This is a genomic window from Lentzea sp. CA-135723 (assembly GCF_050936595.1).
In the GTDB taxonomy this organism is placed as follows: domain Bacteria; phylum Actinomycetota; class Actinomycetes; order Mycobacteriales; family Pseudonocardiaceae; genus Lentzea.
This window is the reverse complement of the sequence record NZ_JBNJMK010000001.1, coordinates 6,458,555-7,364,960: the sequence shown is the minus strand read 5'-3', so window position 1 is coordinate 7,364,960 and position 906,406 is coordinate 6,458,555. Positions and strand designations below refer to the sequence as shown.

Below are 906,406 nucleotides of genomic sequence, written 5' to 3'. Positions count from 1 at the left end.
CCAGCGGGTCGACCAGCCCGCGCCGAACGCGAGGTCGCGGCGCGGGTCGAGGCTGTTGTAGGTGCGGGCGACCGACAACTCGGGCCCGGACCCGGACAGCGACACGTCGATGGCGCTCGAGAAGTAGTTGCCGTTCTGCGGATCGAACGCCTTGTTGGCACCGTTGTACGGCGCGTTCGCGAGGTGCGTGGTGATGCTCGGCTGGGGCACCGAGGTGAGCAGGTGGCTCCACGGCAGCGCCGGGTTCTCCAGGTCACCGTCGTAGGCGAAGGACTGCCAGACGTAGTCCTTGCCCCAGAACAGCTTCCCCGCCGGGACAGTCCACATGCGGGTGTCGATGCGGTCGGACTCGAAGCAGTTGTTCGTGACCTCGCCGTTCGAGAACTCGCAGACCTTGAAGCGGTACTGCAACGCCTTGCCGGGCGGCGAGTCGATGTCGACCGCGTCGGTCCACAGCTGGGGCGTCAGCGTCGGCGACGAATACCCGTTCGGCGGGTACTGCGCCTTGACCACCGGCTGGATGTTGTAGACGCGGAACGCCAGCCGCGCGGGCGGGATCTGCTCGTCGGTGAACCAGGGTCCGCCCTTGCGCAGCATGGAGAAGTCGAACAGGTAGCCGCCGGGACCGAGCGGGTCGATCTTGACGTCGACGGTCACCGACTCGCCGCGCTGCACGTTTCGCGGCAGCGCGGTTTCAGCGGTGCGAACCGGGTTGCCCTGCTCGGTGAAGGCCCGGTAGCCGAGCGCGTACGTGTCCGGGGTCCACGTCTCAGCGCCGCGGTTGGTCACCGTGAGCTTGACGAAGCCGTGGCTCTGCGCGTGCACCGGAGGTTCCGGCACGCCGCGATCGATGCGGTACTCGGCGTCGTAGGGGGTGTGTGTGATGTAGAGCCGCGGCGGGTTCGCGGTGTCGCGACCGGTGAACTTCTTCCAGCCGAAGTTGTCCGACTCGGACGCGCGGATGCTCAGGCCGTGGTTGGCCTGCTCTCCGGTGACCCAGCGCTGGATCAGGTCGCGGCCGGCGGCACCCAGGTTGACCTGCTCCGCAGCCGTCGGGCAGTTGGATCGCGTCTGACCAGGGCCGATGTACCCGTGCGCGAAGCTCGACTCGGTGAGCGCGGCGCCAACGGACGGGCCGGGGTAGCCGCCGCCACCCCACGGCGCGAGCACCGGGTGCACGCTGACCGGGCGCGGGCTGCAGGACCAGGACCAGTAGTTGGTGAGCGAGAGCGCGGCGCCGTGGATCTTGTGGTTGCGCAGGGTGTTCTCGACGCCCGCGAAGCCCAGGTAACCGGCGGAGTTCAGGCCGCCGCTGTTGCCGACCTTCAGCTCGGAGCCACCGTAGGTGTTCCACGTGCCCTGGTAGAAGCGGGCGTCCGAGGTGCCGCGGTTCTCGATGGTCGGGTCGACCAGCACCGGGTACTTGCGGACCGGGTCGCGCAGCCACGCGGAGTCCGCCTCGACGATCAGGTTCTGGCCGTCGATGCGGTACTTCACTCCGTAGGAGATGGCGGGGTCACCGGTGCGCGGGTCGACGTTGGAGTCGGTCATGAACCCGCGGGGAAAGCGGCCTCGCTCCTTGCCGTCGCGGTCGGACAGCACGACCTGCTCGTCCACGACCTTGGCGGTCAACCCCTTGAGCTGCAACGGGAACGTCCACGAGTGCGGCGCGTCGGCCGACTCCAGGACCAGGACCTCCTTGACGCCGCCCGCCTGCGCCTCGAACTTCAGGTCGACGCCGGGCAGCACCTTCGGGTACGTGACGGAGTTGCCGTTCGCGACGCCCGTCGACGCCGTCGTGCCCTGCAGGCCGAAGGAGACCTCGTGCTGGTCGTCGAACTTCAGCCGCACCATGGAAGTCGCGCCGGCATCGCGGGAGAGCCGGAGATCGGTCTGGTCCGCGGCGTTGCGCCAGCCCTCGGAGGTGCCGACGAACGTCGTGTCGATCGGCGCCCAGGTGCCGTCGGGCTTGCGGTAGTTGACGGCGCTCTGGCTGAACTCGGTGGTCAGAGTCCCGTCCGAGTTGCGGTAGGTGCGCTCCCGCTCGCCGCGCTCGTCCGCGAGTTCTTTGCTCGTCGCGGCGTCGAAACCGCGCACGGTCGCGGAGGCGGGCTTGACCTCGGCCTCGTTGCGAGGAGCACCAGCGTTCTGCGCCTCGATGCGCGGGTACTTGCTCTGCAGGGAGGCGGGCGCCTCCTGGTTCGGAAAGCCGTCGCTGACCTCGTGCGACTGGCCGTCCGCCGTGCCCCACTGCTGCTTCGGTGCCAGCGCCCGTGCCTCGGCGAGTTCACGAAGGCCGTTCAACTGTGGCATCAATTGAGATGCGTGTGGCCCGAAGAAGCCGATTGCCACCAGGATCGCAGCCAATAGGACGAACGTCCGCCTGCCCGCTCTTGCGCGCGACAGACTGATCCCCTTGCTTTTAGGCACAACTTCCCCCCAGAAAGTCCCAAACGACCTGCGTGACGGCCTCCCGTCTGACGCAGGGCGACCCAAAGAATGCTTCAAGCACGACTTCTCCGCAAGTCCCGAGAAGGAGGTAACGTTCGCCGCGCCTCGCACGATCGAAGCCGGGGTACGACCATCACTTGGGGGGATCACCGTGTACCAAAGGCCGAAGAGATTCGGTAGACCCGGCATGCGCAGCAGCGCCGTGCTGGCCGTCGCCGCGACTGTGACGTCGCTCATCCTGCCAGTTCAGCCCGCCGCGGCTGCGGAGCAGATCACCTGCCGCGAATCCGTCTCGATTTACGCCGCACTTCCCGGCGGCGAACTCCGTGAATATTTTCACAACACCCCGGAAACCGGCTCCTACGACTGGAACCCCGAGCGGGTAATCGCTTCGAACTGGTCGCAGATGACCGTGCTCACCGGAGCGGACGGCCGCCTCTACCAAATCACCAATGAAGGTGAGATGCGTCGCTACCGCCACGACGGCGGCGACTGGGAGCGTCCCGGAGGAAACTGGTACATCAGCCTGGGAACAGGCTGGGGGCTCTATCGCGATGCGGCTTACAAGAATCGCATCACGGTGGATTCGCGAGGTGACATCTACTTCATCGCCGCCAACGGTGACCTGACCTGGTCGCGGTTCAACGAGCAGTCCTCCACCTGGAACAAGAGGGTCATCGCGACCGGGTGGAACAGGTTCGACCTGATCACCGCAGCAGGCGATGGCGTGATCTACGCCCGTGACGCGAACGTCGACGGCGGCAAGCTCTACCGGTCCCACTTCCACGCCGATTCCCAGCGGCGATTCACCTACGTCGTACCGATGACCGGCGCCGGCTGGAACACGCGGCCACGCGTGTTCTCCCCCGGCGCGGACGTCTTGTACGGCGTGGAGACCAACGGCAATTTGTGGTGGTATCGGCGTTCTGAATCCACCGACTCGTGGGCGACGCAGACTCTGATCGGCCAGGGATGGGCTTCCGACTGGCAGATCGGCGCGATGTCCAACGCCTGCACGCTCACCGGATTGCCGACCGCGGTGCGGCCTGCTCCGCGTCCCGTCCGCGACCTCGACCGCAGTGAGCTGATCGAGGGCCCGAACGGTCTGGTCCAGGCTTTCTACGTCGACGCCTACGGCACGCTCAAGGCGGTCACGCAGCGCCAGGGATCGCCGATCGACTTCCTCGACGTCGCAGCGGTCGACTCGCCTTCGTCGATCAGCACGACCCCGAGCGCCATCATCGACAAGGGCGGTCAGCCGAACGTCTACGCGCTCGGCACGGACACCGAGACCTTTGAGGCAACGCGGGGAGCCGACGGCGGCACCTGGCCCGCGCTCGCACCGTTCGGCGGCTGGACGATCGGCCCCGCGAAGGCTGCGAAGTACCGGGACGGCCGCAAGCAGTTCTTCGCCGTGGATGAAGGCGGGCATCTGCTGGCCCGCAGCCAGATGGCCGTGGACGGACCCGTGTGGTCGTGGGCCACGATCGGCTTCTCCGACCTGGCCGGGGAGGTCACGGTCATGCCCGCCTCCGGGAACGACGACCTGGAGGTGCTGGTGACCTACGCCTCCGGTTTCGTGGTGACCTCGAGGTACGTCAACAGGGCTCTCACCAACGTGCGCATGGTGAGCGCGGGCACCATCACCGGTAAGCCTGCTGGAGTGGTCAAGCCCGACGGCAAGGTGCAGATCTTCGGGCGCAGGGCCGACGGCAAGATCTACACGGTGCGGGACACCGCGTCCGGGCTGGAGACCGCCTGGACCCCGATCGACGGGATCACCGCGAACGGCTCTCCGTCCGCGGTCATCAGCAACGGACTCATCAACCTCGCCGTCCGCGCCACGGACGGATACGTCTACACGAACAAGCAGACGACTCAGGGCGGTGCGTTCGCGGGCTGGACCAAGCTGGTCGACTCCCGAACCGGCAACGCGTGGCCGACGGACACCGAGCCGTCGATGGTCGCACTGAGCACCGGCAAGATCGTGGTGATGTACCGCAGTGCGGACGAGGTGACCTACGCGTTCGAGACCGCTCCGGCCTCGACGAGCGTGGCCGCCAGGTCTGCGGCGCCGGAGAACGGAACCAGGTTCGTCGGCGGTCCGTCGCCGAAGCCCAAGCGCTGAACCAGAAGGCGGGGAGTCTCCACGGAGACTCCCCGCCTTTCCCAGTCAGACGATCAAGCCCTTCGGCTTGCGCCGCACGTGCAGCCGATACCCGACCGGAAAGCTCAACCCGGCCACGGAAGCGATCGCCCGCTCCGCCACCTTCGCGGAGAACTCGATGCGCAGCACGGCCTCCAGGTCCTCACGCCGCTCGAACCGCCACTCGGCCGTGACGCGCCTGAGCGAGAACCCGTTGTCCGCGAAGAACTTCTCCACCACGACCGGGTCGTAACGCGGTTCGTCGGCGCGCAGCCAGGGCCCGTACGGATCGGCGAGACCGTCCAGGTCGACGATCACCAGTGCCCCGCCCGGCCGCAGCACCCGGTCCGCCTCGCGCAGTCCCGGCTCACATCCCGGGCCGAAGAAATAGGCCGTGCGCGCGTGCACCAGGTCTGCGGAGGCATCGTCGAGCGGCAATCCTTGGGCCGGCCCGGAAACGACCCGTGCATTGGATTCCGAAGCAATTCGTTGCTTCGCGCGAGCGACCAACGGCGGGTGCGGCTCCACTCCCGTGACGGACTTCGCCGTCCGGGCGAACAACGGCAGATGAAATCCGTCTCCGCAGCCCACGTCCACGACATCGTGGTCGGCAAACGGACATTCTTCGCGTATCGCCGCCCAGATCGCGCCCTGGACGTCCTGTGCGCGGTTCTCGACCTCGTAGACGTCAGGCCAATGCCAGATGTTCGGACTGGGCACGACATCTGCCGGACGCACCGCGTTCAGCGCCGCCCGCACGAATCCCCTCACAAAAGCCACTGTAGGGCTTCCATTTGTCAGCGACCGTACGAATTCGTCCAATCACGGCGTAGCGTTGTGGCATCTCTCCCCCTGCAGGAGGCGGCAGTGTCGATCGCGCCCAACACCCCCCAGCTCGCGCCGTTGCTGTCCGGAAGTCCGTGCTGGGTCGAAAGATCCGTCGACGACCTCAGGGGTGCGATCGAGTTCTACACAGGCCTGTTCGGCTGGCACTACGCCGACGACGCGGGCTACACCGTCGCGATGGTCGACGGCATCCCCGTCGCCGGACTGCCCCAGGGTGATCCGGAAGCGTGGCGGTTGTACCTGGTCACGCCCCATGCGCGCGCCACCGCGGAGAAGGCCTTCCACCTCGGCGGCTCGGTGCTGCGCAACCCCGAGGACGCCGCCGACCACACGCAGAGCACGGTGATCGCCGACCCGACCGGCGCCGTCGTCGGCTTCCGGCACGTGCCGCCGGAGTGGCGCTTCGGCATGGGCGGGCACGGTTCCTACGCGTGGGCCGAGCTCAACACCCGCGACGGCGCGGCGGCCGACGAGTTCTTCGGCGAACTGTGCCACTACGACATCACGCAGATCGGCGACGGTCACCGGCTGGACTACGCGTCGTGGTCCGTCGAGGGCACCGAGGTGATCGGGCGGCAGAAGATGGGCCGCGAGTTCCCGTACGGAGAGCGCTCCCACTGGATGGTCTACTTCAACGCCGCACCCGAGATCGGCACGGACTCGGTGGCGTACCGGGTGCTGGAGCTCGGCGGCCGTGTGACCGTCGAGCCGTACGACACCCCGTTCGGGCGCATCACCGTGGTCGAGGACCACGCGGGGATGGCGTTCTCCGTGATCGACCAGTCCCGCGTGATCGAGGCAGAGCCGCGCACCGAGGTGGACGACCCGTTCGACGACTGAAGCAGGCCGACGATCGTCTTCCCCGGCGGCACCCCGACGATGCACGTGGGGACGTCCGCTGTGCCTCGGGCATGGATGCGGACGAGTTCGTCGTGGCCGAGCGCGAGGCGGTGCCCTTGCGGGCGTCGAACGTGCCGAACGACGTTGGCGCGGTAGGTCCACTCGAACGCGGCCAGCGCCCCGTGGTCCTTATACCTACTGGTTACGGCGTCGCAGGGATGCCGTCACACGCGCTACTGCACGAAGAGGTGCAGCAGCAGCCAGGAGACGACGGCGGACGGGAGGAGCGAGTCCATCCGGTCCATCAGGCCGCCGTGGCCGGGCAGCAGCGTGCCCATGTCCTTGATGCCGAGGTCGCGCTTGATCAGCGACTCGACCAGGTCGCCCGCCGTGGCCGTGACGACGAGCGCGGCCCCGAACAGCACGCCGTGCCACCACTGGCCGTCGAGCAGCGTCGTCAGCGTGATCGCACCACCGACCATGCCGGCGACCAGCGAGCCCGCGAAGCCCTCCCAGGACTTCTTGGGGCTGATCGTCGGCGCCATCGGGTGCTTGCCGAGGAAGACACCCGCCGCGTAGCCGCCGACGTCCGACAGCACGACACCGATGATGAACGCGAACGCGCGCCCCGCGCCGTCGTCGGGAACGACGAGCATGGCCGCGAAGGCCGCGAACAACGGCACGTACGCGACCGTGAACACCGAGGCGCTCAGGTCGCGCAGGTAGCCGTCGGAACCGCCCCGGAACCGCCAGATCATGCACACCAGCACCGTGACCACGAACGCGGTCATCATGCCGGTGCGCTCCAGCGGCCAGGACAGCCAGAGGATCGCCTGGCCACCGATCAACGCCGGCCACAGGGCGACGGTGATGCCGGCCTTCTTGAAGGCGGTCGCGATCTCCCACGTCGACACCGCGACCGCGGCGGCGACGATCGCGATGAACGTCTCCTTCACGGTCAGCAGCGACGCGATGATCACCGCGCCGAGGCCGACGCCGACGAGGATCGCCGCCCGCAGGTCACGTCCCGCGCGCGACGGCTTCGACGCCGGCACGTCCGCGGGACCGCCTGCCACCTGTGCTCCCATCACGACCTCCGCCCGGCCAGGGCCATCACGCCTGCCGCGACTCGGCCGGGCGAACCATCAGGGAAATCAGACTTCGAGAAGCTCGGCTTCCTTGTGCTTCACGAGCTCTTCGACCTGCGCGACGTACTTGTGGGTGAGGGCTTCGAGCTCCTTCTCCCCACGCGCGCCGTCGTCCTCGCCGACCTCGCCGTCCTTGACGAGGCGGTCGATCTCTTCCTTCGCCTTGCGGCGGACACCGCGGACGGAGACCTTGGCGTCCTCGCCCTTCTGCTTGGCGACCTTCACCATGTCCCGGCGGCGCTCCTCGGAGAGCTGCGGGATGACGATGCGGATGATCGAGCCGTCGTTGCTCGGGTTGACGCCCAGGTCGGAGTCCCGGATCGCCTTCTCGATCGCGTTCAGCTGGCCCGCGTCGTACGGCTTCACGACCGCCATGCGCGCCTCGGGGACCGTGATGCTCGCCATCTGGTTCAGCGGCGTCATCGAGCCGTAGTAGTCGATGTGGATGCGGTTGAACATCGAGGGAGTCGCACGACCGGTTCGGACGGAGGAGAGGTTCTCCTTCGCCACCGAAACCGCCTTTTCCATCTTCTCCTCGGCGTCGAGGAGGGTCTCGTCGATCACGACTGCTCCTTGCTCTGCGTGTTCGTGCCCAATTCCCGGTCCTGGAGAGATCCCACCAGGTCTAGAAGGCCGGACGGCCACCGGGGGTGCTGACCAGAGTGCCGATCTTCTCACCACGCACCGCGCGAGCGATGTTGCCCTCGGTGAGGAGGTTGAAGACGAGGATCGGCATGTTGTTGTCCATGCAGAGGCTGAAGGCCGTGGCGTCGGCGACGTTGAGGCCGCGCTCCAGCACCTCGCGGTGGGTGATGTTGTCGAACATCAGCGCGTCCGGGTCGATCTTGGGGTCGGCCGTGTAGACGCCGTCGACGGCCTTCGCCATCAGGACGATCTCGCAACCGATCTCCAGCGCGCGCTGGGCGGCCGTGGTGTCGGTGGAGAAGTACGGCAGACCGGCGCCGCCACCGAAGATGACGACGCGCTTCTTCTCGAGGTGGCGCATCGCGCGGCGCGGGATGTACGACTCGGCGACCTGCGTCATCTGGATCGACGTCTGCACGCGGGTGTCGATGCCGTGCTCGCGTTCCAGGAAGTCCTGCAGCGCCAGGCAGTTCATGACCGTGCCGAGCATGCCCATGTAGTCGGCGCGCGAGCGGTCCATGCCGCGCTGCTGGAGCTCGGACCCGCGGAAGAAGTTGCCACCACCGATCACGACGGCCACCTGCACGCCGGACTTGTGGACGGCCGCGATCTGCCGGGCGACTGTCTGGACGACGTCGGGATCCACACCGACGCCACCGCCGCCGAACATCTCGCCACCGAGCTTGAGCATCACCCGGTTGTAGCCGTGGCTACCTTCTTCGCTCACAGGTCCTCTCCTCGCGTGAAGTCTGCGGACATGCTGAGGGCGGGGTCGCCGTTGTGTCGCAACCCCGCCCTCACTGCAATCAGCTCTGGCCGACCTCGAACCGAGCGAAACGGGTCACCGTCACGCCGGCCTCGTCCAGAAGAGCCTTGACCGTCTTCTTGCTGTCCGTCACGGAAGCCTGCTCGAGGAGCACGACGTCCTTGAAGAAGCCGTTGACGCGACCCTCGACGATCTTGGGGAGCGCGCCCTCGGGCTTGCCCTCCTCGCGAGCGGTCTCCTCGGCGATGCGGCGCTCGTTGGCGACCAGCTCCTCCGGGACGTCCTCACGGGTGACGTACTTCGGACGCATGGCCGCGATCTGCATCGCGGTGCCCTTCGCGACCTCGGCGTCGTCACCGGTGTACTCGACGAGCACGCCCACGGCGGGCGGCAGGTCGGCGGCGCGCTTGTGCAGGTAGACCGAGACGGTGCCGTCGTAGTCGACGGCCTTCGCCAGCTCGAGCTTCTCGCCGATCTTGGCGGAGAACTCCTGGACCAGCGCGTCCACGGTCTTGCCGTCGACCTCGACGGCCTTGAGGGCCTCGACGTCGGCGACCTTGTTGGCCTTGGCGAGCGCGACGATGTCGTCGGCCAGGGCGATGAAGTCGGCGTTCTTGGCCACGAAGTCGGTCTCGCAGCGAAGCTCGACCATCGCGCCGTCCTTGACGGCGACGAGGCCGTTGGACGTGGTGCGCTCGGCGCGCTTGCCGACGTCCTTCGCGCCCTTGATGCGCAGGATCTCGACGGCCTTGTCGAAGTCGCCGTCAGCCTCGTCCAGCGCCTTCTTGCAGTCCATCATGCCGGCGGCGGTCAGCTCGCGGAGCTTCTTGACGTCCGCGGTGGTGTAGTTCGCCATCGTTTTCCTTCTGCGATGTACGCGCTTGAGTCACGCGGCGCCCGCTGGTGTGCGGGCGCCGCGTGGGGGAAATCAGGACTGGACGGGCTGCTCGGCCGGGGCCTCGGCCGGGGTGGTGTTGGTGAGGAGCTCCTGCTCCCACTCCGCCAGCGGCTCGTCGGCGGCGACCTCGGGCTTGTCCTGGCCCTCGGCGGCGTCGCGGCGAGCACCGGAGCGCTGCATGAGACCGGCGGCGGCGGCCTCGGCCACGACCTTGGTCAGCAGAGCCGCGGAACGGATCGCGTCGTCGTTGCCCGGGATCGGGAACTCGACCTCGTCCGGGTCGCAGTTGGTGTCGAGGATCGCGACGATCGGGATGTTCAGCTTGCGAGCCTCACCGACCGCGATGTGCTCCTTCTTGGTGTCCACGATCCACACGGCGCTGGGCACCTTGGACATGTCGCGGATACCGCCGAGCGTGCGCTCGAGCTTGTCCTTCTCGCGGTTCATCATCAGGATTTCCTTCTTGGTGAAACCCTGGAAACCGCCGGTCTGCTCCATCGACTCGAGCTCCTTGAGGCGCTGAAGCCTCTTGTGGACCGTCGAGAAGTTGGTGAGCATGCCGCCCAGCCAGCGCTGGTTCACGTAGGGCATGCCGACGCGGAGCGCCTCGTTGGCGATGGCCTCCTGCGCCTGCTTCTTCGTGCCGATGAACAGGATCGACCCGCCGTGCGCGACCGTCTCCTTGACGAACTCGTAAGCCCGGTCGATGTAGGTCAGCGTCTGCTGCAGGTCGATGATGTAGATGCCGTTGCGCTCGGTGAGGATGTAGCGCTTCATCTTCGGGTTCCAGCGCCGGGTCTGGTGCCCGAAGTGCACGCCGCTGTCGAGCAGCTGCTTCATGGTTACGACGGCCATGGCCGGTTCGCACCTCATCTGTAGGACGCGCGAGGTCTCGCCTTTGCGCGTCGATCCGGTTGACGCCTCCAGCCGGAGTCCGGCCTTCAGCCCTGGTGCCACCGCCTCAGCCCGCACCCGTGGCGCATCTCTGCACCGTCGGGACCGTCGGACGTCGTGACTCGACCAAACTGAACCAGCAAGATCGGATCTGCGTTGGCACGCGAAGTCGCCCCGCACACAGACGGGACGCGCCCAAAAGTCTACTCCGATCCCCCGTCAAACCTCGAATCGCCCCCTCCCTCCCGCACCGACTTGTCCACAACCGGCGAGTAATCCACAGATCCCAGATCCCCGCTGGTCCCCAACCCTCCCCGCCCCCACCGTTGACCCATGCCCCTCACCACCCCCGCCCTGCTCCTGACCGCCCTCCTCACCCCGGCGCTCCTACCGGCTCCCCCAGCCCCACGGCCGCCACCCGCCCCAACGACCGCCTCCGCCCTGCCAGGCCCGGCGCAGACCTCTCCGCCCGTCGCACCCGGCCCACCCCTCGCACCCGGCCCACCCCGGCCGGACGCCCGCCACTCGTGGCCCCTGCCACCCCCGCACCAGGTGGTCCGCGCCTTCGAGGCCCCGGCCACCCCGTTCGGCCCAGGCCACCGAGGCGCCGACCTGGCCGCGCCAGCAGGCACCCCGGTCCTGGCCTCAGCCGACGCCACCGTCCACTACGCAGGCGCGGTAGCGGCCAGAACCCTCGTCTCCCTGCGCCACCCAGCGGGCCTGAGCACCACCTACGAACCGATCACCCCCACCGTGACCGCAGGTCACCGAGTCCGCCGAGGCGACGTGATCGGCCACCTCCAACCAGGCCACTGCCCCACCCCGTGCCTGCACTGGGGAGCCCGCAGGGCCACCACCTACCTGAACCCCCTCCACCTCCTGACCACGGGCAAGGTCCGCCTGCTCCCCCTACCCCCGACCACCACCCAGCCCAGGGACGGCTGACAGCCCAGCGCCGCGCGACTCCGGACACCGCCGGCGGCGCTCCCCCGCGGGCCGCTCCCGCCGACCTCCCCCGGCGGTGGAGCACCGGCGCGACCCCGTTGCGCGCCAATCGCCCGCCAGGCGGGCCGGGAGGCGGCCCACCCCCAACCAGGCCAGCCTCCCGGCCCACCCAACCCGCCCACCACCCGCCAACCACCCGCGCCGCTCGCCGGCTGCAAACCAGCCGCTACCCGGCTCCCCAACCACGCGACGCGCCGCACGCCAACCGCCCTACCAGCCGGCACCACCCGCTCCCCCGGCTGCCCGAGCTCTGGTGCCGTTCCCCCGACCGCCGGCTGCCCCACCGCACGGCACCGCCGCTCTTCTCGACTGCCAACCACCCACGCAACTCGCCAGCCACAACCATCCAGCGTCCAGCCCCCGACCGCCTAGGTCACCGGCGCCCCAGGTCACCGGCCCCTGACCGCGCGGCGGAACCATCCGCCAACTACCCGTCAACCGGCACCACCGCTCGCCAACTGCCCGACCCACCGGCGCCGCTCACACGCTGCGCAACCACCCGCCGCCCCACGTTCGCCGGCTGCCCGACTTCCGGCGTCGCTGTTCGCCGGCTGCCCGGTTTCTGACCAGCCCACCTGGGTGCGGAACAGGCACGCTCTGGGCGGGCGCGGGAGGGCCATCCTGGGAGCGCAGCGGTTCGCCGCGCAGGCCTCGGCTACTCGCTCCGCCTGACCTCGGGCGAGGCGCTGGGGCGGGAGTGGCGGGTTCGCCCGGCTCGTTGGTCTGGCCTGGTGGTGGATGCCCGAGTGGGCACGGGGCGTGCTTGGACTGAGCCCAAGGGCCACCCGTTCGAGTGAATTCGGGGTGGCGAAGGGCGGAAAGGGGTTTCACGCCCGATTTGGGAGACTTGCCCGGCGTCCTGGTGCGGGCGTGCGGCAGCCCGGCTGGTGCCAGGCTGCTGGGGTGAGGCTGCGGTCAGGCCTCGGACTGTTCGTTGAGCTTGGTGCGCAGGCGCAGGACCGCTCGGGTGTGGAGCTGGCAGACCCGCGACTCGGTCACGCCCAGGACCTTGCCGATCTCGGCGAGGGTCAGGTTCTCGAAGTAGTAGAGGGTGACAACTACTCGGTCGCGTTCCGCGAGCTGGGCGATCGCGTCGGCCAGCTGGCGGCGGCTGTCCTGGTCGACGAGGCTCGCGACCGGGTCTTCCGCGGCGTCGTCCGGCAGCGACTCGGCCAGGGAGGAGCCGCCCTTGTTCGGGGCGATGAGCTCGTCGAGGGCCACGACGCTGGTCAGCTGGAGCTGACCGTAGAGCTCGCGGAGCTCGGCCAGGCCGATCTTGAGCTCTGCGGCGAGCTCGCGGTCGGTGGGGGTGCGCTGCAGTTTCGCGCCCAGGCGTTCCAGGGCTCGTTCGACGTCGCGGGCCCGGCTGCGGACCGAGCGCGGCACCCAGTCCTGGGAGCGGAGGTCGTCGAGGATCGCGCCGCGGATGCGCTGCATGGCGTAGGTCTCGAACTTGAGACCGCGTTCCGGCTCGAACTTCTCGATGGCGTCGACCAGGCCGAAGATGCCGGACTGGATCAGGTCGGCCACGTCCACGTGGGCGGGCAGGCCGGTGCCGACGCGGCCGGCCACGTACTTGACCAGCGGCGCGTAGTGCAGGACCAGGCGATCGCGCTGGCTCTGGTCGCGGGACTCGCCATAGCTGCGCCACAGGGCGACGATGCCGGCTTCTACGTCGTCACCGGACCGGACGTCCGCGCGCGTCACAGCAGTCGGAACGGCAGCGGGCGTGCCGTTGACATGCGTGTTGGCACCGGGCTCGGGGGATGCCTCGGTGCGCGGCGCGCCGTTCTGACGGTGCCCGTTGCTCGCCTGCTTCGACACTGGTGCGGGCAGGACGGGTTCAGGGGGCACGGTCGCCGTACGCGATCCTCCCCCTGCGGCGTCAGGAACGGGGGTGGGTTCGGTCATGGATCGCCTTCAGCCGTTCGACAGTGACGTGTGTGTAAAGCTGAGTCGTTGCGAGCGTAGCGTGACCAAGCAGTTCTTGGACGGTGCGCAGGTCCGCTCCTCCTTCCAGCAAATGGGTCGCAGCGGAGTGGCGCAACCCGTGCGGCCCGATGTCCGGCGCGTCCGGTACCACGGCGACCACCTCGTGCACCAGAGTGCGAACGGCGCGCTGGTTCAGCCGGCCGCCGCGGGCACCGAGGAACAGCGCCGCCGGCGAATCCGGTGCTACCAGGGCGTTTCGCCCTTCGTCCACCCACCGCCGCAGCGCTCGCTCGGCCGGCACGCCGAACGGCGTGCTGCGCTCGCGTCCACCTTTGCCCAGAACTCGAATCACCCTTAGGGAGTAGTCCACGTCCTCGAGGTCAAGACCACAGAGTTCGGCCACGCGGATACCTGTGGCGTACAGCAACTCCACCACGGCCTGATCACGCAGCGCAACCGGATCACCTTGGGACGCGCCAGAGGATACGGCCCTCATGGCGTCCTTCGCCTGGTCCTCGCGCAACACCGAGGGCAAGGTCCGATGAGGACGCGGAGCAGCGAGCCGAGGACCGGGATCCGACGCCAAATGCCCTGCTCGGTGCGCCCACGCCGTGAATGCGCGCGCGGCTGCGGCACGGCGCGCGAGAGTCGTGCGGCTCGCACCCGCAGTGCGTAGCGCGGCAAGCCATGAGCGCAGATTCGTGAGGTCGATGCGCGTGACATCCGCTTGTTCCGGGATATTCCCGGCGACGTGTCCCAGCAATGCCACCGCGTCTCCGACATAGGCGCGCACCGTGTGCGGCGACAGATCACGCTCCAACATCAGATGGCGTTCGTATTGGCGCATCACGTCTTCCACGATCGCCGGCAGTTTTTCGCGCAGGCGAACGAGATCGACACGACGTGTCCGACCATGCGGCGGCGGGGACATAGGCCAAGACGCTGCGCCAGTCGGGGCGTTTGGTCAAGTATCGCCACACCCTCGCGCCATTTGGGAGCGCTCTCATGATCGGGAACACGATAACGTTTCAACTCCCTGTGACGAGCAGGGGTTTGGCGGCACGCACAGATCACCTTTCGGAGTAGCGATGGCAGCCAGCACCACCGTCCGAACAGCCGACGACCTCGCGCGCCGCGTCGTGCGCGAGATCGCCCCCGAGGAGCTGCCGTCGTTCGACGTCGTCGCCGCTCCCTACCTGGAGAACCCCAGGCAGGCTGAACGCCGCCTGCGCCAGGCCTACGACGACCCCATCGGCTTCGGTCTGGGAGACGTCGTCGCCATGGCGACGCCGGTGATCGCCCTGGTGTCCGGCAGCGTCATCACCGCCGTCTCCGACAGCATCGGCACGGCCGTCCGCGACGGCGCGGCCGGCGCCGCCCGCAAGGTCTGGCGCAAGCTCCGCGGCAAGCCGGACGAACCGCTGGCACTACCGCCGACACCGCTCACCACCGCCCAGCTGGCCGAAGTGCGCCAGATCGCACTGGACCGCGCCCTCGCACTCGGCGTGAAGCAGCCGAAGGCCGACGCGCTGGCGGACGCCGTCATCGCCGCCCTGGTGCTGCGCGACGCCACGCAGGACGACGCCAACCGGGACGACGCCACGCGAGCCGGCACGGCCCAGGACGACCCCGACGCCGACGGCGAGCCCAGACGCAAAGCTGGCGGCACGCCCAGGTGACGGACGCGAAGCCGCAGGTCAGCCCAGGGCCTTGCCGTCCGAGATGATCCTCCTGCTTCTCCTCCTCACGGGAACGGTGCCGCACCAAGCCGCTCGCCCGGTCCCGACTCCACGAGACGGGACCGGCCGTCGCGGCGCTGGTGAACAGGTCAGCCCGCTGCTCTACGTGAACGTGCGGCTCGGCGAGCACCTGGGCGCCCGCGCCTATGTCATCGGCCGCGGTCAAGGAGCACGAGACGGACCAGACCCGCTCCGTCATCCGCTCCTGGAGAACCGCAACCGCTTGCGTGCCCTGGGCACCTCCTGGCATCGCGTCGATCCCGAAGCCACTCGCATGCCGGACTTCCTGAACTACGCCGTTCCCGCCGCCTGTGTGGTGGGCGGGTGGCTGTTCGCGGTCTTGTGGACCTGGTCGGCCCGGCTGCGCGGCGACTACCTCGGGTGCCTCTACCGAGGAGGCGAAGGGCCTGCCGATTCGCGTGTCCTCGACACCGCGGTCCGGCGTGCGCTGATCTGCTTCATCCACAGTGGACTCTCGTTCACCCCAGTTCCAGTTTCTGCCAGCCTTCGTCCAGCCGGAGCGCCAGGCCGGCGAACTCCAGCTCGGGCAACAGCGCCCGGACCCGTTCCAGCGGCACACCCGACTCGACGGAGACGACCTCGGCACTGAGCCCATGGCGTTTGCCCATGGCCTCGTAGACGCGCATCGCCTCTCCTTGCGGCGCACCGAGGTCGCTGTCCTTCTCGGCGGGCTGGGTGGCGAGGTCGTCGCCGAAGCGCCCGACCGACTCCACGATCTCGGCGACCGAGCCGACCGGCACGGCCCGGCCGTCCCGCAACAACTCGTGGCAGCCAACAGAACTCGCCGACGTGACGGGTCCGGGCACCACCATCAGCGGGCGGCCCAGCGCCAGCGTGATCGCGGCGGTGTTCTTGGCTCCGCTGCGCCGTCCGGCCTCCACGACGACGGTGCCGCCGCCGAGAGCGGCGATGAGCCGGTTTCGGGTGAGGAACCGGTGCCGCGCTGGCATGACGCCGGGCGGGTACTCGCTGACGATCAGGCCTTCAAGCGCGATCTTGGCCAGCAGACCCTGGTGCCCGCCGGGGTAGGCGGTGTCGGCGCCGCACGCCAGCACCGCGATCGTCAGGCCGCCGGCGTTGAGCGCGCCGCGGTGCGCGGCGCCGTCGATCCCGTACGCGGCACCGGAAACGACCGTCGTGCCCGTCAGCGCCAGGCCGTAGGCGAACTCGCCGGCGACGTGGTCGCCGTAGGTGCTGGAGGCGCGCGAGCCGACCACCGCGACGGCCTTGTCCACGACGTCGGCGAGGAAGTGCGGGCCGCGCACCCACAGCGCCAGGGGCTCACCGCCGCAACGCAGGGCCGCGATGTTCTCCAGGGCCAGCAGCGGCCAGCGGGGCCATTCCTCGTCTTCCGGGATCACCAGGCGCCCGCCCAGCTTGTCGATGGCGGCCAGGTCGGCTTGCGCACGTTCCTCTGCTCGCCTCGCCGAGGTCTGGCTGGCGACGGAGGGCGAAATTTCGCCGGAGCGGACGCGGCCGGCTGCCTCGACCGGACCGACTTCGGCTACCAGTGCGGCCAGCGCTCCCGGGTAGGGCTCGGCCACTCGGGAGAGGTAGGCCCTGGCCAGCCGAACTTTGTCGGGGGCTCGAGTGGCGGGGGCCGTGTCGGCGGGTGCGGGGTCGCGGAGGGCAGGGGCCGTGAACGGGACCAGCGCGGTCGAGGGCGGCCCTGTGGTGGGCGGGGTGGTCATCGGAACCACCGCCACGGCAGCCAGCGTTGCCAGGGGTCGGGGTTCCAGGGCTGTGGAGGACTGGCGCCTGAGGTGCGCTTTCGGACCGTGCAGTGGAGGAGGGTGGCGGCAGGAAGGGCGGCGGTCATGGTGGCTCCTTGGTGGGGAGCGGGTCGCCCGCCGGGGAGGGGCGGGCGACCCGCTCTGGGGCCGGCCCGCGGAGTGGGAGTGGGGTCCGCGGCCGGCTGCTTAGAGGGCTCTTCGTTCTCTGAACTGGAGGGCCGCCGCCACGTGGTCGTGGGTCGGGCTGTCGGCTTCCGCCAGGTCGGCGAGGGTCCAGGCGACGCGCAGGCAGCGGTCGGCTCCTCTGCCGGTCAGAGCGCCGATGGCGAGGGCCCTGTCGAGCAGGGCTGTGGTCGGTCTCGGCAGGGCGAACTCCTTGCGCAGGGCCGGGCCCGGGACCAGGGCGTTGGAGGGCCAGTTGTGGCCGTGCGCGGACCAGCGGGCGGCTGCGCGTTGTCTTGCCTTGAGGACTCGGGCTCTCACGACAGCCGTTGGTTCTGGTGGGCTGGCTTCTGCGTTGGCCATGGCCGTGGTGGCTCGCATGCGGACGCGCAGGTCCACGCGGTCGAGCAGCGGGCCGCTCAGTTTTGCCTGGTAGCGGCGTCGGGCCGTGGGGGTGCAGATGCAGTCGATCTCTTTGGGCGGGGCACAGGGGCAGGGGTTGGTGGCGAGGATGAGTTGGAAGCGGGCCGGGTAGCGGGCTATGCCGTCCCTTCGCGGGATGCGGACCTCGCCCTCTTCGAGGGTGGTGCGGAGGGTGTCGATGGTCTTCTGGCCGAACTCGCAGGCCTCGTCGAGGAAGAGGACTCCCTTGTGGGCTCTCGAGGCAGCACCCGGCTTGGCCATGCCGCTGCCGCCGCCGATGAGGGCGGCTATCGACGTCGTGTGGTGGACGTTCACGAACGGCGGGGTGGCCACGAGTGGTGTGTCCGCGGAGAGGACGCCTGCTACCGAGTGGACGGCCGTCACGGCCAGGGAGTCCTGGCGGGTCAGGGGTGGGAGGAGGCCTGGCAAGCGTTCGGCGAGCATCGTTTTGCCGGTGCCCGGCGGGCCGGTCAGGAGTAGGTGGTGGGCGCCGGCCGCGGCTACTTCCAGGGCCCACCTGGCTTCCGGCTGGCCCACCACGTCGGCCAGGTCCGGGGCTTCGGGGGCCGGGTGGTCCGCGAGCGGCGGGGCGGGGTGGAGGTGTTCGGTGTCGCCCCTCAGCCAGGCGAGGGCTTCGGCGAGGGTCTGGGCACCGTGCAGGGTCATGCCGTCCACCAGGGCTGCTTCCGGGAGGGCGTCCACCGGGACTATCGCCGTGGTGAGGCCTGCCCTGCGCGCGGCCAGGAGGGACGGGAGGACGCCTCTGACCGGGCGGACCCGGCCGTCCAGCGCCAGTTCGCCGAGCAGGACGGTCGTGGGAAGGCGGTCGGCGGGGACGGTGCCCGCCGCGGCGAGGGTGGCCGCGGCGATGGCCAGGTCGTAGCTGCTGCCGCCCTTCGGGAGGTTGGCCGGGGACAGGCCCAGGACGATGCGTTGCTTGGGCCACTCCTCGTCGCTGTTGCGGACAGCGGCTTTGACGCGCTCCTTGGACTCGTGCAACGCGGCGTCCGGGAGGCCGAGGAGGTGGGTCCTGGGTTGGCCCGCGCCCACGTCGGCTTCGATCTCGACCGCGATGCCGTCGACGCCGTAGAGGGCCACCGACCACACCTGTGCGAGGCCCATCTCAGGCTCCCCGCAGGTGTTGCAGGATGGGTTCGCCGGTGGCGGGCCAGGTGATGGAGATCAGGTCCACGCGGACTTCGCACCAGCCGACGTGGTGGGAGGCGAGCCAGCGGAGGGCGGTGCGGCGCAGGCGGGAGAGCTTGCGCTGGTCCACGGCCTCGTCGGGGCGGCCCCAGCGCGGGGTGGTTCTGGTCTTGACCTCGCAGACGACCAGGCGGCCGTCTTCCACGGCCACCACGTCGAGCTCGCCGTCGCGGCAGGTCCAGTTGCGGGACAGGACCACCAGGCCCTGACCTTCGAGGTACCTGCACGCCAGGTCCTCGCCCTGTCTGCCCTTCTCCTGCTGCCTGGTCTCGGCCAGTGCCACTGTGCTCGCCTCCCTGCGTGTCGTTGGAGACGACGGTGCCGGGTCGGGAGGGGTGCGCGGTGGGGGTGAGCGGAATCTGTGGACAACTCGGGGGCTGTGGACAAGTCGGGCGTTGTGGATGTTGGGGCGGCGGAATTGTCGGTGGGGTGTGCTAGGGCGCGTCGGTGCGGGGTGCGGGGTGCGGGGTGCGGGGTGCGGGGTGCGGGGTGCGGGGTGCGGGGTGCGGGAGGCGGGAGGCGGGAGGCGGGAGGCGGGAGGCGGGAGGCGGGGTGCGGGGTGCGGGAGGCGGGAGGCGGGAGGCGGGAGGCGGGAGGCGGGGTGCGGGAGGCAGGGGCGGTGCACGCAGGCGGCGGGGGCGCGGGGCACACGATGCGAGGCGCGAGAAGAGGGACGCCGCCTGCGAAAGGCGGGGGTGGGGGCGGGCGCGGAAGCCGAGGTGGGAGGGGCGGGCGGGTGGCGAGAGATCTGGTGCGGGAGGCGCGAATATGGTGCCGGGCGCCGGGATGGGGGTGTCGCGGCGAGACCGGGCCTGGCAGCGCGGGACGGAATGTCCGGGGGTGGCTGAGCGGCGTCGCCGGGCCGCGTGGCCTGGCGGAGAGGCCGGGCGCTGGGATGTGGGCGTCGCGGCGAGACCGGGCCTGGCAGCGCGGGGCGCGGCGCGGGACGGAATGGTCGGGCGGGTGAGCGGCGTCGCCTGGCCGCGTGGCCTGGGGGGGAGGCCGGGCGGCGGTGTGGTCAGGTGGTTGGCCGGGGTTTCGGAGGCGGACATGGCGCCGCCCTCGCTTCCCCGTAGCGGCGTACGGGGGGCGAGGGCGGCGGGGTGGGCTTGTCTGTCAGCTGGGGAACGGGCCGCTTTCCGGTAGGCGGAGGTCCGGCTTGTCCAGCTCTTCCACGTTCACGTCCTTGAACGTGATGACACGAACGTTCTTGACGAACCTCGCGGGGCGGTACATGTCCCACACCCACGCGTCCGACATGCGCACCTCGAAGTACACCTCGCCGTCGGCGTTGCGCACCTGCACGTCCACCGAGTTGGCCAGGTAGAAACGCCGTTCGGTCTCCACGACGAACGAGAACTGGCTGACTATGTCGCGGTACTCCTTGTACAGCGACAGCTCCATCTCGGTCTCGTACTTCTCGAGATCCTCTGCACTCATTACGCCTCCGCGCGGGTCATCTGCTCCGCGCCCTCCCTCGTCGCGAGCTCCCCGGCGTCAGCCGGGGCTGCATCATTCTGGACCACGGCGGTCGCGGTCGTGCCGCGCGCCACCCTGTGCGGCGCGGCGAGACCGTGCTTGACAGCCGCTGCTGCCACATTTACATACGACCAGCGATGCTCTGCACACGGGCCGTGCTCCATCAACGCTGCCGTGTGCTCTGGTGTGCAGTAGCCCTTGTGCACGTTGAAGCCGTACTGCGGGTGCCGCGCGTGCAGGTCGGCCATGATCCGGTCGCGCGTGACCTTGGCCAGCACTGATGCCGCCGCCACGCAGGCTGCCGCCTGGTCGCCTTTGAGCACCGCCACGTTCGGTGCGGGCATGCCGGGCACCTTGAAGCCGTCCGTCAGGACGTAGCCGGGGTGCGTCGACATCTGGGCGACGGCCCGGCGCATGCCCTCGATGTTCATGACGTGGATGCCCAGCCAGTCGATGTCCGCGGGCGAAACCACCACTATCGAGTGATCCAGGGCACGCTTCAGGACCAGGTCGTACATGCGGTCGCGGGCCGCCGCGGTCATGAGCTTCGAGTCGTTGAGGCCCTCGAAGCGGGCGGCATCACCCGGTCGGAGGACGCACGCGGCGATCACCAGCGGGCCCGCGCACGGGCCTCGGCCCGCCTCGTCCACGCCGGCGACCGGACCGAGGCCCCGGCGCTCCAGCGTGCTCTGCAGCGCCCAGTTGCCCGACGAGCCCCGCACGACCGCGCGGGGCGGCATCAGCATGGTCATCGGCGGAATCGGTCTCGCACTCGACGCCCGAGCAGCAGAAGCGGCCACGCACCGACGATACCGAGGCCCAGCGGGGCGCTCTCCTGCCAGCCCGGCGCGCCCATCGAGACGGCCTGCGGGTTGTGGTCCGAGACGCCGCCCCACCTCGACGGCGGCAGCACGATCACGCGCGCCTTGCCGATCACGTCGTCCACCGGCACCAGGCCGTTCAGGCCGCCCTGGCCCTGGCAGCGCGAGTCGCACGAGTGGTTGCGGTTGTCGCCGAGCACGAACAACATCCCGTCCGGGATCTTGAGCTCCTCGAACGACTCCTGCTCGGCCGGCGTGCCCTCGTCGTAGTGCTTGTACGGCTCGTCCAGCGGCTTGCCGTCCACCGTCACGCGGTTCTGCTCGTCGCAGCACTTCACGGTCTGCCCGCCGACGGCGATCACGCGCTTGACGAAGTCCTCCTCGTTCGCCGACGGCAGCCCCACCAGCGACCCGAGCCACGACAACGCCTGCGAGACCGGGTTGGTCGGCTCGTCGGAGATGAAGTCGTTCTGCCACGACGGCGGCCCGCGGAACACGATCACGTCGCCCGGCGCCGGATCGGTGAAGCGGAACGTCACCTTGTCGACGAGCACCCGGTCGCCGTAGCAGTCGGTGCACCCGTGCAGCGTCGTCTCCATCGACTCCGACGGGATCATGTAGACGCGGCCGAGGAAGACCTGGATGACGATCGCGAGGCCGAACGCGACCAGGATGAGGACGGGCAGTTCCTTCCAGAAGTTGCCCTTTTTCTTCTGCTTCTTCGCTGGCTTGTCCGAAGCGTCCGAACCGGGCTCGTCGGCTGGCGGGTTCTGCTCTGGAGCGTCGTCGACCACGAGATCAGCCTAGGGGCTGGGGGTTGTGATCCGACACAACACTCCACCGATCTTTCGGGAAAACGATGTACCGGGCTTTCCCGATGACGTTTTCGACCGGAACCGTGCCCGCTACGCCCCCACCGCCCTGTTTGCGCGAGTCGGTGGAGTTCATCCGGTTGTCCCCCATGACGAACAATCGTCCCTCCGGCACGCGCACCGGATCGAACGGCTCGTGGTCCGCGGGCGAACTTCCGGCCTGCCAATGCACATAGGGTTCGTCGAGCGGTTTGCCGTCCACAACAACACGGTGCTGCTCGTCGCAGCACATCACCGTCTGGCCGGGCAACGCGATGACGCGCTTCACGAAGTCGCGCTCGTTCGCGGGCGCGATGCCCAGCAACGAACCGATCTCGCGCACGAAACCCGCGACGGGATTGCTCGACGGCGGGGTGCGGAAGTCCGTGGTCGTCCACGCCTCGGGGCCGCGGAACACGACCACCTCACCGGGCGCGATGTCGCCGAACCGGTAGACGACCTTGTCGACCAGCACGCGGTCGTTCTCGCAGCCGGTGCACCCGTGCAGCGTGTTCTCCATCGACGCCGAGGGGATCACGTAGACCCGCGCCACGAACGCCTGGATGAGCACCGTCAGCACGACGGCCGTCACGACGACGTAGAGAACTTCTCTCCAAACAGGAGTACGCCCCCGCTCCGGTTCGTCCGGTGCGGAGGCGTCCTCCAGGTCCTCTGGGCTCGATGCCACCGATCAGGAGACCGGCTTGGCCTCGCGCTTCTCCTTGATCTTGGCGGCCTTGCCGCGCAGGTCGCGCAGGTAGTACAGCTTGGCGCGACGCACGTCACCGCGGATGGCGACCTCGATCTCGGCGATGTTCGGGGAGTGCACCGGGAAGGTGCGCTCGACGCCGACGCCGAACGAGACCTTGCGGACGGTGAAGGTCTCGCGGATGCCGCCACCCTGGCGACGGATCACGACGCCCTGGAACACCTGGACGCGCTCGCGCGAGCCCTCGATGACGCGGACGTGAACCTTCAGCGTGTCACCCGCGCGGAACGTCGGGATGTCAGTGCGCAACGACTGGGCGTCGAGTGCGTCCAGGATGTTCATCGGTGGTCCTCACGTGTCTTGAACTACCCAGAGCATGTTCCATGGCTGTGCACGACATGATGGGGGTTCGGCTTGTGTGCGCACGCCGATGTCACACCGGCTGCGGCAACTGGTCCAGTGTGCCAGACCAGGCCTTCCGGAACGAAATCGGGCTACTCCCCGCCCTCGCGCAGGCGCGTGAGCAGGGCGCGGTCGTGCTTGTCGAAAACATCCGCGGGCAACGATTCCAGCAGGTCAGGACGCCGTTCGAAGGTCCTGACGAGGGACTGGTCACGTCGCCAGCGGTCGATCTTCTTGTGGTTGCCGGACCGCAGCACGTCCGGCACCTCCAGGTCGCGCCACACCAACGGCCGCGTGTAGCTCGGCCCTTCGAGCAGCCCGTCCTGGAACGAGTCCTCGGCGTGCGACTTCGGGTTACCGAGCACGCCGGGCAGCAGCCGTGCGACCGCTTCCACGATCGCGAGCACCGCCACCTCACCGCCCACGAGCACGTAGTCGCCGATGGACACCTCATCAACGCGCACGCGCCGACGAGCGTCATCCACCACACGCTGGTCAATGCCTTCGTAGCGACCACACGCGAAGACGAGGTGCGACTCACCCGCGTACTCGTGCGCCAAAGCCTGCGTGAACGGACGTCCGGCCGGCGTCGGCACGATGAGACGCGTCTCGTTCGTACACACGTCATCCAGGGCAGGACCCCAGATGTCAGCCTTCATGACCATGCCCGGCCCACCGCCGTACGGGCTGTCGTCGACAGCCTTGTGCACGTCCTCGGTCCAGTCGCGCAGGTCGTGCACGCCGACGCTGATCAGCCCGCGGTCGATCGCCTTCCCGAGCAACGCCGCGCGCAACGGCGCGAGGTACTCCGGAAAGATCGTGACGACGTCAATCTGCATCGAGCAGACCCTCTGGCGGGTCGATCACGACACGGCCGCCGCGCACGTCCACGGTGGGCACGATCTCGCGCACGAACGGGATCAGCGCCTCGCCCTTGTCCCGGATGACCACGAGCAGCTCGCCGCCGGGGCCGTGCAGGATCTCCTTGACCGTGCCGATCCTCGTGCCGTCGACGAGTTCGGCCGCGAGCCCTTCGAGCTCGTGGTCGTAGAACTCGTCGGGGTCGCCGGTCGGCGGCAGGTCGTCGGTGCTGCCCAGCAGCAACGTGCCGCGCAACGCCTCGGCGACGTCGCGCGTGACGACTTCCTCGAAACGCACGAGCAGCCGCCCGGCATGAGGCCGGGCGGCTGACACGGTGAGGCTTCGGGACGTGCCGTCACGCAGCTTGGCTTGCATCGTCTTCCCGACCGCGAAACGCAGTTCGGGAGAGTCAGTGCGCACGTCAACGGCGAGTTCGCCGGTGATTCCGTGCGCCTTGGCCACACGGCCGACAACTACGTCCATTTGCCCTTGAAGTTCGTTCTCAGCGGTCGGTGTCGACGACGTCGACCCGCACGCCACGACCGCCGATGCCGGCCATCACGGTGCGCAGGGCCGTCGCGGTGCGACCGCCACGACCGATCACCTTGCCGAGGTCGTCCGGGTGGACGTGGACCTCGAGGGTGCGGCCGCGGCGGGTCGTGACGAGGTTCACCCGGACGTCGTCCGGGTGGTCGACGATGCCGCGAACGAGGTGTTCGAGGGCGTCAGCCAACAAACTCACGCCTCGTCCTTGGGCGCCTCGGCGTCAGCCTTGGGCGCGTCGTCGGCCTTCTTGGCCTTCTTCGCCTTCGGCGTGGTGGCCTCGGTCATCGGCTCCTCGTTCGCGGCGGCGAGCGCGGCGGCGAACAGGTCGGCCTTGGAGGTCTTGGGCTCCTTGACCTTCAGCGTGCCCTCGGCGCCCGGCAGGCCCTTGAACTTCTGCCAGTCACCGGTGATCTCCAGCAGGCGCTGGACGGACTCGGTCGGCTGCGCGCCGACACCCAGCCAGTACTGCGCGCGCTCGGAGTCGACCGCGATGAACGACGGCTCTTCCTTGGGGTGGTACTTGCCGATCGTCTCGATGGCCTTGCCGTCGCGACGGGTGCGCGCGTCGGCGACCACGATGCGGTAGTACGGCTGGCGGATCTTGCCGAGACGCTGAAGCTTGATCTTGACGGCCATTGGCCTGGTACTCCTCGAGAGCTCTGTGTTGATGGTTCGCACGGCCGTGGCCCGGGCAGAGGGGCCGACCACGACGGACAGCGGGCAATTGTGCCAGATGGGGGCCGGTGGTTCCGAATCGGGTCTTATGCGAACGGCGTGACGGCCCCGAGTGCTTCTCGCACAGCGCGCGCGTGCGCGACGGCTCCTGGCGTGTCGCCGTGCACGCACAACGACTCGGCTTGCATCTTCAGCACCGTGCCGTCGACCGCGACGATCTCGCCGTCGAGCAGCCTAGTGGCCCGTTCGACGACGGCAGCCGTGTCTGTGAGCAACGCTCCCGGTTCGCTGCGCGGCACCAACGTGCCCTCGGGCGTGTAGCCGCGGTCCGCGAACGCCTCTTGGACGCCCCTCAACCCGGCCTGGGCCGCCTTCTCCAGCAGCTGCGAGCCGGGCAGACCGAGGATCGGCAGGTCCTTGAACGCCCGTACGCCGTTCACGACCGCTTCGGCCTGTTTCGCGTGATGCACCGTGGCGTTGTAAAGCGCGCCGTGCGGCTTCACGTACACGACCTCGGTGCCTGCTGCTCGTGCGCAGGCATCGAGCGCACCGATCTGATAGAGCACCTCGTCGGCCAGCTCCACGGGGTCCGCATCGATGAACCGACGGCCAAAGCCGGCGAGGTCGCGATAAGAGACCTGCGCGCCGATGCGGACACCGTTGCGTGCGGCCTCCTCACACACACGACGCATCGTGGACGGATCACCGGCGTGGAACCCGCACGCGACGTTCGCGCTGCTGATGACGCCCAGCAACGCGGCGTCGTCGCCGAGCTTCCAGATGCCGAAGCCCTCGCCGAGGTCGCTGTTCAGGTCCATCAGATGACACCGACCGAGAGCAGGAGCAGGGACAGGCCGGGCAGGAAGTTGTTCAGCACGTGCGCCACGATGCTCGCCCCGAGGCTGCGGGTGATCAGCCGGGCCACACCGATCGGGATCGCGATGACCAGCAACAACCACGTGCGCTGCGGTTCGAGGTGGCTGACCGCGAAGATCACCGTGGTGAGCACGAACGCGGCCCACCGGCTCCAGCCCTGCCGCTCGACGGCGCCCCAGAGCAGGCCGCGGAAGATGATCTCCTCGCAGATCGGCCCGATGAAGCTCATGTAGACGAACATCGTGATGGCCGCCGCCAGCGGCAGGTTCGCCTGGTTGAAGAGCTCGCCGATGGCGCTCGTGGCGTTGTCCTTGCCGACGATCGTCCCCCACAGCCACGCGGCGAAGTAGGTGAAGACCAGGCCGATGACGCCGATCTTGAGGCCGAACACGACGTCCGCCTTGGTCAGGCTCAGCCGCAGGTCGATCACGGGCCCGTTGCCGCGCACGTACGTGATCACGATCGCGAGCCCGGCCGCGAGCATGATCGGCACCAGCGAGCCGACCAGCACCAGCGTCGGCGACGACTCGAGCGTCGCTCCGAAACTCGCGCCCACGGCCGTGATGAACACGGCGCTCAGGATGAAGACGGCCTCGACCAGCAGGAAAGCGCCGAACCCCCAGCGCTGGCCCACCCGCTCGGGCTCCGGGTTGCGGCTGATGTCCCGCAACGTCTCGATGAAGCCGTTGCTCGGCTTCACGGATTCCGGCTCACTCACACTCTGCAATTTAGTCACGCCACATCCACCGGCGGAGGAACAGCAGGCACTGGCACTCTCATGATCAGCCCACCTCGCGTTCGACGCCGCCGCCCGGAATTCCGAGGTTACTGTGCGGCACAGGCGGATTCCGGACCAACCACCTGGTCAAAAGATGGTCAGATCGGGTTCCCGCCGGATGTCCTAGTTCCTGGTGGTTGGATCGGCGTACAGACGCTGCTACTAAACCCCTCGGCGCAACGAGGTCTCCTCCGCCATGTGCGTGAGCTTGGCCGGGTTGCGCACCGCGTACAGGCCGCTGATCAGGCCGTCCTCCATCCGGACGGCGATCACCGTGTCGAGCTCGCCGCCGAACCGCACGACGAGCGCCGGGTAGCCGTTGACCTGGGCGGGTTCCATCGACCAACCGGTGAACCTGAGTAGGCCGCCGACCAGCATCCTGGCCACCTTGGACGAGCCGACGACCGGTCGTGGCACGGCCTGCTTCACGCCACCGCCGTCGCCGAGGAACACGACGTCGGGCGCCAGCAGGTCCAGCAACGCCTGCAGATCACCCGTTTCGGTGGCGCGCTGGAACGCGGCCAGCGCCGCGCGGGACTGCTCCTGCGTGACGACCTCGCGCGGACGGCGGGCGGCCACGTGCGACCGCGCCCGGTGCGCGATCTGGCGGACGGCGGCGGCGTTCTTGTCGACCGCGGACGCGATCTCGTCGTACTCGAGCCCGAACACCTCGCGCAGCACGAACACCGCGCGCTCGGTCGGCGTGAGCGTTTCCAGGACCAGCATCATCGCCATCGACACGCTGTCCGCGAGCTCGACGTCCTCGGCGACGTCCGGCGTGGTCAGCAACGGCTCCGGCAGCCACGAGCCGACGTACGACTCCTTGCGCCGGCCGAGCGTGCGCAACCTGCCCAGGGCTTGCCGGGTCACGATCCGCACGAGGTACGCGCGGTGGTTCTCCACGTCCGCGTGCTCGACGCCGGACCAGCGCAGCCACGTCTCCTGCAGCACGTCCTCGGCGTCGGCGGCCGAGCCGAGCATCTCGTAGGCGATCGTGAAGAGCAGGTTGCGATGGCTGACGAAGGCGTCCGTGGCGACATCCATGGCCACAAGACACCAGCTGCGGCGCGTATGTGACAGTGGCGCGGATCACAGTCACAGAGTTCCGGGGTCCGGCATCTCGTGGTCGAAACGCCACTGAGGGAGGAATCCGAAATGGAACCGCGCATCAACATCTTCGGCACCCAGACCGGCGCCAAGCTCGCGAAGAGGTTCGCCGGGCTGAGCGGCGTCCTGCAGGAGTCGACGCTGCCGAAGAGCGTGATCGAACTGGTCAGCCTGCGGGCGAGCCAGATCAACGGCTGCGGCCTCTGCCTGGACATGCACGTGAAGGAGGCCATCGCGAACGGCGAGGACCCGCTGCGCCTGCACCTCGTCGCCGGGTGGCGCGAGACCACCGTTTTCACCGACGCCGAACGGGCCGCGCTCGCTCTCGCCGAGGAGGGCACGTTGCTCACGCCGCAGGGGACGAGCGACGAGACCTGGGAGGCGGTGCGGAAGCACTTCGACGACGAGGAGACGGTCGCGCTGGTGTGCCTGATCGGGCTGATCAACGCCGCGAACCGGATGAACGTGATCACGCGGCAGAAGGGCGGGTCGTACGAGGTGGGGGCGTTGGCCCAGCACGGCTGAGCTCGGCGGAGGTGCGGGGCCGGCTGGGGTGCGGGACCCGGCTTAGGTGCGGGACCCGGCTTAGGTGCGGGACCCGGCTTAGGTGCGGGGCCGGCGGAGGTGCGGGACCCGGCTTAGGTGCGGGGCCGGCGGAGGTGCGGGACCCGGCTTAGGTGCGGGGCCGGCGGAGGTGCGGGGCCGGCTGAAGTGCGGGGTCGCGGAGAGCTCGGGCGGCGGGGTCGCGAAGAGTTCGAGGGCGCGCAGGCTGGCGCAGGGGTCCCCTTGGATTTCGGCTCGGTGGGTTCAACCGGTCGTCGCAACGGTTGATGTTGGTGGGAAGAGTAGTTGGTGGAGTGCTTCGGCTGGGGTGTGCCAGCCGAGGGTTTGTCGTGGTCGGCCGTTGAGTTCGGCGGCGATGGCGGCGAGGTGTTCTGGGGTGTGAGCGGTAAGGTCTGTGCCTTTGGGGAAGTACTGGCGGAGTAGGCCGTTGGTGTTTTCGTTGCTGCCGCGTTGCCAGGGCGAGTGCGGGTCGCAGAAGTAGATGTCCAGGTCAGTGGCCAGGGTGATCTCGGCATGGCGGTTCATCTCCGAGCCCTGGTCCCATGCCAGCGAGCGCCATAGGTGTTTCGGAAGGGCGCCGATGGTGGTGATCATCGCGTCGCGGACGCTGACGGCGTCGTAGCGGGGCAGGTGCAGCAGCAGGCAGTAGCGGGTGGCGCGTTCGACCAGGGTGCCAATCGCGGATTTGTTGTTCTTACCGATGATCAGGTCGCCTTCCCAATGTCCGGGCACGGCGCGGTCGTCGGCTTCGGCGGGGCGTTCGCTGAGCATGATCATGCCGGGGATCTGGCCTCGGCCGGTCTTGCGTTCGGCGCGGTGCGGGCGACGCAACGTCCGCCCGGTCCGCAGACATGTGGCGAGTTCGCGGCGCAACGCGCCCCGGCCCTGCACATACAGCGATTGGTAGATCGTTTCGTGCGACACCCACATCTCCGGATCGTCGGGGAAGTCGATCCTCAGCCTGGCACTGATCTGGCGGGGTGAGTGCCGTCGGGTCAGCCGCCGCTGGACCTCCTCGCGCAGTCGGGAGTTGACCGCGAGCAGGGCCGGTTTCGGGCGCCGGGCCCGCTGGTCGGCCTTGGCCTGAGCTGCTCCGGCGAGATAACGCCGAGGCCGAGCGGTCCGTGAATTGCGGGCGATCTCCCGGCTGACCGTCGACACCGGCCGGCCCAGCCTGCGGCCGATCTCCCGCATCGACAGGCCCGCAGCCCGGCCCAGCGCGATCTCCTCCCGCTCCGCGAACGACAAATACCGCCCTGACACGGGTCTCGTTCCGTTGCCGCACACCCCGCCAGCCTTGACGAACCACTCCTGGCCCGTCGGCCACGACACACCCGCAGCCCGCGCAGCCGCGGTCACACCCAGACCACCCGCGACACCGGCCCAGAACCGGACCCGCACATCCCGAGACACCTTCGGAACACCCACACAACCCTCCAACCAGGAGCGTTGCAACGACCCACTGACCCCAAGCTCCCCCGCGACCCAACGTACTCGGGAGGTCTGACACTCCTGAGGTCTCGACCGAGCCGGGGTGTCAGGCGAGCAGAGGCGGTGACGACTGCGGTCGTCACCGCAACGCGGCCACTCCGGAGCGACCCGTCAGTGGATCCGGCCTCGGAGCATGACCATGCGCGGCGAGCGGAGGACCTCGAGGTTCTCGCGCGGATCCGAGTCGTACACGACGATGTCCGCCGCCGCCCCCTCGGTCAGGGACGGGAACCCGAGCCACTCCCTGGCGTTCCACGAGGCGGCACCGATGGCGTCGACCGCGCTCATCCCCACCCCGTGCAGCGCGACGATCTCGTCGACGATGCGCCCGTGCCGGATGCCGCCGCCGGCGTCGGTGCCGGCGTAGACCGGGATGCCGGCCTCGACGGCCGACGCCACCGTGCGTGACACACGGGCGTGCAGGGCACGCATGTGGTCGGCGTACTTGGGGTACTTGCCGGCCTTCTCGGCTATGCCGGGGAACGTCTCGATGTTGATCAGCGTGGGGACCAGGGCGGTGCCTCGGGCGGCCATCAGGGCGATGGTGTCGTCGGTGAGGCCGGTGCCGTGTTCGATGCAGTCGATGCCCGCGTTGATCAGGCCGGGCAGTGCGTCCTCGCCGAACACGTGGGCCGTCACCTTGGCGCCGGCGGCGTGGGCGGCCTTGATGGCCTGGGACAGTTCCTCGTCCGTCCACAGTGGAGCCAGGTCGCCCTCGCCGCGGTCGATCCAGTCGCCGACGAGCTTCACCCAGCCGTCGCCTTGGGCGGCCTGTTCGGTCACGGCGGTGACGAGGTCCGTTTCGACCTCGACGCTGATGCCCGGGATGTAGCGCTTCGGCCTGGCGATGTGCTTGCCCGCGCGGATGATCCGCGGGAGGTCGAGGCGCTCCTGCAACGGCGTGGTGTCGATCGGTGAGCCGCAGTCGCGGATCAGCAGCGTGCCCGCGGCGCGGTCCTCCAGCGCCTGTTCCACGGCTTCCGGCAGCTCTACGCCGCCCTGCGGGCCGAGGCCAACGTGGCAGTGCGCGTCCACCAGGCCCGGTACGAGGTAGCCGCCGTCGACGACGGTCTGGGCGTTCGGGACCGGCTGGGTGCGGACCCGGCCGTTGACGACCCACAGGTCTCGCGGCTCGCCGTCCGGGAGGACGACGCCGCGCAGGTGCATGGTCACTTCTTCTTGTCGTCCCCGTCGAACTTGAACTTCGACGGGTCGAAGCCGGGCGGGAGCTCGTTCATGCCGCCGCCGAGACCGGGGATGTTGGGCATTCCGCCGGGAGGCATGCCGGGCATGCCGCCGGGGAACATGCCGGGCGGGAAGCCGCCCTTCATCTTCGGGGGCGTCGGGCCGCGGCCGCCCTTGCCCTTCTTCCCCTTCTTGCCCTTGCGGGTCTTGCTGCCGCCACCGCCGCCGAAGCCCATCCGGCCTGCCATCGACGCCATCATCTTGCGGGCCTCGAAGAAGCGGGTGACCAGGTCGTTGACGTCGCTGACCTTGACGCCCGAGCCGTTCGCGATGCGCAGGCGGCGGGAGCCGTTGATGATCTTGGGGTCGTCGCGCTCGGCCGGGGTCATGCCGCGGATGATCGCCTGGATGCGGTCGAGGTGCTTCTCGTCCAGCATGCCGAGCTGGTCCTTCATCTGACCGGCGCCGGGCAGCATGCCGAGCAGGTTCGCGATCGGGCCCATCTTGCGGATCGCGAGCATCTGCTCGAGGAAGTCCTCCAGCGTGAGCTGGCCGGTGTGCAGCTTCGCGGCGGCCTTCTCGGCCTGCTCCTGGTCGAAGTGCTGCTCGGCCTGCTCGATCAGCGTGAGGACGTCGCCCATGCCGAGGATGCGCGAGGCCATCCGGTCGGGGTGGAAGACGTCGAAGTCCTCGAGCTTCTCGCCGTTGGACGCGAAGAGGATCGGCTGGCCGGTGACCTCGCGGACCGACAGCGCGGCACCACCGCGGGCGTCGCCGTCGAGCTTGGTCAGCACGACGCCGGTGAAGCCGACGCCGTCGCGGAACGCCGTGGCGGTGTTGATCGCGTCCTGACCGACCATGGCGTCGACCACGAACAGGACCTCGTCCGGGTTGACCGCGGCCCGGATGTCGATGGCCTGCTTCATCATCTCTTCGTCCACACCGAGCCGGCCGGCCGTGTCGACGAGGACGATGTCGTGCTGCTTGGCCTTGGCCTCCTCGAGACCGCGGCGCGAGACCTCGACCGGGTTGCCCACGCCGTTGCCGGGCTCGGGGGCGAACACGGGCACGCCCGCGCGCTCACCGACGACCTGGAGCTGCGTCACGGCGTTCGGGCGCTGCAGGTCGGCCGCGACGAGCAGCGGCGTGTGGCCCTGGCCCTTCAGCCAGCGCGCCAGCTTGCCGGCGAGCGTCGTCTTACCGGCACCCTGCAGACCCGCGAGCATGATCACGGACGGCGGGTTCTTGGCGAGGTTCAGCCGCCGCGTCTCGCCGCCGAGGACGTTGACGAGCTCCTCGTTGACGATCTTCACGACCTGCTGCGCCGGGTTCAGCGCCTGGTGGACCTCGGCGCCCTTGGCCCGTTCCTTCACCTTCGCGATGAAGTTGCGGACGACGGGCAGCGCGACGTCGGCCTCGAGCAGGGCGACCCTGATCTCGCGGGCGGTCGCGTCGATGTCGGCGTCGCTGAGCCGGCCCTTGCCGCGAAGGCCCTGGAGAACCGTGGTCAGCCGGTCGGAAAGCGTGGAGAACACGCCCTCCACACTAGCCGTTCACGTCGTCCGGCCCGGTGTGCCTCCCCAGCTCGTGATGCAGGATGCAGCTCATGGGGCGAATCTTCCTCAGCTACCACGGGTACGACGAGGGCGGCGAGATCGCGCTGTACCTGCGCGACGCCCTGCTGGCCGCGGGTTTCGAGGACGTGCACGCCTACACCGCGCCCGGTTCCGGACTCGACGTCTCACTGCCCTGGAAGGACAGCCTGCGAAGAGAGCTGCTGGGCGCGGACGCCCTGATCGTCGTGACGTCGCCCGGCTCGTTCTCCGAGTGGTGCATCTGGGAGGCGTCCGTGTTCCGCGAGCGCAAGCCGCATTCGCCGTGCGTCGAGTTCTTCAGTGCGCGGTCGCAGAATCGTGCGGTCCTCAACGACCTGCAGGCCCAACGCGTCGATGCCACCTCTCCCGACTCATTGGCCGCGGCGCGCGACACGGCGTTGAAGGTCCTCGAACACGCGGGCGTCACCAAGGCAGCACCTCTCTCGTCCCCGTTCCCCGGTCTGAAGGCGTTCGACGAACATCAGGCATCCCTCTTCTTCGGGCGTGACGACGATGTCCAACGCCTCGCGGAGCCGTTGCTCGGCCGCCGCACGCACGGCGCGATGGCGGTCATCGGACCGTCCGGTGCCGGCAAGTCGTCGCTGGTCCGGGCCGGTCTGATCCCACTTCTGCGGCGGGAGGGCTGGACGATCATCGGTCCGGTCACGCCGTCGCAGGGCGTGTTGCCCGAGATCACCGGGCCGGGCCGCAGAGTCGTCGTGCTCGACCAGGCCGAGGAGCTCTTAATGGGCGAGTCTGCGGATTTGGTGCGCAGACTCGTGGCAGCAAGCCGTGGCGAGGCATGGGTCGTGTACACGGTTCGCGCGGATTTCCTCGATGAACTCATGCGCCGTGAGGACTTCGCACCTCTCTTACGCGACGATTTCTTGGTCACGCCGTTGACGAAGGCCGAAATCCCGATGGTCGTCAACGGCCCGTTGCGTTCCTTCGGCTGGAACGTCGACGACTCCGCGTTGGGTTTGATTCAAGAGGACGCGAGCCGCGAGTCGTTGCCCTTGCTGGCATTCGCGCTGGAGAACCTGTGGCGGCACGTGAACCCCGATGGCAAACGCACGCCGCGACCCATCACACGCGCCGAGTACATGGCATCGGGCCGTGTGATGGACGTGCTGCGAAGGCAAGCCGACGAGGCGTTCGCGATGGCCCGCGACCTCGTGCGCGACGAGGACGGTTCGTGGCCGCCGCTCGTCGAGGCCGAACGCCGGGTGCTGCGGACGTTGCGCAGGCTGGTCGCGGTCGACGAGTCGGGCAAGTTCACCCGCCGCGCGCTCGCGATGGACGAGCTGCCCGCGGAGGACCGCAGACTGCTCGACCCGTTCATCACCAACCGCGTGCTGACGGCGACGCGGCAGACCATCGAGGTCGCGCACGAGAGCCTGTTCCTGCACTGGCCCCAGCTCCAGGAAGAGCTGGAACGCGACCACGTCGGCCTGCGCGCACGGCGTGAGGTCGAGGACATAGCCGCGGACTGGGTCAAGCACCCCGACCAGGTCATCGCGCCGTCCCGGCTCTCGTCGTTGCTGAACGTGCTGGCACCAAACGACAACCGCTGGCCCGAACTCGAAGAAACGTTGGCAGGACTGCACTTCTCGGGCAACGCGATGCAGCTGCTGCGGCAGTCGTTGCAGCAGCGGATGAACGACGAGGTGCACCGCTCCGACCGGCTCAACCCGGACGAGGTGCTGCGCGCTCTCGCCGGAGACGACGACGCCGTGCGGTTGCTGCTGCACGCGCCGGACCTCACGGGCTGGCGCAGAAGCCTGTTGCGCGCCATCGCCGCCACGCACCTGCACCGCTCGTTCACGGGCCACTCCGAGGGCATCTGGGGCGTCGACTGGTCTCCGGACGACACCACGCTCGTCACGGGTTCAAAGGACGGCACGGTCCGCCTGTGGGACGCGGAGACAGGTGCCTGCCTGCACGTCTTCACGCACGACCAGGAGCCTCACGGCGACGGACCCGGCTGGGTGCGCTCGGTCGCCTGGTCCCCCAAAGGTGACGTCATCGCGTCTGTCGCCACCGATCTCACGCTGCGACTGTGGTCAGCGTGGACGCAGCAGGAGATCCGCGTGCTGCAGCTGAAGCACCTCCCTCGGTCCGTGCGCTTCGACACGGACGGGAGCCGTGTGCTGGTCGCGTGCGAGAACGGCGTCGCGTACCTGTGGGAGGTCGACGGCGGCCGCACCCCCGTCGACGAGATCGAGAACCTCGACAAGCTGGGCAAGCCGGTCCCCCTGTGGGACGCCGACATCGCGTCCAACAACCTCGTCGCGAGCGCGCGCGACGACGGCATGATCGACCTGCGCAAACCTGGCGGTCCGCGACGCACGACCGTGCAGGTGGCGTCGTCGGCGGTGCGGTCGGTGCGCTTCCACCCGTTGCGGCCTCGTGTGTTCGTGAGCGGCGGTCCGGACGCCAAGGCCGTCGTGAACCACGCACGGGGGCAACGCGATCTGACCGGGCACCTCGACCAGGTGCACCGGGTCGCGTGGTCGCCGGGCGGGTCGCGGATCGCCACCGCGTCCGCCGACGGCACCGTGCGGATCTGGGACGCCGACTCGGGTGCCGACCTGTTGTGCCTGCGCGGCCACCAGCGCGACGTGTGCGACGTGGCGTGGTCGCACGAGGGTGACCGGCTGGCCACGGTTTCCGACGACGGCACGCACCGCACGTGGAAGATCGGCTCCGAACCCGACGAGAACAACTCCATCGACGTCGAGCACCCGGTGCGCGCGCTCGCGTGGAGCCCGCGACACGACGAACTGACGGTCGGGCACCTGATAGTCGAGCCACGGCCGTTCGCGGGCTACGGCTACAACCCCGTCGGCGGCAAGTTCTACGACGGCTGGCCGGAGGCGGTGGCGTGGTCGGCGGACGGCGGCAGACTCGCGATCGGCTGCACCGACGGTTCGGTGTCGATCACCGACGGCCTCACCACCGAGGTCCGCAGGCTGACCGGCTCGACGGACGCGATCACGGACGTGCGCTGGTCGTCGGACGGCGGCGTCCTCGCCGTGGTCTCCCGCGACCGCGACTGGCTGCCGCGGCTCTACGACCGCGACGGCACCCCGCTGCCGTCCGCGACCTGGACCAGGCACTCCGGGGTGCTGCGCGCGGTGTCGTGGCACCGCAACCGGCGGGTCTTCGCGGTCGCCGGGGAGGACGACCTGATCACGGTGAACTCGCTGGACCGCACGCTGTGCGCGTTCGGCAAGGGCAAGCGCTTCACGTCCGCCGCGTGGCACCCGGACACGGACCTGCTCGCGGCCGGGTGCACGGACGGCACGGTGGTGCTGTTGCGCATGGACGGCTCGTTGACCGAGATAGGTGAGTTGCGCGGCCACACCAACGAGATCAACGCTTTGGCGTGGTCCCCGGACGGCCGCAGCCTGCTGACGGCGTCCAAGGACCGCACGGCCCGCGTGTGGGACCCGTACACCGGCGGCCAGCGCACTGCGTTGATCGGGCACGACGACTCGGTGACCGCCGCGCTGTGGTCGCCGTTCGGCGCGGCCGTGACGGGCTCGCTGGACGGGACCGTGCGGTACTGGAACGTCTCCGACGGCTTCCGCCACCCGCTCTCGGGCGGAGAGGACCCGCTCTGGGAGGCGCGGCTGCGGCTCAGCTGATGCCGTGCTTCGCGAGCGCTTCCAGCAGCACCGGTGTGCGGCGGCCGACCGGGGCCGTCGTGATCTGGGCGAAGTGGAGGCCGGCCTTCACGGCGGCGCCGTCGGCGACCGGATCGTCGCCGACGAACAAACACTCTTCCGGGTTAACGTCGAAACGCACGCAGGCGGCCTCGAAGGCGCGGGTGGAGGGCTTCGAGACGCCGATCTCGTAGGACAGCAGGAACGCGTCGACGTTCAGGTTCTCGCGCCGGAACAGGGTCCGGATGTCCCACGAGACGTTGCTCAGCACCCCGACCTTCAACGGCCTGGCGACGTCGAGCGCCTGGGCCGTGTCGGCGTACGGCAGCCAGAACGCCGGGTTGTGCAGCCGCTGGAAGACGTCGTCGGTCATCGTGAGCCCTGCCAGCCGGAACAGGGTCCAGTAGGCGGAGCGGTTGGCCAGCGCGGTGAGGTCGCGGGCGTCCCAGACAGCGCGTTCCGCCGCGTTCATCCGCGCCACGAACGGCGCCGGGGCGCGCAGCACCGAGAGGTGCCCCGCCGACAGCCACGGGTGGGTCGGGCGCCCGAAGAGGGTGCCCGCGAAGTCGAAGAGGACGGCCTTGATCACGACACCATGATGCGCAGACCACCCGAGGTTCCCGCACGGGTGAGGAGCGTCACGCCGCTGAAGCCGAACGGCACCCAGCCCGCCTCGAACTGCGCGCGCATCGACGTGCCGCGCCTGACGTGGCGCTCGAACGCGTGGGTGCGCACGACGCGCTTGCGGGCGATCTGGCCGTCGAGGGCCTGGGCGGCGGAGGCGTCGAGCCACAGGAAGTGCCGCGTGCGGCCGGAGAGCAGGCCCGCCAGCAGCAGCATGAACCGCGTGCCGGGGCGGGTGGACGGCTCGTGGACGACCAGCAGGCCCCGGCAGAACAGGGCGGCCCAGAAGACGCGCAGCCGGTGCGTGAGGTGCACGAACACGCGCCAGTACTTGTAGGGCAGCGGGATGCGCGGCTCGAGCCAGGTGCGCACCTGGTCGGAGTCGAGGACGGTGACCGGTTCGTCCGCGTCGAGCCGGCCGAGCAGCGTCGTCTTGCCCGCGCCGGGGATCCCGGCGAGGACGACGAGCGAGCGCTTCGGCACCCGGACGACTGCGGTCTGCGTGTTCAGCACGGCGGTCATGTCCTAGAAGACGTCTTGACCATCCTTCTCGTTCAGTTTGGTCCGATTTCGGCCGAAATGCACAGGGTTCTCTTGGATTGGCGGGGGCTGGCCGGAGTGGCGGGGAGGAGGAGGGCGGCGCGAGTGGTGGTGGCCGCGGGCGAGTGGTGGCGGGGGCGAGGGTGAGTGGTGGCGGCCGCGGGTGAGTGGTGATGGAACGGGCAAGTGGCGGCGGGCGAGTTGCGGCGGCCGAGGGTGAGCGGTGGCGGGGCGGGCAAGTGGCGGGTGGGCAACAGGCGCGTGACGGCGGGAGGGCAGCGTGAGTGGTTGTGGTGGCAGGCGGTGGTGGCGGGCGAGTGATCGCCACGCGAATGGCGGTGGTGGCCGAGCGGAGGCGGGCGGCGGCGGACAGGCGGGCGGGCGAGCGAGCGAATGGTGGTGGCCGGGCGAAGGTGGCGGCGAGTGGCGTGGCCGAGCGGCGGCAGCGAGTGGTGGTGGCGGCGCCGGGCGAGTGGTGGTGATGGTGGCCGAGTGGTGGTGGTCGGCTAGTGCCAGGAGATGTGGTGGTGGGTGTGGGGCCGACACGGCCGTGGTTGCGGCGTGCGCGGGTTGGTGCGACACGGCCTAAGCGCGCGCAACGCGCGTTGAGTCGACATAACCGTGCGGTGGCAACGCGCGTTGGGACGCCACGAATCGCACGGCGGCGGCGCGCACGTTGAGGCGAGACGGTCTGGCGGCCGGCACACGTGTTGAGGCGACGGCCTGGCCAGCGGCGCGTTGAGGCGGCACGGCCTGGGCGGTGGCGTGTGGGGTGGAGGCCACGCGGCCTGAGCGGCGGTGCGATGGGCGACACCGGCCTGAGCGGCGGTGCGGTGGGCGACACCGGTCGGAGTGGTGGGGCGGTGGGCGACACCGGCCGGAGTGGCGGTGGTGGAGCGGGTGCTCGGTGCCTCCCCCGGCGCCGTCACCCTTCACCACCGGCCTTGCTCCGGCCGGCCTGCCCGTCCGGTAAGCGGTCTACCCCTCGAAGACGCTTTCCGGACACCACGAAGCCTGCCGGTTCGGCTGCGCGGGCAGGAGCGTGAGCACCCGGAGAGGTTGTGCGTAGAGCTACTCAACCTCTACCTGGCCGCCTCCAGCACCGCCCGTTCGATTCGGCGCCTGTCGAGGTCCTCGCCCGCGATGCTGAACGAGTCGACGACCGTCGCGCCCAGGGTGGACACTCGCGCCCATTGGACGTCGGCGCCGCACTGTTCCAGCGCGCCCGCCACGCGGTGCAGCAGGCCGATGCGGTCGGCTGCTCTGAGCTCCAGCACCACGGCGCCTGTCGCCTCGTCGTCGAACCACAGGACTCGCGCCGGAGGTGGGTCTTGGGGTGGGCCGCCGTAGTCGCGTTCCTTGGCTGCCAGCTTGTCCGCCAGGGGTAGCGAGCCCTCTATCGCCCTGGTCAGTTGTTCGCGCAGGAGGTTGGCGTCTGGCAGCGAACCGAACCTTGGGGACACCGTGAACGCGTCGACTGTTGCACCGCCGTGTGAGCGCAACGTTGCCGCGTGCACCTCTAGAGAGTTGAGCGCCAGTACGCCGGCGGCCTTGGAGAGCACGCCGGGGCGGTCTGGTGCCAGGACCGTCACGATCGCTGCGTGGTCCTGCTTTTCCAGCAGCACGTCGGGTTTGCCTGAGGTTGCTACGCGTTCCGCCATCGTCACGTGTGCCGGGTCCAGCGGTTCCGGTTTGGGCAGGGCGTCTCCCGCCATCGCGGTGCGGCAGCGCTTGACCAGGTCGGCCATCAGTGCGGCCTTCCAGTCCGTCCACACGCCCGGTCCCGTCGCGATGGAGTCCGACTCGGCGAGGGCGTGCAGCAGTTCCAGCAGGACCGCGTCGCCGCCGAGTGTCTCCACCACGCGGTGCACGGTCGCCTCGTCTTCTACGTCACGACGTGTTGCCGTGTGCGGCAACAGAAGATGGTGGCGGACCATCATCGAGAGTGTCTCGACGTCTTGTGGCCACAGGCCGATGCGTTCGCCGATCTGGGTTGCCAGGGCCGCGCCGACCTCGGAGTGGTCCTGCTGGCGTCCCTTGCCGATGTCGTGGATCAACGCGCCGAGCAGCAGCAGGTCCGGCCGTGCGACCGTGGTGGCCAGCCTCGCGGCGTGCGCGACTGTCTGCACCAGATGGCGGTCCACGGTCCACATGTGCGCGGCGTCGCGGGGCGGCAGGTCCCGCACGGCACCCCACTCGGGGAAGAGCCTGCCCCACAGGCCCGTGCGGTCCAACGCCTCCACGACGTCCACGAGGCCGTTTCCGCTGCCCAGCAACGCGAGCAGCTCCTCGCGGGCCTCGCGCGGCCACGGCTGGCGCAGTTCGGGCGCGGAGTCCGCGAGCCGTGTCAGCGTTCCGTTCGCGATCGGGTGCTTGCTGCGTGCGGCCGCCGTCGCCACACGCAACAACAACGCCGGGTCACGGCTGGGAATGGCGTCACGGGCGAGAGACACCTCGGACCCGTGCAGCACAACGCCTTCGTCCAACGGCCTGCGCGCGGGCTGGCCGCGCAAAAAAGCACCCAGGCCACGCTTCGGTGCGGCGGCACGGGCTCCGCGCATCGCCACGTCGAACGCGTAGACGACAGTGCGTGCGGCCGAAGACAGAGAACGGGCGAGAGCGAAGCGGTCCTGCAACCCCAGCGCGGACGCCACCTCGTCACCGTCCTGCGCGCGCAGCACATCGCGCGGTTTCCTTGCCACACGCCGAAGTTCGGTGCGCACGTCCAACAACAACCGACGGGCTTCGTCCACATCGGCGGACGGACGGTCGACGACTTGGGCGACCGACAACGCGTCCAGAACGGTGATGTCCCGCAACCCGCCGCGGCCGTGCTTCAGGTCGGGTTCGACGCGGTGTGCGATCTCGCCGCTGCGGGCCCAGCGCTTCTGCGAGGACTCGGCCATCTCGTCCAGCCGGTTGCGGACGTTGGCCCGCCAGGCCTGCTTCGCGCCGTCCGCGAGCTTCTGCGTCACCTCGGGATCGCCGGCGACGTGCCGGACGTCCAGCAGCCCCAGCGCCGTGCGCAGGTCACCCGCGGCGACCCTCAACGCCTCGCCGACAGTGCGGACGGAGTGGTCGAGGCCGATGCCCGAGTTCCAGAGCGGGTACCAGAGCTTCTCGGCGATCTCGTCGACGTGCTTGACGCCGTTGTGCACCAGGACGAGATCGAGGTCGGAGTAGGGCACGAGCTCACGCCGCCCCAGCCCACCGACCGCCACCAGCGCGATACCCGATCCGGATATCCCCGCTGCCCCCGCGTGCTTGGTGAGCCAGAACTCGTGCAGGTCCACGAGTGCTTCGCGCAGAGGTTCGGCGGTCAAGCGACGACGACCTGGCACGAGCAGGCGTTCGCGTGCTCGCACCAGGTCGTCAGCCGTGACGACGGCCGTTTCGTTGTTCTCCACGGACCGTCTCCTATGCAGTTACAGCGCGTCCGATCCACGTTCGCCCGTGCGCACGCGCACGACCGTGTCGACCGAAGTGACCCAGACCTTCCCGTCGCCGATCTTGCCGGTGCGGGCGGCCTCGACCACCGCTTCCAGCACCTTCTCGACGGCGGTGTCGTCGATGACGACCTCGATCTTGATCTTGGGTACGAAGTCCACCGAGTACTCGGCGCCGCGGTAGACCTCGGTGTGGCCCTTCTGGCGGCCGTAGCCCTGCACCTCGCTGACGGTCATGCCCAGCACCCCGAGCTGTTCGAGGGCGCTCTTCACGTCGTCGAGCGTGAACGGCTTGATGATCGCGGTGACCAGCTTCATGACTTGTTGCTCCCCTCAAGGACCGCGGTCGCACCCGCGGCCACGCTCGGCTTGCCGACGCCCCGAGCGCTGGTCAGGCTGCCGTACTCGTACGCGCGCTCAGCGTGCTCCGCCTCGTCGATGCTCGCGACCTCAGCCTCTTCCGAGGCGCGGAAACCGACGGTGAACTTCACCAGGTAACCGAGGGCGAGGCTCAGCACGAACGAGTAGCCGAGCACCGCGAACGCGCCGACCGCCTGGCGCCACAGCTGGTCGAAGCCGCCGCCGTAGAACAGGCCGTTGACCTTGGCCGGGGCCGCCTCGCTGGCGAACAGGCCGATCAGGATCGTGCCGGACAGACCACCGACGAGGTGCACGCCGACGACGTCGAGCGAGTCGTCGAAGCCGAAGCGGTACTTCAGCGACACGGCGAGCGCGCACAGCACACCGGTGATGGCGCCGATCGCGATGGCGCCGATCGGGGTGACCGCGGAACAGGCGGGCGTGATGGCGACCAGACCGGCGATGATGCCCGACGCGGCACCGAGGGTGGTGGCCTTGCCGTCGCGGATGCGCTCGGTCAGCAGCCAGCCGAGCATCGCGGCGCAGGTGGCGACGATGGTGTTGACGAACGTGACGCCCGCGGTGCCGTTGGCGCCCAGGGCGGAACCGGCGTTGAACCCGAACCAGCCGAACCACAGCAGACCGGCGCCGAGCACGACCAGCGGCAGGCTGTGCGGCTTCATCGGCTCCTTCGGCCAGCCGACGCGCTTGCCGAGCACGAACGCGAGAGCGAGACCCGCCGCACCGGCGTTGATGTGCACCGCGGTGCCGCCGGCGAAGTCGATCGCGAGGAGCTTGTTGGCGATCCAGCCACCGGGGTCGATGACGTTGCCGGCCTCGTCCTTGCCGTCGAAGTCGAACACCCAGTGCGCGACCGGGAAGTACACGATCGTGGCCCACAGACCCGCGAACAGCAGCCACGGGCCGAAGCGCGCGCGGTCGGCGATGGCGCCGGAGATCAGCGCGACCGTGATGATCGCGAACATCGCCTGGAACGCCACGAACGCCGTCGTGGGGATCTTGCCGAACAACGAGTCGGCGCCGAGCAGCCCGTCGAGGCCGAAGAACTCGAACGGCTTGCCGAGCAGGCCTCCGCCGACGTCCGCGCCGAATGCCGTCGAGTACCCGAACAGCACCCACAGGACACCGACCACGGCCATCGCGCCCAGGCTCATCATCATCATGTTGAGCACGCTCTTCGAACGGACCATGCCTCCGTAGAAGAAGGCAAGGCCCGGCGTCATCAGCAGCACCAAGGCGGCGCTGGTGAGCACCCAGGCGGTGTCCCCTGTATCCACTTCGACCTCCACTGCACGTCGGTTGCAGGGAGCATCGAGATGTCCTGTTTCACCCGTCCGCGCCCAACGTTTCGCGGAGGTGAACTAAGGGTCCGACGGTGTTACGTCCGCGTTTCGCGGCGTTCACGGCCTCGATTCGGACACCTCACGGCAGCGGTTCGGTCACCGCGGGTCTCAACGCCTTGCGCAGCACCACGCCCCCGGCGCGTGCACCGGGGGCGTGGTTGCCGACGTTGGAGTCAGCGAACCGAGAACGGACCCGCGGGCGCCGGCTTGGCGTCCGCGGACATGACCTGCTGAGCAGGCGGCTCGACGGCGGCGCAGCGCGTGCCGTTGCGCGGCAGCTTCAGCGACGTCAGGTACTCGTCGTTGATCTTCAGCGTGCACTCGCTGCGGTCGTAGACGCCGTGGCCCCAGCCTTCGTAGGTCACGAAGACCGTGGTGTCACGGGACTGGCGGTGTGCGTTGACCGCCCAGTCGTAGACCGTCGCCGGGTCGTGCAGGGCGTTGGTGAGCAGGATCTTCGGCGCGTGCTTGATGTTCAGCGGCCGCTGCGGGTTCGTGGCCTTCGGGAACCCGACGCAGCCCATCATGGCGCCGTGGCCGAGCGACGAGCCGCGGGTGTTCGGCGCGACGCGGTTCTCCATGGCGTTGAGGGCCTGGTACTCGCCCCACGAGCCGACGCGGAGGTTGTAGTCGTTGCAGAAGATGCCCGCGAACGGGTTCTCGAACGTCTCGCCCTCGGCGAACTTGGCGGCCGCCGGCGCGCCGTTGACGAGGGTCGCGACGTAGTCCGCGAACGGCTTCCAGGCCGGGCCGTAGCCCATGCTCACGACACCGGCGCCGAGGTTCTCGGCGGTGATGACGCGGCCGTCCTGGTCCTTGAGCTCACCCTTGTCGGCCTTGGCGAGCAGGCCCTTCCAGATGGCCCGCAGGTCCTTGCCGTGGAACGGCGACGAGGCGTCGCGGTCGTTCCACTTGACCCACTCGGTGAAGACGTCCTCGGCGCCACGAGCCTCGGTCTCCAGGAACTTCCACGTGCCGAGGCTGTGGTCCATGTTGGAGTCGATGATCATCGCGCGGATGTTGCGGCCGTACTGCTCGGCGTAGTGCTGGCCCATGATCGTGCCGTACGAGACGCCGTAGTAGTTGATCTTCTTCTCGCCGAGCGCGCGACGGATGGAGTCGATGTCGTTCGCGACGTCCCGAGTGGAGGCGTGGTCGAAGATCGCGCCGGACACCTTGCGGCAGTCGGCGCGCAGTTCCTTGTTGAACGAGACCAGAGCGTCGAACTCGGCCTTCGTCTTCGGGTAGTCGGACGGCTGGCGCTGGAGCACCTCGGCCGAGCACTTGATCGGCGCGGACCGCGCCACACCACGCGGGTCGAACCCGATGATGTCGAACTTGTCGACGACGTCCTTGCTGAAGTAGCGGTCGGCGCCGAACGAGAAGTCGACGCCGGAGCCGCCAGGGCCGCCGGGGTTGATGACCATCGCGCCGATGCGCTTCGACTGGTCGTTCGCCTTGCGGCGAGACACGGCGAGCTGGAACTTCTCGCCGTTCGGCTTCGCGTAGTCGACCGGCAGCTCCAGGAAGCCGCACTCGATCGTCGGCACCTCCGCGCACGGCTTCCAGTCGACCGCGCCGACCTTGAACTCAGGCTGCCCCTGCCCCTCAGGAGCCGCGAACGCGATCTGACTCGCGCCCAGGACCAATGCAGAACTCGCGATCGCGGCGCCGAAGGCGCGCACCATCGGTTGCATGGATTTCCTCCCTAGATCCCCGAACTTGCGGGAGGGACGCTTCCACCGCCGAGTGAGACGGACAACCGACCGAGGTAGGGAACAGAATCAGCCTGTGGTCGTACAACCACGCTCAGCTAGTCGTTTTGGCCCACATCTTCGGCCCCGGTAACGAGCCGGCGGGTGACCACGTCCGTGCCGATCGGACCAACTGCGGCGGCTCAACGGCGGCGCATCGGGTGCCGTCGCGAGGCAGCCTCAGCGAGATCAGGTAGTCGTCGTTGATCTTCTTCGTGCACTCGCTGCGGTCGTAGACGACGTGGCCCCAGCCCTCGTAGGTCACGAAAACCGTGGTGTCACGGGACTGACGATGTGCGGTGACCGCCCACTCGTAGACCGTCGCAGGGTCGTACCTCGAGTTGGTCATGAGGATCTTCGGCGCGTTCTTGATGTGCAACGGCCGCTGCGGGTTCGTGGCCTTCGGGTATCCGGCGCACGCCGACAGGAAGGTGTGCCCGAGCGCGTTGCCGCGGGTGTCCGGCGAGGTGCGGACCTCCATCTCGGTGATCGCCTTGTACTCGCTCCACGAGTTGACGCGCAGGTTGAAGTCGTTGCAGAACACGGCCGTCGCCGGGAACTCGATCGGCTCGGCCTTCGCGAGCGCGGCAGAAGCGGGAGCGCCGTCGACCAGGGTCGCGACGTAGTCGGCGAACCACTTCCAGTCCGGGAAGTACCCCATGCCCTGCACGCCGGACACGAGCGTGTCGGTGGTGACCGGGTTGCCCTGCGCGTCCTCCAGCTCACCGCGGTCGGCCTTCGCGAGCAGGTCGCGCCAGATCCCGCGGAGGTCCCGGCCGTGGAACGGCGACGACGGGTCGCGGTCGTTCCACTTCACCCACTCGTCGAACACGCCGACCATGCCGCGCGACAACGTCTCGACGAACCGCCACGTGCCGAGGCTGTGGTCGACGGTGGAGTCCATGACCATGGCGCGGAGGTTGCGGCCGTAGAGCTCCGCGTACTGCTGGCCCATGAACGTGCCGTACGAGACGCCGAAGAAGTTGATCTTCTTCTCCCCCAGCGCCCGCCGGAGGGAGTCGATGTCGTGCGCGACGTCCGTGGTCGAGACGTGGTCGAAGAGCGCGCCGGAGACCTTGCGGCAGTCCGCCCGCAGCTCCTTGTTGAACGCCACCGCGGCGTCGAACTCGGCCTTGGTCCTCGGGTAGAGCGACGGCTGCCGCGCCAGCACGTCCGCCGAGCACCGGATGGGCGCGGACCTGGCCACACCACGCGGGTCGAAGCCGATGACGTCGAACCTGTCGGTGATGTCCTTGGTGAAGAACCGCTCGGCGGCGAAGGAGAACTCGACGCCGGACCCACCGGGCCCGCCGGGGTTGATGATCATCGCGCCGATGCGTTGCGACGGCACGCTCGCCTTGCGCCTCGACACCGCCAGCTGGAACTTCTCCCCACGCGGCTTCGCGTGGTCCACGGGTAACTCGAGGAAGCCGCACTCGATCGCCGGCGCCTCCACACAAGGCGTCCAGGCGATCGAGCCGACCCGGTACTCCGGTCTGTCCGGTGCGGCGAGCACGGGCTGACTCGCGCTCACCACGAGCGCGGCACTCGCCACCACGGCACTGAAAACGCGCAGCTGCACGGAATTCCCCTCCCTGGATCCATGATCTTGCGGGAGGAGACGCTGCCAGAATCCGGCGGCGGCCGAAGTCCGTCAATCGGCCGTTTTATCCCACTTCGTCCTGAGATGTGAGACGCCGTCGTCTGTGAGAGTTCCGAAAACGCGCAGTCTCGCCATCCCGCCGTCGGGATAGATGTCGAGCCGCACCGCCGTCGCCTCCCGGGAGTCCACGACGAACCGGTGCCGCGTGTCGGGCTGCAGCCGGGTGCGCGGAAGCAGGTCGAACCACGCGTCCGGATCCGTGCGCTCGTCGCAGCCGCGGACGGACGCCCAGCCCGGCGCGTTGCCCTTGAAGTGGCTGGTGTCGAGCTCGACGAGCTGCACGACACCGGGTGCGGCGAGCCTCAGCGACACCCAGTCGTTGCCGTCGTCACGGCGGCGCGCGGTCTCCCAGCCCTCACCCATGACCGTGGCCTGACCAGGGGCGATGAGGTTGTTGGGCGAGCTGTAGAACATGTTGCTGCAGCCCGTGACGACCGCGCCGTTCTCCAGCGCCGCGAGGTCGACGCCGCCCACGAGCAGACGCGGGTCCGCGAGCGGTTCACCGTGCACGCGCAGACGTGCCACACCGCCGTCGGGGTCGATCGTCAGCCGTACGTGCGTGACGCGACGGTCTTCGCGCACGTCGAAGTAGTGCTTCTCGTCGCCCTTCAACGCGGACCGTTCGACCAGCGGGAACCACTCGGTGATCTCGTCGGCGGACGGGTAGCCGTCGACCTGGGCGCCCTCCACCCAGCAGAACGGCGGGTAGTTGCCCTTGAAGAACGCCGTGTCGACCACGATCCCGCGCACCACACCGGGCATGCCGAGCCGGACCACGGCCTGGTCGACACCCGCCTCACGCCTGCGCCGCGTCTCCCAGCCGTCGTAGACCTGGCCTTTGTGGCCGAAGGTGTAGGTCTGGTAGACCGGCTCGGCGGGTTTGATGAGGTTCTCCCGCTCGGCGAACAGCTCGTCGTTCGCCCACACCACACCACCTCCGACCGCGCGCGAGGCGAGATCGGGCAGCCGGGTCCACTCCGTCATGCTTCTCCTCTTCTGAGCAGTCTTCCTTGCGTAGTGCTGATTTCCTTGCCACGCAACCACGTCTGACGCACGACGCCGTGCAACGAACGACCGTGGTACGGCGTGACGGGGTTGCGGTGGTGGAGCTTGTTCTTGTCCACCACGAAGGTCTCGTCGGGCGCGAAGATCACGAAGTCCGCGTCCTTGCCGATCTCGATGGCGCCCTTGGACGCCAGCCCGACCTGACGGGCCGGGTGCGTCGCCATCCAGCGGACGACGTCGGTGAGCTGGAAGCCGCGTTCGCGCGCGCCCGTCCACACCGCGGGCAGGCCGAGCTGGAGCGACGCGATGCCTCCCCAGGCCGTGGCGAAGTCGCCCTCCTTCAGTTCGACCGTGCTCGGCGAGTGGTCGCTCACGACCAGGTCGATCACGCCGTCGCGCAGGCCCTGCCACAACGCCTCGCGGTTCGCCGCCTCCCGGATGGGCGGGCAGCACTTGAACTCCGTCTGCCCGTCGTGGATCTCCTCGGCGGTGAACGTGAGGTAGTGCGGGCAGGTCTCGGCGCTGATCCGCAGGCTCTCGCGCTTGGCCGCTTCCAGGATGGAGAGCGCGTCCGACGACGAGAGGTGCAGCACGTGCGTGCGCGCGCCTGTCCGCCGTGTCAGCTCCACGACGTCACGGATCGCCTTGTTCTCGGCTTCGCGCGGCCGTGACGCGAGGAACCCCGCGTAGTCCGGTTCGGACTCACGGACCGTGTGCGCGTCCTCGGCGTGCACGATCGTCAACGCGTCGAGCGTCGCCAGCTGCCTTAGCGCCGTTTCGAGTTCGGTGGTGGTGACCGCCGGGAACTCGTCCACGCCCGAGTGCAGCAGGAAGCACTTGAAGCCGAAGACGCCGGCCTCGTGCAACGGCTTCAGGTCGGCGAGGTTGCCGGGGACGATGCCGCCCCAGAACCCGACGTCCACCGAGACGGCCGCCGCGGCCTTGCGCTTGATCTCCAGCGCCGCCACCTCGATGGTCGGCGGGATGCTGTTGAGCGGCATGTCGATGATCGTCGTGACGCCACCGGCCGCGGCCGCGCGGGTCGCCGTCTCGAAGCCCTCCCACTCGGTGCGGCCCGGGTCGTTGACGTGCACGTGGGTGTCGACCAGGCCCGGCAGCAGCACCTCGTCGTCGGCGAGGTGCACGACGTTCGGCGAGTCGATGTGCGGCTCGACGGCGACGATCCTGCCGTCGGCGACACCGACGTCGCACGCGATCTCGCCCTGCGAGGTGACGACCCTGCGGCCGCGGAACACCAGGTCCATGCCGCTCACTGTGACACCCAGTCGCGGGCGATGCGACCGCCGAGAACCCCGAGCAGACTTTCGGCCTGGGCCATGCACCGCGTGAGGTCCGGTTCGACGTCCAGCAGCGCGTAGGCGGCCTTCAGCCCCAGGTCACCGGGTTCGACCGAGCACTGACCGGCCACCGCGACCACCGGAACGTCGCCCGAGGCCCTGACCACGCCGTACGGCGCCTTGCCGTGCCTGGTCTGGGCGTCCAGCGACCCCTCGCCGGTGATCACCAGCGACGCGTCCCGGACGGCCTCGGCGAACCCGGCCAGTTCGAGGACCACCTCGATGCCCGGCCGGAACCGCGCGCCCAGCACCGCGAGCGCCGCGAACCCGATGCCGCCCGCCGCACCCGCACCGGGCCGTGCGGCGTGCTCGGGCCCTATCCGCTCGGCGAACGCGCTGAGCCGGGCTTCGAGGATCTCCACCTGCTCGGGGGACGCGCCCTTCTGCGGCCCGTAGACCGCCGCCGCGCCGGACGGCCCGAGCAGCGGGTTGTCCACGTCCGAGGCCAGCACGAGGTCCACGCCGTCGAACGACGTGGTGCCGAGCGCCTCCAGCATGCCCGCGCCGCCGTCCGTGCAGGCGCTGCCGCCGAGCCCGAGCACGACCGTGGTGCAGCCGACGTCCAGCACGGCTTTCAGCAGCTCACCGACACCGTGGCTGGTCGCGTCGAGCGGTGCGGGCCGGTCCAGCAACGTCAGCCCGGCCGCCGAGGCCGCCTCGACCACGGCGGTCGTGCCCTTGACGGCGAACGACGCGGGCACCGGCTTGCCGGCCGGTCCGGTGACCCAGCGCCCGACCTTGAGGAACCCGGCGGCGACAGCGGCGTCGACGGTGCCGTCGCCGCCGTCGGCCACCGGGTGCAGGCGCACGTCCACGTCCGGGACCGCCTCCCGCAGGCCGCGCGCGACGGCGGCAGCGACCTGCGGGGCGGTGAGCGATCCCTTGAACTTGTCCGGCGCGACGATCACGTGCGTCACGGCAGCGGCTCGAATTCCTTCATCGCGGCGATCGACGTGCCGTTCGCGGTGTTGCCCTCGCGTTCGATCATGATCTCCACGAGCACCGGCCTGGACGTGCGGTCGGCCTCCTTGCGGGCCCACTCCAGCGAGGCGCGGATCTCGCTCGGATCGGCGACCCGGATGCCGGAGCAGCCGTAGGCCTCCATGATCTTCACGTTGTCCGAGCCCGTGGTGTCGTAGTGGATGTCGACCTCGTACTTCATGTCGTAGCCGCCGTGGTCCTCGGCCATCCGGATCAGGCCGAGGTACTCGTTGTTCAGCATGATCAGCACGAACGGCACGTCGTACTGGGCGCCGACCGCCAGTTCCTCGACCAGGAACTGGAACGAGTAGTCGCCGACGACACCGACGACCTCCGCGTCCGGCCTGGCCTTCTTGACCCCGATGGCCGCCGGGATCTCCCAGCCGAGCGGACCGGCCTGGCCGCAGACCTGGTAGTGCCGCGGCTTGTGCGCCTTCTGGTGCTGGCCGGACCAGATCTGGTAGAGCCCGATGGCCGTGACGAAGTAGGTGTCGGGGCCGTAGAACTCGTTGATCTCCTTGAACACCCGCGGCGCCTTGACCGGGACGGTGTCGAAGTCCTCGCGCCGCAGCAGCGTGCGCTTGAGCTCCTGGCACCGCTCGACCCACACGCCGCTCTTCCGAGGTCCGTGCTGCTTCGCCTTGTCCAGCAGGGCCTTCAGGAACAGCTTCGTGTCCGCGACGATGCCGAGGTCCGGTCCGAAGACCTTGCCGATCTGGGTCGGCTCGACGTCGACGTGGATGAACTTGCGGTCGCCGCGGTAGGTCGCGAGGTCGCCGGTGTGGCGGTCGCCGAAGCGTGCGCCGAGCGCGAGGACCAGGTCGGACTCCAGGAACGACGCGTTGCCGTAGCGCTGCGAGGTCTGGATGCCGGTCATGCCCGCGTAGAGCGGGTGGTCCTCGTCGATCGCGCCCTTGCCCATCAGGGTGGCCTGGATCGGGATCTGCAGGAACTCAGCCAGGTCCAGCAGCTCGGTGGACGCCTCGCCGAGGATGACACCGCCACCCGCGAGCAGCAGTGGGCGTTCGGCGGCGAGCAGCATCTCCAACGCCCGGTCGACGCGTGCGTCAGACGGCGCGCTTTTGGCCACGGGCAACGGTTCGTCGATCGTCGAGTCCCACTCGATCTCCTGCTTCTGCACGTCGATCGGCAGGTCGATCAGCACCGGGCCCGGCCGGCCGGAACGGGCGATCCGGAACGCCTCGCGGAAGATCCACGGCATCTGCGCCGCTTCCTTGACCTGCACCGCCCACTTCGTGACGGGTGCGGCGATCGAGACGATGTCGACGGCCTGGAACGCCTCCTGATGCAGCTTGGAGACCGCCGCCTGGCCGGTGATGCAGAGGATCGGCACGGAGTCGGCCTGCGCGGTGTACAGACCGGTGATCATGTTCGTGCCTGCCGGGCCGGAGGTGCCGATCGCGACACCGACGTTGCCGGTCGTGCGCGACCAGCCGTCGGCCATGTGCGTGGCGCCCTCCTCGTGCCGCACGATCAGGTGCTCGATGCCGCCGTCTTCCTCCATCGCCTTGTACAGCGGGAGGATCGCGGCGCCGGGGCAGCCGAACACGACGTCGATGCCCTCGGACTTGAGGACCTCGACGACCGCCTGCATGACTGGGATCTTCGGCATTTCAGGCCCTTCCCGCGAAGTTCTCGACGACCTTGAGCAGCGCGGAGTGGTCGAGCGACCCGTAGCCCTGCGCGCGTGCCGCCGCGACGAGCGCGGCGATCTGGTTGGTGACCGGCAGCGCGACGTCGGCGGCGCGTGCCGCGTCCAGTGCGATGCCCATGTCCTTGTGGTGCAGGTCGATCCGGAAGCCGGGCTGGAACTCGCGCGCGATCATGGACTCGCGCTTGAGGTCGAGGATCCGGTTCGCGGCGAGACCGCCCGCGAGCACGTCGAGGCCCGCCTTCGGGTCGACGCCGGACGCCTCCAGCAGCACGATCGCCTCGGCGACCAGCGCGTAGATGCCGCCGACCATCAGCTGGTTCGCTGCCTTCACGACCTGGCCCGCGCCGTGCGGCCCGACGTGCACGATCGTCTTGCCGACGATCTCCAGGAACGGCCTGGCGGCGGCGAAGTCGGCCTCGGTGCCGCCGACCATGATGCTCAGACTCGCCTGCACGGCACCGGTCTGACCGCCTGACACGGGCGCGTCGAGCACCCGGACGTTCGTCAGCTTCTGCGCGATGCCGATCGACGTGGACGGGCGGATCGTGCTCATGTCGATCAACAACGTGCCGTCGTCGAACGTGACCTCGTCGATCACGGCCTCGACCTGCGGGTGGTTCGGCAGCATCGTGATGACGACCTCGGCGCCGCTCACGGCCTCCTGCGCGCTGGTGGCGGCCTTGCCGCCGTCGGCTTCCAGCTTCTCCAGCGACGCCGAGCTGAGGTCGAAGCCCGTCACGTCGTGCCCGGCGGCTACGAGGTGGGCCGCCATCGGGCTGCCCATGATGCCGAGTCCGATGAAACCGATCCTGGTCATGCTTGATCCCTCCAAGCGAAGGAGTGGGTGACGGGCTTGTACTCGGCGCCGACGAAACCGCTGTAGCCGTTGGCGCGGAGCTTCGCGAGGTGCCCGAAGAGGTCCAGCTCGCCGGTGCCGGGCTCGCCGCGTCCGGGAGCGTCGGCGATCTGCACGTGACCGATGCGGTCGACGTGGTCGGCGAGGGTGTCGAGGTCGTCGCCGTTCGTGGCGAGGTGGTACAGGTCCGCGAGCAGCTTCACGTTGCCGCGGTCGATCTCGTCGATCAGCTCGAACGCCTGGTGGGCGGTCCTGATCGGGTACTTCGGCGCGCCGCTCAGCGGTTCGACCACGACCTGCGCGCCGATCTCCGCCGCGACGTCGGCGGCGAAGCGGTAGTTGGAGACGGTCTGCGCGGTGGTCTCGAAGTTGCCGTGCAGCGCGTTGATGGTGCGGCAGCCGAGCCGTGCCGCGATGGCCGCGGTGATCTCGACGTTCGTCCGGAACTCGGTCTCCCGGCCAGGCCAGCTCGTCAGGCCGCGGTCGCCCGCCGGCATGTCGCCCGCGTAGAGGTTGAGGCCGACGAGGCGCACCTGCGCGTCGACGATCGCGGTCTCGAACGCCTCGATCTCGCGCGTCTCGGGTACGGCGTCCGCGAACGGCCACCAGATCTCGACCGCGTCGAACCCTGCGGCGCGCGCGGCTTGCGGGCGTTCCAGCAACGGCAGCTCGGTGAAGAGCATCGAGAGGTTTGCGTCGAACATCGGTGGCTAGTCCTTCCACATTGCGGAAGTTGGATTTCGTACTACGGAGACACTAGACATCCCGAGCAGGCCGGGTCAAGAATGTGGAAGTTCAATTCCGCGATGTAGAAACTTGGAGAACCGTGGACAGCTTCAACAGCGCCCCGGAGGCCGAACTCCGTCCTCTGCTCTCCGAGTGCCTCGCGGTACCCCGCTGGATCGACGCCGTGGCGGCGGGCAGGCCCTACGCGTCGATGGATGCTCTCCTCGCGGCTGCTTCGGTTGCCGCACAAGGACTTTCCGACGAGGAGGTGCTCGGCGCGATCGCCGGGCACCCGCGCATCGGCGAACGACAGAAGACAGGTGGGGTGTCGGCGAGGTGGTCGCGGTCCGAACAGTCCGGTGTGGACAGCTCGCAGGCTGATCGCCTGGCGGCCGCCAACGCCGCGTACGAGGATCGGTTCGGGCACATCTACCTGGTGTGCGCGACCGGCCTGAGCGGTGCGGAGATGCTCGACGACCTGTCCACCCGGATGGACAACCCGCCGGACGTCGAGCTCCGCGTCGTGAACGACGAACTCGCGAAGATCGCCGCCTTGCGGCTGCAGAAGCTGATCGGGAGCTGATTTCATGGCCATCGTCCTGGGCCCCAACCAGTACGGGAAGGCGGAGAACCGCCTCGTCACGGTGTCGCGCAACGGTTCCGTGCACACGATCAAAGACCTGACCGTCAGCACCTCGCTGCGCGGAGACCTCGCCGACACGCACCTCACCGGCGACAACGCGAAGGTGCTCGCCACCGACACGCAGAAGAACACCGTCTACGCGTTCGCCAAGCAGGCGCCCGTGGGCGAGATCGAGGACTTCGCGCTACGCCTGGGCCGGCACTTCGTCGGGTCGCAGGAACCCATCTCGGGTGCGCGGATCCTGATCGACGAGCACTCGTGGGACCGCATCGAGGGCCACGACCACTCGTTCGTCCAGGGGTCGAACGAGAAGCGCACCACCGCCGTGACGATCGAGGGCGCCCAGGCCTGGGTGGTGTCGGGCGTGCGCGACCTCGTGGTGCTGAAGTCGACCGGGTCGGAGTTCCACGGCTACCCGAAGGACCCGTACACGACGTTGAAGGAGACGAACGACCGGATCCTCGCGACGTCCGTGACGGCCCGCTGGCGTTACGTCGGCACGGACGTCGACTGGGCGAAGTCGTTCGCCGAGATCCGGTCGGCGATGCTGAAGACGTTCGCGGACAAGCACTCCCTGTCGTTGCAGCAGACGCTGTACGCGATGGGAGAAGCCGTCCTCCAGGCCCACCCGGAGGTCGCCGAGGTGCGGCTCTCCATGCCGAACAAGCACCACTTCCTGGTGGACCTGAGCGCGTTCGGCCTGGAGAACGACAACGAGGTCTTCTACGCCGCGGACCGCCCGTACGGCCTCATCGAGGGGTCGATCCTGCGGGACGACGCTCCGGACGCGGGCCTTGCCTGGAGTACTTTGCCAGCCTTCTGAACACGACGGGGTTGAGCAGGGTCGCCGGCGCGGCGACCATGTGCACGACCCTGACGAAGCGGCTGAACAGGTCGGGGTCGTGCACGACCCCGACCTGCCACTTCTTCAGGTACCAGCCGAGCAGGCCGCCCTTCTGGGCCTCCGTCCAGCCGCGGTCGGCGTTGCTCGACATGAGCCACGGCAGCTGCGACGTCCTGGCGACCTTGCGCTGAAACCCCTGGCACCCCTTGGCGCTGAAGTCGTCGTGCTGCCGGAACAGCAGCGCGTCCATCGCGGCCACGGTGATCCCCTGCCCGTACACGGGGTTGAACGCGCACACCGCGTCGCCCACCGCCACGAGCCCGCCCGGCCAGTTCGCGACCTTCTCGAACGCGTTGCGCCGACTGGCCGTGCGCGCGAACAGGTACACGGGCGTGAGCGCCTCGGCGCCGTCGAGCATTTCCGAAATCGGCGCCCGCAACGAGTCCAGGAACCCCTGGAACCCGTCGAGATCCCGCGGCGGATGATCCCCGTTCGCCCCCTGCGCGGTGACCATCACCCGGTCACCCTCGACGCGCATCGCCGCGACACCGCGCGAGACGTCCGGCGCGGACAGGCTTTCCGCGTACACCACGGGAAAGTCCTGCGGCGCCTCGTACAGCCGCGTCGCGTACCCGGTGCCGGAGTCGACCACCTCGGGTTCCGGCGTCGCGATGCCCGCCTCCGCGAGCCAGGCCGCGAGCTTCGAGGACCGGCCGGACGCGTCCACCACGAGGTCGGCGTCGACCTTGCCGTCCCGCGTCAGCACGCCGTCCACCACCCCGTCGCGCACCGACAACCCGGTGACGTGCACCCCGCTCCGGATCTCGGCGGTGACCCGCCGCCTGATCGTGGTCTCCAGCAACGGCCGGCTCAACGACAGCAACGGCAACCCGAGATGCGTCCTGGCGAGCCACCCGGCGGGCTGCAGGATCCGCATGTCCCCGGCATCAGCCAGGACGGCGCCGCGTCGCACGAGCTCGTCACGCAGCCCCGGGAAGAGCTCCTCCAGCAACTCGCCGCCCCGCACCAGCAGCCCGTGCGTGTGCCTGCCCTGCGGCACCCCGGCCCGGTACTCGGGCGCGTCCGTCAGCTCGTCGCGTTCCAGCACCACCACGTCGTGCGCCTCGCCCAGCACGCGCGCCGCCAGCAAGCCGGCGATTCCCCCACCTATCACCACGGCCTTCATGCGGCCATTGAACCAGCGCGCGGCTGAGAGTCAGCGGCTGTCGCCGGTGCGCAGGGCCATCTGCTGGTCGCGCCACGAGTGGAACAGGTCGGCCTCGCTGTACCAGTCGACGCCGGTCGGGCGTTCGCCGGAGATCATGAACTCGATCAGCAGCTGCCGGAACACGTCAAGTGGAACTCCTACACCGGGCGGGAAGTCCGTGTACTTCTCGTTGACGTACGGCGCCCCCGGCGAGCCCTTGGGCCAGCCCATGAAGGCGTTGTCGACGTAGTACATGTAGCCCCACCCGTCGCGCACGGCGAGCACGACGTTGTGGTCCTGGTCGCCCTCGGGGGTGAGGTCGCGGCCGAAGTGGTCGAGCGAGCCGTCGTTGCACTCCGGGCGGCTGAGAAGCCTGATCAACGTGTCGACGTCGCCGTCGCACGCCACCACCTGGTACCTGTGCTCCGCGGCGTCGAGGTCGGGTAGCCCCGTCCAGAGGCCGGCTCGCATGCTCATGCGAGTCACCCTGCACCCATTGCCCGCACTATTCGACACCCATTGACAGAACCACACGAACGGGTGAGACCCCGATCAGCCCGACCGTGCGACCAGGCCCCGCAGTCCTGACTCGTCGAGACCGGTCGCGACCTGCACTTCCACCGGATCGAGTGCACCGCAGTCCACCGCACGGAGGAAGAACGCCGAGAGCGCCTGGGCGGTCGCGGGTTCGTCCAGAACGCCTCCTGAGACGCGTTCGACGTACGACTTCAGTCGTGCGGCGTCCGCTTCGAGTCCTTCTCGGTAGAAGGCGTAGACGGCGGCGTACCGGGTGACGAGCTGGGCCGGGTGGAGGTCCCAACCCTGGTAGAAACCGTGCTCCAGTGACCGGCGGGTGAGCCGGTAGTGGGTGTCCCAGCCGTGCCGCTTGTTCTCGCCGACGGGCAGCACGTTGGTGGAGCCGTCGGACAGGCGAACACCCGTCCCAGCTGCGGAAACCTGCATCACGTGACGGGCGAAGTCGCACGCGCCGTGGGCCAGGTGTTGTTGTGCGGCGGACAGTCCGCAGCCCGCCGTGTAGTCGTAGGTGCCGAAGTGCAGACCTGTCACCTTGCCCCCGCCCGCGGCGATGAACCGCGGGATGGCGAGGCGGCCATCGGCGTCCACGATGGACTGGGTGGTCTCGACCTGGATCTCGAACTTCAGATCGCCCCCGAAGAGGTCGAGGACCTCGGCGAACACCTCGACCTGGTCGGCAGATGTCACCTTCGGAAAAGTGATCACGAAACCTGGCGGAACTTCTGGCAAAGCTGTCAGGAAGATGTCCAAAGTGCGCAGTCCGCGTTCGCGCAGAGCGGGTGTGTCGAACGACTTGACGCGCAGCCCGATCGACGGCGGGGCCGTTCCGTCGGCCACCCAGCGGGACACGAGGTGGGCCGTGCTCTCGGCGTCCATGTCCTCGACGTCGTCGTCCGGCGCGCCGTAGCCGTCCTCGAAGTCGATGCGCAGATCTTCGACCGGTTCGCGGCGCAGCTTGGCCTCGACGCGGTCCAGCACACCGTCCGGGAGGTCCGGCAGCAGGTCCGGTTCGATCGACTCCAGCGCCTCACGGCCCCAGTCGGCGACCGTGGAGGCGATGACGCGACCGGCGGGCACGTAGCACGTGTGCACGGGCTGACGGCCCACCGGCCAGCTGCGTTCCACAGTGGACAGCCGGGCGGTGAGCCTGGCGACGTCCTCGGGGGACAGCGACGTCTGGTACATCAGATGCGCTCGTACGCCGGCAGTGTCAGGAAGTCCACGAAGTCCTCGGACAACGCGACCTGCTCGAACAGCTCGACGGCCGCGGCGACGTGCGGGCCCTCGACCTCGGCGCCGACGCGGCGCAGCACCTCGCGCACGGCGTCCGGCGTGACCTGCGTGCCGTCGTCGAGCACGACCTTGTTGTTGATCCACTGCCAGATCTGCGAGCGGCTGATCTCCGCGGTGGCCGCGTCCTCCATCAGGTTGTGGATGGCGGCCGCACCGTTGCCGCCGAGCCACGACGCGATGTAGCGCACGCCGACGTCGACAGCGCCTTCGAGCCCGGCCCGCGTCGCCGCACCACCGGCGGACTTGAAGTCGAGCAGCTGCTCGGCCGTCACGCTGACCTCGGGTCGCTGCTTGTCGATCTGGTTGGGCCGGTCGCCCAGCACCCCGTCGAAGATCTCCCGGCAAATCGGCACGAGATCAGGATGTGCCACCCACGAGCCGTCGAAACCATCGTTCGCCTCGCGCGTCTTGTCCTCGCGGACCTTGCGCAGCGCGTTCTCGGTGACCTCGGGATCACGCCTGTTGGGGATGAACGCCGCCATGCCACCCATGGCGAACGCCCCGCGCTTGTGGCACGTCTTCACCAGAAGCTCGGTGTACGCGCGCATGAACGGCGCCGTCATCGTGACGCTGTTGCGGTCCGGCAGCACGAAGTCCGCACCTGCGTCACGGAAGTACTTGATGACGCTGAAGAGGTAGTCCCAGCGACCGGCGTTGAGCCCCGACGCGTGGTCGCGCAGTTCGTAGAGGATCTCCTCCATCTGGAACGCGGCCGGAATCGTCTCGATGAGCACCGTGGCTCGAATCGTGCCGTGCGGAACGCCCAACAACTGCTGCGCCATCGTGAAGACGTCGTTCCACAGCCGTGCTTCGAGGTGCGACTCCATCTTCGGCAAGTAGTAGTACGGCTTGCCGAGCTCCGCGTTGTGGAAGAAGTGCAAACCGAAGTCCACCAACGCACCCACGGCGTTCTTGCCGCCGAACTGCAGGTTGCGCTCGTCGAGGTGCCACCCGCGCGGGCGCACCACGATCGTCGGGTACGGCCCGCCCTTGAGCTTGTACTCCTTGCCCTCGGGCGAGGTGAACTCGATCGTCTCGCGCGCGGCCTCGTACAGGTTCACCTGTCCCTGCACGACGTTGTCCCAGTGCGGCGTGTTCGCGTCCTCGAGGTCCGCGAGCCACACCTTGGCCCCGGAGTTGAGCGCGTTGATCGTCATCTTGCGCTCGGTCGGCCCGGTGATCTCCACCCGCCGGTCCCGCAACGCTTCCGGCGCCGGCGCGACCTGCCACTCGCCGTCCCGCACGCTCTGCGTCTCCGGCAGGAACCCGAGGGGCCGGCGCTCCTTGCGAAGGGCGAGCAACTCGTCCCTGCGGGCGGCGTGCGCCTCGTGCAGCTTCGCGACGAACTCAAGGGCCTCTTCGGTGAGCACCTGCACCTGGATCCACCTCTCTAGGTTTTGCTGTGTGGACTATAGTTTTTGCATTGCGGAACTGCAACGGGAGGAGCCGCACGTGTCCACAGGTGGCGTGCAGTCCCTGCAAAGAGCCTTCGACCTGCTGGAACGCCTGGCAGACGCGGGCGGCGAGGCATCGCTGTCGGAGTTGGCCGCGACGTCCGGCCTGCCCCTGCCCACGATCCACCGCCTCATCCGCACCCTTGTCACGCTGGGCTATGTGAGGCAGAACAGCAACCGCCGCTACACCCTCGGCTCGCGGCTGATCCGCCTCGGCGAGACCGCGTCGCGCCAGTACGGCACCTGGGCGCGCCCGCTGCTCTCCCAGCTCGTCGACTCGGTCGAGGAGACGGCGAACCTGGCCGTGCTGGACGGCGACGAGGTCGTCTACGTGGCGCAGGTGCCGTCGAAGCACTCGATGCGCATGTTCACCGAGGTGGGCCGCCGCCTGCTGCCGCACGGCACGGGCGTGGGCAAGGCGATGCTGTCCCAGCTGCCACGGTCCGATGTGCGCGCTCTGCTCGAACGCACCGGTCTGCCCGCCTACACGTCCAACACGATCACGGACGCGTCCGAACTCCTGGACTCGCTGGACGGGATCGCCGAACGCGGGTTCGCGCTGGACGAGTCGGAGCAAGAGCTCGGCGTGCGGTGCATCGCCGTGCCTGTGATCGGCGGGCCGACGCTCGCCGCGGTGTCGGTGTCCGGTCCGGAAGGGCGGCTCACCAAGGACGCGGTGAGCCGGATCCTGCCCGAGGTGCTGGCCGTGGCGAAGCGCCTGGCTGATCAGGCCGCTGCCGACTGACCTGGCATTTCGCCATGTGAGAGCGGTGCCACGAGCAGTTACCGGGTAGTGGCGCACGTCACCCTACGGTCTTCGGACATGAAGATCCTGGTGACGAGTTGCCCGAATCAGGGCCACTTCTACCCCATGGTCCCGCTGCTCTGGGCACTGCGCAGCGCAGGCCATCACGTGGTCGTCGCGATGCCGGACTCGATGGCGGCGGTGGCCGCCCGCGCCGGCCTCTCGTCGGTGTCGCTCGGCGCCGACATCTCCCTGTCCGAGCTCGCCCCCGACCACGCCACCAGGCCGGCGCAGCAGGCGGGCGCCGAGTCGCTCGCCGACCACGTCGCGAGCTACTACGTCCCGCTGGCGCACCGCGTGATCGACGCCCTCGACGCCGTCGCCCGGCGGTTCCAGCCGGACCTGCTGATCCACACCTCCTGGGAGTACGCGGGACCGGTGGTCGCCGCGCGGCACGGCATCCCGCGCATCAAGCACGGCTGGGGCCTCACGCTGCCGCCGGAGGTCGACGCCGAGTCCGACCACCGCCTCGAACCGCTCTACCGGACCTGGGGACGGCCGAACCCGCCGCAGTGGTGGGTCGACGTGTGCCCGCCGAGCCTGCAGACCGGCACGCCCGAGTGCCCGTCGCTGCCCATGACCTGGTTGCCGTTCAACGGCTCCGCGGTGCTGCCGGACTGGCTGCTGCCCGAGAGCGGCCGGCCGCGGGTCGCGGTGACGCTGGGGAACGTGCCGATCTCCGGCGACCACGACTCGGTGCTGTCGCGGACGCTGAACGCGCTGGCCGACGTGGACGTCGAGGTGGTCGTGGCCGCCGGTTCCGGCCTGCACTGCGCCGACGTGCCGGCCAACGTCCGGGTGGTGCCCGGCGTCCCGCTGCACGACCTGATGCGCACGTCGTCGGTCGCCATCACGCACGGCGGCGCGGGCAGCGTGTTCGCCGCGCTGGCGAACGGCCTGCCGCAGCTGGTGCTGCCGCAGATGTGCGTGCACTTCGAGCACGGCGACCGGATCGCCCAGGCCGGCGCGGGCATCTGCCTGCACCCCGGCGAGTCCGGCGCCGAGAACATCCGCGAGGCCGTGCTGGGCCTGCTGAACACCCCGCACGCCCGTCGCAAGGCCCAGCAGCTCCGCGAGGAGAACGCCGGCCTGCTGTCCCCGTCCGAGGTCGTCGCTCACCTGCAGGGAGTGCTCGCATGAGTGCCGAGGAAGTCGTCCTGGCCGCCACCCTGGCCTACCACAGAGCCTCCGAAGAGGAGGAGACGAAGTTCGTGCCCGGCCAGACGCCGGTGCTCACCGGTGGCGCGGTGTTCGACGCCGACGACCGGGTGGCCCTCGTCCAGGCCGCGCTCAACATGAAGATCGTCGCGGGCACGCACACCAAGGCGTTCGAGTCCGGCGTCGCGCGGAAACTGGGGCTGCGCAAGGCGTTGATGGTGAACTCGGGCTCCAGCGCGAACCTGGTCGCGATCAGCTCGCTGACCTCACCCGCGCTCGGCGACCGCGCGCTCAAGCCGGGCGACGAGGTGATCACCGCGGCGGCGGGCTTCCCCACGACCGTCAACCCGATCATCCAGAACGGGCTCGTGCCCGTCTTCGTCGACGTCGAGCTGGGCACCTACAACGCCACGCCCGAGGCGATCGAGGCCGCGATCGGCCCGCGCACCAAGGCGATCGCGCTCGCCCACACGCTCGGCAACCCGTTCGACGCGGCCGCGATCTCCCGCATCGCCCGCGACCACAACCTGTGGCTCGTCGAGGACAACTGCGACGGCTTCGGCTCCACCCTGGACGGCAGGCTCACCGGCACGTTCGGCGACGTCTCGACGATCAGCTTCTACCCGGCCCACCACATCACGACCGGTGAGGGCGGCATCTGCGCCACGTCGAACCTGAGGCTCGCGCGGGTGATGGAGTCCATGCGCGACTGGGGCCGCGACTGCTGGTGCGAGCCCGCGAAGGACAACACCTGCTTCAAGCGGTTCGAGTGGCAGATGGGCACCCTGCCCGCGGGCTACGACCACAAGTACATCTACACGCACATCGGCTACAACCTGAAGTCCACCGACCTCAACGCCGCGCTGGGCGTGACGCAGCTCGGCAAGCTCGACCGCTTCGCCGACGCGCGCCGCCGCAACTGGCAGCTGCTGCGCGACGGGCTCGAAGGCGTGCCGGGGCTGGTCCTGCCGGTCGCCACCGAGAACAGCGACCCGGCCTGGTTCGGCTTCCTGCTCACGCTCGACCCGTCGCTGCCGTTCTCGCGCAACGACCTCGTCCGGTACCTGGACGACCGCAAGATCGCCACGCGGCTGCTGTTCGGCGGCAACCTGCTGCGCCAGCCCGCGTACCGCGACATCGAGCACCGCGTGTCGGGGTCGCTCACGAACAGCGACCTGATCACCGAGCGCACGTTCTGGCTCGGCACGCACCCGCGGCTGACCGAGGAGATGATCGACTACGTGACGTCGTCGATCCGCACCTTCATGGAGGCGGGCGTCCAGGCGGCTGCCTAGGTCCTGTCCTGCAAGTTCGTCAGGTGAGAGACGCGGGTGAGAGTCCCGGAGGTGGTGTCGCCGCAACGGCCTCATACCGGGCGTATTCGGACGTTGCGGCGGCACCACCTCCGGGGCCCTCGGCCGCCGCTCTCGCCCGACGAGACTTGCGGGACAGGGCCTAGCCCAGGAGGGCGTCGACGAACGCGCCAGGCTCGAACGGAGCCAGGTGGTCGGCGCCCTCGCCCAGGCCCACGAGCTTCACCGGCACGCCGAGCTCGCGCTGCACCTGGAACACGATGCCGCCCTTCGCCGTGCCGTCCAGCTTGGTCAGCACGATGCCGGTGATGGCGACCTGCTCGGCGAACACGCGCGCCTGCGTCAGGCCGTTCTGGCCGGTGGTGGCGTCCAGCACGAGCAGCACCTCGTCGACGACGGCCTGCTTCTCGACCACGCGCTTCACCTTGCCGAGCTCGTCCATGAGCCCGACCTTGGTGTGCAACCGGCCGGCGGTGTCGATCAGCACCGTGTCGACGCCGGCGTCCATGCCGCGCTTGACGGAGTCGAACGCGACGGAGGCCGGGTCGCCGCCCTCCGGCCCGCGCACGGTCTCCGCGCCGACCCGCTTGCCCCAGGTCTCCAGCTGGTCGGCAGCGGCGGCGCGGAACGTGTCAGCGGCGCCGAGAAGCACCGTGCGGCCGTCAGCGACCAACACACGCGCGAGCTTGCCCGTCGTCGTGGTCTTGCCGACGCCGTTGACGCCCACCACCAACAACACGGCGGGCTTGCCCTCGTGCGGCAGCGCCTTCAGCGAACGGTCCATCTTCGGCCCCAGCGCGTCGACCAGCACGCCGCGCAGCAGGGCCTGCGCCTCGGCCTCGGTCCGCACGCCGGAACCGGCGATCTTCGAGCGGAGCGTCGCCACGATCTCGGTGGTCAGCGTCGCGCCGAGGTCGGCGATCAGCAGCGTGTCCTCGACGTCCTGCCAGGAGTCCTCGTCCAGGTCGCCGGCGCCCAGCAGGCCCAGCAACGACGTGCCGAACGCGTTGCGCGACTTGGAGAGCTTGCCGCGCAGCCGTTCGAGACGACCGGCGGTGGGCTCGATCTCCTCGACCTCGGACGCCTCGACGGGCAGGTCGACCTCGACGAAGCCGCGCTTCACCGAGTCGCGCGGCACGGAGGCGTCGTCGCCGACGCCCGGCTGGCCGTCGACCTCGGTGCGGTCGGCGACCGGGTGCTCGACCGGCGGCACGACCACGGCCTCGACGACGGCGTCGGGGGCGGCCGGGGTGAACGAGATCCCCGACTCCACCTGGTAGCCGCCGGGCTTCTGCGTCTCCTCCTTCTGGGTCAGGCTGATGCGACGGCGACGCGTCAGCACCACACCGGTCACCAGCGCGGCGATCAGCACGACCGCCACGACGACGAGGATCAGGACAAGGGAGGACGTCGACACGGGCTCATGGTTTCACAGACCCGGATGTGACCTGTCAACCATGTATTGCTCAATTAGGCGAAGATTTCACCAAAGCTCTTGCGCGTGACCACGGTGTGGAATAGACCACACGTCGTGAGGGTGATCGGACTGATTTCCGGCACGTCGATGGACGGCATCGACGTCGCCGTCGCCGACCTGTCGATCGTTGGCGACGTCGTCGAGCTCGCACCCGTGCAGTGCGCCGAGCACCCGTTCCCGAAGGACCTGCTGGCGAAGCCGCGGGACCTCGCTGAAGTGTGCGCCTTCGACACGTCGCTCGGGCAGGCTTTCGGCGAAGTCGCCGCCGGGTACCTGCCGGCGGACCTGATCTGCTCGCTCGGGCAGACGGTGCACCACGAGGTGCAGGACGGCGACTGCCTCGGCACGTTGCAGCTCGGCCAGCCGGCCTGGATCGCCGAACGGACGGGCGTGCCGGTGATCGCCGACCTCCGCGTGCGGGACGTCGCCGCGGGAGGCCACGGGGCACCGCTGGCGAGCACGCTCGACGCGTTGTGGCTCGCCGGCATGCCGGACAACGCGGTGGCGCTCAACATCGGCGGAATCGCGAACATCACCGTCGTGCGACCCGGCAGCCCGCCGATCGCCTACGACACGGGGCCGGGCAACGCGCTGATGGACGCCGTCGTGGAGGTCCTCTCCAATGGCGAACGGCGTCAGGACACCAACGGCGAGTTCGCGAGCAGGGGCACCGTCCGGGAGGACGTCCTCAAGAAGCTCCTCGCCGACCCGTACTACGCCAAGCCGTGGCCGAAGTCGACCGGCAAGGAGCTGTTCAACGCCGAGTACCTGCGGGACTTCCCCACGGTCCAGGCCGAGGACATGCTCAGGACGCTGGTCGAGCTGACCGCCCGCACCATCGCCGACGCCTGCCGCGCGCACGACGCGAGCACGGTCGTCGCGTCCGGCGGCGGCATGCGCAACCCGGTGCTGGTCGAAGCCCTGACCAAGGCGCTCGACCCCATCCCGTTGAAGATCAGCGACTCGCTCGGCCTGCCGCGCGACGGCAAGGAGGCCTACCTGGCCGCGCTGCTCGGATTCCTGACGTGGCACGGGATCGCGGGCAACACGCCGTCCGCCACCGGCGCGTCGGGGCCGCGGTTGCTCGGCAGCATCACGCCCGGCGCCGGCCCGCTGCGGATGCCCGAACCCGTCACCAACGCACCGACCAAGCTGACTGTGGGGGAACCGAAATGCGCGGACTAGACCTCGCGATCATCGCCCTGTTCCTCGTCGGGATGCCGTTGCTCGGCATGTGGATCGGCGGCAGGCAGAAGTCGTCCACCGACTACTTCGTCAGCGAGAAGCGCATCTCGTGGTGGGTGGTGTGTCTCAGCGTCGTCTCCGCGGAGACGTCGACGCTCACGGTGCTGAGCGTGCCGGTGATCGCGTACGTCGCGACGCCCGCGCAAGGCGGCATGACGTACCTGACGCTCGCGCTCGGCTACATCGTCGGACGCATCATCGTGAGCTTCGTGCTGCTGCCGCGCTACATCGCCGGTGACCTCGTCACGGCGTATGCGTTCCTGGGCAAGCGTTACGGCAACGGCATGCGTGCCACGGCATCGGTGACGTTCCTCTTCACGCGCCTGCTCGCGGACGGCATCCGGCTCTTCGCGACGGCCATCCCGATCAAGCTCGTGCTCGCCCAGTACGGCATCGACGCCGGCTACTGGACGATCATCGCCGCGCTCGGCATCGCGATGGTGTTCTACAGCTTCTTCGGCGGCGTGCGCGCGGTCGTGTGGGTCGACGCCATCCAGATGCTCTGGTACGTCCTGGGCGGCCTCATCATCATCTGGTGGCTGTCGAGCGAGCTGCCGGACGGCTGGTTCTCCAAGGCCGTGGACGTCAACAAGTTCCAGGTCTTCGACTTCACCTCGTCACCGCTGACCGGCGCGTACCCGTTCGTCGCGGCGTTCTTCGGCGGCGCGCTGCTGTCGATGGCCTCGCACGGCGCGGACCAGCTGATCGTGCAGCGGCTCATGTCCACGAAGGACGTGAAGTCCGCGCAGAAGGCGTTGATCGCCTCCGGCTTCGTGGTGTTCCTGCAGTTCGCGTTCTTCCTGTTCATCGGCGTGATGCTGTGGGCGTTCTACAACGGCGTCGACCCCGTGAAGGACCTCAGGCTCGGCAACAAGGACGAGCTCTTCGGGTTCTTCATCGTGAACGAGCTGCCGTCGGGCCTGTCCGGGTTCGTGATCGCCGGCATCCTCGCGGCCGCGCTCTCGTCCTCGTTGGGCGCCTTGGCCTCCAGCACCGTCACGGACGTCTACGAACGCGTCCGCAAGACCCCGATGACCGACGACGAACGCCTGCGCCACGGCAGGATCTGGACCCTGGTGTGGGCGGGTCTGCTGATCGTCTGCGCGGGCCTGTTCGCCTCCTCGAACAAGACCACGGCGGATCCGATCGTGGTGCAGGCGCTCGGCATCGCCGGCTACACCTACGGCGCGCTGCTCGGGGCCTTCCTCCTCGGCCTGATCTTCAAGCGCGTCACGCAGGTGGACGCGATCATCGCGTTCGTGGCGACGGTGCTGGTCGTCGGTTTCGTGATTCTCGGGGTCAAGTTCGCCGGCAGCACTCCGACGATCAACTTCGGGAAGGCCACGGCCGACCTGAAGTCCCTGACCGGCTGGTGGAACACGCCCCTGGGGGTGGCGGTCACCTTGCTGGTGGGTGGATTGCTCTCACTACGTCACTCACGCGGTGTGCCGGTAGGAGACGAGCTCGATGTGAAGACGGAATCCTAGGCGGGCGAACATGTTCTGCGACGACTCGTTGCCCGCGTAGATCGACGCGGCGGCCTGCGGCCGAGCCCCGTGCTCGGCCGCGAGCTTCCAGAGCAGTTCGGTGACGAGGGCGACGCCGACGCCCTGACCGCGGACGTCGGGTTCGACGGCCACGAAGTCGACGTAGTACTCCTCGGGCTGCGCCTTGCCGGCGGCGTACCCGAGGACGCGGTCCCCGTCCATCGCGACGACGACGGTGCGGCTCTTCGGATCGGATTCGACGAGTTGCTTCCCGGACAAGTAGGTGCGGGGGAAACATCGCTCGTGCAGGACCGCGACGGCCTCGTGCACGAACCGGTCGGTCGGGAGGACGCGCATCTCGCGTTCGCTGGGGCATTTGGCGTCCCTCAGCAGCAACGTGCGCAGGTCCCCGTTGTCGAGGATGTGGATGGCACTGGCTTTGCCGGCGCTGAAGGCGTGCCTCTCGGCGAACGCGGCCAGCCGCCGGTGGGCGGTGTGCCCGTAGAGCTCCAGGTCGGTGATGCCGGTGAGGAGCTCGGTGGCGCGGCGGAACAGCGCGTCGGCGGTCTGGTCCCAGATGCGGCTGCCCGCCGGGTGGTTGACCGGTACGTCGACGAACGGTCCGTGCAGCCACGCACGGCCGAGCTCGGCGTCGACCTCCACGCTGAGCATGCCGGTGATGTTGTCGTCGGCGTCGACGGCCACCACCGTGCAGTCGGCCCAGCTGGGCTCGAACTCGCCGAGCTCCGCGCGGAGCTCTTCGACTGTCTCACCGAGGTACCCGATGTGGTGCGCGTTGTCGGCCTGGAGCCGGACCAGCAGCGCCATCGTGGCGCCGAGGTCGCCAGGTTCGGCGAAACGGATGTCGTACATGAAGAGATGGTCACTCGCACGGCCGTTCGACGCGAGGGAGTTTTCCCGGCTCTCAGGTAACGGACGCGCGGCCCGGTAAAATGGCAGGGGTGTCGTCAGAAGAACTGGCCGTCCGGACCGCCGCCGCCGAGGCCAGGGCGCACGCAGGAGACTTCCGCGGCGCCGCCGCCGAGCTCCGCGTTCTCGCCAAAGATCACGCGCGCGAGATCGGCGCGGACGACCCCCGCACGCTCGACCTCCGGCTGACACTCGCGAAGGTCCTCGGCACCTCGAAGCAGTTCAGGAAGGCCGTCGAGGTCTGCACACCGTTGCTGGACGACCTCGTCCGCGTGCACGGCCCGGAGCACGACGCCGTTCTGGAGACCAGGCAGCTGCTCGCGAACCTGCGCTACCAGGCGGGTGACGCGGAGGGCGCCGCGCAGGAGCTGGAGCTGCTCCAGTCGGCGCTGGCCAGGGTGCTCGTGCCGACCCACGACCGGATCACGAAGGTCAAGCGCGACATCGCGTTCCTCAAGAAGCCGCGCTGACCCGGGAGACAACACTCACACCGGTGCACCCGCGCGCACTGGTATACCGCCGCACGGTCGGGCACGACACCCATATTCGGGCTTGCAGGCCAGGTGAGGGTGGGGGACTCTTCTACGGTGAGTGAGGAAACGATCCAACTCGATCTCAACGAATCCGGGGTGGCCGTCGACCTGCCCTTGCCGGCGAACAACCGGGACGGTGTCCAGGGCGTTCCCTACCGGCCGGTCGAATTCCGAGACGATGATCTTCCGTCCGCTCTGGAACGTGCTGCCGCCTGGCTGCGGCAGACTCAGGAGTGGCTGGGCGAACCCGTGGACGTGATCGCAGTTCATCTCGATTACGACGACACGCACGGCAACCCGTACTACGACCTCAAGTTGCTGTGCAACGAAGAGGACCTCGCGGGGGTGCCCAAGATCATGCGAGAACACGAAGGGTCCCCTACCGGCCAGTAGCTTTTCTAGGCTACCGTTCGGAAGCATGTCGGATCGCGTATATCCCCCGGTGATCGCCGCAGCGAAGCTCATGTTCAAGGTGCTCGACCTGCGGATCACCGTGGAGGGGGCGCACCACGTCCCGCGCACGGGTGGAGCCGTGCTGGCGTCGAACCACGTCAGCTACCTCGACTTCATCTTCGCGGGCTACGGCGCGCGTCCCTCGGGGCGCCTCACGCGGTTCATGGCGAAGCACGAGATCTTCGCCAACAAGATCGCAGGCCCGCTCATGCGCGGCATGCACCACATCCCCGTCGACCGGAGCGCGGGTCAGGCCTCCTACCAGCAGGCCCTGTCCGCGCTCCGCACCGGCGAGGTCGTCGGGATCTTCCCCGAGGCCACGATCAGCCGCTCGTTCACGGTCAAGGACATCAAGTCCGGCGCGAACCGCCTGGCGCACGAGGCCGGCGTCCCGCTCATCCCCGTCGCGCTGTGGGGCACCCAGCGGCTGTGGACCAAGGGCCGTCCCAAGGACCTGACCCAGCGGCACGTCCCCGTCACGATCCTCATCGGAGAGCCGTTCGAGGCCTCCCCCGGTGACTCCGGCGACGACCTGCTGCGCAAGCGGATGCAGGACCTCCTCGACACCGCGCAGCGCGACTACCCGACCGAGCCCGGCGCCTGGTGGGCTCCCGCGCACCTCGGTGGCACCGCGCCCACGCCCGCGGAGGCGGCCGCGCTGGACGCCCGCGGCGCCTGACCAGGCGCTACAAGGTTTTCACAAGCCCGGTGCGGCAGGGTGACCGTGCGCACCTGGAACGGGTGAAGTTGAACTGGGGGACCTCACCACTTCAGTGCGCCGGGTTGCGTCCGCACGGTGGCATGGGGGACCTGCCTCCTCGCGGAGGCGGGGCACCGCGCTGACGCAGCCTGAGCAGAGGCCGCGGCCGGCGCTGGTTCAAGCCCCCCAGGCACCGCTCCGGCCGCCCTCGCTCAGCTCTGTTCGCCCGCCGGTTCCGGCACTGCCGCCACGTCCGCGGGCTCTGGCTTCGCCGCACGGGCGGGTTCGTCCGACGTCCGCAGCCGCTGCGAGATCACCTGCGAGATGCCGTCACCGCGCATCGAGACGCCGTACAGCGCGTCCGCGATCTCCATGGTCGGCTTCTGGTGCGTGATGATCAGCAGCTGCGAGCGGTCCCGCAGCTGCTGGAACAGGCCGATCAGCCGGTGCAGGTTCGTGTCGTCCAGCGCCGCCTCGACCTCGTCCATGACGTAGAACGGTGAGGGGCGGGCGCGGAAGATCGCGACCAACATCGCCACGGCGGCCAGCGACTTCTCGCCACCGGAGAGCAGCGACAGGCGCTTGACCTTCTTGCCGGGCGGGCGGGCCTCCAGCTCGATGCCGGTGGTCAGCATGTCGTCGGGCTCGGTCAGCACGAGCCGTCCGTCGCCGCCGGGGAACAGGACCTTGAAGACGATCTCGAACTCGCGCGCCACGTCCTCGTAGGCCAGCGTGAAGACCTCGAGGATCTTGTCGTCGACCTCCTTCACGACGGTGAGCAGGTCGCGGCGGGTGTCCTTGATGTCCTCGAGCTGCGTGGAGAGGAACTTGTAGCGCTCCTCCAGCGCCGCGAACTCCTCCAGCGCGAGCGGGTTCACCTTGCCCAGCAACGAGAGGTCGCGTTCGGCGCGCTTGGCGCGGCGGGACTGGGTGTCGCGGTCGTACGGCATCGGCTGCGGCTCGGAGACCTGCTCGCCGCGTTCCTTGGCCGCCTGGTACTCGGCCATCTCCGCGGCGGAGGCGGGCACCATGACGTCCGGGCCGTACTCGTTGGTCAGGTCCTCGAGACCGATGCCGAAGTCCTCGGCGATCTTGGTCTCCAGCTGCTCGATGCGCATGCGCTGCTCGGCGCGCAGGACCTCGTCGCGGTGCACGGCGTCGACGAGCTTCTCCAGCTCGCCGGACATCTCGCGGACGACGTTGCGCACCTGGGTCAGCAGGAGCTCGTGCTGCGTGCGGCGTTCCTGGGCGAGGTCACGTTCACGGGCCGCACGGGACAGCGAGATCTCGATGCGTTCCAACGCCTGTTCGCCGCCGTGCACGACGGCCTTCGCGACGACGGCGCCGCGCGCACGGTGGGCCGTCGCGCGCGCGTGCCGCTCACGAGCCTCACGCTCAGCGCGTGCGGCACGGCGCAGGCCCTCTGCTTTGCCCTGTACGGCCCGTGCGCGCTCTTCTGCCGTGCGCTGCACCAGACGTGCGTCCATCTCGCCCTGGCGCGCCTGAGCCAGCTCCGCGGCCAGCTCGTCGCGCTGCTCGGTGTCCGGCTCGTCGTCCATCGTCTGCTCTTCTTCGGCCATCAACAGCCGCTCTTCGAGCTCGCCCAGCTTCATCAGGGCGTCCTCGCGGGACTGCTCGACCTTGGCGCGCTGGTCGCTGATGCGGCTGACCTCGGCCTCGGCCGACCGGACGGCGGCGACCATGCGGTTGAGGCGCTCGCCGGACCGCGCCTGGCGGACCTTGGCCTCCTGCATGGCCTCCTTGACCGCGTCGAGGACCTTGCGGCGGGCCTGCTGCTCGGCGCGGGCGCCTTCGAGGGCGGCCGAAGCGTGCTCCAGCGCCCGTTCGGCGGTGGCGAGCTGTTCCTGCGCTTCGTCGACGGCGGCCTGCACCTCGATGACGCTCTGGCCCTGGGCACCGGAGCCGCCGATGGCCCAGTCCGTGCCGAAGAGGTCGCCGTCCTTGGTCACGGCCCTGCCGTGGAACCGGGCGGCGGAGTCCAGATCGTCCACGACCGCAAGGCGATCGAGAGCGCGGGCCAGTGCCGGGCGCAACGCGTCTGGGGCGTGCACGACGTCGATGGCCCAGCGCGCGCCGTACGGCAGGTGGCCCCACTGACTCGTGTCCACAGTGGACCCGTAAGAGCCGATCAGCACGCCCGCGCGTCCGGCGTCCTTGTCCTTCAACAGCTTCAGGGCGGCGAGCGCGCCGTCGCCGGACGACACCGCGACAGCGTCGGCGATCGGGCCGAGGGCGGCGGCCAGCGCCACCTCGAAGCCCGGTTCGACGGTCAGCAACGCGGCGACGGAACCCAGCAGGCCCGGCACGTCCGACGCGAGCAGCGCGCCCGCACCGTCCTTGCGCGTGAGGCCCAACGAGAGAGCGTCGACGCGGGCGCGCCACGACGCGATGTCGCGCTCTGCGGTGCGTTCGGCCTTCACGAGCTCCTCGACGCGCTGGCGTGCGGCGTCGTTGGACTGCACGGCGTGCCGGTGGCGTTCGTCGAGGTCGTTGTCGCCCTCGTCCTCGTAGCCGGTGACGGCCTGCGCCTCGGCCAGTTCGATCGACGCGAACTCGACGCGTTCGGAGGCCTCCGCGAGCGTGCCGGAGAGGCGTTCGATCTCCTCGGCGGTCGCGTTCGTCTTGCTGCGCAACGCTTCCACCTGACCGGAGAGCCTGGCGAGGCCCTCGCGGCGGTCGGCGATCGCGCGGACGGCGGCGATGTGCGCCTTCTCCGCCTGCGAGACCATGCGCTCCAGCTCGGCCCGCGTCTCCACGGCCTCGGCCAGAGCGATGCGGGCCTCGGTCACGCCTTCCTGGAGCTCCAGCTCCATCTCGGCGGTCTCCTCGGCCTCGCGGTCGAGGTCGTCGGGGTCGCGACCCCTGCTGGGAGCGTCCACCACGTCGGAGAGGTGCCGGGCGCGTTCGGCGGCGAGCCGGACCGTGCCGCGGAGGCGTTCCTCCAGGGCGGACAGCCGGTACCAGGTGTCCTGCGCCGCCTGGAGCTTCGGCGAGTCGGCGGCGACCCGTTCCTCCAGCTCGTTCTGCTGGTACTGCGCGGCCTGCAACGACTTCTCGACCTCGGCGCGGCGCACGCGGGCCTTCGCCTCGTCGTGCTCCTCCTGCGCGATGGCTTCCCGTTGCGTCACCAGGTCGTCGGCGAGCAGGCGGAGTTTGCTGTCCCGCAGCTCGGACTGCACGACCTGCGCGCGGCGGGCGATCTCGGCCTGCTTGCCGAGGGGCTTGAGCTGGCGGCGCAGCTCGGCGGTGAGGTCGGTGAGACGCGTCAGGTTCGCCTGCATCGCCTCGAGCTTGCGCAGCGCCTTTTCCTTGCGCTTGCGGTGCTTCAGGACGCCGGCGGCCTCTTCGATGAACGCGCGCCGTTCCTCCGGTTTGGACTCCAGGATGGCGGCGAGCTGGCCCTGACCGACGATCACGTGCATCTCGCGGCCGATGCCGGAGTCGGACAGCAGTTCCTGGATGTCCATCAGGCGGCACGAGTTGCCGTTGATCTCGTACTCGGTGGCGCCCTCGCGGAACATGCGGCGGGTGATCGACACCTCGGTGTACTCGATCGGCAGCATGCCGTCGGCGTTGTCGATCGTCAGCGTCACCTCGGCGCGGCCGAGCGGCGCGCGGCCGGACGTGCCGGCGAAGATGACGTCCTCCATCTTGCCGCCGCGCAGGTCCTTCGCACCCTGCGTGCCCATCACCCAGCGCAGCGCGTCGAGCACGTTGGACTTGCCGGACCCGTTGGGGCCGACCACACAGGTGATGCCGGGCTCGAAGCGCAGCGTGGTAGCCGAGGCGAAGGACTTGAAGCCCTTCAGCGTCAGGCTCTTGAGATGCACGCCGGGCAGAGTACCCAAACGCTTGCGGGTGGTGCGGGACCCGCCTGGTGACCTGCGTTTCTAGGGACGGAGAGTGACCAACAGCCCGCTCTCGTCGGAGACCTCCAGCCGGTCGATCTGGTCTACGCGGAACGACGTCGAGCCAGGAATCCGCTCGTCAGGGGCGTGGTCAGAGCCCCACCAGCCGCCGATCTCCCGCTGCCCCTGCCGGTCGAACACGATGACCTTGCAGCGCGCGCCCGGTTTGACGTCGCCGAGCTTGAACCACATCTCGGTGCCCCACGACTTCGAGACCATCTCGGCCTCGCCGTCCACCCCGGTCGCCGCGTCCTGCGCGCTCCACCTCGGCGGTGGCGGCGGTGGAGACGCCGACGGTGGCGCCGCGACGGGCTCCGCCGTCCAGTCGAGGAAGAAACTGCCTCCGGCCAGCGCGAACAGCACCAGCACGGCCGCGCACGCGACCAGCACGCGGTTGTCCCGCTTCGGCTTCGGCGGGCAGGCGGGGATCTCGTCGAGGTTCTCGACGTCCTCCAGGCTCAGGCGGCCGAGCAGGCCCGGCAGCGGGGCCAGCCGCAGCATCTCGGCCTGGCAGCAGTCGCAGTCGCCGAGGTGGCGTTCGAACGCGGCCCGTTCCTCGAGGTCGAGCGAGCCGAAGAGGTAGGCGCCGACGTCGACGGTGTGCTGGCAGCTCACGCCTCGGTCACCCCTCTCTCCTCCAGTGCGTCGCGCAGCGCCCGCAGCGCGTAGAAGCAGCGCGACTTGACCGTGCCCGGCGGGATGCCGAGCGTCCTGGCGGCCTCCGCGACGGTGCGGCGGCGGTAGTACAGCTCGATGACGACCGTCCGGTGCTCAGGCGTGAGCGCCCTCAGCGCCGACGCGATCTGCCACGTCTGCAGCACGTGTTCGACCTGGTCGCTGACCGGCGGGAGATCCACCGGTTCGAGCGGCACCTCGGTCGCGCGTGCGTTGCGGCGGCGGTACCCGGAGATCACCAGGTTCTTCGCGACCGTGTAGAGCCACGGTGCCGCGTCGTCCGGTTTCAGATCCTCGTAGTTGCGCCACGCGCGGAGCAATGTCTCCTGCACGACGTCCTCTGCCTGCTGGTAGTCGCCGTCGACCAGCCGCAACACGTAGTGCAGCAGCGGGCCCCTCCAGCGCTCGTACAGCTGGATGAGGACGTCTTCTGAGGAGTCCACGATCTCCTACTACGCCGTCGCCCTGAAAACGGTTCAGCGCTCGATGAACCCGGTCAGGTCGCCCCTGGCGTCCGACCACTGCTCACCGACAGATTCGACGCTGCCCGGGGTCTCACCCGATCGGAGAGCATTCAGGAGTTGTTCACACTTCTCCCGCGGACCCTCGGCAACGACCTCGACCCGTCCGTCAGGCCTGTTCGAAGCACTTCCGACCAGGCCCAGCTCCAACGCCCTGGCCCGCGTCCACCAGCGGAAACCAACACCCTGCACCCGTCCACGCACCCACGCGTTCAGTCGCACGTCCACCCCCGAATGGTTGCGTAGTCACGCCAGGTGACCGACGACGCACTCTGGGGTTGTCACCCATTAGTGGTACGGTCCCGACCCGTGAGTGCCCGCAGCCTCTTACTCGGCCTGCTGATCGGTGCAACCGGTATCGGCGGCCTCGCCGTCACCGGTACCTCTCCTCTCGGCATCAGCTTCACCAACGCCGCCCAGCAGGAGACCGCCGAGGACGCGGCGAACCAGTTCGGCACCGGCAACGCGGCAGCACCCAACAGACAGCCGTCCGAGAACAACAACACCGGCGGCCCCGTCACGTCCGAGTCGTCCTCCGCTCCCACCACCACGACTCCGTCGACGCCTTCCTCCGCGCCCTCCTCCTCCGAGGCGCCCACCACCACGACGACGCCACCCGAGGCGCCGAAGCCGCCCGTCGAGACGCCGAAGCCCCCCACGGGCCAGACGCCCGAACAGGCCGTGCTCGCGCTCGTGAACGACGCCCGTGCCGCAGCAGGATGCAAGGCCCTCGTGATCGATGACCGCATCACGACCGCCGCGCAGGCCCACAGCACGGACATGGCGAACAAGAAGTACTTCTCGCACACCTCGCAGGACGGCAGGACGTTCGACGTCCGCATGCGCGAGGCCGGCTACCCGAAGCCGGGCGGCGAGAACATCGCGATGGGCTACCGGGACGCCGCCGCCGTGGTCGACGGGTGGATGAAGTCCACCGGTCACCGGGAGAACATCGAGAACTGCAGCTTCACCACGATGGGCGTGGGGCTGGACACCCGCGGCAACTACTGGACCCAGAACTTCGGCCGCTGACCGTTCGAGCAGGGGAAACTTCGTGTACGAGAGCCCGGAACCGGACTCGCGCTCGCGCTTGCGCCGAGGAGCGCCGCAGGTCGTCCTCGCCGCCTCAGGCGTGGTGCTGGCGACCGTCTTCGCCGCAGTCGCCTCCTTCGCGGCGAGCTCCGACAACGCGTCGGAGGCGCCGGCGACCCAGCCGCGCAAGGAGATCGGCCGCGATGCCCTGAGCATCGTGCCGACGTCCACCCCGTCGGTCTCGTCGTCCGTCGAGCAGACGTCGGCCGTCGAGACGACGACGCCGTCCGCCACGACGACCACCACGAAGAAGACGCGCGTCACGACCATCACGCGTCCTGACGGCACCACCACCACGGTCACGACCGAGGAACCGCCGCCGGTGATCACCACGACCACCACGACGTCGAAGGTCACCACGACCACCACCACGGCCGAGACGACGACCACCACCACCGCGTCGAGCACGACCACAACGACGACGGCGCCGTAGGGTTACGCCAGTCACCGCCTTGTGACGCAGAGCTACACGAAGGTGTGGCTCTGCTGAGGCTTTGGTTCGTTTCCGCCGATAACTCGAACGCAAGACCATCCGACCGGGTTTCCCACGAGGAGATGGGTGTGTTCGAGGAAGATCATCCGCAGTCACCAGAACCGACCCCGCGCAAGAAGCGCAAGGGCACGGCCGTGATGCTGGCAGCGGGCGGCGTAGTAGTAGCAACCCTGTTCGCCACCGTGGCCTCCATGCTGGCCGCATCGGGCCGCGAGGCAGCCCCGGAACGCACGTCCGCAGACGTCGTGCAGACCATCACGAGCGTCGCCCCCGACGGCACCACCAGCACCGTGGTCGTCACGGTGTCCTCAGGGGCCCCGAAGAAGCCGGCCACGCAGGACCACAAGCAGGCGGCACCCCCGCAGCAGGACCAGCCGAAGCAGGGCACGCCGGACCAGCCGCGCCAGACCGAGCAGCCAACCCGGCCCACCGAGACGAAGCCGTCGAGCACGCCGCCGTCCCACACCGAGACGCCGTCCTCCACGCCCTCGACCTCGCCTTCGGCAACGGAGCCGCCGACGTCCTCGACGTCGAGCACGCCCCCGCCGGACCCGAAGCCCTAGCGGCCGCGCAGAGGCAGCAGCCGCCCCGCGAATCTCGAAATCGCGCCGAGCTCAGGCCCCGCCCACCCAGGGGGGCCACCGCCAACAAGGCCACACTAGCTGCGAAAACAGCCCGTCAACCCACCGCTCGGCGATCTGTGGACAGCTCGGCCGCGACCGACCCGCCCGTCTGCGGCACCTGCTCGCTGCTGCGGCCGGACTCGCCAGCCGTCACTCGCCAGCCGCCGTGTGTGCATCGACCCGTTCGCGCACACGCAGCGGCACGGACAGGCTCAGCACGACATCCGGCTCGCGCCGGCGCGAGGGCACGTCAGGGAGTCGAGCGAGGGCCTCTTGGAGCTGCCACCGGCCGGCGTCGGTCGTGAGGTCCTCGGGCCGGTCGCCTCGACCAGCGTCGCCAGCGCCTCGCTCACGTCTCACCCCTCGCCAGGCAGTTCGGCGTCGCTCACAGCTCGAACCGGTAGCCCATGCCGGGCTCGGTCAGCAGATGCCTCGGCCGTGCGGGCTCCGGCTCCAGCTTGCGCCGCAGCTGCGCCAGGTACACCCGCAGGTAGTGCGTCTCCTTGTCGTACGCGGGCCCCCACACCTCGCGCAGCAGCTGCTTCTGCGCGACGAGCTTGCCCGCGTTGCGCGCGAGCACCTCCAGCAGGCCCCACTCCGTGGGCGTGAGGTGCACCTCGGCGCCGTCCTTCAGGACCCGCTTGGCGGCCAGGTCGACGGTGAACGACGCGGTCTGCACGACCGGTTCGTCTTCGGGGCCGGTGACGGCCGAGCGGCGGACGGCCGCGCGCAGCCTCGCGAGCAACTCATCCATGCCGAATGGTTTCGTCACGTAGTCGTCGGCGCCGGCGTCGAGGGCGTCGACCTTGTCGGTCGAGTCGGTGCGGGCGGACAGGACGATGATCGGCAGCGTCGTCCAGCCCCGCAGGCCCGCGATGACGTCGGTGCCGTCCATGTCGGGCAGACCCAGGTCGAGTACCACCACGTCCGGTTTGCCGTCGGCGGCCAGCCGCAGGGCCGTGGCGCCGTCGTAGGCCGTGAGCACCTCGTAGCCGCGGGCGGAGAGGTTGATCCGCAGAGCGCGCAAGATCTGCGGCTCGTCGTCGACCACCAGTACTTTTGTCACGCGATCCTCTCCTCTGCGGGGAGGGCGAGCACCACGGTGAGACCGCCGCCGGGTGTGTCCTCCATGGTGATCGTGCCTCCCATCGCCTCGGTGAAGCCCTTCGCCACGCTCAGACCGAGACCAACGCCACCCGGCGTGCGGTCGCCGAGACGTTGGAAGGGGGCGAACACCTCGTCCGCGGTGCCGGCGGGCAGGCCGCGGCCGTGGTCGACGACGCGCAGTTCCACCTCGGTGCCGTGGGCCGACGCGCGCAACGCCACGGCACCCGCGTAACGCAGTGCGTTGCCGACGACGTTCGCGATCACCCGTTCGAGCAGACCCACGTCGGCGCGGACCTGCGGGAGCGACTCCGGGACGTCCACCTCGATGTCTCCGGTCAGGCCGCTCAGGGCGCGCGCGACGGCCTCGTAGTAGCCGACCGCGCGGAACTGCGGTTCGACAGCACCGGTGGCGAGGCGTGACGAGTCGAGCAGGTTGTCGACCAGGCCGGTCAGCCGGTCCGCCGACTCCTCGACGGCCTCCAGCAGTTCGGCGGTGTCCTCCGCCGACAGCGTCAGGTCCTCGTCGCGCAACGAGCCCACGGACGCCTTGATCGAGGTCAGCGGCGTGCGGAGGTCGTGGCCCACGGCCGACAGCAACGCCGTGCGCAGTTCGGTGCGCGATGCCTGGCGCTGGGCTTCGAGGGTCTGCTCGGCCATCCGCTGCTGCCGCAACGCGAGCAACGCCTGCCCAGCCGCCGCCTCCAGCACCCGGCGGTCGGACGCGGGCAGCGAACGACCGCGCAAAGCGAGGTGCACGTCGTCGTTCACGGCGATGTCGACGTCCGCGTCGTCGGGTTCGACGCACGGACCGATGCCGACGCACGCAACGCGTTCCCAAGCGCCGTCCACGCGCTCAAGGAGTGCCACGGACGTAAGGCCAAAGTTCTCCTTCACCTTCTCCAACAGCCGTGCGAGCGGTTGCGGGTTCGTCAGCACGGTGTGCGCGTACGACGCGAGGAGCGTGGCCTCGGTGCGAGCGCGCGCGGCCTGGGTCGCACGGCGGGCAGCGCGGTCCACCACCAACGCCGTGCTGACGCCCACGATGATCATCGCGAAGAACGTCAGCACGTTCTGCTGAGCGTTGATCGTGAACGTGTAGACGGGCTCGGTGAAGAAGAAGTTCAGCAGCAACGCGTTGATCAACGCGGCGGCGATCGCGGGCCCGAGGCCGCCGACGATGGCCACGACCAGCGTCACCAGCAGGTAGCCGATGACGTTCGTGGAGAAGTTCAGGCCGCTGCGCAGCGACACCCCGGCCGCCGTGACCAGCGCCGGACCGGCCACCGCGAGGAACCAGCCCCAGGCGAGCCTGCTCGGCTCGAGCGGACTGCCCGTGAACCGCGCACGCCACCCGCTGGTCGTCGCGGGGTGCGTGACCATGTGGACGTCGATCGCCCCCGACTCCTGCACGACCGTGGAGCCGATCCCCGCGGAGAACACACGCGCGAACCGTGAACGGCGCGAGGTGCCGACCACGAGCTGTGTGGCATTGACGCCCCGTGAGAACTCCAGCAGCGCCGTAGGCACGTCATCACCCACAACGGTGTGGAACGTGGCACCGACGTCGTCAGCGAGCCTGCGGTACTTCTGCAGTGAGTGCGGATCGGCCCCTGCGAGGCCATCGCCGCGTAGGACGTGCACGACCAGAAGGTCGCCACCCGCGCGCGTGGCGATGCGACGCGCGCGCCGGATGAGCGTCTCGCTTTCCGCACCACCGGTGATGGCGACGACGACACGTTCGCGCGTCTCCCATGTGTCGGTGATCCGCTGTTCGGTCCGGTAGCGCAGCAAACCCTCGTCGACCTGGTCGGCGACCCACAACAAAGCCAGCTCGCGCAGCGCGGTGAGGTTTCCGAGACGGAAGTAGTTGCCGAGCGCGGCGTCGATCTTGTGCGCGGCGTAGACGTCACCGTGCGCGAGCCTGCGGCGCAACGCTTCCGGTGTCAGGTCGACGAGCTGGATTTGGTTCGCCTTGCGCACGACCTCGTCCGGCACCGTTTCCTTCTGCGGCACGCCCGTTATGCGCTGAACGACGTCGTTGAGAGATTCCAGGTGCTGAATGTTGACTGTCGACAGCACATCAATCCCGGCTTCGAGGAGTTCCTCGACGTCCTGCCACCTCTTTGCATTACGGGAACCCGGCGCGTTCGTGTGTGCGAGCTCGTCGACCACGGCGACCTGCGGCGCGCGGGCCAGCACGGCGTCCACGTCCATCTCGGTGAGCTCGACGCCGCGGTGCGACGACTGCCGGCGCTCGACGATTTCCAGCCCTTCGACCAGGTCAGCGGTCTTCGCCCGGCCGTGGGTCTCCACAAATCCGATGACGACGTCGGTGCCGCGTTCCCGCCTGCGGTGCGCCTCGCCGAGCATGGCGAACGTCTTGCCGACGCCGGGAGCGGCTCCGAGGTGGATGCGGAGCTCGCCACGTCTGGGTTTCGGACTCACCGGACCAGTCTGCCCCCGGCGCCGCGTGCGCCGTTCGGGGGTATGCGCTGCGCCACACGGCTAAACAAGTGCGCCTTCCCACAGTTCTGACAGCAGATCTGTCTCGTTGAATCATGCTTCAGCCCGGCGCCCGTTCGAGTGAGCTTCGCTGCGCTTTTTACGCCGTTTACCAGCACATTTAAGTGTGTCGGACGCGCGCCGTGACACCCCGCGTCACCACAACGGCCGAATGGGTTATCGGCAGTTGGCGGATAGCGCGCGGAGCGTGAATGAGGGAAAGTGCCAGGGTTCGTGTCCGAATTCGGACAATCACATGCGCGCGGAGAAACGATGCCCACCACCGTCACCAACCACGAGGCACTTCAACTCGTGGTGGCCGTGCACCGGCTGGTGCGAAGTCTTCGACAGGCCGCTCCGGCCCGTCGTTTGCAACCCACCCAGTTATTGGTGCTGTCAGAACTGAGCGCCCACGGCCCGATGCGGATCGGCGAGATCGCGGTGCGCGCGCTGTGTTCGCAGCCGACCGCCACAACCGTCGTGACCAGCCTGGAGTCGACCGGACTCGTCCGTCGCGAGCCGGATGCGGCCGACGGCAGAGCCACCATCGTCGTGCTCACCGAAGTGGGCCGCGAGACGATCCTGTCGCTCGCTCACGGCGAAGCCGAACTATTGAGTGAAAGAATGTCCGAACTTTCGCCAGAAGACAGAGAACACCTGCGCTCGGCCATGCCGGTTTTGCGCCACCTGGCCGAACCGCAGGAGAACAAGTAGGAGCGGGACCCCCCGATGGGTCCCGCTCCAGGATTTACTTGCTTGGTGACACGGAAGTAGGTGGCACCGAGCTCGGAGTTGCGCTTCCAGAAGTGGACGACGAAGTGGACGGCGTTGTGCTCTCCGTTGATGACGGAGCGGATACGCCCGGTGCCACGGTGTAACAAACACCGTTTTCGTAGTCGATCTTCGGCCGCGGATAGCGGTTAGCGGGAATCACCGGCTCCGGACCGTTGGTGTTGCGGCAGCTGTCGTAGGACTGCGGCGCGTTGATGGGCCTGCCGTCCTGGTCGTACAGCAGCACGTTCGTGAGCAACTTGCCGTTCTCGTCGTACGCGTAGATGTTCTCGTACGACTCCATGACCGGCGGCGTGTACGACGACCGCGACGTGTTGTACGCCAGCTGGTTCGCCGTCACGTCGATGACCTGGAACAGCAACCCCACCGCCAGCGCCGAGGCCGGCAGGCTGACCCACAACCACCGCCGGTCGACCTTGGCGCGCGGCCCCGCGAACACCGACACCACGGCGATCGCGGCGACCGCGAGGAACCCGAGGATGTCGCGCCCGGCGAGCAGCACGGCGCCGAGCCCGAGCAGCCCGGCCCGAGCCAGCCACCACGCGGGCTGCAACGACCGCAGGTAGGTGAGCGCCCGTTCCGCAGGCGTGCCCTCTTCCGGCGTGAGCCACTTCTTGAGCCGGTGCGTCTCCGGCAGGTTCATGATCTCCTGCTGCAACGGCCCCCGGTCGTGCACCAGCAGGAGGCTGAGCACCAGGATCACCCCGGGCAGCAGGAGCACCGCCGGCTCCCTGAGCGCCGCCGCACCCGCGAGCAGCGTGATCCCGGTCGCCGCGACCAGCCCCCACGCCGCAGCCCGCGGCCTGGTCAGCCAGTTGTTCTTGGTCGTGACCGGCAGCCGTTCCGTCCGACTCGGGTACCCGGCGGCCTGCCGGAGCTCCTGTGCGTACTGCTCGGGCGAGCCGAGCCGCTGCTCCAGCGTCTCGCCGTCGCCCAGCTCGGTCGACAGCTCCGCGACGTGCGCCTCGACGTCCTCCATGATCTCGGCGACCTCGTGAGGCGGCAGATCGTCGAGGGCGGCGCGCATCCCAGCCAGGTAGTGCTCGACCCCGAGCGCTTGCGTGTTCATGCTGCGACCTCCTCGAGCAGGCCGTCCAACGTGCTGGCGAACGACCTCCACGTCTCCCTCGACTCAGCCAGGCGCGCCCGACCGGTCTCGTTGATGCTGTAGTACTTGCGGTGCGGCCCCTCTTCACTCGGCACCACGTACGAGGTCAGCATCCCCGCGTTGTAGAGCCGCCGCAGCGTGCCGTACACCGACGCGTCGCCCACTTCGTTCAGTCCCCCGGCGCGCAGTCTGCGCACCACGTCGTACCCGTACCCGTCGTCCTTGCGCAGAACCGCAAGAACGGCCAGGTCCAGCACCCCTTTGAGCAGCTGACTGGTGTCCATGGCCCCTCCGACCCTCGGCTTGGTGGTCGGGAATGGACATCGCCGACTTCGACCGCCAAACGCGCTCCATCTCCCAGGAGCAGGCACTGTTGCGCCGTGAACACTACTACGCATCGCGCAGTACTGTCTAATGCGTTGGGCCTTGTGAGGTTGCGAGGGTGAGTTTTGGCACGTCACGGCCATGGATAGGGGACGTTTCCGGCCTGGGATGCGTTGCTTTCGGCGCCGCCGAGGGTCTCGTTTGGCGGGGTTCCGCTCGCGCGACAGCCAGCCTTCCGTTGGTGTTTTCGTTGCTGCCGCGTTGCCAGGGACTGTGTGGGTCGCAGGAGTAGATCCGCAGGTCGGTGGCGAGGGTGACGTCGGCGTGCCGTCCGTGTCGCGGTCTTGGCCTGGGCCATGCCGGCGCGATATCGGGCACCGCGCCAGGACGGGGAGTTGCGTTGTAGTTCCTGGCTGATCGTCGACACAGGCCGGCCCAGCCTGCGGCCGATCTCCCGCATTGACAGGCCCTCGGCCCGGCCCAGCGCGATCTCTTCCCGTTCCGCGAACGACAGATATCGGCCTGACAACGGCTTTGGCCCGAGACTGCGCACCCCGCCAGCTTCGGCGAACCACTGCTGACCGGTCGGCCACGACACACCCGCCGCCCTCGCCGCCGCAGTCACACCCAGACCAGCGCCGATCCCCGCCCAAAACCGAACCCGGACATCGCGAGGCAACCGCGGAACACCCACACAACCCTCCAACCAGGAGCGTTGCGACGACCCACTGACCCCAAGGGGACCCCTGCGCGAGCCTGCTCTACCTCGGGCGCGGCTGGCAGCGCGGGCAGGAGTACGAGGAACGGTTCATGAACGGCTCTCGGATCATCGACGCCCCGCAGCGCTTGCACGGCCGGTTCTCCTGGCCGTAGGCGTTCAGCGAGCGGTCGAAGTAGCCGGACTGGCCGTTGATGTTGACGTACAGCGCGTCGAACGACGTGCCGCCCTGCCCCAGCGCTTCCTGCATCACGTCGGTGGCGTGGTCCAGCAGCTCCGCGGCCTTGGCCTTGGTGAGCTTGTCGGTCATGCGGGTGCCGTGGAGCTTGGCGCGCCAGAGGGCCTCGTCGGCGTAGATGTTGCCGATGCCGGAGACCAGGGTCTGGTCCAACAACGCACGCTTGATCTCGGTGTGACGCAGGCGCAACGCGCGCACGGCAGCATCACGGGAGAAGAGAGGGTCCATCGGATCTCGGGCGATGTGCGCGACCGAGTCGGGGACGAGGGTGCCGTCGACCTCCACCAGTTCGGCCAGCGCCAGGCCGCCGAAGGTGCGTTGGTCGACGAAACGGAGTTCTGGGCCGCCGTCGGCGAACCGGAAGCGGACGCGCAGATGCTTCTCGTCGGGGGCCGACGAGGGTTGGACCAGCATTTGGCCGCTCATGCCGAGATGGGCGAGCATGGCGGCTTTGTCGGCCAGTTCCACCCAGAGGTACTTGCCGCGGCGCTTGGCTGCCACCATCGGTTGCGAGGCCAAGCGCGCGACGAAGTCCTGGGAGCCCAGGTCGTGCCGACGGATGGCACGTGGGTGCAGCACCTCTACCGAGGAGATGACCCGGCCGGCGACGTGGGCTTCGAGGCCGAGGCGTACTACCTCGACCTCTGGGAGTTCGGGCACGTCAGGCTTCGGACTTGCCCTCGTCGACGGGCTGCGCCTCGATCACGGCGGCCTGCGGCTTGGTGGGCTTGAGCACCCACACGCCCGCGCGGCTCGTGTCCCTGACCAGCACAAGTCCCTGGATGCCTCCGCTGCGGGAGGTGTTCACCGGCCCGCGGACGGTGCGGGTGCGGCGGTTGGTGCGGTTCCTGGTCGCATACATTGCGTGTCTCAGTCTTCCTCGGATGGGAGGGTCCCTGGCGTCACCGAGGCGCCGTTCTGACCGTTCTTGGTCGCAGCCGTCTCCTGCTCGGCCTTGACCCGTTCCGACAGAACATGATAAGCCGCTTCGGCGGCTTTCTGCTCGGCTTCCTTCTTGGTGCGCCCATCACCCTTGCCGTAAGGCTGGCCACCGACGAGCACCGTTGCGGTGAACTCTTTTCGGTGGTCCGGCCCCTGGTCGTCCACGCGGTACTCCGGGACGCCGAGGCTGGCTTGAGCGGTGAGCTCCTGCAGGCTTGTCTTCCAGTCCAGTCCAGCACCCAAAAGCGGAGCTTTGGCCAAGAGCGGATCGAACAGCCGGTGAACGAACGTTCGTGCGGTATCGATACCGAACTGCAGGTACACCGCACCGATGACGGCCTCGAGACCGTCGGCGAGGATGCTCGCCTTGTCCCTGCCGCCGGTCAGCTCTTCGCCGCGACCGAGCAACAGGTGTGCCCCCAGCCCGCCCTCACCGAGGTTGCGCGCGACGCCGGCCAGCGCGTGCATGTTGACCACGCTGGCGCGGAGCTTCGCGAGCTGACCTTCAGGAAGGTCGGGATGGGTGCGGTAGAGGTGGTCGGTGACGACCAGCCCCAGCACCGCGTCTCCCAGGAACTCGAGACGCTCGTTCGGCGGCAAGCCGCCGTTCTCGTACGCGTAAGACCGGTGGGTGAGCGACAGCACGAGCAGCTCGGCGTCCAGGTGGACGCCGAGCGCTTCGAGCAAGTCCGCGCGGTCCGCTTGCGGTGCGCGCGGCGGCTTTCCCCCCACTACGTCGCCGAGGAGATCAGGCCGGCTGAGCGACCTGGCGGCCAGCGTACTGACCACAGGCCGGGCAGGCGACGTGCTGCGGCTTCGGCTGGCGGCAAGCCTTGTTGGAGCACGCCACCAGGTGCACGGCAGACGTCTTCCACTGGGAACGGCGCGCACGGGTGTTCGAACGCGACATTTTCCGCTTCGGGACGGCCACGACTACTTCTCCTCGTTGTTGTCATCGCTGAACCGCTCTTGCAACGCGGCCCACCGAGGGTCAATCGTCTCATGCCCGTGGTCGGGCCCGAGCTCCGCCCACCTGCCACCACACTCGGAGCAAAGCCCCTTGCAGTCCGGCTCGCAAAGCGGTGCCTGCGGCAACGCGAGGACGATGGCGTCCCGCACCACAGGTTCGAGGTCGATCAGATCGTTCTCGATCCGGCTGACCTCGTCTTCATCAGTGGTCTCGTCCGTGGTGCTGTCCGGCCACGCGTAGAGCTCCGTGATCCGGACTTCAACCTCATCGGTGAGCGGTTCGAGACACCTCGAGCACTCACCTGCGACCTTGGCGGACGCGGTCCCTGAAACCAGCACACCCTCGACGACCGATTCGATCAGGAGGTCGAGTTCGACCTCCCCGTTCTCGGGCACCGCGATCACCCCGAGCAACCCCACGCCTTCGGCGGGGACCGACTTCACGAAGGGTCGGCTGGACCCGGCGCGACGGCCGATGTCCCTGGTGTCGATGACCCAGGGACCGGATGCTGTGGGACGCGTGGACGCGTGACGATGCTCAGTCATGATCAGATTGGTTGCCGGCGGGGACCTACCACGTCCAGCCGTTCCAGGGTACGGGACGAGCACCCCGCGCGTGAAATCGGCAGGTGATCGCACCTGTCCGACGTAGCGCGAATCACACGTTCAGGGGTGCTGGTTCGTCAGGAACCGTAGTCGAACGGCGCCGAGGCGCCCGCGACGGCGGGACCGCGCAGGTGCGAACGGCCCTTGCCGACCGACCGCAGCGTGTGCGCGAGGAGGTCCTCGAAGTCCGCGAGCTTGCCGTCGACGTACGCGTCGCACTCCGACCGCAGCCGGATCGACTCGCTCTGGGCGACGTCGAGCAGGCGTGCCGCCTCGGCGTGCGCCGCGCGCACGACCTCCTGCTCGTTGACGAGCCTCGCCTGCTCGGCGCGGCCGTCCTCGGTGGCGCGCTCGTAGTTGGCGCGGCCCGCCTGGACCATCCGCTCGGCCTCGGCGTGCGAGCGGCCCACCAGGTCGTCGTACTCCTGACGGCCGGCGGCCACGGTCCGTTCGGCCTGGTCCTCCGCCTCGGCGATCATGCGCTCGGCACGGGCGCGCGCGTCGGACAGCATCGCCTCCGCCTCGGCCTGCGCCTCGGCGAGCATGCGGTCCGCGTCGGCGCGCGCCTTGGACACGCCGGACTCGGCCTCGTGCTTGGCCTTGCCGACGAGCTCTTCCTTGTGGTCCAGCACGTCCTGCGCGTCGTCGAGCTCCGCGGGGATCGCGTCACGCACGTCGTCGAGCAGTTCGAGCACGTCGCCGCGCGGCACGACGCAGCCCGACGTCATCGGAACCCCGCGCGCTTCCTCGACGATCGTGACGAGCTCGTCGAGTGCCTCGAACACCCGGTACACGTCTCACTCCCCTGGTCCCCTGAAACTCCCACCCGCAAGTGTGCCCTGCCGATCTCCCCCGGACCGGGACGTCGGCAGGGCGTGTCAGGATTTCCCCACATCCACCGGGGGGAACCGTGAAGATCACAATCAGGCGAGCCGTCGAGGCCGATGTCCACCCGATCGTGGCGATGCTGGCGGACGACCCGCTGGGCGCCGCGCGCGAGACGCCGGGCGACCCTGCGTACCTGAAGGCGTTCGAGGTGATCGACGCCGACCCGCACCAGCTGCTGGTGGTGGCGGACCGCGACGGCGAGGTCGTGGGCACGTTGCAGCTGACGTTCACCGCGGGCCTGTCGCGGCTGGGGTCGACGCGCGCGACCGTGGAGGCCGTGCGGGTGCGTTCCGACCAGCGCGGCGGCGGCCTCGGCGAGCGGTTGGTCAGGTGGGCGATCGACGAGGCGCGCGCACGCGGCTGTGCTCTGGTGCAGCTGACGACGGACGCGTCCCGGGTGGACGCGCACCGGTTCTACGAGCGGCTCGGGTTCACCGCGTCGCACGTGGGGATGAAGCTGGCGCTCTAGCGGGTCTCCTCGAGGCGCAGCCTGAGCCGCTGCTCGATGGAGGCCGGCAGCAGCGTGGACACGTCGCCGCCGTACGTCGCGACCTCCTTGACCAGCGAGGACGCCAGGTAGGAGTACTGCGGGCTGGCCTGCATGAACAACGTGTCGACGCCGGTGAGCTGGTGGTTCATCTGCGCCATCTGCAGCTCGTAGTCGTAGTCGCTGACGGCGCGCAGGCCCTTCACGATGGCCTTGATGTTGTTCTCACGGCAGTAGTCGACCAACAGGCCGTGCCACGAGTCCACGCGCACGTTGTCCCATTGCTTCGTGACGTCGCGCAGCATCTCCTGCCGCTCCTCGACGTCGAACAGGGTGCGCTTGTTCTTGTTGATGAGCACAGCGACGACGACCTCGTCGAACAGGTGCGCGGCTCTCCCGATGATGTCCAGGTGACCGTTGGTTACCGGGTCGTAGGAGCCGGGGTACACGGCACGTGTCATGGATCGGACGTTAGCACCCGATCGGACGCCGCCAGGCGTGTCCGTGGTTCTCGTCACCCATCAGAACGCACCTGACCCCAGTACACGGCCGTGTCCCCATAACGCTTGGCACGCAAGGATTCCACTGAATCCGGCCAAACTGGTTCGGCACTTCGCGAAGCACGTTCCACGATCAGGACGGCGTCCTTCGAGAGCCGCGGCACGATTCCCTTCAGCACCTTGGCGAGCTCGTCGTCCGTCGTCGCGTACGGCGGGTCGGCGAAGACGACGTCGAACGCGTCGCCCTCGGCCGTGACGTAGGCCTCCGCCGTCCGGTTGGCGATCGTCGTGTTCTTGAACCCGAGCTCTTGGGCGTTGCCTTTGAGCACGTCAGCGGCCCTCTTGTCGGCCTCGACGAACGTGGCGTGCGCCGCGCCCCTGCTCAACGCCTCGAACCCCAGCGCCCCCGACCCGGCGTAGAGGTCGAGCACGTTCGCGCCGTCGAGGTCGAGCAGGGACTCGAGGGAGCTGAAGAGCGCCTCGCGGACCCGCTCGGACGTCGGGCGCGTGCCCTTGGGCGGGACCTTGAGCCTGCGACCTCCCGCGGACCCGGCAACAATTCGTGTCACGTGGTCATCGTCCCAGGTGCATCCTGTGCCCATGACCCGCCACCGCGACTCGGGCGCGTGCCTGTGCGCACTCACCGCTTCGCCGGTGCTGGTCGGCTGCCCCTCTTGTGGCGCGTGTGCGGTCGTGGTTGGTGACCGTCTCGTGTGTGCGGCGTGTGCGCACGCCCGGCCTTATCGGCGTGTGTGGTGCTGGGACGCCGCCGCCGTCGTGCCTGACCTCTGGCTGACCACGTCGTGTGCCGGGCGCACTCTGTGGGCGTTGAACGGCGTGCACCTCGACCTGCTGCAGTCTTATGTGGGGGCTGCGCTGCGCGAGGACCCGCTGCCGTCGTCAGTGCGGAGGATGACGGTGCTCGCGAAGCTGCCGGCGTGGCTGAAAGCGGCGAAGCACCGCGATGAGGTGCTGCGGGGGCTCCACCGACTGCGCTCCGCGGTTCCGGGTGGGGCGCGCCACTGACCGTGGCTCCGCCGTGACCGGCAACGGCTCGTGCGCGTGGCGAGCCGTTCCGGCGTCATCGAGTCGCCTAAGAACTCCGTGTCGACGACCAGGCCCTGGTCCACGAGAGCGAGTGCGGTGGCACGGCCTATACCCGTGCCACCGCCAGTGACCACAGCTGTGCGCGTGTCCCCCGACGAAGTCCGTCAGGCGAGAGCCTGCCACCACCCGTCAACCTCGTTGGGCGCCTGGACGTCCACGCGCTCGCCCGGCCGCGGCACCGCCATGCGCAGGCCGCGTGCCTTGACCTCGCGCCACACGCGGTCGATCGGCTCGCCCCACGGGTGCAGCGCCAGGTTGAACGTCGCCCAATGCACCGGGATCAGCAGGCCGCCGCCCAGGTCCTCGAACGCCTGCACGCCCTCCTCCGGCGTCATGTGGATGTCCGGCCACGCGTCGCCGTACGCACCGACCTGCATCAGGACCGCGTCGAACGGGCCGTGCGCGGCGCCGATCGCCGAGTAGCCCGGGAAGTAGCCGGTGTCGCCGCTGTAGAAGACCGAGCGGGTGCCCCGCTTGATCACCCAGGAGGCCCACAGGGTCACGTTGCGCTGGACCGAGCGGCCCGAGAAGTGTTGTGCCGCGGTGCAGGTGAGCGTGAAGCCATTCACCTCGAACGACTCGTCCCAGTCGAGCTCGACGACGCGGTCGCGGGGCACGTCCCAGCGGGCTAGGTGCGCGCCCAGGCCGAGCGGCACCACGAAGACGGCGGAGGTGCCGGCGCACAAAGCCTGCACGGTGTCCATGTCGAGGTGGTCGTAGTGGTCGTGCGAGATCACCACGGCACTCACATCAGGCAAATCGGACAGTTGGTGCGGCACCGGGTGCAGGCGCTTGGGGCCCAGGTGCGCGGACGGCGAGACGCGGTCGCTCCACACCGGATCGATCAGCACGGACGCGCCGTCCATCGTGATCAGCGCGGACGCGTGGCCGTACCAGGTGATGTGCAGGCCGTCGGCCGCCAGAGCCGAAGGTGCGACGAGGGGTACGGCGACGGACGGCTTGCGGTCCTCGCCTCCCACCAGGAAGTCGCGCAACGAGAAGGACTCGCGGTCAGGGACCGTGCGGACTTCCTTGTCGTTGTGGAACTTCCCGTCCCGGTAGCGCGGCGACCGCGACATGTGGACCGGGTCCGGCTTGCCGCCCAGCTGCCGCGGCACGTCTCGAAACGCCCACGCCGCCCCCGCAAGGCCGAGCAGGCCCAACACCTTCTTCATGATCCGCTTCCCTCTCCCTGACCCCGTGCCGGTGCAACGCACGGAATCGTCGTGGAGTTCCGCACCCCTCGCAGCACGAAGGGCCCGGCCTCAGGACGAGACCGGGCCCCACGTAACCACGAACTCACTCCAGCACGATCAGGAGGTCTCCACCCTCCACCTGCTGGGCTCCCCGCAACGCCAGGCGCTGCACGACGCCCGCCTTCGGGGCGGTGATCGCGGCCTCCATCTTCATCGCCTCGATCGTCGCGACGGTCTGACCGGCGTCGACGCGGTCACCCTCGGCCACCGCGGCCGTCACCACGCCAGCGAACGGGGCCGCGACGTGGTTCGGGTTGGCGCGGTCGGCCTTCTCCGCGGCCGCCACGTCGACGGCCACCGAGCGGTCGCGGACCTGGATCGGGCGCAGCTGGCCGTTCAGGGTCGCCATGACCGTGCGGATGCCGCGCTCGTCCGCCTCGGAGATCGCCTCCAGGCCGATCAGCAGCCGGACGCCCGGCTCCAGGTCGACGGAGTACTCCTCGCCGGGACGCAGGCCGTAGAAGAAGTCCTTGGAGCGCAACACCGACGTGTCGCCGTACGCCTCGCGGTGCGTGGTGAACTCCTTGGTGGGCGCCGGGAACAGCAGCCTGTTCAACGTCGCCCTGCGCGCGTCGGCGAGACCCGCCTCGTCCTCGGCGGACAGCTCCTCGACCGGCTTCGGGGCCGGCCTGCCCTCGAGCGCCTTGCTGCGGAACGGCTCCGGCCAGCCGCCGGGCGGGTCGCCCAGCTCACCGTGCAGGAAGCCGATCACCGAAGCCGGGATGTCGAACTTGCCGGGGTTCTCCTCGAACTCCTTCGGCGCGACACCGGCGCCCACGAGGTGCAGCGCGAGGTCACCGACGACCTTGGACGACGGTGTCACCTTCACGAGGTGGCCGAGCATGCGGTCGGCGGCCGCGTACATCGACTCGATCTCCTCGAACTTCTCGCCCAGGCCCAGGGCGACGGCCTGGGTGCGCAGGTTCGAGAGCTGACCACCGGGGATCTCGTGGTGGTAGACGCGGCCGGTCGGACCGGGGATGCCGGACTCGAACGGCGCGTAGATCTTGCGCACCGACTCCCAGTACGGCTCCAGGTCGCAGACGTTCTGCAGGTCGAGGCCGGTCGAGTGGTCGGTGTGGTCGAGCAGCGCCACGATCGACGACAGCGGCGGCTGCGACGTCGTGCCCGCCATCGACGCGGTCGCGCCGTCGATCGCGTCCACGCCCGCCTGGACCGCCGCGAGGTACGTCGCGAGCTGGCCACCGGCCGTGTCGTGCGTGTGCAGGTGGACCGGGAGGTCGAACTCCTTGCGCAGCGCGGTGATCAGGCGCGACGCGGCCGGCGCCCGCAGGAGCCCCGCCATGTCCTTGACGCACAGCACGTGCGCGCCCGCGCCGACGATCTGCTCCGCCAGCTTGAGGTAGTAGTCCAGTGTGTACAGACGTTCGTCCGGATTGGACAGATCGCTGGTGTAGCAGAGCGCGACCTCGGCGACGGCCGTTCCGGTCTCGCGCACGGCTTCGATCGCCGGGCGCATCTGCTCGACGTCGTTCAGCGCGTCGAAGATCCGGAAGATGTCGATGCCGGTGGCCGTCGCCTCCTGCACGAACGCCTTGGTGACCGCCTCGGGGTACGGCGTGTAGCCGACCGTGTTGCGGCCGCGCAGCAGCATCTGCAGGTTGATGTTCGGCACGGCCTCGCGCAACGCCGCGAGCCGCTCCCACGGGTCCTCCGCGAGGAACCGCAGCGCCACGTCGTAGGTCGCGCCGCCCCAGCACTCCAGGGACAGCAGCTCGGGCGTCATGCGCGCGACGTGCGGCGCGACGGCGAGCAGGTCCTTGGTGCGCACTCGGGTGGCGAGCAACGACTGGTGGGCGTCGCGGAACGTCGTGTCGGTGACGCCTACGGCCTTGTTCTCCCGCATCCACCGCGCGAAGCCCTCTGGCCCGAGCTCGACCAGCTTCTGCTTCGACCCGGCGGCCGGTTCGGCGTTGAGGTCGATGACCGGCAGCTTCTCCCGCGGGTCGACCGCGGTCGGGCGGGTGCCGTTGGGGTGGTTGACCGTGACGTCCGCGAGGTAGGTCAGCAGGCGCGTGCCGCGGTCCGCCGAGTGGCGCGCCGTCAGCAGGTGCGGGCGCTTCTCGATGAACGACGTGGTGACGCGGCCCTCGTAGAAGTCGGGGTCGTCCAGCACGGCCTGGATGAACGGGATGTTCGTGGACACACCGCGGATGCGGAACTCCGCGATCGCACGGCGCGCTCGGGCGACCGCGAGAGAGAAGGTGCGGCCACGGCACGTGAGCTTCACGAGCATCGAGTCGAAGTGCGGGCTGATCGCCATGCCCGCGCCGGCCGTACCGCCGTCGAGGCGGATGCCGGAGCCACCGGGCGAGCGGTAGGCGCTGATCGTGCCGGTGTCCGGGCGGAAGCCGTTGGCCGGGTCCTCGGTGGTGATGCGGCACTGCAGCGCGGCGCCGCGCAGCTGGACGGTGTCCTGGGACAGGCCCAGGTCCTCCAGCGTCTCCCCGGACGCGATGCGCATCTGGGACTGCACCAGGTCGACGTCCGTTACCTCTTCCGTAACGGTGTGCTCGACCTGGATGCGCGGGTTCATCTCGATGAAGACGTAGTGGCCCTGCGGGTCCAGCAGGAACTCGACCGTGCCCGCGTTGCGGTAGCCGATGTGCCGCGCGAACTTCACGGCGTCGGCGCAGATGCGGTCGCGCAGCTCGGGGTCGAGGTTCGGCGCGGGCGCGATCTCGATGACCTTCTGGTGGCGCCGCTGCACGGAGCAGTCGCGCTCGAAGAGGTGGATCACGTTGCCCTGGCCGTCGGCGAGGATCTGCACCTCGATGTGGCGCGGCTCGACCACGGCCTGCTCGAGGAACACGGTCGGGTCGCCGAACGCCGACTCGGCCTCGCGCGACGCCGCCTCCAGCGCCTCGCGCAGCGCGCCCGGTTCGTCCACCTTGCGCATACCGCGGCCACCGCCGCCCGCGACGGCCTTCACGAAGACCGGGAAGCGCATGCTCTCCGACGCCGCGAGCAGCGCCTCGACGTCGGACGACGGCTCGCTCGACTCCAGGACCGGCAGCCCGGCCTCGCGGGCGGCCGCGATGGCGCGCGCCTTGTTGCCCGTCAGCTCGAGGACCTCGGCCACGGGGCCGATGAACGTGAGACCGGCCTCACGGCAGGCCATCGCGAGCTCCGGGTTCTCAGACAGGAATCCGTAACCGGGGTAGATCGCGTCGGCACCGGCCTTGCGGGCGGCCTTGATGATCTCGTCGACGGAGAGGTAGGCGCGGACGGGATGTCCCGGCTCGCCGATCTCGTACGACTCGTCCGCCTTCAGGCGGTGCAGCGAGTTTCGGTCCTCGTGCGGGAAGACGGCGACCGTTCCAGCGCCCAGTTCGTAGGCGGCTCGGAACGCGCGAATCGCGATCTCGCCGCGGTTGGCGACAAGAACCTTGCGGAACATCCGTGCCCTCCCGGTGTTACTCGGCAGTCATCAGTCGTGGCACGTTACCGTGCGACTCTTGCCTGTTGGGAGGACTGTCTCACGTGATGGGTGTCATCCTGATCGGTCTTGCTGGCCCTGATTCTCGCGTGATGGGAGGAAAGTGGGAACCCACCACCCGGTCAGACTGCGGCCGGTAGTGGGTTTAACCAGATCGAGTGACGATCTTCGCGACTATCTCGGTAGGGTGAGCCATATGGCCGGGGCTGATGGAGCCGGGCAGCCTACTGCCCGCACACCGCATTTCGACGTTGTCCTCCGTGGTTACAACCAGCGACAGGTGAACGAGCGCGTCACCCGGTTGGAGTTCGATCTCAAGAACTCCAACCGCGCCCGCGACGCGGCCTCCGCGCAGGTGGGCGAGCTCACCAAACTCCTCAACGCGATGCGCGCCGACCTCGACAAGACCAAGGTCCAGCTGCAGAACCTCGCCAACGCTCCCGTGAGCGCGTCGAACGTCACCGAGCGCGTCCGCGTGATGATGAGCCTGGCCGAGGAAGAGATCGCGGACATCCGCAAGGACGCGCTCGACAAGGCCGCCGCGACCCGTGGCGAGGCCGAGAAGTGGGCGGCTGACCAGCGCGAACAGCACCAGCGCCTGCTGGCGGAGACCGAAGCCCGCCGCAAGCAGCTCGAGATGCACTACCAGCAGCGCCACGCCGAGCTCGACCAGCAGACCGCCGGCCGCCGGTCCGAGCTCGAGGCCGAGCACGCGGCGTTGCAGGGCAAGCTCACGGCCGAGCACGAGGCCCTGGTCGCCGACGTGCGCGCGAACGGTGAGCGGATCGCCGGCGAGTTCGAGAAGAAGTCGGCCGACCTCGACGCCCACCGCGTGGAACTCGACGCGAAGTACAAGGCGTACAACGACGAGCTCGACCAGGAGTACGACGGTCTCAAGGCGAAGCTGACCGCGGAGCACCAGAAGGTGCTGGCGGACGCGCGGACCGAGGCCGAGAAGATCGCCGCCGACGCGGAGGCGCGGCGCACGGCCGCGCTGTCCACTCTCGACGGTGAGCTCGCCGCCAAGAAGGCGGAGGCGGAGAAGGTGCTCGGCGAGCTCGAGTCCGAGACGCTCGCCCGTGCCGAGAAGACCACCGCGGACGCGACGGCGTCCGCGACCGCCCTGGTCAGCGCCGCCGAGGAGAAGGCGGCGACGACCCTGCGCGAGGCGGAGGACAAGGCGGCCGCCCTGGTCGGCGACGCCAACCAGAAGGCAGCGACCACCGTGCGCGAGGCGGACGAGAAGGCCGCGACCACCGTGCGCGAAGCCGACGAGAAGGCGTCCACGCTCGTCCGCGACGCTGAGACGCGCACGTCGAACCTGGTGCGCGAGGCGGAGCAGAAGTCGGCCGCCGCCGTTGCCTCGGCGGACCAGCGCGCGGCCAACGCCTCCGAGAAGGAGGCTGCGCTGCGGGCGGCGCACGACAACCTCGCCACGCAGTTCCACGCGGCGCAGGAGGCCGTCGAGGCGGCGATGTCGGTGCTCAAGCCGCTGGAGGACGGCTCTGCGGAGGACGAGGCGCCGGCTGCGGCTTCGGCCGAGGAGGACGCGGACAAGACCCAGCAGCTGCCGAGGCCGCGCCAGAACTGATCGCCCGGCGGGGTGGCTCGGTTCGAGCCACCCCGTTTTCAGCCGGGGAACGGCGGCAGGCTCGTCGTGGCCCAGCTCGTGTGGCAGCCGCCGTTCGCCGTGTAGTCGCTCGCGAACCCGATGAACTCGCTGCCGTCGAGCGATGCGACCCCGCTGGGGTGGTAGTTCGGGCAGACCTTGTCCCGCGCCTGGGGCACCGGCACCGGCGCGCGCATCTCGTACCAGCCGCTCCTGCCGCCGTTCTCGGACACGAAGATCGTGCGCCCGTTGCCGGGGTCGACCTTGCCGTTCGCGGACATCAGCATCTGCCCCATGAGCAGCACACGACCCGTGGCCGTGCCGTTGGGCGCGAGGACGATCGACGGCGTGTGCGCGAAGTACTTGCCGTCCTTGGTGGTGGGCCGGGTGCCGTGGTTGGTCGGATCGCCCCAGTCAGCGCCGTCCCTGCTGCTGCGGTGGAACGCCTCGCAGAAGTACTGGTCCGGCTGCGCGCAGATCTCGTACATCATGTAGTACTCGCCGGTCGGCAGGCGCTTGACCTGCTGCATCCCGGGTCGCAGGTAGCTCTGGGCCACCGCGACGATCTTCTCCTTGGCCGACCACGTGATGCCGTCCTTCGACGTGGTGCGCCCGATGTACTGGCTGTGCGCGCCGTCCGACTCGTCGGAGAAGTAGCAGTGCAGCAGGCCGTAGGCGTCGACCGAGAGGTCCGGCTCCCACAGCCCGCCACCCGGCCTCGCCCGCGCGCACTCCGACAGGAACCGCCACGACTGCCCGGCGTCGTCGCTGCGCCAGATCCGCGCCTTGAGCGTCTCCGGCTTCGTGCCGACCGACCCGGCCCACAGCACCGTGCCGGCCGGCATGTCACCGACCTGGCGCGGCAGCTCGTAGAGGTGTCCGCAGCACGTCTCCGAAGCGCTCGCGTCGTCGACGAACGTGGCGATCCGCTTGAACCGCTTGCCGGTGCGCGGGGCCTTCAGGACGTTCACGGCGTGGTCGCCGTGCACGACCACGAGGATCGAGCCGCGCTGCGGGCCGTGCTCCAGGCGGAGGGCGTGCGGGTACCTCGACTGCTCACCGGTCAGCAGCACGGGGGCCGCCCAGGCCTGGGAGGGCGTGGTGACGAGGGTGAGGGCGGCTGCCAGCGCGGTGATGATCATGCGACGCACGGTGGGGACCGTACCGAGGACGGCTGCGGGTACCGGACGAATCGGGCAGAGGCACGCTCACACCTTCGGGTGAGAGAGGTTTGGGAGCGCAGGCGGTGGGGTGGGAGGAGGGCGGGGCTGAGCCGCGGGCGGGCGAGGGCGGGCACGGATGGAGCGGGCCGCAGGTGGAGTGGGCCGCAGGTGGAGTCGGCTGCGGCGGAGCGGGCCGCGGCGGAGCGGGCCGCGGGCGGGCGCGGGCGGGGCACGGATGGAGTGGGCCGCAGGTGGAGCGGGCCGCAGGTGGAGCGGGCCGCGGTCGAGTGGGCCGCCGGTGGAGCGGGCCGCGGTCGAGTGGGCCGCCGGTGGAGCGGGCCGCGGTCGAGTGGGCCGCCGGTGGAGCGGGCCGCGGTGGAGCGGGCTGCGGCGGAGCGGGCTGCGGCGGAGCGGGCTGCGGCGGAGCGGGCTGCGGCGGAGCGGGCTGCGGCGGAGCGGGCTGCGGCGGAGCGGGCTGCGGGGTGGCGGGGTGCAGGCGGGCTGCGGGGTGGCGGGGTGCAGGCGGGCTGCGGGGTGGCGGGGCGCAGGCGGGTGCGACGCAGCTGGCGTGGGACGCACGCGGGGCGCCGGTGGCAGGCGAGGCGGCCGGGCGAGATGGCAGGCAAGCGGGCGGGACGCAGGTGGCCAGGGGCGCAGGCCTCCGTTGCGCGCGGCGCATCGCCCGGTCTGCACGCCGCGCCATTCCGTGCAGGTGCGGGCCCACTCGACAGCCGCGCCGCTCGACAGCCGCGCCGCTCGGCGCGGCGTGCTGCTCGGCGCGGCGTGCTGCTCGGCGCGGCGTGCCGTCCCTGCCGCCCTCCAGCCGGGCTATGCGGGGCGGGGCGGCCTGGCTAGGTCTTTTCCAGGTACTCCGCTCGTTCCTCCGTCAGCAGGGTCGCCACCATGCCTGCGAGGCCCGGGTGCTTCTCCAGGTCGGGGTCGGCGTCCACGACCTGCTGGGCGGCGGTGCGGGCGTCGGCGATGATGTCCTCGTCGCGCAGCAGTGACAGCATCTTGAGGCCTGAGCGGCGGCCCGACTGCGCGGCGCCGAGGATGTCGCCCTCGCGGCGGAGTTCCAGGTCCAGCTGGGCCAGTTCGAAGCCGTCCAGAGTGGACTCCACGGCGCGCAGGCGTTCCATCGTGGCCGTCATCTCCGGCATCTCGGTCACCAGGAGGCAGAGGCCTGGTGCGCTGCCGCGGCCCACGCGGCCGCGGAGCTGGTGGAGCTGGGAGACGCCGAAGCGGTCCGCGTCCATGATGGCCATCACGGTGGCGTTCGGGACGTTGACGCCCACCTCGATGACGGTGGTGGCCACGAGGACGTTGACCTCGTTGGCGGCGAAGGCGCGCATCACGGCGTCCTTGTCCTCCGGTGGCATGCGGCCGTGCAGGATTTCGATGCGCAGGCCTCGCAGGGGGCCGGCCGCGAGCATGGTGGCCACGTCGATCACGGACAGGGCAGGGCGCTTGTCGTCGTCGCCTTCCGACTTGGCCGGTTCCTCGTCGCCGATGCGCGGGCACACGAAGTACGCCTGGTGGCCCTTCGCCACCTCCTCGCGCACTCGGGCGAAGGCGCGGTCCAGCCAGGCCGGCTTCTCGCGGGCCGGGACCACCGACGTCTTGATCGGGGAACGGCCGCCAGGGAGTTCGCGCAGGGCCGAGACTTCGAGGTCGCCGTAGACCGTCATGGCCACGGTGCGCGGGATCGGGGTGGCGGTCATGACCAGGACGTGCGGGTTCTCGCGTTCGCCCCGGGCCGAGAGAGCGGCGCGCTGCTCCACGCCGAAGCGGTGCTGTTCGTCGACCACGACCAGACCCAGGGAGTGGAACTCCACCTTCTCCTGGATGATCGCGTGCGTGCCGACGACGATGCCCGCCTCGCCGGTCACGATGTCCAGCAACGCCTGACGGCGCTGGGCCGTGTTCATCGAACCGGTCAGCAGCGTCACTCGGGTCGCCTCTTCGGCGCCGCCGAGCTGGCCCGCCTGGGCCAGGTCGCCGAGCATCTCGGACAACGAGCGGGCGTGTTGTGCCGCAAGGACTTCGGTCGGGGCGAGCATCGCGGCCTGCCGGCCCGCGTCCACGGCCTGGAGCATCGCCCGCAACGCGACCATGGTCTTGCCCGAGCCCACTTCTCCTTGCAGGAGGCGGTTCATCGGCACGACGGACTCCAGGTCGGAGGCGATCTGCTCGCCCACCTCGACCTGGCCCGCCGTGAGCGTGAACGGCAGCCGCTCGTCGAACGCGTCGCGGATGCCGCCTGACCGGCGCGCGCACGAGGGCGCCGGGCGGGCCGTCGAGGCCTTGCGGCGCTGGGCCAGGGCCAGCTGCACGGCCAGCGCCTCGTCCCACTTCAGCCTCAGCTGCGCCACCGAGATCTGCGCCCAGCTCTCCGGCCGGTGGATCGACCGCAGCGCGTCCTCCAGGCCGATCAGGCCCTGCTCCTCGCGGAAGTCGGCGGGCAGCGGGTCCTCCGGCACGCCGTCCCAGATCTCCAGGAGCTGCTTCACGCAGTTCGCGATGTTCCACGTGTTGATGTGCTGCGACGCCGGGTAGACCGGCAGGAACGCCTGCAGGAACGACGACCCGTCCTGCTCCGCGGTGAGGACCTCGAACGCCGGGTGCACCAGCTGCAGGTTCTGCCGGTAGCGGCCCACCTTGCCGGCGAACAACGCGCGCGTGCCCGGCAGCAGCTCCTGCTCGGCGACGAACGCCGGCTTGCCGAAGAACACCAGGTGCAGCTCCGAGGTGCCGTCGGTGATCACGGCCTCGGTCATCTGGCCGCGGCGCGCCTTCATCTGGCGCTTCTGGCACTTGCGGACCTCGGCCTGCACCGTGACGTGCTCGTCGATTTCCAGCGAGCGGATGTCCGTCAGCTTCCCGCGCTCGTCGTAGCGGCGCGGGTAGTGGCGCAGCAGGTCACCGACCGTCGTTAGGCCGAGGCCGGTCTCCAGTGCGTCGGCGGTCTTCTTGCCGAGCAACGGCTGCAGCTTGTCGTCGAAGGAGATCATCGCGTCCCATTGAACTACTCGACACCGACAAAAATGACCGCGTCCGGCTGGCCGCCCGGATACGCCGTCACCTCGACCTCCGGATGGGTGACCCGCAGGTGGTCCTCCAGCACGTCGACCAGGCCCTCCGGCGCGTCGGCGCCCAGCAGCACCGTCACCAGTTCACCACCACCGGCCAGCATCCGGTCGACCAGGCGGCACGAGAGGTCCATCAACGACTCCGCGGCCGCAGGGCCGGGCTCGATCAGCACGACCTCGCCGTCCAGCATGCCCAGCAGGTCTCCGGGCTGGCAGCGGCCCACCCACGTGATCGCCTCGTCGGCGGCGATCGCGAGCTCACCGCGGCGCGTGGCGGCGGAGGCCTCGGCCATCGCGACAACGTCGTCACCGGCACGCCTGGAGGAGTCGTGCACCGCCAACGCCGCAAGGGCCTGCACGGGCGAGAACGTCGGCACCACCACCACGTCCTGCCCTGCGGCCTGTGCGTACGCCACGGCCTCGTCCAACGCCTCCCGGATGTCCGGATCACCCGGCAGCACGGCGACGTGACGCGCGCGCGTCGACACGATGGCCGACAACAGGTCCGTGGGCGTCGCCGAAGAAGAAGCGAGGTCGAACACCGTGGCGCCCTCGGCACGGAACAGGTCCACGGCGCCGCTCACCACCACCACGATCGCCCGGTCGCGCACGAACCGGGACGCCTGCGCGGCGATCTGGTCCGCGAACCGCGCCACCGTGATGCGATGCGGACGGCCGGCGCGCACACCCGACTCGATGGCCGCGCCGATGTCGTTGCAGTGCACGTGCACGGTCCACAACGACGCCCCGTCGCCCACGACCGAGACGCAGTCGCCCAGCCCGTTCAACGTCGCCTTCAGCTCAACGACAAGATCTTCGGACGTCTCGTCGAGCAGGTACATGACCTCGTACTCGAACTCCGACGACCCGCTCTCCCGCTCGGTCGTCAGCGACTCGGGCGTGCGGGGCAGCAAGGGAGCGTCTATCGGTGTTTCCACACTCTGGCCGGTGATCACCGCGGCCAATGTGTCCAACAACACAACGAGCCCGCGGCCGCCCGCGTCGACCACCCCGGCCTTGGCCAGCACGGCGAGCTGACGGGGCGTGTCCGCCAGTGCGACGGCCCCCGCGCGTGACGCCGCCATCACCACGTCGTCCAGCTCGTCGGAGGCGCAGTCGCGAGCGGCCTCGGACGCGGCGTGCAGCACCGACAGGACCGTGCCCGGAACCGGCTTGGACACCGCCGCCGTGGCCAGCTCGTCGGCCCGGTGCAGGCCCTTGCGCAGCGCCGACCCGGTGACCAGCGAGACCTCCTGCACGGTCTCCGCGAGGCCCCTGAGCACCTGCGACAGGATCACGCCGGAGTTGCCCCGAGCCCCGGCCAGCGCGCCGCGGGCCAGCGCCGACAGCGCGTCCCCGACCGTCGACCTGGGCGAACGCAGCAGCGCGTCCAGCGCCGACTGCATCGTGTGCAGCAGGTTCGTGCCTGTGTCACCATCCGGGACGGGGAAGACGTTGATCTGGTCGATCGACTCCCGATTGGCGTCCAGCGACCGCACGCAGGCGTCCGCCCACCTGCGCACCGCGACCGCATCCATGACCTGCATGGCGGCGAGAGTATCCACCCGGTTTGGTCACGGGTGAGCCCACCGGCTACCCTCATTGAGTTGCCGTGCCCGGTTGAGGCTTGTGCACGCTTGCGCGCCCACCGGGACGCATGACTTACCGCTTGAGGAACCTGAAGGAGTGGCTGACGTGGCTGCCGTGTGCGACGTCTGTGGCAAGGGGCCGGGCTTCGGCCATTCGGTTTCGCACTCCCAGCGGAAGACGAACCGCCGCTGGAACCCGAACATCCAGTCTGTGCGCGCGAAGGTCTCGGCCTCGCAGCGCCAGCGGATCAACGTGTGCACGTCCTGCCTGAAGGCCGGCAAGGTCGTGCGCGGCTGATCACCGCCACAGTTCGTTCTAGTTCGGAGAGAGCTCGGCCACGGCCGGGCTCTCTTCGCGTTTCAGGGCCCGCCGCACGAACACCAGGCACACGACGCCGACGAGCAACGCCCCGGTGCCACCGAGTGCGAACACCGCCCGCGGCCCCATGACGAGCAGCAACAGGCCCGCTGCGGCCGTGCCGACCAGGTTCGCGCCGGTCACCATCGATCCGACCGCGGCGAACGCACGCCCGCGCATCTCCTCCGGCGTGCGCAACCGCACGATGGCGTTCATCGTCACGTTGTCCACGCCGTTCGACACGCCACCGATGAACCACCCGATCACGGCGGCCGCGACGAAGGGGAACGTCGCCGGGATCAGCACCGCGATGCCCGTGGTGACCCCGGTGATCGCCAGCGCCTGAGCGAGCTGGGACGCCGACGTCAGCCGCGCCGCTATCCGGTTGCCGACGATGATGCCGACCATCCAGCACGCCTGCATGGCACCCAGCAGGAACTCGTTGCCGTGCAGCACGAACCGCACGAACGCGGGGTCGGCGACGTTGATCACCACCGTCGCGCCGACGAAGCACGCCAGGCCGACGATCGCCGCGAACAGCAGGGAGTCCCGCCGCACGTGCCGGATCCCGGCCATCGCGCTGGGCCGTGCCGAGTGCTCCCCCGACGGCCTGCGCTCCGACCGCACGAACGCCAGCAGCGCCGCGTAGGCGAGGAAGGTCGCGCCGTCGATCAGCATCGCGGCGGGATGGCCGAAGAACCCGGCGAGCAGCGCTCCACCGGTGACCCCGGCGATGGTGCCGACGCTGCGAGTGGTGCCCAGCAACGCGTACGCACGCGTGGACTGCTCCTCGCCCGCGATGTGCGGGACGAGGGCGGAGATGCACGGCTGGGCGATCGCACGGCCACAACCGGAGACGAGCACCAGCGCCACGACGAACGCGGGCTGCCCCATCAACGGCGCGATGGCCGAGATCGCGACGCCCTGGCAGAGCAACGCGACGATCAGCAGGCGGCGGTTGGGCAGGCGGTCGACGAGCACGCCGGCCAGAGGCGCACCGAGCACGAACGGCAGCAGTTCGGCGACGAGGATCGCGGCCACCAGCAACGAGCTGATCGGCGTCGCCCAGAACAGCAGCACCAGCAACGACAACGCGTTGCCGAACTCGCTGACGGCCGCACCTGCGGCCGTCAGCGTCAGATCGCGGCGGGCGGGAGCAACTACGGGAGCTTCCAGTCGATCGGCTCGGCGCCCTGCTTCTCCAGCAGTTCGTTGGCGCGGCTGAACGGCTTCGAGCCGAAGAACCCGGAGTGCGCCGACAACGGCGACGGGTGCGCGGACTCGATGGCGGGCAACGGTTCCAACAGCGGGCGGAGGTTGCGCGCGTTGCGGCCCCACAGAATGGAGACCAGCGGTGCGTCACGGGCGGCCAGCGCCTTGATCGCCTGCTCCGTCACGGCCTCCCAGCCCTTGCCCTGGTGGGAGTTCGCCTTGCCCGGCTGCACGGTGAGCGCCCTGTTGAGCAGCAGCACACCGCGCTCGGACCACGGCGTCAGGTCGCCGTTGGACGGAATCGGGTGACCGAGGTCCTCCGCGTATTCCTTGTAGATGTTGATGAGCGACTTGGGAATGGGCCGGACGTCCGGCGCGACCGAGAACGACAGGCCGACCGCGTGGCCGGGCGTCGGATACGGGTCCTGGCCGACGATCAGCACCTTCACCTGGTGGAACGGCTGCTGGAACGCGCGCAGCACGTTCTCGCCCGCGGGAAGGTAGGTGCGACCGGCGGAAACCTCCGCGCGCAGGAACTCACCCATGGCGGCAATTTGGTCAGCGACGGGGGCGAGAGCTTCAGCCCAACCGGCTTCGACAACTTCAGTGAGGGGACGAGCCACGGCTGTGAACCCTATCTCACCTAATCGAGGCGGCGGAGCTTCTCCCGGTACAAAGCTATGTTCTGCACGTATTTCTCGACGATGAATTCCCAGGCCCGTTCCGGCACAACGTGTCCGGCGCGTTCGCGGGCGGGAACTCCCAGCACCATCGTGCGTTCGCGGACGTGGCCGTCGAACGAGACCACCGCGCCGGCGCCGACGATCGCGCCCTTCTCCACGATGGAACCGTTGAGCACCACCGAACCCGAGGCGATCAGGCACTCGTCCGCGACGGTGGCGCCCTCGATGTGCACGTTGTGGCCGACCACGCAGGACGATCCGATGTGCACCGGGTGGACCTCGGTGCAGTGGATGACCGTGCCGTCCTGGATCGACGTGCGCTCGTCGACGACGATGCGCCCGTAGTCGCCGCGCAGCACGGCTTGTGGCCACACCGACGAGAACGCGCCGATGCGCACGTCGCCGATCACGGTCGCGTCCGGGTGGACGTACGCGTCCGGGTGGATCTGCGGCGTGTAGTCCCCCAACGCATAAATGGCCATGCGCTCGAACCTACAACGACTTCCCGAAGCAGCGGCTGTCCGGGTGGTCGCGGTAGACGCCGAAGTTGGCGATCCGCTCGTACCCGCTGGAGGTGTACAGGCTGATCGCCTCGGGCTGGCGCGTGCCGGTCTCCAGGACCATGCGCTCCAGGCCCGCCTCACGCGCGGTGACCTCCAGATGCGCGAGCACGGCCCGGGAGAGGCCCTTGCCGCGTGCGGAGTCGACCACGTACATGCGCTTGATCTCGGCGGCGCCGGCCAGTTCGTCGTTCACCCGCCAGCCGCCGCACGCCACGGGCACGCCGTCGAGGTAGCCGATGACGAAGTACCCGAGCGGCGCCGCGAACTGCGCCGGGTCGACCGGCGTGATGTCCACGTCGCCGTAGCGCTCGACGTAGACCTGCTGGAGGTCGTCGATCATCTTGACCGAGTCCGGATGGTCATACGCGCGCGTGAATAGTTCCACAGGAGTCAGTTTACGCCCGCCAGTGCTCCCAGCCAGGAGGTTTTTCGTAGACCCTGCCGTCGACCGTGACTCCTCCGCCCGCGCGGACCGTGCCGATGGTCGTCCAGTTCGGCGGCACGGCCTTGGGGCCGGGGAACGTCGCCGCGAGCGCGTGGTCCTCGCCGCCGGTGAGCGCCCAGTGCCGGGCGTCCCCTCCGAGCGCCGACGCCACGTCGAGCAGGCGCGGGTGCAACGGCAGCAGCTCCGTGCGGATGTCGATCGCGACGCCGGACGAGTCCGCGATGTGGCTGAGGTCCTGCAGCAGCCCGTCCGAGACGTCGATCATGGACGTGGCGCCCGCCTCCGCTGCCCTCGGCCCCTCCTCGTACGGCGGTTCCGGGGTGCGCTGGGCGTTCACTATCCCGACCGGCGAACGGAAGCCGCGGCCGAGCACGGCGAGCCCGGCGGCGGCCCAGCCGAGCCGTCCGGTGACCGCCACGACGTCCCCGACGAGCGCGCCGGACCTCGTGATCGGCTCGAGCCCGTTCATGTCGCCCATGGCGGTGATGGAGATCACGAGCGTGGCGGAGCTGACCATGTCGCCCCCGACGATGCCCGCGCCGGCCTTCGCCGCCTCGTCCCACAACCCGGCCATGATCCCCTGCACGACGGACGCCGGGGTGTCCGCCGGACACGCGAAACCGACCAGCAGCGCGGACGGCAACGCTCCCATCGCGACGACGTCGGCGAGGTTCACCGCGGCCGCTTTTCGGCCCACCTGCTCAGGACTGGACCAGTCGAGTCTGAAGTGGACACCCTCGACGAGGACGTCCATCGAGGCGACGACCCGTCCGTCCGGGACGGCGACGACGGCCGCGTCGTCACCCGGCCCGAGGATGGTCGTCTCCGGCTGCGCCCGACCGGTCGTCACCCGGTGGATGAGATTGAACTCACCCACATCGGCGACCGTCTCCGCGTCGCGCGGCGGCTCCGGACGCAAAGTTGCCTCCCAATCTGAGCATTCGGAACCCCAACTGGGGTACGTTGCGTGACACGTTCCTACCTCGACCCAACCTGTCGCGACGAAGGGGCACGCCGTGGTGCATGCATACATCCTCATCCAGACCGAGGTCGGCAAGGCCGCCGCAGTCGCCTCCGAGATCTCCGGGATCGCCGGGGTAGCCACCGCAGAAGACGTCACCGGTCCGTACGACGTCATCGTGCGCGCCGAAGCGGAGACCGTCGACCAGCTCGGCCAGCTCGTGGTCGCGCGCATCCAGAACGTCGAGGGCATCACCCGAACGTTGACCTGCCCGGTGGTCCATCTCTAGTCAGCCCGTGTTGTCATAGCCGGGTGACTCAGCAGGAAACCACGTCAGCGCTGTCCCGGCCGTTGCTCGCGGCGGTCGGGCTCGCTGTCGTGCTCGCCATCGGTGTCGCCGGCCTCGGCTTGTGGCTGGGCACGGGAAACCAGTCGCAGGACGTGCCCGGTCGCACGGGTCCCCTCGCGCTGGTCTCGATCGACGCGCCGGCGGCGGGCTCACCGGAATGCGCTTCCCTGGTCGAGAAGCTGCCGGTGGGGTTGCCGTCCGGGAAGGACATGCTGCCGCGCCGGGAGATCGCCACGCCCGCCCCGCCGGCTTCCGTGGCGTGGGGTGACGCCAAACACGATCCGGTGGTTCTGCGCTGCGGGCTGCCGAGGCCGTCCGAGCTGTCGGCGACCTCGCAGCTGCGCGTGATCTCCGACGTGCAGTGGCTCGAGCTGCCCGGTGCGGACAGCTCGACGTGGGTGATCGTCGACCGCGGCGTGTACGTGGCGCTCACGGTGCCCGCCGACGCGGGCACCGGACCGTTGCAGGACATCTCCACCACGGTGCGCGACCTGCTGCCCAAGCAGCCGGTCAAGACCACTGCTTAACGGAGGCCCGAGCCGCGCTTGAGCGCCGTCTCGATCAGCGTGGTCAGCAACGCCGGGAAGTCGAGGCCCGTCGCCTCCCACGCCTTGGGGTACATGGAGATCGGCGTGAAGCCCGGCATGGTGTTCAGCTCGTTGAGGATCACCTGGCCGTCCTCGGTGAGGAAGAAGTCCACCCTGGACAGTCCCTGGCAGTCGAGCGCCCTGAACGCCTTCACGGCCAGCTCGCGCAGCCGTGCGGTGACGTCGTCGTCGAGCTTCGCCGGGATGTCGGCCTCGTAGGAGTCGTTGACGTACTTGGCCTCGAAGTCGTACCAGTCGGCGCCGTCACCCACGGGGCGCAGCTCGGCGGGCAGCGAGGCCTCGATCCGGCCGTCCGGGAACTCCAGCACCGCGAGCTCGATCTCGCGGGGGTTCGGCACGGCCGACTCGATGATGACCTTGGGGTCGTGCTGACGCGCCTCGAAGATCGCGGCGTCGAGGTCGTCCCAGCTGCCGACCTTCGAGATGCCCACGGAAGACCCGGCGCGCGACGGCTTCACGAACACCGGCAGGCCGAGGTGCTCGCGCTCGTCCAGCGTCAACGTGGTCGCGGAACGGTCGAGGGCGACGAACCTGCCGACCTCGATGCCCTCGGCGGCGAGCAGCTTCTTGGCGAAGATCTTGTCCATCACGGCCGCGCTCGCGAACACGCCCGGTCCGACGTACGGCAGGCCGCCGAGCTCCAGCAGACCCTGGATCGTGCCGTCCTCGCCCCACGGGCCGTGCAGCAACGGGAAGACGACGTCGACGTCCTTGAGCGCCACACCGGGCTCGACCGCCACGACGGCACGGTCGCGCAGCGTGGGGAGGTTGCCGGCACCGGACTCCAGCGCGGTCGGGTCCGTGCCGAGCGACCACTGCCCCTGCGGGGTGATGCCGACGGGCACCACGTCGAACCGCTCCGCGTCGAGGTGCGGCAGGACGCTCTTGGCGGACTGGCAGGAGACCTCGTGCTCGGAGCTGCGGCCGCCGAAGACCACGGCCACCCTCGTCTTGCGCTGCGTCATGCGGGCGACCCTACCCGTTTGGGCGATTGTGCCTACCAGACAGTTGGCCTGGCCTCGTGCTCGGACCGGGACCGCATGATCGCCTCGCTGCGGGAACCGAACCCCAGCTTCGGCGAGGTGGTCCGGCTCGTCGCGCGCCGTGGCGGAGAGGGGGTGTGACGAAGGACAGCGCGGGCGAGCACTGGGCGGCGGCGCGCGGGTTCCGCCTGGCAGCTCGGCTTCGTCGTCGCCCGCGCGGTCGTCGCGGTCAGCCGTCCGCTGTGAGCAGTTCGGTCAGCACCGGCAACGCCCCCGCGAGCTGTTCCCGCGAGCACGCGCTGTACCCGATCGCGAGCCCGTGGAACTTCGGCCTGTTCACGTAGTGCCGCGCCAGCCCGTCGACTCGCAGCCCGCGTTCCAGCGCGAGCCGCATCACCTCGCGTTCGCGGTCGAGCGACGACAGCAGCACGACGACGTGCGCGCCCGCGTCGTCGCCGAGCATCCTGATGCCCGCCGCGGCGAACGTGTCCACGATCAACGCCCGGCGCTCGGACAGCTCGCGGCGCAGCTTGCGCAGGTGCCGGCCGAGGTCGCCCGTCCGGGCGAGTTCGACGACGACCCGCTGGCCTGCGGCGGCCGGGCTGGTGCCGGTGAGGTCGCGGTGTTCGAGGACCGTCGTGGCGATGTGCTCCGGCGCGACCATCCACCCGGCACCCAGCGTGGGCGTGAGGATCTTGCTGGTGGTGCCGAGGTGGACGACGACGTCCGGTGCCAGCGCGGCCAACGACGGCAGCGGGGCCACGTCGTAGCGGAGCTCGCCGTCGTAGTCGTCCTCGATGACGAGCCAGCCGTCGCGCCGCGCCCGTTCGACCAGCGCCACCCTCCGGCCGGCGGACATGCGGCCGCCCAACGGGTACTGGTGCGCGGGCGAGCAGTAGACGGCTTTCACCCCATCGGGTACGGCGTCGGGCAGCAGGCCCTCGGCGTCGACGGCGGCCTGCACCACGCGGAGGCCGTTGGCGCGGAAGACGCCCACGGCCCGTTGGTAGCCGGGTTCCTCCACGGCCACGGCGTCGCCGCGCTGCAGCACGGCGGTCGCGATCTCGGTGAGCACGGCGGTGGTGCCGCCGGTCGCGAGCACCGGGTCGGCGTTCACGGCCAGGCCCCGGTGCCGCAGCAGGTGTTCGGCGATGGCCTCGCGGTACTCGGGCAGGCCCGCGCGTTCGGGGCGGGACAACGGGGGCGCGTCCGCCGCCGCTCGCCACGCCCGGCGCCAGGCCGCCCGGTCGAGGCCGCCCGCCCAGGGAGCACCGGTGCCGAGGTCCACGAAGTCGGTGATGGCGGGTGCGACGGGCTTGCGCGAACGTTTGCGCAGCGGGCCGGGCGGGGTCGTGGTGACGTACGTGCCGGAACCGTGCCGTCCGGCGATCCAGCCTTCCGCGTGCAACTGTTCGTAGGCGGCGGCTGTGACCGTGCGGGACACTCTGAGCGAGTCGGCCAACGCGCGCGTTGACGGCAAACGGTCACCCGCGCGCAGGCGTCCTTCCGACGCGGCGGAACGCAGGGCGTCGGCCAGCTGGACGGCGAGCGGTTCGGCGGATTCGCGGTCCAGCGCCACGGGCAGCGCGGTCTCAGCCAAAGTGGCCTTCTCAAATCGATGGAAGATGGCGCTTCAATGATGCCACTTAACCCCGCAGGCTAGAAGCATGACCTCTGACGTGCAGCTCTCCCCCACCCAGCGCAGCACCGTCGTCCGCGGCAAGAACCGGGCCGTCGAAGACAGGCAGGTGCTCTACGACATCCTCGACGCGGGCCTCGTGTGCCATCTCGCCGTGGAAGTGGACGGGGCGCCGTTCCTCATCCCCACCGCGTACGGGCGCGACGGCAACCGCATCTTCCTGCACGGCTCGACGGGCTCGCGGTCCATCAGGAGCATGCTCGAAGGCAAGCAGGTCTGCGTCGCGGTCACGCTCGTGGACGGCGTCGTCTACTCGCGGTCGGTGTTCCACCACTCGATGAACTACCGGTCCGCGATCATCCACGGCACCGCGAAGATCGCCGAGGACCCGCGGCACGCGCTGAAGGTCATCGTCGAGCACGTCACGCCCGGCAGCTGGGACTACGCGCGCGAACCGTCCAAGAAGGAGCTCGCGCAGACGGCCGCGCTGGAGATCGACCTGACCGAGGCGAGCGTCAAGGTGCGTGCGGGCGGCCCCGGCGAGGAGCCGTCCGACCTCGAAGCGAACCTCGTGTGGGCCGGGCACATGCCGCTCGTGCAGTCGTGGGGTGCTCCCGTACCGCACGAGACGGACAGGGACGTACCGCCGCACGTCAGCGCACGGGGCCGTTGACCGGGTCGTAGTGGTACGGCGTCATCGCGCGTGTGCCGTGGCGGTACACGTGGATCGACACGGCCGGGTCCACGCCATCGTTGCGTACCTGGTGCACGTACCCAGGACCCCACACGCGCGATTGACCGGTGTGCAGTGAATGCACGACCTGGATGCGTGTGGTCACCACCTCGGTCAGCAGGCCGCTGACCACGGTGAACGCGCCGGAGGTGTGGTTGTGGTCGTGCAGCGACGCGGTCTGTCCGGGGAGCCAGCTCATCAGCCAGATCTCCTGGTCGTCGGTCTTGTCGACCAACGCCGAGAAGCGCTCCTCCGGGTCGTACCGGAGCAGGTGCTTCCAGCGGTCGCGGTCGGCCGCCCACGCCAAGGCCACCCGGACGGGGTGCAGCAACGGGGTGTTTTCAGGCAGAACGACGCTGTTCTCAGGAACGGCGAACATCGGGAAGAGGTCCTAACCAGGCGAGTGCGCGAAAAGAGGACGCGGGACTATCGCCAGGTACAACAGCAACATGCGTTGAAGGACATGAGCAGGAGGGTCCCGGAACCGGGACCCTCCGTCAATCCAGTCCCAAAGCTTGGGACACGTCTTTCACCAGGTCGGGTGTGTCCTCGCAGCCGGCCGAGAAGCGCACCAGACCTTCCGGCACCGGGTCGCCCCACTGCGCCCGCCGGTCGGCGGTCGAGTGCAGGCCGCCGAACGACGTCGCCGCCGACACGAACCTCGACTTCGCGATGAACGCCTCGACGGCTTGGGCGTCGTCGAGCTCGAACGTCAGCACGCCGTTGAAGCGCCGCATCTGCTGTGCTGCCAGCAGGTACGCGGGGTCGGCCTCCGCGCCCGGCCAGCGCAGCCCGGACACCTTGCCGGACAACGCCTCGTAGAGCGCGGCCGCGTTGCGCGCCTGCCGTTCGAGCCGCAGGTCCAGCGTTCCCAGCCCGCGCACCACCAGCCACGTCTCGAACGGGCCGGGGATCGCGCCGCTCAACGTCCGCGCGTCGCGCAGCCTCGTGGCCAGCTCGGCGGAAGCCACCGTGATGTGTCCGAAGAGGACGTCGCTGTGCCCGGCGACAGCCTTGGTGTCCGACGCGACCACGATGTCCGCGCCGAGCTCCAGCGGCCGCTGCCCCAGCGGCGTCGCGGTCGTGTTGTCCACGGCCAGCAACGCGCCCGCGGCGTGCGCCTTCGAGGCCAGCTCGGCGATGTCGCAGACGTCCAGGCCGGGGTTCGACGGCGTCTCCAGCAGGACCAGCCGCACGCCCTCGAAGGACGGGTACGGCCCGGCCGTGGGCGCCTCGACCACGTTCACGTCCATTTCGGACACGAACTTCCGGCTGAGGAAGTAGCCGTCCGACGGGAGGACCAGAGTGTCCCCAGTGGACAGCACGGTCCGCAGCAGCGTCGAGATCGCCGCCATCCCGGACGGGAAGACGACGGTCTCACCGCCTTCCAGCGACCCCAGCGCCGTTTCGAGCGCACGCCACGTCGGGTTGCCGGAACGGCCGTAGGTGTCCGGGCCGCCGAGGTGGAACGCCGACGCGAACACCGGCTGCACGCCGAACGGTTCGCCCGCACCACCGGACACCGAGTGGACGACGCGCGTGCCGTCGCCGTCGCCGAGCTCGGCGCTCACTGGCGCTCGTGCTTGCGGTCGCGGCCCAGCAGCGCGGCACCGAGGTCGCGCACGCTCAGCCCGTCGTGGCAGACCTGGTGGACGCCTTCGGTGATCGGCATGTCGACGTCGTGCGCGTTGGCGAGCTCGCGGATCGACGAGCACGACTTCACGCCCTCGGCGACCTGCCCGTGCGCGGCCTCCTGCGCCTGCGCGAGCGTGTCGCCCTTGCCGAGCCGTTCGCCGAAGGAACGGTTGCGCGACAACGGCGACGCGCACGTGGCGACCAGGTCGCCCAGCCCCGCGAGGCCCGCGAACGTCAGCGGGTCGGCCCCGAGCGCCGCGCCCAGCCGTGCCGTCTCGGCCAGGCCGCGCGTGATGATCGACGCCATGGTGTTGTCGCCGTAGCCCATGCCCGCCGCCATGCCGCACGCCAGCGCGATGACGTTCTTGCACGCCCCGCCCAGCTCGCAGCCGACGACGTCGGTGTTGGTGTACGGGCGGAAGTACGAGTTGGAGCACGCCTGCTGGAGGTCCACCGCGCGGTCGTGGTCCGTGCACGCGATGACCGTCGCCGTCGGCTGCTCGACGGCGATCTCCTTGGCCAGGTTCGGCCCGGACACGACGGCCACCTGCGACTCGTCGACGCCGGCGACCTCGCGGATCACCTCGCTCATCCGCTTCAACGTGCCGAGCTCGACGCCCTTGGACAGCGACACGAGCGTCGCGTCCGGCGGCAGCAGCGGCTTCCAGCCGGACAGGTTGGCCCGCAACGTCTGCGACGGCACGGCGAGGATCACCGCGTCCGCCCCGTCGAGCGCCTTGGCCGGGTCCGAGGTGGACGTGAGGTTGGCGGGCAACGAGATGCCGGGCAGGTAGCCGGAGTTCACGCGGGTATCGGTGATCTCCGCGGCCACCTCCTGGCGCCGTGCCCAGAGCACGACCTCGGGACCGGAGTCCGCGATGACCTTCGCGAACGCCGTGCCCCACGACCCTGAGCCCAGCACCGCAACACGTTCGATCGCCATGGTCAGGCCTTCCTCGGTCCGTAGAAGCCCTCGGGTGCCGCGACGCCGCGCACCTCGGAGAGAAGACCCTTGACGTTCGTCATGAGCAGGTCGGTGACCTCGCGCAGCACCGCGAGCGACTCCTCGCGCGCCCTGAACTCGCTGAGGTCGATCGGCTCACCCACGAGGTAGGTGACGGTCTTGCGCGGGAACGGCCGGAACCGCTTCTTGTAGTGGTCGTAGATGTCGACCGTGCCCCAGCGGGCGATCGGGATCACCGGGCCGTCGTGCTGCAGCGCGAGCCGGGCGACGCCGGTGCGCGAGTTCATCGGCCAGGCGTCCGGGTCCTTGGTGATCGTGCCCTCGGGGTAGATCACCACGACCTGGCCGTCCGCCAGCGCCTCGTGGGCCGCGCGCAGGCTCTGCTGGGCGTCCGACGTGCCGCGGTAGACGGGGATCTGCTTCGTGCCGCGCAGGATCCGCCCGGCCACCGGGATGTTCCACAGGCTGTGCTTCGCGAGGAAGTGCGGCACCCGGCCGTTGCGGTGCGTGAACACCGCGTCGTAGATCGGGTCGAGGTGCGAGATGTGGTTCATGACCAGCAGCGCGGCCCCCTCGCGCGGGATGCGGTCGCTGTGCAGGTACTTCCGCCTGCCCAGCAGGCCCGACAGCGGGTACACGATCGCCGCGGCGACCCCGACCCAGAAGCCGCCCTTCTCCCTTTTGGCCACGAGGCCTCTCCTAACCTGCGGTTGATCTGCGCCCGAGAGCACATTAGCCCGTCGACCACAATCCTCACCGCTCGCTTCCGGCGTCCAGCAGGGCACCTGGCAGCACCGACCCCCGCCCCCCATATGCCCGATATGGGGGGGCGGGGGTCGGCGCTGCCATGCACCCGTCTGACCGGCGAAATCGAGCGGCGAGGGTTAGTGGTCGACGGGCTAGTCGGCAAATCGTGGACTATGGCGAGGTGCGAGACGAAGTCGACCTCCTGGTCCCGGTGAAGACGCTGGACCGGGCCAAGACCAGGCTGACCAGCGCGACCGGCGGAGATCCGGTGTCCCACGCGGCGCTGGCGCTCGCGCTCGCTCTCGACACGGTGAGCGCGGCCATGCGCACGCCGGGCGTCCGCCGAGTGGTCACGATCACATCCGACCCGGCGGTGGCGTCCGAAATGGCCGCCCTCGGCGTCGAGTCGGTGCCCGAGCCCGCCGAGCCCGGACTCAACGAGGCGCTGCGGCACGGCGCGCGCACGCTCGGTTCGTCCCGCATCGGCGCGCTCCAGGCCGACCTGCCCGCGCTCAGGCCGGACGAGCTGGGTGCTGCGCTGGCCGCCGCCCAAGGCCGGCGCGCGTTCGTACCGGACCGTCAGGGCACCGGCACGACGTTGCTCCTCGCAGCGCCCGGCGGTGATCTCGACCCGCGGTTCGGGGTCGGATCGGCCGGGCTGCACGCACTCTCCGGCGCGCTGCCGTTGCTCGGGCCGTGGCCGTCGCTGCGCTGCGACGTGGACACCGAAGAGGATCTTCGGCTCGCGCTCGGCCTCGGGCTCGGCCCGCACACCGCGAACGCCTTGCCCGCCTGGACAACCTGAGCCGTCGCCGCGCGTCTTCCGGGTCATCTGGGGTGACCACGACTTGGGAGACTGATGCGAGCGCTCATCGCGCTGGCGGCTGTCACGGCCCTGGCGGGCTGTGTCGCCGCCTATCCGATCGACCGTCCGTCCGACTACACGGCCGAGAGCAAGCTCAGCACGTGCCAGAAGGACCTGCCCCAGAGCTGGAAGGACGCGCTGGCGCGCAACGCGACAGAGGCCGGCTCGCACGAGAAGGTCGTCGTGGTCGCCGCGAACGAGGACGCCACCACGACGTTGGTGAAGACCACCCGCAACAGGACGACCGAACTCGTGCTGCGCGACAACGACAAACGCCAGCAGGTCATGGCGGTGCAGGACGACGCGCAGCTCTTCGGCGTCGAGTTCGACGGCCGCTGGGTGACGTTCTCGATGAGTCCGCACCCGGAAAACCTCGGCGTGACGACCTATGCGTGGGACTCCAAGAACGACGGCGCGCCCGTGAAGATCGGCGACAGCGGTGCCGTGGTGCACAACGGCAAGGCGGCCTGGTCGGACAGCCTGGGCGTGCACCTCTACGACCTCGCGAAGAAGAAGGACAGGGTCGTCGGCCCCGGCCACACGCCCGTGTTCCTCGGTGACGGCCTCGTTTGGTTGCAGGACGGCAAGTTCCGAGCGGAGGGCGCGCTGCCCGGCCAACTGGCGAACGCGACACCCTCCGGCAGCGTGGCTTCCGACGCCCGCACGGTCGTGTGGACGCAAGGCGACGATCTGCACGCGTGGCGCGACGGATGGCAGGACGCACGGCGGCTCGCGGGGATCAAGTCGGTGCCGCGGACCGAAGGCATCGTGTTCCCGCGGGTCAGCGGCGACTTCGTGTCGTGGGTGTCGGAGTCGTCGTACGTCACGGATGTGCGCAGCGGCGCGACCATGCACACCAGCGAAGGCGGCTACTGGCTGGAAGTCCACGGCGGAGCGCTGACGCGGCAGGGGTGGCGCGTGGCGGCTTCCACGCCGCTGAACCGTTTGTCCTCGTTGTCCGCGTGCTGATTCGCGCGACCGGGTCGTGACGAACCCCACGAAATTGTTGGTTTGAGCAACGCGACGGGGAACCCCGGCACCTTTACATCCGTATCCCCCTGTGCCAGACGACGTGCCCCCGACGTCGTTTCCCCGACGCGCCACCCTGAGGTGTTCCTGAATGAGTTCACTGACGCACGCCGACTACCTGGCGTTGCGCCGCTTTCCCGCACTTGACGGCCTGCGCGCCATTGCCGCGGTACTGGTCGTCTTCTTCCACTACGGCGGACCCGACTGGCTCCAGGGCTGGGCCGGTGTCCAGATGTTCTTCGTCCTCAGCGGATTCCTGATCACCACGCTGATGCTGCGCGAGGAGCGCAGGTCGGGCCGGATCTCGCTGAGCGAGTTCTACCTGCGCAGGGCGTTCCGGATTCTCCCCGTGTACTTCGTGGTCCTGCTCGTGACGGTCGTGGCGTCCCTGCTGTACGGAACGTTCACGAGCAACGGGACCGGCCCCGCGCTCCGGTACTTCCTCACCTTCACCAACGAGTTCGCCGGCGCCAGCCCGTACGGGCAGTCCTGGTCGCTGGGCATCGAGCAGAAGTTCTACCTGGTCTGGCCCCTGGTGGCGATCGCGCTCGGCACCGTCGTGCTGCGCCGCCGCGCCGGTGCGGCCGCCCTCGGCATGCTGCTCGCGCTCGTGCTGGTGAACTTCACGACGGCGCACAGCAACCCCGGCTGGCCGTTGCACTACTTCTCGATCCTGACCGGCGTGGTGCTCGCGATCGCGTTGCACAGCCCGCGCGGATTCGCGCTGCTCCGGCCGCTCACGAACCCGGTCGCGCAGGTGATCGTCTCGATCGGATTCGCCGCCGTGCACCTGGGCGTGAAGCCGATGTCCGGTTTCCTGGACGGGATCGGCGGAATTCCCGGTCACGTGCTGGTCATTCCGGTGTACGCGCTCGCGACGGCCGTGCTGCTGACCGCGATGGTCACGCCCGGTCCGATGACGACATTCCTGGCGACGAAGCCGATGCAGTTCGTCGGTGAGCGTTCGTATTCGCTGTACCTGGTGCAGACGATCGCCGCGACGATCGCGTGGTTCTTCTGGCCCGCTTTGTCCGGTCTCGGTCAGTCCTTCGTGGTCACGGCATTCGGCTTGGCGCTGGCGAGCGTTCTCCACGCGACCGTGGAGATCCCGATGATCAACCTCGGCCGGCGCGTGATCACCCGCCAGCGCGCTCAGGCAGCCGTGCGTGCTGGCGTTGCTCAGCAGGGTGCGCCGCAGGCTCCCGCGCCGCAGTCCGAGTCGTCGCGGTTCGCGACCATCGGGCAGGCCCAGCCGTAGAACGGGTTCGGGGCGAGCGGCACGGGTTCCCGGTCGCTCTCCCGGATCAGTTCCCTGGCGTGGTGCGCGGTGAGCGTCACGGGCGTGCCGGACGCCTGGGCGTCGTACGCGCCCTTCTCCAGCTGCAGGATCTCGACGCCGCGGGAGATGTCCGCCACGAACGCGGTGTCGCGGTGCCAGTACGGCGCCCACGAGGTCGCGGTGTCCGGCCGCCAGTACCCGATCTGGATCGGCTTGGCGGGGTTGGAGATGTCGAGGAACCTCGTGCCCTGGTTGTACCAGGAGTAGGCCACGATCCTCTTCTGCACGTCGAAGTAGTGCGCGGAGCACGTGACGTCGCCGGGGATCGTGCCCTCCTGGTCGTCCGGGCTCCAGATGCCGACCGTCCTCATCTCCTCGGGAGTCTCACCCCAGCCCTCACCGTTGTGCGTGCCCTGCAGCGAGGAGATGACGAACCGGCCCTCGGTCTTGCAGGTCGGCGAGCCGAACGCCTCCTCGGTGTGCAGGAGCAGGCTGCCCGCGGGGTTCTCGCGGGTGGGCTTCGGTCCGTCGAGCAACGTCCTGCCGATCGGGCGGAACGAGTTGTGCGTGAACGAGGTCGGCATGTCCGCCTTGGGCACGGTGCCGCCCGCGTACGGGACGGGATCCCACGCCTTCGCCTCGCGGTACTTGCCGCTCAACGGGTCGCGGTGCCAGCCCTGCGTGTAGTAGCCGCGGGTGCCGTCGTCGCCCGCCACCCACGCGATGCCCTGCGCGTCGACCTGCACGTCGTGCGTGATCTTCCCCTCGCCCGCCTTGCCGCGGACGTCGACGGAGACCGGAAGTTCTTTTGGAGTCTTCGGATCGCGGATGTCCGTCACGAAGATCCGCCCGGTCTTGGCGTCCGACCGGTCGAGGCCCGCCGTCCAGAGGAACGAGCAGTCGTTGACGCAGGTACTGGTGTGACCGGTGTTCTGCCTGTGAAAGCTGAGGATCTTGAGGTCGGCAGGGTCCACAGCGGACACGATGTAGTTGCCGGTCGGGCGTTCACCCGGCAGCGCGCGGCCGAACGAGTTGACCTCGCGGGCCAGGAACGCGAGCTTGCGCTTGGGATCGACGTTGATGTCCTCGTTCTCCCAGAAGCGCTTCGTCGGGTCGTCGCCCGGCAGCGCCATCTCCTCCTTGGTGAGGTGGTCGAGGAGCTTCGGCTTGTCGAGGTCGCTGACGTCGAACGTCTTGAGCCCGGTCTCCATGCTCACGAACGCCACGTCGCGCTTGCCGTACTGGGCGAACGCGATCGAGATGGCCCGTTCGGTACCGGGAAGTGAGGCTTTCAGGCGAACGTTCTTCGCCGCCGCCTGGAGTCGTGGTTTGTCCACCACCGGGGTCTTGGGTTCGGCCGCCGCCGCCGAAGCCAAGCCCGCCGTGGTGAAGGCCAACAGGGTCGCCGCGGTGATCGTGGCAATAACCTTCATGCATCGACCCTGGCAGCGGCTCGAATCGGGCGCGTAGGCCCGAACGTCTAGTGCTGTGCCCGCTAACCCTTGCCGTCCGCATTCGACACCCAGACGGGTGCATCGCGTTACCGACCCCCGCCCCTCATATCGGGCATATGGGGGGCGGGGGTCGGTGACGCGAGGTGCCCCGCTGGGTGCCGGATGCGGCCGGTGAGGATTGCGGGCACAGCACTAGGGTTCTGCTCCGTGCAGGCGACTGTGTCCACTTTTAACAGCGACGGTTCCGCGACCGTCCTTCGAGATGACGGCGTTCTCGTCGACGTGAGCGCACAGGCAGTCACGGCGGGTGGCTGGCGAATGCTGCGTCCGGGCCAGCGGGTGACCCTCGAACGTAGTCCTGACGGGGTGGTCACCGCCCTGCGGATGCCTGTTCTGTGACGAGGAGTTCACCAGACGGACGTCCTGGTTAGGGGCGCTCACGCCCATTGTGCGACACAATGCGTGACGTGAGCACGGACGACAACGACGGCAAGGCGACCCCCTCCCGACGCCGCTCCACGCGCAGCAAGGCAGCGGCCACCCCGCGTGCGGCGGCACCGAAACGGCAGCCTCGCGCGGCGAGCAGGCGAGCGTCCAACCCGCGGGCGAAGGCCGAACCCGAACCGCAGCAGGCCGCCGCGCCGACGCGCGGTGTGCCGTCGGCGCCCCCGGCGGTGACGTCGCCCGTCCAGCCCACGGACCTGCCGGACGACCGGTACTTCAACCGTGAACTGTCCTGGTTGGACTTCAACGCCCGCGTGCTCGCGCTCGCCGAGGACTCCTCGCAGCCGTTGCTGGAGCGCGCGAAGTTCCTCGCGATCTTCGCCTCGAACCTCGACGAGTTCTACATGGTCAGGGTCGCGGGCCTGAAGCGCCGCGCGGAGACCGGCCTCACCGTGCGCAGCGCGGACGGGCTCACGCCGCTCGAGCAGCTCGTCGCGATCTCCAAGCGCTCGCAGGAACTCGTGGAGCAGCACGCCCGCGCGTTCCTCGACCACATCCGGCCGGGCCTGGAAGAGCACCGGATCAGCATCGTGACGTGGGGCGACCTCACGGACTACGACCGGCTGAGGCTCTCCAACTACTTCAGCGAGCAGGTGTTCCCGGTCCTGACGCCGCTCGCGGTCGACCCGGCGCACCCGTTCCCGTACATCTCGGGGCTGTCGCTGAACCTCGCCGTGACCGTGCGGGACCCCGAGGGCGGCGGCGAGCGGTTCGCCCGCGTGAAGGTGCCGGACAACGTGCCGCGGCTCGTGCGCGTGGAGGCGGACCGGTCTTCTTCGTCGGCGACCTTCCTGCCGTTGGAGGAACTCATCGCCGCGCACCTGGGCGAGCTGTTCACCGGTATGGAGGTCATCGAGTGCCACGCGTTCCGGGTGACGCGCAACGCGGACCTCGAGGTCGAGGAGGACCGCGACGAGGACCTGTTGCAGGCGCTCGAACGCGAGCTCGCGCGGCGCCGGTTCGGTCCGCCGGTCCGCCTCGAGGTGGCCGACGACATGACCGAGCACATGCTCGAACTGTTGTTGCGGGAGATGGACGTCGACCCGCACGACGTCGTGACCGTGCCCGGTCTGCTCGATTTGTCGTGCCTGTGGCAGCTCTACGGCATCGACCGCAAGACGTTGAAGGACCCGGCGTTCGTGCCGGCGACGCACCCGGCGTTCGGTGAGCGCGAGACGCCGAAGAGCGTCTTCGCGACGCTGCGCGAGGGTGACGTGCTCGTGCACCACCCGTACGACTCGTTCTCCACGTCGGTGCAGCGCTTCATCGAGCAGGCCGCGGCGGACCCGCACGTGCTCGCCATCAAGCAGACGCTGTACCGCACCTCCGGTGACTCGCCCATCGTGGACGCGCTGATCGACGCGGCCGAGGCGGGCAAGCAGGTCGTGGCGCTGGTGGAGCTCAAGGCCCGGTTCGACGAGCAGGCGAACATCAAGTGGGCGCGGGCGCTGGAGAAGGCGGGCGTGCACGTCGTCTACGGTCTGGTGGGCCTGAAGACGCACTGCAAGACGTCGCTGGTGGTGCGCCAGGAAGGCTCGACGATCCGCCGCTACTGCCACATCGGCACCGGCAACTACAACCCGAAGACCGCGCGGCTGTACGAGGACGTCGGCATCCTCACCGCCGAGCCGACGATCGGCGCGGACCTCACGGATCTCTTCAACGTGCTGACCGGCTACGCGCGCCAGGACGAGTACCGCTCGTTGCTCGTGGCTCCTTACGGCGTCCGCAAGGGCATCGTGGACCGGATCAACGCCGAGATCGAGCACGCGCAGGCCGGCAAGCCGTCCGGTGTGCGCATCAAGGTGAACTCGCTGGTGGACGAGCAGGTCATCGACGCGCTGTACCGGGCGTCGCAGGCCGGTGTGCCCGTGGACGTGGTCGTGCGCGGCATCTGCGGCCTGAAGCCGGGCATCAAGGGCCTGTCCGAGAACATCCGGGTGCGCTCGATCCTCGGCCGGTTCCTGGAGCACTCGCGCGTCTTCCACTTCGTCGCCTGCGACGAGTACTGGATCGGCAGCGCGGACATGATGCACCGCAACCTGGACCGCCGCGTCGAGGTCGCGTTGCGCGTGGCCGACCCGCGCCTCACCAAGCAGCTCGGTGACATGTTCGACTCGGCCCTCGACCGGCACACGCGCTGCTGGGTGCTGCGTGCTGACGGAGAATGGGAGGCCTCGCCTTCGGACGGCACGTCCGTGCGGGACCACCAGATGGAACTTCTCCACAAGCACGGAGCTCTTGGGTGATCAAAGCTGCTGGGGCGGTGCTCTGGCGCGATGCCGACGGTGACGTCGAAGTCGCGGTGGTGCACCGCCAGCGTTATGACGACTGGTCGTTGCCGAAGGGAAAACTGGACCACGGAGAGACCATCCCCGCCTGCGCGGTGCGGGAGGTTCTCGAGGAGACCGGTTTCTCCTCCGTGCTCGGCCGTCATCTTCGTCAGGTGTCGTACTCGGTGCGCGGTGTGCCGAAGACCGTGGACTACTACTCGGCGCTCGCGGTCTCGGGTTCGTTCGAGGTCAACGACGAGGTGGACTCGTTGCGCTGGCTGCCGGTCGCCGAGGCGTCGGCCCTGCTGACGTACGGGCCGGACCGCGAGGTGCTGGAGGAGTTCTCCCGCCTGCCCGCCGACCTCCTCGTCGTGCTGCTGGTCCGCCACGCGAAGGCGGGCAAGCGTTCCGAGTGGCACGACGACGATGACCTCCGCCCGCTCTCGGACGCAGGCCGGCGCCAGGCGGCGGCTCTCCGCACGTTGTTGCCCCTGTGGGCACCGACCCGCGTCCACACGGCCCCCAGGGTCCGTTGCGTGGACACGGTCGCGGCCGTCGCGTCGGACCTGGCTGTGGAGATGGTCGAGGAGCACCGGCTGTCCGAGGAGGGCTACTGGCCCGACCCGGACGCCGGCCTGGTGCGCCTGCTGGAGGTGGCCTCCCAGGAGGGCCGCGCGGTCGTCTCGTCGCAGGGAGGCGTGATCCCGTCCGTCGTGCAGTCGCTCGCCGAACTGGGCGGCCTGCGCCTCGACGAGATCCCCTGCAAGAAGGGCAGCACCTGGGTGCTCGCCTTCACCAGGCCGTTCGGCTCGTGGTCCACTTCGGACTCACCTTCGCGCTGGCCAACGCTGGTGTCGGCCCATTACCTGGCCTCCCCGCTGCCCCGCCCCTGAGGCACCGATTCCGCCGCCTTCCCCGCACCGCCGAAAGTTCGCCTCTGGCAACCAACTCGGCCGGGAAGGCGGCGGTTTCGCTTCTGGCGGGGGTGTTCGCAGGCGTGCGTGCGTTATTTCTATTGGCGGGTACGGGAGTTCGATCCCGCCTATCGAGCGGTGGGGTTCGCGGTGGGTGCCGGGCAATTCGAAGGCTACGCCGGGAGCCGGATCCGGATGCTTCTCCCGGCTTGCGGGGATCGTCATATGCACTGACATTCACGCATCGGACGGCTTCTCGGTTCCCGCCGACTCGGGTCGGCAACGCCCCGGCCGTGGCGGCCATTCCATGGATCGCGGCACGCCTTTCCCGCCTGGCCAAGCACCTTCCGGAACGTCCCCGGCACGCTTTCGTGCCTGGCAAGGCCCCCAGCCCTACCCCGGACACGCGGAAGGCCCCGGTGTGCGCACACCGGGGCCTTCCGCGTAGTTGCTGAAGTGACGCAGCCTCCCTCAGGAGGCCCGTCTCACTTCTTCTTGGCAGCCGTCTTGCGAGCAGCCGGGGCCTTCGCGGCCGGAGCCTTCGCAGCGGGCTTCGCCGCAGCCGTGGTCTTGGCGGCGGCGGTCTTGCGGGCCGCAGGGGCCTTCGCAGCGGCAGCCGGCTTCGCGGCGGCGGCCTTGGTGGCGGTCGCCTTCGCGGGCGCCTTGGCAGCAGCGGGCTTCGCCGCGGCGGCCGTGGTGGTGCGACGGGTCGCGGGCGCCTTGGTGGCGGCCGCGGCCGTACGCGTGCGCGTCGTGGTCGTCGCGCGGGTCGTCGCGGGCTTGGTCGCCGGAGCCTTGGTGGCCGCGGGCTTCGCGGCGGCAGCGGCGGCGGGCTTCGCGGCGGCCTTGGTGGCAACGGCCTTCGGCAGCTTCTTCGCACCGCTGATGACGTCCTTGAACGTCGAGCCGGGGCGGAACGCGGGCACGTTGGTCTTCTTGACCTTCACGGTCTCACCGGTGCGCGGGTTGCGCGCCGTGCGAGCCGCACGGGCACGCTTCTCGAAGACGCCGAAGCCCGTGATGTTGACCTTCTCGCCCTTGTTGACGGAGCGCACGATCACATCGACGAGCCCGTCAACAGCAGCACCGGCGGTCTTCTTGTCTCCCAGGCGCTCGGCGAGCGCCTCGATGAGCTGGGCCTTGTTCACCTTCAGTCCCTCCCAGGACGCTCACGGCCCATAAGCGTCTGGGCCGACTAGAACGCAACGGTAGGCCCAAAACGCGAGAAATACCAATCGCCACGCCAAAATTTTCGTTGTGGCGTGGCTAATTGCGCCCCTTCGAGGGACAGGAGGCGCCGGATTCGCCCCTCTCAAGGGGAGAATCCGGCCCCCTCTCAGACCGCCGGAAGCGGATCCGTTGTGGGCAGCCAAGTCTGGCGATTGCCCTCGAAATCGCTGATCTCGGCCTCGTGGCGCAGCGTCAAAGCGATGTCGTCGAGGCCCTCCAGAAGGCGCCAGCGGGTGTAGTCGTCGATGTCGAAGGGGGCTACCAAGTCCTTGGCGCGAACGGTCTTGTCGCGGAGGTCGACGGTGACCGGCGTGCCGGGTTCTGACTCCAGCAACTTCCACAGCAGCTCGACATCGGACTGGCTGCACTGCGCCGCCACGAGCCCCTGCTTGCCCGAGTTGCCCCGGAAGATGTCCGCGAACCGGGACGAGACGACGACCCGGAAGCCGTAGTCCATCAACGCCCAGACGGCGTGTTCCCGAGAGGACCCGGTGCCGAAGTCGGGGCCCGCGACGAGGACGCTGCCCGCCTTGAACGGCTCCTGGTTGAGGATGAAGTGCTCGTCACCGCGCCAGGCGGCGAAGAGCCCGTCCTCGAACCCGCTGCGGGTCACGCGCTTGAGGTAGACGGCCGGGATGATCTGGTCGGTGTCCACGTTGGACCTGCGCAGCGGCACACCGACACCGGTGTGGGTGGTGAAGGCTTCCATGGTCAGTTCTCCAGGTCTGCGGGGGCCGACAGGGTGCCGCGCACGGCCGTGGCGGCGGCGACGAGCGGCGAAACGAGATGCGTCCGGCCGCCCTTGCCCTGCCTGCCCTCGAAGTTGCGGTTGGAGGTCGACGCGCTGCGTTCGCCGGGCGCGAGCTGATCCGGGTTCATGCCAAGGCACATCGAGCAGCCGGCCTGCCGCCACTCGGCGCCCGCGTCGAGGAACACCTTGTCCAGGCCCTCGTCCTCCGCCTGCTTGCGCACCCGCATCGAACCGGGGACGACCAGCATCCGTACTCCTGAAGCGACGTGCTTCCCCTTGATGACGTCCGCGGCGGCGCGCAGGTCCTCGATGCGCCCGTTCGTGCAGGAGCCGAGGAACACCGTGTCCACGCGGATGTCGCGCAGCGGCGTGCCGGGCTCCAGGCCCATGTACGTCAGCGCCTTCTCGGCGGCCACGCGCTCGTTCTCGTCCGCGATCTTCTCGGGGTCGGGGATGCTCGCGCCGAGCGGCAGACCCTGGCCGGGGTTGGTGCCCCACGTGACGAACGGCGTGAGGTCGTTCGCGTCGATGGTCACCTCGGCGTCGAACGTCGCGTCGTCGTCGGTGCGCAGCGTCCGCCAGTACTCGACGGCCTGGTCCCAGTCCGCGCCGGACGGTGCGTGGTCGCGGCCCTTGATGTAGTCGAAAGTCGTGTCGTCCGGTGCGATCATGCCGGCGCGCGCGCCCGCCTCGATCGACATGTTGCAGACCGTCATGCGCGCTTCCATCGACAGCGCCTCGATGGCCTCGCCGCGGTACTCCAGGACGTAGCCCTGGCCGCCGCCGGTGCCGATCTTCGCGATGACGGCGAGGATGATGTCCTTCGCCGTGACGCCCTCACCGAGCGAGCCGGTGACGTTGATGGCCATCGTCTTGAACGGACGCAACGGCAACGTCTGCGTCGCCATCACGTGTTCCACCTCGGACGTGCCGATGCCGAACGCCAGCGCACCGAACGCTCCGTGCGTGCTCGTGTGACTGTCGCCGCACACCACCGTCATGCCCGGCTGCGTGAGGCCGAGCTGCGGTCCGACGACGTGCACGATGCCCTGCTCGAAGTCGCCCATCGGGTGCAGCCGCACGCCGAACTCCGCGCAGTTGCGCCGGAGCGTCTCGACCTGCGTGCGCGACACCAGGTCCGCGATCGGCTTGTCGATGTCGACGGTGGGGACGTTGTGATCCTCGGTGGCGATCGTGAGATCGGGCCTGCGCAGCTTCCGGCTGGCGAGGCGCAGCCCGTCGAACGCCTGGGGGCTGGTGACTTCGTGGAGCAGATGGAGGTCGATGTAAAGCAGGTCCGGCTCCGCACCACTTCCGTGGCGCACAACGTGTGCCTCCCACACCTTCTCCGCGAGCGTGCGGCTCATCGCGACATCTCCCACATGATGGACGTGCCGACAGATCTGGACTTCTCACTGTCTGGGAAGTTAGTATCGGCTTGTGGGACAGCATAGCGGGATCGGCGTGCTGGACAAGGCAGTGGCCGTGTTGAACGCCGTAGCAAAAGATCCTTGTGGCCTGGCCGAGTTGTGCAACCGCACCGGCCTCCCCCGGGCAACCGCACACCGCCTGGCCGTAGGCCTCGAGGTGCACCGGCTGCTGCGCCGAGGCTCCGACGGCCGCTGGCGCCCCGGCGCGGCGCTCGCAGAACTGGCAGGCGGCGCAACGGACCCGTTGCTGGACGCCGCTTCCTCAGTGCTGCCGCGCCTGCGCGACATCACCGGCGAGAGCGTGCAGCTCTACCGCCGGGACGGAATGCAGCGCGTCTGCGTCTCCTCGGCAGAACCCCCGTCGGGCCTGCGGGACACGGTCCCCATCGGCGCGAGGCTCCCGATGACCGCGGGCTCAGGAGCCAAAGTCCTGGCCGCATGGGCAGACCCGGGAACCCAGCGAGCCGTGCTGGCCGACGCCGTCTACGGCGAACGCACCCTCCTGGAAGTCCGCCGCCGAGGCTGGGCCCAGTCGGTGGCAGAACGAGAACCGGGCGTGGCCTCGGTCTCAGCCCCGGTGAGGGACTCCTCAGGCGCCGTGGTGGCCGCCGTCTCAGTGAGCGGCCCCATCGACCGCATGGGCCGCCGCCCAGGCGCCCGCTGGGCAGCAGACCTACTGGCAGCAGCCGAAGCCCTGCAAAGCCGCCTCTAAAGCACCAACGCCACAAAGGCCGCCTCCCCACCCCGGGAAGGCGGCCTTTGCCGTCTAACCCCCGACACGCCGCACCAACACCCCCGACACGCGGACCACAACGTCTCAACACGCACGACCCCAAACGGCCCAACCCCAACAAACCCGCACCGAGCAGGAAGGCGAGCCGCCCAGGGATCGGGACAGAGAGAGGAGCGGCGAGGCGGAGGCGCCACGGCCGTAGGACGGCAGGGCAAGGGCTGGGAGTGATGGCGCACGGGGCGAGCTGGGCAGCAGGAAGCGGCACGCTGCGAGACGGCGCGACAACGGGAGAACTGCAGCGCAGACGGCAGACCCGGCGGCGGGAATGGAGAGGCGGCACGCCGCAAGGTCAGAAGACGAAGGATGAGCGGCAGCCGGAGCCGAGCGCGAACTAGAAGGCGAACCAAGCCAAGCGAGAAAGCCCCCGACACCCCGCGAGCGAAGCGAAGCGTCCAGCCCAGAAATACCCCGAGGAATGCGCCGCCACATTCTTGTGACCCACGTCGCTTTCGGCGAGCGAAGCGAAGCCACACACCGGGGCGAGCGAGGCGAAGCCAGAACCGAGCGAATCGGTCAACACACGAGCGGGGGTCCGGGGGCGGAGCCCGCCGGCCGGGGGTCTGGGGGCTTGGCCCCCAGAGGACAAAGCGAAAGAGGCCTGTCAGCGCTTTCCGCTGACAGGCCTCTCCCACCTCTGTAGCCCCGAAGGGATTCGAACCCTCGCTACCGCCTTGAGAGGGCGGCGTCCTAGGCCGCTAGACGACGGGGCCCTAGAACTTCTTGCTGGAGTGAACCTTATCAGATCTCTCTGTCCGGTCCAAATCCGGCTATTTAGTTCTGTTTGAAGCGTTTCTTGCCTACTGCTTTGCTTTTCAGCAGCTCCGGTAGCTTACCCGAGGGCAGTTCTTCCGTTGCAGCTGGGGTACCAGGACTCGAACCTAGACTAACTGAACCAGAATCAGTCGTGCTGCCAATTACACCATACCCCATTGGCTTTCACGATCGCCTTCGTTGTCCCACAGGAGTTCCGAGGTCCTCGTTGCTGCCGAGAGAAATACTAGACCACGCCCCCACCAGAAGTGAAATCGGCCCCCACCAACACGCATACGCGCAGGTGAGGGCCGGTCTCGGGGGTGAACCTCAGGCGTTGGCGGCGGACAGCTCGCAGACGACGAGCTCCGGCAGTTCGGCGAGGTTCGTGATGGACGACAGGCCCGCGGGCAGGGTGCCGCCGGTCGGGCCCGTGCGGTTGAGCCACACGCCGTGCATTCCGGCGTCGCGCGCGCCGATCGCGTCGGCGTGCAGGCGGTCTCCCACGTGGACGGTGTCGCCGGGCGGCACGCCCAGGGCGAGGCACGCGGTGTGGAAGATCACGCGGTCCGGCTTGGCGCATCCGACCTCGCCGGCGATGAGCACCGCGTCGAAGTACTCCGAGAGGCCGAGCTGGGCGATCTTCACGCGCTGGTGGCGGCCGGAGGCGTTGCTGATCGCGGCGATCGGCAGGCCGGTGGCGCGCAGCCAGTCGAGCATCGGGATGACGTCCGGGAACAGGCACCAGCCCGCGGAGAGCACCTCCTGGCGGCCGATCTCGCGCCGCGTCGCCTCTTCCAGCGTCAGGTCCTCGCCCAGGGCCGCGAAGAAGGCCTGCGTGCGGATGTTGCGCATGTCCTCGTACTGGAGGTCCCCGGCGAGCTGGCGGGAGACGTGGTCGTCGGTGATCCGCTGCCACAACGCCCAGGCGTCGGCGTTACCGACCATCGATGCCAACGCGGCTCGCGAAGAAGTGCTGTAGTCGACAAGTGTGTCGTCGACGTCCAGGCACACAGCGCGGATCTCGCCGGTTCTCTTACGCGTGAAAGTCGGGGACGCAGTTGTCACCCCGGAAGGTTAGGTGCGAGGGGGCCTCGTCCGATTCGGCTAACGAGGTGATTCCTATAGGTCCTTGCACGATCAAGCGGACCTATAGGGCCCGAACGACCTAGTGGGACTCCTCCGAGCGCCGAAAGCAATCGCCCGGTCGAGTGTTGTTCGGCGACACAACGATCTTCGTCCCGGCCGGCGGTTCCGCGAGCGCGACACTCTAGCTGGCACAACGACATTTGACATCAGCCGCAACCCATTCGGGGCCTGGGACACCAGACCGTCCACATTGGACCGTCCCAAACGAGAGCCACGCCACTCCGAACTCCGCTTGACGCGCCTGGCGATCACGAGCATGCTGAGTTTATTCAACACGAGTTGAAAAGAGGGGATCATCATGGAGAGGACGACCTGTCTCGTAGTGGGTGGCGGACCTGCCGGGATGGTGCTGGGGTTGCTGCTCGCCAGGGGTGGCGTCGAGGTCACGGTGCTGGAGAAGCACGGCGACTTCCTGCGCGACTTCCGCGGCGACACGGTGCACGCGTCGACGCTCACGCTGCTGGACGAACTGGGGCTCGGCCCGGCGTTCGCGCAGGTGCCGCACCAGCTGGTGGACAAGATCGAGTCGCTGATGGAGGACGGCAGCCGCATCCCGATCGCCGACCTGAGCCGGATTCCCGGCCCTCACAAGCACATCGCGATGGTGCCGCAGTGGGACTTCCTCGACCTGCTGGCGGACGCGGGCAGGCTGGAGCCGTCGTTCTCGCTGCGGATGAACACCGAGGTCACCGCGATCACCAGGAGCGGCAACAGGGTCACGGGCGTGAAGTACCGGGACCGCGCCGACGGGCACGAGGGCGAGATCGCCGCGGACCTCGTCGTCGCGGCGGACGGGCGGAGCTCGATCCTGCGCGACGCCGTGGAGCTGCCGGTGTACCGCTTCGGCGCGCCGATGGACGTGTGGTGGTTCCGGTTGCCGCGCAAGGAAAGTGACCAGGTCAGGGGTGGCGCCGGCCGGTTCAGCGCCGGTAGCGCGCTGGTTCTTATTCCACGCGGCGACTACTTCCAGTGCGCTTTCCTGATCCGCAAGGGAACGGATCAGCAGCTGCGCGCGGAAGGCGTGGAGAAGTTCCGTGAGCGCGTGACCACGCTCGTGCCGTGGCTGGCCGACCGGGTCGACCACATCAAGAGCGTCGACGACGCGAAGCTGCTGGACGTGAAGCTGGACCGGCTCAAGCAGTGGCACGTCGACGGACTGCTGTGCATCGGTGACGCGGCGCACGCGATGTCGCCGATCGGCGGCGTGGGCATCAACCTGGCCGTGCAGGACGCCGTCGCGGCCGCCACGCTGCTCGCGAAGCCGTTGCGGGACGGCACCGTCAGCGGCGCCAAGCTCGCGAAGGTGCGTCGCCGCAGGTGGTTCCCGACCGTGGTGATCCAGACCGTGCAGCGGGTCATCCAGGGCGCCTTCCTCAAGCGCGTGGTGGACGGCGACGCGACGATCTCGTCGGACAGGCTGCCGGCGCCGCTGAGGCTCGCTCAGCGCTTCCCGCGGCTGCAGGCGATTCCCGCCTACGTGGTGGCGATCGGCCCGCGTCCCGAGCACGCGCCGGACTTCGCGCGCAGGGCACCGCAGACCATCGTCAGGTCGTGACGAACGCCTCGGAGGACTCGCCGAGCACCATCGCCACGGCGTGGGCGCGGTCACGGGCGCCCAGCTTGCGCAGGATCGCCTTCACGTGGGTCTTCACGGTGTCGTTGCTGATGAAGAGCCGCTGGGCGATGCGCGCGTTGTCCATGCCCTTCGCCATCTCGGCCAGCACGTCGAACTCGCGTGCCGACAGCTGGCCGAGCGAGGCGGGCGGGGGCATCCGCGACGGCAGGCGCGCGAGCGAGCCGACCCGCGCGTCGATCGCGGCGGGAGCACCCCGCACCGCGGCCGCGATCAGCGGCAGCAGCTCGGCCACCGGTGAGGTTTTCAGCAGGTAGGCGACCGCGCCGGCGTCCAGGGCCGCGCGGGCCCAGCTCGGACTGTCCGCATTGGACAGCACGACGACGCGGGCGCTCGGCCGGAACTGCGCCGTGTCGCGCACGGTGCGCAGCGGTCCGGCGCCCGGGACGTCGAAGTCCGTGACGACCAGGTCCACCAGTGTGCCGCGCAGGCTGCGAGCAGCCTCGGCCACGGTGTGGGCGATGCCCACAACGCGGAAGCAGTGCGTGCGGTGCAGCGAAAGCCGCAGCCCTTCGGTGATGAGCTGCGAACCGTCGACCAGCAGCACACGGGTGGACGCCAGGTCCGTCATGACACCGGGAAGTTACTCGCGGGTACCCGGTCGCGGAACCTGCCGGACGCCGGATTGCTCCGTACGGCTACCTATTTGCGACCGGATTGGTGAGCGTGCCAAGGCCGTCCACAGTCACGGAGACCGTCTGTCCGGCCGTCATCGGCCCGACACCGGCCGGCGTACCGGTCAGGATCAGGTCGCCCGGCAGCAGCGTCATGATGCCGGAGACGTACTCCACGAGTGACGGAATGTCGTGCACCATCAACGAAGTACGGCCGTCTTGTTTGACTTGCCCGTCAACTTCGGTCACGACGCGGACGTCCGACGGGTCGAACTCCGTTTCGATAAAGGGACCCAAGGGACAGAACGTGTCAAAACCCTTGGCACGCGTGAACTGCACGTCCTTCTTCTGCAGGTCGCGCGCGGTGACGTCGTTGGCGATCGTGTAACCCATGATCACGCTCGCGGCCCTGGCCTTCGGCACGTCGCGGCAGGGCTGGCCGATGATGACGGCCAGCTCCCCCTCGAAGTCGACGCGCTCGGACGCGGCCGGCAGCTTGATCTCGACGTTCGGCCCGATCACCGACGTGTTGGGCTTGAAGAACAGCAACGGCTCCGCGGGAACCTCGTTGCCCATCTCCTTCGCGTGGTCGGCGTAGTTCCGGCCGACACCGATGATCTTGGTGGGCAGGATGGGCGCGAGCAGCCGCACGTCGGCCAACGGCCACTTCCGGCCGGTGAACGTGGGCGTGCCGAAGGGGTGTTCGGCGATTTCCGCGGCCTCGTCGCCTTGAACGGCGACGAAGGCCACGCCAGCGGGATGAGCAATCCTGGCAATACGCACACCGCGAGTTTACGAGGTCACGCGGACCGCATCGACTTGTGCACGAGTGCGTCGCACAGCGCGAGCCACGACGCCTCGACGATGTTCCCGTGCACCCCGACCGTCGTCCACTCGCGCTCGCCGTCCGTGGACTCCACCAGCACGCGCGTCACCGCGTCCGTGCCGGGGTGCTCGGTGAGGATGCGCACCTTGTAGTCGGCCAGCTCGACGGTGTCCAACCAGGACAGGTGCGGCAGCAACGCCTTGCGCAGCGCCGCGTCCAGCGCGTGCACGGGTCCGATGCCCTCGGCCGTGGCGATCACCCGCTCCCCCGCCACGTGCACCTTCACCGTGGCCTCGGACACGATCTCCCCGTCCGAACGGTGGTCGAGCACGACCCGGTAGGACTCCAGCGCGAACGGCGGAGTGTCCAGTTCGGACAGCTCGCCGCGCAGGAGCAGCTCCAGCGAGGCGTCGGCGGCCTCGAACGACCACCCCTTCGCCTCCAGCTCCTTGACGCGCGCCAGCGCCGTCCCTACCTCGTTCCCCCGGCCGGTCAGGTCGAGCCCGAACTCACGTCCCTTGAGCTCGATGCTCGCCCGACCGGCCATCTCGGTGACCAGCACCCGCATGTCGTTGCCGACGGTGTCCGGATCGATGTGGTTGTACAGCTCCGGATCCACCTTGATCGCGCTCGCGTGCAGACCCGCCTTGTGAGCGAATGCTGACGACCCGACGTAGGCCTGGTGGGTGTCGGGTGCGATGTTCGCGATCTCGGCCAACGCATGGGAGACGCGGGTGAGCTCGGCCAGTGCCCCGGTCGGGAGCACCTCCATGCCGAGCTTGGTCACGAGGTTTCCCACGACGGCGAACAGGTCGGCGTTGCCCGCTCGCTCGCCATATCCATTGGCAGTGCACTGCACATGCGTCGCGCCCGCCTGCACGGCCGCGATCGTGTTGGCCACCGCGCAGGACGTGTCGTCCTGGCAGTGGATTCCCACGCGAAAACCGGTCTTCTCCACGACCTCGGCCACGGTGTCGGCCAGGTTCAACGGCAGCTGCCCGCCGTTCGTGTCGCACAGCACGACCACGTCCGCGCCACCCTCCACAGCGGACTCCAGCACGCGAAGGCTGGTGTCCGGCGAGAACGCGTACCCGTCGAAGAAGTGCTCGGCGTCCAGGAACACCCGCCGCCCGTGGTCCTTCAGGAACCTGACCGTGTCGCGCACCATCCGCAGGTTCTCTTCGGTGTCCGTCCGCAGCGCGCGTTCGATGTGCCGCAGATCCGACTTGGCCACCAGCGTCACCACCGGCGCCTCGGACTCCAGCAACGCCCTGACCTGCGGGTCGTCCTCGACCTTGACCCCTGCCTTGCGCGTGGCCCCGAACGCGACGAGCTTGGCGTGCTTCAGCTCCAGATCACCGGCCGCCGCCCGCTTGAAGAACTCCGTGTCCTTGGGCAGAGCGCCGGGCCAGCCGCCCTCGATGAACCCGACGCCGAGCCCGTCCAGCAGCCGCGCGACAGCCAGCTTGTCCGTGACGGAGTACGAGATGCCCTCACGTTGTGCGCCATCGCGCAACGTCGTGTCGTAGACGTGGAACTCGTCGGTAGGGCCGGCCATCGGGGTTCATCTCCTCATCCGGGCAAACAAAAAGACCCCCCGCGGGATGCGAGAGGTCTGCGCGTCGGGTGCCAGGGGCGGCAACTACCCGACGCGCTCGTCAATAATGATGGCGGTGAACTGAGCCATGGCGGCGATGCTGCCACAGCCCAGTCCGGCGTACCAAGCGACGGGAGGAAATCTCCCACTATCTGGTCACGGGTTCACGCCTGTGATCCCGGGTCAGGAACCGGTGTTCTCCGCCAGGAACTTCGCGAACGCCTCCACCGAGGCAGCGTTGCGGGGCCCCTCCACCAACGCCGCGTACGGCAACGAGAAGAACTTCTTCCCCTTCACCGCCGGCGAGTTGGCGAGCGGCGCGAAGCCCTCCAGGAACGCCTGCTTCTGCTCGGGCGTGTTCGCCTCACCGTCCGCGTAGTCCACGATGAGCACCACGTCGGGGTCGCGCTGCACGACCGTCTCCCAGCTGACCGTGGTCCAGCTGTCGTTCAGGTCGCCGAAGATGTTGTCCCCGCCGGCCTTGGAGATCACGTCCTGCGGAGCGGCGTTCTTGCCGGACGTGAACGGCTGGTCCTGCCCGCTGTCGTACAGGAACACCTTGGGACGCGGCTTGCCCTCCATCAGCTTCCCGGCACGGTCGATCTGCGCCTGGTACTCGTTGATGAGCGACTCTGCCTTGTCCGAGACCCGGAAGATCTTCCCCAGGTTCCGCAGGTCCGTGTACAACGCGTCGAGCGCGGGCATGATCCCCCGCTGCTTGCCCACCCCGTTCCGGCACGCCTCGGTCAGCTGGTAGGTCGCGATCCCCAGCCCCTTCAACGCGTCCGGGGTGAACCCGGTGCTCTCGGAGAACCCGTAGTTCCAGCCCGCGAACACCAGGTCGGCGTTGGCGCCCTGCACCACTTCCTTGGAGATCTTGTCGGACAGGTGCTTCGCGGAGTCGAAGTCGGCCTTCCACGGCGACGTCCGCACGTCCACCGTGTCGACGCCGTTGACCACGTAGCCGGCCATGCGGTCCCTGAGCCCCAGCGCGAACATCATCTCGGTGATGCCGGTGTCGTTCGTGACCACTTTGGACGGAACGGTGGGGAACGTGACCTCGGCGCCGCAGTTGGCGATGGTCACCGGGTCCGAGGTCGCCGGGCCGGAGGCGACCGTGGCTCCGCACCCCGAGACGAGCAGAACCAACGAAGCGACGAGAGCGGTTCTCAACGAACGACCTCCTGGTCGAACAGGAGCTGGGGAACTCCTGTGGTGGGGTGGCGCACGACGTGTGCGGTGACGTGGAAGACCTTGGCGACCAGTTCGGGCGTCAGGACCTCGTCCGGTGTGCCGGAGGCGACCAGCGCACCTTCGTCCAGCACGTAGAGGCGGTCGCAGTAGGACGCGGCGAGGTTCAGGTCGTGCAGCACGGTCAGCACCGTCACGCCCAGTCCTCTGGTGAGCGACAGCACTTCCAGCTGGTGCCGGATGTCGAGGTGGTTGGTGGGCTCGTCCAGCACGAGCACGCGTGGTTCCTGGGCCAGGGCGCGGGCGATCAGGACGCGTTGCCGTTCGCCGCCGGAGAGGCTGAGGAAGCTGCGCGACGCCAGGTGCGCCACGTCCACGGTCTCCAGAGCAGAGGCCACGACGGAGGAGTCGCGGGGTGAGCGGTCGTGCGGCAGGCGGCCCATCTCCACGACCTCGGTGACCGTGAAGTCGAACTCGACCTGCGACTCCTGCGTCAGCGCGGCGAGGTCGCGGGCGATGTTCTGTCGCTTGTGGACGTCCGTGCCGTCCAGCAGCACCACTCCGGAGGTCGGTTTCAGGGCGCGGTAGACGCAGCGCAACGTCGTGGACTTGCCGCTGCCGTTCGGGCCGACGATGCCCACGACCTCGTCGGACGCGTGCAGCGTGACGTCGGAGATGATCCCGGCCACGGTGACCTGGTTGACCTCGACGCGCATCAGCGTCCTCCGAACACGTAGGTGCGGCGCCGCATCAGGAAGATGAAGCAGGGCACGCCGATCGCCGCGGTGATGACGCCCAGCGGCAGCTCCTCCGGTGCCGCCAGCATGCGGGCGGCCACGTCGACCCAGACCAGGAACGACGCTCCGGCAAGGGGTGCGAGCGGCAGGACCCTGCGGTGGTCGGCGCCGACGACCATGCGCGTGAGGTGCGGCAGCATCAGGCCGACGAACCCGACCGCGCCGCTGACCGCCACCAGCACGCCGGTGATGCCGGCGGTGACGACGAACAGCTGCGTGCGGAACCGGTTCACGGACACGCCCAGCGTCGTGGCGGTCTCGTCGCCCATCGCCAGCGCGTTCAGCTGCCGGGCGCGCGTCATCAGGTAGACGATTCCCAGGAGCGTCACCACCAACGCGATCGGCAGCGCCGTCCAGGTCGCGCCGCCCAGGCTGCCGAGCAGCCAGAACATCGCGCTGCGCGCCGCCTCCCCGTGCGGCGCCTGGAACACCAGCAGCATCGCGACGGCCGAGAACCCGTACGCCAGCGCGGTTCCGGTCAGCACCAGCCGCAACGGTGTGAGCCCTCGGCTCGTGCGTGCGGTGAGGTAGACCAGAGCCGTGGCGCCGAGACCGGTCACGAACGCGCCGACGGAGAGCGCGTACACACCGAGTCCGGACAGGATGCCGAGCGTCGCCACGGCGGTCGCGCCGACGCTCGCACCCGACGAGATGCCCAGCACGTAGGGATCGGCGAGGGCGTTGCGGACCATCGCCTGGATCGCGACGCCGACCGCGCTCAGCCCGGCCCCGACGACCGCGGCCAGCAGCACGCGCGGCAGCCGGATGTCCCAGACGATGTGGTACTGCCCGGCGAGGTCGGCGGGAACGGTGCCGCCGGTCAGCGCCGCCCACAGCAGGTCCAGCGTGACGTCGAACGGAACGGACACGGGGCCGAGCGCCACGCCCGCGACGATGCTGACGGCGAGCACGCCGACGAGCGCGCTGATCTTCCCGATCACTGATGCCCTTCCCGCAGTCCACGGCAGGAGTTCCTGGTTGCACCGTGCGCGGGTATTCGGGCTCGTCCCTCTCAAGAGAGAGACCTACCGTTGCGGGTCAGCGCCGGATTCAGACCGGACTTCCCCCACGCACGACGTCAGCACTCTAACCCGACGCGATCACCCGTCCGTGCGGTAGCGCAGCTCCCCTTCTGCTCCACGGACGTGAGTCGCATCTCTGCAGGTGCGTCGAACAAGCGCTCCCCGGCACCCACCACCGTCGGGAACACCATCAGGCCGGTACTCGTCCGCCAGCCGTGCGAGGCCAACGCCCACGGCAGGCGCGAGATCGTCGACGGTGGACGGGTTCTGCCGACCAGAACAGCAGGTCAGCGTGTGTGAGGCCGCAGCCGCACGACGTGCTCCCAGGTCGTGCGCCTGAGCAGCGCCACACCCGTGTCGGGCAACGGACCGAGCCCGAGCTCATCCCCCCGCACGGCGTCCGGTTGTGCCGGAACACCCGCTCGGCACCAGGCGCGCCCGCAGCGCCGTCGGGTTCGGACACGACGCCGTCCATGTGACGAAGCCAATGACGATCAGATCGTCGTGTAGCCGCGCCGTTGGGCGCGTTCGCACTCCCCGCGGGCCTCTGACCTGTAGAAAAAGAAAACTTCAAAAAAGTTCTGGGTGCGTGTCGATCCGGCAGGGCACCCGTTCGACCTCTGGACGTCAACGGACGAGACGCAAGGAGAACCACCATGAAGTACATGCTGATCATGCGCGCCACCGACGAGGCCTTCGCCGGCATGGGCGAGTTCGACTTCGACAAGATGCTGGAGACCGTGGGCGCGTTCAACGAGGAGCTGATCCGGGCCGGCGTGCTGCTCGCCGCCGAGGGCCTCTCCGACCCGTCCGAGGGCGTCGTCGTCGACTACTCCGCCGAGCCCGCGGTCATCACGGACGGCCCGTACGGCGAGACCAAGGAGCTGTTCAACGGCTTCTACCTGCTCAACGTCGCGTCGATCCAGGAGGCGATCGAGTGGGCGAAGCGCATGCCGATGACCGGCCCCGGCTTCAAGACCGAGATCCGCCGCGTGCCGACCATCGACGAGTTCCCGCAGGACAACGAGTGGATCCAGAAGGAGCGCGCGTGGCGTGAGGCCAACGGTCAGATCTGACCCGCGCCGAGAAACGCCGAAGCCCGGCCGGAGAGATCCGGCCGGGCTTCAAAACGTTCTGGCAGAAGAACCTCAGCCCGTGCGCACGTTCGACGACACGAGTGCCGCGAGCCGGTCACCGATCGCGTAGGTCGCGCCCGGCGACTGGTGGTCGCGCGTCGCCAGGTCGAACGCCACGGAGGCCTCGATCCGGCGCGCCGCCTCGTGCTCGCCGAGGTGGTCGAGCAGCAGCGCGACCGACAGCACGGCGGCCGTCGGGTCGGCGATGCCCTGGCCCGCGATGTCCGGGGCGGACCCGTGCACCGGCTCGAACATCGACGGGTTGCGCCTGGTCACATCCATGTTTCCCGAGGCGGCCAAGCCGATGCCACCCGTGACGGCGGCGGCCAGGTCGGTCAGGATGTCGCCGAACAGGTTGTCGGTGACGATCACGTCGTAGCGGCCGGGGTCGGTGACCATGTGGATGGTCGCCGCGTCCACGTGCTGGTAGGCCACGGTGACGTCCGGGTGCTGCAGCGAGACCTCCTCCACGACGCGCGACCACAACGAGCCGGCGTGCGTGAGGACGTTCGTCTTGTGCACCAGCGTCAGGTGCCTGCGCTGGCGGTTCGAGGCGCGCGCGAACGCGTCCCTGACCACCCGCTCGACGCCGAACGAGGTGTTCAGCGAGACCTCGGTCGCGATCTCGTGCGGCGTGTCCTTGCGGAGCAGGCCGCCGTTGCCCGCGTACGGGCCCTCGGTGCCCTCGCGCACCACCACCATGTCGATCTCCGGCGGGTCCGCGAGCGGGCTGCGGACACCGGGGTAGAGACGAGCCGGGCGGAGGTTCACGTGGTGGTCGAGTTCGAAGCGCAACCTCAGCAGGAGGCCCCGCTCCAGGATTCCGCTCGGCACCGACGGGTCGCCCACCGCGCCGAGCAGGATCGCGTCGTGCTGGCGAAGCTCCCCCAGCACCGACTCGGGCAACAACTCTCCCGTGGCGTGCCAGCGCGCCGCGCCGAGGTCGTAGCGAGTGATCTCGGCCGCCGGAACGACCTCTCCGAGGACCTTCAGGGCCTCAGCGATGACCTCGGGCCCGATCCCGTCTCCTGGGATCACTGCGAGCCGCATCCACACACCTCCCAGGTGTCAGTCCCCAATTGGTGGGACTACTTTCCTCCGCGAAAGGCTACCGGCAACGCGGCCGCTCGCCGCATGCCGGACACCCCTTCGGGGTGTTATCTCCCGTACTGCGGGACACCCACACGGCCCATTCCCACTTTCGAGTGTCACTCGACCGCAGGAAGGGTGTCGCGTCAAGGGGTGACAGGGGGCAGTTCCGCCCCGTGACATGCCGAGAGGCCCGGTTCCAAACGAGGAACCGGACCTCTCGTGAAACATCCGACCTGGTACGGGTCTAGCGCCGCACTAGTAGGCGCCCCGACCGGCCGACTTCACCAGGACGACCGACGCGCGGTCGCCGTTGGCGTTGTGGTGGTTGAGCACCAGCAGGCCGTCGGACTTGTCGGCCTTCAGCGACGCCTCGTTCTTGTTGACGACGAGCGCCGTGCCCGGCTTCGCGAGGTACGAGAGCGCCGCGTCACCGCCGCCCTGCGCCCACAGACCCGGCTTGAGCGGGTCGTAGGACAGCTTGCGGTCGACCACGTCGATCAGCTTGTTCGCGTTGCCCGGCGCCACGTAGTAGCCCGCGGTGCCGACGGTGTACGAGACGCGCGCGGAGTCCTTCGACGCGTCGATGCCGAGAGCGCTCAGCAGCACCGGCAGGACGACGACGTTGGTGTCCTGGACGTTCGCGTCGACGTCGCCGAACAGGCCGTTCACGCCCTGGATGTCGACGGTCTCGCCCGTCTTCAGGTCCACGGTGGACGCGACCAGCAGGTCGGTGTCGGTCAGGCGGGTGGCGAACACCTCGAAGTCAGCCGTGCCGTCGTTGTTGGTGTCGATGTCGACGAACGGAACGGTGTTCTTGCCCAGGTTGTACCAGTTGCCCCAGGTCGCGACACCGAACGCGAGCAGCGCCTCCTCCGGCTTGCCCTGCGCCTTGGCGAGCGGGGCCGTGGAGGCCGCGCCGACGTAGCGGAGGTCGCCGCCCTTGGCCGTCTCGTTGAGCGCGCAGTTCTCGGTGACGTTGCGCTTGCAGTCGCGCAGCTTCGGCGACTGCGCCTGGAGCTCCAGGACGCTGATCAGCGAGCGGTAGGCCTGCGAGCCGGTGCCCTGGTCGAGACCCTTGCCGGTCACGTTCAGAACGGCCTGCTTGCTGTTGCCGGAGAACTTGAGGCTGGACGCGGTCTTGATGTCCGCGACCGGCTTCGGCGCCGAGTAGACCGACAGGCGCAGCGGCACGGTGGCGCCGGCGGTCGGCGTGAAGGTCACGCGACCGGAGGCGTCCGCGAGGAACTGCCGCGGCGTGTCGAGCTGGAGCGGCTCGACCGTCGAGTCGACGGTCTTGCGCAGCGCCTTCGGGTCGGTGATCTTCAGCGTCACCTTGACCTTCGCGATGCCGCGCGGGCTCAGCTTCACCTTGTCCTGCGAGAGGATGTAGCTCACGCCGGGGATCGTCGTGGCCGCGGTGTAGCCGACCTTGTACTCCACGGACTTCGTGGACTTGTTGACCAGCTTGATGGTCTTGGACTTCTCGACCGCCTTCGCGACCTCGACGACGCCGAAGTTCGCGCTGACGTACCCGTTGTCCTCTTCCACGTAGGCGAGGACCTGGTTGTCGATCGCGGACTTGCCGTCCACGCGGCCGGTGCCGACCCGGTTGGGGGCGAAGGTCTTGCCGTTCTCCTTCACGTCCGCACCGGCGGTGTTCATGATCGAGGCCTTGACCTCTTCGAGCGTCCAGTCCGGGTGCGCCTGGCGGACCAGGGCGGCGATGCCCGCGACGTGCGGCGACGCCATCGAAGTACCGGAGATCACCAGGCGGTCGTTGCCGGAACCGACGGCGGTCGACGAGATCGTGTCACCGGGCGCCGCGACGTCCGGCTTGATCGAACCGCTGCGGGTGCCGCGGCTCGTGAACGAGCTCGGGGTGTCCGAAATGGACTGGTCGTACGTCGGCGTCGAGGTGCGCAGGTCACCCGCGAGGCGGACGACCAGCGTGCCCGCGTCCAGCAACGGGCGGACCGCCGCGGTGGCGGAGCCGGTGAACTGGAACATCGGGATGCCCGCGTTGCCGGCGATGCCCGCCGCGAAGTTCTCCAAAGTGGACGAGAGGAGCACGCCCTGGCCACCGGCGGCCTGCACGTTGTTCGCGCGGGCGGCCGAACCACAGCGACGCGTCGCGTCGTTGTCGTCCCACTCCAGCCACACGAACTTGCCGGCGACGTTGTCGGTGATCGGGAGGCAGCCGTCGGCGTTGCCCGCCTGGCCGAGCTTCACGACCGGCAGTTCCTTGTTGTAGCCGAGGTAGCCGGTGAAGCTCTGGCTGTACTGGCCCGGCTTCTGGCCCTGGCCCTTGACCTCGGCGCCGTCGCGCAGCACGTAGGAGTCGCGGACGGACGCGACGGTCAGCGCCTCGGGCGTGTTGCCCGGCGAGCCGCCGATGTCGTAGAGGTCGCCGCCGTTGCCCGCGGAGAAGACCGGCATGACGCCGACCTTGTACAGCTTCTTCACGAAGAGGCTGTCGGGGTCGTCCGGGGCGCCGTAGTCGGAGCCGAGCGACAGGTTGACCACGTCGAGGTGGTCGGAGAAGTCGCCGTCACCATCGGGGTCGAGGGCCCAGTCGAGCGCCTGCGACGTGACGTTGGTGGAGCCCTCGCAGCCGAAGACCTTCAGCGCGTAGATCAGGGCCTTCGGCGCGGTGCCGGGGCCGATCTTCATCGCGTTGAGCTTGTCGGCGTCGAGCTTGGTGTAGTCGCCCTTGAACGTGCTGCCGTCGGCGTTCTCACCGAAACCGGCCGTGGTGCCCGCGACGTGCGAGCCGTGGCCGTTGCAGTCGATCGGGTTGGGGTCGGGCTTCGGCGTGTTGATCGCCGGGTCGGTGCTCTCGCCGTCGTAGTCCTCGCCGACGAAGTCGTAGCCGCCGACGACCTTGGCGGTCGGGAAGTTCGGGTCGGCCTTGGTCGGGTCGACGGCCTTGAACGCCTCGACCGTGCCGGGACCGCCGAAGTTGGCGTGCGTGTAGTCGACGCCGGTGTCGATGATGCCGACGCGGATGTCGTCGCCGAGCTTGCCGTACTGCTGCCAGACGTTGAGCGTCCTGGTGAGCTGGACGGCGTTCGAGTTCTGGCGCTTCTTCGGCACGACCGAGTAGACCGCGAGAACGTCCTGGCGCTGGGCCAGTTCGCGCACCTTCTGGGCGTCCGCCTTCACGACGACGCCGGGAACGCCGTTGGAGGTGCGGTACAGCTCCTCGGTCTTGTTGTCGGCGCTCTTGAGCTGGCCGACGACCTGGTCCGCGGTGGCGGCGACGTCGTTCTTGGCCTGCTTCGCGGCCTGCTTCGCGACTTCCTTGCCCTGGCTCTTCTTCTCGTCGAACGCGTCGACGGCCGGCTTGCGGTCGAGCGCGACGAACGCGGTGACCGTGCCAGCCTGGTTCAGCCTGGGAGAAACCTTGAGCTGCAACGCATCCGCGTCCAGCCCGTGTGCACCCTTCACCGGCTGCGCGAGCTCTGGGCTCTGCGCCTGTGCGGTGGCGGGTGCGATCAGCAGTGTGGTGATGGCAGAGAACACCACCAAACTCGATCGTCTCTTCACAACGTTGCCCCAACCGAGGTGTGCCTTCGACCCGCATCCAGACGTGCCGTGCCCTCTACGGCACCGGGTCAACCTCGTGGGGACGCTAATCGCTGATCGTGTCTTTGCGATTGCCCCGAAAGTATGAATGTTGTCTACGGATAGTTGCCTGTTATGACTTCGTTGTGAATGACGATGTACACGGGAAGGGGACTTTGTCCGTCCCCTTCCCGGTTTGTCGTGACTATCCGAAGTCGACAGAGCGGACCGTGCGCGCGCCGACGGCGGCACCGATCGGGTCGAGGACCTGCGTGTCGACCGGGCGGTCCACGCGCAGCACCATGACGGCGTCGCTGCCGGTCTGGCTGATCTGCGCGGCTTCGATGTTCACGCCGGCCTCGCCGAGCAGCGTGCCGACCGTGCCCATGACGCCCGGACGGTCCGGGTACTCCAGCAGCAGCACGGTGCCCTCGGCGCGCAGGTCGAAGTTGCGGCCGTTGATGTTCACCAGCTTCTCGACCTGGGCGATGCCGGAGACCGTGCCGGCGACGCTGAACGTGCTGCCGTCCGCGTGCACGGCCTTGACCGTGACGAGGCTGCGGTGGTTCGGGCTCTCGGTCTCCTTGACCAGGTCGACGCTCACGCCGAGGTCGGCGGCGAGGCTCGGCGCGTTCACGAACGTCACCTGAGACTCGACGACCTTGCTGAACACCCCGCGCAGCGCGGCGAGCGGCAGGATCGCGACGTCCTCATTGGACAGTTCGCCGCGCACCTCGACCGTGACGCTGGTCGGCGCCTTGGGCGACAGTGCACTGAGGACGGTGCCGAGCTTCTGCACGAGCGGCAGGTACGGGCGCACCTCCTCGCCGACGGCGCCACCCTGGACGTTGACGGCGTCCGGCACGAACTCGCCGGCCAGCGCGAGGATCACGCTCTTCGCGACGTCCGTGCCCGCGCGGTCCTGGGCCTCCGCGGTGGAGGCGCCGAGGTGCGGCGTGACGACGATGCCGGGAACGTTGAACAGCGGGCTCTCGGTCGTGGGCTCCGTGGAGAACACGTCGATGCCGGCGCCGCCGACCTGACCCTCCTTGACGGCCTCGGCGAGGGCTTCCTCGTCGATGAGGCCACCGCGGGCAGCGTTGACGATGATGACGCCGCGCTTGGCCTTGGCGAGCTGCTCCGACCCGATGAGGCCCTTGGTCTCCGGCGTCTTCGGCAGGTGGATGCTGATCGCGTCGGCCCGTTCGAGGAGCTCCTCGAGGCTGACGAGCTCGATGCCGAGCTGGGCGGCGCGGGCGGCGGACACGTACGGGTCGTACGCGATGAGCTCGACCCCGAACGCGGCGATGCGCTGCGCGAACAGCTGGCCGATCTTGCCGAGGCCGACGACGCCGACGGTCTTGCCGTTGATCTCGACGCCGTTGAACTTGGAGCGCTTCCACTCGTGGTTCTGCAGCGTCTCGTGGGCGGCCGGGATCTGCCGGGCGACGCTCAGCAGCAGCGCGACGGCGTGCTCGGCGGCACTCACGATGTTGGAGGTCGGCGCGTTGACGACCATCACGCCGTTCTGGGTGGCCGCCGGCACCTCGACGTTGTCCAGGCCGACACCGGCGCGCGCCACGACCTTGAGCTTGCGGGTGGCCGCGAAGACCTCGGCGTTCACCTGGGTGGCGGAGCGGACGAGCAGCGCGTCGGCGTCCGCGACCGCTGTCAGGAGGGCTTCGCGGTCGGTGCCGTCTACGTGGCGGACTTCTACGCCGTCGCCGAGAGCGTCCAGGACGGACGGCGCGAGCTTCTCGGCGATGAGGACAACAGGTCGGCTCGTGTTGCTCACGGACATCGCTCCCAGGAAGGGTCGGATCGTGGGGCGCGGGCGTGGTCGGGGGCGGCTGGCCCGCGCCGACCGGAGCACCGCAATGTGTCCGGACTGTTAACGAGCATAGACAGGGGGCTTGCGTGGCGATTCCGGCGGGTGGCTCAGGTCACCTGCCGCGTCTTGGAGTATGGGACGGCGGGTGGGGCTACTTGGGGTTCACGCGTTCGGGTGAAGCCCAGTGGCTGAGACGGTGGGAGCTGGTGCGGTCGGCTTTGCGGGTGCCGGTTCCTGTTCCAGCGGGGTTGGTTGCGTTTTGTTGGTTGGGCTGCGGTTGCGAGGGTGCTTGCGCGGGTCCTGCCGAAGAGCGGGGTGGCGATTGGGGCTTGACTTCGGGGCCTTGCGAGGCGCTTGTCGGACCGGAAAGGCCGGGCTGAAAAGAGGCCCGGCCGAGCCACTAGTGGTAGCACCTCGCACCCAAAGTCAAGCCCCAATCGCAATCGGTGGGTTGTACCGCTGACCAGCCGGGTAGCAGCCCGTTCGGGCTCGCTTCGCTTCGCCACGCCAGGATTCGTAGGTGGTGGGCTTTGTGTTGACGGCTGTCCGGTTGAGAGCGCGCGCCGGGCCTGCGTGCGTGGTTGCGCTGCGCTGACGACTGCAGTTGAGAGCGCGCGCCTGGTTTGCGTGCGTGGTTGGCCTGCGTTGACGACTGCGGTTGGGTGCGCGCGCCAGGCCTGCGTGCGTGGTCGGGTTGCGTTGACGAATGCGGTTGGGTGCGCGCGCCTGCGCTACTTCTCCTGGTCCCAGGGCTCGTCGAACTCGCCGTCCTTCGCGCCCAGCACGAAGGCGTCCCACTCGCTCATCGTGAAGGTGAGGACCGGTTCGAGCTGCTTGGAGTTGCGCATGGCGACGTAGGTGGCGCCGTCGGTGTGTTCGACGAAGGCGATTTCCACGTGGCCGTCCTCCGGTTCGGGCTCCGGCGGGCGCTTCCACTCGGCGTTGCGCAGGTCCAGCTTGCCGCGGACGTGGGCCTTGTCGTCGTAGATCGGCGCGCTGTCGCTCATGTGGAGAAGTTAGCGGATGGGAGCGAACGAAAAGCGGAAAGCCCGCGGAGCGTCACACGCGCTCCACGGGCCATCCTTGAGGAAAGTCCTCGGTGACCTGGCGAGAACGGCAGGTCGGCGAGACGGCGTTGGGCCATCTCGGTGAGAGACGTCAGGCCGTCTCGGTGATCGGGCGGTCGACCCACGACATCATGTCGCGGAGCTTCTTGCCCGTTGCCTCGATCGGGTGGTTCTCGCCCTCCTGCTGGAGCTTCTTGTAGTTCGCGCGGCCGTTGTCGTCCTCGGCGACCCACTCGTTGGCGAAGGTACCGTCCTGGATCTCGCCCAGGATCTTCTTCATCTCCTCCTTGACGGCGGGGGTGATGACGCGCGGGCCGCGGGTCAGGTCACCGAACTCGGCCGTGTCGGAGATCGAGTAGCGCATGCGGGCGATGCCGCCCTCGTACATGAGGTCGACGATCAGCTTGAGCTCGTGCAGGCACTCGAAGTACGCGACCTCGGGGGCGTAGCCCGCCTCGGTGAGGACCTCGAAGCCCGCCTGGACGAGAGCGGAAGCGCCACCGCAGAGGACCGCCTGCTCGCCGAAGAGGTCGGTCTCGGTCTCTTCCTTGAACGTCGTCTTGATGACGCCGGCGCGCGTGCCGCCGATGCCCTTCGCGTAGGAGAGGGCGAGGGCCTGCGCGTTGCCGGAGGCGTCCTGCTCGACCGCGATGAGGGCGGGGACGCCCTTGCCGTCGACGAACTGGCGGCGGACCAGGTGGCCGGGGCCCTTCGGGGCGACCATGGCGACGTCCACACCGGACGGTGCGGTGATGAGGCCGTAGCGGATGTTGAAGCCGTGGCCGAAGAAGATCGCGTCGCCCTCGTTGAGGTTCGCGGCGATCTCGTTGGCGTAGATGTGGCGCTGCGCGGTGTCCGGCGCCAGGATCATGATCACGTCGGCCCACGCGGAGACCTCAGCCGGCGTGCCGACCTCCAGGCCCTCTTCCTCGGCCTTGGCGCGGGACTTGGAGCCCTCCTGCAGGCCGATGCGGACCTCGACGCCCGAGTCGCGCAGGGACAGCGCGTGGGCGTGGCCCTGGCTGCCGTAACCGATCACGGCCACCTTGCGGCCCTGGATGACGCTCAGGTCGGCATCGTCGTCGTAGAAGATCTCAACGCTCACTGTATTTCCTTCTTTGTGGTTTCTAGCGGACCGCGGTGGCGGTGATGGAACGAGCGCCACGGCCGATGGCGACCATGCCGGACTGAACGATCTCGCGAAGCCCGTAGGGCTCCAGCATGCGCAACAACGCGTCGAGCTTCTCAGAGGTGCCCGTCGCCTCGATCGTGACGGCCTCTGGCGAGACGTCGACGACCTTCGCGCGGAAGAGCTGCACGGTTTCGAGGACCTGCGACCGCACCGTCGCGTCCGCACGAACCTTAATCAACACCAGCTGCCGCTGAACGGAGGCCGTCGGCTCCAGCTCCACGATCTTGATGACGTTGATGAGCTTGTTGAGCTGCTTGGTGACCTGCTCCAGGGGCAGCTCGTCGACCGACACCACGATCGTCATGCGCGAGATGTCGGGGTACTCCGTGCGGCCGACCGCGAGCGACTCGATGTTGAAGCCGCGGCGGGAGAACAGGCCGGCGACGCGTGCGAGCACACCGGGCTTGTCCTCGACCAAAACGCTCAGCGTGTGCCTGGTCATCAGATGTCCTCGTCGAACAGGGGGCGGATGCCGCGGGCGGCCATGATCTCGGAGTTGCCGGTGCCCGCCGCGACCATGGGCCACACCTGGGCGTCCTTGCCGACGACGAAGTCGACGACGACGGGACGGTCGTTGATCTCCAACGCCTTCTGGATCACCTCGTCCACCTCCGCCTGCGACTCGGCGCGGAGACCGACGCACCCGAGTGCCTCCGCCAGGAGCTTGAAGTCTGGGATGCGGTGCTTGTGCGTGCCCAGATCCGTGTTGGAGTACCGCTCGCCGTAGAACAGCGTCTGCCACTGGCGGACCATGCCCAGGTTGCCGTTGTTGATCACGGCGATCTTCACCGGCAGGCCCTCGATGGCGCAGGTGGCGAGCTCCTGGTTGGTCATCTGGAAGCAGCCGTCGCCGTCGATGGCCCAGACCGTGCGGTCCGGCTCGCCGGCCTTGATGCCCATCGCGGCGGGCACCGCGAAGCCCATCGTGCCGAGGCCGCCGGAGTTGATCCACGTGCGCGGGTGCTCGTACTTGACGAACTGCGCCGCCCACATCTGGTGCTGGCCGACGCCCGCGGTGTAGATCGTGTCCGAAGGGGACAGCGCGCCGATCCGTTCGATCACGAACTGCGGGGACAGCGTGCCGTCCTCCGGCCAGTCGTAGCCCAGCGGGAACGTCTCGCGCAGCGACTTCAGCGTCTCCCACCACGGCGAGAGGTCGACGGCCTTCGCGGTCTCGCGCTCGGCGCGGACGGCGTCGATCAGCTCGGTGATGATCTCCTTGCAGTCGCCCACGATCGGGACGTCCGCGCGGCGGTTCTTGGAGATCTCGGCCGGGTCGATGTCGGCGTGGATGATCTGCGCGTCCGGGGCGAACGAGCCGAGCTGGCCCGTGACGCGGTCGTCGAACCGGGCGCCCAGGGCGACCAGCAGGTCCGACTTCTGCATCGCCGCGACGGCCGCGACGGTGCCGTGCATGCCGGGCATGCCCAGGTGCTGCTCGTGCGAGTCGGGGAACGCGCCGCGCGCCATCAGCGTCGTGACGACCGGGATGCCGGTGTCCTCGGCCAGGCGCAACAACTCCGCGTGCGCGTCCGCCTTGATGACGCCGCCGCCCACGTACAGAACGGGCTTGCGGGCGCTGACGATCAGCTTGGCGGCTTCGCGCACCTGCTTGCCGTGCGGCCGGGTCGTCGGCCGGTAACCGGGCAGGCGCATCTCGGGCGGCCACGAGAAGCTGGTCTGCTCCTGCAGCACGTCCTTCGGGATGTCGACGAGGACCGGGCCGGGTCGGCCGGTCGCCGCGATGTGGAACGCCTCCGCGATCGCCCGCGGGATCTCCGCGGCGTCGGTCACGAGGACGTTGTGCTTGGTGATCGGCATCGTGATGCCGCAGATGTCCGCCTCCTGGAAGGCGTCCGTGCCGATCAGCGGCCGCGACTGCTGGCCGGTGATCGCGACGACGGGCACGGAGTCCATGTTCGCGTCGGCGAGCGGGGTGACGAGGTTCGTCGCACCCGGTCCCGAGGTCGCCATGCAGACCCCGACCTTGCCGGTGGCCTGCGCGTATCCGGTCGCCGCGTGTCCCGCGCCCTGCTCGTGGCGGACGAGGATGTGCCGGACCTTCGTGGAGTCCAGGAGCGGGTCGTACGCGGGAAGGATCGTCCCGCCGGGAATGCCGAAGACCACTTCGCAGCCGACCGCCTCGAGCGAGCGGACGAGCGACTGAGCACCGGTTACACGGATCGGTGCGCCCGTCGGCGGGGCCGGTTTGGGCCGCGGACCTGGACGTGGCGACGTGGGCTCGGGAGCCTGTCGCGATGGTGCGCTGGTCATCATTGCCTCGTGGGTTTCGGGGTCCGGACACGAAAAAACCCTCGACAACCCGAAGATGGGTCGTGCGAGGGTCGCGCGTCGACGCAGGCTGTTCGGCTCAGGCGTCGACGCGCCTGAGAAGTACGAGAACGAGCGTGCGCTGCATGGACCGGACGTTATCGCCTCTGGCAAGAGGGCGTCAACTCTGCGAGATGGAATTCCCGGATCGTGGACGTGGAACAATCGTCCGGGTGAAGAAGCTGGTCTTTCGCATCCCGGCAACGGCCCTGCTCGCGGCGGGTCTGATCGCCATCTGCGTGACTCCTGTGGCGTGGGCCATCCCCGGGCTGCAGGCGTTGTACGTGCTCCCGCTCGGCTACGCGTACTGGGTGCTGCGCAACCGCACGACGGTCACCGAGGAGGAGATCGTGGCGCGCGGCGCGTTCGGCACGACGACCCTCAGGTGGACGGACGTGAAGTCGATCCGCCTCGTCCAGAAGGGGTGGCTGCGCGCGGTCCGGCAGGACGACTCCGAGGTGACGATGCCCGCGGTCCGGTTCATGCACCTGCCGGCGTTGCACGTCATCAGCGGCGGGCTCGTGCCGGATCCCACGGCCAAGGACGAAGAGCCGGCCGTGGAGCCCGCCGAGGAGAAGAACGAGGAAGTCGTAGAGTCGGAGAAGTGATCCGACGAGTTCCGCTGCTGAGCCTGCTGCTGTCCATCGCGGGCCTGCTGACCTCGGCTTACCTGACGTACACGCACTTCAACGCGAACGCGCTGCTGTGCTCGGCCGACGCGGTCGTCGACTGCGAGACGGTCACCACGAGCGACCAGTCGGAGCTGCTCGGCATCCCCGTCGCGTTCCTCGGACTGGCGTTCTTCGCCTTCCTCACCGTGATCTGCCTCCCGTTCGCGTGGCGGATCGACGCGCTGAGGTGGGTGCGTCTCGGGGCGGTCGGCGGGGGTGTGCTGATGGTCGTCTACCTGGTCGCGGCGGAGTTCCTCGTCATCGGCAAGATCTGCCTGTGGTGCACCGCCGTGCACGTGATCACGCTCGCACTGGCCTATCTGCTGGTCGCGGCGAGTCTGCGCACGAGTAGCCTTTGAGGCACCGCTCCCAGACTTGGTGACGCCTCACCCGGCCGTCCCGCGCGCACTTTTCTTGAACTGAATCTGGAGGAGCAGTGCCTCAGCTCCGCTCTCGCACCACCACGCACGGTCGCAACGCCGCCGGAGCCCGCGCCCTCTGGCGCGCGACCGGCATGACGGACAGCGACTTCGGCAAGCCCATCATCGCGATCGCCAACTCCTACACGCAGTTCGTGCCGGGTCACGTGCACCTGCGCGATCTCGGCGACATCGTGGCCGACGCCGTGCGAGAAGCGGGTGGCGTGCCGCGCGAGTTCCACACGATCGCGGTCGACGACGGCATCGCCATGGGCCACAGCGGGATGCTCTACTCGCTGCCCAGCCGCGAGATCATCGCCGACTCCGTCGAGTACATGGTCAACGCGCACCAGGCCGACGCGATCGTCTGCATCTCGAACTGCGACAAGATCACGCCCGGCATGCTCAACGCGGCCATGCGCCTCAACATCCCCGTCGTGTTCGTGTCCGGCGGCCCGATGGAGGCCGGCAAGGCCGTCGTCGTCGAGGGCGTCGCCGTCGCGCCGACGGACCTGATCACCGCGATCTCCGCGTCCGCCTCCCCCGCCGTGAGCGAGGACGGGCTCACCGAGGTCGAGCGCTCCGCGTGCCCGACCTGCGGTTCGTGCTCCGGCATGTTCACCGCGAACTCCATGAACTGCCTCACCGAGGCCCTCGGCCTGTCGCTGCCGGGCAACGGCTCGACGCTGGCGACGCACGCCGCGCGCCGCGAGCTGTTCTCCGAGGCCGGCCGCGTGGTCGTGGAGCTGTGCAGGCGCTGGTACGGCGAGGACGACGAGTCGGCGCTGCCGCGGTCGATCGCGAACCGCAAGGCGTTCGAGAACGCGATGGCGCTCGACATGGCCATGGGCGGCTCGACGAACACCGTGCTGCACATCCTCGCCGCCGCGCAGGAGGGCGAGATCGACTTCACGCTGCAGGACATCGACGACCTGTCCCGCCGCGTGCCGTGCCTGTCCAAGGTGTCGCCGAACAGCGACTACCACATGGAGGACGTGCACCGGGCCGGCGGAATCCCCGCGCTGCTCGGCGAGCTCTACCGCGGCGGCATGCTGAACGACGACGTCACGTCGGTGCACACGCCGACGCTGGCCGAGTGGCTCGGCAAGTGGGACATCCGCGCGGAGAACCCGTCCGAGGAGGCGTTGGAGCTCTTCCACGCCGCTCCCGGCGGGGTGCGGACGACGCAGGCCTTCTCGACGTCGAACCGCTGGTCCTCTTTGGACACCGACGCCGCCGGTGGCTGCATCCGCGACGTCGAGCACGCCTACACCAAGGACGGCGGCCTGAACGTGCTGCGCGGCAACCTGGCCGAGCGCGGCGCGATCATCAAGTCCGCGGGCATCGACGAGGAGCTGTGGCACTTCGAGGGCCCGGCGCGCGTCGTCGAGTCCCAGGAGCAGGCCGTCTCGGCGATCCTGAACAAGGAGATCCAGGCGGGCGAGGTCCTGGTCGTGCGCTACGAGGGCCCGTCGGGCGGCCCCGGCATGCAGGAGATGCTGCACCCCACGGCGTTCCTCAAGGGCTCCGGCCTCGGCAAGAAGTGCGCGCTGATCACGGACGGCCGGTTCTCCGGCGGTTCGTCGGGCCTGTCGATCGGCCACATCTCGCCGGAAGCGGCGGGCGGCGGCATGATCGGCCTGGTGCAGAACGGCGACCGGATCCTGATCGACGTACACGAGCGCCGGCTCGAGCTGCTGGTGGACGCCGACGTGCTGGCCGAGCGCCGCGCGAAGATGGAGGCGTCCGAACGGCCGTGGCAGCCGGTGGACCGGGTCCGTCCGGTGACGGCGGCGCTGCGGGCGTACGCGCGGATGGCGACCGACGCGTCGACCGGTGCAGTGCGCAACCCGGACCTTTAAAGCACGAACGCGAGCGCCAAGCAGATCCCGAACACGAGCCAGCCCGTCAGCGGTCCGCTGACGGGCTGCTCCGTTCTCTTGACCATGAGCCCGCCGACGACCAGGCCCGCCAGCAGGCCGAGCGGCGGGAGCAGGGACTTCGCGGTGAGCCCGAACGGCAACGACACCAGGTAGACGATCGGGAACCCGATCACCAGCAGGGCCAGCTGGAGCGCCGCTCCCGTCACGTTCTTCCGCATGCGGCAGTTCCTACCGGAAGACGAAGAAGGTGACCGCCGCGCCACCCGCGCCGAGCAGGAGCGCGATGAACCCGGCCGCCAGCGGATGGCGGAACCAGCTGCGGTTGTAGTCGAGCGCGGCACGACCGGGTCCGGCGAACAACGCCGTGAACGCCATGCCGGCCAGCGCGAGTTCCAGCTCGACGCCGTTGGGGCCGAAGAAGCCGCCCTTGTACTTGAGCGCGATGACGTTGGCCATCACCGCGAGCAGGCCCGCCGCCGCGAGCGGGGTGAACAGGCCGAGCACGATCAGGCCGCCGCCCGCGAGCTCCGTGACGCCGGTGACCCAGGCCAGCACGGTCGGCTCGCGGTAGCCCATCTTCTCCAGCGACTGCGCGAAGCCGTTGATCCCCGGTCCGCCGAAGAGCCCGAACACCTTCTGCAGGCCGTGCAGCACGAAGATGCCGCCGAGCACCGCCCTCAGCCCGAGCAGGCCGAGGTCCGGTCCGGCCGTCCAGCCGAACTTCTTGCGGTCGTCGGCGAACACGTCGTCGTCCCGGCTGTCCACAGTGGACACGTCGAGCGGCGTGTAGGCCGTCGTGTCGAACGACTTCGTGGTCGAGTCGTAAGGCGACGTGACGTCCGACCCGGCTCTGATCGTGCCGTCGTCGAAGTGGTGCACTCCACCGCCACCCGAGTAGAACGAGTCGTCGGAGAAAGCGCTCGAACCAGCCGAGCCTTTGTCGTGAGTAGCCACGCCCGCACGCTAGGGGGCCACGTGCGGGCGCGCCAGAGCCGAACGGCAGCCCGATTTCACCCAGTTGGCCTAGTAGGTCCCGTGCACCAGATTGCGCGGCTCTTCACCCTTCGCGAACCGCGCGATCTCCGCACGGACGACGGCGTACGCCCGGTGTCCACTGCCCGAGCACGACCCGGCCACGTGCGGGGTCAGGAACAGCCCCGGCGCCGTCCACAGTGGATGGTCGGCGGGCAGCGGCTCGGGGTCCGTCACGTCGAGTGCCGCCCGCAGCCGCCCCGAGGTCAGCTCCGCCACCAGCGCGTCGGTGTCGACGACGGGCCCGCGCGCGCCGTTGACCAGAATCGCGCCGTCCTTCATCGCGGCGAGGAACTTGGCGTCGCAGAGGTGCCGGGTCTCCTCGGTCATCGGCGTGAAGAGCACCACGACGTCGAACTCGGGCAGCAGGTCCGGCAATTCGTCCTGACCGTGCACACCCTCCCGCGCGGTGCGGCCGACCAGCGTGGCGGTGGCGTCGAACGGTTCGAGGCGCTTGCGCAGCTGCTCACCGAGGTCACCCGCGCCGACGATCAGGACCTTCTTGCCCTGCAGGGTGTCCGTGCCGTGGTAGTCCCAGTGCCGCTCGACGCGCGCCCGTTCGAAGACGAGGAACTCTCGGTAAATGGCCAGAAGAGCGCCGATGGCCCACTCCGCCGTGCTGCCCCCGTGCGCGCCACGGCACGTGGAAAGCATCACACCGTCCGGCACCTTGCCGATGAAGTTCTCCGCGCCGGCGCTGAGCAGCTGCACGAGTTTGAGGTTCGGCAACTGCCCGAACACCTCGCGCGGGTCGGTGCCGGAGAGGAACTTCGGGATCAGGACCTCGGCGTTCAGCCCTTCGGCGGGCAGCGGCTCCCCCGGCACGTAACGAACCGTCCGGACACCGTCCACCTGAGACAGCGCTTGAACTCCGAATTCATCTGGCACGAGCACGGTGAGCGTCACGTGGTCAACGTACGTCAGAATGTCTGCCATGCGGGAGCACGACATCATCGCGTGGGACGGCACGAAGATCCGGACCTGGCAGGCGCCGGGCGAAGGCACACCGGTACTGCTCTGCCCCGGCGTCGGGTCGGGCCCGGAGTCGTGGCCGTCGCTGACCGACCGCCCAGGCCTCGTCAGCTGGTACATGCGCGGCACCATGGGCTCCGACCGCCCCGCCGACGAGCGCAACATCTCCCTCGACGACCACGTCTCGGACGCGATCTCCGTGCTGGACGAGGCGGGCATCGAGCGGTGCGTCGTCGTGGGCTGGTCGATGGGCGTGACGATCGCGGCCGAGCTGGCGTTGCGCCATCCGGAACGGGTCGCGGGCCTGCTGCTCGTCGCGGGCGCGCCGGGCGACTCGTTCGACGCCATGCTGCCGCTGGTCCCCAGGAACGTCCGCCGGATCGTCGGGCTCACGGGCACGAAGCTGTTGCAGCACGCCGGTCCGGTGCTGGACAAGGTGCTGCACCGCGTTCCAGTGACGGACGCGACGACGTTCCTGTTGCGGCACAGCGGGGTGATCAAGCCGTCGAGCGACCCCAAGGCCGTCACACACGCCGTGAGCCGGTTCCTGCAGCACGACTGGCGCTGGTACTTCACGCTGGCGCTCGCGCTCGGTGAGACGCCGCGGCAGGACCTGTCCCCGATCGTGTGTCCGGTCACACTGCTGGCCGGGCGGGACGACCTGCTGGCGACGACGGAGAGCATGTCCGGGCCGGTCGGCGCGTTGCCGCAGGCACGGCTGCGGGTGCTGCCGTGCAGCCACTACCTGCCGCTCGAAGCGCCCGAGGTCGTGGCGGACGAGCTCGACCTGCTGCTGGGCCGGGTGCGCTCGGTCGACTTCGCCACTTCCGAGGCGTTCACTTCGGGTTCACGGTCGCGCACCTAACCTGGGTCCCGTGGTTCGTTCCGTTGCGTTGCTGACCGCCGTCTGCCTGCTGGCAGCCGGCTGCGCGAGCTTTCCCGACGAGCCGGCGCCGACGCAGTGGAGCGCGCAACCGCAGCTGACCCCGCAGGCGGGGCCGAAGCCGGAGCTGCCGGGCGAGTACCGCCCGTCGCCGGGCGACCCCGGCCGCAACCCTCCGCCGCAGAGCGTGCCGCCGCCGCAGGGCTGCAAGGACTACCACCCGGCCGTCGTGGCCACGTGCCTCGACACCGTCACGGGCGTCGCCCCGATCGGCGCGGACGCCCAGGGTGGCGTCGCGGCGTACGCGACCGAACGCGGCGGGCGCCTGGTCAAGGTGGCCAAGGACGTCGACCCCGTCGTGGTGGCACAGCTGGAGGTCGACGCGTCGACCGACGGTGGCCTGACCGGGCTCGCGCTGTCGGCGACGTTCGGCGAGGACCAGCTCGCGTACGTGTACGTGACGACCGCGACGGACAACCGGGTGCTGCGCATCGCGCCCGGTGACACGCCCAAGCCGATCCTCACCGGCATCCCGAAGGGCCCGTCGGGCAACCGCGGTGTGCTGGCGAGCGACCGCAAGGGCGCGATCCTCGTCGCGACCGGTGACGCCGGGAACCCCGCGCTCGCCGCCGACCCGAACTCGCTCGCGGGCAAGGTGCTGCGGATCGACGGCTCCGGCCAGCCCGCGCAGGGCAACCCGACGGCCGGCACCGCCGTGGTGTCGTCCGGCCTGCGCCTCCCAGGTGGGCTGTGCGTCTCGGCCGACACCACGAAGGTCTGGGTGACGGACTGGGCCGCGTCCGCCGACGTCGTCTACCGCGTCGTGCCGGGCAAGCTCGGTGACGCCGCGTGGTCGTGGCCCGAGCGGCCGGGCGTGATGGGCTGCTCGTCCTACACCGACCAGCTGTCGGTGAACACGTCCAAGTCGCCCGGCTACCAGTCGTTGTCGATGAACGCCGCCGGGTCGTTCACGGGCAAGCCCGAGATCGCGATGGCCGAGGACGGCTTCGGCCTGCTCGGGCCGGCGGAGATGCTGAACGAGTCGGCGTCGCTGGTCGGCACGGTGAACAAGGCCGGTGGCAAGCCCGTGTCGTCGGACGACCGGGTCGTGATCATCGTGCGCCCGAACAACGGCGGCGGGACCAAGGACTGAGCTAGGGGCTGAGCGCGAACTCCGCGCCTCCGTCGCGCCACCAGCGCGCGTAGACGTCGCTCTCCTCGACCAGCCGCAGGTAGCCGGCGGCGACCTGCTCGCACAGGTCGTCGACCTCCTCGGCGACCGGGGCGTCCGTGCGCCAGGCCAGCACGACCTCGCGCACCAGCGGGTTCCCGGTGATCGGCAGGCGCGCGACGCCGGGCGGGGTGCCGCCGACGGGGTAGAGCGGGCAGACCGCGCCGGACTCCCTGATCAACGTGAGCGCGACGTGCGCCTCGCTGCTGAAGTGCGCGATCTTCTGCTCGAAGCCCGCCGCGGCGCACTCGCGGGCGAAGTGGGCGTTCATGCCGCTGTCGTCGGGCTCCGGCATGACCCACTTGTCGTCGGCGAGCGCTTCGAGGGCGATCTCCCTGGCCTGGGCGTGCGGGTGGTGGTCGGGCACGCCGGCGAACAGCGGTTCGCGGGTGAGCAAGCGATGTCCGACGTTCGGCGGAAGGGCGAGCGGAGTACCGGGAAATCGACGCATCACCGCGATGTCGAGTTCGCCGGTCGTGAGCAACGCGGTGAGCGTGCCGGTCTCCTTGATGGTGCGACTCGTGACGTTGTCCTTTAACGCGCCGACCAGTAGTCCGAAGTGATAGGCGGGGATTCCCGCGAGCCTGGTGGGAGCGTTGCCGGATTGCGCGTTACGGCGCGTTACGCGTTCCAGCGTGACGAGCTGGGTGAGCATCGACCGTGCTTCCTGGACGAAGTCCTGACCGGTCGGGGTGAGCCTGACGCCGTCCGCCGCGCGCAGGAACAGCGCGCCGCCCAGGTGGTCCTCGATGCGTTTGAGCTGCGTCGTCACGGCGGGCTGGGTGAGGTGCAGCCGGGCGGCGGCCTTGCGCAGGCTGCCGCAGTCGGCGATCGCCACGACCAGTTCGAGGTGCCGCACTTCCAGACGCATGCGCCTGATGTTATCGCTCAATGTAATAGGGCGAACACCCTTCGCGATCTGTCGTGAGACATCGCGGTCTCGATACGTTCGGTCGCGTGATGGAATTGGCCGAACGCCCGACGCGCACCGACGCGGTGCTGTTTTCGGATCGGGCAGTGAAAACGTTTCTGGAGGCCGCGTCCGCCGAATACTCGTTCATCACCGAGGACGAGCCGAGACCGTGTTTCGCGGTGCTGCTCGGCCGGTCCGAGGGTGCTGAGGCCGTGGTCACGGAGGTGGCGTTCGGCCGCAACGCGCGGCTGACCGACCCCTCGGCGCGCGAGGAGTTCTCGTCGACGATCGTGCCGCGGTTCGGGACGGCGTACGAGAACCCGGTGCGGGCGTGGTGGCTCGACCCCGCCGACCTGCTGACGATCACGCGGGCGGCGGACGCGCGGGACCTCGACGTGCTCGGGTCGATCCACCTGCACCCGGACTGGCACCGGCTCGGGCCGGAGTGCGAGCGGAACCGGCCGTTGAGCGACAGCCCGACGCCGATGGACGAGCACATGTTCCGCAACAGCGGATGGCCGGTGAACGTCGTCTGTTACCTCGAACGCCGACATGGCGGCCTCTACTACTCGCTCGCCGCGTGGGACGCCCAGTGCCTGCGCCTGCCGTTGAGGACGAACCACTCATGACCGAAGAGATCTACGCGCTGTGGCGGCGCATGGAGCAGGGCTGGGCCGACGGTGACGCGGTGGCGTTCGCGTCGGTGTTCGCCGAGGACGTCGACTTCGTGAACGTCCGCGGTGAGGAGCTGTTCGGGCGGCAGGCGGTGTCCTCCGGGCACGCCGTGCTGTTCGCCGGGCCGTACCGCGACACCAAGCTGGCCGCCGAGATCAGCACGGTCAGGCCGTTGACCTCGGACATCTCGGTCGTGCACGTCACGTCGTCCATCACCCCGGCCGGCATCACCACCCACGCGCAGGCCGTCGTCGTGCGGCGCGCGGACGGGTGGGAGATCGCCGCGTTCCACAACATGGTTCCGAAGGGACAGTCATGAGCAGGCCCCGGTTGCGGCACATCGCGTTCGTCGTGCAGGACGCGAAGGAGATGGCCGACTTCTACACGTCGAAGTTCGGGATGTCGTTGTTCCACACGGATCCCGACGGCAGCCACTTCGTGACCGACGGGTACGTCAACCTGGCGTTGATCCAGCAGCGGCTGGACGGGGACGTGCCGACCGGGTTCAACCACTTCGGCTTCCAGGTGGACGACGTGTCCCCGTACCTGGAGACGCTGGAGCCCAAGCCTGCTCTGCGGGGCGGGGACCGGCCGTTCGCCGAGTACCGGGCGATCGATCCCGAGGGCAACTGGTTCGACCTGTCGGCGCACGGTTTCCTGCCGCCCGGGGCCGCTGAGGTTTAGGTCCGGTTGCCGCTGGGCACCCATGTACGGGGTATGTGCAAGAGGGGCGGGGAAGGCGTCGGGGCCTCCCCGCCCCTCGCTCTGTCTAGCGGGTGCTGCTCCAGAACAGAGCGCGCGCTACCTGCGCGTACAGACCCTTCGGGTGGTTGCGGAACATCGGTTCCGTGCCGAAGAGGACCACTCGTGCGCCGTTCGTTGCCGTACCGGACACGACTGCGGCCTGTCCTGCTGCTGCGTCTTGGCCGCCGGTGCCGTTGTCCCGTGCGTGCCAGTGGCCCGCGGCGATCACCGTGCTGCCATAGCGCTGTTCGACCGTCACGCCCGTGCCGAGGTTCGTGAACCACTGCGGGGAGTAGACGAACGAGTGCGGCAGCGCGTTGGTGCCTATCGGGCCGTTGCCGTTGACGACGTTCACCACGCCGTTGGCGTCCTCCCAGCCGGCCGTTGCCGTCGCCTGGAGGAGCTTGGCGTCGGAGTTGAACCTGCTGCCCGTGGCACCTCTGGTGACCACACCGCCGCGCTTCAGGAACTCGTCGAGCGCGGCCTTGGCGGTGGCGTTGAGGCCCGCGTAGCTCAGGCCGGAACCCACGTACAGCGCGTCGATCCTGCTCCAGTCGAAGCCCGCGTTCAGCACGGCCGTGGAGATCGTGCGGACGTCGAACCCGGACTCCCTGAGCACCTGCAGTTCGTCGGCGGAGACCGCGGCCGCGATCGTCTTGCGCTGCAGGGGTTGCCCGCCGGGCTTGGCGGCCGTGAAGCGCACGCCGTAGCGGTCGGCGACCTCCTTGGCGGCGGACCTGTCCCTGCCGGGGACGACGACCGTGCCGTCGTCCTGGCTGCGGAGCTCGAGGCCGCGTCCGAGCAGGTCGTTGACGGCGCTGACGTCCTTCTGGTCGGTGAGGGTGATGGCGAGGTCGGCGCCCGGTGCGGCGCTGATCTCACCCGTGGGGGTTGCCGCCGTGACGGGCTTGCCGTCGAAGCGGAACTGGCCGCCCTTGACGATGTCGACCGAGGCGCCCCAGAGGAGCCGGTGGCTCCAGCCGGAGATGTCGTACATGACCGGCGCCTTGTCGGAGATGTCCGCGCCCTGCTCCAGCATGACGTTCGCGAGGCCGCGCTTGGGCTGGTGCATGTCCACGACGTACGACCCGGCGGCGTACTTCTTGCCGTTGAGGGTGAACGGCTTCTCGGCCCGTTCGACGCGCACGTCGTGCCTGACGAGCTGGTCCACAAGCCTTGCGGTGGCTGCTGGTGAGCGGTCGTTCGTGATCACGTACGCGCGCGGGAACTCCGTGGTGAAGCGGTCTTCCGGTCCGAATCCCGGTACGAACCCGTCCGGGATGTTCCGCTGCTTCTCGCCGTTGGCGCCCCTCCGGAACATCTCCGTCTGGTTGGCGATGAGGCTCTTCCGGTTGTCGTCCACGTAGTCGAGCGTGGTCTTGATGGTGGCCTCGACGACGTCCGTGTTGATCTTCGATCGGCGCTGGAGCTCCTGCGCGGGCAGGTTGTCGTAGTCGGCCCGGTTGACGCGCATCGGGATCTCGATCGTGTACGACACGGCGCCGTGGTACATCGAGTACTGGGCGGTGTAGATGGGCGCCCAGCCGTCCCACTCGCCGACGGGGTAGTCGCGGAACGGGATCTCCGGCTTCGCGGCCTCGGGGTGGCCGAGCGCCTGCACGGCCTTCTCCATCCGCAGGCCGTTCTCGTAGCCGTGCTTGATGTACAGGTCGAAGTCGTAGTTCTGGCCGTGCGGGGGCGTGGTGGGCTCGATGAGCGTGTTCGCCACGTACCCGTGCTCGTCGAGCATCATCAACGGCTGGGTGCGTTCCACGATGTCCTGCATGGCCCTGTTCTCGGGCTGGGAGCTCGTGACGAAGTCGCGGTTGAGGTCGAACCCGGCGTTGTTGGCGCGCGTGCCGGCGACCCTGCCGTCCGGGTTGGCCGTGAGGTTGAAGTAGATCCTGCTGCGCTGCAACAGGTTCTTCGTCTCCCTGTCGTCGCTGGTGGCGAGGTGCTCGATGACGCGCAACGCGCCGTCCGTGCCCTCCCACTCGTCGCCGTGGATGTTGTTGTTGATCCAGATCGGCGCCTTGTAGAGGCCGTCCGGGATCTTGCGGCCCTCTTCGACGCTCGCCCGGAACCACTCCTGCAGCCGGGTCTCCGCCGGGCTCTCCGGTGCCGTGAGGGTGACGAGGTACAGGTCGCGGCCGAGCGTCGACTGCCCCACGACCTCGACCGACACCCGGTTGCTCTTCTGCTGCAACGCGTTCAGCTTCGGCGCGAGCGCGTGGTACGGCTGCAGTCCGAGCTTGATCGACTTGTCGGCCGCGTTCTCCGGGTACGTCCTGAGCGACGTCTTCCGCGGATACCCCGCGTATCTGTCGGGCCTGTTCTGCCCCTGCGCCGCCTGGACGCTGAGGAAAGCGCTGTCCAACGTGGCGACTTCGTTGCGCTCGGGCCCGTTACCAGGCTCTCGGGCTGAACCAGACGGTTGCGCCGTGGCTGTCGTCGGCGCCGCCACCACCGCGGCGGCCACCAAGATCACGGCGAGCAGAGTTCGTCGCATGCGGACTTTTCTCGCACAACGGCCCGCGCATCGACTAGAGCCGATAGGCGGGCCGTTGCATCCCCTCGGTCGCTCCCGAGAGTGGCACAGACACCCTGCCCGGTCGAGAAAAGTTCACCAACCGCACTTCGCACCTGGCATTCTTCCCACCACTGACCAGCGCGTTCATTTCACCGAACGCTCTACATCACCCGAACGGCCTAGCCAGACCCCAGGCAGAGAAACGGCCGCCGGAACGGATCCTTGGCCATCGCCTCGGCCAACGCCACCGCGGGCGCCGCCCCCGCCACCAACGCCCGGTGGTAGTCCGCCATCGCGGCCGCACTGGCCTCGTCCCCGACCTTGCTGGCCGCGGCCACCACCGTGCGAGTCCCCCCGGCCAACATGGCCCCGGCAAACCCGAGCGCCTCGTCACCAGGCCGAATCCGGTTCAACGCCAACGAACAGGCAGCCAGCACCACGTGCGCGGGCGGCGTCTTCAACCGCCCCAACTCGTGCGCGAACAACGGCCCGTCATCCAACTCGAGCCGCGAGAACAACGCGTTCTCGTTCTCGTGCTCCCCATGAGCCGCAACGTGCACAAGATCAGCGCCATCCAGGTGCGCCAACACCTCAGCCGCGGTCGCATCCTCCCCGGACAACACCGTGGCCCGCCGATGGTGAGCCGCCAGCCGATCCAGCTCCCCGTCCGCGAACTGCAAACTGGGCCCGCGCACCAACAACACCTTGTCGGTCTTCGGCTTGTCCGACTGAGCAGCCGCCAACCACGCGGTCGCACTGGGAGCCGTCACCACCGGCCGTCCGTGCAAGCTCGGGATCACACCCCAAGGCACCGCGTACAACGACCCGGTGGGCACCACGACCAACTCACGCTCGCCGATGAAACCCCTGAGCGGCTTGATCAGCAACGAGTCGAGCACATCCGCCTGCTTGCGCGCGGACGCACCGATGACCTGCACCAACGGCGGCGGCAGGTGATCAGGCGCGAGCGCGTTGAGGTCGAAGTGGAGCTTGCGCGCGCTCTCCAGCACCTCGGTGGCGTCACCCAGCCGCACCATGCGCACCTGGCCACCCGCGATCACCAGGGCCACCATCTCCCCGGCCGCGGCGACGAAGCTGACCATCGCACGGTCACCCAGCCCGGCCACGATCTCGGCGACCCCCGCCATCGGTCGCGGGCGGCCCCAGCGCTGGGCGTTCCAGCCCAGCCTGTTCGCCTCGCGCTGCGCCTTCGACAACTTCCCGCGCAACTCCGCGGTCGGCCTGCCGTCGAGGCCCGCGCGCATCAGGTCGCGCCCCAGCCCGCGCACCTCGATGATCCGCTCGGCCAGTTCGGCGTTCTCCACGCTCTCCAGCGGTTCGTACCGGTAGGTCTGCGCACGGGTGCGTTCCAGCCAGACGAACAACTGCTTGGCGTCGTTGTTCTCCAGTGCCAGGCGGATGGCCAGCTCCCCCAGCTCACGCCCGTGCACCGCGGTGGCCGACACCAGTTCGAGCCCGCCGAGCTGGTCGCGGACCTGTCCCAGCTCCTCCAGGCCCTTGCGGGCGTGCAGCAGGGCCGCGCGGCGATTGCCCTTGGCCAGACCGAGTTCCGCGAGCACGAGCCTGCGCTGCATGCGGTGGTCGATCGGGGTGACCGCACGCGGACCCGGCAGCTGCCGCAGCAGTTCCTCTCCCGCACCGAGCCGTCGCCGGCGGATCTCCAGCCGGGCCGCGAGCAGCTTCGCCAGCCGTGCCTCGTCGAGGAGGTGATTCGCCTCCAGGTGGCCGGAGACGGTGAGAGCCTTCTGCACCAACGCGTTCGTCACGCGCTTGGCCTGCATGGCGTGCGCCCACAGTTCGATCAGGGCGGCCATCATCCACCAGGTGCTGCCGCGCTTCTCCAGCTTGCGCATCGAGGCCTTTGCCATCCGGCGGGCGAGGTCGAACTGCTCGTCCAGCAGTGCCGCCGACGCGCGGAACATCTCGACCTCGGCGACGCCCTGCTTGAGCTTCTCCCTGCGCATCACGGGCAACGCCTCGTCGAGGTGCACGCCGGCCTCGTCGAAGAGCCCGATCATGATGAGCGCCTCGGCCTGGTCCAGCTGCACGCCCGAAAGCAGCGAGTACGACTCCTTCGCGCGGAAGAGGCGCTCCGCCTCCTCATAGCGGCGCAAGGCCTCGGCCAGATCACCGCTCTGCTTGTAGGTGTTGGCCAGCGCGTAGATCGCATACGGGTACAGGTCGTCGAGACCGTGCTCGCGCGAGAGCTCGAGCGTGCGCTCGAGATCGACCACCGCCTGATCGGTGCGACGGATCGCGGCGTTCGCGAAAGCCCTGGCGATCAAGGAAGAAGCGAGCCGTTGCGCGAGTTCGGTGTCGGTTCGATCCGGCTCGTCGCGCATCAGGGCTTCGGCGTAGTCGATGAACGGGCCGTACCAGGCGACCGCCTTCTCCGGCTGCCCGCGGCGCATGATCAGAACGCCCTGGCTGTAGTCGATGCTGCCCGACAGCTGCGCCGACATCCACGGGTCGGTGATGCGGGAGACATCGCGCCGTGCCTCGTCGAAGAGCTCGACTGCGGCGTCCATGCCGCTGGCCTCGCCGACACATCGGCCGAGGTTGTAGAGGATCCGCACCCGCAGCTCAGTCCGTTGGGGACTGTCGGGTGCACGATCGGCGTGCACGAGCGCACGTTTGAGGAGCCGAATCGCGGACGGGACCCGGTACTGGCCCTGCTCCGCCGATCCCTTCAGGTACAACTCGCGCGCTGTGTTCAAGGCACGAGCGGGCATGTGATCATCACACCACATGCCCCCGAATGGCGCTGTCCTCCAACCAGGCGCTGCGGCCGGCCGAAGGACAGCGCACAGCGTGACTTAGCTGAGGACTTCCTGCTTCGACACGTTGTCCGGGTGGTTCGGGCAGTCCTTGTCGTGCTCGACCGGGCCCTCGGTCAGCAGCTTCGGGTCGCCGATCAGCGGGTGCCCGGGCGGCATGCCGCAGCACTGCGGGGTCAGCGGCGGGTCTTCCGGCTGAGGCGTCTTGTCCTTGCGGTCGTCGTCGTTGTCGCCGTCCAGGATGTCCTTGAACTTGTCGACGATGTTTGACAACAAACCTTCGTGCTGGCCACTCATGAGGTTTCCCCCCTCGTTTGGACTATTACTTCTCATCCCCCCAGATGAGTTGCAGGGAGAGACTCGCACACACGGCTACACACATACGTCTCATTTAGCTAACGTCCACTCGTACAGCCTAAGATCACCAACGCTCACCTGCACTAACAGGTGACCCTTTGTGATTTTTATGGCCAATGTGTATCTGGGTGCGGCCCGCGTGCACGAACCCCTTCCCCGACTGCCATTCCCGCGGGTGGCGAACCTGGCTCGAAGGTTCCGGAGATGACGAAAGGGGCGTACCGGGAGATTCCCCGGTACGCCCCTTTCGGCGTTCTGCGATCTTTAGGAGCAGCGGGCGATGACGATCTCGCGCACGCGTGCCGCGTCCGCCTGGCCCTTGGTGGCCTTCATGACCGCGCCCACGATGGCGCCGGCCGCCTGCACCTTGCCGTCGCGGATCTTCTGCGCGACGTCCGGCTGGGCGGCGAGGGCCTCGTCCACGGCCTTCTCCAGGGCGGAGTCGTCCGAGACGACCTTGAGGCCGCGCTTCTCCACGACGTCGTCCGGCGAGCCTTCGCCTTCGAGGACGCCGTTCACGGCCTCGCGGGCGAGCTTGTTGGTCAGGGCGCCGGAGTTCACCAGTTCGATGACCCGTGCGACCTCGGCCGGCGTGATCGCCAGCGCCGAGAGCTCGACGCCTCGGGTGTTGGCCTGCTGCGCGAGGTACGACACCCACCAGGAGCGGGCCTCGTCCGGCTTGGCGCCGGCGACGACCGTCGCCTCGATGAGGTCCAGGGCGCCCGCGTTGACGAGGTCGCGGAGGACCTCGTCGGTGAGGTTCCAGTCCTTCTGGATGCGCGCGCGGCGTTCCCAGGGGAGCTCGGGCAGCGTGAGGCGCAGCTCCTCGACCCACTCGCGCGACGGCGCGATCGGGACCAGGTCGGGCTCCGGGAAGTAGCGGTAGTCCTCCGCCGTCTCCTTCTTGCGGCCCGCGGACGTGCTGCCGGAGGACTCGTCGAAGTGACGCGTCTCCTGGGTCACGAGTCCGCCCGACTCGAGCACGGCGGCCTGGCGCGTCATCTCGAAGCGGACGGCGCGTTCGACGCTGCGCAGCGAGTTGACGTTCTTCGTCTCGGTGCGGGTGCCCAGGGCGCCGGTGGTCTTCGGCGACAGGGACACGTTGGCGTCACAGCGCAGCGAGCCCTGGTCCATGCGGACGTCGGACACGTCGAGAGCCTTCAGCAGGTCGCGCAGCGCCGTGACGTACGCACGGGCCACCTCGGGCGCACGTTCGCGAGTGCCCGGGATCATCTTCGTGACGATCTCGATCAGCGGCACGCCGGCGCGGTTGTAGTCGAGCAGCGAGTGCTCGGCGCCGTGGATCCGGCCGGTGGCGCCGCCGACGTGCAGCGACTTGCCGGTGTCCTCCTCCATGTGCGCGCGCTCGATCTCGACGCGGATGACCTCGCCGTCGTCCAGCGTCACGTCGAGCCAGCCGTTGAACGCGATCGGCTCGTCGTACTGCGACGTCTGGAAGTTCTTCGGCATGTCCGGGTAGAAGTAGTTCTTCCGCGCGAACCGGCACCACTCGGCGATCTCGCAGTTCAGCGCGAGGCCGATGCGGATCGCGGACTCGATGGCCTTGGCGTTCACCACCGGCAGCGCGCCCGGCAGGCCGAGGCACGTCGGGCAGGTGTGCGTGTTCGGCTCGCCGCCGAACTCGTTGGCACAGCCGCAGAACATCTTCGTGTTGGTGTGCAGCTCGACGTGCACTTCCAGGCCCAGGACGGGGTCGTACTTCTCGACGACCTCGTCGTAGTCCATCAGCTCAACCAGGGAGGTCATGCCAAGTCGTCCTTCCGCAGAGCACGAACGGCCAGCGCCGCGCCGGTGAGCGCCACCGCGATGCTGGCGATCGCGTTCGCCAGTGCCAGCTTGTCGTTCTTCGCACGGGCGTTGCGGAAGCCGGAGAACGCTCCCGCGGCACCCGCGACGGCGCCGGCGAGGCCGAGGATTCCGCGTGCCTTCTTGATGTTCACAGCGACGGTCCTCCAAACGCGCCACGCGCCGCCTCGTAGGCCGCGGCGACGCGGTACATGCGGTGGTCCTGCAGGGCGGGGGCCATGATCTGCAGACCGACCGGCATTCCGTCCTCATCGGACAGACCGCTCGGCACGCTCATGGCCGGGGTGCCCGCGAGGTTCGCGGGGATGGTGCAGAGGTCGGCCTTGTACATGGCCATCGGGTCGTTCGCGCGCTCGCCGATCTTGAACGCCGTGGTCGGCGTGGTCGGGGAGATGAGCACGTCGAAGGTCTCGAACGCCTTCGCGAAGTCCTGCGTGATGAGCGTGCGGACCTTCTGGGCCGAGCCGTAGTACGCGTCGTAGTAGCCGGACGACAGCGCGTACGTGCCGATCATGATGCGGCGCTTGACCTCCGGGCCGAAACCGGCCTCGCGGGTCAGCGACATGACCTCCTCGGTGCTGCGCGTGCCGTCGTCGCCGACGCGCAGGCCGTAGCGCATGGCGTCGAACCGGGCGAGGTTCGACGAGCACTCGCTCGGCGCGATGAGGTAGTACGCGGGCAACGCGTAGTCGAAGCTCGGGCACGACACGTCCGCGATCTCCGCGCCGAGCTCCTTGAGCTGCGACACGGCGGCCTCGAAGCTGCGCGCCACGCCCTGCTGGTAGCCCTCACCGCTGAACTGCGTGACGACACCGATGCGCAGGCCGGACAGGTCGCCGGACAGACCCTCGCGGGCAGCGGCGACGACCGGCGGCACGGGCGCGTCGATGGACGTGGAGTCCATGTGGTCGTAGCCCGCGATGACCTCGTGCAGCAACGCGGCGTCGAGCACCGTGCGCGCACACGGACCGGCCTGGTCCAACGACGACGAGAACGCAACGAGGCCGTAACGCGACACACCGCCGTAGGTCGGCTTCACGCCGACGGTGCCGGTGACCGCGCCGGGCTGGCGGATCGAGCCACCGGTGTCGGTGCCGATCGCGAGCGGGGCCTGCAACGCGGCGAGCGCGGCGGACGAGCCACCGCCGGAGCCACCGGGGATCCGGTCGAGGTCCCACGGGTTGTGCGTGGGGCCGTACGCCGAGTTCTCGGTGGACGAACCCATGGCGAACTCGTCCATGTTCGTCTTGCCGAGGATGACGACGCCGGCTTCCTTGAGCTTGCGCGTCACCGTCGCGTCGTACGGCGGCAGCCAGCCTTCGAGGATCTTGGAACCGACCGTCGTGGGCACGCCCTCGGTCGTCATGACGTCCTTGAGCGCCAACGGCACACCGGCGAGCGGCGACACCTGCTCGCCTGCCTTGACGGCCTCGTCGACGCGGCGGGCCTGCGCGAGCGCGCCCTCGGTGTCGACGTGCAGGAAGGCGTGGACCTTCCCGTCGGTCTCGGCGATGCGGTCCAGGTGGGCCTGCGTGACCTCGACGGACGAGACCTCACCGCTGTGGATCTTCGCGGCGAGCTCGGCCGCGGTGGCGTGGATCAGGTCGTTGGTCATGCTTCCTCACCCAGGATGCGGGGCACGCGGAACCGGCCGTCCTCGGCCTCAGGAGCGCCGGAGAGCGCCTGCTGCTGACCGAGGCTCGGACGGACCACGTCCTCGCGGAAGACGTTGGTCAGCGGAACGGCGTGCGACGTCGGCGGGATGTCGGCCGTGGCGATGTCGCCAACGGAAGCCACCGACTGGAGGATCACGTCGAGCTGGCCGGCGAACAAGTCGAGCTCGTCCTCGGACACAGCCAGCCTGGCGAGCTTCGCCAGGTGCGCGACCTCGTCGCGGGAGATGCTGGGCACTCCTGTCAACCCCCGTAGGGTCGGGATTCGAATCGGGAACCCCGTGAGTCTATGGGCTGGTCAGGCGCGCCTTCGAACGGGTTACCGCCTCTACTGTTGAGCGGCACGTCAACTTAACCGGTTCGCAACGCGGACAGCAGGTCATGCGTTGACGATGCGTCTGCGAGAATCACCGACCGGCAACGGCGCGAGACGCGGGGTCTCGCGCACGAGCTATGGAGGCGTTCACCTTGTCGTTCCTGATCCGGGTCCAGCTCCCGGACCGTCCCGGCACCCTCGGCGCGGTCGCAACGGCTTTGGGCGAGATCGGGGCCGACATACTCAGCGTGGACGTCGTGGAACGCGGTTCCGGCCTCGCCATCGACGACCTCGTGGTGGAGCTCCCCTCCGGCCGCCTGCCCGACACGCTGATCACCGCGGCCGAGTCCGTCGACGGCGTGGAGGTCGACGCCGTCCGCCCGTACGCGGGCATCCTCGACACCCACCGCGAGCTCGAGCTCGTCGAGGAGGTCGCCGACGCGCCGCACAAGGGCCTGGGGGTCTTCACCGAGGGCGTCCCGAAGATCATCCGCGCGGGCTGGGCCGTCGTCGTCGGCCCCGAGGGCACCGGCATCAACCGCCTGACCGCGTCGTCCGCGGCCCCGGAGACCCGCATGGCCGACGTGCCGTGGTTCCCGCTGGAGCGCGCGACCGTGCTCGACGGCGAGGAGGAGTGGGTGCCGGAGACCTGGCGCGAGCTGGGCACCGAACTCGCCGCCACGCCGCTCGGCAAGCCGGACAGGGTGCTCGTGGTGGGCCGTCCTGGCGGCCCGATGTTCCGCGCGGCCGAGGTGGCCAGACTGGCGCACCTCGCGGGCATCGTCGCGGTGGTCCTGCCCGACTAGCCCGGCACTCCACCTGGGGAGCGACATCGATGTCCCGTGACTTCTTCGTGGACCGCGCCGGAACCTGGTACAGCAAGATCTGGAACGCCTCGCACGGCGTCTACTCCTGGGTGCTGGAGCGGATCGCCGAGCACACTGCGGACCCCGCTGTGGCCGGGTGATCCTGGGGCCGTTGCGCGACGACCTCGCCGGGGAGACCGAGCACGTGCGAAGCCTCGTCCTGGAGCTGGTCGCGATGGCGGAGGGCTGGGCCGACGTGTTCCTGCCGTGGCGGTTCACCCTCGCGGAGAACGGTGAGACGGTGCGCTACCGCTCGTCGGAGGAGCCGGTGCGAGAAGTCGTCTTCGGCGGCGTGCGAGCCGCCGACCTCCCCGCGGAGGTGAACAGCCTGCGGATCAGTCCGATGCCGGGCGGGTACGAGGTGCGCTCCGTGCGGTTCCAGGCCGCCGTGACCGCGGCGAGCCTCCACGTCCTGGGTGATCCGTACAACGGCCCGCTGGAACACCGCCCGGCCGGCTGACGCGCTCGGCTCAGCTCGGGGCGCGGGTCCGTTGCCGTTTCCTGGCGAGCGCGACGAGTTCGGCGTTGTTGCGGGCCCGGCGACCGTCTGGCAGCCGCAGCGTGTCTTCCAGCCCCATGCGCACGTGGTGTTCGAGCAGTGCGGCGTAGTCGAGCACCTGCCACGCCTCGTCGTCCCTGCCGTGCAGCAGGATCGGCAGGCCCAGCGGCTCCACCAGGGCCAGCAGGGATTCGGCCGTGTCGCGCGTCGCCGTGACGGTGACGCGGCTGACGCCCGGCGGCAGGTCGGCGAGCCGGGCCGGCGTGGTCACGACGAGCTCGACCTTGACGTTGACCTGGTGCAGGGCCTGGACGAGGTCGCGCCAGTCCGGGTCGTCGAGGTGCACGGCGGCGATGTCCGGCCGGCCCGTCGCGAGCGGCGCCCAGCTGGCGATCAGCGTGCCGCGGTTGCCGGGGACGTCGGTGGACACGCTGATCTCGATGCCCGGCACGGCGGCGCGGACGGTCGCGATCGTGGTGGCCACCTCTGGTCCCACGAGGGTCGGCAGGCCGATGACGTCTCTCGGGTGGATGTGCACGGACGTGACGCCCAACGCGGCCACGTCGGCCGCGTCCTCGGCCAGCCGCTCCGGGGTGAGCGGCAGGGCCGGGTGCTCCTCGGCTGTGCGGGAGCCGTTCAGACAGGCTTGCAGCACACCTCATACGGTCCCACACAATCCTCGGCGCGGGGTTGCTCCAAGGGTTACGTTGAACGCATGCGACTGGCCCTGGTGATGGCTCAGGACGACGCGCTGGCGATGGGCGACCTGGCGCTCGGCGTGGCCGGGCTGGTCGCGATCGCCGCGGTGATCGTGGTGGCGGTCAAGCGGAAGCGCTGACGGCGGCAAGTTCTGCGGGATTCGCCGGCTGACCCCAGAATCTGCCGTGATCGCCCCACTTCTGCTGGAGGTTTGAAGATCATGGCCATCACCGTGAACCTCGACATGCTCCTCGACAAGGCGTACGAGAACCTGCCGCTCACCGAGATCCTGGACGCCCCGGTGGACGCGCTGCAGGGCGTCAGCCCTGGCGATGCCGAGAAGCTCAAGGCCGCGTTCAACATCAAGACGGTGCGGGATCTGGGCACCAACAAGTACTTCCGCGCCGCCGTGACGTTGCTGGACCTGGAGGCCACGGCCCGTTAGAGGTCCTGGCGGTAGGTGATGAACGGCGTGCGGTGCGCCAGCTGGTCGTAGAGCCTTCTGGCGGTCTCGTTCCGCTCGTTGGTGTGCCAGTAGACGCGGCAGCAGCCTCGTTGTTCCGCCCAGGCCGCCACTGCCCCGATGAGCGCGCTGCCGACGCCCCGGCCGCGCGCCTCGGGGGCGGTGAAGAGGTCCTGCAGGTAGCAGACGTCGTCGGTGGTGGTGCTGGGGTGCTGCAGGAAGTGCACGATGCCGACCACCGTGCCGGTGTCGTCGCGGGCGCATAGGGCGTGGATGCTTTCGTCCTCTTGGAACGCCTGCCACTTCTTGTCATAGGTTTCCGCAGGCAGGGTTCGTTCGTAGAAGGTGTTGTAGCCCTCGAAGAGCTCTTGCCACGCCGGCCGGTCCTCGGGTTGTAGTGGGCCGATCGCGATCATGTTGATCCTTTCTGCGGTCACCCGGTTGGATGACCCCCGTGTCGACGACCCTCACCACCGAGCTGCTGTTGCACCGCGCGGGTACCAAGTCGTACTGGCGCGGGCTCACGTACCGGGAGTCCGTGCTGTCCCTGCGGGTGCACAGCCGGCACGTCGCCGCTCGGGTGCGCGGGGGTGACGAGGTCGCCTACGTGGTGGAGCTGTCGTGGTCGGGGACGCTGCTGGTCGGGTCGTGCAGTTGCCCGCACGGGTCCGAGGGGTTCTTCTGCAAGCACTGCGTGGCCGTCGGGCTGGTGCTGCTGGACCGGGGCGAGACGGTGCCGCCGCCGGACGCCGAGGACGTGGAGCTCAAGGACGTGCTGAGAGCGCTGCCGCCCGAGGTGTTGCGGGACCTGCTGTACGAGCAGGCCGCGGGGGATCTCAAGCTGCGGGCGCGGATCATCTCATCGCTCTGAGCCGTACCCGCAGAACTGCGTCTCCGGCGGGATCTTGCAGACCGAGCCCGGTGCGGGCGTCGCGTCCGCCAGGACCCACCCCTCGGGGGCGCGCTCGAAGACGAGCACGTGGCCGAAGCCGAAGCTGCTCCTCGGCACACCGCCCGGCTCCTCGAAGTACAGGTGGGTCACCTCCTGGACGTGCACGACCGCGCTGCCGTCCCCGCCCACCGCGACCCCCGTCAGCTCGGTGCCGACCTCGGCCCTGGCGTAGCCGCCGAACGGGAGTGCGCCGAGCCGCGCCCGCCGTGCGGCCAGCTTGGCCTCGTCGGTGCGCAGCCGCGCCGCGAACTCCTCGGTCGCGGGCACGCCGAAGCCCGGCGCCGGGGGACGGACGGTGATCTTGTCCGCCCGGCGTTCCAGGTAGACCTGCGTCAGGGCGTCGAGCTGACGGTGATCGTCGGCGGCCAGGTGCCTCGGCGCGGCCGACGCGGCCGGCAGCGCCGCGACCACGAGCAGAACCACCCATCTCATTCGCGAACCCCCATCCGCGGCGCTTGCCCGACAGGACGCACGGCCGCGAACGCGGGTTGCTCCGCACCGGTGCGCGACCGTCGGCCACCGGCTTCTCAGAGCGGCAGCACGTACGCGTAGGCCCTCAGCTCCAGGCCCGGTAACGGGGACCAGTCGCGCTCCGGTAACCGCGTGAAGCCCATCCGCTCGTACAACCGGTGCGCCGCCAGCATCTTCTCCGACGACGACAGCACGACGTGCGTCGCGCCCGCCGTGCGCGCCTCGTCGATCACGGCGCGCACCAGGGCCTCCCCCACGCCTCGGCCCCGCGCGGCGGCGGAGACCGACAGCATGCGGAACTCCAGCTCGCCCGGCCGCGAGATCTCCGCGTAGGGCGTGCCGGGGTGCACGACCGTCACCGAGCCCAGGACCGCACCCGACTCGGCCTGGGCGACGAGCAGCGAGGCGTCGCGGAAGCGGGACGCCGAGTCCGCCAGGAGCGACGCGTAGTCGTCGTGGTCGCCCACGAAGCCGTCCGCGCGGTACGCCTCCACCGTCAGGGAGCCGATCGCGGGCAGATCGGCCTCCACGGCCGGGCGAATGATCAGATCAGCCATCTGCACCTTCTTCCACCGGAAGGGCCACTTCCCTCGCCGCGTCCGGGCCCTGCTCCAGCAGGACGCGGAAGCCCGCTTCGTCGAGCACGGGCACCTTCAGCGAGACGGCCTTGTCGTACTTGGATCCTGGTGAGTCGCCGACGACGACGAAAGCGGTTTTCTTCGAGACCGAGCCCGCCGCCTTGCCGCCGCGGGCGAGGATCGACTCCTTCGCCGAGTCGCGCGAGTACTCCGTCAGCGAGCCGGTGACCACGATGGACAGGCCTTCGAGGTTGCGCACGATGGACTCGTCGCGCTCGTCCTCCATCCGCACGCCCGCGGCCCGCCAGCGTTCGACGACGCCCTGGCGCCACTCGGTCTCGCGCCACTCGACGACCGCGGTGGCGATGGTCTGCCCGACGCCCTCCGCACCGGCCAGCGCCTCCTCCTCGGCCTCGATGATCGCGTCCATCGAGCCGAACTCCTGGGCCAGCGCGCGGGCCGCCGTCGGGCCCACGTGCCGGATGGACAGCGCGACCAGCACCCTCCACAGAGGACGCTGCTTCGCCTCCTCCAGGTTGTCGATCAGCTTCAGCGCGTTCGCGGACAGCTCGCCCTTGATCGTCACGAAGCGCTCGACCTGCCGCAACGCGTTCGCGTCGAGGTCGAACAGGTCGGCCTCGTTGGTGTAGATCGTGGACGACGTGATCGCGGCGGCCGCCTCGTAGCCGAGCACCTCGATGTCGAGCGCGGCGCGGGAGGCCAGGTACGCCAGGCGTTCACGCAGCTGGCCGGGGCAGCGTTCGGCGTTGGGGCAGCGGATGTCGACGTCGCCCTCCTTCATGGGGCGCAGCACCGAGTTGCACTCCGGGCACCGCGTCGGCATCTCGAACTCGCGCGCGTCGGCCGGACGGGCCGCCAGCACCGGGCCGAGCACCTCGGGGATCACGTCGCCCGCCTTGCGGATGACGATGCGGTCGCCGATCAGCACGCCCTTGCGCTTCACCTCGGACCCGTTGTGCAGCGTGGCGCGCGCGACCGTCGACCCGGCCACCTTCACCGGTTCCATCACGGCGAACGGCGTCACCCGGCCCGTGCGGCCCACCTGGACCTGGATGTCGAGCAGCGTGGTCGTGGCCTCCTCCGGCGGGTACTTGTACGCGATCGCCCACCTCGGGGCCCGCGACGTCGTGCCCAGCCGCCGTTGCAGCGACACCTCGTCGACCTTGACCACCAGGCCGTCGATCTCGTGGACGGCGTCGTGCCGGTGCTCGCCCCAGTACTCGACCTTCTCGCGCACGGCGGCCGGGTCCGTGAGCACCTCGGTGTGCGGGGACGTCGGCAGGCCCCACGCCTTGAGCGCCTCGTACGCGAGGGACTGGCTGGCGACCTCGAAGCCCTCGGTCTTGCCGATGCCGTGGCAGATCATCCGGAGCTTGCGCGAGGCGGTGACCTTGGGGTCCTTCTGCCGCAGCGAGCCGGCCGCCGTGTTGCGCGGGTTCGCGAACGGCGGCTTGCCCTGCTCGACCAGCGAGGCGTTGAGCGCCAGGAAGTCCTCCACCGCGAAGAAGACCTCGCCGCGCACCTCCACCAGGTCCGGCACCGGGTGCTCGGCGGAACCCTCCAGCACCACGGGGACGTCCTTGATGGTGCGGACGTTCAGCGTCACGTCCTCGCCGGTGCGGCCGTCGCCCCGCGTCAACGCCCTGGTGAGCTTGCCCTTCTCGTAGAGCAGGTTGATCGCGAGCCCGTCGATCTTCAACTCGCACAGGAAGTGCGTGCCCTCGCCGATCTCCTTCCGCACGCGCTCGAACCACGCCGTCAGCTCGTCCTGCGCGAAGACGTTGTCGAGGCTGAGCATGCGCTCCAGGTGGTCGACCGCCTTGAACTCGGTCGAGAACGTGCCGCCGACGAGCTGCGTCGGCGACTCGGGCGTCGCGAGGCCGGGATGCTCGGCCTCCATCGCCTCGAGCCGCTTCAACAACGCGTCGAACTCACCATCGGTGACGATCGGGTCGTCCAGCACGTAGTAGCGGAACTGGTGCGAACGCACCTCTTCCGCGAGCACGGCGTGCTGCTCGCGCACCTCCGCGGGGACGTCTTCCAGGCTCTCGCTGCTCACGTCCCACAGCTTAGTGAGCAGGTCTGACAGTTCTCAGAGCTCGGCAATCCCCGCGAGTTCCCGCACCAGGGTCCGCAGCTCGACGAGGCTGATCGTGCCCTGCGGCTCCAGCTCGGCGGTCTCCACGCGCCGCAGCCGTTCGCCCGCCAGCCGCTCGCCGAGAGTGACGTCCAGGGGCAGGAACGTCATCGTCTGCCGCTGCTGGTCGGTCAGGCCCGCGAGCGCCGGGTGGTAGACCGCGACGTCGACGACGTCACCGTCCACCTGGGCCACGACGCGGTAGTCGCCGAGCCGCATCCGGGTCTGGCCGAGGTTGATGATCACCTCGGTCGGGTCCGGCACCGGCGGCACGGAGTCGTGGAACTCCCACACCATGTCCGGCGGCGGCGCGGCGTTGATCCACGCGTCGGTGTACGGGCGCAGCCGCGGGTCCTCCTGACCGGTGACCACCAGCGCGTACATCGCCAGGTGGCCCTGTTCGAGGGAGAACACCAGGTCGGGGTGCAGGCCGCGGACGAGGTCGTCGAGCTCGTCCTCGACCCGGTGCGGTTCGCCGTCGCCGAGCGCCGCGCTGACCACCGGCACCAGCTCGAACCACCGTTCCCAGAAGCGTCGCGCGGCTTCCTCGGCGTTCGGCAGGTGAGCGGGGACGACGTCTTCGGCTTTGCGGCGGCGGAACCACTTCATGATTCTCAAGGGTAGAGCTTTCGGCCCTCCGCCAGCATTTCAACGAACTGAGTGATGCGTTTCTGCCGTGTCTCGGGCCTCTTCGCGTCGTGGATGCGCAGCAGCACGGCGTACCTGTTCTGACTGTTCAACCCCTTGAACGCCTCTGCGGCCTTGGGGTTGGCGTCGAGCGCTTTGGTGAGGTCGTCCGGCACCTCGATGGTCGCAGGTCCCGCGTAGGCCGCGTCCCAGCGTCCGTCCGCTTTGGCGCGTTCGATCTCTTTGAGCCCCGCGGGCAGCATCTTGCCCTGCGCGATCAGCTCCTCGACCTTGCCGCAGTTGCGCTTGGACCACTTGCTGCGCGCCTTACGTGGCGTCCACCGCTGCGAGTAGTAGGACTCGTCCACGGACCGTACGAGCCCATCGATCCACCCGTGGCACAAGGCGACGTCGAGCGCCTCGTCGTAGGTGATCGTCCGCACGCCAGAACCCTTCTTGGCGTACTTGATCCACAGCTCGGTCTCGTTCGCGCCGTTCTCGTGCAGCCAGGCGTCGAACTCGGCCGGACCCTCGAAGACGATCAACGCACCCTCCTCAGGCAGAGCGTCATCTCCGCATAGGGAACACCGAGTTCGGCCTCTTCGGGGCAACTTTCCGCCGTTATGCCCACCACCTGCACGTTCGCCCGTGGCGCCGCGCAGTCGAACTTGGACACCACGGACCGTTGCAGGTCATCGGTGTCCAACTCGAAGCAGTCGCCTTCGGTTGCGTTGGGCAGCAGGCACAGCGCCGCGTTGTGCCGGGTGTCCCGCAGGACCTTGTAATCGCCTCTCGGGCACTTGCCGCTGGTGTCGGTGAGGACCGTGCCGACCTTGAGCGCTGCTTTGTGCTGCGCGCAGTCGATGACGGTGAGGCCCAGATCGTTCTCGCCGGGGCCGTCGAACCTCACGCAGCTGCCCTTCTCCGCCTTCGAATAGTCGGTGAGGAACGCCTGGGTGGCCTGTTTGGGTTCTTCGTCTTCTGTCGTTGCCCACCACACGACGAGATAAGCCAGCACGGCCAGTACGCACACCATCACGGTCTGTCTCGCGACCACGGTGCGGATTATGGGGTGGGAAATCGGGTGGCGCACGGCGACTTCGTTGGCCACAGTGCGGGGTCATGCTGATCCGGCGGGAGACACCCGCAGACATCTCCGCTATCCGTGCCGTCACCAATCTTGCCTTTGCCGACGGACCTGAGGCTCCGCTGATCGACTGGCTGCGGGCGGACGCCGGCTGGATTCCCGAGTTGTCGCTGGTGGAGGACTCGGTGCTGGGGCACGTGGTGTGCTCGCGCGGGTACGTGGGGTCGGTGCCGGCGCTGGGACTCGGGCCGATCGCGGTGCACCCTTCGCACCAGCGGTCCGGGATCGGGTCGGCTCTCATGCACGCGGTGCTGGGTGCCGCGGAGGCTCGGGGTGAGCTGGCTGTCATCCTGTTGGGGGATCCCAAGTACTACTCGCGATTCGGGTTCCAGCTCGCGTCGACGTTCGGGATCCTGCCGCCGGATCCCGCGTGGGAGCCGCACTTCCAGGCTCGGCTGTTCGGGGACGTGGAGCCCGGGGCGTTCCGGTACGCGGAGCCGTTCAACCGGCTTTGACGACCTTGCCCTCGGCAGTGCGGGCGTAGACGGTGCCGTCGGGCTGGGCGGAGACCGTGTCGATGAAACGGCCTTCCGCCAACGGTTCCCAGGTCGTGGTGAGGCGGTGGGGGCGTCCGTCCTTGAGGGCGTAGACGCCCACCGTCCCGTCCAGACGGAGGACCGCTTCGGGCGAGGCTTCGAGGCCGTTCGCGATCTCGCGCCAGGTGCCGGCGGCGGTGGCCATCAGCTTGTCGCCGTCGCCGGAGCGGACGTAGACGGCCGCGGTGCCGTCCGGGTAGGTGATGACGGACGGCTTGCCGGTCGCGAACGCGGGTGGGCTCAGCGGTTGCCAGACCGGGTTGCTCGTTCGCTGCCGGTTCTGAGCGCTCAGCTCGTGCCGGCTCGGTGCGGTTGCCGCGCTCGCGTCCGGCACGCGGTGGTCCTGCGTGCCCACCACTTGCCCGTTCGGCACGCCTGCCGCGCGTTCGTCCGGCACGCCCGCCGTGCGTTCGTCCGGCACGCCCGTCGCGCGTTCGTTCGACACGCCTGCCGCGCGCTCGTCCAGCACGCTTGCCGCACGCTCGTCCGGCACGCCCGCCACGTGTTCGTTCGGCACGCTTGCCTGCTGTCGGCTTGGCTCGTTCGCCGTGTACTGGCTCGGCGCGCTCGCCGCATCCGTGCTCGGCACGCCCGTCGCGTTGCGGCGCGGAATCGATACGGACTGGCGGGCCCCCTGCGGGGATGCGGTCCCCATCCCAATCATCGCAGGCAGGTCCGACAGTTTCGCGACGCTGCCGTCGGCCAAGATCGCGTACAGCTCGACCGTCCCATCAGGACGCAGCACCGCCTCCGGGTCCCCCGCCACACCCGAGGCCATCACTCGCGAAGTCCCGCCGACCAGCGCGCGCACCTCACCTCGAGCCGTTCGCGCATACACAACACCACCGGCAACCGAAGGCCGTCCTACGAAGTCCTGCGACGTGGTCAGCCGCACTCCGTCGGCCCACACGTCGCCGTCCTGAACGACGTGGACCACGCCACCGACCACTTCAGGACCGCCTTGCCAGGCCTGCCGCAGCATCGTCGAGGCACGTTCGAAGGCCTGGTCGTAGCGCTCCGGACAGCAGGACCGCTGCACCGCATCCGCCAGCAACCCGGGCGAGAGGTGCTCGCGGTCCATCCGCACCGCGAGTTCGAAGAACCGGCCGGCCGCATAGGTGACGTTCATGATCTGGTCCGGCGTGCCCCACCCCATCGAGGGCCGCTGCTGGAACACGCCGAGCGAGTCCGCGTCGCCGCACGCCAGGTTGTTCATGTGCGACTCCACCCACCCGGCCTCGAAGCCGGCGAGCATCACCTTGTCGCTCACGCCCCGGGAAAGACCGACGGCGTGCACGACGCGGATGACCTCCGCGTCGTGCACGCCGGGTACGCGGCAGAGCACGTTCGACGGCAAGGCGTGCGCCGTGCCGGACATGAGCAACACCAGAACCAGCGCGAGCCTGAGCACAAGTCCGAATTGGACACCCGGGCTCGCGCCGGCGCCACTCAGGAGGTGGCGATCAGCGAGAAGCCGAGGACGCCGGTGGCCGTGAAGTCGATGGCCGGTTCGGAGCTCGGCCACGAGCGCAGGTCGTCGGCGAACACGGACTTCGCGGAGTTGAACTCCAGCGTGTACGGCTTGGTGCAGTCGACGGAACCCGCGGGCATCTCGCCGAGGTCGCCGAACAGCGAGGCGTCGTTCGGGCCGTTGATGACGGCGCCGACCAGCACCTTCTTGCCGCCGTTCGGGGAGCCCGACAGGTTCGCGGCCTGGTGGTGCGGGCACTCCGGGAACTTCGCGCCGACGCCGACGATCAGGGACGTGCCCCACGCGTTGGTGCCGAGGGCGAAGCCGCGCTGCTGCGTGCCGAAGGTCTGGTACTCCTTCGAGCCCGTCAGCTTCTGGTACAGCGCGGCGGTGGTGATGTAGCCGAACGTGCGCGAGCCGACGTCCCAGGTCTCGACGTTGGCCGCGGTGCGGAACGGCGAGGTCCTGGCCGCGTCCGCGCCCTTCTTCAGCTGCCGCTGGATGTCACCGACGATCTGCTTCTCGGTCACCTCGGCGCCCGGGATGCCCTTCTTCAGCAACGGCGCGAGGTCGGCGTGACCCAGGGCGGAGATGTTGTAGACGTTCAGGGTGTCCGGGTCCTGCGTGGCCAGGAACTCCTTGGCCCAGTGCGTGGCGGCACGCGCGAACTGACCGTAGCGCTTGTCGTTCAACGACTTCGCGGCCAGCGCGAGCTGCGTGGCGCCGAACTCCATGTCGTCGGTCCACGACTCTTCCGGGTAGTACGCGTGCGGGAACGCCGTCACGAGCTCGCCGACGTTCTCGGTCTTGGCCAGTGCGAACAGCTGCGCCGCCTTGTCCAGGTACGCACGGGCCAGGCGCGGGTTCTTGCGCGCCTCGATCTGCGCGGCCAGCGCGAACGAGCCCGACACGCGGCCGACCAGGTTCGGGCTGATCTTCTCGCCGGCGACGTTGGCGCGGAACACCGGGCGGTGCTTGATGTAGTACTCGCTGTCGCCCGGCTTCACGTTCAGCTTGTCGTCGGCCTCGGGCAGGCGCCACACGTCGTGGTCGCCGACGAAGCCGAACTCCTCGGAGCCGGTGCCGATGCCGACCTGCGCGTACAGCGTGCCGGTCTTCTCGTCGAACGCCTTGTCGAGCCACTTGAGGCCGAACCGCGCCTCGTCGTACAGCGCGTCGTCGTGCTTGTTGCGCAACGCCAGCAGCATCGACGCGGTCGAGTACGAGGAGGCGTGCGTGAACTTCACGAAGTCACCGGCGTCGAACCAGCCGCCTTCGAGGTCGACCTTCGCACCGGTGGGCTTCAGCGGTGCCGCGATCTGGTCGCCGCCCTCGCCCGCGAACACCGGCGCCTCGTAGACCAGGGCCTCGCGGTCGGTGAGGTGCGCGGGCTTGCGGTTCAGCCTGCCCGGGATGACGTCGGCGCCGTCGCGCTGCGCCTGGAAGAACTCGACGGTGTTGTGCGCGACCGGCGAGAACAGCTTCTTCAGCGAGTCGACCTTGAACTCCGTCGACGTCGCGGACCCGACCTTGATCCGGTACGTGCCGGACTTCTTCAGCGCGGAGAAGTCGATCGGGTGCACCGAGGTGTACTTGTCGCTCCACGAGCCCGTCGACGCACCGGTCCTGCCGGTCAGGACGGTCCGGCCGCGGCTGTCCACGACGGAGAACTTCGTGTTCGCGGCACCACCGAGCACGTAGGCGTGCTTCTGCTCGGAGTTGCCGAACCCGATCTGGTCCAGCCTGATGTGCCCGGCGGCCGCGTCGGCCTGTGCGGGCGTGACGATCACGCCGGTGAGCACAGCGGCCACGAGGGCCGCACGTCTGATGCGCATGGTGAGGAACTCCCGGTCCAGGCCTCGGCGATCGACCTTCGGTTAAGAAAGTTTCCTAATAGTTCGCAGCAGACTAGCCGCCCAAACCGGACATCACCAGCCCTCAGGCGGCTCCAAAAACGACGAGGAGAGGTCCCGCGTCAACGACAGCGCGCGTTTGACCCACGTGGACGTCGCACCCGCCAGACCGCACGTCGGAGTGGGCAGCGCCTTCTCGGCGAGGATCGAGCGCGGGAAGCCGAGGCGGTCGGCCAGGGTGAACGCCCGCTGCCCGACGTCCTTCAACGTCACCGGCGTGCCGGGGTCGAGGCTCGGCACCAGCCCGAGCGCGAGCGTCGTGCCCGCCTCCCAGGTCTCGCCGATCTCGTCCAGCGCCTCTGCACCCTTGATCAACGTCGCGTCGAACGCGATCGCCGTGGCGCCTGCTTCACGCAGCAACGTCAACGGCGGGTGCGGCGCGCAGCAATGCACCATCACCTCGTGGTCGCCCAACGCCTCGATGACCGTCGCAAGGACCGCACGAGCGTCCGGACCGGGCACCGCGGGCACGGTGCCGAGCTTCGACGGCGTCGGCAGCAGGCCCTGCAGCACGGCGGGCAGGCCCGGTTCGTCGAGCTGCACGACGACCTTCGCCCTGGTGCGCTTGGCGACCTCGGCGGCGTGCTGCCTCAGCCCCTCGGCGAGCGACTCGGAGAACTCCTTGACGGCGCCGCGGTCCGTGAGCACCCGATGGCCGCGCATCAGTTCGATGTTGGACATGAGCGTCCACGGCCCGACGGCCTGCACCTTGACCGTGTCGGGCGTGGCGCCCGCACGTTCCAACGCCTCGTCGAACGCGTCGAGGTCGCCGCGCAACAGGTCGACGGCGCGCCGGTGGTCACGGCCTGGCCGCGGGTTCACGCGGTAGCCGGAGGTGATGACCTCGATCGCGAGGTCGACCAGCAGGCCGGCGGTCCGGCCGATCATGTCCGCGCCGACACCCCGGCCGGGCAGTTCCGGCACGTGCGGCAGCTCCGGCAGCTCGCCGACGACGATCCTCGCCGCCTCGTCGATGTCGGTTCCGGGCAGCGATCCGATTCCAGTTGCTCCACGCACCCGCTGAATTGTTCCACTGTCCGGCGGACAGAAGAGGTCTAGACCCATTGACGCTATGGTCTAGGCCACTTACCGTGATTGAGCAGGCGCTGAACGTGCGGGCGCCTCCCTGTACGTGGTGCAGGACCGCGACGCGCCCCGTGGTCCTGCACCACTCCCTTCCTCCCCTGCCGGAAGGACACCTCTGATGGCTCGCTTTGCCGTTTTCGCCGCCGGGGCCGCCACCGCACTGGTGGCAGGACTCGTCGCCATCGCTCCCACCGCCTCGGCCGCCGGCGAGTCCGCCGCGTTCAGCCAGGACTCCTCCTGGGGCTCCGGCTACCAGGGCAAGTTCACGATCAGCGCCGGTTCGACCGCGCTGACCGGCTGGAAGCTGGAGTTCGACCTCGCCGGCGCGACGCTCGGCTCGTACTGGGACGCCACGGCGACCAGCAGCGGCAACCACCACACGTTCACGAACCGCGAGTACAACGGCAACGTCGGCGCGGGCGCGTCGACCAGCTTCGGCTTCCTGGTGAGCGGCTCCGCGTTGCCCACGAACTGCAAGCTCAACGGCGTTCCGTGTGGCGGTGGTGGTGGCACGACGACCACCACCACGACGACAACGACCACGACAACGGGGCCGACCACCACCACGACGTCCGATGTGCCGCCCACGCCAGGTAGCGCACTCGTCGCGCCGTACATCGACATCACGATGCCGTCGCCGTCCCTGATGGACGTGGCCAACGCGACTGGCCAGAAGCACTTCACGCTCGCGTTCGCACTGGGTTCCTCGGCGGGCTGCGACCCGGCGTGGGGCGGCACCGTGCCGTTGAACGACAGCCGCATCGTGAACGACGCACGGGCGTTGAAGGCCGCGGGCGGCAGCGTCATCGTCGCGACGGGCGGCGCCATGGGCCCGTACCTCGAACACGTCTGCACGTCCGTTGACTCGCTGTACAACGCCTACGTGAAGGTGCTCGACGCCGTGGGCTCCAACAGCATCGACGTGGACGTCGAGGCCACCATCCCCCAGGCCACGGTCAACGCGGCGCTGAAGAGGCTCCAGGACGTCCGCAAGACCACCGTCAGCTACACGATGCGCATCCAGGGCCAGGACTACGGCATGGACCCGTACTCGGTCGACGTGCTGAAGGACGCGGCCGCGAAGGGCGTCACCGTCCTGGTGAACCCGATGCTGATGAACTTCGGCTACACGGGCAACTGGGGAGACGCGATGGTCGCCGCCTCCAACGCCACCCTCGGGCAGATGCGCGGCATCTGGCCGACGAAGACCGACGCGCAACTGAAGGCGTTGCTGGGTCTCACGCCGATGATCGGACGCAACGACACGGGTCCGACGACGACGCAGGACGACGCACGCAAGGTCATCGCCTTCGCCAAGGCCAACAAGGTCGGCCGTGTCGCGTTCTGGTCCGCGGGCCGCGACAAGGGCTGCCCCGGTGGCGGCGTGTCGCCGACGTGCAGCGGGATCTCGCAGGCCAACTGGGAGTTCACGAACCTGTTCAAGACCTACACGGGCTGACCCGACCGTCCGGGTTCTTGCCCGCCGCGCGAAATGCGGTGGGCAGGAACCCGGACGCACGTGCACGATCCAGCCGTGGACGTTGACGCACGACAGGCCGTGGTGACCGCGTTGCTCAGGCTCGCGGTCAGCTCTGACTGCCAGGACAGGGCCGACGCCGGACGCGGTCTGGCGAGCTTCACCGACGTCCCGGCCGCCCGCCGAAAGCTCCTGGACCTGGTGCTGGACGCCGCGGACACCTCCGTGACCGACGAGACGACCGAGGCGCTGGTCCGCCGTGGCGACGCCGAGACGTTGGCCATCGTCTGCGCCGGCGCCGCGCGGGCCGGCGACGACCACGTCGACCACCTCTACACCACGCTCTGCTCGACGCTCGTCGTGTACGAGAGCGAACGGGACGCGGCCGTGGCGACGTGTCAGGCCCTCGTGGACGACCCCACCAGGGACGAGGACACCCGAAGCGGTGCCGCGGCCGTCATCGCGGCGCTCACCGAACTCCGCCCCGTGCTGCTCCTCGCGAAGAAGTCTGACCGGCCATGAAGTACACCGTCTCGATCGAGATCGCTCTACCGCGCGAGAAGACGGTCCAACTGCTCGCCGACCCCGCGACCATGCCCCTGTGGTTGCGGGGTCTGGTCGTGCACGAGCCGGTGAGCGGGGTGCACGGCGAGGTCGGCACCAAGTCTCGGGTCGTGCTGAAGATGGGGCAGCAGGAGTTCGAGGCCACCGAGACCATCACCCGGCGCGAACCGCAGGACCTGCACGACATCCCCGCGGACAGCGTCGTGCACTTCGAACGCGAGATCGTCGGCAAGGGCATGTGGAGCGCCAACCGCGACCGGCTCACCGAGGCCGGGCCGGAGACGACGCTCTGGGAGCAGGAGAGCGAGTACCGGTTCGACGGCGTGATGATGCGGCTCGTGGGGCTGTTGATGCCCGGCTCGTTCCGCAAGCAGTCACTGGTGCACATGCAGGACTTCAAGGCGTTCGCCGAGCACGGAACTGATGTCCGGGACGCCTAGCTGAACGAAGGCCGTTGCGGGAACGTGTGTCCCGCAACGGCCTTCTTCACTTCATCAAGGCGCTCAGCAGGAGCTGCAGCATCCGCAGCCCGGACCCGTGCACCCGCCGCAGCAAGAACAACCACCCATCGTGACCACCTCCGATGTTGAACGATCATGCATTCGGACAGTAAGGCGACCCGAACGCTGCGTGACACCACCGCCAGGGTGATTACGCTGCCACGAATGAATGGTCCTGCTGAGATGTTGGCCGCGGACAAGGCCTCGACCGGCCTTGGCATAGCTCCGATCGAGCTGCGCGACGGCTACGCGCTGCTGCGGATGACGGTCGCGGCGAACATGATCAACGGCCACGGCATCGCGCACGGCGGTTACCTCTTCCTGCTCGCGGACACGGCGTTCGCGTGCGCCTGCAACAGGGCCGGGTCCGTCACCGTCGCCGCCACGGCCGAGATCGACTTCATCCGGCCCGTGCACGAGGGCGACGAGCTGGTGGCGGAGGCGGTGGAACGGACCCGGTTCGGCCGCAGCGGCATCTACGACATCACGGTCAGGCGTGGGACCGAGATCGTGGCTGAGTTCCGGGGACGTTCGCGGACGCTGAAGGATCAGACGCCGCGCGCCTGAGGCCGACGAACTGCAGGACGGCGAACCCGAGCACGGCGAGGCCCTGGGCGAGCACGAGTGCGACGCCCATGTCGGTGAGCGGGAACCACTTCAGTTCGGCGGTGAGAACGCTGTCGAGCGCCCACACGGCGTTTCCGATGATGACGAGCAGCACGATTCGGCGGTCCGGAACGGCGCGGGTCCCCAAAGCGAACACGCCGATCCCGTAAACCACGCAGAAAGCACCGAGTCCGATCTGCCAGCCGACCGGAATTCCCACCTCCGGGCGGATCAGGAGGGTCAGCAGGCCCAGGCTGACGGAAGCGACACCGTCGAGTTTCAAGGCGAATTTCAACATGGCCCGACTGTGGCCGCCGCGACGCTGCCAAAGCCACGCTATGCGCTGCCAACTCCTGCCATCAGGTCCGCCGCGACCAGGCGCGCGGCGGCGTTCTGCCAGTTGTGGAGGGTTCGTTCGGGCACCTGCGTCACGAACCACTGCAGGGCGCGGCGGTCCTCGGCGTCGAGGTCCTCGCGCTTGGTCCGGACCGAGTACGGCCGGATTCCCTTGACGTAGTAGAAGTAGACGGCGTTGTAGTAACGCCATTCGTCGCTGGTGCCGAACTCGCCACCGGCGGGCTTCAGCCGTTGAATGCTGGCCAAGAGCATGCTTTTGAGCTGCGCGGCCCGGTCCAGCGGCGGTCCGTCCTCGGTCAACGCGATCAACGGGCTCGCGACGAGCTTTCCGAGATCACCGTAATGGCTCAAAGCCTTGCGGGTGAGCTTGGCGAACTCCGCCTCGTCCTCGGTCACCAGCGGCCGCCGTTTGGGCAGCGACTCGACGGCTTCGCGCAACGAGGCCCGTTCGGCGGCGACCGCGGGCACGGCGAGGCGGTCGACCACCGACGCCAGCGGGTTCGCGAGCACCTGGACGGCGATCGCGGCGGCCACGGTCGTGAACACGAGCAGGTCCGGGCCGCCGAAGAAGATCACCTGCGACCCGAACAGCACCGCCGTGAATCCCGCGATGACCAGCGAGCGCAGCATGTCCGCGCGGATCGCCTCACCCTCTTCGACGGCGTCGGTGATGGCGACCAGCACGCCGAAGATCACGACGTCGACCCCGAGCGACGGCAGCGTGATGGCGTCGGGAAGCAGACCCAGCAGGAAGGCGCCCGCCGAGAGCCCGAACATCACCCCAACGAGTGAAAAGTAAGCACGTTTTCTTATGGCTAGGACGGTGACTGTGGCCAAAGGAAGCAATACGACCCATGGGACGAAGAACGAGGCCGCGAAGAACGGCACCACCGCCCAGAGCCACCAGCTGATCAACTCGGGACGGGCGAGCAACACGATCGCCCCCGTCCAGGCGAGCGCCGGCACCCCGATGACCACGGGATGTGGCACGACGACGGCGGCCGAATAGCCGATCATGCCCACGCCTGCCCACCACAGCAGCGGCTTGCGGGGGTCGCGAGCGAGCAGGTACAGACCCAGCCACCAGGCGAGGCCGGAGACCAGCAGCGATAGGCCGAACACGGGTCAAAGCTAGCCCTACCTGCAAAACTAATCTTCATGCCGGTAGAGCTGACGCTCCACAAAGCGGCCGAGGAGATGCGACGAGGCGACCTCGCCAGCGTGCTTCGCGCACGTCAACGCATCGCCGGGCTCGTCGGCACCTACCCGCAGCGGCTCGACCTCCGCGAACGCCTGGGCGAGGTCTACCGGGTCCTCGGCCAGCCCGCGCAGGCCGGCCGGTGGACGTACCTCGCGGAAGAGCGCGACCCGGCCGAGCTGGAGGCGTTCGAACGCGCCTACCGCCGGGCCGAGGCACGCCTGGTCGCGCTCTCCTGGCAGGGCCGCGTCGACGAGGCCCCGACCGAGACGGCCCGCACGCGCCTCGCGGCCCTCTACTCCGAGGCGCGGCTGGAGATCCAGCACGAGCTCGACGCCACCCCGAACGAGGAGACGTCGTGGGGTGCCTGCCTGATCGTGATGGCGGGAGGCACGTTCTTCCTGGTGTGTTTCCTGCTGGGCATCGTGACTCTGGTCCAGTTCTTGTGGAAGCTGGTGTCATGAGAACGTTGTCGCAGTACGTCCGCCGCACCCCGATCATGCGCACCGCGGTGGACGGCCGCCCGCTCGTGCTCAAGCTGGAGCACCTGCAGCTCACCGGCTCCTTCAAGCTCCGCGGCGCCGTCAACACCCTGCTGGCGCTGAACGCCTCCGCGGTCGTCACGGCGTCCGGCGGCAACCACGGCATCGCGGTGGCCCAGGCCGCCCAGCTCCTGGGCGCGCACGCCACCGTCTTCGTCCCCGTGACGGCTCCCGAGCCGAAGACGCGCCGCATCGAAGCGTTGGGCGCCAAGCTGATCCGGCACGGCACCACCTACGCCGAGGCCGCGACGGCCGCCCGCGAGCTCGACCTCCCGTACGTCGAGGCCTACAACGCGCTGCCCGTCATCGAGGGTCAGGCCACGGTCACCCAGGAGATCGTCGAGGACGCCCCCGACGTCGACACGATCTTCGTCGCGGTCGGCGGAGGTGGCCTGGTCGCCGGGGCGGCGCTGGCGTCGGGTGGACGCCACATCGTCGCCGTGGAGCCCGAGAACTGCCGCGCCATGCACAACGCGCTGGAAGCCGGCGAACCCGTCGACTCCGTGGTGAGCTCGATCGCCGCCGACGCGCTGGGCGCCACGCGCGCCGGTTCGCTGTCGCTGGAAATCCTCCAGCGCCACCACGTTTCGTCGAAGCTCGTCACGGACGACGAGATCCTGGCCGCACGGGATCGGCTGTGGGAGGAGTTCCGGATCGCGGTCGAACCGGCGGGCGCGGCGGCGTTCGCGTCGTTCCTCAGGGGCGACGTGACGACTGAGCTGCCCTGCGTGCTCCTGTGCGGAGCGAACTCGGAGTGGCGTCCCAGCTAGAGCGGCGGAACCGGCGCGCACCGAGCCTGCGCAACGGCGACACCACCCACACCGGCATCTCGTCGCGACGGGCCTGACCGTTCAGCTTCCGCCGCTCGGCCGGGCTGACGAAGCACCGAAACGCGGTGCGAGCCCGCGCGGCGAGGTCGAACTCCGTGTCAATGAACGTCACACAGCGAACGCTAGATCCGCTTCCCGTGCCCTACAAGCGATTTAGCTCGTCGCGTCGATCGTCGCGCTGGCCAGCACGACGTCGCCCGCCGCGTCCTCGCGGTAGATCGCCACGGCCTGACCGGGCGCGACGCCCTTCAACGGCTCCCGCAGCTGCACCTGCAGCACCCCGTCGACCAGCTCGGCGACGGCCGGGGCCGTGCCGCCGTGCGCGCGCACCTGGGCGACGCACTCGACAGGTCCGTCGATCGCCACGTGGGCGACCGGCGAGGAAGCGGAAATCCCCGTCACGGCGAGCTTCTCGACCGCGCCGACCCGGACGTTGCCGGACACCGGCTCCAGCGACAGCACGTACCGCGGCCTGCCATCAGGAGCGGGACCGTCGAGGCCCAACCCCTTGCGCTGCCCCACGGTGAACTCGTGCACGCCCGCGTGCCGGCCCAGCACCGCACCGGTGGCGTCGTCGATCAGCAGGCCCGGCTTGGTCTCCATGCGACCGGCGAGGAACTTCTGCGTGTCGCCGTCCGGGATGAAGCAGATGTCGTGGCTGTCCGGCTTCTTGGCCACGGACAGGCCACGCGACGCTGCCTCGACGCGCACGTCGTCCTTCGTCGTGTCGCCCAGCGGGAACATGGCGTGCGAGAGCTGCTCGGCCGTCAGCGACGCCAGCACGTACGACTGGTCCTTGCCCAGGTCGGCGGAACGGCGCAGCTCGGGACGGCCGCCGACCATCTCCAGCCGCGCGTAGTGGCCGGTGCAGACGGCGTCGAAGCCCAGCGCGATCGCCTTGTCCAGCAACGCCTCGAACTTGATCCGCTCGTTGCAGCGCAGGCACGGGTTCGGCGTGCGGCCCGCCGCGTACTCGGCGACGAAGTCCTCGACGACCTCTTCGGTGAAGCGCTCGGCGAAGTCCCAGACGTAGAACGGGATGCCCATCAGGTCCGCGGCGCGACGGGCGTCGTGCGCGTCCTCGATCGTGCAGCAACCACGGGCGCCCGTGCGCAACGTGCCCGGCTTCGCCGACAACGCGAGGTGCACGCCCGTGACGTCGTGTCCCGCTTCGACGGCGCGCGCCGCCGCCACCGCGGAATCGACACCACCGCTCATCGCCGCGAGGACCTTCACTGCTTGACCACCTTCCGGGAACGCCTCATACCTGCCAGACCCGCCGTGCGGGCCCTCTCCACCACCGGTCCGATGACCGACACCAGCTTCTCGACGTCGGCGTGCGTCGACGTGTGCCCGAGCGAGAACCTCAGGGAGCCGCGGGCCAGCGACGGTTCGACGCCCATCGCCAGCAGCACGTGCGACGGTTGCGCGACCCCGGCCGTGCAGGCGGAGCCCGTCGAGCACTCGACGCCGCGCGCGTCCAGCAGCATCAGGAGGCTGTCGCCCTCGCAGCCGGGGAACGTCAGGTGTGCGTTGCCGGGCAGGCGGTCCACCGGGTCGCCGTTCACGATCACGTCCGGCACGACCGCGCGCACGGACGCGATCAGCTCGTCGCGCAGCGCTGCGATCTCCACGGCACGAGAAGCCTGTTCCTCGACGGAGATCCGCACGGCGCGGGCAAGGCCGACGATCGACGGCACGTCCAGCGTGCCGGAACGCACGTCGCGTTCCTGGCCTCCGCCGTGCATCAACGGCGTGGCCTTCACATCACGCGCCAGCAGCAGCACGCCCACGCCGTAGGGGCCGCCGACCTTGTGGCCCGTCATCGTCAACGCCGAAGCGCCCGACTCGGCGAAGGACACCGGCACCGCGCCTACGGCCTGCACCGCGTCCGTGTGGAACGGCACACCGCGTGCGGCGCACACGGCGGCGATGTCGTGCACGGGGTTGATGGTGCCGACCTCGTTGTTCGCCCACATCGTGGTGACGAGCGCGACGTCGTCGTCCAGGGCTTCCTCGACCGACGCGGCGGACACCCGGCCGTGGTGGTCGGTGGGCAGCCAGGTGACCTCGGCGCCCTGCTGCTCCAGCCACTCGACGGCGTCCAGCACGGCGTGGTGCTCGACGGCGGAGGCCAGCACGCGCCGGCGGCCGCTCGCCCAGTAGATCCCCTTGACCGCGAGGTTGTCGCTCTCCGTGCCGCCGCCGGTGAAGAGCACCTCGGACGGCCGGGCGCCCAGGGCGTCGGCGATGTTCTCGCGGGCCTCCTCGACAGCGCGCCGCGCCCGCCTGCCGGAGGTGTGCAGCGACGAGGCGTTGCCCGTGGTGGACAACGCCTCGGTCATGGCCGCGACCGCCTGCGGGTGCATGGGGGTCGTGGCCGCGTGGTCGAGATAAGCCATCAGGACTCAAGGGTAGCCCGCATGCGGGGCCCGGTCAGAATCGCTCCCACCACGGCCAACGCCGCCATCGCCAGGTTGAGCACCACCACGCCCGCGGTCGGCGCCGTCGCCACGACGAGCACGCCGCCGAGTCCGATCATGGTCGCCGAGAAGAGCATGTCCGAGATCTGCAGCGCGGCGGAGTTGAAACCCCGGTCGGCCTCGGGTGATGCGGCCATCATCAGCACGCCGACGCTCGACGTCGCCATGCCCATGCCCGCTCCGGCGATGGCCCACAGCGCGGGCGTGAGGACGGCGGGCCCCCAGGTGGGTGCGATGAGCGTCACGGCCGCGATGCCCGTCGCACTGAACAGGAACCCGGTGCGGACGAGCGTGTACCGCTCGATCTCGGGGTGCCGCGACGCCCACATCGACGCGCCGGCCCAGCCGAGCGCGCTCAGCGTGAGCGGGATGCCCGCCTCCAGCGGCGAGTAGCCGTGCACGACGGTCAGCGTCAGCGGGATGAAGCCCTCGACGGCGAAGAACGTGCCCGCGAGCAACCCGCGCGCGAGGATCGTGACCGGCAGGCCGCGCCGTGCGATGAGCGTGCCCTTGGGCAGCAGGATGCGCAGCGCGGGTGCGAGCAGCAGCAGCGACGCGGCGAGCATCCACCACGTGCGGTGCTGCAACGACCAGCTGAGGCCTGCCACGCCCAGACCGACGGCCACGGCGGCGAGGGGCAGGTGCTTGCGTTGCGGTGGCGTCTCGGCGTGCGGCGGAAGCTTCCTGAGGACGGGCACGAGCAGCACGCTGCCGAGAAGCACCAACGGCACGATGGCGAGGAACACCAGCCGCCACGTGAACTGCTCGGTCGCCCAGCCCGCGACCGCCGGCCCCACCAGCGACGGCACGACCCAGGCCGCGGACAGCGCGCCGAACACCGCCGGCCGGTCGGCCTCCGGGTAGACGAGCGCGATCAGCACGTAGACCGCGACGATGAGGAACCCGGCGCCGAACCCCTGCAATACCCGGCCGGCGAGCAGCACCGCCATGTTCTCGGCGACACCGGCGACGACCAGGCCCGCGAGGAACAGCGCGACGCCGATCAGGATCGCGGGCCTCGGCCCCCTGCGGTCGGAGAGCCGTCCGGAGAAGACCGTCGCCATGACGCTCGCCGCGAGGTTCGCGAGGAACGGCCACGCGTACAGCGCCTCGCCCTGGAGTTCGCGGACCATGGTGGGCATCGCCGTGCCGACCCCCATCGCCTCGAAGGCGAGGAGGGTGACCAGCAGCAGGATGCCCGTCGTGGGCCAGCGGCGTTCAGGCGACCAGAGGCGTGATGGTGCGGGCGCGGTGAGAGTCACCTGTAGATGGTGCAATCTCCAGTTCGGTCGAGGTCAAGCGGTTTGATTGCTCTTCGGCAAGTTTCGCCAGCTCGCGACGAGTGGCGGCACGGCCGGGAGCGATCTCGTCCAACACGTGGACCTCGACGACCAGATCGCGGACCTTCAGCACCCGGCGGATCGAGTCGACCAGGGTGTCGCTGCCGATGAACGCGGGCTGCGTCGTCAGGTGCTCGCCGATCCGGTAGCGCAGCACGATCGGCCGCACCGGCACACCGGCGTCCAGGGCGGCCTGGAACAGCGCCGGCTTGTAGTGGCCGGACGCGAGCCCGCACCACGTCGTTCCCTCGGCGTGGATGCCGACGGCGCTGCCGCCGCGCAACGTCTCCGTGAGCTCGCTGACGGTCCGCGGCAGGTCGCGCAGCTTCTCGCGGTCGAGGTAGACCGTTCCGGCCGCGGTGATGATCGGGCCGAGCACCGGCCAGCTCTTGATGTCCTTCTTGGCGACGAGCTTGATCGGCTGCACCGAGTCGATCGCGAGCTCGTCGAGCCACGACACGTGGTTGCTCGCGACGAGCACCCCGCGCTTCGGCACCGCCTGGAACTTCCGCGCGCCGTGCACCTCGAGCCGCACGCCGAACGCCCGCAGCACGGCGTGGAACCACAGGCGCACCACGCTTTCGCGCTGCTTGCTGGGCAGCAGCAGCGCCAGCGCGATCCACGCCCCGCACAGGATCGCGGTGACCGCCGTGACCGCGCGCCAGGTCTGCCGGAGCTTCCCGACCTCACCCGGCGCGTGGCCGACACACCCGTCACCGCACGGCGACGAAGGCATCCAGGCGTGACTCATGACGTCTCCCCCAGGAAGAACTTCAGATAGCGCTGGTCCACGTGGTCCATGCCGAGCAGGATGAAGAGGTCCGCGACGCCGAAGTCCGCGTCGAGCGCGGGGCGTCCGCAGATCTTGGCGCCGAGCCGCAGGTAGCCCTTGAGCAGCGGCGGCACCACGGTCTTCGCCGGCCGCGCGATGGCGTCGACGTCCCACGGGTTGTGCGGCGTGACGCGGTACTGCTCGGGCGCGTAGTGCTTGGCGTGCACCGTGTCCCACACACCGGCGGCGAAGCTGCCACCGTCCTGCAGCGGGATCGAGGCGCACCCGACGAGCCACTTGTGGCCGCTCAGCAGCATGTAGCGGGCGATGCCGGCCCAGACGAGGCTGACGACGGCGCCGTTGCGGTGGTCGGGGTGCACGCACGAGCGGCCGGTCTCGACCGTGGAGCTGCGGATGTCGTTCAGGTTCGTGAGGTCGAACTCGCCGTCGCTGTAGAGGCGCCCGGCCTCCCGCGCGCGCTCCGGCGGCAGCATCCGGTAGCCGCCGACGATCTCGCCGGTGCGGTCGTCGCGGACCACCAGGTGGTCGCAGTGCGCGTCGAACTCGTCGACGTCGTGGCCGGGCACGCTGGTGTGCAGCGTCGCCCCCATCTCACCGGCGAACACCTCGTAGCGCAGTCTCTGCGCGGCGACGACTTCTTCGCTGTCACGGGCGACGAGAAGGGAGTAGCGGGGGGCGTCCTTGTCCTGCTGGACAGGGGTGCTGACAAGCAGTTCCGGCTGCGTCATGCAGACCAGGGTGAAGCCGGGTTGGCGAATGACAGCAGGTCAGAACGATGTCCGGTCAGTGGCAGGTGGGTTAACCCCGGGTAGTCCGTGCCACTGCCAGGGTGATATGGGCGGAATCCGGTTGCGAGACGGTCACAAGTGCCACGTTCCGGCCTGTTTCAGCACATCATGCGCCGCACAGCGACCGGAGGGCCACGCGCCGGTTCTCGCCGACGAGCTGGAACTCGGCGTCGCCCGGCACGCCCGCGTCCACGAACTCCACCGCGAGTGTCCGTAGCACGGCGGGGAAGTCGACGTCGCCCCAGATCGCGATGTCGAGGTTGCCGCCGGCCTGCCCCAGGCCGGACACGGTCACTGATAGCAACGGCGTGGCCGCCGCCTCGCGGGATTTGCGCCGTCCACCTGAGAAACGGCGAACGGCCGCCCCCATCGAGGTGGGACGGCCGTTCGGTCCGTGAGCCGAGTGGTGCTCAGCCCTTGCGCTTCTTGACCTCTTCGGTCAGCTGCGGGGCGACGTTGAACAGGTCGCCCACCACGCCGAAGTCGGCGATCTCGAAGATCGGGGCCTCGGGGTCCTTGTTGACCGCGACGATCGTCTTCGAGGTCTGCATGCCCGCGCGGTGCTGGATCGCACCGGAGATGCCCAGCGCCACGTACAGCTGCGGCGAGACCGTCTTGCCCGTCTGGCCCACCTGGAACTGGTGCGGGTAGTAGCCGGAGTCGACGGCGGCGCGCGAGGCACCGACGGCGGCGCCGAGCGAGTCCGCGAGCTCCTCGACGGTCGAGAACTTCTCGGCCGAGCCGACGCCGCGGCCACCCGAGACGACGACCGAGGCCTCGGTCAGCTCCGGGCGGTCGCCACCGACGACGGCCTCCCGCGAGGTGACCTTCGCGGACTTGGCGGCGTCCACGGAGATGGAGACCGACTCGTCCAGCACGGCGTCCGCCGCGGACTCCTCGGACTCGACGCCGCCGGGGCGGACCGTGATGACCGGGGTGCCCTTGCTGACCTTCGCCTTGACGACGAACGCGCCACCGAAGATGGACTGCACGCCGGTGCCGTCGGCCTCGACGTCCACGACGTCGACGAGCCAGCCGGAGTCGATGCGCACGGCGAGACGGCCCGCGACCTCCTTGCCCTCGATCGTCGCGGAGACGAGCACCGCGGACGCGTTCGGGGCCAGGGCGGCGAGAGCGTCGACCTTCGGCGTCACCAGGTAGTTGGCGGCGTCGTCGGACTCGACGGCGTAAACCTTCGCGGCGCCGTACTTGCCGAGCGACTCGCGGATCTTCGACGCGGTGCCAGCGGCGCCCACGACCACTGCGGACGGGGTGCCCAGGCGACGCGCGGCCGTCAGCAGCTCGTAGCTGACCTTCTTGACCTCGCCGTCGACGTGGTCGACGAGAACCAGTACCTCAGACATGTCTTCCCCTCCCTCAGATGAGCTTCTGGCCGACGAGGAACTCGGCGATCTTGGCACCGCCGTCGCCACCGTCCTCGACGCGCTGACCCGCGCTGCGCGGCGGCTTCGGCGAAGCCTCCTGCACCTGGGTGTACGCGCCGGACAGGCCGACCTCGGAGGCGTCGATGCCCAGGTCCGCCACGGTGAGCGTGGAGACGGGCTTCTTCTTCGCGGCCATGATGCCCTTGAAGGACGGGTACCGCGGCTCGTTGATCTTCTCCGTCACGGAGACGACGGCCGGGAGCGAGGCCTCGAGGAACGCGACGCCCTCGTCGGTCTCGCGCTCGCCCTTGATCGTCGTGCCCTCGACGGTGACCTTGCGCAGCTGGGTGACCTGCGGCAGGCCGAGCAGCTCGGCGAGGATGGCCGGGACAGCGCCCGCGCGGCCGTCGGTCGCCTCGTTGCCCGCGATGACCAGGTCGACGTTCTCGACCGTGCCGATCGCCTTCGCGAGGACCTTCGCCGTCGCCAGCACGTCCGAACCGTGCAACGCCTCGTCGTTGACGTGGATCGCCTTGTCGGCACCCATCGACAGCGCCTTGCGGATGGCGTCGGTGGCGCGGTCGGGACCCATCGCGATCACGGTCACCTCGCCGCCGTGGGCCTCCTGCAGCTGCAGGGCCTCTTCGACGGCGCGCTCGTTGATCTCGTCGAGCACGGCATCCGCGGACTCGCGGTCAAGGGTGTGGTCGGCGTCGGTGAGCTTGCGCTCGGACCAGGTGTCAGGCACCTGCTTGACCAGGACAACAATGTTCATAGGTCCTCTTCGACCTCCTGCGGACGGGCGGCGACGCTTACGCAGAGGACTTTAGAACTGCGCCGCCGGGTGTTCACGACCCTGCCATCACCCGGATGTTACCCGCCAGTAGCTCCCCTGCAAACAGGAGCAAGCACCCCGCTAGCGTGACAGTTATCACCCGTTAACGCCACCAACTGAGACTTAACCCATTCGAGGGACTAGGCTGCGCTGACATGTACCGGCGAGTAGCGATCGTGACAGACTCCACCGCTTGTCTCCCGGCGCAGCTGACTGATCGACTCGGCATCGAAGTGGTGCAGATCCAGGTGCGGATCGGCGACCACACCGACGACGAGTCCCGCATCCCGGTCCCCGACCTGGTCTCGGCCATGCGCTCGAACGTGCCCGTGGCGACGATCCCACCGGATCCGAACGCGTTCTTCTGGACGTACAACGAACTTGCGGCGCAAGGCGTTCGCTCGATCGTGTCCGTGCACGTGTCGAGCCGCCAGTCCGCGACGGTGGAGGCGGCCCGCGAGGCCGCCGCCAAGGTCCGCGTGCCGGTGCACGTGATCGACACGCACACCTGCGGGATGAGCATCGGCTACGCCGTCCAGGCCGCAGCCAAGGTGGCAGAGGCGGGCGGCAGCGTGGAGAAGGTGCTCGCGACCGCGCAGCGCCGTTTCGACAGGTCCACCGAGCTGATCTACGTGGACACCCTCGAGTACCTGCGCCGAGGCGGCAAGATCGGCGCGGCGGCCGCGATGGTCGGCGGCATGCTGTCCATGAAGCCGCTGCTGACCATGGCCGACGGCCAGATCACCCCGCTGGACAAGGTGATCGGCGCGGACCGCGCACTCAACCGCATGATCGACATCGCGATCAAGCGCGCGGGCACCGACACCGTCGACGTGGCCGTGGAGCACTTCGACGCCGAGGAGAAGGCCTCCCGCCTGCTCCGCACGTTGCGCCGCAAGGTCCCCAACGTCCGCCAGTTCATGCTGACCCAGGTCAGCTCGGCCATCGGAGCCCACGTGGGCCCCGGCGCGCTGGGCATCACGGTTTCGCCGGTGTGACCCTCGGGAACTCTCGGGACGGTTTCGTCCGTTGAAATGGACGTAACGGACACCTGGAGGACCGATGGCCGGCTTCATGGACAAGATCACCAGGTTCCTGCGCAGCCCGCAGGGCCACAAACTGCAAGCGAAGGCACGGCAGATGGCGCAGGACCCGCGCAGGCGCGCGCAGGCCGAACAACTGCTGCGCAAGCTCCGCAGCAAGAAGCGCTAACGCCCGAACAACGCGTTGAGCTCGCCATAAGCAATGGCGTCCTCAACGCTGCCGTAAGTGCCCTTGGTCAGCATCTCCTCCGCTGCCCGCCTGGCAACGGCGTAGGCGGCCTCGGCCACCGCAGAGCCGAGACTGACCCGCGCCACGCCCGCCCTCGCGAGTTCGCCGACGGCGGGCGAGCCAGGCCCCACCAACACGTTGAGCGGCACCGCAATCCCCTCGGCCAGCGCCGAGATCGTCTCGATGTCACCCACCCCGGGCACGAAAACACCGCTGGCCCCAGCCTCAACAAACCTCTTCGCCCTCACGAGCGTCCGCTCGAGCCGGTCAGCCGGATCCCCGACCTGCCGCAGGAACGTGTCGATCCGAGCGTTGACGTAAATCCCGGGCGCAGCCTCCCGAGCAGCCGCATACCGCTCCGCCTGCTCCTCGACATCCCGTTGCCCAGCACCAAGTCCGTCCTCGAGGTTGACCCCGGAGGCCCCGGCCTCGGCAACGGCCCGCACCGTCTCCCCGACCTCGGCGGCCGTGTCCCCGAACCCGGTCTCGATGTCGGCGCTGACCGGAACCCGCACCGCCGCAACGATCCTGGCGACGAGATCCACAGCCCGCTCCCGCTGCAACGCGTCCCCGTCAGGCGCCCCAAGACTCCAAGCGACACCAGCACTGGTGGTAGCGACAGCCTTGGCCCCAGCAGCCTCAACGACCAGCGCGGAGGCGACATCCCAGGCGTTGGCGAGGGCCAGCGGCCCAGGCCGGTGGAGAGAGTGGAAGAGCTCGGTGCGATCCGTGGCGGAAGTCATGATCGATTGATATCAGCAGGCAGGGCAGGAAGTCCGGCGAGAATCGGACACGAACCGACGACTTTCCGACATGGCAGGACCCGACGGCAGGCTGACGCAGGGGTCCCCTCGGATGTCGGCTCCCCCGCGACCCAACGTACCGAGAGGGTCTGACACTCCGGAGGTGTCAGGCGAAGAGGAGGCGGGACAGGGGCGAGGCAGGGGCAGGGCGAGGCGGGGCGGGGCGCGGCGCGGCACGGCGCGGCGAGGCGAGGCAGGGCGCGGCGCGGCAGGGCGCGGCAGGGCGCGGCAGGGCGCGGCAGGGCGCGGCAGGGCGCGGCAGGGCGCGGCAGGGCCAGGCGGGGCGCGACAGGGCAAGGCGCGGCAGGGCCAGGCGCGACAGGGCCAGGCGCGACAGGGCCAGGCGCGACAGGGCCAGGCGCGACAGGGCCAGGCGCGACAGGGCCAGGCGCGACAGGGCCAGGCGCGACAGGGCCAGGCGCGACAGGGCCAGGCGCGACAGGGCCAGGCGCGACAGGGCCAGGCGCGGCGAGACGGGGCGCGGCAGGGCGAGGGCGAAGCCGAGCGAGGCGCGCACACAACCGCAGTCGTCAACGCAGGCCGACCACGCACGCAGGTCAGGCGCGCGCTCTCAACCGGTCAGCCGTCGACGCAAAGCCGACCACCTACGAGGCCTGGTACGCGATGCCGTAGGCGAGCCCGAACGGGCTGATCCCACTCCGGTCAGCGGTCGGACCCATCGATTGCGATTGGGGCTTGACTTTGGGTGCGAGGTGCTACCACTAGTGGCTCGGCCGGGCCTCTTTTCAGCCCGGCCTTTTCCGGTCCGACAAGCGCCTCGCAAGGGCCCCGAAGTCAAGCCCCAATCGCCACCCCCAGGCGTTCGTCACGACCCGCGCGAACACCCTCGCAACCGCAGCCCAACCAAGCGAACGCGACCCACCCCCGCCACAACAGGAACCCCAAAACAAAACCGGTACCAGGACGTCAGTTGCTGCCAGCCTTCCGACGAACCTCGTCGAACGTCCTCAAATACCGCTGCCGGAAGTCTTCCCGCTCAACCCAGGTCGTCTGCTCAACAGCCTGAGGCCGCGCAGGCGGCGGAAGCGCAGTCTCCACAACAACTTCCGGCGCAACCTCGACCTCGGCCTCAGGCTCCTCGACGGGCCCAGGCTCCACAACCACAGGCTCCGGCTCCTCAACCACAGGCTCAGCCGCAGCCTCGACCACCTCAACCACGGACTCGACCACCGGCTCGACCTCGACCTCAGTCTCGACCGCAGGAGCCTCACCCACCGGCTCAGCGAACACCGCCAAAGCCGGCTCCACCTGAGGCAACCCCACCACGGGGTTGCGGTGGATCGGCCGGGAGTCGTAGTCGGCGTCGACCGGCTCCACGACCGCGGGCTTCTTCACCCACGTCCGCGAGTCCGCCTCCACCGCGGGCGCCACCGGCTCATCCGCCGACGCGGCATCCTCGCGGCGCCGCACCAGCACGTACATCAGGGCCGCCCCCAACGTGAAGGACAGCACGCACAGCCCGAAGACGATCCCGACTGCCCCTGCCATTGCGAAGGCTCCTAGCTGACGAGGACGTCGATCTGCGGTCCGAAGTCCGAGGGCGGCCCCCACACCGGGTCCACGATCACCCGTGTCGTGAAGGACTTGTCCACACCTTGTTCTGCCAGGTACTGCCGCAGCAGCCCGGCCCGTTCCATCGCGAGGACGTCGCAGCGGTGCGAGGCCGTCTCGCCGTTCCACGCGTGCGCTACCAGCGTGACCGCGCCCGAGGAGTTGCGCAGCAGGCTGGCCAGGCTTCGGCGCACGTCCTCGCCGCGGCCCACCAGCGATGCGGTGCCCGGTGCGAAGGTGATGCCCTTGACGTCGTGCGACGAGAAGAGGCTGCGCACCGCCTCCTGCGCCACCGTGGCGGACAGCAGGACCGGTGCGGCGGGTTCCATGCGCAGCGGGCCCACGAAGTCCGCCACCGGCACCGGGCCGGCGTGCACAGCGGGCACGGCGGGTGATGACGACAGGGCGGTTTCCAGTTCGTCGCCGTAGACGGAGAAGCCGAACGCCGTCACGGAGGCCGGCACCATCAGGGCGCCTACTACGAGCGGGACCCATCGCTTCATGACGCCGCCACCTGTTCTGGGATGTGCACGGGCGCGACGCGGTCCGCCGCGGCGGACAGGGCGGCGCGGGCCGCGGTCAGCTGGGAGTGGACCACTCGCTTGAGCTCGTGCAGTTCCTCGGTGCGGTCGGCGACCTCTGCCAGGCGGCGGGCGGCTTCGCGGGACGCCATCTTCACCACGAACTCGGACCTGGCGCGCGCCAGCGACTCCTGCTCCTGGAGGTGCTGGGCGACCTCGTTGCGGCGGCGGGTCATGGTGAGCTCGAAGAACTGCTGGGCCTTCTCGCGCTTGCGCTCGGAGTCGGCTTCCAGCGCGTTGCACTGCAGGGCGGTCTCGCGCAGGAGGCGGTCCGCGTCGGTCTGGGCCTGTTCGACGGCCTCGGCGCACTCGCGTTCGACCTCGTCGGCGCGCTGGCGGTGCTGGGCCTCCAGGTCGCCGTTGCGGCGTTCCATGTCGAGCTCGCGGCGTTCCATCGCGGCGGTGCGGGTGGCGCAGTCCTGACGCACGGCGTAGAGCTCGGACTCGGCCTCGGCGCGCATGGCCGCGGCCTCGCGTTCGGCGTTGTCGCGCAGCGCCGTCACCTCGGTGTCGGTGCGCTCGCGGAGCTCGGCCACCTCCACGTCGGCGCGCCCGCGGAGTTCGACGCACTCGCGTTCGGTCTGCAGGCGCATCTCCGCCGTCTCGTCCTCGGCGAGGCGCAGCATGCGGTGCATCCGTTCGGTGGCACTCGCGTGCGAACCCGAGGTGGTCTCCAGGCGTTCGATCCTGGCGCGCGCCTCGTCGAGGTCCTGGCGCGTCATTTCCAGGAGCTTGCGCAAATCGGCCGCCTGCGCCAGCGCTTCGGCCCTGTCGAGGCTCGTGAAGCGCAGCTGCTCCTCGAGATTCTCGATGTGCTCGATGACCTGACGTCGGTGAAAACCTCGGTAGACAACGTCAAAACCGGCGTGCAGCGGAACTAGTTCCTGCTCTTTTGCACCCATGGTCACCTACTCACTCAACCGGGCTGAAGATTGTGCGAGCTTACCCACGGTCGATGGTCACAACCAGCGTCCAAAGTGGACGAAACGGCATGACGTAACACGTGGAATAACGGTGTCTTCCTGCGTAAACAAGAGCTCCCTAGATCAACAACGCAGAGTGTCCAGTCACCCGATTGTGTCAAGTACGGCGCCATTCCGGGGTGTTCACTCCGTGCGTTCGCCGTGTACGGAAAGCAACCGCGCAGGTCGAGATCACACGAATTGCCTTCCATCGGTCGTGGCTACTTCGATCACCCTTCGTTAACCTTCTCGTTCGTGTCCTCACGAGTAGCCGTCGTCACCGACTCGACCGCGTCGCTCCCCGCCCGCCTGGCGGACCGCTTCGACATCATCACGGTCCCGATGCAGCTCAAGATCGGGTCGGAACTGATCGACGAGGCTCACGTGCCGACCGACCGGCTGCTGCAGGCGATGGAGGCGCAGATCCCGATCACGACGCAGCCCCCGGCCCCCGACGCTTTCTTCTGGGCCTACCAGGACGCGTGGGCGAAGGGCGCGGAGACGATCGTCTCGGTGCACGTGACGCCGAAGCTCTCCCCGGCGACGGACGCGGCGAAGGCGGCCGCGGCCAAGTCGCGCGTGCCGGTGTTCATCGTGGACTCGCACTCGTCGGGCATGACGCTCGGCTTCGCGGCGCTCGCGGCCGCGCGGATCGTGCAGAGCGGCGGCAACGTCCAGAACGCGCGCAGCGTCGCCGAGCAGCGCGGACGCAACGCCAACGTGCTCATCTACGTCGACACGCTGCACTACCTGCGCCAGGCGGGCCGGGTCAGCGCGGCGGCGAAGCTCTTCGGCGACGCGCTGTCGGTCAAGCCGCTGCTCACCGTCGTGAACGGCGAGGTGGAGCCGTTCGACAAGGTCGTCGGCCGCGACCGGGCGCTGACGAAGCTCGTCGACAAGGCGGTGGCGCTCGCCTACGGACGCGACGTCGACCTCGCCGTCGAGCACTTCGCGGCCGAGAAGGAGGGCCACGAGCTGCTGCAGATGCTGCAGAAGCGCATCCCGCACGCCCGCGACGTCGTCCTCACCCAGGTCAGCGCGGCGATCGGCGCGAACGTCGGGCCGGGCGCGCTGGCCGTCACGATCTCGCCGTTCTAAGCCAGGTCTGCCACCTCTTCGACGAGCAGCAGCTCGACGTCGATCCCCATGGGCGCGAAGTGCCCGGCGAGCTCCAGCGAGAGCACGCCCTGCGTGCGCGTCCAGAACGACAGCGCGCGGTGCACCGTCGGCGACGGCGCCGGCAGCGCGCCCGCCCACCCGTTCCTCATCCGCAGGAAGGCCTCGAACGGGGTCTTCGGGTCCGGCGGCCCGCCACCGCACACCTCCAGCAGCACCGCCAGGATCTCGTTCGAGATCGCGGTGATGTCGTCGGGCGCGTGGTAGCCGGGCACGGGTGTGCCGTAGATGAGCAGGTACCGCTGCGGGTCGGCGAGCGCCCACCGCCGGATGACGGCGGCGAGCCCGACGACCGAGACACCCTCCGCGTGCGCCGCGCGGACGGTGTCGGCCAGGCTGCGGTACGCGTCGCGGACCAGCTCGGTGATCAGCTCGTCGCGACCGGCGAAGTACCGGTACAGCGCGGGCCCGCTCATGCCCATCTCCTTGGCGATCGCGTTCAACGACAACGCTGTCACGCCGTTGGCCGCGATCTGCTCCCACGCGTGCCGCTTGACCTCGTCGCGCACCTGGGTCCGGTAGCGCTCGCGTGGGTTCCGCCCGGTGCCGGACTCGGTGCCGGACCCAGCGTCGGACTCGTCGCCGAGCACCACGGGCCCCTGAGACTCTGTCGCCATAGTTAGACCCTCTCACATTCGTTATTGACACTCACGCTCGTGACAGCTTAGCTTCTGCATGTCACAACAGTTAGACCCTCTAACTCAAGCGAGAACTACTAGCGGAAGCAGGAGCCTGTCATGAACGCGAGCACCTCTGGCAAGAGCGAGAACATCGCCCGCAAGGCCGCCTACCCGACGACGTCGACGCTGGTCGCGGCCTGGGCGGCGCCGGTGATGGTGATCGGGAAGTTCGGCCTGCTGTCCGGCATCCCGATCGCCGTCGTCCTCGTCGCGAGCCTGCGCAGCGGCCGTTCGAAAGCCCTGCGGTGGTGGTCGGGAGCGCTGACGCTGGCGTACGCGGTGCCGTTGACGACGTGGCTCACCGGACCGAGCGACGCACCCAGCCTGTCCAAGTACATGGACACCACGACGACGGCCGTTCTCGCGGCGGCGGGCGTCGCGACGGCGATCGCGCACCAGGTAGTTCGCATGAGGTCTACTGACAAGTAACCTGGCGGGCGTGACCCTCCCCCTGACCGGCGAACGCACGGTGCCCGGTATCGCGGAAGAGAACTACTGGTTCCGGCGGCACGAAGCCGCGTACCTCCACCTGATCGGCCACTGCGCGGACGCCGTCGTGCTGGAGGCCGGCTGCGGCGAGGGCTACGGCGCGCAGCTGATCAGGACGGTCGCGCGCCGGGTGGTCGCGCTCGACTACGACGAGCTCACGTCGCAGCACGTGGCGCGCCGGTACCCGCAGCTGGACGTGCTCCGCGGCAACCTCGCGACGTTGCCGCTCCGGGACGGCAGCGTCGACGTGGTGGCGAACCTGCAGGTCATCGAGCACCTGTGGGACCAGGAGGGGTTCCTCGCCGAGTGCCACAGGGTGCTCAAGCCCGGCGGCAGGCTCATCGTCACGACCCCGAACCGGCTCACGTTCTCGCCCGGCCAGGACACACCGCTGAACCCGTTCCACACCAGGGAACTCGCACCGTCCGAACTGGACGAGATGCTGCGCGAAGCTGGTTTCCGCGTTGACGAACTGACGGGCCTGCGGCACGGACCCAGGCTTGACACGCTCCTGAACGGACAGATCATCGACGCACAGGTCGAAGTCGCCCTGTCCGGCGCGCCGTGGCCGGCCGAGCTCAAGGAGGCTGTGGAGTCGGTGACGGTGGAGGACTTCGACATCACGCCCGACGACATGGACGCCTGCCTGGACCTCGTGGCCGTGGCGGTGCGCGCGTGACGCAGCGAACGACGGAGGGCACGTTCTGCCTGGTCCTGCACAGCCACCTGCCCTGGCTCGCGCACCACGGCGCGTGGCCGGTCGGCGAGGAGTGGCTCTACCAGGCGTGGGCGCACTCGTACCTGCCCGTCGTGGACATGCTCAGGAGGTTCGCCGACGAGGGCCGCAGCGACGTCCTGACGCTCGGCGTCACCCCGGTCCTGGCCGCCCAGCTCGACGACCCGTACAGCCTGCGGGGCATGCACGACTGGCTCGGCAACTGGCACCTGCGCTCGCACTTCGCCGGGGAACGGCTGAAGGAGCTGTCGGCGTACGAGCACCGGGCGTCGCGGTGGGCGCTGGACAGGTTCGAAACCCAGTGGCGGCACGGGTTCTCGCCGGTGCTGCGGTCCCTTGTGGACTCCAGCACGATCGAGCTGCTCGGCGGACCGGCCACGCACCCGTTCCAACCGTTGCTCGACCCGAAGGTCAGGGCGTTCGCGCTCAAGGCGGGCCTCGACGACACCGCGCTGCGCATCGGCCGTGCGCCGGATGGGATCTGGGCGCCGGAATGCGGTTACTCCCCCGGCATGGAGGCCGGGTACGCGACCGCCGGCGTCAAGAGGTTCATGGTCGACGGGCCCGCGCTGCACGGCGACACCTCGGCCGCGCACCCCGTCGGATCGTCGGACGTGCTGGCGTTCGGGCGCGATCTCGAGGTCTCGTACCGGGTCTGGTCGCCCAAGGTCGGCTATCCGGGTGATGCGGCCTACCGAGATTTTCACACTTACGATCACCCGACGGGCCTCAAGCCGTCGCGGGTGACGGGCAAGAACGTGGCGCCGGAGGACAAACGGCCGTACGACCCGTTGCTGGCGAAGGAAGCTCTCGACCGGCACGTCGCGGATTTCGTCGACACGGTCGTGCGCCGGCTCAGGGAGATCGACGGCGGGCTCGTCGTGGCGGCCTACGACACCGAGCTGTACGGGCACTGGTGGCACGAGGGTCCGTTGTGGCTGGAGGCCGTGCTGCGGGCGTTGCCGGAGGCGGGCGTGCGCGTGACGACGTTGCGAGGGGCCGTCGAGGCGGGGCACGTCGGCGCGCCGGTGGAGCTGCCGGCGTCGTCGTGGGGCAGCGGCAAGGACTGGCGCGTGTGGGACGGCGCGCAGGTGGCGGACATCGTGTCGTTGAACGAGTCCGTGCAGAAGGAGTTGCTGGGACTGGACTTCTCGTCGCGGACGAGGAACCCGGTGCTGGACCAGGCGGTGCGCGAGGCGTTGCTGGCGTTGTCGAGCGACTGGGCCTTCATGGTCACGAAGGACTCGGCCGCCGACTACGCCCGCTACCGCGCGAAGATTCACAGCGATCGCTTCAGCGAGCTCGCGGCGTTGGCGCGGAGCGGTCGCGGACTGGGCAGAGCAACGGAGCTCCGCGCGGCGGACGGCCCCTTCGGGCATCTGGACGCGCGAGGAATGGGGTAACGGGATGCGCGTGCTGATGTTGTCGTGGGAGTACCCGCCGGTGGTCGTCGGCGGGCTGGGCAGGCACGTCCACGCGCTCGCGACACGACTGGCCGCGCAGGGGCACGAGGTCGTCGTGCTGTGCCGGCAGCCGTCCGGCACCGACGCGATCACGCACCCGACGTCCGACCTGGTCAGCGAGGGCGTGCGGCTGATCAGGGTCGCCGAGGACCCGGCGCACTTCGTGTTCGAGAAGGACCTGCTGGCCTGGACGCTCGCGATGGGTCACGCGATGACGCGCGCGGGCCTCGCGCTGGGGTCGTGGCGGCCGGACGTCGTGCACGCGCACGACTGGCTCGTCGCGCACCCGGCCGTGGCGCTGGCGGAGGCGTTCGGCGTGCCGCTGGTCGCGACGATCCACGCGACCGAGGCCGGGCGGCACTCCGGCTGGCTGTCGCACCCGCTGAACCAGCAGGTGCACTCGGTCGAGTGGTGGCTCGCGAACCGCGCCGACGCGCTGATCACGTGCTCGTCGGCGATGCGCGGCGAGGTCGGGCAGCTGTTCGAAGTGGACACGACCGACGTCTCCGTGCTGCACAACGGCATCGAGCCGGGCGGGTGGAAGGTGCGGGCGAAGGACGTCGGCGCGGCCCGCCGGACGTACTCGCCGCACGGTGATCCGTTGCTGCTCTTCTTCGGCCGCATCGAGTGGGAGAAGGGCATCCAGGACCTGATCGCCGCGCTCCCCCGCATCCGCCGCTTCCACCGCGGCACGCGCGTCGTCGTGGCCGGCGGCGGGTCGCAGACCGAGTGGCTGAAGGACCAGGCGCGCAAGCACCGCGTGCTGCGGGCCGTGGAGTTCGTCGGCCACCTGTCCGACAGGTCTTTGGCGGCGTTGCTCACAGCGGCCGACGCGGTGGTGCTGCCGTCGCGCTACGAGCCGTTCGGGATCGTGGCGCTGGAGGCCGCGGCCGCCGGCACGCCCCTGGTCGCGTCGACCGCGGGCGGCCTCGGCGAGGTCGTGCTGGACGGCGTCACCGGACTGTCGTTCGCCCCCGGTGACGTGGACGGACTCACTCGCGCGGTGCGTGACGTGCTGTCCGATCCCACGTCCGCGGCGGCTCGTGCGCGCGCTGCGAAGGCACGGCTGGTTTCCGACTTCAACTGGGCCACGATCGCCTCCGACACGGCGTCCGTCTACGACGCCGCGGTCGTGCGCGAACCACGCGTGCTCGGCCGCCCCAAGATCGCTACGGGCAATCTGTTCACCTGAGTCCGCTACAGTCGCCGGTCCCGTTAACAACAGGTGACCGAGGACTGAATGAAATACCAACGCTTCGTGGCGCTCGGGGACAGCTGCACCGAGGGCCTGGACGACCTGCTTCCCGACGGCCGGTACCGGGGCTGGGCGGACCGAGTCGCGTCCGCCCTGGACGCGCCGGGCTTCCGCTACGCCAACCTCGGCGTGCGCGGCCGTCGCCTGGACCAGATGCTGGTGGAGCAGGTCCCGTCCGCGCGCGCGTTGGAACCCGATCTGGTGGTGCTGTTCGGCGGCGGCAACGACGTCATGTCCAACGCAACGCTGGAACAGATCGCAGCGCGCGCAGACGCGATGGTGCGCGCCGTGACGTCGTTCGCGCCAACCGTCGCCGTCTTCACGTTGAGCGACATCTCGCACCGCATGCCGTTCGGCTGGCGCATGAAGCCACGCATCGATGCCCTCAACACGGCCGTGCGGGGTGCTGCTTCGCGTTACGGCGCGATCCTGATCGACGTCGAGGACGACGAGTGCGTGCACGACTCGCGCTACTTCGGCCCGGACCGGCTGCACCTGTCGTCGTTGGGGCACAGGCGGTTGGCGGGGCACGTGCTGTCGACGCTCGACATCCCGTTCGACCCGGCCTGGCTGACGCCGCTGGACGGCAGGGCCGCGTCCGCCTCGGTGCTGGACCACTGGCGGTGGCTGCGCGACCAGGTGCTGCCCGTCGCCTACACGCGGACGCGCAACAAGCTGATCGGCCGCCAGCCGGGCGACGGTTTCGTCCCCAAGCGCCCGCAGCTCGCGCCGCTCACCTCACGGCAGATGGTGCGCTAGGCCGACGCGTCCTCAGCCCGCTTGGCCAGGGCGTCCTTGGCCTTGCGGGCCATGTCGGCGATGTCCGCACGGCGTTGCGCGTCCGCCTCGTAGTCCGCGCGCCGGTCCCGCACCACCCTGGCCGGCATGCCCACGGCGATCTTGAAGTCGGGGATGTCCCCGCGCACGATCGCGTGCGCCCCGAGCACGCACCCGCGGCCGACGCGGGTGCCGCGCAGCACCGTCACCTTGGCGCCGAGCCAGCAGTCCGGCCCGATCCGCACCGGCGTCTTCACGATGCCCTGGTCCTTGATCGGCAGGGTGATGTCCTCGACCTTGTGGTCGAAGTCGCAGATGTACACCCAGTCGGCGACGAGCGACGACGCGCCGATCTCGATGTCGAGGTAGCAGTTGACGGTGTTGTCCTTGCCGAACACCACCTTGTCGCCGATGCGCAGCGACCCCTCGTGGCAGCGGATGGCGTTGCCGTCGCCGATGTGGACCCAGCGGCCGATCTCGAGGCGCCCGAAACCGGGGCGGGCCATGACCTCGACGCGCTTGCCGAAGAACACCATGCCGCGCAGCACGACGTGGGGGTTGAGCAGCCGGAACTTGAGCAGCCGCCAGTACCGGACCAGGTACCACGGGGTGTAGGCGCGGTGGCGCAGGACCCAGCGCAGGGAGGCCATCGTGAGGAACCGCGCCTGCATCGGGTCCCGGCGCGACCTGCGCCAGCGCGTCCAGACGGGTGCTCCCCACATCGAAGTCATGGACGGCACTGTAACTTCGGGTGCCGGGAGCGTCTCGGGCAAGCTGGTGGCATGGCCACTCCTCTCATCATCGACACCGATCCCGGGGTCGACGACGCGTTCGCGATCGCGCTCGCCGCCCGCAGTCCCGAGGTCGACCTCAGGGCGTTGACCACGGTGTTCGGCAACGTCGGGCTGGAGCTCACGACGGCGAACGCGCTGCGGTTGCTCGCGCACCTCAAGCGCACCGACGTGCCCGTGGTGAAGGGGTTCGGCGGGCCTGGTGGTGCCGCCGACGTGCACGGGGAGGACGGGCTCGGCGGGCAGGCGCACACGTTGCCGGAGAACCCCGAGGGTGTGCGCGGCGAGGACGTGGTCCAGTTCTTCGCGGACAACCTCACGCCCGAGACCACGGTGGCCGCGATCGGTCCGCTCACGAACATCGCCAGGGCGCTGGACGCCGGGATCGTGTTCCCGCGGCTGATCGTCATGGGTGGTGGGCTCGGGATCGGCAACATGACGCTGCGGGCCGAGTTCAACTTCTGGGCGGACGCGGAGGCGGCGCGGACGGTGATCCGCAAGGGCAACCCGATCGTGGTGCCGCTCAACCTCACGCAGCGGTGCATCGCGGACACGGCGTTCCTCGCGAACGTCGACCCCGTGCTCAGCAACCTCACGGGCACCTACCGCGAGTACCTCAGCTCGCACCAGGACCAGAACCACTCCGACCGCGAGGAGGGGATCCTGGTGCACGACGCCGTGGCGGTGGCGGAGGCGATCGTGCCCGGGACGCTGCGCCTCGCGACCCACGGGCTCGACATCGACGACGAGGGTGCGCTCGTCGAGGGAAAGCACCAGGTAGAGGTCGCGGAAGACTGCGATTGGCCCGCGTTGAGGGCCTTCATGGAGCAGCGGTTGTCCGTTTGACGACAACTTCACGTCGCTCTCTGGGGTTACGCGGGCACGGAAAGTAGGGTCCGCGTCCATGCAGCGAAGAGTCCTCACGACAGCTGCGGTAGTGGCGGCCATGACGTTCGGAGTGGTCCCTGCCTCCGCTCAGCCCCAGATCATGGTGGTGCCGGATCCGGCAGCACACGTGAACCCGTTCATCGGCACGACCAACCTCGGGAACACCTTTCCCGGCGCGGTCGTGCCGTTCGGCATGTTCTCCTTCAGCCCGGAGGCGTCCCGCGGCAACACCCTGCGCGCCGCGGCTCCCGGCGGTTACCGGTACGACGCCACGAAGATCCGCGGCTTCAGCCTCACGCACATGTCCGGCACGGGGTGTGCGGGCGGCAGCGGTGACATCCCGATCTTCCCGCACGTCGGGACCGTCACGACCAGCCCGACGACCGACGCGACGGACGCGGTCTACGCCAGCGACTTCGCGCACGCCGACGAGGTGGCCAAGCCCGGCCGCTACGACGTGACGCTCAAGTCCGGGGCAAAGGCCGAGCTGTCCGCCACCGAACGCACCGGTGCGGCGCGGTTCAGCTTCCCCGCCGACAAGCCGGCGACGGTGCTGGTCAACACGTCCAAGTCGCAGGTCGGCAGCTCCGACGCGCAGACCGTGATCGACAAGGACAAGCGGACGATCACCGGCTCCGTGACGTCCGGCAACTTCTGCGGCTACATCAACCAGGTCGGCCGCCGCAGCTACTACACGCTGCACTTCGTGGCGGAGTTCGACCAGGCGTTCACCGAGGTCGGCACGTACCAGGACAACGTTGTCACGCCCGGTGGCACGTCAGCGAAGGGCGGCACGACGTACGGGACGAACGGCTGGCCGGTGCTGGGCAAGGGTTCCGGCGCCTACCTCGGCTTCGCGCCCGGCTCCCAGGTCGGCATGAAGGTCGGCATCTCCTACGTGAGCCTGGAGAACGCGCGGGAGAACCTCAAGGCCGAGAACAAGGGTCAGTCCATTGAGGACATGAGGGACAACGCGTACATCGCGTGGCAGAAGCAGCTCAAGCGCATCGAGGTCGGCGGCGGCTCCGATGACGAGCGGACGAAGTTCTACACCGCGCTGTACCACTCGCTGTTGCACCCCAACCTCTTCAGCGACGTCAACGGCGAGTACGCCGGGTTCGACGGCAAGACCCACAAGATCGACAAACGCCGGCAGAAGGCCCAGTACGGCACGTTCTCCGGCTGGGACATCTACCGCTCGCAGCTGCAGCTGCTCACCATGCTCGAACCGCAGGTCGGTTCGGACATCGCGCAGTCGTTGCTCAACCAGGCCGACCAGAACAACGGCGTGTGGGACCGCTGGACGCACAACGGCGGCGGCACGCACGTCATGAACGGCGACCCGGCACCGATCGCGCTGGCGGCCATCTCGGCGTTCGGCGGCAAGGACTACGACCTCAAGTCGTCGCTGAAGTCGTTGGTGAAGGCCGCGACCGTGCCGACCGCGCTGGACCTGAGCAAGGACGGCTGGGCCGTGATGTCGGTCGGCCAGCGCCCGTCGCTCGACAAGTACCTGCAGAACAAGTACATGCCGGCCGTGTCGAACGCGTGGGGTGGCGCGGCGGAGACCCTGGAGATCTCCGCGGCGGACTTCGCGATCAGCCAGCTCGCCGAACGCAGCGGCGACAAGAAGACCGCGAAGACGTTCGCCGAACGCGCCCAGTGGTGGCAGAACAACTTCGACCCGGTCGCCGACTCCACCGGCGGCTACATCCGCAACCGCAACGCCGACGGCACGTGGGTCAAGGACTTCACGCCCGACACCGGCAACGGGTTCGTCGAGGGCAGCAGCGCGCAGTACACGTGGATGGTCACGCACAACGTGGCCGGGCTCGTGGAGTCGTTGGGCGGTAAGGAACGCGCCAACAAGCGGCTCGACGACTTCTTCCACAACGCCGACGGCAGCTGGGCGTTGACGGGCAAGGGTGGCGCGAAGTCCGAACTGGACAACGAACCGTCCGTGAACGTGCCGTGGCTCTACAACTACACGGGCGCGCCGGCCAAGGCGCAGGAGACGTTGCGCGAGACCATCAACACGCTGTGGAAGAACGCCCCCGGCGGCATCCCCGGCAACGACGACCTCGGCGCCATGTCGTCGTGGTTCGTGTTCACCGCCATGGGCATCTACCCGCAGGTGCCGTCGCGCGCCGAGCTCGTGCTGAGCGCGCCGCTGTTCACCTCGGTGAAGATCAACCGCGGCGGCGGCAAGGACATCACCATCAACGCCCCGCAGGCCAACACCGCGACGAAGTACGTGCAGTCGTTGAAGGTCAACGGCAAGGCCGCCACCAAGACCTGGCTGCCGGAGTCGTTCGTGGAACGCGGCGGCAAGCTCGACTTCGTGCTGGGCAGGACGGCCTCGTCGTGGGGCACGGGCAGCTCCGACGCCCCTCCGTCGTTCCGCGACGGCGAGAAGCCGATCAAGCACGACCAGCCGTACTTCCTGACCGTCGAACCGCGGCAGCTCGTCGTGGAGCCCGGCAAGTCGGTCACCGCGAAGGTCAACTCCGTCAAGCTCTACGACGGCGACCCGAAGGCGACCTACGCGATCACCGGACCCGCGGGCCTGTCCTTCACGCCCGCCACCGGCACCGTGCCCTCGGACTTCACGGTCACGGCCGATGCCGGTACCGCGCAAGGCTTCTACGACATCACCGTGACGGTGACCGTCGAGGGTGCCGCGAAACCGGTGGTGCTGCCGCAGATCGTGAAGGTGGCGCCGGCAGGCAGCATGCTCGCCGCCGTCAACAACGTCGGTGCCTCGGCCGACGCGGACGGCGAGGGCGACTTCGACGGCGGCGGCTACAGCTACTCGCGCGAAGCCCTGGCCACGGCCGGTCTCCCGCCGGGTGGCACCGCCACCGTCGACGACCTCACGTACACCTGGCCGTCCTCGCCTCCCGGCCGTCCCGACAACGCGACGGCCCAGAAGCAAACGCTTGCCCTGTCCGGGACCAAGCTCGCCTTCGTGGGTTCGGCGGCCAACGGAGCGCGGGCCAAGGCGGCCACGGTGACGTTCACGGACGGCACCACCGCGCAGGTCGAGGTCGGGTTCAGCGACTGGACGCTGGGCGGCGGCGGGGCGGCGCCCAGCTTCGGCAACGTGATCGTCGCCAACACGCCGTACCGCAACCAGTCGGGCGGTGGCAACGAGAAGGTCGCCACGCACATCTTCGCGACGAAGACGTACGTGGCTCCGGAGGGCAAGACGCTCGCGTCCGTCGTGCTGCCGGATGACGTCAACATGCACGTCTTCGCTGTGGCACTCGGGTAGTTCTTGCTTGGGGCGGCTCCGTTTCGACCATCGGAGCCGCCCTTTGCAGGGATGATCCGTGGGTGAGCGACATCGAGCAGCGGCTCGTCACGGCGGCCCGCGACGGCGAGTGGCTGGTGTGCACGAAGAAGGACGCCCCGGTGCCGGCCGGCCTCATCAGGGACCTGCTGCTGGGCCGCCACGGCGAGCTCGACCCAGCCGGCGTGCGGCTGGACGGCGCCCGGATCCAGGGCGTTCTCGATCTGGACAGGGTGAAGGCCTCGGTCGGACTGGTGTTCGTCGACTGCACGATCGAAGAGCCGATCGAGGCCAGGTACGCGACCCTGCCCGACCTCCTGTTCTCTGGTGGCCGCTGCGCCGGGCTCCACGCGGACGGTCTCCAGGTCGACGGGGATCTCTTCCTGCGCAACGGGGTGCGCGTCGACCGGAACGACGAGCGGGGCGCGATCAGGCTCATCGGCGGTCAGGTCGGAGGCGATGCCGAGTTCAGCGACGTGCGGATCACCAACGCCGAGGGCTCCGCCCTGAACGCGGACAAGCTCACGGTCCGAGGCCAGATGCTGCTGCAAGGGGCTCGGTTCGTGGGACACGGCGAGCGCCCGGCGGTGTCGCTCAACGGTGCTCGGCTCGCCTCGAACCTCGTCGTGACGGACACCGAGATCACGAACGACGCGGGACCGGCGTTGGGGGTCAGGGCCGCCGACGTCGGTGGCCCCATCCGCCTGCAGGAAGGAAACCGGCTCACGTCGGGCGGTGAAGCGGGAGCACTTCTGCTCACCGGCACGCACGTGTCGGGGCGGGTGGTGCTGTCCGACACGGAGATCGCCGGCACCGGCGGGCCGGGACTGGACGCCGGCGACGCCAAGATCGACGGGTCCTTCCTCGTCACCGACGCGAAGATCTCGACCGGCGCCGGTGCCGCCGTGGCTCTGGATCGCGCGCACGTCGGCGGCGGCATCACCTTGACCGGCATCACCCGGCTCTCCGCGGGCGGGGACAGCTGCGCGGTGAGCCTGAACAACGTCCGGGCCGGTGACTGGTTCCTCTGCGCGGAGTCGATTGAGCTGGTGGCGAAGCCGGAATCGCTGAACCTGCGGTCCATGGTGGTGGCGGGAGCGGTGCGGTTACCGCACACGAGCGTGTGTCCCGACAAGCGTCGAGGCAGCACGTGCGACCACACGGGCCGTGTGCGGCTCGACGACTTCAGCTACTCCTCTCTCTCGTCGACGTGGCATTGGGAAGAGTGGCTGCACGTCATCCGCTGTCACACGCCCGCATACCACGCGTCTGCTTACCAGCGGCTGGCCGCCGTGGAACGCGCTGCCGGGCACGACGGGACCGTGCGGCAGATCCTCATGGCTCAGCAGACGGATCTGCGGCGGCGCAGTCCTGAGTCGTTGGGCGGGCCGCTGACGAGGTGGTTCCACTGGTTGTGGGGTGCGTTGGCCGGGTACGGGTACCGGGCGCGCAGGACGGCGGCGGCGCTGGCGTTGGTGCTCGTGGCGGCCGGGGCGCTGGGGTGGGTGGCCGGGCAGGTTTCCACGCGGCCTGGACATCTGGTGGCGGAACGGGTTGCCACGGCGCCGGTTGGGGCTGGGACGCCTTGTTCGACGGTCGAGTTGGTGGGGCTCGGGTTGGATCGCGGCTTGCCGTTGGCGATGACCGGGATGCGGGCTCGGTGCGACCTCGACACCTCCTCGAAGAAGGGGCAGGCGTTCACCGCCGCCATCTGGTTGGTGCAGCTCGCGGTGTGGGGGTTGGCGACGCTGGCTTTGGCCGGGTACACGAACCTGGTTCGCAAGCCGGGCTGAAGTGACGGCTTATAGGGTTGTGCGGTGTTCACCGTTTCGGAGCGCGATCAGTTGCGTCGTGACCTCGTCAACGCCGCCGGGAACGATCCCCGGGTGGTCGGGGCCGCGTTGACCGGGTCGGCCGCGGTGGGGGCCGAGGACCGGTGGTCGGACATCGACTTCGCGCTGTCCGTCGAGCGTGATCTTGACGCCGTGGTGGACGACTGGACCGCGTTGCTCTACGCGTGCGGCGCTGTCAGTCACCTTGACGTGCGGCGCGGGACCGTGTTGTTCCGGGTGTTCCTGATGCGCTCCACGTTGCAGGTCGACGTGGCGTTCTGGCCGTCGGGTGAGTTCGGGGCGACCGGGCCGACCTTCAAGCTGCTGTTCGGTGAGGCCAACGAGATTCCGCACGCGCGGCAGCCGGAACGGGACGGACTTGTTGGCATGGCTTGGTTGTACGCGTTGCACGCGCGGTCGTCGATCGCGCGCGGGCGGGTGTGGCAGGCCGTGCACATGCTCAACGGGATGCGGGACAACGTGATGGCGTTGTGGTGTCTGCGCGAGGGCGTGAACGCGGTGCAGGGGCGCGGGCTGGACGACCTGCGCGACACTCAGGCGTTCGACGGGACGTTGGTGTTGTCCACGCATCCCGCCGAGCTGCGACGGGCATTTCAGGTGCTGACCGGGTTGCTGGTGGCCGAGATCAGTGAGCCTGAGGTGCGGGAAGCCGTGCAGGCGCTGTCTCACGCAGGAGCAGGCCGGCCGTGAGCAGGACCAGCACGGCCGCGGAGCCGTGCACCATCAGCGCGTAGCCGACCGTGCCGCCGTGGGTGATCACGGCCAGGCAGTCGCCGATCGGGATGATCGCGTCGGCGAGGACCACCCAGCCCAACGCCCTGCGGTGGCCCAGGAGCAGCAGGATCAGGGCCGTTAACGCGTAGGCGATGTCGCGCACGCCTTTCACCACGTAGTAGCCGGCCGGGTCGACGATGCCGAACCCGGCCGCGGACGCCTCGCCGTTGAGCAGGTAGCTCAGGCCGAAGTAGAAGCCGGCCGCCACGACGAGCCATCCCATGATCGTGTTGAAGCGCATCTCATCCTCCAGAGAAATCTAGCACTGCTAGCGACACGAGCGACGCTAACAGCGGCGCGCTCGCATGTCTAGCAGTGCTAGATTTTCGAGCGTGAGCATTCAGAACCGGCGAGAGCGCGAGCGGGCCGAACGGCACCAGCTGATCATCGACGCGGCGCGGGACCTGGCCGAGGCGGAGGGCTGGGACGCGGTCACGACGCGCAAGCTCGCGGAGAAGGTCGAGTACAGCCAGCCGGTGCTGTACAGCCACTTCAAGGGCAAGGACGCGATCGTGCGCGCGGTGGCGATCCAGGGCTGCGGCGACCTGGCGCGGGTGCTGCGGAAGGCCCGGCCATCCCGAGGCGAGTCACGGCTGCGGGCGGCGGCGGAGGCGTACCTGAAGTTCGCGAAGGAGCGGCCCGCGCTCTACGACGCGATGTTCGTGCAGCAGTCGGACATCCCGTGGGGCACGGACGACGCACCGCAGGAGCTGCTCGACGCGTTCGGCGAGCTCGTCGCCGCGGTCGAGCCGATTCGGGGCGACCGGCACCTGGAGGCGTTGACGGAGGTCTTCTGGAGCTCGCTGCACGGCATCGCGACGCTCACGCAGGGCGAGAGGCTCCGGTCGGCGTACGACGACACCCGCCTGGACCTGCTGCTAGGTGCGCTCAGCCTGGCACAGCACGAAAACGGGCTTTGAGCCGACGCGCGTCAGCACGACGGTGGCGGACCCGGCACCGGCGAGCTTCAGGCGCTTGCGCAGGGTGTTCGGGTCGACGTCCAGCCCCCGCACCAGGATCTCCAGCACGCCGATCCCCCGCGTCTTCAGCAACGCCTTGAGCGACTTCTCCGCGTAGTGCCCGTGTTCGAGCACGCGGAACGCCCGGATGCCGGCAGGAGGCACGTCCCCGCTCAGGTACGCGATGCGCTCGTCGAGCTGCCACAACCCGTGCCGCGCCGCGTAGTGCCGCACGAGCCCGGCCCGCACGACCGCGCCGTCGGGGTCGATCAACCAGGCACCGGGAGGCGCCACCGGGCAGTCGTCGGGTTCGGCATCGGTCAGCGTCCACGACGACTCCCCGCGTAGCACCGAGGCGCGACGCGAAACCCCCTGCGTGGCCAGGCCTCGCGTCCACAGACACGCCTCGCGCACGGCACCGTCCAGCGACACGACCTCGATCTCGTCGGCCCACGGCGCGACCGCGAAGTCGATACCGGGCGCGCACTTCACCGCGAGGTCGACGCCCGCGTACACCTCGGCCAGCTCGTCCAGCGGCGGCACGAAGTCCGAGGGATTCCACTTGCGACGGCCGGCGGAGTCACGCCGGGCCGGGTCCGCCGTCACCGCCGAAGCACGGGACACCGGCCGCAACGCGTCGGCGACCACGACCGGCGCACCCGGAACGTTGTGGCGCGCCATGGCGACCCGGACCGGATCGAGGTCTGAGCCGACGCACACCGAGGCCACCGAGCTCAATGCGAACAGATCCGCACCAACGGAGCACGTCACGTCGTGCACGGACCGACCGGCGAACCGCTGCGCGCGATGCCGGGCGACCGCAGAGGCCGTCGCCTGCTGCAGAGCGTCGTCGGTGAAGAGCCACGACCCCGCCGAGTCCAGTTTGGACACCGCGCGACGCCGCAACAGCACGGTTTCCACGACCGGCGCGAACGACGGCCCCAGCAGCTGGCGAGCGCGTTCGACGTCGCGCACCCGCGAGGCGTCGGTCAGCGGAAACCCGTCCACCCGGTCCAACGCGGCGGTTCCCGCGGCAGAGCGCAGGAACGCCACGTCGTCCGCGGTGAACGCGTACCCCACCTACGAAGACTTCCTGCCGGTGATCGACACGTTGTAGAACACCTCGCGCGGCAGCACCTTCGAGAGGACGTTCTGGTCGACCCACGAGAGGTTCTGCCAGGTGCGGTAGGCGAACATCGCCCACCCGAAGCCCAGCTTCTCGCGCGGCACCGCGGCCTCGAACGTCCGCACCGGCCAGCCGAACAACGCGGCCGACAGCTCGTCCGTCACGGCCTGCACCCCGACCGCGCCTGCCCGGCGAGCCGTCGCCTCCAGCTGGTCGGGGTCGAAAGTGTGCAGGTCGACCACGGCCTCCAGCGCGGCGGCGCGGGACGACTCGTCCAGCTCCTCCTGCGGACGCCGCCACGACCCGAGCACCGGAACGGCCTTGGTCACGTTGGTGGTCAGCCACCAGGTCGCCTGGCCGAGCTTGCGCGCGTAGAAGTTGCCGATGTTCGTCGGGTCGCCCGCGAACACGAACTTCCCGCCGGGCTTCAGCACGCGCAGCACCTCGCGCATCGCCGCCTCCACGTCCGGGATGTGGTGCAGCACCGCGTGGCCGACGACGAGGTCGAACGTGTTGTCGTCGTACGGGATCCGCTCGGCGTCGGCGACGCGGCCGTCGACGTCCAGCCCGAGGTGGGAAGCGTTGCGCAGCGCGACCTCGACCATGCCGGGCGACAGGTCGGTGACCGAGCCCTTCTTGATCACGTCGCCCTGCATCAGGTTCAGCAGGAAGAAGCCGGTGCCGCAGCCCAGTTCCAGCGCGTGCTCGTACGGGCCGACGTCACCCGCGGCGGCACGGAACCGGTCCGTCGCATAGGTGATGCAGCGGTCGTCGTAGGAGATCGACCACTTCTCGTCGTACGTGCCCGCTTCCCAGTCGTGGTAGAGCACCTGGGCGAGCTTGGTGTCCTTGTACGCCGCCTCGACCTCTTCGGCGGTCGCGTGGGGGTTGGGTGCCGGGTCAGTTGCCACTGAACTTCGCCTTTCCGGGACCGTTCTCGATGAACGACTCCACGCCCGCCTTCTTGTCCTCCGTCGCGAACAGCGCCGCGAAGAGGTGGCTTTCGAGCTTGAGACCCGACTCGAGGTCGGTGTCGAGACCACCGTCGACGGCGGCCTTCGTCGCGGCCAGCGCGAGCACCGGCCCGTTCACGAACTGCCCGGCCCAGCGCCTGGCCGCCGCGTACACGTCGTCCGGCGCCACGACCTCGTCGACCATGCCGAGCTCCAACGCCTCCTGGGCGCCGACGAACCGGCCGGTGTAGAGCAGGTCCTTGGTCTTGGCAGGGCCGATCAGCCGGGCGAGGCGCTGCGTGCCGCCACCACCGGGGATCAGGCCGAGCAGGATCTCGGGCTGGCCGACCTTCGCGTTGTCACCGGCGATCCGGCGGTCGCAGCCCAGCGCGACCTCGAAGCCGCCGCCGAGCGCGTAGCCGGTGATCGCGGCGACCGTCGGCTTGGGCACCGAGGCCAGCGCGCCGAGGGCGTCGGACAGGCCCTTGGCCCGCAACGTCATCTCGGCGTGGGAGATCTGCGCGAACTCCTTGACGTCCGCGCCGGCCGCGAAGACCTTCTCGCCGCCGTACACGATCACCGCGTAGACGTCGGAACGCTCGGAGGCCTCCTTGGCGGCGGCCTGGAGCTCGGTCTGCACCTGCCGGTTCAGGGCGTTCATCGGCGGCCGCTCCAGGCGGATCGTCCCGATCCCGTCCTCGACTTCCAGCCTCACGAACTCAGCCAAGACAGCCCTCCATCAGTTGTCGCGACGACGGTGTCACGTTACCCGGCAGTAGCTGCGAGTTCGCGTCGGTCGTCCGGTCAACCGCCGGTGCCGGATTCGGCGGAGCCCAATTCGGTGCCGGCGATTGGCCGGACGACCGACTTCCCGGCGAACTCGCCGCCGTCTGCGGAGCAGCGGCCAAAAACTCAGACTTTCCGGCGGGCGAAGAACCGCTCCCCCGACTTTTGCAGCTCCAGGTCCTGCCCGAACGTCTTCGAGAGGTTCTCCTCGGTCAGCACGTCGTCCAGCAACCCCTGCGCCACGATCGAGCCCTCGCGGAGCAGCAGCGCGTGTGTGAAGCCCGGCGGGATCTCCTCGACGTGGTGCGTGACCAGCACCATCGCGGGCGCGTCCGGGTCCAGGGCGAGCTCCGAGAGCTTCGCGACCAGGTCCTCGCGGCCGCCCAGGTCGAGGCCGGCGGCCGGCTCGTCCAGCAGCAGCATCTCCGGGTCGGTCATCAACGCGCGGGCGATCAGCGTGCGCTTGCGCTCGCCCTCGCTGAGCGTGCCGTAGAGGCGGTCGGCGAGGTGTTCCATGCCGAGCGTGCCGAGCAGCTCGCGGGCGCGGTCGGTGTCCTGCTTGCCGTACTCCTCGCGCCAGCGGCCGAGCACCGCGTAGCCCGCGGAGACGACGAGGTCGACGACCTTCTCGTCGGGCGGGATGCGGCCGCCGAGCGCGGCCGAGCAGAGTCCGATTCGGGGCTTGAGTTCCTGCACGTCCGTTTTGCCCAGGCGTTCACCCAGGAGATGGACCTTGCCCTTGGTCGGGTGCAGGTCGGCGCTGGAGAGCCTTAGCAGGGTGGTCTTGCCGGCGCCGTTCGGGCCCAGCACCACCCAGCGCTCGTCCAGTTCCACGCTCCAGTCGATGTTTCCGACCAGCGTGTTCTTGCCTCGGCGGACCGACACGCCCGCCATGTGCACGACCAGATCTGTCACGTCGACGTCCGCCACGCCCCCATTCTTCCGAACGGCCCCCGACCGACCACTCATCGGGGTGTCCCTCGCCGCTGGGCCGCCTGTGTGAAGTCTCAAGTTTTTTGTCGGTTCCGGATGCCAAGATCGGAGCATGGCTACTCGACCCGAGTCCGAGGTGCTGGCAGGCCGTCCGTTCCCACTGGGGGCACACGCCGAGGCAGGCGGTGTCCGGTTCGCGGTGACGTCCCACGTCGCCGATGCGGTCGAGGTGTGTCTCGTGGACGACGACGGCACCGAGAAACGGGTCGAGCTGACCGAACGGACATTCGGCGTCTGGCACGGCCTCATCCCCGGCGTCACGCCCGGCCAGCGGTACGGGTTCCGGGTGCACGGGCCGTACGACGCGGGCCGCGGGCTGCGCTGCAACCCGGCCAAGCTGCTCGTCGACCCGTACGCGCGGCAGATCGAGGGACGCATCACGAACCTCGAGGCGTCGCTCGGGTACGTCGGCGACCCGATGCACGGCCCGCCGTCCGCGATCGACTCGCTCGGCAGCGTGCCGCTGAGCGTGGTGAGCTCGCCGGGCGGCGCGGACACGGGCGTGAAGCCCGAGGTGCCGTTCGAAGAGGCCGTGATCTACGAGATGCACGTCCGGGGCTTCACGAAGAACCACCCGGAGATCCCGGAGAAGCTGCGCGGCACGTACCTCGGCCTCGCGCACCCGGCCGCGATCGAGCACCTGACGCGGCTGGGCGTCACGAGCATCGAACTGCTGCCGGTGCAGGCGTTCCAGGACGAGCCGTCGCTCATCAGCCGCGGCGCGAGCAACTACTGGGGTTACTCGCCGCTGGGCTACTGCGCGCCGCACGCCGCGTACGCGAGCGAGCCGGGCAACGAGATCCAGGAGTTCCGCACGATGGTCGCGGCGATGCACGCGGCGAACATCGAGGTGCTGATCGACGTCGTCTACAACCACACCTGCGAGGGCGGCCCGGACGGCCCGACGATCTGCTTCCGCGGGTACGACGCGCCGGGCTACTACCTGCACGCGGGCGGCGGCAGCACGGTCGACATCACGGGCTGCGGCAACACCCTCGACGCCGGATCGCCGCAGGTCGTCAGGCTGGTCACCGACTCGCTGCGGTACTGGGCGGACGAGATGGGCGTCGACGGGTTCCGGTTCGACCTCGCCTCGACCATGGGCAGGCCGGGCGGCGGGTTCTTCGACCGCGACTCGGCGCTGCTGACCGCGATCACGACGGACCCGGTGCTGTGCCGGTCGAAGCTGATCGCCGAGCCGTGGGACGCGACGGGTGACGGCTACCGCGTCGGCGACTTCGGCGTGCAGTGGGCGGAGTGGAACGGCCGTTATCGCGACACGGTCCGTGACTTCTGGCGCGGCCACACGTCCGTGCGCGACCTCGCGTACCGGCTGTCGGGCTCGTCCGACCTCTACGCGGACGACCTGCGCCGGCCATGGCAGTCGATCAACTTCATCACCGCGCACGACGGCTTCACGTTGCGGGACCTGGTGTCCTACAACGACAAGCACAACGACGAGAACGGCGAGCAGAACCGCGACGGCACCAACGACAACAGGTCGTGGAACTGCGGTGCCGAGGGCGAGACGACCGACCGGGAGATCCTCGCGCTGCGGGCGAAGCAGGCGCGCAACCTGCTCGCGACGCTGCTGCTGTCGACCGGCACGCCGATGATGACGGCGGGCGACGAGATGTGGCGCACGCAGGGCGGCAACAACAACCCGTACTGCCTGGACAACCCCGTGTCGTGGGTGGACTGGACGACCAGCGACGCCGGTGAGGCGTTGCTCGGCTTCACCCAGCGGCTGATCGACCTGCGCGCGTCCTCCCCCGCGTTGCGCCAGCCCGAGTTCTTCGAGGGCCGCACGACGCCGAGCGGCAACCCCGACCTGGTGTGGTTCCGGCCGGATGGCGTCGAGATGGCCGAGACGGACTGGTTCGACGAGAGCCGCCGCACGCTCGGCATGTTCATCGACGGCTCGAACTGCCTGTCGCGCACACGGGACGGTGAGCTCGTGTCCGACGACTCGTGGCTGATGCTGATGCACGCCGGTGCGGAGGCCATCAGCGTGACGCTTCCGCACGAGCGTTACGGGCCGTCGTACGAACCGTTCCTCGACACGACGACGGTGGACGGATCGCCGGCGAATCCCGGTTCGCTCGCTCCACGTGCGACAGTCGCCGTACCGGCCCGCTCGTTGTTGCTGCTCCGCATCCCGCGCTGAGAACTCCTTGCGGCCGTTTGGGTCTGTGTCCGAGGTTCTTCCGCCAAATGGACGCTCTAGCCACACTCAGAGTGCGTCTGGCACCATCACGGACGTGGTCGTCTACTGCTGGACCGACCGCACGATCGACTTCGTACTCGTGGCGTCGTGCGGGTGTAGCCCGACGCGACGCGCGCGCTGACGAAAGCGCCCTGCGTCGCGTCTGAGTCGCTACCCCCGAAACGACGCGGCCTTCAGGAGCGAGTGCGTGACTTCGACGTATGCCGAAAACCTTCCCGGACAAGAACAGTTCGACCTCCACCCCGCGCTGGACAGCCGGCTGCTGCGTGACGTGATCCACCCGTCGCGCGACCTGTGGACGCCCCGCGAGCTGCGCGACCTGACGTCGTTCGTGGCGAGCGAGCTCACCACCGGGCTGCTGCAGATCCTCGACTACTCGACGGAGCACCGCTGGTGGGCGCGGCTCGGGCTGACCGAGGGCGTCGAGCTGTGGCTGCTGTCGTGGCTGCCGGGCCAGGGCACCGAGCCGCACGACCACGGCGGTTCCGCGGGCTCGTTCACGGTGCTCAAGGGCAAGCTGCAGGAGGACTACCGCTACCCCGCCGGGCCGGTCCGCTCGGCCGTGCGCGACACCGGGGACGCGCTGGGCTTCGGGTCGGGGCGCGCACACCAGGTGCTGAACCCGTTCAACGCGCCGGCCGCGACCGTGCACGCGTACTCGCCGCCGTGCGTGCCGACGCGCGAGTACGGCTCGTTGCTCGACATCCCCGACTCGATCCCGCCGCTGCCCGCGCAACGCCTGCCGCTGGCCGAACTGCGCCGGCTGGCCGACCTGGAGGGCCCGTGAGCAAGCTCGACACCATCCTCGACGAGGCACGGTCGCACCTGAAGCGACTGGAACCGCACGAGGTGCTGGCGCTGGAGGACGTGCTGGTCGTGGACATCCGGCCTGCGCACAACCGGCTGGCCGAGGGCGAGATCGAGAACTCGGTCGTGGTCGAGCGGATCGTGCTGGAGTGGCGGCTCGACCCGGAAGGTGACTGGCGGCTGCCGGGGTTCACCGCGGACACCACGGTCGTCGTGGTCTGCAACGAGGGCTACTCGTCGTCGCTCGCGGCACGGGACCTGCAACGCGTCGGGCTTCCCAACGCGACGGACCTGGTCGGGGGGTTCCGCGGCTGGCGGGCGGCCGGGCTGCCGGTCCGCGAGGGCGGGTCGCAGCCGGTGGTCTGAGCCCGGAACCGCTCCCACGCCGGTAGCGTCTGCTGATCGTGACTGTTGTGCGCTGGGTCGTGACGGCCCTGGTGGTGGCCGGAACGATCGCCTGGACCCTCTCGGAGTTCTACCTCGGGCTGGCCGGGGCTCTGGTGGGTCTGCTCGTCGAACTGATGGCCGCGCAGGCGGGTCTCGCGCTCGGCGCCGTCCTCTTCGGACTCCGGATCACGCACGTGATCATCGGGCTGGGCGGTGAGCTCAAGTCGTGGACGTGGACGCACCAGCGGGTGGTGCTGCGCAAGATCCCGGTCCTCGCGACCGTGGGGCTGAGCGGACTCAAGCCGGGGGTGCGGCGGCGGACCGTCCTCACCGGAGCGTTCGCGATCGCGTTCTGCGCGCTGGTCGCCGGGCTGACGTGGCTCGCGGCGGGGTCGTCGTTCGGCAAGGGCATGGCGCTCGCCGCGACCGGGTGCTTCCTGCTGCTGCTCATGCCGTTCGAGAAGCCGGGTCACACGAGTCTCGGCTGGTACGTGTTCACGCTGCCGCGGCTGACCGGGCGGCCGCTGGGCGAGCTGGAGGCACGGCCGCGCGTGGTCGCCGGCATGGACGCCTACCAGCGCGGGGACGTCGACGAGGCCGAGCGGATCTACACCGAGCTGGTGCGGGAACACCCCGACCTGCTCACGGTCGTGGGGCTCAAGGTCGTCACGTCGTGCGCCCGCGCGAAGTACCTCGACGCGATGCAGACGGTCGTCGGGCTGACCGCCCGCGAGGACCTGAGCACGCGCGACCTGGCGTTCGTCATGGCCACGGCCGCCGGGGTCGCGGTGCTGGCGGTCGAGGCCGGGCAGTTCCCCGCCGAGGTGGGGCTGGAGACAGCGCGGAGCATGTTCGGCAGCGCCTACCAGGCCGGCTACCCGAAGCACCGGGCGAACGGGACGCTCGCGATCATGGCGCTGGTCGAGGGCGACACCGCGACGGCCCGGCAGCTCGCCGGGTACTCGGCGGAGACCAGCGAGAACGCCGTCGGACGGGCCGACGACCTGATCACGATCGCGCGGGCGTGGATGGCGGACGGCGACAACGCGAAAGCCCGCGAGCTCGTGGCCGAAGCGCACGAGCTCGCGGGCTGGAGTCCGCGGGTGGCGGCGACCCGCGCCCGTCTGGAGGTCAGCTGACCTGGGGAAGCCGACCGGTGCTCGCGCGCCGGTCAGACATCAGCTGAGGTGCCAGACGAATCCTCCGGTCCCGGATCAGCCGGGGAAGCCGGGCGAATTGTTGCCGTTCCCACCCGAGTTGCCGGCGCCGACGTTGTTGCCGCCACCGCCGTTGCTGTTGCCGTTACCGCCGTTGTTGTTGTTTCCGACGTTGTTTCCGTTGCCTCCGATGTTGCCCGATCCGGTGACGTTGCCGTTGCCGGGAGTCCACGGGTTGTGCGACAGCGCGGTGATGGAGATGGGACCAATCAGCTGCGTGTCCAGCACGTCACGACTCTGGGTGGGAGCGGCGTGCGCGGTCGACGCGAAGAGTCCCATGCCTGCGATAGCGGCACCGAGGACGATTGCTTTCTTGATCATCTGCAGTTTTCCGTTCTTCGAGCAGCGGATCGAGCAAATTCAGGTTAACCACATCTCCGCGCAGATTACGAATCAGTCGCACCATTGTGTGCTTTACGCAAAATCCCTTGAACTGCGACAAATGGGTGACATCGCAGCTCGTCCAGGTTATTCCGACCCAAACGGAATACTACTCTCCGCACACGGCAAAGGGCCCGTCACCGGGATCGGTGACGGGCCCTTTTCCACCCCGCGTGGGACAGCTAGCTGTTCTGGATCGGCAGCGGCAGGCCGGGCAGCGCGGGCAGGCCGCCGGGAGGCGCCGGCAGGCCGCACTTGCTCAGCAGGTCGGTGACGGTCTTGAGCAACGTGGTCAGCAGACCGGTGAGTTTGCCGACGTCAGGCAGGGCGCCTCCGGCCGCGCCCAGCACCGTGCCGCCCAGCCCGGCGATGGTGGAGATCAGGTTCAGCACGACCGGGAGGCACTGGTCGACCGGGCCCGCGTACTCGACGGCCGCCTTCGGGATCGGCACGCCCGGCACGCTGACCGGAGGTGTCGGCAGACAGCCGGAGCTCTGCAACGCTGTCACCAGACCGAGCAGGTCTCCGATCAACGGTGTGACGGCGCCCACGTTGGGCAGGGGCAGCAGGCTGCTGACGGTTTTGGTGAGCTTTCCGGCGAGGTCGGTGACGAGTCCGGCACAGGCGGCTGGGAGTTCTGGGGCGGCTGGCGCCGCGCTGGCAGCCGGGACGGCAGAGGCGGTGAACAGTGCTGCGACGAGCGAGAGTGCGGTAATCGTTTTCTTCACGGCTACCTTCTTCCTCAATGCGCAATTCACGTGGATCCGCCTCTGGAAATTCGTTCAGCAAATTCCGAAGCGGTTCATTCCATGCCGACGAGCGTAAGCCCGCATCTCGCCCCCTACCAGCGGAGATCGCGAATTCACCCGCTCGAAAAAGGGGTCATTCGGTTGAGCGACGGGATCGCCGGGTACACGCGGGAAGCTCGCTACGAGCAGTGAACAGGCAACAAGGAAGACGAACAGATCAGGGCATCCAGCTCGCCGTTGTCCGACGAACCGGATGCCCTGTGTTGATCTCGTAAAAGGGTCAACTAGCGAGTACGACCCTGCCGAGTTCCGCCGAGGTGGCCAGCAGGCCGTGCCGGGGCAGCACGCGGACGGTGTAGCCGAGCGCACCTGCGTGCGGCAGGGGCACCTCGGCCTCGTAGTTGCCGTTGCCCGCGTAGTTCATCGGCGCGGACACGATGTCCTTCAGCTCGTCGGAGTCGTGCGACACCTTGCCGAGCACGACCTGGACGTCCACTTCGGACGGTTCCAGTCCCGCCAGCTCGACGCGGGCCCGCACGATGACCGGCGACCCGAGCACCGGCACCGACGAACCGCCGAGCACCAGGTCGCTGTCGAGCACCCGCACCCGCGTCCACGAGGCACGCAGCCGGTGGCGGTACGCGGAGAGCTCCTTGGCGCCCCGGTAGCCCTCGCCGACGACGGTCTGCGCGGACGCGGCGGCCGGCGCGTAGTACGTCTCGACGTACTCGCGGACCATGCGCGAGGCCTGCACGACCGGCCCGAGCGAGGCCAGCGTGTGCCGGACCATCGACATCCAGCGGGTCGGCACGCCGTCCTCGCCGCGGTCGTAGAACAACGGCGCGACCTGCTGGCCGAGCAGCTCGTAGAGGGCGTTGGCCTCCAGGTCGTCGCGGCGGACCGGGTCGGTGATGCCGTCCGCGGTCGGGATGGCCCAGCCGTTCGAGCCGTCGTACAGCTCGTCCCACCAGCCGTCGCGGATGGACAGGTTGAGGCCGCCGTTGAGCGCGCTCTTCATGCCGGACGTGCCGCACGCTTCGAGGGGGCGCATCGGGTTGTTCAGCCACACGTCGCAACCCCAGTACAGGTACCGGGCCATGGACATGTCGTAGTCCGGCAGGAACACGATCCTGTGCCGTACGCCCGCCTCGTCGGCGTAGCGCACGATCTGCTGGATGAGCGCCTTGCCACCGTCATCGGCCGGGTGCGACTTGCCCGCGACAACGAGCTGCACGGGCCGTTCGGGGTGCAGGAGGAGGTTCCGCAGCCGTTCCGGATCACGCAACATCAGCGTGAGGCGCTTGTACGTCGGCACGCGCCGTGCGAAGCCCACGGTCAGCACGTTGGGGTCGAACACGCCGTCGGTCCAGCCCAGCTCCAGCGCCGACGCGCCGCGCTGCAGCCACGACTCCCGCAGCCTGCGCCGGACCTCGTCGACGAGGCGTCCGCGCAGGGTCGACCGGATCTCCCACAGACCGGCGTCGGTGACCGGCTCGAACGACCCGATGCCGAAGCCGGAGGTGTGGTTGTCCGCTTCGGACGCTCCGAGCAGCTTGCTCATCTCGGCCGCGGCCCACGTAGGCCCGTGCACGCCGTTGGTGACCGACCCGATCGGCACCTCGGTGGCGTCGAAGCCCGGCCAGAGCCCGCGGAACATGTCCCGGCTGACCTCACCGTGCAGTTTGGACACACCGTTGGCGCGCTGGGCGAGCCGCAGCCCCATGTGCGCCATGTTGAACATGCCGGGGTTGTCCTCGGCGCCGAGCGCGAGGATGCGCTGCGTGTTCACGCCGGGCACGAGGTTCTCGGCCCCGAAGTAGTGCTGCACGAGGTCGACGGGGAACCTGTCGATGCCGGCGGGCACGGGCGTGTGCGTCGTGAAGACCGCACCGGCGCGCGCGGCCGTGAGCGCCTGGTCGAAGTCGAGACCGTCGTTGGTGATGTACTCGCGGATGCGCTCGAGGCCGAGGAACCCGGCGTGGCCCTCGTTGGTGTGGAACACCTCGGGCTGCGCGTGGCCGGTGAGCTCGCAGAACGTGCGCACCGCCCGCACCCCGCCGATGCCGGCGAGGATCTCCTGCCGGATCCGGTGGTTCTGGTCGCCGCCGTACAGCCGGTCGGTGACGCCGCGCAGGTCCTCGTCGTTCTGCTCCACGTCGGAGTCGAGCAGCAGCAGCGGAATCCGCCCGACCTGCGCTTTCCAGATCTTGGCGCGCAACATCCGGTCGCCCGGCATCGCTACGTGCACCAGGATCGGCAGCCCGGACGGCTCGGTCAGCAACTCGAGCGGCAACCCGCGCGGATCCAGCACCGGGTAGTGCTCGATCTGCCAGCCGTCGAGCGACAGCGACTGCCGGAAGTACCCGGACCTGTACAGCAGCCCCACCGCGATCAGCGGCACGCCGAGGTCGCTGGCGGCCTTGAGGTGGTCGCCGGCGAGGATGCCGAGACCGCCCGAGTAGTTCGGCAGCGCCTCGTGCACGCCGAACTCCATGCTGAAGTACGCGACGCTCGTCGGCAGCGGCGTGTCCTTGGTGCTCCCGTGCTCACGGCGCTGGGCGATCTCGTCCTGCCGGCGCTGGTACCAGCGCGGCCCTCCGACGTACCGCTCCAGGTCTGTGGCGAGCGCGTGGACCTTGAGCAGGAACTGCTCGTCTCTCGCCAGGGACTCCAGCTTCCCCGCGTCGACGACGGAGAGCAGGCGCAACGGGTCGCCACCGACCTCGGACCACACGCGGGGGTCGATCGAGGAGAACAACTCCTGCGTGGGCGGGTGCCACGTCCAGCGCAGGTTGGTGGCGAGCGTGCTCAGTGCGGACAGGGGCTCCGGCAGGCTGGCTCGGACGGTGAACCGGCGAAGTGCTCGCATGACGAGGCAACTTACCTGCCACCCCTGAGTGCCTGACAACGTTCCCGGTCACACCTGCAACGACTTGCAGAACCGGTTCAGACCCGGCAGGGGGTGTGAGCTGGTCAGACGGGTAGGGGGCGGCGTCGGGGGCCTCCGGTTCGCACCCGGTCCGGTGACGGCGCGCGGGTGGTGGGTTCGGCTCCCGACGGCCGTCAGAGGTGCAGTTCCGGCCGCCTGTCCTCCGCTCCCCAGTCGAGCACGTCGCGCAGCTTCGCACCGAACTCGGCGCCGTCCGCTGTCCCGAGGTCCGCCTCCACCGGCCCGGTGAGCTCCAGGATCGCGGCGTCGTCCGCGGTGAACTCCAGCGTGAGGTGGGATCCGTCGCGCCGGACGAGGCGCAGGCACCCGTAGAGCGTCTCGCCACGCTCGTTCGACACGCAGTAGGAGTCCATTCCGCCCTGGACGTCCTGTTCGTCGGGTTCGCAGGTCGCCCGTTGGAACGAGAACGAGCGGCGTGCGCCGGTGGCGTCGACGCCGGCGATCGCCACTTCCAAGACCTCGTCGTCCTCGTAGTCCTCGAAGTAGCCGATCTCGACGGTGTGCAGCCTCACCGGTCCTCGCCGATTATGCGTAGTTTGTCGTTCTTGCCCGAGATGGCCAGGCGGTGTTCGACGGTGGTGGTCTTGTCGCCGTCCTTCTCGGTGAGCTTCAGGGCCGTGGTGACCGAGAAGTTGCCGTCGTCGTCGGCCTCCACCAGCGGGTCGCCTGCCAGGGCGAGCTTGCTGTACTTGCCCCAGAACTCCCGCTCGCGGCCCTGGTCCGGCGCCTGTTCGGGGTCCCAGTCGTTGCGGGCCGCGTCCACGTTGGCCGGGAGCTTGGCGTAGTGCTGCTTCACGAAGGTGACGACCTGGGCCGGGGTGAACTTCACCGGCGGCTTCGTGGAGGAGGCCTGGCTCGGCTTGGTCTGGGACGGGGTCTGCTTCTCGGTGGTGGTCTGGGCCGGGGGCTGGGCGGCCGGCTTCTCGGTGGTGGTCACGGCGGTTTCGGAGGCCGTGTTCGGGGTCGAGCCGAGGCCGGAGCCGGTTTTGTCCTTGTCGCCCGTGTTGATGATCGCGTAGGCGATGCCGGAGATCAGCAGGACGCCGAGGACGGCCGCGGCGATGGCCAGGCCCCTGTTCTTGCGGGGTTCGGGTTCCGGTTCATAGCGGTCATCGTCGTCGTAGGTCGCCGGCAGCGGGGCCGGTGGGCGGGTGGGCTGCGGGCGGGGTGCCGGGCGCTGGGCTCCTGGGCCGGAGGAGGCGCCCATCACGGCGGTGCCGTTGGGCGGGGTCATCGGGCGCGGCGGGATCACGCGGGTCGTCGGGACGGGCTGGCCCGCGGCGATCGCCTTCAGCTCCTCGGCGGCCTGGGCCGCGGTCGGGCGCTGGGAGGGCTCGTTGGCCAGGAGCCTCACCAGCAACCCGGTGAGCGGGCCCGAGCGGATCGGGGGGCGGGTGTCGCCGCGCGCCACCTTGTAGAGCAGGCCCAGGTCGTTCGTGCTCTTGCCGAACGGCGGTTCGCCCTCGGTCATCGCGTAGATCGTCGCGCCCAGGGAGAACACGTCGGACGGCGGCGCGGGCTCGGCGCCGCGGGCCAGCTCCGGTGCCAGGTACGCGGGGGTACCGGCCAGCATGCCGGTCTTCGTCACGGCCACGTCGCCCAAGGCGCGCGAGATGCCGAAGTCGGTGATCTTCACGGTGCCGTCGCGTCCAATGAGGACGTTGCCCGGCTTGATGTCGCGGTGCACGATGCCGGCGGCGTGGGCGGCGGCCAGGGCACCCGCGGCCAGCGAACCGATGCGCGCGGCCTCCTGGGGAGGCATCGGGCCGCGCTCCAGGATCGACGACAGGTTGCGGGACGGCAAATACTCCATGACAAGACAGGGTTTGCCGTCCTCGACCACGACGTCGTACACGGCGATCGCGTTCGGGTGCTGCAACCGTGCCGCGATCCGGCCCTCGCGCATGGCGCGCTGCACGGCCTCGTGGAACTCGTTCGACTCGACGTCGTTGAGAAGCAGCTGCTTGACCGCCACATCACGGTGCAGGAACTCGTCGCGCGCACGCCACACGACGCCCATGGCTCCGGCGCCGAGCTGGTCGAGCAGGACGTAGCGACCTCCGAGCTTGTTCACGCGCGCACGGTACCTGTAGCGCCCTCTTAACACGGTGAGTTGGACGCGAAGAGTCCAATGAAGAGGACACCAAATGCCGGGAACGTGGCCGGAAGCCCCTGGACACGATCCTCGTTCGAGGTGTGCGATCGACGGTGTCGGGGTACGGATCTAGATGGGGTAACCCGCTGTCACACGGCTGGATCGAGCAAGGCAGGATTTGAAGCATCAACGCGAAGCGACACGGCGGAAGGGCGCTGCCGATGAGCGGACGGCTCGGTATCGACGACGTATCCCCGGTGGTGTCGGCTGGTAGGTATCCAGCCAAAGCCGTTGTGGGAGAACACATTCCGGTCCAGGCCACGGTCTGGCGCGAGGGTCACGACAAACTCGCGGCGACAGTCAGCTGGCGCGGACCGAACGACCGAGTCGCTCGGCAGACCCGCATGCACGAGGTCGGCATCGGCCTCGACCGGTGGGGCGCGACCGTGGTTCCGGACCAGGAAGGTGCCTGGACGTTCCGGATCGATGCGTGGAGTGACCCCTGGGGCACCTGGAACCACGCCGTTGAGGTGAAGATCGCGGCCGGTCAAGGCCCCGGTGATCTCGCAAACGATCTTGAGAACGGTGCCCGGCTACTCGATCGGGTGGCAAAGCGACCCGATAGGCGACAAGAGCGAGCACTTCTCATGTCCGCCGCGGAAGCGCTGCGCGACGAGGACCGGCCGCTGCAGGAACGCGTCGGCCCGGCACTCGCGGCCGACGTGCAGAAGATCATGTTCGAGCACCCCGTGCGCGAGCTGATCACCAAGGGCAAGACCCACAAGATCTGGTGCGACCGCAGGAAGGCCGCGTTCGGCTCCTGGTACGAGTTCTTCCCGCGCAGCACCGGCGGGATCGACGAGACCGGCCAGGCCGTGCACGGCACGTTCGCCACGGCGACCAAGGAGCTCGACCGGGTCGCGGCGATGGGCTTCGACGTCGTCTACTTCCCGCCGATCCACCCCATCGGCCGGGTCAACCGCAAGGGCCCCAACAACACGCTCGTGGCCACGCCGGACGACACGGGATCACCGTGGGCGATCGGCGCGGACGAGGGCGGGCACGACGCCCTGCACCCGCAGCTCGGCACGATCGAGGACTTCGACGCCCTCGTCGAACGCGCGAACGAGCTCGGTCTCGAGGTGGCGCTCGACTTCGCGCTGCAGTGCGCGCCCGACCACCCGTGGGTGCTCAAGCACCCGGAGTGGTTCACGCAGCTGCCGGACGGCACGATCGCGTACGCGGAGAACCCGCCGAAGAAGTACCAGGACATCTACCCGATCAACTTCGACCTCGACCCGCAGGGCCTCTACCACGAGGTGCTCAGGGTCGTGCTCTTCTGGGCCGAGCACGGGGTGCGGATCTTCCGGGTCGACAACCCGCACACCAAGCCGCCGGACTTCTGGCAGTGGCTGATCTGGAAGGTCAAGGAGGCCTACCCGGACACGCTGTTCCTGGCGGAGGCCTTCACCAGGCCCGCGCGCCTCTACGGCCTCGCGAAACTCGGGTTCACCCAGTCCTACACGTACTTCACCTGGCGGACGGGCAAGCAGGAGCTGGTCGAGTTCGGCGAGGACGTCCGCGACCACTGGGACGAGGCACGCCCGAACCTCTTCGTGAACACGCCGGACATCCTGCACGAGTCGCTGCAGCACGGCGGCCCGGCGATGTTCGGGCTGCGCGCGGCGCTCGCGGCCACGCTCTCCCCCACGTGGGGCGTGTACAGCGGCTACGAGCTGTTCGAGCACGAGGCCGTGAAGCCGGGCAGCGAGGAGTACCTGAACTCCGAGAAGTACCAGCTGCGGCCGCGCGACTACGCCCGTGCACTGGCGGACGGGCGCAGTCTCGAACCGTGGCTGCGCAAGCTGAACCACATCCGCAAGGCGCACCCGGCGCTGCAGCAGATGCGGACGCTGAGGTTCCAGAACATCGACAACGACGCGGTGGTCGCCTACTCCAAGCGCGACCCGGAGACCGGCGACACCGTCGTGGTCGTCGTCAGCCTCGACCCGCACAACGCGCAGGAGGGGACGCTGTACCTCGACCTGCCGGAGCTCGGGTTCGACTGGCACGAGCGCGTGATCGCGCACGACGAGGTCACCGGCGAGACCTGGGACTGGGGTCAGGCGAACTACATCCGGCTCGAGCCGTGGCGTGCCACCGCGCACGTCGTGAGCCTCCAACGACGTTTCTCCTAGGGCACCGCGTCAGCCCGCTCAACCGCTCAACCCCCGACGAGGTGGGAACCATGGCCGACGACACCCGTCCCGACGCAGTGCTCGGGCTGGAAGGAACACCGCACACCGGCGAAGCCATCGACGACGACGGCTTCCTCGTCGAACCGCAGGCAGAGGACTTCAAGTCGGCGAAACCCGCGCGGGAGAACCCCGACTGGTTCAAGGGTGCCGTCTTCTACGAGGTCCTCGTCCGCGCGTTCAGCGACTCCAACGGCGACGGCACCGGCGACCTCCGCGGTCTCGCCTCGCGCCTCGACTACCTGGAGTGGCTGGGCGTCGACTGCCTCTGGCTGCCGCCGTTCTACGCCTCGCCACTGCGCGACGGCGGGTACGACATCAGCGACTTCCGCGCGGTGCTGCCGGAGTTCGGCACCGTCGAGGACTTCGTGTACCTGCTGGAGGAGGCGCACCGGCGCGGCATCCGGGTGATCACCGACCTGGTGCTCAACCACACGTCGGACGCGCACCCGTGGTTCCAGCAGTCGCGGCAGGACCCGACGGGCCCGTACGGCGACTTCTACGTGTGGAGCGACGACGACTCGCGCTACTCCGACGCGCGGATCATCTTCGTCGACACCGAGTCGTCGAACTGGACCTACGACCCGGTGCGCGGGCAGTTCTTCTGGCACCGCTTCTTCAGCCACCAGCCGGACCTCAACTTCGAGAACCCGGACGTGCAGGAGGCGATGCTCGACACCCTGCGGTTCTGGCTCGACCTCGGCATCGACGGGTTCCGCCTCGACGCCGTGCCGTACCTCTTCGAAGAGGAGGGCACGAACTGCGAGAACCTGCCGCGCACGCACGAGTTCCTGAAGAAGTGCCGCAAGGTCGTCGACGACGAGTTCCCCGGCCGCGTCCTGCTCGCCGAGGCGAACCAGTGGCCGTCCGACGTGGTCGAGTACTTCGGTGACCCGGCGGTGGGTGGCGACGAGTGCCACATGGCGTTCCACTTCCCGTTGATGCCGCGGATCTTCATGGCGGTGCGGCGGGAGTCGCGGTTCCCGATCTCGGAGATCCTGGCGCAGACGCCGGCGATCCCGGAGAACGCGCAGTGGGGCATCTTCCTGCGCAACCACGACGAGCTGACGCTGGAAATGGTCACGGACGAAGAACGTGACTACATGTACTCCGAGTACGCGAAAGACCCGCGGATGAAGGCGAACATCGGCATCCGCCGACGGCTCGCCCCGCTGCTGGAGAACGACCGCAACCAGCACGAACTGTTCACCGCGATGCTGCTGTCGCTGCCCGGCTCGCCCGTTCTGTACTACGGCGACGAGATCGGCATGGGCGACAACATCTGGCTGCAGGACCGCGACGCCGTGCGCACGCCGATGCAGTGGACCCCGGACCGCAACGCGGGCTTCTCCTCGTGCGACCCGGGCCGGATCTACCTGCCGGTGATCATGGACCCGGTCTACGGCTACCAGGGCCTGAACGTCGAGGCGCAGCTGAACAACTCGTCGTCGCTGCTCAACTGGACGCGGCACATGATCGAGGTGCGCAAGCAGCACCACGCGTTCGCCGAGGGCGACTTCACCGAGCTCGGCGGCTCGAACCCGAGCGTGCTCGCCTACAAGCGGCAGTGGAAGCGCCCGGACGGCCGCGAGGACATCGTGCTCTGCGTGAACAACCTGTCCCGCTTCCCGCAGCCGGTCGAGCTGGACCTCTCCGAGCACCGCGACTACACGCCGCTGGAACTCACCGGAGGTGTCAAATTCCCCGCGATCGGGGAACTCCCGTACCTGTTGACCCTCCCGGGTCACGGTTTCTACTGGTTCCAGCTGGTAGAGGCGGGCGACGACAGCGAGATGAGGTGAAAGCGTGACTGACCCACACGAGTTGGTCGAGAAGCTGGTCGCCTCACTGCCCGATCTGCTCCCTGCCGCACGGTGGTTCGGCGGCAAGGACCAGCCCATCACGGCCGTCCGTCCACTTCGGACGACCGTGGTGGACGGCGACCTGGTGCACGTGATCTTCGAGGTGGAACAGCCCGGCAGGGTCGAGAACTACCAGGGCGCGCTGAGCCTGAGCACCGGCGCGTGGGACGTCCTGCTCGACCCCGAGCACAACGGCGTCCTGCTCGACCGGATCGCGTCCGGGCACGAGGTGGACGGCATCACGTTCGCGCACGAGCCCGGCACGGAACTGCGCTCGGGCCTGCGCGGCCGGCCGATCGGCGTCGAGCAGTCCAACACGTCGCTGATCTACGGCCAGCAGTACATCCTCAAGATCTTCCGCAAGCTCGCCAACGGCGAGAACCGGGACCTGACGATGCACCGCGCGTTGCGTTCCGTCGGCTGCGAGCACATCGCGCAGCCGCTGGGCGCCATCTCCACGGTCGTGGACGGCCGGCAGGTGACCCTGGCGATGCTGCAGGAGTTCCTGCCGGACGCCGTCGAGGGCTGGGACATGGCCAAGACCTCGGTGCGCGACCTGATGGCCGAGGCCGACCTGCACGCGTCCGAGGTGGGCGGCGACTTCGCCGGCGAGGCGCAGCGGCTCGGCCACGCCGTGGCGAAGGTGCACGCCGACCTCGCGGAGGCGCTGGGCACGCGGATCGCCGACGAGGACGCGATCTCCCTGGCCATCGCGGGCATGCAACGGCGCCTCGGCGTCGTGCTGGAGTCCGTGCCGGAGCTGGGGCGCTACGAGGAACCGCTGCGGGTGGCGTTCGAGGACGCCCGCGCGCACATCGGCGCGTTGCCGATCCAGCACATCCACGGCGACCTGCACCTCGGTCAGGTGCTGCGGACCGTGCACGGCTGGCTGCTGATCGACTTCGAGGGCGAGCCGGCGGCCAAGGTCGAGGACCGGCTGGCGCTGCGGTCGCCGTTGCGGGACGTGGCGGGGATGCTGAGGTCGTTCGACTACGCGGCACGGCAGCTGCTCGTCGGCCAGCCCGACGACGACCAGCTCGCCTACCGCGCGATGGAGTGGACGAAGCGCAACCGGGCGGCGTTCTGCGACGGCTACGCCGAGGTGGCGGCCGACCCGCGGGACAACGCCGTGCTGCTGCGCGCGTTCGAGCTGGACAAGGCGGTCTACGAGGTCGCTTACGAGCACGCCAACAGGCCGGAGTGGTTGACGGTTCCGCTGTCGTCGATCGCCCGGATGACTAGCGGAGGAGAGTAAGCCGTGAAGGCCGACCTGGACCGGCTCCTGTCAGGTGCGCACCACGACCCGCACTCCGTGCTGGGTGTGCACTCCGTCGGCGACCAGGTGATCGCGCGGGCCCTGCGGCCCGGCGCGACCTCGGTCGCGGTGGCCTGGGGTGACAAGCAGGTCGAGCTGCCGCGCATCGCCGACGCCCTGTTCGAGGGCGAGCTGCCCGAGGTGCCCGGCGACTACCGGCTGCTGGTCAAGTACAACGGCGGGCCGGCGGTCGAGGTCGACGACCCGTACCGGTGGCTGCCGACCGTGGGCGAGCTGGACCTGCACCTGATCGGTGAGGGCCGGCACGAACGGCTGTGGGACGTCCTCGGCGCGCACGTCCGTTGCTACGAGACGGCTTCCGGTGACGTCACCGGTGTCTCGTTCGCGGTGTGGGCGCCGAACGCGCGCGGCGTGCGTGTGACCGGTGACTTCGACGGCTGGGACGGGCGCGCGAACCCGTTGCGCTCCATGGGTTCCAGCGGTGTGTGGGAGGTGTTCCTGCCGAACGTCGTGGTGGGGTCGCGGTACAAGTTCCGCATCCTCGGCCAGGACGGGAACTGGCACGAGAAGGCCGACCCGATGGCGTTCGCCACCGAGGTGCCGCCGCAGACGGCCTCGGTCGTCACGCGGTCCGAGTACCAGTGGCAGGACGCGGAGTGGGAGGCCCGGCGCGAGGCGACCCAGTGGGCGAACGCGCCGATGTCGATCTACGAGGTGCACCTCGGGTCGTGGAAGCCCGGGCTCGGGTACCGGGAGCTCGCGACCGAGCTCGCCGACTACTGCGAGGACATGGGGTTCACGCACGTCGAGATGCTGCCGGTGGCGGAGCACCCGTTCGGCGGGTCGTGGGGCTACCAGGTCACCTCTTATTACGCGCCGACCTCGCGGTTCGGGTCCCCGGACGACTTCCGGTACTTCGTGGACACGCTGCACCAGCGCGGCATCGGCGTGCTGGTGGACTGGGTGCCCGCGCACTTCCCGAAGGACTCCTGGGCGCTCGCGAAGTTCGACGGCACGGCGTTGTACGAGCACGCCGACCCGCGCCGCGGCGAGCAGCTCGACTGGGGCACGTACGTCTTCGACTTCGGCCGCAACGAGGTCCGCAACTTCCTCGTGGCGAACGCGCTGTACTGGATCGAGGAGTTCCACCTCGACGGGCTGCGCGTGGACGCCGTCGCGTCGATGCTCTACCTCGACTACTCGCGGCCGGAGGGCCAGTGGCTGCCGAACGAGTTCGGCGGGCGCGAGAACCTCGACGCGGTGCGGTTCCTGCAGGAGCTGAACGCGACGGTGTACCGGCGGCACCCCGGCGTGGTGATGATCGCCGAGGAGTCGACGGCGTGGCCGGGCGTGACGCGGCCGACGCACCTGGGCGGGCTCGGGTTCGGGTTCAAGTGGAACATGGGCTGGATGCACGACACGCTGCACTACCTGTCGCGTGAGCCGGTGCACAGGTCGTTCCACCACAACGAGATGACGTTCTCGCTGGTGTACGCGTGGAGCGAGAACTTCGTGCTGCCGCTGTCGCACGACGAGGTGGTGCACGGCAAGGGCTCGCTGTGGGGCCGGATGCCGGGTGACGACTGGAACAAGGCCGCGGGCGTGCGCTCGTTGCTGGCGTTCATGTGGGCGCATCCTGGCAAGCAGCTGCTGTTCATGGGTGGTGAGTTCGGGCAGCGCGCCGAGTGGTCGGAGTCGCGGTCGCTCGACTGGCACCTGGTCGAGCAGGAGCCGCTGCACCAGGGCATCCAGTCGCTGATGAGGGACCTGAACTCGGTGTACCGGACGGCCGCGGCGTTGTTCTCGCACGACGTGACGCCGGAGGGCTTCCAGTGGATCGACGCGAACGACTCCGGCGGCAACGTGCTGTCGTTCCTGCGGATCGGTGAGGACGGGTCCGTGCTGACGTGCGTGGCGAACTTCTCCGGGTCGCCGCACCACGACTACCGGGTCGGGCTGCCCTCGTCCGGGCGGTGGAAGGAGCTCGTGAACACCGACGCCGCGCACTACGGCGGGTCCGGCGTCGGGAACCTCGGCGGTGTCGAGGCCGAGGCCAAGCCGTGGCACGGGCGTCCGTACTCGGCGCTCCTGCAGCTGCCGCCGTCCGGCGTGTTGTGGCTCGTTCCCGAAACGCCAGGGGTGCTGGACGCCTGACCGTCGGGTTCACCAGGCCGGAGACCACGTGGCTCCGGCCCGGTGAACCCGATCAGGCCGCGACACGTTGAGCAAGGTATGCGCCTGAGTTGGACGAGTAGCACGCCCGCGCGCCCGGACGGCAGGCACAATGGGTTCATGCGGCACCGGAGCATCGCGCTGATCGTCGCCACCGCCCTGCTCGCGGTGGGTTGCACCGCCGAGATCCCAGGGCGCCCACGTGCTGCCAAGGTGGTGAAGAAGGACGCGTCGAGCGCCACCATCCAGGTGCGCGGCACGGACAACGGCCCCATCGACAAGCTGGCCGCCACCGCGCTGACGGACATCGAGGAGTTCTGGACGGACTCGTTCCAGTCGACGTTCAACAAGCCGTGGAAGCCGCTGAGCGGCGGTTACTTCTCCGTCGACACCGCCGACTCCACCGCCAAGCCGCCGCCGTGCACCCAGAAGGCCGCCGACGTGGAGGGCAACGCCTTCTACTGCCCGGCCGCCGACGCCATCGCCTGGGACCGCGCCTCGCTGCTGCCGGTGCTGCAGGACCGGTTCGGTGACGCGGCCGTGGTCGTGGTGCTGGCGCACGAGATCGGGCACGCCGTGCAGAACCGCATGGGCATCACGCCCGAGGCGGAACGCCGCGAGCCCGAGAAGTACCCGACGATCCTGACCGAGGCGCAGGCGGACTGCTTCGCCGGGTCGTTCGTCCGGTACGTGGGCGACGGCAAGTCGCCCCGCCTCGACATCAACGCCGACGCGCTGGACAAGGCCCTGGGTGCGCTGATCACGTTCCGCGACCCGGTCGGCACCTCGCCGGAGGACGAGCAGGCGCACGGGTCCGCGTTCGACCGCGTCGCCGCGTTCCAGGACGGGTACGAGCAGGGGACCAAGTTCTGCGGCGCGATGACGGTGCAGAACCGGCAGTTCACGCAGCGCGCGTTCACCAGCACGAAGGACCGGGCCAACGGCGGCAACCTGCCGTTCTCGGACATGCTGGAGAACGTGACCCCCGACCTCGACACGTACTTCAAGGGGCTGGCCACGGCGGCGGGGAAGCAGTGGCCCACGGTCCGGGCGGAGGCCGCTCAGGCGGAGCCGACCTGTTCCGGGGACCAGGGTCCGGTCGCCTACTGCCCGGACAACAAGTCGATCCAGATCGACACCAAGGACGAGTTGCCGGCGCTGCACAAGGAGCTCGGGGACTACGCGACCGGCACGTTGATCGCCACCCGGTACGCGATGGCCGAGCTGGCCGTGCAGGGCAAGGCCACCGAGGGCGAGTCGGCCTCGGCCGCCGCGCTGTGCCTGGCCGGTGCCTACACCGGGGCGGTGTTCCAGCGGCAGGACGGCTTCGGGCTGTCGCCCGGCGACTTCGACGAGGCCGTGACGGTGTTGCTGCAGTTCGACTACGCGGCTCGGGACTCGAAGGGGCGGGATCCGGTGGATCCCGGCTTCGCTCGCGTGGCCCGGTTCCGCGAGGGCGTGTTCGAGGGGCCCAAGAAGTGCGGGCTCTGACGCCCTGACCTACGAACTGAAGCCCGCACCGGCTCCGGCCGGGTGCGGGCTTCAGCGTCTTTCCACCGGTGCCTGGTCCGAGACCACGGAGATCCTCGCGCCCGGGATCCTCAGCGTGCCTCCGACCAGGTCCGTGTTGCGCACGGTGACCTCCGTGAACGTCACGAACGGCACGTTCAGCGGGGGTGGGTGGGCCGCCGTGTAGTCCACCGGGATCTTGATGCCCAGCAGGTCCAGGTTGCCCTTGAGCTGGACCGTGAAGAGCTCGATCCGGCCCGGTGAGACCGTGGAGGTGCTGCCGGGACGCGCCGCCGTGACGAGCTTGACGCCCGGTGAGACCTCGGCCGTCTGCACCAGGTCCTTGATCTTCATGTCCGAGGCGGTGAACTTCAGGACCTTGATGACCTGGCCGTTCACCAGGGCGTCGACCACGCCCGCGAAGTCGAGGCCGCCCAGGTCCAGGCGGGAGGCCGTCAGGGTCCACTCCCTGCCTCCCGCCGCCACCGGGGCAGGGGCCGGTGGCGGGGGTGCCGGCGTCGAGGGCGGCTCCGCGGTGGGCGGGGTGGACGGCGCGGACGACGACGCCGGCGGCGGGGTGCTGCTGGAGGCCGGGGGTGGCTCCGACGACGGCGGGGTCGTGGTGGTCGTCGGGGCCGCTGAGCTGGTTTCCGAACTGGGTGGCGGCTCTGTGCTCGACGGCGGCTGCAGCGCCAGGGCCGCGACCACCGCCACGGCGGCCAGCGGCTGTGTTCGCATCATGTGGGGTGAACCCTTTGGGTCGTTTCCGGCTCGTGCTGCTGGTCCTCGTGCTGCTCCCGCGCCTGCTTCGACCCCTTCGCCTCCTTCGGCTTCTTGGGCTCGTCGGTCCAGGCCACGGCCAGTGCGCCGCCCAGCAGGGACAGGATCGTGCCGGCCAGGAAGCCGCCGAGGTTGGTCACGACCAGAGCCACCAGGGACAGCAGGACCGTCACGATGCCCGCCGCCAGGCGGAACTTGGGTTGCAGCCACAGGGTGGCCGCGCAGATCGCCAGCAACGCGCCGATCAGCAGCGCCGACACACCGCCGAGCGTCTGGATCGAGATGACCATGTCGCCGAGCTTCACGCCCACGAAGGGCGGGAACAGGATGATCAGCGCTCCGGCCGCCACGAAGAGACCGGCCCAGAAGGGCCGGCCACGTCGCCACGCGGTGAAGCCGTGCCAGGCCCTCAGAAGCACTCTTGCTTCCCCTGGCGGATGGTCAGGCTCATGCCCTTGAACCTGATGGTCTGGGCCGTGGTGGCCCAGGCGGTCTGCTGCAGCGAGGTGATGTTGGCCGTGTCGGCCTGCAGGCCGAACGAACCGGGCAGGCCCTTGAGGTTCTCCGGGCCCTTGGTCACCTTGCTGGCGTCGATGCCGATCTCAGGGTTGCCGAGGACCAGGTCACCGTTGAGGTCCGTGAGGTTGACGACCAGGTTGTCGGCGGACATGCCACCCACGCCGTCCGCCGTGATGCGCATCGTCACGTCACCGACGATCGGCATGCCCGGTACGAACACCGACTGGCAGAACTTGTCGAGCCTCGCCGTCTTGAAACCGCTGACCGCGACGACGTGCACCTTGCCCGCACCCGCGTCGACCCCGCCGAACTGGACGAATCCCTGGCCCGTCAAGTTGTCGGCGGACACCTTGAAGTTGGTGCCGGACACCGCGAACGAGGCGGCCAGCGCTCCCTGGGACATGCCGAAGAGGAGGGCACCGGCTCCGACGACGCCGATGCCGAGCACTCCGACGAACCGTGCCCAGCGCGTTCTACCCATACCGCCGAACTCCTTCCACACTGAAGGCTTGCGGAACGGACTTTGCGCCCCGAAACATTGGCAGGACAACGAAAACGAGTCCGCGCAGTCTTGAAATCACCCCTGGGGGTGAGACAGTTTCACGTTTAGCCGCAGGTACGTGCCGAACGACCTCGAAAGCCGCTTAGTAGGGTCTGACCTCATGGGATTCGGACGAATCGCCGTCGCGCTGGCCGTGACCGCAGCCCTCACCGCGTGCGCCACCGTGGTCGAGGGCGAACCGAAGGGCGAGCGCCCCGACCCTGCGAAGGTCGCGGGCCTGGAGATCTCCAACGGCCCGTCCGGCCCCAGGCAGGGCGTGCCCGACGCCGACCTGAGCGTGGAGAACGGCGACGGCGGCGAGATGGACCGGCTGGCCATCAACACCCTCGCCGACGTGCAGGAGTTCTGGAAGGCCGAGCTGCCGCGCGCGTTCAACGGCAAGACGTTCGAGCCGGTGAAGCGGTTCCTGTCGTACGACTCGAACGGCAAGGGCGTCGAGGTCTGCAAGCTCAACACCACGGGCATCGCCAACGCGTTCTACTGCGCGCTCGACGACAGCATCACGTGGGACCGCGGCGAGCTCCTGCCGATGCTCAAGGACTCGTTCGGCCCGATGGCCGTGGTGACGGTCCTGGCGCACGAGATGGGCCACGCGGTCCAGTACAAGCTCGGCCCCGCGTCGGGCATCGGCGCCAACACGACGTCGATCGTCAAGGAGCAGCAGGCCGACTGCTACACCGGCGTCTTCATGCGCTGGGTCGCGGAGAACAAGTCGAAGCACTTCGAGCTCTCCACCGGCGAGGGCCTGAACCAGATCATGCAGACGATGTTCTTCATCCGCGACAGCGCCGGGACGTCGTTCGAGAAGCAGGGCGCGCACGGCAGCGCGTTCGACCGGGTGTCGGCGTTCCAGTTCGGCTTCACCCGCGGCGCGGCCCGGTGCGCCGAGATCAACGAGGCCGAGATCGCCAAGCGGATCACCGAACGGCCGTTCGCGCTCGACGACGTCGACTCAGGTCAGGGCCGCGGCAACGCCAAGATCGACGAGGACAAGTACCAGCGGGCGCTGGAGGAGTCTCTGCGCGACGCCTACAAGTCGAGCGGCGCGGCCTTCCCCGCCATCGACCGGACGGGCGTCAAACCCTGCCCGGACGCGCAGACGACGTCGCCCGCCACCTACTGCCCCGCCGTGAACCAGCTCCAGCTCGACCTGCCGGCACTGGTGAAGATCGGCACGCCCCCGAAGAAGGGGTCGAAGGGCGGCATCGGCGACTTCGCGGCGTTCGCGGTCATCGCCTCCCGCTTCTCGCTGTCGATCCAGCACGCCACGGGCTTCAAGCTGGACGACGACGCGGCCGGCCAGCGCACCGCGTGCCTCACGGGCGCGTGGGCGGGCCTCACGAACCGCCCGGACGCCGCCGCGGGCCTGCGCCTGTCCCCCGGCGACCTGGACGAGGCCGTGGCGGAGCTGCTGGCCGACGACAGCCTCATCGCGGCGGACGTGAACGGCAAGGCCGTGCCGTCCGGCTTCGCGCGGGTGGAGGCGTTCGGCGACGGCTTCTTCCGCGGCCTGTCGTTCTGCGTGAAGAAGTATTCGGTTTGATTCCTCCATCGATCCGGATCGATACTTGACCGGTGCTAACCGATGAAGCCGCGACGTACGCCTCGTGGTTCTCGACGCTGTCCGACGCGACGAGGGTGCGCCTGCTGCACCACGTGGCCTCGTCGCCGGTCCCGGTCACCGTCGGCGAGCTGACCACCCTGCTCGGCGTGAGCCAGTCCACCTGCTCGCACCACGTCCGCAAGCTGGCGGAGGTCGGCTTCCTGCGCGTCCAGCGCGAGGGAACGACGACTCTGGTCACGGTGAACCCGGCCTGCTGCACGGGCCTGCCGCACGCGGCGGACGCCGTGATGGGCGCGCTGGCGTCGGGCACGGTCCGGCCGGTCCCCGGCGTGACGATCAGGGCCATGACCGCGGCCGACTGGCCGGAGGTGCGCCGCATCTACGGCGAGGGCATCGCGTCGGGCAACGCCACGTTCGAGACCGAGGTCCCGTCGCGCCGCACCCTCGAGTCGAAGTGGCTGCCGGACCACCGCTGGATCGCACTGGTGGACGGCGCGGTGGCCGGGTGGGCGTCGGCCGCGCCGGTGTCGCCGCGCGAGTGCTACTCGGGCGTGGCGGAGACGTCGATCTACGTGGCGGACGCCTCGCAGGGCAGGGGCGTCGGCAAAACCCTGCTGCACCACCAGGTCTCGGCGGCGGACGCGGACGGGCTGTGGACGTTGCAGGCCGTCATCTTCCCGGAGAACCGGGCCAGCATCGCGCTGCACCACAAGGCGGGGTTCCGCACCGTGGGGCTGCGCGAACGGATCGCGCAGCACCACGGCGAATGGCGGGACACCGTCCTCTTGGAACGGCGCAACGGCTAGTACAGCGCCCGGACGAGCAAAGTCCCCGTCAAGCCCGGTTCCGGCGCATCGACGACCGCAACCTCGATCGCACCGAACCCCGCGGCGGTGAGCCGTTCCGTCCACTGGTCTGCAGAGAGATGCCACTGACGAATGACCTGCCCGCCTTCCTGCTCCAGGTCCGAGGCTGGCGGCTGCGAGAAGACGAACGCACCGCCGTCACTGATCCTCCTGCGCACCAGGGGCAGCAGAACCTCCGGATCCGTGAACCACACGGCACCGAAGATCGAGTAGACGATGTCGAACCTGGTGCTCACCCCGGCGAGGTACTCGACGGCGTCGGCTGTGATGAACTCCAGTTCCCCCAGATGTCCCCAGGTCCGGCCGGCGACCTCAGTTCGACTGGGGGCGATGTCGACACCGGTGCACACCGCCCCGAGCGTTGCGAGGTGGGCGAGGTTGGCTCCAGCTCCAGACCCGAGTTCCAGCACACGCTTGCCCCGGACATCCCCGAGCACGGCCTCGTCAGGACCGTGGTCGGGGTACTGGGTCCAGTTGAGCCACGTCGCCGCGCCGGCCGCGTTGACGGCACGACGCGGCACGTACCTGGCGGCATACCGCTCCCAGATCTCAGCTTGAGCGCTGCCCACCTGCGACCTCTCCACCTGACTGCTGGATCACTTCTTGCCAGGGCTGTCGTGGCAACCTGCGTAACACTGATTGCAGTCGGCGGCCTTCGCGTTCCAGAGCTCCACGTCCAACACGAAACCAGCTGCTCGAATCGCCTCGATCGTGCCGTTCAGCACAAGCGGTCCCTCCTCGCCGTCATCAGGCAGATGAGGAACGTGGTGAATGTAGCGGCCCTCGTTGTTCTCGTCGCAGAACCGGAAGTAGTTGGGGGTGTCAAGGGTGAAGCTGTGCACGCCCTCGTCGACGATTGGCGTCGGCCCCATCGGAACGTCCGGGTTCGCGCCGGCGACCACCAGGTAGGCAACGGTCTGACCGAAGATCCGCTCGGCCATCTCCCGATCCCTGCCGTGGTCACGCATGATCAGCTGAACCTCCCTGTCCCACACCGTGGCCGACACACAGGTCCGCGGATCCCGCAGGGTCACTGCAATGGACATGCTGTTTCTCCTTCTTGGTGTGGTTCCTCGGACGTGGTGTGCGCGAACCGAGCGATCACTGCCCTGCTCTGCTCCGCGTCCAGGCTGATTTCGTCCAGGCGTCGGACGACGACTCCATAGCCCGCGACAGCGGGCTTCTCCTCCACGAAGAGACTCGAGTTCTCGTTCTGGAGCCACACGAGCGGCTCGTACTTCTCGAAGTCCAGCTTCGTGAACGCGCCGTTGAGCCCAGCGTGCGCACCTGCGGACGCAGGAAGCACGCGAAGGTCGAAGCTCGACCGCGTGCTGGTGGCGAGGAGATGCCGCATTTGCTCGCCGTGAGTCTCGCGGCCACCGACCTGGAGCGACAGGGCTAGCTCGTGGATGTAGAAGGTGCATGAGGAAATACGCCACAGCAGCCTCTGCGCCTCGACCAGTGCCGCTACCCGGTCCTCCACCTCGTTCGCCGGGATGTTGGCGGAGGATCGCAACACCTCACGCGAGTATGCGGCCGTCTGCAAGAAGCCCGGCACCACAAGGGCTTGCCAGCAAACGAGCGACTTCGCCGCGCTCAGCTGACCGACCACGGTGCGAAGACGAACCGGGTTGCAGGCACCGTACTGCTGCCACCAACCCTTGACGTTGCTCTCGCGGAAGAGCTTGAGCAGGTGCTTGCGCTCGGGAAGAGGCGTTCGGCAGGCACCCAGCAATATGCCGACTTCGAGTTCGCTCGCCCCGCCCTTGCCCTGCCCTAGGTCGGAAAGCTTGCTCTCGTGCCAGCCCACCACCGCGGCAATCGCGCGGGACGAATGCCCGGACGCATCGATGGCACCCCGCAGACCAGCGCCGAACTCTCGGCCCCTTGCGGTAGAGATCCTCTTTGGCATGGACCAAGAAAACCGCACCTCAGAACCACCGAGAACCCCAGCAGGCGATGATCTTGAGCTACAATATACCCCGTTCAAACGGGGACAAGCTGTAGTCTCGGTGGCATGTCGCCGACGTTCCGCAGTGTTCGCCAAGAGCAAGCTGCGCTGTCATCGACCGCGCGATCTCAGCACAAGACATGGGTCGAGATCGCCCGCGACTTCTCACAGCGCTACAACGTGAACATCCGCGTCGCCCTACGCCAGGCACGCGGATGGAGCCAACGCGAAGCAGCAGAACACTGGAACGCCAGGTGGCCCGACGACCCCAAGTCGTCCAAGACGTTCTCCTACTGGGAGACCTGGCCTGCTCCAACCGGGCACGAGCCCTCACTGGGCGTGCTGAACCGACTGGCCGAACTGTACGAGTGCAGCACGAGTGATCTCGTCTCGGATTGCGCTGACTTCCGGTCTTCCGACACCGCATTCGACACGGCACAGCACCTCGACCTGATCGGCAAGGCGAGAGCGGACATGAACATCGCCGATCTCGTCGACCAACTCGGACGCGCCGTGCTGGTGAAGGCCTCCTCAGCACTGGCCGCCCCGGACGCTGACGACGAGCCAGGCGCAGACGAAGAGAGCGAGTCGCACCGGCGACTGACTGGCATCTGGCTGAGCCGATATCGCTATCGCAGCGAAAGCCGCAACGCGGAGTTCGTCGGCGAGCACTACGTGGTGCTTCGCCAGAAGAAGGATCGACTCACCGCGCGCAGCATTCCGCAGTCCACAGGTTCAAGCATGACCCTTGATCTGATCACGGACGCCTCGGTCGTCACCGGCACTTGGCGAGAAACGACCTCTCCGACAGGCCATTACAGAGGCGCTGTCTACCACGGCACCATGCAGATGGTGGTGGACCCATCCGGTAGGCGGATGCACGGGATGTGGCTGGGCTTCAGCCGCAAGTTCTCGATCAACAATGGCCGATGGGAACTGGAATGGTGCGAGAGTGACGTCTCGAACGACGCTCAGCGGGCCTACGGCTCGAAGCTTTGACTCGCACCTGTTACGACAGCGACGATCCGCTCTCCCCGAGCGAAGAATCCTCGCTCGATCAGTGCGAACACGCCGTACATCATCTTGGCGACGTACACCCACTCCAGACGCAGACCGTGGCGAGCCTCGAAGTCGTCGATGAACGCGTCTAGCTCTCGGGGCCGCTTCGCGAACCCACCGAAATGAAACTCCGTGCGAACTGTCCAATTGGAACTTGCGACGCCGAACGCTTCACGCTGAAGGCGTTCGACGTCCCCAGCGAGGAAGTCCCCGCCCTTCAACGCGGAGAACCCCACGGCCCTCTGGTTCGCCAGAAGACCGCCTGCTATCCCCGCGAGCGTCCCGCCAGTCCCACAGGCGCAGCAGATCGCGTCGAACTCGATCGCGATCTCAGCCGGCACCTCGGCGCAACCCTGGACAGCGAGCGCATTGCTGCCTCCCTCCGGCACCAGGTAGAAATCACCGAACTCCGCGCGAAACCGATCAAGCACTTCCGCATCGGTCTTACGTCGATACGTGGAGCGATCGAGGTAGGTCAGCTCCATCCCTCGACCGGCTGCGAACGCGAGGACGTCGTTGAGCGGCACATGCGGTTCGCCTCGAATCACTCCGACCGTGTCGAGCCCGAAGTGGTGGCCCGCGGCGGCCATCGCAGCGATGTGGTTCGAGTACGCACCGCCGAAGGTCAACAGCCGGGTGTGGCCCTGCTCCCTCGCGGCAGCCAGATTGAGCCGTAGTTTCCGCCACTTGTTGCCGACGAGTTCGGGATGAATCAGGTCATCGCGCTTCAGAAAGAGCCGCACCCCGTTGCGGCTGGCCCGCTCGTCGTTCAACTCCTCCAGGGGCGACGGCACGCGAAGGGACAGGCCGTTCACCGCTCCCCTCCCTGGGCTGAGGTGCGGCGGGGGATGAACCCACCCGACGCACCCGCACCAACTCCGACAGGGCTCAGTACAGCGCGGACGCCAGGTTGCGGCGAGCCGCCGCCACGCGCGGGTCGTCCGCCGGGAACAGCTCGAACAGCCCGACCAGGTGCTGCCGGACGCGGTCGCGGTCGTCCCCGTACACGCGGCGGACGGTGTCGACGAGGCGCTTGAACGCCTCCTCCACCAGCTGTCCGGCGACCTGGGCGTCGGCGGCGGCCAGCTGCGCGTCGATGTCCTCCGGCGCGCCGTCGGCCTTGGCGATCACGGCCGGGTCGACGCTCTCGGCCCGTTCGGCGAACTTGGCCTGCGCGAGGCCTTCCTTCGCGAGCTCGTTGCCCGGCTCCGAGGCCAGGATCTCCGAGTAGAACCCTTGCGCGGCAACGTAGTCGCCCTGCTCGAAGGCTTCCTCGGCCGCGATGATGCGCGGGTCCTCCGGGATCTCCTCCAGCTCGACGGGGCCTCCCGCGCGGGCCTCGCCTGCGCGGATGCCGGGCAGGCGGTCGCGCAGGGCGTCCAGCAGGCGGGCGATCCACTGCGACAGCTCGGCGTCCGCGATGGGGCCCGCGAACGCGTCGATGGGCTGGCCGGCGGCGACGGCGACGGTCGTGGGCACGGACTGCACCCCGAACGCCTGGCCGATGCGCGGCGCGGTCTCCAGGTCGACGCGCGCGAGGATCCACGCGCCGCCGGACGCCTGGGCGTAGCGGGTGAGTGACGCGGCCAGCTGCTGCGACTCCGGGCTGTAGGAGGCCCCCAGCAGCACCACGACGGGCACCTGCAGGGACTGCTCGACCACGGCCTGGAAGGAGGCCTCGGTGACGTCCACGATCCACGGCGCGGACCCGTTGTCGTCGGCGGAGGCGGCAGCGGTGGCGGGGGCCGCGGCGGCGGTGCGGGCCGCGTCGGCCCGTGCCTTCAGGGCGCCCAGGTCGACGGCGCCCGAGAGGGCGGCGGACAGTGCGGCGGTCTTGCGAGGATCAGGCCTTGTCACGTGTTCCATCCTGGCACGGCTAGTTCCCGGACCGGGTCCAGGGCCATCGGGTTGACGCGCATCGCCTCGTTGGCCGCGGCGATGCGTAGAGCGAGCGGTGTCATCAGTTCGACGAACCGCGTCGTGCCGGTCTCACCCAGCGCTTCCCACGGTGCCGCAGCGGCCCTGTCGGTCGCTTCTTCCACCGAGGGGAGGTCGCCGGGCAGGTCCGCCACCTCTTCCCACTCCTCGACTGTCCAACCACGCGCGGCGCGCATGTATGCCGGGTCGAGGGAATGCTCACGCGCGTAGAGCGCAAGCGCTTGGCACGGTCCGATGCCCGCGGCCACCAGTGCGGCGACGTGGCCGTCACCGCGAGCCTCGCGCAAGATCGTGCAGGCGTGCCAAAGCGCCAGGTGAGGCTGCTCGGGCCAGTCCAGCGCCCGGTTCGCGGCGGCCAGCGGGCGACCGCCCGGCGGAGCCGCGAGCGCCGCCTCCCGGGCCAGCGAGGCCGCCTCGGCGACCTCCGGCGCGTCCACCCCGCCCTCGCCGAGCAGGCGCCGCAACGCCCCGTCCACTCCTTCCAGCCGCGCCCGCAGGAACTCCGCGGGCGTGGCGACCTCCCACGCGTCCGGCAGCGCTCGGCGGACCATGCGCGGCGCGAAGTTGTAGAAGACCGCCTCCACCAGTTCCGGCGACGCGGCGCCGAGCGGGGCCGCCCGCATGCCGAAGTAGCCCATCCACCCGCCCTTGCAGCCCAGCGCGTCGGTCGCCGCCCTGGACTCGGGCGTGAAGTACGTGACGTCGTGGTAGGGCTCGAACCTCAACCACAGCTGCCTCGCGTCCACGCCAGACACGCTAACCCAGTGCGGAGCGCCGCACGGGTCCGCTCACCGAGGCGGCGTAGAGCCGTTCCGCCATCCGTGGACGACACGTCCGCGACCCGCCGTCGTCCCACATGCTGGACGGTTCGGCGACGACCCGGATGATCTTGAAAACACCCCGCGGTCAGGGGGTGTCGGAGAGGTGTTCCTCGATCCGGTCGACCTTGGCCCTCAGCTGGCCGGAGTAGCCGGGACGGATGTCCGCCTTGAGCACCAGGGACACCCGGGAAGCACTGGCCTGCACGGCTTCCGTCGCCCGCCTGACGACGTCCATCACCTCGTCCCACTCCCCCTCGACCAGCGTGAACATCGCGTTGGTCTCGTTGGGCAGGCCGGACTCCCGCACGATGCGCACCGCCTCGGCGACGGCCTTCGCGACGCTTCCGGACTCGTCCGAACCGGACGGAGCAACACTGAACGCGACGAGCACGTGCACCTCCTGGTGATCCACGGGTTGTACTGACTGGTAGCTTCGGTGCCCATGACACCGCTGCCGTTCGATCCGATCGCCCGCGCGGCCGAACTGTGGGACGACCGGGTGGGTTCGTCGACGTCGATGGCCGCCGTCACGAGCGTCATGCGGGTCCAGCAAATCATCCAGTCCGCCGTGGACGCAGCCCTCAAGCCGCACGGACTCACGTTCGCGCGCTACGAGGCGTTGGTGTTGCTGTACTTCTCCCGCAAGGGCGCGCTGCCGATGCGGGTGATGGGCGAGCGGCTGCAGCTGCACCCGACGAGCGTGACCAACATCGTCGACCGGCTGGAGAGCGACGGGCTCGTGCGCCGCACGCCGCACCCGACGGACCGCCGCACCACGCTGGTCGAGATCACCGACGCGGGGTTGCAACGCCGTGAGAGCGCGACCGCGGCCGTGGTCGACGTGAACCTGGGCCTCAAGGGGCTCACGGACCGGCAGACCGAGCAGCTCACGGACCTGCTCGCGAAGGTGCGCAGGGCGAGCGGCGACTTCGAGGATTAATTCGGTTGGGCGGTCAGGCCGGTCTGTGGCCTGATGGGGCCCATGTGGGATCGACCGGACCGTTCGGCAGTCGCGCTCGTCAGCACCCCGTCCGGGTTCACCGGGCGCACCGGAGCGTTCCCGGTCGAGACGCCCAACTGGAACCACGTCGAGCCGGTCAACACCGCCCTGCGCGAGCTGCTGGGCGTGGAGACGAGCGTGCTGCGGCTCCTGGCGGCCGAGGGCGGCGAGGTGCCGTTCGGCGGGGTCGTCACCTATCACGTCGAGGCGCACGAAGAGCCTGACCACAGCCTTCTCGAACCCGCTGAAGCCCCCGTCCCGGACGCCGAGCACCGGGCGGTGTGGGCACGGCAGGGAGGCCCGCGCGAGCTGGTCGGGTGGGCCGACGGCGTGATCACCCGCACCGGGCCCGCGACCCAGGTCCGGACCTGGAACCTGTCCAGCGTGCACCAGCTGCCGACGGCGAACGGTCCGGTGTGGCTCAAGGCCGTGCCGCCGTTCTTCGCGGACGAGGGCGCGGTGATCAGGCTGGTGGGCGAACACGACCCGACGCTGGTGCCCGAGGTGCTGGCGAGTGGGCCGAACCGGGTGCTGCTGAGCCACGTCGAGGGCGGCAACTGCTGGCAGGTGACGGCGGAGCAGGTCGAGCTGGTCCTGCCGCGCTGGGTCGCCGTCCAGCACGCGCTGGCGGGCGAACCCCTGCTCACGCCGTCCGCCGTGCCGATGCCGGACTTCGGCCTGCCGGACACGCTCGTGCACGGTGACTTCCACCCCGGCAACTGGCGCACCAGCGGCGTGGTCATCGACTGGTCCGACGCCGTCTGGGGGCACCCGTCGTTCGACGTGTGCCGGCTCATGGAGGTCGCCGCGCCGGAGTTGCACGACCTGATCCGGGACGTGTGGAGCGAGGCGTGGCTGAAGCACCGTCCGGACAGCGATCCGAGGCGGGCGCTGGAGGTCGCGCCCCGCGCGTCGCGGCTGCACAACGCCGTGCGGTACCAGCAGTTCCTCGACAACATCGAGGAGTCCGAGCGGATCTACCACGAGGGAGACCCGCAGGTGGAGCTGCGCGAGGTGCTGAAGCTGGTGACGCGGTGAGGGCGTTCATCGCCCTGGTCAGCACGCCGAGCGGGTTCGCCGGCCGCACCGACGCGATCGAGGTCGAGTCGCCCTGGTGGCCGGACACCGAACCCGTGAACGCCGCGCTGGAACGGCTGCTGGGCGTGCGGACCGACGTGCTCAGGCTGGTGTCGGTCGACGGCGGGGCGGCACCCGCGGGCGGCCTGGTCACCTACCACGTCGAGACGCGCGCGGAACCTGATCGCAGCTGTCTGGAGCCGGCGGACGAGCCAGCCGCGGACGCCCCGCACCGGTTGCCGTGGGCACGTCTCGGCGGTCCGGCCGAGCTGCTGGCCTGGGCCGGCGCGCACGTCGAGCGCACCGGGCCCGCCGTGCAGGTGAAGTCGTGGAACCTGTCCAGCGTGCACCGCCTGCCCACCGCGAACGGACCGGCGTGGCTGAAGGCCGTGCCGCCGTTCTTCGCGAACGAGGGCGAGGTGATCGAGATGGTCGCCGCCCACGACCCCGGCCTGGTGCCGGAGGTGCTCGCCGCGGCGCCGTTGCGCGTGCTGCTCGGCCAGGCGGACGGCAAGGCCTGCTGGGACACGAAACCCGAGCACATCGAGGAGATCGTGCCGCGCTGGGTCGCTGTGCAGCACGCGCTCGCGGGTGAGCCCCGAGTGCGCCCGTGTCCGGTGCCCATGCCGGACTTCGGACTCCCGGACACGTTGGTGCACGGCGACTTCCACCCCGGCAACTGGTTCGACAGCGGCGTCGTCATCGACTGGTCCGACGTCGTGTGGGGCCACCCGGCGCTGGACGCGGGCAGGCTCATCGAGTTCTGCCGCCCCGAACTCGGAGACCTGATCCGCGAGGTGTGGAGCGAAGCGTGGTTGCGGCACCGGCCGGACAGCCGCCCGCTGGAGGCCCTCGACACCGCCCGACGTGCCGCGCACCTGCTGCTCGCGGTGCAGTACCAGCAGTTCCTCGACAACATCGAGGAGTCCGAACGCGTCTACCACGAGGGTGATCCCGAACGGCAGCTGCGCGCCGCGCTGCGGATGGTGGCGCGATGACGGACGTCCACCCTGGTCAGCGCACGTTCATCGCCCTGGTCAGCGCGCCCGGCGGGTTCGCTGGCCGCACCGGCGTGCTGCCGGCGCCGACGCTCGACTGGTACCACGTCGAGCCGGTCAACGAGGCCCTCGAAGCACTCCTGGGCGTGCCGACGCACGTGCTGCGGCTGATCACCGCGGTCGGCGGCGACACCCCGTGCGGCGGCCTGGTGACGTACCACGTGGAAGCGCTCGGCGAACCGGACCGCACGCACCTGCACCCGGCGGAGGAACCCGACCACGACGCCGAGTTCCGGCTCCCGTACGCGAAGCTCGGCGGCCCGTCAGCGCTGGTCGCCTGGGCTGACGAGCACGTCGAACGCACCGGCAGAGCCGTCCAGGTCCGCACCTGGAACCTCTCCACCGTGCACCGCCTGCCGACCGCGCGCGGACCGGTGTGGCTGAAGGCCGTCCCGCCGTTCTTCGCCGACGAGGGCGCGGTGATCGAGATGGTGGCGGAGGTGGCTCCCGGCCTGGTCCCGCGGGTGATCGCCCAGGCGCCCCAGCGGGTCCTGCTGAGCGACGAGCCGGGCGACGACTGCTGGCACGTCACGCCGGAGGACATCAGGACCGTCGTGCCGCGCTGGGTGGCGGCGCAGCACGCGCTGGCCGGCCCGCCGCGGATCCGGCCGACGGCCGTCCCGATGCCGGACTTCGGCCTGCCGGACACGCTGACGCACGGCGACTTCCACCCCGGCAACTGGCGCAGGACGGGCCGGATCATCGACTGGTCCGACGCCGTCTGGGGGCATCCCGCGCTCGACGCGCGCCGGGTGCTGGAGTTCACCCGCCCGGAAGTCCACGACGTGCTGCGGCAGGTGTGGAGCGAGGCGTGGCTCAGGCTTCGGCCGGACAGCCGCCCGCTCGAAGCCCTCGACGTCGCCCGCCGGGCCTCACACCTGCACAACGCGGTGAAGTACCAGCAGTTCCTGGACAACGTCGAGGAGTCCGAGCGGATCTACCACGCGGGCGACGCCGAAGGGGAGCTCAGAGCTGCTCTGCGGCCGGCTCGGTGAGGCGGCCCGTCTTCGACGCCCAGCGCTCGAAGAGGATGGTGCCGAACGGCGGGATGCTCGCGAGCAGCGCGAGGACCGTCGTGCGGGCGTCCCACTTGAGCGGCGCGACGGCCATCAGCGTCACCAGCACGTAGCCCACGAAGATGAGGCCGTGGATCGGGCCGAAGACCTTGACGCCGATCTCGTTCTGCACGACGACGTACTTGAAGAACATCCCGAGCAGCAGCCCGGCCCAGGAGAGGGCCTCGGCCAGGGCGAGGATGCGGAACCGTCCGACCACGCTGGAGAACGTCATGGCTCCCCATCATGAACCGTGACGGGGAGCACACGACGACCGGGCCTGTCCTATTCCTCCCATTTGAAGACGCGGGAGGCGATGAAGCCGACCACGAGCGTGAAGCCCACCAGCACGGCCGCCGGGAAGGCCAGCGCCTCGATCCCCTTGCCCCGCACCAGCACGTCGAGCATGCCGTCGTTCATGTGCCGCAACGGGAAGATCTTCGAGACGGTCTGCAGCCACGCCGGCGCCTGGTCGACAGGGAAGAACGTGCCGGACAGGAACGCCATCGGCAGCACCACGATGTTCGCCGCCGCCGACGCCGCCTCCTCGGTCTTCGCGAACGCGCCGACCAGCATGCCGAGCGCGAAGAACGCGATGGTTCCCAGCAGCAGCAACGGAATCGCGAGCCACCACTGCCCGGACAGCCGCAACCCGAACACCGGCAGCGACGCGATGCCGACGAACGTCGCGCCCTGCACCAGCGCGACGCCCGCGCTGACCAGGACCCGCGACGACAGCACGGAGGTGGCGGACACCGGCGCGAGCCGGATGCGCCGCAACACCTGCTTGCGGCGCCACGACACCAGCGTCAGCGCCGAACCGAACACCGCCGACACCGCCACACCCCAGGACAGGATGCCCGGCGTCAGGAACTGGATCGGCTTCAGCGAGGCGTCCTCGACCTTCTCCGCGGTGAAGGTGAAGGTCGGCGGCTGGCCGGTCGCCGCGAGGTTCGCCTTGTCCACGAAGCCGTTCACGATCCCGACGACGGTGGCGGACTTGACCTGGTCGCTCTGCGCGAACCGGACGTCCAGCTCCTGACCGCGGATGATCAGCGCGGCGGGCAGGTCGCCGTCCTTCACCTTCTGCACGGCGGCGGCCTCGTCGTTGTAAGACTCCAGCTCCAACGCGCCGCTGTCGCGCAACGCGGCCACGATCGGCCCGTCGCCGACCAGCGCGATCTTGGTCTTGTCCGCGCCGACGTCGCGCAGGATCAGGCCGAAGATCACCAGGAACATCAGCGGGAACAGGAACGTGAAGAACAGCGTCACCTTGTCCCGGACGAAACCCTTGAGCATCGCCACCGAGAGCGTCTTGAACGCGGTCATGCGCGGTACTCCCGACCGGTCAGGTTGAGGAAAACGTCTTCGAGCGTGGCCGTGCGCACCTGCAGGCCGTCGAGCGCGCCCCGTTCGGCCAGCGCCGACAGCACGGGAGCGGGCCGGCGCGTGGAGATCGTCAGCGACACCTCGTCCTCGTGCGCGTCGTCGACGCCGTCCAGCGCGGAAGCGTCCACAACGGACAGAACGCCTCGCTGCAACGTCACGTGCGTCGGCGCGTCGAGGCCGCGCACCAGCACGGCGGGCGGGTCGAGCGCGAGGATCCTGCCGGTGTCCATGATGGCCACCCGGTCGCAGAGGATCTCGGCCTCGTCGAGGTAGTGCGTGGTGTAGACGATGGTCTTGCCGCGTTCCTGGATGGCGCGCAGCACGTCCCAGAGGTTGCGGCGGGCCTGCGGGTCGAGCGCCGCGGTCGGTTCGTCCAGGAACACGATGTCCGGGTCGTGCACCAGCGCGCATGCGATCGACAGCCGCTGGCGTTGCCCGCCGGAGAGCTTGTTCTCCTGCTCGTTCGCCTTGTCCGCGAGGCCGACGAGCTCCAGCATGTCCGCGGCCGTGCCCGCGCTCACGCCGTAGAGCGCGCCGAACGTCTGCAACTGCTCCTTCGCGGTGAGCTTCTCGAAGAACGACGACGCCTGGAGCTGAACACCGATGCGCGGCAACAACTTCACGTTGCGCGGCCAGGGACTCTCGCCCAGCAGCCTGACCTCACCGCTGTCGGGCTGCCGCAGCCCCTCGACGATCTCCAGCGTGGTGGTCTTCCCTGCGCCGTTCGGGCCCAGGATGCCGAAGAACTCCCCCTCGGCCACGGTGAACGAGACGCCGTCCACCGCTTTCAGCTCGCCGTAGCTCTTGCGGACGTCCCGGACAACGACCGCGGACCGTTCCTCCGTCATGCGCGGAACGTTAGGTGAGCGCCAGTCGACCCGCGTGGCGAAACAACCAAAGTCGCTTCGAAGTCGAGACGTTGGAGGTCAGCCGCCTGCAACCAGCAACGGGCAGGAGGTGTAGACGTCGTTCAACCTGCGCAGCGCGGCGGAGAACTGCTCGAAGCGGGCGCGCGGAACGGCCGCCCGCACGTCGCTGATCACCTGCCACAGGTAGCGGTGCTCCTCGGTCTCGACGACCGGCAGCGGCAGGCCCTCCGGCACGTCGGCGGCGAACGCGAGCGCGACCGCGGCGGCCCGCAGGCACGCGGTCGCGAGCGTCACGCAGTCCTCGACGAGGGTGCGGTCGTCCTCGGCGCGCACGACGCCGCTGACGGCGAACCGGACGGCCTGCATGAGCGCGAGGTAGAGGCGCTGGCCCGCCTGGGTGCGTTCGAACGACAGGCTCTCGGTGCCGCAGCCGGGCGGCATGACGGTCATGCCGACCTGCGGCCTGCGCAGCACGTGGTCGAAGAGGGCGGTCGGGGCCCAGAGCAGGGTGCGCCAGGAGTCCTCGTTGATCGAGGTGCGCATCCTGGCGGCGTTCTCCAGCACGTCGAGGTAGGCGATCAGGACGCCGGAGAGGAAGATCCCGCCGCGGTCGCCGCCGACGCGCACGACGCCGAAGCGTTCGTCGAGGTCGCGCTCCTGCGCGCGGTAGCCGGGCGTCCACTCGATGACGCCGCTGCTCGCGAGCACGACGCGCGCGAGGCGCTGGTGCACGGGCGAGGCCGAGAGCACCGTGTCGTCCAGGCCCATCTGGACCAGCGTGGACGCGGCGTGCTGGAGCGACTCGCGCCGCTGCGGCACGAGGTCGGGGTGCAGCATGCGAAACGGTTCCACGTCGCCCCCTCCCCTTCCGTTGTTGTACTCACAATGAACGGCAGGGAGCGGCAAGTCATCCGGATGAACCGCAGCGTTACGTCTCAGTTGGACGTGGCGGTGCGCACTCAGTGCGTTTGGGCCCAAGTCTTGAGCTGCGCGCGAGTTGAAAGGTTCAGGACGGTTTTCACGTTGTGCACGTGGGATTCCACCGTGCGGTGTGAGATGCCGAGCTTGGCCGCGACCTGCGCGTTCGTCATCCCCAGGGCGACGAGCTCGACCACCGTGCGCTGCCGGTCGCTCAGCACCGGGTCCTGCACGATCTCCTTGTCCAGCGCGGTTTCCAGGGCGTGCCGGACGTCCATCGCCTCACCCGAGTTGAACGCTCGTCCAAACGCGGCGAGCGACAGGTTTTCCCGCGCGAGGTCCATCGCGGCGGCCATCTTGCGCCGCCACCACGGTTCCGCCACGACGACCCACGCCGCCCGCATCTGTCGGCAGGCAGCCAGAAGCCGCACGCCGAGCTCGTGCCTGCCGGACGCCATCGCGACCAGGCCGCGCCCCTCGATGGAGTCCAGCAACGCCCTCGGCGAGTCCGCCGTCATGCGCGCACCCTCGGCGAACCGCGCACCCGCCGTGACCAGGTCACCGCGTTCAAGGGCGATCGCACCGGCGGTGTGCACCACCCGTGCCACCACATCGGGCCGCGCATGGGACCTGAGCACCGGCAACGCGCCGTCGACCAGCTCCGCGGCGCCTTCGGCATCGCCCTGGATCAGCAGCTGCCAGGCCAGGTTCTGGCTGGACACGGCGACGCTGACCGTGTTGCCGTTGCGCACGCCGTGCTCGATCGACCGACGCAGCGCGCTCGCGGCGTTCGCCAGGTCCTCGACCCCGTCGTAGGCGTTCGCCAGGGTCCGGTACAGGCGGCACATGATGACGTCCTGCCCGCCGGCCACCGCCGCCGCGACGGCTTGGCGAGCGAGTTCGAGCGCCTCCTCGTGCTGCTCCTCGTACCCGGCGAGCCAGGACGCGTACTCCAGCGCGAGGATCCGGTAGCGCGCGTCGGCGGGCGTGGAGTCCAGCACCTGCCTGAGCACCGCGCCGGCCTGCGCGAAGTAGCCGCGGTCCAGGCAGACCCTGAGCAGCATCGTGGCGAGCATCAGGCGCCGGTCGTCGTCCGGTGCGACCAGATGGGCGAACGCGTACGCCACGTTGTCGTACTCCTGGTGCTGCGCCGTCACCTGCTCCGGCCGCAGGATCGACGACGTGACGCCGGGTTCGCCCTTCTCGCAGAGCCACGCGAGGAGGCGCTCGGCCGTGAGGTGGTGCTCGCCGTGCTCCTTCAGCCGTTCCTCGGCGTAGAGGCGGACGGATTCGAGCATCCGGAACCGGCCGTCCTGCTCGCGGACCACGAGTGACTTCGCCTGCAACGCCGTGAGCAGCCCGATCACCGGGGCGCCGTGCACGATCTGGGCGAGGTCCAGCCCGAACCCGCCGGGGAGCAGCGCGAGTCTTCGGAACAGCTCCTGCTCGCCCGTGGTCAGCAGGTCGTGGCTCCAGGCGATGGCGGCGCGCAGGCTCCGGTGCCGCCGGGTGGTGTCCGCGTCGCTGAGCAGGTCGAGGCGCTGGTCGAGGCGGTCCGCGAGCTCGTGCAGCGGCACCTCACGGGACAGGCGCGCGGCCAGTTCGACGGCCAGCGGCACGCCGTCGAGCCGTGCGCAGACGGCCGCGACCGCCTCTTCGTCCCCTTGCCGCCCGGCGCGTTCGACGAACAACGCCGTCGCGTCCGCGGCCATGCCGGGCAGCGGGTAGACGACCTCGCCGACGGCACGGAGCGCCTCCCTGCTGGTCGCGAGGACCTGCACGCCGGCGCACCGGGCGAGGACCTCGTCCACGACCTCGCAGCACGCCTCGACGAGGTGCTCGCAGTTGTCGACCAGCAACAGGATCCGCCGGTGCGCCAGCTCCTGGAACAACGTCGTGCTCAGGGAGACACCCGCGTGCTGGTACGCCCCAACGGCTTCCGCGAAGGCCTGCAGCACCTGCTCCGGCCTGCTCAACCGCCCCAGCTCGACCGTGCGCACCTCGGCCCGCCGGGCCCGCCGCGCGAGCTCGGCCGCGAGCCGCGTCTTGCCCACCCCTGCCGAGCCGACGAGCGTGAGCAGCCTGTGCTTGCGCAGCAACGAAAGCAGCTCGCCCAGCTCGCGTTCCCTGCCGACGAACGCGTCCTCGTACGACGGCAGCTCGGCGACCACAGTGGACGTACCGGCCGAACGCTGACGGTAAGCGCGCTGACGGCAGGCGTTCGAGCAGTAACGGGCGCGCGACGGCAGCGGCGCGAAACCCGTGCCGCAGCTCGCGCAAATGCCCATCGGTGAAGCCTACGGCCGTTCCGGCGTCTTAATTGGAAAGTGTGTGGAGATCAACCTCGAGCGTGGTGCCCGACTGCAGCTCCGCCAGTTCGATCCGCTCCTTCTTCCTGGCGAGCCAGCCGCTGCTGATCTGCTGCACCACCTGGGTTTTCGTGACGTCCGCCTGATCCGCTTTGATCACGATGTCCTTGCCGTTCTCCAGGTGGACCACGGCTTTCGTGAACCGCGGCGCGTGCGGCACGAACTCACCGGTGCCGGGCACCGCCGGATACATGCCGAGCGCGCTGAACACGTACCAGGCCGACATGGTGCCGAGGTCGTCGTTGCCCGTGACGCCCGCGGGGCCGTTGACGAACAACGTCTGCGCCGCCCGGACCACCACCGAGGTCTTCTCCGGTTTGCCGATGAGCGCGTATATCCACGGCGCGTGCAAATCCGGTTCGTTGTTCGGGTTGTATCGGAACTGGTTGTAGTAGTCGTACGGCCCGACGACCCACTTTTCCCTGACCGTGCGCTTGGGATCGACCAGCAGATCCTGGTAGGCGAAGAAATCGTCCAGCCGCGCCTCCGCCTGGGCCTTGCCACCCACGGCGGTGATGAGGCCTTCGACGTCGTGCTGGCACAGCCACTGGTACTGCCAGGCCGTGCCCTCGTGGAAGCCTTCCGGGCCCTGCGGGGTGAACGGCGTGAGCCAGGAGCCGTTCGGCAGCTTGGGCCGGGGGAAGCCGGTGAAGCCCCGGTCCGTGACGCTGTTGTCCCACAGCGCGCGGTGGTTCAGCCCTCGCTTCTGGAACCGTGCCGCGTCCTCGGTGTGGCCCAGCGCCGCGGCCATGATGGCCAGCGTGGCGTCGGCCAGCGCGTACTCCAGCGTCGCCGACGCGCCGTGGTGCGGGTCGGTGTCCTGCCCCTTCTTGGGGAAGCGCTTGTCGTACTGGACGAAGCCCCTGCTCAGGTACGTCGGGTTGCCGGACCGGCCCTGGAACCTGCTCGCCTCCGGCGGGACGCCGTCCGCGTTCTGCTTGAGCGCCTGGTACGCCTGCTCCTCGTAGCCCTTGAGGTGCCCGAACCGCCAGAGGTCGACCAGGAAGGGCGTGACCGGGTCGCCGGTCATGCAGTTGGTCTCCTGGTTGGTGTAGGCCCAGCGCGGCAGCCACCCGCCCTGCTCGTGGATCGCGAGGACGCTGCGTGCGATGTCCTTGCTGCGCTGCGTGCGGAGGAGCGCCAGGAGCTGGTTGTGCGCGCGATACGTGTCCCACAGCGAGTAGTACTCGTAGTAGGTCCAGCCGTCGGCCTGGTGGATCTGGTCGTCGAACCCCCGGTACCGGCCGTCGACGTCACTGCCCGTGAGCGGCTGGAGCAGCACGTGGTAGAGCGCGGTGTAGAAGACAGCGCGCTCGTCCCAGTCGTCCGTCTCGATCTCGACGCAGCGCAGCTCCTCGCGCCAGATGTCCTGGGCCTCGTTGCGGAGGTCGTCGAAGGTCTTGTTCTTCGTCTCCTGGTCGAGGTTGTTCAGCGCGCCCTGTTCGTCCACTTGGGAGAGTGCGGTGGTCGCGGTGACCTGGCCCAGGTCGAACGTCACCCAGGCCCCGCGGAGGCCGGCGCCGCCCTGGGACTCCCGCTGCCCCGGCTTCGGTCCCGTCGGACCCCAGGTGCCGAACTGGGTGAAGGGACGGTCGAACCTCGTCGCGAAGTAGGTGACGTAGGGGCGACCGCCGCAGAAGGCCTGTGTCTCCACGGTTCCCGTGATGGTGCGGTCGTCCAGGATCCTGATCGAGCTCGCTGACACCGGCTCCTTGTCGTTGGCCTGGCCCACGTTGACGAGCAGGATCGGCTTCACGGTGCCGGGGAACGTGTAGCGCTCCACCCCCGTCCGGGTGGTGGCGGTGCACTCGACGGTGATGTCGCGGTCCAGCTTCACCTTGTAGTAGCCGGGTTTGCCGACCTCGCCGTCGTGCGTGTACGTGGTGGCGTACCGCTTGTGGTCGAAGGACTGCGGGAGGGCCGTGACCGGGAGGACGGAGACGAGGCCGCCCTGTTCCCAGCAGCCCGCGCCGGACAGGAAGAAGTGCCCGAAGCCGCGGATCTGCTGGTCGTCGTAGCGGTAACCGGCGTAGTGGGAGCCGATCGGGCTGCTGTGGGCCTTGCCGAAGGGCAGGGACGCGCCGGGGAACGTGTTGCCCTCGTCCTTCGTGCCGATGAAGGTGTTGACCGACTCGATGGGATCCAGTGCGTCCACGCGGTTCACCCTAGTTGCGACGGGCGGGGCGAGGGGTGATCCGGTCGGGTGGTTGCGGATCATCGCCACCGCTCGAGATGCCCTCGGCCGGGGAAGGGACCGGGCCGGGGTGCAACCGCCGCCGCATGCGCACCCCGGCCCGGGGGCCTTCGTACCGGGCAGCGGTTCCGACAACGCTGTCCGTCACCGAAAGACTGCGGAGCGCACACGGTCAAGGTCAAGACCGGCGGGAGCTCTTGTCCAGTTCTGGACATAGCGCAACGGAATGGCGGGGCTCTTTACCGATGGGGAACTGTTGACAAGGGCGTAAAGCCGGGGTGAGATACGGCCACTATGACAACGTTGTCCCCCAGCGGGCCCGTGGCCGGTCAGCGCAAGGTGCGTCGCGCGACGATGAACGACGTCGCGCGGCTCGCGGGCGTGAGCATCAAGACCGTCTCACGCGTGGTCAACGACGAGCCGGGTGTGCACCCGTCCACCGCCGAGCGCGTGCTCGCGGCCATCGACCAGCTCGGGTTCCGGCGGAACCTGAGCGCCCGCAACCTGCGCCGGGGATCGTCCACCGGCACGATCGGGCTGGTGCTGGAGGACGTCGGCAACCCGTTCTACTCCGGTGTGACGCGTGCTGTCGAGGAAATCGCCCGGTTGAGGGGCAGACAGGTGATCTCCGGGTCGTCCGACGAGGATCCGGGCAGGGAGCGGGAGCTCGCGCTGGAGTTCTGCAGCAGGCGCGTGGACGGGTTGCTGATCGTGCCCGCCGGCCTGCAGCACAGCTACCTGGTGCCCGAGATGCGGGCCGGGACGCCGGTGGTGTTCCTGGACCGGCCCGCCGGTGACGTCGTCGCGGACACGGTGCTGGTGGACAACATCGGCGGGACGGTCGAGGCGGTCACGCACCTGGCGGCGCACGGGCATCGACGTATCGCGTTCCTCGGTGACGCGCCGGACATCTTCACCGCGAACGAGCGGCTGCGCGGGTATCGCGAGGGATGTGTGCGGGCCGGGATCGGGTACCACGAGGAGCTCGTGGCGATGGGTCCGCACGACGAGAGCAGCGTCGCGACCACGCTGCAACGACTGCAGAGCATGCGTGAGCCCGCCACGGCGATCGTGGCCGGCAACAACCGCATCACCGTGCACATCCTGCGGACGCTCGCGGGCGTCGCGGAACGGCCCGCGCTGGTGGGCTTCGACGACTTCGAGCTCGCCGACCTGCTGTCGCCGCCGGTGACCGTGATCGCGCACGACGCGAGCGCGCTCGGCAAGGCGGCCACCGATTTGTTGTTCGCCCGACTGGACGGCGACAACTCACCACCGCGCCGCGTCGTGCTGCCGGTGCGCTTGGTGCCACGAGGATCCGGGGAGGTCCACGCGTGAGTTCTGGTGTTCTCCACCAGCCTGTCAGCTTGCCCGCCAACCAGCCGAAGCAGTTCTACCGCGGCGGCGAGGCGATCGCCGCGCTGCGCGGCGGGACGAGCGGCGACTTCGGGCCCGAGGACTGGGTGGCGTCGACGACCACGCTCTACGGGCGCAGCGATGCCGGGCTGACAACGTTGCCAAACGGCATGCTCCTGCGGGACGCGGTCAAGGCCGACCCGACCGGCTGGCTCGGCGCGGAGCACGCGGCCAAGTTCGGCGGCGACACGGCGTTGCTCGTGAAGCTGCTCGACGCCGGCCAGCGCCTGCCGGTGCACTGCCACCCGTCGAACGCCTTCGCGGCGTCGCACCTGAACTGCCGCCACGGCAAGACGGAGGCGTGGATCGTCGTCGGCACGACGGGGCCGGACCCGACCGTCTACATCGGATTCCGCGACGACGTGCCCGCGGCCACGGTGGCCGAGTGGGTCGCGGAGCAGGACACGAAGGCGATGCTCGACGCGCTGAACCCGGTGTGCGTCCGGCCCGGCGACACGGTGTTCGTGCCCGCCGGCGTGCCCCACGCGATCGGCGAGGGCGTGTTCATCGTCGAGCTCCAGCAGCCCACCGACTTCTCGGTGACGCTGGAGTGGGACGGCTTCCTCGCCAACGCCGACATCGGTCACCTCGGTCTCGGCTACGACGTCGCGCTGGACTGCGTGGACCGGCAGGGCTGGAGCGGCAAGCTCGACGAGCTGGTGCGCCAGACGTCCGAGAAGTGGGCGCCGTCGGTCGACCTGCTCGGCTCCGACGCCGACCCGTTCTTCCAGGCCGACCGGCTGCACGTCGAGGGCTCCTTCGCGTTGGAGCCGTCGTTCGCCGTGCTGGTCGTGCTGGAGGGCGCGGGCAAGCTCGGCGAGCTGGAGGTGCACAAGGGCAGCACGGTCGTCGTGCCGCACGCGGCGGGCGAGCTGGGACTGTCCGGTGACCTGGTGGCGATCCGCTGCCGACCGCCTGTTCTGTCCGAAGTGGAGGATGTGACGCCGTGAGCCAGCCGCTGCTGGAGGCTCGTGATCTCACGAAGAACTACGGCACCGTGGAGGCTCTCCGCGGTGCCTCGTTCACCGCCTACCCCGGCGAGGTCGTGTCGCTGATCGGCGACAACGGCGCGGGCAAGTCCACCCTGGTGAAGTGCCTGTCCGGGGTGGAGCGGCCGACCAGCGGCACGCTGACGTTCGACGGGAAACCGCTGGTCCTGAACTCCCCGAACGACGCCCGCGACCTGGGCATCGAGACGGTGTTCCAGGACCTCGCGGTCGCGCCGGACCTCGACCCGGCCGCGAACATGTTCCTGGGCAGGGAGATCCTGAAGCCCGGGGTGCTGGGCTTCTTCGGGGTGCTCGACAAGAAGGCCATGCGCAGGCAGGCCACCGAGCACTTCACCCGGTTCGGCGCGACGCTGCAGAGCATCGACGTGCCGATCGCGGCGCTGTCCGGTGGTCAGCGCCAGTCCGTCGCGGTCGCCCGGTCGGTGGCGTGGGCGTCGAAGCTCGTGTTCATGGACGAGCCGACGGCAGCTCTCGGTGTGGTGCAGCGGGAACGCGTGCTGGACGTGATCAAGCGCGTCCGCGACGAGGGCATCGCCGTCGTGCTGATCTCGCACAACATGCCCGAGGTGCTGTCGGTCTCCGACCGCGTCGAGGTGCTGCGCCTCGGCCGCCGGGTGGCCCGCTTCAAGGCGTCCGACACCAGCGTCGAGGAACTCGTCGGCGCGATGACCGGCGCGCTGACCCAGGAGGACGCGGCGTAATGACGACCGACGAGAAAAAGGACGACAACGTTGTCACTGTGCCTGATTCTCTAAAAGCCGATGAGCGAGGCCCGTCTGTCCTTCGGCGGCTGGCCGGCGCGAACACGCTCTGGATCGGCCTGGTGCTGCTGGTGCTGGTCGCCACGTTCGGCGCGATCCGCCCGGACGCGATCTTCCAGGTGACGACGCTGCAGTTCCTGCTGGCGGAGACCGCGGTGCTGCTGGTGCTGTCGGTCGGCATGACGTTCGTGATCATCACGTCCGGCATCGACCTGTCCGTCGGCTCGGTGCTGGTGTTCGCGTCGGTGTCGTCGGCGCTGGCGATGAACGCGGTGTCCGGCGGTGACGCGACGAACGCGGGCTGGGGCGTGATCGGGTTCGGTCTCGTCGTCGCGGTCGTCAGCGGCGCCGTCTGGGGCCTGCTGAACGGCCTGCTGATCTCGCGGGCCAAGATCCCGCCGCTGATCGTCACGCTCGGGTCGTTCGGCGCGGCGCAGGGCGCGGCCCTGTTGCTGAACAACGGCTCCAACGTGTCGGGCATCCCGGACAAGCTGAACCGCACGTTCGGCTCCGGCACGTACCTCGGCATCCCGAACATCGTGATCGTGGCCGCGGTCGTCACCGCGCTCGGCGCGTTGTTGTTGTCCACCACGCGGTTCGGCCGCTACACGTACGCGGTCGGGTCGAACGAGGAGGCGGCGCGCCGCGTCGGCATCTCCGTGCGCGGTCACCTGACGAAGGTGTACCTGCTCGCAGGCACCCTCGCGGGCCTCGCGGGCTTCATGGGCAACGCGTTCTTCCGCGTCGCGGTCGTCACCGGCCACGAGACGGACAACCTGAACGCGATCGCCGCCGTCGTGCTGGGCGGTACCAGCATCTTCGGCGGCATGGGTTCGGTGCTGGGCACGGTCTTCGGCGTGTTCATCCCGGCGGTGTTGGAGAAGGGCCTCGTGATCATCGGGGTCAGGGAGTTCTGGCAGCCGATCGCCGTGGCGATCGTGCTGGTGGCCGCCGTGTGGCTGGACCAGACACGGCGGCGGGCGCGCAACCAACGTTAGGAAGGTGCTGGACCAATGAAGATCCGCTCCGCAGTCGCCGTCTCCGCCGCTCTCCTGCTCGCTGCCTGTGGCGGGGGTGGGCAGATCGGCGACTCGAACTCGGGCAGCTCCGCCGCGAACAAGAAGATGGTGCTGATCCCCGGCATCACCGCGGAACCGTTCTACATCTCCATGCAGTGCGGTTTCGAGGAGGCGGCGAAGGCCGCGGGCTACGAGTTCGACACGCAGGCCCCCGCGAAGTTCGACGCGGCCCAGCAGACCCCGATCGTCACGGGCATCCTCGCGTCCAAGCCGGCGGCGGTGCTGATCGCGCCGACCGACGACAAGGCGATGGCCGGCCCGATGAAGTCGCTCAAGGACGCGGGCATCAAGGTCGTCGAGGTCGACACCAAGCTCCAGGACACCTCGATCGGCGTCTCGTCCATCTCCTCGAACAACGAGCAGGGCGGCAAGCTCGCCGCCGAGACGCTGAACAAGCTCGCGGCCGGCAAGTCCGGTTCGGTGCTGGTGCTCAACACCAAGGCGGGCACGTCCACCACCGACGCGCGCGCCAAGGGCTTCGAGGACGCGATCAAGGCGTTCCCGAACCTCAAGTACATCGGCCAGCAGTACACCGACAACGAGCCCGCCACCGCGGCCTCGAAGGTGACCGCGACCCTGGCCGCGAACCCCGACCTGATCGGCGTGTTCGCGACCAACCTCAACACCGGTGAGGGCGCGGCGACCGGTCTGCGCAACGCCGGCAAGACCGGCACGGTGAACCTGGTCGGCTTCGACGCCTCGCCGAAGCAGGTCGAGGACCTGAAGGCGGGCACCGTGCAGGCACTGATCGCGCAGGACCCGGCCACGATCGGCAAGCAGGGCGTCGAGCAGGCCGTGGCGGCGATCGACGGCAAGGAGAACAAGCGCAACATCGAGACCGACCTCGTCGCCATCACGAAGGACGACGCCGAGGCCAACTCGAAGTACTTCTACAAGCAGTCCTGCTGATCTTCGGCTGACTGGACAGGGGCCGTTCCCGGTGCGGGGACGGTCCCTTTCGCGATCAGGCGTGCCTTCAGCGCCGGGTGCGCGTCGAGGAACGCGGCCCGCTGCGCCTCCAGGGTCACGACCGTCGCCCCGTCGGAGAACGAGGCCAGCATTCCCGACGCCCACACGTCCGGCCGCGCGCCCATGCAGCACAACAGGATTCCGCGCTCCTCCAGCGCGAGTTCCAGGCGCTCCTCCCCCGCTACCCCGACGACGTTGACCACGTCCGACTTCCCCATGACCCCGATGATGCCAGTGGGTCTCACCTACGGGACCGTTACGCATGTCATGGCCGTTTGGCCGGGTTGGGCTAAGACCCAAGTTGTACGAGTCCGTCATCCTTCAGCCGATGTTCAGGTTCCCCGAAACCGATGAGCTAGAGGCACATTGGAGGGGGCTCGAATGCGACGAAGGACGATCGCGGCGGCACTCGCCGTCGCGACAGCGGCATCTCTGCTCATCGCACCACAGGCATCAGCGGCACCGGCGCAGAAGATCCAGTGGCAGCAGTGCTTCGCACCGGGGACACCAGACCTGCCGCCGGGAGGCGAACGGCTGGAGTGCGGCAGCTTCACCGCGCCGATGGACTGGAACAACCCGCGCAACGGCAAGACGATCACCATCGCGGTCAGCCGGCTGCAACCGAAGAGCGGCACCGCGAAGCAGACCATCTTCACCAACCCCGGCGGGCCGGGCGCGCCCGGCGTCACGTTACCGCTGGTCTACCTCGACCGGCCGAAGCTGAGCGACAACGCCGAGATCATCGGCATCGACATCCGCGGCACGGGGGCCAGCAGCAACGTCACCTGCGACGGCTTCGACGCGGAGGGCGTGACCGATCCGCGCGACCGCGGCCGCGCCAACCTCGACCTGCTGTACGGCAGCATGAAGAAGCAGGCCGAGCTGTGCCAGGCCCGCTCCGGCGAGCTCGGCAGGTACGTCACAACCGACCAGACCGTGAAGGACCTCGACCTGCTGCGCCAGCTGCTGGGAAAGCGGAAGGTCAGCTGGCTCGGGTACTCCGGCGGCACCTGGGTGGGCGCCTACTACGCCACCTACTTCCCGAAGTCGCTGGACAGGATCGTGCTCGACTCCAACGTCGAGTTCACCGCGCCGTGGCAGGACTCGTTCGACGACTGGGGCATGGGCTTCGAACGCCGCTTCCGCACGGACTTCCTGCCGTGGGTGGCGAAGTACGACAGCACCTACCACCTGGGCAAGACCGCCGAGGAGGTGCGCCAGTCGTACGAACGCGCCCGCGTGAAGCTCAACAAGGAGCCCGTGACGCGGCCTGAGAACGTCTACAACGGCGTGCAGCTCGACCTGCTGCTGCGCGCGGTCATGTACCGGTCGAAGGACTTCCCGCTCGGCGCGCAGATCTTCGCCGAGCTCGCCGGCACGGCTCCGGCGACGCTGAAGGCGCAGGCGAGCTACCCGGACGCGGCCAACGCCACGGCGTACTCGCTGTTCTGCAACGACACGAAGTTCCGCGGTGACCGCAGGTTCCTCGAACGCGAGTCGGCCACCAACGGCGCGAAGTGGCCGCTCGTCGGCTACTACCAGGTCATGGGGCCATGCGCGTTCTGGGACCGCCCGGACGTGCACCTCAAGCACCCCAACGGGATCGGCGCGCCGAAGACGTTGATGGTGCAGTCCGTGCGCGACCCGGCGACGCCGCTGGAAGGCGCGCGGCGAGCGCACAAGGGCTTCACCAACTCGGTGCTGCTCACCGTTGAGAACGAGGGGGATCACGGCATCTACGGCGTCGGCACCAACAGCTGCGTCAACGACGTCGTCGAGAGCTACTTCATCGACGGCGTGACGCCCGCGAAGGACCTGACGTGCCAGGGAGTTCCGCTCCCCGCGCCCGATGAGGCCGCGCCGAGCCCGCTGGAGAACGCGCGCCAGCTCGCCACGCACATCCGTCGCTAGAGGGAGGAACGCATGCACCGCAAGAAGATCGCGGCGGCACTCGCCGTCGTGACCGCGACATCGCTCCTGATCGCGCCACAGGCCCAGGCTGCGAGTGGCCTGGCACAGCAGGAGATCAAGTGGCAGCAGTGCTTCAACCCCGTTCCACCCGGCCTGCCGCCGGGCGCGGAACGGCTGGAGTGCGGCAGCTTCACCGCGCCGATGGACTGGAACAACCCGCGCAACGGCAAGACCATCACGATCGCGGTCAGCCGGACCAGACCGGTCGGCGGCACCGCGAAGACCGCCGTCTTCACCAACCCCGGCGGCCCCGGCGGCGAGGGGCGCACGTTGCCGCTGGTCTACCTGAGCCGTCCGAAGCTCAGCGAGAACGCCGAGATCTACGGCATCGACGTGCGCGGCACAGGCGCCAGCAGCAACGTCACCTGCGGCGGCTACGACACGCTCGGCTCGACCGACCCGCGTGACCGCAGCAAGGCCAACCTCGACCTGCTGTACCAGGGCATGGAGCTGCAGGCGAAGTTCTGCCAGGCCAAGGCCGGTGAGTTCGGGAAGTACGTCACGACCGAGCAGACCGTGCGCGACCTCGACCTGCTGCGCCAGGTCATCGGCCGCAAGAAGGTCGACTGGGTCGGCTACTCCGGTGGCAGCTGGATGGGCGCCTACTACGCGACCTACTTCCCCAAGACGCTCGACAAGATCGTGCTCGACTCCAACACCGAGTTCACCGCGCCGTGGCAGACGGTGTTCGGCGACTTCGGCATGGGCTTCGAGCGCCGGTTTCGCGTCGACTTCGCACCGTGGGTCGCCCAGCACGACGACGTCTACCACCTCGGCAAGACCGGCGAAGAGGTGCGGCAGGCCTACGAACGGACACGCGCGAAGCTCGCGGAACAGCCCGTCGCACTGCCCGACGGCACGTACTACCCGGTCACGCTGGACCTGGTGCTCGTCCAGGCCCAGTACAGCAAGTACGCGTTCGACGGCGCCGCACGCAAGCTCGCCGAACTGGCCGGCACGCTGCCGTCGCCGTTGACCGCGCAGGCGAGCTTCCCCGACGCGCAGGTCGCCACGCGGAACACCATCGTCTGCAACGACACGAAGTTCCGCGGTGACCGCAAGTTCCTGGAGCGGGACGCGGTCGCGGACGGCGCCAAGTGGCCGTTGCTCGGCTACTACCAGGTCATGGGCCACTGCGCGTTCTGGGACCGCCCGAACGTGAACCTCAAGCACCCCAACGGAATCGGCGTGGCGCCGACGCTGATGGTGCAGTCGGAGCGCGACCCGGCGACGCCGATCGAGGGCGCCCGCAAGGCGCACGCCGGGTTCGCCGGGTCGCGGCTGCTGACCGTGCGGGACGAGGGCGACCACGGCGTCTACGGCTTCGACAACTCCTGCGTCAACGACGTCGTCGAGCGCTACCTCGTCGATCGCGTGACGCCGTCCGCCGACCTGTCCTGCCCCGGTGTCCCGTTGCCCGAACCGGGCCGGCAGGCCGCCGGTCCGCTGGAGCAGGCCCGCTCCCTCGCGACTCAGTTGGGTTGGTGAAAGCACTGTGAGGAAACAACTCGCGGCCATCGCGGCCGTCACCGCGGCCACGTCGCTGATCGTGGTCCCGCAGGCGTCGGCGAGCACGCCGTTCGCCCAGCAGGAGATCAAGTGGCAGCAGTGCACCGACGAACCGGGCTTCGAACGACTCCAGTGCGGCAGCTTCACCGCGCCGATGGACTGGCGGAACCCGCGCAACGGCAAGACCATCACGATCGCGGTCAGCCGCACGGTTCCGTTGTCCGGCAAGGCGAAGAGCGCCGTCTTCACCAACCCCGGCGGACCGGGCGGCGAGGGCCGCACGATGCCGATGGTGTTCCTGGACCGGCCGAAGCTCAGCGAGAACGCCGAGGTCTACGGCATCGACGTGCGCGGCACGGGGGCGAGCGACAACGTCACGTGCGGCAACTACCAGCACCGCCTGGCCGCGGACTGGCGTGACCGCAGCAAGGCGAACCTCGACCTGATCTACGGCGGGATGGAGCTGCAGGCGAAGTTCTGCCAGACCAAGTCCGGCGAGCTCGGCCGGTACATCACGACCGAGCAGACCGTCCGCGACCTGGACCTGCTGCGCCAGGTCATCGGCCGCAAGAAGGTCAGCTGGGTCGGCTACTCCGGCGGCAGCTGGATGGGCGCCTACTACGCCACGTACTTCCCGAAGACCCTCGACAAGGTCGTGCTCGACTCCAACACCGAGTTCACCGAGTCGTGGCAGAAGGTCTTCGACAACCTCCCGCCCGGCGCCGAGCTCCGGTTCCGCGCGGACTTCCTGCCGTGGGTGGCGAAGTACGACGACGTGTTCCACCTGGGCAAGACGGCGGAGGAGGTGCGCCAGACCTACGAGTCGACGCGCGCCAGGCTCGCCGAGCAGCCGTACACGCTCCCCGACGGCACCGTCGTCACGTCCGTGGTCCTGGACGCCCTGATCTTCACGGGCCTCTACAGCAAGGACTCGTTCTCGCCGACCGCCCAGCTGTTCGCGATGATCGCGAACCCCGGTATCGCGACGCTGGCCGCGCCTCGGCAGTACCCGGACCGCGTGATGGGCACGCAGATGTCGATCATCTGCAACGACACCCCGTACCGCGGCGACCGGAAGTCGTTGGAGCGTGAGGGGAACGCCAGCGTCAAGAAGAACACGCTCGTCGGCGGCTACCAGATCACCGGGCCGTGCGCGTGGTGGGACCGGCCGGACGTGAACCTCAAGCGCCCCAACGGGAACGGTGTCGAGTCGGCGTTGATGGTGCAGTCGGTGCGCGACCCCGCTACGCCGCTGGCCGGCGCGCAACGGGCGCACGCCCGGTTCGCCGGGTCGCGGCTGCTGACCGTGCGGGACGAGGGTGACCACGGGATCTACGGGTTCGGCAACGCCTGCGTCAACGACGTGGTCGAGCGGTACCTCGTCGACGGTGTGGTGCCGGGCAAGGACCTGAGCTGTCCTGGCGTGCCGTTGCCGGCGCCTGGGCAGATCGCGGGCAACCCGCTGGACAAGGCGCACGAGCTGGCGGTTCGGCTCGGCTGGTGACGTCTCTGCCTGTGGAACCGGCTGCGCGTGCCGGTTCCGCAGGCACGTCACTCGCCTAGAAGGTGCCGGGGTGGGTGCGTCTGCGCCGCGCCGCGTACACGCCTGCCTCGGTCCGGCGGTCGAAGCCCAGCTTGTGCAGCAGCGACGAGACGTAGTTCTTCACGGTCTTCTCGGCCAGGAACAGGCGGTTCGCGATCTGCCGGTTGGTCATGCCTTCGGCGATGAGGTCGAGGATCCTGCGTTCCTGCGGGCTCAGGGCCGCGTAGCGCGGGTCCTCCTCGGGGCCGCCGCGCAGGCGTTGCAGGACGGTCGCGGTCACGCCGGCGTGCAGGAGTGAGCCGCCTGAGGCGAGGGTTCTGACCGCGGCCGTCAGGTCGTTGCCGGACACCTCTTTCAGCATGTAGCCGGCGGCGCCCGCCATGATCGCGCCGAAGAGGGCCTCGTCGTCCGAGTACGAGGTGAGCATCAGGCAGGCCGGTGGGGGTTGGACCAGGCTGCGGATCTCCCGGCAGACCGTGACGCCGTCGCCGTCCGGGAGGCGGACGTCGATGATGGCCACGTCGGGTTTCAGGCGTGTGGCCTGGGCTACCGCTGCCGCCGCGCTGTCCGCCTGGCCCACCACTTCCACGTCTTCGGCCTGGGCCAGCAGCTGGACGAGGCCTCGCCGCACGATTTCGTGGTCGTCCACCAAGAGCACCGCTATCGCCATCTCGCCTCCTGCAGCACCAGTGGGACGAACCAGGTGACGCTCACCCCCGTGCCGGGGATCGAGTCGACCGCGCAGTCGCCGTGGTGGCGCCGCGCCCGAGCCGCCATGTTGGCCAGTCCGCCCGCGTGGTGGGGCAGGCCGCCGGAATCGTCAGCCAACGGCAAGCCTCTGCCGTCGTCCTTGACCAACAGCTCGAGACTCGACACGGTGCGGTCGACGGTTACGGCGACGGCCACGTGCTTCGCTCGTGCGTGTCGTACGACGTTCGTCAGCGCCTCGCGCAGGGTCGCGAGCAGGTCTGGTCTGACCTGGTCGGGCACCACCGTGTCCAGTGGGCCTTCCAGGGAGACGTCTGGTTCGAAGCCCAGCAGCCGGGCTGAGTCGTGCACGGCGTTGAGCAGCTGGCCGCGCAGGCTCGTGCTGCCGGACGGTGGTTCCTGCAGGGAGAAGATGGTGCGGCGGATCTCGCGGATCGTGTGGTCGACCTCCTCCACGAAGCCGCTGATCCGTTCGACGACCTGGGGTCTGCCGATCATGCCGGTCAGGCCCTGGAGCCCCAGGCCCAGGCCGAAGAGTCGTTGGATGACGAGGTCGTGCAGGTCGCGGGCGATGCGGTCGCGGTCTTCGAGGACGGCGAGTCGTTCGGTGTCACCTCTCGCCCTGGTGAACTCCAGTGCCAGGGAGGCCTGGGCGGCGAACGTCTCGATCAGGTCCGGGTCGTCGAAGCTCGGCTCGTCCGCCAGCCGCGTCACGAGGAGCACGCCGATCGTGCGGTCGCCCACCTTCATCGGCACCACCGCGCACGGGCCCGGCACCTCGGGCAGCGTGCCCTCGTCGTGGCACTCCCCCATGCCCGACTCGTAGACGCGGTACGTCGAGGTGCCCTCCTTCGGCACGCGCATGCCCTCGGCGTCGTACGTGCCGCCGACGGTCACCTCGATGACAAGGTCGCCGTTGTGGTCGGGCAGCACCAACGCCGCGAAGTCCGCATTGGCCGTACGACGTGCTGCGCGCGCGACGCGGTAGAGAGCGTCACGGCCGTTCGTGCCTAACAGCAGGTCAGTGGTGACTTCTGCTGCGGCGCGCAGCCAGACCTCACGCTTGCGGGTCTGCTCATAGCGGTCGAGGTGCCCCACGGCGCTGCCCGCCGCGGTGGCGAGCGCGTGCAGGACGTCGCGGTCCTGGCCGGTGAACTCGGCCTTCCCGCTCAGGAAGAGGTTGCCGAACGTCTCGTCGTGGACCTTGATCGGCGCGCCCAGGAAGTCGGCGGCGTTGATCGAACGCGGGTCGCCCGAGGTGATCTGGACCTGGCCGTCGTGGCGGGCGGTGAACTCGGTGAGCTCGCGGTGGCCGTCGATCACCGCTAACGCGCCGTAGGGAGCGCCGGTCAGGTCGCAGGCGGACTCGACGACGTGGCGGAGGAGCTCGGGAAGCGTGTCGTCTTCGGCGAAGGACAGCACGACGTCCAGAACCCGCTGTTCTGTGCTCACGTTGCCGCCCACGGCTTCACCCCTTGGGGGGATAGAAGTGACACCGCACGAACGACTGAGGGTAACTCCCCTGAGTAGTCAAGGGGGAGACCATCACTGCAAACAGTGAACTTTGGGACTACTGAGAGTAGAGGGGCGTCTTGTATGGAGAATCGTCACGCTCAGTGCAGGCCGACGGTGAAGCCCTCGTCGATGACGCCGCGGTAGATCTGCGGGGCGAACGTCCGCAGCGCCTGGTCGATCGGCGCGATGAACCCAGCCGAGTCGCCGAGCGGCAGCCGGTAGCCGTTCTGCACGCGGTGGAACTCCCACATCGGTTCCATCGTCGGGTGCGCCGGCCGGAACCGCTGCGGGTCGCGCGGGTGCAGGTCGACGCGGACCAGCGTGCGGCGGACCAACGCGTCCGCGAGCTGCACGGCGCGCTCCTGCGTGCGGGAGATCGAGATGGCGCCCAGCTCCTGCCAGCCCACGGCCCACGGCATGCCCTGCGGGTCGTCCAGCCGGATGCCCTGCTGCTCGATGATCAGCTTGCGCGGCCGGGAGATGGTCTTCCACTTCACGACGGCCATCACGCCGATGAACGTGAACGCGATGCCGATGACGGCCGCGATGCTGCCGCCGACCGGTTCGCCGTCGAGGAACGCCGTCACGGCGCCGACCAGCGCGAGGACGCCGAGGATCCCGGCGACCGAGCCGCCGATCAGGACTTTCCGGGTGTCGCTCTTGCCGAGGTCGACGACGACGGGTGGAGGCGGTCCCCAAGCGGTCATGGCCGCAGGTTACCGCTGATCAACTGCTCGGCCGCCGCGAACGGGTCGAGTTCACCCTCGACGACGCGCTTCGCGAGCTGGTCGACTCCGCCGAACCGGGTGCGCACGCGTTCGACCGCGATCGCCTCGATCTCGGCCCCCGCGCGCCGTAGCCGCCGTTCGTGGAGCTCGCCGTGCTCGGCCATCCACGCGTGGTGCTCGCCGATCGCCTCGACTACCTTGTCCAGGCCCTCGCCCCGCGCGGCCACGGTCTTCACGACGGGCGGACGCCAGAGCGGGCCCTCGCGGTCGCGCCGGCCGAGGGAGATCATGTACTTGAGGTCGCGGGCGGTCTGGTCGGCGCCGTCGCGGTCGGCCTTGTTGACCACGAACACGTCGGCGATCTCCAGGATGCCCGCCTTCGCGGCCTGGATGCCGTCGCCCATGCCCGGCGCGAGCAGCACGACCGTCGTGTCGGCGAGCGCCACGATCTCGACCTCGGACTGGCCGACGCCGACGGTCTCCACCAGCACGACGCCGAAGCCCGCGGCGTCCAGCACCCGCAACGCCTGCGGGGTCGCCCAGGAGAGACCGCCGAGGTGACCGCGGGTGGCCATCGAGCGGATGAACACGCCGGGGTCCGTCGCGTGGTCGCCCATCCGCACCCGGTCGCCCAGCAGCGCGCCGCCGGAGAACGGGCTGGACGGGTCGACGGCGATGACCGCGACCTTCTTGCCCTGCTCGCGGAAAGCGCGCACGAGGGCGTTGGTGGAGGTCGACTTGCCGACTCCCGGGGCACCGGTCAGGCCGATGACCTGCGCCTTGCCCGTGTGGGGTGCGAGCGCGGCCGCCACCTCGGGCAGCGCCTCGCTCGCCTGTTCCACCAGGGAGATCAGCCTGGCGACCGCGCGCGGCTCGCCGTCACGCGCGCGGTCGACCAGTCCTGGTACGTCAACAGCTTTGGCCACAGCCGAGGAGGTTAGGCCTTGGACGGCACGCGGATGATCAGAGCGTCGCCCTGACCACCACCACCGCACAGCGCCGCGGCACCCACGCCGCCGCCGCGCCGCTGCAGCTCGAGAGCGAGGTGCAGGGCGATGCGGGCGCCGGACATGCCGATCGGGTGGCCGAGCGCGATGGCGCCGCCGTTGACGTTGACCTTGTCCTCGGAGATCCCGAGCTTCTTGGTGGAGACGATGCCGACGGCCGCGAACGCCTCGTTGATCTCGATGAGGTCGAGGTCGGCGGGGTCGATGCCCTCCTTGGCGCAGGCGGCCCTGATGGCGTTGGACGGCTGCTCGTGCAGCGAGGCGTCGGGGCCCGCGACGACGCCGTGGGCGCCGATCTCCGCGATCCACTCGAGGCCCAGCTCCTCGGCCTTGGCCTTGCTCATCACGACGACCGCCGCGGCACCGTCGGAGATCTGCGACGCCGAACCGGCGGTGATCGTGCCGTCCGCGGCGAACGCCGGGCGCAGCTTGCCGAGGGTGTCGGTGGTCGTGTCGCCGCGGACGCCCTCGTCGGTGCTGAAGAGCACCGGGTCGCCCTTGCGCTGCGGGATCGCGACCGGCGCGATCTCGGCCTCGAACACGCCGTTCTCGGCGGCCTTCGCGGCGAGCTGGTGCGACCGCGCGGAGAACGCGTCCTGCTCCTCGCGGGTCACGCCGTAGCGCTCGTTGTGCTTCTCCGTCGAGACGCCCATGGCGACCTGGTCGAACGCGCAGAACAGGCCGTCGTGCGCCATGTGGTCGAGCATCGTGACGTCGCCGTACTTGAACCCGCCGCGCGACTTCGGCAGCAGGTGCGGCGCCTGCGTCATCGACTCCTGGCCACCGGCCACGACGACGTCGAACTCACCGGCGCGGATCAGCTGGTCGGCCAGCGCGATGGCATCGATGCCGGACAGGCAGACCTTGTTGATGGTCAGCGCCGGCACGTTCATCGGGATGCCCGCGGCCACGGCGGCCTGGCGGGCGGGGATCTGGCCCGCGCCGGCGGTGAGCACCTGACCCATGATCACGTACTGCACCTGCTCGGGGGCGACGCCCGCGCGTTCCAGTGCCGCCTTGATCGCGACGCCACCCAGCTGGGCGCCCGAGAAGTCCTTGAGCGATCCCAGCAGTCGGCCCATCGGGGTGCGCGCCCCGGCGACGATCACGGAACCGGACACAACTGCCTCCATTGGAAGAGCGAACGGTCGTTAACTAGGCACCATACCGGCGCTTACTGGGCGGTAATCGTGTGAGACCCCGCACAGGGACACCTGCACCGATCAGGTAGCTACCCTTCGCCGTTATGAACGCAGACATCGCTCGATTCGTGACCGCGATCGACCATGTGGGCATCGCCGTACCTGACCTCGACGTCGCCATCGCGTTCTACCGCGACAACTTCGGCCTCGAAGTGGCGCACGAAGAGGTGAACGAGGAGCAAGGTGTCCGCGAGGCGATGCTGCACGCGCCGGGCGACGCCGCCGGGACCGCGATCCAGCTGCTGGCTCCGTTGAACGAGGACTCCACGATCGCCAAGTTCATCGGCCGGTCCGGGCCCGGCCTGCAGCAGCTCGCCTACCGGGTGTCCGATGTGGACGTCGCGGCGGACGCACTGCGGGCGAAGGGGCTGCGGTTGCTCTACGACGCGGCGCGGCGCGGGACGTCCGACAGCCGGGTGAACTTCGTGCACCCCAAGGACGCGGGTGGCGTGCTCATCGAGCTGGTCGAGCCTGCTGCGTCAAAGCACTAGCGACGAAGTTCAGCTCTCGGTCGATCGGATCCTCCTCGTCGCTGTGCCTCGCCACCGAGTGCCGGTAGCTGACGGCGAGCGCGAGGAGGGCCGCGGCGGCTTCGACGTCCTTGACCGCGACGTCCGCCCCGCCCGCGGCGAGGATGACCTGCTGGATCTGCGCGGCGACGTTGTCGTAGCGCGCCCGCATCGCATCTCTGACGGCTGAGTGCGTGTCCGCCTCGCGCCAGAGCAGGTGTGAGAGCAGCGGAGAGGCGTTCAGGCGTGCGTCCAGGGCGGCGACGAGCCTCCTCAACGACTCCGCGACGTCCCCCGCGACGACGACCCGGCGGTGGTCGACCGTGCTGTCCGGCAGCCTCGCGACGAGTGCGGCGAGCAGGTCCTTCTTGCGGTTGAAGTAGTAGTGCACCAGGCCTTTGGGCACGCCGGCGCGTTCGGCGATCTTCGACGTCGGGGTGGCGTCGAAGCCTCCGTCGGCGAAGAGCTCCTCGGCCGCGGTCAGGATGCGTTCCTTGGCCGAATCCTCCACGCGTTCGCCTCCATGAGTGCGTGGGCCCAAGAAAGCTCCTGGGCCCACAGGTTTGCCTGCCTGATCAGTGCGGTTGTGCCGCGGCCGAGTGCGCGGCGTTCGCGGAGGGCATCGCCAGCGCCCCCGCGGCCACGGTGAGCACGCCACCGGCCCAGGAGACCCACGAGGCCGCCATCAGGTCGCTGTAGCCCATCACCCACGGCGAGATGAACAGCAGTGCTCCGAGCACCACCTGCACGTACTCCCCGTAGATCATCGCGGGCCTGGCGAGGTCGACGAGTCCGTCGACCGCGATGAGCGCGCCGAGCACGATCATCGTCCACATGGCCGCGTTCGAGGTGTCCACGACGAGCGGAGACAGCAGCACCAGAACACCGATCGCCACCTCGGTCCAGTCCTGCCACCTGGTCCACGCCTTGGTCATCTCCACCACCTCCTCCTTGTCGGACACCTCAATGCTCCTCCTTGGTTGGCCGCCCGGTCAACTCTTCCGAGTGGAATCCCTCACAAGCAGGATTCTGAATCGGTTACTACTGAGTAACCTCCGGCAACCTGCGACTATCCCTCACTAGGGAAGGAATGCCGCCGTGCAGAAGATCCTTGACGCGATCCTGGCCGACGAGCTGGACGCGATCGGTTCGTTGGACGTTCCGGAGAGCTATCGGGGCGTGACCGTGCACGCGGACGAGGCCGAGATGTTCTCAGGCCTTGAGACGAGGGACAAAGACCCTCGCAAGTCGCTGCACGTCGACGAGGTCGCCACGCCCGAGCTCGGGCCCGGCGAGGCGCTGGTCGCGGTGATGGCGTCCGCGATCAACTACAACACCGTCTGGACGTCGATCTTCGAGCCGGTGTCGACGTTCGGCTTCCTGAAGAAGCTGGGCGGCAAGCACCACCTGCCGTACCACGTCGTGGGCTCGGACCTGGCCGGTGTCGTCGTCCGCGTCGGTCCCGGCGTCACGGCGTGGAAGCCGGGTGACCGGGTCGTGGCGCACTGTCTGGACGTGCCGCTGGAAGCGCCGGACGGGCACAACGACACGATGCTCGACCCGCAGCAGCGGATCTGGGGTTTCGAGACGAACTTCGGTGGCCTCGCCGACCTGGCCCTGGTGAAGTCGAACCAGCTGATGCCGATGCCGCGCCACCTCACGTGGGAGGAGGCCGCGTCTCCCGGTCTCGTGAACTCCACGGCGTACCGGCAGCTCGTGTCGACCAACGGCGCGAACATGAAGCAGGGCGACACCGTGCTGATCTGGGGCGCGTCCGGCGGGCTCGGTTCGTACGCCACGCAGTTCGCGCTGAACGGTGGCGCGACGCCGGTCTGCGTCGTCTCGTCGCCGGAGAAGGCCGAGATTGTTCGTTCCATGGGCGCCGAACTGATCATCGATCGTTCGGCGGAGGGCTACAAGTTCTGGAAGAACGAGCACGAGCAGGACCCGCGGGAGTGGAAGCGGTTCGGCGCTCGCATCCGCGAGCTGACCGGTGGCGAGGACCCGGACATCGTGTTCGAGCACCCCGGCCGGGAGACGTTCGGCGCGTCGGTGTTCGTGGCGCGCAAGGGCGGCAAGATCGTGACGTGCGCCTCGACGTCCGGGTACATGCACCAGTACGACAACCGCTACCTCTGGATGAACCTCAAGCACATCCTCTCCTCGCACTTCGCGAACTACCGCGAGGCGTGGGAGGCGAACCGGTTGATCGCCAAGGGAAAGATCCACCCGACGGTGTCCAAGGTGTACTCAATGGACGAAACGGGACAGGCCGCGCACGACGTGCACCGCAACGCACACCAGGGCAAGGTCGGCGTGCTCTGCCTTGCGCCGGAAGAAGGTCTTGGTGTGTTGGATCACGAACTGCGCGCGAAGCACCTCACAGCTATCAATCGATTCCGGGGTGTGTGACCTTCCGGGGTTACCCGAACGGGTAGCGTGAGGGGCATGGGCCTCGCCGACGACCGTGACCTCGTCCCACTGGGATCCGGCTTCGACATCGTCAAGCGCGGTTACGACCGCGCCCAGGTCGAGGATCATCTCGAACGCCTCGACTCGGACCTGCGGCTGCTCGCCGCGGACCGCGATGCCGCCGTGTCCCAGACGTCAGATCTGGCGCGCCAGCTGGAAGCCGCCCGCTCGGAGATCACCGAGATGCGCAACCAGGTGGAGCGCCTGTCACTGCCGCCGACGACGCTGGAGGGGCTCTCCGAGCGCCTCCAGCGCATGCTGCGGCTGGCCCAGGACGAGGCCAACGAGATCAAGGCGCGCGCCGAGGCCGAAGGCGGCCACATCCGCGCCAAGGCGGAAGCCGACGCGGGCGTTCTGCGCCAGCGCTACGAGACGCTGATCGCCGAACTGGACGAGCGCCGCGCCGCGATGGAGGCCGAGCACAAGGGCGTCCTGGAGACCGCGCGGTCCGAGGCCGAGAAGATCGTCTCCGAGGCCGAGGGCGCCGCCCGCAAGATCGCCGACGAGTCCGAGCAGCGCCGCGTGACCGTCGAAGAGGACTTCGAGATCGCGATGGCCGCCCGCCGCTCCGAGGCCATGGCCACCCTCGCCACCCAGGAGGCCACCTCCAAGGGCGAGGCGGACCGCCGCATGCGCGAGGCAGCCGAGGAAGCGGCCCGCGTCCGCGCTGCCATCGCTCAGGAGCAGACCACCTCGAAGTCCGACGCCGAACGCCGCGTCCGCGAGGCCACCGAAGAGGCCAACCGCCGCCGCCACGACTCGGTCACCGAGGCCACGGCCCGCATCCAGGAGGCCACCGACGAGGCGAACCGCCGAGTCCGCGAGGCCACCGAGGAAGCCAACCGCCGCACCACCGCCGCCACCCAGCGCGTCGACCAGCTGCGCAACCTCCGCAACCGCCTCTCGCACCAGCTCCACAACGTGCGCACGGCCCTGCAGGACGTCGTGCCGCTGCTCGACCCGGTGGAGGAGGAGAAGGCCTCGGCGGCGGTCCCGCCGGCGCAGGCAGGTCCGGCAGCTCCGGCGCAGGTCCCGCAGCCGCCCAAGGCCCCGCAGCCGTCTCAGGCACAGGCGCCTGCCAAGCCCGCGGCTGCGCAGGCAGCACCTCCGCAGGCTCCGGCTCCCGCGCAGCCCACCCAGGCAGCGCCTCCGCAGGCCGTTCCGGCACCGCCCGCCGGTCCGACCAAGCCGACCCAGGCACCTCAGCTGGACGGGCCGACTGCCAAACTCGCTCGCCCGCAGACGGCCAAGAAGCCCTGACCGCGCCTCAGACCGTCACCTCGTAGATCGCCGGCATCGGCATCGCGCGCCACGACTCGAAGTCCGCGTGCCGTCCCACCGCGACCAACGCGCGGGACAGGAACGTCCCGTGCGACCCCACCAGCACGGTCGCGTCCGGGTACTCGACCCCGATGCGTGCCAAGGCGTTCCCGGCGCGCCTCGTGAGCGCGTCCAGGCTCTCCCCCGCCCCGTGCACCCACGACGGGTCGGCCCAGTTGCGCGCGCACAACACCTCCCAGTCCGGTGTCGGCAGGAACCCCGGCTCCCACTCCCTCAGCTCAGGCCACGTGACCACCGGGAGTCCCAGCGCGTCGGCCGCGGGCCGCACCGTCTGCACCGCTCGCGCCTGCGGGCTGGACAACACCGCCGCCGGCTCGTACGACACGAGACTCGACACCAACTCACCTGCCGCTTCCAGACCGGCGGGTGCGAGCGGCCGGGTGTCCTCGTCGGGCTCGCCGAAGCGCGGCGGGACGGATTGCGCGTGGCGCACCAATACGATTCGCGTGGGCACAACTCACATCTTGGGGGAACAGGATGTTCGTGAAGTCGCTGGGTGAGGACGGCGCCGAGCTGCGGCCGCTGGAGCCGTGGCAGGCCGAGGAGTTCTTCGCGCACATGGAGCGCGGGCGGGACTTCGTCGGCGAGCACATCGGGTTCGCCGACGCCGCGAAGGACCTGGAGAGCGCGCGCAGGCTGTTGCAGGGGTACGCGGACAAGGCCGCGGCCGACGTCGGGCGGATCTACGGGATCTGGCTCGGCGACAAGCTCGTCGGCGGCGTGTTGTTCCGCATCATGGACATCCCGCAGGGGCGGGCCGAGGTCGGGTGCTGGCTCGAGCCGTCCGCCACGGGGCGTGGGCTGGTCACGCGGGCGGCGAGCGTGCTGATCGACTGGGTGATTCGCGAGCGCGGCGTGCATCGGGTTGAGTGGATGGTGTCGTCGCGCAACGAGAACAGCATCGCGGTCGCGCGGCGGCTCGGGATGAGCAGGGACGGAGTGTTGCGCTCGCACCACGAGTACCGCGGGGTCCGGCAGGACCTCGAGGTGTGGTCGGTGCTGGCGCCGGAGTGGGAGAGCCGATGAACGACCTGGTGCTGCTGCACGCCTTTCCGCTCGACGCGCGGATGTGGGACGTGCCGGGCGCGCTGACGCCGTCGTTGCGCGGGCACGGCGAACCCGACCTCGCGACGGTCGCGGACCAGGTGCTGCAGGTGCTCGACGAGCGAGGCCTCGACCAGGTGCTGCTCGGCGGGTGCTCGATGGGCGGGTACGTGGCGATGGCGTTGCTGCGGCGGGCGCCGGAACGCGTCAAGGGCCTGGTCTTCGTCGACACCAAGCACACCGCGGACGCGCCGGAGGCCGTCGCGAACCGGCACGCGATGGCGGACCGCGCCGAACGCGAGGGCGTCGGCGAGTGGCTCGTCGAGGCGATGCTGCCGAACCTGCTCGGGCCGGACGCCTCGGACACGGCACGCGCGTCGGTGCGCACCATGATCCTCGAGCAGAAGGCCGAGGACGTGGCGTGGTGGCAGCGCGCGATGGCGCGGCGGCCGGACTCGACGGACGTGCTGGAGTCGCTCGACGTCCCGTCCCTGGTGCTGGTCGGCGAGCACGACAAGATCACGCCGCCGGACGTGGCCGCGAAGCTCGCCGTGACGCTGCACCACTCCACGAGCGAGCGCATCGAGAACGCCGGGCACCTGCCGCCCGTCGAGCAGCCCGCCGAGTTCCGGGCACGGCTCGAGCGGTGGCGCGAGCAGGTCGGCCTCTAGCTCGGGGTCCAGCGGCAGAACCGGGTGCTGAGGCGCTGCTACCAGCGGCGCGCGGTCGGGCCACGCCGGCCGCGCGAGTCCCAGCACGCCTGGTGCCAGTGCCTGCGTTCGTCCACCGAGCCGGACTCCTGCGCGGGCCACGCCACCACGTGCGCGACGCCGGGGCGGATCTCGTGGTCGCAACCGGGGCAGCGGTAGGTCTTCTGCGCCTGCGCTCCCGAGATGGCGCGGACCAGCCACTCGCCGTCCGGACCCGACTCGGCGCGCGCCCAGCCGACACCGCCCCCGAGGGGCCGGGGTTCTTCTGGCTTGGGACTGTTACGACGAGGCACGGCGACAACGGTAATCGCTCGTAGAATCAGCCCGTGCCGACCTACGAGTTCCGTTGCCGAACCTGCGACGACACCTTCGACGTGCAGCGCCCGATGAGCGAGTCCTCGTCGCCCGCGAACTGCCCGGAGGGCCACCCCGACACGGTGAAGCTGCTGTCCATGGCCGGGATCGGCGGCATGCAGGCCGCGCCCAGCGGCGGCGGTGGCGGGTGTTGTGGCGGAGGTTGCTGCAGCTAGGACCGCTTAGGTCAGGCCGTCTCGCGTTCGATCATCACTTCGGCGATCTTGCGGCCCTGGTCGCAGACGCTGCCGAACTTGCCGGTCGAGTCGATCACGATGATGCCGAGCCCACCGCCGTTGTAGGGCAGCGCGACCACGCAGGACGGTTCGACGTCCTGCTCGCCCGTGCGGTCGAGGTACGAGACCTTGTGGCTGTTGATGTCCCACTCACCGCTGGTGCGCTCGATCGTGATCTGCTTGCCCTCGCGGACGCGCAGGGAGACGCCGACCTCGACGTTGTCGATCTTCGTCGTCCACCGGCACGACTCCTCGAACGTCGAGTCGTAGTTGATCTGGGTGGGCGGCGTCTCGGCCTTGGTGCCGGGGTAGGGCAGGTCGGTCCACTTGAGCTTGGCGCAGGTGGGCGTGATCTCACCGTCGATCGGCGCGGTCCCGGGGTCCTCCGGGTCCACCGACTCGCTCGGGTCGGTGCTCGGGTCCGACTCCTGGTCGAACGGCGAGGCGGCGTCGAGGACCGGTTGCGCGACGGGACTGCCCTCAACGGTCGCCTTGGCGCAGCCAGAAGCGAGCACGAGGACAGCCAACAGGAGCACCAGTCGACGCATGGCGCCCACGATGCCAGACGCGACATGGTGCCCCTGTGAGCGACTCACGAGTAGTCGCGGAACCCCTTGCCCGTCTTGCGGCCGAGCCGACCGGCCGTGACCAGGTGTTCCAGCAGCGGTGCCGGCGCGAACCCGGGCTCGCGGAACTCGTTGTAGAGCGTCCGTTGGATCGCCAGCGACACGTCCAGCCCCACGACGTCGAGCAGCGCGAACGGTCCCATCGGCAGGCCGCAGCCGACCTTCATGGCGTTGTCGATGTCGTCGGCCTCGGCGTAGTGGGCCTCCAGCATCCTCACCGCGTCGTTGAGGTACGGGAAGAGCAGCGCGTTCACGATGAACCCGGCCACGTCACCGCAGTGCACGGGGTGCTTGCCGAGGTCGAGGCAGATCTTGCGCGCCGTCGCCACCACGTCGGCACTGGTGGAGATCGTCTCCACGACCTCGACCAGCTTCATGACCTGCGCGGGGTTGAAGAAGTGCAGGCCGACGACGTCCGCGGGCCTGCTCGTGGCCGCCGCGACCTCGATGACGGGCAGCGAGGACGTGGTCGTCGCGAGCACCGCACCCGGCTTGCACACCTCGTCGAGCGCCGCGAAGACCTCCTTCTTGATCCCGATCTCCTCGGCCACCGCCTCGACGACCAGGTCGCAGTCCGCGAGCTCCACGAACTCCACCGCGGGCGAGATGCGGGCGAGTGTCGCGTCGCGGTCCTGTTCGCTCAGCCTGCCCTTGCTGACCGCGCGCTCCAGCGACTTGCGCACCAGGCCGATCGCCGCCTCCGCCTTGTCCAGGCTGCGCGCCCTGAGCACCACGTCGTACCCGCGCTTGGCGAACACCTCGGCGATGCCGGTGGCCATCGTGCCGGTGCCGATGACGCCGACCCGTTGGACCTCCCGGGTTTCCGCGGCCGTGTCCACTTCGGACGGAGTGTGCGCGTCCTCCACGACGGTCGGCGAGTCCGGCCCGTCGTAGGTGTAGAACCCGCGCCCGGTCTTCCTGCCCTTGAGACCCGCCGTGACCATCTGCTTGAGCAGCGGAGCCGGCGAGTGCAGCCGGTTGCGCGACTGGTGGTACATCGTGTCGAGGATCTCGTACGCCGTGTCGAGACCGATGAGGTCCAGCAGCGCCAACGGCCCCATCGGATAACCGCAGCCGTACCGCATGGCCGCGTCGAGGTCCTCCCGCGTGGCGTACCTGGACTCCAGCATCTTCACCGCGTGGTTGAGGTACGGGAACAGCAGCGCGTTCGCGATGAACCCGGCCCTGTCGCCGATCACGACCGGCGACTTGCCCAGGCGCTCCGTGAACGCGACCACGTCCGTGATCACGTCCGGCTCGGTGACCACCGTGCGGACGACCTCGACCAGCTTCAACACCTGCGTGGGGTTGAAGAAGTGCAGGCCGACGACCTTGCCGGGACGCTTCGTCACGACACCGATCTCGGTGATGCTGAGGGACGAGGTGTTGGACGCGATGATCGCCTCCGGCCCGAGGATCGCGTCGAGCTGCCTGAAGACCTGGGTCTTGAGCTCGACGTTCTCCGGAACCGCCTCGATGACGAGGTCGCAGTCGGCGAGGTCGCTCAGGTCCAGACTCGTCGCGACCTGGGCGTGGAGTGCGGTCTTTTCTTCCTGGGTGAGCTTTTCGCGCTTCACGGCCCTGGCGGTGGAGTGCTCCAGGTGGTCCTGGCCGCGCTCGATGCCCGCCGCGTCCGCTTCGACCACCTTGACGGTGAGGCCGGTGCGCGCCAGTACCTCCACGATGCCCGCGCCCATGGTTCCGAAGCCGACGACTCCGACGGTGTTGATCTCACGCGCCACTGGGGCCTCCCTGCCGGGGTTCTCGCCTTGGGCATATCGATGGCTACCAAGGAGTAACTTGCGGGCGACTATGCCACTCGCGGCGGGTGGTGGCGTCGTGAGCTTCGCCATCGGGATCGAAACAGTTATCGGTCTAGGAGGGGCTGCGGCTGGGGGTTTCGCCTGGTGAACCCGTGTGGGGGAATACGGTGGTTAGGCCGATTGTGGGGGTCACCTTGAGTTGGTGGTTGCGTTGGGGGCAAAGACTTTGACGAGCCGGGTCGTTTCATCGCCGCTTCGCGTCGATAGAGATTGGGGCTTGACTTCGGGGCCCTTGCGAGGCGCTTGTCGGACCGGAAAAGGCCGGGCTGAAAAGAGGCCCGGCCGAGCCACAAGTGGTAGCACCTCGCACCCAAAGTCAAGCCCCAATCTCTTCGCGTGCGTGGCTGAGTTGGGTGGGAACGTCACCACACCGGTTTTACGGCGGTGAGAGGGAAGGACGCCTCGCCTTCGGCATTGCGTTGGGTCTTAGCTGGGCTCGGCTGCGCCATCGCCCTGAGCGCGCGCTCGGTCGGGCTCGCCTTCGGCTTCGCGTTCACCTAAAGCCATTGGTCCATCACATCCTGACCTCGCGCTCGGCTCACCTCGGCCGGCGGCTCAATCCGCCCGACTGCGCTCCCACCCGCCTTCCAATCCAGCCGCCTTCCAGTCCCGCCCGGCTTCCAATCCCGCCCTGCCCGCCTCATCTCACTGCTCCTCGTCCTGCCCCGGCCCGGCCGTTGTCAGTCGTCGAAGCCCCTTTCAGCCAGCTCTTCGATTCGGCGCACTGCTTCGGCCGCGTCCTTGCCCGTGGCGGTGACCGTGATGGACTTGCCGCCTGGGGCGCTCAGGCCCATCAGGGCCAGGACGCTGGCCGCGTTGGCCTCTTCTGTGCCGTAGCGGATGGTCACGTCTGCGTCCAGTTCTGCCACCGTGCGGGCCAGCAGGGCTGCAGGGCGGGCGTGCAGGCCCACTTCGTTGGTCAGCTTCACCTCGGTTTGCACGGCGTCGTCCTGGACCAGGTGCAGGGCTGGGCGGTCGGACGTTGTTGTTGTGGTGGTTGGGGATTCTGCTGAGGCGCCTTCTGCTGTGGTGGCCACGTCCTGCAGGGCGGCGCCGCCCTGGGCCGAGACGGCTGCTGCCACCGCGCCTTCGACCAGAGGGGCGTCCACCACCGCGTAGCGGGTTGGGTCGTCGGCCGACTCGACGGCCATCTCCGCCGTCATCTTGGCGCTGCCCAGGTCGTAGAGGACCACTACGCCTGCTCCCGCGTCGGCGTCGGTCAGGGCCTCCACCACCGCGTTGTAGTCGGTGCCGAGGGCGCCTTCTTCGGTGCCGCCCACTGGGATGACCGTGGTGTCTGGGGCCATCTGGGTCGCCAGTTCGGCCACGCCGTTGGCGAGCATGTCGCTGTGGCTCACGACTACCAGGCCCACTCTGGGATTTGTGGTCATGACTTGGCTGCCGTGTCTGCGAAGGAGCGGAGGAGGAGGGCCGTTGACCTTGCTCCCGGGTCCATGTGGCCTGCGCTTCGCTCGCCCAGGTAGGAGGCTCGGCCCTTGTGGGCGACCATCGGGACCGTTGAGTTCGCTCCTTCTGCTGCGGCGTCCGCTGCTGCGCTGAGGGCTGCTGCCACCGTGCCTTCGGCGCGGAAGGCTGCTGCTACGGCAGGCGTTAGGGCGTCGACCATGGTTTTGTCGCCCACTGCGGCTTTGCCTCTGGCTATTACGCCGTCGAGGGCTGCCTGGAGGGCTTTGGCCACCCTGTCGCAGTCGAGTTCCTGGGTGTCGCCCACCGCTGAGGCCGCGCGGAGGAAGGCTGTGCCGTAGAGGGGGCCCGCTGCTCCGCCCACGGTGGAGATCAGGGTGGTGGCGACCAGTTTGAGGACCTTGCCCGGGGTTTCCGGCGGTTCTGCCTCCAGGCGGGCCAGCACGGCCGTGAAGCCTCGTTTCATGTTCTCGCCGTGGTCGGCGTCGCCGATGGCCTGGTCCAGGCGCACCAGTTCGTCGCGGTGCTCCTGGATCACGGCCGCTGCCGCTCGTACGGCCGTGATCACGTCAGTCGCCGTGCAACCCACTTCAGACTCCCCATCGCAGTGCGGGCGTGTGGACGGGTGCGTCCCAGAGCTCGACCATCTCGTCGTCCAGGCGGAGCAGGGTGAGGCTCATGCCCTGCATCTCCAGGCTGGTGATGTACGGGCCGACCAGCCTGCGCTCCACCGTGATGCCGCGGTCCGCCAGCAGTTGTTCGACGATGCCGTGGGCCAGGTACAGCTCGATCAGCGGGGTGCCGCCCATGCCGTTGGTGAAGAGCAGGACTCGGTCACCCGAGGCGAACGGCAGGTCGGACAGGATCGGTTCGAGGAGGGCGGAGACCATTTCGGACGCCGTGCCGGCCGGGACCTTCTGCCTGCCCGGCTCGCCGTGGATGCCGATGCCGATCTCCATCTCGTCGTCCGCCAGCTCGAACGACGGCTCGCCCACGTGCGGCACCGTGCACGCGGTCAGCGCCAGGCCCATCGAGCGGACGGACGCGATCACGCGCAACGCCAGCGCCTCGCACGCCGCCAGGTCGGCGCCTCGTTCGGCTGCGGCACCCACGATCTTCTCCAGCAGTACGGTGCCGCCCACGCCTCGGCGGCCGGCCGTGTAGAGCGAGTCCTTCACCGCCACGTCGTCGTCGATCACGACGGATCTGACCTCTGTCTCGGCCAGTTCGGCCGCCATCTCGAAGTTCAGCACGTCGCCCGTGTAGTTCTTCACGATCAGCAACGCGCCCGCGCCGCCGTCGGTGCGCGCGACCGCGTCGACCACCTGGTCCGACGTCGGCGACGTGAACACCGGGCCAGGGCAGGCCGCGGAGAGCATGCCGCGCCCGACGAACCCGCCGTGCAACGGTTCGTGGCCCGACCCGCCGCCCGAGATGAGCGCGACCTTGCCGGCGACCGGTGCGTCGGCACGCACGATCACCGCCGGGTCGTAGTGCACGCTCAGCAGATCGGAATGGGCGGCCTGCATGCCCCGAAGCGCGTCCTGCACCACGGTTTCCGGATCATTGATGATCTTCTTCATCGAACAGCCCCTTCCGATCGCCGGTGACCGTGTTCCTTCTTACTCCGGGGGTCTGACACTCGGAACGGGCAAAGGACACCGTTACCGTTAGGCTGCCCTAACAAATGCTGGTCAACATCACGTTCCGTAGTGGAGGAACAACGTCGTGTCCAAGAGAGCCGCACTGCTCGTGGCAGTCGCCCTGACCCTGACCGCGTGCTCCAGCACGCCGGACAAGCCGACCGTCGCCCAAGGTGGCGAGGACTTCGGCAAGGCGTACGAGCTGAGCAACGGTTTCGGCACGACCTCCAAGCCGGGCGAGTTCCCCCGCACGGTCAAGCACGCGATGGGTGAGACCAAGCTCGAGAAGAAACCCGAACGGGTGGTCGTGCTCGACACGGGCGAGCTCGACAACGTCGTGGCGCTCGGCATCAAGCCCGTCGGCATCGCCTACCCCGACGGCGCCCCCGCCATGCCGTCCTACATCGGCGACAAGGGCGGCACGCCGGAGAACGTCGGCAGCACCAACAACCTCAACCTCGAAGCGATCACCAAGCTGAACCCGGACCTGATCCTCGGCTCGCAGCTGCGCGCGGAGGCCCTCTACCCGAAGCTCGCCGCGATCGCCCCCACCGTGTTCAGCGTGCGCCCCGGCTACGTGTGGAAGGAGAACTTCCTCCTCAACGCGGCCGCGCTCGACCGCCAGGCCGACGCCGCGAAGATGCTCGAGGACTACACGAAGAAGGCCACCGAGACCGGTGACGCCGTCGAGAAGAAGCTCGGCGTGCGCCCCACGGTCACGGCGCTGCGCTTCATGCCCGGCCGCATCCGCCTGTACGCCAAGAAGTCGTTCATCGGCACGATCCTGATCGACGCCAAGATCGGCCAGCCGACGCCGTCCCAGGTGGACGACCTGGCCGCCGAGGTCAGCGCGGAGGAGATCGGCAAGGCCGACGGCGACTTCATCCTCTACTCCACCTACGGCGACCCGGCCAAGACCGCGCAGGCGTCCGTTCTCGGCGGTCCGTTGTGGACGAAGCTGAACGCCGTCAGCACGGGCAAGGCCAAGCCGGTGCTCGACGAGACCTACTTCCTCGGTCTGGGCGTGCTCGCCGCGAACGTGGTCCTGGACGACATGAAGAAGCAGCTGGGCGTCTAGAAGAGCCGGGCGGATGCTCTTCAGCGACCGAAGAGCATCCGCGCCAGGCGCAGCATCTGCTTGCCCGCCATGGACGACCGGTCGAACGTCGCCATGTTGATCAGCGACTTGAACTTCAGCTTCGTCACGGCCTTGGCGTAGGTGAACTCGCGCAGCCCGTCCTCGCCGTGGATGCGCCCGAACCCGGAGTCCCCGACCCCGCCGAACGGCAGCCCCGGGATCGCCGCGTAGGTCAGCACCGAGTTGACCGACACCATCCCGACCCGCAGCTCCGCGGCCAGGTCCTCCCCGCGCGACTTCGAGAACACCGCGGCCCCCAGCCCGTACCTGGACTGGTTCGCGAGCCGCACGCCCTCCAGCGCGTTCGGCACCCGGTTGATCACCACGGTCGGCCCGAAGGTCTCCTCGGTGACCGCCAGCGAGTCCTCCGGCACGTCCGTGAGCACCACCGGCTCGACGTACGGCGGCCTGATCGACTCCGGCCCGCCCACCACGGCCTTGCCACCGCGGTCCAGCGCGTCCTCCACGTGCTCGCGGATGATCTCCACCTGCGACGGCATGGTGATCGGCCCGAGGTTCGCGTTCGGCTCCCCACCGGGCTTGAGCTTCTTCGCGCGCTTCACCAGGACCTCGGTGAACGCGTCCGCGACCTCCTCGGCCACGTAGATCCGCTCCACGCCCGCGCACGTCTGCCCGGCGTTCGACACCGCGCCCCAGATCGCGGCCTCGGCGGCGGCGGTCAGGTCGGCGTCCGAGTCGACGATCAACGCGTCCTTGCCACCGCACTCGACCAGCACCGGCGTCAGCGAGACGGCCGCGGCCGCCATGACCTTCTTGCCGGTCCGCGTGGACCCGGTGAACGCGATCTTGTCGACACCGGCGGACACCAGCGCCGCGCCCGTCTCACCGAAGCCCGTGACCACCTGGAACACCGGGTACTCCGGCACCGCCTCGGTGAACGTCGACGCGAGGAACGTGCCGACGCCCGGCGTGAACTCCGAAGGCTTGAACACCACGGCGTTGCCGGCCGACAGCGCGTACGAGATGGAACCCATCGGCGTGTGCGCGGGGTAGTTCCACGGCCCGATGACGCCGATGACACCCAACGGCCGGTACTCCACCGACGCGCTGTGGTTGAACATCAGCATTCCCGACGACACACGGCGCTTGCCCAGCACACGGCCTGCATGACGCGCGGCCCAGTGCAGGTGGTCCATCACCAGCGCGACCTCGACGCGGGAGTCGTCGGCGGGCTTGCCGGTCTCCGCGCTGATCAACGCGATGAACTCGTCGGTGCGCTGCGAGAGGATCTTGCGCCACGCGTCGAGCTTGGTCTTGCGCCCCTCGAAACCCAGCCCCGCCCACCACGCGGCGGCCTCCCTGGCGGACGACACCGCGTCCTCGACCTCTTCGGCCGTGTGGATCGGGTGGTGCGCGACGACCTCGCCGGTGCGCGGGTCCAGTGAAGCGAACCGCCGCTGCTCGCCATCGGCCGAAAGTGCGCTGTCCGAAGCGGTCTGCGTCATGGTGCTCCTCCGGTACTCGCCAGTAACCTCGACACTAACGCGTACTCGAAGAACTTTCAGCCCCCGCCTGGCCCCGGCAGGGGGACGTCAGGGCTGGGGCAGCGAGGGAAGAACCGCCTTGGCGAACGTCTGCGCCGCCGCACAACGGTCAATCCCGTTCTCCTTCGAGGCCGCGACCGTGAACTCCACGATCTCACCCGCGTCGGACTGGTCCTTCGTCCGCACCACGACGAGCTCGCACGTCGGGAACGGACCGTCCTTGAACGCCTGGTAGGCCTTCAGCCCACCGAGGTCGACCTCGACCGACTTGGAGTCGAACTTGCCGTCCGCGGGGATGCGCGCCGTCTTGACATCGATCTGCATCTGCGCGCTCTGCCCCGTCCACGAGCACTGGTGCAGTCCGAACGGCAGCGCGCGCGGCGAGGCGCCGAGCACCGGCGAGAGCACCGACCGCTCCACGATCGCGCACGGGTCGACCTCGACCGGCGAACCCTTCGGCGGGCTGTACTTCTGCGGGTTGCCCTTGAGCTTGCGGACCGCGCCCTCCAGCACCTTGCGGCCGGGCTCGCACGCGTCGCCGCCGTCGTTGCCGACACCGATCTGCACCCGCACGGCCTGCGCCGGGTTCTCCATCGTGACGGCCGAGATGAAGCACGCGGAGGCGTTGAGCTTCTGCTCGCCGCTCTTGAGGCCCGCGATCTGCTTGGTCGCGTTCTTCACCTCGGTGGACGTCAGCGTGTAGCCGATGTCCAGCGTGACGTTGAGCGTCTTGCCCGCCTTGTCCTTCATGTAGTTGGAGCAGCGCGTGTAGGAGCTGCTCGTGTACTTCGACGGCGTGCCGACCGTCTGGAGGACTTCCTTCTCGATCAACGCGCACGGGTTGACCAGCCGCAGCCGTTCCGCGGCGAACGCGGGGTCGACCGGCTTGCCCGCCTGCGACGACGGCTTGGTCGACGGGTCGGTCGTCGTGGTCGCGTCCGCACCCGCCTGCACGGTGCGGCGCGGCGAGTTGGTCTTGGCAAGACCCGGCCCGGTCGCGCAGCCGGCCATCAGCAACGCGGCGGCGGCGACCACAGCGGTGGCACGAAAACGAGGCACGACGTGCACGGTAGCGGCCTTTGCGGGCGTTTGTGGGCGGTACCCCGAGTTACCCCGTGGCACATGTCACGCAGCGCTACGGGAACGATTCAGAAGATCAACGCGATGTACAGGGTGAAGACCCCGACCAAAAGGAGAGACGTGTTCAACCGCATTCGCCGCGCCTTCAGCTGGCTCGACGCGTGGACGATCGAGGCCTTCAACCCTGTTTATCCCGGTCGTCCCCAGTCATAGCTCCTTGAGCGGCTCTTTGTCCGTGTCCGCGAACTGAGGCCGCAGCGTCGCCCAGGCCGCGAACGCCGCCGACAGCACCACCATGGCGATGCCGGCCCACAGGTTGATGTTGACCCCTTCGGCCTTCTTCAGGTCGTCGTCGGACGTGAAACCGAGCCCGATGACGACCAGTACGACGCCGTACAGGCCGAAGAGGAAAGCGATGATCAGTCGCAGGTCGAACAACCTCATGGCGGCCTCCCTCAGCCGAAGACGAAGTAGAGAACGGTGGTCAGGGCCAGCACACCGCCACCGAGCAGTGCGGGCGAGCGGTACCAGCCCGCGTCCTCACCGGTGGTGGAGTGCGCCCTGTCCTCCTTGGGCGTCAGGCTGTAGACCAGCCCGCCGAGCTCGCTGTCCGGCTTCGGCCTCGTGACGAGGCTGACCGCGAAGCTCACCACGATGTCGACCGCGAACGCGAGGCCGGCGCCGAGGAAGCTCGCGCCCTGGCCGGGCAGCTGCAACCACTCGATGCCGAACGACGGCTCCGAGATCGCGTAGATGAAGATCGCGGTGAACGTGCCCGCGAGCAGGCCGACCCAACCGGCCGTCGGCGTCATCCGCTTCCAGAACATGCCCAGGATGAACGTCGCGAACAGCGGCGCGTTGAAGAACGAGAACAGCGCCTGGATGTAGTCCATGATGTTGGACCCGCCGAGCGACGCCGCGATGAACGCCGTGCCGATCGCGAGGATGCACGCACCGACCGTGGCCAGGCGTCCGACGCGCAGGTAGTACTCGTCAGGACGGTCCTTCTTCACGTAGTCCTGCCACAGGTCGTACGTGAAGACGGTGTTGAACGAGCTGACGTTCGCCGCCACACCGGCCATGAAGCTCGCCAGCAGACCCGTGATCGCGATGCCGAGGATGCCGTTGGGCAGAAGGTCGCGCATCAGCAGTGGCAGCACGTTGTTGTAGACGACGCCACTGCTCGTGTCGCCGGCCTTCAGCTGCGCCATCTCCGGCACGACCACCGCGGCGATGATGCCGGGGATGATGATGATCGCCGGGATCAACGCCTTCGGGTACGCGCCGATGATCGGCGTGCGCTTGGCCGCGGACATCGACTTGGCGCTCATCGCGCGCTGGACCTCGGCGAAGTTCGTCGTCCAGTAACCGAACGACAGCACGAAGCCGAGACCGAACACCAGACCGACAACACTCCACACGGGACTGTTGATACCGGTGAGCTCCGTGGCGGGCCAGGCGGACAGCTGCTCCTGGTCGGTCACCTTCTCGACCAGGCCCTGCCAGCCGCCGACCTTGATCAGGCCGATGATCGTCAACGGCGCGAGCGCGGCCACGATGACGAAGAACTGCAGCACCTCGTTGTAGATGGCGGCACTAAGACCACCCAACGTCGTGTACGCGAGCACCACCAGGGCCGCGACGCAGATCGACACCGGCAACGGCCACCCGAGCAGCGCGTCGATGATCACCGCGAGCGCGAACAGGTTGATGCCCGCGATCAGGATCTGCGCGACGGCGAAGCTGATGGCGTTGACGAGGTGCGCGGGCTTGCCGAAGCGGCGGCGCATGAACTCGGGAACGCTGCGCACTTTCGAGCCGTAGTAGAACGGCATCATCACCAGACCGAGGAACACCATCGCGGGGATGGCGCCGATCCAGTAGTAGTGCACGGTCGCCATGCCGTACTGCGCGCCGTTCGCCGTCATGCCCATCAGCTCGAGGGCACCGAGGTTCGCGGAGATGAACGCGAGACCGGTGACCCACGCCGGCAACGACCGCCCGGACAGCAGGAAGTCGAGGCTGGAGGAGACGGATCGTCGTGCCATCACGCCGATGCCGAGAACCACCACGAAGTAGATCAAGAGCAACGCGTAGTCGATCGGCCCCGCGTCGAGCCGCAGGTCCGCCTCGGCCAAGATCGACACCGTCCACCTCCCAAAGACTTCAAACAAAGTCGAACATCAACGACCAGGAGAGGACATTACTCCAGGTGCAGCGGGACTTACCCGGTGTTGATGATCACCAAACCACGGCGTGACCTGGGTCGCTCAGTGAAGTTCGGAGGCGGGGAAATCGGGTGCGCGGAACCGCCCTCGCAGCCGAGACTGGCCGAGTGGACGCAGAGAAGCAGGTGGCCTGGGTGTGCGCGATGTGCCGTGCCGTCATCACGCCCACCACCTGCGGCGACGTCGGCTGCGAACGCCACCGCGACAGCGAGGTGCTCTGCGGCACTTGCCGCCTGCGACCGGACTGGGAGGCGCTGCCCCGGGCCGTGCGGGACGAGGTCGGCGCGATGGCCGAGACCACGAGTCCGATCCGGGCCGGCTACCTGCTGATGGGACTGGACGGCCACCGGCGCCGGCCCCTGGAGTACATGATGATCACCTCCTACGGCTACCGCGCGAGCAGGAGGTCGTGTTCGTGCCCTGAGACCGACTACGGGCACGTGAGATGGACGTGTCCGTCGTGCGACCGGCCGCTGCTCGGCTGCGACCACGACCGGGGCGAGACCTGCGGACCGTGCCTGTCCGCACCGGCGTGGGACGCGTTGCCGCAGGCCTGGCAGGACGAGATCGCCTGGATGGTCGGCGCGGGCGACCTGACGTCCGCGGCCCATCGGCTGCGCGACCTGGACGAGAACCGGCTCGACGCGTTCGACTACGTCCTCATGACGGTCCACGTCCAGGGACGCTGACCAGATGACCGACACGAACCCTGCTTGCGACATGTGCGGTTCGACGGCCCGCGCAGCAGTGGGACGACCACGCGTTCTACGTGCTGTGCGCGCGCTGTTCGCTGAAGTACATGACGTGGCCGTGCCCGGACTGCGCCGAGGTGCGGCACGGCGTGCGCGCGAACGAGGGCCGGCCATGCCGGAACTGTGCGACCGCACGGGCGTGGGCGGCGGTGCCCCAGGACACCCGCGACGAGGTGCACCGCGTGGTCGCCGAGCAGAACGCGGTCAAGGCCGTCGCGCGGGTGCGTGAGCTGACCGGGTGCGAGATGGACGAGGCGATGCTGCTCCTCGACCGGCTCAGGCCGAGGAGCTGAGCGCCGTCAGAACAGGCGGAACTCGTCCGGTTCGATGCCGCGCAACGCGTCGTAGTCCAGCACCACGCACCGGATCCCGCGGTCCTCGGCCAGCACCCGCGCCTGCGGCTTGATCTGCTGCGCGGCGAACACGCCCTGCACCGGCGCGAGCAGCGGGTCGCGGTTCAGCAGGTCCAGGTACCGGGTCAGCTGCTCGACGCCGTCGATCTCGCCGCGCCGCTTGATCTCCACGGCGACCGAGACGCCCGCGCCGTCGCGGCACATCAGGTCGACCGGGCCGATGGCGGTCGGGAACTCGCGCCGCACCAGCGTCCAGCCGTCGCCCAGGGTCGTGACGTGCTCGGCGAGCAGCTTCTGCAGGTCGGCCTCGACGCCGTCCTTCTGCAGGCCGGGCTCCGGGCCGAGCTCGTGCTTGGAGTCCTGCAGGACCTCGTCGAGGGTGATGATCAGCTTCTCCCCCGCCTTGTTCTGCACCGTCCAGATGTCCGGGTCCTCGATCAGCCAGCAGGGCGGGCTCATCCAGTTCAGCGGCTTGTAGGCGCGGTCGTCCGAGTGGATCGAGACGGAACCGTCGGCCTTGATCAGCAGCAGGCGCTGAGCCATGGGCAGATGGGCGGTGAGCCGGCCTACGTAGTCGACCTTGCAGCGAGCGATGACGAGACGCACCGCGACAGGCTACGGGGTGCGTCCAGAATCCGGACGTTAGGTACGGTCCGTGGCGTGGAGAACGTCGGCACCCGAGAGGTGTACGCAAACCCGTGGATGACGGTCCGCGAGGACGAGATCCGGCGCGCTGACGGTTCGAACGGCATCTACGGCGTGGTCGACAAGCCCGACTTCGCGCTGGTCATCCCGCTCGACGGCGAACGCGTGCGGCTCGTCGAGCAGTTCCGCTACCCGATCGGCCTGCGCCGCTGGGAGTTCCCCCAGGGCACCGCGCCCGACCGCGCGGACTCGGACCCGCTGGAGCTCGCCCGCCGCGAGCTGCGCGAGGAGACGGGGCTGCGGGCCGGCCGGATGACCGCGCTCGGCCTGCTCGACGTGGCGCCCGGCATGTCGTCGCAACGCGGCCGCGTGTTCCTCGCGACCGAGCTGACCGAGGGCTTCCACGAGCGGGAGCCGGAGGAGCAGGACATGCGCTCGGCGTGGTTCCCGCGCGCGGAGTTCGAGTCGATGATCGCGAAGGGCGAGATCACCGACGCCCAGTCGATCGCCGCCTACACGCTTCTCCTCCTGCACGAGCACTCCCAGCCCTAGTTCCTAGTTCTGGCAGCCCTGGAACGCCGTCCGGTAGCTCTGCGGTGAGGTGCCGGCGATCCGCTTGAACCTGTCGCGGAACGCCGTCGCCGACCCGAACCCGACCCTGCTCGCGATCAGCTCCACCGGTTCCCGGGTCGTCTCGAGCAGGTGCTGTGCCTGCCGCACGCGCGTCCGGTGCAGCCACTGCAACGGCGTGGTGCCGGTCTGCTCGCGGAACCGCCGGTTCAGCGTGCGCGTGCTCATGCCGGCCTGCCGCGCCAGGTCCTCCAGCGTGAGCTCCCGCGCCGTGTTGGCCTCCATCCACCGCAGCAACGGTTCGAGCTCGACCCCTTGCGGCGCAACGGGTGGCGTGACGATGAACTGCGCCTGCCCGCCTTCGCGCTCCAGCGGCATCACGGCCAGCCTTGCCGCGTCGGCGGCCACCGCGGACCCGTGGTCCCGCCGGATCATGTGCAGGCACAGGTCGAGCCCCGCCGCCGCGCCCGCGGACGTCAGGAACTGCCCGTTGTCGACGTAGAGCACGTCCGGGTCGACCTCCAGCGCGGGGAACCGCGCGGCCAGCTCCTCCGCGCCCAGCCAGTGCGTGGTCACCCGCAGGCCGTCGAGCAGCCCGGTCGCCGCGAACACGAACGCGCCCGTGCAGATGGACGCGATCCGCGTGCCTCGCCGGGCGGCCGCCAGCAACGCGTCGATCAACGGCCGCGGGATCTCCAGGCGGGGGTCGTGGCCGGGCAGCACGATCGTGTCCACTTCGGACAGCAACTCCAGGCCGTGCGGGACTTTGATCTCGAAGCAGCCCGCGTCCACCGTCCTCTTGGGACCGCAGACGCGCACCCGGTACCGCCCGACCCAGTTGAACGCGTCGACCGGTGTCGCGAAGTCGAACGGGACGACGCTGTCCATCGCTACCACTGCCACCTCGTGCACGTCCACCACCGTAGCTGGCGAGAATCCGTTGGAACATGGCATTCCAGCCAGTTCCCGACGGATTCCGGCCGACCTACGGTTTTGATCACCGAAACCCGTAGGAGTCGCAGTGAAAGCTCAAGTGGTGTTGTTCGACGGCTTCGACCCGTTGGACGCGATCGGCCCGTACGAAACGCTGACGGCGGGCGGCGTCCAGGCCGAACTGGTGACGGCCGAAGGTGCGCGCGAGGTGCCGGCGGGCATGAACCTGTTGTCCCTCAAGGCGACCGCGCGGCTGAGCCCGGACGCCGACCTCATCGTGCTGCCGGGCGAGGCGACGCTCGACGAGGCAGCGATGCTCGCGCGGTTCAGCACGCTCGCGGCGACGCTCACCCCCGTGCTCCGGGAGACGAAGGCGATCATCGCCACGGTGTGCGGCGGGTCGTTGCTGCTGGCCGCGACCGGCCTGATCAAGGGCCGCAACGCCACCACCAACCACCTCGGCCTGCCCGCGCTGGAGGCGATGGGGGTGAACGCGATCAGGGCGCGCATCGTGGACGACGGCGACCTGGTGACCGCCGCGGGCGTCAGCTCGGGCATCGACCTGGGCCTCTACCTGCTGGACCGCGAGGTCGGCGCCCAGCAGGCCTGGCAGGTCGAGGAGCTCTTCGCCCACGAACGCCGCGGCACCGCGTGGAGGGCGGCGTGAGCAAGCTCTTCCTGTCCCTGCACGTCCTGGCGGCCATCATCGCGATCGGCCCGGTCACCGTGGCCGCCAGCATGTTCCCGAAGGCCGTCACCACCCCCGGCAACCCCGAACTGCTGCACCGGATCTGCCGCGTCTACGCCCTGATCGGCATCTCCGTGCCGGTGTTCGGGTTCGCGACGGCGGGCGTGATGGGCGTGACCGGCCACCCCTGGGTGATCGTGTCGATCGCGCTCACCACCGCCGCCGCGTTCGTGCTGGCGTTGAAGATCCTTCCCGGCCAGGAGAAGGCGCTCAAGACGCGCGACACCAAGCACCTCGCCATGTACACGGGGATCTTCAACCTGTTGTGGGCCACCGTGACCGTGCTGATGATCCTGCGGCCGGGTTCGACGACGGGTGCCTAGCGGTCCGCCACCGGCCGCACCACGACCTCGTTGACGTCGACGATCTCCGGCTGCGAGATCGCGTACGCGATGGCGTCGCCGATCGCCGACGCGGGCAGCGCGTTCTTGCGGTACTCCGCCATGAACGACGCCGCGTGGTCCTCGGTGATCGTGTCCGCGAGCTCGGACTGGGTGACACCGGGCGAGATCACGGTGACGCGCAGGTCGTCGCGTTCCTGGCGCAGCCCCTCGGACAGCGCCCACACCGCGTACTTGGTCGCGCAGTACACCGCGGCCGTCGGCGTGACCAGGTGCGCGCCGACCGAGGCGACGTTCACGACGTGCCCTCCGCCGGTGAAGAGCGGCAGCACGGCGGCGATGCCGTTCAGCACTCCCTTGATGTTCACGTCCACCATGCGGTCCCACTCGTCGACCTTCAACGAGTCCATGAGGGACAACGGCATCACGCCCGCGTTGTTCACCAGCACGTCGACGTGGCCGTACCGGGCTACCGCCGCGTCCACGAAGGACTGGAAGGACTCGCGCGAGGTCACGTCCAGCGGCGCGTACCCGGCACCGATCTCGGCGGCGAGCGCTGCCAGGCGGTCCTCCCTCCGCGCACCGAGGAACACCCTGTGCCCCGCAGCGGCCAGAACGCGGGCCGTGGCCTCGCCGATACCGCTGGAAGCTCCACTGATCAGAACGACTTTGCTCATGGCCACAACACTCGGCGCGGAACCCGAGGCCCACCAGGACGCCTTCTCCCCAGGTGTGGCACACCCAGGCAGAGAGCAACGCGGGCGCATAGGCTCGCAAGCATGCTCGGCGAGTTCCTGAAAGCACACCGCGCCCGCGTCAACCCCCAGGACGCGGGCCTGCCGAGTCACACCCAGCGCAAGGTCAAAGGCCTGCGGCGCGAGGAGGTCGCGGTGCTCGCGGGGGTGAGCGCCGACTACTACGCCCGCCTCGAACAGGGCCGCGAGACCAACCCGTCGGCGCAGGTCCTCGACGCTCTCAGCCGCGCGCTGCGGCTCGACACCGATGCCCGCGCGCACCTGCACCGCCTCGCCGGCGTCGTGGCGGACGAGGGCCACGCGACCGTCGAGGTCAGTCCGGAACTGCGGCAGCTCATCAGCGGCATGCACGACATGCCGGCGTTCGTGATGAGCTCCTACCTCGACGTGCTGGCCACGAACGCGCTGGCCGACGCCCTGTACGAGCCGTTCGCGCCCGCCGACAACCTGGCCAGGATGGCGTTCCTGGACCCCGCGGCCACGAGCTTCTACCCGCGCTGGAACTGGGTCGCGCAGAGCACGGTCGGCAACCTGCGCCTGACGGCCGACCCGAACTCGGCCCGGCTGGGGCGGATGGTCGCGGAACTGCGCCGGAACCCGGTGTTCGCGGAACTCTGGGAGAACCACGAGGTGCGCGGAAAGACCCAGGACGCCAAGGAGTTCGTGCACCCCGCGGTCGGCCGGCTCAAGCTGACGTACCACTCGTTCGACGTCCGCGAGGCCCCCGGCCAGTTCCTCGTGATCTACCAAGCAGAACCGGGCCCGAACGCCGACGCTCTGAAGCTCCTCGCGACTAGTCGGGCCACACGGGCGGCCGCTTCTCCAGGAACGACGCCCGTCCCTCTTTGGCTGACGGCGACTGCGACGTCTCGGCCATGACCGACAGCGCGATCTCGTACCCGTCGATCTCGGGCCGGTCGAGCTGCGCGTAGATCGTCCGCTTGCCGATGGCCTTCGACGCCCGGCTCCCCCGCGTGGCGCGCGCCAGCAGGTCGTCGGTGGCGGCGTCCAACTCCTCCGCGGGCACGGCCCGGTTGATCAGCCCCCACTCCACCGCCGTGGGCGCGTCGATCACGTCCCCGGTCAGCACGAGCTCCATCAACCGCTTGCGCCCGATCGACCGCGCCACCGGCACCGCGGGCGTGTGGCAGAACCACCCTGCCTTCCCGCCCGGCAACGAGAACCCGGCCGTGTCCGCCGCCACCGCGAGGTCGCACGACGCCACCAGCTGACACCCGGCCGCCGTGGCCAGCCCCTGCACCCGTGCGATCACGACCTGCGGCGCGGACTGGATGGTCTTCATCAGCACGGTGCACAGCTCCAGCAGCAGCCGCACACCTTCCTCGTCCCGCGCGTGCACGTCCGCGAAGTCGTGCCCGGCGGAGAACACCGGTCCCTCGGCGGCCAGCACGATCCCCGCCGCGTCGGACGTGCGCGCCTCGCGGAACGCGTCGAGCAGCTCGGTGAGGTGTTCCGCGGACAGCGCGTTGCGCTTGGCCGCGCGGTTCATCGTGATCCGGACGACGGACCCGTCCCGCGAAACGTCAACCATTCCGCGACACTAAGGCCCTACGCCAGCTCACGCACCTCCCGGATCACCGTGACGATCTCGTCCATGATCTCGGTCAGCTCGTAGTCCTTGGGCGTGAACACCCTGGCCACGCCACGTTCGCGCAGCTTGGCGGCGTCGTCGGGCGGGATGATGCCGCCGACGATCACCGGGATGTCCCCGGCACCGGCCGCGCGCAGGCCGTCGACCACCGCCGGCACGACCTCGAGGTGCGAGCCGGAGAGGATCGAGAGGCCGACGACGTGCACGTCCTCCTGCACGGCGGCCGCGACGATCTGCGACGGCGTGAGGCGGATGCCCTGGTAGACGACCTCGAAGCCGACGTCGCGGGCACGTACGGCGACCTGTTCGGCGCCGTTGGAGTGACCGTCGAGGCCGGGCTTGCCGACCAGCATGCGCAGGCGTTCGCCCAGGTCCTCGCCGGTCGTGCGGACGCGGTCGCGCACGCGGGCGATCTCGGAGCCCGCCTCACCGGACGCGGAAGCACCGGAAACGCCGGTGGGAGCGCGGTATTCACCGAAGGTCTCGCGCAACGCCTGGGACCACTCGCCGGTCGTCACACCCGCGCGGGCGCACGCGAGCGTCACCTCGACGAGGTTCTGGTCGGTCTTGGCGGCAGCGCGCAGGGCGTCCAGAGATGCTTCTGCCGCAACGTTGTCGCGCGCCGAACGCCACTGCTGGATCGCCTCGACGGCGTGCAGCTCGACGATCGGGTCGATGGTCTCGATGGCGTTCGCGCCCTCTGCCTGCAACGGCGACGGCTCGGTCGTGTCGAACTTGTTGACGCCGACCACGATGTCCTCGCCCGCCTCGACGCGGCGACGGCGATCCGCCAGCGAGGACACCAGGTTCGACTTCATGTAGCCGGACTCGACGGCCGCGACGGCACCGCCCATCGCCTGCACGCGGTCGATCTCCTCGCGCGCGCCGGCGAGGATCTCGTTGACCTTCGCCTCGATGACGGGCGAGCCGTCGAAGATGTCGTCGTACTCCAGCAGGTCCGTCTCGAACGCCAGCACCTGCTGCATGCGCAACGCCCATTGCTGGTCCCACGGCCGTGGGAGGCCCAACGCCTCGTTCCACGCCGGCAGCTGGATAGCGCGCGCACGGGCGTTGCGGGACAACGACACCGCGAGCATCTCCAGCACGATGCGCTGGACGTTGTTCTCCGGCTGGGCTTCCGTGAGGCCGAGCGAGTTGACCTGCACGCCGTAGCGGAACCGGCGGTGCTTCGGGTTCTCGACGCCGTAGCGTTCCAGCGTGATCTCGTCCCACAGCTGGGCGAACGCGCGCATCTTGCACATCTCCTCGATGAACCGCACACCGGCGTTCACGAAGAAGGAGATGCGGGCGACGACCTCACCGAACTTCTCCTGCGGCACCTGACCGGAGTCGCGCACGGAGTCCAGCACCGCGATCGCCGTGCACATCGCGTACGCGACCTCCTGCGCCGGCGTCGCGCCGACCTCCTGGAGGTGGTAGCTGCAGATGTTGATCGGGTTCCACTTGGGCACGTTGGAGACGGTCCACGCGACCATGTCGGTGATCAGCCGCAGCGACGGCCCCGGAGGGAACACGTACGTGCCGCGGGACAGGTACTCCTTGATGATGTCGTTCTGCGTCGTGCCGGCGAGCGCCGACGGGTCAGCGCCCTGCTCCTCGGCCACGGTGACGTAGAGGGCGAGCAGCCACATGGCCGTCGCGTTGATCGTCATCGACGTGTTGGCGCCGCCGAGCGGGATCTCGTCGAAGAGCTGCCGCATGTCGCCGATGTGGCTGATGGGCACGCCGACCTTGCCGACCTCGCCCTTCGCGAGCTCGTCGTCGGGGTCGTAGCCGGTCTGCGTCGGCAGGTCGAACGCCACCGACAGACCCGTCTGCCCCTTGGCGAGGTTCCGGCGGTAGAGCGCGTTGGAAGCGGCGGCCGAGGAATGGCCCGCGTACGTGCGCATCACCCAGGGGCGGTCGCGCTCACGGTCAGCCGGATACGGCACAGCAACCTCCCACAACGTCGTTCAACGGAGCGTACTGGCCAGTAACCGGGGCTGCGCGTGCGCTTGCTCACTGAATCGAGCCCGCTGAGAGCATCATGGGGAGGTGACGGGGATTTACCAGACGGTCGTCGTGTTCGCCGTGCTCGGGCTGCTGGCGTTGACGTTGAGGTACTTCGCGGGCAACGACAAGCGGCCCGTGCCGGACCTGGACGGCACGGACTTCGGGCTGCTCAGCGAGGTCGCGGTGGTGCCGACGGAAGAGGCGGCGAACGTCCTCGTGCAGAAGCTCAAGCGCAACGGCGTGCGGGCCACGCGTTCGAGAAACGCGCCCTACCAGGTGATGGTGTTCCCGGCGGACGTCCCGAACGCGCGGCTCGTGCTCAAGAGCTGACGCGCTCCACGTCGGCGCCGAGCTTGCGGAGGTTCTCCACGAAGCCGGGGTAGCCGCGCTCGATGTGGAAGATCTCGTACACCTCGGTGGCCCCGTCCGCGCACAGACCGGCGAGCACGAGGCCCGCACCAGCGCGGATGTCCGAAGCCCACACCGGCGCGCTGGACAGCTTCTCGATGCCGCGGATGACGGCGTGGTGGCCGTCCGTGCGCGCGTCGGCCCCGAGCCGGATCATCTCGTCGATGAAGCGGAACCGGGACTCGAACAGGTTCTCCGTGATCATCGACGTGCCCTCGGACACCGTCGACAGCGCGATCGCGAACGGCTGGTTGTCCGTGGCGAAGCCGGGGTACGGCAGCGTCACGAAGTCGACGGCCTTGGGCCGCCCCTCCATGACCACGCGGAACCCCTCGTCCTCACCCTCGTAGACGGTGACCTCGGCCCCGGCCATCCGGAGCTTCTCCAGCACGAGGTCCAGGTGGTGCGGGTTCACGCCGCGCACCCGCACGTCACCGCGCGTCATCGCGGCGGCGAAACCCCAGGTGGCGCCCACGATCCGGTCGCCGATGACCCGGTGCTCGGTCGGCTTGAGCTCCGTGACGCCGTGCACGGTCAGCGTGGACGTGCCGGCGCCGTCGACCTTCGCCCCCATCTGCGTGAGCATCAGGCAGAGGTCGACGATCTCCGGCTCGCGGGCGGCGTTGTCGATGACCGTCGTCCCGTTGGCGAGCACCGCCGCCATCAGGATGTTCTCGGTCGCCCCCATGCTGGGGAAGTCCAGCCAGATCTGCGTCCCGTGCAGCCCCTCGGCCTCGGCGACGATGCACCCGTGCTCGATCCACGTGGTCGCCCCGAGCTTCTCGAGCCCGCTCTGGTGCATGTCCAACGGCCGCGACCCGATGGCGTCGCCACCCGGCAGCGCCACCACGGCCCGCTTGCACCGCCCCACCAGCGGCCCGAGCACGCAGATGCTCGCCCGCAGCTTGCCCATGGCCTCGGAGTCGGCCCGGTGGCTCAGCTGCGCGGGGGTCGTGATCCTGGCCACGTCACCCTCGAGCTCGACCTCGCACCCGAGGCTGCGCAGGGCGTCAGCCATCAAGGGCACGTCGAGGATGTCCGGGCAGTTCGTGATGGTCGTAGTGCCCTCAGCCAACAGAGCAGCGGCCATCAACTTGAGCACGCTGTTCTTGGCGCCGACGACATCGACCTCGCCGACCAACCGTGCGCCACCGTGTACCCGGAAATGCTCACTCACACGGCAATCCTACGTACGGCCATAGAGTGGCGAACATGGCGGTACACCTCACCAAGATCTACACGCGCGTGGGCGACGACGGCACCACAGGCCTGGGCGACTTCACCCGAGTCCCCAAGACCGATCCGCGCATCGAAGCCTATGCGGACGTGGACGAGACCAACGCGTCCCTGGGCGTGGCCCTGGCCCTCGGCAACCTGGCCGAAGACGTCCACGAGGTGGTCCGCAAGGTCCAGAACGACCTCTTCGACGTGGGCGCGGACCTCTGCACCCCGATCGTCCCCGACCCGAAGTACCCACCACTGCGCGTGACCCAGGCCTACGTGGACCGCCTGGAAACCTACTGCGACACTTTCAACGAACGCCTGGGCAAACTCGACTCGTTCATCCTGAACGGAGGCACCCCAGGAGCAGCCCTCCTGCACCAGGCCCGCACCATCGCCCGCCGGGCAGAACGCCGAGCCTGGTCCCTCCTGGAAGTGGCCCCGGACCAGACGAACGTCCTGACGGCGAAGTACCTGAACCGCCTGTCCGACCTGCTGTTCATCCTGGCGAGGGTGGCGAACCCGCACGGCGACGTCCTGTGGCAGCCAGGCGGCAACGCCTAGCCACGCTGACGCAGGGGTCCCCTCGGTTTCAGGCTCCCCCGCGACCCAACGTACCGACCAGGTCCGACAGTCCGGACACGCGAGGAGAGCGGCGGCGAGGCGGGTAGGCGGGGTGGACCTGGCGGACAAGGCGGGGGGCGGGGCGGACAGGCAGGGCCAGGCGGCAGACGGGCCAAGCGGCAGACGGGCCAAGCGGGCCAGGCGGCAGGCGAGCGGCAAGCAGGGCGGCGGCAGGCAGGGCGCGAGCGCGTAAGCGGCAGGCGGGCACGGGCGGCCAGCTCGCGGTGCCAACCACAGCCGCCAACGCAGCCCGACCACACGCAAGCCAGTCGCGCGGACCCAACCGCAGTCGTCAACGCAGGCCGACCACGCACGCAGGCCCGGCGCTCTCTCAACTGCAGTCGTCAGCGCAACCCAACCACGCACGCAGGCCAGGCGCGCGCACCCAACCGGATAGCCGTCAACGCAAGCCAACCATCTACGAGTCCTGGCACGCGAAGCCGCAGGCGAGCCCGAACGGGCTGATCCCACTCCGGTCAGCGGTCGGACCCACCGACTGCGATTGGGGCTTGACTTTGGGTGCGAGGTTCTACCACTAGTGGCTCGGCCGGGCCTCTTTTCAGCCCGGCCTTTTCCGGTCCGACAAGCACCTCGCAAGGGCCCCGAAGTCAAGCCCCAATCGCCACCCACGCGCTTCGTCACGACCCGCGCAAGCACCCTCGCAACCGCAGCCCAACCAGCAGAACGCGACCAACCCCCACCACAACAGGAACCCGAAACCAAAACGACCCGCCGGAGAAACCCCCGACGGGTCGATCAAATCAAGAAGCCCAGGGAATCGTCCGCCCCGGCGGCGAGGACTCCAACCAGGACAAGAACCCGGTCAAAGCATCCGGCCCCATGGCGATCTCGACCTCACCGGAAGCGGACCGGCACCGCAGCACCGTGGCCCCCACCGGCATCGCGTAGGCCTCAGGCCCGGTCGGCTCCCGCCGGGCGTCGATCTCGAGCCCGTCCCGGGAGATCAGCTCGTTCGGCCCTGACCCGAGCGACAGCACCCGGAACCAGGCGAACGAATCGCCCCGGTAGTGCCCCACGCCGAGATGCCACCCGCGCCCGCGGTCGTCGAACGAGCTGCGCAGGGCGACGTGCACGCCGCCCTCCCGCAACAAGCGGATCCGGCGCCAGGCGAAGTAGGCGATGACGATCGCCACCCCAAGAAGGATCAGGCCGGCAATCTCGGTGATCCCCACGGCTGCGGCCTCGTGCCCGGTCTCAGGCCGACTGTTCCACGGCCCGCACGCGCGCTGCCGCACGTGCGCGCTCTGCGTCGTCCGCGTCCTGCAGGGCGGTCCGCGCCGCGTCCACGTCGATCTCGCCCGCGAGCTCGGCGTCCTCGGCGAGAATCGATACGCCGGTGCCGGTCACGGAGAGGAAGCCACCGTGCACCGCCGCGGTGACCAGGCCACCGTCGGTCGTGCGCACGCGCACCACGCCACCCTCGACCAACTGGCCGAGCACGGGCTCGTGACCGGGCAGGATGCCGATCTCGCCCTCGGTGGTCTGCGCCGAAACAGAGGTGGCCTTACCGGACCACAAACGGCGTTCAACGGCGACCAGTTCAACGGTCATCTCGGCCACGCGTATCTCCCTCGTCGTCTGGAGTCGAACTGAGTCTAAACGGTCGCCTGACGACCTTGCCGCCCCGCCCGGTGTCAGCACGTCCGACGGCCACCAGAAGATGGACCGCAGGACTTCGAAGACTTCGCGGCGTCGCGCACGCAGGCTCTGTCGCGCATCGCCTGCCTGCTGTGCGGCGGCGGCAAAAGTGCCACCGGGGACATTCTGCCGGACGCCCTCGTGGAGAGGTACAGCAAGTGGCCGCATCGACGCCTCTCCGGAGGCCCGGTGGGCGAAGTCACATCGCCCGCAGGGCGTCTCCAGCCCGGTCCGACTGCGCCGGCAACAGCTAGCCGTGCCAGGAACGCCACAGCGTCGCGTACGTGCCGTCCCTGGCCACCAGGTCGTCGTGCGGTCCCAGCTCCACGACGCGGCCCGCGTCGACGACCGCGATCCGGTCGGCGTCACGTGCGGTCTGCAGCCGGTGCGCGATCGCGATCACCGTGCGTCTCTCCCGCACGGCCGCGATCGCGCGCTCGGCATGTCTGGCCGTCGCCGGGTCTAGCGAGGACGTCGCCTCGTCCAGCACCAGCGTGTGCGGGTCGGCGACCTCGACGCGCGCCAACGCGAGTTGCTGCGCCTGTGCGGGATCCAGCTCCACACCGCCGGCGCCGAGCCGCGTGTCGAGCCCCTCGGGTAACTCGTCGAACCAGCGCGCGCCGACCAGCTGCAACGCCCCGAGCAGCTGCTCGTCGGGGGCGTCCGGCGCCGCCATCGCCAGGTTCTCCCGGACCGTGCCGATGAACACGTGATGTTCCTGCGTCACCAGGACGATCCGCTGCTCGCCCGCGGCGGCCAGGTCCGCGACCGGCACCCCGCCGACGAGCACCGTGCCCTCCGACGGCCTGTCGACACCCGCGATCAGCCTGCCCAGCGTCGACTTGCCCGCGCCGGAGACGCCGACGATCGCCAGCCGTTCTCCCTGCTGCACCACGAGGTCGACGCCGTGCAGCACCTCGTGGCCGTCCACATAGGAGTACCGGACGCCGCGCGCCTCGATGCGGTCGTCGGCGGGCTCGCGCACCTCCGGCGGCGCTTCGCCGTGCGCACCGATCCCCTCGATCCGCGCGAACGACGCTCCAGCGCGTTGCAGGAACTCGATCCAGAACATGATGCGGTCCATCGGTTCGACCAGCCGCCACACCCAGAGCACCGCCGTGACGACGACCTCGAGCCGCACCCCGTCCTGCGCGTAGAAGAAGCCGCCGACGAGCAGCACGAGGACGGCCGGCACGACGTTCAGGAACGTGGTCGCGGGGAACAGCACGTTCCGCAGCCGCAACGTCCGCATCCGGGCGTGGAACGACCGTGCGATCGCGCCGTCGGCGGCCGAGACCATCCTGTCCCGCAGTCCGTACGTCTCGATAGTCCGGCTGCCCTCGCCGACCGCCGCGGAGATCTCGGCGACGTCACCGGCGGTCTCGCTCTCGACGAGGTACGCCTCGCGCGCACGGGTGAGGTACCAGCGCGTCGCCCACACCACGAGCGGCATCCCGGCCAGCGACACGAGGCCCAGGACCGGATCCAGCCAGAACACCGCCACGAACACCACGACGAGGTGCACGGCACCCGTGAGCACCTCGGGCACGCCGTCCCGCAACGCCTGGCCGACCACGCCGACGTCGGCCGTCACGCGGGTGAGCAGGTCGCCAGTGCTCAGCCTGTCGACCACCCGCGCGGGCAACGCCAGCGTGCGCGTCACCGCCTCCTCCCGCAGCGACGCGAGGAACCGCTCACCGAGCCGCGCCGTCAGCAAAGCGCTGTACCGCACCAACAACAGGTGCGCCACGGCGGCGCTGAGCACCCCGAGCGCGAGCCCGTCCACAGTGGACAGCGTGAGCGTGCCCGCCTCCACGCCGCCGACGATCTTGCCGAGCAGGTAGGGCCCGACGAGCGCCGACACCGCCGAGAGCGCCGTCATCAGCAGCACCACGGCCAGCGCGGACCGTTCGCCGCGCAGCAGCCGCGCCGCCGCCTGCCGGACCTCACGCCGGTCCGCGACCGGGAGCCTCGTGATCATCGGCTCTCCTCCAGCCGCACGACTTGGTCCGCCTGGCCCGCCCACAACGGAGACGACGACACCACGACCGTCGTGCGCCCTGCCCGCCGTTCCCGCACCCGCCTCGCGACCGCGGCCTCGGTGACGGCGTCCAGCGCCGACGTGGGCTCCACCAGCACCAGCAGGTCGGGTTCGCTCAGCAGCGCGCGCACGAGCCGCAGCCGTTGCCGCTGGCCGCCGGACACGTTGCGCCCCTGCGACTCCAGGTGCGAGTCGAGCCCGTCCGGCAACGCCTCCACGACGTCCACCGCGGCCGCCGCGTACAGCGCCTCGTCGAGTTCGCGGTCGAGGTGCTCGCCCACCGACACCGCCTCGCGCACGGTGCCGCGGAAGAGGTAGTCGTCGTTGTCCGCCACCACGCCGGGCAGCCGGTCGACCGCGTCCCTGGCCACCGATGCGTTGGCCGAAACGACCACCGTCAGCGCGCCGGTCTTCACGTCCAGCGGCCCGGGATCGGCGCTTCTCTCGTCCGGCTGCAACCTCAGCACGTCGATCACCCGCCGCGCCGACACGAGCGCGCGAGGGATCGCGTCCGCCCCTTCCATGAAGAACGCCACGGGCACCGTCAGCGTGGTGACGTACAGGTAGACCGCGAGCATCTCCTCGATCGTGATCGCCCCGGACACCACCATCCGCGCCACGATCCACGTGACGACGGCGAGGAACAACGCGGGCAACCCCCACGTCACCGCTTGGACCCAGCTGAGCCAGGCCGACACCCGGTACCCGTCCCGCAGCACCTCGCGCGACATCCCGCGAAACCGCGCCTCGAACGCCGGCTTCCCGCCGATGCCGGACAGCACCCGCAGCCCGCCGACGATGTCCCCGGCCCGCGAGCTCAGCTCCCCCTGCCGTTCGCGATAAGCACCTTCCACCGCGTGCAACCGCTTCAGCACCGGCCCGGTCACCAGCGCGAGCACCGGCACCCCGAGCAGCACCACGCCGGCGACCAGCGGCGAGATCCGCACCAGCAGCACCGCCGTGGCCGCGTACGCGACCACCGCCCCGACCCCGGGCCCGGTGCTCGTCAACGCGTGCGCGAGCCGAGCCGTGTCACCGTTCTGCAGGTACGTGAGCTCCCCAGTGGACAGCTTCCGCCGCACCACCCCGCCCAACCGGGTGACGTGCCGCACCACGACCTGCGCCGTCCGCAACGCGGCGTCGGTCCGCACCAACGTCATCGTCCGATGGCGAGCGATGAACACCAACGCCAGCCCCACGCCCACGAGCAAAAGGGCCCCGCACCACCACAACAGGGCCACACGGTCGCCACCCCGCAGCCCGTCCTCCACAGCCCGCGAAATCAGGTACGGCGGCACCATGAGCCCGCACATGGACAACGAGCCCCACCACGCCCCGGCGAGCACCCGCCCGCGCTGCACGCGCACGAGCCACCACAGGTACCGCCAGGGCGAGCGCAGATCCGGCACCCCGGGATCGTCGTGAGGAACATGTCGGGCCATACCCCGACCTTGCCATCACTCAGCCGCCCCCACGACCGATTTCGCCGTCAGCCCAATCGCACCAACGGCCGTAGCGCCCAACGCCGCAATGACCGCAAACGCGTAGAAACCCCACGGGTGCGCCAATCCAGCCGTGAGCAACGCACCTCCGAGGAGCGGCCCACTAATAGCACCCAACCGCCCCACGCCAGCGGCCCATCCGATGCCAGTAGCGCGGTTCTCCTCGTAAACCCGCCCCGCATAGGCATAAACGAGCACCTGCGCACTGAACACAAAGCACCCAGCCAACAACACGGCGACGTACACGCCCACACCGGGCAACTTGATGCTCAACAACGCCAAGAACACCACGGCCCCGACGAACCACCCGATGGCCGCAGGCCGGACACCGACCTTGTCCGCCACCGCGCCGGCAATCAGAAGCCCGACCACAGCACCGATGTTGAGCGTCAGCAACAACGCCAACGCCGTCCCCAACTCGTACCCGGCGCTGCGCATGATCTGCGGCAACCAGGTGTTCAGCCCGTACACCAACAGCAACCCCATGAACGAGGCCACCCAGAAGGCCACAGTGGCCTTCCGCAGCCCAGGCCGGAACAACGACCCGACGGCCTCCAATGCAGGCGCCTTCCGCACCGCCGTCTCCGGCAAATGCTTGACCATCAACGGAATCAGCACCAACGCGGGCAACGCCCCCACCACGAACAGCGCCCGCCACCCCAGCTCGGGAATCAACACGATCCCCAGCAACGCCGTGATGACGGCACCCACGTGGTACCCGGTCATGATGAGCGTGGTGGCCCGCCCACCCTGCCGAGGCCGAGCCTCGTTGACCAACGCGATAGCCGTGGGCAGACACCCGCCGAGCCCTAGCCCGGCGAGGAACCTGAGCACTCCGAACGTCACCGCGTCCGGCGCGAACGCACAGGCCAGCGTGAACACCGAGAACCCGGCCACCGCGACGATCATGACCTTGCGCCGCCCGATGACGTCGGTGATGGTCCCGATGACCAGCGCACCGATCATCATGCCGACCAACCCGGCCGTGGACACCGCACTGGCGGAGGCGGTGGTGAGCAGCTTCTCCTGCAACAGGACGGGAATCACCGTGCCGAGCACCACGAGATCAAAGCCGTCCAGCAGAACCGCAGTCCAGCAGAGCGGCAACACCCACTTGTTCACGCGCACTCTCCTCGTCGAGGTGATGCCGTGCATCGTGGGCCTCAGGGCCACGGGATCGGGAGTGCGGTTTCCATCCACCGGAAAGCTGTCGGCCACCGACAGCAGACGAGCGGGCAGCGGGACGCGGAGAGCGGGGCAGGCTGACGCAGGGGTCCCCTCGCGCGCAGGATCCCCCGCGACCCAACGTACTCAACGGGTCTGACAGTCCAGCTGGGCGCGAACGGCAAGGCGAGGCGAGACGGGTCGAGGCAAGACAGGGCAAGGCGAGACGGGTCAACGATGGCTTTAGCCGAAGGCGAGGTGTCCTTCCCTCGAGATTGGGGCAGCGGCGATGACTCAACCACGCCCGTCAAAGTCTTTGCCCCCCAACGCAACCACCGCATTGGCGGCCCGGAAAAAGCCAAAGGGCCGCCCCTCCACAGTGGAGAGACGGCCCCGAGGAAAAGCCAGACTCAGTTACCGGCCAGCTTCTTGGCGTTGGCCTCGACGTCGTCCAACCCGCCGCAGGAGAAGAACGCCTGCTCCGGGAAGTGGTCGAACTCGCCCTTGCAGACGCGGTCGAACGCCTCGACGGTGTCCTTGATCGGCACGAACGACCCGGGCTGCCCGGTGAACTTCTCCGCGACGAAGAAGTTCTGGCCGAGGAAGCGCTCGAGACGACGCGCGCGACCGACGAGGACCTTGTCCTCCTCGGAGAGCTCGTCCATACCGAGGATGGCGATGATGTCCTGCAGCTCCTTGTACTTCTGCAGGATTCGCTTCACCTCCTGGGCGACCCGGTAGTGCTCCTCGCCGACGATCGACGGCTCGAGGATTCGAGACGACGACGACAGCGGGTCGACGGCCGGGTAGATGCCCTTCTGGGAGATCGGACGGGAAAGCTCCGTCGTCGCGTCCAGGTGGGCGAAGGTGGTCGCCGGGGCGGGGTCGGTGTAGTCGTCCGCGGGCACGTAGATGGCCTGCAGCGAGGTGATCGACTTACCGCGCGTCGAGGTGATGCGCTCCTGGAGCTCACCCATCTCGTCGGCCAGCGTCGGCTGGTAACCCACGGCGGAAGGCATGCGGCCCAGCAGGGTCGACACCTCGGAACCGGCCTGGGTGAAGCGGAAGATGTTGTCGATGAAGAGCAGCACGTCCTGGTTCTGCACGTCGCGGAAGTACTCCGCCATCGTGAGAGCGGACAGCGCGACGCGCATACGCGTGCCGGGCGGCTCGTCCATCTGACCGAAGACGAGAGCGGTGTCCTGGAGGACCTCCATCTCCTCCATCTCCAGCAGCAGGTCCGTACCCTCACGGGTGCGCTCACCGACGCCGGCGAAGACCGAGGTACCGGAGAACTCACGCGCGATACGCGTGATCATCTCCTGGATCAGAACGGTCTTGCCGACACCCGCGCCGCCGAACAGGCCGATCTTGCCGCCCTTGACGTACGGGGTGAGGAGGTCGATGACCTTGACGCCCGTTTCCAGGATCTCGGTCTTGCCCTCGAGCTGGTCGAACGACGGCGCCTTGCGGTGGATGCCCCACTGCTCGCCGTCGCGGCCGAGGCCGGGCTGGTCGAGGCAGTCGCCGAGGGCGTTGAACACGTGGCCCTTGACGATGTCGCCGACGGGCACCGAGATCGCGGCGCCGGTGTCGCTGACGACAGCGCCGCGGACCAGGCCGTCGGTCGGCTGCATCGAGATGGTGCGGACGAGGTTGTCGCCGAGGTGCTGCGCGACCTCGAGGGTCAGCGTCTTGGCGACGGCCTCGAACGTGATCTCCACGTTCAGCGCGTTGAACAGCTCGGGCACGGCGTCGCGCGGGAACTCCACGTCGACGACCGCACCGATCACCCGGACCACACGGCCGGTGCGGGTGGTGGTGGCAGTAGCACTCATGTCACTCATCACTTCCTGCGCCACCGGTAAGCGCGGCAGCGCCACCGACGATCTCGCTGATCTCCTGGGTGATCTGGGCCTGACGGGCCGAGTTCGCCGCCCGGCTGAGGTTCCGGACCAGCTCCGTCGCGTTGTCCGTCGCGGCCTTCATGGCCGTACGACGGGCAGCCGACTCCGAAGCCGCCGCCTCCAGCATGGCGGAGAACAGGCGAGTTTTCACGTACTTGGGGAGCATCGCACCGAGCAGCGCCTCGGCGCTGGGCTCGAAGTCGTACACCGCGCGCGGCCCCTTGGGGGTCTCACCGGTGTACTCGACCTCCATCGGAGCGATCCGGCGGGCGGCCGGCGTCTGGACCAGCATGGACTTGAACTCGGTGTACACGATGTGGATCTCGTCCACGCCCTGCGCACCGTTCTCCGTGCCCTCCAGGAACGCCTCCACCAGCGTGTCACCGGCCTCGACGGCGTTGACGTAGTGCGGGGTCTGCGAGAACCCGCTCCACGAACCGGTGACCTCACGGCGACGGAACTGGTAGTAGCCCTGGCCCTTGCGGCCGGTCACGTACAGGACCGGCTCCTTGCCCTCGGAACGGAGAAGCTGCAGCAGCTGCTCACCGGCCCTGAGGACGTTGGCGTTGTAACCACCGCACATGCCCTTGTCACTGGTCACGACCAGCACAGCGGCGCGCTTCGGGTTCGCGCGCTCGGTGAGCAGCGGGTGGTCGAGGTTCGCCGAGGCCTCGGCCAACGCGGAGAGCACGTTCGTGATCTCGTCCGCGTACGGCCGGGAGGCCGCGACCCTGGTCTGCGCCTTCGCGAGGCGAGACGTCGCGATGAGCTCGTAGGCCTTCGTGATCTTCTTGGTCGAGTTGACCGTTCGGATCCGTTGGCGGAGCTCCCGAATCTGTGCGCCCATGGCTCAGATCACTTCTTGGTCGGCTCGGGCTTGTTGACCTTCACCGACTCCTGGCCGACCTTGTCGGCGTCGAGCGCCTTCTCGGGGGCCTCGTTGACGATGGTCGAGCCGTCGGAAGCGGTGAACTGCTTCTTGAACTCCTTGACCGCGTCGACAACGCGCTTCTGGGCGTCGTCACCGAACTGCTTGGTCTCGACGATCGAGCCCAGGAGGTCGGCGTGGTTGCGGCGCAGCGAGTCCTTGAAGTCGGCCACGAAGCGACGGATGTCGGCGACGGGGACGTCGTCCAGGTGACCCTTGGTCGCGGCGAAGATCTCGACGACCTGCTCCTCGACGGGGACCGGCGAGTACTGGCCCTGCTTGAGCAGCTCGACCAGACGGGCACCGCGGTCCAGCTGGGCGCGCGACGCGGCGTCGAGGTCGGACGCGAACGCGGAGAAGGCCTCCAGCTCGCGGAACTGCGACAGGTCGAGACGCAGCGAGCCCGCGACCGACTTCATCGCCTTGATCTGCGCGGCACCACCGACGCGGGAGACCGAGATACCCACGTTGACGGCCGGGCGGACACCGGCGTTGAACAGGTCGGACTCGAGGAAGCACTGACCGTCGGTGATCGAGATGACGTTGGTCGGGATGTACGCCGACACGTCGTTCGCCTTGGTCTCGATGATCGGGAGACCCGTCATCGAACCGCCGCCGAGCTCGTCCGACAGCTTCGCGCAACGCTCGAGGAGACGCGAGTGCAAGTAGAAGACGTCGCCGGGGTAGGCCTCGCGGCCCGGCGGGCGACGCAGCAGCAGCGAGATCGCGCGGTACGCCTCGGCCTGCTTGGTCAGGTCGTCGAAGATGATGAGGACGTGCTTGCCCTCGAACATCCAGTGCTGGCCGATGGCGGAGCCGGTGTACGGCGCCAGCCACTTGAAGCCGGCGGAGTCAGAAGCCGGGGCGGCGATGATCGTCGTGTACTCGAGTGCGCCCGCCTCCTCCAGCGCGGTCTTGACGCCCGCGATGGTGGAGCCCTTCTGGCCGATGGCGACGTACACGCAGCGGACCTGCTGCTTGGGGTCGCCCGACTCCCAGGCCTTCTTCTGGTTGATGATCGTGTCGATGCAGACCGCGGTCTTGCCGGTCTTGCGGTCACCGATGATCAGCTGGCGCTGGCCGCGGCCGATCGGGGTCATCGCGTCGATGGCCTTGATGCCGGTCTGCATCGGCTCGGACACCGGCTGGCGCTGCAGCACGGTGGCGGCCTGCAGCTCCAGGGCGCGGTTGTCGTCGGCGACGATGTCACCGAGGCCGTCGATCGGCTGGCCCAGCGGGTTGACGACGCGACCGAGGAAGCCGTCGCCGACCGGCACGGACAGGACCTTGCCCGTCCGGCGGACTTCCTGGCCCTCTTCGATCTTGTCGAAGTCACCGAGGATGACCGCACCGATGTTGCGGACCTCGAGGTTCAGGGCGACGCCGAGGACGCCGCCGGGGAACTCGAGCAGCTCGTTGGTCATCGTGCCCGGAAGGCCCTCGACGATGGCGATGCCGTCGTAGGTCTCGGAGACGGTACCGACCTCTTCCCGGCTGACCTCCGGGGAGTAGCTCGAGACGTACTTCTCGATCGCACTGCGGATCTCGTCCGACGAGATCGTCAGCTCCGCCATGTCGTTCCTGCTCTCACTTCTTCGTTCTTGGGAAAGGGCTCGGGGGCTAGCTGGCGAGATTGCGGCGCAGTGCCGCCAACCGGCCGGCGATGCTTCCGTCGATGATCTCGTCGCCGATCTTGATCGAGAGGCCGCCGCCCAGCGAGGGGTCGACCTCCACGTGCAGCGCGATCGGGCGCGAGTAGATCGTGGTCAGCGTCGCGGTCAAGCGGTCGACCTGCTCGGCCGTCAGCTCCACAGCGGACTTCACGTGCGCGACGGAACGCTGACGGCGCTTGGCCGCCAGGTCGGCGAGCTCGGAGAGCCCGTCCGCCACGCGCATCCCGCGCGGGTTGCTGACCAGCTGGTCCACCAGGGTCTTGGTGACCGGGCTGACCTTCCCCTGGATCAGGGAGTCGACCAGGGCGACCTTGCCGGCGGTGTCACCGGCGGGGTCCGCCAGCAGCAGTTCGAGCTCGTGCGAGCCGGCAACGATGCGGCCGAGCCGGAACAGCTCGTCCTCGGTCGAGTCCAGCTGACCGTCGCGCTCCGCGCGCACCAGCAGCGTGGTGCGGGCGAGCGACTCGACACCGTCGACGAGCTCGCGCGGGCTGGACCAGCGCGCGGTCACGACGGCTGCCAGGATCTGCAGGGTCGCATCGCTCACCTTGCCCGCGAACAGGCCGCGAGCCAGCTGCTCGCGGCTGGCGGACTCGGACGAGGCGTCGGCGAGCGCGCCGCGCAGCGTCCGCTGCTCGATCAGCAGGCCGAGCACGGCGAAGAGCTCCTCGCCGAGCTTGGCGAGGTCGTCCGTCGACGTGGTGGCGTCGGCCAGCTCCAGCAGCCGCAGTTCCGCGGCTGCCAGAGCTTCACGACTTGCGGCATGCAACGTCATCGGCAGCCTCTACTTGCTCGCCGGCGCCGCGACGGCGTCCAGCTCGTTGAGGAAGCGGTCGACGGTGCCGCGGCGGCGGGAGTCGTCCTCGAGGGACTCGCCCACGACCTTGCTCGCCAGTTCGACGGCGGTGCGGCCGAGGTCGGCACGCAGCTCCGCGACGATCTGGGCGCGCTGAGCGTCCAGCTGGTGCTGGCCCTGCGCGACGATGCGCGCGGACTCGGCCTGCGCCTGCTCACGCAGCTCCTCGACGATCTGCAGGCCTTCGGCCCGAGCGTCGTCGCGGATGCGCGCGGCCTCGGCACGAGCCTCGGCCAGCTGCTCCTTGTACTGCTCAAGAGTGCGCTGAGCTTCGGCCTGAGCCTGCTCGGCCTTCTCGATGCCACCCTCGATCTTGGCCGTCCGCTCCTCGTACAACGCCTCGAAGCGCGGTGACACGAACTTCTTGATGACGAAGAGGAGGAGCAGGAACGCGACGAGACCGAGGATGATCTCCGAGGTGTGCGGAATGACCGGGTTGACCGGACCCTCCGCTGCCAGGATGAGGGTGTCCATCACGGTTTCTCCTAACGCGATCTGGATTCGGTCAGGCAGTCGCGATGAAGTACACGACGAAGCCGATCAGCGCGAGGACCTCGACGATGGCGAAGGTGGTCCACGCGAGACCGAGCAGAACGCCGCGGGCCTCGGGCTGGCGGGCGGTACCGCTGATGACCGAGGAGAAGATCAGACCCACGCCGATGCCGGGGCCGATGGCCGCGAGACCGTAACCGATGGCCGCGAGACCCGGGTTGATGGAGCCGGCGTCCTGGGCAATCTGGAGAGCGCTCACTGTTGCTGTTCCCTTTCCAACTCGGTCCGCGAGTGTTCGCGGATCGGAGGCTTTGTGCTGTTACTCAGTGCTCTTCTGCCAGCGCCATGCCGATGTAGCTGGCAGACAACAGCGCGAAGATGTAGGCCTGCAGGCACATGATCAGTGCCTCCAGGAAGGTCAGCGCGATGGCGAAGGCGAAGGACACCGGCGCCACGATGACGGTGATCCCGCCGTTGAGCAGCAGGAACTCACCGGCCAGGGTGAAGACCAGCAGCAGGAGGTGACCCGCGAACATGGCAGCGAAAACTCGGATCGCCAGCGTGAGCGGGTTCAGGATGAACTTCTGGAAGAACTCGATCGGAATCAGCAGCGGGAGCACGAACCACGGTGCGCCCGGCGGAACCGTCTGGTGCTTCAAGTAGCCCATGAAGCCGTGCCGCTTGAACCCGACGAAGTGGTACACCGGGTAAACGACGAGCAACGAAACGGCCAGCGGGAAGCCGATGTGCGACATCGTCGGGAACTGGATGATCGGGATGAGCCCGAACAGGTTGTTCACCAGGACGAAGGTGAAGATCGTGAGGATCAGCGGGATGAAGGGCTTGAAGTCCTTCGCGCCGATCTGCTCCCTGGCGATGTTGTTGCGCCCGAAGTCGTAAACCGACTCGGCGGCGAACTGGAACTTGCCGGGGATGAGCTTCAGGTTGCGCGTAGCGGCGATGAAGAACACGCCGATGATCACGATCGACAGCACCAGCAGGACCATCGGCTTCGTGACCGAGCCGAAGATCGGCGGGAGGAAGAAGTCCTTCACACCGGGAGCGACGAACTCACTCCCCGAAGCCAGCAACTTGGTCACTGTGTTCCTTCCGGTTCTCCCGGCCGGCGTTCACTCCGCCGGGGGAATCGTCACGATCTGGACTTAACGTACCTTACGGTTCGCAAGCGACTACCAGAGGCACCCCTTCTATCGGGTGTCCCTGGTCACGCGGACCATATCAGCAGGTCTAGGCGCCTTCGGAGGCGGGGACCACCATCTGGCTACGGCTCCGCTTGGAGGCTCTGGCCTCCAGGAACGACGTCACGAGCACCGTCGCCACCAGGGTGATTCCCAGCGCCTTGGGCTCGAGCCACGACTGGTTCCGCAGCAAGATCACCGCGAGCAGCAGCACGATCAGCTTGCCCATGAATCCGCCGAGTGCGGCCACCATCACGAACATCGGATCGAGGCCCGCCGTCTTGCGCATCAACAACAGCGTGAGAAGGCTCGAACCGATGGCGATCGCACCACCGATCAATGACCCGAAGAGACCAGCGGTCCCCCAGATCACAGTTGACACGACGACGCCGAGGACAAACGTGCCGAGCGCGGCCCACGCGGCCTCGCGGAACATTTCCCCGGCGAGTCGCTGGACGGTCAGCTCGTGCGTGACGGCCTTGTCCGCGTCGCTCATGTCCCGAAGTGTAGGAACTCCCATATGAGACCTCGCGGGCAGCCCCTGATTAACGCTGGTTAAGCGGACCCAAACAAGATGGCGCACCAATTTCCCGGCCGCCCAGGATCTGCTCGTTGAGCTCCGCCAACCGCCGTCCTGGCCGAACTCCCAGTTCGTCGGCGAACATCCGGTGAACAACTCGGTAGATCGCCAGGGCGTCCGCGGAACGCCCTCCTCGGTGCAACGCCAGCATGAGGAACTCCGCGAACCGCTCGCGGAACGGGTGCTTCCGGTTCAGCGCGCGCAGTTCGGGGACCAGCTCGCGGTGTGCGCCGAGCACGATCTCCAGCTCGATCCTGCGCTCGACGGCGACGACTCGTTCCTCCTCCAACCGGTCGGCCTCGAACCGCATCGCCTCGGACGTCACGTCGGCGAGCGCCGAGCCGCGCCACAACGACAACGCCTCGCGCAGGTGGCCGAGTTCGGTCCGGGTGTCGGGGTCTTGGCGCGCTGCCAGGCCGCGGAACCTGTGCAGGTCGACCTGGTCCGCGTCCACGTCGATGCGGTAGCCCGTGCTGCTGCGCACCACTGACGAGCCGTGTGCGCCGAGCGCCTGTTTCAGACGCACGACGTAGACCTGGAGCGTGGAGTTCGCCCGCGTGGGCGGCTCGTCCCAGACCTGGTGGACAAGGTCGTGCTGCGACACCGGTCTTCCCGCGCGCAGCAGCAGCGCGGCGAGCAGGCAGCGCAGCCTGGCCCCTTTGAGCACCACGGCGCCGTCGTTGATCGAGAGTTCGCCGAGCACACCGAACTTGCAGCTCTCCATGGTTGTCATTCCCCCCAGGCAGCCCAACCAGGAAGGACGCTACTCCGAACGCCTACACCTCATGTAGGTGAATTGGCGCAACGCATCGTTAGCGTCGATCCCGTTGGCAACCACCTCTTGGGGGATCCGATGAGCAACGTTCGAACGGCCGCGATCGCACTGACCGCCACTGCGGCAGCACTTCTGACGGCGATGCCGGCGCACGCGGACGAGAGCGGCATCAGCAACGGCATCAGCATCGTGGCGACCGGCAAGGGCGGCTACGTGAGGAACGTGACCGCCGGAGTCAGCACGGTCAGCACCTACCTGTCGTTCCACGGCTACTTCAGGGTGTTCGGCCCGGACTACAGCTCCGTCTCCCCCACGCAGAAGTGGGCCGTGGGGATCATCTACAGCGCCGCGATCTACAAGGACTACGCCGACGGCCAGAAGCACTGCGTGGAGGGCTGGGAGAAGCAGGACGACGGGACGTTCGCACTGCTCGGGCGCCCCTGCGTGGAGAACCCGATCTGAGGTCTTGTCAGGACTTTCGGGCGTCCCGCAGCCTGGGAATCACCGAGACCACGAACGTCACGATGAGGCCGATGACGAAGCACGTGGCCACGATGATCGGGTCGAACAGTGTCAGGGCCACGGCACCGAACGCGAGGACGCCCGCCCACAAGTAGATGAGCAGCACGGCACGGCGTTGCGAGTGCCCGATCTCCAGCAACCGGTGGTGCAGGTGCATCTTGTCCGGGGAGAACGGGCTCTCGCCGCGTCGTGTGCGGCGGATGATGGCCATCAGCAGGTCGAGCAGCGGCACGAACAAGACTGCGGCGACGACGATCAGCGGCGAGAGCAGACCGAGCAGGTCGGCCGCGCTGCCGGTGGCCTGGTTGATCTTGCCGGACGCGCTGGTGGTGGCGGCGGCGAGCATGAGGCCGATGAGCATGGAGCCCGAGTCGCCCATGAAGATGCGCGCGGGGTTGAAGTTGTGCGGCAGGAAGCCCAGGCAGGCGCCCGCGAGCACGGCGGCGATCAGCGCCGGCGGGTAGGCCTCGACGGCGCCCTGGCGTTCGACGAGCAGGCCGATCGAGAACACGGCCGTCGCGGCGGCGGCGATGAGGCCGATGCCGGCGGCGAGCCCGTCGAGGCCGTCGACGAAGTTCATCGCGTTGATCATGGTGACCGCGAGCAGCACGGTCAGCAGCGCGCCCTGGTTCTGGTCGAGCGAGATGGTCGCGCCGCCGTCCCACGGCACCCACGCGATCATCCACTGCAGGCCGAACAGCACGAGGATGCCTGCGGCCGTGACCTGGCCGGCGAGCTTGGTGAGCGAGTCGAGCTCGAACCTGTCGTCGATCGCGCCCACGAGCACGATGACGCCGCCCGCGACGATGACGCCCCACGGGTCGTTGGAGAAGTCGAACGCCGCCCGCAGCACGGGCAACTGGTGTGCCACGAACATGCCGCACAGCACGCCGCCGTAGATGGCGACACCACCCATGCGCGGCATCGGTTGCACGTGCACGTCGCGTTGCCGCGGGTAGGCCACCGCGCCGAGCCGGAACGCCATGGCGCGCACCAGGCCCACGAGCAGGAACGTCACGACGGCAGCGATCAACGCGACGAGCAGGTACTCGCGCACGGGGAGGACGAACGAGGATGCGGGCCCCACGGGCCTACCAATCAATCGGGAATGTTCGGGGTGGCCGCCACGGTACCCGCGACGACCATGATCAATTCTGGCAGCCGCCCGCTACCGCGCGATCTCGACCTCGACGCCGAGCACCTCGTCGACCTGTGCCTTGGACACGGCGCCCTCGCGCAGGATCAGCGCGTCCGGCCCGGTGAGGTCGACGATGGTCGAGGCGATGTTCTCCCCGCTGAGGCCGCCGTCGAGGTACACGGGCACGGCGTCGCCGAGCTGGTCGCGTGCCTCCTGCGCGCTGGACGCGGGCGCGTGCCCCGTCCGGTTCGCGCTGGACACGGCCATCGGACCGACGTCGCGCAGCAGTTCGAGGGCCACCGGGTGCAACGGCATGCGCAGCATGACCGTGCCGCGCGTCTGCCCGAGGTCCCACGCCAGGCTCGGCGCGTGCGGCAGCACGATGCTCAACCCACCGGGCCAGAACGCCTCGATGAGAGCCCGCGCCTGCCGGGGCACGCTCAGCACCAGGCCGTCGATCGTGGTCCAGGACCCGACCAGCACGGGCACGGGCATGTCGGGCCCGCGCCCCTTGGCGTCGAGAAGACTCCGGACGGCTTCCGCGTCGAACGCGTCGCAGCCGATCCCGTAGACGGTGTCGGTGGGCAGGACGACGAGGCGTCCGCTCCGCACCGCACCAGCGGCGGCGGCGAGGCCAGCCGCGCGGTTGCCCGGTTCGCTGCAGTCGTAGACCGTGCTCACCTCGGTGAGCCTAGCCAGCCACCCCGACCGGGTGACGCAAGGCCCGTCCAAACCGCGCCGCCACTGCCCGACCTGTGCCTCGGTTCTCACTTTGCGCAGTTGGGGCCGGCGTGACCAGGCAAGGTTCAGACCCGAACGATGTAAGTAGTTCAACGCATCCACCAAACGGGCGCACAACTGTAAGGTCATGGGTCGACCACAGAGCGCAATGGGGGAGGTCGAGCTTCTGTGTCTGAAGAAGTGGTGACGAGCGGCAAGGTCAGAGGCTTGGCCTCGGGCTCGTGGGACGGCATCTTCGGCGGCGGCCTGAACGCGATCATGGACGCCGGGCGCGCGGTGGCGGTGGCCGTGGAGACACAGCAACTGTCGGTCGACCCCAACCTGGTCGACGCCATGATCAAGAAGTTGACCGAGATGAAGGACGCCATCGACGAGGTCTCGCAGAGGGGCGCCGACCTCAGCGCGGACACGAAACTCGGCGGCGGTTACGCAGAAGCGATCAGCCAGAACAACCGGACTTTCGGGCAGGCCGCCCAGCAGACGCTCATCGATCTCGGCAAGGCGATCGACTCGCTCAAGGTTCAGATCGAGAAGAGCCGCGCCTCCTACCAGAACGCCGACCGTGCGGGCGTCGACTCCATGAAGAAAATCGACGGGAAGTCATGAAGCGCATCCTCATCGCCACAACGATCGGCCTCGCTGCCCTCACCGCAGGGTGCACCGGCACCACGGGCAACGCGAACCCGACGCCGACGAGCGGCGGTGCTACGCCGACCAGCGAGCCCGGCTCGACTTCGGGCCTTGCATCGGTCAAGCCGTGCGACCTGCTCACGGAGTCGGAGGTGACGAGCCTGGGGCTCTCCTATCCCGGCAAGGCCGCGCAGGTCGGCACCTCGGACGGTTGCGGCTGGAACGTGAGCGGCAACGGAGGTGTCCGCGCGGGCATCCGCACCAGTTCGGGCGTCAAAGACCTCAACCTCCAGGGCGAGAAGATCTCGCAGATCAAGGTCGGCAGGTTCGACGCGACGAAGGTCGAGGCCCAGGACAACGCCAAGCACCTCTGCACGATTGCGATCTCGGTCAGCGAGTCGTCGTCCGTAGTGGTGATCGGAAACCTGACGGTCACCTCGGAGGACACCGCCGCAGCCTGCGAACGCGCTACCAAGGCCGCTGATCTCATCGCACCGAAACTGCCGTAACGCCATCTGAGGGGATTGTCATGGCGCCCGTCACGCCCACCGTTCCGCACCCGAACGCGAACTACCCAGGCCAGCCGCACGAAGCGATGAAGAAGCTGGTCACCGACAAGTACAGCCCTGACGCGGCGAACCAGGTGATCGACGCCTGGGGTGAGATCGGCGGCCGCTTCAAGGAGCTGGCGACCGACTTCACCATCCTCGTCAACGGCTCGCAGTCGGCGTGGACCGGCAAGGCCGCCGAAGGGGTGCGGGCCGCGCTGGGCAAGGTGGGGAAGTTCGCGGACACCACGGGCGACGGGTTCGTGCGCACGTCCACGGCGATCGCACAGCAGCGGGACGCGGCGGTGCAGGCGAACAAGAGCATGCCCGAACCGGTGAAGTTCGACCCTCTGTCGATCGCCGGCGACTGGTTGACGAACAAGGGCGGGTTCGTCAGCCCGGTCATGATGGTGGGCGCGCCCATCGAGATGATCTCGACGTACAACAAGCAGCAGGGCGCCAAAGAAGAGGCCGTGCAGGTCATGCAGACGCGTGACAACACGATGATGTCGGCCGCGATGTCCATGCCCACCATGGACTCCCTGCCGCAGGTGACCCAGGACCAGGGCGTCACGCAGACCAGCAGTTCGACGAGCACGAGCAGCCTCAGCAGCACCAGCAACGGCTGGCGGCCACCCAGCAGCACCGGCATGCCCGGGATCCCGCAGTCGAACGTCGGCAACAACAACACGACCAACCCCGCGTGGGTCGCGCCGGGTCTCAAAGATCCGGGTCTCACCAACCCGAACAACCCCAACAACCCGCCCGGCGGAAACCGGCCTCCCGTCGGTCCGCCGATCGGACCGCCTGGAATGTTCCCTCCCGGCACGCGGCCGCCCGGCGGTGGCCAGACCGGCAGGCCCGGCGGTGGCGGTCCTGGCATGGGACGTGGTGGCCCCGGTGGTGGTGCTGGTGGGCGCGGCATGGGACCGGGTGGCATGGGGCCCGGCGGCATGGCCGGTGTTGGTGGTTCCGGGCGCGGCATGGGCAGCTTCGGGCCCGCTACGCCCGGCGGTAGCGCTGGTGTGGCGGGTGGCCTCGGCGCAACTGGCGGTGCAGCCGGTGCGGCGGGTCGCGGTGGTGCGGCCGGTGCCGGTGGGATGGGGGCCGGTGGCGCTGGGGGCGGCAAGGGGGGCGAGGAGGACAAGGAGCACAAGTCCAACTACCTCGTGCCCACTGACGAGTTCTTCGACGACGACCGCATGGTCGCGCCGCCGGTGATCGGCGGATGAGGCGGATCGCCCAGCTCTCGTTGCCCGCCTTCGAGGTGCTGTGGGAGGGGCTGCGGGTCGGGGGGATTCCCTATCCCTTCGACATCGGGCAGCACGGGGAGACGCTGGACGAGCGGGCTCAGGTCAAGGCCGGTGTGCACGCGGACCTGGAGCGCCGGAACCTGGCCAGGCGCGGGCGGCCCGAGCCTGATCTGGAGGACGCGCTGAACCTGTTGGCGCGGCCCGAGCTGAGGGTCATCGCCTTCGCGATTCCGGACATGAGTCAGGAACGGCTGGTGCGCGCGACCGTGGTGGCTCGGGGCGGGTACGCGGTGCTCGTGACGCAGGAGGACGCCGGCGTCACGCTGGACCTGGTGCAGGCCAACGAGATCGCCACGAGCATCGCCAACGCCATGCCGCCGGGACGGCCGGGGCCCGGCAAGCCGGTGACGGTGCCGGCTCAGGCGTTCGAAGCGCCGCAGCAGCAGGAAGGCTTCCGGCAGGCCGTCAGGTCTACCGAGAGCGAGGACGTCCGGCTCGCCAAGCAGATGCTGACCGGGCCGGCCCTGGGCAACGGGCACTTCCTCGTGCAGCTGAACCAAGGCCGGGCGAAGCGGGACTTCCCGCCTGTCACGTGGATCGACACCAAGGCGGGCCGGTACGCGAACGTGCCCGCCAAAGCCGGCTGGTTCACGATCGGACCCGCCGACAACATGGGACTGGCACGGCACCTCGGTCAGGTGCTGGCGATGACCAGCGAGCGGTAAGGCGCACACGCGGTCACGCGCGAGGCGGCGGATCCTCATAGCGCGTGACCGCGTGCCCTCCCCGCGGAGAACATACGTCCGTTCGGACTCAAGGCCCACAAACGGCGCGTTATTGGCCATGTTTTGGCCAGCCACACCCAACCGATCATCGGGCGCGTCCGACAAGCGTGTCGGTTGCCCTCTTTCGGCGCATTGACAATTTACTTTCAGACGACCTGCGCCCAATTCGGACCCAAAGCGACTATCGTCCCTGCAGCACAGTGAATTTGCCCGTTGTTCGTTGTCTCACCATGTCCCTGACCAGCACAAACACAGAGTGCTCGATTCAATGACAGAAAGTGGACAGGACAATGCCAACAGCTGCGACGACGAAGGGAAACGATTCTCCGAAGCTGCGCGACGACACGACCCGCTTCCTCTGCGGAGCCGCTCACCGCGACGAGGAGTTCGCGGACTCCGCCATTCGCGAGTACCTCGTCGAGTCCACTCGGTCGATTCCACGTTCACCCGGCGTCAACTCGGGCGCGGTGTTGCGGGAGGCGGTGGCGGCGCGGACGCGGCGCAAGGTGCGCGACAGCGTGTTGCTGGTGCTGGCGGTGGTGGTGCTGTTCACCGCGAGCGGGATGCTGCTCGGCGGCTGGCTGCTGGTCGCCTCGGTCGTGGCGCTCGGGACGGGAGCGCGGCTGGCGCTTCCGCGGCAGCAGCAGCAACGGCCAAGAACGCCGCGCGTGCCGGTCGTGCTGGGCTCGATCGCCAGCGTGATCGCGCTCTTCTTCGTGCTGTACAAGCTCATGGAAGAGATCGACGCCGCCGACGTCTACTGCAGTCCCAGGTACAGGAACTGCGTGGAGGAGAGCAACGACGCCGGGCTCGTGATCTCGATCTTCGCGATCGTGCTGCTCTTCGCGGTGCTGCTGACGGACCGGGTGGTGACGTGGCTGCTGATCACGAAGAGCTTCCGCCGCCAGGGGTTCCGCACCAGCAAGCCGGAAGAGGAGCTGTGGCGAAACGAGTGGACGTTCCGGTCTCTTGGGCACTCCAGCTACGCCGAAGCGCTCGCGCTCTACCCCACCGAGGAGGACGGCGAACCTGACCCCGGCGAGGCCGAGGTGATCGTCTACCACGGTTACCGGCCGTTCGTCGGCTCCGGCGTGATGTTCGAACCGTGGTCCATGGCGCTTCCCCTCAAGCCCGCCGAGAACGACAAGTACGCGCCGTTACCGGGCTTCGCCCTCCCCGAGCTCTACGACCGCATCACGAGCGAGCTCGTCAAGACGGGCCGGTCGGCGTCACTGTCACCGGGACATCGGTTGCGAGGCCTCAAGACCGGCGACCGCGTCGTCATCTCGTCGGTCGAGCTGATCGACCACATCGACGACGCCGAGGCGCGGATCGTGCTGCCGGACAAGGACCACTCCCCCGAACACGGCGTCAGCCAGTCCGTTGTGGACGAACTGATCGCCAGGCCGATGGAGTGGATGCGCTACTTCCGGTCGTTCCAGGTCGAGACGTGGGACCGCGACGTCGTCGTCTCCGCCTACCTCACGTTCGGGCTCGACGACGAGATGCTCTACGTCGAGTGGACGCCGTGCATCCTGCACCCCATCCACGCCCACCACCGGCAGATCGACGTGCTGCCGGAGCAGTCGATTCGCCCGTTCCTCGAGGCGGTCGTCGACCTGCTGAAGTTTCCGACGTCGCTGCCCAAGCGGTTCGCGACGGCCGTCGGCTGGATGAACCCCATCCACCAGGCGGAAGGCACGTTCGTCGCGGAACGCTACGGCGCCAGCAACAGCCTGCGCGAGCTCGCGAGCAGGAGCCAGGTCGACAACTACTTCCAGCTCACCGACGTCGAGCGCTACATCAAGGTCCTGGAGTCACGGCTGCTGCGCACGCTGGGCGAGTTCCTGGAGAGCAAAGGCATCTCCGTCACCGAGTTCATGGAACAGGCCATGCAGGTGACGAGCAACAACGTCCACATCACCGGCCCGGTGATCTCCAGCAACATCGGCACGACCGGCAAGGCCCGCACCGGCAGCGCGAACGTCAGCAAGGGAACCCCATGAACGAACGGAACTTCGAGATCACCGGCCCGGTGATCGGGAGCAACGTCGGCACCAGCGGACGTGCCAGAACCGGCGACGTCCACATCGGACACATCAAGGACGTGAGCGCCGTGCTGCGGCTGCTCGACGAGCTGCGCGAGGACCTGAACGAGGCCCAGGCGCCCACGTCCACCATCGAGGTCGTGGACGACCTGCGCGCGGAGGCCCGCAAACCCAAGCCCAGCAGGGACGTCGCGGACCACCTGATGGACAAGCTGTCCGATCGCGGCCTCGGCGAGCAGGTGCGGGACCTCTCGAAGGCCTTCGACGCCCTGTTCTAGAAACCCTGTTCTAGGAGACCCTGCGGGCGGTCGCGAACCGGGGCCGCCCCGCCAGGTCGAGGTGGTCGGCCACGTCCGTGAGCGACCGGCGCGCGCTCAGCAGCGCCGGCACGGACTCCCCCTGCGTGTCGTCGTGCTCGATGCCGACGAACCCGCCCGGCTTGAGCCAGCGTGCGGCCGCCCACACGACGTGCCTGATCACGTCCAGCCCGTCCGCCCCGGAGAACACCGCGTGGTGCGGGTCGTGCTCGCCCACCTCGGGCTGCACGAACGTTCCCTCCGGCACGTAGGGCGGGTTGCAGACGACGAGGTCGACCAGACCGTCCAGATCGGACAGCAGCGACGGGTCGGTGGCGTCACCGGAGTGCAGCCGGATCGGCGTGTCCCCCGCGGCCACCCGCGCGTCGGCGTTGCGGCGCGTCCACGCAAGCGCTTGCGGGTCGATCTCCACCGCGTGCACCACCGCATCCGGGCGGGCAGCGGCGATCGACAACGCCAGCGCGCCCGTGCCCGCGCAGAGGTCCACGACGACCGGGGAAGCCACTCCGACCAGGGCTTTCAGGCCCCACTCCATCAGCAGCTCGGTCTCCGGCCGCGGCACGAACACCCCTGGGCCGACCTCGACGGAGATCATCCCCATCGGCGCCCAGCCGAGGATGTGCTGCAACGGGATGCGCGAGGCGCGCACCCGCACGAGCTTGTGCAGCTGGTCGATCACCGACGGATCGACCAGCGGGATGAGCGGCAACCGCCCGCGCTCGACTCCGAGCACGTGCGCGGCCAGGTACTCCGCGTCGACGCGCGGACTGTCCACACCCGCCTCGGCGAGGATCTTGGCGGCCTCGGAGATCGCGAGGCGGAGCGGTTGCCGGTTCATCATCGTGGAGAAAGCTATCTCAGAAGTTGATCATGTGCCCGGCCAGGCCGTGCACCGCTTCCTTGACGGCCTCGGACAGCGTCGGGTGCGCGTGCACGTTGCGCGCGACCTCGTGGACGGTGAGGTCCCACTGCTGCGCCAGCGTGAGCTCGGGCAGCAGTTCGGTCGCCTCGGGGCCGATGATGTGGCCGCCGAGCAGCTCGCCGTGCGTCTTGTCGCTGATCAGCTTCACGAAGCCACCGGGGTCGGCCAGGCCGTGCGCCTTGCCGTTCGCGGTGAACGGGAACTTCGCGACCTGGACGTCGTAGCCCTTCTCGCGGGCCTGCTTCTCGGTGTAGCCGAACGAGGCGATCTGCGGCTGGCAGAACGTCGCGCGCGGGATCATCACGTAGTCGAGCTCCATCGTCTCGGCGCCCGCGATGGTCTCCGAGGCGATGACGCCCATGGACTCGGCGGTGTGCGCGAGCATGAGCTTCGCGGTGACGTCGCCGATCGCGAAGATGTGCGGGACCGACGTGCGGCCTCGGCCGTCGATGTCGATCGCGCCGCGGTCGGTCAGCTTCACGCCGGTGTTCTCCAGGCCGTAGCCCTCGACGCGCGGCACGAAACCGATGGCCTGCATGACCTTGTCGGCCTCGAGGACCTCTTCCGCGCCGTTCTTCGAGACCGTGACGCGGACCTTCGGGCCCGACTCGTCGATCGACTCGACGCGGGTGCCGATCCGGACGTCGACGCCCAGCTTCTTGTAGCGCTTGAGCAGCTCGGCGGAGACCTCTTCGTCCTCCAGCGGCACCATGCGGTCGAGGAACTCGACGATGGTGACCTTCACGCCGTAGTTGTGCATGACGTAGGCGAACTCGACGCCGATGGCGCCCGCGCCGGCGATGATGATCGACTCGGGCAGGTCCTCGGTCATGATCTGCTCTTCGTAGGTCACGACGCGGTCGGACTTCTGCGTGTTCGGCAGCATCCGGGTCGTGGCGCCCACGGCGATGATCGCGTGGCCGAAGGTGATGGTCTCGTCCCCGACGGTCAGCGTGTGGTCGTCGGTGAAGTTGGCCCACCCGTTGTACTCGGTGATGCCGTTCTTCTTCATCAGGAAGTGCACGCCCTTGACGCGCCCGTCCGCGACCTTGCGGCTGCGCTGCCAGGCAGCGCTGTAGTCGAAGCTGACGGTGCCGTCGACCTTGATGCCGAACGTCTTCTGCTCGTGCGTGAAGATGTGCGCCAGCTCGGCGTTGCGCAGCAGCGCCTTCGAGGGGATGCAGCCGACGTTCAGGCAGACACCGCCCCAGTACTTCTCCTCGACGATGGCGGTCTTCAGCCCGAGCTGAGCCGCACGGATCGCGGCGACGTACCCGCCGGGACCCGCACCCACGACGACGACATCAAAGTGTGCGCTCATAAGCACACAACCTAGCTCCCGAGCTGCTCCCGCAAGAACTCAACCGTCCGTTTCCAAGCGTTCTGCCGGGCGTGCGCGGTCGCGGCGGGAACACCACCACCCGAGAAGGTGACACCGGGCCCCGGATAGGTCACGTCCGTGGCCGGCCGGTGCGGCGGGCCCGCGATCAGGTGTCCTGCCTCGGGATACACGACGTGCTCGTGCGGGAACGGGTGCTCGTGGTCCTTGAGCCGGCGCATCGCGACGTCGCTGAGTTCGGTGCTCGGCCAGCCGTGATCGTGCCCGGAGGAGATGAGCAACACACCGCCGTTGATGCGCTCGACGGGGATCTCGGTGTCCTCGGGGATGCCGTCCTCGGTGCTGAAGGCGAGCTTCAACGGCACCGGTTCGTCGTTGACGATCTTCCTGCGGAGCTCGTCGCCGATGTCGTAGGGCAGGTACGGGAGCGGCTGGCCCTTGAGGGTCCAGGAGGCGGCTTCGTGCGAGAGCTTCTGCAGCAGGTTGGCTCCCGGGCCGATGCCCTGGGTGACGACGCCGCTGCCGACGACGCTGACCACTGCTTTGACCTGCGGGAACGTGGCCGCGATCAGCAGTGCCAGCTCGCCGCCCCGCGATCCGCCCGTGACACCGATGGCGCCGGCGCGTTCCTCCAGGTAGGCGATGGCCTTGCCGAAGTACTCGAGCGGGACGTCGGTGAGGTGCTCGGGCAGGCCCTTGAGGCCGAAGTAGCCGAGGGCGAACGTGACGAAGCCGTGCGCGGCCAGGAGAGCGGCGTCGGTCTCGTGCAGACCGCCCTCGGAGCCTCCGAGCACGATCACGCCGGGGAGCTCGCCTCCGTCGTCCTCAGGGGCGAACAGGGTGCCCACGAGTCCGTTCTCGCGGACCTCCAGGCGTTCGACTCCCTCCGGAGTGGAGTGGCGCTCCAGAACTCGGTCGCCGACGCCTTCGACCGAGAGGACGGTCTCGCTCGGCTTGCCGCCCGTGCGTTCAAGGGACCAGAACAGGCCCATCGGGTCCACGCCCGTGTAGCTGCCGTCTCGTGGTGCGTGCCGTGTGAGGTCCACAACACCACGGTCGTCCGCCTCGAACACGGCGTGAGAAGCGCGCTCGCCCGTGGAGAGCTGCACGGTGATCTCTTGGCCGGGTTTGAGGCCTGCGACGACCACTTCGACCTCTTGGTCGAGGGGCGCTGACTGCGGATTCACCAGGATCTCGGCCACAACGCGCCCCTTCTCACGTCGGATTACCCGCCTGCGAGCCGTTCCGCCCTGTCTGCGGCGGCGAGTGCGTCCACCACCGCGTCCAGGTCTCCGTCGAGGACCTGGTCAAGGTTATGCGCTTTGTACCCAACCCGGTGGTCGGAGATGCGTGATTCGGGGAAGTTGTAGGTCCTCACCCGTTCACTGCGGTCAACGGTGCGGATCTGGGTGCGCCGGGCGTCCGACTGCTCCTGCGCCTTCTGCTCCTCGGCGAGGGCGATCAGGCGCGATTGGAGGACCTGCATGGCGCGGGCCTTGTTCTGGAGCTGGCTGCGCTCGTTCTGACACGACGTGACGATGCCGGTCGGCAGGTGCGTGATGCGGACCGCGGAGTCCGTGGTGTTGACCGACTGACCGCCCTTGCCGCTCGACCGGTAGACGTCGATGCGGAGGTCCTTCTCGTCGATCTCGATCGCGGTGGTCTCCTCGGTCTCCGGGAAGACGAGGACGCCGGCCGCCGACGTGTGGATGCGGCCCTGGCTCTCGGTGACGGGCACGCGTTGCACCCGGTGCACGCCGCCCTCCCACTTGAGCCGGCTCCACACCCCGTCGGGCGTGGCCGACTTGGTCTTGATGGCGACGGTGACGTCCTTGAAGCCGCCGAGGTCGGAGTCGGTGCCGTCGAGCATCTCGACCTTCCAGCCCTGCCGCTCCGCATACCGCGTGTACATACGCAGTAGGTCCCCGGCGAACAGCGCGGACTCCTCGCCACCTTCGCCGGACTTGATCTCCAGCAGCACGTCGTCCCCGTCGTGGGGGTCCCGCGGCAGCAACAGCTCGGTGAGGCGCTCCTCCAGCCTGGGGAGCTGCTCCTCGATGTCGTCGACCTCGCTCTGGAACGACCGGTCCTCGGCCGCGAGCTCTTTGGCCGCCTCGAGGTCGTTGCGGGCCTGCTCGATCTCCCTGGCCGTCTTCACGATCGGCCCGAGCGCGGCGTACCGCTTGCCGAGCTTGCGCGCACCCGCCTGGTCAGCGTGCACGGAGGGGTCCGCGAGCTTCTTCTCCAGCTCGTCGTACTCGGCGAGCAAGCTGTCCAGCGACTGCGACACTTCTCCTGCTTTCGTTCGGGGCCTTCGTCCGTGGGTTTTCCCAAGAGACGGCGACGGCGCCCGCCCCGGCCGTGATGGCCGAGGTCAGGCGCCGTGAAAGCAGCTACTTGTTGCGCTTGCCGTAACGCGCCTCGAAGCGCGCCACGCGACCGCCGGTGTCCAGGATGCGCTGCTTGCCCGTGTAGAACGGGTGGCAGTTCGAGCACATCTCGACGCGGACCTCGGACGCCGAAGTGGTGCTGCGCGTCGTGAAGCTGTTGCCGCAGCTGCACGTCACTTCGGTGGCGGTGTACTCGGGGTGGATTCCACTCTTCAAGATCTTGTCCCTTTCAAGGATGGCCGCCGGGTCCCTGTTGGTGAACGGGTGAACCGGAGCCGGACTCGACCGTTTAGTTTGCCAGACCGTTCAACACGTGCAAAAACGTGGTTGTTCCCGAGGTGAGGGTGTGGGCTGGGTCATGCCCGGGGCGGGGGCGTCAGCGGGTGGGCTGCGGGGGGCTTCGGGCTCTGTCGGAGCAGGATCGGGGGTGGTTCAGGCCTGGTCAGGGGCGGTTCCGGGCGGCTCGGGTGCGTTCACGGCTCGGACCTGGGTGCCGGCGCGTTGCGTGGTGACGCGGCATGCCCACCGTGCGTGGTTCAAGTCACAACCGCTCAACGTTCCCGGTACGCCGTTCGGCGCAAGGTGTTGCCGTTCGACTGGATACGGCTCTGTGTTGTTGGTGCGTGTACATCAGACTGTGCGGCGTGTTCTGCACCGCTGAGCGGCCCATGGGTCAGCACTTGTGGCTGGCGTTGCCGTTCCTGTTCTCCGCTGCCGTGTTCGGCCTGATGGGGTCGGCAGGGCTGCTCACTGCTTCCTGGAGCACGGTGCCGTTGTCACCTGTGGTTTCCGGGGCTGGGGTGGCGGTGGCGGCTGCTGTTTCCGGTGGGGTTCGGTGGCGGCGCGGGTGGCAGCGGGTTTGGCTCCGGTGGCCCTACTTGGTGGGTGTTCTCGGGGTTGGGGTTGTTGTTGGGGCGGTGGAGGTTCCCGCTCTGGCTGCGACTGTGGTGGGGGTGCCGGTTCTGCTGGGGCTCGTGTTTCAGTGCTTGGTGCAGAGTGACGAGAGTCGGCAGGCTGCCGACTGCCGGTGAGGCTTTTGCGGTGCCGGTCCCAGCGGGGTTGGTTGCGTTCCTGGGGTTGGGCTGCGGTTGCGAGGGTGGTCCAGCAGGTCCTGTCGAAGCCCATGGGTGGCGATTGGGGCTTGACTTCGGGGCCCTTGCGAGGCGCTTGTCGGACCGGAAAGGCCGGGCTGAAAAGAGGCCCGGCCGAGCCACTAGTGGTAGCACCTCGCACCCAAAGTCAAGCCCCAATCGCAATCGATGGGTCCGACCGCCGACCAGCTGGGCATCAGCCCGTACGGGCTCGCTCCGCTTCGCCACGCCAGGACTCGTAGGCGGGCGGCTTGCGTCGACGGCTGACCGGTTGGGTGCGCACGCCCGGCCTGCGTACCTAGTTGCCCTGCGCTGACGAGTGCGGTTGGCACCGCGCTCGCCACCCGTCCACCTCAGCCCAAGCCCAGCCCTCCCGGAGCTGCCTCGCAGCCTGTCGTGCCTGCCTGAAACCGAGGGGACCCCTGCGGCAGCGTGCTCGTGGGGTCGGCATTCGAGTGACGGGCATGAAAAAGCCCCCGCTGACCTGCAGCGGGGGCAATTTCACGTGAAACTTACGCGCTCGTTCAGTCCTGCTCGGCGCCTGGGGTGGTCTTGGCCACCTGCATCAGGAACTCGATATTGGTGCGGGACTTGCGCAGGCGGTCCAGCAGGAGGTCGATGGCCTGCTGGCCGTCGAGGGCGTGGAGCACTCGGCGGAGCTTGTGCGTCACGGCCATCTCGTCCGGCGAGAGCAGGAGCTCTTCCTTGCGGGTGCCGGAGCTGTCCACGTCCACGGCCGGGAAGGTGCGCTTGTCGGCGATCTTGCGGTCGAGCTTGAGCTCGGCGTTGCCGGTGCCCTTGAACTCTTCGAAGATGACCGAGTCGCCCGCCGAGCCGGTTTCCACCAGCGCCGTCGCGATCACCGTGAGGGAGCCGCCGCCTTCGATGTTGCGGGCGGCGCCCAGGAAGCGCTTGGGCGGGTAGAGGGCCGTCGAGTCGACACCACCGGACAGGATTCGGCCGGAGGCCGGGGCTGCCAGGTTGTAGGCGCGGCCCAGGCGGGTGATCGAGTCGAGGAGCACGACGACGTCGTGGCCCATTTCGACGAGGCGCTTGGCGCGCTCGATCGCCAGCTCGGAGATGGTCGTGTGGTCCGACGGCGGGCGGTCGAAGGTCGAGGCGATGACCTCGCCCTTCACCGAGCGCTGCATGTCGGTGACCTCTTCCGGACGCTCGTCGACGAGGACGACCATCAGGTGGCACTCGGGGTTGTTCGTCGTGATCGCGTTCGCGATCGACTGGAGCACCGAGGTCTTGCCAGCCTTCGGCGGGGAGACGATCAGGGCGCGCTGGCCCTTGCCGATCGGCATCACCAGGTCGATGACACGGGTGGTGAGGATGTGCGGCTCGGTCTCGAGGCGCAGGCGCTCGTTCGGGTAGAGCGGCGTCAGCTTGGTGAAGTCGGGGCGGTTGCGCGCCTCTTCCGGGTCCAGGCCGTTGATCTTGTCGACGCGGACCAGCGGGTTGAACTTCTGCCGCTGCTGCTCGCCGTCACGCGGCTGGCGGACGGCGCCGGTGAGGGCGTCGCCGCGGCGCAGGCCGTACTTGCGGACCAGCGAGAGCGACACGTAGACGTCGTTCGAGCCCGCGAGGTAGCCGGACGTGCGGACGAACGCGTAGTTCTCCAGCACGTCGAGGATGCCCGCGACGGGGAGCAGGACGTCGTCGTCGCGCACCTCGGTCTCGCGGTCCTGACGGCCGCCTCCGCCCTGGTCGTCGCCGCGGCCACCGCGCCTGCGGCGGTCGCGGAAGCGGCCGCGACGGCCGCCCTCGTCGTCGCCGTCCTGCTGGTTGCCGCCCTGGCGGTCGCCACCGCGGTCGCCGCGGTCGGAACGCTCGCCGCGGTCGCGGTTGCGGTCACGGCCGCCGCGCTCGTTGCGGTCGCCACGGTCTCCGCGGTCCTGACGCTCGCCGCGGTCGGAACGCTCGGAGCGCTCACCGCGGTCCGAACGCTCGCCGCGGTCCTGACGCTCACCGCGCTCGGGGCGCTCAGCGCGCTCCTGGCGGTCGGCGCGCTCGGGACGCTGCTGCTGCTCGGGCTGCTGCTGGCCCTCGCCCTCGGCGTTGCCGCCACCACGGCCGGAACGGCGGCGGCGGTTGCCCCTGCGCCCACCGTCCTCGGCCGAACGGGAGTCGTCACCAGCGGGAACCTCGGCGGCGGCGGGCTTCTCCGTCACCTCGAGCTGCTGCTGAACAGGCTTTTCGGCGGCCGGCTTCTCGGCCTTCGCGGGCTTCTCGGCCGCGGGGGCCTCGGCCTTCGCGGCGACCTTTTCGGCCTTCGCGGGCTTCTCGGCCTTCGCCGGGGCTCCGGAGCCCTGCTTCTCCTTGATGGCCGCGATCAGGTCGCCCTTGCGCAGGCCGGCGGTTCCGGTGATGCCCATTTGGCCGGCGAGCTCGCGCAACTCAGCGAGCACCATGCCGGACAGACCCGCGCGGCGGCGCGGCGTCGTGCCGTTCGATGGGGTGGACAGAGCGTTCTCCTCGGCTCCAGAACCAGCGGCAGCTGCGACTTCGCTGCTCAGCAAATCGGTGTTGGTCACACAAGTCCTTCCTGACCAGGCCCCGCCTCCTACGCGGCCCAGCGGACCCGCCTTCCCACTTCAGCGGGGAACGGCGGTCAAGTCCGATGAAGACGGAAGCACGACGGCTGCCGGCAAGCACGGGACTTTTCTCAGATCACGGCGATCGGGTGCCTCTTTGCGTCCGCCCCGCCCGCACGGCACAGAGCCGGAACACAAAAGGATTGCGACCCGGAACGAATGTCCGGGCGCGACACCGGCGCCCGTGCGCGCAGTGACTGATCGCCCCCGAGGGTAGACGCCGCTCCCCCGGCATGCAACAACCGGGGTCGGGCGTGTCAGTCCAATGGCCGAACGCGCACGCCGGCGGCGTCGACGTCGAGTCTGCGCACGTCGAAGCCGGTCGTGTCGACCTCGTCCGGAAGATCACCGAAGGCGATCACGGTGGGTCCCGCTCCGCTCACGCAGGCGGGAACTCCCAGCTTGCGAAGATCGTTGATCACCCGAACGGTGTCGGGCCAAGCGGGTTCCCGGTAGTTCTGGTGGAGTCGATCCTCAGTCGCGGCAAGGAGAACGGACGGATCGGACGTCAGCGCGTGCACCGCGAGGGCGGCCCGCCCAGCGGCGTGCGCGGCGTCGGCGTGCGGCACCTCGGCCGGGAGCAGGCCGCGCGTCGTCTTCGTCGACGACTCGACCGCGGGGATCAGCACGAACGGGCGCACGCGTGCGTCCACGGCCATCCGGACCGCGCGATAACGCTCTCCTTCGGACCACGCAACGACAACTCCGCCGTACAAAGAGGCCGCCGCGTTGTCCGCGTGCCCCTCGAACCCGGCGGCGATTTGCAACGCGTCCGTGTCCAACTCGCGACCCAACAGGGTGAATCCGGCTACGACACCCGCCACGATCGCGGCGGCCGACGAGCCCAGTCCGCGTGCGTGCGGGATGGTGTTGCGGCACCTCAGCGCGAGGCCGCCGGTGTAGCCGGTGGCGCGGACCGCCCGCACGACGAGATGGGTCTCGTCGAGCGGGACGTCACCCGAGCCGGCACCGTCGATCGTGATCGAGAGGTGGCCTTCCGGAGCGGAGGCCACCTCCACGTCGTCGTACATGCCGAGCGCCATGCCCAGCGCGTCGAACCCCGAACCGAGGTTCGCGGTCGACGCGGGGACGGAGACGAGGAACTTCACGAGAGTTCCAGCGCGTGCGCGACGGCGCCGGGGTCGACCGGGACGGGCTCGACCTCGGTGGTGCCGAGCAGCGCCGTGTCGGGGTCCTTCAGGCCGTGGCCCGTGACGGTGCACACCACGGTCGAGCCCTTCGGCAGGCGCCCGTCCTCGGCGGTCTGGAGCAGGCCCGCGATGGACGCGGCCGACGCCGGCTCGACGAAGATGCCCTCGGACGACGCCAGCAGGCGGTACGCGGCGAGGATCTGCTCGTCGGTGACGGCGTCGATCAGGCCACCCGACTCGTCGCGGGCGTTCACCGCACCCGTCCACGACGCCGGCGACCCGATCCGGATCGCGGTCGCGATGGTCTCGGGGTTCGGCACCGGCGCACCGGACACCAGTGGCGCGGCACCGGCGGCCTGGAACCCGAACATGCGGGGCAGGCCCTGGTCGTAGGACGTGTAGCCCTTCCAGTACGCGGTGATGTTGCCCGCGTTGCCGACCGGCAGGCAGTGCACGTCCGGCGCCCGGCCGAGCACGTCGCAGACCTCCCACGCGGCGGTCTGCTGGCCGACGAGCCGGACCGGGTTGACGGAGTTCACCAGCGTGACCGGGTACTCGGCGGCGGTCTTGGACGCGAGCTCGAGGCAGTCGTCGAAGTTGCCGTCGATCTGCAGGATCTTCGCGCCGTGCATGACGGCCTGCGCGAGCTTGCCCATCGCGATCTTGCCGCTGGGCACCAGCACGGCCGCCGTCAGTCCGGCCTTGGCCGCGTAGGCCGCCGCGGAGGCCGAGGTGTTGCCGGTCGAGGCGCAGATGACGGCCTTCAGACCGGACGCCAGCGCGTACGTCATGGCCACGGTCATGCCGCGGTCCTTGAAGGACCCGGTGGGGTTCGCGCCCTCGACCTTCACCCACACGTCGCAACCGGTGAGCGCGGAGAGACGGCGTGCGTGCACCAGCGGCGTGCCGCCCTCGTGCAGCGTCACGACCTCGGCGCCCTCGGGGATCTCGATGCGGTCCCGGTAGGCGTTGATGAGACCGGGCCAGCCTGCTCTGGACGCACTCATTCTTCGCCCTCCACCCTCATGACGCTGACGACGTCCCGCACCACGGGGAGGCCACCGATTTTGTCCACAGTGGACCGCAGCGCGGCGTCGGTCGCCGCGTGCGTGACGATCACCAGGCTGGCGTCCTCGACACGGCCTTCCTGGCGCACCGCGGCGATGCTCACGTCGTGCTCCGCGAACACCGCGGCGACCTGCGAGAGGACACCGGCCTTGTCCGCGACGTCGAGGCTGATGTGGTAGCGGGTGGGCGTGTTCCCCATGGGCTGCACGGGAAGCGCCGCGTAGGCCGACTCGCGCGGGCCGTGCCCGCTCGCGACCATGTTGCGCGCCACGGCGACCAGGTCGCCGACGACAGCGCTCGCCGTCGGGGCGCCGCCGGCGCCCTGCCCGTAGAACATCATCTCCCCCGCCGCGTCGGCCTCGACGAACACCGCGTTGAACGCGCCGTTGACCGAGGCCAGCGGGTGCGTCCTGGGGATCATGGCCGGGTGCACTCGAACGGCGACTGACTCCTGGCCGGACGGGCTGACCACGCGTTCGCAGATGGCGAGCAGCTTCACCGTGCGGCCGAGCCCCTTGGCCGCCGCGATGTCCGCCGCCGAGACCGCGCGGATGCCCTCGCGGTACACGTCCGACGCCGTTACGCGCGTGTGGAACGCAAGGGACGCAAGGATCGCGGCCTTCGAAGCGGCGTCGAACCCGTCGACGTCCGCGGTCGGGTCGGCCTCGGCGTAACCGAGGCGCGAGGCCTCCTCGAGCGTCTCGCCGTAGCCCGCGCCCGTGGCGTCCATCGCGGACAGGATGAAGTTCGTCGTGCCGTTCACGATGCCCATGACGCGCGTGATCCGGTCTCCCGCAAGGGATTCCCGCAACGGGCGCAGCAACGGGATCGCGCCGGCGACGGCGGCCTCGAAGTAGAGGTCGGCACCGGAGCCGTCAGCGGCCTCGAACAGGTCGGGGCCGTGCTCGGCGAGCAGCGCCTTGTTCGCCGTCACGACGGACTTGCCGCCGCGCAGCGCCTCCAGCAGCAGCCCCCGCGTGGGGTCGATGCCGCCGATGACCTCGACGATGACGTCCACGTCGTCCGACTTCACGAGCGCCTCGGCGTCCGTGGTGAGCAGGTGCTCCGGCACCTCGCGGTGCTTGTTCGGCCTGCGCACGGCGATGCCCTTGAGCTCGACCGGCGCGCCGATGCGCTGGGCGAGGTCCTCGGCCTGGTCCGTCAGCAGCCGGACTACCTCCGTGCCCACCGTGCCACAGCCGAGCAAGGCGACCCGAATAGGTTTCACTTCCGGCACAGCCCTATACCTCCAGACGGAACAGGTCGTCCTCGGTCTCGCGACGCAGCAGCAGCCGCGCCTCCCCATCGGTCACCGCGGCGAGCGCGGGCCGTGGAAGTCGGTTGTACCCGCTCGCCATCGAGTAGCAGTAGGCCCCTGTGGCCGCGATCGCAACCAAGTCTCCCGGTGCGAGGTCATCGGGCAGCCAGCAGTCGCGAACCACGATGTCACCGGACTCGCAGTGCTTGCCCACCACACGACACAGCACGGCCCTCGACTCGGGCTCGGACGCACGTGAAACGAGCTTGCAGTCGTAGACCGCGTCGTAGAGCGCCGTGCGGATGTTGTCGCTCATGCCGCCGTCGACGCTGACGTACCGGCGGCGCGCGCCACCGTCCAGCTCGATGTCCTTGATGGTGCCGACCTCGTACACGGTGACCGTGCCGGGGCCGACGATCGCGCGGCCGGGCTCGACCGCGATGCGAGGCATCTCCAGGCCGTTGTGCTCGCACTCCTTCTGCACGATGTTGTGCAGCTGCCGGGCGAGCTCGGCGGGCGGGGGCGGGTCGTCGTCCGGGGTGTAGGCGATGCCGAGACCGCCGCCGAGGTCGACGACGTTCAGCGAAGGGACGTCTCCGTGCTCCTTGCGGATGTCGGCGAGCAGGCCGATGACGCGGCGGGCGGCGACCTCGAAGCCGGACGCGTCGAAGATCTGCGAGCCGATGTGGCTGTGCAGGCCGACGAGCTTCAGGCCACTGGCCTTGAGCACGCGCCGCACGGCCTCGGCCGCGTCACCGGACGACAGCGAGAAGCCGAACTTTTGGTCCTCGTGCGCGGTCGCGATGAACTCGTGCGTGTGCGCCTCGACGCCGACCGTCACGCGGATCAGCACCGGCTGCACCACCCCGCGTTCGCGCGCGATCTGGTCGAGGCGCGCGATCTCGTGGTAGCTGTCGAGGACGATCCCGCCGACGCCCGCCTCGACGGCCGCGACGAGCTCGGGAACGCTCTTGTTGTTGCCGTGCAACGCGATCCGCTCGGCCGGGAACTCGGCCCTGAGCGCGATGGCGAGCTCGCCGCCGCTGCACACGTCGATGGAGAGGCCCTCTTCGGCCACCCACTTCGCGACCTGCACGCTCAGGAACGCCTTGGACGCGTAGTGCACGAGCGTCGGGTCGCCGAACGCCTCGGCGTGCTCGCGGCAGCGCGCGCGGAAGTCCTGCTCGTCCATGACGAACAGCGGGGTGCCGTACTGCTCGGCCAGCTCGCGCACGTCGACGCCGGCGAGCTCCAGCACGCCCGCGTCGGTGCGCTTGGCGTTGCGGGGCCACACCGTCGGGTGCAGGAAGTCGATCTGGTCGGTGGAGGAGGGACGGTCGCCGGCGGTGTTGCCGGGCGCCGTGACATCGGCGTGCCGAGGTCCGGCGGGGTGTGCTCGCATTACATTCGCTCCGGTGCGGTGACGCCGAGCAGGCCGAGGCCCGCTCCGAAAACATGCCTGGTGGCGGCGCAGAGGGTCAGCCTCGCCTGGTGCAGCGGGGTGGTCTCCTCGTCGCCCTGGGGGAGGACGCGGACGCCGTTCGTCCGGTCGTAGAAGCGGTGGAAGGTGCCGGCGAGCTCTTCGAGGTAGCGCGCCACCCGGTGGGGTTCGCGCAGGTCGGCGGCGGTGGCGACGACCCTGGGGAACTCGCCGATCGTGCGGATCAGGTCGCCTTCGCGCTCGTGCACCAGCAGGGAGAGGTCGTCCCCCTGCGTGACCCCGAGGTCGGCGGCGTTGCGCAGCACGCCGGAGATGCGGGCGTGCGCGTACTGGACGTAGTAGACCGGGTTCTCGTTGTTGTGCTTGCGCAGCAGGTCGAGGTCGATGTCGAGGCTGGAGTCGACGCTCGACCGGATCATGGCGTAGCGGGCGGCGTCCACCCCGACCGCGTCGACCAGGTCCTCCAGCGTGATGACCGTGCCCGCGCGTTTGCTCATCCGGACGGGCTGGCCGTCGCTGACGAGGTTCACGAGCTGGCCGATCAGCACCTCGACGCTGTCCGGGTCGTCGCCGAGGGCGGCCGCCGCTGCTTTGAGGCGCGCGATGTAGCCGTGGTGGTCCGCGCCGAGCATGTAGATGCAGAGGTCGAAGCCGCGGCCGCGCTTGTCGACCAGGTACGCGATGTCGCCCGCGATGTACGCCGGGTCGCCGTCGCTCTTGATGACGACGCGGTCCTTGTCGTCACCGAAGTCCGTGGACCGCAGCCACCAGGCGCCGTCCTTCTCGTACAGCGAGCCGGTGGCCTTGAGCCTCGCGACGGCCTCGTCCACGCGACCGCTCCGGTGCAGCGAGTCCTCGTGGAAGTAGACGTCGAAGTCGGTGCCGAACTCGTGCAGGCTGCGCTTGATCTCCTCGAACATGAGCCCGACGCCGACCCTGCGCACGGTCTCGGGGTCGCCGAGCGCCCCCGGTTCGCGGCGCAGGACCTCGGCGGCGATGTCGCTCACGTACGTGCCCGCGTAGCCGTCCTCCGGGGCCGGTTCGCCCTTGGCGGCGGCGATCAGCGACCGGACGAACCTGTCGATCTGCGCGCCGGCGTCGTTGAAGTAGTACTCGCGGGTGACGTCGGCGCCGCGGGCCTGCAGCACCTTGCCGAGCGCGTCGCCCACGGCCGCCCAGCGCGCGCCACCGAGGTGGATCGGGCCGGTCGGGTTCGCGGAGACGAACTCCAGGTTGATGCGCCTGTTCACGAGCTCGGAGCCGGTGCCGTAGAAGTCCTCGAGGGCGGCACGAACGATCGCTCCCTGGGCCTCGCTGGCGATCGTGAGGTTCAGGAAGCCGGGACCGGCCACGTCGGCCTTCGCGATGGCGGGCTGGGCGAGCAGGGCCTCGGCGAGCCACGCCGCCAGGTCGAGCGGCGGCACACCGGCCTTCTTGGCGAGCTGCAACGCGACGTTCGTGGCGTAGTCCCCGTGCCCGGGGTTCCTGGGTCGCTCGACCGTCACCTGCTCCGGCAGAGAGGTGGCGGGAAGGCCTCGGTCCGCCAGCAACTGCGCAACCGTGGTCCGGACCAGATCGGCGAGCACTTCAGGGGTCACGCCAGAAGAGTTTAGAGAAGCGTTGTCGCAGGTCTCGACCGGGTTACCGGGTCTCGGAGGGTGAGACGGCAAGTGTTAACGCGGACGTGGTAATGCCCTGCGCTGACAGTGATCAGACACGATGTCCCTACACTGGCGCCGGTTGACCAGGACGACATCTGAGGCGGACATGACCAGCGGCAAGAAGACGAAGGCCACACGCAACAGCGTGGCCGCAGCCCGTTCCTCGGTGGTGGCGAGCAAGCCCAAGCCGTGGGGCACGATCATCGCGGTTGTGGCGGTGCTGGCCCTCGCGGGCGGTGTTTTCGGATATGCGTACATGCAGATCCACGAGAACAACGTCAAGGAGGCCGCCCTGGCCAAGTGGAAGCCCTCCGACACGAACAAGGACCCGTCGCTGCAGCTCGCGGGCATCGTGTCCAAGGAGTACAAGGGCTCCCGCCACGTCACCGCGGAGCAGCGCGTCGCGTACGACCAGACTCCCGCCTTCGGTGGTCCGCACGACGCCACGTGGGCCGACTGCACCGGTGTCGTCTACGACAAGGCCGTGCGCACGGAGAACATGGTCCACGGCCTGGAGCACGGCGCCGTGTGGATCGCGTACAACCCCGACCAGGTCAAGGACGACGCGCTCAACAAGCTGAAGGTCAAGGTCGAGGGCATCCCGTACATGGCGCTGTCGCCGTTCCCGGGCCTCGACAAGCCGATCTCGCTGCAGTCCTGGGGTCACCAGCTGAAGCTGGACAACGCCGACGACGAGCGCATCGACCAGTTCATCTCGTCGCTGCTGCGCAACCCGAACACCTACCCCGAGGTCGGCGCGTCCTGCGAGAACTCGCAGTTCCTCGCCAACCCGGCCCCGTTCGTGGCCGAGAAGCCGGGCGCCGACGCCGTGCCGATGGACGGCGGCAAGGACGAGTCCCTCACCGAGGGCCAGCAGCAGAACCCGAGCATGCCGCCCGCGTCGGGTTCCGCCTCGACGCCCCCGTCGAGCTGATGACCGCACCCACCGACGACGACGTGACCGAGGACGAGGTCTCCACCGCACCTTCGGGTGTGGCCAGGACCCTCGTCATCGGCGCGGCGGTCCTCGCCGTGCTCCTCCTGGGCGCGGCCGTCGGACTCCTCGTCAAGCTCCCCGGCTCCTCCACCTCCTCCGCGGCCCCGGCATCGGGCTCCGTGGACGTGGGCTTCTGCCAGGACATGTCCATGCACCACCTGCAGGGCATCCAGATGGCGAACATCGCCCGCGACCGCTCCACCGACCCGGAGATCCGCCAGCTCGCCTTCGACATCTCCTCCACCCAGCTCGAACAGGTGGGGCGGATGAAGGGCTGGCTGATGATGTGGAACGAGCACGAGCAGAACATCTCCGGCGTCTACATGAAGTGGATGGACGCGGCCGGCGTCCACGGCCACGGCGCCACCACCCCGGAGGCCGGCAAGCCGATCATGCCCGGCATGGCCACCACCGACGAGCTCACCAAGCTCCGCACCATCCCCGCGGGCACGGAGTTCGACGTGTACTGGCTGCAGCTGATGCTCCGCCACCACATGGGCGGGGCCCCGATGGCCGAGTACGCCTCGACCGCGGCGGGCCAGTCGTTCGTGCGCACGCTGGCCGACAACATGCTGAAGTCGCAGTCGGCCGAGACCGAGCTGATGAAGGACTACCTGGCGAAGCGCGGAGCCGCCCCGCTGCCGTAGCCACGAAGTTCACGTGAGAGGGCCGTCCCCGGAGTTGCGGGGGCGGCCCTTTCGCTTTGCCTACGGCGGTGCGGGGAGCGCCGTGCAGGGCGAGACGGACAGGGCGAGACGGGTACGGCAAGTCGGGTCAAGGATGGCTTTAGGGCCTGGCGAAGCCGGAGGCGAGCCCGACCGAGCGCGCGCTCAGGGCAATGGCGCAGCCGAGCCCAGCCAAGACCCAACGCAATGCCGAAGGCGAGGCGTCCTTCCCTCACGCGCCGTCAAGCCGGTGTGGTGACGTGCCCACCCAACTCAGCCACGCACCAACGAGATTGGGGCTTGACTTTGGGTGCGAGGTGCTACCACTTGTGGCTCGGCCGGGCCTCTTTTCAGCCCGGCCTTTTCCGGTCCGACAAGCGCCTCGCAAGGGCCCCGAAGTCAAGCCCCAATCTCTATCGACGCGAAGCGGCGATGAAATGACCCGGCTCGTCAAAGTCTTTGCACCAAAGCCGACCCACCGCGAAGGCGACCCGCGCACCCCATGGACAACCGCCTACCTCTGAGTAACGTAGGTCACACCTACTGGGAGGTAACCCATGACCGTCGACGAGCGCGCGGCCAGGCAGGTCGCCGAACAAGCACGGGAAACCCGCTGGCAGCGACCGAGCTTCGGCAAGGAGCTCTTCCTCGGCCACTTCCGCCTGGACCTGATCCACCCCCACCCGACCGGCTCCGAAGAAGACCGCAGCAGAGGCGAAGCCTTCCTGACCAAGCTCCACACCTTCACCGAACAGCACATCGACAACACCGTCATCGAACGCGACGCCCAGATCCCGGACGACGTCCTCAAGGGCCTCAAAGACCTCGGCGCGTTCGGCATGAAGATCAAACCCGAGTACGGCGGCATCGGCCTGACCCAGGTCTACTACAACAAGGCCCTGATGCTCGTCGGCTCGGCCAGCCCGGCGATCGGCGCCATGCTGAGCGCTCACCAGTCCATCGGCGTCCCCCAGCCGATCGCCATGTTCGGCAACGAGGAGCAGAAGCGGGAGTTCCTCCCGAGGTGCGCGAAGGGCGAGATCACCGCCTTCCTGCTCACCGAACCGGACGTCGGCAGCGATCCGGCCAGGCTCGGCACCACGGCCACCGAGGACGGCGACGACTACGTCCTCAACGGCGTGAAGCTCTGGACCACCAACGGAGTCGTGGCCGACCTCCTCGTGGTCATGGCCCAGACGCCCAAGGGCATCACGGCGTTCGTCGTGGAGGCGGACGCGGAGGGCATCACCGTCGAGAACCGCAACGCCTTCATGGGCCTTCGCGGCCTGGAGAACGGCGTCACCAGGTTCCACGACGTCAAGGTTCCCAAGAAGAACGTCATCGGCAAGGAGGGCGCCGGCCTCAAGATCGCCCTGGCCACCCTCAACACGGGCCGGCTGAGCCTCCCCGCCCTCTGCGCGGGAAGTGCCAAGTGGTGCCTCAAGATCGCCCGCGAGTGGTCCGGCGAACGCATCCAGTGGGGCCTTCCGGTGGGCAAGCACGAGGCCATCGCGGGCAAGATCGCCTACATCGCCGCCACCGCGTACGCCCTGGAGGCCGTTCTCGACCTGAGCTCCGAACTGGCCGACGCCGGCAGCCACGACATCCGCATCGAAGCGGCACTGGCCAAGCTCTACGCGTCCGAGAAGGCCTGGCTGGTGGCCGACGAGCTGGTCCAGATCCGCGGCGGCCGCGGCTACGAGACGGCCGAGAGCCAGGCGGCACGAGGAGAACGCGGCATCGCGGCCGAGCAAGTCCTGAGAGACCTGCGCATCAACCGCATCTTCGAGGGCTCGACGGAGATCATGCACCTGCTGATCGCCAGGGAGGCGGTGGACGCGCACCTGTCGGTCGCCGGCGACATCATCGACCCCGACGCCGACCGCAACGCCAAGGTGAAGGCCGCCGCGAAGGCGGGCGCGTTCTACGCCAAATGGCTGCCGACGCTCGCCGTGGGCAAGGGCCAGACACCCGTCGGCTACACGGAGTTCGGGCCGCTCGCCAAGCACCTGCGGTTCACCGAACGGTCGGCGCGCAAGCTGGCGCGGCAGACGTTCTACGCCATGTCGCGGTGGCAGGGGAAGATGGAGCGCAAGCAGCGGTTCCTCAGCCGGATCGTGGACATCGGCGCCGAGCTGTTCGCGATCTCCGCGGCCTGCGTGCGTGCGCAGCAGGACAAGAACCCCAACGCACTCGCGCTCGCCGACGCGTTCGCCAAGCAGGCGCGGATCCGGGTGGACGAGCTGTTCGAGAAGCTCTGGAAGAACACCGACGACAGCGACCAGGCGCTCGCCTCCCAGGTGCTCGACGGCGACTACACCTGGCTGGAGCAGGGCGTGCTCGACACGTCCATCCCCGGCAGCTGGATCGCCGACTCCACCCACAGGGAGTCGACGGCGGCGAACGTTCACCGCCCGACGCCCCGTTAGCCCCGTTGCGCACTGGGCAGGCTGATGGTGGTGCGGGCGCGGCACCTGCCCAGTGCACGGCCGGTAGGGGGCTACGTCCCCCGCATCCCCCTACCGACTCCCCTTGCAACGGAAGGACACAACCCTCCAGGTGGAGGTGTCGGTAACGCTAAGCCACAAAACGCCGTTAACAGTTACGACAATTGAGTGAACTACCAGGTGAGGGGTGCTCAACTACTCTCAGAGAGTAACTTCGAAGACCAATTCACGTGCGGCCTCCAGGCCCATCGCGATGGCTCCGGAGAGCACCGCTCCGTCACCCAGCGAGCCCGCCACGATCCGCGGCGCCAACGGCGTCATCGTGCGCAGCGCGGCCTCCATGGGTTCCAGCAGCAGGTCGACGTTCGAGCCGACACCGCCGCCCAGCACCACCAGCTCCGGGTCGATCACCGCGGTCACGGCGGCCACCAGGAACGCGATCCGCTCCGCCTCCAGCCGCACGACCTCCAGCGCACGAGCGTCACCTGACCGCGCCTGCGAGAACACCTCACGGGCCGTGCGCGCCGTCAGTCCGCGCTCCCGTGCCGCCGCCACAACGGAACCGGCCGACGTCGCGTCCTCGAACTGTCCACGTCGGACGTCCGAACCGGACGGTCCGAACGGCAGGAACCCGACCTCGCCCGCCGCCCCGTGCGCGCCGCGGAACAGCACGCCGTCCACGACGATCCCCATGCCCACGCCGGTCCCGACGGTCGCGCACACGAACACCCGCGCGTCGCGGGCGGCGCCGTACACGTGCTCCCCCAACGCGGCCAGGTTCGCGTCGTTCTCCACCAGCACGACCGGCCCGAGCGCGGCCTCCAGCCCGTCCAGCACGCCGTCGGACTCCCAGCCGGGCAACTGCGGCGCGTGCCGCACGACCCGCGTCCGCCGGTCGATCACGCCGGGGCTGCCGATCACCTTCACCACGGCGTCCGTGAGAGCGATCCCAGCATCCGCCGCGGTACGCGCCGCGAGGTCGGTGACGGTCCGCACGAGGGCTGCGGCCGAGCGGCTGCGGTTGCGTTCGTCCACCCTGGCCACCACGGCCCCACCCAGGTCGGCCAGCGCCGCCCGGATCCGTTCGCGGCCGATGTCGACGCCCAGCACGTACCCGGCCGCGGGGTTGGGCTCGTAGACCATCGCCGACCTGCCAGGACCTGCCGTCGTGCGGCCGATCGGACGCACCAGGCCGTGCCGTTCGAGATCGACCAGCGCCTGGCCGACGGTCGGTTTGGACAGGCCCGTGTCCTTGGCGATCTGCGGGCGGGTGGCGGCACCCAGACGGCGCAACAGGTCGAGCACAGCGCGTTGGTTGAGCACGCGCATGCCCGCTGGTGTACCCACCTCTGGCGGCTTGCGGTCGCTCACCGGCCGATTCTAGATCTTGATCGCCAGGTAATACCCGCAACTGTGGAGAGGACAGGTTGCACGACAATTCCCGTCTTGTCCCTTGACAACGATGTCACGTGCAGAAACGCTCCCTGGCACATGGGGCAGGCGGGCGGAAGGGTTGCAATGAGGCACCTGCGCAAGAGACGTACTACAACCCTGTTGAGCGTTGCGATTACTGCGACACTGGTGAGCGGCGTCACCAACGGCTACGCGGCCGCCGCACCAGAGGAGCCAGGAGTGGGTTTTTCGTCGTCCTTTGAGGACGGTCAGCCACAGCCTTCGTGGTCGAACACGGTCGAGACCGACGCGTCGGGCAACCCGAAGGCGTCCGGCGTGATCGGTTCGGACGGCTCGGGCATCCCCGGCAACGTCTCGGACAAGGTCGTCGAGGTCAAGGCCAACGGCGAGTACGCGGAGTCGGGCGAGGTGAAGGAGAACCTCGTCGACGGCAGCGTCAACACCAAGTGGCTCGTCTTCGCCACCACCGGCTGGGCGACGTTCAAGTTCGACGAGGCCCGCACGATCAAGAAGTACGCGCTCTCGTCGGCCAACGACTCCCCCGAGCGCGACCCGAAGAACTGGACGCTGCAGGGCTCTGCCAACGGAACCGACTGGACGGTGCTCGACACCCGCGCCGGCGAGACGTTCCCCGAGCGCTTCCAGACCAAGACCTACGAGATCGCGGCGCCGCAGTCGTTCCAGCACTACAAGCTGGACGTGACGCTGAACAACGGCTCCACGAACATCGTGCAGCTCGCCGAGGTGCAGCTCTCCGACGGCTCCACGAACCCGCCGGCGCCCAACATGCGCAGCGTGGTCGGCAACGGCCCCACGGGCGGTTACACGGCCAAGTCGCGGGCCGGCTGGACGGGCGTCAAGGCGTTCCGCACCCAGGGCCGCCACACCGCGGACGGCAGGGCGTACAGCTACAACAAGGTCTTCGACGTCGACGTGCCCGTCACGGCCAAGACCGAGCTGTCGTACATGATCTTCCCGGAGTTCATCACCGACAACCTGACCTACCCGAGCACGTACTCGTCGGTGGACCTCGCGTTCTCCGACGGCACGTACCTGAGCGACCTCAAGGCCGTCGACCAGCACGGCGCGACGCTGTCGCCGCAGGGCCAGGGCGCGGGCAAGTTCCTCTACACCAACCAGTGGAACAAGGTCGCGTCCACGATCGGCGCGGTCGCCGCCGGCAAGACGATCAAGCGGATCCTGGTCGCCTACGACGGTCCGAAGGGCCCGACGGACCTCGCCGCCTGGTACGACGACATCCGCATCGGCGACGTCGTCACCAAGCAGTACGCGAAGCCTTCCGACTACGTGCTGACCACGCGTGGCACGAACTCGAACGGTTCCTTCTCGCGGGGCAACAACTTCCCGGCGACGGCGGTGCCGCACGGCTTCAACTTCTGGACCCCGATGACCAACGCGGGTTCGCAGAGCTGGCTGTACGAGTACGCGCAGCGCAACAACGCGCAGAACCTGCCGACGCTGCAGGCGTTCACCACCTCGCACGAGCCCAGCCCGTGGATGGGTGACCGGCAGACGTTCCAGGTCATGCCGTCGGACAAGGCGCCGACGCAGGACCGCGCGCTGCGGGCGTTGCCGTTCAAGCACGACAACGAGGTCGCGAAAGCGCACTACTACGGCGTGACGTTCGAGAACGGCATGAAGACCGAGATCGCGCCGACCGACCACGCGGCGGTCTTCCGGTTCACGTTCAACGACGGGGCCCAGAAGAACCTCGTGTTCGACAACGTGAACAACAACGGCGGGGTCACCCTCGACGCCGCCAACGGTGTCGTGACGGGCTACTCGGACGTCAAGAGCGGCCTCTCCACCGGCGCGACCCGCCTGTTCGTCTACGGCAAGGTCGACAAGGCCGTGACGGCGAGCGGCAAGCTCACCGGCATGGGCCGGGACAACGTGGGCGGCTACTTCTCGTTCGGCGACAAGACCGTCGAGCTGCGGATCGCCACCTCGCTGATCTCCGTCGACCAGGCGAAGTCGAACCTGGAGCAGGAGGTCAAGGGTTCGGACACGTTCGACTCGGTGCGCGACAAGGCGCAGGCCGCGTGGGACAAGGTCCTCGGCATCATCTCCGTCGAGGGCGCGTCCGAGGACCAGCTGATCACGCTGTACTCCAACCTCTACCGCCTGTACCTGTACCCGAACTCGGGCTTCGAGAACGTCGGCGGTGTCACCAAGTACGCGTCGCCGGTGTCGCCGGGGACCGGCCAGAACACGCCGACCCAGACCGGCGCCAAGATCGTCGACGGCAAGGTCTACGTCAACAACGGGTTCTGGGACACCTACCGCACGACCTGGCCCGCCTACTCGCTGTTCACGCCCTCCAAGGCGGGCGAGATGGCCGAGGGCTTCGTCCAGCAGTACAAGGACGGCGGCTGGATCTCGCGCTGGTCCTCCCCCGGTTACGCGGACCTGATGACCGGTACGAGCTCCGACGTGGCGTTCGCCGACGCGTATCTCAAGGGCGTCAGCAACTTCGACATCAAGGCTGCTTACGACGCCGCGGTGAAGAACGCGTCCGTCGTGCCGCCGAGCAACAACGTCGGCCGCAAGGGCATGGACAAGTCGATCTTCCTCGGCTACACCGGCAACGACCAGCTGGACGAGGCGTGGTCGTGGGCGATCGAGGGCTACCTCAACGACTTCGGCATCGCGTCGATGGCGAAGGCGCTGCACGAGAAGACGGGCGAGAAGCGGTACGCCGAGGAGTACGAGTACTTCCTCAACCGCGCCCAGAACTACGTGCTGACGTTCGACAAGCGGATCGACTTCTTCCAGGGACGCAACGTCGACGGCTCGTGGCGCGTCGAGGACCCGGCGAAGTACAACCCGCAGGACTGGCGGTACGACTACACCGAGACCAACGGCTGGAACATGGCGTTCACGGTGCCGCACGACGGACAGGGTCTCGCGAACCTGTACGGCGGACGGGACAAGCTCGCCCAGAAGCTGGACTCGTTCTTCACCCTGCCCGAGACCGCGAAGTTCCCCGGCGGCTACGGCGGCGTGATCCACGAGATGGTCGAGGCGCGGGACGTGCGGATGGGCCAGTACGGCCACTCCAACCAGCCGTCGCACCACATCGCCTACATGTACAACTACGCGGGCAAGCCCTCCGGCACCCAGGAGAAGGTGCGCGAGATCCTGTCGCGCCTGTACGTGGGCTCGCAGGAGGGCCAGGGCTACGCGGGCGACGAGGACAACGGCGAGATGTCGGCCTGGTACCTCTTCTCGGCGCTCGGCTTCTACCCGCTGCAGATGGGCAAGCCGGCCTACGCGATCGGTTCGCCGCTGTTCACCAAGGCGACCGTGAACCTGGAGAACGGCAAGAAGCTCGTCATCAACGCGCCGAAGAACAGCGCGAAGAACATCTACGTGCAGGGCGTGAAGGTCAACGGCAAGGCGTGGAACAAGACGTCGCTGCCGCACGACCTGCTCTCGGCCGGCGCGACGATCGACTTCGACATGGGCCCGAAGGCGTCCGCCTGGGGCACGGGCGCGAACGACGTGCCGGACTCGATCACGACGGGCAACGCCGTTCCGACGCCGTTGCGCGACGTGGCGTCGGGTGTGTCCACCGGTGCGCTCGTGGACAACAACTCCGGGACGTCCGCGGTGGTGAAGTCGTTCGACTTCAAGCCTTCCGACGTCAAGGAGAAGGCGGAGTTCTACACGCTGACCAACGGCAAGACGGGCACGTCGCCCTCGGCCTGGGAGCTCAAGGGTTCCTACGACGGCAAGACGTGGTCGACGGTCGACAAGCGGTCCGGTGAGAACTTCCAGTGGCAGCAGTACACGCGCTCGTTCAAGATCGCGTCGCCCGGCCGGTACAACTTCTACCGGCTGGAGTTCTCCGGCGACGTGACGCTGTCCGAGTTCGAGCTGCTCTCGAAGCCGCTGGCGGCCCCCACCACCACGGTGACCGGCACGGTCAGCGGTCCGCTGCAGGTCAAGGGCGTGACCTATGTGGACGGTGCGACGATCAACGGCCCGGTGACCGTCGCCAGTGGCGCCACGCTCTACGTCTTCGGCGGCGAGATCAAGGGTCCGCTGTCGGCGTCGAGCGCGGCCTCGGTGGTGCTCGTCGGCACCAAGGTCGGCGGCCCGGTGTCGGTGAACGCCTCCGCGACCGAGGTGGCGCTGGAGAACACCACCGTTGGTGGCCCTGTGTCACTGACGGGGAACAAGACCAGGTCAGTCGTGGCGGCCACGTCGGTCGGCGGGCCGTTGTCCTGCACGGGCAACACCCCGGTGCCATCGAACAACGGCTTCGCGAACGACGTGAAGGGTCCGAAGGCAGGACAGTGCACTGGGCTGTAACGCCCAACTGGTCCTGATGCTCGCAGGAAAGGCCGCGTTCCGTCACGGAGCGCGGCCTTTCCCGTTCACCTGAAAGGATCTATCCCTTTCAGACATACTTCGATGAGATCTTGGCAGTTCGTGCGCGGTCCTTGGGGAGGCTGTTGTGGTGCCGTTCGACCGAGGCCGCGCGTGGGTGACCGTGCCGCTGCCCCGCAGCCCGCTCGTTCCGTCACGAACGGGCGCGCAGTCCACTAAGGACGGGGTCCGCGACCTGCCCGCGTCACCAGGAAAGCTCCCGGCACCGCTGCGCTGACGAGCCGCCCTCCACCTGCAACGTGGCGTGCTCGATGCGGTACTTGGTGGCCAGCAACGCCTGAGCGGCCTTCAACACGTTCTCGTGATCGGCGTTCTCCGCCGTGGCGAGGTGCGCCGAGCACACCTCCATGCCGCTGGTGAGCGTCCACACGTGCAGGTCGTGCGCCTCGGTGACGCCTTCGATCTCCGTCAGCGCGACCTGCATCTCCGTCACGTCCAACCGCTCGGGCGCGTGCTGGAAGAGGATGTGCAGGGCGTTCTTGGCGAGCCCGTACGTCCGCGGCAACACCCAGATGCCGATCAGCACACCCATGATCGGGTCCGCGTACTTCCACCCCGTCGTGATCGTGACGAGGGCCGAGACCAGCACACCGACAGACCCGATCAGGTCAGCCAGGACCTCGAGGTAGGCACCCTTGACGTTGATGCTCTCCTTCGCGCCCTCCCTGAGCACGCTGAAGCTGACGAGGTTGGCCCCGAGCCCCAGCGCGGCCGCGATCAGCACCGGCCACCCGGCCACCGACGGCGGGTCCTGGAACCGCCCGACGGCCTCGTAGATCACGTACCCGGCCACCCCGAAGAGCAGCACGGCGTTGGCCAGCGCGGCCAGCACCTCGGCCCGGTAGAACCCGAACGTGCGGTTCTTCCCCGCCTTGGCCCGGCGCGCCACCATGATGGCGGCGAGCGCCATGCCCACCCCGAGCACGTCGGTCAGCATGTGGGCGGCGTCGGAGATCAACGCCAGCGAGGACGTCGCGAACCCGACGACGAACTCCACCACCATGAAGACCGCGCCGATCCCGAACGCGATCCACAACTTGCCGGCGTGCTGCCCGCTCGCCGATCCGTGCCCATGCCCGTGACCCATGCTTCGGAACATATAGCGACATGCGCATGAGTGCAATTCGACGTATTCCCGCACATGCGGCTACGTGACGGGCGTCACGCGCGAGCCGCCGGAGGGGGTAGGTGTGAAACGGGGTGGCGGTCGTGCGCTAGGATCTTCCACGTAGCTACGGCCCCCGTAGCTCAGGGGATAGAGCACCGCCCTCCGGAGGCGGGAGCGCAGGTTCGAATCCTGCCGGGGGCACTGAAATCAACACGTGAGGGCCGTGACCAGCTGGTCACGGCCCTCACGTGTGTCCGGCGGTCGTCGCCACCGCTCACGCGATCAGGCCGTGGTATGGGATGCGCTCCACTCTTCGGCCGTTCTGCAGGGCTTCGGTGAGCAGTTCGCGCTCACGCAGCCGCTGTTCGAACTGCGCCACCGGGTCCGGCGCAGCTTCGTCGAGCGGCACGTCCTCCTGGACTGCGTCCGGTTCCTCCTGGTCGGAGTCACCCGGTCGCGGTTCCTCGCGGGCCTCAGGTTCGACAGCGGTCACCGCGACCGGCTTCGGCCGGGGTTTCGGGGTGAACCGGGCGATCGGCTCCTCGGTCGCCGCTTCCGCCGGGGCGAGATCGTCGAGCTTCGCCGCCTGCTCCAGGAGGAAAGCGGCGAGCTCGGCGGCTTTGCCGTCGTGCAACTCCTTCACGTGCAGGCGGTTCTCCGGGCTGGTGCGGTAGACCTCCCAGAGGTGCGGCAACTCGTGGAGGAACCCGTTGTGCTGGTTGACCCGCGCGCTGACCGCCGCGTGGATGTCCCTCGCGGCGCGCCACTGCTTGGCCAAGTCGTCACGCCGGAGGACGTAGCCGTCCCGTGCGACGCTCGACCAGTGCGTGGTGCCGACACCCTGAACCCTGTCGGCGGCGTCGGCCAGGGGTGCGCGCTGCGCGACGACCGTTTCCGCGAGCGCGCGAAGCCTGCTCGGGTTGCCGGGAGGCTGCTCGGCATCGTCGGGTCCGGAGCTCCCGAGCCGCAGAGTCGGCCCACTGTTGCCGGTGGGGATCTCCTCGATCAAGAGCTTTCTCCCGCCCCCAGCGATCTCATCCGTTCGACGAGTTTCTCGTCCACTCCCGCGTAGGTGTCCGCGGTCTCCCGCAACAGCGTCGCCATGCGGTCGGTGCGAGCGCAGAGGCGGTCTCGCGCCGCCTTCAGGCTGCGCTGGTAGGTCTCCACAGCCGCGCGCAGTGGATCGCCGTCCGGCCAGCGCTCCGTGTCGATGTCGAACTTCCACACGTTGTCACCGCGGACGGTGGCCGCGATGTCGCGGTACTTGCCCTCCACCGACTGCAACTCGGCGATGTCGACCGAGAACCCGTCCACCTCAAACCTCCCTCTGCAGCAGTTCGCGCCGTAGCCGAGCCACGTCCTCCGCGGTCCAGTGCAGGTGCCGGCGGCATCCGACGATCGGGTTCAGCGACAGGCCGACTTCCGGGTAGCCGGCCAGCAACTGGAGCACCACGCGCCCCGGTTCCCTTGCCCGCAGGCGGCTGGGGTCGGCGTACTCCTCGAACTTCTTCTGAGTCGTGAAAACCGGCAGTTGCTCGTGTTTCCCGGTCTGCACGGTCACCATGTACCTGGACGGACTGACCTCGAAGAACAGTGTCATCTGCGGAAGCAGACGTTCCAGCCCTTTCACGTCCGCACTGTTGGCGTCGAAGAGTAGAGCATCGACGTCGTCCGAGGACACCTCGATTTTGACATCGGTCCCGAACTTGTCGTGCCTCTCTTCCGCCCGCACGGCCGCGTCGAGCAGTTCAGCGGGCATCGGCTGGTTACGACCTTGCTGCCACTGCGCCCAAATGCTCTTCACATAGCCGGGCACCTGCTTTTCGTGCGTGCTCTTCGCCCAGCCTCGGGAGCCGAGGTTTCGCCTTTCGAGCAACGCCAGCCGATCGCCGTAGTTCAACCTGTTCAGTTCGGTGTCACGCGGGATGTTGCAGGCATACCTGATCACCTGCCTGACGACGTCGTCGACGGGCAGCGTGTCGATGGCACGGCACGCGTGCCAGTGCAGCTTGGCCAGCACGGTGAACAGGCCGTCGTCACGGCCGATGTGGAGCAGCTCCCCGAGCGGGGTCTCCCGGACGTGGACGATGCCTTGCCTGCGCAAACCACGTCGGGTGTGCAGGGACGATTCAGAAAGAACCGCCATCGAGAACTCCTCGGCTTACGCGAAGATCAGCTGGGGGGCCGAAAGCCTAACCGATGAAGCCGCGCAGCACCTAACCGGCGGTATTCCATCCCGCAAGGCTCAGGAAAGTGGACAGAAGACCGCCTGCACGACGGAATCTTTTCCGCAAAGTTGCCGACGCGGCGCAAACCTGCGGCAAACTTTCCGCCAGCCGTCCAAACTTTTCCGAACACCTGCGGAAAAGATTCGGAAAGCATTCCACCGCAATCCCGAAAGCAGCTGAAAAATTGTTCTAGGCACCTCAACGTGGTCTTCAATGGACATCACCGCATCACAGTGACCACGGAAAGAGGAACAGCCCGATGAACGCACAAGAGGACCCCGGTTCGTGGCCGGCCCTGATCCACCGGATGACCAACACCTGGGCGGCGCTCCTGCGGATGCTTTTCGCGATCGTCGTCATCGCGGCCGTGGTCGCGCTCGCGTGGTGGCTGCTCGACCTCGGTTCGATCCAGTTCGGGCCGATTGTGGTCGAGGGAACTCCGAAGCCCGCCGCAGCGTCGCGTGAGGCAGGCGGCTGACGCTCGACCCCCACCGGAACGATGCTCTGCTCGTCGAGCAGGGCATCGTTCCGGAAGGATGGGGTGCAAGGGGTCGTGCCCGGCGGACGCGCGTTCCCTTCCCGGCCCGAGGATTGGACGCAATGGGACGCTCGTCGGTGTTCACCTTCCACTACATCGCCATCGACACGGAGGCCGGCGTCACGCCGGAGGAGTTCGAGACCTTCGTGCGCGCTGAAGGCGTTCACCTGCCCGTGTACCCGGGCTGGCGGTGGACGCTGCTGCGCGGGTTGCGCGGCGAGCGGACCGGGCAGTACCTGATGTTGTTCGAGATCGAGAGCGCCGAACAACGCGACCTCTACGTCACGGCCCGAGGTGAGCAGACCGAGCTGGCCCGGCAGTTCTGGGCGGAGCACCCCGAGGCGGAGGACGTACTGGCGCGATGGCGGCGGCTGGGCACGTTCGGCGAGCTGCCGACGTTGTTCACCGACTACCGGCTGCTGGCCGACAACCCGCGGAGCACGGTCACGCCAGGCCCCCGCTACCGCGACCGTCCGGCCGAGGAGCCCGTCGCGCGCGTCATCGGGATCCACAACCTGGCGTTGCGCGCCGGCGTGACCGAGGAGATGTTCGACCGCTTCATCGCCGAGAACCACCACCGGATCGACGACTACCCGGACTGGCGGTTCCACGTGCTCAAGGGCGAGCGGGGCAACCGCCTCGACCAGTACGTGATGATGATGGAGATCGCGAGCCTGGACGCGCTGGACGTCTTCTACCCGGAGCCCGACATCGCCACCGGCGAGGCCGCGGAGTTCGCGGCCGCTCACCGCGACACCAAGCAGATGTACGAGGAGTGGAAGCAGCTGGCCTCGTTCTCGGGGTCGCCGCAGATCTACACGGACTACCTCGCCGTCGCGGAGAACCCGGCGTAGACCGATCAGATTGTGAGGTGGTGCGGGGCCAGTCGCGCATGGCGGTGGTGATCCAGGTGCGGAGTTTCATCGAGGACCTCGCGACGGGTGCCCAGGTAGGTGAGGTCGGTAAGTCCGGTGTCGCACCAGGTACGACGAAAGCGCCGAGCCTCTCTCCGGCCTGAAGCGGGCCAGCTACACCTCAGCCGATCTGCAGCGATGGGCTGACGGCGTCGAACGCGGCCTTGCAGTACTCCTGGCGAGCGGTGGGTGCATGTTGCCGAGCAGCAGTCCGAGGTTCGGGAAGGCCACCACAGGCGCGATGAGTGGGTCTACTCACAGCGGTACGCGCGGACGACCGGGGCGCATGTGCCGCACTTCGCCTGACCGTTCATCGCCCACCCTGCGACTGATCCACAACGAAGCTGCTCTCAAGCACAATCTGCCGGTCAGGCGTTTGGCCGGTGTGGTGAGCAGATCTGTGTGACGCCTTGGCGGGGCACCATCTACTCGCTTCGAGCAGAGCGTTGCTCCGGAAGAGCCGCAGCACCTCGGTCGCGCCCATTTCCACTGCTCCAGCCCCTGTCCCCCGTCAGGTGATGCGACGCGCGGCAGCCCTCGTTCATAGTCGCAGTGCGGGATCAACGCTCCAACAGCTTGACGACGGAGAACTCGGAAATGCTTGACTCGTGCACCCACAGTGGCTGTGGAGCACGGCATCAAGTGATGCATCGCCCAATACCTGGTCGAGGCCAACGCTGACACCGGTCGGCAGTTGAAGAGATTCCTACGACAACGCGACCATCTCAGAGGCCGCGCCCCGACCAATTGATCGCAGAACCGGGCCGCAGACACACTCGCCCGCCAACGTCTCATCAGGTGGTGTGCTGGAACAGTTCGTCAGGGCTGGTGTCCTTCCAGATCTCCGAGCGGCCGGTGAACCCGCGGTCGTATCTCACTCGCGACCCATCTGCGCGAAATTGTGCATCTCGACGGCGGACTCCGCCGAGATGTCGGCGGCGTTTCGAGCGAGCGGACTCCCCTAAAAGAACGGTCGCGAGACTGTCTGAGCTGGACCGTTTCGACTTGCGTTGAAGGTGCCCGAAGAATCACGTGATCAGCGGACCTGCTGTTGGTGCGCTAGGCGAGCGCAGGATGGTGTGGCCACCACCGGCACCTGTCGATGGGGTTTGCTCTTCCGGACGCTCTGGATCGCGGTCTTCGCCCCGATCCTCATCGGGCTGCTGGTCGGCGGGATCTTCGGCCACCCCGTCTTCCTGGGCGCCTTCGTGGTCTGGGTCGGCGTGCTCGCCTGCGTGTTGCGAGCCGAGGCGTTGAACGCTCAGGCACGCGCGCAGGGGTCGCCCAGCGCGCGGCTGTTGAGGGCGCGCGCCGGGTGGATGTTGTTCGCGCTCGGGCTCGTCTTCGGCAATGCCGGGCTGGTTCGGGTGGTGCTCGGCTAGCGGGCGTTTTGTGCTGCTGCGATCAGGTCGTCGCCTGGGAGTTCCACGCCCAGGACGCCGCCTGGGTTGATCACCAGCGTGGTGCCCGCCAGGACCGGGACCAGTTCTCGGCCCGTCGTCTCCATCGGGGTCGAGGCTTGCGGGGGCAGGTGGCCTGGGGCCGTCCACACCGCCAGGAAGCGGCGGCCGTCCTGGGTGACGCCGATGCGCAGGTTGCCCTGGCCGTCGGTCTCCGCGATCAGGCGCGAGTCGAGGGTGGCGGGCAGCAGGCTTTCCTGAGGGGACCAGCCGCAGGCGACGTAGCCGAGGACCACGTCGAGGTCGGCCAGGGGTTCTGGGAAGCCTCGCCTGGCTGGGCCCGGCCGGTAGTTGGGGTTCAGGTAGGTGTTGCCGGTCAGTTCGCCCGTTTCAGCTACCTCGTAGGCGCCGAAGAGGGTGGCGTCCGGGATGCCCTGGATGAAGTTCGGGTTCACCTCGGGGTCCGCGCACCACAGCCAGGTGTCCGGGATCTGGCGGCGGGCCTGCTCGCGCAGGGAGTCCGTCACCGGCGGGAGGCCAGGGTGCAGGGTGAAGTCCTCGATGTGATCGGGGAACTCCGTGAACGGGCCGGGGAGGACGTAAACGCGGACGCCGTCGGCGTTCAGTGCCGTGATCAGGGTCCAGGGACCCTTGAGGCGGTAGAGGTGGTGTTCGCGATCCGACTGGATCTCGGTCTCGTACGCCAGGTTGCCGTCCTGGCTGCCGTAGCGGTGGACGAACAGGTCCTCGACCTTCGTCAGGCGGACCTCGGTCATCGTGTCGAGCCGCGGGTCCTGGTCTGAGCTCACCTGGTACGGGGACTGCCAGGGCGGGAGGTCCTCGTCCAGTTCGAAGCGCAGGGCGTCCTGGTTCTCGATCAGCTGGCCGATCAGGTACGTGACGGCGTTGCGGACGTCCGCGAACCGCTCGCGCTTCTCGTTGTGGGCGCGCTCCGCCCAGTAGACCTCGTAGAAGTCTTCGTCGTCGCGGACGATGCACCACGCTTGTTCGCGGTGGTGTCCCAGGCTGTAGAAGCGAGGGCTGGTCTGGACTCGGGTGATCACCAGGCGCAGCGGGTCGAGTGCCTTCTGGAACGCCGCTTCGATCTGGTTCTCGTGGAAAGGCCTGCCCATCGCGAGTGCTGAGGCGCGGGCCTTGGCGATCTCCGTGACGGTCGGGAGTTCGTACCGTCGCTGGCGGATGTGGTCGACCAGCGCCAACTGCGGCGGGATCTGGTGTTCACGCAGGTAGTAGGCGACGCTCGCGGGCCAGGTCCAGATGCCGTCGGTCTGGAACGCCAGCGGCACGACCTGGTCCTCGCCGCCCGTGTAGAGGTCCTTCGAGGAGCCTCGGGACGACAGGACGACAGGGGCGGCCTCGAGGTACGCCAGCAGCAGGGACCACTCCCTGCCCCCGACCATCGGCCGGTACCAGATGCCCTTGCCGTCCTCGATCACGTCGAAGGCGCGCGCCAGTTCCAGCGAGGGTCCGGTCTGCTCCGGCGGGTGGAGCTTGCTGACCCGGCCCCGCTGCTGGATCTTGCCCGCCGCCCGCCACATCCAGTCCGGTACCTGCTCCGGCCTGGTCGGGAGGAGGCGCAACTCGTCGGCGGCCAGGTCGAGTGCGGTGCCGTAGTCGGGCTTGAGCTGCCACTCCGGCGGGCCGTCGATGAAGAAGTGACGTTCGGTTTCGCCGTCCGCCACGAACGCGTACGTCACGGTGAACCAGACGCCCATGCTGCTGTGGAACTCCCGCATCCGCAGGCGGTGCAACCATTGGCTGACCATCACCGGCGGCGCCCACACGCGCGTCGTGCCGTCGATGGTGACCGTCGCCTCGACCTCCATCCGCCTGGCCATCACGCGGCACTGGAGGTCGACTCGCTGCCAGCCGTCCGGGGCGAGCGCGACGATGGCTGCCTCGACCTCGTCGCGGATCGGGGTGTTGCTGGGCGGCGAGGTGTCGCCGGGTCCCATCGACGGGTACTGCGGCCACGCACCGGGCAACCGCGGCAGCTCGCGGAGGAGGATCAGCCGTTCGTCACCCACGGTGCCCTGCAACGGATCCAGCTCGGTCGGCGCCGCGCTCTCGTCGGTGACGCGCCAGATCTCGGCGCCCAGCAGCGTTTCGTACCGCGACGCCGTGGCGTCCGCGCCCGGTTCGAGCCGGAACGCCTTGTCGCCGTCGACCGCGATGTCGTACTGCACGTGCTTCACTCCTTGCCGCACAAAGGAAAAACGGTCACGACTGGCGCGTTTCGACGTACTCGGCCCACTTCGGCGGCTGCTTGCCCATCTCCTCCATCATCTCCAGCATGTCGCGGAGGTCGGTGACGTTGGGCGCGGTGCCCGCGAACCAGTCGCTCACGCTGTCCCACGCCTTGCGCGCGCCCTCGCCCTCGACGACGTCCCAGACGGGCGGATCGTCCTGGCCCAGGTCGGCGCCGTCGACGACGTGGTAGGCGTAGCCCTGGTGCGCGGTGAGCGCGAGGAGGCCGCGGGGGTCGGTCAGTTCGTGGTTCTCGAGGCCGTTGAGGGTGGCGACGGCGTGCCGCTTGCGTTCCGCGGTCATCGCGCCGACGCCGAACGCGGTGCCGGCGAGCCACAGTCCTGATTGGACACCCATGATCCGCAGCACCTCGCGCACCGCCTCGGGAACCCGCTCCACGCCCTGCTCGGCGGCCATCTGGTCGATCTGGTCGTCGGACGCGCCCGCCACGGATCCGCGGCGCAGACCGTTCGCACAGACGCGGTCGAAGATCGCGTCGATGCGCTCGCTCGGGGTGCCGTTCGGTTGGTTCACAGCGGGTACAGCCTCTCTCCAGCTCGGTTGACGACTTCCAGGCGCATGTTCGGGAAGATCCGCTCGTAGGCGAGCATGATCTTCTGGCAGGACAGGCAGATCTGGAACTCTGCCGGGGTTCCGTCGCGTTTGGCCGACGGCAGGTCTACGACCATGCGGAGGTCGCCCGAGATGTCCGCGGCGGTGAACGGCGTGTAGGTCGTGCCGTTCGCCTCCGCACGCGCCGCTCCGCGCCGGTTCAGCTCGTCGATCGCTAGGGACATGCGGTCCTGGGTGCGCTGCACCTCGCCCTTGTAGCCGTCGCGGTAGTAGTTCGGGTCTTCCTTGTTGAGCGTGTCGACCGTCTTGTTGGCGTCGCGCAACGCCGTGCTGACCTCGTTCTCGGACAGCCCGCTGTACTCGGCGAGCTGGTGACGTGCGAGGTCTTCGAACATCTTCGGTTCGGAGTCGTTGGTCCTCGGGGTGCCGGTGCCATCGCGCCAGCCGCCGCTGTCCGGGTCGTAGGAGGTCGCGTTGGACGTCTCGAAGAGGCGCTCGTTCTTCGGCGGCTGCTGCGGGGCTTCTGCCGCCGGGCTCCAGTCGTGCTGCTTGCCGCTGAAGTTGTAGAAGTCGGCCGACTCTCCGTCGCGGTCGCTGCGGTAGCGCGCCGTCGACAGGGTGCGCTCGTGCGGGCGGCGTTCGGCGTCGGTGCTCGGGTTGCGGCCGGTGAGCTCGCGGACCGAGTCGAGGCCTTCTTCGCGCTTCTCGCGGTTGTCGTCGCGCATGTCGCGGAAGTCGTCTTCGCGCTCGCCGCGCCGTTCCGCGGTTTCCGGTGCGTACTCGGGGGTGTCGTCGCCCCACTCGGGGGTGTGGCCCGGCGGGTGGGGGCCGTCGTGGATGTCCTGCGAGCCGTCCGGGCCAAACGTGCTCCACTCGCCGTTCGGTGGCCAGCCGGGGCGGCCGTTGTCGTCGCTCCTGGTGGCGAAGAGATTGCCGTTGTAGTCGACCCAGGCGTCGGTGTTGGGTGCGGTGACCGGGGCGTTGAGCTCGCGGGCGAGCTGGGCCGCGAAGCCGTCGTCGCGCCTGCCGGTGTCGCAGCCGACGAGGGTGATCGGGTCGCCGTTGTAGTCGGGGTTGGCGCGGATGATGTCCGCGACGTCCCTCGGGGTGAGCGGGTAGTTGCCGACCCTGGCGTTGTGGGCGTTGCTGTGGAGGTCCACGACGAACTGGCCGGGGATCCTCGGGAGTTCCCTGGCCGTGTAGTAGCCGTTGTTGTCCTGGCTCCTGTCGAAGATGGACATGCCGGCGTCGGTGGTGTGCACGTGGTCGCGCACGTTCGCGTCGAGCTCTTCGTTGAGCGGGCCGAGGCGGTCGCTCAGCGGTTTCTGCGGTGGTTGCGGTTCTTCTCGGCGGGGCTTTTCGTCCTGGTCCTGTTTGGACGGTGGAGCGGAGTCCTCCGGCCTGGTGGGATCGGGCTCGCGGTGGCTCTGGGTGTCCTGGTGGGGTTCCGGGGTCGTCGGGCGGTCGTGGGGCGGTGAAGGCTCTTCGGTGCGTGGCGGGGTGGGGTCCGCCGGGCGGTTGGGCGCGGGGTCCGCTGGTGCGGTGTTGAGGCGTTCCGCGATGGAGGGGCGAGGCAGGTCCGACTGGTGCGGCTTGGGCAGTGGCTGGGTCGGGCCTGGTTGGCGTTGTTCGGGGGCATCGGTCTTGGCCGGGGTGTCGGTGTGCCGCGGCTGTGCCGGTTCCGGCGTGGGCTTGGGGCTGGTTCGCTCCGGCTCCGGGGTTGGCTTCGTGTCGTGGGAGTCCGACGCCGTGGTGGTGTCGGACTTGTGGCCGACGAAGTCGGGGTTCGGCACGAACGGACCGAGCACGCGGCCGACGCCCGTCTCGTACCGGACCTCGTGCCAGCCTTCGACGTAACGCCAGTCGATGCCGCCGGGGAAGAGCGTTTCCTTCTCCTCGTAACGCCGGTGGTGGCCGACGTTGTCCAGCGTCTCGTCGGTCAGGATGCCGCCAGGCGCCTTGACCACGTACACGGCTCCGAAGCCGACGCCCGCCTCCTCCTTCGCGACGTTCGCATCGGTGCTGGTGCTGACGAAGGCGTTGGTGTTTCCGTCGACGTGCTGGACGAGGTCGGGCTTCGCGTCGGGTCGCGGCACGTCGAAGCCGCCCGCCGCCCTGATCTCCTCGGGTGAACGCCTGTCGCCGCGGTAGAGGGCGTTCTCGTCGCGCATCCAGCCGGGGACGTCGCGGTGCACGACGTGCGCCGGGTCGATGCCGTACTGGGACGGGTCGAGGTGCCGCATGGCGACCGGCGGGCCGCCGTCGGGGCCGGGTGGGGGCGCGGAGAAGTGCTGTGGCTGGGTGTCCGGCGCGGGTTGGTGGGTGGGTTGTGGTTGTGGCTGCTGCGTGGGCGCGGGCTGGTGTGTTGCCGGAGGTTGGTGCGTAGCCGGAGGTTGGTGCGTGACCGGAGGCTGGTGCGTAGCCGGGGGTTGGTGCGTGACCGGAGGCCGATGCGTGACCGGGTTGGCCCGCGGGTTGGGGTGCGTGCCCGGTGCCGGTTGGTTGGTCGGCCGGTTGGGGTGTGGCGGGCCGGAGGGGGTGGGCGTGCCGTGTTGCGGCCGTGCTGGGGGCGCGAACTGCTGCGGCGGTCCGGCAGGGCGGTGGTTGCCGCCGTGGGGAGTCGGTGGCTGGCCGTGACCGGGGACGCCGGGTTGGCGGTGCGCAGGTGGAGCGGGCGTACCCGGTGTCTGCTGGTGAAGGCCGGGCGGTGGGCCGACAGGACGGTGCCCGCCGGGAGGCGGGCCGGCGGGGCGCTGGGTGCCGGTCGGGTTCTGGGGGCGGGGATGTGTGCCGGGTTGGTTCGGGCGGAGACCAGAGGCGGGCGGATGGGCGCCGGGCGCGTTCTGATGCGCTCCTGGCGCGTTGGGACCAACGCCAGGAGCGTTGGGACGGGCGCCGGGGGCCGGTGCGTGAGTGCTCGGGTGGACACCAGGGGCGTTCGGATGGGAGGCCGGCGGATTCGGGCGGATGCCAGGCGCGCTGGGATGGGAACCGGCGGCGTTGGTGGAGTGGGTGCCCGGATGGCTCGGGTGGGTGCCTGGGCGCAGGCCGGGGGGACCCGAGGGCGGGTGGGGGCCGCCCGACGGCGTGGTGTGGGTGTTCGGGCCATGACCGGGGGCGCCAGGGCGTTGACCGGGGGCGCCTGGAGACGTCCTGGCGCCGTTCGGAGGCGAGGGCTGGCCGCCTGGGCGGATGCCGGGCGCTGTGCCAGGGGCGTTGGGTGGAGTGCCGGGGCGGCTCGGCTGGCCGGCTGGTGCTTGCCCCCCGAAGCCCTGGGGCGCGGTGGGATGAGGTCCTCCTCGGCCAGGTGCGGGGACTCCTGGAGCAGAGATGCCGGTGGGGTGGACCGGCACGCCCGGTGGGCGGTTCTGGCCACCAGCGGGAGACGTGCCCGGGGCGCCGCCTGCGGGCGGGCGGCCTTGGCCTGCGGCTGCCGCGGTGCCGGCCGGGGGGCCGCCCATGCCTGGAGGAGGGCCACCGGCCGGGGGACGGGCTTGGCCGCCTCCGGCGGACGTCGCCGTGGGCTGGCCGCCAGCCGGTGGACGGCCTTGGCCGACGGCTGGAGGACCGCCGGCTGGGGCGCGACCGGCGCCAGGCGGCGCGCCGGCGGGACCGACTGCTGGGCTTGGCGTTCGGGGTGCCCCGCCCGCTGCGGCAGGCGGGGCCGAGCCCGGTGCGGGGGTTGGCGTTCGGGGTGGTCCGCCCGCTGCGGTGGACGGGGTCAGGCCTGCAGGGGTGGGGGGTGACGGCCTCGACTGGGGTGAGGTCGAGGGGTTGGTGGGCAGCTTCACCGATGGAGCCGACACCGCGGGTGGCCTGGTGGTGCCGGTGGAGGCGCCGGGCAGGGAGGGCGGAGCTGACGCACGGGTGCCGGACGAGGAGGACGCCGAGGACGTCGGGGTGCTGCTGGTCGAGGAAGCGGGCTGGGTTGGGGCCTTCGACTCGATTCGGTTCATCGAGGAGGCGACCGACTGGTCGGTGTTGCGGGCCGTTTGGGCCGTTTCGCGGGTCTTGGTGCCTGCGTGGTCTGCTGCCGAGGCTGCCTTTTCGGCGCCGCCGCGAGCGGTTTGGATGGCCCGGTCGGCGTGTTGCATCGCCACTTGGCCGAAGACGCCGGCGCTGCCGGAGGCGGCGTTGATGTTGAGCTTGCTCGCCACCGAGGAACGGACCTGGTCGCCTCGGCTGGTGATCTTGCCGCCCAGCGACTCGACGGCGTCCGGGTCCATGCGGGTGCCGCGACCGCCGCCCAGGCCTCCTGGCGTGGGCGACGACGACGGTATTGGCGACGGCGTGTTGGTGCTGTGCGAGCTACCGCCGTGATGAGAAGACGATCCCCGAGTCCGGCCGGTCATCAGGCGGTGGCAGGCGGCATGTCGTAGGGCTTGACGGCGTCGTAGGCGGTCTTCGCGTAGCCGCCGTACTCGGCGAACCGTTCCAAGCCCTTGACCAGGCCCTGCATCTTCTCCGCGAGCTTGGCCATGCGTCCGCCGAAGCGGGCCATGGCCGACGCGAGCTTCGAGAGCCTGCCCGCGATCTTGGTGGCCATCATGGCGGCACGGGTGCCCGCGTAGCCCGCGAACGCGGCGATGGAGCTGCCCAGCGTGACCACGGCGGACGCGGCGGCGATGAGCGCGCTCGCGATCAGTTCGCCGATGAGGTCGGAGATCCAGCCGAACACCAGCGACCGCAGTTCGCAGACCAGGGCGCCGGACAACGCGTAGATGGCGGCGGTGCCGTCCATCGTCTTGCCGAGCGCCTCGTACTCGCCCGCCATCTGGTCCATCTCGCGCTTGAACGCGTCACCGGACGCGCCCTCCCAGTCGGAGACGCCGCGCAGGTCCTCGCGGTGCTCCTGCGCGATCATCTTCATCTGCAGCGCGGCCTGCTTGAGCTGGTCGGTGTTCGCGTTGATCTCGTCCGGGTTGCCCAGCAACGCGTCCAGCGGCTCGCGCAGGAAGTCGACGTGCTCCAGCAGCCAGCCGACACCGGCCGACGCGAGCATGCCGAGCGGGTTCGCCATCGTGGCGACGACGTCGACGACCATGCCGGCGCCGCCCAGCGCGACGTCGATGACGTCAGGGCCCTCGCCCTCCGACTCCGACGTCAGCGAGTCGACGAACCCGGCGACGCTGTCGACGACACCCGCGCCCGTCGACCACGTGGTGGTGCTGTTCTCCTCGGACATACTTCCCCCAGTGCGGTGGTTCAGCGCTTCTTGAAGATCGAACCGTCGCTGAAGTCCTCGTCGTCATCGCTGCTCGGCCTCGGTGCGGGACGGCGAGCGGGCGGCGGAGGAGCGGTCGCGGCGCGTTCCTCGTACTCCTCGTTGAACGCGTAGGCCGGAGCGCCCGGCTTCTCCTCTTCCTCCGGCGGCGGGAGGTACTCGGTGATCACGCGGTACGTCTCGGAGCCCTCGCCCTCGACCGCGGCGAACGTCTCCGCGACCTTCACGGCCGCGCCCCGCTGCGCCTTGCGCGCGATCTCCAGGATCTCGGCGGACAGCTGACCGTGCGGCTTGCGCATGGCGTCCGCGGTCAGCTCGAGGCCGGTCAGCGCGCCGTTGGGCGCGACGCTCACCGTGATCGTCCCGTCGTTCGACGACGCGGACCCGCCTGCCTGCGCGAGTCCTTCCTGGACGGCGGCCGCCTTCGCCTGCGCGTCGGCGATCTTCGCCTCGAAGTCGCGCATCCACTCTTCGGGCGTCTTCACCCAGCGCTCCATCCCACTCGACCGGATGGACCAAAGGATTCCACAACCGCTCACAGCGCGTTGCCCGAACGCCAAGATCGACCGGCAACTCGTTCGGGTGCGGCCGGGGCGCGGAAGACGGGGGAAGTCAGGCCCTGCGCCGGCGCTACCTCGACGGCTGCAGGTAGTTCGTGTCGCCGAAGTCCTCGTCGTCATCGGGCCCGCTCAGGTCGTCGCGGAGCCGGTTCAACTGACGCTCCCCTTCGGCGGCGAGACGCGCGCGCTCTTCTTCCGGCATCTCCTTGAAGCGCGCGGCCGCTTCCTGCACACCTGGGGTGAGGGCCTGGTTGAACAACGGGCTCGCGACCGCCTCGCGCAGGCCTCGGCGGCCGGCCAGGACGTCGTCCACGAGCCTGCCGAACGCAGGGTCGGCCGAGCGGGAGCGCAGGATCTTCAACGACTCGCGCAGCACGTGGGAGCGGGCCGCGTCGCCGCGGGCCACGTCGAGGAGTGGTTCCGGCCTTGGCTTGGTCACGTCACGCTCCGGGGTGGTCGTAGGCGCCCTTGGGCAGCGGGTGGTTCTTCATGTCGTGCAGCAGGCTCAGGTAGCCGGCGATCGTGCCGGTGACGCCGGTGCAGATCGTCCACGCCAGGCCGTGCGCCTTGCAGATGTCGCCCCACACCGAGATCGCCTTCATCGCGGTCGCCGCCATGGCCGCGGCACCCGCGATGGCGCCCACCACGGTCCACGACGCGGCGGCGGTGGCAGCCGCTTCGATGGCCCAGGCGATGACCAGGTCCAGGAGCAGTTCCAGCAAACTCACGATCGTCTTCGCGACGCCCCACACGCCGAAGGCGGCCTGTTCGAACTGGTGGCCGGTGTTGTTGAGGGCGCTGATCTGCGCGCGCAAGGCCGTGGGCAACTGGTCGAAGTAGGCGTGCGCCGCAGCAGCGGCGTTGCCTTCCCAACCCTTGAACATCGTGTCGGTGCCGCTGGTCACGGCGCCCGCGAAGGACTCGTTGAACTTGCCCAGGTTCTTGAGCGCGCTGCCCGCTCTCGCCACGGCCTCCCAGTCGCCCGCGATCTCCTTGGCGATCCACTCGGCCGGGTTGACACCGAACAGGGCGTCGCACCCGACGAGGATCCAGTGCCCGACGCTGAAGTAGTCCGGGAAGGAAAGGATCTTGTCGAACGTCTCCGGGATCATCTGTTCGCTGGTGGGTGCGACCAGGGCGGCCGACGGACTGGTCATGTGCGCGCTCCGGTCACTTGCTGGGGTAGGTGGCGTCGAGGCGCCGCTCTTCGTTGTCGTCGGTGTTGCGGTACATCCGCGCGGACTTGTGCAGCTCGGCCGCGGACTTCACCACGACGTCGGCCAGCCGCGCGAGCGAGTCGTTCACGGCGGTCTTGGTGTCGTTGTTGGCGTTCGCGATGTTCGCGAACATGCGCGCGTCGCCGTAGTCGTACGACAGATGCTTGTGCAGGTAGTCCTTGGCCGCGGCCACGTCGCCGCCCAGGCCCTCCAGGACAGCCGCGAACGTGTCCAAACTCGACGGTTCCGCCTTGAACGACATCGCTCACCTCCGCTTGAACCTAAAGTGCTCAGGTGATCACGTAAGGTAGCGAAGCTGGAGATGACGCGCGCGGCGAGCGGAGGACGGGTGTGGCCACCGGCATCTATCGATGGGGGCTGCTCTTCCGCACGCTCTGGATCGCGGTCTTCACGCCGGTCCTCATCGGACTTCTGATCGGCGGAATCTTCGGCCATCCCGTGTTCCTGGCCGTGTTCGCGATCTGGGTCGGCGTGCTCGCCTGCGTGCTGCGCGCCGAGGCCCTGAACGCCCGAGCCCGCTCGCAGGAGTCACCGAGTGCCGGGCTGCTCGGCGCACGGGCCGGCTGGATGCTGCTCGCCATCGTGCTGATCTTCGGCAGCGCCGGGCTGATTCGGGCGGTGCTCGGCTAGGGCGTTCGCCGCGAGCGGCAAGGTGCTCGACACCCGGCTCGCGGGCCACCTGTGGGATCGGACCTGACAGGTGCTCGGAGTCGGGTGTCGAGCTACGTGACTAGCCGCGGTGCCACTTCTGGTTGGCGCCGCCGACGCAGTCCCACATGTGCAGGACGGCGTCGTTGTTCGGGTTCCACTCGGCGATGTCGACGCACTTGTTCGCCTGCGGGTTGACCAGGTCGCCGTTGCCGTTCAGCGTGAACTGCTGGGCCGGGTTGCCGGAGCAGGTGGCGAGCTGGACCGCCGCGCCGTTGTCGCGGGAGCCCCAGGCCACGTCCACGCACTTGTTGTTCTCGGTGCGCAGGGTGCCGCCGGTCCACTCGAACTTCTGGTTCGTGCCGCCCGTGCAGTTCCACACGATGAGGCGCTGGCCGTCGGCGAAGTTCCAGTTCGGCACGTCGATGCACTTGCCGTGCCAGTCGCTGACGATGCTGCTGAAGTTCGAGGTGGGCGGCGGGGTGGAGCCGCCGCTGAACGGGGTGAGGATGATGCCGGCCGAGCGCGGGTCGCCGTCGTGCACCAGGGACTCCTGGGCCTGCACGTCGTCGAACGCGAACCCGTACGCCTTGCCGTCCACCATGTTCTGGTGCACGAGCTTCGAGTAGTGGTTGGTGATGGCGCCCTGGTAGAAGTCCGCGGGGCCGCCGCCCGGCTGGGTGGTGATGCGGTCCAGCGTGGTGCGGTGCAGCGCGGCGCACAGGGTGCGGGCGATCGGGCCGACGACCTGGTCGTTGGGGGCGTGCAACGCGCCGTCGCAGCCCCAGACGTTCGAGGTGGACGGCTTCGCGAACGACGCGACCTGCTGGCCGGCGGAGTTCGTGAAGTTCATGTTGTTGCCGGAGGTGCGGCCGAAGTACTTCACGTCCGGACGGTCGCCGAACGGCTGCACGGTCAACGTCCGGCCCGTGTAGGAGTTCCACGCCTGGTTGATGTACGGGTCGAGGTAGTTGCGGTCGAAGTTGCCGACGTCGGCCGCCTTGCCCGGTGCGAGCACGCGCAGCACGGTGCCGTCGCCGCGGGTCATGATCGAGCCGCCCCAGCCCGCCTGGCCGCGGATGCCGTTGATGACGGCGTCACGGCCGCCTGACTTCAGCTCGCCGGTCTTCTTCGTGGCACCGCTCGCGCCCGTCACGGTCACCGCGTGCGGGACCGCGAACATGTCCACCTGGGAGCTGTTGAGCCACAGGCCGGCGTCGTTGTAGGTGAACTCGCTCCAGTCGAACAGGATGCCGCTGTTCGGGTCACCGCCCGCCCACGGCGCGGGTTGCACCAGGCCGTCCGGCGTCAGGAAGAACTTCAGCTTCTCGCCGAACGACATGTACACGCGGCCCGAGATGAACCTGGGGACGCGCAACGTGGTGGTGCCGCCCTGGCCGGGACCCGCGATGGAGACGTCCGGCGCGGGGGTGGGCGGGTTGCCGCCGGGGGACCACGGCGTGAAGGTGCCGCCCTGGTTGACGTACCCGAGGCGGCCGTTGCGGATGTCGGTGCCCAGGACGTACAGGTGCACGGACTCCGACCGGCCGCTGTTGTTGGTGACGTTCAGAGGCAGCAGGTCGGGACCGATGGCCTGTGCCGGTGTCATCGCGATGGCCGCCGACGCGGTCGCCGCCAGTGCGGCGAGCGCGCTCAACCACTTCGTCCGAGTGCGCATGTGACTCCTTGTGCAGGGGGTGCTCTGCCGGCAGGTCACCGACCGGGGACTGCAGGAGCGGTCGGTGCACTCCGGTCCGAGAACTGGTCCAGACCGGTTATGAGAGCGCTTCCATGGTTGTTCGCTGATAGGAGCAATGTCAATACCGGGCCGGAACCGGGCACGGTCGTGATCACGGTCGGGTCGAACGCGACACTCCCCAGGGCGCTGCGGCAGGCTGGGTGGATGAACGAGGTGCGCGAGTTCTGGGACCGGCACGCGGCGAGGTTCGACGAGGAACCCGACCACGGACTGCTCGACCCCGCCGTGCGCGACGCGTGGGCGGCACTGCTCCTGCCGCTGCTGCCGGACGGCCCTGCGCGCGTCGTCGACCTCGGGTGCGGCACCGGCAGCCTGTCCGTTCTGCTTGCGCGGCAAGGACATCACGTTCGCGGGGTCGACCTTTCCGGACGGATGGTCGCCGCCGCGCGGGCGAAGGCGGAGGCCGCCGGAGTGGACGCCGAGTTCGTGGAGGGACACGCCTCGCAACCGCCGTACGAGCCGGGATCGGCGGACGTCGTGCTGGCGCGGCACGTGCTGTGGGCGTTGCCCGATCCCGCCGCCGCGCTGAAGCTCTGGGCCGGGCTGCTCGGGCCGGGAGGGCGGATGGTGCTCGTGGAGGGACGCTGGTCCACGGGGGCCGGACTGCGCGCCGACGAGTGCCTGCGACTCGTGCGGAACGCCGGACGGGAAGGCGAGGTCACGCTGCTGGACGACGCCGCGTTGTGGGGACGGGAGATCGACGACGAGCGGTATCTGCTGGTCAGCTAGATTCCGGGGTGTCCCCTTCGCTTCCCGGAAGAGCCTCATGATCGACGTGCTGCCGACGGTGCTGACCGTCCTCGCGCTCGTGGGCGCCGCCTACGCGGGCCTGCTGATCGCGCTGAACAAAGCCCTGCTGCCGCTGACGAACCTGTCCAAGGGGTTGCTGGGGATCATGGCCGTGCTCGAACTGGGCCTGCTGGTCCAGGCCGTCGCCGGGTTCGCGGCGCTGGCGGGGCTCGACCGCGAGATCCAGACGTTCTCGTTCGCCGGCTACCTGCTCGGGCCGCTCGTGATCGTGCCGGTCGGCGTGGCCTGGTCGGCCGGCGAACGCACTCGGTGGAGCGCGGGCGTGCTGATCGTGGCGTGCCTCAGCGTGCCGGTGATGATCCTGCGGCTCGGGCAGATCTGGGCAGGCCATGCCTGAGCTGCGCGAGGGTCCCGGCCGCATGCTGATCGCCGTCTACGGCGTCTTCGCGCTCGCCGCCACGGCGCGGTCGGCGGTGCAGATCGGCACCCGGTTCGAGCACGCGCCGGTCGCGTTCGTGCTGTCGGCGTTCGCCGCGCTGGTCTACGTGCTCGCGACGGTCGCGCTGGCCAGGGGCGGGCGCCGGATCGCGCTGGTCGCGTGCTCGATCGAACTGGCCGGTGTGCTGCTCGTCGGCACGGCCAGTCTCGTTGTGCCGCAGGAGTTCCCGGAGGCCACGGTGTGGTCGTTCTTCGGCATCGGCTACGGGTTCATCCCGCTCGTCCTGCCCGTGCTCGGGCTGTGGTGGCTGCGCAGGACGTCCCAGGCCGCGTGACGGTCCCGCGTCAGGGCGTGCTCGTCGCGATGTCCTGCACGACCTGACAAGCGCTGGGCACGGGATCCAGCTCGTTGACGTGCCCGGCCAAGCGGCACAGCAGTTCCTTGAACGTCCTCCGGTCCGCGGCGGGCAGGCTCGACAGCACGTGGGCCTCGGCGTGCTCCAGCCGGAGGTCGAGCTCCCGCAGCCTGTCCCTGCCGACCTCGGTGGCCACGACCAACCGCGTCCGGCGGTCGGCGGGCGCGGGCCTGCGCTCGACCAGCGACGCCCGCTCCAAGTCGTCGAGCAGGTACGTCATGACCGTGCGGTCGATCCCGAGCTGCGAGCACAGCGCCGACTGGCTCTCCGGCCGGTCCCGCGTCGCGGCGGTCAGGATCTGGTAACCGCGATGGCCGCCGGGCAGGTCCCCCACGGCCTGGTTGGTCGCCTTCACGTAGGCGCGGAACACCACACCGAGGGTCCAGCCGAAGTCGTCCTCAAGTGCGGTCACCCGTTCATGATAGCGCCAGAACGTCTGCGAACATGAACGTCTGTCCAGCAGAACATCTGCGTGGCATACTTTCGGCATGACAGATTACGGTCACCCGCTGGAGTTCGGGGTGTTCCTGCCGCCGGCCGCCGACGACTTCGGCACCACGCTCAAGCTCGCGCAGGCCGCTGACGTGCGAGGACTGGAGCTGGTCAGCATCCAGGACCACCCGTACAACGCGGCGAACCTCGACACGTGGACGTCGTTGTCGGTCATCGCCGCGTCCACGACCAACGTCCGTGTGTTCCCCAACGTTGCGAACCTGCCGTTGCGGCCGCCTGCTGTGCTTGCGCGCGCGGCGGCGAGTCTTGACGTCATCAGCGGTGGGCGCGTTGAGCTTGGGCTCGGTGCTGGGGCGTTCTGGGACGCCATCGTCGCGATGGGTGGTCCGCGGCGGACGCCGGCCGAGTCGGTCGAGGCGCTCGAAGAGGCCATCGCGGTGATCAGGGCGCTGTGGACGCCTGGGCGCGGGGTTCGGTTGCAGGGCAAGCACTACGGGCTCGACGGCGCGCGGCCCGGGCCGTTCCCGAAGCACGACATCGGCATCTGGCTGGGCGCCTACAAGAAGCGGATGCTCCAGCTCACCGGACGGAAGGCGGACGGCTGGCTGCCGTCCAGCCCGTACGCGCCGCCGCAGCAGCTCAAGGCGATGAACGCCATCATCGACGAAGCCGCGGTCGAGGCCGGTCGTGAACCCAAGGCCATCCGCCGCATCTACAACATCGGCAACGAGTTCACCGCACAACAACTCGCCGAGCTCGCGCTCAACGACGGTATGAGCGGCTTCATCGCGATGGTCAACACAGAAGAAGAGTTGCTCGCGTTCGCCGAAGAGACGGTTCCTGCCGTGCGCGAGATCGTGCAGAAGGAACGCGGCACGAAGCTCCCGTGGGACGAGTCGTCCCGCCCAAAAGCACCGGCGCCTGAAGCGGACGCCGTCTACACCGCTTCGGGCAGGGCGCTCGGCCGGCAGCTGGTCGGCGTCCACAACCACCTGCGCGACGAGCTGAACAAGGTCAGGTCGATCGTCGACCAGGCGGCCGAGGGGATCATCGGCATCGGCGAGGCGCGCGACGAGATCAACACGATGACCATGCGCCAGAACAACTGGACGATGGGCGCGTACTGCGAGAGCTACTGCCGTCTCGTCACGATCCACCACACGCTCGAGGACACGAGCCTCTACCCGCAGCTCCGCCAGGGCGACGGCCGGCTGGGTCCCGTCCTCGACCGGCTGACCGAGGAGCACCACGTCATCCACGAGGTGCTCGAACGGCTCGACGCCGCGCTCGTGGCGACGGTCGCGGAACCGCACCGGATCGCCGAGGTGAAGGAGTCGGTCGACCTGCTGACCGACACCCTGCTCTCGCACCTGTCCTATGAGGAGGGTGAACTTCTCGAACCGATGGCGCGCATCGCGTACCACCACTGAGTGCACTTCGGCGTGTGCGGCGGCGCGCGACCGCGCACAGCCAACAGACTGGGCGCGTGGACACCAGGAAGCGAGTCGATCCCGTACGCCGCGGTCGCACCATCCTGGGGGCGTCGCTGCTGCTCACAGCCGTCTTCGCGGGAGGTAGAGCCGCCGCGGGGTTCAGCCACGCGGCCGACACCGAGTCCGCGATCCGCGCGAACGGCGGCATGGACGTCACGATCGCGCTGCACACCGGCATGACGTACGCGTGGCTCGCGTTCGCCGTCCTCGCCGCGATCGCCGCGCTTCCGTTGCTGGTCAACGGCTCCGGCCGGACGTTCGCGGCCGGGGTCTGCTACGCGCTCGGCCTGCCGCTGCTGCTGTTCAGCATCGGCGTGATCCCGCCGGTGCCGACGGTCCGCACGCTGACGTGGATCGCGTGCGGGACCGTCGTGCTGCTGGCGTGCTTCGTGATGCTGACGTCAGGACCGGTACCGGCTCCGGAGCGGCGCGTGCCGGTCCGGAGCCGTCGCCGTTAGCGGCCGGTCACCGTGCAGGTGGCCGTCGCGGACCGGCCGGGGTTGCTCTCCGACACGGCCGTCAGCGTCACCTTCGACATGATCGGCCCGCTGCCGCGCTGCGCGTGCACCGCGACGTCGACCCGGGCGCCGAACTTGGCGGTGGCCAGGGCGTTCGGCACCGAGACGGTCCAGCCGTTCTCCGCCTTCGCGCTCACCCGGTAGACGTCGCCGTCGAGGTACTGGTCGACGGGCTCCGGGTGCTGCGAACCGGGCGTCGCCGCACGGCCGGTGTTGGTCAGCGGGAAGCGGCAGGTCGCCACCCCCGACGCGTCGGCACGGGCGGCGGTCGGCGTGACCCGCACCCCGCGCTGCTGCGGACCGGCGCCGTCGAGCGACCGGACCGCCACGGTGTACGACAGCACGCCGCGGGTGTCCCGCTGCACGTCCAGGACGTAGAAGTGCAGGCGGTTCGCCGTGTCGACGAACTCGAACTCGCTGCCGGAGCCGGTGCCGGCGTGGAACAACGCGTCCGAGAGCTGGCGGTAGTCGCCGACCGTGATCGGGACCTTCGTGCCGTCCGGCAGCACGTAGTCGGTCATGCCGATGTCCTGCGGGTTCGCGTCGATCACCCACGTGAACGGCGCCGCGTCGGCGTTCTTGGTCTTGGCGAGCAGCACGCCGGAGTCCGGGGTGAACGAGTCGGCGCCCATCCGGTCCACGACCTCGAGCGTGTAGTTGTTGTAGCCGCCGCCGTCGCAGAACGGGTTGGTGGAGACGTTGCAGGACGGCGTCTTGTCACCGGTGCCCAACGCGAGGTTGATGCCCGTCAGTCCGGTGAGACCGGGGTTGACCTCACGCGCGGTGATCTTCGCGATGACCGTGCCGGAACCGGCCAGCGCTTCCCGCGAGAGCCTCAGGACGTTCTTCTCGTCGATGATGCCGAGCTTGATCCGGTTGCGGAAGGTCTGTTGCGAGCCCAGGGATCCGCCGCCGGTCGCCGGGATCGTCCAGCGCGAGTGCGGGCCGCCGGGACCGTTGAACGAGCCGCGCGACAGCATGTCCCACGGGCCGCTGTAGTCGCGGCGCGGCGGGTTGCCGTACGGGTTGTTGTAGTTGTCGCCGATGCCGAGGATGTGGCTCAGCTCGTGCGCGTAGACGCCCTGGCCGGAGCTCTCGGCCTGCGTCGAGGAACCGCCGCCCGCGTTGGGCCAGATCGTCGAGCCCGCCGCCCACGACGTCCAGTCGACGTACCGGGTGCTCGACCAGTTCGGCAGCGCGGGGTCCGGCGGGCCGAAGTCGTCGGTGACGTCCTCCTTGGTCCGGAACTTCATCATCCCGAACTCCTGCCAGGTGCCGGACTCGTCCTGGCCCGCGGACAGGTAGTAGATGAAGTCGTAGCCCGCGGGCACCTCGGCCCCGGCGTCCGCGACCCACGCGGCACGGCCGTCGGTGCGGATGTTGCGGTTGCAGTTGTCCCCGGCCGGACAGCCGGTGCCGCCCTGGAACTCCATGGCGTACTCGTGGTCCTTGCCCGGCATCGTGTACGGGCCGAACGCCTTCAGCTCGACGCCGTAGCGCCCGCCGGAGGTCTCCATCCAGTACTCGTGCACGGTGTGGCCGCGGTTCAGCGCGTTCGGCTTGTTCAGGAAGTCCTGGTAGAACTGCCCGACCTGTGCGCGCGGCACGTTGGCGGCCTCGGCGCTCGGGTTGCCGAACACGGTGGAGTTCTTGGCCTGCGTGACGACGAACGGCTGGTTCGGGTAGTCCAGCAGGACGAGCGCGCCCTTGAAGTTGCGCACCGAACCCTTGACCGCCGGGTCGGCCCAGTTGGTGCCGGGGATCTTCTTGTAGTCGCGTTCCCACGTCATGTGGTCCGGGTTGACCCAGTTCTGCGGGTCGATCGGGCCGGGGAACCCCGCCTGGGAGAGGACTCGCGCGGAGTCTCTCGTCTGCTGCCACGGCTGCTGCTGCGGCCAGTGGTCGTACTGCCAGTGGTTCGCGGGTTCGGCAGGGGCGGCGGCGGAGTGGCCGACGGTGACCATCGCGATCGAGAGGAGCGCGGTGATCAGCAAGGCAGGGCGCCGGTGTTTGCGCTTCATGCCAACACCGTGGTGCAGAGCGGTGGTGCGAAACACCCGTCGATCGTCTGCCGCTCAACGGAACTCGGGCAGATCCACGCGAACGGACGCACCGCGCGGTCTCGGTTCGAACCGGACGCTGCCGCCGTGGACGGCCACCACGTCGGCGACGATCGCGAGGCCCAGCCCCGATCCGGGCAGGCGGCGGGCGTCCGGGGCGCGCCAGAACCGTTCGAACGCGGCGTTGCGGTGCTCGAACGGCACGCCCGGCCCCTCGTCGCTGACGGTGAGCCAGCCGGGTTTCGAGCGGACGGTGATCGTGGAGCCGGTCGGCGAGAACTTCACCGCGTTGTCGAGCAGGTTGAGCACGCTGCGTTCGAGCGCGTTGGCGTCGCCGACGACGGACCACCGGTCGTGGTCGACGTCGAAGAGGTGGTCGCGCGAACGGCTGCGGGCGCGCCGGACCGCCTTGTCGATCACCTCGGCGACCTCGACGTCGTCCTGGGCCAGCTCGCGGTCATCGCGGGCGAGCACGACGAGCTCCGTGACCAGGTCGCCGAACTCCTGGGTCTGGGCCTGGAGCCGGTCGAGGACCTCGGCGCGCTGTGGGAGCGGTCTCCCGGTGCGTTCGCTGCGGACCAGCAGGTCGATGTTGGTGCGCAGGCTGGTCAACGGCGTGCGCAGCTCGTGCGCGGCGTCGTTGACCAGGTCTTTCTGCCGTCGTCTGGACTCGGCGAGGGCGGCGGTCATCGACGCGAAGGCGCGGCCGAGCCTGCCCACCTCGTCCCTGCCGTCGACCTCGACCGGCGTCGTGAGGTCCTCGGTTCTCGCGATGTGCTCGGCGGCCGCGGTGAGGCGTTCCATCGGGGCGAGGGCGCGCCGGGTCAGCCAGAGCCCGGCGCCTGCCGCGAGCATCACCCCCAGGATCGACACCGCGGCGAGGACGCCCGCGAGCGTGGTCAGGGTGCTGTCGATCTCGGCCGTGCTGCGGCTCAGGACCAGCACGGCCCCGGTGCCGATCGGTTGCACGAGGATCCGGGCCGGGGCGCCGCTTTCGGTGACGCCGTCGCGGAACGTCGGTGTCGTGACGAGGTCGGCGGCGGTGGTGACGACCGGGTCGACGCCGGGTGGCGCGCAGGTGTGGCCGTCGACGCTCAGGGTCTGGATGCCCTGGAGGACCTGCTGAAGTCCCTGCGGTGGAGCGGGATCGTCGCAACGGATCTTGATGCGCGGCGGGGGCATGCTCGCGAGCAACGACTGGTCGAGCTGTGAACGGAGGTTGTGCTCGGTGGCGATCCAGGTGACGACGCTGATGCCCGCGATCGCGACCGCCACGACGAACGCGGTGATCAACGCGAGCTTGCCGCGCAACAGGACCGGGCTCCTCACGGCGACTCGCGCAGGATGAAACCCATGCCCCGCACGGTGTGCAGCAGGCGTGGACGCCCGCCGGACTCGGTCTTGCGGCGCAGGTAGCCGATGTAGACGTCGAGCAGGTTGGTGCCCTGGTCCTTGCCCCACACGGCGTGCTTGAGGTGCTTCTTGGTGAGCAGCCGGTCGGGGTCGTTCAGGAACACGGCGAGCAGGTCGAACTCGGTCGGCGTCAGGTCGAGCCTGGCGGTGCCGCGCAGCACCTCGCGGGCCTGCGGGTCCATGCTCAGGTCGGCGAACCTGAGCAGCCGCGGGGTGGTGCGGCGGCGGTTCTGCTTGAGCAGCGCACGGACCCTGGCCAGCAGTTCCTCCAGCGCGAACGGCTTGACCAGGTAGTCGTCGGCGCCGGCGTCGAGGCCGGTGACGCGGTCGCCCAGCGCGTCGCGGGCGGTGAGCATCAGCACGGGCAGGCGGACGCCCGCCGCCCTGATCCGCCGGCACGCCTCCGAGCCGTCCAGGTTCGGCATCATCAGGTCGAGGATGGCCAGGTCGGCGTGCCCGACGAGGGGCAGCGCCTCGGCACCGTCCGCGGCGGTCGTGACCTCGTAGCCCTCGAACTCGAGGCTGCGCCGCAGACTGTCCCGCACGTCGGGGTCGTCGTCCACCACGAGCAGTCTCATGGCGGGAACGGTAGGGCGCTTCGCTGTGAGCCAGCTGTGCATCCGCGCTCTCACGAATCTCTCAGCGCACCCCAAGGACGTTCTCACAGAAGGATCAGCAGGCTCGGTCCCACAACGGTCACAGCTGTGTCCACAGTGGAACGGAGATGGCATGACGGTGAGCACCGCCCAGGCCACGGGGACAGTCGACATCATGATCCCCGTCTACAACGAGGAACGGGCCCTGCCCGGCTGCGTCGAGGTGCTGCACGCGTTCCTGAGCGAGCAGTTCCCCTTCGACTGGTCGATCGTCGTCGTCGACAACGCGAGCACGGACGGCACGCTGGAGGTCGCCTGGAACCTCGCCTCGCGCTACGAGCGGGTCCGCGTGCACCACCTCGACCAGAAGGGCCGCGGGCTGGCCCTGCGGGAGTCGTGGGGCGCCAGCGAGGCGGCGGTCGTCGTCTACATGGACGTCGACCTGTCCACCGGCCTGGACGGGTTGCTGCCGCTGGTCGCGCCGCTGCTCAACGGGCATTCGGACCTCGCGATCGGGTCACGGCTGGCGCCGGGGTCGCGGACCGTGCGCGGGCCTCGCCGCGAGCTGGTGTCGCGCGCCTACAACGCGTTGATCAGGCTGACGCACGGGGCGCGGTTCAGCGACGCGCAGTGCGGGTTCAAGGCGGCGCGCACCGAGGTCGTCCGGCCGTTGCTGGGACAGGCCCGCGACGAGGCGTGGTTCTTCGACACCGAACTGCTGCTCCTGGCCGAGCACAACGGGTTGCGGGTGCACGAGGTGCCCGTCGACTGGGTCGAGGACGTGGACAGCCGCGTCGACGTCGTGCGGACGGCGCTGGACGACATCAAGGGACTGGTCCGGGTCGCGCGGGCCAAGGCGAACGGGACCGCGCTGGTGACCGGGTTGCCGCAGCGGCCGTTGCCCAGGGCCATCCACCCGGACGCCGTGCTGAGCCGCAGCTCCGGTGGGCTGTCCTGGCAGGTGCTGTCGTTCGCGGTCATCGGGGTCATCTCCACGCTGGCGAACCTGGCTCTGTACGGGATCTTCCGGACGTGGTGGCCGGTGCTGGGGGCGAACCTCGCCGCGCTGGTGATCACGACGTTGTTCAACACCGAGGCGAACCGGCGCTTCACGTTCACCGCGCGCAAGGCGTCCCGCGGCAGAACACATCTCCAAGGGTTCGTGGTGTTCGGGCTCTACTACGCGTTCACCTCGGCCGCGTTGCTCGTGTTGCACGCGGTTTCCGCTTCGCCGTCGCGCACGCTCGAACTGGCGGTGCTGCTGGGTTCCTCGGCGCTGGGCACGGTGGGGCGCTTCTTCCTGTTGCGGAGCTGGGTGTTCCGCAGGACCGACCGAGAGGATGAGGGATGACCGCCACTGCTTCGGTGGCAGTTCCGGCCGGGGAACCGGTCGTGGGACAGCGTTCTCGTTGGCCCGCTTGGGGTTTGGTCTTCGTTTGTGTGCTCGCCGGCGTGCTGTACGCGTGGGCGATCTGGGGTGGGCAGGTCGGCAACTCCTACTACTCGGCCGCCGCCAAGTCGATGTCGACGTCGTTCCCGAACTTCCTGTTCGGGTCGTTCGACCCGGCCGGGGTGGTGACGGTCGACAAGCCGCCGATGGCGTTGTGGCCGCAGGCGGTTTCCGTGTGGCTGTTCGGGTTCCACGGGTGGGCGGTGTTGCTGCCGCAGGTGATCGAGGGCGTGGCGGCGGTGTTCCTGCTGCACCGGACCGTGCGGCTGTGGGCGGACGAGAGGGTGGCGTTGCTGGCGGCGTTGATCTTCGCGTTGACGCCGATCACCGTGGCGATCAACCGGGACAACAACCCGGACACGTTGCTGGTGCTGTTGCTGGTCGCGGCCGCTTATGCGTTCACGCGGTCCGTTCAGTCGGTGGAGGCACGTCCTCGCACGAAGTGGTTGCTGTGGTGTGCTTTCTTCGTCGGGTGCGGGTTCCTGACGAAGATGTTGCAGGCCTGGATCGTGGTGCCCGCGTTCGGTCTGGCCTACCTGGTGGGGACGTCCGGGGCGTGGCGGCGGAAGGTGCTGGACCTGGTCGCGGCGGCCGGGGTGCTGGTGGTGTCGTCGTTCTGGTGGGTGGCGCTGCACGCGTTCTGGCCGGGGTCGAAGCCCTACATCGGTGGGAGCACGGATGGCGGGGCCTGGGACCTGATCATCGGGTACAACGGGCTGGGCCGGGTGTTCGGCGGCAGTGGGAACCGGGGTGGTGGACCGCCTTCAGGGATGCCGTCCGGTGCCGCACCCACCGGCCAGGGCCCTGTGGAGCTCTTCGGTCCCGGCGGTGGCGCGATGTTCGGCGGCCAACCCGGCGCCGCGCGCATGTTCGACGCCTCCGTCGGCGGCCAGATCTCCTGGCTGCTGCCGCTCAGCCTGATGGTGCTGGTCGTCGTGGCGGTCGCGGGCGTGCTGCGGTGGCGGCGCGGCGTTCCCGGCGTGCCGGCCGAACGCGCGAGCTGGTTCATGTGGGGCGGCTGGTTGCTGGTCACGGCGGTGGTGTTCAGCTTCGCCCAGGGCATCTTCCACCCGTACTACACGACGATGCTGGCTCCCGCGATCGCCGCGCTGAGCGCCGCCGGGCTGATGATGTTCTGGCGGGCCAGGAGTTTCGTGCGGTTCCTGCTGCCGTTGGCGGTGGCGTTGACGGCCGGGTGGGCGTTCGTCGTGGTCTCGCGCGACACGTCGTGGCACGGCTGGGTGCGGTGGGCCGTGCTCGCGGTGGCGTTCGCGGCGATCGTGGTGCTGCTGGCCGGGTTGCGCCGGACCGGACTGGTGGCGGCCGTGGTCGCCGTGTTGCTCGTGCCCGCCGTGTGGTCCACGGCGACGGCAGCGACGTCCAGCACCAACGGCGTGATGCCCGCAGCGGGGCCGACGGAACGCGGCGGTATGCAGCTTTACGCCGGCGGGCCGCCGCCTCAAGGCAGTCGGCCAGCTCGCCCGCAGATCGGGACACCGCCGGGTGGTCGTGAGCTGACCGACGAGCAACGGCGGATGCTGGCGTACGCCAAGGCGAACGGCGGTGGCGCGGAGATCACCCTCGCGGTCGCCGGGTCGGCGCAGATGGCGTCGCCGTTCATCATGGGCACCGACGAGGTCGTGATCGGCATGGGCGGGTTCTCCGGTTCGGACAACGCGCCGTCGGTCGGCCAGCTGCAGTCGTGGGTCTCCGAGGGGAAGCTCAGGTTCGTGCTCGGCATGGGAGACCGGATGGGGGCGCGCGGTCCTGACGGCCGCGGTGACAACGGCCGTCAGGAGTGGATCAACGCGCACTGCTCCGCGGTGGACCCGAGCGCCTACGGCGGGTCGTCCGGCGCGCGGCTGCTGGAGTGCCGGGCGTGACGGTCAGGGCACCAGCGCCCAGGCCTGCTGCGCGCTGGCCTTGCAGAACGCCAGCCAGCGGCTCTGCGTGGTGATCACGCCGTCGGAGCCGGCCCGGACGAGGGCTGCGGAGGAGTCCCGCTGGGTCTGCGGGCCCCAGTCGCCGTCGATGCCCGTCGAGTAGCCCCAGATGTACTGGCAGGCGGCCTGGACGAAGTACGTCTGGGTCGCCGAGCCGGTGGTGAAGCTGGAGTCGCCGCTGCCCGAGATCGCGTTGTCGATGTGGGCGTGGTTGTGGTGCTCGGCGTTGTCGAGGTACGACAGGACGTGCCGGAAGTGGTAGTGCAGGGACGCCATCGTGCCCCAGTAACGGATGCGGGCGGTGCGCAGCGCGTCGCCGGTGGAGTTCTTCCACTGGTCGTACCGGGCGTTGAAGGCGGTGAACGTCGCCCCGGTGTCGCGGTTGGTGATGAGCATGCGCGCGAGGTCGAACGCCCTGCCCTCGCCGTGCATGCCCGGCTTGTTCACGTACGCGCCGTACGAGTAGATCTTGTGCGGCGCGGTCCAGTGGTAGGGCGTCCAGTTGCGCCAGTGCACGTGCCACGCCTCCAGCCGCGCGTAGAACGCGGGCTCGTAGCGGAACGACGACGCGGCGCCGTTCACCTCGTAGAAGGTCGGCTGCGAGTTGATCTCGCTCTGGGTGACGAGGGTCGCCGCGGAGGCGTTCGTGGTGCCGAGCAGTACCGCCGCCGAGCCCGCCACTCCCGCGGCGAGCACGCTCCGGCGCGACAAAGATCCGTCCATGCCCGGCACTCTCCCTCCGGGCACGAACGCGATCCCTAGTCCTGCGACCAGTCTTCGGTCGCGCCGACCGGCTCGTCCTCACCGGCCTGCTGCCGCGCCTCCTCGAGCACGCGGCGCACCTGCTCCTCGCTCGCACCGAACATGAAGCACACGCAGCCGACGTTAGGCGCGCGTGCGGGTCCGGGCTTCTCGATTCCTGCTCGCTCTTCCGTTTTGCGAGGCCTCGTGCCCCAACTCGGGCCGAACCAGAGGCGAAATTTGCATGCGCACGCCTCCTGCGGCTCTCCGCCGTGTTGGGATTTCGCATCCGGAGAAAGGGATCACCATGACCGACCGCGGCGACCAGATCGTGAGCGTGCTGGAAGAGGCCTTCGCCGACCTCATGTCCGCCGACCCCGCCGCGTTCCGGCACAAGTTCCGCAAGATGGCGGCCGAGCCGTTCACCTTCTACCGCGGCAGCGCCTGCCTGTTCTACGCGGACATGGCGGGCCTCGCCGACGAGTGGGCGGACGACCGCACCAGCCGGGTGTGGATCCAGGGCGACCTGCACGCCCAGAACTTCGGCACCTACATGGACTCCGAAGGCACCCTGGTCTTCGACGTGAACGACTTCGACGAGGCCTACCTCGGCTCCTTCACCTGGGACCTCCGCCGCTTCGCCGCGTCCATGGCCCTGCTCGGGTGGCGCAAGGCCCTGCCCGACAGCGTGATCACCGACCTGATCACCACCTACCTGAAGTCCTACGTGGCGCAGGTCCGCTCGTTCGCGGAGCACCCGAACGACGAGCTCTTCAGCCTCGGCCTGGACAGCACGGAGGGCGCGCTGCACCGCGTCCTGCAACGGGCCCGGCTGGCCACGCGCATCGGCCTGCTCGACGAGAAGACCGCCATCGTCGACTACGAACGCCGCTTCCGCCGTGACCGCGAAGGCACCCACGAACTCTCGTCCGACGTCCTGGAAGCCGTCACCGAGGCGTTCCAGTCCTACCTGGACACCATCCCCACCGGCAAGCGCGCCTCGTCGCGCACCTACGCCGTGAAGGACATCGTCGGCCGCAGCGGCTTCGGCATCGGATCGGCCGGCCTGCACGCCTACAACATCCTGGTCGAGGGCCGCTCCCAGGCGTTGGAGAACGACGTCGTCCTCTCCATGAAGCAGGCGAACATCGCGGCGCCCAGCCGCATCGTGCCCGACCAGCGCATCCGCGACTACTTCACCGACCACGGCCACCGCACCGCCGTCAGCCAGCGGGCGCTGCAGGCCCACGCCGACCCGTGGCTCGGCCACACCCGGATCGGCGGCGTCGGCTACGTCGTCGCGGAACTGTCGCCGTACGAGGCGGACCTCGACTGGTCGGACCTCACCGAGCCCGCCGACATGCTGCCCGTCCTCGACTACCTGGGCCGCGCCACCGCCAAGATGCACTGCGTGTCCGACTCGGACTCGGCCCAGACCCTCGTCGACTTCCAGTGCGAGGAGGCGATCGCCGCCGCGATCGGCGACCGCGAGGCCGACTTCGTGGCGTCGATCGTGGAGTTCGCACTCGACTACGCCCGGCAGACCCGCGAGGACCACCGGCTGTTCGTGGACGCGTTCCGGGACGGGCGGATCAAGGGGGTCGGCGCGACCGCCTAGGCCCTGTTCTCCGACTCGCAGCCGACGAGGGTGTCGCCGTGCCGGACGACGCCCTCGCGCCCGTTGTCCGGTCAGCCGACCCGGCCGTGGTGCCGGTTCGTCCAGGCGGCGACGGCGGGCAGCACGTCGGTGATCCACTCGCGGGCGGCGGCCGTCAGCTCGTAGCGTGACGCGCGGCGGAGTACGAAGCCGTTGTCCTGCAGGCGTTCCAGCGTCATGATCACGCGCGGGCCGAGCACCGCGATCAGCTCCTCCGCCGACTTGGGGCCGTCGGAGAGGCCCACCAGGACCTGCGGGAGTTGGTCACTGCTCATCAGGTCCTGCAATGCGAGGAGGTGGTGCAGGGCGGCGGAGTCGGTGCGCTCGGCCGGGTGCGTGCTCGGGTCGTGCAGCTGGACGCGGGCGCGGCCCGCGCGCTTGGCTCGTTGCAGGGCCGCGTCGGTGTCGCGGACCAGGTCGAGCAACGAGTCCTCGGCGGTCGGCACGTGCGCCGCGACGCCGATGGACGCCGTCTGGCCGTGCAACGTCAGGTGGTGGCCGTCATTGGTGGTGACCTCGGACTGCAACGCGCGGATGCCGCGCAGGATGCGTTCGGCGACCAAGGCCGCTTCTCCGCCCGTGGTGCGCGGCAGCAGCACGAGGAACTCGTCGCCCCCGTAGCGGCACACGAGGTCCGTCGGTCGCGTGTGGGCGGTCAGGACGGCGGCGACGTCGGACAGCACCACGTCGCCCGCCGGGTGGCCGTACTCGTCGTTGATCTTCTTGAAGCGGTCGAGGTCGACCATGAGCAGCGCGACCTGTTCCCACCGGCACTGCGCGCGGCGGTACGTCCCCGGCGCCTGGTCGTCCCAGCCCCACCGGCCCAGCAGGCCCGTGAGGCGGTCAGTCGCCCACGCCCCAACGGGTTGCGCGCACGAACCGCACCGCGAGGGAGCGCTCTCGTCGTGCAGGCGCAGCGAACCGCGGTCCGCCGGCAGCCCCATCCGCACAGTCGCCACGAGTCCCCCCAGACTTCAGCTCCGACCGGCCCGATCTGCCCCTTTCAACTGAGGTGACGTCGTTCGGATCAAACGCGACACATCAGTGCAAGCGGCGGAGTGTGATCATAGAACTACGGACAGGTGGATTCAACCCCTGTGATGTCATATGATCTCTTGGTTCCACAGCAGTGGAACGATCACCGGGCCCTGAGTCGCTCCAGCGGAGGTGTGGCGTGAGGCCGTTCGCCGAGGTCCTCAACGAGCTGTGCACCAACCCGCCCGATGGCCGGGGCAAGGTCACCAACGTAGCGCTTGCCGCCGCGGTCAAGGCACGGGGTGGCGACATCGGGCACGGCTACATCTCGCAGCTGCGGCTCGGCGTGAAGGACAACCCCACCTGCCAGGCGATCGTCGACCTCGCCGGCGCGCTCGGCGTGCACCCCGCCGTGTTCCTCGATGGGCGCCGTGAGCTGCACACGAACGAAAGACCGGGTTGGCGCGCAACGGCGTTGAGCACGCTCTTCGAAGCCGTGCACCCGCCGGACCGGGGGCCGTGGTCGCCGGAGGAGGTCGCCGCCGCGATCAGCTCGTCCGGTCAGTTCGGCAGCATCTCGGCGAGCTACATCCGTGAATTGTTGAGCAATACGAGTGACAATCCGCGACTGAAGCACATTCTGGGACTCGCGGATCACTTCGGCGCCGACCCCGCGTACTTCTTCGACGACGACCTCGCGGCGAAAGTAGATTCGGAGCTGACGGATTTCCTCGCCCTGCGCGAACTCGGCGTCGTCGAATTCGTCACCCGGCTGGCCGAACGCACGGGCGATCTGTCCCCACAGGCGAGGGCCGCTGCGGTAGAAGGATTCCGGCAGGCTTTGGAAGGCGGCGAGGGGTGGTCGTTCCCGCTGAACAGCCGCCGCACATCCGCGGACCACACTTGATGACGACGACGGCGTGAAGATCTCGGCCTGGACCGCTGCAGACGACATCGAGAGGAGGCGACGGGTGAACCGCAGGAAGCTGCGCAAGCTGGTCGACGAGGTCGCCCGCGACCTCGACCTGCCGCCCGACGCCACGCACCAGGAGGCGAGCCGCCGCGTCTGCGAGCTGATGAGCGAACGGCTGGGGCGCCGCGTCGACGTCCGGTTCGCCGCCATCACGAACGCCGTCTGCCTGAGCGGCGCGACCGCGTTGCTGGAGAACGGCACCTATCTCGTCATCTGCGCCGACTCGCCGTCGTGGTACCACCGCCTGCACGTGCTGCTGCACGAGTTCGCGCACGTGCTGCTGAAGCACCAACCCGTTGCGCTGACCCGGGACGAGGGCATGCGCCGGCTCGCGCCGAGCCTGCTGCCGAGGATGGCGAAGATCATCGCCGGCCGGACGACGCTGACCGAGGACGAGGAGCGCGAGGCCGAGAACCTCGCCGACCACCTGCTGGAAAGGCTGACCGAACACCGGGTGTGGGCCGACACGGCCGCCACCGAGGAACCCGCGCACGTGCGGCGGGTGGCCGAGTCGCTCGAGGGAAGATCTCGCTGGGTGCGTCGTGGCGATCTTTAACCTGATCTACCTCTCGTGCGGCCTCGTCGGCCTGCTCCTCCTCGCGTACAAGATCCGCGCACTGCGGTCGAGCTGGGGCAGCCCCCGTGTCGTCGCGTTGATCTCGACCGTGTTCTTCTCGGCGTTCGCCGTGCTGTTCGCGGCGCCCGCCAACATCACCTGGATCAACTGGGCCTCCGGCGTGCCGAACTTCGCCGCGCTGCTCGTCTACAGCCTCGTCGTGTGCTTCGCGGGGGCCGCGTTCGCACTGGTGCTGTACTGGCGCTACCCGGCGGCCCAGGCGTGGCAACGGGTCCGGCTGATCGTCGTCAGCTACGCCACCATCGTCGCGGCGATGATCGTGCTGTTCTTCAAGTCCGAGGTCGACGAGGAACGCCAGATCGACTTCGACACGTTCTACGCGACGCAGCCGACGATCGCGGTGTTCCTGTTCATCTACCTCGTGGCGACGATGGTCGGCTGCGGCGGGCAGGCGTACCACTGCTGGCAGGGCTCGCGCGATCCGGCGATCTCCGCCCGGCCGTGGCTGCGGCTCGGGCTGCGCTGGTACTGCGCGGCGGCGTTGTTCCCGATGGCGTTCGCGGTCATCAAGCTGTTCGTGCTGCTGATGGACTGGGCGGGCGAGCGCAGCTTCGACGTGCTGAGCACCACCGCGCCGTTGATGGCGTCGCTGTCGATGATCCCGCTGGTGATCGCGATGGCGTTGCCTGTCTTCGGCCCGCGCCGCCCCTCGCCGTCGCTGTGGCTGCGGCGCTGGCGCACGTACTTCGCGCTGCGGCCGTTGCACCGCGCGCTGGTGCACGTGAACCCCGGCATCGTGCTGGTGGCGCCGGGCAAGTTCCTCAACCCGCACCACCGCGTGCGGCGGCAGATCATCGAGCTGAACGACTGGCGCTGGGCGCTGACCCCGTACTTCGACCTGAGCGTCGGCGAGGCGGCAGGTTCGCTGGCGCGTGAGGCCGCGCTGGCGAAGGACGAGGTGGCCGCCGTGGTGGAGGCCGCCCAGTTGCGCGCCGCGGGTTCGTCGGGTCGTTCGAAGCCCGCGAAGCGCCGTCCCGCCTCGGAGATCGTCGACGGCACCGACCTCGCCACCGAGCACGACAGGTGGGTGCGCATCTCGCGGGCCTACCACCACTCGCCGATCGTGGACGCCGCCGTCGCCGACGCGGCACGGGTGGCAGCAGCAGGGGGAATGGATTAGATGGCACCGACACACGCCGTGGTCCTCGGCGGCGGGCTCTCCGGCATGCTCGCGGCGTCCGTCCTCGTGCGGCACTTCGACGAGGTCACCGTGGTGGAGCGGGACAAGCTGCCGGACGGGCCCTCGTCGCGGTCCGGCGTTCCGCAGGCACGGCACGCGCACCTGCTGATGTCCGGTGGCGCGCGGGCGATCGAGTCGGTGCTGCCCGGCACGCTGGACGCGCTGTTCGCCGCCGGCGCGCACCGGATCGGGGTGCCCAACGACCTGGTGTCGCTGAGCGCGCAGGGATGGGTGCCGCGGTTCCCCGAGATGCAGTTCATCGTGTCGTGCAGCCGCGGGCTGCTGGACTGGGTGGTGCGTTCCCAGGCGTTGCGGGACGACCGGATCTCGGTGCTGACCGGCACCGAACCGGTGTCGCTGCTGGGATCTGCCTCCGGCGTGACCGGGGTGGTGGTCGAGGACCGCATCTCGGGTGGGCGGACCTCGCTGGAGGCCGACCTGGTGCTGGACGCCTGCGGGCGCGGCTCCCGGCTGCCCGCGTGGCTGGTCTCCTTGGGGCTGCCCGAGGTGCACTCGGAGAACGTCGACTCCGGTCTCGCCTACGCCACGCGGATCTTCCGCGCGCCCCCGACCGCCGCGTCCGGGTTCCCCATCGTCAACGTGCAGGCGAACCCCCGCGACCCGCATCCCGGCTGCACCGCCACGCTGCTGCCGATCGAGGACGGGCGGTGGCTGGTCACGTTGTCCGGCACGCGCGGCGGCGAGCCCACGACCGCGGAGTCGGAGTTCGTCTCGTTCGCCCGCTCGGTGCGCAACCCGGTCGTCGGCGACCTGATCGCCGACGCCGAGCCGCTGTCGCCGGTGTACGGGTCGCACAGCACCGCGAACCGGCGGATGTTCTTCGAGCGCTTGAAGTCGTGGCCCGCCGGGCTGCTGGCGCTGGGTGACTCGGTCGCCACCTACAACCCCGTCTACGGGCACGGGATGTCGATCGCGGCGCAGAGCGCTCTGGTGCTGGACGCCGGGCTGGCGCGGGGGCGGTCCGCGCACCAGATCCAGCGCGGCATCGGCAAGGTCGTGGACGGGGCCTGGGCCATGGCCACCAACCAGGACATCCTGTATCCGGGGGCGGTCGGCAAGCCGTTGCCGCTGGCGGGGCGGGTGTTGCAGCGGTACGTGGACCGGCTGGTGCGCACGGCGACCACCGAGGTGGCGGTGACGCGGGCGTTCCTGGACGCGTTCACGCTGTCGGCGCCGATGGCGAACCTGGTGAGCCCCAAGGTGTTGTGGGCGACGCTGCGCGGGCCTCGGTCGGCCTCGCCGGAGCCGACGCTGACCGAGGACGAGCGGGAACGGGTGACCGGCTGATGAACGGCCGGGCGGTGCGCGCTCTGGGGTGAGGCGGTCGGGCTGGGGCGGTGGGGCTGGGGCGGTGGGGCTGGGGCGGTGGGGCTGGGGCGGTGGGGCTGGGGCGGTGGGGCTGGGGCGGTGGGGCTGGGGCGGTGGGGCTGGGGCGGTGGGGCCGACTTGAGGCGGAACTGGTTGGCGGCCAAGCGGATCGGCAGCAGGGCCGGTCTGCAGGCGGGACGGCCGGTGGCCGGCTGCGAGCGGGCGGGCCGGGGCAGGCGGGCCGGGCGGGCCGGGGCTGGCTGCGGGCGGGCTGGCTGGCTGCGGGCGAGGCTGGCCGAGCGGGCCGGGGCGGGCTGGCTGTGGGCTGGCCGGGCGGGCGGGCGGGCGGGCCGAGGTTGGCTGGCTGGAGGGCTGGCTGGCTGCGGGCGGGCTGGCTGCGGGCGAGGCTGGCCGAGCGGGCCGGGGCGGGCTGGCTGTGGGCTGGCCGGGCGGGCGGGCGGGCGGGCGGGCCGAGGTTGGCTGGCTGGAGGGCTGGCTGGCTGCGGGCGGGCTGGCTGCGGGCGAGGCTTGCCGGCGCAGGCTGGCGCAGGGGTCCCCTTGGATTCAGGCTCCCCCGCGACCCAACGTACCGAGGGGGTCTGACAGTCCGGCCGGGCGAGACGGGCAGGCCGGTGGCGTCGGCAAGCGCGGAGGCCGCCCGTCGCCGACGGCCCTCGCCTCACCCGGCACCACCCTCCGGCACCACCCTCCGGCACCACCCGGCCCGGCACCACCCGGCCCGGCACCACCCGCCGATGCCACCCGGCCCGGCACCACCTGCGCGGTCACGTCTGCGGGGTGAAGACCGCGCTCTGCACGTAGTTCATCGCCTCGGCGAACGCCGGGTCGGCCATCCGCGCCGTCATCTCCTCCGGGGTGGGCGCGGCGACCCGCTGGTGCACCCACCACAGGTTGCCGTACGGGTCGGCGAAGCGGCTGACCCTGTCGCCCCAGAACAGTTCGGTGGGCTCGGTGACGACCCTGGCGCCCAGTTTCACGGCTCGGCGCAGGGTTTCGGCGTCGTCTGCCACGTAGAGGCGCAGGAAGCCCGGGGTGGGGGTCCAGTCCGGCTTGTCGAAGAGCATCACCACCGAGTCGCCTATGCGGACCTCGGCGTGGCCGATGTTCGGGGCCTCGCCGACGCGGCCCAGGTCGGTGGCGTCGAAGACCTCGACGATGAAGTCGATCAGGTCCGCGGTCTGGCCCCGGCTGATCAGCCACGGCGTCACGGTGTGGTAGCCCTCGGGCACGACGTCCATGCGGTCTCTTCCCTTCGGAGTTCGTCAGGACGACCGTAGGGCGCAGATAGGACCATTTCGGTCCTAGTTCGTGCTTAGGGTGGCGACCATGAGTGATGCGGCTCGGTTGTTGCGGCTGCTGTCCCTGTTGCAGACGCCTCGGGAGTGGCCTGGCAGCGAGCTGGCCGAGCGGCTCGGGGTCACCGGCAGGACCGTGCGGCGCGACGTCGAACGGTTGCGGGACCTCGGGTATCCCGTCGAGGCCAGCATGGGCGTGCTCGGCGGGTACCGGCTCGTGGCCGGGACCGCCATGCCGCCGTTGCTGCTCGACGACGAAGAGGCCGTGGCCATCGCCGTGGGGTTGCGGACGGCCGCGCGGCAGCCCGTGGCGGGCATCGCCGAGGCCTCACTGCGCGCGTTGGCGAAGTTGCAGCAGGTGCTGCCGCCTCGGCTCGGCAGGCGGGTCTCGGCGCTCACGACGGCCACGGCGGCGGCCGAGGCGTCGTTCGCCACGCTGGTCGACCCCGGGCAGCTCACCGTGATCGCCGGTGCCACCACCGCGCGCGAACGCGTGCGGTTCGCGTACGTGACCAATGAGAGCGCGGTCTCCAAGCGGCACGTGGAGCCTGTTCAGTTGGTAGCGCTCGGCCGGCGCTGGTACCTCCTCGCCTTCGACGTGGAACGGGACGACTGGCGGATCTTCCGGCTGGACCGCGTGTCCGAGGCGGTCGCCACCGGGGCGCGCTTCTCCCCTCGCGTGCCGCCGGGCGGGGACGCGACGGAGTTCGTGACGCGCAAGATGTACGACTCGGCGCCCACCTACCGGGCGCACGCGACCCTGCGGCTGCCCGCGGACCTCGCGCGGGCCCGGCTGGCGGACTTCGCCGGGGACATCACCCCCGCAGGCGACGACTCGTGCACCTGGCACAGCGTCGAGGACACGATCGACTACCTCGCGTTCCGCCTGACCTTGCTGGGCTGCGACTTCGAGGTGCACGGACCCGGCGAACTGGTCGAGCACCTGCGCGGCCTGGGCGGGCGGATCACCCGCTCAGTCCGGTGATGCCCTGATCCCCAGCACCGGCTGCCCTCCCCGCACGCCGCAGTAAGAGCGATCCCACGGCCAGCGGCCCTCCTCGTCCGCGTGCACGAGCTGCAACGCCGAGATGCCCTCGCCGTACAACCGCGCCGACACCAGCAGATGCGCCCACGGCCGTGCGACGTGCACGACCTCCAGCAACCGGCCGCCCACGGTGAAGCGATCTCCCGGCGACGGCAGGCACGCGCGCACCACGTGGTCCGCCGCCGAGTCGAGCAGACGCCCCGCCTCCAGCACGGGCAGGCCCGTCACGACGAGCTCCGGCAGGCCGTGCGGGCTCAGGCCCACCGTGTAGGCCCACGGTGGATGGGCTCTGTCCCGTTCCACGGCCTGCACGGCCCACCCCCGCGCGTCGATGCAGCGGCGCAGGGTGGCCAGGTGTTCTTCCATGCGGTCGGCGGGGTGGTCGCAGTCCCAGCACATCGCGGTCTCCTCGGATCGGTGGTGGATCCAGTGTGCCGAGGAGCACCGACAAGATCGTTTGGGCAGTTCGTTGACAGAAAGTGGACAAACGATCTGTGGGCCGTCTGGATCGTTAATCTGCGACGCACGGAGGATCGTGCATGCGCCAACGAACGCGTCCCACCGCGGCCGTCGCGGCCGCGGCCGTGTCCACCCGCCGGTCCTCCCGATCGGACGGAGACATGGGCGAAATAGGACCCGGTAATGCGCCACGGCCCACAATGGACGCCAGGGGCTGCGGGGCCTGAATGCACTTCGAACCCGGCACCCCGCTCGCGGACGCGGTCAAGGCCGCCAGGTCCGCGGCACTGCGCGGCAACGTGCTCGGCGTCGACCTCGCCTACCGCCGGGCCGCGACGATCAGCCCGCTCGTCGCGCACGACCACTGCGCCACCCTGCTGAACCTCGGCGCGGTGGCCAAGGCCGCGCAACGCTGCGACGAGTACCTGAGCCGCACCAAGGACACCACCCTGCGCATCCTGCGCACCCAGATCCGCAGTGCCGCAACGGATCACACCGCCGCCGAGCGGGACGTCCGCGAGCTGCGCAAGCTCAAGCTCACCGAACTGGAGCAGGCGAGGCTCGCCCGCGTCGCCGCGCTGGCCGCCGCCGACCGCTACGACTACCCCACCGCGGAGAGCGAGCTCGACGCCGCCGAACGCCACTTCCGCCGCGCCGGACGCCCGGAGCACCTCGAACACCTCGCCCGGGACCGGGTCCTGCTCGACGTCCGCAGGGGCACCCGCGTCGCGAAGATCACCACGACCCCGCCCAGCAGTCCGGCCGAGTTCCTGCAACGGGCCACCGCGCTGCGCCGCGAGGTCCGCTACGACGAGGCGCTGGCGTTGATGACGAGGTGCGCCACCAGCTACCAGGTCGAACCCGCGCTGAGGTTCGCCGTCCTCTTCGAGCTGACCGTCCTGCTCGTGCTGACCCGGCAGGCGGGTGCGGCCCGCCGGCTCTTCCCGCTGCTCGTCGCCGCGGCGGGCCCTGACGTGCTCTCCCGGCTCCCCGACGCCACCCAGACGCTGCGGCCGGAACGCAGGCTCACCCACGTGCGCCGCCTGATCGCCGACGACGAGCTGCTGAAGGCGGAAGGCCTGCTGGGCGAAGGGAACTCGCCGCTGTGGCACCTCACCGCCGCCGAGCTCGCCTACGCGCGGGGAGAGCTCGAACAGGCCGCCGAGCACTTCGAGGTCGCCAGCAGGTCGGGCCACGCCGATCTCACCGCGCTCGCCCTGCGCAAGCTCGGCGACACCTTCGCCGACGCGGGCCACGAGGCGCTGGCGACCCGGCACTGGGCCGAGTCGCAGCGGGTCGAGGAGAGCCTCGCCGACCACCGCGACAGCGCCAGCGTCAAGCTCAGGATGCTGCGCACCGCCCCCGACGTGCGCGACGGCCGGGTGCGCGCGGCTGCCCGGCGCGTGCACCGCGAGGGCGCGAAGGCGTTGCCGGGCCTGGTGGTCGCCATCGAGGCCGCGCGGGGCACGGCGGTGTTCGACCACCGCGACCTGCCGGGGTTCGCGGACCTCAAGGCCTCCCGGCGCTGGCTCGCGCGCGCCACCAGGCAGCTGCCGGGGGACCAGGTCGTGTGGATGATGCACGCGACCCCGGACCGGCTGCACCACGTGCTGGTGAAGGGCCGCCGGATCACGCACCTCACCCGGGACGTCCACATCGGCGACCTCACCGACACGATCCGCCGCATCAAGGCCTGGAAGCCCCGCTACGACCCGGCGGTCCTCAGCGCGCTGCTGCGGGAGCTCAGCCGCCAGCTCGGACTGGACGAGGTCGTCAAAGCCCTGCCTCCCAACGCGACCAGGGTCGTCGTGACGACGGACGGCCTGCTCGCGGACGTCCCGCTGACGGGCCTGCCGGTCGCCGGCACGCACCTCGGCCGGGTCCTCGCGTTGTCATGCCTGCCGAACCTCTCCGCGCTGCGCCCGTTGCACCGCCGCTCCCACGGGCAACGCGGCGACCAGACCGAGATCGTCGGGAAAGCCGAGGAGCTGCAACGGACTTTGGACGAACGCCGCTGCCAGCGCCTCCGCGTGCACGCCCACGGCATGCACGACCGGATGAACCCCGACCTGTCGTGGCTCCAGTTCGCCGACGAACAGGTGTCCGTGGAAGCGTTGGCGAAGCTGGACTTCCGCGCCGTCGGCACGGTCGTGCTGGGCGCCGCGGACACCGGTTTCGTGCACGCGGCCATCACCGCCGGCACGTCGGCGGTCCTCGCCGCCCGCTGGCAACCGGCGGCCGACGCGCAACGCAAGGTGCTCGACGCGTTCGACCACCACCTGGCCAGGTTCCCGAGAGACATCGCTCTGCAGCACGCGCTGAAGGAAGTCGCCGACCGGCACCCGGCCGACTGGGCGTGCTGGTCCCTGCACGGCGACGCGGGCGTTCAGACCTCAGCGGGCCCGCTGCGCAGAAGACTCAGGAAGGACGGAGACCCCGTGCCGCTCGAAACCCGCCCCAAGGTGTTCCTGTCGTTCGCCGGGAAGGACCGCGCGCAAGCAGAGCAGCTGCGCGCCGAGCTGGAGGCGCGCAACGTCAACGCCTACCTGGACGAGAACGAGGCCGCGGCCGGCGACGACGCGACGGCCGCGATCGACGAGGCACTGGCGACCTCGGACTACTACGTGCTGCTGTGGTCGGAGAACACCCCGCAGCGCGAGTGGGTCGCGGCGGAGTGGACGGCGGCGTTCAACCTGGAGATGACCCGCCGCAGGGCGTTCCTGTTCATCGTGCGGCTGGACGAGGAACCGCTGCCCCCGTTGCTCGCGCCGCGCAAGCACATCGACCTGGTGGACGCGGCCGACCGGCTGGTCGCGACCTGGCGGGCCGACCGCAAGTCCGAGCTTCCCGTGTTCCCGCAACCGGTCCCGCCGACGCCGGACGGCCCGACGGTCGCGATCTCCGTGCGCAGCCACGACCTCGGCACCACGCACATCGTCATGACCCCGTTGCACCTCACCGGCGCCGGGCTGTACCGGTCGGTGTTCGAGGCGATGCAGCTGCCGACCGAGCAGGTCACGTTCGACGGCACGATCGGCATGCGCTTCACCTACGAGCTGTACCAGCAGAACGAACCGATCCCGGACGACCAGTCCACCGTGGAGCTGGCCTCGGACCTGGTGGACATCGCCGTCCGGGTCGAGTCGTTCAAGCAGGACAAGGAGACCGACGACGGGTTGGACGTCGACCAGCAACGGATGCTGCTGGTCGCCGCCTTCCGCCACCTGCTCCCCTGATCGGGTGAATTGGTCGACCGCTCTCAGCTTTCGAAGTCTTCAACGCCTGTCATCGGTGAAGGCCGCCTCACGGCGGTGAACGATGGACGCGGGCGCTGAAGGGAGGGCCGTTGAGCACACCGGACCAGGGCTTCACCGAGTTCTTCCGGAACTGCCTGCCCGTGGTGACGCGGACGTTGACGGCCCTGAGCGGTGACTCGCGCGTGGTCGAGGACATCGCCCAGGACGCGATGGTGATCGCACGGCACCGATGGCACGACATCCACGCGTACGACAAACCCGAGGCTTGGGTGCTCAAAGTCGCGATACGGCTACTCAGGCGATGGCAGCAGCGCGACCGCGAAACACCGGTCGCCGCGCTGCCCGACGTCGCGGAGCCGTCTGACGAGGTCGAGGCGCTGCACGCCGCGTTGCGCGAACTCTCGCCCAGGCACCGCGAGACCGTCGCGTTGCACCACCTGCTGGGCTACTCGGTCAGCGAGATCGCCGCCGTGCTGACCGTCGGCGAGTCGACCGTGCGCACGCACCTCACCCGCGGCCGGGCCGAGTTGCGGCGCATCCTCGGAGGCAGTGATGAGTGACCTGCTGGACGGCTTCGAGCTCGACGAGGCCGTCGAACGCCAGTACCACCTGGGTGCCGAAGCCGAACGGGCCGGACGTCTGCGGGACGCCGCCGTGCACTTCCGGGTCGCCGCCGACCAACGCCTCGGCGATGGCGCGGTCCGGCTGGCCCGCGTGCTGTTCGCGCTGGGCGAGGAGACCGAGGCCCGCGAGTGGTGCCGGGCCGCCGTGGCGGACGGCTTCCAGGAGGCCGCCGAGCTGGCCGAGGAGAACTCGTTGGCACGGCAGCGTTTCCTGGAACACGCGGCCCGGATCATGGTCGGCGCGCCCACCTTCGACTGGGTGCCGTCCGGTGTGCCGGCGGTCCGTCTGTCCCCGCCAGCGATCTCCGCGCGCACGGCGGCGTTGCGCGCGTTGGACGAACGCTACGGCGGAATCGCCTGCCACAGCGCGGTTCTGGAGCACCTGGCCGCCGTCGAACCGATGGTCGTCGTCGGCGACCCTCCCACGTGGACCGCCGTGGCCGAGGTCTGCGAGCTGGCGGGCTGGACGGCGTTCGACAGCGGCCTGCCCGGCACCGCCCTGCCCCACTTCGCGCACGCGCTGACGTTGGCCCGCCAGGCCGAGAACGAGGCGCTGATCGCCTCCGTCCTCACCCGAGCGGGCCGGATGTTCCTGCACCACAACGCACCTGACGACGCCTACCGGGCGTTCCAACTGGGTCTCGTGGCCGCGCACAACGCCTGGGCGGACCGCAGAACCCTGGACGACCCACCGACCGCCATCCCGTCGCTCACCACAAAGCTCGGCACGTATGGCGAAGGGCGAGCCCGCACCCTGACCCTGATCGCCCTGGCCCGCAACCACCTGGCGCTGGGCGACCTCGCACTCGCCACCGACTTCGCGGCCCAGGCAGTCGACGCGGGCAGGAATCTCCGTTCGACGCGCGCAGACGACCACCTCGGCTGGCTGGCAGCGGAAGCCCGCGCAGCAGGCGCATCGGTGCTGGCAGAACAGCTTTCGGCCCGCCAGGTGCACTCGAGCTGACGCCGTTCACCCGATCCGGGCCGATACACGCGTGCGCGCAAGCGAGTAGGTTCTCGGGCATGGCCGAGCCGTTCGCATGGGTGCCCGCAGGAATCAACACGGACGTGCCCAGCGCGGCACGCGTCTACGACTTCCTGCTGGGAGGTGGCCACAACTTCGCCTCCGACCGCATGGTCGGCGAGAAGGTGCTGCACGTCCTGCGCGACGGCCGCGCCATCGCCTCGTCGAACCGCTCGTTCATGCGCCGGGCCGTCCTGATGATGATGGAGCAGGGCATCACCCAGTTCCTCGACCTCGGCTCCGGCATCCCGACCGTCGGCAACGTCCACGAGATCGTGCAACAGGAAAACCCGGACGCACGGGTCGTGTACGTCGACTACGACGAGGTGGCCGTCTCCCACAGCCAGCTCATCCTCGAGGACAACCCCAACGCCGGCGTCGTCCAGGCGGACATGTGCCGCCCCGACGACGTCCTGTCCGACCCGGTCGTCAAGAGCCTGATCGACCTCACCAGGCCCGTGGGCCTGCTCATGGTCGCCGTCCTGCACTTCGTGTCCGACGAGAAGGGCCCGGCCGACGTCGTGGCCCGCTACCGCGACGCGATGCCGGCAGGCAGCCTCATCGCCCTCTCCCACCTCACCGCCGACTTCAAGCCGGAGGAGATGGGCGCCGTCGTCGACGCCATGCAGCACAGCCGCGACCCCATGTACTTCCGCGCCCTGACCGAGTTCGAGCCCATGTTCGCCGGCTTGGAGGTCCTCCAGCCGGGCGTCGTCTCGGCGCCGCAGTGGCACCCGGAACTCGGCCCGGCCGGAGAAGGCGGTCCTGCCGACGTCTACGTGGGCATCGGCCGCAAGGTCTAGCGGAAGCGCCAGGCCTGCGCGGCGGATCCGTTGCAGGTCCAGATGTTCAGGCGGGTGCCGGGCGTCGTGGAGGCGTTCGGGTTGTCCAGGCACAGGCCCGACCGCGGGTTCTGCACGGAGCCGTCCGCCCGCACGCGCCACTGCTGCGCGCCCGTGCCGTTGCACTCCCAGAGCTGGACGATCGTGCCGGGGGTCGTGCCGCTGTTGCTGACGTCCAGGCACTTGCCGGAGATGGCGATGGTGCCGTCGGCGACGACGCGCCACCTCTGGGCGTAGGAGTTGTTGCACGTCCAGGTCTGGACCGGGTTGCCGTTGGCGGTGCCGCCGGCGTTGTTGTCCAGGCAGAGGGCGGGGTTCGCGGCGAGTTCGACGGTGCCGGTGCCGGACGGGAGGCGTTCGGCGGGCAGGGCCGGGGTGTTGCGGTGGTAGAAGTCGACGGCCAGGTAGTTCGGGGTCTTGCGGGCGGCCGGCTCGCAGAAGCGCTGGGCCCGGTTGACGGCCTTGGAGTTGTCGGTGGCGACCGTGTTCTCCATCGGGACGTCGCGGAAGTGGTTCATCACGAAGAGCGGGCGGAAGTTGGCTTCCGTCGCGGTCAGGGGCTTCTCGCCCCAGCGGGAGTAGCAGGACCAGTCGGAGCCGCCGACTCCTGCGCCCATGGACCAGTAGTTCTCGACGGTCCAGTCCCTCTGGTAGAGGACGCCCGAGTTCTCGCGGCCGTCGCGGCCGTGGTCGGTGAAGATGAGCAAACGCTTGCCAGTCGCCCTCATCTGGGACAACGTCGGCCAGCCGTTCTCCCGGACGCCCTCGGCCCGGAAGAGGACGTCGTTCAGGCCGTTCACGCGGGAGAGCTCGGACCGCAGGACGTCGGCTGAGACGTAGTCCTCCAGGAAGACCGTGACGATCTCGGTCGGGCGGGACTTCAGGAAGTCGACGATGCGCTGGATGTCGACGTTCAGGGCCACCGGGCGGCTGACGGCCGTGCAGCTGTTGTGGCAGAGGATGGCGCCGTCGGGGGTCTGGTGGATGTCGAGCATGAAGCCGCGGACGCCGTCGTTGAGCTGCTGCACGATGCCGCGCGACTGGTTCGGGGCGATGTTGGCGAACATGAAGCCGCCGTCGACGCCGTTCGCGTAGGCGTTGTGCGAGGTCAGGAACGTCATCTCGTCCAGCCGCGGGTCGGCGGGGACGGGGACGCGGACCGGGTTGACCGGGGTCAGGAACCACGTGTCGTTGCCGGTGCCGACGCGGACCTGGTCGGTGCCGGACGCGATCAGGTAGCGGTCGGCGCCGGGGTCCTTGAAGCGGTACCTGTCCTGGTCGTCGAGGAGGCCGACCCACTGGGCGTCGGGGCTCGCGCAGCTGACCATCTGGGCGGTGTCGCCGCTGCGGCCGAGGCACTGGCCGCCTTCGGAGAGGGTGCTGCCGTTCCACGAGAACTGCTGGCGGTCCTCGTTGCCCTTGGGGCGGTGTTGCTGGACGGCGGTGCCGGAGACGGCCGCGTTCTGGCCGGTCACGGCGCTTTGCAGGTAGTAGTCGCCATTGGGGGCGGCGGCTGCGTCCACCGGGACGAGCAGCAGCGACAACAGCGCGAGTGCAGGGATGATGCGCATGGGGTGAAGGCTCGCTCATGGACGTGAACATGAAAAGGATTCACACCGAAATCCGTCCGAACCGAGACATCGGTGAGCCGGGCCACAGAAGTCGATGCAGCGGATCGGGTCGCGGGAGGGGTTTCCCACTCCGCAAGCGACCGCGAACGAGAAGGGGGCGGCGTGGGGTTCGACCAGTTCGTCGCTGATCGGCTGGACCGGCTGTTGGGGTACGCCACGGCCATCACCTGCGACAAACACCTGGCGCAGGACATCGTGCAGAACGTGCTCATGCGCGCGCAGGGCAAGTGGGAACGCATCGGGGCGATGGACGCGCCCTATCTCTACGTGAAGCGCATGGTGACCAACGACTACCTGTCGTGGCGTCGCCGCAGGGCCGCGAGAGAGATAGCCGTCGAACGCGCGGAGCTCGCGAAGCACGTGCCGTCGGCGGCCGACCCGGCCGTCGCGCACGCCGAACGTGACGCCATGCGCGCGCGGATCGCCGTGCTGCCGCGCAAGCAACGTGCCGCGTTGGTGCTCAGGTACTACGAGGACTGCTCCGACGCCGAGATCGCACAGGTGCTCGGGTGCGCGGAATCGACCGTGCGCAGCCAACTCTCTCGCGCGCTCCAGACGTTGCGCACCCACGAACTCGCCCGTTCCGCCACCCTGGGGGTGCAAGCATGAACGACCTGATCCGTCAGGCCATCGAGGCCGAAGCCGGGGAGCGCGTCGACTCCCGGACGGTGCTCGCGAACCTGCACAAGCGCAAGAAGAAGCCGCTCGGCCTGATCATCGGCGTCGCCACGCTGACGGCCGCCGCCGCAGCAGCCGCCGTCATCATCCCGACGACGATCAAGAAGACCGACGCCGCACCGGCCGCGAGCACGCCGGAACCGCAGAACGTGCTGCTCATCGGCACCGACGAGTGGCACCAGACCGACTCGCTCGTGCTCGCGCGCTCCGAGGGCGACGGGTCCACCACGGTCATCTCGCTGCCCCGCGACATCTACGTGGGCTCGGGCCCCGACCGGATCAACAGCCTGTACATGCAGGACCCGCGCCGGCTCACCGACGCCGTCGAGCAGATCACCGGCGAGAGGATCGACCACTGGGCCGCGATCAACATGACCGCGTTCGGGCAGGTCGCGGCCGCCATCGGCGGGGTCGAGGTGTGCCTGAAGGCCCCGGCGAAGGACCAGTACAGCGGCATCGACCTGCCCGCCGGCAAGCAGCAGATCTCCGGTGACCAGGCGCTCGCGTTCCTGCGGCAGCGGCACGGCCTGCCGAACGGAGACCTGGACCGGGTGAAGCGGCAGCAGGCCTTCCTCGCCGGGCTCGCCGCGAAGCTCGGCGGAGACGAGGCACGGATCCTGGCCCGCGAGGTCAAGGGGACGATCCAGGTGGACGAGGGCTTCGACGTGGTCGAGTTCGCGGCGCGGTTCCAGGGGCCGCTGAAGATCCGGACGGCGACAATGGTGGTGTCCGGACCGGTCGAGCGCGACACCGTCCTCGGGTACTCGGTCGACCCGGCTCAGGCGAAGCGGTTCGTCGAGAAGCAGTTCGGCGGCGAGGCACCCGTGCAGGACGGCTGCGTCGACTGACGATCACTCGGATGGAGCATCAAGTCGCCCTTCTGCGCAGCCGATGACCTGCATGTAGCGCGAGAAACGGCCGCTACGATCAATTCGTGCGCGAACCACTTGAACGTGACTCCGAGATCGCGCACATTCGTGAAGCTCTCGACGCAGCCACCCGTGGTGAGGGTCGCGTCGTCGTCATCGAGGGCCGTGCGGGCATCGGCAAGACCCGGCTCGTGCACGAGTGCCGCGAGCTGGCCAAGGAGCGCGGGTTCGGCAGGCTCCAGGCGGTGGGCGACGCCCTGGAGAGCGCCATGGCGTGGGGCGTCGTCCGGCAGATGGTCGAACGGTCGGTGTCGCGGTACTCCGGCGAGGTCCGCGAGAAGATCCTGGCAGGGCCGTCCGGGGCTGCGCTGAAGGCGTTGGACGACGCCGCGCTCGACCCGAGCCAGGCCGAACTGGCCCGCACGTTGCACTCGCTGTGGTGGGTCGCGGTGGACCTCTCGTCCACCCGGCCGCTGCTGATCACGGTGGACGACGCGCACTGGGCGGACCACTCGTCGCTGCAGTTCCTCGTCTACCTGTCGCGCCGGATCGCGGACCTGCCGATCGCGCTGGTCGTCGCGACGAGACCGCCGCTCGACAACTTCGGACCGCTCGCGCAGCTCAGCGTGTCCGCCGACCGGTTGCTGCCGCGCCCGCTCACGGCGGACGCGCTCGGCGAACTGGTCGGCGGGCACCCCGAGGTGATCACCGCGCTGCACGCGGCGAGCGGCGGAAACCCCTTTCTCTCCGGGGTTCTGGTCGACGAGCTCGACGCGCTCGGCCTGCCGCTCGACGACGCGGCGACGGCCGAGAAGGTCGGCTCGCTCGGCCCCAGCACCGTCTTCCGCGCCACGCTCGGGCGGCTGCCGGCCGAGGCGGTCGCGCTCGCCGGCGCGGTCGCCGTGCTCGGCACGCACGCGGACCCGTGGCAGGCGGCGGAACTGGCCGAGGTCACCGGCCTCCCGGCGGCCGTCGAGGCGCTCACCGCGGCCAACGTCCTGCTCTCCGGCGAGCAGTTGGAGTTCGCGCATCCCGTTGTGCGAGAAGCGGTTCTGACGAACCTGGGGCCGATCGCGCGGGCTTCGCTGCACGCCGGGGCGGCTCGGAAGTTGCAGGAGTCCCACGCTCCGGCTGACCGGATCGCCGCGCACCTCGTGCACGCTCCCAAAGGGACACTCCCGAACGCCGCCGAGGTGCTCAGGAAGGCCGCGGCGGCGTTGCTCGCGGCCGGCGATGCCCGCACGGCGGCAGGACATCTGACCCGAGCCGTCGACGAGAAGCCCGCCGACGCGGGACTTCGTGCCGAACTCGGCCGCGCGCTGCTGCGCGTCGGCGACGCGGTCAACGCACACCGGCACCTCAAGGCGGCGGCCCAAGGCCTGCCGGACGCCGAACTCGTGGCGGCAGCGGCCTCGGCCACGGCCGCGCTCGAAGGCCCGGCAGCGGCCATCGCCGAACTCACCGAGGCCATCGACGCACGGCCCGATGGCGAGTCACGGCTGCACCTCGAAGCACGGCTCGCGGTGTTCCGCTCGTTCCTCCCCGACCAACGCCAGACCGCGTCCACGCACCTCAGCGCGTACGCGGGCCTCGCCGGCAGCACTCCGGACGAACGCACGCTCCTAGGACTCTTGGCCCAGATGGGCCGCTATGAGGTGTGGCCGCACGATGAGGTCGCCACGACCGCAACGCGCGCGCTCGCGAACGGTGCCTACCTCGACGACGCGACGGGCAGCACGGACGCGATGGTCGCCTGGCTGGTGGCGTTGCTCGCGCTGATGGCCGCGGACGGCGTCGACACGGCACGGCACGAGATCGACCGCGCGAGGCTGAAGGTCCGCGCCCACGGCTCGCCGATCGAGTTCGCGATGGTGGCGAACGCGTCGCTCTTCCTGAACTGGCGCTGCGGCGACATGCGGGCCGTCGAGGCGGAGGCCGAGGGCGCGCTGGCCGCCGTCGCGCACGAGGACCCGGTGGCCGAGGTGATCAGCCTCCGCGCCACCTCGACGCACTTCGCCGTCTACGCGGCCCTCGAACGAGGCGACGTCACGGCCGCGAAGGCGTTCACGACGGCGTTCGACAGCAGGCACGCCGACGCCCGCCTGACCATGCCGATGATCTGGCTGCACGAGGTGCGCGCGCTCACCGCGTTGGCCGAGGGCGACCCGAGGCGCGCCATGTCCGAGGCCTACCGCCAGCGCGACGCGATGCACCAGGTGCACGTGGACCCGCCGACGATCCCGTGGCGTGCCCCGGCGACGAGGGCCGCGCTCCTGCTCGACCAGCACGAGCTCGCCGAAGAGCTGGCCGCCGAACAACTCGAGATCGCCAGGAGGTGGGGCGCGGCGACCGAGCTCGGCGCGGCCCGGCGCCTGCTCGCCCACGCCCGCCCGGACGAGCGGCTGGCCCTGCTCACCGAGTCGGTCAGCACCCTCGAAGACTCCCCCTCACGCCTGGAGCTCACCCGCTCGCTCGTCGACCTGGGCGAGGCGCTCAGGGTGGCGAGGAGGAGGTCGGACGCCCGCGAGCCGTTGCACAAGGCCATCGAACTGGCGGAGACGTGCGGCTCCAGCGTCCTGCAGACCCGCGCCTCCGAGGCGTTGGAAGCGCTCGGCGACCGGCCGCGCAGGCAGGTCGTGCTGGGGGCGGAGGCGCTCACGGCGTCCGAACGCAGGGTGGCCGACCTGGCGGCGGCGGGCAGGGCGAACCGGGAGATCGCGCAGGAGCTGTTCGTGACCCCGAAGACCGTCGAGAACCACCTCGGCCGCATCTACACGAAGCTCGGCATCGCAGGTCGCAGGGACCTCTCCCGCGTGCTCGCCTGAGACAGAGCGACGTGGGGGTGTCCCTGATACACCCAACTTTCGCGCCTGAACGTTGAGGGCCGTCCCCTCATGCCCTTGGGGGTTCCTCCCGGCGAATCTTGTGTCACCGCAGGGGAACAACTCGAAGGGGACACCGAAATGATCCGCAACGCTCTCATCGCCGCCGCCGCTCTGACCGCCATCGTCGCCCCGGCCGCCCACGCCGGCCCGGTCATCGGCACGCCCGCCCCGTGCGTCGGCGCCTCCGACCTCGTCGGACCGCAGTTCAACGTCAAGAAGTGCGGCGTAAGCGACGTGGACCAGCACCGCGCCGGCCTGGAGAGCAACGGCGGCGCGTACTGCGGCCCGGCCTCCCTCTACAACGTCCTGCACTACTGGGGCCACGAGAAGAACGCCCCGGTCGGCTGGCTGACCACCAAGGTCGGCAACCTCGACCCCAAGAACCCGGCCGACTTCAGCGTCATCACGAACTCGATCTGGCGCATCGGCGTGGACGCGAAGTACGACGGCGGCACCAACCTCACGAACCTCCGCAAGGCGTGGGACATCGCCACCAAGCCCGCCCGCGACGCCGGGTGGACCACCTCCGCGGGTGTCGTGAGCACCAACAACGTCAGCGACTTCGGCGGCGAGCTCGCGAAGAAGCTCAACGAGGGCCCGATCCAGCTGGTGTACGGCCGCTACAAGGCGGGCCCCACGACCGGGTCGTTGCAGCGCAGCGGCGGTCACATCGTCACGGTCGTGTCGGCCACCGGGTCGTTCAACGGCAACACCATCCAGCTCAAGCTCGCCGACCCCGGCCGTGCGGGCGACAGCGGCCAGGGCGACTACCTCTACACCCAGTCCGCCTACGAGTCACTCGACGTGACGCTGACGAAGAAGGTCCTCAACGAGTACGTGCCGGTCAAGGACGACGAGAACACCCGTGAGGACGAGTCGCAGCAGCCCGGCACCTACCGCACGGTGACGCGCTGGGAGCTCACCGGCCCACGCTACGTCAGCGACACGACCCGGCAGATGGTCGAGGGCTTCAACTGGTTCGACATGGCCAAGTAACTGCTTGAGGCAGCTTGGGGCCGCGCTCTTCAGGGGCGCGGCCCTTTCGCCATAGCCTGGGTCGCATGCCCAGCCGCGATCGGGAACGCACCCGCCGCCGGTTGCTGGACGCCGCGTTCGTCGAGTTCGCCGCCTACGGGATCGCCGGGGCGCGGATGGAACGCATCGCCCGCATCGCCCGGTGTTCCGCGGGTCTCGCCTACACCTACTACGGCGGCAAGGACGAGCTGTTCGACGCCGTGCAGTCCGAGGTGGTGCACGCGTCGTCGGTGGAGTTCGACGCCCTCGACCTGCCGGGCTACGCGGCCCGGCTCTACGACCTGCAGCACCAGCACCCCGAGCTCGCCCGGCTCGCCACCTGGCAACGGCTGGAGCGGCGCGGGGCGGTGAGCAGGGCCGCGGACGTCGAGGCGATCCGGTCGGCGCAGGAACGGGGGCTGGTGTCGACCCGGTTCGCCGCCGAGCAGGTCTTGCAGCTCGTCCAAGCGATCGCGTCGATGTGGGCGTCGGCGCCGTCGAGCTCGGACCACGTGGTGCGGAGGCAGACCGTCGAGGACGCGGTGCGCAGGCTCGTGGAGCCCTGAACGAGGGTTAACGTGGAGGTATGCGTGTTCTCGTGGTCGCCGCTCCCCTCCTCGGTCACGTCTTCCCGGTGATGCCGCTCGCGCTGGCGTTGCGCGACGCGGGCCACGAGGTCGTCGTCGCCACGGGCGGTGAGGCGCTGCGGGTCGGCGACTCGGGGCTGCCGGTCGAGGACGTCGTGCCGGCGAACGTCCGGTTCGGACCGATCGCGTTGCGCATCATGCTGACGCATCCGTTGGTGGCCAAGAGGGAGCTGCGCGGCAGCGGGCGGCTGGACTTCGTGTCGCGGCTGTTCGGGGCGGTCGGGGACGCGATGACGGCGCCGTTGCGCGCGCTCGCGGAGCGGTGGCGGCCGGACGTCGTGGTGCACGAACCGCTGGCCGCCGCCGGGTCCGCGCTGGGCGTGCCGTCGGTGGTGCACGACGTGTCGTTGTTCGACGGGCTGGAGCTGACGGCGGCGGCCGGCGCCCGGATGAAGGCCGAAGTGCGTTCTCCCGCAACGGTTCTGCGCACGGCGCCGGCGTCGCTCGCGGAGTTCGCCGGTGGTGAGCCGATGCGGTTCGTGCCGTACAGCGGGGACGGCGAGGTGCCGGACTGGCTGGCCGGGCCGTCCGGGAGGCCGCGCATCCTGGTCAGTCGCAGCACCGCGCCCGGTCCCGGGGCCGGGCGGATGATGGCGGCCGTCGTGCAGGCGGCCGAACGGGTCGACGCCGAGTTCGTGCTGGTGCGTGCCGACCGGACCACCGGGCTGCCGGACAACGTGCGGACCGTCGGGTGGGTGCCGATCCCGCGGGTGCTGCCGTTCTGCGACGGCATCGTGCACCACGGCGGCGCCGGGACGTTGCTCGGCGCGCTCGCGGCCGGGGTGCCGCAGCTCGTCGAGCCGGGGCCGGGTGACCGGACCGTGCACGCGACGGCGATCACCGGGCGCGGGGCGGGGCTGCGGGCCGAGCCGCGCGAGGTGACGCCGGACCTGCTGACCGCGCTCATCGAGGACGCGAGGCTCCAGCGGGCGTCCGGCGAGGTCCGCGCCGAGATCGCCGCCATGCCCTCACCCGCCGATGTCGCCGATCGGTGGGAAAGTGTCCTGCATCGGGGTCAAGATTTACGCGAATGACTCCCGATTCATTCGGCGAGCACCTAATGTGTCCGCGTGCGCATTCTCTTTTCGAGCCTGGGCTCGCACGGACACGTGTATCCGATACTTCCGCTCGCGATCGCCGCCCGCGAGCAGGGGCACGACGTTCTCTACGCCGTCGACGGAGGATTCCACGCGACGGTGGAAAAGCTCGGTCTGACGGTGGTCGACGCGGGCATCAGCATCTGGGACGCGTTCCGCCAGGCGAACGAGCTGCACGGCACGGGCGAGTTCCGGCGCGACATGCTGCGCCAGACGGCCGTCGACGCGTTCGGATCGGTGCTGCCCAGGGCGTTCGTGAACGATCTGGAGCCGGTGCTCGAGCGGGACAAGCCGGACCTCGTCGTCTTCGAGCTCATCAACCCCGGCGCGGGCCTCGCGGCCATGCGCGCGGGCATCCCGGCGGTCTGCCACGGATTCGGCAAGATGGACGGCGAGCTCGTTCCGGAAGCAATGAGCGACCTCCTTCTGGAGTACGTCGCCGAACTCGGCATCACCTTGCCGAATGGGCATCATTACGGACTCGGATCGCCTTATCTGGACGTCTTCCCGCCGTCTTTGCAGGATCTGGACTTTCTTTCGGATGTGGATCGCATTCCGATGCGACCCGTTCCGTTCGCGGAACCGGGCGAATTGCCCGATTGGGTCGTGGCGCACGAGAAGCCGCTCGTCTACCTCACGTTCGGCACGGCGTTCTCGAACCCGGACGTGCTGAAGACCGCCGTCGCGGGCCTCTCCGGCCTCGACGCCGAGGTGCTCGTCGCGACCGGGCCGCAGGTCGACCCGTCCGCGCTGACCGACGTCCCGGGCAACGTGCACGTGCTGCCGTGGGTGCCCCAGGCTGATCTGCTCGCGCACGCGGATCTCGTGGTGCACCACGGCGGCGCCGGCACCACGGTCGCCGCGATGACGAACGGCCTGACGCAGCTCGTCCTGCCGCAGGGCGCCGACCAGTTCCGCAACGCCGACATCGTGCGGGACACCCGGCTGGGCGACCGGCTCGTCGGCGAGGAGTTCACTTCGGACGCACTGCACGAGATGGCGCGGAAGTTGTTGCGGGACAACGACGTTCAGGCGGCGAACGCCACGATCAAGGCGGAGATCGCCGCCATGCCGTCCCCCGGCGAGGTCGTGCCGAAGCTGGTCGACCTGGCCGGGTGAGCACCGCGGAACCGGTGTCTACTCCGTGGGCACCGGTTTCAACGCCGACAGCGCCTCGTCGACGGAGTCGTGCAGGCGGAGGACGTCGGCGACGCCCGTGACCTGCAGCGGTCTCCGCACGGCCCGCTGCGGCGCGACGACGTGCAGGTTCTTGTGCTGCTGCTCGGCGAGTTCGTGTGCCGTGATCAGCGTCGAGATGCCCGTCGAGCCGAAGAAGCTGACCAGCGTGAGATCGGCGACGAGGGCAGGACCCGAGGTCGCGAGGCCGAGCCGAACGGCGTCCAGCACAACATCGGCCGTGTCGACGTCGATCTCCCCCTCCACCGCGATGACCACCACTCCGGCCACTTCCGTGGCACGTGCTGTGAGCAGCGGCGCTTCCTGGAACTCTTCTTCGTTCACCAGCACTCCCCGGTGGCCGAAGCGCACGAGACTCGGACTCCGAGCACGCTGTTGAACCCGGCTGCGTCCCCGACGTTACGGCCGTTGCTTGCCTCCCACAACCTACCTGGCGGCGTAGCGGAAGGTGCGCGAACGTCCGACCACGAACGGTCGGGCCTGGTCGAACACCTCTTCGTGCTGTCGCTCGACGCCGAGTTCCGGCGAGATGAGCTTGAGCAGGTGCGTGGCGCCGGTGCCGAGCGCGCCACCGAGCGGGAGGAGGCCGAAGAAGATGTCGGTGCTGGAGTTCTCGGCGGTCTGGAGCGCCGCTTGGAGCGCTTCCAAGGGCACGTCCTCCAGGAGGACGTTGTCTCCCTGGTAGGCGTGCGGGGGAAGCGGCTTCCCGGCCGCCTGCGCGAACGGCCTGACGCCGAACTCCTCCTTCAGGGTGGGCGCGACGCGGAGGTGGCCGATGTCGAACGGCCTGGTGCTCGCGAAGGTGACGCGCACGACGTCGCCGAGGGTGGTGAACGCCGGGGTGACGTGGTCCGGCAGGTCCCAGGTGTGGAACGCCTCCAAGACCTGCGCCGCGTGCTCGGCCGCGAAGAAGAGCTCACCGGCGTGGACGTCGCGGATCGGCAGCAGCTCGAACTCCAGCGCGGTGACGACCTCGCCGACCTTCGCGGTCCTGGTCACGCGGTCGCTCGCGAAGCCGAACTCCCTGGCCAGCACGCTGAACCCGCCGCCGAGGGTGTAGCCGACGACCCCGACGTCGCTCGCGTCGCCGCTCAGCGGGGCGAGGCCGTGCGGTGCCGCCTGCTCGATCACCTGCTGCCAGACCGCGCCCGCCTCGACCCTGGCGGTCCTGGTGTTCGCGTCGATCTCGACCTTGTTCAGGCGCTTCGTCGAGATCAGGACGCCCGTGGTGGCCGTGGTCAGGCCGTGACCGGTGGTCTGGATCGCGTACTCGAGGCCGTGGTCCTCGGCGTACCGGACCGCGTCCTCGACGTCTTGGACGCTCTCCACGGCGAAGACCACCTGGGGTTCGTGGCGGAGTCCGGTCTGGAAGCCGCTGCGTTCCTCGTCGTAGCCGGCGTCGCCGGGGTAGAAGATCTGCATGACTCCAGGGTGGTTGAGCTGTGGGTATATGTCCAAGATCTAGTTGTGCTGCCCCCTATAATCATTGGTTATGGAGCTTCGGCAGCTGGAGTACTTCGTGGCGGTCGCGGAGTCGGGGTCGTTCACGCGGGCGGCGGAACGGGTGCACGTCGCGCAGCCGGGGGTGAGCGCGCAGATCCGCCGGCTGGAGCGGGAGCTCGGGCACGACCTGCTGGATCGGTCTGGACGGAGCGTGACGCTGACGGACGTGGGTGCGGCGGTGCTGCCGCTGGCGCGGGCCGCGCTGGGGTCGGTGGAGTCCGCGCGGCGGACCGTGGAGGAGATGGCCGGCCTGGTGCGCGGGTCCGTGCGCGTCGGGATGGTCGTGTCGTGCGGGATCATGGACCTGCCCGAGCTGCTCGCCGCGTTCCACACCTCGTTCCCCGCCGTGGAGATCACGTTGGCGGAGGCCAACTCCGACGCTTTGATCTCGTCTCTTGTGGACGGTTCGCTGGACTTCGCCCTGGTCGGGTACGCGGGTGCCGCACCTGACGGGCTGGCCGTCCGAGTGCTGGCCGATGAACCCCTGGTGGCGGCCGTCTGCGCGGCGGATCCCTGGCACGGCAGGGAGTCCGTGCCGCTGGACGAGCTGCTGGAACGCGGGTTGATCAGCCTGCCGCCGGGAACGGGGTTGCGCGGGGCGTTGGACGCGGCCTGTGGCACGCGTCGGCCGCGGATCGCGTTCGAGGCGTCCGCGCCGCCGATGGTGGTGACGCTGGCGGAGCGCGGGCTCGGCCCGGCGATCCTGGCCGAGTCGATGGCAGGCGACCTGCACCCCGTGCGGATCACCGATCCCGTGCCGCACAGCAGGCTCGCGTTCGCGTGGCGTGCGACCGGCCCGCACAGCCCGGCCGCGCGTGCGTTGATCAGGCTCGCGGAAAATGGGATGACAGCGGTCTAGACCGCCTGTCACGATCACCGCATGTTCCTGACGGCTGAGCTGCACACGCACGCGGGTGTTCCCGCGGGCGCGCTCGCCGTTGCCTCGGTGCAGCTGAACGGCGCCCGACTCTGACCCTTCTCCAGTCCTCTCCTTCAGGACCGCTGGAGGAGGGTCGGAGCGGTCCATCGGTTCTGAGCCACCGGTTTCGCCTTCGAGGAACAGAGAGATGAAGCAGGAGTTCGTGCGCGCCAAGCCGCACCTCAACATCGGCACCATGGGGCACGTCGACCACGGCAAGACCACGCTGACCGCGGCCATCACCAAGGTCCTGTCCGAAAAGGACCCTTCGGGCACGACCTTCACGGCGTTCGACCGGATCGACCGGGCGCCGGAGGAGCTGGCCCGCGGCATCACGATCAACATCGCGCACGTCGAGTACGAGACGCCCACGCGGCACTACGCGCACGTCGACATGCCCGGCCACGCCGACTACGTGAAGAACATGATCACGGGGGCGGCGCAGCTGGACGGCGCGATCCTCGTGGTGTCCGCGGAGGACGGCACGATGCCGCAGACGCGTGAGCACGTCGTGCTCGCCCACCGGGTGGGCGTGCCGTACGTGGTGGTGGCGTTGAACAAGGCCGACACGGTGACCGACCCGGAGCTGCTCGACCTGGTGGAGCTGGAGATCCGCGACCTGCTCTCCCAGTACGGCTTCGACGGCGACGCCACGCCGGTCGTCCGCGTGTCCGGCCTGCGCGCGTTGCAGGGCGACCCGGAGTGGACGCAGTCGGTCGTCGACCTGCTCGACGCCGTGGACACGCACGTCCCGGTGCCCGAGCGGGACGTGACCGGCCCGTTCCTGATGCCGATCGAGAACGTGCTGACCATCACCGGCCGCGGCACCGTCGTGACCGGCGCGGTCGAACGCGGCGTGCTCGGCCTCGGCGACGCGGTCGAGGTGCTCGGCCTCGGTGACGCGGTGACCTCGGTCGCCACCGGCATCGAGACGTTCGGCAAGCCCATGCGGCAGGCGCAGGCGGGAGACAACGCCGCGATCCTGCTGCGCGGTGTTCGTCGTGGCGACGTCCGGCGCGGCCAGGTCCTGGCCCTGCCGGGCAGCGTCGCGCCGCACACCAGGTTCCGCGCGTCGGTGTACCTGCTCTCGCACGCCGAGGGCGGCAGGCACACCGGTATCGCGTCGAACTACCGCCCGCAGTTCCACTTCCGCACCGGCGACGTCGTCGGCGTGGTGGAGCTCGACAGGACGCTGGCCCTGCCAGGAGACACCGTCGAGGTCACCGTGGAGCTGGGCAAGGCGGTGGCGATGGACATCGGACTGGGCTTCGCGATCCGCGAGGGCGGCAAGACCGTGGGTGCCGGCACGGTCGGCGAGATCCTCGCCTGAGCGCGGTGACCACGGACCTCCGCCGGTCGCTTTGAGCGGCCAGGTGGGCGCATCGCGGCGCCGCCCCGCATCCTCATGTTGGAAACATGGGGGTGCGGGGGCGGTGTCGCGAGGTGCCCCGCTGGGTGCCCGAAGCGGCCGGTGGAGATCGTGGTCACCGCGCTGGCGGTCGACGGCCCGAGAAGGTGGTCGCGTCGCCACGAAGAGCGCGGCGGGATGCTTGTCCCGCCGCGCTCTTCACTGCACGGTGAGCATGGCGCGGAGTTCCGCGTTGTCGAAGGTGGGAACGGAGCGGGCGAGGTACAGCTCGTCGAGCGGCCGCACGAGCTCGAAGAACTCGCGGGCCGCCGTGGCAGGCAAGGCGTGAAGTGCCTGCTTCAGCACCGCTCGGTTCCAGTCCGCCGACCCGTCCTCGCAGCAGGGACACCCCGAGCCGAGTTCGTGGCGGGCGATGGGGCTGAGCGGGCCGTGCACGAAACGGCTCCAGTGGGCGAGCGCGCGGGCGACGGCACCGGGATCGAGGCGCTTGCGCTCGAACGTGGAGACGGCGCGGGACGTGGCCGCGGACACCCTGGCCACCTGCGGGATCGGCTTGCCGGTCCGCTGTGCGCGGACGGGACGCCTACGCGGCATGGCCCTTTCGGTCGGTCATGACCACGATCCTAGCTGTCAGTCGTCGAGCAGCGGCACGACTTCCTTGGCCCAGAACTCGAAGAACTCCTGCTGCCGCGGCCCGATCTGCTGCACGTGCACCTCGTCGAACCCGGCCTCGGCGAACTCCCGCACCTTCTCCGCGTACTTCTCCGGGTCGGGTCCGCACGGGATCGCGTCGCCGATCATCTCCGGCGTCACCAACTGCGAAGCCTGCTCGAAGTGCCGGGGCGTCGGCAGCACCTGGGCCAGTTCGCCCGGCAGACCGTCGTTGGGCCACAAGCGGTGCGCGGTCGCGACGCCCTCCTCGACCGTCGGCGCCCAGCACACCTTCAGGCCGCTCTGCGCCGGTCCGCGCCCGCCCTCGGCGCGGTACTGCGACACGAGATCCCCGGCCGGGCCCACCGACACGTAGCCGTCGCCGCAGCGGGCGGCCAAACGAACTGCCTTCGGGCCGAACGCCGAGACGTAGATCGGCACCGGGCGTTCGGGGACGGTGTAGAGGCGGGCGTTCTCGACGGTGTAGTGCTTGCCGTGGTGGGTGACCTCGTCGCCCTGGTGGAGTGTGCGGATCAGGCCGATGGCCTCCTCCAGCATCTCCAGGCGCACGTCGGCGGACGGCCAGTGGTCGCCCAGCACGTGTTCGTTCAGGGCCTCGCCGCTGCCGACGCCGAGGACGAAGCGGCCTTCGGTCTGGACGGCGGCGGTGGCGGCCGCCTGGGCGATGACGGCCGGGTGGATGCGGACGGTCGGGCACGTCACGGCCGTGGTGATCGGCAACGTGACGGCCTCCGACAGGGCGCCGATCGTGCCCCAGACGAACGGGGACTGGCCCTGCTCGTCGTTCCACGGGTGGTAGTGGTCGGAGATCCACAATGACTCGAAGCCGTGGTCTGAGGCCATGCGGGCGTTCTGGACGAGCTCGCGCGGCCCGTGTTCTTCGGAGGAGAGGAAATATCCGGTGATCACGGCAGCAACTCCTGGATCTTGGTCTTGAGGCCGCGCGTCATGAGGTCCCAGGCGTCCGGGTCTCCGCGCAGCACGGCCTCGGTCATGTCCTTGATCTGCTCGAACGTCGCGTGCGGCGGGATCGGCGGCACGTTCGGGTCGCAGCGCACGTCGAGAACGGTCGAGCCGTCGAACGCGAGCGCGGTCTCCCAGGCGGTGCTCAAGGAAGCGGGGTCGTTGACCTCGATGCCCTGCAGGCCGATCGAGCGGGCGAACGCGGCGTAGGAGATGTCCGGAAGTGTTTGCGACTCCTCGAACTTCGGTGCGCCGCCCATCGCGCGCAACTCCCACGTGACCTGGTTGAGGTCGTTGTTGTGGAAGACGCACACGACGCAACGCACGCCGTATCTGCGTAGTGTCAACAGCTCCGCCATGCCGTTCATCTGCATCGCGCCGTCGCCGACCAACGCGATCAACGGCCGATCGGGCTGCGCGAAGGAAGCGCCCAGGGCGTACGGAACGGCGCAGCCCATCGTGGCCAGCGTGCCGGACAACGACGACCGCACCCCGCCGCGGATCTTGAGCAACCGCGCGTACCAGTTCGTCGCCGAGCCGGAGTCCGCGGTGACGATCGCGTTGTGCGGCAGGCGTTTCGAGAGCTCGGAGACGATCCGCATCGGGTTGACCGGGTCGGCTGGCACCTGCGCCTGCCGTTCCACGACCTCCCACCACCGCGAGACGTTGTCCTCGATCGTCGAACGCCACGAGCGGTCTTCCTTGCGCTCCAGCAACGGGATCAGCGTGCGCAGGGTCGCGCCCGCGTCGCCGACCAGGTTCACCTCGGTCGGGTAGCGCATGCCGATCGCCCGCCCGTCGAGGTCGATCTGCACCCCGCGCGCGGTGCCGAACTTGGGCAGGAACTGCGAGTACGGGAAGTTCGAGCCGATGATCAGCAACCGGTCGCAGTCGCGCATCATCTCGTACGACGGCCGGGTGCCGAGCAGGCCGATCGAGCCCGTCACGTACGGCAGGTCGTCGGGCAGCACGTCCTTGCCCAGCAACGCCTTCGCGACGCCGGCGCCCAGGATCTCCGCAGCCGCGCGCACCTCGTCGGCGGCCTCGCGGGCACCCTGGCCGATCAGGATCGCGACCTTCTCGCCGCTGTTGAGCACCTCGGCCGCGCGCTCCACCTCCTCCAGGGCGGGCACCACGGACGAGACCGGCCGGGACGGCGGGCTCGACGGGATGTACTTGAACTCGTGCTTCGGCGCCGCGTACTCCTGCTCCTGCACGTCGTTCGGGATGATCAGCACGGCAGGCGCGCGGTCGGCCGCCGCCGTGCGCATCGCCCGGTCCAGCGCGTTCGGCAGCTGCTCCGGCACCGTCACGTCGACCAGGTAGGAGGCGACGTCGCGGAACAACGAGTGCAGGTCGACCTCCTGCTGGTAGCTGCCGCCCTGCGCGGTGCGGGCGGTCTGGCCGACGATGGCGACGACCGGCACGTGGTCGAGCTTCGCGTCGTACAGGCCGTTCAGCAGGTGGATCGCGCCCGGCCCGGACGTCGCGAGGCACACGCCGACGTCGCCGCTGAACTTCGCGAAGCCCACGGCGGCGAACGCGGCCATCTCCTCGTGCCGCGTCTGGATGAACTTCGGGTCGTTGTCGGCCTTGCCGAAGGCCGCGACGATCCCGTTGATGCCGTCGCCGGGGTAGGCGAACACCTGGCGGACGCCCCAGTCGCGCAGGCGTTGGACGACGAAGTCCCCGACGGTCATCAGGAGTTCCCTTCCAGCACGTAGACCGTGTAGGCGGAGCGGATGATCGGCTGCGCGACGTTGCGCACGCGCACGCCGCCGGGCGTCATGCCCTGCTCGGTGCCGAAGTGCGCGTGGCCGTGCACGGCGAGGTGCGTGCCGGTGGCGTCGATCGCCTCGCCGAGCAGGTACGAGCCGAGGAACGGGTAGATCTCCGGTGGTTCACCGCGCAACGTGTCCGGCACGGGCGCGTAGTGTGTCAGCGCCACCTTGATGTCGGTGTCCAGTTCGGACAGTGCACCCCGCAGGTTCTCCGCGATCTCGCAGGTGTGCTGGATGAACGCCTTCATCTCGCGCTCGCCGAACGCGCTCCCGCACTTGCCGGCGAAGCCGCCGCCGAACCCCTTCACGCCCGCGATGCCGATCGAGCACCCGTTCGCCCGATGGGTGAACGTGGTGCCCTCCAACACGTGGATGCCCTTGTCCTGCAACGTCTTGGTGACTTCGAGAGGCTTGTCGTCGTGGTGGTCGTGGTTGCCCAGCACCGCGACGACGGGCACCGGCAGGTCAGCGAACTCGTCCGCGACGACCTCGGCCTCGGCGACGGTCCCGTGCCGGGTGAGGTCACCGGCCAGCAGCAGGACGTCCGCGTGCTCGCCGACCTTCTCGAGCGCCGGCCGGAGGTGCCCGCGCATGTCCTCGCCGAGGTGGATGTCCCCGACCGCAGCAACACGGATCATCGCAGGTCCTCCTCACCCTCCGGCTCGCCCGCAGGTGTCACGCGCACGTCGTTGAAGATCGTCAGCTCGGGGGCGGCCTCGTGCAGGACCTCCTCCAGCGCGGCACGGCGGTCCGCGCACGCCACGTCGCCGGAGAGCATCACGTGGTCACCGCGCACGGTGACCCGGACGCCCAGCTCGGCGGTCCGCGGGTCCTCGGCCACCGCCCTACGCAGATTTGCCGCCAGGTACTGCTCGGAACTCATGGCCCCTCCCGATGATGTCGAGACGTTCGATGAGCATCAGAAACGCTTCGGCGTAAGGAGACTTCTTGGTCTCCTCGCGCACCTGCTCCCAGTCGATCTGTTCGCGCAGCGCCCGTGCGAACGGCAGCAGCTCGCTGAAGTCGCACCGGTGGCCGTCCAGCACGAGGAGCTTGCTGCTCAGCACGAACGTCGCCGGCATGACCGGCAGCATCACGGACCCGACCGGCATCTCCTCCGCCATCGCGAGGACCTCGTCGGTCACCGGCCGTTCGTTCGGCCGGAACAGCAGGTCCACCAGCGAGTCGCCGTCGTAGACCTTCAACAGCCAGTCCTCCGGCGGCTCCGCGCCGCGCAGTCCCGCGTCCACCAGCAGCCGTACGGCCTCGTTGACGTCTTCTTCCTTCACCAGGAGATCGACGTCGTGCTCGCTCACGGGACCACCACGCGCATAACCGGCACATCCACCGGTCAGGGCGAACGGGATCTCCGCTCCACGTAAGACCTTGGCGACCTTCGTCAACGTCATCAGCAGTTCGGCCTGCACGTCGCTCATGCACTCCGGGCTACCCGATGGGAGCGGGAGTGAACCTAGGCAAATGAGAAGGCAGGCGGGAAACCGGGCGGGGCGGGGATCTTCAGTCGGTGGCGAGGCGCGCGTGCGTCTCCGTGTCGTAGCGGACGCCGTCGTAGAGCAGCCGCGCCCGTTCCACGCCCTCCACCGCGTACCCGGCCCCCTTCGCGACACGGCAGGAGGCGACGTTGTCCACCCGGTGCGCGAGCTCCAGCCGGAACAGTCCGAGCTCGTCGAACGCGAACTCGCTCACCGCGCGGCACGCCCGCGTCGCGAGCCCGCGACCCCGTGCCTCCTCCAGCACCCAGTAGGAGATCCACCCGGTGAGGTGACGGCGTTCCACGCTCGACACGGCGACGTTGCCGACGGGCACCCCGGATTCCAGCACGGCGAACGAATAGGCGACGTCGTCCTCGCGGCGGGCCGTGAGCAGGGCGATCCAGTCCTCGGCGGCCGCCAGCGAGTCGATCGAGGTGGTGAACTGGCGGCTCATCGCGGACTGGGAGGCCGCGGCGAGGATGATCGGGGCGTCGTCAGGGGTCCAGGACCGCAGCAGGGTGTCCACCTGTCCACCTTCTGAAGAACGCGATCCGGTCGCAACTCAGCGGCCTCGCCGTGCGTCCTAGTGGCAACCGGACATCAGGAGCACCAATGGTCATTTTCGGCTGGCGCACGACGATCGAGCAGCTGCGGATGCTGACGCTGGTCTGCGGGAACTGCCACCACCAGTCGGCGCACAACCTGTTCCGGCGCTACACGAAGCCGACCATCTTCTTCATCCCGCTGTTCACCATCAGCAGCCGGTACGGGCTGCAGTGCACGTTCTGCGGGGTGCAGTACGACATCAGCAAGATGCACGCGCATCAGCTGGTCTGACAGGCCGGGCAGCCGGGCGCGCCCGCGTCGGTGGTGACGCGCCCGCACTCCTGGCAGATCAGCTCGAGAAGGCAGGCCGGCTCAGCTTCAGGGACACGGCCGAGGTCCACAGCCAGCCGATCGTCGCGACCGCGTACAGCAGCACCGTCCCGCCGGGGTCGCCCAGGAACGCCATCGGCGTCACCAGCAGCACACCCGTCAGCCCGCTCAGCACCGCCAGCCATCCGCCGAGCCTACGCGCGAACACGAAGCACGCCCCGATCCAGCCGATCATCGCGACACCGAACGCGACCGCGTGCAAGGCGCCGTGCCACGACAACGACTCGGGTGGCCCGGCGGGCGCGCCGGCCGGGAAGCCCATGGCCGGATCGGCGACGAACACGCCGCCGAGGATCATCCCCGCCCCCATCAGGCCGATCAGCCGCGCGCCCCACTTCGAGAAGCGCGCCATGCCGGTGGCGGCGACCACGAACAACGCGCCGCTGACGACGAAGTTCGCGATCTGGATCCAGCCGAGCGAGCCGAGGCTCAGCATGCTGAACGGGTGCCGGGCCAGGTCGAAGCCCTCTCGGGTGAACGCCTGGGCGTACCCGACGACGAGGTAGAGCGGCCCGGCGACGACGCCACAGGCGATGCGGGACATGGGTTCCTCCAGAGGATTCGGGGTGACGGCGAGAACCACACCACCGACAACTTTTTTTGTCAAGACTAGGTTCACTGTCTTGACGAAGAGAATCGTCGGGAGCAGGATGGGACCATCCACGAACCGAGCAAGGGGAGAGCACCGATGGGCCACGAGTTCACGAGCACCGACGAGATGGAGGTGCCCGCGTCCGTCGAGGACGTGTGGACGGCCATTGCCACCGGCCCCGGCATCGACTCGTGGTTCATGGGCCGCAACGAGGTCGAGAACGGCCAGGTCAAGATGGCCTTCGGCGGCTACCAGCCAACCAGCGAGATCACCGCGGAGGACCGGCTCAAGCATTTCGCGTACAACTCCGGCAAGGCCCCTGACGGCCGGTTCGTCGCCTACGAGTTCCTCGTCGAGGGCCGTGAACACGCCAGCACCGTCCTGCGGATGGTCACGAGCGGCTTCCTGCCCGGCGACGACTGGGCCGACGAGTTCGAGGCCATGACGCTCGGGGGCGCGCTGTTCCGCCGCACGCTGCTGGAGTACCTCACGCACTTCCCCGGCCGCACGGCCCGTCCGCTCACGGTCTTCGGGCCGATGATCAGCGACTGGGACGAGGCCTGGAAGAAGCTCGACGCGGCGATCGCCGGGAAGCTGCCGGACGCCGTCGAGTTCCACCGCAACGCCCACACGGTCGCGTTGCGCACCGACAAGGCCATCTACCGGTTCATGCGCGGCTTCTTCGGGCCGGTCATCGCCGCGCACCACGTCTTCGAGGGCGACGAGTCCGAACAGGACTGGCAGGACTTCCTCGACAGCACCTTGGGAGAGCAGAAATGACGCGCTTCACGACTTCCGCCGACGGCACCGAGGTCGCCTACTCGATCACGGGCTCCGGTCCGGCGCTGATCCTCGTGGACGGCGCGATGTGCCACCGCATGTTCGGTCCGTCGACCGAGCTGGCCTCGGTGCTGGACAAGAACTTCACCGTCTACACCTACGACCGGCGCGGCCGCGGCGAGACCGGCGACGGCGCGACGCCGTGGTCGCTCGACCGCGAGATCGAGGACATCGAGGCGGTCATCAGGGAGGCGGGCGGCAGCGCGTTCGTCTTCGGCGTCTCCTCCGGCGCGGTGCTGTCGATGGAGGCGGCCTCACGCCTCCCCGGCATCTCCCGGCTCGCGCTCTACGAGGCGCCGTTCGTCGTGGACGGCACCTACAAGCCGCGGCCGGCGGACATCGTGCGGCAGATGAACGACATGCTCGCGCGCGGTGACCGCGGCGGCATGCTCTCGACGTTCATGAAGCTGGTCGGCGTGCCCGGCTTCGGTCTCGCGATCATGAAGCTGACGCCGATGTGGAAGAAGCTCAAGCTCGTCGCGCACACTCTGCCGTGGGACCTCACGATCCTCGGCGACGACGGCCGCGGCACCCCGTTGCCGGCGAACCGGTGGAACGTCAAGGTGCCGACGCTCGCGATGGACGGCGGCAAGAGCCCCGAGTACCTCCGCAACACCATGAAGAACGTCGCGGAGGTGCTGGGAGCGGAGCACAGGACGCTGCCCGGTCAGACGCACATGTACAAGTCGTCGGTCATGGCACCGGAGTTGGTGGAGTTCTTCGCACGGGCCCAGCGCACCGCCGGTCCCATCGCGTAACCCGCCACGACGAACAGCCCGCCGACCGCGAGCCACCCGAGTGCTCCCCAGCCGAGCACGACGGTGGTGAGCAGGGCGGGGCCGACCATGCGCGCGACGGCCGTCCCGGTCGCGAAGAAGCCCTGGTACTGGCCCTGCCGGTCGGCGGGCGCGAGGGAGAAGCTGATCTCCCACGCCCCGGAGGCGAGCATCATCTCGCCGAGCACCTGCAGCGCGGCGGCCGCGACCAGCAACGCCGCCGCGGGCCAGGCGCCGAAGCTGAACGCCGTCACCGCGAACACCGCGCAGGACGCGAGCATGACCAGCCCGGCGTGCCGCACGAGCTTCGAGGCACTCGTGAGACCGGTGGCCCGGCGGGCGATCCGCACCTGGAACAGCACGACGGCGGCGGTGTTGAGCACCAGCAACGCGGCCGCGAGCCACGTCGGCGCCTCGGTCCGCTGCACGATCCACAGCGGGATGATCAGGCTGAGCAACGGCATGTAGAGCAGCATCACCGCGTTGATCAGCGTGATCAGCGCGTACGGCCGGTCCTTCAGCACGTCGAACTTGCCCTTCGCCCTGGTCATGACGGTCTCGGGCAACGTGCCCAGCACGACCGCGGCGATCAGGAACGCGACGACGTCGAGCACGAACACGGCCGTGTAGGCGGCCTCGGTGCCGAGGTGCAGCGCGAACCCGCCCGCCGCCGCTCCGATCGCGATGCCCGCGTTGGCCGTGGACTGGATCCGCGCACGGGCTCGCGTGCGTTCCTCGGGAGTGGTGAGGCCGGCGAGGAGTGCCTGCCGCGACGCCTGCAACCCGCTCTGGAAGCTCGCGTACAGGCACATGACCACCACGAACGCGGCGAAGTTCCTCGTGAACAGCAGGATCGCGATGCTCACGGCCGTCGCGGCGGCCAGCACGACGGCCGTGGTCCGAGGACCCAGTCGATCGGCGAGATGCCCCAAGGCGACGCCGGCGACGGCGCCGACTCCCCACGCCAGCGTCAGCGCGAGGCCGACCCGCGCCGCGCTCAGGCCCACGACCTGGGTGAAGTAGAGAGCCGAGACGACGAGGAAACCGCCGTCCCCGATGGAGTTCGTCAGCTGCGCGTACGCGAGTCGCCTTGTCATGTCCTAGACGCTATGGCGACGATTGGCCCTAGTCGCGGGACAAATACCTGCTGCGTTTCTGGGCCAATTTGGTGCCGGCCCACGAGATCGCGAAGGCGAGCACGACGAACGTCACCGCGACGAACAGGCTGCCCAGCGCGACCGAGCCGTAGCCGTGCTGACGCGGGTCCAGGAACGGGTACGGGTACCAGTCCACGATCGGGCCTCTGACCAGCGAGTACACCAGGTAGGCGGCGGGGAACGCGAGCCACGTCCACCAGCGCTTCGTGCGTTCCGGCGCGAGCAGCCAGTCCACGACGACGAGGATCGGCGCGGCGACGTGCATGGCCCAGTTCGCGTAGGCGGGCGTCGCGACGTCGATGTCGCGCAGCAGCAGCGCGTAGATGATGCCCGTGACCGCCATGTACAGCGTCGCCGCGCCCCTGAGCTGCGCGGACACCGGGTTGAACACGCCCAGCAACGCCACGACCGCCGCGAAGAAGTTCGACAGGATCGTGAAGTAGCTGAGGTGGTTGGCCGGTTCGAGCCGATCTCCCAGCACGATGACCAGGTAGATCTCGGCCGACAGCACCAGCAGGAACACGGCCATCCGGAGCAGCTTGATCACGTGGTGAATTAGAACCCGGTTTCGTCAGGGGTGCATCCGCGCGCCCTTGAAGATCTTGTCGACCGCGTTCTTCTGGCCGTGCACGGCGATCCCGACCAGGTCGAGGTCCTGCGTGTGCACCTTGCGGACGGCCGCGCGGTTGTCCTCGTCGTTGCCGGTGGCGAACAGGTCGGCGGTGAAGATCGTCATGGCCTGGTCGCGGTTCAGCGCGCGTTCGTGGGCCTTCTTGAGCAGGTCCGCGTTGCCTTGGAGCACGACCACGGGCTGGCCGAACATCGGCAGGTACCGCACGTCGTCGGCGTCGGCGTACGGCTCGCCCCTGAGGGTCTCGGGCAGGCCGCTGACGAGGAAGGCGGTGACGTTCAGCGCCTGCCAACCGGCCAGGTCGTCCCGCAGCAGCACAGCGATCTTGGTGTCGAACATGGACTCCACGATCGTGGGCAGCCGGGTCTGCGGTCTTGTACGTTCCTGACATGAGCACGACCGCGTGGAAACCCGCGGTGGACGGCATCAAGGAGGCCTTCCACGCGTCGTTCACCACGCACGCCTACCCGACGCACACGCATGACGCGTGGACGTTGATGGTGCTCGACGACGGTGCCGTGAAGTACGAACTGGACCGTCACGAACACGGCGCGCTCGTCTCCGCCGTCACGCTGTTGCCGCCGCACGTGCCGCACGACGGCCGGTCCGCGTACCCGACGGGCTTCCGCAAGCGCGTGCTGTACCTGGACGACACGGTGCTGCCGGACGAGCTGATCGGCAAGGCCGTCGACACGCCGATGCTGCCCGATCCCCTGCTGCGCCACCGGGTGCACCAGCTGCACCTGGTCCTGGACGAGCCGCTGGAGGCGGCGTCGCGGCTCGCGTTGATCGCCGAACGCCTCCGGCACCACTTCGCCGGCACCGCGCCGGTCGTGCACGCGGACCCGACGCTCGCCAACCGGTTGCGGCAGCTGCTGGACGCCTCGCTGCCGCACGGGATCTCGCTGGCCGACGCCGCGCAGGAGTTGCAGACCAGCCCTACGCACCTCGTGCGGGCGTTCGGCAGCCGGTTCGGGCTGCCGCCGCACAAGTACCTGACCGCGCGCCGGGTCGATCTCGCCCGCGGTCTCCTGGTCGAGGGGCGGCCGGCGGCGGAGGTGGCGGTGCTGGCCGGGTTCCACGACCAGTCGCACCTGACGCGGCATTTTCGCCGGGTGCTGGGTACGAGCCCCGGCCGCTTCGTACGCTGACACCGTGCACGTCGGCATTCTCGGGCCCGTTGAGGCGCACTCCCCGGACGGCAAGCTCGCGGTGGGTGGTCCGCGGCCACGCACCCTGCTCGCGTTGCTCGCGCTCCGGGTGGGGGAAATCGTCCCGCTTGACCGTTTGGTGGACGAGCTCTACGGCTCCGAACCGCCGGCGGACGCGGCGAACGCCTTGCAGGGTCAGGTGTCCCGGTTGCGCCGGGCGCTCGGGGACGCGGCGCTGGTCGAGTTCCACCCGGCCGGGTACCGGTTGGCGGTGGAGGCCGATCGGGTCGACGCGCACCGGTTCTCAGTGCTGGCGAACGAAGGCCGCCAAGCGTTGGAGGCCGGGGACGCCCGGGGCGCGGAATCCCTTTTGTCCGAGGCACTTCGGCTCTGGCGCGGACCGGCGCTCGCCGACGTCCCGCTCGCCGATCACGCGACTCGCCTGGAGGAGCAACGGTCTTCGGCGCTCGGTTCGCTGACCGCGGCGCGCGTCCGGCTCGGCACGGCCGATGTCGCGGAGATCCAGGACCTCGTGCGGCAGCACCCGCTGGACGAACGGCTGCGCGGCTTCCTGATGCAGGCGCTGCACCAGCAGGGCCGCCAAGCCGAGGCGTTGCAGGCGTTCGAGGACGCGCGGTCCGTGCTGGCCGACGAACTGGGCGCCGACCCGTCACCCGAGCTGCGGGCCGTGCACCTCCAGGTCCTGCGCGGCGCGAGTCATCGCGAACTGCCGGCCCAGCTGACGAACTTCGTGGGCCGTCAGGAAGAACTCAGGCGGATCAAGGCGCTGACGTCCCGGCTGATCACCCTCACCGGTCCCGGCGGCGCGGGCAAGACCAGGCTGGCGTTGCAGGCCGCCGGTCCTGGGGCGATCTTCGTGGATCTCGCGCCCGCCAAGGACGTCGCCGCCGCCACGCTGCAGGCGTTGGGACTCAAGGAGACCGTGCTCGAACCCGAGGAAAGGCTGACGCTGGCCTTGCGCGAGCGCCCGGCGTTGCTGATCCTCGACAACTGCGAGCACCTGATCGTCCAGGCCGCCCGGCTGGCCGGGCACCTGCTCAGCACGTGCCCGGCGGTGCGGATCATCGCCACGAGCCGGGAGGCGCTCGGCATCACCGGCGAGACGCTGTGCCCGGTGCCGCCGCTCGACCCGGCGCAGAGCGTCGACCTGTTCGCCGACCGCGCGCGACTGGTGAACCCGGCGTTCGTGCGCGACGAGCACACCGCCGAGATCTGCCGCTCGCTGGACGGCCTGCCGCTCGCGATCGAACTGGCCGCGGCCCGCACCCGGACGCTGACCACCTCGGAGATCGCCTCGCGGCTGAGCGACCGCTTCCGCTTGCTCACCAAGGGAAACCGCGCCGCCGCGCCCCGCCACCAGACGTTGCGCGCAGTCGTGGAGTGGTCGTGGGACCTGCTGTCCGACGAGGAACGCGACCTGGCCGCGTGCCTCGCGACGTTCAGCGGCGGCGCGACCCTCGACGCCGTCGAGTCGGTGTGCGGGCACGACATCGAGGTGCTCGACGCCCTGGTGGACAAGTCGCTGGTCGAGGCCGCCGACGGCCGTTACCGCATGCTGGAGACGATCCGCGAGTTCTGCGCGCAGCACAAACGCGTCGACGCCGCACACGCCGCCTACTTCGCCGACCTCGCCCTCCGCGCCGATCCCGAACTGCGCCAGGGCGACCAGGTCCGCTGGTTCACCCGCCTGACCGCCGAACACGCGAACCTGGTGCAGGCACTGGACTGGGCCACGGACGCCGACCCCGCGCTGGGCCTCAAGCTCGTCAACGGCCTGGCCTGGTACTGGTACGTCAAGGGCAGCCGCGCGGAGGTGCAGGGCCTGGCGCTCCGACTGCTGGCACGCGTCCCCGAGGAGTCCACAGAGGACTACGCGGTCCTGCTGGCACTGGCCGCCCCGGAACGCGTGCAGGACAGGCTGGTGGGACTGCGCGGCCCGATCAGGCAACCGTTCGTGCTCATTGCGTGGGCCATGCTCTCCGGCCCGCCCGGCCCGGACACACCGCGCACGGCGTTGCAGGACGAGATCGAGAGCAGCGACGACCCGTGGATCCGCGGCCTGATCGGCTTCAGCAACGCCTACACGGCCTGGACCACCACCGGCGACAGCCCGCAGGCGATCCGGCAGGCCCGTCGAGCGCTCGCGTTGTTCCAGCAGCTCGGCGAACGCTGGGGCGCGGCGCAGGTGCTGGACGTCCTCGCCACCGTCACCGACGACCCGGCGGAGGCGCTGGCCCTGACAGACCAGGCGATCGCGGCCATGTCCGAACTCGGCGCCAAGGAGGAACTGGCCGAACTGCGAGGCCGCCGCGCCGACCGGTTGCTCGACGTGGACGAGGCCGCAGCCGAGCGGGACTACCTGCTGGCGCTGGAGATGGCGACGGAGGCCGGCCTGACCGCGACTCGGGCGCTGGCGCACACCGGCCTCGCGGAGATCGCGACGCGCCGGGGGGATCGCGGGCAGGCGGAGCGGCTGCTGCGGCAGGCGCGGCAGGAGTTGGGGGTCGGGTGGATGCACGCTTCGGCGCAGCAACGGGTGGAGGCGGCGCTCAGCGACCTGACCGGCTGAGGGCCGGGGCTCGGGCCGGGGGTGGGGCTTGGGCTGGGCTGGGCTGGCCTGGGCCGAGGCCGGGGCTGGGCCGAGGCCTGGGCTGGGGCCGGGGCTGGGCTGGGGCTGGGCTGGGGCCAGGGCTGGGGCCTGGGCTGGGGCCGGGGCTGGGCCGAGGCCTGGGCTGGGGCCGGGGCTGGGCCGAGGCCTGGGCTGGGGCCGGGGCTGGGCCGAGGCCTGGGCTGGGGCCGGGGCTGGGGCCAGGGCTGGGCTGGGCCGAGGCCAGGGCTGGGGTTGTGCCGAGCCCGCGGGACCACTCGTGCCAAGCCGAACGGACCGCTCGGGCCAGTGACGCCGGACCACTCACGCCAAGCCCGGCGGACCACTCGCGCCAGAGCCACTGGACCGCTCACGTCAGAGCCACCGGACCACTCACGCCAAGCCCGCCAGACCACTCGCACCGGAGCCATCGGGCCCCTCACCCCGAGCCGGTCGGACCGCTCAAGCCAAAGGCCGCCGGACCGCTCACACCGGAGCCCGCCAGACCGCTCGCGCCAGAGCCATCGGGCCGCTCAAGCCAAAGCCCGCCGAACAGCTCTCACCCGAGCCCGCCGGCGCGCCCCGACCCGCCAGCCTTCCTAGACCCCGCCGATGATCTTCAGCATCTGCTGGATCTGGCCCTGCCGCGACGTCACCACGCGCTCGGCGTATGCCGTCGTCTCCGGGTTCTGGCCGTCCTTCTTCTCGGCCAGCGCCATCTCCACGCCCGCACCCTGGTGCCCGGTCATCAGGTTGAGGAAGACCTGGTCGAACTCGGTCCCGCTCTTCTCCTTGGTCTCGTTGATGACCTTGTCGTCGAGCAGCGGCTGGCCTCCGTGCGCGGCGTGCAGGTTCGCGCCGTCGCCTTCCGGCTTGTCCCAGAGCTTCAGCCACGACTTGAGCATCGTGAGCTCCTCGCGCTGCGTCACGTCGATCGCGCTCGCGAGGTCCTTCGCCTCCTTGCTCTCCGCCTTCGCCATGCCCACCTGTGACAGGCTGATGCCGAGCTGCAGGTGGTCGACCATCATCTGCACGAACGTCACGTCCGCGTCGTTGAACCTCGCACTGGCACCCGGAACGGGTGGTGCGGCGGAGGACGCGCCGTGGCCGTGAGCCGCTGGGCTCTCCGGCACGACCGCCTCTCCGCCGCACCCCGCCAGCGCCAGGACCGCGGCCGCGATCACCAGGCGCTTCATCGGATCAGATCTTCTCCCAGAGCGCCGCCACGTTCGGCGGTTCCCAGCCGGTCAGCGAGGTGTGCGCCTGGCGGCAGCGGTAGGTCGAGCCGCCGTAGGTGACGGTCGCGCCTGCCGCGTACGACGTGTTCGGCGCCCACGTGCCGCCGGCCGGCGGCTGCTGAGTGGTCGTCGTGGTGGTGGTCGTCGTCGTCGGAGGACGGGTGGTCGTGGTGGTGGGCGGCGGGGTCGTGCCGCCACCGCCGCTGATGTTCAGGTCGATGCACGAGTAGAACGCGTTGACGGTGTCGCCGATGTTCCAGATCGCGTAGAGCTTCTGGCGACCGGAGAACCCGCCGAGGTTGATCTGGTGCGTGGTCGGGTTGTTCGGCTGCTGGTTGTTGCCGGCGAAGTAGCCGACGCGCGTGTTGCCGATGAAGTACTCGTAGTCGCGCGTGGCGTGCCGGGCGGTGAAGGTCCAGGTCAGCGACAGGGTCTGACCGGTGTTGGTGACCTTCCAGGGCAGCGAGTCGTTGTCGAGGGGAGCGAAGCTGCCGTTCGCGCCGCTGCAGTTCTTCAGGCCCTTGGGGCCCTCGGCACTCTGCGGCTCGTACTTCGCCTGGCCACAAAGGCTTTCGGCGATGTCTCCCCTGGCGCACTGCGCCGAGCGGCTCGCGGGCGACGACACGTAGCCGTGCGCGCTCGCCGAACCGACGGGCATGATGAGGACGATTGCCGGGACAGCGGCCAGGACGAGCGCCGCTTTGCGCATGATCTTCATTCGTCCGAACTCCTTGGATCGTTCCCAAACGGGTGGACCCGTAGGCAGGGGGCGGGAACCGGGAGCACTCTGGAGGTTGCTCACCGATCCAGTTTCGGTTTGTGGTCTAGACCATAAACCGGGGTTCAGAAAGTGGTCAAGATGTCACGGGACGTGACCCGAAAATCGGTGCGCCTCAACAAGTCCACGTCACCCAGTGGTCTTGTCTGCGCCATTCGGGTCATCACGGAGACCCGATCGGAGCACTGAAACCGTTCAGCCGCTGGGTATCCGCGAAGCATGCGCGATTTCGACGAGCCCAGCAGGGCGGCGGGACCCGGTGTCGTGGCCGACGGACCCGCAGGCGCCGCAACGGTGCTCGTGATCGATCCAGCCGGAGAAGCGCTCCACGACGAGATCCCCGCGACCTGGCGACCGCTGTCGGAGACCGTGCGGATCGTCTGGCTGCGCGTGCCGGCAGCACCGGGCTGGAAGTCCACAGTGGACGCCGTGCTGACCAGGCACCGCGACGACACCAGGACCGTGCTGGACGTCGTCACGAGCGGCCCGATCGCCGCGGACGTGCTGGACCTCGTGGCGGATCACCCCGACCTCGTCCGCTCGGTCCTCGTGGTCGATCCCGAGGTGCCGGTGGAAGCCACGTTCGCGCAGGTCATCCCCCACAACGACAGCGCCGTCTCACCCCTGCCGCTCGGCCATCCCGACGTCGTCAGCGGAGTCGTCGCGGCACTCGATCGGCGACCAACCAGTTAGGTTCGGAAAGTTTCGCTGAACCGGACACATCGGCCACCCGTATCCCTCGGCAGGGAACCGAGACGGGAGGCTTCATGCGAGCGCGTCTGCTCATCATCGTGCTAGGGCTGCTTGCGCTGGTCGGTTGTTCGTCACCAGGTGGCGGCGGCTCCGGCGAACCGGCTGCGAACGAGGCTGACGCGATGTTCTCGTTGCAGATGATCCCCCACCACCGCCAGACCATCGAGATCGCCAAGGTCGCCAAGGAGAAGTCCAAGGACGAGTTCGTGGTGAACGTGGCGGACAAGATCGCGACCGCGGAGGCGGGCGAGATCGAGCAGATGGCCACCTACCTGCGCAGCTGGAACATCCAGGTGCCCGGTGACGACGCCGCGGCCACGCACAAGATGGCGGGCATGATGACCGCCAAGGACGTCGAGGCGCTCAAGGCGGCCACCGGCAAGCAGTACGACGACCTGTTCCTCGCCACGCTCTCCCGCCACCTCCGCAGTGGCGTCGACATGGCGAAGTCCGCCCAGTCGAAGGGCGAGCACATCGGCTCGAAGGCGTTGGCCGGCAAGATCATCGTGTCCCAGAGCGAGGTCCTGGACCAGATCGCCGCCAAGCAGAAGTCCTGACGCCGCACCGAGTTCACACGTCCACCGCCCTCGTGGCAGTGGACGTGCCGGCGTGTCCGGGCCCGCTCGAAAACCACTCGGCGTCCCCGGCGTTCCCCCAATAGCCTCGCGCGCATGTACCCACAGGTGGAGCCCTACGCGCAGGGCATGCTCGACGTAGGCGACGGCCAGCTCGTCCACTGGGAGGCGAGCGGCAACCCCGACGGCAAACCCGCCTGCGTCTTCCACGGCGGACCGGGCTCCGGTTCCAGCCCGCACTCCCGCGAGTACTTCGATCCCGACCACTGGAACCTGGTCCTCTGGGACCAACGGGGGTGCGGGAAGAGCACGCCCCCGATAGCGGACCCGTCGACCAGCATGGAGCACAACACCACCCAGCACCTCATCGACGACGCCGAGAAGCTCCGCGAACACCTCGGCTTCGACAAGTGGCTGCTGGAAGGCGGTTCCTGGGGCTCGACCCTGATCCTCGCCTACGCCATCCAGCACCCGGAGCGCGTCTCCGAGATCGTCATCCCGGCCGTGACCACCAGCCGTCCGGAAGAGCACGCGTGGATCACCAGGGGCCTCGGCCTCTTCTTCCCCGACTACTTCGACGCCTTCCGCGACGGCGTCCCCGACCAAGACCGCGACGGCAACCTCGCCGCCGCCTACAACAGGCTCCTCAACTCCCCCGACGCCGCCGTCCGCGAGAAGGCCGCCTGGGACTGGAGCAAGTGGGACCTCTCCACCATCACCGGCGGCGACAACTCGTTCGAGGGCACCCGGTACGCCGACCCGGTCATGCGCTACCAGCTCTCGCGGGCCGTGAGCCACTACTGGGGCAACGAGGCGTTCCTCGAGCCGAACCACATCTTCGACAACCTCGACAGGCTCAAGGGCATCCCCGGCGTCCTCATCCACGGCCGCAACGACTTCGGCGGGCCGCTGTACACGGCCTGGGAGGTCGCGAAGAGGTGGCCCGACGCCGAGCTCGTCATCCTGAACGACGCCGGCCACCTCGTGATGGAGGGCAACAGCATGGACAAGGCCATCGCCGCCGCCATCCACAGGTTCCGCTAGGGAGCCACGGGACCTGACCGGTAGAGGTCCTCCCCCGCCCAGCGGATCCGGTCGTCGAACCCGAACCCGGGCGCGGCGACGAAGTTCGCGGCGTCGTCGATCGAACCCGACCCGGTGTACCTGGCCCGCAACGGGTACGGGTACACCGGCCGGGTGCGCACGACGGTGCCGTTCTGGTCACGCCCCTCCGCGATGATCTTCGAGGGTGCCTGGCCGCCCTCGACCCACGACACCAGCGCGCGGAATGGGTCGAAGCCCGTCAGCGTGTCACCGCCGTCGCAGTGCCACATCGACGGCACCACGAAAAGCCTGGCGTAGGACGGGTTCCTGCCACCGGTGAGCCGCTGCCAGTAGTCGAGCGTGCCCTCGAACGGGATGCCCTGGTCGCCCGCGCCGTGCCAGAGGATCAGCTTGCCTCCGGCCCGTGCGAACGCCCGCAGGTCGAGCGACAGCGAGTTCGCCTTCACCGTCTCCGGCACCAGCCGGCGGAACGCGCGGGTGGTGAACTCGAACTCCTCCAGCGACGAACCCGGCTTGCCGATCGGGTGGACGAGGTGTTTGAGGCCGTTGTCCGCGAGCTCCGCGGCGATGCCACGGCCGAACCCCTCGGACGGGTTGAGCCAGAACGTCCAGGAGATCTCCGACCCGTACGGTTGACCGCCGGGGTAGAGCCGCACGCCGTGGTCGGACGGACCCGCGTACAACCGGCGCACGCGCGCGATCTCGTCGTCGGTGAGCTGCCCCGCCAAAGTTCCGGGATCGAACCTGCAGAGGCGCGGGTCCTCGATCTGGCCGTCCACCAACCCGTCGTTGCCGTCGCACGCCGTCATGACCGCGTTGTGCAGCAAGAAGATCTTGTCGTTCGGGATGGTGTTGCGCGCGATCCACGCCTGGTAGCCGATGAGCGCGGTGTAGTAGGCACCCGGTGCGGCGGCGACGATCCCGTCGAAGTCGCGCGGGTAGCGCTGGGCCAGCAGCAGACCCTCGCGGCCGCCGTTGGAACAGCCGCTGAAGTACGACTTCACCGGCGGCCTGCCGTAGAACGCCGCGATGATGTGCTTGGACACCTTCGACAACGCGTGCGGTGCGCGGAAGAAGTAGTCGTCGCGGGCCTTCTGGTTCGAGGCGGCCCAGGTCGTGTCGAACGGGTTCTCCGGCGGCGCCTGGTGCCCGTCGTCGGTCGCGGCGACCGCGGCGTCCCCGAACGCCGGTCCGCAGCCGGACGGGAACGCGGGATCGCCGATGGCGCCGCAGAACCCGCCGCAGCCGTACTGGAGATAACGGCCCTGGTAACCGCGCAACGGCAGCTTCAGCTGGAAGCCGATGGCGGGTTCGATCGTGCCGCGGACGTCGCAGAACTCCTGGTCACCGGACACGACCGTCGCGGACGTGACGCGGGTGCGGGCATCGGGAACGTCGAACGTGCGCACCAGATCGGCGCACGTTCGAACGGTTCTGAGGCCCGATGACCCGACGGCCGGCGCGGCCCCGGCACCCACCGTCCCCAGCACGACGAGAAACACGAGCAGCTTGCGGAACATGGCGTCCTCCCCCTGTGTCGGACGTACCGGGGGAGTCTTCCAGCTAGCTGACGTGCACGCGTGGCCTTCTGGACGGATCCTCCTCAGCCGAGCGGATGATTTCGCGTACCACCGGAGGCGTATCGCCACGGCCCAGGATCAGGTAGCGGAACAGGTGGCCGAGCGGGTTGCCCTCGGACCACTCGAAGTGCGCGTGCGGGATCACGCCGGTCGAGTCGCGCAACGCCAGCAGGATCGCCGCGATGGCGTTCGGCGCGGCGGGTGCGGAGGCGCGCAGCACGCGGTGCCCGGCCACCTCGACGCCGGACACGCACAGCACGTTCGAGAACGCCGACGGGTCGACGATGTCGATCTCCAGGAAGATCACGTCCGCCGTGCCGGGCACCGGGTTCATGCCGCGCTGCTCGGTCTCCTTCTCGACGTACTCGGCCTCGTCACCGGTCTGGCGGCGGTTCGCGATCAACGTGATGCGGCCGTCGTTCTCGATCGTCTCGGTGATGAACCGGCGTGCCTCGTCATCGAACTTGATCTTGTCGACGCGCAGCTCCGTCGTGCGCGAGATCCGCGACACCAGCGAGATGACGACGATGCCGATGATGAAGCCGATGGAGATCGTGATGCCGTCCGGCTTCTCGATGACGTTCTCCACCAACGCGTACAGCAGCACCAGCGTCAGCACGGTGAACCCGATGCCCGCGCCGCGCTGCTTCTTGCGCCACGCGGACACCGTCACCGCGAACGATCCGGAGACCATCATCGCGAGGATGCCCGTCGCGTAGGCGCCGGCCTGGGCGTTCACGTCGGCGTTGAAGATGATCGTGATGATGATGCAGATGACCGTGTAGACGATCACCACCGGACGGACCGCGCGGCCCCACTCCGGCGCCATGCCGTACGACGGCAGGTAGCGCGGGACGATGTTGATGAGCCCGGCCATCGCCGACGCGCCGGCGAACCACAGGATCAGGATGCTGCTGATGTCGTAGACCGTGCCGAACGCCTCGCCGAGCAGCTCGTGGGCGAGGTAGGCGAGCGCACGGCCGTTCGCTGGGCCGCCCGGCGCGAACTTCTCCTGCGGCACCAGCACGGTGGTGATGAACGACGTGGCGACCAGGTAGACAGACATGATCAGCGCGGCCGTCGTGAGCAGCTTGCGGGTGTTGCGGACGCGGCTCTCCAGCCGTTCCTCCGGCGTCTTCCCGTCCGCGGCGACCAGCGGCATCATGCTCACGCCGGTCTCGAAGCCGGACAGGCCGAGCACCAGCAGCGGGAACGCGAGGATCGCGGGCCCGACGACGCCGAAGAAGCCGTCGCCGTGCGAGCCGAGAGCGGAGATCCACCGGTCCAGGGCGTCCGGCGTCGCGAAGACGTCCACGAGCCCCACCACGGCCACGACGGCGTTCAACGCGAGGAACACCGCCACCAACGGGATCGCGACGCCCACGGCCTCGCTGAAGCCCATCAGGAACACGCCGCCGAGGATCAGCAGCAGGACGATCGTCACCCACAGCTCGGCGCCGTGCAGCGCCTCCGGCACGTACGGGTTCTCCAGCGCGTGCACCGACGCGTCGGCCGCGGACAGGGTGATCGTGATGATCCACGACGTCGCCACGAACCCGAGCAGCACCAGCACGAAGATCTTGCCGCGCCAGAACGGCAGCAGGTCCTCCAGCATCGCCACGGACCCCTGGCCGTTCGGGCTCTCCCGCGCCACCCGCCGGTACATCGGCAGCATGCCGAGCAACGTCAGCGCGACGATCAGCAACGTCGCGAGCGGCGACAGCGCACCGGCGGCCAGCGCGGCGATGCCGGGGAGGTACGACAGCGTGGAGAAGTAGTCGACGCCGGTGAGCGTCATGACCTTCCACCACGCGTGCGGCTTGGCGTGCGACTCGTGGCTCTCCGGGCCGGACGGCGCCACCCGGTCCGCCAGCAGCCACCTGCCCACCGGTCCGCCGGGCGGGGCCGGTCGTTCCGGGCTCGGCACCTCGGCGGGAATGGCGAACTCCGTGCTCATGGCGCAGAGCATGGCACGGTCAGTCGATCATGGACGGAAGTCCGCTGGGAAACCCGCTTCCTGCACGGACAAACCGGACGGACGCAGCATTCCGATGCTGCCCTGCGTGTGCAGGTCGAGGAACATGTCCACTACGTCCGGATCGAACTGTTCGCCGCGTCCGGCCCAAAGTTCCCGGCGCGCCCGGTTCTCATCCAATGCGGTCTGATGTGGACGGTTGGACCGCATGGCCGCCCAGGCGACGCACACGGACAGGATCCTTGCCTCCGCACGGATGTCCGCGCCGCGCAACCCGTCCGGGTACCCGGCGCCGTCGTAGCGCTCGTGCTGCTGCCTGATCACGTGCGCCACGCCCGCGAACCCCGGCACCATGCGCGCGAGCCGGTAGCCGAAGTCGGGGTGCTGGCGCAGCAGCCGCCATTCCTCTTCGGACAGTGCGCCCGGCTTGGTCAGCACGACCTCGGGGATGATCACCTTGCCGATGTCGTGCAGGCGCCCTGCGAGCTGGGTGACGCGGATCGTGGGCGCGTCCAGGCCGAACTCCCCCGCCGCCACACCGGCCCAGCGCGACACCGAGCGGCTGTGGTCGTAGCGGTGCAGCCAGCCGTCCACCCTGTCGGCGACCTGGCAGAGGAACTCCGCCATCGCGCCGTCGGTGTCCGGGTCCACGGCGGGCAACGGCTCGGGGCCGACCGCGATCCGGTTGCGCCCCGCCGCTTTCGCCGCGTACAGCGCGCGGTCCGCGATCACCACGATGTCGTCCGGGCCGTCGCCGTGCGTCGGGAAGCTCGCCGAGCCGACCGAGACCGTGACGAACAGCGGGATGTCGTCGTTGCCCGCGTTGACCGGGATCGGCTTCTCCGCGACGCGTTCGCGCAGCCGGTTCGCGATCACGGACAGCCTGCCGGGACCGGCGTCCGGCACGAGCAGCGCGAACTCCTCGCCGCCGTACCTCGCCAGCACCTCGCCCGCCCGGGAGGCGGCGCGCAGCCGGGCCGCGACCTCCATCAGCACGTCGTCGCCCGCGGGATGGCCGTAGTTGTCGTTGATGGACTTGAAGCGGTCGACGTCGATGATGAACACCGCGACCGAGCCGTCGTTGCGCCGCGCCCTGGAGATCTCCAGCGGCAGCTGCGCCTCGAAGAACCGGCGGGTGTGCAGGCCGGTGAGGCTGTCGGTGATCGCGAGCTTGCGCTGGTCGGCGACGAGACCCGCGAGCCGCGCGATGATCAGCAGCGACAGCACCGCGCTGCCCACCGCGATGACCAGGACGTCCTGCGACGACTGGCCGACGTCGTGCACCAGCATCAGCACGGGTGCGGCGAGCACGGCGGAGCAGAGCGCGATGATCCGGCCGCGGCTCAGGCCGACGTCCTTGACGTGCGCGCGGTCGACGAGCCGCGCCATCGTCGGGTGCAGCGCCGCCGCGCCGATGCACAGGTTCGCCGACAGCCAGATGGCGTCGAGGAAGTTGCCCGCGTGGTAGCTGCCGTCGAGGCGTTGCAGCACGTAGATGGTGTCCGCCGTGAGAATGCCCAGCAGGTTGCACGTGAGCAGCACGAACGCGCGCGGCCGCGGGCCGGCGCCGAAGATGAGCCGCAGCGCGACGACGAACAGCGCCAGGTCCATCATCGGGTAGCCCAGCGAGGCGATCTTGACCAGCACCGGCGAGGTGAGACGGGCCTGCGGGCCGATCACGTAGAGCCAGGACGCCATGCCCGCGACGACCGCGAGGACGGCGGCGTCGAGCAGGCTCGGCAGGTCGAGTCCCGGGGTGCGGCGGCGGATCAGCAGGATCACGCCCGCGACCATCAACGGGTAATGCCCCAGGTAGAAGATGTCCGCGTAGGACGGGTAAACCGTGTACTCGAAGATGTAGTGAGACGCGTAGAACGTCAGGTCGGCGATCGCGTAAACGACCTGGCTCAGTGCGAGGAACACCCACGGCCTGCGCCATTGGGGCCGGTTGCGCTTGACCCCAGCGAATGTCGCGATCGCGGCCGAAGCGCTGATCGTGCAGTAGAGCACCACCCGTACCGTCTGCCCCGTTGTCCCCGCAGGGCTGACCGGAATCAGGTAGTAGACGCCGAGCAGCAGGTGACCCGCCACCAGGTACATCCACCACGCTCCGGTGCGGCCTGCACGGAAGATGGTCACACGAGACCCCTCGTTCTACGACATGGTCGAGCCACGTGATGATGCCCGACTTGGGATGATCGCGGCACCGCCGTTACTCCAATGAGGTGATCCACCAATACGGACGCTACCGCAAATCCCTGTTCTGTTTTCACCAGTACGACGGCGTTGATCTCGCACTTCGCCGATCCATCCGCCGACCGGTCCCCCGAACGATTTTCGCACGACTTTTCGCAGCTCGGCGAGGATTCGAGCACGTTTGTCCCTCTGTTATTCCCCGACCTCCCGGTCGGTGAGGAGGTTGCACGACCTCCGTCGTTGACCGTTGCTGGTGTGCGAGTCGCTTGACGGAGGTCCACGACGATCAACGGACTATCGTGAGTCCGTGGACGGCGTTCGGTTCGGAGTGCTCGGGCCGCTGCTCGTCACGCACGAGGGGCGCGTCGTCCGCGTTCCCGCAGGCCAGCCCCAGCAGGTGCTGGTGTTGCTGCTGCTGCACGCCGGGCAGTCCGTGAGCGTCGAGCACCTCATGTCGGTGCTGTGGGAGGGCGATCCGCCGGCCAGCGCGCGCAAGGCCGTGCAGGTGCACGTCTCGCAGCTGCGCAGGGCGTTGAAAGATCTGCCCGGTGTGTCACTGGAGTGGACCCGGCAGGGGTACCGGCTGGCCGTTCCCGACCGCTCGCTCGACCTCCAGCTGTTCCGGGACGCGGCGGATCCCGACGAGGCGCTGGCGCTGTGGCGCGGCCCGGCGCTCGCCGAGCTGACGACCAACACCCAGCTCGCGAACCGGTTGGAGGAGGAACGGCTCGGCGCCGTCGAGCGCCGGGCCGACAGGGCGATCTCGGAGGGCCGCCACCAGGAGGTCGTCGGCGAGCTGACCGGTCTGGTCGCCGAGCACCCGACCCGCGAACGGCTGCGCGGCGCGTTGATGGTGGCGCTGCACCGCGGCGGCCGGCAGGCGGACGCGTTGCGGACGTACGACGAGGGCCGCAGGCTGCTGGCCGACGAGCTCGGCATCGACCCCGGTCAGGAGCTGCGCGACCTGCACACGGCGATCCTGCGGGGCGACCTCCCTGCGGTGCCGCGCGAGCTGCCGGCGCGCCCGGAGCCGTTCGTCGGCCGGGTGGCGGAGATCGAGCTGATCACGGGGTCCGCGGACACCGTGATCGCCGTGCACGGGCCCGGCGGGCAGGGCAAGAGCGCTCTCGCGACGGCCGCCGCGCACGCGCTGGCCGGGCGTTTCCCGGACGGGCAGCTGTACGTCGACCTGCACGGCGCCACGCCCGGCCGGTCGCCGTTGCAGCCGGCCGAGGTGATCAGGCGGTTCCTGCGGGCGCTCGGCACGCCGCCGCTGGCCGTGCCCGCCGACCCGGCGGAGGCCGCCGCGCTCTACCGGTCGGTGCTGGCGCGGCGCAGGGTGCTGGTGCTGCTCGACAACGCGGTGGACGCGGCGCAGGTCGTGCCGTTGCTGCCGGGCGAGCCGGGGTCGGCGGTGCTGGTCACGAGCAGGCGGATGCTGGCGACGCTGAGCGCCAGGCACGTGCGGCTCGACCCGTTGCCGGAGGCGGACGCGCTGCGGTTGCTGGGCGACGACGGCGAGGCGGCCCGGCAGGTCGCGCTGGCCTGCGACCACCTGCCGCTGGCGCTGACGATCGCGGCCGCGCGGTTGCGGTCGCGGCCGGACTGGACGACGGCGACGCTGGCGAAGCGGCTGGCGGACCAGCGGCACCGGCTGGACGAGCTGGACTTCGACGACCTGGGCGTGCGGTCGAGCTTCCAGATGAGCTTCGAGGGGCTGTCCCCCGCGTCGACGAGGGCGTTCACCCTGCTGTGTTCGCTCACCGTGCCGACCGTGAGCGAGCCGGTGGCGAGGGCGTTGCTGGGGCAGGACGACGTGGACCGCGCGCTGGACCCGTTGGTGGACGCGAAGCTCGTGGAGCCGTGCGGGCCGGAGCGGTACCGGGTGCACGACCTGCTGCGGCTGTTCGGTGCCGAGCAGGCCGGTGGCGACGTGCCGGACGCCCTCGTCCGGGCGCTGACGCACTACCGTTCGACGTTGGCCGCGGCGTTGAAGAAGCTGCGGCCGCACTCATACGGCGCTTTGACGCATTCGGTGGTGCAAGGGGATGTCGACGAGCCGTTGCAGTGGCTGACCGACGAGGCCGAGAACCTGCTGGCCGCCGCCCGGTCGTCGGTGGGCGCGAAGGCGTTGGCGGAGCACGGGCTGGCGATCGCGCACATGCTCTACCCGCACCTGTTCAAGCAGGACAGGGTCGCGGATCTCGTGGAGCTGGGCCGGATCGCGGACCAGGCGGCGCGCACGGTGGGCAGTTCGGCGGCGCTGCAGACGGCGTTGCTCGTGCAGGCCGCCGCGAACCGGCGGATCGGGCGGTTCGCGGACGCCCTCGCACAGCTGGAGGAGGTGCTGGAGGCTCGTGCCGGCGATCCGTTCGGGCAGGGGCGCGCGCTGGCCGGGATCGGGGCGATCCACCGCGAGCTCGGCGACCTCGACGTGGCCGCGAAGACCCTGGCTCACGCGGTCGAGCTGATGTCCGCACACGGACCTGCCGGCGCGCAACGGGTTCCGCTGTCCGCGCTGGCCCAGGTGCACCAGGTCGCGGGCCGTTACGAGGAGGCGCTCGCCGCGGCCGACAAGAGCCTGGAGCACGCCCGCGAGCATCGGGACGCGGCCGGGATGGCGTACGCGTTGGCATCGCGGGGGCAGGCGCTGTTCAAGCTCGGCCGGCTGGTCGAGGCGGAGGCCGCGCTGACCGAGTGCATCGCCCTGTGCCGGGAGACGGGCGAGCACAACGACGAGTGGCAGGCGTTGCTGTGCCGGGCGGAAGTGCTGCTGGCACTGGGGAACCGTGAACAGGCCACAAAGGACGCTCAGCGGTGCCTGGAGATCACCGGCGCCCGCGGTGACCGGTACGGCGAGGGCGTGGCCTGGCTGGTGCTCGCGAGGATCTCGGAAACGCCCGCGGACCGGGCGGCCGAACTGCTCGGCACACCCGGTCTGCGGAGGGACAACCTGCTGGACAGCGTTCTCGGCTGATCAGCCGCAGTGCTCGAACGCGCTGGTGTAGCTGGAGGAACCGGCGTTGCCGCCCCACTTGACGCACTTGCCGGGCGCCTTCTTCTTCACGGGGCCTGCGTAGTAGCCGTAGTCACCGCGGTCGGTCGTGCGGGCCTCGCCCTGGACCTCGAGGAACGAGCCGACGTCGGACGCCGAGCCGATCTTGGTGGTCTTGATCGTCACGACGCAGTTGTAGCCGTTGGCGGCGTTGTAGAGCAGGGAGACGCGGCCACCGGTCACGTTGGCGCCGTCGATCACCTTGTAGCCGTCACCACATGCCTCTTCGGGGGTGTACGGGTTGGTCTCGCCACCGCCGCCGCACTTGTTGTTCGACTTGTAGTCCTTGGTGCCGTAGTACAGGACCGTCGAGCCGCCGAGCTTGATCTTCTGCGGCGTGCCGTTCAGCAGCTGCTCGAAGTGCAGGTGGGCACCCGTCGAGCCGCCGGTGTTGCCGACGTTGCCGATGGTCTGGCCCTGCGAGACGGCCTGGCCGACGGAGACGCGCTGCGCGGAGAGGTGGGCGTAGCGGGTGGTCCAGCCGCTGCCGTGGTCGATCTCGATCCAGCGGCCGTAGCTGGTGCTGCCCTCGTTGCGGACCTTGCTGACCGTGCCGGACGCGGAGGCGACGACGGCGTCACCCTCGTCGGCGCTGCGGTTCAGGTCGAGTGCGAGCTGCGGGCTGTGGTTGGTGCGGGTCTGGCCCGACCACGTCTGTCCACAAGGGAACGGAAGCTCGAAGTTGGTGGCGGCGCTCGCCTGCGGGCCACCGAGCACCAGCACCCCCATGCCGATCGCGAGACCCGCGATCCCGGAGACGATCCTCTTGACGTTCATGGTTTTCCCCTCAGTCATCCGAAGATCCGGCGGACCTTCGTGTACGGCGTGCCGTGGCTGGTCAGATCGCTGATCCGGATGCTCTTGCCGTCACGTGGCGGCGAGGCTTCAAGGATCTTGTTGTCACCCAAATAAAGGGCTACGTGTGTGGTGGAGTCGGCGTCGTTGTCGGAGCGGCCCCAGAAGACGAGGTCGCCCGGCTTGCGGTCGGCGATGGCCACCGCACGGCCCTTGACGTTCTGCGCGCCCGTCCAGGCACCGATGTCGAGGCCCGCGCCCTTCCAGAAGGCGTAGAGCGTGAGACCCGAGCAGTCGAAGCCGAGGCGGTTGTAGTCGTCGCCCTGCGAGGGGTCGTTGTCCGGGTAGTGGTGCACGCCGTAGGACGCGCCACCCTTGCCGCCGGCACCCCAGGAGTACAGGTAACCCTTGCCGAGCTGGGACTTCGCGGTGTCGATCACGCGCTGGACCTTCTCCGCGTTCGTGCCGGTCGCCGGCCCCGCCGGGCCGTTGCTGCGACCGTGGACGGCGTTGCCCGGCGGCGTCTCCCCCGGCTCGATGCCGTCGGTGTCGCAGCGCGGCAGACCCTGCACGAACCCGTCGGTGCCGGTGGTGACGTAGTTGTCGGGCACCCACAGGTCGTCGGTGGTGAGGTCCCAGATCGTGCCGCTCTCGGCCTGCGCCTGGCACCTGACCGGAACCTGTTGTCCCGCCTTGTACCTGTCGACGACCGATCCGGGCGCCGTGGCGGCGTCACCCTTGTTCTTGCGGCCGTTGAGGTCGACCTTGGCCGGGAACGACTTCGAGGTGGCGCACTTCGGCAGCACCATCGTGTCCGAGGTGTTGCTGGTGTAGCCGTCCGGGATCCAGAGGCCCTCGGTGGTGAGGTCCCAGATCTTCCTGCCGCCGTACTCGGGCCCGGTGGCCTGGCAGACGACGCCGACCTTCTGCCCCTTGAGGTACATGTCGGCGACGCGCTGGGCGCCGACCGGCACTGCGGGGTCCTTGACGGTGCGGCCGTCGAGGGCGGTCGTGGCGGTGAACGTGCGGACCTCGGCCTGCGCGGTGCCGGCGCTGGTGAGCGGCGTCAGCACGGCCAGGGCGGCGACCGCCGTGAGCAGCGTCTTCCTCACGTCAGCACCGGATGCTGGTGCGGGCGGTGGGGTGGTTGCTGCCCCACTTGACGTTGCCGACGGCGTGGGTGCACTGGCTGAGCGTCGAGGTGCCGGACGACCAGTTGTCGGCCTTGTTGCTGATGCACTTCAGGCCTTCGAGCGTGTAGGGCGCCGACGAGCCGGTGGCCACCGAGACGCAGACCTCCCAGTTGTCGTGCGTCGAGCGGAAGCCCTCCCACACGTAGGTGTAGGCGTAGTTCTTGCCGCAACCCGCGAACTGCTTGACCGAACCGATCTTGGTGCCGCCGCTCATGACGTAGGCGGTGGTGCCGATGGGCGGCAGCGACCCGCAGCCGGGCACGGTCTCGGCGTTGGCGGGCGAGGTGACTCCGAGCATCGCGCCGCCGACGATCGCGGCCGCCCCTGCAACGCTGGCGATCCTGCTGAACATGCTTCTCCTCAATGGCTTCCGCGCTGGGGGCGCTGGTCAGTCGGTGACGTAGCCGGTCATGGGGAGAACTCTGCGGACCGGCGCTCACAGCGACCTGACAGCAGGTGTCAGCGGGGTGTCAGAAGCGCAGGACAAGCGCGCTTTCGAGCCCGTTCCCCGCAGGTGTTGCGGGACGTCAGCGAGCGGTGCGCGATCGGTCAGCGGTCGTCGTCACGCTGACGTCATGACGTGGTTGCGCAAGCCCTGGGTGGGCCCGTTGGCGTTCGTGGTGCTGGCGTTCGTGGCGTTCTCGCTGCCGCCGTACCTGACCGGTGATCGCTTGCAGTCGCGCGTGCAGTCGGACTGGGGACCGCACTACCCCCTGCTCGTGATGCACGTGGTCTGCGCGTCGGTCGCCATCCTCACGTGCGTGGTGCAGATCTGGCCGTGGTTCCGTTCGAGGTTCCCCGCGTGGCACCGCCGCGTCGGCCGGGTCTACGTGTTCGCGGGCGTGCTGCCGGCCGGCCTGTCCGGGCTGGTCATCGGCTGGATGACGCCGTTCGGGCCGGTGGCGATGGTGAGCAACGTGATGCTGGCCGTGCTGTGGCTGGTCTTCACCGGGCTGGCGTGGCGGGCCGCGAGGCAGCGCCAGTTCCGCGACCACCGCAAGTGGATGATCCGCAGCTTCGTGCTGACCGTCTCGATCATCACGAACCGGATCTGGGGCGTGGTGGCGTTCCTGGCGTTCGCGGACCAGGTGCCGGAGGAGCAGCTGCCGAACACGATCGCGGGCATCTCGACGTGGACGGGCTGGGTGGTGCCGTTGCTGCTGTCGCAGTGGTGGCTGGAGCGCAAGCCTCGGAGGCGTCAGCCGGTGGCGCCGGAGCGCGAGGCCGTCAGCGTGTGAGCCACTCCTGGTGGAGCTTCAGCAGCACGGCCACCGCGTCGTCGGGGAGCAGGTAGCTCGCGGAGAACTCGCCGTCGAGCACGACCTCCCCGACCTCGACGTCGTCCACTTCGAGGGTGCACGTGTCCCAGCGGCACCGCAGGTAGAACTCCTCGCCGCCGGGCAGCTCGCCCAGCACCTCGACCGGCGCGGCAGGACACCCCGTGTCCACCTGCCAGCCCTGCGCGCGCAGCTCGGGCAGCAGCCGTTTCCACCCGGCCCGGCTGCGCTGCGACCACTCTTCGGGATGGGGGCTGAGGTCCTTCAACCGGAACCTGGGGCCGCTCAGCGCCTCGGCGATCGCGTGGCCGACCGTTGTGGCGTGCACGTGGACCAACGTCGGTTCGCCGCTCACCGAGAGCCGTTGCCCGCCGTCCTGCCCGGTGAAGTACACCTCGCCGTCGTGGCTCACGCCCTCGGTGAGCTCGATGCCGAGCCGCTCGGCCACGACGGCCGCCGTGGCGCACACGTCCATGTCCGCGTTGATCGACACGGACTGATAGGTCCAGTCGATGACGAAGTCGTCCCCCATGCACCCCAACCCAGGTGGGCTGACAAGGCGTTTAGGGTCTGCGGGTGAGCCACCGCTGGTGGAGGTCCCGCAGGACGCGAAGGGCCTCGTCCGGCTCGATGAACCCGGCGTCCGGGTAGTCGATCTCTTCCTCGTGCAGGGCCCCGCTCACCTCGTCGACGTAGAAGACGACGCGGTCGCCCCGGCACTTCAGCTCGAACTCGTCACCGGTGGGCAGGTGTCCCTGGAGCACGGCGGGAGGACCGTCGATGATCAGGTGCGCCTGCCAGCCCTCGCCGGTCAGCCGGGACAGGACCCGGTCCCAGGCGGCATCCCGGCGCTGGTCCGCGGCGGTACTGCGCGGAGCGATGAAGTTCAGGTGGAACGGCGGACCGGAAAGCGCTTCGACGATCGCATGCCCGACCGTGGTGTGCCGCACGTAGATCGAGGCCCGTTCCGGGTCGACCTCCCCGAGCAGCGTCCCCGGGAGGATCTGCCGGCTGCCGAACACGGACAGCTCCACACCGGACGCGTCCAGCCCCGAGTAGTGCTCCCGGCCCTCCGTCTTAGTGAGCGCGATGCCGAGCCGTTCCTGCACGAGCCGCGCGGTCGTCGCGACGTCCGCGTCCACGTGGAGCGACACGGTCTGCGTGGACCAGTCATCGGTGTGGTCGTCGTCCCCCATGCACCCCAACCTAGGTGGGCTGACAAGGCGTTATCCGGCGACTACGGTCAGTCCGCATGAGGCTACTGCTCGCTGTGCTGATGATGGTCGTCCTCGCCCCGGTCGCGTCCGCCGCGCCTGCCACTCCCACGGTCCGCTGCGAGTTCACCCCGACGCCCGAGAACCCGGCGGCGCGCCCCGTCCAGCCGCCCAGGGCCGTGGTGCCCGCCCGCGGCACCGTGAAGGTCACCATCGTGACTAACTACGGCGTGGTGATCGCGAACCTCGACCGCGCCAACGCCCCGTGCGGCGTGGAGAACTTCGCCCACCTGGCGCGGAGCTGGTTCTACACGCTGACGCAGTGCTGGCGGCTGACGGACACCTCGCGCCTGGGCGTGCTGCAGTGCGGTGACATCTACCGCGCCGAGGAGGGCGGGCCCGGCTACAAGTTCGCCGACGAGGTGACCGGCAAGGAGACGTACCCGCGCGGCACCATCGCGTACGGGAACCAGGGGCCGGGCACGAACGGCAGCGAGTTCTTCATCGTGCACTCGTTCGCCAACATCCAGCCCGTGTACACCGTGATGGGTCACGTCACGTACGGCATGGACACGCTCGACCGGATCGTGAAGGCCGGGATCGTGCCGCAGCCGGACGGGTTGCTGGACGGCGCGCCGAAGAAGCCTGTCCGGATTCTGCAAGTACTCGCCCACTAGTTGCCCGTTTTCGAAGTGGTCGCCGTTTTGTTGAAACGGCGACCACTTCCGCGCAATTGACAGGTCTCAGAAAGGCGAAAATTCGGCCAGCGATCTCGATCACAGGCCCTACCTGCATGAATTCACCCGTTAGCACCATTGTTAATTAAGGTGGATTTGAGGGTTCGTGTGATCCCGCTCGCCACCGTGAATAGATTTCTCTCCTTCTGTGCTTACCTCGGTGAAGCAATTGGAGGAGGCACAGGAAGTGTTACCCGAGTTCGAGCCGGCTCGACTCGACGACGTCGACGACCTGCTCAGGCTCTACCGGCGGGCGCACGGCGCGAACTACCCCATCGCGATGGGCACCGACCCCGCCGTCATGGCCGCCGAGATCGAGTCCGCGCACACCACGTGGCTGGTGTGGCGGCAGGACGGCGAGGTCCGGGCCTCGATCACCGGGCACGTCGAGAGCACCGACCGGCTCGGCAAGATCGCCGGGCTCGTCGTGGACCCGGACGCGCAGGGCGGCGGCATCGCGCACCACGCGGTCGGGCAGATCACCGAACGGATGCTCGCGAGCGGCGACGTCGACTCGGTCTACGGCACCGCCCGCACGGTCCACCTCGCGCCGCAGCGGGTGTGCCTGCGCAACGGTTTCCACCCGCTCGGGCTCGTCCCGAACCTGTTCAAACACGCCCGGCGCGAGACGATGACGTTGCTCGCCCGGCACCGCGACGGCGTCCTCGAACGCCGCGCCGAAGTGCACAAGGTCCCGAAGAGCCTCGAAAAGCTCGTCACCGCGACACATGCGGCGCTCGGACTGCCGACGCTGCCGGAGTTCGTCGAGGACAACGGCTTCAGCGAGAACAGGACGTCCCGGCTCGAGGTCATCGAGGCGCCGCAGTTCGTGCAGCGGCACTTCGAGCGCACGATCAACGACCCGGCGCGGCGGTTCTACCCGCTGCACAGGCCGAACGTGCTGCTGGCCGACGAGCAAGGCGAGTACCAGATCTACGGCCACCTCAACCGCCACGACGGCTACTGCACGATCTTCGGCGCCACGCCGAGCCCGCAGGCGTTGCTGCCGCACCTCGGCGGCGTGATCGACGCCCTCGCCGGGCTGGGCGCGCCGCACGTCGAGACGCTGGTGCCGTTGCACGAGTTCGACGAGCTGAGCGCGTTGCTGGCGTTCGGTTTCCTGCCCGTGGCGCTGTACCCGGCGATGCGCGGCGACGGCGAGGTCTTCCACGACTACGTCGTCATGGTGCACACGCCGCAGCCGCCCGACTTCCGCGGCCTGCTGATCGACGAGGCGTTCCGGCCGTTCACCGAGCAGTACGTCGAGCTGTGGACGCAGAAGTTCCTCAACACCAACGGAGTGTTTCGCGCATGAACGCGCACTTAGGTCCGGCAAAGGTGCCGGATTCGTCCTTGAACGCCGTCCAGGCGCTGTGCGACATCGCTGCCCCTTACGACCACAGCGACGACGACCTGTTCCTCGAAGCGATGAACGAGTCGAACCGGTGGCACGCCGAACGCAACGAGTTCTTCCGCAGCCTGTGGAACGGCAAGCCGCTGCACGACATCACCGAGCAGCCGTTCGTGCACGCCAACTTCTTCAAGATGCACGAGGTGCTGTCCGTGCCGCGCGGCCAGGTCGTCGTGCACGCCACGTCGTCCGGCACGACCGGGCAGAAGTCGCAGATGTTCTGGGACGCCTGGACGTTGCGCGCGGGCCAGCGGATGGTCGCGCGCATCTACGACCACAACGGATTCATCACCGAGGCCCCGACGAACTACCTGATCAACCTCAACCAGCCCACGCCGTCGGTCAAGCTCGGCAGCTCGTTCACCGGGCAGTTCATGACCGACTTCGCGCCGGTCGAGTCCGTCGAGTACGGGCTCGCGCACACCGGCGCCGGGCACGAGTTCGACGCGTTCGGCAGCATCCACGCGTTGCAACGGTTCGCGGACGACGGCAAGCCCGTGCGGATCTTCGGGTTCCCCGCGTTCCTCAGCTTCACGATCGACCGCATGCGCGCCATGGGCGTGGAACCGTTGCGGCTCGACGAGAACTCGATGGTCTGGTTCGGCGGCGGCTGGAAGGGCGACGCCGACAAGCAGATCTCCAAGGCCGACCTGCGCGCGAAGGTCGTGGAGATGCTCGGCATCCCCGACGAACGCATCCGCGACAGCTACGGCTCCGTGGAGCACTCGGTGCCGTACGTCGAGTGCGCGCGCCACAACCTGCACGTGCCGACGTGGTCACGTGCGATCGTCCGGGACGTCCGGACGCTGGAACCGTTGCCGCACGGCCAGTCCGGCTACGTCCAGTTCATGTCGCCCTACATCACCTCCGCGCCCGCGCAGAGCGTGCTGATGGGCGACCTGGCCGCACTGCACGCACCTGAGGAGTGCGGTTGCGGCAACGAGACCCCGTGGTTCGAGATCCTCGGCCGCGCCGGCGTCTCCCGCAACCGGTCCTGCGCGATCGCGGCCGCAGAACTCCTGAAGGGCAAGGCATGAGGCACCTCTGGCAAGGTTCGTGGATCGACGACGAGGCCGCGTCCGTGCGGCTCGACACCCTGGACGACCTCACCCAGCAGGTGATCACCGGGCCGCGGCTGAACCCGCTCGTCGTGCTCGCGGCCGCCGAGCAGCTGGACCTGGAACGGCACCGGCCGTCGCTCGTCGAGTGGGGTCTGGCCGAGGCGGAGATCGACGAGACGCTGGACGCGTTGCGGCACGCCCTGAGCAGGCCCTCGCTCGAACGCAAGCTCCAGCGCGAGCTCGGCGCGCTCGACCCCGCGCGGATGGTCAGGTTCGACTTCCGCACGCCCACCTACGAGGCATGGGTCCCGCTCGGCCTGCTCGCCCACGTGACGGCGGGCAACGCCCCGGCCGCGGGTGTGCTGAGCGCCGTCGAGGGCCTGCTCTCCGGCAACCTCAACGTGCTGAAGGTCGCCTCCGACGACTCCGGGTTCACGGCCTCCGTCCTCGCGTCGCTGGCCGAGCTCGACCAGACCGGCCAGATCGCCGCACGGCTCGTCGTGCTGCACTTCCCGTCGTCGCGCACCGACTGGACCGCGCGGATGCTCGGCGCGGCCGACGCCGTCGCGGTGTGGGGCGGCGAGGAGGCGATCGCGGGCGTCCGGGAGCTGGTCCGGCCGGGCACGCGGGTGATCGACTGGGGCCCGAAGCTGTCGTTCGCCTACCTGACGGCCGACCTCTGGTCCGATGTGGACACTCTGCACGCGCTGGCCGCGGACGTCTGCCAGCTGGAGCAGCAGGCGTGCTCCAGCCCGCAGGTGATCTACCTCGACACCGAGGACTCCTCGCAGGTCTTCGCGTTCGCCGAGCGGTTCGCGTCGGTGCTGGAGCTGACCGGGCCGCCGACCCGCGAGCCGTCGCAGGCCGAGTGGGCGGAGATCACGAACACGGTCGTCGTGACGCAGCTCGAAGAGCACCTCGGGTTCACCAAGGTGCACGCCGGTGCGCACTGGCGGGTGCTGGCGGACGTGCGGTTCGCGCCGCGCACCTCGCCTCTGTTCCGGACGGTGTGGGTGAAGCCGTTGCCGCGCAAGCAGATCACCTCGGTGCTGCGGCCGATGCGGCAGTACCTGCAGACCGTCGGGCTCGCGGCGGACAGGCCGGACACCGCCGCGCTGGCGCGGGCGTTCGCGTCGGTCGGCGTGCAGCGGATCACCACGCCCGGTTCGATGCTCGGCGGCTACAGCGGCGAACCGCACGACGGCGTGTACGCGTTGCAGCGCTACAGCAACCGGGTGTCGGTGCAGCTCGACGACAGGTTCGCGTTCGACGCCTCGCTCGACGAGCTGGCCGAGTCCCGGCAACTGCCGGTTCCCGGGGTTCCGGTGACGGCGAAAGCGGACTTCGAGACGTTGCAGGACCGCCCTGCCGACGTCTACTTCCGCAGCGGCGGCAGCTCGGGCGCGCCGAAGCTCTCCGCGTACACCTGGGCCGACTGGGACGAGCAGATGTGGGTGGGCTCCGAGGCGTTGCTCGCCACCGGGCTCGACCCGCGCACCGACCGGATCATGAACCTGTTCTTCAACGGGCACATGTACGCGAGCTTCGTCAGCTTCTTCTCCGCGCTGGAACGCATGAACGCCGTGCAGTTCCCGATGGGCGGCGAGTGGGGTCAGCTGGACGCGATCGCGCGGGCCATCGTGGACAACCGCGTCGACACGCTGCTCACCGCCCCCTCGTTCGTGCAACGGCTCTTCGCCGAGCACGGTGAACTGCTGAAGGAGTACGGCGGCATCCGCAAGATCTTCTACGCGGGTGAGCACTTCGGCGCGCAGGCCATCGCCCGGCTGCGGGACGAGTTCGGCGTGGCGGTGATCCGGTCCGCGGCGTACGCGACGGTCGACGCGGGACCGATCGGGTACCAGTGCCTGGCGTCGACGGGCAAGGTGCACCACGTGCTCACCGGCCTGCACACGCTGGAGATCCTCGACGACGACGATCGCCCGGCGTCGACCGGCCGGCTCGTGGTCACCACGCACACCCGGCGTGGCCAGCGGCTGGAGCGGTACGAGATCGGCGACCTGGGCCGCTGGGTGCCCGGCGACTGCCCGTGCGATCGCCAGACCCCGCGGTTCGAGCTGCTCGGACGCACCGGTGACGTCTTCCGCACGGCCGCGCAGACGTTGAACTACCGGCGGTTCCTCACGATCCTGGAGGACGAGTTCGGCTACTCCGGGGCGTTGCAGGTCGAACTGAGCGACGGCGCGTCCCGCGACGAGCTGGTGGTGCGGCTGGAACGCGGCCGCGCACCCGAGCCCGCCGCCACCGAGCTCGTGCTGCTGTCGAAGTACGCCGAGGTCGCAGAGGCCGTGGAGCAGGACGAGCTGTTGTCCGTGCGAGTGGAGAACGTTCCACTGGCGGACTTCCTGCGGACGCGCAGCAGCGGCAAGCTGATCGCCGTGGTCGACGAGCGCAGGAGCGCGTGATGTCCGTACTCGACCTCGTCTGCTACGCGCGCACGCACTCGCCGTTCTACAAGGAGCTCTACGACGGTTACGACTCGTCGACGCCGTTGGCCGAGCTCCCGGTGATCGACCAGGCCGCGTTCTGGGCCGCGAACACCGTGCGGCACAACCAGGTGCTGACCGGTCCGCACACCGACGGCCTGATCTTCAAGACCGGCGGCACGACGCGAGCCCCGCGCGTTTCCTTCTACACCAACGCGGAGTGGGACACGATGTGTCACACGTACGCGGAAACCCTTCCCGCGGCGGGACTCCGGCACGGTGACCGGATCGCGAACCTGTTCGCGGCCGGCGAGCTGTACTCCAGCTTCATCTTCGCGCTGAACTCGTTGCAGCGCTCCCCGATCGACCTCGTGCAGCTGCCGGTCACGGGCAGCGCGCCGGTCGAGTTCACGTTGTCGACGATGCAGGACTTCGACGCCTCGGTCGTCGCGGGTTTCCCGACCACGCTGGCCCGCCTGGCCGCGCACGTCGTCTCCACGGTCGGTTCGCTGCCGTCGGTGCGGCTGGTGTTGTTCAGCGGAGAGGCCCTGTACGACGACCAGCGCGCGTTGTTGGCCGCGGCGTTTCCCGCGGCCGAGTTCCGGTCGTTCGTCTACGGCAGCGTGGACGGCGGGATCATCGGCACGGCGGTGCTGGGTTCGGACGACCCGCGGGTGTTCCGGGCGTTCGTCGACAGCTCAGTGCTGGAGATAGTCGACGTCGACACGGGCCGGCCGATCACCACGCCCGGTGTGGCGGGCCGGTTGCTGCAGACCGACCTGACCCGCCGGTTGCAGCCGATGATCCGGTACCCGGTGGGCGACCTGGCGGCGTGGGTGGACGTCGAGGACGGCATCTTCCGGCTGCTCGGACGTGCCGACGAGGGCGCGCGGATCGGTCCGGTGACGTTGCACCTCGACCACCTGCGGGACGCCGTCGACCGCGCCGGGGTGGTGCACAACGGCGTGCAGGTCGTGATCCGGCGGGTGGACTCGCGGGACCAGCTGGTGCTGCGGATCGCCTCGGCCGAGCAGGACCCTTCGCGGGTGCGGGACGAGGTCGACGTGATCAGCCCGCGGTTCGCGATGCAGGCCGGGCGTGGTGTGGTGGCGCCGCTCGCGGTGGAGTGGGTTGCTGCGCTGGAGGTGAATCCCCGCACAGGCAAGACCGTCCGGCTCCTCGACGAGCGTGCCGTCTAGTTAGTGTGGCCGGGTGCGAAAGATCCTGGTCATCGGTATCGGCGCGGGCAACCCCGACCACCTGACGGTGCAGGCCGTCAAGGCGTTGCAGACGGTCGACGTGTACTTCGTGCTCGACAAGGGATCGGTGAAGCAGGAGCTCGTGGATCTGCGCGCGTCGATCCTGGCCGAGCACGTGACGCGGCCGTACCGCTGGGTCGAGGGCCGGGACCCGGATCGCGACCGCACCCCCGCCGACTACAAGGCGACCATTGACGCGTGGCGCCGTGACCGTGCCGACGTCGTCCAGGGCCTGCTCGCGGAGCTGGGTCAGGACGAGGTCGGCGCGTTCCTGGTGTGGGGCGACCCGTCGCTCTACGACTCCACGCTGGCGATCCTCGACGACCTGCTGGCGCGCGGGGAGTCGTTCTCGGTGGAGGTGATTCCAGGGGTGACGTCGGTCGCGGCTTTGACCGCAGGCCACCGGGTGTCGCTGAACCAGGTCGGGAAGCCCGTGCAGATCACCACGGGGCGCCGGCTCGCCGCCGGGTGGCCGTCCGATGTGGACGACGTGGCCGTGATGCTGGACGCCCAGTACTCGTTCGAGGGTGTGGACCCCGACACGTGGATCTACTGGGGCGCGTACCTCGGGATGCCCGACGAGATCCTGGTGTCGGGACGGGTCGGGGACGTGGCGGCGGAGATCCGCGCCGTGCGGTCGGAGGCCCGCGAGCGCAAGGGCTGGATCATGGACACCTACCTGCTGCGCCGCCCTTGATCGTTTGGCCTGGTCACCTGGCCGTGATCAGGCGGTGGACCGCGCGTTCGACGAGCTCGCGCGTCGCGTTCGGGGTGCTGAACGCCAGGATCGACATGTGCACGACCAGGTTGAGCAGGTCCTCCGCGTCGAACGCCGACGAGATCCAGCCCTCGGCCTGGGCCTGGGCGATGGACGCGACCTTGAAGTGGTGCGCCTGGACCTCCGCCTCCGGCAGCGTGTCGAAGCCGTTCTCCAGCCGGTGGTACGCGGCGAGCCGGAGGATCTGCGGCTGCTCCCGGTAGCAGTCGAACAGCCTGCCCGCGTAACCCGGCAGGTCGTCAGGGGTGATCGGGACCGACTCGATCATGCGGTCGATCTGGATCTTCAGCAGCTCGTCGAAGAGGCCCTCCTTGCTGCCGAAGTAGGCGTAGATCATCGCCTTGTTGCAGCCGGCCTTGGCGGCGACGCGGTCGACGCGCGCGCCGGCGATGCCGTACTCGGAGAACTCGTCCAGCGCGGCGTCCAGCAGCTTGGCCTTGGTCGCTTCCTTGTCCCTCACCACGCCCTCCATTCTAACCAACCGGTTGGTCCTGGCAACTAACCGGTTAGTTGACAGGCCGCCGCGGACGTGGTTGCCTGGTTCTAGCAACCAACCGGTTGGTTAACAGCGGGAGGAACGGGTCATGAAGGTCGCACTGGTCACGGGCGCTTCGTCGGGCATCGGCGAGTCCACGGCGGTTGAGCTGCACAAAGCCGGCTACACGGTCTACGCGGCGGCGCGCCGGGTGCAGCGCATGGAGGGCCTCGCGGCGCAGGGCATCAAGGTGCTGGAGATGGACGTGACCGACGACGAGTCGATGGTCGCGGGCGTCAAGCAGGTCATCGCGGAGTCCGGGCGCATCGACGTGCTCGTGAACAACGCCGGCTACGGGTCGTACGGCGCGTTCGAGGACGTGCCGCTGTCGGAGGGCAAGTACCAGTTCGAGGTGAACGTGTTCGGGCTCGCACGGCTGGTGCAGCTCGTTGTGCCGCACATGCGCGCACAGCGCAGCGGTCGGATCGTGAACGTGTCGTCGATCGGCGGCAAGATCTACGAACCGCTCGGCGGCTGGTACCACTCGACGAAGTTCGCGGTCGAGGGGCTGAGCGACTCGTTGCGGCTGGAGCTCAAGCCGTTCGGGATCGACGTCGTGGTGATCCAGCCCGGCGCGATCAAGACGGAGTGGGGCGGGATCGCCGTCGACAACCTGCGCAAGCGGTCCGGCGAGGGCGCGTACAAGGAGCAGGTGCGGCAGCTGTCGGCGTTCTTCGGTCAGGTCGAGCGCGGTTCGGAACCCAAGGTGATCGCGGACGTGATCGTGAAGGCGGCTCGGGCGCGGCGGCCTCGCACGAGGTACGCGGCGGGGTTCGGCGCGGGCCCGATCCTGTTCGCGCGCCGGGTGCTGCCGGACCGCGGGTTCGACGCGTTGTTCCTCGGGGCCATGCGCCGCGCGGGGCGTGTCTGACCAGGTACCTTCGGTTCAGCACCACCGAGGGGAGTCGTGTGCACGAGGGGCTGTCGCGTGAGGCCGAGCAGCTGTACCTGGCGATGCTGCGAGGTGCCGCGAGCGAGCCAGGGGCGGCGCAGGACGAGCTGAAGCGGCTGGGACTGGTCAGGGACGACGAGGTGCGGCCGCCGCGGTCCGCGCTGGCCGCCATCGCGTCGAGTCACGAGGCCGCGGCCGTCCGGGCGCGCGAGACCGCGGAGGTGCTCGCCGCCGCGTACGCCTCGCACGGGGCGAAGGAGGTCGACTTCGTCGAGGTGCTCAAGGACGCGGACGAGGTGATCAGCGCGTTCGAGGAGATGCAGAGCCAGGCGAAGACGGAGATCCGGGCGCTGGATCCGGGTTCGTACCTGAGCCCGCAGCCGGAGGCGAGTCCCGCACAGCCTCCGGCGCTGGCCCGCGGGGTCGGGTACCGGGTGGTCTACGAGTCGGCGTTGCTGCAGACCGAGCGCGGGTTCGCGTCGGTGCAGGAGAGCATCTCGGCGGGCGAGCAGGCGCGGACGTTCCCAGGGGTGCCGTTGAAGCTGGTGATCGCCGACTCGGACAGGGCGTTGATCGCGGTTCCGACCGTGACGGGCGGGAACGTCGTAGCACTTCTCATTCACCCGTCCGTGCTACTGAGCGCGTTGAGTGAGTTGTTCGAGGCGTTCTGGCGGATGGCGGTGTCGATCACGCCTGGGGGTCACGAGGACACCCAGCAGGAGCCGACCACCGCCACCCGCCGACTGATGGCGCTGCTCAGCGCGGGTCTGACCGATGAGTCGATCGCCCGCGAACTGGGTGTCAGCGAGCGGACGGTGCATCGCCGGGTGAGCCGGTTGCAGCAGTTGCTGGGGGCGCAGACCCGGTTCCAGCTCGGCGTCCAGGCGTCACGGCGAGGTTGGCTTTAGTCACTCCTCGTGTTTGGTTGCTCGATCGTGGTCACTCTGCGAACACGATCGGTGACGGTTTCCTGCCATGGCGACTTTCTGCCATCACCCAGGAGTGTTAAACGCGGCGTTTTCCCTTTCTCCTCTGTTGCAAGCACGGCTCCATCGGGCCGTGCGGGGGCAGAAGGGGATCCACCGTGAGGAAGTACTTCAGAGGCGGCATCGCCGCGGTGACGGGGGCGTTGATCGCGTCGAGCCTCGTGCTCACCCCGGCCGCGACCGCCGCCGCCAAGCAGGACCCGGACACGGCCGCGCTCGCGGGTGCGCTCGCCAAGCAGAAGGTGACCTGGGAGGAGTGCACCTTCCCCGGCGTCGACCCGGCCACAGTGGACAAGTTCAAGACCGTCAAGGGCCTCGCCTGCGCGACCGTCCAGGTCCCGCGCGACTGGCACAACCCGGCCGACGGCAACACGATCGGCATCCGCGTCTCCAAGACCGAGACCGCCTACAAGGGCACCAGCCGTCAGGGCATCGCGCTCGTGAACCCCGGTGGCCCCGGCGGTTCCGGCCTGCCGTGGGGCGCGGCGATGGCCCTGCGCACCCCGGTCCTCGCGGGACAGTACGACTTCATCGGGTTCGACCCGCGCGGCGTCGGCCTCTCCACGCCGCTCACCTGCAGCTACACCGTGCCGAACAGCACCGACGTCAACGTGCTGAACAAGGCCAAGGTCGACGGCTGCCTCGAGAACCCGCTCACGCAGTTCATCACCACCGAGCAGACCACGTACGACATGGACTTCATCCGTGTCCTGCTCGGCGAGAAGAAGATGAGCTACATCGGCTACTCGTACGGCACGTGGCTCGGCACCTGGTACGCCTCGACGTTCGCGTCGAAGGTCCACCGCATGCTGCTCGACTCGGCCGTCGACGCCTCGCAGTCGACCCTCGAGAACACCTGGGACCTGCAGCCGCGCACCCGCGACCGCCAGTTCCAGGAAGCGCTGCTGCCGTTCATGGCCCGCAGCGCCGACAAGTACGGCCAGGGCACCGACCCGATGGAGATCCGCCGCAAGTGGGAGAAGGGCGGCGGCACCCGTGAGTTCGTCGGCCAGCTCTTCGTCGCGTGGTTCGTGATCCCGGCGATGTACGACACCTCGCAGTACCACGTGGCCGCCTCGGCCGTCGCCTCCGTGATCGACGCGACCAACCCGGCCGCTTCCGATTCGGAGAAGGTCGAGCAGATCGTCGCCAAGATGCTGACCGTTCCGGGTACTTCGGACGAGAACAAGGCGTTCATCGCGAAGGCCAAGACCAACGCCCTCAACGCCATCGCCAAGAAGGAGCGCGTGGCCGTCAAGTCGACGACCGCCGCCGCCGAGGTCGAGACCTGGGACGCCACCTTCGAGGCGATCCGCTGCCAGGACGGCCAGTGGAACCAGAACCTGCACTACTGGAACTACTGGCTCGCGGACCTGACCGTGAACGCGCCGTTCATCGCGCCGTTCATGAGCACCCCGCTCTGCGCCTACTGGCCGGCCAAGACCTCGATGCCGAAGCCGGACAAGAAGACGTTCCCGCGCCTCCTCGTCGCCCAGGCCGAGCTCGACGCCGCCACCGCCTACGAGGGCGGCCTCGCCACGGCCAAGGCCCTGCCGAACGCCAAGATGATCAGCGTCGACAACGAGGGCTCGCACGGCCTGTTCCCGTACAACACGGACTGCGTCGACGACCCGATCGTCTTCTACTTCCAGACCGGCGCCACCCCGCGCAAGCAGTTCACCGGCTGCCAGGCCGTGCCGCTGCCCAACGAGGACAAGACCTACGACGTCGGCGGCAAGCTGACCAACGGCAAGGTGCAGATCAAGATGATCACGCCGGCCGTGAAGCAGGCCAACAAGATCGTGAAGGACCTGCTCAGCGGGTCGTCCACGGCGGCGGCCGACGAGTCGGGCATGCCGGCCAACCTGTAACACCCCTTGAGGCTGCGGCCCCGGCGCGCGTTGCGCGCCGGGGCCGTTTCCATGTCTGGTGGGGAAGCCGTTGGTGGGCAACGGGTTGGGGTGCGCCGGCTGGTTGCGGGGGTCGGGGCGGGGTGGTTGGCCGGGCGAGGTGGTTGGCCGGGCGGGGTGGCAGGCGGGCAGCAGGCAGGCGGGGCGGCCAAGTCCGCGAGCAGCCTGCCGCACACCGGCGGCCAAGCAGGGCGATTACCACCCGGCGGGCTGGCGCGACGGGTCCGCTGGTGCTGCGTCGGCAGGCTGACGCAAGGGTCCCCTCGGATGCAGGATCCCCCGCGACCCAACGTACTCAGAGGGTCTGACACTCCCAGACCACACGACAACTGCCGGACCCCTTGACCTCCGGACCCGTTGACCCCCGGAACCCCTTGACCCCGGACTCCCGGACTCCCGGACTCCCGGACTCCCGGACTCCCGGACTCCCGGACTCCCGGACTCCCGGACTCCCGGACTCCCGGACTCCCGGACGAAACCTAGCGCTGCCACCACTTCTTGCGGATCACGTCCACGATCACGCACGTGATGTTGTCCGGCCCGCCGTTGCCGTTGGCCAGCGCGATCAGCTGCCACGCCGCCTCGGTCCCGTCCTCGGTGGACAGCAGGACCTCGTGCACGTCCTCCAGGTCCGTGTAGTCGGTGAGGCCGTCGCTGCACAGCAGGTACCGGTCGTCCACCTTGGCCTGGTGCCAGGACAGGTCGGGGTCGTGCGAGTTGCCGGACTGCAAGGCCCGCAGCACATACGCACGCCGCGGGTGCACCAACGCCTCCTCCGGCGTCATGCGGCCGGCGTCCACCAGGGCCTGGACCATGGTGTGGTCGTGGGAGAGCTGGCGGAGTTCGCCTTCGCGCAGGACGTAGGCGCGGGAGTCGCCGATGTGGGCCAGTTGGAAGGCGAGGCCCTCCCAGCGGATGGCGGTCAGGGTCGTGCCGGCGCCGTTCGGGGTTTCGGCGTCCAGGCGGCGGGCTATCTCTGCTACCGCTGGGCCCAGGTCGCCCTGCCAGTCGGCCAGGACGTTGACCGCGAGCGCGCTTGCCACTTCGCCGTGTTCGTGGCCGCCCATGCCGTCCGCCACCGCCTGCAGGTCCGGGCGGACGTAGACCGAGTCCTCGTTGTGCTCTCGGACGAGCCCCGGATCGGTGGCCACGGCGATGCGCAGCTCGTGTGTCATGTTTCTAGTAGAGCAGTTGTGAAGTGAGTTCACAAGCAATACGGTTGTGAACATGGATGAGACGGTCAGCGCCGGGGACATCGCGCGGCTCGCCGAGGTGGGGCGGGCGGCCGTGTCCAACTGGCGGCGGCGGTTCGAGGACTTTCCCTCGCCGGTCGGCGGGACGGCGTCCAGTCCGTTGTACCTGCTGCGGGACGTCGAGGTGTGGCTCAGGCGCAACGGGAAGTCGTTCCGGGTGTCGCCGGCGGAGAGGTTGTGGACGCAGCTGCGGACGCACGACGACCTCCGTCTCGGTGAGGCACTGGCCAACACGGAAACGGACGACACGACGTTCGAGTTCCTGCACGAGCGTTACCTCGAAGCGCACTCACGGCTGCTCAACCCCACACCGCCAGAAGTCATCGAAGCACTGATCACCACCACCGACGGCCACACGGTGATCGACCCCGCGTGCGGCACGGGCAGCCTGCTCAAGGCGTCGAAGGCCAAGAACAAGATCGGCCAGGAGATCGACCCCGTCTCGGCGGTCATCGCCAGGAGAAGGATGCCGGCGGCGCAGATCTTCACCGGCGACTCGCTGCGCCACAACGGGATCCACGAGAAGGCCGACGCGGTCATCTGCGATCCGCCGTGGCACGACCGGACCTGGGGCCACGAGGAACTCGTCGGCGACACCAGGTGGACCTACGGCCTGCCGCCGCGAGGCGAACCCGAATTGGCCTGGCTCCAACACTGCCTCTCCCTCACCAAACCCGGCGGACTGGTAGCGGTACTCCTCCCGTCAGCCGCAGCGACCAGGCGACCGGGCAAGAGGATCCGCGGCAACCTGCTGAGGGCAGGCGCCATCCGAGCCGTCGTCACGGTCACGCCGGGAAGAGACCTCTGGCTGCTCAGGAACCCGATCGGCCGCGCCCCCGAACAGATCGCCCTGCTCCAGTCACCGGGCCCGCTCGACCCCAACACCAGGGTCATCGACCTGCTCGACGACGACGTGGACCTGAGCCCGGCCCGGCGCACCGGCACGGACGCGTCCGAGTACACCCAAGCGGTCTTCGAAGCCCCGACCTTGCCCGAGCTCCAAGAAGTAGCCCCACCGATGACCACCATCGGCGAGCTGGTCCGCAAGGCACCCGGCAGCCACCCGGTCGCATCGCCGACAGGCGCCGTCTACGAGATCAACCCGCGCAAGATCGACCCGGACTTCCTCGAAGGCGTCCTCAAGGCCGCGTTCGCCAGAACCCCCACGGGCTCGACCAGGCTCGACGTCAGGAGAACTCAGGTCCCGTCGCTGCCGATCGACGAGCAACGCAGGTACGGACAGGCCTTCAAGCAGCTCAAAGAGGCGGAGGAGAAGCTCAGGGACGCGGCCGAGCTGATCAGGATCGGGTACGCGGGCCTGCTGCAGGGCCAGATCGGCCCGCGGTGACGGTTAGGCTTCACCGGTGCTGATCGCCGACCGCTACGAGATCGACGACCTGCCGCTGGGGCGGGGCGGCATGGGTGCCGTGCACGAGGGACGGGACCTCAGGCTCGATCGGCGCATCGCGGTCAAGCTGCTCAGGCTGCCCGGCAGCGACGACGAGGTGGCGCACCGGTTCGCGCGCGAGGCCAGGATCGTCGCCGGCCTGGAGCACCCGGGAGTGCCCGTCCTGTACGACTTCGGCACGCACGAGCAGCGCCTCTTCCAGGTCATGCAGTTCGTCGACGGCGTCACGGTCGCGGACCTCGTCGGCGAGTTCGGCCCTCTCCCGCAGGCCTGGGCCGCGAACATCGCCGCGCAGGCAGCCGCAGTCCTCACCACGGCGCACGACCGCGGCATCTGCCACCGCGATCTCAAGCCCACCAACCTGATGCTGTGCCCGGACGGCGCGGTGAAGGTCCTGGACTTCGGCCTCGCGCTGCTCAAGGAGAGCGACGTCGCCCCGTTCAGCCGCGCCGGGCAGATCCTCGGCACGCCGAGCTACATGGCCCCTGAGCAGATCCAGCGCGGCACCGCCGAACCGAGGAGCGACCTGTACGCCCTCGGCTGCGTGCTGCACGAAATGCTGACGGGCGAACAACTCTTCACCGGCCCCACGGCCTACGCGGTGTTCGACAAGCACGTCAAAGAGGCACCGCCGCAGGTACCAGGGCCGCTCAACGCGACGCTGCAAAGCCTGCTGGCCAAGGAACCCGACGGACGCCCCGACACGGCGCTCGACGTTTTCGAAGCCCTCCAACAGTTCGCGCAGAACCCGCCGCCGCTGCCCGGCTTCGTCCGCCAGGACTCGACGGCGATGTACGCGAGCGTGCAGGTCAGGCCGGGATTCGGTTCACCTCGTGATCACCGGTCGCCCACAGGTGCTGCACCGCGTACGCCCGCCACGGCCGCCACGCCTCCGCACGCCTGACCAGCGCCGCGGGCGTCGACGGCAGCCCCAGGGCCTCGGCGGCCAGCCGGATGCCGAGATCCGTCGGCAGGAACGCGTCGGGATCCCCCAAAGAGCGCATCAGGATCGACTCAACGGTCCACGGCCCGAACCCCGGCAACGACGAAAGCCATTCCCGCGCAACGACTCGGTCAGCCGACGGCGAAAGGTCCAAACCGGACTCCAGCGCCCCCAGCAACGCCGCCATCGTCCTCCGCCGCGACTCCGGCATCGCCAGCTCGGCAACGTCGAACGACAGCGGGAACAGGAACAAGTCGCCCACCGGCGTCCCATGAGCCGCAACGAGCCGTGCGGCGTGCGTGCGCGCTGCCTTCGTGGACACCTGCTGCCCCAGAACGGCCCGCACGGCGAACTCCGCCCCGTCCACCGTGCGCGGCACACGACGTCCAGGAGCAGCCGCCACCAACGGCGCCAAAAGCGGATCGGCCGACAACGCCTCATCGACCGCGAATGGATCCACGTCGAGGTCGAGAAGGAACCGGCAAAGGTCTAGAGCACTTGCCGAATCGCGAGAATCCGACAGTTCCAGCCGGCACGCCACGTGGTCGGGGAACGGTTGCAAAGCCGCGATGCCGAATCCGCAAGGAAGTCGCAAGGTTCGCCGGTAGACACCGTCCCGCCACTCCTCCACGCCGGGCACGGCGGTGGCGATGAGGTGGCCGAACAGGTTGTCGGGGCACAGAGGTGCCTGAAAGTGCAGGCGTTCCGAGAACGTGGCCGGCGGCATGTGACCAAGCATGACGCCATTCCAACCGAGACGCTGGCGGGAAAGCGACATCATTCTGGACGGGGCCAACCGGGTGACCTGCTACTCGGCGCGAAAATCCGTGGCTAGGCTGACCGTCGCGCCGTTGCAGGAGTTGTCGGATTTCAGCAGGGAAGGGCGGCGTCGCGTGCGATGAGAGCGGCCTGGACGCGGTTGTCGCACCGAAGTTTCGTCAGCAGTCGGCTGACGTGGGCTTTGATAGCCCCCTCCGAGAGGTACATGAGCCTTGCGATGCGTGCGTTCGCCATGCCTTGCGCCAAGTACACGAGCACTTCCTGCTCCCGCCGGGTGAGCAGGCCGATGCGGCTGCGCGCGGCGTCCCGCCGTTCCGAGTCGGCGCCGGTGAAGTGGTCGATCAGCGCACGGGTCGCGGACGGCGAGAGCATCGCCTCTCCCGCGGCGACGGCACGCACGGCCTTCACGAGAGCGTCCGGTTCGCCGTTCTTGAACAGGAATCCCGCCGCGCCCGCGCGCAACGCCGGGAACAACATCTCTTCGGTCTGCGGGGTGCACAGCATGATCACCTGGGTGCCCGGCACGTGCCTGCGCACCATCCGCACCGCCGCGAGGCCTTCCATGCCGGGCATGGACGCGTCCATCAGCAGCACCTGCGGACGTTGCCGCCGCGCGAGCTCCAACGCCCCGCCGCCGTCGCCCGCCTCGCCGACCACCGCGACGTTGCCGCTGCGCTCCAGCACACCGCGGACACCCGTGCGGATCAGCACCTCGTCATCGGCGATGCCGACGGTGATCGTGCGCGGTTTGTCCACGAGCTGCAGCCCTGCGCTCGCCCACGAGGTGCTCGTCGTCAACGTCATGCGCACTCCCTGTCAGACCGGACCAGCTTCCAGTTTGTTCCCGAACGAGGAAGCCGGGAAGGGATGCATAACGAGCAGGTTGCGAACCGTCTCACGCGCACGGAGGCGTAACGGGTTGCACACCTCGGGCCACCGCCCACGAACAGCGCAAACGCCGGAGCGAGACAGGAACCTCCTGCCGTTACGGCTTGCGGAGAGGGACTCATGACCAGCACCGGACGTTGCGCTCTGTGCGACGGCGCGCTGCCTCCCGCCACCTCCGAGCAACGCAGGTCCTACTGCTCCAACGCATGCCGCCAACGGGCCTATCGCCGCCGTGCGACCGTTACGGCACCAACGCCCGCTACCAGGCAAAACCTGCGTGTGCTGTCCAACCTGCCTGCTGCGCGCGACACGTTCGTGGGCCGCCAGCAGGAGCTGTCGAAGCTCGACCAGCTGTTGCGCAGGCATCGTCTCGTTACGCTCGTGGGCAGTGCGGGTGCGGGCAAGACGAGACTCGCGCTGGAGGCCGCCGGACGGCTGCGGCGCGGCCGCACGGACCGCGTCCTGCTCGTCGAACTGGGCGAGATCACCACGTCCCGAGACGTCGTACCGGCCCTCGCCGATGCGCTCGGAGTGGCCGCCGAGACCGACGAACCGTTGCGCGACACCGTGCTCGAGACGCTGGTGAACATGAGGGTCGTCGTGGTGCTCGACAACTGCGAGCACCTCCTCGACACCTGCGCCGAGCTCACCGACGTGCTGCTGAACCGCTGCCCCGGCGTCCGGGTGCTCGCGACGTCGCGCGAGGCGTTGTGGATCACCGGCGAGGTCAGCTTCCCCGTCGAAGGGCTGCCCGTGCCGTCGACGGACCGCGACCTGGTCACTACTGCTGCACCACGCTCTGAGGCCGTGAAGCTGTTCGTGGACCGTGCGCGCGAACGCAAGCCCGACTTCCGTCTGTCCGTGGACAACACAGCTGCTGTAGCGCTGCTGTGCGCGCGTTTGGAAGGCATGCCGCTCGCGATCGAACTGGCGGCGCGCTGGGTGCGGTTGCTCCCGGTCGCGGACATCTGCGACCGCATGGACGAACCGCTGGAGCTGCTGACCCTGGGCTGCCGCAAGTCGCCGCGGCAGAGCTCGTTGCGGGAGGCCATCGACTGGAGCTACCAGCTGTTGCAGCCGGACGAGCAGTTCGCGTTGCGTCGGCTCTCCGTGTTCGACGGCGGTTTCGACCTGGCCGCGGCCACCGAGGTCTGCTCGTCGGAACGGTCCGCGGAACCGGTGCTGGACGTGCTGTCGCGGTTGCAGGCGAAGTCGCTGGTGACGGCCGTGCCCGGCACGACCCGGTTCCGGCAGCTGGAGACCATCCGGTTGCACGCCAAGGAGAAGCTGCTCGCGGCGGGCGAGCTGGACGTCGCCTACGAGGCGCTGGCCCGCTGGTTCACCGACCTGTCGGACGTGCTGGTCACCGCGCCGCTGTCGATGTCCGCGGACGTGCAGCACAAGCTCGACAACCACGTCGACAGCCTGCTCGGCACGGTCGAGTGGGCGGCGGATCGCGCCGACGAGCGGTTGCTGCTGCTGACTTCCGCGCTGGCCGACTGCGCCGCGCGGCGAGGACGGCTCGGGCAGGCCCGCGTGATGCTGCGGGACGCGTTGCGCCGACCGTCCACAAGGGACGACTACCGCTGCGTGGCGCTGAACCACGCCGCCCGGTTCGCGGCCGAGCAGGGTGACCACGACGAGGCCGCCGAACTGTCCGCCGAGGTGTCGCGGCTGGTCGGGACCATCGGGCAGCCGGCGCTGGTGATGAGCAGTCGCAGCACGCTGGCGGCCGTGCAGCAGTCGTCCGGCGAGTGGGAGGCGTCGGACAAGAACAACACCGAGTGCCTAAGGGTCGCCGAGTTGCTGGGTGAGCCACTTGCCCGTGCGACGGCGTTGGTCGATTTGGCACGCACGGCCTTGTCGCTGGGAAAGCACGAACGCGCCGAAGAGAACGTCATGTCGGCGTTGCCCATCTCGCGCGCGTCGGGCGTCCCCGCGCGCATTGCATCTGCTTTGAACACACGGGGCGCCGTCGCGTTGGTGCAGGGCGACCTCGATGAGGCCACCCACGCGTTCCAGGAAGCACTGCGCATGGACGGCATCAACCCGTTGACCGCCCCAGACGCTCTTGAGGGATTGGCCGTGGTCGCGTTGACGCGCGGTCAAGCAGAGCGCGCGCTACGGCTAGAAGCCACCGGACGCGCCATGCGCCGTTCCGTCGGTGTCGTGCCGAACCCGTTCTGGGCAGAGAAGGTCAACGGAGCCATGCGCACCGCACGGCTGATGCTGCCCGTTGCGCGCGCAGAAGCTGCATCAACGCCGTTGAGCGCTGCGGAAACCGAGGCGTTCATCCAGGACGAGGTGTGGCTGGACCGCACCGAGGCCGCGTTCGACTCGCTCGACGACCACGAACGCCGCGTGATCGCGTTGCTGGCCACCGGCCTGACGAACCAGCAGATAGCCAACCGCCTCAACGTGTCCGTGCGGACCGTGGCCTCCCGGCTGCACCGGCTGCGCGACAAGCTGGGCCTGAGCAGCCGGGAGGACATCGCCGCGTGGGGAGCGGAACGCGCTATCGGCTGAGCGCGTAAACGTTTACCCACAGTTGACAGATTTCCTTCGCCGCGATTTTCGCGTCCACGGCCTGAAGTGCGGCCAGCTTCAGCACTTCGGCGTTGCGGGCGGTCGTGGCGTTGGGAATCGCGAGCACCGTCATCCCGGCCGCGTGCGCCGACCGGATCCCGGACGCCGAGTCCTCGACCGCCAGGCAGTTCACGGGGTCGAGCCCGAGCTTGCGCGCGGCCAGCAGGTACGGGTCGGGCGCCGGCTTGCCGCGCGTCACGTCGTCGCCGGTCACGATGGCCTCGACGTGCCTGCGCAGCCCGGACGCCGAAGCCGCCGCCCGCACGTACCTGCGCGGCGACGCCGACACGAGCCCGACCGGCCCCAGCTCAGCGGCCTGCGCCACCAGCTCCGCGGCGCCGGGCAGCAGCCCGAACTCGCCGCGTGCGATGGCGTCCACCATGCCGTCGACGCACTCGGACACCGCACGTTCCGCGCTCAGATCCCCGCACCGCTCGGCGAGGTAGGCACCCCAGATCGACGTCCCCTGGATCGCGGCCCAGTCGGCGGCGGTCCACCGGTAGCCGTGGCGGGCGGCGACGGCACCGATCACCCGCTGCCAGGTGGGGCCGCTGTCGACCAGCGTGTCGTCGAGGTCGAAAACGGTCGCGAGCAACGTCATCGCGCCACCACACCCTCCTGCGCGAAGGCCGCGATCTGCTCGATGGACACCAGCTTCAACCAGTGCTGTTCGGCGAACTTCCGCAGCTGCGCCACCCGCGCCATGCTCCCGTCCTCGTTGCACATCTCGCTGATCACGGCCACGGGCCGGAGGTGCGCCAACCGCATGAGCTCAACGGCCGCCTCCGTGTGCCCGCGCCGCACGGCAAGACCACCCTCACGCGCGCGCAACGGAAACACGTGCCCAGGACGCCGCACGCTTCGATGAGTGCTCGCCGGATCGGCCAGAACCTGAAGCGTGTGGGCCCGGTCGGCCGCGGAGATACCCGACTCGATGCCCGCGGACGCGTCCACCGACACCGTGAACGCCGTGCCTTCGGGATCTTCGTTGTCCTGGACCATGAGCGGCAGCTTGAGGCGGTCCGCCACCTCCGCGGCCATCGGCGCGCAGACCAGCCCACTCGTGTGCCGCACGTAGAACGCCAACGCGTGCGGGGTGGCGTGTTCGGCGGCCATGACCAGGTCGCCTTCGTTCTCGCGGTCCTCGTCGTCGACCACGATCACCGGGCGTCCGGCACGCAGGTCGGCGAGAGCGGATTCGACCGTGTGGTCACGTCTTGCCTGTTCAGGAACGGTGAAGTGCACGCCCCTCATCGTTGGCAACGGGCGTGGGGGACGCTCGGCGGACTAGCCGGGTTGACCCGATGGTGCGAACTTGCCGAGCCGCGCCGGGGGCGGGTCGCGAGACGAGCGCCGGAGCGCGAGGGAGGGGTGGCGAGGGCCGAAAATTGTCAGTGCTGGCTGGGGAGGCTTCCTCGTCCAGGGCCTTGCGTTCGAGGGCCTTGAGGATGTCCTCGCAGTCCCGGATCGAGTCCTTGCGCTCGACGACGAGGATGGAGTTCTCGGCTTCCAGGAAGACCACGGGCTCGTGCCGGTCGAACCGCATCACGTCCGCGCCGCCCACCCGCGACAACAGCACCTGCTCGTGGACGTAGAAGGTGCAGTCGAGCCGTTGCCGGAAGACCTGCTGCATCGCCAGGCGGCCGGTGACGCGGTCTTCGATCTCCTCATGTGGCAGGTTGACCGTCTCCAGACAGACGGCGCGCAGGTAGTCGGGGAGTTGGAGGAGGCCCGGCAGCACGAGGGGCTGCCACACGACGAACTCCTTGGCCTTCCACAGGTGCTCGAGGAAGGTCCGCATCCGGAACGACTGCTGGTCGGCGAAGTGCTGCCACCAGATCTTCTGGCCTGTGTCGTCGTGGATGCTCATCAGGTGGTCGCGCTCTTCTGGAACGATGCGGCAGAAGCTGAGCAAGATCGCCAGATCGACCTCTGTACAGCCGCCCTTGCCGTTCATGAGGTCGGACAGCTTGCCTGGGTCCCAGTCGATCTTCTCGCAGATCTCGCGCGCGGACATGCCCGTGCTCGCGACCGCCGCCCGTATCGCGTCGCCGAACTCGCGGCCGCGTGCCGTGGAGAAACGCTTTGGCATGGAACGAAGCTAGGGCCGACCGTCCTCTTCGCACAGTCACCTGGGCGGAAGTCCGCCCGAAGGGCTGTCGTCTCGGAACCCCTCCAATGGTTAACCAAACAGACCGAAACAAGACAGGCCGGGCTTACTAAACCGTTTTCGGACTGCTCCGTTCGAGTGACGGCAGAGGTCTAGACCTTGACCTTCGAGTGGTCTAAACCACATCGTTCCGGTACCCCCTGCGACTGAGGAGACCGATGTCCAAGTTCCGATGGCATCTAGCTGCTCTCTTCGCGGCCCTGTCCGCGTTGGTCCTCGGAATCGTCGTCGTGCCCGCTGCTAGCGGTGCCGGTGGCGTTTCCGCCACGTTCTCCAAGGGTTCGGACTGGGGAACGGGCTTCGAGGGCAAGTACACGATCAAGAACAACAGCGCGGCGGCTCTGACGTCGTGGACCGTCGAGTTCACCATGCCGGCGAACCACAAGGTCACCTCGCTGTGGGACGGCTCGTACACGACGAGCGGTCAGACCGTCACGGTCAAGAACACCTGGAACGGCAACATCGGTGTCGGTGGGTCGGTGAGCTTCGGCTTCAACGGCTCGTACACCGGCACGTTCGGTGCGCCGACCAACTGCAAGCTCAACGGTGGCTCGTGTGAGGCCGGCGGGACCAACCCGACGACCACGACCACCACGTCGACCACGACGACGACCACCACCACGACCACCACGACGACGACCACGACTGGTACGCCGCCGCCCGGTGGCAAGGTGAACCTCGGTTACTTCACCGAGTGGGGCACCTACCCCGCCAAGAACTACCTGCCGAAGAACATGGACACCTCCGGCACGGCCGCGAACATCACGCACATCAACTACTCGTTCGGCAACGTGACGAACGGCCGTTGTGTGATCGGTGAGTCGTTCCCGGCGATCGAGAAGTCGTACACGGCGGCCGAGTCGGTCGACGGTGTCGCCGACGTGTGGGACGCGCCGGTTCGCGGTGCCTTCAACCAGCTGATCAAGCTGAAGAAGAAGTACCCGCACATCAAGGTCCTCTACTCCTTCGGTGGCTGGACCTGGTCCGGTGGCTTCGCGCAGGCGGCGGCCACGGAGCAGTCGCGTCAGACCTTCGCGGACTCCTGCTACTCGCTCCTCGAGGACCCGCGCTGGGCGAGCCTGTTCGACGGCATCGACATCGACTGGGAGTACCCGAACGCCTGTGGTCTCACCTGCGACTCCAGCGGTTTCGACTCCTACCGCCTGCTGATGCAGAAGCTGCGCCAGAAGTTCGGCCAGAACTACCTGGTCACCTCGGCCATCACGGCCGACGGCACCAACGGTGGCAAGATCGACGCCGCTGACTACGCCGGCGCTGCGCAGTTCGTCGACTGGTACAACGTCATGACGTACGACTACTTCGGCGCGTGGGCCGCTCAGGGTCCGACGGCTCCGCACTCCCCGCTGACGAACTACGCCGGCATCCCGACCGCCGGTTTCTACTCCGACGCGGCGATCCAGAAGCTCAAGGGCAAGGGCGTCCAGTCCAAGAAGCTCCTGCTCGGCATCGGCTTCTACGGCCGCGGCTGGTCCGGCGTTTCGCAGGCGGCCCCTGGCGGCACGGCGACCGGCCCCGCGCCGGGCATCGAGCCGGGCATCCAGGACTACAAGGTGCTCAAGACGTCCTGCCCGGCCACGGGCACCGTCGCGGGCACGGCCTACGCCAAGTGTGGCGACCAGTGGTGGAGCTACGACACCCCGGCCACCATCGGCAGCAAGATGAGCTACGCGAACAGCCAGGGTCTCGGTGGCGCCTTCTTCTGGGAGATGTCCGGAGACACCTCGAACGGTGAGTTGGTGAAAGCGATGAAGAACGGCCTCGGCTGATCTTCATAAACGCCGGGAGGGGAGCTGGGTCAACCCAGCTCCCCTTTTGTTTTGCCCGGAATCAGCAGAAGTGCTGGTTCATCAGCTCGCGGTAGGCGTCACCGGGTTCGGCGTTGCTGCCGTTGTCGGTGACGGACAGCTCGAAGCGCTTGCCGTCCGGCGAGCCGAGCATCAACGACGCGAAGCCGTGGATCGTGCCGTCGTGGCCGTAGATGGTGTTGCCGCACGGCAGTTTCACCACCGAGAGGCCCAGGCCGTAGCCGGGGCTGACGGCCGTGGTGGCGGTCAACTCCCTTTGCTGGGCGGGTTTCAGCAGCTTACCGGCGAGCAGTGCGGCCAGGAACGCGTCCAGGTCGCGGGTCGTCGAGATCATCTCCCCCGCCGCTCCTCCCCACGACGGGTTGAGGCGCGTGACGTCGATGATGTTGCCTGCGGCGTCCGGGAAGTAGCCGTGCGCGTGCCGTCCTGGAATGTCCACAGTGGTGCGTGGAAGCACGGTGTCCTTCAACCGCAACGGCTTCAGGATGCGCTGTTCGACGGCGTGCTGGTACGGCTTGCCGGTCAGCTTCTCGATCAGCATACCCAGCACGACGTAGCCGGTGTTGGAGTAGCTCTGCCCCGTGCCCGGTTCGAAGAGCAACGGGCGGCTGGTGGCGATGTCGACGAGTTCCTGCTGAGTCCACGTCTTGAAGCGGATCGCGTGGAACCCGGCCGGATCGAGCGGCAGGGCCTCCGCGTGGTCGTACAGGCCGCTGGTGTGTTGCAGCAGCTGGCGGACGGTGATGCGGGCGTCGACCAGGCCGGGCAGGTAGCGGACCACCGGCACGTCCAGGTCGAGCCTCCCCTCTCCGGCCAGCTGGAGCACCACGGTCGACACGAACGGCTTGGTGACGCTGCCGATGCGGAAGGTTCCGTTGTGCGGCACGGGTGTGCGCGAACCGCGTTCGGCGAATCCCGACCGGAGCGTGTCGCGGCCGTCGACGAGCACCTGGATGCCCAGCGCGCCACCGGACTTCGTCAGTTCGTCGATGGTCCGCTGGACGGCGTCGTGCTCGGGCGGTGCCGCCGCAGCGGTGCCGGCGGTGGCCAGCAACGCGGCGGCGGTGAGTGCGGCTACCAGTCTCATGGTCAGCAGAACACCTCGGTGAGGATCCGGTTGAAGGCCTCGCCGGGGTCGCCCTGGGCCGGGCCGCTGGTGGCGTTGAGCTCGAAGCGCTGCTTGGTGTCCGGCGAGGTCAGCAGCTGCGACGAGTAGCCGGGGATGCCGCCGCCGTGGCCCCACACCTTCGCGCCGCACGGCAGGGTCTCGACCTGGAGGCCGAGGCCGTAGCCGGGGCTCACCGCGGTGGTCTTGCTGAGTTCCTTCTGCTGCGCGGGCTTCAGCAGCTCGCCGTCGGCCAGGGCGTCGACGAACGTGTCGAGGTCGCGGGTCGTGGAGATCATCTCGCCCGCCGCCCAGGCGACCGACGGGTTCATCCTGGTGATCTCGGACGGCTTGCCCGCCACCACCCAGTACGCCTTCGCGTGCGGGCCGCTGATGGCCGCCTTGTCGCCCGGCACCTCGGTGTCGTTCAGGCGCAACGGCTTCAGGATGCGCTGTTCCACCGCCTTCTCGTACGGCTTGCCGGTGATCTTCTCGACGAGCAGGCCGGCGACGACGTAGTTGGTGTTGGAGTAGCTCCACTGCGTGCCGGGGTCGAAGTCCAGCGGCTTGCTCGTGGCCAGCGCGAGGAGCTCGGCGGGCTCCCAGTGCTTGTAGCGGATCTGCTCGAACTGGTCGGGGTCGAGCGGCAACCCGTTCGTGTAGTTGTAGAGGCCGCTGGTGTGCTGCAGGACCTGGCGGACGGTGATGCGCTCGTCGACCAGGCCGGGCAGGTAGCGGACGACGGGTGCGTCCAGGTCGACCTTGCCCTCCCCCACCAGCTGGAGCACCACGGTCGACACGAACGTCTTGGTGATGCTGCCGACGCGGAACCTGCCGTTGTCGGGCACCTTCCTGTCGCTGTTCAGCTCCGCCTTGCCGGACACGGCGGTGAAGCGCTGCCGCCCGTCCGTGACCCTCGCCTGCACGCCCAGCGCGGCTCCGCTCTGCGTGACCTCGTCCAGGGCCTGCTGGATCACCGCGCGGTCGACGCTCGACGTGTCCGCCGAGGCGACACCCGCCGTGGTGAGAGCCAGCAGGCTCGTTGCCGTGATCGTGGCTGTCAGTCGTATCCCCATGTGACCCAGCTAATCGAGGCTGGGCGTCCGCTCACATCCACCTCGAGTCGCACAAGAGCCCAGGGATGTCCCTTGCTCCGTTCAGCAGAAGATCTCGTTGATCAGCTTGCCGAACGCGGGGTTGGGATCCCCGGTGCCCACGCCCGCGGAGAGCGAGAGCTCCACCCGGCGCTTCAGGTCCGGCGTCGAGAAGGCGTAGCTCGAGAACCCCGGCACGCCACCGGAGTGGCCGATGATCGTGGTGCCACACGGTGCCTTGTCGATGAAGACACCCAGGCCGTAGCCGGTGCTGACCGCGGTGGTCTTCGTGAGCTCGGCCTGCTGGGCCGGCTTCAGCAGCTTGCCGGTGAGCAGTGCGCCGTAGAACGTGTCGAGGTCGCGGGTGGTCGTGATGACGTCACCGGCGGCCCAGAAGACGGACGGGTTGAAGCGCGTGGTGTCGACGGGCCTGCCGTCCACGATCCCGTACGAGTGGGCGTGCGGGCCGCGGATCTCCACGTCGTTGTCCGGGAACCTGGTCTCGGTGAGGCGCAACGGCTTCAGCACCCGTTGCTCGACGGCCCGCTCGTACGACCTGCCGGTGATCTTCTCGATCAGCAGGCCGAGCACGACGTAGTTGGTGTTGGAGTAGTTCCACTGCGTGCCGGGCTCGAAGTCGAGGGGCCGGGCCGTGGCGATCGCGACGAGCTGCTCCGGTGTCCAGCTCCTGAAGCGGTCCGGCTCGAAGCCCTGCGGGTCGAACTTCAGCGCGTTCGTGTAGTTGAACAGCCCAGCGGTCATCTGGAGCAGCTGCCGGACGGTGATGCGCGCGTCGACCAGGCCGGGCAGGTAGCGGTCGACCGGCGCGTCCAGCTCGATCCGTCCCTCACCGGCGAGCTGGAGCACGACGGTCGACGTGAACGTCTTGGTGATGCTGCCCGCGCGGAAGCGGCCGTTCAGCGGCACCGGGCGCGGGCTGGTGTTCTCGGCGGTGCCGGACCTCGCGGTGAAGCCCGCCCGGCCGTCCGTCACGTGCACCTGGGTGCCGGTGGCGACCCCGATGGCGACGAGCTCGTCCAGCCCCTCCTGGACGGTCCTGCGGTCCACCTGCTGCGGTTCGGCGACCGCGGTCCCCGTGAAGAGCAGGCACAGAGCTGCTGTGGTGGCCAGCAAACGTTTCCCCATGCCACCACAACGGTCAGTACGGGCGTTTTGCTGCGTTCATGGCCGAAACGAGCATGGGACGCACTTTCGGCCAATGCACGTCCTTCTGGCACGAGTACGGCGGCACGAAGCCACCGCACCTGCCGGAGCCCGCGCCGATCTCCCAGACGAAGCTGGGCACGCCCAGGTCGTCGTACACCCAGTCGTCGGTGGCGCCGGACGCGTTGTAGAGCACCTCGCCGGGCTGTCCGGCCGTGAAGCCGGACAGCGAGGCCATGTCCTGAGCGATCTTGCGCAGCGCGGCGTCGTTGCCGGTCTTCTGCGTGCTCCAGCCCCACGGGAAGAGCACGTAGTTGCCGTAGCTGTGCATGGAGATCACGGCGCCGGTGGTGTCGGCTGACGCCGCCGCGGTGTCGCCGGGCGGGCGGGTGTCGCGGTAGAGCTTGCGCCACAACGACTCCAGCGCCTGGACCTCCACCTCGGAGTCGGCGCGCGGACCGCGGTAGGTCTCGGCGCACCTGTTCGTGGACGAGCCGACCTCACCCCAGTGCGAGCCCGCGTTGCGGTTCAGGTCGACGCCGCGGGACGACGCGCAGGTGCCGTTCGCGTTCTTGCGGTGCAGGACGGGCGTGTCGCCGCCGGACTCGACGATCTCGACGCCGTCCGGGTTGGCGATCGGCACGACCCAGACCTCCAGGTCGTCCAGCATCGCGGTGAGATCGCTGCCGACCAGGTCGTCGATGAAGCGGTACGCCATGTCGCCGGTGGTGATCTCGCGGGCGTGCAACTGACCCATCACGAACAACCGCGGTTTGGGCGCGTTCGGCGTCAATGCGCAGTCACCTGGGCTTTTGCGGGTGAGGCAGATTGCTTTCAGGTCGTATCCGCCGCTGCCCTGCGTCTTGCGCCACGAGTCGCCGTAGTCGACGACGGTCGCGAGTTCGGGATGTGCCGCCGCTACTTCGTTCAGATGGGCGAACTGCGCGGTGACGGTCCGATAGCCGCCGTAATAGGTGGTGTCGGCCAAAGAACGCGGCTCCCACTGAGACGGACGCATCACCGTCTCGACAGCCGGCTGGAATCCGTCCGCCGCGAGCTCGTCCGCGGTCCGCCTGCCGCCCACGACGAAGAGGTCGTCGCCGTCACGTCGCTCCAACACGTCGTAACCGAGGCGCAACAACTTCTGGGCAGAATCACCCATCGGTGCAGGTACGCGCAGCACGTATGTCGCTTGTGGACCTTCCGCCGGCGCGGGCGCGGGGGCGAGCAGGAGGGCTGTGCAGGCGAGCAGGGCGACGGCGGTCCGCATGATCAACGAGGATGGCCCGTTCGGCCGGACATCGCCAGTCCGTTCGACCGACCGGATGATTACCGTCCGGTGCTTGGGATCGGGAAACCGGCCACTTGGCGCTCTGTGACGAAAATCAATAGGATTTCTCCCAGCACCGCAGCGGTTATTGTGCTGGTGAGGCCGAAACCGACTCGACGGACAGCGAGGTCCCGCGCACAAACCTACCTTGGGAAGATTGAGGAGACCAGGCCATGGATCATCTGTACAACGACGGTGTCACCGAGGCCGCTCACTTCGACTTCCCCTGGCGCGGTTCCCTCGCGGACGACGACGACGGCTTGGAGCCGACCATCGTTCGCAGCATGGACTGACAAAACTCGGGGGTTCCCCATGACCGGCCTGTCCACCGTCGTCAAGGGCAGTGGCCCGGCTCTCCTGCTCGTGCACGGCGCGGGCGGCAGCATCCAGGCCAACTACGGACCGATCCTCGGAACCCTGACCCAGCACTTCACCGTCATCGCACCGGACCTGCCGGGCTCCGGCGGCTCCCCGAAGGCGCCGGGTGCGCTCGACCTGGGGCAGCTCGCCGACGCCCTGGTGGACGTCGCGGTCAAGGCCGGGCACGAGTCGTTCTTCGTGTCCGGCTACTCGATGGGTTCCGCGATCGCCGTGACCACGGCGGTGAAGCACCCAGACCGCGTGCGCGGACTGGTGCTGAGCACGCCGTTCACCAAGATCGACGTCGCCACCAAGGCGAAGATCGACAAGTGGAAGGCGCTGCTCGACGGGCCGCGTTCGGCGCTGGCGCGGTACATCCTGTCGCTGATGTGCAGCAAGCAGTACCTGGCCCGGCTCTCGCCCGCGCAGGCGGAGGGGTTCGCCGAGCTGATCGGCGCGTCCGTGCCGACCGGATCGTCCGCGCACATCGACCTGATCCTGCGCACCGACCTGTCGGACGTGCTGCCGCAGGTCACGCAGCCGACGCTGGTGATCGGCGCGTCCGGTGACCAGCTGCTGTCGCCCGAGCTGGGCAAGGAGGTCTCGGACCTCGTTCCGAACTCGAAGTACGCCGACCTGCCGTGCGGTCACGCGATCGCGCTGGAGTCCGCGATGCCGTGGGCGCGGCTGATCACCGACTACCTGAAGTCCGTGTAGTGCGGAGGCGGTGGGCCAATGCCGTGTGGCGGCGGCCCGCCCCGACCGTGCGGACGGCCTGGCCGATGGCGCGTTTGCTGCCCACCAGGACCACGAGCTTCTTCGCGCGCGTGACGGCCGTGTAGAGCAGGTTGCGCTGCAGCATCATCCACGCGCTGGTCGTGATCGGGATGACCACGCACGGGTACTCGCTGCCCTGCGAGCGGTGGATGGTCATGGCGTAGGCGTGGCTGAGCTCGTCCAGCTCGGAGAACTCGTAGTCGACCTCTTCGTCCTCGTCCGTGCGGATGGTCAGCTTCTGCTCGACGGTGTCGAGGGCGATGACCACGCCGAGCGTGCCGTTGAAGACGCCGTTGCGGCCCTTGTCGTAGTTGTTGCGGATCTGGGTGACCTTGTCCCCCAGCTTGAACACCCTGCCGCCGAAGCGCTTCTCGGGCAGGTTCTCCCTGGACGGCGTCAGCGCTTCCTGGAGCACGGTGTTGAGCGCGCCGGCACCGGCCGGGCCGCGGTGCATCGGGGCGAGGACCTGGATGTCCTTGCGCGGGTCGAGCCGGAACTTGCGCGGGATGCGGTTCGCGACGACGTCCACGGTGAGCGTCGCGGCCTCCTCCGCCTCGTCGGTGCTGAAGAGGAAGAAGTCGGGCATGCCCTGGACGATCGGGTAGTCGCCGCTGTTGATGCGGTGGGCGTTCGTGACGACGCCGGACTCCTGGGCCTGCCGGAAGATGTGCGTGAGGCGGACGTTCGGGATCGGGCTGCCCTGCGCCAGCACGTCTCTGAGCACCTCGCCCGCGCCCACGGACGGCAGCTGGTCGACGTCGCCCACGAGCAGGAGGTGTGCGCCGGGCGGGACGGCCTTGACGAGCTTGTTGGCCAGCAACAGGTCCAGCATCGAGGCCTCGTCGACGACCACGAGGTCGGCGTCGAGCGGGTGGTCCCGGTCGAACGCCGCGTCGCCGCCCGGTTTGAGCTCCAGCAGGCGGTGCACGGTGCGGGCCTCGTGGCCGGTCAGCTCGGTGAGGCGTTTCGCGGCACGTCCGGTGGGGGCGGCCAGGACGATCTTCGCCCGCTTCGCCTGGGCGAGCCGGACGATCGAGCGGACCGTGAAGCTCTTGCCGCAGCCGGGGCCGCCGGTCAGCACGGCGACCTTCCGGGTGAGGGCGAGTTGGACGGCTTCGCGTTGGTGCTGTTCGAGCTCGGTGCCGAGCCAGGCGAGGGCCTTGTCCCAGTCGACGGTCTGGAAGCTCGGCATGCGGTCGGCGTCGGTGTGCAGCAGGCGGGTGAGCTGGGCGGCCATCGAGATCTCCGCCCGGTGGAACGGGACGAGGTAGACGGCGATCTCGTCGTCCGGCAGCTCCTCCCTGACCACGCCCTCCTCGTCGACCAGCTCCGCGAGGCAGTCGATGACGAGGCCGGTGTCGACCTGGAGGATCTTGATGGCGTCCGCGATGAGGGCCTGTTCCGGCAGGTAGCAGTTGCCGTTGGTGGTGGCCTCGGACAGCGTGAACTGCAGGCCCGCCTTGACCCGTTGCGGGCTGTCGTGCGGGATGCCGACGGCCTTGGCGATGACGTCCGCCGTCTTGAAGCCGATGCCCCAGACGTCCGCGGCCAGCCGGTAGGGCTCGTTCTTGACGACGTCGATCGACTTGTCCGCGTACTGCTTGTAGACGCGGACGGCGAGGCTGGTGGAGACGCCGACGCCTTGGAGGAAGACCATGACCTCCTTGATGGCCTTCTGCTCCTCCCAGGCGTCCGCGATGAGCTTGGTGCGCTTCGGGCCGAGCTTCGGGACCTCGATGAGTCTCTGCGGCTCGTGCTCGATGACGTCGAGCGCCTGCACGCCGAAGTGGGTGACGATCTTGTCCGCGAGCACCGGGCCGATGCCCTTGATCAGGCCGGAGCCGAGGTAGCGGCGGATGCCCTGGATGGTGGCGGGCAGGATCGTCGTGTAGTCGTCGACGTGGAACTGCTTGCCGTACTGCGGGTGCGAGCCCCACGTGCCGCGCATCCGGATCGACTCGCCGGGCTGCGCGCCGAGCAACGCGCCCACGACCGTGACCAGGTCTCCCCTGCCCGTGTCGACCTTGGCGACGGTGTAGCCGTTGTCCTCGTTGGCGTAGGTGATCCTCTCCAGGACCGCTTCGAGGACGTTCATGTGGCGAACCTACTGCTTTCTGCACACGATCTTCACAACTCGTCCCGGCATCCTCCACGACATGCACCTAAAGTCGCCGTCATGACAGGTCAGCGCCGGGTGCTCGTCGTCGAGGACGACATCACGATCGCCGAGTCCGTGGCCGCGCGGCTGCGGGCGGAGGGGTTCGAGGTGGCGGTCGCGCACGACGGTCCGTCCGGGGTGGCCGTCTCGGCTGCTTTCCTGCCCGACCTGGTGGTGCTCGACGTGATGCTGCCGGGGTTCGACGGGCTGGAGGTGTGCCGGCGGATCCAGGCGTCGCGGTCGGTGCCGGTGTTGATGCTGACCGCCCGCGGGGACGAGACCGATCTGCTGGTCGGGCTCGCCGTGGGGGCGGACGACTACCTGACGAAGCCGTTCTCGATGCGTGAGCTGGCGGCGCGTGTGCACGTGCTGCTGCGTCGGGTGTCACGGGCCGTGTCGTCGCGTTCGCTGGAGTTGGGTGATCTGCTGATCGACTTGTCTTCGCGTCGTGTGTCGCGGGCGGGCGTTGAGGCTCATCTGACGCCTACCGAGTACGACCTGCTGGTTTTTCTCGCCGAACGTCCTTCGGCCGTGCAGGCGCGTGAGCGGTTGCTGGCGGAGGCTTGTGGATGGCACGAGGGGGCTTCGTCGCGGACGGTCGACTCGCACGTGAAGGCGTTGCGGCGCAAGCTCGGGGCCGATCTGATCCGGACCGTGCACGGGGTGGGGTACGCGCTGGAGGTGCCTCGGCAGGTGCCGTCGTGAAGCGGTTCTTCGAGCTGCTGGACATGCTGCCGCGTCCGCTGGACTCGGTGCGGTCGATCAAGCTCAAGCTCGGCATCGTGATCGTGGTGTCCGGGTGTGTCTCCTTCGCCTACTTCCGTTATGTGACCGGGTGGTTGCCGGCGCAGACGACGCTGATGGCGTTGATCCTCGGGCTGCTGACCTCCCAGTTGCTGGCGCACGGCATGACTTCTCCGTTGCGGGAGATGACCTCTGCCGCCCGGTCGATGGCTTCCGGGGACTACTCGCGGACCGTTCGGTCGACTTCGTCGGACGAGGTCGGGCAGCTGGCGGAGGCGTTCACGGTGATGGCCGCCGACCTGGCCGCCGCCGACCAGCAACGCCGTGAGCTGATCGCGAACGTGTCGCACGAGCTGCGGACGCCGATCTCGGCGTTGCAGGCGGTGCTGGAGAACGTGGTGGACGGGGTAGCGGTGGCCGATGCCGCGACGATGCGGACGGCTTTGGCCCAGACCGAACGGCTCGGGCGACTGGTGACCGAGCTGCTGGACCTGTCGAAGATCGACGCCGGGGTCCTGTCGCTGAACCGGGAGACGTTGTCGGTGTCGTCTCTGGTGGCCGATGTGGTGGCGGAGGCGTCGGTGTCCGCGCCGTCGGCCTCGTTCTCGATCGACGTCGCCGGCTCGCTGACTGTTTTCGCTGATGGGGAGCGGTTGCACCAGGTGTTGGTGAACCTGGTGGACAACGCGGCCCGCCACGGACCCACCGGGGGGTTGGTGTCCGTGGCGGGGTACGCGTCCGCTGCCGGAGTGGTGCTGGAGGTGCGCGACGAGGGGCCCGGGATCGCCCGGGCCGACCGGTCGCGGATCTTCGAGCGGTTCACCCGAGGGGAGAGGGCGGGCGGTGGCGGGACCGGGCTCGGGCTCGCCATCGCCCGGTGGGTGGTGGACCTGCACGGCGGCGTGATCGCCGTCGTGGACCCCGGATCGTGCATCCGGGTGACTTTGCCTCGTTGAGCTTGGCTTTCGGCTGACCTGAGAGCGCACTGGGCCTCGTGCCGGTGCGGCGATGACGCACGCCCTGTCACGGGCTTGGGAGAGAGACATGACTGACTCGACGGACTCGTCCTCGACGCCTTCCGGGAAGAGCCCGGGACGACCGAAGTACCGGAACTTCCGGAAGGTCGGGTACCGGCCGACGTCCGGTGGCGAGAAGCCCGCGGAGGCAGGCTCGCGCAGGGGTACCCCTGAGTCGGGGTCCCCCGCGACCCAACCTACTCGGGAGGTCCGACAAGATCAGCCGGACGAGAAGGATGCCGAGGCCACGTCGCCCGCCGGCGGTACGCCGTCCCCGAAGAGCGCGAAGGTCGCGGAGCCTGTCACCCCTGCTGCCGCGCCTTCCCTGCAGCCCGCCGAGGTCGTCACCGCGACCCTGCCTCCCGCCACGCCCTGGCAGGCCCCGCCTCGCTACCCCGCGGCGGCCGCCGCCATGCAGACCCCCGGCCTCCCCTTCATGCCCTGGTGGCGCCCACCCACGACCGGCGCCCCGTCCAAGGCCCTGATCGCGGGCCTGGCCGCCGGTCTCGCCGGCGCCTTCCTCGCCGTCCCCAACAACGGCATCGGCTGGTTCCTCGCGGGCCTCGCCGGCATCGGCGGCGTGCTGTTCTACAGCGGCAAGCCGACGGTCGAGCGGGCGTTGTGGCTGGCCGCCGCGCTCGCGTTCCTCGCGATGGGGTTCCTGCGGGCCGCCGAGTGGGTGTTCCCGTTGAGCCTGCTCGCCTCGATGTTGTGCGGATCGATCGCCATGGCGGGTGGCAAGACGGTCAAGGGGCTCGTGTTCGGGGCCGTCGGGGTCGGGCTGGCGGCGTTCCGGTCGATTCCCTGGGTGGCCAAGGGGTTCCGGCGGCGTGGGCCGGTCGGGATTCGGCCGTTCATCTCCGTTGGTGTGGCGCTGGTGCTGCTGGTGGTGTTCGGGTCGTTGCTGGCTGGGGCCGACAAGGCGTTCGGGGACTTCTTCGAGAGCCTCGTGCCCGAGCTGGAGATCGGCGAGTACGTGCGGATGGCGTTCTACGGAGTCGTTGCGGCGCTGGGGGCTTTGGGGGCCTGCTACCTGGTGGCGGCGCCCGCCGAGATCGACGAGGACGCCGAGCTGAAGCCCGGGTCGTTGCGGCTCAAGGACTACGGGTTGCCGGTGGGTGTGCTGGTGTTGCTGTTCGCGGGTTTCGTGGGGACGCAGCTGGCGGTTCTGTTCGGTGGCGAGGCCTACGTCATGAAGACGGCAGGGGTGACGTTCGCCGAGTACGCGCGGTCCGGGTTCTGGCAGCTGCTGTGGGTCACCGTGCTGACGCTCGGGGTGATCGCCGGCGTCGCGCGGTTCGCGGTGAAGCAGACGCAGCGGGAACAGTTGTGGCTCAAGGCTCTGCTCGGGGCGCTGGCCGTGCTCACGCTCGTGATCGTCGCCAGTGCGTTGAGCCGCATGTGGTTCTACCAGCAGGCGTACGGGTGGACGGTGCTGCGGTTGCTCGTGGCGTCGTGCGAGGTGTGGCTCGCCGTGGTGTACCTGATGGTGATCGCGGGCGGGATCTCGTTGCGCGCCAGGTGGTTGCCGAAGGCGGTGGTCGCCACCGGTGCGGCGTTCTTCCTCGCTGTGGTGGTGATGAACCCCGAACGGGTGGTTGCCGACTACAACGTGTCGCGGTTCGAGGCCACGCAGAAGATCGACACGTACTACCTGTCGCAGCTGTCGGAGGACGCGGTGCCCGCGCTCGTCAGGCTTCCGGAGCAGGAACGCTCGTGTGCGTTGCGGTACATCAAGAACCGCAAGGCGGCCGTCGTCGAGAAGGACTGGCGGGAGTGGAACCTCGCGCGGCACCAGGCGGAAAAGTCACTCGAAAGTGTTGCGGTGACTGAGGTCACCTGTGAGGACGCGTACTCCGGCGAGAGGTAAATGGTCACAACACTGTAAAGTTGCTCAGCTACCAGTTGCCGAGAGGGTGAGAAGTGACGCTGAAGTGACGATCGCGGCTGAACCCGTTGTCCTCCCATCGATGTTCACCGCAGGGCAGGCGCCTACACCGCGCACCCTCCTGGACATCCTGCGCGCGAGTGCCGACGAGCACCCGAACGCGCTGGCCGTCGACGACGGCACCACCGCGCTGACGTACCGCGCACTGATCGCAGAAGTACTGGAACTCAAGGAAAAGCTCGCGGCCGAGGGCGTCGGGGTCGGTGACCGGGTCGGCATTCGCGTGCCGTCCGGCACGGTCGACCTCTACGTCTCGATCCTCGCGACCCTCGCCGCCGGCGCCGCCTACGTGCCCGTCGACTTCGAGGACCCGGACGAGCGCGCCGAGCTCGTTTTCGGTGAGGCGCAAGTGAGTGCGGTGCTGGGCGAGGGCCGATCCCTTGTGCGGCACGGCACCACGCTCGGCGTCCCGGGAGAACCGGGGCTGGACAACGACGCGTGGATCATCTTCACGTCCGGGTCCACCGGCAAGCCCAAGGGCGTCGCCGTCACGCACCGCAGCGCGGCCGCGTTCGTCGACGCCGAGGCGCGCCTGTTCCTCCAGGAGGAGCCGATCGGGCCCGAGGACCGCGTGCTCGCGGGTCTGTCGGTCGCGTTCGACGCCTCGTGCGAGGAGATGTGGCTCGCCTGGCGCTACGGCGCCTGCCTGGTGCCCGCGCCGCGCTCGCTCGTGCGCACCGGCATGGACCTCGGCCCGTGGCTGGTCGAGCAGGAGATCACCGTCGTGTCCACGGTCCCGACGCTGGCCGCGCTGTGGCCCGTCGAGGCGCTGGACGACGTGCGCCTGCTGATCTTCGGCGGCGAGGCCTGCCCGCCAGAGCTCGCGGAACGGCTCGCGGTCGACGGCCGCGAGGTCTGGAACACCTACGGCCCGACCGAGGCGACGGTCGTGGCGTGCGCCGCGCAGATGACGGGCACCGGTCCCGTCCGCATCGGCCTGCCGCTGGACGGCTGGGACCTCGTCGTCGTGGACGCCCAGGGCGAGGTCGTGCCCATGGGCGAGTCCGGCGAGCTGGTCATCGGCGGCGTCGGCCTCGCGCGCTACCTGGACGTCGAGAAGGACGCCCAGAAGTACGCGCCGCTGCCCTCGATGGGCTGGGACCGCGCGTACCGCAGCGGTGACATGGTCCGCGCCGAGCCGGAAGGCCTCGTCTTCCTCGGCCGCGCGGACGAGCAGATCAAGCTCGGCGGCCGCCGCATCGAGCTCGGTGAGGTCGACGCGGCGCTGGCCGCGCTCGACGGCATCGCCGGTGCCGCCGCGGCCGTGCGCACGACGCGCGGCGGCAACCAGATCCTCGTCGGGTACGTCGTCACGGACGGCGAGTTCGACCAGGAAGCCGCCATCGAGCAGCTCCGCACCGAGCTGCCGGCCGCGCTCGTGCCGTTGATCGCCGTGGTCGACACGCTGCCGACGCGCACGTCCGGCAAGGTCGACCGCGCCGCGCTGCCGTGGCCGCTCGAGTCGATGGACACCGCGGGAGTGGTGTTCAGCGGCCTCGAAGGCTGGCTCGCGGAGCAGTGGGCGGCCGTGCTGGGCTCCGGCCCGGCGTCCGAGGGCGCGAACTTCTTCGCCTCCGGCGGCAGCTCGCTCGGTGCCGCGCAGCTGGTCTCGATGATCCGCACGCGCTACCCGAGCACGTCCGTGCAGGACATCTACCAGAACCCGACGCTGTACAAGCTGGCCCGCAGGCTGGAGTCGTACGGCGAGCAGGCCGAGGTGCGCGAGGTCGCGCCGACGCCACGCTGGACCGGCGTCGTGCAGACGTTGCTGATGGTCCCGCTGCTCACGATCGCCGGCGCCCGCTGGGTCGTCGCCCTCACCGCGCTGTCGAACGTCCTGGGCTGGACGTCGGTGTCGTGGTGGTGGGTCGCTGCCGGGTTCGCCGTGTTCCTCAGCCCCGCCGGCCGCCTGGCGATCTCCGCCGGTGGCGCGCGGCTGCTGCTGCGCGGCGTGAAGCCGGGCGCCTACCCGCGCGGTGGATCCGTCCACCTGCGCCTGTGGACCGCCGAGATGCTGGCGCAGATGTCCCGCGCCACCGAGCTCTCGGGCTCGTGGGTCACGCACTACGCACGCGCGTTGGGCGCGAAGATCGGTGAAGGCGCCGACCTGCACTCGTTGCCGCCCGTCACGGGCATGCTGAAGGTGGGCCGCGGCGCCGCCGTCGAGCCCGAGGTCGACCTGTCCGGCTGGTGGATCGACGGCGACCGGTTGCGCATCGGCCGCATCCGGATCGGCGCGGGCGCCACGATCGGCGCGCGCAGCACGCTGTTCCCCGGCGCGCGGATCGGCAAGCGGGCCGAGATCGCTCCCGGTTCCGGCGTCACCGGCTCCGTGCCGACCGGTCAGCGCTGGTCCGGCGTGCCGGCCACGCGCGAGGGCAAGGCGGCGCGGTCGTTCCCGTCCCGCCGCCCGACCCGCTCGCGCTTCTGGAACCTGATGTACGGCTTCTCGTCCGGTCTGCTGGGCGCGTTGCCGCTGCTCGCGGCCGTTCCGGCGGTGCTGTACGTGCTGCGGCGGCCCGTCACGCTGACGTCGGCGCTGTGGGACGTCCCGGTCGCCTCCGCGATCTGGTTCGGCTCGTACGCGCTGATGGTGCTGGTGGCCGTGCGGCTGCTCGGCATCGGCATGCGCGAGGGCCACTACCCCGTGCACAGCCGGGTGGCGTGGGCCGCGTGGACGACCGAGCGCCTGATGAACAACGCGCGCACGGCCCTGTTCCCGCTGTACGCGTCGCTGTTCACGCCGGTGTGGCTGCGCATGCTCGGCATGAAGGTCGGCCGCCGCGTCGAGGCCTCCACGGTCGTCGCGCTGCCGAAGATGACCAGGGTGGGCGACGGCGCGTTCCTGGCCGACGACACGATGGTCGCGTCCTACGAGCTGGGCGGCGGCTGGCTGCGCATCGCCACGGCCCGTGTGGGCAAGCGGGCGTTCCTGGGCAACTCGGGCATGACCGCGCCGGGCCGCACGGTGCCGAAGGGCGGGCTCGTCGGCGTGCTGTCGGCGGCTCCGAAGCGCGCCAAGGCCGGGTCGTCCTACCTGGGCATGCCGCCGATGAAGCTGCCGCGGGCCGCCGAGGTGTCGGACCAGTCGCGCACGTTCGACCCGCCGAAGCACCTGATGTGGGCGCGGGCGCTGGTCGAGCTGTGCCGGTTCGTCCCGGTGATGCTGAACGTCGCTTTGGTCGTGCTCGTCCTGTTCGCCCTGAAGGAGTTCGGGATCTGGGCGTCCGGCCTGGTGCTGCTCGGCGCCGGCGTGACCGCGTGCCTGATCGCCGTGGTCGCCAAGTGGACGCTCGTGGGCCGGTTCAAGACCCGTGAGTACCCGTTGTGGTCGGCGTTCGTGTGGCGCAACGAGCTGGCGGACACGTTCGTCGAGGTCCTCGCGGTGCCGTGGCTGATCGGGTTCTCCGGCGGCACGCCGATCATGAACCTGTGGCTGCGCTCGCTGGGCGCGTCCGTGGGCCGCGGCGTGTGGTGCGAGTCGTACTGGCTGCCCGAGGCGGACCTGGTGAAGCTGGGTGCCGGGGCGACCGTGAACCGGGGCTGCGTCGTGCAGACGCACCTGTTCCACGACCGGATCCTGCGGATGGACCGCGTGGAGCTGGGCGCCGGCTCTACTTTGGGCCCGCACGGCATCGTGCTGCCGGGCGCGTCCGTCGGCGACCACACCACGATCGGACCCGCCTCGCTCGTCATGCGCGGAGAGGATGTACCGTCGGGAACCCGTTGGCTGGGCAACCCGATCTCCGCGTGGACATGAGCTTCTCCGTACATCATTACGCGCTAGAGCTTGACTACAAGCCGCACTCCGCGCGCCTCTCGGGGCGCGCGGTGCTGCAGGCTTCCTGCACCTCGCTGTCGTCGTTCGAGCTGTCGTTCGGCTCGCTGCGGATCTCGAAGGTGCTGGTGAACGGCCGTCCGGTGCGGTACTTCCACTCCGGCGGCAAACTCCGCGTGCGGGCGGCCGTGCGCGGGGCGTTCTCCGTCGACGTCCGCTACTCGGGCACACCGCACCCGATCTCGACGCCCGAGTGGGGCGACCTCGGCTGGGACGAGCTGACCGACGGGTCGCTGGTGGCGTCGCAACCTGTGGGCGCGCCATCCTGGTTCCCGTGCCTGGACGACCCGTCGTCGAAGGCCTCGTACCACCTGGAGGTCACCGCGCCCTCGCCGTACACGGTGGTGTGCAACGGGGTGCTGGTCGACGGCAAGGTCTCCGGCAGCACCACCCGGTGGACGTACTCGATGGCAGCACCGATGGCGACCTACCTCGCGACCGTCCAGATCGGACAGTACGTCGAGGCGTTGCCGGACGTGTGGGCGCCCGCGCGGCTGAAGCGGCTGGTGGCACACGACTTCGGCCGGCAGAACGCGATGATCGAGCTGTTCTCGTCGCTCTTCGGCCCGTACCCGTTCACCCGGTACGCGGTCGTGGTGACCGACGACGCGCTGGACGTTCCCGTTGAGGCGCAAGGGTTGTCGACGTTCGGTTCGAACCACGTGGACGGGCGCCGGGGTTCGGAACGCCTGGTGGCGCACGAGCTGGCGCACCAGTGGTTCGGCAACTCCGTCGGGATCGCCGCGTGGGAGCACATCTGGCTCAACGAGGGCTTCGCCTGCTACTCGGAGTGGCTGTGGTCGGAGGCTTCAGGTGGCCGGTCCGCGGACGTTTGTGCCGCTGCGGCAAGGGATCTGCTGCGCCGGTTGCCGCAGAACATCATCATCGGGCGGCCGGCACGCGCGGACTGGTTCGACGACCGGGTGTACAAGCGCGGAGCGTTGACGTTGCACGCGTTGAGGCGCGCGATGGGCGACGACTCGTTCTTCGCGCTGCTGCGGGAGTGGTGTGCGCGCAACCGGCACGGGGTGGCGACGACCGAGGACTTCATCTCGCTCGCCGGGCACCGCGACCTGCTCACGCGCTGGCTGTTCAAGGCCGAACTGCCGCGCTAGCCGGTGGGGCGTTGGTGGCCGCACTCGATGTCGTTGCCGTCGACGTCCGTGACGTAGCTGCGAGAGCCGTTCGCGTGGACCGTGATCGATCTCGACCCGTGATCCACCTCGAACGGCTCGTTGCCCCGTGTCGTCCCGGACCACATCCGGCCGCTCGCGGATCCGAACGTCCAGACCACGAAGGTCTCACCGGGCAGCAGCCAGTGGTCGCTTCCGTACGGCTCCAGGATCAGCTCCAGCGGTTCCTCGCCGTCGTTGCAGACCCGAAGCCGCGCCATGGGCTCCTCATCGACGGTCATCGGACCACTTCCAGACCAGCGGCGGCCTGCCTCCCTTGGGCAGCGCGGCCGCGTGTTCGGTGGTGCGCCCCAGGCCCGGCACGCGGTCCATCGTGCGGCCCAGGTTGGCCGGGTAGGGCCGGTCGCCGGTCAGCGACTCGGTCACGTCCAACGCCTGCGCCGTCGTGAACTCACGCCCCAGCAGGCCGGCGGTGAACGGCACGTCGCGCCACAGCTTGTCGGCGAACATCGGGCGGCAGTCGGCGACGATCCGGTCGTGGTCGAACGCCAGCGGTGGCACGGCGGTCAGCGGCGCCCAGGTCAGGTGCTCGACCTCGCGCGGGCGGGTGACCGTGGCCCACAGCGCGATCGACAGCGTCGGGCCGCGCGGGTCACGGGACGGTTCGTCGAACGTGGCGAGCTGGCCGGTCGCCGTCACCGAGTCCTCTGCCAGGCCCAGCTTGCCGACGACAGCCCTGGTGGTGGCGTCGCGCAGGCGTTCGCCCCTGCCCAGCAGCACGCCGGGAAGGGCCAGTTCGCCCGCGAACGGCTCCTGCGCGCGCGGTGCCACCCCCACGAGCACCGCGCGCGCGTCCGGGTCGAAACGCAGCACGATCACGTCCACCGACACCAGAGTCGACTCGATCATGGCCGCGATTCTCCCCCTTCAGTTCCGGACCGGCGTGCGCACCTGGTAGTCGGCGCGGGCGGGTCCCGCCCCCGTGACCTCCACGCCCACCCCCAGCAGGTCGCCGAGGTACGCCACGGGGTCCGTCAGCTCCACCAACCCCTCGATGGTGGAGACCTTCAGCCCATGAGCGTCCAGGTGCGTCACGGCCAGTCCGTCGATGCCACCGCAACACCGGACCGCGTACTGAAGCAGTTCGGCGTCGAGGTGACCCGCCCGCCACGCACCCTGGAACTCCCCCGTCCCGTTGTGCGCCTCGGGAAACCTCGCGAGGACGGCGGCGTCCTCGGTCGGCAGCGGCCCCGCGCCGTGCCGCGTCTGGTAGGTCCTGGTCACGCCGATCACGCGGGCGTGGCTGCCGTCGAGCAGCTCGCGGGCGTTGCGCGGGACGACCGTGGACCAGGTGGTGTGCGGGTGGAACCCGTAGGTCTCGTCGAGGAGAACACCTTGGGCGCCCTCGAAGACGAGCCGTCCGTCCGGCAGGTCGTCGTTCGTGATGCGGACGGCGTCGGCGAACGCGCGGTAGAGCAGGACCAGCTCGTCCACGCTGATGCCGTCGCCGATCAGCGGCTCGTAGAACTTCGCGAGCACGTCCAGGCGTTGCCGGAGCGTGCGCGGGTTCAGGCAGTCTCCGACCCTGGGAGCGGGCCCCGGGTAGCCGAGAACCTCTTGTCCCTCAACGACTTCGCCTTTCGTGTGGCGGGCGAGCAGCCCGTACCAGGCGGTCTCGCCGATGCCCTTGCCGCACGAGCCGTGCCGGTTCTCGCCCCTGGCGTACTCGCGCGCCCGGTTGGCGGCCACGTGGAACGGCGTGGTGAGCAGGGCGTTCGCCGCGATCGACATCAGCGAGAGCGGGTCGACGACACCGAGCGCCTCCAGTTCGCGCGACTCGGTGGCCAGCGCGATCGGCTCCACCAGGACGTGCCGGGAGAGCAGGGTCGGCACGCCCGCGAGCGTGCCGGACCCGAACTGGCTGAACGTGTGGTGCCGTCCGTCGGCGATCACGTTGTGCGCGGCCTGCGCACCGCCGTTGAACCGCACGACGGTGCTGACCGAGCCGTCCGCGCACAGAGCGTCGACGACCGCTCCCTTGCCCTCGTCGCCGAACCCGAGCCCGACGACGATCACATGGTCGTTCACGACAGCGCCACGTCGTCGGGACCGTCGATGCCAAGCGGCGCCGCCACGACCGCGCGCTTGCCGCTGCCGACCGCGACGAGCGCCTTGCCGACGGCGTCGCGTTCGGCGGCCGACCCGACCTCGGCGAGGTCGACCAGCGCCTGGTCGAGGTCCACGACCTGCTCCTCCAGCCCGATCGTGGCCGCGATCAGCTCGCACACCGCGCCGGGGTCGTCCAGCTTGAGGAAGTTCTGGCCGAGGATGGCGCGCCAGTGGTCACCGATGCTGTCGTCGTGGAAGTACGACGACTGGTTGGGCAGGATGAAGTAGACGTGCCACTTCTTGGCGAGCTCGCGGTACACCGACACGGGGTCGATGTCCTGCTTGACGTCGTCGCCGATGACCCGGCGGATGTGCCGGGCCTCGAGCCGCGGCTTGTTCAGCTCGTCGCCGATGATGAACAGGTAGCCCTTGCGGCCGCGCTTCTGCCACGCGTCCGTGACGACGTGCCGTGCGATGAAGTACGCGGCCAGCTCGTACGACTCGCTCTTCTGCCCGCCGCCGTTGCCTTCGAGGAAGATGTCGCGCAGCTGCTCGTCCATGCGGTTGTCCGACTCGAACTGCCCGACCTGCAACGGAACCCGGTCGCTGTCGGCGTCCCCGATGCCACCGAACAGCAGCTGCGGGTCAGCCAGATATCCCTTGCGCTGCAACAACCCGTGCAGCTTGCCGAGCTTGCCCTGCATGATCATCGGCACGCTGCCCATCGAGCCCGTGACGTCGAACAGCACGGCGATCGGTGTCGAGTCGGCGTGGTCGGCCGAGTCTCTGCACTCGCGGAAGCCGACCTGGAACGGGTCGAGCGACGGCGCCGCCTTCCAGCCCGACGCCGGCGTGGCCTTGACCGAGGCGGTGTAGCCGAAGTCGGCGATCCCCTTGGCGGCGCGGAAGGTCCTGGCCGCGGCGTACGCGTTGTCGTCCCAGTTGCCGTGTCCCATGGTCATTCTCCTGTCTTGGGCATCGTGAACGGGCGGAAGGTCCTCGGCCCGTAGAGCTCTTCGAGCAGTTCGTCGTACTCGCGGATCAGATCTGCGGCGTCCGGCCGTTGTTGCGGACGGTCCTGCATGCACCCCCTGGCGAAAGTTCGTTGCCTGGTTTCGTTGGGGAGCAACAGGTCGAGCATCAGCCTGTGTGCCATGTGGACGTCGGTGGCGGCGGTGACCGGCTCGTTGTTCGCGACCTCCGGCGGGTACTCGATCGTCTTGCTGGTCGCCATCAGCCGTTCGTTCTCCTGCACCGCGAACGACCAGCCGACCAGGACGATCCCGTGTTGTTCTGGGTGCACCAGGACGTTGTCCTTGGTGACGGCACCGTGCACCAGACCCGCTTGATGCGCTCCGGCCAACGCTTTCAGGAGCCTGCGGTGCATCCACGCGTAGTCGCGTCCGTCCAGACCCGCGGGGAATGCCTTGTGGACCTCTTCGAGCGTCACGAAGCCGTCCCTGAGCGGGTCGAGCACCGTGAACGCCCTGGAGCCCTTCGCCGTCTCGCCCGACGTGTCGAGCAGCCGCGGGTAGAACGGCCGCAGCCACGCGTTGCGGTCGGTGAAGCGTTCGAGCCTGCGCAACGCCTCCCACTCGCCGTGGATCAGCGGGTTGAGACCGGGGTTGCGCACCACCTTGACCACGTACGGGCCGTCGGCCTCGTAGAGGTTGGCGATGCTGCCGACCGCGAACGGCTCGCCGATGCGGTAGGCGCCGGTCCGGGTGGTCAGCGTGACCGTCCTGGCGTTGACCCACTCGTGGTGCAGGCGGGTCAGTTCGGCCTGGGCGGCGTGGGCGCGGGTGTTGGCCGGGCCGACCACGTCGGGGTGCAGGACCGAGGAGAGCGCGCGGTACCGGCGCCGCGCCTCCCGGCGCAGGTCGGGGTCCGTGGTGCGCGGGCCGAACAGCGCCTCGGGCGAGGTCGCGCGTTCGACCAGGTCCAGCGCTTCCGTCGTCGTGAGCATGGTTTGAGTCTTGCAAACTCAAACTCCGATCGCAAGCCCTTCCGCTGAGACCCGTTTCACGGTGTCCGCCGCCGCGGCCGCCGGGTACCCGGCCCTGATACACGGGAGGAGGCACATGCTTTTCGTCGTCCTGGGCTGCTCGGTGGCCTTCGCACTGCTGGTCGTGGAGGTGGTCCACCGGCTGGTGCGCCGGTTCAGCCACAGCGGCCGGATGTACCGGCCCGGTCAGGTCTTCGGGGCCCTGCTGGCCGCGCAGATCAGCCTCAGCGCGTACCCGGTGGACGCGCCGGTCACGTTGCACGTGCTGGGGATCGCGTTGATCCTGGCGGGCGCGTGGCTGCTGGCCGCGTTGATCAGCACGCTGGTGGACCTGTCGCTGTCACGGATTCGCACCGACGTCACGGACAACCGGCACGCGCGCCGCGTGCACACGCAGGTCGTGCTGGTGCGGCGGCTGGTGCTGGTGGTCATCGGGGTGCTGGCGGTCGGGGCGATCCTGATGACGTTCCCCGGTGCGCGGGCGGTCGGGTCCACGGTGCTGGCCTCGGCGGCGGTGATCGGTGCGGTGGCGGCGTTCTCCGCGCAGTCGTTGCTGGGCAACCTGATCTCGGGGTTGCAGATCGCGTTCAGCGACGCGGTGCGGCTGGACGACGTCGTGGTGGTCGAGGGCGAGTGGGGGCGGGTCGAGGACGTCACGCTGACTTACGTCGTGCTGCACCTGTGGGACGACCGGCGGCTGGTACTGCCCACCTCGTACTTCTTGAAGACGCCGTTCGAGAACTGGACGCGCACGCAGTCGGCGTTGCTGGGCACCGTCGAGCTCGATCTCGACTGGACGGTGCCGGTCGAGGCGATGCGGCAGGAGATGCGGTCCATGCTGGAGGGCAGCGACCTGTGGGACGGGCGGGTGTCGGTCCTCCAGGTCACGCAGGCGACGCAGGGGTTCGTGCGGTTGCGGGCGCTGGTGAGCGCCGCCGACGCCGGGAAGCTCTGGGACCTCAGGTGTTTGACGCGCGAGCACCTGGTGGACTGGGTGCAGCGGCAGCACGACGGGGCGTTGCCGCACATCCGCACGCGCGCGCTCACTCGCGCGTCGAAGCAGCAGCCCACAGGTGACCAGCACACGGACGCGCGGGTGTTCGGCGAGAGCCTGGACGGGGCGTTGCGGGAGCAGGCGTTTGCGGGGCCCAAGCAGTAGACCTAGGCCGTGGAGCGTTCGAGGATGCCGGTGATCAGGCCGCGGCATCGGGCGATCTCGGCGGCCTGGTCGTCCAGGCGGGCTACCTCGGCGTGCAGGGTCGCCATCAGGTTCGCGCACGGGTCGAGGCGCGGTGAGGCGTCCACGACGCACGGCAGCAGCAGCGCGATGGTGGCGACGGGCAGGCCCACGTTCAGCAGCGCCTTGATCCGCCGCACGGTCTCAACGTCGGTCTGCCGGTAGACGCGGTAGCCGTTCGGGGACCGTTCCGACGACAGCAGGCCGCACTTCTCGTAGTGGCGGATCGAACGGGCGGAAACGCCGCACTCGGCGGCCAGTTCACCGATCAACACGATGAAAGCCCTGCTGGCGCCGGCGGAGACGCCTGACCGACGCGGCCGCAATGGCGTCCCGTCGCCGGCGGACTACTGCCTGCGCACCGAGGTCGACGACCTGCACGCCGTCCTCGACCGCCACGAGAGCACCACCCTGATCGGCCGCAGCTACGGCGGGATCTTCGCCCTGCTCACGACTCAGGAGCGCGACGACCTCACGGGCGCTCGTGCTTTACGAACCCGCGATCGGCATCAACCCCGTCGCGGTCGACGCCTAGGAGAAAGCTCTCACCGCAGGCGGCCGCGACCTGACCCTGGAGATCGTGGTCGTCCGGATCGTCGACGAGCTGGTCTGCTGCGACAGCGCCCCCGAACGCTGGGAGGTTGCGACGACCATGATGTGCGAACTGCAGGCCGCCGTCCACGAGCCGCCGAAGCTGGACATTCCGGTCACGGTCATCGTCGGTGAGCACACGGATCACCTGTTCGGACCAGCCGCGAGGACCATCGCGAACGACACCGGCGGCGCCCTGACCACCATCGAAGGCGCAGGTCACGTGGCTCACCTGACGCATCCGGAAGAGTTCGCGAAGATCGTGCAACCAGGCGTCGCGGCCACTCCGTCCTAGATCCATGAGAAGACCGCTCGCCGTCGCGTTTTGCGCGCTGGCTCTCGGGAGCTGTGGTACGAACGGGTCTCCAGCCGTGCCCTTGGCGGAGGTGCCTGCCGTGTCAGCAGCCAAACCGGACAAGAACCGGATCGAGCAGGCGAAGCGTGACGGCCACCTCACAGTGCCACTGACGATCGCCGTGCAGCAGGGACGCAGCGAGGAGGTCGAGCAGGCACTGAAGGCGCTGGGCGCGACCGTCGAGTCGCGGGATCCCAGAATCGGCTACCTGCGCGCCGAGATGCCGGTCGACAAGGTGGAAGACGCGCATCTGATCATCGGGGTGTCCGCGATCGACGTGGACGAACCGCTCAGCAACAAGTTGCCTGAACCGTAGAAAGCCCCAGAATCTCGTGGATTCTGGGGCTTTCCGCGTTCCTAAGTGGACTTAGCTGACTGCCTGCACGATCACGGCACCGCTGCCGATCACGGCGTTGTCGAACGTGCGGACCTCGAGCTCACCGCGCAGCACGCGGCCGGCACCGGGCTGGCCGAGCGGCGTGATGACGCCCGTGGCGTTCCACGACGCACCCGCGGCGCGGTCGGCGTTGCTGTCCGAGACGGTCAGCGTGCCGAGCGACGAAGCGGTGTAGACGTCGAAGTAGTCGAACTCCGTGGTGCCCGCGGGCACCGCGTAGCCGTCCACCAGGGCGACCCAGTTGCCCGCGGCCGGGTTGGTGATCGTCACGGACTCCTCGGAGTCCGCGTCGGCCGACTGACCGGCGAGCACGCAGCTGCCCGTCGTGCAGTTGTAGACCAGCAGGTCGAGGTCAGCGCCCTGATCGGTGGTGTTGCCGATCGTGACGGTGAGCCGCGTCGAGCCGGGCGCGACGGCGATCGGGTACTGCTGCTGCGCGAGGTTCGCGATCGACGGGCGGGCCGTCTTCGCGCTGCCGACCGCACCCGCCGCGAGCCGGCCGTTGAAGCTGGCCTGCGTGTTCGTGACGGAGTAGGTGCGCTCGATCGGGGTGCCGACCGTGCCGGACGCGATGACGTCCGGGTTCGGGCTGATCGTCGTGCCGAGGACGGACGCGGTCACCGAGTACGGCGCCTCGTCGGCGTCGGAGGTGCGGCGCGCCTCGACCACGATCTCCCAGACACCGGCGATCGGGTTGGCGACCGTGCGGCTCGTCGGCGTGCCACCGGCACAACCGGCGCCCGCGTCGGGGTTGTAGCAGTTGGTCGACGTGTTGCTGTCGAACCCGATGCCCTGCGGGGTGTAGCGCAGGAAGCGGACCTGGCCCTTGCCGGCCTCGGCGCCACCGGCGGTCATGTCGACCTTCAGCGCGGTCGTGCCCTTCGGCACGTTCACGAAGAGGCTGGTCGACTGGTTGCGCGCGATCGTGCCCGACTTGGTGACCGAGAACTTGTTGGCGGCGGTGAAGTTCTCCGACGCGAACACGGCGTTCATGGTCTGCGCGTCAACGCCGGGGGTCTCCGGGTTGTCGAGCTGCAGGACGGCGCTGTGGGCGCCGGCCGTCTTGGCCTTGACCTTGACCGGGAACTGGACCGGCGTGTTCAGCGGCAGCTCGACCTTCTTGGCCGACGTGAACGTGCCGTCGTTGCCCTTCCACGACACGTTGTACGTCTCGTCGTCGTGGCCCGAGGTGCGCGTCAGCGTGTAGGTGCGGGTGTACTCCTGGCCCGCCGTCACGCCTTCACGGTCGTGGATGCCGACACCGACGTTCGGGGTGGGCAGGATCTGTCCACTGAGGACGGTGTTGACCGCGACGGACGTCTTCACCTTGTCCGGCACGGAGTGCTTGTCCAGCAGCGTCCACGCGGCGTTGGTGTTGAAGAGACCCGCGCCCTGCTCGTAGGCACCGAGGGTGCTCACGAAGTTCGCGCTGCGCTGGATCGCGTAGCGCAGCTCGGCGCTGGTGGGGCGCTGGCCGTTGTGCGTGGCCTTGAACGCGCTCACGAGCAGCGCGGCGGCACCGGTCGCCTGCGGGGCGGCCATCGACGTGCCGTTGAACTGCGAGTAGCCGGGCGGGAGGGCGTAGGTGCCCGCCACCGGGCCGCCTGCCTGCCAGCGCGGCGTGGTGGAGATCGCCGAACCGGGCGCGACGATGTTCGGCTTGAAGCCGCCGTCCTCCGCCGGGCCGCGCGACGAGAAGCCGTGCAGGTTCTGCTTCTGCGCGGTCTTCGAGCCGTAGTTGGAGAGCCAGGTCTCCTTGGTGATGTACGAGCCGACGCTCACCGCGTTGGTGGCGACCGACGGGTCACCGACGGTGTTGGCGCCCGCGCCCGAGTTGCCCGCCGAGATGAACAGCTGGACGTTGTACTCGTCGATCGTGCGGTTGTAGAGCTCCGCACGGGCGTTGTTCGGGGCGTCGTAGTTGAGCGCCGGGAGGCCACCGATGGAGATGTTCACGACGTCGGCGCCGTTGCGCGCGGCGTAGAGGACACCGTCGATGAGACCGGAGCTCGTGCAGGACGGGTTGGTGAGGCACGCCTTGATGGCGATCAGCTTCGCGCCGGGGGCCGCACCGGCCATCTTGCCGTCGAACATCTTGTTCGCCGCGGTGATGCCGGCGACGTGGGTGCCGTGCGCGGCGCCCGAGATGCCCAGGTTGACGTACGGGGTGCCCGCGTTGTCGTAGATCGAGCGGTCGGTCTGCACGACGAACGCGACGCGCTCGGCCACCGCGGTCGCGGGGTTGTCGACACCGAAGTAGCCGACGTCGTTCTTGACCTTGTAGTCGATCATGCGCTTGTTGTTGGTGAAGTCGCCGTCACCGTCGACGTCGACGAACACCTCCTTCGTCGTGATGTCCTGGAGGACACCGAAGACGTCGGTGCGGTCGCCGTCGCGGTTGATGTCGCCGCCGGTCTCGCTGTTGGCGAGGCCGAGGTCGCCCGCGGTCTCGGCGAAGCGGCCGAACGAGTACGGGCCACCGGTCGCCGGCGCGGTCCACTCACGGCCGCCGTCGGTGAACTTGCCGACCTTGCCGGTCTTGGTCATGGTGACCCAGGTGCCGTCGCCGGAGTTCGTGGCGTTCGCGTTGTACCAGTCGACGATCTTGCGCTCGCCGGTGCTGGTCGTCTGCAGGGCGGGCGTGTCGAGGTCGATGCCCGAGTCGATCACCGCGATCTTGGTGTCGCGGCCGTCCCACTTCGGGTGCGCGGTGGCGAACTGCGCCGCCTGCGTGTCCTGCGTCGGCATGTACGGGTTGGTGCGCGGGGTCTTCGAGTCCGGCGCCTTCTGCGGGGCCGGGTTCTCCATGCCCTGCGGACGCGGGTCGTCCACCGCGATCAGCCCGTCGACGTCGACCTTGTCGACCGACGCGAGCTTGGCCGCCTTCGCCGCGTTGTCACGCGGGATGGTCACCTTGACGTAGTCGACGTCCTTCTCGACCTTCTCGACCGTGGCGCCGAGCGCCTTGAGGTCGTTGATCGCGGCGTCGGTCTTGCCCTTCTCGGCGGCGACCAGCAGGTCGACGGTCGGCTTGCCCTCCAGGGCGGCCTTGTCGACGAGCGCGCGGTCCTGCTTGTCCAGCTGCTTGTCAGCGGCCGGGGTCTGCTGCGGTGCGTTCTGCGCGATGGCAGGGGTGGCGGCGAAGCCGAACCCGGTAGTGCCCAGCACCGCGGTCAGCAAGACCGTTCCGGTGCGGCGTCTCCAGTTCTTCACGGCGCATGTGCCCTTCGTGGGGTAAAGAGTGCTCCGAAGCACATCTCTTCGCCTCGCGAAGGGCAATCGTCGGATCGGCCCATTCCGCGGATCCACATTGGACTGTTCAGAGGCTTGAAAGGGCGCACTTTTAGTGCTGCGCGTTTCATTTCCGCCGTGGAACGAGCAACTACCTTCCAGTCAAGAGCTGATCGAGGGGAATGTCAAGACCTGCGTCAACGGTGAACGGTGTTGGCCTGTAACAGGATCCTCGCGCTCAACGATGCAGTGATCGCCATTTCAGCGCAATAGCGCGCGCAATCTCGCCCGCAGCCGACCGACGATGCTCTGGCCCGCGGCGAGGGGTTCGGGCTGCGCTCCGCACAACGAGCAACCGGCGCGATGTGCTTTCAGCGCCCGCTGGAGTTCCGTCACGTGCCGCGCGGTCCGTTGCGGCACCGAGTCCTTTTTGACCGACAGCAGGCTCAGCTCGGTCAGCACGTGCCTGCCGCGCCGCAGCCGGGCCTCCGGCGCGATGGTGTGGAAGAAGACCATGTTGCGGCTGCGCCTCGGTTCGACCGCCTCGACGTCGCACCAGGCGATGTCGGTCTGCCGGTCGATGCCGTGCGACGTGATGCCCTCGGCGGTCAGCTTCGTGCCGAGGCCCACCGTGCGCCACGCCACCGTCGCGCCCATGAGGAACCACAGGCCGCCGAACACGTAGGCGTACCAGGGGCCTTCCTTGGCCGCGAGCGGACCGAGGGCGGCCACGGCGATGCCGAGGCCGAACAGGACCCATCTCCACCTGGTGTGCATGACTCCATCCTGTTTACCCGATTTCCGGTGCTCGACTCTTCAACGCGGGCGGGAGACGTGGTGTTGAACGGGTGGCCGGTGGTCATTCCGCAGGACTGGCGGCTGTTCAGGCGCTACCTTGCGCGCATGGACCTCAAGCCGGTCGCCGACGAGCTCTACGGGCTGCCCCCGAAGGAGTTCACCGCGGCTCGCAACGCCGCGGCCAAGCAGACCGACGACAAGGACCTCGCGAAGGCCATCTCGGACCTGCGCAAGCCGACCGTGGGCGCCTGGGCGGTCAACAAGCTCGTCAGGGACGCCCCTGAGGGCCTCCAGGAGGCGCTGGGGCTGTCCACGGCCCAGCTGACCATGCGGGAGCTCGGCCGCAAGCGCAAGGAGCTCGTGGAGACCCTCGTCTACCGCACGCTGGAGCTGACCGGGCCGCTGGCGGACGACGCCGTGACCCAGGTCCGCAACACGCTGACGGCGGCGATGGCCGATCCGGAGTCCGCCGAGCTCGTGCGGTCCGGGCACCTCACCAAGGGGCTGGAGTACTCGGGGTTCGGGTTCGCGATGCCCGAGCCGGAGCCGGCGCAGGACGGCGAGGACGCGCTGGCCCGCAAGCGCCGCGAACGGCAGGAGCGCAAGCGGGCAGAGGCGCAGCAGGCGCTGGACGAGGCCGAGCAGGCCCTCGGGGAGGCGCAGGCCGACCAGCTGGCCGCGCAACGGGCGTTCGACCGGGCGGCCGAACGGCTGGAGGACGCCAAACGGGTGACCTCCGGGGCGGAGAAGGCGCGCAAGGCCGCCGAGCGCAAGCTCAACGACCTGGGGTGACCGGGCGGTCACGCCGGACGGCGAACCTGAAGGCCAGCTGAAGGAATTGAGCCTGGTCACAGCGAAAGACGACCGGAACACAGCGGTCCGGTTGTACGTTCAACAATGTGGTTGGCCGCCGGCGCTCGAGCTGGTCGCCAGGACCGTCTGACACCCCCAGGTCGGACTGTCCTTCCGCAGGCGGTTCGTGCTCGCGCCGCGGTCAACCCGCCGTCGGCCGGCACTCCGGTAACCCCCCTCACCGGTAGTGGCGGTCGGCGGCATCCTCTACAGGTTGTACTGGTCGTGGCGCTCGTAGAACGCCCGCAGCTCGTCCGGGTCCAGGTCGCCCGCGTTGCCAACCTCCAGGAAGAAGTTCTCGCGGGCGATGCCGGGCGCGAAGAGGATCAGCATCCGCACCGGCGCGTCGCTGTCGTTGCGGAACGCGTGGGGCTGGTTCGGCGGCACGTACAGGAAGTCGCCCTCACCTGCGCGAACCCACTCGTCGCCGTCCAGCAGCGTGATCTCGCCTTCGAGCACGTAGAACGACTCGGAGAACGTCTTGTGGAAGTGCGGACGCGCTCCCGGCTTGTGCGCCTCCATCCGCCACTCGAACAGGCCGAACTCGCCGTTCGTCACCGATCCGGGAGCCACGAAACGCGTGGTCCTCGTCGAAAACTCCACCTCAGACGCCGGTCGGAAACTCATTCTCGGTCCCCCAAAAAGTGAAATTGACTCAGGTCTCGTGCGTGACCAGGGGTCGATCTAGACTCGCCCGATGGCACATGACGCGGATGTCATCGTCGTCGGCGCGGGCCTCGCAGGTCTCGTCGCGACCGCAGAGCTCGCGGACGCGGGTCGCAAGGTCATCCTCCTCGACCAGGAGCCGGAAGCGTCGCTCGGCGGCCAGGCGTTCTGGTCGTTCGGCGGGCTGTTCATGGTGGACACACCGGAACAGCGCCGGCTGCGGGTCAAGGACTCGCACGACCTGGCGTTGCAGGACTGGATGGGCTCGGCGGCGTTCGACCGGGACGAGGACCACTGGCCCCGGCTGTGGGCACAGGCCTATGTGGACTTCGCCTCCGGCGAGAAGCGCTCCTGGCTGCACAACATGGGGGTGCGCTGGTTCCCGTTCGTGCAGTGGGCCGAACGCGGCGGGTACCTCGCGGACGGGCACGGCAACTCGGTGCCGCGCTTCCACGTCACGTGGGGCACCGGGCCGGGCATCATCGAGCCGTTCGAACGGCGGGTGCGCGAGGGCGTCGCGAAGGGCCTCGTGACGCTGAAGTTCCGGCACAAGGTCACGAGCGTCGACGTCACGAACGGCGTGTGCGAGGGCGTGTCCGGTGACGTGCTGGAGCCGTCGTCGGTGGCCCGCGCGGAACCGAGCTCGCGGACGGTCGTCGGCGACTTCTCGCTCAGGGCGCAGGCCGTGATCGTCACGTCCGGCGGCATCGGCGGCAACCACGACCTGGTGCGCAAGAACTGGCCGGAGCGGATGGGCAAGCCGCCCAAGTTCATGCTGGCCGGCGTGCCGGACTTCGTGGACGGCTCGATGCTGGAGATCACCCAGAAGGCCGGCGGCGCGATCATCAACTCCGACCGCATGTGGCACTACCCCGAGGGCATCGCGAACTACGCGCCGGTGTGGTCGCGGCACGGCATCCGCATCCTGCCCGGCCCGTCGCCGCTGTGGCTCGACGCCGACGGCAAGCGCCTGCCGATCCCGCTGTTCCCCGGTTTCGACGCGCTGGGGTCGTTGCAGCACATCACCTCGAACGGCCACGAGCACTCGTGGTTCGTGCTGAACAAGCGGATCATCGGCAAGGAGTTCGCGCTGTCGGGCTCCGAGCAGAACCCGGACCTGACCGGCAAGGACACCAAGGCCGTGCTCAAGCGCGCGCTGCCCGGTGCCGTCGCGCCGGTCGAGGCGTTCGCGCAGAAGTCGAAGGAGTTCATCCAGGCAGGCACGGTCGCGGACCTCGCCCGCGGCATGAACGCGCTGACCGGTGACTCGCGCATCGACGCCGCCGCGCTGGAGAAGGTGATCGTCGAGCGCGACCGCCAGGTGACCGCCGGCCTGAGCAAGGACATGCAGATCAACGCGATCCGGCAGACCCGCAACTTCCTGACGGACAAGCTGATCCGCGTCGTCGAGCCGCACCGGCTGCTCGACCCGAAGGCCGGTCCGCTGATCGCGGTCAGGCTCTCGGTGCTCACCCGCAAGACGCTGGGCGGCCTGCACACCGACCTGTCGTCGCGCGTGCTCGACCCGTCCGGCGAGGTGCTGCCGGGCCTCTACGCCGCCGGTGAGGCCGCCGGGTTCGGTGGCGGTGGCGTGCACGGATACCGCGCCCTGGAAGGAACCTTCCTCGGCGGCTGCCTGTTCTCCGGACGGGTCGCCGGACGTTCGGCGGCCGACGCCGTCAAGTAGGTCCCGCGTGGTGGACGCGGGTTGACGGTCCCCCGGCTTGCGGCTGTGCTGGAAGGCATGACGCAGATCGGTGTTCTGGTCGGCAACCCGCGGCCCGCCTCGCGCACGGCGCAGGCGGCCCTGGCCCTGCGCGAGGCGCTCGCCGCGACGCTCGGCGTGCCCGTGGAAGGACCCGTCGTCGAGGCGGCGGAGCTCGCACCCGCCGTCTTCACCGAGCCGGAGAAGATCAAGGCGGCGCTGGAGACGTTGGGGCAGAGCGACTTCCTCGTCGTCGTGACCCCGACCTACAAAGCCGCGTACACCGGCCTGCTGAAGGCCGTGCTGGACCAGGCACCACCGGCGTGGCTGCGCGGCAAGATCGTGCTGCCGTTGCAGATCGCCGCGGCCGACAAGCACGCGCTGGCCGTCGAGGTGCACCTGCGGCCGGTGCTCGCCGAGCTGGGAGCCGTTGTGCCCCAGGCGTTCTTCCTCAACGAGGCCGCGCTGCCCGCCGACGTGACGGACTTCGACCTCGACGCCCTGAAGGTGCTGCGATGAAGCAACAGCTGAGGGACGCGCTGCGCCACCACGCCCAGGCCGTCACGATCGTCACGGCGCACGGCGCGGAAGGTCCGGTCGGCACCACGGTCTCCTCGTTCACGTCGGTCTCGTTCGAACCACCGCTGGTCGTCGTCTGGATCGGCGAGGGCGCGTCGGTGTGGCCGGTGCTGCGGACCGCTCCCCTGTTCGCCGTGCACCTGCTGGAGGCGGGGCAGACCGGGCTCGCCGACCTGTTCGCCACCAAGGGCGTCGACAGGTTCGGGCCGGGCACGCGCTGGCAGGCCGACGACGACGGCGTGCCGTGGCTGCTGGATGCCCCGGTGCGGCTGCGCTGCCGGACCTCGCGGCGGATCGCGGTCGGCGACCACATCGCGCTGGTCGGCGAGCCGCTCGACATCACGCACTCCGACATCGCGACGCCGCTGGTCCGGCACCAGGGGCGCTACACCTCGGTCGCCTGACACTCGCAGGGGCAGGCAGGACCTGGGACCGCTCGGGATACTCGCCGCATGGACACCAGGTCTGAGCTGGGGCGGTTCCTGCAGTCGCGGCGCGGGCAGCTGCAGCCCGCGGACGTCGGCCTGCCGTTGTTCGACGAGCGCAGGCGGGTGCCCGGCCTGCGCCGCGACGAACTGGCCCGGCTCGCCGGGGTGAGCCAGTCGTACCTGACCCGGCTGGAGCAGGGGCAGTCGCTCAACGCGTCCGCCGAGGTGCTGGACGCGCTGGCGGCCGCGCTGCGGCTGGACGACACCGAACGCCGGCACCTGCACGACCTCTCGGCCCGCAGACCGCGCAGGGCCCGCAGGCCCGCGCCGGAGAAGGTCAGCGAGGCCACCCGGCAGTTGGTCGAGGCGCTGGGTGACGCCCCCGCGATCGTGCTCGGCCGCCGCAGCGACGTCCTGCTGTGGAACAGGTCCGGGCACGCGTTGTTCGCCGGACACCTCGACCCGCGCGGCCCCGAACGTCCGGAGGACCGGCCCAACACCGCCAAGCTTGTGTTCCTGGACGCCCACACCCGCGACCTCTACGAGGACTGGCCGCGCAAGGCCAGGGACGTGGTCGGCAAGCTGCGGCTCGCGGCCGGCCGGTACCCGGACGATCCCGCGCTGGCCGCCTTGATCGGCGAGCTCGCCGTGCACAGCACCGAGTTCGCCTCGCTGTGGGCCGAGCACAAGGTCAGGGACTGGGACATCGCGCGGCACCGCATGCGGCATCCGGCGGTCGGCACCGTGGAGGTCGTGCAGCAGGCGCTGCCCGTCCCCCACGGCAAGGACCAGCGGATCGTGGTCGTGACGACCGAGGCCGGCTCGGCCTCGCAGGCCGCGCTGACCCTGCTCAGCCGATCCTGACCTCGCGCAGGACGAACCCGGCGTTCGGGCGGCCCTGCAGCAGGTCGAGCAGACCACCGCTGACGGTGTAGAACGCGCCGCGCGGGCCCTCGGTGATGCCGCTGGTGATCGGGTCGGCGACGTGGTCGGTGACGGTCACGGTGGCCGCGGTCCAGTCCCGGTTCGGGCGGACGCGCTGCACGACGGCCGCGGTGCCGGTGAGCAGGCCGCTGCTGACGGCGGCGAGCGAGCCGTCCGGCAGCGTGCGGATCGACGCCGTCAACGCCACCAAGCCGGCGTTCAGCTTCACGACGCTCGCCTGCTCGGGCCTGCGCAGCGGAACGCGGACGAGGCCGCCGCCGCCCTTGGAGACGATGAGGTGGTCACCGGCGAGCGCGACGGAACTGGCGGCGATGTCGTCGAGGAAACCGGGGACGTCGAGGTTCGGGTCGCCCGCCAGCAACGGACTGGTGAGCAGCACGGAGGCCTTACCTCGCCGGTCGATCCGGTAGAGGTTGGCGCTCTGGGTGTCCACGGCGTACGCGGTGCCGTCGCAGTCGACGACGACGTCCGCGATGAGGTGGTTCCCGCCGCCGGTCAGCGCCGCGAGATCGGCGTACCACTGGCGTTTCCCGGTGCGCAGGTCGTAGCTCGCCACGCCCGCGGTCTTCAGCCTCGTCTCCGGCCTGCTGGTCTTCGCCGTGCCGAGGTCGACGTCCGTGACCAGGACGCGGTTGCGGGCGAGGTCGACGCGGACGCCCTGGGTGGAGGTCAGCCTCGGATCGTCGACGAGCGTGCGGACCTGGCCGTCCCGGCTCACCACCGAGACGGTGCCCGTGCTGAGCGACCCGACGAGGAACTGGCGGGAGCGGCCGTCGTAGTCGGCGGAGTGCGGGAAGACGCCAGGCCCCTTGGCGTCGATCACCACGGGCGCGGACGGGCCGGCGAGGGCGACCGTCGGGGTGACGAGGAAAGCGGCGGTGAGCACGGCGAGGACGCCGGTGGTTCGGAGGTTCATCGATCTGCCTTCTCGGTTGGGAGGACGAGATCGAGAGTGCAGAACCTCCGCGTGGGTTACCTGCCCCTGGCGTTGTCACCCAGCAGCCGCAGGATCTCCCGCGCCAGCAGGTCGTTCTGCCGGAACGCCGGCGCGTTCGTGTGCGGGCGCGCGAACGCCGCGTAGGACTTGCCGGTGGTGAAGGGCCCGACCGCGAACCTCGTCGGGTGCTCCTCGCCGCGTTCGGTGATCAGCCTGCCGGTCGCCGACACCCGCACCAGCCCGGCGGCGTCCTCGGACACCTCACCGGCCGCCCGCAACGATCGCAGCACCGGGTCGACCGTGCGGCCCAGCGTGTGCGACGGCAGCCGGGCCTCGATCAACCCGTTGGCGCGCACCACGTCCGGCGTCGTCGCGCTGCCCGCCACGAACCCGCCCTCCACCGCCTCCACCCACATGTCCGCACCGAGGAACCGCACGACTCCGGCGCGGGACAACGCGAGCAGCTCCTCCAGCCGGTCCGGCGGCGGGCCGGAGGCGAGGTAGCTGAAGTAGCCGTGCCACCAGCCGTCGAAGGGCATGAGGTCCGCGACCTGGCCGTAGACCGACAGCAGGGCCAGGAACGCCCCCAGATCGGCGCTGTGCCGCGGATCCGACCGCCGGGCCACGTCCGCCACGACGTAGGCCCGCAGGTAGTCCTGGAACTCCTCGGCCGAGGAGAACGTCACGCCGTCCAGCGGCCGGTCGAGGCGTTCGAAGTCGACGCGGTCGGCGGGATCGGGCACCGCGAACAGTTCCAGCGCCCGCATCCCGTCGCTGTACCAGGGCAGTGCGGCGAACTCGTCGGCGAACTCCGCGAACGGCATCCGCACCGCGTCGGGGTGGCCGGTGAACAGCTCGTGGTAGTGCCCCCACGCGATCTCCTTGGCCATCAACGGCCACACGTCGGCGCGGAAGTCGAGCGCCGGTCCCCGCACCTCGTCGGCGACGAAGAAGCGCGGCAGCTTCGGCCTCGTTCCCTGCAACCGGTAGCCGGTCTTCGAGTGGTACGGCACGCCCCGCCGCGATCCCACGTACAGCGTGGGTTCCGCGCCGGACGGCACGTACGCGAGCCCGTCCGGACCCTGCTCGAACCGGCCGCCGCGTCCCTCGGTCAGCAGCACCATGAGGTCGATGAACGCGAGCCCGAACCCGCGCAGCACGACGTCCCCGGTCACCGCCGAGAGGTCCGCGTCGGCCGAGTAGAGCGGCGGCACGTACACGAGTCCGTGCTCCACCGCGTGTTCGGCGAGCTTGCGGTGCTCGGGCTCCAGCTCGGCGTCGAGATGTCCCAGTGCCAGCAACAAAACGTCGGCGTGCAGACAATCTCCGTTGTCGAGCAATACCTCCTGACCGTCCACGTGCACCGCCGACGCCTGATGCACGGTGACCGAGATGTTCGGAGGCAGAGATTTCCTTGCGTGGTCGAAGAACCACGACAGGTAGGCGCTCTGCACCTGCCGCGACGGGAACGCCGCCGGGTCGACGTCCGTCCACTCGGCGAGCGACGGACCAGGCCGGACAGGGCCGACGCCGTCGAACGACGAGTCGGTGAAGACGGTGACGTCCTCGGCCATGGAGTTCATGCGCAGCAACGGGGACTGCGCGTGCCGCCACACCCGCCCGGCGCCCGGCGGGTGCGGGTCGACGACGTGCACGGCCGCCGGCAGCGTCGGCGACTGGGCGGCGATGCGTTCGAGCAGGCCGGCGGCACGAGGGCCACCGCCGATGACGACGAGTGAGCGCATGCGCGTCTTTCCGTTGAAGGGCAACGAGAACTAGCCGCGCCCCTCAACGCGAACACCACCACGTTACCCCGCGCGTGCAAGCAAATCCCGCTCTGTGGACGTCGTTGCCACCGACCCCGGGCGAGGTGTGCACTCGAAAGCGCGCCCCTCAAACGCGCCCTGCTCCCACTACCACCTCTGGGGAATCGGTCATGCCAGTTGAGTTTCTCGGAATCGCCGCCACGGACGACGGATCGGAAATCTCACCGCGGACGTCCAGCGGCGCCTTCGACAAGGACTTCACGATCAGGCTCGCCAGGGCCCACGAGGAGCACGGCTGGGACCGCGTGCTGTTCGCCTACGGTTCCGGCGCGCCGGAACCCGCCGCCGCGGCGGCGTACCTCGCGAGCAAGCTCGACAAGCTGCAGATCCTGTTGGCGCACCGGCCGAACGTGTCGTACCCGACGTTCGCCGCCAAGACGTTCGCGACGCTCGACCACATCAGCGACGGCCGGCTGACCGTGCACTTCATCACCGGCGGCACCGACCACGAGCAGCAACGCGAAGGCGACTACCTCACCAAGGATGAGCGCTACAGCCGCACCCGCGAGTACATCCAGATCGTCAAGAAGGTGTGGCTCAACCACGAGGCCTTCGACCACGAAGGCGAGCACTACAGGTTCGCGGACTTCGTCAGCGACGTCTTCCCCGTGCAGCAACCGCGTCCGGGCATCTCGTTCGGCGGGTCGTCCCCCGCGGCGTACGCGGCGGGTGGCGCGGAGGCGGACATCTTCTGCCTGTGGGGTGAGCCGCTCGCCGACACCGCGCAGCAGATCGAGTCGGTGAAGCAGGCGGCGAAGGAGGCGGGCCGCGACGACGTGCCGCGCATCCAGGTCGCGTTCCGGCCGATCATCGCGCCGACCGAGGAACTGGCGTGGGAGAAGGCACATCGCACGGTCGACCTGATCCAGGAGCGGAAGGTGCCCGGCGCGCTGAGCCGCGGCCGGTCGCTCACCAAGCCGGAGAACGCCGGTTCGCAACGACTACTGGCTGTCGCGGAACGCGGTGAGCTGTTCGATCGTGCGTTGTGGACGCCGACCGCGAAGGTGTCCGGCGGCAACGGCAACTCGACCGCTCTGGTCGGCACGCCGGAGACGGTCGCGCAGGCATTGCTGGACTACTACGACCTCGGCGTGGAGATCTTCTCCGCACGCGGTTACGACCTGCTGAACGACACGATCGACTTCGGCCGGTACGTGATTCCCATCGTGCGCGAGGAAATCGCGAAGCGGGACAGGGCCAAGGCCGCGTGACAACTCTCGAAGTGCGCCGCGTCCGGCAGTCGGATCCGGTCGCGGCGCCATTGGTCGCCGAGCTCACGTACGAATACTCGACCCGCTACGGGCCGAGCGGCGCGCAGGAGATGCTTCGGCCCGCGGACGTGTTCGAACCGCCGAACGGGCAGTTCCTGCTGCTCCTGGAGGCGGGCCAGGCCGTCGCGGGCGGCGCGTTCATGCGCTACGACGACGAGACGGCCGAGATGAAGCGGATCTGGACGCATTCCGGGCATCGCCGGCGTGGATTGGCGCGCCGGGTGCTCCTGGAACTGGAGGCAGAAGCGCGAACGTTTGGATACAGCCGGATCTACCTCACGACCGGGCCGCGTCAACCGGAGGCGAAAGGACTCTACCTGGCGACCGGCTACACACCGTTGTTCGACGTTGAGACAGACCCCCTCACAATTGGTCCGCTCGCCTTCAGCAAGGTGATTCATTAGTTCCATCGAGTGAATTCGTGGCCGAACTGCTGATTCCCGACCGGGATTCGAGGTTCGGTTGGACAGGTGCTGAGTGATCAGTAAGCTTGTCTGTTGGGCCCACACCCGGTGGTGGTGCCGACCGGGTTGTCACCCGTTCGACCGAATCCGTCGGGCAGTGGGCTGAGCAGGCGTATCGATTGGCGTCCGACGATCGATCAGCAGATCACCCCGGTCCCCACGAATGGCCACCGAAGCTGAATGAACATGGTCGACAGCCGCGAGCCGGCCGTTGCATGGGCAGCGGCGATCTCCAACACCCTCGTCGCGAACCTGACGCGCGACAAGCTCGTGCAACTGCTGGGCGGGTACGTCGAGCAGTTGCTGGGTGCTGGGGTGAACGAGGCGCGGCTCGTCGGCCGGTCGATGGTCGAGCACCACTTCATCTCCTCCGCGACGCTGGAGGCCTCGCTCGCGCACCTCGGTGAGCACACGGCGGTCACGCCGGCCCAGCTGGCCGCGCTCGCCGCCGGGTACGCCGAGGGCCTGCGCGACCGCACGCTCGACCAGCAGGAGCTCAGCCGCACCGCCGCGATCACCGCGATGCGCAGGGCCGAGAGCGCGGTCAGGGCGAGCGAGGCGAAGTTCCGGGCGATCTTCGAGAGCTCGGCGTTCGGCATCGTCGTGAGCGACCTCAAGGGCGAGATCATCGACGTGAACGAGGCGTTGCTCGCGATGCTCGACCACAAGCACGAGGACGTCCGCGAGATGAGCGGCCGCGACCTCGTGCACCCGGACGACCGCGCGGGGCTGCGCGAGCTGACCATTCGGCTGATCGCGTCCGAGCACGACAACGTCAGGGTCGAGAAGCGGATGGTCCGCAGCGACGGCGAGACGATCCAGACGCACATGGCGATCTCCGTGGTGCGCGAGGACGACGGCACCCCGCCGTACCTCGTCACCATGATCGAGAACATGAGCGAGATGCGGGCGTTGCAGACGCAGCTCGTCCGGCAGAGCCTCAACGACGTGCAGACGGGCCTGCCGAACCGCGCGCAGTTCCTCGGCTGGCTGGAGGGCGCGGTCGGTTCGAAGGGCCCGGAGACGCTCGCGCTCGTGCAGGTCGACATCGACGGGTTCCGCGGCGTGAACGACGCGTTCGGGCACGAGGCGGGCAACCGGGTGCTGATGCACGTCGCCACGCACCTGAGATCCGTGTTCACCGAGGAGATCGCGAAGGTCGCGCGGATCGGCGAGGACGAGTTCGCCGTGCTGGTGCGGGATCCACAGGACGTGCGCAGCGTCGTGGCCCTGGTCGAGGAGTTCACGGCGCTGCTGGAGGAACCGATCTGGATCGGCCCGCACGGCGTCGGCGTGACGACCAGCATCGGCGTCGTGGCACGGGCGGCGCGCGGCGGTGACGCGACGGACCTGCTGCGCGCGGCGGACGTGACGGTCGGCTGGGCCAAGCGCGACGGCAAGGCGCAGTGGGCGTTGTACGACCGCGAACGGGACGTGCACGACAAGGAGCGGTACGCGCTGGCGGCCTCGATCCCCGGTGCGTTGGAGGAAGGCCAGTTCCGCGTCGACTACCTGCCGCTCTACTCGCTCGCGGACGGCTCGGTGCTCGCGCTGGAGGCCAAGATCGCCTGGGAGCACCCGGACCGCGGGGTGCTGTGCCCCGACGCGTTCCTCGACCAGTCGTCGAACAACGGCATGATCGTCCGCCTGGTGAGCTGGGCGCTGGAGGAGGCGTGCCGGCACGCCGGCGACTGGCACCTCGCGCTGGGTGACCGGATGCCCGCGCTGTCGATCGACCTGCCACCCCGGCTGTGCCAGGAACCCGAGCTCGTCGCCGAGGTCGCCCGCGTGCTCGACCGCACCGGCCTGCCGCCGGCGTTGCTGCGCTTCGAACTGCACGAGCACCTGCCCGCGTTGCTGAACGACGAGCAGCTGGACGAGCTGACCATCCTCGCCGAACGCGGCATCGGCCTCGTGCTGGACCAGGTGAACGGCGGCAACGTGGGCGTCGACCGGCTGCGGCAGCTGCCGTTGTCCGGCGTGAAGTTCACCGGTGCCGTCGTGCACGGGCTGGACGACGGCGCGAACCGGCTGGAGTCGAGCGCCGCGGAGGCGTTGCTGGGGTGGGCGTCGATCCTGCGGCTGCCGCTCTACGCGGACGACGTGCGGACCGACGCCGAGGCCGCGCGGCTGGCGGCGCTGGGCGTGACGGGTGGGCAGGGGCCGCACTTCGGGCCGCCGCTGCGCGCCTCAGAGGTCTCCTCCCTGCTTCTCAGCTAGTTCTTATCAGGGTTTTCCAGGGTTTCGGCACAGGTTGCTCACAAGGTCGGGGTCCATCGTTGGAGCCATGACCGAGCAGAGCTTCCCCGCGATGAGCGGGTCACTGGTGGAACCGCAGCCCGTCGCCGCGCCGAAGTTCTGGCGGCGGACGGCCCCGATGCTGACGGCCGCGGCACTCGTCGCCGGCCTGTTCGGCGGCGTCACCGGAGCGGTGATCGCCTCCCCGGACACCCCCGCCGCCTCGTCCTCCGTCTCCGCGCAGACGATCTCCAACACGTCCACACAGGACTGGAGCACCGTCGCCTCTAGCGTCCTGCCCTCCGTGGTGCAGGTGAACGTCGGCAACGGCCTCGGCTCCGGCGTGATCCTCTCCGCCGACGGCAAGATCCTCACCAACAACCACGTGATCGCCGCGGCCGGCGGCCAGATCACGGTGAAGTTCAACGACGGCCGCGAACTCCCGGCCACCGTCGTGAACGCCGACGCCACCTCCGACCTCGCCGTGCTGCAGGTGTCCGGCGCCTCGGGCCTCACCCCGATCAAGTGGGCGGACTCCGACTCGGTGAAGGTGGGTGACGCGGTGATGGCCATCGGCTCGCCGTCGGGCCTGCAGGGCACCGTGACGACCGGCATCGTGTCGGCGCTGGACCGCAAGGTGACCGTGCCGGGCGAGACCCGCCGCTCGCAGCCCGTGTCGTACCAGGCGATCCAGACCGACGCGTCGATCAACCCCGGCAACTCCGGTGGTGCGCTGGTGAACGCGGCCGGTGAGCTGGTCGGCATCAACTCGGCGATCTACTCGCCGGCGTCGAGCAGCGGGGAGGCGGGCAGCGTCGGGATCGGGTTCGCCATCCCGTCCAACACGGCCAAGCAGATCGTGGGCCAGCTGAGCTAGGTGGTCCAGAGGGCCGAGATCGGCAGACAGGTCATGCCGTCGCCGAAGCTGAAGGACTCGGGTCCGGTGTACAGAACGAACCCCGCCTGAAACCTGTCACCCAATCGTCGTTGCAACAAGCGCAGGCCGCGGAAGTCGTCACCCCTGACGGTTTCCGCGGCCTTGACCTCGATCCCGATCACTCGTCCCCTGTTGTCCTCCAGCACCGCGTCGACCTCGTACTGGTCGCGATCGCGGTAGTGGTGCAAGGTGGCGAGCGTTTCCGACCACGTCAGCTGACGTGCCAGTTCACCGAGCACGAAGTTCTCCAGCAGCGCCCCCTCGCCTGCTCCCAGGTGCGCCGCGATCCCGGAGTCGACGAAGAACACCTTGGGGGTCGCCAAGGCCCGCGTCGTCAAGTTGGCCGACCAAGCCGGCACCGTGCGCACCAAGTAGATCGTCTCGAGGATCTCCACATATCGCCGCACTGTCGGTGCGCTCAGTTCGAGATCACCGGACAGCCGGTTGAAACTCAGCAGACCGCTGGTCTGCGCCGCCAGCAGCGACATGAGAGTGCGCATGTCACCCGCTCGTTCGATGTCGGCCACCTGCTTCACGTCACGCGTGATCAGATCAGCGAGGTAGTCGTTGAAGAACCGGGCGCGCCGCCGTGGACTGTCCCGTCGCAAGGCTTCTGGATATCCACCCCTGGCAGCACGCGCCAGGTAGTCCTTCTTGCGCAGTTCGCCGACTTCGGCCCTGAGATCAGCACCCCTGTCGAAGACCGCGTCGACGAAGCCATCAGGTGCGCCGTCGATCTCACCTTGGGAGAACGGCCACAGTTCGATCGTCTCCGAACGCCCAGGAAGGGCATCCGGCAGGCTGCGCAGTGCCAGCAGCCGGGCCGAACCTGTCAGCAGGAACTGACCCGGCCGCTGGTCGCGGTCTACCTCGTACTTGATCTGGAGCCAGAGGTCCGGCACCCGCTGGACTTCATCGATCAGCATCAACCCGTCGTGCCGGACGAACGCGGACGGGTCTGACTCGGCAGCCGCTCGAGTGACGCCGTCGTCCAGCAGACGTGCCACGCCTCCGCGCTCTCGGAGCACTCTGTCCGCCAGCGTGCTCTTGCCCACTTGACGCGCGCCGTTCACCACGACGACACGGGTGTCCGACATTGCCTCGGTCACCCGTTCCGTCGCACGTCGTGGCCTGTAGTCGATGCCTTCTCGCACTCCTGCATCATACCGCTGACTTTAGATCTGCCGATCCGTCGGCTTTACATCTGCCGAAGATTACACTTTAGCTTTGCCGAAGATCAGGAGAGCCAGTCCGGGCGCAACGGCATGTGCGACGTCGTCCCGTCCAGCTTCACCCCGAGCACCTGGTGCAGCTGGATGTTGTTGCGGTCGAACCCGAGCCGCGACGCCGCGAGGTACAGCCGCCACACCCGTGCCCGTGCCTCACCCACCTCGCGAACGGCCTCGTCCCAGTGCTCCTCGAGGTTGCGGCCCCACGCGGCGAGCGTCAGGGCGTAGTGCTCGCGGATGTTCTCCTCGTGCCGCACCTCGAACCCGGTGTCGTGCATCAGCGACACCAGGTGTCCCGGGCCGACGAGCTCGCCGTCCGGGAACACGTAGCGGTTGATGAACGGGCCCGACAGGGCCTTCTGCTTGTTGTCCGGCCTGGTGATGCAGTGGTTGAGCAGGCGGCCGCCCGGCTTGAGCTTGCGGTACAGCGCCGAGAAGTACGCCGGCAGCTTGGCCTTGCCGATGTGCTCGGTGAGGCCGATGGACGACACGGCGTCGAAGCCCGTCTCGCGGACGTCGCGGTAGTCGAGGTGCCGCACCTCGGCCAGGTCCGAGAGGCCGGCGTCGACGATCGCCTTCTGCGCCCACTCCGCCTGGTTGCGCGACAGCGTCACGCCGATGGCGCGCACGCCGTACTCGCGGGCCGCGTGCATGACCATGCCGCCCCAGCCGCAGCCGACGTCGAGCAGCTTCATGCCCGAACGAAGCCCCAGCTTGCGGGCCACCAGGTCGTGCTTGGCGAACTGGGCGTCCTCCAAAGTGGACTCCGCGGTCGGGTAGACCGCGCAGGTGTAGGCCATCGACGGGCCGAGGACCCACTCGTAGAACTGGTTCGAGACGTCGTAGTGGTGGGCGATGGCCTGCGAGTCGCGGGCCTTCGAGTGCCGCAGGCCGTGCAGGCGGGTCTCCTGCGGCGGCGGGGCCACCTTGTGCGACAGGCGGACGCCGCCGAGGAACCGGACGAGCTCCAGGCGTTGCAGCACCGGGAGGTGGCGCAACGAGAAGTCGGAGAGTTGGGCGAGACCCGCGTGCACGTCGCCGAGGATCTCCAGGTGGCCCGTGACGTAGGCGCGGGCGAGGCCGAGCTCACCTGGCGCGGAAGCCAGGTAGGACAGGGCTTCCGGTGTTTTGATGTCGATGGACACCGGTGCCGCGGAAGGTCCCGCGGTGGTGCCGTCGTAGGCCTGGAAGCGGACGTCGCCGCCACCGGTGATGCGCTGGAAAACGGAGGCCAACCGCATTCATCGTCCCCTGACACACTTGGCGTACAGATCAGGCAGGCGGTTCGTCTGGTCGTACCGGGCCTTCACGGACCGGTAGTGCGAACCGTTGTAGTGCCGCCAGAACTCGTCCTCGGTGTAGTAGGAGTCCGAGTACAGCGACTTGTGGCCACCCAGCCGCGCCACCTCGCGCTCGATCAGCCGGTTGCGGTCACCCATCTTCTCCCCCGGGCGAACCGGGACCTCCGACCAGAACCCGACGTTCACGTACAACGTGTCCGCGTCCATCGGGTAGAGCGGCCAGCCCGTGGTGTCGCGCAGCCGCACCGGGCAGAGCCACACCGGCGCGATGCCGATCTCGCGGTCGAAGAAGTCGAGGAAGTCGGCGAGTCCACCGACCGGGATCTCCACGTCCTGGATCACCGGTTCGACGTCCACGCGCGGCCTGAGCTGCCGGTGCTTGGCCACCAGCTTGCGGTACACGTCCGAACGCAGGTACCGCTTCGGCCACATGCGACGGACGACGGGGTTCTGCGCGCCGAACGCCCTGGAGCACCAGAACCAGTCGGTGTCCCAGCGCCACAGGTAGTCGTGGATCGTCAGGTGGTCGGTGCGGCGCTTCTGGATCGACCGGTAGTAGATCTGGTTGCCGGTGTAGTCGGACGTGTACGGCGCGATGTCGGCGTAGTGCCCGAGCGTCAGGTACATCTCACCCCGTGAGAAGACCGTGCCGTCGACGAAGTCCGCCGAGCCGTCCTCGCAGACCTCCTGGATGACGGCGGTGAGCTCCTCGAACGACCCGAACGGCACGTGCCGCAGCCGCACGTGGTTGCGCACCGGTTCGAGCTCGATCTCCAGCCGCAGCGCGTATCCGAGCGTTCCGTAGGAGTTGGGGAACGCGCGGAACAGGTCGTCGTCCGGCTTGGAGACGACGATCTCGCCGTCGCCGGTGAGGATCTCCAGCTCCCGCACGGACTCGTGCGGCAACCCGTTGCGGAAGGACGTGGACTCGATGCCCAGCCCCGCTACCGCACCGCCGATGGTGATGGTTTTGAGCTGCGGCACCACCAACGGCATCAGACCGTGGGGAAGTGTCGCGGCGACGAGGTTCTCGTAGGTGGTCATGCCCTGCACCTGTGCGGTGCGTCCGACCGGGTCCACGGACAGGACCTGGTCGAACCTGCCGACGTCGAGTCCGCCGGCCTGATCGGCCCGGAACCGGAAGAGGTTCGACGTCTTCTTCGCGAGCCGCACCGGCGCACCTTCGCGCATCGCGGCGTACTGCGCGCTCAGCGCAGCCACGGCCGAGCTGTGCCCATGGTCACTCACGACTGCGACGTTATTCCTCGTCAGCGCCGTTGGCACGCCCAAAAGCCCGAATGGGCCAGCGATCTTCCCTCGCGGACTGTCCGAAGTTACTTGCGAGTAGTAACGTGCGAGGCATGGCAACGCACGAGGTGACCAACCAGGTTCCGCCGCTGAGCGGTCACGACGTCGCGGACGATCCTGCCCTGCTCAGCTGGGTCGACGACGCCGAACTGCACTCGTTGGGGAAGCTCGCCGGCAGCCACGAGTGGCAGGAGCACGGCAGGCTCGCGAACACCCACCCGCCGGTGCTGCACACCCACGACCGGTTCGGGAACCGGATCGACGAGGTCGAGTTTCACCCGGCGTGGCACGAACTGATGAACGTCGCCGTTACGCACGGTTTGCACGCCTATGTCGACGGTGGGCATTTGGAGCGTGCGGCCAGGTTCTACGTGTGGTCCCAGGTCGAGGCCGGCCACGGTTGCCCGATTTCGATGACTTACGCGTCGGTGCCCGCTTTGCGCGTGGCGCCGGAACTGGCCGGAAGTCACGAACCCCTTCTCACAGCGCGGAACTACGACTTCGGCCTGCGCGCGCCGCTGTCGAAGCAGGGCCTGATCGCGGGCATGTCGATGACCGAGAAGCAGGGCGGTTCGGACGTCCGCGCGAACACCACGACGGCCCGGCCGGTCGCGGACGGCTACGTGCTGACCGGGCACAAGTGGTTCACGTCGGCGCCGATGTCGGACGTGTTCCTGACGCTCGCGCAGGCACCCGGCGGTCTCACCTGCTTCCTCGTGCCGCGGGTGCTCCCGGACGGCACGCGCAACCGGTTCTTCCTGCAGCGCCTGAAGGACAAGCTGGGCAACAAGTCCAACGCCTCCGCCGAGATCGAGTACGACGAGGCGTTCGCGCACCGGATCGGCGACGAGGGCCGCGGCGTGCGCACGATCATCGAGATGGTCAACATGACGAGGCTCGACTGCGTGCTCGGCACGGCGGCGGGCATGCGGCTGGGGCTGCGGCAGGCCGCGCACCACGCGGCGCACCGCAAGGCGTTCGGCAGCTACCTGATCGACCAGCCGGCCATGCGCAACGTGCTGGCGGACCTCGCGATCGAGTCGGAGGCGGCGACCACCACGGCGATGTGGCTGGCGTCGAACCGGCCGCGGCTCGGGCTCGCGATCATCAAGTACTGGGTGTGCAAGCGCGGGCCGGTGCACGCCGCGGAGGCGTTGGAGTGCCTGGGCGGCAACGGGTACATCGAGGACAGCGGGATGCCGCGGCTGTTCCGCGAGTCACCGCTGATGTCGATCTGGGAGGGCTCCGGCAACGTCGCGGCGCTGGACGTGCTGCGGGCCATGCAGAAGGAACCCGAGTCGGTGCAGGAGTTCCTGGCCGAGGTCACCGGGGTGGACCGGCGGATCGACAGGGCGTTGAACGAGCTCGGCACCGCCTTGTCCGATGTGGACCAGTCGCAGGCGCGGCGCGTGGTGGAGAAGATGGCGTTGATCCTGCAGGGCGCGTTGCTGGTGAAGCACGGGCATCCGGCGGTGGCGGACGCGTTCCTGTCCTCGCGGCTCGGCGGGGACTGGGGAGTCGCCTTCGGGACGCTCCCCAGGTCCACCGACTTCGCCTCGATCATCGACCGCGCGGTGCCGAAGCTCTGACCACCGTCCCGCGAAAACCGTTGGTGGACCGGCTTGGTCCGCTGATGTACTGATGCGCCACCGCGGGTCTGTCGCGTGACGGAGGTAGCAGCAGTGACGGGTTACGGCGAGCTCGCCGAGGTGTACGAGTGGCTCATCTCCGATGCGAAGCTGACTCCGGCCGAGTTCGCCGCGTCGTTCGGCGACGTCCTCGGTCTCCTGCCGCCCGGCACCGACGTCCTCGACTGCTCGTGCGGAACCGGGCAGCTGGCGGTCGGCCTCGCCTGTCTTGGTGCGCGGGTCGTCGCGACCGACGCCAGCGAAGCGATGGTTCGCCGGACCGCGGAGTTGTCCGAGGAGTTCGGGACGTCTGTCCGGACGGTGCGGGCGGACTGGGAGGAGCTGCCCGGCCACTTCGACGACGCCACCTTCGACGTGGTGTTCTGCGTCGGCAACTCGTTGCACCACGCCGCGGGCGCCAGAGGCAGGGTTGCCGCTCTGGAGTCGATGGCACGGCTGCTGCGCCGCGGCGGGCGCCTGGTGCTCACCTCCCGCACGTGGGAGCTCGTGAGGGCCAGGGGTTCCCGGCTGGACATCACCGACCGGCTCGTCCGCCGGAACGGCCGTGATGCCGTCGTGGTCTACCGCTGGGAGATCGCCCCGCTCTGGGAGCAGGAGCACCACATCGAGATCGCGGTCGCGCAGGTCGACGCGACCGGGCCGGTTCTCGTCCGCTCGGAACTGCTGTCGTGCTGGCCCTACCGGCACGACGAGCTCGAAGCCGAGTTGCACCAGGTCGGACTTCGGACGGACACGAGCACGTTCAACCCCGAGGCCGAGAACTACACGGTGGTGGCGAGCAAGGTGTAGCCGGCTCAGGCCGGGCAGCCGTTCGGCAGCCTGGGCGTGTCCGGGCCGTAGAGGTCGCCGGTCAGGAACACGCACGTCGGCTGCTGCTCGTAGTCGTGCAGGTCGGTGACCTCCAGGATGGTGAAGTTGCGCGCCTCCCCCACCCGTGACTTCTTGAAGTCCGTCCGCCCGGTCGCCCCGTAGAACTCCAGCTCCCGGAACTCCGCCCCGACCGCCCCTCGGTGCGGCGTGCTGCTGGCCCGCCGCGAAGACGCACGCGTCACGGCGTCGAGGAACAGCCCGGCCGCGTCGTAGGCGACGCCCATGTGCTCGCCCGGCCACGGCTTGACCGGCCGGTCCTCGGCGGGCAGCGGCGACTCCTGGATCTCCTGGGCCAGCTTGGAGTAGCCCGCGCAGAACGCGTCCAGCGGCAGACCGCCGCGGGCGCGCGGGTCCGGTTTGCCCGCCACGCAGGCCTTGCCCGCCAGCACGATCAGCCCGGCCATGCTCACGTACGACACCCGCATGCCGGCCAGCGAGTCCTGCACGCGGCTGGCCTTCTGCGCGATGAACCGGATGATCGCGTCGTCGGCGAGGATGCGCGGCAACCGGTTCTTGTCGTAGCAGTCCTTGCCGACCGCGCGCAGGAACTCGCCGAAGTCCTCCTCGCGGCCCGCGAAGAACACCAGCTCGGAGGAGTGGTCCTCGACGCACTGCGACGACACCTCCTGCGGGCTGACGTTCCACTCGTCCGCCTGGAACTTCACCTGCGCCCGCGCGAGCTCGCCGCCCAGCAGGCCGACCAGGTCGGTGAGGTAGACGTCGTCCTGGCCGAGCTTCGGGTGGTGGATCGTCACCTTGGTGGCGCCGACGTGCTGGGCGTAGCGGCGCACGAGGTCCGCCTGCCGCGCGTTGCCGGGGATGAGCTGGAAGTAGGTGGCCGAGAGGTCCGGCAGCGACGCCTCGGTGAGGGTGGTGCCGATGGTCGGCACGCCGAGCGACCCGAGCGAGGCGATGACCTCCTGGGTCTGCTTGACGCTGCGGTCGAGACCGATCACGCCGATGATGCTGGGATCCCTGTCCAGCAACGGGGCGACCATGTCGCGCAGCACGTCGTGGGCGCGCTTCATCATGCCGCCGCCGTTGGCGACCACGATGCGCAGCAACGGCCCGCTGCTCGACCTGTCGTTCTGCTGCCGTTGCTTGAGCAGCATGCCTTCGAGCTCCTCGGCGCGCGAGTGGTCGGCGTCCGGGTTGCTGTCCTTGTGGGTGAGGCTCGAGAAGTAGAGCAACGAGACGAGCGGGCGCGCGGGATTGGTGCCGTGCAGCCGTTCCGCCTCCTCGTTCTGCGTGAACACGGCCTGCTGGGTCCACCTCAGCCGTTCGTTCGCGCCGAAGACCTGGCCGCTGTTGTCGCTGTAGCCCAGGCATTCGACGTTGCCGTCGACGTCCATCAGCCGGGTCGACACCCCCGGTGAGGTCGCGGAGCCGACGATCGAGCAGTTCAGCTCGAAGTGGTTCCGCACGGTCACGAACCCCGGCACGAGCAGCACCAGGACGATCACCGCGATGATCGCCTCCAGCCTGCGCGACTTGGCGAGCCAGCGCGGCGCGGCGGCCTGGAACGCCGGCGCGCCCTTCCACTTCTTCTTGTCCGGGCTGGGGAACGGCAGCTTGATCATCAGGTAGCGGGCGTCCGGGGCGAGCATCTGCCGTTTGCGCGGCAGCTCCTCCCGCCACGTCGCGAGCGCGTCCGCCGTCTCGTCCGGCGCGACCGGCGTGGTAGCGAGGCGTTGCGAGAGCGCGGGTTGCACCGAGCTGGCCGCGATCACCAGCAGCGGGTCGATCTCGCCGGTCTCGTTGCGGACGTCGTTGATCAGCTCCAGCAGCTCCCAGCCGCCGTTGTCCTCCGTCACGCCGTCGAGCAGCACGGGGATGTACGCGGTGCGCCGCCAGCCGGCCCGCCGCGGCAGGATCCGCGGCCGCCGCCGGTACGCGATCCGCAGGTCCTCCAGGAACGCGTGCACGAGCAGCAGCTTGATCTGCTCCTCGTTCTCCGACTCGCGCCTGCCCAGCGTGAGGCGTTCGGCGAACCCGAGGAACTCGATGGAGTGGTTGGGCAGCGCGAAGTTCTGCCGCATGAACCACTTCGACTCGCGGGAGAGGCCCGGCACCCGCTTGGCGAGCCACCGGAAGCCGACCTTGCTGCCGACCCACGCGACGAGCCCGAGCCCCAGCCGCGTCACCAGGCCGGGGATGAACGCGTCGACGGCCCGGTTGACCTCCTCGCCGCCCTGCGCGGTCTTCCCGGTCCACTGCCGCAGCAGCTCGATCACGCTCGCCCGGTCGTCGCGGCCGGGTTTGCGCGGCAGCCGCTTGCTGGTGAGCCAGTCGACCAGGCGGTAGTGGTCGAACCGCGTGAGCCTTTCCGAGCCGACGTGGACCTCGCCCAGCCGGTCGCTCAGCACGTGCAGCAACGGCAGCAACGGCGGTGTCTCGCGCGTCTCCGGCGGCCAGCGCTTGGCGACTTCCGCCGCCACCGAGGACAGGTCGACGTAGGCGTGCGGAATTGCCGGCCGGCCTTCGTCGAGCCGGTGTTCGAGAGCGCGCAGGAATGCCGTCGGACTGGCTTCGCTCTCCAGGTAGAGCAGCGGTAGCGGCTGGTCGCCGACCACTTCCTCGGTCTTGCTCCGGTAGAAGAAACCCGGCCGGTCGCACAGACCGCGAATGACTTCGAGCAATACCTGCGAACCGGGAAAAACGGGCTCTGTCCGGCTGTCCGTCATCTGCACCCTCACACTCGTGCGGAAGGCAGACGACGCTAGCCGGACAGACCGTTCGGGACCGGTGGATTCGAACTATTTTAGATGGAATGGACTAGCAACCCGTCCCGGCTCGATTCCGGGCCGCCCCCGCTAGAAACCGAGCTCGCGGGCGATCAGCATCTTCTGCACCTCGGAGGTGCCCTCGCCGATCTCCAGGATCTTGGCGTCGCGGTAGAACCGGCCGACCGGGTACTCGTTCATGAAGCCGTAGCCGCCGAAGATCTGCGTGGCGTCACGGGCGTTGTCCATCGCGGCCTCGGACGAGACGAGCTTCGCGATGGCCGCCTGCTTCTTGAACGGCTCGCCGCGCAGCATCCGGGACGCGGCCTCGTAGTAGGCGAGACGCGCGGTGTGCACGCGGGCCTCCATCTCGGCCAGCTTGAACTGGATCGCCTGGTACGTGCCGATCTTGTTGCCGAACGTCTCGCGCTCGTGGGCGTAGCGGACCGACTCGTCCACGCAGCCCTGGGCGAGACCGACCGACAGCGCGGCGATGGCGACGCGGCCCTCGTCGAGCGTGCGCAGGAACTGGGCGAAGCCGCGGCCACGTTCGCCGAGCAGGTTCGCGGCGGGCACCCGGCAGTCCTGAAAGGACAGTTCGCGGGTGTCGGAGGCGGACCAGCCGACCTTGGAGTACTTCTTCGACACCGTGAAGCCCGGGGTGCCGGACGGGACGATGATCGAGGAGATCTCCTTGCGGCCGTCCGGGAGGGTGCCCGTGACGGCGGCGACGGTGACGAGGCCGGTGATGTCCGTGCCGGAGTTCGTGATGAACGCCTTGGTGCCGTTGATGACCCACTCGTCGCCGTCGAGGCGCGCGGTGGTCGCCAACGCCCCGGCGTCGGAACCGGAGCCGGGCTCGGTGAGGCCGAACGCGCCGAGCTTCTCCCCGGACGTCAGGGAAGGCAGCCACTCGGCCTTCTGCGCGTCGGTGCCGTAGCGGTAGATCGGCATGGCGCCCAGCGAGGTCGCCGCCTCGACCGTGATCGCGACCGACGAGTCGACGCGCGCGAGCTCCTCCAGGGTGAGACACAGGGCGAAGTAGTCGCCGCCCATGCCGCCGTGCTCCTCGGGGAACGGCAGGCCGAGCAGGCCCATCTGCCCCATCTTCGCGACGATCTCGTACGGGAACTCGCAGCGCTCGTAGAAGTCGCCGATGACCGGCGCCACCTCGTCGCGCGCGAACTCCTCGACGGTCTTGCGCAGGTCCTCGTACTCGCTCGGGAGCCTGAAGTCCAACATCACTGTCACTCCTCGTGAGAGACGACGAGGGCCAGCACCTGGTCGAGTCTGACCTGCTGGCCTGCTTGCACGTGCACTTCGGCGAGCACGCCGTCGACCGGTGCGGTCACGGTGTGCTCCATCTTCATGGCCTCGACCACGAACAACGCTTGACCGGCGGTCACCTCGTCGCCCTGCCGCGCTCGAACCACGAGCACGGTGCCGGGCATCGGGGACTTCACCGGGCCGCCGGACGCCTGCGCGCCCTCGGCGGCACCGACCAGGAACTCGGCCTCGACCAACGCCCAGGAAGCGCCGTCGTGGCCGAGCCACAGCACGTCACCTTCGCGGGCCATCGCGTACCGGCGGGAGCCGACGAGCAGGTCGGCGCCTTCACGGCGTGCGCGCGCACGAACCGGTTCTCCAGCGCCCACAACGACTTCCTCGCCGCGCACGCGCACGTCGACGTCGTTGATCCGCCAGGTCGTCCAGGCGTGCTCGCCGACGCGCCAGCCGCCGGGCTGGTCCCACGGGTCGTCGCCGTGCGGCTGCAGCGAGCGCTCCAGGCCGGCCGCGACGTACACCTCGTCGGGGATCTCGGCCGACGTCAGCGCGTCCAGCTTCCGTTCGACCAGACCGGTGTCGAGCGCGCCCGCACGAACGTCCGGATCACGCAGGAGTGCGCGCAGGAACGGGATGTTCGTCGTGACGCCGAGCAGCACCATCTTGCCGAGCGCGTGGTCGAGCTTGCGGAGCGCCTCTTCGCGGGTGCGGCCGTGCGCGATCACCTTGGCGAGCATCGGGTCGTAGTCCGAACCGACGACGAGTCCCTCGTACAGACCGGAGTCCACGCGGACGTCGGCCGGTTCACTCAACGCCAGCACGCGACCGCCGGTCGGCAGGAACCCGCGGGCAGGGTCCTCGGCGTAGACGCGCGCCTCGACCGAATGTCCTCGCAGCTCAACGGTCAGGTCGAGCTCCTCGCCCGACGCGACCCGGAGCTGCCACTCGACCAGGTCGACGCCCGTGACCATCTCGGTCACCGGGTGCTCGACCTGCAGCCGGGTGTTCATCTCCATGAAGAAGTAGTCACCGGACGCACCGTCCACGATGAACTCGACGGTGCCCGCGCCGACGTAGCCGACGGACTTCGCCGCGTCGACTGCCGCCGAGCCCATCGCCTCGCGCATCTCGGGCGTGAGGAACGGCGACGGTGCCTCTTCGATGATCTTCTGGTGCCGCCGCTGGAGGCTGCACTCGCGCTCACCGAGGTGGATCACGGTGCCGTGCGCGTCGCCCAGGACCTGGATCTCGATGTGGCGCGGGTTCGTGATGAACCGCTCGATCAGCAGCGTGTCGTCGCCGAACGAGCCGCGCGCCTCCCGTCGTGCGGACTCGATCGCCTCGCGCAGCGCCGACTCCTCGTGCACCAGGCGCATGCCCTTGCCGCCACCACCGGCGGAAGGCTTGAGCAGCACGGGAAAGCCGATCTCCAGCGCGGCGTCGGCGATCTCGTCGTCGGACATGTTCTCGCGCGTGCGGCCGGGCACCACCGGGACGCCCGCCGCCGACACGGTCAGTTTCGCGCGGATCTTGTCGCCCATGGCGTCGATCGCCGACGCGGGCGGTCCGACGAACACGATCCCGGCATCGTCACAAGCGGCGGCGAACGCCGTGTTCTCGGCCAGGAAGCCGTAGCCGGGGTGGATCGCCTGCGCGCCGGTGGAAACGGCGGCCTGGACGATCTTCTCGATGGACAGGTAGCTCTCGCGGGCGGCGGCCGGGCCGATCCGCACGGCCTCGTCCGCGAGCTTGACGTGCAACGCCTCGGCGTCCGCGTCGGAGTACACGGCGACGGAACGGATCCCGAGCGACCGCAGCGCGCGGATCACCCTGACCGCGATCTCCCCGCGGTTCGCCACCAGAACGCTGTCGAACATGATCACATCCGGAAGACGCCGTAGGAAACATCGTCGATGGGGGCGTTGGCCGCACTGGACAACGCGAGGCCGAGCACCGTGCGGGTGTCGCGCGGGTCGATCACGCCGTCGTCCCACAGCCGCGCGGTCGAGTAGTACGGGTTGCCCTGGTCCTCGTACTGCTGGCGGATCGGCGCCTTGAACGCCTCTTCGTCCTCTGTGGACCAGTCGTCGCCGAGCTGGTCGCGGCGGACCGTCGCCAGCACGGACGCGGCCTGCTCGCCGCCCATCACGGAGATGCGCGCGTTGGGCCACATCCACAGGAACCGCGGCGAGTACGCCCGGCCGCACATCGAGTAGTTTCCGGCGCCGAAGCTGCCGCCGATGATCACGGTGAACTTCGGGACACGCGCGCACGCCACCGCCGTCACCATCTTGGCGCCGTGCTTGGCGATGCCGCCCGCCTCGTACTCGCGGCCGACCATGAAGCCGGTGATGTTCTGCAGGAACACCAGCGGGATGGAGCGCTTGTCGCACAGCTGGATGAAGTGCGCGCCCTTCACCGCCGACTCGCCGAACAGGATGCCGTTGTTCGCGACGATGCCGACCGGGTGGCCGTGGATGCGCGCGAAACCGGTGACGAGCGTCTGCCCGTACTCCTTCTTGAACTCCTGGAACTTCGAGCCGTCGACGACCCGCGCGATCACCTCGCGCACGTCGTACGGCGTCCGGGAATCCGTTGGCACGACACCGTAGAGATCGTCCGTGACGGCCGGCGCCTCGGTCTTCGTGACGTCCCACGGCCGTTGCACGCGCGGGCCGAGCGTCGAGATGATCGAGCGGACCATCCGCAGCGCGTGCGCGTCGTTCTCGGCCAGGTGGTCGGTGACGCCGGACGTGCGCGAGTGGAGGTCGCCGCCGCCGAGGTCCTCCGCGCTGACGACCTCGCCGGTCGCGGCCTTCACCAGCGGCGGGCCGCCGAGGAAGATCGTGCCCTGGTTGCGGACGATGATCGCCTCGTCGGACATCGCCGGCACGTACGCGCCACCGGCGGTGCACGAGCCGAGCACGGCGGCGATCTGCGGGATGCCCTTCGCGGACATCGTGGCCTGGTTGTAGAAGATGCGGCCGAAGTGCTCGCGGTCGGGGAACACGTCGTCCTGCTTCGGCAGGAACGCGCCACCGGAGTCGACGAGGTAGATGCACGGAAGGTTGTTCTGCAGCGCCACTTCCTGCGCGCGCAGGTGCTTCTTGACCGTGACGGGGTAGTAGGTGCCGCCCTTGACCGTGGCGTCGTTCGCGACGATCACACACTCACGGCCGGACACCCGTCCGACGCCCGTGATGATGCCCGCGGCCGGGGCCTCGTCGCCGTACATGCCGTTGGCGGCCAATGGCGACAGTTCGAGGAACGGCGAACCGGGGTCGACCAGCGTGTCGACGCGGTCGCGCGGCAGCAGCTTGCCGCGGTCGACGTGCCGCTGGCGTGCCTTCTCGGAACCGCCTCGCGCGGCGGCGGCGAGTTTGCCGCGCAGCTCGTCGACGAGCGCGGTGTGCTCCTTGGCGTAGCGGTCCGACGGCTCGGCGGCGCTGCGCAGGACAGGTGCGTCCATGCTCCCCAGACCTCAGGTTAGCGGGCGTTAACAAGGCCATGTTAACGCCCGCTCACCTAGCGGTCCACAGGAACGGCTTGAGAGTGACCCGAACGCAGGTCAAGCACGTCTTCAGACACTCTCACGTTCCGGAATACCTCACCCGATCGCCGCCCGCAGAGCGGGCAGGTAGCCGCTCGCGTGCCCGGCGCGGTTCGGGTGGTACGACTCCTCGACCGGCCAGCTCAGGCTGTTCAGCCACCAGCTGCCCGAGCAGATCTCGTGCCCGGTGAACGCCCCGCGCACGTCGACGTAGGTGAACCCGGCCGCCCCGGCCCGCGCGCTGATGGTGGCGTGCAACGCGTCGCTGCCGGAGTTGATCGCCGCCCGCTTGGTGTCGCTCAGCCCGACGTTGCAGGAGCCCGGCACCTTGTAGATGCGCGGGTAGCCGAGCACGACCACGCGCGCCGACGGCGACTTCGCCTTGATGGTGCCGTAGACGTTGTTGAGCAGCCCGGGAAGCGTGTTCGCGGCGTACGTCTTGGCCTGGTTCACCCGGTTGACGCAGTCCTGGTCCGAGCCGAACGTGCAGGTGGTGATGACGTCGGTGAAGCCGGCGTCGTTGCCGCCGACCTGCACCGTGACGAGGTTGGTGGACGCGGCGAGGGTGTTGTTGGCCTGGGTGACGACGTCGCCGGTCTTCGCGCCCGAGCAGGCCACGGACCGGAACGACGCCGGGGCTGTCGCCTGGGCGTACAGGGCTGGATAGGCGAGCGGGCCGCGCTTGCAGGCGCCGGTGCCGCCGTCGTAGCTGCCGGTCCCGAGGCCGGAGGCGTACGAGTCGCCGAGCGCGACGTAGTTGGTGGCGGCGGCGCTCGCGGGGTTGGCGAGCGCGATGACGGCCGCGGCGGCGGTGACCACCGAGGCGATGAAGTGGGCAGGACGCATCGAAGACTCCCGAAGGGGCCGCAGGGTGTGATGCAGTGCACGGCAATCGTTACTCACGAGTAAGACCTGTGTGAAGTATTCGTCAATAGTCAACAACCAGGCCTTGTACCTGCGGAAATTCCACCCGTCCGGGGCATGACAAAAGCAGGGGCCCCTGGAGGGACCCCTGCTCTTCAGCCGATGAGAACCGGTCAGCCGACCGTTTCGTTCTGGTAGTACACGCCCTCGTGCGACGCCTCGTAGTCGCCCGTCGTGGCGTAGACGTCGATCGAGTCCAGGACGTAGTCGTCCGGCAGGCCGTGGACGTACAACTCCGGCCACGCCTCGTACGGGACCATGAGGTCGGCGTGATGGCAGTCGACGCCACCCTCGGTGTCTTCACACGTCCAGCCGTCGCCCCGCACCTGGACGTCGAGCGTGTCCGGCACGGAGAGGAACACGGTCACGCCCTGCTGGTTCTCCGTCCCGACGTCCCTGAGCCGCACCGAGAAGTCGAACTCCCCGTGGGTGGACCAGTACGTTCCGCCCGGATAGACGTTCTCGAAAGCCGTGGGCGACGTGGCCAGCGTCATCCGGATGTCGATCGGCGCCGTCTCGGCGGCGTTCGCGGTGGAGACGCCCGAGAAGGCGACCACTCCGGCGACGGCGGTGCACAGCAATGCCTTGATCATGGAACTCCCCCAGAGTTCAGATTGGTTCAACCACTAGGAAGACGCCTGCCGCTCCGCCAGGTTGCCCCGCGCCTCGAATTGTGGGACCCGAGGTCAGGTAAACGCCTGCTAACCTCCTTCCGTGGTCGACAAACCCTCACGTCGGGACCAGATCCTCAACGCCGCGGCCGAGCTCTTCGCCCGCCACGGCTTCCACGGCGTGGGCATCGACGACATCGGTGCGGCCGTGGGCATCTCGGGGCCCGCCCTCTACCGGCACTTCCGCAGCAAGGACGCGATGCTCGGCGAGATGCTGACGTCGATCTCCGAACGGCTGCTCGACGGCGGTCAGTCCCGGGTGGACGCCGCCTCCGACGCGGACGAGGCGTTGCGGGAGCTCATCGGGTGGCACGTCGACTTCGCGCTGGACGACCCGGCGCTCATCACCGTGCAGATGCGCAACCTCGCGAACCTGACCGACCCTGACCGCCGGCGGGTGCGGGCGTTACAGCGGCGGTACGTCGAGGTGTGGGTGGAGACGATCCGGCGCACGGTGCCGGGCTTCGACGAGCCGACCGCGCGTGCCGCGGCGCACGCCGTGTTCGGGCTGATCAACTCGACGCCGCACAGCGCCCACCTCGACCGGGACCAGATGGCCGCGCTGCTCTCGCGGATGGCGCTGGCGTCGCTGACCCCGGCGGTCGTGGCTACCTAGAACGAATCGCGCGGTGGCGGCAGGCCGTCACGCGTTTCTAGATCAACCCTCGCTGGTGCGCGGCCGACACGGCCGACGCCCGGTCCGGCACCTCCAGCTTCGCGTAGACGTGCTGCAGGTGCGTCTTCACCGTCGCCTCGCTGATGTGCAGCGCGGCCCCCACCTCGCGGTTCGTCTTCCCCCGCGCGACCAGCGCGAGCACCTCGCGTTCCCTGCTGCTCAACGCCGACACGGGCACCGGCGCGTGCACCTTGCGCACCAGCCGTGCCGCGACCGAGGGCGACAGGACCGTCTCGTCGCGCGCCGCCGCCCGCACCGCGCGGAACAGCTCCTCGCGGGGCGCGTCCTTCAGCAGGTAGCCGATGGCGCCGGCCTCGATCGTCGGCAGCACGTCGGCGTCGGTGTCGTGCGTCGTCAGCACCAGCACCCGCGTCGCGGGAGCGAGCGAACGGATCTGCCGCACCAGGTCCGCGCCGCTCGGCGCGGGCAGCCGGAGGTCCGTCACGGCCACGTCCGGGCGCACGGCCGCGATGACGGTCAGCGCCTCCAGGCCGCTCGCCGCCTCGCCGACGACCTCGAAGTCCTCTTGAGTGCCGAGCATGCCGCGCAGGCCGTCGCGGACCACCGGGTGGTCGTCGATCACCACGAGGCGGATCACCGGGCGTCCAGGGTGACGTTGACGGCGGTTCCGTTGCCAGGGGCCGACTCCACGGTCACGGTGCCACCGAGCAGGGACACGCGTTCCTCCATCCCGGTGAGGCCGAAGCCGCGCACGGACGGGTCGAAGCCCACGCCGTCGTCCATGACGTCCAGCACCACCACGTCCTCCATGTAGGACAGTGTGACGTCCACCCGCCCGGCGCGGGCGTGCCTGCCCGCGTTCGCGAGAGCCTCCTGGGCTGAGCGCAGCACGGCCACCTCGGTGTCCGCGCTCAACGGCCGGGCGGACCCGGTCACCGTGCAGGTCGCCACCACGCCGTGCTCGGAACGCCAGGCGTCCACGGCGCGTTCGACCGCCTCGCTCAGCCGGCCGTCGCGCAACGGGCCCGGCCGCAGGGCCTCGATCGACCGGCGCACCTCGACCAGGCTGTCGCGGGCCAGCCGGCGGGCGGTGGCGATCCGGCCGCGCACCGCGTCGTCGGCCGAGGACAGCTCCTCGGCCACCTCGAGCTGCGTCACGATGCCGGTGAGGCCCTGGGCGACGGTGTCGTGCATCTCGCGCGACACGCGGGCCCGTTCGGCGAGCACCTGGAGCCGGGCGTTCTCCTCGGACAACGACGTGACGCGCTCGTGCATCTCGCGGCGGCGGATGACCTCGCGTTCCATCACGCGGATGATCCAGCCGACCAGGATCGCCATCGGGGTGGTCACGCCGAGGTTGATCAGGGCGGCCGCCTTGACGTCGGTGCCCTGCGGCACCAGCCACAACCCGCCCACGACCACCGCGCCCGCGTAGGCGAGCCAGCCCGGCAAGGTCAGGAACGCGAGGCCGTAGCAGGCGGCGACGAAGATCATGAACAGCTCGTCGTGCAGCAGCAACACCACGGTCGCGCCGAGCACTCCGGCGAAGTAGAGCAGCATCAGCGCGGTCCGCCGCTCCAGCCACGCCGGGTGCGCGATCACGAACCACCAGTGCCACAACACCAGCGCGCCGACCACGGCCAGCGGCACGGGGGAGATCGGCCGCGCCACCAGGTAGACACCCGTCGCCAGCGCCAGCAGACCGCCCGGCACGAGCGCCCACACCCGGTTCCACCGGCGTTCCTGCTCCACCATGGACGTCACACCGAAGATCCTTGCAGCCTGCGCACACTGCTCAGCAACGCCTCGGCAGGTCCCCGCTGACCGCGGCGGCGCAGCAGGTCGGCCAGCAGCACCGAGACGAGCCACGTCGCCAGCGCCACCAGTGCGGTCGCGGCGGACCCGAGCGTCGCGCCCAGCCCCAGCGCGTACGGCACGAACAGCAGCACGAACACGACGGACTGGAACAGGTAGCAGCTGAGCGACCGCTCCCCGCAGGCCGCGATCGCCCGCACGACGGGGCTGTCGGCGCGCACCCGCAGCGAGATCAACGCGATCAGCGCCGCGTACCCGAGCCCGCCCGCGATCCCGGTGACGGCGTGCAGCGCGGCCAGCCCGGCCAGCTCCGACGGCTCGCCGACGTGCAGCACCCCCGCGACCGCGAGGCCGCTGGGCAGCCCGCCGAGCGCCGCGATCGGGATCCCCCAGCCCGCGACGTGCCGCAGCAGCGTCTGGTGCTGTTCAGGCGACGCGAGCACGTTCCGGCGAGCGGCCCACACACCCATCATGGCGGCCGCGCCGACCCCGATGAGGCCGAGCGGGACCAGCAACCACTCCAGCGGACGCATCGCCATCGCGGCCATCGGGTCGGCCGTCTCGAACGACAGGAAGAACGCCCGCTGACCGTTCGGCGGCGTCGCGTAGGCCTGTCCCGCGACCAGCGCGGTCAGCCCCAGCCAGAGGGTGGCGACCACGAACAACGTGCGGTCCTTCCAGCGGGTCATCGCGATCACCGCGAACCCGAGCACGCCGTACAGGCCGAGAACGTCACCGGGGAACAGCAGCAGGGCGTGCAGGAACCCGAAGACGATCAGCCACCAGTTGCGCGACTTCACCCGTTGCGGGGCCATCTTCGCGACGCCGTACGCGAACAGGAAGGCGAACATCGGGTACGCGCGGGCGTCGACGAGCGTGACGACGAAGAAGCTGACCAGGTGGTCGGCGAACCCCGACTCGACGATGTGCTGGCGCACGCCGTACGGGCGGCCGTGCAGGTAGACGGCGGAGTTGGCCAGCGCGATCAACGCGAGCATGCCACCGCGGGCCAGATCAGGTGTGAGCAGTCGTTTCATGCTCCAAGCGTGTCTTTCCACGAGGATGAGCAACATCATCCGTGTCATCGGCCCGCATCCACCGATCGACGGATGGCGTGCGCCTGACCTGGCGAACTGGCGATCAGCCGAGACCCTTCCGTAACCTGGCGCGACAATGGGCGCTCGCAAACTCCTCCTCCGGCTCCCGGCCTGGTTCCGGTTCACGGTGATCACGCTCGCGGTGTTCGTCTGCGGGGTGATCGCCTCCCGCCCGGCCACCGGCGACGGCGGGATCCCGCCGAGTGCCGACGTGATCGCCGCGGCCAACGCCGTCAACGCGTTCGTGGCGCCGTCCGCGACGCACGACCCGTACCTGAACCTGCCGGGCGACTTCGCCAAGGAGATGGGCCGCGACCCCAAAACCATCACCGCGCCGGACGGCACGTTGCGGGTGGTCGACAAGGACGGCGGCTGCTCTGGCCCCGCCGGGGACACGGAGTGGGACTTCAGCGCGGCCTGCCGTGCGCACGACCTGGGCTACGACCTGCTGCGCTACGCCGACCACAAGGGCGATCCGCTCGGCCCCCAGGCCCGCAAGGCGCTGGACGACCGGCTCGCGGCCGACCTGCACACCCAGTGCCGGCTGAACCCGCGCGGCGCCGAGCAGAGCTGCCAGGCGGTCGCCACCACCTACGCGCTGGGCCTGCAGTTCAACTCGTGGCGGCAGCGGTGGGGAGCGCCCGGCCACGAACCCGTGGTGGCGTGGGCGTTCGGCAGCGCGGTCGTGGTGTTCCTGCTGCTGGCCCGGCTGCACGGCCGTCGTCGCGACGACAGCGCGCCGTTGCCGGAGGTGCTGCAGAACGCCGAGCAGGACAGGTACGCGACGTTCCTGCGATTGCTGAGCCTCACGCTGCTCGTGCTCGGCGAGACGGTGGCGACGCTCGCGCACCTGCGCGGGGCCGGCACGCCGTGGCTGTGGGCGTTGCAGGCGGTGCCGTTGTTCTTCTTCGCCGGCGGGCACGCGAACCTGCGCAGCTGGCAGGAGCACCGGGGCGGGTTCGGCTGCTGGGTGTCGAGCCGGACGTCGTGGCTGCTGCGGCCGGTGCTCGCGTTCGTGCTGCTGTGGGTGGTGCTGTTCGCGGCGATGAACCTGCTGGACGTCAAGGTCGACGCGTACAGCCGGTTGATCACGCATCCGCTGTGGTTCCTCGGGGTCTACCTGCTCGCGGTCGCGGCGACCCCTGCGGCCGCGTGGCTGCACGAGAACCTCCGCCGCACCACTCCGTTCGTGCTGGTGCTCGTGACGATGGCGGTCGAGGTCGCGCGCACGTCGACGGACTGGAAGACCGGCGGGTACGTGAACCTGATCGTCGGCGCGTTGCTGATGCAGCAGATCGGGTTCTTCTACGCGGACGGCACGCTGACGCGGTTGTCGCGCCGGCTGCTGGCCGCGCTCGGGGCCGTGACGGTGCCCGCGCTGGTGTTCTTCAGCGACTACCCGCGTTCGATGATGGTGCTCGGCGTGGCGCAGATCTGCCTGGCGCTGCTGGCCCGCGAACGGCTCACGACGTGGCTCGACGGCCGGTCGTGGCACGTCGTGGACTTCGCCCGGCGCGCGCCGATGACGGTGTACCTCGCGTACCTCGCGGGTGTCGGCGCGCTGGTCGGGGTGCTCGGGCTGACCCAGGCGCCGATCTGGCTGGTGCTCGCGCTGGTGCCGTTGATCCTGGTGTTCCACCGCTTCGAGCGGCGCCTGATCCGGGTGCACCGGCTGGCGCACGAGTCGCACCGCACCCGCCTCGCGACGGCGATGGGCGTGTCGTTCGGGACGCTCGGCGTGCTCGGGTTCGTGGTGAGCGGGTTCCTCGGCGACGGCGTGCTGGTGCTGCTGCCGGTCGACCCGCTGCAGAACCTCATCCACCTGCTGCTCGGCTGGTACCTGATCCACACCGCCCGCACCGGCAGCTGCGACACGCGCCTGCCGTGGCTGCTCACGGCGCTGGCGTGCGTGCCGCCGATGCTGGCGCTGGACCCGGCTCCTCCGGTGGTGGCGCTGCACGCCGCGGCGATCGGCCTCGCAGTGCTCGGAGCCATCCCCAGGTCACGGCCGCGCACACCGGCAGCCACAGCAGCCGCTGCCACACCCAGTCCGGATGATCTGGTGGCTGCTGGAGCCCCGGCAACGGCCCCCACGCGCTGACCGCCAGCGTCACGGTGACCAGCGCGCTCTGGTGCGCGAGGAAGATCCCCAGCGCCTGCCTGTTCAGCCACCGCACGGGTTTCTTGTCGCCGAGCCTGGTCAGCGCCGGCGCGATCGTGAGCACCAGCCCGATCTGCGCGAACGCCAGCGCGAGCGTCGCGTAGTTCGGCGGGTTCAGGTTCGACACGGCCTCGCCCGGAATGCCCACCGCCGACACCGGATACCCGCCGAACGTCGTCAGCAGCGCGTACCCGAGCACGCCCGCGACCAGCAACGGCGGCCCGGGAATCCGTCGGCTCCTGAGCGCGTACCCGAGCTGCCAGGCCGCCCACCACACCGCGTACGGGACGAGGAACACCAGCGCTATCGGCACGAGCACACCCCACGAGTGCTCGTCCAGCTTGCGCACCAACGGTTTCATCGCCAGCAGCACCAGGTGCACGCCCAGGAACCACAGCGGTGTCGTGACCAGGAACCCGATGTTCCAGGCGGTGCCCTGATCGACACCGCGCAACACCAGTCCGAAGAGGACGGCCGCCCAGCAGGCCAGCATCAGCAGCGTGGGCACGGCGAGCTGCCTGAGCCGGGTGAGGAACGGCGTCTTCGAGTGCGCCGCCGCGAACCCGCCGACGAAGAAGAACAGGCCGAGCGTCTGCAGCACCCACGAGACCGGGGTGAGCGACGGCAGGTGCTTCAACGGGCTGTCGATGTACATGCCGGTCGGGGTGTCTACCAGGGCGGTGACCAGCCAGTGGCCGAGGACGACGGCGATCACCGCGAGCGCCCGCACCGCGTCGATGAACGGGTTCCTCACAGCTGGTTCCCCGCAATCCCGACCAGTGCTTTCAGCGTCTCGGTGCCCGGTTCGTAGTACGTGTCGTGCTTCCCTCCGGCGAACCTCAACACCGTGGCGCCGAACGCGTCGGAAGCCGGATCGGTGCCGTGCCCGAGGTCGAACAACCGCACGTTGGGCACGAACCGCATCCAGTCACCGCTCGACCGCACCGCCCACACCCGAGCCCGCGTCCCCAGCTCGGCCACCGACGACGCCCGCACCCCGGGACTCCCGGTGAACACGACGTCCGCCACGTCCAGCTCGTGCGCGGCCAGCCCGACCACCACGGACCCGTAGCTGTGCCCGATGACGTGCACCCGCACCGCCGGAGGCAACGCCCGCACGAAGTCGGCCAGCGCGCGAGCCCCCTGCCGCGCCAGCGACCCGGTGACGGCGTCGACCCCGAGCCCCTGCGGCGTCCGGTACCCGAGCCAGGCGATCACCGCCAGGTCGTCGCGGTGGGCCTCCGCGTACAGGTTGGACGCCATCCGCCCGACGGTCCGGTCGAACCGGTCGACGTCCACGTCGGACCCCGGCACGACGACCACGACGTCCCGGGCGGTCGCGAGGTCACCGACGACCGCGACCCGGCGGGCGACGTCGGAACGCCACTGCGCGATCGACGGCGCGACCGACGGCAGGGCGATCAGCAGGAGGAACAGGACAGCTCGGCGCATGTCCCCGAAGCTAGGAAGACCACTTCGCGCAGATCGTCACCCCGCGGCGCCATTACCCCGGTACTACGAGCCCGCTCTCGTACGCGGCGATCACGGCCTGGGCGCGGTCGCGCAGGCCGAGCTTCATCAGCACGCGGCTCACGTGCGTCTTCACCGTCTGCTCTGCGAGCACCAGCAACGCGGCGATCTCGGAGTTCGACAGGCCCTGCGCGATCAGCACGAGGATCTCGGTCTCGCGTTCGGTCAGCGCGGACAGCCGCGCGGGCCGCACCCGTTCCGAACGGCGTGAGCGCACGAAGTCCTCGATCAGCCGCTTGGTGATCGACGGCGCCAGCAGCGCGTCCCCGGCGGCCACCACGCGCACGGCGTTCAGCAGCTCACGGGCCGGCGCGTGCTTGAGCAGGAACCCGCTCGCCCCCGCCTGCAACGCCTCGTAGACGTAGTCGTCGAGGTCGAACGTGGTCAGCACCAGCACCTTCGTCGACGCCGACCCGTCCAGCAACAACCGCGTCGCGGTGAGTCCGTCCATCTCGGGCATGCGGATGTCCATCAGCACGACGTCGGGTTCGACCGCCCGCGCGAGCGCGACGCCCTGCACCCCGTCGCCCGCGGAGCCGACGACCTCGATGTCGTCCTGCGCGTCGAGCAACGCGGAGAAGCCCTCGCGCACCATCTCCTGGTCGTCCACCACGACCACCCTGATCACTTGTCCCCCAACGGAATCCTCGCTCGCACCACGAACCCGCCGTCCTCGGTCGACTTCACGGTCAGCGTGCCACCGTGCACCGCGACGCGTTCGCGCATCCCCACCAGACCCTGCCCGCTGCCGCCGCCGCGCGACGGTCCTCCCGCGGTGTTGCGCACCAGCACGTCCAGCCGGTCGCCGTCGCGGTGCACGTGGACGGACGCCCTTCCGCCGGGCGCGTGTCTGGTGACGTTCGTGAGCGCCTCCTGCACGATCCGGTACGCGGTGAGGCCGACCGCCTCCGGGACGTCGTCCACGTCCACCTCGGCCTCGTCGCCGGGGCGCACCAGTTCCGGGATGCGGCTGATGCCGGGCTGCGGTTCGCGTTGAGGGGCCTCGCCGTTGGTCCGCAGCACGCCCAGCAGGCGTTGCATGTCGGTGATCGCCTCCCGCGCGGCCTCGCCGAGTTCCGCGAACTCGTGTTGGGCCTCGTCGCTCAGTCCATTGAGGCGGTAGGGCGCGGTCTCGCACCTCACCACCACCAACGACATGTGGTGCGCCACGACGTCGTGCATCTCACGCGCGATGCGGGCCCGTTCCTCCAACGCCGCATTGGACGAACGCTCCTCCTCCAGTTCGCGCTCGGCTCGGCCGCGCGCGCCGAAGAGGTAGACGACGGCGGCGAGCATCGGCACGAAGAGCGCGAGGTCGGCGGCCTGCCGTTCGGTCAGGGCGACCAGCACCGCGCTGAGGAGCGTGGCGGTGATCACGATCGGCCGCGAGTAGAAGGCCGCGACCGCCACGAGGAGCGGGATCGCCGTCCAGTACTGGAACGCCGCGGCGCCGTCGCCGACGCACAGCAGGCCGACCCAGTAGAAGCCCAGCGCGGCCACCCGCCAGGCGTACAGCGGCGACCGGATCAGCAGCACGTACGGCAGGACGGTCGACAGGAAGATGACGACCCACCAGCCGTCCGCGTCCTGTTGGCGCACGTAGTTGGCGCTCGCGACGACGCCCCACACGAAGGCGTAGATGATCAGTGCGGCGTGGACGGGGACGCGCCACCGCCCGAAGGCCCTGGCGAGGACTCGGGTGCGATCGGGACCGAGAACGGTCCGGTACAACGCGCGGAACACCAGCCGATGCTAGGTCGATCCGCTGATTCGCACATTGACCTGCGGAGTGAGGTACCGGGGTATGACTCTGATCAAGATGGGGCATTGCGAATCCGTGACACCGCGCGGTAGGCAGTACCTGTGAGACCACCACAGGATCCAGATCGCTGGGCGCGGCTGACGGCCGTCGCCGGCGAGGCGCTGGCTGCCGCCAGGGCCGGGGAAGACGCTGTGGCGGTGGACCTCGTGACCGGGTACCTCAGCGGGTCTCCCGAGGGCAACGAGGAGATCCGTGAGCTGGTGCTGCTGCTGTTCGCCGAGTGCAGCAGCATGGTCAGCGCGCTCGGTTCCGGCGGCGCGACCCCGGTCAAGATGCAGGTGTTCGACGAGGAAGGCAACGAGGTCCAGATCGACGACGCCGACCCGCCCGTCCGCACGGCGATCCGCGCCCTGCTGGCCGAGGTGCACGGCGACCAGGACGCGGCGTCCGAGCAGATCGAGATCGCGCTGGCCAACGGCCAGCCGCAGGAGCTCGCGACCGTGGTCTTACAAGCTCTGCGGTGGACGTTGAAACTGGCCATCGAGTGCGAGACGCGCGACCTGCCGGTCGCGCCGTGGATCACCGCGTCCCTGGACGACCAACCCTGACGTGCAGCAGCGCGTCCACCCCGTCCATCAGGTGCTGGTCGAGCGGGAAGTGCGCCATCTCCAGCATCGGGTCGCCACCGAGGTCGGTCCGGCGCGGTCCTGCCGGCTTGTCGGCGGTGATGCCCCAGGTCGTGAACAGGGGCTGGAGCTGACCTTCCGGGGTGGCTTCGTCCGGTTCGCCCAGTCCGATGGAGTCGTTGCGGCCGAGCGTGCCGCCGATGACGGTGTACTGGTCGCCGAGGATCGGGGCCACGAGCGCGCCCGCCGAGAACCACTCGACCCGTTCGCCGGCCATCACCATCGACGAGTTGGTGCGCTGCAGGTGGGCGTTGTGGGCGAACACGAGGGTCGGGCCCTTCGCCGCCTCCTCGCGCCGGATCGCCAGCAGGTTGCGGGCCATCACGCCGTCGCGCATCTGGCACAGGCGGTTGAGGCGCACGCCCAGCGGGTTGGGTTCGGCGCACTCGCGGTGGTACTGGAGCAGGCTCAGCCCGGCGACCAGGTACGTCTCGGCGCGCACCCACGCGTCGTCAGTGCTCTTGCGCTCGTGCAGCCGCTTGAGCATGCCGGTGCCGATCTCGCGGAACCTGATCGCCTCCTCCGACCGGCCCGGTGACTTCGTGAGGTCCATGACGGCCTCGTCCCGGCTCCACTTCTCGTCGTCGGTGCTGAGGTCGATATCCTCGCCGAGGTAGTCGCGGGCGTGTTCGAGGTAGGTGCGCGGACTGGGTGCGCTGGTCGTCTCGGTCTGGAAGTCGAAGCCGTGGAACGACAGCCGCTCGTGCTCCGGTTTGTCCGCGTTGTACTCGCGCATCCACTTCACGAGCTCGCGGTTCGCCAGCCAGTTCTCGCCGAACGTGTGGGAGAAGCCTTCCTTCAAGATCGTGTCGAGGTCGCCTTCGCCGCCGTGCACGTAGTCGTTGACGCCGAGCCCGCGGATCCGGCAGCTCTCCAGCGCGATCGACCGGTAGCCCAGGCCTGCGAGCTGCTCGAACAGCTCGTTGCGGACCCACGAGTGGGCGTGGTCGAGGTGGGTCGGCTCGCCGAGAGCGAGGAGCTCGGTGAAGGGGGTGACGAACTCGCTGATGTCCTGGCTCATGTGGTTCAACCGTAACATTGAAAGCTCCGTTGATACTTTCCCGCCATAGTTGCTTGTCATCTGCCCTAAAGTCTCAACCGTGCGTCCTGCCGACCTAGCCCGCGAGCACGGCCTGTCGACCCAGGCGGTGCGCAACTACGAGGAGTCGGGCTTCCTGCCGCCCGCCGAGCGCACCCCGTCCGGCTACCGCGTCTACACCGAGGGCCACGCGGCCGCGCTGCGCACGTTCGTCGCGCTGATCCCCGCCTTCGGGCACGCGGTGGCGGGTCGGATCATGAACGCCGTGCACGCCGGCTCGCTCGACGACGTGCTGCTGACGATCGACCGCGGCCACGAGCAGCTCCTCCGCGACCGCGCCACCCTGGACTCGGTGAGCGGTGCCGTCGCGGACCTGACGGACGTCGAGCCGGTGCTGGAGCCGCGCACGATCGGGGAGCTGGCCCGGCGGCTGGGCGTCACGCCGGCCACGCTCAGGGCGTGGGAGGAGGCGGGAGTCCTGGTGCCGCAACGGGAACCGACCGGCTATCGGCTGTTCCGCGCGGAGGACGTCCGCGACGCGGAGCTGGCCCACCTGCTGCGCCGCGGCGGTTATCCGTTGGCGCGCATCGCGTTGGTGGTGGACCAGGTCCGTTCGGCGGGCGGCACCGACACGCTGGGGGCCGCCCTGACCGACTGGCGCGGCCGTCTCCTGGCGCGAGGTCTGGCGATGCTGACGGCGTCGGCCCGGCTCAGCGAGTACCTGACCGCACGGGCAGCAACTCCGTGACGAGCGCGCCGACCTGCTCGCTCTCGATCAGGAACGCGTCGTGCCCGTACGGCGACTCGATCACCCTGACCACGTCGGCCCCTGGGATCCCCGCCGCGAGTTCTTCCTGCTGCGCCAACGGGTACAGGCGGTCCGAGTCGACCCCGGCCACGATCGTGCGCGCCCGGATCCTCGTCAGCGCCGCCTGAACGCCACCACGCCCGCGCCCGACGTCGTGGGAGTTCATCGCCTCGGTCAGCGTCGCGTAGCTGGCCGCGTCGAACCGGCGCGTCAGCTTGGCCGCGTGGTGGTCCAAATAGGACTCGACCTCGAACCGCCCGTCTTGCTGCGCCTTCCTCCCGAACCGGGCCTGCAGCTCCTGCTCGCTCCGGTAGCTGATGTGCGCGATCCGCCGCGCGATCCCCAGTCCTTCGACGGGGTCGGCTCTGATCGCGTGCAGCTGCGCGGACGCCAGCGCGATCTGCTCGGCCGAAGCGGCCGCCGTCGTTGCCAGCAGCAGCAAGGACTCCACCCGATCGGGCGCGCTCACCGCCCACTCGACGGCCCGCATGCCGCCCATCGACCCGCCGAGCACCGCGGCCCACCGTTCGATGCCCAGGAAGTCGGCGAGGTGCACCTCTGCCGCGACCTGGTCGCGGATGGTGATGGCCGGAAAGCCGGGGTACTGCCAGGGCCCGGTGCTGCCCTGGCACCCGCCCAGCACGTTGGGCGCCACCACGAAGCAGCCGTCGAGCGGTCTCCCCGGCCCCACCAGGGAATCCCACCAGCCCGGCGTGGGGTGGCCCGGCTCCACGCCCCCGGCGACATGGCTGTCCCCGGTCAGGGCGTGGAGCACGAGCACCGCGTTGGAGGCCTCCGCGTTCAAGGTCCCCCACGTCTCGTACGCGAGCTGGAATCCTGGCAGTTCCCCGAACTCCGCGGCGTGGCTGAACCACTTCCGCCGCCCGTTCGGATCGCCGAACCGCCATCCGCCCACTACAACTCGGACTTCGCCGCGGTGAAGCCCGCCTCCAGGTCGGCCTTGAGGTCCTCCAGCCCCTCGAGCCCGACCGACAGCCGCACCAGACCCGGCGTCACGCCCGTGACGACCTGCTCCTCCGGCGAGAGCTGGCTGTGCGTGGTCGACGCCGGGTGCACGATCAACGACCGCACGTCGCCGATGTTCACCAGCTGGCTGAACAGGCTCGTACCGTCCACAAAGGCCCGCCCGGCCTCGACCCCGCCGCGCAGCTCGAAGCTCACCACCGCGCCCGCGCCCTTCGGCAGGTACTTCTGCGCATTGGCGTGGAACGGCGACGACGGAAGGCCCGCGTAGTGCACCTTCTCGACCTCGTCGCGGCCCTCCAGCCACTCCGCAAGCGCTTGCGCGTTCTGCACGTGCCGCTCGATCCGCAACGACAGCGTCTCGATGCCCTGGATGACCAGGAAGCTGGTCAACGGCGCGATGGCCGCGCCGGTGTCGCGCAGGCCCTGCACCCGCAGCTTCGCCGCGAACGCCCCGTGCCCGAGCACCGGCCAGTACTGGAGGCCGTTGTAGCTGGGGTCGGGCTCGTGGAAGTCGGGGAACTTCTCGGCTCCGTACTCGAACTTCCCGCCGTCGACCACCACGCCGGCGATGGCCGTGCCGTGGCCGCCGAGGTACTTCGTGGCCGAGTGGATGATGATGTCCGCGCCGTGCTCCAACGGCCTGAGCAGGTACGGCGTGGGCACCGTGTTGTCGACGACGAGCGGCACGTCGTTCGCGTGCGCGACCCCGGCCACCCCTTCGACGTCCAGCACGTGGGAACGCGGGTTCGCGAGCGTCTCCGCGAAGAACAGCTTGGTGTTGGGCCGCACGGCCGACTGCCAGGCGTCCAGGTCGTCGGGATCGTCCACGAAGGACACTTCGATGCCGAGCTTCGGCAGCGTGTAGTGGAACAGGTTGTACGTGCCGCCGTACAGCGAGGCACTGGAGACCAGGTGGTCACCGGCCCGCGCGAGGTTCAGGATCGCGGCCGTCCCGGCAGCGGACCCGGACGCGAACGCGACGGCCGCCACCCCGCCTTCGAGCGCGGCGACGCGCTGCTCCAGCACGTCCTGCGTGGGGTTGTTGATGCGCGTGTAGATGTTGCCGGGCTCGGCCAGCGCGAACAGGTCGGCGCCGTGCTGCGTGTCCCGGAAGACGTACGAGGTGGTCTGGTAGATCGGCGTGGCGCGGGCGCCGGTGGCCGGATCGGGCGCGGCGCCCGCGTGGATCTGCGCAGTCTCAAAGGACCAGGACATGGCTGTGCTCCAGAACGTTCGTTGATGCGAGAGGGGTTGGGATCAACGAGAGCAACGACAGGCCATGCTGGTGACGCGCACGTAGTCCACGTGGCGTCGGCTAACCAGCGGCATGGTCATGCAGACGAAGGTAGGGCTCCAGCCGGTCCCTCCGACACCCCGTCCAACAGGTGAGAACGCTTAGGCTGATCGCATGCGCACAGCTCTCGTCGGCTACGGACTGGGTGGGGCGGCCTTCCACGCCCCGTTCATCGAGGCAACCCAGGGCCTGGAACTCTCCGCGGTGGTCACCTCGAACCCGCAACGTCAAGCCGAGGTGGCGCAGCGCTACCCGAACGCCCGTCTGCTGTCCTCTCTGGACGAAGTCTGGCAGGGCGACTTCGACCTCGTCGTCATCACGACCCCGAACCGCTTCCACGCGACCCACGCCCGCCAGGTCCTGGAACGCGGCCTCGACGTGGTGGTCGACAAGCCGTTCGCCGGCTCGGCCATGGAAGCGCGCGCCCTGGCCTCCATCGCGTCCTCGCGAGGCCTGAGACTGATCCCGTTCCACAACCGCCGCTGGGACGGCGACTTCCTGACCGTCCAACGCCTGCTGGCCTCCAACGCCCTGGGCGCGGTGCACAGGTTCGAGTCGCGCTTCGAGCGCTACCGGCCGGAGATCAAGTCGTCCTGGAAGGAGTCCGGCGACCCGGCGGACCTCGGCAGCATCCTCTTCGACCTCGGCACCCACCTGGTCGACCAGTCGGTGGCCCTCTTCGGCCGCCCGGTCTCCGTCCACGCCGAGATCGCCACCGTCCGCCCCGGCGCCAAGGCGGACGACGACGTCTTCCTGTCCCTGACCCACGACAACGGCGTCCGCTCCCACCTCTGGATGAGCGCACTCGCGGCAGACCTGGGCCCGCGCTTCCGCGTGCTGGGCCACGACGCCGCGTACGTCAAGTACGGCATGGACCCGCAAGAGGACCGCCTCAAGGCAGGCGAGACCCCCGCAGGCCCAGGCTGGGGCGAGGAGCCCGAGGAGGCCTGGGGCACGCTCAGCGGTCAGCCCCACCGCACCGAACCGGGCGCCTACCAGGACTTCTACGCCCAGGTGGCGGCGGGCGAGGCCCCGGTCTCACCGCACGACGCGGTGACGGGCCTGGAGATCATCGAGGCGGCGAAGCAGTCGGCGGCGACGGGCGACGCGGTCAAGCTCTAACGCGCGGACGGCGGCTCAGGCTTCGTGCCGCCTGCTCGTTGCCCACGAGCACGAATCCTGCTCCCGAGCAAACGCTGCACCGGACCCGCGGGAAGAGCCTGGGCCGCCACACGCAGGTCGCCGGCCCCACCACGGTCGTACACACGCCACAGGAACCTGAGCTTCAGGGCGACGCGGTCAAGCTCTAACGCGCCGGCGGTCCGGCCGCGCGCACCAGCGGCGGGTGCAGCACTCCTGCCGCACCCCGCCGGTACAGCGCGGCCGGCCGTCCTCCGTCACGGCTGGTGCTCTCCCCGGTGGGCACCAGGAACCCCTCGACCCCGGTGACCTTCCGGTGGAAGTTCCGAGGGTCGAGCGGGCTCCCCCACACGATCTCGTACACCCGCCGCAGCTCGGCGACCGTGAACTCGGGCCCGCAGAACTCGGCCCCCAGCCCGGTGTACTCCAGCTTCGCCCGCGCCCGTTCCACCCCGGCCGCCAGGATCCGCCCGTGGTCGAACGCGAGCGACGACACCGACTCGACCGGTTCCCACGAGGCCGCGGCGGCATCCGTCCCCGCCACCGGCACCGGCAGGTCAGGCGCCAACGCCAGGTAGGCCACCGACACCACCCTCATGCGCGGGTCCCTGCCGGGCTCGCCGTACGTCCCGAGCTGCTCCAGGTGCAGCCCGGCCACCCCGGTCTCCTCCACCAGCTCCCGCGCGGCCGCCGCGTCCAGGGACTCGTCGACCAGGACGAACCCGCCGGGCAGCGCCCACTCCCCGAGATGTGGCGCCTCACCCCGCCGCACCAGTAGCGCGCACAGCGAGTCCCCGCGCACGGTCAGCACCACCAGGTCGACCGTGACCGCGAAGGGAGGGAAATCACTTGGCGAGTACACCCCGCCCACTATAGGCTTATCGTCAACACGACGATAAGGAGTCACGACCGTGGCCGACATCAGCACCTACCCCGGACTCCGCCACCTGCGCGGCGCCCCCACCGTCCACATCCGGCACATCCGCAAGGGCGCGCTGGTCCACGAGGGCACGGGCCTGAGCTTCTGGTTCCGCCCCCGCACCGCCGTGATCAGCGAGGTCCCGGTGGACGACCGCGAGCTCCCGATGCTCTTCCACGCCAGAACGCAGGACTACCAGGACGTGACGGTCCAGCTCACCACCACCTACCGCTGCACCAACCCGGAGATCACCACCGAGCGCATCGACTTCTCGATCGACCCGGACACCGGCACGTGGCGCCAGGACCCGCTGAGCCAGATCGCCAACACCCTCACCGAGAGCACGCAGCAGCACGCCCTCAAGACCATCGGCGACATGGACCTCGACACCGCCATCAAGACCGGCGTGGAACGCGTCAAGCAGCAGGTCCGCGAGAACCTGAAGGCGGACCACATCGGCCTGGAGATCATCGACGTCAGGGTCGTGGCCATCCGCCCGGACGCCGACATGGAGAAGGCCCTGCAGACCACCGTCAGGGAACGCGTCCAGCAGGAGGCCGACAAGGCCACCTACGAACGCCGGGCCATCGCGGTCGAACGCGAGCGCGCCATCAGCGAGAACGAGCTGCAGAACCAGATCGAGCTGGCGAAGCGCGAGGAACTCCTGGTCGTGCAACGAGGTGCGAACGCCCTGAAGAAGGCAGAGGACCAGGCGAGGGCGTCGAGGATCGCCGACGACGCCAAGGCGGAGGGCATCCGCAAGCTCGCGGAAGCCGAGGCGGCCGGCGAGAAGGCTCGACTCGACGCCTACCGGGACGTCCCGCAGGAGACCCTGTACGCCTTGGCGGCCAAGGAACTCGCGGGCAACCTGCCCGAGATCGGCAGCATCACGCTGACCCCGGACCTCATCCAGCCGATCCTCAACAGGCTCGCGCGATGAGCCTCGCCCCGCGAATTGTGCTGGTGCACCGGCGCACCGAGCTGACAGAGTTGCTGGCACGACACGGGACGCGAGGGCAGGTCGAGTTCTTCCTCAAGTCCCGCAACCGAACCCTGGACGAGGTGGTGGAGCGTGACCAGCAGGCCCGCAAGGCGTTGGGAGAGGTCAGCGCCGCCATCCCGCTGGACTGGCGCCGCGGCGTGGTCGAGCGGGAAGACCTGTCGCGGTTCCTGTTCGCGCCCGAGGACGTAGTCGTCATCGTCGGTCAGGACGGACTGGTCGCCAACGTGGCCAAGTACCTGACCGACCAGCCCGTCATCGGCATCAACCCGGACCGGGGCGTGCTCGCGAGGCACGACCCCTCCGACGCGGCCCAGCTCCTGCACAACACGAGCGACACCGAAGACCGCACGATGGTCGAGGCCAGGACCGACGACGGCCAGACGTTGCACGCCCTCAACGAGATCTACGTGGGCCACCCGACGCACCAGACCAGCCGCTACCGCATCGGCGCGGAACGCCAGGCGTCGTCCGGAATCCTGGTCGGCACCGGTACGGGCTCGACCGGGTGGTGCAGCTCGGCCCACCGCGAACGCAAGAGCGCGATCGCCCTGCCCACCCCGACCGAACCCAGGCTCGTCTGGTTCGTGCGGGAGGCCTGGCCGTCGCCGACCACCGGCATCGACCACACCGAGGGCGAGATCACCGGCCAGGCACTGGACATCGACGTGGAGACCGACGGCCTCGTGGCGTTCGGCGACGGCATCGAGAGCGACGCGCTACGGCTGGGCTGGGGCCAGCGGCTCAGCGTCGGACTCGCCACCCGCAGGCTCCGCCTCGTGCGCTGACCCGATCACCAGCAGGCACACGCCGGACAGCACCGCACCGGCGATCAGGTACAGCGCGATCGCCCAGGTTCCGGTGCGCAGCAACGACTGCGCGACCAACGGGGCGAGCCCGCCACCCAGCACCGCGCCGAGCTGGAAGCTCAGCGCCACCCCGCTGTACCGCACGCGCGTCCGGAAGAGCTCGGCGAAGTAGGCGGCGGACGGGCCGAACAACGCCGCCGAGCCCACGAACCCGAGCACCATCGCGAACGTGAACCAGCCGGAGTCGGTGAGCCAGAACAACGGGAACGCGAACGCGGCCTGGAAGATCGCGCCGCCGAACATCACCGGCAGCCGTCCGACGCGGTCCGACAGCAGCGCGAAGGCAGGCACCGCAACGACTTGCGCGATCGACCCCACGATCGTCGCGACCAGCAGGTCGTCCGCGGAGATCTTCAGCGCCGTGCGGCCGTACCCGATCATGAACACGCTCAGCACGTAGATGAAGATCGTGAAGCCGAGGTTCACGCCGGCACCCAGCAGCACCACGCGCCACCGGTCCCGCAGCACCTCGGCGATCGGCATCCGCGCTTTCTCCACCCGTTCGAACCGCGGCGACTCCGCGACCCGCAGCCGGATGTAGAGCCCGATCCCGACCAGCACGATCGAGAACACGAACGGCAACCGCCAGCCCCAGCTGAGAAACGCGTCCCCCGACGCCCGCGACGACGTGTACATCGCGAGGTTCGCCAGCACGAGCCCGACCGGCGACCCGATGAACACCCAGCTGCCGTACCAGCCCCACCGCCCCGGCGGCGCGTGCTCGACGGCCATCAGCGACGCGCCGCCCTGCTCGCCGCCCATGAAGAAGCCCTGCACGATCCGCAGCAGCACCAGCAGGATCGGCGCGAGGATGCCGACCTGGGCGTACGTCGGCAGCAGGCCGATCAGCGCCGTCGACAGTCCCGTCACGGACAACGTCACCACGAGCATCGACCGGCGCCCGATCCGGTCGCCGAGGTGCCCGATCACCGCGCCGCCCAGCGGCCGGGCGAAGAAACCCGCGCCGAACGTCGCGAACGCGAGCAGCACGCCCACCCGCGAGTCGAACTGCGGGAAGAAGATCTTGTCGAACACCAGCGCCGACGCCGTGCCGTAGAGCAGGAAGTCGTACAGCTCGATCGTGTTACCGACCGCCGACGCCGCCGCTACTTTGCGTACCCCCGTCATCGTTCCAGCCTGGTGGAGGGATTGACACTGCGCAATGGTCCGGTCACCCTTCGTCCTACGTTCCTACTCTTCAGTAACGAGGTAGCAATGACGCGCCGAGTGACTGTTGTTTCCCTGCTGGCGACCCTGATAGCGGCGTTTCTGGTGCCGACCGCGACCGCTGCGCCGAAGTACCGGAACTACGTCTCGCTGGGCGATTCGTTCGTGTCCGGACCGTTCATCCCCCTGCAAAGGCTCGATCCGCTGAGCTGCTTCAAGTCCACCCAGAACTACCCGTCCGTGCTCGCGAAGAGGCTCGGCATCGCGAACTTCACCGACATCTCCTGCGGTGGCGCGCAGACCAAGGACATGGAGGGTGTCCAATCGGGCATCCCCGGTCAGTCCGCCACCCAGTTCTCCGCCCTGAAAGCCGACACGGACCTCGTCACCGTCTCGATCGGCGGCAACGACATCGGCTTCTCCGACATCATCCTGACCTGCGCCGGCAAGAGCGTGCTCGACCCGCACGGCGCTCCCTGCAAGGCGAACTACGGCGACTCGCTGGCCCAGCGCGTCGACGCCACCGCCGCCAAGGTGGCCGCCGTGCTCGCCGGCATCAAGCAGCGCAGCCCGAAGGCCAGGATCGTCGTCGTGGGCTACCTGAGGATCCTGCCGTCCTCGGGTGGCTGCTGGCCGATCGTGCCGATCTCGCGCGGGGACGTCCCGTACCTCGACAACGTCCAGAAGCTCCTCAACGGAATGCTGGGCGCCCAGGCCAAGGCGGCGGGTGCCACGTTCGTGAACCCGTACGACATCAGTTCCGGTCGCGATACGTGTGCGGCACCGTGGGACAAGTGGGTCGAGGGCATCATCCCGACGAGCCTCGCGTTCCCCGTTCACCCGAATGCCAGGGGAATGGAAGCGGTGGGTAAGCAGGTGGCGGCCGCTCTCGCCGGGACGGAATCGACCGGCGTCTAGTTGCACGCACTTTCGGCGGTTTACACGATGTGGTGTTTACCGCTCAGTTGGTTGGAATTCCGGGTCCTTGCCGCGCCAGAGTGTTGGGCATGGCAAGGACCCGAATCTTGTTTGCCTGTCTCGCGCTCGCGGCCCCGCTCATCCCCGCGACGGCCCACGCAGCGCCTCTGACAGAGCACCTCCTGCCCGCCTCCGGCCTGGTGCTGTCGTTGCAGCCGGAGATGGGCACGCTCAGCACCACGCAGCTGAACTGCGATCCCGCAGGCGGCCTGCACAAGAACGCTCAGCAGGCGTGCGACCAGCTCACGCCCGTCGAAGGCGACTTCCGCAGACTGGAAGAGACCGGCGCGATGTGCACGATGGAGCTGAACCCGACCAAGGCCACGTTGCGCGGCAAGTGGCGCAACAAGAAGATCGACTTCCAGCAGGTGTACTCGAACCCGTGCGTCGTGCGCGCGTTCACCGGCAAGGTCTTCGACTTCTGACGGACCGCGTGCCGGTGTTCTGACGCACCGCCGTCGCGCCAGAACACCGGCAACGCCCTAACCCGGTAGCCCCCAGGGCAAGACCGGTGATCCGCCCACCGGTCCGGCCTTCAGGTCAGGCCTGTCCCCGCTGCGGTGGATGATCGCTTCCTCACCGCGGCGCAGGTCGATGCGCAGATCTCCGCCGGGCAGCACCGAGAACCGCTTCGGCCGTCCGCGCGAGTCCCGCACGACCGGATCCTTGATGTCCGTGCGCACCACGCACGGCGCGCCGGCCTCGCTGCGCAACCGGATCCACCGCGTGACCCCGTTCTGCCGGGAGGCGGACAGCAGGAACGCACCCTGCGTGCGGAAGTCGTCGAGCGAGATGTCCGGCCACGGCACCGCGGGGAACACCCGGATCACGCCACCCCAGCTCTGGCAGAGCATGTCGTACATCGACTGCACGGCGCTCAGCGGCGTTTCGATGACCGGCCCCGACTCCTGGTACATCGTGTTCGGCTTGATGTACCGGCGCATCAGCTCACCGAGGTAGTGGTCGGCCTTGTCCCCGCGCACCATCTGCGCGCTGATCGACGCGGCCCCGGTGAACGTGTAGCCCTGCAACGCGCCCTCGAAGCTGATCCAGTGGTTCAGCGACGTCTCGATGAGCTGCCGCCTCGCAGGGTCCTCCCAGGTCACCTCGTACAGCGGATAGATCTGCAGCAGGTGCGAGTAGTGCCGGTGCGACTTCGCGAACGGCACCCCCGCGCCGATCATGTACCCGTTGGCGTCCACCGGGTACGGCGTGAGGTTCGCCAGCGCGTCCTGCCACCGCGGGATCAGCGGATCGTTGACGCGCAACGACTTCGCGGCCTCCAGCAACGTCCGGCAGCCCCAGCGGAGCAGCGCGAGGTCGTAGGTGCAGTCCGGCGCGTTCACGCCGTACTCGGGTGAGAACGTGATCGGCAGGTGCCACTTCCCGTCCGAACCCTTGAAGAGGAAGTGGAAGTAGTAGTTGATCGCCCTGCGCAGCAACGGGAACAGCACGCCGCGCAGCACTTTGTCGTCCATCGTGTGCCGATAGGTGAGCCAGACGTTGTGCAACGTCCAGGTGAGGTTGCCGACCTCGGGCGTCGGCGTCTCCTGGCCTGGAACGCCCACGCCGTAACCGGAGTTGCCGATCCCTGCGCCGTTGTTCAGCACGGTGTCGGTGGTGCGCGGGATGCCGGCCGAGTCATGACGGTACTGCGCCGGCACCTGCTCGACGAGCACGTCCCGGTACCGGTCGACCGAGTGCGTGACAGCGTCGAAGTCGACGTGGTTGGAGCCGTGGATCAGCCAGTACTCCAGCTGCACGTTGAGGTTCCACCACGTGTTGGGCCACGGCGTGTTCTCCAGCCACGGTCCGCACGTGGCGATGGCGGGCGCTTCTTTCCGCGCCGCCGACGCGAACTTGTAGAGCTGGATCCAGTAGAACGACTCCAGCCGTTTGTCCGGAATGGACAGAAAGCTCTTCCGGTAGAAGTCGTGCCACCAGAGCCGGTGGTCGAGGGCGAGAGCGTCGATCGAGCCGCACCGGACGTGCGCGATCGCCTTGCGCACAGCGGTTTTCGCCGGATGCGACCAGGCGACGCTGGTGAACAGCGTTCTGCGGGTGCCGCGGGTGACCTCGCGCCACGCCGTCACGTGCTCGCCGCCTGCGTTCAACGGCTGCACGGCCAGTTGCACGTCACCGGCGTTCGTGAGCTGCACCGGCGGGTTGTCGGTGAAGCCGGCGGGTGCCGGGCGGCCCCACCTCGGGTCGGTGCGCGGGCTGATCGCCTTGAGCGGGTGGAACACCCAGCGGAACGCGCGTTCGCCCTCGCTCGCCTGCACGTCGATCGCGCAGACGTCGCGACGTGTGTGCACGAACGCCCTGAGCCGCAGGCTGCCCGCGGCCGTGGTGATCGTGCCGGTGAGCTCGGCGTTCCACAGGTCGAGCCGCCAGTCGACGGCCGTGATCGCGCCGACGGGTTCGAGCGTGAAGTAGCCGATCGGCAGCCGGGCGAGGCCGAACAACGCCCCGAACTCGGGCCGGTGGTCCTGCACCTGCGAGTGCTGGACGGTGAACCGGACGGCGTTCGCGCCGGGCTCCGCGTAGACGCCAGAGCCCAGGTAGCCGTTGCCGAGGAACGGGCCCTCGAACCACGCCGAGGGCATCTTCTTCCAGATGAGATCGGATGACCCGATGAAGTCCTTCCAGCTGAACGCATCGCCCGCGAAAGCGTTCGCCGGAACCAGAGCACTGCTCGCAACCCCTGCTAGAGCGCCCGCCATCACCGTACGCCGGTTGAGCTCGACCACTTCCAGGCACCTCACTTCGCTGTGCGGTCGGGTCTTCGCTGGCGGCGATTCATCGGATCTTTCGCGACCGGCCTGCCTACGTCAAGGGGCGTGCCTAGGCTTCGATCATGGGGGACTTCCTCGTCTACACGATCGGCTTCCCGATCACGTTCCTGCTGCTGGTCCTGGGCATGGCCCTGGCCGCGCGGCGCATCCTCGGCCTGCGCATCGGCCTCATCCGCACGGCGCTGGCGTGCCTGCTCGCGATGTCGGTCGCCCAGAGCGCGTTCGGCGAGACCACCGCGGAGCCGTCCGCCGGCCTCGTGACGCTCCAGCTCGGCATCTCGATCCTCGCGGTGATCGCGCTGCTGGCGCTCGCGGAGATCATCGTGCCGACCGGGTCGATCCCGCCGCCGACGGAGTGGTGGGGCATGGCGCGCCGCCGGATCGCGCGGACCCGGCGGTACTCGCGGATCACCGCGATCGCGTTCCGGCACGGCCTCGGCCCCTACCTGCGCGGCCGCGAGCGCACGTCCACGGGCCTCGCACGGTCGTTGCGGCTCGCGTTGCAGGACGCGGGCGTGACGTTCGTGAAGCTCGGGCAGGTGCTGTCGACGCGGGCCGACCTGCTGCCGGAGGACTTCGTCGAGGAGCTCAGCCTGCTCCAGGACAAGGTGCCGGCGGCGAAGTGGGAGCAGGTGCGGGCGGTGCTCGACGCCGAGGTCGGGCTCGACGCGTTCGCCGAGGTCGATCCCGAGCCGCTGGCGGCCGCGTCGATCGCGCAGGTGCACCGGGCCGTGCTGAAGTCCGGCGCCGAGGTGGTCGTGAAGGTGCAACGGCCCGATGTGCGGGCAACGGCCGAGGGCGATCTGGACATCGTGTCGCGGCTCGCGGAGACGTTGCAGCGCACGCGGTGGGGTTCGGCGCTCGGGGTGCGCGACCTCGCGGCGGGGTTCGCGGCGGCGTTGCGCGAGGAGCTCGACTTCAAGATCGAGGCGCGCAACATCACGGCCGTGGCGGCGGCGTCGGACTCGTCCGTCGGGCTGCCGCACGTCCACCTGTCGACCTCGCGCGTGCTCGTGATGGACCGGCTCGACGGCGTGCCGTTGCGCGGCGCCGCGAAGGACGTGGGGCTCGCCCGGACGTTGCTGCGGTTCGTGCTGCGCCAGGTGATGCTCGACGGCGTCTTCCACGCCGATCCGCACCCCGGCAACGTGCTGCTGCTGTCCGACGGACGGCTCGGGCTGCTCGACTTCGGCTCGGTCGGGCGGATCGACTCCGCGCTGCGCTCGGCGTTGCAACGGCTGCTGCTCGCGATCGACCGCAGCGACCCGGCCGGCCTCACCGACGCGTTGCTGGAGCTCACCTCACGGCCCGAGGACATCGACGAACAACGGCTGGAGCGCGCGTTGGGCCAGTTCATGGCCCGGCACCTCGGCGCGGGCATGCGGCCGGACGTCGAGATGTTCGGCGACCTGTTCCTGATCGTGTCGCGGTTCGGGCTGAGCATCCCGCCCGAGATCGCGGCCGTGTTCCGTGCGCTCGCGACGCTGGAGGGCACGCTGGCGGTGCTCGCGCCGGGCTTCAACATCGTCGTGGAGTCGCGGTCGTTCGCCGCCGAGCAGATCTCCGAACGGCTCACGCCGGAGTCGGTGAAGGCGACGATGGCCGAGGAGCTGCAGGCCGTCCTGCCGATGCTGCGCCGGCTGCCGCGGCGGATCGACCGGATCAGCGGCGCACTCGAGCAGGGCAGGCTCGGCCTGTCGATGCGGCTCTTCGCGGACGAGCGCGACAGGTCGTTCATCACCGGCCTGCTGCACCAGGTGATGCTGACCGTGCTGGGCGCGACCGCGGGTGTGATGGCGGTGCTGCTGCTCGGCTCGTCCGGCGGCCCGCAGGTGATCCCGGACATCGGGCTCTACCAGGTGTTCGGCTACAACCTGCTGATCATCAGCGTGCTGCTCGGTTTGCGCGTCGTTGTGACGGTGTTCAGGCCGCGTTCCTCTTAGAACTGCCTGCGGTACACGGAAACGTCGTCGCGCCAGACGCCGAAGTGGTCCGGCGCGGACTGGACGATCGTCATCTCGTTGAGGTGCCCCAGGATGCGCCACGACCGCGCAACCGCTTGCGCGCCCGCGTAGGCGATCGTGCAGAACCGCCGCGGTTCGACGACCGTGCGCACCCGGTCGATCTTGCCGACGCTCATCGGCGTGTCCTGCCAGAGGTCCAATGTGTACCCGGTGCGGATCGGGTCGCCGGACCCCAGCACGCCCTCGATCGAGACCACGAGGCGGTCGCCCTCGAGCCTCAGGTCGTGGTGGCCGCTGCGCGGAGGATCACCGCCGGTGTACGCGGAGCGTGCCGGGTCGAGCACCCAGTGCCCCAGAAAAGGCACGAGATCGTCACTCATGAGTGTCCCTTCGCGGAACCTGCGCCACTGGCGGATTGTCCGGCGGATCTACGTGGGCGACCATCACCCGATGAGTTATGAGACGGGCGTTCGGTGGAAGTGGATACCGGCCGTCGTGCTCGGCTTCGTGCTGCTGAGCTGGATCGTGTTCGAGGCACTGGACCTCATCGACTTCGACGGGGTCGTCGCGTGGGTGCGCGGCATCGACCCGGTGTGGGCGGCGGCGGCGATCTTCGCCCTGCTCGTCGTGGACGTGCTGCTGCCCGTGCCGTCCACTCCGCTCATCGTGCTGGCGGGAACGGCACTCGGCCTGCCCTTCGGGCTGGCACTCGCGATCGTCGGATCCCTGGGTTCCTCTGCCGCAGGGTACGCCCTGGGGCGGTTCGCGGGCCCGTGGCTGGTGCGCCGGGTGGTGACCATCGAGGAGCTGACCGAGATGCGGCGATGGGGCCGTCAGTTCGGGCCGTGGTTCTTCGGCGTGGCGCGCGGAATCCCGATGATGGCGGAGACGGTGTCGGTGTCCGCCGGCGTGTCCCGCGTGTCGTTCCGGACGTTCATGGCGTTCACGCTCGTCGGGACCGTCCCGATCTGCGCCGCCTACGTGTTCGCTGGATCCCAGGCCGACACGGTCGAGCAGATCGTGATGATCAGCGCCGTCGGATTCCTGCTCACCGTCGGCCTCTTCTACCTGCTCCGCCGACTGGTGAAGGCGGCGCCTTAGAAAACCTGTTGCGGGACGTGGTTGTATTGCAATGCGCCCGGTGCGCAGCGGAGGGTTACTTCGGTGATAACTAGGTTCAACTCCTGGAACCGGCTCCGGCCGGTCTTCGACCTGCTTCGGCGGGTCAGTCACCTTCTGCGATTTGATCTCGGGCGTCCACAACTCCACCTCGGCCAGAATTAAATCGCTGGCACGGCGTGGTTGCATAGAAATCGCACCCGGTGCGAAGCAGAGGGATACTTCCCTTCCAAGGAATGACCTTTCGAGGTCACCACTCCTTCTGCTGCCTGATCTCGGGAGCACACAACTTCACACGTGTCCGGTGCGAAGCAGAGGGTTACTTCCACTGGTAATGGGCAGGTTGCGGGTTCGAATCCCGCCAGGCGGGAAACCGGCTGTAGCTCAATCCGGCAGAGCAGCAACGTACCTTCCGCGACTCTGAACTCGGACACGTGTGAAGTCTGTGGGCTCCCCCTTTTTTGTCCCGAGGGGGAATGAGCCGATGGCGAAGTTCAACATCTTCCGCGCACGTCCGGCGGGCACCAGCCCGGTCGCCACGGAACCCGTTCCGGCGGCCGTCACCCACGAGGGCGCCCCCGCCTACGCGCGCGACACGAAGTCCGAGCTGTTCCTGCTCGCCGTGTCGAACATGGGCAGCGAGAACACCTTCTACGAGCCGAGCGGCCGCCGCGACGACCGCTACGCCCTGCTCGTGCGCAAGGCCGCCCTGGAGGACCCGGAGTGGACCGCGCGCCTGCTGCAGTGGCTGCGCACCGAGGCGAACATGCGCACGGCCTCGCTGGTAGGCGCCGCGGAGTTCGTCTCCGCCCGCCTGGCCGCGGAGTCCGACGCCGGCGTCACCAACCGAGCCGTCATCGCCTCCGTCCTGCAGCGCGCCGACGAGCCGGGCGAGCTCCTCGCCTACTGGACCGGCATCCACGGCCGCCGCATCCCCAAGCCCCTCAAGCGAGGCATCTCCGACGCCATCGGCCGCCTGTACAACGAGCGCGCCGTCCTCAAGTGGGACAGCGAGGCCCGCGGCTTCCGCATGCCCGACGTCCTGAACCTCACGCACCCGACCCCGGCCGCACCGTGGCAGGGCGACCTGTTCCAGTACGTCCTGGACCACCGCCGCTCGGCCGACGCTCCGGTCCCCGCCTCGCTGCGGGTGATCGCGGCACGGCGCGAGCTGATGGCGTGGCCGGTGGAGCAGCGCCGGGCGCTCTTCTCGCGCCCGGACGCGGCCGACGTGCTGCGCGGGGCCGGGATGACGTGGGAGGCGGTGGCGGGGTGGCTGCAGGGGCCGCTGACCCGTGAGGTGTGGGAGGCACTCGCACCGTCGATGGGTTACATGTCGCTCATCCGGAACCTCAGGAACTTCGACGAGGCAGGCATGTCCGACGAGGCCGCCGCGGCCGTTGCCGCACGCCTGGCCGACCCCGGCCAGGTCGCGCGCTCGCGGCAGTTCCCGTTCCGCTTCCTGTCCGCCCACCTGGCGGCGCCGAGCCTGCGCTGGGGTCACGCCCTGGACCAGGCGCTCCAGGCGTCGCTGGCGAACCTGCCCGCACTGCCGGGCCGCTCGCTGATCCTGATCGACACCTCGGCGTCGATGACGGGCGGCGCGTTCTCGCAGCGTTCGAAGGTCACGCCGGCCATGGCCGCCGCGGTCTTCGGCGTCGCACTGGGCGCGAAGGGCGAGAAGGTGGACGTGGTCGGGTTCGCGGACGGCACGTTCCGGCACGACATCCCGCGTGGCGCGTCGGTTCTCCGCGAGGTGAACCGGTTCCTCGGGCGGATCGGCGAGGTCGGGCACGGCACCGCGATCGTCGAGTCGCTGAAGAGCACCTACCGCGGGCACGACCGGGTGTTCATCATCTCGGACATGCAGACGATGGACGGCCACTACGGCGCCGGCGTCTCGGACGTCGTGCCGCGGCACGTGCCGGTCTACGGGTTCAACCTGGGCGGGTACGGGAGCGCCGCGTACGCGACCGGCAAGGCGAACCGCCACGAGTTCGGAGGCCTGACGGACGCGACGTTCAGGTCTGTCCCCCTGCTCGAGGCAGGTCAGAACGCCACCTGGCCGTTCTAGCCGGTGTGAGAGCTCTCCCCTGACGCGGAGAGCTCTCACACTTACTATCAGTTAGCGTTCTGACCAGGTACAATTCTGCTCATGGACTACGATGTGTTCGCGAAGGCGTGCCCGTCACGTCCCACGCTGGAGCACGTCACCGGCCGGTGGGGCAGCCTGACGCTGAGCGCGCTCGACGCAGGTCCGCTGCGGTTCAACGAGCTGCGCCGCCGCGTCGACGGGGTCAGCGAGAAGATGCTCTCCCAGACGTTGCAGGCGCTGGAGCGGGACGGGCTCGTGCACCGCGAGGCGCAGCACACGAACCCGCCGCGGGTCGACTACAGCCTGACGCCGCTCGGGCGCGAGACGGCGGACAAGCTGTTGTCGTTGATCCGCCACCTGGAGGCGATGATGCCGCAGGTGCTGGACGCGCAGGCCGCGTACGACGCCCGCTGACTCAGCACTCGATGACGTTCACGGCGAGTCCGCCGCGTGCCGTCTCCTTGTACTTGACCGACATGTCCTTGCCGGTGTCCCGCATGGTCTTGATGACCTTGTCCAGCGACACGAAGTGCGAGCCGTCGCCCCGCAACGCCATCCGCACCGCCGTGATGGCCTTGATGGACGCGACGGCGTTGCGTTCGATGCACGGGATCTGCACCAGGCCGCCGATCGGGTCGCACGTCAGCCCGAGGTTGTGCTCCATGGCGATCTCGGCGGCGTTCTCGACCTGTTCGGGCGTGCCACCGAGAACCTCGGCGAGACCTCCCGCGGCCATCGAGCAGGCCGACCCGACCTCGCCCTGACACCCGACCTCGGCGCCGGAGATCGACGCGTTCTCCTTGAACAGCACGCCGATCGCGCCCGCCGTCAGCAGGAACCTGACCACGCCGTCGTCGGAAGCACCCGGCACGAACTTCGTGTAGTAGTGCAACACCGCCGGAACGATGCCGGCCGCGCCGTTGGTCGGCGCCGTGACGACGCGGCCACCGGCGGCGTTCTCCTCGTTGACCGCCAATGCAAAGAGCGTCACCCAGTCCATGACCCGCAACGGGTCGGTGACGAAGTGCTCGCTCTCCAGGCGCTTGCGCATCTCGGCGGCGCGGCGGCGGACCTTCAGGCCGCCGGGCAGCGTGCCGTGCTCGGTGCAGCCGCGTTCGACGCACTCCTGCATGACGTGCCAGATGTGCAGAAGTCCTTCCCGCACTTCGGTTTCCGTGCGCCACGACAGCTCGTTGGCCATCATGATCTCGCTGATCGACAGGCCGGTCTCGCGGCAGCGCGCGAGGAGCTGGTCGCCGGTCAGGAACGGGTGCGGCAACGGGGTCGTGTCCGGCTTGATGCGGTCGGTGCCCGACGCGTTCTCGTCGACGACGAAGCCGCCGCCGATCGAGTAGTAGACGGCGTGCTCGACCGACTTGCCACCGGAGAACGCCTCGAAGCTCATTCCGTTGGGGTGCAGCGGAAGCGACTTGCGGCGGTGCATGACGAGGTCGCGGTCGTGCGTGAACGCGATCTCGTGCGTGCCGCCGAGCCTCAGCCGGCCGCTGGAGATGATCTCCTCGACGCGTTCGGCGGCGGCGGACGGGTCGACCTCCTCCGGGAGGTTGCCCTCCAGGCCGAGGAACACGGCCTTGGGGCTGCCGTGGCCGTGGCCGGTCGCCCCGAGCGAACCGAACAGCTGGACGTGCACACGGTCCACAGTGGACAGCTGTGGGCCGAGCTTGTCGACGAACATCGCGGCCGCGCGCATCGGGCCGACCGTGTGGGAGCTGGACGGTCCGATGCCGACGGAGAACAGGTCGAAAACGCTGATCGCCACTGATCAGTCCTTCGTGGTGGGCGGAGCGGAGTCAGTCGGTCTTGGTGAGCTCGGCGTACTTGGCCGCCGTGAGCAGGTTCTCCGCCGACTCGACGCGGACCTTGAACAGCCAGCCCTCGCCGTACGGGTCGTTGTTCACGATCGCCGGGTCCTGCACGACGGCGTCGTTGACCTCGATCACCTCACCGGTCACGGGCGAGAAGAGGTCGCTGACGGACTTGGTGGACTCGAGCTCACCGCACACGGCGTTGGTGACGACCTCGGCACCGACCTCTGGCAGCTGCACGTAGACGATGTCGCCGAGCGCGTCGGCGGCGTACGCGGTGATTCCGCAGGTCAGCGGGTCCTGGGTGCCCGGCGTCCAGTCGACCCACTCGTGTTCGACGGTGTAGAGCAGGTTCTCGGGGAACTCCACGGCGACTCCTCTGGCTGTGACGGGTCAGGACAACTAGCGCCCCCTCCGCCGTGCAGAGTTGCCTACCCCGAGTGGTCTTGCTGCCTGAGAGTGTGCGGGAGCTTGCCCCTTCGGCGCCCCGACTCATGACGGTCGAGGTCTCTCCCACTCGGGTTCTGGCGCTCGCGCGCCGCGGCCGGTGTTCAGTTCTCGGCGCGAACGCTATGTGCGGCCCCCGCCGAGTGTCAACGCGGGACGGTCGAGTGGAACGCGAACAACACTCAGGTCGCTCTGTCCTATCCGAACAACCAGAGGGTTACCGGATAGTGCTAGCTGCACAGTGACATGACCTTGCGGCTGGCCCACATTATGAGATGTCGGCCATCGAACGGAGGAGTCATCGTGCGGATCGCAGTTCCCCGCGAGATCAAGAACCACGAGTACCGCGTCGCTCTCACCCCTGCCGGTGCGCACGAGCTGACCAGCCGCGGCCACGACGTCTACGTCGAGCAGGGTGCCGGTCTCGGTTCCGCGATCACGGACGAGGAGTACCTCGCCGCGGGCGCCAAGATCCTCGCGACCGCCGACGACGTGTGGGCCGAGGGCGACCTGGTCCTCAAGGTCAAGGAGCCGATCGCCGAGGAGTACCCGCGTCTCCGCGCCGGCCAGACCCTCTTCACGTACCTGCACCTCGCCGCCGACAAGCCGCTGACCGAGGCGCTGCTCGCGTCCGGCACCACGGCCATCGCCTACGAGACCGTGCAGCTGCCGAACCGCGCGCTGCCGTTGCTCGCCCCGATGTCCGAGGTCGCGGGCCGGCTCGCCCCGCAGGTCGGCGCGTTCAGCCTGATGAAGCCCTCCGGTGGCCGCGGCGTGCTGCCCGGCGGCGTCCCCGGTGTCGCCCCGGCCCGCGTGGTCGTGATCGGCGGGGGCGTGGCGGGCATCAACGCCGCCACCATCGCCGTCGGCATGGGCGCGGACGTGCAGATCCTCGACACCAACGTCGACCGCCTGCGCCAGATCGACGCCCAGTTCCAGGGCCGCCTGCGCACTCTCGCCTCGAACTCGTTCGCGATCGAGCAGGCCGTCCGCGAGGCCGACCTGGTCATCGGCGCCGTGCTCGTCCCCGGTGCCGCCGCGCCGAAGCTCGTGTCGAACGCGCTGGTCGCCGACATGAAGCCGGGTTCCGTGCTCGTCGACATCGCGATCGACCAGGGCGGTTGCTTCGAGGACTCGCGCCCGACCACGCACGCCGAGCCGACCTACGAGGTCCACAACTCGGTCTTCTACTGCGTCGCGAACATGCCGGGCGCCGTCCCGCGCACCTCGACCTACGCGCTGACCAACGTCACGCTGCCGTACGCCGTCGCGCTGGCCGACAAGGGCTGGGAGAAGGCGCTGAAGGACGACCGTTCGCTCGCCCTGGGCCTGAACGTGCACGCCGGCCAGCTCACCAACGGCCCGGTGGCCGAGGCGACCGGCCTCCTGCACACGCCGCTGGAGTCCGTGGTCTGAAAGCCAACTGAATGAATGAGGCCCCCGCACGCGAGCAACGCTGCGGGGGTTTCGCCTATCTGAGGGCGGCCACGCGCGCCTTGATGCCGTCGATCACGCAGTCCAGCCCGAACTCGAACTGGCTCTCCAGCGACCACAGCTCCTGCTCGTCCAGCATCGCGACGTACCGGGGGTGCTTCTCCCGGTAGAGGTCGGCGATCTTGGCCAGGTCCGGCGGCGGCGAGTCCATCCCGCCGCGCCCGACGAAGTTGACCTCCGCGATCGCGTACCCGTTGACGTAGCTGCCCACCGCGGAGATCGACTGGGCGGCGGCCACCGTGCTCAGGCCGGCGCGCAGCATCGGCCCGAACATGGCGTCCGCGTAGGCCACCGCGTTCGGGCCGATGGTGTTGAACTGCCCGATCCCGCGGATCCACCACGGGTGCTTGAGCGCGAGCTGACGCAGTTCGTGCATCATCGCCCGCACCGCGGTCTCCCAGTCGGTCTCGGGATCGGGCAGGGTGAACTCGCCGTAGATCTCGTCGAGGCAGAGCTCGATCAGCGCGTCCTTCGTCGGCACGTGCCAGTACAACGACATCGGTGCCGCGCCGAGCGCCGCCGCGAGCTTGCGCATGGACAGCTTCGGCAGGCCGTCCGCGTCCAGCATCTCCATCGCCTTGCGCACGATGGCCTCCCGGCTCAGGCCGAGGGGCTGGCCGCTGCCGGGCCTGGGCTTGCTGAACCACACGCTCTCCACGGGCCGATCCTAGGCACGTCGCAGCAACACGCTGGCCACAACACCTCCCAGGAACACGGCGACAGCGCCGATCACCAGGCTGACGCTCATGCCGTTGGAGAACGCCTCGCGCACGACCGTGATGTCCGCACCGCTGTGCAACGCCTCCTGCAACGAACGTCCCGGCACTCCGTCCGGCAGTGACGCGACGAACCGCGCCGACAGCAGCGCGCCCAGCACGGCGATGCCGAACGAGGAACCCAGCTCCGTCAACGTGCCGGACAGCCCGGACGCGATGCCGGCGCGTTCCGGCGGGATCGACCCCATCAGCGCGTTGACCGCAACGGGTTGCGACACACCGACTCCGACGCCGATGAGCACCAGCCCGGCGAGCGTGGGCGGGTAGGTGTCGCCGATCGACAGCAGCAGCACGCCGCCCGCGACGATCGTCATGCCCAGCAACATCGCGCGGCCCGCGCCGAGCTTCATCACGAGCTGCCCCAGCGTGTTGCTGGTGACGAGCAACGCGATCGCCATCGGCGCCACCCGCACCCCCGCCTCCAGCGGGCTGTACCCCAGCACGCCCTGGAGGTGTTGCGTCAGCAGGAAGAGCGAGCCCGCCATGCCGAACGCCGCCAGCACACCTGATGCCACCGCGCCGGTGAAGCGGCGGTTCTTGAAGAACCCGAGGTCGAGCATGGGTTCGGCGGTATGCCGTTCCCACCACGCGAACCCGGCCATCGTCACCAGCCCGATCGCCACCGGCACCCCGAACTCGGCAGAGCCGAACCCGTGCTCCGGCACCTCGATCACCGCGTACACGATCGACACCATGCCGACGATCGACAGGATCGAGCCGAGCACGTCGGGCTTGCGCACGGTCGGGTCCTTCGACTCCGGCACCAGGAACGCGACGGCGGCGATCGCGAGCAGCGCCACCGGCACGTTGATCAGGAACACCGAACCCCACCAGAAGTGCTTGATCAGCGCGCCGCCGATCACCGGTCCGGCCGCGAAGCCGAGCGACGTGACGGCGGCCCAGATGCCGATGGCCTTGGGGCGTTCCTTGTCGTCGAACAACTGCATCAGCACGGCCAGCGTGCCCGGCATCAGCACCGCGGCGCCGATCCCCATGAACCCGCGGGCCGCGATCAACGCCTCGGACGACCCTGCGTAGGCCGCCACCGCGCTGCCGGTGCCGAACAGCACCAGGCCGACCAGCAACGCACGCTTGCGGCCGAACCTGTCGCTCAGCGACCCGGTCGTGAGCAGCAGGCCCGCCAGCGCGAGCGAGTAGGCGTTGATCATCCACTGGATGTCGGCGGTGCTCGCGTCCAGGCCGGTGGAGATGGACGGGATCGCCACGTTGAGCACGGTGTTGTCCAGCACCACGACCATCACGGACAGGCACAGCACGCCGAGCACGGCCCAGCGTTGCGGGTGCGGGTGCACCACGGCCTTCTCGGTCGTCGAAGTCATCGTTCCTCCCCCTTACGGTGTACGAGGAACTTACAGCGTACGAGACCGCAGGGCGCAAGCCTTTTTCGCTCAGGACAGAACGGGGAGGTCGCCGGGAAGCGAAGAGATTTCAGGGAAAATAAAGGGCGGCCGCGCTCAACCAGCCTGGGGGTCACTGGGAGCGGGGCCGCCGTCACCAAATATAGCGGGCTTCTCCGCGCCGCGCCCAGCACCCCCGCCGAAACGCGCCCCGAAAGTTTCCCCGAGTGGACCACCGCCCGTGTCCGGCCCGTCCAGCAAACGAGTGAATTCCGTGCCGCGCGGTGCGGCGAGCAGGGGCTTCGGCCGATGAAGACGGAGTCGGGTGTCCCTCGAAGGGAGATTCCATGGCTGAACCACAGGGATGGATCCACTGCCACGACCCGTTCGGTCGAGACAGGTCGATGACCGTGCTGGTGGAGAACGACCGGGTCCTGCTGGTCACGCCTCCTGGCGAGACCGCTGTGATGTCCGCCACTCAGACGCGCCGGCTGGGCTCTTTGCTCGACCAGGCCACGGCGAAGATGTGATGGACGAGACCCTGCGCGACGCGGTGCTGCAACGCCTGGCACTGCTGGACAAGGTCGCCGAGCACGGGGAAGCCGAGGCGCTGGTTCCGTTGGCCCGCGCGGAGATCCACCGCCTCGCGGACGGCTGGCGCCTGCTGCTGACGGTGCACCAGCCCGACGAGGACGGCCGGTGCAAGGCGTGTCCCGGCTGGTTGCGGCGCCGCCGATGGCCTTGCCAGGTATGGAACATGGCGCACCAGCACCTCATCGGCGAGGGCCTGCCGCACCGCGAACGGCGGCGGCCGTTGCGCAACCCCTTCACACGATCAGGTGTTATCGAACTGCCGGAGGAGACCCCGGCGGAGATGACCACCGAGCTGCCCGTCGTGGTCGCGGAACCGCCGGTCGTGCACCGCGCGCCCGTCGTGTCCCGTCCCAAGCACGCCTTGCCGGAGTGACGATTCGGGCAGGATGGGCCGCATGCATGACGGCAGCGGCCTCATCGCGGTCCAGAACCTGACCAAGCACTTCGGTCCTGTGGCCGCGGTGCAGAACCTGAGCTTCACCGTGTCACCCGGCAGCGTGACGGGCTTCCTCGGGCCGAACGGCGCGGGCAAGACGACGACCCTGCGGATGTTGCTGGGTCTCGTGAAGCCCTCCTCCGGCACGGCGACGATCAACGGACGGCAGTTCCACCAGCTCGGCCAGCCCGGTCGCGTGGTGGGCGCGGTGCTGGAGGCGCAGGGGTTCCACCCGCGCCGCACCGCGCGCAACCACCTCCGGGTCTACACGGCGGCGATCGGCGTGCCGGACGCGCAGGCCGACCAGGTGCTCAACCTGGTCGGCCTCGGCACGGCGGCCGACCGCGCCGTCGGCGGGTTCTCGCTCGGCATGAAGCAACGGCTGGCGGTCGCCACGGCGTTGCTGGGTGACCCGCAGGTGCTGGTGCTCGACGAGCCGGCGAACGGCCTCGACCCCGAGGGCATCGCGTGGCTGCGGAACTTCCTGCAGTCGTTCGCGCGGATGGGGCGCACGGTGCTGATCTCCAGCCACCTGCTGGCCGAGGTCGAGCAGACCGTCGACCAGGTCGTGATCGTCTCGCGCGGGCAGACCGTCTACTACGGGCCGTTGGACCACCTGCGCCAGCAACAACAACGCCGTGTGTTCGTGCAGCCGTCGGACGTCGCGGCGCTCGCGGCCGCGTTGCAGGCGGACGGCGTGACGGCGATCGAGCAGCTCCCGGACGGACGGCTCGCCGTGTCCGGTGTGGACTCGAAGCACGTGGCGGACAGCGCGCTGCGCGCGGGCGTGTCGATCTACGGCATCCAGGAGGAGCAGGTCGACCTGGAACAGCTCTTCTTCCGGCTCACCAGTGGCCAGTACGCCGGGCACGTGCCGGCGCCGTCGCCGTACCAGCAGGGTGGGTGGGCTCGATGAACAACCTCGTGCAGGCGGAGCTCCGCAAGATCACGACCACGGGCCTGTGGTGGGGTCTGCTGATCCCGACGGTGCTGGTGGCGCTGGGCGGCGGGCTGCTGTCCGGCGGCTTCGGCCAGCTGATGATCGAGTTCACCACGTCCGCGGAGGCCGAACAGCTCTCCGACGTGCTCGGGGTGACGCCGGACCAGTGGAAGTTCTCGTTGCTGGGCATCGGCAGGACGATCAACATCGTCACGTTGTTCCCGCTGGTGTTCGGGGCGCTGGCGGTCGCGAACGAGATCGGCACGCGGACGATCACCACGACGTTCCTGACGGCGCAGAACCGCGCGCAGGCGATGCTGGCGAAGCTGCTGGTGTACGCGCTGTGGGGTGCGATCTACGGCATCGCGACCATCGCGGCCATCGCGCTCGGCGTGGTGATCACGAGCGGTTCCAGCCAGCTGCCGGGGATCGGCGACTGGGCGATGCTCGCGCTCGCGTGCGTGCTGGCGTCGATCCTGATGACGATGCTCGGCGTCGGCCTGGGCGCGCTGATCCCGAGCGCGGCGGGCGTGGTCGTGCTGCTGATCATGTACTTCCTGGTGGTCGAGAACGCCCTGCAGTTCGGGCTGCGGCTCTCGAGCACGCCGGAGACGGTCATCGGGTTCCTGCCGAACGGCTCGGTGAACGGGCTCACCGGCTCGGTCGTGGTCGACCTGTTCATGGCCAAGGCCGGGGTCGTGCCGCAGGAGGGCATCGACTTCCTGCGGATCATCGCGGGTGCCGGCGGCGCGCAGGCGTGGTGGCTGTCCGGGCTGATCTTCGTCGCCTGGGTGGCGGCCGCGTTCGGCGGTGGCTGGGCCCGCATGACCCAGAAGGACATCACCTGACCTGCGGTTTCTGACATCACAATTTTATGTCGGACCCCGACCGTACTGTGGGTTCCGTGACGAAGGGCTGGATCCGCCGACTTGCCGCCGCGTGCTGGCAGCACCCCCGGCTGGTGGTGCTGTCGGTGCTCGCCGCGGTCGTCGGCGTGGGGCTTCAGGCGGCAGGTCCGTTGCTGCTCAAGACGGCGATCGACGACTCGACGGGCGGCCGCACCGATCGGCTGTGGCCGTTGATGGTGGCGTTGATCGTGCTGGAGCTGCTGACGTTCGGCTCCGCGTTCCTGCGCCGTTATCTGGGAGGCCGGCTGGCGTTGAGCGTGCAGCACGACCTGCGCCTCGGGGTGTTCTCCTCGGTGCAGCGGCTGGACGGCGCGAAGCAGGACGAGATGCGCACCGGCCAGATCGTGTCGCGCTCGATCACCGACCTGCAGCTGGTGCAGTCGTTGCTGATGATGGCTCCGCTGGCCGTGGGCACGGTGGTGTTCGCGGTGGCCGCGCTGGCGGCGATGATCTACCTGTCGATCCCGCTGACGATCATCGCCGTGATCGTGCTGCCGCTGGTGGCGTGGCTCGCGGGCCGCACCCGGCTGACGTTGTTCCCCGCCACCTGGTCGGCGCAGCAGCGGGCCGCGGACCTCGCGCAGCACGTCGAGGAGACCGTCACCGGCGTCCGCGTGGTGAAGGGCTTCGGCCAGGAGGCCCGCGAGGTCGCGCGGCTCGAGAAGCACGCCAAGTCCCTGTTCGCGGAACGCATGCGTGCCGCCCGCCTGTCGTCCAAACCGCTGGCGACCGTGACCGCGCTCCCCCTGCTGGGCCAGGTGGCGGTGCTGGGCCTGGGCGGCTGGCTGGCGCTGCACGGCCAGGTCACGCTGGGCACGTTCCTCGCCTTCACGACCTACGTGGCCAACCTGGTGGGCCCGACCCGCCTGCTGTCGAGCCTGATGGTGTCCGCGCAGCTCGCGAGGGCGGGCGTGGAGCGGGTCTACGAGCTGATCGACTCGCAGCCGGACGTGAAGGACGGCCCGGCAGAGGTCCCGCCGGGCCCGCTGGGCGTCTCGTTCTCCGGCGTGACCTTCGGCTACGCGCGGAGCGAGCCGGTCCTGCAGGACTTCTCGATCTCCGTCGCGCCGGGCGAGACCCTGGCCCTGGTCGGCACGGCGGGTTCCGGCAAGTCGACGGTCTCGCTGCTCCTCCCGCGCTTCTACGACGTGCACGCGGGCGCGGTCACGGTCGGCGGCGCGGACGTGCGGACGCTGACCTTGGAGTCGCTGCGCGGCTCGATCGGCGTGGTGTTCGAAGAGGCATTCCTCTTCTCCGACACGGTGTTCTCCAACATCGCCTACGGCAGCCCCGACGCCTCCAGGGCCGAGGTCGAACGAGCCGCGAAGGCGGCGGAGGCCCACGACTTCATCGAGGCCCTCCCCCTCGGCTACGACACGGTCGTGGGCGAACGGGGCCTGACCCTGTCCGGCGGCCAGCGCCAGCGGGTGGCGCTGGCCAGAGCCCTGCTGTCCGACCCGCGGATCCTCGTGCTGGACGACGCCACCTCGGCCGTCGACAACGCCACCGAGGCGGCGATCCACGCGACACTGGCCTCGGTGACGGCGAACCGGACCACCCTCCTGGTGGCCCACCGCCGATCCACCCTGTCCCTCGCCGACCGGATCGCGGTGCTCGACGCGGGCCGGGTGATCGACATCGGCACCCACGCCGAACTGACCGCCCGCTGCGCCCTCTACCGCGACCTGCTGGCAGGCCCTGGCGAGGCGATCGAGTCCACCGCGCCCGCCAGGACCGGCACCCTCTGGCCGACGATCACCCAGGCCGACCGCGACGAACTCCTGATAGCCGAGGCCAAGACCTCGACCCCAGCGGCGTCCAGCCGCCGAGCCGGAGGCGGCGCGGGTGGCCCCGGTGCCGGCATGGCCGCCCTGGCGGGCGGCCCGCCCACCCCGGAACTCCTGGCGCAGGTCCGCAAGCTCCCCCCGGCCACCGAGACGCCGGTCCTGCACGGCGAGGACCCCAGAGCGCCAGACCCGGCGTTCCGGCTGGCCCGCCTGCTGAACCCGGTCCGCTGGGCCCTGGCGGGAGTGGCGGCCCTGGTGGTCCTGGACGCCCTGGTGGGCATGGGCATGCCGTCCCTGGTCCGCCTGGGCATCGACGGCGGCGTCGTCGGCAACACCGCGTCCGTGGTCTGGCTGGCCGTGACCCTGGGCGTCGGCCTGGTGGCGATCGGCTGGCTGACCACGGCGGGCAGCACGATCTACGCGGCCCGCCTGGGCGAACGCCTCCTCTACCTGCTCAGGGTCCGCAGCTACGCCCACCTCCAACGCCTCGGCCTCGACTACTACGAGCGCGAGATGGCCGGCCGGATCATGACGAGGATGACCACGGACGTGGACGCCCTCTCCACGTTCCTGCAGACAGGCCTCGTGACAGCGGTGATCAGCCTGATCACGGTCGTCGGCATCACCGCGGCCCTGGTCGTCACCGACGCGTCCCTGGCGCTGATAGCCCTGGCGGTGCTGCCGGTCCTGGCCGTGGCCACGATCGTCTTCCAGCGCCTCTCCTCCACCGCCTACGCGGAAGCCAGGGAGCGCGTGAGCGCGGTGAACGCCGACCTGCAGGAGAACGTTTCGGGCCTGCGCACCTCCCAGGCCTACACCAGGGAACGCCGCTCGGCGGAAGCCTTCGCCGAACGCAGCGACGCCTACCGCCGCTCCCGGCTGCGGGCCCAGCGCTACATCGCCACCTACTTCCCTTTCGTGGCAATGCTCTCCGGCGTCGCCCAAGCCGTGGTGCTGGCCGTGGGCGCCCACCGGGTGGCGACGGGCAGCCTCACCCCGGGCGTGCTGCTGGCGTTCCTGCTGTACCTGGGCCTGTTCTTCAGCCCGATCCAGCAACTCTCCGGCGTCTTCGACGGCTACCAGCAGGCGAGGGTGGGCCTGCGCAGAATCGGCGAACTGCTGCGCACCCCGACCACGGTGGAACCGCCGGCGAACCCGATCCCCGTTCCCTCGCACCTCAAGGGCGAGGTGGAGCTCGACAACGTGAGCTTCACCTACACAGGGGCGGAAACCCCGGCCCTGAAAGACATCACCCTGCACGTCCCCGCAGGCGAGACCATTGCCCTGGTGGGCGAGACGGGCGCGGGCAAGTCCACCCTGGTGAAGCTGATCGCCCGCTTCTACGACGCCACCGAAGGCGCGGTCCTGGTGGACGGCAAGGACATCAGGACCTACGACCTCTCGACCTACCGCCAACGCCTGGGCGTGGTCCCCCAGGAAGCCCACCTCTTCGGCGGCGACATAGCCACCAACATCGCCTACGGCCGCCCAACAGCGACGCAGGAAGAAATCCAGCAGGCCACCGAATCGGTGGGCGCCCTGAACATGGTCGCCACGCTCCAGAACGGTTTCCGCCACGAGGCAGGCGAACGAGGCAACCACCTCTCCGCGGGCCAGCGCCAGCTGGTCGCCCTGGCCAGGGCGGAACTGGTGAACCCGGACCTGCTCCTGCTGGACGAGGCGACAGCAGCCCTCGACCCGGCCACCGAATCAGCGGTGCTGGCGGCCAGCGACCACCTGACGGGCCCGAGAACCACCTTCGTGGTGGCCCACCGCCTGGCCACAGCGGCGAAAGCGGACCGAATCCTGGTGCTGGCCGACGGCCGGATCATCGAGCAAGGCACCCACGCCGAACTCTTGACGGCCAACGGGACCTACGCCCGCCTGTGGCGCCACGGCGACACCCCGACCACCGCGGATGCGGACGAGCGCGGGAGCAGCTGAGCCGCACGGCGACCGAGCGCGAGCACCGCGATGGCACGGCCGAGCCCAGCGCAAGGCGACCGCACAAGTCAGCGCCCCAAGGAGCCGAAAATGCCGACCCGCCCCTCCATCCTCTACGTCTCCAACCTCGCCTACCCGGCGAAGGGCCGCCGCTACTGCGACGAGGACATCTACCTGACCTCGAACCTGAGACAGCACTTCGACGTGGCCATCACCCACCCGGAAGACGCCGCCGCCCTCATGCCCGGCTACGACGCGGTCGTGGTGAGGAACAGCGGCCCGGTCATCGACTACCCGGCCGCCTACGAGGCGTTCCGATCCCAAGCCATCGCCACCGGCCAACGCGTCTACAACCCGCTCACGGGCAAGGCGGACATGGCCGGCAAGCAGTACATGATCGACCTGACCACCGAGGGCTACCCGGTGATCCCCACGATCGACGACCTGGCGAACCTCGACCGCCTGACCCTCGACGGCACCGACCCCGAGCGGGCCACGTACGTGACCAAGCCGAAAGCGGGGGCGGACTCCCACGGCCTGGAGTTCCACACCAGAGAAAGCCTGGAGAACCGCGAAACTCTTCTCAGCGACCGAGAAACCGCCGGGCAACCGTCAGGAGACACGGCACAAATCCCGGGAGGCGTCGGGAGAATCCCCGGCGACACGCTCATCCAGCCCAAGATCGATTTCCGCTACGAGGTGTCGTTCTACTTCGTGGACCGGGACTTCCAGTACGCCCTGCACGCACCCGACCCCGCACAGCGATGGGAACTGACCCTCTACAGCCCGTCCGGCGACGACCTGGAATTCGCCGAGAAGTTCATCGCCTGGAACGACCTGCCCCACGGCGTCCAACGCGTCGACGCCTGCCGCACGCGGTCCGGTGACCTGCTCCTGGTCGAGCTGGAAGACCTCAACCCGTACCTGTCGCTGGACCGCACCACCGACGCCGTCCGCACCCGCTTCGTCGAGGCGATGACCACCTCCCTGCGCAGTTCACTGGCGTGAACCAGGCGCTGCCCACGTGAACGGACCGGTGCGTCCAAGATCAATCCGCAGGGCGACGGCGTTGTACCTATCGTGAACTGATCAGTGCACTGGGTGCGTATGCCCGTCCAACAGCTCAACGAGCATTACCCGAAAGGGAGGCGACGTAGTGAGACGCACATCAAGAATTGCTCAACACCGGGTGACGACGGGCCCGTCCTGATCGATCCTGTGACAGAGCACTCCTTGCCAGGTGCCTCCAGCGTGTGAAGGCCTGTGTCGGGGGGACTAACCTGACTACCGCATGAGTCATCACCAAGAGCGAGATGGATAGAGGCGAGCGCCAGCCGTGTCCAGCAGCAGTCCTGCGTCACAATTCGGGCCGAACGAGTGGCTCGTCGAGGAGATGTACGAGCAGTTCCTCGCGGACCCGTCATCCGTAGACCCGGCATGGCATGACTTCTTTGCCGACTACAAGCGTGCGGGCGGCAACGGCAGTGCCGCCACGGCCAGCGCGGGTGGCTCCTCGGCCACCACGACCGCGACCGTGACGCCGCCGGCTGCCGACAACGGCAAGCCCGCGCCCGCCGCCGCACCCAAGCCCGCTGCCGCGCCGCAGCCGAAGCCGGCGGCCACGTTGCCGTCGACCGGCAAGCCCGCGCCGCAGCAGGCCGCGAAGGCTGCCCCGGTGAAGCCGAGCGCGCAGCCCGAGCAGAAGCAGCTGCGCGGCGCCTCCGCCGCGATCGCGAAGAACATGGAGCTGTCGCTCACCGTTCCGACCGCGACCAGCGTGCGCGCCGTGCCCGCCAAGCTGCTGGCCGACAACCGCATCGTCATCAACAACCACCTGAAGCGGACGCGTGGCGGGAAGGTCTCCTTCACCCACGTCATCGGCTACGCGGTCGTCCGGGCGCTGCAGGCGTACCCGAACATGAACCGCCACTACGCCGAGGTGGACGGCAAGCCGTTCGTCGTCACGCCGGAGCACGTGAACTTCGGCCTGGCGATCGACCTGCCCGGCAAGGACGGCAGCCGCACGCTGGTCGTCGCGTCGGTCAAGGGCTGCGAGAACATGACGTTCACGCAGTTCTGGCAGGCCTACGAGGACCTGATCCGCAAGGCCCGCGCCGGGTCGCTCACCGCGGACGACTTCTCCGGCACCACGATCTCGCTGACCAACCCGGGCACGATCGGCACCAACCACTCGGTGCCGCGCCTGCAGGCCGGTCAGGGCGCGATCATCGGCGTCGGCGCGATGGAGTACCCCGCGCACTTCCAGGGCACCAGCGAGCAGGCGCTCACGGACATGGGCGTCAGCAAGATCATCACGCTGACCTCCACGTACGACCACCGCATCATCCAAGGCGCGGAGTCGGGCGAGTTCCTCAAGCGCGTGCACCAGCTGCTGCTGGGCGAAGACGGCTTCTACGACGACATCTTCGCGTCGCTGCGGCTGCCGTACGAGCCGATCCGCTGGGTCGCCGACATCCCAGAGGGCGCCGTCGACAAGACGGCCCGCGTCATCGAGCTGATCGACGCGTTCCGCACCCGCGGCCACCTGATGGCCGACACGGACCCGCTGAACTACCGCCAGCGCTCCCACGCCGACCTGGACGTGCTCAGCCACGGCCTGACGCTGTGGGACCTCGACCGCGAGTTCCCGGTCGGCGGCTTCGCCGGCAAGGAGCGGATGAAGCTCCGCGACATCCTGGGCGTGCTGCGCAACTCGTACTGCCGCACCGTCGGCGTCGAGTACATGCACATCCTGGAGCCGGAAGAGCGCCAGTGGATCCAGGAACGCGTCGAGGTTCCGCACGAGAAGCCGCCGGCCACCGTGCAGAAGTACATCCTCAGCAAGCTGAACGCCGCTGAGGCCTTCGAGACGTTCCTGCAGACGAAGTACGTCGGCCAGAAGCGCTTCTCGCTGGAGGGCGGCGAGACCGTCATCCCGCTGCTCGACGCGGTGCTCGACAAGGCCGCCGAGCACGAGCTCGACGAGGTCGTCATCGGCATGCCGCACCGCGGCCGCCTGAACGTGCTCGCGAACATCGTCGGCAAGCCGATCTCGCAGATCTTCCGCGAGTTCGAGGGCAACCTCGACCCCGGCCAGGCGCACGGCTCCGGCGACGTGAAGTACCACCTCGGTGCCGAGGGCAAGTACTTCCGGATGTTCGGCGACGGCGAGACCAAGGTGTCGCTGACGGCGAACCCGTCGCACCTCGAAGCCGTCGACCCGGTCCTCGAGGGCATCGTCCGCGCCAAGCAGGACCTGCTCGACAAGGGCGGCGACTTCTTCCCCGTCCTGCCGGTCGCCCTGCACGGTGACGCGGCGTTCGCGGGCCAGGGCGTTGTCGCCGAGACGCTGAACCTGGCGCTCGTGCGCGGCTACCGCACCGGTGGCACCGTGCACATCGTCGTGAACAACCAGGTCGGCTTCACCACCGCGCCGGAGAACTCGCGGTCCTCGAAGTACTCGACCGACGTCGCGAAGATGATCGGCTCGCCGGTCTTCCACGTGAACGGCGACGACCCCGAGGCCTGCTACTGGGTCGCGAAGCTCGCCGTCGAGTACCGCCAGGCGTTCGCCAAGGACGTCGTCATCGACATGGTCTGCTACCGCCGCCGCGGCCACAACGAGGGCGACGACCCCTCGATGACGCAGCCAGCGATGTACGACGTGATCGACCAGAAGCGCTCGGTGCGCAAGACCTACACCGAGTCCCTGATCGGCCGCGGCGACATCACGGTCGAAGAGGCCGAGAAGGCGCTGCAGGACTTCTCCAGCCAGCTGGAGCACGTCTTCAACGAGGTCCGCGAGCTCGAGAAGCACCCGGTGACGGTCAGCCCGTCGGTGGAGGCCGAGCAGCAGATCCCGGCGAAGCTGCCCACGCACATCAGCCGTGAGGTGCTGGAGCACATCGCGGACTCGCACGTGAACCTGCCGGAGGGCTTCACGCCGCACGCGCGCGTCAAGCCGGTGCTCGACCGCCGCGCCAAGATGGCGCGCGAGGGCGGCATCGACTGGGCGTTCGCCGAGCTGCTCGCCTTCGGCTCGCTGGCGATCGAGGGCCGCAACATCCGCTTGGCCGGCCAGGACTCGCGCCGCGGCACGTTCGTGCAGCGCCACGCGACCCTGATCGACCGCAAGACCGGCGACGAGTACACGCCGCTGCAGCACCTGTCGTCCGACCAGGGCAAGTTCATGGTCTACGACTCGGTGCTGTCGGAGTTCGCGGCGGTCGGCTTCGAGTACGGCTACTCGGTCGCGAACCCGCAGGCACTGGTCCTGTGGGAGGCGCAGTTCGGTGACTTCGTCAACGGCGCGCAGCCGATCATCGACGAGTTCATCTCGTCCGGTGAGGCCAAGTGGGGTCAGCGTTCCGACGTCGTGATCCTGCTGCCGCACGGCCACGAGGGCCAGGGCCCCGACCACACGTCGGGCCGCATCGAGCGCTGGCTCCAGCTGTGCGCCGAGGGCTCCATGACCGTCGCGGTGCCGTCGACCCCGGCGAACTACTTCCACCTGCTGCGTCGCCACGCCCTCGACGGCGTCGACCGGCCGTTGATCGTGTTCACGCCGAAGTCGATGCTGCGCCTCAAGGCCGCCGTCAGCGGAACGGACGAGTTCATCAACGACCGCTTCCACTCGGTGATGGACGACCCGACCATCAAGGACCCGAACGCGGTCACGAAGGTCCTGCTGTGCAGCGGCAAGATCTCCTACGAGCTGCACGCCGAGCGCGAGAAGCGCGGCGGCGGCGACGTGGCGATCGTGCGCGTCGAGCAGCTCTACCCCGTCCCGGCCCGCAAGCTGACCGAGACGCTGGAGCGCTACCCGAACGCGAAGGACGTCCGCTGGGTGCAGGAGGAGCCGGCTAACCAGGGCGCGTGGCCGTTCTACGGCCTGGCCCTGCCGGAGCTGCTCCCCGAGCACCTGGGCACCGTCCGCCGCGTGTCGCGCCGCCCGATGGCCGCCCCGTCGGCCGGTTCGAGCAAGGTGCACGAGGTCGAACAGCGCGAGATCATCACCCGCGCGTTCGAGTAAACACGCACTGAACGACACGAGCCGCCGGATTCCTCAGCAGGGGTCCGGCGGTTCGTCTTCTCAAGCCCCCACAGGAGTTTCTGGCATGTACCACACCGATCGCGGCATCGAAGAGCTCGAGAAGCGGCGCGGCGAGGAGGAGGTCTCCTTCGCGTGGCTGGCCGACAAGCTGCGCGAGTTCGTCGACGCCAACCCCGAGTTCGAGACGCCGATCGAACGCTTCGCGACGTTCCTCGCGCGCGACGACGACGACTTCGAAGACTGAGCCGTCACGAGCTTTTGGCTTTCCTCAACGTTTTGAGCACGCCGACGCTCGTGCCGTGGCCGTCAGCTCGTCGGTGATGCAACGACGTGCTGACGGCCGTCTCCTCGGCTACGGCGTCACCAGGCGTAGGCCTCCGGTGCCGGCTTCGAGCCGTTCGGCCCCGGTGCCGGGAACAGCTCGTCCAGCTTCGCCAGGACCTCCGCGTCCAGCTTCAACTCCGCCGCACGCAACGAGTTGTCGAGCTGCTCGATCGTGCGCGGCCCGATGATCGGCGCCGTCACGCCCTCCTGGTGCAGCAGCCACGCCAGGCCGACGTTGGCCGGGTCCTCGCCGATCTCGGCGCAGAGCTTCTCGTAGGCCTCGATCTGGTCGCGGCTCTTCTCCAACGCGTCCGCCGACCGACCGGAGGCGGAACGGGAGACCCCGCCCTCGCGCTGCTTGCGCAGCACGCCGCCCAGCAGACCGCCGTGCAACGGCGACCACGGGATGACGCCGAGGCCGTAGTGGCGGGCGGCCGGCAGGACCTCCAGTTCGGCCCAGCGGGTCATCAGGTTGTAGATGGACTGCTCGGACACCAGCCCGAGGAAGCCTCGGGTGCGGGCGGCCTCTGCGGCCTGGGCGATGTGCCAGCCGGCGAAGTTCGAGGAGCCGAAGTAGATGACCTTGCCCTGCTGGCGCAGGACGGAGAAGGCCTCCCAGATCTCGTCCCACGGCGTTTCGCGGTCCACGTGGTGCATCTGGTAGAGGTCGATGTAGTCGGTCTGCATGCGCTTCAACGACGCGTCTGCGGCGCGGCGGATGTTCAGGGCCGACAGCTTGGTCTCGTTCGGCCAGGTGCCCATGCTGCCGTAGAGCTTGGTGGCGATGACGGTCCGCTCGCGGCGGGTGCCGCCCTTGGCGAACCAGCGGCCGATGATGTTCTCGGTGACGCCCTCGCCCTGCTTCCAGCCGTAGACGTTGGCCGTGTCGAAGAAGTTCAGGCCGTGCTCGTGGGCGCGGTCCATGATCGCGTGGCTGTCGTCCTCGGTCGTCTCGGGACCGAAGTTCATCGTGCCGAGGCACAGGCGGGAGACGGACAGGCCGCTGCGGCCGAGGTTCGTGTACTCCATGGTCTCCACCCTGCCCCTCGCGCAGGGCTGTCGCCACGTGGAGTTGCTCCAGGTCGGCCCGCCCGCACCAGCGAATTCCGACACGAGCAATTGCTACTGGCCGTGATCGAATCCGGGTGACGCAAGCACAGCGCGTGCCCGAAAACGGTGTCGCCACAGTTTTGACAGTATTGAGAACAGAAGTTTCGAACCTGTTATCCGGCGCACAGCTCGCGTTAGTTTCTTGGTGTTCCCCAGTTCATTCCCTGCCAGGAGGAACCCCATGGCACTTCGGCGTCATGTCGCCATCGCGGCGGCATTGGGCATCGCTTCCACGGCGATGTGGACGCCCACCGCTATCGCCGAGGAAGCGGTTCTGCCCGGTTCGGGCACGCAGGCGGTCGAGGGCAGCTACATCGTGGTGCTGAAGGACGGAGCGCGCACCCCTGCCAGCGCGTTGGTGTCCCGCTACCAGGGCAATCTCAAGTACATCTACAGCGCCGCGCTGAACGGGTTCTCGGTCACCGGAATGTCCGACCGGCAGGCTCGCCGGCTCGCGGCCGACCCCGACGTCGAATTCGTCGAGCGCAACACGGTCGCCACCATCCAGGCCACCCAGTCGAACCCGGTCTGGGGCCTTGACAGGATCGACCAGGCGAACCTGCCGCTGAGCAACTCGTACACCTACCCGAACACCGCGTCGAACGTGAACGCGTACGTTCTCGACACCGGAATCAGGAAAACGCATTCCGAATTCGAGGGCCGGGCAACGGACGGTTACGACTTCATCGACAACGACGCAACGGCGCAGGACTGCCAGGGCCACGGCACGCACGTCGCCGGCACGGTCGGCGGCAAGACGTACGGCGTCGCGAAGAAGGCGAAGCTGGTCGGCGTCCGGGTGCTCGACTGCAACGGCAGCGGTCCCTGGGACACCATCATCCGCGGCATCGACTGGGTGACGGCCAACGGCAAGAAGCCCGCCGTCGTCAACATGAGCCTCGGTGGCAGCGGCACGAACGCCTCGCTGGAGAACGCCGTCAAGCGTTCGATCAGCGCGGGCTTCACCTACGTGCTCGCGGGCGGCAACAGCGGCCAGGACTCCTGCAACTTCACCCCGGCCCGCACGCCGGAGGCGATCACCGTGGGTGCCTCCGACCGCGCCGACAAGCGGTCGATCTGGTCCGCCGGCTCGTCGAACTGGGGCAAGTGCCTCGACATCTGGGCACCGGGCAGCGACATCGTCTCCGCCTCGCACAGCAACGACACCGGCACGCGGTCCATGGGCGGCACGTCGATGGCGTCCCCGCACGTCGCCGGCGCGGCCGCGCTCTACCTGAGCGCCAACCCGTCCGCGACGCCCGCCCAGGTGCGCAACGCCCTGGTCGGCGCGGCCACGCCGAACAAGCTGACCGACATCAGGACGGGTTCGCCGAACCTGCTCCTGAAGGTCTAGGAACCTGCCGTCGCCGCCACCCTGCAGCGGCGACGGCCATCCTGGGCGCCCTCGATGCCACGGCCGAATGCGGCTCGGCCAAGCGCATCGTTTCGACTGGGGGCGCTTGCGGTGGGAGTGGGAGTAGCGGCTACTCCCACTCCCACCGCACTCCGTAGATTCCGGGCTTCGAGTTCCGCACGTGGATGTGCGTCGACGCCGTCGTCCCGATCCACAGGTCGTTCAGCGCCGTCTCCGGCTCGTGCAACGACGGCCGGGCGAACTGGAAGCACCGCGCCGGCACCGCGTCCGGGTGGAAGTCGATCTGCAGCGTGTAGTCGTTGACGGGCCTGAGGAACCGCCGGTCGCACACCTCGCTCTGGGCGCCGGGTCTCATCCGGACCGTGTAGTCGATGAGCGCCGTCTCCCCCGCGCGCAGCATCCGGTCGAACAGGACCTCCGCGACGAGGAACCCGGTCGAGTCCTCCCCGCGCACCCTCCCGAGCCGGCACGGCGGTCCCGCCTCGATCGACGGCACGCCGAGGTCCGTGGCGTCGGCCAGCTGGATCGCGAGGAACCGGTCGACCCCGTCCTCCAGGGCTTGGACCACGCCTGTGACGTGGGTCGAGACCTCCCGGCGATCCTGTCCGACGAGCAGCCGGTCCTGCACGCTCAGGTAAGTGTTCGCGGTCGGCTGCAGCCGTTCGATCCGCGACATGACCTCACCGAGGTCGGTGGCCCGCGAGTCCCACATGTCCTCCAAGGACAGCGATTGGTCCACCCAACGCCCGCGTGGCCGCTTGTCGCCCAGCCGGTCGGTCAGGAAGCCCTCACCGAGGTCGAGCAGCTCCTCGAGCGCCGCGACGACCTTGAGCGACTCCGGGCGTTCCGGACGGCTTCGGCCGCGCCGCCAGTAGCTCAGCGTCGAGATGCTGACCTGCATGCCCCGCGCCGCCAGGTGGTGCTGGATGCGTTCGAGGCTGAGGCCGCTGTTGTCGACGGCTTTCGTCAGGGCCTCCGCGAAATCCACCACGGGGACACCGTACGGCCCCGCACCTTCCGCCAGTAGGCCCACACGGAGGTGAATGAGACGGCTGTCTCAAATGGCGCGTTCCCCCCGACGCCACACAGAGTGCGTCAAAGGGACCCCCGGCCGGTACGCCAGATGCGTGATCGAGGGTGCGTCCAGCACGTGGAGATCGGCCCGCGCACCAGGCCTGATGACGCCGACGTCGTCCCGTCGCAACGCCCGCGCGCCGCCCGCCGTGGCTGCCCAGACGGCTTCCTCGACGGTCATCCGCATCTGCAGGACGGCTGTCGTCACGCAGAACGCCATCGACGAGGTGTACGACGAACCGGGGTTGCAGTTGCTGGCGAGCGCGACCGTCGCGCCGGCGTCCAGCAGCGCGCGGGCGGGTGGCAGCGACTGGCGGGTCGAGAGATCGCACGCCGGCAGCAGCGTGGCGACCGTGTCAGACGACGCCAGCGCGTCGACGTCAGAGCCGGAAAGGTAGGTGCAGTGGTCTACCGAGGCGGCGCCGAGCTCGACGGCCAGCCGCACGCCGGGGCCCTCGCCGAGCTGGTTGCCGTGGACGCGCAGACCCAGACCCTTCCGCTGCGCCGCCACGAGCACGGCCTTCGACTGGTCGTAGTCGAACGCGCCCTTCTCGCAGAACACGTCGGCCCAGCTCACGAGGGGCGCGACGGCGTCGAGCATCTCGCCGCGGACCAGCTCGACGTACTCGTCCGCGTCGGCACCCGGCGGCACCAGGTGCGCGCCGAGGAACGTGACCTCGTCGGCGTGCTCGGCGGCGATGCGGGCGCTTCGAACCTCGTCGGCGACGTTCAGGCCGTAGCCGGTCTTGGTCTCGACGAACGTCGTGCCCTGCCGGAGAGCCTCGGCAACGTGCTTGCGGACGACGGCGGCCAGTTCCTCGTCGGACGCCGCCCGCGTCGCGTTCACGGTCACGGCGATGCCGCCCGCGGTGTAGGGCTTGCCCGCCATGCGCGCGCCGAACTCGGCGGTGCGGTCGCCCGCGAACACCAGGTGGGTGTGGCTGTCGACCCAGCCGGGCAGCACCGCGCGGCCCTCGACGTCGACCCGCTCGTCGGCCGCCGGGGCGTCCGAGGCCTGTCCGACCCAGGCGATCTCCGCACCGTCGATGACCAGCGCATCGCCGCTGACCTCGGTGTTCGTGGTCAGCTCACCGATGCCGGTGATCAGCACGCTCATGCCCACAGCTCCTCGATCGCGTCCGCCAGCAGCCTGCCGACGTCTCCCAGGGTCTCGTGCACGCCGCCGGCCGCGACCACCCGGCCGCCGACCACCACGGTGTCCACATCGGACGCCGTCGCGGACAGCAGGACCTGCTGCGGCAGCGATCCCGCGGTGCGCGGCGTCGAGCAGCTGATCGCCACGAGGTCGCAGGGAGCACCCGGTTCGATCCGGCCGCCGTCCCAGCCGAGCGCGGAATGCCTGGTGGCGGCTTCCATCAGTTCGGACGGCGAGAACCGGCCGCGCTGGCCCGTCCTCAAACGCTCGTTGTGCTCCAACGCGCGGGACTCCAGCAGCGGGTCGATCACCGCGTGCTGGTCGCTGCCGAGTGAGAGCGGGCTGCCCGCGTCGGCCAGCTCACGAGCCGGGCCGATGCCGTCCGCGAGGTCCGCCTCGGTCGTCGGGCAGAAGCACGCGCCGGTGCCGGAGCCGCCCAGCAACGCGATGTCCTCGGGCGTGAGATGGGTGGCGTGCACGGCCGTGGTGCGCGGCGAGAGCGCGCCGGCTTCGTGCAGCAGTCCGGTCGGCGTCAGGCCGTACGCGGCGAGGCACGCCTCGTTCTCGGCGGGCTGCTCGGACAGGTGCACGTGCAGTGGCGCGTCCGGGAACGCCTGTGCCACCACGGAAAGCTCCGCCCGCGGCACGGCCCGGACCGAGTGGATCGCGGCACCGACGCGCATCACGTCGTCGGACTTCAGCTCGGCCACGCGAGCAGCCCACGCCTCGGCGGTGCCGTCGGAGAACCGTTGCTGCACCTCGTTCACGGGCTGGTCGATGCCGCCCGCGAGGTAGCAGGTGTCCAGCAACGTGAGACGGATCCCCGCGTCCGACGCCGCTTCACGAAGCGCGTACCCGAACTCGTTCGACCTGTCGTGCACGTAGTGGAACTCGCCCACGGCCGACACGCCCGCGAGCGCCATCTCGCCGTAGACCGCACGGGCCAGCCGGTAGTACGACTGCGGGGTCAACCGGGACGCCAGCGCGTACATGCCCTCGCGCCACGTCCAGAACGTGCCGCCACCGTCGTGCGTGCGGCCGCGCAACGCCCGGTGGAACGCGTGCGAGTGCGCGTTCGCGAAGCCCGGCACGACCACACCGTGCAACCGCCGCACGCCCAGCGGAATCGTGTCCACAGTGGACACCGACGAGATCACGCCGTTCTCGACCCTGATCAGGACGCGCTCGGCGAGCCCGGCGGGCAACCAGGCTCGCTCGCACCAGAAGTTCACGAGCCGAGGTGTTCGATCGTCGCGGCGAGCGCGCGAACGCCCTCGTCGACGTCGGCCTGCTCGGCGAACTCCTCCGGCGCGTGGCTCACGCCGGTGGGGTTGCGCACGAACAACATCGCCGTGGGCACGTGCTCGGCGAGGATGCCCGCGTCGTGCCCGGCACCGGTCGGCAGCGCCGGAACGCCCCCGAGCGCCCCGGCGATGTCGTCGCGCAAGGCCGAGTCGAAGTACACCGTGTCGCCGTACGACTCCTCGGTGATCCGCAGCTCGCAGCCTTCCTCCTTGGCGGCCTGGTGAGCCGCCTCGGAGATCTCCGCGACCATCGCACGGGTGCGCGCGTCGTCGCTGTCCCGCGCGTCCAGCCAGACGTCCACAGTGGACGCGATGACGTTGGTGCCACCGGGGTTGGGGACGAGCCTTCCCACGGTGGCACGACCGCCACCCCTGGCCGCCTTCCTGGCGGCGAGGACGAGCTGGGACGCGGGGAGCATCGGGTCGCGGCGGTCCTCGATCAGCGTCGCGCCGGCGTGGTTGCCCTCGCCGGAGAACGTGAAGCGCCACCGGCCGTGCGCGAGGATGCTGGACGCGACCCCGACCGGGACGCTGAGGCCACGGCCCTGTTCGACGTGCAGCTCCACGAACTGGCCGATGCGCCGCAACGCCTTCTCGTCACGTCCGACCAGGTCCGGGTTGTAGCCGGCGGACTTCATGGCCTCGGCCAGCGTCACGCCATCCGGGTCCTTGAGCCCCAACGCCTTCTCGGGCGAGATGGCGCCGGTGAGCAGCCGGGACCCGAGGCACGCGACGCCGAACCGGCCGCCCTCCTCCTCGGCGAAGACCGTGATCGCGAACGGCCGGCCCGGCTTGAACCCCTTGGCCTGCAACACATCGACAGCTTCGAGTGCCGAAGTCACCCCGAGCGGGCCGTCGAACGCGCCACCACCGGGAACGGAGTCCAGGTGGCTGCCGGTGATGAGCGCGTTGTCGCCGCGCTCACCCCACCAGGCCCAGAGGTTGCCGTTCTGGTCGGTCTCCACGTTGAGACCGCGCCGGACCGCCTGTTCCACGAACCAGTGCCGCAGTTCGAGCTCGGGCTTGTTGTAACCGTGGCGCGAATAGCCTCCGCGCTTCGAGTCCTTGCCGACGTCCGCGATCTGGTCGAGCATCAGCCCTCCATCGGAATGCGAACACCCTTGTCCGCTGCCACCGTCTTGGCCTCGTCGTACCCGGCGTCCACGTGCCGGATGACGCCCATGCCGGGGTCGTTCGTGAGCACGCGCTCGATCTTCCGCGCGGCCAGCTCGGTGCCGTCCGCGACCGTCACCTGACCGGCGTGGATCGAGCGGCCGATGCCCACGCCACCACCGTGGTGGATCGACACCCAGGTCGCACCGGAGGCCGTGTTGACCAGGGCGTTCAGCAACGGCCAGTCCGCGATCGCGTCGGATCCGTCGGCCATCGCCTCGGTCTCCCGGTACGGGGACGCGACCGAGCCGCAGTCGAGGTGGTCGCGGCCGATCACGATCGGCGCGGACAGCTCGCCGTTCGCCACCATCTCGTTGAACTTGAGGCCCGCGAGGTGCCGTTCGCCGTAACCGAGCCAGCAGATGCGGGCGGGCAGGCCCTGGAACTCGACGCGCTCACCGGCCATCTTGATCCAGCGGTGCAGCTGCTCGTTCTCCGGGAACAGCTCCAGGATCGCGGCGTCGGTCTTCGCGATGTCGGCCGGGTCGCCGGACAGCGCGGCCCAGCGGAACGGGCCCTTGCCCTCGCAGAACAGCGGGCGGATGTAGGCGGGCACGAAGCCGGGGAACGCGAACGCGCGCTCGTAGCCGCCGAGCTGCGCCTCACCGCGGATCGAGTTGCCGTAGTCGAACACCTCGGCGCCGCGGTCCATGAACCCGACCATGGCCTCGACGTGGTCGGCCATCGACCTGCGGGCGCGCTCGGTGAACTCCTCCGGCTTCGCGGCCGCGTAGTCCTGCCACTCGTCCAGCGAGACACCGACGGGCAGGTACGCCAACGGGTCGTGCGCCGACGTCTGGTCCGTGACGATGTCGACGGCGACCTCGCGGCGCAGCAGCTCGGGCAGGATCTCCGCCGCGTTGCCCACGACACCGACGGACACGGCCTCACCGGCGGCCTTGGCTGCCAGCACGCGCTCGATCGCGGAGTCCAGGTCCTCGGCGATCTCGTCGAGGTAGCGGGTCTCCAGGCGACGCTGGGCGCGGTGCGGGTCGACCTCGATGCAGAGCGCGACGCCCTCGTTCATCGTCACGGCGAGCGGCTGCGCGCCACCCATGCCGCCGAGGCCCGCGGTGACCGTCAGGGTGCCCTTCAAGGTCCCGTTGAAGCGCTTGGTGGCGACGGCCGCGAACGTCTCGAACGTGCCCTGCAGGATGCCCTGGGTGCCGATGTAGATCCACGACCCGGCGGTCATCTGGCCGTACATCGTGAGGCCCTCGGCCTCCAGGCGGCGGAACTCGGGCCAGTTCGCCCAGTCCGGCACGAGGTTCGAGTTCGCGATGAGCACGCGCGGCGCCCACTCGTTCGTGCGCATGACACCGACCGGGCGGCCGGACTGCACGAGCAGCGTCTCGTCGGCCTCGAGGTTCTTCAGCTCGCGGGTGATGGCGTCGAACGACGGCCAGTCGCGCGCGGCCTTGCCGGTGCCGCCGTAGACCACGAGGTCCTCGGGACGCTCTGCGACGTCGGGGTCGAGGTTGTTGTGGAACATCCGCAGAGCGGCCTCGGTGGACCAGTTCTTGGCGGTCAGTTCGGTGCCGCGGTCGGCGCGAACGGTGGTCATCACAGAGCTCCACTTCGGATGAGGGCCTCGGCGGCGGCGATCTCGGGCGCGAGGTGGCGGTCAGGGCCGGGGCCCTGGACGGTCTCGCGCAGCTTCGCCACGGCGGCGGCCGTCGCGGGGGCGGGCTTGAGGGGCGCGCGCAGGTCGAGGGCCCGCGCGGCGGTGAGGAGTTCGATGGCCAGCACGGTGGTGAGCCCGTCCACGGCCTTGCGCAGCTTGCGGGCGGCGGACCAGCCCATCGACACGTGGTCCTCCTGCATCGCGGAGGACGGGATGGAGTCGACCGACGCCGGCACCGCGAGGCGCTTGAGCTCGGACACGATCGCCGCCTGCGTGTACTGGGCGATCATGTGGCCGGAGTCGACGCCGGGGTCGTCCGCGAGGAACGGCGGCAGGCCGTGCGAGCGCGAGACGTCGAGCATGCGGTCGGTGCGGCGCTCGGCGATCGAGGCCACGTCCGCGAGCGGAATGGCCAGGAAGTCGAGCGCGTAGGCCACGGGGGCGCCGTGGAAGTTGCCGTTCGACTCGACCCGGCCGTCCGCGAGCACGACGGGGTTGTCGATCACGGACGCCAGCTCGCGGTCGGCCACCGTCGCCGCGTACGCCACGGTGTCGCGGGCCGCGCCGTGCACCTGCGGTGAGCAGCGCAACGAGTACGCGTCCTGCACGCGGGTGCAGTCGGGGCCGCGGTGCGAGGCGACGATCTCGGAGTCCCGCAGGAACGCGAGCATCCGTGCCGCCGACAGGTTCTGGCCGGGGTGCGGGCGCAGCGCGTGCAGCTCCGGTTCGAAGACGCGGTCGGTGCCGAGCAGGGCCTCGACGCTCATCGCGGCGGTGAGGTCCGCGATGTCGAGCAGCTTCGTCAGGTCGGCGATCGCCAGCGACAGCATGCCGAGCATGCCGTCGGTGCCGTTGATCAGCGCGAGGCCTTCCTTCTCGGCCAGCTGCACGGGCTCGATGCCGGCCGCTTCGAGGGCCTCGGCGGCGGTGACGAGGTCACCCGCCGCGTTGCGGACCATGCCCTCGCCCATGAGCGCCAAGGCGTTGGCGGAGAGCGGTGCGAGGTCACCCGAACAGCCCAGCGAGCCGAACTCGTGCACGACCGGCGTGATGCCGGCGTTCAGCATCCCGGCCATCGCGTCCACAGTGGACAGCCGGACACCGGTGTGGCCGGTCGAGAGCGTGCGCAGGCGCAGCAGCATCAGCGCCCGGACGACCTCGCGTTCGACCTCGGGACCGGAACCGGCGGCGTGCGAGCGGATCAGCGACCGCTGCAGCTGGGCACGGCGGTCCGGCGGGATGTGCCGGACGGCGAGCGCGCCGAACCCGGTCGAGACGCCGTAGGTGGGGCGTTCGGCCGTGGCGAGCTGTTCGATGTGGCCGCGGGCGGTGGTGACCGCCTCACGGGCCGCCGCGGTGATCTCCACCGGGGCGCCGTCGCGGGCGACGGCATGAACGTCCTCGAGGGTCAGAGGCTTCGGACCCAGCTCCACCGGTTGTCGCATGCAGACATCAGACCGCTCCGGGGCCGACTCAGCGACCCCGGAGCGCGGATGGGTGTCTGGGATGCCAGACAGGCCCGGCTAGAGGCCCTTGCCGAGCCAGCCCGTGTCGGGCGCGTCGGTGAGCTCGACCTCGGTGACCAGCTCGGCCAGCCGGTCGGAGTAGGCGCTGGAGGTGGCCCAGATCCACCGGCCTCCGTCGGAGACCGCGACCGTGTTGCCGGAGCGCAGGCCTTCCTTGCCGCGCACGGACACCGGTTCGGCCGCCGCCAGCTCGGGCTTCTGCGTGGCCACGTGCACGGTGACCGAGCCGACGTTCAGCGACGCGTCCCACTGGTCCGCCCCGACACCGGACATCTGGTCGGCGTAGCGGCCCTCGACCTTAAACGGCGCCTTGTGCGTGGTCTTGGCGTCGGCGCGCACGGACTCGGCCACGCGCAGGGCCACGGCCCGCACGTCGTCCAGGCCGCGGACCGACACCTCCAGGGCGTCCTGCGCCTTCCAGACGACGCGCGCGGCGCCGTCCGCGACCTTCGCCCACGCCTTCAGCCCGCGCACGCCGACCTCGTCCCAGCCACCGGTGTCCGGCAGCCCCCCGAGGGTGCTGATGACGACGCTCGCCTTGCCGTCCGCCGGCCCCCACACCCGCGTGACCGCGTTGTTCGTCGTGCGGGAGTTCTCGACGAACCCCTCCGGCAGCCAGTGCGGCGCGTACTTCAGGGCGACGTCCTGACCGTTGCCGGGCACGAGCACGGCGCCCGCGTCGTTCGGGTTCGGCGGCACGTACCTGTCGCTGGCGACGATGCCCGCGAAGATCAGGACAGCGACCGCGGCAACCCCGGCGACAGCGATCATGAACACGTTGCGCTGCCGCTTTCGCTTGCGCCGCAACGCGTTGAGCGTCGGTCCAGGGTGCGGAGCGCGTTCGGCCAGCTGGCCGAGAGCCTCCTTGATGAGCTGTTCGGTGTCGTTCACGACAGGCCCTCCCCGAGCCGCGACCCGACACCAGCGGGTTCCGGCGTGTGGTCCATGCGGAGTGTGGCCAGCGCACGTGAGATGTGGCTGCGCACGGTTCCCTCGGCACAACCGAGCATCTGTGCGATCTCCGAGTCCTCGTAGTTCTCGTAGTAGCGGAGCACGACCGCGGCCCGCTGTTTGCGGGGCAGCTTCGCGATCCGCTGCAACATTGCTTCCCGCTCGTCGTAGTGGTGCGTCTTGTCGGCGACGGGCGGGGTGACGGACTCCAGGGTCGTCATGCAGAGCGCGACGTCCTTGGCCGCACGGCGGCGGCGCCACGAGAGGTACTCGTTGGTCACCATGCGCTTGACGTAGGCGTGAGGGAGGTCGACTGAACCGATGCGGTCCCACTTCTGCTGCGCGCGCAGCAGGACTTCCTGGACCACGTCCTGGGCCAGGTGCGGGTCGCACGTGAGCACGGTGGCATAGCGCAGCAACGGGGTCACCTGTTCTGCCACGAAGTCATCGAAACTCGGTGTCAATCCCGACCCCCTTCAAAACCGTCACACCCCTATGACGCACTTCAAGCCTGTTCTGTTGAGTGTGCCCTGATGTCGTAACGGCGTGGGCTGCATCACGTGGGAAAATCACTGTTGTGGGCAGCAGCAGCGACGTTCCCGCGCTGCGGAGAGGGCTCGCGGTCCTCCGGCTGCTGGCCGGCCGGCCGGGTCCGGTCTCCGCGGCGTCGGTGGCGCGCGAGCTGAACCTCCCCAGGTCGACGACCTACCACCTGCTGTCCGAGCTGACCGAGGCGGGCTTCGCGACGCACTTCCCCGAGGAGAAGCGCTACGGCCTGGGCGTCGCGGCGTTCGAGCTCGGCTCCGCCTACCTGCGCCACGACCCGCTGGAACGCCTGGCCAGGCCGTTGCTGCGCAAGCTCGCCGACCGGATGGAGAAGGTCGCGCACCTGGGCGTCCTGCACGGCCCGGAAGCGCTGTACCTGGTGCGCGAGCAGCCCCGCCAGCCGCAGTCGATCGTGTCCGACGTGGGCGTGCGGCTACCGGCCCACCTGACGGCCTCGGGACGCGCGATGCTGGCGTTCCTGCCTCCGGCGCAGGTGCGCGCGCTGTTCCCGTCCGTGGCGGCGTTCGTCGACCGGACCGGGCGCGGCCCGCACAACCTGCCCGCGTTGCGCCGCCTGCTGACCGCGGAACGGCGGCAGGGCTGGTCGGTGGAGGACGGGTTCGTGACCGCGGGATTCGCCTCCGTCGCGGCCCCCGTGTTCGACCACGGCGAGCGGCCGATCGCGGCGATCACGCTGACGTTCCGGCACGTGTGCGACACGCCGTGCGGGCAGGTGTGGCCGGAGCTGGCCAAGGAGGTCCGCAAGGCGGCCGAGGAGCTCACGGTGCGGATCGGCGGACACGTCGTCGCGATCTGACCGTTCTGGTTGCATGGCCTGCATGGGGGACATCGAAGTCGAGAAGCTCGATCCTGCGCCGGAATCCGCCGCCGAGATCCGCGCGTACCACGAGGTCATGCTCGGCAGGTACGCCGACGACCGCCCGCTCTGGACGCCGCCGACGCTGGAGGAGGTCGAGTTCCGGCTGCGCACGCCGTTCCAGGGCCTCGGGCCGACGCACCACTGGGCGGCCCGGCTCGACGGTGAGCTCGTGGCGTTCGCCGGCGTGAACTACGCGGACTGGGAGGACCTCGCCCTGGCCGAGGTCGTCGTCCATCCGCGGGCACGGCGGCGCGGCGTCGGCACCGCCTTGCTGCGGGCGCTGCTGCCCGATCTGGAGGCCCGCGGCCGCACGGTGGTCGAGGGCTGGCAGGTCACGAGGGGCGGCGCCGGGGCCGAGTGGCTCGTGCACCTGGGCTTCGGGACGTTCCACTCGATGATCATTCAAAAGCTCACGCTCGATGTGGACCGCGCGCTCTGGGACGCCCCGGTCCCGCCCGGCCACCGGCTGGAGCGGTGGATCAGCCGCGTACCGGAGGACCTGCTCCCGTCCTACGCCGCCGCCCGCAACGCGGTGCAGGACGCACCGGTGGGCGACCAGCACCTCCCGATCCCGACGTGGACACCCGACGAGGTGCGCGCGGCCGAGGAGGACTTCCTGACCCGCGGCGCCGAACAACGGGTCGTGGTCGCCGTCCGGGAGGCGGACGGCGCCGTGGTGGGCCTGACCGAACTGGAGCTGCACAGCGAACGGCCGCACCGCGGGTTCCAGCGCGACACCGCGGTCGCGCCGGCTCATCGCGGGCTCGGACTGGGCCGGTGCGTGAAGGCGCACATGCTGCGCTGGCTGGTCGCCGACAAGCCGCAGCTCGCCGAGATCGTCACCGGAACCGGGTCCGAGAACGTCCACATGGCCAGGATCAACCACTCGCTCGGCTTCGCGACGATCAGCGACATCCTCTCCGTCCGCGCCTCGGTGGCGGACCTGCGCACGAGGACCGCCTGACTCAGTAGCCATGTACATAGTAGCCATGTACCGTATCTGCCATGAGCAGTGCGGGACCGACGCCTGGGCACCTCGTGTGGCGGCTGGCGATGAAGTGGCGAACGGCCGTCGACCGCGCGTTGGACCCCCTCGGGCTGACGCACGCGCAGTACGTCGTCCTGTCGTCGTTGGTCGCCCTCGACCGGCCCTCCCAACGCGAACTGGCCGACCACACCGGCCTGGAACCGCTGTACGTCTCGAAGCTGGCGCGCTCGCTGGAGGCAGCCGGCTTCATCTCGCGCACCCGCGACACCGTCGACACCCGGACCGTGCGACTCGCGTTGACCCCGCACGGCCGCACGACGGTCGAGCCCGCCATGGAGGTGGTCCGCTCGTTGCTGGACCGCCTGCTGGAGCCGCTGGGCGAGCGCACCTCAGCCTTCTCCGCCGAACTCCGCGCGCTGCTCGCCGTCCCCCTCGACTGAGGAGCACCCGATGCCCGTCGTCCCCGTCCTCGACTCGACCATGCACCACGAAACGCACGGCGCCGCGCCGTTCGTGTTCCTGCACGGCAATCCGGCGTCGTCGCACATCTGGCGCAACGTCCTGCCCGAACTGGGCGGTCTCGCCCCCGACCTCATCGGCATGGGCAGATCCGGCAAGCCGGCCATCGGCTACTCGTTCGACGACCACTCCCGCTACCTCGACGCGTGGTTCGACGCCCTGGAACTGGACCGCGTCGTGCTGGTCGGCCACGACTGGGGCGCCACGCTCGCGTTCGACTGGGCGGCCAGGCACCCGTCGCGCGTCGCGGGCCTCGCGTTCTTCGAGGCGATGCTGAAGCCCATGACGAGCGCCGACCTGGCCCCCGCCGCGCGGGAACGCACACGCCGGCTCCGCACCCCTGGCGTGGGCGAGGAACTGGTGCTGGGTCAGGACACGCTGGTGCGCCGGGCGTTCACCGGCGGTGTGCTGAACCCCGTCTCGGACGAGGACATGGCCGCGTACCTGGCGCCGTACCCCGACCGCGAGAGCCGCCGCCCCTTGCTGGAGTGGGTGCGGCAGCTTCCGGTCGACGGCGACCCGCCCTTGCTGGTGCCCCGGATGGAGGCGTACGGCGAGTGGCTCGCCGCCTCACCGGTGCCGAAGCTGTTGCTGACCTTCACGGGCTCGCCGACGCTGGCCATCACGCCCGAACTGGCCGGGTGGTGCCGCGCGAACATCGCCTCGCTGGACGTCGTGGCGGTGGGTGAGGCCGGGCACCACGCGCCGGAGGACAAGCCGAAGGAGATCGCGGCCGCGATCGCCGACTGGGCAGGTCGCCACGATCTTGCTTAGATCGGGTGCATGGGGGTTGTGATCGAGGCGCTGGACTTCGCGTGCGCTGCGCAGACGGACCGGCGCGGGTTGTACGAGGTGGCGACGGCGTGGGCGGCGGAGGACGCGCCGGACCGCGAGCAGGCGCCCGTCGAGGCTTACGTCGCGATGTGGGAGTCCCGCAACGACCTCGGTTTCGAGCCCGCGCGCTTCGTCGTCGCGCGGGAGAGCGGGAAGGTCGTCGGCTACGCGCAGGCCGAGATCTCCGAGGCCGAGGCCAACGCGCATCTCGCGCTCGTCACCGTCGTGGTGCTGCCGAGTCACCGCCGTCGCGGCATCGGCACCGCGCTGCTCCGCGCCGTTCCGTCGCTGCTGAACGGGCAGACCGTCATCGAGTCGTGGAGCGTCGGCCCTGACGAACCGGGCGAGCACTTCGCCGCCGCACACGGGTTCCGGGTCATCACGTCCATGACGAGACAACGGTTGCTGCTCACCGATCCGCCGCCGGTCGCCGAGGTGCCGTCCGGGTACGAGCTGGTGACGTGGCAGGGCGCGGCTCCCGAGGAGTTCGTCGAGGCGTACGTCGAAGGACTCAACGCGATCGCCGACGCGCCGTTCGGGGAGACGGTGCTCGACCACGCGCACAACACGGTCGAGAGCATCCGGAAAGACGAGGCCGAGGCGACCTCGGACCGCTGGGTCGTGCTCCTGCTGCACAGCGGTGAGGTCGCCGGAGTCACGGTGGTGGAACGGAACTCCGCCAAGCCCGAGTACGCCGAGCAACTGCAGACCGTCGTGCTCCCGGCCCACCGGGGCAAGGGGCTGGGCCTGCTGATCAAGTCACGCATGCTGCACGAACTGGACGGCGTCGAGATCGTCTTCACGCGCACCAGCAGCGAGAACGCGCACATGCTGCGGGTGAACCACGCCCTGGGCTACGAGGACCAGTACACGTACATGGCCGTCCAAGCGAAAACCGCCGACCTGCAGGCGTGAGGCCTGCGGATCGGCGGTTCTCAGGTCCGGGTCAGATGCCCGCGGAGGCCAGCCACTCCTTGGCGACCTTCTCCGGCTCCGGCTTGTCCGGCGACGACAGCTTCTGGTTGAGCTCCAGCAGCTGCTTGGTGTCGAGCTTCTTCGAGATGGCGTTGAGGGTGTCGCGGACCTGCTGCGACGCCTTCTTCTCGTTGATCAGCGGCAGCACGTTCTGCGCGGCGAACACGTTCTTCGGGTCTTCCAGCACCACGAACTCGTTGGCCTTGATGGCCGCGTCCGTCGTGAACAGGTCGGCCGCCTGCACCGTGTTGTCCTTCAGGCCGGCGACGGTCAGCGGGCCGCCGACGTCGAGGGCCTTGAACTCCTTGAACTCGCAGTTGTACTTGGCCTTCAGGCCGGGCAGGCCGTCCGGGCGGTTCTGGAACTCGGGCGGGCCGCCGAACGCGAGGTCCTTGCAGTACGGCACCAGGTCGTCGATCGACTTGAGGCTGTACTGCGCGGCGATCTGCTTCGTGACGACGACCGCGTCCTTGTCCTCGGCCGAGGACTTGTCGAGCACGACCAGGTTCTTGGGCAACGCCTTCTGCAGCGCCGCGTAGACCTCGTCCGCGCCCACTTCCTGCGCGTCCTTGTTGATGTACTTGAGCAGCACGCCGGTGTACTCGGGGATCAGGTCGATCGAGCCGTCCTGCACGCCCTTGTAGTACAGCTCCCGGTTGCCGATGTTCAGCTTCTTGGAGACCTTGACCCCCTTGGCCGTCAACGCTTCCGCGTAGATCTCCGCGAGCAGGCGGGACTCCGGGAAGTTGCCGGAGCCCACGACGATGGTGTCCGTCGGGGCCGGCTCGTTGTTCGCCCCGCCGGTCAGCGGATCTCCACCGCACGCCGACAACAGCATGACCGCAGCGACGGCTGTCGCGATGCGCTTCATTTCGTTCCTCCGGTTCCCACTGGACGCAGCCCGGGCGACACCGTCAGCCGTTGCAGGCCGGCGAACCCCAGGTCGACGAGAACGGCGAGCAGTGCCACGAGCACCGCGCCGGCGAGCATCTGACCGAAATCCTGCAGGGCGAGGCCGTCGAAGACGAACCTGCCCAGTCCACCGGCGCCGGTGTACGCCGCGATGGTGGCCGTGGCGACCACCTGCAGCGCGGCACCGCGGAAACCGCCGTAGATCAACGGAAGCGCGTTCGGGATCTCCACCTGCAGCAGCACGCCCGACTCGCGCATGCCGACACCGCGTGCGGCGTCGACGGCGGACGGGTCGACCGCGCGGACGCCCGCGTAGGTGCCCGCCATGATCGGCGGGATCGCCAGCAGCACCAGCGCCACGTACACCGGGAAGTCGCCGAGACCCGCCCACAGCACGACGAGGATCAGCACCGCCGTCGTCGGGAGCGCCCGCAGTGCGTTGGAGAGCCCGACGATCACGAACCCGCCCTTGCCGGTGTGCCCGACGAACGCGCCGAGCGGGATCGCGATGACCGCCGCGATGAGCAACGTCAGCAGCGTGTAGCCGAGATGTTCCAGCAACCGCAAGGGAATCCCGGTCGTGCCGGACCAGTGCGCGGGGTCGAAGAGCCAGCCACCCATCGTCAGCTCACCTCCCCACCCGTGCCCACGGCGTGAGCAGCCGTCCGATCAGCAACAGCAGCCCGTCCGCGAGGACCGCCAGCACGACCGTCCCGATGAGACCCGCGAGGACCTTCGGGCTGTTGTCGGTCTGGTAGCCCTCGGTGAAGAGCTGGCCGTAGCCGCCGAGCCCGACGAGCGCGCCGACGCTCACCATGCTGATGTTCGACACGGTCGCGACCCGCAGGCCCGCGATCGTGACCGGCAGCGCCAGCGGGAAGTCGACGGTGAGGAAGCGCCGGAACGGCCGGTAGCCCATGGCGTTCGCGGCGGCGACCACGTTGCCGGGCACCGCCGACAGCGCGTCCGCGATCGACCTGATCATCAGCGCGACCGTGTAGACGGTCAGCGGCACGATGACGTTGATCTCGTCGAGGATCTTCACGCCGATGACCACCGGCGTGATCACGATGAGCGCGATCGACGGGATCGTGAAGAGGATGTTGGCGAACGGGAAGAGCACCGTGCGCGCCGTCTGCGACCGGCTCGCCCACCACCCGAGCGGGATGGCGAGCACGAACCCGATCAGCACCGGCAGCACGGAGAGCCGGAGGTGCACCGCGGTGACCTCCCAGAACCTCTCCCAGTTGTCGAAGATCCAGGTCACCTCGGGACCTCACCCGCCGCGCGGGCCTTCGCGAGCGCCTGGATCACGTCGTCGGCCTTGACCACACCGCTCACCGCACCGGCGTCGTCGACGACCACGCCGAGCGCGGACGGCGAGCTGAGCGCCGCGTCCAGCGCACCCCGGAGGCTGCTGCCGTCGTAGAGCGAGCCGCCGGAGACGAGGTCCCGTTCGTTCACCTCGACCTCACCGTCCACACCGGACAGCCAGCCCTTCGGCCGGTTCTGCTCGTCGACGACCAGCGTCCAGCCGGTGACGGTGATCCGCTCGCCGATCCTGGCCGTCGTGACGGGGTGAACGGGCACTTCCGCGTGGAGGAAGGTGAGCGTCCGGTAGCCGCGGTCCCTGCCGACGAACGACGCGACGAAGTCGTTGGCGGGCGCGCTGAGCAGCTCCTGCGGCTTCGCGTACTGCGCGAGGTGCCCGCCCTTCTGGAACACCGCGACGCGTTCGCCGAGCTTGAGCGCCTCGTCGATGTCGTGCGTGACGAACACGATCGTCTTGTCGAGTTCCGCCTGCAGGCGAAGGAGTTCGTTCTGCAGGTCCTCGCGGACGACCGGGTCGACGGCGCTGAAGGGTTCGTCCATCAACAGCACGGGCGGGTCGGCGGCGAGCGCGCGGGCGACACCCACGCGTTGCTGCTGCCCGCCGGAGAGCTGCGCCGGGTACCGCTTGCCGAAGTTCGGGTCGAGCCCGACGATCTCCAACAGCTCGGCGGCCCTGGTGCGCGCCTTGCGTTTGTCCCAACCGGACAGAAGAGGAACGGTCGCGATGTTGTCCAGCACGGTCCGGTGCGGGAACAGCCCCGCCTGCTGGATCACGTAGCCGATGCCGCGCCGCAGCGTCGGCGGGTCGACGGTGAGGACGTCCTTGCCGTCCACCAGGATCGCGCCCGACGTGGGGTCGATCATGCGGTTGACCATGCGCAGGGACGTCGTCTTGCCACAGCCGGAAGGACCGACGAACACCGTGATGGTGCCCGCCTCGACCGCGAGGTCGAGCTCGTCGACAGCGATGGTCCCGTCCTCGAACCGCTTGGTTACGGCCCGGAACTCGATCACCCTTCGGATCCCTCCGGTCGTGACGGTCTCCCCGATTCGGACCGCCCTGGATGTAGATCCCAAAGACCTTAACTCGTTCGGCGTACCCCGGCACAGCGTTCCACGATGTGACAGGCCGTATGGTTTACCGCTTGTGACGATCGACCAGGTTCGGCAGTTGGTGGCGGAACGCGGCGTGCACGCCCGCAAACTCCGTGAGGTGTTGTCCCTGCTCAGCGAGGACTGGCACCCGCTGGCCGAACTCGTGCGCCTGCCCGCCGTACCCCGCCGCACCGTGCAGGACCTGCTGAAGGCCCTGGGCGACGACGCCGAATCTTCAGACGATCGTTACCGCATCGCGCCCGGTCAGGTGGCCTCCTACCGCGCCGCCTTCGGTGTTTCCGGTGTGCGCGACCACACCGACGTGCTGCGGCAGATCCTCGTGGACATCGCGGACGTGCCGGCGCCGCTGTCCTCGTTGGACCACGTGCAGGCGACCGCGGAGACCGCGCTCAACCGCGCGGTGTGGCTCGACTCGGTGTACGACCTGGCGGGCAAGCGCCTGCTGTGCCTGGGCGACCACGACCTCACCTCGCTGGCCGTCGCGGCCGTCAACCCGGCCGTCTCCATCACCGTCGTGGACCTCGACGAGCGGCTGCTGGAGTTCATCGACTCGCGGGCCTCCGCCCGAGGCCTCGACATCCGAACGTTGCACTGCGACATGCGTTTCGGGCTGCCGTCGTCGGTCCTGGAGTCGGTGGACCTCGTCTTCAGCGACCCGCCCTACACGCCGGAGGGCATGGGCCTGTTCGCCGGGCGCGGCATCGAGGCGCTGGAGGACATCGCGGGCGGCCGTCTGCTGCTGGCGTACGGCTTCTCCGACCGCACCCCGGCCCTGGGCCTGAAGGTGCAGCAGGAACTCCAGAAGCTCGGCCTCGTCTTCGAGGCGATCCTGCCGTCGTTCCACCGCTTCGACGGCGCCCAGGCCATCGGCTCGGCCGCGGACCTCTACGTGTGCCGCCCCACCGGCCGCCGCGCGGTGTCCGGCGGCACGCGCATCTACACCCACGGCGCGCAGTCCGTGGAGTCGTCGGGCCCCTCTGCCGAAGCTTTGGCCGCTTTGTCCGACCTGGCACCACGTCCCGAGTCCTCGCCGCCGCCGAAGCCCCGTGCCGCCGGCTGGGCCGAGCCCGTGGGCAAGGGCGCGGCGTCGCTGGCCGTCGACCTGTCCGCGGACCCCGGCCCGTGGCTGCTGCGCACGCTGCTCGCGTCGTCCCCCGCCCGCCTTGCGTGCCTCGTGCCGAACAACCACCCCGCCGTGTCGTCCGAGGCGGGGCAGAAGGAACTGCAGGAGCTCGTCCAGACCCGGTTCAAGTTGAAGTTCCTGCGCAACAACCCAGATGCCAAGACGACGATCGTCGTGGCCGATCAGGTGCTGACCGGCACGCTGTCTCTGGGCGAGCGCGCCGTGCGCGAGGTGCTGATGAAGGCGCACGGCAAGCTGCGCAACGTGTGGCGCGAGGCGTTGATCACGGCGTCGCAGGGCCTGCTGACGAAGAAGCAGGCGGCCGAGATCATCGACAACGCCGCGGTGGCGCGGGAGGACCTGGAGCTGCGGCTGATCGACCTGCCGAAGCACCGGATCGCGGCGTTGCTGCCGGAGATCTCAGCCAGCGCGCGGTATGTGGAGCGGCCCGAGGGCTAGGACGGCGCGGAACTCCTTGGGCGGCACCGGACGCGAGAACAGCCACCCCTGGTACGCGTCCACGCCCACGCCGCGCAGCACGTGGAACTGGGTCGCGGTCTCCACGCCCTCCGCCACGCACTTGCGCCCCATCGCCCGCGCCATGTCCACGACGGCGCGGGCCACGGCGAAGTCCGAGGAGTCGTTGCCCACGCCGGAGACGAAGCGGCGGTCCACCTTGATGATCTGCGCCGGAAGGTCCTTCAGGCGCGCCAACGACGAGTAGCCGGTGCCGAAGTCGTCGACGGCGAACTGCACGCCGCGCTTCACCAGCTCGTCCATCGACTGGCGGACGCGCGAAGGCAGGTCGACGAAGGCCGTCTCGACCAGTTCCAGCACCACGCGTTCCCACGGGACGCCGGACTCCATGATCGCCGTCGAGACGATGTCCACGAACTCCGGATCGCCCGGCACCAACCCGGCCAGGTTCACCGCGACGGACACCGGGCGGCCGTCGGGCGCGGGCCAGGTCGCGGCCTCGCGCAACGCCGTGCGCAGCACCCAGCGGTCCAGTTCGCGCATCAGGTCGCCCTGCTCGGCGACGGGCAGGAACACGTCCGGCGGCAGCAGTCCGCGGTCGGGGTGCGGCCAGCGCACCAAAGCCTCGGCGGTCAGCACCGCGCCGTCCACACCCACGACGGGCTGGTAGTGCAACGCCAAACCGTCGTGCTGCAACGCGTCGCGCAGCTGGCCCTCCAGGTGCACCTGGCGGTCGGCGGAGGCGATCAGCGCGGCGGAGGCCAGGGACACGCGGCCGGCACCGGCGCGCTTCGCCTCGAACATCGCGGCATCGGCGAAGCGCAGGAGGTCGGCACCGTTGGCGCGCGAGCCGTTCGGGACGGCGGCGCCGATCGACGCGGACACGCGGACCAGCTGGCCGTGCACCGGAACGGCGGTCCGCAGCAGCGAAGCGACGCGGGTGGCGAGGGCGTCGACGCCGCCCACCGACTCGATGTCCTCGGAGATGATCACGTACTCGTCGCCGGACAGGCGGGCGGCCGTGCAGCCGTCTGGCAGGCCGCCCTCCAGCCGGCGGGCCAGCGCGACCAGCAGCTCGTCGCCCGCGTCGTGGCCGAGGGAGTCGTTGACGCGCTTGAAGTTGTCGATGTCGCAGAACAGCACGGCGACCTTGGCGCGGTCGGGGCCGTCGAGGGCCTTGCCGAGGATCTCCTTCACCAGCGCGCGGTTCGGGAGGCCGGTCAGTTCGTCGTGGGTGGCCTGGTGGCGCAACGCTTCGGCGGCGCGGCGGCGTTCGGTGATGTCCAGGAACACGATGAGCCAGAAGCGGCGGCCGTCGTCCTGCACGGACAGGGCGATGTGCAGCTCGCAGTAGACCTTCTCGCCGTCCGGGCGGACGAGGATGCGCTGCGGGATCTTCTGGGTGCGTTCGGCGGCCCACTGCAGGCCCGGCGAGGTGTCCTCGGGGTGCGTGAGCTGTTCGGCGGTCATGCCGCGCAGCTGTTCCAGCTCCATGCCGAGCAGGTCGCACAACGCGTCGTTGGCGTCGACCAGCCGCTCGCCCTCGTCGAACAGGCCGATGCCGACGGGCGTCACGGACACGAGGTCGGTGAAGCGCTGCGAGGAGCGCTTCATGCGGGCTTCGGCGGCGCGCTGCTCGGTGACGTCCTGGGCGGTGCCGACGGCGAGCTGCTTGCCGCGCGGGTCGTGCACGATCATGCCGTGGCACCGGAAGATGCGGGTCGCGCCGTCGGTCGGGCGCACGACGCGGTGCTCGCACTGGACGGCGATCTCGTCCACGGAGAGCTGGCGCCACAGGTCGTCGACCCACGAGCGGTCCTCGGGGTGCACGAGGTCGAGGTAGTACTGGTAGCTGCCGGCCACGTCGGCGGGGATGCCGTAGAGGTCGCGCAGCATGTCGGACCAGACGACCACGCCGGTGCCGGGGTTCCACTCCCACATGCCGAGGCGCGCGGCCTGCTGCGCGTCCGCCAGTCTTCGGCGGTCCTCGCGCATCTGCCGTTCGAGGGCACGTGCTTCGGTGACGTCCTGGATCGTGCCGTGGTAGCGCTCGATGCTGCCGGACGACGCGAACTCCGCGCGGGCGCGGCACATGTAGACGCGTTCGCCGACCTCGCTGCGGACCTCGATCTCGACCGGTTCGCCGTCGCTCGCGTGCAGCAACCGGGTGCGCAGCGCCTTGACGGCCTCGCGGTCGTCCGGGTGCACGCCGCTCAGCAGGTCCTCGTCCGGAGTCATGCCGAGCTCGGCGAACATCTCCATCAGCACTTCGCTGCGGTGCACGGCGCGGGTGCCGGTCTCGTACGCCCAGCTGCCGATGCGGGCGATGCGCTGCGCCTCCAGCAGCCGCGCCCGTTCCTGGGCGAGCTCGGTCGCGGCGCGCTTGGCCTCGGTGATGTCGCGGATGTAACCGGTGATCTTGTCCAGCGCGCCCGCGTCGTCGAGCTTCGCCTCCGCGACGCCGCGGATCCACCGCAGCTGGCCGTCGGGACGGACGATCCGGTACTCGATGTCGATCGGGTCGCCGGTGATCTCGCGACCGTGCCAGTACGTCTCGACCATGTGGTAGTCGTCCGGGTGCACGACGTCGAGGACGGCCTGCGCGCCGGGCACGACGGTGCCGCGTTCGAGGCCGAGCAGCTCGTAGTGCGTGTCCGACCAGACCGTGAGGCCCGTGCCGGGGTCGAACTCCCAGGAACCCAGGTTCGCGACCCGCTGCACCTTGCGCAGGCGGCGCTGTTCGTCGCGCAACGCGTCCGCGGCGGTGGCGAGGTCGGAGACGTCGATCAGCAGAACGGCCTGCAGGCCCGTTCCCGGTACGGCGTGGCGGGCGACGCGCACCGGCAGCTCGGAGCCGTCCGCACGCAGAAGTCGCAGGTCAGAGGTGTTGCCGAGGAGCAGTTCGCCGAGCGGGTTCCCGACGAGGTCGTCGGCCGCCTGCGCGCCGGCGAGCTCCACCGCGGCCGGGTTCGCCTGCATGACGACGCCCTTGACGTCGACGAGCAACGACGGCGCGTCGGGCAGGGTCAGCCCGTCCAGCGTCATCGGAGGTTTCCCGTTCGCCGGTACAGCCGTCCGTGCACGGCCGTTCACCACCGTCGCGCGTCCCACCCACTTGGGCACCGACCCACCCTCTCCCGCATCCACCGCCCGCGGCAATTCGGGTGGGCACGACAACGGCACCCGAACGGCGGCAAACACGAACCCTCTCCTCGGGTGAACACCCGAGGAGAGGGACGGTAGCGCTTCAGAGCGTCATCGCCCACCCCTGCACGGGTTAACGAAAAGCCACGTTCGTGGTTCCGCTTCCCGTGAACTTGCAAATGAGTGGCGAATACAGGCGTGTGATCAGGCGACTCCGTCGGCCTTCGCGGCGACGGCCACAGCCGCCGCGACCTCGGGTCCGACCCTCGGGTCGAGCGCGGAGGGAACAATTCGGTCTGGGCCCAAATCATCTTTCGCGACGGCCAGAATTGCGTCGGCGGCCGCGAGTTTCATGCCCTCGGTGATCCGTCGCGCACCCGCGTCGAGAGCCCCGCGGAAAATGCCGGGGAACGCGAGCACGTTGTTGATCTGGTTCGGGAAGTCGCTGCGGCCGGTGGCCACGATCGCGGCGTGCCTGGCGGCGACGTCCGGGTGCACCTCGGGGTCCGGGTTCGACAGGGCGAACACGATCGAGTCGTTCGCCATGCTCGCGATCAGGTCCTCGGAGACCTTGGAGGACGACACGCCGATGAACACGTCGGCGCCGCGCAGGGCCACGTCGATGCCGCCGTCGAGGTTGCTCCTGTTCGTGACCGCCGCGATCTCTTCCTTGATCGGGTTGAGACCGGCGCGACCCGTGCGGACGATGCCGCGCGAGTCGAGCAGCGTGATGTCACCGGCGCCGGCGGCGATGAGGATCTTGGCGATCGCGATGCCCGCGGCGCCCGCGCCGGAGATGACCACCCGCTGGTCGCGGATGTTCTTGCTCAGGACGGTGTTCGCGCCGTTCAGCGCGGCCAGCGACACGACGGCGGTGCCGTGCTGGTCGTCGTGCATGACGGGGCAGTCGAGCGCCTCGATCAGCTTCCGCTCCAGCTCGAAGCAGCGCGGCGCGGAGACGTCCTCCAGGTTGACCGCGCCGAACGACGGGCGCAGCCGGACGAGCGTCTCGACGATCTCGTCCACGTCCGTCGTGTTGAGCACGAGCGGGATGGAGTCGAGGCCGCCGAACGTCTTGAACAGCGCGGACTTGCCCTCCATGACGGGCAGCGAGGCGCTCGGGCCGATGTCGCCGAGGCCGAGCACCGCGGTGCCGTCGCTGACGACGACGACCAGGCGGTGCGCCCAGGTGTACTTCGCGGCCAGGGAGGCGTCCTGCGCGATCGCGTTGCTCACTCGTGCGACACCAGGGGTGTACGCGATGGACAGCGCCTTCGGGTCAGCGAGCGAGGCGGTCGCGCCGACCTCGAGCTTCCCGCCCAGGTGCGCGTTGAAGATCTCCTCGTCCGTCAACTGCGTCGGATCGGAGTTCTCGATACGGGCTTCGTTCACTGCTGTCACGGCGTCCCTCCTGCGGTGCGGGCGGCGTAGTGGCCCTTTAAGTCGGGCTCATCACCAAACGGCGCACCGGCCCAGCGTTGTCACGCCGGGTACACGGGGCCTGGAAACTCGGTCGTGCCCTCCGACGAGTTGCGTCGGAGAACCGCCCGAGTGCTGCGGGTGACGGGAAGTGTGGCAGGGTCCCGCGTCGCTGTCTGCGGCGGGGATCACACTTTTTCCGCAGGTCAGAGGGCATGTAGCAAGACGTCCGTCCGGTTTTCTGAACCGACCGGTCAGTTTCCGCTGGCAGGAAGCACCCGATCGGTCAAGAAACATTGACGCCTTAGAGTGACGGCATGCAGGCGAGTTCGCTGAAAATTGACGGCGCGTTCGAGTTCACTCCCCGGACATTTCCCGACGACCGCGGCGTGTTCGTCTCGCCGTACCAGGAGGCCGCCTTCGTCGAGGCGGTCGGGCACCCGTTGAAGGTCGCCCAGACCAACCACTCCGTCTCCCGCGCGGGCACCATCCGCGGCATCCACTACGCGGACGTCCCGCCGTCGCAGGCGAAGTACGTCTTCTGCCCGCGCGGCTCGTTCATCGACGTGATCGTGGACATCCGCGTCGGCTCCCCCACCTTCGGCCAGTGGGACGCCGTGCTGGTCAACTCCACGAAGTGCAACGCCGTGTACCTGGCAGAGGGGCTGGGTCACGCGATGATCGCCCTCGAGGACGACACGACGATGAACTACCTCTGCTCCACGCCCTACAACCCGACCGGCGAGCACGGCCTCACCCCGCTCGACCCGGCACTCGACCTGCCGTGGCCGCGCGAGCTGGAGTTCAAGCTGTCGGAGAAGGACACGGCCGCCCCAACTCTGGCTGAAGCCTTCGAGTCGGGCGTCCTGCCCCGTTACGAGGACTGCCTCGCCCTGTACGCCTCGCTCAAGGCGTGAGATTCACGGCCGGAGCGTAGGTCTCGGCCATAGTCGAGCTTTGACCACTCCGAGCACCTCAGCGGGCCCGAGGTGCTCGGAGTCGGTGCTCGCGAACGGGTTGTCTCCCACCACGTGCCACCCGCCGTCCACTTCGTGGGAGGCGCGCTTCACCGACAGCTGCCCCGGCCGGCTTTCCCACCGAACCATCACGATCTGCCCCGGTTTGGGCGCCACACCCCATCTGACCAGCACGATGTCCTCGTCGCGGAGTGCGGGAACCATCGACGGCCCCCGGACGAGCACGGTGGAGAGGCGCGGTCTCAACGATCACCCTTCGATCAGCCGGAGTAGGGTCCTACCTGTCGGAGCATCCACTGTCTTTTCTCATTCTGGGAGGAACGATGCGACTCGTGTCGCGCATTCTCCGCCCGCGCGTCGAAGCCACCGCGCACTGCGACCTGCCCTGCGGCGTCTACGACCCGGCGCAGGCCCGCATCGAGGCCGAGTCGGTCAAGGCGGTCCAGGAGAAGTACCAGGCCAACGAGGACCCGGAGTTCCGGGAGCGCGCCGTCCTGATCAAGGAGCAGCGCAGCGAGCTCGTCAAGCACCACCTGTGGGTGCTGTGGACGGACTACTTCAAGCCGCCGCACTTCGAGAAGTACCCCGAGCTGCACGACCTGTTCAACCGCGCCACCAAGGCGGCGGGCGCGTCGGGCACCAAGGGCTCCATGGACCCGGCCTCCGGCCAGGCCCTGCTCGACCTGATCGCCCAGATCGACAAGATCTTCTGGGAGACCAAGCAGGGCTGAGCCCAAAGCCCTGAAGACGGCGCTGACCAGCGGAAGTTCTTTCGCCGGTCAGCGCCGTTCTCGTCTTTTTGGGGTTTTTCACGGCCGGGCGAACACCTGCGACACAAGATCCGGATTCTGCTAGACAGCGCTGGTGGACCGACGCGAACTCAGCGCCCTCGCGCACGCAGACCATCCGATCTCGGCCCCGCTGAGCGACAGCACGGTCGAGCACCTCCTCCGCCGGGCCATCCGCGGCCAGAACGCTCACCTGCTCGACCTCGGCTGTGGCGACGGCACCTGGTTGCTGCGCGCGCTGCGGGCGCGTGACGGCGCAACGGCCGTCGGCGTCGACATCTCGGGTGCGGGCTTCGACGACGTCCTCGGCGAGGCAGCCCGGCTCGGCCTGGCCGATCGGCTCGAACTGCGCCGCCAGGACGTCGCCGAGTACCGGTCGGACCGGAAAGCGGACCTGGTCCTCAGCGTGGGGGCCGCCTACGCGTTCGGCGGGCTGCTCCAGACGTTGCAAGCCGCTCGGGAGCACCTCGCCGAGGACGGGCTGCTCCTGCTCGGCGACTGCTTCTGGGAGCGCGAGCCGGACCCCGCCGTCCGCGCGGCGATGGAGGACGGTCCGCAGAAGTTCGCGGACCTCCCGACCACCGTGGCCCAGGTCGTCGCCGACGGCTGGACGCCGGTCTACGGCTACACCAGCACCATCGCGGAGTGGGACGAGTACGAGTGGTGCTGGACCGGCACCCTCGCCCAGTGGGCTCTCGACCACCCCGAACACCCCGACCGCGACCTCGCCCTGCAGATGTCAGCGGACCACCGCACCAGCTGGCTGGGCGGCTACCGCGGCTACCTGGGGTTCGTCGTCCTCCTTCTGCGGCCGACACCCGCACAGGCCTAGGTGATCGTTGCTAGAAGCCGAACGCGCCGCCCTCGACCAGGATCAGCACGCCGATGCCGATCAGCACCACCGGCAGCACCACGTGACCCCACTTGGACAAGACCCGCGCGATCGCCGGCCGGGTGGCGAAGAACTTCCCTGCCGCGACCCACACGGCGACCAGCAGCAGGAACACGATCACGTAGACCGCCATGCCGCTCACGCCCGAGGTGGCGAACACGGGCACGTAGACGCCGATGTTGTCGCCGCCGTTGGCGAACGTGACGGCCGCTACCGCGAGGATCGTCGGGCTCGCGCTCCTTTCGTCGTCGGCGTCGTCGCGGTGCCGCCACGCGCTGATGGCGGCCTTGATGCCGAGCGCCAGGGGCAGCAGGCCGAGGTACGGGATCGCCGCGTCCGGCAGGAAGGTGGCGCCGAAGGCGGCGGCCACGGCGGCGCCGAGGATGCCCGCGAAGCCCAGGTACTGGCCCAGGACGATGGTGCGGGTGGTGTGGCGGTGGCCCGCGCCCTGGGCGAAGAAGAGGGCCAGGATGACGATGTCGTCGATGTTGGTGACGGCGAACAGGCCGACCGCCTGACCGATGGTGCCGAGGTGCACGGAGGTCCTTCAGTTCGTTGGGGACGCGGCGCGGCCCGCCGTCGAGAAACCTAGACGTCCGTTGAGCGGGTGAGGTCCTGCCACGTCTCCAAGTCTGCGCCGACCGTTGCGAGTTTCGTGCGGATGTCGCCCAGGGTTGACGTGCCCAACGGCAGCCTGGCGGGCATCTCCGCAGCCGAGGCGATGGTCAGGATCGCGTGAGCGGCCTTCACCGGGTCGCCTTCCTGCTGGCCGTGCGAAGACGCAGCCCAGTCACGGGAGGCGCCGCCGGTCGTGGCGTAGTCGTCGATCACGCGCGACACGTGGCCCAGCGAGGACGAGGCGAGGAAGTCGGTGCGGAGCGGGCCCGGTTGGACCGAGGTGACCTGGATGCCCAGCGGGGCCAGTTCCAGGCGCAGGGCTTCGGTGATGCCTTCCAGGGCGAACTTCGTCGCGCTGTAGACGCCCCAGCCCGCCCAGGCGACCATGCCGCCGGTCGAGCTGATGTTGAGGATTCGGCCCGAGCGGGCGGCGCGCAGGACGGGGGTTGCGGCGCGCAGGACGGTCAGGAGGCCGAAGACGTTGATGTCGAAGACCGAACGGGCTTCGGCGTCGCTCGTTTCCTCGATGGCGCCGACCAGGCCTCGGCCCGCGTTGTTCACGAGGACGTCGATGGTGCCGAAGCGGGCCACGGCGGACTGCACCGCCTTTTCGGCGTCGCCCGGAACGGTGACGTCGAGGGGCAGGGCTAGCAGGTTGTCCGCGAAGTCCGGGAGGGCCTTTTCGATCGACTGCGGGTCGCGGGCCGTTGCCACCACCGAGTGGCCTGCGGCCAGAGCTGCCTTCGTGATTTCCAGGCCCAGGCCGCGGGAAGCGCCGGTGACGAACCAGACAGACACGATGTTCTCCCTAAAGCGTTGTCGTTGACGCTTTCCATTACGTCCGAAGAACAAGCCGGGGAGAACGGGATAACTGGTACCCCTCATCGTGGCTCTGGCAGTACCACCCACGAACTGCCGAGCGACGGGGAACGACCCCATACTCGGGGTATGACCAGCGAACTGCGCGACTTCCTCACCTCGCGGCGCGCGGCACTGAGCCCCGAGGACCTGGGGCTGCCCGCGGCCACTACACCGCGCAAGGTCAAGGGGTTGCGGCGGGCCGAGGTCGCGATTCTCGCCGGGGTCAGCGTCGACTACTACGTCAAGCTCGAGCAGGGGCGGGCGCGCAACGTGTCCGAGCAGGTCATCGCCTCGATCGCACGGGCGCTCGAGCTCGACGACGTGGAGAGCCGGTACTTCGCCTCGCTGTTGCAGCCGGAGTCGAAGAACATCGCCACTACGAGGGCCAGGCCCGCGGTGCAGTCGATGATCCGGGCGATCGACGTGCCCGCGGTGATCCACGGGCCGCACCTGGAGATCCTCGGCGTCAACCACGCCGGCAAGGCGTTGCTGGACGACTTCGAGGCCATGCCTGCGGAGGAGCGGAACCTCGCCAGGTGGATGTTCCTGAACCCCCGGGCCAGGGTCGTGTACCGGGACTGGGCGGAGATCGCCGCGGACATCGTGGCCACGTTGCGCGCTTCGATCGTGCCCGGACGGGACAACGCGGCGGTGGCGCGGATCGTGGGTGATCTGAGCACGCGGTCGGAGGAGTTCGCGAGCATGTGGGCGCAGTACCGGTTGTCCGAGCACCAGCACGGCGTGAAGCGGTTCTTCCACGAGGCCGTCGGTGACATGAAGCTCAACTGGCAGACGCTCAGACTGCCGGACGCGGAAGGTCAGACCGTGGTCATCTACAGCGCCGACACCGGGTCGCCGTCGGAGGAGAAGCTGCGGTTGCTGAGCAGCTGGACGACGAAGGACGCGGGTGGCCGCGAGAGCGACCACCCGCGCACGGTCACGCCGCCTCGGTGACCTTGCCGACGACCTCGAAGTCGGTGCCGGTGGGGCTGTAGCCCTCGAACTTCAGCCACACCTGCTCCTCCCCCTCCGTCTCGGTGTCGGCGACGGTCGGCACCTCGAACTCGTACGAGGTCGTACCGGGGGCGATGCTCACGTCGAGCCCGAGTCCGGTGGCGGACAACGGCCTCGACGGCAGCGGCTGCTCACCCGAGTTGCGCAGCAGCCAGGTCGGGTCGACGTCCGTTGTGGACACTTCGGTGCCGGACGCGGGCGCGACCGGGCTGCCGTAGAACTGGAACGACGAGTCGGCGGGCTCGGACAGCGTCAGCCTCCACTTCAGCGTGCCGCCCTCCGCGACGCTGTCGGCGAGCGGTGTCACCGTCACCTTCGGCATCGGGTCGTCGTTGCGCACCAACAGCCCTCCCGTCGCGGAACCGACCACGGCGTTGGAGATCGCCTGCACCTGCACGGGGTTCAGCACGTCGGCGCCCCAGCGGGTGTTGCCGGTCCACGTCATCGGCACCTCGGCCTGGTGCTCGCCCTGCTTCAACGTCACCAGCTTCGTCACGGGCTTGTTGCCCGGCTCGTTGTAGAACAGCCGGAACACGCGGGTGCCGTTGCCGGTGGCCGTGATGACGACGTTGCGGGTCTGCGTGCCGGAGTCGCCCTCCGGCACCTCGGTGAGCACCGCGTCGACGCGCGCTAGCCGCGTCGGCACCACCGGGACGAGACCCTTGTCCCAGCCGTGCGCGTCGATCAGCCACGCCTCACCGGACGCCGACTCGGGCACCAGTTCCAGCGAGGCGACCTTGCCGAGACCGCGCGGCAACGGCACGCGGACTTCCTGCGCCCACAACGAGGCCGTGCGGTCGCTGCCGGGCAGACCGGCCACCGACACCGAGCCGAGCACGTGCTTCCGTCCACTGTGGTCGGTCACCGCGACGCCGAACTTCGAGGCCGCCGCGTTCGGCGGAACCGCCAGCCGCAGCGCGAGCTCACGCGAACCCGCCAGTGACACCGGCGCGGCGGGTGTGACCACACCGGCCTGGCCCGCCGAGGTCCACTTCAGCGCGACCGCGAGACGTTCCGGCTGCGACACCGCACCGCGCAAGCCGACGAAGTGCGGCGAACGCGCGCCACCACACCCGACGGCCGCGTCACGGGACGTCTCCTGGCACACGCGCGCACTGCCGGACGCGCCCGTCGCACCGTCCGGCACGACGAACGCCTTGCGGTCGGCGCCGACACCGTGCGCGAGCACACGGGCCGGGTCGGCGGACGGAGCACGCACGCCGGAACCGTCGAGCAACGGCAGCACGGACTCGTCACGACCGAGGAACAGCCGCGCGGCCGCCGCGTAGTAGGTGCCACCCGCCGCCTGCTGCTGGTCGGCGGTCAGCCGGGTGGGCGTGCCGGGCGTGCACAGCGGGTCGGGCTGCTCGCCGGGCCAGAAGTCGTCGAACGCCGGCGCCTCCGCCTGGCCGGGCGTCCACTCGCTGTTGAAGTAGTTGTGGTTCGTGCCGATCAGGTAGAGCGCGCTGTGGAACGCCTCGCCGCGGCTCAGGCCGCGGGTCTGGTCCACGAACATCTGCCCCTGCAGGTCGGACACGTCGCCGTCGCAACCGGGCAGGAACGTCACCGAGGGCACGTCCGGCGCCGGGTTGTGGCCGAAGATCGTCGGCCCCACGAGCACGGTGCCGCGGATGTTCCAGCGCACCGGCCCGGAGAACCCCGTGTCGCCGGCGGGCGGTGTGAGGCTGTCGGTGGCGGCGCGGTTGACGCCCTCACCGCCGCGCGAATGCCCCATCAGCATGACCTTCGACAGGTCGGCGGAGGGGCCAGACTTCACCGCGGCGGGCACCGAGCCACGCCCGGCGGCCCAGTCCGCCCACTTCGCGAGGTGGTGCCGCACCAGCGACGACCGTCCCTGCGCACCCGCGTCCGGAGTCCCCGCGTCCTGCGCGTTGATCCCGTTCGCGGAGATCGACACCGTCAGATATCCCTGCGACGCCAGCAACTCCTGCGCCTTCAGGTAGCCCTTGTGGCTCGGTACGGCGGTCAGCCCGCCGGGGCACGGCCAGTTCAGCGTGATCTGGTTCGGGTTCGTCCTGCTGTAGCACGTGAAGTGCCTGCCGTGCAGGAAGAGCACGAGCGGACGCTTGCCCGGCGCCCCCTTCGGCGCCACGACGACGCCCTCCATCTCGATCGGCGCCGCGTACCCCGGCAGCTTGATCGGGTCGAGCGCGTACTCACCGGTCGTGGTCGCGTACTGCCCCGGCTTGCCGGGATCGACGCCGCCGTCGGGCTGCAACGCGGGCAGCTGCGGCGCGGACAGGCTCGCCGCCGGCGGCTCGGCCACGTCGAGTCTCTTGCCGGCCGACCGCACCTGCAACGCGGCGGGGTCGGTCAGCCTCGCCTGCAACGAGTAGGTGCGCAGGTCCGCGGACTCCGTGGCCCGACCGAGGAACCGGTCGCCCTCCCAGAACTCCACGCCGGCCTCGCGCACCGGCATCGCCGTGGGCGTGGTCCACCGGATGACGTCCCCGGACACGCTCCAACCCGGTGTGGACGGCGCCTGCGGAGCGGCCGCCGCGGGCAGCGCGGACAAGCCTCCGAACAGCAGAGCAGGAACTAACAGCGCGACTGTGCGACGCATGATGTGGGTCCCCCTTTAAAAGGATCCACTCCGTTCTATCGACGCCGCACAGCACCCGGCACGCAATTCCGCCCGGAATCTGCCAATCAAAACGAGAACCAGCCGGGAGTATTACGCCGTTCAGCCCAACGAAGGGGAATTCCCCTCATCAACGGCCTGCGGACCCAATTCATCCGCATTTCGGGCACCGGCGAAACTTCGACGCGCGAACGACCGGGAAATTCACCGGGCGCCGTGTTCTCCGTCGCGTTCGTTCTGGCTGAGCTTGTTCCAGGTCGAGGTCAGCTCCGCCCGGATGCGAGCCACGCGAACCCCGAAGGCCTCGCGGATCTCCTGGGCGTTCACGTCGTCGGATGCGCCGTGGTCAGGGCTCTCGGCGGTCATGGCGAGCGGGGTACCTCGAAGGTGGACTACTCCAAACGTGCTCCCGGTCACTCCTTAGGATCAACGGGGTGAGCACCCACCTCTACCTGCTGCGGCACGGCCAGACCGAGTGGTCCGAGAGCGGCAGGCACACGGGACGCACTGACATCGAGCTGACGCCGGAAGGCGAGCAGCAGGCACGCCGCGCGGGCGCCACGCTCGCCCGGCTGCGGGGAACGGACCAGGCGCCCGCGCTCGTGCTGACGAGCCCCCGCCAACGCGCCACCCGCACCGCCGCCCTCGCCGGGCTGGAGGTGAACGCGACCACCGAGGACCTCTCCGAGTGGGACTACGGCGACTACGAGGGCATCACCACGCCGCAGATCCGCGAGCGCGTGCCCGGCTGGACGGTGTGGTCGCACCCCATGCCGAACGGCGAGACGCACGCGGAGGTGCAGGAGCGGGCGCGCAAGGTGCTCGGCGAGGTGCGCAAGATCCTGCCCGGCGGTGACGTCGTGCTGGTCGGTCACGGGCACTTCAGCCGCGTGCTGATCGCGGCGTGGCTCGGGCTCGCGCCGGACCAGGGCGTCCACTTCGGACTGGACCCGGCCGGCATCTGCCAGCTGGGCGACGAGCGGGGCGACCCGCAGGTGCGCAGGCTCAACGTGCCTGCCTGGGAGGTGTGATGATCCGGCGGATCGAACCGCGTGACGTCGACGCGGCCGTTGGGCTCGTGCACGAACTGGCGCTGTACGAGAAGGCGCCGGAGCAGTGCCACCTGACGTCGGAACAGTTGCACACCGCGTTGTTCGGCGAGCACCCGGCACTGTTCGGGCACGTGGCCGAAGTGGACGGTCGGGTCGTCGGGATCGCGTTGTGGTTCCTCAACTTCTCGACCTGGGACGGCGTGCACGGCGTCTACCTGGAAGACCTCTACGTCACACCGGACCAGCGTGGCAACGGCCTCGGCAAGAAGCTGCTGCAAGCGCTTGCCCAGGAGTGCGTCGAGAAGAGCTACACCCGCCTGCAGTGGTGGGTGCTCAACTGGAACGAGCCGAGCATCGGGTTCTACAAGTCGTTGGGCGCCATACCGATGGACGAGTGGACGACCATGCGCGTGACCGGAGAGGCACTGTCCGCACTCGCTGCCGACTGAATGTCTACGGAAGGTCTCGAAAAGCTCACGAAACAGGTATTCCACTGAGGACAGGTCCACGGTCCTGGCAGCGTCCCCGCTCGCCGATCCCCCGGCAAAAGGTAAGCGTGGAAAGAAGGAAAGACCGTGGACACTGACCCGACTACGATCGACCCCGCCGTCTCGACCGGCTTCGGTGTCGTCGGCACGATCATCTACCTGGCGATCGCCGTCTTCGGCATCGCCGTCTTCTGGAAGGTCTTCACGAAGGCCGGTCAGCCGGGCTGGGCAGCCATCATCCCGATCTACAACATCTACATCTGGCTGAAGGTCGCGGGTCGTCCCGGCTGGTGGCTGATCCTGTTCCTGATCCCGTTCGTCAACGTGATCATGGCGCTGATCGTCTCCATCGACGTCGCGAAGTCCTTCGCCAAGGACACCGTCTTCGGTGTCGTCGGCCTGTGGCTGTTCAGCATCATCGGCTACGCGATCCTCGCGTTCGGCAACGCGCAGTACCGCGGCCCGTCGGCCCTCGTCGGCGCGCAGGGCGCGTACAAGGGCTGAGAACCTGCGAGGCCGGGCCGCGAAGTCACCCCTGTACTTCGGGCCCGGCCTTCTCTACGCTCGACCATGAAACCGTTTTCAGAGCGTTTCATCCGCCGCCGCTCTCACCGAACGAGCGGAAGGAACCCGACACGATGAGGCGTCGACTGACCGGCGCGTTCGTCGCACTAGCGGTGGTCGTGGCACCGGTGGGCGTGGCGAAGGCGGCCAGCTTCAACGTCAAGGACTACGGCGCGAAGGGCGACGGCAAGGCGATCGACTCCGTCGCCATCGACAAGGCCATCACGGCGGCCTCCCAGGCGGTCGGCGGCACGGTCGAAATTCCGCCGGGCACCTACCTGTCGCGCTCGATCCACCTCAGGAGCAACATCACGATCAACCTCCAGCAGGGCGCGCGGATCGTCGCGTCCGGCAGCGGCATCGACGCGCCGGAACCCAACCCGACGTACGGCAGGTACCAGGACTTCGGGCACAGCCACTTCCGCAACGCGCTGCTGTGGGGCGAGAACGTCGAGAACGTCAACCTCACCGGCAAGGGCGTCATCGACGGCGCGAACAAGCTGGAGACCGGCGAGAACATCCCCGCCGGCAAGGGCGACAAGATGCTGTCGCTCAAGTTCTGCAGGAACGTCAACATCACCGACGTGACGTTCCGCGAGGCCGGTCACTTCGCCATCATCACCAACGGCTGCAACGGGATGAAGCTCGACCGCATCACCGTCGACACCCCGGACGACCGCGACGGCATCAACTTCATCAACAGCTCCAACGTCGAGCTGTCGAACTCCACGGTGATCTCCAGCGACGACGCGGTGGCGTTCAAGAGCGACTACGCCACCGGGAAGACGTTCCCCAGCGAGAACAACGTCGTCCGCGACTCCACCATCCAGTCGACCGAGAACAACGCCATCCAGTTCGGCTCGGAGACCTGCGGCAGCTTCAGGAACATCCAGTTCCGCAACCTCAAGGTCACCGGCGCCTCGAAGGCGGGCCTCGGCATGGTGTCCATGGACGGCGCGGTGATCGAGGACGTCCTCTACGACAACATCCAGCTCACCAGGACGGGTTCGCCGATCTTCATCCACGTCGGCAAGCGCGGCCGCTGCCCGAACGACCCGCCGACGGGCAAGATCCGCAACATCACCTACCGCAACATCACCGGCACCAACCTGACGGCGCCGCGCGACATCCCGGGCGACCCCGAGTACGCGTCGACGATCTCCGGCCGCGCCGACTCGAAGATCACCGGCCTCACCTTCGACAACGTGCGGCTCACGGTTCCGGGCAACCACAAGGAGTCCGACGCCTCGAAGAGCCCGCCCGAGGTGTCCGACGCGTACCCGCCGCGGATCTACGGCGTGCGCCCGGCGTTCGGGTTCTGGCTCCGCAACGCGGCCGACGTGAGGTTCCTGAACAGCACCATCGAGTTCGAGAAGAACGACGGGCGCCCGGCGTTCACCACCGACAGCGTGCAGAACATCTCGCTCGACGGCGTCCAGGTGGAGCGCAGCACCGGCGCGAACGACCTGCAGTGGCGCAGGAGCGGCGGGACCTCGGTCACGAACAGCACGACCACCAACGGTCAGGCGCTGCGGACCAAGACCGGCTAAACCATCCCGACCGCGCCGTACGTCGAGGCGTCGGCGGCGGCAGAGGCACCGGGCAGCTCGCCGTCCGCCCTCCAGTGGGCGGCGAGCACCAGTCCGGGTTCGAGCAGCTTCAGGCCGCAGACGAACTCCTCCACGTCCTGCTTGGAGCGCGGCACGAGCTTCGACCCCAGGTCGTCCCCGAGGTCGACCAGCTGGCCGACGAGCTCCGGTTCCACGTCCTTCGTGAGGTGCGTTAACGCCACGATGCTGCCTTCGGACAACGCGGCCCGATAGCGCGCCACGACGCCTGCGGGCTCGTCGATGACGTACGGCAGGACGCCGACCATCAGCACGGCCGTCGGCTGGGTGAAGTCGATCAGGCGGCGGGTCTCGGGGTGCCGCAGCACGGCGCCGACGTCGCTGATGTCGGACTGCACGATGGCGGCGTTGAGGTTGTCGCGCAGCATCGTGCGGGCGTGGGCGACGGTCACCGGGTCGTGGTCGACGTAGACGACGTGGCAGGACGGGTCGAGGCCCTGCGCGACCTCGTGCACGTTGCCGGCGGTCGGGATGCCGCTGCCCAGGTCGAGGAACTGGCGGATGCCGTACTCCTCGACGCACAGGCGCACCACGCGGCGGGAGAACGACCTGATCGTGCGGGCTATCTCGGCGACGGGGAACTTCTCGATGCTCTGCTGCGCGACCGCGCGGTCAACCGCGAAGTTGTGCGCTCCGCCGAGGTAGTAGTCGAACAGGCGAGCCGCATTTGGGCGTTCGGAATCGCCGTTTGTCGTCACCCGCTTCGGGCCGTCCTGCACTGCGCACCTCACCCTGCTCCCGAGCGGCGCGAACGCTGGAGGCACGGTAACCGGCTACTCCGTTCGTGTCCATCCACCATTCGTGGTCACGTAGGGTGATGGCCCCCGGCCGGAGCCGGGGGCCATCGCAGGGTTACCGCAGGTCAAGCGGGGTGTCACACACCGGCGTTGCTGGTGATCCAGGACCGGTAGGTGGCGATGCGGGTGTAGTTGGAGCGCGTCGAACGGTCCGAGGTGGACGCGACACCGACCTGCTTGCCGGCGCCGAACATCGGGCCGCCCGAGTCACCACCGGCGGCGATGCCGTCGATGCGTTGGACGGAGATCGCCCGGCCGCCGCGGTAGTCGGTGCCGTTCGGGTTGGTGACCCGCGTGTTGGCGACCTTCAGGTAGCGCGACTGGCAGTTGATCTCCGGCTGGTTGGTGCAGGTGGCACCCCAGCCGTAGAGCTGCACGGTCTGACCGGTGGCGACGCCGTCCGAGGAGCCGGCGAGCGGCGAGAACGGCGCGTTCATGTTGGTGCTGACCTGCACGAGCGCCAGGTCGGCCGACGGGTGCTTGATGATCCGGGTACCGGTCACCAGCTGGCCGCCGGAGGTCTGGTCCAGGCTGCCCGCGCGGAACGTGTACGTGCCGGACGACGCCACGCAGTGCTCGGCGGTCAGGATCCACCGAGGAGCGATCTTCGTCGCGGAACAGTTCTCACGGCCGTTCACGAAGAGACGGGCCGCGTACGGGAAGTTGGAGGCGTTGCCGCCACCGATGATCATCGGCGACATGCCCGGGTCTTCGGGCGCAGCCGAAGCCGTCGGGGATGCGAGGGTGAATGCCGCCAGGAAGGCACCCGCGATCGCAGTCATAACACGCATGGTTGGTCACCTCGTATGTGCAGGGAGTGGTTAAGCAACCACGCACAGCTTCACCCTTTGGTGTGAGGCTGACCACCCTCCGTTAGTCGGCTTTGTCACCTTCGTTCACGACGGGCTCGCCCATCGCCCAGCGGCGGCCGTCGTTCGTGAACAGGAAGACGAGCACGACGACGCAGTAGATGCCGCCCAGCGAGCCGAGCAGCTGCTGTTCCGACGGGCCGTACGCGTACCAGGCGCACCCGAGCAGCAGCAGCTGCGTGACGATCACGGGTGTGCGGGCGCCGTGGTGGCCGCGGAAGAGCAGCACGGTCGCGAGGACGACCGCGCCGAACCAGATGACGAGCACGCCGGCCGCGCCGAGGATCGGACCTGCCGGCTGGGCTCCCCCGATCACCCGGACGACGAGCGCCAGACCCAGCCCGACACCGCCCAGGCCCTGCAGGAAGGCGAGCACGGCTGCGATGCGGACCGGGCGCGGGGGCGCCTGGAGCTGAGTGGTCACGAGCGACCTCTCCTCACGTTCTGTACCTGGTCACGGATCGTAGGCCACCCGGTTGGAGGTCCTCGGAAGCACGTCGGAGGCGGGAAGATCGAAGGGCCTTCAGCGAGCCGGCGGTCGTCCGGGGTGCACTCGTCTGCGGGGCGGACGCGATGCTGACGGAAGGGAGATTTGCGCCACTTTCGTGAGGCTGGAGCCACCCTGAGGGAGGACATGCGCGCGGCTGACCGTCACGCACTGTCTTACTCTCAAGTAGTGCGCGCTCTTCTCGTGGTGAACCCGCAGGCGACTACAACGACGCCGGCGGGCCGTGACGTACTCGCGCACGCACTCGCCAGCGACGTGAAGCTGGAGGTCGTCCAGACCTCGTACCGGGGCCACGCGGCGGACGCCGCGCACGAGGCCGCGGAGGGTGGGTTCGACCTGGTCATCGCCCACGGCGGCGACGGCACGGTCAACGAGGTGGTCAACGGCATCCTGCGCGCCGCTCCCCGTCCGGACCGGCCGATGCTGGGCGTCGTGCCCGGTGGTTCGGCCAACGTCTTCGCCGGCGCGCTCGGCATCCCGCGCGACCCCGTCGAGGCCACGCACGTCCTCCTGCAGTCGATCGAGCACGGCACCAGGCGCCGGATCGGGCTCGGCCAGGTCTTCGCGGACGTCATCGAGGGTGGCCGCTGGTTCACCTTCAACGCGGGCATGGGTCTTGACGCCGATGTCGTCGCGGGTGTGGAACGCAAGCGGGCCAAAGGCCGCAACGCGAGTCCCGTGCTTTATCTCTCCGTCGCTCTCAAGGCTTATGCGCAGATCGTGCGCAAGCCGCAGCACTTCACCGTCGAGGTTCCGGGTGAGTCGTTCGACGACGTCGGCATGGTGTTCGTGTCGAACACCGACCCGTGGACGTACTTCGGTGACAGGGCGATCCAGCTCAACCCCAGCACGTCGTTCGACGGCGGGCTCGGTCTGAGTGCGCTGAGGACGATGCGGGTGCCCACGGTCGGGCGCTTCATCGCCCAGGTCCTCGCCACCGGGAATCCGAAGAGCGCGAAACTCGTTCGGCGTGACGACGTGGGTTATGTCAGAGTGAAGTGCGAGGAGCCCGCGAACCTCCAGGTCGACGGTGATTTCCTCGGAACGACCACGGCGGTGGAGTTCCGGGCGGTCCCCGATGCGTTGACTGTTGCCGTATAAGGAACTTGACAGTCCGTGATCGGTTCGTGACCGTCTCGGTACCCACCCGGGATGTACTGCAGTCGAGTGACAGCAGAGCGTGAAACCCCAGGTGAACGCTGTCGATCTTTTGGGTGAGTTCACTCACCGGGTCAGTGCTTACCCCTTGACATCCCGGCCGTTCGTGAAAGCATTCACAAGCACCCCAAAAAACGACCGCTGACAACCGGCGTGCCCTTGTGCGCGCCAAGGCTGAGGAGTAGTTCCAATGGACTGGCGCCACCGCGCGATCTGCCGCGACGAGGACCCCGAGCTGTTCTTCCCCGTTGGGAACAGTGGTCCCGCGCTGCTTCAGATCGCCGAGGCGAAGACCGTCTGCCGCCGTTGCCCCGTCGTCTCCGACTGCCTCGCGTGGGCACTCGAGAGCGGCCAGGACGCCGGCGTCTGGGGCGCGATGAGCGAGGACGAGCGCCGCGCTCTCAAGCGCCGCAACGCCCGCACGCGCGCCCGCAGCAACGCCTGAGCAGGCTGTTCGCCGCATAGAGCTAACACAGAAGAAGCCCGACACCGTGCCAGGTGTCGGGCTTCTTCTTTTGTTTGCACACCCTCCCGCATGACCACGTGAGACCGCTGAGGCTGATCGTCACGTGTGCACGGCGTTAGTTTAGCGCCGCCCCCTGAGCGGCACGCGCAGGACCGCCTCTGTACCGCCTCGGGGCCGTCGCCGCAAGCTCAAAGACCCCCTCAGTTCGGAATCGACGAGGGTCCGAACGATCTGCAGACCGAGCCGGTCGGTGCGCTCCAGCGAGAACCCCTGCGGCAGGCCCTTGCCGTCGTCGGTGATCGTCACGTCGAGCCACTTCGCGGTCCGCTCGGAGTGCACGACGACCTCCCCGCGCTGGCCAGGGGCGTAGGCGTGCTCGAAGGCGTTCTGCACGAGCTCGGTCAGCACCATCACCAGCGGAGTGGCGATCTCGGAGGACACGATCCCGAACCCGCCCTCGCGACGCACCTTCACCTGGGTCTCGGTGACCGCCACGTCGCCCATCATCGGGATGACCTTGTCGACCACGTCGTCGAGGTCGACGCGCTCGTCGACGGACATCGACAACGTCTCGTGCACGAGTGCGATGGAAGTCACACGGCGGACCGACTCCGCGAGCGCCTCCTTCGCCTCTGGGTTGCTCAACCTGCGGCTTTGCAGCCTCAGCAGGGCCGCGACGGTCTGCAGGTTGTTCTTCACCCGGTGGTGGATCTCGCGGATCGTGGCGTCCTTCGACATCAACGCACGGTCACGACGACGAACTTCGGTGACGTCGCGGCACAGCACGATGGCGCCGGCGGCCTGCCCTCGTGGCCGGAGGGGCAAGGATCGGAACAACACCGCGGCACCGCGCCGCGACTCGGCCTCCATGCGCATCGACGGCTGCCCATCGAGCGCCTGCCGGATGCGTTGCGCGACCTCGGTGGCGTCGAACGGGTCACCGATCAGGCTGCGGGTGAGCGGCGCGAGGTGCACGCCGACCAGGTCCGACGCGTGCCCCATGCGGTGGTACGCCGACAGCGCGTTCGGCGAGGCGAACACCACCGCGCCGGACGGGTCGAGCCTGATCAGGCCGTCGCCGACGCGCGGGCTGGTGTGCACGTCCGGCGAGGGTTCTGGCGCGGGGAACGTGCCGTCCGCGATCATCTGGCACAGGTCGGCGGCGCTGCCGAGGTACGAGATCTCCAACGGCGACGGCACGCGCGGCACGGCCAGGTTCGTGCTGCGGCTCAGCACCGCGATGACCTGGCTGCCCAGCCGCACCGGGATGGTCTCGCGCCGCACCGGCACGCCCAGGTGCCAGCGCGGGTCCTCCTCACGGCAGATCCGCGCCTCGTCGACGGCCCTGCGCAGCTGCGGGTGCTCGTCGCTCTCGACCTCGCTGCCGACGACGTCCTCCGGGTGGGCCGTCGGCGCCGTCGTGGGACGGGCCTGGGCGACGCAGAGGAACCTGTCGTCCTCCAGCGGTACCCACATGACGAAGTCGGCGAACGACAGGTCGGAGAGGAGCTGCCACTCCGCGACGACCAGCTGGAGGTGGTCGACGGCGGCGCCGGGGAGCTTGGTGTGCTCGGCCAAGAGGTCCGTGAGCGTGCTCAGAACTCCTCCATGAGAAACTGGTGGGTGAAGCAAGTTCTGATCCTAGGAGACACCCATGTCGAAGCGTGCTCGCAAGCGCCGCGACCGCAAAAAGGGCGGCGCCAACCGAGGCAAGCGCCCCAACGCCTGAGTGCTGCGAAAGGCCCTGGACACCACGCCGGTGACCAGGGCCTTTTGTCTTGCCAGGGGACTTCTCAGTCCTCGGTGCGAATCTCCACGATCGTCGCCCGGATGCGCGCCTTCAGGTCCGCCGGGGCGTAGTCGCCGCCGCACTTGCGGGCGAGCAGCGCCTTGAGGTGCTCCTCCAGCCCGAACTGCTCGAGGCACGGGTGGCACTCGTCGAGGTGCGTCTGGAGCGCCGCCCTGCGGGTTCCGTCGCATTCCTGGTCGAGGAACAGCCAGACCTCGGCCAGCACCTCTGAGCAGTCGGTGTCGTGGGGTTCGCCGCAGTTCATGACGCGTCTCCGTTGCTGCCGTTACGGAGGAATCCGCGGTCACGTGCGACGTCCGCGAGCATGTCGCGGAGCTGGCGACGGCCCCGGTGCAACCGGGACATCACCGTGCCGATCGGGGTGCCCATGATGTCTGCGATCTCCTTGTACGCGAAGCCTTCGACATCGGCGAGGTAGACCGCGATCCGGAACTCCTCCGGCAACCGCTGCAGAGCTTCCTTGACGTCGCTGTCGGGCAGGTTGTCGAGTGCCTCGACCTCGGCGCTGCGCAGCCCGGACGAGGTGTGGCTCTCCGCCTGCGCCAGCTGCCAGTCCGTGATCTCGTCGGTCGGCTGCTGAATCGGCTGGCGCTGCTTCTTGCGGTAGCCGTTGATGTAGGTGTTCGTCAGGATCCGGTACAGCCAGGCCTTCAGGTTCGTGCCCTCCGAGAAGGACGCGAACGCCGAGTAGGCCTTGAGGAACGTCTCCTGCACCAGGTCCTCGGCGTCAGCCGGGTTGCGCGTCATGCGCAGGGCGGCCGAGTACAGCTGGTCGAGCATGGGCATAGCGTCGCGCTCGAAACGCGCAGCGCGTTCCGCCGTCGTCTCTGTCGTGCCGGTGGCGGGCACCGCGCTCCCTTCCCACAGGTTCTGGGTCGGGACTGACTTTACGCGTGACCGCTCGAGCATGTTCGTTGCCACGTTCTGGGTAACAACGCGAGGCCTGGTAGTAATTCCGCATGGCCGGACGTGGGACCCCCGCCACAGCGCTGCTGGACAAGCAGCGGGTGGCGCACACCTTGCACTCGTACGAGCACGACCCGCGGCACGAGTCGTACGGGCTGGAGGCCGCGGAGGCGTTGGGGCTGGAGCCTTCCCGCGTGTTCAAGACCCTCGTGGCCGATGTGGACGGGCGGTTGGCGGTCGGGGTCGTGCCGGTGACCGCGCAGCTCGACCTCAAAGGACTCGCGGCGGCGTTGAAGGGCAAGAAGGCCCGCATGGCCGTGGTCGCCGACGCCGAACGCGCCACCGGGTACGTGGCCGGCGGGATCTCGCCGCTGGGGCAGAAGAAGCGGCTGCCCGTCGTGGTCGACGCCTCGGCGCTGGAGTTCGGCACCGTGTTCTGCAGTGCCGGACGGCGCGGTCTCGAAGTGGAGATCGCACCGTCCGAGCTCGTGCGGCTGACCGGTGCCGTGGTGGCTTCGATCAGCGCCTAGCTGACAGGAGCCGTGATGCTCCCCAGCCGCACGACCGGGCTGAGGTTCGAGGGCCACGCGACCGTGACCGAGTCGCCGGAGCCGGGCAGGGTGAAGCGGACGGACGCGGGGGTCACCCGCGGGCCGTGGATCTGCGAGGCCACGTAGACGGCGGCCTCGCGGTGCCCGCCGACCAGGACCTCGGCGTAGTCGCCCTCCTGGATCTCCGGCTCGACGCCCAGGTCACCGCCGTCGGCGTCGAGGAAGCGCACGTCGCTCAGGCTCCCGCCGATCACGCAGGAGACGCCTTCGGCGGCGGCGAACCCGATCCGGTGCGCCTTGCTCGCGCTGGACGGGGACCGCATGTCGTGGGCGCTGATCACCAGGTCCCCGCCGGTGCACCACGGCGTCTCGGCCTGGGCGGGGGTGGTCGTGGCCAGCAGGGCGATGCCGGCCAGTGCCAGCGCGGTCGGACGGATCTTGTTCACTTGTTCTCCCCGATGCTCAAGTGGCGTTCGTGTACACCCAAATGAACGCCGCCGAACCGAGATCGGTTGTCACTCGCCCGTCTGGCCGTCGATCGCCTCGCGCAGGACGTCGGCGTGGCCGTTGTGGCGGCTGTACTCCTCCACCATGTGCGTGAGGATCCAGCGGAGGCTGACCGTGCGGTCGTCGCCGCGCCACGGCTTGCGCTTGGCGGGCTGGCCGAGGTCGCCGGTCTGCACGGCCTCCTCGACGGCCGCGCGGGCCCGGTCCACCTCGGCCTGCCACAGCGCGGTGAGCTCTTCGGGGGTGTGGTCCTTGGCCGAGTGCCAGTCCCAGTCGTAGTCGGCCTTCCAGTCGACGCTCGCCCACGGTTCCAGCGGCTCGCGGTCGTGCAGCACGACGTGGAACCACTGCTGCTCGACGTAGGCGAGGTGCTTGACCAGGCCGCCCAGGGTCATCTCTGACTTGGCGGTGGTCTCGGCGAGCTGGGCCGCGGTCAGGCCGCTGATCTTCCACGCGAGGGTGGCGCGCTGGAAGTCGAGGAAGCCGTTCAGGGTGGCGAGTTCGTCGCCGTCGGTCGGAGGTTCTGGCCGGCCTTGGTCATCGAGAAGCGTCATGGGGCGGCACAGTAATGCCGTGCCGCGCCGTGAGCAGGCTATTTAGTCGAGCGGGCGCAGGACGCGGTCCAGCCACTCGCCGACCGAGCGGCCCACGTCGGCCACCGACGCCTTGAGCGAGTGGTCGCCCTTCAGCAGCACGACCTCGCGGTGGGTGGCTCCCGGCGGCTGGCCGAACGGGTCGTTCTCGCCCTGCACGACCAGGGTGGCGACCTCCACGCCGTCGAGCTCGGACATCCGGGACTTCTCCGGCTTGCCCGGCGGGTGCACCGGGAACGCCAGGCAGAGCACGGCGACGGCCTGGCCCTCGACCGAGGTGCGGCAGGCCACGCGGGCGCCGGACGACCTGCCCCCGAAGACGAGGGGCAGGCCGTCGAACCAGCGTTCGCCGAGGTCCTCGACAACGGACATCCAGGCCGTGTCGAGCTGTCCGGCCGGCGCCGGGGCACGGCGGCCCGCGACGCGGTAGGGCTGTTCGACCAACGCCACGTGCACGCCTACGGAGTTCGCGGCGCGGCAGGCGGCGACCAGGTCGGGGGCCTCGACGCCGCCGCCGGCGCCGTGGCCGAGGAGCAGGGCGGCACGCGGTTCGTGGGCACAGTGCAGGGAGGCCCGCGCGGGGCCGTGCGGCGTGTCCACCAACAGCGTGGTCACGGCAGGTCTACGCGTTCGAGCAGGGAGGCGTCGTTGTTCTTCACGCTGCCCACCGCCGTCGAGACGGGGCGCAGTTCGAGCGCCTCGACGATCGACGGGTCAGGGGCCAGCAGCTCGGACGGGTCGAGCGACGTCGGGTCGAGCCACGCCGACCAGCGGTCCTTCGGCAGCAGCAACGGCATCCGGTTGTGCACCTCGGTCAGCGCGCCGATGGAGTCCGTGGTGATCACGGCGCACGTGACGGTCGGCACGTCGTCCTTCCACCACACCGACCAGATGCCCGCCATCGCCAGCGAGGTGTCGTCCCCGAGGTTCATGAAGTAGGGCTGCTTGCGCCCCTCCGCGGCCTGCCACTCGTACCAGCCGGCGGCGGGGATGATGCAGCGGCGCTTCGTGACCGACTGCTTGTAGGCGGGCTTGGTCAGGATGGTCTCGGCGCGGGCGTTGATCATCTTGGCCGCGCCGGACAGGTCCTTGGCCCAGTGCGGCACGAGTCCCCAGCGCATCACGCGAACACTGCGCTCCACGTCCTCGTCCTCGGGCTTGCGCTCGACGACGGCCATGACGTGCTTGGTGGGCGCGATGTTGTAGTCCGCCCCCGGTGCCTCGTCGCCGGTCCCGTCCACCGCGTCGAACTCGGCCGCCAGCAGCGCCGGGTCCTTGGTGGAGGCGTACCTACCACACAAAACCGATCACCTCCGAAGTCCCAATCGTCCCACGCCGCTCAGCCTGGTGCTATCTGTCCCAGGTCAGGTGCACCACCGCGATCTGGCAAAAGACAGATGCGGGATCATTGCGGCATGACTCAGCACTGGTCAGCCCCCAGCGCGTCCGGCCCAGTCCACTCGACCGTGCCGGTGCCCGGCTCGAAGTCGATCACGAACCGCGTCCTGGTGCTCGCGGCGCTGGCCGACGGGCCGTCCACGGTCCACGCGCCGTTGCGCAGCCGTGACACCGTGCTGATGGCGGCGGCGCTGACGTCGCTCGGCGTCGGGTTCACCGACCGCGCGGACGGCGGCTGGGACGTGCTGCCGGGCCTGCTGCGCGGTCCCGCCGACGTCGACTGCGGCCTCGCGGGCACGGTCATGCGCTTCCTGCCGCCCGCCGCCGCGCTGGCCGAGGGCGCGATCAGGTTCGACGGCGACCCGCACGCCCGCACGCGGCCGATGAGCACCGTGCTGGGTGCGCTGCGGTCGCTGGGCGCGGAGATCGACGGCGACGCGCTGCCGTTCACGTTGCACGGCACGGGTTCGGTGCCCGGCGGCGAGGTGACGATCGACGCGTCGGGCTCGTCGCAGTTCGTCTCGGGCCTGCTGCTGTCGGCCGCGCGGTTCGACAAGGGGGTGACGGTCCGGCACGCCGGCAAACCGGTGCCCTCGTTGCCGCACATCGACATGACGGTGCAGACGCTGCGCTCGGTCGGCGTCGAGGTGGAGACCGACGGCACCACGACGTGGCACGTCGAACCCGGCGTGATCAAGGCGCGGACGTGGCACGTGGAGCCGGACCTGTCGAACGCGACGGTGTTCCTGGCGGCGGCCGCGGTGACCGGCGGCGAGGTTACGGTCCCGCACTGGCCGTCCGAGACGACCCAGCCGGGTGACGCGGTGCGCGGCATCCTGGAGCGCATGGGGTGCACCGTCGAGGTGGACGAGCGCGGCCTGACCGTGCGCGGCCCGGAGAAGCTGTCCGGTGTGGACATCGACCTGCACGACGAGAGCGAGCTGACGCCGACCGTGGCCGCGCTGGCCGCGCTCGCCGAAGGCCGCACGGTCATCCGCGGCGTCGCGCACATCCGCGGCCACGAGACGGACCGGATCGCCGCGCTGGTCCACGAGATCAACGCGGTCGGCGGCAACGCGACCGAGACCGAGGACGGCCTGGTCATCGACCCGAGGCCGTTGCACGGCGGGCTGTGGCAGGCGTACGCCGACCACCGGATGGCGACGGCGGGCGCGATCATCGGTCTCGTCGTGCCCGGCATCGAGGTGGACGACATCGGCAGCACCACCAAGACCATCCCCGACTTCCCCGGCATGTGGAACGCCATGCTCACCGGGGGCGCGTAGATCGTGGGCAAGCGGGACTGGCGCAGGCTCGACGAGTCCGACGTGCGGGTGCGCCCCGGCAAGGGGACGCGGCCGCGCACCAAGAGGCGGCCGGAACACGCCGACGCCGAGACCGCGATGGTCATCGGCGTCGACCGCGGCCGTTGGACGTGCGCGCTGGACGACGACGTCGTCGTCACGGCGATGCGCGCGCGCGAACTCGGCCGCACGCCCGTCGTGGTCGGCGACCGGGTCGGCATCGTCGGTGACACGTCGGGCCAGCCGGACACGCTGGCCCGCATCGTGCGCGTCGAGGAGCGGACCTCGGTACTGCGCAGGACCGCGGACGACACCGACCCGTTCGAACGGGTCGTCGTCGCGAACGCCTCCCAGCTCATCATGGTCGTGGCGCTGGCGGATCCCCCGCCGCGCACGGGTTTCATCGACCGGTGCCTGGTCGCCGCCTACGCGGGCGGCCTGGAACCGGTGCTGTGCCTGACGAAGTCGGACCTCGCCTCCCCCGACTCGCTGCTGGCGCTGTACACCGAACTGGACGTGCCGGTGGTCGTGACGCGCTCCGACGAGGAACCCGCCGAGCTCCGCGCCCGCCTCAGCGACACGGTGTCGTGCCTGATCGGCCACTCCGGCGTCGGCAAGTCCACGCTGGTCAACAAGCTCGTGCCGGACGCGAACCGCGCGGTCGGCGTGGTGTCCGGCGTCGGCAAGGGCCGGCACACCTCGACCCAGGCCGTGGCGCTGCGGCTGCCGGACGGCGGCTGGGTCGTCGACACGCCGGGCATCCGCTCGTTCGGGCTCGCGCACATCACGCCGAACGACATCGTGAAGGCGTTCCCGGACTTCGCCGAGGCCGCCGAGGAGTGCCCGCCGGGCTGCGGCCACCTCGGGGCGCCCGAGGACCCGGGCTGCATGCTGGACGAACTGGTGCCGGACGCGCCGGGCAGGCTCACGTCGTTGCGGCGGCTGCTGGCCTCGCGGGCCGGGTTGGACGACTACACGGATTGAGGTTGCGGCCGTCAGTCACACTGCTCGCGTGAGCAGACTTCTGGGGGTCGTCCTGCTGTGCGCTGCCCTCACTTCGTGCACGGTGGCGATCCCCGGACCGCCACCGAAGCCCGTGCCGACCACGTCGCCGCGCGTCGATAAGCCGCGGAACCTGGCCGCGTTCGACCCGTGCGAAGCGATGCCGACGGACGGCAGCAGCCCGAACCTCAAGGCGGCAGCGGCCCCGCCCGCCCTCGACGCGTCGCGCCGGGGGTTCTGCAAGTACACCTTCAGGTATCCGAACGGTGACATGACCGTCCTCGCCGGGCTGGAGGAGATCGAGTACGACGAGGTGAAGAAGGCTCACCCGAACGGCCACCAGGGCCAGATCGACGGGCACACCGTGTGGTTCGGCTGCGACGAGAACGGCGGCGAGCAGGACTGCGGCGCGTGGGCGGCGGTCGGCCACGCGCGGTCGCTGACCGTCAAGGCGGGGTCGCCCGGCGCGTCGGAGGCATGGCTCCAGTTCCAGCTCACCATCCTGATCCAGTTCGCACTCGACCGCCTGCCCGTGTCGTCGTGAGGAAGACTCTGGACATGATCCGACTGCTTCCGGTGCTGCTCCTCGCCCTCACCGCCTGCTCGACCGGACCGTCCGGCCCGGCGTTCACGACCGTCGACCCGTGCTCGCTGCTCGAGGACGGCGACGCCGGCTCGCTCACGGGCACCCCGGCCAGGTCGGGTCAGACGTGCGACTTCCAGTTCGACTCGCTGACCGCGAAGCTGACGCTGGTCGAGGGCGCGTTCGCGGACGAGTCCGGCAAGCTGCTGTCCGACGGCGGCTTCGGCGGGGCGATCGCGGGTGGTGAGGGCGAGAGCAACAACCGCCCGCTCAGCACCAGGTGCAAGGACTCCGCCGGTGTCGTGACCTGCGACGCCGTGCTGGAGGTGCGGGACAAGCAGCTCGTCCGGTTCCAGGTGGTCAAGCGCGACAAGGATCGCAACGCCGTCGGGCAGGTCGTGCAGGGCTTCGCCGCCAAGGCTTTCGAGAGGCTCCCGAAGTAGGCGTCACACATCGGCGCGCTGTCTCGTCCACCGGTCATGAAGGTATTCGTGATCGGTGCGTCGGGTGTGCTCGGACGGGAAGTGGTGCCGCAGCTGGAGGCGGCGGGACACGAGGGCGGGGTGCTGGACCGGCACACGACCTCGCTGTTCGACGCCGGCCAGTTGGCGAACGCGCTGGCGGGCTACGACGCCGTCATCAACCTCGCCACCCGCATCCCGCTGAGCGCCAAGGCCGTGCGGGTGAGCGCCTGGGCCGACAACGACCGCATCCGCACCGAGGGCAGCGCGGCGGTGGTCGAGGCGGCGAAGGTGGCCGGGGTCGGCAGGGTCGTGCAGGAGGGCATCTCGTTCGTCTACGCGGACGGCGGGGACGCCGAGCTCACCGAGGACTCGCCGATCAAGCCGGTCGGGCACATCGCGAGCTCGGTCACGGCGCAGCACAACGTCCTCCAGCACCCCGGCGGCGTGTTCCTGCGCTACGGCCTGCTGATCGGCGGGCAGGCGCAGTCGCCGCCGGTGCTCGTCGGCGACGGCTGGATGTCCGTCGTGCACCCCGCGGACGCGGCGGCGGCAGCGATCGCCGCCCTCGACGCGCCTCCGGGGATCTACAACGCCGGGACGCCGGTGCTCAAGCGCGACACCGGGATCACGCGCCTGCCGGGGTTCGTCGCGAGGTTCGCGGTCGCGTTCGAGATCTTCGGCAGGTCGCAGCGGGTGGTGAGCACGAAGCTCACCGAGGCCACCGGGTGGCGGCCGCGTCACTGACCCATGTGCGGATACCGGTGGTCCGTCGGCGGCACCAGCGTCTCCTTGATGGCGCGCGGGCTCGTCCACCTCTGGAGGTTGTAGATCGAGCCCGCCTTGTCGTTGGTGCCGGAGCTGCGCGACCCACCGAACGGCTGCTGCCCCACCACCGCGCCGGTCGGCTTGTCGTTGACGTAGAAGTTGCCCGCTGCGAACCGCAAGGCGCGATGAGCCTGTTCCACCGCAACACGGTCACGGGCGAACACGGCGCCGGTGAGCGCGTACGGCGTTGACGTGTCGATGGTCTCCATCATCTTCGGGAAGTCCGCGTCGTCGTAGACGTGCACGGCGAGGATGGGTCCGAAGTACTCGGTCGTGAAGATGTCGTGGTGCGGGTCTGTGCCGAGCAGGACGGTCGGGTCGACGAAGTAGCCCGTCGAGTCGTCGCACGTGCCTCCCGCCAGCACCTCGACCGAAGTGGACGCGGACGCCATCAGCAGCGCTTCCTTGTGCTTGGCGAACGCGCGTGCGTCGATCACGGCGCCACCGAACACCGACAGGTCCGTGACATCGCCGTAGGACAACGACTTCGTGACGTCGAGCAGCTGGTCGTGGACCCCGCCCTCCCACAACGACCTGGCGACGTACGCGCGTGACGCCGCCGAGCACTTCTGGCCCTGGTACTCGAAAGCACCGCGCACCAGACCCGTGACGAGTGCGCGGGGATCGGCGGAAGCGTGTGCCAGCACGAAGTCCTTGCCGCCGGTCTCGCCGACGACGCGCGGGTAGGCGCGGTAGTTGTCGAGGTTGCCCGCCATGGTCTGCCACAACGTCTTGAACGTGCGCGTGGAGCCGGTGAAGTGCAGGCCAGCGAAGAACCTGTCCCGCAACGCGACCTGGCTCAGGGCCTGGCCGTCGCCGGTCACCAGGTTGATCACGCCCGGCGGCAGGCCCGCCTCTTCGAGCAGCCGCATCGTGAAGTGCGCGGCCAGCTGCTGCGTCGGCGACGGCTTCCACAGCACCGTGTTGCCCATCAGCGCGGGCGCGAGCGGCAGGTTGCCGGCGATGGCGGTGAAGTTGAACGGTGTGATCGCCACGACGAACCCGTCCAGCGGCCGGTGGTCCATCCGGTTCCACACGCCCGGCGACGACACGGGCTGCTCTTCGAGGACGCGACGGCCGAAGTGGACGTTGTAGCGCAGGAAGTCGATGAGCTCGCACGCCGCGTCGATCTCCGCCTGCTGCACGGACTTCGACTGGCCGAGGATCGTGGCGGCGTTGAGCGTGTCACGCCACGGCCCGGCGAGCAGGTCGGCGGCGCGCAGCAGCACGGCGGCGCGTTCGTCGAACGGCAGCTCCTGCCAGACCGGCGCGGCGTGCTGGGCGGCGCGCATGGCGTCGGCGACGTCGGAGTTCGTCGCGTGCGCCGTGACGCCGAGGACATGCCTGTGGTCGTGCGGCTGGACGACGTTCATGCGTTCGCCGCCACCCATGCGCTGCTGACCGCCGATGGTCATCGTCAGCTCGTGCGTGACGCCTTCGAGCTCATCGATGCGTGCCTTCAGACTGGACCGTTCGGCGCTGCCGGGTGCGTAGGTGCGCACGGGCTCGTTGACCGGTTCGGGTGCAGACGTGACTGCGTCCATTCCCCCATCGTGGCACGCGGTAGTAGGGTCCGTCGGGTGGCGCGGGTGACAGGCATCGGCGGGGTTTTCCTGCGTTCTAGAGACCCTGTGCGGTTAGCCGCCTGGTATCGCGACAACCTGGGCGTGCCGATGAGCGAGAAGGGCACCGTCACCTTCCACTGGCTCGACACGGCGACGAACGACCACCCCGGCACGACGACGATGGCGTTGTTCGCCCAGGACACCGAGTACATCGGCGAACCCCACCAGCGCACGATGCTGAACCTGCGGGTGGACGACCTGTCGTCGCTGATGGCGAAGCTGAAGGCGCGCGGTGTCGAGGTGCTGCCCGAGACCGAGGACTCCGAGTTCGGGCTGTTCGGGTGGTGCGTCGATCCCGAGGGGAACCGGATCGAGCTGTGGGAGCCGGCGGAAGGCATGTGAGCGTGTTCGACGAGGCCGTGCGCGCGCTGCGGGAGTGGCAGCACGACGACCAGCCGTTCCAGCTCCACCCCGGTGATCTCGGCTGGTACCGGCGTTTCGGCGCCAAGTCGGCAGAGGACGCGGTCCGCGTCTGGCGGGCAGACGGGGAGATCGTCGCCGTCGGGTTGCTGGACGGCGCGGACCTGCTGAGGTTCACGATCGCGCCCGAACGGCGGCAGGACGCCGAGCTGGCCGCGCGGCTGGCCGACGACGTCTGCACTCCGGAACGCGGTGTGCTTCCCTCCGGGACCGTCTACGTGGAATCCCCGCGTGGGACGCGGTTCCAGGAGTTGATGTTCGCGCGCGGGTGGCAGTCCGACGTGCCGTGGACGCCGTTGCGCCTCGATCTCGGTGCCCAACTGCTGGACCCCGACGTGTCGATCGACGTCATCGGACACGATCAGGCCGATGTGCACGCCGGCGTGATCCGGGCGTCGTTCGAGAAGTCGACGTTCACCGAGGAGCGCTGGCACGCGATGGCGGTCGGTTCGCCGTACGCGGAGGCCCGCAGCCTGGTCGCGCTCGAACGGGGCGTCGCCGTGGCGGCGATCGTCGTGTGGTCAGCGGGTCCCGGACGGCCGGGGCTGATCGAACCGATGGGCGTGCACCGCGACCATCGGGGCAAGGGGTTCGGCACCGCGATCACCATCGCCGGAGCGGCGGCGTTGCGGGAGCTGGGTTCGTCGAGCGCGATCGTGTGCACGCCCTCGTCGAACGCCGGCGCGGTCGCCACCTACCGGGCAGCGGGGTTCACCGCGCTGCCCGAGGTGCACGACCAACGGCGTGACCAGTACTGCTAGAGCAGCTCCAGCACGAACGGCAGCTCCTGCGCCGCGTACCAGGCCAGCTCGTGGTCCTCGGCGCTGCCCAGGGTGAACTCGGCGTCCGGGTCGCCCATGTCCGCCGCGTCCACGACCTCGACGGCCGCGCGCACGTCCTGCTCGGCCTCTGCCGTGTCCAGGTGCACCGACGCGACGTCCTTGATCGTGAACGAGCCACCGACCTTCACGACCGAGAAGTCGAGGTCGGGCCGCAGTGTCACGTCGTCCATGTCGACCGCCAGCACGGCGCGCCGGGGCTCGGCCTTCTCGTCGGCCGCGAGCAGCCGCAACGAGGCCCGTGCGGCGTCGAGCATCGCCGCGTACTCCAGCTCCTCGGTGTCGCCCGCCGCGTAGGACTCGCGCAACGCGGGCGTCAGCGCGAACGCCGTGCCGGTCACCGGGGCCAGTTCGCCGGTGTCGACGAACGTGCGCAGCATCGGCACCGTGGCCGGGATGTAGACCCTCATGCGCTCGCCGTCCCCATCAGTTCCTCCACCGACTCCTCGACCATGGTCGCGAGAACGTCCACATCGGACATGGCGTCGCGGTCGCCGTTCAGCCCGAAGTACACACCGCCGTCGTACGACGTCACCCCGATGGCCAGCGCCTGGTTCTTGGCGAGCGGCACGACCGGGAAGATCTCGGTCATTCTCGCGCCTGCCGCGTACAGGGGCACCTGCGGGCCGGGAACGTTGGTGACGATCACGTTGAACAGCCGGCGGCTGAACGAGCTGGCGGCCCTCGCGCCCAGCGCGTGCAGCGTCGGCGGGGCGAAGCCGGAGACCTTGACCAGCGCGTCGGCGGCGACGGACTGGCCGGATTCCTGGTGCGCGCGCATGGCGTGGCTGACGTGGTGCAGCCGCACGACCGGGTTCGGTTCCCCGACGGGCAGGTCGACCAGGTAGGCGCTCACGTTGTTGCCGGAGTCCGGGTCGGCCTCGCGCACGGAGAGCGGTGCCATCGCGCGGATCGTGGTGCTGCCGGTGACGTTCTCGCCGCGGCTGAGCAGCCAGTTGCGCAGGGCTCCGGACAGCGCCGCGAGGACCACGTCGTTCACCGTGCCGCCGTGCGACTTGCGGATCGCGCGCAGGTCGTCGAGCTGGGCGCGCGCCACGGCGAACCGGCGCTGCGGCGAGGTGACGCGGACGTTCAGCGGGGTGCCGGGAGCGGGCGTCGCGACCGTGCGGACGGCCTGGGCGAGGATGCCGAACGCGTTGAAGACCTTCTCGACGGTGTTGACCGTGTCGAGGACGGCGCTGCGGGCGTTCTCCACGAGCTCGCCCGGCCGTTGCACGATGTCGGTGACGGCGTCGGCCACGAGCTGCAGCGAGCCGGGTTCGGGCTGCGGCATCCAGAGGTTCTCGACGTTGGTGCGCGGCGTCGGCGAGACGTCCAGCATGACCTGGCCGATCTCCAGCGACGCGATGCCGTCGATCATGGCCTGGTGGGTCTTGGTGATGACCGCCGTCTGGTTCTTCTCGAGGCCCTCGACCAGGTAGATCTCCCACAGCGGACGGCTGTGGTCGAGCGGGCGGGACATCAGCCGCGCGACGAGGTCGTGCAGCTGGGTGTCGTTGCCCGGCTTCGGGAGGGCGGAGCGGCGCACGTGGTAGGTGACGTCGAAGTCGGGGTCGTCCACCCAGACCGGGCGGGCGATGCGGCCGGGGACGTGCACGACCTTCTGCCGGTAGCGCGGCACGAGGCTGAGGCGCTGCTCGATGAGGTCGACGAGCTTGTCGTAGTCGAAACCCGCCTTGGGCCGGCGGAAGACGGCCACGCCGCCGACGTGCATCGGCGTCGTGGAGCCCTCCATGTACAAGAACGAGGCGTCCAGCGCTGACAGTCGGTCCGGCATGAACCCCAGCCTAGTGCGGTTCGCCGTCCATGAGCTTCTGCAGCACGGCGCGTTCGCGCGGATCGCGGTCGTGCCGCTGGAGCCGGATGCGCGCGGCCTCCGGGATCGCGTCCTTGGCCTTCGGGTCCACGTTGGCCATGAACGACCGCAGGAACCGCCAGCGCGTCAGCTTCATGACCGGCGCGAGGTGGGCGACGGTGAGCGAGACCCAGCTGAGCGCGACGTCGAGCCTGCGGTCACCCTTCGTGGCGCTGGCCCAGTCGAGGACCACCGGCCCCTCCGGCCCGAGCACGACGTTGCCGGGGTGCAGGTCGAGGTGCAGCAGGTCGCCGTCGCCGTCGAGGAAGTCGGGCGCCTGGATGACGTCGAGGCGGTGGTGCAGGTCGGCGAGGTCCGCGCCGAGGCTCGCCGCGAGCCACGGCTTGCGGCCGATCTCCTCGGACATCCGCGGGCCCGGCACGTACTGCATGACGAGTTCCTGCTCGGTGGCCTCGTGCACGCGCGGAACGGGGATGCCGTGACCGCTCAGGTAGGTCATCATCTCGGCCTCGCGCCGCAGGTCACGGCCGGTGCGGGTGCGCTTGACCAGCAAGCCGTCGGACCGGATGAACACGTCCGAGTCCTGGCCGCTCGCGAGATGTTGACGTTGCGCGACGCTGCGCATACCTGCCGTCATGTGACGATCATCATCGATATGATCCGAAACACAAGGGCCGAACGGCTCTAGTGAGGCTCTTCACCCGTTTGAGCTCGGTGTGAGTGGTTCTGGCACTCTCTTCCGGTGGAGATCTCGCCCAAGGACCGCTTCGTCACCGTCTACGGCCGCAAGCCAGTGCTGGAAGCGCTGGACGACCCGGCGTTGTCGGTGGACAAGGTGGTGCTCGCCGACACGGCCCGCGGCCCCGCCGCCCGCGAGATCCTCGACGCGGCTCGTTCACGCGGCGTGGCCGTGCAGCGCGCCACCGCTCAGCGCGTGAAGGTGCTGGCGGGCAACGGCAAGCAGGACCAGGGCGTGCTGGCCGACGTCGTCGCCCCGCGGATGAAGCCGCTGGCGTTGGCGCTGGAGGAAGGCGGGCTGCGGTCCGTGCTGGTGCTGGACGGCATCACCACGCCCGCGAACGTCGGCATGATCCTGCGCACCGCGACCGCCGCGGGCATCGACGGCATCGTCGTCCCCCGCCGGGGCGTCGCCTCGATCGACCCGCTCGTGGTGAAGGCCTCCGCCGGAGTGGCTTTCCGAGCGCCCGTGCTGCGCTGCGGCACCTCGGCGGAGGCCTCGGCTTTGTTGCGAGCGTCCGGCTTTCCGCTTCACGCGTTGGACTCCCACGCGTCCGACACGATTTATTCGGCCACTTTCGGCTCGCGCGTCGCTTTCGTGCTCGGCGGCGAAACATCAGGAATCAGTGACGACGTGGCACAGCACCTCACGTCACGACTGACGATTCCGATGGCGGCGGGCGTGGAATCCCTGAACGTGGCTTCTGCGGCGGCCGTGCTCTGCTTCGAACTGGTCCGCCGGGCCCAGTGACCTTCTAGATCCAGTCGACGTGGTACCCGTTCACCCGCGGGTACCCGAGCAACGACGTGCACGCGGCCACCGACGGCTCGCCCCTGACCCGGCCGATCGTCCCGTACGAGTCCCAGACCCCCAGGCCGTTCGTGCAGTGCGCGACGGCCCTGAACCGCCCCGGCCGCCCCTCGTCGCAGTAGACCTCGACGGTGCGCCCGTCCCGCAGATAATCCTCGCTGCATCCGCGTTCCTGAGCCTGCGCGGGTGATGCAATTGCCGTGGCTGCAATGGCGACTGCAACACAAGCGACAATTCTTCGCATTTTCTCCCCTATGCATTCCGACTGCTGACCAAAAAGACGCTAGCCGCTGTCGTTTTAAGGGGCAATGACGCCGCAGGGTGAACCCTCAATCGCGGAGTGCGATCGCTAGCAGGATTTCCAGCTCCTCAAGGGTGGACCGTGTCGACCGATGGTGGACGCCGACCATGCCGGCCTCGGCGGCACCCCTGACGTTGACCGCGAGGTCGTCGACGAACACGCACTCGTCGGTCCTGAGGTTCAGCCTGCGCGCCGTGAGCTCGTAGATCTCCGTGTCCGGCTTGGCCAGCCCGACCTCGCCCGAGATGACGGCGACGTCGAGCTCTGCCGTGAGCTGTGCCGGCGGCTGCCACCAACCGTCCGCGTTGGACAGCAGGGCCGTCTTGAGGCCGTGTCGCCTGACTTTTTTCAGGGCGGTGAAGAGGGGTGGTTCGTTCGGGTTGTCCTCGCCGGGGTCGGTGAGGACGCCGCCGTAGTCGAGCACCAGAGCTTTGAGCACGGTTCGGACGGTACCCACTTTCGGGTGCTCGGTGTCCTGTTCCCGGCTGTGGTTCGCCTGGTTCGGCATGCCCCCAGGTATTCGTCGCCTCGCCCCGTACGAGCCGCCGGTCGGTGGCGCGCCGTTCGTGCCGCTGCCTCGGGCCCGGCCTGTGTGGGTGCCGGTGCCCCTGCCGGCCCCGCCTGCTCTGGACGCCGCCCGGTTGGTCGGCGTGGTGTTGGAGGTGCTGGACGGGCGACGGGTGGTGCGGTTGTTGCGGGAGGTCTGCGTTCCTGCCCTGGCCGGCCGGTTGGGGTCGTCGGTGCGGGCCTCGTCCACGCGGATGGTAAGGCCGCCTCGGGTTTGCCACCCCTCCCGGTTCGTCGGGGAGATCTCGGTGACCGTTCGCCGGGGCGGGCGGTTTCTGGCCGTGGCCGCTCGGGTGGAGCACCGCGGTGGGCGGTGGTGGTTCACCTCGTTCGCGGTGCTGGAGTGAGGCTCGCCGTCGGCGCTCCCCGGAAAGCCGCGTGGGCCGCGTCCCCTGAGGAACGCGGCCCACGCGGTGGTCGTGCCGGGCTAGCGGGTCTTGCGCTGGTTCTTGGCTGCCTGCCGGGCTGCCTCACGGCGCTCCTTGCGGGTGCCGCCCTGCTGCGAGGGGGCGTTGCCCGACTCGCCGTGCTCCTCCACGCCGCCGTCTTCCGCCGGGCCGCTGTAGCTCAGGTTCTGCTGGCCGGGGCCGCCCAGGCCCTTGCCGCGCAGAGCGGGCGGGATGGCGTTGCCGCTGGCCAGCTGGGCCATGGCCGGGCCTGCCGGGGCCGAGGGCTGCTGCTGGGCCTGCTGCTGGGCCGCCGCTGCCGCGCGGGCCCTGGCTCGGGCACCGCTGCCGCCGCCGTTGCCGGAGACCTGCGGGAGGGCCTGCGGGGTGGCCGCGAGGGTCACCGGGACCTCGGGTTCCGCGGGCTGCTCGGGCTCCGCCGCCTCCACCTGGAGGTTGAAGAGGAAGCCGACGGTCTCCTCGCGCAACGCGTCGAGCATCGCGTTGAACATCTCGAAGCCCTCGCGCTGGTACTCGATGAGGGGGTCGCGCTGCGCCATGGCGCGCAGGCCGATGCCCTCCTTCAAGTAGTCCATTTCGTACAGGTGCTCGCGCCACTTGCGGTCGAGCACGCTGAGGAGGACCCGGCGTTCCAGCTCACGGGTGGCGCCTTCGCCCACGCGGCCGTCGATGTCCGCCTCACGGGCGCGGTAGGCGTCCATGGCGTCCTTGACGAGGGCGTCGCGGAGGAACTCCCTGGTGACGTCCTCATCGGACTCGAGCAGCTCGTCGGCGTTGATCGAGACCGGGTACAGGGTCTTGAGGGCGGTCCAGAGCTTCTCGAAGTCCCAGTCCTCGGCGTAACCGTCGGAGGTGGCGCCCTGGACGTACTCCTCCACGACGGACTCGATCATGTGGTCGACCTGCTCCTGCAGGTCCTCGCCCGCGAGGACGCGGTGACGCTCGGCGTAGATGACCGTGCGCTGGCGGTTCATGACCTCGTCGTACTTGAGGACGTTCTTGCGGATCTCGAAGTTCTGCTGCTCGACCTGGGTCTGCGCGCTGCGGATGGCGCGGGTGACCATCTTGTGCTCGATCGGCTGGTCGTCCGGCACGTTCAGGCGCGTCATGACCATCTCGACCATGGCGGCGTTGAAGCGGCGCATCAGCTCGTCCTGCAACGAGAGGTAGAAGCGCGACTCGCCGGGGTCGCCCTGACGGCCGGTGCGGCCGCGGAGCTGGTTGTCGATGCGGCGCGACTCGTGGCGCTCGGTGCCGAGGACGTAGAGACCGCCGGCCTCACGCACCTCGTCCGCCTCGGCCTTGCCCTGGGTCGTCAGTTCCTCGACGACCTTGGCCCACTCGGCCTCGTACTCCTCCGGCGTCGTCACCGGGTCGAGGCCGCGGTCGCGGAGCTCGTGGTCGGCGATGATGTCCGGGTTGCCGCCCAGCACGATGTCGGTACCGCGGCCGGCCATGTTCGTCGCGACGGTGACGGCGCCCTTGCGGCCCGCCTTCGCGATGATCAGCGCCTCGCGGTCGTGGTGCTTCGCGTTCAGGACCTCGTGCGGGATTCCCTTGCGCACCAACAGCTTCGACAGGTACTCGGACCGCTCGACGCTCGTCGTGCCGATCAGGACCGGCTGGCCCTGCTCGTGCTTCTCGGCGATGTCCTCGGCGACGGCCTCGAACTTCGCCTCCTCCGTCTTGTAGACGAGGTCGGGCTGGTCGGTGCGCTGCGGCGGGCGGTTCGTCGGGATCGGGACGACGCCCAGCTTGTAGGTCTGGTGGAACTCGGCCGCCTCGGTCTCGGCGGTACCGGTCATGCCGCCGAGCTTCTCGTAGAGCCGGAAGTAGTTCTGCAGGGTGATCGTGGCGAGGGTCTGGTTCTCCGCCTTGATCTCCACGCCCTCCTTGGCCTCGATGGCCTGGTGCATGCCCTCGTTGTAGCGACGACCGGAGAGCACACGACCCGTGAACTCGTCGACGATCATCACTTCGCCGTTGCGGAGGATGTAGTCCTTGTCGCGGTTGTAGAGCTCCTTCGCCTTGAGGGCGTTGTTCAGGTAGCCCACCAACGGCGTGTTGGCCGCCTCGTACAGGTTGTCGATGCCGAGCTGGTCCTCGATGAACTCCACACCGAGCTCGGTGACGGCGACCGTGCGCTTCTTCTCGTCGTACTGGTAGTGGTACGACTTCGACTTCTCCTCGATGACCTCGATGCGGTCCTTCTGGGAGAGCTGGGTGACGTCGATGCCGCGCATGCGCGGGGCGAGGCGCGCGAACTCCGTGTACCAGCGAGCGGACTGCTCGGCAGGGCCGGAGATGATCAGCGGCGTGCGGGCCTCGTCGATCAGGATCGAGTCGACCTCGTCGACGATCGCGAAGTAGTGGCCGCGCTGCACGCACTCGTCCAGGCTCCACGCCATGTTGTCGCGCAGGTAGTCGAAGCCGAACTCGTTGTTCGTGCCGTAGGTGATGTCCGAGTTGTAGGACGCGCGGCGCTGGTCCGGCGTCATCTCGGAGAGGATCGCGCCGACGGACAGACCCAGGAAGCGGTGCACGCGGCCCATCCAGTCCGCGTCGCGCTTGGCCAGGTAGTCGTTCGTGGTGATGACGTGGACGCCCTTGCCGGCGATCGCGTTGAGGTAGACGGGCATGACCGAGGTCAGCGTCTTGCCCTCACCGGTGCGCATCTCGGAGATCTGACCCAGGTGGAGCGCCGCTCCACCCATCATCTGCACGTCGTAGGGCCGCTGGCCCAGGGTGCGCTTGGCGGCCTCGCGGGCCACGGCGAACGCCTCGGGGAGCAGTTCGTCGAGCGTCTCGCCCTCGGCGTAGCGCTTCTTGAACTCCTCGGTCTTGCCGCGCAACTCGGCGTCGGAGAGGTCCACCACCTCGTCTTCCAGGTGGTTGATGTGCTGTGCGATGTTGCGGAGGCGCTTGAGCATCTTGCCCTCGCCGGAGCGGAGCAGTCGGGACAGCACCATCTGGATAGACCTCATCACCTGTATCGCGGCGCGCCCACGTCGGACGCCTTTCCCCTGCCCATCGTAGGCAAGTCGCCAAGATGTGTGCACGGACACAGGCGGATTGACACGCCCGACCTGGTTTTCGCAGGTCAGGTGCCGTTTCCGGGATCTTCCCGCACCACCTGTCGCCGGTGCCCCCACCTCGGCTACTGATGTGGTGAACGCATGAGGGCCGCGTAAAGGTTCCTGGTCCGGCGGATTTCACCTTGACGGTGAACTTCACGGTGCCGGAAGCGGCCGAGTGGCGGTAGACGGCGTGCGCGCACGTGCGTTGGTGCCTGGACAGACGCACGCCGCCGCCCCGCACGCGAGGGGTGCGGGGCGGCGGCGGTCGAAGGAACGAGGGTCCGTGCGGGTCAGGCCAGCCTGATCACGCCGTAGTCGAATCCCTTCCGGCGGTAGACGACACTCGGGCGCCCGCATTCGGTGTCGGCGAACAGGTAGAAGTCGTGTCCGACCAGTTCCATCTCGTAGAGGGCCTGGTCGACGGTCATCGGTTTGGCGGCGTGCTCCTTTTCGCGTACGACGCGTCCGGGCAACTTGTCTTCGAGGCCGTCGTCCCACCGCTGCGCGGGCACTTCCGCCATGCCCTCGTAGTCGGCCTCGGGTGCGTCGAGCACCGCGGTCTTGGCGCGGCGCGACGTCATTGCTTCGCCTGCGGACATCTCACCGAGTCCGCTTGTCGCTTCGGCCACCGAGATCGGGGCGCGGGCCCCGTGGTGGACGCGCCTGCGGTCGTGCGACCGACGCAGACGGTTCTCGAGCTTCGCGACCGCAGCGTCGAGCGCGGCGTAGAAGTCACCCGCGCAGGCTTCGGAACGGACCACGGGTCCACGTCCCTTGCCGGTGATTTCGACCCGCTGGCAGTTCTTCGACTGGCGGCGGTTCGGTTCGTGGAAAAGTTCCACGTCGAAGCGGATGACCTTGCGGTCGTAGCGCTCAAGCCGGGCCAGCTTTTCGGCGACGTGAACCCTGTAGTGATCGGGCACCTCGACGTTGCGGCCCTTAACGACGATGTCCATACACGACCTCCCTCGCTTTGCTGCGAGCTATGGCTGGACTGCTTTAAAAGCGCCGTGGCGATCTTGGATCGCAGATGTGTCGCAGAGGGTCGTCTCCCTCAGCTCTCACGGCGCCAGGATCATGGGCTGTTCGCCTCCTCCCCGCGGGCCGGGAACGCTGATAGCGGTGCACGTTAGCTTGGGATTCACCGTCGCGTAAGCCCCCTTGCCGGGGGAACGGCGAGATTTTTCGGTGACTACGTAGCGCGACGACAGCCTGTCGTCAGTCACTTCCCGAGCGTGCTCCGAACCAAACCCCACAGCACCTCGCTCACCCGAACGGCGCACACTCGTGGCTGCACTCGACGGCAGTGTCACTGCGTCGAACGGCTCCTGTCGCGCCCTCATACCCAGCCAACGGGCGACCCGCGCGTCATGTTCCCGAAACCTGGAAGAGATCGATTCCGAACCACTTCCCGCACGCCTGACGCACTTCTTCCGAGGCCTTCGAGCGGCCCGGATGCCCGATCACGGGCCTGTCACGCCCGGCTGAACGGCGGATTTCGCCCAATGCCGGACAAGGGTGTCGATCACCACGCATGCCGGCCATAGGGGCCATTCAATGAATAACCGCTGGTCAGCTCCACATGTGAATAATCGTTAACTTGAGGGGCTCGCCAGGCGGCGCTGGACGGGTGGTGTCGGTGCGCTCTTGGCGCAGTGGGCGAGGCTTGATCGACCGCGGTGACGTGCGGACTGATCGGTTCCGAAACACCGTCTCAACAGACGATGGGACAAACGGGTCGAAACGAGTTACAAGATCTTGGGACGTCGTCACAGAACTCTTGCCGAGCAGGGGATTTCTCGCCGCGCGCCGCCGCCGGGAGATCGACAACGTCACCTCAACTTCACCCTTGTGGGCGGTGCCGAAAGACCCCGTCACGAGTCCTCTCGGGGCGGTCGCCGCCGTCCGCGCCGATTTTCTGTCAGACCCCACCGCCATCCTGGCTCCATGACAGCACTCGACCTCCTCGTCCCAGCCCGCTGCGCAGGCTGCGGCCGCCAGGGAACTCCCTGCTGCGCCAGGTGCCTAGCCACCTTCGGCCCGCCGCTACGCCTCCAGGTGCCGGGCGTCGCGCCACCTGTGTGGACACTGGCGCCCTACGCGGGTGCCGCCCGCGAACTGGTGCTCGCCTTCAAGGAACGCGGCACCCACGCCCTGGCGGCCTGGTTCGGCGCCCTCGTGGCGGCCGCGCTGGTGGCGCTCGGCCCTCCACCTTGGACTCTCGTGCCCGCCCCGTCCCGCCGCAGCGCCGCCCGCGACCGCGGGGGCGACCACGTGCTGCGGATAGCGCGGGAGGCGGAGGTGGCCGCGGTGGCGCCGGTGCTGAGGCTGGCAGCGGGGGTGGCCGACTCGGTGGGGCTGGGGCCGGGGGCACGACGGCGGAACCTGGAGGGCCGGGTGGAGGTGCACGGCCTGGAGGAGGCCTTCGGGGCGGCGCAGGCCTTCGGGGCGGCGGAGGCGTCCGGGGCGGCGCAGGCCTTCGGGGCGACGGAGAGGATCGGGGCGGCGGGAGCGTTCGGTGCGGCGCAGGCCTTCGGGGTGGCGGAGGCGCCCAGTGCGGCGAGACTGTTCGGGATGGCGAGGGCGTTCGGGGCGGCGGAGGCGCGAGGGCCGGGGCCGCCGGGGATCTCCGTGCAGCCGCGAGCCGGGGTGCGGCCGAGGCTGAAGGTGCCCGGGACCACGGTGCTGCTGGACGACGTGGTCACGACCGGGGCGACCGCCTCGGCCTGCGTGGGGGCGCTGCGGCAGGCCGGGGTGCGGACGAACGCCGTGCTGGTGCTGACGTCGGCCCGCCCACCTCAGCCAGGCGAGTAGGGCCGCTGGTGAAGCCCGGCGGCACGGCTGGTCGGCCGGGAGGTCACGGGCGCGCTGGTCGGCCAAGCAGGTCGCAGGCGCCAGTCGAGGAAGCCAGGCACGAGGGCCGCGGCCAGCGCTCGCGGCGGCTCGCCACGCGGCGCTCCGCACGGCTCAAGCCACGCGGCCTCGCCCAGCCGGCCGCGCCTTCGCACGCAGGCTCAGTCGTCGGGCGTGAACCCGCCGCGTCCGCCCTGCTGTGCCAGGCGCCGACGTGTCAGGCCCCGCGCGTCGGACCTGGCATGCCGTACCCACCAAGTCGCACAATCCGCCTGCCCACCACACCACCCCAGCGCTTTAGGCCTGGCCGCCCAGCCGAACTCAGCCCAGCCACCTCAACCGGCACCGCGTCGTCCCGGACGCGCCCGCCAGACGCGCCCGCCACGCGCTCGTTCCACGCCAACCGAGCCACCTCGGCTCGGCCAGGGCCTTGCGGTCAGCCCGGGTAGAAGACCGAGGTGCCCGGCGGGACGCGGATCGCGCTCGACTTCCACACGTCCGTGATGTCCGAGGCCGACCACAGGCCGGAAGGGTCGACCACCTGCACCTGGCGGGCCGGCGCTGCCGCCACCGAGCTCACCGGGACGGTGAGGTTGGACTGGCTGTAGCGGTCCAGCTTGTAGCCGTCCGTGTAGACCTTGCTCACCGGCCACGAAGGGAGGTTGGTCGAGACCGCCAGGACGTCCTGGGAGAGCCAGTCGATGGACTGGACGGCTGAGCCCAGGATCGTCGGCTGGAGTTGTCTCGGGACGCGCAGGGCCACGTCCTGGTTGTTGCGGACCACCGAGGCGACGTAGAGCTTGCCGGCGATCACCAGGGCCGCCCTGGTGCCGTCTCGGGAGAGGCGGAGTTCGCTGATCATGCCGAACCGCTCGAGGTCGGTGATGTTGACGCCCTTGGCGGTCCAGCTGCCGTTGTCGGAACGGGTCACGCGTGCCACCGAGGTGCCGTTGACCGCGGTCCACACTTCGGCGCCCGGTTCCTTGGGGCCGCTGGAGAGCTGCCAGGTGGGGCGGGTCAGGGTGGTGGCGCTCAGGTCCACTTCGGACAGGTCCTGTTCGAGCTCCCCGACGCGCAGGCGAAGGGTGCTGCCGGAGCGGGACACCACGGCCAGGCGGGAGCCGTCCAGGGACTGGGCGGCGGAGACGACGTTGTAGGCGCCGGCGCCTGCCGGGCCCTTGACCGGGTTGCCGTCGGTCAGGGAGCGGACGGTGCCGTCGGCGACGAGCATGCCCTGGAGGTTGGAGTTCAGGGCCAGCAGGGCTTCGCCCGCGGTGGCGGAGACATCGGACGGGCGGTAGTCGCGCTGGTCCGGAAGGATCTGCTGGCCGTCGACCAGCACTCGCACGCGAGAGGAGGTGACGCCCGAGTACGACTTCACGACCTGCGCGACGATCTGCTTGCGCTTCTCCGGGGTCAGGTCCTTGCCGACGTTGGTGAGGTTGACCTCCAGGGCTCCGTCGTCGGATTCCTTGGTGTCGGAGAACTTGTCGGTGTCGGGGCCGAGCGCGCTGACGAGGGTGTCGCGCGTCGTGTCGCCGGGGCCCGCGAGCAGGAGTTCGGTGACCCTGGTCGGAATGCTCGTGGCCGGTGGGATCACGACGTAGCGCGGATCGGGCACCAGGACGGTGAACTCCGGGTTGTAGAAGTAGAGCGTCACGCGGCGGTACGTGCTGTTGAAGACGTTCTGCGGCATGACCACGCCGTTGGGCGGTTCGGAGATGCGCCACTGGTTCTCGTTGTTGCGCTCCACCTTCACGGCCTTCTCGTACTCGCCGAGCAACGAGGTGAAGGCGTTGTCGCTGCCCAGGCGGCCGACGTTCTTGCCCTGCAGGAGAACGGTCTGCGTCTTGTCCTGCGGCGCCGCGGTGGTCGGGACGGTCGAGAAGCCGGTCTCGATGATGGTCGGGTTCTTGGTGTCCCAGTTCTTGTTCGCCTCTGGCGTCAGGAACGCGCGGGCCGCCGCGTACTCGCCGTCCGGGTTCGCCGTGGCCTCGAGGAACTGGCGCACGAGCGTCAGCGGGTCGATGTTCGGCAACGGCTCGGGGGCCGCCGGCAGGTTGGACGACTTGTTGTCCTTCGAGCCGATCGGTTTCGGCTGGGTGTTCGTGGGGATCGCGGCGCACCCGGTGAGCGTCACGAGCACGAGCAGCAGCAACGCGAGACGCTTCACCGCACTTCCTCCGAGACCTCGTCCGCCTTCGCCGCGGGGGTGCCGTCGACGGGTTCCGCGGGCTGCCAGGTGATCTCCTCCGGCCGCAGCTCGATCTCGCCCGGTTCCTCGTCGGGGAGCGGTTCCTCCACGACGGCAACGGGTTCGAGCTCGAGGGCGGGCGCCAGCGGCAGCGGGCTCTCGCGGAGCTCCTCGCCGTGGCGGCGGGGCAGGGTCAGGCGGAACACGGCGCCGTGGCCGGGTTCGCCCCACGCCTCGAGCCAGCCGCCGTGCAGGCGCGCGTCCTCCAGCGAGATCGAGAGGCCGAGGCCGGTGCCGCCGGTGCGGCGGTTGCGCGACGGGTCGGCGCGCCAGAAGCGGCTGAACACCAGCTCCGCCTCGCCCTGGCGCAGACCGACGCCGTGGTCCCGCACGGTGATGGCGACGGCGTCGTCGTTGCCGCGCATGGTGAGCTCGACGGGCTGGCCCTCGCCGTGGTCGATGGCGTTGGCGAGCAGGTTGCGCAGAATCCGTTCCACGCGGCGGGAATCGAGCTCGGCGACGAGCTCGGAGTCCGGCAGGTCCAGCACCACCGGGGAGTTGGCCGAAGTCGAGATCGCGCGCACCGAGTCGTGGGCGCGGCGGGCGAGCACGCGGATGTCGACCTGGTCGGCGGTGAGTTCCTCGACGCCGGCGTCCAGGCGGGAGATCTCCAGGAGGTCGCCCAGCAGCGACTCGAACCGGTCGAGCTCGTCGACCAGCAGCTCGGTGGAGCGGGCGAGGCCGGCGGGGAACTGCTCGCGCGAGGCGTGCAGGACGTCCGCGGCCATGCGCACCGTCGTCAACGGCGTGCGCAGCTCGTGCGAGACGTCCGAGGTGAACCGGCGCTGCAGCTGGCCGAACTCCTCCAGCTGCTTGAACTGGGCCTGGATCGACTCGGCCATCTCGTTGAACGACTCGGCGAGCCTGGCCACGTCGTCCTCGCCGACGACGTGCATCCGTTCGTGCAGAACGCCGTCCGCGAATCTCTCCGCGACCTCGGCCGCCTGCCGGACAGGCCGCACCACCTGGCGCGTCACGAGGTTCGCGATCAACGCGAGCAGGACCAGCAGCACGATGCCGCCGACAGCGAGCGTCGACTGCACGACCTCGGCCGTGCGCTGCTCGGCGGTGAGCGGGAAGATCAGGTAGAGCTGCATCGAGCGCGCGTACGTGCTGATCGGCAGGCCCACGACGAACAACGTGGTCGGCTGGCCGTCGCGCTGCACGGTGTGGATCTGGGTGCCGGAACCGCCGTCCTCGACCATCTCGCGCAGGCCGCGCGGCACGTCGTCGAGCTTGCCCACCGACGGCACGCGACCGCCACCGGCCGAGCTCAGCCCGTCCGCGAGGACGGGTTCGAACGCACCGGCGCCCGCCGTCGTGGCGTCCGTGCCGGTGCCGCCCACGGCGAGCTTGTTGATCGCGCTGGTGAACCGGGTCTGCACGCTGTCCGGACCGGGGTTCAGACCCACCAGGTCGGACTGGATCAGCGCGCGCGAGGCCAGCGCCTGGCGCACCGCGGCCTCGTCCTTGGTGCTCAGCAGCTGGTTGGTGATCTGCATCTGCAGCACCATGCCCAGCACGAACACCACGGCGGACGAGAGCGCGAGCGTGGACACGACGACGCGCAGCTGGAGCGAACGACGCCAGAGGTCACCAAACGCGGCCCACCGCTTGCGCGCCTCCTCGACGAGGAACCGCGCCTGAGCGGCGACCGGCCGAACGAACTTCATACGCCACCTGTCACGGAGGGCCGGCCTTGTACCCGACGCCGCGAACAGTCAACACCACCTCGGGGTGCTCCGGGTCCCGTTCGACCTTGGAACGCAGCCGCTGCACGTGGACGTTCACCAGGCGGGTGTCGGCGGCGTGGCGGTAACCCCACACCTGCTCGAGCAGCACCTCGCGGGTGAACACCTGGCGCGGCTTGCGGGCCAGCGCGACGAGGAGGTCGAACTCCAGCGGCGTGAGCTGGATCGGCCTGCCCTCGCGCAGCACCTCGTGGCCGGGGACGTCGATCGTGAGGTCACCGATCTGCAGGACCTCGGACGGCTCGGCCTCGGTGCGCCGCAGGCGAGCCCGGATGCGGGCCACCAGCTCCTTGGGCTTGAACGGCTTGACGACGTAGTCGTCCGCACCGGACTCGAGGCCCAGCACCACGTCGACCGTGTCGCTCTTCGCGGTGAGCATCACGATCGGCACGCCCGACTCGGACCTGATCGCCTTGCAGACGTCGATGCCGTTCATGCCGGGCAGCATCAGGTCGAGCAGCACGAGGTCGGGCTTGAGCTCGCGCAGCGCGGGCAGGGCACGGGCACCGTCGGCGACCACCGCGGTGTCGAAGCCCTCCCCGCGCAACACGATCGTCAGCATCTCCGCCAGGGCGGGGTCGTCATCGACGACGAGCACGCGTGCCTTCATACCCAACATCGTCGCACTGCCGGTCGGGAGTTCGCGCACCGCCCACGTTCCGTTGCCGCTGGTGGCGGTGTGCGCTCGTTCGGTCACCGGCCGGAACTGTCGTTCCACGTCCCCCACCTCACCCCGTTTGACCTGTTCGTCGCCGGAGTAAGCGCGCGGGGATCACCTTTCGTTACCGGGTGTTCTCACCCCGTGCGGACGGCCGCGGCCAGCCAGATGCGCGCGTCACCCACCTTCAGCGGGTCGGTGATCGCGGGCACCGCGCGGTCGTGCCGCGCGGCCAGGTCGACCTGGTGCGTCACCTCGGCCTGCCAGCCGTAGCCCGCGAGCCACCCGACGGGGTCCTCCACGTCGGACTGCCAGCGGGCGTCGAGCCGGTCGAACCGCCGGTGCACGGCCTTCATCTGCGGGAGGTCGCGGAACGCGCGGTTGACGTGTTCGAGCGCGAGCGTGCTGCCCTTCGCCGACAGCGCGCTCACCCAGTAGAGGATCCGCTCGCCCGCGTCCGGGGGCAGGAACATGAAGAGGCCCTCCAGCAACCACGCCGTGGGCCTCTTCGGGTCGAACCCCGCGCGGATCAGCGCTGTCGGCCAATCCTCGCGCAGGTCGCACGGGACGGTCACGCGGTCGCACGCCGGTTCGGCGCGCAGGTCGTGCAGGGCGTCCTCCTTGAACTCGATCAGCTCGGGCAGATCGAGCTCGAAGAGTGTTGTGCCCGGCGGCCACTGCAGCCGGAACGCTCTTGTGTCGAGACCCGCCGCCATGATCACCACCTGGGGCTGGGCGCTTTCCAGGAGCTGGTCGTCGAAATAGCGGGTGCGCAGGACGAAATGATCGCCCGCGAGGTTCTTGACGCCGTTCAGGTCGCTCGCGGAGCCGGCGGCCTCCACGAGTCCTGCGGCCAGGGGGTCGTTGAAGAGGCGGCGGAGACGACTTTGCTCATTGGCGCGGGCGGCAGCGATCAGCACCGCCGTACGGGCGACGCCAACCGGGGGGCGCTGCAGAACACGCTTCAAATTGCTTTCTCCAATACACTCACAGTGACTAACCGGACACACGATCGTGTCAATCGGTACGCACGTGAGCGACCACTCAAGGAGTGAAGAGTGGTCCCAGAAGCGAATGAAAGTTCACGTTTGACCGCCCGTCGACCACTTGCCACGGGGCCAGCCAGCCGATGTTCGCCAATCCGTCGTAAACGACCCCGCACCGCGCCTGAAGCGAGCCATCGGATTCATAAATGTCGCGGGCCCGTGAATCGTCGGCCTGCTCGCGCCTGGCCGCCCGCTCGGCCGCGACCTCCACGGGCACGCGCAGCAGCAGGTGCAGATCGGGCACGGGCAGCCCGAAGCGTTCGATCTCCAGCTCGTGCACCCACCGCACGAACTCGCCGTGCTCGTCCTGGTGCAGCCGCGCGGCGCTGTACGCGGCGCTCGACGCCACGTACCGGTCGAGCAGCACGACGTCGTGCTCCTCGAGGTCCTTGCGGATCTCGTCGGCCGCTCCCCTGCGGTCGAGCGCGTAGAGCACGGCCATCCCGTACACCGAGTCGCTGAGATCGCCGAGCCGGCCGTAGAGGCCGTCGCGGACCAGGTCAGCGTGCACGCTGATGCCGTAGCGCGGGAACGCGTGGCTCGCCACGGTCCTGCCCTGCGAGGCCAGCGCCTCGGTCAGTCCGGTGGCGAGAGTGCGCTTGCCGGCACCGTCGAGGCCTTCGATCACTACGAGCTTTCCCACGGGAAAACCCTAACGGGAGGCCTCGCGGGACCGGTTCCGGCCACTCACACGGCCGCAGGAGGTCCCCCACACGGGCGAAATCCGATCTTTCGATCACCAGAACGAGTGACTACGGTGAACAGTCACACGGCGCGTGTGTGAAGGGTAGGTGCCGCGGTGGCCGCGGATTCCGGGCACGCCGGATCGGTCGACGAGCCGATCGGTACCCCGACCGGGGGTCTGCCGACCCCACTCGCCGAGACGCTGCGCTACGGGCCTTTCCACCGCGCACTGCGCGAGGCGATCGCCCACCGGGGCCTCTCGCTCGCCCGGCTGCGCGCGCATCTCGAGCAACTGGGTGTCCAAGTGGGCCAGTCGACGCTCTCGTACTGGCAACGAGGTCTGCGTCATCCCGAGGTGCCGCGTGCCATCACGACGGTGCGCGCGCTGGAGTCCGTGCTGCGGCTACCGCCGTCGTCCTTGTTGGACCTCATCGGCCCGCGCAACGCCAACACGTACGCACCGAGGCCCGTCGCGACGTGGCCGGAGCCCGCGCCGCTGCTCGCGACGTTCGACTCCGTACCGGAGGCCGCGCGCGGCAACGCCGACCTCGAGGTGCTCTCCGTGCACGACACCGTCCAGATCGGGATGCACCGCGAGCAACGGTCCATCACCACCCGGCTGGTCGTGCGCGCGATCCGCCAGGGACCTGACAGGTACCTGGCGATGCACCACGGCGACGAGGGCTCGTTGATCGAGAACGCGATGGTGAGAGCGGGCGAAGGCTGCCGGCAGGGGCGACTGCGCCGGGAAAGCGCTTCCCGCAACCTCGCCGTGGAGATGCTGTTCGACCGGCGGCTCGCGGCCGGTGAGGAGCACGTCTTCAGCTTCACGATCGTCGACGACACCGGCAACGCGACGCCGGGCCACCACCGGACGTTCCGCGACCGCTGCGGCTCGTACCTGGTGCAGCTGTCGTTCCACCGGCGCGCGATGCCCGCGCGCTGCATGAAGCAGTTCCTGGCCTCGGCCGACGCGACGCCGGTCGACGTCGACGAGCTGGTGTGCGGGCTCGGCGGCGTCGTGAGCGCCTACTTCGGCGACGTCGGGCCGGGGATCGCGGGCATCGCCGTCGAGTGGAGCTGAAGCTGGGGCGAGGAAAGCGAGAGCGCTAATTTCCGTCAGAGGTTAGAAGGAAGCACTCTCATGGCCTCGCGGTCCTCACGCTAGCAGCCCCGGCGTTCAGGCTTCCAGCAGTTTGTCGAGCTGGTCCACGTTCGTCAGGTCGACGTGCAGCCGCTGACCGTCCGAACTGGACTTCCGCCGCATCAGCCCGGCCAGCCGCCCCACCGTGAAGTGCTTGCGCGCCAACACCGCTCGTGTGATCACGCGCAGCGCGTCGCGGTTGCGCTCCACCCGGTTGCCCCAGGACACGCCCCGCAGGTACAGGTGCAGCCACGTCGCCACCCAGCCGCCCTCGCACCGCTCGAAGATCACCGGTACGGCGACGCGACCGGTGCCGCGCATGGCACTGCGGGCCCGCACGGTGCTCGGTTCGAACGGCTTCCCCTTCTGGTCGAGGTCGCGGGCCATGAACCCGAACATCGACTCGGCGACGTCGTCGAAGCTCTCTCCGGCGAAGATGTTCACCTGCGGCACGACGTACTTCGTGTAGACCACGTCGGCGGGAACGTCGATGAACTCCGTGGCACCGTCCGCGGCCTCGGTGAGGTCGCCCGAGTAGACGGCACCGTCCGAGTGGTGGTTCGTCCACGAGACGAAACCCGCGTAGTCGAGGTCTTCGCCGAGCAGCACGGCCGACAGGTCGTAGTCGGTGCGTTCCTCGGCCTGCCGCCAGTACGTGAAGAACCGCAGCAGATCGCCTTCGAGCCACATCTTGGACCCGCGCGGCAGCACGCCGAAGCCCTCCTCGGAACTGTTGCCGGACAACGGAAGCGTGATGTCGAACGCCTCCGGGTCGACGGTCAGCTCCGACACGGCGGGCAGCCTGCGGACCAGTTCGTCCTCCAGCACCGCCGTGATGGCCGCGACCGCGTCGGCGTGCAACGGCTCGCGGTCGTCCTCGGTGATCCACACCCGGCGCGCCCGCGACGCGAAGAACCTTGCGGCGTCCGGTGTTCCGCGGTTCTCCAGGTGTTCGAGCAACGAGCACAGCACACGTCCCGACGCCTCGGGCGCGGCCTTGCGCACCGCCTCCACGACGAGTTCGGTCTGCGTCGTGCCGCGCAGCAGGCGGTCGACGTTGCGCAGCAACAAGCCGGGCGCGGAGCTGAGCACCTCGATCGCCTTGCGGATGTCGTCGTCCTGGAACGCCATCTCCAGCCGCCCGGCGAACGACCGCGCGATCTTGTCCCCGCGCGCCACCGCGAACACGTCCTGCGCGTGCGGCCACTGACCGAACTCGTGCGCGTGCAACCGTTCCCCGAGCCGCTTCCACTGCTCACGGCGTTGCCGGACGTCACCGAGCTTGCCGGGGTTGGCCTCCACCACCTCGTCCAGCGCGGCCAGCAACGCCCGCCGCTCGGGCCGCCGGAACGACCGGAACCGCGTCGGCTCCACCAGCGTCACGTCGCCCCCGCTCGCCTGGCACGCCACGCGCAGCACGTCCGTGACGGTGTCGACGGCCATCGGGAGGTCGCGCGCCATCCGCGCGGCGTTGATGACCGCGCGGTTCTCCCGCATCGGAATGGACTCGGGCAGCTCCGCGATCTGTTCGGCGAGCTCGATGAAGAGCTCGAGGTCCGCCTCGCCGATCGGCGTCGGACTCGTCGCCAGGTCCAGGTAGAGGCGGTGCGTCTCCTCCTCCAGCGTGCCGCCGAGCCGCAGCATCGTCAGGTGCCCCTTGACGGACGGCAGCAGGTCGTCGTGCGCCGCCAGCATCTCCTCGTAGGTGTGCTGGACCTTGCCGTACCGCGGCAACGCGAGCAGGTTGCCTCGGCCGATCTCGGCGAAGTCGGGCACCTTCTTGGTCAGCGCGTCCCTGATGCAGTCCGCCCAGAACTCCACCGTGTCCGGCACACCGTGCGGAAACTCCTTGAAGTACGGGTTGTGCCGCACGTCGTCACCGACCAGCGCCCGCACGGCGTCGACGATCAACCGCGTGTACGCACCCGGCCGCTCAAGGGTCGCGATGTGGTCGAGCAGTTCCTTCGACGCCTTGAACCCCACCTGGACCAGCACGGCGTCGAGCTGCCTGGCCTCGGCACGACCGTCACCGGCGGCGCCCGTCGAGGTGGGAACGCGCAGGGTCTTCCTGATGATGGTCGTCAGCACCTCGTCAGTAAAACCCGCACGTCAACCGAGTTCCACCGGCTCGAAATCCACCCGTTCGGGCACGATGTTGTTCGTTCTCCATCGCCTAACGTCAGGTGGCATGAACGGCGATCCGTCCACTCCGTACAGCCGTGACCTGGGCGACGAGCTGCGCCAGGTGCGGGAGCGTTGCACGACCTTCCGCGCGAGGAAGATCGCCCGGATGCTCGGGTGGGACCCCGGCAAGGTCTCGAACATCGAGCACGGCAAAGTGCGCGCGTCGGAGATCGACATCATCCAGTACCTGGGGCGGTGCGGCCGTCCCCAGACCTTCATCGAGGACTTCCTGAACAGGTACAGGTCGGCGTTCAACCCCTACTTCGTCCAGGTCCCCGACAACCTGCGCACGATGGCGATGGCCGAGGCGGCAGCGGACAAGATCACGAGCTTCGTGATGACGTCCATGCCGGGCATGGTGCAGACGAAGGAGTACGCGACGGCGCTCTTCCAGGTCCGCGGACTGCTCGCACCTGAGGTGATCGAGAGGGCGGTCCGCTTCCGCATGGAGCGGCAGACGATCCTGCAGCGCCCCAATCGCCCTCAGTGCGGCTTCTACATCCACGAGTACGCGCTCAGGCTCAAGGTGGGTACCGATGAGGTCATGGAAGACCAGCTGATGAGGCTGCTCTTCCACACGCACGCCATCCGCGTGGTGCCCGAATCCGCTGGTGCCGCGGGTGCTCTGCCTGCCGAGTACATGTTGTGGGAGTACGAGAAGCGGGGCAGTGCCGCCTACCAGGGCTCAGATCTCGCCCAGGTGTTCGTGCAGGACCTGGCCGGGGTGCAGCACTGCAAGTCGATCTTCAAGCTCCTGGATGCGCTCGCGCTCGATGAGGAACAATCGCGGTCGATGGTGGCGGATCTCGCCAGCCGATCGCGGGAGGACCTCAGTGACCGGAAACTGCACCTGGCGTAAGAGCAGCCACAGCGGGGGCGGCTCCGAAGACAGTGCGTGCGTTGAGGTGGCGTTCGCTCAGGTCGTGCGCGTCCGGGACTCCAAGAACACCGCCGGCCCCGAGCTGAAGTTCAGCGTCGAGGCCTGGCAGGCGTTCTGCCGCTGACCACACCCCCAAGAGCGTTCAGTGACTCGCAGGTGAGATTCAATCCCGTCCGCCTGCAGATCTTCTGCAAACGGCCTGCAAGCCACCTCCGGGCGTCACCGCCCCCAGTCGAGGCGGCCCGCCAGCCCCTCGGCGCCGAACGCGGCCTCCAGGTCCGCGCGCGCCTCCAGCAGGCGCGCCGCCTCCGCCGCCTGTGCGCTGTCCAGCACGATGCACTCGTTGTCGAACAGCACCGGGAAGCGCGGGGCGCCGGCGAACAGGATCGCCGTGTCGACGGGGGCGAAGCGTTCGGCGATCTTCTTGACCTCGTCCAGCGAGGCGTTGTCGCCGCTCACGTACACGGTCGGCAAGGTCGGCTGCGGTCAGCACGAAGCCGATGACCTGGCCCAGGACCGGTTCGACGTGGTCGCGCGGGGCCGGGCCGTGGATCTCGGGCATGGCGGCCGCGTCGGGGTTGTCGACGTCGAGCCTCTACAACACGTTTCGGGACGAAGAACGGCACGCGCGGGTCGGAGGACCTGCTGGAGACGCTCAGCCGGTTCAAGGGTGTGCTGAGCAGCGAGGAAGGCGTTCGGATGCCTGGCCACGACGGCGATGATGGCGCCGTTCGACGAGTCGGTGATCAAGGCGACCGAGGGGTACCGGGAGGCGTTGCGCAGGGGTTTTCTCGCCGTCACCGAACGGGCGCGCGGGCTCGGTGAGGCCGCGCCGGATCCGGAGACGGCGGCGAACGTGATGACGGCGGCCGTGCTCGGCACGCTGACGATCGCGCGCGCCGCCCCGGAGAGTCCCGAGCCGGCGGCGCAGCTCGACGCGTTGTGCGACTACGCCAGGAGCTGGCGCGTCAGCTGAGCTCGGCTGGCAGCGGGAGGCCGAGCGCGGTCAGGAACCGCTTGGTCTTGACCTCGACGAACACCTCGCCGTCGTCGATGTCGTCGACGTCCTCGCCCTCGTCCCACTCGAACCCGTTCGGGTCCTCGTCCTCCGCCAGGTACTGCAGCAGTTCCGCCTGCTTGAACGGCACGTCGCCGCCGGGGTTCTGCGAGCCCCACCACGCGGCCAGGCCCGCGGCCTCGCGCAGCACGTCGGTCGGGTCGGAGGCGTTCGGGTTCTCGAAGTAGGTGCGCGGCGTCAGGCCCAGGTAGGCGACGCCGGAGCCCGTTCCGGCCGGCGCGTAGACGACCGAGGTGATGTCGCTGTCGTGGATGTCGATCCACAGCGACGGCTCCGCGAGGGGCGGCAGCTCGCCCTCGGACAGCGTCTTCCACGAACCGTGCTCGAAGGCGAAGGTGCCGAAGAATCCCACGCCGAACATGAAAACAGGGCCTCCCGCGAGCGGTGCGGGAGGCCCTGCCGAACGAGCTCAGTAGCGGTAGTGCTCCGGCTTGAACGGGCCCTCGACGTCGACGTCGATGTACTCGGCCTGCTCCTTGGTGAGCTTGGTCAGCTCGCCGCCCAGCGCCTCCAGGTGGATGCGCGCGACCTTCTCGTCGAGCACCTTGGGCAGGCGGTAGACCTCGTTGTCGTACTCCTTGTACTTGGTGAACAGCTCGATCTGAGCGATCACCTGGTTGGAGAAGGAGTTCGACATGACGAACGACGGGTGGCCCGTGGCGTTGCCCAGGTTCATCAGGCGGCCCTCGGACAGCACGATGATCGTGCGGCCGGTCGGGAAGACCCACTCGTCGACCTGCGGCTTGATGTTGTTCTTGCGGATGCCCGGGTAGCGCTGGAGGCCGGCCATGTCGAGCTCGTTGTCGAAGTGGCCGACGTTGCCCAGGATCGCCTGGTGCTTCATCTGCGCCATGTGGTCCGCGGTGACGACGTCCTTGTTGCCCGTCGTCGTGATCACGATGTCGGCGATCGGGAGGACCGTCTCGAGCTTCGCGACCTGGTAGCCGTCCATGGCGGCCTGCAGGGCGCAGATCGGGTCGATCTCGGTGACGATGACGCGGGCGCCCTGGGCGCGCAGCGACTCGGCCGAGCCCTTGCCGACGTCGCCGTAACCGCAGACGACCGCGACCTTGCCGCCGATCAGGACGTCGGTGCCGCGGTTGATGCCGTCGACGAGCGAGTGGCGGATGCCGTAGCGGTTGTCGAACTTCGACTTGGTGACGGCGTCGTTGACGTTGATGGCCGGGAAGAGCAGCTCACCGGCGGCGGCCAGCTGGTACAGGCGCATGACGCCCGTCGTGGTCTCCTCGGTGACGCCGCGGATGCCCTCGGCGATGTTCGTCCACTTCTTGCCGTCCTTCTCGAGCGACGCGCGCAGCGTGTCGAGGACGATGGTCCACTCTTCCGAGTCATCTTCGGACGCCGCCGGGACGACACCGGCCGCCTCGTACTGGACGCCCTTGTGGACGAGCAGGGTGGCGTCGCCACCGTCGTCCAGGATCATGTTCGGGCCCTTGCCGTCCGGCCAGGTGAGCATCTGCTCGGCCGTCCACCAGTACTCCGGCAGGGTCTCGCCCTTCCACGCGAAGCAGGCGACGCCCTTGGGCTCCTCCTCCGTGCCGTGGGGGCCGACGACGACGGCAGCGGCCGCGTGGTCCTGCGTCGAGAAGATGTTGCAGGAGGCCCAGCGCACCTCGGCGCCCAGGTCGACCAGGGTCTCGATGAGAACGGCCGTCTGGATCGTCATGTGCAGCGAGCCGGAGATGCGGGCGCCCTTGAGCGGGTACACCCCGGAGTACTCGCGCCGGAACGCCATCAAGCCGGGCATCTCGTGCTCGGCGAGACGGATCTCCTTGCGGCCGAACTCGTGGAGCGACAGGTCGGCCACTGCGAAGTCGATGCCGTTGCGGGTCTGCAACCGGTCCGCGGTCATTGCGAAGTCCTCCAAGGCACTTCAGAGAGGGTGTCGTCCGACCATACCGCCCTCTGATGCACCACTATGGCCCCCACGTTGGGTGAGGGAGGTCTCGGGTGTTGATTGCCGGCCCGGACACACGTGTCGTCGAGCTGCGCGTGCACGGCGTTCAGGGAACGACGCCGCAGACGCTGGTCGACGCCGTCGCGGCCGTGGACGTTGCGGGAGACGGACTCGGGCGCATCGTGCGCCCGGCTGACCGGCTCCGCAGACCAGCGCCCGGACCAGTGCTGCAGACCGAAGGACGTCCGATTCCACGCGTCGTGGAGGGATACCTCTGGGGTGGAATGACGTCCGGAGGTGTGGCCAAGGCCACTTGGGCGTTGCTCTTCCCGTTCAGCATCGCGAACGTCGCGCACTGGATGCTCCCTCCCGTCCCCGAGCGGAATCTCCCCGCCCACCTGCTGGGCATCGGCCTGCGGTCGTTGTTGCGGGTGTTCGCACTGCTGCTGACGGCGTTGCTGGTCGCGCAGATCTCGGTGGTCAGCCTCGACCTGCTCGCGGCGCAGTGCCTCCGTCCCGGCACCGCGTGCCTGTCCAGCATTCCGGACGACGTGCGCTCGTTCCCCTGGTTCCGGGCGTTCTTGGGACTTCTCCCAATCCTCGTCGTGGTCGCCGTGATGCGGCGGATCTCGCACGTCGAGTGGCGGATCGAACGGCGGGAGATCGCCGACGCCGAGGAGCAGGAGAGGCAGCCGTCGTCCGGGCTGCCCGGCGCGCACGTCGCGACCGACCCGGACACGCCGGCGTTGCGGTCGTTGCACGTCGTCGTGGCCCTGTCGGTGACGGCGCTGATCGCGCTGGGCGGACCGCTCAAGCAGCTCACGGCGTCCGGCGGGATGGGCGTGGCGATCACGGTGGCGTGGATCGTGTCGCTCGGGCTGATCGGTGTGTCCGTGCTGGGCGTACTGCTGCTGGACGACCCCACGGGCGGTGCGCCTCACCGTGGCGGACGGTGGTTGCGGGCGGCTTTGGGACGCAAGCCTCGACGGGTTCTGCTGGTTCTCTCGGTGTTGCTGGTGCTGACGACGCTCGGGTTGCAGGAGCAGATCCCGCTGCGGGTGCCGGGTGCGGACGTGACCGTGCAGGTCGTGGCGTTGCTGATGGCGTTCGTGCTGGTGCTGTTCGGGCTGATGCTGGTGCCTGCGGCCCTGCTGGCGCGGCGCACCTGGCAGTCGTTGCCGCGCGAGCTTCGGCCGTGGGCGGGCGGCTGGTTCTCGGCGCCCGTGCTCGCGATCGCCGGGCTGCTCGGCGGCGGTTTCGGCGCGGGTGTCGCGTTGCCCGTGCAGAAGGCGCTGGGTGACGGGCTCCAACTGCCGGAGGGGTACCGCTACATCACTCTTCTGTGGGGTGTGGCGGGAGCGTTGGCGCTGCTGAGCACGCTCGCGGTGGCGTCGTTCACCGGTGCCGTGCGGTGGCGGGCGTTCCGCAAGGGCAAGGTGTGGGCGCGTGAGGCGTCGTTGCTGCACTCCGGACGTATGCGCGACCTTCGTACCGCGACGCGTGCGTGGTGGTGGGCGCGCTGGGAACGCAACCACGGTCATCGCATGATCATGATCGTGGCGGGCGTACTGGTGGTGGGCGCTGTGCTGGCGTCGCTGTTGAGGCTGCGGAACGTGCCGCTGGCGTCGTGGACGCTGCCGTTCTCGGCGTTCGGCGTGTTCGTGCTCGGCCTTCTCGCCGTGTCGCTGCTACGCGCGGTCTACCTGGCCGCACGCCAGCCGGAGTCGGGCAGGCGGCTCGGGATCATCGCGGACATCGCGCAGTTCTGGCCGCGCGAAGCTCACCCGATCGTGCCACCCTGCTACGCCCTGAAGGTGGTGCCGGAACTCGTCGCGCGCGTGCAGGACCACCTGCGCGACCCCGGCACCCGCGTCGTCCTCTGTGGACACTCGCAGGGATCTCTGCTGGTCGCGGTGGCCGCGGCTCGGCTGCTGGAGGAGCTTCCCGCGCACGATCGCGAACGGATCGGGCTGGTGACGGCGGGTTCGCAGTTGCAGTGGGCCTATCCGCGGGCGTTTCCGGCTGTGGTTCCACACGCTTCGCTGGCTCGTCTTGCCGGTGGGTTGGACGGGCGGTGGCGGGCGTTGTGCCGTGGCACGGATCCGTTGGGCGGTGCCGTCACCACTTGGCGGCGGCAGGTGTTCGACGGGATGTTGCTCGGGGTCGGGTACCGGGAGGACGGGTCGGAGGGCGCGTTGGCACCTGCCTTGCGCGGGCCGACCGGGGCGCTGGTCCTCGGGGGCGACCACTGGTTGCCGGATCCGCAGCGGGGTCCGTTCCCCGGACGGCGGTGGCGGTCGGGGGTCGCCGGGCACGCGGACTACACGTCGGATCCCGAGTGGGACCGGGCGGTGGCGATCGCCGCCGGGCTGCTGCAGGTGGACGCGCCGGAGTCGCCGGCGCTGCCGTTCGCGCGCAAACCGGAAACTCGGTCGCGGGACGCGTTCGGCGGCTCCTAGTGTGCGCACCCAGGTGACCGGTGAGTTCGTCGGACTACAGCCCGCCGAACCCGAGACCGTCGATGCGTTCCACCGCTGGCACAACGACGAGAACGTGTTGCAGTGGCTTGAGAGCCAGGACCACTCGTCGCTGGCCTCGGCGAGCGAACGCACGCCGACCGGCAGGAGCACACGCCACGAGTTGGCACCTTCCGACGCGACGCATGATCGCAAGTTGTCCACAGATCGCCGAGCGGCGGTTTTCGCAGGTCAGCGCGCGGTATGCTGGAACAGGGACGCCCCCGGGAGGGTGGGGTCTGCCTAGGCGCCGATTTGTTGCGGACGATGTGCCGGTACGGGTTCGACACCATGCGGTTGCACTCGATCGAGCTCGGCGTCGTCGAGGCGAACGAGCGGGCGATCAAGTCGTACAAGAAGGTCGGGTTCCAGGTCGACGGGCGGCAGCGCGAGGCGTTCTTCCGCGACGGCGAGTGGCACGACGCGTTGCTGATGTGCGTGCTGCGGGACGAGCTCACCTGAGGGCCGGCGCGAGATGGCCGATCGCCTCGCGCAGGTGGTCCTCCACTGACGCCGAGGACACCACGGCCAGGCCGGACGGGCGCAGGTCGACCCACCGTTGCACGGCCAGGCGGGCGGCGGCGGAGACGGCGGCGGCCAGGACTTCCGCGCCCAGCTCCGACGTGCCCAGGCGGGCGGCGACGACCTCGACGATCGGTGGTTCGAGCGACGTCACCGAGTCCAGGTAGGCCTCGCGCAGGGCCGGGGTCTCGGTGATCAGGGCCAGCGCCTCGGCCGGGGGTTCGCGGTACTGCTCGGCGAACGCGGCGATGAGCGACTCGACCAGTGGTTCGTCGAGCGGCCGTGAGCGCAGGGCTTCCGCCACGCGCAACGCCCTGGAGGCCGTGATGCCGGCGACGATCGCGTGTTCGCGGCTCGGGAAGTAGTTGTTGTAGGTGCGCGGGGAGACGTTCGCCGCCTCGGCGATCTCGTCCACGCGCACCTCGTCCACGCCCTTCTCCAGGGCGAGCCTCAGCGCGGCGGCGGAGAGCGCCGCTCGGGTCTCTGTCTTCTTGCGCTCGCGCAGTCCCACGCGATCACTGTAGAGACCTGTTGCAACACGATCACTACCGATTGACTTTCGATAGATCACTACCGATACTCGATGCATGATTTCTGAACGTTGGGCGGTGACAGCGCTCCGGTTCTTCTTGGTGGCGTTGTTCGGGGTCCTGGTCATGCTGGAGACGCTGTCGATCCCCGGGTCGTACCGGTACTCGCTCGAGCAGCACCCGGACCGCGCGGGCGAGAACCTCGCGATCATGATCGTCGCGATCTTCTGGGTGCTGTGCGTGCAGGTGGTGCTCGTGGCCACGTGGAAGCTGCTCACGTTGGTGCGCAAGGATCTGATCTTCACCGAGGCCGCGACCAAGTGGGTCGACGTCATGGTCTGGGCGATCGCGGCCGGCTGGGTCGTCCTGGTGGCGGTGTTCATCTACCTCGGCACGATCGCGGACGACCCCGGTGTGCTGGTGTTGTTCTTCGTGCTCACGACGGGGGTTTCGGTGATCGGGCTCGTGCTGATCGTCATGCGGGCGCTGCTGCAGCGCGCCACGACGCTGCGCTCCGAGATGGAGTCGGTGATCTGATGGCGATCATCGTGCGCATCGACGTCGAGCTGGCCAAGCGCAAGATGAGCGTCGGCGAGTTCGCGGAGAAGGTCGGGCTGACCCCCGCCAACGTCGCCGTGCTGAAGAACGGACGCGCGAAAGCCGTGCGGTTCAGCACCCTGGAAGCCATGTGCCGGGTGCTGGAGTGCCAGCCCGGCGACCTCCTCGAGTTCGTGGACGACGAGGAAAGCGCTTAGCCCAGCCGTTTCGCCAGTCGGTCGGCGGCTTCGAGCCGCCCCGACTCGGCGAGCAGGCCCACCGGTGCCAGCACGTAGTCGCGGTCGACGGTGATCTCGGCGGTCCGCAGCACCGGCCGCAGCACCGGGTCGTCGCGCAGTGCCTCGACGACCGGCGCGATGTCCGGCGCGTGCCGGAAGACCCCGCCCGACAACACCAGCAGGCCCGCGCCGTGCGGGCCGAGCTGGCCGTCGACCTGCCGGAGATGCCTGCGCACGGCCAGGATCGCCGCGAACGACGCGAGCTTCAGGTCCACGGCGGGGTCGTCCGCGATCCAGCCGACGTTCTCGGCCCGGTACCAGGCCTCCACGGTCAGGTCCTCGGTGGTGAGCCGTTCCGCGAGCGCCTCCTCGACCACGCCCGGCGCGGACCAGCGCATGCCGAGGTCGCCCTCGACGGTGCGGCGGTCCGGCGGCAGCGCGACCGTCCTCTCCAGACCCTCACTGTCCATCGTGGACACGGCCGAGTAGACGTCCGTGGTCGCGCCGCCGACGTCGACGACGAGCACCGCGCCTTCCCGGTCCTGTTGTGCCAGACGGGAAACCCCGGCCATCACGGCGTCGGGCGTCACGGCGCGGACGAGCCGGCGGAACCGCTGGCCGCGCGACAGCCCCTTGCCGCCGATCACGTGCTGCAGGAACGCCGAGCGGATCGCCTTGCGGGCCGGTTCCGGCGCGAGCTGACCGACGTCCGGCAGCACGTTCGGGCAGGCGACCACGGTGCGCTTCCCCAGCAACGCCACCGCTTCCGGCTGCGCCTCGACGTTGCCCGCCAGCACGATCGGCACGGCCACGCGGGCGAGCTTCGCGGCGTTGTGCAGCAGGACCTTCTGGTCGCCACCATCCGTTCCGCCCACCAGCAGCACCAGATCCGGTTCGGCGGCGCGCAACGCCCGCACGTCCACGGGACCGGCGCTGACGTGCACGATCTTCGCGCCCGCGGAGAGCGCGACCCGGTACCCGGCCTCGGCGCTGACGACGCGTTCCTGGCCCACCACCGCGAGCCGCAGCCCGCCACCCGCCGACGAGCACGCGAGGATCTCGCCGTCGCCGACCTCGGCGCGCAACGCGTCGATGCCGTGCAGCACCTCGGGTGGCGTCGTCGGGTGCTGGCCTGTCCTGACCAGCTCGCCCTCGCCGGTGACGAGCGCGGCCTTGGTCCAGGTCGACCCGACGTCGAGGCAGAGGATCACTGGTCGTCCGCCTTCTCGTGCACGGTCTGCATGAACGACCCCAGCTGCGCGAGCTGCTCCGGCGTGAAGAGGTCGATCAGGTACTCGCGAACGGTGGTGACGTGGCCGGGAGCGGCCGCGGCCAGCAGCTCCCTGCCGACGTCGGTCAGCACGGCGAGGATGCCGCGCTCGTCGGACTCGTGCGGTTCGCGCCGCACGAGTCCCGCCTTCTCGAGCTTGCCGATCTGGTAGGTCAGCGAGCTCTTCGACACGACGACCCTGCGCGCCAGCTCCGTCATGCGCATGCGGTTGCCCGGCTGCTCGGCGAGCACGACCAGCACGTTGTACTGCGCGTGCGAGAGTCCCGCATCGCGCTGCAACTGCTGTTCGATCTGCCTCTCGAGGAGGTGGTACGCCTGGACGAAGTGGTGCCAGGCGCTGCCTTCCTCCTCGGAGAGCCACCGCGCGTTTCCCATGGTGCGCAGGTTAGTTGGTCATGAGCTAGACGCCGGGCTCTTCACCGTGCTTGACCACCGGTTCGGACTCGACCTTGCTCTGCCCCGTCCTGCCCAGCACGGAGTTGCGCCGGCTGTAGGCGAAGTAGACGACCACGCCGAGCGCCATCCAGATGAGGAACCGGACCCACGTGAGCGCGGTCAGGTTCAGCATCAGCCACGCGCAGGCGATGATCGCGAGGATCGGCACCAACGGCACGAGCGGCACGCGGAAGCCGCGTTCGAGATCGGGCCGCGTCCTGCGCAGCACCATCACGCCCGCCGACACGAGGATGAACGCGAACAGCGTGCCGACGTTCACCATCTCTTCGAGCTTCCCGGCCGGGAAGAAGCCGGCGGCGACCGCCACCAGCACACCGATGATGATCGTGATCCGCGTGGGCGTCCCGTGGCTACCGGTCTTCGCCAGCCCGCGCGGCAGCAACCCGTCCCTCGACATGGCGAACAGCACGCGGCTCTGACCGAGCATCAGCACCATGACCACGGTCGTGAGACCGGCCAGCGCACCGACCGAGATCACCGTCGCGGCCCAGTCGACCCCGTTCTGCGCGAACGCACTCGCCAGCGTGGCGCGGGAACCGTCCGGCTGCGTCGCGAGCTCCTTGTACGGCACCATGCCGGTGATCACCAGCGTGACGGCGACGTACAGCACCGTGACGATCGCGAGCGAGCCGAGGATGCCGCGCGGCACGGCCTTCTGCGGGTTCTTCGTCTCCTCCGCCGTGGTCGCCACGACGTCGAACCCGATGAACGCGAAGAACACGATGCTCGCCGCGGCCAGCATGCCGAGCACGCCGTAGGTGCTGCCCGAGTAGCCCGTGATCAAGGAGAACAGCGACTGCTCGATCCCCGTGTGCGCGGCGGGACCGGCCTCGGCGGCGGGCGGGATGAACGGCGAGTAGTTCTCGGCCTTGATGTAGCTGACGCCCAGCACGATCACCAGCAGCACCACCGCGACCTTGATGGCCGTGATGACGGCGCTGACCCGCGAGCTCAGCTTCGTGCCGACGACGAGCAGGACGGTGAGCACCGCGACCAGCAGCACAGCGCCCCAGTCGAACTTGATGCCGTCCCCGACCTCGGTCTTCACGTCGAACCCGAACAGCCCCAGCGTGGTCTGCAGGTACGCCGACCACCCCTTGGCCACCGCGGCCGACCCGACCGCGAACTCCAGCACCAGGTCCCAGCCGATGATCCACGCCGCGAACTCGCCGAAGGTCGCGTACGAGAACGTGTAGGCGCTACCCGCGACCGGCACCGTCGAGGCGAACTCGGCGTAGCACAACGCGGCCAGCGCGCAGGCGATCGCCGCCAGCACGAACGACAGCGAGACCGAGGGCCCCGCGATGTTCCCGGCGGTGCTCGCCGTGAGCGTGAAGATGCCGGCACCGATGACGACCGCGACACCGAAGACGGTGAGGTCCCACGCCGTCAGGTCCTTGCGGAGCTTGGTACCCGGCTCGTCGGTGTCCGCGATCGACTGCTCGATGGACTTGGTGCGCCACAACCCGTTCCCCGGCACGGTGCATACCTCCTTGATGGAACTCGTCCGGCCCACCCTAGAGGTATCCACCTGCTGAGATGCCTATAGCTCCTGCCCGGGGTTTGTCCGGCGTTCTGTCTCGGTACGACAAAACCGCCCCGGGAGTTAACCCGGGGCGGTTCTGGGAGAACGAGATCAGGAGGTGGTGGAGACCGTGGACCGGTCGAGGTCCGGCTCCAGGTAGATCAACCGGGCGTGCGGCACCTTGTTGCGCACCCGGTGCTCGGCGTCGTTGATCGCCTGGGCCACCTCGTCCAGCGGCAACCGGGGCTCCAGCGCGATCTTCGCCGCGACCAGCAGCTCCTCCGGCCCGATGTACTGGGTCTTGATGTGGATGACCCGCTGCACCTTGCCGGCGGCCAGCTCGTCGATGATCACGTCGAGGTCGGCGTCCGACGCGCCCTCACCGATCAGCAGCGACTTCATCTCGATGATGAGGATGACCGCGATGATGCCGAGCAGCACACCGATCGCGATGGTGCCGAGGGCGTCGAAGACCGGGTCGCCGGTGACGGTCGTGAGGCCGACGCCGAGCAGGGCCAGCACCAGACCGACGAGCGCGCCGAGGTCCTCCAGCAGCACGACGGGCAGTTCCGGCGTGCGGGAGTTGCGGATGAAGCCCCACCAGGTGGCGTCGCCCTTGATCTTCTTCGACTCGTTGATCGCGGTGACGAAGCTGTAGCTCTCCAGGCCGATCGCGACGACGAGGATGCCGACCGCGACGAGCGGGCTGGAGAGGCCCTCGGGTTCCTGGAGCTTGTGGATGCCCTCGTACAGGGCGAAGACCGAGCCCAGGGTGAAGAGCATCAGCGCCACGACGAACGACCAGAAGTACCTGTCCCGGCCGTAGCCGAACGGGTGCAGCTTGGTCGCCCTGCGCTGTGCCGTCTTCTGGCCCAGCAGCAGCAGGCCCTGGTTCGACGTGTCCGCGACCGAGTGCACCGACTCGGCCAGCATCGACGACGAGCCGGTGATCAAGAATCCGACGAACTTGGCCACCGCGATACCGGCGTTCGCCACCAACGCCGCGACGATCGCCTTGGTCCCGCCCCCTGCTGACACGCCTGTCTCCTTGCAACCAGTCCGGTTTGTCCGGCCGAACCTTAGTCTGTTCCGGCCGTCGCGCGGAAAAGTTCAGCGGATTCGACACCATCCGGTCGCACCAGGACGGCGGGGTCCGACGCGGGCAGCCACACGGACTCGCCGCGGGACAGCCTCAGTTCCTCACCGCGCGCGTTCGTGAGTACCACGGCACCGGACGTGCAAATCATGATCTGCGGACCGTGGTGGTTGATCCGCGTCTCGCCCGTCAGGTCCAACCTGGACAGTTCGAACTCCGGCGCGGGCGTGCGGTAGACGCGGACGCCCGGCTGGACCTCCTCGCCCAGCATGACCTCCATGTCACCGCACGTGAAGTCGAGCACGCGCAGCAGCTCGGGCACGTCGACGTGCTTCGGCGTGAGGCCGCAGCGCAGGACGTTGTCCGAGTTCGCCAGGATCTCGATGCCCGTTCCCCGCAGGTACGCGTGCAGGTTGCCGGCGGGCAGGTGGATCGCCTCACCGGGCTGGAGCACGATCCGGTTCAGCAGCAACGCGGCCAGCACGCCCGCGTCACCGGGGTACGACTCGCCGAGCTCCAGGATCGTGCGGCACTCCATGTCGAACTCGCCATGCTCCTTCACGTGCAGCACGCACGCGTCGAGCACCTGCGGCAGCAACGACGACAGCGATGTCTGCGGCAGCGTGATCAGCATCGTGAACAGGGCGCGCAGGCCCGACGAGTCCGGCTGCGCCACCAGCATCTCGGTGTACGGGGCGAGCGCGGGAGCGTCCAGGGTGCGCAGCAACGAGACCGTGCGGGACGGCTCGCGGAAACCCGCCAGCGCGTGGAACTCGGTCAGCGCGCAGATCAGCTCGGGCTTGGCGGCCGGGTCCTTGTAGTTGCGGACCGGCGAGTCGTGCGGCACGAGCCGTGCTTCCTCCGCCGCGAACCCCTCCGCCGCCTGCGCCGCCGACGGGTGCGCCTGCAGGCTCAACGCCTCCTCGGCGGCGAGCACCTTGAGCAGGAACGGGAGCCTGCTGCCCCACCTCGCGGCGACCTGCGTGCCGAGCTGGCCGTCGGGGTCCGCCGTCAGCAGTTCGAGCAGCGAGCGCTCGGCGCCGTCCGCGCCGACGACGCGGGACGGGTCGCCGGGGTGGGCGCCCATCCACAGCTCTGCCTCGGGATGGGGTGCGGGCACCTCCTTCCCGAGCAGCTCGGCGATGGCCGTGCGTGATCCCCACGCGTACGGCCTGACCGCGTTGTGCAGCAGGTCCACTTCTGAGTCAGCTCCCAATTCAGTACGGGTTGCCGCCGAGCGTTCCGGCGGCGAGCCCGAGGTACAACGCGGCCAGTTCGAACCGGAGGGCCAGCAGCGCGGCGCTGACCGCGTCGCCTCCCGCCACCTCGACGGCCGGCTCCAGCACGTCGGCTCCCGGCAACGCGTCCTCGGCCGCGTGCCGCACGGCGTCGGCGACCGGCCCTTGGCGCACGGCCAGCAACAGCACGCGCACGAGTCCGCTGCCCGGCTCGTCGTCCGGGTCCGCGAAGAGATCTGCACCAGAGGTTCCCTGCACCGCGCGGCGGTGCAGCACCGGGCGGGTCAACGCCTGCGGGTACCCGCAGACGTCGCTCGCGACACCCGCGAACGCCGCCAGCACGCCCGCGCCGTGCACGCCCACGGCCGTGGCGACCTCGTCGAGGCCCCACAGCAACGGCGTGCGGTCGGCGACGCGCAACGCGAGCGACTTCGCCGGGTTCACGAACGACTCGTGCATCGGGTGGTCGCGCTCGGCCTCGCGGTCGAGCTCGTCGGCGATGAGCTCGACGTCGACCTTGAGCAGCCCGAGCGCGTGCAGCACCAGCAGCCACGCGGCGAGCGCGCGCGGGAAGCTGAAGCCGGGCGGGACGTCGATGCGCGGCGCCAGCAGCACACCGCGGCCCGCGGCAGCGGCGGCGACCGGACCCGCGTCCGGCGCCGTCAGCAACGTGCGGGCGCCCCGGCGGACGGCCCGGTCGATCGACTCGGCGAGCACCCGGTCACCGGGGTCCTCGGTGTGCGCGAGCACCACGTCGAGGGCACCGACCCACGGCGGCACCTCGTCGGCCAGCACGACCGGAACCGGGCAGCCGGGACCGAGCAACGCCGTGACGATGCCCGCGACCGCCACCGCGTGGCCGGGCCGGGTGACCAGCACGACCGCGCGCGGGCGTTCGGCGAAGATCCGCTCCACCCCCGCCTCGGCCGCGGCCTCGGCGGTGGAGCGGACCTGGGCCCCCGCCCGTGCGGCGGCGCGCAGCCAGCCACCCGTGTCGGCGTCGGCGAGGCGGCCCGAGTCGTCGAGCAGCGTGTCGTCGAGCACCTACGTCACCCAGCCGACGGCGGCTCGACCGCCTCGTCCAGCAGCAGCACCGGGATGCCGTCGCGCACCGGGAACGACCTGCCGCACGACGTGCACGTGAGGAAGTCGGCCTCGGGGTCATTCGGCGTCCCGACCTGCAACGGAGCGTGCTCCGGGCACGGGCAGGCGAGGATTTCCAGCAACTGCTCTTCGAGCTTGACGGCCACGGTTCTCTCCTCAGGCCCGCACGATCGCGAGGACCTCGTCGCTGAGCGCGGCGACGGCCTCGGGGGTGGCGGCTTCGACGTTCAGGCGCAGCAGCGGCTCGGTGTTCGACGCCCGCAGGTTGAACCACGACCCGTCCGCCAGCTGCACGGTGAGACCGTCGAGCTCGTCGATCGTGACGCCGTCCTTGGAGCCGTACGCGTCCTTGATGGCGGAGAGACGACCGGCCTGGTCGGCCACGGTCGAGTTGATCTCGCCGGAGGCGGCGTAGCGGTTGTAGACCTCGGTGAGCTTCGACAGCGGGCCGTCCTGCTCGCCCAGCGCGGCCAGCACGTGCAGCGCGGCCAGCATGCCGGTGTCGGCGCGCCAGAAGTCGCGGAAGTAGTAGTGCGCGGAGTGCTCACCGCCGAAGATGGCGCCGGTCTTGGCCATCTCCTCCTTGATGAACGAGTGGCCCACGCGCGTGCGCACGGGGTTGCCGCCGTGCTCCTTGACGATCTCCGGCACCGCGTGCGACGTGATCAGGTTGTGGATGATCGTGCCGCCGGGGTCCTTGGCGAGCTCGCGGACGGCCACCAGCGCGGTGATCGCGGACGGGCTGACCGGGTCGCCGTTCTCGTCCACGACGAAGCAGCGGTCCGCGTCGCCGTCGAACGCGACACCGGCGTCGGCGCCCTCGGCCCTGGTGCGGGCCTGCAGGTCGACGATGTTCTTCGGGTCGAGCGGGTTGGCCTCGTGGTTCGGGAAGCTGCCGTCCAGCTCGAAGTACATGGGGATGACCTCGATGGGCAGGCCCTCGAAGACCTGCGGCACGGTGTAGCCGCCCATGCCGTTGCCCGCGTCCACGACGATCTTGAGCGGGCGGATGTCCTTGAGGTTGACCAGCTGGTTCAGGTACTCGGCGTACTCCGCGAGCATGTCGCGCTCTTCGAAGGTGCCCTCGGTGACGCCCTCGGCGTCGGCGACCTGGTTCTCGGCGTCGCTGCGGATCTGTCCGAGGCCGGTGTCCTGGCCGACGGGGCTCGCGCCCGCGCGGCAGAGCTTGATGCCGTTGTACTGCGCCGGGTTGTGGCTCGCGGTGAACATGGCACCGGGCAGGTCGAGCTTGCCGGACGCGAAGTAGAGCATGTCCGTGCTGGCCAGGCCGATGCTGATGACGTTCACGCCCTGCGCCTGCGCGCCCGCGGCGAACGCCCGGCTCAGCTCTGGCGAGGAGTCGCGCATGTCGTGGCCGATGACGATGGTCGGTCCGCCGACGAGGCGGGCGAACGCCGCGCCGAAGTCACGAACCAGGCCGGCGTCCAGCTGCTCGCCGACCACCCCACGGATGTCGTACGCCTTGACGATGCCGGACAGGTCACGCACGCCGCACACTCCCAGGAAACTCGCTCTTGACGGCCACTGCTCGGCAGCCTACCGGCGAGAAGATTAGTGGTGCGTGTGGTCGCTCAGTCCTCGTGCGGGTCGGGCAACACCCGCAGGTGACCGCGCCGATGACTGCCGGCGCTGCCCGCGGGCACGTCGGGCAGTTTCGGGGACACGTCAGCGCGCCCGGCCTCGCGCACCGCCTCGGCCAGGGCCGTCAGGTCGTCCACGCTCGGCTCGGGCGCCGCGAACTCACCCTGGTGCCTCACGACCTCCCAACCGCGTGGCGCGGTGAGCCGCAGCGCGTGCTCCTCGCACAGGTCGTAACTGTGCGGTTCGGAGTACGTGGCGAGCGGCCCGACGACCGCGGTGGAGTCCGCATAGGCGTAGGTGAGCGTGGCGACAGCCGGGTTAGCACACCCGGTTCGCGAGCACCGTCTCACGCTCCGCACGATCGGGGACGATAGCGCGTCCACGGGATGCTGTGTGTGAGGCACGCTGTGTTTAGTCGTCGGAGCGAACAACTAGGCTGCTGGGTTGTGGTGATGGCACGGGGTTCCCAGCGGCAGAATTCGCCGCGCCGACGCAACCGCGACCGGCACGGCAGAGGCCTGCGCGGCCCGCTCTACCCGGCCACCCTCCCGGCGGCCCGCTCGAGAGCAGAACGCTTCGACGCCCTGGTCATCGAGGCTCTGGAGCCGATCGAGGCCCGCTGGCGCACCGAACTCACCCAGCTCGACGTGGCCGTGGACGACGTGCCGGAGGTGCAGGTCGAGGGCGAGGACGGCGTGGTCGAGGACGGCAACGTCCCGCTGGCCCGCCTGCTGCCTCCGGGGTCCGACAACCGTGCCCGGATCGTTCTCTACCGCCGCCCCCTGGAGGCGCGGGCGAAGGACGGCGCGGACCTGGCCGACCTGGTGCACGACGTGCTGATCGAGCAGGTGGCGAACTACCTGGGCCTGGACCCGGACGTGGTGGACGAGGGCTGAGACGCCCCTCACACCCGATCGAGACCTCGCGCACGCTCGCGCAGGGGTCCCCTCGGCTTCGGAGTCCCCCGCGACCCAACGTACCGACGGGGTCTGACAGCCAAGGCGATCAAGAAACGGCACGCCTGACGGCACGCGAAGCCGAAGGCGAGCCGACCCGACGGCACGCGAAGCCGAAGGCGAGCCGACCCGACGGCGAAGCCGAGGCGGTTGGCTCTTGTCTTGAGCCAAGAGGGCCCGGCGGTGGGGTCCCGTCACGAGTCGCGCCACAGCTCTTGCTGCACCAGAGCAGGGGTGTCAAACGGACACGCTTTTCGTCCGTTTGACACCCCTGCTCTGGTGTGGCCCGCTCTTGGCTCGACTTGTGACGGGACCCCACCACCAACCCAACAGGCAGCCGCCCAACACAAACAGGCGTGCCATCAGCCTGCTCACGGCGCGGTGCCCCCGATCAGATTGCCGGGGGTCTGGGGGCAGAGCCCCCGGAGGGAAGCACGCACCAGGAACCCGCCGCCCGCAACCGGGGAACCCAACGGACCAGGCGAACCCTACGGACCCCAGGCGAACCCCGACGAACCAGGCAACCACCTACGGACCAGGCGAACCCCGCCGCCGAGTAGGGATCGCGGTCAGCAGCGTGAACAACGCGGCCGCCGCCTGCCCCAACAGCAAGAAGTCCCGCAGCGTCGTGCTCAGAGACGCCCGAACCTCAGCCCCGTCCCCCGGCAACGGCACCCCGACCAGGTGACCCCAGGCTCGCACCACGGGCACCTCGGCCCCGTTCACGAACACCCGCCACCCCGGTTCGTCCTCGGCGGCGAGCACCAGCACCCGCCCCTCCCCACCAGGCGAAACCCGAACCGCCACCTCGGGCAGCGTCACGTTGACCGGCGCCACCCCGTCAGCGCCCAGCGCATCCGGCGGCTCCCCACCGGTTCGCGCCCGCCGGGCCAGGTCGGGCGCCAGCAACACCCCGGTGTCCGCCGCCAGCCTCAGCCGCAGCACCGGCCGGCCGTCCGACGCCCGAGGTGCCTCCGACACCAGCTCCCCCACCGCACCGCGCACCCGAGCCGCGGCATCCTCGGACGGCAGCACCACGAACGAGACGCCGGACGACGCGGCCTGTGCCAGTGCCAGCTTCGCTCCCGCCCCGCCGTCCAGCAGTGCCGAGTTCCACCGCCGCAACCGGGCGGGCGAGGACACGGTCGGCACCAGGTCGTCGTCGCCGAAGGCCGGCATCCGCCCGGCGACCTGACGCACGGGCGATCCGAGGATCAGCACCGAGCGCCCGGTCCGCTCCAGCTCGGACGTCAGCGACGCGTTCAGCGCGACCCCGCCGTCGGCCTTCAACGGCCCGGACCGCAGGTCCAGCAGCCCGGCGACCCCCAAGCTCACCAGCGTCACCACGCCGACGACGTACACGGCACGGCGAACGCGGGCCAACCGGGCGATGCCCGGTGGCACGCCGCGTTGGCAGCCGGCGAGCACCACACACACGAGTCCCCACGCCAACAACACCAAAGGCGTCCCGGGCCACGCACCTACGGCGGCCACGGCGGCGAGGGCGCCGATGGACAGCACGATCACCAAGAGTCCAGGCAGCATCAACGCGTTGGGGCGCAGCACAGCAGCAGCGAACGCCGCCGCGACGAACACCGAACACACGATCAGGTTGGGTGGCGGCGAGGAGTAGGCGGCGCCGAGGCCGTTCAGGACCATGTCGGGGTGTTGCAGCAGCACGGCGGGCCACGGCACGAGCAACGCCATCGGTAGCAGCACGATGGCGAACAGGGCGGCGATCCGCCGAGCCCCGCCGGTCACGGCCAGGAAGCCGGCCAGGGCTCCCACGATGATCACGACGTGCGTCAGAGGTGAGAACGCGCCGAGCACGGCCACGCCGATGGCCGTGCCGGACGCCATCGGCAGCCAGGCGTGGGTGGACGACGCGCGCAAGACCGCGAAGACGCCAGCGAACACCACGGGCGTGACGATGTGCACGACGACGACGTCCAGGCGACCTTCGGACACGGCCGTGGTGGCTACAGGCAGCAGACCGTAGAAGGCGGCGACCACCGCGCGCACGGAACGTCGTACGCGCAAGCCGCGTGACGCGATGTAGGCCGACAACGCGGCGAGGGGGATATCGCCGAGCAACAACAACGCGACGGCGAACGACGGTCCGCCAGGGATCAGCCCGAGGACGGCCAACGCTGCGGGAGCGGGTGCCGCGGTGCCGCCGCCCACCGGGTGCCACGACGCCAGGTAGGTCGACCAGACCTCCCCCGCTGTGCCGACGGGGAGCAGGCGTCCGCCGGCGAGGTCCAGGCCGAGGCGAGACCAGTTGGCGACCAGCGCGACGACCGAGAGGCTCAGCAGGAGCAGCACCGGCGGTGCCAGCAGCAGGGAGCGCAGCACGCGCGACTGGTCGACCTCGACGAAGACCATGCCGGGTGCGCCGCGCGGACCGGGCGACGGGCGAGGGCGCGGGGACGGACGCAGAGCACCCGGCAGTGCGGCGTCCACGGGGACCACGACGGGTGGGCGGCGCAGGCCCGCCACGCGGGGGCGGCCGCGCGACGCTCCGGCCGGCAGCGCGGACGGGCCCACCGGGCGGGAGTCCACTTCGGACGGTTCAAGCCAGGTCGATCCGGAATCGGTTGCGGGCAAACGACCCAGGGCGGCGTCAGCGAGCACCCGGCGGCGGATCAGGAAGGCCGCGCCGGCGCGCACCGCGTTGCGCAGGCGGGTGAGTCTGCTGGTGAAGAGGCCGCGCACCACGGAAGAGCCGCGGCGAGCGCGCCTGCCTTCGAGCAGACGGCCTCGCGTCAGGAGGTAGCGGGCCGCTCCCACCTCGGCGTGTGCGTCGGCGAAACGCCGGAGGAGCAGGAAGCCCAGGGCGCGCAGCAGGGACAGGACCAGCAGGCGCGGAAGTCCCACCAGGAACGAGAAAGCTGAACAATTGACCAAGAAAGTGCGCATGCCGTGCGCCCGGTCGACGCCGCGAAATGACGGACCCGGCCGTGCCATGGCCGCGTCCAAACGGCGTGCGCCTTTAGTTGCGGCGCGAGCATGTCGCATGCGTGCGACGGGTACGCACAGGACCAAATGACCTGAGCGATTAGCGCGCCAGCCGAAGTCGAGATCGTCGCGCAGCAACGGCATCGCTTCGTCGTAACCGCCGAGGGAGTGCCACACCTCACGTTTGATCAACGATCCGGCGGACGAGACGGCGAGAACCTCGGTGCTCTGCTGAAACGATGCGGAATGTTCCGCCGAGGACAGACCCGTCTGTCGATGTCCTGAAGAATCCGTCGAGAGACCCGCCTCGACGACGAGCCGAGAATCCACCCAATCGAGGCACAGCGGACCGAGCACCGCGGCCGACGGCGACACCTCGGCGGCGGTCAGCAACGACACGAGGCAGTCGGGTTCGGGCGCGCTGTCGTCGTGCAGCAGCCACAGCCACTTGCCGGGATCGCCCCACCGCTGAACAGCGTGTTCGACCGCGATGCGCACGGCGGTGCCGAAGCCCGTGCCCCGCGGCGCGGTCAGCACCCCGTCCAGCAGATCTTCGGCCTCGGCCAGGACCTTCGCCGTCCGGTCTGTCGATCCGGTGTCGACCGCGATCACGTGCCGTGGACGAATTCGCTGGCGCCGCAAGGCAGACAGCGCCGTGCTGAGCCACTGGTCGCCGTCGTGGCAGACCAGGACGCACAGCACCGGCGCTGTCCGGAGCCTCGGGTGAGGACTTGTCACGTCCCCAAGTTAAGGCAAGAAGATCACGCTTCTAGACAGCTCTCTTCTTCAGTTTGCGGCGTTCTCGTTCGCTGAGACCGCCCCAGATGCCGAAGCGTTCGTCGTGCTGGAGCGCGTACTCCAGGCACTCCGACCGAACCTCGCAGCCCAGGCAGATGCGCTTGGCCTCCCGAGTCGACCCGCCCTTTTCAGGGAAGAACGCCTCAGGATCCGTCTGCGCGCAGAGCGCGCGCTCCTGCCAGTCCTGCTCGTCGGCAGGGTCGAACAGGTACGACAGCTCGCCCTGCACGACCGGCTGCGTGACGTGATCTTCTTCGAGCTCTTCGAATTCCTGCATTTCGTCCGCCTCCTCGCCTTCCGCTCTCCCCGGTTGGCGGACGCCAGACGCCGTTCCCACAACGACGAATGACACCGATGTGATTACACCTGCGTCACAGCGGGCGGTCAAGCGGAGTCCACACGTCGGGGGATATTCGCGCGGATGGCCGCAAAAACCTTGACTGACTGCACAGACAGTGATTCAGGTGTCGCAACCCGTTCCCGAACGGCCCACAGCGCCATCAGACACGCCACACTGGAGGGGTGAAGCGATCAGCGGTTCGCCCCAGCCCCATCTTCCTCGGCCTGCTCGCGGCGGTCGTCGCCGGAGCGGCCCTCACCCTGCTCGAGAGCAACGTCGCTATCAAGTCGGGCACCATCCTCTTCGTACTGGCCGGGTGGGCGGTGACGCTGTGCCTGCACGAGTTCGGGCATGCCGCCGTCGCGTACAAGGGCGGCGATTTTTCCGTACGTGACAAGGGTTATCTGACCCTCGACATCCGCCGTTACACCGACCCCGTGCTCAGCATCGTGCTGCCGCTGGTGCTGCTGGTCATGGGCGGAATCCCGCTTCCGGGTGGCGCTGTGTGGATCAACCACCACGCCCTGCGGAACAAGCGGATCGAGTCGTTGGTCTCACTCGCGGGACCGGTTTCGAACCTCGTGATCGGCGTGCTGCTGGCCCTGATCGTGGCGATCTTCTCGCCACCCACCGCGCTCGCCGCCGCGATTTCGTACCTGGCTTTGTTGCAGGTGTTCGCGTTCGTCCTCAACATCCTCCCGGTGCCCGGCTTGGACGGCTGGGGCGCCATCGAGCCGTTCCTGCCCTACAGCGCGCAGCGGTTCGGCGCGAAGGCCCGGCCGTGGGGCGCCCTGGTGCTGTTCGCCCTCCTGATCGCCTTCTCCGAGGTCAGTGCCGTGTTCTTCAGCCTGTCGATGAACGTGTTCGAGCTCATCGGCGGCGACCCGTTCTTCGCGTTCACCGGCAACGAGACCTTCATGTTCTGGCGCTACCTGTAAGGGCGAACCGGCGCTGTGGAAGCATGGGCGGGCGTGAAGGTCGTAGCACTGGTCGGCGGGGTCGGCGGCGCGAGGTTCCTGCAGGGCCTCAAAGCACTCGGAGCGGACGTCACGGCGGTGGTCAACACCGGCGACGACGTGTGGATGCACGGGCTGCGCATCACCCCTGACCTCGACACCTGCATGTACACGCTGGGCGAGGGCATCGACACCGAACGCGGCTGGGGCCGTGCGGACGAGTCGTGGACCGTCAAGGAGGAGCTCGCCGCGTACGGGGCCGAACCGTCGTGGTTCGGCCTCGGCGACCGGGACCTCGCGACCCACCTCGTCCGCACCCAGATGCTGCGCGCCGGCTACCCGCTCTCCGCCGTGACGGAGGCGCTGTGCGACCGGTGGAAGCCGGGCGTGCGGCTGCTGCCGATGTCGGACGACCGGGTCGAGACGCACGTCGTCGTCGACCTCGACGGTGAGACGAAGGCCATCCACTTCCAGGAGTGGTGGGTGAAGCACCGGGCAGGCATCCCCGCGCAGTCGTTCGCGTTCGTCGGCGCCGAGACCGCGACCGCCGGTCCCGGCGTGCTGGAAGCGATCGCCGAGGCGGACGCCGTGGTCCTGGCCCCGTCGAACCCGGTCGTCAGCGTCGGCACGATCCTGAACATCCCCGGCGTGCGCGACGCGTTGCGCAAGACCGAGGCCGGGGTCGTGGGCCTGTCGCCGATCATCGGCGGGAAACCGTTGCGGGGCATGGCGGACGCCTGCCTGGACGCGATCGGCGTGGAGACCTCTGCCGAGGCGGTCGGGCGGCTCTACGGCTCCCGCAAGTGCTCGGAGGACGGCATCCTGGACGCGTGGCTGGTGCACACCGGCGACCGCGCGGACGTGCCCGGTGTCGCGGTTCGCGCGGTTCCGCTGCTGATGTCCGATGTGGACACCACGGCGCAGATGGCCCGCGACGCGCTGGAGCTGGCCGGAGTCGACGTTGGCTGACCACGCCGCGGCGGCGCTGGAGCTGCTGCCCGTCACCGGCCTGCCGGAATTTCGCCCCGGCGACGACCTGGCCGGAGCGATCGCGAAGGCCGCCGGCTGGCTGCGCGACGGTGACGTGCTGGTCGTCACGTCCAAGGTGCTGTCCAAAGTAGAGGGACGGCTCGTCCGCGTGCCGGCCGATCCCGAGGAGCGGGACCGGATCCGGCGCGAGCACGTCGCCGCGGAGTCGGTGCGGGTGCTCGCGCGCAAGATGCGCACGCTGATCACCGAGAACAAGCTCGGCATCGTGCAGGCCGCGTCCGGGGTGGACGCGTCGAACGTGGCCGGCGACGAGATCGCGTTGCTGCCGGTGGACCCGGACGGGTCAGCAGCGTCTTTGCGCGCCGCGCTGAAGGCATCGCTGGGCGTCGAGGTCGCCGTGGTGATCACCGACACGATGGGCCGCGCCTGGCGGGTCGGCCAGACCGACGCCGCGATCGGCTCGTCCGGCATCCGCGTGCTGCACGACTACGCGGGCGCGGTGGACGAGCACGGCAACGAGCTCGCCGTGACGGTGGTCGCGGTCGCGGACGAGATCGCGGCGGCCGCGGACCTGGTGAAGGGCAAGCTCGGCGCGGTGCCGGTGGCGGTGCTGCGCGGGTTCGACGTGGTGGACGACGGGTCCACGGCACGCGACCTGAACCGGCCCGTCGAGGACGACCTGTTCAGCCTCGGCACGGAGGAGGCGCTCGCCCTCGGCCGCGCCCAGGCCGTGCTGATGCGGAAGTCCGTGCGGTTCTACTCGGACGAGCCCGTCGATCTCGCCGCGGTGCGTCGCGCGGTCGGGGCGGCGTTGACCGCGCCCGCGCCGCACCACACGAAGCCGTTGCGGTTCGTGCTCGTGCGGGAGAAGCGCGCGGAGCTGTTGACGGCCATGCGCTCGCAGTGGGAGACCGACCTGCGGGCCGACGGGTTCACTCCCGACCAGATCGCGCGGCGGGTGCGTCGCGGCGACCTGCTGGTGGAGGCGCCGGAGATCGTCGTGCCGTTCCTGGTCCGCGACGGCGCGCACACCTACCCGGACGCCCGGCGCGCGGACGCCGAGAAGACGATGTTCACGGTCGCCGGTGGCGCCGCCGTGCAGGGCCTGCTGGTGGCGCTCGCCGCCGAGGGGCTCGGCTCGTGCTGGGTGTCGTCGACGATCTTCTGCGCGGACCTGGTGCGGTCGGTGCTGGGCGTGCCGGACGACTGGGAGCCGCTGGGCGCCGTCGCGGTCGGGCACCCGGTCGAGCCGCTGGTGCCGCGCGAACCGCTGGAAGGACTGATCGAGCTTTGACTTCGTCCCGTCGCAACCGACGGGACGTCCCACCTGCTTGTGGCAGGTAGCGCTTACGCGCTGCACCTCGCGGTACGGGTTTCCTGTTTCATCGCCGATCGCGGAAGGGAGGACCCTTGCCGTCTGACACCAGCTCCGCAGGCATCGCCCGAGTCGCCTCGGGCTACGGCTCGACCAGCCGCAAGAATGTTCTTCGCCGCGTTGAAGTCTCGATCATGTCGAGCACGGCACTCCGGGCACGACCAGTGCCGGGTGGAGAGGGACAGCTTCGCAAGCACATGACCGCAGTCAGAGCAGGTCTTGGTGGACGGGTACCAGCGGTCGATCACCACGAGCTCACGACCGGCACGTGCGCACTTGTACTCGAGCTGCCTGCGGAACTCACCCCAGCCGGCGTCGGAGATCGCGCCCGCCAAACGGCGATTGCGGAGCATGCCCGCGACGTTGAGGTCTTCAATCGCGATCAGCTGAGCGGAACGCACCAGCTTGGTCGTGACACGGTGCAGAAAGTCCGAACGGGCGTTGCGAACCTTGCGGTGGGCACGAGCAACCTTGGCCCTGGCTTTGCGACGGTTGTTGCTGTCTCGTCGGCACCGCGCCATCCGACGTTGGTAGCGGACGAGGTTGCGAGCCTTGCGCGCCAAGTGCCGGGGATTGGCAACCCGTTCACCATCGCTGGTGACCATGAACTCGATCAGTCCGAGGTCCACCCCCACACCGTCGACGCCGCCCACGGACGGCGTTGGCAAAGCAGCGTCCACGGCGAACGTCACGTACCAGCGACCATCCGGATCACGAGAGATCACCACCATCGTGGGGTCGAGCCCGGAGAGGTCGATGTCTCGAAAGGACCAGGCGAAGCGCAGCGGTGCAGCGGTCTTGGCCAGCGTCAAGACACCATCGCGAATACGGAACGCCGAACGTGTGTAGTGCGCGCTCTGCCGGCCGGTACGGGACTTGAACCTCGGGTAGCGAGCGCGCCCGCCGAAGAAGTTCTGGAACGCCCTGTGCTGATGGCGCAGCGTCTGCTGCAGCGGCACGCACGAAACCTCCGAAAGAAACGCCAGTTCCTCGGTCCGTTTCCACTGAGTCAGCGCAGCGTCGGTCTCCCGGTACGACGTGCGAACGCCTTCAAGGCGGTGGCGAAGGTTGCGCGCTCCCAAGGTTTTGTTCCACACCAGACGCACACACCCGAACGTGCGGTGCAACGCTGCCGCCTGCTCGGGAGTCGGGTAGGCCCGACACTTGTACGCCGTTCGCATGCGAATGAACGTATCGTGAAGAACTCAGCGCGAAAGTCGCCTTCTTCGCAAATCGGATCAAACAGGCCTGATCATTCCCAGTCTGAGCGCTGGGCCTTCCAGCGGAGACATTGATGACACTGCACGCCGACGCCGTCTCGACGCTGAGCCGGTTCTCGGGCCAGGACGCGTTGAAGGAGGCCTACCTGGGCTTCCTGGCGGCCCGTGAGGACGCCTGCCTGCGTTCCTGCGAACCCGGCCACATCACCGCCTCGGCGCTGGTGCTGGACGCCACCGCGGAGCACGCGTTGCTGACGCTGCACCCGCGCGTGGGCCGGTGGCTGCAGCTCGGCGGCCACTGCGAGCCGGAGGACGCCACGCTGGCGGACGCCGCGTTGCGCGAGGCCACCGAGGAGTCCGGCATGCGCGGGCTGCGGATCGAGCCGACGCCGATCCACCTCGACGTGCACCCGATCACGTGCTCGCTGGGCAAGCCGACGCGGCACTTCGACGTGCGGTTCCTTGTGCGGGCGCCTGTCGGCGCGCAGCCGGTGCGGTCGGCGGAGTCGGTCGACCTGCAGTGGTGGCCGCTGGAGCAGTTGCCGGACAACGTGGACGACCTGCACCCGTTGATCGAGAGCGCCCTGTCCCGGCTGGGCTAGAACCTGCGGTAGTCGCGCGGCGAGAACCTCGGGGCTCGCCGCGGCCTGCGCAGGCCCGCCGACTCCAGGTACATGACGGCGCGGTGGCGTTGCGGCTGGTACGGCGCCAGCAGTTCCATCATCGCGTCGTCGTCGCCGGGCGTGCCGGTCAACGCCCACGTGACGTTCTTGGCGACGTGGTAGTCGCCGACGCTCACCGCGTCCGGGTCGCCCCACGACCGTTGCGCGACCTCGGCGGACGTCCACACGCCGATGCCGGGGATCTTCTCGAGCAGCTCACGGCTGCGCATCTCGGCGGCTTTCTCCAGCCGGTGCGCGACCTGGGCGGCGTTGATCAGCGTTCGTCTGCGCGCGCCGTCGAGGCCGCACTGGTGCCACTCCCAGTCCTGGAGGGCCAGCAACCGTTGCGGGGTCGGCGGAACCGTCAGCGGCCTCGGGCCGGGAGCGCTCTCACCGAACCTGCGGCCGAGTTCGCGCCACGTCCGGAACGCTTCCATCCCGGTGACCTTCTGCTCCAGGATCGACGCGAACAGCAGGTCCCAGACGCGGTTCGCCGTGCCGAGCCGGAGGCCGGGGCGTTGTCTGCGCGACTCCGCGATGATCGGGTGGTGGGCGACGAACTCGTCCACCGGGTCGTCCGCGCCGAGCAGGGCGGGCAGGCCGTCGAGCAGCCACGGCCCGCCCTCACCCCACGCCTCCGCCTGCACCTCACCGTTCGTCCTGGTGATGTGCAGGGTGCCGGAACCGCACGGCGTGTTCGCCGCGAACCAGACGCCGCCTTCCGTTGAGAAGGACGGGTCGCCGCGTCCGCGGCGCAACCTGCCGAGCACCGCGCCCAGGTCGAGTGGGAACGGTGGAGTCCAGGCTCTGCTAGGCATCCGTGGAGAAGCGCACGCCGGCTTCGGGCAGTACCACGCCCGGCCAGACCCGCGCCCCGCCGATCAGCTCGCACCGCGCACCGATCACCGCGGAGTCGCCGACCACGGCGTCCCGCAGCACCGCACCGGCCTGCACGAGCGCACCGGCGCCCACGATCGAACGTTCGACCACGGCGTTCTCACCCACAACAGCGCCGTCGAACAGAATCGCGCCATCGAGCACAGCGCCGTCCGCGACCGTGCAGTTCGCACCGACCGTGGACCCGCCCTTGAGCGTTGCTCCTTCGTGGACGGACGAACCGTCCAGCACCAGGTAGTCGCCAGGCTGTGCAACCGCGGCAGACGGCGCGACGCCGCGCACGAGGTCCGCGGACCCCTGCACGAACGCCTCCGGCTTGCCGAGGTCGAGCCAGTACGTGGCGTCCACGTGGCCCTGCAACCGCCTGCCTTCGGAGAGCAGCCCGGGGAACGTCTCGCGCTCCACCGACACCGGCCGTCCGGCGGGAATCGCGTCGATCACCTCGCGCCGGAACACGTAGCAGCCGGCGTTGATCTGGTCCGTCGGCGGGTTCTCCGTCTTCTCGAGGAACGCCTGGACGCGCCCCTCGTCGTCCGTCGGCACGCACCCGAACGCGCGCGGGTCCGCCACCTTCACCAGGTGCAGCGTCACGTCCGCCTCGTGCTTGCGGTGCGTGTCCACGATCCCCGTCAGGTCGACCCCCGACAGGATGTCGCCGTTGAACACCATCACGTCGGGCTCACGCAGCTTGTCCGCCACGTTGCGAATCGCGCCCGCCGTGTCCAGCGGCACCTCTTCCACCACGTACTCGAGCTCGAGCCCGAGCCTCGATCCGTCCCCGAAGTACTCCTCGAACACCTCGGCCTTGTAACTGGTACCCAGCACCACGTGGGTGATGCCGGCCTCCTTGATCCGCGAGAGCAGGTGCGTCAAAAATGGCACCCCCGCGGTCGGGAGCATGGGCTTGGGAGCAGACAGGGTCAGCGGGCGAAGGCGGGTGCCCTTGCCCCCGACCAGCACCACAGCTTCGACGCCGTGCACCTTTTTCCTCCTCCGCGTTACAGCGAGCCGTTCGACGGAATACTCTGACACGAAGCAGATCGTCAGATGGGATCTGGTCCCGGCAAGGAGCTAAATCCGACATGGACCCACGCGACCGGGCCGACGCCATGCTCGCCCGCGCCCGTGCACGTGGGCGGAACATCGTGACGCCGGACAACATGACGTCTCCGATGGACTCCTCTGACACGCAGCAGATCCCGAGAACGCTGGTCAACGCGGTGGACCCGCGCCGAGACCCCGACTCGACCATGATCCTCGCGCCGGCCCAGATGGGCATGCAGCAACGCCCAGGCTCCCCGCCGATGCCGACCCAGCCGATGCCCGCGCAGGCGCCGCCGAAGCAGCCGGGGCCGCAGGGACCGGGAAGCGGCCCGGCCGATGACGCGGAGATCACTCAGGTCGTGCAACCAGGACTGATTCCGACCGTGTCGAACCACCAGCAGAAGCGGAACACGCTGTCGCAGAGGTTGAGCGGCGACATGTGAGGCGGGCCCGCGCGGGATGCCGGGCAGGTGGGACGCGGGCAGGTGGGACGCGGGTGGGCAGGACGCCGGGCAGGCGAGACTCGGCAGGCAGGATGCGGCCGGGCAGGACGCCAAGCAGGCCGGTACGGGACGCGCGCAGGCTGACGCAGGGGTCCCCTTGGGTTTGGAGTCCCCCGCGACCCAACGTACCGATGAGGTCTGACAGTTCTGGGCTGACAGTTGTGGGGTCGGCAGCGCTGGAGTCGGCAGCGCTGGAGGAGGAGTTACGTCAGCGGGCGGGCGGCCCCTGGACCAACCCGCGAGGCCGAAGGCGAGCCCGACCGAGCGCGCACACCGAGCACGCCCAACCGCATTGCGAAGCCGAAGGCGAGCCGCCTTTCCCATGCGCGGCCGGGTGGGGTGGCTTCGTCACGAGTCGTGCCACAGCACTTGCTGCATCAGAGGAGGGGTGTCAAACCGCCACGCTCTTCGGCGGTTTGACACCCCTCCTCTGATGTGGCCCGCTCCTGGCTCGACTCGTGACGAAGCCACCCCACCACCGCAACCAACCTACGAAACAGCAAGCCGCCCAACACAAACAGGCGTGCCATCAACCCGCGAACGGCGCCGGCCCCGGCTTTTGATCAGATTGGCGGGGTCCGGGGCAGCGCCCCGCGCATGAAACAGGAACCCGCCCACACCAACGCACCCACCAACACAACCAACGTCACCGACGCGTGAGCAGCTTCACCCGCAACGCCAACCCAGCCTTCAGCACGAGCCGGAACGGCGCCCACAACACCCCGGCATGCCGATCAGCCAGGTACCGGTAAGCACTCCGGTGATGCTCCCGCAGCATCCGATCAGAAGACCGAGCAGTCGAGTGCCCCCCGATGTGCGTGACCTCGGCATCCGGCACGTAGACGTTCAACCACCCGGCCGCACCAACACGTTCCCCGAGATCGACGTCCTCGAAGTACATGAAGTACTTCTCGTCGAACCCGCGAACCGAGTCGAAAGCCTCACGCCGCATCAAGAAGCAGGACCCGGACAACCATCCGGCAGTCCGCTCGACGGGCTCCTTCTCCTGCCGGTAAGCCCGCGTCCAGGGGTTCGCTTTCCACACCGACCCGAACACGGCGTGCCCGACCCCGCGCCCGATGGACGGCAACAGCCGCGCGGACGGGTAGACCTCGCCGGAAGGTTCGCGGATCAACGGGCCGAACATCCCGCCGCGCGGCCACCGGGCTGCGGCGGCGATCAGCGCGTCGACGGAGCCGGGGGCGAACTCGATGTCGGGGTTGGAGATCAGCACCCACCCGACGTCGGAACCGAGAGCGGCGACTCCGCGGTTGGCTCCGCCGCCGTAGCCGAGGTTGCCGCCGGTCGGCAGGAACGTCACGTTCGGCCGGGAAGCGGCCAGCTCCTCTGGTACGCCGTCGGTGGAGCCGTTGTCGGCGAGGATCACCTGCACCGGACGGGAGGTGGCCTTCTCCAGGGTGTCCACGAAGGGGGCCAGCGTCTCGCCCGGCGAGTACGTGACCGTCACGACACCAAGTCCATCGCCGTAGTTCACGCGCGCCACCCTAGCGTCGCCTCGGTCAGCGCCGGCGACGCACCGTCGCGGCCCGCTCGTAGGCCTCGCGGTGCCGGTCCGCGCTGACGGCCCAGGAGAAGTCCTTGGCGCGTTGCTGGCCGGAGTTCGCCAGGGAGGCTCGGCGGGCCGGGTCGTCCAGGAGGTCGGCGATCGCGGCCGCGATGTCGCCCGCGCCGACGCCGCAGTACGCCACGGCCTCGCCGCCCACCTCCGGCAGCGACAACCTTCGCGTCGTCAGCACGCAGGCTCCGCAGGCCATCGCCTCCAGGACCGGGAGGCCGAAGCCCTCGCCCAAAGACGGGTAGGCGACCAGTTCGGCGCCGCCGAGGAAGCCCGCCAGCTGTTCGAACGGCAGGTAGCCGGCGCGGATCACGCGGATGCGGTGCGGCACGGCGTCGAGGGCGCGTTCGACCTGGCTGTCCCAGCCCGGCTGGCCCGCCAGGACCAGCGCCGGCGGTTCGGCGCGGCCGACCATGGCCTGGGCGAAGCCGCGGATCAGGGCCGGGACGTTCTTGCGGGGTTCGAGGGCGCCCAGGAACGCGACGTACGGGGTGTCGCCCAACGACAACGCGCGGCGCACCGCCAGGACCTCGTCCGGTGATGGCGGGTGGAAGCGTTCGGTGTCCACGCCGTGCTGGGCGATGTGCAGGGCGGTGCGGTCGGCGCCTGCCACGCGGGCCAGCTCGTCCGCGGTCGCCTGCGACGGGACCACGCAGAGGTCGGCGCGGCGCAACGAGGCTCGGGTCCAGGCGCGGAAGAAGCGGGCCTTCACCGACGAGTGCAGCACCGGGTCGGTGAAGAACGTGGCGTCGTGCAACGTGACGACGGACGCGGCCTTCGCGGCCAGCGGCAGGGTGTAGTGCGGCGAGTGCACGACGTCGACGCCGAGCGTGCGGACCAGGCGCGGCAACGTGGTCTGCTCCCAAGCGAGGCGAGCCGTCCTGGTGGCCACGGCGTCAGCGGCGCGGATCACGCGGGCGTTGGGCGCGATCTTCGTGAACAGGTCCTCGTCGCGCGGCTGGCAGACGACGGAGAGCTTGGCCCCGTCGGCGTCCAGGGCCGCGACGAGCGAATCCACGTAACGGCCTACGCCACCACGGTCTGCGGGGATCGCGGTGGCGTCGATCAGCACGCTGGGTTCGACGGTGGGCACGGTCAGCTAGCGTAATGTCATTTGCGAATGCGTCTGACGGGAATGCGCTAATCCGGTAGTCAAGCGTGTGCTCTCCAAACACTCAGCGCGGTCTTTTCCCAGGTGAACTCACTCGCGCGGGTGATACCGGCCTCGATCGTGTGACGAGGATCAGCCAACACCGCCCGCAGACCTTCCGTCAACGACGCGAGGTCCCCTCTTCGCACGACCGTCCCCGCGCCGCCGGCGACCTCCACCAGGGCCGGATCGTCGGAGTGCACAACGGGAACACCGGCGGCCATCGCCTCCAGCACGGGCAGGCCGAAGCCCTCGGCGAGGCTGGGCGCGGCGAGGCAGACCGCCCCGGCCAGCACCGATGCGAGCCTGGCGTCCGAGACCCTGCCCAGCAACGTCACGTGCGGCGCGCGCAGATCCACGCCACCCCACCCCTGCGGACCGACCACGACCAACGGCACGCGCAGCCTTTCGCACGCGCGCGCCAACATTTCGAAACCTTTGCGCGGCTCCACAGTTCCGACAGCGAGCACATATCCGGCGGGCAGGTCGTCAGCGGGCGAACCGACCAGGCGAGTCACACCATTGGGCACGACCACGACCGGCACCTCGACCCGCACGCACGAAGCCAGTTGAGACGCAACGGCTTCCGTCGGCACGACGAGCGCACGGGCCTCCCGCGCCGCCCGCGCGATCACCTTGCGGTGCCACGCGACCCCGCGCGGCGTCAACGTCTCCGGATGCGTCCACGGCACCACGTCGTGCACCGTGACGACGGCCCCCGGCAACGGCGCGAGCGGCGTCGGGGCGTGCACGTGCGGGCCGAGCCGCGGCGGGAGGCCGCGCTCCCACAACGCCACCAGCGCCCGCCGCGGCACCCGCAGCACGCGGTCGGCGTTCGCCGTGGCCGCGGTCGTCACGGACCAGCCGCCCGGGGTGTTCTCCCGCAACGCCCTCAGGAGCTCGGCGGTGTAGCGGCCGGTACCGCCGGGGACCGGTGCGTTGAGTTGCTCGGTCAGCACTACTAGCTCGGGCACGTCGCGTACCGTCTCACGCCGTGTCGGCAGTCAGCACCGTGGTGGTCGTGACGTGGCGCGGCCGTGACCACATCACGGCGTGCCTGGACGCCCTCAAAGCCCAGAAGAGTCCACACAGGACGATCATCGTGGACAACGCGTCCGACGACGGCACGGCCGAGCTGATCAGCGGGCACGAGGTCGTCCGGCTCCCCCGCAACCTCGGTTACGCGGGCGGGCTCGCCGCCGTGCTGGACCGGGTCGAGACGCCGTACGTCGCGTGGCTCAACGACGACGCGGCCCCGGACCCGTCGTGGCTCGCCGAGCTTGAGAGCGCTCTCGACGGCGAACCCGAAGCGGCGGCCGCCACCTCGTCGATCCTGCTCACCGACGGCTCGACGCAGTCCGTCGGCGTCGCGCTGACCTCCGACGGCCACGGCAAGGACGTCGTGCTGGCCGGCCGCGAGGTGTTCGGGTTCTGCGGCGGCGCGGCCCTGCTCAGGACCGGCGTGCTGAAGGCAGTGGGCGGCGTCCCGGCGAGCTTCTTCTGCTACTACGAGGACACCGACACGGCCTGGCGGCTGCGCCTCGCCGGGCACCGGGTGATCTCGGTGGGGCCGGCGCGGGTGCGGCACCGGCACGGCGCCAGCACGCGGCCGGGTTCGGCGCTGTTCCACCGCTGGAACGAACGCAACCGCCTGCTGATGCTGCTGCGCTGCGCACCGGCGGCGGTCGCCTTCACCCAGCTCGCGAGGTTCGTCGCGATCACGGCGGTGCTGCCGCTGCGCAAGGACGTGCCGGACGCCGCGAACTTCCGGTTCGGGTTGCGCGCGCGGGTGCTGGGAGAGGTGCTGCTGAGACTGCCGGCGACGCTGGTGCAGCGGCTGCGGATCAGGACCACGATCTCGCGCGGGCAGGTCTGGCAGGACTGGGCAGGCCGCTGATGATCGCCGCCGCACCGGAGACGGACCGCCCCGCGTGGCTGTTGACGTTCGGCGGACTGGCGGCGCTCGCGCTCGGCATCGGCATCTCCGTCACGCTCACCTACGGCCTGGTGTTCGTGGCCCTGCTCGGCGGCCTCGCCTACGCCCTGGGCGTCAGCGGCCTGTCCCAGCGCAAGTGGGTCGCGCTGCCCGCGTTCGTGCTCGGCCTCGTCGCCCCGTTCGTGCTGCTGCACGGCGTGCACAGCGTGCTGATGCAACGCACCGGATATGAAGAGCAGTGCACGGTCACGTCGAAGGACGAGCACCCGTTCGCCAAGTACCCCGGCGTCGACTACGTGCTGGCCTGCCCCAGCGGCGAGATCGAGCTCGACCGCGACTGGAACGACCGGCTCGAGACCGACGAGGCCCAGGTCGTGGTCGGTGCGCCGCTGCTGCCGCTGTGGGCGGACGACGGCCGGTGGAACCTCCTGCCGGTCACAGGCGTCCCCGGAGCGATGATTCTCCTCGTTCCGGTCGCCCGGCTCTTCAGGAAGCAGCCGTGAGGCGGCCAGCAGCACTCATCGTGATCGGGCTCGGCGCCGTGGCGGCCGCGGTCGTCCTCGGCGCGGTCGTGCCGGAGCGGTACGACCTGCTGGTGCTCGTGCCGTGCCTCCTGCTGTCGCTCGCGTTCGCGTGGGGCATCGGCAAGCTCGGCCCGACGTGGCTGGTGCTGCCCGCGTTCATGGTCGTGATCCCCGGCACGGCGGTGCTGCTCGGCGACGGTCACCGGGCGTTGATGGACGCGCTCGGCACGCCTCAGACGTGCGTGATCACCAGCGTCGAGGACGTGCCGGGGCCGGACAACCCCGCCTACGCGCACCACGTCACCTGCCCCGACGGCGCCGCGCTGAGCATCGTCGTGCGGGGTGAGCCGGCGAAGAAGGTGGCGCCCGGTCCGGCCACCGTCCTGCGGCACCCGGTGATGCGGCCGCTGCTCGCCGACCGCAACGACTGGTCGGCCGAGTGGGTCTTCGGGGTGCCCGCGGCTGTCGTCTTGCTCCTGATCTGTGCAACCACACTGCGGGCGCGCAGAGTGATGAGGCAGGCTTAGCGCGTGGATCGAGCCTCACTGCCCCTCGTGTCCGTCATCGTCGTCAACTACCGCGGCGCGGAGGACACGATCACCTGCGTACGCGGGCTGGCGGAGGTCGACCACCCCGCCGACCTGCTCGAAGTCATCGTCGTCGACAACGAGGCGCACGACACCGCACGGCTCAAGGCCGCGCTGCCGGGCGTCAAGGTCGTCACGTCCGAGCGGAACCTCGGTTTCGCGGGCGGCTGCAACCTCGGCGTCGACCACGCCACGGGCGGGGTGCTCGCGTTCCTCAACAACGACGCGCGCGCCGACCGGAACTGGATCAAGGCCGCCATCAGGGTCTTCCACGCCGAACCGGCGGTGGGCGCGGTCGCGAGCAAGGTCCTCGACTGGGACGGCGAGAAGATCGACTTCGTCGACGGCGGGCTGACCTGGTTCGGCATGGGCTACAAGCGGCACGCGGGCCAGGACGACGACGGCAGCCACGACGGCCCGAAGGACGTGCTGTTCGGCACCGGGTCCGCGCTGTTCGTCCGCACGGAGCTCTACAAGCAGCTCGGCGGGTTCGACGAGCGGTTCTTCATGTTCTACGAGGACGTCGACCTCGGCTGGCGGCTCAACCTGCGCGGCTGGCGGGTCCGCTACGAACCGGCGTCGCTCACGTTCCACCGCCACCACGCGTCGATGAGCTCGATCGACCACAGCCGCGAGCTGTACCTGCTGGAACGCAACGCGCTCATGTCGTTGTACAAGAACTTCTCCGACGAGACGCTGGCGAAGGTGCTGCCGGCCGCGCTGGCGCTGTGCGTGCGCCGCGCGACGGCCCGCGGTGAGATCGATCCCACGCAGCTGGAGATCACCCGCCGCCCCGCCGATCCGGCCGACGACCAGGCGCCGGTCGGGGTGCCGCGCCAGGCGCTCGCCGGGTTCCTCGCGATCGACCAGTTCGTCGAGGCCATGCCGTCGCTGCAGAAGTCGCGCAAGATCGAGCAGGCCGCGCGCCGGATGTCGGACACCGACATCGTTCCGTTGATGCGCAAGGCCTTGGAACCGGCCTATCCCCTGCCGCGCTACCTCGCGGCGCACGACATCCTGGTCGACGTGCTGGGCCTGGACGACGTGTTCGGCAAGCCGCGCAAGATCCTCGTGATCACCGGCGACGCGATCTCCGACCGGATGGCCGGACCGGCGATCCGCGCCTGGCACATGGCCGACGTGCTGTCCGGCGAGCACCAGGTCCGCCTGGTCACCACGAACCCGCTGTGCGCGCCGCCCGACGCCCCGTTCGGCGTCGAACGCGCCCGGCCGAAGGAACTGCCGCCGCACGTCGCGTGGGCGGACGTGATCGTGTTGCAGGGCCACGCGCTGGAAATGGTCGCCGAGCTGAAGAAGGCGTCCTCCACCAAGATCGTGGTCTGCGACATGTACGACCCGATGCACCTGGAGCTGCTGGAACAGGGCAAGGACGACACGGACGACAAGCGCGCGCTGGACCTGGAGACCGTCACCAAGGTCCTGAACACGCAGCTCGAACGCGGCGACTTCTTCCTGTGCGCGTCGGAACGGCAGCGGCACTTCTGGCTCGGCCACCTGGCCGCGCTGGGCCGGTTGACGCCGGCGTTGTACGACAACGACCCCACGACCCAGTCGTTGCTCGGGATCGTCCCCTTCGGACTGTCCGGCAAACCGCCGCAGCGCACCGGCCCCGCGATCAAGGGCGTGGTGCCGGGTGTGACGGACGCGGACAAGGTCGTGATCTGGGCGGGTGGCGTCTACAGCTGGTTCGACCCGCTGTCGCTGATCGAGGCCATGGACCACCTGCGCAGGCGGCGGCCGTCCGCGAAGCTGTACTTCCTCGGCATGAAGCACCCGAACCCCGAGGTCCCGGACATGGACATCGCCGGCCAGACGCGGGCGCTGTCCGCGCAGTTGGGGCTGACCGGCGAGCACGTGTTCTTCAACGACGGGTGGGTGCCCTACCACGAGCGGCAGAACTGGCTGCTCGACGCGAACTGCGGTGTCACCACGCACTACGAGCACGTGGAGACCACGTTCGCGTTCCGCACGCGGGTGCTCGACTACCTGTGGGCGGGGCTGCCGATCGTCACCACGTCCGGCGACTCGTTCGCGGACCTGGTGCTGCGGGAAGGTTTGGGCGTCGTCGTGCCACCGGAGGACCCGGAGGCGCTCGCCGGCGCACTGGAGAAGGTGCTCTACGACGAGGAGTTCGCGGCCGCGTGCCGTGAGCGCATCGCCGTCGTACGCGAACGGTTCACCTGGGAGACGGCACTCGCGCCGCTGGCCGAGTTCTGCCGCAACCCCAGGCCCGCCGCGGACCGTCTGCCCGGCTCGGCCCCCATGGTGCGCACACCAGGGCTGACCAGGTCGGACAAGGTGAAGCGGGACCTGCTGCTGGTGCGCGAGTACCTGGACGCGGGCGGCCCGACCGAGTTGGCCAAGCGGGCGACGGGGCGTCTGCGCAAGATCGCGCGTGGTGGCAAGCATGGCTAGATCCCCCAAGAAACCCCTCTCCGTGCTGCTCGACGGCACACCCCTGCTCGGACATCGCACCGGCATCGGCCGCTACACGGCGGCTCTGGCGGAAGAACTGGCCTCCATGCCGGAGGAGGTCGACGTGCGCGCCGTGGCGTTCACGTTGCGCGGCTGGCGCGCGTTGCGGACGGTGTTGCCGCACGACGTGACGGCCCGCGGCCTGCCAGTGGCGGCACGGGCGTTGCGGCAGATGTGGCTGCGCGCCCCGTTCCCGCCGGTGGAGATGCTGGCCGGGTTCTCCGACGTCATGCACGGCACGAACTTCGTGCTGCCGCCCGCCGTGCGGGCCGGCCGGGTCGTCACGATCCACGACCTGGCGTTCCTGGACGCGCCCGGCGACCTGCCGCCGTCCGACCGCCGGCTGCCGGAGCTCGTCCGCCTGTCGGCCGCGCGCGCGGACGTGATCTGCACGCCGACCGCGGCCGTCGCGTCCGTGGTGGCGGACCGGTTCTCGGTGCCGCTGGAGAAGATCGTCGTGACGCCGCTGGGCGTCGACCCCGCCTGGTTCGCGTCCCGGCCGCCCTCCGCCACGTTGCGCGGACGGCTCGGGCTGCCGTCGGAGTACCTGCTGTTCGTCGGCGCGGACGGGCCCCGCAAGGGGTTGGAGTACCTGGTCAAGGCCCACGCCTCCGACCCGTCGCTGCCGCCGCTGGTGATCGTCGGACCCGGTCGGTCCGGTGTGGACGGTCGCGTGCTGCGGACCGGGTACCTGCCGGACGTGCACCTGCGGTCGGTCGTCGCGGGCGCCACGGCGCTGGTGCTGCCGTCGCGGGACGAGGGCTTCGGGCTGCCGGTGCTGGAAGCGCTGGCGTGCAACGTTCCCGTGGTCTGTTCGGACGTACCCGCGTTGCGCGAGGTGGCGGGCGGGCACGCACTGCACGTGCCGGTCGGCGACGTCGAGGCGCTCGCCGACGGGCTGGCCCGGGCCGTGGCGGCACCCGCGACCCCGGAAGCGCAGAGCGAACGGCGGGCGCACGCGTCCGGGTTCACCTGGCGGCGATGCGCCGAGAAGACGGTCGAGGCGTACCAGCGGAGCAGGGCCTGACGTTGGGGGGCGTCAGGAAGACCTGACGCCCCAACGACTTCACCGAGAGTGCGGCCTCGGCGAGCGCTTGTCGAGCTGGCTCATCGAAACCTGCCGCGAGCCCGTGACAACGGCGACGCAGGTGAGGAAGCGCCGCCGATCGGATTCTTCTGTCGCGGGGCGCGGATGTGTGCGCCCGGAATCGAACATGCCGAAAAGGGTCCCGCACTCGGCACGGGCGTGCCAGACCGGTCACCCCAATGGCGCAGCACCAGCACGGGGAGCTACCACGCCCGCCTGGAACGCCTCCGAAAGGGCGCTTCGCCAGTGCGGCAAAGGGCGCAGTCCCGCTGCTGCCCACGCCGCACCCGACAGCACCGAGTAGGCGGGTCGCGGAGCCGGTCGGGGGAAGTCCGCGGTGGTGCAGGGCATCACCCGTGACGGGTCGGCGCCCAGCTCCTCGAAGATGGCCTGCGCGAAGCCGAACCACGTCGTCTCGCCGCCGCCGGTCGCGTGCAGCAAGCGCTGAGCCGGCAGCACCGAGGCCAGTTCGAGCAGTCCGGCGGCGAGGTCGCGCGACCACGTGGGGGCGCCGCGTTGATCGTCCACAACGGACAGCGACGGCCGCGAGGACTCCAGCGACGCCATGGTCTTCACGAAGTTCGAGCCGCCCACGCCGTAGACCCACGACGTGCGCACGACGTAACCGCCCGACTCCAGCACGCGACGTTCGCCTTCGAGCTTCGTGCGCCCGTAGGCGGACTTCGGGCCCACCGGGTCGGACGGCTCGTACGGGCGGTCGCCGTCGCCGGAGAAGACGTAGTCCGTCGAGACCTGGACCAGCGGGATGCCCAGCGACGCGCACGCCTCCGCGAGCAGGCCGGGACCGACGGCGTTGACCGCGAACGCGCGGTCCTCGTCGGTCTCGGCCGCGTCGACGGCGGTGTAGGCGGCGCAGTTGATCACCGCGGTGGCGCCGGCCAGGTCCGCGGCCGTCACCTTCGTCACGTCCAGCTCGGCGGACGACAGCGCGCGGACGCCGGAGGACAGCTCAGCGAGGTCGTGACCGAGCTGGCCACGACCACCGGGAACGAGGATCACGGACGATCAGCCCTTCGCCAGCGCCGCGCGCTCCTTGAGCGGCTCCCACCACGCGCGGTTCTCGCGGTACCACTCGACCGTGTCCGCGAGACCGGCGGTGAAGTCGACCTGCGGCGCGTAGCCCAGCTCGGAGGCGATCTTGGAGATGTCGACCGAGTAGCGGCGGTCATGGCCCTTGCGGTCCTGCACCGGCTCGACGGCCGACCAGTCACGACCCGTCGCGACCAGCAGCTTCTCGGTCAGCTCGCGGTTGGTGAGCTCGGTGCCGCCGCCGATGTTGTAGATCTCGCCCGCCCGGCCGCCCTCGGCGACGAGCGCGATGCCCCGGCAGTGGTCCGCGACGTGCAGCCAGTCGCGGACGTTGAGGCCGTCACCGTAGAGAGGCACGTTCCTGCCGTCGATCAAATTGGTGACGAAGAGCGGAATCACCTTTTCGGGGAACTGATACGGCCCGTAATTGTTCGAACACCGTGTGATGCTCACGTGCAGACCGTGCGTGCGGTGGAACGCGCGCGCGAGGAGATCCGAGGAGGCCTTCGAGGCCGAGTACGGCGAGTTCGGTTCGAGGACGTGCGTCTCGGTCCAGGAACCGGTCTCGATCGAGCCGTAGACCTCGTCCGTCGACACGTGCACGAACCGGCCCACGCCCGCGTTCAGGGCGCCCTGGAGCAGCGTCTGCGTGCCGAGGACGTTCGTGAGGACGAACTCCGCGGATCCGGTGATCGACCTGTCCACGTGCGACTCGGCCGCGAAGTGCACGACCACGTCGACGCCGCGCATCTGCTCCGCGACCAGCGCGGCGTCGCAGATGTCGCCCTGGACGAACTCGAACTTGCCCGCCACCGGCGCGAGATTGGTCTCGCTGCCCGCGTAGGTGAGCTTGTCGAGCACCACCACTTCGGCACCGGCGAACCCCGGGTAGGACCCGCTCACCAACTCCCGCACGTAGTGCGAGCCGATGAACCCGGCCCCACCTGTCACCAGTACGCGCATGCCAATTCCTCCCGTGGTGTTCCCCGACAGCAGTCTGTCACTTCCCTAATCGCTGCAACCCACAGCAATGTCACGTCGTGTGACTTATAAACGTCTAAACTCGGTGTGGTGGGGGAGGAAACGGCTGTGGAAGGCAGAACTCTGCCGGTCAGGGTGGTGGCCACCCGACCGTCCGCGGCTTTCCGCGCATTCCTCCTGGCCGGGAAGACGATCGTGGCGGTCGTCTCGGTCGCTGTGCTTCTCGTCACGTCGTACGGCTGGACCAAGCTGCGCAACGCGAACGACGGCATCGTCAAGACCGACGTCATCTCCGACGAGGTGACCGTCCAGGGCCCCAAGCCGCTCGACGGCGCGGTGGACATCCTGCTGGTCGGCATGGACAGCCGCACCGACGCGCAGGGCAACCCGCTGTCGGAGGAGGTGCTCGCCATGCTCAACGGCGGCATCGCCGACGGCGAGCAGAACACCGACACCATGATCCTCGTGCACATCCCGGTCGACGGGACGCGCGCGGTCGCGATCTCGTTCCCCCGCGACTCCTACGTCGAGATGGCGGACGGGTTCGGCAAGCACAAGCTCAACTCGGCGTTCGCCCGCCAGCGCAACACCGTCGACCAGAAGCTGCGCTCCGAGGGCGTCACGGACGAGAAGCGGATCCGTGACGAATCGATGGCGGCCGGCCGCAAGACGTTGATCAAGACCATCGAGGGCATGTCCGGCGGCACCGTGCGCATCGACCGGTACGCCGAGGTCAACCTCGCGAGCTTCTACGAGGTCACGAAAGCCATCGGCGGCGTCGAGGTCTGCCTCAAGGAGTCGACGTCCGACCGCGACTCCGGCGCGAACTTCCAGGCCGGCCCGCAGACGATCGAGGGCGCGGGCGCGCTGTCGTTCGTGCGGCAGCGCAAGAACCTCCCCGGCGGCGACCTCGACCGGATCGTGCGCCAGCAGGTGTTCATCGGCGCGCTCGCGAAGAAGGTGCTGTCGACCGGCACGCTGACCGACCCGGCCAAGCTCAACGGCCTGGTCGAGGCGGTGCAGAAGTCGGTGATCCTCAGCTCCGGCTGGGACATCACGACGTTCGCCGAGCAGATGCAGGGCCTGGTGGGCGGCAACTTCGAGTTCAAGACGATCCCGGTGGGCGACCCGACGGACACCTACAGCGACGGCAACGTGCTGCCGGTGAACCCCGCCGAGGTGCGGCAGTTCATCACGTCGCTGGCGGCCGACAGGCCGTCGACGAGCAACTCCGCCCCGGTGACCACGACGACCCTGCCCGCGCCGCCGAACTCGGCGATCACCGTCGCGGTCTACAACGCGGCCGGCGTCCAGGGCCTCGCGTCGCAGGTGATGAACACGTTGGCCGCCAAGGGTTTCCAGCGCGGCGCGGTGGCCTCGGCGCAGAACAGCGACACCACCGTCGTGAAGTACGCGACCGGCGAGGAGGGCTCCGCGCGCAAGGTCGCGGCGGAGCTCGGCCAGAACGTGCAGGTCGAGGAGGACGCGTCCGTCCGAAAGGGACAGGTGCAGGTCTTCGTCGGCGGTGACTACCAGGCGCCGGACGACAGCGACGTCGACGTCCAGGGCGTTCCCGGCACCTCGACGGCCGCGAGCTCCAGCACCCCTCCGATCACGGCCGGCGGGCTCGTCTGCGTCAACTGAAACCCGGCGTAACGCTCTGACGATAGTTACGCTGAGCGGGTCAGAAACAGCAACAGGGGGCCGGACGTTGAGCACTGCCGCACGCGCGAAGAAGACCGCACGGGTGCTGGGCCGTACGGTCGTCGCGCTGGTGGCCGTGACAACGTTGGCGTTCTCCGGCTACTTCTGGACCGCGCTGCGGCTGGTGCAGCAGAACACCAACACCACGCAGATCCTCCAGGTGCTGGAGGACATCCCGAACTCGCCGCCCGTGGACGACGGCGCGATCGACATCCTGCTGGTGGGCAGCGACAGCCGGACGGACGCCCAGGGCCGCCCGCTTCCCGCGGACGTGTTGCGCAAGCTGCGCACCGAGGGCACCGACACGGTGAACACGGACACGATCATCGTGATGCGCGTGCCCCGCAACGGAGGCAAGGCGAGCGCGATCTCGATTCCCCGCGACACGTACCTGCCGATCGCCGGCTACCGCGACGACAAGATCAACGCTGCCTACGGCGCGGTGAAGTACCTGACCGCGGAACGGCTGCAGGCTGAGGGCGTGAGCGACCAGGCCGAGCGCGAACGGCGGTCCGACGAGGCGGGCCGCAAGGCACTCGTCCAGGCCGTGCAGGACCTCACGGGCATGCGCGTCGACCACTACGCGGAGATCAACCTCTACGGCTTCTACCTGCTGACCGAGGTCATCGGTGGCGTGCAGGTGTGCCTGAAGGCCGGTACGTCGGACCCGAACTCCGGCGCGAACTTCCGCGCGGGGCCGCAGACGATCTCGGGCGGTGACGCGCTGTCGTTCGTGCGGCAGCGGAACATGCCCGGTGGTGACCTGGGTCGCATCACGCGGCAGCAGGTGTTCATGTCGCAGGCGATGAAGCAGCTGCTGTCCGCAGGCACGTTCACCGACCCCGGCAAGATGAGCGGCCTGCTGGACGCCGTGTCGAAGTCCGTTGTGGTGGACCAGAAGCTCGACCTGGCGACGCTGGCGGCGCAGGCGCAGGGCCTCGCGTCGGGCAACGTGGAGTTCGCCACGATCCCGGTGACGAGCATCGACGCCCGCAACGAGCGCGGGCAGAGCATCGTGACGGTGGACCGCGAGGCCGTGAAGGCGTGGGTGGCGCAGCAGATCGGCGAGACCGCGACGCCCACGCCGCCTTCCTCGTCGTCGGTGGTGTCCTCGACCCCGGCCGCGCCGTCGCGGTTCGGTCCTGAAAAGCTGCTCTCGCTGGACGGCGCGCACGCCGTCGAGGCCCGTCAGGATGTGCCCTGCGTCGACTAGGAGTCACCGCGTGAGCGTCACCGAGATCCTCTTCACGCCGTTGCTCAAGGCCGATCCCGGCCGTCCGCTGATCACGCACTACGACGACGCGGCGGACACGCGGATCGAGCTGTCGCGGGCGACGGTGAAGAACTGGGCCGCGAAGACGGCGAACTGGCTGCGCGACGAGCACGACGTCGAGCCGGGTGACGCGGTGGCGGTCCTGCTGCCCGCGCACTGGGCGACCGTCGGCGTGCTGCTCGGCGCCTGGTGGGCCGGTGCCCGCGTGGTCGGGGCCGACGTTCCGGCGAAGGTGGCGATCGTGCCGCCCGGTGGCACGGCGGACGCGGACGTCGTGGCCGTGGCGTCGCTGCACCCGCTGGGCCTGGGTTCGGGCGCGCCGGTCGACTACAACGACGACGTGCGCGTGCACGGCGACGACTTCCTGCCGTGGGAACCGGTTCCTGGTGACGCACCCGCTCTGGGCGAGTCCACTGTGGACGAGGTGGTCGCGGCCGCTCGTGCGGCGGGCGAGAAGCTGGGCTCCGAACCGCGCTTGCTGTCCACTCTGGAGTGGGACTCCGCAACCGCTGTGCTGGAAGGGTTTCTGGCCGTGCTCGCGGCCGGTGGCTCACTCGTGCAGGTGAGCAGTCCCGACGCGGGCCGGACGGCCGCGCGCCGGGACAGCGAGAAGATCACGCAGCAGCTGGGTTGAGCATCTTGTTGTTCTTGAACAGCACGCGGTCCAGCGAGTAGGCACCACCGTTGAAGCCGAGCGCCAGGGCGGCCGCGCCGAGCACGATCACGAGCTCCGCGCCGCCCTCGCCGGTCAGGCCGTTCGGCAGGTGCACGAGCAGCCACGCGCCGAGCATGTCGGCCGCGAGCAGGATGCCCACGGCGGGCAGCGCCACGCCGGCGATCAGCGCGAGGCCACCGGCGAGCTCGACGACCGCGGCGAACCAGGCGGACAGCGTCGGCAGCGGCACGCCCATCTTGTCGAAAGACCCGGCGGTGCCGGCCATGCCCCACTCGGTGAACTTCTGCCAGCCGTGCGCGACGAAGACGATGCCGACGGCGATGCGCCCGATGAGTGCGGCGATGTCCTTGACCATGTTGTTTGCTCCCCGATCCTGTTCAGCCATAGGTCGTTCAACCTCGAACCAAAAGTAGTGCAGGTTTGAACGACCTCATGATTTCGACAGGAAGCCAACAGCGAGTCCTTAGGTTCGCAGGTCACTTCCGCAGCTGAACGCCCGAGTCCGCGGCGTTGCTCAGGGTGAGCGTGGAGCGGTTGATCTCGTAGGTGACCGAACCGGTCTCGAACGCCGTGTTCACGGCGGCCTCGACCGCGTCCACCGCGCCGCACGACCTGAGGGTCTGGGGCCCGAGCCGCGCCTTGATCGTCTTGCCCTCCAGCACGTAGGGCACGGCGTTGCCGTTGCGGTTGCAGCCGCTGTCCACGGCGACAGTGCCGTCCTTGAAGGTGACGGTCACCTTCGCGCCTTCGGGCACGGGCGAAGCGCCGTCCAGCCGCAGGAGGGCGTCAACGGTCCAGGTGCCCTCCAGCGTGGCGGGCTGCTCGGGTTTGAGCACGATCTCCGCGTTCGAGCCGGTGACCACGAGGTTCTCGCCGTCGAGCCGCCAGGACGGCTGGGCGGTGAGCAGCTTCGACAGCCAGGCGTCCTGCTCCCCCGTACCGGGCTCGGGACAGGCCATGTCGGTGACGCTGAGACCGTCGACCGCGAGCTTGCCTCCGTCCGTGCTCACCTGGCCGCCCATGTGGTTGCAGCCGGCGTCGGCGAGCAGCCTGCCGTCGTCGGTGAACCTCAGCTCGATCCTCGTGCCCTCGACCAGGGCGCGCGGCTTGCCCTGGTCGGTGACCGAGGTTGACGTGAAATCCTTGCCCCGCAGGGTGTTTCCTGCTCCCCCGGACTGCTGGGCGCCGCATCCGGCGACGAGCAAGGTGAGGACGACGACCGTTGCGCGGAGTCCCATGGCCTGCCCTACTTCTTGAGCGTCACGCCGGCACCCGACGCGCCGGTCAGGGTGAGCGTGGAGCGGTTGATCGCGTACGTGGTCTCGCTACCCGTGAACGCGTCGAGCACGGCCTGCTCGACCTCGCCCTCGGGGCCGCATCCCTTCTTGGTGACGGGGCCGAGCTCCGCCTTGATCTTCTTGCCGTCCAGCTCGTACGGGTGCGGGGTGCCGTTCAGGTTGCAGCCCGTGTCGACCGCGATGGTGCCGTCCTTGAACGTGATCGTCGCCTTGGCGCCCGCCGGAACGGACGACACGGAGTCCTTCGCGACGATGCCGTCGACGGTCCAGGCGCCCTCCAGGGTGGCGGGCTTCTCGGTCGCCAGCACGATCTCCGCGTCGCTGCCGGTGATGACGAGATCGGTGCCGTCGAGCTTCCACGCGGGCTTGGCGGTGAGGAGCTTCGACAGCCACGTGTCCTGTTCGTGCAGCTCGGGTTTGGGGCAGCCCATCGCCGTCATGCCGAGGTCGGCGACGGAGATCCTGCCGTCGTCGAGCGTCACCGGGCCCTGCATCTGGTTGCAGCCCGCACTGGCGAGGAGCCGGTCGTCGTCGGTGAATCTGAGCTCGATGCTCGTGCCCTCGACCAGGGCGCGCGGCTTGCCCTGCTCCTGCACGGACGACGAGACGTAGACCTGGCCGCGCAGGTTCGCGCCCTGGCTGCTGTCCGGCGCGCCGGAGCAGGCGGCCGTGGCGGTGAGGAGCAGGACGGCGAGTACGGCTCGGGTGCTCATGTGGCTAGGACGGAGGGTGGCGGGCGATTGGTTGCCCGAAGGCCGGGAGCGGGATCTCCGCGCCCGGCCAACGGAATTCGACGTCACGGGGACAGTGACTCCGCGAAGTCGTAGAGGCTCTTGATGTCGTTGTCGAAGTACGGCCCGTCCATCTGGTTCGGGTCGCTGTGGCGGTGGCTGACCACGCTGTTGATGTAGCCCAGCCCGTTCTGGTCGTTGTAGTCCTGCAACCACGGACCGCCGGACGAACCGCCGGTCATGTTGCACCAGGCACGCAACTGCTGGCCTTCGCCGGCCCACGTCGTGCCCTGGCAGAAGTACTGCAGCTCACCGGTGAACGGCGGACCCGCAGGGTAGCCGAGGATCGTGACGAACACCGAGTAGCCCCAGTTCCAGCGCAACCCGTTGCCACCCACGACGTTGGCGATCGAGTTGCCGCCGAGGGTGTTCATGACGACGATGCCCATGTCCTCGTCGAGGCTGCTGGAGTTGATCCACGCCGTGCGCGTGGTCAACGTGTACGCGCTCCACGTGCCGAACGGCCGCGCGCCGTTGCGGTAGCGGGGCACGAACGCCCAGTTGGACATCCAGGTACCGCCGGCGCCGCCGTGCACGCAGTGGCCCGCCGTCTGGACGAGCTTCCTCTTGCCACTGCTGACGGTCGCGCCGGAGCAGACGTAGTTCAGGCCGTTCTGCGGGTTGGTGAAGAACACCTTCCCGACCGTCTGCGACTCGTTGAGCATCGTCCCGATGCCTTGCGCCTGCTGGTTCTGGACCTTCACCGAGGGTGCGACGCCCTCGATGCTGCCCGCACGACCCGAGGGCTGGTGTGGGGTAGCGGCCTTCACCGTGGCAGGGGCCTGCGCCGGGATCGCGGTGGCCATGCGCTCCGCGGTCCAGTACTGCTCGACCGAGGCGGTCGTCTGGATCTTGTTGTCGGAGGTTCTGGCCAGGCTGCTGGAGCTGCCGTTCGGTGCCGCCTGCGCGGTCGGCACGAGCACGGCAGCTGCCAGCACAAATCCAAACGCTAAAGAAACAGTTCTTTTCGCTCTCATTCGAAATACCTCACTAAACGAGGTTCACTTGCGGCTTTTCGAACGTAGCGAGGCCTCTGACCTGCTGTCCAGCGGCAATTTGGACATTACTCTGTTCAGTCCCGCTCCGATTCCATGCCTCTTAGAACCCGGTCCATCCGGCCCATTTTCGCTTTTGATGCACCACATTGGAAAGCGCTATCCGTCTGTTGATCTTGAAGTTGGGGTTGACAGGCGCGCGGTCCATGGGTCTACTTAACCCAGAGGTTAGATAACCAAGTGGTTAGGTACGAGATGGACCAGCTGAGCGCCACCTTCGCCGCACTGGCGGACCCGACCCGTCGCGCGATCCTCGCGCGGCTCACGGACGGTCCGGCAACGGTGAAGGAGCTCTCCGAGCCGTTCGACATCAGCGGCCCGGCGATCTCCAAACACCTGCGCGTGCTGGAGAAGGCAGGCCTGATCACCCGCGGCAGGGAGGCCCAGTGGCGTCCCTGCCAACTCGACGCGACACCTCTGCGGGAGGTTTCCGTGTGGGCAGAGAACTACCGCCGCTTCTGGGATGCGAGCTACGCACGCCTGGACGAGCTGTTGACCGAGATGAAGGAGAACGAGAAATGACCACCGTCAAGTTCGGCACGACCGTGACCCTCCCGTCCGACACCGAGATCGCGATGTCGCGCACGTTCGACGCGCCGGCTTCGTTGGTGTGGAAGGCTTTCACCACGCCTGAGCTGCTCCGCCGCTGGCTGCTCGGCCCCGACGGCTGGGAGATGCCGATCTGCGAGGTCGACCTGCGCGTGGGCGGCAAGTGGCGCTACGGCTGGGCCCAGCCGGACGGCTCGTCGGCGTTCGAGATGTACGGCGAGTACACCGAGGTCACGCCGTTCTCCCGGATCGTCAACACCGAGATCTTCGAGGACAACCCGCCGGCGCTGACGACGGTTACCTTCGTGGAGGAGGGCGGCCAGACCGTCATGACCACCACCATGACGTTGGTGTCGCAGGAAGCCCGTGACGCCGTGCTCGCCACCGGCATGTCCGACGGAGCGGGCCGCTCCTACGAGCGCCTGGCCGAGGTCCTCGCCACGCTGTAGGTCCTTTGTGGCCTGTTCTCACTGCGTAATCACCTTTCGCGCCAACGGTTCCCCCGGTAGTGGGCGTCGGCTGTGGTTACGTTCTGGGCCATGGGACGTTTCCTCGTTGCTCTGGCCCTCGTGCTCGGCACCGCCGTGCTGTCCGCACCTTCGGCGCACGCGTCTGCCACCCGCTGGGACGTCGTGCCGTGCAGCGCCGGCAGCCAGGCCCTGTGGCTGCCCCGCGTTGCCGGGTTCGGCACGGATCTTTCTTGCACCACCGAGGAAGCACGTTCCGCGGCGGTGAAGGCGGCCGTGGACAGCGGGAGCCCGACGCGGATGATGAACGTGGCGATCGCGTTCGGGCAGCAGCTCGCCGACAAGTCCCTGACGGCTTCGTCGCCTTGCGTGCTGGGGGCGAAGGGCGCGGTGGGCGAGGCGATCGGCACCTGCGTGGCGGCCTGACGTTCTTGTCGGTGGTGCCCTGACAGCTGCGAGACTGCGCGGCGTGAAGAAGTCCGCGTGGGAGGCGGTGACCCGGTCCGTCGCCGCGTCGCCGTACCCGGTGACCGTGCTGGAGCCGAGCTCTCAGGCGCCCGCGCTCGTGGCGGAACTGGGCATCGCGGCTGACTCGTGGCTGGGCGCGGTGGTGCTGCACACCGGCGGGCTGGTGGTCGACGGGCGGCTCCGCGTGTTCGGGAGCGGGTCCGCCGAGTTGCCGGCGGTGCACGTCGAGGACGGGCGGATGCTGGTCGCCGAGCACGTTCGCGGGGACCGGTACGCGTTGGCCGTCACCGGGAAAGGGCGGCTGGCGGTGCACCAGTTGGAGCCGGGGCTGCCCGAGTGGGAGAGCCTGAACCTCGGCTACGCCAACTGGTTGGGCGCGATGATCGCCGGATCGCTGGACGAGTGCTGAACGGCCTGGCGGGGGCGCCGGGTACTTTGGTCGCTGTACATACACCCCGCCGAGGAGGTAGCTCGTGACCGACAGCGCCCAGCCAGGGCGGGTTGGCTATCGCGAGATCGCGGACGACCTCCGGCGGCAGATCGACTCCGGCGAGCTCCCGCCCGGCAGCAAGGTTCCCGGCGAGAACGACATCATCAGCCGCTACGGCGTCGCGAACCTGACCGCGCGTCACGCCTTGGACGTGCTGAAGTCCGAAGGCCTGATCATCGCGAAGCGGGGCTCCGGAACGTTCGTCCGCGAGTTCAAGCCGATCCGGCGCGTGTCTCCCGACCGGCTGCGGTCGAGCGCGTCATGGGGATCGGGCCGGCCGATCTGGGCCACCGACGTCGGCACGCGTCCGAGGACGGAGAACGTCTCCGTCGCCGTGGAGGTCCCGCCCGCTCCGATCGCCGCGGTGCTGGAACTCGGCGAGAACGCCACCGCGGTCGTCCGGCGGCGCACCTACGTGGTCGACGACAAGCCGGTGCAGGTCGCGACGTCGTACTACCCGGAGTCCCTGGTCGCGGACTCCGCGATCACCGAGATCGACACCGGCGACGGCGGCGCCTACGCCAGGCTCAGGGACCTCGGCCACGAACCCGTCAGGTTCCGCGAAGAACTGCGGGTGCGCACGCCGCGTGAAGCTGAGCGCAAGGCCCTCGACCTCACGCCGGACATGCCGATCGTCCTGATCACGAGGACCGCGTACACCGCCTCCGACCAGCCCGTCGAGGTCAGCGAGATGGTCCTCGACTCGGCGGCCTACATCCTCGAGTACAAGTTCACCGCAGAAGACTGACTTGCAGTTCTTTATAGAACTTGCTTCACTGGCTGAGGTAAGTTCTATAAAGAACGGGTGGCCGACATGCCTGGTGTCATCGCGCCGTACGTCACCGCGTGGAGTGCTGAACAGGACCTGCCGTGCACGCTGGTCGAGCGGGCTGACCACAGCATCGGGTTTGCCACCGAGTTGCTGAGCGACCGCGACCGGCACGGGGTGCTGTGGCAGCAGACCGCATTGCGGCACCGGGTTGGACGGCCAGAGTTCGCGAGAGTCCATCCGCTGCGGCAAAGGCGCGCGATGGAACTGTTGCTGTGTCAGGTTTGCGGCGGTCCGGCGGACGTGAACGACGACGGAGTCCTGTGGCTGCAACGAGATCATCGCGGCGACTGGCCGAAGTGGCCGAACGGGATGGCTTCCGTCGAGCCGCCGGTGTGCCTGGCGTGCGTTCCGGTGGCGATGCGCATGTGTCCTGCGCTGCAACGGGGAGCGGTGACCGTGCGCGTGAAGGACTGCCCGGTCGTGGGCGTCCGGGGAGTGCTCTACAAGAAGAGCGTGTTGGTGCCGACGATCGCTGCTGCCGGGAACTTCACGTACGACGACCCCGCAGTGCGCCGGGTACTCGCCTCGGCGGTAATCCGCGAGCTGCGCGGCTGCGTCGTCGTCCCGCTCGATGAGGTGAGCGGGACGACGACGCGGAGCCTCTAGCCGTTGAGGACGGCGCGCGACATGACGACGCGCTGGATCTGGTTCGTGCCCTCGTAGATCTGGGTGATCTTGGCGTCGCGCATCATGCGCTCCACCGGGAAGTCGCGGGTGTAGCCCGCGCCGCCGAACAGCTGGACGGCGTCGGTGGTGACCTCCATGGCCACGTCGGAGGCGAAGCACTTGGCGGCCGCCGTGATGAAGCCGATGTTCGGCTCGCCTCGTTCTGCCTTGGCCGCGGCGACGTAGACCATGTGGCGGGCCGCCTCGATCTTCATCGCCATGTCGGCCAGCATGAACTGGACGCCCTGGAAGTCCGAGATGGACTTGCCGAACTGCTTGCGGTCCTTGACGTACGCGACCGCGGCCTCCAGCGCGCCCTGGGCGATGCCGACTGCCTGGGCGCCGATCGTGGGACGCGTGTGGTCCAACGTCTTCAACGCCGTCTTGAGGCCCGTGCCCGGCTCGCCGATGATGCGCGAAGAAGGGATCGTGCAGTTCTCGAAGTAGATCTCGCGGGTCGGCGAGCCCTTGATGCCGAGCTTGCGCTCCTTGGGGCCGACCGAGAAGCCCGGGTCGTCCTTGTGCACGACGAACGCCGAGATGCCCGCGGACTTCTTGGCCGCGTTGGGGTCCGTCACGGCCATGACGGTGTACCAGGTGGACTCGCCGGCGTTGGTGATCCAGCACTTGGTGCCGTTGAGGACCCAGTCGTCGCCGTCGCGGACCGCGCGGGTGCGCATGGACGCGGTGTCGGAGCCCGCCTCGCGCTCGGACAGGGCGTAGGAGGCCATGGCCTCGCCCGAGGCGATGGACGGCATGACGAGCTGCTTCAGCTCTTCGGAGGCCGAGAGCAGGATCGGCATCGTGCCGAGCTTGTTCACGGCCGGGATCAGGGAGGAGGACGCGCAGACGCGGGCCACCTCCTCGATCACGATGCAGGTGGCGACGGAGTCCGCGCCCTGGCCGTCGTACGACTCAGGCACGTGGACGGCCGCGAAGCCCGCCTTGACCAGGGCGTTGTGTGCCTCTACCGGGAAGCGCTCGTTCTCGTCGACCTCGGCCGCGTGCGGCTTGATCTCCTTCTCGGCGAGCGAGCGGACGGCCTCTCGCAGCGCCTCGTGCTCCTCGGCGAGCTGGTAGGTGCCGAAGCTCGGGTTCACCTTGTTACCTCCCGGTAGCGAGTACTCGGCACGATGTTAGCGCCCGTTCACCACGGGCGCCGGTGTGCTGTTGAGCACTCAGAGGGACTTCTGCAGAGCCGCGTCCTTGTCTAGTACGAGCTGCTCGAGTTCTGCCTGGAAGCGCGCCATGCGTTCCTGCAGCGCGACGTCGGAAGAAGCCAGCATCCGGACGGCCAGGAGGCCGGCGTTCCTGGCCCCACCCACGGAGACCGTGGCGACGGGGACGCCCGCGGGCATCTGCACGATCGAGAGCAGCGAGTCCATGCCGTCGAGGTACTTCAGCGGGACGGGCACGCCGATCACCGGGAGCACGGTGGCCGAGGCGACCATGCCGGGCAGGTGGGCCGCGCCGCCGGCGCCCGCGATGATCACCTTCAACCCGCGGGAAGCGGCCGAACCGGCGTAGTCGAGCATGCGCTGCGGGGTGCGGTGGGCGGAGACGACGCTCACCTCGAACGGCACGTCGAACTCGGCGAGCGCCTCGGTGGCCGCCTTCATCACCGGCCAGTCCGAGTCACTGCCCATGATCACGCCAACCTGAGTCACTCCGCGCTCCGCTCTTCGCCGTGAATGTCGTATCCGTCTGACCAGACGCCCGTGGAGAGCCAGTCCGCCGCGAGCCGTGCGCGCGAGCGGACGTCGGTCATGTCGTTGCCGAGGAACGTCACGTGGCCGACCTTGCGGCCCGGCCGTTCCTCCTTGCCGTACAGGTGCACGTGCGCGTCCGGGAACCGCGCGAACAGGTGGTGCACGCGCTCGTCCGGGCCCATCGCGGGCGTTTCCGCAGCTCCCAGCACGTTCGCCATGACGACGGCCGGCGCCATCAGGTCCGTGCGGCCCAGCGGGTAGTCGAGGACGGCGCGCAGGTGCTGTTCGAACTGGGACGTCCGCGCGCCCTCGATCGACCAGTGGCCCGAGTTGTGCGGGCGCATCGCGAGCTCGTTCACGACGACGCCGTCCGCGGTCTCGAACAGCTCGACGGCCAGCACACCGACGACGCCCAGCGCCTCGGCGACCTTCAGCGCGAGTTCCTGCGCCTCGGCGCCGTCCAGCGCGGGAGCGGGGGCGAGCACCTCGACGCAGATGCCGTCGGACTGCACGGTCTCGACGACCGGCCAGGCGGCGCCCTGCCCGAACGGCGAGCGCGCCACGACGGCGGCCAGCTCGCGGCGCATCGGCACGCACTGCTCGACCATCAACGGCGTCCCGGCCTCCAGCAGCTCGGGCACGACCCGCTCGGCGCTCTGCGGTGTGTTCAGCATCCACACGCCGCGGCCGTCGTAGCCGCCGCGGATCGACTTCAGCACGCACGGCCAGCCGTTCTCCGCGCCGAAGCGGAGCACGTCGCGGACGTCGTGCACCTCCGCGAACGGCGGCACCGGCAGTCCCAGCTCGGCGAGGCGCACGCGCATCTTCAGCTTGTCCTGCGCGTACTGCAGCGCGTCCGGGCCGGGGTGCACCTTCACACCCTCGGCGACGAGCGTGCGGAGGTGCTCACCCGGCACCTGCTCGTGGTCGAACGTGACGACCTCGCAGCCCTTCGCGAACGCGCGCAACGCGTCGAGGTCGGTGTGCGTGCCGAGGACGACGTCCCGCGCGACGAGCGCGGCGGGGTCGTTCTCGGACACTGCGAGCACGCGAAGCGACTGCCCGAGCGGGATCGCGGCCTGGTGCGTCATGCGGGCGAGCTGCCCGCCGCCGATCATTCCGACGACGGGGAGACGGGTACGAGAGTCCACGGTTCAGGCATCCTACCTGCGGCTTCGTCCGCGCTCACCAGCAGAGCCAGCCGCGCCGCGGTGACGCTGCCCTCCGGTGCGACGTGGATCACGAGACGCTGGTCGTGCTCGGGCGCGCTGAGCACCTCGCAGTCGAACTCCAGCAGCCCGACCTCCGGGTGCCGCAGGCGTTTGCGGGCCATCCGGCGCACCGCCACGTCGTGCCCTGCCCACAACCGCGCGAACATCGGGCTCGCCATCAACTCGTCGACCAACGGCCGTGCGGTAGGCCTGCGCGCAAGAGTCGCCCTCAGGTCCGCGACGTGCCCACGCGCGATGGCCTCGCGGTCCTCCTCCGGCACCCAGCTCTGGTCGCCGAGGAAGAAGTCCCGGAGCAGGTTGCGCCCGACGACGTCCCCAAACACCACCTCGGCGCGCGGGGTCGCGGCCAGCACGTCGCCGAGGTCGGAGATCACCACGGCCAGGTCGTCGCGCAGCCGGTCGAGCAGCAGCCGGACGCCGGGCCGCACGCCGTTCGTGGCCGGTTCCTCCGGCACGGCCTCGCCTGCCAGCCGGAACAGGTGCGCGCGCTCGTCGTCGTCAAGCTCCAACGCCCGTGCGAGCCCGTTGAGCACGGGCACGGACGGATGCGGCCCACGGGCCTGTTCGAGTCGCGAGTAGTAGTCGACGGACATGCCCGCGGCCTCCGCCACCTCCTCGCGGCGACGTCCGGGCGTGCGCCGCCGTCCGTCCCGCACCGGCGCCAACCGTTCGCGACGGCTGCGCAGAAAGCCCGCCAGCTCTTGCATGTCCTCCAAGGTAGCCAGGGATCGACTGTCCCTGGCTGGCCGCGCGGCGCGGAAAGACGCTGGAGCACATGAAGATCGCGATGACCGGGTCGACCGGACGGGTCGGCAGCAGGCTTATCCCCCGGCTGCGGGACGAAGGACACGACGTGCGCACGCTGACCGCACGACTCGCCGACACCGAGGCGGTGCGGGAGCTGGTCGACGGCGTGGACGCCGTGGTGCACGTGGCCGCCGCACTGCGCACGAGCACCGACTTCGAGGGCGTGAACGTGCACGGCACGCGCACCCTCGCCGAACTGAGCGCGAAGGTGCCGCAGTTCGTCAACATCAGCACGAACCTGGTGTACCCCAACGGTTTGGGGCGACCTGCTCGGGAGACCGACCTCGCCGGGCCGGACCCGGCGCTCGGCGACTACCCGCGCACCAAGGCGTTGGGAGAGCAGGCCGTGCTGGACACGCGGGCGGCGGCGGTGCTGCGGCTGGCGTTCGTCTACGGCGAGGGGGATCCGCACCTGGAGGAGTCGCTGCGGTGGGCGGCGACCTGGCCCGCACACCAGCGGTTGCACATGGTGCACCACGAGGACGTGGCCCAGGGCGTGCTGAAGGTGCTCGACGCGGGGGCCGAGGGGATCTTCAACATCGCGGACGACAGCCCGGTGACCGCGCTGGAACTGCACCTGCTGAACGGCCTACCCCCAGGGAAGGCCGTTCAGCAGGAGTTCGACCCGTGGAACGGGATCGTGTCGACCGAGCACGCCCAGCGGGAGCTCGGGTTCCGGCCGCGCTACCCGTCCGCCTTGTCGGCGTCGGTGGCCGGCGCGCTCTGATCCGGTGCCTCGGGGACCTCGGCGCTCGCGGGTTCGGCGTCGGGGTCGGGTTCCGGGGTGGGATCGGGTTCCGGGGTGGGGGCGGGTTCCGGGGTGGAGCCGGGTTCCGAGGTGGAGTCCGGGTCGGGGTTGGGCTCGGGGGCGGGCCTGGGTTCAGGGGCGGGGCTGGGTTCAGGGGCGGGGCTGGGTTCCGGATCGGCGTCGAGTCCGGGCATCCACTCGACGTCCGAGTCGGGGTCGGACTCCGCGACGAGCACCGCCACCGACCCGGTCTCTCCCCGCGCTTCCGCCCCGGCGGCCGTCTCGTCGACCACCACCACCGCACCGCTGACGGCCACGACCGACACCGGCCCGGACACCGGCGCGCCGCCCACCTTCCGGTGCGCCCGCGTCGGCCGCCACCCGCCGCCCCGGCGCAGCAGCCACAACGCCAGCCACAGGAACCCTGCGGCCAGCAGCACGCACAAGAAGACCTCGAAGAACTGGAAGTACGTCATGCGGTCGATCGGCTGGTAGTCGACGTACGTGCCGATGGCGACCTTGGTGTTGCGCATGCAGGTGCTCTCGTTGATCAGCGCGCAGTTGTCCGGCACCGACACCGGGTCGAGGTCCGGGCCGATGAACCCGCTGCTCAGCGTCAACCCGCGGGCCGGCACGACCGGGGTGCTCTCCCAGCGCACGATGATGCGTTCCGGCGGCAGGTAGTAGTCGCGCGCGGAGGACAGCAGGAACCGCACGAACACGAAGAACACCAGCGTGCCCGCGACCGCCGTCAGGACGTGCCGCGTCAGCAGGCCGACGAGGATGCCCAGCGCCAGTCCGAGGACCGCGTAGCCGGCCTGCACCAACGGGTTCGCCTCGAAGCTCGACCACGACCGGCGCGAGCCGACGTACCCGTCGCCGATGCCGATCAGCACGGCCAGCAGCACGGCGAGCACGCCGAGGACGAGCACCTTGCCGCGCAACCACTCCGCGGGGGTGACGTCCTGGCCCCAGGCCACGAAGTAGGTGCGTTCCTCCAGTTCGCGGGCGAGCAGCGGGGCACCCCAGAACATGCCGATGATCGCGCCGAACCCGAGCTGCACCATGAGCCCGTAGAAGCCGGTGATCGGCATCGAGTCGATCGCCGCGGGGCCGGTCTCGGTGAAGATCAGCGAGTAGGAGGCGAGCAGCGCGACGGCCGCGACGCCGAGGATCTGCCAGCGGTGCTGACGCCAGGTCAGCCAGATGGTCGTGTCGAGGCTCATGCGGCACGCTCCAGGTGCGCCACGACGAGCTCCTCCAGCGTCACGTACCGGGCGGTCCACGGTGCGTCGATCCGCTGACCGCCGGAGCGCACCAGGAACGTCGACTGCGCCTTGCCGTGCTTCGCGAGCACCACAGGTCCTTCCACGGGTGATTTCGAGGCGTGCGGACCTGTGTAGAGAACGTGCTGCTCCAGCAGCTCGTCCGTGTCGCCGTCGACCAGCAGGCGTCCGTTGGACAACAACAGCAACCGGTCCGCGACGCCTCCGATCTCCGCCACGACGTGCGTGGAGAAGACCAGGGTCAGGCCCTTGTCGCTCACCTCGGTCAGCAGCTCCCGCATGACCCGCTGCCGGGCGAGGGGGTCCAGGTCGGCCAGCGGTTCGTCGAGCAGCAGCACGTCCGGGCGCGACCCGAGGGCGAGCGCCAGCGTCACGTGCGTGCGCTGGCCGCCGGAGAGGTCGCCGATCTGGAGCCTGCGCGGGATCTTGAACCGGGTGAGCCACCCGTCGGCCCGCTCCTCGTCCCAGACGTCGTTCATGCGGCGGCCGAAGTTCAGCACGTCCGCGACCTTGAACGACCGGTACATCGGCTTGTGCTGGGGCACGTACGCCACGCGGCCGGCGACGGCCGTGTGCCCCGACTCGGCCGGGAGACGCCCGGCCAGCACGTTGAGCAGCGTCGACTTGCCGGAGCCGTTGGCCCCGACCATCGCCGTGACGCTGCCCGGCGGCAGTTCGAAGGAGACGTTCCGCACGGCCCACTTCGAGACTTCGGCCGCAACCACGCTCATTGCGCTCCCCCACTCAGCACTTCGCGCAGCAGCGCGTAGATGTCCTCGTCCTCCAACCCGGCGGAGCGTGCCTCCGCGACCCACTTGGCGAGTCCCTCGCGCAACGGGTCCAGGTCCTCGGGGGCGGCGGACCCCAAGGAGGCCTTGACGAAGGTGCCGGAGCCCTGACGGGCTTCGACGAGGCCGGCGAGCTCGAGCTCGCGGTAGGCCTTGAGCACGGTGTTCGCGTTCACGCCGCTCGTGGCGACGACTTCGCGCACCGTCGGCAGCCGATCGCCCGGCTGGAGCCAGCCGAGCCTCAGCGCCTCCCTGACCTGCTGTCCCAGCTGCAGGTACGCGGGAAAGCCGCTGCCGCGGTCAACGTGGAACTCGACCACGCACGCTCCCCAGATTGTTCTAGTGAACTAGGACAATAGAACACTTCTGAGCGTGTTGGGAAGCACCCCGGTGGGGACGGGGGGAGTCCGCTGGGCGCGGGACAGGGGGTTCAGCGCCCGAGCGAGGTGAGGAGGGCACGCGCCTCGGCGTGCGTGTCCGGCAGCCGTTCGATCCAGACCTTCGCTGGTCCGACCGGCCGGACGTTCGGGTCGTCGGCGAGTCTGTCCGCCGCGAGAACCCGCAGGTTGGAGACTCTTCGAGCCAGCAGCTCGTCTCTTCGGACCAGCACCGCGGCGACGCACGGCCCGAGGGTCGCCAGGGTCTCGCCGCCGTCGAAGACGGTGCGCAGCGCGTCCGACACGAGCGTCATCGCGACGACCCGGGACCAGCCGGTGGCGCGGTGGACGTCGAGCCGGAGGAGCACCAGCGCGTAGTCGAGCGGCGCGACCGGTGTCTCCCGGTACACCTCGCCCAGTCGTGTGCGCAGGTAGGCGGCTGTCGCCAGCCCGGTCAGAGGATCTTCGGCAGCGCATTCGCCTGCCTGCTTGGTCACCACGTCCGCCCATCCCAGCGCTGTCATGCGCAGCATCCGCGACGGGAGCGCGTCGACGTTCGGCGACACGATGTGCGACGCGTCGGTCAGCACGGCGTGCAGCGCGGCGAGGTCCATCAGCGTCTCGCTCAGGCCCGCGCCCGCCTCCGCCCGCGCCCGGCCCAGCCGGACCAGTGCGTCGCCGGGATCCGCGTCGTCGAGCATCGCCGCGCACACGTCGTCGACCTCGGCGAGCGGCCAGTCTGCGGGGAACGCCCAGCCGGCGGCCATGGTGGCAGTGCGCCACCTGGACTTCAGCAGGCGTTCCGCTTGTGCGACACCCACCCGGTCTCCTCTCAGCTCTCCCGATTCCAGGTGGGAGACGCACCCGTCGCCGGATCGTGACGCAACCCGCGCGGGGGATTCAGATGACTCCGCCAGCCGCCGTAAGTCACACTGAGCGCCGCGAGGGAGGGAATCGAAGATCGTGGCTATCGTTCCTGCAGACGTCCAGGGACCCAGCGACGCTGAACTCATCGAGTCCGTGCGTGGTGGGACCATTGACGCCTACGGCCAGTTGTACGAGCGCCACGTCTCGGCCGCCTACAACCTCGCCCGCCAGCTCGCCCGGTCGCAGGCCGAGGCCGACGACCTCGTCTCCGAGGCGTTCGCCAAGGTCCTGGACACGCTCAGGGCCGGCCGCGGTCCCGACTCGGCGTTCCGCGCGTACCTGCTCACGGCGTTGCGCCACACCGCGTACGACAAGACCCGCCGCGACAAGAAGGTCGACCTCACCGAGGACATGACCGACGTCGCGCCGCCCGTGGCGTTCAGCGACACGGCCGTGGCCGGGCTCGAGAAGTCGATGGCCGCGCGCGCGTTCGCCGCACTGCCCGAGCGCTGGCAGATGGTGCTCTGGCACACCGAGATCGAGGGTCAGTCGCCCGCCGAGGTCGCCCCGCTCCTCGGGCTGACGGCCAACGGCGTGTCCGCGCTCGCCTACCGCGCCCGTGAGGGCCTCAAGCAGCAGTACCTCCAGATGCACCTGGCCGAGACGGACACCGAGCGCTGCAAGGCGACCGTGGACCGGCTGGGCGCGTGGACCCGCGGCGGGTTGTCGAAGCGCGAGGCGACGCAGGTCGAGGCGCACCTCGACGAGTGCGGACGCTGCCGGGCGCTGGCCGCCGAGCTCGCGGACGTCAACGGGGCGCTGCGGATCTTCATCGCGCCGCTGGTGTTGGGCGTCGGTGCGACCGCGTACCTGGTCACGGCCGGTACGACGACCGCCGTCGTCGGTGCCGGTGCGGCCGCTGGTGGGGCCGGTGCCGTCGGTGCCGCGATTCCTCGTCAGCTGGTGACGGTCGGCGGATCGGCCGCCGCCGTTGCCGCCGCCGTGGCGATCGCGCTGGCCGCCGCGGGCGGGGAAACACCGGCGCCGGTCGTGGAGGCGATTCAGCCGCCGCCCGCGCAGACGCAGGTCCAGACGCCCCGGCCGCCCGCTCCTCCGGTTCCGCCGTCCCCCACGCCCAGTCCCACGACCGAGCCGCCGGCGCCGACGACCGAGGAGCCTCCCTCGGTGGCTCCGCCCGCGCCGCCGCCCGCCCCCGAACCTCCTCCCGCGCCTGAGCCGCCCGCTCCGGCACCGCCGTCGCTCACGCCGACCACGCCCAGCGGGTACACGCTGACGCCGGGCGAGGAGCCCAAGGACTTCCCGGTCACCGTCCGGAACACCAGTGGCACGGCCGCGCCGCCCGCGAGCATGGTGCTGAACCTGCCGCCCGGCGTGGTCTCGACCGGTGGGCCCGCCGGGTTCGGCGGCCTGCGGCTGGTGCAGCCGGACGGCTCGGCCGACCAGACCGTCGAGTGCCCCGCCGGCACCGGCACGATCACCTGCGTCACGCCGGCCGGGATCGCGCCAGGCGGGCAGGCGACGTTCCGGTTCCGGCTGCGGGCGACCGACACGGCCGTGCCGGGCACGATCACCGGCGTGATCAGCGCCGGTACCTCGGTGTCGGTGAACATCAGCGTCGCGGTCAACGTGCCGCCGGTGAACGACGACCTCGACCTGACGGTGAAGACCTGGCAGGACGTGTTCTGGTACCACCCGCGCGCGGACGTCGAGGTGCGCAACACCGGGCCGCGCGCGGGCACGCTGAAGCTCGACGTGACGTCCACGAAGGACCTCGTCGTGTTCGCGCCGTTCCGGCAGTGTCAGCAGGACGGGGACAACGCGATCCACTGCGTCGCGGACCTGCCTCGGGACGAGCGGTTCCGGATGTCGTTCTGGGTGTTCGGGCGCGAAGGCGGCGAGGTCACCGTCACGGCGACGCTCGGCAACGCCACGAAGTCCGTGACCGTGCCGGTGAAGGGGTGGCCGGGCAACCCGCCGGGCGAGGAACCGCCGAACCCGCCGACGACGACGGTGACCACGCCTCCGACCCAGACGACGGAACCGACCAAGCCGACCCGTCCGACCGAGCCGACCACGCCTGGGACGACGACGACCACGACCACCACCGTGCCGGGCTCGCCCACCGTGACCGAGCCGACGAAGCCGACCTCGCCGGTGGAGACGCCGACCGTGCCGTCGCCGACCGTGCCGACGGTCCCGTCTCCGCCTCCGACGACGACCCCGCCGCGTTCCGAGGAACCGTGCGAACCGCCGCACGGCCTGCTCCCCGGACTGATCGGCGGCATCATCGGCTGGCCGGACTGCGAGCCCCCGCGGAGTTGATCAGATGTTGATCTTCTTTCGTCACTGAACGTGCAGGTGGCGCGCCTCTGGGTGGCGGAAAGTAACACCCGGAGGCAGGCACCGTCGCCTTGATCCGTAAGCTGGCGAGGTGCTGCCAGTCGTTCGCCGGGCCATGAGCCGGCTGCCCGAACCACTCCAGTTCCTGCTGCACAAGCACCGCGAGTTGATCAGGTTCGCCCTGGTCGGGGGCACGACGTTCCTGATCGACAACGGCGTCTGGTACGCGCTCAAGCTCACCGTGCTGACCGACAAGGTCGTCACGGCCAAGGTCATCGGCGTCCTGGTGGCGATCATCGCCTCGTACGTCCTGTCCCGCGAGTGGTCCTTCCACACCCGCGGCGGCCGCGAACGCCACCACGAAGCAGCCCTGTTCTTCCTGGTCAGCGGCATCGGCGTGGGCATCAACATCCTGCCGCTGTGGCTGTCCCGCCACCTGTTCGGCCTCCAGGCGCCGTTCGTCTCGGCGCTGACCGAAGAGGTCGCGGACTTCGTGTCCGGCTCCATCATCGGCATGCTGCTCGCCACGGGCTTCAAGTTCTGGGCCATGCGCCGCTGGGTCTTCCCCGACGCCGGAGCGCGTCCGGACCGCCACGTTCACCCGATCTCCGTAGACTCGCCTCGTGTCCCTAGGCGAAACAGTGATCTCGCGGTTCCCGGAGCCGATCCGGTCGATCGCGCTGAAGCATCGTGAACTAGTCAAGTTCGCCCTGGTCGGGGGCACCTGCTTCGTGATCGACACGGTCCTGTTCTTCGGGATCAAGACGCTCGTGCTCCCGAACAACCCCGTGACGGCGAAGATCATCGCCACGCTGGTGGCGACGATCGTGTCGTACGTCCTGAACCGGGAGTGGTCGTTCCGGACCCGCGGGGGGCGGGAGCGGCATCACGAGGCCCTGCTGTTCTTCTTGGTGAACGGCATCGGGATCGTGCTGAACTCGGCGCCTTTGTGGGTCTCCCGGTATTTGTTCCATCTTCAGGAGCCGCATGTTTCGCGGTTTGCTGAGGAGGTTTCCGACTTCTTGAGTGCGCAGATCATCGGGACGCTGATTGCCATGGCGTTTCGGTGGTACGGGTACAAGAACTGGGTGTTTCCCGAGGAGAACGTTCGGCGGGTGCGTTCGGATTCTGATGAGGAAGCGTTGGGGCATTCCTGATCTTGCTTCGAGTGCCGGTTCCGGTTGTGTAGGTCGGTTCCTGTTGTGGCGGGGGTTGGTCGCGTTTTGTTGGTTGGGCTGCGGTTGCGAGGGTGCTTGCGTAGGTCCTGCCGAAGAGCGGGGTGGCGATTGGGGCTTGACTTCGGGGCCCTTGCGAGGCGCTTGTCGGACCGGAAAAGGCCGGGCTGAAAAGAGGCCCGGCCGAGCCACTAGTGGTAGCACCTCGCACCCAAAGTCAAGCCCCAATCGCAATCGATGGGCCCTACCGCTGACCGGAGTGGGATCAGCCCGTTCGGGCTCGCTCCGCGTCGCCACGCCAGGATTCGTAGGTGGTGGGGGTGCGTCGTCGGCTGTCCGGTTGGCACCGCGCGCCTGGCCTGCGTGCGTGGTCGGCTTGCGTTGACGACTGCGGTTGGATGCGCGCGTTCGGCCTGCGTGCGTGGTCGCCTTGCGTTGGCGACTGCGGTTTGGCCGGAAGTGTCAGACCCTCTCGGTACGTTGGGTCGCGGGGGAGCCTGAGTCCGAGGGGACCCCTGCGTCAGCCTGCGCTGGCTCAGCGTGGGGTGCTTTGGGTCTTCCAGGAGATGCCGACCACGTCCTGGGCCTTGGGCTTGGGCAGGAAGACCGCGAACGTCGCCGGGCGGGCCGTGGAGAGTTCCAGGCGGCCTCCGTCCGCGTCCACCAGGGCTCTGGCCAGGGCCAGGCCCACGCCCGTCGAGCCGCCGCCCGAGACTCCTCGTTCGAAGATGTGGGCCGCCAGGTCGTCTGGGACTCCTGCGCCGCCGTCGCTCACCTCTACTACTACGGTGCCCTCTTCGCTTCTCGCTGAGACGACCACTGAGCCTTCGCCGTGGCGCAGGGCGTTGTCCAGGAGTACGCCGATTGCTTCTCGCAGGCGGGCCGGGGTGGCTCTGGCCAGGAGGCCGTCCGGCACTCGGACTCGGAGGGCTCGGCCCTGGCTTCTCACCTGTTCGCGCCACTCTTCTGCGATCAGGGTCAGGGCTGGGCGGAGTTCGAGAGGTTCTGCGCCTACGGCTCGGGCTGCTCGGGCGGCAGCCAGGAGTTCGTCCAGGACTGCGGCCAGGCGTTCTGCCTGTTCCAGGGCTGCTCTGGCTTCGGCTGCCGTGTCTGGTTCTGGGTGTTCGGCCAGCGCTTCGAGGCGTAGTTGGAGGGCTGTGAGGCGGCTGCGGAGTTGGTGGGAGACGTCGCCCACCAGTTCGCGTTCGCGTTGGACCAGGCGTGCCAGGGCCGTGGCTGAGGTGTCGAGGGCCTCGGAGACCGCGTCGAGTTCCTGGATGTTGTAGCGCTGGCCGTCTGCCCTGAAGTCGCCTGCTCCCAGGCGGGAGGCTCGTGCCGCTACGTGGCCGAGGGGGCGGGCAAGCGTTTGCGCCGTTACCAGGGCGACGATGGTGCCGGTGCCCACGGAGACGGCCAGCAGGAGGAGGACCAGGCCCGCTACCTGGGCCTGTTGGGTGTGCATCGGGCCCGACGGGATTTCCAGGCGGACCGTGCCCTGCTGGGCGATCGAGAGATCTGCTGTCAGGGGGTCGTTGCCAGGGGACGGGCCGGTGACCTTGGTGGTGCCTCCGGAGATGACGGTCAGGCGGCCGTCTGCCGGGATGGCGACGCGGACTCCCTCGATGCTGAGGGGCTCCTGCTTGGCCAGCTGGTCGTCCAGGGCCGTGGCGATCTGCTGGGCCTGCTGGTTGAGGGTGCCCTGGGCGGTGTCCTCGACCAGGGTCAGCGCCGAGTAGCCGAGGGGCAGGCCCAGGACGATGCCGGTGACGGCGACCGCGAGCAGGATCGCCCGCAGGATGCGGCGGCGCACTAGTCGGCGTTGAAGCGGAAGCCGCGGCCGCGGACGGTCGCGATTCGCTTCTCCGCGGAGTTCGGGGTGCCGTCGCCGAGCTTCCTGCGCAGCCACGACATGTGCATGTCCAGGGTCTTGCTGCCCTTGAGGTCCGGGTCGTTCCAGACCTCGGAGAGGATCTCGTCGCGGCTCACGACCTGGCCCGCTCGCTGGATCAGGACCTTGAGGAGCTCGAACTCCTTGTTGGCCAGCTGGATCTCGCCGCCGTCGACGGTGACCCTGCGGGCGGCCAGGTCCACGCGGACGCCGTTGACCTCCAGCGTGCCGGGGGCCCGGCGGCGGAGCAGGGCTCGGATGCGGGCCATCAGTTCGGCCAGGCGGAACGGCTTGGCGACGTAGTCGTCGGCGCCCGCGTCGAGGCCCACCACGAAGTCGACCTCGTCGGCACGGGCGGTGAGCATCAGGACCGGGACGCTCCTGCCGCTCTGCCGCAGCCTCCTGCACACCTCGAGGCCGTCCATGCCCGGGAGGCCGAGGTCCAGCACCAGGAGGTCGATGCCCCCGGCGATGGCGGCCTCGAACGCCTGCGGTCCGTCTCCGACGACCTGCACCGAATAGCCCTCCCGCGTCAGGGCGCGGGAGAGCGGTTCCGCGATGGCCGGGTCGTCCTCGGCCAGCAACACCACGCTCACGGGCCCCAGCGTATTCGTGGAACGATCGCCGCGTGTCACGCCACGATGCTGATCTCGAACTGGCCCTCCGCCTCGCCGACGCCGCCGACGCGATCACCGCGACCCGATTCCGCGCCCACGACCTCGCCGTGGAGCGCAAGCCGGACCGCACGCCCGTCACCGATGCCGATGTGGCGGTGGAGGACGCGGTCCGCGCGCTGCTCGCCGCCGAACGTCCCGACGACGTCGTCATGGGCGAGGAGCGGGGCGGCACGCTGGACGCGTCGCGCGTCTGGGTGCTCGACCCGATCGACGGCACCAAGAACTTCCTGCGCGGCGTGCCGGTCTGGGCCACGCTGATCGCCCTGGTCGTCGATGGCGTGCCGGTGGTCGGCGCGGTGTCCGCGCCCGCGCTCGGCCGGCGCTGGTGGGCGGCTGCCGGCGGGGGCGCGTTCGCGTCGGACGCGTCCGGTGAGCGCGCGATCTCCGTGTCCGGGGTGCGCGCGCTCGAGGACGCGTACGTGTCGACGACCGACATCAAGTCGTGGGTGGAGTACCACTCACGTGAGGCCTGGCTGCGGTTGGTGGACGCGACCTGGGAGAGCCGCGCGTTCGGCGACTTCTACCAGCACTGCCTGGTCGCCGAGGGCGCGATCGACCTCGCCCCCGAGTGCGTCGCGAACCCGTGGGACATCGCCCCGTTCCAGGTCCTGGTGACCGAGGCGGGTGGCCGCTTCACCTCGCTGGACGGCGAGGAGCGCTACGACGGCGGCAGCGTGCTGACGTCGAACGGCCACCTGCACGAGGCCGCGCTCAAGCTGTTGGCACGGTAAGGCTTCCGCGCGCGACCTGGGCCCAGGCCAGCCGGCCGAAGAGGTAGTGGCACGCCACGCTCTCGTCGTCGAACCGGGCCCAGTCGTAGCGGTTGCCCTGCTCCTGCCAGAACACCTCGAAGCCCTTCTCGTCGGCGAGCAGGCACCAGCGCTGGTCCGTCTCCTCGCCGAGGCTGACGACGTCGTCCGGCACGCCGATCCTGGTCAGCCACTCGGGCAGCTGTTCGACGTTCATGCGGTGATCTCCGTGAGGTAGCCGAGCGCGACGAGGTCCGCGACGGGGTAGGTGGTGCGGTACCGGCTGCCGCCGCCGGGCTGGCCGAACCAGGGCGCGCTGATCGTGCGGTGCACGGGCAGGTCCTTCTCGACCCGGTACACCCGGTAGCCCTCGGCAGCCGCGGCCGGTGGCAGCGAACGCTGGGCGAACGGGGTGCCGGCCGCGCTCAGCACGCGGCCTTCCGGCGTGCCGAACCTGTCCAGCTCCGCGCCCGCCTTGAGGACCTCGGCCTGGCTGTCCTCGTAGCCGCCCTCGCGTTCGGCTGGCCAGCGCGGGGTGCCGTCCTCGTGCTGGAAGAGGGCCTCCCAGTCGCGTTCGTGCATCCCGGCGAGCGGGTCGTGGCCTTCGAGCAGCGCCTGGACGGCCGGGTGGTCCGCGCCGAGGCCCTCGGAGGACGGCGGGGCAGGCGTGGAGATCGCCTGCGCGGTGGACGGCTGCGCGACGAGGTCGAGCGCCTGCAGGTGGTCTCCTGGCGCGAACCTCGGGACCGGCTGCTCCTCCGGTGCCTGCGGGGGCGGTGGGAGCTGGCGGGCCGGCCTCGGGGCGAGGCGGGGAGCCTTGCCCGCGCTGAGGAAGATGGCCATGAACCAGCTGCCCGCGGCCGCCGCCGTGTAGGTGTGGCGCGCGATCTCGCCCGCCAGGCCGGGGTCGGCGAAGGCGAGGTCGTCGCGGTTCTCGAGGCGGTCGCTCAGCGCGTGCGACACGCTGTGCGTGCCGAAGTCGGCGGTGGTGGCCATGGGGCCCGCCGTCGCAGCCCCGCCGACCGGGGTGTGGCCGGTCGGGCGGGCGCCGAGGTCGACGTCCGCGCCGGGCGCGGCCGGGGTGGCGATGGTGTCGCCGAGCTGGCGTTCGCCCTGGTTGTCGACGGTGGTGAGGTCGCCGTCGAGCACGGTGTCGGCGGTGTCCTTCGACAGGTCCTTGGTGGTGGCGTCCTTGGCCGGCACCGCGCCTGAAGCCGTCTGCGCCTGGGCCGAGGTCTGGCCCTGCGGTCCCGGCTGGGAACCGGACTGGCCGCCGAACTGGGCCGTCGTCGCCTGGGTGCCGGGCAGCACCTGTGCCCCCGACATCTGCGCCCCCGACTTGGCGGCAGCGGCCGGTGCGCCCTGCTTGAGCTCACCGGAACCGGACCGGAGCTCGCCCGCCTTCGCCTCGGCGGCCTTCGGGTCCGCGGACTTGGCGTCGGCGGACTTGGCGGCCTGCTGCGCCTGCTGGGCGGCCTGGCCCTGCTGGGCCTGCTGGCCGGGAGCCTGCTGCCCCACCAGCGCACTGGACTGGGCGGCCGCCGCCGGAACGCCGCTGACGGCACCGCTCACCGGGGCGGCACCGAGGGCGCCGCCGATCGGGCCGCCCACGGGACCGCCGACCGGCGCGCCACCGATCGGGCTGCCCATCGCCGGACCAGCCGGAGCGGCGGCGGCCGGAGCCGCGGGAGCCGCGGCGGCGGGAGCCGAGGACACGGTCTGGCCGGGGAGTTCGCCGCCGCGGATCAGCGGCGGGTCGAGGACGGCGCCGGACGCCTGGGTCGTGCCGTCGGCGACCGGGCCGAGGGTGCCGTGGACGCTCGGGATCGCGTCCACCACCGCGTGCGCGACCGGGGCGACGACGGGCTGGGCCGCGTTCGGCACGAGGCCGGGGAGCGGGGCAGGGCCCCTGCCCTGGTCGCCCGCGTTGCCGGGGCCGTTGCCGGGACCGTCGCCGAAGACCGGGCCCGCGGCGTCGCGGCCGCCGGGCACCGTGTCGACCATCGGGTGCAGCGCGCCGGCGACGGGAGCCGTGACCGGACCCGTGACGGGGGCGGCGGCGTGCACGATCGGTGCGGCCGCGTCGCCCACCGCGCCCACGACCGGGGCGACGACGGGTGCGACCGGAGCCGTCACGGCGCCCGCGACCGGGGCGACCGCCTCGGTCACCGGTGCGACGACGGCGGCGACCGGGGCCACGACGGGCGCGACCGCACCGGCGACAGGTGCCACCACGGGTGCGACGGCGCTGGCGACGGGTGCGAGGACGGTGCCCGCGGCGTTCGTGACCGGGGCGGCCACGTCGGTCACCACGCCCGCGACGGGTGTGACCATTCCGCCGACGATGTCCGTGATGGGCGACAACACGCCACCACCGGTGCCACCGGGGCCGTGGGCGCCGGGCGCGGTGTTGACGGGCGAGGTGCCCTGGGACATGTCGATGCCGCTGTCCAGCCGGATGGCCGAGGTCAGCAGGGTGTTGAGGTTCGCGACGTTGGCGGCGGCGCCCTTGGTCAGGGTGTCGAGTCCGGCGAGGGCGCCGGGGTTGCCGGCGTTGGCCGAGGCCGTGGCGGCGTCGTTGTTCTTGGCCAGGGTGACCAGCTCGCGGACGATCTGGACCTTCGCGGCGCCCACCTGCACGGCGGCGTGTTCGAGGCGGTCGGCGGCGGCGTGGCAGCCCTTGGCGGCGCGCTGGAAGTCGCCGTCCGGGGCCACGACCTTGGCCCACCGGCCGCGTGCGGCGTCACCGGTCGAGCCCGTCACGCCGCCCAGCGCGCGGTTCGCGGCGCCGTCGGACGTGGTGCCCAGGCTCTTGATCTTGTCGCCCGCCTCGCGCCACGCGGTGGCGCTGGAGCGCATGGCGTCCTCGTCGGCCTTCGGCCACGTGACGCCCGCCTTGGCGGCGATGGCGGTGAGTTCGGCGGGAAGCTCGATGCCCATGTCAGCCGTCCAACCTTCTCATCCCGGACGCGTTGGTCTCCTCGACGTGCCGATACGTGGCGGCGGTGGAGGCGAGCTTGTCGCCCACGTCCCCCAGCGTCGCCGAAAGCCCCGACAGGGCACCGGAAGCGGCACCGGCGGGCTGCTCGTGCGAGGCGGCGAAGCTGCGGCCGATCGCGTCGTCGCCCCAGCAGGCACCGAACCCGGCGAGCGCGCGGTTCAGCGTGCCCGCGATCTCGGTCGCCTGCCCGGCGTAGCCCCTCATCTCGCGCGCGCCCGCGTCCAGCCGTTCGAGATCGGCCGAGTACCCGGTCATCGGACCCTCCTGTTGATGAGCTCGGAGTCGAGCCAGCTCTCGCGCTGTTCGTTGTCCTCGTCGTCGTCGACCCGGCGGCGCACGGGCTGCTGCCCGAGGTCGACGGTCTCGTACTCGGATCCGGCCTCGTACTCGGACGGCCGCAGGTCGGCGGTTCCGGCGACCAGCGCGGCGGGGTCCGTGGCGGTGGGCAGCACGGTGCTCAACGCCTGGTAGGTCTCCTCGGCCGCACTCGCGGCGGCCGCGGCGACGGTCCGCACGATCAGCTCGGCGAGCTGCTCCGGCCGATGCCTTCGGTACGCCATCTCGGAGAGTTCGAGACCCACGAGCTTCCCGCCGGTGCCGACGGTCGCCTCGACCGTCCCGTCCGGACTGGAGGCGTGCCCGGACACGGCGGCGAGCTCGCGCTGCACCGTCACCAGCTGTTCGCGGCTGCGCCGGTAGTCGGCCAGCAGCTCCTCGACCTGCGCACGGTGGTCGTCCACCGAGTCCCCCTCACACGCATAGCCCTGGGCTCGGGCTCTAGGACGCCGTTGCCCATAGATCGGTTCCCAGCGGATTCAGTTACGTAGGATCAACGAGATGATCGCCTTCGAGGATCTGCCCGCAGGCCGCATCATCCCGCTTGGCGACCTGACCGTCGACCGGGACGACATGCTGGACTTCGCGAAGAAGTTCGACCCGCAGCCCTTCCACCTCGACGAGGAAGCCGGGAAGAACTCGATTTTCGGCGGTTTGTCCGCCTCCGGCTGGTACACCGCGTCGCTGTGGATGCGCCGCTGGGTTGATGTGGTCCTCGCCGACTCGACGTCGCAGGGCTCGCCGGGCGGCCGCGAGCTCTCGTGGCTCGCGCCGGTCCACCCCGGTGACACGCTGACGTTCGCGGCGGAGGTCCTGAGCGCTCGCCTGTCGAAGAAGCGCCCGGACCTCGGCCTGGTGGAGTTCGCGGGCACGGCGCACAAGGGCGACGTGCCGGTCTTCCGGTTCATCGCCACGGGCATGTTCACCGCCCGAGGCTGACCTACTTCGAGAGCGCCCGCACCACGCGCGACGGGCTGGGACGGCCGATCTGCTCGGCCATCCACACCGACGTCTCGACGAGCTTGTCGAGGTCGACGCCGGTCTCGATGCCGAGGCCGTCGAGCATCCACACGAGGTCCTCGGTGGCGAGGTTCCCGGTGGCCGACTCGGCGTACGGGCACCCGCCCAGACCGCCGGCGGACGAGTCCACAGTCGTTACGCCACAACGCAAGGCGGCCAGCGTGTTGGACAGCGCCTGCCCGTACGTGTCGTGGAAGTGCACGGCCAGCGAGGACACGTCGCGGAACCCGGCGAGCACCGACTCGACCTGGCCGGGGGTCGCGACGCCGATGGTGTCGCCGAGCGACACCTGCGAGCACCCCATGCCGAGCAGCCGTTCGCCGACCGCGACGACCTGGGACTGCGCGACGGGCCCCTCCCACGGGTCGCCGAAGCACATGGACACGTACCCGCGCACGGACATCCCGGCTTCCAGCGCACGCGCCACGGTCGGTTCGAACATCTCGAACTGCGAGTCGAGCGTCCGGTTCAGGTTGCGCGACGCGAACGTCTCCGTGGCCGACGCGAAGATCGCGATGTGCGTGACCCCGGCTTCGACCGCCCGGTCCAGCCCGCGCTCGTTCGGCACCAGCACCGGGTAGATCACACCGGGAGCGGGCTTCAGCCCGGCGAGTACCTCGGCGGCGTCGGCCAGCTGCGGCACCCACTTCGGGTGCACGAACGACGTGGCCTCCAGAACGGACAGTCCGGAAGCGGCCAGCCGGTCCAGGAACTCCAGCTTCACCGCGACGGGCACGACCGCCGACTCGTTCTGCAGCCCGTCGCGCGCCCCGACCTCCCAGATCGTGACGGCGGACGGCAGGGACGCGCCGGGGACGACGTCCGGCAGGCCCGCCTCACGCGCGCCCATCGAGCCGCCTCGGCTGGAAGTCGTCCTCGGGGTTGTCGTTGACCTCGCGGTAGAGCATGGTGTGCACCTTCTCGACGGACGGGATGTCGTCGAACTCGAGCGGCTCGTCCGAGGCCGACTCGATGATCAACGTGCCGCAGCCCAGCAGCCTGTCCACGAAAGAGTGCTCGAAGCGCACGCTGTTGACACGGGCCAAAGGGATGTCCAGGCCTGTGCGCTTGAACACCCCCTCGCGGTACATCACGCGGTCCGAGGTGATGATGAAGTGCGTCGTCCGCCAGCGCAGCAACGGCGTCACCGTCAGCCACAGCACCAGCACGACGGCGATGACGGCCAGCGCGATCAGGGCGATGAAGCCCCACGACTGACCGCCGACGAGGCCCGCCAGGTACGTGCCGAGCGCGACCACCACCAGCAGCCAGAACACCGGGAAGATCAGCATCTTCCAGTGGGGGTGCTTGTGGATCACGACGTGCTCGCCGGAGCTCAGCAGGTCGTCGGGGTACGCCATGGGGCCAACCCTAACTACGCAGGCCGCAAATGCACCACGTCACCAGCGGACACGCCGTGGTCCACCCCATCGGTGCCGCGCACGACGAGCGTGCCGTCCGGCTCGATGCGCTGCGCAACTCCCTGGAGCTGAACACCACCTGAAAGTTCCACGCGGACGTTCTGGCCGAGCGTCGACGAGTGCTCGGTGTACTCCTCCAGCACCCCGGACTCCACGGCGTCGCCCTCGTTCTTGCGCCACACGCCTTCCAGCCCGGCCAGCTCGACCAGCAGCCGGAACGCGAGCTCGGTGCGGTCCAGCTCGTCGGCGCCCTCGTCCTCGAACGACGTCGGCGCGAGCCCGCCGGGCGCCGCCTCGACGCCGGACGGCAGCTTCGCCACGTTCAGCCCGATGCCGACGACGACCGAGCCGTCCGCGGTGATCTCGGACAGGATGCCGGCGCCCTTGCCGGGCCCGGAGCCGAGCAGCAGGTCGTTGGGCCACTTCAGGGTCGCCTCGACGCCGGCCGACTGGGCGACGCGCACGAGCGCCAGGCCGGCGATCAGGTTGAGCCACGGCAGCTTCGCGGGCGCGACGTCCGGGCGGAACAGCACGCTGACGTACAGGCCGCCCTTCGGCGACGACCAGCTGCGGCCGCGCCTGCCCTGCCCCGCGCTCTGCTCCAGCGCGATCAGCACGGTGCGGTCGGCGGCGTTCGCGGCGGCCAGGTCCGCGTTGGTGGAGGCCGTGGTCTCGACGACGTCGAGAGCGGCGAACGGGCCGTTGGGTGCGACGAGCCGTGAGCGCAGCTCTTCGGCGTCGATTGTGGTCATCGGACCAGGCTATTGGAAGGAAAGAGAGTACGTGCGACAAGAGATGACCAACAGGTTGCCGTGACCTGGACAACTGCACGGGGCAGTTCAGCAATGGTCTCGTTAGGCTGCGGGCCCATGAGCAGTGCGACCGAGCCGATCGGGAACGTCCCCGCGAACGCGCCCGACGTCCACACCACCGCGGGCAAGCTCGTTGACCTCTACCGGCGCAACGACGAGGCGGTTCACGCCGGTTCGGAGCGCGCGGTCGAGAAGCAGCACGCGAAGGGCAAGAAGACAGCCCGCGAGCGCATCGACCTCCTGCTCGACCCCGGCTCGTTCGTCGAGCTGGACGAGCTCGCCCGGCACCGCTCGACCAACTTCGGCCAGGAGCGCAACCGCCCGTACGGCGACGGCGTCGTCACGGGCTACGGCACCGTCGACGGCCGTCCGGTGTGCGTGTTCTCCCAGGACGTCACGGTGTTCGGCGGCTCGCTCGGCGAGGTCTACGGCGAGAAGATCGTCAAGGTGATGGACCTGGCGATCAAGACCGGCCGCCCGATCGTCGGCATCAACGAGGGCGGCGGCGCGCGCATCCAGGAGGGTGTCGTCTCGCTGGGCCTCTACGGCGAGATCTTCTCCCGCAACGTCAAGGCGTCCGGCGTGATCCCGCAGATCTCGCTGATCATGGGCTCGAACGCGGGCGGGCACGTCTACTCCCCCGCGCTGACCGACTTCGTCGTGATGGTCGACCAGACCTCGCACATGTTCATCACCGGCCCCGACGTGATCAAGACCGTCACCGGCGAGGACGTGACGATGGAGGAGCTGGGCGGCGGTCGCACGCACAACACCAAGTCCGGCAACGCGCACTACCTCGGTTCGGACGAGGAGGACGCGATCGCGTACGTCAAGGAACTGCTGTCGTACCTGCCGTCCAACAACCTGAGCGAGACCCCCGCGTTCGAGGGCACGCTGGCCCAGGGCGCGATCTCCGACTCGATCACCGACGAGGACCGCGAGCTCGACACGCTCATCCCGGACTCCGCGAACCAGCCGTACGACATGCACGAGGTCATCAACCGCGTGCTCGACGACGGCGACTTCCTCGAGGTGCAGCCGCTGTTCGCGCCGAACATCCTCGTCGGCTTCGGCCGCGTGGACGGCCAGTCGGTCGGCGTCGTCGCGAACCAGCCCACCCAGTTCGCGGGCTGCCTCGACATCGACGCCTCCGAGAAGGCCGCGCGGTTCGTGCGCACCTGCGACGCGTTCAACATCCCCGTGCTCACGTTCGTGGACGTGCCCGGCTTCCTGCCCGGCACCGACCAGGAGTGGAACGGCATCATCCGGCGCGGTGCCAAGCTGATCTACGCCTACGCCGAGGCCACCGTTCCGCTGGTCACCGTCATCACGCGCAAGGCGTACGGCGGCGCGTACGACGTCATGGGCTCCAAGCACCTCGGCGCCGACATCAACCTCGCGTGGCCGACCGCGCAGATCGCCGTGATGGGCGCTTCGGGCGCGGCGAACATCGTGCACCGCAAGACCCTCGCTGCTGCCGGTGCGGCCGGTGAGGACGTCGACGCGCTGCGCGCTCAGCTTCAGCAGGAGTACGAAGACACGCTCTGCAACCCGTACGTGGCGGCGGAGCGCGGGTACGTCGACTCGGTGATCCCGCCGTCGTTCACGCGTGGGTACGTCGCGCGCGCGTTGGCGATGCTGCGGGACAAGCGCGAGACGCTGCCGCCCAAGAAGCACGGGAACATCCCGCTGTGACCGCGCCGGAGGAGACCCCGTTGCTCAAGGTCGTCAAGGGCACGCCCGACGACCACCAGCTGGCCGCGTTGACCGCCGTCATCGCCGGGCTGGCTTCGGCCGCGCCGGTCGAGGAGGCGCCGAAGCGGCGTTCGGAGTGGGCGAACCCGGCTCGCCGGGTGCGCCGGCCGCTCCAGCACGGGCCCGGCGCCTGGAAGGCGTCCGGGTTCCCCGGCTAGCAGTCCACTCGACGACTGGACACGGTGAGACCCACCGCCACCTCGCGACAGCGGGTCTCACCGTCCACTTCGAGCTTCAACGTCCAGAACGCGCTGCCGTACGCCTGAGTGCGCCGCAGCACCTCGACGCCGGCGTGGTCGAGCGCGGCTCCTGACCGCACCGCCGGCACGACCTGGCTCAGCAGCGCGTTCTCCGCGCGGTCCACGGTGTCGGCGAACGGCCACACGGGAACTCCGTACCCGATCGGGTCGCTCGCGAGCACGCTTCCAACGCCGAATGATCCGATCAGGCCGCCGAGAACGACGAAAAGTGCCGCGATCCGTCTGCGCTTGCCTTCGCGATCGGAACCGCGTTCGGTGAGGACAAGCACCCAGCGCTTCACTCCGCCGAGAGTGCCGACCGAAGAGGTGATCGCGCATCAGCAGTACTACTCAATCGGACCGTGCGAACTGGCGGACCGTCTATGCGCTGTGCGTCGGCTTCTTCATGACGCTGCTGGACACGACCATCGTCAACGTCGCGCTGCCGTCGATGATCACCGACCTGAACGCGTCGCTGAACGACGTGATCTGGGTGGTCAGCGCGTACCTGCTGGCGTTCGCGGTGCCGTTGCTGCTGACCGGGCGGCTGGGTGACCGGTTCGGGCCGAAGCGGCTCTACGGGATCGGGCTCGTGCTGTTCCTGGCCGCCTCGCTGGCCTGCGGTCTGGCGACGAGCGCGGAGGCGTTGATCGCGGCGCGGGTGTTCCAGGGGCTCGGGGCGGCGGCCATGACGCCGCAGACGATGGCGTTCATCACGCACCTGTTCCCGCCGGCCAAGCGCGGTGCGGCCCTGGGCATGTGGGGGTCGGTGGCGGGGCTCGCGACGATCTCCGGGCCGTTGCTCGGCGGGGTGCTGGTCACGCACCTCGGCTGGGAGTGGATCTTCTTCGTGAACCTGCCGATCGGCGTGCTGGCGCTGGTCCTGCTGTTCCTGTGGGTGCCCGACCTGCAGCCGGGGCGGGCGCCGAAGTTCGACGTGCTCGGGGTCGTGCTGTGCTGCCTCGGGCTGGGGCTGCTGGTGTTCGGCATCCAGAACGGCGAGCACTACCAGTGGGGACGGGTCGCGGGGCCGATCACCGTCGCCGAGATCATCGCGGCCGGGGTGGTGTTCCTCGCCGCGTTCGTGTTCTGGCAGGCGTCGGCGCGCAACCCCGAGCCGTTGATGCCGCTGCGGATCTTCCGCAACCGCAACTTCTCGCTCGGCAACGTCGCGAACGTCGCCATCGGCATCACCGTGACGGGCGTGTTCGTGCCGCTGGCGCTGTTCCTGCAGACCGTGCCGAAGCTGTCGCCGCTGATGACGGGCCTGGTCACGGCACCGGCGTCGCTGATGTCCGGGGTGGTGGCGATCTTCGCGGGGCGGTGGTCGAACCGGGCGGACGCCAAGTACCTGCCGATGATCGGGTTCGCGCTGATGGGCGCCGGGATCCTCGCGATGACGTTCCTGCTGGGGACGGCCTCCCAAAATAATGGAACGCAGTGGGTGCTGCTGCCGTCGATGGTGTTGCTCGGCATCGGCATGGGCATGGTGTTCTCGCCGCTGACGAACATTTCCACGCGCACGCTCGACCGGTCGTTGCTGGGCGCGGGTTCCGGCATCTACAACACGTCACGGCAGTTCGGGAACGTGCTGGGCAGCGCGGCCACGGCGGCGGTGCTGCAGATCGTGCTGGCGGCGACCGGGGACTTCACCTCGGCCGTGCGGGCCGCGTTCTACCTGCTGCTGGCGGTCATCGTGCTCGGCATCGTCGCTGCTCTCGCCTTCCGGCAGGTCGCCGCGCCGAGCGTGACAGACTCGCCGCGTGCGTCTGATCCTGGCCTCCCAGTCTCCCGCCCGTCTTAGCGTCCTGCGGTCCGCGGGTATCGAGCCCGTCGTCCGGGTCTCCGGCGTGGACGAGGACGCGCTGGTCGCGTCGCTGCGGAACCCCACGCCGGAGGAGACGGTCGTCGCGCTGTCCGCCGCCAAGGCCGAGGCGATCGAGCACGACGACGAGTGCGTGGTCGTCGGCTGCGACTCGATGCTGCTGTTCGAGGGCGAGCTCGTGGGCAAGCCCGGCACGGCCGAGGTCGCGCGCGAGCGGTGGCGGCGGGTCGCTGGCAAGAGCGGCGTGCTGATCACCGGCCACACCGTGCTCAGGGTGGCCGGGGGCGAGATCGTCGACCGGGCCGCCGCGGCCGAGTCGACGACCGTGCGGTTCGGCACGCCGACGGACGAGGAGCTGGAGGCGTACATCGCGACGGGCGAGCCGTTGCACGTCGCCGGCGGGTTCACGATCGACGGCCGCGGCGGCTGGTTCGTGGACGGCATCGAGGGCGACCACACGTCGGTGATCGGCATCAGCCTGCCGCTCACCCGAAGGCTGCTCGGCCAGGTGGGCGTTTCCGTGTCCACACTCTGGTAGACGCTGGTCACAGTTCACCCGATCGAGGAAGACTGCCCTCAACGCCGGCGTTGGGGGCTAGCGGTGAACGAGTACTTGACGCGTCGCAGGCACATCGACCTGGCACGCAGGACGAGCACGGGCTGTCGGAGCTAACGCCTCCGCCGCCCCGTTCCGCTCATCCCTGCCCAGGAGATGTTCCGATGTCGTTCGTCCAGACATATCGCAAGCCCAAGGTCTTCGGATTCACCGTGCTCGGCGCGCTCGTGCTCGGCGCGCTGGCCGGCTGGCTCGGCAAGGGCACGTGGCTCGCGCCCGTCCTCGCCAAGATCGGCTCCACCTTCACCGCGCTGCTGCAGCTGACCGTCATCCCGCTGGTGTTCACCGCGATCGTCGTCGGCATCGCGTCGCTGCGGAACCTCGGCGGCGGCCGCACCGCCGCCCGCCTCGGCGGCAAGACGTTCTTGTGGTTCGCCATCACGTCGTTCATCGCGGTGCTGATCGGCATCGCGGTCGCGTCGATCCTCAAGCCCGGTGCCGGGCTGACGATCGAACCCGCCGCCGGCGCCGTCGACAAGCTCGCCAAGCGGGCGTCCGGCTCGTGGCAGGCGCTGCTCGACAACCTGGTGCCCACCAACATCTTCAGCGCGTTCACCGAGGGCGACGTGCTGCAGGTCGTCTTCATCGCCGTGCTGGTCGGGTTCGCCGCCTACGCGCTCGGCGACAAGGCCGCGCCGTTCACGAACCTGGTGCGCTCGTTCTTCGAGATCATCCAGAAGGTCGTCGGCTGGATCATCCTGCTGGCGCCGATCGGCATCTTCGGCCTCATCGGCAACGCCGTCGCGTCGTACGGCAACTCGTTCGTGCAGCCGCTGTTCTCGCTGATCCTCGCCGTGTACCTCGGCTCGGCGCTGGTGCTGTTCGTGGTCTACCCGGTCCTGCTGAAGTTCGTCGGCAAGACCTCGCCCGTCGAGTTCTTCCGCAAGGCTGGCACCGCGCTGCAGTTCGCGTTCGTGTCGCGGTCGTCCGGCGCCACGCTGCCGTTGTCCCGCAAGGCCGCCACCGACCTCGGCGTGCCGAACGAGTACGCGAACTTCGCCGTGCCGCTCGGCACCACGACCAAGATGGACGGCTGCGCCGCGGTCTACCCGGCCGTCGCGACGATCTTCATCGCGAACCTCTTCGGCATCCAGCTCTCGGTGTGGCAGTACGTCGCGATCGTGCTCGTCGCGGTGTTCGGCGCGCTCGCCACGGCCGGCACCACCGGCTGGTACACGATGCTCACGCTGACCCTGAGCGTCGTCGGCCTGCCGCCGCAGGTGATCGCGACCGGTGTGGCCGTGGTCTACGCGATCGACCCGATCCTCGACATGATGCGCACCGCGACCAACGTGGCCGGGCAGATCACCGTGCCGGTCGTCGTGGCCCGCACCGAGCACCTCATCGAGGAGCCGGTCGCGGCCGATGAGCCGGAGCTCGTGAAGGCCTGATGCACTAGGAATCAGCGCACGGACGTAGCTGCGACAACTTCGGCACCGGTGCGGGCCAGCCAGGAAGCTGCTCCCGCGCCGGTGCCGGCGTCGTGCAGCCGACGTTCGCGCCCAGTGCCGAGAACACCTGCACGAACGCGTCGTTGCACTGGCCGTCGCACGCGCGCTGGGCCGAGACGACGTCCGCGACGCCGTCCTCGTTGACGTCGTGCAGCCCGAGGTACCCGGCGTTCGACAGGTAGGTCGACTGCGCGCGCGACCAGACGCCGTCCTTGCGGATCAGCACCTCGCCGAACACCTTGACGCCCGCGTCGCCGCGCACCAGGCACACGCTGACCGGCGCGTCCGCGCACAGCAACGACTTGTCGGTGATCACCGCGCCCGCCTCGGCGATCGTCATCTCGAAGATGAACGGACCGGACTCGCCGGTCACCCTGATCCGCCCGCCGCCCGTTCCGGCGAGCACCTCCACGAGGTCCTTTCCGACCGATTTGCCGATCACGACCTGGCAGACGGTGGTACCGCAGCGCATTCCGGCGTCCGAACCGGATTGACCTGAATCGGTGCCGGAAGGTCGCTGGAAATAGGCGAACACCAGCCCCGCGACGACGACCACGGCGGCGACGACGGCGGTCACCTGCACGGACCTGGTTCCTCCCACGTCGCTGATTGTGCTCGATGGGCTCACGATTGATGTGAAGTGAGGCGTCTCTCCCTCTCGGAGTTCTTCGATTTCCGTAGACTGCGGCACCAGCCAGAGCCGTAATTAACCGGTCCAGCAGGAGGTACGACGCCGTGTCGCTGCGCAAGGTGCTCATCGCGAACCGCGGTGAGATCGCCGTCCGGGTCATCCGAGCCTGCCGTGACGCCGGACTGACGAGCGTCGCCGTCTACGCCGATCCCGACCGCGACGCGCCGTTCGTGCGGCTCGCCGACGAGGCGTTCGCGCTGGGCGGCAACACCCCCGGTGAGAGCTACCTGTCGTTCGAGAAGGTGCTGGAGGCCGCCGCGCAGTCCGGTGCCGACTCCGTGCACCCCGGCTACGGCTTCCTGTCCGAGAACGCCGACTTCGCGCAGGCCGTGATCGACGCCGGGCTGACGTGGATCGGCCCGACGCCGCAGGCGATCCGCGACCTCGGCGACAAGGTGACCGCGCGGCACATCGCGATGCGCGCGGGCGCGCCGCTGGTGCCCGGCACCAAGGATCCGGTCAACGGGCCGGACGAGATCATCGCGTTCGCTTCCGAGCACGGGCTGCCGGTCGCGATCAAGGCCGCGTTCGGCGGCGGCGGCCGCGGCCTGAAGGTCGCGCGCACGATGGAGGAGATCCCCGAGCTGTTCGACTCGGCGGTCCGCGAGGCCGTCTCGGCGTTCGGCCGCGGCGAGTGCTTCGTCGAGCGCTACCTGGACAAGCCGCGCCACGTCGAGGCGCAGGTGCTCGCCGACACGCACGGCACCGTGATCGTCGTCGGCACGCGCGACTGCTCTTTGCAGCGGCGCCACCAGAAGCTGGTCGAGGAGGCGCCCGCGCCGTTCCTGACCGACGAGCAGCGCGCCACGATCCACTCCTCCGCCAAGGCGATCTGCCTGGAGGCCGGGTACCACGGCGCCGGCACGGTCGAGTACCTCGTGGGTCTCGACGGGTCGATCTCGTTCCTGGAGGTCAACACGCGCCTGCAGGTCGAACACCCGGTGTCGGAGGAGACGACGGGCCTCGACCTGGTGCGCGAGCAGTTCCGCATCGCCGCGGGCGAGAAGCTGCGGTTCACCGAGGACCCGACGCCTCGGGCGCACTCGATCGAGTTCCGGATCAACGGCGAGGACGCCGGTCGCGGCTTCCTGCCCGCGCCCGGCACGGTGACGTCCTTCGTGGCGCCGTCCGGGCCCGGTGTGCGCGTGGACGCCGGTGTCGAGAGCGGTTCGGTGATCGGCGGGCAGTTCGACTCGTTGCTGGCCAAGCTGATCGTCACCGGCGAGACCCGCGAGGAGGCGCTGGCGCGGTCGCGTCGTGCGCTGGACGAGATGGTCGTCGAGGGCATGGCGACGGTGCTGCCGTTCCACCGGGTGATCGTGCGGGACGCGGCGTTCACGGCCGAGAAGCCCGAGGGCTTCACCGTGCACACGCGGTGGATCGAGACGGAGTTCGACAACCAGATCGCGCCGTTCGCCGGTTCGGCCGACGCTGCCTCGGACGAGACGCCGCGCCAGACCGTGGTGGTCGAGGTCGGCGGACGTCGCCTGGAGGTGTCGCTGCCGGGTGATCTCGCCGTGGGTTCCCGGCCTGCTGCTGTTTCGAAGAAGCCGAAGACGAAGCGGGCCGGTGGCAGTGCGGCCGCGGTGTCGGGCGACGCGGTGGCGGCGCCGATGCAGGGCACGATCGTGAAGGTGGCCGTCGAGGACGGGCAGACCGTCGAGGCCGGCGAACTGATCGTCGTGCTGGAGGCCATGAAGATGGAGAACCCGGTGACGGCGCACAAGGCCGGCACCGTGACGGGCCTCGCGGCGGCGCCCGGCGACCCGATCACCCAGGGCACTGTGATCTGCGAGCTGAAGGACTGAGTGTTCGCTTCTCCCGCCGGGTCGCTCACCTACGATTGAGTTCGTGAGCGACCCGGCGAGGGACATCCGCATCGGTGACACCGAGCGTCAGCAGGCGTTGCAGGTGCTCGGCGAGCACATGAGCGCGGGCCGCATCGACATCACCGAGTACGGCGATCGGTCCGCGAAGATCACCACCGCGAAGACCCGCGGCGAGCTGATGGCGTTGTTCTACGACCTGCCCGACCCCCGGCCGCAGTTCGTGACGCCCGTGCCGATGTTCAACGAGCCCGCCAGGCCGCCCGCGCGCCGGTGGGAGAGCGCGGTCGTGCCCGTCGTGGGCATCGCGACGGTGATCCTCTTCTTCGCGCTGGTGAAGAACCCGCTGATCTTCCTGCTGGTGCCCGCGGTGGCGATCCTGTGGGGCACGTGGAACGGACGCCGGCGCTGAAACCCTTGCTGCTGCTGGACCTCGACGGCGTCCTGCGGTCGTTCCCGCCTCTCCCGCCCGAGGTCACGGCCGTCGCGTTCGAACCCTCGTTGCTGCTGCGCGCGGTCACCGGTGAGATCACCGACGAGCAGTGGCGGGTCGAGGCCGGGTTCCCGGTCTCCGTCGGCGAGGTGATCACCGAGGCGCTGGCGCTCGTGCGGGTGGCGCGGCGGCAGTGCTTCGTGGCGTTGCTGACCAACGCGACCACGCGGCTGGAGGCGGACCTGTCGACGCTCGGCCTCGACGCCGAGGTCGACGCGGTCTTCAACTCCGCACGGCTCGGGCTCGCGAAGCCCGACCCCGCGATCTACCGGCGAGTGCTCGACGAGCTCGGGTACACGTCCGGCGTGTTCTGCGACGACAGCCCGGTGAACGTGGCTGCCGCGCGTGCGGCCGGGTTGGACGGCGTGCACGTGCCGGACACGGCGGCGTTGCGGACGGTGCTGGCGGTGCGCGGGCTGATCCCGCCGACGGTGCTGCTGATCCTGCCGGACCGCGACGAGGCCGAGGAGCTGGCGGCGTCGTTGCTGGAGGACGGCTGGGGGCCGTGCCACGTGCACCGGGACATGCTGGCGGGCGAGGACGACGCCGAGGACGTGGACTGGGTGGTCGAGCTGACGACGGCCCCGGACGGCCTGCCCGCGTCGGCGCACCGGCCGGAGCTCGACGAGCTGGCCGAGCAGAACGACGGGTTCACCGGCGACGCGTGAGCCGCCGTCGTGAACGGACCAACGACGCCTGAGCCGCCGTCGTGAACGGACCGCCGACACGTCAGCCGCCAGTCCGAGTGGACCGACGAAACGCGAGTCCCCGCGCCGAGTGGACCGACGACGCGCGAATCGCCGCGCCGAGTGGACCAACGACACGCCAGCCGCGGTCGCGAACGGACCGACGACGTGCACATGCCGTCTAGCCACCCAACACCTCGCATGCCACCTCACCGCGCAACACCGCCGCTTCACCGGCGACGCGTGACGTCCGACCTCGCCGCCCAACACCCCGCCTTCGCCGACGACGCGCGCATGCCACCTCACCGCGCAACACCTCGGCTTCACCCTCTCCGATTAGCCTCCTCGCCGTGGAGCCAGTCGAGATCAACGCGGGCGAGTACTACCTGCGCGCCTTCCGCACCGACGACCGCATCGACGACGTGCCGGCGTTGGCCGAGGCGTTCGCCGACCCCGAGACCCGCCGCTACATGCCCCGCCTCACCGGTCAGGACGCGCCGTCAGCCGAGACGCTCGTGCTGCTGCTGGCCGACGGCTGGGCGAAGGACTACCGCTGGTCGTGGGCGGTGTGCGAGGCGGTGACGGCCGAGGTCTGGGCCGGGATCGTGATCCACAACGTCGACCACCACCTGGCGTCCGCCGAGGTGATGTGCTGGAGCCAGCCCGCGCACCGCGGCAAGGGCGTGCTGCCCAAGGCGCTCAACTCCGTGCTCGGGTGGGTCTACGGCGCGATGGACATCCATCGGGTGACGTACCGGCACGCGGTGTCGAACACGGCGTCGCAGCGGGTCGCGGAGAAGTGCGGGTTCACTCTTGAGGGTCGTCTTCGCGAGGAGGCGATGGTCGATGATCAGCGCGAAGACCAGTTGCTGTGGTCACGGCTGGCGTCGGACCCCTTCCCAGAGCAGCTACGGTGACCGGCCATGCGGACCACGGGGCTCCTCATCGTCGTGCTGGCGCTGGCCGGGTGCACGGCTCCGCCTGAGCAGAGTTCGCTGACCACCCCGCCGCCTCCGCCGCCCTCGCCCACGACGACGTCGGCGCAGATGGACTTCCCGCAACGGCCGCGCGCGGTGCCGCTGGACGCCGTCGAGCCGTGCGGGATCCTGTCACCCGACCAGCTGACGGCGCTGAGCCTCGACAACCCGCCCAGCGCGTACGTCGAGCCGAGCTTCGGCGGGGCGCGGGCGTGCACGATCCGCAGCACGACGAGCGGCAACGTGGCCCGGCTCGCGCTCGTGACGGTGTCCGGCGCCGAGGTGTGGCTGTCGGAGAACGCCCAGGTCGACTACACGGTCAGCGCGATCGAGGGGTTCGCGGCGATTACTGTCCGCACACCCGACGTGAACGACGTCTGCAACGTCGAGATAGACGTCGCCGATGGGCAGTTCCTCGACGTCATGTTCCGCGACGGCGGCAATTCCAGTGCGGTACAACAAGATCATCTTTGCCTCGGTGCCCAGCGGGTGGCAGAGGCCGCGATGGCCAGTTTGCTCCAGAAGCGCTGACCCACACGGGCGGATGTCACTGATCGCACTCCCCAGCGTTACCTTCGGTGGTTAGAGTGTCGGAGCGCTTGTAGGCACAATCGCGGGAGGTTTCACCATGCCGCCAGGGGGACGCAGCGGGGCCGACGCCTCGCCGCCGGCCGCGCACCAGCTGAACGTGGAGCCGGAGGCGATCCCCGCGCTGCGCAACACGTTCTCGGCGGCCCTGATCAAGCTGGACAAGCAGATCGAGATGGCCGTGACCGAGTTCCGCGTGCGGCCGTGGGCCGGCGACCCGGTCAGCGCCGAGGCGGCCGAGAAGTTCAACGACCGGTCGATCTCCGACGGTGACTCGGCGCTCCAGGCGCTGCTGAACTACCAGCGGCAGCTCAAGACCGCGATGGACAACCTCAACCAGATCGAGCGGCAGTACGCCGTGGTCGAGGGCGACAACACCGGCATGATGAACAAGAGCGGGTGCTGACATGGTCGACCACCGCTGGCAGGGCTACAGCCACAAAGAGCTCTACGAACGCATCCACTCCGGTCCGGGTGCCTCCGCCTCCTTCGCGTCGATGCAGCGCTGGGAAGGCGTGTCGGCCGCGTTGACGGAGATCAACGACGACCTGCACAAGGGCATCACGCTCTCCGGCGCGAAGTGGCAGGGCAAGGCCGCCGAGATCGCGCAGTCGGGCCTGAACCCCGTCGCCGCCTGGGCCGACAGCGCCCGCAGCGGCGCCGACGTGATGCGCGTCTCGGCCGAACTGCAGGCCGGGTACGTCGCGAAGGCCCGCGCCGACATGCCGAAGCCGGTCGCCGTGACCGCCGAGCAGCCCGGCGCGCTCGTCACCGGCATCACCCACCTCTTCGGTGGCCAGACCGACCACGAGAAGCAGGAGGCGGCCCAGGACGCCGCCGAGCGCCGCGCCCGTGAGGTCATGTCCACCTACGCGTCGTCCACGACGGCGAACACCTCGACGCTCGGCCAGTTCTCCCAGCCCCCGCAGCTGCAGATCAGCGGCTCCGGCGTCGCCCACGGCGGCGGTGCCCACGTCGGCACGGCGGAGGTCTGGGGCGTGGGCCCGAACGGCACCGGCCCCGGCGGCACGCGCGGCCGCACTTCGGGCACCGGCACCCGCGGCACCGCGGCGGCCCCGCCACCGCGCCCCGGCTCGACCACCGCGCCCGGCTCCACGACCCGCACGTCGGGCACCGGCACCACGGCCCCGGCCGTGAAGGGCACCTCGCACACGACGACGTCGATCGGCACCGGTGGCCCCGGCGGCACGGGAGTCGCGGGCGTCGGCCTTCCCGGCCAGCGCACCTCCAGCCGTTCGGGCTCGCACGGCTCCGAATCCGGCCCGAAGCAGATGGAGGAGGGCGCGACCGCGGCCTCCAGCGCGGCCGCGGCGGGCACCGTGATGAACGCGGGCCACGCGGCAGGCGTCTCGAACGGCGCGGGCTCGGCCATGGGCCCGATGGGCACCGTGGGCGCCCAGAACAACGACCAGGTCCACCGCCGGGCGGTCCCGATGCCCCAGTCGTTCGACCCGTTCGGCGGCATGGGCAGCGGCCGCAAGGGCGAGGAGGAAGAGGACCTGGAGCACAAGGCGGCCGACTACCTCCGCGAGCGCGACGACATCTACGGCGTGGGCAGCTACGCACTGCCCGTGATCGGGGAGAGCACGACCGACTGATGACTCTGTTCGGCTTGGACGCCGGGTCGAGCGAAACGCGCGACCCGGTGGTCATCTCCACGCTGGAGTTCGACGTCCTCTGGGACCACCTGGGCCTCGAGACGATGCCGCTCGTCCTCAAGGTCCCCTCACCGGGCAAGACGACCGACGAACGCCGCACGCTCGAAGACCAGGTCTGGCGCCAGCTGGGAGCACGGGGCCTGGGCGGCCCCCGCTCCCTGGACCCGACCCTGGAAGACCTGCTGCACGTCCTGAACCGCCCGCAACAGGAGATCGACGCCCGCATGTGGCTGCACGACCGCAGCCTCCGCCTCCTCGCCGCGGGCAAGGGCCAGGCAGGCGTCCTGGCGGTCCTGGACGGCAGCCAGCTGATCCTCCGCCCGGCAGAGGCGGACGGCCTCCCCCGCGAGGCCCTCACCGCCCTCCCGGCGGCGCCGGCAGGCGAGGGCCACTCGATCACCCTGCCGTCCGCGGACCTGGACGCGGCCGCGGCAGCCGCCACCACCCCGGAAGACCTCGAAACGGGCCTGCAGGGCCTCCTCAGGGGCAACGACGCCCACACCCTGGCCGAGATGGTGCGAGACGCCACCAACAGGGGCCAGTTCGGCGCGGCAGCGCGCGACAAGTGGGGCAAACGAATCCGCCCGGACCGCGTGGTCGCCTTCTACGACACCCCGAAGGGCCGCTACCTGCAGCTGAGGCGCGCCACCGAGGGCCAGCCGCCGTGGTCGACCATCACGCCGGTCGACTACCGCCGCCTCCACCACCACCTGGTCGAACTCCTGGCAGAAGCGACGGGCAACGGCCGCTGACCTGCAGGTTCGCACGCTGGCGCAGGGGTCCCCTCGCACGCAGGATCGGTGGGTTCAACCGGTCGTCGCAACGGTTGATGTTGGTGGGAAGAGTAGTTGGTGGAGTGCTTCGGCTGGGGTGTGCCAGCCGAGGGTTTGTCGTGGTCGGCCGTTGAGTTCGGCGGCGATGGCGGCGAGGTGTTCTGGGGTGTGAGCGGTGAGGTCTGTGCCTTTGGGGAAGTACTGGCGGAGTAGGCCGTTGGTGTTTTCGTTGCTGCCGCGTTGCCAGGGCGAGTGCGGGTCGCAGAAGTAGATGTCCAGGTCAGTGGCCAGGGTGATCTCGGCATGGCGGTTCATCTCCGAGCCCTGGTCCCATGCCAGCGAGCGCCATAGGTGTTTCGGAAGGGCGCCGATGGTGGTGATCATCGCGTCGCGGACGCTGACGGCGTCGTAGCGGGGCAGGTGCAGCAGCAGGCAGTAGCGGGTGGCGCGTTCGACCAGGGTGCCAATCGCGGATTTGTTGTTCTTACCGATGATCAGGTCGCCTTCCCAATGTCCGGGCACGGCGCGGTCGTCGGCTTCGGCGGGGCGTTCGCTGAGCATGATCATGCCGGGGATCTGGCCTCGGCCGGTCTTGCGTTCGGCGCGGTGCGGGCGACGCAACGTCCGCCCGGTCCGCAGACATGTGGCGAGTTCGCGGCGCAACGCGCCCCGGCCCTGCACATACAGCGATTGGTAGATCGTTTCGTGCGACACCCACATCTCCGGATCGTCGGGGAAGTCGATCCTCAGCCTGGCACTGATCTGGCGGGGTGAGTGCCGTCGGGTCAGCCGCCGCTGGACCTCCTCGCGCAGTCGGGAGTTGACCGCGAGCAGGGCCGGTTTCGGGCGCCGGGCCCGCTGGTCGGCCTTGGCCTGAGCTGCTCCGGCGAGATAACGCCGAGGCCGAGCGGTCCGTGAATTGCGGGCGATCTCCCGGCTGACCGTCGACACCGGCCGGCCCAGCCTGCGGCCGATCTCCCGCATCGACAGGCCCGCAGCCCGGCCCAGCGCGATCTCCTCCCGCTCCGCGAACGACAAATACCGCCCTGACACGGGTCTCGTTCCGTTGCCGCACACCCCGCCAGCCTTGACGAACCACTCCTGGCCCGTCGGCCACGACACACCCGCAGCCCGCGCAGCCGCGGTCACACCCAGACCACCCGCGACACCGGCCCAGAACCGGACCCGCACATCCCGAGACACCTTCGGAACACCCACACAACCCTCCAACCAGGAGCGTTGCAACGACCCACTGACCCCAAGCTCCCCCGCGACCCAACGTACTCGGGAGGTCTGACAGTCCGGCTGGGCGCGAGCGGCAAGGCAAGACGGCGTTGGGCAGGCGACATCGGGCAAGACGGGTCTCAAGCGAGACATGTCTCAGGCAAGACGGCGTCGGGCGCGACGGCTCTCAGGCGAGACGGGTAAGGCAAGACCGGGGCAAGGCAAGACGGGTCAAGGATGGCTTTAGGGCCTGGCGAAGCCGCAGGCGAGCCCGACCGAGCGCAAGCTCAGGGCAATGACGCAGCCGAGCCCAGGCAAGACCCAACGCAATGCCGAAGGCGAGGCGTCATTCCTGGAACGCTGTCCAAGCGGTATCGGTGACGTGCCCGCCCACTCAGCCCCAATCTCTATCGTCGCGAAGCGGCGATGAAATGACCCGGCTCGTCAAGGTCTGCACGACCACCACAAAAGGTGACGCACTCCCGCAAACCCGACCAGGCTGGAACCCCCCAGCGATCAGGGCCCGATCCCCTGACAAGGCCGTGTCCGGAGGTCGTTCACGTAGTCATCAGGCGCACCGGCAGCCTCAGCCGCATCCGCGACGACCCCGATGTACCGGGCAGAAGGCAGCCCGCCCTCGTACGCGTCCAGCACGTAGAGCCAGGCCACCACGGACCCCTCCAGGGTCTGCACGCGCAGCCTGATCTTCTTGTAGAGCCCGAGCGCGCCCTCCCACCGGTCCAGCCGCGACTCATCGCGCGGCGACACGTCGTAGAGCACGCAGAACGTCTGGTGGTCTGGCTCCTCGACGATGGTCGCGAGGGCTCCCTCCCAGCCGAGGTCCTCGCCACCGAACGTCATGCGCCAACCAACGAGCCAGCCGGTCCCCGCGAGCGGGGAGTACGGGGCTCGCTCCATCATCTGGTTCGGATCCATGTTCGACCCGTACGCGGCATAGAGCGGCACGTCCGACAGCGTAGCGGCGTGGCGATCAGCTTTCGGTACTGACGACACGGTCGATTCGGTCAACGCGTACGGTTGAGCCGCCCAACAACCCCCGTGGAAGGGAACTGATCGTGACCCGCATCGTCATCATCGGCGGCGGACCCGCAGGTTACGAAGCAGCCCTGGTCGCGGCGCAGCACGGCGCCGACGTGACCGTGGTCGAGAACGACGGGGCCGGTGGCGCGTGCGTGTTGTACGACTGCGTGCCGTCCAAGACGTTCATCGCTTCGGCGGGGGCTCGCAGTGCCTTCCGCAATGCCGGTGAGCTGGGGATTCAGACTCACAACGAGCTCGCGACGGTGGATCTGCCGGTCGTACACGGACGGGTGAAGGGGCTGGCTCTGGCGCAGTCCGCGGACGTCCGGGCGCGGCTGCAGCGGGAGGGCGTCCGGCTCCTCAACGGGCTCGCGAAGTTCTGCGACGACTCGCGCGGGCTCGCCCAGCACCGGGTCGTGGCGACGGCCGCGGACGGGACCGAGGAGGTCCTCAACGCCGATGTGGTGCTCATCGCAACCGGCGCGACCCCGCGCGTGTTGCAGGGCGCCGAGCCGGACGGCAAGCGGATTCTGACGTGGCGGCAGATCTACGACCTGCCCGAGCTGCCGGAACACCTCGCAGTGATCGGCTCCGGTGTCACCGGTGTCGAGTTCGCGAGCGCCTACACCGAGATGGGCGTGAAGGTGACGATGGTCTCCAGCCGGGACCGAGTCCTGCCGCACGAGGACGCCGACGCGGCCGCCGTGCTGGAGGACGTGTTCGCCGAGCGCGGCACCGCCGTCGTCAAGCACGCGCGGGCCGACCGGGTCGAGAACACCGGCGACGGCGTCGTGATCCACCTGGAGGACGGTCGCACGATCGAGGCGTCGCACGCCCTGATGACCGTCGGTTCGGTGCCGAACACGAGCGACATCGGCCTGGACAAGATCGGCATCGACCTCGGGCGCGGCGGCTACATCCCCGTCGACCGGGTCAGCCGCACGAACGTGAGCGGCGTCTACGCGGCGGGTGACTGCACGGGCGTGCTGCTGCTCGCCTCGGTCGCCGCCATGCAGGGGCGCATCGCGATGTGGCACGCGCTGGGCGAGGGCGTCAGCCCGATCAAGCTCAAGACCGTCGCCGCGAACGTCTTCACCAACCCGGAGATCGCGAGCGTCGGCATCAGCCAGCAGGCGATCGACTCCGGCGAGGTGCCGGCGCGCACGATCATGCTGCCGCTCGCCACGAACCCCCGCGCCAAGATGGAGGGGCTGCGCCGCGGTTTCGTGAAGCTCTTCTGCCGCCCGGCGACCGGTGTGGTCATCGGCGGTGTCGTGGTGGCGCCGAACGCCTCCGAGCTCATCCTCCCGATCGCGCTCGCCGTGCAGAACCAGCTGACCGTCGAGCACCTCGCGACGACGTTCTCGGTCTACCCGTCGCTGTCCGGCTCGATCACCGAGGCCGGCCGCCAGCTGATGCGGCACGACGACCTCGACTGACGACGGCAACCTCCCCCGGGGCTCGTGCGTGTCCTGAGCACAACGACCCTGGGGAGGACGTCGTGAAGAGGAAGATCGCAGCGCTGCTGGCCGCGCTCAGCCTGCTCGTGGCCGTACCGGCCACCGCACAGGCGCAGAACGACGTGATCCTGAGCGTGCACGTCCTGGGCCCGACCGTCGACACCACGGTGAGCGTGTCGCTGCTCCACTGCAACACGCCCACCACCGCCACATCACCCGGCTTCGTCGCTCCCGTGAGGCTGGAACCCGACGAGTTCGGTGTCACCGGCACCGTCCAGGTGGTCTCCTGGGCGGGCGGCTACACCGCGACGGCGGAGTGCGACGGCAGGACCTACTCGGCCCAGTTCGTCGTGCGGTACCCGTCGCTGAACGAGTGGAGCCTCGAACCGGTCGTCGACCCTGGCGGGGACGTCTACTCCAGGCTCTTCCCGTACGCATGCGCCTACCAGGGTGCCATCACCTCGCCCGGTTTCTCCGAACCGCTCATCCTGCAGCGCACCAGCCGTCCCTGGGTCGAGGGCACCGTCAAGGCGGTCACGACGCCGGGGACCTACCGGGCCTACCTGTTCTGCGAGGGCAAGTGGAGGCCCTACAACAAGCTGTTCACGGTGCGGGGATGAACCGGTTTTCGATCAGTCTTGATTGGACGCGCAACTAAGCCACCACATGTGCGTCAATGAAGACGTGGGGACTCGTGTCTTGATCGCGGTGCTGTGCGTGGCACTGGCCACAGCCTGTTCGCAGGCGCCCGCACCGAAGCCGTCGGCGGCGACGAGCGAAGCCGCTCCGCCGCCGGTGGTGTCACCTCTCGGCGACTCCGATCCGATGGAGCTGCGGATCGAGCGGATCGGTGTGCGGTCGTCGCTCGTCGCACTCGGCCTCGACCACCTGGGCGTCGTGCAGATGCCGCCCGCCAACGAGGGCATGCAGGCCGGCTGGTACCAGACGCAACCGCAGCAGTGGATCATCGTGGGCCGGATCGAGAGCAACAAGGCCAGAGGTGTTTTCTTCCGCCTCAACGACCTCGGGGAGGGCGACCTGCTCGAAGTGTCCAAGAAGGACGGTTCGGTCGCCCGCTTCACAGTGGCGCGCACCGAGAGGATCATCCGCGACGACTTCTTCGCCGAAGCCGTCGCGCGGGACAAGGACGAGCCGGGGCTGCGGCTGATCACGTGTGGCACGCGCGACAACGTGATCATTCATGCCGTTGCTTCGTCCTGATTCGGCGAAGCCCGATCAGGACGAAGCAACGGCCGGATCTTCCAGGAGTCAGCACAGCCCCGGCTCAGTAGCGAGGAAGCGAAACTCAGTCCTCGACCCAGTCGAAGGTCTTGGACACGGCCTTCTTCCAGTTCGCGTACTCCGAAGCACGGCGGGAGTCGTCCATCTGCGGCTCCCACTGCTTGTCCTGCGCCCAGTTGTCGCGGATGTCGTCCTCGGTCTTCCAGAACCCGACCGCGAGCCCGGCCGCGTAGGCAGCGCCCAGAGCCGTCGTCTCGTTGACGACGGGCCGGATCACCGGAACGCCCAGGATGTCCGCCTGGAACTGCATCAGCAGCTCGTTCACGACCATGCCGCCGTCGACCTTCAACGCCGTCAGGTCGACGCCCGAGTCGGCGTTCATCGCGTCGAGCACCTCCCGCGTCTGGAACGCGGTCGCCTCCAGCACGGCCCGCGCGAGGTGCCCCTTGTTGACGAACCGCGTCAGCCCGACGATCGCGCCGCGGGCGTCAGAACGCCAGTAGGGCGCGAACAACCCGGAGAACGCCGGCACGAAGTACGCACCGCCGTTGTCCTCGACGGACCGCGCGTGCTCCTCGATCTCGGCCGCGGACCCGATCATGCCGAGGTTGTCGCGCAACCACTGCACCAGCGAGCCGGTGACCGCGATCGAGCCTTCCAGCGCGTACACCGGAGCGGCGTCACCGATCTTGTAGCAGACGGTGGTGAGCAACCCGTTCTCGCTCATCACCTTCTCGGTGCCGGTGTTCAGCAGCATGAAGTTGCCGGTGCCGTAGGTGTTCTTGGCTTCACCGGGCGACAGGCAGGCCTGCCCGAACGTCGCCGCCTGCTGGTCGCCCAGGATGCCCGCGATCGGCACTCCGGCGAGCGCACCGCGTTCCCGCACCTGGCCGTAGACCTCGGACGACGACCGGATCTCCGGCAGCATCGACATCGGGATGCCCATGTCGGAGGCGATCGACGAGTCCCACTGCAACGTGTCGAGGTCCATCAGCATGGTGCGCGAGGCGTTCGTCGGGTCGGTGACGTGCACGCCGCCGTCCGTCCCGCCGGTCATGTTCCACAGCACCCACGTGTCCATGTTGCCGAACAGCAGGTCGCCCGCCTCGGCGCGTTCACGGGCGCCCTCGACGTTGTCCAGGATCCAGCGGACCTTGGGACCGGAGAAGTAGGTCGCGAGCGGCAGACCGACCTTCGCCCGGTACCGCTCCTGCCCACCGCCGAGCGCGCCCAGCTCCTGAACGATCTTGTCCGTGCGGGTGTCCTGCCACACGATGGCGTTGTAGACGGGCTCGCCGGTGTTCTTGTCCCACACCACGGCGGTCTCGCGCTGGTTGGTGATGCCCACCGCGACGATGTCCGAAGTGGACAGATCGGCCTTCGCGAGCGCACCGGCGGCGACCTGGCGGGTGTTCTGCCAGACCTCGGCGGGGTCGTGCTCGACCCAGCCCGCGCGGGGGAAGATCTGCTCGTGCTCCTTCTGGTCGACCGACACCACCCGCCCGGAGTGGTCGAAGATCATGCAGCGGGTCGACGTGGTGCCCTGGTCGATCGCGGCCACGTACTGGGTCATGCGAGAAGTCCTTTCAGACCGGGAGAACCAGGAAGAGCAACGCGGCGAGCGCGCCACCCAGGAACGGGCCGGCGACGGGGATCCACGAGTAGCCCCAGTTCGCGTTGCCCTTGTTGCGGATCGGCATCATGAACGCGTAGGCGATGCGCGGACCGAGGTCGCGCGCCGGGTTGATGGCGTAGCCGGTCGGGCCACCGAGCGAGGTACCGATCACCAGGACGACGAACGCGACACCCGCGTAGCCGAGCGCCGAGTTGCCGAACTGCGGCACGCCGTCGACGGACTCCTTGGCCCCCGGCGACAACAGGATCCACAGGACGAGGACGAACGTGCCGATGACCTCGGAGACGAGGTTCCACGGCACGCTGGGCACGGTCGGCCCGGTGGAGAAGATGCCGAGGGTGTTCTGCGGTTCGTCGTGCGTGTCGAACTGCATCTTGTAGGTGGCCCAGCAGAGCATCGCGCCGATGATGGCGCCGACCATCTGTCCGAGGATGTACACGGGAACGTCGGCCCACGGCGTCTTGTCCGCGATGGCGAGGCCGAGGGTGACGGCGGGGTTGAGGTGCGCCCCGCTGGGGGCGGCGATGCTGGCGCCGGCGAAGACCGCGAAGGCCCAGCCGACGTTGACGAACAGAAATCCCGTGCTGTTGCCGAGCGTGTCCTTGAGCACTTGGTTCGCGACGACACCGGTGCCCAGGAGGATGAGGATCGCGGTCCCCACCATCTCCCAGACGAAGATCGAGCCTGCGCTCATCGTCGACCTCCACTCGTTTGCGGCCGAGGTGGACGCGCAAACCCGAGGTCAGGGCCGCGTCGCCCGCCTGCATCGTGCTCGGACGCTATCCCCGAGCTGATCACTTGTCTACGCCATCTACCTGCACTCGGGCCATTTGAGGGCCGTTGGACACTGCCCGTCGCGCCCGTGGGCGAACGACGGTTCGTGCAGGTAACGTGATCCGCGAGTCGTCACAGGGAGGCGCCTGTCGTGGCCACGCGAAAGAGCTCACCGGCAACACCGAACGTCCCCAGCGCTCCGCCGATCACCGGCAGGCTGGGCCCGGCCGAACGCGAGGAGTCGTGGCAACGCCTCGGCGCCGAGACGTTCGACCTCGTGGTGGTCGGCGGTGGTGTCGTCGGCGTCGGCGCGGCGCTCGACGCGGCCACCCGCGGCCTGCGGGTCGCCCTCGTCGAGGCACGTGACCTGGCGTCCGGCACGTCGAGCAGGTCGAGCAAGCTCTTCCACGGCGGCCTGCGCTACCTGGAGCAGCTGGAGTTCGGTCTGGTCCGCGAGGCGTTGCGGGAACGCGAGCTCATGCTCACCCGGATCGCGCCGCACCTGGTGAAGCCCGTCGCGTTCCTCTACCCGCTGTCGAACCGGGTCTGGGAACGCCCGTACACGGCGGCCGGGCTGTTCCTCTACGACACGATGGGCGGCGCCCGGTCCGTGCCGGGGCAGAAGCACCTCACGAAGGCGGGCGCGCTGCGGCTCGTGCCGGCGTTGAAGCGCGACGCGCTGATCGGCGGAATCCGTTACTACGACGCGCAAGCGGACGACGCGCGGCACACGATGATGGTCGGCCGCACGGCCGCCCACTACGGCGCCGTCGTGCGCACGTCGACGCAGGTGGTCGGCTTCCTGCGGGAGGCGGACCGGGTGTCCGGCGTGCGGGTGCGCGACGTCGAGGACGGCCGCGAGGTCGACGTGCGGGCGCACGCGGTGATCAACGCGACCGGCGTGTGGACCGACGAGCTGCAACGGCTTTCGGGCTCGCGCGGCCGGTTCCGGGTGCGGGCGTCGAAGGGCGTGCACATCGTCGTGGCGCGCGACCGGATCGTCGCCGAGGCCGGCATGATCCTGCGCACCGAGAAGTCCGTGCTGTTCGTGATCCCGTGGCGCAACCACTGGATCGTCGGCACCACCGACACGGACTGGAACCTCGACCTGGCGCACCCCGCGGCCACCAAGCACGACATCGACTACATCCTCGAGCACGTCAACTCGGTCCTCGCGACGCCGTTGACCCACGACGACATCGAGGGCGTCTACGCGGGCCTGCGGCCGTTGCTCGCGGGCGAGTCCGACTCGACCTCGAAGCTCTCGCGCGAACACGCGGTGGCTCGCGTCGCGCCGGGCCTGGTCGCCATCGCGGGCGGCAAGTACACGACGTACCGGGTGATGGGCGCGGACGCGGTGGACGCGGCGCACGTCGACCTGCCCGGCCGGATCCAGCCGTCCATCACGGACAAGGTGCCGCTGGTCGGCGCCGACGGCTACCACGCGCTGGTCAACCAGGCCGACCAGTTGGCCGCCAAGCACGGCCTGCACCCGTACCGCGTCCGGCACCTGCTCGACCGCTACGGCTCGCTGGTGCACGAGGTGCTGTCGCTGGCCGCCGAGAACCCCGAACTGCTCAAGCCGATCCCGGCCTCCCCCGACTACCTCCAGGTGGAGGCGGTGTACGCGGTCTCGCACGAGGGCGCGATGCACCTGGAGGACGTGCTGACCAGGCGCACCCGCATCTCCATCGAGTACGCCCACCGCGGCGTCGACTCGGCGGAGGCGGTGGCGAGGCTGGTCGCGCCGGTCCTCGGCTGGGACGAGGACGCGATCAAGCGCGAGGTCGAGGTCTACAACGCGCGCGTCGAGGCCGAACGCACCTCGCAGACCAAGCCGGACGACCAGGCGGCGGACGCCGTGCGGGCGGCGGCTCCGGAGGCACGTCCCCAGTTGACCGAACCGGTGAGCTGATCTCCGGCATGCTGTGAGGCATGACTGGGGTTGGCAGAAGAACTTTCCTGGTGGGTGCGGCCGTGGCCGGTGCCGCGACGACCGGCACCGCCCGCGCCGCCGCGCCCGCCGTGTTCGAGCACGGCGTCGCGTCCGGTGACCCGTTGCCCGACGGCGTCCTGCTGTGGACGAGGGTGGTGACGCCGGCCGCGATCCGCTGGGAGGTCGCCGCCGACGAGCGGTTCCTCCACGTGGTGAAGCGCGGCGTCACGCGCACGTCCGCGGCCCGCGACCACACGGTGAAAGTCGAGGTGCACGGCCTGCGCCCGAACCACCGCTACTGGTACCGGTTCCGCGTCGGCAACGTCGTCTCGCCGGTGGGCAGGACCAAGACGGCGGGCTGCGGGTCCGAGCTGAACTTCGGCGTCACGTCCTGCGCGAACTGGCAGGCCGGGCACTTCGCGGGTTACGGGCACCTGGCCCGGCAGGACCTCGACGCGGTGATCCACCTCGGCGACTACATCTACGAGAACCTCGACGGCACGGTCCGGGCGCACGTGCCGACGCACCGGTGCGTCACGCTCGACGACTACCGGCAGCGGCACGCGCAGTACAAGACGGACCAGCACGTGCAGGCCCTGCACGCCGCGCACGCCATGATCGCCACCTGGGACGACCACGAATCGGCCGACAACTCGTCCAGCATCGGCTCACCGCAGCACGACCCGGCCACCGAGGGCCCGTGGGGTGCGCGGCTGGCCGCCGCGACGCAGGCCTACTTCGAGTGGATGCCGGTGCGCGAGGGCAGGCTCGACCGCACGTTCCGCTTCGGCGACCTGGCGACGCTGACGATGCTCGACCTGCGCTCGTACCGGACCGACACGACAATCCTCGGCGCGGCCCAGCGCGACCGGCTGATCAGCACGCTGAGCACCGACGGCGCGCGCTGGCAGCTCGTCGGGAACTCGGTGATGATCAGCCCGCTGAAGGTGCCGCCGCTGCCGGGCCTGCCGCCGGCGAACCCCGACCAGTGGGACGGCTTCCCGGTCGACCGCGAGCTGGTGCTGAGGTCGTTGGGAGAGCGGAAGAACACCGTGTTCCTGACCGGTGACATCCACAGCTCGTGGGCGAACGAGGTACCGCTCGGCGGTCAGCCGGTGGCCACCGAGTACGTCGTCACGTCACTGACCTCCGACAACTTCGACGACCTGCTGAAGGTGCCGCCGCGTACCGCGTCGTTGCAGGTGGAGGCCGCGTTCCAGGCGTTGAACCCGCACGTGAAGTTCGTCGAGCTGGACTCGCACGGCGTGTCGACGCTGCGCGTGACGGCCGACGAGGTGCGGTTCGACTGGCACTACGTGGTGGACAAACGGGACCCGGACAGCGCTGTGGCGCGTGCGCAGTCGTTCCGCACGCGCCACAACACTGCTCAGACCGAAAGGGTTCCGCTTTAGGCGAGAGCGGCCAGCGCGGTGTGCACCATCACGCGGACGCCGACGAGGAGCGCGCGCTCGTCGAGGTCGAACGTGGGCTGGTGCAGATCGCGCTGCTTCTCCTGGCCGTTCCACACGCCGAGGCGCGCGAACGAGCCGGGCACGTGCTCCAGGTACCAGCCGAAGTCCTCACCACCGGACGACTGCTCGGTGCCTGCGAGCGCGTCGTCGCCCAGTGCGGCCTCGATGCCGGCGCGCAGGATCTGGGTCGACTCGCGGTCGTTGACCACCGGCGGCACGCCGCGGCGGTGGTGCAGGTCGAAACCGACGCCCGTGGGGGCCAGCAGGCCCGTGACGAGGTCCTTGACCAGGGGCTCCAGCTCGGCCCAGATGTCGCGGTCGCCGGTGCGCAGCGTGCCGCGCACCAGGCCGTCCTGCGGGACGGCGTTCGGCGCCTCGCCCGCGTGCACCGCGCCCCACACCAGGACGGTGCCGGAGCGGGGGTCGACGCGGCGCGACAGCATCGTCGGCAGGCCGGTGATGACCGTGCCGAGGGCGTGCACCAGGTCCGCGGTGAGGTGCGGGCGCGAGGTGTGGCCACCGGGCGACGAGAGGCGCAGCTCCAGCAGGTCGGAGGCCGACGTGATGGCGCCGATGCGCGTGCCGATGCGGCCGACCTGCAGCCGCGGGTCGCAGTGCAGGCCGAAGATCCGCTCCACGCCGTCGAGGCCGCCCGCGGCGAGCACGTCGAGCGCACCGCCCGGCATGACCTCCTCCGCAGGCTGGAAGACCAGCCGGATGCGGCCCGGCAGCTCCGTCGCGGACGCGAGCGCCAGCGCGGTGCCGAGCAGGACCGTCGTGTGGGCGTCGTGACCGCACGCGTGCGACACACCGTCCACAGTGGATCCGAACGGCAGGCCGGTGTTCTCGTGCAGCGGCAGGGCGTCCATGTCCGCGCGGAGTGCCACGCAGCGGGGGCCGTGGCCGATGTCGCAGATCAGGCCGGTGCCGCCGGGGAGGATGCGCGGCTTGAGGCCGACCTCGCGCAGCAGCTTCGCCACGAGCTCGGTGGTGTTGTACTCGCGCCGGGAGAGCTCCGGGTTGGCGTGGATGTGCCTGCGCCAGGCGACGACGTCGGCGGCGTGCGCCTTCAGCCAGTCGTCCAGCCAGGCGGGGCCACGGCCTTCTCCGAGATCATCCACAGGAGACATGCTCACCCCGGTGGGGTCGACGAGCATCTCAGGGGACGTCTTCACAGTTGAGGGACCCGAAGGCCGGGAGTCCAGAACCGTCATGCCGCACCTCCGCGGGCCAGCAGCCGTGCTCGCTGCCGGGAATCGGTGGCTGTCGCGATCGTCGTCCAAGCCATGGCAAGTGCTCCGTCGAGGAGCGCACGGTCGGCCGACGCCGAGGCACAGGCGGTCGCGAACTCTTGTTGGTGGTTCACCGCGTCTCCGCAGTCGATGGCGATGGTCGGGTGGATGGCGGGCAACACTCTGGTGACGTTGCCCATGTCGGTGCTCCCGATCTTCTCCCGCTGTTCCTGTTCCGGCGAGAGCGGTCGTCTGCCCAGCTCGGTGGCCGCACGCCGGTAGGCGTCCGCGAGCCACGGGTCGGGAGTCAACTCGGCGTAGATCGGTGAGACCTGCACCACCTCATGGGTGCAGCCGGTCGCCAGCGCGCCGGCTGAGAAGCAGTCCCGAATACGGTTCTCCAGGCGCTGCAACGATTCCAGGTTTTCCGCCCTCACGTCGAACATCGCCGACGCGCGGGCGGGTATTACGTTCGGCACGGTACCGCCGTTGGTGACGATCCCGCTCACCATCTGGCCGGGCTCGAAGTGCTGGCGCAGCAGGCTGATCGACATCTGCGCGATCGTCACCGCGTCCGCGGCGTTGACACCGCGGTGCGGAGCGGCCGCCGCGTGCGACGGCTTGCCCTGGTAGTGCACTTCCAGGTCCGTGATGGCCAGCGACTTCGCGGCACACGACTCGTACGGCGCGGGGTGCACCATCATCGAGAGCGAGACGTCGTCGAACACGCCCCGTTCCAGCATGAGCACCTTGCCGCCGCCGACCTCTTCCGCAGGGGTGCCGATCACCTTGACGGTGACACCCAGCTGGTCGGCGACGTCACGCAGAGCGAACGCCGCGCCGACCGAAGCGGCGGCGATGACGTTGTGCCCGCACGCGTGCCCGACCTCGGGCAGCGCGTCGTACTCGGCGCACAGACCCAGGACGAGCTCGCCGCTGCCGAACGTGGCGACGAACGCGGTGTCCAGGTCAGCGACCCCGCGCTCGACCTCGAAACCCTCTTTGACCAGCAAAGAGGCGATCTTCTCGACGCTGCGGTGCTCCTCGAAGGCGAGCTCCGGCTCGGCGTGGATCGAGTGCGACAGGTCCAGCAGCGCGTCGGAGTACCGCTCGACGGTCGAGCGTGTGCTGATCTTCAAGTCGGTACCCATTGGCCACCATCCTGCATCACCACTTGACGGACGCGGCGCGCTGATGATGATCAACCGGACGGCCGGTCGCAGCGCTGCGCCGAGCGGCGAGCGAGTTTCGGTCTGACCGATCAACGATGACGCAAATGGTCGAGAGACACGCTTAATTTTGACTATCACGTCCCACCATCTGGGACGAGTCGTCTCACCTCGAATGACGCGCGACCTATCCCTTCTTGGCCGCGCGCTCCTTGCGCCACTTCACCCAGCGCTTCTTGTTGCGCCAGTAGACCAGCGCGAACAGGACGACGGCGATGCCGCCCATCCACAGCTTGCGCTTGGTCTCCTCACGAGCTTCAGGCGACGGCTCCTGCGGCGCGTTCACGTCGGGCGCCGGGTTGACAGTCGTCTGCCGAGCGGCCGCGACAGGCGCGTTCGCCGCCTCTTGCGCGGACGCCACTCCGGCGATCCCGAGAACGCTCATCAGCGAGAACACGCAGGCCAGCAGCAACCTCGACATGGCCTGAACTCTACCTCGAATACCACGATCGAAGGTCACCCAAACTAGTTAAGCGCCTACCGAGAGTCCGATTGGAACGCCTTCAAAATCTGCTCGGCCGCAAGGGTGGCGGTGAGCTCTCCCAGCCGGACCTTCTCTTCGAGAGCGGAGGCGAGCGACCGCACGGCGGGGCTCTCGCGCACCTGCCGCCACAGTTCGTCGTGGACCATCATCCAGGTCCACTCGACCTGCTGACGTCGACGTCGCTCGTCCAGTTCACCGGCGTCCTCCAGCGTCCGCCGGTGTTCCAGCACGCGGGACCAGAGGTCGTCGAGACCGGTTCCGGTGAGACCCGAGCAGGTGAGCACGGGCGGGTGCCACAGCGCGTCCGGCGGGCGCAGCAGCTTGAGCGCCCCCGCCAGTTCGCGCGCGGCCTTGCGGGCGTCCAGCTCGTGGTCGCCGTCGGCCTTGTTGACCGCGATGACGTCCGCGAGCTCCAGGATGCCCTTCTTGATGCCCTGGAGCTGGTCGCCGGTGCGGGCGAGCGTCAGGAAGAGCGAGCAGTCCGTCATGTTGGCCACGGCCACCTCGGACTGGCCGACGCCGACCGTCTCGACCAGCACGACGTCGAACCCGGCTGCCTCGACCAGCACGATCGTCTCGCGGGTGGCCTGCGCGACGCCGCCGAGCGTGCCGGACGTGGGCGAGGGCCGGATGAACGCCCTGCGGTCGACCGAGAGCCGCTGCATGCGCGTCTTGTCGCCCAGAATGCTGCCGCCGGTGCGGGTCGAGGACGGGTCGACGGCGAGCACCGCGACCCGGTGGCCCTGCTCGGTCAGCGCGGTGCCGAGGGCGTCGATGAACGTCGACTTGCCGACGCCGGGGACGCCGGTGATGCCGACGCGGATCGCGTTGCCCGACTTCGGCAGCAGCTCGACCAGCAGCTCCTGGGCCTTCGCCCGGTGGTCCGACCGCTTGGACTCGACGAGCGTGATGGCCCTGGCCAGCACGCCGCGGTTGCCGTCGAGGACGCCTTTCACGAGCTCGGCGACGTCGATCGTCCTAGCCATGGTGTCCGAGCTGCTTCGCGAGTTTCACCAGGAGGTCCTTGGCCGCGTCCGCGATCACCGTGCCGGGCGGGAAGATCGCCGCCGCGCCCGCCGCGTACAGCTCGTCGAAGTCCTGCGGCGGGATCACACCGCCGACGACGATCATGATGTCCTCGCGGCCGAGCTTGGTCAGTTCTTCCTTGAGCGCCGGGACGAGCGTGAGGTGGCCGGCGGCGAGCGAGCTGACGCCGACGATGTGCACGTCGGCCTCCACCGCCTGCAGCGCGACCTCCTCCGGCGTCTGGAACAGCGGGCCGACGTCGACGTCGAAGCCGAGGTCCGCGAACGCCGTGGCGATCACCTTCTGGCCGCGGTCGTGCCCGTCCTGCCCCATCTTGGCGACGAGGATGCGCGGGCGGCGTCCTTCCTCCTCCGCGAACGCCTCGACGACCTCGCGGCAAGCGTCCACGTTGGACACGGATCCGACCTCCTGCCGGTACACCCCGGAGATGGTGCGGATCTGCGCGCTGTGCCGGCCCCACACCTTGCCGAGCGACTCGGAGATCTCGCCGACAGTGGCCTTGGCGCGGGCGGCGTTGATCGCCAGCTCCAGCAGGTTGCCCTCGCCGGTCGCCGCCCTCGTGAGCGCGTCCAGCGCACTGTCCACAGCGGACTGGTCGCGTTCTTCCCTGAGCCTGCGCAGCTTTTCGAGCTGCTGGGCGCGCACGCCCGCGTTGTCGACCTTGAGGACCTCGATCTGCTCGTCGTTGGTCACCAGGTACTTGTTGACGCCGATGACGGGCTGGCGGCCCGAGTCGATGCGCGCCTGGGTGCGCGCCGCCGCCTCCTCGATGCGCAGCTTGGGAATGCCGTCGTCGATCGCGCGGGCCATGCCGCCGGCCTTCTCGACCTCGGTGATGTGCTCCCACGCCTTGGCGGCGAGCTCGTTCGTGAGGCGCTCGACGTACGCGCTGCCGCCCCACGGGTCGATGACGCGCGTCGTGCCCGATTCCTGTTGCAGCAGCAGCTGCGTGTTGCGCGCGATGCGTGCCGAGAAGTCGGTGGGCAGCGCGAGTGCTTCGTCGAGTGCGTTGGTGTGCAACGACTGCGTGTGGCCCTGCGTCGCCGCCATCGCCTCGACGCACGTGCGCGCGACGTTGTTGAACACGTCCTGCGCGGTGAGGCTCCACCCGCTCGTCTGGCAGTGGGTGCGCAGGCTCAGCGACTTCTGCGACTTCGGCTCGAAGTCGTTGACCAGCTTGGCCCAGAGCAGCCGCGCGGCCCGCATCTTGGCGATCTCCATGAAGAAGTTCATGCCGATCGCCCAGAAGAAGCTCAGCCGCGGCGCGAACCTGTCGACGTCCAGCCCGGCTTCGCGACCGGCCCGGATGTACTCGACGCCGTCCGCGAGCGTGTACGCCAGCTCCAGGTCGGCCGTCGCCCCTGCTTCCTGCATGTGGTAGCCGGAGATCGAGATGGAGTTGTACTTCGGCATGTGCTGGGAGGTGAAGGAGAAGATGTCGGAGATGATCCGCATCGACTGCTTCGGCGGGTAGATGTAGGTGTTGCGGACCATGAACTCCTTGAGGATGTCGTTCTGGATGGTCCCCATGAGCTGCTCCGGTTTCACCCCCTGTTCCTCCGCCGCCACCACGAACAGGGCGAGGACCGGCAGCACCGCGCCGTTCATCGTCATCGACACGGACATCTTGTCGAGCGGGATGCCGTCGAACAGCGTGCGCATGTCGTAGATGGAGTCGATGGCCACGCCCGCCATGCCCACGTCACCGGCGACGCGCGGGTGGTCGGAGTCGTAGCCGCGGTGGGTCGCGAGGTCGAACGCGACGGACAGGCCCTTCTGCCCGGCCGCGAGGTTGCGGCGGTAGAAGGCGTTCGACTCCTCCGCTGTGGAGAAGCCCGCGTACTGGCGGACGGTCCACGGCTGGTTGACGTACATCGTGGGGTACGGGCCGCGGAGGAAGGGCGCGACACCGGGATAGGTCTGGAGGAAGTCCAAGCCCTCGGTGTCCTCCGGGCCGTAGACGGGCTTGACCGCGATGCCTTCCGGGGTCTCCCAGTTCGGCAGGTCGGTCTCGTACTTGGCCTGCGGGAGGGCGCCGAGGTCGATGTCCGCGAAGTTGGGGATCATCGCTCCGCTCCCTGGGTCTTCTCGATGGCGAGGAACTCGTAGGTGTTGTTCAGAACTTCCAGCGCCGGGCAGCCCATGAACACGAAGCCGTCGACGTGGGCGTCTGTCTTCTTGCCCGCGAGGAGTACCCGCTCGGCACCCGCTTCGCGCAGGGCCTCGACGGTGGCGACCGCCTGGTCGGCGTAGCTGGAGTCGCTGCCGCACAAGACCGCGATGCGCGCGCCTGACTCCTTGAACTGCTGCGCCACTTCTTCGGGTGTTCTGGTGGGGCCGGCGTTCGGGGTGGCGAAGCCGCCCGCGTTGAAGAGGTTCGCCGCGAAGGTGGCGCGGGCGGTGTGAGCGGCTACGGGGCCGAGAGTCGCCAGGAAGACCTGCGGGCGTTCGGGCTGGGCGTCGGCGAGGTCGCGCAGCTCCTCGAAGGCCTGTGCATAACGCACCTGCGGCAGCCCGAAATTGTCAGACCTGCTTGAGAAACTTGGAGTGGGGGGCGAATCCCCCCAGGGGGCCTGCGAGTCGGAATCGATTCCGGAGGGTTCGCGGACGACGGGCTTCTCGGTGAGGTTCGGGAACTCGCTGACGCCCGTGATCGGGTCGCTGCGATCCGCCAGCCGAGCCGACCGCGCGGCCCACGTCGACGCGATCCGCCCCGCCACCAACGATCCCGCCGAGCCGATCCCCCCGGCCCGTTCGATCTCCTGGAACCAGGCCCAGGCCTGCCGGGCCAGCCCGTCCGTCAGCTGCTCCACGTACCAGGACCCGGCCGCCGGGTCGATCACCTCGCCGAGGTGCGACTCCTCCAGCAGCAGGTTCTGCGTGTTGCGGGCGATCCGCCGCGCGAACTCGTCCGGCAGCCCGATCGCCGCGTCGAACGGCTGCACCGTCACGGAATCCGCCCCGCCGAGCCCGGCCGCCAGGCACGCGACGGTCGTGCGCAGCATGTTCACCCACGGATCGCGGCGGGTCATCATCGCCGACGACGTCACGGCGTGCTGCACCTGAACCGCGGACACCCCGGACACCTCGGCCACCCGAGCCCACAACCGCCGCGCCGCCCGCAGCTTCGCGATCGTCGTGAACTGGTCGGCGGTGGCGGCGAAGCGGAACTCCAGCGAGGCGAAGGCCTCCGCCTCGGAGAAACCCGCCGCCGTCAGAGCACGCAGGTACGAGACGCCCAGCGCCAAGGACGCGCCGAGCTCCTCCGCGTCGGAACCGCCGGCGTCGTGGAACGGCAACGCGTCCACCACACAGGTCCGCAGCGAGGGGAACTCGGCAGCCGCGCGGATGACGTCGAGGGCCTCGCCGAACGGCGCCAGCCCCAGGTTGCCGCGCACCTCGGAGGCCAGCACCGGAGCCCGGTCCCACACCCGCAGCATGGCGCGCGCCAAGTCCACCGAACCGTCGAGCACCACCGGTGCGAGGTCCAGGTAGACGCCGTCCAGCAGGCGTTCCAGCGACGACGGCGGCACGGCGAGCCACAACGAGGTGACGCCGCCCTCCAGGTCGTTCATCACCGCCACCGGATCGGGTACGGCGTGCCGCTGCCGGACGTCCCAGCCCTGGCGCACGGGTGCCAGCGCGTAGGGCACGGGCAGGGCGTCGGAGAGGGTGTAGAGCGGCTGGAGCTCGAGGCCGTCGTACGTCTTCGTGACCAGGGAGTCGTAGCTCGCGCCGGTCTTGCGGAGGACGGCGTCGACCAGCTCACGCCACTGCTCCCGCGACGCGGCGGGGAACTCGTTCGGGCGGAATTCGGCGGGCAAGGCCAACTCCATCATGCGTTGCAGTGTTACCGACCAGTACCGACACGGCTATGTGAGGTTCACCGCCGTTAACGATGCAGTCAGTGTGTCAGGAAGAATGGGAACGTGGAGAACGGTGACCAGGATCGCTTGATCGCGGCTAGGTACCGGCTGCTGCACCTGCTGGGCCAGGGCTCGATGGGCACCGTCTGGGCCGCCCACGACGAGGTGCTGCGCAGGCAGGTCGCGGTCAAGGGGATCCTGCGGCCTCCCGGCATGCCCGATGTCGAGGCCGACCTGCTGCGGGAGCGGACGATGCGCGAGGCGCGGGCCGTCGCCGCGCTGTCGCACCCGAACCTCGTGACGCTCTACGACGTCGTGCAGCACGACGGCGACCCGTACGTGGTGATGGAGCTCGTGCCGTCGCGCAGTCTCGGCGAGGTGTTGCAGGAGCAAGGCTGTCTCACCGAGAAGCAGGGCGCCGCGGTGCTGGACGCGGTGGCGGCGGCGTTGGCGTCGGCGCACCGCGCGGGCATCACGCACCGGGACGTGAAGCCCGGCAACGTCCTCATCGCCGACGACGGCCGGGTGAAGCTCACCGACTTCGGCATCGCGCGCAACGTCGCCGAGGCCACGATGACCGCGCGCGGCATCACGCTCGGCACGCCCGCCTACATCGCGCCCGAGGTGGCGCAGGGCGGTGACGTGTCGGCGGCCGCCGACCGGTGGTCGCTCGGCGCGACGATGTGGGCCGCGATGGCGGGCGAGCCGCCGTACGTCGGCAGGAACGTCATGCAGACGATCAACGCGGTGATCCACGGCGAGGTGCCGGTGCCGGCGGGCGCGCACCGGCTCTCCCCCGTGATCAGCGGGTTGATGCGCAAGGACCCCGACGACCGGCTGTCGCTCGTCGACGTCCGCAAGCAGGTCTACGCGCTGCTGCCGGAGCCGGGCACGGACGCGTTCGAGGTGCGCAACCCGGTGCCGTTGCCGGTGGTCGTGCGGCCCAAGCCGAAGATCCAGCCGGACGCGCCGCTGGCCGACGACCCCGGGCCGTTGCCGTTCCTCGTCACCAAGCCCATCGAGCCGACCCGCCGCCGCAGTCGTGTCGCGACGACGTTCGTGCTGGTCGCGGCCGTGCTGTTGTTCATCGTGGGTTCGGGCGGCGGGTTCGCGCTGACCAGGTACGCGGCGGGCGCGTCCCTGCTGCCGCCGACCGAGCAGACGCTGCCCACGCTGCCGACCCTGCCCACGTCGGCGACGCTGCAGCAGCGCACCGCGTCGGCCGCGTTCGCGAACGGCGACCAGGGCGGCAAGTTCACGTTGAGCGTCGAGGAGAGCTGGTCCACCTACGCCGAGCAACGGGTGGGCGACTCGTGGTTGCCGGCGTCCGCGGTGGTGCACTTCGTGTCCGGCAGCGGCGCGTACGAGGTGACGGTCCGGCGGTTCCCCGAGTTCTACCCGAAGCGCGACATCGAGGCGTACGTCACCGGCGTGGCCGCGCACTGGCCCAACGCGTTCTTCGGCGGCGAGAAGGTGGCGACGCCGAACCTCGCGGGGCCGCGCAGCGAGGACAGCATCCAGCTCGTCTACAAGACCGCGGAGGGCGAGGGCCGCGACGCGCTGCGGAGGTCGCACTTCTCGCGAGTGCTGCCGTACGGCAACGACCTGTGGGTGGTCGAGGTGATCGTGCCCACGGAGCAGGAGGACGAGGCTCGCGCGCGTCTCTTCGACGCGATCGCCTCCACCTTCGCCCCGGTTTAAGCTCTCGCGGTGACTCCAGAAGAGCTGGCCGGCAAGGCCGCGGAAGAGATCCAGAGCCGCACCGGCAACGCGAAGCACGACATCGCCATCGTGCTCGGCTCCGGCTGGCGGCCCGCCGCCGACGTGATCGGTGACCCGGTCACGGAGATCCCGGTGGGCGAGCTGACGGGCTTCGAGGCGCCGACCGCGCTCGGCCACGGCGGCACCATCCGTTCCGTCGAGGTCGGCGGCAAGAAGGTCCTCGTCGTGCTCGGCCGCACCCACGGCTACGAGGGCAAGGGCATCCAGAAGGTCGTCCACGGCGTGCGCACGGTCGCGGCCGCGGGCGTGAAGACGGTCGTGCTCACGAACGCGGCCGGTGGCCTGCGGCAGGGCATGTCCGTCGGGCAGCCGGTGCTGATCTCCGACCACCTGAACCTGACGGCGTTGTCGCCGCTGGTCGGGGCGCGGTTCGTGGACCTCACGGACCTGTACTCGCCGCGGCTGCGCAAGGTCGCGCAGGAGATCGACTCCTCGTTGGAGGAGGGCGTGTACGCGGGTCTGCCCGGTCCGCACTTCGAGACGCCCGCCGAGATCCGGATGCTGCGCACGATGGGCGCGGACCTGGTCGGCATGTCGACCGTGCACGAGGCGATCGCCGCGCGCGCCGAGGGTGTCGAGGTGTTCGGGTTGTCGCTGGTCACGAACCTCGCGGCGGGCATCACCGGTGAGCCGCTGAACCACCAGGAGGTGCTGGAGGCCGGCGCCGCTGCCGCCGAGCGCATGGGCACGCTGCTGCGCGAGCTGGTGGCGCGGGCATGAGCCTGACGCCGGCACTGCGCGACGCGACGTTCCGGTGGATCGCCGACGACCCGTCGGACGCGACCCGGACCGAGCTGCAGACCGTGTTGGCACGGGCGATGGGCGGCGACCCCGCCGCGTTGGAGGACCTCCAAGACCGCATGGCCGGACCGCTCACGTTCGGCACGGCCGGGCTGCGCGGGCCGGTGCGCGCGGGCACGAACGGCATGAACGTCGCCACCGTGGTCCGCACGACGGCAGGCCTGGCAGCGTGGCTCGCGTCGCCGGGCCTGGTGTTCGTGGGCCGCGACGCCCGGCACGGTTCCGAGGACTTCGCCGTGGCCGCCGCCGAGGTGATGGCGGCGGCGGGGTTCGAGGTGAAGCTGCTGCCGGGGCCGTTGCCGACGCCCGTGCTGGCGTACCTGGTGCGCGCACACGGTGCGGTGGCGGGGATCCAGATCACCGCGTCGCACAACCCACCCGCGGACAACGGCTACAAGCTCTACCTGAGTGGCGGTTCGCAGATCGTGCCGCCGTCGGACGGCGAGATCGAGAAGGCGATCGAGGCGGTTCCGGCGGCGGTGTCCGTGCCGCGGAACGTCACGTACACAACGCTTTCCGACGAGGACGTCGACGCGTACCTGGACCGGGTGGCGTCACTGCCGCGCGGCAACTCGCGGTCGTTGAAGATCGCGCTGACGCCGATGCACGGCGTGGGCGGCGCGTTCGCCGTGGAAGCGTTGCGGCGCGCGGGTTTCACCGACGTGCACGTGGTGCGGTCGCAGGCGGTGCCGGACCCGGACTTCCCGACCGTGGTGTTCCCGAACCCGGAGGAGCCCGGCGCGTCCGACGAGCTGCTCTCCCTTGCGGCGTCGGTGGACGCGGACCTGGCCATCGCGCTGGACCCGGACGCGGACCGGTGCGCGCTGGGCGTTCGGGACGGCTCGTCGTGGCGGATGCTGCGCGGCGACGAGACGGGCGTGCTGCTCGGTTCGCTCGTGCTGTCGACCACGGAGTCCACGGATCCGTTGGTGGCAACGACGATCGTGTCGTCGTCGCTGCTTCGCTCGATCGCTACCGCGCACGGCGCGAGGTACGCGGAGACGTTGACGGGCTTCAAGTGGCTGGCGCGCGCGGGCGAGGGCCTGGTGTTCGCCTACGAGGAAGCGCTCGGCAACTGCGTGGACCCGGAGTTCGTGGCGGACAAGGACGGCATCTCGGCCGCCGTCGTCGCCGCGGACCTCGCCGCGGGCCTGAAGGCGTCCGGGCGGACGTTGCTGGACGCGCTGGACCAGCTCGCGCTGGACCACGGCCTGCACCTGACCGACCAGGTCTCCTTGCGGTACACCGATCTCAGCCTGATCGGCGCGACGATGGCACGCCTGCGGTCGGCGCCGCCCGCGGAGTTCTCCTCCGAGGACCTGCTGCCCGGCGCGGACGTGCTGCGCTGGACCGCGGACGGCGTGCGGGTGATCGTGCGCCCGTCCGGCACGGAGCCGAAGCTCAAGGCGTACCTGGAGGTCGTCGAACCGGTCACGGACGGACTGGAGTCCGCCCGTGCGTCAGGTAGGGCCAGGCTGGCTGAGCTGCGGGAACGGGTGACCGAGCTGGTTTCCTAGGCGGTCACCAGCGCGATCGCCAGCGCGATCGCGGCGAGGACGAACCCCCCGCCGGCCACGAAGTAGGCCCTTCTGGTCGGCGGGGCGATCGCGTTGCGACGACCCTCGGTGACGGCCGCCACGGCGATCCGCCCGAAGATGTACGCGATCGCGCAGAGCCCCACGCCGAGCCCGAACAACATCGTGTTGATGTCCCACGGGCTGTGGTCGAACCCCGGCCACACGGACGCGAAGAGGGGCCCGATCCCGATCATCCCGACGCTGATCCCGAGGCCGAACCCCCAGGTGATGCGGCGCTGACGGGGACTGGTGTGCATTAGGGCGGTGGTCTTCATGGTCCCTCCTGTGTACACCCTTCAGGACGTGCTTCCGGCCGCGGGGTTCCGTTTGCCCATCAACAAGAACGCCTGCGGCCCGCCTTCGTCCACACCCTTCTGACGTTGCAACCGGGCCACTTCGTTGAACCCGGCTCGGGTCGCGTTGGTCACGGTCTCGTCCATGTCGTGCCAGTAGACGTTCAGGTCGACGTCGTGACCGTAGGCGTGGGTGAGCGGCTTTCGCTGGTCACCCAGTTTGAAGGCGTGCAGCAGGTGCCCGCCAGGCCTGAGGACGCGGTGGAACTCGTGCCACGGCACCTCATTCGCCGCCATGTGGACTGTCGAGTACCAGACGACGACGCCACCGAGGCTGTCGTCGGCGAGGTCGAGCGCGGTCATGTCGCCCTGGGTGAAGGTGAGGTGCGGGTACAGCCTTCTCGCCTGGTCGAGCATGCCGTCGGACAGGTCGATGCCTTCGACTTCCAGGCCGAGTTCGTGCAGGTGCCCGGTGATGCGGCCGGTGCCGCAGCCGATGTCCGCGACCGGGCCCTCGGTGAGCTCGGCGAAGGCGCGCATGAACGCGGCGTCGAGCGGGCGGCCGTCGTGCGCGTCGGGGATGAGGCGGGCGTAGTCGGCGGCGACGATGTCGTAGGAGGCGCGGGTCATGGTCATCCATGGTGCCGTTGAACGGCAGGACGAGGTTGCAGACTGGCGGATCAGCCGTCAGCGTGGCGGCATGCCTCGCCTCCTGATCGTCCACCACACGCCGTCGCCCGCCCTCCAGGCGATGTTCGAGGCCGTGGTCGCCGGCGCCTCCACCCCCGAGATCGAGGGCGTCGAGGTCGTCCGGCGAGCCGCGTTGTCCACAACCGCTGTGGATGTCCTGGAGGCCGACGGCTACCTGCTGGGGACGCCTGCCAACCTCGGCTACATGAGCGGTGCGTTGAAGCACTTCTTCGACACCGTCTACTACCCGTGTCTCGACTCCACGCGGGGCAGGCCGTACGGGCTTTACGTGCACGGCAACAACGACGTGGCAGGTGCGGTGCGCAGTGTGGAGACCGCCACTACCGGGTTGGGGTGGGCGAAGGTGGCCCCGCACGTCACCGTGACGGGTGACGTGGGCAAGGTCCAGGAAGAAGCTTGCTGGGAGCTCGGCGCGACTGTTGCGGCTCAGTTGTCCACATGAATCCAGGGTTGTCCACAGCCTCTTGTCCCCACCCTGTGGACAACCCTGGGGATATCTTCGAACGTATGTTCTAACGGCCGATCGAGCTCATGTCGGGGTACCGGTCACCTGCGGCGAAGGGGACGGCTGCCTCGATCGCGGCCAGGTCGTCGGCGGACAGCGACAGGGAGGCCGCCGCGACGTTCTCCTCCAGGTACTTGATCCGCTTGGTGCCCGGGATCGGCACGACGTCGGGCCCGCGGTGCTGCACCCACGCCAGGGCGAGCTGGCCCGCGGTCACGCCGCGCTCGGCGGCAAGAGCACGGAGCGCCTCGACCATGCGGAGGTTCGTGTCGAGGTTCGAGCCCGTGAAGCGCGGGTTCGCGGCGCGGAAGTCGCCGGCGCCGAAGTCCGCGGACGACGTGAAGCGGCCGGTCAGGACGCCGCGGCCGAGTGGCGAGTACGGCACGATGCCCACGCCCAGTTCGCGGGCGGTGGGCACGATCTCCGCCTCGATGTCGCGCGACCACAGCGACCACTCGCTCTGCAGCGCGGTGATCGGGTGCACGGCATGAGCCTTGCGCAGCGTGTCGGCCCCCGCCTCGGACAGGCCCAGGAAGCGCACCTTGCCCTCGGTGACCAGCTCGGACATCGCGCCGACGGTCTCCTCGATCGGCGCGTTCGTCGAGACCCGGTGCAGGTAGTAGAGGTCGATCACGTCGACGCCGAGGCGCTTCAGCGACCCCTCCACCGAGGCGCGCACGTACTCGCGGTCACCTCGCACCGAACGGCCGCCGTCCGCCGAGCGGACGATGCCGAACTTCGTGGCCAGGACCACCGAGGAACGGCGGTCCGCGATCGCGCGGCCCACCAGCTCCTCGTTGACGTGCGGCCCGTACATGTCGGCGGTGTCGAGCAGCGTGACGCCGAGCTCCAGGGCCCGGTGGATCACCGCGATCGACTCGGACTCGTCGCCCGCGCCGTAGAACTCCGACATTCCCATGCAGCCGAGCCCCTGCGGCCCGACCTCCAGCGATCCCAACAAACGGCTCACGCCGTCGCCTCCAAGTCACGCTCGACCACCGCGTAGTGGTCGATCTTGTAGTCGAGCACTTCCAGGTGCGTCTGCAGCTCCGCGATGCGGGCGCGGACGTCGTCGCGGTGCTCGACGAGGATTTGCTTGCGGCGGCCCGCGGTGTGGTCGCCCCTGTGCCGCAGCTGCGCGAACTCGCGCATCATGCGGATCGGCATGCCGGTCGTGCGCAGGCGCGTCACGAACGCCAGCCAGCCGAGGTCCTCTTCCGAGTAGCTGCGGCGGCCGCCCGAGTCACGCGCGGGCGGGTCGACGAGCCCGATTCGTTCGTAGTAGCGCAAGGTGTCGATGGACAACCCACTGCGCTGCGCGGCTTGGGCTATCGAGTAACTCACGCACTCGACGCTAAGACCTGGAGTGCACTCTAGGTCAAGCGGAATCCTTCGAGATGCCCCACGCCTCGAGGTGGCCCGCCATCTCCGGCACGTCGATCTTGTCCCGGCCGAGGGCGCGGACCAGGTCCAGCGCGTCGTCCTCGTCGGCGTCGATCCAGTAGCCGTTGATGTCGCACATCGTGACGGCGGCGACCCAGGCCAGCCGCCAGTTGCCCTCGACCAGAGGGCGGGTTCGGACGATCGAGTCGAGCAGCGCGGAGGACTTCAGCCACAGCGTGTCGTACGCCTCCACGCCGAGCACGGTGGCGCGGGGACGGTAGGCCGCCGTGTCCAGCAGGCCGATGTCCCTGACGAGGAGATCGCCACCGGTCACGGCCGTGGCCAGCACTAAGAGGTCCCCGGCGTCGAGGTAGGAGATCACGGCACCCAGTTGATCACAGAGGTCTGACAGTTTCAGGAAGAACCGAGCCTATCCAAAAGACCCCGGTACTTGGGCAGAACCCGCCCCAGAACCTCGCCGAGCTTTTCTTCCTGCTGCATGCGCTGGTAGCGATCCGCGATCGCCAGCCGCACGACCTCCTGCTTGGAGCGGCCCTCGGACTGCGCCAGCTCAGCGAGCCGCAGGTTCTCCTCGTCGGTCAACCGCAAGGTCATGGCCATCATCCGACGGTATCAACCTGATACCACTCAGGCCAGCCATCGTTAGGATTGCGTGATGCCGCGGCCCAAGACCCACGACGACGCTCTGCGACGGCGTCTGCTCCAGCGGGCGGGCGAGCTGCTCAGCACCGAAGGTCCCGCCGGGGTGAGCCTGCGCAAGATCGCCACCGACGTCAACACCTCGACCACCGCGGTCTATTCCCTCTTCGGCGGAAAACCAGCGCTGCTCGAGGCGCTCTACGACGAGGCGTTCACGCGGTTCGGCAGGAGCCTCGCGGCGGTGCCGGTGACGGACGACCCGGCGGAGGACCTCCTGCGGATCGGGCTCGCGTACCGGCGCAGCGCGCTGGAGGACCCGCAGTTCTACTCGGTGCTCTACTCGAAGGTCGTCGAGCACACGAAGGAGATGAGCCGCGCGGCCGGCCGGACGTTCGCGCCGGTGATCAACGCGGTGCGGCGGGCGGTGGAGCAGGGCGTCTACCTCGACGAGGACCCCGAGCAGATCGCGATGTCCATGTGGGGCATCGCACACGGCCTGGTGAGCCTGGAGCTCAACGGCAACCTGCCACCCGGCATCGACGCGGCCACCACGTACGAACTGGCGTTGCGCGCACACGGCCGTGGCTGGCGCACGGAGGCCGGCAAATCCCTTTAGAAAAGGCGGAATCCGGGGAGGCGGCCGCCGCGAAACCTCCCCGGACCCGCTGAACTGTCCGGTTAGGACAGTCCGTCTTCGGTGGTGCGGCCTTACTTCAGGGCGCCGTCGAGCGCCTTGATCAGTTCACCCTGTGGCGTGTCGCCGTCGAGCGACCAGATCATCGCGCCGCCGAGCCTGCGGTCGTTGATGTAGCGCGCCTTGCGCTTCATCTCGGTCGCGTCGTCGTAGGTCCACCAGGTCTTGCCGTCGTAGATCCACGCGAAACCGGCCTTCTCGTCGCGGTAGACCTTGTACGCGTTGCCGGGCTCGGAGAGCTTCGCCTTGATGCGGTGGAAGTCCTCGTACCCGTTCTCGTACTTGGCGGGCGCCGGCACACCCGTGCCGAACAGGCCGTTGCGCTTGCCGGGGGCGACGCCGTCCCAGCCGCGGCCGTAGAACGGCACGCCGAGCACTGCCTTCGACCGCGGCGCGCCGCGGGAGAGCCACGCGTTGACCGTCACCTCGGAGCTGAACTCGAACTCCGACGGGTCACCCTTCGGCACCTTCAGCGCGGACTGCTGGTTCGCCGGGGCGTCCCACGCACCGTGGTAGTCGTAGCCCTGGAGCGTGCCGAAAGTGAGGTAGCAGAACACCTTCGAGACCTCGAAGCCCCGGTCCACCTGGCGCGGGTCGGCCGGCAGGAACGCGGTCAGGTCGCGGTTCCAGCCCATCTGCTTCCGGTACTCGGCGAGCAGCTTGGTGAAGTTCTGCTTGTCCTCGGGGCGGATCACGTTGGGCGGGGTCGGGTTGCCCTCGCTCGACGGCCACTCCCAGTCGAGGTCGATGCCGTCGAAGACGCCCTTGGCGGCACCGGCGGGCAGACCGGGCAGGTCGCCCTTGATCCACATGTCGGTGCAGGACTTGACGTGTGCGGCGCGCGACTCGGCGGTCAGCGCGGCGTTGGAGAAGTAGCGGGAGCCCGTCCAGCCGCCCAGCGAGATGTTGATCCTCAGCTTGGGGTACTTGGCCTTGAGCTGCTTGAGCTGGTTCAGGTTGCCCATCAGCGCCTGGCCGGCCTCGTCGGCCTTGCCGCTCACGGACTGCTCGGCGGTGTAAGGCATCTGCCAGTCGGCCCACGGGTCCGAGCTGATGCACTTGCCCGCCTCGTCGAGGAAACCGAAGGCGTAGTTCAGGTGCGTGAGCCGCGCGGCGGCCCCGCTGTCCACGAGGTTCTTGACCCGGAAGTTCCGGTCGTACACGCCCCACTGGATGAAGTACCCGACGGTGCGGGTCTTCGAGATCCCGTGGTGCCCACTGGTCTCGACGTCGGCGTTCGCAGGCGCGGCAACGGCCAGCGAAGCTGACAGGGCGCCGACCGCGAGAGCGGCGACACCCCATCTCCGTCTGGACATGAGTCTCCTTGTATCGGACGCGGCAGCGGCGATGTGGTCCAGAGCACGATAGGCCTGAGGTCTAGACCACTGCTACGTCCGATCGGAGGTATGTCCTAAACCGCCCCGTACAGACGGTCACCGGCGTCACCGAGACCGGGCACGATGAAGCCCGAGTCGTTCAGCCGCTCGTCCACCGACGCCGTGACGAGCCGGCACGGGAGCTTCGAGTCCTCCAGGTGGTTGATCCCCTCTGGCGCCGCGAGCACGCAGATCGCGGTCACGTCGGTGGCGCCACGCTGCGTGAGCAGGCGGATCGTGTAGGCCATCGAGCCTCCGGTGGCCAGCATCGGATCCAGCACGAACACCGGCCTTCCGGCGAGACTTTCGGGCAACGACTCCATGTACGGGGTCGGCTGGAGCGTCTCCTCGTCGCGCGCGAGCCCGACGAACCCCATCTGCGCGTCGGGGATCAGCTTGTGCGCCTGGTCGGCCATGCCCAGCCCCGCCCGCAGCACGGGCACGAGCAGCGGCGGGTTTGCCAGCGCGTACCCGGTGGTACGAGCAACCGGGGTGTGCGTGCGGTCTTCCTTCAGCGGCGCCTCGCGCATCGCTTCGTAGACCAGCATCACGGTCAGTTCCTGCAGCGCGGCGCGGAATGCGGCATTGTCCGTGCGCGCGTCACGCATCGTTGTGAGTCTCGCCTTGGCGAGTGGATGATCGACGACCAGGACGTCCATGCACGACACCGTAACCGCTGGGAGGAGCTAGGGGTGTTCGAAGAGATCTACCGCGAGGCACGGCAGCGCATCGTCGGCCTGACCATGGGCCTCGGCCCCGGCGAGCTGGCGCTGACCGTCCCCGCCTGTCCGGAGTGGACCGTGCACCAGGTGGTCGCGCACCTGTCCGGCGAGGCGTCCGATCTGGTCGCCGGGCGCATGGAGGGCGCGCCGTCGGACGAGTGGACCGCGCGGCACGTCGCCGAACGCGCCGGGGTCCCGGTGACGGACCTGCTGGAGCAGTGGAACGCCAGCGGCGACAAGATCGCCGAGATGGAGCGGATGCCGTTCCAGCTCGCGATGGACGCCATCACGCACGAGGCCGACCTCCGCGCGACGCTCGGCCGGGAACGCCTGCCGGACACCGCGTGGCAGCCGACCCTGGTGTGGCTCGCGCCGCGGCGGCTGAAGAACGTGACCGTCAGGACCGAGTTCGGCGTGCTCGGCGACGGCCCGATCACGCTGGAGGTCGACGGCTACGAGCTGTGGCGCGCGTTCTTCGGCAGGCGGTCGCGCCGGCAGATGGAGTCGTGGGCGTGGTCCGACCCGTCCCCGATCGACGACGTGCCCTTCTTTCCCGTGAGGCAAACCGACCTGACGGAGTAAACGCCGTTAACTGAAGAGGTGTAGGGTCTGCCGCGTGACAGACCACGTGCGCATTGGAGTGCTCGGCGCGGCCACGATCGCGCCCACCGCGGTGATCCGCCCGGCCCGCTCCTCGACGGTCGCCGAGGTCGTGGCCGTGGCGGCGCGGTCCTCGGAACGAGCGCAGGTGTTCGCCGACAAGCACGGCATCGCGCGCGTGCACGGGTCGTACGAGGACCTGCTGGCGGACCCGGCCGTCGACGCCGTCTACAACCCGCTGCCCAACAGCCTGCACGGCAGGTGGACGCTCGCCGCGCTGGAGGCGGGCAAGCACGTCCTGTGCGAGAAGCCCTTCACCGCCAACGCTTCCGAAGCACGCGAGGTGGCTGACGCCGCCGACGCGTCCGGGCTCGTGGTGATGGAGGCGTTCCACTACCGCTACCACCCGCTCGCGCTGCGGATCGCCGAGATCATCGAGTCCGGCGTGCTCGGCCCGCTGCGGCACGTCGAGGCCACCGTCGCGTTCCCGCTGCCGGTGTTCTCCAACATCCGCTACGACTACTCGCTCGCGGGCGGCGCCATGATGGACGCCGGCTGCTACGCCGTGCACATGGCACGCCTGCTGGGCGGTGGCGAGGAACCCGAGGTGCGCTCCGCGAAAGCGTTGCTGCGCGGGCCTTCCATCGACCGCGCGATGAAGGCGTCGTTGCGCTTCCCGTCGGGCCACACGGGTTCGGTGACCGCGTCGCTGTGGTCGTCGACCGTGCTGAAGCTGTCGATGAAGGCGATCGGCGAGAACGGGACGCTCTCCGTCTTCAACCCGCTCGGCCCGCAGGCGTACCACCGGCTGACGCTGAAGCTGCGCGACCGCAAGACGTCCGAGTCGTTCGGCAGGCGCGCGACCTACGCTTACCAGCTCGACGCGTTCACCGACGCCGTCCTGCACGGCAAGCCGTTCCCGACGACCGCGGACGACGCCGTGCGGAACATGACGGTGATCGACGCGATCTACCGGGCGGCCGGTCTGCCGCTGCGGCAGCCGGCCCAGTGACGGTCACGAACCCGTTGCGATGACCACCTGATCAGGGGGCCCGACAACCCGATCCGGGAGTAAAGAATCGACAAAGCGACTCCGAAAAGTCTCATAGCCAGTTGAGACGCGGAGGTGCGAACGGTGACGATCGAACAGAAGCCCGTCCAGCAGTGGTGTGAATCCCCGCTGGTCATCCTGGGTGTCTCGGGATCACTCGCCGTGCTCATCGGCGTGCTGCCGCTGATGTGGGGCTACAACCCGGCCCTCGCGGTGGCGCTCGCCGCCCTGCTCGTCGTCGCCTTCGCGATCACGGTCAAGTACGCACCGAACCGCAAGTGAGGGTCCTAGACTCGTTCAGGTGAGCGACGAGCTGGTACCGGCTGACCCGAATCAGATGCGCGCCTCGGACGCGGACCGCGAACAGGTCGCGCAGGTGCTGCACAAGGCGACCGCGGAGGGCCGCCTCGACATCCACGAGCTGGACGAGCGCCTCGCCGCCGTCTACTCGGCCAAGACGTACGGCGAGCTCGTCCCCATCACAGCGGACCTGGTGCTGAGCGGCCTGCCGCAGACGTCGGCCGTGCCGCAGTACCAGCCCGCCGTGAACGACCGCATCGGCGGCGAGCCCGGCAGCGCGGTGTCGATCGCGTTCTGGTCCGGCGTCAACCGCAAGGGCGGCTGGGTCGTGCCGCGGATGCACAACGCCGTGGCGATCATGGGCGGCATCGACATCGACCTGACGCACGCGAACTTCGCCGAGGCCGAGGTGACGATCAGCTGCTTCGCGTTCTGGGGCGGCATCGAGATCCGGGTGCCGGACGACATCAACGTCAAGGTGGACGGGTTCGGGTTCATGGGGGCGTTCGAGCAGAACATGGCGGCGCGGCGGCACATCCCGGGCGCGCCGACGGTGCGGATCACCGGGCTCGCGATCATGGGCGGGGTCGAGGTCAAGGGACCGAAGAAGCCGAAGAAGAACGTGCTGCGCGAACTGCTCGACTGATGAGGGTCGCGGACCTCATCGAACTCGCCGGGTTCGCCGGGGCCTCCGTGTGGCTGAAGATGGACGGCGAACGCGCCACCAAGCGCTGGACCGTCATCGTGTCCTGCGCCGAGGCCGGACTGCGGCACCGGCGTGACGTCAACCGGCTCGACCAGGTGGTCAGGATCGTGCGGGACGAGCTGTCCGCGCTGCCCGGCGACTGGTCGTGGCTCGACGACGAGATCGAGGACCTCGACGCGTTCGCGGAGCACTACGAGGAGCTCGGCCGGCAGGGCGCGATCATCGTCGTCGACAGCACTGGCGAACAGACCCTCCGAGCACCGTCGCAGAGTGCCTGATCTGCGCGAACGTCCTCACTTAGGACGGGCGTCCCATTCCGCTTAGACTCCCAGGCATGGCTGCTCCAACGACACTGCCGTCGGCCCTGGCTGACGCCGTGCGCGACGAATCGTCGCTGCGGCGTTTCCTGCACGGGCTCCCCGGCGTCGACCAGGTCGGCGTCGAGCAACGAGCCGCGGGCCTCGGCACGCGCAGCATCAAGAAGGCCGCCAAGCTGCACGCCATCGACCTGGCGATCAGCATGGTGGACCTGACCACCCTCGAAGGCGCGGACACGCACGGCAAGGTGCGGTCACTCGCCGCCAAGGCCAAGCGTCCGGACCCCGAGCGGCCCGACGTGCCGAAGGTCGCGGCGGTCTGCGTCTACCCGGACATGGTGAAGACGGCGGCCGACGACCTCAAGGGCACCGGGATCAACGTCGCGTCCGTCGCGACCGCGTTCCCCAGCGGCCGCAGCACGATGGACATCAAGCTGGCCGACACCCGGTTCGCCGTGGAGCAGGGCGCGTCCGAGGTCGACATGGTGATCGACCGGGGTGCGTTCCTCAGCGGGCGGTACGGGCAGGTGTTCGAGGAGATCGTGAAGATCAAGGAGGCGTGCGGGGACGCGCACCTCAAGGTCATCCTCGAGACCGGCGAACTGGTGACGTACGACAACGTGCGCCGGGCGTCGTGGCTCGCGCTGCTCGCGGGTGGTGACTTCATCAAGACGTCGACCGGCAAGGTGCAGCCCGCCGCGACGTTGCCGGTGACGCACGTGATGCTGCAGGCGGTGCGCGACTGGAAGCAGCAGACGGGTGAGCTGCGCGGGGTGAAGCCCGCCGGTGGCATCCGCACGACCAAGGACGCGATCAAGTACCTGGTGGCCGTGCACGAGGTGGCCGGTCCTGAGTGGCTCGACCCGCACCTGTTCCGGTTCGGCGCGTCGACGTTGCTCAACGACCTGCTGATGCAGCGTCGGACCCAGTTGGACGGCCACTACAGCGGCCCGGACTACGTGACGGTGGACTGAAGACATGTGGGAATACGCCCCCGCGCCCGAGTCGCGGGACATCGCGAACCTCAAGCCCAGCTACAAGATGTTCGTCGACGGCAAGTTCGTCGAGGGCACCGGCGAGCCGCTCAAGACCATCAACCCCGGTACCGAAGAGGTGCTGGCGGAGGTGTCGACGGCGTCGGAGTCCGATGTGGACACCGCCGTCAAGGCCGCACGACGCGCGTACGACCGCGTGTGGTCGAAGATGCCCGGCAGCGAGCGCGCCAAGTACATCTACCGGATCGCGCGGCAGATCCAGGAACGCGGCCGTGAGCTCGCGGTGCTGGAGTCGCTCGACAACGGCAAGCCGATCAAGGAGTCGCGCGACGTCGACATCCCGACGGCCGCCTCGCACTTCTTCTACCACGCGGGCTGGGCGGACAAGCTCGGCTACGCGGGGTACGGGCCGGACCCGAAGCCCCTCGGCGTCGCGGGACAGGTGATCCCGTGGAACTTCCCGCTGCTGATGGCGGCGTGGAAGATCGCGCCGGCGCTCGCGTGCGGCAACACCGTCGTGCTCAAGCCTGCCGAGACCACGCCGCTGACGGCGCTGGTGCTGGCGGAGATCATCCAGCAGTGCGACCTGCCGCCGGGCGTCGTCAACATCATCCCCGGCGCCGGTGACGTCGGTGCCGCGCTGGTCGGGCACGCGGACGTCAACAAGGTCGCCTTCACCGGCTCGACCGACGTCGGCAAGATCATCCAGGGTCAGCTGGCGGGCACGTCCAAGAAGCTGACGCTGGAGCTCGGTGGCAAGGCCGCGAACATCGTGTTCGACGACGCCCCGCTCGACCAGGCCGTCGAGGGCATCGTCAACGGCATCTTCTTCAACCAGGGCCACGTCTGCTGCGCCGGATCGCGCCTGCTGGTGCAGGAGTCGATCGCGGACGAGCTGATCGAGAAGCTGCACGCGCGGGTGTCCACGCTGCGCGTCGGCGACCCGCTGGACAAGAACACCGACGTCGGCGCGATCAACTCGCGCGAGCAGCTCACCAAGATCCAGGAGCTGACTGCGTCCGGCGAGGCCGAGGGCGCCAGCCGCTGGACGTCGTCGTGTCCGTTGCCGGACAAGGGTTTCTACTTCGCGCCGACCGTGTTCTCCGGGGTGTCGCAGGCGATGCGCATCGCCCGTGAGGAGATCTTCGGCCCGGTGCTGTCCGTGCTCACGTTCCGCACGCCGGAAGAGGCCGTGGCCAAGGCGAACAACACGCCGTACGGCCTGTCGGCGGGTGTGTGGACCGAGAAGGGCTCGCGCATCCTCTGGATGGCACAACGGATGCGCGCCGGTGTGGTGTGGTCCAACACGTTCAACCGCTTCGACCCGACCGCCCCGTTCGGCGGGTACCAGGAGTCGGGCTTCGGCCGTGAGGGCGGCCGCACCGGTCTGGAGGCCTACCTCGATGTCTGATCGCATCACGGTCGCGAAGACCTACAAGCTCTACATCGGCGGCAAGTTCCCGCGCTCGGAGTCGGGCCGCAGCTACCCGGTCTCCGACGCGAAGGGCACGTTCCTCGCCAACGCCGCGCAGGGCTCGCGCAAGGACGCCCGCGACGCGGTTTCGGCTGCCCGCAAGGCTTTCGACGGATGGGCGGGTGCCACGGCGTACAACCGCGGCCAGGTCCTGTACCGCGTGGCCGAGGTGCTGGAGGGCCGCCGCGAGCAGTTCATCGCCGAGGTCGCGTCCTCCGAGGGCGTCGCGCTGAAGAAGGCGCAGACCCTCGTGGACGCCGCCATCGACCGCTGGGTCTGGTACGCGGGCTGGACGGACAAGATCGCGGCTGTGCTGGGTTCCTCGAACCCGGTGGCGGGCCCGTACTTCTCGTTCTCCACGCCGGAACCGACGGGGGTGGTCGCGGTGCTGGCGCCGCAGCAGTCGTCGTTGCTGGGCCTGATCTCGGTGATCGCGCCGGTGATCGCGTCCGGCAACACCTGCGTGGTCATCACCTCGCAGGACCGGCCGCTGCCGGCGATCACGCTGTCAGAGGTGCTCGCGACTTCGGACGTGCCCGGCGGTGTCGTCAACATCATCACCGGCCGGACGGCGGAGATCGCGCCGTGGCTCGCGTCGCACGGTGACGTGAACGCGCTCGACCTGACCGGTGCGCCGGCGGAGATCCGCGCGGACCTGGAGCGGTCGGCGGCGGGCACGGTGAAGCGCGTGCTGCGCAACAAGCAGAACGAGGACTTCGCGGCCACGCCGGACATGTCGCGGTTGCGGGCGTACCTGGAGACGAAGACGGTCTGGCACCCGATGGGTGTCTAGGGCAGCTAGTCGGCGGCGTAGGACTTGTCCTGCGCCGCCAGTTCTTCTCCCAGCAGCCGGATGGCCTTCGGGCCCACGCCGTGGATCTTCAGCAGCTCCTTCGCCGACACCTTCGTCAGCGAGTCGAACGTCGTGTAGCCGTGCGCCGCCAACTCCCGCGCAGCGACCTTCCCGATGGTGCGAGGGAACTCGGTGTCGGTCACGAGTTCACCAGCCCCGCGCGCCACGCCCACGAGGCGATCCCCACGCGGTTCTTCACGTTCAGCTTCGTCTGCACCGACGCCAGGTGCGTCTTCACCGTCGACAGCGACAGGAACAGCGACGACGCGATCTCCTGGTTCGACAGCCCGCGCGCCACCTCCCGCACGACGTCCTGCTCCCGTGCGGTCAGCAGCGAAAGATCAGGCCGCTCGGCCGGTCGCGCGAAGTGCTCCAGCATCCGCACGGTCACCTGAGGCGAGATCAACGCGTTGCCCGCCGCGGCCGCCCGCACCGCCTCCACCAGCAACGCCGGCCCGGCATCCTTCGTGAGAAACCCGGAGGCGCCGTTCTCCAGCGCCGTGTGCACGTACTCGTCGAGGTCGAAGGTGGTCACCACGACGACCTTGGTGGTCGGCGACAGCTTCTTCGTCACCTCCAGGCCGTCGAGCCCCGGCATGCGGATGTCGAGCAACGCCACGTCGGGGTTGTGCTCGCGCGCGGCGGTGACGGCCGAGACGCCGTCCGGCACGTCGGCGACGACGGTGATGTCCGGCTGCTTCTCCAGGATCATCCGAAACCCGACGCGGACCATCTCCTGGTCGTCGGCGATGAGAACCGAGATCACTTGGACCCTTCCAGGGGTAGCTCGGCCAGCACCTGCCAGCCGTTCTCGCGCGGACCCGCGGAGAACAGGCCGCCCAGCAGGTCGACCCTCTCACGCATGCCAACGAGACCGTAGCCGCCCTGGTTCAACTCGCCGGGCCGTCCGTCGTCGGCGACGATCACGCGCAACGCGCCGCCGTCGGTGCGGGAGATGTCCACGTCGATCATCGTCGGGGACACCGCGTGTTTGTGCACGTTGGTCAGCGACTCCTGGACCAGGCGCAACACCGAGCGGCCGAGTTCCGGGGCGACCTCGTCGGGCAGGTCGATGCGCAGGCGGGTCGCGATGCCGAGCTCGCGGGTGCGTTCGACGGCCGCGATGACGTCGGCGGCGAGGTCGGTGGTGGCGGCCTCGGTCTCGCCCTGGCGCAGCGTGCCGACCAGGCGTCGCATCGCCTGCAACGCCTCGGTGCCCGAGCGGACCATGCCGGGCAGCAGGCGGTGGGCTGCCTGCGGGTCGTCCTCGGAGACCTCCAGCGCGGCCTGTGCCTGCACGAGCATGCCGGTGACGTGGTGGGCGACGACGTCGTGCAGCTCGCGGGCCAGCGCGATGCGCTCTTCCTTCTGCGCGTCGGTGACGGCGGCGGCGATCAGCCGGCCGCTCTCGGTGTCGCGGGCGCGGAAGTACAGGCCGACGCCGACCGCGCCGAACCCGAGGACGAGCGAGCCGAGCAGCTCGTTGTAGTTGCCCGACGAGAACCAGTTGCCGCGCACGACGGCGGCGAAGAGGCTCACGGCCATCAGCGCGCCGACCGACAGGGTGGCCGACCGCCGCGGTTCCTCGCGCACCACCACGGCCGTGATGACCAGGAACGCCCCGGTCTCCGCGATCGTCAGCGGGCTGAGGATCGTCGGCACGTCCACCTGGAACGTCATGATCACGAACGACACCAGCACGGCCGACACGACGGCGACCGGCACGGTGAACGCCCGCGACCTGAACGACGTGACGGCCACGATGCAGATCGGCACCGTCAGCAGCCACACCAGCGCGCCCGCCTGGCCGGGCTCGCCCATCACGAGGAGCTCGCCCACCATCAGCAGGGCGAGGAACGCGGCGATCGGCCATTGGCCCCGATGACTGTCCACGGAAGACAACGGTAGGACCACCACACCTCTCCGGCCTCGGTCATCCGGCCGATCCGGTGTGTCGCCAAGGCTGAGGTTTTGGCGCGCCGCACCCGGCACCTTGGGAAACATGAATTCGGTTCTGGCCGCTCGTGGCCTCGTCAAGACCTACGGCGACGTGCACGCGCTCGCCGGGGTGGACATCGACATCTCGGCCGGGGACGTGCTGGCGGTCGTCGGCCCGTCCGGCTCCGGCAAGACGACGCTCCTGCAAGTGCTGTCCGGCATCCTGCGCGCCGACGGCGGCGAGGTGTTCCTCGACGGGCGGGCGATCGGCGAGCTGAACGAGACGGGGCGCAGCGAGCTGCGGCGCACCGCGTTCGGGTTCGTGTTCCAGTCGGGCATGCTCGTCGCCGAGCTGACGGCCGAGGAGAACGCGGCGCTGCCGATGCTGCTCGCCGGCGGTTCGCGGGAGAAGTCGCTGGGGGCGGCCAGGCTGTGGCTCGCGCGGCTCGGGTTGCAGGGCCTGGAGAAGCGGCTGCCGAGCGAGCTGTCGGGCGGGCAGGCGCAACGGGTCGCGATCGCGCGGGCCCTCGCCCACCAGCCGCGGGTGATCTTCGCGGACGAACCGACCGGCGCCCTGGACACGCGCACCGGCCAGGAGATGATGACCGCCCTGCTGCAGGCGGCGGAGGAGACCGGCGCGGCCGTCGTGATCGTCACGCACGACAAGGCGATCGCGGACCGGGCGTTGCGCGTCGTGGAGATCCAGGACGGCCGGATCGCCCAGAAGACGGCGGGGGTGTCCGCGTGAGGATCGCCCTCGCGGTGCTGCGCAGGGACCGCCGCAGCCAGGTCGCGACGGTGCTGGTCGCACTCGGCGTGATGATCGCGGTGTCGCTGGTCCTGTGGCTGCTCGCCGCACCGAACGGCCTGCAGGCGCGCGCCGACCGCACGGGGTGGCGGGACTTCTGGACGAACGAGGGCGGCAAGACCACCATCTCCGTCGCCACGACCAGGGACGTGTACCGCGGCCTCGTCATCGAGCGGTTCGACGTGGCCCGCAACGAGCCGGGCGACGTGCCGGTGGCCAAGGGCATCGCGCGGTTCCCGGAGTCGGGCGAGGTGCTGCTCTCCCCCGCGCTCGCGCAGCTGGTCCGCGAGGCCCCCGCGGAGAACCTCGGCAACCGCTTCCCCGGCCAGGTGATCGCCGAGCTCGGCCAGGACGCTCTGAAGTACCCAGGCGAACTGGTCGCGATCGTCGGCCACGACGCCGTGTCGAACGGCGACAAGACCACGGGGCTCGCCCAGGGCGGCGCCTCCTACACCGACGACTACCACGGCCTGTTGTTCCTGCTCACCCGCGTCGGGCTGGTGGTGCTGGTGGTGCCGTGCCTCGTGCTGGTGGCGTCGGCGGCCAGGCTGACTGCTGCGAAACGGGAACGGCGCCTGGCCGCGCTCCGGCTCGCGGGCGCGTCACCGCGGCAGGTCGTCGGGATGACCGCGCTGGAGACCGCGGTCGGCGCCGTCGTCGGCAGCGCGCTCGGGGTGCTGCTGGCCCAGCCGTTCAGCCACCTCACCGCGAAGATCTCGTGGGAGGGCGGTACCTGGTACCCCGGTGACTTCGTCTCCGATCCGGTGACGACCGGGGTGGTGGCCGTGCTCGCGCCGGTGCTCGTCGTCCTCGCGGCGATCATGGGGCTGCGCCGGGTGGTGAAGGAACCCCTTGCGGCGGAACAGAAGCGCAAGGTGCGGTCGTGGCGGTTGCTCGCGATCGCGGGTGCCATCGCGGTGTTCTTCTTCGGCATCACCGTCGCGCAGACCGGCTCCGGCAGCTCCCGGTTCACCGTCGTGCTGCTCGGCCTCGGCGCGGTGGCGCTCGCGCTGGTGCTGGCCGGTCCGGTGGTCACGGCGTGGGTCGGCAGGTTCTTCGTCGGCCGGTGGCGCAAGCCGTCGACGTTGCTGGCCGGGCGCAGGCTCTCCGGTGACCCGGTGGCGGCGTTCCGCGGCTCGGCCGGCGTGGTGATCGCGGTCTTCACCGGTTCGATGGCGCTGACCATGCTGCCCGGCCTGGAGACGACCATCCCGAACGGCGACAAGACGTGGCAGGACAACGCGATCGTGGCCGAGGAGGTGGGCGTCGACGTGACGCAGCTGCGGCTCGCGACCTCGGCGCCGATCGTGACGATGACGTCCGGCACCGTCGGGGACGGCTCCGCCGACCACTACGGCAACAGCGTCCTCGTCGGCAAGTGCACGGAGGTCGCGCTGCTGATCACCGGCCTGACCTGCGGCGACGGCCCGGCTGTGTACTCGTCGACGAAGTTGCGGTGGAGCCACTTCCGCGGCAGTTCGCGCGACGGCGAGGTCAAGGCGGAGCTGCCGGCGCAGTACGAGACGCGGCCCTTCACCCCGTCCGGCTACCGCTACGAGGCGGTGATCGACCCGGAGCTGCTGCCCGCGTTGCAGGGCAGGGTGTCGCTGGTCGGCGTGCCGACGACGGCGGAGAACCGCGAGGCCGTGCACACCGCGTTCGTCCGCACTCTGCCAGGCGCTCCGCTGACCGAACTGGCCCGCGGTGTGCGAGGCGACACCCTGACCGAGGACCTGGAACGGGCCACGATCATCGGCTTGTCGATCGCGGGCGTGCTCGGCGGCATCGGCGCGGCGGTCGCGGCGGCGGGGTCGGTGATCGACCGCAGGCGCACTTTCGGCGCGTTGATCGCGGCCGGCACACCAATTCGCGTCCTGGCTCACGCATTGCGCCGCGAAGTGGTGCTCCCTGTGTTCGCCGCCACAATTGCGGCCTGTGCGGCGGGAATTGTGATGGGCCTCGGATTGCTCGCGCTGGCCCGCGGCCTGATGGGCGGCGAGGATCTGCCGCTGACGCCCTGGGTGGTGGCGCCCGTGGCCGTCGGAATGGTGGTCGCGCTGGTAGCGGCACTGGCGTGTGGTCCGGTACTACGCGGCATCAGCCCTCGGGATTACGCGGCGGAGTAGTACTCGGCCGGAAGTACGAGGATGGAACTGGCCCTCAGCGCGATGTGCGCGGAGGGCCGTTTTCATACCTTTGATTCATGACGAATGCACAGCTCGCGAGCATCCAGTGGGGCGTTTTCCTGTCGGTCGTATTCATGCTCCCGCAGCTGTTGTTCCGTCAGCTCACCTTCCGCTCCGCCGCGATCACCGGGTACGCGAGCATGCTGTTCGCCGCCACGTTCCTGCCGATGCAGACCGTGCCGCCGCGCCAGGCCGCGCAGCTGGTCCCGTTCCGGTGGGTCGCCGACACGTTCCGCGACGGCCGGATCGCGTTCGACCAGATGACGTTGAACGTGCTGCTGTTCGTGCCGCTCGGCGTGATGCTGATGTGGTGGGGCAAGCGCACCATCGGCCAGGCCGCGCTGATCGGGTACGGCGTCTCGCTGACGATCGAGGGCTCGCAGCTGCTGTGGGCCAACCGGATCTTCGACGTGGACGACCTGATCACCAACACCACCGGCACCGCGCTCGGCTGGCTGGGCGCGCTGGCCGCCGTGAAGGTCTACGCGAGGGTGAAGACGGCCGCGGTGCCGCAGACGCAGGCTCGCCGCTCGCTCGCCGGCGTGAGGTAGCGGCCCGCGGGCCGTTCACCCGGCGGCGTGAGCTGACGCGCGCCACCCGCACCTCCGCTCGATCATGGCCTCCATGAAGTTCGTGGAGGCCTTCTCCATCCTCGTCGCCGTGGTCGGACCGCCGAAGATCCTGCTGGCGTTCCTGATGGACACCGAGGGCGCCGACGCCCGCAAGCGCTGGCGGGTGGCCCTCTCCTCGACCGCGATCGCGCTCGGCGTCGGCCTCTTCGTCATCGTCGCCGGCCGGGTGCTGCTCTCGCTCTTCCACATCAGCGAGGGCGCGCTGTACCTCGCGAGCGGCGTGATCCTGTTCGTGCACGCGCTGGACCTCGTGCTGGGCCGCAAGCAGGACCCGTTGCACGACGAGACGCGCGGCACCCACGAACTGGCCACCGCCTACTACGCGAACCCGGTGGCGCTGGCGTACCTGTTCCTGCTGTCGGACACGAAGTCGGTCGAGACGACGTTCGTGCTGGCGGGCGGGTTCGCGGCGGTGATCGCGCTCGACCTGGCGGCGATCGCGGTGCTGGGCATCGCGATGCGCTGGGTGAAGATGACCTACGCCTGGGTGCTGTCGCGGGTCCTCGGCGTGCTGCTCGCGGCGCTCGGCGTGGACCAGATCATCGAGGGCCTGATCACGCTCGGCATCCTCGAACGCGTCTAGGACGTGCGCCAGCCCAGCTCGCCCGCCGTGTTGACCTCCGGGAAGCAGTGGCCGACCGCGCTGCGGGTCTCCAGGGCCATCGCCACCTGGTCGAACATCTCGACGATCGACGTCCACTCCGGCTTGACCATCTCGTTGCGCTCCTGGTCCCACTCGACCACGCAGCCGCGCAGCACGCCGGGCCTCAGGTCGACCGCGAGCACGTCGCCGGTGCCGTCGAACGCGATCGGCAGCCAGCCGGGGTGGAACCCGCTGGTCGGCGCGCCCGCCTCGGAGGAGTCCACCGGCTTGCTCGCGTGGGTGTCCCTGAGCACGAACGCGCGGTCGGCGTCGAGCGGTGTGTAGAAGGGCGGCAGGATCTCGGCGAACAGGCCCTCCTCGGTGCCGCCGTAGACGCTCCACCACAGCTGGAGATCGATCGGAACCCGAAGATCTGGCAGCGCGTCATACCTCGGACGCAAGACGGCACGGGTGGCGGGAGCGTTCTCCGCCAGCCATGCCAGGATCCGGTTCCAGTGCTCGATCACACCCACCGTTCCATGATCTTGGCGGAACGTCGGGCGAGGTACCGCTCATCGGGGCAGGATCAACGCGAACACGTCACGACCGGGGGAAGTGCTTTCAGATGGCGGAACAAGGCCTCAAGGTCGACTTCGACGCCTTGACCGGCTACGCGTCGGCGGTGAGCGGTCTGGCGAGCGAGGTCGGGGCGGTGGGCACCGGCACGTTGAACGGCACCACGTCGCTGCCGGGCGACTGCTTCGGCAAGCTGGGCAACGAGGTGGGCCTGAACACCGCCTTCCAGACGGCCGCGCAGGCGCAGCTCGACGCGCTGAAGGCCGCCTCGACGGGCCTCGCGGGCCTCGGCACCGCCGTCGGGAAGGCGCGCGACGCCTACATCGCCCAGGAGGACGCGCACAAGGCGTCGATCACCAAGGCGGCTCAGGCATGAGCGTCGAGGGACTGCTGAGCCAGTTCATCGCGCCCATGAAGGAGGACCTGGCGAAGCTGGACGGCGACACCGGCGGCGCCACGCGCGCGGGTGACGCGTTCGGGCGCGCCCAGACCGCCATGACCGACCTGGGCGCGAAGCACTCGTCGGCCTCCACGGCCGTGCTGAACACGTGGACCGGCGACAAGGCCAACGCCTTCACCGGTCGCGTCTCGACGTTCGCCTCGGCCACGACCCTGTTGTCCGCCAACGCGTCCGCGCTCAAGACCGCCGCATCGACCGGCGTCAGCGCGGTGACCGGCGGGCGCACCGCGATCCAGGGCCTGATCGACGAGTTCACCGGCAAGGCGACCCCGAAGCTCGCCGCCGCGCTGGCCGCGTCGCTGCTCGCGGGCCCCGGCGTGGTGATCGCGGCGCTGGCCGACCTCGCCGGCATGGCGTCCGAGTACCAGGGCAGGACCTCGGCCGAACTGCAGAAGGTGCGCGACCAGCTCACCCAGCTCGTCGGCCGGCTGAACGGCCTGCAGAAGCCCGACGCCGGCGCGCTCGCGAAGCTCGGCGAGCCGCTCGGCGGTGACGAGGGCACCACCTCGGCCTCGGGTGCGACCGACACCCCCGCCAAGCAGGAGTCCGGTCCCGGATCGCAGTCCGGCAGCGGTTCCGGCGGAGGCAGTGGCGGTGGCGGCGGAGGCGGCTCAGGTGGTGGCGGAGGCGGCGGATCGGGCGGCGGCGGAGGTGGCGGCGGATCGGGTCCGCGGCTGCCGGTCGCGATCCCGCCGCAGCCCGGCGAGGGCGTCGGCGTGAACCTGCCGGACGGCAGCAGCGCCGAGGCCCCGAACGAGACGGCGGCCAAGGCCGTGCGCAACGCGTTGTCGGCGCTCGGCACCCCGTACGTGTGGGGTGGCGCGAACCCGCCGCAGGGCACCGACTGCTCCGGCCTCACGCAGTGGGCGTACGGCGGCGCGGGCTTCGACATCCCGCGCCCGGCGTCGTCGCAGGCCATGGGCGCCTCGGTACCGCCGGGCGAGGTGCTGCCGGGCGACCTCGTGGTGTGGGACGGCCACGTCGCGATGATCATCGGCAACGGGCAGATGGTCGAGGCCGGCGACCCGGTGCAGGTGCAGCCGATCCGCACGACGAACAGCGGCATGTCGTTCTACGGCTTCTACCGCCCGACGGGCTGATCGACTGATCTCGCGCTGAGGCGGCCGTTCACGCGGCCGCCCCTTCGTCGGCCGCTCGCATTTGCTTTCACAAAGAGAGAACACTGTTCTTGACTCTGCTTCCGTTGCGCGCCAGACTTCCCCCATAACAGAGAACACTGTTCTCGCTTTCGTCGAACGAGGGGAACCGTCATGAGCACCTCCACCGTCCGCCCGGTCGTCTCACGCCGTCAGGACCTGATCGGCCGCGGCCTGATGGCCTTCAACTCCGTGATCACCTTCGCCGTCTTCGTCAACGGCTTCTTCCTGATGGCGGCCGCGAGCGACGACCGCCTGATGGTCGAGGGCTGGCGCACGTTCGGGTACTTCGTGTTCAGCGCGATGTGGGCGTTGCTCGCGTTGCGGCCCAGGCAGGTGCCCGGCATCTGGGAGCTGGTGATCTTCCACAAGACCGCGGCCGCGATCCTCGCGATCACGATCTTCGACACCGTCGAGGGCTTCCAGTCGACGTTCAGCGACTCGTGGGTCGCGCTGTCCACGATCGCCGCCTACGCGCTGTGCCGCGGCTGGCTGTCGTGGCGGGGTTTCCGGCGCACCAACGACCCGGTGACCGCCGCCTGAGCCGTCCGCACGGCAGATAAGGTGCGGAAATGGCCACGACCCGACAGTCAGCCCGCGAACAGATGATGCGCGACATCGTGCGCGTCGGACGGGAACACCTGACGACCGTCGGTCCGGCCGATCTCTCTCTTCGCGCCGTGGCCAGGGATCTGGGCGTCGTGCCGTCCGCCCTCTACCGCTACGTGCGTGACCGTGACGCACTCATCACGTTGCTGATCGTCGACGCGTACGACGATCTCGCCGACGAGGTCGATGCCGCCCTGGAGGCGGCATCGAGCCGTTCGTACCGCGAGCGCCTGGAGGCGGCGGTGCTCGCGGCGCACGCGTGGGCGGTGCGGGAACGGTCGCGCTTCACCCTCCTCTACGGCCTTCCGGTGCCCGGCTACGCGGCCCCCGGCGACCAGACCGTCGAGCCCGGCACCCGAGTGGCGCTCGCCATGGGCAAGCTCGCGGAGGAGGCCTGGCGGGCGGGCGCGCTGAAGCCGGTGGAGGTCGCGCTCGGCAAGACGGTGCGCGCGGACATGGAACGCCTGCGCCGCGTGTACGACATGCAGATGCCCGCGGAGAACGTCTCCCGCGTGTACGGCCTCTGGTCGGCGGTCATCGGCGCCATCCTGTTCGACGTCTTCGGCCACTACGCCGCGGACACCCTCACCGACCCGCAGGAGTTCCTCCGCGCCCATGTGGACGGTCTGGCGGGCACCGTCGGGCTGTAATGCGGCACACTGGTCCGGGGGTGATCAGGTGGACGACGTCGAGCGCGCCGCGCGGAAGGTGCGCGAGGTCGAGCAGGCCGTGACCGAGCACGTCGCGCGCAGTGGTCCGGTGACCGGACGGGCGTCCTCTCCGGACGGCGCCGTGACGGTGGTCGCGACGCCCGGCGGCCCGCCGCAGGAGATCACGGTGAGCCCGGCCGCGTTGCGGATGGGCCCGCAGGGCCTCGCCGCCGAGATCGTGCGCGTCGCCGAGAAGGCCCAGCGCGCCGCGAACACCCGCCTGCACCAGACGCTGGAACGCGTGGTCGACCCGCGCGAGCTGACCGCCATGGGCATCGAACGCGGGCAGGACGAGGACGACTTCGGGTGGCAGCGGTGAACGAGGAACGCCTGCAGGCCACCGAACGCCTGCGCCGCGAACTGGCCGCATTGACCGCCACGGCCGAGCACCCGACCGGCGTCTGCATGGTCACCGCGACACCGAAGGGCGAGATCAAGGCGCTGCACCTGCACCCCGCGCTGCTCACCCAGGGTGCGCGGGCCGTGGGCCAGGTGGTGACCGAGACCGTGCGGCTGGCGACGAACGCGGCCGTGCAGACGAGCTTCAACAGGATGGCGCTGGCCCTGGGCGACGGCGTGGCGATCGACGTCGAGTCGATCACCGGCGACTCACCCTTCCGAGCGACCTGGAACCCCGTCGTGCCGCCCAAAGCCCCAGCTGAAGAGGCGGTACCGGAACGCAGGCAGAGGGCCCCGCAGATCGAGAACCCAGACGACGACGCTTTCTTCGACAACCCCTCGTGGCTTCGGTGATCAGCACCGTTAGGCTCGTCGACGGCATCGGGCAGGCGTGACCGGGAGGTCAGGATGGCGCAGGACATCGTCCCCATCGAGCTGGGGCTGACGCAGGGTGACGTCGTCACGCTGTGGGCACCTCGCTGGCGCGAGAAGGGCGAGGAGTGGGAGGCGTTCCTCGGTGACGAGGAGGACCTGTTCGTCTTCCCCGACGCCGCGCACCTCGCCGCGTTCGTGCGCACCGCCGAGGAGCACGACCTGACCGACCACCCGGCCTGGCCGGTCGTGCCGTCGCTCGGCGTCGCGGACCTCTCGCCGGACGACAACCACCAGTTCGACCTGGTCGGCGTCCCCGAGCTCGTCGCGGAGGACCCGGACACCTGGACGATCGGTGAGCTCGCCGACGTCATCGCGATCGTGCGCGCCCTCGCGGACGTCTGCGACCTGGAGAAGGTCCACGAGGTGCTGGACAGCGCCGAGGGCTTCTCCCTGCTGCCGCAGGGCACGCTGCCGTTCAGCGGCCGTGACGGCGCGAAGCTGTGGGGCGAGCTGTCCGAGGTCGTCTCCGAGAAGTGGGACGAGGTCCTCGACGCGATCGACGGCGTCGTGAACACGCCCGAGGTCCCGGAGAAGGAACTGTCGGTCGCCCAGGAGGAGCTCGCCGCGCTGGAGGCCGCCACCGCTGCCGTCGCCGTCGAGGACCCCGCGGACACCGCCGACGAGGACTCCGAGGAGAAGGCGGCGCCGTCCGGCTTCTGGGCCGAGGTCGGCATCGACCCGATCAAGATCATCACGTCGGCCGGCGAGTTCTACACGCTGCGCACCTACCTCGGCGACGACCCGGTGTTCCTGGGCCGCCGCGGCAAGATCGAGGTCTTCACCTCGCAGCGCGCGCTGAGCCGCTTCGTCGCCGAGAACGACGAGCACGACCTGGCCGAGGTCGAGACCTGGAACGACGTCAAGGTCAAGGCCACCGCCGGCGAGCTCGACGTGGACGTGGACGACGACAACGTCTACGTCCTCACCGGCATCGCCGAGGACATGGAGGAAGGCCCCGACTCCCTCGACCCGCACCAGCTCGACCTCGCCGTCGAGCTGTTCGAGGACGCGGCCGAGTGGGCCGAGGACGAGTCCGTGAAGAACGCGCTCGCCTCGTCCGAGTCGCTGGGCTGGCTGGTGTCGTTCGTCGTGGCGCCGGACCCGACCCGCCTCGCGCCGTCCGCCCCCTACGACGCGGAGGTGGCGGCGTTCCGCACGCTGCAGGCCGCGTTCGAGGACCGGCTGAACAGCAACTGATCTCTTCTGCTGCGAAAGGGCCGCTCGCGCTGCGCGAGCGGCCCTTTGTCGTTCGTGCGCTTGCCTTCGTCTGTATGATACAGGTTTATGACAGGTTCTCGGTCGCAGCGCCTTGCCGCTGAGCTGCGGGAACGCATCACGCTGGGCGACTACGGCCCGGCGGGGGCGATCGAGAGCGAGGCCGAGCTGGGCCGCCGCTACGAGGTCAGCCGCGTGACCGTGCGCCGCGCGTTGGAACAGCTGCGCGACGAAGGCCTGCTGGCGTCGCGGAAGGGCGCCGGCTGGTACGTGGTGTCGTTCGCGCAGCCGCTCGCGCTCGGAACGTTCCAGCACGCCCAGTCGGCCGTCGCCGAGGCGGGCGTGGCCCTGGTGCGCACCGTGCTCGAGTACGGCTACCTCACGGCGCCGTCGACCGTCGCCTCGACCCTGGGTCCCGGCGAGATGCTGCGCGTGCGTTCGTTGCGCCGCACCGGAGAGACGCCGCTGGACGTCGTGACCGAGTGGGTGCCGCTGGAGCTGGCCGCGCCGGTCAGCCGCGCCGACGCCGAGTCGCCCGGCACGTGGGAGACGTTGCGGCGCAACGGGAACCAGATCTCCGTCGTGCGCCAGAACATCGCGGCGGTCGCGGCGGGCGACCTCGGTGGGTTGCTCGGCGTCACCGCCGCCACGCCGGTGCTGCTGGTGCGGCGCACCGCGTTCGACGACGGACAGCGCCCGATCGCCCTGTCCGAACACCACTACCTGGGCCACCGGTTCCAGCTGGAGGTCGAGTTCCGCGGCTGGCCAGGCGCGGAGCCCCCCGGCGTCGCCGAAATCCCCGCGGAGGACTGATCATGCGCGTGCTCGTCACCGGAGCGGCCGGGTTCATCGGCTCGCACTTCACCCGCTACTGGCTGCGCGAACACCCGGCGGACGAGGTGATCGCGCTCGACGCTCTGACGTACCGCGGCATCCGCGCGAACCTGCCTTCCGACGTCCCGTTCGTGCACGCGGACATCGCCTCGGCGGACGTCTCCGGCGTCGACGTCGTGGTGAACTTCGCCGCGGAGTCCCACAACAGCCTCGCCGTGCTGGATCCCGAACGCTTCTTCCGCACCAACGTCCTCGGCACGCAGGCGTTGCTGGAGGCCTGCCGTCGCGCGGGCGTCCGGCGGTTCCACCACGTGTCGACGTGCGAGGTGTACGGGGACCTCGCACTGGACGCGACCGAGGCGTTCCACGAGGAGTCGCCGTATCGGCCGCGCACTCCCTACAACGCGTCGAAGGCGGGCGCGGACCACGCCGTGCGCTCGTACCACGAGACGTTCGGCCTGCCGGTGACGATCTCCAACTGCGCCAACAACTACGGCCCGAACCAGTTCCCCGAGACGGTGCTGCCGCTCTTCACCACGCGCGCGCTGACCGGGCAGCAGCTCCCCGTCTACGCGTCGAGCTCCCACCGCCGCGAGTGGATCCACGTCCTCGACCACTGCCGCGCCATCGACGCGGTGCTGCAGGAAGGCGTCGTCGGCCGGACCTACCACGTGGGCACCGGGGTCGAGGCGAACGTCGACCAGATCGCGGGGCTGGTGCTGGACGAACTGGGCCTGCCCGCGTCGCGGAAGTCGGTCGTGGCCGACCGTCCCGGCCACGACCGCCGCTACCTGCTGGACTCGACCCGGATCGAGCGCGAGCTGGGATGGCGCCCGGAGATCGGCTTCGAGGCCGGAGTCCGGGACACCATCCGCTGGTACGCCGCCAACCGCGCCTGGTGGGAGCCGCTGCTCGACCGCGGCGCGGTCGACGAGACCGCCTGGGCGGCTACTGCGCGTTGAGGGCCGCGTAGCCGGGCTTGACCAGCTCGTTGATGATCGCCAGCCGCTCGTCGAACCCGATGAACGCCGACTTCATGGCGTTGATCGTGAACCACTGCAGGTCGGCCCAGCCGTACCCGAACGTCTCGGCCAGCGCGGCGAACTCGCTCGACAGCGAGCAGTCGCTCATCAGCCGGTTGTCGGTGTTGACCGTGACGCGGAACCGCAGCTTGGCCAGCAGCCCGATGGGGTGCTCGGCGAGCGTCGGCGCGGCGCCGGTCTGCAGGTTCGACGTCGGGCACATCTCCAGCGGGATCCGCCGGTCGCGCACGTACCCGGCCAGCCGTCCCAGCTGGACGGTCCCGTCACCGGAGACCTTGATGTCGTCGACGATCCGCACGCCGTGCCCGAGCCGTTCGGCACCGCAGTGCTGGATGGCCTCCCAGATGGACGGCAGCCCGAACGCCTCGCCGGCGTGGATCGTGAAGTGCGCGTTCTGCTGGCGCAGGTACTCGAACGTGTCGAGGCCCCTGGTGGGAGGGAACCCCGCCTCGGGCCCGGCGATGTCGAAGCCGACCACCCCGAGGTCCCGGTACCGCACGGCCAGCTCGGCGATGCGCAGCCAGCCCTCGTTCTGGCGCATCGCGCACAGCAGGGTGCCGACGCGGATCTTGCGCCCGGTGGCGGCGACGTTCGCGGCGCCGACGCGGAACCCCTCCTGGACGGCCTCGACGACCTGCTCCAGGGTGAGCCCCTTCTCCGTGTTCAGCTCGGGGGCGTACCGGATCTCGGCGTAGACGACGCCGTCGGCCGCGAGGTCCTCCACGGCCTCGGCGGCGACCCTGACCAGCGAGGCCTCGTCCTGCATGACACCGCAGGTGTGGGCGAAGCCTTCGAGGTAGCGCACGAGGGAGCCGGAGTTGGCGTTGTCGCGGAACCAGCCGCCGAGCACGCCCGCGTCCGTGGTGGGCAGGCCCTGGTAGCCGGTGGCATCGGCGAGTTCGATCACCGTCTGCGGGCGGAGGCCACCGTCGAGGTGGTCGTGCAGCAACACCTTCGGCGCGCTGCGGATGGTCTCCAAGTTAAGCGGCGTGGACATTGCTACACGTTACTCCAGCCGCCGCACCCCAACCGGCAACGCACAGGCGCTCTGCTCACCGCACCCGCACGCAAGCAGGCGCGCGGTGCCAACCGGACAGCCGTCGACGCAAGCAGCCCACTTACGGAACCTGGCACGCGAAGCCGAAGGCGAGCCCGAACGGGCTGATGCCTCATCGGGAGCCGGTTACGTCGCTCATGGCGATCGGGGCTCGACCTCGAGGGGCGGGATGCCAACATCTCAGACCGGCCGGGGCGCTTTCACCCCGGCTTTTGAGGCCGATCAGCATCCCGCCAGAGGCTCAAGGTCAAGCCCCAATCGCTACCCCCCAGGTCTTTCGTCACGACCCGCGCGCCCACCCTCGCAAGGCGACCGAACCCCAGGAACGCGACCAACCCCGCTGGAACGCGAAGCCTCCGCGAAGCCGCACCCGCGCAGTACCCCGATCAGGGCCAAACCCGCACGACACGCCGCCAGGAACTGGCCGGAATGATCTTGTCACCGATATGATCATTTGTCGGTCAGCCGTCGTTGCAGATCCGTGATCAGCAACTTTCTGCAACCAACGCGAGGCTTGAGTCACCCCAAGGTAGGAACATCATCGGCGGCTACGGCCCGCTCCCGACCCGTCACCTAGCGTTCAGAGTAGTCGGGTAGCCTGATCGGGTCAGTTGCCCGTCCGCACCCGGCCGTTCTGTGACGGGGGTGGTACAGCGACGTCCCGCGACGCGGATAGGCTCCCGTGGTCTCCCCCTCCCCTGGACGAAGGCACTCAGCCGTGACAGAGAACAACAACTCCACGATGTCCTTCGATCGGATGCGCAACATGCTCACGCGCGCCGCGGAGATCCGTGAGAGCGAGCAGCAGCAGATCTTCGACGCGCTGGACGAGATCCACGCCCGGATGTCGCCTCTGGAGTCGCTGGGTTCGGTCCGCAAGCGCCTGTCGGAGCTGCCGGACCGCACCGAGGTCAGCGTTCTCGCTGAGCGCCTCGACGAGGCCCTCGCCAAGCTGGAGGCCCAGGACACCGCCGTCGCCGACATCGGTCGCGCGGTCGACGCCCTGGTGGACAAGCTCGCCAAGCCGTTCGCGCAGCTGGACGGACGCCTCGACGGCGTCGCCGGCCGCTTCGAGGGTGTCGCCGGCCGCATGGACGGCCTGGAGGACAAGCTCGCCTCCATCCACAAGCGCATCGACGACCTCGACGGTCACATGGACAAGCAGGACGGCAAGGTCGACGCGATCCCGGGCGCCGTCACCAACCCGCTGCGCGAGCGCATCGAGGCCCTCGAAGCCGCGCTGCGCGGCCGTCTCGACGAGGTCGACGAGGGCGTGCACGAGCACCTCGACGGCACCCGCGAGGCGCTGCAGAAGATCCTCGCCGAGTCGTTCTCGAGCGTGCACGGCCGTGCCGACGAGCAGCGTGACGCCCTCGCCGCTGCCCGTGCCGAGCTGGTCACCGCGATCGCCGAGAGCCGCGGCGAGCTGGCGGGCGCCATCACCGACAGCCGCGAGAAGCTGACGGGCGCGCTCACCGACCGCCACAACCAGCTGGCCGCCACCCTGGGCGACACCCGCAGCGAGCTGGCCGGTTCCCTGGCCGAGACCCGCTCCGAGCTGACCGGCGTCGTGGCGGAGACCCGCGACTCCCTGGCCGGCTCGCTCGCTGAGACCCGCGACGCGCTCACCGGTTCGCTCAACGAGACGCGCGACTCCCTCGCCGGCTCGCTGGCGGAGACCCGCGCCGAGCTCGCCGGCGCCGTCGCCGACACCCGCGAGGTCGTCAACGGCAAGCTCGACGAGGCCCGCACCGCCCTGTACGCCGCGATCGAGCAGTCGCGCGACCAGGTCGACGCGGCCGACCGCCTCGAGTCCCTGGCCCGCCGCCTGGAGCTCGTCACGTCGCAGCTCGACAACATGACCAACCGCCTCGACAAGGTCGAGGACGGCTTCGCCGCGAGGATCTCCGAGCTCGGCGGCACCGTCGACGCGAGCCTCACCAAGGTCGCCGAGACCGTCGGCGCCCGCCCGGACACCGACTCGCTGCAGTCCCTGGTCCGCAAGTCGAACCAGGAGTCCGAACTGCGCATCGGCGGCCAGCTGGACGAGGCCATGGCCACCTTCGCCGAGCTCATCCTCGGCGGCGGCTCGCCCACCCCGCCCCCGCCGCCCACCGCCCTGCCGCGCCCGCAGCGCCGCACCCGCAAGAACGGCGGCCCGAAGCCGGCGAACGGCGGCAAGGACATGGACGACGACGACCTGGCCGCCGAAGGCGCCTGATCGTCTGATGCATTCGAACGGCCCCGGAGCACCGTCGCTCCGGGGCCGTTCGCGTTTCCGACGAAGCCCTCGGCGGCCGTGTGGTGCCGGACACACCCCGCGAACGGCGTCGAACCGCCCGCTTCCTGCCCACGTGTCTACCGGCGGGAGCGCTCACACACCCCTCACCGTATGCTCGCCGGAATCTGGGGGCGTCCAGAAGGGATAGTCCGTGCAGCAACAGCGACTCATCGCCGACCGCTACGCACTGCTGGCCGAACTGGGCAGAGGTGCGATGGGTGTCGTGTGGCGCGCCCAGGACCAGTTGCTCGGCCGGGCGGTCGCGCTCAAGGAACTGCACCCGCCGCAGGGCATCGCCGCCGCGGAGTTCGCCGTGCTGGAAGAGCGCATGCTGCGGGAGGCGCGGACGGCCGGCAGGCTGAACCACCCCGCCGTGGTCACGGTGTACGACGTGGTGCGGGAGAACGGGCGCACGTATCTCGCGATGGAGCTGGTCGACGCGCTCGACCTCGCGACCGTGGTGGAGAAGCACGGGCCGCGCGACTCCGTGTGGATGGCCGGGGTGGCGTTGCAGGTGCTGGGGGCGTTGGAGACCGCCCACCAGGCCGGCATCGTGCACCGGGACGTGAAGCCCAGCAACATCATGGTGCGGCCGGACGGGGCGGTGAAGCTCACGGACTTCGGCATCGCGCAGGCCATGGACGACCCCCGGCTCACGCACAACGGCGGCATCATCGGGTCGCCCGCCTACATGTCGCCGGACCGGCTGAGCGGGTGGGAGGCCTCGCCGGCGTCGGACCTGTGGGCGCTCGGGGTGACGATCGCCAACGCGGTCGAGGGGATCAGTCCGTTCGAGCGGACCTCCACGGCTTCCACGTTGCACGCCATCATGAACGAGCCGCCGGTGCTCAGGAACGCCTCGCCGGCGTTGGCCGAGGTGATTCGCGGCCTGCTCACCGTCGACCCGGCGCGGCGGATGACGGCCCCGCAGGCCAGGCAGATGCTCACGGCGATCGTGCAGGGCACGGCGGTGCCGTCGGTGCGGAGCACGAGGCAGCTCGAACCGGGTGGCAAGAAGAAGCGGCTGGTTACGGTCGGGGCGATCGTGCTCGGCGTCGTGGTGCTCGCGGGTGCCGCGTTCGCCGGATATCAGGCGTTCAAACCCAAGGACACCAACAACAACGCCAACCCGTACCCGAGCACCGGGCAGACCCAGGAGAACTCCACCGAGTGGAGCGATCCCGCCGAGCTGCCGGTGGGGGCCGCGCTGCCGTCGCGGCGCATCGCCACGTTCGGGCGCGGCGGGGACGTGCCCGAGTGGAACCTGTCGGGTACGCAGTGCGCCAAGGACTTCCTGACGCAGGGCTCACCGGTGCGGCAGGACGTGCCGTGCAGCGGGCCGCACGGGATCCAGCTGTTCTCGGCCGCGACGCCCATGTGGGACAAGCCGAAGGACATCGCCTACCCCGGCGAGAAGTGGCTGGCGGACTTCGCCAAGAACTACTGCACCGAGCAGTTCAAGGTCATCGAGCCGAAGATCAAGGAGCCGCTCGGCTTCACCGGGCTCGTTCCCACGCAGAAGGAGTGGGAAGCCTACAACGACGCCGCCGCGCCGGGCCGCCAGGAGGTCCTGTGCGTGCTGTGGAAGCAGGACAGGTCGCCCCTGGCGGGCTCGCTCGTCAACTAGCGGCACTCCGGGATCTCGCCGTTGTGCTCCAACGGCACCGCAGCGCCGCGGTACATCCACGAACGTCGTTCCTCGCTGGGCTCGGACACTGACCTCTGGGTCGGGTCCACCGGCGCCCAGCGGACTCTCAGCCACTTCGGGCCGACGTTGTTGTCACCGGTCACGTCGGTCGGCGTGTAGTCGCTGGTGGCGACGCAGTCGGCCCAGATGACGCTGTGGTTCGCCGCTGTGCCTTGACGTTCGGCCAGCGCACGGTTGGTCGTCCTGGCGTAGAGGCCCCAGTTCCTGTCGTCGATGATGGTGTCGACGACGACGAACGGCCACGGACCGTCGACGCCAGGGGCTTTTTGCGACCTCTTCGCCAACTCGGCCTTGAACGCCACCTCGTCGGAGGCGGCGATCTTCTCCGCCGCCTCCACGGCCTGCACAACGCAGCTGCTGTTCTGGGTGACCACGCCGCAGTTGTTTCCGTTGATGTTGGTCTCGGGCGATGGCGGTTCTTCCTTCGGCTGGCACGCGACGAACACGCTGACCACCGCAACGATGACGCCGAACGCGGTCAGCCGAAGGATCTTCTTGTTGACGTGCAGTCCCTTGACAGTGGCGAGGAACGACTTCCGCTCGAGGTCCTCGCGCGATTCTTCATGGATATCGGTCAACGTGCTTCCTCCACGATGTGCTGCTGCGCGCACCGTAGAGGCGACCTGTCGCGGAGTTGTCGCGCTACCACTCCCAGCGGAAGCCGACCACAGCGGACTCCACGTAGTTCAGGAACCGGTCCACCGTCAGCTCGTCGTGCAACGAAACCTCTTCTTCGCGAACGACCTCACTGCCGTCGCGGTAGTGCTCCCACTCGGTCCACCACACGCGTGCGGGCAGGTGTTCGCGGTGGAACTTCACCCTGATCGACAGCCTGTCCAGCCGTCCCGACACGGCGCGGCGAAAGTCGGTCCAAGGTGGACGGTCGTAGTGGAAGCGGCTGGAGAACTGGAAGGACTTCTCGTCGCCGTACTGGAGCGGCTCCGCGAAGTGGATCGGTACCTCCCAGACTCCGTCGGTGACCTGCACCATCTCGCCCGCCGTGCCGCCGCGCATGACGTTCACCCTGATGTTGTCGGTGTCGAAGCGGTACGGGAAGTGCGTGAGGCCGTCCTTCAGCGAACGGATGCGTTGCTCGCTCACGTGAGCGATGGGTAGACCGCTGCGGCCGAGGTGGTGCACCTCGGACAGGGTCAAGGTCTCGTGACCTGCGGGCTCAAGGCCTTGAGGACGTGGCAACGTGCCGATCACGATGGGCTCGGCGGCGTCACCGCGCAGGATCATGTGCAGGCGGTCGGCGTCCTTGGTGCTGATCCCGAAGGCCGCGATGAACTCGTCCAGGGTTGCCTTGTCGAGCGACTTTCCGTTGAGCGCGCGGTGCACCTTGTCCTTCTTGACGCGCCTGCGTTCGTCACCCTTCTGGTAGCCCTCGGCCTCGAACTGCTCGCGTTCGGCGGCGTCCAGGCCGTCGTCGAGCCTGGACAGGTAGGTGACGTAGACGAGCCGGACCGCTTCCTGCTGGATCTTTCCCGGCACCACGGGCAGGCCCCGCTGACCCGCGAAGCGCAGCCACACCGGCCGGTAGGGCTTGAAGGACAACAGGTGGACGAGGTAGCTGCTGGTCGCCTTGACGGGGTCGTATCGCGGCTGGGTCCCACCGGTCACGCTGCCTCCGTTGAGCGTCGGAAGCTGGCAGCGTGACCGGGGACGCGAGAGACAGTCAACGAAAGCCGGAAGACTGACCTCTTACTGACCAGTACTAGCCGCGGATGGTGTCGATCACCAGCGGCTGACGCTCCGGCGCGGAATCCGTCACCTCGTAGGCGCCTTCCAACGCCTGCAAGGCTCCGGCGACCGCGTCCGGGGTGTCCGTGTAGAGCTCCAGCAACGGCTGGCCGGCCTCCACCACGTCACCGGGCTTGGCCAGGCAGAGAACCCCGGCACCGAACTGCACCGGGTCCTCCTTGCGGGCCCGGCCCGCACCGAGGCGCCACGCCGCCACGCCGACGCCGTAAGCGTCCAAAGTGGACAGCACGCCAGCAGCAGGCGCCTCCACGACGTGCTTGTGCGCCGCGACCGGCAGGGCCGCGTCCGGGTCGCCGCCCTGGGCACGGATCATCCGCGCCCACACCTCGTAGGCCTCACCCGTGGCCAGCACGGCCGCCGGGTCGGCGGAAATCCCGGCCAGCGACAGCATCTCGCGCGCCAGGGCCACCGTCAGCTCCACCACGTCGGCCGGTCCGCCGCCGCGCAGCACGTCGACGGACTCGGCCACCTCGACCGCGTTGCCGACCGCCCGGCCCAGCGGCACGGACATGTCGGTCAGCAACGCCGAGATGCGCACGCCGTGCTCCACGCCGATGGCCACCAGGGCCTCGGCCAGGGCACGCGCCGAGGCCAGGTCCTTCATGAAGGCGCCGGAGCCGACCTTCACGTCCAGCACCAGCGACTCGGCGCCTTCGGCGATCTTCTTCGACATGATCGAGGACGCGATCAGCGGGATCGCCTCGACGGTCCCGGTGACGTCCCGCAACGCGTAGAGCTTGCGGTCGGCCGGAGCAAGTCCTTCGGTGGCAGCACAAACGACCGCACCGACCGAAGCGAGCTGCTCCAGAATCTCCGAAGTGGACAGTGCGGCCCGCCACCCCGGGATCGACTCCAGCTTGTCCAGGGTTCCGCCGGTGTGGCCCAGACCACGACCCGAAAGCTGCGGCACGGCAGCCCCACAAGCAGCGACGAGAGGCGCCAGCGGCAGCGTGATCTTGTCGCCGACGCCGCCCGTCGAGTGCTTGTCCACGGTCGGCCGGTCGACGTGCAGCGACAGCCGCTCGCCGGACGCGATCATCGCCTGCGTCCAGCGCGCGGTCTCGGTGGCGGTCATGCCGTTGAGGAAGATCGCCATCGCCAGCGCGGACATCTGCTCGTCCGCCACGGCACCGCGCGTGTACGCGTCGATGACCCAGTCGATCTGTTCACCAGAAAGCACAGCGCCGTCGCGCTTGGCGCGAATGACGTCCACCGCCGAGAAGCTCATGGCAGGTCCTCCGGTCCGAACGCGTCCGGGAGCACCGAGGACATCGGCAGGATCCCGGACGGCGTGTCCACCAGGCAGTCGCGGCCGCCCAGCTCGTACAACACCTGACGGCACCGGCCGCACGGCATCAGCAGCTCACCGGCACCGGAGCGGCAGGCGACGGCCACGAACCGGCCGCCGCCCGTGAGCCGCAGCTGACCGGCCATCGTGCACTCGGCGCACAGCCCCACGCCGTACGAGGCGTTCTCGACGTTGCACCCGGTCACGATCCGGCCGTCGTCGCACAGCGCGGCGGAGCCGACCTGCAACCCCGAGTACGGGCAGTGGGCGAACGACGCCGCCTCCACCGCCCGTGCCCGCAGCAGGTCCCAGTCGACCTCAGCCACGGCGGTAGACCACGCCGTCGGCCGCCGGCATTCGCAACCGTTGGGAGGCAACGGCAAGCACGGCCAACGTCACCATGTGCGGCGCGTAGGACACGAACTCGCTCGGGATCTCGTCGAGGCTGATGTACAGCAGGTACATCAATACGGCCACGACGATGGCCGCAGCAGCGGAGAACCACTTCTGCCGGATGAGCTGCCACACCACGATCACCGCGAGCAGCAGCACGACGCCGTAGACCAGCGCCAGCACCGTCTCACCACCGGACCGCAGCTGCAGGCCGTCGGCGTAGCCGAACAACGCCGCACCACCCAGCAGGCCACCCGGCCGCCAGTTGCCGAAGATCATCGCGGCGAGGCCGATGTAGCCGCGGCCGCCGGTCTGACCCTCCAAATAGGACAGCTGGCCGGGGTTGAGCACCAGCGAGGCGCCACCCAGGCCGGCGAGACCACCGGAGACGATCACCGCGACGTACTTGTGGAAGTACACCTTCACGCCCAGCGAGTCCGCCGCGTGCGGGTTCTCGCCGACCGAGCGCAGGCGCAGGCCGAACCGGGTGCGCCAGAGCAGCCAGTACGACAGCGGAAGCAGCAGGATCGCCAGCATCGTCAACGGCGAGACACCGGTGACGAGACCGCGCAGGATGCCCGCGACGTCCGAGATGAACAGGCGCTGCCCGGCTTCCAGCTCACCGAGCCAGTCACCGAGGCCCGCCACCGAGAACGTGTCGAACGGCGCCACCGGCGGCGACTGCCGCGGGTTGTGCGAGATCGGGAAGAACACCAGCGTCGACAGGTACTTCGTCAGACCGGCGCCCAGCAGGTTGATCGCCACACCGGAGACGATGTGGTTGACGCCGAACGTGACAGTCGCGATCGCGTGCAGCAGACCGCCCAGCGACCCGAACACCACCGCCGCGACGACCGCGGCCCACGGACCCCACTGGTACCCGGCCCACGCCGCGCCCCAGGTGCCCATGATCATCATGCCTTCGAGGCCGATGTTGACCACGCCGGCGCGTTCCGCCCACAGACCGCCGAGACCGGCGAGCAGGATCGGCAGCGCTAGACGCACCGCCGTCTGGGTCGTGCCGGACGACGTGAGCTGCGGGAACCCGGTCTGCATCGACGTGATCGACAGCAGCGCGATCGCGCCCGCGACACCGAGCATGGCGACGGCCCAGCCGGGCACCTTGCGCTTGCGAGGCGCCGCCGGGATGTGCGGCTTCTCCTCCATCGTCGAGATCACGCGGCACCTCCGACAGTTCCGAGCTCACGGCCGACGCGACGCTGTTCCGAGGCCAGCTCGAAGCGACGCACCACCTCGTAGGCGACGACGACCGACAGGACGATCGAGCCCTGCATGATGGTGACGATCTCCCTGGGCACGCCGACGTTGTCGAGCGCGAGGCCCGCCTTGTCGAGGAACGCCCAGAGCAGCGCGCCGAACGCGATGCCACCGGGGTGGTTGCGGCCGAGCAGCGCGATCGCGATGCCCGAGAAGCCGATGCCCGCGGTGAAGTTCAGGCTGAACGTGTGGTCGCGGCCGAGCAGTTCCGGCAACGAGATCAGGCCCGCGATCGCGCCCGAGATCAGCATCGACACCAAGACCATCTTCTTGGCGTTGACGCCACCGGCGGACGCGGCGGTCGAGGACTCGCCGGACGCGCGCAGCTCGAAGCCGAACCGGGTCTTGTTCATCATCACCCAGTAGCCGACGCCCAGGGCGATGGCCACGAAGATGAAGCCGAACATCGTGCCGCCGCCACCGAACGAGATGCCGGGCATCCAGCCGCTCTCCGGGATCTCGGCGGTGCGGATGTTGTTGCCCCGCAGCTCACCGAAGACGTCCCGGCGGATCAGGTAGGCGGACAGGCCGATCGCCAGGCCGTTCATCATGATCGTCGAGATGACCTCGTTGACGCCGCGGGTCACCTTGAGGATCGCGGGGATCGCGGCCCAGGCGGCACCGGCGATCGCGGCCACGATGATGATCACCAGCGTGTGGATGCCGGTGGGCAGCGCGATCGAGCCGCCGACCACGGCCGCCACGACGGCGGCCACGCGGTACTGGCCCTCGACACCGATGTTGAACAGGTTCATCTGGAACCCGATGGCCACCGCGAGCGCCGCGATGTAGTAGATGCCGGTCGAGTTGATGATGTCGACGAGCGTCGTGCCCTTGCCGACCTGCGTCACCATCGCACCGAACGCGCTGAGCGGGTTCGCGCCGGAGATGACGAGCGCGATGCCGCACAACAACATCGAGAAGACGATCGCCAACGCGGGCGGCAGGAGTTTGCCGCGCAGGTGTCCCATTACTTCTCGCCTTCCTCGACGACAGCGGTCTCCTGGACCGCTGCGCTCGTGCTGCCAGCGCCCGTCATCGCGCTGCCGAGGTCCTCGGGCGTGACGGTGTTCGGGTCGGCGTCGGCCACCAGCCGGCCGCGCAGCATGACCTTGATCGTGTCCGACAGGCCGATCAGCTCGTCCAGGTCGGCGGAGATCAGCAGCACGGCGAGACCGGCGGCACGGGCGCGCTTGATCTCGTCCCAGATCAACGCCTGCGCGCCGACGTCCACACCGCGGGTCGGGTGCGACGCGATCAGCAGCACGGGGTCGCCGGACAGCTCGCGGCCGACGACCAGCTTCTGCTGGTTGCCACCGGACAGCGCGGCGGCGGGGACGTCGATGCCGGGCGTGCGGACGTCGAAGTCCGCGACGATCCGCTCGGTGTCCTTCTTCGCGCCGTCGGTGTCGAGCCAGACGCCCTTGGCCGTGGGCTTGCGGGTCTGGTAGCCGAGGATCCGGTTGTACCAGAGGGGCTGCGTGAGCAGCAGGCCGTGGCGGTGCCGGTCCTCCGGCACGTACCCGATGCCCTGCTCGCGCCGGGCGAGCGTGCCGAGCTTGGTGATGTCCTTGTCCTGCAACGTGATCGTGCCGCTGCCGGCCTTGCGCATGCCCATGATCGTCTCGACCAGCTCGGTCTGGCCGTTGCCCTCGACGCCCGCGATGCCGACGACCTCGCCGGACCGCACGACCATGTCGACGTCGTCGAGGATCGGCCGGGAGCCGTCCGGGGTCATCAGCTTGAGGCCCCTGACGTCCAGCACGACCGTGTCGGTCACGGTGGACTCGCGGGTCTCCGGACTGGGCAGCTCGCTGCCGACCATCATCTCGGCGAGCTGCCGGGAGCTGACGGTCTTCGGGTCGGCGCTGCCCACGGTCGTGCCGCGGCGGATCACCGTGACGGAGTCGGCGATCGCGCGGACCTCGTCGAGCTTGTGCGAGATGAACAGGAACGTGTAGCCCTGCTCCTGCATGCCGCGCACGGTGTCGAAGAGCTCGTTGACCTCCTGCGGCACGAGCACGGCGGTGGGCTCGTCGAGGATGATCACCTTGGCGCCGCGGTAGAGCACCTTGAGGATCTCGACGCGCTGGCGGTCGGCCACGCCGAGCTGCTCGACCAGGACGCCGGGGTCGACGTTCAGCCCCGTCTTGCCGGAGAGCTCGATGATGCGCGCGCGGGCCTTCTTGCCGATGCCGTGCATCGCCTCGGCGCCCAGGACGACGTTCTCCTGGACGGTGAGGTTGTCGGCCAGCATGAAGTGCTGGTGCACCATGCCGATGCCGGCCTTGATGGCGTCGGACGGCGTGCGGAACCGGACCTGCTCGCCGTTCACCTCGATGGTGCCCTCGTCCGGCGGCTGCATGCCGTAGAGGATCTTCATCAGGGTCGACTTGCCCGCGCCGTTCTCGCCGCACAGGGCGTGGACCTCGCCGCGGCGCACGGTCAGGTGGACGTCGCTGTTGGCGACCACACCGGGGAATCGCTTGGTGATGCCTGTGAGCACCACCGCGGGGTGTTCGTCCGTCCCTACGGACGTGGAACTGCTCATCGTCGAGTGCTCCTCCTACCACGCACCAGGCCCTGCGAGGTCATTCCTCACAGGGCCCGGATGCTGCGGTTACGCGGGACTACGGCTTGTCCGCGACCTTGATCTTGCCTTCGATGATCTGCGCCTTGTAGCCCTCAAGGATGCCCTGGAGCTTCGCGTCGATCTTGCCACCCGACGTGGCGTAACCGACACCGTCCACCTTCAGGTCGAAGACCTTCGGCAGACCGGCGAGGTCGTTCTTCGCGACGGCCTTGACGTAGTCGTAGACCGCGACGTCGACGCGCTTGAGCATCGACGAGACGATGACGTCCTTGGTGTCGGCGACGGTCGCCTGGTTGTACTGGTCGGAGTCGACGCCGATGGCCAGCACGCCACCCTGCTTGGCGGCCGAGAAGATGCCCTTACCGGACGCGCCCGCGGCCTGGTAGATGACGTCGGCGCCCTTGTCGATCTGGCCCTTCGCGGCTTCCTGGCCCTTCGGGGCGTCCTGGAAACCGGTGAAGTCACCGGCGGGGGTGATGTACTTCTTCTCGATCTGGATCTTCGGCGCGGCGGCCTTGGCACCCTGGAAGTAGCCGGCCTCGAACTTCTGGATCAGCGGGATCTCGACGCCGCCGACGAAGCCGACGTGGCACTTCTTGCTCTGGTACGCGGCGATGACGCCGGCCAGGAAGGAGCCCTCCTGCTCGGCGAACAGCAGCGGCGTGACGTTCGCGGCACCGTCGACGGCCGAGTCGACCAGGCCGAACTTGACGTTCGGGAACTCCGCGGCGACGAGCTTCATCGACTCGGCGTAGGCGAAGCCGACACCGATGATCGGGCTGAAGCCCTCGGACGCCAGCTGGCGCAGACGGGTCTGCTTGGCGGACTCGTCCTCGTTCGGCGCGGCGGACAGCTCGCGCGTGTTCTCCTTCTTCACGCCCATGTCCGCGATGGCCTTGTCGAGGCCGGCGGCGGCGGAGTCGTTGAACGACGCGTCACCACGACCGCCGATGTCGTAGGCCAGGCCGATCTTCAGCGCGCTCGCGTCGACCTTGTCGCCGTTGGCGGCGCTGGTGTTCGAGGCGGCAGGGGCCGAAGGAGCCTCGGCGAACTCGCAGGCGGTGCCGGTACCGGTCCCCGCGTTGTTGCTGCCGCCACCCGAGTCCTTCGCGCAGGCGGCCATAGTCATCACGCTGGTCAACGCGATCGCGGCAACCGCGACACCACGCATACGACGACGCACGGCTCGTCTCCTCCCTGAGGTTTCTCCCCAACGACGTTGTTGGGTCCTAGACGCGGCACCGTACCTCTTAGTAACCAACCCCGTTGCCGCCAGCACCTACAAAGACCCCTATCGGTTACGCATTCGACGCTTTGGTCGTACGAGTGGTGATCACTCGTGTTCGGCGCGTGGCGATTCGTCCTCTTGAGGCCCTTCTTCGCACTGATCATCGTCCGGATGGAGCAGTTCCGCTCGCCAGGCCGCCCGCGACCTGCGGTTCGACGTTGGACGAAGTTTCTTCCGAAACTCGTTGAACCGCTCGCGGGGCCCGCTCGTGTAGAGGGTGGCAAGTGCCCTTGCCGACGACGGCGGCCCGGACCAAGGCGGAGGTCCAGGCCGCCGTCCTCTTCCGTCCCGGTCCTTTTGCCTGAAATGTGGCGTGGACCGCATCTCCGAATCGATCAAGACCGCTTGGCCGATCGACAGCGTGTCTCATCGGTCACAGAGCGGGTGCGCCTGCTGGGACGGGTCCAACGTGCGGGACTAGCATTTCCCGGTCATGGTCGGACAGAACGTGTTCACCGACCACCACCACTGACGTTGGAGGCCGCGGCGCATGACCAGCGCAGGCGCACCCGAGCGGTCGGGCACCACCCGAGGGGGTGGGACGCTCTACCGCGGTGATCTGGGCATGTGGTCCTGGGTCGCCCACCGGATCACCGGTGTCCTCACGTTCTTCTTCCTCTTCACCCACGTGCTCGACACCGCCCTCGTGCGCGTGTCACCGAACGCGTACGACGCGGTGATCGAGACCTACAAGAACCCGATCGTCAACCTCTTCGAGGTCGGCCTCGTCGGCGCGGTGCTCTACCACGCGCTGAACGGCATCCGGGTCATGCTGGTCGACTTCTGGGAGAAGGGCGCCAAGTACCAGCGGGTCATGCTGTGGTCCGTGCTGGTCGTGTGGGTCCTCGTGATGATCCCTGGCTTCTACTTCATGATGGAGCGCACGATCTCCGACCTGGTTGGGGGTCACTGAGCCATGTCTCTCGCACTCGACAAGCCCCGCCAGCCGCGCCGCCCCGCGGCCCGCCGCGGCAACGGCGAGCTCTACAGCTGGCTGTTCATGCGCCTTTCCGGGCTGCTGCTCGTCGTCCTGGTGCTCGGCCACCTGTTCATCATGAACATCCTCGACGGCGGCGTGCACAAGATCAACTTCGGTTTCGTCGCAGGCCGCTGGGCCTCGCCGTTCTGGCAGTTCTGGGACCTCGCGATGCTCTGGCTCGCGCAGATCCACGGCGGCAACGGCGTGCGGACGGTCATCAACGACTACGCCCGCAAGGACTCCACCCGGTTCTGGTTGAAGATGCTGCTCTACGTGTCGATGGTCCTGATCATCTCGCTCGGCACGTTCGTGATCTTCACCTTCGACCCGAACATCTCGAACTGACCCGCGCGGGGAGCCCACCACAATGCAGTTCCACAAGTACGACGTAGTCATCATCGGCGCTGGTGGTGCCGGAATGCGCGCGGCGATCGAGTCCGGCCAGCGCGCCCGCACCGCGGTGCTCACCAAGCTCTACCCCACGCGTTCGCACACCGGCGCGGCCCAGGGCGGCATGTGCGCCGCCCTCGCCAACGTCGAGGAGGACAACTGGGAGTGGCACACCTTCGACACGATCAAGGGCGGCGACTACCTGGTCGACCAGGACGCCGCCGAGATCATGGCGAAGGAGGCCATCGACGCCGTTCTCGACCTGGAGAAGATGGGCCTCCCGTTCAACCGGACGCCCGAGGGCAAGATCGACCAGCGCCGGTTCGGCGGCCACACGCGCAACCACGGTGAAGCCGCCGTGCGCCGCGCCTGCTACGCCGCGGACCGCACCGGTCACATGATCCTCCAGACGCTGTACCAGAACTGCGTCAAGCACGGCATCGAGTTCTTCAACGAGTTCTACGTGCTCGACATCTGCCTGACCGAGACGGAGAACGGCCCGGTCTGCACCGGCGCCGTCGCCTACGAGCTCGCGACCGGTGAGATCCACGTCTTCCAGGCCAAGTCCGTCGTGTTCGCGACCGGTGGTTTCGGCAAGGTCTTCAAGACCACGTCGAACGCCCACACGCTGACCGGCGACGGCATGGGCATCGTCTTCCGCAAGGGCCTGCCCCTGGAGGACATGGAGTTCTACCAGTTCCACCCGACCGGTCTCGCCGGTCTCGGCATCCTGCTGACCGAGGGCGCGCGAGGTGAGGGCGCGATCCTGCGCAACGCCTCGGGCGAGCGGTTCATGGAGCGCTACGCCCCGACCATCAAGGACCTGGCGCCGCGCGACATCGTGGCCCGCTCGATGGCCCTCGAGGTGCTGGAAGGCCGTGGCGCCGGTCCGAACAAGGACTACGTGCTGCTGGACTGCACGCACCTCGGTGCCGAGGTCCTGGAGACGAAGCTGCCGGACATCACCGAGTTCGCCCGCACGTACCTCGCGGTCGACCCGGTCGTCGAGCCCGTCCCGGTGTACCCCACCGCGCACTACGCGATGGGCGGCATCCCGACGAACATCCACGGCGAAGTGCTGCGGGACAACGACAACGTGATCCCCGGCCTGTACGCGGCCGGCGAGTGCGCGTGCGTCTCGGTGCACGGCGCGAACCGCCTCGGCACGAACTCGTTGCTGGACATCAACGTCTTCGGCCGCCGCGCCGGCATCGCCGCCGCGGACTACGCCAACTCGCGCGAGTCCCACGTGGACCTGCCGGAGAACCCGGCGGCCCAGGTCGAGGCGCAGGTGGCGCTCGTCCTCTCGGAGCACGGCCAGGAGCGCGTCGCGGACATCCGCACCGAACTCCAGGCCACCATGGACGCCAACGCGTCCGTGTACCGCACCGAGGACACGCTGAAGACCGCCCTGCACGACGTCCAGGCCCTGAAGGAGCGCTACGCGCACATCCAGGTGCAGGACAAGGGCAAGCGCTTCAACACGGACCTCCTCGAGGCCGTCGAGCTCGGCTTCCTGCTGGAGCTCGCCGAGGTGCTCGTCCACGGTGCGCTGGCGCGCAAGGAGTCCCGCGGCGGCCACGCCCGCGAGGACTACCCGAACCGCGACGACACGAACTTCATGCGCCACAGCATGTTCTACAAGCAGGGCGAAGGTCTGTCGGCGGAGATCCGCCTCGACTACAAGCCCGTGACCTTTACCCGGTACAAGCCGATGGAGCGCAAGTACTGATGACCGCCACCGCTGAAACCACTGCTGGCTCGCGCGGCTCCCAGCCGCCGGTTCCGGACGGCGCTGTCACGGTCACCGTCAAGATCCGGCGCTTCAACCCGGAGTTCGAGGACGAGCCCCGCTGGGACTCGTTCGACATCCCGGCCCTCGCGTCGGACCGCGTGCTGAACCTCCTCCACTACATCAAGTGGTACGTGGACGGCACGCTGACGTTCCGCCGCTCCTGCGCCCACGGCATCTGCGGCTCGGACGCGATGCGCATCAACGGCGTCAACCGCCTCGCCTGCAAGGTCCTGCTGAAGGACCTGCTGCAGAAGGGCGACAAGCAGACCACCATCACCATCGAGCCCATCAAGGGCCTGCCGGTGCACAAGGACCTGCTCGTCGACATGGAGCCGTTCTTCGAGGCGTTCCGCGCCGTCAAGCCGTACCTCGTGACGTACGGCAACGAGCCGACGCGCGAGCGCATCCAGTCCGTCGCCGACCGCGAGCGGTTCGACGACACGACGAAGTGCATCCTGTGCGCCTGCTGCACCACCTCCTGCCCGGTCTACTGGACCGAGGGCTCGTACTTCGGCCCGGCGGCAATCGTGAACGCGCACCGGTTCATCTTCGACTCGCGGGACGAGGGCGCTGAGGAACGGCTCGACATCCTCAACGACATCGACGGCGTGTGGCGCTGCCGCACGACCTTCAACTGCACCGACGCGTGCCCGCGCGGCATCCAGGTGACGAAGGCGATCCAGGAAGTGAAGCGGGCCCTGCTGTTCAAGCGGGTCTGAGTCACGTCGGGGTTGCTTCGAGGCGCCGCGTCCCTTCGGGGGCGCGGCGCTTCGGCGTTGTTGGGGGCGTTCGGCGTTTGTGGTGCGGGACGGGAGCTTCAGCGTTGGTGGGTTCGGGGACGTTCGGCGTTTGTGGGGGCCGGGAGTTTCAGCGTTCGCGGGTGGCGGGTCGGCGTTTGTGGTGCGGAGCGGGGAGCTTCCGCGTTCGCGGGGTGGGGACGTTCGGCGTTCGCGGGTAGGCCAGGAGCCTCAGCGTTCGTGGGGTGGGAGGTTCGCGTTTGTGGCGCGGGCGGGAGCTTCAGCGTTGGCGGGATGGATGGGGCGCTTCGGCATTCCCGAGCGCCGGTAGGGCGTCGCGCTTCAGCGTTGCCTGGTGCGGCGAAGACCTTCGGCATTCGCGGACGCCGGCACGGCGTCGCACTTCGGCGTTGCCGGGGTGCGCCGGACCTTCGGCGGTCGCGGCACGGCGCCTCCGCGTTTCCGGCGGCACCAGTGGGCGCTACACCCCGGCAGCTGCGACTGCGACGAGGCGCTGCCTTCAGGTCACCTCCACCACGTGCACCGGTGGGCGTGGGCGGGCCGCTGCCGCCCTGAGTGCGGCCTTCAGTTCTCTCGCCACGGCCTCCGGGTGGTCGCGCAGGCGGGTCGGCAGGGTTTGCAGGACGAGGATTCCTGCCGCGGCGTAGCGGGCGTTGCGGGCCAGGGTGCGGTCGTAGTCGCGCGGGCCCAGGTGGAAGGCGCGCGAGTCGATCTCCCAGGCCAGGCCCACGTCGTCGTACCAGGCGTCTGGTCTGGCGATGACCAGGCCGTCCTGGCCCGCGATGGTGGTGTTCCAGTGCGGGGTGGTCAGGCGGATCCTGCGGCTGAGGCGGCGGGCGTCTCGTTCCGCCACCGACTCGGCTCTGCCCAGGTCCTTCAGCACGCTGCGGACGAGCTTGGTGCCGTAGCGGTTGGTGCGAGCCTCTGCGGCCAGGTCGGTGATGGTGCAGCGGTTGCGTTGGACGGCCGCGGCGATCAGGGCGGTGGCTTCGTCCGGCGTGCGGAGGAAGCGGCAGGCGTCGGTGACGGCTCTGGCCGGGGAGACGACCGGGAAGCCGCCGACGTTCGTGGTCGGCGGGATCGGTGAGGCTCGTTCCAGGACCAGGGGGCCGCTGCCGCGCTGGGCGCCTGGGACCAGCAGGTGGATCTCGGTGCCGCGGGCCGGGAGGTCGTGGCGGCGGCAGGCCTCCGCGCCCGTGACCACGGCCCCTGGGCCTGCGCGCAGGAGGGCCGCGGTGAGGTGCTGGTCCGGGGTGGGCGGGCCGTTGTGCAGCAGCACGACGCCTGGGTACATGCGCTGCCACGGCCCGCCCGGGACGCACTTCCGCCACGGGTTGGAGACACCCAGGGACTTCAGGGTGCCGGCACTGATGACGCCGAGATCGCTGCGTTCGCGCAGGTGTTCGATTCGCACGTCACCAGTGTGACGAGGAGCACCGACAGTTCTCGGCGGTCAGCGCCTCGGCTGGCGCCTGGCGCGGTCGAAGAGCATCAGGATCGAGCCGCCGACGAGCATCAGCACGCCGAGCGGCAGGGTCCAGACCGGCGAGGTGCCGGTGTTGGCCAGGCGGTTGTCCTGGTGGACCGGGGGCGCGACCGTGGTGGTGGTCGGCGGTGTCGTGAGCCACGGCTTCGTCGTGGTGGTCACCGGGGGCGTGGTGGTGCCGGACGTGGTCGTCGAGGTCGACGGCCTGGTCGTGGTCGAGGACGGCGGAGTGGTCGTCGTCGAGTCCGTCGTGGTGGTCGTGGAGTCCGTCGTCGTGGTCGTCGACGGCGTGGTCGTCGTCGTCGAGTCCGTCGTCGTTGTCGTGGAGTCCGTGGTGGTGGTCGTCGACGGCGTGGTCGTCGTCGTCGAATCCGTCGTCGTTGTCGTCGAATCCGTCGTTGTCGTCGTGTACGTCGTCGTGGTGGTGGTCACCGGCGGCGTCGTCGTGGTCGTGCAGTCGGTGGTGGTCGTGGTCGGCGGAGTCGTGGACGTCGGAGGCTCTTCACCTCTCGGCGACGGCGCACGCCATCCGGGACGTTCTTTCGGGCACCACGCAGCGGAGCACACCTGGCCATCCCCGGTAGCCGAAGCTTCCGGGGCGGCACCGTGCAGTGAGACGACCGTCAACACCGCGCCGGCGGTGAGCACACCGATATAGGCGATACGTGACATGACACGGATGGTGGCGCGCCGGTACAGCAAGTCGGGTCAAAAGCAGGCCCACGTCACCCACGAGTGAGCGCGACATCCCCCTATCAGGGTTCTGATCAGGTCCAGAAGACCGCGATGCCCACGTTCAGCACGACCAGCGACGCGGCCGCCGGCATCAGCCACGACGGCGCCTTGGGCTTGTTCACGTTGATCGCCACGATCACCGCGATGGCCACGACCACCAGCAGCTTCACGCCGATCTTGACGTGGTCGTACTTCACCGAGTCGACCAGCGGGTCGATGCCGACCAGCGCGACGCCGGTCAGCAGCTGCAACGCCGCACCGTGCAGCCAGCCCTTGTTGACCGGCGCGTCCTTGCCGGCGCGAGCCTGCAACATGATCATCGCGACGAGCATGCCCATGCCGAGCAGGTGCAGGAACACCAGCAACAGCCGTACGAACTCCACAGCGTTTCCCTATCGACGTCGAGTGGCCAGGAAACCCCGCACGCCCAGCACCCCGATGACGGTGCCGAACACGAGCGAGGCGATCACCAGCACCAGGTGCACGGTGAAGAAGGCGGTAGGTCCGTCGCTAAACGAACGTGGGTCCTTCCAGATGTTCTTCAGGAACGTGGGCCAGATCACCCACGACCACACTCCGAAAGCCACCAGGAAGAGTGACATCGGGCGCGAGAGCTTCACGGCACCCAGTATCGGACGTGCTGCGTGCAAGCCGCTGAACGGGGGTGGATAGCCTGGAGGCGTGCCCTTCCCCAAACGGCTCATCGTCGCCCTGGTCCTAGCAACGGCCACCGCCGCGTTCGCCGCACCGACGAGCACCGCACAGCAGGCCGCAGGCTCGGCGCAGTGTGCGAACCGCGAGACCCCTCCGCCCCCGGTGGACACGTCCGAGCAGCCGGCGCCCGGCCAGAAGGCGCCGACCGCGCTGGAAGTGCCGGAGAAGCCCATCGGAGGTGACCGGCTGGGCGAGTGCGGCCTGATCCTGCCGCCGAACTCGGCGCAGCCCCCCAGCGGCATCACCGCCGCCTCGTGGATGCTCGCTGACATCGACAGCGGCGCAGTCCTCGCCGCGTACGACCCGCACGGCCGTCAGCGTCCCGCGAGCATCATGAAGGTGCTCCTCGCGATGGTCGTCGCCAAGGAACTGCGGGGCGACCTCGTCGTCACCGCCAGCGCGGAGGACACCCAGCAGGAGTGCACCTGCGTCGGCCTGAAGGACGGCGGCCAGTACACCGTCCGCCAGCTGCTGCACGGCCTGCTGCTGACCTCGGGCAACGACGTGGCGCACACCCTCGCCCGTCAGCTCGGCGGCGTCCCCAACGCCCTGCGCAAGATGAACGCCATGGCCAAGGAGCTCGGCGCCCTCGACACCCGCGCCGTCACCCCGTCCGGTCTCGACGGCCCCGGCACCAGCACCTCCGCCTACGACGTCGGCCTGATCTTCCGCGGCGCGATGAAGTACGACGAGTTCGCGCAGGCCATCAAGCTCCCGCAGTCGACCTTCCCCGGTCGCAACGGCGGCACGATCCCGCTGCTGAACGACAACCGCATGCTCCAGAACTACGAGGGCGCGCTCGGCGGCAAGACCGGCTTCACCGACGACTCGCAGCACACCTTCGTGGGCGCAGCGGAACGCAACGGCCGCCGCCTCGTCGTCGTCCTGCTGCGCGGTCAGCAGACCCCCACCCGCATCGACAACCAGGCCGGCAAGCTGCTCGACTACGGCTTCGCCATGGGCCCTGGCGGCGTGGGCAAGCTGGTCGACGGCGCCCCGCAGCCGAAGCAGAACGTCGTCCCCACCCAGAGCAGCAACGAGGCCTCCGACGTCGTGGCCACCGATCCCGACACCGGACGTCCCGCGCCGACGGCGTTCGGCACCGTGGGCCTGCCGATCACGGCGGCGGCGGGGATCGCGTTGCTGGCGGCTCTGCTGCTCGTCCTGCGGAACAAGCGGGCCAAGGCGGCCAGGGCACGACGCCAGGCCGCGCAGCAGGCGGCACAGGGAGTCTGAGAGGCCTTCCCGGCACCGAAACCAGAACGGCCCCGGCAGTGAGTCCACTGCCGGGGCCGTTTCACGTCTGAGGACCTACCGGCGCCGCCAGAGCATCCCGAGCACCGCCCCCGCCAGCGCGCCGGCACCGACCATCAGCGACGGCGACGGTCCCTGCCGCACCGACACCACCGGAGCGATCACGGCGGGAGGCGGGGCCTGCACGACCTCCGGCTCGCGGTTCTCCCTGGCCGTGGCCGTCCACGCCGTGATGAACAGGATGAACTGGGCCACCAGGTTCGCGAAGACCAGCACACCGATCACCGACCCGAACGCGGCCGAGGTGGGCGACTTGGTCGTGAACGACAGGAAGATCGTGGCGGCCTGCTTCAGCACCTCGAACCCGATGGCCGCCGCCAACGCCCCGCGCAGCGCCGACCGCCACCCCACGGGCTTGCGCGGCAACCGGGCCAGCACCCACAGGAACACCATCCAGTTGGCCAGCAGCGACAGCACGATGGTGCCGATGCGCAGCAGCACGTGCGCCCAGCCCGCCTCACCGAGGCCCATCCACTCCAGCACCTGCTCGGCGAACCCGGACCCGAGAGCCGTGATGCCGAACGACAGCACGATCGCGAGCCCCAGGCCCACCAACGCCAGCAGGTCGCGCCAGAGCGTGCCGAGGAACGGCAGGTCGCCCTTCGCCTGGCCCCACTGGGCCGTCAGGGCGTCGCGGAGGTTGCTCATCCAGCCGAGGCCGGAGTAGGCGGCGCCGAGCAGACCGATGATGCCGACGGTGCCCTTGGACTCCAGGGCGGTGTCCACGGCCTCGTTGATCTGGGTGCGCAACTGCTGGTCCGGCACGGCCTCGGCGATGCTCCCGCGCAACGACTCCAGCAGGTCCGGCTGCGACTGCAGCACGAAACCGGCGACCGCGAAGCCGATCATCAGGATGGGCACGAGGGAGAGCACGCTGAAGTACGTGACCGCAGCGGCGTGCTGGGTGCCGTACCGCTGGTCGAACCGCTCGTATGCACGCATGATGTGGTCGAGCCATGCGTACTTCCGCCGCCACTTGTCCACGAGCAAGACGCTAGTGCACTTGCACTACCCGGGCAGATTACGGAAGGACGAAGCCGATCTTCTCGTACGTGCGGCGCAACGTGCCCGACGCGACCTCACGTGCGCGCTCGGCCCCTTGAGCCAGGATCTTGTCCAACGAGGCCACGTCGTCGAGGTACGTGCGGACGCGTTCCTGCACCGGGGTGACCCACTCGGTGAAGACCTCGCCGAGGTCCTTCTTCAGGTCGCCGTAGCCCTTGCCGTCGTAGTCCTCGACCAGCAACTCGACCGAACGCGACGTCAACGCCGAGTAGATCGTCAGCAGGTTCGAGACACCCGGCTTGTTCTCGACGTCGTAGAGCACTTCGCGGCCCGTGTCGGTGACGGCCGAGCGGATCTTCTTGGCCGAGCGCTTCGGGTCCTCCAGCAGCTCGACGACGCCGCCGGGCACCGACTTGCTCATCTTCGACGTCGGGTCCTGCAGGTCGAAGATCTTGGCCGTGTCCTTGACGATGTACGCCTCGGGCAGCCGGAACGTCTTGCCGTAGCGCGAGTTGAACCGCGTCGCGAGGTCGCGGGTCAGCTCCAGGTGCTGGCGCTGGTCCTCGCCGACCGGCACGTAGTGCGCCTGGTACAGCAGGATGTCCGCGGCCTGCAGGATCGGGTACGTGAGCAGGCCGACGCCGACGGACTGCTCCTGGCGTGCGGACTTGTCCTTGAACTGCGTCATCCGCGCCGCCTCGCCGAAGCCGGTCATGCACTGCATGACCCAGCCGAGCTGGGCGTGCTCCGGGACGTGCGACTGCACGAACAGCGTCGCCCGATCCGGGTCGATGCCCAGGGCGAGCAGCTGCGCGGCCGAGACGCGGGTGTTCTGCCGCAGTTCCTTCGGGTTCTGCTCCACGGTGATCGCGTGCAGGTCGACGACGCAGTAGAACGCGTCGTGCGCTTCCTGCAGGGCCACCCACTGCCGCACCGCACCCAGGTAGTTGCCGAGGTGGAACGACCCGGCCGTCGGCTGGATGCCGGACAGGACGCGGGGGCGCTTGACGGGCTCTGCGGGAGCGTTCTCCGTGGACACGGGAGAAATCTTCTCAGACCGGGGCCGGTCAGTTCTGGGTGGTGTCCTGCTGACCCAGGTCGATGCGCTGGTTGGCCGCGACGACCGGGGCCGGCTTGCGCCGCTTGACCAGGCCGTACACCAGACCGCCGACACCGGCCGCGACCGCGACCAGGCCCACGGGACCGGCAGCCGTGCCGGTCATGCTGCTCTCGACCGCAGCGCTCACTACAAGACTCATGCCCTGCACTTGCCGAGCCTCCCCATGGCACAGATCCCCCCGGAACGGGTGAACCTCGCTGACTGAACGGCCGCCAAGCTACCGAACACCGGTAGCGTCTCTGCGCGCCGATTCAGACTATCGGTCACTGTTGATCGGTTCGCACTCGCCCATATGTCGTAGTTCGCTGACGCGCGTTACGCCCTGCTAGTGATGCCAGGGTCTCGAGCTCACTCACCGTGCGCGCGGACCCGTGCTCGGACCCGGCCATGCGACTGATCGTCTCCTCCATCAACGTGCCGCCGATGTCGTTCGCACCGCCGTTGAGGATCTCCGCGGTGCCCTCGTCACCGAGCTTGACCCACGAGCACTGGATGTTGTCCACCCGGCCGTGCAACGCGAGCCGCGCGAACGCGTGGACTGCCCGGTTGTCCCTGCGGCTGGGGCCGGGACGGGCCACGCCCGCGAGGTAGATCGGGGCGTTGCGGTGCACGAACGGCAGCGCGACGAACTCGGTGAGCCCGCCGGTGCGGTCCTGCAGCTTCGCGAGGACGCGGAAGTGCGTGAGCCAGTGGCCGGGGTGGTCGACGTGGCCGTACATCATCGTCGACGAGGAACGAATGCCCAGCTCGTGGGCGGTGCCGACGACGTCGAGCCAGGTCGCGGTGGGCAGCTTGCCCTTGGTGAGCACCCACCGCACGTCGTCGTCGAGGATCTCGGCCGCCGTGCCGGGGATCGTGTCGAGCCCGGCCTCCTTCAGCTCCGTGAGCCACTCGCGGACGCTCACGCCCGCCTTGGCCGCGGCGGAGACGATCTCCATCGGGCTGAACGCGTGCACGTGCATGCCGGGCACGCGCCGCTTGATCGCGCGCACGACGTCGGCGTAGTAGGTCACCGGCAGCTTGGGGTCGATGCCGCCCTGCATGCAGACCTCGGTGGCGCCGTCGTCCCACGCCTCCTGCGCGCGGTCGGCGACGTCGTCGGTCGACAACCGGAACGCGTCGGCGTCGCGTTCGCGTTGTGCGAAGGCGCAGAACCGGCAGCCGACGTAGCAGACGTTGGAGAAGTTGATGTTGCGGTTGACGACGTACGTGACGTCGTCGCCGACCACCTCGCGGCGCAGGTCGTCGGCGAGCTTCACCATGGTCTCGAGCGCGTCGCCGTCCGCCGTCAGCAACGCCATCGCGGCGTCGGTGTCGTCGAGCAACGCCGCCGGGTCGTTCGCGGCGATCTTCAGTCCACGTTGGACGTCCTCGGAAAGCCGTTGGGGCGCAACGGGGATCTTCAGCTCGTCCCAGTCCCCGTAGACCTCGTCGAAGTCGCCGCGGCGGTCGCTCGTGCGGCCCTCCGTGTCGATCGCGGTGTTCAGGTCGGCGCGGCCGAACGTGTCGAGGCCGCCGTCCGGTTCCTGCCACTCGCGGCCGGCGACCTCCGCGGCGGGGTTCGCGAGGCCGCTTTCCAGTGCCAGCGCGGAAACGTGGGCCGTGAGCCTCGTGTCGATCCACTGCCCGGCGGCCGCGCGGACGTAGCGCGGGTAGACGTTCAGCCGTTCCCGCAACGAGAAACCGGCCTGCGCGGTGATCTCGCTCAGCTGGTCCACCTGCGGCCACGGCTTCTCGGGGTTCACGTGGTCCGGCGTGATCGGCGAGACGCCGCCCCAGTCGTCGACGCCCGCGCGCAGCATGAGGCCGAACTCGCCGCCGACGAGGTTCGGCGGTGCCTGCACGCTCACGGTCGACGGCATCACCAGGCGTGCCACGGCGATCGTCGCCGCGAGCTCGGTCAGGTCGGCGTCGGGCATGCCGCGCATCGCCGTGTCGGGCTTGGCGCGGAAGTTCTGGATGATGACTTCCTGGATGTGGCCGTACTGCTTCGCGACCTGACGCATCGCGAGCAACGACTCGGCGCGCTCGGCGATCGTCTCGCCGATGCCGATCAGGATGCCGGTGGTGAACGGGACGTTCACGCGCCCGGCGTCGGTGAGGACGCGCAGCCGGACCGCGGGGTCCTTGTCGGGGCTGCCGTAGTGCGGGCCGCCCTTCTCGCTCCACAGCCGCTCGGCCGTGGTCTCCAGCATCATGCCCATGCTGGACGCGACGGGCCGCAGCCGCGTCAGCTCCTCCCAGCTCAGCACGCCGGGGTTGAGGTGCGGCAGCAGCCCGGTCTCCTCCAGCACCGCGATGGCGCTCGCCCGCACGTAGTCCAAAGTGGACTCGTAGCCGCGCGCCTCCAGCCACTCCTTGGCCGCCGGCCAGCGGTCCTCCGGCCGGTCGCCGAGCGTGAAGAGCGCTTCCTTGCAGCCCTGCGCGGCCCCGGCGCGCGCGATCGCCAGCACCTCGTCGCGTTCCAGGAACGCGGCGGGCACCTTGTGCGGCACGGTCGCGAACGTGCAGTAGTGGCACCGGTCGCGGCACAGCCTGGTCAGCGGGATGAACACCGACCGGCTGTACGTGACCACCCCCGGCCGCCCCTCCGCGAGCAGGTGCGCGTCCCGCACCTTGCCCGCGGCGGTCAGCAGCGCGTCCAGGTCGTCCTCGCGCGCGTGCAGCAACACGGCGGCTTCCGTCGCGTCGAGCACGGCACCGTCGGCGGCCCGGCGCAGCGCACGCCTCATGGCCGCCGCACTCGGACGGGGCTGCGGTGGGGTTAGCGAGATGTCCACTGCCACGTCAACGACCTTAGGCCGCTGAAATTCCTGATCACCGCGCGCCAGGTGTGGGACATCCCACTGTCAGCGCACGGACACCAGGAGTTCGGTGTTGCGGTCCAACGGCGTGCCCAGCGGGTCTGTGCGCGAGTGGATGTCGTTGTAGGTGAACTCGCGGCACAGGCTCGCCAGGGCCGTGTCAGTGCGGTCGTCGTAGTCGACCTGGTACGGCGCGTCGGCTTCCAACAGCGTCGTGAACAGCGACAACGTGCCGTCGCCGTTGTCCGCGACCTCGATGACGCGGGCGTGCTGCGGGTAGTCGACGTGCGCCGCCGTGTTGATCTCCCAGAAGCCGCGGGACGGCGTGTTGTGCCGGTGCGGCGTGATGACGTTGCGGTGCGTGTGGCCGTTGACCCACGCGAGCACGTTCGGGAAGCGGTGCAGCAGGTTCACCAGCGCGTCGCCGTTCATGCGCGGGTCCAGCGGCCGGCGGCGGTCCGGGAGGACGTTGCCCATCGTGCTGCTCGTGTGGTGGCTGAAGAGCACGAACAGCTCGTCGGTGACGTTCTGGCGCTGCGGCAGGCCGAGCCAGTCGTAGTAGAGCGAGCTGTTGCGCTTGAGCGTCTTCTCGATCCAGTTGAGCTGGTGCAGCCCGATGGAGCCGGTGGAGAAGCCGGCGAGGTTCGTGGTGTCCATGCTGATGCCCGTGACGCCGGGCGCCATCCGGAACGTGTAGAAGACGTCCACGCCATCGGCGTTGGCGTCCGTGTAGCCGTGACCGCCCGTCGGCAGATGCTTGCGCACGAACTCACCGGTGTTGAACAGCCGTCGCCTGCTGTCCGGCGTCACGGTGCGGACGACGCCGCTCGTGCCGAGGATGGCCATCGCCTCCGGGATGGCCGCGGGGTCGTTGAACGCGCGCGCGACCTTGGCGTTCTGCACGGGGTCGCCGAAGCCGACGATCTTCTTGCGGCCGGTGTACCAGCTGTCGAGCAGCCCGTCCGGCAGCGCGCCGACGACGCTGTCGTCGTGGTTGCCGATCGTCGAGTACCAGGGGATGGTCAGGCCGGGGCTGGTGAACTCGCGCACGGCCGCGTCGAGCAGCCCGGTGAGCTGCGGGAACCCGGCTGCCTTGTAGTCGTCCGAGCCGCTCAGGTCCGGCTGCCAGAACGTGCTGATGCCCGCGTTCTGCACGCCTTCATAGCGCGAGTCGCCGGTGTTAGGCGTGATGCGGCCGCCGTTGAGGACCGTGAGGAACCAGTCGAGCTCGATGTTCTCGTGGTTGTCGGTGTTGTCGCCGGTCGTCATGAGGAAGTCGAACGGCCTGCCGGTGAGCGGCCCTCGTTTCACGGCGTTGACCCTCCGCACGAGACTCGTGGAGCCCTGCGTGGTCAGCGCCTCCTGCGGCCGGTGCGCGCTGCTGCCCATGATCGGGTGCAGGTACTCGAACCGCAGCGGGCTCTGGGCGTCGCAGATGTGCATGTCGGAGAACTGCACGAAGCTGGTCAGCGCGCTGCGCCTGGCCTCGCGGCCGGCCTTGGCCGCGATCAGGTCTGCGCGGACCACCGTGGGCCAGCCCGGACCGGCTTGGAGGCGACGATAACCGCTGGTCCCGATGGGCGTTGCCGTGGTTTCGAGCGTGGTGCCCGCCGTGTCCGCAAACGCTTGGCCCGGGAGCAGCGGCACACCTGCCACGCCGACGCCCATCGCCATGAGGAAAGACCGCCGCTTGAGCCCTGCCATCTGCCGCCCCCTTGATTCGAGTACTGAATCGTCTTCATATTCGGGGAACCGGCGGGTTGAATCGAGCGGTCAGGTGGGCGACAAGAGCGATAAAGGCAGGTCGGGCTGGATCACACGGAGTAGGTGCAACGGGCAGCTCGCGGTTGACGTTGAAGCGTGGTTGCCCAACACAGGGGGTGTGTCTTGGCTGACGAGTTCCTGCCAGATCCGGTCGGCAAGAGCTACGACGACGAGCCGGAACGCGACGACACGGTCGCCAGCATCGCGATCTTGGTCGGCGCCGTGCTGCTCATCATCGCCGTGATCATGGCCCCGAAGGCCTTCAAGGTCGGCTTCGAGGTCGGCCCGGCGGGCACCTACGTCGTCGGCGACGTGCCGGAGTGCTCGGCCCGTTGCTACACGCGCACCGGCACGTTCACGAGCGACGACGGCAAGGTCCAGCTCACCGGCGTGCACGTGCGCAACGGCATGCCGCGCGGGCTGAAGAAGGGCGACACCATCCGCGCGTTCGACATCGGCGCGCCCGGTGAGGTGTTCACGAACGAGGGCCAGGCCGGGTACCCGTACGCGATGCCGTGGATCCTCGGGTTGCCGGGCCTGCTCGGGATCGGACTGGCGCTCCAGCACATGTGGGCGACGCGCCGCCGTCCTCAGTCCGAGTAGACGACCGTGACGGGAGCGTGGTCCGACCAGCGTTCGGCGTAGGTCGCGGCCCGCTCCACCACGGCGGTCTGCGCGCGGGCCAGCAGGCCGTCCGTCGCCACCTGGTAGTCGATGCGCCAGCCCGAGTCGTTGTCGAACGCCTTGCCGCGGTACGACCACCACGAGTACGGACCGGTGGCTTCGGGGTGCAGCACGCGCATCACGTCGTGGTAGCCCGACGCGAAGACGGAGGTCATCCAGTCCCGCTCGTACGGCAGGAAGCCGGACTCCTTCTGGTTCGTCTTCCAGTTCTTCAGATCTGCCTGCTGGTGCGCGATGTTCCAGTCACCACACACGAGCACCTCACGGCCCGATACGGCCGCCTTCTCCCGCAGCGAGACCAGGTACGGGAGGAAGGCCGCCATGAAGCGGTCCTTCTCGTCCTGCTTCTCGGTGCCGACGTCGCCGGACGGCAGGTACAGGGACGCCACGACGACGTCGGGGAGTTCGACCTCCAGGTAGCGGCCGCTCGCTTCGAACTCGGCGGTGCCGAAGCCCACACGCACGGATGTCGGTTCTACGCGCGAGAGGATGCCCACGCCCGCACGGCCCTTGAGCGACGACGGGGCGTACACGCCGTGCCAGCCGTCGGGTGAGTGGACGTCGGGCGTCAACTCCGCCGGTTCCGCGCGGACCTCCTGCAGGCACACGACGTCCGCGGACGTCGTGGCGAGCCACTCGAGGTAGCCCTTCTTCGCGGCGGCGCGCAGGCCGTTGACGTTGACCGTGGAGACCGTGAGCACGACGGAGGAGCCTACTTGGAGGCGAGGCCCCAGGGCTTCGGGTACTCGGCGTCGCAGCCCGCGCAGTGGGCGGTGAGGTCGAGGTAGCCGACGATCGTGGCCATCTCGTCGCGCGGCAGGGCGAGCTGACGCCGGCCGTCGATCTCCGTGTAGAGGCCCTGCCACTCCGGGTCGCACGAGCACTGCGAGACGCCCTTGCCTCTGCCCCACCGAAACACGTTCCTCAGCATGCCCGCAAGTTTGCCACACGCCACCGAAGTCGTTCACCGATGCAAAGGCGGACTTCGGTGAAAGCGCACTGTTGAACCAGAAGCATTGATCGTGCGGGTATTCGGGAGGCATGTTTCTTCCGGGCCCAGAAACTCCCCGAAGCACAAAGCACCAAGGAGATGGAAATGAACGCGATCAAGGGTGTTCTCGCCGGTCTCGCCGCCACCGCCGTGCTGTTCGGTGGTGCCGCGCAGGCGTTCGCGGCTCCGGTCACCGAGGCCTCGGCTGAGGCTTCCGCGAACGTGACCGGCAAGGTCATCGCGGTCGTCCACGGCAAGTCCATCAAGGTGAAGGTGAACGCCTCCACGACGGTGGACGTGGACTACGACCTCCTCAAGACCATCGTCTCCGGCGAGCTGAAGGTCGGCGCGGACGTCGATGTCAAGGGGATCAAGCTGGGCGGCAAGGTCGTCGCGCTGGGCATCATCGTCCTGAAGTAGTGACGCGCGGAAAAGGCCGGCGCCGCCCTCACGCGCCGGCCTTCTCCAATGCGGCGGCCAGATCGCGGCGGCCGGATATTCCCAGTTTGCGGTACGCCCGCGTCAAATGCAGTTCGACGGCTCTCGGCGTCACGAAGAGCTCCGCCGCGATTTGCCGGTTCGTCAGTCCGTGCACCGCGCGCCGCACGATGTGTTCTTCCTGCGCGGTGAGCACCGAACCCGACGGCACGCGCGCCGGACGTCCACCGGCCGCGCGCAGTTCCCTGGCGGCGAGGCCCATCAACGAGATCGCGCCGCACCGCTTCGCCACGTCGTGGCCCTGCCGCAACGCCGCCAACGCCTCCGGGCCGCGGCCGGCACCCCGCAGGCCCACACCCCAGTCGAGCAACGCCCGCGCGAGCTCCAGCCGTGCCGGGGTGTCCCGCAGCGTCGAGACGGACTCCTCCAGCAGTTCCAGGTCTTCCGCAACCACGCCGGCGACCCGCGACGCGACGCCGACGGGCACGGCGAGGCCCCACTCGCGGGCCAGCTCCAGTTCCTGGAACGCCAGGAACGAAGCCTGTTCCTTCTCCCCCAACGCCATGTGCGCCAACGCCGCGTGCGAACGCCACGGCTGCAACGACGGGCTGCGCGCGCCGCGCCGTTCCATCCGTTGGCCGCACACGAGGTGGTCGCGCAACGCCGAAGCCGGGTCACCCAACGCCGTGTGCAGGCGTCCGCGTTGGTGCAGCAGCACGTTGTAGTGCGAGTACTCGGGCAGATCGCCGTCCAACGACCGTTCGCGCAGCAACCGCAACGCCGACGCCGTGTCGCCGGTGTCGACCCACGCACCGACGAGCCCCGCGACGCCGACCACCACGTTGTCGGCCTGGTGCGCCCCAAGGGAATCCAGCCGCGCCAACGACGCGAGCCCGAGCTGTTCCGCGACCGCCAAGGACCCCAGCCGGCGCGCCACGTGACACCGCAACCCCTGCACCAGCGCGGAACCCAGGCCCAGATCGCGTTCGGACGTCACCCGCAACGCCTCGTCGCACTGCCGGTCCGCCAGCTCGTACTCGTCGATCGCGAGCAACGCCACGATGACGTGCGCGAACGAGAACTGGTCGATCAGGTCGCGACCGAACCGCACCGGCAGCGCCGCGTTCACCCGGCGCCGCGTCTCGCCGGGGTTCACCCCGATCGTCGCGCCGCGATAAGCCAGCAACGTGTCGAGGAACCGGGTGTTGCGGGCCGACGTCATCCGCGATCCGAGCAGCCGCGCGATCCGCGTCTCCACCTCGCTGGAGAAGAACGACTCCTCCATCCCCAGCGCCAACGCGTACAGGTCCAGCCGCTGGGCCAGGTCGGAATCCACTCCGGACACCCGCGCGACCATCGACTCGACCTTCGCCACCGCGTCCCGGTACAGCCGCCGCCCGGCCAGGTCGTAGGCGAGCAGCAACGCCATCCGCCCCTCGGCCGCCACGTCCATCGACGCGCCCGCGGCCTTGCTCAGCGACGCACGGGCAGCGCCGGGGTCGACCAGCGACTGGGCTTCCGAGAGCTCGACCAGCACCTCGCCGCGCAGGTCGTCCGGCAACGGCTCGCGCAACAACCGGCGCAGGCAGGCGATCGCGCGGTCCGGCGTGGATCTTCGGGCGACCGCGAGCAGCACGTCCCGCACCCACTCCTCCCCGACCGGCGAGGCCTCCAGCAGGTGCGTGGCCACGTCATCGGCGGAAGCCTGGTCATGGTGCTGAAACCGTGCTGCGCGCGCGTGGATCGACGCACGGTCCAACGCGGTCGTGCTCTGCGCCAACGTCGCCATCACCATCGGCACGCCCGCGAACCCGATGCCGCCCAACGCCCGTGACGCGTCCGCGGCCTCGTCGGCACCCAATCCGGCCGCCGCACCAGCCAACGCCAGGTCGGCGTCCCCGAGCACCGCGAACGCCCGCGCCAGAGCCACCACCCCCGGCCCACCGGCGGACAGCCGCGCGACCAGCTCTCCCGCCCGTTCCCCCAGGTCACGAGGCCGCAGCCCGAGCAGGTACGGGTTGCCGGCGGTCGCCACCCGCCAGTCGGCGATGACGTCGTCGGGCACCACAGAGGAGGAGAACACCGTCCGCAGGAAACGGCCGCACGCGAGCTGGTCGAGCCCGCGCAACCGAACGCGCACGGCGTCCCCGACCACCTCACGGAGCAATGGCGGTTCATCCACGAACCCGCGCGTCACCACCACCACGACCGGCAACTCACCGAGCCGTCGACGCAGGTAGGCGAGGAACTTCAACGACGGCTCGTCGGCGAGCTCCACGTCGTCCACCGCGAGCAGCACCGGGGAGTCCACCGAGAGCTCGCGGACCAGCCGGTGCACCCGGTGCAGCGCGGCCTGGCCGGCGTCCCCGGCGAGGATCTCGTCGGCGTGGCTCTCGAAGAGCTGGGCGAGCACCCCGAACCGGAACCCGGCCTCGGAGGCGGAACACTGCGCGCGGAATGCGGTGAAGCCCAGCTCGCGTGCCATCCGCACGGTCTCGGCCAGCACCGGGGACTTGCCGAGCCCCACCCGGCCCTCGACGCACACGACCGCCGGGGTGTTCTCCAGAGCCTCGCGCACCACCGCGAGCTCCCGCCTGCGGTCAGACACCACCGCCACGGATACGTCCCTTCGCCGCACGCTCTTCGAACACGTGGCGGCGCGTTCCGGCTACCCGCGCTAGGCCAGCCGGGTCAATCCTAAAGAGGCCACCCCGGTCAGGAAAGGCCTTTCCGAACCGGGAAATCCCTGGAATTTTCGCTACTTGCAGGTGGAGTCGCTGGTCAGCGCCGTGAACGACTGGCTCACCCAGCGCCGGTCGCTGAGCATCCGGTAGCCGTTCTCGACGCGCCCCTGGGCGTCGGACACCGCGTCGCGCGGCATGGTCGAGACGATCGGCTGCATGTCGCCGGGACCGGAGCGGACGTTGAGGACGTCCGCGGTCACCGTGATCTTGCAGATCCCCGACGACGTGTCGCTGCCCATCGGCTTGCCGCCGTTCACCGCGTACATCACGCCGGCGACGCCGAGCACCCCGATGACGATCATTCCCCGAACCGGCACACCGAACATCGCGAACGCCTCCACCTGACACAAGCCCTGGATCAGCAGATATAGCGGCTGCGAGACCTGTGTGGACGGCGCGGCGCGGCAACCACCCGCAAGAGGAACCGACCGGGTGACGGGCGCACGAAAAAGGCCACCCCGGCGTAACCGGGGTGGCCTTCTCGCGAGAGTCAGGCGATCAGAAGGACGCCATCTTCTTCTTGAGGTTCTCGTCGAGCGCGGCGAGGAAGTCCTCGGTGGTCAGCCACGCCTGGTCCTTGCTGATCAGCAGGGCCAGGTCCTTGGTCATCTGACCGGCCTCGACCGTCTCGATCACGACCTCCTCGAGCGCCTCGGCGAAGCGGACCACCTCGGGGGTGTTGTCCAGCTTGCCGCGGTGCATGAGGCCACGGGTCCACGCGTAGATCGACGCGATGGGGTTCGTGGAGGTCGGCTTGCCGGCCTGGTGCTGGCGGAAGTGACGCGTCACGGTGCCGTGCGCGGCCTCGGCCTCGACGGTCTTGCCGTCCGGCGTCATCAGGACCGACGTCATGAGGCCGAGCGAGCCGAAGCCCTGCGCGACCGTGTCGGACTGGACGTCACCGTCGTAGTTCTTGCACGCCCAGACGTAGCCGCCCTCCCACTTCATGGCCGCGGCGACCATGTCGTCGATGAGGCGGTGCTCGTAGGTGAGGCCCTTGGCGTCGAACTCCGCCTTGAACTCCTCGTCGAACACGCGCTGGAAGATGTCCTTGAAGGCACCGTCGTAGGCCTTCAGGATCGTGTTCTTCGTCGACATGTAGACGGGGTAGCCCCGCTGCAGGCCGTAGGAGAACGAGGCGCGGGCGAAGTCCTCGATGGACTTGTTGTAGTTGTACATGCCCATCGCCACACCGCCCTCCGCCGGGAACTCGGTGACGACGTGCTCGATCGGGTCCGAGCCGTCCTCCGGCTGGAACGTGATCGTGAGCTTGCCGGCGCCGGGCACCTTGAAGTTGGTGGCCTTGTACTGGTCACCGTGGGCGTGACGGCCGATGATGATCGGCTTCGTCCAGCCGGGGACCAGCCGCGGGACGTTGGAGATGATGATCGGCTCGCGGAAGACGACACCGCCGAGGATGTTGCGGATCGTGCCGTTCGGCGAGACCCACATCTTCTTGAGGCCGAACTCCTCGACGCGCGCCTCGTCCGGCGTGATCGTGGCGCACTTGACGCCGACGCCGTGCTTCTTGATGGCGTTCGCGGCGTCGATCGTGACCTGGTCGTCCGTGGCGTCCCGGTGCTCGATGCCCAGGTCGTAGTACTCCAGAGTGACGTCCAGGTACGGGTGGATCAGCTTGTCCTTGATGAACTGCCAGATGATCCGGGTCATCTCGTCGCCGTCGAGCTCGACGACGGTGCCCTGAACCTTGATCTTGCCCATAACTCCGGGCGCTCCTCTCGCGACGATGCAAGCAAGACAAGCGTACTGGTAGAACGCTCGACTGCGCCTGCGACCCTGGTTACACCGATTCAGGCGCACCATAGCCCGCGCGTCTGCGCCCAGCAGCGCACGCGGTCTCTCCCCTAATGGCTACCACGTCCGGTGCAACAGAACCGTCTCGACAGGCGTGTTGAGAAACGACGGATTCGAACGTGCGAGCGACTACTGTTGCTCCGTCGGGTGATCATCAGAAGGGGCGTAAGTGTCAACTGGGCCAACACATGCGATGAGCGGGCTGCTCGCCTGGAGCGCCGTCACCGCACTCGCGTCGAGTCACCCGATCGGCCAGCTGACGCCGCAGAGTTGGGCCGTCGGCGCCGTTCTGGCCACCGGAGCAGCACTGCTGCCCGACCTCGACCACCCCGGTTCGACCATCTCGCGCACGTTCGGAGCGTTGAGCGGCGGGCTGTCCGCGGGCATCAACGCGTTGAGCAGCTTCGTGTACCGCACCACACGGCTGAAACGAGATTCCAAGCGAGACGGCGGACATCGCGGTCTCACACACACGCTCGTCTTCGCGTTGTTCGCCGCCGTCTTCACCGCGGCGGTCGTGCAGAACAGCCAGAAGTGGGCGCTGCCGGTTCTCATGTTCGTGTTCGCCGGTCTCGCCGTGCGCGGCATCATGAACGACTGGTGCCCCAAGCAGGACGCGCTGTGGATCACCGTGGTGTCGGCGGGCATAACGTGGGCGATGATCGCGTGGACCTCGCAGACGGACGCCTCCGCGGCGGCGTGCGGGATCGCAGTGGGCATCGGGTGCTTCGCGCACTACATCGGTGACGCGATCACCGAGCAGGGGTGCCCGATCCTGTGGCCGATCCCGATCATGGGCAAGACCTGGTTCCCGGTCGCGCCGCCGAAGATCATGCGGATGAAGACCGGCGGGGTCGTGGAGATGGCGATCGTCGGGCCGATCGTGACGGTCCTCTCGATCTGGCTGGGACTCGCGGCGTTGCAGGCGACGGGCGCGCTGCCGTTCCTGAGCTGGGTCGACCTGCTTCCGATCTAGTTCATTCGCTGTCCATCTCCGGCTCACCCGATCGCTCTAGCCTCCACGGACCCCGATCCGGTGCGTGGAGGTCAGCCGTGTCCGAAGTAGCCCGCAGACGGTTCCTGCAGGGAGCCGGCGTGCTCGGTGTGGCCGGCGCGCTCGGCACCGGAACGGCGTCGGCTTCGAGTGGCCGGTACCAGTGGCTGTCCGGCGACCACCACACGCACACGCAGTACTCGTACGACGGCATGTACACCATCGAGCAGCAGATCCGCGGTGCGTTGCGACACGGCACGGACTGGCTCGTGGTGACCGACCACGGACACGCGTCACACGAGGCGCATTCCGTCGAAGCGACTGCTGCCGACTTGCAGCGCGCACGGAAGAAGTTCCCGCAACTGCTGCTGTGGCACGGCATGGAGTGGAACGTGCCCGGCGCCGAGCACGCCACGGTGTTCTTCGAGGACTGCCGGGACGAGGCAGGGGTGCTGCGCGACTTCGAGCGTCAGTTCGACTGGCGGCTGAACGGCCAGGAGGCCTCCAACCCCGCCAACGAGCGCAAGGCGCTGGACGCGATCCGGTTCCTCCAGACCAAGATCCGCAACGGCACCATGAAGTCCGCGCTGGTGTTCGTGAACCACCCGATGCGCAACGGCCGGGTGGCGCCCTACGAACTGCGGAACATGCGTGACCTGGCACCGGACATCGTTGTCGGCATGGAGGGTGCGCCCGGCGCGCAGGGCGACGGCGACCCGTTGCGCGGTCCCGGCGGTCATCGCGGCGGGTACGCGAACAGCCCCGGTTCGAACTCGTACGCGCCCTACCCCGCCGAGGCCTACAGGACCTACGGCGGCTTCGACTGGATGACGGCGAAGGTCGGCGGTGTCTGGGACTCGCTGCTCGCCGAGGGGCTCGGCTGGTGGATCACGTCCAACTCGGACTCGCACTTCAACTCGCGCGACACGATCGTCCGCGTACCGGAGCCCGGCGACCAGTTCGACCTGACGGGCAAGCACCTCGACCCGATCACCGGTGCCGTGCCCCAGGTCCTGCCGCCTTATGTCGACTTCTTCCCGTGTGAGTTCTCGCGGACCGTCGTCGGCGCGACCCGGCGCACGCGCGGCGCCGTCATGGAAGGTCTGCGAGCCGGACGGGCGTGGGTGTCGCACGGCGGGCTGGTCGATGATCTCCAGTTCAACGTTTACGCATCCGGCGGAACGGAGACGATGGGCGGCCGTCTGCGCGTGCGCCGCGGTTCGGACGTGACGGTGCTGGTCAAGGCACGTCTCGCGACCCGGCCCAACAGCGCGGGATTCATCCCCAGGTTGCGCCGTTTGGACCTCATCAAGGGCGCGGTAACCGGACGATCATCATCTGAAACGTTGGCCACGCCACATGTGAAGGTCGAGCGATCCTACGAGCCGCGCTGGCACTATGCGGTCTTCACGCACACGTTCCGCAACGTCCGGGAGCCTTTTTTCCTCCGGTTGCGCGGAACCGACGGCAACCGCGGCACGTTCGACCCGCAGGCGGACGCACCCGGTGCCGCGAACCCGTGGGAGGACCTGTGGTGCTACACCAACCCGATCTTCGTGGAGGTCAGGTGACCAGCACCTTCGTCGGCATCGACGCCGGCTACGAGAACCGCTGGGAAGCGGAGAAGATCGCGCTCGAGCTGCACGACACCGTGCTGACCACGGCCAGGACGGTCGTGGTGCACGAGGTCGACGAGCACTACGCGATGTCCTTCCTGCTGCCGGTTCCCCCGTCCGACGCAGTGGTGAACTCACTGGTCGCACAGGGTTTCGGCGTCGCGGTGCGCGGTGCTTCATCAGCACGTCAGGTAGGCCCGGAGGCGCTTCGAGTAGGCGCCTCCACTGCTGCTGAGGCACACCAATACCGCCGCGAGGGGCGCGCTCTGCGCTATCAAGGCCAACGGTCGTTGCGCGGCCGTCACGGCGTGTCGGACATCCTCGCGTTCACGGCCATAGAAGCCGTGCTGCCGCGCGGAACCCACACCGTCGACACGCGCGGGAACCTCACGCCGTTCTTCCAGGACGGCAAGTTGGTGCTGGTCGTCGACTAGGTTCGGCGGCGTGCGTGACATCGCTGTCTTCAGTGGTTCTGCCCATCCCTCACTCGCTGCCGAGATCTGCGGCCACCTCGGCGTCGAGCTCTCCCCGAGCCGCCTGACGCGGTTCGCCAACGACTGCCTGGAAGTGCAGTTGCAGGCGAACTGCCGTGAGCGGGACGTGTTCCTGATCCAGCCGCTGGTGCCGCCGGTGCAGGAACACCTGGTCGAGCTCCTGCTGATGCTGGACGCTGCCCGTGGCGCCTCCGCCGCGCGCACGACCGTTGTGCTGCCGCACTACGCATACGCGCGTTCGGACAAGAAGGACGCGCCCCGGATCTCGATCGGCGGCCGCCTGGTCGCCGACCTGATGGTGGCCGCGGGCGCGTCGCGGGTGCTCGCGATGACGTTGCACTCGCCGCAGGTGCACGGGTTCTTCTCGGTGCCGGTCGACCACCTGCACGCGTTGCGCGAACTGGCCCAGCACTTCTCGCGGTACGACCTGTCGAACACCGTCGTGGTGTCGCCGGACCTCGGCAACGCCAAGGAGGCCGCGCACTTCGCGCGGATCCTCGGGCTGCCCGTCGCGGCCGGCGCCAAGCAGCGGTTCGCTGACGACAAGGTGCAGATCTCGACGGTCATCGGTGACGTGGCAGGGCGGGACGTGATCGTGCTGGACGACGAGATCGCCAAGGGCTCGACGGTGATCGAACTGCTGGACAAGCTGCGCGAGCGCGGGGCCGGCTCGATCCGGGTCGCCTGCACGCACGGGCTGTTCTCGTCCGGCGCGCTCGACCGGCTGCAGGCGTTCGACGACGTGCTGGAGATCGTCGCGACCAACACCGTGCCGATCCCCGCCGAGAAGGCCGTGCCGAAGCTGAAGGTGCTGTCGATCGCGCCGGCGATGGCCGAGGCGATGCGGCGGATCAACGTCGGCGAGTCGGTGTCGACCCTGTTCGAGGCCCCGTAACCGGTTGGCGAGCAACGAACGTTCCACGCAGGCGACTTGCCGATCGCACGGCTGTCTGATGTCCACCTGCTCCGCGAGCGGTCAACGAGATCCTCAACCTGCTCGGTCCCCCGCCTGAGCCGAGTGGCCACACCGCGATCTCAGCCGCCGAGCGCCCGCCAGGTCTACTTCAGGTGCGCGAGTGCCCTGATCAGCCGGTCACCGACGTCGGCGGGTCCGGGCATCTTGCGCACCACGGCCCGCTGGTGCGCGAGGCCGTGCAGTCCCAGCCACAGCGCCACGGCGTCGCCGTAGAGGTCGTCACTGCCGTGCGCGATGCCTTCTTCTATGCACGCGCCGAGCACTCCCACCAGCAGCGTGAACGCCTCCACGCCTAGTTGGTCGAGGTCGGCGTCGGTGATCGAGGTGTCCTCGGTCGACGGGGTCCACAGGCCGCCGAACATGATCCGGTAGCGCTGCGGGTGCAGGTGTGCGAAGTCCAGATACGCGTTGCACACCGCGAACAACCGAGCGCGCGCGCCTTGCGGTGCGTTGTCGTCGGCTTCCTTCAGTGTCGCGGTGAGCGTGGCCATCTCCTGCTGGACGACGGCCAGCATGATCGACGGCTGGTCGGCGAAGTGCGGGTAGATCGACGGGGCCGCGATGCCCGCCTTGCGCGCGACCGAGCGGAGGGTGACCGCCCGTTCGTCGCCGCCCTCGTCCAGGAGCGCGACGGCCGCCGCGATGATCTCTTCCCGCAGCTTCCCGCCCTCGCCCCTGCGGTTGCGCCTGCGCGGTTCCGTGTTCGTCACGGCCGTAACCATACACCTGAAAGTTTATGGCTGTTAGGTCTTGCGCTCGTAGACTTACGGGCGTTAGCTTATGTCCGTAAGCACAACCGAGACCGCAAGGAGCGACACCATGAACGCCACGACCGCCGCCACCCGCGCCACCGAGATCGTCCTGCCGGGCGTCGTCGGCACCGACGGCCTGCACCTCCGGACCCGCGACCTGCCGGCGCCCGGTGAGGGCCAGGTCGTCCTGCGCATGGAGGCCACCGGCGTCTCGTTCGCCGAGCAGCAGATGCGCCTGGGCAAGTACTACGACCAGCCGCCGTTCCCGTTCGTGCCCGGCTACGACCTGGTCGGCACGGTCGTCGCCGCGGGGCCGGGCGTGGACCGCGACCTGCGGGGACACCGGTTCGCCGTGGTCACCAAGATCGGCGCGTGGGCGAGCCACCTGATCGTCGAGGCCGCCGACCTGGTCCCCGTGCCGGACGGCGTGGACTCCGCCGCCGCCGAGACCGTGGCGGTCAACGGCGTCACGGCCTGGCAGATGCTGTACCGCACCGCGAAGGTCAAGCGCGGCGACACGATCGTCGTGCTCGGCGCGAACGGCGGCGTCGGCTCGACGCTGGTGCAGCTCGCTCGTCACGCAGGGATCAAGGTGATCGGCACAGCGGCGGAGCGTCACCACGACGCGGTGCGCGCGCTCGGTGCCATTCCCGTCGACTACCGCGACCCGAACATGTACGCCCGCCTCCGCGAACTGGCTCCCGAAGGCGTGGACGCCGTGTTCGACCACGTCGGCGGCCCCGGCCTGCACGAGTCGTGGCGGTTGGTGCGCAAGGGCGGCGCGCTGGTCAACTACGGGTCCGCGGCGACCAAGGACGAGGCCGGCAGCGGCACGCTGGCGGTGCTCAAGCTCTTCGGTCAGCTGATGGTCTGGAACGTGCTGCCCAACGGCAAGCGCGCGGGCTTCTACAACTTCTGGGCGGGCAAGCGCTTCCGCCGCGCCGCGTTCCGCGCCCGTCTCGCCGAGGACCTCACGCAGGTGTTGCAGCTGGTCAAGGCCGGTGTGCTGACCGCGCAGATCGCCGCGCGCATCCCGTTGTCCGAGGCGGGTTCGGCGCTCGCGCTGGCCGAGTCGCGCACGGTGCTGGGCAAGGTCGTCATCGTTCCGGAGCCGTGAGCGGGCCTGGCTGCCGCCAGGCGATCGTGGCGGCGGCGACCGCCCTGGTCGACTCCGAGCACGCCGTGACGCTGCGGGCCGTGTCCCGTGCGTCAGGCCTGCCGACTTCCTCGATCTACCAGCAGTTCCCCGATGTTCCGGCGATCTTGCTCGCCGTGTGCCACGAGGCCTTCCGCGAACTCGAGGCCGCCGTTCTCGGCGCGTCCGACGCCTACACCGCGGGCCTCGCCTATCTCGACTTCGCCGTCCTGCACCCCCGCCGCTACCGCGTGATGTTCGGGGCGGCCGATCTTTCTTCCGAAGCGTTGCGGCTGTTCAGCAGGGTTCTTCTCGATCCGGACCGCGCGCTGACGTTCTGGCTGGGCCTGCACGGCCTCGCCGACCAGCGCGCCTCGATCCGCCGCTCGCCGCAGTTCACCGTCATCGCACCACGCCTGATCCACTCACTCGTCTGCCAGGAGTCGTCGTGAACGCCACCGCCCTGCCCGCCACCACTTCGTCCGCCTCCGCCTCCGCTTCGACTTCGGCTTCGGCCGAGGTCGACAGCCGCGCCGCCTACCTGGGGTTCGCGTTCGCCTACGTCTTCGGGCACGGCGCCGCGCTGCTGTCGAAGTCCGGCCTGGTCCTGATGCCGTCGTGGCTGCCGATCGGCCTGCTGGCGTTCGGTCTCGTCGTCGGCACCGCGTTCGCCATGACCGCGTCGCTGCGGGCCCAGAAAGCCGCCACCGAGGCACGGCGACGAGCCGAGAAGCTCGTGGGAACGGCCTGGGTCACCGGTTTCGCCGCGCTGGCGTTAGCGGTCACGGGCCTGAGCACTGTGTTCGACAAGCCCGAGCTCCAGACCGTGCTGTGGCCCGCCGGCTCGACCATCGTCGTGGGCCTGATCTACATCGCCGAGGGCGCGATCCGTGGCAACGCCCTGCACTACAACCTGGGCACGTGGCTGATGCTGGTCGCCGCCGCGACGCTGTTCGTGCCCGGCGCCGGGTTCTTCGGAGTGCTGGCCGTGCTGGGCGGCGGCGCCTACCTCGTGGCGGCGTTCCTGGAGCGCCGACGCCTCGCCCTTGCCGTGTAAGGCTTCTACAACTGCACTCGCACCGTGACGCGGCCCTTGTCGTCACGGTGCGATGTCGCGTGTCCGGTCCGTTGCGCGCCATCGAGTTCGAGCGTGAGCGGTCCGCCCTCGCCGTTGAAGTTGCGCCACCACGACTTGGCGTCCGGCATCATCACCTGGATGTTCACGGTGTCGCCTTTGCGTTGGTAGCCAACGGGTGTGGTGAACGTACGACCCGACTTGCGGCCCGTGTAGGACACGACGGTGATGCCCTTGCGCACGAGCTTCCCGACGAGCGGCGCGTCGCGCAGGCCGACGATCAGCTTGTTGACGCGGTTCACGATCGGGCTCTTGAAGTTCATGGTCCCGACCGTAGCCTCGTAAGTGGAGAACCCCCTCCACTTGGCCAGAAGTGAGAAGAAGTGACCGCCGAACCGTCTCAGATGCGCGCCGACGCCCGCGAGAACCGGGCACGCGTGCTGGCCGTCGCCCGCGACCTGTTCGCCGAACGAGGCCTGGAAGTCCCGATGGCCGCCATCGCCCGCCGCGCCGGAGTGGGCGTCGCCACGCTGTACCGGCGCTTCCCCACCAAGGAATCGCTGGTCGTGGAGGCCTTCGCGGAGCAGTTCGCGGTGTGCCAGGCCGTGATCGACGACGCGTTGCGCGACCCCGACCCGTGGCGCGGCTTCAGCACCGTGATCGAGAAAGTGTGCCTGTTGCAGGCGTCTGACCGTGGGTTCACCGCGGCGTTCACGGCGTCGTTCCCCGAACTGCACTCAGAGGTGCGTGACCGCACATGGGAGGACTTCGGCGCGTTGGTGCAACGCGCGAAGGACAGCGGGCAGCTGCGTGCGGACTTCTCGCCACACGACCTGACGCTGGTACTTCTGGCCAACGGCGGTCTTGGCGGCGTGCCGGTGGAGGTCGCGATGGCCGCGTCACGGCGCCTGGTCGCGTACCTGCTGGAGTCGTTCCGGAGTGGCACGGACGTTCTGCCGCCGCCCGTGCCGCTCAGCCTGGACCTCGTGCTCTCCTAGCTGGGATGCGCGCCGACGGTGTCGCGGATCATCGCGCCGAGGTCGTCCGCGCCCATGCGCGCGCAGTGAGCGCAGCAGAAGAACTTGCCCTCCACCTCCACGCCGTGCCCGATCACGCGGCAGTCGCAGTGCTCGCAGCGCGGCGCGAGCCGTTGGATCGCGCACTCGAAGCTGTCGAACGTGTGCACGCCGCCGCCGACGGTGCGCACCTCGAAGGCCATCCAGTACTCGTTGCCACAGACGTCACAGGTCGCCATGCGCGGAAGACTGCGGCAGGTCAGCCGGGTCGGCAACTCGAGCGTCGAGTCGCGCGACCAGCGTCTTCGGGGCGATCACCCGATAGGCGTCCTCGACGAGGTCGGCGATGACGTCCCAGTCGACTTCGACGTCCAGGTACACGCCGAGCCACCCGCGGTGGCCGACGTAGGGCGGGCGGAAGTACTGCTCCGGGTCCTGGACGATGAGCGTTTCCTGCACGCCTTCGCCTGCCGCGCACCAGAACGCGCTGCGGTCGTCGTGGTGGTGGTCGGCCAGCGTCACGAAGGTCTTCTTGTCCCGGACGAACCACGTCGGCTCGCCGTGACTCAGGCGTTCGGTCACCTCGGGGAGTGCCAGGCAGAGGCGCCGCAGGTTCTCGAGTGCGTCCACCCCGCCATCCTGCGCCACTTCAGCCGGGCACGCACCGTCCACAAAGGACTTCGTGGAACGCGGGAGCCCGTCTTGAGCGGGACCGGCCGGATTCGAACCGGCGTTCTCCCTCCGTCCCGGAGGGCGCGTCGACCACTGCGCTACAGGCCCCATCGCCACCGCGCCCTTCACACTAGTCGGGGAAGTCCGGGCCGTATGCCCTGCGAAAGTGTTGGACCCAATAAGGTTCACGGACCAACCTCGAACTGGACGGTGTCGTGCCAGGGATCGACTACTACGAGTTGCTCGGTGTCAACCGGGGCGCCAGTGCCTCGGAGATCAAGTCGGCCTACCGCTCTCTCGCCAAGGTCATGCACCCCGACGCGGGTGGGACGTCTGGCAGCTTCCGCCTGCTCCAGGAGGCCTACGAGACGCTGAAGGACCCGGTCCGCCGAGCGGACTACGACCGCCCCGCCGCCCCGGCACCGGCGGTCACCCGCCCGCCGGCACGCCCGCGACCTCGCCGAACAGGCCACACGGGCAGGCTGCGCGACTTCGGCGACGACCCGAACTACATGGCGCCACGCCCACGCGTCGACCTCGGCTCGATGGAGTGGTGGAACCGGATCGACCTGGGCGCGCGCGTCCGCTACGTCCCCGCCACCGGCCTCGGCCACGCCCCGGCGGCGGCCGCGATCGGCGGCTGGTTCGTCCTGCTCATCCCGTTGACACTCCCCCTGTCGCCCCTCCTGCTGGCCGTGTGGCTACCGCTCGTCGTGGGCGCCGGTTACGGGGCGTTCCGACTGGTGCGCCGCTACCTCGCCGTCTTCCGAGCCGAACGGGCGTTCGCAGGCGAGTACGACGGGAACACCATCTTCGGCCGTCCGGGTGAAAACAGACGCGAACGGCTGACCGCCGGATTGCTCACGGAGTACATGACGCAGCTACCGGGCGTGCGCATCTTCCACGGCCTGGCCTGGCCAGGTTCCGTCTTCACCGACGTGGACCACGCCCTGCTCTGCGGCCGCCGCCTGGTCCTCATCGAGTCGAAGTCGTGGCTCCCCGGCCACTACTACTGCGACGAGGACGGCGAACTGTGGCGCAACGGCCACCTGTTCCGCGGCGGCTCGTCCTCACTGCTCGACAGCGTCGAACGCTTCGCCGAACTCCTGCCCTGGCTGGAGATCCGCGGCGCCGTGATCGTGTACCCGAGCCGCGCCGGCGAGGTCACCTGCGACGACGACCTCGACTACGAGGTGCCACCGATGACGCCGGAGCAGTTCGTCGACGAGATGGGCGACTGGCTGGCCGACGACCCGGCCACGGTGGACCGCGAGGCGTTGCGCGTGCTGGTGCGCCAGGTGGTGTCTGAGGTGCGCGTGGCAGGGGCCTGACCGGTAACAGCGGTGCTGAGGCGCTCGATGCGGGAAGCATGGGGGCGAAGAAGGCGAACCAGCGATCGAAGAAGCGCAAGAAGCCCTCGACCGGTGATCGCGCGGTAAGCCTGTACCACCTGACGACGATCGAGGAAGACTTCAGTCGATCGGCCCAGCGACTGCTGGAGATCGCCCAGTTCGCGCAGCGCGAGAGCCCCGGCGCACGACGACTCCTGCACATCGACATCGACGGTCACCGGAACTCGGCAGGTGGGTTCGACCGCGACGCCTACGAACTCATCAGCACGTCCGCGCCATCAACCCGAAGCCGCAGCGTGACGACGTGCCGAGCACGTTGGTCATCCAGTCCGACGAGACGCACCGCTTCGACACCGCCTCTCTGAGCGTCCGCGAACGCCCGGCACCAGAGGAATCGCGGAAGACCCCTCCCTCGGTGGGGGCGATTGCCGAGTACGCGGGATTCGACCCGCCGCGATGTTCATCTGCCGGGACCCGAACGTCGAAGAGCACACGTCGTACCGAAGTCGCTCGGAGGCACGAACAGCCTTCAGAACTCCTCCTCGAGAAGTACGGAGAAACCGCAGCGAGCTGCCCATCACGTCAGACGGGCCGGAGTTCCTCGCCGCGGTGAAAGCCGAGCTGGTCACGCTCTACGACTGGAAGCCGGAAGACATCAGGTCGGTGGCGTGGCACGAGCTCATGCCGGAGTACCACCTCGTCCTCGACAAGGCCACGAAGAACCACTTCGGCGTGGACAAGAAGGTGTCGACCCACGCCTGGGCGTACGACGTGGCGAGGAGACGCGTGCGAGCGAACGCCGGGTAGTCGTGACACCATTCCCGCATGACCCGCACGGTGTGCCTCGCGCAGAACCCCGACGCGGACGCACTCCTCGCGTCGGACATGTTCGCCCTGCTGACCGGGATGCTGCTGGACCAGCAGATTCCGATGGAGAAGGCCTTCTCCGGGCCCAAGGTCCTCGCCGACCGCATGGGTGGGCTGGACGTCCACCGCATCGCCGAGGCCGACCCCGAGGCCTTCGCCACCGTCATGGCCACGCCGCCCGCCGTGCACCGGTTCCCCGGCAGCATGGCCAAGCGGGTGCAGGCGATGGCTCAGTTCGTGGTCGAGACGTACGACGGGGACGTCACGAAGATCTGGGCCGAGGGGGACGGGGCTGCCGTGTTCAAGCGGCTCAAGGCGCTGCCTGGGTTCGGGGAGCAGAAGGCCAAGATCTTCCTCGCCCTTTTGGGCAAGCAGTTCGGCGTCACTCCTGAGGGGTGGCGGAAGGCCGCGGGTAGTTACGGGGACGAGGGAAGCCGTCGTAGCGTGGCTGATGTGCTCGATCAGAAGTCGTTGCTGGAGGTGCGCGACTTCAAGAAGGCCGCGAAGGCCGCTGCGAAGAAGTAGCCCTGAGAGTTCATCGTCTGGTCCACTGGACGAACGCCGCCCGACTGGCCGGAGTGCGATCTTGAGCGCTTCGGGAGAGAAGGGGCGTTTCCGTTGCGCATCAAGGCGATTGGTGTCTTCACGGTCCTCGCGCTGGGACTGACCATCAGCACTGCTGACGCTGCTACTTCGTGGCCTGGCAGCTCGGCCACGACGACCGCTGACGGGGCGAACGTGTTCGGGAAGAACCTCAGCGGGTTGTCGTTCGAGAGTCAGGGCGTCGTGTGGGCCGTGAAGAACGGGCCGTCGACGTTGTACCGGCTGGTGCCCGGCGGGAGCGGTTGGAAGGTTGATTCCAAGCGGTCGTTGAAGTTCCGCAACGGCAAGGGTGACCCCGATGCCGAGGGTGTGGTGAGCACGCCGGACGGGTTGTTCGTGGTCAGCGAGCGGGACAACGACGACGAGGACGTCAGTTCGCCGATGGTGCTCAAGGTCGGGGCCAGCGCCGTGACGAACGAGTGGAAGCTGCCCGGGATGCCTTCGGTGGATCCCAACGAGGGGCCTGAGGGGATCGCGTGGGTTCCTGACTCGTTCCTGACGGCGCAGGGGTTCAAGGACGACGCCGGCAAGGTCTACGACCCCGCCGACTACCCGGGCCACGGGACCGGGCTCGTGGCGGTCGGGCTGGAGGCGACGGGCGGGATCTTCCTCTACGCGCTGCAGGACGCTGGGGCGAAGCTGGTCGCCAAGTTCGCGAGCGGGCAGAAGCAGGTCATGGACCTGGAGTGGGAAGGCTCAAGGCTCTGGGCGTCCTGCGACGACAACTGCAGCGGGCGGGCCACGACGCTCACCATCGCCAACGGCAGGTTCACCGTGTCGGCGACGTACGACCGGCCGTCCAAGCTGCCCAACGTCAACCTCGAAGGCTTTGCCATCGCGCCGTCGTGCATCAACGGCAAGAAGACGGTCTTGTGGTCGGACGACGACAACACCAAGAGTCACGCCCTGCACACCGGCTCGCTGAACTGCACGGCCTAGGCGGAAAACTGTCGGGGTGCGGAACTAAGCTGCCGCGCGTGACCGCACCCCACATTCCCGGCCTGACCGCACTGAGACCGCTGGGGGCGGGCGGGTTCGCCACGGTGTACACCGCCCACCAGGCGCAACTCGGGCGCGACGTGGCCGTGAAGATCGACAACCGCGTCCTCGTCGACGAACGGGACCGGCGGCGGTTCCTGCGGGAGGCGCAGGCCGCGGCCAAGTTGTCGGGTCATCCGCACGTCGTCGGGGTGCACGACGCGAACATCACCCAGCAAGGCACGCCGTACATCGTCATGGAGCTGTGCACGGGCGGGTCGCTCGCCGACCAGCTCGACAACACCGGGCCGTTGCACCCAGACCAGGTGCGGGACCTGGGCATCAAGCTCGCGGACGCGTTGGCGGCGGCGCATCAGGCGGGTGTGCTGCACCGGGACATCAAGCCCGGCAACATCCTCGTCGACCGGTACGGGACGCCCAAGCTCGCGGACTTCGGGCTCGCGGCGTTGCTCGACGCGCAGGGCGGCAGCACGGTCACGCGGGACGCCCTGAGCCCCAGCTACGCGCCGCCGGAGGCGTTCGCGATGGCCGAGCCGACGCCCCAGGCGGACGTGTACAGCCTCGCCGCCACGCTCTACACGCTGCTCGCCGGCAAGCCGCCGCGGCCGGTGCCGTGGCCGATCACCAGCTTCGACCAGCTCGGCGAGATCCTGCGTCGACCCGTGTCCGCGGTGCCGGGAGTGCCCGCCGCGTTGCACGAGGCGCTGGCACGGGCCCTGCACCCGGACGCCAACCTGCGCACGCCCAGCGCGGCGCAGCTGCGGGACGAGCTGATCGACCCCATGCGGATGCCGACGGTGCCGGTCCCGCCGCCGCCCAAGCGCAGGACGTGGCCCCTGGTCGCCGGCGCGGCGGCGCTCGTGGTCCTGCTGGTCGGGGGCTTCGTCGTGTGGAACCCGTTCGGCAAGGAGCAGCAGACGAACGCCCAGGGTGCCGGGCCGTCGACCACGCAGCAGGGCGGCGCCGAGGACATCCCGCCATACCTCAAGAAGTGCGCTTCCGGGTTCTGCATCGAGACGTCGACGTGCTTCCGCGGCATCACGAACATCGGCGGCATGCCGGCGGTCGCGCGGAAGGTCGCCAGCTGCTCCGACCTGCACTACTGGGAGGCGTTCGCCGGCGGCTGGCTGTCCGGCGAGATCCCGGCGGTCGACAGCGACGAGCTCATGGCGTCACCGGAGCTGAAGGACGTCTGCACGGCCGCGGTGATGAAGGCGAACTCGCGGCCGACCGTGGACACGACCGGCTGGGAGATGAGCGCGGTCGGGTTCAAGGACGGCAGCCGCAACTACTTCCTCTGCCTCGCGTCGCAGCCGGAGGCGGGAGAGGTCGTCACCAGCGCGTTCGGTGCGTAGCGAAATCCACTTGCGACGGTCACTAACGTAGACCGACGTGCGTGTTCACGCCGATTTGATCATTGCCGGCTTCCGAAGGTATTCGACCTACCGACAAGCGATGCTGGCCGGAATGACCACGAACGTGGTCTTCGGCCTGCTGCGGGTCGCCGTTCTCGTCGCCGCTCTCAAGGCGGCGAACGGCGAGATCGCCGACTACGACGTCGCTGCCGCCAACACGTACGTCTGGATCGGGCAGGGGCTGCTCGGGTTCGTCCTGTTGTGGGGAACCAACGAGCTCGCCGAGCGAGTGCGATCCGGTGACGTAGTAGTAGATCTGTACAGGCCGTGGAACCTGCAAGGCGCCCTCCTCGCGGAGGACGTCGGGCGGAGCGGTTACGCGCTGATGACGCGTCTCGTGCCGCCGATGGTGTTCGGCATGCTGTTGTTCCCTTTCCAGTTCCCGCAGAACGCGTTTCAGTGGCCGTTGTTCGCCCTCAGCGCCCTCATCGCGCTGGTGATCAGCTTCGGCTTCCGGTTCCTCGTCGACATCAGCTCGTTCTGGTTGCTCGACAACCGCGGGCTCTACGGGTTCTGGAACATCTCGTCCGGCCTGCTGTGCGGCCTGACGGTGCCCATCTCGTTCTTCCCGGACTGGGCGCGCGAGATGCTCTGGATGACGCCGTTCCCGGCGATCCTGCAGGCCCCGATCGACGTGTTCCTCGGGCACGGCGATCCGGCCAGGATCCTTGCGCTCCAGGCGTTCTGGGCCGTGGTGATCATCGCGATCGGTCAGTTCGCGCTGAGCCGCGCCGTGCGGAAGGTGGTGCTGCAGGGTGGCTGAGACCATCTACCCCAGGCTGATCGGCGCGCGCCTGAAGAGCCAGATGTCGTACCGGGCGTCGTTCGCGATGGACTTCGTGACGCAGGTGCTGGCCCAGGGCTACGAGCTGATCGTCATCCTGATCCTGTTCACCCGAATCGACGCGCTCGGCGGCTTCTCGAAGAACGAGGTGCTGCTGATGTACGCGTTCGCGGGCGCCGCGTTCGGCGTCGCGGACCTCTTCGCGGGGCAGCTCGACAACCTGCCGACCTACATCCGCACCGGCAGCTTCGACGTGCTGCTGATGCGGCCGCTCAGGCTGTTGCCGCAGATCATGTGCTCCGACATCCGGCTCAGGAGGATCGGGCGCATCAGCGGCGCGCTCGCGGTGATGATCTACGCGCTCACGCACGTCGACATCGCGTGGTCGCCGGCCAAGGTGCTGCTGACGGTGCTCACGCCGCTCGCGGGCGCCGTCATCTACAGCGCGGTGTGGGTGGTGGCCTGCTCGATCTGCTTCTGGATCGTCGAGGGCCGCGAGTTCGCCAACGCGGTCACCTACGGCAGCAACACCTTCACCTCGTACCCGATCAACGTCTACTCCCGGCCGCTGCGCTGGCTGATGGCGTTCGTGGTGCCGGGGGCGTTCGTCGCGTACTACCCGAGCCTCGCGCTGCTCGGGAAGCAGGACCCGATCGGCCTTCCGGGCTGGGTCGGCTGGACATCACCGCTCGTCGCGGCGCTGGCGGCAGGGGTCGCCGCGCTGGTGTGGCGGTTCGCGGTCAGGCACTACCGGGGGACGGGTTCATGATCGAGGTCAGGGAGCTCCGCAGGGAGTTCAAGGTCGCCACGTCGAAAGGCCTGCGGCGCAACTACAAGACGGTCACCGCGGTCGACGGCGTCACGTTCGACGTGCGGGCGGGCGAGGCCGTCGGGTACGTCGGGCCGAACGGCGCCGGCAAGTCCACGACGATCAAGATGCTGACCGGGATCCTGGTGCCGAGCAGCGGCCACATCAGGGTGCACGGCGTCGATCCATCCCGGCAACGGCGTGATCTGGCCAAACGCATCGGTGTCGTGTTCGGCCAGCGCAGCCAGCTCTGGTGGGACCTGCCGCTGCGGGACAGCTTCGACCTGCTCAGGTCCATCTACCGCGTCTCCGCGCAGGACTACCGCGCGAGACTCGACGAGTGCGTGGAACTCCTTGGCCTGCAAGAGCTGCTGATCACCCCGGTGCGGCAACTCTCGCTGGGGCAACGGATGCGCGGCGAGATCACGGCCGCGTTGCTGCACGCTCCGGAACTCCTGGTGCTGGACGAGCCGACGATCAGGCTGGACCTGGAGTCGAAGGAACGCCTGCGGGAGTTCCTCGCGGACCTCAACACCCGCCGCGGCACGACGTTGCTGCTCACCACGCACGACCTGGACGACATCGAACGGCTCTGCCCGCGGCTGATGGTGATCGACCACGGCCGGGTGCTCGCCGACGGACCGCTCGACGAGCTGCGCGCCGAGGTCACCCCGGAACGGGAGCTGGTCATCGACCTGAGGGAACCCGGACCTGCTCCAGACGTCCCAGGAGTAACGGCGGTGCGCAGCGAGGCGAACGGACTGCGCCACCACCTCACGTTCAGGAGAGCGGAGACGACGGCGGCCCAGTTGATCACCCGGGTGGTGCGGCAGGTGGAGGTCCACGACCTCGCCGTCGTGGAGCCGGAAATCGACGACGTCATCCGCAAGCTCTACCAACGCCAATCCGATCAACCAGTTCCTCGGTAGAGTTGTATACAACTGAACCGGACACTTCGGGCATAGGAGAGCGAATGCGCCTTGTTGGAACGCTGGCAGCAGCTGCCCTCGCGCTGGGCAGCCTCACGGCCTGCGACACGATCCAGGGCGTCAGCGACACCGCGGACAAGGTGAAGCTGTGCGCCGACGCGATCCAGCTCGTGGGCTTCTCGCCGGACATGAGCGACCCCCAGAAGGCTCTGGAGGAGACTCAGGCCAAGGCGAAGGAGCTGGAGACCCTCGCGGGTTCCGCGCCGGACGAGCAGGTGAAGAAGGCTCTCGAAGAGGCCGCGAACGGCATGCAGAACGTCAGCTCCGCAGCGGACTGGGTGCAGCAGAAGGCCGATCTCGTCGCGAAGGTCTCCTCGGCCTGCGGCGGATGAGCACTTGAGCCCTGTTGCGCACCTCCGGCGTCGGCCTAGGCTTTAGGCCTACCTCAAGCCGCACACCGGAGGTGTCGCAGCCCATGCAAGCAACAGTGGGTGACAGGCTCCACGTCCACAGCCGTTCCATCGGACTCGAGGAGCGCCTCGGCGAGATCCTCGAAGTCCGCGGGAACGACGGGCACCCGCCCTACCTCGTCCGTTTCAACGACGGGCACGAAGGGCTGGTGTTCCCGGGGCCCGACTGCGTCGTCGAGCCGCGGGGGATGGTCTAACCGAGGACGGTCGCGATGAGCTCCTCGGCCAGCTGAGGAGTCGCGGCCGCCACCCCCGACCACCGGTGGGTCAGGTCGGGTTCGAACGTGAACGGCCGCCCGTGCAGGTCGACGAGCACTCCGCCCGCCGCAGGCACGGTGACCAGTGCCGTCGCGAGGTCCATGATCCGGTGCGTGTCGCTGCCGGGGTCGATGAACGCGTCGACGGTGCCTTCCGCGACGAGCATGGTCTCCAGGCAGGTCGTGCACAGCACGCGGATGCGGTCGGCCCGGTTCGCCACGCGCAGCCACGCGTCCTGCGTGCCTGTCTTGGGGCGCATCAAGCACACCGACGCGCCGTCCACAGTGGTGCGTCCGGTGGTGCGGAACGACGTCGGCACTCCTGCGCGCGCGTGCCACGCACGGCCCGTGTCGAACCACGTCGTGAGAGCTTCTTGAGCGGTGCCGTCTTCTACGAGCGCACCAGCGAAACAAGAGAGAGGAACGCCGAACGCGGCGTTCGCTGACCCGTCGACCGGGTCGATGACGAGGGTGATCGAGGAACCGTTGTCGACGAACCCCGCCTCTTCGGAGAGCAGGTTCACGCGACTGCGGTGGATGGACTCCAGGATCGCGTCCTCGACGATGCGGTCGACGCGCATCGTCGGTGTTCCGTCGGCGCCGTCCGCGACTTCTTCGCGGAGTTCGAGGCGCGTGTGCAGGGATCGGGCGCGTCCGTACGCCGCCGACGCCGCACGGGCGGCGTCAGCGAGCGCAGGATGCACGTCGTCGGAGAGCTGTGGCTGGGGCACGTCCCATGGAATGCGCACGTGCCCCACACTGCCACGCGAACTCAGATCAGGCCGAGGCCCTTGACCGCGTCGCGCTCCTCGACGAGCTCGGCGACCGAGGCGTCGATGCGGCCGCGGGAGAACTCGTCGATCTCCAGGCCCTGGATGATCTCGTACTCGCCGTCCGCGCACTTGACCGGGAACGACGAGATGATGCCCTCGGGCACGCCGTACGAACCGTCCGACGGGATGGCCATCGAGGTCCACTCGGTGCCGTTGACCCAGTCGTAGATGTGGTCGATGGCGGCGTTCGCGGCGGACGCGGCCGAAGACGCGCCACGGGCCTCGATGATCGCCGCGCCGCGCTTGGCGACGGTCGGGATGAAGTCGTTCTCCAGCCACGCCTGGTCGTTCACGGCCTCGGCGGCGGTCTTGTCGCCGACCTTGGCGTGGAACAGGTCCGGGTACTGGGTGGCCGAGTGGTTGCCCCAGATCGTCATGTTCTGGATGTCGGTGACCGCGACGCCCAGCTTCTTGGCGAGCTGCGACAGGGCGCGGTTGTGGTCCAGGCGCGTCATCGCGGTGAAGCGCTCGCGCGGGACGTCCGGCGCGTGCTGCTGGGCGATGAGGGCGTTGGTGTTGGCCGGGTTGCCGACCACGAGGACCTTGACGTCGTCCGCGGCGCCGGCGTTGATCGCCTCGCCCTGCGGCTTGAAGATGCCGCCGTTGGCCTCGAGCAGGTCGCCGCGCTCCATGCCCTTGGTGCGGGGGCGGGCGCCGACGAGCAGGGCCACGTTCACGCCGTCGAACGCGGTCTTCGCGTCGTCGGTGATCGTGATTCCCTTGAGCAGCGGGAAGGCGCAGTCGTCGAGCTCCATCGCGGTGCCCTCCGCGGCCTTCAGCGCGGGGGTGATCTCCAGCAGCCGCAGGTTGACCGGGGTGTCCGGGCCGAGCAGGTGGCCGGAAGCGATGCGGAAGAGCAGTGCGTAGCCGATCTGGCCGGCTGCACCGGTGACAGTGACGTTCACGGGCGTGCGGGTCATGAGCCTTCCCGAATGACGATCGTCCTCGTTGACGTCGGGCAGGTCGCCCGGCGTCCCGCACGTTACCAACACGCGGACTCTGCGAGAGTGTGAGAGTGGACAACCTGGTCGAAGAGGTCGGGGAGGACTACTCCGACGCCAACCTGCCTGATCAGCAGTGGGAGAAGCGGTCCTTCACCGACTGCGACTTCTCCGAAGCCGATCTCCGCTCACTGGTCACGAGCGGGTGCACGTTCACCCGGTGCGACTTCACCCGGACGGACCTCGGCGAGTCGAGGCACCACGCGACGGCGTTCCGGCAGTGCACCTTCGACCGCACGGTGCTGACGCGGTCGTCGTTCAACTCGTGCAGCCTCATGGGGTCGAACTTCGTCGACTGCGTGCTGCGGCCCGTCACGTTCGTGGAGGTCGACTTCACGCTGGCGTCGTTCGTCAGGGCACCGCTGCACGACCTGAAGCTGGCAGGGCAGCGGTTCCGCGAGACGAACCTCAGCGAGGCCGACCTGCGCAACACCGACCTGAGCACCGCCGACCTGATGGGCGCGCGGCTGCTGGACGCCAAGCTGGACGGCGCGGACCTGCGCGGGGCGAAGATCGACGCGAACGGGCTCCGGCAGGCCAAGCTCGCCGGAGCCCTGATCGACATCGACACCGCCATCGCGTTCGCGGCGGCCTATGGACTAGTTGTGTCGTGAGGTGATGCGCACGGACGGGTGGATGCGCACGGCCATCTCCCCGTCCGCGTACTCCACGACGACATGGGACTCGCCGGCGCCGGACCGCACCAGCATCCGTGTCGCGCCCTCGTCGTAGAGGTCGACCACGACGTCGTCACCGCGGAACCACCGCACCCGCACGGATGCGGAGTTCTCGTCGTACGAGAGCAGCACGTCGTCGATCCGGACGGCCTTGACCCACGGCTCGTCCTCGGCTTCCGGAGCGACCCCGAAGGCGTCGGCGAACTCGTCGTCGGAAGGCACCTGCATCATCGCGCTACTCCTTCGGGATGATCGTCGTGAGCCGCAGCCCGTCCTGCGTGACGTGCCAGGTCGACTCGAAGTGCAGGAACCCTCCCGGCCCCGCGAACAGCGAGTCCCGGATCTGGAACGTACCGTGCTCGGTGGTGAAGACCCGCTGGACGTTCGCGTCGTTCGTGACGGCCTGGTCCAGGTGGTTCTTGATCAGCGCACGGCCCTGCGGGGTGTCGTGCACGCCGATCCGCGCGAGCTGTTCCTTGTTCTGCCTGGACCTCGCGGCGTTGTGCGAGTTCGAGTCGACCTTGCCGAAGAGGTAGTCGTACTTGCCGTTCTCGACCAGCGCACGGCCTCGCTTGGCCTCCTCCAGCTTCGACCCGGTGTAGATCAGGTCGCCGCCCTTGCGGATGTTCTTGAGGTACCGCAGGAAGAACAGCGATCCCATCGCCCGGTCCGCGCCGGACAGCTCCTCGCCCGTCAGCGGGTCGCGGCCGGACACCGCACCCCAGATGCCCTTGGCGTCACCGGCGAACGGCACGAAGTCGACGGCCAGGGAGAACCACCTGTCCGCCTTCGCCAGTTCCTCGGCGGACGCGCGCTGACCCCAGATCCGGTCGAGACCGGAGAGGTCGAGGTCGTCGAACTTCACCCGGTAGGACCTGAAGAAGTCGTACCCGCCGTTGTTCAGCGCGTCGACGGCCCGATTCATCCTCGTCACGGCGGCGTTCATGCTCGTGATCGCCGCGTTCATGTCGTTGAGGGCGCTGTTGATGCCGACGATCGCGTTGTTCATCACGTCGAGGCCGGAGTTCATCTGCTCCATCGCGGCGTTGAGCTGCCCCAGCGTCTTGGTGGACTGGTCGACCACGACGTTGACCTCGGTCAGGCCCTCGTTCATCTTGGCGTAGCCCTGGAGCATCTGGTCCAGGATGCCGGGGACGTCGTCGAGCAGCTGCTTCGTCGTCTTCGCGAAGTCGACGGTCATCCTGGTGATCTCGACGGTCCAGCCGAGAACCGCCTTGGCGAGGTCGACGGCCTGCGCGAAGGTCACGTGCGTGCCGAGCTCCCGCCGGACGATCTCCCACAGCGCGGCCATGGGGCCGCCGGGAGCCATCGCGGCGTCCAGGACGGACTTCAGCGCCTGCTTGTCCGCGTCCTCCAACGGATGCGGGTTCGCCGCGTACTTCGCGACCAGCGGCGCGACCTTCGCCTGGTTCTCCTGCACGAACTTCGCCGCGGCCACCAGGGCGTTCGCGATGGGCGCGTCCGGGCCGACGCTCTGCTGCAACGCGACGCGCAGCTCGCGCAGCCCGCGTTCGGTGAGCAGCACACTCGCCCCGACCGAGGCGATGCGGTGGACCTTCTCCAACGGGTTGAGGCTCGAGCACCCAGTGGTCTGCGGGGCGATGTCACGGGTCGACGACCAGCCGGCGCCCATCGACGTGCTGAGCATCGTGTCGCCGAACTGCGTGCTGACCCACTCGCCGAGCGCGGGCACGAACCGGTGCCACCACAGCTGGTCGCCGTCGATCCCGAACAGCGTGTCGCCGCCGGCGGAACCGACCGAGCGGAAGCGCTGCCAGCCCTGGCCGACGACGGTGTCGCGCTGCAACCACGTCCCGTCCGCGTAGTGGTGGCGGGTCAGCTCACCGGACGGCGTGCGCGCGTAGAGCACGCCAGGACCGGCCGCGACGATCAGGTTGTAGCGGTCCCACCCCTTCGCGAGCTCCTGGCCGTCGACGACCCACCTGGTGCCGTCGTGCGCGAACCTGCGCAACGAGCCGTCGGCGTCCACGCGGTAGATGTCCCCGGCGCTGTCGACGGTGACGAGGTCGCGCGCGGTGGTGGCGAACCGCTGCCAGCCCTGGGCCAGCACGGACCCGGCACCGTCCGTCCAGCCGGTGCCGTTCCACGCGAACCGCTTCAGCGCCCCGCCGGTTTCCACGTGCAGGACCTGGCCGTTCGGGCCGGCCAGGGCGCGACCGGTCCAGCCGGAGCCGATCTGCCGCGCCTGACCCCAGGTCGCCTTGCCCGACCTGGTGCCCTGGTGCGGGTGAAGCCACAACTCGCCGTTGTCCCGGGCCGCGAACACCGGTACGTCAGTGACGCACGAGGCGAAAGCCGCGGCCGAGATCCAGTTGACCGCCTGCGCCGACTGCGCGGGCACGATGATTCCTGCGCTGACCGCGACCGTGAGCACCACGGCGCGCCAGCGTCCCCCAGATCTGAACACGCCGGGAATATAGAACGAAGCCGTCTCGAAATAAAATCCCTGCTCACACAGGTGTGGCCGGGATCCCACGGAATCCCGGCCACCCTCATGCCCACATCAGTTGTCGGCGGAGATCTCCACCAGCACGCCGTCCGCGACCATCTCCTCGATCGCCTTCGGCAGCAGGTAGGCCGTGCCGCCACCGGGCTGCTCGAACCACGGCACGGCCACGCCCGTCAGCACCTCGAGCGGCCGCCGCAACCGGTACACGCGGTACGGCCGGTTGATCCACGACGGCACGAGGCTGCGTTCCGGGAACGGCGTGCCCGCCACGTAGACGAGGTTGCCGGACTGGTCGCCGTACCGGTCGATCTCGGTGCCCGCCGGCAGCTCGAACATCTGCTTGTGGCGGAACAACGTCAGCGGCGGCTCGCCCGCGAGCGGCGAGATCGGGAACTTCCGCTTCGACGGTTCCTCCTGCGCCACCGCGGCGGCGACCGGCGAAGGGGCCGGGGCCTGCGGCGGAACGGGCTGCACCTGGGTCGGTGCCGCCTGCGGCGCCGGCTTCTGCTGGACCTGCGTCGGCGCCTGGGTCTGCGGCATCGGCGGGGCCTGCGCCGGGGCCGGCGGCATCGGCGGGCGCTGCGGCGGGCCGGCACGGCGCGGCTCCTCGCGGAAGCCGTTGGTCATCGGCCGCTGCGGCTGGGGCGCCCGCGGGATCGTGCGGAAGTTGCCCAGCACCAGCTTGCCGACGAGGTACGCCGACGCGTCCTCGACCTTGTCGAACCGCACCGGGTTCTTCGGGCCGTGGTCGAACCAGCACACCTCCCAGCTCTCGCCGTCGAGGTGCAGGGTCCAGGTGCGGTCGGCGGGCTCGCCGATGCGGAACACGCCGTGCGGCACGTTCAGGTCGTCGAGCGCGCGGCGGGTGCCCGCGAGCTCGCGGTCCTCCTCCGGCGTGACCTGGCGCGGCGGCCTGACCGGCTCCGGTTCGGGTTCTGGCTCCGGTTCCGGTGCCGGCTTCGGTTCCGGCTCGTGCGCGGCGACCAGGGCCGCGTCGAACACGGCGGTCTCCTCGGACCGCGTCGGCGCGGGCGGGGCCACGACCGGCAGCGGTTCCGGTTCGGGTTCGAAGTGCGAGTCGAGCTGCGCGTCGAAGCGCTGCTGCTCGAACAGCTCCGGCTCCTGCTCGAACTTGGTCGCCTCGAAGGAGGTCGTGGACTCGATCTCCTCCTCGGCGAGGTCCGGTTCGTCCGCCGTCACCTCGACGGCGGGCACGACCGGGTGCTCCTCGGTGACCTCGGCAGGGCTCTCGGCCGACTCGTCGAGGACCGGGCTCCACGCCATCGTGTCCTGCATGGCGTCGCGCGGGCGTTCCTCGGTCTCCGCGTCGAGGTGGTCGGTGAGCTCGGCCTCGTTGTGGTGCGTGAGCAGCTCGGGCTCGCGGTGGTGCGTGAGGAGCTCGGGCTCGTCCGGTCCGGCGGTCGGGATCTCGGGTTCGGCGTCGGCGTCCACGTCCTGGTGTTCGTCGACGGGGGCCGGTTCGGTTTCCTCCGGCTCCGGCTCGGTCTCGAACTTGGGCGGCTCGAACGTCCGGTCCTCGAACTTCGGGGGCTCCTGCCTGCGCTCCTCGGGCTTGCGCTCCTCGGGCTTCGGCGGTTCGAACATCCGTTCCTCAGGCTTGCGCTCCTCGAACGCCGGGGCCTCCTGCGCCTTCTCCCGCACGGGCTGCTCGGCGACGGGTTCCGGCTCGTCCGCGTGCGGCGCGAACAGGTCCATGCCGGCGCCGTACGTGTCGCGCAGGGTCCGGTCGTCGACCGTGTCCGGGACGCCGTCGGAGTCGAAGACGACCCGGTAGGGCGGGCCGTCGCCGGCGAACGGCGGGATGACCGGCGCGGGAGGCACGACGGGCTTGACGGGCTCCTCGGCGACCGGCGGCTCCGGGTAGAGGGGCTCGAAGTCGTACTCCTCCTCCGGCTCCTCCTTCTTGGCCTCGAACGTGGGCGCGACGACGAACTGGGTCGCGTCCGCGGCGGGTTCGGGCGCGGGCTCCGGCTGCTGTTCCTGCTGCGGCGCGGGCGCGGGCTTCGGCGCGGGTGCGGGCTCCGGCTCGACGGGCACCGGCACGACGGTGCCGGGAGGCGCGGCGGGAGCGCCCAGGTTCGCCGCGGCGGCGAGCCTCGACTCCTCGCTCACCTCGGGCAGCGTGAAGCCGGCGGCACGCGCGCGTTCGACCAGCTCCGGCTCGGGCGGCACGCCGTACTTGCGCAGGTAGTACGAGACGCCGGCGGGCCAGATCCAGGCACCGTCCGTCTGGAACCCGGACGGCACGACCGGCGGCGCGTCGGGGTGCAGCACGTCGTTGTCGAAGCCACGACCGGCCACGGCGACCGGCGCGTTCGACAGGTACGCGAGCAGCGGCGCGACCTCGGGCTCCGGCACCGGCGGGCGGTTGACCGACGGACGGCCGTTCGGCCCGGCGCCGTCGAACACGCGGACGGTGCGGAACACCGGCGTCGGCGGGTTCAGCCTGCGACGCAGCCAGTCCGGGATGTTCTCCTCGGCACGCGGGAAGAAGCGCATCTCGTCGACGTACGCCTGCTGCGGAGGAGGCGTCTGCCAGCTCGGCTCGGCGCGGTCGAAGTCGAGGTTGTAGCTGGAGGGGTGGTCGAGCTGGTACCTCGCGTTGGTCCAGCTGCCGCGGCCCTCGCGGTGCATGCCGGCCCGCAGGCGCGCGAACAGCGAGGCGGCCTCCTGCGGCGCCTGCCACGAGCGCTTCGAGCCGTCCTGCAGCTTGAGCTCGGCCTCCAGTTCGAAGTACCGGCCGGTGGCGCGGTACTGCGCGATCACGCTTCGCCAGTCCTCTGGTGCGGCCCGCATCAGAGTCAGGCCGATCTGCTTGACCAGAGCGTCCTGCTCAGTAGGGTTCAACGGCTTCGGCTCGGACACGCCAACATCTTCCCCCGCAACTCGCCGGATCGCACACGTCCCCCGCCACTGCGCCGAACGGTGGAGGCCCGACCATAACGCGGCGGACGTGCATGCTTAAAGCCGATCAAGAACACTTTTGATCTGTCTGGAGGCGACGTGACGCGGTCCGCGCAGGTGACCGGTGGTCTGCTGGCCGCGGCCGGTGGAGTGGCCATCGCGGTCCAGGCCCGCGTCAACGGAACGCTCGCCCACGAACTGGGAAACGGGCTGCTCGCGGCGTTGGTCTCCTTCGGTGGCGGGTGGTTCGTGCTGCTCGCGGTGGTCCTGTCGCGACAGTCCGGGCGGAACGGCCTCTTGCGACTGCGCGACGCGCTGACCCACCGGCGCATCCGGTGGTGGGAGTGCGTCGGCGGCATCAGCGGCGCCGTGCTCGTGGGCTCGCAGGGCCTCGCCGTCGCGACCATCGGTGTGGCGGTGTTCACGGTCGCGGTCGTGATCGGACAGGTCGTGAGCAGCATGGTCATGGACAACCTCGGGGTCGGCCCCGGCGAGCCGAAGGCGATTACTAAGACCCGTGTCGTCGGAGCCGCCGTCGGTGTTATCGCCGTCACGATCGCGGTGTCCGACCGGTTCACGGCGCCGGGCGGGCTGTGGCTAGCGCTGCTGCCGCTGGCCGCCGGTCTGCTGATGGGCTGGCAGCAGGCGGTGAACGGGCTGGTGCGCGAGGCCGCCGACAACTCGATGGCGACGATCCTGGTCAACTTCAGCGTGGGCACGGCGGCGTTGCTGGTGGTCAACGCCGTGACGTGGAGCGGGGTGCCCGGCGCGTTCCCGGACGGCTGGTGGCTCTACCTCGGCGGGTTGCTCGGCATCGTCGGGGTGGGCGGCGCGATCGCCTCGGTGCGGTTCATCGGCGTGCTGATGGTCGGGCTCTGCGGCGTGTGCGGCCAGCTCGTCGGGGCCGTGCTGCTGGACGCGGTGAGCGGGCACCTGGCGTTGCCGACGGCGATCGGCGTGGTGCTGACGCTGGTGTCGGTGGGCGTGGCCGCGCTGCCCAGTGGGAGGATGAGGACGTGACTGCGACGCTGCTCAACGGCAACGAAACCCGGAACGCGCTGTTCGAGGACCTGAAGGCGCGGGTGGCCGCGCTGCCCGGCTCCGTCGGTCTCGCCACCGTGCTGGTCGGCGACGACCCCGGCTCGCACTCCTACGTCAAGGGCAAGCACCGCGCGTGCGAGAAGGTCGGCATCCAGTCGATCCGGCGCGACCTGCCCGAGGAGACCACGCAGGAGGAGCTGGAGGCCGTCATCGACGAGCTGAACGCGAACCCCGAGGTCACCGCGTACATCGTCCAGCTGCCGCTGCCCAAGCACCTCAACGCGAACGCGATCCTGGAGCGGATCGACCCGGCCAAGGACGGCGACGGCCTGCACCCGGTCAACCTCGGCAAGCTCGTGCTCGGCGAGGACGCCGCGCTGCCCGCGACCCCGCGCGGCATCGTGGAGCTGCTGCGGCGCTACGACGTGCCGATCTCGGGCGCGAACGTCACCGTCATCGGCCGCGGCGTGACCGTGGGCCGCCCGATCGGCCTGCTGCTGACCCGCCGCTCCGAGAACGCCACCGTGACGCTGTGCCACACCGGCACCAAGGACCTGGCGGCGGAGGTGCGCCGCGCGGACATCGTCATCGCGGGCGCCGGCAGCCCCGGCCTGATCACCGCGGACATGGTCAAGCCCGGCGCGGCCGTGGTCGACGTCGGCATCACCCGCACCGAGGCCGGTCTCGTCGGCGACGTCGCTCCCGAGGTGCGCGAGGTGGCCGGCTGGCTCGCCCCGATCCCCGGCGGCGCGGGCCCGATGACCGTCGCGATGCTGCTCACGAACACCGTCGAAGCCGCCGAGCGCGCTCATGCAGCGGTCTGACGCGCAGGCGCTCATGGGCGAGACCAGCTGGCGTTCCGGTCCCGGCAAGCACCTGCCGTTCGCGCTGGTGCTCGGGGTCGGCGCGCTCGGGCTGGTCCGGATCTTCCAGTACCACTGGCGGCAGGGCGCGGTGCTGCTCGGCGTGTCGTTGCTGGTCGCGGCGGTGCTGCGGATCCTCGTGACGGACGAGCAGGCCGGTCTGATCAAGATCCGCGGCCGCGGCATGGACGCGTTCCTGTACTCGACGCTGGGCATCGTGGTGATCGCCGTCGCGCTGACGATCACCGGCGGCCCGCTCAGCCGATAGCGCGGTCGACCATGACCTCGATGAGCTCGTCGAGGTCCATGGTCGCCACCACGTCCGGCAGCGTCAGCCGTTCGTAGATCAGCCCCGTCATCGCGAAGTAGAGCGAGATGACGGTGAGGCGGTCGCCCGGCAGCTTCGCCTCCTCGTTGAACTCGACGTTGAACTCGAGGTTGTCCCCGATCGTCCTCGTGAGCGCCTGCCGGATCTCCGGCCTTCTCGTGGCCTCCAGCCGCAGCTCCATCATCGCGAGGTAGCAGGCCTTGTCGGCGTCCGCCCGCTTCAGGATGTCGTGCATGAACTTGACGGTCAGCGACCTGTCGCGCGGCGCCGTGAGCGATTCGGCCACCGACTCGTCGGACGGCATGAGCCTGATGTGCACGCGCGTCATCACCGCGGACATCAGCTCCTCGCGGTTCGCGAAGTAGTTCGACGCGGTGCCCGGCGGGGTCTCCGCCTTCGCGTCGATCGCGCGGTAGGTCAGCCCCCGCGCGCCCTCCTCCGCCAGCACGTCGATCGCGGCGTCCAGCAGCGCCTTGCGCCTTGCCTCGTTCTTGACCACGTCGCCTCCTTGACAACCACTACAAGCATAGTACTACAGTTGTCGTGGTTCGACCGGCTTCCAGGCGAACTCGCCGCCGTCTGCGGAGCAGCGGCATCAAACGCAGCGGCATCAAACACTGAGGGGACTTTCAGATGCGAAAGCTCGTGTACTACGTCGCCGTCACGCTGGACGGTTTCATCGCGGCCGAGGACGGGACCTTCGACGGGTTCATCTTCGAAGGCGACCACATGGCCGGCATCAACGCGGTCTACCCGGAGACGGTGCCGACCCAGTTCCGGGAGGCGGTGGGTCTCGCGGACGTCCCGAACCAGCACTTCGACACGGTGCTGATGGGCCGCCACACCTACCAGGTGCCCGGCGGCCTGGCCTCGCCGTACGCGCACCTGCGCCAGTTCGTGGTGTCGACGCAGGTCACCGACACCCCGGAAGACGTCGAGGTGATCCGCGATGACGTCGTCGGACGGGTGCGGGCGCTGAAGCAGGAGGACGGCCTCGACATCTGGCTGTGCGGCGGCGGCAAGCTGGCCGCCGAGCTGCTGCCCGAGATCGACACGCTGCTGCTGAAGATCCACCCCGTGGTGTTCGGGCGCGGTATCCCGCTGTTCGACGGAAAAGCGGACATCCGGACGTTCCGCCGCACGGACGCACGACTCTTCGAGAGCGGAGTAACGTTCGTGGGCTACTCGCGGATGTAAGACCCACTAGGTGATCCGGCTGTGCAACCACGCCCCAGGACGCGGTGTCCCGTGGTGACATGCACTGAACAAACCTGGGGGAGCCATGAGTAGTTGCGTCAGCCGTAGAACAGTCCTGATCGCGGGTGCTGCCGCCGCAGCCGCGACCACAATTTCCGGCACGGGCATCGCGTCCGCCGCCGGATCACGCGCGATGAGCGTGCCGACCGGGGGCAGTTTCGTCACTATCGTCGCGCACTCCGACGACGATCTCCTGTTCATCAACCCGGACATCCAGCCGTCCATCCTTTCCGGACAGCCCGTCCGGACGATCGTGCTGACGTCGGACCAGTACGACGGGTCGACGAACCCGCCGCTGACCCGCGAGCAGCTGGCCGCGCGGCTGCGGGAGGGGCAGCGCCAGGCGTACGCGAAGCTCGCGGGCAAGCCGAACAACTGGACCAAGGCGAGCAAGACGGTCGCGACGATGATCATCGAGGTCGACACCCTCGTCGGCGCGCCGAACGTCCAACTGGTGTACCTGAACCTGCCCGACGGCGGCAGCAACCAGGCCGCCTACAACCAGGCGCTCGCCAAGCTCTGGGCCGACCCGAACTACGCCGCGCCGACGATCATCCCGACGGGCGGCCCGGTCCAGACCCCGCAGTGGTACAACCAGGCCGACCTGAACAACGTGCTGCTCGGGCTGCTCGACGAGTACCAGCCGACGGTGATCCGCATCCAGGACCCGTCGCCGAACCTCAAGTTCCCGAACGAACCCACCGAGCACACCGACCACATCCACGCGGCCAAGTTCGCGACGAAGGCCGCGAAGGCCTACCAGGGCACGACCGCGAGCGGCTTCGCACTGCTCACCCGCTACCGCTGCTACAACATCGCCGCAGGCCCGAGGAACGTGCCGGCCGCGCTCTCCGGCCCGAAGCTGCAGGCCTACCAGGCCTACGCCGCACTCGACCCGCTCACCGGCGACGCGTTCGACGAGCACATCCACCACAACTACCACCGGTGGCCCGTCGCGGCGCCGTGGGCGATCACCGACGGCACGGGCAAGCTGCACGCGTTCGTCGCGGCCGGTGACTCGATCATGTGGTGGAGCCAGGCCGTCGGCGGCGCCTGGACCGGCCCGGTGATGATGCGTTCCGGCACGCACGCGCCGGGTGTCGCGGTCGCGCTCAACGGCGCGGGCCGCGTGCACGTCGCCGCGCTGGACCTGGACAACGGCTCGATCTTCGTCGCCGGCCAGTCCTCCGCCGGCGGTGGCTTCGGTTCCTGGACCAACGTGGGCAACCCCGACGGCGGCTCGCCCGCGTACGGCACGCCGGGTCTCGTGCTCAACGGCGACGGCGGGCTGGAACTGCTCGCCGTCAACAAGAGCGACCGCCTGGCCAACGCCTGGCAGAACACCAACGGCTCCTGGAGCGGCTGGATCGCGGTGTCCGGGAACTCCGGCATGCTCGTGTCGCCTCCCGTCGGACTCACGTCCACGACCGGCCGGATGCACGTCTTCGCCGACGCCAACGGCAAGGTCGTGCACTGGCAGCAGAACCCGGCCGGATCGCTCGCCTACAAGGCGATCGGGAACCCGGAGTGCACGCACGCGCCCGGCTTCGCGATGGACGGCGACAAGGTGCGCGCGCTCGTCCGCGAACACGGCGACGGCGCCATCGGCACGCTCGCCGAGGGGTCGAGCAACGGCACCTTCGGCGCGCTGGCCCACCTCGGCGGGCAGGGCGGCGTGGGACCGGTGTCGGCGGCGATGTCCGGCGGCGGAACAGCAGCCCGCGTGCTGGCCTTCGCGCGCAACGACGGCTACGGCATCAGCGTGGCCCGGCAGACCTCCGGCAACACGTTCGCACCGTGGGAAGACCTCGGCGGCTACGCGGAGGTCGGCCCCGCGGCGGTCCGTGACGCGTCCGGCTTCGTCCGGGTGCTGATGGTCGGCGGCGACGCGAAGCTCTACGAACGCAAGCAGACCGCGGTAGGCCCAACCGGCGCGTTCGGCGCCTGGCAACTCGCCGGCGCCTAATTCCCGCTTTTGCAGAAAATGATTGACGGACTCCCCGCGCGACCGCAATACTTGTGCCACACACCGAACGGAAAGGGGATCGCCATGATGGGCTTGCAGCACCGACGCCTCTCCGGCGACTGCCCCGCGCTACCGTTCGTGCGGCTGTTTGCGCAGGTGAGCTCCTTGTAGCGCCGAACACCTCGGCCTCTACCAGGAGCCGCCCGTCGGGAAACCGATGGGCGGCTCTTTTGTTGTGCATTTCTAATTCTTGCCCTTGTAGCTCAATGGAGAGAGTGCGGCGCTACGAACGCCGAGATTCAGGTTCGACTCCTGGCAGGGGTACTCGCGGATGCGAGGGAGACGGCAACCCGCCTCATTTGGGATGAGGAAACACCGCGTTCGACTCGCGGGCATCCGACTGATTTCGCACGGCCCCATGTCCTCTGAAGTGCTGGCGGAGGCACGCCCGACTGTTACGCGGGAGGACCAGGTTCGAATCCTGGCAGGGGAACTACGCTTCGCCGCATGTCTCTGGGGGAAGAGCGGCTGGTCGAGGCGATGACGGCGACCGGAACGCGACCTCGACGCCCTCGCCAGGTGGGGCCTTCCGAACGACGAGGTCAAGACGCCCGCTTCCAGACCGAGGTCGAACCCGTGCTCGTGCCCAACGTCGCGGGCGACGGCAGGGGTCATGATGATCCGCGCCGAACCGATGACGGTCCTGGACCTGCTCATCGAGATCACTTGGCGGTGGCGCGCGGCGGTGAGTGAATCAGGACGCTGGAGGAACCTGCCTGCAACGCGCCGGTCGAAGCGCAGCCGGCCGACGAGATCCCGGCCGTCTTCCCCGGCTCGCTCTGGCACGAGACCGTCACCGGTGACTGATCAGCGGAAGTCGCGCGACTTCGACGGGATGCGCAGGTCGAGGTGCTGCAACCGGTCCGCCAGCAGGCTGACCACGCCCTCCGCCGACTCCACCACTCCCCGCACCAGCATCGCCCCGCTGCCCCGCGCCACCCTCCGGTAGCGCGCCCACAACCCCGGCGAGCACACCACGTTCACCATCCCCGTCTCGTCCTCGATGTTGAGGAACGTGACGCCGCCCGCGGTCGCCGGTCGTTGGCGGTGGGTCACAGCGCCGCCGATCAGCACGCGCGTGCCTGGTTCCACGTCTGTCAGCGCGGTCACCGGCAGTGCGCCCATCGAGTCCAATGTGGACCGCACGAACTGGGTCGGGAAGCTGTCCGGGGACAGGCCGGTGGCCCAGACGTCCGCCACCGCGAGCTCCACGTCGTCCATGCCGGGCAACGCGGGCGCGTCGACGCCGACGACGGTGCCGGGCAGGCGGTCCGAGCGGATCGCGGCGACGGCGCCGGCCGCCCAGAGCGCCTCGCGGCGTTCGAGGCCGAAGCAGGCGAACGCGCCCGCGGTGGCCAGTGCCTCCACCTGAGCTGCGGTGAGCTGCACGCGGGTGCCGAAGTCCTCCATGTCGCGGAACGGTTGTGCTGCAACGATTCTTTCGGCGTCGGCGTCTCCGATGCCGCGGACCGCGGTCAGGCCGATGCGGACGGCGTTGCTGCCCTCGAACGGCTCCAGGCCCGCCCACGGGAGCGAGCGGTTCACGCACGGGCCGTGCACCGTCACGCCGTGCCTGCGGGCGTCGATCACCAGCGACTGCGGTGAGTAGAAGCCCATCGGCTGCGCTCTGAGCAGGGCCGCGCAGAACGCCGCCGGGTAGTAGAGCTTGAACCACGCGCTCACGAACACGAGGTGCGCGAACGACAGGGCGTGCGACTCCGGGAAGCCGAAGTTGGCGAACGCCAACAGTTTCGCGTAGATGCGCCCGGCCAGTTCCTCGCCGATGCCCTGCACCGCACAGCCCTCGTAGAAGCGGTCGCGCAGGCGTTCCATCCTGGCGGTCGACCGCTTCGCGCCCATCGCGCGGCGCAGTTCGTCGGCCTCGGCGGCGGTGAAGCCCGCCACGTCGACCGCGATCTGCATGAGTTGTTCCTGGAACAACGGCACGCCGTAGGTCTTCTTCAGCGCGTTCTCCAGCAACGGGTGGTCGTACTCCCACTTCTCGACCTCGTTGCGGCGCCTGATGTACGGGTGCACCGAGCCGCCCTGGATCGGGCCCGGCCTGATCAGCGCGACCTCGACGACCAGGTCGTAGAACTCGCGCGGCTTCAGGCGCGGCAACGTCGCCATCTGCGCGCGGCTCTCCACCTGGAAGACGCCCACGGAGTCGGCCTTCTGCAGCATGTCGTAGACGGCGGAGTCGGCGAGGTCGATCTCCCCCATGTCCACCGACACGCCCTCGTGGTCGCGGACCAGGTCGATCGCGTAGTGCAGCGCGGAGAGCATGCCGAGGCCGAGCAGGTCGAACTTCACCAGGCCGATGGACGCGCAGTCGTCCTTGTCCCACTGGAGCACCGTGCGCTTGTCCATGCGCGCCTTCTCGACCGGGCACACCTCGCTGACGGCGCGGTCGCAGATCACCATGCCGCCGGAGTGGATGCCGAGGTGGCGCGGGAAGTTCTCCAGCTGCGCGGAGAGTTCCAGCACGTCCTGCGGGATGTCGCAGTCGTCGGTGGTGGTGCCGAGCGGCCCCCACCTGTCTATCTGCTTGCTCCACGCGTCCTGCTGGCCCGGCGAGTGGCCGAGCGCGCGGGCCATGTCGCGCACGGCGGAACGCGCGCGGTACGTGATGACGTTCGCGACCTGGGCCGCGTGCCTGCGGCCGTACTTGCGGTAGACGTGCTGGATGACCTCCTCGCGCCGGTCCGACTCGATGTCGACGTCGATGTCGGGAGGGCCGTCGCGGGCGGGCGCGAGGAACCGTTCGAAGAGCAGGTCGAACCTGACCGCGTCGACGTTGGTGATGCCGAGCGCGAAGCACACCGCGGAGTTCGCCGCGCTGCCCCTGCCCTGGCAGAGGATGTCGTTCTCCTGGCAGAAGTTCACGATGTCGTGCACGACGAGGAAGTAGCCGGGGAAGCCGAGCTGCTCGATGATCCTCAGCTCGTGCTCGATCTGCCGGAACGCCTTCTCGTTCTCGTCGGGATAACGGCGGCGCGCGCCCTTGTAGGTGAGCTCGCGCAACCAGCTGATCTCGGTGTGGCCGGGCGGCACGTCGAACGGCGGCAGCTTCGGCGCGACCAGCCGCAGGTCGAACGCCAGCTGCATGCCGAGCAACGCGGCGTTGTGCACGGCTCCGGGGAAACGGCGGAACCGGTGGAACATCTCCTCCCCGCTGCGCAGGAACGCGGCGGGTGACGGCGGCAGCCAGCCCGCCATGTCGTCGAGGCTGCTCCGCGCGCGCACGGCGGCCATCGCGGCGGCGAGCCTGCCCCTGCCCGGGGTGGCGTAGTGGACCGCGTTCGTTGCCACGACCGGAAGTCGAAGGTGTTGCGCCATGGCGTTGAGCAGGTCGTTGCGCTTGCTGTCCTCCGGCAGGCCGTGGTCGGTCAGCTCGACGTGCACGCGGCCCCTGCCGAACATGTCGGTGAGCCGGACGATCTCCTCGAACGCCGCCTCCGGCCCCTCCCTCGCGAGCGCTCTTCTGACGGTTCCCTTGCGGCAGCCCGTGAGCACCACGACGTCACCCTTGGTGTCGGCCAGGATCTGGTCGATGTCGTAGACGGGTTTGCCCTTCTCGGCGTTGTCGTCGAGGTGGCCGGTGGTGAGCGTGCGGCACAGCGCGTGGTAGCCCTCCTGCTTGCGCGCCAACAACAACAGGTGGTCGCCTTCGGGGTCCGGTTCGCCGTTGGCGGGCCTGGACAGGCCGATGCTCAGCTCCGCGCCGAACACCGTGTGCATGCCGAGCTCCTTGGCCGCCTCGGCGAAGCGGACCACGCCGTACATGCCGTCGTGGTCGGTGATCGCGATGGCGTCGAGCTTGAGCCGTTGCGCCTCCTCGACCAGCTCCTCCGGGTGGCTCGCGCCGTCGAGCCAGCTGAAGTTGCTGTGGCAGTGCAGTTCCGCGTACGGCACGCGCTTGCGGGAGGCCGCCATCTCGTCCGCGTGCAGCCGGAACCCCGGTGGGGCGGTGTAGCGGTCGCGGTGTCTTCCCCACCCCGGACCGTCACCGCCGTCGGGTTTCTGCTCGTAGGGCTTGCCCGAGAGCGCCCGCTCCAGCTCCCGCCAGCGGACCGGCGGGTTATTCCAGCCCATCGGTTTCCTTGCGCGGCAACGGGATCAGGGTCTCCAGCAGATCCCAGTACTCGTCCTGCATCAGTCGTACACCCCTTCCAGGAACCACCTCTGGTCCCTGCGGATCAGCAGGAACGCCTGGTCGCTCGTCTGCACCTGCACGCGCGCGGCCCGGTGCGGGTCCGGCGCCCACCACCGTTCGTCGACGGGCCACGGACCCGCCCACGCGGTGATCTCTCGCGTTCTTCCTCTGACGGTCAGCGTTTTCGGCTTCGCGGTGAGCTCCAGCCGTCCGGTCACGCCGACGTCCCGGCCTGCTTCGTCCTCGAGCTGGGCGGGGTCGTCGGCGAGCGTGGCCGGTGCCCTGCTGAGCCGGCCTGGCCACGGGTGGTCCGGGTTGCGCGAGGGCGTCTTCTCGTCGCCCCACGGCACGAGCCTGACCTGCTCCTTCGGGCCTCTGCCGCCGTCGATGACCGGGGTCAGCACGGCGTCCGGACCCAGCAGGCCCTGCACGTGCAGGAGCGCGCGCACCGCCCGTTCGTCGTCGTGGCCCCACAACCCGAGCTGCAACGCCGTGCCGTTGACGACCTCGACCGGTTCGAGGGTGAGCGTGCGGATGCCGGACGTGAGGCGTTCGCGGGTGAGCCAGCCGTCGAGCTGCCAGCGCACCCGGTCGGCGATCCCGCGCGGTGTCAACGGTTCCGCGGCCCGCCACACCCGGTGCAGCTCCTCGTCGGTCTCGGTGCGCGCGAGGATGCCGAGCTTCGTGCACGCCAGGCTTCTGGCGGCGAGGTTCTCGTGCAGCCGTTCGGCGAGGTGCCGTGCCGCGAACGCCGCCGCGTCGATGCGCGCGATCGGCTCGTCGAAGGTCTCCGCCGCGGCCAGTTCGGGTGCGGGCCTGCGCTTGTCGAGCGGTCGTTCCGGCAACCCGCGCGCCAGCCGGTGCTGCCGGACAGCGGGCCCGCCGAACCGCGAGGCCACCGCGCTCTCCGGCACCTCGGCGAACGCGCCGAGCGTCTTCAGGCCGAGCCTCCTGAGCAGGTCGACCAGCTCGGGCGCGTCGAGCTCGTGCACTCCCAGCGGTTTCAGGAACTCCGCCGTGCTCTGCGGCGGCACGATCACGTTGCGGTGGGCGGCTTTCGTGGCGGCGAAGAGGCTCTCGGCCACCCCGATCTGCGCCTCGGCGCCGGTCCTGGTGGCGATGTGGTCGACGAGACGTTCGGCCGCCTGCTCGGCCGACCCGAAGTACCCGACCGGCCCCTGCGCCGGCACCGCGACCAGCCCGGGCTGCACGACCTCGATACCGGGGGCGAGCTCCTCGACGGCCTCCGCCACCGGCTCGAAGAACCGGGCGTCGCGCTGCGGGTCGTGCTCGAACGTCACCAGCTCGGGACACATCGCCTCGGCCGCGCGCTTGCGCATGCTTCTGCGGATGCCTTCCTTGCGCGCCACGGCAGAGGTGGACACGATCTCGTTGCCGTCGAGCACGGCCACCGGGACGCTGGGCGCGGTGTTCGTGGCGGTGCAGGCGGCGACGACGGGCCAGTCAGGGCACCAGACGGTGAGCAGGCGGGAGTCCTTCACGCCGGGGGACTCCCCTGGGCGAGCTTGACCAGCCGCTCGATCGCCGCCGCCCGCCTGGTGGTGAGCTCGTCGCTCACCGGCCCGGCCGCACCCGGCCGCCTGGCGGTGACTCCGTCGCCGGCCACCGCGGCACCGGCATCTGCCCGGCTGGTGGTGAAGCCGTCGCCGGCCACCGCAGCACCGGCATCTGCCCGGCTGGCGGTGACTCCGTCGCCGGCCACCGCGGTCCCAGCATCCGCCCGCCCGGCGGTGAAGCCGTCGCTCGCCCCGGCACCGGTGTTTGCCCGCCTGGCGGCCGGTTCGCGAGCCCGGTCCGGACCGGCATCAGCCGGCTCGTCGGAACGGGCCGGTCCACCGGCCGCCAGCGGGAGCTCGATCTCTTCTTCGCCGAACGTCAGCAGCACGTGCTTGCCGCGGCCCGCCGCCCCGCGACCGGCACTGCGCACGCTGATCTGTTGGTGGCGCAGGGTTTCCGCGCCGTCGTCGAGGGCGTTCCAGGTGACGGACTCCGCCGTCAGCTCCACGTCCGCCGCAGGCCAGGAGCCCCAGGCGATGAGCACCGACCTGCGTTGGCGGGCCCGCGCGGTCAGGCGGCGAGCCAGGGAAGGAGGGAGTGGGCAGGCGACGGCGACCACGTCGATGCCGTCGAGCAGGGCCGCGATGACCGGCCCGGGATCGGTGCCAGGACTGGGAACCAGCGCCAGGCGGTGCACCGCCACGCCCAGTTCGGCCGCGGCCAGCACACCCACCTGCGGCAGGCCGACCACGGCGGCCCAGCAGCCGTCCGCGGTCGCGCCCGCGAGCAGGGCGAGCAGCAACGATGTCGATCCGCCCACCGACACCGTGCTGCCACGCCGCAAGCCGCCCCACGGGAGCAGGCCCGCCAGTTCCCCGCGAACCGGCAGGACCCGCCCCGTGGCGTGGTCGGTGGTGGTGCTGGTCAGCTCGCTGGCCGGGTTCACCCCGAGCGCGGCCAACGACGCCGTTGCCGACCTGGACACTCCACCCACCTCCCGTCTCGGACCGTGCGCACCCGTGTGCACGGCCGCCGCGGGAAGTTCGGCGACTTGCTTATTCGAACTCTTGTTCGAACGAACGAGATGATCGTAGCGCGTGAACGCACCCTTGTGTCAATGCCAGGGCGTCACCCTTTTGGTGGACATGGCCACACGGGTCCGGAAGGTCATCTACGGTTGCCCGAGCGGTACCACGCCCTGGGGAAGCAGCAGCTGAGCGCGCTGGGAGGCGCTGCTGGAACGCGGAGCGAGGCTCGGCGGGCCGACGATCGAGTTGTATCTGATGGCGCAGCGCACGGACCCGGCGCTGTGCGAAAGGGGAGCCGTGAACCAACCGCCTCCGCACGGCTGGCACCAGCAACCAGGCCCCCCGCAGGGCTGGCCTCAGCAACCGGGCCCTCCTCAGCAACCGGGCCACCCGCCACAACCAGGCCACCCAGCACACCCCGGCCACCCTCAACAGCCCGGCTGGGGCCCTCCGCCGCCGCCCAAGAAGAGCAAGGCGCCGTTGGTCATCGGCATCCTCGCGGGCGTCCTGGTCGTGGCCCTCGCCATCACCGGGCTCGTGGTCTACCTGAACGTCAACAAGGACGGCGGCGACGAGAAGCGCGCCGACAGGCTGCCCGCGTTGTGCGGCAACGTCTCCGAGGCCGCACTGGCCAAGGCGCGCACCACCAACCCCAACGGGCTGATGTCCCGCGAGACCAAGCTGTCCAAGGGCGTCCGCACGACCTGCTCGTGGAACCAGACCAGGGGCGTCGACGGCTCCGGCCACCGCGCCACCGACGTCTCCGTCACCAACGAGCGGGAGGAGGCGGAGTCGGCGTTCAGCCGGTCCATCTCCATGCACGCGGGCACCACCCAGGGCAGGGCACTGCAGAAGCCGGTCCAGGGGCTCGGCGACGAGGCCGTGGTGATCCTGATCGAGACAACGTCGGCGTTCACCGAGATGACGGTCCTCGTGCGCAAGGGCGAGCTGATCGTCGAGGTCGACCTCGTGGGCTGGGACGCGGGCCTGTTCACCAACACCAAGCCCGACTACGCGGAGCTCGAAGCCGCCGCGAAGGGCATCGCGGAGGACATGGTCGGCAAGCTGTAGGACCGGCCGTTCCCCGACGGGACCGGCGAGACGCGAAAGGGGCCACTCCCCCGACGGAAGCGGCCCCAACTCCGAGCAACGAGCCTCAGTGGGCGAAGTGACGCGTGCCCGTCAGGTACAGCGTGATGCCCGCCTTCTCGGCAGCCGCGATGACCTCGGGGTCGCGCACCGAACCGCCGGGCTGCACGACCGCGCGCACGCCGGCCTCCAGCAGCACCTCGAGACCGTCCGGGAACGGGAAGAACGCGTCGGACGCGCCGACCGCTCCGACAGCGCGCTCACCGGCGCGCTTCACCGCGAGGTGCGACGAGTCGACCCGGTTGACCTGGCCCATGCCGACGCCGACGGTCGCGCCGTCGTTCGCCAGCAGGATCGCGTTCGACTTCACGGCGCGGATGGCGCGCCACGCGAACTCCAGGTCCGCCAGCGTCTTCTCGTCCGCGGGCTTGCCGCAGGCGAGGGTCCAGTTGGCCGGCGAGTCGCCGGACGCGTCGATGGCGTCGCGCTGCTGCAACAGCAGGCCGCCGGACACCGGACGCATCTCGGCACCACCGCGCGCGGGCGGCTCCGCCACGAGGATGCGCACGTTCTTCTTGCGCTGCAACACCTCCACCGCACCGTCCTCATAGGACGGAGCGATGACGACCTCGGTGAAGATCTCCGAGACGAACTCGGCCATCTCCACGGTGACCTCGCGGTTCGCCGCGATGATGCCGCCGAACGCGCTGACCGGGTCGCACTCGTGCGCCTTGCGGTGCGCGTCCGCGATGCTCAGCTCGGACACCGCGATGCCGCACGGGTTGGCGTGCTTGATGATCGCGACGCACGGCAGCTCGTGGTCCCACGCGGCACGCCACGCGGCGTCGCCGTCGAGGTAGTTGTTGTACGACATCTCCTTGCCGTGCAACTGCTTCGCCGACGCGAGGCCCACCCGGCCGTCGCCCTGCGCGTAGATCGCGGCGCTCTGGTGCGGGTTCTCGCCGTAGCGCAGCACGTTCGAGCGGTTCCAGGTGGCGCCGACCCAGCCGGGGAAGCCGCTGCCCTCGTCGTCCGGCGCCAGCACGTTGCCCATCCAGGAGGCGACGGCCACGTCGTAGGAAGCGGTGTGGCGGAAGGCATCCGCGGCCAGGCGCTGCCGGTCGGCCATCGTGAAGCCGCCCTCGCGGACGTTCTCCAGCACCCAGTCGTAGCGGGCCGGGTCGACGACGACGGCGACGTTCGCGTGGTTCTTCGCCGACGCGCGGACCATCGCGGGCCCGCCGATGTCGATCTGCTCGACGCAGTCGTCCGGCGAGGCGCCCGACGCCACGGTCTGCGTGAACGGGTACAGGTTCACGACCAGCAGGTCGAACGGCGCGATGTCCATCTCGCGCAGCTGCTCGACGTGCGACTCCTTGCGCAGGTCGGCCAGCAGACCGGCGTGCACGCGCGGGTGCAGCGTCTTGACGCGGCCGTCGAGGCACTCGGGGAACCCGGTGACCTGCTCGACCGGCGTCACCGGGACGCCCGCGTCGGCCAGCACCTTGGCGGTGCCGCCGGTGGACACGATCTCGACTCCGGCCGCGTGCAGGCCGGTGGCCAGTTCCAGCAGGCCGGCCTTGTCGGAGACCCCGATCAGGGCCCGGCGGACCGGTCGCCTCTCGGCAGGAGTGCTCACGGAATGCTCACCTTTCGTCCGTTCACGGTGCAGCCCTCACGGGCCAGCCGGCCGACCGTCTCGACGAGCAGCCGGCGTTCGACGACCTTGATGCGTTCGTGCAGGGTTTCCTCGGTGTCGCCGGGTTCGACGGCCACGGCCTCCTGCGCGAGGATCGGGCCCGTGTCGACGCCCGCGTCGACCAGGTGCACCGTCGATCCGGTGACGTGCACGCCGTACGCCAGCGCGTCACGAACGCCGTGCGCGCCGGGGAAGGCGGGCAGCAGCGCGGGGTGGGTGTTGATCATCCGGCCGCCGAAGCGGGCGAGGAAGCGCTCTCCGATGATCTTCATGAAGCCGGCGGACACGACGAGGTCCGGTTCGTAGGACGCGACGGCCTCGGTGAGGGCGGCGTCCCACGCGTCGCGGTCGGCGTGGTCGCGCAGCTTCACCGCGAAGTGGGGCACCCCGGCGCGTTCGGCGCGCTTGAGGCCCTCGATGTTCTCGCGGTCGGCGCCGACGGCGACCACCTCGACGGGCAGGTCGGCGTCCAGCAACGCCTGCATGAGGGTTCCGGAACCGGAGACGAGTACGACGACGCGCGCCGGTGTCGGAAGCCGAAGTTCGGTGCTCAGCGTCTACTCCTGGGCGTGGCGTGGTGTTGCAGCAGCTCAGGGGCAGTTTAGGCCGTCACCGTTCCGGCTTGGCGTCCAGGTCCTCCTCGGACTCCATGCCCAGCATCTCGTCGAACTCCGCATCGAGGTCTTCCTCGTCCTCGACCGGTTCCTCGTCCTCTTCTTCGACGTCCTCGACGTCGTCGGCGACGTCTTCCTCGTCGTCGTACTCGTCTTCTTCTTCGTACTCGTCTTCGTCGTAGTAGTCGTCGTCTTCGAGGTCCTCCTCGACCTCGAACTCGTCCTCGTCCACGACCTCGAGCTGTTCGAACTGGTCGGTGAGCTCGTCGTCCTCGAACACGACGTCCGGGTCGACGGCCTCCTCGTCCTCGTCGTAGTCCGGTTCCACGAACTCGGCGACCCCGGCCGCCGCGGCCTTCGTGCGGTTGCCGGCGAGCCAGGCCACCAGTGCGCCCGGCACGAGCACCCAGACCAGCACGGCCAGCGCGAGCAGGCCCGCGGGCACCGTCACGGGGTCGAACGCGCCGCCGGCCAGCCGTCCACCGGCCGTCGCGGCGAGCACCAGGCTGCCGACGGCCGCCGTGATCGCGGCCACCAGCACCGCGCGCACCCGCGAGGTCGACCGGTCCGACACCTTGCGGCAGGTCCAGCCGACGACCAGGCCGATCAGCAGGCCGCCGACGAGCACGCCGGGGCTCCACGGGTACGCGCTCTCCGGCATGGCCGCGAGCAACGGCACCGGGGGCACGTCACCGCCGACGAACCGCAGCGGCGTGACCTCTACCCCGCCCATCGAGAACCCGGCGCCCACCACGTAGGAGAAGCCCGCGATGATCGCGTTCGGCAGGTAGGCGAGGCACAGCAGGAACACGCCGAGCCCGACGCCGAACGACGGCCCGGCGCCCGCGAAGAGCCCGCTGGTCGTCGGCCACGACACCGCGAGCCCGGCGGCCACCGCCAGCGCACCCACGCTGACCAGCGCGAACAACGCCATGAAGCCGGCCCGCAGCCCGTGCAGCGCCACCGGGTCGAGCTTGTCGAACACCACCTCGTACAGGCCGCAGCGCCGGGCGACGCCGATCGTGGCGGCGATCCCGGACACCGCCGCGCAGCCGAAGAAGGCGACGGCCGGCGTGGCGCGCACGACCCCGTCACCCATGATCAACGCGATCGCGCCGCCGGTGACGGCGTGCGCTCCGGCGATGCTGAGCACGACCCCGCGCGCCTGCAGCGGTTCGTAGAGCCCGAGGCGGTCGGCGGTGCCCGCGGCGGTGCGGCCGACCAGCAACATCAGCAACGCGGTCGCGAGCAGCGGCAGCACGCCGAGCTGGCCCGACTCGAAGCGCAACGGCACGTGGTGCGCGGCGAGCCACGCGGGCGCGGCGGCGCTGAGCACCCCGGACGTGGAGAACTGGGCGTACGTGGCCGTCGCGGAGATCAACGCGAGCACGGCGGCGACCGCCGCGTACCCGACCACCACCGATCCGACCGCGGCCGCGACGAGCACGCGCGTGCGTTCGGAACGGGAGAACTCCGGTGGGCGCACGGTGTTGACCTCGCGGGTCACCTCGCGTTGCAGCACGGGCACTTCTCCACTGTGTCAGGCCGCCTGAGCCATTCGGGTCAGGCACGCCGCGTCATGCGAACAGGGGTGGCGCCGGAGAACCGGCACCACCCCTGAAGGTCGAACGGTGTGCGGACCTTACTGCTGCGGTCCGCCGAAGCCACCGGGCGGCGTGCCCGGCGAGCCGAACTGGCCCGGCTGCGGCATGAAGCTCGTCTGCTGCGGCGGCTGACCCGGCTGCGCGGGCTGCTGCGGCTGCTGGCCGAACTGCTGCTGGCCGAACGACGGCTGCTGGGCCTGCTGCTGGGGTGCCTGCTGCTGCGGGGCCGCCTGCTGCTGACCGAACTGCTGGCCGCCCTGCTGCGGGAACGCGCCGGACTGCGGGTTCCAGCCGCCCGGCTGCCCCTGCTGCTGACCCGCGTACGGGTTCGCGGGCTTCGGCTCGAGCTTCACGACGCCCTCGGCCATCAGGAACGCGAGCACGATCGCGGCCGTCTCCACCAGCGCCACGATGAGCAGCACGATGTCGAGGCCCTGGATCGACGGCGACTTGATGATGAGCTGCAGCTGCAGCAGGGTCTGCACGGCCGCCAGGACAGCGGCGACCGGCACGAAGCCCTTCGGGACGCTCGGCAGCAGCGACAGGCCGGCGAGCGCGCCCGCCGCGAGCAGGTAGACCACGTTGCCGCTGCTCACGTCGTCCGCGAAGGCGACGAGGTACGCGACGAGACCGAGACCCGCCGCGACCAGCGGGAGGATCTGGGCCAGGTTGATGTTGTTGGCGCCTGGAGCCCCGTGGCCCGCAGGCGGTGCCTGGTGCTGTGCCGGACCCGGCGGCTGCTGCTGGGGTGCGCCGTAAGGCACGGACATGTCGAGGTCTCCTCCTCAAACCAGGGTGCGTCGAGTGACGCTAGCAGTGCGACCCGCTACTAGGACGATGGACCGATCATCTCGGTTCCGCCATACGAGCGAAGGCCAGACCCCGAAACTACTCGGAGTCTGGCCTTCGCGTTGCCGTACGTGTCTGAGATCAGGAACTCAGCAACCCTGAGAAACCTTGGCGTTCTCAGAGCGACTGCATGATCTCCCGCATGAGCGAGGCGGTCTCGGACGGCGTCTTGCCGACCTTGACGCCGGCGGCCTCGAGGGCCTCCTTCTTCGCCTGCGCGGTGCCCGCCGAGCCGGAGACGATGGCGCCGGCGTGGCCCATGGTCTTGCCCTCGGGAGCGGTGAAGCCCGCGACGTAGCCGACGACCGGCTTGGTCACGTTCTCCTTGATGTACGCGGCCGCGCGCTCCTCGGCGTCGCCACCGATCTCACCGATCATCACGATCGCGACGGTCTCGTCGTCGGCCTGGAAGGCCTCGAGGGCGTCGATGTGCGTGGTGCCGATGATCGGGTCGCCACCGATGCCGATCGCGGTGGAGAAACCGAAGTCCTTGAGCTCGTGCATCATCTGGTAGGTCAGGGTGCCGGACTTCGACACCAGACCGATCTTGCCGCTGCCCGCGATGTTCGCGGGGATGATGCCGGCGTTGGACTTCCCGGGGCTGATGATGCCGGGGCAGTTCGGGCCGATGATGCGGGTCTTGTTGCCCGTCGCGACGGCGTGCGCCCAGAAGTACGCGGTGTCGTGCACCGGGATGCCCTCGGTGATGACGACCGCGAGCTCGATCTCGGCGTCGATGGCCTCGACCACGGCGGCCTTCGAGAAGGCCGGCGGGACGAAGATCACGGTCACGTTCGCGCCGGTGGCCTCCATGGCCTCCTTGACGGTGCCGAAGACCGGGAGCACGGTGCCGTCGAAGTCGACCTTCTCGCCCGCCTTGCGCGGGTTCACGCCACCGACGATGTTCGTTCCGGACGCGAGCATGCGCTTGGTGTGCTTGGTGCCTTCGGCACCGGTCATGCCCTGGACGATGACCTTGCTGTTCTCGTTGAGGAAGATAGCCATCTGACTCAGACCCCCGCAGCCGCGAGCTCGGCGGCCTTGGCGGCCGCGTTGTCCATCGTGTCGACAACGGTCACCAGCGGGTGGTTGGCCTCGGCGAGGATCGCGCGGCCCTCCTCCACGTTGTTGCCGTCCAGGCGGACGACGAGCGGCTTGGTGGCCGAGTCGCCGAGGATCTCCAGCGCCTTCACGATGCCGTTGGCCACGGCGTCGCACGCGGTGATGCCACCGAAGACGTTGACGAAGACCGAGCGGACGGCCTCGTCGCCGAGGATGACGTCCAGGCCGTTGGCCATGACCTCGGCGGACGCGCCGCCACCGATGTCGAGGAAGTTCGCGGGCTTCACGCCGTACTGCTCACCGGCGTACGCGACGACGTCCAGGGTCGACATGACCAGGCCGGCGCCGTTGCCGATGATGCCGACCTCGCCGTCGAGCTTGACGTAGTTGAGGCCCTTCTCCTTGGCCTTCGCCTCGAGGGGGTTCTCCGCCTGCTTGTCGACCAGCTCGGCGTGGGCCGGGTGGCGGAAGTCGGCGTTCTCGTCCAGCGTGACCTTGCCGTCGAGGGCGACGATCTTGTCCTGCGGGTCGCGGACCAGCGGGTTGACCTCGACCAGCGTGGCGTCCTCGGAGACGAAGGTCTCCCAGAGCTTCACGATGGTGTCGACGACCTGGTCCTTGACCTCGGCCGGGAAGTTCGCGGCGTCCGCGATCTCACGGGCCTTGGCCTCGTCGACGCCCTTGATGGCGTCGATGGCGATCTTCGCGAGGGCCTCGGGCTTGGTGGCCGCGACCTCCTCGATGTCCATGCCGCCCTCGACGCTCGCCATGGCGAGGAAGGTGCGGTTGGCGCGGTCGAGGAGGAAGGAGAAGTAGTACTCCTCCGCGATGTCGGAGGCGGGCGTCACCAGCACGCGGTGAACGATGTGCCCCTTGATGTCCAGGCCGAGGATGGCGGTCGCCTTCTCCTCGGTCTCCTCGGGGGTGGAAGCGAGCTTCACACCACCGGCCTTGCCGCGGCCGCCGGTCTTCACCTGGGCCTTGACGACGACTGCCTGGCCGAACTTGGCGGCGATGGCCTTGGCGTCGGCGGGGTTGGTGGCCACATCGCCCGGCAGTACCGGGACGCCGTGGGCGGCGAAGAGGTCCTTCGCCTGGTATTCGTACAGGTCCACTCGGGTCTCCTGCGACGTCGGTGTCGGAACACAACACCGCGCCTGGGTGGTCCTCAAGGGGCCAAGCGAACCCACTTGACGCGGCTGGGCCCAGACACTATCGACCTGCGGGTACCGCTCGCACGTCACCACCGGTGAGGTCGGTCTCAACGGCGGTGAGGTCGATCACGCGTACGCGCGCGGTATAAGGAAACACGAGTTGTAGGACACGTTTTCAGCGGTTCGCACGACTGCCCATCAAGCCCGCCGCGATCAGCAGAGCCGCGATCGCCGCCAGCGCGAGCCACGTGCCGGGTGCCGCGGTGGCGCCCTCGACGCGGTCGCCCGTGAGCGGCAGTTCGAGTGCGCGGACACCCATCAGCAGCGCGAGGCCCACGAGCGACGCGGCGCCACGAGCGGGCCTCGACCGGGACACGGCCACGAGCGTGATGATCAGCGTTGTGAGGGCGAGCAGCAGGGTCCAGGACACGGCGGGGTCGTTGTCCGGGATCAACGTGGGCGACGTGTACTCGTCGCCCTTCATCGTCGGCAGGGCGAAGGCGCCGACCGAGAAGAGGCCGGCGAGCAGGAGCGCGCCCAGTTCGGCGACCGGCAGCTGGTCCCTCTTCGTCTCGCCCAGGTTCTCGCGTTCGATCGCGGAGGCGAGGCCGGCGCACGCGAGCGCCAGCAGGCCGAGCGGGGCCTCGACCACCATCAGCCAGAACCCGGCGCCGGGCTGGGCGACGCCCACCTGACTCGCCGCCGTCACCACCTCGACGATGCCCGCCGCGGCGAGCTGCATCGCGAAGAGGCCGCCGATCAGCGCCGGACGCACGGTCGCGGCCGTCGCGGGCACCAGCAGGAGGAGCCCGAGCGCGCCGAACGCGAGCCCGGCCACCCACAGCAGGCTCACCGACGCGAGATCGGGTGCCGCGCCCCCGGTGGAAAGAGTCAGCTGCGGCAGGAATGCGCCGACGAGCATCGCGGTTGCAGCGAGTACGGCGAAGACGCCGGCGGCGACGTGCATGCGCCTGGGAGTGGGGAGTTCGGGGTCCCGGGTCGCGTCGCGCTCGCCGCGCAGGAGTCGCGCCGTGCGGCCGAGGAGGGGGACGCCGGGGAGGAGCAGTGCGACGGTGAAGGCGGTCACCGAGCCGCCGGTGACGCCGAGGCCCGTCGCGACGGTGCCGGCCGCCAGCGGCGGGACCACGACGGCGAGCAGGGAGAGGGAGACGCCGAACGTGCCGCCCTCGCGGGTGTCCGGGTCGGGGGAGCTGGCGGCGAGCGCGGTGGCCAGGGGGACGGCCACGGCGATCAGCAGGCCGCCGATGAGGCCGACGGTGGGCAGGTCCCACGGGCCGCGGTCGAGCTGGAACGGGTCGGTCGAGGTGAACGGCTTGCCCAGCAGGCCGACCGCGGCGAACAGCGAGATGAAGACCGGGATGGCGACCAGGGTCGGTGGTTCCGACTCGTCGGCGGGCATGCCGGCGCGACCGGCCGAGAGCGCGCCCGCCGCGATGGTGAGCAGGTGGCCCGCGATCAGCAGCCAGACGCCGAGGGCCGGGGTGACGGCGACGAGGGTGGTGGGGCGGAAGAGCTCCGGCCTGGCCACGTCCATGGCGTCGAGGAAGACCTGCGCGTCGCTCAGCAGCCGGCCGACCGCGAAGACGCCGGTGGCGGCGATCAGTCCGGCGGCCACGAACGGACGCCCGCGCATCAGCAGCACGCCCGCGGCGGCGGGCGGTGCGAGCGCGAGGAGGGCGAGCAGCGGCCACGACGTGAAGGCGGGGTCCGCGCCGTCGACCACGCCGAGCAGCGGGCCGAGGGCGAGCAGGAGACCACCCGCCGCGGCGAGGGCCCAGGACGTGCGCAGCCTGGCGGCCGCCGGGGTCTGGTTGTCGAGCTCGGTGCGAGTCATCGCGGGCGAACCTAGCAAGACCTGAGCAGCACTGCGTGTGACCTTGGGCTTCCTATCAAGACGAAATTCGTTCGCGTGTGGAAAACATCCGCTGGGTACTCCTAGGTCGTGACTTCATCACTTACCGTCGCTCATATGAGCGACAACGGCCGGTCCTGGCTCACGCGTCTGACCGACGCGGCGCTGGACCGTGCCGGGTGGGGCGTGCACACGGCCCGTGACGTCGCGGAAGAGGTCAAGGTGGCGCTGCGGGCGATGGCCACGCCCGGCGGCATGCGCGGCGTCGCCATGGAAGCGGCCTGGTTGACGGCCCACGCGGTGCTCTACCCGTGGGGCGCGATCACGGAGCAGCTCCGGCCGGAAGGCCAGTACCGGCACTACCGCACCGACGGCCTGCCGCCCCGGCAGCGCGGCCTGATGGTTTCGGCGATGGACGCGGCGGGCACCCCGATCGTGCTGGTGCACGGCATCGGGGACAACCGTTCCGCCTTCGCGGTGCTGTCGGGGGCTCTGCGAAGGCGGGGCTTCGGGGTGGTGCACGCCATCAACTACAGCGTGCTGACGGCGTTGACCGGTGACGTCCGCCGTTCCGCCGCGCTGCTGGGCGCGCACATCGAGCGGATCTGCGAGCAGACCGGATCCGATCAGGTGCACGTGGTCGGCCATTCACTCGGCGGGCTCATCGCCAGGTATTACGTACAACGGCTGCACGGCGACTCACGAGTTCGCACACTCGTGACCTTGGGGACGCCCCACAGCGGCACGCTCGCCGCCTACCTGCTGCCGACGCCCCTGACGCGGCAGCTGCGTCCGGGTTCGGAGCTGCTGTCCGAGTTGGCCGAACCGTGCCGCCCGTGCCGCACCCGGTTCGTGGTGGTGTGGTCGGAGATGGATCAGATCATCGTGCCGCAGCGCAACGCCCGGCTGGAGCACTCGTCGTTACTCGTCGAAGAGCACCAGATACGTGATTCAGGTCACCTTTCTTTGCCGGTTGACACGAGGACTCTTCACGTAGTTGTGACGGCCATCACCCGATCGGATGACTTGTCAACTCACCCCATCGCCGCCGGTGGTGAGGCGTGTCGGCCCCCTGGCCTGACCGACAGTCACAGTTGACAGTTGAAACCCGCTGGTTGCCGCCCGTTCGCAGGACATAACGAACTGGGGTTTGCCCTCCGAGCCTCCGCGCCGTTACTGTCCCCCGGTCCGTTGTCACGGTCTGATCACAGAAGGACACCGAGTCAGAACCCCGAATCCTGACTCGCCGGGAATCCCCCGCCCGGTTGTCCGCCCGATCAGGCTCCCCGAAGGCGGAAGGGCAAGCTTTGAGTCACCACCGCTCCCCCGGCGGCCATGAACGCAGTGCTGCGCTTGAAGAGGCAGTCGACCGCGCATCCGTGCGTCCGGTCAGCTCCCACCGGCTCCCCCCGCCACCGTCGGCGCTTCGCGGACGCATCGTCGTCGCCGCAGTCGCCGTAGGCGCGTTCGCCGCGGCAGGCGCCGGCCAACTCGGCCAGGCAGCCACCGACGACAGCACCGACGTCCAGCTCGCGAACCACTCCGGTGGCGCCGCGACCTTCGACGGCGTCGGCGGCGACACCGCCCCCGCCCCGCAGATCCTCGCGGTCTCCAAGACCACGTCAGAGGGCTCCGCGGAGGCCGCCAAGCTCCTGCGCAGTCAGCAGCTCACCACCGAGCGCGAGGCCGTCGAGGCCGAGAAGAAGCGCCCGAAGTTCGTCCGCCCCGCGGCCGGCGACTTCACCTCCGGCTACGGCGGCCGCTGGGGCACCATGCACCTCGGCATCGACATCGCCGGCCCCATCGGCACCCCGATCCTCTCCGCCGCCGACGGCGTCGTGATCGAGGCGGGCCCGGCCTCCGGCTTCGGCCTCTGGGTGCGCGTGCAGCACGAGGACGGCACCATCACCGTCTACGGCCACGTCGACACGTACAGCGTCAAGGAAGGCCAGCAGGTCAAGGCCGGCCAGCAGATCGCCCGCATGGGCAACCGCGGCTTCTCGACCGGTCCCCACCTGCACTTCGAGGTGTGGAACCCGGGCGGCCAGAAGATCAACCCGCTGGGCTGGCTGAATGAGCGCGGCGTTACCGTCTGACCCTCGCTCCAGGTTGCGGACCTTCGGTTCGCGCTTTGGGTGGGTTCGCGGGCTTTGAGGTTCGGGCTGCGGCTTGTTTGGTTTCGGGTCGCGGCTCCTGGTTCGGATTTTGTTGAACTACGGCTCAGTAGCTTTCTGACGGGCGTTCTCGGGCTTCGCCACCTCCAGGGGTGGGTGTGGTGGGGTTCATCGCCTCAGGGGGCTCTTGCGGCCCAGGAGCCTCTAGCGTCGCTCCAGCACCGCCCCAGGCCGGCTCCAGGTTGACCACGAGTGGTCCCGAGTCGGCTGTGAGTTCAGGGCCGACTGCGAGTGGCCTCGAGTTGGCTGTGGATTTCGGGCTGACTGCGAGTGGCCCGAGTCGGCCAGTGGGTCTCAGGTGGCCTTGCGGGTCGAGGACGCGGGGCCGGTTCGAGTGGCTCAGACTTCGTGGACGAAGTAGGTCGCCGCTACCCGCCAGACCGAGCACATGTGCCTGCGCCAGCGTGGGCCGCACGCCTTGCAGGCCCCGCTCTCCGTTGGTTCGTGGTGGCGCAACAGAGTGCGCCAGGCTTCGACCAGCCTGATGGTGTCCGGGGATTCCAGCTGGTTGAGGATTGCGAACACACGTTCGTGCAGGGCGCCGGCCAGTACGTGATCCATCTTGAGCTCTTCCGCTGGGGGTTCTGCCTCATGCGGACGATTCTGCTCGGAGGGTCTGACAATTTTTGAACGCAGGCATGCTGACCTGCGTCGATCCTGCTCGGCCGTGGCCGAGCGGCCTGGTTGGACAGTGCGGCCGGACCGCTCTCCCGTTCGGTCCGGCCGCACTTCGCCGCGAAGTTGGGCCCCCGCCGTCCCTTCGCTCCCCTTCGTCTGCAGGCTGCTCGTTGTGCTGTGGACCGCCCCGAACGTTCCACGGCTGTGCTGCTTGCGACACCCACATAGACGCACCTACCCGGCAGTCGTTGCGCTGGTTTTCCGGATTTCTGCGGATTTTCCCAAGATTTGGTGAAGCTGCTGGTCAGGGCGGGTGGGGGTGGTCCGGTTCGGGGTGGGTTGTGACTTGTGTCTGCGGGTCGTTGGCGTTCCGTAAGTTGGGGTGCGTTTGGTGTGCGGGTTTGCGGGTGGGCGCGTTGGTGTGGGCGGGTTCCTGTTTCGTGCGCGGGGCGCTGCCCCGGACCCCGCCAATCTGATCAAAAGCCGGGGCCAGCGCCCTCGGCAGGTAGATGGCACGCCTGTTTGTGTTGGGCGGCTTGCTGTTTCGTAGGTTGGTTGCGTTGGTGGGGTGGCTTCGTCACGAGTCGAGCCAAGAGCGGGCCACACCTGAGGAGGGGTGTCAAACCGCCGAAGAGCGTGGCGGTTTGACACCCCTCCTCAGGTGCAGCGAGAGCTGTGGCACGACTCGTGACGAAGCCACCCCACCCGGCGCGTATGGGAAAGACGGCTCGCCTTCGGCCTCGCGGGACTTGTGGTGGCTCGCCTTCGGCTTCGCTGGCCCTTTGCGTCGTCCTGGCAGGCGCCCGCCGCGCCCACAGCACCCGCCGTCCACAGCACCCGCCGTCCACAGCACCCATCCACCACACGCACCCATCCACCACCCCTACCCATCGCATCCACCGCACCCGCCGTCCACCGCGCCCATCCACCACACACCAATCCACCACCCCCGCCCATCGCATCCACCGCACCCGCCGTCCACCGCCCCCATCCACCGCGCGCACCACACCCGCAGGCCGCCCAAACACCACCAAGGCCTGCGACCCCGCCCTGGTGGGCTGGCGGTCGCAGGCCTTGGTCGTGGCTGCGTGTGTGGCTGGTTAGAGCTTGGTCATCGGGACGCTGCCGATGAGCATCAGGCGGACCGTGCCCGAGCCTCCGAAGTCGATGGTGGCGGTGGCTCGCAGGCCCGCGCCGTCCACGGCCACTACCCGGCCCAGGCCGTACTTGTCGTGGGTCACTCGGTCGCCCACTTCCAGCTTCATGGCCGGGGCGTCCTTCCAGCCCGCCTTGCCCGGGGCTGGGCGGCTCAGGCCGCGCGAGGCTATGCCGCCTGAGGCTGAGCGGCCCCAGGTGGTGGCTGCTGTCGGGGCTGCGCGGGAGGGTTCTACTCGGCGCCAGTCGAGCAGGTCCTGCGGGATTTCGCCCAGGAAGCGGCTCGCCGGGTTGGCTGACGGTTGGCCCCAGGCCGAGCGGACCAGCGCTCTGGAGAGGTAGAGGCGGCGTTGGGCTCTGGTGATGCCCACGTAGGCGAGGCGGCGTTCTTCTGCCAGTTCCGCCGGGTCGCCCAGGGCTCGCATGTGGGGGAAGACGCCGTCTTCCCAGCCCGTGCTGAAGACGACCGGGTATTCGAGGCCCTTGGCGGTGTGGATGGTCATCAGGGTGACCACGCCGTCGGAGTCCGCGTCCGGGATCGAGTCGGCGTCCGCGACCAGGGAGACGCGTTCCAGGAACGCCGGGAGGGACGGGACCGGGTCGGCGCCCTCCGGGAGTTCCAGTTCGGTGAACTCGCGGGCGACGGTGACCAGCTCGTTGAGGTTTTCGATCCTCGTGTGGTCCTGCGGGTCCTCGCTGGCTTCGAGTTCGGTGCGGTAGCCCGTTTTTTCGAGGACGGCTTCGAGGATGTCGGCCACGTCGTCTTCGCGCGCGACCATTTCGCCGAGCTGGTCCATCATCTCCACGAAGCCCGCGATCGCGTTGCGGGAGCGCGGGTTCAGGAGCGGGACCCGGTCTTCGACGGCTTCGCGGAGGGCCGCGGCGAAGCTGATCCGCTCGCGTTCGGCGTAGGTGGCGACGCAGGCTTCCGCCCGGTCGCCGATTCCTCGCTTCGGGACGTTGAGGATCCTGCGGAGCGAGACCGTGTCCTCCGGGTTGGCCAGCGTGCGCAGGTAGGCGAGGGCGTCGCGGACCTCGCGGCGCTCGTAGAAGCGGACGCCGCCGACCACCCGGTACGGGAGGCCGAGGCGGATGAAGATCTCCTCGAAGACCCGCGACTGGTTGTTGGTGCGGTAGAAGACGGCGATCTCGGAGTTGTTGACCTCGCCGCTGTCGACCAGGTGGTCGATCTCGTTGGCGACGAACGCCGCTTCGTCGTGTTCGTTGTCGGCGACGTAGCCGACGATCTTCTCGCCCTCGCCGAGGTCGGACCACAGCGTCTTGTCGCGGCGGTTCGGGTTGCGGGAGATGACGGCGTTCGCCGCCGTCAGGATGTTCTGGGTGGAGCGGTAGTTCTGCTCCAGCAGGATCGTGGTCGCGTCCGGGTAGTCGCGCTCGAACTCCACGATGTTGCGGATCGTCGCGCCGCGGAAGGCGTAGATCGACTGGTCGGCGTCGCCCACCACGCAGAGCTCGGCCGGCGGGAGCTCGCCGCCCGCCTTGCCCACGAGCTCGCGCACCAGCGTGTACTGCGCGTGGTTGGTGTCCTGGTACTCGTCGACCAGGACGTGCCGGAAGCGGCGGCGGTAGTGCTCGGCCACGTCCGGGAACGTCTGCAGGAGCTCGACGGTCCTCATGATCAGGTCGTCGAAGTCGAGGGAGTTCGACTCGCTCAGGCGGCGCTGGTAGACCGTGTAGACCTCGGCCACGCGGCGTTCCAGGTCGTTGGTGGCCTGGGCGGTGGCGGTCTCCGGGTCGATGAGCTCGTTCTTGAGGTTCGAGATGTGCACGGCGAGGGTGCGGGCCGCGTACTTCTTCGGATCCAGGTCGAGGTCTCGCGCGACGAGGGTGATGAGGCGGCGGGTGTCGTCGCTGTCGTAGATCGAGAAGTTCGACGACAGGCCCAGCGTCTTGGCGTCGCGGCGCATCACGCGGACGCACATCGAGTGGAACGTCGACACCCACATCGAACGGGCGCGCGCGCCCACCATGTCGGCGACGCGCTCCTTCATCTCGGCGGCCGCCTTGTTCGTGAACGTGATGGCCATGATCTGGCCGGGGTGCACGTCACGTTCCGCGAGCAGGTACGCGATCCGCCGGGTGAGGACGCGCGTCTTGCCGGAGCCGGCGCCCGCCACCACGAGCAGGGGCGAACCGGCGTGCTCGACGGCACGGCGCTGCGCGGGGTTCAGGTCGTCGAGCAGGTGGCCCGCGCGGGAAACGGGGGGACTTGAGGGCAAGTCGAACAAGGCGCTCATCGTCCATCCACGGTACCGGGCGGCACCGACAAATCCGGTACCGCCCGACCATGTGTTCGAGAAACCTGTTCGATCAGGTGCTGGTGTCGATCTTGAACAACTGCCCGGCGTGCACCTTGGCATGTCCTCCTGCCTCGGCGTACACGTCGATGCTGTCGTTGTAGTGCTCCCACTTGACGACGCTGGTGTGGATCTTCAGCGCCGGCCACGCCTCCTTGTCCACGATCAGGTGGTTCTGCGTGCACCTGAGACCTTCGGCGCCGGGACCGTCGTTCACGTCCCAGCAGTCCCAGCCGCGCCCCTCGTAGGAGGTGACGTCTAGCCGGTCGGTCGGGAACGAGACGAAGAGGTCGAGCCCCTGCTCCTCGTGACCCGCCGTGTTGGTGATGCCGACGGTGAACTCCTGCCGGTACTGGCCCGGTCTGGTGCTCCAACTGCCCGTTCCGGACCAGCCTTTGCCCGCGGTGAGCGCGATCGTGGCGAAGTCCGGTTCCGCCGAGACGGCCGGCACGACCGAGGCGGCGGGGATGACCACGACGGACAGCGCGAGAGCAGCGGTTGCGCCGAGTGCGTACTTCAACATGACTCCCGGTGGTCGCTATGTGAGACGACGGCAGCCTAGGAACTCATTCTGTGGCAGACTAGGGCCATGCGCGCGACGTACTTCGAGTTTTTCTACGGGAACCGGACTCCGGCTCCCGTGGTCGTCCAGCGCTGACAAAGCCAACCACGAAGCCCCGGAGTCCATCGGACCCCGGGGCTTCGTCGCTTCCGGGCCAAGGACTCGAAGTTCCCCGAGAGGTCAACCAGTGATGGACACCACCACCGAACCCGACATCAACGAGCTGCGCGAGGAGATCGACCACCTCGACGCGGAGATCCTTCGCCTCGTGCAACGGCGCGTCGAGGTATCCAAGATCATCGGCGCGGCCCGCATGGCGGCCGGCGGCACGAAGATCGTGCACAACCGCGAGATCGACGTGCTCAACCGCTACAAGCCGCTCGGCCCCGAGGGCAAGGACCTCGCGATGATCCTGCTCAAGATGGGCCGCGGCCCGCTCGGTAGGTAGTTCCACCAGTGGTGGCCCGGCGTCACAGCACGCCGGGCCAAAAAGGCTTCAGCGCCGCGCGGACCCGGTCGAGGTCGGCGTCGACCAGCTGGGTGTCGTCCGGCACGTAGGCCAGCGGGTCCCCGAGCAACGGCTCCGGCAGCCGCAGCAGCCCCTCGGCCAGCGCGTGCAGGCACAACGCCGAGTAGCCGCGCAGGTAGCCGCCTTCCTGGGTGAGCACGACCCGCGTCCCGGACGACGCCACTCTCCTGCCGATCTCGCGGTACCCGTCCGCCGTGAGGTTGTGCCGGCCGTTGGGGTCGAACGCCGACCCGTCGAACCCGGACGCGCACACCAACAGGTCCGGCTGGAAGTCGCGCAGCAGAGGGAAAGCGATCTCGTCGAGCGCGCGCATGTACGCCGTGTCGCCCGCACCGAGCGACAGTTCGATGTTCACGTTCCTGCCGTTGGCACCCACTTCTGATGGCGCGCCCGTCTGCGGGTGGTTCGTGCCCCACGCGCCGTGCCGCATGTGCACCGAGATCGTCAGCACGTCCGGGCGGTCGTAGAACGTCTCCTGCGTGCCGTTGCCGTGGTGCACGTCCCAGTCCAGGACCGCGACCCGCTTCCCTTGGCGCCGCGCGGTCTCCGCCACCAGCGCCGCGTTGTTCACGAAGCAGTAGCCGTCCGCCATGTCCGGCTGCGCGTGGTGGCCCGGCGGACGCACGAGCGCGTAGGCGATGGGCGCGCCGGACTCCAACGCCGCCAACGCCGTTCCCGCCGCCGCGCACGCCGCACGCCACGTTTCCGGCCCTACGACCGTGTTCACTTCCAGCGCCACACGCTCGGACACGCGCAACGAGTCCAAGTACCCGGCCGTGTGCACGCGCAGAAGCTCGTCAACGGACGCATGCCGCCCCTCGTGCCACGTCAGGTGCGGCGCCACCGGGCCGTGCGTCAGCGCGTGCCGGAACGTGCGCAACCGCGCGGCGTTCTCCGGGTGCGGCTCGGCCACGTCGAGCCACGGCCAGGAGCCCGGCAGCTCCCACAGGCCCTCACCGGCGTCGTGCTCGAGGCAGTCGTCGTGCCAGAACATGTCCACCCGAATCGGATATCAGGGCGATCACGGATGGTCCATCGAAAAAATCTGGAGGCACACTGGAGTCATGGGCCTCATCGCCGCACTGATCGCCATCGCCGGCCTGCTCGCCGCCTTGGCGCACGACGCTTACCTGGGCATGCTCGGATCGGCCGCGAACAAGAAGGGCCTGTCCGGAGCACCTGTCGCGCAGTTCGTCCGCAGCCGCTGGAAGACCGCCATCATCGCGACCGCCGGAGCCGTGATCGGCCTGCTGATCACCGGTGGCGCATCGCTGGGCGCCGACATCATCGGCGCGCTGATCGCCGGCGGCAGCGGTCTCGTCGCGCTCAACGGCGTGCAGAACACCCGCAAGCAGTTGAACAGCGGTCAAGCGCAACTCCCACCCAGGTAGGAACTTCACACAAAAGAGTGTCACTCGTCCTGAACACCCCCTTTTGGTTGGTTGGGTACCTCCAGACGGCCCTACTCTGATTGCGTCGCAGAGGGGTGTCGGGATGGACGAACTGCCGGGCAAACATCGACTCGACGACGGGATCGCGCCGCCGCAGCGGCCCGTCGTCGGGGGCGATCGCATCCCGCTGCCCCGCCGCCGCCAGATCGACCCGCTGCAGGACACCGATGGCCTGCGCAAGTTCAACATCGGCCTGGTGCCCGCGTCGGTCACGCCGCCGCGCACCTGGAAGCGCGCCGCCTGGTTCGCCGTCGTCTCGTCGGTCCTCGTCCTCGTGGGCCTGAGCTTCGCCGCGGCCAAGCTGGTCGGCGGAGGCGGCGCGGTCGAGACGGTCGGGCTGCCCGGCTACCCGTCGGACGTGCCGATCATCTCCGCGCTGCCCACCGGCGGCACCAGCCCGTCCGCGACGGGCACGAAGCCGTCCGCCGCGAACACCGGCAGGGGCGCCCCGGTTCCGGGCACGGGCACCCGCACGTCCTCCCCCGCGGGCACCGGCACCGGTCAGAGCGGAACGCCCGCCCCCAAGCCGTCCGGGTCGGCGCCGCCGGTCATCACGACCGTGCCGGTCACGCAGGCCCCCGTGGTCGACGGCGGCAAGATCGCCACGCAGACCGAGCACTTCTACCGCGAGATGGCGACGAACGCCGACACCGCGCTGGCCATGACCACGGACACCGTGCGCTCGAACGCCGGCGCGCTGCTGGAGGGCAGGCTCGCCGACATCTCGCTGATCGAGGTGAAGGAGATCGCCGTCGACCCGAGCAAGGGCCTCACCGTGAGCCTGCTCCAGGTGACGAAGAAGGACGGTTCGGTCAGCACCGAACAGCGCGAGCTCAGCTTCACCCTCGGCGACCTCCCGCTCATCAACGGTGAACGGTTGAAGGTCGGTGGCTGAAGTGGCTAAAGGTCACGGCCGGAGCTACCGAACGTAGTAAGTAGCACCGCCGAGCGTTTGCTGGGCACCGCCGGCCGCCACGATCGGATGAAGTTCACCCGGAGACTGGCGTGTTCGGGCAGTGCCACGGTACGTCTTCAGGCGAACACGGACAGTACGGAGGCCAGAGCAGTGCAGCGTCCCGCGGCGACGACCGGACGGCGGCACAACCGCGCCGGCTCGATCAGCGTGGCCGAGCTGATCAAGCAGCAGCCGACCTCCATCCGCATCCTCTCCAACGAGGATGCCGCCACGGACGCCCTGGTCACGTCCCTGCTCGGCCCCACGGAGAACATGACGGCCACGACGGCCGTGATCCCCGTCGTGCCCGGTCGCCGCAGGCGCGACACCAAGCCCAGCAGAGCCGGCCGGGTCGCCGGGCTGCTGACGGGCGCGATCGTGCTCGTCTCGTCCATCGCGGGTGCGGCGATCCTCGCGGGCAAGCGCCCCGACAACGCCGGCGTGCCCGTCTCCGAACGGCCCGTCGCGCTGTCCGGGTCGAGCGCCCTGCGACCCGACGTCCTCTCGGCCCAGCTGCCGAACGAACGCCCGCCCGTGCCGACCACCGGCACCGCCGTGCCCATGCCGCAGCCGTCCGCGTTGCTGCTGGAACCCAGCGCGCAGGAGACGGCCGACTCGGCCACGCCCGAGGTCTCCGTCGGCCCGTTGCCGCAGGTGGACGTGGTGAAGAAGTTCTACGAGCTGCTCACGACCAAGCCCGGCGCGGCGGCCAAGCTGCTGTCTCCGGAGCTGGTCGGCGCGAGCCCCGCCGAGTTCGTGAAGTCCTGGGGAACCATCAGGACGGTCAACGTCGACCAGACGTCGGTGCGGCCGGACGGATCGGTGCTCGCGGTCGTCTCGATGCAGGAGGCGGACGGCAGCTGGCTGCGGATCGAACAGCTCTTCTGGCTCACGTCAACCACTCAGCCGCGGATCGTCGGCACCGAGGTCCTTTCGGCGCAGCGGAGTTAGGTCGCGCCCAACTGGGATCGCCGTTCGCAGTCGAACGGTGACCGTTCGTCTCTGAAACCCTGTTTCGATCGTGAAAATTCCCCCGAAGGGGTTACATCTCGGGTCACGATTCGGTATCCATGTTCCCGCCAGTGCGCGAACGCGAACTTGGAAGGGTGAACGAGCGGTGTCGATTGAGGACCATCGTCGGCGGTTGACCGGATCCGCTGAGTCGACCGGACAGCTGTCGGTCGCCGAGCTGATCGCCCGCCGCGAGGCGGAGACCGCGGAGATCCCGGTGATCACCGACGACATCACCCCAGAGGCGTTCGAGCCGACGGTCAAGTTCAAGCCGGTCAAGGTGCCCGGCAAGCTCAAGAAGCAGCCCATGAAGGAGCTGCACATCACCGAGCTGCTGCGCCGTGAAGGCCGTGCCGACGACACGCAGCGCGGCGGGTTCACCGTCGGCAAGCTGGCCGCCGCGGCCAGCGGTGGCGTCATCATCTGCGGTTCCGTGGCGTTCGCCGCCTCCTCCTGGCTGTCCTCGCCGGATGAGCGCCCCCTCGCCGAGGTGCGGTTCGACGAGCGCGGCCAGGCCCGCGTCGCGAGCGGCGGCACCGAAGGCGTCGTGAAGCTGCCGTCGAACAAGACGCAGCAGGCCGACGCCACCGAGACGCAGCAGGCGGAGACGACGACCTCGGACCCGACGACGCGCGTCGCGCCGTACGTCCAGACCGAGCAGAAGCGTCCGACGCAGCAGCAGACCCAGCAGACGCAGACGCCGTCCACGGAGACCTCGACCTCCACGACGCCGCCGACGTCCACCGAGACGACCACCCCGAGCACGCCGCCGTCCAGCGAGACGCCCGCGCCGCCGAGCTCGTCGACCACCCCGCCGCCGAGCGGCAGCACGACGCCGCCGAAGTCCGAGACCGCGCTGCCCCCGACGTCCAACCCGGTCGACGTGAGCGTGGACCTCGGTCTCCTCGACCCGGTGCTCAACACCGTGGGCGACACCGTCGGCGGATTCGACTTCTTCGCCCCGGCGAACTGAGGCACGACAGGTAGCTCAGCGGCAGCCCTCGACAGGTACCCTGTGCGGGCATTCCGGACGACCCGCTGACTACCGCACGAGGAGCACGAGCGTGGGACCTGCTGCCGTTGCCGCAGTCACGCCTTCGCGCACCCCCGAGGTGAGCTCGTGACGACGTCCGGAACATCGGACGGCCGTCTGATCGCCGACCGCTACCGCTTCCTCGACCGCATCGGCTCCGGCGCGATGGGCATCGTCTGGCGCGCCCACGACGAACGCCTCGGCCGCGAAGTCGCCATCAAGCAGCTGCTGCTGGCGCCCGGCCTGGACGAGAAGGAGCAGGACGAGGCGATTCAGCGCGCCATGCGCGAGGGCCGCATCGCCGCCAAGCTGCACCACCCGAACGCCATCGCCGTGTACGACGTCGTCGAGGAAGACGGCGTCCCGTGCCTGGTCATGGAGTACCTGCCGTCCTACAGCCTCGCCGACGCGCTGGCAGAGGGCGGGCCGATGGACCCGGTCGAGGTCGCCAGCATCGGCGCCCAGTGCGCGGCGGCTCTCGCGGCGGCACACGCGGCCGGGATCGTGCACCGCGACGTGAAGCCCGGCAACGTGCTGATCGCCGAGAACGGCGTCGTCAAGATCACCGACTTCGGCATCTCGCGCGCGTCCGACGACATCACGGTCACCAAGACCGGCCTGATCGCCGGCACGCCCGCGTACCTCGCGCCGGAGATCGCGCGCGGCCAGGACCCGACGCCCGCCTCGGACGTCTACTCGCTCGGTTCGACGCTGTTCGCCGCGATGGAGGGCGAACCGCCCTATGGAGTGAGCGAGAACACTCTCGGTGTTCTGCACGCCGTCGCGGCCGGGCGGATCAACCCGCCGACCGTCGACCACCCGCTCGCCGACACGCTGCTGTACCTGCTCAACTTCGAGCCGGAAGACCGGCCGACCATGTCGCAGGCGCGGGACGTGCTGAACGCCGTGGCGCACGACCGCTCGCCGTCGTTCACCGGGCTGTCGGTGGTGGCCGGGCCCGACCCGACGACGATCGTGGAGCCCGAACGGACCCGCGTGGTCCGCCCGGCCCCGCGCACGTCGCCGCCGCGGACCGCTCCGCCGATGGCACCCGCGAGGGGCCAGGAGAACAACCGGCCGCTCGTGATCGCGGCGGTGGTTCTGGCGTTGTTGCTGGTAATCGGCGGTCTGATGGTCGCACTCGGGGTCTTCAACAAGGAACCGAACACCCCGTCGGCGCCGCCCGCGAGCAGCTCGCAAACGGTGGAACCGACATCTTCGTTGCCCGAGGTGACCACAACCACCCCCGAGGCAACGACAACGCAGCAAACGACGTCTAGCACTACGACGACGACAACTACGACCACCACGACGACTACTACGACGACCACCACGACGACGAGTGCGAAGCCTCCGAGCTCGCCCCCGCCGTCTTCGCCCCCACCGAGTTCGGCGGACCCGTCGAACTGACCGGGCTAAGCGTGGTTGGGCCGTGGAAATCTCGTAAGGTGGGTACCCACACCTATTGGGGTGAGCTGAACCCGAAGGTGTGATCAGCCGTTGAACAGAGAGCACATGACCGCACAGCGGGGAGCAACTGTGACCGATGATGGCCGATTGGTCGCTGGTCGCTACCGATTGAGCCAGCGGATCGGCAGTGGCGCCATGGGCGTCGTCTGGACGGCACACGACGAACGCCTGCACCGCACTGTCGCGGTCAAGCAGCTCCTCCTGCAACCCGGCCTGGCCGAATCCGACACGGACGAGGCGAAGAGACGGGCCATGCGCGAGGGCCGCATCGCGGCACGCCTGCAGCACCCGCACGCGGTCGCCGTCTACGACGTGGCCGAGGACGACAGCCAGCCGTGGCTGATCATGGAGTACCTGCCGTCGAAGAGCCTCTCCGCGGTGCTCTCGGAGCGTGGCACGCTCCCGCCGCGCGACGTGGCGTCGATCGGCATGCAGGTCGCCTCCGCGCTGGCCGCCGCGCACAACGCCGGCATCGTGCACCGCGACATCAAGCCCGGCAACGTGCTGCTCGGCGACGACGGCACCGTCAAGATCACCGACTTCGGCATCTCGCGCGCGACCGGTGACGTCACCGTGACCGCGACGGGCATGCTCGCGGGCACCCCCGCCTACCTCGCACCCGAGGTGGCGAAGGGCTACGACCCCGGCTCGCCGTCGGACGTGTTCTCGCTGGGGTCGACGCTGTACGCGGCGATCGAGGGCGAACCGCCGTTCGGGCTGAGCGAGAACACGATCGCGCTGCTGCACAAGGTCGCGTCCGGCAAGGTGAACCCGCCGCGCAACGCGGGTCCGCTGACGGCGCTGCTGATGCGCCTGCTGCGGGCGGAGCCGGAGGACCGGCCGACGATGGCCGAGGCCAGGGACGCGCTCGCGGCCGTCGCGAACGGTCAGGCCGCCCCCGCCTTCACGCCCGCCGTGGTCGCGCCGACGCACCCGCCGTCGTGGCGCGGTGCGCCCGTGCAGCAGCCGCAGCAGCAGGCCGCCACGCGCGCCCTCCCGCCGCAGCAGCACGTCCAGCAGTCCCCGCCGCCCAACGCGACGAGGGTCGACCTGGGCACGCCACCGCGTCCCATGCCCACGCAGCAGTCGCCGTCGAACCACCGCCCGGCCGCCGCGCCGCAGTACTCGCAGCGCCCGAAGCAGTCCCGGCCCTCGGCGCTGTCGTCGGTCTCGAAGAACAAGAAGTCGACGGTCATCACCGCGCTCGCCATCGTGGCGGCCGCGGTCATCGGGATCATGTTCGCGAGCATGATCTCGGACAAGACCGGTGGCGGCACGGACAACAACGCCGGCCCGAACACGTCGACCGAGCAGACCAAGGGCAACGACCCGACCAAGCCGTCGACGCCGCAGAAGTCCGCCGGCAAGGCGGGCCAGTGGACGACCCAGCCGTCCCCCGACGACATGCGCGGCTTCCTGAACGACTACTTCAGCACCGCGCCCACGTCGCCTCAGGACGCCTGGAAGTTCGGCAACGGCAACTTCCAGGGCAGCTACTCGGGCGGCTACTCCGGCTTCCAGAACTTCTGGAACGGCATCAAGGAAGCCAAGGTCGTCGAGGCGAACGAAAAAGAAGGCTTCTACTGGGAAGTCGTGGTCCAGTACACGAAGAAGGACGGCGGCACGACCACGGAACGGCGCGGCATCTCGTTCCAGTGGGCCAGCCCGAACTTCTTCCTGCACAGCGACAGGTCGCTCGGCCAGGTCTGACGCGTCAGGAGGCCCGCGCCGCCTTCTCCAGGGCTTCGGCCAGGGTGAGGACGGCCGGGTTCCAGGCGGCGTCCTCGCGGTAGACCACGTGGATGTGCCGGACGGGCTCCGGGTTGCGCACCTTCCGCAGGACCACTCCGGGGTGCGCGTAGCCCAGCCCGAGCCTCGGGATGATCGTCACGCCCAGGCCGGCCGCCACGAACCCCTGGGCGGTCGCGTAGTCGTCGCTCTCCACGGCCACCTGCGGGGCGAACCCGGCTCCCGCGCACGCGTTGCGCACGAGGCTCGCGCACGGTCCCGGGGTGCCGCAGTCCGCGTCGATCCACGGTTCGTCGGCCAGTTCGGCCAGGTCCAGCACGCGCTTGCGGGCGAGGGCGTGGCCTCGCGGCAGGACGGCGTAGAACGGGTCGGCGAGCAGGTGTCGCGCGACCATGCCCTCCGGGGCCGGGGCGTCCGGTTCGAGGACCGTGATGGCCACGTCCGCGCGGCCCGCCGCCAGCTCGACGAACGGGTCGGTCGGCTCGGTGAGCTTGAGGTCCAGTTCCACGCCCGCGCGTTCGGCGCGGAAGGTGGCCACCGCCGGCGGCACCAGGGCCGCTCCCGCCGTGGCGAAGTAGCGGACGCGCAGGGTGCCCGCGCAGCCGTTGCGCAACGCCGTGAGGGCGCTCTCGGCCTCGGCCAGCTGCTCGGCGAGGCGGGCGGCGTGCTCGGTGAGCAGCCTGCCGGCCGCGGTGGGCCTGATGCCCCTGCCGACGCGTTCCAGCAACGGCAGCCCCGCCTGCTTCTCCAGGCCCGCCACCTGCTGCGACACCGCGGACGGGGTGTAGCCGAGGTTCGTCGCGGCCGCGGTGATGGAGCCCGAGCTCACGACGGCCCTGAGCACCTGCATTCGTCGCACGTCCAGCATGGTCCGACCTTACAGCGGTGCTTAAAGGTTTCCCACAACAATTAAATTGTTTTCAGGTGTCGCAGGGCGCATGGTGGACGGGTGAACCAACGCGGAACGTTGATCAGGATGGGCGTGCTCGCCCTGCTGTGGGGGTCGAGCTTCCTGTGGATGAAGCTCGCGCTCGGCTCGCTCGCGCCCATGCAGATCTCGCTCGTGCGGACGTTCTTCGGGGCGCTCGTGCTGTTCGTCGTGCTCGCGATCGCCAAGATGACGTTGCCGCGCGACCGCAGGATCTGGGGCCACATGCTCTTCGTGGCGCTGTTCGGCAGCGCCATCCCGTTCACGCTCTTCGCGTTCGGCGGCCAGACCGTCGACTCGGGCGTCTCCGGCGTGCTGAACTCCACGACCCCGCTGTTCGCGCTGGCCATCGGCCTCGTGCTGGGGTCGGAGAAGATCAGCAACCTGGTTCGGATGCTCGGTCTCGGACTCGGCTTCGCGGGCGTGCTGCTGATCTTCGCGCCGTGGCAGTCGGCCAACAGCATCGCGAGCTGGGGTGCCGTGCTGTGCCTCATCGGCGCCGCGAGCTACGCGATCGGCTACTCCTACGCCGGCCGCTACCTGGTCAACACGGGTGCGACCTCGACGCAGCTCGCCGCGATGCAGCTGACCACCGCGATGGGGATGCTGATCCTCGCGCTGCCGTTCGGGGGCCTGCAGCCGCTGCACCTGCACTGGATCGGCGTGGTCGCGGTGACGATCCTGGGCGTCTTCGGCACCGGCGTCGCGTTCATCCTCAACTACCGCGTCATCGCCGACGAGGGAGCCACCACGGCGACTACGGTCGGTTACCTTCTGCCCGTGGTTTCAGTACTCCTTGGAGCGATCTTCCTCGGAGAGCAACTGAACGCAAGGGTCGTCGCCGGCATGCTGGTGGTCCTGCTGGGCGTCGCGCTGACCCGTCGGCAGCCCGTCTCGGCTGGTCAGACCGTCTCACCAAACGAGACGCGCGACCTGGTCAAACGCTGAAGGGTGAGACGCACGTCTCCCCCAATAGGATGGTTCCGAGACGAATCGCGTCCTTGTCGAGCTGGTTGGCCGTCTCCTCTTTGTGAGCGGACATGGAGACCAGCCTGGGAAGGACATCGACATGAACAACGAAAACCTGAAGGTCACCACCCGGACGACTTTTCAGCTCCTCGCCCCCGGAGCGGCCCCGGCCCCCGTCGAGGCCGAGCTCGTCTACGACCCGGAGGACCCGTACGCCGTCGCCGTCGTCTTCTTCACCGGCTCCGGCCGCGTCGAGTGGATGTTCGCCCGCGACCTGCTGGCCGACGGCCTGCTGACGCCGTCCGGTGAGGGCGACATCCTGGTCCGCCCGGCCTCCGACGACCCCGAGCGCGTCCTGGTCGAGCTGAACGCGCCCACCGGGTTCGCCATCCTCAGCGCCGTCGCCGAGGACGTGGCGGAGTTCCTGGACAGCTCGTACGACGTCGTCCAGCCGGGCGAGGAGGACCTGTGGATCGACTTCGACCGCGAGCTGCAGAAGCTGGTGTCGACGATCGACTAGTCCCTCTCGGTGGTCAGCAGGGCGCGGGACGAGGTGCCGGCACGCGGGGCAGCGTGGCCGATCAGCTCGTCACCTCCAGACCACCGCGGTGAGTGCCGGACGCCGTGGGCAGCGGCGGAGGGCACGTCTCAACAGGTCCGGGCGAGTCACAGCAGCGAGTCCCCACCGGTGAACTCGGCTCGGAGCGATCTGCACCACCCCTTGGGCAGGGAACCGGGGATGCTCGTCTCCGCGATTGATTAGTCTCAGGGTGTGACAACCATCGGGGGCCGCTACACGCTGATCGAGCGCATCGGCAGCGGAGCGATGGGCGTCGTGTGGCGTGCACGGGACGAGGTCCTGGCCCGCGAGGTCGCCGTCAAGCAGCTCGTGACGGGCGATCACCAGCGGGCGATGCGGGAGGCGCGCAACGCCGCCCGGCTGCACCACCAGCACGCGATCGCGGTGTTCGACGTCGTGGGCAGCGACGACGAAGAGCCGTTCATCGTCATGGAGTACCTGGCCTCGCACAGTCTGTCGGCGCTGATCGCCGAACGCGGGCCGCTCAAGCCGGCTCAGGCGGCGAGCATCGGGGCCAAGGTCGCCTCGGCCCTCGCGGCGGCGCACGCGGCGGGGCTCGTACATCGCGACATCAAGCCGGGCAACGTCCTGATCGGCCACGACGGCACGGTCAAGATCACCGACTTCGGCATCTCCAAGGCCACCGGCGACGGCACGATGACCGACACCGGCATGATCTCCGGCACGCCCGCGTACCTGGCGCCCGAGGTGGCGCGCGGGGAGCAGCCGGACGAGGCGTCCGACGTGTTCTCGCTCGGCGCCACCATCTACACGGCGATCGAGGGCGAGTCGGTCTTCGGGCCGAGCGACAACAGCTTCGGCCTCATCTACCGGGCGGCGAGCGGGCAGCTGCGCGACCCGAAGAGCGCGGGCGAGCTCACGCCGTTGCTGATGAGGCTGCTCTCGCAGGACTCGAAGGACCGGCCCACGGCGCAGGAGGCTGCCGACCTGCTGGGCGCCGAACCGCAGCCCTCGCAGCCGTTGCAGATCCCGCCGCGGCAACGCAGGCTCAAGCCCCCGAACCGCCGGATCCTGATCATCCTGGCGGTCATCGCGCTGCTGGGGATCGGCGGTGGCGCGGCGGCCGCGTACTGGGGTGGCACCGGCGGCGACGAGACCCCGGTCAACCAGGGCCAGTTCGACCAGCCGGAACAGCCCCGCTACTTCACCGCGGGCGAAGCGGCCGGGTTCGTGGTCGAGCACTACGGCAAGCTCCCCGAAGACCCCGAGACGGCGTGGCAGAACCTCTACGAGCGGGCCACCGAGCCGATCGAGAAGTACGTGGCCCGGTGGAGGGGCTACTCCTCGGTCAAGTGCACCCTGTCGTCGATTCCCGTCCGTTCGCACGGGCCGAACTGGGTGGTGACGTTCGACCTGGCGTTGCAGACGGATCTGGGCGAGCAGAAGACCGGCGTCTACGAGGCAGAGGTCGCCGCCGTCAACAACGCCATGAAGATCACCAGCATCACCCAGATCAGGTGAGCAGCCAGAACACCCCGCCGCCGACGACCACGCCCATCACGGACCCGGCCAGCACCTGACCCGTCGTGTGGTCACCGAGCTCGACGCGTGACCAGGACACCAGCGCCGCCGGCAACGCCAGCAGCAGCCACCACGGGCCGTGGACGATCGCCAGCGTCACGACGGCGGCCCACGCCACGGCCGCGTGCAGCGAGATCTTCCACTTCAGCCCGAACGTGATCGCCATGCTGACGACCAGCGAGGCGAACATGCTGCCCGCCAGCGCGAGCATCGACCTGGGGGCGTCGCCCAGGACCATGATCACCGTGCCGGCCGCCAGCGACGCACCGGCCGTGACCAGCGGAACCAGCCGGCCCTCGCGGTTCGTGACGTGGTGGCCGTCCCACTTGCCCTTGCGCGCACCACGCACGATGACGGCCATGGGGATGACGGACGCCGTCAAGGCGACCACGAACCCCCACAGCAGCGTCTTCCACACGTTCTCCGTCGCCGCAGCCACGGCGAACGGCAGCAAGATCACCCAGACCCACGGCGCCAGCACCTCGGTGGCACCGCGGGCGACCCTTTTGACCAAAGCCCCTCAGACCAGTCTGCGATCCGTGGCCCAGCGGGAGAGCTCGTACCGGTTGGAGAGCTGGGTCTTCCGCAGGACGCTCGACACGTGCGTCTCCACCGTCTTCACGCTGATGAACAGCTCGGACGCGATTTCCTTGTAAGCGTAGCCACGGGCGAGCAGCCGCAAGACGTCGCGTTCGCGCGGTGTGAGCAGGTCGAGCTCGGGGTCGCTGATCGGCGCGGCACCCGGCCGGTCGGCGAACGCGTCCAGCACGAACCCGGCGAGCCGCGGCGAGAACACCGCGTCGCCCTCCGACACCCGCACGACCGCCCTGACCAGCTCCTGGCTGGAGATCGTCTTGGTGACGTAGCCGCGCGCACCGGCACGGATGACGTTGATGACGTCCTCGGCGGCGTCGGAGACCGACAGGGCGAGGAACGTGACCTCGGGGATCTTGGTGCGGATCTGGCGCAGCACCTCGGCGCCGCCGCCGTCGGGCATGTGCACGTCCAGCAGCACGACGTCCGGCTTGAGGTGGGAGATGCCCGCGACCGCCTCGCCCACGCCGCCTGCCTCGCCGACCACCTCGATCTCCTCGGTGATCGTGTCGAGCTCCGCCTTCACCCCGGCGCGGAACAACGCGTGGTCGTCCACCAGGAACACCCTCACGCTCACGTCCTGGCCTCCTGCTTCCTCGGCATCTCGAGCTGCACCTCGGTCCCCTCTCCCGGAGCCGTGCGCAGTCGCACCTCCCCGCCGTGCCTCGTCATTCTCCCCCGGATGCTGCCCGCGAGGCCATGCCGGTCCTCCGGCACGGCCTCGGGGTCGAACCCCTTGCCCCGGTCGCGCACGAAGACCGTCACCTTGTCCGGCTCGACCTCGGCGTAGACGCTCACCTCGCCCACCCCCGCGTGCTTGGCGGCGTTGACCATCGCCTCCTTCGAGGCCTGGACCAGCGCGAACATCCCGTCCTCCAGCTCGCAGTCCCCGACCACGACCTGCGAGACGGCGATGGCGAAGTCGTCCTCCACCTCCGCGCACACCTGGGCGATCGCGACGCTCATGGAGTGCGGCTGCTCGCCCACCTCGCGGCCGTAGAGCCAGCTGCGCAGCTCGCGTTCCTGGCCGCGGGCCAGGCGCTTCACCTCGCGCGGCGACTCGGACTGCTTCTGGATCAGGGCGAGCGTCTGCAGCACCGAGTCGTGCAGGTGGGCGGCGATCTCGGCGCGTTCCTCGGTGCGGATGCGCGCACGGCGTTCCGAGTCGAGGTCGCGCACCAGTCGCATCCACAGCGGCACGGTCAGCACGGCCACGCCGACCAGCGTCGCGATCACCGAGAGGAACACCGTCGAGAGGTTCTGGACGGTGTCGTTCACCACGAGGAACGCGGCGACCCCCGCCACGACCAGCGCGCCGCCCGCCACCGTCCGCACGATCCCCGCCTTGCCCTGCGCGAACGCACCGTCCTTCCAACGGCGGCGCTGCGCCTCGTCGGCCTCGCGCCACACGACCGCGGCGCCCACGAGTGCGACGGCGATCGGCCCGGTGATCCACCCGCTCCACGCTCCCCCGAGCAGGCCGGTGAACACCGCGACGCCGATGCCGAGAGCGGCGAGGCCGACGGCCTGCTGCCACTCCTTGCGGTCCTTGTCGGTCTCCGGTTCCGCCACCGCCGACTGCGGGACGAACATCCACAGCAACGCGTAGGCGATGATCCCGACCCCGCTGAACGCCGCGAAGACGGCGAACACCGCGCGCACCCAGAAGACGGGTGCGCCCAGGTGGTCGGCCAGCCCGCTCGCGACGCCCGCGACCACCCGGCCGGTGCGCCGGCGACGCATCGGCTCAATCCGTGCACTCACCACCTGATCGTCACACGTCGTGCCCGGTTGTTCATCAGGGATGACCCCGGTTCCCTGAATCAGGGCTGGTCCCTGATGTGGTTTTCGGCCTGGCAGCGCAAGGTTGTCGTCGTGAGCGGGACTGAGAAGGCAATGCAGGGCGTGGCGGACACGCTCAGAGAGTTCTGGGCGCACCGTCCGGTGCGGCCCCGTGCAGGGCGCAAGCTCGGAGGCGTCGCCACCGGGATCGCCCTGCGCTTCCAGATCGACCCGGTGATCGTCAGGATCGCGTTCGTCGCGCTGGCCCTGTCGGGTGGCGTCGGCCTGCCGCTGTACCTCGCGGGCTGGCTGCTGCTGCCGGAGGAGGGCGACCAGGTGTCGCCGCTGGAGTCGTTGCTGCACAAGGGACAGAGCTCGGCCTCGCCCACGACGACGGTGTTCGTCGGCATCCTGATGTTCCCGGCGTTCGCGTTCGTGTTCGGGAGCAACAGCGGGTTCCAGGTCTTCGTGACGCTGGCCGCCGCGGTCGCGTGCGTCTACCTGCTGCAGAAGAACCGCGGGCACCTGCAGCCTGCCGCCGCGCTGCCGGACCAGCCGACGGTGGCGACCCCGCCGGTGCCGGGCGCACCGGCCTGGGACCCGCTGGGCGCGGCCCCGTTCGCCTGGGACCTGCCCGAACCGGCACCCAAGCCGCAGCCGCCGACCCCACGTCCGCGCAAGTCGCGCATCGGCGCCACGACCCTGGGCGTCGCGACCCTGACCGTGGCGGCGTCCGCGATCCTGGGCGCGTGGGTGCCGTGGTTCACCGTGGCGCACACGATCGGCCTGGTGCTCGGCGTGCTCGCCGCGGGCCTGCTGATCGGCTCGTTCGCCGGCGGCGGCCGGAGCCTGATCTGGCTGATGATCCCGCTGTCCGTCGTCGGCTTCGGCCTGACCGCCGTCGACTTCGACGGCGAGACCCGCATCAGCAGCTTCGACGAGAAGCCGCAGAGCCTGACCGACGTGCGGGACCGCTACGAGACGAGCGTGGGCAGCGTCCAGCTCGACCTGCGCGACCTGCCGGACTCCGGTTCGGTGAAGACGGCGATCAACGTGGAGCTCGGCGAGGCCGTCGTCCGGGTGCCGCGCGACGCCGACGTGACGTTCAGGTGCGAGGCGTCGTCCATCGGCGAGCTCGACTGCCTCGGCAAGCGCGCGGAGGGCAGCAGCGTGGCCGTGGACGGCCGCGACCTCGGCGACAACGGCGAGGGTGGACTGAAGATCGATCTCGACGTGCGGTCGGCCGTCGGAGAGGTGAGGGTGCTCCGTGACTGAGCAGGGGATGCGGCGGCGGATCGACCCGCTGACGCTGGTCTTCGGGATCGGCGGCGGGCTGATGGCGGCCTACGTGCTGAGCGACGGGTCTTTCTGGTTCGACTTCCGGTGGGCGCTGGGAGGGACGGCCATCGTGGTCGGGCTGGTGCTGCTGACGAACTCGATCAGACGCAAGACCCGCGAATGAGAAAGGGCCCCCGGGAAACCGGGGGCCCTTTCGGCTTTCCAGCGATGTCAGCGGGTGTGGCGGTGGAACACGCCGTCGTCGAACGTCAGCCACGCGCCTTCGCCGGCCGGGATCACGCCGTACGCGTCCGGTGTGTGTGCGTCGAACGTGCCCAGGTGTGCGCCCGTGCGCACGTCGATCAGCACATCAGCGCCGTCGGGGTGGACGTGGTGCGCCGCGCCGTGGCCCGCGGTCTCCAGCTCGGCGCTCGCGAGCACCCCGCACGGTAGCCGAGCGGCAAGCGAAAAGGCCCCCGGTTCCCCAGGGGCCTCTCCTCACGTCTTCACTCCCACTCGATGGTGCCCGGCGGCTTCGACGTCACGTCGAGCACCACGCGGTTGACCTCCGCCACCTCGTTGGTGATCCGGGTCGAGATCCGCTCCAGCACCTCGTACGGCAGGCGCGTCCAGTCCGCCGTCATGGCGTCCTCGGACGACACCGGGCGCAGCACGATCGGGTGGCCGTAGGTGCGGCCGTCGCCCTGCACGCCGACGCTGCGCACGTCCGCCAGCAGCACGACCGGGCACTGCCAGATGGTGCGGTCGAGGCCTGCCGCGGTGAGCTCCTCGCGGGCGATGGCGTCTGCCTGGCGGAGGGTGTCGAGGCGGTCCTGGGTGACCTCGCCGATGATGCGGATGCCGAGGCCCGGGCCGGGGAACGGCTGGCGCTGCACGATGGTCTCCGGCAGGCCCAGTTCGGTGCCGACGCGGCGGACCTCGTCCTTGAAGAGCGCGCGGAGCGGCTCGACCAGTTCGAACTGCAGGTCGTCCGGGAGGCCGCCGACGTTGTGGTGCGACTTGATGTTCGCGGTGCCGGTGCCGCCGCCGGACTCGACCACGTCCGGGTAGAGCGTGCCCTGGACGAGGAAGTTGTAGTCGCCCTCGGCCTTCAGGTCGCGCTCTGCCTGTTCGAAGACGCGGATGAACTCGCGGCCGATGATCTTGCGCTTCTCCTCCGGGTCCGTGACGCCGGCCAGGGCGTTCAGGAAGCGCTCGCGGGCGTCGACGGTGACCAGGCGGATGCCGGTGGCGGCCACGTAGTCGCGTTCGACCTGGGCGCGCTCGCCGGACCTCAGCAGGCCGTGGTCCACGAAGACGCACGTGAGGCGGTCGCCGATGGCGCGCTGGACCAGGGCCGCGGCGACGGCCGAGTCGACGCCGCCGGACAGGCCGCAGATCGCCTTGCCGTCACCGATCTGCTCGCGGATGCGGGAGACCTGTTCGTCCACGATGGACGACGTGGTCCACTGCGGACGGATGCCCGCGATGTCGTGCAGGAACCGGCGCAGCACCTCCTGGCCGTGCGGCGAGTGGTGCACCTCGGGGTGGTACTGGACGCCGGCGAAGCGGCGTTCGGTGTCCTCGAACGCGGCGACGGGCGCGCCCTCGCTCGTCGCGGTGACGGTGAAGCCCTCGGGCGCCTTCGTGACGGCGTCGCCGTGGCTCATCCACACCGGGTGGCTGGCCGGGAGCTCCTGGTGCAGCGCGCCGCCCTCGGTCGGGACGCTCAGGTCCGTGCGGCCGTACTCGCGGGTGCCGGTCTGCTCCACCGCGCCACCGAGTGCGCTCGCCATCGCCTGGAAGCCGTAGCAGATGCCGAAGACCGGGACGCCGGCCTCGAACAGCTTCGGGTCGACCTGCGGGGCGTTCTCGGCGTAGACGCTCGACGGGCCACCGGACAGAACGATGGCCAGGGGGTTCTTGTCGAGCATCTCGCTCACGGTCGCCGTGTGCGGGACGACCTCGGAGTAGACCTGGGCCTCGCGGACGCGGCGGGCGATCAGCTGCGCGTACTGGGCGCCGAAGTCGACGACGAGAACAGGGCGGTTGCTGGTGTCGGACACGTCGCCAAGGATCTCATGCGTGGACGGTGAACTGCTGACCGGTGGCGGGCTGAACCAGGTGTTCAGGGTGGGTGAGGCGGTGCGCAGGCCGGCCGGGCCGTGGGCGCCGCGGGTGCACGAGTTGTTGCACCACTTGGCACCGCTGGGGATCGCGCCGGTTCCGCTCGGGCTGGATCCCGAGCACGAGCTGCTGAGCTACCTGCCGGGTGAGGTTGGCCACGTGCCACCTCCGGACGACGCCGCGCTGATCGCCTCGGCGCAGCTGCTGCGGCGCCTGCACGACGAGACGATCCGTTTCGTCTCGTTGCGCGACGGCTGGCAGTTCCCAGCCCGCGAGCCCGCCGAGGTGCTGCTGCACGGTGATTTCGCGCCGTACAACATCGTGTTCGACCAAGGGCTGCCCGTCGGCGTCTTCGACTGGGACGCCGCGCACCCAGGTCCGCGCTGGTGGGACGTGAGCTGGGCGTTGATCCAGTTCGTGCTGGCACTGCCGGACGACCGGGAACGACGCACACGGCTGTTCTGCGAGACGTATGGGATCAGCTACGACCCTGAGCACGTGCTGATCAGGCTGGACGACATGATCCGGACGATTCGCGAGCATCCGGCGTTCACACTTCAACGCGCGGAAAAGCATGACGACTACTACCTGGGACTCGTCGGTTCGGTGCCTGAAATCGGCGAAGCCCATTTCAGGCACCGAACCGACCCCATCTTCTAGGAGTGTGTGCGTACGTGCAGGCCAGTAGGGCTTAACGTGGGCTCATGGACGCGTTCACGCCGCAACCCAGGCCGTGCTGGGTCGCCGGCCGCCCCGAGCAGGGCGAGCAGGCGTTAGAGGTTCTCCACCCGTTCGACGGCACCGAGGTCGCCTCGGTCGCCGTGCCGGGCAGAGATCAGGTGGAACGTGCGATCGCCGCGGCCGCGTCCGTGGCGAAGGAGTTCCGGCGCACACCCGCCCACGTGCGGGCCGAGGCGTTGCTCCAGGTCTCGCGGACGCTCGCCGAACGCGAGGAGGAGATCGCCGAGACGATCACCGCCGAGAACGGCAAGCCGCTGAAGTGGGCCGAGATCGAGGTGAAGCGCGCGGTCAACACGTTCCGGTTCGCCGCGGAGGAGGCGCGCCGGTTCACCGGTGGGCTGCAGCGGCTCGACACCGACGCCGGTGGCGAGGGGCGGATGGCGATCGTCCGGCACGTGCCGCGCGGGCCGGTGCTCGCGGTGGCGCCGTTCAACTTCCCGCTGAACCTGGTGGCGCACAAGGTCGCGCCGGCGCTCGCGGTGGGTGCGCCGGTGATCGTGAAGCCCGCTTCGGCGACACCGCTGTCCGCGTTGCTGCTGGGCGAGATCCTGGCCGAGACCGGGCTGCCGGAGGGCGCGTTCTCGATCCTTCCCGTGCGCGGCAAGGACATGGAGGCGCTGGTCACCGACGAACGGCTGCCGGTCATCTCGTTCACCGGGTCGACGAAGGTCGGCTGGTCGTTGATGGAGGCCGCGCCGCGCAAGCACGTCGTGATGGAGCTGGGGTCCAACGCGGCCGCGCTCGTCTGTCCTGATTGGACGGACCTGGACCACGCGGCGCAGCGCATCGCGACGTTCGGCAACTACCAGGCCGGGCAGTCGTGCATCGCCGTGCAACGGGTGATCGTCGACCGCTCGCTCGCGGACGAGTTCGTGCCGAAGCTGGTGGCGGCTGTGAGCGCGCTGAAGACCGGCGACCCGCACGACCCCGAGGTCGAGGTCGGGCCGTTGATCGACGAGGACAACGCGCGCCGCGTCGAGGAGTGGGTGCACATGGCCACCGACGTCGGTGCGCGCGTCCTCGTCGGCGGCAAGCGGACCGGCGCGACCGTCGAACCGACCGTGCTCGTCGACGTGCCCAGGACCGCGAAGGTGTGGACCGAGGAGATCTTCGGGCCGGTGCTCGTCGTGTCGGTCGCGGACGGCGTGCAGGACGCGTTCGAGCAGGCCAACGACACCAAGTACGGCTTGCAGGCCGGGGTGTTCACGCGGGACGTGCAGGTGGCGTTCGAGGCGGCCGCGGAGCTCGAGGTCGGTGGCGTGATCATCGGCGACGTGCCGTCGTACCGGGCCGACCAGATGCCGTACGGCGGTGTGAAGGGCTCGGGCACCGGACGCGAGGGCGTGCGATCGGCGATGGAGGACTTCACCGAGGAACGCGTGACGGTCCTGACGGGCATTCAGCTGTAGCCCAGGGCTTTCCGCAGCACGCGGTCGTCATCCGGCCCGGCGACGTGACCGTCGGGCCGGATGAGGCGGCCGTCCACGACTGTGAAACCCGGTCCGGCGGTGCGTGATCCGGCGACGAGCTCACCGCCGTCGGTCGTCAGCGGCGAGCCGGCGTACGCGAACGGCGTGAAGAGCTTGCCGGAGTCGATGCCCTCGCCGGAGTTCAAAGCCTTCTCCCTGTGCGCACGCTCTTCCGGCGTGCCCGGGACGAGGAACCGCATGGTGTCGCCGGTGATCCGCAGGTTCTCGTCGGCGGCGGCACCGCGTTCGGCGTCGTAGGACGCCAGCAGCCCCGGACCCGCCTCGCCGCGGCGGTCGGCGGCGATCTTCCAGGCGGCGTTGTCGGCGTCGCAGATGCCGGAGTTCAGGCCGCGCGCGCCGAACGGGCTCATCACGTGCGCGGCATCCCCTGCCAGCAACACCCTGCCGTCGCGGAACCTCGACGCCCGGCGCTGGTGGAAGCGGTACGTGGACTGCCAGACGACCTCGTACGGCCGGTCGCCGACGATCGCGCGGATGTGCGCGTCGGTGAGCCGGACGTCCTCCGCCACCTGCCAGTCGATCCGCCACACACCGCCCGGTTGTGGGTGCAGGAGCACCTGACGGCCGGGATTCCAGGGCGGGTCGAAGTGGAAACGGCGTTCCGGGGCCGAGAAGTCCAGCTCGACTCGGACGTCGGCGATGATGAACCGGTCGTCGAACGAGAAGCCCTCGAACGGGATGTCCAACAGCTCCCGCACCTTCGAGTGCGCGCCATCCGCCGCGATGCAGTGCGTGGCGCGAATTCCGTCCCGTGTGGACACTCCTTCGTCGTCCTGGGTCAAGGATTCCAAGGCGTGGCCGTAGCGGAGCTCGATCAACGGTTCGGCGCGCACGCGGTCTTCGAGGAGCTGCTCCACCACGGTCTGCGGGGTGTTCACGAACGGCGGGAAGCCCGGCGCCTCCGGGAACGTCAGGGTCAGGACCTCGCGGTCGCGGTGGTAGGTGCGGCCGGTGTACCAGGTGATCCCGGCGTCGGCGACGGCCTGGCCCACGCCGACCCGTTCGAGGATCTCCAGGACGTCGCGCTGCACGCAGATCGACCGGCTGCCGGCGCGGTCGCGCCGCTCGGCGGCCTCCAGCACGACGCTGGGCACGCCGGCCCGCGCGAGGAACAGGGCCGCGGTGAGGCCGACCGGTCCGGCGCCGACGACCAGGACGGTCATTGCAGGGCGTTCCAGACGGCGCGGTCGCGTTCGGCGGTCCAGATCTCCGGCCAGTCCCTGCCGTCGCACTCGTCCCAGTAGCGCTTCACGTCGAACGGCAGGCAGTGCTCGAAGATCGGCCACCGCCCGTAGCGGCCGACGAGGGCTTCGTGCGCCTGCCGGAACGCCTCCTTGAGCGTGCCGCCCTCGGCGTGCACGCCACCGACCGTGCGGCGCAGCTCGTTGAGGAAGTGCCGGCTCTGGTTGATGGCGGCCTCGACCTCCATGCGGTCGCGCGCCACCTTGCCGCGCCCGCCGACCAGCACCTCTGCGCCCAGGTCCTCGATCTCGTCCAGGGTGGACGTCGCCCACTCGTCGTGGAACGCGTCGCCGGTGTAGAGCGCGGCCTGCGACTCGACCAGGTCGCCCGCGAACAGGATGCGTTGCTGCGGCAGCCACGCCACGATGTCGCCCGCCGTGTGACCGCGGCCGAGGAACTGCAGCACGAGGTCGCCGCGTTCGTCGCCGAGCGGGATCGTCATGCGGTCGGAGAACGTGAGCGTCGGCCAGGTGAGGCCGGGGATCTCCTCCGGCTGTTCGAAGAGTCGCGGCATGCGGCCGAACTCGCTCTCCCAGTCCTGCTGCCCGCGTTCGGCGATCAGCACGCGCGTCATCTCGTGCGCGACGATCTCCTGCGCCTCGAACGCGCTGGCGCCCAGCGTGCGCACGGCGTGGTAGTGGCTGAGCACGAGGTACCTGACCGGCTTCCTGGTGTGCTTGCGCAGCTGGGCGAGCCACCGGCGGGCGGCCGCCGGGGTCGCGCGCGCCTCGAAGCAGATCAGGAAGTCCTCGGCCTCGATGGCCGCGACGTTGGGGTCGCCTTCGGCGGTCAGGGTGTAGACGCCCTCGGCGAGCTCGACGAAGACCTCGTCCTTCGGGGCGAGGTCCGCGCTGGAGGCGAACGGCTTTTTGGCCATGCCTCCACCGTGTCAGGACGCCTTCACGATCGGCAACCGCAATGCGGCTGGAGCTTGATCGGGAACCGCCGGGTTCTTCGGCTTCGTCGGGTTGATCCTCTTGTACGGCTGGTCCTGGGCCGGCCGCTGGTCCTGCTCGCCCTTGTTGGGCCACAGCGAGAACGCCCGTTCGGCCTGCGCGGTGATGGTGAGGCTCGGGTTCACGCCGAGGTTGGCGCTGATCGCCGCACCGTCCACAACGGACAGTCCGGGGTAGTTGAAGACCCGGTGGTACGGGTCGATCACGCCCTGGCCCTCGTCCGCCGCGATCGCGCAGCCGCCGATGAAGTGCGCGGTCAGCGGGATGTTGAACAGCTCGCCCCAGGTTCCGCCGGCCATGCCGTCGATGTGCTTGGCGGCCAGCAGGTTCGCCTCGTGCCCGGCGGGGATGAACGCGGGGTTCGGCTCGCCGTGCCCCTGCCTGCTGGTGAGCTTGCCGCGCTTGAGGAACGTGGTGATGGAGTTGTCGAGGCTCTGCATGACCAGCAGGATCACGGTCCGCTCGCTCCACCGGTGCACGCTGAGCAGCCGCAGCAGCCGGAGCGGGTGCCGGACCGCCTGCTTGATGAACTGCAACCACCGCGGCGTGCTCAGCGCGCCGTCTGTGGCGAGGGTCTGCAGCATGCCCATGGCATTGCTGCCCTTGCCGTACCGCACGGGTTCGATGTGCGTGATCTCGTCGGGGTGGATGGAGCTCGTGATCGCGACGCCCTGCGTGTAGTCGGTCTTCGGGTCGACCGTGTACCGCGCGGCCCCGATGATCGACTCGGAGTTGGTGCGGGTGAGCTCGCCGAGCTTGCCGGAGATCTTCCGCAGCGTCGTGGCCTTCGCCCGGTGCAGCAGCTGCTGGGTGCCCCACGTGCCGGCGGCGATCACGACCTGGTCCGCCGTGAACTGCCGCGTCGCCTTCCCGCCGGTCATCTTCGTGTCGACGGTCCAGGTGCCGTTCGACTCGTTCAGCTGCGTGACCGTGGTCAGCGGGAAGACCTTCGCGCCGAGCTTCTCCGCCAGGTACAGGTAGTTCTTGACCAGCGTGTTCTTGGCCCCGACCCGGCACCCGGACATGCAGCTGCCGCACTCGGTGCAGCCCGTCCGCTCCGGCCCGGCGCCCCCGAAGAACGGGTCGGCGGCCTTCTGCCCCGGCTCACCGAAGAACACGCCGACGGGCGTCGGGTGGTAGCTGTCCTCGACGCCCATGTCCTTCGCGACCTTCTGCATGACGACGTCGCTCGGCGTCGTGGTCGGGTTCGTGACGACCCCCAGCATCCGGCTCGCCTGGTCGTAGAACGGCTCCAGCTCGTCCTGCCAGTCGGTGATGTGCGCCCACTGCCGGTCCTCGTAGAACGGCCTGAGCGGCCGGTACAGCGTGTTCGCGTAGACGAGGCTGCCGCCACCGACACCGGCGCCGGCCAGCACCATGACGTTGCGGAGGGTGTGGATGCGCTGGATGCCGAAGCACTTCAGCTGCGGCGCCCACAGGTAGCGGCGCAGATCCCAGCTGGTCTTCGCGAACTCGTCGTCGGCGAACCGGCGCCCCGCCTCCAGCACGGCGACGCGGTAGCCCTTCTCGGTCAGGCGGAGCGCGGCGACGCTGCCACCGAACCCGGAGCCGACGATGACGACATCGAAGTTACCGGCGAGTTCACCCATGAACCGGAGAGTAGGCGTTACTTCCGGTAACGCCTAGTCCCCTATCGGTTCAGAACGGTGCGGGGAGCTCACGAAGGCCGTCCACAGGTCGACGGCCTGCTCGAGGTTCAGCGCGGCCACCTGCTCGCGCGGAACCCCTGCTGTGTGCACGAGTCGGTGGGCCAGCCAGTCCGGAACCGGCTCGCGCGGGGCAGCCTCCTCGACCACCACGCCGCCGGCGAGCCGGCCAAGCCTGGCGATCACGTCGGCCAACTTGGCCAGCGTGGAGCCTTCCTCCGCCACAGACGCAACGCGCTTCGAAGCCTCTGCGTACACCTCGGCATCGGAGCGCACCCCCACGCACCAGACCTCGCAGATCTCAACAGCGCCGTCAGAGGTGATCCTGTAGACGATTCGCCAGTGGTTGCGTCCGACCACCAGCTTGCGAAACCCGGTGAGTTCACCACCCAGCGGATGTCCGGCCGCTGGGTTCTCGAACAGGATCTGGATCTTCTTGAGCACCTTGGGCACGACATCCGGCCCGAGACGACGCAGGTCATCGATGGCCGCGTCGGTGAACTGAACCTCAGCCATCGAGCGAGTCGTCGTCCTCCACCGCTGCCAACGACTCACGCGTGTGCCCGAACGCCGCCAGCACGTCGTCGAAAGACGTGCGCTTGCCGGTGTCCGCGGCCGACCGCGCGAGCACGAGCGCCAGATCCCGCAGATCGGCGGCAGCCTCATCGATCTCAGCCAGATAACTCACCGACACCAGCGCTGCCACTGGATGACTGTGCCGCGTGACAACCACCGGATCGCCGTTCTCGGCATCAGCGACCAGACCGGCGACGCCACGCTTGGTGGCCTCCGTGACGGTCAGCTCGCGAGCGTCCTGGATTGCGGTCATGCAGCGAACTATACAGAAAACTACACAGAATGGGCGAGGGTGCGCGGGCAGGCGCACCCCCGGCCGACTCAGAGGACGAGGCCCTCGATCACCCAGACCATGAACGCCACGGCCAGACCGGTGATCACCAGGCCGCCGCACACGAACAGGGTCAGCAACTTCCAGCCGATGCCTCCGACGCGCTCGTCGGTGTCCTCCGGCGCGTCGTCGTCCTCGAACTCTTGGACCTCGGCGTCCGGGTCGATCGTGTCCACATCACTGTTCTTGCCGTCGCCGAACAAGGCATCCAATTCCACGCTCATGTGGACGCACGGGGTAGCCGTTCGGTTGCAGGATCAGGTTTGGGCCCATGCAGCCACCGGCAGGCTGAGGTAAACGCCCACGTCAGCGAGGCCCGTTGCCGCGACGATGGCCTCGCACAGGTCGTCCGCGCGCGCCTGGCGGTTGACGACGCGGCTTTCGAAGTACTTCGAGCGGACCTCGACAACGAGGTCCATGCCGGTCGAGTCGAACGGGCCGCGCGCGTGGAAGCGCAGGTCCACGTCGCCCGGCTGGAGGTCGCCGTCGTAGGGCTCCTCCGGGCACGCGACGGCCAGCGAGACCGCGTGCGGGAGCATCGAAGCCAGGTCCTCCAGCACCGCGTGCGGGACGTGGGGCGCGTAGTTGATCTCGACGAGCGGCACGGACCCCAGCAAAGCAGAAGGGCGCGTCCCCGCGGGAACGCGCCCTTCCGAGCCCGGATCAGCCCCGGATGGTCAGGCCGACCTTCTGGAACTCCTTGAGGTCCGAGTAGCCGGTCTTGGCCATCGCGCGCTTGAGGGCGCCGAACAGGTTCGTCACGCCGCGCGGGTCGGCGGACGGGCCGAACAGCAGCTTGCGCAGGTCCAGTTCCTGGTCGACGGCCTCGGCGACGAGGCTGCGCGGGACGGACGGGTGCGCGGACGCCGCGGTCCAGTACAGGCCCTGGCCCGGCGCCTCGGTGGCGGCGGCGAGGGGTTCGCCGAGCATCACGGCGTCGGCGCCGCAGGCGATCGACTTGGCCACGTCGCCCGAGGTGGTGACGCCGCCGTCGGCGATGACGTGCACGTAGCGGCCGCCGGTCTCGTCAAGGTAGTCGCGGCGGGCCGCCGCGGCGTCGGCGATCGCGGTGGCCATCGGCACGCCGATGCCCAGGACCTGGTCGGTGGTGGTGACGCCGGGCGTGTAGCCGTAGCCGACGATCACGCCCGCCGCGCCGGTGCGCATCAGGTGCATGGCGGTGCGGTAGTCACCGACGCCGCCAGCGATCACCGGGATGTCGAGGTCCGCGATGAACGACTTCAGGTTCAGCGGCTCACCACCGCGCGTGACGTGCTCGGCCGAGATGATCGTGCCCTGCACGACCAGGATCTCGACGCCCGCGGCCAGCAGGTCCGGGGTGAGCTCGGCGGCGCGCTGCGGGCTGACGCGGACCGCGACGGTGACGCCCGACTCGCGGATCTGCTTGACCGCCTCGGCGATCAGGTCCATCCGCAACGGCGCGGCGTGCAGCTCCTGCAGCACCTTCACCGCGGCGGCAGGGTCCTCGTTGTCCTCGGTCGCCTGGACCAGGCGGAACAACGCCTCGTCCACGTCGCCGTGCCGCGCCCAGAGGCCCTCGGCGTTCAGCACGCCGAGGCCGCCGAGCTCGCCGACCGCGACCGCCGTGCCCGGCGACACGATGGCGTCGGTCGGGTGGGTGATCAGCGGGATGTCGAAGCGGTAGGCATCGATCTGCCACGTCGTGGAGACGTCCTTCGACGACCTCGTCCGACGCGACGGGATGATCTCGATGTCGTCCAGCTCGTAGGCCCGCCTCGCGGTCCGGCCCATGCCGATCTCGACCAGATCGCGCACCTGTGGTTCTCCTTCGTCCGGGTCTCTGGGGGCCGCCCCCCAGAGAAAAGCACAGCGAGCGAGGGTGGTCCGCGCTTTCCGCGGACACACCTCGCCTAGAGCGAGAACAAGCTTTCAACCAGCCGGAACACCCTAACGGGTGGTGTAGTTCGGGGCCTCGACGGTCATCGTGATGTCGTGCGGGTGCGACTCCTTGAGGCCCGCCGCCGTGATCCGCACGAGCTGCGCGTCCTGCAGCTCCGTGATCGTGCGGGACCCCGTGTAGCCCATCGCCGCGCGCAGACCACCGTTGAGCTGGTGCACGACCTGCGACAGCGGGCCGCGGAACGGCGTGCGGCCCTCGATGCCCTCCGGCACGAGCTTGTCCTCGTTGAGGACGTCGTCCTGGAAGTAGCGGTCCTTCGAGAACGACTTGTTCTCGCCGCGCGACTGCATGGCCGCGAGCGAACCCATGCCGCGGTAGGTCTTGAACTGCTTGCCGTTGACCAGGATCAGGTCGCCGGGCGCCTCCTGGGTGCCCGCGAGCAGCGACCCGAGCATCACGGCGGACGCGCCGGCCGCGATGGCCTTCGCGATGTCGCCGGAGTACTGGATGCCGCCGTCACCGATCACCGGCACGCCGGCCGGGTTGCAGGCGAGCGACGCCTCGTAGATCGCGGAGATCTGCGGCACGCCGACACCCGCGACGACGCGCGTGGTGCAGATCGAGCCGGGGCCGACGCCGACCTTCACGCCGTCCGCGCCCGCGTCGACCAGCGCCTGGGCGCCCGCGCGCGTCGCGACGTTGCCGCCGACGACGTCCGCCGAGTCACCGAGCTCCTTCTTGATGCGGGCGACCATCTCCAGCACGCCGCGCGAGTGGCCGTGCGCCGTGTCGACCATCAGCACGTCGACGCCGGCCTCGGCGAGCGTCATCGCGCGGACGAACGAGTCCTCGCCCACACCGACCGCGGCGGCGCACAGCAGGCGGCCGTCCGGGTCCTTGGTGGCCATCGGGTACTGCTCGGTCTTGACGAAGTCCTTGACCGTGATCAGGCCCTTGAGCTTGCCGTCGCCGTCGACGATCGGCAGCTTCTCGACCTTGTGGCGGCGCAGCAGGCCGAGCGCGGCCTCCGCCGAGACGCCGACCTGCGCGGTGATCAGCGGGCCCTTGGTCATGACCTCGACGACGCGCTTGCTGTGGTCGAGCTCGAAGCGCATGTCGCGGTTCGTGATGATGCCGACGAGGCGGTTGTTCTCGTCGGTGACCGGGACGCCGGAGATGCGGTAGCGGGCGCACAGCGCGTCCACCTCGGCCAGCGTGGCGTCGGGCGAGCAGGTGACCGGGTCGGTGACCATGCCGGCCTCCGACCGCTTCACGGTCTCGGCCTGGCGGGCCTGGTCCTCGATGCTCAGGTTGCGGTGCAGCACGCCGATGCCGCCCTGCCGAGCCATCGAGATCGCCATCCGGCCCTCGGTCACCGTGTCCATCGCGGCGCTGGCCAGCGGAATCTTGAGGGTGATGTTGCGCGAGATCCTGGTGCTCGTGTCGACGCCACTGGGGACGACGTCCGACTCGGCAGGCAGCAGGAGCACGTCGTCGAAGGTCAGCCCCAGCATCGCGAACTTGGCCGGGACTCCGTCAGCGTTGAGCTCGCTGGTCATAGCGGGTGGCATGCCTTCCGTCGTGCGGTCTGCTCCCCCTCCTGCGAGCGTGGTTTCCGCAGGCGGAGGCGGTGCGACCCATGGTATCTGGACGACCGAGGGGGTACGGCGGGTACCGTGCGGGGTCGTGCCGCACGACGCGTTGCCACCAGACCCCTTCGAGGGCGACCCGGAAGACCCCGCACTCTCCCTGGGCGAGCCCCACCACGACCATCCCCCGATGGACGACGACGAACGGACGGAGCTGGTCAGCGACCTGAGCGACCTCGCCGTCTACCAGGCGTTGCTCGAACATCGCGGCGTCAGAGGCATCGTCGTGGACTGCGGCGAGTGCCAGGAGCCGCACTACCACGACTGGGCGTTGTTACGAGCCTCACTGGAGCAGCTGCTCGCCGACGGCCGGATGCGCCCGCACGAGCCGGCGTTCGACCCGGACCCCGGCTCGTACGTCAGCTGGGAGTACTGCCGCGGCTACGCGGACGGCGTGACGGCGACGGAGTCCGCTCGCTGACGGTGCGGACCCGCTGAGAGACATCTCACGAGCCCCTCCGGTCACATTCCACCTGACGTGTGAACGCCCGAGCATGTGAACGGCCCCTGACCTCGAAGGATCAGGGGCCGTTCACACTGCGTCTCAGTTGGAGCCGCTGACCGACTGGCCGGTGGCCTCACCGTTCGTGCCGGTGCCGGTCGAGCCCGTGCCGGGATCGGGGTCCGGCGGCGGAGGCGGCGGCGGGTTCTCCTCGCCGTTCGAGGTCGGCGGTGCCGGGGTCTCGGACGACGGCGGGACGGACGGCGTGGTGACCGAGGGCTCCGTCGACGGCGTGGACGGCGTCGACGAGGGCTTCGACGGCTTGGTCGGCTTCGTCGACGACGGCGGGGTCGAGGGCGTCGGCGCGGTCGAGGTGTCCGTGCCGAGCTGCTTCTCCAGCTCCTTGTGCTTCTCCTCGAGCTGCGCCTTGCCGTCCGCCGTCGAGACCGAGCCGAGGCTCGCCTCGACCTTGTTCAGCTTCTCGCGGGCCTCGTTGACCTTGCCCTCGCGCAGGGCGAGACGGGCCGCGTCGAGGTCGCCGTTGATGATGGCGGCCGCTTCGATCGACTTCGCGTGCTCGGAGTAGAGCACTCGCGTGAGGCCCCAGAGCGTGTCGCCGGGCTGGGCGTCGCGGGCCACGAGGCTCACGCCGGTGAAGGCGATGGCCAGGACCGCGGCGGCGCTCGCCAGCGGGATCAGGAAGCGGTGCCTGCTGACCGGCTGCGGGCGGGCAGCCTGGATCGTCGCGATGGCGGTGTCGGTGTCGACCAGTTCGCCGAAGGGCTCGGTCTCCACCTCGTTGCGCCATGCGAGCAGCAACGCGTTCAGCTCGTCGTCGACCAGCGAGCCGGTCGCGCCTGGAGTCGCGGACCCCAGCGCGTCCAGCAGCTTGTCATCGGCCTGTACAGCCGAAAGATCGTCGGCGACGGGTTCGTGCGGGGCTCTATCGTCCTGTCCGCGCACTTCCTCGTCGTCCTTTCCGTGTTCGTCGGCCACTCAGACCACCTCCTCCGCTGCCAGCGACTTGCGCAGCCGAGCGAGCGCACGGTGTTGCGCCACCCGGACCGCACCCGGAGTCGAACCGACCGCCTCGGCAGTTTCCTCGGCGGAAAGCCCGACCACCACCCTCAACAGCAGGATCTCCCGCTGCTTCTCCGGCAGGACGCGCAGCAAGACGGCCATCCGGTCGGAGAGTTCGCCCTGCATCGCCCGCTGTTCCGGACCAGCTTCGGTTTCCGGCGCGTCGGGGACTTCGGGAACCGGCTCCGAGCGGTTCCTGGCGGCGGACCGATGTGCATCGGCGACCTTGTGCGCCGCGATCCCGTAGACGAACGCGAGGAAGGGCCGACCCTGGTCGCGGTAGCTGGGCAATGCCGTGAGCACCGCGAGACACACCTCCTGGGCCACATCGTCCGCCGAAGCGAAGCTCCGCTCCTGCCTGCCAACTCTGGCGCGGCAGTACCGCACCACAAGAGGACGAATGGATGCCAACAGGCGTTCGATCGCGGCACGGTCGCCGTCGACGGCCGCGCCCACTTCGGCGTCCAGTCCGTCCCCCAAGTTGGTCATCGCAGACAACAGCCCTGGTGTTACTTGTTGGCGTACCGACATGAAACAGCACGAGTCACTCACAGCGACTCGTTGCAGCAAGCTCACCGTACCGGTCTTCAGGCCTTCTGTTCATCAGGGGGCTATGGACACCCCTAGTGACCAGCGGACACGCCGAACGGCTGACAGCCCGGCGACATTGTCACCGGGCTGGGCTAATTCCGCGACCTGAAGGATCACCAGTTGAACGAGTGGTCCGTCTCACGCCACCGGCCCCGCTTCCCCACATGCGGCATATGAGGACGCGGGGCCGGTGCGGCAAGAGCTACCTACTGGACGAGGCCTCGCCGGAAGCCGTGCGCGACCGCCTGAGCGCGGTCACGGACACCGAGCTTGCGGAAGAGACGACGAGCGTGCGTCTTCACCGTGTCCTCCGACAGGTAGAGCTCGCGGCCGATCTGGCCGTTGCTCTTGCCCTGGCTCATGCCTCGCAGCACCTGGAGCTCACGCTCCGTGAGCTGCACGCCGGGGTCGGAGGGCTGACGAGGCGCCGGCACCGAGGTGCTGGCGAGCGTGTGCGCGAGGGCTGCCACAAGCTCGGGGCGCGACGCGTCCCACCTCAGGTAGCCACGGGCACCACCGGCGATCGCCGCGGCGATGCTCCCGGCGTCGTCGGGTGCGCCGAAGACGATGACGTTTGCCTGCGGGTTCGCGGAGACGAGCCGACGGGTTGCTTCCACCCCGGTCGGGACAGCGCGCTGGGTTCCCACCAGCACGACGTCGACCGGCTGCCTTGAAAAGCGAGCCAACAACTCGTCACCGTGCGCTACGCAGTCGATGCGGCTAACCCCGGGGACAGCCGACATCACGCGGGTGAGACCCTCCCGCACACTGCGCCGGTCGTCGCAAATAAGGACCGTGGTCACGGGGACTCCTTTCCTGCAGCCGAGTGACGTTCCATCTCCCCTATCGGACGCTGGAGGCCGGACCTTGACACGATCCGGTGCTTAATCCGTCAAGAAGTTCATCTGAGGGTCTGCGTTCGGGGGTTCCCCGGAACGGAGCAGCCCACTCGGCACCCACGGGGAATCAAGGGCGACCCGACGACTGACGGCATCAGCTCTCCGTAACACGCAGCTCAGAGCCTCAGTCGCCCGGTCGATGGCCGTTGCGCCCACCGTGGAGGCATGGCCGGCCAGGACGAGAGCGCTCGGCCAGATCAACGGTTTCAAACGTTTTTCGGCGCTGTGATTTAGCTCACACTCGACTAGTTCAAGCCCGCGGTTCAGGCCGTCGGGTGTCCCCCACACGACCAACGAGGTGCCCAGAACGAGTGCCGACTTGAGCTCGTGCCGCAGCGCCTTCCTGCTCGTCGCGGTCCCGTGGGCGGCCTCGGCGGGTGCGACGGCCTCGGCCGCGCGGCCCGACGCCAGCTCGATCTCCGCGGTCACCCAGCCCTTGCGGACCTCGCCGCGCCACGACCGCGTCTCAACCCGTGTGAGCAACCTGCGGGCCTCGTGCAGGCGTTGGGCGCCGAGCGAGTCGGCGGCGAGACCGAGCAGCGCGTCGGCTCTGGCACCGGCCGCGTCGACACCGTCCGGGTCGTCCTGCCCTGCCTGCGGGGCCTTGGCGAGGGCGGCGCCGTCCAGCGGGCGGGCGAGGTGGTGGGCGCCTACCTGACGGAGGTGGGACGCGCGAGTCGAGAGGGCGAGGGAAGCGATCACCTGGTCGGGGTCGTGACGGAGCGCGTCCAACGCGGTGGCGGCAGCGGCGTAGTGGCCTTGCCCGCCCAGCACGACCGCGGCGAGCCAGCGGGCCCTGGAGCCGGCCGCGGAGAGCGCGGACCAGACGTCGAGGTCGGGTGAGTCGCCGAACGCGGCGCGGCGCAGGTCCTCTTCCTTCACGTAAGGAGTGTGCCCGCCCTCCTGAGGGACGAAGGGTGGGTGCCCGGTCAGGTGACGGCTGCTTCGACGGCGTCCGCGGCGGCAGCGAGGTCCTCCACGCGTTCGGCGGGCGAGGTGACGACCCCGCGCCGCCAGCCCGGCCCGCCGACGAACACCCGCACCTGCTGCCGCGTCCTGGGCAGCGCGGCGATCACCCCCGCGTCGGCGTAGCGGGGCAGCTGCGCCCACAGCACCACGGCGGACGGTGCGGTCCTGCGCACCGCCGAGACCAGAGCCGCCGACGGCAGGGCCGCCCCCAGTTGACGCACGACCACTCCTCGCACGGCCAGTTCGGCGGCCAGCGGGTAGAGAGGGAGGTTGTGCCTCTCCTCCGGCATGCAGGCGAGCAGCACGGGCCGATGGTTGCGCCCGTTCGTCACGAGCGGTGTGGCGCGCACGAACGCGGCGAGCACGCACTCGTTCAGGAGGTGCTCGACCTCGACGCCCGCGCCGGAGAGCTGCCAGCGGGCGGCGACGGCCGTCAGGACGGGGCGGACGACCTCGTTCCAGGTGGCGACGACGCCCTCGGAGGCGAGCGAGTCGGCCAGCATCTGCTGGACGGAGATCGAGTCCATCGCGACCGCGGCGCGGCCCAGTCCGCGCGCCAATCGAGACGCTCCGGGCATTTTCAGGCCACGTCCACCCGATGGGGCGACAGGGACCTCCCCGTGGGTCATCGACGATTTCGAGTCGAGAGCGAAACGAGCCGCCTCCGCGGAGGACGCGCCACGCAGAAGAGCGCGTTGCATCAATTCGAGCCTGGCCACATCCGGTGGGCCGTATTTCCGGTGCCGCCCAACGGTGTGGCCCGTCGGACCGAGTCCGTAACGGCGGTCCCAGGTGCGCAGGGTGGCGGGAGCCACGCCGAGTCGCCTGGCCACCGCGGCCACTGAGAGAAGGGGCTCAGCCGTGTGACTCCCGGCAGATCTGTGCTCCTGCGGTGTCATCACGAGAGCCATGTTCCGTTCACCTCATCCGGGCGGCAACTCCGGGCGGTGAGTGATCGAACACGCGTGCCGTCACCCATCAGTTGATAAGGGTCTTCAGCCTCTTGAACAAGTTTTGACGCGGTTCTACGGTGGATCATCGTTAAGCCGAATGGAGCAGTCGTCACGGAGGCGGTCTCGATGGCGGACACCCGAAGGCTCCCCGGTCCCAACGCAGATCTGTGGGACTGGCAGATGCGCGGTTCGTGCCGGGGCATGGACAGCGCGTTCTTCTTCCACCCCGACGGCGAACGGGGTCCGGCGAGAGCACGGCGGGAAGCTCGCGCCAAAGCTGTCTGCCTCGCCTGCCCGGTGCTGGAGATGTGCCGCAAACACGCTTTGGCGGTGCAGGAACCGTACGGAATCTGGGGCGGGCTCTCGGAATCGGAGCGCGACCACATCATCAAGGCACGAAAGCGGCAATTGGCAATAGTCTGAACAAATAAAACCGGCTCGGCACCAAACGAATGGCGCCGAGCCGGTTTATTTGAGCTCGAACCTCAGAGCCGGGCCGGAGCCGGGGCCGTGGGCTGACTCGTGGGAGCGAGAACCCAAGTCGCGAGTTCGCGCCGGTCGTCCGGTCACCCGCTCGTGCCGAAATCGGCGGAGCCCATTTCGGCACGAGCGAGTCGGCCGGACGACCGGCTTCCCGGCGAACTCGCCGTCCCGCCGGAGGCGGGACAGACGAACTCAGTGCCCGTGTCCGTGCCCGTGGCCGTGGCCACCGGCGGCGGACGACAGCGGCTCGTCGGCCTTCTTCTCGACGACGGCGCTCTCGGTCGTGAGCACCATGCGCGCGATCGAGGCGGCGTTCGCCACGGCGGAACGCGTGACCTTGACCGGGTCGATGATGCCCTGCTCGAGCAGGTCGCCGAACTCCAGCTTGGCGGCGTTGATGCCGAAGCCCCACTCGCCCTCGCAGACCTTGTTCACCACGACGGCGCCTTCGAGGCCCGCGTTGGCGGCGATCCAGAACAGCGGCGCGGACAGGGCCTTCGCGACGAGCGCGACACCCGTGGCCTCGTCACCGGTCAGGCCGAGGCCGCCGTCGAGCACCTTGGAGCCGTGCACGAGAGCGGAGCCACCGCCGGGGACGATGCCCTCCTCGACCGCGGCCTTGGTGGCGGCGACCGCGTCCTCGATGCGGTGCTTGCGCTCCTTGAGCTCGGTCTCGGTGGCGGCGCCGACCTTGATCACGGCGATGCCGCCGGAGAGCTTCGCGAGGCGCTCCTGGAGCTTCTCGCGGTCCCAGTCGGAGTCCGTGTTCTCGATCTCGCGGCGCAGCTGCTCCGCGCGGCCGGCGATGTCGGCCTTGGTGCCGCCGCCGTCGACGATCGTGGTGTCGTCCTTGGTCACGACGACGCGGCGGGCGGAGCCCAGCTGGTCGAGCGTGGTCTCGGCGAGCTTGAGGCCGATCTCCGAGGAGACCACCTCGCCGCCGGTGACGACCGCGAGGTCGTCCAGGAACGCCTTGCGGCGGTCGCCGAAGAACGGCGCCTTCACGGCGACGACCTTCAGGGTCTTGCGCACCGCGTTGACGACCAGCGTGGACAGGGCCTCGCCCTCGACGTCCTCGGCGATGATCAGCAGCGGCTTGCCGGACTCCGCGACCTTCTCGAGGATCGGGAGGACGTCGGCGAGCGCCGAGATCTTCTCGCGGTGCAGCAGGATGCGGACGTCTTCGTAGACGGCCTCCTGCGCCTCGAGGTCGGTCGAGAAGTGCGTCGACACGTAGCCCTTGTCGAACTGCACGCCCTCGGTGATCGCGAGCTCGGTCGCGAGCGTGGACGACTCCTCGACGGTGATGACACCGTCCTCGCCGACGCGCTCGATGGCCTCGCCGAGCAGGGCGCCGATGGACTCGTCACGCGACGAGACCGTGCCGACCTGCGCGATGTTCTCGCGGCCCTTGACCGGGGTGGCCTTGCCCTTGAGCGCGTCCACGACGGCGTCGGCGGCGGCCTGGATGCCACGGCCGAGCGCGGTCGGGTTGGCGCCCGCGGCGATGTTGCGCAGGCCTTCCTTGACCAGCGCCTGCGCCAGCACGGTGGCGGTGGTGGTGCCGTCACCCGCGACGTCGTTGGTCTTGGTGGCGACCGACTTGGCGAGCTGCGCGCCGAGGTTCTCGAACGGGTCGTCCAGCTCGATCTCGCGCGCGATCGTCACACCGTCGTTGGTGACCGTCGGGCCACCGAACTTCTTGTCGAGAACGACGTGGCGCCCACGCGGGCCAAGGGTGACCTTGACCGTGTCGGCGAGCTTGTTCACGCCGCGCTCGAGCGCCCGACGAGCGTCCTCGTCGAAGCTGATCTGCTTTGCCATTACCAATCCTCAATTGAGCCGCGGGTGAGCCGCGGGAAAGCGAAACGCCCCGGAGTCCCCGGATGGGGCGCCGGGGCGTCAGGCATGACAGCCGCTGCGTCTAGTTGACGACGGCCAGCACGTCGCGCGCGGAGAGGATGAGGTACTCCTCGCCGTTGTACTTGACCTCGGTGCCGCCGTACTTCGAGTAGATGACGACGTCGCCGACAGCCACGTCCAGCGGGACGCGGTTGCCCTTGTCGTCGATGCGGCCGGGACCCACCGCGAGGACCTTGCCCTCCTGGGGCTTCTCCTTCGCGGTGTCCGGGATCACGAGGCCGGAGGCAGTGGTCGTCTCGGCCTCCGAGGCCTGGACAACGATCTTGTCCTCAAGCGGCTTGATGTTCACGCTCACCGGGATGACCTCCACGGGTCTTTGGCAGGTTCGTGTTCAACGGCTCCTGCCACCCCGCCGTCGCGGGGGTCGGGGCGGTGCTGGTGCCGTGCAGTTGGCACTCTACCCACGAGAGTGCCAAGCCTTCAACGAGACCCCCGAACCGATCACCCTCCGGGAGCCGTATTCAGGGCATGTCCACGTTGACGCGCCGAACGCTGCTGCTCGCGGGCGTGGCCGGGGTCACAGCGTTCTCGGTCACGGCTTCGGCGCGTCCGAGCGACCCGTTCACGCTGGGTGTGGCCTCCGGCGACCCGGCACCCGACGGGGTGGTCCTGTGGACGCGGCTGGCTCCGCAACCGCTCGCCGAGGACGGCCTGGGCGGCATGCCGGCACATCCGGTCGAGGTCGAGTGGCAGGTCGCCGACGACGAACGATTCACCCGGATCGTGCAACGCGGCTCCACCACCGCTCGACCGGAGGACGCGCACAGCGTCCACGTCGAACTGAGCGGGTTGGAGTCCGGCCGCGAGTACTACTACCGCTTCAAGGCCCTCAACCACCTCTCTCGCGCCGGACGTACGCGCACGGCACCTCCTCCGGGCGTGTTGCAGGTACCGCTGACGATGGCCTTCGCGTCGTGCGCGCAGTTCGAGCACGGCTACTTCACGGCCTACCAGCGCATGGCCGAGGACGAGCCCGACCTGATCCTGCACCTCGGCGACTACACCTACGAGTACGAGAGCGGCATCCACGTGGCGCCGCAGGGCAACGTCCGGCGGGTCGACGGCCCGACCACCGTGTCCCTCGCGGACTACCGCCGCCGCCAGGCCCAGTACAAGACCGACCCCGACCTGCAGGCCGCGCACGCCGCGGCGCCGTGGGCGGTGGTCTGGGACGACCACGAGGTCGACAACAACTGGGCGGGCCTGCTGCCGGACAAGCCGCAGCCGAACTTCCCCGCCCGCCGCGCCGCCGCGATCCAGGCGTACTACGAGAACATGCCTTTGCGCAGGTCATCAAGGCTGTACCGGCGGATCCGGTGGGGCGGGCTCGCGACGTTCCACATGCTCGACACCCGCCAGTACCGGACCGACCAGGCCTGCGGGGACGGCCTCCAGCTCTGCCCCGAACGGCTGGAGCCGGACCGCACGATGCTGGGCGCCGCGCAGGAGGAGTGGCTGTTCACCGGCTTCCGGGAGTCGCAGGCGCGCTGGGACGTGCTCGGCCAGCAGGTGTTCTTCTCGCAGTACGACTACATCCCGGGCGAGGTCGACAAGTTCCTGCTGGACGCGTGGGACGGCTACGTCGCCGACCGCGACCGGGTGGTGGCGGGGTTCGCGGACGTGCGGAACCCGATCGTGCTGACCGGGGACGTGCACGCGGCGTGGGGCGCGGACGTGAAGGAGCGCTGGGACGACCCGTCGTCGAAGACGCTGGCGACGGAGTTGGTGACGACCTCGATCACGGCCGGTGGGGACGGGTCGGAGGAGTACGCCGAGACACCGCTGTGGCTGCGCGAGAACCCGCACGTGAAGTACTTCAACAACCGGCGCGGTTACACGCTTGCGAGGTTCACGCCCGATGAGTTGCGCACGGACTTCCGCGGGTTGGACTACGTGACGCGTCCGGGTTCGCCCATCCGCACGAAGGCATCGTTCGCGGTGGAGGACCGCGTTCCAGGCCTTCACAGGGCCTAGCGGAGCTGGACCTGTGAAGGCCTGGAACGCGCCCAGTCTCCAGAAGTGTCGCAGCCCAGGCCTTCACCGGCTGTAGACCTGCGTTCACCTCACAGCCACCGCGGTGCGTGAGGGTCGAGGCCATGACACGAGTGACGCGACGCGCTCTCCTCATCGGGGGACTTGCGCTCACCACCGTCGGCGCGGGGTCGGATCGCCTGACCGACCCGTTCACCCTGGGCGTCGCATCCGGCGACCCGACCTTCGACGGCGTGGTCCTGTGGACCCGCCTGGCACCCACCCCTCTCGCGGAGGACGGCATGGGCGGCATGCCGTCCAGGACGATCGAGGTGAAGTGGGAGATCGCACGGGACGAGAGGTTCCGTCTGGTCGTGCGGCGCGGTTCCGCGTACGCACGGCCCGAGTACGGCCACAGCGTGCACGTGGACGTGCGCGGACTTCTGCCTGGTCACGAGTACTTCTACCGGTTCAAGGCCGACGGCCATGTGTCGCGTGTGGGCCGCACGCGCACAGCGCTGCCGCCCTGGGCGTTGGGCAGCGGGCTCACGATGGCGTTCGCCTCCTGCTCGCAGTTCGAGCACGGCTACTTCACCGCGTACCGGCGGATGGCCGAGGACCAGCCGGACCTGGTGCTGCACCTCGGCGACTACCAGTACGAGTACACGAAGGGCGCGTACGTGGCGCCCGGCGGCAACCCGCGCGACCACGAGGGCCCGGAGACCGAGACGCTCGCCAACTACCGGCAGCGGCACGCGCAGTACAAGACCGACCTCGATCTCCAGGAAGCGCACGCCGTAGCGCCCTGGGCCGTGGTCTGGGACGACCACGAGGTCGACAACAACTGGGCCGACGAGGTCTACGAGAAGCCGGACGTCCCGCAGCCGAACTTCCTGGCGCGGCGGGCGGCGGCGTTCCAGGCCTACTACGAGAACATGCCGATCCGGTCCAAGCCGTCCGGCATCGACCTCCAGCTGTACCGGCGGCTGCAGTGGGGCGGGCTCGCGAACTTCCACATGCTCGACACCCGCCAGTACCGCGACGACCAGGCGTGCGGCGATGGTCTGAAGACGTGTCCTGAACGGCTGGAGCCGACGCGCACGATCACTGGTGCGGCACAAGAGAAGTGGCTGCTCGACGGTCTGAAGAGGTCGCACGCCCGTTGGGACGTGTTGGGGCAGCAGGTGTTCTTCTCGCAGCTCGACTTCACGCCCGGTGCCGGCGAGTCCAACAACATGGACGCGTGGGACGGCTATGCCGCCAACCGCGACCGTGTGGCCGCAGGGTTCTCGAAGACGCGCAACACCGTCGTGCTCACCGGTGACGTGCACGCGGCGTGGGCGGCCGAGGTGAAGGAACGCTGGAACGACCCGGCCTCGCGCACGGTCGCGACGGAGTTGGTGTCGACGTCGATCACGTCCGGCGGTGACGGCTCGGAGGTCCGTGCGGAGACTCCGGCTCTGCTCGCCGAGAACCCGCACGTGAAGTACTACAACAACAGGCGCGGGTACGTGCGTACGCGCTTCACGGCCCGTGAGGTGCGCGCGGACTTCCGGGGCATCGACTACGTGTCGAAGCCAGGAGCTCCCGTCACGACGAAGGCGAGCTTCATCATCGAGGACAGGAACCCCGGGCTGCAGAGCGTCTAGAAGATCTGGACCGTGTTGACCGGCAGGCCCGGGTTGGTCGACAGGTCCATCGAGGACGGCTTGGCGCCCGCCGCGACGAGGTGGGCGCCGAGCGCCGCGATCATCGCGCCGTTGTCGGTGCACAGCCGTGGGCGTGGCACGCGCAGTTCGATGCCCGCCTCGGCACAGCGTTCGGCGGCGAGCCCGCTCAGCCGCGAGTTCGCCGCGACGCCGCCGGAGATCACCAGCGTGCCGACGTCCAGGTCCTTCGCGGCGCGGATCGCCTTGGCGGTCAGCACGTCCGCGACGGCCTCCTGGAACGACGCGGCGACGTCGGCCAGCGGGATCTCCTCGCCTGCCCGCTCGGCGCGTTCGACCCAGCGGGCCACCGAGGTCTTGAGGCCGGAGAACGAGAAGTCGTACTTCGCGTCGCGCGGGCCGGTGAGGCCGCGCGGGAACGCGATCGCGCACCCGTTGCCCTGCTTGGCGAGCTTGTCGATGGGCGGGCCGCCGGGGTACGGCAGGTCGAGCAGCCGCGCGACCTTGTCGTAGGCCTCGCCGGCCGCGTCGTCCACGGTGGAGCCGATCTCGGTGATCGAGTTGGCGAGACCGCCCTCGATCAGCAGCAGCTGCGAGTGGCCGCCGGAGACCAGCAGCGCGAGGCAGCGGTCCGGCAACGCGCCGTGCTGCAACGTGTCCGCGGCGACGTGGCCCGCGAGGTGGTTCACGCCGTAGAGCGGCTTGCCGAGCGCGGCCGCGTACGCCTTGGCGGCGGACACGCCGACCAGCAGCGCGCCGGCGAGACCGGGGCCGGCGGTGACGGCGATGGAGTGGATCTGCGAGAGCTCGACCTTCGCGGTGTCGAGCGCGCGGCGCATGGTCGGGACCAGCGCTTCGAGGTGGGCGCGCGAGGCGACCTCCGGCACGACGCCGCCGAAGCGGGCGTGCTCCTCGACGCTCGAGGCGACCTCGTCGGCGAGCAGTTCGAGCGAGCCGTCCGGGCCGAGGCGGACGATGCCGAAGCCCGTCTCGTCGCACGAGCTCTCGATGCCCAGGATCAAGCGGTCAGACATTTCGGGCAGGCCTTCCCATCGTGTACGCGTCGGCACCCGACGGCTGGTAGTAGCGGCGGCGCAGGCCGAGGTGCTCGAAGCCGTGCGCCAGGTACATCGCGATCGCGGGCTCGTTGTCGGT

The 906,406-nt window shown here is 69.4% G+C and carries 870 protein-coding genes, 6 tRNA genes, 4 pseudogenes and 2 riboswitches (2 of these 882 cut by a window edge); of the genes and pseudogenes, 383 read left to right on the top strand and 497 right to left on the bottom strand.

Annotated elements, in window-relative coordinates:
- On the bottom strand, positions 1-2,304 hold the beginning of the coding sequence (locus ACQEU1_RS34550; RefSeq protein WP_433210679.1) for a polymorphic toxin-type HINT domain-containing protein. 7,221 nt of this gene lie to the left of the window's left edge; only the first 2,304 of its 9,525 coding nucleotides appear in the window; it begins with the start codon at positions 2,302-2,304; the stop codon falls past the left edge of the window.
- Between the two features lie 334 nt (positions 2,305-2,638).
- Here ACQEU1_RS34550 and ACQEU1_RS34545 point away from each other — a divergent pair, with 334 nt between their 5' ends.
- Entirely contained in the window at positions 2,639-4,579 is a 1,941-nt protein-coding gene (locus tag ACQEU1_RS34545; protein ID WP_433210677.1) for a tachylectin-related carbohydrate-binding protein, read from the top strand.
- 45 nt (positions 4,580-4,624) lie between these two features.
- On the opposite strand, the gene ACQEU1_RS34540 is transcribed toward ACQEU1_RS34545, so the two are convergent.
- Positions 4,625-5,368, bottom strand: a complete 744-nt coding sequence (locus ACQEU1_RS34540) for a class I SAM-dependent methyltransferase (protein WP_433210675.1) — start codon at positions 5,366-5,368, stop codon at positions 4,625-4,627.
- Between the two features lie 96 nt (positions 5,369-5,464).
- Here ACQEU1_RS34540 and ACQEU1_RS34535 point away from each other — a divergent pair, with 96 nt between their 5' ends.
- A complete protein-coding gene (locus tag ACQEU1_RS34535) occupies positions 5,465-6,283 on the top strand; it encodes a VOC family protein (RefSeq protein WP_433210673.1) in 819 nt (272 codons plus the stop codon).
- 233 nt (positions 6,284-6,516) lie between these two features.
- Here ACQEU1_RS34535 and ACQEU1_RS34530 read toward each other — a convergent pair whose 3' ends face one another.
- The 5 genes from ACQEU1_RS34530 to rpsB all read right to left on the bottom strand — a co-directional run bounded on the left by ACQEU1_RS34530 (position 6,517) and on the right by rpsB (position 10,595).
- The gene (locus tag ACQEU1_RS34530) at positions 6,517-7,371 is read right to left on the bottom strand and encodes a phosphatidate cytidylyltransferase (RefSeq protein WP_382441044.1); all 855 of its coding nucleotides are present in this window, start codon (positions 7,369-7,371) and stop codon (positions 6,517-6,519) included.
- Between the two features lie 66 nt (positions 7,372-7,437).
- The gene (frr, locus tag ACQEU1_RS34525; protein ID WP_433210671.1) at positions 7,438-7,995 is read right to left on the bottom strand and encodes a ribosome recycling factor; all 558 of its coding nucleotides are present in this window, start codon (positions 7,993-7,995) and stop codon (positions 7,438-7,440) included.
- Between the two features lie 61 nt (positions 7,996-8,056).
- Positions 8,057-8,767 carry a UMP kinase gene (pyrH, locus tag ACQEU1_RS34520; RefSeq protein WP_301325822.1) on the bottom strand — a complete coding sequence of 237 codons (711 nt, stop codon included), beginning with the start codon at positions 8,765-8,767 and terminating at the stop codon, positions 8,057-8,059.
- Between the two features lie 115 nt (positions 8,768-8,882).
- On the bottom strand, positions 8,883-9,698 hold the full coding sequence (tsf, locus tag ACQEU1_RS34515) for a translation elongation factor Ts (RefSeq protein WP_433210669.1): 816 nt from the start codon (positions 9,696-9,698) through the stop codon (positions 8,883-8,885).
- Between the two features lie 72 nt (positions 9,699-9,770).
- Positions 9,771-10,595, bottom strand: a complete 825-nt coding sequence (rpsB, locus tag ACQEU1_RS34510; protein WP_433210667.1) for a 30S ribosomal protein S2 — start codon at positions 10,593-10,595, stop codon at positions 9,771-9,773.
- A 591-nt stretch (positions 10,596-11,186) separates the two neighbouring features.
- Here rpsB and ACQEU1_RS34505 point away from each other — a divergent pair.
- Positions 11,187-11,579: a M23 family metallopeptidase gene (locus tag ACQEU1_RS34505; protein WP_433210665.1), complete on the top strand. Its 393-nt coding sequence runs from the start codon at positions 11,187-11,189 to the stop codon at positions 11,577-11,579.
- Between the two features lie 975 nt (positions 11,580-12,554).
- On the opposite strand, the gene ACQEU1_RS34500 is transcribed toward ACQEU1_RS34505, so the two are convergent.
- Together ACQEU1_RS34500 and ACQEU1_RS34495 are read right to left on the bottom strand one after the other, a co-directional pair.
- Positions 12,555-13,493: a FliA/WhiG family RNA polymerase sigma factor gene (locus ACQEU1_RS34500; protein WP_382441049.1), complete on the bottom strand. Its 939-nt coding sequence runs from the start codon at positions 13,491-13,493 to the stop codon at positions 12,555-12,557.
- 31 nt (positions 13,494-13,524) lie between these two features.
- A complete protein-coding gene (locus ACQEU1_RS34495; RefSeq protein ID WP_433210662.1) occupies positions 13,525-14,502 on the bottom strand; it encodes a tyrosine recombinase XerC in 978 nt (325 codons plus the stop codon).
- A gap of 157 nt (positions 14,503-14,659) precedes the next feature.
- On the opposite strand from ACQEU1_RS34495, the gene ACQEU1_RS34490 reads away from it, so the two are divergent.
- The gene (locus ACQEU1_RS34490) at positions 14,660-15,250 is read left to right on the top strand and encodes a hypothetical protein (protein ID WP_433210660.1); all 591 of its coding nucleotides are present in this window, start codon (positions 14,660-14,662) and stop codon (positions 15,248-15,250) included.
- Between the two features lie 539 nt (positions 15,251-15,789).
- Here ACQEU1_RS34490 and dprA read toward each other — a convergent pair.
- The 15 genes from dprA to ACQEU1_RS34415 form a co-directional block, all read right to left on the bottom strand.
- Positions 15,790-17,022 (bottom strand): DNA-processing protein DprA, encoded by a 1,233-nt coding sequence (gene dprA, locus ACQEU1_RS34485; RefSeq protein ID WP_433210658.1) that lies wholly within the window; start codon positions 17,020-17,022, stop codon positions 15,790-15,792.
- A gap of 228 nt (positions 17,023-17,250) precedes the next feature.
- On the bottom strand, positions 17,251-18,771 hold the full coding sequence (locus ACQEU1_RS34480) for a YifB family Mg chelatase-like AAA ATPase (protein WP_433210656.1): 1,521 nt from the start codon (positions 18,769-18,771) through the stop codon (positions 17,251-17,253).
- A gap of 1 nt (position 18,772) precedes the next feature.
- Positions 18,773-19,138 carry a YraN family protein gene (locus ACQEU1_RS34475; protein WP_433210654.1) on the bottom strand — a complete coding sequence of 122 codons (366 nt, stop codon included), beginning with the start codon at positions 19,136-19,138 and terminating at the stop codon, positions 18,773-18,775.
- 833 nt (positions 19,139-19,971) lie between these two features.
- Positions 19,972-20,295: a DUF2469 domain-containing protein gene (locus tag ACQEU1_RS34470; RefSeq protein WP_030479657.1), complete on the bottom strand. Its 324-nt coding sequence runs from the start codon at positions 20,293-20,295 to the stop codon at positions 19,972-19,974.
- Entirely contained in the window at positions 20,295-21,086 is a 792-nt protein-coding gene (locus tag ACQEU1_RS34465; RefSeq protein ID WP_433210652.1) for a ribonuclease HII, read from the bottom strand. Before ACQEU1_RS34465 ends, ACQEU1_RS34470 begins: the two co-directional genes overlap by 1 nt.
- Positions 21,083-21,949, bottom strand: coding sequence for a signal peptidase I (lepB, locus tag ACQEU1_RS34460; protein ID WP_433210650.1), 867 nt, complete (start codon positions 21,947-21,949; stop codon positions 21,083-21,085). Before lepB (ACQEU1_RS34460) ends, ACQEU1_RS34465 begins: the two co-directional genes overlap by 4 nt.
- Positions 21,950-21,953: 4 nt before the next feature.
- Complete coding sequence (lepB, locus tag ACQEU1_RS34455) at positions 21,954-22,694, bottom strand: signal peptidase I (protein WP_433210648.1); 741 nt, start codon at positions 22,692-22,694, stop codon at positions 21,954-21,956.
- Between the two features lie 3 nt (positions 22,695-22,697).
- Positions 22,698-23,057: a 50S ribosomal protein L19 gene (gene rplS / locus ACQEU1_RS34450; protein ID WP_382441058.1), complete on the bottom strand. Its 360-nt coding sequence runs from the start codon at positions 23,055-23,057 to the stop codon at positions 22,698-22,700.
- A 152-nt stretch (positions 23,058-23,209) separates the two neighbouring features.
- Positions 23,210-23,956 carry a tRNA (guanosine(37)-N1)-methyltransferase TrmD gene (trmD, locus tag ACQEU1_RS34445; RefSeq protein WP_433210646.1) on the bottom strand — a complete coding sequence of 249 codons (747 nt, stop codon included), beginning with the start codon at positions 23,954-23,956 and terminating at the stop codon, positions 23,210-23,212.
- Positions 23,946-24,461 carry a ribosome maturation factor RimM gene (rimM, locus tag ACQEU1_RS34440; RefSeq protein ID WP_285645879.1) on the bottom strand — a complete coding sequence of 172 codons (516 nt, stop codon included), beginning with the start codon at positions 24,459-24,461 and terminating at the stop codon, positions 23,946-23,948. Before rimM ends, trmD begins: the two co-directional genes overlap by 11 nt.
- Before the next feature lie 19 nt (positions 24,462-24,480).
- Positions 24,481-24,720 carry an RNA-binding protein gene (locus tag ACQEU1_RS34435; protein WP_030468017.1) on the bottom strand — a complete coding sequence of 80 codons (240 nt, stop codon included), beginning with the start codon at positions 24,718-24,720 and terminating at the stop codon, positions 24,481-24,483.
- Positions 24,717-25,160 carry a 30S ribosomal protein S16 gene (gene rpsP / locus ACQEU1_RS34430; protein WP_433210643.1) on the bottom strand — a complete coding sequence of 148 codons (444 nt, stop codon included), beginning with the start codon at positions 25,158-25,160 and terminating at the stop codon, positions 24,717-24,719. The genes ACQEU1_RS34435 and rpsP overlap by 4 nt, the downstream gene beginning before the upstream one ends.
- Positions 25,161-25,285: 125 nt before the next feature.
- Positions 25,286-26,017, bottom strand: a complete 732-nt coding sequence (locus ACQEU1_RS34425; protein WP_433210641.1) for a LamB/YcsF family protein — start codon at positions 26,015-26,017, stop codon at positions 25,286-25,288.
- On the bottom strand, positions 26,017-26,793 hold the full coding sequence (locus ACQEU1_RS34420; RefSeq protein WP_433210639.1) for a lysostaphin resistance A-like protein: 777 nt from the start codon (positions 26,791-26,793) through the stop codon (positions 26,017-26,019). The genes ACQEU1_RS34425 and ACQEU1_RS34420 overlap by 1 nt, the downstream gene beginning before the upstream one ends.
- A gap of 222 nt (positions 26,794-27,015) precedes the next feature.
- Entirely contained in the window at positions 27,016-27,897 is an 882-nt protein-coding gene (locus tag ACQEU1_RS34415) for an RNA polymerase sigma-70 factor (RefSeq protein ID WP_433210637.1), read from the bottom strand.
- Between the two features lie 111 nt (positions 27,898-28,008).
- On the opposite strand from ACQEU1_RS34415, the gene ACQEU1_RS34410 reads away from it, so the two are divergent.
- Positions 28,009-28,485, top strand: coding sequence for a carboxymuconolactone decarboxylase family protein (locus ACQEU1_RS34410; RefSeq protein ID WP_433210635.1), 477 nt, complete (start codon positions 28,009-28,011; stop codon positions 28,483-28,485).
- Positions 28,486-28,767: 282 nt separating this feature from the next.
- On the opposite strand, the gene ACQEU1_RS34405 is transcribed toward ACQEU1_RS34410, so the two are convergent.
- From ACQEU1_RS34405 to ffh, 3 genes are all read right to left on the bottom strand, one after another.
- Positions 28,768-29,889 (bottom strand): IS30 family transposase, encoded by a 1,122-nt coding sequence (locus tag ACQEU1_RS34405; RefSeq protein ID WP_433211446.1) that lies wholly within the window; start codon positions 29,887-29,889, stop codon positions 28,768-28,770.
- A gap of 237 nt (positions 29,890-30,126) precedes the next feature.
- Positions 30,127-31,182, bottom strand: a complete 1,056-nt coding sequence (locus tag ACQEU1_RS34400; RefSeq protein WP_433211957.1) for an amidohydrolase family protein — start codon at positions 31,180-31,182, stop codon at positions 30,127-30,129.
- Between the two features lie 2 nt (positions 31,183-31,184).
- A complete protein-coding gene (ffh, locus tag ACQEU1_RS34395) occupies positions 31,185-32,735 on the bottom strand; it encodes a signal recognition particle protein (RefSeq protein ID WP_433210633.1) in 1,551 nt (516 codons plus the stop codon).
- A 71-nt stretch (positions 32,736-32,806) separates the two neighbouring features.
- Between ffh and ACQEU1_RS34390 the strand changes: the two genes are divergently transcribed.
- Positions 32,807-36,445 (top strand): hypothetical protein, encoded by a 3,639-nt coding sequence (locus tag ACQEU1_RS34390; protein ID WP_433210631.1) that lies wholly within the window; start codon positions 32,807-32,809, stop codon positions 36,443-36,445.
- Here the strand turns inward: ACQEU1_RS34390 and ACQEU1_RS34385 are convergent.
- Both ACQEU1_RS34385 and ACQEU1_RS34380 read right to left on the bottom strand, forming a co-directional pair.
- On the bottom strand, positions 36,438-37,052 hold the full coding sequence (locus ACQEU1_RS34385; protein WP_433210629.1) for an HAD family hydrolase: 615 nt from the start codon (positions 37,050-37,052) through the stop codon (positions 36,438-36,440). The genes ACQEU1_RS34390 and ACQEU1_RS34385 overlap by 8 nt on opposite strands.
- A complete protein-coding gene (locus ACQEU1_RS34380) occupies positions 37,049-37,609 on the bottom strand; it encodes an AAA family ATPase (RefSeq protein ID WP_433210627.1) in 561 nt (186 codons plus the stop codon). The genes ACQEU1_RS34385 and ACQEU1_RS34380 overlap by 4 nt, the downstream gene beginning before the upstream one ends.
- A 204-nt stretch (positions 37,610-37,813) precedes the next feature.
- Here ACQEU1_RS34380 and ACQEU1_RS34375 point away from each other — a divergent pair, with 204 nt between their 5' ends.
- Together ACQEU1_RS34375 and ACQEU1_RS34370 are read left to right on the top strand one after the other, a co-directional pair.
- A complete protein-coding gene (locus tag ACQEU1_RS34375) occupies positions 37,814-37,948 on the top strand; it encodes a hypothetical protein (RefSeq protein ID WP_433210625.1) in 135 nt (44 codons plus the stop codon).
- Positions 37,945-38,109, top strand: a complete 165-nt coding sequence (locus ACQEU1_RS34370; protein WP_433210623.1) for a hypothetical protein — start codon at positions 37,945-37,947, stop codon at positions 38,107-38,109. Before ACQEU1_RS34375 ends, ACQEU1_RS34370 begins: the two co-directional genes overlap by 4 nt.
- Before the next feature lie 600 nt (positions 38,110-38,709).
- On the opposite strand, the gene ACQEU1_RS34365 is transcribed toward ACQEU1_RS34370, so the two are convergent.
- From ACQEU1_RS34365 to ACQEU1_RS34315, 11 genes are all read right to left on the bottom strand, one after another.
- The gene (locus tag ACQEU1_RS34365; RefSeq protein ID WP_433210621.1) at positions 38,710-41,034 is read right to left on the bottom strand and encodes a [protein-PII] uridylyltransferase; all 2,325 of its coding nucleotides are present in this window, start codon (positions 41,032-41,034) and stop codon (positions 38,710-38,712) included.
- Positions 41,035-41,052: 18 nt separating this feature from the next.
- Positions 41,053-41,391: a P-II family nitrogen regulator gene (locus ACQEU1_RS34360; RefSeq protein WP_253323279.1), complete on the bottom strand. Its 339-nt coding sequence runs from the start codon at positions 41,389-41,391 to the stop codon at positions 41,053-41,055.
- Positions 41,388-42,731, bottom strand: a complete 1,344-nt coding sequence (locus tag ACQEU1_RS34355) for an ammonium transporter (protein WP_433210618.1) — start codon at positions 42,729-42,731, stop codon at positions 41,388-41,390. Before ACQEU1_RS34355 ends, ACQEU1_RS34360 begins: the two co-directional genes overlap by 4 nt.
- 239 nt (positions 42,732-42,970) lie before the next feature.
- Entirely contained in the window at positions 42,971-44,494 is a 1,524-nt protein-coding gene (locus tag ACQEU1_RS34350; RefSeq protein WP_433210616.1) for an alpha/beta fold hydrolase, read from the bottom strand.
- 112 nt (positions 44,495-44,606) lie between these two features.
- The gene (locus tag ACQEU1_RS34345) at positions 44,607-46,133 is read right to left on the bottom strand and encodes an alpha/beta hydrolase (RefSeq protein ID WP_433210614.1); all 1,527 of its coding nucleotides are present in this window, start codon (positions 46,131-46,133) and stop codon (positions 44,607-44,609) included.
- 72 nt (positions 46,134-46,205) lie between these two features.
- Entirely contained in the window at positions 46,206-47,198 is a 993-nt protein-coding gene (gene alc / locus ACQEU1_RS34340; RefSeq protein WP_433210612.1) for an allantoicase, read from the bottom strand.
- On the bottom strand, positions 47,195-48,484 hold the full coding sequence (allB, locus tag ACQEU1_RS34335) for an allantoinase AllB (protein ID WP_433210610.1): 1,290 nt from the start codon (positions 48,482-48,484) through the stop codon (positions 47,195-47,197). Before allB ends, alc begins: the two co-directional genes overlap by 4 nt.
- Before the next feature lie 5 nt (positions 48,485-48,489).
- Positions 48,490-49,494, bottom strand: a complete 1,005-nt coding sequence (locus ACQEU1_RS34330) for a glycerate kinase family protein (protein WP_433210608.1) — start codon at positions 49,492-49,494, stop codon at positions 48,490-48,492.
- Entirely contained in the window at positions 49,491-51,191 is a 1,701-nt protein-coding gene (gcl, locus tag ACQEU1_RS34325; RefSeq protein ID WP_433210606.1) for a glyoxylate carboligase, read from the bottom strand. The genes ACQEU1_RS34330 and gcl overlap by 4 nt, the downstream gene beginning before the upstream one ends.
- A gap of 1 nt (position 51,192) precedes the next feature.
- Positions 51,193-52,050, bottom strand: coding sequence for an NAD(P)-dependent oxidoreductase (locus ACQEU1_RS34320; protein ID WP_433210604.1), 858 nt, complete (start codon positions 52,048-52,050; stop codon positions 51,193-51,195).
- Positions 52,047-52,793 (bottom strand): hydroxypyruvate isomerase family protein, encoded by a 747-nt coding sequence (locus ACQEU1_RS34315; RefSeq protein ID WP_433210602.1) that lies wholly within the window; start codon positions 52,791-52,793, stop codon positions 52,047-52,049. Before ACQEU1_RS34315 ends, ACQEU1_RS34320 begins: the two co-directional genes overlap by 4 nt.
- 122 nt (positions 52,794-52,915) lie before the next feature.
- Between ACQEU1_RS34315 and uraD the strand changes: the two genes are divergently transcribed.
- Both uraD and pucL read left to right on the top strand, forming a co-directional pair.
- Positions 52,916-53,398 (top strand): 2-oxo-4-hydroxy-4-carboxy-5-ureidoimidazoline decarboxylase, encoded by a 483-nt coding sequence (uraD, locus tag ACQEU1_RS34310; RefSeq protein ID WP_433210600.1) that lies wholly within the window; start codon positions 52,916-52,918, stop codon positions 53,396-53,398.
- A gap of 4 nt (positions 53,399-53,402) precedes the next feature.
- A complete protein-coding gene (pucL, locus tag ACQEU1_RS34305) occupies positions 53,403-54,281 on the top strand; it encodes a factor-independent urate hydroxylase (protein ID WP_433210598.1) in 879 nt (292 codons plus the stop codon).
- On the opposite strand, the gene ACQEU1_RS34300 is transcribed toward pucL, so the two are convergent.
- From ACQEU1_RS34300 to aceB, 4 genes are all read right to left on the bottom strand, one after another.
- Positions 54,208-55,488 (bottom strand): FAD-dependent oxidoreductase, encoded by a 1,281-nt coding sequence (locus ACQEU1_RS34300; RefSeq protein ID WP_433210596.1) that lies wholly within the window; start codon positions 55,486-55,488, stop codon positions 54,208-54,210. The two genes, pucL and ACQEU1_RS34300, sit on opposite strands and share 74 nt — an antisense overlap.
- Before the next feature lie 30 nt (positions 55,489-55,518).
- Positions 55,519-55,986 (bottom strand): Imm1 family immunity protein, encoded by a 468-nt coding sequence (locus ACQEU1_RS34295; RefSeq protein ID WP_433210594.1) that lies wholly within the window; start codon positions 55,984-55,986, stop codon positions 55,519-55,521.
- Positions 55,987-56,061: 75 nt separating this feature from the next.
- A complete protein-coding gene (locus tag ACQEU1_RS34290) occupies positions 56,062-57,231 on the bottom strand; it encodes a DUF6986 family protein (protein WP_433210592.1) in 1,170 nt (389 codons plus the stop codon).
- Positions 57,231-58,715 carry a malate synthase A gene (aceB, locus tag ACQEU1_RS34285; protein WP_433210590.1) on the bottom strand — a complete coding sequence of 495 codons (1,485 nt, stop codon included), beginning with the start codon at positions 58,713-58,715 and terminating at the stop codon, positions 57,231-57,233. Before aceB ends, ACQEU1_RS34290 begins: the two co-directional genes overlap by 1 nt.
- A gap of 76 nt (positions 58,716-58,791) precedes the next feature.
- Here aceB and ACQEU1_RS34280 point away from each other — a divergent pair, with 76 nt between their 5' ends.
- From ACQEU1_RS34280 to rfbH, 3 genes are all read left to right on the top strand, one after another.
- Positions 58,792-59,538, top strand: a complete 747-nt coding sequence (locus ACQEU1_RS34280; protein WP_433210588.1) for an IclR family transcriptional regulator — start codon at positions 58,792-58,794, stop codon at positions 59,536-59,538.
- A gap of 78 nt (positions 59,539-59,616) precedes the next feature.
- Positions 59,617-60,738, top strand: a complete 1,122-nt coding sequence (locus tag ACQEU1_RS34275; RefSeq protein WP_433210586.1) for a nucleotide disphospho-sugar-binding domain-containing protein — start codon at positions 59,617-59,619, stop codon at positions 60,736-60,738.
- Positions 60,735-62,051 (top strand): lipopolysaccharide biosynthesis protein RfbH, encoded by a 1,317-nt coding sequence (gene rfbH / locus ACQEU1_RS34270; RefSeq protein ID WP_433210584.1) that lies wholly within the window; start codon positions 60,735-60,737, stop codon positions 62,049-62,051. Before ACQEU1_RS34275 ends, rfbH begins: the two co-directional genes overlap by 4 nt.
- A gap of 160 nt (positions 62,052-62,211) precedes the next feature.
- On the opposite strand, the gene ftsY is transcribed toward rfbH, so the two are convergent.
- Positions 62,212-63,486: a signal recognition particle-docking protein FtsY gene (gene ftsY / locus ACQEU1_RS34265; protein ID WP_433210582.1), complete on the bottom strand. Its 1,275-nt coding sequence runs from the start codon at positions 63,484-63,486 to the stop codon at positions 62,212-62,214.
- Between the two features lie 120 nt (positions 63,487-63,606).
- On the opposite strand from ftsY, the gene ACQEU1_RS34260 reads away from it, so the two are divergent.
- Positions 63,607-64,731 carry an anhydro-N-acetylmuramic acid kinase gene (locus ACQEU1_RS34260; protein ID WP_433211954.1) on the top strand — a complete coding sequence of 375 codons (1,125 nt, stop codon included), beginning with the start codon at positions 63,607-63,609 and terminating at the stop codon, positions 64,729-64,731.
- Positions 64,719-66,278 (top strand): sodium:solute symporter, encoded by a 1,560-nt coding sequence (locus ACQEU1_RS34255; protein WP_433210580.1) that lies wholly within the window; start codon positions 64,719-64,721, stop codon positions 66,276-66,278. Before ACQEU1_RS34260 ends, ACQEU1_RS34255 begins: the two co-directional genes overlap by 13 nt.
- Here ACQEU1_RS34255 and ACQEU1_RS34250 read toward each other — a convergent pair.
- Positions 66,228-67,151, bottom strand: coding sequence for a GNAT family N-acetyltransferase (locus ACQEU1_RS34250; RefSeq protein WP_433210578.1), 924 nt, complete (start codon positions 67,149-67,151; stop codon positions 66,228-66,230). The two genes, ACQEU1_RS34255 and ACQEU1_RS34250, sit on opposite strands and share 51 nt — an antisense overlap.
- An 89-nt stretch (positions 67,152-67,240) precedes the next feature.
- On the opposite strand from ACQEU1_RS34250, the gene ACQEU1_RS34245 reads away from it, so the two are divergent.
- The 3 genes from ACQEU1_RS34245 to ACQEU1_RS34235 all read left to right on the top strand — a co-directional run bounded on the left by ACQEU1_RS34245 (position 67,241) and on the right by ACQEU1_RS34235 (position 68,873).
- On the top strand, positions 67,241-67,678 hold the full coding sequence (locus ACQEU1_RS34245) for a hypothetical protein (protein WP_433210576.1): 438 nt from the start codon (positions 67,241-67,243) through the stop codon (positions 67,676-67,678).
- A gap of 117 nt (positions 67,679-67,795) precedes the next feature.
- Complete coding sequence (locus ACQEU1_RS34240) at positions 67,796-68,134, top strand: hypothetical protein (protein ID WP_433210574.1); 339 nt, start codon at positions 67,796-67,798, stop codon at positions 68,132-68,134.
- A gap of 25 nt (positions 68,135-68,159) precedes the next feature.
- Complete coding sequence (locus ACQEU1_RS34235; protein ID WP_433210572.1) at positions 68,160-68,873, top strand: lysophospholipid acyltransferase family protein; 714 nt, start codon at positions 68,160-68,162, stop codon at positions 68,871-68,873.
- Between the two features lie 233 nt (positions 68,874-69,106).
- On the opposite strand, the gene smc is transcribed toward ACQEU1_RS34235, so the two are convergent.
- Genes smc through ACQEU1_RS34215 form a run of 4 tightly spaced genes read right to left on the bottom strand, consistent with a single transcriptional unit; the run spans position 69,107 to position 74,247 of the window.
- Positions 69,107-72,745, bottom strand: coding sequence for a chromosome segregation protein SMC (gene smc / locus ACQEU1_RS34230; protein WP_433210570.1), 3,639 nt, complete (start codon positions 72,743-72,745; stop codon positions 69,107-69,109).
- 60 nt (positions 72,746-72,805) lie between these two features.
- Positions 72,806-73,438, bottom strand: coding sequence for an anti-sigma factor family protein (locus tag ACQEU1_RS34225; RefSeq protein WP_433210568.1), 633 nt, complete (start codon positions 73,436-73,438; stop codon positions 72,806-72,808).
- The gene (locus tag ACQEU1_RS34220) at positions 73,435-73,941 is read right to left on the bottom strand and encodes a sigma-70 family RNA polymerase sigma factor (protein WP_433210566.1); all 507 of its coding nucleotides are present in this window, start codon (positions 73,939-73,941) and stop codon (positions 73,435-73,437) included. Before ACQEU1_RS34220 ends, ACQEU1_RS34225 begins: the two co-directional genes overlap by 4 nt.
- 33 nt (positions 73,942-73,974) lie before the next feature.
- Positions 73,975-74,247, bottom strand: coding sequence for an acylphosphatase (locus tag ACQEU1_RS34215; protein ID WP_433210564.1), 273 nt, complete (start codon positions 74,245-74,247; stop codon positions 73,975-73,977).
- Positions 74,248-74,328: 81 nt separating this feature from the next.
- Here ACQEU1_RS34215 and ACQEU1_RS34210 point away from each other — a divergent pair, with 81 nt between their 5' ends.
- The 3 genes from ACQEU1_RS34210 (at position 74,329) to ACQEU1_RS34200 (ending at position 76,167) form a co-directional block, all read left to right on the top strand.
- Positions 74,329-75,051, top strand: a complete 723-nt coding sequence (locus ACQEU1_RS34210) for a CAP domain-containing protein (protein ID WP_433210562.1) — start codon at positions 74,329-74,331, stop codon at positions 75,049-75,051.
- Between the two features lie 22 nt (positions 75,052-75,073).
- Entirely contained in the window at positions 75,074-75,544 is a 471-nt protein-coding gene (locus tag ACQEU1_RS34205; protein WP_433210560.1) for a hypothetical protein, read from the top strand.
- Between the two features lie 128 nt (positions 75,545-75,672).
- Entirely contained in the window at positions 75,673-76,167 is a 495-nt protein-coding gene (locus ACQEU1_RS34200) for a hypothetical protein (RefSeq protein ID WP_433210558.1), read from the top strand.
- Positions 76,168-76,612: 445 nt separating this feature from the next.
- Here the strand turns inward: ACQEU1_RS34200 and ACQEU1_RS34195 are convergent, their stop codons facing one another.
- Positions 76,613-77,293 carry a response regulator gene (locus ACQEU1_RS34195; RefSeq protein ID WP_433210556.1) on the bottom strand — a complete coding sequence of 227 codons (681 nt, stop codon included), beginning with the start codon at positions 77,291-77,293 and terminating at the stop codon, positions 76,613-76,615.
- Positions 77,290-79,779 (bottom strand): DUF4118 domain-containing protein, encoded by a 2,490-nt coding sequence (locus ACQEU1_RS34190; RefSeq protein WP_433210554.1) that lies wholly within the window; start codon positions 79,777-79,779, stop codon positions 77,290-77,292. The genes ACQEU1_RS34195 and ACQEU1_RS34190 overlap by 4 nt, the downstream gene beginning before the upstream one ends.
- Before the next feature lie 330 nt (positions 79,780-80,109).
- Here ACQEU1_RS34190 and ACQEU1_RS34185 point away from each other — a divergent pair, with 330 nt between their 5' ends.
- Positions 80,110-80,550 carry a MarR family winged helix-turn-helix transcriptional regulator gene (locus tag ACQEU1_RS34185; RefSeq protein ID WP_285645804.1) on the top strand — a complete coding sequence of 147 codons (441 nt, stop codon included), beginning with the start codon at positions 80,110-80,112 and terminating at the stop codon, positions 80,548-80,550.
- A gap of 34 nt (positions 80,551-80,584) precedes the next feature.
- Here ACQEU1_RS34185 and ACQEU1_RS34180 read toward each other — a convergent pair whose 3' ends face one another.
- From ACQEU1_RS34180 to ACQEU1_RS34140, 9 genes and pseudogenes are all read right to left on the bottom strand, one after another.
- A complete protein-coding gene (locus tag ACQEU1_RS34180; protein WP_433210551.1) occupies positions 80,585-81,697 on the bottom strand; it encodes an HAAS signaling domain-containing protein in 1,113 nt (370 codons plus the stop codon).
- A complete protein-coding gene (locus tag ACQEU1_RS34175) occupies positions 81,694-82,020 on the bottom strand; it encodes a PadR family transcriptional regulator (protein ID WP_089917641.1) in 327 nt (108 codons plus the stop codon). The genes ACQEU1_RS34180 and ACQEU1_RS34175 overlap by 4 nt, the downstream gene beginning before the upstream one ends.
- A 446-nt stretch (positions 82,021-82,466) precedes the next feature.
- A pseudogene (locus ACQEU1_RS34170) lies at positions 82,467-82,613 on the bottom strand (helix-turn-helix domain-containing protein); the annotation flags it as partial.
- 208 nt (positions 82,614-82,821) lie between these two features.
- A complete protein-coding gene (gene mutM, locus ACQEU1_RS34165) occupies positions 82,822-83,676 on the bottom strand; it encodes a bifunctional DNA-formamidopyrimidine glycosylase/DNA-(apurinic or apyrimidinic site) lyase (RefSeq protein WP_433210549.1) in 855 nt (284 codons plus the stop codon).
- Position 83,677: 1 nt separating this feature from the next.
- Positions 83,678-83,878, bottom strand: coding sequence for a hypothetical protein (locus tag ACQEU1_RS34160; protein ID WP_030467960.1), 201 nt, complete (start codon positions 83,876-83,878; stop codon positions 83,678-83,680).
- A gap of 8 nt (positions 83,879-83,886) precedes the next feature.
- The gene (gene rnc / locus ACQEU1_RS34155) at positions 83,887-84,690 is read right to left on the bottom strand and encodes a ribonuclease III (RefSeq protein ID WP_433211951.1); all 804 of its coding nucleotides are present in this window, start codon (positions 84,688-84,690) and stop codon (positions 83,887-83,889) included.
- A gap of 16 nt (positions 84,691-84,706) precedes the next feature.
- Positions 84,707-84,889: a 50S ribosomal protein L32 gene (rpmF, locus tag ACQEU1_RS34150; protein ID WP_030467958.1), complete on the bottom strand. Its 183-nt coding sequence runs from the start codon at positions 84,887-84,889 to the stop codon at positions 84,707-84,709.
- Positions 84,890-84,891: 2 nt separating this feature from the next.
- Positions 84,892-85,473, bottom strand: a complete 582-nt coding sequence (locus ACQEU1_RS34145; RefSeq protein ID WP_382441156.1) for a YceD family protein — start codon at positions 85,471-85,473, stop codon at positions 84,892-84,894.
- Between the two features lie 137 nt (positions 85,474-85,610).
- Entirely contained in the window at positions 85,611-86,327 is a 717-nt protein-coding gene (locus tag ACQEU1_RS34140) for a DivIVA domain-containing protein (protein ID WP_433210546.1), read from the bottom strand.
- A 122-nt stretch (positions 86,328-86,449) separates the two neighbouring features.
- Here ACQEU1_RS34140 and ACQEU1_RS34135 point away from each other — a divergent pair, with 122 nt between their 5' ends.
- Complete coding sequence (locus ACQEU1_RS34135; protein WP_433211948.1) at positions 86,450-86,890, top strand: N-acetyltransferase family protein; 441 nt, start codon at positions 86,450-86,452, stop codon at positions 86,888-86,890.
- On the opposite strand, the gene coaD is transcribed toward ACQEU1_RS34135, so the two are convergent.
- Both coaD and rsmD read right to left on the bottom strand, forming a co-directional pair.
- Positions 86,887-87,369, bottom strand: coding sequence for a pantetheine-phosphate adenylyltransferase (coaD, locus tag ACQEU1_RS34130; protein WP_433210544.1), 483 nt, complete (start codon positions 87,367-87,369; stop codon positions 86,887-86,889). The genes ACQEU1_RS34135 and coaD overlap by 4 nt on opposite strands.
- Positions 87,370-87,422: 53 nt before the next feature.
- Positions 87,423-87,977 (bottom strand): 16S rRNA (guanine(966)-N(2))-methyltransferase RsmD, encoded by a 555-nt coding sequence (gene rsmD, locus ACQEU1_RS34125; protein ID WP_433210542.1) that lies wholly within the window; start codon positions 87,975-87,977, stop codon positions 87,423-87,425.
- 31 nt (positions 87,978-88,008) lie between these two features.
- Between rsmD and ACQEU1_RS34120 the strand changes: the two genes are divergently transcribed.
- Positions 88,009-88,434, top strand: coding sequence for a TFIIB-type zinc ribbon-containing protein (locus ACQEU1_RS34120; RefSeq protein WP_433210540.1), 426 nt, complete (start codon positions 88,009-88,011; stop codon positions 88,432-88,434).
- A gap of 185 nt (positions 88,435-88,619) precedes the next feature.
- Here the strand turns inward: ACQEU1_RS34120 and ACQEU1_RS34115 are convergent, their stop codons facing one another.
- Together ACQEU1_RS34115 and ACQEU1_RS34110 are read right to left on the bottom strand one after the other, a co-directional pair.
- Positions 88,620-89,690: an MBL fold metallo-hydrolase gene (locus tag ACQEU1_RS34115; protein WP_433210538.1), complete on the bottom strand. Its 1,071-nt coding sequence runs from the start codon at positions 89,688-89,690 to the stop codon at positions 88,620-88,622.
- A 124-nt stretch (positions 89,691-89,814) separates the two neighbouring features.
- Positions 89,815-93,192 carry a pyruvate carboxylase gene (locus tag ACQEU1_RS34110; protein ID WP_433210536.1) on the bottom strand — a complete coding sequence of 1,126 codons (3,378 nt, stop codon included), beginning with the start codon at positions 93,190-93,192 and terminating at the stop codon, positions 89,815-89,817.
- 319 nt (positions 93,193-93,511) lie between these two features.
- Here ACQEU1_RS34110 and ACQEU1_RS34105 point away from each other — a divergent pair, with 319 nt between their 5' ends.
- Positions 93,512-94,822, top strand: a complete 1,311-nt coding sequence (locus ACQEU1_RS34105) for a hypothetical protein (protein WP_433210534.1) — start codon at positions 93,512-93,514, stop codon at positions 94,820-94,822.
- Between the two features lie 38 nt (positions 94,823-94,860).
- Here the strand turns inward: ACQEU1_RS34105 and ACQEU1_RS34100 are convergent, their stop codons facing one another.
- The 3 genes from ACQEU1_RS34100 to ACQEU1_RS34090 form a co-directional block, all read right to left on the bottom strand.
- Entirely contained in the window at positions 94,861-95,991 is a 1,131-nt protein-coding gene (locus tag ACQEU1_RS34100; RefSeq protein WP_433210532.1) for a hypothetical protein, read from the bottom strand.
- 863 nt (positions 95,992-96,854) lie between these two features.
- Positions 96,855-99,014, bottom strand: a complete 2,160-nt coding sequence (recG, locus tag ACQEU1_RS34095) for an ATP-dependent DNA helicase RecG (protein ID WP_433210530.1) — start codon at positions 99,012-99,014, stop codon at positions 96,855-96,857.
- 14 nt (positions 99,015-99,028) lie between these two features.
- A complete protein-coding gene (locus ACQEU1_RS34090) occupies positions 99,029-100,639 on the bottom strand; it encodes a DAK2 domain-containing protein (RefSeq protein ID WP_433210528.1) in 1,611 nt (536 codons plus the stop codon).
- 148 nt (positions 100,640-100,787) lie between these two features.
- On the opposite strand from ACQEU1_RS34090, the gene rpmB reads away from it, so the two are divergent.
- Positions 100,788-100,979: a 50S ribosomal protein L28 gene (gene rpmB, locus ACQEU1_RS34085; protein WP_030467945.1), complete on the top strand. Its 192-nt coding sequence runs from the start codon at positions 100,788-100,790 to the stop codon at positions 100,977-100,979.
- Between the two features lie 18 nt (positions 100,980-100,997).
- On the opposite strand, the gene ACQEU1_RS34080 is transcribed toward rpmB, so the two are convergent.
- Genes ACQEU1_RS34080 through ACQEU1_RS34060 form a run of 5 tightly spaced genes read right to left on the bottom strand, consistent with a single transcriptional unit; the run spans position 100,998 to position 104,861 of the window.
- On the bottom strand, positions 100,998-102,173 hold the full coding sequence (locus tag ACQEU1_RS34080; RefSeq protein ID WP_433211945.1) for an MFS transporter: 1,176 nt from the start codon (positions 102,171-102,173) through the stop codon (positions 100,998-101,000).
- Positions 102,174-102,199: 26 nt separating this feature from the next.
- Positions 102,200-102,874 (bottom strand): uracil-DNA glycosylase, encoded by a 675-nt coding sequence (locus tag ACQEU1_RS34075; protein ID WP_382441118.1) that lies wholly within the window; start codon positions 102,872-102,874, stop codon positions 102,200-102,202.
- A 20-nt stretch (positions 102,875-102,894) separates the two neighbouring features.
- Positions 102,895-103,416, bottom strand: coding sequence for a gamma carbonic anhydrase family protein (locus ACQEU1_RS34070; protein WP_285645777.1), 522 nt, complete (start codon positions 103,414-103,416; stop codon positions 102,895-102,897).
- Between the two features lie 10 nt (positions 103,417-103,426).
- Positions 103,427-103,882 (bottom strand): GNAT family N-acetyltransferase, encoded by a 456-nt coding sequence (locus tag ACQEU1_RS34065; RefSeq protein WP_433210525.1) that lies wholly within the window; start codon positions 103,880-103,882, stop codon positions 103,427-103,429.
- A 10-nt stretch (positions 103,883-103,892) separates the two neighbouring features.
- Positions 103,893-104,861 carry a thiamine-phosphate kinase gene (locus ACQEU1_RS34060; protein ID WP_433210523.1) on the bottom strand — a complete coding sequence of 323 codons (969 nt, stop codon included), beginning with the start codon at positions 104,859-104,861 and terminating at the stop codon, positions 103,893-103,895.
- Positions 104,862-104,958: 97 nt separating this feature from the next.
- Between ACQEU1_RS34060 and ACQEU1_RS34055 the strand changes: the two genes are divergently transcribed.
- A complete protein-coding gene (locus tag ACQEU1_RS34055) occupies positions 104,959-105,192 on the top strand; it encodes an Lrp/AsnC ligand binding domain-containing protein (RefSeq protein WP_030467939.1) in 234 nt (77 codons plus the stop codon).
- A gap of 23 nt (positions 105,193-105,215) precedes the next feature.
- Positions 105,216-105,779 (top strand): DUF3515 domain-containing protein, encoded by a 564-nt coding sequence (locus tag ACQEU1_RS34050; RefSeq protein WP_433210520.1) that lies wholly within the window; start codon positions 105,216-105,218, stop codon positions 105,777-105,779.
- Here ACQEU1_RS34050 and ACQEU1_RS34045 read toward each other — a convergent pair.
- Both ACQEU1_RS34045 and ACQEU1_RS34040 read right to left on the bottom strand, forming a co-directional pair.
- Entirely contained in the window at positions 105,776-106,825 is a 1,050-nt protein-coding gene (locus tag ACQEU1_RS34045) for a D-alanine--D-alanine ligase family protein (protein WP_433210518.1), read from the bottom strand. The genes ACQEU1_RS34050 and ACQEU1_RS34045 overlap by 4 nt on opposite strands.
- A gap of 247 nt (positions 106,826-107,072) precedes the next feature.
- Positions 107,073-108,443, bottom strand: coding sequence for a PLP-dependent aminotransferase family protein (locus tag ACQEU1_RS34040; protein WP_433210516.1), 1,371 nt, complete (start codon positions 108,441-108,443; stop codon positions 107,073-107,075).
- 67 nt (positions 108,444-108,510) lie between these two features.
- Here ACQEU1_RS34040 and ACQEU1_RS34035 point away from each other — a divergent pair, with 67 nt between their 5' ends.
- Entirely contained in the window at positions 108,511-109,155 is a 645-nt protein-coding gene (locus ACQEU1_RS34035) for a pyridoxamine 5'-phosphate oxidase family protein (RefSeq protein WP_433210514.1), read from the top strand.
- On the opposite strand, the gene ACQEU1_RS34030 is transcribed toward ACQEU1_RS34035, so the two are convergent.
- The 4 genes from ACQEU1_RS34030 to ACQEU1_RS34015 all read right to left on the bottom strand — a co-directional run bounded on the left by ACQEU1_RS34030 (position 109,136) and on the right by ACQEU1_RS34015 (position 112,503).
- On the bottom strand, positions 109,136-109,594 hold the full coding sequence (locus ACQEU1_RS34030; protein WP_433210512.1) for a cysteine dioxygenase: 459 nt from the start codon (positions 109,592-109,594) through the stop codon (positions 109,136-109,138). The genes ACQEU1_RS34035 and ACQEU1_RS34030 overlap by 20 nt on opposite strands.
- Positions 109,595-109,712: 118 nt before the next feature.
- Positions 109,713-110,786, bottom strand: coding sequence for a cystathionine gamma-lyase (locus tag ACQEU1_RS34025; protein WP_433210510.1), 1,074 nt, complete (start codon positions 110,784-110,786; stop codon positions 109,713-109,715).
- Positions 110,783-111,793 (bottom strand): NAD(P)H-dependent glycerol-3-phosphate dehydrogenase, encoded by a 1,011-nt coding sequence (locus ACQEU1_RS34020; protein WP_433210508.1) that lies wholly within the window; start codon positions 111,791-111,793, stop codon positions 110,783-110,785. The genes ACQEU1_RS34025 and ACQEU1_RS34020 overlap by 4 nt, the downstream gene beginning before the upstream one ends.
- Positions 111,794-111,795: 2 nt before the next feature.
- A complete protein-coding gene (locus tag ACQEU1_RS34015) occupies positions 111,796-112,503 on the bottom strand; it encodes a lysophospholipid acyltransferase family protein (RefSeq protein WP_433210506.1) in 708 nt (235 codons plus the stop codon).
- A 239-nt stretch (positions 112,504-112,742) separates the two neighbouring features.
- Between ACQEU1_RS34015 and cofC the strand changes: the two genes are divergently transcribed.
- From cofC to ACQEU1_RS34000, 3 genes are all read left to right on the top strand, one after another.
- Complete coding sequence (cofC, locus tag ACQEU1_RS34010) at positions 112,743-113,366, top strand: 2-phospho-L-lactate guanylyltransferase (RefSeq protein WP_433210504.1); 624 nt, start codon at positions 112,743-112,745, stop codon at positions 113,364-113,366.
- A 54-nt stretch (positions 113,367-113,420) separates the two neighbouring features.
- Entirely contained in the window at positions 113,421-114,395 is a 975-nt protein-coding gene (locus ACQEU1_RS34005) for a hypothetical protein (protein WP_433210502.1), read from the top strand.
- Between the two features lie 151 nt (positions 114,396-114,546).
- Complete coding sequence (locus ACQEU1_RS34000) at positions 114,547-115,713, top strand: acyltransferase family protein (protein WP_433210500.1); 1,167 nt, start codon at positions 114,547-114,549, stop codon at positions 115,711-115,713.
- On the opposite strand, the gene ACQEU1_RS33995 is transcribed toward ACQEU1_RS34000, so the two are convergent.
- Positions 115,635-117,167 (bottom strand): hypothetical protein, encoded by a 1,533-nt coding sequence (locus ACQEU1_RS33995; protein ID WP_433210498.1) that lies wholly within the window; start codon positions 117,165-117,167, stop codon positions 115,635-115,637. The genes ACQEU1_RS34000 and ACQEU1_RS33995 overlap by 79 nt on opposite strands.
- Before the next feature lie 479 nt (positions 117,168-117,646).
- On the opposite strand from ACQEU1_RS33995, the gene ACQEU1_RS33990 reads away from it, so the two are divergent.
- Both ACQEU1_RS33990 and ACQEU1_RS33985 read left to right on the top strand, forming a co-directional pair.
- A complete protein-coding gene (locus ACQEU1_RS33990; RefSeq protein WP_433210496.1) occupies positions 117,647-119,941 on the top strand; it encodes an RNA degradosome polyphosphate kinase in 2,295 nt (764 codons plus the stop codon).
- Positions 119,941-120,858 carry an NUDIX hydrolase gene (locus ACQEU1_RS33985; RefSeq protein ID WP_433211942.1) on the top strand — a complete coding sequence of 306 codons (918 nt, stop codon included), beginning with the start codon at positions 119,941-119,943 and terminating at the stop codon, positions 120,856-120,858. The genes ACQEU1_RS33990 and ACQEU1_RS33985 overlap by 1 nt, the downstream gene beginning before the upstream one ends.
- Before the next feature lie 506 nt (positions 120,859-121,364).
- Here the strand turns inward: ACQEU1_RS33985 and ACQEU1_RS33980 are convergent.
- From ACQEU1_RS33980 to leuC, 3 genes are all read right to left on the bottom strand, one after another.
- On the bottom strand, positions 121,365-122,027 hold the full coding sequence (locus ACQEU1_RS33980) for an HU family DNA-binding protein (RefSeq protein ID WP_433210494.1): 663 nt from the start codon (positions 122,025-122,027) through the stop codon (positions 121,365-121,367).
- Positions 122,028-122,215: 188 nt separating this feature from the next.
- Positions 122,216-122,818, bottom strand: coding sequence for a 3-isopropylmalate dehydratase small subunit (gene leuD, locus ACQEU1_RS33975; RefSeq protein WP_433210492.1), 603 nt, complete (start codon positions 122,816-122,818; stop codon positions 122,216-122,218).
- A gap of 2 nt (positions 122,819-122,820) precedes the next feature.
- Positions 122,821-124,227, bottom strand: a complete 1,407-nt coding sequence (gene leuC / locus ACQEU1_RS33970; protein ID WP_433210490.1) for a 3-isopropylmalate dehydratase large subunit — start codon at positions 124,225-124,227, stop codon at positions 122,821-122,823.
- Between the two features lie 73 nt (positions 124,228-124,300).
- Between leuC and ACQEU1_RS33965 the strand changes: the two genes are divergently transcribed.
- Positions 124,301-125,002, top strand: a complete 702-nt coding sequence (locus ACQEU1_RS33965) for an IclR family transcriptional regulator (protein WP_166043375.1) — start codon at positions 124,301-124,303, stop codon at positions 125,000-125,002.
- 718 nt (positions 125,003-125,720) lie between these two features.
- On the opposite strand, the gene ACQEU1_RS33960 is transcribed toward ACQEU1_RS33965, so the two are convergent.
- The 3 genes from ACQEU1_RS33960 to ACQEU1_RS33950 all read right to left on the bottom strand — a co-directional run bounded on the left by ACQEU1_RS33960 (position 125,721) and on the right by ACQEU1_RS33950 (position 126,901).
- Positions 125,721-125,793: transfer RNA gene (locus ACQEU1_RS33960), tRNA-Glu, on the bottom strand.
- Between the two features lie 147 nt (positions 125,794-125,940).
- Positions 125,941-126,012 (bottom strand) — tRNA-Gln (locus ACQEU1_RS33955).
- A gap of 151 nt (positions 126,013-126,163) precedes the next feature.
- A complete protein-coding gene (locus ACQEU1_RS33950; RefSeq protein ID WP_433210487.1) occupies positions 126,164-126,901 on the bottom strand; it encodes an HAD family hydrolase in 738 nt (245 codons plus the stop codon).
- 379 nt (positions 126,902-127,280) lie between these two features.
- Between ACQEU1_RS33950 and ACQEU1_RS33945 the strand changes: the two genes are divergently transcribed.
- Positions 127,281-128,537, top strand: coding sequence for an FAD-dependent oxidoreductase (locus ACQEU1_RS33945; protein WP_433210485.1), 1,257 nt, complete (start codon positions 127,281-127,283; stop codon positions 128,535-128,537).
- Here the strand turns inward: ACQEU1_RS33945 and ACQEU1_RS33940 are convergent.
- The 6 genes from ACQEU1_RS33940 to ACQEU1_RS33915 form a co-directional block, all read right to left on the bottom strand.
- Positions 128,527-129,186, bottom strand: a complete 660-nt coding sequence (locus ACQEU1_RS33940) for a LuxR C-terminal-related transcriptional regulator (RefSeq protein WP_433210483.1) — start codon at positions 129,184-129,186, stop codon at positions 128,527-128,529. The two genes, ACQEU1_RS33945 and ACQEU1_RS33940, sit on opposite strands and share 11 nt — an antisense overlap.
- A 67-nt stretch (positions 129,187-129,253) precedes the next feature.
- Positions 129,254-130,012: a fumarylacetoacetate hydrolase family protein gene (locus ACQEU1_RS33935; protein ID WP_433210481.1), complete on the bottom strand. Its 759-nt coding sequence runs from the start codon at positions 130,010-130,012 to the stop codon at positions 129,254-129,256.
- A gap of 17 nt (positions 130,013-130,029) precedes the next feature.
- On the bottom strand, positions 130,030-131,613 hold the full coding sequence (gene cimA / locus ACQEU1_RS33930) for a citramalate synthase (protein WP_433210479.1): 1,584 nt from the start codon (positions 131,611-131,613) through the stop codon (positions 130,030-130,032).
- A gap of 222 nt (positions 131,614-131,835) precedes the next feature.
- A complete protein-coding gene (locus ACQEU1_RS33925; RefSeq protein WP_433210477.1) occupies positions 131,836-132,825 on the bottom strand; it encodes an ABC transporter substrate-binding protein in 990 nt (329 codons plus the stop codon).
- Complete coding sequence (locus ACQEU1_RS33920) at positions 132,822-133,559, bottom strand: ABC transporter ATP-binding protein (RefSeq protein ID WP_433210475.1); 738 nt, start codon at positions 133,557-133,559, stop codon at positions 132,822-132,824. Before ACQEU1_RS33920 ends, ACQEU1_RS33925 begins: the two co-directional genes overlap by 4 nt.
- Positions 133,559-134,581, bottom strand: coding sequence for a FecCD family ABC transporter permease (locus ACQEU1_RS33915; protein WP_433210473.1), 1,023 nt, complete (start codon positions 134,579-134,581; stop codon positions 133,559-133,561). The genes ACQEU1_RS33920 and ACQEU1_RS33915 overlap by 1 nt, the downstream gene beginning before the upstream one ends.
- 30 nt (positions 134,582-134,611) lie before the next feature.
- Positions 134,612-134,729: riboswitch (cobalamin riboswitch) on the bottom strand.
- Between the two features lie 589 nt (positions 134,730-135,318).
- Between ACQEU1_RS33915 and ACQEU1_RS33910 the strand changes: the two genes are divergently transcribed.
- On the top strand, positions 135,319-135,738 hold the full coding sequence (locus ACQEU1_RS33910; protein ID WP_433210471.1) for a YciI family protein: 420 nt from the start codon (positions 135,319-135,321) through the stop codon (positions 135,736-135,738).
- A gap of 72 nt (positions 135,739-135,810) precedes the next feature.
- On the opposite strand, the gene ACQEU1_RS33905 is transcribed toward ACQEU1_RS33910, so the two are convergent.
- From ACQEU1_RS33905 to ACQEU1_RS33875, 7 genes are all read right to left on the bottom strand, one after another.
- Complete coding sequence (locus ACQEU1_RS33905) at positions 135,811-136,848, bottom strand: 3-isopropylmalate dehydrogenase (RefSeq protein ID WP_285645728.1); 1,038 nt, start codon at positions 136,846-136,848, stop codon at positions 135,811-135,813.
- A 297-nt stretch (positions 136,849-137,145) separates the two neighbouring features.
- Complete coding sequence (locus tag ACQEU1_RS33900) at positions 137,146-140,418, bottom strand: S8 family serine peptidase (protein WP_433210469.1); 3,273 nt, start codon at positions 140,416-140,418, stop codon at positions 137,146-137,148.
- Positions 140,419-140,659: 241 nt separating this feature from the next.
- Complete coding sequence (gene serA / locus ACQEU1_RS33895) at positions 140,660-142,255, bottom strand: phosphoglycerate dehydrogenase (RefSeq protein WP_433210467.1); 1,596 nt, start codon at positions 142,253-142,255, stop codon at positions 140,660-140,662.
- 761 nt (positions 142,256-143,016) lie between these two features.
- Entirely contained in the window at positions 143,017-143,292 is a 276-nt protein-coding gene (locus ACQEU1_RS33890; RefSeq protein WP_433210465.1) for a DUF397 domain-containing protein, read from the bottom strand.
- 151 nt (positions 143,293-143,443) lie between these two features.
- A complete protein-coding gene (ilvC, locus tag ACQEU1_RS33885) occupies positions 143,444-144,457 on the bottom strand; it encodes a ketol-acid reductoisomerase (RefSeq protein ID WP_382452456.1) in 1,014 nt (337 codons plus the stop codon).
- 22 nt (positions 144,458-144,479) lie between these two features.
- Entirely contained in the window at positions 144,480-144,986 is a 507-nt protein-coding gene (gene ilvN, locus ACQEU1_RS33880) for an acetolactate synthase small subunit (RefSeq protein WP_030467896.1), read from the bottom strand.
- Positions 144,986-146,818 carry an acetolactate synthase large subunit gene (locus ACQEU1_RS33875; RefSeq protein ID WP_433210462.1) on the bottom strand — a complete coding sequence of 611 codons (1,833 nt, stop codon included), beginning with the start codon at positions 146,816-146,818 and terminating at the stop codon, positions 144,986-144,988. The genes ilvN and ACQEU1_RS33875 overlap by 1 nt, the downstream gene beginning before the upstream one ends.
- 230 nt (positions 146,819-147,048) lie before the next feature.
- Here ACQEU1_RS33875 and ACQEU1_RS33870 point away from each other — a divergent pair, with 230 nt between their 5' ends.
- The 3 genes from ACQEU1_RS33870 (at position 147,049) to ilvD (ending at position 149,827) form a co-directional block, all read left to right on the top strand.
- Positions 147,049-147,483, top strand: a complete 435-nt coding sequence (locus ACQEU1_RS33870) for a PH domain-containing protein (protein WP_433210460.1) — start codon at positions 147,049-147,051, stop codon at positions 147,481-147,483.
- On the top strand, positions 147,480-147,905 hold the full coding sequence (locus tag ACQEU1_RS33865) for a vitamin K epoxide reductase family protein (protein WP_433210458.1): 426 nt from the start codon (positions 147,480-147,482) through the stop codon (positions 147,903-147,905). Before ACQEU1_RS33870 ends, ACQEU1_RS33865 begins: the two co-directional genes overlap by 4 nt.
- Positions 147,906-147,982: 77 nt before the next feature.
- Positions 147,983-149,827 (top strand): dihydroxy-acid dehydratase, encoded by a 1,845-nt coding sequence (gene ilvD, locus ACQEU1_RS33860; RefSeq protein ID WP_433210456.1) that lies wholly within the window; start codon positions 147,983-147,985, stop codon positions 149,825-149,827.
- Here ilvD and ACQEU1_RS33855 read toward each other — a convergent pair.
- The 3 genes from ACQEU1_RS33855 to ACQEU1_RS33845 form a co-directional block, all read right to left on the bottom strand.
- A complete protein-coding gene (locus ACQEU1_RS33855) occupies positions 149,824-150,066 on the bottom strand; it encodes a hypothetical protein (protein WP_433210454.1) in 243 nt (80 codons plus the stop codon). The genes ilvD and ACQEU1_RS33855 overlap by 4 nt on opposite strands.
- Positions 150,067-150,076: 10 nt before the next feature.
- Complete coding sequence (locus ACQEU1_RS33850; RefSeq protein ID WP_433210452.1) at positions 150,077-150,802, bottom strand: DoxX family protein; 726 nt, start codon at positions 150,800-150,802, stop codon at positions 150,077-150,079.
- A gap of 69 nt (positions 150,803-150,871) precedes the next feature.
- Complete coding sequence (locus tag ACQEU1_RS33845; RefSeq protein WP_433210450.1) at positions 150,872-151,816, bottom strand: 2-hydroxyacid dehydrogenase; 945 nt, start codon at positions 151,814-151,816, stop codon at positions 150,872-150,874.
- Between ACQEU1_RS33845 and ACQEU1_RS33840 the strand changes: the two genes are divergently transcribed.
- Positions 151,815-152,717 carry an alpha/beta fold hydrolase gene (locus ACQEU1_RS33840; protein ID WP_433210448.1) on the top strand — a complete coding sequence of 301 codons (903 nt, stop codon included), beginning with the start codon at positions 151,815-151,817 and terminating at the stop codon, positions 152,715-152,717. The two genes, ACQEU1_RS33845 and ACQEU1_RS33840, sit on opposite strands and share 2 nt — an antisense overlap.
- 10 nt (positions 152,718-152,727) lie before the next feature.
- The gene (locus ACQEU1_RS33835) at positions 152,728-153,888 is read left to right on the top strand and encodes a PQQ-dependent sugar dehydrogenase (RefSeq protein WP_433210446.1); all 1,161 of its coding nucleotides are present in this window, start codon (positions 152,728-152,730) and stop codon (positions 153,886-153,888) included.
- Between the two features lies 1 nt (position 153,889).
- Here ACQEU1_RS33835 and ACQEU1_RS33830 read toward each other — a convergent pair whose 3' ends face one another.
- Positions 153,890-154,837: a LysR family transcriptional regulator gene (locus ACQEU1_RS33830; protein ID WP_433210444.1), complete on the bottom strand. Its 948-nt coding sequence runs from the start codon at positions 154,835-154,837 to the stop codon at positions 153,890-153,892.
- Between the two features lie 146 nt (positions 154,838-154,983).
- On the opposite strand from ACQEU1_RS33830, the gene ACQEU1_RS33825 reads away from it, so the two are divergent.
- The 3 genes from ACQEU1_RS33825 to ACQEU1_RS33815 are packed head-to-tail and all read left to right on the top strand — an operon-like array spanning position 154,984 to position 156,238.
- Entirely contained in the window at positions 154,984-155,508 is a 525-nt protein-coding gene (locus tag ACQEU1_RS33825) for a hypothetical protein (protein ID WP_382443977.1), read from the top strand.
- Positions 155,505-155,873: an SgcJ/EcaC family oxidoreductase gene (locus ACQEU1_RS33820; RefSeq protein ID WP_433210442.1), complete on the top strand. Its 369-nt coding sequence runs from the start codon at positions 155,505-155,507 to the stop codon at positions 155,871-155,873. The genes ACQEU1_RS33825 and ACQEU1_RS33820 overlap by 4 nt, the downstream gene beginning before the upstream one ends.
- Positions 155,870-156,238: a VOC family protein gene (locus ACQEU1_RS33815; RefSeq protein ID WP_433210440.1), complete on the top strand. Its 369-nt coding sequence runs from the start codon at positions 155,870-155,872 to the stop codon at positions 156,236-156,238. The genes ACQEU1_RS33820 and ACQEU1_RS33815 overlap by 4 nt, the downstream gene beginning before the upstream one ends.
- A gap of 85 nt (positions 156,239-156,323) precedes the next feature.
- Here ACQEU1_RS33815 and ACQEU1_RS33810 read toward each other — a convergent pair whose 3' ends face one another.
- The 7 genes from ACQEU1_RS33810 to gatC all read right to left on the bottom strand — a co-directional run bounded on the left by ACQEU1_RS33810 (position 156,324) and on the right by gatC (position 165,721).
- Complete coding sequence (locus ACQEU1_RS33810) at positions 156,324-158,675, bottom strand: M14 family zinc carboxypeptidase (protein WP_433210438.1); 2,352 nt, start codon at positions 158,673-158,675, stop codon at positions 156,324-156,326.
- 332 nt (positions 158,676-159,007) lie between these two features.
- On the bottom strand, positions 159,008-161,566 hold the full coding sequence (locus ACQEU1_RS33805) for a CHAT domain-containing protein (RefSeq protein WP_433210436.1): 2,559 nt from the start codon (positions 161,564-161,566) through the stop codon (positions 159,008-159,010).
- Between the two features lie 99 nt (positions 161,567-161,665).
- Positions 161,666-161,899 (bottom strand): hypothetical protein, encoded by a 234-nt coding sequence (locus tag ACQEU1_RS33800; RefSeq protein ID WP_433210434.1) that lies wholly within the window; start codon positions 161,897-161,899, stop codon positions 161,666-161,668.
- 348 nt (positions 161,900-162,247) lie between these two features.
- The gene (gene gatB, locus ACQEU1_RS33795; RefSeq protein WP_433210432.1) at positions 162,248-163,750 is read right to left on the bottom strand and encodes an Asp-tRNA(Asn)/Glu-tRNA(Gln) amidotransferase subunit GatB; all 1,503 of its coding nucleotides are present in this window, start codon (positions 163,748-163,750) and stop codon (positions 162,248-162,250) included.
- Complete coding sequence (locus ACQEU1_RS33790; RefSeq protein ID WP_245786613.1) at positions 163,747-163,944, bottom strand: hypothetical protein; 198 nt, start codon at positions 163,942-163,944, stop codon at positions 163,747-163,749. Before ACQEU1_RS33790 ends, gatB begins: the two co-directional genes overlap by 4 nt.
- Positions 163,941-165,425 carry an Asp-tRNA(Asn)/Glu-tRNA(Gln) amidotransferase subunit GatA gene (gene gatA, locus ACQEU1_RS33785; protein WP_433210430.1) on the bottom strand — a complete coding sequence of 495 codons (1,485 nt, stop codon included), beginning with the start codon at positions 165,423-165,425 and terminating at the stop codon, positions 163,941-163,943. Before gatA ends, ACQEU1_RS33790 begins: the two co-directional genes overlap by 4 nt.
- On the bottom strand, positions 165,422-165,721 hold the full coding sequence (gene gatC, locus ACQEU1_RS33780) for an Asp-tRNA(Asn)/Glu-tRNA(Gln) amidotransferase subunit GatC (protein ID WP_189154510.1): 300 nt from the start codon (positions 165,719-165,721) through the stop codon (positions 165,422-165,424). The genes gatA and gatC overlap by 4 nt, the downstream gene beginning before the upstream one ends.
- 230 nt (positions 165,722-165,951) lie before the next feature.
- Here gatC and ACQEU1_RS33775 point away from each other — a divergent pair, with 230 nt between their 5' ends.
- The 3 genes from ACQEU1_RS33775 to ACQEU1_RS33765 are packed head-to-tail and all read left to right on the top strand — an operon-like array spanning position 165,952 to position 167,125.
- Entirely contained in the window at positions 165,952-166,605 is a 654-nt protein-coding gene (locus ACQEU1_RS33775; protein WP_433211939.1) for an ACT domain-containing protein, read from the top strand.
- Positions 166,606-166,634: 29 nt separating this feature from the next.
- Positions 166,635-166,766, top strand: a complete 132-nt coding sequence (locus tag ACQEU1_RS33770) for a hypothetical protein (protein ID WP_433210427.1) — start codon at positions 166,635-166,637, stop codon at positions 166,764-166,766.
- 11 nt (positions 166,767-166,777) lie between these two features.
- The gene (locus tag ACQEU1_RS33765; protein ID WP_433210425.1) at positions 166,778-167,125 is read left to right on the top strand and encodes a hypothetical protein; all 348 of its coding nucleotides are present in this window, start codon (positions 166,778-166,780) and stop codon (positions 167,123-167,125) included.
- A 10-nt stretch (positions 167,126-167,135) separates the two neighbouring features.
- Here the strand turns inward: ACQEU1_RS33765 and ACQEU1_RS33760 are convergent, their stop codons facing one another.
- The gene (locus ACQEU1_RS33760; protein ID WP_433210423.1) at positions 167,136-167,819 is read right to left on the bottom strand and encodes a 3-keto-5-aminohexanoate cleavage protein; all 684 of its coding nucleotides are present in this window, start codon (positions 167,817-167,819) and stop codon (positions 167,136-167,138) included.
- Between the two features lie 60 nt (positions 167,820-167,879).
- Between ACQEU1_RS33760 and ACQEU1_RS33755 the strand changes: the two genes are divergently transcribed.
- Both ACQEU1_RS33755 and ACQEU1_RS33750 read left to right on the top strand, forming a co-directional pair.
- The gene (locus tag ACQEU1_RS33755; RefSeq protein WP_433210421.1) at positions 167,880-168,002 is read left to right on the top strand and encodes a hypothetical protein; all 123 of its coding nucleotides are present in this window, start codon (positions 167,880-167,882) and stop codon (positions 168,000-168,002) included.
- 81 nt (positions 168,003-168,083) lie between these two features.
- Positions 168,084-168,308: a hypothetical protein gene (locus ACQEU1_RS33750; RefSeq protein ID WP_093593770.1), complete on the top strand. Its 225-nt coding sequence runs from the start codon at positions 168,084-168,086 to the stop codon at positions 168,306-168,308.
- Here the strand turns inward: ACQEU1_RS33750 and ACQEU1_RS33745 are convergent.
- Positions 168,305-168,742, bottom strand: coding sequence for an N-acetyltransferase family protein (locus ACQEU1_RS33745; protein ID WP_433210419.1), 438 nt, complete (start codon positions 168,740-168,742; stop codon positions 168,305-168,307). The two genes, ACQEU1_RS33750 and ACQEU1_RS33745, sit on opposite strands and share 4 nt — an antisense overlap.
- Before the next feature lie 38 nt (positions 168,743-168,780).
- On the opposite strand from ACQEU1_RS33745, the gene ACQEU1_RS33740 reads away from it, so the two are divergent.
- Positions 168,781-169,197, top strand: a complete 417-nt coding sequence (locus ACQEU1_RS33740) for an SWIM zinc finger family protein (RefSeq protein ID WP_433210417.1) — start codon at positions 168,781-168,783, stop codon at positions 169,195-169,197.
- Here ACQEU1_RS33740 and ACQEU1_RS33735 read toward each other — a convergent pair.
- From ACQEU1_RS33735 to ACQEU1_RS33710, 6 genes are all read right to left on the bottom strand, one after another.
- Complete coding sequence (locus tag ACQEU1_RS33735; RefSeq protein ID WP_433210415.1) at positions 169,186-169,710, bottom strand: hypothetical protein; 525 nt, start codon at positions 169,708-169,710, stop codon at positions 169,186-169,188. The two genes, ACQEU1_RS33740 and ACQEU1_RS33735, sit on opposite strands and share 12 nt — an antisense overlap.
- 95 nt (positions 169,711-169,805) lie before the next feature.
- Positions 169,806-170,306, bottom strand: coding sequence for a GNAT family N-acetyltransferase (locus ACQEU1_RS33730; RefSeq protein WP_433210413.1), 501 nt, complete (start codon positions 170,304-170,306; stop codon positions 169,806-169,808).
- On the bottom strand, positions 170,299-172,407 hold the full coding sequence (gene ligA / locus ACQEU1_RS33725) for an NAD-dependent DNA ligase LigA (RefSeq protein ID WP_433210411.1): 2,109 nt from the start codon (positions 172,405-172,407) through the stop codon (positions 170,299-170,301). The genes ACQEU1_RS33730 and ligA overlap by 8 nt, the downstream gene beginning before the upstream one ends.
- 33 nt (positions 172,408-172,440) lie before the next feature.
- Entirely contained in the window at positions 172,441-173,094 is a 654-nt protein-coding gene (locus tag ACQEU1_RS33720; RefSeq protein WP_433210409.1) for a hypothetical protein, read from the bottom strand.
- 5 nt (positions 173,095-173,099) lie between these two features.
- The gene (locus tag ACQEU1_RS33715; RefSeq protein ID WP_433210407.1) at positions 173,100-173,657 is read right to left on the bottom strand and encodes a YdeI/OmpD-associated family protein; all 558 of its coding nucleotides are present in this window, start codon (positions 173,655-173,657) and stop codon (positions 173,100-173,102) included.
- The gene (locus ACQEU1_RS33710; protein ID WP_433210405.1) at positions 173,654-174,223 is read right to left on the bottom strand and encodes an LppU/SCO3897 family protein; all 570 of its coding nucleotides are present in this window, start codon (positions 174,221-174,223) and stop codon (positions 173,654-173,656) included. Before ACQEU1_RS33710 ends, ACQEU1_RS33715 begins: the two co-directional genes overlap by 4 nt.
- 11 nt (positions 174,224-174,234) lie before the next feature.
- Between ACQEU1_RS33710 and ACQEU1_RS33705 the strand changes: the two genes are divergently transcribed.
- Positions 174,235-174,714: a GNAT family N-acetyltransferase gene (locus tag ACQEU1_RS33705; RefSeq protein WP_433210403.1), complete on the top strand. Its 480-nt coding sequence runs from the start codon at positions 174,235-174,237 to the stop codon at positions 174,712-174,714.
- Here ACQEU1_RS33705 and ACQEU1_RS33700 read toward each other — a convergent pair.
- The 3 genes from ACQEU1_RS33700 to ACQEU1_RS33690 form a co-directional block, all read right to left on the bottom strand.
- The gene (locus ACQEU1_RS33700; protein WP_433210401.1) at positions 174,701-176,173 is read right to left on the bottom strand and encodes a hypothetical protein; all 1,473 of its coding nucleotides are present in this window, start codon (positions 176,171-176,173) and stop codon (positions 174,701-174,703) included. The genes ACQEU1_RS33705 and ACQEU1_RS33700 overlap by 14 nt on opposite strands.
- 71 nt (positions 176,174-176,244) lie before the next feature.
- On the bottom strand, positions 176,245-178,101 hold the full coding sequence (locus ACQEU1_RS33695) for a glycoside hydrolase family 9 protein (protein ID WP_433210399.1): 1,857 nt from the start codon (positions 178,099-178,101) through the stop codon (positions 176,245-176,247).
- Between the two features lie 93 nt (positions 178,102-178,194).
- The gene (locus tag ACQEU1_RS33690) at positions 178,195-179,244 is read right to left on the bottom strand and encodes a methionine synthase (RefSeq protein WP_433210397.1); all 1,050 of its coding nucleotides are present in this window, start codon (positions 179,242-179,244) and stop codon (positions 178,195-178,197) included.
- A gap of 139 nt (positions 179,245-179,383) precedes the next feature.
- On the opposite strand from ACQEU1_RS33690, the gene ACQEU1_RS33685 reads away from it, so the two are divergent.
- From ACQEU1_RS33685 to paaI, 4 genes are all read left to right on the top strand, one after another.
- Complete coding sequence (locus ACQEU1_RS33685; protein WP_433210393.1) at positions 179,384-180,724, top strand: glycoside hydrolase family 18 protein; 1,341 nt, start codon at positions 179,384-179,386, stop codon at positions 180,722-180,724.
- A gap of 75 nt (positions 180,725-180,799) precedes the next feature.
- Positions 180,800-181,264 (top strand): hypothetical protein, encoded by a 465-nt coding sequence (locus tag ACQEU1_RS33680; protein ID WP_433210391.1) that lies wholly within the window; start codon positions 180,800-180,802, stop codon positions 181,262-181,264.
- Entirely contained in the window at positions 181,261-181,746 is a 486-nt protein-coding gene (locus ACQEU1_RS33675; RefSeq protein ID WP_433210389.1) for an SRPBCC family protein, read from the top strand. The genes ACQEU1_RS33680 and ACQEU1_RS33675 overlap by 4 nt, the downstream gene beginning before the upstream one ends.
- 225 nt (positions 181,747-181,971) lie before the next feature.
- On the top strand, positions 181,972-182,373 hold the full coding sequence (gene paaI, locus ACQEU1_RS33670; RefSeq protein ID WP_433210387.1) for a hydroxyphenylacetyl-CoA thioesterase PaaI: 402 nt from the start codon (positions 181,972-181,974) through the stop codon (positions 182,371-182,373).
- Here paaI and ACQEU1_RS33665 read toward each other — a convergent pair.
- Positions 182,297-182,710 carry a hypothetical protein gene (locus ACQEU1_RS33665; protein ID WP_433210385.1) on the bottom strand — a complete coding sequence of 138 codons (414 nt, stop codon included), beginning with the start codon at positions 182,708-182,710 and terminating at the stop codon, positions 182,297-182,299. The genes paaI and ACQEU1_RS33665 overlap by 77 nt on opposite strands.
- 38 nt (positions 182,711-182,748) lie before the next feature.
- Complete coding sequence (locus ACQEU1_RS33660; protein WP_433210383.1) at positions 182,749-183,891, bottom strand: hypothetical protein; 1,143 nt, start codon at positions 183,889-183,891, stop codon at positions 182,749-182,751.
- 36 nt (positions 183,892-183,927) lie between these two features.
- On the opposite strand from ACQEU1_RS33660, the gene ACQEU1_RS33655 reads away from it, so the two are divergent.
- Entirely contained in the window at positions 183,928-184,431 is a 504-nt protein-coding gene (locus tag ACQEU1_RS33655; protein WP_433210381.1) for a DUF6584 family protein, read from the top strand.
- Positions 184,428-185,279, top strand: coding sequence for a serine/threonine dehydratase (locus ACQEU1_RS33650; protein ID WP_433210379.1), 852 nt, complete (start codon positions 184,428-184,430; stop codon positions 185,277-185,279). The genes ACQEU1_RS33655 and ACQEU1_RS33650 overlap by 4 nt, the downstream gene beginning before the upstream one ends.
- A gap of 213 nt (positions 185,280-185,492) precedes the next feature.
- Here ACQEU1_RS33650 and mnmA read toward each other — a convergent pair whose 3' ends face one another.
- The 8 genes from mnmA to ACQEU1_RS33610 all read right to left on the bottom strand — a co-directional run bounded on the left by mnmA (position 185,493) and on the right by ACQEU1_RS33610 (position 192,903).
- Positions 185,493-186,575: a tRNA 2-thiouridine(34) synthase MnmA gene (mnmA, locus tag ACQEU1_RS33645; RefSeq protein ID WP_433210377.1), complete on the bottom strand. Its 1,083-nt coding sequence runs from the start codon at positions 186,573-186,575 to the stop codon at positions 185,493-185,495.
- Complete coding sequence (locus ACQEU1_RS33640; RefSeq protein WP_433210375.1) at positions 186,572-187,741, bottom strand: cysteine desulfurase family protein; 1,170 nt, start codon at positions 187,739-187,741, stop codon at positions 186,572-186,574. The genes mnmA and ACQEU1_RS33640 overlap by 4 nt, the downstream gene beginning before the upstream one ends.
- Positions 187,741-189,084, bottom strand: coding sequence for an MFS transporter (locus tag ACQEU1_RS33635; protein ID WP_433210373.1), 1,344 nt, complete (start codon positions 189,082-189,084; stop codon positions 187,741-187,743). Before ACQEU1_RS33635 ends, ACQEU1_RS33640 begins: the two co-directional genes overlap by 1 nt.
- On the bottom strand, positions 189,041-189,913 hold the full coding sequence (locus ACQEU1_RS33630; RefSeq protein WP_433210371.1) for a lysophospholipid acyltransferase family protein: 873 nt from the start codon (positions 189,911-189,913) through the stop codon (positions 189,041-189,043). The genes ACQEU1_RS33635 and ACQEU1_RS33630 overlap by 44 nt, the downstream gene beginning before the upstream one ends.
- Positions 189,910-190,683 carry a GNAT family N-acetyltransferase gene (locus ACQEU1_RS33625; protein WP_433210369.1) on the bottom strand — a complete coding sequence of 258 codons (774 nt, stop codon included), beginning with the start codon at positions 190,681-190,683 and terminating at the stop codon, positions 189,910-189,912. Before ACQEU1_RS33625 ends, ACQEU1_RS33630 begins: the two co-directional genes overlap by 4 nt.
- Positions 190,684-190,849: 166 nt before the next feature.
- On the bottom strand, positions 190,850-191,038 hold the full coding sequence (locus ACQEU1_RS33620; protein WP_433210367.1) for a hypothetical protein: 189 nt from the start codon (positions 191,036-191,038) through the stop codon (positions 190,850-190,852).
- 115 nt (positions 191,039-191,153) lie between these two features.
- Positions 191,154-192,107 carry an electron transfer flavoprotein subunit alpha/FixB family protein gene (locus tag ACQEU1_RS33615; protein WP_433210365.1) on the bottom strand — a complete coding sequence of 318 codons (954 nt, stop codon included), beginning with the start codon at positions 192,105-192,107 and terminating at the stop codon, positions 191,154-191,156.
- Positions 192,108-192,120: 13 nt separating this feature from the next.
- Complete coding sequence (locus ACQEU1_RS33610; protein WP_433210363.1) at positions 192,121-192,903, bottom strand: electron transfer flavoprotein subunit beta/FixA family protein; 783 nt, start codon at positions 192,901-192,903, stop codon at positions 192,121-192,123.
- Positions 192,904-193,118: 215 nt separating this feature from the next.
- On the opposite strand from ACQEU1_RS33610, the gene ACQEU1_RS33605 reads away from it, so the two are divergent.
- Complete coding sequence (locus tag ACQEU1_RS33605; RefSeq protein WP_433210361.1) at positions 193,119-193,961, top strand: DegV family protein; 843 nt, start codon at positions 193,119-193,121, stop codon at positions 193,959-193,961.
- A gap of 64 nt (positions 193,962-194,025) precedes the next feature.
- On the top strand, positions 194,026-194,175 hold the full coding sequence (locus ACQEU1_RS33600) for a hypothetical protein (protein ID WP_433210359.1): 150 nt from the start codon (positions 194,026-194,028) through the stop codon (positions 194,173-194,175).
- Here ACQEU1_RS33600 and ACQEU1_RS33595 read toward each other — a convergent pair.
- The 5 genes from ACQEU1_RS33595 to ACQEU1_RS33575 form a co-directional block, all read right to left on the bottom strand.
- Positions 194,172-194,978 carry an isocitrate lyase/PEP mutase family protein gene (locus ACQEU1_RS33595; protein ID WP_433210357.1) on the bottom strand — a complete coding sequence of 269 codons (807 nt, stop codon included), beginning with the start codon at positions 194,976-194,978 and terminating at the stop codon, positions 194,172-194,174. The genes ACQEU1_RS33600 and ACQEU1_RS33595 overlap by 4 nt on opposite strands.
- A gap of 166 nt (positions 194,979-195,144) precedes the next feature.
- Positions 195,145-195,555 carry a hypothetical protein gene (locus tag ACQEU1_RS33590; RefSeq protein ID WP_433210355.1) on the bottom strand — a complete coding sequence of 137 codons (411 nt, stop codon included), beginning with the start codon at positions 195,553-195,555 and terminating at the stop codon, positions 195,145-195,147.
- Between the two features lie 410 nt (positions 195,556-195,965).
- Positions 195,966-196,547 carry a hypothetical protein gene (locus ACQEU1_RS33585; RefSeq protein ID WP_433210353.1) on the bottom strand — a complete coding sequence of 194 codons (582 nt, stop codon included), beginning with the start codon at positions 196,545-196,547 and terminating at the stop codon, positions 195,966-195,968.
- 11 nt (positions 196,548-196,558) lie between these two features.
- Positions 196,559-197,113: a hypothetical protein gene (locus ACQEU1_RS33580; RefSeq protein ID WP_433210351.1), complete on the bottom strand. Its 555-nt coding sequence runs from the start codon at positions 197,111-197,113 to the stop codon at positions 196,559-196,561.
- The gene (locus tag ACQEU1_RS33575) at positions 197,110-198,093 is read right to left on the bottom strand and encodes a hypothetical protein (RefSeq protein ID WP_433210349.1); all 984 of its coding nucleotides are present in this window, start codon (positions 198,091-198,093) and stop codon (positions 197,110-197,112) included. Before ACQEU1_RS33575 ends, ACQEU1_RS33580 begins: the two co-directional genes overlap by 4 nt.
- Before the next feature lie 315 nt (positions 198,094-198,408).
- Between ACQEU1_RS33575 and ACQEU1_RS33570 the strand changes: the two genes are divergently transcribed.
- Entirely contained in the window at positions 198,409-199,251 is an 843-nt protein-coding gene (locus tag ACQEU1_RS33570) for a DegV family protein (RefSeq protein ID WP_433210347.1), read from the top strand.
- On the opposite strand, the gene ACQEU1_RS33565 is transcribed toward ACQEU1_RS33570, so the two are convergent.
- Entirely contained in the window at positions 199,248-199,946 is a 699-nt protein-coding gene (locus tag ACQEU1_RS33565) for a TetR/AcrR family transcriptional regulator (protein WP_433210345.1), read from the bottom strand. The genes ACQEU1_RS33570 and ACQEU1_RS33565 overlap by 4 nt on opposite strands.
- 120 nt (positions 199,947-200,066) lie before the next feature.
- Between ACQEU1_RS33565 and ACQEU1_RS33560 the strand changes: the two genes are divergently transcribed.
- Genes ACQEU1_RS33560 through ACQEU1_RS33540 form a run of 5 tightly spaced genes read left to right on the top strand, consistent with a single transcriptional unit; the run spans position 200,067 to position 204,711 of the window.
- On the top strand, positions 200,067-200,438 hold the full coding sequence (locus ACQEU1_RS33560; protein ID WP_433210343.1) for a hypothetical protein: 372 nt from the start codon (positions 200,067-200,069) through the stop codon (positions 200,436-200,438).
- Between the two features lie 10 nt (positions 200,439-200,448).
- A complete protein-coding gene (locus tag ACQEU1_RS33555) occupies positions 200,449-201,177 on the top strand; it encodes a class I SAM-dependent methyltransferase (RefSeq protein ID WP_433210341.1) in 729 nt (242 codons plus the stop codon).
- Positions 201,174-202,637, top strand: coding sequence for a 1,4-alpha-glucan branching protein domain-containing protein (locus ACQEU1_RS33550; RefSeq protein WP_433210339.1), 1,464 nt, complete (start codon positions 201,174-201,176; stop codon positions 202,635-202,637). The genes ACQEU1_RS33555 and ACQEU1_RS33550 overlap by 4 nt, the downstream gene beginning before the upstream one ends.
- Positions 202,638-202,641: 4 nt before the next feature.
- Positions 202,642-203,889: a glycosyltransferase family 4 protein gene (locus tag ACQEU1_RS33545; RefSeq protein ID WP_433210337.1), complete on the top strand. Its 1,248-nt coding sequence runs from the start codon at positions 202,642-202,644 to the stop codon at positions 203,887-203,889.
- Between the two features lie 48 nt (positions 203,890-203,937).
- Positions 203,938-204,711 carry an SGNH/GDSL hydrolase family protein gene (locus ACQEU1_RS33540; RefSeq protein WP_433210335.1) on the top strand — a complete coding sequence of 258 codons (774 nt, stop codon included), beginning with the start codon at positions 203,938-203,940 and terminating at the stop codon, positions 204,709-204,711.
- Here the strand turns inward: ACQEU1_RS33540 and ACQEU1_RS33535 are convergent.
- Positions 204,708-205,460 (bottom strand): acyltransferase, encoded by a 753-nt coding sequence (locus ACQEU1_RS33535; RefSeq protein WP_433210333.1) that lies wholly within the window; start codon positions 205,458-205,460, stop codon positions 204,708-204,710. The genes ACQEU1_RS33540 and ACQEU1_RS33535 overlap by 4 nt on opposite strands.
- Positions 205,461-205,511: 51 nt before the next feature.
- Between ACQEU1_RS33535 and ACQEU1_RS33530 the strand changes: the two genes are divergently transcribed.
- The 4 genes from ACQEU1_RS33530 to ACQEU1_RS33515 all read left to right on the top strand — a co-directional run bounded on the left by ACQEU1_RS33530 (position 205,512) and on the right by ACQEU1_RS33515 (position 212,243).
- Positions 205,512-206,366, top strand: a complete 855-nt coding sequence (locus ACQEU1_RS33530; protein WP_433210331.1) for a nucleoside hydrolase — start codon at positions 205,512-205,514, stop codon at positions 206,364-206,366.
- Between the two features lie 58 nt (positions 206,367-206,424).
- A complete protein-coding gene (locus ACQEU1_RS33525; RefSeq protein ID WP_433210329.1) occupies positions 206,425-209,682 on the top strand; it encodes a GH92 family glycosyl hydrolase in 3,258 nt (1,085 codons plus the stop codon).
- Between the two features lie 62 nt (positions 209,683-209,744).
- The gene (locus tag ACQEU1_RS33520; RefSeq protein ID WP_433210327.1) at positions 209,745-211,493 is read left to right on the top strand and encodes a hypothetical protein; all 1,749 of its coding nucleotides are present in this window, start codon (positions 209,745-209,747) and stop codon (positions 211,491-211,493) included.
- Positions 211,494-211,517: 24 nt separating this feature from the next.
- A complete protein-coding gene (locus ACQEU1_RS33515; RefSeq protein WP_433210325.1) occupies positions 211,518-212,243 on the top strand; it encodes a nucleotidyltransferase domain-containing protein in 726 nt (241 codons plus the stop codon).
- Here the strand turns inward: ACQEU1_RS33515 and ACQEU1_RS33510 are convergent.
- A complete protein-coding gene (locus tag ACQEU1_RS33510) occupies positions 212,179-212,568 on the bottom strand; it encodes a DUF4267 domain-containing protein (protein ID WP_433210323.1) in 390 nt (129 codons plus the stop codon). The genes ACQEU1_RS33515 and ACQEU1_RS33510 overlap by 65 nt on opposite strands.
- A gap of 91 nt (positions 212,569-212,659) precedes the next feature.
- Here ACQEU1_RS33510 and ACQEU1_RS33505 point away from each other — a divergent pair, with 91 nt between their 5' ends.
- A complete protein-coding gene (locus tag ACQEU1_RS33505) occupies positions 212,660-213,247 on the top strand; it encodes a TetR/AcrR family transcriptional regulator (RefSeq protein WP_433210321.1) in 588 nt (195 codons plus the stop codon).
- Here the strand turns inward: ACQEU1_RS33505 and ACQEU1_RS33500 are convergent.
- From ACQEU1_RS33500 to ACQEU1_RS33485, 4 genes are all read right to left on the bottom strand, one after another.
- Positions 213,206-214,366 carry a THUMP-like domain-containing protein gene (locus tag ACQEU1_RS33500; protein ID WP_433210320.1) on the bottom strand — a complete coding sequence of 387 codons (1,161 nt, stop codon included), beginning with the start codon at positions 214,364-214,366 and terminating at the stop codon, positions 213,206-213,208. The genes ACQEU1_RS33505 and ACQEU1_RS33500 overlap by 42 nt on opposite strands.
- Positions 214,367-215,323 (bottom strand): class I SAM-dependent methyltransferase, encoded by a 957-nt coding sequence (locus tag ACQEU1_RS33495; RefSeq protein ID WP_433210318.1) that lies wholly within the window; start codon positions 215,321-215,323, stop codon positions 214,367-214,369.
- Complete coding sequence (locus ACQEU1_RS33490) at positions 215,313-216,092, bottom strand: enoyl-CoA hydratase/isomerase family protein (RefSeq protein ID WP_285646908.1); 780 nt, start codon at positions 216,090-216,092, stop codon at positions 215,313-215,315. The genes ACQEU1_RS33495 and ACQEU1_RS33490 overlap by 11 nt, the downstream gene beginning before the upstream one ends.
- Positions 216,093-216,277: 185 nt before the next feature.
- Positions 216,278-217,120, bottom strand: a complete 843-nt coding sequence (locus ACQEU1_RS33485) for an ABC transporter ATP-binding protein (protein ID WP_433210316.1) — start codon at positions 217,118-217,120, stop codon at positions 216,278-216,280.
- 76 nt (positions 217,121-217,196) lie between these two features.
- Between ACQEU1_RS33485 and glgX the strand changes: the two genes are divergently transcribed.
- The 4 genes from glgX to ACQEU1_RS33465 all read left to right on the top strand — a co-directional run bounded on the left by glgX (position 217,197) and on the right by ACQEU1_RS33465 (position 221,704).
- A complete protein-coding gene (gene glgX / locus ACQEU1_RS33480) occupies positions 217,197-219,311 on the top strand; it encodes a glycogen debranching protein GlgX (protein WP_433210314.1) in 2,115 nt (704 codons plus the stop codon).
- A 247-nt stretch (positions 219,312-219,558) separates the two neighbouring features.
- On the top strand, positions 219,559-220,158 hold the full coding sequence (locus ACQEU1_RS33475) for a cysteine dioxygenase (protein ID WP_433210312.1): 600 nt from the start codon (positions 219,559-219,561) through the stop codon (positions 220,156-220,158).
- The gene (locus tag ACQEU1_RS33470) at positions 220,155-220,544 is read left to right on the top strand and encodes a rhodanese-like domain-containing protein (RefSeq protein ID WP_433210310.1); all 390 of its coding nucleotides are present in this window, start codon (positions 220,155-220,157) and stop codon (positions 220,542-220,544) included. The genes ACQEU1_RS33475 and ACQEU1_RS33470 overlap by 4 nt, the downstream gene beginning before the upstream one ends.
- A gap of 38 nt (positions 220,545-220,582) precedes the next feature.
- Entirely contained in the window at positions 220,583-221,704 is a 1,122-nt protein-coding gene (locus ACQEU1_RS33465; RefSeq protein WP_433210308.1) for a hypothetical protein, read from the top strand.
- A 75-nt stretch (positions 221,705-221,779) separates the two neighbouring features.
- Here ACQEU1_RS33465 and ACQEU1_RS33460 read toward each other — a convergent pair whose 3' ends face one another.
- The 5 genes from ACQEU1_RS33460 to ACQEU1_RS33440 all read right to left on the bottom strand — a co-directional run bounded on the left by ACQEU1_RS33460 (position 221,780) and on the right by ACQEU1_RS33440 (position 227,936).
- A complete protein-coding gene (locus ACQEU1_RS33460; RefSeq protein WP_433210306.1) occupies positions 221,780-222,103 on the bottom strand; it encodes a hypothetical protein in 324 nt (107 codons plus the stop codon).
- Positions 222,104-222,345: 242 nt separating this feature from the next.
- Complete coding sequence (locus ACQEU1_RS33455) at positions 222,346-222,891, bottom strand: hypothetical protein (RefSeq protein ID WP_433210304.1); 546 nt, start codon at positions 222,889-222,891, stop codon at positions 222,346-222,348.
- Between the two features lie 301 nt (positions 222,892-223,192).
- Positions 223,193-225,781, bottom strand: a complete 2,589-nt coding sequence (glgP, locus tag ACQEU1_RS33450; RefSeq protein WP_433210302.1) for an alpha-glucan family phosphorylase — start codon at positions 225,779-225,781, stop codon at positions 223,193-223,195.
- Between the two features lie 194 nt (positions 225,782-225,975).
- Positions 225,976-226,374: an Imm10 family immunity protein gene (locus ACQEU1_RS33445; RefSeq protein ID WP_433210300.1), complete on the bottom strand. Its 399-nt coding sequence runs from the start codon at positions 226,372-226,374 to the stop codon at positions 225,976-225,978.
- Positions 226,371-227,936: a protein kinase domain-containing protein gene (locus ACQEU1_RS33440; RefSeq protein ID WP_433210298.1), complete on the bottom strand. Its 1,566-nt coding sequence runs from the start codon at positions 227,934-227,936 to the stop codon at positions 226,371-226,373. The genes ACQEU1_RS33445 and ACQEU1_RS33440 overlap by 4 nt, the downstream gene beginning before the upstream one ends.
- Positions 227,937-228,178: 242 nt before the next feature.
- Between ACQEU1_RS33440 and ACQEU1_RS33435 the strand changes: the two genes are divergently transcribed.
- The 5 genes from ACQEU1_RS33435 (at position 228,179) to ACQEU1_RS33415 (ending at position 237,013) form a co-directional block, all read left to right on the top strand.
- Positions 228,179-230,155 carry an alpha-1,4-glucan--maltose-1-phosphate maltosyltransferase gene (locus ACQEU1_RS33435; RefSeq protein ID WP_433210296.1) on the top strand — a complete coding sequence of 659 codons (1,977 nt, stop codon included), beginning with the start codon at positions 228,179-228,181 and terminating at the stop codon, positions 230,153-230,155.
- Between the two features lie 50 nt (positions 230,156-230,205).
- Positions 230,206-232,014, top strand: a complete 1,809-nt coding sequence (gene treS / locus ACQEU1_RS33430) for a maltose alpha-D-glucosyltransferase (protein WP_433210294.1) — start codon at positions 230,206-230,208, stop codon at positions 232,012-232,014.
- 4 nt (positions 232,015-232,018) lie between these two features.
- Positions 232,019-233,329 (top strand): maltokinase N-terminal cap-like domain-containing protein, encoded by a 1,311-nt coding sequence (locus tag ACQEU1_RS33425; RefSeq protein WP_433210292.1) that lies wholly within the window; start codon positions 232,019-232,021, stop codon positions 233,327-233,329.
- Between the two features lie 3 nt (positions 233,330-233,332).
- Positions 233,333-235,504, top strand: coding sequence for a 1,4-alpha-glucan branching protein GlgB (gene glgB / locus ACQEU1_RS33420; RefSeq protein ID WP_433210290.1), 2,172 nt, complete (start codon positions 233,333-233,335; stop codon positions 235,502-235,504).
- Positions 235,505-235,642: 138 nt separating this feature from the next.
- Positions 235,643-237,013 carry a neutral zinc metallopeptidase gene (locus ACQEU1_RS33415; RefSeq protein ID WP_433210288.1) on the top strand — a complete coding sequence of 457 codons (1,371 nt, stop codon included), beginning with the start codon at positions 235,643-235,645 and terminating at the stop codon, positions 237,011-237,013.
- 51 nt (positions 237,014-237,064) lie between these two features.
- On the opposite strand, the gene ACQEU1_RS33410 is transcribed toward ACQEU1_RS33415, so the two are convergent.
- Genes ACQEU1_RS33410 through ACQEU1_RS33400 form a run of 3 tightly spaced genes read right to left on the bottom strand, consistent with a single transcriptional unit; the run spans position 237,065 to position 238,811 of the window.
- Entirely contained in the window at positions 237,065-237,772 is a 708-nt protein-coding gene (locus ACQEU1_RS33410; protein ID WP_433210286.1) for a hypothetical protein, read from the bottom strand.
- On the bottom strand, positions 237,769-238,230 hold the full coding sequence (locus ACQEU1_RS33405; protein WP_433210284.1) for a DUF6114 domain-containing protein: 462 nt from the start codon (positions 238,228-238,230) through the stop codon (positions 237,769-237,771). Before ACQEU1_RS33405 ends, ACQEU1_RS33410 begins: the two co-directional genes overlap by 4 nt.
- On the bottom strand, positions 238,221-238,811 hold the full coding sequence (locus ACQEU1_RS33400; RefSeq protein WP_433210282.1) for a DUF6230 family protein: 591 nt from the start codon (positions 238,809-238,811) through the stop codon (positions 238,221-238,223). The genes ACQEU1_RS33405 and ACQEU1_RS33400 overlap by 10 nt, the downstream gene beginning before the upstream one ends.
- Positions 238,812-238,992: 181 nt before the next feature.
- Between ACQEU1_RS33400 and ACQEU1_RS33395 the strand changes: the two genes are divergently transcribed.
- Both ACQEU1_RS33395 and ACQEU1_RS33390 read left to right on the top strand, forming a co-directional pair.
- Positions 238,993-240,435 carry a neutral zinc metallopeptidase gene (locus tag ACQEU1_RS33395; RefSeq protein ID WP_433210280.1) on the top strand — a complete coding sequence of 481 codons (1,443 nt, stop codon included), beginning with the start codon at positions 238,993-238,995 and terminating at the stop codon, positions 240,433-240,435.
- Positions 240,436-240,467: 32 nt separating this feature from the next.
- A complete protein-coding gene (locus ACQEU1_RS33390) occupies positions 240,468-241,262 on the top strand; it encodes a helix-turn-helix domain-containing GNAT family N-acetyltransferase (RefSeq protein WP_433210278.1) in 795 nt (264 codons plus the stop codon).
- On the opposite strand, the gene ACQEU1_RS33385 is transcribed toward ACQEU1_RS33390, so the two are convergent.
- Genes ACQEU1_RS33385 through ACQEU1_RS33375 form a run of 3 tightly spaced genes read right to left on the bottom strand, consistent with a single transcriptional unit; the run spans position 241,259 to position 243,234 of the window.
- Entirely contained in the window at positions 241,259-241,891 is a 633-nt protein-coding gene (locus ACQEU1_RS33385) for a class I SAM-dependent methyltransferase (RefSeq protein WP_433210276.1), read from the bottom strand. The genes ACQEU1_RS33390 and ACQEU1_RS33385 overlap by 4 nt on opposite strands.
- A gap of 27 nt (positions 241,892-241,918) precedes the next feature.
- Positions 241,919-242,368 carry a hypothetical protein gene (locus ACQEU1_RS33380; protein ID WP_433210274.1) on the bottom strand — a complete coding sequence of 150 codons (450 nt, stop codon included), beginning with the start codon at positions 242,366-242,368 and terminating at the stop codon, positions 241,919-241,921.
- Complete coding sequence (locus tag ACQEU1_RS33375; protein ID WP_433210272.1) at positions 242,353-243,234, bottom strand: DUF5753 domain-containing protein; 882 nt, start codon at positions 243,232-243,234, stop codon at positions 242,353-242,355. The genes ACQEU1_RS33380 and ACQEU1_RS33375 overlap by 16 nt, the downstream gene beginning before the upstream one ends.
- Positions 243,235-243,339: 105 nt before the next feature.
- Here ACQEU1_RS33375 and ACQEU1_RS33370 point away from each other — a divergent pair, with 105 nt between their 5' ends.
- Positions 243,340-244,272, top strand: a complete 933-nt coding sequence (locus ACQEU1_RS33370; protein ID WP_433210270.1) for a helix-turn-helix domain-containing protein — start codon at positions 243,340-243,342, stop codon at positions 244,270-244,272.
- Here the strand turns inward: ACQEU1_RS33370 and ACQEU1_RS33365 are convergent.
- From ACQEU1_RS33365 to ACQEU1_RS33350, 4 genes are all read right to left on the bottom strand, one after another.
- The gene (locus ACQEU1_RS33365; RefSeq protein ID WP_433210268.1) at positions 244,254-245,147 is read right to left on the bottom strand and encodes a 1-aminocyclopropane-1-carboxylate deaminase/D-cysteine desulfhydrase; all 894 of its coding nucleotides are present in this window, start codon (positions 245,145-245,147) and stop codon (positions 244,254-244,256) included. The genes ACQEU1_RS33370 and ACQEU1_RS33365 overlap by 19 nt on opposite strands.
- A 73-nt stretch (positions 245,148-245,220) precedes the next feature.
- A complete protein-coding gene (locus ACQEU1_RS33360) occupies positions 245,221-246,189 on the bottom strand; it encodes a tetratricopeptide repeat protein (protein ID WP_433210266.1) in 969 nt (322 codons plus the stop codon).
- A complete protein-coding gene (locus ACQEU1_RS33355; protein ID WP_433210264.1) occupies positions 246,186-247,016 on the bottom strand; it encodes an SCO6745 family protein in 831 nt (276 codons plus the stop codon). The genes ACQEU1_RS33360 and ACQEU1_RS33355 overlap by 4 nt, the downstream gene beginning before the upstream one ends.
- A gap of 160 nt (positions 247,017-247,176) precedes the next feature.
- Positions 247,177-247,482: an MTH1187 family thiamine-binding protein gene (locus ACQEU1_RS33350; RefSeq protein ID WP_433211936.1), complete on the bottom strand. Its 306-nt coding sequence runs from the start codon at positions 247,480-247,482 to the stop codon at positions 247,177-247,179.
- 51 nt (positions 247,483-247,533) lie between these two features.
- On the opposite strand from ACQEU1_RS33350, the gene ACQEU1_RS33345 reads away from it, so the two are divergent.
- From ACQEU1_RS33345 to ACQEU1_RS33330, 4 genes are read left to right on the top strand one after another with little or no spacing between them, the layout of a single operon-like run.
- Positions 247,534-248,031: a MarR family winged helix-turn-helix transcriptional regulator gene (locus tag ACQEU1_RS33345; RefSeq protein WP_093592887.1), complete on the top strand. Its 498-nt coding sequence runs from the start codon at positions 247,534-247,536 to the stop codon at positions 248,029-248,031.
- Between the two features lie 42 nt (positions 248,032-248,073).
- Positions 248,074-249,129 (top strand): phosphotransferase, encoded by a 1,056-nt coding sequence (locus tag ACQEU1_RS33340; protein WP_433210261.1) that lies wholly within the window; start codon positions 248,074-248,076, stop codon positions 249,127-249,129.
- Positions 249,126-250,166: a phosphotransferase family protein gene (locus tag ACQEU1_RS33335; protein WP_433210259.1), complete on the top strand. Its 1,041-nt coding sequence runs from the start codon at positions 249,126-249,128 to the stop codon at positions 250,164-250,166. The genes ACQEU1_RS33340 and ACQEU1_RS33335 overlap by 4 nt, the downstream gene beginning before the upstream one ends.
- Positions 250,163-251,221 carry a phosphotransferase gene (locus ACQEU1_RS33330; RefSeq protein WP_433210257.1) on the top strand — a complete coding sequence of 353 codons (1,059 nt, stop codon included), beginning with the start codon at positions 250,163-250,165 and terminating at the stop codon, positions 251,219-251,221. The genes ACQEU1_RS33335 and ACQEU1_RS33330 overlap by 4 nt, the downstream gene beginning before the upstream one ends.
- Here ACQEU1_RS33330 and ACQEU1_RS33325 read toward each other — a convergent pair.
- The 6 genes from ACQEU1_RS33325 to ACQEU1_RS33300 all read right to left on the bottom strand — a co-directional run bounded on the left by ACQEU1_RS33325 (position 251,193) and on the right by ACQEU1_RS33300 (position 259,044).
- A complete protein-coding gene (locus ACQEU1_RS33325) occupies positions 251,193-251,516 on the bottom strand; it encodes a DUF3817 domain-containing protein (protein ID WP_433210255.1) in 324 nt (107 codons plus the stop codon). The genes ACQEU1_RS33330 and ACQEU1_RS33325 overlap by 29 nt on opposite strands.
- A gap of 50 nt (positions 251,517-251,566) precedes the next feature.
- The gene (locus ACQEU1_RS33320) at positions 251,567-252,610 is read right to left on the bottom strand and encodes an ABC transporter permease (protein ID WP_433210253.1); all 1,044 of its coding nucleotides are present in this window, start codon (positions 252,608-252,610) and stop codon (positions 251,567-251,569) included.
- A complete protein-coding gene (locus ACQEU1_RS33315) occupies positions 252,607-253,518 on the bottom strand; it encodes an ABC transporter ATP-binding protein (protein ID WP_433210251.1) in 912 nt (303 codons plus the stop codon). Before ACQEU1_RS33315 ends, ACQEU1_RS33320 begins: the two co-directional genes overlap by 4 nt.
- A gap of 78 nt (positions 253,519-253,596) precedes the next feature.
- On the bottom strand, positions 253,597-254,391 hold the full coding sequence (locus ACQEU1_RS33310) for a hypothetical protein (protein WP_433210249.1): 795 nt from the start codon (positions 254,389-254,391) through the stop codon (positions 253,597-253,599).
- A 107-nt stretch (positions 254,392-254,498) separates the two neighbouring features.
- Positions 254,499-256,745, bottom strand: coding sequence for a LuxR C-terminal-related transcriptional regulator (locus ACQEU1_RS33305; protein WP_433210247.1), 2,247 nt, complete (start codon positions 256,743-256,745; stop codon positions 254,499-254,501).
- A 28-nt stretch (positions 256,746-256,773) separates the two neighbouring features.
- Positions 256,774-259,044: a GH92 family glycosyl hydrolase gene (locus ACQEU1_RS33300; RefSeq protein ID WP_433210245.1), complete on the bottom strand. Its 2,271-nt coding sequence runs from the start codon at positions 259,042-259,044 to the stop codon at positions 256,774-256,776.
- A gap of 330 nt (positions 259,045-259,374) precedes the next feature.
- Between ACQEU1_RS33300 and ACQEU1_RS33295 the strand changes: the two genes are divergently transcribed.
- From ACQEU1_RS33295 to ACQEU1_RS33275, 5 genes are read left to right on the top strand one after another with little or no spacing between them, the layout of a single operon-like run.
- The gene (locus ACQEU1_RS33295) at positions 259,375-260,358 is read left to right on the top strand and encodes a LacI family DNA-binding transcriptional regulator (protein ID WP_433211933.1); all 984 of its coding nucleotides are present in this window, start codon (positions 259,375-259,377) and stop codon (positions 260,356-260,358) included.
- Between the two features lie 29 nt (positions 260,359-260,387).
- Positions 260,388-261,386, top strand: coding sequence for a class I mannose-6-phosphate isomerase (locus ACQEU1_RS33290; protein WP_433210243.1), 999 nt, complete (start codon positions 260,388-260,390; stop codon positions 261,384-261,386).
- Positions 261,383-262,147: an ATP-binding cassette domain-containing protein gene (locus ACQEU1_RS33285; protein WP_433210241.1), complete on the top strand. Its 765-nt coding sequence runs from the start codon at positions 261,383-261,385 to the stop codon at positions 262,145-262,147. Before ACQEU1_RS33290 ends, ACQEU1_RS33285 begins: the two co-directional genes overlap by 4 nt.
- On the top strand, positions 262,147-263,205 hold the full coding sequence (locus ACQEU1_RS33280) for an ABC transporter permease (RefSeq protein ID WP_433210239.1): 1,059 nt from the start codon (positions 262,147-262,149) through the stop codon (positions 263,203-263,205). The genes ACQEU1_RS33285 and ACQEU1_RS33280 overlap by 1 nt, the downstream gene beginning before the upstream one ends.
- A gap of 15 nt (positions 263,206-263,220) precedes the next feature.
- Positions 263,221-264,195 (top strand): ABC transporter substrate-binding protein, encoded by a 975-nt coding sequence (locus tag ACQEU1_RS33275; protein WP_433210237.1) that lies wholly within the window; start codon positions 263,221-263,223, stop codon positions 264,193-264,195.
- Here ACQEU1_RS33275 and ACQEU1_RS33270 read toward each other — a convergent pair.
- Positions 264,177-264,473 (bottom strand): hypothetical protein, encoded by a 297-nt coding sequence (locus ACQEU1_RS33270; RefSeq protein WP_433210235.1) that lies wholly within the window; start codon positions 264,471-264,473, stop codon positions 264,177-264,179. The two genes, ACQEU1_RS33275 and ACQEU1_RS33270, sit on opposite strands and share 19 nt — an antisense overlap.
- Positions 264,474-264,636: 163 nt before the next feature.
- Here ACQEU1_RS33270 and ACQEU1_RS33265 point away from each other — a divergent pair, with 163 nt between their 5' ends.
- From ACQEU1_RS33265 to ACQEU1_RS33255, 3 genes are read left to right on the top strand one after another with little or no spacing between them, the layout of a single operon-like run.
- Positions 264,637-266,166, top strand: coding sequence for an alpha/beta hydrolase (locus tag ACQEU1_RS33265; RefSeq protein ID WP_433210232.1), 1,530 nt, complete (start codon positions 264,637-264,639; stop codon positions 266,164-266,166).
- A 12-nt stretch (positions 266,167-266,178) separates the two neighbouring features.
- Entirely contained in the window at positions 266,179-267,714 is a 1,536-nt protein-coding gene (locus ACQEU1_RS33260) for an alpha/beta hydrolase (RefSeq protein WP_433210230.1), read from the top strand.
- 7 nt (positions 267,715-267,721) lie between these two features.
- A complete protein-coding gene (locus ACQEU1_RS33255; protein WP_433210228.1) occupies positions 267,722-269,239 on the top strand; it encodes an alpha/beta hydrolase in 1,518 nt (505 codons plus the stop codon).
- Between the two features lie 55 nt (positions 269,240-269,294).
- On the opposite strand, the gene ACQEU1_RS33250 is transcribed toward ACQEU1_RS33255, so the two are convergent.
- The 5 genes from ACQEU1_RS33250 to ACQEU1_RS33230 all read right to left on the bottom strand — a co-directional run bounded on the left by ACQEU1_RS33250 (position 269,295) and on the right by ACQEU1_RS33230 (position 274,357).
- The gene (locus ACQEU1_RS33250; protein ID WP_433210226.1) at positions 269,295-269,948 is read right to left on the bottom strand and encodes a response regulator; all 654 of its coding nucleotides are present in this window, start codon (positions 269,946-269,948) and stop codon (positions 269,295-269,297) included.
- Positions 269,939-271,450, bottom strand: a complete 1,512-nt coding sequence (locus ACQEU1_RS33245; RefSeq protein WP_433210224.1) for a sensor histidine kinase — start codon at positions 271,448-271,450, stop codon at positions 269,939-269,941. Before ACQEU1_RS33245 ends, ACQEU1_RS33250 begins: the two co-directional genes overlap by 10 nt.
- Before the next feature lie 149 nt (positions 271,451-271,599).
- Positions 271,600-272,208, bottom strand: a complete 609-nt coding sequence (locus ACQEU1_RS33240) for a hypothetical protein (protein WP_433210222.1) — start codon at positions 272,206-272,208, stop codon at positions 271,600-271,602.
- On the bottom strand, positions 272,205-273,155 hold the full coding sequence (gene meaB, locus ACQEU1_RS33235) for a methylmalonyl Co-A mutase-associated GTPase MeaB (RefSeq protein ID WP_433210220.1): 951 nt from the start codon (positions 273,153-273,155) through the stop codon (positions 272,205-272,207). The genes ACQEU1_RS33240 and meaB (ACQEU1_RS33235) overlap by 4 nt, the downstream gene beginning before the upstream one ends.
- A gap of 11 nt (positions 273,156-273,166) precedes the next feature.
- A complete protein-coding gene (locus tag ACQEU1_RS33230; protein ID WP_433211930.1) occupies positions 273,167-274,357 on the bottom strand; it encodes an acetyl-CoA C-acetyltransferase in 1,191 nt (396 codons plus the stop codon).
- Positions 274,358-274,482: 125 nt separating this feature from the next.
- On the opposite strand from ACQEU1_RS33230, the gene mce reads away from it, so the two are divergent.
- Entirely contained in the window at positions 274,483-274,929 is a 447-nt protein-coding gene (gene mce / locus ACQEU1_RS33225; protein ID WP_433210218.1) for a methylmalonyl-CoA epimerase, read from the top strand.
- Here mce and ACQEU1_RS33220 read toward each other — a convergent pair.
- Both ACQEU1_RS33220 and ACQEU1_RS33215 read right to left on the bottom strand, forming a co-directional pair.
- Positions 274,892-275,458: a TetR/AcrR family transcriptional regulator gene (locus ACQEU1_RS33220; protein ID WP_433210216.1), complete on the bottom strand. Its 567-nt coding sequence runs from the start codon at positions 275,456-275,458 to the stop codon at positions 274,892-274,894. The two genes, mce and ACQEU1_RS33220, sit on opposite strands and share 38 nt — an antisense overlap.
- Before the next feature lie 64 nt (positions 275,459-275,522).
- Positions 275,523-275,882 carry an SPW repeat protein gene (locus ACQEU1_RS33215; protein ID WP_433211927.1) on the bottom strand — a complete coding sequence of 120 codons (360 nt, stop codon included), beginning with the start codon at positions 275,880-275,882 and terminating at the stop codon, positions 275,523-275,525.
- A gap of 163 nt (positions 275,883-276,045) precedes the next feature.
- On the opposite strand from ACQEU1_RS33215, the gene ccrA reads away from it, so the two are divergent.
- Both ccrA and ACQEU1_RS33205 read left to right on the top strand, forming a co-directional pair.
- Positions 276,046-277,359: a crotonyl-CoA carboxylase/reductase gene (gene ccrA / locus ACQEU1_RS33210; RefSeq protein WP_382444991.1), complete on the top strand. Its 1,314-nt coding sequence runs from the start codon at positions 276,046-276,048 to the stop codon at positions 277,357-277,359.
- A gap of 36 nt (positions 277,360-277,395) precedes the next feature.
- Entirely contained in the window at positions 277,396-278,679 is a 1,284-nt protein-coding gene (locus tag ACQEU1_RS33205) for a chromosome segregation protein (protein ID WP_433210213.1), read from the top strand.
- A gap of 7 nt (positions 278,680-278,686) precedes the next feature.
- Here ACQEU1_RS33205 and ACQEU1_RS33200 read toward each other — a convergent pair whose 3' ends face one another.
- Complete coding sequence (locus ACQEU1_RS33200; protein ID WP_433210211.1) at positions 278,687-279,214, bottom strand: histidine phosphatase family protein; 528 nt, start codon at positions 279,212-279,214, stop codon at positions 278,687-278,689.
- Between the two features lie 23 nt (positions 279,215-279,237).
- Between ACQEU1_RS33200 and ACQEU1_RS33195 the strand changes: the two genes are divergently transcribed.
- Positions 279,238-279,786 carry a GNAT family N-acetyltransferase gene (locus ACQEU1_RS33195; protein WP_433210209.1) on the top strand — a complete coding sequence of 183 codons (549 nt, stop codon included), beginning with the start codon at positions 279,238-279,240 and terminating at the stop codon, positions 279,784-279,786.
- The gene (locus tag ACQEU1_RS33190; protein WP_433210207.1) at positions 279,783-280,475 is read left to right on the top strand and encodes an alpha/beta fold hydrolase; all 693 of its coding nucleotides are present in this window, start codon (positions 279,783-279,785) and stop codon (positions 280,473-280,475) included. Before ACQEU1_RS33195 ends, ACQEU1_RS33190 begins: the two co-directional genes overlap by 4 nt.
- Before the next feature lie 38 nt (positions 280,476-280,513).
- Here the strand turns inward: ACQEU1_RS33190 and ACQEU1_RS33185 are convergent, their stop codons facing one another.
- Entirely contained in the window at positions 280,514-280,807 is a 294-nt protein-coding gene (locus tag ACQEU1_RS33185) for a hypothetical protein (RefSeq protein ID WP_285646468.1), read from the bottom strand.
- Between the two features lie 33 nt (positions 280,808-280,840).
- On the opposite strand from ACQEU1_RS33185, the gene ACQEU1_RS33180 reads away from it, so the two are divergent.
- The gene (locus ACQEU1_RS33180; RefSeq protein WP_433210205.1) at positions 280,841-281,044 is read left to right on the top strand and encodes an FmdB family zinc ribbon protein; all 204 of its coding nucleotides are present in this window, start codon (positions 280,841-280,843) and stop codon (positions 281,042-281,044) included.
- Positions 281,045-281,055: 11 nt separating this feature from the next.
- Here ACQEU1_RS33180 and ACQEU1_RS33175 read toward each other — a convergent pair whose 3' ends face one another.
- From ACQEU1_RS33175 to dhaK, 5 genes are all read right to left on the bottom strand, one after another.
- The gene (locus tag ACQEU1_RS33175) at positions 281,056-281,652 is read right to left on the bottom strand and encodes a DUF3558 family protein (RefSeq protein ID WP_433210203.1); all 597 of its coding nucleotides are present in this window, start codon (positions 281,650-281,652) and stop codon (positions 281,056-281,058) included.
- 44 nt (positions 281,653-281,696) lie between these two features.
- Positions 281,697-283,472, bottom strand: a complete 1,776-nt coding sequence (locus ACQEU1_RS33170) for a 3-hydroxyacyl-CoA dehydrogenase family protein (protein WP_433210201.1) — start codon at positions 283,470-283,472, stop codon at positions 281,697-281,699.
- Positions 283,473-284,233: 761 nt separating this feature from the next.
- Positions 284,234-284,944 (bottom strand): dihydroxyacetone kinase phosphoryl donor subunit DhaM, encoded by a 711-nt coding sequence (dhaM, locus tag ACQEU1_RS33165; protein WP_433210199.1) that lies wholly within the window; start codon positions 284,942-284,944, stop codon positions 284,234-284,236.
- Entirely contained in the window at positions 284,941-285,567 is a 627-nt protein-coding gene (gene dhaL / locus ACQEU1_RS33160; protein WP_433210197.1) for a dihydroxyacetone kinase subunit DhaL, read from the bottom strand. The genes dhaM and dhaL overlap by 4 nt, the downstream gene beginning before the upstream one ends.
- A 1-nt stretch (position 285,568) precedes the next feature.
- Positions 285,569-286,561, bottom strand: coding sequence for a dihydroxyacetone kinase subunit DhaK (gene dhaK, locus ACQEU1_RS33155; RefSeq protein ID WP_433210195.1), 993 nt, complete (start codon positions 286,559-286,561; stop codon positions 285,569-285,571).
- A 145-nt stretch (positions 286,562-286,706) separates the two neighbouring features.
- Here dhaK and ACQEU1_RS33150 point away from each other — a divergent pair, with 145 nt between their 5' ends.
- Complete coding sequence (locus tag ACQEU1_RS33150) at positions 286,707-287,699, top strand: ABC transporter substrate-binding protein (protein WP_433210193.1); 993 nt, start codon at positions 286,707-286,709, stop codon at positions 287,697-287,699.
- A gap of 20 nt (positions 287,700-287,719) precedes the next feature.
- Here the strand turns inward: ACQEU1_RS33150 and ACQEU1_RS33145 are convergent, their stop codons facing one another.
- The 4 genes from ACQEU1_RS33145 to ACQEU1_RS33130 all read right to left on the bottom strand — a co-directional run bounded on the left by ACQEU1_RS33145 (position 287,720) and on the right by ACQEU1_RS33130 (position 292,491).
- On the bottom strand, positions 287,720-289,225 hold the full coding sequence (locus ACQEU1_RS33145; RefSeq protein ID WP_433210191.1) for an aldehyde dehydrogenase family protein: 1,506 nt from the start codon (positions 289,223-289,225) through the stop codon (positions 287,720-287,722).
- An 87-nt stretch (positions 289,226-289,312) separates the two neighbouring features.
- Positions 289,313-290,323, bottom strand: coding sequence for a hypothetical protein (locus ACQEU1_RS33140; protein ID WP_433210189.1), 1,011 nt, complete (start codon positions 290,321-290,323; stop codon positions 289,313-289,315).
- 228 nt (positions 290,324-290,551) lie between these two features.
- Positions 290,552-290,788 (bottom strand): hypothetical protein, encoded by a 237-nt coding sequence (locus ACQEU1_RS33135; RefSeq protein ID WP_433210187.1) that lies wholly within the window; start codon positions 290,786-290,788, stop codon positions 290,552-290,554.
- A gap of 11 nt (positions 290,789-290,799) precedes the next feature.
- Positions 290,800-292,491 carry a sodium:solute symporter family protein gene (locus ACQEU1_RS33130; protein ID WP_433210185.1) on the bottom strand — a complete coding sequence of 564 codons (1,692 nt, stop codon included), beginning with the start codon at positions 292,489-292,491 and terminating at the stop codon, positions 290,800-290,802.
- A 188-nt stretch (positions 292,492-292,679) separates the two neighbouring features.
- Here ACQEU1_RS33130 and ACQEU1_RS33125 point away from each other — a divergent pair, with 188 nt between their 5' ends.
- Positions 292,680-293,261 carry a hypothetical protein gene (locus ACQEU1_RS33125; RefSeq protein ID WP_433210183.1) on the top strand — a complete coding sequence of 194 codons (582 nt, stop codon included), beginning with the start codon at positions 292,680-292,682 and terminating at the stop codon, positions 293,259-293,261.
- A 110-nt stretch (positions 293,262-293,371) separates the two neighbouring features.
- The gene (locus ACQEU1_RS33120) at positions 293,372-293,617 is read left to right on the top strand and encodes a hypothetical protein (protein ID WP_433210181.1); all 246 of its coding nucleotides are present in this window, start codon (positions 293,372-293,374) and stop codon (positions 293,615-293,617) included.
- 6 nt (positions 293,618-293,623) lie between these two features.
- Here the strand turns inward: ACQEU1_RS33120 and nucS are convergent, their stop codons facing one another.
- Complete coding sequence (gene nucS, locus ACQEU1_RS33115; protein ID WP_433210179.1) at positions 293,624-294,283, bottom strand: endonuclease NucS; 660 nt, start codon at positions 294,281-294,283, stop codon at positions 293,624-293,626.
- A 96-nt stretch (positions 294,284-294,379) separates the two neighbouring features.
- Between nucS and ACQEU1_RS33110 the strand changes: the two genes are divergently transcribed.
- Positions 294,380-294,874: an NUDIX domain-containing protein gene (locus ACQEU1_RS33110; RefSeq protein WP_433211924.1), complete on the top strand. Its 495-nt coding sequence runs from the start codon at positions 294,380-294,382 to the stop codon at positions 294,872-294,874.
- A 3-nt stretch (positions 294,875-294,877) separates the two neighbouring features.
- Here ACQEU1_RS33110 and ACQEU1_RS33105 read toward each other — a convergent pair whose 3' ends face one another.
- Positions 294,878-295,804, bottom strand: a complete 927-nt coding sequence (locus ACQEU1_RS33105) for a GlxA family transcriptional regulator (protein ID WP_433210177.1) — start codon at positions 295,802-295,804, stop codon at positions 294,878-294,880.
- Between the two features lie 109 nt (positions 295,805-295,913).
- On the opposite strand from ACQEU1_RS33105, the gene ACQEU1_RS33100 reads away from it, so the two are divergent.
- On the top strand, positions 295,914-296,492 hold the full coding sequence (locus tag ACQEU1_RS33100) for a DJ-1/PfpI family protein (protein ID WP_433210175.1): 579 nt from the start codon (positions 295,914-295,916) through the stop codon (positions 296,490-296,492).
- The gene (locus ACQEU1_RS33095) at positions 296,489-296,896 is read left to right on the top strand and encodes a hypothetical protein (protein ID WP_433210173.1); all 408 of its coding nucleotides are present in this window, start codon (positions 296,489-296,491) and stop codon (positions 296,894-296,896) included. The genes ACQEU1_RS33100 and ACQEU1_RS33095 overlap by 4 nt, the downstream gene beginning before the upstream one ends.
- Here the strand turns inward: ACQEU1_RS33095 and ACQEU1_RS33090 are convergent.
- Positions 296,893-297,591 (bottom strand): SDR family oxidoreductase, encoded by a 699-nt coding sequence (locus tag ACQEU1_RS33090; protein ID WP_433210171.1) that lies wholly within the window; start codon positions 297,589-297,591, stop codon positions 296,893-296,895. The genes ACQEU1_RS33095 and ACQEU1_RS33090 overlap by 4 nt on opposite strands.
- 102 nt (positions 297,592-297,693) lie before the next feature.
- Between ACQEU1_RS33090 and ACQEU1_RS33085 the strand changes: the two genes are divergently transcribed.
- Positions 297,694-298,548, top strand: coding sequence for a helix-turn-helix transcriptional regulator (locus ACQEU1_RS33085; RefSeq protein WP_433210169.1), 855 nt, complete (start codon positions 297,694-297,696; stop codon positions 298,546-298,548).
- On the opposite strand, the gene ACQEU1_RS33080 is transcribed toward ACQEU1_RS33085, so the two are convergent.
- Positions 298,463-299,221 carry an enoyl-CoA hydratase-related protein gene (locus ACQEU1_RS33080; protein WP_433210167.1) on the bottom strand — a complete coding sequence of 253 codons (759 nt, stop codon included), beginning with the start codon at positions 299,219-299,221 and terminating at the stop codon, positions 298,463-298,465. The two genes, ACQEU1_RS33085 and ACQEU1_RS33080, sit on opposite strands and share 86 nt — an antisense overlap.
- 17 nt (positions 299,222-299,238) lie before the next feature.
- The gene (locus ACQEU1_RS33075) at positions 299,239-301,233 is read right to left on the bottom strand and encodes a protein meaA (RefSeq protein WP_433210165.1); all 1,995 of its coding nucleotides are present in this window, start codon (positions 301,231-301,233) and stop codon (positions 299,239-299,241) included.
- Positions 301,234-301,336: 103 nt separating this feature from the next.
- Between ACQEU1_RS33075 and ACQEU1_RS33070 the strand changes: the two genes are divergently transcribed.
- Positions 301,337-301,624 carry a hypothetical protein gene (locus ACQEU1_RS33070; protein ID WP_382432139.1) on the top strand — a complete coding sequence of 96 codons (288 nt, stop codon included), beginning with the start codon at positions 301,337-301,339 and terminating at the stop codon, positions 301,622-301,624.
- Here ACQEU1_RS33070 and murA read toward each other — a convergent pair.
- Positions 301,614-302,879 (bottom strand): UDP-N-acetylglucosamine 1-carboxyvinyltransferase, encoded by a 1,266-nt coding sequence (gene murA, locus ACQEU1_RS33065; protein WP_433210163.1) that lies wholly within the window; start codon positions 302,877-302,879, stop codon positions 301,614-301,616. The genes ACQEU1_RS33070 and murA overlap by 11 nt on opposite strands.
- Before the next feature lie 35 nt (positions 302,880-302,914).
- Between murA and ACQEU1_RS33060 the strand changes: the two genes are divergently transcribed.
- On the top strand, positions 302,915-303,487 hold the full coding sequence (locus tag ACQEU1_RS33060; RefSeq protein ID WP_433210161.1) for a cob(I)yrinic acid a,c-diamide adenosyltransferase: 573 nt from the start codon (positions 302,915-302,917) through the stop codon (positions 303,485-303,487).
- An 821-nt stretch (positions 303,488-304,308) separates the two neighbouring features.
- On the opposite strand, the gene ACQEU1_RS33055 is transcribed toward ACQEU1_RS33060, so the two are convergent.
- The 14 genes from ACQEU1_RS33055 to ACQEU1_RS32990 all read right to left on the bottom strand — a co-directional run bounded on the left by ACQEU1_RS33055 (position 304,309) and on the right by ACQEU1_RS32990 (position 318,281).
- The gene (locus ACQEU1_RS33055; RefSeq protein WP_433210159.1) at positions 304,309-304,740 is read right to left on the bottom strand and encodes a DUF2550 domain-containing protein; all 432 of its coding nucleotides are present in this window, start codon (positions 304,738-304,740) and stop codon (positions 304,309-304,311) included.
- A 22-nt stretch (positions 304,741-304,762) separates the two neighbouring features.
- Positions 304,763-305,128 (bottom strand): F0F1 ATP synthase subunit epsilon, encoded by a 366-nt coding sequence (locus ACQEU1_RS33050; protein WP_089921576.1) that lies wholly within the window; start codon positions 305,126-305,128, stop codon positions 304,763-304,765.
- Positions 305,129-305,456: 328 nt separating this feature from the next.
- Positions 305,457-307,187, bottom strand: a complete 1,731-nt coding sequence (locus tag ACQEU1_RS33045) for an ABC transporter ATP-binding protein (RefSeq protein WP_433210156.1) — start codon at positions 307,185-307,187, stop codon at positions 305,457-305,459.
- The gene (locus tag ACQEU1_RS33040; protein ID WP_433210154.1) at positions 307,184-308,656 is read right to left on the bottom strand and encodes an ABC transporter transmembrane domain-containing protein; all 1,473 of its coding nucleotides are present in this window, start codon (positions 308,654-308,656) and stop codon (positions 307,184-307,186) included. Before ACQEU1_RS33040 ends, ACQEU1_RS33045 begins: the two co-directional genes overlap by 4 nt.
- Before the next feature lie 48 nt (positions 308,657-308,704).
- Positions 308,705-309,871, bottom strand: coding sequence for an MFS transporter (locus ACQEU1_RS33035; RefSeq protein WP_433210152.1), 1,167 nt, complete (start codon positions 309,869-309,871; stop codon positions 308,705-308,707).
- 452 nt (positions 309,872-310,323) lie between these two features.
- Positions 310,324-311,760 (bottom strand): F0F1 ATP synthase subunit beta, encoded by a 1,437-nt coding sequence (atpD, locus tag ACQEU1_RS33030; protein WP_433210150.1) that lies wholly within the window; start codon positions 311,758-311,760, stop codon positions 310,324-310,326.
- Positions 311,753-312,667 (bottom strand): F0F1 ATP synthase subunit gamma, encoded by a 915-nt coding sequence (locus tag ACQEU1_RS33025; RefSeq protein ID WP_433210148.1) that lies wholly within the window; start codon positions 312,665-312,667, stop codon positions 311,753-311,755. The genes atpD and ACQEU1_RS33025 overlap by 8 nt, the downstream gene beginning before the upstream one ends.
- An 8-nt stretch (positions 312,668-312,675) precedes the next feature.
- Entirely contained in the window at positions 312,676-314,322 is a 1,647-nt protein-coding gene (atpA, locus tag ACQEU1_RS33020; RefSeq protein ID WP_433210146.1) for a F0F1 ATP synthase subunit alpha, read from the bottom strand.
- A 46-nt stretch (positions 314,323-314,368) separates the two neighbouring features.
- Complete coding sequence (locus tag ACQEU1_RS33015; protein WP_433211921.1) at positions 314,369-315,202, bottom strand: F0F1 ATP synthase subunit delta; 834 nt, start codon at positions 315,200-315,202, stop codon at positions 314,369-314,371.
- A gap of 3 nt (positions 315,203-315,205) precedes the next feature.
- Positions 315,206-315,751, bottom strand: coding sequence for a F0F1 ATP synthase subunit B (locus tag ACQEU1_RS33010; protein ID WP_285646518.1), 546 nt, complete (start codon positions 315,749-315,751; stop codon positions 315,206-315,208).
- 31 nt (positions 315,752-315,782) lie between these two features.
- A complete protein-coding gene (locus ACQEU1_RS33005) occupies positions 315,783-316,028 on the bottom strand; it encodes an ATP F0F1 synthase subunit C (RefSeq protein WP_089921586.1) in 246 nt (81 codons plus the stop codon).
- A gap of 64 nt (positions 316,029-316,092) precedes the next feature.
- The gene (gene atpB, locus ACQEU1_RS33000) at positions 316,093-316,869 is read right to left on the bottom strand and encodes a F0F1 ATP synthase subunit A (RefSeq protein WP_433210144.1); all 777 of its coding nucleotides are present in this window, start codon (positions 316,867-316,869) and stop codon (positions 316,093-316,095) included.
- 148 nt (positions 316,870-317,017) lie between these two features.
- Positions 317,018-317,464: a hypothetical protein gene (locus ACQEU1_RS32995; protein WP_433210142.1), complete on the bottom strand. Its 447-nt coding sequence runs from the start codon at positions 317,462-317,464 to the stop codon at positions 317,018-317,020.
- 49 nt (positions 317,465-317,513) lie between these two features.
- Positions 317,514-318,281 carry an AfsR/SARP family transcriptional regulator gene (locus ACQEU1_RS32990; protein WP_433210140.1) on the bottom strand — a complete coding sequence of 256 codons (768 nt, stop codon included), beginning with the start codon at positions 318,279-318,281 and terminating at the stop codon, positions 317,514-317,516.
- A gap of 120 nt (positions 318,282-318,401) precedes the next feature.
- Here ACQEU1_RS32990 and ACQEU1_RS32985 point away from each other — a divergent pair, with 120 nt between their 5' ends.
- Positions 318,402-318,785: a hypothetical protein gene (locus tag ACQEU1_RS32985; RefSeq protein WP_433210138.1), complete on the top strand. Its 384-nt coding sequence runs from the start codon at positions 318,402-318,404 to the stop codon at positions 318,783-318,785.
- 7 nt (positions 318,786-318,792) lie between these two features.
- On the opposite strand, the gene ACQEU1_RS32980 is transcribed toward ACQEU1_RS32985, so the two are convergent.
- Both ACQEU1_RS32980 and ACQEU1_RS32975 read right to left on the bottom strand, forming a co-directional pair.
- The gene (locus tag ACQEU1_RS32980; RefSeq protein ID WP_394615940.1) at positions 318,793-319,932 is read right to left on the bottom strand and encodes a glycosyltransferase family 4 protein; all 1,140 of its coding nucleotides are present in this window, start codon (positions 319,930-319,932) and stop codon (positions 318,793-318,795) included.
- An 81-nt stretch (positions 319,933-320,013) separates the two neighbouring features.
- Entirely contained in the window at positions 320,014-320,664 is a 651-nt protein-coding gene (locus ACQEU1_RS32975; RefSeq protein ID WP_382445033.1) for an L-threonylcarbamoyladenylate synthase, read from the bottom strand.
- Positions 320,665-320,907: 243 nt separating this feature from the next.
- Between ACQEU1_RS32975 and ACQEU1_RS32970 the strand changes: the two genes are divergently transcribed.
- From ACQEU1_RS32970 to ACQEU1_RS32945, 6 genes are all read left to right on the top strand, one after another.
- Complete coding sequence (locus ACQEU1_RS32970) at positions 320,908-321,330, top strand: hypothetical protein (RefSeq protein WP_433210135.1); 423 nt, start codon at positions 320,908-320,910, stop codon at positions 321,328-321,330.
- Complete coding sequence (locus ACQEU1_RS32965; RefSeq protein ID WP_433210133.1) at positions 321,327-321,863, top strand: DUF3558 domain-containing protein; 537 nt, start codon at positions 321,327-321,329, stop codon at positions 321,861-321,863. Before ACQEU1_RS32970 ends, ACQEU1_RS32965 begins: the two co-directional genes overlap by 4 nt.
- Positions 321,864-321,883: 20 nt before the next feature.
- Positions 321,884-323,134 carry a hypothetical protein gene (locus tag ACQEU1_RS32960; RefSeq protein WP_433210131.1) on the top strand — a complete coding sequence of 417 codons (1,251 nt, stop codon included), beginning with the start codon at positions 321,884-321,886 and terminating at the stop codon, positions 323,132-323,134.
- Positions 323,131-323,880: an ESX secretion-associated protein EspG gene (locus tag ACQEU1_RS32955; protein ID WP_433210129.1), complete on the top strand. Its 750-nt coding sequence runs from the start codon at positions 323,131-323,133 to the stop codon at positions 323,878-323,880. The genes ACQEU1_RS32960 and ACQEU1_RS32955 overlap by 4 nt, the downstream gene beginning before the upstream one ends.
- Positions 323,881-324,230: 350 nt before the next feature.
- Complete coding sequence (locus tag ACQEU1_RS32950) at positions 324,231-325,946, top strand: hypothetical protein (protein WP_433210127.1); 1,716 nt, start codon at positions 324,231-324,233, stop codon at positions 325,944-325,946.
- On the top strand, positions 325,943-326,266 hold the full coding sequence (locus ACQEU1_RS32945; protein ID WP_433210125.1) for a hypothetical protein: 324 nt from the start codon (positions 325,943-325,945) through the stop codon (positions 326,264-326,266). Before ACQEU1_RS32950 ends, ACQEU1_RS32945 begins: the two co-directional genes overlap by 4 nt.
- A gap of 10 nt (positions 326,267-326,276) precedes the next feature.
- Here ACQEU1_RS32945 and prmC read toward each other — a convergent pair whose 3' ends face one another.
- From prmC to argS, 11 genes are all read right to left on the bottom strand, one after another.
- On the bottom strand, positions 326,277-327,143 hold the full coding sequence (gene prmC, locus ACQEU1_RS32940) for a peptide chain release factor N(5)-glutamine methyltransferase (protein WP_433211918.1): 867 nt from the start codon (positions 327,141-327,143) through the stop codon (positions 326,277-326,279).
- A gap of 19 nt (positions 327,144-327,162) precedes the next feature.
- The gene (gene lpdA, locus ACQEU1_RS32935) at positions 327,163-328,548 is read right to left on the bottom strand and encodes a dihydrolipoyl dehydrogenase (protein ID WP_433210123.1); all 1,386 of its coding nucleotides are present in this window, start codon (positions 328,546-328,548) and stop codon (positions 327,163-327,165) included.
- 11 nt (positions 328,549-328,559) lie between these two features.
- Positions 328,560-329,768 carry an acyl-CoA thioester hydrolase/BAAT C-terminal domain-containing protein gene (locus tag ACQEU1_RS32930; protein ID WP_433210121.1) on the bottom strand — a complete coding sequence of 403 codons (1,209 nt, stop codon included), beginning with the start codon at positions 329,766-329,768 and terminating at the stop codon, positions 328,560-328,562.
- A gap of 23 nt (positions 329,769-329,791) precedes the next feature.
- Positions 329,792-330,856: a peptide chain release factor 1 gene (prfA, locus tag ACQEU1_RS32925; RefSeq protein WP_433210119.1), complete on the bottom strand. Its 1,065-nt coding sequence runs from the start codon at positions 330,854-330,856 to the stop codon at positions 329,792-329,794.
- Between the two features lie 103 nt (positions 330,857-330,959).
- Complete coding sequence (gene rpmE / locus ACQEU1_RS32920; protein ID WP_090095185.1) at positions 330,960-331,172, bottom strand: 50S ribosomal protein L31; 213 nt, start codon at positions 331,170-331,172, stop codon at positions 330,960-330,962.
- 1,399 nt (positions 331,173-332,571) lie between these two features.
- Positions 332,572-334,587, bottom strand: a complete 2,016-nt coding sequence (gene rho, locus ACQEU1_RS32915) for a transcription termination factor Rho (protein WP_433210116.1) — start codon at positions 334,585-334,587, stop codon at positions 332,572-332,574.
- Positions 334,588-334,904: 317 nt separating this feature from the next.
- Positions 334,905-335,756, bottom strand: coding sequence for a homoserine kinase (gene thrB, locus ACQEU1_RS32910; RefSeq protein ID WP_433210114.1), 852 nt, complete (start codon positions 335,754-335,756; stop codon positions 334,905-334,907).
- Positions 335,753-336,805 (bottom strand): threonine synthase, encoded by a 1,053-nt coding sequence (thrC, locus tag ACQEU1_RS32905; protein WP_433210112.1) that lies wholly within the window; start codon positions 336,803-336,805, stop codon positions 335,753-335,755. The genes thrB and thrC overlap by 4 nt, the downstream gene beginning before the upstream one ends.
- Positions 336,802-338,103, bottom strand: coding sequence for a homoserine dehydrogenase (locus ACQEU1_RS32900; RefSeq protein ID WP_433210110.1), 1,302 nt, complete (start codon positions 338,101-338,103; stop codon positions 336,802-336,804). Before ACQEU1_RS32900 ends, thrC begins: the two co-directional genes overlap by 4 nt.
- A 4-nt stretch (positions 338,104-338,107) precedes the next feature.
- Positions 338,108-339,526, bottom strand: a complete 1,419-nt coding sequence (gene lysA, locus ACQEU1_RS32895; protein ID WP_433210108.1) for a diaminopimelate decarboxylase — start codon at positions 339,524-339,526, stop codon at positions 338,108-338,110.
- Positions 339,526-341,163, bottom strand: a complete 1,638-nt coding sequence (argS, locus tag ACQEU1_RS32890; RefSeq protein ID WP_433210106.1) for an arginine--tRNA ligase — start codon at positions 341,161-341,163, stop codon at positions 339,526-339,528. Before argS ends, lysA begins: the two co-directional genes overlap by 1 nt.
- A 169-nt stretch (positions 341,164-341,332) precedes the next feature.
- Here argS and ACQEU1_RS32885 point away from each other — a divergent pair, with 169 nt between their 5' ends.
- The 3 genes from ACQEU1_RS32885 to ACQEU1_RS32875 all read left to right on the top strand — a co-directional run bounded on the left by ACQEU1_RS32885 (position 341,333) and on the right by ACQEU1_RS32875 (position 345,317).
- Positions 341,333-342,160 (top strand): DUF3105 domain-containing protein, encoded by an 828-nt coding sequence (locus tag ACQEU1_RS32885; RefSeq protein ID WP_433211915.1) that lies wholly within the window; start codon positions 341,333-341,335, stop codon positions 342,158-342,160.
- Positions 342,160-342,870: a DUF305 domain-containing protein gene (locus ACQEU1_RS32880; protein WP_433210104.1), complete on the top strand. Its 711-nt coding sequence runs from the start codon at positions 342,160-342,162 to the stop codon at positions 342,868-342,870. The genes ACQEU1_RS32885 and ACQEU1_RS32880 overlap by 1 nt, the downstream gene beginning before the upstream one ends.
- Positions 342,871-343,445: 575 nt before the next feature.
- Positions 343,446-345,317, top strand: a complete 1,872-nt coding sequence (locus ACQEU1_RS32875) for an acyl-CoA dehydrogenase family protein (RefSeq protein ID WP_433210102.1) — start codon at positions 343,446-343,448, stop codon at positions 345,315-345,317.
- A gap of 219 nt (positions 345,318-345,536) precedes the next feature.
- Here the strand turns inward: ACQEU1_RS32875 and ACQEU1_RS32870 are convergent, their stop codons facing one another.
- Positions 345,537-346,706, bottom strand: coding sequence for an ROK family transcriptional regulator (locus ACQEU1_RS32870; RefSeq protein ID WP_433210100.1), 1,170 nt, complete (start codon positions 346,704-346,706; stop codon positions 345,537-345,539).
- Positions 346,707-346,853: 147 nt separating this feature from the next.
- Here ACQEU1_RS32870 and ACQEU1_RS32865 point away from each other — a divergent pair, with 147 nt between their 5' ends.
- On the top strand, positions 346,854-351,086 hold the full coding sequence (locus tag ACQEU1_RS32865; RefSeq protein WP_433210098.1) for a GH92 family glycosyl hydrolase: 4,233 nt from the start codon (positions 346,854-346,856) through the stop codon (positions 351,084-351,086).
- Positions 351,087-351,348: 262 nt separating this feature from the next.
- Here the strand turns inward: ACQEU1_RS32865 and ACQEU1_RS32860 are convergent, their stop codons facing one another.
- A complete protein-coding gene (locus ACQEU1_RS32860) occupies positions 351,349-352,251 on the bottom strand; it encodes a cation diffusion facilitator family transporter (RefSeq protein ID WP_433210096.1) in 903 nt (300 codons plus the stop codon).
- A gap of 150 nt (positions 352,252-352,401) precedes the next feature.
- On the opposite strand from ACQEU1_RS32860, the gene ACQEU1_RS32855 reads away from it, so the two are divergent.
- Positions 352,402-352,473 (top strand) — tRNA-Arg (locus ACQEU1_RS32855).
- A 73-nt stretch (positions 352,474-352,546) separates the two neighbouring features.
- On the opposite strand, the gene ACQEU1_RS32850 is transcribed toward ACQEU1_RS32855, so the two are convergent.
- The 3 genes from ACQEU1_RS32850 to ACQEU1_RS32840 are packed head-to-tail and all read right to left on the bottom strand — an operon-like array spanning position 352,547 to position 354,418.
- On the bottom strand, positions 352,547-353,281 hold the full coding sequence (locus ACQEU1_RS32850; protein ID WP_433210094.1) for a hypothetical protein: 735 nt from the start codon (positions 353,279-353,281) through the stop codon (positions 352,547-352,549).
- A complete protein-coding gene (locus ACQEU1_RS32845; protein ID WP_433210092.1) occupies positions 353,278-353,586 on the bottom strand; it encodes a hypothetical protein in 309 nt (102 codons plus the stop codon). Before ACQEU1_RS32845 ends, ACQEU1_RS32850 begins: the two co-directional genes overlap by 4 nt.
- 1 nt (position 353,587) lies before the next feature.
- Positions 353,588-354,418 carry a hypothetical protein gene (locus ACQEU1_RS32840; RefSeq protein WP_433210090.1) on the bottom strand — a complete coding sequence of 277 codons (831 nt, stop codon included), beginning with the start codon at positions 354,416-354,418 and terminating at the stop codon, positions 353,588-353,590.
- A 341-nt stretch (positions 354,419-354,759) separates the two neighbouring features.
- On the opposite strand from ACQEU1_RS32840, the gene ACQEU1_RS32835 reads away from it, so the two are divergent.
- The 3 genes from ACQEU1_RS32835 (at position 354,760) to ACQEU1_RS32825 (ending at position 357,334) form a co-directional block, all read left to right on the top strand.
- Positions 354,760-354,978 (top strand): hypothetical protein, encoded by a 219-nt coding sequence (locus tag ACQEU1_RS32835; RefSeq protein WP_433210088.1) that lies wholly within the window; start codon positions 354,760-354,762, stop codon positions 354,976-354,978.
- Positions 354,979-355,100: 122 nt separating this feature from the next.
- Positions 355,101-355,892: a hypothetical protein gene (locus tag ACQEU1_RS32830; protein ID WP_433210086.1), complete on the top strand. Its 792-nt coding sequence runs from the start codon at positions 355,101-355,103 to the stop codon at positions 355,890-355,892.
- A 1,169-nt stretch (positions 355,893-357,061) separates the two neighbouring features.
- Positions 357,062-357,334, top strand: a complete 273-nt coding sequence (locus ACQEU1_RS32825) for a hypothetical protein (protein WP_433210084.1) — start codon at positions 357,062-357,064, stop codon at positions 357,332-357,334.
- Here ACQEU1_RS32825 and ACQEU1_RS32820 read toward each other — a convergent pair.
- From ACQEU1_RS32820 to ACQEU1_RS32810, 3 genes are read right to left on the bottom strand one after another with little or no spacing between them, the layout of a single operon-like run.
- On the bottom strand, positions 357,331-359,559 hold the full coding sequence (locus ACQEU1_RS32820) for an SseB family protein (protein WP_433210082.1): 2,229 nt from the start codon (positions 359,557-359,559) through the stop codon (positions 357,331-357,333). The two genes, ACQEU1_RS32825 and ACQEU1_RS32820, sit on opposite strands and share 4 nt — an antisense overlap.
- Before the next feature lie 34 nt (positions 359,560-359,593).
- Positions 359,594-360,154, bottom strand: coding sequence for a hypothetical protein (locus ACQEU1_RS32815; RefSeq protein WP_433210080.1), 561 nt, complete (start codon positions 360,152-360,154; stop codon positions 359,594-359,596).
- Entirely contained in the window at positions 360,151-362,436 is a 2,286-nt protein-coding gene (locus ACQEU1_RS32810) for a scabin-related ADP-ribosyltransferase (protein ID WP_433210078.1), read from the bottom strand. The genes ACQEU1_RS32815 and ACQEU1_RS32810 overlap by 4 nt, the downstream gene beginning before the upstream one ends.
- Before the next feature lie 1,492 nt (positions 362,437-363,928).
- On the opposite strand from ACQEU1_RS32810, the gene ACQEU1_RS32805 reads away from it, so the two are divergent.
- Positions 363,929-364,513, top strand: a complete 585-nt coding sequence (locus ACQEU1_RS32805) for a hypothetical protein (protein WP_433210076.1) — start codon at positions 363,929-363,931, stop codon at positions 364,511-364,513.
- A 31-nt stretch (positions 364,514-364,544) separates the two neighbouring features.
- Here ACQEU1_RS32805 and ACQEU1_RS32800 read toward each other — a convergent pair whose 3' ends face one another.
- The 5 genes from ACQEU1_RS32800 to ACQEU1_RS32780 all read right to left on the bottom strand — a co-directional run bounded on the left by ACQEU1_RS32800 (position 364,545) and on the right by ACQEU1_RS32780 (position 367,456).
- Positions 364,545-365,378, bottom strand: a complete 834-nt coding sequence (locus ACQEU1_RS32800; RefSeq protein ID WP_433210074.1) for a WXG100 family type VII secretion target — start codon at positions 365,376-365,378, stop codon at positions 364,545-364,547.
- A gap of 20 nt (positions 365,379-365,398) precedes the next feature.
- A complete protein-coding gene (locus tag ACQEU1_RS32795) occupies positions 365,399-365,902 on the bottom strand; it encodes a YbaB/EbfC family nucleoid-associated protein (RefSeq protein WP_433210072.1) in 504 nt (167 codons plus the stop codon).
- A 145-nt stretch (positions 365,903-366,047) separates the two neighbouring features.
- Positions 366,048-366,416: a hypothetical protein gene (locus tag ACQEU1_RS32790; RefSeq protein WP_433210070.1), complete on the bottom strand. Its 369-nt coding sequence runs from the start codon at positions 366,414-366,416 to the stop codon at positions 366,048-366,050.
- A 1-nt stretch (position 366,417) separates the two neighbouring features.
- Entirely contained in the window at positions 366,418-367,134 is a 717-nt protein-coding gene (locus ACQEU1_RS32785; protein ID WP_433210068.1) for a hypothetical protein, read from the bottom strand.
- 13 nt (positions 367,135-367,147) lie between these two features.
- Positions 367,148-367,456, bottom strand: coding sequence for a hypothetical protein (locus tag ACQEU1_RS32780; protein WP_433210066.1), 309 nt, complete (start codon positions 367,454-367,456; stop codon positions 367,148-367,150).
- Positions 367,457-367,545: 89 nt separating this feature from the next.
- Between ACQEU1_RS32780 and ACQEU1_RS32775 the strand changes: the two genes are divergently transcribed.
- Positions 367,546-367,845 (top strand): hypothetical protein, encoded by a 300-nt coding sequence (locus ACQEU1_RS32775; RefSeq protein ID WP_433210064.1) that lies wholly within the window; start codon positions 367,546-367,548, stop codon positions 367,843-367,845.
- A 100-nt stretch (positions 367,846-367,945) separates the two neighbouring features.
- Here ACQEU1_RS32775 and ACQEU1_RS32770 read toward each other — a convergent pair whose 3' ends face one another.
- Positions 367,946-369,541 (bottom strand): glycoside hydrolase family 64 protein, encoded by a 1,596-nt coding sequence (locus ACQEU1_RS32770; protein WP_433210062.1) that lies wholly within the window; start codon positions 369,539-369,541, stop codon positions 367,946-367,948.
- Between the two features lie 225 nt (positions 369,542-369,766).
- Between ACQEU1_RS32770 and ACQEU1_RS32765 the strand changes: the two genes are divergently transcribed.
- The 3 genes from ACQEU1_RS32765 to ACQEU1_RS32755 are packed head-to-tail and all read left to right on the top strand — an operon-like array spanning position 369,767 to position 371,145.
- On the top strand, positions 369,767-370,351 hold the full coding sequence (locus tag ACQEU1_RS32765) for a class I SAM-dependent methyltransferase (RefSeq protein WP_433210060.1): 585 nt from the start codon (positions 369,767-369,769) through the stop codon (positions 370,349-370,351).
- 37 nt (positions 370,352-370,388) lie between these two features.
- Positions 370,389-370,769 (top strand): hypothetical protein, encoded by a 381-nt coding sequence (locus ACQEU1_RS32760; RefSeq protein ID WP_433210058.1) that lies wholly within the window; start codon positions 370,389-370,391, stop codon positions 370,767-370,769.
- On the top strand, positions 370,762-371,145 hold the full coding sequence (locus ACQEU1_RS32755; RefSeq protein ID WP_433210056.1) for a hypothetical protein: 384 nt from the start codon (positions 370,762-370,764) through the stop codon (positions 371,143-371,145). Before ACQEU1_RS32760 ends, ACQEU1_RS32755 begins: the two co-directional genes overlap by 8 nt.
- 10 nt (positions 371,146-371,155) lie before the next feature.
- Here the strand turns inward: ACQEU1_RS32755 and ACQEU1_RS32750 are convergent, their stop codons facing one another.
- Complete coding sequence (locus tag ACQEU1_RS32750; RefSeq protein ID WP_433210054.1) at positions 371,156-371,638, bottom strand: MarR family winged helix-turn-helix transcriptional regulator; 483 nt, start codon at positions 371,636-371,638, stop codon at positions 371,156-371,158.
- A gap of 76 nt (positions 371,639-371,714) precedes the next feature.
- Between ACQEU1_RS32750 and ACQEU1_RS32745 the strand changes: the two genes are divergently transcribed.
- Positions 371,715-373,109: an LLM class flavin-dependent oxidoreductase gene (locus tag ACQEU1_RS32745; protein ID WP_433210052.1), complete on the top strand. Its 1,395-nt coding sequence runs from the start codon at positions 371,715-371,717 to the stop codon at positions 373,107-373,109.
- Between the two features lie 56 nt (positions 373,110-373,165).
- A complete protein-coding gene (locus tag ACQEU1_RS32740) occupies positions 373,166-373,630 on the top strand; it encodes a hypothetical protein (RefSeq protein ID WP_433210050.1) in 465 nt (154 codons plus the stop codon).
- Here ACQEU1_RS32740 and ACQEU1_RS32735 read toward each other — a convergent pair.
- Genes ACQEU1_RS32735 through ACQEU1_RS32725 form a run of 3 tightly spaced genes read right to left on the bottom strand, consistent with a single transcriptional unit; the run spans position 373,627 to position 377,741 of the window.
- The gene (locus ACQEU1_RS32735) at positions 373,627-375,711 is read right to left on the bottom strand and encodes a M6 family metalloprotease domain-containing protein (RefSeq protein ID WP_433210048.1); all 2,085 of its coding nucleotides are present in this window, start codon (positions 375,709-375,711) and stop codon (positions 373,627-373,629) included. The genes ACQEU1_RS32740 and ACQEU1_RS32735 overlap by 4 nt on opposite strands.
- A gap of 54 nt (positions 375,712-375,765) precedes the next feature.
- Positions 375,766-377,079 carry a sensor histidine kinase gene (locus ACQEU1_RS32730; protein WP_433210046.1) on the bottom strand — a complete coding sequence of 438 codons (1,314 nt, stop codon included), beginning with the start codon at positions 377,077-377,079 and terminating at the stop codon, positions 375,766-375,768.
- Complete coding sequence (locus tag ACQEU1_RS32725) at positions 377,076-377,741, bottom strand: response regulator transcription factor (protein WP_433210044.1); 666 nt, start codon at positions 377,739-377,741, stop codon at positions 377,076-377,078. The genes ACQEU1_RS32730 and ACQEU1_RS32725 overlap by 4 nt, the downstream gene beginning before the upstream one ends.
- 151 nt (positions 377,742-377,892) lie before the next feature.
- On the opposite strand from ACQEU1_RS32725, the gene ACQEU1_RS32720 reads away from it, so the two are divergent.
- Together ACQEU1_RS32720 and ACQEU1_RS32715 are read left to right on the top strand one after the other, a co-directional pair.
- Positions 377,893-379,110: a glycosyltransferase gene (locus ACQEU1_RS32720; RefSeq protein WP_433210042.1), complete on the top strand. Its 1,218-nt coding sequence runs from the start codon at positions 377,893-377,895 to the stop codon at positions 379,108-379,110.
- Between the two features lie 74 nt (positions 379,111-379,184).
- On the top strand, positions 379,185-381,092 hold the full coding sequence (locus tag ACQEU1_RS32715; protein ID WP_433210040.1) for an ArnT family glycosyltransferase: 1,908 nt from the start codon (positions 379,185-379,187) through the stop codon (positions 381,090-381,092).
- Between the two features lie 3 nt (positions 381,093-381,095).
- On the opposite strand, the gene ACQEU1_RS32710 is transcribed toward ACQEU1_RS32715, so the two are convergent.
- Complete coding sequence (locus ACQEU1_RS32710) at positions 381,096-381,875, bottom strand: hypothetical protein (RefSeq protein WP_433210038.1); 780 nt, start codon at positions 381,873-381,875, stop codon at positions 381,096-381,098.
- A gap of 325 nt (positions 381,876-382,200) precedes the next feature.
- Between ACQEU1_RS32710 and ACQEU1_RS32705 the strand changes: the two genes are divergently transcribed.
- Positions 382,201-383,511 carry a DUF2252 domain-containing protein gene (locus tag ACQEU1_RS32705; protein ID WP_433210036.1) on the top strand — a complete coding sequence of 437 codons (1,311 nt, stop codon included), beginning with the start codon at positions 382,201-382,203 and terminating at the stop codon, positions 383,509-383,511.
- A gap of 71 nt (positions 383,512-383,582) precedes the next feature.
- Here the strand turns inward: ACQEU1_RS32705 and ACQEU1_RS32700 are convergent, their stop codons facing one another.
- Positions 383,583-384,509 (bottom strand): diguanylate cyclase, encoded by a 927-nt coding sequence (locus ACQEU1_RS32700; RefSeq protein WP_433210034.1) that lies wholly within the window; start codon positions 384,507-384,509, stop codon positions 383,583-383,585.
- Positions 384,510-384,724: 215 nt separating this feature from the next.
- Between ACQEU1_RS32700 and ACQEU1_RS32695 the strand changes: the two genes are divergently transcribed.
- The 4 genes from ACQEU1_RS32695 to ACQEU1_RS32680 all read left to right on the top strand — a co-directional run bounded on the left by ACQEU1_RS32695 (position 384,725) and on the right by ACQEU1_RS32680 (position 388,623).
- The gene (locus tag ACQEU1_RS32695) at positions 384,725-385,432 is read left to right on the top strand and encodes a hypothetical protein (RefSeq protein WP_433210032.1); all 708 of its coding nucleotides are present in this window, start codon (positions 384,725-384,727) and stop codon (positions 385,430-385,432) included.
- 64 nt (positions 385,433-385,496) lie between these two features.
- The gene (locus ACQEU1_RS32690) at positions 385,497-386,054 is read left to right on the top strand and encodes a hypothetical protein (RefSeq protein ID WP_433210030.1); all 558 of its coding nucleotides are present in this window, start codon (positions 385,497-385,499) and stop codon (positions 386,052-386,054) included.
- Positions 386,041-387,255, top strand: a complete 1,215-nt coding sequence (locus tag ACQEU1_RS32685; RefSeq protein WP_433210028.1) for an MAB_1171c family putative transporter — start codon at positions 386,041-386,043, stop codon at positions 387,253-387,255. Before ACQEU1_RS32690 ends, ACQEU1_RS32685 begins: the two co-directional genes overlap by 14 nt.
- Positions 387,256-388,623, top strand: a complete 1,368-nt coding sequence (locus ACQEU1_RS32680) for an NAD(P)/FAD-dependent oxidoreductase (RefSeq protein WP_433210026.1) — start codon at positions 387,256-387,258, stop codon at positions 388,621-388,623.
- Positions 388,624-389,429: 806 nt separating this feature from the next.
- Here the strand turns inward: ACQEU1_RS32680 and ACQEU1_RS32675 are convergent.
- Positions 389,430-389,903, bottom strand: a complete 474-nt coding sequence (locus ACQEU1_RS32675) for a VOC family protein (protein ID WP_433210024.1) — start codon at positions 389,901-389,903, stop codon at positions 389,430-389,432.
- Between the two features lie 88 nt (positions 389,904-389,991).
- Here ACQEU1_RS32675 and ACQEU1_RS32670 point away from each other — a divergent pair, with 88 nt between their 5' ends.
- Positions 389,992-390,945 (top strand): helix-turn-helix transcriptional regulator, encoded by a 954-nt coding sequence (locus tag ACQEU1_RS32670; RefSeq protein WP_433210022.1) that lies wholly within the window; start codon positions 389,992-389,994, stop codon positions 390,943-390,945.
- Here the strand turns inward: ACQEU1_RS32670 and ACQEU1_RS32665 are convergent.
- Positions 390,934-391,404: a DUF4262 domain-containing protein gene (locus ACQEU1_RS32665; protein ID WP_433210020.1), complete on the bottom strand. Its 471-nt coding sequence runs from the start codon at positions 391,402-391,404 to the stop codon at positions 390,934-390,936. The two genes, ACQEU1_RS32670 and ACQEU1_RS32665, sit on opposite strands and share 12 nt — an antisense overlap.
- Positions 391,405-391,691: 287 nt before the next feature.
- On the opposite strand from ACQEU1_RS32665, the gene ACQEU1_RS32660 reads away from it, so the two are divergent.
- The 4 genes from ACQEU1_RS32660 (at position 391,692) to ACQEU1_RS32645 (ending at position 397,171) form a co-directional block, all read left to right on the top strand.
- Complete coding sequence (locus tag ACQEU1_RS32660) at positions 391,692-394,700, top strand: TIR domain-containing protein (RefSeq protein ID WP_433210018.1); 3,009 nt, start codon at positions 391,692-391,694, stop codon at positions 394,698-394,700.
- Positions 394,701-394,810: 110 nt separating this feature from the next.
- The gene (locus tag ACQEU1_RS32655; RefSeq protein WP_433210016.1) at positions 394,811-395,281 is read left to right on the top strand and encodes a sigma-70 family RNA polymerase sigma factor; all 471 of its coding nucleotides are present in this window, start codon (positions 394,811-394,813) and stop codon (positions 395,279-395,281) included.
- On the top strand, positions 395,274-396,308 hold the full coding sequence (locus ACQEU1_RS32650; protein ID WP_433210014.1) for a hypothetical protein: 1,035 nt from the start codon (positions 395,274-395,276) through the stop codon (positions 396,306-396,308). The genes ACQEU1_RS32655 and ACQEU1_RS32650 overlap by 8 nt, the downstream gene beginning before the upstream one ends.
- A gap of 59 nt (positions 396,309-396,367) precedes the next feature.
- A complete protein-coding gene (locus ACQEU1_RS32645; protein WP_433210012.1) occupies positions 396,368-397,171 on the top strand; it encodes an SAM-dependent methyltransferase in 804 nt (267 codons plus the stop codon).
- On the opposite strand, the gene ACQEU1_RS32640 is transcribed toward ACQEU1_RS32645, so the two are convergent.
- Positions 397,168-398,781, bottom strand: coding sequence for a ricin-type beta-trefoil lectin domain protein (locus ACQEU1_RS32640; protein WP_433210010.1), 1,614 nt, complete (start codon positions 398,779-398,781; stop codon positions 397,168-397,170). The genes ACQEU1_RS32645 and ACQEU1_RS32640 overlap by 4 nt on opposite strands.
- 162 nt (positions 398,782-398,943) lie before the next feature.
- Here ACQEU1_RS32640 and ACQEU1_RS32635 point away from each other — a divergent pair, with 162 nt between their 5' ends.
- From ACQEU1_RS32635 to ACQEU1_RS32605, 7 genes are all read left to right on the top strand, one after another.
- Complete coding sequence (locus ACQEU1_RS32635; protein WP_433210008.1) at positions 398,944-399,450, top strand: SigE family RNA polymerase sigma factor; 507 nt, start codon at positions 398,944-398,946, stop codon at positions 399,448-399,450.
- On the top strand, positions 399,447-400,367 hold the full coding sequence (locus ACQEU1_RS32630) for an LCP family protein (RefSeq protein ID WP_433210006.1): 921 nt from the start codon (positions 399,447-399,449) through the stop codon (positions 400,365-400,367). The genes ACQEU1_RS32635 and ACQEU1_RS32630 overlap by 4 nt, the downstream gene beginning before the upstream one ends.
- 86 nt (positions 400,368-400,453) lie before the next feature.
- A complete protein-coding gene (locus ACQEU1_RS32625; RefSeq protein ID WP_433210004.1) occupies positions 400,454-403,213 on the top strand; it encodes an AAA family ATPase in 2,760 nt (919 codons plus the stop codon).
- A gap of 138 nt (positions 403,214-403,351) precedes the next feature.
- Complete coding sequence (locus ACQEU1_RS32620) at positions 403,352-404,269, top strand: hypothetical protein (RefSeq protein ID WP_433210002.1); 918 nt, start codon at positions 403,352-403,354, stop codon at positions 404,267-404,269.
- Positions 404,270-404,334: 65 nt separating this feature from the next.
- Positions 404,335-404,853, top strand: coding sequence for a TetR family transcriptional regulator (locus ACQEU1_RS32615; protein WP_433210000.1), 519 nt, complete (start codon positions 404,335-404,337; stop codon positions 404,851-404,853).
- 20 nt (positions 404,854-404,873) lie between these two features.
- The gene (locus ACQEU1_RS32610) at positions 404,874-405,968 is read left to right on the top strand and encodes a nucleotide disphospho-sugar-binding domain-containing protein (RefSeq protein WP_433209998.1); all 1,095 of its coding nucleotides are present in this window, start codon (positions 404,874-404,876) and stop codon (positions 405,966-405,968) included.
- Positions 405,969-406,004: 36 nt separating this feature from the next.
- Positions 406,005-407,150 carry a glycosyltransferase gene (locus ACQEU1_RS32605; RefSeq protein ID WP_433209996.1) on the top strand — a complete coding sequence of 382 codons (1,146 nt, stop codon included), beginning with the start codon at positions 406,005-406,007 and terminating at the stop codon, positions 407,148-407,150.
- 18 nt (positions 407,151-407,168) lie between these two features.
- Here the strand turns inward: ACQEU1_RS32605 and ACQEU1_RS32600 are convergent, their stop codons facing one another.
- Positions 407,169-407,552 (bottom strand): STAS domain-containing protein, encoded by a 384-nt coding sequence (locus tag ACQEU1_RS32600; protein WP_433209994.1) that lies wholly within the window; start codon positions 407,550-407,552, stop codon positions 407,169-407,171.
- 102 nt (positions 407,553-407,654) lie between these two features.
- Entirely contained in the window at positions 407,655-408,650 is a 996-nt protein-coding gene (locus ACQEU1_RS32595) for an FAD-binding oxidoreductase (RefSeq protein WP_433209992.1), read from the bottom strand.
- 70 nt (positions 408,651-408,720) lie between these two features.
- Between ACQEU1_RS32595 and ACQEU1_RS32590 the strand changes: the two genes are divergently transcribed.
- Together ACQEU1_RS32590 and tuf are read left to right on the top strand one after the other, a co-directional pair.
- The gene (locus tag ACQEU1_RS32590; RefSeq protein ID WP_433209990.1) at positions 408,721-409,590 is read left to right on the top strand and encodes a LysR family transcriptional regulator; all 870 of its coding nucleotides are present in this window, start codon (positions 408,721-408,723) and stop codon (positions 409,588-409,590) included.
- 208 nt (positions 409,591-409,798) lie between these two features.
- Entirely contained in the window at positions 409,799-410,980 is a 1,182-nt protein-coding gene (gene tuf / locus ACQEU1_RS32585) for an elongation factor Tu (protein ID WP_433209988.1), read from the top strand.
- 237 nt (positions 410,981-411,217) lie between these two features.
- Here the strand turns inward: tuf and ACQEU1_RS32580 are convergent, their stop codons facing one another.
- From ACQEU1_RS32580 to ACQEU1_RS32550, 7 genes are all read right to left on the bottom strand, one after another.
- On the bottom strand, positions 411,218-411,613 hold the full coding sequence (locus tag ACQEU1_RS32580) for a hypothetical protein (RefSeq protein WP_433209986.1): 396 nt from the start codon (positions 411,611-411,613) through the stop codon (positions 411,218-411,220).
- Between the two features lie 36 nt (positions 411,614-411,649).
- On the bottom strand, positions 411,650-412,600 hold the full coding sequence (locus ACQEU1_RS32575; protein WP_433209984.1) for a TIGR03557 family F420-dependent LLM class oxidoreductase: 951 nt from the start codon (positions 412,598-412,600) through the stop codon (positions 411,650-411,652).
- Positions 412,597-414,354, bottom strand: a complete 1,758-nt coding sequence (locus ACQEU1_RS32570) for a thiamine pyrophosphate-requiring protein (protein WP_433209982.1) — start codon at positions 414,352-414,354, stop codon at positions 412,597-412,599. The genes ACQEU1_RS32575 and ACQEU1_RS32570 overlap by 4 nt, the downstream gene beginning before the upstream one ends.
- The gene (locus tag ACQEU1_RS32565) at positions 414,354-415,073 is read right to left on the bottom strand and encodes a metallophosphoesterase family protein (RefSeq protein ID WP_433209980.1); all 720 of its coding nucleotides are present in this window, start codon (positions 415,071-415,073) and stop codon (positions 414,354-414,356) included. Before ACQEU1_RS32565 ends, ACQEU1_RS32570 begins: the two co-directional genes overlap by 1 nt.
- On the bottom strand, positions 415,070-415,318 hold the full coding sequence (locus ACQEU1_RS32560) for a BON domain-containing protein (protein WP_093592439.1): 249 nt from the start codon (positions 415,316-415,318) through the stop codon (positions 415,070-415,072). Before ACQEU1_RS32560 ends, ACQEU1_RS32565 begins: the two co-directional genes overlap by 4 nt.
- The gene (locus tag ACQEU1_RS32555) at positions 415,281-415,871 is read right to left on the bottom strand and encodes a hypothetical protein (RefSeq protein ID WP_433209978.1); all 591 of its coding nucleotides are present in this window, start codon (positions 415,869-415,871) and stop codon (positions 415,281-415,283) included. The genes ACQEU1_RS32560 and ACQEU1_RS32555 overlap by 38 nt, the downstream gene beginning before the upstream one ends.
- Positions 415,872-415,953: 82 nt before the next feature.
- Entirely contained in the window at positions 415,954-416,454 is a 501-nt protein-coding gene (locus ACQEU1_RS32550) for a GNAT family N-acetyltransferase (RefSeq protein WP_433209976.1), read from the bottom strand.
- A gap of 86 nt (positions 416,455-416,540) precedes the next feature.
- Between ACQEU1_RS32550 and ACQEU1_RS32545 the strand changes: the two genes are divergently transcribed.
- Positions 416,541-416,765, top strand: coding sequence for a zinc-ribbon domain-containing protein (locus ACQEU1_RS32545; RefSeq protein ID WP_433209974.1), 225 nt, complete (start codon positions 416,541-416,543; stop codon positions 416,763-416,765).
- A 58-nt stretch (positions 416,766-416,823) separates the two neighbouring features.
- Here ACQEU1_RS32545 and ACQEU1_RS32540 read toward each other — a convergent pair whose 3' ends face one another.
- Positions 416,824-417,408, bottom strand: a complete 585-nt coding sequence (locus ACQEU1_RS32540) for a DUF998 domain-containing protein (RefSeq protein ID WP_433209972.1) — start codon at positions 417,406-417,408, stop codon at positions 416,824-416,826.
- A gap of 144 nt (positions 417,409-417,552) precedes the next feature.
- Between ACQEU1_RS32540 and ACQEU1_RS32535 the strand changes: the two genes are divergently transcribed.
- Both ACQEU1_RS32535 and ACQEU1_RS32530 read left to right on the top strand, forming a co-directional pair.
- Positions 417,553-418,236 (top strand): SRPBCC domain-containing protein, encoded by a 684-nt coding sequence (locus ACQEU1_RS32535; RefSeq protein ID WP_433209970.1) that lies wholly within the window; start codon positions 417,553-417,555, stop codon positions 418,234-418,236.
- On the top strand, positions 418,233-419,054 hold the full coding sequence (locus ACQEU1_RS32530) for an alpha/beta fold hydrolase (protein WP_433209968.1): 822 nt from the start codon (positions 418,233-418,235) through the stop codon (positions 419,052-419,054). Before ACQEU1_RS32535 ends, ACQEU1_RS32530 begins: the two co-directional genes overlap by 4 nt.
- Here ACQEU1_RS32530 and ACQEU1_RS32525 read toward each other — a convergent pair.
- From ACQEU1_RS32525 to ACQEU1_RS32515, 3 genes are read right to left on the bottom strand one after another with little or no spacing between them, the layout of a single operon-like run.
- Positions 418,964-420,169: an MFS transporter gene (locus tag ACQEU1_RS32525; RefSeq protein ID WP_433209966.1), complete on the bottom strand. Its 1,206-nt coding sequence runs from the start codon at positions 420,167-420,169 to the stop codon at positions 418,964-418,966. The genes ACQEU1_RS32530 and ACQEU1_RS32525 overlap by 91 nt on opposite strands.
- Positions 420,170-420,197: 28 nt before the next feature.
- Entirely contained in the window at positions 420,198-420,776 is a 579-nt protein-coding gene (locus ACQEU1_RS32520; protein ID WP_433209964.1) for a Pr6Pr family membrane protein, read from the bottom strand.
- A gap of 24 nt (positions 420,777-420,800) precedes the next feature.
- Entirely contained in the window at positions 420,801-421,199 is a 399-nt protein-coding gene (locus ACQEU1_RS32515) for a DUF2000 family protein (RefSeq protein ID WP_433209962.1), read from the bottom strand.
- Between the two features lie 50 nt (positions 421,200-421,249).
- On the opposite strand from ACQEU1_RS32515, the gene ACQEU1_RS32510 reads away from it, so the two are divergent.
- Together ACQEU1_RS32510 and ACQEU1_RS32505 are read left to right on the top strand one after the other, a co-directional pair.
- Positions 421,250-422,011, top strand: coding sequence for an AraC family transcriptional regulator (locus ACQEU1_RS32510; protein ID WP_433209960.1), 762 nt, complete (start codon positions 421,250-421,252; stop codon positions 422,009-422,011).
- Between the two features lie 4 nt (positions 422,012-422,015).
- On the top strand, positions 422,016-424,601 hold the full coding sequence (locus ACQEU1_RS32505; protein ID WP_433209958.1) for a BTAD domain-containing putative transcriptional regulator: 2,586 nt from the start codon (positions 422,016-422,018) through the stop codon (positions 424,599-424,601).
- A 617-nt stretch (positions 424,602-425,218) separates the two neighbouring features.
- Here the strand turns inward: ACQEU1_RS32505 and ACQEU1_RS32500 are convergent.
- Entirely contained in the window at positions 425,219-425,815 is a 597-nt protein-coding gene (locus ACQEU1_RS32500) for a DUF305 domain-containing protein (RefSeq protein ID WP_433209956.1), read from the bottom strand.
- Between the two features lie 4 nt (positions 425,816-425,819).
- Positions 425,820-426,575 (bottom strand): lytic polysaccharide monooxygenase, encoded by a 756-nt coding sequence (locus ACQEU1_RS32495; RefSeq protein WP_433209954.1) that lies wholly within the window; start codon positions 426,573-426,575, stop codon positions 425,820-425,822.
- Between the two features lie 279 nt (positions 426,576-426,854).
- Here ACQEU1_RS32495 and ACQEU1_RS32490 point away from each other — a divergent pair, with 279 nt between their 5' ends.
- From ACQEU1_RS32490 to pip, 3 genes are all read left to right on the top strand, one after another.
- Positions 426,855-427,328, top strand: a complete 474-nt coding sequence (locus tag ACQEU1_RS32490) for a hypothetical protein (RefSeq protein WP_433209952.1) — start codon at positions 426,855-426,857, stop codon at positions 427,326-427,328.
- Between the two features lie 74 nt (positions 427,329-427,402).
- Positions 427,403-427,945, top strand: coding sequence for a DUF305 domain-containing protein (locus tag ACQEU1_RS32485; protein ID WP_433209950.1), 543 nt, complete (start codon positions 427,403-427,405; stop codon positions 427,943-427,945).
- A gap of 114 nt (positions 427,946-428,059) precedes the next feature.
- Complete coding sequence (gene pip / locus ACQEU1_RS32480; protein ID WP_433209948.1) at positions 428,060-429,007, top strand: prolyl aminopeptidase; 948 nt, start codon at positions 428,060-428,062, stop codon at positions 429,005-429,007.
- Here pip and ACQEU1_RS32475 read toward each other — a convergent pair.
- The 3 genes from ACQEU1_RS32475 to ACQEU1_RS32465 are packed head-to-tail and all read right to left on the bottom strand — an operon-like array spanning position 429,004 to position 434,722.
- Positions 429,004-430,548 (bottom strand): tannase/feruloyl esterase family alpha/beta hydrolase, encoded by a 1,545-nt coding sequence (locus ACQEU1_RS32475; RefSeq protein ID WP_433209946.1) that lies wholly within the window; start codon positions 430,546-430,548, stop codon positions 429,004-429,006. The two genes, pip and ACQEU1_RS32475, sit on opposite strands and share 4 nt — an antisense overlap.
- Before the next feature lie 43 nt (positions 430,549-430,591).
- Positions 430,592-432,565: an amino acid transporter gene (locus ACQEU1_RS32470; protein WP_433209944.1), complete on the bottom strand. Its 1,974-nt coding sequence runs from the start codon at positions 432,563-432,565 to the stop codon at positions 430,592-430,594.
- Between the two features lie 27 nt (positions 432,566-432,592).
- Positions 432,593-434,722: a bifunctional diguanylate cyclase/phosphohydrolase gene (locus tag ACQEU1_RS32465; protein WP_433209942.1), complete on the bottom strand. Its 2,130-nt coding sequence runs from the start codon at positions 434,720-434,722 to the stop codon at positions 432,593-432,595.
- Between the two features lie 364 nt (positions 434,723-435,086).
- Here ACQEU1_RS32465 and ACQEU1_RS32460 point away from each other — a divergent pair, with 364 nt between their 5' ends.
- Complete coding sequence (locus ACQEU1_RS32460) at positions 435,087-437,756, top strand: BTAD domain-containing putative transcriptional regulator (RefSeq protein WP_433209940.1); 2,670 nt, start codon at positions 435,087-435,089, stop codon at positions 437,754-437,756.
- Here ACQEU1_RS32460 and ACQEU1_RS32455 read toward each other — a convergent pair whose 3' ends face one another.
- The 3 genes from ACQEU1_RS32455 to ACQEU1_RS32445 are packed head-to-tail and all read right to left on the bottom strand — an operon-like array spanning position 437,757 to position 440,174.
- Positions 437,757-438,611, bottom strand: coding sequence for a M23 family metallopeptidase (locus ACQEU1_RS32455; RefSeq protein ID WP_433209938.1), 855 nt, complete (start codon positions 438,609-438,611; stop codon positions 437,757-437,759).
- 14 nt (positions 438,612-438,625) lie between these two features.
- Positions 438,626-439,741: a C40 family peptidase gene (locus ACQEU1_RS32450; RefSeq protein ID WP_433209936.1), complete on the bottom strand. Its 1,116-nt coding sequence runs from the start codon at positions 439,739-439,741 to the stop codon at positions 438,626-438,628.
- Between the two features lies 1 nt (position 439,742).
- Complete coding sequence (locus tag ACQEU1_RS32445; protein ID WP_433209934.1) at positions 439,743-440,174, bottom strand: hypothetical protein; 432 nt, start codon at positions 440,172-440,174, stop codon at positions 439,743-439,745.
- Between the two features lie 223 nt (positions 440,175-440,397).
- Here ACQEU1_RS32445 and ACQEU1_RS32440 point away from each other — a divergent pair, with 223 nt between their 5' ends.
- Positions 440,398-441,060 carry a DUF2306 domain-containing protein gene (locus ACQEU1_RS32440; protein WP_433209932.1) on the top strand — a complete coding sequence of 221 codons (663 nt, stop codon included), beginning with the start codon at positions 440,398-440,400 and terminating at the stop codon, positions 441,058-441,060.
- On the opposite strand, the gene ACQEU1_RS32435 is transcribed toward ACQEU1_RS32440, so the two are convergent.
- Both ACQEU1_RS32435 and ACQEU1_RS32430 read right to left on the bottom strand, forming a co-directional pair.
- Complete coding sequence (locus tag ACQEU1_RS32435) at positions 441,050-441,631, bottom strand: hypothetical protein (RefSeq protein WP_433209930.1); 582 nt, start codon at positions 441,629-441,631, stop codon at positions 441,050-441,052. The two genes, ACQEU1_RS32440 and ACQEU1_RS32435, sit on opposite strands and share 11 nt — an antisense overlap.
- A gap of 31 nt (positions 441,632-441,662) precedes the next feature.
- Positions 441,663-442,295, bottom strand: a complete 633-nt coding sequence (locus ACQEU1_RS32430; RefSeq protein ID WP_433209928.1) for a hypothetical protein — start codon at positions 442,293-442,295, stop codon at positions 441,663-441,665.
- A 56-nt stretch (positions 442,296-442,351) separates the two neighbouring features.
- On the opposite strand from ACQEU1_RS32430, the gene ACQEU1_RS32425 reads away from it, so the two are divergent.
- From ACQEU1_RS32425 to cobF, 6 genes are all read left to right on the top strand, one after another.
- Complete coding sequence (locus ACQEU1_RS32425) at positions 442,352-442,990, top strand: peptidylprolyl isomerase (RefSeq protein WP_433209926.1); 639 nt, start codon at positions 442,352-442,354, stop codon at positions 442,988-442,990.
- Positions 442,991-443,210: 220 nt separating this feature from the next.
- Positions 443,211-444,365, top strand: a complete 1,155-nt coding sequence (locus tag ACQEU1_RS32420) for a GNAT family N-acetyltransferase (RefSeq protein WP_433209924.1) — start codon at positions 443,211-443,213, stop codon at positions 444,363-444,365.
- A gap of 38 nt (positions 444,366-444,403) precedes the next feature.
- Positions 444,404-445,498, top strand: a complete 1,095-nt coding sequence (locus tag ACQEU1_RS32415) for a hypothetical protein (protein ID WP_433209922.1) — start codon at positions 444,404-444,406, stop codon at positions 445,496-445,498.
- The gene (locus ACQEU1_RS32410; protein WP_433209920.1) at positions 445,495-447,948 is read left to right on the top strand and encodes an acyl-CoA reductase; all 2,454 of its coding nucleotides are present in this window, start codon (positions 445,495-445,497) and stop codon (positions 447,946-447,948) included. The genes ACQEU1_RS32415 and ACQEU1_RS32410 overlap by 4 nt, the downstream gene beginning before the upstream one ends.
- Entirely contained in the window at positions 447,948-449,168 is a 1,221-nt protein-coding gene (locus ACQEU1_RS32405; RefSeq protein ID WP_433209918.1) for a phenylacetate--CoA ligase family protein, read from the top strand. Before ACQEU1_RS32410 ends, ACQEU1_RS32405 begins: the two co-directional genes overlap by 1 nt.
- A gap of 13 nt (positions 449,169-449,181) precedes the next feature.
- Complete coding sequence (gene cobF, locus ACQEU1_RS32400; protein WP_433209916.1) at positions 449,182-449,925, top strand: precorrin-6A synthase (deacetylating); 744 nt, start codon at positions 449,182-449,184, stop codon at positions 449,923-449,925.
- Between the two features lie 13 nt (positions 449,926-449,938).
- Here cobF and ACQEU1_RS32395 read toward each other — a convergent pair whose 3' ends face one another.
- Entirely contained in the window at positions 449,939-450,466 is a 528-nt protein-coding gene (locus tag ACQEU1_RS32395; RefSeq protein WP_433209914.1) for a TetR family transcriptional regulator, read from the bottom strand.
- A gap of 124 nt (positions 450,467-450,590) precedes the next feature.
- On the opposite strand from ACQEU1_RS32395, the gene ACQEU1_RS32390 reads away from it, so the two are divergent.
- From ACQEU1_RS32390 to ACQEU1_RS32380, 3 genes are all read left to right on the top strand, one after another.
- The gene (locus ACQEU1_RS32390; protein ID WP_433209912.1) at positions 450,591-451,412 is read left to right on the top strand and encodes an oxidoreductase; all 822 of its coding nucleotides are present in this window, start codon (positions 450,591-450,593) and stop codon (positions 451,410-451,412) included.
- Positions 451,413-451,450: 38 nt separating this feature from the next.
- On the top strand, positions 451,451-452,341 hold the full coding sequence (locus ACQEU1_RS32385; protein ID WP_433209910.1) for a helix-turn-helix transcriptional regulator: 891 nt from the start codon (positions 451,451-451,453) through the stop codon (positions 452,339-452,341).
- A gap of 176 nt (positions 452,342-452,517) precedes the next feature.
- The gene (locus ACQEU1_RS32380; RefSeq protein WP_433209908.1) at positions 452,518-454,290 is read left to right on the top strand and encodes an alpha/beta hydrolase; all 1,773 of its coding nucleotides are present in this window, start codon (positions 452,518-452,520) and stop codon (positions 454,288-454,290) included.
- 518 nt (positions 454,291-454,808) lie between these two features.
- Here the strand turns inward: ACQEU1_RS32380 and ACQEU1_RS32375 are convergent.
- Positions 454,809-455,504, bottom strand: a complete 696-nt coding sequence (locus ACQEU1_RS32375) for a PP2C family protein-serine/threonine phosphatase (RefSeq protein ID WP_433209906.1) — start codon at positions 455,502-455,504, stop codon at positions 454,809-454,811.
- Between the two features lie 52 nt (positions 455,505-455,556).
- Here ACQEU1_RS32375 and ACQEU1_RS32370 point away from each other — a divergent pair, with 52 nt between their 5' ends.
- Positions 455,557-456,930, top strand: a complete 1,374-nt coding sequence (locus tag ACQEU1_RS32370) for an N-6 DNA methylase (protein WP_433209904.1) — start codon at positions 455,557-455,559, stop codon at positions 456,928-456,930.
- A 16-nt stretch (positions 456,931-456,946) separates the two neighbouring features.
- A complete protein-coding gene (locus tag ACQEU1_RS32365) occupies positions 456,947-457,894 on the top strand; it encodes a serine/threonine-protein kinase (RefSeq protein ID WP_433209902.1) in 948 nt (315 codons plus the stop codon).
- Here the strand turns inward: ACQEU1_RS32365 and ACQEU1_RS32360 are convergent.
- Both ACQEU1_RS32360 and ACQEU1_RS32355 read right to left on the bottom strand, forming a co-directional pair.
- The gene (locus ACQEU1_RS32360; RefSeq protein WP_433209900.1) at positions 457,800-458,660 is read right to left on the bottom strand and encodes a DNA-3-methyladenine glycosylase family protein; all 861 of its coding nucleotides are present in this window, start codon (positions 458,658-458,660) and stop codon (positions 457,800-457,802) included. The genes ACQEU1_RS32365 and ACQEU1_RS32360 overlap by 95 nt on opposite strands.
- Positions 458,661-458,803: 143 nt before the next feature.
- Entirely contained in the window at positions 458,804-459,517 is a 714-nt protein-coding gene (locus tag ACQEU1_RS32355) for a response regulator (protein ID WP_433209898.1), read from the bottom strand.
- 363 nt (positions 459,518-459,880) lie between these two features.
- Here ACQEU1_RS32355 and ACQEU1_RS32350 point away from each other — a divergent pair, with 363 nt between their 5' ends.
- Positions 459,881-462,127 carry an ATP-binding protein gene (locus ACQEU1_RS32350; RefSeq protein WP_433209896.1) on the top strand — a complete coding sequence of 749 codons (2,247 nt, stop codon included), beginning with the start codon at positions 459,881-459,883 and terminating at the stop codon, positions 462,125-462,127.
- Here the strand turns inward: ACQEU1_RS32350 and ACQEU1_RS32345 are convergent.
- The 3 genes from ACQEU1_RS32345 to ACQEU1_RS32335 are packed head-to-tail and all read right to left on the bottom strand — an operon-like array spanning position 462,117 to position 464,279.
- Positions 462,117-462,788: an HAD family hydrolase gene (locus tag ACQEU1_RS32345; protein ID WP_433209894.1), complete on the bottom strand. Its 672-nt coding sequence runs from the start codon at positions 462,786-462,788 to the stop codon at positions 462,117-462,119. The two genes, ACQEU1_RS32350 and ACQEU1_RS32345, sit on opposite strands and share 11 nt — an antisense overlap.
- Positions 462,785-463,432, bottom strand: coding sequence for a 3,4-dihydroxy-2-butanone-4-phosphate synthase (ribB, locus tag ACQEU1_RS32340; protein WP_433209892.1), 648 nt, complete (start codon positions 463,430-463,432; stop codon positions 462,785-462,787). Before ribB ends, ACQEU1_RS32345 begins: the two co-directional genes overlap by 4 nt.
- Positions 463,413-464,279: a Scr1 family TA system antitoxin-like transcriptional regulator gene (locus tag ACQEU1_RS32335; protein ID WP_433209890.1), complete on the bottom strand. Its 867-nt coding sequence runs from the start codon at positions 464,277-464,279 to the stop codon at positions 463,413-463,415. The genes ribB and ACQEU1_RS32335 overlap by 20 nt, the downstream gene beginning before the upstream one ends.
- 236 nt (positions 464,280-464,515) lie before the next feature.
- On the opposite strand from ACQEU1_RS32335, the gene ACQEU1_RS32330 reads away from it, so the two are divergent.
- Complete coding sequence (locus tag ACQEU1_RS32330; RefSeq protein ID WP_433209888.1) at positions 464,516-466,144, top strand: glycosyl hydrolase family 18 protein; 1,629 nt, start codon at positions 464,516-464,518, stop codon at positions 466,142-466,144.
- 61 nt (positions 466,145-466,205) lie between these two features.
- Here ACQEU1_RS32330 and ACQEU1_RS32325 read toward each other — a convergent pair whose 3' ends face one another.
- The 4 genes from ACQEU1_RS32325 to ACQEU1_RS32310 form a co-directional block, all read right to left on the bottom strand.
- Positions 466,206-467,270 carry a serine hydrolase domain-containing protein gene (locus tag ACQEU1_RS32325; RefSeq protein ID WP_433209886.1) on the bottom strand — a complete coding sequence of 355 codons (1,065 nt, stop codon included), beginning with the start codon at positions 467,268-467,270 and terminating at the stop codon, positions 466,206-466,208.
- Positions 467,271-467,272: 2 nt separating this feature from the next.
- Complete coding sequence (locus ACQEU1_RS32320) at positions 467,273-468,364, bottom strand: serine hydrolase domain-containing protein (RefSeq protein ID WP_433209884.1); 1,092 nt, start codon at positions 468,362-468,364, stop codon at positions 467,273-467,275.
- 81 nt (positions 468,365-468,445) lie between these two features.
- Entirely contained in the window at positions 468,446-469,528 is a 1,083-nt protein-coding gene (locus tag ACQEU1_RS32315) for a serine hydrolase domain-containing protein (protein ID WP_433209882.1), read from the bottom strand.
- A 13-nt stretch (positions 469,529-469,541) separates the two neighbouring features.
- Positions 469,542-470,816, bottom strand: coding sequence for a M14 family zinc carboxypeptidase (locus ACQEU1_RS32310; RefSeq protein WP_433209880.1), 1,275 nt, complete (start codon positions 470,814-470,816; stop codon positions 469,542-469,544).
- A gap of 372 nt (positions 470,817-471,188) precedes the next feature.
- Here ACQEU1_RS32310 and ACQEU1_RS32305 point away from each other — a divergent pair, with 372 nt between their 5' ends.
- On the top strand, positions 471,189-471,953 hold the full coding sequence (locus ACQEU1_RS32305; RefSeq protein WP_433209878.1) for an alpha/beta fold hydrolase: 765 nt from the start codon (positions 471,189-471,191) through the stop codon (positions 471,951-471,953).
- Here the strand turns inward: ACQEU1_RS32305 and recD2 are convergent.
- Positions 471,928-474,108: an SF1B family DNA helicase RecD2 gene (gene recD2, locus ACQEU1_RS32300; protein WP_433209876.1), complete on the bottom strand. Its 2,181-nt coding sequence runs from the start codon at positions 474,106-474,108 to the stop codon at positions 471,928-471,930. The genes ACQEU1_RS32305 and recD2 overlap by 26 nt on opposite strands.
- An 81-nt stretch (positions 474,109-474,189) precedes the next feature.
- Between recD2 and ACQEU1_RS32295 the strand changes: the two genes are divergently transcribed.
- The 5 genes from ACQEU1_RS32295 to ACQEU1_RS32275 all read left to right on the top strand — a co-directional run bounded on the left by ACQEU1_RS32295 (position 474,190) and on the right by ACQEU1_RS32275 (position 482,832).
- Complete coding sequence (locus tag ACQEU1_RS32295) at positions 474,190-474,876, top strand: response regulator transcription factor (RefSeq protein ID WP_433209874.1); 687 nt, start codon at positions 474,190-474,192, stop codon at positions 474,874-474,876.
- 23 nt (positions 474,877-474,899) lie between these two features.
- Positions 474,900-475,871, top strand: a complete 972-nt coding sequence (locus ACQEU1_RS32290) for a HAMP domain-containing sensor histidine kinase (protein WP_433211912.1) — start codon at positions 474,900-474,902, stop codon at positions 475,869-475,871.
- Between the two features lie 88 nt (positions 475,872-475,959).
- Complete coding sequence (locus tag ACQEU1_RS32285) at positions 475,960-477,801, top strand: DUF4153 domain-containing protein (RefSeq protein WP_433209872.1); 1,842 nt, start codon at positions 475,960-475,962, stop codon at positions 477,799-477,801.
- A 100-nt stretch (positions 477,802-477,901) separates the two neighbouring features.
- On the top strand, positions 477,902-481,639 hold the full coding sequence (locus ACQEU1_RS32280) for a Pls/PosA family non-ribosomal peptide synthetase (protein WP_433209870.1): 3,738 nt from the start codon (positions 477,902-477,904) through the stop codon (positions 481,637-481,639).
- Between the two features lie 71 nt (positions 481,640-481,710).
- On the top strand, positions 481,711-482,832 hold the full coding sequence (locus ACQEU1_RS32275; RefSeq protein ID WP_433209868.1) for a M1 family metallopeptidase: 1,122 nt from the start codon (positions 481,711-481,713) through the stop codon (positions 482,830-482,832).
- Here the strand turns inward: ACQEU1_RS32275 and ACQEU1_RS32270 are convergent.
- Genes ACQEU1_RS32270 through ACQEU1_RS32250 form a run of 5 tightly spaced genes read right to left on the bottom strand, consistent with a single transcriptional unit; the run spans position 482,829 to position 486,925 of the window.
- The gene (locus ACQEU1_RS32270; protein ID WP_433209866.1) at positions 482,829-483,131 is read right to left on the bottom strand and encodes a hypothetical protein; all 303 of its coding nucleotides are present in this window, start codon (positions 483,129-483,131) and stop codon (positions 482,829-482,831) included. The two genes, ACQEU1_RS32275 and ACQEU1_RS32270, sit on opposite strands and share 4 nt — an antisense overlap.
- Entirely contained in the window at positions 483,118-483,759 is a 642-nt protein-coding gene (locus tag ACQEU1_RS32265; protein ID WP_433209864.1) for an NUDIX hydrolase, read from the bottom strand. Before ACQEU1_RS32265 ends, ACQEU1_RS32270 begins: the two co-directional genes overlap by 14 nt.
- Before the next feature lie 18 nt (positions 483,760-483,777).
- Positions 483,778-484,938: an adenylosuccinate synthetase gene (locus ACQEU1_RS32260; protein WP_433209862.1), complete on the bottom strand. Its 1,161-nt coding sequence runs from the start codon at positions 484,936-484,938 to the stop codon at positions 483,778-483,780.
- Complete coding sequence (locus tag ACQEU1_RS32255; RefSeq protein WP_433209860.1) at positions 484,935-485,915, bottom strand: hypothetical protein; 981 nt, start codon at positions 485,913-485,915, stop codon at positions 484,935-484,937. Before ACQEU1_RS32255 ends, ACQEU1_RS32260 begins: the two co-directional genes overlap by 4 nt.
- A 2-nt stretch (positions 485,916-485,917) precedes the next feature.
- Complete coding sequence (locus ACQEU1_RS32250) at positions 485,918-486,925, bottom strand: adenylate cyclase (RefSeq protein ID WP_433209858.1); 1,008 nt, start codon at positions 486,923-486,925, stop codon at positions 485,918-485,920.
- 115 nt (positions 486,926-487,040) lie between these two features.
- On the opposite strand from ACQEU1_RS32250, the gene ACQEU1_RS32245 reads away from it, so the two are divergent.
- Positions 487,041-488,123 (top strand): mechanosensitive ion channel family protein, encoded by a 1,083-nt coding sequence (locus tag ACQEU1_RS32245; RefSeq protein ID WP_433209856.1) that lies wholly within the window; start codon positions 487,041-487,043, stop codon positions 488,121-488,123.
- 2 nt (positions 488,124-488,125) lie between these two features.
- Here the strand turns inward: ACQEU1_RS32245 and ACQEU1_RS32240 are convergent, their stop codons facing one another.
- Positions 488,126-488,476: a MerR family transcriptional regulator gene (locus tag ACQEU1_RS32240; RefSeq protein WP_433209854.1), complete on the bottom strand. Its 351-nt coding sequence runs from the start codon at positions 488,474-488,476 to the stop codon at positions 488,126-488,128.
- 305 nt (positions 488,477-488,781) lie between these two features.
- Between ACQEU1_RS32240 and ACQEU1_RS32235 the strand changes: the two genes are divergently transcribed.
- Complete coding sequence (locus ACQEU1_RS32235; protein WP_433209852.1) at positions 488,782-489,087, top strand: alpha/beta fold hydrolase; 306 nt, start codon at positions 488,782-488,784, stop codon at positions 489,085-489,087.
- 100 nt (positions 489,088-489,187) lie between these two features.
- Positions 489,188-489,463 (top strand): hypothetical protein, encoded by a 276-nt coding sequence (locus tag ACQEU1_RS32230; RefSeq protein ID WP_433209850.1) that lies wholly within the window; start codon positions 489,188-489,190, stop codon positions 489,461-489,463.
- A gap of 51 nt (positions 489,464-489,514) precedes the next feature.
- On the opposite strand, the gene ACQEU1_RS32225 is transcribed toward ACQEU1_RS32230, so the two are convergent.
- Both ACQEU1_RS32225 and ACQEU1_RS32220 read right to left on the bottom strand, forming a co-directional pair.
- On the bottom strand, positions 489,515-492,757 hold the full coding sequence (locus ACQEU1_RS32225; RefSeq protein ID WP_433209848.1) for a S8 family serine peptidase: 3,243 nt from the start codon (positions 492,755-492,757) through the stop codon (positions 489,515-489,517).
- 279 nt (positions 492,758-493,036) lie between these two features.
- Positions 493,037-493,552 carry a hypothetical protein gene (locus ACQEU1_RS32220; RefSeq protein WP_433209846.1) on the bottom strand — a complete coding sequence of 172 codons (516 nt, stop codon included), beginning with the start codon at positions 493,550-493,552 and terminating at the stop codon, positions 493,037-493,039.
- A 126-nt stretch (positions 493,553-493,678) separates the two neighbouring features.
- Here ACQEU1_RS32220 and ACQEU1_RS32215 point away from each other — a divergent pair, with 126 nt between their 5' ends.
- Positions 493,679-494,365: a hypothetical protein gene (locus ACQEU1_RS32215; protein WP_433209844.1), complete on the top strand. Its 687-nt coding sequence runs from the start codon at positions 493,679-493,681 to the stop codon at positions 494,363-494,365.
- Positions 494,366-494,632: 267 nt separating this feature from the next.
- Here ACQEU1_RS32215 and ACQEU1_RS32210 read toward each other — a convergent pair whose 3' ends face one another.
- Positions 494,633-494,998, bottom strand: a complete 366-nt coding sequence (locus ACQEU1_RS32210) for a cupin domain-containing protein (RefSeq protein WP_433209842.1) — start codon at positions 494,996-494,998, stop codon at positions 494,633-494,635.
- A 124-nt stretch (positions 494,999-495,122) separates the two neighbouring features.
- On the opposite strand from ACQEU1_RS32210, the gene ACQEU1_RS32205 reads away from it, so the two are divergent.
- From ACQEU1_RS32205 to ACQEU1_RS32190, 4 genes are read left to right on the top strand one after another with little or no spacing between them, the layout of a single operon-like run.
- Positions 495,123-496,778 (top strand): FAD-binding dehydrogenase, encoded by a 1,656-nt coding sequence (locus ACQEU1_RS32205; RefSeq protein WP_433209840.1) that lies wholly within the window; start codon positions 495,123-495,125, stop codon positions 496,776-496,778.
- A gap of 57 nt (positions 496,779-496,835) precedes the next feature.
- The gene (locus tag ACQEU1_RS32200; RefSeq protein ID WP_433209838.1) at positions 496,836-497,315 is read left to right on the top strand and encodes an NADPH-dependent FMN reductase; all 480 of its coding nucleotides are present in this window, start codon (positions 496,836-496,838) and stop codon (positions 497,313-497,315) included.
- Complete coding sequence (locus ACQEU1_RS32195; protein WP_433209836.1) at positions 497,312-497,779, top strand: flavin reductase family protein; 468 nt, start codon at positions 497,312-497,314, stop codon at positions 497,777-497,779. The genes ACQEU1_RS32200 and ACQEU1_RS32195 overlap by 4 nt, the downstream gene beginning before the upstream one ends.
- A gap of 48 nt (positions 497,780-497,827) precedes the next feature.
- Positions 497,828-498,667, top strand: coding sequence for a helix-turn-helix domain-containing protein (locus ACQEU1_RS32190; protein ID WP_433209834.1), 840 nt, complete (start codon positions 497,828-497,830; stop codon positions 498,665-498,667).
- Here ACQEU1_RS32190 and ACQEU1_RS32185 read toward each other — a convergent pair.
- A complete protein-coding gene (locus tag ACQEU1_RS32185; RefSeq protein ID WP_433209832.1) occupies positions 498,654-499,664 on the bottom strand; it encodes a hypothetical protein in 1,011 nt (336 codons plus the stop codon). The two genes, ACQEU1_RS32190 and ACQEU1_RS32185, sit on opposite strands and share 14 nt — an antisense overlap.
- Before the next feature lie 56 nt (positions 499,665-499,720).
- A complete protein-coding gene (locus ACQEU1_RS32180) occupies positions 499,721-501,430 on the bottom strand; it encodes an FAD/NAD(P)-binding protein (protein WP_433209830.1) in 1,710 nt (569 codons plus the stop codon).
- Positions 501,431-501,621: 191 nt separating this feature from the next.
- Here ACQEU1_RS32180 and ACQEU1_RS32175 point away from each other — a divergent pair, with 191 nt between their 5' ends.
- The 4 genes from ACQEU1_RS32175 to ACQEU1_RS32160 all read left to right on the top strand — a co-directional run bounded on the left by ACQEU1_RS32175 (position 501,622) and on the right by ACQEU1_RS32160 (position 506,361).
- On the top strand, positions 501,622-502,722 hold the full coding sequence (locus ACQEU1_RS32175) for an LLM class flavin-dependent oxidoreductase (RefSeq protein WP_433209828.1): 1,101 nt from the start codon (positions 501,622-501,624) through the stop codon (positions 502,720-502,722).
- Positions 502,723-502,733: 11 nt separating this feature from the next.
- Complete coding sequence (locus ACQEU1_RS32170) at positions 502,734-503,186, top strand: GNAT family N-acetyltransferase (protein WP_433209826.1); 453 nt, start codon at positions 502,734-502,736, stop codon at positions 503,184-503,186.
- Positions 503,187-503,432: 246 nt separating this feature from the next.
- On the top strand, positions 503,433-505,466 hold the full coding sequence (locus ACQEU1_RS32165; protein WP_433209824.1) for a putative bifunctional diguanylate cyclase/phosphodiesterase: 2,034 nt from the start codon (positions 503,433-503,435) through the stop codon (positions 505,464-505,466).
- A gap of 67 nt (positions 505,467-505,533) precedes the next feature.
- Positions 505,534-506,361 (top strand): S1C family serine protease, encoded by an 828-nt coding sequence (locus ACQEU1_RS32160; protein WP_433209822.1) that lies wholly within the window; start codon positions 505,534-505,536, stop codon positions 506,359-506,361.
- Here ACQEU1_RS32160 and ACQEU1_RS32155 read toward each other — a convergent pair.
- From ACQEU1_RS32155 to ACQEU1_RS32145, 3 genes are all read right to left on the bottom strand, one after another.
- Positions 506,358-507,518, bottom strand: a complete 1,161-nt coding sequence (locus tag ACQEU1_RS32155; RefSeq protein WP_433209820.1) for an ATP-binding protein — start codon at positions 507,516-507,518, stop codon at positions 506,358-506,360. The genes ACQEU1_RS32160 and ACQEU1_RS32155 overlap by 4 nt on opposite strands.
- Positions 507,519-507,658: 140 nt before the next feature.
- Positions 507,659-508,891, bottom strand: a complete 1,233-nt coding sequence (locus ACQEU1_RS32150; protein ID WP_433209818.1) for a class I SAM-dependent methyltransferase — start codon at positions 508,889-508,891, stop codon at positions 507,659-507,661.
- Entirely contained in the window at positions 508,892-510,142 is a 1,251-nt protein-coding gene (locus ACQEU1_RS32145) for an FAD-binding oxidoreductase (RefSeq protein ID WP_433211909.1), read from the bottom strand. It lies immediately after the preceding gene.
- Positions 510,143-510,312: 170 nt separating this feature from the next.
- Between ACQEU1_RS32145 and ACQEU1_RS32140 the strand changes: the two genes are divergently transcribed.
- Both ACQEU1_RS32140 and ACQEU1_RS32135 read left to right on the top strand, forming a co-directional pair.
- Positions 510,313-511,848 carry an acyl-CoA dehydrogenase family protein gene (locus ACQEU1_RS32140; RefSeq protein WP_433209816.1) on the top strand — a complete coding sequence of 512 codons (1,536 nt, stop codon included), beginning with the start codon at positions 510,313-510,315 and terminating at the stop codon, positions 511,846-511,848.
- Between the two features lie 93 nt (positions 511,849-511,941).
- Positions 511,942-512,697 (top strand): class I SAM-dependent methyltransferase, encoded by a 756-nt coding sequence (locus ACQEU1_RS32135; protein WP_433209814.1) that lies wholly within the window; start codon positions 511,942-511,944, stop codon positions 512,695-512,697.
- Between the two features lie 5 nt (positions 512,698-512,702).
- Here ACQEU1_RS32135 and ACQEU1_RS32130 read toward each other — a convergent pair whose 3' ends face one another.
- From ACQEU1_RS32130 to ACQEU1_RS32105, 6 genes are all read right to left on the bottom strand, one after another.
- The gene (locus tag ACQEU1_RS32130; protein ID WP_433209812.1) at positions 512,703-515,417 is read right to left on the bottom strand and encodes an ABC transporter substrate-binding protein; all 2,715 of its coding nucleotides are present in this window, start codon (positions 515,415-515,417) and stop codon (positions 512,703-512,705) included.
- A gap of 174 nt (positions 515,418-515,591) precedes the next feature.
- Positions 515,592-516,743, bottom strand: coding sequence for an acyl-CoA dehydrogenase family protein (locus ACQEU1_RS32125; RefSeq protein ID WP_285643725.1), 1,152 nt, complete (start codon positions 516,741-516,743; stop codon positions 515,592-515,594).
- A 5-nt stretch (positions 516,744-516,748) separates the two neighbouring features.
- Positions 516,749-518,662, bottom strand: coding sequence for an acetyl/propionyl/methylcrotonyl-CoA carboxylase subunit alpha (locus tag ACQEU1_RS32120; RefSeq protein WP_433209809.1), 1,914 nt, complete (start codon positions 518,660-518,662; stop codon positions 516,749-516,751).
- A gap of 2 nt (positions 518,663-518,664) precedes the next feature.
- Positions 518,665-520,254, bottom strand: a complete 1,590-nt coding sequence (locus ACQEU1_RS32115) for a carboxyl transferase domain-containing protein (protein WP_433209807.1) — start codon at positions 520,252-520,254, stop codon at positions 518,665-518,667.
- A gap of 138 nt (positions 520,255-520,392) precedes the next feature.
- Positions 520,393-521,181, bottom strand: a complete 789-nt coding sequence (locus ACQEU1_RS32110; protein ID WP_433209805.1) for an SGNH/GDSL hydrolase family protein — start codon at positions 521,179-521,181, stop codon at positions 520,393-520,395.
- A 191-nt stretch (positions 521,182-521,372) separates the two neighbouring features.
- The gene (locus ACQEU1_RS32105; protein WP_433209803.1) at positions 521,373-521,852 is read right to left on the bottom strand and encodes a hypothetical protein; all 480 of its coding nucleotides are present in this window, start codon (positions 521,850-521,852) and stop codon (positions 521,373-521,375) included.
- 121 nt (positions 521,853-521,973) lie between these two features.
- On the opposite strand from ACQEU1_RS32105, the gene ACQEU1_RS32100 reads away from it, so the two are divergent.
- The gene (locus ACQEU1_RS32100) at positions 521,974-522,546 is read left to right on the top strand and encodes an SACE_7040 family transcriptional regulator (RefSeq protein WP_382441543.1); all 573 of its coding nucleotides are present in this window, start codon (positions 521,974-521,976) and stop codon (positions 522,544-522,546) included.
- A gap of 37 nt (positions 522,547-522,583) precedes the next feature.
- Here ACQEU1_RS32100 and ACQEU1_RS32095 read toward each other — a convergent pair whose 3' ends face one another.
- Genes ACQEU1_RS32095 through ACQEU1_RS32085 form a run of 3 tightly spaced genes read right to left on the bottom strand, consistent with a single transcriptional unit; the run spans position 522,584 to position 525,419 of the window.
- The gene (locus tag ACQEU1_RS32095; RefSeq protein WP_433209801.1) at positions 522,584-523,204 is read right to left on the bottom strand and encodes a response regulator; all 621 of its coding nucleotides are present in this window, start codon (positions 523,202-523,204) and stop codon (positions 522,584-522,586) included.
- Positions 523,201-524,322, bottom strand: a complete 1,122-nt coding sequence (locus tag ACQEU1_RS32090) for a histidine kinase (protein ID WP_433211906.1) — start codon at positions 524,320-524,322, stop codon at positions 523,201-523,203. Before ACQEU1_RS32090 ends, ACQEU1_RS32095 begins: the two co-directional genes overlap by 4 nt.
- A 5-nt stretch (positions 524,323-524,327) precedes the next feature.
- On the bottom strand, positions 524,328-525,419 hold the full coding sequence (locus ACQEU1_RS32085; protein ID WP_433209799.1) for a DUF418 domain-containing protein: 1,092 nt from the start codon (positions 525,417-525,419) through the stop codon (positions 524,328-524,330).
- Between the two features lie 136 nt (positions 525,420-525,555).
- Here ACQEU1_RS32085 and ACQEU1_RS32080 point away from each other — a divergent pair, with 136 nt between their 5' ends.
- Positions 525,556-527,580 carry a phospholipase A2 gene (locus tag ACQEU1_RS32080; RefSeq protein ID WP_433209797.1) on the top strand — a complete coding sequence of 675 codons (2,025 nt, stop codon included), beginning with the start codon at positions 525,556-525,558 and terminating at the stop codon, positions 527,578-527,580.
- On the opposite strand, the pseudogene ACQEU1_RS32075 reads toward ACQEU1_RS32080, so the two are convergent.
- From ACQEU1_RS32075 to ACQEU1_RS32060, 4 genes and pseudogenes are all read right to left on the bottom strand, one after another.
- Positions 527,543-528,355: pseudogene (locus ACQEU1_RS32075) on the bottom strand (acyltransferase family protein); the annotation flags it as partial. The gene ACQEU1_RS32080 and the pseudogene ACQEU1_RS32075 overlap by 38 nt on opposite strands.
- A gap of 35 nt (positions 528,356-528,390) precedes the next feature.
- A complete protein-coding gene (locus tag ACQEU1_RS32070) occupies positions 528,391-529,092 on the bottom strand; it encodes an alpha/beta hydrolase (RefSeq protein ID WP_433209795.1) in 702 nt (233 codons plus the stop codon).
- Between the two features lie 52 nt (positions 529,093-529,144).
- On the bottom strand, positions 529,145-529,798 hold the full coding sequence (locus tag ACQEU1_RS32065; protein ID WP_433209793.1) for a response regulator: 654 nt from the start codon (positions 529,796-529,798) through the stop codon (positions 529,145-529,147).
- Positions 529,795-530,913, bottom strand: coding sequence for a sensor histidine kinase (locus ACQEU1_RS32060; protein WP_433209791.1), 1,119 nt, complete (start codon positions 530,911-530,913; stop codon positions 529,795-529,797). The genes ACQEU1_RS32065 and ACQEU1_RS32060 overlap by 4 nt, the downstream gene beginning before the upstream one ends.
- Before the next feature lie 120 nt (positions 530,914-531,033).
- On the opposite strand from ACQEU1_RS32060, the gene ACQEU1_RS32055 reads away from it, so the two are divergent.
- On the top strand, positions 531,034-531,540 hold the full coding sequence (locus ACQEU1_RS32055) for a hypothetical protein (protein ID WP_433209789.1): 507 nt from the start codon (positions 531,034-531,036) through the stop codon (positions 531,538-531,540).
- Here ACQEU1_RS32055 and ACQEU1_RS32050 read toward each other — a convergent pair.
- Positions 531,512-532,639: an erythromycin esterase family protein gene (locus tag ACQEU1_RS32050; protein ID WP_433209787.1), complete on the bottom strand. Its 1,128-nt coding sequence runs from the start codon at positions 532,637-532,639 to the stop codon at positions 531,512-531,514. The genes ACQEU1_RS32055 and ACQEU1_RS32050 overlap by 29 nt on opposite strands.
- Before the next feature lie 79 nt (positions 532,640-532,718).
- Between ACQEU1_RS32050 and ACQEU1_RS32045 the strand changes: the two genes are divergently transcribed.
- Positions 532,719-533,405 (top strand): TioE family transcriptional regulator, encoded by a 687-nt coding sequence (locus tag ACQEU1_RS32045; RefSeq protein WP_433209785.1) that lies wholly within the window; start codon positions 532,719-532,721, stop codon positions 533,403-533,405.
- Here the strand turns inward: ACQEU1_RS32045 and metX are convergent.
- Positions 533,368-534,381: a homoserine O-acetyltransferase MetX gene (metX, locus tag ACQEU1_RS32040; RefSeq protein WP_433209783.1), complete on the bottom strand. Its 1,014-nt coding sequence runs from the start codon at positions 534,379-534,381 to the stop codon at positions 533,368-533,370. The two genes, ACQEU1_RS32045 and metX, sit on opposite strands and share 38 nt — an antisense overlap.
- On the bottom strand, positions 534,381-535,667 hold the full coding sequence (locus ACQEU1_RS32035) for a bifunctional o-acetylhomoserine/o-acetylserine sulfhydrylase (RefSeq protein ID WP_433209781.1): 1,287 nt from the start codon (positions 535,665-535,667) through the stop codon (positions 534,381-534,383). Before ACQEU1_RS32035 ends, metX begins: the two co-directional genes overlap by 1 nt.
- Before the next feature lie 193 nt (positions 535,668-535,860).
- Here ACQEU1_RS32035 and ACQEU1_RS32030 point away from each other — a divergent pair, with 193 nt between their 5' ends.
- Positions 535,861-536,868, top strand: a complete 1,008-nt coding sequence (locus tag ACQEU1_RS32030) for a Gfo/Idh/MocA family protein (protein WP_433209779.1) — start codon at positions 535,861-535,863, stop codon at positions 536,866-536,868.
- A gap of 184 nt (positions 536,869-537,052) precedes the next feature.
- Here ACQEU1_RS32030 and ACQEU1_RS32025 read toward each other — a convergent pair whose 3' ends face one another.
- Complete coding sequence (locus ACQEU1_RS32025) at positions 537,053-537,748, bottom strand: NUDIX hydrolase (protein WP_433209777.1); 696 nt, start codon at positions 537,746-537,748, stop codon at positions 537,053-537,055.
- 49 nt (positions 537,749-537,797) lie between these two features.
- Between ACQEU1_RS32025 and ACQEU1_RS32020 the strand changes: the two genes are divergently transcribed.
- Both ACQEU1_RS32020 and ACQEU1_RS32015 read left to right on the top strand, forming a co-directional pair.
- Positions 537,798-538,745 (top strand): SPFH domain-containing protein, encoded by a 948-nt coding sequence (locus ACQEU1_RS32020; RefSeq protein ID WP_433209775.1) that lies wholly within the window; start codon positions 537,798-537,800, stop codon positions 538,743-538,745.
- Positions 538,742-539,593: a hypothetical protein gene (locus ACQEU1_RS32015; RefSeq protein WP_433209773.1), complete on the top strand. Its 852-nt coding sequence runs from the start codon at positions 538,742-538,744 to the stop codon at positions 539,591-539,593. The genes ACQEU1_RS32020 and ACQEU1_RS32015 overlap by 4 nt, the downstream gene beginning before the upstream one ends.
- Here ACQEU1_RS32015 and ACQEU1_RS32010 read toward each other — a convergent pair.
- A complete protein-coding gene (locus tag ACQEU1_RS32010; protein WP_433209771.1) occupies positions 539,525-540,802 on the bottom strand; it encodes an MFS transporter in 1,278 nt (425 codons plus the stop codon). The two genes, ACQEU1_RS32015 and ACQEU1_RS32010, sit on opposite strands and share 69 nt — an antisense overlap.
- A gap of 87 nt (positions 540,803-540,889) precedes the next feature.
- On the opposite strand from ACQEU1_RS32010, the gene ACQEU1_RS32005 reads away from it, so the two are divergent.
- A complete protein-coding gene (locus ACQEU1_RS32005; protein ID WP_433209769.1) occupies positions 540,890-541,759 on the top strand; it encodes an SGNH/GDSL hydrolase family protein in 870 nt (289 codons plus the stop codon).
- An 89-nt stretch (positions 541,760-541,848) separates the two neighbouring features.
- A complete protein-coding gene (locus tag ACQEU1_RS32000; RefSeq protein WP_433209767.1) occupies positions 541,849-542,244 on the top strand; it encodes an SSI family serine proteinase inhibitor in 396 nt (131 codons plus the stop codon).
- A 57-nt stretch (positions 542,245-542,301) separates the two neighbouring features.
- On the opposite strand, the gene ACQEU1_RS31995 is transcribed toward ACQEU1_RS32000, so the two are convergent.
- Positions 542,302-544,542, bottom strand: a complete 2,241-nt coding sequence (locus ACQEU1_RS31995; protein ID WP_433211903.1) for a glycosyl hydrolase family 95 catalytic domain-containing protein — start codon at positions 544,540-544,542, stop codon at positions 542,302-542,304.
- A 134-nt stretch (positions 544,543-544,676) separates the two neighbouring features.
- Between ACQEU1_RS31995 and ACQEU1_RS31990 the strand changes: the two genes are divergently transcribed.
- Entirely contained in the window at positions 544,677-546,557 is a 1,881-nt protein-coding gene (locus ACQEU1_RS31990) for an ABC1 kinase family protein (RefSeq protein ID WP_433209765.1), read from the top strand.
- Here ACQEU1_RS31990 and ACQEU1_RS31985 read toward each other — a convergent pair.
- Positions 546,554-546,958, bottom strand: a complete 405-nt coding sequence (locus ACQEU1_RS31985) for a hypothetical protein (RefSeq protein WP_433209763.1) — start codon at positions 546,956-546,958, stop codon at positions 546,554-546,556. The genes ACQEU1_RS31990 and ACQEU1_RS31985 overlap by 4 nt on opposite strands.
- Positions 546,959-547,028: 70 nt before the next feature.
- On the opposite strand from ACQEU1_RS31985, the gene ACQEU1_RS31980 reads away from it, so the two are divergent.
- From ACQEU1_RS31980 to ACQEU1_RS31970, 3 genes are all read left to right on the top strand, one after another.
- A complete protein-coding gene (locus tag ACQEU1_RS31980; protein ID WP_433209761.1) occupies positions 547,029-547,679 on the top strand; it encodes a TVP38/TMEM64 family protein in 651 nt (216 codons plus the stop codon).
- A 502-nt stretch (positions 547,680-548,181) separates the two neighbouring features.
- Positions 548,182-549,771: a TROVE domain-containing protein gene (locus ACQEU1_RS31975; RefSeq protein ID WP_433209759.1), complete on the top strand. Its 1,590-nt coding sequence runs from the start codon at positions 548,182-548,184 to the stop codon at positions 549,769-549,771.
- 81 nt (positions 549,772-549,852) lie between these two features.
- Positions 549,853-550,206 carry a winged helix-turn-helix transcriptional regulator gene (locus ACQEU1_RS31970; protein ID WP_433209757.1) on the top strand — a complete coding sequence of 118 codons (354 nt, stop codon included), beginning with the start codon at positions 549,853-549,855 and terminating at the stop codon, positions 550,204-550,206.
- A gap of 1 nt (position 550,207) precedes the next feature.
- Here the strand turns inward: ACQEU1_RS31970 and ACQEU1_RS31965 are convergent, their stop codons facing one another.
- Together ACQEU1_RS31965 and gcvH are read right to left on the bottom strand one after the other, a co-directional pair.
- On the bottom strand, positions 550,208-551,572 hold the full coding sequence (locus ACQEU1_RS31965; protein ID WP_433209755.1) for an L-serine ammonia-lyase: 1,365 nt from the start codon (positions 551,570-551,572) through the stop codon (positions 550,208-550,210).
- Between the two features lie 31 nt (positions 551,573-551,603).
- Positions 551,604-551,987 (bottom strand): glycine cleavage system protein GcvH, encoded by a 384-nt coding sequence (gene gcvH / locus ACQEU1_RS31960; protein ID WP_433209753.1) that lies wholly within the window; start codon positions 551,985-551,987, stop codon positions 551,604-551,606.
- Positions 551,988-552,049: 62 nt separating this feature from the next.
- Positions 552,050-552,144: riboswitch (glycine riboswitch) on the bottom strand.
- 224 nt (positions 552,145-552,368) lie between these two features.
- On the opposite strand from gcvH, the gene ald reads away from it, so the two are divergent.
- The gene (ald, locus tag ACQEU1_RS31955; protein ID WP_433209751.1) at positions 552,369-553,481 is read left to right on the top strand and encodes an alanine dehydrogenase; all 1,113 of its coding nucleotides are present in this window, start codon (positions 552,369-552,371) and stop codon (positions 553,479-553,481) included.
- A 55-nt stretch (positions 553,482-553,536) separates the two neighbouring features.
- Here the strand turns inward: ald and ACQEU1_RS31950 are convergent, their stop codons facing one another.
- Together ACQEU1_RS31950 and ACQEU1_RS31945 are read right to left on the bottom strand one after the other, a co-directional pair.
- Entirely contained in the window at positions 553,537-554,217 is a 681-nt protein-coding gene (locus ACQEU1_RS31950) for a TetR/AcrR family transcriptional regulator (RefSeq protein ID WP_433209749.1), read from the bottom strand.
- A 9-nt stretch (positions 554,218-554,226) separates the two neighbouring features.
- Positions 554,227-555,675 carry an MFS transporter gene (locus ACQEU1_RS31945; RefSeq protein ID WP_433209747.1) on the bottom strand — a complete coding sequence of 483 codons (1,449 nt, stop codon included), beginning with the start codon at positions 555,673-555,675 and terminating at the stop codon, positions 554,227-554,229.
- 365 nt (positions 555,676-556,040) lie between these two features.
- Here ACQEU1_RS31945 and ACQEU1_RS31940 point away from each other — a divergent pair, with 365 nt between their 5' ends.
- The 8 genes from ACQEU1_RS31940 to ACQEU1_RS31905 all read left to right on the top strand — a co-directional run bounded on the left by ACQEU1_RS31940 (position 556,041) and on the right by ACQEU1_RS31905 (position 567,599).
- Positions 556,041-556,223: a hypothetical protein gene (locus tag ACQEU1_RS31940; RefSeq protein ID WP_045312139.1), complete on the top strand. Its 183-nt coding sequence runs from the start codon at positions 556,041-556,043 to the stop codon at positions 556,221-556,223.
- Positions 556,223-556,660, top strand: a complete 438-nt coding sequence (locus tag ACQEU1_RS31935; protein ID WP_433209744.1) for a hypothetical protein — start codon at positions 556,223-556,225, stop codon at positions 556,658-556,660. Before ACQEU1_RS31940 ends, ACQEU1_RS31935 begins: the two co-directional genes overlap by 1 nt.
- A gap of 22 nt (positions 556,661-556,682) precedes the next feature.
- A complete protein-coding gene (locus ACQEU1_RS31930; RefSeq protein ID WP_433209742.1) occupies positions 556,683-557,639 on the top strand; it encodes an ABC transporter ATP-binding protein in 957 nt (318 codons plus the stop codon).
- Positions 557,636-558,511, top strand: coding sequence for an ABC transporter permease subunit (locus tag ACQEU1_RS31925; protein ID WP_433209740.1), 876 nt, complete (start codon positions 557,636-557,638; stop codon positions 558,509-558,511). The genes ACQEU1_RS31930 and ACQEU1_RS31925 overlap by 4 nt, the downstream gene beginning before the upstream one ends.
- 26 nt (positions 558,512-558,537) lie before the next feature.
- Positions 558,538-562,302 (top strand): ABC transporter ATP-binding protein, encoded by a 3,765-nt coding sequence (locus tag ACQEU1_RS31920; protein WP_433209738.1) that lies wholly within the window; start codon positions 558,538-558,540, stop codon positions 562,300-562,302.
- Between the two features lie 90 nt (positions 562,303-562,392).
- Positions 562,393-563,310: a hypothetical protein gene (locus ACQEU1_RS31915; protein WP_433209736.1), complete on the top strand. Its 918-nt coding sequence runs from the start codon at positions 562,393-562,395 to the stop codon at positions 563,308-563,310.
- 328 nt (positions 563,311-563,638) lie between these two features.
- On the top strand, positions 563,639-567,334 hold the full coding sequence (locus ACQEU1_RS31910; RefSeq protein ID WP_433209734.1) for a multifunctional oxoglutarate decarboxylase/oxoglutarate dehydrogenase thiamine pyrophosphate-binding subunit/dihydrolipoyllysine-residue succinyltransferase subunit: 3,696 nt from the start codon (positions 563,639-563,641) through the stop codon (positions 567,332-567,334).
- An 85-nt stretch (positions 567,335-567,419) separates the two neighbouring features.
- A complete protein-coding gene (locus ACQEU1_RS31905; protein WP_285643817.1) occupies positions 567,420-567,599 on the top strand; it encodes a DUF6104 family protein in 180 nt (59 codons plus the stop codon).
- A 116-nt stretch (positions 567,600-567,715) separates the two neighbouring features.
- Here the strand turns inward: ACQEU1_RS31905 and ACQEU1_RS31900 are convergent, their stop codons facing one another.
- A complete protein-coding gene (locus ACQEU1_RS31900) occupies positions 567,716-568,708 on the bottom strand; it encodes an aldo/keto reductase (RefSeq protein WP_433209732.1) in 993 nt (330 codons plus the stop codon).
- 262 nt (positions 568,709-568,970) lie between these two features.
- Between ACQEU1_RS31900 and ACQEU1_RS31895 the strand changes: the two genes are divergently transcribed.
- Positions 568,971-570,143, top strand: a complete 1,173-nt coding sequence (locus ACQEU1_RS31895) for a S8 family peptidase (RefSeq protein ID WP_433209730.1) — start codon at positions 568,971-568,973, stop codon at positions 570,141-570,143.
- A 130-nt stretch (positions 570,144-570,273) separates the two neighbouring features.
- On the opposite strand, the gene ACQEU1_RS31890 is transcribed toward ACQEU1_RS31895, so the two are convergent.
- The 8 genes from ACQEU1_RS31890 to ACQEU1_RS31855 all read right to left on the bottom strand — a co-directional run bounded on the left by ACQEU1_RS31890 (position 570,274) and on the right by ACQEU1_RS31855 (position 579,436).
- Positions 570,274-571,155 carry a hypothetical protein gene (locus ACQEU1_RS31890; protein WP_433209728.1) on the bottom strand — a complete coding sequence of 294 codons (882 nt, stop codon included), beginning with the start codon at positions 571,153-571,155 and terminating at the stop codon, positions 570,274-570,276.
- Positions 571,156-571,221: 66 nt separating this feature from the next.
- On the bottom strand, positions 571,222-572,355 hold the full coding sequence (hutI, locus tag ACQEU1_RS31885) for an imidazolonepropionase (protein ID WP_433209726.1): 1,134 nt from the start codon (positions 572,353-572,355) through the stop codon (positions 571,222-571,224).
- Complete coding sequence (locus tag ACQEU1_RS31880; RefSeq protein WP_433209724.1) at positions 572,352-573,626, bottom strand: formimidoylglutamate deiminase; 1,275 nt, start codon at positions 573,624-573,626, stop codon at positions 572,352-572,354. Before ACQEU1_RS31880 ends, hutI begins: the two co-directional genes overlap by 4 nt.
- Positions 573,623-574,792 (bottom strand): allantoate amidohydrolase, encoded by a 1,170-nt coding sequence (locus ACQEU1_RS31875; protein WP_433209722.1) that lies wholly within the window; start codon positions 574,790-574,792, stop codon positions 573,623-573,625. Before ACQEU1_RS31875 ends, ACQEU1_RS31880 begins: the two co-directional genes overlap by 4 nt.
- Positions 574,792-576,438, bottom strand: a complete 1,647-nt coding sequence (hutU, locus tag ACQEU1_RS31870) for a urocanate hydratase (protein WP_433209720.1) — start codon at positions 576,436-576,438, stop codon at positions 574,792-574,794. Before hutU ends, ACQEU1_RS31875 begins: the two co-directional genes overlap by 1 nt.
- On the bottom strand, positions 576,435-577,940 hold the full coding sequence (hutH, locus tag ACQEU1_RS31865) for a histidine ammonia-lyase (RefSeq protein WP_433209718.1): 1,506 nt from the start codon (positions 577,938-577,940) through the stop codon (positions 576,435-576,437). Before hutH ends, hutU begins: the two co-directional genes overlap by 4 nt.
- 78 nt (positions 577,941-578,018) lie before the next feature.
- Positions 578,019-578,912: a hypothetical protein gene (locus ACQEU1_RS31860; protein ID WP_433209716.1), complete on the bottom strand. Its 894-nt coding sequence runs from the start codon at positions 578,910-578,912 to the stop codon at positions 578,019-578,021.
- Positions 578,909-579,436 (bottom strand): SigE family RNA polymerase sigma factor, encoded by a 528-nt coding sequence (locus ACQEU1_RS31855; protein ID WP_433209714.1) that lies wholly within the window; start codon positions 579,434-579,436, stop codon positions 578,909-578,911. Before ACQEU1_RS31855 ends, ACQEU1_RS31860 begins: the two co-directional genes overlap by 4 nt.
- A 113-nt stretch (positions 579,437-579,549) precedes the next feature.
- Between ACQEU1_RS31855 and ACQEU1_RS31850 the strand changes: the two genes are divergently transcribed.
- The 5 genes from ACQEU1_RS31850 to ACQEU1_RS31830 are packed head-to-tail and all read left to right on the top strand — an operon-like array spanning position 579,550 to position 583,654.
- Positions 579,550-580,335, top strand: coding sequence for an IclR family transcriptional regulator (locus ACQEU1_RS31850; RefSeq protein WP_433209712.1), 786 nt, complete (start codon positions 579,550-579,552; stop codon positions 580,333-580,335).
- 22 nt (positions 580,336-580,357) lie between these two features.
- The gene (locus tag ACQEU1_RS31845; protein WP_433209710.1) at positions 580,358-581,362 is read left to right on the top strand and encodes a GNAT family N-acetyltransferase; all 1,005 of its coding nucleotides are present in this window, start codon (positions 580,358-580,360) and stop codon (positions 581,360-581,362) included.
- Between the two features lie 41 nt (positions 581,363-581,403).
- Positions 581,404-581,826 (top strand): MarR family winged helix-turn-helix transcriptional regulator, encoded by a 423-nt coding sequence (locus tag ACQEU1_RS31840; protein WP_433209708.1) that lies wholly within the window; start codon positions 581,404-581,406, stop codon positions 581,824-581,826.
- 10 nt (positions 581,827-581,836) lie between these two features.
- A complete protein-coding gene (locus ACQEU1_RS31835; protein WP_433209706.1) occupies positions 581,837-582,679 on the top strand; it encodes a haloalkane dehalogenase in 843 nt (280 codons plus the stop codon).
- 9 nt (positions 582,680-582,688) lie between these two features.
- Positions 582,689-583,654 carry a GNAT family N-acetyltransferase gene (locus tag ACQEU1_RS31830; protein ID WP_433209704.1) on the top strand — a complete coding sequence of 322 codons (966 nt, stop codon included), beginning with the start codon at positions 582,689-582,691 and terminating at the stop codon, positions 583,652-583,654.
- 31 nt (positions 583,655-583,685) lie between these two features.
- Here ACQEU1_RS31830 and ACQEU1_RS31825 read toward each other — a convergent pair whose 3' ends face one another.
- The 4 genes from ACQEU1_RS31825 to ACQEU1_RS31810 are packed head-to-tail and all read right to left on the bottom strand — an operon-like array spanning position 583,686 to position 586,972.
- Positions 583,686-584,585 carry a glycine betaine ABC transporter substrate-binding protein gene (locus tag ACQEU1_RS31825; protein ID WP_433209702.1) on the bottom strand — a complete coding sequence of 300 codons (900 nt, stop codon included), beginning with the start codon at positions 584,583-584,585 and terminating at the stop codon, positions 583,686-583,688.
- The gene (locus tag ACQEU1_RS31820) at positions 584,582-585,247 is read right to left on the bottom strand and encodes an ABC transporter permease (protein ID WP_433209700.1); all 666 of its coding nucleotides are present in this window, start codon (positions 585,245-585,247) and stop codon (positions 584,582-584,584) included. Before ACQEU1_RS31820 ends, ACQEU1_RS31825 begins: the two co-directional genes overlap by 4 nt.
- 7 nt (positions 585,248-585,254) lie before the next feature.
- A complete protein-coding gene (locus tag ACQEU1_RS31815; protein WP_433209698.1) occupies positions 585,255-585,893 on the bottom strand; it encodes an ABC transporter permease in 639 nt (212 codons plus the stop codon).
- Positions 585,890-586,972, bottom strand: coding sequence for an ABC transporter ATP-binding protein (locus tag ACQEU1_RS31810; protein ID WP_433209696.1), 1,083 nt, complete (start codon positions 586,970-586,972; stop codon positions 585,890-585,892). Before ACQEU1_RS31810 ends, ACQEU1_RS31815 begins: the two co-directional genes overlap by 4 nt.
- A 133-nt stretch (positions 586,973-587,105) precedes the next feature.
- Here ACQEU1_RS31810 and ACQEU1_RS31805 point away from each other — a divergent pair, with 133 nt between their 5' ends.
- Positions 587,106-588,656, top strand: a complete 1,551-nt coding sequence (locus ACQEU1_RS31805) for a bis-aminopropyl spermidine synthase family protein (RefSeq protein ID WP_433209694.1) — start codon at positions 587,106-587,108, stop codon at positions 588,654-588,656.
- Here ACQEU1_RS31805 and ACQEU1_RS31800 read toward each other — a convergent pair.
- Together ACQEU1_RS31800 and ACQEU1_RS31795 are read right to left on the bottom strand one after the other, a co-directional pair.
- The gene (locus ACQEU1_RS31800; RefSeq protein ID WP_433209692.1) at positions 588,618-591,719 is read right to left on the bottom strand and encodes an EAL domain-containing protein; all 3,102 of its coding nucleotides are present in this window, start codon (positions 591,717-591,719) and stop codon (positions 588,618-588,620) included. The two genes, ACQEU1_RS31805 and ACQEU1_RS31800, sit on opposite strands and share 39 nt — an antisense overlap.
- Positions 591,720-592,022: 303 nt before the next feature.
- Positions 592,023-593,219, bottom strand: coding sequence for an NAD(P)-dependent malic enzyme (locus ACQEU1_RS31795; protein WP_433209690.1), 1,197 nt, complete (start codon positions 593,217-593,219; stop codon positions 592,023-592,025).
- Positions 593,220-593,554: 335 nt separating this feature from the next.
- Here ACQEU1_RS31795 and ACQEU1_RS31790 point away from each other — a divergent pair, with 335 nt between their 5' ends.
- Complete coding sequence (locus ACQEU1_RS31790) at positions 593,555-594,154, top strand: dTDP-4-dehydrorhamnose 3,5-epimerase family protein (protein WP_433209688.1); 600 nt, start codon at positions 593,555-593,557, stop codon at positions 594,152-594,154.
- A gap of 3 nt (positions 594,155-594,157) precedes the next feature.
- Here the strand turns inward: ACQEU1_RS31790 and ACQEU1_RS31785 are convergent, their stop codons facing one another.
- A complete protein-coding gene (locus tag ACQEU1_RS31785) occupies positions 594,158-594,439 on the bottom strand; it encodes a S24 family peptidase (RefSeq protein WP_433211900.1) in 282 nt (93 codons plus the stop codon).
- 98 nt (positions 594,440-594,537) lie between these two features.
- On the opposite strand from ACQEU1_RS31785, the gene sodN reads away from it, so the two are divergent.
- Positions 594,538-594,945: a superoxide dismutase, Ni gene (sodN, locus tag ACQEU1_RS31780; protein WP_030476597.1), complete on the top strand. Its 408-nt coding sequence runs from the start codon at positions 594,538-594,540 to the stop codon at positions 594,943-594,945.
- Positions 594,946-595,078: 133 nt separating this feature from the next.
- Entirely contained in the window at positions 595,079-595,834 is a 756-nt protein-coding gene (locus ACQEU1_RS31775; RefSeq protein ID WP_433209686.1) for an SAM-dependent methyltransferase, read from the top strand.
- A 10-nt stretch (positions 595,835-595,844) separates the two neighbouring features.
- On the opposite strand, the gene ACQEU1_RS31770 is transcribed toward ACQEU1_RS31775, so the two are convergent.
- Together ACQEU1_RS31770 and ACQEU1_RS31765 are read right to left on the bottom strand one after the other, a co-directional pair.
- Positions 595,845-596,432 (bottom strand): cadmium resistance transporter, encoded by a 588-nt coding sequence (locus ACQEU1_RS31770; protein ID WP_433209684.1) that lies wholly within the window; start codon positions 596,430-596,432, stop codon positions 595,845-595,847.
- Between the two features lie 50 nt (positions 596,433-596,482).
- A complete protein-coding gene (locus ACQEU1_RS31765) occupies positions 596,483-597,310 on the bottom strand; it encodes an oxidoreductase (protein ID WP_433209682.1) in 828 nt (275 codons plus the stop codon).
- A gap of 150 nt (positions 597,311-597,460) precedes the next feature.
- On the opposite strand from ACQEU1_RS31765, the gene ACQEU1_RS31760 reads away from it, so the two are divergent.
- Positions 597,461-598,327, top strand: coding sequence for a helix-turn-helix transcriptional regulator (locus ACQEU1_RS31760; protein ID WP_433209680.1), 867 nt, complete (start codon positions 597,461-597,463; stop codon positions 598,325-598,327).
- Here the strand turns inward: ACQEU1_RS31760 and ACQEU1_RS31755 are convergent.
- Positions 598,311-600,971, bottom strand: a complete 2,661-nt coding sequence (locus ACQEU1_RS31755) for an alpha/beta hydrolase family protein (RefSeq protein WP_433209678.1) — start codon at positions 600,969-600,971, stop codon at positions 598,311-598,313. The genes ACQEU1_RS31760 and ACQEU1_RS31755 overlap by 17 nt on opposite strands.
- A 222-nt stretch (positions 600,972-601,193) precedes the next feature.
- A complete protein-coding gene (locus tag ACQEU1_RS31750) occupies positions 601,194-601,355 on the bottom strand; it encodes a hypothetical protein (RefSeq protein ID WP_433209676.1) in 162 nt (53 codons plus the stop codon).
- 68 nt (positions 601,356-601,423) lie between these two features.
- Here ACQEU1_RS31750 and ACQEU1_RS31745 point away from each other — a divergent pair, with 68 nt between their 5' ends.
- The 4 genes from ACQEU1_RS31745 to ACQEU1_RS31730 all read left to right on the top strand — a co-directional run bounded on the left by ACQEU1_RS31745 (position 601,424) and on the right by ACQEU1_RS31730 (position 604,643).
- A complete protein-coding gene (locus ACQEU1_RS31745) occupies positions 601,424-602,020 on the top strand; it encodes a histidine phosphatase family protein (RefSeq protein WP_433209674.1) in 597 nt (198 codons plus the stop codon).
- Entirely contained in the window at positions 602,020-602,490 is a 471-nt protein-coding gene (locus ACQEU1_RS31740) for an N-acetyltransferase family protein (protein ID WP_433209672.1), read from the top strand. Before ACQEU1_RS31745 ends, ACQEU1_RS31740 begins: the two co-directional genes overlap by 1 nt.
- A gap of 126 nt (positions 602,491-602,616) precedes the next feature.
- Positions 602,617-603,033 (top strand): DUF5684 domain-containing protein, encoded by a 417-nt coding sequence (locus ACQEU1_RS31735; protein WP_433209670.1) that lies wholly within the window; start codon positions 602,617-602,619, stop codon positions 603,031-603,033.
- Between the two features lie 134 nt (positions 603,034-603,167).
- The gene (locus ACQEU1_RS31730) at positions 603,168-604,643 is read left to right on the top strand and encodes a glycoside hydrolase family 28 protein (protein ID WP_433209668.1); all 1,476 of its coding nucleotides are present in this window, start codon (positions 603,168-603,170) and stop codon (positions 604,641-604,643) included.
- Here the strand turns inward: ACQEU1_RS31730 and ACQEU1_RS31725 are convergent.
- From ACQEU1_RS31725 to ACQEU1_RS31715, 3 genes are all read right to left on the bottom strand, one after another.
- Positions 604,640-605,419: an SAM-dependent methyltransferase gene (locus tag ACQEU1_RS31725; RefSeq protein WP_433209666.1), complete on the bottom strand. Its 780-nt coding sequence runs from the start codon at positions 605,417-605,419 to the stop codon at positions 604,640-604,642. The two genes, ACQEU1_RS31730 and ACQEU1_RS31725, sit on opposite strands and share 4 nt — an antisense overlap.
- Positions 605,420-605,595: 176 nt before the next feature.
- Complete coding sequence (locus ACQEU1_RS31720) at positions 605,596-606,309, bottom strand: S1 family peptidase (RefSeq protein WP_394615638.1); 714 nt, start codon at positions 606,307-606,309, stop codon at positions 605,596-605,598.
- 82 nt (positions 606,310-606,391) lie between these two features.
- Entirely contained in the window at positions 606,392-606,811 is a 420-nt protein-coding gene (locus ACQEU1_RS31715; RefSeq protein ID WP_433209664.1) for a hypothetical protein, read from the bottom strand.
- A gap of 252 nt (positions 606,812-607,063) precedes the next feature.
- On the opposite strand from ACQEU1_RS31715, the gene ACQEU1_RS31710 reads away from it, so the two are divergent.
- Both ACQEU1_RS31710 and ACQEU1_RS31705 read left to right on the top strand, forming a co-directional pair.
- A complete protein-coding gene (locus tag ACQEU1_RS31710; RefSeq protein WP_433209662.1) occupies positions 607,064-607,996 on the top strand; it encodes a diacylglycerol/lipid kinase family protein in 933 nt (310 codons plus the stop codon).
- 247 nt (positions 607,997-608,243) lie between these two features.
- The gene (locus ACQEU1_RS31705) at positions 608,244-608,498 is read left to right on the top strand and encodes a WhiB family transcriptional regulator (RefSeq protein WP_330853468.1); all 255 of its coding nucleotides are present in this window, start codon (positions 608,244-608,246) and stop codon (positions 608,496-608,498) included.
- A 141-nt stretch (positions 608,499-608,639) separates the two neighbouring features.
- On the opposite strand, the gene ACQEU1_RS31700 is transcribed toward ACQEU1_RS31705, so the two are convergent.
- Positions 608,640-610,118: a histidine kinase N-terminal domain-containing protein gene (locus ACQEU1_RS31700; protein WP_433211897.1), complete on the bottom strand. Its 1,479-nt coding sequence runs from the start codon at positions 610,116-610,118 to the stop codon at positions 608,640-608,642.
- A 55-nt stretch (positions 610,119-610,173) separates the two neighbouring features.
- Here ACQEU1_RS31700 and ACQEU1_RS31695 point away from each other — a divergent pair, with 55 nt between their 5' ends.
- On the top strand, positions 610,174-610,248 hold the full coding sequence (locus tag ACQEU1_RS31695; protein WP_369809028.1) for a 50S ribosomal protein bL37: 75 nt from the start codon (positions 610,174-610,176) through the stop codon (positions 610,246-610,248).
- A 64-nt stretch (positions 610,249-610,312) separates the two neighbouring features.
- Here the strand turns inward: ACQEU1_RS31695 and rsrA are convergent, their stop codons facing one another.
- The gene (gene rsrA / locus ACQEU1_RS31690; protein WP_382444125.1) at positions 610,313-610,573 is read right to left on the bottom strand and encodes a mycothiol system anti-sigma-R factor; all 261 of its coding nucleotides are present in this window, start codon (positions 610,571-610,573) and stop codon (positions 610,313-610,315) included.
- Positions 610,570-611,238 carry a sigma-70 family RNA polymerase sigma factor gene (locus tag ACQEU1_RS31685; RefSeq protein WP_433209659.1) on the bottom strand — a complete coding sequence of 223 codons (669 nt, stop codon included), beginning with the start codon at positions 611,236-611,238 and terminating at the stop codon, positions 610,570-610,572. The genes rsrA and ACQEU1_RS31685 overlap by 4 nt, the downstream gene beginning before the upstream one ends.
- A 50-nt stretch (positions 611,239-611,288) precedes the next feature.
- Between ACQEU1_RS31685 and ybaK the strand changes: the two genes are divergently transcribed.
- On the top strand, positions 611,289-611,765 hold the full coding sequence (gene ybaK, locus ACQEU1_RS31680) for a Cys-tRNA(Pro) deacylase (protein ID WP_433209657.1): 477 nt from the start codon (positions 611,289-611,291) through the stop codon (positions 611,763-611,765).
- On the opposite strand, the gene ACQEU1_RS31675 is transcribed toward ybaK, so the two are convergent.
- The 4 genes from ACQEU1_RS31675 to ACQEU1_RS31660 form a co-directional block, all read right to left on the bottom strand.
- On the bottom strand, positions 611,762-612,232 hold the full coding sequence (locus tag ACQEU1_RS31675; protein ID WP_433209655.1) for a hypothetical protein: 471 nt from the start codon (positions 612,230-612,232) through the stop codon (positions 611,762-611,764). The genes ybaK and ACQEU1_RS31675 overlap by 4 nt on opposite strands.
- Positions 612,233-612,301: 69 nt before the next feature.
- Positions 612,302-612,847 (bottom strand): DinB family protein, encoded by a 546-nt coding sequence (locus ACQEU1_RS31670; RefSeq protein WP_433209653.1) that lies wholly within the window; start codon positions 612,845-612,847, stop codon positions 612,302-612,304.
- A 42-nt stretch (positions 612,848-612,889) separates the two neighbouring features.
- Positions 612,890-613,501, bottom strand: a complete 612-nt coding sequence (locus ACQEU1_RS31665; RefSeq protein WP_433209651.1) for an alpha/beta hydrolase family protein — start codon at positions 613,499-613,501, stop codon at positions 612,890-612,892.
- The gene (locus ACQEU1_RS31660) at positions 613,498-614,187 is read right to left on the bottom strand and encodes an SOS response-associated peptidase (RefSeq protein ID WP_433209649.1); all 690 of its coding nucleotides are present in this window, start codon (positions 614,185-614,187) and stop codon (positions 613,498-613,500) included. Before ACQEU1_RS31660 ends, ACQEU1_RS31665 begins: the two co-directional genes overlap by 4 nt.
- 114 nt (positions 614,188-614,301) lie before the next feature.
- On the opposite strand from ACQEU1_RS31660, the gene aroA reads away from it, so the two are divergent.
- From aroA to ACQEU1_RS31635, 5 genes are read left to right on the top strand one after another with little or no spacing between them, the layout of a single operon-like run.
- Positions 614,302-615,570 carry a 3-phosphoshikimate 1-carboxyvinyltransferase gene (gene aroA / locus ACQEU1_RS31655; RefSeq protein ID WP_433209647.1) on the top strand — a complete coding sequence of 423 codons (1,269 nt, stop codon included), beginning with the start codon at positions 614,302-614,304 and terminating at the stop codon, positions 615,568-615,570.
- A 3-nt stretch (positions 615,571-615,573) separates the two neighbouring features.
- Complete coding sequence (gene rsgA / locus ACQEU1_RS31650) at positions 615,574-616,572, top strand: ribosome small subunit-dependent GTPase A (protein WP_433209645.1); 999 nt, start codon at positions 615,574-615,576, stop codon at positions 616,570-616,572.
- Between the two features lie 28 nt (positions 616,573-616,600).
- The gene (locus ACQEU1_RS31645; protein ID WP_433209643.1) at positions 616,601-617,134 is read left to right on the top strand and encodes a hypothetical protein; all 534 of its coding nucleotides are present in this window, start codon (positions 616,601-616,603) and stop codon (positions 617,132-617,134) included.
- Positions 617,135-617,148: 14 nt separating this feature from the next.
- The gene (locus ACQEU1_RS31640; RefSeq protein ID WP_433209641.1) at positions 617,149-617,616 is read left to right on the top strand and encodes a hypothetical protein; all 468 of its coding nucleotides are present in this window, start codon (positions 617,149-617,151) and stop codon (positions 617,614-617,616) included.
- A 36-nt stretch (positions 617,617-617,652) separates the two neighbouring features.
- Positions 617,653-618,381: an NAD-dependent epimerase/dehydratase family protein gene (locus ACQEU1_RS31635; RefSeq protein ID WP_433209639.1), complete on the top strand. Its 729-nt coding sequence runs from the start codon at positions 617,653-617,655 to the stop codon at positions 618,379-618,381.
- On the opposite strand, the gene pruA is transcribed toward ACQEU1_RS31635, so the two are convergent.
- Complete coding sequence (gene pruA / locus ACQEU1_RS31630) at positions 618,375-620,006, bottom strand: L-glutamate gamma-semialdehyde dehydrogenase (RefSeq protein WP_433209637.1); 1,632 nt, start codon at positions 620,004-620,006, stop codon at positions 618,375-618,377. The genes ACQEU1_RS31635 and pruA overlap by 7 nt on opposite strands.
- 87 nt (positions 620,007-620,093) lie before the next feature.
- On the opposite strand from pruA, the gene ACQEU1_RS31625 reads away from it, so the two are divergent.
- Positions 620,094-620,429: a VOC family protein gene (locus tag ACQEU1_RS31625; RefSeq protein ID WP_433209635.1), complete on the top strand. Its 336-nt coding sequence runs from the start codon at positions 620,094-620,096 to the stop codon at positions 620,427-620,429.
- Entirely contained in the window at positions 620,426-621,268 is an 843-nt protein-coding gene (locus ACQEU1_RS31620; RefSeq protein ID WP_433209633.1) for an N-acetyltransferase family protein, read from the top strand. Before ACQEU1_RS31625 ends, ACQEU1_RS31620 begins: the two co-directional genes overlap by 4 nt.
- Here ACQEU1_RS31620 and ACQEU1_RS31615 read toward each other — a convergent pair.
- From ACQEU1_RS31615 to ACQEU1_RS31605, 3 genes are read right to left on the bottom strand one after another with little or no spacing between them, the layout of a single operon-like run.
- Entirely contained in the window at positions 621,265-621,756 is a 492-nt protein-coding gene (locus ACQEU1_RS31615) for a DUF6912 family protein (RefSeq protein WP_433209631.1), read from the bottom strand. The genes ACQEU1_RS31620 and ACQEU1_RS31615 overlap by 4 nt on opposite strands.
- On the bottom strand, positions 621,753-623,144 hold the full coding sequence (locus ACQEU1_RS31610; protein ID WP_433209629.1) for a WS/DGAT/MGAT family O-acyltransferase: 1,392 nt from the start codon (positions 623,142-623,144) through the stop codon (positions 621,753-621,755). The genes ACQEU1_RS31615 and ACQEU1_RS31610 overlap by 4 nt, the downstream gene beginning before the upstream one ends.
- 10 nt (positions 623,145-623,154) lie before the next feature.
- Positions 623,155-623,820 (bottom strand): phosphotransferase, encoded by a 666-nt coding sequence (locus tag ACQEU1_RS31605; protein ID WP_433209627.1) that lies wholly within the window; start codon positions 623,818-623,820, stop codon positions 623,155-623,157.
- A 105-nt stretch (positions 623,821-623,925) separates the two neighbouring features.
- Here ACQEU1_RS31605 and ACQEU1_RS31600 point away from each other — a divergent pair, with 105 nt between their 5' ends.
- The gene (locus ACQEU1_RS31600; protein ID WP_433209625.1) at positions 623,926-624,672 is read left to right on the top strand and encodes a TrmH family RNA methyltransferase; all 747 of its coding nucleotides are present in this window, start codon (positions 623,926-623,928) and stop codon (positions 624,670-624,672) included.
- A 4-nt stretch (positions 624,673-624,676) separates the two neighbouring features.
- Here ACQEU1_RS31600 and ACQEU1_RS31595 read toward each other — a convergent pair whose 3' ends face one another.
- Together ACQEU1_RS31595 and ACQEU1_RS31590 are read right to left on the bottom strand one after the other, a co-directional pair.
- Entirely contained in the window at positions 624,677-624,976 is a 300-nt protein-coding gene (locus tag ACQEU1_RS31595; protein ID WP_433209622.1) for a hypothetical protein, read from the bottom strand.
- A gap of 85 nt (positions 624,977-625,061) precedes the next feature.
- A complete protein-coding gene (locus ACQEU1_RS31590; RefSeq protein WP_433209619.1) occupies positions 625,062-625,472 on the bottom strand; it encodes an HAD-IA family hydrolase in 411 nt (136 codons plus the stop codon).
- A 31-nt stretch (positions 625,473-625,503) separates the two neighbouring features.
- Between ACQEU1_RS31590 and ACQEU1_RS31585 the strand changes: the two genes are divergently transcribed.
- A complete protein-coding gene (locus ACQEU1_RS31585; RefSeq protein WP_433209616.1) occupies positions 625,504-625,947 on the top strand; it encodes an Rv3235 family protein in 444 nt (147 codons plus the stop codon).
- 80 nt (positions 625,948-626,027) lie between these two features.
- Here ACQEU1_RS31585 and secA read toward each other — a convergent pair whose 3' ends face one another.
- Positions 626,028-628,976, bottom strand: a complete 2,949-nt coding sequence (secA, locus tag ACQEU1_RS31580; RefSeq protein ID WP_433209613.1) for a preprotein translocase subunit SecA — start codon at positions 628,974-628,976, stop codon at positions 626,028-626,030.
- Between the two features lie 398 nt (positions 628,977-629,374).
- Positions 629,375-630,040, bottom strand: coding sequence for a ribosome hibernation-promoting factor, HPF/YfiA family (hpf, locus tag ACQEU1_RS31575; RefSeq protein WP_433209610.1), 666 nt, complete (start codon positions 630,038-630,040; stop codon positions 629,375-629,377).
- A gap of 991 nt (positions 630,041-631,031) precedes the next feature.
- Between hpf and ACQEU1_RS31570 the strand changes: the two genes are divergently transcribed.
- The gene (locus ACQEU1_RS31570) at positions 631,032-631,898 is read left to right on the top strand and encodes a ComF family protein (protein ID WP_433209607.1); all 867 of its coding nucleotides are present in this window, start codon (positions 631,032-631,034) and stop codon (positions 631,896-631,898) included.
- Between the two features lie 475 nt (positions 631,899-632,373).
- Here ACQEU1_RS31570 and ACQEU1_RS31565 read toward each other — a convergent pair whose 3' ends face one another.
- The 5 genes from ACQEU1_RS31565 to ACQEU1_RS31545 form a co-directional block, all read right to left on the bottom strand.
- A complete protein-coding gene (locus tag ACQEU1_RS31565) occupies positions 632,374-634,110 on the bottom strand; it encodes an LpqB family beta-propeller domain-containing protein (RefSeq protein ID WP_433209604.1) in 1,737 nt (578 codons plus the stop codon).
- Positions 634,107-635,864, bottom strand: a complete 1,758-nt coding sequence (mtrB, locus tag ACQEU1_RS31560; RefSeq protein WP_433209601.1) for an MtrAB system histidine kinase MtrB — start codon at positions 635,862-635,864, stop codon at positions 634,107-634,109. Before mtrB ends, ACQEU1_RS31565 begins: the two co-directional genes overlap by 4 nt.
- A 10-nt stretch (positions 635,865-635,874) precedes the next feature.
- Positions 635,875-636,552, bottom strand: coding sequence for an MtrAB system response regulator MtrA (gene mtrA, locus ACQEU1_RS31555; protein WP_030471262.1), 678 nt, complete (start codon positions 636,550-636,552; stop codon positions 635,875-635,877).
- Between the two features lie 185 nt (positions 636,553-636,737).
- Positions 636,738-637,520, bottom strand: coding sequence for an SAM-dependent methyltransferase (locus ACQEU1_RS31550; protein WP_433209598.1), 783 nt, complete (start codon positions 637,518-637,520; stop codon positions 636,738-636,740).
- 124 nt (positions 637,521-637,644) lie between these two features.
- Positions 637,645-638,289, bottom strand: a complete 645-nt coding sequence (locus ACQEU1_RS31545) for a dTMP kinase (protein ID WP_433209595.1) — start codon at positions 638,287-638,289, stop codon at positions 637,645-637,647.
- A gap of 156 nt (positions 638,290-638,445) precedes the next feature.
- Between ACQEU1_RS31545 and ACQEU1_RS31540 the strand changes: the two genes are divergently transcribed.
- Positions 638,446-639,414 (top strand): hypothetical protein, encoded by a 969-nt coding sequence (locus ACQEU1_RS31540; RefSeq protein ID WP_433209592.1) that lies wholly within the window; start codon positions 638,446-638,448, stop codon positions 639,412-639,414.
- A 96-nt stretch (positions 639,415-639,510) separates the two neighbouring features.
- On the opposite strand, the gene ACQEU1_RS31535 is transcribed toward ACQEU1_RS31540, so the two are convergent.
- Entirely contained in the window at positions 639,511-641,562 is a 2,052-nt protein-coding gene (locus ACQEU1_RS31535; RefSeq protein ID WP_433209589.1) for a hypothetical protein, read from the bottom strand.
- A 100-nt stretch (positions 641,563-641,662) separates the two neighbouring features.
- Here ACQEU1_RS31535 and ACQEU1_RS31530 point away from each other — a divergent pair, with 100 nt between their 5' ends.
- On the top strand, positions 641,663-642,517 hold the full coding sequence (locus ACQEU1_RS31530; RefSeq protein WP_433209586.1) for a helix-turn-helix domain-containing protein: 855 nt from the start codon (positions 641,663-641,665) through the stop codon (positions 642,515-642,517).
- Between the two features lie 46 nt (positions 642,518-642,563).
- Complete coding sequence (locus tag ACQEU1_RS31525; protein ID WP_433209583.1) at positions 642,564-642,662, top strand: DUF397 domain-containing protein; 99 nt, start codon at positions 642,564-642,566, stop codon at positions 642,660-642,662.
- A gap of 95 nt (positions 642,663-642,757) precedes the next feature.
- On the opposite strand, the gene ACQEU1_RS31520 is transcribed toward ACQEU1_RS31525, so the two are convergent.
- Positions 642,758-643,003, bottom strand: coding sequence for a hypothetical protein (locus ACQEU1_RS31520; protein WP_433209580.1), 246 nt, complete (start codon positions 643,001-643,003; stop codon positions 642,758-642,760).
- A 256-nt stretch (positions 643,004-643,259) separates the two neighbouring features.
- Between ACQEU1_RS31520 and ACQEU1_RS31515 the strand changes: the two genes are divergently transcribed.
- Entirely contained in the window at positions 643,260-643,514 is a 255-nt protein-coding gene (locus ACQEU1_RS31515) for a hypothetical protein (protein ID WP_433209577.1), read from the top strand.
- On the opposite strand, the gene ACQEU1_RS31510 is transcribed toward ACQEU1_RS31515, so the two are convergent.
- Positions 643,507-643,977: a hypothetical protein gene (locus ACQEU1_RS31510; protein ID WP_433209574.1), complete on the bottom strand. Its 471-nt coding sequence runs from the start codon at positions 643,975-643,977 to the stop codon at positions 643,507-643,509. The genes ACQEU1_RS31515 and ACQEU1_RS31510 overlap by 8 nt on opposite strands.
- A 48-nt stretch (positions 643,978-644,025) precedes the next feature.
- Positions 644,026-645,489 carry an adenosylhomocysteinase gene (gene ahcY / locus ACQEU1_RS31505; RefSeq protein WP_433209571.1) on the bottom strand — a complete coding sequence of 488 codons (1,464 nt, stop codon included), beginning with the start codon at positions 645,487-645,489 and terminating at the stop codon, positions 644,026-644,028.
- A 98-nt stretch (positions 645,490-645,587) separates the two neighbouring features.
- Between ahcY and ACQEU1_RS31500 the strand changes: the two genes are divergently transcribed.
- Positions 645,588-647,993 carry a hypothetical protein gene (locus tag ACQEU1_RS31500; protein ID WP_433209568.1) on the top strand — a complete coding sequence of 802 codons (2,406 nt, stop codon included), beginning with the start codon at positions 645,588-645,590 and terminating at the stop codon, positions 647,991-647,993.
- 261 nt (positions 647,994-648,254) lie between these two features.
- A complete protein-coding gene (locus ACQEU1_RS31495; protein ID WP_433209565.1) occupies positions 648,255-648,512 on the top strand; it encodes a GNAT family N-acetyltransferase in 258 nt (85 codons plus the stop codon).
- On the opposite strand, the gene ACQEU1_RS31490 is transcribed toward ACQEU1_RS31495, so the two are convergent.
- A complete protein-coding gene (locus tag ACQEU1_RS31490) occupies positions 648,505-649,083 on the bottom strand; it encodes a TetR/AcrR family transcriptional regulator (RefSeq protein ID WP_433209562.1) in 579 nt (192 codons plus the stop codon). The two genes, ACQEU1_RS31495 and ACQEU1_RS31490, sit on opposite strands and share 8 nt — an antisense overlap.
- A gap of 76 nt (positions 649,084-649,159) precedes the next feature.
- On the opposite strand from ACQEU1_RS31490, the gene ACQEU1_RS31485 reads away from it, so the two are divergent.
- Both ACQEU1_RS31485 and ACQEU1_RS31480 read left to right on the top strand, forming a co-directional pair.
- Positions 649,160-649,639 (top strand): DUF2975 domain-containing protein, encoded by a 480-nt coding sequence (locus ACQEU1_RS31485; RefSeq protein ID WP_433209559.1) that lies wholly within the window; start codon positions 649,160-649,162, stop codon positions 649,637-649,639.
- Entirely contained in the window at positions 649,639-649,857 is a 219-nt protein-coding gene (locus ACQEU1_RS31480; RefSeq protein ID WP_433209556.1) for a helix-turn-helix domain-containing protein, read from the top strand. Before ACQEU1_RS31485 ends, ACQEU1_RS31480 begins: the two co-directional genes overlap by 1 nt.
- Here ACQEU1_RS31480 and ACQEU1_RS31475 read toward each other — a convergent pair.
- The 9 genes from ACQEU1_RS31475 to ACQEU1_RS31435 form a co-directional block, all read right to left on the bottom strand.
- The gene (locus tag ACQEU1_RS31475; protein WP_433209553.1) at positions 649,854-651,089 is read right to left on the bottom strand and encodes a glutamate mutase L; all 1,236 of its coding nucleotides are present in this window, start codon (positions 651,087-651,089) and stop codon (positions 649,854-649,856) included. The genes ACQEU1_RS31480 and ACQEU1_RS31475 overlap by 4 nt on opposite strands.
- Positions 651,086-651,544: a MarR family winged helix-turn-helix transcriptional regulator gene (locus tag ACQEU1_RS31470; protein WP_433209550.1), complete on the bottom strand. Its 459-nt coding sequence runs from the start codon at positions 651,542-651,544 to the stop codon at positions 651,086-651,088. Before ACQEU1_RS31470 ends, ACQEU1_RS31475 begins: the two co-directional genes overlap by 4 nt.
- Positions 651,545-651,569: 25 nt before the next feature.
- Positions 651,570-653,105 carry an amino acid permease gene (locus tag ACQEU1_RS31465; RefSeq protein ID WP_433209547.1) on the bottom strand — a complete coding sequence of 512 codons (1,536 nt, stop codon included), beginning with the start codon at positions 653,103-653,105 and terminating at the stop codon, positions 651,570-651,572.
- Between the two features lie 156 nt (positions 653,106-653,261).
- Positions 653,262-654,188: a cation diffusion facilitator family transporter gene (locus ACQEU1_RS31460; RefSeq protein WP_433209544.1), complete on the bottom strand. Its 927-nt coding sequence runs from the start codon at positions 654,186-654,188 to the stop codon at positions 653,262-653,264.
- A gap of 41 nt (positions 654,189-654,229) precedes the next feature.
- Positions 654,230-655,444 carry a mannose-6-phosphate isomerase, class I gene (gene manA / locus ACQEU1_RS31455; protein ID WP_433209541.1) on the bottom strand — a complete coding sequence of 405 codons (1,215 nt, stop codon included), beginning with the start codon at positions 655,442-655,444 and terminating at the stop codon, positions 654,230-654,232.
- Positions 655,445-655,463: 19 nt separating this feature from the next.
- Positions 655,464-656,528 (bottom strand): hypothetical protein, encoded by a 1,065-nt coding sequence (locus ACQEU1_RS31450; protein ID WP_433209538.1) that lies wholly within the window; start codon positions 656,526-656,528, stop codon positions 655,464-655,466.
- 5 nt (positions 656,529-656,533) lie between these two features.
- Positions 656,534-656,734: a Trm112 family protein gene (locus ACQEU1_RS31445; RefSeq protein ID WP_285643981.1), complete on the bottom strand. Its 201-nt coding sequence runs from the start codon at positions 656,732-656,734 to the stop codon at positions 656,534-656,536.
- Between the two features lie 10 nt (positions 656,735-656,744).
- Positions 656,745-658,097: a phosphomannomutase/phosphoglucomutase gene (locus tag ACQEU1_RS31440; protein ID WP_433209534.1), complete on the bottom strand. Its 1,353-nt coding sequence runs from the start codon at positions 658,095-658,097 to the stop codon at positions 656,745-656,747.
- 83 nt (positions 658,098-658,180) lie between these two features.
- Complete coding sequence (locus tag ACQEU1_RS31435; RefSeq protein WP_285643984.1) at positions 658,181-658,549, bottom strand: DUF3499 domain-containing protein; 369 nt, start codon at positions 658,547-658,549, stop codon at positions 658,181-658,183.
- Between the two features lie 93 nt (positions 658,550-658,642).
- Here ACQEU1_RS31435 and ACQEU1_RS31430 point away from each other — a divergent pair, with 93 nt between their 5' ends.
- On the top strand, positions 658,643-659,086 hold the full coding sequence (locus ACQEU1_RS31430) for a metallopeptidase family protein (protein ID WP_382443527.1): 444 nt from the start codon (positions 658,643-658,645) through the stop codon (positions 659,084-659,086).
- A 588-nt stretch (positions 659,087-659,674) separates the two neighbouring features.
- Here the strand turns inward: ACQEU1_RS31430 and ACQEU1_RS31425 are convergent.
- Positions 659,675-662,842: a glycosyltransferase gene (locus tag ACQEU1_RS31425; protein WP_433209530.1), complete on the bottom strand. Its 3,168-nt coding sequence runs from the start codon at positions 662,840-662,842 to the stop codon at positions 659,675-659,677.
- A 31-nt stretch (positions 662,843-662,873) separates the two neighbouring features.
- Entirely contained in the window at positions 662,874-663,179 is a 306-nt protein-coding gene (locus ACQEU1_RS31420; protein WP_051784712.1) for a WhiB family transcriptional regulator, read from the bottom strand.
- A 245-nt stretch (positions 663,180-663,424) separates the two neighbouring features.
- On the opposite strand from ACQEU1_RS31420, the gene ACQEU1_RS31415 reads away from it, so the two are divergent.
- From ACQEU1_RS31415 to ACQEU1_RS31405, 3 genes are read left to right on the top strand one after another with little or no spacing between them, the layout of a single operon-like run.
- Positions 663,425-664,180: a site-2 protease family protein gene (locus tag ACQEU1_RS31415; RefSeq protein WP_433209526.1), complete on the top strand. Its 756-nt coding sequence runs from the start codon at positions 663,425-663,427 to the stop codon at positions 664,178-664,180.
- 33 nt (positions 664,181-664,213) lie between these two features.
- Complete coding sequence (gene cofD / locus ACQEU1_RS31410) at positions 664,214-665,167, top strand: 2-phospho-L-lactate transferase (RefSeq protein WP_433209523.1); 954 nt, start codon at positions 664,214-664,216, stop codon at positions 665,165-665,167.
- The gene (locus tag ACQEU1_RS31405) at positions 665,160-666,482 is read left to right on the top strand and encodes a coenzyme F420-0:L-glutamate ligase (protein ID WP_433209520.1); all 1,323 of its coding nucleotides are present in this window, start codon (positions 665,160-665,162) and stop codon (positions 666,480-666,482) included. The genes cofD and ACQEU1_RS31405 overlap by 8 nt, the downstream gene beginning before the upstream one ends.
- A gap of 53 nt (positions 666,483-666,535) precedes the next feature.
- Here ACQEU1_RS31405 and ACQEU1_RS31400 read toward each other — a convergent pair whose 3' ends face one another.
- Complete coding sequence (locus ACQEU1_RS31400; RefSeq protein ID WP_433209517.1) at positions 666,536-667,744, bottom strand: RNA-guided endonuclease InsQ/TnpB family protein; 1,209 nt, start codon at positions 667,742-667,744, stop codon at positions 666,536-666,538.
- A gap of 113 nt (positions 667,745-667,857) precedes the next feature.
- Between ACQEU1_RS31400 and ACQEU1_RS31395 the strand changes: the two genes are divergently transcribed.
- Positions 667,858-668,385, top strand: coding sequence for an NUDIX hydrolase (locus ACQEU1_RS31395; RefSeq protein WP_433209514.1), 528 nt, complete (start codon positions 667,858-667,860; stop codon positions 668,383-668,385).
- Here the strand turns inward: ACQEU1_RS31395 and ACQEU1_RS31390 are convergent.
- Positions 668,382-669,263 (bottom strand): DNA-3-methyladenine glycosylase family protein, encoded by an 882-nt coding sequence (locus ACQEU1_RS31390; RefSeq protein ID WP_433209511.1) that lies wholly within the window; start codon positions 669,261-669,263, stop codon positions 668,382-668,384. The genes ACQEU1_RS31395 and ACQEU1_RS31390 overlap by 4 nt on opposite strands.
- Entirely contained in the window at positions 669,256-670,323 is a 1,068-nt protein-coding gene (locus tag ACQEU1_RS31385) for a sugar phosphate nucleotidyltransferase (protein ID WP_433209508.1), read from the bottom strand. The genes ACQEU1_RS31390 and ACQEU1_RS31385 overlap by 8 nt, the downstream gene beginning before the upstream one ends.
- A 101-nt stretch (positions 670,324-670,424) precedes the next feature.
- Between ACQEU1_RS31385 and ACQEU1_RS31380 the strand changes: the two genes are divergently transcribed.
- Complete coding sequence (locus ACQEU1_RS31380; protein ID WP_433209505.1) at positions 670,425-670,829, top strand: hypothetical protein; 405 nt, start codon at positions 670,425-670,427, stop codon at positions 670,827-670,829.
- Between the two features lie 706 nt (positions 670,830-671,535).
- Here ACQEU1_RS31380 and ACQEU1_RS31375 read toward each other — a convergent pair.
- The 3 genes from ACQEU1_RS31375 to ACQEU1_RS31365 form a co-directional block, all read right to left on the bottom strand.
- Positions 671,536-672,384 (bottom strand): glycosyltransferase family 2 protein, encoded by an 849-nt coding sequence (locus ACQEU1_RS31375; RefSeq protein ID WP_433209502.1) that lies wholly within the window; start codon positions 672,382-672,384, stop codon positions 671,536-671,538.
- A gap of 25 nt (positions 672,385-672,409) precedes the next feature.
- Positions 672,410-673,537: a glycosyltransferase family 4 protein gene (locus ACQEU1_RS31370; RefSeq protein ID WP_433211892.1), complete on the bottom strand. Its 1,128-nt coding sequence runs from the start codon at positions 673,535-673,537 to the stop codon at positions 672,410-672,412.
- A gap of 80 nt (positions 673,538-673,617) precedes the next feature.
- Positions 673,618-674,589, bottom strand: coding sequence for a glycosyltransferase family 4 protein (locus ACQEU1_RS31365; protein WP_433209499.1), 972 nt, complete (start codon positions 674,587-674,589; stop codon positions 673,618-673,620).
- A gap of 20 nt (positions 674,590-674,609) precedes the next feature.
- Between ACQEU1_RS31365 and ACQEU1_RS31360 the strand changes: the two genes are divergently transcribed.
- The 5 genes from ACQEU1_RS31360 to ACQEU1_RS31340 are packed head-to-tail and all read left to right on the top strand — an operon-like array spanning position 674,610 to position 680,185.
- Positions 674,610-675,512 (top strand): glycosyltransferase family 2 protein, encoded by a 903-nt coding sequence (locus tag ACQEU1_RS31360; RefSeq protein WP_433209496.1) that lies wholly within the window; start codon positions 674,610-674,612, stop codon positions 675,510-675,512.
- Positions 675,512-676,054: a hypothetical protein gene (locus tag ACQEU1_RS31355; protein ID WP_433209493.1), complete on the top strand. Its 543-nt coding sequence runs from the start codon at positions 675,512-675,514 to the stop codon at positions 676,052-676,054. The genes ACQEU1_RS31360 and ACQEU1_RS31355 overlap by 1 nt, the downstream gene beginning before the upstream one ends.
- Positions 676,051-676,602 carry a hypothetical protein gene (locus ACQEU1_RS31350; protein WP_433209490.1) on the top strand — a complete coding sequence of 184 codons (552 nt, stop codon included), beginning with the start codon at positions 676,051-676,053 and terminating at the stop codon, positions 676,600-676,602. Before ACQEU1_RS31355 ends, ACQEU1_RS31350 begins: the two co-directional genes overlap by 4 nt.
- Positions 676,603-676,605: 3 nt before the next feature.
- Positions 676,606-679,098, top strand: coding sequence for a glycosyltransferase (locus tag ACQEU1_RS31345; RefSeq protein ID WP_433209487.1), 2,493 nt, complete (start codon positions 676,606-676,608; stop codon positions 679,096-679,098).
- The gene (locus tag ACQEU1_RS31340) at positions 679,091-680,185 is read left to right on the top strand and encodes a glycosyltransferase family 4 protein (RefSeq protein ID WP_433209484.1); all 1,095 of its coding nucleotides are present in this window, start codon (positions 679,091-679,093) and stop codon (positions 680,183-680,185) included. The genes ACQEU1_RS31345 and ACQEU1_RS31340 overlap by 8 nt, the downstream gene beginning before the upstream one ends.
- A gap of 231 nt (positions 680,186-680,416) precedes the next feature.
- On the opposite strand, the gene rfbD is transcribed toward ACQEU1_RS31340, so the two are convergent.
- Positions 680,417-681,265 (bottom strand): dTDP-4-dehydrorhamnose reductase, encoded by an 849-nt coding sequence (rfbD, locus tag ACQEU1_RS31335; protein ID WP_433209481.1) that lies wholly within the window; start codon positions 681,263-681,265, stop codon positions 680,417-680,419.
- A 6-nt stretch (positions 681,266-681,271) separates the two neighbouring features.
- Positions 681,272-682,258 (bottom strand): dTDP-glucose 4,6-dehydratase, encoded by a 987-nt coding sequence (rfbB, locus tag ACQEU1_RS31330; protein WP_433209478.1) that lies wholly within the window; start codon positions 682,256-682,258, stop codon positions 681,272-681,274.
- A gap of 126 nt (positions 682,259-682,384) precedes the next feature.
- Between rfbB and ACQEU1_RS31325 the strand changes: the two genes are divergently transcribed.
- The 3 genes from ACQEU1_RS31325 (at position 682,385) to ACQEU1_RS31315 (ending at position 685,887) form a co-directional block, all read left to right on the top strand.
- Entirely contained in the window at positions 682,385-683,920 is a 1,536-nt protein-coding gene (locus ACQEU1_RS31325; protein WP_433209475.1) for an LCP family protein, read from the top strand.
- A gap of 67 nt (positions 683,921-683,987) precedes the next feature.
- Positions 683,988-685,193, top strand: a complete 1,206-nt coding sequence (locus tag ACQEU1_RS31320; RefSeq protein ID WP_433209472.1) for an LCP family protein — start codon at positions 683,988-683,990, stop codon at positions 685,191-685,193.
- Positions 685,194-685,203: 10 nt separating this feature from the next.
- The gene (locus ACQEU1_RS31315) at positions 685,204-685,887 is read left to right on the top strand and encodes a TIGR03089 family protein (protein WP_433209469.1); all 684 of its coding nucleotides are present in this window, start codon (positions 685,204-685,206) and stop codon (positions 685,885-685,887) included.
- On the opposite strand, the gene ACQEU1_RS31310 is transcribed toward ACQEU1_RS31315, so the two are convergent.
- The 4 genes from ACQEU1_RS31310 to ACQEU1_RS31295 form a co-directional block, all read right to left on the bottom strand.
- Positions 685,868-686,284 (bottom strand): DoxX family protein, encoded by a 417-nt coding sequence (locus ACQEU1_RS31310; protein WP_433209466.1) that lies wholly within the window; start codon positions 686,282-686,284, stop codon positions 685,868-685,870. The genes ACQEU1_RS31315 and ACQEU1_RS31310 overlap by 20 nt on opposite strands.
- Positions 686,285-686,405: 121 nt before the next feature.
- Complete coding sequence (locus ACQEU1_RS31305; RefSeq protein ID WP_433209463.1) at positions 686,406-687,167, bottom strand: META domain-containing protein; 762 nt, start codon at positions 687,165-687,167, stop codon at positions 686,406-686,408.
- Positions 687,168-687,175: 8 nt separating this feature from the next.
- Complete coding sequence (locus ACQEU1_RS31300; RefSeq protein WP_433209460.1) at positions 687,176-687,940, bottom strand: META domain-containing protein; 765 nt, start codon at positions 687,938-687,940, stop codon at positions 687,176-687,178.
- 83 nt (positions 687,941-688,023) lie between these two features.
- The gene (locus ACQEU1_RS31295; RefSeq protein ID WP_433209457.1) at positions 688,024-688,956 is read right to left on the bottom strand and encodes a trypsin-like serine peptidase; all 933 of its coding nucleotides are present in this window, start codon (positions 688,954-688,956) and stop codon (positions 688,024-688,026) included.
- Positions 688,957-689,268: 312 nt separating this feature from the next.
- Here ACQEU1_RS31295 and ACQEU1_RS31290 point away from each other — a divergent pair, with 312 nt between their 5' ends.
- From ACQEU1_RS31290 to ACQEU1_RS31265, 6 genes are all read left to right on the top strand, one after another.
- Positions 689,269-689,595, top strand: coding sequence for an ArsR/SmtB family transcription factor (locus ACQEU1_RS31290; protein ID WP_433211889.1), 327 nt, complete (start codon positions 689,269-689,271; stop codon positions 689,593-689,595).
- Positions 689,592-690,071 (top strand): SRPBCC family protein, encoded by a 480-nt coding sequence (locus ACQEU1_RS31285; protein ID WP_433209454.1) that lies wholly within the window; start codon positions 689,592-689,594, stop codon positions 690,069-690,071. Before ACQEU1_RS31290 ends, ACQEU1_RS31285 begins: the two co-directional genes overlap by 4 nt.
- A gap of 90 nt (positions 690,072-690,161) precedes the next feature.
- Positions 690,162-690,515 carry a hypothetical protein gene (locus tag ACQEU1_RS31280; protein ID WP_433209451.1) on the top strand — a complete coding sequence of 118 codons (354 nt, stop codon included), beginning with the start codon at positions 690,162-690,164 and terminating at the stop codon, positions 690,513-690,515.
- Between the two features lie 43 nt (positions 690,516-690,558).
- Positions 690,559-690,966, top strand: a complete 408-nt coding sequence (locus ACQEU1_RS31275; protein ID WP_433209448.1) for a DUF2625 family protein — start codon at positions 690,559-690,561, stop codon at positions 690,964-690,966.
- A 64-nt stretch (positions 690,967-691,030) separates the two neighbouring features.
- On the top strand, positions 691,031-691,795 hold the full coding sequence (locus ACQEU1_RS31270) for a GntR family transcriptional regulator (protein ID WP_433209445.1): 765 nt from the start codon (positions 691,031-691,033) through the stop codon (positions 691,793-691,795).
- Between the two features lie 66 nt (positions 691,796-691,861).
- Positions 691,862-692,485: a hypothetical protein gene (locus tag ACQEU1_RS31265; RefSeq protein ID WP_433209442.1), complete on the top strand. Its 624-nt coding sequence runs from the start codon at positions 691,862-691,864 to the stop codon at positions 692,483-692,485.
- On the opposite strand, the gene ACQEU1_RS31260 is transcribed toward ACQEU1_RS31265, so the two are convergent.
- The 4 genes from ACQEU1_RS31260 to ACQEU1_RS31245 form a co-directional block, all read right to left on the bottom strand.
- Positions 692,482-693,645 (bottom strand): acyl-CoA dehydrogenase, encoded by a 1,164-nt coding sequence (locus ACQEU1_RS31260; RefSeq protein WP_433209439.1) that lies wholly within the window; start codon positions 693,643-693,645, stop codon positions 692,482-692,484. The genes ACQEU1_RS31265 and ACQEU1_RS31260 overlap by 4 nt on opposite strands.
- Before the next feature lie 78 nt (positions 693,646-693,723).
- Positions 693,724-694,212: a 5-(carboxyamino)imidazole ribonucleotide mutase gene (gene purE, locus ACQEU1_RS31255; protein WP_433209436.1), complete on the bottom strand. Its 489-nt coding sequence runs from the start codon at positions 694,210-694,212 to the stop codon at positions 693,724-693,726.
- A complete protein-coding gene (locus ACQEU1_RS31250; protein WP_433209433.1) occupies positions 694,209-695,405 on the bottom strand; it encodes a 5-(carboxyamino)imidazole ribonucleotide synthase in 1,197 nt (398 codons plus the stop codon). Before ACQEU1_RS31250 ends, purE begins: the two co-directional genes overlap by 4 nt.
- Entirely contained in the window at positions 695,369-696,193 is an 825-nt protein-coding gene (locus ACQEU1_RS31245; protein WP_433209430.1) for a helix-turn-helix transcriptional regulator, read from the bottom strand. Before ACQEU1_RS31245 ends, ACQEU1_RS31250 begins: the two co-directional genes overlap by 37 nt.
- A 68-nt stretch (positions 696,194-696,261) precedes the next feature.
- On the opposite strand from ACQEU1_RS31245, the gene ACQEU1_RS31240 reads away from it, so the two are divergent.
- Positions 696,262-697,020, top strand: a complete 759-nt coding sequence (locus ACQEU1_RS31240) for an NAD-dependent epimerase/dehydratase family protein (protein WP_433209427.1) — start codon at positions 696,262-696,264, stop codon at positions 697,018-697,020.
- Here the strand turns inward: ACQEU1_RS31240 and ACQEU1_RS31235 are convergent.
- The 4 genes from ACQEU1_RS31235 to ACQEU1_RS31220 all read right to left on the bottom strand — a co-directional run bounded on the left by ACQEU1_RS31235 (position 696,978) and on the right by ACQEU1_RS31220 (position 700,313).
- Positions 696,978-698,267: a hypothetical protein gene (locus ACQEU1_RS31235; protein ID WP_433209424.1), complete on the bottom strand. Its 1,290-nt coding sequence runs from the start codon at positions 698,265-698,267 to the stop codon at positions 696,978-696,980. The genes ACQEU1_RS31240 and ACQEU1_RS31235 overlap by 43 nt on opposite strands.
- Positions 698,264-699,058, bottom strand: a complete 795-nt coding sequence (locus ACQEU1_RS31230; RefSeq protein WP_433209421.1) for an ATP-binding cassette domain-containing protein — start codon at positions 699,056-699,058, stop codon at positions 698,264-698,266. Before ACQEU1_RS31230 ends, ACQEU1_RS31235 begins: the two co-directional genes overlap by 4 nt.
- Entirely contained in the window at positions 699,055-699,435 is a 381-nt protein-coding gene (locus ACQEU1_RS31225; protein ID WP_382443489.1) for a GntR family transcriptional regulator, read from the bottom strand. The genes ACQEU1_RS31230 and ACQEU1_RS31225 overlap by 4 nt, the downstream gene beginning before the upstream one ends.
- A 110-nt stretch (positions 699,436-699,545) precedes the next feature.
- Entirely contained in the window at positions 699,546-700,313 is a 768-nt protein-coding gene (locus ACQEU1_RS31220) for a GGDEF domain-containing protein (protein WP_433209417.1), read from the bottom strand.
- A gap of 142 nt (positions 700,314-700,455) precedes the next feature.
- Here ACQEU1_RS31220 and ACQEU1_RS31215 point away from each other — a divergent pair, with 142 nt between their 5' ends.
- The 3 genes from ACQEU1_RS31215 to ACQEU1_RS31205 all read left to right on the top strand — a co-directional run bounded on the left by ACQEU1_RS31215 (position 700,456) and on the right by ACQEU1_RS31205 (position 703,877).
- A complete protein-coding gene (locus ACQEU1_RS31215) occupies positions 700,456-702,702 on the top strand; it encodes a sigma-70 family RNA polymerase sigma factor (protein ID WP_433209414.1) in 2,247 nt (748 codons plus the stop codon).
- 112 nt (positions 702,703-702,814) lie between these two features.
- Complete coding sequence (locus ACQEU1_RS31210) at positions 702,815-703,414, top strand: GtrA family protein (protein WP_433211886.1); 600 nt, start codon at positions 702,815-702,817, stop codon at positions 703,412-703,414.
- Positions 703,344-703,877, top strand: coding sequence for a GtrA family protein (locus ACQEU1_RS31205; protein ID WP_433209411.1), 534 nt, complete (start codon positions 703,344-703,346; stop codon positions 703,875-703,877). The genes ACQEU1_RS31210 and ACQEU1_RS31205 overlap by 71 nt, the downstream gene beginning before the upstream one ends.
- Before the next feature lie 553 nt (positions 703,878-704,430).
- Here ACQEU1_RS31205 and ACQEU1_RS31200 read toward each other — a convergent pair.
- Complete coding sequence (locus ACQEU1_RS31200; protein ID WP_433209408.1) at positions 704,431-705,705, bottom strand: ATP-binding protein; 1,275 nt, start codon at positions 705,703-705,705, stop codon at positions 704,431-704,433.
- Positions 705,705-706,379, bottom strand: a complete 675-nt coding sequence (locus ACQEU1_RS31195) for a response regulator transcription factor (protein ID WP_285644049.1) — start codon at positions 706,377-706,379, stop codon at positions 705,705-705,707. Before ACQEU1_RS31195 ends, ACQEU1_RS31200 begins: the two co-directional genes overlap by 1 nt.
- 32 nt (positions 706,380-706,411) lie before the next feature.
- Here ACQEU1_RS31195 and hisN point away from each other — a divergent pair, with 32 nt between their 5' ends.
- Complete coding sequence (gene hisN, locus ACQEU1_RS31190; RefSeq protein ID WP_433209403.1) at positions 706,412-707,191, top strand: histidinol-phosphatase; 780 nt, start codon at positions 706,412-706,414, stop codon at positions 707,189-707,191.
- On the opposite strand, the gene ACQEU1_RS31185 is transcribed toward hisN, so the two are convergent.
- Genes ACQEU1_RS31185 through ACQEU1_RS31170 form a run of 4 tightly spaced genes read right to left on the bottom strand, consistent with a single transcriptional unit; the run spans position 707,172 to position 710,950 of the window.
- Entirely contained in the window at positions 707,172-707,426 is a 255-nt protein-coding gene (locus ACQEU1_RS31185; RefSeq protein WP_433209400.1) for a hypothetical protein, read from the bottom strand. The genes hisN and ACQEU1_RS31185 overlap by 20 nt on opposite strands.
- Entirely contained in the window at positions 707,423-710,149 is a 2,727-nt protein-coding gene (locus ACQEU1_RS31180; RefSeq protein WP_433209397.1) for a TNT domain-containing protein, read from the bottom strand. Before ACQEU1_RS31180 ends, ACQEU1_RS31185 begins: the two co-directional genes overlap by 4 nt.
- Before the next feature lies 1 nt (position 710,150).
- Entirely contained in the window at positions 710,151-710,465 is a 315-nt protein-coding gene (locus ACQEU1_RS31175) for a WXG100 family type VII secretion target (protein ID WP_433209394.1), read from the bottom strand.
- Positions 710,462-710,950, bottom strand: coding sequence for a YbaB/EbfC family nucleoid-associated protein (locus ACQEU1_RS31170; protein WP_433209391.1), 489 nt, complete (start codon positions 710,948-710,950; stop codon positions 710,462-710,464). The genes ACQEU1_RS31175 and ACQEU1_RS31170 overlap by 4 nt, the downstream gene beginning before the upstream one ends.
- A 97-nt stretch (positions 710,951-711,047) precedes the next feature.
- On the opposite strand from ACQEU1_RS31170, the gene ACQEU1_RS31165 reads away from it, so the two are divergent.
- Positions 711,048-711,485: a MaoC family dehydratase gene (locus ACQEU1_RS31165; protein WP_433209388.1), complete on the top strand. Its 438-nt coding sequence runs from the start codon at positions 711,048-711,050 to the stop codon at positions 711,483-711,485.
- Between the two features lies 1 nt (position 711,486).
- Here the strand turns inward: ACQEU1_RS31165 and ACQEU1_RS31160 are convergent, their stop codons facing one another.
- From ACQEU1_RS31160 to ACQEU1_RS31150, 3 genes are read right to left on the bottom strand one after another with little or no spacing between them, the layout of a single operon-like run.
- Positions 711,487-712,416: a hydroxymethylglutaryl-CoA lyase gene (locus ACQEU1_RS31160; RefSeq protein ID WP_433209385.1), complete on the bottom strand. Its 930-nt coding sequence runs from the start codon at positions 712,414-712,416 to the stop codon at positions 711,487-711,489.
- Positions 712,403-712,927 (bottom strand): PH domain-containing protein, encoded by a 525-nt coding sequence (locus ACQEU1_RS31155; protein ID WP_433209382.1) that lies wholly within the window; start codon positions 712,925-712,927, stop codon positions 712,403-712,405. The genes ACQEU1_RS31160 and ACQEU1_RS31155 overlap by 14 nt, the downstream gene beginning before the upstream one ends.
- Before the next feature lie 14 nt (positions 712,928-712,941).
- Positions 712,942-713,739: a biotin--[acetyl-CoA-carboxylase] ligase gene (locus tag ACQEU1_RS31150; protein WP_433209379.1), complete on the bottom strand. Its 798-nt coding sequence runs from the start codon at positions 713,737-713,739 to the stop codon at positions 712,942-712,944.
- A 117-nt stretch (positions 713,740-713,856) separates the two neighbouring features.
- On the opposite strand from ACQEU1_RS31150, the gene ACQEU1_RS31145 reads away from it, so the two are divergent.
- Positions 713,857-715,494: an acyl-CoA carboxylase subunit beta gene (locus ACQEU1_RS31145; protein ID WP_433209376.1), complete on the top strand. Its 1,638-nt coding sequence runs from the start codon at positions 713,857-713,859 to the stop codon at positions 715,492-715,494.
- Positions 715,491-715,712, top strand: a complete 222-nt coding sequence (locus ACQEU1_RS31140; RefSeq protein WP_433209373.1) for an acyl-CoA carboxylase subunit epsilon — start codon at positions 715,491-715,493, stop codon at positions 715,710-715,712. The genes ACQEU1_RS31145 and ACQEU1_RS31140 overlap by 4 nt, the downstream gene beginning before the upstream one ends.
- Here ACQEU1_RS31140 and ACQEU1_RS31135 read toward each other — a convergent pair.
- Positions 715,709-716,095 carry a hypothetical protein gene (locus tag ACQEU1_RS31135; protein WP_433209370.1) on the bottom strand — a complete coding sequence of 129 codons (387 nt, stop codon included), beginning with the start codon at positions 716,093-716,095 and terminating at the stop codon, positions 715,709-715,711. The genes ACQEU1_RS31140 and ACQEU1_RS31135 overlap by 4 nt on opposite strands.
- A gap of 35 nt (positions 716,096-716,130) precedes the next feature.
- Here ACQEU1_RS31135 and ACQEU1_RS31130 point away from each other — a divergent pair, with 35 nt between their 5' ends.
- From ACQEU1_RS31130 to ACQEU1_RS31120, 3 genes are all read left to right on the top strand, one after another.
- Positions 716,131-717,597, top strand: coding sequence for an MFS transporter (locus ACQEU1_RS31130; protein ID WP_433211883.1), 1,467 nt, complete (start codon positions 716,131-716,133; stop codon positions 717,595-717,597).
- A complete protein-coding gene (locus ACQEU1_RS31125) occupies positions 717,557-718,156 on the top strand; it encodes a Maf family protein (protein ID WP_433209367.1) in 600 nt (199 codons plus the stop codon). Before ACQEU1_RS31130 ends, ACQEU1_RS31125 begins: the two co-directional genes overlap by 41 nt.
- Positions 718,157-718,338: 182 nt before the next feature.
- The gene (locus tag ACQEU1_RS31120; protein WP_433209364.1) at positions 718,339-719,625 is read left to right on the top strand and encodes a dicarboxylate/amino acid:cation symporter; all 1,287 of its coding nucleotides are present in this window, start codon (positions 718,339-718,341) and stop codon (positions 719,623-719,625) included.
- Between the two features lie 4 nt (positions 719,626-719,629).
- Here ACQEU1_RS31120 and ACQEU1_RS31115 read toward each other — a convergent pair whose 3' ends face one another.
- Positions 719,630-720,286, bottom strand: coding sequence for a hypothetical protein (locus ACQEU1_RS31115; RefSeq protein WP_433209361.1), 657 nt, complete (start codon positions 720,284-720,286; stop codon positions 719,630-719,632).
- Positions 720,287-720,420: 134 nt separating this feature from the next.
- Here ACQEU1_RS31115 and ACQEU1_RS31110 point away from each other — a divergent pair, with 134 nt between their 5' ends.
- The 8 genes from ACQEU1_RS31110 (at position 720,421) to ACQEU1_RS31075 (ending at position 727,377) form a co-directional block, all read left to right on the top strand.
- The gene (locus tag ACQEU1_RS31110) at positions 720,421-722,184 is read left to right on the top strand and encodes an acetyl/propionyl/methylcrotonyl-CoA carboxylase subunit alpha (RefSeq protein ID WP_433209358.1); all 1,764 of its coding nucleotides are present in this window, start codon (positions 720,421-720,423) and stop codon (positions 722,182-722,184) included.
- Between the two features lie 43 nt (positions 722,185-722,227).
- Entirely contained in the window at positions 722,228-722,614 is a 387-nt protein-coding gene (locus tag ACQEU1_RS31105; protein WP_433209355.1) for a DUF1707 SHOCT-like domain-containing protein, read from the top strand.
- Complete coding sequence (locus ACQEU1_RS31100) at positions 722,593-723,363, top strand: HAD-IA family hydrolase (protein ID WP_433209352.1); 771 nt, start codon at positions 722,593-722,595, stop codon at positions 723,361-723,363. Before ACQEU1_RS31105 ends, ACQEU1_RS31100 begins: the two co-directional genes overlap by 22 nt.
- Before the next feature lie 368 nt (positions 723,364-723,731).
- Positions 723,732-724,298, top strand: a complete 567-nt coding sequence (locus tag ACQEU1_RS31095; protein WP_433209349.1) for a GNAT family N-acetyltransferase — start codon at positions 723,732-723,734, stop codon at positions 724,296-724,298.
- 6 nt (positions 724,299-724,304) lie between these two features.
- Positions 724,305-724,889: a DUF3558 domain-containing protein gene (locus ACQEU1_RS31090; protein WP_433209346.1), complete on the top strand. Its 585-nt coding sequence runs from the start codon at positions 724,305-724,307 to the stop codon at positions 724,887-724,889.
- Positions 724,890-724,986: 97 nt separating this feature from the next.
- Positions 724,987-725,352 carry a transcriptional regulator gene (locus ACQEU1_RS31085; RefSeq protein ID WP_433209343.1) on the top strand — a complete coding sequence of 122 codons (366 nt, stop codon included), beginning with the start codon at positions 724,987-724,989 and terminating at the stop codon, positions 725,350-725,352.
- A gap of 1 nt (position 725,353) precedes the next feature.
- Positions 725,354-726,565 carry a PPE domain-containing protein gene (locus ACQEU1_RS31080; RefSeq protein ID WP_433209340.1) on the top strand — a complete coding sequence of 404 codons (1,212 nt, stop codon included), beginning with the start codon at positions 725,354-725,356 and terminating at the stop codon, positions 726,563-726,565.
- On the top strand, positions 726,565-727,377 hold the full coding sequence (locus tag ACQEU1_RS31075) for an ESX secretion-associated protein EspG (RefSeq protein WP_433209337.1): 813 nt from the start codon (positions 726,565-726,567) through the stop codon (positions 727,375-727,377). The genes ACQEU1_RS31080 and ACQEU1_RS31075 overlap by 1 nt, the downstream gene beginning before the upstream one ends.
- Positions 727,378-727,431: 54 nt before the next feature.
- Here the strand turns inward: ACQEU1_RS31075 and ACQEU1_RS31070 are convergent, their stop codons facing one another.
- Positions 727,432-728,553: an IS30 family transposase gene (locus ACQEU1_RS31070; RefSeq protein WP_433211446.1), complete on the bottom strand. Its 1,122-nt coding sequence runs from the start codon at positions 728,551-728,553 to the stop codon at positions 727,432-727,434.
- A gap of 585 nt (positions 728,554-729,138) precedes the next feature.
- Complete coding sequence (locus ACQEU1_RS31065; RefSeq protein WP_030478530.1) at positions 729,139-729,588, bottom strand: gamma-glutamylcyclotransferase family protein; 450 nt, start codon at positions 729,586-729,588, stop codon at positions 729,139-729,141.
- A gap of 110 nt (positions 729,589-729,698) precedes the next feature.
- Here ACQEU1_RS31065 and ACQEU1_RS31060 point away from each other — a divergent pair, with 110 nt between their 5' ends.
- The 3 genes from ACQEU1_RS31060 (at position 729,699) to ACQEU1_RS31050 (ending at position 732,344) form a co-directional block, all read left to right on the top strand.
- Positions 729,699-731,102, top strand: a complete 1,404-nt coding sequence (locus ACQEU1_RS31060) for an NAD(P)H-quinone dehydrogenase (protein ID WP_433209333.1) — start codon at positions 729,699-729,701, stop codon at positions 731,100-731,102.
- Positions 731,103-731,164: 62 nt separating this feature from the next.
- On the top strand, positions 731,165-731,743 hold the full coding sequence (locus ACQEU1_RS31055; protein WP_433209330.1) for a hypothetical protein: 579 nt from the start codon (positions 731,165-731,167) through the stop codon (positions 731,741-731,743).
- 64 nt (positions 731,744-731,807) lie between these two features.
- Positions 731,808-732,344 (top strand): sortase domain-containing protein, encoded by a 537-nt coding sequence (locus tag ACQEU1_RS31050; RefSeq protein WP_433209327.1) that lies wholly within the window; start codon positions 731,808-731,810, stop codon positions 732,342-732,344.
- 85 nt (positions 732,345-732,429) lie between these two features.
- Here the strand turns inward: ACQEU1_RS31050 and glpK are convergent, their stop codons facing one another.
- Together glpK and ACQEU1_RS31040 are read right to left on the bottom strand one after the other, a co-directional pair.
- Complete coding sequence (gene glpK / locus ACQEU1_RS31045; protein WP_433209324.1) at positions 732,430-733,938, bottom strand: glycerol kinase GlpK; 1,509 nt, start codon at positions 733,936-733,938, stop codon at positions 732,430-732,432.
- Positions 733,939-733,951: 13 nt separating this feature from the next.
- Positions 733,952-734,695: an MIP/aquaporin family protein gene (locus ACQEU1_RS31040; RefSeq protein ID WP_433209321.1), complete on the bottom strand. Its 744-nt coding sequence runs from the start codon at positions 734,693-734,695 to the stop codon at positions 733,952-733,954.
- 285 nt (positions 734,696-734,980) lie between these two features.
- Between ACQEU1_RS31040 and ACQEU1_RS31035 the strand changes: the two genes are divergently transcribed.
- Both ACQEU1_RS31035 and ACQEU1_RS31030 read left to right on the top strand, forming a co-directional pair.
- Complete coding sequence (locus tag ACQEU1_RS31035; protein ID WP_433211880.1) at positions 734,981-736,690, top strand: glycerol-3-phosphate dehydrogenase/oxidase; 1,710 nt, start codon at positions 734,981-734,983, stop codon at positions 736,688-736,690.
- A 20-nt stretch (positions 736,691-736,710) separates the two neighbouring features.
- Positions 736,711-738,123, top strand: a complete 1,413-nt coding sequence (locus ACQEU1_RS31030) for an alkaline phosphatase D family protein (RefSeq protein WP_433209318.1) — start codon at positions 736,711-736,713, stop codon at positions 738,121-738,123.
- Here ACQEU1_RS31030 and ACQEU1_RS31025 read toward each other — a convergent pair.
- The 6 genes from ACQEU1_RS31025 to ACQEU1_RS31000 all read right to left on the bottom strand — a co-directional run bounded on the left by ACQEU1_RS31025 (position 738,120) and on the right by ACQEU1_RS31000 (position 746,014).
- Positions 738,120-739,397, bottom strand: coding sequence for a M20 family metallopeptidase (locus ACQEU1_RS31025; protein ID WP_433209315.1), 1,278 nt, complete (start codon positions 739,395-739,397; stop codon positions 738,120-738,122). The genes ACQEU1_RS31030 and ACQEU1_RS31025 overlap by 4 nt on opposite strands.
- Positions 739,394-740,566 carry a M20 family metallopeptidase gene (locus ACQEU1_RS31020; protein ID WP_433209313.1) on the bottom strand — a complete coding sequence of 391 codons (1,173 nt, stop codon included), beginning with the start codon at positions 740,564-740,566 and terminating at the stop codon, positions 739,394-739,396. The genes ACQEU1_RS31025 and ACQEU1_RS31020 overlap by 4 nt, the downstream gene beginning before the upstream one ends.
- 205 nt (positions 740,567-740,771) lie before the next feature.
- Positions 740,772-741,065: a hypothetical protein gene (locus ACQEU1_RS31015; RefSeq protein ID WP_433209310.1), complete on the bottom strand. Its 294-nt coding sequence runs from the start codon at positions 741,063-741,065 to the stop codon at positions 740,772-740,774.
- 56 nt (positions 741,066-741,121) lie between these two features.
- Positions 741,122-742,114 carry a methylmalonyl Co-A mutase-associated GTPase MeaB gene (gene meaB / locus ACQEU1_RS31010; protein WP_433209307.1) on the bottom strand — a complete coding sequence of 331 codons (993 nt, stop codon included), beginning with the start codon at positions 742,112-742,114 and terminating at the stop codon, positions 741,122-741,124.
- Positions 742,107-744,242: a methylmalonyl-CoA mutase gene (scpA, locus tag ACQEU1_RS31005; RefSeq protein ID WP_433209304.1), complete on the bottom strand. Its 2,136-nt coding sequence runs from the start codon at positions 744,240-744,242 to the stop codon at positions 742,107-742,109. Before scpA ends, meaB (ACQEU1_RS31010) begins: the two co-directional genes overlap by 8 nt.
- Positions 744,239-746,014: a methylmalonyl-CoA mutase family protein gene (locus ACQEU1_RS31000; RefSeq protein ID WP_433209301.1), complete on the bottom strand. Its 1,776-nt coding sequence runs from the start codon at positions 746,012-746,014 to the stop codon at positions 744,239-744,241. Before ACQEU1_RS31000 ends, scpA begins: the two co-directional genes overlap by 4 nt.
- 114 nt (positions 746,015-746,128) lie before the next feature.
- Between ACQEU1_RS31000 and ACQEU1_RS30995 the strand changes: the two genes are divergently transcribed.
- Genes ACQEU1_RS30995 through ACQEU1_RS30985 form a run of 3 tightly spaced genes read left to right on the top strand, consistent with a single transcriptional unit; the run spans position 746,129 to position 750,141 of the window.
- Positions 746,129-747,742 carry a serine/threonine-protein kinase gene (locus tag ACQEU1_RS30995; protein ID WP_433209298.1) on the top strand — a complete coding sequence of 538 codons (1,614 nt, stop codon included), beginning with the start codon at positions 746,129-746,131 and terminating at the stop codon, positions 747,740-747,742.
- A gap of 9 nt (positions 747,743-747,751) precedes the next feature.
- The gene (locus tag ACQEU1_RS30990) at positions 747,752-748,543 is read left to right on the top strand and encodes a purine-nucleoside phosphorylase (protein ID WP_433209295.1); all 792 of its coding nucleotides are present in this window, start codon (positions 747,752-747,754) and stop codon (positions 748,541-748,543) included.
- Positions 748,540-750,141 carry a phospho-sugar mutase gene (locus ACQEU1_RS30985; protein WP_433209292.1) on the top strand — a complete coding sequence of 534 codons (1,602 nt, stop codon included), beginning with the start codon at positions 748,540-748,542 and terminating at the stop codon, positions 750,139-750,141. The genes ACQEU1_RS30990 and ACQEU1_RS30985 overlap by 4 nt, the downstream gene beginning before the upstream one ends.
- On the opposite strand, the gene ACQEU1_RS30980 is transcribed toward ACQEU1_RS30985, so the two are convergent.
- Both ACQEU1_RS30980 and ACQEU1_RS30975 read right to left on the bottom strand, forming a co-directional pair.
- Positions 750,138-750,476, bottom strand: coding sequence for a hypothetical protein (locus ACQEU1_RS30980; RefSeq protein WP_433209289.1), 339 nt, complete (start codon positions 750,474-750,476; stop codon positions 750,138-750,140). The two genes, ACQEU1_RS30985 and ACQEU1_RS30980, sit on opposite strands and share 4 nt — an antisense overlap.
- 21 nt (positions 750,477-750,497) lie before the next feature.
- Positions 750,498-751,124 (bottom strand): class I SAM-dependent methyltransferase, encoded by a 627-nt coding sequence (locus ACQEU1_RS30975; protein WP_433209287.1) that lies wholly within the window; start codon positions 751,122-751,124, stop codon positions 750,498-750,500.
- A 70-nt stretch (positions 751,125-751,194) separates the two neighbouring features.
- On the opposite strand from ACQEU1_RS30975, the gene ACQEU1_RS30970 reads away from it, so the two are divergent.
- Positions 751,195-751,647 carry a flavodoxin family protein gene (locus ACQEU1_RS30970; protein WP_433209284.1) on the top strand — a complete coding sequence of 151 codons (453 nt, stop codon included), beginning with the start codon at positions 751,195-751,197 and terminating at the stop codon, positions 751,645-751,647.
- A gap of 70 nt (positions 751,648-751,717) precedes the next feature.
- On the opposite strand, the gene ACQEU1_RS30965 is transcribed toward ACQEU1_RS30970, so the two are convergent.
- The 4 genes from ACQEU1_RS30965 to ACQEU1_RS30950 are packed head-to-tail and all read right to left on the bottom strand — an operon-like array spanning position 751,718 to position 753,714.
- A complete protein-coding gene (locus ACQEU1_RS30965) occupies positions 751,718-752,629 on the bottom strand; it encodes an aldo/keto reductase (protein ID WP_433211877.1) in 912 nt (303 codons plus the stop codon).
- A gap of 47 nt (positions 752,630-752,676) precedes the next feature.
- On the bottom strand, positions 752,677-753,054 hold the full coding sequence (locus ACQEU1_RS30960) for a MerR family transcriptional regulator (RefSeq protein ID WP_433209281.1): 378 nt from the start codon (positions 753,052-753,054) through the stop codon (positions 752,677-752,679).
- Between the two features lie 34 nt (positions 753,055-753,088).
- Entirely contained in the window at positions 753,089-753,475 is a 387-nt protein-coding gene (locus ACQEU1_RS30955) for a type II toxin-antitoxin system death-on-curing family toxin (RefSeq protein WP_089914793.1), read from the bottom strand.
- Positions 753,476-753,507: 32 nt separating this feature from the next.
- The gene (locus tag ACQEU1_RS30950) at positions 753,508-753,714 is read right to left on the bottom strand and encodes a type II toxin-antitoxin system VapB family antitoxin (protein ID WP_382443441.1); all 207 of its coding nucleotides are present in this window, start codon (positions 753,712-753,714) and stop codon (positions 753,508-753,510) included.
- Positions 753,715-753,769: 55 nt separating this feature from the next.
- Here ACQEU1_RS30950 and ACQEU1_RS30945 point away from each other — a divergent pair, with 55 nt between their 5' ends.
- Positions 753,770-754,369, top strand: coding sequence for a TetR/AcrR family transcriptional regulator (locus tag ACQEU1_RS30945; protein ID WP_433209276.1), 600 nt, complete (start codon positions 753,770-753,772; stop codon positions 754,367-754,369).
- Positions 754,370-754,461: 92 nt separating this feature from the next.
- Here the strand turns inward: ACQEU1_RS30945 and ACQEU1_RS30940 are convergent, their stop codons facing one another.
- Entirely contained in the window at positions 754,462-755,763 is a 1,302-nt protein-coding gene (locus ACQEU1_RS30940; RefSeq protein ID WP_433209273.1) for a glycoside hydrolase family 18 protein, read from the bottom strand.
- A gap of 95 nt (positions 755,764-755,858) precedes the next feature.
- Complete coding sequence (gene upp / locus ACQEU1_RS30935) at positions 755,859-756,482, bottom strand: uracil phosphoribosyltransferase (protein ID WP_433209270.1); 624 nt, start codon at positions 756,480-756,482, stop codon at positions 755,859-755,861.
- A gap of 33 nt (positions 756,483-756,515) precedes the next feature.
- On the opposite strand from upp, the gene ACQEU1_RS30930 reads away from it, so the two are divergent.
- The 8 genes from ACQEU1_RS30930 (at position 756,516) to ACQEU1_RS30895 (ending at position 762,781) form a co-directional block, all read left to right on the top strand.
- Complete coding sequence (locus ACQEU1_RS30930; RefSeq protein WP_433209267.1) at positions 756,516-757,127, top strand: maleylpyruvate isomerase family mycothiol-dependent enzyme; 612 nt, start codon at positions 756,516-756,518, stop codon at positions 757,125-757,127.
- Between the two features lie 34 nt (positions 757,128-757,161).
- Positions 757,162-758,157: a Gfo/Idh/MocA family protein gene (locus ACQEU1_RS30925; protein ID WP_433209264.1), complete on the top strand. Its 996-nt coding sequence runs from the start codon at positions 757,162-757,164 to the stop codon at positions 758,155-758,157.
- Between the two features lie 123 nt (positions 758,158-758,280).
- Positions 758,281-758,478: a hypothetical protein gene (locus ACQEU1_RS30920; protein WP_433209261.1), complete on the top strand. Its 198-nt coding sequence runs from the start codon at positions 758,281-758,283 to the stop codon at positions 758,476-758,478.
- A gap of 19 nt (positions 758,479-758,497) precedes the next feature.
- A complete protein-coding gene (locus tag ACQEU1_RS30915; protein WP_433209258.1) occupies positions 758,498-759,142 on the top strand; it encodes a DUF1707 SHOCT-like domain-containing protein in 645 nt (214 codons plus the stop codon).
- A complete protein-coding gene (locus ACQEU1_RS30910) occupies positions 759,142-759,480 on the top strand; it encodes a hypothetical protein (RefSeq protein ID WP_433209255.1) in 339 nt (112 codons plus the stop codon). The genes ACQEU1_RS30915 and ACQEU1_RS30910 overlap by 1 nt, the downstream gene beginning before the upstream one ends.
- Positions 759,481-759,536: 56 nt before the next feature.
- Positions 759,537-760,493 (top strand): deoxyribose-phosphate aldolase, encoded by a 957-nt coding sequence (gene deoC / locus ACQEU1_RS30905; protein WP_433209252.1) that lies wholly within the window; start codon positions 759,537-759,539, stop codon positions 760,491-760,493.
- A gap of 4 nt (positions 760,494-760,497) precedes the next feature.
- On the top strand, positions 760,498-761,925 hold the full coding sequence (locus ACQEU1_RS30900) for an aldehyde dehydrogenase family protein (RefSeq protein WP_433209249.1): 1,428 nt from the start codon (positions 760,498-760,500) through the stop codon (positions 761,923-761,925).
- Positions 761,918-762,781 (top strand): aldehyde dehydrogenase family protein, encoded by an 864-nt coding sequence (locus ACQEU1_RS30895; RefSeq protein ID WP_433209246.1) that lies wholly within the window; start codon positions 761,918-761,920, stop codon positions 762,779-762,781. Before ACQEU1_RS30900 ends, ACQEU1_RS30895 begins: the two co-directional genes overlap by 8 nt.
- A gap of 5 nt (positions 762,782-762,786) precedes the next feature.
- On the opposite strand, the gene ACQEU1_RS30890 is transcribed toward ACQEU1_RS30895, so the two are convergent.
- Genes ACQEU1_RS30890 through ACQEU1_RS30880 form a run of 3 tightly spaced genes read right to left on the bottom strand, consistent with a single transcriptional unit; the run spans position 762,787 to position 764,734 of the window.
- Positions 762,787-762,984: a helix-hairpin-helix domain-containing protein gene (locus tag ACQEU1_RS30890; protein WP_433209243.1), complete on the bottom strand. Its 198-nt coding sequence runs from the start codon at positions 762,982-762,984 to the stop codon at positions 762,787-762,789.
- A complete protein-coding gene (locus ACQEU1_RS30885) occupies positions 762,981-763,607 on the bottom strand; it encodes a response regulator transcription factor (protein ID WP_355300778.1) in 627 nt (208 codons plus the stop codon). The genes ACQEU1_RS30890 and ACQEU1_RS30885 overlap by 4 nt, the downstream gene beginning before the upstream one ends.
- Positions 763,604-764,734, bottom strand: a complete 1,131-nt coding sequence (locus tag ACQEU1_RS30880; protein ID WP_433209239.1) for a sensor histidine kinase — start codon at positions 764,732-764,734, stop codon at positions 763,604-763,606. The genes ACQEU1_RS30885 and ACQEU1_RS30880 overlap by 4 nt, the downstream gene beginning before the upstream one ends.
- A gap of 109 nt (positions 764,735-764,843) precedes the next feature.
- Between ACQEU1_RS30880 and ACQEU1_RS30875 the strand changes: the two genes are divergently transcribed.
- From ACQEU1_RS30875 to ACQEU1_RS30860, 4 genes are all read left to right on the top strand, one after another.
- Positions 764,844-765,527 carry an ABC transporter ATP-binding protein gene (locus tag ACQEU1_RS30875; RefSeq protein ID WP_433209236.1) on the top strand — a complete coding sequence of 228 codons (684 nt, stop codon included), beginning with the start codon at positions 764,844-764,846 and terminating at the stop codon, positions 765,525-765,527.
- Positions 765,524-767,713 carry an FtsX-like permease family protein gene (locus ACQEU1_RS30870; protein WP_433209233.1) on the top strand — a complete coding sequence of 730 codons (2,190 nt, stop codon included), beginning with the start codon at positions 765,524-765,526 and terminating at the stop codon, positions 767,711-767,713. The genes ACQEU1_RS30875 and ACQEU1_RS30870 overlap by 4 nt, the downstream gene beginning before the upstream one ends.
- Before the next feature lie 77 nt (positions 767,714-767,790).
- Positions 767,791-768,324, top strand: a complete 534-nt coding sequence (locus tag ACQEU1_RS30865) for a VanZ family protein (RefSeq protein WP_433209230.1) — start codon at positions 767,791-767,793, stop codon at positions 768,322-768,324.
- Positions 768,325-768,397: 73 nt separating this feature from the next.
- Positions 768,398-768,988: a MarC family protein gene (locus tag ACQEU1_RS30860; RefSeq protein ID WP_285643335.1), complete on the top strand. Its 591-nt coding sequence runs from the start codon at positions 768,398-768,400 to the stop codon at positions 768,986-768,988.
- Here the strand turns inward: ACQEU1_RS30860 and ACQEU1_RS30855 are convergent.
- Positions 768,985-769,521 carry an SMI1/KNR4 family protein gene (locus tag ACQEU1_RS30855; RefSeq protein WP_433209227.1) on the bottom strand — a complete coding sequence of 179 codons (537 nt, stop codon included), beginning with the start codon at positions 769,519-769,521 and terminating at the stop codon, positions 768,985-768,987. The two genes, ACQEU1_RS30860 and ACQEU1_RS30855, sit on opposite strands and share 4 nt — an antisense overlap.
- A 92-nt stretch (positions 769,522-769,613) precedes the next feature.
- On the opposite strand from ACQEU1_RS30855, the gene ACQEU1_RS30850 reads away from it, so the two are divergent.
- From ACQEU1_RS30850 to ACQEU1_RS30810, 9 genes are all read left to right on the top strand, one after another.
- Entirely contained in the window at positions 769,614-769,940 is a 327-nt protein-coding gene (locus ACQEU1_RS30850; protein ID WP_433209224.1) for a hypothetical protein, read from the top strand.
- Entirely contained in the window at positions 769,937-771,124 is a 1,188-nt protein-coding gene (locus ACQEU1_RS30845; protein ID WP_433209221.1) for a C40 family peptidase, read from the top strand. Before ACQEU1_RS30850 ends, ACQEU1_RS30845 begins: the two co-directional genes overlap by 4 nt.
- Positions 771,125-771,295: 171 nt before the next feature.
- Complete coding sequence (locus ACQEU1_RS30840; RefSeq protein WP_433209218.1) at positions 771,296-771,724, top strand: hypothetical protein; 429 nt, start codon at positions 771,296-771,298, stop codon at positions 771,722-771,724.
- 29 nt (positions 771,725-771,753) lie between these two features.
- Positions 771,754-772,440 (top strand): TetR/AcrR family transcriptional regulator, encoded by a 687-nt coding sequence (locus ACQEU1_RS30835; protein WP_433209215.1) that lies wholly within the window; start codon positions 771,754-771,756, stop codon positions 772,438-772,440.
- Between the two features lie 28 nt (positions 772,441-772,468).
- Positions 772,469-772,819: a YbaB/EbfC family nucleoid-associated protein gene (locus ACQEU1_RS30830; protein WP_433209212.1), complete on the top strand. Its 351-nt coding sequence runs from the start codon at positions 772,469-772,471 to the stop codon at positions 772,817-772,819.
- The gene (locus ACQEU1_RS30825) at positions 772,807-773,253 is read left to right on the top strand and encodes a YbaB/EbfC family nucleoid-associated protein (protein ID WP_433209209.1); all 447 of its coding nucleotides are present in this window, start codon (positions 772,807-772,809) and stop codon (positions 773,251-773,253) included. Before ACQEU1_RS30830 ends, ACQEU1_RS30825 begins: the two co-directional genes overlap by 13 nt.
- 54 nt (positions 773,254-773,307) lie before the next feature.
- Positions 773,308-774,531, top strand: a complete 1,224-nt coding sequence (locus tag ACQEU1_RS30820) for a primosomal protein (protein ID WP_433209206.1) — start codon at positions 773,308-773,310, stop codon at positions 774,529-774,531.
- 87 nt (positions 774,532-774,618) lie between these two features.
- The gene (locus tag ACQEU1_RS30815) at positions 774,619-775,362 is read left to right on the top strand and encodes a GntR family transcriptional regulator (RefSeq protein WP_433209203.1); all 744 of its coding nucleotides are present in this window, start codon (positions 774,619-774,621) and stop codon (positions 775,360-775,362) included.
- 2 nt (positions 775,363-775,364) lie between these two features.
- On the top strand, positions 775,365-776,345 hold the full coding sequence (locus tag ACQEU1_RS30810) for a dTDP-glucose 4,6-dehydratase (protein ID WP_433209200.1): 981 nt from the start codon (positions 775,365-775,367) through the stop codon (positions 776,343-776,345).
- Here the strand turns inward: ACQEU1_RS30810 and ACQEU1_RS30805 are convergent.
- Positions 776,332-777,423: an adenosine deaminase gene (locus tag ACQEU1_RS30805; protein WP_433209197.1), complete on the bottom strand. Its 1,092-nt coding sequence runs from the start codon at positions 777,421-777,423 to the stop codon at positions 776,332-776,334. The genes ACQEU1_RS30810 and ACQEU1_RS30805 overlap by 14 nt on opposite strands.
- An 817-nt stretch (positions 777,424-778,240) precedes the next feature.
- On the opposite strand from ACQEU1_RS30805, the pseudogene ACQEU1_RS30800 reads away from it, so the two are divergent.
- Together ACQEU1_RS30800 and ACQEU1_RS30795 are read left to right on the top strand one after the other, a co-directional pair.
- A pseudogene (locus tag ACQEU1_RS30800) lies at positions 778,241-778,745 on the top strand (hypothetical protein); the annotation flags it as partial.
- 1,170 nt (positions 778,746-779,915) lie between these two features.
- On the top strand, positions 779,916-781,391 hold the full coding sequence (locus ACQEU1_RS30795; RefSeq protein WP_433209194.1) for a serine/threonine-protein kinase: 1,476 nt from the start codon (positions 779,916-779,918) through the stop codon (positions 781,389-781,391).
- Here ACQEU1_RS30795 and ACQEU1_RS30790 read toward each other — a convergent pair.
- From ACQEU1_RS30790 to ACQEU1_RS30755, 8 genes are all read right to left on the bottom strand, one after another.
- Positions 781,388-782,050: a hypothetical protein gene (locus ACQEU1_RS30790; RefSeq protein ID WP_433209191.1), complete on the bottom strand. Its 663-nt coding sequence runs from the start codon at positions 782,048-782,050 to the stop codon at positions 781,388-781,390. The two genes, ACQEU1_RS30795 and ACQEU1_RS30790, sit on opposite strands and share 4 nt — an antisense overlap.
- Before the next feature lie 64 nt (positions 782,051-782,114).
- Positions 782,115-783,095 carry a hypothetical protein gene (locus ACQEU1_RS30785; RefSeq protein WP_433209188.1) on the bottom strand — a complete coding sequence of 327 codons (981 nt, stop codon included), beginning with the start codon at positions 783,093-783,095 and terminating at the stop codon, positions 782,115-782,117.
- 94 nt (positions 783,096-783,189) lie between these two features.
- Positions 783,190-784,464: a thymidine phosphorylase gene (locus ACQEU1_RS30780; protein ID WP_433209185.1), complete on the bottom strand. Its 1,275-nt coding sequence runs from the start codon at positions 784,462-784,464 to the stop codon at positions 783,190-783,192.
- Entirely contained in the window at positions 784,461-784,850 is a 390-nt protein-coding gene (locus ACQEU1_RS30775; protein WP_433209182.1) for a cytidine deaminase, read from the bottom strand. Before ACQEU1_RS30775 ends, ACQEU1_RS30780 begins: the two co-directional genes overlap by 4 nt.
- Complete coding sequence (locus ACQEU1_RS30770) at positions 784,843-786,084, bottom strand: ABC transporter permease (RefSeq protein ID WP_382443533.1); 1,242 nt, start codon at positions 786,082-786,084, stop codon at positions 784,843-784,845. The genes ACQEU1_RS30775 and ACQEU1_RS30770 overlap by 8 nt, the downstream gene beginning before the upstream one ends.
- An 8-nt stretch (positions 786,085-786,092) precedes the next feature.
- A complete protein-coding gene (locus ACQEU1_RS30765; RefSeq protein ID WP_433209179.1) occupies positions 786,093-787,166 on the bottom strand; it encodes an ABC transporter permease in 1,074 nt (357 codons plus the stop codon).
- Positions 787,166-788,746, bottom strand: a complete 1,581-nt coding sequence (locus ACQEU1_RS30760) for an ABC transporter ATP-binding protein (RefSeq protein WP_433209176.1) — start codon at positions 788,744-788,746, stop codon at positions 787,166-787,168. The genes ACQEU1_RS30765 and ACQEU1_RS30760 overlap by 1 nt, the downstream gene beginning before the upstream one ends.
- A 79-nt stretch (positions 788,747-788,825) precedes the next feature.
- On the bottom strand, positions 788,826-789,959 hold the full coding sequence (locus ACQEU1_RS30755; RefSeq protein WP_433211873.1) for a BMP family lipoprotein: 1,134 nt from the start codon (positions 789,957-789,959) through the stop codon (positions 788,826-788,828).
- Positions 789,960-790,566: 607 nt separating this feature from the next.
- Here ACQEU1_RS30755 and sdhC point away from each other — a divergent pair.
- The 4 genes from sdhC to ACQEU1_RS30735 are packed head-to-tail and all read left to right on the top strand — an operon-like array spanning position 790,567 to position 793,959.
- The gene (gene sdhC / locus ACQEU1_RS30750) at positions 790,567-790,989 is read left to right on the top strand and encodes a succinate dehydrogenase, cytochrome b556 subunit (protein WP_285643313.1); all 423 of its coding nucleotides are present in this window, start codon (positions 790,567-790,569) and stop codon (positions 790,987-790,989) included.
- 3 nt (positions 790,990-790,992) lie between these two features.
- Positions 790,993-791,400, top strand: coding sequence for a succinate dehydrogenase hydrophobic membrane anchor subunit (locus ACQEU1_RS30745; RefSeq protein WP_285643312.1), 408 nt, complete (start codon positions 790,993-790,995; stop codon positions 791,398-791,400).
- A gap of 22 nt (positions 791,401-791,422) precedes the next feature.
- Positions 791,423-793,177: a succinate dehydrogenase flavoprotein subunit gene (sdhA, locus tag ACQEU1_RS30740; RefSeq protein ID WP_433209171.1), complete on the top strand. Its 1,755-nt coding sequence runs from the start codon at positions 791,423-791,425 to the stop codon at positions 793,175-793,177.
- On the top strand, positions 793,177-793,959 hold the full coding sequence (locus ACQEU1_RS30735; RefSeq protein ID WP_433209168.1) for a succinate dehydrogenase iron-sulfur subunit: 783 nt from the start codon (positions 793,177-793,179) through the stop codon (positions 793,957-793,959). The genes sdhA and ACQEU1_RS30735 overlap by 1 nt, the downstream gene beginning before the upstream one ends.
- 538 nt (positions 793,960-794,497) lie before the next feature.
- Here the strand turns inward: ACQEU1_RS30735 and ACQEU1_RS30730 are convergent.
- Positions 794,498-795,412, bottom strand: coding sequence for a hypothetical protein (locus tag ACQEU1_RS30730; RefSeq protein ID WP_433209165.1), 915 nt, complete (start codon positions 795,410-795,412; stop codon positions 794,498-794,500).
- 39 nt (positions 795,413-795,451) lie between these two features.
- Positions 795,452-795,646, bottom strand: coding sequence for an LPXTG cell wall anchor domain-containing protein (locus ACQEU1_RS30725; RefSeq protein ID WP_433209162.1), 195 nt, complete (start codon positions 795,644-795,646; stop codon positions 795,452-795,454).
- Here ACQEU1_RS30725 and ACQEU1_RS30720 point away from each other — a divergent pair.
- The gene (locus ACQEU1_RS30720) at positions 795,618-796,142 is read left to right on the top strand and encodes a hypothetical protein (protein WP_433209159.1); all 525 of its coding nucleotides are present in this window, start codon (positions 795,618-795,620) and stop codon (positions 796,140-796,142) included. The two genes, ACQEU1_RS30725 and ACQEU1_RS30720, sit on opposite strands and share 29 nt — an antisense overlap.
- Before the next feature lie 109 nt (positions 796,143-796,251).
- Here the strand turns inward: ACQEU1_RS30720 and ACQEU1_RS30715 are convergent, their stop codons facing one another.
- Together ACQEU1_RS30715 and ACQEU1_RS30710 are read right to left on the bottom strand one after the other, a co-directional pair.
- The gene (locus ACQEU1_RS30715; RefSeq protein ID WP_433209156.1) at positions 796,252-796,602 is read right to left on the bottom strand and encodes a hypothetical protein; all 351 of its coding nucleotides are present in this window, start codon (positions 796,600-796,602) and stop codon (positions 796,252-796,254) included.
- A gap of 9 nt (positions 796,603-796,611) precedes the next feature.
- Positions 796,612-796,839 (bottom strand): SCO4848 family membrane protein, encoded by a 228-nt coding sequence (locus tag ACQEU1_RS30710; protein ID WP_030478462.1) that lies wholly within the window; start codon positions 796,837-796,839, stop codon positions 796,612-796,614.
- Positions 796,840-796,900: 61 nt separating this feature from the next.
- Here ACQEU1_RS30710 and ACQEU1_RS30705 point away from each other — a divergent pair, with 61 nt between their 5' ends.
- Positions 796,901-798,169, top strand: coding sequence for a D-alanyl-D-alanine carboxypeptidase family protein (locus ACQEU1_RS30705; protein WP_433209152.1), 1,269 nt, complete (start codon positions 796,901-796,903; stop codon positions 798,167-798,169).
- A 75-nt stretch (positions 798,170-798,244) separates the two neighbouring features.
- On the opposite strand, the gene yhjD is transcribed toward ACQEU1_RS30705, so the two are convergent.
- The 5 genes from yhjD to ACQEU1_RS30680 all read right to left on the bottom strand — a co-directional run bounded on the left by yhjD (position 798,245) and on the right by ACQEU1_RS30680 (position 804,880).
- Positions 798,245-799,231 carry an inner membrane protein YhjD gene (gene yhjD / locus ACQEU1_RS30700; protein WP_433209149.1) on the bottom strand — a complete coding sequence of 329 codons (987 nt, stop codon included), beginning with the start codon at positions 799,229-799,231 and terminating at the stop codon, positions 798,245-798,247.
- A gap of 37 nt (positions 799,232-799,268) precedes the next feature.
- A complete protein-coding gene (trpS, locus tag ACQEU1_RS30695; RefSeq protein WP_433209146.1) occupies positions 799,269-800,291 on the bottom strand; it encodes a tryptophan--tRNA ligase in 1,023 nt (340 codons plus the stop codon).
- Between the two features lie 28 nt (positions 800,292-800,319).
- Positions 800,320-800,511, bottom strand: coding sequence for a hypothetical protein (locus ACQEU1_RS30690; protein WP_433209143.1), 192 nt, complete (start codon positions 800,509-800,511; stop codon positions 800,320-800,322).
- 124 nt (positions 800,512-800,635) lie between these two features.
- Positions 800,636-803,158, bottom strand: a complete 2,523-nt coding sequence (locus ACQEU1_RS30685; protein WP_433209140.1) for a bifunctional FO biosynthesis protein CofGH — start codon at positions 803,156-803,158, stop codon at positions 800,636-800,638.
- Between the two features lie 63 nt (positions 803,159-803,221).
- Entirely contained in the window at positions 803,222-804,880 is a 1,659-nt protein-coding gene (locus tag ACQEU1_RS30680) for a TIGR03767 family metallophosphoesterase (RefSeq protein ID WP_433209137.1), read from the bottom strand.
- Positions 804,881-805,063: 183 nt separating this feature from the next.
- On the opposite strand from ACQEU1_RS30680, the gene ACQEU1_RS30675 reads away from it, so the two are divergent.
- Positions 805,064-805,543 carry a hypothetical protein gene (locus tag ACQEU1_RS30675; RefSeq protein WP_433209134.1) on the top strand — a complete coding sequence of 160 codons (480 nt, stop codon included), beginning with the start codon at positions 805,064-805,066 and terminating at the stop codon, positions 805,541-805,543.
- Here ACQEU1_RS30675 and ACQEU1_RS30670 read toward each other — a convergent pair.
- The gene (locus tag ACQEU1_RS30670) at positions 805,531-806,325 is read right to left on the bottom strand and encodes an exodeoxyribonuclease III (protein WP_433209131.1); all 795 of its coding nucleotides are present in this window, start codon (positions 806,323-806,325) and stop codon (positions 805,531-805,533) included. The two genes, ACQEU1_RS30675 and ACQEU1_RS30670, sit on opposite strands and share 13 nt — an antisense overlap.
- An 11-nt stretch (positions 806,326-806,336) precedes the next feature.
- The gene (locus ACQEU1_RS30665) at positions 806,337-806,555 is read right to left on the bottom strand and encodes a hypothetical protein (RefSeq protein ID WP_433209128.1); all 219 of its coding nucleotides are present in this window, start codon (positions 806,553-806,555) and stop codon (positions 806,337-806,339) included.
- Positions 806,556-806,720: 165 nt separating this feature from the next.
- On the opposite strand from ACQEU1_RS30665, the gene ACQEU1_RS30660 reads away from it, so the two are divergent.
- Positions 806,721-807,035 carry a hypothetical protein gene (locus ACQEU1_RS30660; RefSeq protein WP_433209125.1) on the top strand — a complete coding sequence of 105 codons (315 nt, stop codon included), beginning with the start codon at positions 806,721-806,723 and terminating at the stop codon, positions 807,033-807,035.
- A 28-nt stretch (positions 807,036-807,063) separates the two neighbouring features.
- Here ACQEU1_RS30660 and ACQEU1_RS30655 read toward each other — a convergent pair whose 3' ends face one another.
- From ACQEU1_RS30655 to ACQEU1_RS30645, 3 genes are all read right to left on the bottom strand, one after another.
- Positions 807,064-809,670 carry a LuxR C-terminal-related transcriptional regulator gene (locus ACQEU1_RS30655; RefSeq protein WP_433209122.1) on the bottom strand — a complete coding sequence of 869 codons (2,607 nt, stop codon included), beginning with the start codon at positions 809,668-809,670 and terminating at the stop codon, positions 807,064-807,066.
- Between the two features lie 141 nt (positions 809,671-809,811).
- Positions 809,812-810,099, bottom strand: a complete 288-nt coding sequence (locus ACQEU1_RS30650; RefSeq protein ID WP_433209119.1) for an SH3 domain-containing protein — start codon at positions 810,097-810,099, stop codon at positions 809,812-809,814.
- A gap of 196 nt (positions 810,100-810,295) precedes the next feature.
- Positions 810,296-811,519, bottom strand: coding sequence for an NADP-dependent isocitrate dehydrogenase (locus ACQEU1_RS30645; RefSeq protein ID WP_285643281.1), 1,224 nt, complete (start codon positions 811,517-811,519; stop codon positions 810,296-810,298).
- A gap of 262 nt (positions 811,520-811,781) precedes the next feature.
- On the opposite strand from ACQEU1_RS30645, the gene ACQEU1_RS30640 reads away from it, so the two are divergent.
- The 4 genes from ACQEU1_RS30640 (at position 811,782) to ACQEU1_RS30625 (ending at position 815,611) form a co-directional block, all read left to right on the top strand.
- Positions 811,782-812,588 carry a metal-dependent hydrolase gene (locus ACQEU1_RS30640; RefSeq protein WP_433209116.1) on the top strand — a complete coding sequence of 269 codons (807 nt, stop codon included), beginning with the start codon at positions 811,782-811,784 and terminating at the stop codon, positions 812,586-812,588.
- Positions 812,589-812,665: 77 nt separating this feature from the next.
- Entirely contained in the window at positions 812,666-814,177 is a 1,512-nt protein-coding gene (locus ACQEU1_RS30635) for a PHP domain-containing protein (protein ID WP_433209113.1), read from the top strand.
- Complete coding sequence (locus tag ACQEU1_RS30630; RefSeq protein WP_433209110.1) at positions 814,174-814,656, top strand: hypothetical protein; 483 nt, start codon at positions 814,174-814,176, stop codon at positions 814,654-814,656. Before ACQEU1_RS30635 ends, ACQEU1_RS30630 begins: the two co-directional genes overlap by 4 nt.
- A 10-nt stretch (positions 814,657-814,666) precedes the next feature.
- Positions 814,667-815,611, top strand: coding sequence for a ribose-phosphate diphosphokinase (locus ACQEU1_RS30625; RefSeq protein WP_433209107.1), 945 nt, complete (start codon positions 814,667-814,669; stop codon positions 815,609-815,611).
- A gap of 164 nt (positions 815,612-815,775) precedes the next feature.
- Here ACQEU1_RS30625 and ACQEU1_RS30620 read toward each other — a convergent pair whose 3' ends face one another.
- Positions 815,776-816,402 carry a TetR/AcrR family transcriptional regulator gene (locus ACQEU1_RS30620; protein WP_433209104.1) on the bottom strand — a complete coding sequence of 209 codons (627 nt, stop codon included), beginning with the start codon at positions 816,400-816,402 and terminating at the stop codon, positions 815,776-815,778.
- A 109-nt stretch (positions 816,403-816,511) separates the two neighbouring features.
- Between ACQEU1_RS30620 and ACQEU1_RS30615 the strand changes: the two genes are divergently transcribed.
- Genes ACQEU1_RS30615 through ACQEU1_RS30605 form a run of 3 tightly spaced genes read left to right on the top strand, consistent with a single transcriptional unit; the run spans position 816,512 to position 818,636 of the window.
- Entirely contained in the window at positions 816,512-817,561 is a 1,050-nt protein-coding gene (locus tag ACQEU1_RS30615; protein ID WP_433209101.1) for a medium chain dehydrogenase/reductase family protein, read from the top strand.
- Positions 817,558-818,031, top strand: coding sequence for a TetR/AcrR family transcriptional regulator (locus ACQEU1_RS30610; RefSeq protein WP_433209098.1), 474 nt, complete (start codon positions 817,558-817,560; stop codon positions 818,029-818,031). The genes ACQEU1_RS30615 and ACQEU1_RS30610 overlap by 4 nt, the downstream gene beginning before the upstream one ends.
- A complete protein-coding gene (locus ACQEU1_RS30605; RefSeq protein ID WP_433209095.1) occupies positions 818,028-818,636 on the top strand; it encodes an ABC transporter permease in 609 nt (202 codons plus the stop codon). Before ACQEU1_RS30610 ends, ACQEU1_RS30605 begins: the two co-directional genes overlap by 4 nt.
- Before the next feature lie 5 nt (positions 818,637-818,641).
- Here ACQEU1_RS30605 and ACQEU1_RS30600 read toward each other — a convergent pair whose 3' ends face one another.
- Positions 818,642-818,977 carry a nitroreductase/quinone reductase family protein gene (locus tag ACQEU1_RS30600; RefSeq protein WP_394615444.1) on the bottom strand — a complete coding sequence of 112 codons (336 nt, stop codon included), beginning with the start codon at positions 818,975-818,977 and terminating at the stop codon, positions 818,642-818,644.
- Positions 818,978-819,037: 60 nt separating this feature from the next.
- Here ACQEU1_RS30600 and ACQEU1_RS30595 point away from each other — a divergent pair, with 60 nt between their 5' ends.
- A complete protein-coding gene (locus ACQEU1_RS30595; protein ID WP_433209092.1) occupies positions 819,038-819,652 on the top strand; it encodes a TetR/AcrR family transcriptional regulator in 615 nt (204 codons plus the stop codon).
- Here the strand turns inward: ACQEU1_RS30595 and ACQEU1_RS30590 are convergent.
- From ACQEU1_RS30590 to ACQEU1_RS30580, 3 genes are all read right to left on the bottom strand, one after another.
- The gene (locus ACQEU1_RS30590) at positions 819,649-819,909 is read right to left on the bottom strand and encodes a Prokaryotic metallothionein (protein ID WP_433209089.1); all 261 of its coding nucleotides are present in this window, start codon (positions 819,907-819,909) and stop codon (positions 819,649-819,651) included. The genes ACQEU1_RS30595 and ACQEU1_RS30590 overlap by 4 nt on opposite strands.
- Complete coding sequence (locus tag ACQEU1_RS30585; RefSeq protein WP_433209086.1) at positions 819,896-820,300, bottom strand: MmcQ/YjbR family DNA-binding protein; 405 nt, start codon at positions 820,298-820,300, stop codon at positions 819,896-819,898. Before ACQEU1_RS30585 ends, ACQEU1_RS30590 begins: the two co-directional genes overlap by 14 nt.
- Positions 820,301-820,377: 77 nt before the next feature.
- Positions 820,378-820,451: transfer RNA gene (locus ACQEU1_RS30580), tRNA-Pro, on the bottom strand.
- A gap of 106 nt (positions 820,452-820,557) precedes the next feature.
- Between ACQEU1_RS30580 and ACQEU1_RS30575 the strand changes: the two genes are divergently transcribed.
- The 11 genes from ACQEU1_RS30575 to ACQEU1_RS30525 all read left to right on the top strand — a co-directional run bounded on the left by ACQEU1_RS30575 (position 820,558) and on the right by ACQEU1_RS30525 (position 828,766).
- Positions 820,558-821,673: a J domain-containing protein gene (locus ACQEU1_RS30575; RefSeq protein ID WP_433209083.1), complete on the top strand. Its 1,116-nt coding sequence runs from the start codon at positions 820,558-820,560 to the stop codon at positions 821,671-821,673.
- A gap of 38 nt (positions 821,674-821,711) precedes the next feature.
- The gene (locus ACQEU1_RS30570) at positions 821,712-822,059 is read left to right on the top strand and encodes a hypothetical protein (protein WP_433209080.1); all 348 of its coding nucleotides are present in this window, start codon (positions 821,712-821,714) and stop codon (positions 822,057-822,059) included.
- Positions 822,060-822,303: 244 nt separating this feature from the next.
- Entirely contained in the window at positions 822,304-822,501 is a 198-nt protein-coding gene (locus ACQEU1_RS30565; RefSeq protein WP_433209077.1) for a hypothetical protein, read from the top strand.
- Positions 822,502-822,519: 18 nt separating this feature from the next.
- Complete coding sequence (locus ACQEU1_RS30560; protein WP_433209074.1) at positions 822,520-823,086, top strand: HhH-GPD-type base excision DNA repair protein; 567 nt, start codon at positions 822,520-822,522, stop codon at positions 823,084-823,086.
- A 93-nt stretch (positions 823,087-823,179) separates the two neighbouring features.
- Positions 823,180-824,103, top strand: coding sequence for an esterase-like activity of phytase family protein (locus ACQEU1_RS30555; protein WP_433209071.1), 924 nt, complete (start codon positions 823,180-823,182; stop codon positions 824,101-824,103).
- Positions 824,104-824,141: 38 nt separating this feature from the next.
- Complete coding sequence (locus ACQEU1_RS30550; protein WP_433209068.1) at positions 824,142-825,518, top strand: serine/threonine-protein kinase; 1,377 nt, start codon at positions 824,142-824,144, stop codon at positions 825,516-825,518.
- A gap of 112 nt (positions 825,519-825,630) precedes the next feature.
- Complete coding sequence (locus ACQEU1_RS30545) at positions 825,631-826,341, top strand: ABC transporter permease (protein ID WP_433209065.1); 711 nt, start codon at positions 825,631-825,633, stop codon at positions 826,339-826,341.
- Positions 826,334-827,131 carry an ABC transporter permease gene (locus tag ACQEU1_RS30540; RefSeq protein ID WP_433209062.1) on the top strand — a complete coding sequence of 266 codons (798 nt, stop codon included), beginning with the start codon at positions 826,334-826,336 and terminating at the stop codon, positions 827,129-827,131. The genes ACQEU1_RS30545 and ACQEU1_RS30540 overlap by 8 nt, the downstream gene beginning before the upstream one ends.
- On the top strand, positions 827,128-828,099 hold the full coding sequence (locus ACQEU1_RS30535) for an ABC transporter ATP-binding protein (RefSeq protein WP_433209059.1): 972 nt from the start codon (positions 827,128-827,130) through the stop codon (positions 828,097-828,099). Before ACQEU1_RS30540 ends, ACQEU1_RS30535 begins: the two co-directional genes overlap by 4 nt.
- 44 nt (positions 828,100-828,143) lie before the next feature.
- The gene (locus ACQEU1_RS30530) at positions 828,144-828,491 is read left to right on the top strand and encodes a hypothetical protein (protein WP_382438822.1); all 348 of its coding nucleotides are present in this window, start codon (positions 828,144-828,146) and stop codon (positions 828,489-828,491) included.
- An 83-nt stretch (positions 828,492-828,574) separates the two neighbouring features.
- On the top strand, positions 828,575-828,766 hold the full coding sequence (locus ACQEU1_RS30525) for a DUF1918 domain-containing protein (protein WP_433209055.1): 192 nt from the start codon (positions 828,575-828,577) through the stop codon (positions 828,764-828,766).
- On the opposite strand, the gene ACQEU1_RS30520 is transcribed toward ACQEU1_RS30525, so the two are convergent.
- Entirely contained in the window at positions 828,763-829,575 is an 813-nt protein-coding gene (locus tag ACQEU1_RS30520; protein ID WP_433209052.1) for an inositol monophosphatase family protein, read from the bottom strand. The two genes, ACQEU1_RS30525 and ACQEU1_RS30520, sit on opposite strands and share 4 nt — an antisense overlap.
- A gap of 23 nt (positions 829,576-829,598) precedes the next feature.
- Positions 829,599-830,579, bottom strand: coding sequence for a malate dehydrogenase (locus tag ACQEU1_RS30515; protein WP_433209049.1), 981 nt, complete (start codon positions 830,577-830,579; stop codon positions 829,599-829,601).
- A 95-nt stretch (positions 830,580-830,674) separates the two neighbouring features.
- Here ACQEU1_RS30515 and ACQEU1_RS30510 point away from each other — a divergent pair, with 95 nt between their 5' ends.
- A complete protein-coding gene (locus tag ACQEU1_RS30510) occupies positions 830,675-831,274 on the top strand; it encodes a pentapeptide repeat-containing protein (RefSeq protein ID WP_433209046.1) in 600 nt (199 codons plus the stop codon).
- Here the strand turns inward: ACQEU1_RS30510 and ACQEU1_RS30505 are convergent.
- The 3 genes from ACQEU1_RS30505 to ACQEU1_RS30495 form a co-directional block, all read right to left on the bottom strand.
- Entirely contained in the window at positions 831,260-831,568 is a 309-nt protein-coding gene (locus tag ACQEU1_RS30505) for a hypothetical protein (RefSeq protein WP_433209043.1), read from the bottom strand. The genes ACQEU1_RS30510 and ACQEU1_RS30505 overlap by 15 nt on opposite strands.
- A gap of 4 nt (positions 831,569-831,572) precedes the next feature.
- Positions 831,573-833,786 carry a tachylectin-related carbohydrate-binding protein gene (locus ACQEU1_RS30500; RefSeq protein WP_433209040.1) on the bottom strand — a complete coding sequence of 738 codons (2,214 nt, stop codon included), beginning with the start codon at positions 833,784-833,786 and terminating at the stop codon, positions 831,573-831,575.
- 96 nt (positions 833,787-833,882) lie between these two features.
- A complete protein-coding gene (locus tag ACQEU1_RS30495; RefSeq protein ID WP_433209037.1) occupies positions 833,883-836,714 on the bottom strand; it encodes a glycohydrolase toxin TNT-related protein in 2,832 nt (943 codons plus the stop codon).
- A 138-nt stretch (positions 836,715-836,852) separates the two neighbouring features.
- Here ACQEU1_RS30495 and ACQEU1_RS30490 point away from each other — a divergent pair, with 138 nt between their 5' ends.
- Genes ACQEU1_RS30490 through ACQEU1_RS30480 form a run of 3 tightly spaced genes read left to right on the top strand, consistent with a single transcriptional unit; the run spans position 836,853 to position 838,925 of the window.
- Complete coding sequence (locus ACQEU1_RS30490; RefSeq protein ID WP_433209034.1) at positions 836,853-837,773, top strand: DMT family transporter; 921 nt, start codon at positions 836,853-836,855, stop codon at positions 837,771-837,773.
- Positions 837,770-838,618, top strand: a complete 849-nt coding sequence (locus ACQEU1_RS30485; RefSeq protein WP_433209031.1) for a bifunctional methylenetetrahydrofolate dehydrogenase/methenyltetrahydrofolate cyclohydrolase — start codon at positions 837,770-837,772, stop codon at positions 838,616-838,618. The genes ACQEU1_RS30490 and ACQEU1_RS30485 overlap by 4 nt, the downstream gene beginning before the upstream one ends.
- Before the next feature lie 13 nt (positions 838,619-838,631).
- Positions 838,632-838,925, top strand: a complete 294-nt coding sequence (locus ACQEU1_RS30480) for a DUF3017 domain-containing protein (RefSeq protein ID WP_285643364.1) — start codon at positions 838,632-838,634, stop codon at positions 838,923-838,925.
- Here the strand turns inward: ACQEU1_RS30480 and ACQEU1_RS30475 are convergent.
- Positions 838,915-839,484 carry a TetR/AcrR family transcriptional regulator gene (locus ACQEU1_RS30475; RefSeq protein ID WP_433209028.1) on the bottom strand — a complete coding sequence of 190 codons (570 nt, stop codon included), beginning with the start codon at positions 839,482-839,484 and terminating at the stop codon, positions 838,915-838,917. The two genes, ACQEU1_RS30480 and ACQEU1_RS30475, sit on opposite strands and share 11 nt — an antisense overlap.
- A gap of 134 nt (positions 839,485-839,618) precedes the next feature.
- Between ACQEU1_RS30475 and ACQEU1_RS30470 the strand changes: the two genes are divergently transcribed.
- The 4 genes from ACQEU1_RS30470 (at position 839,619) to ACQEU1_RS30455 (ending at position 842,701) form a co-directional block, all read left to right on the top strand.
- On the top strand, positions 839,619-840,182 hold the full coding sequence (locus ACQEU1_RS30470; protein WP_433209025.1) for a dihydrofolate reductase family protein: 564 nt from the start codon (positions 839,619-839,621) through the stop codon (positions 840,180-840,182).
- Positions 840,183-840,267: 85 nt separating this feature from the next.
- A complete protein-coding gene (locus tag ACQEU1_RS30465) occupies positions 840,268-842,208 on the top strand; it encodes a PIG-L family deacetylase (RefSeq protein WP_433209022.1) in 1,941 nt (646 codons plus the stop codon).
- Positions 842,209-842,460: 252 nt separating this feature from the next.
- Positions 842,461-842,532 (top strand) — tRNA-Arg (locus tag ACQEU1_RS30460).
- 97 nt (positions 842,533-842,629) lie between these two features.
- Positions 842,630-842,701: transfer RNA gene (locus tag ACQEU1_RS30455), tRNA-Asn, on the top strand.
- A gap of 374 nt (positions 842,702-843,075) precedes the next feature.
- Here the strand turns inward: ACQEU1_RS30455 and ACQEU1_RS30450 are convergent.
- From ACQEU1_RS30450 to ACQEU1_RS30440, 3 genes are read right to left on the bottom strand one after another with little or no spacing between them, the layout of a single operon-like run.
- Positions 843,076-846,363, bottom strand: a complete 3,288-nt coding sequence (locus ACQEU1_RS30450) for an error-prone DNA polymerase (protein ID WP_433209019.1) — start codon at positions 846,361-846,363, stop codon at positions 843,076-843,078.
- 60 nt (positions 846,364-846,423) lie between these two features.
- Positions 846,424-847,926, bottom strand: coding sequence for a DNA polymerase Y family protein (locus tag ACQEU1_RS30445; protein ID WP_433209016.1), 1,503 nt, complete (start codon positions 847,924-847,926; stop codon positions 846,424-846,426).
- Complete coding sequence (locus ACQEU1_RS30440; RefSeq protein ID WP_433209013.1) at positions 847,923-848,927, bottom strand: hypothetical protein; 1,005 nt, start codon at positions 848,925-848,927, stop codon at positions 847,923-847,925. The genes ACQEU1_RS30445 and ACQEU1_RS30440 overlap by 4 nt, the downstream gene beginning before the upstream one ends.
- 523 nt (positions 848,928-849,450) lie before the next feature.
- Here ACQEU1_RS30440 and ACQEU1_RS30435 point away from each other — a divergent pair.
- Entirely contained in the window at positions 849,451-850,041 is a 591-nt protein-coding gene (locus ACQEU1_RS30435) for a hypothetical protein (protein WP_433209010.1), read from the top strand.
- A gap of 85 nt (positions 850,042-850,126) precedes the next feature.
- On the opposite strand, the gene purH is transcribed toward ACQEU1_RS30435, so the two are convergent.
- The 7 genes from purH to ACQEU1_RS30400 form a co-directional block, all read right to left on the bottom strand.
- A complete protein-coding gene (purH, locus tag ACQEU1_RS30430; protein WP_433209007.1) occupies positions 850,127-851,698 on the bottom strand; it encodes a bifunctional phosphoribosylaminoimidazolecarboxamide formyltransferase/IMP cyclohydrolase in 1,572 nt (523 codons plus the stop codon).
- Entirely contained in the window at positions 851,695-852,312 is a 618-nt protein-coding gene (gene purN, locus ACQEU1_RS30425) for a phosphoribosylglycinamide formyltransferase (protein WP_433211870.1), read from the bottom strand. The genes purH and purN overlap by 4 nt, the downstream gene beginning before the upstream one ends.
- 55 nt (positions 852,313-852,367) lie before the next feature.
- Positions 852,368-853,900: a cell division protein PerM gene (locus ACQEU1_RS30420; protein ID WP_433209004.1), complete on the bottom strand. Its 1,533-nt coding sequence runs from the start codon at positions 853,898-853,900 to the stop codon at positions 852,368-852,370.
- Positions 853,901-854,014: 114 nt separating this feature from the next.
- Positions 854,015-854,746: a DUF5336 domain-containing protein gene (locus ACQEU1_RS30415; RefSeq protein WP_433209001.1), complete on the bottom strand. Its 732-nt coding sequence runs from the start codon at positions 854,744-854,746 to the stop codon at positions 854,015-854,017.
- 196 nt (positions 854,747-854,942) lie between these two features.
- Positions 854,943-855,830, bottom strand: coding sequence for a succinate--CoA ligase subunit alpha (gene sucD / locus ACQEU1_RS30410; protein ID WP_433208998.1), 888 nt, complete (start codon positions 855,828-855,830; stop codon positions 854,943-854,945).
- Positions 855,831-855,835: 5 nt separating this feature from the next.
- Positions 855,836-857,002, bottom strand: a complete 1,167-nt coding sequence (gene sucC, locus ACQEU1_RS30405) for an ADP-forming succinate--CoA ligase subunit beta (protein ID WP_285643199.1) — start codon at positions 857,000-857,002, stop codon at positions 855,836-855,838.
- A gap of 214 nt (positions 857,003-857,216) precedes the next feature.
- Complete coding sequence (locus ACQEU1_RS30400; RefSeq protein ID WP_433208995.1) at positions 857,217-858,896, bottom strand: hypothetical protein; 1,680 nt, start codon at positions 858,894-858,896, stop codon at positions 857,217-857,219.
- A gap of 135 nt (positions 858,897-859,031) precedes the next feature.
- On the opposite strand from ACQEU1_RS30400, the gene ACQEU1_RS30395 reads away from it, so the two are divergent.
- Both ACQEU1_RS30395 and ACQEU1_RS30390 read left to right on the top strand, forming a co-directional pair.
- Positions 859,032-860,012 (top strand): esterase/lipase family protein, encoded by a 981-nt coding sequence (locus ACQEU1_RS30395; protein WP_433208992.1) that lies wholly within the window; start codon positions 859,032-859,034, stop codon positions 860,010-860,012.
- Positions 860,013-860,293: 281 nt separating this feature from the next.
- The gene (locus ACQEU1_RS30390) at positions 860,294-861,010 is read left to right on the top strand and encodes a M23 family metallopeptidase (protein ID WP_433208989.1); all 717 of its coding nucleotides are present in this window, start codon (positions 860,294-860,296) and stop codon (positions 861,008-861,010) included.
- A gap of 417 nt (positions 861,011-861,427) precedes the next feature.
- Here the strand turns inward: ACQEU1_RS30390 and ACQEU1_RS30385 are convergent, their stop codons facing one another.
- From ACQEU1_RS30385 to ACQEU1_RS30375, 3 genes are all read right to left on the bottom strand, one after another.
- Positions 861,428-861,649, bottom strand: coding sequence for a hypothetical protein (locus ACQEU1_RS30385; protein ID WP_433208986.1), 222 nt, complete (start codon positions 861,647-861,649; stop codon positions 861,428-861,430).
- 1,157 nt (positions 861,650-862,806) lie between these two features.
- Positions 862,807-865,119 carry a DNA helicase PcrA gene (pcrA, locus tag ACQEU1_RS30380; RefSeq protein WP_433208983.1) on the bottom strand — a complete coding sequence of 771 codons (2,313 nt, stop codon included), beginning with the start codon at positions 865,117-865,119 and terminating at the stop codon, positions 862,807-862,809.
- 73 nt (positions 865,120-865,192) lie between these two features.
- Entirely contained in the window at positions 865,193-865,702 is a 510-nt protein-coding gene (locus ACQEU1_RS30375) for a hypothetical protein (protein ID WP_433208980.1), read from the bottom strand.
- Between the two features lie 229 nt (positions 865,703-865,931).
- Here ACQEU1_RS30375 and ACQEU1_RS30370 point away from each other — a divergent pair, with 229 nt between their 5' ends.
- On the top strand, positions 865,932-866,189 hold the full coding sequence (locus ACQEU1_RS30370) for a chorismate mutase (protein ID WP_433208977.1): 258 nt from the start codon (positions 865,932-865,934) through the stop codon (positions 866,187-866,189).
- A 22-nt stretch (positions 866,190-866,211) separates the two neighbouring features.
- On the opposite strand, the gene ACQEU1_RS30365 is transcribed toward ACQEU1_RS30370, so the two are convergent.
- Positions 866,212-867,264: a histone deacetylase gene (locus ACQEU1_RS30365; RefSeq protein WP_433211867.1), complete on the bottom strand. Its 1,053-nt coding sequence runs from the start codon at positions 867,262-867,264 to the stop codon at positions 866,212-866,214.
- Positions 867,265-867,334: 70 nt separating this feature from the next.
- Between ACQEU1_RS30365 and ACQEU1_RS30360 the strand changes: the two genes are divergently transcribed.
- The 6 genes from ACQEU1_RS30360 (at position 867,335) to ACQEU1_RS30335 (ending at position 873,900) form a co-directional block, all read left to right on the top strand.
- A complete protein-coding gene (locus tag ACQEU1_RS30360; protein WP_433208974.1) occupies positions 867,335-867,661 on the top strand; it encodes a hypothetical protein in 327 nt (108 codons plus the stop codon).
- 103 nt (positions 867,662-867,764) lie between these two features.
- The gene (locus ACQEU1_RS30355) at positions 867,765-868,616 is read left to right on the top strand and encodes a hypothetical protein (protein ID WP_433208971.1); all 852 of its coding nucleotides are present in this window, start codon (positions 867,765-867,767) and stop codon (positions 868,614-868,616) included.
- A 171-nt stretch (positions 868,617-868,787) separates the two neighbouring features.
- Positions 868,788-869,627 carry a hypothetical protein gene (locus ACQEU1_RS30350; RefSeq protein ID WP_433208968.1) on the top strand — a complete coding sequence of 280 codons (840 nt, stop codon included), beginning with the start codon at positions 868,788-868,790 and terminating at the stop codon, positions 869,625-869,627.
- 193 nt (positions 869,628-869,820) lie between these two features.
- Positions 869,821-870,660 carry a hypothetical protein gene (locus ACQEU1_RS30345; protein ID WP_433208965.1) on the top strand — a complete coding sequence of 280 codons (840 nt, stop codon included), beginning with the start codon at positions 869,821-869,823 and terminating at the stop codon, positions 870,658-870,660.
- Positions 870,661-870,807: 147 nt separating this feature from the next.
- Positions 870,808-872,130 carry a serine/threonine-protein kinase gene (locus tag ACQEU1_RS30340; RefSeq protein ID WP_433208962.1) on the top strand — a complete coding sequence of 441 codons (1,323 nt, stop codon included), beginning with the start codon at positions 870,808-870,810 and terminating at the stop codon, positions 872,128-872,130.
- Between the two features lie 195 nt (positions 872,131-872,325).
- Positions 872,326-873,900 carry a protein kinase domain-containing protein gene (locus ACQEU1_RS30335; RefSeq protein ID WP_433208959.1) on the top strand — a complete coding sequence of 525 codons (1,575 nt, stop codon included), beginning with the start codon at positions 872,326-872,328 and terminating at the stop codon, positions 873,898-873,900.
- Positions 873,901-873,904: 4 nt separating this feature from the next.
- Here the strand turns inward: ACQEU1_RS30335 and ACQEU1_RS30330 are convergent, their stop codons facing one another.
- Positions 873,905-874,807 carry a LysR family transcriptional regulator gene (locus tag ACQEU1_RS30330; protein ID WP_433208956.1) on the bottom strand — a complete coding sequence of 301 codons (903 nt, stop codon included), beginning with the start codon at positions 874,805-874,807 and terminating at the stop codon, positions 873,905-873,907.
- 81 nt (positions 874,808-874,888) lie between these two features.
- Between ACQEU1_RS30330 and ACQEU1_RS30325 the strand changes: the two genes are divergently transcribed.
- The 3 genes from ACQEU1_RS30325 to ACQEU1_RS30315 all read left to right on the top strand — a co-directional run bounded on the left by ACQEU1_RS30325 (position 874,889) and on the right by ACQEU1_RS30315 (position 877,898).
- A complete protein-coding gene (locus ACQEU1_RS30325) occupies positions 874,889-875,815 on the top strand; it encodes a DMT family transporter (protein ID WP_433208953.1) in 927 nt (308 codons plus the stop codon).
- A gap of 121 nt (positions 875,816-875,936) precedes the next feature.
- Positions 875,937-876,356 (top strand): SsgA family sporulation/cell division regulator, encoded by a 420-nt coding sequence (locus ACQEU1_RS30320; RefSeq protein ID WP_382445559.1) that lies wholly within the window; start codon positions 875,937-875,939, stop codon positions 876,354-876,356.
- A gap of 252 nt (positions 876,357-876,608) precedes the next feature.
- Positions 876,609-877,898: a serine/threonine-protein kinase gene (locus ACQEU1_RS30315; RefSeq protein WP_433208950.1), complete on the top strand. Its 1,290-nt coding sequence runs from the start codon at positions 876,609-876,611 to the stop codon at positions 877,896-877,898.
- Here ACQEU1_RS30315 and ACQEU1_RS30310 read toward each other — a convergent pair.
- Genes ACQEU1_RS30310 through ACQEU1_RS30300 form a run of 3 tightly spaced genes read right to left on the bottom strand, consistent with a single transcriptional unit; the run spans position 877,891 to position 880,295 of the window.
- Entirely contained in the window at positions 877,891-878,472 is a 582-nt protein-coding gene (locus ACQEU1_RS30310) for a hypothetical protein (protein WP_433208947.1), read from the bottom strand. The two genes, ACQEU1_RS30315 and ACQEU1_RS30310, sit on opposite strands and share 8 nt — an antisense overlap.
- A 6-nt stretch (positions 878,473-878,478) precedes the next feature.
- On the bottom strand, positions 878,479-879,129 hold the full coding sequence (locus tag ACQEU1_RS30305; RefSeq protein WP_382445556.1) for a response regulator: 651 nt from the start codon (positions 879,127-879,129) through the stop codon (positions 878,479-878,481).
- Positions 879,126-880,295 (bottom strand): ATP-binding protein, encoded by a 1,170-nt coding sequence (locus ACQEU1_RS30300; protein ID WP_433211864.1) that lies wholly within the window; start codon positions 880,293-880,295, stop codon positions 879,126-879,128. The genes ACQEU1_RS30305 and ACQEU1_RS30300 overlap by 4 nt, the downstream gene beginning before the upstream one ends.
- Before the next feature lie 132 nt (positions 880,296-880,427).
- Here ACQEU1_RS30300 and ACQEU1_RS30295 point away from each other — a divergent pair, with 132 nt between their 5' ends.
- Entirely contained in the window at positions 880,428-881,609 is a 1,182-nt protein-coding gene (locus tag ACQEU1_RS30295; protein WP_433208943.1) for a PspC domain-containing protein, read from the top strand.
- Positions 881,602-881,796 carry a hypothetical protein gene (locus tag ACQEU1_RS30290; protein WP_433208940.1) on the top strand — a complete coding sequence of 65 codons (195 nt, stop codon included), beginning with the start codon at positions 881,602-881,604 and terminating at the stop codon, positions 881,794-881,796. The genes ACQEU1_RS30295 and ACQEU1_RS30290 overlap by 8 nt, the downstream gene beginning before the upstream one ends.
- 47 nt (positions 881,797-881,843) lie before the next feature.
- Here the strand turns inward: ACQEU1_RS30290 and ACQEU1_RS30285 are convergent, their stop codons facing one another.
- Together ACQEU1_RS30285 and guaA are read right to left on the bottom strand one after the other, a co-directional pair.
- On the bottom strand, positions 881,844-882,053 hold the full coding sequence (locus ACQEU1_RS30285; protein ID WP_433208937.1) for a hypothetical protein: 210 nt from the start codon (positions 882,051-882,053) through the stop codon (positions 881,844-881,846).
- A gap of 65 nt (positions 882,054-882,118) precedes the next feature.
- The gene (gene guaA, locus ACQEU1_RS30280) at positions 882,119-883,678 is read right to left on the bottom strand and encodes a glutamine-hydrolyzing GMP synthase (RefSeq protein ID WP_433208934.1); all 1,560 of its coding nucleotides are present in this window, start codon (positions 883,676-883,678) and stop codon (positions 882,119-882,121) included.
- A 19-nt stretch (positions 883,679-883,697) separates the two neighbouring features.
- Between guaA and ACQEU1_RS30275 the strand changes: the two genes are divergently transcribed.
- Together ACQEU1_RS30275 and ACQEU1_RS30270 are read left to right on the top strand one after the other, a co-directional pair.
- Positions 883,698-884,399 carry an aminoglycoside phosphotransferase family protein gene (locus ACQEU1_RS30275; RefSeq protein WP_433208931.1) on the top strand — a complete coding sequence of 234 codons (702 nt, stop codon included), beginning with the start codon at positions 883,698-883,700 and terminating at the stop codon, positions 884,397-884,399.
- A gap of 44 nt (positions 884,400-884,443) precedes the next feature.
- Entirely contained in the window at positions 884,444-885,889 is a 1,446-nt protein-coding gene (locus ACQEU1_RS30270) for an aldehyde dehydrogenase family protein (RefSeq protein ID WP_433208928.1), read from the top strand.
- On the opposite strand, the gene ACQEU1_RS30265 is transcribed toward ACQEU1_RS30270, so the two are convergent.
- The 9 genes from ACQEU1_RS30265 to guaB form a co-directional block, all read right to left on the bottom strand.
- Positions 885,880-887,133, bottom strand: coding sequence for an FAD-dependent monooxygenase (locus ACQEU1_RS30265; RefSeq protein ID WP_433208925.1), 1,254 nt, complete (start codon positions 887,131-887,133; stop codon positions 885,880-885,882). The two genes, ACQEU1_RS30270 and ACQEU1_RS30265, sit on opposite strands and share 10 nt — an antisense overlap.
- Positions 887,130-888,089 (bottom strand): MBL fold metallo-hydrolase, encoded by a 960-nt coding sequence (locus ACQEU1_RS30260; RefSeq protein WP_433208922.1) that lies wholly within the window; start codon positions 888,087-888,089, stop codon positions 887,130-887,132. The genes ACQEU1_RS30265 and ACQEU1_RS30260 overlap by 4 nt, the downstream gene beginning before the upstream one ends.
- Positions 888,090-888,101: 12 nt before the next feature.
- Positions 888,102-889,778: an FAD-dependent oxidoreductase gene (locus ACQEU1_RS30255; RefSeq protein ID WP_433208919.1), complete on the bottom strand. Its 1,677-nt coding sequence runs from the start codon at positions 889,776-889,778 to the stop codon at positions 888,102-888,104.
- A gap of 33 nt (positions 889,779-889,811) precedes the next feature.
- Positions 889,812-890,351, bottom strand: coding sequence for a type II toxin-antitoxin system RelE family toxin (locus tag ACQEU1_RS30250; RefSeq protein ID WP_433208916.1), 540 nt, complete (start codon positions 890,349-890,351; stop codon positions 889,812-889,814).
- A complete protein-coding gene (locus tag ACQEU1_RS30245; RefSeq protein WP_433208913.1) occupies positions 890,344-890,664 on the bottom strand; it encodes a type II toxin-antitoxin system Phd/YefM family antitoxin in 321 nt (106 codons plus the stop codon). The genes ACQEU1_RS30250 and ACQEU1_RS30245 overlap by 8 nt, the downstream gene beginning before the upstream one ends.
- A gap of 68 nt (positions 890,665-890,732) precedes the next feature.
- Positions 890,733-890,966, bottom strand: coding sequence for a hypothetical protein (locus ACQEU1_RS30240; protein WP_433208910.1), 234 nt, complete (start codon positions 890,964-890,966; stop codon positions 890,733-890,735).
- Between the two features lie 33 nt (positions 890,967-890,999).
- Positions 891,000-891,347, bottom strand: coding sequence for a hypothetical protein (locus tag ACQEU1_RS30235; protein ID WP_433208907.1), 348 nt, complete (start codon positions 891,345-891,347; stop codon positions 891,000-891,002).
- A 58-nt stretch (positions 891,348-891,405) separates the two neighbouring features.
- Entirely contained in the window at positions 891,406-892,539 is a 1,134-nt protein-coding gene (locus tag ACQEU1_RS30230; RefSeq protein WP_382445541.1) for a GuaB3 family IMP dehydrogenase-related protein, read from the bottom strand.
- 132 nt (positions 892,540-892,671) lie between these two features.
- The gene (gene guaB, locus ACQEU1_RS30225; RefSeq protein WP_433208904.1) at positions 892,672-894,183 is read right to left on the bottom strand and encodes an IMP dehydrogenase; all 1,512 of its coding nucleotides are present in this window, start codon (positions 894,181-894,183) and stop codon (positions 892,672-892,674) included.
- Positions 894,184-894,310: 127 nt separating this feature from the next.
- Here guaB and ACQEU1_RS30220 point away from each other — a divergent pair, with 127 nt between their 5' ends.
- Positions 894,311-894,694, top strand: coding sequence for a DUF5319 domain-containing protein (locus tag ACQEU1_RS30220; protein ID WP_285643156.1), 384 nt, complete (start codon positions 894,311-894,313; stop codon positions 894,692-894,694).
- A gap of 123 nt (positions 894,695-894,817) precedes the next feature.
- Here ACQEU1_RS30220 and ACQEU1_RS30215 read toward each other — a convergent pair whose 3' ends face one another.
- The 6 genes and pseudogenes from ACQEU1_RS30215 to ACQEU1_RS30190 form a co-directional block, all read right to left on the bottom strand.
- Positions 894,818-895,711: an anti-sigma-D factor RsdA gene (locus ACQEU1_RS30215; protein ID WP_433208901.1), complete on the bottom strand. Its 894-nt coding sequence runs from the start codon at positions 895,709-895,711 to the stop codon at positions 894,818-894,820.
- Positions 895,712-896,284 (bottom strand): sigma-70 family RNA polymerase sigma factor, encoded by a 573-nt coding sequence (locus ACQEU1_RS30210; protein ID WP_319967421.1) that lies wholly within the window; start codon positions 896,282-896,284, stop codon positions 895,712-895,714.
- A gap of 308 nt (positions 896,285-896,592) precedes the next feature.
- Positions 896,593-897,189: a response regulator transcription factor gene (locus ACQEU1_RS30205; protein ID WP_030471988.1), complete on the bottom strand. Its 597-nt coding sequence runs from the start codon at positions 897,187-897,189 to the stop codon at positions 896,593-896,595.
- Positions 897,190-897,270: 81 nt separating this feature from the next.
- A complete protein-coding gene (locus ACQEU1_RS30200; RefSeq protein ID WP_433208897.1) occupies positions 897,271-898,167 on the bottom strand; it encodes a hypothetical protein in 897 nt (298 codons plus the stop codon).
- Between the two features lie 47 nt (positions 898,168-898,214).
- Entirely contained in the window at positions 898,215-898,814 is a 600-nt protein-coding gene (locus tag ACQEU1_RS30195; protein WP_433212020.1) for a hypothetical protein, read from the bottom strand.
- A gap of 105 nt (positions 898,815-898,919) precedes the next feature.
- A pseudogene (locus ACQEU1_RS30190) lies at positions 898,920-899,153 on the bottom strand (MerR family transcriptional regulator); the annotation flags it as partial.
- Between the two features lie 180 nt (positions 899,154-899,333).
- Here ACQEU1_RS30190 and ACQEU1_RS30185 point away from each other — a divergent pair.
- Positions 899,334-899,630, top strand: a complete 297-nt coding sequence (locus ACQEU1_RS30185; protein ID WP_089915132.1) for a WhiB family transcriptional regulator — start codon at positions 899,334-899,336, stop codon at positions 899,628-899,630.
- A gap of 252 nt (positions 899,631-899,882) precedes the next feature.
- On the opposite strand, the gene groL is transcribed toward ACQEU1_RS30185, so the two are convergent.
- A complete protein-coding gene (groL, locus tag ACQEU1_RS30180) occupies positions 899,883-901,514 on the bottom strand; it encodes a chaperonin GroEL (RefSeq protein WP_433208893.1) in 1,632 nt (543 codons plus the stop codon).
- Between the two features lie 100 nt (positions 901,515-901,614).
- A complete protein-coding gene (groES, locus tag ACQEU1_RS30175; RefSeq protein WP_030478362.1) occupies positions 901,615-901,908 on the bottom strand; it encodes a co-chaperone GroES in 294 nt (97 codons plus the stop codon).
- 173 nt (positions 901,909-902,081) lie between these two features.
- Between groES and ACQEU1_RS30170 the strand changes: the two genes are divergently transcribed.
- Positions 902,082-903,587, top strand: a complete 1,506-nt coding sequence (locus ACQEU1_RS30170) for an alkaline phosphatase D family protein (protein ID WP_433208889.1) — start codon at positions 902,082-902,084, stop codon at positions 903,585-903,587.
- A 122-nt stretch (positions 903,588-903,709) separates the two neighbouring features.
- Positions 903,710-905,233, top strand: a complete 1,524-nt coding sequence (locus ACQEU1_RS30165; protein WP_433208886.1) for an alkaline phosphatase D family protein — start codon at positions 903,710-903,712, stop codon at positions 905,231-905,233.
- Here the strand turns inward: ACQEU1_RS30165 and tsaD are convergent.
- On the bottom strand, positions 905,230-906,285 hold the full coding sequence (gene tsaD / locus ACQEU1_RS30160; protein WP_433208883.1) for a tRNA (adenosine(37)-N6)-threonylcarbamoyltransferase complex transferase subunit TsaD: 1,056 nt from the start codon (positions 906,283-906,285) through the stop codon (positions 905,230-905,232). The genes ACQEU1_RS30165 and tsaD overlap by 4 nt on opposite strands.
- Positions 906,278-906,406, bottom strand: partial view of a ribosomal protein S18-alanine N-acetyltransferase gene (gene rimI / locus ACQEU1_RS30155; RefSeq protein ID WP_433208880.1) — the 3' end only. Its footprint extends 330 nt past the window's final position; the window shows 129 of its 459 coding nt (coding positions 331-459); the start codon falls outside the window, past its right edge — the gene reads right to left on this strand; the stop codon is at positions 906,278-906,280. The genes tsaD and rimI overlap by 8 nt, the downstream gene beginning before the upstream one ends.

What these genes read in the sequence shown, in the direction of transcription:
- ACQEU1_RS34545 (WP_433210677.1), top strand. Translation starts at nt 2,639, where the DNA reads ATGCGCAGCAGCGCCGTGCTGGCCGTCGCCGCGACTGTGACGTCGCTC.
- ACQEU1_RS34530 (WP_382441044.1), bottom strand. Translation starts at nt 7,371, where the DNA reads ATGGGAGCACAGGTGGCAGGCGGTCCCGCGGACGTGCCGGCGTCGAAG.
- pyrH (WP_301325822.1), bottom strand. Translation starts at nt 8,767, where the DNA reads ATGCTCAAGCTCGGTGGCGAGATGTTCGGCGGCGGTGGCGTCGGTGTG.
- tsf (WP_433210669.1), bottom strand. Translation starts at nt 9,698, where the DNA reads ATGGCGAACTACACCACCGCGGACGTCAAGAAGCTCCGCGAGCTGACC.
- rpsB (WP_433210667.1), bottom strand. Translation starts at nt 10,595, where the DNA reads ATGGCCGTCGTAACCATGAAGCAGCTGCTCGACAGCGGCGTGCACTTC.
- ACQEU1_RS34495 (WP_433210662.1), bottom strand. Translation starts at nt 14,502, where the DNA reads ATGTCCCCGCCGCCGCATGGTCGGACACGTCGTGTCGATCTCGTTCGC.
- ACQEU1_RS34490 (WP_433210660.1), top strand. Translation starts at nt 14,660, where the DNA reads ATGGCAGCCAGCACCACCGTCCGAACAGCCGACGACCTCGCGCGCCGC.
- dprA (WP_433210658.1), bottom strand. Translation starts at nt 17,022, where the DNA reads ATGACCACCCCGCCCACCACAGGGCCGCCCTCGACCGCGCTGGTCCCG.
- ACQEU1_RS34480 (WP_433210656.1), bottom strand. Translation starts at nt 18,771, where the DNA reads ATGGGCCTCGCACAGGTGTGGTCGGTGGCCCTCTACGGCGTCGACGGC.
- ACQEU1_RS34470 (WP_030479657.1), bottom strand. Translation starts at nt 20,295, where the DNA reads ATGAGTGCAGAGGATCTCGAGAAGTACGAGACCGAGATGGAGCTGTCG.
- ACQEU1_RS34465 (WP_433210652.1), bottom strand. Translation starts at nt 21,086, where the DNA reads ATGACCATGCTGATGCCGCCCCGCGCGGTCGTGCGGGGCTCGTCGGGC.
- rplS (WP_382441058.1), bottom strand. Translation starts at nt 23,057, where the DNA reads ATGAACATCCTGGACGCACTCGACGCCCAGTCGTTGCGCACTGACATC.
- trmD (WP_433210646.1), bottom strand. Translation starts at nt 23,956, where the DNA reads ATGCAGATTGACGTCGTCACGATCTTTCCGGAGTACCTCGCGCCGTTG.
- rimM (WP_285645879.1), bottom strand. Translation starts at nt 24,461, where the DNA reads ATGGACGTAGTTGTCGGCCGTGTGGCCAAGGCGCACGGAATCACCGGC.
- rpsP (WP_433210643.1), bottom strand. Translation starts at nt 25,160, where the DNA reads ATGGCCGTCAAGATCAAGCTTCAGCGTCTCGGCAAGATCCGCCAGCCG.
- ACQEU1_RS34425 (WP_433210641.1), bottom strand. Translation starts at nt 26,017, where the DNA reads ATGGACCTGAACAGCGACCTCGGCGAGGGCTTCGGCATCTGGAAGCTC.
- ACQEU1_RS34415 (WP_433210637.1), bottom strand. Translation starts at nt 27,897, where the DNA reads ATGGATGTCGCCACGGACGCCTTCGTCAGCCATCGCAACCTGCTCTTC.
- ACQEU1_RS34410 (WP_433210635.1), top strand. Translation starts at nt 28,009, where the DNA reads ATGGAACCGCGCATCAACATCTTCGGCACCCAGACCGGCGCCAAGCTC.
- ACQEU1_RS34400 (WP_433211957.1), bottom strand. Translation starts at nt 31,182, where the DNA reads ATGCACCTGCGCGGCGTCGTCCTCCCGGACGGCGAGCCGCGAGACCTG.
- ACQEU1_RS34390 (WP_433210631.1), top strand. Translation starts at nt 32,807, where the DNA reads ATGGGGCGAATCTTCCTCAGCTACCACGGGTACGACGAGGGCGGCGAG.
- ACQEU1_RS34380 (WP_433210627.1), bottom strand. Translation starts at nt 37,609, where the DNA reads ATGACCGCCGTGCTGAACACGCAGACCGCAGTCGTCCGGGTGCCGAAG.
- ACQEU1_RS34360 (WP_253323279.1), bottom strand. Translation starts at nt 41,391, where the DNA reads ATGAAGCTGGTCACCGCGATCATCAAGCCGTTCACGCTCGACGACGTG.
- ACQEU1_RS34350 (WP_433210616.1), bottom strand. Translation starts at nt 44,494, where the DNA reads ATGCAACCGATGGTGCGCGCCTTCGGCGCCGCGATCGCGAGTTCTGCA.
- alc (WP_433210612.1), bottom strand. Translation starts at nt 47,198, where the DNA reads ATGACGGAGTGGACCCGGCTGCCCGATCTCGCCTCGCGCGCGGTCGGA.
- allB (WP_433210610.1), bottom strand. Translation starts at nt 48,484, where the DNA reads ATGGACCTGGTGTTCCGCGGCCGCAGGGTCGTCACCTCGCAGGGCGAG.
- gcl (WP_433210606.1), bottom strand. Translation starts at nt 51,191, where the DNA reads ATGCCGAAGATCCCAGTCATGCAGGCGGTCGTCGAGGTCCTCAAGTCC.
- ACQEU1_RS34320 (WP_433210604.1), bottom strand. Translation starts at nt 52,050, where the DNA reads ATGACCAGGATCGGTTTCATCGGACTCGGCATCATGGGCAGCCCGATG.
- ACQEU1_RS34315 (WP_433210602.1), bottom strand. Translation starts at nt 52,793, where the DNA reads ATGTTCGACGCAAACCTCTCGATGCTCTTCACCGAGCTGCCGTTGCTG.
- pucL (WP_433210598.1), top strand. Translation starts at nt 53,403, where the DNA reads ATGGCCATCGTCCTGGGCCCCAACCAGTACGGGAAGGCGGAGAACCGC.
- ACQEU1_RS34300 (WP_433210596.1), bottom strand. Translation starts at nt 55,488, where the DNA reads ATGAAGGCCGTGGTGATAGGTGGGGGAATCGCCGGCTTGCTGGCGGCG.
- ACQEU1_RS34295 (WP_433210594.1), bottom strand. Translation starts at nt 55,986, where the DNA reads ATGAGCATGCGAGCCGGCCTCTGGACGGGGCTACCCGACCTCGACGCC.
- ACQEU1_RS34290 (WP_433210592.1), bottom strand. Translation starts at nt 57,231, where the DNA reads ATGTACCAGACGTCGCTGTCCCCCGAGGACGTCGCCAGGCTCACCGCC.
- ACQEU1_RS34275 (WP_433210586.1), top strand. Translation starts at nt 59,617, where the DNA reads ATGAAGATCCTGGTGACGAGTTGCCCGAATCAGGGCCACTTCTACCCC.
- rfbH (WP_433210584.1), top strand. Translation starts at nt 60,735, where the DNA reads ATGAGTGCCGAGGAAGTCGTCCTGGCCGCCACCCTGGCCTACCACAGA.
- ACQEU1_RS34255 (WP_433210580.1), top strand. Translation starts at nt 64,719, where the DNA reads ATGCGCGGACTAGACCTCGCGATCATCGCCCTGTTCCTCGTCGGGATG.
- ACQEU1_RS34250 (WP_433210578.1), bottom strand. Translation starts at nt 67,151, where the DNA reads ATGTACGACATCCGTTTCGCCGAACCTGGCGACCTCGGCGCCACGATG.
- ACQEU1_RS34235 (WP_433210572.1), top strand. Translation starts at nt 68,160, where the DNA reads ATGTCGGATCGCGTATATCCCCCGGTGATCGCCGCAGCGAAGCTCATG.
- ACQEU1_RS34185 (WP_285645804.1), top strand. Translation starts at nt 80,110, where the DNA reads ATGCCCACCACCGTCACCAACCACGAGGCACTTCAACTCGTGGTGGCC.
- ACQEU1_RS34180 (WP_433210551.1), bottom strand. Translation starts at nt 81,697, where the DNA reads ATGAACACGCAAGCGCTCGGGGTCGAGCACTACCTGGCTGGGATGCGC.
- ACQEU1_RS34175 (WP_089917641.1), bottom strand. Translation starts at nt 82,020, where the DNA reads ATGGACACCAGTCAGCTGCTCAAAGGGGTGCTGGACCTGGCCGTTCTT.
- ACQEU1_RS34160 (WP_030467960.1), bottom strand. Translation starts at nt 83,878, where the DNA reads ATGTATGCGACCAGGAACCGCACCAACCGCCGCACCCGCACCGTCCGC.
- ACQEU1_RS34145 (WP_382441156.1), bottom strand. Translation starts at nt 85,473, where the DNA reads ATGACTGAGCATCGTCACGCGTCCACGCGTCCCACAGCATCCGGTCCC.
- coaD (WP_433210544.1), bottom strand. Translation starts at nt 87,369, where the DNA reads ATGACACGTGCCGTGTACCCCGGCTCCTACGACCCGGTAACCAACGGT.
- ACQEU1_RS34120 (WP_433210540.1), top strand. Translation starts at nt 88,009, where the DNA reads ATGACCCGCCACCGCGACTCGGGCGCGTGCCTGTGCGCACTCACCGCT.
- ACQEU1_RS34115 (WP_433210538.1), bottom strand. Translation starts at nt 89,690, where the DNA reads ATGAAGAAGGTGTTGGGCCTGCTCGGCCTTGCGGGGGCGGCGTGGGCG.
- ACQEU1_RS34110 (WP_433210536.1), bottom strand. Translation starts at nt 93,192, where the DNA reads ATGTTCCGCAAGGTTCTTGTCGCCAACCGCGGCGAGATCGCGATTCGC.
- recG (WP_433210530.1), bottom strand. Translation starts at nt 99,014, where the DNA reads ATGATCTCCTTCGACGACAAGCTGCAGCCGTTGCTCGGCAAGAAGACC.
- ACQEU1_RS34090 (WP_433210528.1), bottom strand. Translation starts at nt 100,639, where the DNA reads ATGCAGGTCATGGATGCGGTCGCGGTGCGCAGGTGGGCGGACGCCTGC.
- ACQEU1_RS34070 (WP_285645777.1), bottom strand. Translation starts at nt 103,416, where the DNA reads ATGGCCATTTATGCGTTGGGGGACTACACGCCGCAGATCCACCCGGAC.
- ACQEU1_RS34045 (WP_433210518.1), bottom strand. Translation starts at nt 106,825, where the DNA reads ATGACGCAGCGCAAGACGAGGGTGGCCGTGGTCTTCGGCGGCCGCAGC.
- ACQEU1_RS34035 (WP_433210514.1), top strand. Translation starts at nt 108,511, where the DNA reads ATGACCTCTGACGTGCAGCTCTCCCCCACCCAGCGCAGCACCGTCGTC.
- ACQEU1_RS34030 (WP_433210512.1), bottom strand. Translation starts at nt 109,594, where the DNA reads ATGTTCGCCGTTCCTGAGAACAGCGTCGTTCTGCCTGAAAACACCCCG.
- ACQEU1_RS34020 (WP_433210508.1), bottom strand. Translation starts at nt 111,793, where the DNA reads ATGGCGATCGAACGTGTTGCGGTGCTGGGCTCAGGGTCGTGGGGCACG.
- ACQEU1_RS34005 (WP_433210502.1), top strand. Translation starts at nt 113,421, where the DNA reads ATGCGAGCGCTCATCGCGCTGGCGGCTGTCACGGCCCTGGCGGGCTGT.
- ACQEU1_RS34000 (WP_433210500.1), top strand. Translation starts at nt 114,547, where the DNA reads ATGAGTTCACTGACGCACGCCGACTACCTGGCGTTGCGCCGCTTTCCC.
- ACQEU1_RS33995 (WP_433210498.1), bottom strand. Translation starts at nt 117,167, where the DNA reads ATGAAGGTTATTGCCACGATCACCGCGGCGACCCTGTTGGCCTTCACC.
- ACQEU1_RS33990 (WP_433210496.1), top strand. Translation starts at nt 117,647, where the DNA reads ATGCGTGACGTGAGCACGGACGACAACGACGGCAAGGCGACCCCCTCC.
- leuD (WP_433210492.1), bottom strand. Translation starts at nt 122,818, where the DNA reads ATGGAAGCCTTCACCACCCACACCGGTGTCGGTGTGCCGCTGCGCAGG.
- leuC (WP_433210490.1), bottom strand. Translation starts at nt 124,227, where the DNA reads ATGAGCCGCACGCTCGCGGAGAAGGTGTGGGAGGCACACGTTGTGCGC.
- ACQEU1_RS33945 (WP_433210485.1), top strand. Translation starts at nt 127,281, where the DNA reads ATGGAGAGGACGACCTGTCTCGTAGTGGGTGGCGGACCTGCCGGGATG.
- ACQEU1_RS33940 (WP_433210483.1), bottom strand. Translation starts at nt 129,186, where the DNA reads ATGACGGACCTGGCGTCCACCCGTGTGCTGCTGGTCGACGGTTCGCAG.
- cimA (WP_433210479.1), bottom strand. Translation starts at nt 131,613, where the DNA reads ATGGCCGGCCCTACCGACGAGTTCCACGTCTACGACACGACGTTGCGC.
- ACQEU1_RS33920 (WP_433210475.1), bottom strand. Translation starts at nt 133,559, where the DNA reads ATGCGCGTCGAGGTCAACCAGGTCACCGTGGCCGGGATCATCTCCGAC.
- ACQEU1_RS33910 (WP_433210471.1), top strand. Translation starts at nt 135,319, where the DNA reads ATGAAGTACATGCTGATCATGCGCGCCACCGACGAGGCCTTCGCCGGC.
- ACQEU1_RS33905 (WP_285645728.1), bottom strand. Translation starts at nt 136,848, where the DNA reads ATGCGGCTCGCAGTGATCCCAGGAGACGGGATCGGGCCCGAGGTCATC.
- serA (WP_433210467.1), bottom strand. Translation starts at nt 142,255, where the DNA reads ATGTCCGTGAGCAACACGAGCCGACCTGTTGTCCTCATCGCCGAGAAG.
- ACQEU1_RS33890 (WP_433210465.1), bottom strand. Translation starts at nt 143,292, where the DNA reads ATGAGCGACAGCGCGCCGATCTACGACGACAAGGCCCACGTCCGCGGC.
- ilvN (WP_030467896.1), bottom strand. Translation starts at nt 144,986, where the DNA reads ATGACCAGGCACACGCTGAGCGTTTTGGTCGAGGACAAGCCCGGTGTG.
- ACQEU1_RS33875 (WP_433210462.1), bottom strand. Translation starts at nt 146,818, where the DNA reads ATGACCAGCGCACCATCGCGACAGGCTCCCGAGCCCACGTCGCCACGT.
- ACQEU1_RS33855 (WP_433210454.1), bottom strand. Translation starts at nt 150,066, where the DNA reads ATGCGGAAGAACGTGACGGGAGCGGCGCTCCAGCTGGCCCTGCTGGTG.
- ACQEU1_RS33840 (WP_433210448.1), top strand. Translation starts at nt 151,815, where the DNA reads ATGCGGGAGCACGACATCATCGCGTGGGACGGCACGAAGATCCGGACC.
- ACQEU1_RS33845 (WP_433210450.1), bottom strand. Translation starts at nt 151,816, where the DNA reads ATGGCAGACATTCTGACGTACGTTGACCACGTGACGCTCACCGTGCTC.
- ACQEU1_RS33830 (WP_433210444.1), bottom strand. Translation starts at nt 154,837, where the DNA reads ATGCGTCTGGAAGTGCGGCACCTCGAACTGGTCGTGGCGATCGCCGAC.
- ACQEU1_RS33820 (WP_433210442.1), top strand. Translation starts at nt 155,505, where the DNA reads ATGACCGAAGAGATCTACGCGCTGTGGCGGCGCATGGAGCAGGGCTGG.
- ACQEU1_RS33815 (WP_433210440.1), top strand. Translation starts at nt 155,870, where the DNA reads ATGAGCAGGCCCCGGTTGCGGCACATCGCGTTCGTCGTGCAGGACGCG.
- gatB (WP_433210432.1), bottom strand. Translation starts at nt 163,750, where the DNA reads ATGACCTCCCTGGTTGAGCTGATGGACTACGACGAGGTCGTCGAGAAG.
- gatA (WP_433210430.1), bottom strand. Translation starts at nt 165,425, where the DNA reads ATGACCAACGACCTGATCCACGCCACCGCGGCCGAGCTCGCCGCGAAG.
- ACQEU1_RS33770 (WP_433210427.1), top strand. Translation starts at nt 166,635, where the DNA reads ATGTCCCGTGACTTCTTCGTGGACCGCGCCGGAACCTGGTACAGCAAG.
- ACQEU1_RS33755 (WP_433210421.1), top strand. Translation starts at nt 167,880, where the DNA reads ATGCGACTGGCCCTGGTGATGGCTCAGGACGACGCGCTGGCGATGGGC.
- ACQEU1_RS33750 (WP_093593770.1), top strand. Translation starts at nt 168,084, where the DNA reads ATGGCCATCACCGTGAACCTCGACATGCTCCTCGACAAGGCGTACGAG.
- ACQEU1_RS33745 (WP_433210419.1), bottom strand. Translation starts at nt 168,742, where the DNA reads ATGATCGCGATCGGCCCACTACAACCCGAGGACCGGCCGGCGTGGCAA.
- ACQEU1_RS33735 (WP_433210415.1), bottom strand. Translation starts at nt 169,710, where the DNA reads ATGAGATGGGTGGTTCTGCTCGTGGTCGCGGCGCTGCCGGCCGCGTCG.
- ACQEU1_RS33730 (WP_433210413.1), bottom strand. Translation starts at nt 170,306, where the DNA reads ATGGCTGATCTGATCATTCGCCCGGCCGTGGAGGCCGATCTGCCCGCG.
- ACQEU1_RS33720 (WP_433210409.1), bottom strand. Translation starts at nt 173,094, where the DNA reads ATGAAGTGGTTCCGCCGCCGCAAAGCCGAAGACGTCGTCCCCGCTCAC.
- ACQEU1_RS33705 (WP_433210403.1), top strand. Translation starts at nt 174,235, where the DNA reads ATGCTGATCCGGCGGGAGACACCCGCAGACATCTCCGCTATCCGTGCC.
- ACQEU1_RS33700 (WP_433210401.1), bottom strand. Translation starts at nt 176,173, where the DNA reads ATGTCCGGCACGGCGCACGCCTTGCCGTCGAACGTGCTCTGCCGCGTA.
- ACQEU1_RS33695 (WP_433210399.1), bottom strand. Translation starts at nt 178,101, where the DNA reads ATGCGCATCAGACGTGCGGCCCTCGTGGCCGCTGTGCTCACCGGCGTG.
- ACQEU1_RS33690 (WP_433210397.1), bottom strand. Translation starts at nt 179,244, where the DNA reads ATGGGTCTAGACCTCTTCTGTCCGCCGGACAGTGGAACAATTCAGCGG.
- ACQEU1_RS33685 (WP_433210393.1), top strand. Translation starts at nt 179,384, where the DNA reads ATGGCTCGCTTTGCCGTTTTCGCCGCCGGGGCCGCCACCGCACTGGTG.
- ACQEU1_RS33675 (WP_433210389.1), top strand. Translation starts at nt 181,261, where the DNA reads ATGAAGTACACCGTCTCGATCGAGATCGCTCTACCGCGCGAGAAGACG.
- paaI (WP_433210387.1), top strand. Translation starts at nt 181,972, where the DNA reads ATGAATGGTCCTGCTGAGATGTTGGCCGCGGACAAGGCCTCGACCGGC.
- ACQEU1_RS33665 (WP_433210385.1), bottom strand. Translation starts at nt 182,710, where the DNA reads ATGTTGAAATTCGCCTTGAAACTCGACGGTGTCGCTTCCGTCAGCCTG.
- ACQEU1_RS33655 (WP_433210381.1), top strand. Translation starts at nt 183,928, where the DNA reads ATGCCGGTAGAGCTGACGCTCCACAAAGCGGCCGAGGAGATGCGACGA.
- ACQEU1_RS33650 (WP_433210379.1), top strand. Translation starts at nt 184,428, where the DNA reads ATGAGAACGTTGTCGCAGTACGTCCGCCGCACCCCGATCATGCGCACC.
- ACQEU1_RS33640 (WP_433210375.1), bottom strand. Translation starts at nt 187,741, where the DNA reads ATGGCTTATCTCGACCACGCGGCCACGACCCCCATGCACCCGCAGGCG.
- ACQEU1_RS33630 (WP_433210371.1), bottom strand. Translation starts at nt 189,913, where the DNA reads ATGAGTCACGCCTGGATGCCTTCGTCGCCGTGCGGTGACGGGTGTGTC.
- ACQEU1_RS33625 (WP_433210369.1), bottom strand. Translation starts at nt 190,683, where the DNA reads ATGACGCAGCCGGAACTGCTTGTCAGCACCCCTGTCCAGCAGGACAAG.
- ACQEU1_RS33615 (WP_433210365.1), bottom strand. Translation starts at nt 192,107, where the DNA reads ATGTCTGAGGTACTGGTTCTCGTCGACCACGTCGACGGCGAGGTCAAG.
- ACQEU1_RS33610 (WP_433210363.1), bottom strand. Translation starts at nt 192,903, where the DNA reads ATGAACATTGTTGTCCTGGTCAAGCAGGTGCCTGACACCTGGTCCGAG.
- ACQEU1_RS33605 (WP_433210361.1), top strand. Translation starts at nt 193,119, where the DNA reads ATGTACCGGCGAGTAGCGATCGTGACAGACTCCACCGCTTGTCTCCCG.
- ACQEU1_RS33600 (WP_433210359.1), top strand. Translation starts at nt 194,026, where the DNA reads ATGGCCGGCTTCATGGACAAGATCACCAGGTTCCTGCGCAGCCCGCAG.
- ACQEU1_RS33595 (WP_433210357.1), bottom strand. Translation starts at nt 194,978, where the DNA reads ATGACTTCCGCCACGGATCGCACCGAGCTCTTCCACTCTCTCCACCGG.
- ACQEU1_RS33585 (WP_433210353.1), bottom strand. Translation starts at nt 196,547, where the DNA reads ATGGCAGGGGCAGTCGGGATCGTCTTCGGGCTGTGCGTGCTGTCCTTC.
- ACQEU1_RS33580 (WP_433210351.1), bottom strand. Translation starts at nt 197,113, where the DNA reads ATGAAGCGATGGGTCCCGCTCGTAGTAGGCGCCCTGATGGTGCCGGCC.
- ACQEU1_RS33575 (WP_433210349.1), bottom strand. Translation starts at nt 198,093, where the DNA reads ATGGGTGCAAAAGAGCAGGAACTAGTTCCGCTGCACGCCGGTTTTGAC.
- ACQEU1_RS33565 (WP_433210345.1), bottom strand. Translation starts at nt 199,946, where the DNA reads ATGGCGACAGAGTCTCAGGGGCCCGTGGTGCTCGGCGACGAGTCCGAC.
- ACQEU1_RS33560 (WP_433210343.1), top strand. Translation starts at nt 200,067, where the DNA reads ATGAACGCGAGCACCTCTGGCAAGAGCGAGAACATCGCCCGCAAGGCC.
- ACQEU1_RS33545 (WP_433210337.1), top strand. Translation starts at nt 202,642, where the DNA reads ATGCGCGTGCTGATGTTGTCGTGGGAGTACCCGCCGGTGGTCGTCGGC.
- ACQEU1_RS33540 (WP_433210335.1), top strand. Translation starts at nt 203,938, where the DNA reads ATGAAATACCAACGCTTCGTGGCGCTCGGGGACAGCTGCACCGAGGGC.
- ACQEU1_RS33535 (WP_433210333.1), bottom strand. Translation starts at nt 205,460, where the DNA reads ATGACTTCGATGTGGGGAGCACCCGTCTGGACGCGCTGGCGCAGGTCG.
- ACQEU1_RS33530 (WP_433210331.1), top strand. Translation starts at nt 205,512, where the DNA reads ATGGCCACTCCTCTCATCATCGACACCGATCCCGGGGTCGACGACGCG.
- ACQEU1_RS33525 (WP_433210329.1), top strand. Translation starts at nt 206,425, where the DNA reads ATGCAGCGAAGAGTCCTCACGACAGCTGCGGTAGTGGCGGCCATGACG.
- ACQEU1_RS33510 (WP_433210323.1), bottom strand. Translation starts at nt 212,568, where the DNA reads ATGCGCTTCAACACGATCATGGGATGGCTCGTCGTGGCGGCCGGCTTC.
- ACQEU1_RS33485 (WP_433210316.1), bottom strand. Translation starts at nt 217,120, where the DNA reads ATGAGTGGTCGGTCGGGGGCCGTTCGGAAGAATGGGGGCGTGGCGGAC.
- glgX (WP_433210314.1), top strand. Translation starts at nt 217,197, where the DNA reads ATGGCTACTCGACCCGAGTCCGAGGTGCTGGCAGGCCGTCCGTTCCCA.
- ACQEU1_RS33460 (WP_433210306.1), bottom strand. Translation starts at nt 222,103, where the DNA reads ATGATCAAGAAAGCAATCGTCCTCGGTGCCGCTATCGCAGGCATGGGA.
- glgP (WP_433210302.1), bottom strand. Translation starts at nt 225,781, where the DNA reads ATGCGAGCACTTCGCCGGTTCACCGTCCGAGCCAGCCTGCCGGAGCCC.
- ACQEU1_RS33435 (WP_433210296.1), top strand. Translation starts at nt 228,179, where the DNA reads ATGAGCGGACGGCTCGGTATCGACGACGTATCCCCGGTGGTGTCGGCT.
- treS (WP_433210294.1), top strand. Translation starts at nt 230,206, where the DNA reads ATGGCCGACGACACCCGTCCCGACGCAGTGCTCGGGCTGGAAGGAACA.
- ACQEU1_RS33415 (WP_433210288.1), top strand. Translation starts at nt 235,643, where the DNA reads ATGCGGCACCGGAGCATCGCGCTGATCGTCGCCACCGCCCTGCTCGCG.
- ACQEU1_RS33410 (WP_433210286.1), bottom strand. Translation starts at nt 237,772, where the DNA reads ATGATGCGAACACAGCCGCTGGCCGCCGTGGCGGTGGTCGCGGCCCTG.
- ACQEU1_RS33400 (WP_433210282.1), bottom strand. Translation starts at nt 238,811, where the DNA reads ATGGGTAGAACGCGCTGGGCACGGTTCGTCGGAGTGCTCGGCATCGGC.
- ACQEU1_RS33395 (WP_433210280.1), top strand. Translation starts at nt 238,993, where the DNA reads ATGGGATTCGGACGAATCGCCGTCGCGCTGGCCGTGACCGCAGCCCTC.
- ACQEU1_RS33380 (WP_433210274.1), bottom strand. Translation starts at nt 242,368, where the DNA reads ATGTCCATTGCAGTGACCCTGCGGGATCCGCGGACCTGTGTGTCGGCC.
- ACQEU1_RS33375 (WP_433210272.1), bottom strand. Translation starts at nt 243,234, where the DNA reads ATGCCAAAGAGGATCTCTACCGCAAGGGGCCGAGAGTTCGGCGCTGGT.
- ACQEU1_RS33370 (WP_433210270.1), top strand. Translation starts at nt 243,340, where the DNA reads ATGTCGCCGACGTTCCGCAGTGTTCGCCAAGAGCAAGCTGCGCTGTCA.
- ACQEU1_RS33345 (WP_093592887.1), top strand. Translation starts at nt 247,534, where the DNA reads ATGACACCGCTGCCGTTCGATCCGATCGCCCGCGCGGCCGAACTGTGG.
- ACQEU1_RS33340 (WP_433210261.1), top strand. Translation starts at nt 248,074, where the DNA reads ATGTGGGATCGACCGGACCGTTCGGCAGTCGCGCTCGTCAGCACCCCG.
- ACQEU1_RS33330 (WP_433210257.1), top strand. Translation starts at nt 250,163, where the DNA reads ATGACGGACGTCCACCCTGGTCAGCGCACGTTCATCGCCCTGGTCAGC.
- ACQEU1_RS33325 (WP_433210255.1), bottom strand. Translation starts at nt 251,516, where the DNA reads ATGACGTTCTCCAGCGTGGTCGGACGGTTCCGCATCCTCGCCCTGGCC.
- ACQEU1_RS33320 (WP_433210253.1), bottom strand. Translation starts at nt 252,610, where the DNA reads ATGACCGCGTTCAAGACGCTCTCGGTGGCGATGCTCAAGGGTTTCGTC.
- ACQEU1_RS33315 (WP_433210251.1), bottom strand. Translation starts at nt 253,518, where the DNA reads ATGACGGAGGAACGGTCCGCGGTCGTTGTCCGGGACGTCCGCAAGAGC.
- ACQEU1_RS33305 (WP_433210247.1), bottom strand. Translation starts at nt 256,745, where the DNA reads ATGGGCATTTGCGCGAGCTGCGGCACGGGTTTCGCGCCGCTGCCGTCG.
- ACQEU1_RS33300 (WP_433210245.1), bottom strand. Translation starts at nt 259,044, where the DNA reads ATGATCCGCAACCACCCGACCGGATCACCCCTCGCCCCGCCCGTCGCA.
- ACQEU1_RS33295 (WP_433211933.1), top strand. Translation starts at nt 259,375, where the DNA reads ATGAACGACGTCGCGCGGCTCGCGGGCGTGAGCATCAAGACCGTCTCA.
- ACQEU1_RS33280 (WP_433210239.1), top strand. Translation starts at nt 262,147, where the DNA reads ATGACGACCGACGAGAAAAAGGACGACAACGTTGTCACTGTGCCTGAT.
- ACQEU1_RS33275 (WP_433210237.1), top strand. Translation starts at nt 263,221, where the DNA reads ATGAAGATCCGCTCCGCAGTCGCCGTCTCCGCCGCTCTCCTGCTCGCT.
- ACQEU1_RS33270 (WP_433210235.1), bottom strand. Translation starts at nt 264,473, where the DNA reads ATGGGGAAGTCGGACGTGGTCAACGTCGTCGGGGTAGCGGGGGAGGAG.
- ACQEU1_RS33265 (WP_433210232.1), top strand. Translation starts at nt 264,637, where the DNA reads ATGCGACGAAGGACGATCGCGGCGGCACTCGCCGTCGCGACAGCGGCA.
- ACQEU1_RS33260 (WP_433210230.1), top strand. Translation starts at nt 266,179, where the DNA reads ATGCACCGCAAGAAGATCGCGGCGGCACTCGCCGTCGTGACCGCGACA.
- ACQEU1_RS33250 (WP_433210226.1), bottom strand. Translation starts at nt 269,948, where the DNA reads ATGGCGATAGCGGTGCTCTTGGTGGACGACCACGAAATCGTGCGGCGA.
- ACQEU1_RS33240 (WP_433210222.1), bottom strand. Translation starts at nt 272,208, where the DNA reads ATGACCGCTTGGGGACCGCCTCCACCCGTCGTCGTCGACCTCGGCAAG.
- mce (WP_433210218.1), top strand. Translation starts at nt 274,483, where the DNA reads ATGAACGCAGACATCGCTCGATTCGTGACCGCGATCGACCATGTGGGC.
- ACQEU1_RS33215 (WP_433211927.1), bottom strand. Translation starts at nt 275,882, where the DNA reads ATGACCAAGGCGTGGACCAGGTGGCAGGACTGGACCGAGGTGGCGATC.
- ACQEU1_RS33205 (WP_433210213.1), top strand. Translation starts at nt 277,396, where the DNA reads ATGGGCCTCGCCGACGACCGTGACCTCGTCCCACTGGGATCCGGCTTC.
- ACQEU1_RS33195 (WP_433210209.1), top strand. Translation starts at nt 279,238, where the DNA reads ATGTTCGTGAAGTCGCTGGGTGAGGACGGCGCCGAGCTGCGGCCGCTG.
- ACQEU1_RS33190 (WP_433210207.1), top strand. Translation starts at nt 279,783, where the DNA reads ATGAACGACCTGGTGCTGCTGCACGCCTTTCCGCTCGACGCGCGGATG.
- ACQEU1_RS33175 (WP_433210203.1), bottom strand. Translation starts at nt 281,652, where the DNA reads ATGCGTCGACTGGTGCTCCTGTTGGCTGTCCTCGTGCTCGCTTCTGGC.
- dhaM (WP_433210199.1), bottom strand. Translation starts at nt 284,944, where the DNA reads ATGACCACAAATCCCAGAGTGGGCCTGGTAGTCGTGAGCCACAGCGAC.
- dhaK (WP_433210195.1), bottom strand. Translation starts at nt 286,561, where the DNA reads ATGAAGAAGATCATCAATGATCCGGAAACCGTGGTGCAGGACGCGCTT.
- ACQEU1_RS33145 (WP_433210191.1), bottom strand. Translation starts at nt 289,225, where the DNA reads ATGACGCAGACCGCTTCGGACAGCGCACTTTCGGCCGATGGCGAGCAG.
- ACQEU1_RS33135 (WP_433210187.1), bottom strand. Translation starts at nt 290,788, where the DNA reads ATGAGGTTGTTCGACCTGCGACTGATCATCGCTTTCCTCTTCGGCCTG.
- ACQEU1_RS33120 (WP_433210181.1), top strand. Translation starts at nt 293,372, where the DNA reads ATGACGTGGCCGTGCCCGGACTGCGCCGAGGTGCGGCACGGCGTGCGC.
- ACQEU1_RS33110 (WP_433211924.1), top strand. Translation starts at nt 294,380, where the DNA reads ATGACGGTCCGCGAGGACGAGATCCGGCGCGCTGACGGTTCGAACGGC.
- ACQEU1_RS33090 (WP_433210171.1), bottom strand. Translation starts at nt 297,591, where the DNA reads ATGAGCAAAGTCGTTCTGATCAGTGGAGCTTCCAGCGGTATCGGCGAG.
- ACQEU1_RS33085 (WP_433210169.1), top strand. Translation starts at nt 297,694, where the DNA reads ATGCTCGGCGAGTTCCTGAAAGCACACCGCGCCCGCGTCAACCCCCAG.
- ACQEU1_RS33080 (WP_433210167.1), bottom strand. Translation starts at nt 299,221, where the DNA reads ATGGTTGACGTTTCGCGGGACGGGTCCGTCGTCCGGATCACGATGAAC.
- ACQEU1_RS33060 (WP_433210161.1), top strand. Translation starts at nt 302,915, where the DNA reads ATGGCGGTACACCTCACCAAGATCTACACGCGCGTGGGCGACGACGGC.
- ACQEU1_RS33045 (WP_433210156.1), bottom strand. Translation starts at nt 307,187, where the DNA reads ATGATCACGAGGCTCCCGGTCGCGGACCGGCGTGAGGTCCGGCAGGCG.
- atpD (WP_433210150.1), bottom strand. Translation starts at nt 311,760, where the DNA reads ATGAGTGACATGAGTGCTACTGCCACCACCACCCGCACCGGCCGTGTG.
- ACQEU1_RS33025 (WP_433210148.1), bottom strand. Translation starts at nt 312,667, where the DNA reads ATGGGCGCACAGATTCGGGAGCTCCGCCAACGGATCCGAACGGTCAAC.
- atpA (WP_433210146.1), bottom strand. Translation starts at nt 314,322, where the DNA reads ATGGCGGAGCTGACGATCTCGTCGGACGAGATCCGCAGTGCGATCGAG.
- ACQEU1_RS33010 (WP_285646518.1), bottom strand. Translation starts at nt 315,751, where the DNA reads ATGGACACCCTCATCCTGGCAGCGGAGGGTCCGGTCAACCCGGTCATT.
- ACQEU1_RS32995 (WP_433210142.1), bottom strand. Translation starts at nt 317,464, where the DNA reads ATGAGCGACGCGGACAAGGCCGTCACGCACGAGCTGACCGTCCAGCGA.
- ACQEU1_RS32990 (WP_433210140.1), bottom strand. Translation starts at nt 318,281, where the DNA reads ATGACAACCATGGAGAGCTGCAAGTTCGGTGTGCTCGGCGAACTCTCG.
- ACQEU1_RS32985 (WP_433210138.1), top strand. Translation starts at nt 318,402, where the DNA reads ATGAGCAACGTTCGAACGGCCGCGATCGCACTGACCGCCACTGCGGCA.
- ACQEU1_RS32965 (WP_433210133.1), top strand. Translation starts at nt 321,327, where the DNA reads ATGAAGCGCATCCTCATCGCCACAACGATCGGCCTCGCTGCCCTCACC.
- ACQEU1_RS32960 (WP_433210131.1), top strand. Translation starts at nt 321,884, where the DNA reads ATGGCGCCCGTCACGCCCACCGTTCCGCACCCGAACGCGAACTACCCA.
- ACQEU1_RS32955 (WP_433210129.1), top strand. Translation starts at nt 323,131, where the DNA reads ATGAGGCGGATCGCCCAGCTCTCGTTGCCCGCCTTCGAGGTGCTGTGG.
- ACQEU1_RS32950 (WP_433210127.1), top strand. Translation starts at nt 324,231, where the DNA reads ATGCCAACAGCTGCGACGACGAAGGGAAACGATTCTCCGAAGCTGCGC.
- ACQEU1_RS32945 (WP_433210125.1), top strand. Translation starts at nt 325,943, where the DNA reads ATGAACGAACGGAACTTCGAGATCACCGGCCCGGTGATCGGGAGCAAC.
- prmC (WP_433211918.1), bottom strand. Translation starts at nt 327,143, where the DNA reads ATGAACCGGCAACCGCTCCGCCTCGCGATCTCCGAGGCCGCCAAGATC.
- lpdA (WP_433210123.1), bottom strand. Translation starts at nt 328,548, where the DNA reads ATGAGCGCACACTTTGATGTCGTCGTCGTGGGTGCGGGTCCCGGCGGG.
- thrC (WP_433210112.1), bottom strand. Translation starts at nt 336,805, where the DNA reads ATGAGTGCGTCCAGAGCAGGCTGGCCCGGTCTCATCAACGCCTACCGG.
- lysA (WP_433210108.1), bottom strand. Translation starts at nt 339,526, where the DNA reads ATGCGAGCACACCCCGCCGGACCTCGGCACGCCGATGTCACGGCGCCC.
- ACQEU1_RS32885 (WP_433211915.1), top strand. Translation starts at nt 341,333, where the DNA reads ATGACCAGCGGCAAGAAGACGAAGGCCACACGCAACAGCGTGGCCGCA.
- ACQEU1_RS32880 (WP_433210104.1), top strand. Translation starts at nt 342,160, where the DNA reads ATGACCGCACCCACCGACGACGACGTGACCGAGGACGAGGTCTCCACC.
- ACQEU1_RS32875 (WP_433210102.1), top strand. Translation starts at nt 343,446, where the DNA reads ATGACCGTCGACGAGCGCGCGGCCAGGCAGGTCGCCGAACAAGCACGG.
- ACQEU1_RS32865 (WP_433210098.1), top strand. Translation starts at nt 346,854, where the DNA reads ATGAGGCACCTGCGCAAGAGACGTACTACAACCCTGTTGAGCGTTGCG.
- ACQEU1_RS32860 (WP_433210096.1), bottom strand. Translation starts at nt 352,251, where the DNA reads ATGGGTCACGGGCATGGGCACGGATCGGCGAGCGGGCAGCACGCCGGC.
- ACQEU1_RS32840 (WP_433210090.1), bottom strand. Translation starts at nt 354,418, where the DNA reads ATGGCGGTTCTTTCTGAATCGTCCCTGCACACCCGACGTGGTTTGCGC.
- ACQEU1_RS32835 (WP_433210088.1), top strand. Translation starts at nt 354,760, where the DNA reads ATGAACGCACAAGAGGACCCCGGTTCGTGGCCGGCCCTGATCCACCGG.
- ACQEU1_RS32830 (WP_433210086.1), top strand. Translation starts at nt 355,101, where the DNA reads ATGGGACGCTCGTCGGTGTTCACCTTCCACTACATCGCCATCGACACG.
- ACQEU1_RS32810 (WP_433210078.1), bottom strand. Translation starts at nt 362,436, where the DNA reads ATGCGGCACCTCGACCCGTCCCAGTACGGCATCGACCCGGCGCACGTC.
- ACQEU1_RS32800 (WP_433210074.1), bottom strand. Translation starts at nt 365,378, where the DNA reads ATGTCCGAGGAGAACAGCACCACCACGTGGTCGACGGGCGCGGGTGTC.
- ACQEU1_RS32785 (WP_433210068.1), bottom strand. Translation starts at nt 367,134, where the DNA reads ATGACCAGTCCGTCGGCCGCCCTGGTCGCACCCACCAGCGAACAGATG.
- ACQEU1_RS32780 (WP_433210066.1), bottom strand. Translation starts at nt 367,456, where the DNA reads ATGTCGTTCAAGGCGGAACCGTCGAGTTTGGACACGTTCGCGGCTGTC.
- ACQEU1_RS32770 (WP_433210062.1), bottom strand. Translation starts at nt 369,541, where the DNA reads ATGCGCACTCGGACGAAGTGGTTGAGCGCGCTCGCCGCACTGGCGGCG.
- ACQEU1_RS32765 (WP_433210060.1), top strand. Translation starts at nt 369,767, where the DNA reads ATGAACGAGGTGCGCGAGTTCTGGGACCGGCACGCGGCGAGGTTCGAC.
- ACQEU1_RS32760 (WP_433210058.1), top strand. Translation starts at nt 370,389, where the DNA reads ATGATCGACGTGCTGCCGACGGTGCTGACCGTCCTCGCGCTCGTGGGC.
- ACQEU1_RS32755 (WP_433210056.1), top strand. Translation starts at nt 370,762, where the DNA reads ATGCCTGAGCTGCGCGAGGGTCCCGGCCGCATGCTGATCGCCGTCTAC.
- ACQEU1_RS32745 (WP_433210052.1), top strand. Translation starts at nt 371,715, where the DNA reads ATGACAGATTACGGTCACCCGCTGGAGTTCGGGGTGTTCCTGCCGCCG.
- ACQEU1_RS32735 (WP_433210048.1), bottom strand. Translation starts at nt 375,711, where the DNA reads ATGAAGCGCAAACACCGGCGCCCTGCCTTGCTGATCACCGCGCTCCTC.
- ACQEU1_RS32725 (WP_433210044.1), bottom strand. Translation starts at nt 377,741, where the DNA reads ATGAGACTGCTCGTGGTGGACGACGACCCCGACGTGCGGGACAGTCTG.
- ACQEU1_RS32720 (WP_433210042.1), top strand. Translation starts at nt 377,893, where the DNA reads ATGACGGTGAGCACCGCCCAGGCCACGGGGACAGTCGACATCATGATC.
- ACQEU1_RS32710 (WP_433210038.1), bottom strand. Translation starts at nt 381,875, where the DNA reads ATGGACGGATCTTTGTCGCGCCGGAGCGTGCTCGCCGCGGGAGTGGCG.
- ACQEU1_RS32705 (WP_433210036.1), top strand. Translation starts at nt 382,201, where the DNA reads ATGACCGACCGCGGCGACCAGATCGTGAGCGTGCTGGAAGAGGCCTTC.
- ACQEU1_RS32680 (WP_433210026.1), top strand. Translation starts at nt 387,256, where the DNA reads ATGGCACCGACACACGCCGTGGTCCTCGGCGGCGGGCTCTCCGGCATG.
- ACQEU1_RS32675 (WP_433210024.1), bottom strand. Translation starts at nt 389,903, where the DNA reads ATGGACGTCGTGCCCGAGGGCTACCACACCGTGACGCCGTGGCTGATC.
- ACQEU1_RS32670 (WP_433210022.1), top strand. Translation starts at nt 389,992, where the DNA reads ATGAGTGATGCGGCTCGGTTGTTGCGGCTGCTGTCCCTGTTGCAGACG.
- ACQEU1_RS32665 (WP_433210020.1), bottom strand. Translation starts at nt 391,404, where the DNA reads ATGTGCTGGGACTGCGACCACCCCGCCGACCGCATGGAAGAACACCTG.
- ACQEU1_RS32660 (WP_433210018.1), top strand. Translation starts at nt 391,692, where the DNA reads ATGCACTTCGAACCCGGCACCCCGCTCGCGGACGCGGTCAAGGCCGCC.
- ACQEU1_RS32650 (WP_433210014.1), top strand. Translation starts at nt 395,274, where the DNA reads ATGAGTGACCTGCTGGACGGCTTCGAGCTCGACGAGGCCGTCGAACGC.
- ACQEU1_RS32645 (WP_433210012.1), top strand. Translation starts at nt 396,368, where the DNA reads ATGGCCGAGCCGTTCGCATGGGTGCCCGCAGGAATCAACACGGACGTG.
- ACQEU1_RS32640 (WP_433210010.1), bottom strand. Translation starts at nt 398,781, where the DNA reads ATGCGCATCATCCCTGCACTCGCGCTGTTGTCGCTGCTGCTCGTCCCG.
- ACQEU1_RS32630 (WP_433210006.1), top strand. Translation starts at nt 399,447, where the DNA reads ATGAACGACCTGATCCGTCAGGCCATCGAGGCCGAAGCCGGGGAGCGC.
- ACQEU1_RS32620 (WP_433210002.1), top strand. Translation starts at nt 403,352, where the DNA reads ATGATCCGCAACGCTCTCATCGCCGCCGCCGCTCTGACCGCCATCGTC.
- ACQEU1_RS32615 (WP_433210000.1), top strand. Translation starts at nt 404,335, where the DNA reads ATGCCCAGCCGCGATCGGGAACGCACCCGCCGCCGGTTGCTGGACGCC.
- ACQEU1_RS32610 (WP_433209998.1), top strand. Translation starts at nt 404,874, where the DNA reads ATGCGTGTTCTCGTGGTCGCCGCTCCCCTCCTCGGTCACGTCTTCCCG.
- ACQEU1_RS32595 (WP_433209992.1), bottom strand. Translation starts at nt 408,650, where the DNA reads ATGCAGATCTTCTACCCCGGCGACGCCGGCTACGACGAGGAACGCAGC.
- ACQEU1_RS32590 (WP_433209990.1), top strand. Translation starts at nt 408,721, where the DNA reads ATGGAGCTTCGGCAGCTGGAGTACTTCGTGGCGGTCGCGGAGTCGGGG.
- tuf (WP_433209988.1), top strand. Translation starts at nt 409,799, where the DNA reads ATGAAGCAGGAGTTCGTGCGCGCCAAGCCGCACCTCAACATCGGCACC.
- ACQEU1_RS32580 (WP_433209986.1), bottom strand. Translation starts at nt 411,613, where the DNA reads ATGCCGCGTAGGCGTCCCGTCCGCGCACAGCGGACCGGCAAGCCGATC.
- ACQEU1_RS32570 (WP_433209982.1), bottom strand. Translation starts at nt 414,354, where the DNA reads ATGACCGTCGGGGACTTCGTCGTCCAACGCCTGCGCGACTGGGGCGTC.
- ACQEU1_RS32565 (WP_433209980.1), bottom strand. Translation starts at nt 415,073, where the DNA reads ATGATCCGTGTTGCTGCGGTCGGGGACATCCACCTCGGCGAGGACATG.
- ACQEU1_RS32560 (WP_093592439.1), bottom strand. Translation starts at nt 415,318, where the DNA reads ATGAGTTCCGAGCAGTACCTGGCGGCAAATCTGCGTAGGGCGGTGGCC.
- ACQEU1_RS32555 (WP_433209978.1), bottom strand. Translation starts at nt 415,871, where the DNA reads ATGAGCGACGTGCAGGCCGAACTGCTGATGACGTTGACGAAGGTCGCC.
- ACQEU1_RS32545 (WP_433209974.1), top strand. Translation starts at nt 416,541, where the DNA reads ATGGTCATTTTCGGCTGGCGCACGACGATCGAGCAGCTGCGGATGCTG.
- ACQEU1_RS32540 (WP_433209972.1), bottom strand. Translation starts at nt 417,408, where the DNA reads ATGTCCCGCATCGCCTGTGGCGTCGTCGCCGGGCCGCTCTACCTCGTC.
- ACQEU1_RS32535 (WP_433209970.1), top strand. Translation starts at nt 417,553, where the DNA reads ATGGGCCACGAGTTCACGAGCACCGACGAGATGGAGGTGCCCGCGTCC.
- ACQEU1_RS32530 (WP_433209968.1), top strand. Translation starts at nt 418,233, where the DNA reads ATGACGCGCTTCACGACTTCCGCCGACGGCACCGAGGTCGCCTACTCG.
- ACQEU1_RS32525 (WP_433209966.1), bottom strand. Translation starts at nt 420,169, where the DNA reads ATGACAAGGCGACTCGCGTACGCGCAGCTGACGAACTCCATCGGGGAC.
- ACQEU1_RS32515 (WP_433209962.1), bottom strand. Translation starts at nt 421,199, where the DNA reads ATGTTCGACACCAAGATCGCTGTGCTGCTGCGGGACGACCTGGCCGGT.
- ACQEU1_RS32510 (WP_433209960.1), top strand. Translation starts at nt 421,250, where the DNA reads ATGAGCACGACCGCGTGGAAACCCGCGGTGGACGGCATCAAGGAGGCC.
- ACQEU1_RS32500 (WP_433209956.1), bottom strand. Translation starts at nt 425,815, where the DNA reads ATGAAGCGCCTGGTGATCGCGGCCGCGGTCCTGGCGCTGGCGGGGTGC.
- ACQEU1_RS32495 (WP_433209954.1), bottom strand. Translation starts at nt 426,575, where the DNA reads ATGAAGATCATGCGCAAAGCGGCGCTCGTCCTGGCCGCTGTCCCGGCA.
- ACQEU1_RS32490 (WP_433209952.1), top strand. Translation starts at nt 426,855, where the DNA reads ATGCGCGATTTCGACGAGCCCAGCAGGGCGGCGGGACCCGGTGTCGTG.
- ACQEU1_RS32485 (WP_433209950.1), top strand. Translation starts at nt 427,403, where the DNA reads ATGCGAGCGCGTCTGCTCATCATCGTGCTAGGGCTGCTTGCGCTGGTC.
- pip (WP_433209948.1), top strand. Translation starts at nt 428,060, where the DNA reads ATGTACCCACAGGTGGAGCCCTACGCGCAGGGCATGCTCGACGTAGGC.
- ACQEU1_RS32475 (WP_433209946.1), bottom strand. Translation starts at nt 430,548, where the DNA reads ATGTTCCGCAAGCTGCTCGTGTTTCTCGTCGTGCTGGGGACGGTGGGT.
- ACQEU1_RS32470 (WP_433209944.1), bottom strand. Translation starts at nt 432,565, where the DNA reads ATGAGCACGGAGTTCGCCATTCCCGCCGAGGTGCCGAGCCCGGAACGA.
- ACQEU1_RS32455 (WP_433209938.1), bottom strand. Translation starts at nt 438,611, where the DNA reads ATGAACGTCAAGAGGATCGTCTCCGGGATCGCGGGTCTCGCGATCGGC.
- ACQEU1_RS32445 (WP_433209934.1), bottom strand. Translation starts at nt 440,174, where the DNA reads ATGTTCAGCAGGATCGCCAGCGTTGCAGGGGCGGCCGCGATCGTCGGC.
- ACQEU1_RS32440 (WP_433209932.1), top strand. Translation starts at nt 440,398, where the DNA reads ATGACGTGGTTGCGCAAGCCCTGGGTGGGCCCGTTGGCGTTCGTGGTG.
- ACQEU1_RS32435 (WP_433209930.1), bottom strand. Translation starts at nt 441,631, where the DNA reads ATGGGGGACGACTTCGTCATCGACTGGACCTATCAGTCCGTGTCGATC.
- ACQEU1_RS32430 (WP_433209928.1), bottom strand. Translation starts at nt 442,295, where the DNA reads ATGGGGGACGACGACCACACCGATGACTGGTCCACGCAGACCGTGTCG.
- ACQEU1_RS32425 (WP_433209926.1), top strand. Translation starts at nt 442,352, where the DNA reads ATGAGGCTACTGCTCGCTGTGCTGATGATGGTCGTCCTCGCCCCGGTC.
- ACQEU1_RS32410 (WP_433209920.1), top strand. Translation starts at nt 445,495, where the DNA reads ATGAGGCACCTCTGGCAAGGTTCGTGGATCGACGACGAGGCCGCGTCC.
- ACQEU1_RS32405 (WP_433209918.1), top strand. Translation starts at nt 447,948, where the DNA reads ATGTCCGTACTCGACCTCGTCTGCTACGCGCGCACGCACTCGCCGTTC.
- ACQEU1_RS32390 (WP_433209912.1), top strand. Translation starts at nt 450,591, where the DNA reads ATGAAGGTCGCACTGGTCACGGGCGCTTCGTCGGGCATCGGCGAGTCC.
- ACQEU1_RS32375 (WP_433209906.1), bottom strand. Translation starts at nt 455,504, where the DNA reads ATGACACACGAGCTGCGCATCGCCGTGGCCACCGATCCGGGGCTCGTC.
- ACQEU1_RS32370 (WP_433209904.1), top strand. Translation starts at nt 455,557, where the DNA reads ATGGATGAGACGGTCAGCGCCGGGGACATCGCGCGGCTCGCCGAGGTG.
- ACQEU1_RS32360 (WP_433209900.1), bottom strand. Translation starts at nt 458,660, where the DNA reads ATGCCGCCGGCCACGTTCTCGGAACGCCTGCACTTTCAGGCACCTCTG.
- ACQEU1_RS32355 (WP_433209898.1), bottom strand. Translation starts at nt 459,517, where the DNA reads ATGACGTTGACGACGAGCACCTCGTGGGCGAGCGCAGGGCTGCAGCTC.
- ACQEU1_RS32345 (WP_433209894.1), bottom strand. Translation starts at nt 462,788, where the DNA reads ATGACGTTGCTCGCGACCGTTTTCGACCTCGACGACACGCTGGTCGAC.
- ACQEU1_RS32335 (WP_433209890.1), bottom strand. Translation starts at nt 464,279, where the DNA reads ATGCCAAAGCGTTTCTCCACGGCACGCGGCCGCGAGTTCGGCGACGCG.
- ACQEU1_RS32330 (WP_433209888.1), top strand. Translation starts at nt 464,516, where the DNA reads ATGTCCAAGTTCCGATGGCATCTAGCTGCTCTCTTCGCGGCCCTGTCC.
- ACQEU1_RS32325 (WP_433209886.1), bottom strand. Translation starts at nt 467,270, where the DNA reads ATGAGACTGGTAGCCGCACTCACCGCCGCCGCGTTGCTGGCCACCGCC.
- ACQEU1_RS32320 (WP_433209884.1), bottom strand. Translation starts at nt 468,364, where the DNA reads ATGGGGATACGACTGACAGCCACGATCACGGCAACGAGCCTGCTGGCT.
- ACQEU1_RS32315 (WP_433209882.1), bottom strand. Translation starts at nt 469,528, where the DNA reads ATGGGGAAACGTTTGCTGGCCACCACAGCAGCTCTGTGCCTGCTCTTC.
- ACQEU1_RS32310 (WP_433209880.1), bottom strand. Translation starts at nt 470,816, where the DNA reads ATGCGGACCGCCGTCGCCCTGCTCGCCTGCACAGCCCTCCTGCTCGCC.
- ACQEU1_RS32305 (WP_433209878.1), top strand. Translation starts at nt 471,189, where the DNA reads ATGACCGGCCTGTCCACCGTCGTCAAGGGCAGTGGCCCGGCTCTCCTG.
- recD2 (WP_433209876.1), bottom strand. Translation starts at nt 474,108, where the DNA reads ATGAACGTCCTCGAAGCGGTCCTGGAGAGGATCACCTACGCCAACGAG.
- ACQEU1_RS32295 (WP_433209874.1), top strand. Translation starts at nt 474,190, where the DNA reads ATGACAGGTCAGCGCCGGGTGCTCGTCGTCGAGGACGACATCACGATC.
- ACQEU1_RS32290 (WP_433211912.1), top strand. Translation starts at nt 474,900, where the DNA reads ATGCTGCCGCGTCCGCTGGACTCGGTGCGGTCGATCAAGCTCAAGCTC.
- ACQEU1_RS32285 (WP_433209872.1), top strand. Translation starts at nt 475,960, where the DNA reads ATGACTGACTCGACGGACTCGTCCTCGACGCCTTCCGGGAAGAGCCCG.
- ACQEU1_RS32280 (WP_433209870.1), top strand. Translation starts at nt 477,902, where the DNA reads ATGTTCACCGCAGGGCAGGCGCCTACACCGCGCACCCTCCTGGACATC.
- ACQEU1_RS32270 (WP_433209866.1), bottom strand. Translation starts at nt 483,131, where the DNA reads ATGACCGTCGATGAGGAGCCCATGGCGCGGCTTCGGGTCTGCAACGAC.
- ACQEU1_RS32265 (WP_433209864.1), bottom strand. Translation starts at nt 483,759, where the DNA reads ATGATCGAGTCGACTCTGGTGTCGGTGGACGTGATCGTGCTGCGTTTC.
- ACQEU1_RS32255 (WP_433209860.1), bottom strand. Translation starts at nt 485,915, where the DNA reads ATGGGACACGGCAACTGGGACGACAACGCGTACGCCGCGGCCAGGACC.
- ACQEU1_RS32250 (WP_433209858.1), bottom strand. Translation starts at nt 486,925, where the DNA reads ATGCTCACGACGACGGAAGCGCTGGACCTGGTCGAACGCGCGACCTCG.
- ACQEU1_RS32245 (WP_433209856.1), top strand. Translation starts at nt 487,041, where the DNA reads ATGCTTTTCGTCGTCCTGGGCTGCTCGGTGGCCTTCGCACTGCTGGTC.
- ACQEU1_RS32220 (WP_433209846.1), bottom strand. Translation starts at nt 493,552, where the DNA reads ATGCACACCAGGTGGAGATGGGTCCTGTTCGGCCTCGGCATCGCCGTG.
- ACQEU1_RS32215 (WP_433209844.1), top strand. Translation starts at nt 493,679, where the DNA reads ATGGACCTCAAGCCGGTCGCCGACGAGCTCTACGGGCTGCCCCCGAAG.
- ACQEU1_RS32205 (WP_433209840.1), top strand. Translation starts at nt 495,123, where the DNA reads ATGGCACATGACGCGGATGTCATCGTCGTCGGCGCGGGCCTCGCAGGT.
- ACQEU1_RS32200 (WP_433209838.1), top strand. Translation starts at nt 496,836, where the DNA reads ATGACGCAGATCGGTGTTCTGGTCGGCAACCCGCGGCCCGCCTCGCGC.
- ACQEU1_RS32195 (WP_433209836.1), top strand. Translation starts at nt 497,312, where the DNA reads ATGAAGCAACAGCTGAGGGACGCGCTGCGCCACCACGCCCAGGCCGTC.
- ACQEU1_RS32190 (WP_433209834.1), top strand. Translation starts at nt 497,828, where the DNA reads ATGGACACCAGGTCTGAGCTGGGGCGGTTCCTGCAGTCGCGGCGCGGG.
- ACQEU1_RS32185 (WP_433209832.1), bottom strand. Translation starts at nt 499,664, where the DNA reads ATGAACCTCCGAACCACCGGCGTCCTCGCCGTGCTCACCGCCGCTTTC.
- ACQEU1_RS32180 (WP_433209830.1), bottom strand. Translation starts at nt 501,430, where the DNA reads ATGCGCTCACTCGTCGTCATCGGCGGTGGCCCTCGTGCCGCCGGCCTG.
- ACQEU1_RS32175 (WP_433209828.1), top strand. Translation starts at nt 501,622, where the DNA reads ATGCCAGTTGAGTTTCTCGGAATCGCCGCCACGGACGACGGATCGGAA.
- ACQEU1_RS32165 (WP_433209824.1), top strand. Translation starts at nt 503,433, where the DNA reads ATGGTCGACAGCCGCGAGCCGGCCGTTGCATGGGCAGCGGCGATCTCC.
- ACQEU1_RS32160 (WP_433209822.1), top strand. Translation starts at nt 505,534, where the DNA reads ATGACCGAGCAGAGCTTCCCCGCGATGAGCGGGTCACTGGTGGAACCG.
- ACQEU1_RS32155 (WP_433209820.1), bottom strand. Translation starts at nt 507,518, where the DNA reads ATGTCGGACACCCGTGTCGTCGTGGTGAACGGCGCGCGTCAAGTGGGC.
- ACQEU1_RS32150 (WP_433209818.1), bottom strand. Translation starts at nt 508,891, where the DNA reads ATGCGGTTGGCCTCCGTTTTCCAGCGCATCACCGGTGGCGGCGACGTC.
- ACQEU1_RS32145 (WP_433211909.1), bottom strand. Translation starts at nt 510,142, where the DNA reads ATGCGCGAAGGTGCGCCGGTGCGGCTCGCGAAGAAGACGTCGAACCTC.
- ACQEU1_RS32140 (WP_433209816.1), top strand. Translation starts at nt 510,313, where the DNA reads ATGGCAACGCACGAGGTGACCAACCAGGTTCCGCCGCTGAGCGGTCAC.
- ACQEU1_RS32125 (WP_285643725.1), bottom strand. Translation starts at nt 516,743, where the DNA reads ATGTTGGACTTCAGGCTCCCGAGCGAGTACGAGGACCTGCGCAAGACC.
- ACQEU1_RS32120 (WP_433209809.1), bottom strand. Translation starts at nt 518,662, where the DNA reads ATGTTCGACAGCGTTCTGGTGGCGAACCGCGGGGAGATCGCGGTCAGG.
- ACQEU1_RS32115 (WP_433209807.1), bottom strand. Translation starts at nt 520,254, where the DNA reads ATGGACGCACCTGTCCTGCGCAGCGCCGCCGAGCCGTCGGACCGCTAC.
- ACQEU1_RS32110 (WP_433209805.1), bottom strand. Translation starts at nt 521,181, where the DNA reads ATGCGTCCTGCCCACTTCATCGCCTCGGTGGTCACCGCCGCCGCGGCC.
- ACQEU1_RS32105 (WP_433209803.1), bottom strand. Translation starts at nt 521,852, where the DNA reads ATGATCAAGGCATTGCTGTGCACCGCCGTCGCCGGAGTGGTCGCCTTC.
- ACQEU1_RS32090 (WP_433211906.1), bottom strand. Translation starts at nt 524,322, where the DNA reads ATGGTGGAGCAGGAACGCCGGTGGAACCGGGTGTGGGCGCTCGTGCCG.
- ACQEU1_RS32085 (WP_433209799.1), bottom strand. Translation starts at nt 525,419, where the DNA reads ATGAAACGACTGCTCACACCTGATCTGGCCCGCGGTGGCATGCTCGCG.
- ACQEU1_RS32080 (WP_433209797.1), top strand. Translation starts at nt 525,556, where the DNA reads ATGGGCGCTCGCAAACTCCTCCTCCGGCTCCCGGCCTGGTTCCGGTTC.
- ACQEU1_RS32070 (WP_433209795.1), bottom strand. Translation starts at nt 529,092, where the DNA reads ATGCGCCGAGCTGTCCTGTTCCTCCTGCTGATCGCCCTGCCGTCGGTC.
- ACQEU1_RS32050 (WP_433209787.1), bottom strand. Translation starts at nt 532,639, where the DNA reads ATGAGCCAGGACATCAGCGAGTTCGTCACCCCCTTCACCGAGCTCCTC.
- ACQEU1_RS32035 (WP_433209781.1), bottom strand. Translation starts at nt 535,667, where the DNA reads ATGTCCTGGTCCTTTGAGACTGCGCAGATCCACGCGGGCGCCGCGCCC.
- ACQEU1_RS32030 (WP_433209779.1), top strand. Translation starts at nt 535,861, where the DNA reads ATGCGCACAGCTCTCGTCGGCTACGGACTGGGTGGGGCGGCCTTCCAC.
- ACQEU1_RS32015 (WP_433209773.1), top strand. Translation starts at nt 538,742, where the DNA reads ATGAGCCTCGCCCCGCGAATTGTGCTGGTGCACCGGCGCACCGAGCTG.
- ACQEU1_RS32010 (WP_433209771.1), bottom strand. Translation starts at nt 540,802, where the DNA reads ATGACGGGGGTACGCAAAGTAGCGGCGGCGTCGGCGGTCGGTAACACG.
- ACQEU1_RS32005 (WP_433209769.1), top strand. Translation starts at nt 540,890, where the DNA reads ATGACGCGCCGAGTGACTGTTGTTTCCCTGCTGGCGACCCTGATAGCG.
- ACQEU1_RS32000 (WP_433209767.1), top strand. Translation starts at nt 541,849, where the DNA reads ATGGCAAGGACCCGAATCTTGTTTGCCTGTCTCGCGCTCGCGGCCCCG.
- ACQEU1_RS31995 (WP_433211903.1), bottom strand. Translation starts at nt 544,542, where the DNA reads ATGGCGGGCGCTCTAGCAGGGGTTGCGAGCAGTGCTCTGGTTCCGGCG.
- ACQEU1_RS31990 (WP_433209765.1), top strand. Translation starts at nt 544,677, where the DNA reads ATGGGGGACTTCCTCGTCTACACGATCGGCTTCCCGATCACGTTCCTG.
- ACQEU1_RS31985 (WP_433209763.1), bottom strand. Translation starts at nt 546,958, where the DNA reads ATGAGTGACGATCTCGTGCCTTTTCTGGGGCACTGGGTGCTCGACCCG.
- ACQEU1_RS31980 (WP_433209761.1), top strand. Translation starts at nt 547,029, where the DNA reads ATGAGTTATGAGACGGGCGTTCGGTGGAAGTGGATACCGGCCGTCGTG.
- ACQEU1_RS31975 (WP_433209759.1), top strand. Translation starts at nt 548,182, where the DNA reads ATGGCGAAGTTCAACATCTTCCGCGCACGTCCGGCGGGCACCAGCCCG.
- ACQEU1_RS31970 (WP_433209757.1), top strand. Translation starts at nt 549,853, where the DNA reads ATGGACTACGATGTGTTCGCGAAGGCGTGCCCGTCACGTCCCACGCTG.
- ACQEU1_RS31945 (WP_433209747.1), bottom strand. Translation starts at nt 555,675, where the DNA reads ATGACTTCGACGACCGAGAAGGCCGTGGTGCACCCGCACCCGCAACGC.
- ACQEU1_RS31940 (WP_045312139.1), top strand. Translation starts at nt 556,041, where the DNA reads ATGGCTGAACCACAGGGATGGATCCACTGCCACGACCCGTTCGGTCGA.
- ACQEU1_RS31935 (WP_433209744.1), top strand. Translation starts at nt 556,223, where the DNA reads ATGGACGAGACCCTGCGCGACGCGGTGCTGCAACGCCTGGCACTGCTG.
- ACQEU1_RS31930 (WP_433209742.1), top strand. Translation starts at nt 556,683, where the DNA reads ATGCATGACGGCAGCGGCCTCATCGCGGTCCAGAACCTGACCAAGCAC.
- ACQEU1_RS31925 (WP_433209740.1), top strand. Translation starts at nt 557,636, where the DNA reads ATGAACAACCTCGTGCAGGCGGAGCTCCGCAAGATCACGACCACGGGC.
- ACQEU1_RS31920 (WP_433209738.1), top strand. Translation starts at nt 558,538, where the DNA reads ATGTCGGACCCCGACCGTACTGTGGGTTCCGTGACGAAGGGCTGGATC.
- ACQEU1_RS31915 (WP_433209736.1), top strand. Translation starts at nt 562,393, where the DNA reads ATGCCGACCCGCCCCTCCATCCTCTACGTCTCCAACCTCGCCTACCCG.
- ACQEU1_RS31905 (WP_285643817.1), top strand. Translation starts at nt 567,420, where the DNA reads ATGTACCACACCGATCGCGGCATCGAAGAGCTCGAGAAGCGGCGCGGC.
- ACQEU1_RS31900 (WP_433209732.1), bottom strand. Translation starts at nt 568,708, where the DNA reads ATGGAGTACACGAACCTCGGCCGCAGCGGCCTGTCCGTCTCCCGCCTG.
- ACQEU1_RS31895 (WP_433209730.1), top strand. Translation starts at nt 568,971, where the DNA reads ATGGCACTTCGGCGTCATGTCGCCATCGCGGCGGCATTGGGCATCGCT.
- hutI (WP_433209726.1), bottom strand. Translation starts at nt 572,355, where the DNA reads ATGAGCGTGCTGATCACCGGCATCGGTGAGCTGACCACGAACACCGAG.
- ACQEU1_RS31875 (WP_433209722.1), bottom strand. Translation starts at nt 574,792, where the DNA reads ATGCTCGACCAGATCGCGGACGTCGGCAAGGACTCGAAGCGCGGAGGC.
- hutH (WP_433209718.1), bottom strand. Translation starts at nt 577,940, where the DNA reads ATGCGACAACCGGTGGAGCTGGGTCCGAAGCCTCTGACCCTCGAGGAC.
- ACQEU1_RS31845 (WP_433209710.1), top strand. Translation starts at nt 580,358, where the DNA reads ATGGGGGACATCGAAGTCGAGAAGCTCGATCCTGCGCCGGAATCCGCC.
- ACQEU1_RS31840 (WP_433209708.1), top strand. Translation starts at nt 581,404, where the DNA reads ATGAGCAGTGCGGGACCGACGCCTGGGCACCTCGTGTGGCGGCTGGCG.
- ACQEU1_RS31835 (WP_433209706.1), top strand. Translation starts at nt 581,837, where the DNA reads ATGCCCGTCGTCCCCGTCCTCGACTCGACCATGCACCACGAAACGCAC.
- ACQEU1_RS31830 (WP_433209704.1), top strand. Translation starts at nt 582,689, where the DNA reads ATGGGGGTTGTGATCGAGGCGCTGGACTTCGCGTGCGCTGCGCAGACG.
- ACQEU1_RS31825 (WP_433209702.1), bottom strand. Translation starts at nt 584,585, where the DNA reads ATGAAGCGCATCGCGACAGCCGTCGCTGCGGTCATGCTGTTGTCGGCG.
- ACQEU1_RS31820 (WP_433209700.1), bottom strand. Translation starts at nt 585,247, where the DNA reads ATGGGTGGCTGGCTCTTCGACCCCGCGCACTGGTCCGGCACGACCGGG.
- ACQEU1_RS31800 (WP_433209692.1), bottom strand. Translation starts at nt 591,719, where the DNA reads ATGACGCTGGACGGGCTGACCCTGCCCGACGCGCCGTCGTTGCTCGTC.
- ACQEU1_RS31790 (WP_433209688.1), top strand. Translation starts at nt 593,555, where the DNA reads ATGCAGGCGAGTTCGCTGAAAATTGACGGCGCGTTCGAGTTCACTCCC.
- sodN (WP_030476597.1), top strand. Translation starts at nt 594,538, where the DNA reads ATGCGACTCGTGTCGCGCATTCTCCGCCCGCGCGTCGAAGCCACCGCG.
- ACQEU1_RS31760 (WP_433209680.1), top strand. Translation starts at nt 597,461, where the DNA reads ATGACCAGCGAACTGCGCGACTTCCTCACCTCGCGGCGCGCGGCACTG.
- ACQEU1_RS31755 (WP_433209678.1), bottom strand. Translation starts at nt 600,971, where the DNA reads ATGCGTCGCACAGTCGCGCTGTTAGTTCCTGCTCTGCTGTTCGGAGGC.
- ACQEU1_RS31750 (WP_433209676.1), bottom strand. Translation starts at nt 601,355, where the DNA reads ATGACCGCCGAGAGCCCTGACCACGGCGCATCCGACGACGTGAACGCC.
- ACQEU1_RS31740 (WP_433209672.1), top strand. Translation starts at nt 602,020, where the DNA reads ATGATCCGGCGGATCGAACCGCGTGACGTCGACGCGGCCGTTGGGCTC.
- ACQEU1_RS31730 (WP_433209668.1), top strand. Translation starts at nt 603,168, where the DNA reads ATGAGGCGTCGACTGACCGGCGCGTTCGTCGCACTAGCGGTGGTCGTG.
- ACQEU1_RS31720 (WP_394615638.1), bottom strand. Translation starts at nt 606,309, where the DNA reads ATGCGTGTTATGACTGCGATCGCGGGTGCCTTCCTGGCGGCATTCACC.
- ACQEU1_RS31705 (WP_330853468.1), top strand. Translation starts at nt 608,244, where the DNA reads ATGGACTGGCGCCACCGCGCGATCTGCCGCGACGAGGACCCCGAGCTG.
- rsrA (WP_382444125.1), bottom strand. Translation starts at nt 610,573, where the DNA reads ATGAACTGCGGCGAACCCCACGACACCGACTGCTCAGAGGTGCTGGCC.
- ACQEU1_RS31685 (WP_433209659.1), bottom strand. Translation starts at nt 611,238, where the DNA reads ATGCTCGAGCGGTCACGCGTAAAGTCAGTCCCGACCCAGAACCTGTGG.
- ybaK (WP_433209657.1), top strand. Translation starts at nt 611,289, where the DNA reads ATGGCCGGACGTGGGACCCCCGCCACAGCGCTGCTGGACAAGCAGCGG.
- ACQEU1_RS31670 (WP_433209653.1), bottom strand. Translation starts at nt 612,847, where the DNA reads ATGACGCTTCTCGATGACCAAGGCCGGCCAGAACCTCCGACCGACGGC.
- aroA (WP_433209647.1), top strand. Translation starts at nt 614,302, where the DNA reads ATGACTCAGCACTGGTCAGCCCCCAGCGCGTCCGGCCCAGTCCACTCG.
- ACQEU1_RS31640 (WP_433209641.1), top strand. Translation starts at nt 617,149, where the DNA reads ATGATCCGACTGCTTCCGGTGCTGCTCCTCGCCCTCACCGCCTGCTCG.
- ACQEU1_RS31635 (WP_433209639.1), top strand. Translation starts at nt 617,653, where the DNA reads ATGAAGGTATTCGTGATCGGTGCGTCGGGTGTGCTCGGACGGGAAGTG.
- pruA (WP_433209637.1), bottom strand. Translation starts at nt 620,006, where the DNA reads ATGGACGCAGTCACGTCTGCACCCGAACCGGTCAACGAGCCCGTGCGC.
- ACQEU1_RS31615 (WP_433209631.1), bottom strand. Translation starts at nt 621,756, where the DNA reads ATGAGGGTCTACATCCCGGCCACGGTGCCGATGCTGCGCACGTTCGTC.
- ACQEU1_RS31610 (WP_433209629.1), bottom strand. Translation starts at nt 623,144, where the DNA reads ATGCCGGACCGACTGTCAGCGCTGGACGCCTCGTTCTTGTACATGGAG.
- ACQEU1_RS31605 (WP_433209627.1), bottom strand. Translation starts at nt 623,820, where the DNA reads ATGACGGCAGGTATGCGCAGCGTCGCGCAACGTCAACATCTCGCGAGC.
- ACQEU1_RS31595 (WP_433209622.1), bottom strand. Translation starts at nt 624,976, where the DNA reads ATGCGAAGAATTGTCGCTTGTGTTGCAGTCGCCATTGCAGCCACGGCA.
- secA (WP_433209613.1), bottom strand. Translation starts at nt 628,976, where the DNA reads ATGGTGCTGTCCCGACTGCTCCGCTCCGGCGAGGGCAAGATGCTCAAG.
- hpf (WP_433209610.1), bottom strand. Translation starts at nt 630,040, where the DNA reads ATGGACATCGTCGTTAAGGGCCGCAACGTCGAGGTGCCCGATCACTAC.
- ACQEU1_RS31570 (WP_433209607.1), top strand. Translation starts at nt 631,032, where the DNA reads ATGACAGCACTCGACCTCCTCGTCCCAGCCCGCTGCGCAGGCTGCGGC.
- mtrB (WP_433209601.1), bottom strand. Translation starts at nt 635,864, where the DNA reads ATGAAGTTCGTTCGGCCGGTCGCCGCTCAGGCGCGGTTCCTCGTCGAG.
- mtrA (WP_030471262.1), bottom strand. Translation starts at nt 636,552, where the DNA reads ATGAAGGCACGCGTGCTCGTCGTCGATGACGACCCCGCCCTGGCGGAG.
- ACQEU1_RS31530 (WP_433209586.1), top strand. Translation starts at nt 641,663, where the DNA reads ATGAACGGCGATCCGTCCACTCCGTACAGCCGTGACCTGGGCGACGAG.
- ACQEU1_RS31515 (WP_433209577.1), top strand. Translation starts at nt 643,260, where the DNA reads ATGGCGCCGTTCGACGAGTCGGTGATCAAGGCGACCGAGGGGTACCGG.
- ACQEU1_RS31510 (WP_433209574.1), bottom strand. Translation starts at nt 643,977, where the DNA reads ATGTTCGGCGTGGGATTCTTCGGCACCTTCGCCTTCGAGCACGGTTCG.
- ahcY (WP_433209571.1), bottom strand. Translation starts at nt 645,489, where the DNA reads ATGACCGCGGACCGGTTGCAGACCCGCAACGGCATCGACTTCGCAGTG.
- ACQEU1_RS31495 (WP_433209565.1), top strand. Translation starts at nt 648,255, where the DNA reads ATGCTGGAACAGGGACGCCCCCGGGAGGGTGGGGTCTGCCTAGGCGCC.
- ACQEU1_RS31485 (WP_433209559.1), top strand. Translation starts at nt 649,160, where the DNA reads ATGATTTCTGAACGTTGGGCGGTGACAGCGCTCCGGTTCTTCTTGGTG.
- ACQEU1_RS31480 (WP_433209556.1), top strand. Translation starts at nt 649,639, where the DNA reads ATGGCGATCATCGTGCGCATCGACGTCGAGCTGGCCAAGCGCAAGATG.
- ACQEU1_RS31470 (WP_433209550.1), bottom strand. Translation starts at nt 651,544, where the DNA reads ATGGGAAACGCGCGGTGGCTCTCCGAGGAGGAAGGCAGCGCCTGGCAC.
- ACQEU1_RS31430 (WP_382443527.1), top strand. Translation starts at nt 658,643, where the DNA reads ATGGCACGGGGTTCCCAGCGGCAGAATTCGCCGCGCCGACGCAACCGC.
- ACQEU1_RS31420 (WP_051784712.1), bottom strand. Translation starts at nt 663,179, where the DNA reads ATGCAGGAATTCGAAGAGCTCGAAGAAGATCACGTCACGCAGCCGGTC.
- ACQEU1_RS31400 (WP_433209517.1), bottom strand. Translation starts at nt 667,744, where the DNA reads ATGCGAACGGCGTACAAGTGTCGGGCCTACCCGACTCCCGAGCAGGCG.
- ACQEU1_RS31395 (WP_433209514.1), top strand. Translation starts at nt 667,858, where the DNA reads ATGACACTGCACGCCGACGCCGTCTCGACGCTGAGCCGGTTCTCGGGC.
- ACQEU1_RS31390 (WP_433209511.1), bottom strand. Translation starts at nt 669,263, where the DNA reads ATGCCTAGCAGAGCCTGGACTCCACCGTTCCCACTCGACCTGGGCGCG.
- ACQEU1_RS31380 (WP_433209505.1), top strand. Translation starts at nt 670,425, where the DNA reads ATGGACCCACGCGACCGGGCCGACGCCATGCTCGCCCGCGCCCGTGCA.
- ACQEU1_RS31355 (WP_433209493.1), top strand. Translation starts at nt 675,512, where the DNA reads ATGATCGCCGCCGCACCGGAGACGGACCGCCCCGCGTGGCTGTTGACG.
- ACQEU1_RS31340 (WP_433209484.1), top strand. Translation starts at nt 679,091, where the DNA reads ATGGCTAGATCCCCCAAGAAACCCCTCTCCGTGCTGCTCGACGGCACA.
- rfbB (WP_433209478.1), bottom strand. Translation starts at nt 682,258, where the DNA reads ATGCGCGTACTGGTGACAGGTGGGGCCGGGTTCATCGGCTCGCACTAC.
- ACQEU1_RS31310 (WP_433209466.1), bottom strand. Translation starts at nt 686,284, where the DNA reads ATGGTCAAGGACATCGCCGCACTCATCGGGCGCATCGCCGTCGGCATC.
- ACQEU1_RS31305 (WP_433209463.1), bottom strand. Translation starts at nt 687,167, where the DNA reads ATGGGACTCCGCGCAACGGTCGTCGTCCTCACCTTGCTCGTCGCCGGA.
- ACQEU1_RS31300 (WP_433209460.1), bottom strand. Translation starts at nt 687,940, where the DNA reads ATGAGCACCCGAGCCGTACTCGCCGTCCTGCTCCTCACCGCCACGGCC.
- ACQEU1_RS31290 (WP_433211889.1), top strand. Translation starts at nt 689,269, where the DNA reads ATGGACCAGCTGAGCGCCACCTTCGCCGCACTGGCGGACCCGACCCGT.
- ACQEU1_RS31285 (WP_433209454.1), top strand. Translation starts at nt 689,592, where the DNA reads ATGACCACCGTCAAGTTCGGCACGACCGTGACCCTCCCGTCCGACACC.
- ACQEU1_RS31280 (WP_433209451.1), top strand. Translation starts at nt 690,162, where the DNA reads ATGGGACGTTTCCTCGTTGCTCTGGCCCTCGTGCTCGGCACCGCCGTG.
- ACQEU1_RS31265 (WP_433209442.1), top strand. Translation starts at nt 691,862, where the DNA reads ATGCCTGGTGTCATCGCGCCGTACGTCACCGCGTGGAGTGCTGAACAG.
- ACQEU1_RS31245 (WP_433209430.1), bottom strand. Translation starts at nt 696,193, where the DNA reads ATGCAAGAGCTGGCGGGCTTTCTGCGCAGCCGTCGCGAACGGTTGGCG.
- ACQEU1_RS31240 (WP_433209427.1), top strand. Translation starts at nt 696,262, where the DNA reads ATGAAGATCGCGATGACCGGGTCGACCGGACGGGTCGGCAGCAGGCTT.
- ACQEU1_RS31235 (WP_433209424.1), bottom strand. Translation starts at nt 698,267, where the DNA reads ATGAGCCTCGACACGACCATCTGGCTGACCTGGCGTCAGCACCGCTGG.
- ACQEU1_RS31230 (WP_433209421.1), bottom strand. Translation starts at nt 699,058, where the DNA reads ATGAGCGTGGTTGCGGCCGAAGTCTCGAAGTGGGCCGTGCGGAACGTC.
- ACQEU1_RS31185 (WP_433209400.1), bottom strand. Translation starts at nt 707,426, where the DNA reads ATGAACGTCGAACAGCTGCCCGAGTGGCTGACCAGGATCGGCGTGCCG.
- ACQEU1_RS31180 (WP_433209397.1), bottom strand. Translation starts at nt 710,149, where the DNA reads ATGGGCATCGAGCTTCCCGCCGAACTCACCGCCATCGCCGCCAAGGCG.
- ACQEU1_RS31175 (WP_433209394.1), bottom strand. Translation starts at nt 710,465, where the DNA reads ATGACCGGGTACTCGGCCGATCTCGAACGGCTGGACGCGGGCGCGCGC.
- ACQEU1_RS31165 (WP_433209388.1), top strand. Translation starts at nt 711,048, where the DNA reads ATGATCGCCTTCGAGGATCTGCCCGCAGGCCGCATCATCCCGCTTGGC.
- ACQEU1_RS31160 (WP_433209385.1), bottom strand. Translation starts at nt 712,416, where the DNA reads ATGGGCGCGCGTGAGGCGGGCCTGCCGGACGTCGTCCCCGGCGCGTCC.
- ACQEU1_RS31155 (WP_433209382.1), bottom strand. Translation starts at nt 712,927, where the DNA reads ATGGCGTACCCCGACGACCTGCTGAGCTCCGGCGAGCACGTCGTGATC.
- ACQEU1_RS31150 (WP_433209379.1), bottom strand. Translation starts at nt 713,739, where the DNA reads ATGACCACAATCGACGCCGAAGAGCTGCGCTCACGGCTCGTCGCACCC.
- ACQEU1_RS31145 (WP_433209376.1), top strand. Translation starts at nt 713,857, where the DNA reads ATGAGCAGTGCGACCGAGCCGATCGGGAACGTCCCCGCGAACGCGCCC.
- ACQEU1_RS31120 (WP_433209364.1), top strand. Translation starts at nt 718,339, where the DNA reads ATGTCGTTCGTCCAGACATATCGCAAGCCCAAGGTCTTCGGATTCACC.
- ACQEU1_RS31090 (WP_433209346.1), top strand. Translation starts at nt 724,305, where the DNA reads ATGCGGACCACGGGGCTCCTCATCGTCGTGCTGGCGCTGGCCGGGTGC.
- ACQEU1_RS31085 (WP_433209343.1), top strand. Translation starts at nt 724,987, where the DNA reads ATGCCGCCAGGGGGACGCAGCGGGGCCGACGCCTCGCCGCCGGCCGCG.
- ACQEU1_RS31080 (WP_433209340.1), top strand. Translation starts at nt 725,354, where the DNA reads ATGGTCGACCACCGCTGGCAGGGCTACAGCCACAAAGAGCTCTACGAA.
- ACQEU1_RS31075 (WP_433209337.1), top strand. Translation starts at nt 726,565, where the DNA reads ATGACTCTGTTCGGCTTGGACGCCGGGTCGAGCGAAACGCGCGACCCG.
- glpK (WP_433209324.1), bottom strand. Translation starts at nt 733,938, where the DNA reads ATGACCCAGTACGTGGCCGCGATCGACCAGGGCACCACGTCGACCCGC.
- ACQEU1_RS31040 (WP_433209321.1), bottom strand. Translation starts at nt 734,695, where the DNA reads ATGAGCGCAGGCTCGATCTTCGTCTGGGAGATGGTGGGGACCGCGATC.
- ACQEU1_RS31030 (WP_433209318.1), top strand. Translation starts at nt 736,711, where the DNA reads ATGACTGGGGTTGGCAGAAGAACTTTCCTGGTGGGTGCGGCCGTGGCC.
- ACQEU1_RS31025 (WP_433209315.1), bottom strand. Translation starts at nt 739,397, where the DNA reads ATGACGGTTCTGGACTCCCGGCCTTCGGGTCCCTCAACTGTGAAGACG.
- ACQEU1_RS31020 (WP_433209313.1), bottom strand. Translation starts at nt 740,566, where the DNA reads ATGGGTACCGACTTGAAGATCAGCACACGCTCGACCGTCGAGCGGTAC.
- ACQEU1_RS31015 (WP_433209310.1), bottom strand. Translation starts at nt 741,065, where the DNA reads ATGTCGAGGTTGCTGCTGGCCTGCGTGTTCTCGCTGATGAGCGTTCTC.
- meaB (WP_433209307.1), bottom strand. Translation starts at nt 742,114, where the DNA reads ATGGCTAGGACGATCGACGTCGCCGAGCTCGTGAAAGGCGTCCTCGAC.
- scpA (WP_433209304.1), bottom strand. Translation starts at nt 744,242, where the DNA reads ATGATCCCCAACTTCGCGGACATCGACCTCGGCGCCCTCCCGCAGGCC.
- ACQEU1_RS31000 (WP_433209301.1), bottom strand. Translation starts at nt 746,014, where the DNA reads ATGATGGAGTTGGCCTTGCCCGCCGAATTCCGCCCGAACGAGTTCCCC.
- ACQEU1_RS30985 (WP_433209292.1), top strand. Translation starts at nt 748,540, where the DNA reads ATGAGCCTGACGCCGGCACTGCGCGACGCGACGTTCCGGTGGATCGCC.
- ACQEU1_RS30980 (WP_433209289.1), bottom strand. Translation starts at nt 750,476, where the DNA reads ATGAAGACCACCGCCCTAATGCACACCAGTCCCCGTCAGCGCCGCATC.
- ACQEU1_RS30975 (WP_433209287.1), bottom strand. Translation starts at nt 751,124, where the DNA reads ATGACCCGCGCCTCCTACGACATCGTCGCCGCCGACTACGCCCGCCTC.
- ACQEU1_RS30970 (WP_433209284.1), top strand. Translation starts at nt 751,195, where the DNA reads ATGCCTCGCCTCCTGATCGTCCACCACACGCCGTCGCCCGCCCTCCAG.
- ACQEU1_RS30965 (WP_433211877.1), bottom strand. Translation starts at nt 752,629, where the DNA reads ATGGGAATGTCGGAGTTCTACGGCGCGGGCGACGAGTCCGAGTCGATC.
- ACQEU1_RS30950 (WP_382443441.1), bottom strand. Translation starts at nt 753,714, where the DNA reads ATGGCCATGACCTTGCGGTTGACCGACGAGGAGAACCTGCGGCTCGCT.
- ACQEU1_RS30945 (WP_433209276.1), top strand. Translation starts at nt 753,770, where the DNA reads ATGCCGCGGCCCAAGACCCACGACGACGCTCTGCGACGGCGTCTGCTC.
- ACQEU1_RS30940 (WP_433209273.1), bottom strand. Translation starts at nt 755,763, where the DNA reads ATGTCCAGACGGAGATGGGGTGTCGCCGCTCTCGCGGTCGGCGCCCTG.
- upp (WP_433209270.1), bottom strand. Translation starts at nt 756,482, where the DNA reads ATGGACGTCCTGGTCGTCGATCATCCACTCGCCAAGGCGAGACTCACA.
- ACQEU1_RS30910 (WP_433209255.1), top strand. Translation starts at nt 759,142, where the DNA reads ATGAGGGTCGCGGACCTCATCGAACTCGCCGGGTTCGCCGGGGCCTCC.
- deoC (WP_433209252.1), top strand. Translation starts at nt 759,537, where the DNA reads ATGGCTGCTCCAACGACACTGCCGTCGGCCCTGGCTGACGCCGTGCGC.
- ACQEU1_RS30900 (WP_433209249.1), top strand. Translation starts at nt 760,498, where the DNA reads ATGTGGGAATACGCCCCCGCGCCCGAGTCGCGGGACATCGCGAACCTC.
- ACQEU1_RS30895 (WP_433209246.1), top strand. Translation starts at nt 761,918, where the DNA reads ATGTCTGATCGCATCACGGTCGCGAAGACCTACAAGCTCTACATCGGC.
- ACQEU1_RS30875 (WP_433209236.1), top strand. Translation starts at nt 764,844, where the DNA reads ATGAATTCGGTTCTGGCCGCTCGTGGCCTCGTCAAGACCTACGGCGAC.
- ACQEU1_RS30865 (WP_433209230.1), top strand. Translation starts at nt 767,791, where the DNA reads ATGACGAATGCACAGCTCGCGAGCATCCAGTGGGGCGTTTTCCTGTCG.
- ACQEU1_RS30860 (WP_285643335.1), top strand. Translation starts at nt 768,398, where the DNA reads ATGAAGTTCGTGGAGGCCTTCTCCATCCTCGTCGCCGTGGTCGGACCG.
- ACQEU1_RS30850 (WP_433209224.1), top strand. Translation starts at nt 769,614, where the DNA reads ATGGCGGAACAAGGCCTCAAGGTCGACTTCGACGCCTTGACCGGCTAC.
- ACQEU1_RS30845 (WP_433209221.1), top strand. Translation starts at nt 769,937, where the DNA reads ATGAGCGTCGAGGGACTGCTGAGCCAGTTCATCGCGCCCATGAAGGAG.
- ACQEU1_RS30840 (WP_433209218.1), top strand. Translation starts at nt 771,296, where the DNA reads ATGAGCACCTCCACCGTCCGCCCGGTCGTCTCACGCCGTCAGGACCTG.
- ACQEU1_RS30835 (WP_433209215.1), top strand. Translation starts at nt 771,754, where the DNA reads ATGGCCACGACCCGACAGTCAGCCCGCGAACAGATGATGCGCGACATC.
- ACQEU1_RS30820 (WP_433209206.1), top strand. Translation starts at nt 773,308, where the DNA reads ATGGCGCAGGACATCGTCCCCATCGAGCTGGGGCTGACGCAGGGTGAC.
- ACQEU1_RS30815 (WP_433209203.1), top strand. Translation starts at nt 774,619, where the DNA reads ATGACAGGTTCTCGGTCGCAGCGCCTTGCCGCTGAGCTGCGGGAACGC.
- ACQEU1_RS30810 (WP_433209200.1), top strand. Translation starts at nt 775,365, where the DNA reads ATGCGCGTGCTCGTCACCGGAGCGGCCGGGTTCATCGGCTCGCACTTC.
- ACQEU1_RS30805 (WP_433209197.1), bottom strand. Translation starts at nt 777,423, where the DNA reads ATGTCCACGCCGCTTAACTTGGAGACCATCCGCAGCGCGCCGAAGGTG.
- ACQEU1_RS30780 (WP_433209185.1), bottom strand. Translation starts at nt 784,464, where the DNA reads ATGAGCTTCTCGGCGGTGGACGTCATTCGCGCCAAGCGCGACGGCGCT.
- ACQEU1_RS30770 (WP_382443533.1), bottom strand. Translation starts at nt 786,084, where the DNA reads ATGGAGGAGAAGCCGCACATCCCGGCGGCGCCTCGCAAGCGCAAGGTG.
- ACQEU1_RS30765 (WP_433209179.1), bottom strand. Translation starts at nt 787,166, where the DNA reads ATGGGACACCTGCGCGGCAAACTCCTGCCGCCCGCGTTGGCGATCGTC.
- ACQEU1_RS30760 (WP_433209176.1), bottom strand. Translation starts at nt 788,746, where the DNA reads ATGAGCAGTTCCACGTCCGTAGGGACGGACGAACACCCCGCGGTGGTG.
- ACQEU1_RS30755 (WP_433211873.1), bottom strand. Translation starts at nt 789,959, where the DNA reads ATGCGTGGTGTCGCGGTTGCCGCGATCGCGTTGACCAGCGTGATGACT.
- sdhC (WP_285643313.1), top strand. Translation starts at nt 790,567, where the DNA reads ATGACCAGCGCAGGCGCACCCGAGCGGTCGGGCACCACCCGAGGGGGT.
- ACQEU1_RS30745 (WP_285643312.1), top strand. Translation starts at nt 790,993, where the DNA reads ATGTCTCTCGCACTCGACAAGCCCCGCCAGCCGCGCCGCCCCGCGGCC.
- sdhA (WP_433209171.1), top strand. Translation starts at nt 791,423, where the DNA reads ATGCAGTTCCACAAGTACGACGTAGTCATCATCGGCGCTGGTGGTGCC.
- ACQEU1_RS30735 (WP_433209168.1), top strand. Translation starts at nt 793,177, where the DNA reads ATGACCGCCACCGCTGAAACCACTGCTGGCTCGCGCGGCTCCCAGCCG.
- ACQEU1_RS30690 (WP_433209143.1), bottom strand. Translation starts at nt 800,511, where the DNA reads ATGAGTCTTGTAGTGAGCGCTGCGGTCGAGAGCAGCATGACCGGCACG.
- ACQEU1_RS30680 (WP_433209137.1), bottom strand. Translation starts at nt 804,880, where the DNA reads ATGGCAGGGCTCAAGCGGCGGTCTTTCCTCATGGCGATGGGCGTCGGC.
- ACQEU1_RS30665 (WP_433209128.1), bottom strand. Translation starts at nt 806,555, where the DNA reads ATGCTGAGGAACGTGTTTCGGTGGGGCAGAGGCAAGGGCGTCTCGCAG.
- ACQEU1_RS30660 (WP_433209125.1), top strand. Translation starts at nt 806,721, where the DNA reads ATGAACGCGATCAAGGGTGTTCTCGCCGGTCTCGCCGCCACCGCCGTG.
- ACQEU1_RS30650 (WP_433209119.1), bottom strand. Translation starts at nt 810,099, where the DNA reads ATGATCGTCATCGGGGTGCTCGGCGTCGCCGGCGTGATGTACGCGGTG.
- ACQEU1_RS30645 (WP_285643281.1), bottom strand. Translation starts at nt 811,519, where the DNA reads ATGGGCAAGATCAAGGTTCAGGGCACCGTCGTCGAGCTCGACGGCGAC.
- ACQEU1_RS30615 (WP_433209101.1), top strand. Translation starts at nt 816,512, where the DNA reads ATGAACGCCACGACCGCCGCCACCCGCGCCACCGAGATCGTCCTGCCG.
- ACQEU1_RS30600 (WP_394615444.1), bottom strand. Translation starts at nt 818,977, where the DNA reads ATGAACTTCAAGAGCCCGATCGTGAACCGCGTCAACAAGCTGATCGTC.
- ACQEU1_RS30590 (WP_433209089.1), bottom strand. Translation starts at nt 819,909, where the DNA reads ATGGCGACCTGTGACGTCTGTGGCAACGAGTACTGGATGGCCTTCGAG.
- ACQEU1_RS30570 (WP_433209080.1), top strand. Translation starts at nt 821,712, where the DNA reads ATGGGGGCGAAGAAGGCGAACCAGCGATCGAAGAAGCGCAAGAAGCCC.
- ACQEU1_RS30560 (WP_433209074.1), top strand. Translation starts at nt 822,520, where the DNA reads ATGACCCGCACGGTGTGCCTCGCGCAGAACCCCGACGCGGACGCACTC.
- ACQEU1_RS30545 (WP_433209065.1), top strand. Translation starts at nt 825,631, where the DNA reads ATGACCACGAACGTGGTCTTCGGCCTGCTGCGGGTCGCCGTTCTCGTC.
- ACQEU1_RS30535 (WP_433209059.1), top strand. Translation starts at nt 827,128, where the DNA reads ATGATCGAGGTCAGGGAGCTCCGCAGGGAGTTCAAGGTCGCCACGTCG.
- ACQEU1_RS30530 (WP_382438822.1), top strand. Translation starts at nt 828,144, where the DNA reads ATGCGCCTTGTTGGAACGCTGGCAGCAGCTGCCCTCGCGCTGGGCAGC.
- ACQEU1_RS30525 (WP_433209055.1), top strand. Translation starts at nt 828,575, where the DNA reads ATGCAAGCAACAGTGGGTGACAGGCTCCACGTCCACAGCCGTTCCATC.
- ACQEU1_RS30515 (WP_433209049.1), bottom strand. Translation starts at nt 830,579, where the DNA reads ATGACCCGCACGCCCGTGAACGTCACTGTCACCGGTGCAGCCGGCCAG.
- ACQEU1_RS30505 (WP_433209043.1), bottom strand. Translation starts at nt 831,568, where the DNA reads ATGATGCAGGTGCCTTCCGACGACGAGTTCGCCGACGCCTTCGGGGTC.
- ACQEU1_RS30480 (WP_285643364.1), top strand. Translation starts at nt 838,632, where the DNA reads ATGGGCGAGACCAGCTGGCGTTCCGGTCCCGGCAAGCACCTGCCGTTC.
- ACQEU1_RS30470 (WP_433209025.1), top strand. Translation starts at nt 839,619, where the DNA reads ATGCGAAAGCTCGTGTACTACGTCGCCGTCACGCTGGACGGTTTCATC.
- ACQEU1_RS30465 (WP_433209022.1), top strand. Translation starts at nt 840,268, where the DNA reads ATGAGTAGTTGCGTCAGCCGTAGAACAGTCCTGATCGCGGGTGCTGCC.
- ACQEU1_RS30450 (WP_433209019.1), bottom strand. Translation starts at nt 846,363, where the DNA reads ATGGGCTGGAATAACCCGCCGGTCCGCTGGCGGGAGCTGGAGCGGGCG.
- ACQEU1_RS30415 (WP_433209001.1), bottom strand. Translation starts at nt 854,746, where the DNA reads ATGTCCGTGCCTTACGGCGCACCCCAGCAGCAGCCGCCGGGTCCGGCA.
- sucD (WP_433208998.1), bottom strand. Translation starts at nt 855,830, where the DNA reads ATGGCTATCTTCCTCAACGAGAACAGCAAGGTCATCGTCCAGGGCATG.
- ACQEU1_RS30400 (WP_433208995.1), bottom strand. Translation starts at nt 858,896, where the DNA reads ATGACTCGCACCGAGCTCGACAACCAGACCCCGGCGGCCGCCAGGCTG.
- ACQEU1_RS30395 (WP_433208992.1), top strand. Translation starts at nt 859,032, where the DNA reads ATGAGCGACAACGGCCGGTCCTGGCTCACGCGTCTGACCGACGCGGCG.
- ACQEU1_RS30385 (WP_433208986.1), bottom strand. Translation starts at nt 861,649, where the DNA reads ATGGATCACGTACTGGCCGGCGCCCTGCACGAACGTGTGTTCGCAATC.
- pcrA (WP_433208983.1), bottom strand. Translation starts at nt 865,119, where the DNA reads ATGAGCGCCTTGTTCGACTTGCCCTCAAGTCCCCCCGTTTCCCGCGCG.
- ACQEU1_RS30375 (WP_433208980.1), bottom strand. Translation starts at nt 865,702, where the DNA reads ATGTTGAAGTACGCACTCGGCGCAACCGCTGCTCTCGCGCTGTCCGTC.
- ACQEU1_RS30370 (WP_433208977.1), top strand. Translation starts at nt 865,932, where the DNA reads ATGGACACCACCACCGAACCCGACATCAACGAGCTGCGCGAGGAGATC.
- ACQEU1_RS30365 (WP_433211867.1), bottom strand. Translation starts at nt 867,264, where the DNA reads ATGTTCTGGCACGACGACTGCCTCGAGCACGACGCCGGTGAGGGCCTG.
- ACQEU1_RS30360 (WP_433208974.1), top strand. Translation starts at nt 867,335, where the DNA reads ATGGGCCTCATCGCCGCACTGATCGCCATCGCCGGCCTGCTCGCCGCC.
- ACQEU1_RS30355 (WP_433208971.1), top strand. Translation starts at nt 867,765, where the DNA reads ATGGACGAACTGCCGGGCAAACATCGACTCGACGACGGGATCGCGCCG.
- ACQEU1_RS30335 (WP_433208959.1), top strand. Translation starts at nt 872,326, where the DNA reads ATGGGCGTCGTCTGGACGGCACACGACGAACGCCTGCACCGCACTGTC.
- ACQEU1_RS30330 (WP_433208956.1), bottom strand. Translation starts at nt 874,807, where the DNA reads ATGCTGGACGTGCGACGAATGCAGGTGCTCAGGGCCGTCGTGAGCTCG.
- ACQEU1_RS30320 (WP_382445559.1), top strand. Translation starts at nt 875,937, where the DNA reads ATGAACAACGAAAACCTGAAGGTCACCACCCGGACGACTTTTCAGCTC.
- ACQEU1_RS30300 (WP_433211864.1), bottom strand. Translation starts at nt 880,295, where the DNA reads ATGCGTCGCCGGCGCACCGGCCGGGTGGTCGCGGGCGTCGCGAGCGGG.
- ACQEU1_RS30270 (WP_433208928.1), top strand. Translation starts at nt 884,444, where the DNA reads ATGGACGCGTTCACGCCGCAACCCAGGCCGTGCTGGGTCGCCGGCCGC.
- ACQEU1_RS30265 (WP_433208925.1), bottom strand. Translation starts at nt 887,133, where the DNA reads ATGACCGTCCTGGTCGTCGGCGCCGGACCGGTCGGCCTCACCGCGGCC.
- ACQEU1_RS30260 (WP_433208922.1), bottom strand. Translation starts at nt 888,089, where the DNA reads ATGGCCAAAAAGCCGTTCGCCTCCAGCGCGGACCTCGCCCCGAAGGAC.
- ACQEU1_RS30255 (WP_433208919.1), bottom strand. Translation starts at nt 889,778, where the DNA reads ATGGGTGAACTCGCCGGTAACTTCGATGTCGTCATCGTCGGCTCCGGG.
- ACQEU1_RS30250 (WP_433208916.1), bottom strand. Translation starts at nt 890,351, where the DNA reads ATGGCTGAGGTTCAGTTCACCGACGCGGCCATCGATGACCTGCGTCGT.
- ACQEU1_RS30245 (WP_433208913.1), bottom strand. Translation starts at nt 890,664, where the DNA reads ATGACCGCAATCCAGGACGCTCGCGAGCTGACCGTCACGGAGGCCACC.
- ACQEU1_RS30240 (WP_433208910.1), bottom strand. Translation starts at nt 890,966, where the DNA reads ATGAGCGTGGAATTGGATGCCTTGTTCGGCGACGGCAAGAACAGTGAT.
- guaB (WP_433208904.1), bottom strand. Translation starts at nt 894,183, where the DNA reads ATGACCAGCGAGCTCAACGCTGACGGAGTCCCGGCCAAGTTCGCGATG.
- ACQEU1_RS30210 (WP_319967421.1), bottom strand. Translation starts at nt 896,284, where the DNA reads ATGACCAACTTGGGGGACGGACTGGACGCCGAAGTGGGCGCGGCCGTC.
- ACQEU1_RS30185 (WP_089915132.1), top strand. Translation starts at nt 899,334, where the DNA reads ATGGCGGACACCCGAAGGCTCCCCGGTCCCAACGCAGATCTGTGGGAC.
- groL (WP_433208893.1), bottom strand. Translation starts at nt 901,514, where the DNA reads ATGGCAAAGCAGATCAGCTTCGACGAGGACGCTCGTCGGGCGCTCGAG.
- ACQEU1_RS30170 (WP_433208889.1), top strand. Translation starts at nt 902,082, where the DNA reads ATGTCCACGTTGACGCGCCGAACGCTGCTGCTCGCGGGCGTGGCCGGG.
- ACQEU1_RS30165 (WP_433208886.1), top strand. Translation starts at nt 903,710, where the DNA reads ATGACACGAGTGACGCGACGCGCTCTCCTCATCGGGGGACTTGCGCTC.
- tsaD (WP_433208883.1), bottom strand. Translation starts at nt 906,285, where the DNA reads ATGTCTGACCGCTTGATCCTGGGCATCGAGAGCTCGTGCGACGAGACG.